At 65.5% G+C, this 902,108-nt stretch carries 816 protein-coding genes, 4 tRNA genes, 1 other RNA gene and 25 pseudogenes (2 of these 846 cut by a window edge); 496 read left to right on the top strand and 350 right to left on the bottom strand.

The window, feature by feature from the left end:
* Positions 1-391, bottom strand: partial view of a DJ-1/PfpI family protein gene (locus ACAM55_RS15125; RefSeq protein WP_369652346.1) — the 5' portion only. Its footprint begins 242 nt before the window's first position; 391 of the gene's 633 nt are visible here — the first part of the coding sequence; the start codon lies at positions 389-391; its stop codon lies beyond the left edge, outside the window.
* Positions 392-585: 194 nt separating this feature from the next.
* Between ACAM55_RS15125 and phbB the strand changes: the two genes are divergently transcribed.
* The 3 genes and pseudogenes from phbB (at position 586) to ybaL (ending at position 4,545) form a co-directional block, all read left to right on the top strand.
* Complete coding sequence (gene phbB, locus ACAM55_RS15120; protein WP_093011438.1) at positions 586-1,323, top strand: acetoacetyl-CoA reductase; 738 nt, start codon at positions 586-588, stop codon at positions 1,321-1,323.
* A 128-nt stretch (positions 1,324-1,451) separates the two neighbouring features.
* Positions 1,452-2,794: pseudogene (locus ACAM55_RS15115) on the top strand (dicarboxylate/amino acid:cation symporter).
* Positions 2,795-2,841: 47 nt separating this feature from the next.
* The gene (ybaL, locus tag ACAM55_RS15110; RefSeq protein WP_369652345.1) at positions 2,842-4,545 is read left to right on the top strand and encodes a YbaL family putative K(+) efflux transporter; all 1,704 of its coding nucleotides are present in this window, start codon (positions 2,842-2,844) and stop codon (positions 4,543-4,545) included.
* A gap of 20 nt (positions 4,546-4,565) precedes the next feature.
* Here ybaL and ACAM55_RS15105 read toward each other — a convergent pair whose 3' ends face one another.
* Together ACAM55_RS15105 and ACAM55_RS15100 are read right to left on the bottom strand one after the other, a co-directional pair.
* Positions 4,566-4,970, bottom strand: a complete 405-nt coding sequence (locus ACAM55_RS15105) for a hypothetical protein (RefSeq protein WP_369652344.1) — start codon at positions 4,968-4,970, stop codon at positions 4,566-4,568.
* Positions 4,967-5,344: a hypothetical protein gene (locus tag ACAM55_RS15100; protein ID WP_369652343.1), complete on the bottom strand. Its 378-nt coding sequence runs from the start codon at positions 5,342-5,344 to the stop codon at positions 4,967-4,969. The genes ACAM55_RS15105 and ACAM55_RS15100 overlap by 4 nt, the downstream gene beginning before the upstream one ends.
* Before the next feature lie 12 nt (positions 5,345-5,356).
* Between ACAM55_RS15100 and ACAM55_RS15095 the strand changes: the two genes are divergently transcribed.
* Complete coding sequence (locus ACAM55_RS15095; protein ID WP_369652342.1) at positions 5,357-6,715, top strand: homoserine dehydrogenase; 1,359 nt, start codon at positions 5,357-5,359, stop codon at positions 6,713-6,715.
* A 126-nt stretch (positions 6,716-6,841) separates the two neighbouring features.
* On the top strand, positions 6,842-7,186 hold the full coding sequence (locus tag ACAM55_RS15090) for a DUF1090 family protein (protein ID WP_369652341.1): 345 nt from the start codon (positions 6,842-6,844) through the stop codon (positions 7,184-7,186).
* A 9-nt stretch (positions 7,187-7,195) separates the two neighbouring features.
* Here the strand turns inward: ACAM55_RS15090 and ACAM55_RS15085 are convergent, their stop codons facing one another.
* The 3 genes from ACAM55_RS15085 to ACAM55_RS15075 all read right to left on the bottom strand — a co-directional run bounded on the left by ACAM55_RS15085 (position 7,196) and on the right by ACAM55_RS15075 (position 13,274).
* Positions 7,196-8,047: a PA4780 family RIO1-like protein kinase gene (locus tag ACAM55_RS15085; protein ID WP_369652340.1), complete on the bottom strand. Its 852-nt coding sequence runs from the start codon at positions 8,045-8,047 to the stop codon at positions 7,196-7,198.
* A 126-nt stretch (positions 8,048-8,173) separates the two neighbouring features.
* On the bottom strand, positions 8,174-10,735 hold the full coding sequence (locus tag ACAM55_RS15080) for a phytanoyl-CoA dioxygenase family protein (RefSeq protein ID WP_369652339.1): 2,562 nt from the start codon (positions 10,733-10,735) through the stop codon (positions 8,174-8,176).
* A 106-nt stretch (positions 10,736-10,841) separates the two neighbouring features.
* A complete protein-coding gene (locus ACAM55_RS15075) occupies positions 10,842-13,274 on the bottom strand; it encodes a glycosyltransferase (RefSeq protein ID WP_369652338.1) in 2,433 nt (810 codons plus the stop codon).
* Positions 13,275-13,501: 227 nt separating this feature from the next.
* On the opposite strand from ACAM55_RS15075, the gene ACAM55_RS15070 reads away from it, so the two are divergent.
* The 5 genes from ACAM55_RS15070 to ACAM55_RS15050 all read left to right on the top strand — a co-directional run bounded on the left by ACAM55_RS15070 (position 13,502) and on the right by ACAM55_RS15050 (position 19,493).
* Entirely contained in the window at positions 13,502-14,473 is a 972-nt protein-coding gene (locus ACAM55_RS15070; protein WP_369652337.1) for a Bug family tripartite tricarboxylate transporter substrate binding protein, read from the top strand.
* A 92-nt stretch (positions 14,474-14,565) separates the two neighbouring features.
* Entirely contained in the window at positions 14,566-15,960 is a 1,395-nt protein-coding gene (locus tag ACAM55_RS15065) for an acyclic terpene utilization AtuA family protein (RefSeq protein WP_369652336.1), read from the top strand.
* A 2-nt stretch (positions 15,961-15,962) separates the two neighbouring features.
* Positions 15,963-16,328 carry a hypothetical protein gene (locus ACAM55_RS15060; RefSeq protein ID WP_369652335.1) on the top strand — a complete coding sequence of 122 codons (366 nt, stop codon included), beginning with the start codon at positions 15,963-15,965 and terminating at the stop codon, positions 16,326-16,328.
* A 45-nt stretch (positions 16,329-16,373) separates the two neighbouring features.
* A complete protein-coding gene (locus tag ACAM55_RS15055; RefSeq protein ID WP_369652334.1) occupies positions 16,374-17,342 on the top strand; it encodes a Bug family tripartite tricarboxylate transporter substrate binding protein in 969 nt (322 codons plus the stop codon).
* Between the two features lie 63 nt (positions 17,343-17,405).
* Positions 17,406-19,493, top strand: a complete 2,088-nt coding sequence (locus tag ACAM55_RS15050) for an alpha/beta hydrolase domain-containing protein (protein WP_369652333.1) — start codon at positions 17,406-17,408, stop codon at positions 19,491-19,493.
* Here ACAM55_RS15050 and ACAM55_RS15045 read toward each other — a convergent pair.
* Positions 19,490-20,269 carry an NAD(P)H-dependent oxidoreductase gene (locus ACAM55_RS15045; RefSeq protein WP_369652332.1) on the bottom strand — a complete coding sequence of 260 codons (780 nt, stop codon included), beginning with the start codon at positions 20,267-20,269 and terminating at the stop codon, positions 19,490-19,492. The genes ACAM55_RS15050 and ACAM55_RS15045 overlap by 4 nt on opposite strands.
* A 92-nt stretch (positions 20,270-20,361) precedes the next feature.
* Here ACAM55_RS15045 and ACAM55_RS15040 point away from each other — a divergent pair, with 92 nt between their 5' ends.
* Positions 20,362-21,255: a LysR family transcriptional regulator gene (locus ACAM55_RS15040; RefSeq protein ID WP_369652331.1), complete on the top strand. Its 894-nt coding sequence runs from the start codon at positions 20,362-20,364 to the stop codon at positions 21,253-21,255.
* Between the two features lie 30 nt (positions 21,256-21,285).
* On the opposite strand, the gene ACAM55_RS15035 is transcribed toward ACAM55_RS15040, so the two are convergent.
* A complete protein-coding gene (locus ACAM55_RS15035; protein ID WP_369652330.1) occupies positions 21,286-22,158 on the bottom strand; it encodes a LuxR C-terminal-related transcriptional regulator in 873 nt (290 codons plus the stop codon).
* Positions 22,159-22,705: 547 nt separating this feature from the next.
* On the opposite strand from ACAM55_RS15035, the gene ACAM55_RS15030 reads away from it, so the two are divergent.
* The 5 genes from ACAM55_RS15030 (at position 22,706) to ACAM55_RS15010 (ending at position 32,719) form a co-directional block, all read left to right on the top strand.
* Positions 22,706-26,362, top strand: a complete 3,657-nt coding sequence (locus tag ACAM55_RS15030; protein WP_369652329.1) for a DUF5801 repeats-in-toxin domain-containing protein — start codon at positions 22,706-22,708, stop codon at positions 26,360-26,362.
* 89 nt (positions 26,363-26,451) lie between these two features.
* Positions 26,452-28,245, top strand: coding sequence for a type I secretion system permease/ATPase (locus tag ACAM55_RS15025; RefSeq protein WP_369652328.1), 1,794 nt, complete (start codon positions 26,452-26,454; stop codon positions 28,243-28,245).
* Positions 28,242-29,966, top strand: coding sequence for a type I secretion system permease/ATPase (locus ACAM55_RS15020; RefSeq protein WP_369652327.1), 1,725 nt, complete (start codon positions 28,242-28,244; stop codon positions 29,964-29,966). The genes ACAM55_RS15025 and ACAM55_RS15020 overlap by 4 nt, the downstream gene beginning before the upstream one ends.
* Positions 29,967-30,011: 45 nt before the next feature.
* Positions 30,012-31,385, top strand: coding sequence for an HlyD family type I secretion periplasmic adaptor subunit (locus ACAM55_RS15015; protein WP_369652326.1), 1,374 nt, complete (start codon positions 30,012-30,014; stop codon positions 31,383-31,385).
* On the top strand, positions 31,382-32,719 hold the full coding sequence (locus tag ACAM55_RS15010; protein WP_369652325.1) for a TolC family outer membrane protein: 1,338 nt from the start codon (positions 31,382-31,384) through the stop codon (positions 32,717-32,719). The genes ACAM55_RS15015 and ACAM55_RS15010 overlap by 4 nt, the downstream gene beginning before the upstream one ends.
* 42 nt (positions 32,720-32,761) lie before the next feature.
* Here ACAM55_RS15010 and ACAM55_RS15005 read toward each other — a convergent pair whose 3' ends face one another.
* Positions 32,762-33,256 carry an Lrp/AsnC family transcriptional regulator gene (locus ACAM55_RS15005; RefSeq protein WP_369652324.1) on the bottom strand — a complete coding sequence of 165 codons (495 nt, stop codon included), beginning with the start codon at positions 33,254-33,256 and terminating at the stop codon, positions 32,762-32,764.
* Positions 33,257-33,321: 65 nt separating this feature from the next.
* On the opposite strand from ACAM55_RS15005, the gene ilvB reads away from it, so the two are divergent.
* Positions 33,322-35,115, top strand: a complete 1,794-nt coding sequence (gene ilvB / locus ACAM55_RS15000) for a biosynthetic-type acetolactate synthase large subunit (protein ID WP_369652323.1) — start codon at positions 33,322-33,324, stop codon at positions 35,113-35,115.
* A gap of 67 nt (positions 35,116-35,182) precedes the next feature.
* On the opposite strand, the gene ACAM55_RS14995 is transcribed toward ilvB, so the two are convergent.
* The 10 genes from ACAM55_RS14995 to ACAM55_RS14950 form a co-directional block, all read right to left on the bottom strand.
* A complete protein-coding gene (locus ACAM55_RS14995; RefSeq protein WP_369652322.1) occupies positions 35,183-36,190 on the bottom strand; it encodes an alpha/beta fold hydrolase in 1,008 nt (335 codons plus the stop codon).
* A gap of 113 nt (positions 36,191-36,303) precedes the next feature.
* Positions 36,304-36,780 (bottom strand): MarR family winged helix-turn-helix transcriptional regulator, encoded by a 477-nt coding sequence (locus ACAM55_RS14990; RefSeq protein ID WP_369652321.1) that lies wholly within the window; start codon positions 36,778-36,780, stop codon positions 36,304-36,306.
* A gap of 144 nt (positions 36,781-36,924) precedes the next feature.
* Positions 36,925-42,126 carry a beta strand repeat-containing protein gene (locus ACAM55_RS14985; protein WP_369652320.1) on the bottom strand — a complete coding sequence of 1,734 codons (5,202 nt, stop codon included), beginning with the start codon at positions 42,124-42,126 and terminating at the stop codon, positions 36,925-36,927.
* Positions 42,127-42,304: 178 nt separating this feature from the next.
* A complete protein-coding gene (locus ACAM55_RS14980; RefSeq protein WP_369652319.1) occupies positions 42,305-44,032 on the bottom strand; it encodes a hypothetical protein in 1,728 nt (575 codons plus the stop codon).
* 22 nt (positions 44,033-44,054) lie between these two features.
* On the bottom strand, positions 44,055-45,710 hold the full coding sequence (locus ACAM55_RS14975; RefSeq protein WP_369652318.1) for an ABC transporter ATP-binding protein: 1,656 nt from the start codon (positions 45,708-45,710) through the stop codon (positions 44,055-44,057).
* The gene (locus ACAM55_RS14970; RefSeq protein ID WP_369652317.1) at positions 45,707-46,522 is read right to left on the bottom strand and encodes an ABC transporter permease; all 816 of its coding nucleotides are present in this window, start codon (positions 46,520-46,522) and stop codon (positions 45,707-45,709) included. Before ACAM55_RS14970 ends, ACAM55_RS14975 begins: the two co-directional genes overlap by 4 nt.
* The gene (locus ACAM55_RS14965; RefSeq protein WP_369652316.1) at positions 46,522-47,466 is read right to left on the bottom strand and encodes an ABC transporter permease; all 945 of its coding nucleotides are present in this window, start codon (positions 47,464-47,466) and stop codon (positions 46,522-46,524) included. Before ACAM55_RS14965 ends, ACAM55_RS14970 begins: the two co-directional genes overlap by 1 nt.
* Positions 47,467-47,478: 12 nt before the next feature.
* Positions 47,479-49,101, bottom strand: a complete 1,623-nt coding sequence (locus ACAM55_RS14960) for an ABC transporter substrate-binding protein (RefSeq protein ID WP_369652315.1) — start codon at positions 49,099-49,101, stop codon at positions 47,479-47,481.
* 34 nt (positions 49,102-49,135) lie between these two features.
* Complete coding sequence (locus ACAM55_RS14955) at positions 49,136-50,227, bottom strand: C45 family autoproteolytic acyltransferase/hydolase (protein WP_369652314.1); 1,092 nt, start codon at positions 50,225-50,227, stop codon at positions 49,136-49,138.
* A gap of 2 nt (positions 50,228-50,229) precedes the next feature.
* On the bottom strand, positions 50,230-51,531 hold the full coding sequence (locus ACAM55_RS14950; RefSeq protein ID WP_369656404.1) for an aspartate aminotransferase family protein: 1,302 nt from the start codon (positions 51,529-51,531) through the stop codon (positions 50,230-50,232).
* Between the two features lie 209 nt (positions 51,532-51,740).
* On the opposite strand from ACAM55_RS14950, the gene ACAM55_RS14945 reads away from it, so the two are divergent.
* The 8 genes from ACAM55_RS14945 to fae (ACAM55_RS14910) all read left to right on the top strand — a co-directional run bounded on the left by ACAM55_RS14945 (position 51,741) and on the right by fae (ACAM55_RS14910) (position 59,549).
* Entirely contained in the window at positions 51,741-52,676 is a 936-nt protein-coding gene (locus ACAM55_RS14945) for a GntR family transcriptional regulator (RefSeq protein WP_369652313.1), read from the top strand.
* A 192-nt stretch (positions 52,677-52,868) separates the two neighbouring features.
* A complete protein-coding gene (locus ACAM55_RS14940) occupies positions 52,869-53,912 on the top strand; it encodes a beta-ribofuranosylaminobenzene 5'-phosphate synthase family protein (RefSeq protein ID WP_369652312.1) in 1,044 nt (347 codons plus the stop codon).
* A gap of 48 nt (positions 53,913-53,960) precedes the next feature.
* The gene (locus tag ACAM55_RS14935; RefSeq protein ID WP_369652311.1) at positions 53,961-54,878 is read left to right on the top strand and encodes an NAD(P)-dependent methylenetetrahydromethanopterin dehydrogenase; all 918 of its coding nucleotides are present in this window, start codon (positions 53,961-53,963) and stop codon (positions 54,876-54,878) included.
* A 14-nt stretch (positions 54,879-54,892) separates the two neighbouring features.
* Positions 54,893-56,044 carry an ATP-grasp domain-containing protein gene (locus ACAM55_RS14930; RefSeq protein WP_369652310.1) on the top strand — a complete coding sequence of 384 codons (1,152 nt, stop codon included), beginning with the start codon at positions 54,893-54,895 and terminating at the stop codon, positions 56,042-56,044.
* Positions 56,041-57,048, top strand: coding sequence for a methenyltetrahydromethanopterin cyclohydrolase (gene mch / locus ACAM55_RS14925; RefSeq protein ID WP_369652309.1), 1,008 nt, complete (start codon positions 56,041-56,043; stop codon positions 57,046-57,048). The genes ACAM55_RS14930 and mch overlap by 4 nt, the downstream gene beginning before the upstream one ends.
* Before the next feature lie 16 nt (positions 57,049-57,064).
* Positions 57,065-58,015 (top strand): RimK family alpha-L-glutamate ligase, encoded by a 951-nt coding sequence (locus tag ACAM55_RS14920; RefSeq protein ID WP_369656403.1) that lies wholly within the window; start codon positions 57,065-57,067, stop codon positions 58,013-58,015.
* Positions 58,015-58,953 carry a triphosphoribosyl-dephospho-CoA synthase gene (locus ACAM55_RS14915; protein WP_369652308.1) on the top strand — a complete coding sequence of 313 codons (939 nt, stop codon included), beginning with the start codon at positions 58,015-58,017 and terminating at the stop codon, positions 58,951-58,953. The genes ACAM55_RS14920 and ACAM55_RS14915 overlap by 1 nt, the downstream gene beginning before the upstream one ends.
* An 83-nt stretch (positions 58,954-59,036) precedes the next feature.
* Positions 59,037-59,549, top strand: a complete 513-nt coding sequence (gene fae / locus ACAM55_RS14910; protein ID WP_369652307.1) for a formaldehyde-activating enzyme — start codon at positions 59,037-59,039, stop codon at positions 59,547-59,549.
* A gap of 83 nt (positions 59,550-59,632) precedes the next feature.
* Here the strand turns inward: fae (ACAM55_RS14910) and ACAM55_RS14905 are convergent, their stop codons facing one another.
* A complete protein-coding gene (locus ACAM55_RS14905; RefSeq protein ID WP_369656402.1) occupies positions 59,633-60,064 on the bottom strand; it encodes a dihydroneopterin aldolase in 432 nt (143 codons plus the stop codon).
* Positions 60,065-60,367: 303 nt separating this feature from the next.
* Here ACAM55_RS14905 and ACAM55_RS14900 point away from each other — a divergent pair, with 303 nt between their 5' ends.
* From ACAM55_RS14900 to ACAM55_RS14880, 5 genes are read left to right on the top strand one after another with little or no spacing between them, the layout of a single operon-like run.
* A complete protein-coding gene (locus tag ACAM55_RS14900; protein WP_369652306.1) occupies positions 60,368-62,416 on the top strand; it encodes a sigma-54-dependent Fis family transcriptional regulator in 2,049 nt (682 codons plus the stop codon).
* Between the two features lie 19 nt (positions 62,417-62,435).
* Entirely contained in the window at positions 62,436-63,095 is a 660-nt protein-coding gene (locus tag ACAM55_RS14895) for a flavoprotein (RefSeq protein WP_369652305.1), read from the top strand.
* On the top strand, positions 63,074-64,549 hold the full coding sequence (locus ACAM55_RS14890; protein WP_369652304.1) for a DUF6513 domain-containing protein: 1,476 nt from the start codon (positions 63,074-63,076) through the stop codon (positions 64,547-64,549). Before ACAM55_RS14895 ends, ACAM55_RS14890 begins: the two co-directional genes overlap by 22 nt.
* Positions 64,546-65,127, top strand: a complete 582-nt coding sequence (locus ACAM55_RS14885; protein WP_369652303.1) for a DUF447 domain-containing protein — start codon at positions 64,546-64,548, stop codon at positions 65,125-65,127. Before ACAM55_RS14890 ends, ACAM55_RS14885 begins: the two co-directional genes overlap by 4 nt.
* Positions 65,124-65,828: a (5-formylfuran-3-yl)methyl phosphate synthase gene (locus ACAM55_RS14880; protein ID WP_369652302.1), complete on the top strand. Its 705-nt coding sequence runs from the start codon at positions 65,124-65,126 to the stop codon at positions 65,826-65,828. Before ACAM55_RS14885 ends, ACAM55_RS14880 begins: the two co-directional genes overlap by 4 nt.
* A gap of 42 nt (positions 65,829-65,870) precedes the next feature.
* Here ACAM55_RS14880 and ACAM55_RS14875 read toward each other — a convergent pair whose 3' ends face one another.
* From ACAM55_RS14875 to ACAM55_RS14865, 3 genes are read right to left on the bottom strand one after another with little or no spacing between them, the layout of a single operon-like run.
* A complete protein-coding gene (locus ACAM55_RS14875) occupies positions 65,871-66,470 on the bottom strand; it encodes an aspartate kinase (RefSeq protein ID WP_369652301.1) in 600 nt (199 codons plus the stop codon).
* On the bottom strand, positions 66,470-67,570 hold the full coding sequence (locus ACAM55_RS14870; protein WP_369652300.1) for a hydantoinase/oxoprolinase family protein: 1,101 nt from the start codon (positions 67,568-67,570) through the stop codon (positions 66,470-66,472). The genes ACAM55_RS14875 and ACAM55_RS14870 overlap by 1 nt, the downstream gene beginning before the upstream one ends.
* The gene (locus ACAM55_RS14865) at positions 67,557-68,546 is read right to left on the bottom strand and encodes an ATP-grasp domain-containing protein (protein WP_369652299.1); all 990 of its coding nucleotides are present in this window, start codon (positions 68,544-68,546) and stop codon (positions 67,557-67,559) included. Before ACAM55_RS14865 ends, ACAM55_RS14870 begins: the two co-directional genes overlap by 14 nt.
* Before the next feature lie 29 nt (positions 68,547-68,575).
* Here ACAM55_RS14865 and ACAM55_RS14860 point away from each other — a divergent pair, with 29 nt between their 5' ends.
* The 8 genes from ACAM55_RS14860 to ACAM55_RS14825 all read left to right on the top strand — a co-directional run bounded on the left by ACAM55_RS14860 (position 68,576) and on the right by ACAM55_RS14825 (position 77,444).
* Complete coding sequence (locus ACAM55_RS14860) at positions 68,576-69,313, top strand: HisA/HisF-related TIM barrel protein (RefSeq protein ID WP_369652298.1); 738 nt, start codon at positions 68,576-68,578, stop codon at positions 69,311-69,313.
* A gap of 230 nt (positions 69,314-69,543) precedes the next feature.
* Entirely contained in the window at positions 69,544-70,776 is a 1,233-nt protein-coding gene (locus ACAM55_RS14855) for a formylmethanofuran dehydrogenase (RefSeq protein WP_369652297.1), read from the top strand.
* Positions 70,773-72,458: a formylmethanofuran dehydrogenase subunit A gene (locus tag ACAM55_RS14850; protein WP_369652296.1), complete on the top strand. Its 1,686-nt coding sequence runs from the start codon at positions 70,773-70,775 to the stop codon at positions 72,456-72,458. Before ACAM55_RS14855 ends, ACAM55_RS14850 begins: the two co-directional genes overlap by 4 nt.
* A 13-nt stretch (positions 72,459-72,471) precedes the next feature.
* Complete coding sequence (gene fhcD, locus ACAM55_RS14845; RefSeq protein WP_369652295.1) at positions 72,472-73,434, top strand: formylmethanofuran--tetrahydromethanopterin N-formyltransferase; 963 nt, start codon at positions 72,472-72,474, stop codon at positions 73,432-73,434.
* On the top strand, positions 73,431-74,258 hold the full coding sequence (locus tag ACAM55_RS14840; RefSeq protein ID WP_369652294.1) for a formylmethanofuran dehydrogenase subunit C: 828 nt from the start codon (positions 73,431-73,433) through the stop codon (positions 74,256-74,258). The genes fhcD and ACAM55_RS14840 overlap by 4 nt, the downstream gene beginning before the upstream one ends.
* A gap of 32 nt (positions 74,259-74,290) precedes the next feature.
* Positions 74,291-74,824, top strand: a complete 534-nt coding sequence (gene fae, locus ACAM55_RS14835; RefSeq protein ID WP_369652293.1) for a formaldehyde-activating enzyme — start codon at positions 74,291-74,293, stop codon at positions 74,822-74,824.
* A gap of 2 nt (positions 74,825-74,826) precedes the next feature.
* Positions 74,827-76,758 (top strand): aminodeoxychorismate synthase component I, encoded by a 1,932-nt coding sequence (pabB, locus tag ACAM55_RS14830; RefSeq protein ID WP_369652292.1) that lies wholly within the window; start codon positions 74,827-74,829, stop codon positions 76,756-76,758.
* A 29-nt stretch (positions 76,759-76,787) separates the two neighbouring features.
* Complete coding sequence (locus ACAM55_RS14825) at positions 76,788-77,444, top strand: HAD family hydrolase (protein ID WP_369652291.1); 657 nt, start codon at positions 76,788-76,790, stop codon at positions 77,442-77,444.
* Positions 77,445-77,469: 25 nt separating this feature from the next.
* Here ACAM55_RS14825 and ACAM55_RS14820 read toward each other — a convergent pair whose 3' ends face one another.
* Genes ACAM55_RS14820 through ACAM55_RS14810 form a run of 3 tightly spaced genes read right to left on the bottom strand, consistent with a single transcriptional unit; the run spans position 77,470 to position 80,503 of the window.
* The gene (locus tag ACAM55_RS14820; protein WP_354398823.1) at positions 77,470-78,117 is read right to left on the bottom strand and encodes a response regulator transcription factor; all 648 of its coding nucleotides are present in this window, start codon (positions 78,115-78,117) and stop codon (positions 77,470-77,472) included.
* The gene (locus ACAM55_RS14815; protein WP_369652290.1) at positions 78,114-79,493 is read right to left on the bottom strand and encodes a histidine kinase; all 1,380 of its coding nucleotides are present in this window, start codon (positions 79,491-79,493) and stop codon (positions 78,114-78,116) included. The genes ACAM55_RS14820 and ACAM55_RS14815 overlap by 4 nt, the downstream gene beginning before the upstream one ends.
* A complete protein-coding gene (locus ACAM55_RS14810) occupies positions 79,490-80,503 on the bottom strand; it encodes an alpha/beta fold hydrolase (RefSeq protein ID WP_369652289.1) in 1,014 nt (337 codons plus the stop codon). Before ACAM55_RS14810 ends, ACAM55_RS14815 begins: the two co-directional genes overlap by 4 nt.
* A 159-nt stretch (positions 80,504-80,662) precedes the next feature.
* Here ACAM55_RS14810 and pqqA point away from each other — a divergent pair, with 159 nt between their 5' ends.
* The 5 genes from pqqA (at position 80,663) to pqqE (ending at position 83,974) form a co-directional block, all read left to right on the top strand.
* Positions 80,663-80,737, top strand: coding sequence for a pyrroloquinoline quinone precursor peptide PqqA (pqqA, locus tag ACAM55_RS14805; protein WP_010100094.1), 75 nt, complete (start codon positions 80,663-80,665; stop codon positions 80,735-80,737).
* Positions 80,738-80,828: 91 nt separating this feature from the next.
* Entirely contained in the window at positions 80,829-81,752 is a 924-nt protein-coding gene (gene pqqB / locus ACAM55_RS14800; RefSeq protein WP_369652288.1) for a pyrroloquinoline quinone biosynthesis protein PqqB, read from the top strand.
* Between the two features lie 19 nt (positions 81,753-81,771).
* The gene (gene pqqC / locus ACAM55_RS14795) at positions 81,772-82,536 is read left to right on the top strand and encodes a pyrroloquinoline-quinone synthase PqqC (protein ID WP_369652287.1); all 765 of its coding nucleotides are present in this window, start codon (positions 81,772-81,774) and stop codon (positions 82,534-82,536) included.
* A complete protein-coding gene (gene pqqD / locus ACAM55_RS14790) occupies positions 82,533-82,826 on the top strand; it encodes a pyrroloquinoline quinone biosynthesis peptide chaperone PqqD (RefSeq protein WP_369652286.1) in 294 nt (97 codons plus the stop codon). The genes pqqC and pqqD overlap by 4 nt, the downstream gene beginning before the upstream one ends.
* Positions 82,823-83,974, top strand: a complete 1,152-nt coding sequence (pqqE, locus tag ACAM55_RS14785) for a pyrroloquinoline quinone biosynthesis protein PqqE (protein WP_369652285.1) — start codon at positions 82,823-82,825, stop codon at positions 83,972-83,974. Before pqqD ends, pqqE begins: the two co-directional genes overlap by 4 nt.
* Here pqqE and ACAM55_RS14780 read toward each other — a convergent pair.
* The 13 genes from ACAM55_RS14780 to ACAM55_RS14720 form a co-directional block, all read right to left on the bottom strand.
* A complete protein-coding gene (locus ACAM55_RS14780) occupies positions 83,958-84,956 on the bottom strand; it encodes a VWA domain-containing protein (protein WP_369652284.1) in 999 nt (332 codons plus the stop codon). The two genes, pqqE and ACAM55_RS14780, sit on opposite strands and share 17 nt — an antisense overlap.
* Positions 84,953-85,504, bottom strand: coding sequence for an MxaK protein (locus ACAM55_RS14775; protein WP_369652283.1), 552 nt, complete (start codon positions 85,502-85,504; stop codon positions 84,953-84,955). The genes ACAM55_RS14780 and ACAM55_RS14775 overlap by 4 nt, the downstream gene beginning before the upstream one ends.
* Positions 85,501-86,502, bottom strand: coding sequence for a vWA domain-containing protein (locus tag ACAM55_RS14770; RefSeq protein WP_369652282.1), 1,002 nt, complete (start codon positions 86,500-86,502; stop codon positions 85,501-85,503). The genes ACAM55_RS14775 and ACAM55_RS14770 overlap by 4 nt, the downstream gene beginning before the upstream one ends.
* Positions 86,503-86,512: 10 nt before the next feature.
* Entirely contained in the window at positions 86,513-87,382 is an 870-nt protein-coding gene (locus ACAM55_RS14765; protein WP_369652281.1) for a calcium incorporation protein MxaA, read from the bottom strand.
* Positions 87,379-88,254: a DUF58 domain-containing protein gene (locus tag ACAM55_RS14760; RefSeq protein WP_369652280.1), complete on the bottom strand. Its 876-nt coding sequence runs from the start codon at positions 88,252-88,254 to the stop codon at positions 87,379-87,381. The genes ACAM55_RS14765 and ACAM55_RS14760 overlap by 4 nt, the downstream gene beginning before the upstream one ends.
* A 15-nt stretch (positions 88,255-88,269) precedes the next feature.
* Positions 88,270-89,289, bottom strand: coding sequence for an AAA family ATPase (locus ACAM55_RS14755; protein ID WP_369652279.1), 1,020 nt, complete (start codon positions 89,287-89,289; stop codon positions 88,270-88,272).
* Positions 89,290-89,313: 24 nt separating this feature from the next.
* Complete coding sequence (locus tag ACAM55_RS14750; protein WP_369652278.1) at positions 89,314-89,754, bottom strand: SRPBCC family protein; 441 nt, start codon at positions 89,752-89,754, stop codon at positions 89,314-89,316.
* 153 nt (positions 89,755-89,907) lie between these two features.
* Positions 89,908-90,891: a cytochrome D1 domain-containing protein gene (locus ACAM55_RS14745; protein ID WP_369652277.1), complete on the bottom strand. Its 984-nt coding sequence runs from the start codon at positions 90,889-90,891 to the stop codon at positions 89,908-89,910.
* 22 nt (positions 90,892-90,913) lie between these two features.
* Positions 90,914-91,282, bottom strand: coding sequence for a hypothetical protein (locus ACAM55_RS14740; protein ID WP_369652276.1), 369 nt, complete (start codon positions 91,280-91,282; stop codon positions 90,914-90,916).
* Positions 91,283-91,317: 35 nt separating this feature from the next.
* Positions 91,318-92,013: a hypothetical protein gene (locus ACAM55_RS14735; RefSeq protein ID WP_369652275.1), complete on the bottom strand. Its 696-nt coding sequence runs from the start codon at positions 92,011-92,013 to the stop codon at positions 91,318-91,320.
* A gap of 11 nt (positions 92,014-92,024) precedes the next feature.
* Positions 92,025-92,915 (bottom strand): substrate-binding domain-containing protein, encoded by an 891-nt coding sequence (locus ACAM55_RS14730; protein ID WP_369652274.1) that lies wholly within the window; start codon positions 92,913-92,915, stop codon positions 92,025-92,027.
* Complete coding sequence (locus ACAM55_RS14725) at positions 92,912-93,319, bottom strand: cytochrome c (protein WP_093011263.1); 408 nt, start codon at positions 93,317-93,319, stop codon at positions 92,912-92,914. Before ACAM55_RS14725 ends, ACAM55_RS14730 begins: the two co-directional genes overlap by 4 nt.
* A 116-nt stretch (positions 93,320-93,435) precedes the next feature.
* A complete protein-coding gene (locus ACAM55_RS14720; RefSeq protein ID WP_369652273.1) occupies positions 93,436-95,262 on the bottom strand; it encodes a methanol/ethanol family PQQ-dependent dehydrogenase in 1,827 nt (608 codons plus the stop codon).
* A gap of 510 nt (positions 95,263-95,772) precedes the next feature.
* Between ACAM55_RS14720 and ACAM55_RS14715 the strand changes: the two genes are divergently transcribed.
* The 6 genes from ACAM55_RS14715 to ACAM55_RS14690 are packed head-to-tail and all read left to right on the top strand — an operon-like array spanning position 95,773 to position 102,895.
* On the top strand, positions 95,773-96,486 hold the full coding sequence (locus tag ACAM55_RS14715; protein WP_369652272.1) for an ABC transporter ATP-binding protein: 714 nt from the start codon (positions 95,773-95,775) through the stop codon (positions 96,484-96,486).
* A gap of 40 nt (positions 96,487-96,526) precedes the next feature.
* A complete protein-coding gene (locus ACAM55_RS14710; RefSeq protein ID WP_369652271.1) occupies positions 96,527-97,537 on the top strand; it encodes a PQQ-dependent catabolism-associated beta-propeller protein in 1,011 nt (336 codons plus the stop codon).
* On the top strand, positions 97,534-98,721 hold the full coding sequence (locus ACAM55_RS14705) for a branched-chain amino acid ABC transporter substrate-binding protein (protein WP_369652270.1): 1,188 nt from the start codon (positions 97,534-97,536) through the stop codon (positions 98,719-98,721). The genes ACAM55_RS14710 and ACAM55_RS14705 overlap by 4 nt, the downstream gene beginning before the upstream one ends.
* A complete protein-coding gene (locus ACAM55_RS14700; RefSeq protein WP_369652269.1) occupies positions 98,703-99,593 on the top strand; it encodes an ABC transporter permease in 891 nt (296 codons plus the stop codon). Before ACAM55_RS14705 ends, ACAM55_RS14700 begins: the two co-directional genes overlap by 19 nt.
* Entirely contained in the window at positions 99,590-100,585 is a 996-nt protein-coding gene (locus ACAM55_RS14695; RefSeq protein ID WP_369652268.1) for a tripartite tricarboxylate transporter substrate binding protein, read from the top strand. The genes ACAM55_RS14700 and ACAM55_RS14695 overlap by 4 nt, the downstream gene beginning before the upstream one ends.
* A 15-nt stretch (positions 100,586-100,600) precedes the next feature.
* Positions 100,601-102,895, top strand: a complete 2,295-nt coding sequence (locus tag ACAM55_RS14690; protein WP_369652267.1) for a TonB-dependent receptor — start codon at positions 100,601-100,603, stop codon at positions 102,893-102,895.
* A gap of 21 nt (positions 102,896-102,916) precedes the next feature.
* Here ACAM55_RS14690 and ACAM55_RS14685 read toward each other — a convergent pair whose 3' ends face one another.
* A complete protein-coding gene (locus ACAM55_RS14685) occupies positions 102,917-103,894 on the bottom strand; it encodes a LysR family transcriptional regulator (RefSeq protein ID WP_369652266.1) in 978 nt (325 codons plus the stop codon).
* Positions 103,895-104,021: 127 nt separating this feature from the next.
* On the opposite strand from ACAM55_RS14685, the gene ACAM55_RS14680 reads away from it, so the two are divergent.
* The 16 genes from ACAM55_RS14680 (at position 104,022) to ACAM55_RS14605 (ending at position 130,558) form a co-directional block, all read left to right on the top strand.
* Positions 104,022-105,479, top strand: coding sequence for a form I ribulose bisphosphate carboxylase large subunit (locus ACAM55_RS14680; protein WP_369652265.1), 1,458 nt, complete (start codon positions 104,022-104,024; stop codon positions 105,477-105,479).
* Positions 105,480-105,520: 41 nt separating this feature from the next.
* The gene (locus ACAM55_RS14675; protein WP_369652264.1) at positions 105,521-105,940 is read left to right on the top strand and encodes a ribulose bisphosphate carboxylase small subunit; all 420 of its coding nucleotides are present in this window, start codon (positions 105,521-105,523) and stop codon (positions 105,938-105,940) included.
* A 36-nt stretch (positions 105,941-105,976) separates the two neighbouring features.
* On the top strand, positions 105,977-106,903 hold the full coding sequence (gene cbbX / locus ACAM55_RS14670; RefSeq protein WP_369652263.1) for a CbbX protein: 927 nt from the start codon (positions 105,977-105,979) through the stop codon (positions 106,901-106,903).
* A 2-nt stretch (positions 106,904-106,905) separates the two neighbouring features.
* Entirely contained in the window at positions 106,906-107,709 is an 804-nt protein-coding gene (locus tag ACAM55_RS14665; RefSeq protein WP_369652262.1) for an HAD-IA family hydrolase, read from the top strand.
* Entirely contained in the window at positions 107,710-108,414 is a 705-nt protein-coding gene (gene rpe, locus ACAM55_RS14660) for a ribulose-phosphate 3-epimerase (RefSeq protein ID WP_369652261.1), read from the top strand. It abuts the gene before it with no gap.
* Positions 108,411-109,136, top strand: a complete 726-nt coding sequence (locus tag ACAM55_RS14655; RefSeq protein ID WP_369652260.1) for an HAD-IA family hydrolase — start codon at positions 108,411-108,413, stop codon at positions 109,134-109,136. The genes rpe and ACAM55_RS14655 overlap by 4 nt, the downstream gene beginning before the upstream one ends.
* A 19-nt stretch (positions 109,137-109,155) precedes the next feature.
* Positions 109,156-110,229: a class 1 fructose-bisphosphatase gene (locus ACAM55_RS14650; protein ID WP_369652259.1), complete on the top strand. Its 1,074-nt coding sequence runs from the start codon at positions 109,156-109,158 to the stop codon at positions 110,227-110,229.
* A gap of 80 nt (positions 110,230-110,309) precedes the next feature.
* On the top strand, positions 110,310-111,188 hold the full coding sequence (locus ACAM55_RS14645) for a phosphoribulokinase (RefSeq protein WP_369652258.1): 879 nt from the start codon (positions 110,310-110,312) through the stop codon (positions 111,186-111,188).
* A gap of 60 nt (positions 111,189-111,248) precedes the next feature.
* Complete coding sequence (gene tkt / locus ACAM55_RS14640; RefSeq protein WP_369652257.1) at positions 111,249-113,288, top strand: transketolase; 2,040 nt, start codon at positions 111,249-111,251, stop codon at positions 113,286-113,288.
* Positions 113,285-114,466: a phosphoglycerate kinase gene (locus ACAM55_RS14635; protein WP_369652256.1), complete on the top strand. Its 1,182-nt coding sequence runs from the start codon at positions 113,285-113,287 to the stop codon at positions 114,464-114,466. The genes tkt and ACAM55_RS14635 overlap by 4 nt, the downstream gene beginning before the upstream one ends.
* A 201-nt stretch (positions 114,467-114,667) precedes the next feature.
* Positions 114,668-115,681, top strand: a complete 1,014-nt coding sequence (gene fba, locus ACAM55_RS14630; protein ID WP_369652255.1) for a class II fructose-bisphosphate aldolase — start codon at positions 114,668-114,670, stop codon at positions 115,679-115,681.
* Positions 115,682-115,904: 223 nt separating this feature from the next.
* Complete coding sequence (locus tag ACAM55_RS14625) at positions 115,905-122,624, top strand: VCBS domain-containing protein (RefSeq protein WP_369652254.1); 6,720 nt, start codon at positions 115,905-115,907, stop codon at positions 122,622-122,624.
* 52 nt (positions 122,625-122,676) lie between these two features.
* Positions 122,677-124,389: a type I secretion system permease/ATPase gene (locus ACAM55_RS14620; RefSeq protein WP_369652253.1), complete on the top strand. Its 1,713-nt coding sequence runs from the start codon at positions 122,677-122,679 to the stop codon at positions 124,387-124,389.
* Positions 124,386-125,723, top strand: a complete 1,338-nt coding sequence (locus ACAM55_RS14615; RefSeq protein WP_369652252.1) for an HlyD family type I secretion periplasmic adaptor subunit — start codon at positions 124,386-124,388, stop codon at positions 125,721-125,723. Before ACAM55_RS14620 ends, ACAM55_RS14615 begins: the two co-directional genes overlap by 4 nt.
* Positions 125,724-125,851: 128 nt before the next feature.
* Positions 125,852-126,064, top strand: coding sequence for a hypothetical protein (locus ACAM55_RS14610; RefSeq protein WP_369652251.1), 213 nt, complete (start codon positions 125,852-125,854; stop codon positions 126,062-126,064).
* Between the two features lie 1,659 nt (positions 126,065-127,723).
* Entirely contained in the window at positions 127,724-130,558 is a 2,835-nt protein-coding gene (locus tag ACAM55_RS14605) for an SEC-C metal-binding domain-containing protein (protein ID WP_369652250.1), read from the top strand.
* A gap of 45 nt (positions 130,559-130,603) precedes the next feature.
* Here the strand turns inward: ACAM55_RS14605 and ACAM55_RS14600 are convergent, their stop codons facing one another.
* The 6 genes from ACAM55_RS14600 to ACAM55_RS14575 all read right to left on the bottom strand — a co-directional run bounded on the left by ACAM55_RS14600 (position 130,604) and on the right by ACAM55_RS14575 (position 136,767).
* Positions 130,604-131,695 (bottom strand): HNH endonuclease, encoded by a 1,092-nt coding sequence (locus ACAM55_RS14600; RefSeq protein WP_369652249.1) that lies wholly within the window; start codon positions 131,693-131,695, stop codon positions 130,604-130,606.
* 212 nt (positions 131,696-131,907) lie between these two features.
* Positions 131,908-133,023, bottom strand: a complete 1,116-nt coding sequence (locus tag ACAM55_RS14595; RefSeq protein ID WP_369652248.1) for a hypothetical protein — start codon at positions 133,021-133,023, stop codon at positions 131,908-131,910.
* Positions 133,024-133,072: 49 nt separating this feature from the next.
* Positions 133,073-133,654: a hypothetical protein gene (locus ACAM55_RS14590; protein WP_369652247.1), complete on the bottom strand. Its 582-nt coding sequence runs from the start codon at positions 133,652-133,654 to the stop codon at positions 133,073-133,075.
* Entirely contained in the window at positions 133,644-134,786 is a 1,143-nt protein-coding gene (locus ACAM55_RS14585) for an ImmA/IrrE family metallo-endopeptidase (protein WP_369652246.1), read from the bottom strand. Before ACAM55_RS14585 ends, ACAM55_RS14590 begins: the two co-directional genes overlap by 11 nt.
* A gap of 113 nt (positions 134,787-134,899) precedes the next feature.
* Positions 134,900-135,559, bottom strand: coding sequence for a hypothetical protein (locus tag ACAM55_RS14580; protein ID WP_369652245.1), 660 nt, complete (start codon positions 135,557-135,559; stop codon positions 134,900-134,902).
* Positions 135,560-135,798: 239 nt separating this feature from the next.
* On the bottom strand, positions 135,799-136,767 hold the full coding sequence (locus ACAM55_RS14575; RefSeq protein ID WP_369652244.1) for a hypothetical protein: 969 nt from the start codon (positions 136,765-136,767) through the stop codon (positions 135,799-135,801).
* Between the two features lie 190 nt (positions 136,768-136,957).
* On the opposite strand from ACAM55_RS14575, the gene ACAM55_RS14570 reads away from it, so the two are divergent.
* Positions 136,958-138,082 carry a Druantia anti-phage system protein DruA gene (locus ACAM55_RS14570; protein ID WP_369652243.1) on the top strand — a complete coding sequence of 375 codons (1,125 nt, stop codon included), beginning with the start codon at positions 136,958-136,960 and terminating at the stop codon, positions 138,080-138,082.
* On the opposite strand, the gene ACAM55_RS14565 is transcribed toward ACAM55_RS14570, so the two are convergent.
* From ACAM55_RS14565 to ACAM55_RS14555, 3 genes are read right to left on the bottom strand one after another with little or no spacing between them, the layout of a single operon-like run.
* Positions 138,079-143,649, bottom strand: a complete 5,571-nt coding sequence (locus tag ACAM55_RS14565) for a DEAD/DEAH box helicase (RefSeq protein WP_369652242.1) — start codon at positions 143,647-143,649, stop codon at positions 138,079-138,081. The two genes, ACAM55_RS14570 and ACAM55_RS14565, sit on opposite strands and share 4 nt — an antisense overlap.
* Before the next feature lie 15 nt (positions 143,650-143,664).
* Positions 143,665-144,750, bottom strand: coding sequence for a hypothetical protein (locus ACAM55_RS14560; protein WP_369652241.1), 1,086 nt, complete (start codon positions 144,748-144,750; stop codon positions 143,665-143,667).
* Positions 144,747-147,590, bottom strand: coding sequence for a hypothetical protein (locus tag ACAM55_RS14555; RefSeq protein WP_369652240.1), 2,844 nt, complete (start codon positions 147,588-147,590; stop codon positions 144,747-144,749). The genes ACAM55_RS14560 and ACAM55_RS14555 overlap by 4 nt, the downstream gene beginning before the upstream one ends.
* A 217-nt stretch (positions 147,591-147,807) precedes the next feature.
* Between ACAM55_RS14555 and ACAM55_RS14550 the strand changes: the two genes are divergently transcribed.
* The 4 genes from ACAM55_RS14550 to ACAM55_RS14535 all read left to right on the top strand — a co-directional run bounded on the left by ACAM55_RS14550 (position 147,808) and on the right by ACAM55_RS14535 (position 152,257).
* The gene (locus tag ACAM55_RS14550) at positions 147,808-148,695 is read left to right on the top strand and encodes a DNA-processing protein DprA (RefSeq protein ID WP_369652239.1); all 888 of its coding nucleotides are present in this window, start codon (positions 147,808-147,810) and stop codon (positions 148,693-148,695) included.
* Complete coding sequence (locus ACAM55_RS14545; RefSeq protein ID WP_369652238.1) at positions 148,696-149,382, top strand: hypothetical protein; 687 nt, start codon at positions 148,696-148,698, stop codon at positions 149,380-149,382.
* Positions 149,383-149,581: 199 nt separating this feature from the next.
* On the top strand, positions 149,582-150,808 hold the full coding sequence (locus ACAM55_RS14540) for a hypothetical protein (protein WP_369652237.1): 1,227 nt from the start codon (positions 149,582-149,584) through the stop codon (positions 150,806-150,808).
* Positions 150,809-150,844: 36 nt separating this feature from the next.
* A complete protein-coding gene (locus ACAM55_RS14535; protein WP_369652236.1) occupies positions 150,845-152,257 on the top strand; it encodes a hypothetical protein in 1,413 nt (470 codons plus the stop codon).
* Positions 152,258-152,268: 11 nt separating this feature from the next.
* Here the strand turns inward: ACAM55_RS14535 and ACAM55_RS14530 are convergent, their stop codons facing one another.
* The 6 genes and pseudogenes from ACAM55_RS14530 to panD all read right to left on the bottom strand — a co-directional run bounded on the left by ACAM55_RS14530 (position 152,269) and on the right by panD (position 155,889).
* Positions 152,269-152,487, bottom strand: coding sequence for a hypothetical protein (locus ACAM55_RS14530; protein ID WP_369652235.1), 219 nt, complete (start codon positions 152,485-152,487; stop codon positions 152,269-152,271).
* Positions 152,488-152,532: 45 nt separating this feature from the next.
* Positions 152,533-152,757: a hypothetical protein gene (locus ACAM55_RS14525; protein WP_369652234.1), complete on the bottom strand. Its 225-nt coding sequence runs from the start codon at positions 152,755-152,757 to the stop codon at positions 152,533-152,535.
* A gap of 106 nt (positions 152,758-152,863) precedes the next feature.
* Positions 152,864-154,441 carry an IS66 family transposase gene (locus ACAM55_RS14520; protein ID WP_369652233.1) on the bottom strand — a complete coding sequence of 526 codons (1,578 nt, stop codon included), beginning with the start codon at positions 154,439-154,441 and terminating at the stop codon, positions 152,864-152,866.
* A gap of 18 nt (positions 154,442-154,459) precedes the next feature.
* Positions 154,460-154,810, bottom strand: coding sequence for an IS66 family insertion sequence element accessory protein TnpB (tnpB, locus tag ACAM55_RS14515; protein ID WP_369652232.1), 351 nt, complete (start codon positions 154,808-154,810; stop codon positions 154,460-154,462).
* Positions 154,786-155,313 carry a transposase gene (locus ACAM55_RS14510; RefSeq protein WP_369652231.1) on the bottom strand — a complete coding sequence of 176 codons (528 nt, stop codon included), beginning with the start codon at positions 155,311-155,313 and terminating at the stop codon, positions 154,786-154,788. The genes tnpB (ACAM55_RS14515) and ACAM55_RS14510 overlap by 25 nt, the downstream gene beginning before the upstream one ends.
* Positions 155,314-155,476: 163 nt before the next feature.
* Positions 155,477-155,889: pseudogene (gene panD / locus ACAM55_RS14505) on the bottom strand (aspartate 1-decarboxylase).
* Between the two features lie 374 nt (positions 155,890-156,263).
* On the opposite strand from panD, the gene ACAM55_RS14500 reads away from it, so the two are divergent.
* From ACAM55_RS14500 to ACAM55_RS14480, 5 genes are all read left to right on the top strand, one after another.
* Positions 156,264-156,794, top strand: coding sequence for a JAB domain-containing protein (locus tag ACAM55_RS14500; protein ID WP_369652230.1), 531 nt, complete (start codon positions 156,264-156,266; stop codon positions 156,792-156,794).
* A 425-nt stretch (positions 156,795-157,219) separates the two neighbouring features.
* Positions 157,220-159,253, top strand: coding sequence for a ParB N-terminal domain-containing protein (locus tag ACAM55_RS14495; RefSeq protein ID WP_369652229.1), 2,034 nt, complete (start codon positions 157,220-157,222; stop codon positions 159,251-159,253).
* Positions 159,254-159,545: 292 nt separating this feature from the next.
* Positions 159,546-160,010, top strand: coding sequence for a thioesterase family protein (locus ACAM55_RS14490; protein ID WP_369652228.1), 465 nt, complete (start codon positions 159,546-159,548; stop codon positions 160,008-160,010).
* A 500-nt stretch (positions 160,011-160,510) separates the two neighbouring features.
* Complete coding sequence (locus ACAM55_RS14485; protein ID WP_012747205.1) at positions 160,511-160,819, top strand: DUF736 domain-containing protein; 309 nt, start codon at positions 160,511-160,513, stop codon at positions 160,817-160,819.
* Between the two features lie 622 nt (positions 160,820-161,441).
* On the top strand, positions 161,442-161,783 hold the full coding sequence (locus ACAM55_RS14480) for a DUF2958 domain-containing protein (RefSeq protein ID WP_369652227.1): 342 nt from the start codon (positions 161,442-161,444) through the stop codon (positions 161,781-161,783).
* 11 nt (positions 161,784-161,794) lie between these two features.
* Here ACAM55_RS14480 and ACAM55_RS14475 read toward each other — a convergent pair whose 3' ends face one another.
* Positions 161,795-162,103: a helix-turn-helix domain-containing protein gene (locus ACAM55_RS14475; protein WP_369652226.1), complete on the bottom strand. Its 309-nt coding sequence runs from the start codon at positions 162,101-162,103 to the stop codon at positions 161,795-161,797.
* A 169-nt stretch (positions 162,104-162,272) separates the two neighbouring features.
* On the opposite strand from ACAM55_RS14475, the gene ACAM55_RS14470 reads away from it, so the two are divergent.
* Positions 162,273-162,614, top strand: a complete 342-nt coding sequence (locus tag ACAM55_RS14470; RefSeq protein ID WP_369652225.1) for a DUF2958 domain-containing protein — start codon at positions 162,273-162,275, stop codon at positions 162,612-162,614.
* 11 nt (positions 162,615-162,625) lie between these two features.
* Here ACAM55_RS14470 and ACAM55_RS14465 read toward each other — a convergent pair whose 3' ends face one another.
* Together ACAM55_RS14465 and ACAM55_RS14460 are read right to left on the bottom strand one after the other, a co-directional pair.
* Positions 162,626-162,973 (bottom strand): H-NS family nucleoid-associated regulatory protein, encoded by a 348-nt coding sequence (locus ACAM55_RS14465; RefSeq protein WP_369652224.1) that lies wholly within the window; start codon positions 162,971-162,973, stop codon positions 162,626-162,628.
* Positions 162,974-163,120: 147 nt separating this feature from the next.
* Complete coding sequence (locus ACAM55_RS14460) at positions 163,121-163,342, bottom strand: hypothetical protein (protein ID WP_369652223.1); 222 nt, start codon at positions 163,340-163,342, stop codon at positions 163,121-163,123.
* Between the two features lie 167 nt (positions 163,343-163,509).
* Between ACAM55_RS14460 and ACAM55_RS14455 the strand changes: the two genes are divergently transcribed.
* The 10 genes from ACAM55_RS14455 to ACAM55_RS14410 all read left to right on the top strand — a co-directional run bounded on the left by ACAM55_RS14455 (position 163,510) and on the right by ACAM55_RS14410 (position 173,206).
* A protein-coding gene (locus ACAM55_RS14455) for an IS3 family transposase (protein WP_369652222.1) occupies positions 163,510-164,645 on the top strand; the annotation gives its coding sequence in 2 pieces (ribosomal slippage) (positions 163,510-163,771 and positions 163,771-164,645; 1,137 coding nt in all).
* 350 nt (positions 164,646-164,995) lie between these two features.
* Complete coding sequence (locus ACAM55_RS14450) at positions 164,996-165,814, top strand: DUF2285 domain-containing protein (protein WP_369652221.1); 819 nt, start codon at positions 164,996-164,998, stop codon at positions 165,812-165,814.
* Positions 165,815-165,906: 92 nt separating this feature from the next.
* On the top strand, positions 165,907-166,215 hold the full coding sequence (locus tag ACAM55_RS14445; protein WP_369652220.1) for a helix-turn-helix transcriptional regulator: 309 nt from the start codon (positions 165,907-165,909) through the stop codon (positions 166,213-166,215).
* A gap of 30 nt (positions 166,216-166,245) precedes the next feature.
* Positions 166,246-167,130: a replication initiator protein A gene (locus ACAM55_RS14440; RefSeq protein WP_369652219.1), complete on the top strand. Its 885-nt coding sequence runs from the start codon at positions 166,246-166,248 to the stop codon at positions 167,128-167,130.
* 140 nt (positions 167,131-167,270) lie between these two features.
* On the top strand, positions 167,271-168,005 hold the full coding sequence (gene parA, locus ACAM55_RS14435; RefSeq protein ID WP_369652218.1) for a ParA family partition ATPase: 735 nt from the start codon (positions 167,271-167,273) through the stop codon (positions 168,003-168,005).
* Positions 168,002-168,265, top strand: a complete 264-nt coding sequence (locus ACAM55_RS14430) for a chromosome partitioning protein ParB (protein ID WP_369652217.1) — start codon at positions 168,002-168,004, stop codon at positions 168,263-168,265. Before parA ends, ACAM55_RS14430 begins: the two co-directional genes overlap by 4 nt.
* A 65-nt stretch (positions 168,266-168,330) precedes the next feature.
* Positions 168,331-168,792: a DUF2840 domain-containing protein gene (locus ACAM55_RS14425; protein ID WP_369656401.1), complete on the top strand. Its 462-nt coding sequence runs from the start codon at positions 168,331-168,333 to the stop codon at positions 168,790-168,792.
* Between the two features lie 8 nt (positions 168,793-168,800).
* A complete protein-coding gene (locus ACAM55_RS14420) occupies positions 168,801-169,310 on the top strand; it encodes a S26 family signal peptidase (RefSeq protein ID WP_369652216.1) in 510 nt (169 codons plus the stop codon).
* A 477-nt stretch (positions 169,311-169,787) separates the two neighbouring features.
* Positions 169,788-171,749, top strand: coding sequence for a DUF3363 domain-containing protein (locus tag ACAM55_RS14415; RefSeq protein WP_369652215.1), 1,962 nt, complete (start codon positions 169,788-169,790; stop codon positions 171,747-171,749).
* A gap of 464 nt (positions 171,750-172,213) precedes the next feature.
* Positions 172,214-173,206 (top strand): quinone oxidoreductase, encoded by a 993-nt coding sequence (locus ACAM55_RS14410; RefSeq protein ID WP_369652214.1) that lies wholly within the window; start codon positions 172,214-172,216, stop codon positions 173,204-173,206.
* A 61-nt stretch (positions 173,207-173,267) separates the two neighbouring features.
* Here the strand turns inward: ACAM55_RS14410 and ACAM55_RS14405 are convergent, their stop codons facing one another.
* Positions 173,268-174,086: an IclR family transcriptional regulator gene (locus tag ACAM55_RS14405; protein WP_369652213.1), complete on the bottom strand. Its 819-nt coding sequence runs from the start codon at positions 174,084-174,086 to the stop codon at positions 173,268-173,270.
* Positions 174,087-174,169: 83 nt separating this feature from the next.
* Here ACAM55_RS14405 and ACAM55_RS14400 point away from each other — a divergent pair, with 83 nt between their 5' ends.
* From ACAM55_RS14400 to ACAM55_RS14385, 4 genes are all read left to right on the top strand, one after another.
* Entirely contained in the window at positions 174,170-175,156 is a 987-nt protein-coding gene (locus ACAM55_RS14400; protein WP_369652212.1) for a Bug family tripartite tricarboxylate transporter substrate binding protein, read from the top strand.
* A gap of 5 nt (positions 175,157-175,161) precedes the next feature.
* The gene (locus ACAM55_RS14395; RefSeq protein ID WP_369652211.1) at positions 175,162-175,938 is read left to right on the top strand and encodes an enoyl-CoA hydratase/isomerase family protein; all 777 of its coding nucleotides are present in this window, start codon (positions 175,162-175,164) and stop codon (positions 175,936-175,938) included.
* A gap of 6 nt (positions 175,939-175,944) precedes the next feature.
* A complete protein-coding gene (locus tag ACAM55_RS14390; protein WP_369652210.1) occupies positions 175,945-177,153 on the top strand; it encodes a CaiB/BaiF CoA transferase family protein in 1,209 nt (402 codons plus the stop codon).
* 156 nt (positions 177,154-177,309) lie between these two features.
* Entirely contained in the window at positions 177,310-179,007 is a 1,698-nt protein-coding gene (locus tag ACAM55_RS14385; RefSeq protein ID WP_369652209.1) for an acyl-CoA dehydrogenase, read from the top strand.
* Positions 179,008-179,159: 152 nt separating this feature from the next.
* On the opposite strand, the pseudogene ACAM55_RS14380 reads toward ACAM55_RS14385, so the two are convergent.
* A pseudogene (locus ACAM55_RS14380) lies at positions 179,160-179,318 on the bottom strand (transposase); the annotation flags it as partial.
* Between the two features lie 507 nt (positions 179,319-179,825).
* Here ACAM55_RS14380 and ACAM55_RS14375 point away from each other — a divergent pair.
* The 3 genes from ACAM55_RS14375 (at position 179,826) to ACAM55_RS14365 (ending at position 182,252) form a co-directional block, all read left to right on the top strand.
* On the top strand, positions 179,826-180,794 hold the full coding sequence (locus ACAM55_RS14375) for a LysR substrate-binding domain-containing protein (RefSeq protein ID WP_369652208.1): 969 nt from the start codon (positions 179,826-179,828) through the stop codon (positions 180,792-180,794).
* Between the two features lie 85 nt (positions 180,795-180,879).
* On the top strand, positions 180,880-181,449 hold the full coding sequence (locus ACAM55_RS14370; RefSeq protein WP_369652207.1) for a carboxymuconolactone decarboxylase family protein: 570 nt from the start codon (positions 180,880-180,882) through the stop codon (positions 181,447-181,449).
* Positions 181,446-182,252, top strand: coding sequence for an amidohydrolase (locus tag ACAM55_RS14365; protein ID WP_369652206.1), 807 nt, complete (start codon positions 181,446-181,448; stop codon positions 182,250-182,252). Before ACAM55_RS14370 ends, ACAM55_RS14365 begins: the two co-directional genes overlap by 4 nt.
* 42 nt (positions 182,253-182,294) lie before the next feature.
* Here ACAM55_RS14365 and ACAM55_RS14360 read toward each other — a convergent pair whose 3' ends face one another.
* Both ACAM55_RS14360 and ACAM55_RS14355 read right to left on the bottom strand, forming a co-directional pair.
* A complete protein-coding gene (locus ACAM55_RS14360; protein WP_369652205.1) occupies positions 182,295-182,903 on the bottom strand; it encodes a glutathione S-transferase family protein in 609 nt (202 codons plus the stop codon).
* Positions 182,900-184,135, bottom strand: coding sequence for a CaiB/BaiF CoA transferase family protein (locus tag ACAM55_RS14355; protein ID WP_369652204.1), 1,236 nt, complete (start codon positions 184,133-184,135; stop codon positions 182,900-182,902). The genes ACAM55_RS14360 and ACAM55_RS14355 overlap by 4 nt, the downstream gene beginning before the upstream one ends.
* A 227-nt stretch (positions 184,136-184,362) precedes the next feature.
* Here ACAM55_RS14355 and ACAM55_RS14350 point away from each other — a divergent pair, with 227 nt between their 5' ends.
* The 6 genes from ACAM55_RS14350 to ACAM55_RS14325 all read left to right on the top strand — a co-directional run bounded on the left by ACAM55_RS14350 (position 184,363) and on the right by ACAM55_RS14325 (position 190,533).
* A complete protein-coding gene (locus ACAM55_RS14350; protein WP_369652203.1) occupies positions 184,363-185,250 on the top strand; it encodes an alpha/beta fold hydrolase in 888 nt (295 codons plus the stop codon).
* 32 nt (positions 185,251-185,282) lie between these two features.
* Positions 185,283-186,257: a Bug family tripartite tricarboxylate transporter substrate binding protein gene (locus tag ACAM55_RS14345; RefSeq protein WP_369652202.1), complete on the top strand. Its 975-nt coding sequence runs from the start codon at positions 185,283-185,285 to the stop codon at positions 186,255-186,257.
* 32 nt (positions 186,258-186,289) lie between these two features.
* Positions 186,290-187,609, top strand: a complete 1,320-nt coding sequence (fahA, locus tag ACAM55_RS14340; protein WP_369652201.1) for a fumarylacetoacetase — start codon at positions 186,290-186,292, stop codon at positions 187,607-187,609.
* Between the two features lie 2 nt (positions 187,610-187,611).
* Positions 187,612-188,385: a cyclase family protein gene (locus ACAM55_RS14335; RefSeq protein WP_369652200.1), complete on the top strand. Its 774-nt coding sequence runs from the start codon at positions 187,612-187,614 to the stop codon at positions 188,383-188,385.
* A 278-nt stretch (positions 188,386-188,663) separates the two neighbouring features.
* Positions 188,664-189,587, top strand: coding sequence for a hypothetical protein (locus tag ACAM55_RS14330; protein WP_369652199.1), 924 nt, complete (start codon positions 188,664-188,666; stop codon positions 189,585-189,587).
* A 133-nt stretch (positions 189,588-189,720) separates the two neighbouring features.
* On the top strand, positions 189,721-190,533 hold the full coding sequence (locus ACAM55_RS14325; RefSeq protein ID WP_369652198.1) for a hypothetical protein: 813 nt from the start codon (positions 189,721-189,723) through the stop codon (positions 190,531-190,533).
* Between the two features lie 112 nt (positions 190,534-190,645).
* Here ACAM55_RS14325 and ACAM55_RS14320 read toward each other — a convergent pair whose 3' ends face one another.
* Positions 190,646-191,647, bottom strand: coding sequence for a porin (locus ACAM55_RS14320; protein WP_369652197.1), 1,002 nt, complete (start codon positions 191,645-191,647; stop codon positions 190,646-190,648).
* A gap of 298 nt (positions 191,648-191,945) precedes the next feature.
* Between ACAM55_RS14320 and ACAM55_RS14315 the strand changes: the two genes are divergently transcribed.
* The 17 genes and pseudogenes from ACAM55_RS14315 (at position 191,946) to ACAM55_RS14235 (ending at position 209,086) form a co-directional block, all read left to right on the top strand.
* Entirely contained in the window at positions 191,946-192,722 is a 777-nt protein-coding gene (locus ACAM55_RS14315; RefSeq protein WP_369652196.1) for an enoyl-CoA hydratase/isomerase family protein, read from the top strand.
* A gap of 160 nt (positions 192,723-192,882) precedes the next feature.
* Positions 192,883-193,815 carry a LysR family transcriptional regulator gene (locus tag ACAM55_RS14310; RefSeq protein ID WP_369652195.1) on the top strand — a complete coding sequence of 311 codons (933 nt, stop codon included), beginning with the start codon at positions 192,883-192,885 and terminating at the stop codon, positions 193,813-193,815.
* Between the two features lie 410 nt (positions 193,816-194,225).
* Entirely contained in the window at positions 194,226-194,591 is a 366-nt protein-coding gene (locus ACAM55_RS14305) for a response regulator (protein WP_369656400.1), read from the top strand.
* A gap of 745 nt (positions 194,592-195,336) precedes the next feature.
* Positions 195,337-197,343: a conjugal transfer protein TraG gene (locus ACAM55_RS14300; RefSeq protein ID WP_369652194.1), complete on the top strand. Its 2,007-nt coding sequence runs from the start codon at positions 195,337-195,339 to the stop codon at positions 197,341-197,343.
* On the top strand, positions 197,340-197,807 hold the full coding sequence (locus tag ACAM55_RS14295) for a CopG family transcriptional regulator (protein ID WP_369652193.1): 468 nt from the start codon (positions 197,340-197,342) through the stop codon (positions 197,805-197,807). Before ACAM55_RS14300 ends, ACAM55_RS14295 begins: the two co-directional genes overlap by 4 nt.
* A gap of 58 nt (positions 197,808-197,865) precedes the next feature.
* A complete protein-coding gene (trbB, locus tag ACAM55_RS14290; protein WP_369656399.1) occupies positions 197,866-198,846 on the top strand; it encodes a P-type conjugative transfer ATPase TrbB in 981 nt (326 codons plus the stop codon).
* Positions 198,843-199,175, top strand: a complete 333-nt coding sequence (locus tag ACAM55_RS14285; RefSeq protein WP_369652192.1) for a TrbC/VirB2 family protein — start codon at positions 198,843-198,845, stop codon at positions 199,173-199,175. Before trbB ends, ACAM55_RS14285 begins: the two co-directional genes overlap by 4 nt.
* The gene (locus ACAM55_RS14280; protein ID WP_369652191.1) at positions 199,172-199,456 is read left to right on the top strand and encodes a VirB3 family type IV secretion system protein; all 285 of its coding nucleotides are present in this window, start codon (positions 199,172-199,174) and stop codon (positions 199,454-199,456) included. Before ACAM55_RS14285 ends, ACAM55_RS14280 begins: the two co-directional genes overlap by 4 nt.
* A gap of 30 nt (positions 199,457-199,486) precedes the next feature.
* On the top strand, positions 199,487-201,973 hold the full coding sequence (gene trbE / locus ACAM55_RS14275) for a conjugal transfer protein TrbE (protein ID WP_369652190.1): 2,487 nt from the start codon (positions 199,487-199,489) through the stop codon (positions 201,971-201,973).
* The gene (gene trbJ, locus ACAM55_RS14270; RefSeq protein ID WP_369652189.1) at positions 201,970-202,734 is read left to right on the top strand and encodes a P-type conjugative transfer protein TrbJ; all 765 of its coding nucleotides are present in this window, start codon (positions 201,970-201,972) and stop codon (positions 202,732-202,734) included. Before trbE ends, trbJ begins: the two co-directional genes overlap by 4 nt.
* Before the next feature lie 10 nt (positions 202,735-202,744).
* Positions 202,745-203,053 carry an EexN family lipoprotein gene (locus ACAM55_RS14265; RefSeq protein ID WP_369652188.1) on the top strand — a complete coding sequence of 103 codons (309 nt, stop codon included), beginning with the start codon at positions 202,745-202,747 and terminating at the stop codon, positions 203,051-203,053.
* Between the two features lie 4 nt (positions 203,054-203,057).
* The gene (gene trbL, locus ACAM55_RS14260; protein WP_369652187.1) at positions 203,058-204,431 is read left to right on the top strand and encodes a P-type conjugative transfer protein TrbL; all 1,374 of its coding nucleotides are present in this window, start codon (positions 203,058-203,060) and stop codon (positions 204,429-204,431) included.
* Positions 204,432-204,461: 30 nt separating this feature from the next.
* A complete protein-coding gene (gene trbF, locus ACAM55_RS14255) occupies positions 204,462-205,175 on the top strand; it encodes a conjugal transfer protein TrbF (RefSeq protein ID WP_369652186.1) in 714 nt (237 codons plus the stop codon).
* Positions 205,172-206,215: pseudogene (gene trbG / locus ACAM55_RS14250) on the top strand (P-type conjugative transfer protein TrbG). Before trbF ends, trbG begins: the two are co-directional and overlap by 4 nt.
* On the top strand, positions 206,212-207,522 hold the full coding sequence (locus ACAM55_RS14245; protein WP_369652185.1) for a TrbI/VirB10 family protein: 1,311 nt from the start codon (positions 206,212-206,214) through the stop codon (positions 207,520-207,522). The pseudogene trbG and the gene ACAM55_RS14245 overlap by 4 nt, the downstream one beginning before the upstream one ends.
* Positions 207,519-207,803: a DUF2274 domain-containing protein gene (locus ACAM55_RS14240; protein WP_369652184.1), complete on the top strand. Its 285-nt coding sequence runs from the start codon at positions 207,519-207,521 to the stop codon at positions 207,801-207,803. Before ACAM55_RS14245 ends, ACAM55_RS14240 begins: the two co-directional genes overlap by 4 nt.
* A gap of 545 nt (positions 207,804-208,348) precedes the next feature.
* Complete coding sequence (locus ACAM55_RS14235) at positions 208,349-209,086, top strand: hypothetical protein (protein WP_369652183.1); 738 nt, start codon at positions 208,349-208,351, stop codon at positions 209,084-209,086.
* A gap of 80 nt (positions 209,087-209,166) precedes the next feature.
* On the opposite strand, the gene ACAM55_RS14230 is transcribed toward ACAM55_RS14235, so the two are convergent.
* The 3 genes from ACAM55_RS14230 to ACAM55_RS14220 form a co-directional block, all read right to left on the bottom strand.
* On the bottom strand, positions 209,167-209,280 hold the full coding sequence (locus tag ACAM55_RS14230) for a hypothetical protein (RefSeq protein ID WP_369652182.1): 114 nt from the start codon (positions 209,278-209,280) through the stop codon (positions 209,167-209,169).
* A 165-nt stretch (positions 209,281-209,445) separates the two neighbouring features.
* Positions 209,446-210,186 carry a glutamine amidotransferase gene (locus ACAM55_RS14225; protein ID WP_369652181.1) on the bottom strand — a complete coding sequence of 247 codons (741 nt, stop codon included), beginning with the start codon at positions 210,184-210,186 and terminating at the stop codon, positions 209,446-209,448.
* A gap of 10 nt (positions 210,187-210,196) precedes the next feature.
* Positions 210,197-211,117 (bottom strand): carbon-nitrogen hydrolase family protein, encoded by a 921-nt coding sequence (locus ACAM55_RS14220; protein WP_369652180.1) that lies wholly within the window; start codon positions 211,115-211,117, stop codon positions 210,197-210,199.
* Between the two features lie 81 nt (positions 211,118-211,198).
* Between ACAM55_RS14220 and ACAM55_RS14215 the strand changes: the two genes are divergently transcribed.
* The 7 genes from ACAM55_RS14215 (at position 211,199) to ACAM55_RS14185 (ending at position 219,945) form a co-directional block, all read left to right on the top strand.
* Complete coding sequence (locus ACAM55_RS14215) at positions 211,199-212,119, top strand: LysR family transcriptional regulator (protein WP_369652179.1); 921 nt, start codon at positions 211,199-211,201, stop codon at positions 212,117-212,119.
* Positions 212,120-212,635: 516 nt separating this feature from the next.
* The gene (locus tag ACAM55_RS14210; RefSeq protein WP_369652178.1) at positions 212,636-214,201 is read left to right on the top strand and encodes an ABC transporter substrate-binding protein; all 1,566 of its coding nucleotides are present in this window, start codon (positions 212,636-212,638) and stop codon (positions 214,199-214,201) included.
* A gap of 24 nt (positions 214,202-214,225) precedes the next feature.
* Positions 214,226-215,173 carry an ABC transporter permease gene (locus ACAM55_RS14205; protein ID WP_093012329.1) on the top strand — a complete coding sequence of 316 codons (948 nt, stop codon included), beginning with the start codon at positions 214,226-214,228 and terminating at the stop codon, positions 215,171-215,173.
* Positions 215,166-216,062: an ABC transporter permease gene (locus tag ACAM55_RS14200; protein ID WP_369652177.1), complete on the top strand. Its 897-nt coding sequence runs from the start codon at positions 215,166-215,168 to the stop codon at positions 216,060-216,062. The genes ACAM55_RS14205 and ACAM55_RS14200 overlap by 8 nt, the downstream gene beginning before the upstream one ends.
* Positions 216,063-216,070: 8 nt before the next feature.
* Positions 216,071-217,723: a dipeptide ABC transporter ATP-binding protein gene (locus tag ACAM55_RS14195; RefSeq protein ID WP_369652176.1), complete on the top strand. Its 1,653-nt coding sequence runs from the start codon at positions 216,071-216,073 to the stop codon at positions 217,721-217,723.
* Complete coding sequence (locus ACAM55_RS14190; protein WP_369652175.1) at positions 217,720-218,937, top strand: M20 family metallopeptidase; 1,218 nt, start codon at positions 217,720-217,722, stop codon at positions 218,935-218,937. The genes ACAM55_RS14195 and ACAM55_RS14190 overlap by 4 nt, the downstream gene beginning before the upstream one ends.
* A 219-nt stretch (positions 218,938-219,156) precedes the next feature.
* A complete protein-coding gene (locus tag ACAM55_RS14185; protein ID WP_369652174.1) occupies positions 219,157-219,945 on the top strand; it encodes a GntR family transcriptional regulator in 789 nt (262 codons plus the stop codon).
* Positions 219,946-219,963: 18 nt separating this feature from the next.
* Here ACAM55_RS14185 and ACAM55_RS14180 read toward each other — a convergent pair.
* The 3 genes and pseudogenes from ACAM55_RS14180 to ACAM55_RS14170 all read right to left on the bottom strand — a co-directional run.
* A pseudogene (locus ACAM55_RS14180) lies at positions 219,964-220,167 on the bottom strand (transposase); the annotation flags it as partial.
* Positions 220,168-220,270: 103 nt separating this feature from the next.
* Entirely contained in the window at positions 220,271-220,498 is a 228-nt protein-coding gene (locus ACAM55_RS14175; protein ID WP_369652173.1) for a hypothetical protein, read from the bottom strand.
* Between the two features lie 320 nt (positions 220,499-220,818).
* A pseudogene (locus tag ACAM55_RS14170) lies at positions 220,819-221,900 on the bottom strand (IS3 family transposase); the annotation flags it as partial.
* Between the two features lie 80 nt (positions 221,901-221,980).
* Here ACAM55_RS14170 and ACAM55_RS14165 point away from each other — a divergent pair.
* Positions 221,981-223,000 carry an IS110 family transposase gene (locus ACAM55_RS14165; protein WP_369652172.1) on the top strand — a complete coding sequence of 340 codons (1,020 nt, stop codon included), beginning with the start codon at positions 221,981-221,983 and terminating at the stop codon, positions 222,998-223,000.
* A 242-nt stretch (positions 223,001-223,242) separates the two neighbouring features.
* Here ACAM55_RS14165 and ACAM55_RS14160 read toward each other — a convergent pair.
* From ACAM55_RS14160 to ACAM55_RS14150, 3 genes and pseudogenes are all read right to left on the bottom strand, one after another.
* Positions 223,243-223,698, bottom strand: a pseudogene (locus ACAM55_RS14160) (IS3 family transposase); the annotation flags it as partial.
* 301 nt (positions 223,699-223,999) lie between these two features.
* Complete coding sequence (locus tag ACAM55_RS14155) at positions 224,000-225,037, bottom strand: IS110 family transposase (RefSeq protein WP_369656398.1); 1,038 nt, start codon at positions 225,035-225,037, stop codon at positions 224,000-224,002.
* A gap of 529 nt (positions 225,038-225,566) precedes the next feature.
* Positions 225,567-226,742, bottom strand: coding sequence for an AraC family transcriptional regulator (locus ACAM55_RS14150; protein WP_369652171.1), 1,176 nt, complete (start codon positions 226,740-226,742; stop codon positions 225,567-225,569).
* Between the two features lie 4 nt (positions 226,743-226,746).
* On the opposite strand from ACAM55_RS14150, the gene ACAM55_RS14145 reads away from it, so the two are divergent.
* Both ACAM55_RS14145 and ACAM55_RS14140 read left to right on the top strand, forming a co-directional pair.
* Positions 226,747-227,697 carry an alpha/beta fold hydrolase gene (locus ACAM55_RS14145; protein ID WP_369652170.1) on the top strand — a complete coding sequence of 317 codons (951 nt, stop codon included), beginning with the start codon at positions 226,747-226,749 and terminating at the stop codon, positions 227,695-227,697.
* Positions 227,698-227,792: 95 nt separating this feature from the next.
* The gene (locus ACAM55_RS14140; protein WP_369652169.1) at positions 227,793-228,410 is read left to right on the top strand and encodes a TetR/AcrR family transcriptional regulator; all 618 of its coding nucleotides are present in this window, start codon (positions 227,793-227,795) and stop codon (positions 228,408-228,410) included.
* Here ACAM55_RS14140 and ACAM55_RS14135 read toward each other — a convergent pair.
* Positions 228,395-228,583 carry a hypothetical protein gene (locus ACAM55_RS14135; RefSeq protein WP_354398600.1) on the bottom strand — a complete coding sequence of 63 codons (189 nt, stop codon included), beginning with the start codon at positions 228,581-228,583 and terminating at the stop codon, positions 228,395-228,397. The two genes, ACAM55_RS14140 and ACAM55_RS14135, sit on opposite strands and share 16 nt — an antisense overlap.
* A 530-nt stretch (positions 228,584-229,113) precedes the next feature.
* On the opposite strand from ACAM55_RS14135, the gene ACAM55_RS14130 reads away from it, so the two are divergent.
* From ACAM55_RS14130 to ACAM55_RS14110, 5 genes are all read left to right on the top strand, one after another.
* The gene (locus tag ACAM55_RS14130; RefSeq protein WP_369652168.1) at positions 229,114-229,698 is read left to right on the top strand and encodes a 2-hydroxychromene-2-carboxylate isomerase; all 585 of its coding nucleotides are present in this window, start codon (positions 229,114-229,116) and stop codon (positions 229,696-229,698) included.
* A complete protein-coding gene (locus tag ACAM55_RS14125; RefSeq protein ID WP_369652167.1) occupies positions 229,695-230,393 on the top strand; it encodes an SDR family NAD(P)-dependent oxidoreductase in 699 nt (232 codons plus the stop codon). Before ACAM55_RS14130 ends, ACAM55_RS14125 begins: the two co-directional genes overlap by 4 nt.
* Before the next feature lie 56 nt (positions 230,394-230,449).
* The gene (locus ACAM55_RS14120) at positions 230,450-231,577 is read left to right on the top strand and encodes a zinc-binding dehydrogenase (protein WP_369652166.1); all 1,128 of its coding nucleotides are present in this window, start codon (positions 230,450-230,452) and stop codon (positions 231,575-231,577) included.
* A 55-nt stretch (positions 231,578-231,632) separates the two neighbouring features.
* Entirely contained in the window at positions 231,633-232,457 is an 825-nt protein-coding gene (locus ACAM55_RS14115; RefSeq protein WP_369652165.1) for an enoyl-CoA hydratase/isomerase family protein, read from the top strand.
* Positions 232,458-232,711: 254 nt separating this feature from the next.
* Entirely contained in the window at positions 232,712-232,927 is a 216-nt protein-coding gene (locus ACAM55_RS14110) for a hypothetical protein (RefSeq protein ID WP_369652164.1), read from the top strand.
* A gap of 415 nt (positions 232,928-233,342) precedes the next feature.
* On the opposite strand, the gene ACAM55_RS14105 is transcribed toward ACAM55_RS14110, so the two are convergent.
* The 13 genes from ACAM55_RS14105 to ACAM55_RS14045 form a co-directional block, all read right to left on the bottom strand.
* Entirely contained in the window at positions 233,343-234,425 is a 1,083-nt protein-coding gene (locus tag ACAM55_RS14105) for a phosphotransferase (RefSeq protein ID WP_369652163.1), read from the bottom strand.
* A 71-nt stretch (positions 234,426-234,496) separates the two neighbouring features.
* Positions 234,497-235,198, bottom strand: coding sequence for an SDR family oxidoreductase (locus ACAM55_RS14100; protein ID WP_369652162.1), 702 nt, complete (start codon positions 235,196-235,198; stop codon positions 234,497-234,499).
* Positions 235,199-235,544: 346 nt separating this feature from the next.
* Positions 235,545-236,294 carry an SDR family NAD(P)-dependent oxidoreductase gene (locus ACAM55_RS14095; protein WP_369652161.1) on the bottom strand — a complete coding sequence of 250 codons (750 nt, stop codon included), beginning with the start codon at positions 236,292-236,294 and terminating at the stop codon, positions 235,545-235,547.
* Between the two features lie 291 nt (positions 236,295-236,585).
* Positions 236,586-238,013 (bottom strand): NAD(P)(+) transhydrogenase (Re/Si-specific) subunit beta, encoded by a 1,428-nt coding sequence (locus ACAM55_RS14090; RefSeq protein ID WP_369652160.1) that lies wholly within the window; start codon positions 238,011-238,013, stop codon positions 236,586-236,588.
* On the bottom strand, positions 238,010-238,342 hold the full coding sequence (locus tag ACAM55_RS14085; RefSeq protein ID WP_369652159.1) for an NAD(P) transhydrogenase subunit alpha: 333 nt from the start codon (positions 238,340-238,342) through the stop codon (positions 238,010-238,012). The genes ACAM55_RS14090 and ACAM55_RS14085 overlap by 4 nt, the downstream gene beginning before the upstream one ends.
* 24 nt (positions 238,343-238,366) lie before the next feature.
* Positions 238,367-239,470: a Re/Si-specific NAD(P)(+) transhydrogenase subunit alpha gene (locus ACAM55_RS14080; RefSeq protein ID WP_369656397.1), complete on the bottom strand. Its 1,104-nt coding sequence runs from the start codon at positions 239,468-239,470 to the stop codon at positions 238,367-238,369.
* A 29-nt stretch (positions 239,471-239,499) separates the two neighbouring features.
* On the bottom strand, positions 239,500-241,137 hold the full coding sequence (locus tag ACAM55_RS14075) for an AMP-binding protein (RefSeq protein WP_369652158.1): 1,638 nt from the start codon (positions 241,135-241,137) through the stop codon (positions 239,500-239,502).
* Between the two features lie 12 nt (positions 241,138-241,149).
* The gene (locus ACAM55_RS14070) at positions 241,150-242,196 is read right to left on the bottom strand and encodes an NADP-dependent oxidoreductase (RefSeq protein WP_369652157.1); all 1,047 of its coding nucleotides are present in this window, start codon (positions 242,194-242,196) and stop codon (positions 241,150-241,152) included.
* A gap of 25 nt (positions 242,197-242,221) precedes the next feature.
* Positions 242,222-242,800: an NADPH-dependent FMN reductase gene (locus tag ACAM55_RS14065; RefSeq protein WP_369652156.1), complete on the bottom strand. Its 579-nt coding sequence runs from the start codon at positions 242,798-242,800 to the stop codon at positions 242,222-242,224.
* The gene (locus ACAM55_RS14060) at positions 242,797-243,729 is read right to left on the bottom strand and encodes an NAD(P)H-dependent flavin oxidoreductase (RefSeq protein ID WP_369652155.1); all 933 of its coding nucleotides are present in this window, start codon (positions 243,727-243,729) and stop codon (positions 242,797-242,799) included. The genes ACAM55_RS14065 and ACAM55_RS14060 overlap by 4 nt, the downstream gene beginning before the upstream one ends.
* 14 nt (positions 243,730-243,743) lie before the next feature.
* Positions 243,744-244,982: an acyl-CoA dehydrogenase family protein gene (locus ACAM55_RS14055; RefSeq protein ID WP_369652154.1), complete on the bottom strand. Its 1,239-nt coding sequence runs from the start codon at positions 244,980-244,982 to the stop codon at positions 243,744-243,746.
* Positions 244,983-245,774: an SDR family oxidoreductase gene (locus tag ACAM55_RS14050; protein WP_369652153.1), complete on the bottom strand. Its 792-nt coding sequence runs from the start codon at positions 245,772-245,774 to the stop codon at positions 244,983-244,985.
* Positions 245,775-245,845: 71 nt separating this feature from the next.
* Complete coding sequence (locus tag ACAM55_RS14045; RefSeq protein WP_369652152.1) at positions 245,846-247,117, bottom strand: branched-chain amino acid ABC transporter substrate-binding protein; 1,272 nt, start codon at positions 247,115-247,117, stop codon at positions 245,846-245,848.
* 536 nt (positions 247,118-247,653) lie between these two features.
* On the opposite strand from ACAM55_RS14045, the gene ACAM55_RS14040 reads away from it, so the two are divergent.
* On the top strand, positions 247,654-248,298 hold the full coding sequence (locus tag ACAM55_RS14040) for a TetR/AcrR family transcriptional regulator (protein ID WP_369652151.1): 645 nt from the start codon (positions 247,654-247,656) through the stop codon (positions 248,296-248,298).
* Positions 248,299-248,526: 228 nt separating this feature from the next.
* Here the strand turns inward: ACAM55_RS14040 and ACAM55_RS14035 are convergent, their stop codons facing one another.
* The 8 genes from ACAM55_RS14035 to mdlC are packed head-to-tail and all read right to left on the bottom strand — an operon-like array spanning position 248,527 to position 257,657.
* Complete coding sequence (locus ACAM55_RS14035) at positions 248,527-249,603, bottom strand: maleylacetate reductase (protein ID WP_369652150.1); 1,077 nt, start codon at positions 249,601-249,603, stop codon at positions 248,527-248,529.
* Positions 249,600-249,944 carry a Dabb family protein gene (locus ACAM55_RS14030; protein WP_369652149.1) on the bottom strand — a complete coding sequence of 115 codons (345 nt, stop codon included), beginning with the start codon at positions 249,942-249,944 and terminating at the stop codon, positions 249,600-249,602. The genes ACAM55_RS14035 and ACAM55_RS14030 overlap by 4 nt, the downstream gene beginning before the upstream one ends.
* A 36-nt stretch (positions 249,945-249,980) precedes the next feature.
* Positions 249,981-250,829 (bottom strand): intradiol ring-cleavage dioxygenase, encoded by an 849-nt coding sequence (locus tag ACAM55_RS14025; protein ID WP_369652148.1) that lies wholly within the window; start codon positions 250,827-250,829, stop codon positions 249,981-249,983.
* A 12-nt stretch (positions 250,830-250,841) separates the two neighbouring features.
* Complete coding sequence (locus ACAM55_RS14020; protein ID WP_369652147.1) at positions 250,842-251,804, bottom strand: Bug family tripartite tricarboxylate transporter substrate binding protein; 963 nt, start codon at positions 251,802-251,804, stop codon at positions 250,842-250,844.
* Positions 251,801-253,528, bottom strand: a complete 1,728-nt coding sequence (locus ACAM55_RS14015; RefSeq protein WP_369652146.1) for an FAD-dependent oxidoreductase — start codon at positions 253,526-253,528, stop codon at positions 251,801-251,803. The genes ACAM55_RS14020 and ACAM55_RS14015 overlap by 4 nt, the downstream gene beginning before the upstream one ends.
* 23 nt (positions 253,529-253,551) lie before the next feature.
* A complete protein-coding gene (locus ACAM55_RS14010; protein WP_369652145.1) occupies positions 253,552-254,517 on the bottom strand; it encodes a Bug family tripartite tricarboxylate transporter substrate binding protein in 966 nt (321 codons plus the stop codon).
* A gap of 20 nt (positions 254,518-254,537) precedes the next feature.
* Positions 254,538-255,989, bottom strand: a complete 1,452-nt coding sequence (locus tag ACAM55_RS14005; protein WP_369652144.1) for an aldehyde dehydrogenase — start codon at positions 255,987-255,989, stop codon at positions 254,538-254,540.
* 39 nt (positions 255,990-256,028) lie between these two features.
* Positions 256,029-257,657 (bottom strand): benzoylformate decarboxylase, encoded by a 1,629-nt coding sequence (gene mdlC / locus ACAM55_RS14000; protein ID WP_369652143.1) that lies wholly within the window; start codon positions 257,655-257,657, stop codon positions 256,029-256,031.
* An 84-nt stretch (positions 257,658-257,741) separates the two neighbouring features.
* On the opposite strand from mdlC, the gene ACAM55_RS13995 reads away from it, so the two are divergent.
* From ACAM55_RS13995 to ACAM55_RS13980, 4 genes are all read left to right on the top strand, one after another.
* Positions 257,742-258,656 carry a LysR family transcriptional regulator gene (locus ACAM55_RS13995; RefSeq protein ID WP_369652142.1) on the top strand — a complete coding sequence of 305 codons (915 nt, stop codon included), beginning with the start codon at positions 257,742-257,744 and terminating at the stop codon, positions 258,654-258,656.
* A gap of 174 nt (positions 258,657-258,830) precedes the next feature.
* A complete protein-coding gene (locus ACAM55_RS13990) occupies positions 258,831-259,355 on the top strand; it encodes an MOSC domain-containing protein (protein WP_369652141.1) in 525 nt (174 codons plus the stop codon).
* Position 259,356: 1 nt separating this feature from the next.
* The gene (locus ACAM55_RS13985; protein WP_369652140.1) at positions 259,357-260,307 is read left to right on the top strand and encodes a 2Fe-2S iron-sulfur cluster-binding protein; all 951 of its coding nucleotides are present in this window, start codon (positions 259,357-259,359) and stop codon (positions 260,305-260,307) included.
* 55 nt (positions 260,308-260,362) lie between these two features.
* Positions 260,363-260,935, top strand: a complete 573-nt coding sequence (locus tag ACAM55_RS13980) for a helix-turn-helix domain-containing protein (protein ID WP_369652139.1) — start codon at positions 260,363-260,365, stop codon at positions 260,933-260,935.
* Between the two features lie 41 nt (positions 260,936-260,976).
* Here ACAM55_RS13980 and ACAM55_RS13975 read toward each other — a convergent pair whose 3' ends face one another.
* Genes ACAM55_RS13975 through ACAM55_RS13960 form a run of 4 tightly spaced genes read right to left on the bottom strand, consistent with a single transcriptional unit; the run spans position 260,977 to position 264,534 of the window.
* Positions 260,977-261,666, bottom strand: a complete 690-nt coding sequence (locus tag ACAM55_RS13975) for a 3-oxoacid CoA-transferase subunit B (protein ID WP_369652138.1) — start codon at positions 261,664-261,666, stop codon at positions 260,977-260,979.
* A complete protein-coding gene (locus tag ACAM55_RS13970) occupies positions 261,663-262,325 on the bottom strand; it encodes a CoA transferase subunit A (protein ID WP_369652137.1) in 663 nt (220 codons plus the stop codon). Before ACAM55_RS13970 ends, ACAM55_RS13975 begins: the two co-directional genes overlap by 4 nt.
* A complete protein-coding gene (locus ACAM55_RS13965) occupies positions 262,322-263,527 on the bottom strand; it encodes an acyl-CoA dehydrogenase family protein (protein WP_369652136.1) in 1,206 nt (401 codons plus the stop codon). Before ACAM55_RS13965 ends, ACAM55_RS13970 begins: the two co-directional genes overlap by 4 nt.
* Before the next feature lie 23 nt (positions 263,528-263,550).
* A complete protein-coding gene (locus ACAM55_RS13960) occupies positions 263,551-264,534 on the bottom strand; it encodes a Bug family tripartite tricarboxylate transporter substrate binding protein (protein WP_369652135.1) in 984 nt (327 codons plus the stop codon).
* A gap of 366 nt (positions 264,535-264,900) precedes the next feature.
* Here ACAM55_RS13960 and ACAM55_RS13955 point away from each other — a divergent pair, with 366 nt between their 5' ends.
* From ACAM55_RS13955 to ACAM55_RS13915, 9 genes are all read left to right on the top strand, one after another.
* Positions 264,901-265,476, top strand: coding sequence for a TetR/AcrR family transcriptional regulator (locus tag ACAM55_RS13955; protein WP_369652134.1), 576 nt, complete (start codon positions 264,901-264,903; stop codon positions 265,474-265,476).
* 20 nt (positions 265,477-265,496) lie between these two features.
* The gene (locus ACAM55_RS13950; RefSeq protein WP_369652133.1) at positions 265,497-266,483 is read left to right on the top strand and encodes an MDR family oxidoreductase; all 987 of its coding nucleotides are present in this window, start codon (positions 265,497-265,499) and stop codon (positions 266,481-266,483) included.
* A 49-nt stretch (positions 266,484-266,532) separates the two neighbouring features.
* Positions 266,533-268,137, top strand: a complete 1,605-nt coding sequence (locus ACAM55_RS13945; protein WP_369652132.1) for a thiamine pyrophosphate-dependent enzyme — start codon at positions 266,533-266,535, stop codon at positions 268,135-268,137.
* A 125-nt stretch (positions 268,138-268,262) separates the two neighbouring features.
* Positions 268,263-269,060: an aldolase gene (locus ACAM55_RS13940; protein WP_369652131.1), complete on the top strand. Its 798-nt coding sequence runs from the start codon at positions 268,263-268,265 to the stop codon at positions 269,058-269,060.
* 135 nt (positions 269,061-269,195) lie between these two features.
* A complete protein-coding gene (locus tag ACAM55_RS13935) occupies positions 269,196-270,215 on the top strand; it encodes an amino acid ABC transporter substrate-binding protein (RefSeq protein ID WP_093024114.1) in 1,020 nt (339 codons plus the stop codon).
* Between the two features lie 33 nt (positions 270,216-270,248).
* A complete protein-coding gene (locus tag ACAM55_RS13930) occupies positions 270,249-271,421 on the top strand; it encodes an amino acid ABC transporter permease (RefSeq protein WP_369652130.1) in 1,173 nt (390 codons plus the stop codon).
* Positions 271,422-271,423: 2 nt separating this feature from the next.
* On the top strand, positions 271,424-272,515 hold the full coding sequence (locus ACAM55_RS13925) for an amino acid ABC transporter permease (RefSeq protein WP_369652129.1): 1,092 nt from the start codon (positions 271,424-271,426) through the stop codon (positions 272,513-272,515).
* 18 nt (positions 272,516-272,533) lie between these two features.
* Positions 272,534-273,274, top strand: coding sequence for an amino acid ABC transporter ATP-binding protein (locus ACAM55_RS13920; protein ID WP_369652128.1), 741 nt, complete (start codon positions 272,534-272,536; stop codon positions 273,272-273,274).
* 65 nt (positions 273,275-273,339) lie between these two features.
* A complete protein-coding gene (locus ACAM55_RS13915; protein WP_369652127.1) occupies positions 273,340-274,545 on the top strand; it encodes a PLP-dependent aspartate aminotransferase family protein in 1,206 nt (401 codons plus the stop codon).
* A gap of 89 nt (positions 274,546-274,634) precedes the next feature.
* On the opposite strand, the gene ACAM55_RS13910 is transcribed toward ACAM55_RS13915, so the two are convergent.
* The 5 genes from ACAM55_RS13910 to ACAM55_RS13890 form a co-directional block, all read right to left on the bottom strand.
* Positions 274,635-275,522: a LysR family transcriptional regulator gene (locus tag ACAM55_RS13910; RefSeq protein ID WP_369656396.1), complete on the bottom strand. Its 888-nt coding sequence runs from the start codon at positions 275,520-275,522 to the stop codon at positions 274,635-274,637.
* A 62-nt stretch (positions 275,523-275,584) separates the two neighbouring features.
* A complete protein-coding gene (locus ACAM55_RS13905; RefSeq protein ID WP_307641873.1) occupies positions 275,585-276,706 on the bottom strand; it encodes a PLP-dependent aspartate aminotransferase family protein in 1,122 nt (373 codons plus the stop codon).
* A 175-nt stretch (positions 276,707-276,881) separates the two neighbouring features.
* On the bottom strand, positions 276,882-277,202 hold the full coding sequence (gene sugE / locus ACAM55_RS13900; RefSeq protein ID WP_369652126.1) for a quaternary ammonium compound efflux SMR transporter SugE: 321 nt from the start codon (positions 277,200-277,202) through the stop codon (positions 276,882-276,884).
* 71 nt (positions 277,203-277,273) lie between these two features.
* A complete protein-coding gene (locus tag ACAM55_RS13895; RefSeq protein WP_369652125.1) occupies positions 277,274-277,618 on the bottom strand; it encodes an antibiotic biosynthesis monooxygenase in 345 nt (114 codons plus the stop codon).
* A 17-nt stretch (positions 277,619-277,635) separates the two neighbouring features.
* A complete protein-coding gene (locus ACAM55_RS13890; RefSeq protein WP_369652124.1) occupies positions 277,636-278,268 on the bottom strand; it encodes an FMN-binding negative transcriptional regulator in 633 nt (210 codons plus the stop codon).
* 84 nt (positions 278,269-278,352) lie between these two features.
* On the opposite strand from ACAM55_RS13890, the gene ACAM55_RS13885 reads away from it, so the two are divergent.
* Entirely contained in the window at positions 278,353-279,831 is a 1,479-nt protein-coding gene (locus ACAM55_RS13885) for a PLP-dependent aminotransferase family protein (RefSeq protein ID WP_369652123.1), read from the top strand.
* Positions 279,832-279,883: 52 nt separating this feature from the next.
* Here ACAM55_RS13885 and ACAM55_RS13880 read toward each other — a convergent pair whose 3' ends face one another.
* The gene (locus ACAM55_RS13880) at positions 279,884-281,113 is read right to left on the bottom strand and encodes a diaminopropionate ammonia-lyase (protein WP_369652122.1); all 1,230 of its coding nucleotides are present in this window, start codon (positions 281,111-281,113) and stop codon (positions 279,884-279,886) included.
* A gap of 199 nt (positions 281,114-281,312) precedes the next feature.
* Between ACAM55_RS13880 and ACAM55_RS13875 the strand changes: the two genes are divergently transcribed.
* The 6 genes from ACAM55_RS13875 to ACAM55_RS13850 all read left to right on the top strand — a co-directional run bounded on the left by ACAM55_RS13875 (position 281,313) and on the right by ACAM55_RS13850 (position 288,669).
* Complete coding sequence (locus tag ACAM55_RS13875) at positions 281,313-281,780, top strand: Lrp/AsnC family transcriptional regulator (RefSeq protein ID WP_369652121.1); 468 nt, start codon at positions 281,313-281,315, stop codon at positions 281,778-281,780.
* A 245-nt stretch (positions 281,781-282,025) separates the two neighbouring features.
* A complete protein-coding gene (locus tag ACAM55_RS13870; RefSeq protein ID WP_319435024.1) occupies positions 282,026-283,138 on the top strand; it encodes an ABC transporter substrate-binding protein in 1,113 nt (370 codons plus the stop codon).
* Between the two features lie 64 nt (positions 283,139-283,202).
* Positions 283,203-284,957 carry an ABC transporter permease subunit gene (locus ACAM55_RS13865; protein WP_369652120.1) on the top strand — a complete coding sequence of 585 codons (1,755 nt, stop codon included), beginning with the start codon at positions 283,203-283,205 and terminating at the stop codon, positions 284,955-284,957.
* A 2-nt stretch (positions 284,958-284,959) separates the two neighbouring features.
* Positions 284,960-286,108 (top strand): M24 family metallopeptidase, encoded by a 1,149-nt coding sequence (locus tag ACAM55_RS13860; protein WP_369652119.1) that lies wholly within the window; start codon positions 284,960-284,962, stop codon positions 286,106-286,108.
* Entirely contained in the window at positions 286,105-287,223 is a 1,119-nt protein-coding gene (locus ACAM55_RS13855) for an ABC transporter ATP-binding protein (protein WP_369652118.1), read from the top strand. The genes ACAM55_RS13860 and ACAM55_RS13855 overlap by 4 nt, the downstream gene beginning before the upstream one ends.
* 12 nt (positions 287,224-287,235) lie before the next feature.
* On the top strand, positions 287,236-288,669 hold the full coding sequence (locus ACAM55_RS13850; protein WP_369652117.1) for a M20 family metallopeptidase: 1,434 nt from the start codon (positions 287,236-287,238) through the stop codon (positions 288,667-288,669).
* On the opposite strand, the gene ACAM55_RS13845 is transcribed toward ACAM55_RS13850, so the two are convergent.
* Together ACAM55_RS13845 and ACAM55_RS13840 are read right to left on the bottom strand one after the other, a co-directional pair.
* Positions 288,666-289,634 carry a molybdopterin-dependent oxidoreductase gene (locus ACAM55_RS13845; protein ID WP_369652116.1) on the bottom strand — a complete coding sequence of 323 codons (969 nt, stop codon included), beginning with the start codon at positions 289,632-289,634 and terminating at the stop codon, positions 288,666-288,668. The genes ACAM55_RS13850 and ACAM55_RS13845 overlap by 4 nt on opposite strands.
* 97 nt (positions 289,635-289,731) lie before the next feature.
* On the bottom strand, positions 289,732-290,772 hold the full coding sequence (locus tag ACAM55_RS13840) for a carbon-nitrogen hydrolase family protein (protein WP_369652115.1): 1,041 nt from the start codon (positions 290,770-290,772) through the stop codon (positions 289,732-289,734).
* Positions 290,773-290,994: 222 nt separating this feature from the next.
* Between ACAM55_RS13840 and ACAM55_RS13835 the strand changes: the two genes are divergently transcribed.
* The 14 genes and pseudogenes from ACAM55_RS13835 to ACAM55_RS13770 form a co-directional block, all read left to right on the top strand.
* On the top strand, positions 290,995-292,353 hold the full coding sequence (locus tag ACAM55_RS13835) for a CmpA/NrtA family ABC transporter substrate-binding protein (protein WP_369652114.1): 1,359 nt from the start codon (positions 290,995-290,997) through the stop codon (positions 292,351-292,353).
* A 2-nt stretch (positions 292,354-292,355) separates the two neighbouring features.
* A complete protein-coding gene (gene ntrB, locus ACAM55_RS13830; protein ID WP_369652113.1) occupies positions 292,356-293,207 on the top strand; it encodes a nitrate ABC transporter permease in 852 nt (283 codons plus the stop codon).
* Positions 293,208-293,218: 11 nt separating this feature from the next.
* A complete protein-coding gene (locus ACAM55_RS13825; protein WP_369652112.1) occupies positions 293,219-294,061 on the top strand; it encodes an ABC transporter ATP-binding protein in 843 nt (280 codons plus the stop codon).
* Positions 294,062-294,237: 176 nt separating this feature from the next.
* Positions 294,238-295,179, top strand: a pseudogene (locus tag ACAM55_RS13820) (LysR family transcriptional regulator).
* A gap of 75 nt (positions 295,180-295,254) precedes the next feature.
* A complete protein-coding gene (locus tag ACAM55_RS13815) occupies positions 295,255-295,452 on the top strand; it encodes a hypothetical protein (RefSeq protein ID WP_369652111.1) in 198 nt (65 codons plus the stop codon).
* A 33-nt stretch (positions 295,453-295,485) separates the two neighbouring features.
* A complete protein-coding gene (locus ACAM55_RS13810) occupies positions 295,486-296,964 on the top strand; it encodes an aldehyde dehydrogenase (RefSeq protein WP_369652110.1) in 1,479 nt (492 codons plus the stop codon).
* A gap of 39 nt (positions 296,965-297,003) precedes the next feature.
* A complete protein-coding gene (locus ACAM55_RS13805) occupies positions 297,004-298,467 on the top strand; it encodes an FAD-dependent oxidoreductase (RefSeq protein WP_369652109.1) in 1,464 nt (487 codons plus the stop codon).
* Between the two features lie 53 nt (positions 298,468-298,520).
* A complete protein-coding gene (locus ACAM55_RS13800) occupies positions 298,521-299,720 on the top strand; it encodes an ABC transporter substrate-binding protein (RefSeq protein WP_369652108.1) in 1,200 nt (399 codons plus the stop codon).
* Positions 299,721-299,727: 7 nt separating this feature from the next.
* Positions 299,728-300,585, top strand: coding sequence for a branched-chain amino acid ABC transporter permease (locus ACAM55_RS13795; RefSeq protein WP_369652107.1), 858 nt, complete (start codon positions 299,728-299,730; stop codon positions 300,583-300,585).
* A complete protein-coding gene (locus ACAM55_RS13790; RefSeq protein ID WP_369652106.1) occupies positions 300,578-301,540 on the top strand; it encodes a branched-chain amino acid ABC transporter permease in 963 nt (320 codons plus the stop codon). Before ACAM55_RS13795 ends, ACAM55_RS13790 begins: the two co-directional genes overlap by 8 nt.
* On the top strand, positions 301,537-302,295 hold the full coding sequence (locus tag ACAM55_RS13785) for an ABC transporter ATP-binding protein (protein ID WP_369652105.1): 759 nt from the start codon (positions 301,537-301,539) through the stop codon (positions 302,293-302,295). Before ACAM55_RS13790 ends, ACAM55_RS13785 begins: the two co-directional genes overlap by 4 nt.
* Complete coding sequence (locus ACAM55_RS13780) at positions 302,292-303,008, top strand: ABC transporter ATP-binding protein (protein WP_369652104.1); 717 nt, start codon at positions 302,292-302,294, stop codon at positions 303,006-303,008. The genes ACAM55_RS13785 and ACAM55_RS13780 overlap by 4 nt, the downstream gene beginning before the upstream one ends.
* A 73-nt stretch (positions 303,009-303,081) precedes the next feature.
* Positions 303,082-303,795, top strand: coding sequence for an IclR family transcriptional regulator (locus ACAM55_RS13775; protein ID WP_369652103.1), 714 nt, complete (start codon positions 303,082-303,084; stop codon positions 303,793-303,795).
* Positions 303,796-303,934: 139 nt separating this feature from the next.
* A pseudogene (locus tag ACAM55_RS13770) lies at positions 303,935-304,276 on the top strand (PLP-dependent transferase); the annotation flags it as partial.
* A gap of 1,118 nt (positions 304,277-305,394) precedes the next feature.
* Here the strand turns inward: ACAM55_RS13770 and ACAM55_RS13765 are convergent.
* From ACAM55_RS13765 to ACAM55_RS13740, 6 genes are all read right to left on the bottom strand, one after another.
* Positions 305,395-306,981: an IS66 family transposase gene (locus ACAM55_RS13765; RefSeq protein ID WP_369652063.1), complete on the bottom strand. Its 1,587-nt coding sequence runs from the start codon at positions 306,979-306,981 to the stop codon at positions 305,395-305,397.
* Between the two features lie 17 nt (positions 306,982-306,998).
* Positions 306,999-307,349 (bottom strand): IS66 family insertion sequence element accessory protein TnpB, encoded by a 351-nt coding sequence (gene tnpB, locus ACAM55_RS13760; protein ID WP_369652062.1) that lies wholly within the window; start codon positions 307,347-307,349, stop codon positions 306,999-307,001.
* The gene (locus ACAM55_RS13755) at positions 307,325-307,840 is read right to left on the bottom strand and encodes a transposase (RefSeq protein WP_369652061.1); all 516 of its coding nucleotides are present in this window, start codon (positions 307,838-307,840) and stop codon (positions 307,325-307,327) included. The genes tnpB (ACAM55_RS13760) and ACAM55_RS13755 overlap by 25 nt, the downstream gene beginning before the upstream one ends.
* Before the next feature lie 298 nt (positions 307,841-308,138).
* Positions 308,139-309,047, bottom strand: a complete 909-nt coding sequence (locus tag ACAM55_RS13750; RefSeq protein ID WP_369652102.1) for a LysR family transcriptional regulator — start codon at positions 309,045-309,047, stop codon at positions 308,139-308,141.
* Positions 309,048-309,770: 723 nt separating this feature from the next.
* The gene (locus tag ACAM55_RS13745) at positions 309,771-310,667 is read right to left on the bottom strand and encodes an amidohydrolase (RefSeq protein ID WP_369652101.1); all 897 of its coding nucleotides are present in this window, start codon (positions 310,665-310,667) and stop codon (positions 309,771-309,773) included.
* Between the two features lie 37 nt (positions 310,668-310,704).
* The gene (locus tag ACAM55_RS13740; RefSeq protein ID WP_369652100.1) at positions 310,705-311,463 is read right to left on the bottom strand and encodes an SDR family NAD(P)-dependent oxidoreductase; all 759 of its coding nucleotides are present in this window, start codon (positions 311,461-311,463) and stop codon (positions 310,705-310,707) included.
* Positions 311,464-311,974: 511 nt separating this feature from the next.
* On the opposite strand from ACAM55_RS13740, the gene ACAM55_RS13735 reads away from it, so the two are divergent.
* The 8 genes from ACAM55_RS13735 to ACAM55_RS13700 all read left to right on the top strand — a co-directional run bounded on the left by ACAM55_RS13735 (position 311,975) and on the right by ACAM55_RS13700 (position 321,250).
* Positions 311,975-313,615 (top strand): GMC family oxidoreductase, encoded by a 1,641-nt coding sequence (locus ACAM55_RS13735; RefSeq protein ID WP_369652099.1) that lies wholly within the window; start codon positions 311,975-311,977, stop codon positions 313,613-313,615.
* A gap of 17 nt (positions 313,616-313,632) precedes the next feature.
* Entirely contained in the window at positions 313,633-314,046 is a 414-nt protein-coding gene (locus tag ACAM55_RS13730; RefSeq protein ID WP_369652098.1) for a hypothetical protein, read from the top strand.
* 804 nt (positions 314,047-314,850) lie between these two features.
* On the top strand, positions 314,851-315,825 hold the full coding sequence (locus tag ACAM55_RS13725; RefSeq protein ID WP_369652097.1) for a substrate-binding domain-containing protein: 975 nt from the start codon (positions 314,851-314,853) through the stop codon (positions 315,823-315,825).
* A gap of 59 nt (positions 315,826-315,884) precedes the next feature.
* Positions 315,885-317,405: a sugar ABC transporter ATP-binding protein gene (locus tag ACAM55_RS13720; RefSeq protein ID WP_369652096.1), complete on the top strand. Its 1,521-nt coding sequence runs from the start codon at positions 315,885-315,887 to the stop codon at positions 317,403-317,405.
* Positions 317,402-318,397: an ABC transporter permease gene (locus ACAM55_RS13715; RefSeq protein WP_093081993.1), complete on the top strand. Its 996-nt coding sequence runs from the start codon at positions 317,402-317,404 to the stop codon at positions 318,395-318,397. The genes ACAM55_RS13720 and ACAM55_RS13715 overlap by 4 nt, the downstream gene beginning before the upstream one ends.
* Positions 318,398-318,484: 87 nt before the next feature.
* The gene (locus ACAM55_RS13710; RefSeq protein WP_093081996.1) at positions 318,485-319,243 is read left to right on the top strand and encodes an electron transfer flavoprotein subunit beta/FixA family protein; all 759 of its coding nucleotides are present in this window, start codon (positions 318,485-318,487) and stop codon (positions 319,241-319,243) included.
* Between the two features lies 1 nt (position 319,244).
* Entirely contained in the window at positions 319,245-320,174 is a 930-nt protein-coding gene (locus ACAM55_RS13705) for an electron transfer flavoprotein subunit alpha/FixB family protein (RefSeq protein ID WP_369652095.1), read from the top strand.
* A gap of 95 nt (positions 320,175-320,269) precedes the next feature.
* On the top strand, positions 320,270-321,250 hold the full coding sequence (locus ACAM55_RS13700; RefSeq protein WP_369652094.1) for a quinone oxidoreductase: 981 nt from the start codon (positions 320,270-320,272) through the stop codon (positions 321,248-321,250).
* Between the two features lie 49 nt (positions 321,251-321,299).
* Here ACAM55_RS13700 and citF read toward each other — a convergent pair whose 3' ends face one another.
* Positions 321,300-322,682: a citrate lyase subunit alpha gene (gene citF, locus ACAM55_RS13695; protein WP_369652093.1), complete on the bottom strand. Its 1,383-nt coding sequence runs from the start codon at positions 322,680-322,682 to the stop codon at positions 321,300-321,302.
* A gap of 431 nt (positions 322,683-323,113) precedes the next feature.
* Between citF and ACAM55_RS13690 the strand changes: the two genes are divergently transcribed.
* Positions 323,114-324,505, top strand: coding sequence for an NAD-dependent succinate-semialdehyde dehydrogenase (locus tag ACAM55_RS13690; protein WP_369652092.1), 1,392 nt, complete (start codon positions 323,114-323,116; stop codon positions 324,503-324,505).
* A gap of 325 nt (positions 324,506-324,830) precedes the next feature.
* Here ACAM55_RS13690 and ACAM55_RS13685 read toward each other — a convergent pair whose 3' ends face one another.
* Both ACAM55_RS13685 and ACAM55_RS13680 read right to left on the bottom strand, forming a co-directional pair.
* On the bottom strand, positions 324,831-325,823 hold the full coding sequence (locus ACAM55_RS13685) for a LysR substrate-binding domain-containing protein (protein WP_093082010.1): 993 nt from the start codon (positions 325,821-325,823) through the stop codon (positions 324,831-324,833).
* A gap of 122 nt (positions 325,824-325,945) precedes the next feature.
* Entirely contained in the window at positions 325,946-327,127 is a 1,182-nt protein-coding gene (locus ACAM55_RS13680; RefSeq protein WP_369652091.1) for a CaiB/BaiF CoA transferase family protein, read from the bottom strand.
* 212 nt (positions 327,128-327,339) lie between these two features.
* Between ACAM55_RS13680 and ACAM55_RS13675 the strand changes: the two genes are divergently transcribed.
* Together ACAM55_RS13675 and ACAM55_RS13670 are read left to right on the top strand one after the other, a co-directional pair.
* Positions 327,340-328,191 carry a CoA ester lyase gene (locus ACAM55_RS13675; protein ID WP_369652090.1) on the top strand — a complete coding sequence of 284 codons (852 nt, stop codon included), beginning with the start codon at positions 327,340-327,342 and terminating at the stop codon, positions 328,189-328,191.
* Positions 328,192-328,260: 69 nt separating this feature from the next.
* Entirely contained in the window at positions 328,261-329,238 is a 978-nt protein-coding gene (locus tag ACAM55_RS13670; RefSeq protein ID WP_145762084.1) for an IS5 family transposase, read from the top strand.
* Positions 329,239-329,343: 105 nt separating this feature from the next.
* Here ACAM55_RS13670 and ACAM55_RS13665 read toward each other — a convergent pair whose 3' ends face one another.
* The 4 genes from ACAM55_RS13665 to ACAM55_RS13650 all read right to left on the bottom strand — a co-directional run bounded on the left by ACAM55_RS13665 (position 329,344) and on the right by ACAM55_RS13650 (position 333,285).
* On the bottom strand, positions 329,344-330,255 hold the full coding sequence (locus ACAM55_RS13665; RefSeq protein ID WP_369652089.1) for a LysR family transcriptional regulator: 912 nt from the start codon (positions 330,253-330,255) through the stop codon (positions 329,344-329,346).
* A gap of 201 nt (positions 330,256-330,456) precedes the next feature.
* Positions 330,457-331,431, bottom strand: a complete 975-nt coding sequence (locus ACAM55_RS13660) for a tripartite tricarboxylate transporter substrate binding protein (protein ID WP_369652088.1) — start codon at positions 331,429-331,431, stop codon at positions 330,457-330,459.
* A 37-nt stretch (positions 331,432-331,468) separates the two neighbouring features.
* Positions 331,469-332,125, bottom strand: a complete 657-nt coding sequence (locus ACAM55_RS13655; protein ID WP_369652087.1) for an RraA family protein — start codon at positions 332,123-332,125, stop codon at positions 331,469-331,471.
* A gap of 26 nt (positions 332,126-332,151) precedes the next feature.
* Complete coding sequence (locus ACAM55_RS13650) at positions 332,152-333,285, bottom strand: mandelate racemase/muconate lactonizing enzyme family protein (protein WP_369652086.1); 1,134 nt, start codon at positions 333,283-333,285, stop codon at positions 332,152-332,154.
* A 94-nt stretch (positions 333,286-333,379) separates the two neighbouring features.
* Between ACAM55_RS13650 and ACAM55_RS13645 the strand changes: the two genes are divergently transcribed.
* The 8 genes from ACAM55_RS13645 to ACAM55_RS13610 all read left to right on the top strand — a co-directional run bounded on the left by ACAM55_RS13645 (position 333,380) and on the right by ACAM55_RS13610 (position 341,589).
* Positions 333,380-334,270: a LysR substrate-binding domain-containing protein gene (locus ACAM55_RS13645; RefSeq protein ID WP_369652085.1), complete on the top strand. Its 891-nt coding sequence runs from the start codon at positions 333,380-333,382 to the stop codon at positions 334,268-334,270.
* 384 nt (positions 334,271-334,654) lie between these two features.
* Positions 334,655-334,984 (top strand): EthD family reductase, encoded by a 330-nt coding sequence (locus tag ACAM55_RS13640; RefSeq protein ID WP_369652084.1) that lies wholly within the window; start codon positions 334,655-334,657, stop codon positions 334,982-334,984.
* A 161-nt stretch (positions 334,985-335,145) separates the two neighbouring features.
* Complete coding sequence (locus ACAM55_RS13635; protein WP_369652083.1) at positions 335,146-336,171, top strand: NAD(P)-dependent alcohol dehydrogenase; 1,026 nt, start codon at positions 335,146-335,148, stop codon at positions 336,169-336,171.
* 93 nt (positions 336,172-336,264) lie between these two features.
* Positions 336,265-337,569: an MFS transporter gene (locus ACAM55_RS13630; protein ID WP_369652082.1), complete on the top strand. Its 1,305-nt coding sequence runs from the start codon at positions 336,265-336,267 to the stop codon at positions 337,567-337,569.
* 88 nt (positions 337,570-337,657) lie between these two features.
* On the top strand, positions 337,658-338,800 hold the full coding sequence (locus tag ACAM55_RS13625; protein WP_369652081.1) for a Re/Si-specific NAD(P)(+) transhydrogenase subunit alpha: 1,143 nt from the start codon (positions 337,658-337,660) through the stop codon (positions 338,798-338,800).
* A 35-nt stretch (positions 338,801-338,835) separates the two neighbouring features.
* A complete protein-coding gene (locus ACAM55_RS13620) occupies positions 338,836-339,165 on the top strand; it encodes an NAD(P) transhydrogenase subunit alpha (RefSeq protein WP_369652080.1) in 330 nt (109 codons plus the stop codon).
* Entirely contained in the window at positions 339,162-340,586 is a 1,425-nt protein-coding gene (locus ACAM55_RS13615) for an NAD(P)(+) transhydrogenase (Re/Si-specific) subunit beta (protein WP_369652079.1), read from the top strand. The genes ACAM55_RS13620 and ACAM55_RS13615 overlap by 4 nt, the downstream gene beginning before the upstream one ends.
* A 109-nt stretch (positions 340,587-340,695) precedes the next feature.
* Positions 340,696-341,589 carry an NAD(P)-dependent oxidoreductase gene (locus ACAM55_RS13610; protein ID WP_369652078.1) on the top strand — a complete coding sequence of 298 codons (894 nt, stop codon included), beginning with the start codon at positions 340,696-340,698 and terminating at the stop codon, positions 341,587-341,589.
* 242 nt (positions 341,590-341,831) lie between these two features.
* Here the strand turns inward: ACAM55_RS13610 and ACAM55_RS13605 are convergent, their stop codons facing one another.
* Both ACAM55_RS13605 and ACAM55_RS13600 read right to left on the bottom strand, forming a co-directional pair.
* The gene (locus tag ACAM55_RS13605; protein ID WP_369652077.1) at positions 341,832-342,812 is read right to left on the bottom strand and encodes a Bug family tripartite tricarboxylate transporter substrate binding protein; all 981 of its coding nucleotides are present in this window, start codon (positions 342,810-342,812) and stop codon (positions 341,832-341,834) included.
* A 338-nt stretch (positions 342,813-343,150) separates the two neighbouring features.
* Complete coding sequence (locus ACAM55_RS13600) at positions 343,151-343,447, bottom strand: hypothetical protein (RefSeq protein WP_369652076.1); 297 nt, start codon at positions 343,445-343,447, stop codon at positions 343,151-343,153.
* Positions 343,448-343,454: 7 nt separating this feature from the next.
* Between ACAM55_RS13600 and ACAM55_RS13595 the strand changes: the two are divergent.
* Positions 343,455-343,859: pseudogene (locus ACAM55_RS13595) on the top strand (M20 peptidase family dipeptidase); the annotation flags it as partial.
* Here ACAM55_RS13595 and ACAM55_RS13590 read toward each other — a convergent pair.
* Positions 343,772-344,227: a hypothetical protein gene (locus ACAM55_RS13590; RefSeq protein WP_369656395.1), complete on the bottom strand. Its 456-nt coding sequence runs from the start codon at positions 344,225-344,227 to the stop codon at positions 343,772-343,774. The pseudogene ACAM55_RS13595 and the gene ACAM55_RS13590 sit on opposite strands and share 88 nt — an antisense overlap.
* Positions 344,228-344,409: 182 nt before the next feature.
* Between ACAM55_RS13590 and ACAM55_RS13585 the strand changes: the two genes are divergently transcribed.
* The 5 genes and pseudogenes from ACAM55_RS13585 (at position 344,410) to ACAM55_RS13565 (ending at position 348,732) form a co-directional block, all read left to right on the top strand.
* Positions 344,410-344,772: a transposase gene (locus tag ACAM55_RS13585; RefSeq protein WP_369652075.1), complete on the top strand. Its 363-nt coding sequence runs from the start codon at positions 344,410-344,412 to the stop codon at positions 344,770-344,772.
* Positions 344,751-345,566 (top strand): IS3 family transposase, encoded by an 816-nt coding sequence (locus ACAM55_RS13580; RefSeq protein ID WP_369656394.1) that lies wholly within the window; start codon positions 344,751-344,753, stop codon positions 345,564-345,566. The genes ACAM55_RS13585 and ACAM55_RS13580 overlap by 22 nt, the downstream gene beginning before the upstream one ends.
* Before the next feature lie 81 nt (positions 345,567-345,647).
* Positions 345,648-346,301, top strand: a pseudogene (locus ACAM55_RS13575) (ABC transporter ATP-binding protein); the annotation flags it as partial.
* Positions 346,302-346,477: 176 nt separating this feature from the next.
* The gene (locus tag ACAM55_RS13570) at positions 346,478-347,419 is read left to right on the top strand and encodes a LysR family transcriptional regulator (protein ID WP_369652074.1); all 942 of its coding nucleotides are present in this window, start codon (positions 346,478-346,480) and stop codon (positions 347,417-347,419) included.
* 134 nt (positions 347,420-347,553) lie between these two features.
* Entirely contained in the window at positions 347,554-348,732 is a 1,179-nt protein-coding gene (locus ACAM55_RS13565) for a PLP-dependent transferase (protein ID WP_369652073.1), read from the top strand.
* A 94-nt stretch (positions 348,733-348,826) separates the two neighbouring features.
* Here ACAM55_RS13565 and ACAM55_RS13560 read toward each other — a convergent pair.
* The 5 genes and pseudogenes from ACAM55_RS13560 to ACAM55_RS13540 form a co-directional block, all read right to left on the bottom strand.
* A pseudogene (locus tag ACAM55_RS13560) lies at positions 348,827-349,742 on the bottom strand (LysR family transcriptional regulator).
* A gap of 112 nt (positions 349,743-349,854) precedes the next feature.
* On the bottom strand, positions 349,855-350,790 hold the full coding sequence (locus ACAM55_RS13555) for a transporter substrate-binding domain-containing protein (RefSeq protein WP_369652072.1): 936 nt from the start codon (positions 350,788-350,790) through the stop codon (positions 349,855-349,857).
* Positions 350,791-350,827: 37 nt separating this feature from the next.
* Positions 350,828-351,814 (bottom strand): molybdopterin-dependent oxidoreductase, encoded by a 987-nt coding sequence (locus ACAM55_RS13550; protein WP_369652071.1) that lies wholly within the window; start codon positions 351,812-351,814, stop codon positions 350,828-350,830.
* On the bottom strand, positions 351,811-352,536 hold the full coding sequence (locus ACAM55_RS13545) for a cyclase family protein (RefSeq protein WP_369652070.1): 726 nt from the start codon (positions 352,534-352,536) through the stop codon (positions 351,811-351,813). Before ACAM55_RS13545 ends, ACAM55_RS13550 begins: the two co-directional genes overlap by 4 nt.
* 124 nt (positions 352,537-352,660) lie before the next feature.
* The gene (locus ACAM55_RS13540; protein WP_369652069.1) at positions 352,661-353,560 is read right to left on the bottom strand and encodes a LysR family transcriptional regulator; all 900 of its coding nucleotides are present in this window, start codon (positions 353,558-353,560) and stop codon (positions 352,661-352,663) included.
* Positions 353,561-353,666: 106 nt separating this feature from the next.
* Here ACAM55_RS13540 and ACAM55_RS13535 point away from each other — a divergent pair, with 106 nt between their 5' ends.
* The 5 genes from ACAM55_RS13535 (at position 353,667) to ACAM55_RS13515 (ending at position 358,408) form a co-directional block, all read left to right on the top strand.
* A complete protein-coding gene (locus ACAM55_RS13535; protein WP_369652068.1) occupies positions 353,667-354,992 on the top strand; it encodes an amidase in 1,326 nt (441 codons plus the stop codon).
* Complete coding sequence (locus tag ACAM55_RS13530) at positions 354,993-356,231, top strand: RidA family protein (protein ID WP_369652067.1); 1,239 nt, start codon at positions 354,993-354,995, stop codon at positions 356,229-356,231. It begins immediately after the preceding gene.
* Between the two features lie 337 nt (positions 356,232-356,568).
* Positions 356,569-357,417 (top strand): VOC family protein, encoded by an 849-nt coding sequence (locus ACAM55_RS13525; protein WP_369652066.1) that lies wholly within the window; start codon positions 356,569-356,571, stop codon positions 357,415-357,417.
* A 46-nt stretch (positions 357,418-357,463) separates the two neighbouring features.
* Positions 357,464-357,922 (top strand): VOC family protein, encoded by a 459-nt coding sequence (locus tag ACAM55_RS13520; RefSeq protein WP_369652065.1) that lies wholly within the window; start codon positions 357,464-357,466, stop codon positions 357,920-357,922.
* 54 nt (positions 357,923-357,976) lie between these two features.
* Complete coding sequence (locus tag ACAM55_RS13515; protein ID WP_369652064.1) at positions 357,977-358,408, top strand: pyrroline-5-carboxylate reductase family protein; 432 nt, start codon at positions 357,977-357,979, stop codon at positions 358,406-358,408.
* Here the strand turns inward: ACAM55_RS13515 and ACAM55_RS13510 are convergent.
* The 3 genes from ACAM55_RS13510 to ACAM55_RS13500 are packed head-to-tail and all read right to left on the bottom strand — an operon-like array spanning position 358,363 to position 360,808.
* Positions 358,363-359,949: an IS66 family transposase gene (locus ACAM55_RS13510; RefSeq protein ID WP_369652063.1), complete on the bottom strand. Its 1,587-nt coding sequence runs from the start codon at positions 359,947-359,949 to the stop codon at positions 358,363-358,365. The two genes, ACAM55_RS13515 and ACAM55_RS13510, sit on opposite strands and share 46 nt — an antisense overlap.
* 17 nt (positions 359,950-359,966) lie before the next feature.
* Positions 359,967-360,317 (bottom strand): IS66 family insertion sequence element accessory protein TnpB, encoded by a 351-nt coding sequence (gene tnpB / locus ACAM55_RS13505; protein ID WP_369652062.1) that lies wholly within the window; start codon positions 360,315-360,317, stop codon positions 359,967-359,969.
* Positions 360,293-360,808 (bottom strand): transposase, encoded by a 516-nt coding sequence (locus tag ACAM55_RS13500; RefSeq protein ID WP_369652061.1) that lies wholly within the window; start codon positions 360,806-360,808, stop codon positions 360,293-360,295. The genes tnpB (ACAM55_RS13505) and ACAM55_RS13500 overlap by 25 nt, the downstream gene beginning before the upstream one ends.
* Before the next feature lie 103 nt (positions 360,809-360,911).
* Here ACAM55_RS13500 and ACAM55_RS13495 point away from each other — a divergent pair, with 103 nt between their 5' ends.
* Positions 360,912-361,373 carry a pyrroline-5-carboxylate reductase family protein gene (locus tag ACAM55_RS13495; protein ID WP_369652060.1) on the top strand — a complete coding sequence of 154 codons (462 nt, stop codon included), beginning with the start codon at positions 360,912-360,914 and terminating at the stop codon, positions 361,371-361,373.
* A gap of 54 nt (positions 361,374-361,427) precedes the next feature.
* On the opposite strand, the gene ACAM55_RS13490 is transcribed toward ACAM55_RS13495, so the two are convergent.
* On the bottom strand, positions 361,428-362,108 hold the full coding sequence (locus ACAM55_RS13490; RefSeq protein ID WP_369652059.1) for a GntR family transcriptional regulator: 681 nt from the start codon (positions 362,106-362,108) through the stop codon (positions 361,428-361,430).
* Between the two features lie 201 nt (positions 362,109-362,309).
* On the opposite strand from ACAM55_RS13490, the gene ACAM55_RS13485 reads away from it, so the two are divergent.
* The 3 genes from ACAM55_RS13485 to ACAM55_RS13475 all read left to right on the top strand — a co-directional run bounded on the left by ACAM55_RS13485 (position 362,310) and on the right by ACAM55_RS13475 (position 365,087).
* Positions 362,310-363,464, top strand: coding sequence for an NAD(P)/FAD-dependent oxidoreductase (locus ACAM55_RS13485; RefSeq protein WP_369652058.1), 1,155 nt, complete (start codon positions 362,310-362,312; stop codon positions 363,462-363,464).
* Between the two features lie 237 nt (positions 363,465-363,701).
* Positions 363,702-364,688 (top strand): Bug family tripartite tricarboxylate transporter substrate binding protein, encoded by a 987-nt coding sequence (locus ACAM55_RS13480; RefSeq protein ID WP_369652057.1) that lies wholly within the window; start codon positions 363,702-363,704, stop codon positions 364,686-364,688.
* 210 nt (positions 364,689-364,898) lie between these two features.
* Positions 364,899-365,087: a Rid family hydrolase gene (locus tag ACAM55_RS13475; protein ID WP_369656393.1), complete on the top strand. Its 189-nt coding sequence runs from the start codon at positions 364,899-364,901 to the stop codon at positions 365,085-365,087.
* A gap of 170 nt (positions 365,088-365,257) precedes the next feature.
* On the opposite strand, the gene ACAM55_RS13470 is transcribed toward ACAM55_RS13475, so the two are convergent.
* The gene (locus ACAM55_RS13470) at positions 365,258-366,535 is read right to left on the bottom strand and encodes a hypothetical protein (protein WP_369652056.1); all 1,278 of its coding nucleotides are present in this window, start codon (positions 366,533-366,535) and stop codon (positions 365,258-365,260) included.
* Between the two features lie 508 nt (positions 366,536-367,043).
* Here ACAM55_RS13470 and ACAM55_RS13465 point away from each other — a divergent pair.
* Positions 367,044-367,484: a helix-turn-helix domain-containing protein gene (locus tag ACAM55_RS13465; protein ID WP_369652055.1), complete on the top strand. Its 441-nt coding sequence runs from the start codon at positions 367,044-367,046 to the stop codon at positions 367,482-367,484.
* 317 nt (positions 367,485-367,801) lie between these two features.
* On the opposite strand, the gene ACAM55_RS13460 is transcribed toward ACAM55_RS13465, so the two are convergent.
* Together ACAM55_RS13460 and ACAM55_RS13455 are read right to left on the bottom strand one after the other, a co-directional pair.
* Complete coding sequence (locus ACAM55_RS13460; RefSeq protein WP_369652054.1) at positions 367,802-368,524, bottom strand: hypothetical protein; 723 nt, start codon at positions 368,522-368,524, stop codon at positions 367,802-367,804.
* Positions 368,525-368,583: 59 nt separating this feature from the next.
* Positions 368,584-369,801 carry a site-specific integrase gene (locus ACAM55_RS13455; RefSeq protein WP_369652053.1) on the bottom strand — a complete coding sequence of 406 codons (1,218 nt, stop codon included), beginning with the start codon at positions 369,799-369,801 and terminating at the stop codon, positions 368,584-368,586.
* A 95-nt stretch (positions 369,802-369,896) separates the two neighbouring features.
* Between ACAM55_RS13455 and dusA the strand changes: the two genes are divergently transcribed.
* Positions 369,897-370,898: a tRNA dihydrouridine(20/20a) synthase DusA gene (gene dusA / locus ACAM55_RS13450; protein ID WP_369652052.1), complete on the top strand. Its 1,002-nt coding sequence runs from the start codon at positions 369,897-369,899 to the stop codon at positions 370,896-370,898.
* Positions 370,899-371,059: 161 nt separating this feature from the next.
* On the top strand, positions 371,060-371,845 hold the full coding sequence (locus tag ACAM55_RS13445; protein WP_369652051.1) for an IclR family transcriptional regulator: 786 nt from the start codon (positions 371,060-371,062) through the stop codon (positions 371,843-371,845).
* A gap of 120 nt (positions 371,846-371,965) precedes the next feature.
* On the opposite strand, the gene ACAM55_RS13440 is transcribed toward ACAM55_RS13445, so the two are convergent.
* Complete coding sequence (locus ACAM55_RS13440) at positions 371,966-372,613, bottom strand: GntR family transcriptional regulator (RefSeq protein ID WP_369652050.1); 648 nt, start codon at positions 372,611-372,613, stop codon at positions 371,966-371,968.
* Between the two features lie 128 nt (positions 372,614-372,741).
* On the opposite strand from ACAM55_RS13440, the gene scpA reads away from it, so the two are divergent.
* The 8 genes from scpA (at position 372,742) to ACAM55_RS13400 (ending at position 382,456) form a co-directional block, all read left to right on the top strand.
* A complete protein-coding gene (scpA, locus tag ACAM55_RS13435; RefSeq protein ID WP_369652049.1) occupies positions 372,742-374,904 on the top strand; it encodes a methylmalonyl-CoA mutase in 2,163 nt (720 codons plus the stop codon).
* Positions 374,905-374,912: 8 nt separating this feature from the next.
* Positions 374,913-375,386 (top strand): GNAT family N-acetyltransferase, encoded by a 474-nt coding sequence (locus ACAM55_RS13430; RefSeq protein ID WP_369652048.1) that lies wholly within the window; start codon positions 374,913-374,915, stop codon positions 375,384-375,386.
* Positions 375,387-375,430: 44 nt separating this feature from the next.
* Positions 375,431-376,429 (top strand): methylmalonyl Co-A mutase-associated GTPase MeaB, encoded by a 999-nt coding sequence (gene meaB, locus ACAM55_RS13425; protein ID WP_369656392.1) that lies wholly within the window; start codon positions 375,431-375,433, stop codon positions 376,427-376,429.
* A 40-nt stretch (positions 376,430-376,469) separates the two neighbouring features.
* Complete coding sequence (locus ACAM55_RS13420) at positions 376,470-378,014, top strand: acyl-CoA carboxylase subunit beta (protein ID WP_369652047.1); 1,545 nt, start codon at positions 376,470-376,472, stop codon at positions 378,012-378,014.
* 130 nt (positions 378,015-378,144) lie between these two features.
* Positions 378,145-378,708: a hypothetical protein gene (locus ACAM55_RS13415; protein WP_369652046.1), complete on the top strand. Its 564-nt coding sequence runs from the start codon at positions 378,145-378,147 to the stop codon at positions 378,706-378,708.
* Between the two features lie 27 nt (positions 378,709-378,735).
* Positions 378,736-380,784, top strand: coding sequence for an acetyl-CoA carboxylase biotin carboxylase subunit (gene accC / locus ACAM55_RS13410; RefSeq protein ID WP_369652045.1), 2,049 nt, complete (start codon positions 378,736-378,738; stop codon positions 380,782-380,784).
* Positions 380,785-380,924: 140 nt separating this feature from the next.
* Positions 380,925-381,971, top strand: a complete 1,047-nt coding sequence (gene bioB, locus ACAM55_RS13405; RefSeq protein ID WP_369652044.1) for a biotin synthase BioB — start codon at positions 380,925-380,927, stop codon at positions 381,969-381,971.
* Positions 381,968-382,456, top strand: coding sequence for a VOC family protein (locus tag ACAM55_RS13400; protein ID WP_369652043.1), 489 nt, complete (start codon positions 381,968-381,970; stop codon positions 382,454-382,456). Before bioB ends, ACAM55_RS13400 begins: the two co-directional genes overlap by 4 nt.
* On the opposite strand, the gene ACAM55_RS13395 is transcribed toward ACAM55_RS13400, so the two are convergent.
* Positions 382,446-382,943 carry an Lrp/AsnC family transcriptional regulator gene (locus ACAM55_RS13395; RefSeq protein ID WP_369652042.1) on the bottom strand — a complete coding sequence of 166 codons (498 nt, stop codon included), beginning with the start codon at positions 382,941-382,943 and terminating at the stop codon, positions 382,446-382,448. The two genes, ACAM55_RS13400 and ACAM55_RS13395, sit on opposite strands and share 11 nt — an antisense overlap.
* Positions 382,944-383,067: 124 nt before the next feature.
* On the opposite strand from ACAM55_RS13395, the gene yedA reads away from it, so the two are divergent.
* Complete coding sequence (gene yedA / locus ACAM55_RS13390) at positions 383,068-383,994, top strand: drug/metabolite exporter YedA (protein ID WP_369652041.1); 927 nt, start codon at positions 383,068-383,070, stop codon at positions 383,992-383,994.
* Positions 383,995-384,006: 12 nt separating this feature from the next.
* Here the strand turns inward: yedA and ACAM55_RS13385 are convergent, their stop codons facing one another.
* The 4 genes from ACAM55_RS13385 to ACAM55_RS13370 all read right to left on the bottom strand — a co-directional run bounded on the left by ACAM55_RS13385 (position 384,007) and on the right by ACAM55_RS13370 (position 388,041).
* Complete coding sequence (locus ACAM55_RS13385; protein ID WP_369652040.1) at positions 384,007-384,645, bottom strand: LysE family translocator; 639 nt, start codon at positions 384,643-384,645, stop codon at positions 384,007-384,009.
* The gene (locus ACAM55_RS13380) at positions 384,642-385,274 is read right to left on the bottom strand and encodes an RnfABCDGE type electron transport complex subunit B (RefSeq protein ID WP_369652039.1); all 633 of its coding nucleotides are present in this window, start codon (positions 385,272-385,274) and stop codon (positions 384,642-384,644) included. Before ACAM55_RS13380 ends, ACAM55_RS13385 begins: the two co-directional genes overlap by 4 nt.
* The gene (locus ACAM55_RS13375; protein ID WP_369652038.1) at positions 385,271-386,686 is read right to left on the bottom strand and encodes a polyhydroxyalkanoate depolymerase; all 1,416 of its coding nucleotides are present in this window, start codon (positions 386,684-386,686) and stop codon (positions 385,271-385,273) included. Before ACAM55_RS13375 ends, ACAM55_RS13380 begins: the two co-directional genes overlap by 4 nt.
* Positions 386,687-386,844: 158 nt before the next feature.
* The gene (locus tag ACAM55_RS13370) at positions 386,845-388,041 is read right to left on the bottom strand and encodes an amino acid aminotransferase (RefSeq protein WP_369652037.1); all 1,197 of its coding nucleotides are present in this window, start codon (positions 388,039-388,041) and stop codon (positions 386,845-386,847) included.
* A 105-nt stretch (positions 388,042-388,146) separates the two neighbouring features.
* Here ACAM55_RS13370 and uvrB point away from each other — a divergent pair, with 105 nt between their 5' ends.
* The 14 genes and pseudogenes from uvrB (at position 388,147) to ACAM55_RS13300 (ending at position 399,559) form a co-directional block, all read left to right on the top strand.
* Positions 388,147-390,264, top strand: a complete 2,118-nt coding sequence (gene uvrB, locus ACAM55_RS13365; RefSeq protein WP_369652036.1) for an excinuclease ABC subunit UvrB — start codon at positions 388,147-388,149, stop codon at positions 390,262-390,264.
* 235 nt (positions 390,265-390,499) lie between these two features.
* Positions 390,500-391,036, top strand: coding sequence for a Fe-S cluster assembly transcriptional regulator IscR (iscR, locus tag ACAM55_RS13360; RefSeq protein WP_007828186.1), 537 nt, complete (start codon positions 390,500-390,502; stop codon positions 391,034-391,036).
* A 91-nt stretch (positions 391,037-391,127) separates the two neighbouring features.
* Positions 391,128-392,348, top strand: coding sequence for an IscS subfamily cysteine desulfurase (locus ACAM55_RS13355; RefSeq protein ID WP_369652035.1), 1,221 nt, complete (start codon positions 391,128-391,130; stop codon positions 392,346-392,348).
* Positions 392,349-392,407: 59 nt separating this feature from the next.
* A complete protein-coding gene (gene iscU, locus ACAM55_RS13350; protein ID WP_369652034.1) occupies positions 392,408-392,815 on the top strand; it encodes a Fe-S cluster assembly scaffold IscU in 408 nt (135 codons plus the stop codon).
* 1 nt (position 392,816) lies between these two features.
* A complete protein-coding gene (gene iscA / locus ACAM55_RS13345; protein ID WP_007828190.1) occupies positions 392,817-393,140 on the top strand; it encodes an iron-sulfur cluster assembly protein IscA in 324 nt (107 codons plus the stop codon).
* A gap of 153 nt (positions 393,141-393,293) precedes the next feature.
* Positions 393,294-393,812, top strand: a complete 519-nt coding sequence (gene hscB / locus ACAM55_RS13340; RefSeq protein WP_369652033.1) for a Fe-S protein assembly co-chaperone HscB — start codon at positions 393,294-393,296, stop codon at positions 393,810-393,812.
* Between the two features lie 10 nt (positions 393,813-393,822).
* On the top strand, positions 393,823-395,685 hold the full coding sequence (hscA, locus tag ACAM55_RS13335; protein WP_369652032.1) for a Fe-S protein assembly chaperone HscA: 1,863 nt from the start codon (positions 393,823-393,825) through the stop codon (positions 395,683-395,685).
* 7 nt (positions 395,686-395,692) lie between these two features.
* On the top strand, positions 395,693-396,031 hold the full coding sequence (gene fdx / locus ACAM55_RS13330) for an ISC system 2Fe-2S type ferredoxin (RefSeq protein WP_369652031.1): 339 nt from the start codon (positions 395,693-395,695) through the stop codon (positions 396,029-396,031).
* A 12-nt stretch (positions 396,032-396,043) separates the two neighbouring features.
* A complete protein-coding gene (gene dnaQ / locus ACAM55_RS13325) occupies positions 396,044-396,751 on the top strand; it encodes a DNA polymerase III subunit epsilon (RefSeq protein ID WP_369652030.1) in 708 nt (235 codons plus the stop codon).
* A 79-nt stretch (positions 396,752-396,830) separates the two neighbouring features.
* Positions 396,831-396,905, top strand: a tRNA-Val gene (locus tag ACAM55_RS13320).
* Positions 396,906-397,096: 191 nt separating this feature from the next.
* Positions 397,097-397,207 (top strand): stereocilin, encoded by a 111-nt coding sequence (locus tag ACAM55_RS13315; RefSeq protein ID WP_082517415.1) that lies wholly within the window; start codon positions 397,097-397,099, stop codon positions 397,205-397,207.
* Positions 397,208-397,302: 95 nt separating this feature from the next.
* Positions 397,303-398,342 (top strand): annotated as a pseudogene (locus ACAM55_RS13310) (NAD(P)/FAD-dependent oxidoreductase).
* Positions 398,343-398,485: 143 nt separating this feature from the next.
* A complete protein-coding gene (locus tag ACAM55_RS13305; RefSeq protein ID WP_055796254.1) occupies positions 398,486-398,782 on the top strand; it encodes a DUF883 family protein in 297 nt (98 codons plus the stop codon).
* 48 nt (positions 398,783-398,830) lie between these two features.
* Positions 398,831-399,559, top strand: coding sequence for a phage holin family protein (locus ACAM55_RS13300; protein WP_369652029.1), 729 nt, complete (start codon positions 398,831-398,833; stop codon positions 399,557-399,559).
* Positions 399,560-399,589: 30 nt separating this feature from the next.
* On the opposite strand, the gene ACAM55_RS13295 is transcribed toward ACAM55_RS13300, so the two are convergent.
* Entirely contained in the window at positions 399,590-400,672 is a 1,083-nt protein-coding gene (locus ACAM55_RS13295) for a quinone-dependent dihydroorotate dehydrogenase (RefSeq protein ID WP_369652028.1), read from the bottom strand.
* 40 nt (positions 400,673-400,712) lie between these two features.
* Here ACAM55_RS13295 and rpiA point away from each other — a divergent pair, with 40 nt between their 5' ends.
* A complete protein-coding gene (gene rpiA / locus ACAM55_RS13290) occupies positions 400,713-401,432 on the top strand; it encodes a ribose-5-phosphate isomerase RpiA (RefSeq protein WP_369652027.1) in 720 nt (239 codons plus the stop codon).
* 43 nt (positions 401,433-401,475) lie between these two features.
* Here rpiA and ACAM55_RS13285 read toward each other — a convergent pair whose 3' ends face one another.
* The 5 genes from ACAM55_RS13285 to ACAM55_RS13265 form a co-directional block, all read right to left on the bottom strand.
* Positions 401,476-402,120, bottom strand: coding sequence for a glutaredoxin family protein (locus ACAM55_RS13285; protein ID WP_369652026.1), 645 nt, complete (start codon positions 402,118-402,120; stop codon positions 401,476-401,478).
* Between the two features lie 30 nt (positions 402,121-402,150).
* Positions 402,151-404,217: a M3 family metallopeptidase gene (locus tag ACAM55_RS13280; protein WP_369652025.1), complete on the bottom strand. Its 2,067-nt coding sequence runs from the start codon at positions 404,215-404,217 to the stop codon at positions 402,151-402,153.
* 5 nt (positions 404,218-404,222) lie between these two features.
* On the bottom strand, positions 404,223-405,074 hold the full coding sequence (folD, locus tag ACAM55_RS13275; protein WP_369652024.1) for a bifunctional methylenetetrahydrofolate dehydrogenase/methenyltetrahydrofolate cyclohydrolase FolD: 852 nt from the start codon (positions 405,072-405,074) through the stop codon (positions 404,223-404,225).
* Positions 405,075-405,150: 76 nt separating this feature from the next.
* Positions 405,151-405,780 carry a response regulator transcription factor gene (locus ACAM55_RS13270; RefSeq protein WP_055796273.1) on the bottom strand — a complete coding sequence of 210 codons (630 nt, stop codon included), beginning with the start codon at positions 405,778-405,780 and terminating at the stop codon, positions 405,151-405,153.
* Positions 405,777-408,320 carry a PAS domain S-box protein gene (locus ACAM55_RS13265; RefSeq protein WP_369652023.1) on the bottom strand — a complete coding sequence of 848 codons (2,544 nt, stop codon included), beginning with the start codon at positions 408,318-408,320 and terminating at the stop codon, positions 405,777-405,779. The genes ACAM55_RS13270 and ACAM55_RS13265 overlap by 4 nt, the downstream gene beginning before the upstream one ends.
* Before the next feature lie 215 nt (positions 408,321-408,535).
* Between ACAM55_RS13265 and aceE the strand changes: the two genes are divergently transcribed.
* The 4 genes from aceE to lpdA (ACAM55_RS13245) are packed head-to-tail and all read left to right on the top strand — an operon-like array spanning position 408,536 to position 415,384.
* Positions 408,536-411,250: a pyruvate dehydrogenase (acetyl-transferring), homodimeric type gene (aceE, locus tag ACAM55_RS13260; protein WP_369652022.1), complete on the top strand. Its 2,715-nt coding sequence runs from the start codon at positions 408,536-408,538 to the stop codon at positions 411,248-411,250.
* A gap of 50 nt (positions 411,251-411,300) precedes the next feature.
* On the top strand, positions 411,301-412,974 hold the full coding sequence (gene aceF / locus ACAM55_RS13255; RefSeq protein WP_369652021.1) for a dihydrolipoyllysine-residue acetyltransferase: 1,674 nt from the start codon (positions 411,301-411,303) through the stop codon (positions 412,972-412,974).
* Positions 412,971-413,564, top strand: coding sequence for an MFS transporter (locus tag ACAM55_RS13250; RefSeq protein WP_369652020.1), 594 nt, complete (start codon positions 412,971-412,973; stop codon positions 413,562-413,564). The genes aceF and ACAM55_RS13250 overlap by 4 nt, the downstream gene beginning before the upstream one ends.
* Positions 413,561-415,384 (top strand): dihydrolipoyl dehydrogenase, encoded by a 1,824-nt coding sequence (gene lpdA / locus ACAM55_RS13245; RefSeq protein ID WP_369652019.1) that lies wholly within the window; start codon positions 413,561-413,563, stop codon positions 415,382-415,384. The genes ACAM55_RS13250 and lpdA (ACAM55_RS13245) overlap by 4 nt, the downstream gene beginning before the upstream one ends.
* A 97-nt stretch (positions 415,385-415,481) precedes the next feature.
* Here lpdA (ACAM55_RS13245) and ACAM55_RS13240 read toward each other — a convergent pair whose 3' ends face one another.
* Complete coding sequence (locus ACAM55_RS13240; protein ID WP_369652018.1) at positions 415,482-416,066, bottom strand: C40 family peptidase; 585 nt, start codon at positions 416,064-416,066, stop codon at positions 415,482-415,484.
* 241 nt (positions 416,067-416,307) lie between these two features.
* Between ACAM55_RS13240 and ACAM55_RS13235 the strand changes: the two genes are divergently transcribed.
* Positions 416,308-417,438: a PQQ-dependent sugar dehydrogenase gene (locus ACAM55_RS13235; protein WP_369652017.1), complete on the top strand. Its 1,131-nt coding sequence runs from the start codon at positions 416,308-416,310 to the stop codon at positions 417,436-417,438.
* Positions 417,439-417,449: 11 nt separating this feature from the next.
* Here the strand turns inward: ACAM55_RS13235 and ACAM55_RS13230 are convergent, their stop codons facing one another.
* Positions 417,450-418,247, bottom strand: coding sequence for an alpha/beta hydrolase (locus ACAM55_RS13230; protein ID WP_369652016.1), 798 nt, complete (start codon positions 418,245-418,247; stop codon positions 417,450-417,452).
* 79 nt (positions 418,248-418,326) lie between these two features.
* On the opposite strand from ACAM55_RS13230, the gene ACAM55_RS13225 reads away from it, so the two are divergent.
* From ACAM55_RS13225 to ACAM55_RS13195, 7 genes are all read left to right on the top strand, one after another.
* Complete coding sequence (locus ACAM55_RS13225) at positions 418,327-418,929, top strand: isochorismatase family protein (RefSeq protein WP_369652015.1); 603 nt, start codon at positions 418,327-418,329, stop codon at positions 418,927-418,929.
* Positions 418,930-419,083: 154 nt separating this feature from the next.
* Complete coding sequence (locus ACAM55_RS13220; RefSeq protein ID WP_369652014.1) at positions 419,084-420,997, top strand: propionate--CoA ligase; 1,914 nt, start codon at positions 419,084-419,086, stop codon at positions 420,995-420,997.
* Between the two features lie 179 nt (positions 420,998-421,176).
* On the top strand, positions 421,177-424,053 hold the full coding sequence (locus ACAM55_RS13215) for a 2-oxoglutarate dehydrogenase E1 component (protein WP_369652013.1): 2,877 nt from the start codon (positions 421,177-421,179) through the stop codon (positions 424,051-424,053).
* A gap of 53 nt (positions 424,054-424,106) precedes the next feature.
* A complete protein-coding gene (odhB, locus tag ACAM55_RS13210) occupies positions 424,107-425,369 on the top strand; it encodes a 2-oxoglutarate dehydrogenase complex dihydrolipoyllysine-residue succinyltransferase (RefSeq protein ID WP_369652012.1) in 1,263 nt (420 codons plus the stop codon).
* Between the two features lie 14 nt (positions 425,370-425,383).
* Positions 425,384-426,814 (top strand): dihydrolipoyl dehydrogenase, encoded by a 1,431-nt coding sequence (gene lpdA, locus ACAM55_RS13205; protein ID WP_369652011.1) that lies wholly within the window; start codon positions 425,384-425,386, stop codon positions 426,812-426,814.
* Between the two features lie 4 nt (positions 426,815-426,818).
* Positions 426,819-427,919, top strand: a complete 1,101-nt coding sequence (gene zapE, locus ACAM55_RS13200) for a cell division protein ZapE (RefSeq protein WP_369652010.1) — start codon at positions 426,819-426,821, stop codon at positions 427,917-427,919.
* The gene (locus tag ACAM55_RS13195) at positions 427,916-428,581 is read left to right on the top strand and encodes a hypothetical protein (protein ID WP_369652009.1); all 666 of its coding nucleotides are present in this window, start codon (positions 427,916-427,918) and stop codon (positions 428,579-428,581) included. The genes zapE and ACAM55_RS13195 overlap by 4 nt, the downstream gene beginning before the upstream one ends.
* Positions 428,582-428,619: 38 nt before the next feature.
* On the opposite strand, the gene ACAM55_RS13190 is transcribed toward ACAM55_RS13195, so the two are convergent.
* Positions 428,620-429,390: a PP2C family serine/threonine-protein phosphatase gene (locus ACAM55_RS13190; protein WP_369652008.1), complete on the bottom strand. Its 771-nt coding sequence runs from the start codon at positions 429,388-429,390 to the stop codon at positions 428,620-428,622.
* A gap of 106 nt (positions 429,391-429,496) precedes the next feature.
* Here ACAM55_RS13190 and ACAM55_RS13185 point away from each other — a divergent pair, with 106 nt between their 5' ends.
* Both ACAM55_RS13185 and ACAM55_RS13180 read left to right on the top strand, forming a co-directional pair.
* Complete coding sequence (locus ACAM55_RS13185) at positions 429,497-429,700, top strand: YdcH family protein (RefSeq protein ID WP_093011020.1); 204 nt, start codon at positions 429,497-429,499, stop codon at positions 429,698-429,700.
* Complete coding sequence (locus tag ACAM55_RS13180; RefSeq protein ID WP_369652007.1) at positions 429,697-431,754, top strand: ATP-dependent DNA helicase; 2,058 nt, start codon at positions 429,697-429,699, stop codon at positions 431,752-431,754. The genes ACAM55_RS13185 and ACAM55_RS13180 overlap by 4 nt, the downstream gene beginning before the upstream one ends.
* Before the next feature lie 80 nt (positions 431,755-431,834).
* Here the strand turns inward: ACAM55_RS13180 and ACAM55_RS13175 are convergent, their stop codons facing one another.
* Positions 431,835-432,641, bottom strand: a complete 807-nt coding sequence (locus ACAM55_RS13175; RefSeq protein ID WP_369652006.1) for an outer membrane protein assembly factor BamD — start codon at positions 432,639-432,641, stop codon at positions 431,835-431,837.
* A gap of 56 nt (positions 432,642-432,697) precedes the next feature.
* Here ACAM55_RS13175 and ACAM55_RS13170 point away from each other — a divergent pair, with 56 nt between their 5' ends.
* The 20 genes from ACAM55_RS13170 to ACAM55_RS13075 all read left to right on the top strand — a co-directional run bounded on the left by ACAM55_RS13170 (position 432,698) and on the right by ACAM55_RS13075 (position 453,189).
* Entirely contained in the window at positions 432,698-433,681 is a 984-nt protein-coding gene (locus ACAM55_RS13170) for an RluA family pseudouridine synthase (protein ID WP_369656391.1), read from the top strand.
* Positions 433,682-433,815: 134 nt separating this feature from the next.
* Positions 433,816-434,658: an SMC-Scp complex subunit ScpB gene (scpB, locus tag ACAM55_RS13165; protein ID WP_369652005.1), complete on the top strand. Its 843-nt coding sequence runs from the start codon at positions 433,816-433,818 to the stop codon at positions 434,656-434,658.
* The gene (locus tag ACAM55_RS13160) at positions 434,655-436,439 is read left to right on the top strand and encodes a pseudouridine synthase (RefSeq protein ID WP_369652004.1); all 1,785 of its coding nucleotides are present in this window, start codon (positions 434,655-434,657) and stop codon (positions 436,437-436,439) included. The genes scpB and ACAM55_RS13160 overlap by 4 nt, the downstream gene beginning before the upstream one ends.
* A 151-nt stretch (positions 436,440-436,590) precedes the next feature.
* On the top strand, positions 436,591-437,016 hold the full coding sequence (gene ndk / locus ACAM55_RS13155) for a nucleoside-diphosphate kinase (RefSeq protein WP_093011005.1): 426 nt from the start codon (positions 436,591-436,593) through the stop codon (positions 437,014-437,016).
* A gap of 21 nt (positions 437,017-437,037) precedes the next feature.
* On the top strand, positions 437,038-438,201 hold the full coding sequence (gene rlmN / locus ACAM55_RS13150; protein ID WP_369652003.1) for a 23S rRNA (adenine(2503)-C(2))-methyltransferase RlmN: 1,164 nt from the start codon (positions 437,038-437,040) through the stop codon (positions 438,199-438,201).
* Between the two features lie 4 nt (positions 438,202-438,205).
* Positions 438,206-439,060 carry a type IV pilus biogenesis/stability protein PilW gene (pilW, locus tag ACAM55_RS13145; protein ID WP_369652002.1) on the top strand — a complete coding sequence of 285 codons (855 nt, stop codon included), beginning with the start codon at positions 438,206-438,208 and terminating at the stop codon, positions 439,058-439,060.
* Positions 439,053-440,042 carry a helix-turn-helix domain-containing protein gene (locus tag ACAM55_RS13140; RefSeq protein WP_369652001.1) on the top strand — a complete coding sequence of 330 codons (990 nt, stop codon included), beginning with the start codon at positions 439,053-439,055 and terminating at the stop codon, positions 440,040-440,042. The genes pilW and ACAM55_RS13140 overlap by 8 nt, the downstream gene beginning before the upstream one ends.
* Positions 440,039-441,316 (top strand): flavodoxin-dependent (E)-4-hydroxy-3-methylbut-2-enyl-diphosphate synthase, encoded by a 1,278-nt coding sequence (gene ispG, locus ACAM55_RS13135; RefSeq protein ID WP_369652000.1) that lies wholly within the window; start codon positions 440,039-440,041, stop codon positions 441,314-441,316. Before ACAM55_RS13140 ends, ispG begins: the two co-directional genes overlap by 4 nt.
* Before the next feature lie 14 nt (positions 441,317-441,330).
* Positions 441,331-442,641 (top strand): histidine--tRNA ligase, encoded by a 1,311-nt coding sequence (hisS, locus tag ACAM55_RS13130; RefSeq protein ID WP_369651999.1) that lies wholly within the window; start codon positions 441,331-441,333, stop codon positions 442,639-442,641.
* A 5-nt stretch (positions 442,642-442,646) separates the two neighbouring features.
* Complete coding sequence (locus ACAM55_RS13125; protein WP_369651998.1) at positions 442,647-443,339, top strand: YfgM family protein; 693 nt, start codon at positions 442,647-442,649, stop codon at positions 443,337-443,339.
* 7 nt (positions 443,340-443,346) lie between these two features.
* Positions 443,347-444,489: an outer membrane protein assembly factor BamB gene (gene bamB, locus ACAM55_RS13120; protein ID WP_369651997.1), complete on the top strand. Its 1,143-nt coding sequence runs from the start codon at positions 443,347-443,349 to the stop codon at positions 444,487-444,489.
* A gap of 51 nt (positions 444,490-444,540) precedes the next feature.
* Positions 444,541-445,887, top strand: a complete 1,347-nt coding sequence (gene der / locus ACAM55_RS13115; protein WP_369651996.1) for a ribosome biogenesis GTPase Der — start codon at positions 444,541-444,543, stop codon at positions 445,885-445,887.
* Between the two features lie 163 nt (positions 445,888-446,050).
* Positions 446,051-446,296, top strand: coding sequence for an RNA chaperone Hfq (gene hfq / locus ACAM55_RS13110; protein ID WP_012747311.1), 246 nt, complete (start codon positions 446,051-446,053; stop codon positions 446,294-446,296).
* Positions 446,297-446,348: 52 nt separating this feature from the next.
* The gene (gene hflX, locus ACAM55_RS13105) at positions 446,349-447,518 is read left to right on the top strand and encodes a GTPase HflX (RefSeq protein ID WP_369651995.1); all 1,170 of its coding nucleotides are present in this window, start codon (positions 446,349-446,351) and stop codon (positions 447,516-447,518) included.
* 74 nt (positions 447,519-447,592) lie between these two features.
* Positions 447,593-448,960, top strand: coding sequence for an FtsH protease activity modulator HflK (gene hflK, locus ACAM55_RS13100; protein ID WP_369656390.1), 1,368 nt, complete (start codon positions 447,593-447,595; stop codon positions 448,958-448,960).
* A gap of 17 nt (positions 448,961-448,977) precedes the next feature.
* Positions 448,978-449,880: a protease modulator HflC gene (gene hflC, locus ACAM55_RS13095; RefSeq protein WP_369651994.1), complete on the top strand. Its 903-nt coding sequence runs from the start codon at positions 448,978-448,980 to the stop codon at positions 449,878-449,880.
* 17 nt (positions 449,881-449,897) lie between these two features.
* Positions 449,898-450,086, top strand: a complete 189-nt coding sequence (locus ACAM55_RS13090; RefSeq protein ID WP_354399111.1) for a DUF2065 domain-containing protein — start codon at positions 449,898-449,900, stop codon at positions 450,084-450,086.
* 44 nt (positions 450,087-450,130) lie between these two features.
* Complete coding sequence (locus ACAM55_RS13085) at positions 450,131-451,291, top strand: ATP phosphoribosyltransferase regulatory subunit (RefSeq protein WP_369651993.1); 1,161 nt, start codon at positions 450,131-450,133, stop codon at positions 451,289-451,291.
* 23 nt (positions 451,292-451,314) lie between these two features.
* Positions 451,315-452,646 (top strand): adenylosuccinate synthase, encoded by a 1,332-nt coding sequence (locus ACAM55_RS13080; protein ID WP_369651992.1) that lies wholly within the window; start codon positions 451,315-451,317, stop codon positions 452,644-452,646.
* Between the two features lie 18 nt (positions 452,647-452,664).
* Positions 452,665-453,189, top strand: a complete 525-nt coding sequence (locus ACAM55_RS13075; protein ID WP_055796376.1) for a phosphoribosyltransferase — start codon at positions 452,665-452,667, stop codon at positions 453,187-453,189.
* Between the two features lie 44 nt (positions 453,190-453,233).
* On the opposite strand, the gene ACAM55_RS13070 is transcribed toward ACAM55_RS13075, so the two are convergent.
* Positions 453,234-453,683, bottom strand: coding sequence for a VOC family protein (locus ACAM55_RS13070; RefSeq protein WP_369651991.1), 450 nt, complete (start codon positions 453,681-453,683; stop codon positions 453,234-453,236).
* 138 nt (positions 453,684-453,821) lie between these two features.
* Between ACAM55_RS13070 and ACAM55_RS13065 the strand changes: the two genes are divergently transcribed.
* Both ACAM55_RS13065 and ACAM55_RS13060 read left to right on the top strand, forming a co-directional pair.
* On the top strand, positions 453,822-455,015 hold the full coding sequence (locus ACAM55_RS13065) for a PLP-dependent transferase (RefSeq protein WP_369651990.1): 1,194 nt from the start codon (positions 453,822-453,824) through the stop codon (positions 455,013-455,015).
* Between the two features lie 231 nt (positions 455,016-455,246).
* Positions 455,247-455,450, top strand: coding sequence for a hypothetical protein (locus tag ACAM55_RS13060; RefSeq protein WP_012747323.1), 204 nt, complete (start codon positions 455,247-455,249; stop codon positions 455,448-455,450).
* A 75-nt stretch (positions 455,451-455,525) separates the two neighbouring features.
* Here ACAM55_RS13060 and ACAM55_RS13055 read toward each other — a convergent pair whose 3' ends face one another.
* The gene (locus ACAM55_RS13055) at positions 455,526-456,197 is read right to left on the bottom strand and encodes an arylesterase (protein ID WP_369651989.1); all 672 of its coding nucleotides are present in this window, start codon (positions 456,195-456,197) and stop codon (positions 455,526-455,528) included.
* Between ACAM55_RS13055 and ACAM55_RS13050 the strand changes: the two genes are divergently transcribed.
* From ACAM55_RS13050 to rlmB, 3 genes are read left to right on the top strand one after another with little or no spacing between them, the layout of a single operon-like run.
* Positions 456,196-456,918, top strand: coding sequence for an ABC transporter ATP-binding protein (locus ACAM55_RS13050; RefSeq protein ID WP_369651988.1), 723 nt, complete (start codon positions 456,196-456,198; stop codon positions 456,916-456,918). The genes ACAM55_RS13055 and ACAM55_RS13050 overlap by 2 nt on opposite strands.
* Positions 456,915-457,895 (top strand): hypothetical protein, encoded by a 981-nt coding sequence (locus ACAM55_RS13045; RefSeq protein WP_369651987.1) that lies wholly within the window; start codon positions 456,915-456,917, stop codon positions 457,893-457,895. The genes ACAM55_RS13050 and ACAM55_RS13045 overlap by 4 nt, the downstream gene beginning before the upstream one ends.
* Positions 457,896-457,929: 34 nt before the next feature.
* Entirely contained in the window at positions 457,930-458,676 is a 747-nt protein-coding gene (gene rlmB, locus ACAM55_RS13040; RefSeq protein WP_369651986.1) for a 23S rRNA (guanosine(2251)-2'-O)-methyltransferase RlmB, read from the top strand.
* Between the two features lie 115 nt (positions 458,677-458,791).
* Here the strand turns inward: rlmB and ACAM55_RS13035 are convergent, their stop codons facing one another.
* Positions 458,792-458,962 carry a hypothetical protein gene (locus tag ACAM55_RS13035; protein ID WP_021006995.1) on the bottom strand — a complete coding sequence of 57 codons (171 nt, stop codon included), beginning with the start codon at positions 458,960-458,962 and terminating at the stop codon, positions 458,792-458,794.
* Between the two features lie 111 nt (positions 458,963-459,073).
* A complete protein-coding gene (locus tag ACAM55_RS13030; protein WP_369651985.1) occupies positions 459,074-459,661 on the bottom strand; it encodes a helix-turn-helix domain-containing protein in 588 nt (195 codons plus the stop codon).
* Between the two features lie 67 nt (positions 459,662-459,728).
* Here ACAM55_RS13030 and ACAM55_RS13025 point away from each other — a divergent pair, with 67 nt between their 5' ends.
* Positions 459,729-460,250, top strand: a complete 522-nt coding sequence (locus tag ACAM55_RS13025; RefSeq protein WP_369651984.1) for an N-acetyltransferase family protein — start codon at positions 459,729-459,731, stop codon at positions 460,248-460,250.
* A gap of 10 nt (positions 460,251-460,260) precedes the next feature.
* Here ACAM55_RS13025 and ACAM55_RS13020 read toward each other — a convergent pair whose 3' ends face one another.
* The 3 genes from ACAM55_RS13020 to ACAM55_RS13010 all read right to left on the bottom strand — a co-directional run bounded on the left by ACAM55_RS13020 (position 460,261) and on the right by ACAM55_RS13010 (position 462,516).
* A complete protein-coding gene (locus ACAM55_RS13020; protein ID WP_369651983.1) occupies positions 460,261-461,226 on the bottom strand; it encodes an aldo/keto reductase in 966 nt (321 codons plus the stop codon).
* A 29-nt stretch (positions 461,227-461,255) separates the two neighbouring features.
* Complete coding sequence (locus ACAM55_RS13015; protein ID WP_369651982.1) at positions 461,256-461,864, bottom strand: chromate transporter; 609 nt, start codon at positions 461,862-461,864, stop codon at positions 461,256-461,258.
* Between the two features lie 61 nt (positions 461,865-461,925).
* On the bottom strand, positions 461,926-462,516 hold the full coding sequence (locus ACAM55_RS13010) for a chromate transporter (protein WP_369651981.1): 591 nt from the start codon (positions 462,514-462,516) through the stop codon (positions 461,926-461,928).
* A gap of 81 nt (positions 462,517-462,597) precedes the next feature.
* Here ACAM55_RS13010 and ACAM55_RS13005 point away from each other — a divergent pair, with 81 nt between their 5' ends.
* Positions 462,598-463,521 (top strand): YihY/virulence factor BrkB family protein, encoded by a 924-nt coding sequence (locus ACAM55_RS13005; protein WP_369651980.1) that lies wholly within the window; start codon positions 462,598-462,600, stop codon positions 463,519-463,521.
* Here ACAM55_RS13005 and ACAM55_RS13000 read toward each other — a convergent pair.
* Positions 463,518-464,069, bottom strand: a complete 552-nt coding sequence (locus ACAM55_RS13000; RefSeq protein WP_369651979.1) for a DUF924 family protein — start codon at positions 464,067-464,069, stop codon at positions 463,518-463,520. The genes ACAM55_RS13005 and ACAM55_RS13000 overlap by 4 nt on opposite strands.
* A 105-nt stretch (positions 464,070-464,174) precedes the next feature.
* On the opposite strand from ACAM55_RS13000, the gene ACAM55_RS12995 reads away from it, so the two are divergent.
* The 6 genes from ACAM55_RS12995 (at position 464,175) to ACAM55_RS12970 (ending at position 469,923) form a co-directional block, all read left to right on the top strand.
* A complete protein-coding gene (locus ACAM55_RS12995; RefSeq protein ID WP_369651978.1) occupies positions 464,175-464,624 on the top strand; it encodes a CHRD domain-containing protein in 450 nt (149 codons plus the stop codon).
* A 48-nt stretch (positions 464,625-464,672) separates the two neighbouring features.
* Positions 464,673-465,878 (top strand): patatin-like phospholipase family protein, encoded by a 1,206-nt coding sequence (locus tag ACAM55_RS12990; protein WP_369651977.1) that lies wholly within the window; start codon positions 464,673-464,675, stop codon positions 465,876-465,878.
* An 89-nt stretch (positions 465,879-465,967) separates the two neighbouring features.
* Positions 465,968-466,750: a 3-hydroxybutyrate dehydrogenase gene (locus ACAM55_RS12985; RefSeq protein WP_369651976.1), complete on the top strand. Its 783-nt coding sequence runs from the start codon at positions 465,968-465,970 to the stop codon at positions 466,748-466,750.
* A 126-nt stretch (positions 466,751-466,876) separates the two neighbouring features.
* Positions 466,877-467,884 (top strand): tripartite tricarboxylate transporter substrate binding protein, encoded by a 1,008-nt coding sequence (locus tag ACAM55_RS12980; protein WP_369651975.1) that lies wholly within the window; start codon positions 466,877-466,879, stop codon positions 467,882-467,884.
* A 43-nt stretch (positions 467,885-467,927) separates the two neighbouring features.
* Positions 467,928-468,401 carry a tripartite tricarboxylate transporter TctB family protein gene (locus tag ACAM55_RS12975; RefSeq protein ID WP_369651974.1) on the top strand — a complete coding sequence of 158 codons (474 nt, stop codon included), beginning with the start codon at positions 467,928-467,930 and terminating at the stop codon, positions 468,399-468,401.
* A gap of 16 nt (positions 468,402-468,417) precedes the next feature.
* Positions 468,418-469,923 carry a tripartite tricarboxylate transporter permease gene (locus tag ACAM55_RS12970; RefSeq protein ID WP_369651973.1) on the top strand — a complete coding sequence of 502 codons (1,506 nt, stop codon included), beginning with the start codon at positions 468,418-468,420 and terminating at the stop codon, positions 469,921-469,923.
* Here ACAM55_RS12970 and ACAM55_RS12965 read toward each other — a convergent pair.
* A complete protein-coding gene (locus ACAM55_RS12965) occupies positions 469,910-470,872 on the bottom strand; it encodes a GNAT family N-acetyltransferase (RefSeq protein ID WP_369651972.1) in 963 nt (320 codons plus the stop codon). The genes ACAM55_RS12970 and ACAM55_RS12965 overlap by 14 nt on opposite strands.
* 149 nt (positions 470,873-471,021) lie before the next feature.
* Between ACAM55_RS12965 and ACAM55_RS12960 the strand changes: the two genes are divergently transcribed.
* The gene (locus tag ACAM55_RS12960) at positions 471,022-473,388 is read left to right on the top strand and encodes a YgiQ family radical SAM protein (RefSeq protein WP_369651971.1); all 2,367 of its coding nucleotides are present in this window, start codon (positions 471,022-471,024) and stop codon (positions 473,386-473,388) included.
* Positions 473,389-473,410: 22 nt separating this feature from the next.
* Here ACAM55_RS12960 and ACAM55_RS12955 read toward each other — a convergent pair whose 3' ends face one another.
* Positions 473,411-473,791, bottom strand: a complete 381-nt coding sequence (locus ACAM55_RS12955; protein ID WP_369651970.1) for a tautomerase family protein — start codon at positions 473,789-473,791, stop codon at positions 473,411-473,413.
* Between the two features lie 28 nt (positions 473,792-473,819).
* Positions 473,820-474,494, bottom strand: a complete 675-nt coding sequence (locus ACAM55_RS12950) for a DUF1294 domain-containing protein (RefSeq protein ID WP_369651969.1) — start codon at positions 474,492-474,494, stop codon at positions 473,820-473,822.
* A gap of 274 nt (positions 474,495-474,768) precedes the next feature.
* On the opposite strand from ACAM55_RS12950, the gene ACAM55_RS12945 reads away from it, so the two are divergent.
* The 3 genes from ACAM55_RS12945 (at position 474,769) to ACAM55_RS12935 (ending at position 478,805) form a co-directional block, all read left to right on the top strand.
* The gene (locus tag ACAM55_RS12945; protein ID WP_369651968.1) at positions 474,769-475,674 is read left to right on the top strand and encodes a DMT family transporter; all 906 of its coding nucleotides are present in this window, start codon (positions 474,769-474,771) and stop codon (positions 475,672-475,674) included.
* A 38-nt stretch (positions 475,675-475,712) separates the two neighbouring features.
* Positions 475,713-476,627, top strand: a complete 915-nt coding sequence (locus tag ACAM55_RS12940) for a hypothetical protein (protein WP_369651967.1) — start codon at positions 475,713-475,715, stop codon at positions 476,625-476,627.
* A 78-nt stretch (positions 476,628-476,705) separates the two neighbouring features.
* Positions 476,706-478,805, top strand: coding sequence for an esterase-like activity of phytase family protein (locus ACAM55_RS12935; protein ID WP_369651966.1), 2,100 nt, complete (start codon positions 476,706-476,708; stop codon positions 478,803-478,805).
* Here ACAM55_RS12935 and ACAM55_RS12930 read toward each other — a convergent pair whose 3' ends face one another.
* Positions 478,806-479,687 carry a CoA transferase gene (locus ACAM55_RS12930; protein ID WP_369651965.1) on the bottom strand — a complete coding sequence of 294 codons (882 nt, stop codon included), beginning with the start codon at positions 479,685-479,687 and terminating at the stop codon, positions 478,806-478,808. It abuts the gene before it with no gap.
* A 144-nt stretch (positions 479,688-479,831) separates the two neighbouring features.
* On the opposite strand from ACAM55_RS12930, the gene ACAM55_RS12925 reads away from it, so the two are divergent.
* Together ACAM55_RS12925 and ACAM55_RS12920 are read left to right on the top strand one after the other, a co-directional pair.
* A complete protein-coding gene (locus ACAM55_RS12925; protein ID WP_369651964.1) occupies positions 479,832-480,734 on the top strand; it encodes an SDR family oxidoreductase in 903 nt (300 codons plus the stop codon).
* A gap of 79 nt (positions 480,735-480,813) precedes the next feature.
* A complete protein-coding gene (locus ACAM55_RS12920) occupies positions 480,814-481,422 on the top strand; it encodes a glutathione S-transferase (protein ID WP_369651963.1) in 609 nt (202 codons plus the stop codon).
* A gap of 1 nt (position 481,423) precedes the next feature.
* Here ACAM55_RS12920 and ACAM55_RS12915 read toward each other — a convergent pair whose 3' ends face one another.
* A complete protein-coding gene (locus tag ACAM55_RS12915; protein WP_369651962.1) occupies positions 481,424-481,813 on the bottom strand; it encodes a DUF488 domain-containing protein in 390 nt (129 codons plus the stop codon).
* 31 nt (positions 481,814-481,844) lie between these two features.
* Positions 481,845-483,701, bottom strand: coding sequence for a PhoX family phosphatase (locus ACAM55_RS12910; protein WP_369651961.1), 1,857 nt, complete (start codon positions 483,699-483,701; stop codon positions 481,845-481,847).
* Positions 483,702-483,794: 93 nt separating this feature from the next.
* Here ACAM55_RS12910 and ACAM55_RS12905 point away from each other — a divergent pair, with 93 nt between their 5' ends.
* Together ACAM55_RS12905 and ACAM55_RS12900 are read left to right on the top strand one after the other, a co-directional pair.
* The gene (locus ACAM55_RS12905) at positions 483,795-484,622 is read left to right on the top strand and encodes a crotonase/enoyl-CoA hydratase family protein (RefSeq protein WP_369651960.1); all 828 of its coding nucleotides are present in this window, start codon (positions 483,795-483,797) and stop codon (positions 484,620-484,622) included.
* A 266-nt stretch (positions 484,623-484,888) separates the two neighbouring features.
* Entirely contained in the window at positions 484,889-485,200 is a 312-nt protein-coding gene (locus tag ACAM55_RS12900) for a hypothetical protein (protein ID WP_369651959.1), read from the top strand.
* Positions 485,201-485,234: 34 nt separating this feature from the next.
* On the opposite strand, the gene ACAM55_RS12895 is transcribed toward ACAM55_RS12900, so the two are convergent.
* The gene (locus tag ACAM55_RS12895; protein ID WP_369651958.1) at positions 485,235-486,377 is read right to left on the bottom strand and encodes a DSD1 family PLP-dependent enzyme; all 1,143 of its coding nucleotides are present in this window, start codon (positions 486,375-486,377) and stop codon (positions 485,235-485,237) included.
* A 132-nt stretch (positions 486,378-486,509) separates the two neighbouring features.
* Positions 486,510-486,821, bottom strand: a complete 312-nt coding sequence (locus tag ACAM55_RS12890; protein WP_369651957.1) for a hypothetical protein — start codon at positions 486,819-486,821, stop codon at positions 486,510-486,512.
* Between the two features lie 284 nt (positions 486,822-487,105).
* On the opposite strand from ACAM55_RS12890, the gene ACAM55_RS12885 reads away from it, so the two are divergent.
* Positions 487,106-487,182, top strand: a tRNA-Arg gene (locus tag ACAM55_RS12885).
* A gap of 58 nt (positions 487,183-487,240) precedes the next feature.
* Here the strand turns inward: ACAM55_RS12885 and ACAM55_RS12880 are convergent.
* Complete coding sequence (locus ACAM55_RS12880) at positions 487,241-487,771, bottom strand: cytochrome c precursor (protein WP_369651956.1); 531 nt, start codon at positions 487,769-487,771, stop codon at positions 487,241-487,243.
* Between the two features lie 353 nt (positions 487,772-488,124).
* Here ACAM55_RS12880 and ACAM55_RS12875 point away from each other — a divergent pair, with 353 nt between their 5' ends.
* On the top strand, positions 488,125-489,915 hold the full coding sequence (locus ACAM55_RS12875) for a PQQ-dependent methanol/ethanol family dehydrogenase (protein ID WP_369651955.1): 1,791 nt from the start codon (positions 488,125-488,127) through the stop codon (positions 489,913-489,915).
* A gap of 10 nt (positions 489,916-489,925) precedes the next feature.
* On the top strand, positions 489,926-490,270 hold the full coding sequence (locus ACAM55_RS12870) for a high-potential iron-sulfur protein (RefSeq protein ID WP_369651954.1): 345 nt from the start codon (positions 489,926-489,928) through the stop codon (positions 490,268-490,270).
* A 103-nt stretch (positions 490,271-490,373) separates the two neighbouring features.
* On the opposite strand, the gene pqqB (ACAM55_RS12865) is transcribed toward ACAM55_RS12870, so the two are convergent.
* Positions 490,374-491,306 (bottom strand): pyrroloquinoline quinone biosynthesis protein PqqB, encoded by a 933-nt coding sequence (gene pqqB / locus ACAM55_RS12865; RefSeq protein WP_369651953.1) that lies wholly within the window; start codon positions 491,304-491,306, stop codon positions 490,374-490,376.
* A gap of 237 nt (positions 491,307-491,543) precedes the next feature.
* Positions 491,544-493,682 (bottom strand): sigma-54-dependent Fis family transcriptional regulator, encoded by a 2,139-nt coding sequence (locus ACAM55_RS12860; RefSeq protein ID WP_369651952.1) that lies wholly within the window; start codon positions 493,680-493,682, stop codon positions 491,544-491,546.
* A 284-nt stretch (positions 493,683-493,966) separates the two neighbouring features.
* Between ACAM55_RS12860 and pedF the strand changes: the two genes are divergently transcribed.
* The 3 genes from pedF (at position 493,967) to acs (ending at position 497,425) form a co-directional block, all read left to right on the top strand.
* Positions 493,967-494,485, top strand: coding sequence for a cytochrome c-550 PedF (gene pedF / locus ACAM55_RS12855; protein WP_369651951.1), 519 nt, complete (start codon positions 493,967-493,969; stop codon positions 494,483-494,485).
* 10 nt (positions 494,486-494,495) lie between these two features.
* The gene (locus tag ACAM55_RS12850; RefSeq protein ID WP_369651950.1) at positions 494,496-495,344 is read left to right on the top strand and encodes a substrate-binding periplasmic protein; all 849 of its coding nucleotides are present in this window, start codon (positions 494,496-494,498) and stop codon (positions 495,342-495,344) included.
* A gap of 86 nt (positions 495,345-495,430) precedes the next feature.
* Complete coding sequence (acs, locus tag ACAM55_RS12845; RefSeq protein ID WP_369651949.1) at positions 495,431-497,425, top strand: acetate--CoA ligase; 1,995 nt, start codon at positions 495,431-495,433, stop codon at positions 497,423-497,425.
* Between the two features lie 232 nt (positions 497,426-497,657).
* Here acs and ACAM55_RS12840 read toward each other — a convergent pair.
* From ACAM55_RS12840 to ACAM55_RS12815, 6 genes and pseudogenes are all read right to left on the bottom strand, one after another.
* Positions 497,658-497,863 (bottom strand): annotated as a pseudogene (locus ACAM55_RS12840) (OmpA family protein); the annotation flags it as partial.
* A gap of 319 nt (positions 497,864-498,182) precedes the next feature.
* Positions 498,183-498,461, bottom strand: a complete 279-nt coding sequence (locus tag ACAM55_RS12835) for a hypothetical protein (protein ID WP_369651948.1) — start codon at positions 498,459-498,461, stop codon at positions 498,183-498,185.
* A 105-nt stretch (positions 498,462-498,566) separates the two neighbouring features.
* Positions 498,567-498,842 (bottom strand): hypothetical protein, encoded by a 276-nt coding sequence (locus tag ACAM55_RS12830; protein ID WP_369651947.1) that lies wholly within the window; start codon positions 498,840-498,842, stop codon positions 498,567-498,569.
* A 252-nt stretch (positions 498,843-499,094) separates the two neighbouring features.
* Positions 499,095-499,171 (bottom strand) — tRNA-Pro (locus ACAM55_RS12825).
* Between the two features lie 35 nt (positions 499,172-499,206).
* Positions 499,207-499,911, bottom strand: a complete 705-nt coding sequence (locus tag ACAM55_RS12820; RefSeq protein ID WP_369651946.1) for a glutathione binding-like protein — start codon at positions 499,909-499,911, stop codon at positions 499,207-499,209.
* A gap of 114 nt (positions 499,912-500,025) precedes the next feature.
* A complete protein-coding gene (locus ACAM55_RS12815) occupies positions 500,026-501,705 on the bottom strand; it encodes an FAD-dependent oxidoreductase (protein WP_369651945.1) in 1,680 nt (559 codons plus the stop codon).
* 158 nt (positions 501,706-501,863) lie between these two features.
* On the opposite strand from ACAM55_RS12815, the gene ACAM55_RS12810 reads away from it, so the two are divergent.
* The 5 genes from ACAM55_RS12810 to ACAM55_RS12790 all read left to right on the top strand — a co-directional run bounded on the left by ACAM55_RS12810 (position 501,864) and on the right by ACAM55_RS12790 (position 507,557).
* Entirely contained in the window at positions 501,864-502,730 is an 867-nt protein-coding gene (locus ACAM55_RS12810; protein WP_369651944.1) for a GNAT family N-acetyltransferase, read from the top strand.
* A 176-nt stretch (positions 502,731-502,906) separates the two neighbouring features.
* Entirely contained in the window at positions 502,907-505,045 is a 2,139-nt protein-coding gene (ppk1, locus tag ACAM55_RS12805) for a polyphosphate kinase 1 (RefSeq protein WP_369651943.1), read from the top strand.
* Between the two features lie 19 nt (positions 505,046-505,064).
* Complete coding sequence (locus ACAM55_RS12800; protein WP_369651942.1) at positions 505,065-505,526, top strand: histidine phosphatase family protein; 462 nt, start codon at positions 505,065-505,067, stop codon at positions 505,524-505,526.
* A gap of 222 nt (positions 505,527-505,748) precedes the next feature.
* Positions 505,749-506,597 carry a hypothetical protein gene (locus tag ACAM55_RS12795; RefSeq protein ID WP_369651941.1) on the top strand — a complete coding sequence of 283 codons (849 nt, stop codon included), beginning with the start codon at positions 505,749-505,751 and terminating at the stop codon, positions 506,595-506,597.
* Between the two features lie 150 nt (positions 506,598-506,747).
* Positions 506,748-507,557, top strand: a complete 810-nt coding sequence (locus ACAM55_RS12790) for a hypothetical protein (protein WP_369651940.1) — start codon at positions 506,748-506,750, stop codon at positions 507,555-507,557.
* Between the two features lie 6 nt (positions 507,558-507,563).
* Here the strand turns inward: ACAM55_RS12790 and ACAM55_RS12785 are convergent, their stop codons facing one another.
* Positions 507,564-509,084, bottom strand: coding sequence for an exopolyphosphatase (locus ACAM55_RS12785; RefSeq protein ID WP_369651939.1), 1,521 nt, complete (start codon positions 509,082-509,084; stop codon positions 507,564-507,566).
* A gap of 250 nt (positions 509,085-509,334) precedes the next feature.
* Between ACAM55_RS12785 and pstS the strand changes: the two genes are divergently transcribed.
* The 7 genes from pstS to phoR are packed head-to-tail and all read left to right on the top strand — an operon-like array spanning position 509,335 to position 515,982.
* A complete protein-coding gene (gene pstS / locus ACAM55_RS12780) occupies positions 509,335-510,372 on the top strand; it encodes a phosphate ABC transporter substrate-binding protein PstS (protein WP_369651938.1) in 1,038 nt (345 codons plus the stop codon).
* A gap of 33 nt (positions 510,373-510,405) precedes the next feature.
* Positions 510,406-511,485, top strand: a complete 1,080-nt coding sequence (gene pstC / locus ACAM55_RS12775; RefSeq protein WP_369651937.1) for a phosphate ABC transporter permease subunit PstC — start codon at positions 510,406-510,408, stop codon at positions 511,483-511,485.
* Positions 511,482-512,366 (top strand): phosphate ABC transporter permease PstA, encoded by an 885-nt coding sequence (gene pstA / locus ACAM55_RS12770; protein WP_369651936.1) that lies wholly within the window; start codon positions 511,482-511,484, stop codon positions 512,364-512,366. Before pstC ends, pstA begins: the two co-directional genes overlap by 4 nt.
* Positions 512,367-512,382: 16 nt before the next feature.
* A complete protein-coding gene (gene pstB / locus ACAM55_RS12765) occupies positions 512,383-513,162 on the top strand; it encodes a phosphate ABC transporter ATP-binding protein PstB (protein WP_021007056.1) in 780 nt (259 codons plus the stop codon).
* Between the two features lie 16 nt (positions 513,163-513,178).
* Positions 513,179-513,880 carry a phosphate signaling complex protein PhoU gene (gene phoU, locus ACAM55_RS12760; RefSeq protein ID WP_369651935.1) on the top strand — a complete coding sequence of 234 codons (702 nt, stop codon included), beginning with the start codon at positions 513,179-513,181 and terminating at the stop codon, positions 513,878-513,880.
* Between the two features lie 27 nt (positions 513,881-513,907).
* On the top strand, positions 513,908-514,600 hold the full coding sequence (phoB, locus tag ACAM55_RS12755; RefSeq protein ID WP_369651934.1) for a phosphate regulon transcriptional regulator PhoB: 693 nt from the start codon (positions 513,908-513,910) through the stop codon (positions 514,598-514,600).
* 44 nt (positions 514,601-514,644) lie between these two features.
* Positions 514,645-515,982, top strand: a complete 1,338-nt coding sequence (gene phoR, locus ACAM55_RS12750; RefSeq protein WP_369651933.1) for a phosphate regulon sensor histidine kinase PhoR — start codon at positions 514,645-514,647, stop codon at positions 515,980-515,982.
* Here the strand turns inward: phoR and ACAM55_RS12745 are convergent.
* The 3 genes from ACAM55_RS12745 to ACAM55_RS12735 form a co-directional block, all read right to left on the bottom strand.
* The gene (locus ACAM55_RS12745) at positions 515,971-517,314 is read right to left on the bottom strand and encodes an MATE family efflux transporter (protein WP_369651932.1); all 1,344 of its coding nucleotides are present in this window, start codon (positions 517,312-517,314) and stop codon (positions 515,971-515,973) included. The two genes, phoR and ACAM55_RS12745, sit on opposite strands and share 12 nt — an antisense overlap.
* 3 nt (positions 517,315-517,317) lie before the next feature.
* The gene (locus tag ACAM55_RS12740) at positions 517,318-519,066 is read right to left on the bottom strand and encodes a hypothetical protein (RefSeq protein WP_369651931.1); all 1,749 of its coding nucleotides are present in this window, start codon (positions 519,064-519,066) and stop codon (positions 517,318-517,320) included.
* An 81-nt stretch (positions 519,067-519,147) separates the two neighbouring features.
* Positions 519,148-519,417, bottom strand: coding sequence for a type B 50S ribosomal protein L31 (locus tag ACAM55_RS12735; RefSeq protein WP_019653042.1), 270 nt, complete (start codon positions 519,415-519,417; stop codon positions 519,148-519,150).
* Positions 519,418-519,575: 158 nt separating this feature from the next.
* Between ACAM55_RS12735 and ACAM55_RS12730 the strand changes: the two genes are divergently transcribed.
* Positions 519,576-520,634, top strand: a complete 1,059-nt coding sequence (locus tag ACAM55_RS12730) for an oxidoreductase (RefSeq protein ID WP_369651930.1) — start codon at positions 519,576-519,578, stop codon at positions 520,632-520,634.
* Positions 520,635-520,766: 132 nt separating this feature from the next.
* Here ACAM55_RS12730 and rho read toward each other — a convergent pair whose 3' ends face one another.
* Both rho and trxA read right to left on the bottom strand, forming a co-directional pair.
* Positions 520,767-522,032, bottom strand: coding sequence for a transcription termination factor Rho (gene rho, locus ACAM55_RS12725; RefSeq protein ID WP_021007063.1), 1,266 nt, complete (start codon positions 522,030-522,032; stop codon positions 520,767-520,769).
* A gap of 182 nt (positions 522,033-522,214) precedes the next feature.
* Complete coding sequence (gene trxA / locus ACAM55_RS12720) at positions 522,215-522,547, bottom strand: thioredoxin TrxA (protein ID WP_012747433.1); 333 nt, start codon at positions 522,545-522,547, stop codon at positions 522,215-522,217.
* A 158-nt stretch (positions 522,548-522,705) separates the two neighbouring features.
* On the opposite strand from trxA, the gene ACAM55_RS12715 reads away from it, so the two are divergent.
* From ACAM55_RS12715 to ACAM55_RS12685, 7 genes are all read left to right on the top strand, one after another.
* Positions 522,706-525,297, top strand: a complete 2,592-nt coding sequence (locus ACAM55_RS12715) for a PD-(D/E)XK nuclease family protein (RefSeq protein ID WP_369651929.1) — start codon at positions 522,706-522,708, stop codon at positions 525,295-525,297.
* Complete coding sequence (locus ACAM55_RS12710) at positions 525,294-528,551, top strand: UvrD-helicase domain-containing protein (protein ID WP_369651928.1); 3,258 nt, start codon at positions 525,294-525,296, stop codon at positions 528,549-528,551. Before ACAM55_RS12715 ends, ACAM55_RS12710 begins: the two co-directional genes overlap by 4 nt.
* Positions 528,548-529,792, top strand: coding sequence for a TIGR03862 family flavoprotein (locus tag ACAM55_RS12705; RefSeq protein WP_369651927.1), 1,245 nt, complete (start codon positions 528,548-528,550; stop codon positions 529,790-529,792). Before ACAM55_RS12710 ends, ACAM55_RS12705 begins: the two co-directional genes overlap by 4 nt.
* Before the next feature lie 80 nt (positions 529,793-529,872).
* A complete protein-coding gene (locus tag ACAM55_RS12700) occupies positions 529,873-531,786 on the top strand; it encodes a galactose oxidase-like domain-containing protein (RefSeq protein ID WP_369651926.1) in 1,914 nt (637 codons plus the stop codon).
* 33 nt (positions 531,787-531,819) lie between these two features.
* Positions 531,820-532,266: a hypothetical protein gene (locus ACAM55_RS12695; RefSeq protein WP_369651925.1), complete on the top strand. Its 447-nt coding sequence runs from the start codon at positions 531,820-531,822 to the stop codon at positions 532,264-532,266.
* Positions 532,267-532,271: 5 nt separating this feature from the next.
* The gene (locus ACAM55_RS12690; RefSeq protein WP_369651924.1) at positions 532,272-532,871 is read left to right on the top strand and encodes an SCO family protein; all 600 of its coding nucleotides are present in this window, start codon (positions 532,272-532,274) and stop codon (positions 532,869-532,871) included.
* 52 nt (positions 532,872-532,923) lie between these two features.
* On the top strand, positions 532,924-533,043 hold the full coding sequence (locus tag ACAM55_RS12685; protein WP_369651923.1) for an NAD(P)/FAD-dependent oxidoreductase: 120 nt from the start codon (positions 532,924-532,926) through the stop codon (positions 533,041-533,043).
* Positions 533,044-533,073: 30 nt separating this feature from the next.
* Here the strand turns inward: ACAM55_RS12685 and ACAM55_RS12680 are convergent, their stop codons facing one another.
* Positions 533,074-533,763 carry a winged helix-turn-helix transcriptional regulator gene (locus tag ACAM55_RS12680; protein ID WP_369651922.1) on the bottom strand — a complete coding sequence of 230 codons (690 nt, stop codon included), beginning with the start codon at positions 533,761-533,763 and terminating at the stop codon, positions 533,074-533,076.
* 109 nt (positions 533,764-533,872) lie between these two features.
* Between ACAM55_RS12680 and ACAM55_RS12675 the strand changes: the two genes are divergently transcribed.
* Positions 533,873-534,745, top strand: coding sequence for a class I SAM-dependent methyltransferase (locus ACAM55_RS12675; RefSeq protein WP_369651921.1), 873 nt, complete (start codon positions 533,873-533,875; stop codon positions 534,743-534,745).
* 75 nt (positions 534,746-534,820) lie between these two features.
* On the opposite strand, the gene ffs is transcribed toward ACAM55_RS12675, so the two are convergent.
* Positions 534,821-534,917, bottom strand: an RNA gene (gene ffs, locus ACAM55_RS12670) — signal recognition particle sRNA small type.
* A gap of 180 nt (positions 534,918-535,097) precedes the next feature.
* On the opposite strand from ffs, the gene dnaX reads away from it, so the two are divergent.
* From dnaX to ACAM55_RS12635, 7 genes are all read left to right on the top strand, one after another.
* Positions 535,098-536,948 carry a DNA polymerase III subunit gamma/tau gene (dnaX, locus tag ACAM55_RS12665; protein ID WP_369651920.1) on the top strand — a complete coding sequence of 617 codons (1,851 nt, stop codon included), beginning with the start codon at positions 535,098-535,100 and terminating at the stop codon, positions 536,946-536,948.
* A gap of 97 nt (positions 536,949-537,045) precedes the next feature.
* Positions 537,046-537,378, top strand: coding sequence for a YbaB/EbfC family nucleoid-associated protein (locus tag ACAM55_RS12660; protein ID WP_012747441.1), 333 nt, complete (start codon positions 537,046-537,048; stop codon positions 537,376-537,378).
* A gap of 7 nt (positions 537,379-537,385) precedes the next feature.
* Positions 537,386-537,976, top strand: coding sequence for a recombination mediator RecR (gene recR, locus ACAM55_RS12655; RefSeq protein ID WP_369651919.1), 591 nt, complete (start codon positions 537,386-537,388; stop codon positions 537,974-537,976).
* A 48-nt stretch (positions 537,977-538,024) separates the two neighbouring features.
* Positions 538,025-538,417, top strand: coding sequence for an MAPEG family protein (locus ACAM55_RS12650; RefSeq protein ID WP_369651918.1), 393 nt, complete (start codon positions 538,025-538,027; stop codon positions 538,415-538,417).
* A gap of 134 nt (positions 538,418-538,551) precedes the next feature.
* Entirely contained in the window at positions 538,552-539,586 is a 1,035-nt protein-coding gene (locus ACAM55_RS12645) for an ABC transporter substrate-binding protein (protein WP_369651917.1), read from the top strand.
* A gap of 74 nt (positions 539,587-539,660) precedes the next feature.
* Positions 539,661-540,476, top strand: a complete 816-nt coding sequence (locus ACAM55_RS12640; RefSeq protein WP_369656317.1) for an ABC transporter ATP-binding protein — start codon at positions 539,661-539,663, stop codon at positions 540,474-540,476.
* On the top strand, positions 540,476-541,306 hold the full coding sequence (locus ACAM55_RS12635; protein WP_369656389.1) for an ABC transporter permease: 831 nt from the start codon (positions 540,476-540,478) through the stop codon (positions 541,304-541,306). Before ACAM55_RS12640 ends, ACAM55_RS12635 begins: the two co-directional genes overlap by 1 nt.
* Here ACAM55_RS12635 and ACAM55_RS12630 read toward each other — a convergent pair.
* On the bottom strand, positions 541,303-542,931 hold the full coding sequence (locus ACAM55_RS12630) for a transglycosylase SLT domain-containing protein (RefSeq protein ID WP_369656316.1): 1,629 nt from the start codon (positions 542,929-542,931) through the stop codon (positions 541,303-541,305). The two genes, ACAM55_RS12635 and ACAM55_RS12630, sit on opposite strands and share 4 nt — an antisense overlap.
* Positions 542,928-543,707, bottom strand: a complete 780-nt coding sequence (gene gloB, locus ACAM55_RS12625; RefSeq protein WP_369656315.1) for a hydroxyacylglutathione hydrolase — start codon at positions 543,705-543,707, stop codon at positions 542,928-542,930. The genes ACAM55_RS12630 and gloB overlap by 4 nt, the downstream gene beginning before the upstream one ends.
* On the opposite strand from gloB, the gene ACAM55_RS12620 reads away from it, so the two are divergent.
* A complete protein-coding gene (locus ACAM55_RS12620) occupies positions 543,706-544,473 on the top strand; it encodes a class I SAM-dependent methyltransferase (protein WP_369656314.1) in 768 nt (255 codons plus the stop codon). The two genes, gloB and ACAM55_RS12620, sit on opposite strands and share 2 nt — an antisense overlap.
* 45 nt (positions 544,474-544,518) lie before the next feature.
* Complete coding sequence (rnhA, locus tag ACAM55_RS12615; RefSeq protein ID WP_369656313.1) at positions 544,519-544,968, top strand: ribonuclease HI; 450 nt, start codon at positions 544,519-544,521, stop codon at positions 544,966-544,968.
* 22 nt (positions 544,969-544,990) lie between these two features.
* On the opposite strand, the gene glp is transcribed toward rnhA, so the two are convergent.
* The 6 genes and pseudogenes from glp to ACAM55_RS12585 form a co-directional block, all read right to left on the bottom strand.
* Complete coding sequence (glp, locus tag ACAM55_RS12610; protein ID WP_369656312.1) at positions 544,991-546,313, bottom strand: gephyrin-like molybdotransferase Glp; 1,323 nt, start codon at positions 546,311-546,313, stop codon at positions 544,991-544,993.
* A complete protein-coding gene (mobA, locus tag ACAM55_RS12605; protein WP_369656311.1) occupies positions 546,310-546,954 on the bottom strand; it encodes a molybdenum cofactor guanylyltransferase MobA in 645 nt (214 codons plus the stop codon). The genes glp and mobA overlap by 4 nt, the downstream gene beginning before the upstream one ends.
* Positions 546,951-548,105 (bottom strand): GTP 3',8-cyclase MoaA, encoded by a 1,155-nt coding sequence (gene moaA / locus ACAM55_RS12600; protein WP_369656310.1) that lies wholly within the window; start codon positions 548,103-548,105, stop codon positions 546,951-546,953. The genes mobA and moaA overlap by 4 nt, the downstream gene beginning before the upstream one ends.
* A gap of 182 nt (positions 548,106-548,287) precedes the next feature.
* Positions 548,288-548,440: pseudogene (locus ACAM55_RS12595) on the bottom strand (short chain dehydrogenase); the annotation flags it as partial.
* An 83-nt stretch (positions 548,441-548,523) separates the two neighbouring features.
* Entirely contained in the window at positions 548,524-549,957 is a 1,434-nt protein-coding gene (locus ACAM55_RS12590) for an aldehyde dehydrogenase family protein (protein ID WP_369656309.1), read from the bottom strand.
* A gap of 45 nt (positions 549,958-550,002) precedes the next feature.
* Positions 550,003-550,557 (bottom strand): peroxiredoxin, encoded by a 555-nt coding sequence (locus tag ACAM55_RS12585; RefSeq protein ID WP_369656308.1) that lies wholly within the window; start codon positions 550,555-550,557, stop codon positions 550,003-550,005.
* A gap of 145 nt (positions 550,558-550,702) precedes the next feature.
* Between ACAM55_RS12585 and ACAM55_RS12580 the strand changes: the two genes are divergently transcribed.
* The 8 genes from ACAM55_RS12580 (at position 550,703) to ACAM55_RS12545 (ending at position 558,275) form a co-directional block, all read left to right on the top strand.
* A complete protein-coding gene (locus ACAM55_RS12580; protein WP_369656307.1) occupies positions 550,703-552,277 on the top strand; it encodes a phospholipase D family protein in 1,575 nt (524 codons plus the stop codon).
* A 9-nt stretch (positions 552,278-552,286) separates the two neighbouring features.
* Positions 552,287-553,075, top strand: coding sequence for a sterol desaturase family protein (locus ACAM55_RS12575; RefSeq protein WP_369656306.1), 789 nt, complete (start codon positions 552,287-552,289; stop codon positions 553,073-553,075).
* The gene (locus ACAM55_RS12570; protein ID WP_369656305.1) at positions 553,059-554,027 is read left to right on the top strand and encodes a fatty acid desaturase; all 969 of its coding nucleotides are present in this window, start codon (positions 553,059-553,061) and stop codon (positions 554,025-554,027) included. Before ACAM55_RS12575 ends, ACAM55_RS12570 begins: the two co-directional genes overlap by 17 nt.
* 3 nt (positions 554,028-554,030) lie before the next feature.
* Complete coding sequence (locus ACAM55_RS12565; protein ID WP_369656304.1) at positions 554,031-555,986, top strand: beta-ketoacyl-ACP synthase III; 1,956 nt, start codon at positions 554,031-554,033, stop codon at positions 555,984-555,986.
* A complete protein-coding gene (locus ACAM55_RS12560; protein WP_369656303.1) occupies positions 555,970-556,872 on the top strand; it encodes a hypothetical protein in 903 nt (300 codons plus the stop codon). The genes ACAM55_RS12565 and ACAM55_RS12560 overlap by 17 nt, the downstream gene beginning before the upstream one ends.
* Positions 556,873-556,889: 17 nt before the next feature.
* Positions 556,890-557,258, top strand: coding sequence for a hypothetical protein (locus ACAM55_RS12555; RefSeq protein ID WP_093019094.1), 369 nt, complete (start codon positions 556,890-556,892; stop codon positions 557,256-557,258).
* A complete protein-coding gene (locus tag ACAM55_RS12550; RefSeq protein WP_055800144.1) occupies positions 557,245-557,475 on the top strand; it encodes a hypothetical protein in 231 nt (76 codons plus the stop codon). Before ACAM55_RS12555 ends, ACAM55_RS12550 begins: the two co-directional genes overlap by 14 nt.
* A 218-nt stretch (positions 557,476-557,693) precedes the next feature.
* Complete coding sequence (locus tag ACAM55_RS12545) at positions 557,694-558,275, top strand: hypothetical protein (RefSeq protein WP_369656302.1); 582 nt, start codon at positions 557,694-557,696, stop codon at positions 558,273-558,275.
* On the opposite strand, the gene ACAM55_RS12540 is transcribed toward ACAM55_RS12545, so the two are convergent.
* The gene (locus ACAM55_RS12540) at positions 558,269-559,114 is read right to left on the bottom strand and encodes a metal-dependent hydrolase (RefSeq protein ID WP_369656301.1); all 846 of its coding nucleotides are present in this window, start codon (positions 559,112-559,114) and stop codon (positions 558,269-558,271) included. The genes ACAM55_RS12545 and ACAM55_RS12540 overlap by 7 nt on opposite strands.
* Before the next feature lie 111 nt (positions 559,115-559,225).
* Here ACAM55_RS12540 and ACAM55_RS12535 point away from each other — a divergent pair, with 111 nt between their 5' ends.
* Positions 559,226-559,855, top strand: coding sequence for a TetR/AcrR family transcriptional regulator (locus ACAM55_RS12535; protein WP_369656300.1), 630 nt, complete (start codon positions 559,226-559,228; stop codon positions 559,853-559,855).
* Between the two features lie 26 nt (positions 559,856-559,881).
* On the opposite strand, the gene ACAM55_RS12530 is transcribed toward ACAM55_RS12535, so the two are convergent.
* On the bottom strand, positions 559,882-560,250 hold the full coding sequence (locus ACAM55_RS12530; RefSeq protein WP_369656299.1) for a nuclear transport factor 2 family protein: 369 nt from the start codon (positions 560,248-560,250) through the stop codon (positions 559,882-559,884).
* A complete protein-coding gene (locus tag ACAM55_RS12525; RefSeq protein WP_369656298.1) occupies positions 560,250-562,802 on the bottom strand; it encodes a sodium-translocating pyrophosphatase in 2,553 nt (850 codons plus the stop codon). The genes ACAM55_RS12530 and ACAM55_RS12525 overlap by 1 nt, the downstream gene beginning before the upstream one ends.
* Before the next feature lie 254 nt (positions 562,803-563,056).
* Here ACAM55_RS12525 and ppa point away from each other — a divergent pair, with 254 nt between their 5' ends.
* Entirely contained in the window at positions 563,057-563,584 is a 528-nt protein-coding gene (gene ppa, locus ACAM55_RS12520; RefSeq protein WP_021007095.1) for an inorganic diphosphatase, read from the top strand.
* A 42-nt stretch (positions 563,585-563,626) separates the two neighbouring features.
* On the opposite strand, the gene ACAM55_RS12515 is transcribed toward ppa, so the two are convergent.
* Complete coding sequence (locus ACAM55_RS12515) at positions 563,627-564,379, bottom strand: hypothetical protein (RefSeq protein ID WP_369656297.1); 753 nt, start codon at positions 564,377-564,379, stop codon at positions 563,627-563,629.
* A gap of 77 nt (positions 564,380-564,456) precedes the next feature.
* On the bottom strand, positions 564,457-565,638 hold the full coding sequence (locus tag ACAM55_RS12510; protein WP_369656296.1) for a GNAT family N-acetyltransferase: 1,182 nt from the start codon (positions 565,636-565,638) through the stop codon (positions 564,457-564,459).
* Positions 565,639-565,657: 19 nt separating this feature from the next.
* Between ACAM55_RS12510 and ACAM55_RS12505 the strand changes: the two genes are divergently transcribed.
* The 3 genes and pseudogenes from ACAM55_RS12505 to ACAM55_RS12495 all read left to right on the top strand — a co-directional run bounded on the left by ACAM55_RS12505 (position 565,658) and on the right by ACAM55_RS12495 (position 566,351).
* The gene (locus tag ACAM55_RS12505; protein WP_369656295.1) at positions 565,658-565,888 is read left to right on the top strand and encodes a hypothetical protein; all 231 of its coding nucleotides are present in this window, start codon (positions 565,658-565,660) and stop codon (positions 565,886-565,888) included.
* Positions 565,810-566,016, top strand: a pseudogene (locus ACAM55_RS12500) (NAD+ synthase); the annotation flags it as partial. The gene ACAM55_RS12505 and the pseudogene ACAM55_RS12500, both read left to right, overlap by 79 nt.
* On the top strand, positions 566,013-566,351 hold the full coding sequence (locus ACAM55_RS12495) for a P-II family nitrogen regulator (protein WP_055800053.1): 339 nt from the start codon (positions 566,013-566,015) through the stop codon (positions 566,349-566,351). The pseudogene ACAM55_RS12500 and the gene ACAM55_RS12495, both read left to right, overlap by 4 nt.
* A 23-nt stretch (positions 566,352-566,374) precedes the next feature.
* On the opposite strand, the gene ACAM55_RS12490 is transcribed toward ACAM55_RS12495, so the two are convergent.
* From ACAM55_RS12490 to ACAM55_RS12465, 6 genes are read right to left on the bottom strand one after another with little or no spacing between them, the layout of a single operon-like run.
* Positions 566,375-566,965: a TIGR00730 family Rossman fold protein gene (locus ACAM55_RS12490; protein WP_369656294.1), complete on the bottom strand. Its 591-nt coding sequence runs from the start codon at positions 566,963-566,965 to the stop codon at positions 566,375-566,377.
* 31 nt (positions 566,966-566,996) lie between these two features.
* On the bottom strand, positions 566,997-567,404 hold the full coding sequence (locus ACAM55_RS12485) for a diacylglycerol kinase (protein ID WP_369656293.1): 408 nt from the start codon (positions 567,402-567,404) through the stop codon (positions 566,997-566,999).
* Positions 567,401-567,967 (bottom strand): RDD family protein, encoded by a 567-nt coding sequence (locus ACAM55_RS12480; RefSeq protein WP_369656292.1) that lies wholly within the window; start codon positions 567,965-567,967, stop codon positions 567,401-567,403. The genes ACAM55_RS12485 and ACAM55_RS12480 overlap by 4 nt, the downstream gene beginning before the upstream one ends.
* A gap of 14 nt (positions 567,968-567,981) precedes the next feature.
* Positions 567,982-568,851 (bottom strand): DUF3106 domain-containing protein, encoded by an 870-nt coding sequence (locus ACAM55_RS12475; protein ID WP_369656291.1) that lies wholly within the window; start codon positions 568,849-568,851, stop codon positions 567,982-567,984.
* A gap of 15 nt (positions 568,852-568,866) precedes the next feature.
* Entirely contained in the window at positions 568,867-569,295 is a 429-nt protein-coding gene (locus ACAM55_RS12470) for a DUF3619 family protein (RefSeq protein ID WP_369656290.1), read from the bottom strand.
* On the bottom strand, positions 569,292-569,858 hold the full coding sequence (locus tag ACAM55_RS12465) for an RNA polymerase sigma factor (protein ID WP_055800071.1): 567 nt from the start codon (positions 569,856-569,858) through the stop codon (positions 569,292-569,294). The genes ACAM55_RS12470 and ACAM55_RS12465 overlap by 4 nt, the downstream gene beginning before the upstream one ends.
* Positions 569,859-570,142: 284 nt before the next feature.
* Between ACAM55_RS12465 and ACAM55_RS12460 the strand changes: the two genes are divergently transcribed.
* The 7 genes from ACAM55_RS12460 (at position 570,143) to ACAM55_RS12430 (ending at position 579,432) form a co-directional block, all read left to right on the top strand.
* Positions 570,143-571,927 (top strand): acetolactate synthase 3 catalytic subunit, encoded by a 1,785-nt coding sequence (locus tag ACAM55_RS12460; RefSeq protein ID WP_369656289.1) that lies wholly within the window; start codon positions 570,143-570,145, stop codon positions 571,925-571,927.
* A gap of 104 nt (positions 571,928-572,031) precedes the next feature.
* Entirely contained in the window at positions 572,032-572,523 is a 492-nt protein-coding gene (gene ilvN / locus ACAM55_RS12455; protein WP_369656288.1) for an acetolactate synthase small subunit, read from the top strand.
* Between the two features lie 45 nt (positions 572,524-572,568).
* Positions 572,569-573,585, top strand: coding sequence for a ketol-acid reductoisomerase (gene ilvC, locus ACAM55_RS12450; RefSeq protein ID WP_093054428.1), 1,017 nt, complete (start codon positions 572,569-572,571; stop codon positions 573,583-573,585).
* Between the two features lie 182 nt (positions 573,586-573,767).
* Complete coding sequence (pssA, locus tag ACAM55_RS12445) at positions 573,768-574,592, top strand: CDP-diacylglycerol--serine O-phosphatidyltransferase (protein WP_093019125.1); 825 nt, start codon at positions 573,768-573,770, stop codon at positions 574,590-574,592.
* Between the two features lie 185 nt (positions 574,593-574,777).
* Complete coding sequence (gene leuA / locus ACAM55_RS12440; RefSeq protein ID WP_369656287.1) at positions 574,778-576,481, top strand: 2-isopropylmalate synthase; 1,704 nt, start codon at positions 574,778-574,780, stop codon at positions 576,479-576,481.
* A gap of 122 nt (positions 576,482-576,603) precedes the next feature.
* Positions 576,604-578,142, top strand: a complete 1,539-nt coding sequence (locus ACAM55_RS12435) for a 2-isopropylmalate synthase (RefSeq protein ID WP_369656286.1) — start codon at positions 576,604-576,606, stop codon at positions 578,140-578,142.
* Between the two features lie 108 nt (positions 578,143-578,250).
* Positions 578,251-579,432 carry a serine hydrolase gene (locus tag ACAM55_RS12430; protein WP_369656285.1) on the top strand — a complete coding sequence of 394 codons (1,182 nt, stop codon included), beginning with the start codon at positions 578,251-578,253 and terminating at the stop codon, positions 579,430-579,432.
* Between the two features lie 57 nt (positions 579,433-579,489).
* Here ACAM55_RS12430 and ACAM55_RS12425 read toward each other — a convergent pair whose 3' ends face one another.
* From ACAM55_RS12425 to aat, 3 genes are read right to left on the bottom strand one after another with little or no spacing between them, the layout of a single operon-like run.
* Positions 579,490-580,332 (bottom strand): IclR family transcriptional regulator, encoded by an 843-nt coding sequence (locus tag ACAM55_RS12425; RefSeq protein WP_369656284.1) that lies wholly within the window; start codon positions 580,330-580,332, stop codon positions 579,490-579,492.
* 30 nt (positions 580,333-580,362) lie between these two features.
* Positions 580,363-581,196, bottom strand: coding sequence for an arginyltransferase (locus ACAM55_RS12420; protein ID WP_369656283.1), 834 nt, complete (start codon positions 581,194-581,196; stop codon positions 580,363-580,365).
* Positions 581,193-581,948 carry a leucyl/phenylalanyl-tRNA--protein transferase gene (gene aat / locus ACAM55_RS12415; protein WP_369656282.1) on the bottom strand — a complete coding sequence of 252 codons (756 nt, stop codon included), beginning with the start codon at positions 581,946-581,948 and terminating at the stop codon, positions 581,193-581,195. The genes ACAM55_RS12420 and aat overlap by 4 nt, the downstream gene beginning before the upstream one ends.
* A 220-nt stretch (positions 581,949-582,168) precedes the next feature.
* Here aat and ACAM55_RS12410 point away from each other — a divergent pair, with 220 nt between their 5' ends.
* The 3 genes from ACAM55_RS12410 (at position 582,169) to ACAM55_RS12400 (ending at position 585,909) form a co-directional block, all read left to right on the top strand.
* Positions 582,169-584,499, top strand: coding sequence for a xanthine dehydrogenase family protein molybdopterin-binding subunit (locus tag ACAM55_RS12410; protein ID WP_369656281.1), 2,331 nt, complete (start codon positions 582,169-582,171; stop codon positions 584,497-584,499).
* Between the two features lie 31 nt (positions 584,500-584,530).
* The gene (locus ACAM55_RS12405) at positions 584,531-585,442 is read left to right on the top strand and encodes a helix-turn-helix domain-containing protein (RefSeq protein ID WP_369656280.1); all 912 of its coding nucleotides are present in this window, start codon (positions 584,531-584,533) and stop codon (positions 585,440-585,442) included.
* A 65-nt stretch (positions 585,443-585,507) separates the two neighbouring features.
* Positions 585,508-585,909: an SRPBCC family protein gene (locus tag ACAM55_RS12400; protein ID WP_369656279.1), complete on the top strand. Its 402-nt coding sequence runs from the start codon at positions 585,508-585,510 to the stop codon at positions 585,907-585,909.
* On the opposite strand, the gene pobA is transcribed toward ACAM55_RS12400, so the two are convergent.
* On the bottom strand, positions 585,906-587,087 hold the full coding sequence (gene pobA / locus ACAM55_RS12395; protein WP_369656278.1) for a 4-hydroxybenzoate 3-monooxygenase: 1,182 nt from the start codon (positions 587,085-587,087) through the stop codon (positions 585,906-585,908). The two genes, ACAM55_RS12400 and pobA, sit on opposite strands and share 4 nt — an antisense overlap.
* Positions 587,088-587,217: 130 nt before the next feature.
* On the opposite strand from pobA, the gene ACAM55_RS12390 reads away from it, so the two are divergent.
* The 5 genes from ACAM55_RS12390 to ACAM55_RS12370 all read left to right on the top strand — a co-directional run bounded on the left by ACAM55_RS12390 (position 587,218) and on the right by ACAM55_RS12370 (position 591,936).
* A complete protein-coding gene (locus tag ACAM55_RS12390) occupies positions 587,218-587,988 on the top strand; it encodes an IclR family transcriptional regulator C-terminal domain-containing protein (protein ID WP_369656277.1) in 771 nt (256 codons plus the stop codon).
* Between the two features lie 52 nt (positions 587,989-588,040).
* Positions 588,041-588,700: a response regulator gene (locus ACAM55_RS12385; RefSeq protein ID WP_307573898.1), complete on the top strand. Its 660-nt coding sequence runs from the start codon at positions 588,041-588,043 to the stop codon at positions 588,698-588,700.
* Positions 588,697-590,028: an ATP-binding protein gene (locus ACAM55_RS12380; protein ID WP_369656276.1), complete on the top strand. Its 1,332-nt coding sequence runs from the start codon at positions 588,697-588,699 to the stop codon at positions 590,026-590,028. The genes ACAM55_RS12385 and ACAM55_RS12380 overlap by 4 nt, the downstream gene beginning before the upstream one ends.
* A 104-nt stretch (positions 590,029-590,132) precedes the next feature.
* On the top strand, positions 590,133-591,605 hold the full coding sequence (locus tag ACAM55_RS12375; RefSeq protein WP_369656275.1) for a DegQ family serine endoprotease: 1,473 nt from the start codon (positions 590,133-590,135) through the stop codon (positions 591,603-591,605).
* Between the two features lie 28 nt (positions 591,606-591,633).
* On the top strand, positions 591,634-591,936 hold the full coding sequence (locus ACAM55_RS12370) for a hypothetical protein (RefSeq protein WP_369656274.1): 303 nt from the start codon (positions 591,634-591,636) through the stop codon (positions 591,934-591,936).
* Positions 591,937-591,938: 2 nt separating this feature from the next.
* On the opposite strand, the gene ACAM55_RS12365 is transcribed toward ACAM55_RS12370, so the two are convergent.
* From ACAM55_RS12365 to ACAM55_RS12355, 3 genes are all read right to left on the bottom strand, one after another.
* Positions 591,939-592,418, bottom strand: coding sequence for a WYL domain-containing protein (locus tag ACAM55_RS12365; RefSeq protein WP_369656273.1), 480 nt, complete (start codon positions 592,416-592,418; stop codon positions 591,939-591,941).
* Positions 592,372-592,590, bottom strand: a complete 219-nt coding sequence (locus ACAM55_RS12360; RefSeq protein WP_369656272.1) for a hypothetical protein — start codon at positions 592,588-592,590, stop codon at positions 592,372-592,374. Before ACAM55_RS12360 ends, ACAM55_RS12365 begins: the two co-directional genes overlap by 47 nt.
* 455 nt (positions 592,591-593,045) lie before the next feature.
* Entirely contained in the window at positions 593,046-593,264 is a 219-nt protein-coding gene (locus ACAM55_RS12355) for a hypothetical protein (protein ID WP_369656271.1), read from the bottom strand.
* A 241-nt stretch (positions 593,265-593,505) separates the two neighbouring features.
* On the opposite strand from ACAM55_RS12355, the gene ACAM55_RS12350 reads away from it, so the two are divergent.
* Positions 593,506-593,745, top strand: a complete 240-nt coding sequence (locus ACAM55_RS12350) for a hypothetical protein (protein WP_369656270.1) — start codon at positions 593,506-593,508, stop codon at positions 593,743-593,745.
* A 95-nt stretch (positions 593,746-593,840) separates the two neighbouring features.
* On the opposite strand, the gene ACAM55_RS12345 is transcribed toward ACAM55_RS12350, so the two are convergent.
* The 6 genes from ACAM55_RS12345 to ACAM55_RS12320 form a co-directional block, all read right to left on the bottom strand.
* Complete coding sequence (locus ACAM55_RS12345) at positions 593,841-594,839, bottom strand: transketolase family protein (protein ID WP_369656269.1); 999 nt, start codon at positions 594,837-594,839, stop codon at positions 593,841-593,843.
* Positions 594,839-595,678 (bottom strand): transketolase, encoded by an 840-nt coding sequence (locus tag ACAM55_RS12340; protein WP_369656268.1) that lies wholly within the window; start codon positions 595,676-595,678, stop codon positions 594,839-594,841. Before ACAM55_RS12340 ends, ACAM55_RS12345 begins: the two co-directional genes overlap by 1 nt.
* Before the next feature lie 38 nt (positions 595,679-595,716).
* The gene (locus ACAM55_RS12335) at positions 595,717-596,976 is read right to left on the bottom strand and encodes a TRAP transporter large permease (RefSeq protein WP_369656267.1); all 1,260 of its coding nucleotides are present in this window, start codon (positions 596,974-596,976) and stop codon (positions 595,717-595,719) included.
* Positions 596,973-597,497 carry a TRAP transporter small permease gene (locus ACAM55_RS12330; protein WP_369656266.1) on the bottom strand — a complete coding sequence of 175 codons (525 nt, stop codon included), beginning with the start codon at positions 597,495-597,497 and terminating at the stop codon, positions 596,973-596,975. The genes ACAM55_RS12335 and ACAM55_RS12330 overlap by 4 nt, the downstream gene beginning before the upstream one ends.
* Before the next feature lie 108 nt (positions 597,498-597,605).
* The gene (locus tag ACAM55_RS12325; protein WP_369656265.1) at positions 597,606-598,583 is read right to left on the bottom strand and encodes a TRAP transporter substrate-binding protein; all 978 of its coding nucleotides are present in this window, start codon (positions 598,581-598,583) and stop codon (positions 597,606-597,608) included.
* A gap of 31 nt (positions 598,584-598,614) precedes the next feature.
* Positions 598,615-599,364 carry an SDR family NAD(P)-dependent oxidoreductase gene (locus tag ACAM55_RS12320; RefSeq protein ID WP_369656264.1) on the bottom strand — a complete coding sequence of 250 codons (750 nt, stop codon included), beginning with the start codon at positions 599,362-599,364 and terminating at the stop codon, positions 598,615-598,617.
* A 117-nt stretch (positions 599,365-599,481) separates the two neighbouring features.
* Here ACAM55_RS12320 and gcvA point away from each other — a divergent pair, with 117 nt between their 5' ends.
* The gene (gene gcvA, locus ACAM55_RS12315; RefSeq protein ID WP_369656263.1) at positions 599,482-600,405 is read left to right on the top strand and encodes a transcriptional regulator GcvA; all 924 of its coding nucleotides are present in this window, start codon (positions 599,482-599,484) and stop codon (positions 600,403-600,405) included.
* A 145-nt stretch (positions 600,406-600,550) separates the two neighbouring features.
* On the opposite strand, the gene ACAM55_RS12310 is transcribed toward gcvA, so the two are convergent.
* The 7 genes from ACAM55_RS12310 to ACAM55_RS12280 all read right to left on the bottom strand — a co-directional run bounded on the left by ACAM55_RS12310 (position 600,551) and on the right by ACAM55_RS12280 (position 606,524).
* Positions 600,551-600,694, bottom strand: a complete 144-nt coding sequence (locus ACAM55_RS12310; RefSeq protein WP_369656262.1) for a hypothetical protein — start codon at positions 600,692-600,694, stop codon at positions 600,551-600,553.
* Between the two features lie 412 nt (positions 600,695-601,106).
* Positions 601,107-601,182, bottom strand: a tRNA-Asn gene (locus tag ACAM55_RS12305).
* Positions 601,183-601,272: 90 nt separating this feature from the next.
* Positions 601,273-603,432 (bottom strand): TonB-dependent siderophore receptor, encoded by a 2,160-nt coding sequence (locus tag ACAM55_RS12300; protein ID WP_369656261.1) that lies wholly within the window; start codon positions 603,430-603,432, stop codon positions 601,273-601,275.
* Between the two features lie 13 nt (positions 603,433-603,445).
* On the bottom strand, positions 603,446-604,378 hold the full coding sequence (gene thiE, locus ACAM55_RS12295) for a thiamine phosphate synthase (protein ID WP_369656260.1): 933 nt from the start codon (positions 604,376-604,378) through the stop codon (positions 603,446-603,448).
* Positions 604,375-605,196, bottom strand: a complete 822-nt coding sequence (locus ACAM55_RS12290; protein WP_369656259.1) for a thiazole synthase — start codon at positions 605,194-605,196, stop codon at positions 604,375-604,377. Before ACAM55_RS12290 ends, thiE begins: the two co-directional genes overlap by 4 nt.
* 36 nt (positions 605,197-605,232) lie before the next feature.
* Positions 605,233-605,436: a sulfur carrier protein ThiS gene (gene thiS / locus ACAM55_RS12285; protein WP_369656258.1), complete on the bottom strand. Its 204-nt coding sequence runs from the start codon at positions 605,434-605,436 to the stop codon at positions 605,233-605,235.
* Positions 605,433-606,524, bottom strand: coding sequence for an FAD-dependent oxidoreductase (locus ACAM55_RS12280; RefSeq protein WP_369656257.1), 1,092 nt, complete (start codon positions 606,522-606,524; stop codon positions 605,433-605,435). The genes thiS and ACAM55_RS12280 overlap by 4 nt, the downstream gene beginning before the upstream one ends.
* Positions 606,525-606,664: 140 nt before the next feature.
* Between ACAM55_RS12280 and thiD the strand changes: the two genes are divergently transcribed.
* Positions 606,665-607,525 (top strand): bifunctional hydroxymethylpyrimidine kinase/phosphomethylpyrimidine kinase, encoded by an 861-nt coding sequence (thiD, locus tag ACAM55_RS12275; RefSeq protein ID WP_369656256.1) that lies wholly within the window; start codon positions 606,665-606,667, stop codon positions 607,523-607,525.
* Here the strand turns inward: thiD and ACAM55_RS12270 are convergent.
* Positions 607,479-608,831 (bottom strand): cytosine permease, encoded by a 1,353-nt coding sequence (locus tag ACAM55_RS12270; protein ID WP_369656255.1) that lies wholly within the window; start codon positions 608,829-608,831, stop codon positions 607,479-607,481. The genes thiD and ACAM55_RS12270 overlap by 47 nt on opposite strands.
* Before the next feature lie 349 nt (positions 608,832-609,180).
* On the opposite strand from ACAM55_RS12270, the gene ACAM55_RS12265 reads away from it, so the two are divergent.
* Both ACAM55_RS12265 and ACAM55_RS12260 read left to right on the top strand, forming a co-directional pair.
* Complete coding sequence (locus ACAM55_RS12265) at positions 609,181-609,981, top strand: DUF2182 domain-containing protein (RefSeq protein WP_369656254.1); 801 nt, start codon at positions 609,181-609,183, stop codon at positions 609,979-609,981.
* Positions 609,982-610,084: 103 nt separating this feature from the next.
* Positions 610,085-610,687: a DUF1326 domain-containing protein gene (locus tag ACAM55_RS12260; protein WP_369656253.1), complete on the top strand. Its 603-nt coding sequence runs from the start codon at positions 610,085-610,087 to the stop codon at positions 610,685-610,687.
* 22 nt (positions 610,688-610,709) lie between these two features.
* Here the strand turns inward: ACAM55_RS12260 and ACAM55_RS12255 are convergent, their stop codons facing one another.
* Complete coding sequence (locus ACAM55_RS12255) at positions 610,710-611,447, bottom strand: TetR/AcrR family transcriptional regulator (protein ID WP_369656252.1); 738 nt, start codon at positions 611,445-611,447, stop codon at positions 610,710-610,712.
* Positions 611,448-611,559: 112 nt separating this feature from the next.
* Between ACAM55_RS12255 and ACAM55_RS12250 the strand changes: the two genes are divergently transcribed.
* On the top strand, positions 611,560-612,864 hold the full coding sequence (locus tag ACAM55_RS12250) for an aspartate aminotransferase family protein (RefSeq protein WP_369656251.1): 1,305 nt from the start codon (positions 611,560-611,562) through the stop codon (positions 612,862-612,864).
* On the opposite strand, the gene ACAM55_RS12245 is transcribed toward ACAM55_RS12250, so the two are convergent.
* From ACAM55_RS12245 to ACAM55_RS12170, 16 genes are all read right to left on the bottom strand, one after another.
* Positions 612,851-613,927: an NAD(P)/FAD-dependent oxidoreductase gene (locus ACAM55_RS12245; protein ID WP_369656250.1), complete on the bottom strand. Its 1,077-nt coding sequence runs from the start codon at positions 613,925-613,927 to the stop codon at positions 612,851-612,853. The genes ACAM55_RS12250 and ACAM55_RS12245 overlap by 14 nt on opposite strands.
* Positions 613,885-614,214 carry a ferredoxin FdxA gene (gene fdxA, locus ACAM55_RS12240; RefSeq protein WP_055806301.1) on the bottom strand — a complete coding sequence of 110 codons (330 nt, stop codon included), beginning with the start codon at positions 614,212-614,214 and terminating at the stop codon, positions 613,885-613,887. The genes ACAM55_RS12245 and fdxA overlap by 43 nt, the downstream gene beginning before the upstream one ends.
* A gap of 43 nt (positions 614,215-614,257) precedes the next feature.
* The gene (locus ACAM55_RS12235) at positions 614,258-615,598 is read right to left on the bottom strand and encodes a sulfate adenylyltransferase subunit 1 (protein WP_369656249.1); all 1,341 of its coding nucleotides are present in this window, start codon (positions 615,596-615,598) and stop codon (positions 614,258-614,260) included.
* A complete protein-coding gene (cysD, locus tag ACAM55_RS12230) occupies positions 615,598-616,551 on the bottom strand; it encodes a sulfate adenylyltransferase subunit CysD (protein ID WP_369656248.1) in 954 nt (317 codons plus the stop codon). The genes ACAM55_RS12235 and cysD overlap by 1 nt, the downstream gene beginning before the upstream one ends.
* Positions 616,552-616,594: 43 nt before the next feature.
* The gene (locus ACAM55_RS12225) at positions 616,595-617,215 is read right to left on the bottom strand and encodes a phosphoadenosine phosphosulfate reductase family protein (protein ID WP_369656247.1); all 621 of its coding nucleotides are present in this window, start codon (positions 617,213-617,215) and stop codon (positions 616,595-616,597) included.
* Positions 617,216-617,236: 21 nt separating this feature from the next.
* Complete coding sequence (locus tag ACAM55_RS12220) at positions 617,237-617,632, bottom strand: DUF934 domain-containing protein (RefSeq protein ID WP_369656246.1); 396 nt, start codon at positions 617,630-617,632, stop codon at positions 617,237-617,239.
* Complete coding sequence (locus ACAM55_RS12215; protein WP_369656245.1) at positions 617,629-619,407, bottom strand: nitrite/sulfite reductase; 1,779 nt, start codon at positions 619,405-619,407, stop codon at positions 617,629-617,631. The genes ACAM55_RS12220 and ACAM55_RS12215 overlap by 4 nt, the downstream gene beginning before the upstream one ends.
* A 269-nt stretch (positions 619,408-619,676) precedes the next feature.
* Entirely contained in the window at positions 619,677-620,495 is an 819-nt protein-coding gene (locus tag ACAM55_RS12210) for a M55 family metallopeptidase (RefSeq protein ID WP_369656244.1), read from the bottom strand.
* Positions 620,492-621,574 (bottom strand): P1 family peptidase, encoded by a 1,083-nt coding sequence (locus tag ACAM55_RS12205; RefSeq protein WP_369656243.1) that lies wholly within the window; start codon positions 621,572-621,574, stop codon positions 620,492-620,494. Before ACAM55_RS12205 ends, ACAM55_RS12210 begins: the two co-directional genes overlap by 4 nt.
* A 17-nt stretch (positions 621,575-621,591) precedes the next feature.
* Complete coding sequence (gsiD, locus tag ACAM55_RS12200) at positions 621,592-622,521, bottom strand: glutathione ABC transporter permease GsiD (protein ID WP_369656242.1); 930 nt, start codon at positions 622,519-622,521, stop codon at positions 621,592-621,594.
* Positions 622,522-622,531: 10 nt separating this feature from the next.
* Complete coding sequence (gene gsiC / locus ACAM55_RS12195; RefSeq protein ID WP_369656241.1) at positions 622,532-623,452, bottom strand: glutathione ABC transporter permease GsiC; 921 nt, start codon at positions 623,450-623,452, stop codon at positions 622,532-622,534.
* 135 nt (positions 623,453-623,587) lie between these two features.
* Positions 623,588-625,138, bottom strand: a complete 1,551-nt coding sequence (gene gsiB, locus ACAM55_RS12190; protein ID WP_369656240.1) for a glutathione ABC transporter substrate-binding protein GsiB — start codon at positions 625,136-625,138, stop codon at positions 623,588-623,590.
* A gap of 56 nt (positions 625,139-625,194) precedes the next feature.
* Entirely contained in the window at positions 625,195-627,072 is a 1,878-nt protein-coding gene (locus ACAM55_RS12185; RefSeq protein WP_369656239.1) for a dipeptide ABC transporter ATP-binding protein, read from the bottom strand.
* Between the two features lie 23 nt (positions 627,073-627,095).
* Positions 627,096-628,061, bottom strand: a complete 966-nt coding sequence (locus tag ACAM55_RS12180; RefSeq protein ID WP_369656238.1) for an isoaspartyl peptidase/L-asparaginase family protein — start codon at positions 628,059-628,061, stop codon at positions 627,096-627,098.
* A complete protein-coding gene (locus ACAM55_RS12175; protein WP_369656237.1) occupies positions 628,058-629,026 on the bottom strand; it encodes a MurR/RpiR family transcriptional regulator in 969 nt (322 codons plus the stop codon). The genes ACAM55_RS12180 and ACAM55_RS12175 overlap by 4 nt, the downstream gene beginning before the upstream one ends.
* Before the next feature lie 323 nt (positions 629,027-629,349).
* A complete protein-coding gene (locus ACAM55_RS12170; RefSeq protein ID WP_369656236.1) occupies positions 629,350-630,243 on the bottom strand; it encodes a LysR substrate-binding domain-containing protein in 894 nt (297 codons plus the stop codon).
* A gap of 85 nt (positions 630,244-630,328) precedes the next feature.
* Between ACAM55_RS12170 and ACAM55_RS12165 the strand changes: the two genes are divergently transcribed.
* Together ACAM55_RS12165 and ACAM55_RS12160 are read left to right on the top strand one after the other, a co-directional pair.
* Positions 630,329-631,501, top strand: a complete 1,173-nt coding sequence (locus ACAM55_RS12165; RefSeq protein ID WP_369656235.1) for an NAD(P)/FAD-dependent oxidoreductase — start codon at positions 630,329-630,331, stop codon at positions 631,499-631,501.
* A 51-nt stretch (positions 631,502-631,552) separates the two neighbouring features.
* On the top strand, positions 631,553-632,584 hold the full coding sequence (locus ACAM55_RS12160) for a class I fructose-bisphosphate aldolase (protein WP_369656234.1): 1,032 nt from the start codon (positions 631,553-631,555) through the stop codon (positions 632,582-632,584).
* A gap of 3 nt (positions 632,585-632,587) precedes the next feature.
* Here the strand turns inward: ACAM55_RS12160 and msrA are convergent, their stop codons facing one another.
* The 5 genes from msrA to ACAM55_RS12135 form a co-directional block, all read right to left on the bottom strand.
* Complete coding sequence (msrA, locus tag ACAM55_RS12155; RefSeq protein ID WP_369656233.1) at positions 632,588-633,289, bottom strand: peptide-methionine (S)-S-oxide reductase MsrA; 702 nt, start codon at positions 633,287-633,289, stop codon at positions 632,588-632,590.
* A 128-nt stretch (positions 633,290-633,417) separates the two neighbouring features.
* Positions 633,418-634,923: an alpha/beta hydrolase family protein gene (locus tag ACAM55_RS12150; protein ID WP_369656232.1), complete on the bottom strand. Its 1,506-nt coding sequence runs from the start codon at positions 634,921-634,923 to the stop codon at positions 633,418-633,420.
* Positions 634,924-635,110: 187 nt separating this feature from the next.
* Positions 635,111-636,013 (bottom strand): transglutaminase domain-containing protein, encoded by a 903-nt coding sequence (locus tag ACAM55_RS12145; RefSeq protein ID WP_369656231.1) that lies wholly within the window; start codon positions 636,011-636,013, stop codon positions 635,111-635,113.
* Positions 636,014-636,046: 33 nt separating this feature from the next.
* On the bottom strand, positions 636,047-637,888 hold the full coding sequence (gene mnmC, locus ACAM55_RS12140) for an FAD-dependent 5-carboxymethylaminomethyl-2-thiouridine(34) oxidoreductase MnmC (RefSeq protein WP_369656230.1): 1,842 nt from the start codon (positions 637,886-637,888) through the stop codon (positions 636,047-636,049).
* Between the two features lie 7 nt (positions 637,889-637,895).
* On the bottom strand, positions 637,896-638,168 hold the full coding sequence (locus ACAM55_RS12135) for an oxidative damage protection protein (RefSeq protein ID WP_012748083.1): 273 nt from the start codon (positions 638,166-638,168) through the stop codon (positions 637,896-637,898).
* Between the two features lie 136 nt (positions 638,169-638,304).
* Between ACAM55_RS12135 and ACAM55_RS12130 the strand changes: the two genes are divergently transcribed.
* From ACAM55_RS12130 to ACAM55_RS12070, 13 genes are all read left to right on the top strand, one after another.
* Complete coding sequence (locus tag ACAM55_RS12130; protein WP_369656229.1) at positions 638,305-639,333, top strand: sulfate ABC transporter substrate-binding protein; 1,029 nt, start codon at positions 638,305-638,307, stop codon at positions 639,331-639,333.
* A gap of 128 nt (positions 639,334-639,461) precedes the next feature.
* The gene (gene ssuE / locus ACAM55_RS12125) at positions 639,462-640,046 is read left to right on the top strand and encodes an NADPH-dependent FMN reductase (RefSeq protein ID WP_369656228.1); all 585 of its coding nucleotides are present in this window, start codon (positions 639,462-639,464) and stop codon (positions 640,044-640,046) included.
* A gap of 105 nt (positions 640,047-640,151) precedes the next feature.
* Positions 640,152-640,286 (top strand): hypothetical protein, encoded by a 135-nt coding sequence (locus ACAM55_RS12120; protein WP_369656227.1) that lies wholly within the window; start codon positions 640,152-640,154, stop codon positions 640,284-640,286.
* 14 nt (positions 640,287-640,300) lie between these two features.
* The gene (locus ACAM55_RS12115; RefSeq protein WP_369656226.1) at positions 640,301-641,257 is read left to right on the top strand and encodes a sulfonate ABC transporter substrate-binding protein; all 957 of its coding nucleotides are present in this window, start codon (positions 640,301-640,303) and stop codon (positions 641,255-641,257) included.
* A complete protein-coding gene (locus ACAM55_RS12110; protein WP_369656225.1) occupies positions 641,254-641,406 on the top strand; it encodes a hypothetical protein in 153 nt (50 codons plus the stop codon). The genes ACAM55_RS12115 and ACAM55_RS12110 overlap by 4 nt, the downstream gene beginning before the upstream one ends.
* A 33-nt stretch (positions 641,407-641,439) precedes the next feature.
* On the top strand, positions 641,440-642,609 hold the full coding sequence (gene ssuD / locus ACAM55_RS12105) for an FMNH2-dependent alkanesulfonate monooxygenase (protein ID WP_369656224.1): 1,170 nt from the start codon (positions 641,440-641,442) through the stop codon (positions 642,607-642,609).
* 8 nt (positions 642,610-642,617) lie between these two features.
* Positions 642,618-643,466, top strand: a complete 849-nt coding sequence (ssuC, locus tag ACAM55_RS12100) for an aliphatic sulfonate ABC transporter permease SsuC (protein WP_369656223.1) — start codon at positions 642,618-642,620, stop codon at positions 643,464-643,466.
* 11 nt (positions 643,467-643,477) lie between these two features.
* Positions 643,478-644,455, top strand: coding sequence for an aliphatic sulfonate ABC transporter substrate-binding protein (locus tag ACAM55_RS12095; RefSeq protein WP_369656222.1), 978 nt, complete (start codon positions 643,478-643,480; stop codon positions 644,453-644,455).
* Positions 644,452-645,282: an ATP-binding cassette domain-containing protein gene (locus tag ACAM55_RS12090; protein WP_369656221.1), complete on the top strand. Its 831-nt coding sequence runs from the start codon at positions 644,452-644,454 to the stop codon at positions 645,280-645,282. The genes ACAM55_RS12095 and ACAM55_RS12090 overlap by 4 nt, the downstream gene beginning before the upstream one ends.
* 34 nt (positions 645,283-645,316) lie before the next feature.
* Entirely contained in the window at positions 645,317-646,606 is a 1,290-nt protein-coding gene (locus tag ACAM55_RS12085; RefSeq protein WP_369656220.1) for an O-acetylhomoserine aminocarboxypropyltransferase/cysteine synthase family protein, read from the top strand.
* A 65-nt stretch (positions 646,607-646,671) separates the two neighbouring features.
* Positions 646,672-646,887 (top strand): molybdopterin-binding protein, encoded by a 216-nt coding sequence (locus ACAM55_RS12080; protein ID WP_007829250.1) that lies wholly within the window; start codon positions 646,672-646,674, stop codon positions 646,885-646,887.
* A 136-nt stretch (positions 646,888-647,023) separates the two neighbouring features.
* On the top strand, positions 647,024-647,938 hold the full coding sequence (epsC, locus tag ACAM55_RS12075) for a serine O-acetyltransferase EpsC (RefSeq protein ID WP_369656219.1): 915 nt from the start codon (positions 647,024-647,026) through the stop codon (positions 647,936-647,938).
* A 73-nt stretch (positions 647,939-648,011) separates the two neighbouring features.
* Positions 648,012-649,379: an NAD(P)/FAD-dependent oxidoreductase gene (locus ACAM55_RS12070; protein ID WP_369656218.1), complete on the top strand. Its 1,368-nt coding sequence runs from the start codon at positions 648,012-648,014 to the stop codon at positions 649,377-649,379.
* On the opposite strand, the gene panE is transcribed toward ACAM55_RS12070, so the two are convergent.
* Positions 649,366-650,313, bottom strand: a complete 948-nt coding sequence (gene panE / locus ACAM55_RS12065; protein ID WP_369656217.1) for a 2-dehydropantoate 2-reductase — start codon at positions 650,311-650,313, stop codon at positions 649,366-649,368. The genes ACAM55_RS12070 and panE overlap by 14 nt on opposite strands.
* A gap of 183 nt (positions 650,314-650,496) precedes the next feature.
* On the opposite strand from panE, the gene ACAM55_RS12060 reads away from it, so the two are divergent.
* Positions 650,497-651,054, top strand: a complete 558-nt coding sequence (locus ACAM55_RS12060; protein WP_369656216.1) for an NADPH-dependent FMN reductase — start codon at positions 650,497-650,499, stop codon at positions 651,052-651,054.
* 81 nt (positions 651,055-651,135) lie between these two features.
* Here ACAM55_RS12060 and ACAM55_RS12055 read toward each other — a convergent pair whose 3' ends face one another.
* Entirely contained in the window at positions 651,136-651,783 is a 648-nt protein-coding gene (locus tag ACAM55_RS12055; protein WP_369656215.1) for an FMN-dependent NADH-azoreductase, read from the bottom strand.
* 130 nt (positions 651,784-651,913) lie between these two features.
* On the opposite strand from ACAM55_RS12055, the gene ACAM55_RS12050 reads away from it, so the two are divergent.
* The 8 genes from ACAM55_RS12050 (at position 651,914) to ACAM55_RS12015 (ending at position 658,602) form a co-directional block, all read left to right on the top strand.
* On the top strand, positions 651,914-652,828 hold the full coding sequence (locus ACAM55_RS12050; protein WP_369656214.1) for a LysR family transcriptional regulator: 915 nt from the start codon (positions 651,914-651,916) through the stop codon (positions 652,826-652,828).
* Between the two features lie 115 nt (positions 652,829-652,943).
* The gene (locus ACAM55_RS12045; protein ID WP_369656213.1) at positions 652,944-653,585 is read left to right on the top strand and encodes a peroxiredoxin; all 642 of its coding nucleotides are present in this window, start codon (positions 652,944-652,946) and stop codon (positions 653,583-653,585) included.
* A gap of 20 nt (positions 653,586-653,605) precedes the next feature.
* Complete coding sequence (locus ACAM55_RS12040) at positions 653,606-654,181, top strand: RBBP9/YdeN family alpha/beta hydrolase (protein ID WP_369656212.1); 576 nt, start codon at positions 653,606-653,608, stop codon at positions 654,179-654,181.
* On the top strand, positions 654,178-655,194 hold the full coding sequence (locus ACAM55_RS12035) for a sulfate ABC transporter substrate-binding protein (RefSeq protein WP_369656211.1): 1,017 nt from the start codon (positions 654,178-654,180) through the stop codon (positions 655,192-655,194). The genes ACAM55_RS12040 and ACAM55_RS12035 overlap by 4 nt, the downstream gene beginning before the upstream one ends.
* Entirely contained in the window at positions 655,195-656,082 is an 888-nt protein-coding gene (gene cysT / locus ACAM55_RS12030; protein WP_369656210.1) for a sulfate ABC transporter permease subunit CysT, read from the top strand.
* Position 656,083: 1 nt separating this feature from the next.
* Complete coding sequence (cysW, locus tag ACAM55_RS12025) at positions 656,084-656,986, top strand: sulfate ABC transporter permease subunit CysW (RefSeq protein WP_369656209.1); 903 nt, start codon at positions 656,084-656,086, stop codon at positions 656,984-656,986.
* A gap of 18 nt (positions 656,987-657,004) precedes the next feature.
* The gene (locus ACAM55_RS12020) at positions 657,005-658,102 is read left to right on the top strand and encodes a sulfate/molybdate ABC transporter ATP-binding protein (protein ID WP_055806422.1); all 1,098 of its coding nucleotides are present in this window, start codon (positions 657,005-657,007) and stop codon (positions 658,100-658,102) included.
* Positions 658,099-658,602 carry a disulfide bond formation protein B gene (locus tag ACAM55_RS12015; RefSeq protein ID WP_369656208.1) on the top strand — a complete coding sequence of 168 codons (504 nt, stop codon included), beginning with the start codon at positions 658,099-658,101 and terminating at the stop codon, positions 658,600-658,602. Before ACAM55_RS12020 ends, ACAM55_RS12015 begins: the two co-directional genes overlap by 4 nt.
* Positions 658,603-658,658: 56 nt before the next feature.
* Here the strand turns inward: ACAM55_RS12015 and ACAM55_RS12010 are convergent, their stop codons facing one another.
* The 4 genes from ACAM55_RS12010 to ACAM55_RS11995 form a co-directional block, all read right to left on the bottom strand.
* Positions 658,659-659,351, bottom strand: a complete 693-nt coding sequence (locus ACAM55_RS12010; protein WP_369656207.1) for a mobilization protein — start codon at positions 659,349-659,351, stop codon at positions 658,659-658,661.
* Positions 659,352-659,421: 70 nt separating this feature from the next.
* A complete protein-coding gene (locus tag ACAM55_RS12005) occupies positions 659,422-660,720 on the bottom strand; it encodes a type II toxin-antitoxin system HipA family toxin (protein WP_369656206.1) in 1,299 nt (432 codons plus the stop codon).
* Complete coding sequence (locus ACAM55_RS12000; protein WP_369656205.1) at positions 660,717-661,031, bottom strand: helix-turn-helix domain-containing protein; 315 nt, start codon at positions 661,029-661,031, stop codon at positions 660,717-660,719. The genes ACAM55_RS12005 and ACAM55_RS12000 overlap by 4 nt, the downstream gene beginning before the upstream one ends.
* A 59-nt stretch (positions 661,032-661,090) precedes the next feature.
* Complete coding sequence (locus tag ACAM55_RS11995; RefSeq protein WP_369656204.1) at positions 661,091-661,852, bottom strand: hypothetical protein; 762 nt, start codon at positions 661,850-661,852, stop codon at positions 661,091-661,093.
* A gap of 113 nt (positions 661,853-661,965) precedes the next feature.
* On the opposite strand from ACAM55_RS11995, the gene smc reads away from it, so the two are divergent.
* The 5 genes from smc (at position 661,966) to def (ending at position 669,833) form a co-directional block, all read left to right on the top strand.
* The gene (gene smc / locus ACAM55_RS11990; protein ID WP_369656203.1) at positions 661,966-665,481 is read left to right on the top strand and encodes a chromosome segregation protein SMC; all 3,516 of its coding nucleotides are present in this window, start codon (positions 661,966-661,968) and stop codon (positions 665,479-665,481) included.
* A gap of 12 nt (positions 665,482-665,493) precedes the next feature.
* Positions 665,494-666,594 (top strand): cell division protein ZipA C-terminal FtsZ-binding domain-containing protein, encoded by a 1,101-nt coding sequence (locus tag ACAM55_RS11985; RefSeq protein WP_369656202.1) that lies wholly within the window; start codon positions 665,494-665,496, stop codon positions 666,592-666,594.
* 22 nt (positions 666,595-666,616) lie between these two features.
* Positions 666,617-668,701, top strand: a complete 2,085-nt coding sequence (ligA, locus tag ACAM55_RS11980; protein WP_369656201.1) for an NAD-dependent DNA ligase LigA — start codon at positions 666,617-666,619, stop codon at positions 668,699-668,701.
* 112 nt (positions 668,702-668,813) lie between these two features.
* Positions 668,814-669,239, top strand: a complete 426-nt coding sequence (locus tag ACAM55_RS11975) for a hypothetical protein (RefSeq protein WP_369656200.1) — start codon at positions 668,814-668,816, stop codon at positions 669,237-669,239.
* 54 nt (positions 669,240-669,293) lie between these two features.
* Positions 669,294-669,833, top strand: coding sequence for a peptide deformylase (gene def / locus ACAM55_RS11970; protein ID WP_369656199.1), 540 nt, complete (start codon positions 669,294-669,296; stop codon positions 669,831-669,833).
* A 36-nt stretch (positions 669,834-669,869) separates the two neighbouring features.
* On the opposite strand, the gene ACAM55_RS11965 is transcribed toward def, so the two are convergent.
* A complete protein-coding gene (locus ACAM55_RS11965) occupies positions 669,870-670,265 on the bottom strand; it encodes a DoxX family protein (protein ID WP_369656198.1) in 396 nt (131 codons plus the stop codon).
* Between the two features lie 173 nt (positions 670,266-670,438).
* Between ACAM55_RS11965 and ACAM55_RS11960 the strand changes: the two genes are divergently transcribed.
* From ACAM55_RS11960 to ACAM55_RS11950, 3 genes are read left to right on the top strand one after another with little or no spacing between them, the layout of a single operon-like run.
* Entirely contained in the window at positions 670,439-671,473 is a 1,035-nt protein-coding gene (locus tag ACAM55_RS11960; protein WP_369656197.1) for an amino acid ABC transporter substrate-binding protein, read from the top strand.
* Complete coding sequence (locus ACAM55_RS11955) at positions 671,470-672,468, top strand: amino acid ABC transporter permease (protein WP_369656196.1); 999 nt, start codon at positions 671,470-671,472, stop codon at positions 672,466-672,468. Before ACAM55_RS11960 ends, ACAM55_RS11955 begins: the two co-directional genes overlap by 4 nt.
* Positions 672,465-673,523: an amino acid ABC transporter permease gene (locus ACAM55_RS11950; RefSeq protein WP_369656195.1), complete on the top strand. Its 1,059-nt coding sequence runs from the start codon at positions 672,465-672,467 to the stop codon at positions 673,521-673,523. Before ACAM55_RS11955 ends, ACAM55_RS11950 begins: the two co-directional genes overlap by 4 nt.
* 66 nt (positions 673,524-673,589) lie before the next feature.
* On the opposite strand, the gene ACAM55_RS11945 is transcribed toward ACAM55_RS11950, so the two are convergent.
* From ACAM55_RS11945 to map, 4 genes and pseudogenes are all read right to left on the bottom strand, one after another.
* The gene (locus tag ACAM55_RS11945; protein ID WP_369656194.1) at positions 673,590-673,991 is read right to left on the bottom strand and encodes a PPC domain-containing DNA-binding protein; all 402 of its coding nucleotides are present in this window, start codon (positions 673,989-673,991) and stop codon (positions 673,590-673,592) included.
* A 25-nt stretch (positions 673,992-674,016) separates the two neighbouring features.
* The gene (gene pgm, locus ACAM55_RS11940) at positions 674,017-675,672 is read right to left on the bottom strand and encodes a phosphoglucomutase (alpha-D-glucose-1,6-bisphosphate-dependent) (RefSeq protein WP_369656193.1); all 1,656 of its coding nucleotides are present in this window, start codon (positions 675,670-675,672) and stop codon (positions 674,017-674,019) included.
* 83 nt (positions 675,673-675,755) lie between these two features.
* Complete coding sequence (locus ACAM55_RS11935) at positions 675,756-678,365, bottom strand: [protein-PII] uridylyltransferase (RefSeq protein WP_369656192.1); 2,610 nt, start codon at positions 678,363-678,365, stop codon at positions 675,756-675,758.
* A 34-nt stretch (positions 678,366-678,399) separates the two neighbouring features.
* A pseudogene (gene map, locus ACAM55_RS11930) lies at positions 678,400-679,223 on the bottom strand (type I methionyl aminopeptidase).
* A 155-nt stretch (positions 679,224-679,378) separates the two neighbouring features.
* On the opposite strand from map, the gene purL reads away from it, so the two are divergent.
* Complete coding sequence (gene purL / locus ACAM55_RS11925; protein ID WP_369656388.1) at positions 679,379-683,353, top strand: phosphoribosylformylglycinamidine synthase; 3,975 nt, start codon at positions 679,379-679,381, stop codon at positions 683,351-683,353.
* Positions 683,354-683,458: 105 nt separating this feature from the next.
* Here the strand turns inward: purL and ACAM55_RS11920 are convergent, their stop codons facing one another.
* The 6 genes from ACAM55_RS11920 to ACAM55_RS11895 form a co-directional block, all read right to left on the bottom strand.
* A complete protein-coding gene (locus ACAM55_RS11920; protein WP_369656191.1) occupies positions 683,459-684,244 on the bottom strand; it encodes a peptidylprolyl isomerase in 786 nt (261 codons plus the stop codon).
* A 145-nt stretch (positions 684,245-684,389) separates the two neighbouring features.
* Entirely contained in the window at positions 684,390-684,671 is a 282-nt protein-coding gene (locus tag ACAM55_RS11915; protein ID WP_369656190.1) for a BolA family protein, read from the bottom strand.
* On the bottom strand, positions 684,668-685,210 hold the full coding sequence (locus ACAM55_RS11910; RefSeq protein ID WP_369656189.1) for a septation protein A: 543 nt from the start codon (positions 685,208-685,210) through the stop codon (positions 684,668-684,670). The genes ACAM55_RS11915 and ACAM55_RS11910 overlap by 4 nt, the downstream gene beginning before the upstream one ends.
* A 21-nt stretch (positions 685,211-685,231) precedes the next feature.
* On the bottom strand, positions 685,232-685,642 hold the full coding sequence (msrB, locus tag ACAM55_RS11905; RefSeq protein ID WP_307700903.1) for a peptide-methionine (R)-S-oxide reductase MsrB: 411 nt from the start codon (positions 685,640-685,642) through the stop codon (positions 685,232-685,234).
* Positions 685,639-687,120: a YdiU family protein gene (locus ACAM55_RS11900; RefSeq protein ID WP_369656188.1), complete on the bottom strand. Its 1,482-nt coding sequence runs from the start codon at positions 687,118-687,120 to the stop codon at positions 685,639-685,641. The genes msrB and ACAM55_RS11900 overlap by 4 nt, the downstream gene beginning before the upstream one ends.
* Positions 687,121-687,182: 62 nt before the next feature.
* Entirely contained in the window at positions 687,183-688,259 is a 1,077-nt protein-coding gene (locus ACAM55_RS11895; protein ID WP_369656387.1) for an AraC family transcriptional regulator, read from the bottom strand.
* Positions 688,260-688,507: 248 nt separating this feature from the next.
* Here ACAM55_RS11895 and ACAM55_RS11890 point away from each other — a divergent pair, with 248 nt between their 5' ends.
* The 20 genes from ACAM55_RS11890 (at position 688,508) to ACAM55_RS11795 (ending at position 712,303) form a co-directional block, all read left to right on the top strand.
* A complete protein-coding gene (locus ACAM55_RS11890) occupies positions 688,508-690,235 on the top strand; it encodes a carboxylesterase/lipase family protein (protein WP_369656187.1) in 1,728 nt (575 codons plus the stop codon).
* A gap of 120 nt (positions 690,236-690,355) precedes the next feature.
* Positions 690,356-691,999, top strand: a complete 1,644-nt coding sequence (locus tag ACAM55_RS11885; RefSeq protein WP_369656186.1) for a 3-(methylthio)propionyl-CoA ligase — start codon at positions 690,356-690,358, stop codon at positions 691,997-691,999.
* 126 nt (positions 692,000-692,125) lie between these two features.
* The gene (locus ACAM55_RS11880) at positions 692,126-693,355 is read left to right on the top strand and encodes a branched-chain amino acid ABC transporter substrate-binding protein (protein WP_369656185.1); all 1,230 of its coding nucleotides are present in this window, start codon (positions 692,126-692,128) and stop codon (positions 693,353-693,355) included.
* Positions 693,356-693,554: 199 nt separating this feature from the next.
* The gene (locus ACAM55_RS11875) at positions 693,555-694,790 is read left to right on the top strand and encodes a branched-chain amino acid ABC transporter substrate-binding protein (RefSeq protein WP_369656184.1); all 1,236 of its coding nucleotides are present in this window, start codon (positions 693,555-693,557) and stop codon (positions 694,788-694,790) included.
* A 73-nt stretch (positions 694,791-694,863) separates the two neighbouring features.
* Positions 694,864-695,817 carry a branched-chain amino acid ABC transporter permease gene (locus ACAM55_RS11870; RefSeq protein WP_055806507.1) on the top strand — a complete coding sequence of 318 codons (954 nt, stop codon included), beginning with the start codon at positions 694,864-694,866 and terminating at the stop codon, positions 695,815-695,817.
* 92 nt (positions 695,818-695,909) lie between these two features.
* Entirely contained in the window at positions 695,910-697,226 is a 1,317-nt protein-coding gene (locus ACAM55_RS11865; RefSeq protein ID WP_369656183.1) for a branched-chain amino acid ABC transporter permease, read from the top strand.
* The gene (locus ACAM55_RS11860; RefSeq protein WP_369656182.1) at positions 697,226-698,002 is read left to right on the top strand and encodes an ABC transporter ATP-binding protein; all 777 of its coding nucleotides are present in this window, start codon (positions 697,226-697,228) and stop codon (positions 698,000-698,002) included. The genes ACAM55_RS11865 and ACAM55_RS11860 overlap by 1 nt, the downstream gene beginning before the upstream one ends.
* A gap of 1 nt (position 698,003) precedes the next feature.
* A complete protein-coding gene (locus ACAM55_RS11855) occupies positions 698,004-698,699 on the top strand; it encodes an ABC transporter ATP-binding protein (RefSeq protein WP_018904492.1) in 696 nt (231 codons plus the stop codon).
* A 152-nt stretch (positions 698,700-698,851) separates the two neighbouring features.
* Positions 698,852-700,957, top strand: coding sequence for a 3-hydroxyacyl-CoA dehydrogenase NAD-binding domain-containing protein (locus ACAM55_RS11850; protein WP_369656181.1), 2,106 nt, complete (start codon positions 698,852-698,854; stop codon positions 700,955-700,957).
* Positions 700,958-700,982: 25 nt separating this feature from the next.
* Positions 700,983-702,458 (top strand): M20 family peptidase, encoded by a 1,476-nt coding sequence (locus ACAM55_RS11845; protein WP_369656180.1) that lies wholly within the window; start codon positions 700,983-700,985, stop codon positions 702,456-702,458.
* A 40-nt stretch (positions 702,459-702,498) separates the two neighbouring features.
* Positions 702,499-703,674, top strand: a complete 1,176-nt coding sequence (locus tag ACAM55_RS11840) for an acetyl-CoA C-acyltransferase (RefSeq protein WP_369656179.1) — start codon at positions 702,499-702,501, stop codon at positions 703,672-703,674.
* A gap of 170 nt (positions 703,675-703,844) precedes the next feature.
* Positions 703,845-705,701 carry an acyl-CoA dehydrogenase gene (locus ACAM55_RS11835; RefSeq protein ID WP_369656178.1) on the top strand — a complete coding sequence of 619 codons (1,857 nt, stop codon included), beginning with the start codon at positions 703,845-703,847 and terminating at the stop codon, positions 705,699-705,701.
* A 2-nt stretch (positions 705,702-705,703) separates the two neighbouring features.
* The gene (locus tag ACAM55_RS11830; protein ID WP_369656177.1) at positions 705,704-705,940 is read left to right on the top strand and encodes a hypothetical protein; all 237 of its coding nucleotides are present in this window, start codon (positions 705,704-705,706) and stop codon (positions 705,938-705,940) included.
* Positions 705,941-705,956: 16 nt separating this feature from the next.
* Positions 705,957-706,259, top strand: a complete 303-nt coding sequence (locus ACAM55_RS11825) for a Dabb family protein (protein WP_369656176.1) — start codon at positions 705,957-705,959, stop codon at positions 706,257-706,259.
* Positions 706,260-706,284: 25 nt separating this feature from the next.
* Positions 706,285-707,079, top strand: coding sequence for an SDR family oxidoreductase (locus ACAM55_RS11820; RefSeq protein ID WP_369656175.1), 795 nt, complete (start codon positions 706,285-706,287; stop codon positions 707,077-707,079).
* 1 nt (position 707,080) lies between these two features.
* Entirely contained in the window at positions 707,081-707,545 is a 465-nt protein-coding gene (locus ACAM55_RS11815; protein ID WP_369656174.1) for a PaaI family thioesterase, read from the top strand.
* Between the two features lie 22 nt (positions 707,546-707,567).
* The gene (locus tag ACAM55_RS11810; protein ID WP_369656173.1) at positions 707,568-708,584 is read left to right on the top strand and encodes an NADP-dependent oxidoreductase; all 1,017 of its coding nucleotides are present in this window, start codon (positions 707,568-707,570) and stop codon (positions 708,582-708,584) included.
* A 96-nt stretch (positions 708,585-708,680) separates the two neighbouring features.
* Positions 708,681-710,321: an isovaleryl-CoA dehydrogenase gene (locus ACAM55_RS11805; RefSeq protein ID WP_369656172.1), complete on the top strand. Its 1,641-nt coding sequence runs from the start codon at positions 708,681-708,683 to the stop codon at positions 710,319-710,321.
* Between the two features lie 34 nt (positions 710,322-710,355).
* A complete protein-coding gene (locus tag ACAM55_RS11800; RefSeq protein WP_369656171.1) occupies positions 710,356-711,294 on the top strand; it encodes a glutathione S-transferase family protein in 939 nt (312 codons plus the stop codon).
* Between the two features lie 103 nt (positions 711,295-711,397).
* Positions 711,398-712,303: an SDR family oxidoreductase gene (locus ACAM55_RS11795; protein ID WP_369656170.1), complete on the top strand. Its 906-nt coding sequence runs from the start codon at positions 711,398-711,400 to the stop codon at positions 712,301-712,303.
* Positions 712,304-712,321: 18 nt separating this feature from the next.
* On the opposite strand, the gene ACAM55_RS11790 is transcribed toward ACAM55_RS11795, so the two are convergent.
* Positions 712,322-713,170, bottom strand: coding sequence for an SDR family oxidoreductase (locus tag ACAM55_RS11790; protein ID WP_369656169.1), 849 nt, complete (start codon positions 713,168-713,170; stop codon positions 712,322-712,324).
* Positions 713,171-713,257: 87 nt separating this feature from the next.
* Here ACAM55_RS11790 and ACAM55_RS11785 point away from each other — a divergent pair, with 87 nt between their 5' ends.
* Complete coding sequence (locus ACAM55_RS11785) at positions 713,258-713,911, top strand: TetR/AcrR family transcriptional regulator (RefSeq protein ID WP_369656168.1); 654 nt, start codon at positions 713,258-713,260, stop codon at positions 713,909-713,911.
* A 15-nt stretch (positions 713,912-713,926) separates the two neighbouring features.
* Here ACAM55_RS11785 and ACAM55_RS11780 read toward each other — a convergent pair whose 3' ends face one another.
* Entirely contained in the window at positions 713,927-714,850 is a 924-nt protein-coding gene (locus tag ACAM55_RS11780; RefSeq protein ID WP_369656167.1) for a LysR substrate-binding domain-containing protein, read from the bottom strand.
* 100 nt (positions 714,851-714,950) lie between these two features.
* Between ACAM55_RS11780 and ACAM55_RS11775 the strand changes: the two genes are divergently transcribed.
* On the top strand, positions 714,951-715,694 hold the full coding sequence (locus ACAM55_RS11775) for an FMN-dependent NADH-azoreductase (RefSeq protein ID WP_369656166.1): 744 nt from the start codon (positions 714,951-714,953) through the stop codon (positions 715,692-715,694).
* Here the strand turns inward: ACAM55_RS11775 and sctR are convergent.
* Both sctR and sctQ read right to left on the bottom strand, forming a co-directional pair.
* Complete coding sequence (gene sctR / locus ACAM55_RS11770; RefSeq protein ID WP_307640795.1) at positions 715,621-716,280, bottom strand: type III secretion system export apparatus subunit SctR; 660 nt, start codon at positions 716,278-716,280, stop codon at positions 715,621-715,623. The two genes, ACAM55_RS11775 and sctR, sit on opposite strands and share 74 nt — an antisense overlap.
* Before the next feature lie 11 nt (positions 716,281-716,291).
* Complete coding sequence (gene sctQ, locus ACAM55_RS11765) at positions 716,292-717,389, bottom strand: type III secretion system cytoplasmic ring protein SctQ (protein WP_369656165.1); 1,098 nt, start codon at positions 717,387-717,389, stop codon at positions 716,292-716,294.
* A gap of 299 nt (positions 717,390-717,688) precedes the next feature.
* On the opposite strand from sctQ, the gene sctV reads away from it, so the two are divergent.
* From sctV to ACAM55_RS11690, 15 genes are all read left to right on the top strand, one after another.
* Positions 717,689-719,761 carry a type III secretion system export apparatus subunit SctV gene (sctV, locus tag ACAM55_RS11760; RefSeq protein WP_369656164.1) on the top strand — a complete coding sequence of 691 codons (2,073 nt, stop codon included), beginning with the start codon at positions 717,689-717,691 and terminating at the stop codon, positions 719,759-719,761.
* Positions 719,762-719,806: 45 nt separating this feature from the next.
* Positions 719,807-720,073, top strand: coding sequence for a type III secretion system export apparatus subunit SctS (gene sctS / locus ACAM55_RS11755; RefSeq protein ID WP_093019443.1), 267 nt, complete (start codon positions 719,807-719,809; stop codon positions 720,071-720,073).
* Entirely contained in the window at positions 720,070-721,842 is a 1,773-nt protein-coding gene (sctC, locus tag ACAM55_RS11750; RefSeq protein ID WP_369656163.1) for a type III secretion system outer membrane ring subunit SctC, read from the top strand. Before sctS ends, sctC begins: the two co-directional genes overlap by 4 nt.
* Before the next feature lie 2 nt (positions 721,843-721,844).
* Positions 721,845-723,014 carry an FHA domain-containing protein gene (locus tag ACAM55_RS11745; RefSeq protein ID WP_369656162.1) on the top strand — a complete coding sequence of 390 codons (1,170 nt, stop codon included), beginning with the start codon at positions 721,845-721,847 and terminating at the stop codon, positions 723,012-723,014.
* Positions 723,015-723,155: 141 nt separating this feature from the next.
* Entirely contained in the window at positions 723,156-723,359 is a 204-nt protein-coding gene (locus tag ACAM55_RS11740; protein WP_007834711.1) for a hypothetical protein, read from the top strand.
* A gap of 66 nt (positions 723,360-723,425) precedes the next feature.
* On the top strand, positions 723,426-723,848 hold the full coding sequence (locus ACAM55_RS11735) for a hypothetical protein (protein ID WP_369656161.1): 423 nt from the start codon (positions 723,426-723,428) through the stop codon (positions 723,846-723,848).
* Complete coding sequence (gene sctJ, locus ACAM55_RS11730) at positions 723,845-724,624, top strand: type III secretion system inner membrane ring lipoprotein SctJ (protein WP_369656160.1); 780 nt, start codon at positions 723,845-723,847, stop codon at positions 724,622-724,624. The genes ACAM55_RS11735 and sctJ overlap by 4 nt, the downstream gene beginning before the upstream one ends.
* 10 nt (positions 724,625-724,634) lie before the next feature.
* Positions 724,635-725,348, top strand: coding sequence for a type III secretion system protein (locus ACAM55_RS11725; protein WP_369656159.1), 714 nt, complete (start codon positions 724,635-724,637; stop codon positions 725,346-725,348).
* Positions 725,330-725,965 carry a type III secretion system stator protein SctL gene (gene sctL, locus ACAM55_RS11720; protein ID WP_369656158.1) on the top strand — a complete coding sequence of 212 codons (636 nt, stop codon included), beginning with the start codon at positions 725,330-725,332 and terminating at the stop codon, positions 725,963-725,965. The genes ACAM55_RS11725 and sctL overlap by 19 nt, the downstream gene beginning before the upstream one ends.
* Positions 725,962-727,338: a FliI/YscN family ATPase gene (locus ACAM55_RS11715; protein WP_369656157.1), complete on the top strand. Its 1,377-nt coding sequence runs from the start codon at positions 725,962-725,964 to the stop codon at positions 727,336-727,338. Before sctL ends, ACAM55_RS11715 begins: the two co-directional genes overlap by 4 nt.
* A complete protein-coding gene (locus ACAM55_RS11710; RefSeq protein ID WP_369656156.1) occupies positions 727,335-727,820 on the top strand; it encodes a serine kinase in 486 nt (161 codons plus the stop codon). The genes ACAM55_RS11715 and ACAM55_RS11710 overlap by 4 nt, the downstream gene beginning before the upstream one ends.
* Positions 727,821-727,834: 14 nt before the next feature.
* Entirely contained in the window at positions 727,835-728,614 is a 780-nt protein-coding gene (gene sctT, locus ACAM55_RS11705; RefSeq protein WP_369656155.1) for a type III secretion system export apparatus subunit SctT, read from the top strand.
* A 10-nt stretch (positions 728,615-728,624) separates the two neighbouring features.
* Positions 728,625-729,656 carry an EscU/YscU/HrcU family type III secretion system export apparatus switch protein gene (locus ACAM55_RS11700; RefSeq protein ID WP_369656154.1) on the top strand — a complete coding sequence of 344 codons (1,032 nt, stop codon included), beginning with the start codon at positions 728,625-728,627 and terminating at the stop codon, positions 729,654-729,656.
* Positions 729,657-729,690: 34 nt separating this feature from the next.
* Positions 729,691-743,367, top strand: a complete 13,677-nt coding sequence (locus ACAM55_RS11695; protein WP_369656153.1) for a glutamate cyclase domain-containing protein — start codon at positions 729,691-729,693, stop codon at positions 743,365-743,367.
* Between the two features lie 166 nt (positions 743,368-743,533).
* Positions 743,534-744,526 carry a LuxR C-terminal-related transcriptional regulator gene (locus ACAM55_RS11690; RefSeq protein ID WP_369656152.1) on the top strand — a complete coding sequence of 331 codons (993 nt, stop codon included), beginning with the start codon at positions 743,534-743,536 and terminating at the stop codon, positions 744,524-744,526.
* 20 nt (positions 744,527-744,546) lie between these two features.
* Here the strand turns inward: ACAM55_RS11690 and ACAM55_RS11685 are convergent, their stop codons facing one another.
* Entirely contained in the window at positions 744,547-745,422 is an 876-nt protein-coding gene (locus ACAM55_RS11685; RefSeq protein WP_369656151.1) for a helix-turn-helix domain-containing protein, read from the bottom strand.
* A 254-nt stretch (positions 745,423-745,676) separates the two neighbouring features.
* Between ACAM55_RS11685 and ACAM55_RS11680 the strand changes: the two genes are divergently transcribed.
* Positions 745,677-746,636, top strand: coding sequence for a LuxR C-terminal-related transcriptional regulator (locus tag ACAM55_RS11680; RefSeq protein WP_369656150.1), 960 nt, complete (start codon positions 745,677-745,679; stop codon positions 746,634-746,636).
* Here ACAM55_RS11680 and ACAM55_RS11675 read toward each other — a convergent pair.
* Together ACAM55_RS11675 and ACAM55_RS11670 are read right to left on the bottom strand one after the other, a co-directional pair.
* On the bottom strand, positions 746,633-747,670 hold the full coding sequence (locus ACAM55_RS11675; RefSeq protein ID WP_369656149.1) for an aldo/keto reductase: 1,038 nt from the start codon (positions 747,668-747,670) through the stop codon (positions 746,633-746,635). The two genes, ACAM55_RS11680 and ACAM55_RS11675, sit on opposite strands and share 4 nt — an antisense overlap.
* A 36-nt stretch (positions 747,671-747,706) precedes the next feature.
* A complete protein-coding gene (locus ACAM55_RS11670) occupies positions 747,707-748,897 on the bottom strand; it encodes an MFS transporter (RefSeq protein WP_369656148.1) in 1,191 nt (396 codons plus the stop codon).
* A gap of 99 nt (positions 748,898-748,996) precedes the next feature.
* Between ACAM55_RS11670 and ACAM55_RS11665 the strand changes: the two genes are divergently transcribed.
* Positions 748,997-749,959 (top strand): LysR substrate-binding domain-containing protein, encoded by a 963-nt coding sequence (locus tag ACAM55_RS11665; RefSeq protein ID WP_369656147.1) that lies wholly within the window; start codon positions 748,997-748,999, stop codon positions 749,957-749,959.
* Here ACAM55_RS11665 and ACAM55_RS11660 read toward each other — a convergent pair.
* The 3 genes from ACAM55_RS11660 to ACAM55_RS11650 all read right to left on the bottom strand — a co-directional run bounded on the left by ACAM55_RS11660 (position 749,908) and on the right by ACAM55_RS11650 (position 753,040).
* Complete coding sequence (locus ACAM55_RS11660) at positions 749,908-750,681, bottom strand: fumarylacetoacetate hydrolase family protein (RefSeq protein WP_369656146.1); 774 nt, start codon at positions 750,679-750,681, stop codon at positions 749,908-749,910. The genes ACAM55_RS11665 and ACAM55_RS11660 overlap by 52 nt on opposite strands.
* A 17-nt stretch (positions 750,682-750,698) precedes the next feature.
* The gene (locus ACAM55_RS11655) at positions 750,699-751,676 is read right to left on the bottom strand and encodes a Bug family tripartite tricarboxylate transporter substrate binding protein (RefSeq protein WP_369656386.1); all 978 of its coding nucleotides are present in this window, start codon (positions 751,674-751,676) and stop codon (positions 750,699-750,701) included.
* A gap of 119 nt (positions 751,677-751,795) precedes the next feature.
* Positions 751,796-753,040, bottom strand: coding sequence for an alanine--glyoxylate aminotransferase family protein (locus ACAM55_RS11650; protein ID WP_369656145.1), 1,245 nt, complete (start codon positions 753,038-753,040; stop codon positions 751,796-751,798).
* A gap of 120 nt (positions 753,041-753,160) precedes the next feature.
* Here ACAM55_RS11650 and ACAM55_RS11645 point away from each other — a divergent pair, with 120 nt between their 5' ends.
* From ACAM55_RS11645 to ACAM55_RS11635, 3 genes are read left to right on the top strand one after another with little or no spacing between them, the layout of a single operon-like run.
* Positions 753,161-753,856 carry a GntR family transcriptional regulator gene (locus ACAM55_RS11645; protein ID WP_369656144.1) on the top strand — a complete coding sequence of 232 codons (696 nt, stop codon included), beginning with the start codon at positions 753,161-753,163 and terminating at the stop codon, positions 753,854-753,856.
* Between the two features lie 11 nt (positions 753,857-753,867).
* Positions 753,868-756,945, top strand: coding sequence for an FAD-binding and (Fe-S)-binding domain-containing protein (locus tag ACAM55_RS11640; RefSeq protein ID WP_369656143.1), 3,078 nt, complete (start codon positions 753,868-753,870; stop codon positions 756,943-756,945).
* Between the two features lie 21 nt (positions 756,946-756,966).
* Complete coding sequence (locus ACAM55_RS11635; protein WP_369656142.1) at positions 756,967-757,524, top strand: methylated-DNA--[protein]-cysteine S-methyltransferase; 558 nt, start codon at positions 756,967-756,969, stop codon at positions 757,522-757,524.
* 16 nt (positions 757,525-757,540) lie between these two features.
* Here the strand turns inward: ACAM55_RS11635 and ACAM55_RS11630 are convergent, their stop codons facing one another.
* Positions 757,541-758,761 carry an MFS transporter gene (locus tag ACAM55_RS11630; protein ID WP_369656141.1) on the bottom strand — a complete coding sequence of 407 codons (1,221 nt, stop codon included), beginning with the start codon at positions 758,759-758,761 and terminating at the stop codon, positions 757,541-757,543.
* Positions 758,762-758,824: 63 nt separating this feature from the next.
* Positions 758,825-759,739 carry a LysR substrate-binding domain-containing protein gene (locus tag ACAM55_RS11625; RefSeq protein ID WP_369656140.1) on the bottom strand — a complete coding sequence of 305 codons (915 nt, stop codon included), beginning with the start codon at positions 759,737-759,739 and terminating at the stop codon, positions 758,825-758,827.
* A gap of 78 nt (positions 759,740-759,817) precedes the next feature.
* On the opposite strand from ACAM55_RS11625, the gene ACAM55_RS11620 reads away from it, so the two are divergent.
* Positions 759,818-760,987: an MFS transporter gene (locus ACAM55_RS11620; RefSeq protein WP_369656139.1), complete on the top strand. Its 1,170-nt coding sequence runs from the start codon at positions 759,818-759,820 to the stop codon at positions 760,985-760,987.
* Between the two features lie 34 nt (positions 760,988-761,021).
* On the opposite strand, the gene ACAM55_RS11615 is transcribed toward ACAM55_RS11620, so the two are convergent.
* Together ACAM55_RS11615 and ACAM55_RS11610 are read right to left on the bottom strand one after the other, a co-directional pair.
* The gene (locus ACAM55_RS11615) at positions 761,022-761,495 is read right to left on the bottom strand and encodes a group II truncated hemoglobin (protein WP_369656138.1); all 474 of its coding nucleotides are present in this window, start codon (positions 761,493-761,495) and stop codon (positions 761,022-761,024) included.
* 2 nt (positions 761,496-761,497) lie between these two features.
* Complete coding sequence (locus ACAM55_RS11610; RefSeq protein ID WP_369656137.1) at positions 761,498-763,357, bottom strand: M48 family metallopeptidase; 1,860 nt, start codon at positions 763,355-763,357, stop codon at positions 761,498-761,500.
* Between the two features lie 290 nt (positions 763,358-763,647).
* Between ACAM55_RS11610 and ACAM55_RS11605 the strand changes: the two genes are divergently transcribed.
* The 6 genes from ACAM55_RS11605 (at position 763,648) to ACAM55_RS11580 (ending at position 770,355) form a co-directional block, all read left to right on the top strand.
* Positions 763,648-765,036 (top strand): MFS transporter, encoded by a 1,389-nt coding sequence (locus ACAM55_RS11605; protein WP_369656385.1) that lies wholly within the window; start codon positions 763,648-763,650, stop codon positions 765,034-765,036.
* Positions 765,037-765,056: 20 nt separating this feature from the next.
* Positions 765,057-765,689: a paraquat-inducible protein A gene (locus ACAM55_RS11600; protein WP_369656136.1), complete on the top strand. Its 633-nt coding sequence runs from the start codon at positions 765,057-765,059 to the stop codon at positions 765,687-765,689.
* Complete coding sequence (locus tag ACAM55_RS11595; protein ID WP_369656384.1) at positions 765,689-766,396, top strand: paraquat-inducible protein A; 708 nt, start codon at positions 765,689-765,691, stop codon at positions 766,394-766,396. The genes ACAM55_RS11600 and ACAM55_RS11595 overlap by 1 nt, the downstream gene beginning before the upstream one ends.
* On the top strand, positions 766,393-768,036 hold the full coding sequence (locus tag ACAM55_RS11590) for an intermembrane transport protein PqiB (RefSeq protein ID WP_369656135.1): 1,644 nt from the start codon (positions 766,393-766,395) through the stop codon (positions 768,034-768,036). Before ACAM55_RS11595 ends, ACAM55_RS11590 begins: the two co-directional genes overlap by 4 nt.
* Positions 768,033-768,671, top strand: a complete 639-nt coding sequence (locus ACAM55_RS11585) for a membrane integrity-associated transporter subunit PqiC (protein WP_369656134.1) — start codon at positions 768,033-768,035, stop codon at positions 768,669-768,671. Before ACAM55_RS11590 ends, ACAM55_RS11585 begins: the two co-directional genes overlap by 4 nt.
* Before the next feature lie 94 nt (positions 768,672-768,765).
* The gene (locus ACAM55_RS11580) at positions 768,766-770,355 is read left to right on the top strand and encodes an MFS transporter (protein ID WP_369656133.1); all 1,590 of its coding nucleotides are present in this window, start codon (positions 768,766-768,768) and stop codon (positions 770,353-770,355) included.
* Here the strand turns inward: ACAM55_RS11580 and ACAM55_RS11575 are convergent, their stop codons facing one another.
* On the bottom strand, positions 770,356-772,422 hold the full coding sequence (locus tag ACAM55_RS11575) for a prolyl oligopeptidase family serine peptidase (protein WP_369656132.1): 2,067 nt from the start codon (positions 772,420-772,422) through the stop codon (positions 770,356-770,358).
* Positions 772,423-772,529: 107 nt separating this feature from the next.
* Here ACAM55_RS11575 and ACAM55_RS11570 point away from each other — a divergent pair, with 107 nt between their 5' ends.
* The 3 genes from ACAM55_RS11570 to ACAM55_RS11560 all read left to right on the top strand — a co-directional run bounded on the left by ACAM55_RS11570 (position 772,530) and on the right by ACAM55_RS11560 (position 775,100).
* The gene (locus ACAM55_RS11570) at positions 772,530-773,186 is read left to right on the top strand and encodes a response regulator (protein WP_369656131.1); all 657 of its coding nucleotides are present in this window, start codon (positions 772,530-772,532) and stop codon (positions 773,184-773,186) included.
* The gene (locus ACAM55_RS11565) at positions 773,183-774,559 is read left to right on the top strand and encodes a sensor histidine kinase (protein WP_369656130.1); all 1,377 of its coding nucleotides are present in this window, start codon (positions 773,183-773,185) and stop codon (positions 774,557-774,559) included. The genes ACAM55_RS11570 and ACAM55_RS11565 overlap by 4 nt, the downstream gene beginning before the upstream one ends.
* A 64-nt stretch (positions 774,560-774,623) precedes the next feature.
* Positions 774,624-775,100, top strand: coding sequence for a VOC family protein (locus tag ACAM55_RS11560; protein WP_369656129.1), 477 nt, complete (start codon positions 774,624-774,626; stop codon positions 775,098-775,100).
* 16 nt (positions 775,101-775,116) lie between these two features.
* Here the strand turns inward: ACAM55_RS11560 and ACAM55_RS11555 are convergent, their stop codons facing one another.
* The 5 genes from ACAM55_RS11555 to ACAM55_RS11535 form a co-directional block, all read right to left on the bottom strand.
* Positions 775,117-776,532 carry an MATE family efflux transporter gene (locus ACAM55_RS11555; RefSeq protein WP_369656128.1) on the bottom strand — a complete coding sequence of 472 codons (1,416 nt, stop codon included), beginning with the start codon at positions 776,530-776,532 and terminating at the stop codon, positions 775,117-775,119.
* On the bottom strand, positions 776,529-777,104 hold the full coding sequence (locus ACAM55_RS11550; protein WP_369656127.1) for a DUF2239 family protein: 576 nt from the start codon (positions 777,102-777,104) through the stop codon (positions 776,529-776,531). Before ACAM55_RS11550 ends, ACAM55_RS11555 begins: the two co-directional genes overlap by 4 nt.
* Before the next feature lie 64 nt (positions 777,105-777,168).
* Positions 777,169-777,585, bottom strand: a complete 417-nt coding sequence (locus tag ACAM55_RS11545; protein ID WP_369656126.1) for an AsnC family transcriptional regulator — start codon at positions 777,583-777,585, stop codon at positions 777,169-777,171.
* Positions 777,586-777,602: 17 nt separating this feature from the next.
* On the bottom strand, positions 777,603-777,959 hold the full coding sequence (locus ACAM55_RS11540; RefSeq protein WP_369656125.1) for a GIY-YIG nuclease family protein: 357 nt from the start codon (positions 777,957-777,959) through the stop codon (positions 777,603-777,605).
* A 65-nt stretch (positions 777,960-778,024) separates the two neighbouring features.
* Positions 778,025-778,486 carry a hypothetical protein gene (locus ACAM55_RS11535; RefSeq protein WP_369656383.1) on the bottom strand — a complete coding sequence of 154 codons (462 nt, stop codon included), beginning with the start codon at positions 778,484-778,486 and terminating at the stop codon, positions 778,025-778,027.
* Positions 778,487-778,689: 203 nt separating this feature from the next.
* Between ACAM55_RS11535 and ACAM55_RS11530 the strand changes: the two genes are divergently transcribed.
* From ACAM55_RS11530 to ACAM55_RS11520, 3 genes are all read left to right on the top strand, one after another.
* Positions 778,690-781,065: a Tex family protein gene (locus ACAM55_RS11530; protein ID WP_369656124.1), complete on the top strand. Its 2,376-nt coding sequence runs from the start codon at positions 778,690-778,692 to the stop codon at positions 781,063-781,065.
* A 37-nt stretch (positions 781,066-781,102) separates the two neighbouring features.
* A complete protein-coding gene (locus ACAM55_RS11525) occupies positions 781,103-782,176 on the top strand; it encodes a patatin-like phospholipase family protein (RefSeq protein ID WP_369656123.1) in 1,074 nt (357 codons plus the stop codon).
* Positions 782,177-782,268: 92 nt separating this feature from the next.
* Entirely contained in the window at positions 782,269-783,252 is a 984-nt protein-coding gene (locus tag ACAM55_RS11520; protein ID WP_369656122.1) for a tripartite tricarboxylate transporter substrate binding protein, read from the top strand.
* Positions 783,253-783,262: 10 nt separating this feature from the next.
* On the opposite strand, the gene ACAM55_RS11515 is transcribed toward ACAM55_RS11520, so the two are convergent.
* From ACAM55_RS11515 to ACAM55_RS11485, 7 genes are all read right to left on the bottom strand, one after another.
* Positions 783,263-783,649: a DUF4150 domain-containing protein gene (locus ACAM55_RS11515; RefSeq protein WP_093019534.1), complete on the bottom strand. Its 387-nt coding sequence runs from the start codon at positions 783,647-783,649 to the stop codon at positions 783,263-783,265.
* 23 nt (positions 783,650-783,672) lie between these two features.
* A complete protein-coding gene (locus ACAM55_RS11510; protein WP_369656121.1) occupies positions 783,673-784,392 on the bottom strand; it encodes a DUF3540 domain-containing protein in 720 nt (239 codons plus the stop codon).
* Entirely contained in the window at positions 784,389-785,513 is a 1,125-nt protein-coding gene (locus ACAM55_RS11505) for a pentapeptide repeat-containing protein (RefSeq protein ID WP_369656120.1), read from the bottom strand. The genes ACAM55_RS11510 and ACAM55_RS11505 overlap by 4 nt, the downstream gene beginning before the upstream one ends.
* The gene (locus ACAM55_RS11500; protein ID WP_369656119.1) at positions 785,510-788,170 is read right to left on the bottom strand and encodes a DUF2169 domain-containing protein; all 2,661 of its coding nucleotides are present in this window, start codon (positions 788,168-788,170) and stop codon (positions 785,510-785,512) included. Before ACAM55_RS11500 ends, ACAM55_RS11505 begins: the two co-directional genes overlap by 4 nt.
* A gap of 12 nt (positions 788,171-788,182) precedes the next feature.
* Positions 788,183-788,620: a hypothetical protein gene (locus tag ACAM55_RS11495; protein ID WP_369656118.1), complete on the bottom strand. Its 438-nt coding sequence runs from the start codon at positions 788,618-788,620 to the stop codon at positions 788,183-788,185.
* Between the two features lie 14 nt (positions 788,621-788,634).
* On the bottom strand, positions 788,635-790,974 hold the full coding sequence (gene tssI, locus ACAM55_RS11490) for a type VI secretion system tip protein TssI/VgrG (protein ID WP_369656117.1): 2,340 nt from the start codon (positions 790,972-790,974) through the stop codon (positions 788,635-788,637).
* Between the two features lie 151 nt (positions 790,975-791,125).
* Positions 791,126-792,262 carry an iron-containing alcohol dehydrogenase gene (locus tag ACAM55_RS11485; RefSeq protein ID WP_369656116.1) on the bottom strand — a complete coding sequence of 379 codons (1,137 nt, stop codon included), beginning with the start codon at positions 792,260-792,262 and terminating at the stop codon, positions 791,126-791,128.
* A gap of 68 nt (positions 792,263-792,330) precedes the next feature.
* On the opposite strand from ACAM55_RS11485, the gene ACAM55_RS11480 reads away from it, so the two are divergent.
* Positions 792,331-793,296 (top strand): alpha/beta hydrolase, encoded by a 966-nt coding sequence (locus tag ACAM55_RS11480; RefSeq protein ID WP_369656115.1) that lies wholly within the window; start codon positions 792,331-792,333, stop codon positions 793,294-793,296.
* A complete protein-coding gene (locus ACAM55_RS11475; RefSeq protein WP_369656114.1) occupies positions 793,293-794,174 on the top strand; it encodes a YbgC/FadM family acyl-CoA thioesterase in 882 nt (293 codons plus the stop codon). Before ACAM55_RS11480 ends, ACAM55_RS11475 begins: the two co-directional genes overlap by 4 nt.
* On the opposite strand, the gene ACAM55_RS11470 is transcribed toward ACAM55_RS11475, so the two are convergent.
* Positions 794,168-795,106, bottom strand: a complete 939-nt coding sequence (locus tag ACAM55_RS11470; RefSeq protein WP_369656113.1) for a hypothetical protein — start codon at positions 795,104-795,106, stop codon at positions 794,168-794,170. The two genes, ACAM55_RS11475 and ACAM55_RS11470, sit on opposite strands and share 7 nt — an antisense overlap.
* A gap of 147 nt (positions 795,107-795,253) precedes the next feature.
* Complete coding sequence (locus tag ACAM55_RS11465; protein ID WP_369656112.1) at positions 795,254-796,180, bottom strand: folate-binding protein YgfZ; 927 nt, start codon at positions 796,178-796,180, stop codon at positions 795,254-795,256.
* A 123-nt stretch (positions 796,181-796,303) separates the two neighbouring features.
* Here ACAM55_RS11465 and mltG point away from each other — a divergent pair, with 123 nt between their 5' ends.
* The 13 genes and pseudogenes from mltG to ACAM55_RS11400 all read left to right on the top strand — a co-directional run bounded on the left by mltG (position 796,304) and on the right by ACAM55_RS11400 (position 809,053).
* Positions 796,304-797,338, top strand: a complete 1,035-nt coding sequence (mltG, locus tag ACAM55_RS11460) for an endolytic transglycosylase MltG (protein ID WP_369656111.1) — start codon at positions 796,304-796,306, stop codon at positions 797,336-797,338.
* The gene (gene tmk, locus ACAM55_RS11455; RefSeq protein ID WP_369656110.1) at positions 797,335-798,003 is read left to right on the top strand and encodes a dTMP kinase; all 669 of its coding nucleotides are present in this window, start codon (positions 797,335-797,337) and stop codon (positions 798,001-798,003) included. The genes mltG and tmk overlap by 4 nt, the downstream gene beginning before the upstream one ends.
* Positions 798,000-799,022: a DNA polymerase III subunit delta' gene (locus tag ACAM55_RS11450; RefSeq protein WP_369656109.1), complete on the top strand. Its 1,023-nt coding sequence runs from the start codon at positions 798,000-798,002 to the stop codon at positions 799,020-799,022. Before tmk ends, ACAM55_RS11450 begins: the two co-directional genes overlap by 4 nt.
* The gene (locus ACAM55_RS11445) at positions 799,019-799,396 is read left to right on the top strand and encodes a PilZ domain-containing protein (protein ID WP_055806688.1); all 378 of its coding nucleotides are present in this window, start codon (positions 799,019-799,021) and stop codon (positions 799,394-799,396) included. The genes ACAM55_RS11450 and ACAM55_RS11445 overlap by 4 nt, the downstream gene beginning before the upstream one ends.
* A gap of 119 nt (positions 799,397-799,515) precedes the next feature.
* On the top strand, positions 799,516-800,325 hold the full coding sequence (locus ACAM55_RS11440) for a TatD family hydrolase (protein WP_369656108.1): 810 nt from the start codon (positions 799,516-799,518) through the stop codon (positions 800,323-800,325).
* A complete protein-coding gene (locus ACAM55_RS11435; RefSeq protein ID WP_369656107.1) occupies positions 800,322-800,999 on the top strand; it encodes an ankyrin repeat domain-containing protein in 678 nt (225 codons plus the stop codon). Before ACAM55_RS11440 ends, ACAM55_RS11435 begins: the two co-directional genes overlap by 4 nt.
* 113 nt (positions 801,000-801,112) lie before the next feature.
* The gene (locus tag ACAM55_RS11430; protein WP_369656106.1) at positions 801,113-801,598 is read left to right on the top strand and encodes a DUF2726 domain-containing protein; all 486 of its coding nucleotides are present in this window, start codon (positions 801,113-801,115) and stop codon (positions 801,596-801,598) included.
* A gap of 118 nt (positions 801,599-801,716) precedes the next feature.
* Positions 801,717-802,139, top strand: a complete 423-nt coding sequence (locus ACAM55_RS11425) for a secondary thiamine-phosphate synthase enzyme YjbQ (protein WP_369656105.1) — start codon at positions 801,717-801,719, stop codon at positions 802,137-802,139.
* A gap of 510 nt (positions 802,140-802,649) precedes the next feature.
* Positions 802,650-805,117 (top strand): annotated as a pseudogene (gene nirB / locus ACAM55_RS11420) (nitrite reductase large subunit NirB).
* A 17-nt stretch (positions 805,118-805,134) separates the two neighbouring features.
* Entirely contained in the window at positions 805,135-805,542 is a 408-nt protein-coding gene (gene nirD, locus ACAM55_RS11415) for a nitrite reductase small subunit NirD (protein WP_369656104.1), read from the top strand.
* Between the two features lie 55 nt (positions 805,543-805,597).
* A complete protein-coding gene (cobA, locus tag ACAM55_RS11410) occupies positions 805,598-806,413 on the top strand; it encodes a uroporphyrinogen-III C-methyltransferase (protein ID WP_369656382.1) in 816 nt (271 codons plus the stop codon).
* Positions 806,414-806,478: 65 nt separating this feature from the next.
* Entirely contained in the window at positions 806,479-807,291 is an 813-nt protein-coding gene (locus ACAM55_RS11405) for a formate/nitrite transporter family protein (RefSeq protein WP_369656103.1), read from the top strand.
* A gap of 29 nt (positions 807,292-807,320) precedes the next feature.
* A pseudogene (locus ACAM55_RS11400) lies at positions 807,321-809,053 on the top strand (protein kinase).
* A 12-nt stretch (positions 809,054-809,065) separates the two neighbouring features.
* Here ACAM55_RS11400 and ACAM55_RS11395 read toward each other — a convergent pair.
* The 3 genes from ACAM55_RS11395 to ACAM55_RS11385 form a co-directional block, all read right to left on the bottom strand.
* The gene (locus ACAM55_RS11395) at positions 809,066-809,710 is read right to left on the bottom strand and encodes a L,D-transpeptidase (protein WP_369656102.1); all 645 of its coding nucleotides are present in this window, start codon (positions 809,708-809,710) and stop codon (positions 809,066-809,068) included.
* Positions 809,711-809,742: 32 nt separating this feature from the next.
* Positions 809,743-810,039 (bottom strand): proteophosphoglycan ppg4, encoded by a 297-nt coding sequence (locus tag ACAM55_RS11390; RefSeq protein ID WP_369656101.1) that lies wholly within the window; start codon positions 810,037-810,039, stop codon positions 809,743-809,745.
* 165 nt (positions 810,040-810,204) lie between these two features.
* Positions 810,205-810,444 (bottom strand): hypothetical protein, encoded by a 240-nt coding sequence (locus ACAM55_RS11385; RefSeq protein ID WP_369656100.1) that lies wholly within the window; start codon positions 810,442-810,444, stop codon positions 810,205-810,207.
* Positions 810,445-810,805: 361 nt separating this feature from the next.
* Here ACAM55_RS11385 and ACAM55_RS11380 point away from each other — a divergent pair, with 361 nt between their 5' ends.
* From ACAM55_RS11380 to ACAM55_RS11340, 9 genes are all read left to right on the top strand, one after another.
* On the top strand, positions 810,806-811,207 hold the full coding sequence (locus ACAM55_RS11380) for a type IV pilin protein (protein ID WP_369656099.1): 402 nt from the start codon (positions 810,806-810,808) through the stop codon (positions 811,205-811,207).
* On the top strand, positions 811,201-811,794 hold the full coding sequence (gene pilV, locus ACAM55_RS11375) for a type IV pilus modification protein PilV (protein WP_369656098.1): 594 nt from the start codon (positions 811,201-811,203) through the stop codon (positions 811,792-811,794). Before ACAM55_RS11380 ends, pilV begins: the two co-directional genes overlap by 7 nt.
* Complete coding sequence (locus ACAM55_RS11370; protein ID WP_369656097.1) at positions 811,791-812,963, top strand: PilW family protein; 1,173 nt, start codon at positions 811,791-811,793, stop codon at positions 812,961-812,963. The genes pilV and ACAM55_RS11370 overlap by 4 nt, the downstream gene beginning before the upstream one ends.
* A gap of 5 nt (positions 812,964-812,968) precedes the next feature.
* Positions 812,969-813,523 (top strand): PilX N-terminal domain-containing pilus assembly protein, encoded by a 555-nt coding sequence (locus ACAM55_RS11365; protein ID WP_369656381.1) that lies wholly within the window; start codon positions 812,969-812,971, stop codon positions 813,521-813,523.
* A gap of 46 nt (positions 813,524-813,569) precedes the next feature.
* Positions 813,570-814,574 (top strand): hypothetical protein, encoded by a 1,005-nt coding sequence (locus ACAM55_RS11360; protein WP_369656096.1) that lies wholly within the window; start codon positions 813,570-813,572, stop codon positions 814,572-814,574.
* A gap of 8 nt (positions 814,575-814,582) precedes the next feature.
* Positions 814,583-816,688, top strand: a complete 2,106-nt coding sequence (locus tag ACAM55_RS11355; protein WP_369656095.1) for a pilus assembly protein — start codon at positions 814,583-814,585, stop codon at positions 816,686-816,688.
* A 17-nt stretch (positions 816,689-816,705) separates the two neighbouring features.
* The gene (locus ACAM55_RS11350; protein ID WP_369656094.1) at positions 816,706-817,209 is read left to right on the top strand and encodes a GspH/FimT family pseudopilin; all 504 of its coding nucleotides are present in this window, start codon (positions 816,706-816,708) and stop codon (positions 817,207-817,209) included.
* Positions 817,210-817,340: 131 nt separating this feature from the next.
* A complete protein-coding gene (locus ACAM55_RS11345) occupies positions 817,341-818,192 on the top strand; it encodes a DUF6502 family protein (RefSeq protein ID WP_369656380.1) in 852 nt (283 codons plus the stop codon).
* Positions 818,189-819,559, top strand: coding sequence for a DUF5666 domain-containing protein (locus tag ACAM55_RS11340; RefSeq protein WP_369656093.1), 1,371 nt, complete (start codon positions 818,189-818,191; stop codon positions 819,557-819,559). The genes ACAM55_RS11345 and ACAM55_RS11340 overlap by 4 nt, the downstream gene beginning before the upstream one ends.
* A gap of 33 nt (positions 819,560-819,592) precedes the next feature.
* Here ACAM55_RS11340 and ACAM55_RS11335 read toward each other — a convergent pair whose 3' ends face one another.
* Positions 819,593-820,015, bottom strand: coding sequence for a universal stress protein (locus ACAM55_RS11335; RefSeq protein ID WP_369656092.1), 423 nt, complete (start codon positions 820,013-820,015; stop codon positions 819,593-819,595).
* A 190-nt stretch (positions 820,016-820,205) separates the two neighbouring features.
* Between ACAM55_RS11335 and ACAM55_RS11330 the strand changes: the two genes are divergently transcribed.
* Positions 820,206-821,087 (top strand): L,D-transpeptidase, encoded by an 882-nt coding sequence (locus ACAM55_RS11330; protein ID WP_369656379.1) that lies wholly within the window; start codon positions 820,206-820,208, stop codon positions 821,085-821,087.
* On the opposite strand, the gene ACAM55_RS11325 is transcribed toward ACAM55_RS11330, so the two are convergent.
* Positions 821,084-821,668: a hemerythrin domain-containing protein gene (locus ACAM55_RS11325; RefSeq protein WP_369656091.1), complete on the bottom strand. Its 585-nt coding sequence runs from the start codon at positions 821,666-821,668 to the stop codon at positions 821,084-821,086. The genes ACAM55_RS11330 and ACAM55_RS11325 overlap by 4 nt on opposite strands.
* 193 nt (positions 821,669-821,861) lie before the next feature.
* On the opposite strand from ACAM55_RS11325, the gene ACAM55_RS11320 reads away from it, so the two are divergent.
* On the top strand, positions 821,862-822,371 hold the full coding sequence (locus ACAM55_RS11320) for a universal stress protein (protein ID WP_369656090.1): 510 nt from the start codon (positions 821,862-821,864) through the stop codon (positions 822,369-822,371).
* A 19-nt stretch (positions 822,372-822,390) separates the two neighbouring features.
* Here the strand turns inward: ACAM55_RS11320 and ACAM55_RS11315 are convergent, their stop codons facing one another.
* The 3 genes from ACAM55_RS11315 to ACAM55_RS11305 are packed head-to-tail and all read right to left on the bottom strand — an operon-like array spanning position 822,391 to position 824,292.
* Entirely contained in the window at positions 822,391-822,606 is a 216-nt protein-coding gene (locus ACAM55_RS11315) for a hypothetical protein (protein ID WP_369656089.1), read from the bottom strand.
* Positions 822,607-822,664: 58 nt separating this feature from the next.
* Positions 822,665-823,081 (bottom strand): RT0821/Lpp0805 family surface protein, encoded by a 417-nt coding sequence (locus tag ACAM55_RS11310; RefSeq protein ID WP_369656088.1) that lies wholly within the window; start codon positions 823,079-823,081, stop codon positions 822,665-822,667.
* 26 nt (positions 823,082-823,107) lie between these two features.
* Positions 823,108-824,292 carry a fatty acid desaturase gene (locus ACAM55_RS11305; RefSeq protein WP_369656087.1) on the bottom strand — a complete coding sequence of 395 codons (1,185 nt, stop codon included), beginning with the start codon at positions 824,290-824,292 and terminating at the stop codon, positions 823,108-823,110.
* 298 nt (positions 824,293-824,590) lie between these two features.
* Between ACAM55_RS11305 and ACAM55_RS11300 the strand changes: the two genes are divergently transcribed.
* From ACAM55_RS11300 to ACAM55_RS11285, 4 genes are all read left to right on the top strand, one after another.
* Positions 824,591-824,854 (top strand): BON domain-containing protein, encoded by a 264-nt coding sequence (locus tag ACAM55_RS11300; protein ID WP_369656086.1) that lies wholly within the window; start codon positions 824,591-824,593, stop codon positions 824,852-824,854.
* A complete protein-coding gene (locus ACAM55_RS11295) occupies positions 824,851-827,211 on the top strand; it encodes a phosphoketolase (protein WP_369656085.1) in 2,361 nt (786 codons plus the stop codon). Before ACAM55_RS11300 ends, ACAM55_RS11295 begins: the two co-directional genes overlap by 4 nt.
* A 103-nt stretch (positions 827,212-827,314) precedes the next feature.
* Positions 827,315-828,061: a winged helix-turn-helix domain-containing protein gene (locus ACAM55_RS11290; RefSeq protein ID WP_369656084.1), complete on the top strand. Its 747-nt coding sequence runs from the start codon at positions 827,315-827,317 to the stop codon at positions 828,059-828,061.
* Positions 828,062-828,065: 4 nt separating this feature from the next.
* Entirely contained in the window at positions 828,066-830,159 is a 2,094-nt protein-coding gene (locus tag ACAM55_RS11285; RefSeq protein WP_369656083.1) for a PAS domain S-box protein, read from the top strand.
* Between the two features lie 10 nt (positions 830,160-830,169).
* Here the strand turns inward: ACAM55_RS11285 and ACAM55_RS11280 are convergent, their stop codons facing one another.
* The 11 genes from ACAM55_RS11280 to ACAM55_RS11230 all read right to left on the bottom strand — a co-directional run bounded on the left by ACAM55_RS11280 (position 830,170) and on the right by ACAM55_RS11230 (position 840,036).
* Positions 830,170-830,874 (bottom strand): sulfite exporter TauE/SafE family protein, encoded by a 705-nt coding sequence (locus ACAM55_RS11280; RefSeq protein WP_369656082.1) that lies wholly within the window; start codon positions 830,872-830,874, stop codon positions 830,170-830,172.
* A gap of 2 nt (positions 830,875-830,876) precedes the next feature.
* On the bottom strand, positions 830,877-832,298 hold the full coding sequence (gene hemN / locus ACAM55_RS11275; RefSeq protein ID WP_369656081.1) for an oxygen-independent coproporphyrinogen III oxidase: 1,422 nt from the start codon (positions 832,296-832,298) through the stop codon (positions 830,877-830,879).
* Entirely contained in the window at positions 832,295-832,546 is a 252-nt protein-coding gene (locus tag ACAM55_RS11270) for a hypothetical protein (protein WP_369656080.1), read from the bottom strand. The genes hemN and ACAM55_RS11270 overlap by 4 nt, the downstream gene beginning before the upstream one ends.
* Positions 832,543-832,839 carry a FixH family protein gene (locus tag ACAM55_RS11265; RefSeq protein ID WP_369656079.1) on the bottom strand — a complete coding sequence of 99 codons (297 nt, stop codon included), beginning with the start codon at positions 832,837-832,839 and terminating at the stop codon, positions 832,543-832,545. Before ACAM55_RS11265 ends, ACAM55_RS11270 begins: the two co-directional genes overlap by 4 nt.
* A 14-nt stretch (positions 832,840-832,853) precedes the next feature.
* Complete coding sequence (gene ccoG, locus ACAM55_RS11260; RefSeq protein WP_369656078.1) at positions 832,854-834,314, bottom strand: cytochrome c oxidase accessory protein CcoG; 1,461 nt, start codon at positions 834,312-834,314, stop codon at positions 832,854-832,856.
* 19 nt (positions 834,315-834,333) lie between these two features.
* Positions 834,334-835,245, bottom strand: a complete 912-nt coding sequence (gene ccoP, locus ACAM55_RS11255; RefSeq protein ID WP_369656077.1) for a cytochrome-c oxidase, cbb3-type subunit III — start codon at positions 835,243-835,245, stop codon at positions 834,334-834,336.
* A 16-nt stretch (positions 835,246-835,261) separates the two neighbouring features.
* Positions 835,262-835,402, bottom strand: a complete 141-nt coding sequence (locus ACAM55_RS11250; protein ID WP_369656076.1) for a cbb3-type cytochrome oxidase subunit 3 — start codon at positions 835,400-835,402, stop codon at positions 835,262-835,264.
* A gap of 13 nt (positions 835,403-835,415) precedes the next feature.
* Positions 835,416-836,048 (bottom strand): cytochrome-c oxidase, cbb3-type subunit II, encoded by a 633-nt coding sequence (ccoO, locus tag ACAM55_RS11245; protein WP_369656075.1) that lies wholly within the window; start codon positions 836,046-836,048, stop codon positions 835,416-835,418.
* 9 nt (positions 836,049-836,057) lie between these two features.
* Positions 836,058-837,497, bottom strand: coding sequence for a cytochrome-c oxidase, cbb3-type subunit I (gene ccoN / locus ACAM55_RS11240; RefSeq protein WP_369656074.1), 1,440 nt, complete (start codon positions 837,495-837,497; stop codon positions 836,058-836,060).
* A gap of 65 nt (positions 837,498-837,562) precedes the next feature.
* The gene (ccoS, locus tag ACAM55_RS11235; protein WP_369656073.1) at positions 837,563-837,700 is read right to left on the bottom strand and encodes a cbb3-type cytochrome oxidase assembly protein CcoS; all 138 of its coding nucleotides are present in this window, start codon (positions 837,698-837,700) and stop codon (positions 837,563-837,565) included.
* The gene (locus ACAM55_RS11230) at positions 837,700-840,036 is read right to left on the bottom strand and encodes a heavy metal translocating P-type ATPase (RefSeq protein WP_369656072.1); all 2,337 of its coding nucleotides are present in this window, start codon (positions 840,034-840,036) and stop codon (positions 837,700-837,702) included. The genes ccoS and ACAM55_RS11230 overlap by 1 nt, the downstream gene beginning before the upstream one ends.
* 107 nt (positions 840,037-840,143) lie before the next feature.
* Here ACAM55_RS11230 and ACAM55_RS11225 point away from each other — a divergent pair, with 107 nt between their 5' ends.
* Positions 840,144-840,587, top strand: coding sequence for a universal stress protein (locus ACAM55_RS11225; protein ID WP_369656071.1), 444 nt, complete (start codon positions 840,144-840,146; stop codon positions 840,585-840,587).
* Between the two features lie 18 nt (positions 840,588-840,605).
* Here the strand turns inward: ACAM55_RS11225 and ACAM55_RS11220 are convergent, their stop codons facing one another.
* Entirely contained in the window at positions 840,606-841,598 is a 993-nt protein-coding gene (locus ACAM55_RS11220; RefSeq protein ID WP_369656070.1) for an AraC family transcriptional regulator N-terminal domain-containing protein, read from the bottom strand.
* Between the two features lie 222 nt (positions 841,599-841,820).
* Between ACAM55_RS11220 and ACAM55_RS11215 the strand changes: the two genes are divergently transcribed.
* A complete protein-coding gene (locus ACAM55_RS11215; protein WP_369656069.1) occupies positions 841,821-842,879 on the top strand; it encodes an aldo/keto reductase in 1,059 nt (352 codons plus the stop codon).
* Here ACAM55_RS11215 and bioD read toward each other — a convergent pair.
* Genes bioD through bioA form a run of 3 tightly spaced genes read right to left on the bottom strand, consistent with a single transcriptional unit; the run spans position 842,862 to position 846,197 of the window.
* A complete protein-coding gene (gene bioD / locus ACAM55_RS11210) occupies positions 842,862-843,581 on the bottom strand; it encodes a dethiobiotin synthase (RefSeq protein ID WP_369656068.1) in 720 nt (239 codons plus the stop codon). The genes ACAM55_RS11215 and bioD overlap by 18 nt on opposite strands.
* Positions 843,578-844,810: an 8-amino-7-oxononanoate synthase gene (bioF, locus tag ACAM55_RS11205; protein WP_369656067.1), complete on the bottom strand. Its 1,233-nt coding sequence runs from the start codon at positions 844,808-844,810 to the stop codon at positions 843,578-843,580. Before bioF ends, bioD begins: the two co-directional genes overlap by 4 nt.
* Positions 844,794-846,197, bottom strand: a complete 1,404-nt coding sequence (bioA, locus tag ACAM55_RS11200; protein ID WP_369656066.1) for an adenosylmethionine--8-amino-7-oxononanoate transaminase — start codon at positions 846,195-846,197, stop codon at positions 844,794-844,796. The genes bioF and bioA overlap by 17 nt, the downstream gene beginning before the upstream one ends.
* 444 nt (positions 846,198-846,641) lie before the next feature.
* On the opposite strand from bioA, the gene ACAM55_RS11195 reads away from it, so the two are divergent.
* Entirely contained in the window at positions 846,642-846,830 is a 189-nt protein-coding gene (locus tag ACAM55_RS11195; RefSeq protein WP_369656065.1) for a hypothetical protein, read from the top strand.
* Positions 846,831-846,874: 44 nt separating this feature from the next.
* Positions 846,875-847,561 (top strand): UdgX family uracil-DNA binding protein, encoded by a 687-nt coding sequence (locus ACAM55_RS11190; protein ID WP_369656064.1) that lies wholly within the window; start codon positions 846,875-846,877, stop codon positions 847,559-847,561.
* Here ACAM55_RS11190 and ACAM55_RS11185 read toward each other — a convergent pair.
* Positions 847,525-848,133: an alpha-ketoglutarate-dependent dioxygenase AlkB gene (locus ACAM55_RS11185; RefSeq protein ID WP_369656063.1), complete on the bottom strand. Its 609-nt coding sequence runs from the start codon at positions 848,131-848,133 to the stop codon at positions 847,525-847,527. The two genes, ACAM55_RS11190 and ACAM55_RS11185, sit on opposite strands and share 37 nt — an antisense overlap.
* The gene (locus ACAM55_RS11180; RefSeq protein WP_369656062.1) at positions 848,120-850,462 is read right to left on the bottom strand and encodes a helicase C-terminal domain-containing protein; all 2,343 of its coding nucleotides are present in this window, start codon (positions 850,460-850,462) and stop codon (positions 848,120-848,122) included. The genes ACAM55_RS11185 and ACAM55_RS11180 overlap by 14 nt, the downstream gene beginning before the upstream one ends.
* A gap of 137 nt (positions 850,463-850,599) precedes the next feature.
* On the opposite strand from ACAM55_RS11180, the gene ACAM55_RS11175 reads away from it, so the two are divergent.
* From ACAM55_RS11175 to ACAM55_RS11155, 5 genes are all read left to right on the top strand, one after another.
* Complete coding sequence (locus ACAM55_RS11175; protein WP_369656061.1) at positions 850,600-854,094, top strand: response regulator; 3,495 nt, start codon at positions 850,600-850,602, stop codon at positions 854,092-854,094.
* A 68-nt stretch (positions 854,095-854,162) separates the two neighbouring features.
* The gene (locus ACAM55_RS11170) at positions 854,163-854,945 is read left to right on the top strand and encodes a protein-glutamate O-methyltransferase CheR (RefSeq protein WP_369656378.1); all 783 of its coding nucleotides are present in this window, start codon (positions 854,163-854,165) and stop codon (positions 854,943-854,945) included.
* Positions 854,942-855,547: a chemotaxis protein CheB gene (locus tag ACAM55_RS11165; protein ID WP_369656060.1), complete on the top strand. Its 606-nt coding sequence runs from the start codon at positions 854,942-854,944 to the stop codon at positions 855,545-855,547. The genes ACAM55_RS11170 and ACAM55_RS11165 overlap by 4 nt, the downstream gene beginning before the upstream one ends.
* Entirely contained in the window at positions 855,537-856,757 is a 1,221-nt protein-coding gene (locus ACAM55_RS11160) for an ATP-binding protein (protein WP_369656059.1), read from the top strand. The genes ACAM55_RS11165 and ACAM55_RS11160 overlap by 11 nt, the downstream gene beginning before the upstream one ends.
* Before the next feature lie 76 nt (positions 856,758-856,833).
* Positions 856,834-857,193, top strand: coding sequence for a response regulator (locus ACAM55_RS11155; RefSeq protein WP_369656058.1), 360 nt, complete (start codon positions 856,834-856,836; stop codon positions 857,191-857,193).
* Between the two features lie 13 nt (positions 857,194-857,206).
* Here ACAM55_RS11155 and ACAM55_RS11150 read toward each other — a convergent pair whose 3' ends face one another.
* Positions 857,207-858,154: an adenylate/guanylate cyclase domain-containing protein gene (locus ACAM55_RS11150; RefSeq protein ID WP_369656057.1), complete on the bottom strand. Its 948-nt coding sequence runs from the start codon at positions 858,152-858,154 to the stop codon at positions 857,207-857,209.
* Between the two features lie 347 nt (positions 858,155-858,501).
* Between ACAM55_RS11150 and ACAM55_RS11145 the strand changes: the two genes are divergently transcribed.
* On the top strand, positions 858,502-858,774 hold the full coding sequence (locus ACAM55_RS11145; protein ID WP_369656056.1) for a hypothetical protein: 273 nt from the start codon (positions 858,502-858,504) through the stop codon (positions 858,772-858,774).
* 78 nt (positions 858,775-858,852) lie between these two features.
* On the opposite strand, the gene ACAM55_RS11140 is transcribed toward ACAM55_RS11145, so the two are convergent.
* The 8 genes from ACAM55_RS11140 to ACAM55_RS11105 form a co-directional block, all read right to left on the bottom strand.
* Entirely contained in the window at positions 858,853-859,812 is a 960-nt protein-coding gene (locus ACAM55_RS11140) for an LD-carboxypeptidase (protein WP_369656055.1), read from the bottom strand.
* Positions 859,809-860,924, bottom strand: coding sequence for a tRNA adenosine(34) deaminase TadA (tadA, locus tag ACAM55_RS11135; protein ID WP_369656054.1), 1,116 nt, complete (start codon positions 860,922-860,924; stop codon positions 859,809-859,811). Before tadA ends, ACAM55_RS11140 begins: the two co-directional genes overlap by 4 nt.
* Positions 860,914-861,150, bottom strand: a complete 237-nt coding sequence (locus tag ACAM55_RS11130; RefSeq protein WP_369656053.1) for a hypothetical protein — start codon at positions 861,148-861,150, stop codon at positions 860,914-860,916. Before ACAM55_RS11130 ends, tadA begins: the two co-directional genes overlap by 11 nt.
* Before the next feature lie 3 nt (positions 861,151-861,153).
* The gene (locus tag ACAM55_RS11125) at positions 861,154-861,801 is read right to left on the bottom strand and encodes an FMN-binding negative transcriptional regulator (protein WP_369656052.1); all 648 of its coding nucleotides are present in this window, start codon (positions 861,799-861,801) and stop codon (positions 861,154-861,156) included.
* Between the two features lie 46 nt (positions 861,802-861,847).
* On the bottom strand, positions 861,848-862,549 hold the full coding sequence (locus ACAM55_RS11120; RefSeq protein WP_369656051.1) for an ankyrin repeat domain-containing protein: 702 nt from the start codon (positions 862,547-862,549) through the stop codon (positions 861,848-861,850).
* Positions 862,549-863,052, bottom strand: a complete 504-nt coding sequence (locus ACAM55_RS11115) for a heme-binding protein (RefSeq protein WP_369656050.1) — start codon at positions 863,050-863,052, stop codon at positions 862,549-862,551. The genes ACAM55_RS11120 and ACAM55_RS11115 overlap by 1 nt, the downstream gene beginning before the upstream one ends.
* Positions 863,053-863,188: 136 nt before the next feature.
* Entirely contained in the window at positions 863,189-863,827 is a 639-nt protein-coding gene (locus ACAM55_RS11110; protein WP_369656049.1) for a response regulator transcription factor, read from the bottom strand.
* Positions 863,824-865,314, bottom strand: a complete 1,491-nt coding sequence (locus ACAM55_RS11105; protein ID WP_369656048.1) for a sensor histidine kinase — start codon at positions 865,312-865,314, stop codon at positions 863,824-863,826. Before ACAM55_RS11105 ends, ACAM55_RS11110 begins: the two co-directional genes overlap by 4 nt.
* 62 nt (positions 865,315-865,376) lie before the next feature.
* Between ACAM55_RS11105 and ACAM55_RS11100 the strand changes: the two genes are divergently transcribed.
* A complete protein-coding gene (locus ACAM55_RS11100) occupies positions 865,377-866,462 on the top strand; it encodes a DUF72 domain-containing protein (protein ID WP_369656047.1) in 1,086 nt (361 codons plus the stop codon).
* Here ACAM55_RS11100 and ACAM55_RS11095 read toward each other — a convergent pair.
* Positions 866,459-866,941 carry a RidA family protein gene (locus ACAM55_RS11095; protein ID WP_369656046.1) on the bottom strand — a complete coding sequence of 161 codons (483 nt, stop codon included), beginning with the start codon at positions 866,939-866,941 and terminating at the stop codon, positions 866,459-866,461. The two genes, ACAM55_RS11100 and ACAM55_RS11095, sit on opposite strands and share 4 nt — an antisense overlap.
* A 123-nt stretch (positions 866,942-867,064) precedes the next feature.
* The gene (gene thpR, locus ACAM55_RS11090; RefSeq protein ID WP_369656045.1) at positions 867,065-867,697 is read right to left on the bottom strand and encodes an RNA 2',3'-cyclic phosphodiesterase; all 633 of its coding nucleotides are present in this window, start codon (positions 867,695-867,697) and stop codon (positions 867,065-867,067) included.
* A 157-nt stretch (positions 867,698-867,854) separates the two neighbouring features.
* Between thpR and ACAM55_RS11085 the strand changes: the two genes are divergently transcribed.
* From ACAM55_RS11085 to ACAM55_RS11075, 3 genes and pseudogenes are all read left to right on the top strand, one after another.
* Complete coding sequence (locus ACAM55_RS11085) at positions 867,855-868,466, top strand: DNA-3-methyladenine glycosylase I (protein WP_369656044.1); 612 nt, start codon at positions 867,855-867,857, stop codon at positions 868,464-868,466.
* A gap of 51 nt (positions 868,467-868,517) precedes the next feature.
* The gene (locus ACAM55_RS11080) at positions 868,518-869,150 is read left to right on the top strand and encodes an intradiol ring-cleavage dioxygenase (protein WP_369656043.1); all 633 of its coding nucleotides are present in this window, start codon (positions 868,518-868,520) and stop codon (positions 869,148-869,150) included.
* A 202-nt stretch (positions 869,151-869,352) separates the two neighbouring features.
* Positions 869,353-869,421, top strand: a pseudogene (locus ACAM55_RS11075) (hypothetical protein); the annotation flags it as partial.
* A 217-nt stretch (positions 869,422-869,638) separates the two neighbouring features.
* Here the strand turns inward: ACAM55_RS11075 and ACAM55_RS11070 are convergent.
* Positions 869,639-869,761: pseudogene (locus ACAM55_RS11070) on the bottom strand (TetR/AcrR family transcriptional regulator); the annotation flags it as partial.
* A gap of 132 nt (positions 869,762-869,893) precedes the next feature.
* On the opposite strand from ACAM55_RS11070, the gene ACAM55_RS11065 reads away from it, so the two are divergent.
* The 5 genes from ACAM55_RS11065 (at position 869,894) to ACAM55_RS11045 (ending at position 874,565) form a co-directional block, all read left to right on the top strand.
* Positions 869,894-870,739: an alpha/beta fold hydrolase gene (locus ACAM55_RS11065; RefSeq protein ID WP_369656377.1), complete on the top strand. Its 846-nt coding sequence runs from the start codon at positions 869,894-869,896 to the stop codon at positions 870,737-870,739.
* 60 nt (positions 870,740-870,799) lie between these two features.
* The gene (locus tag ACAM55_RS11060) at positions 870,800-871,588 is read left to right on the top strand and encodes an SDR family NAD(P)-dependent oxidoreductase (protein ID WP_369656042.1); all 789 of its coding nucleotides are present in this window, start codon (positions 870,800-870,802) and stop codon (positions 871,586-871,588) included.
* Positions 871,589-871,623: 35 nt separating this feature from the next.
* The gene (locus ACAM55_RS11055) at positions 871,624-872,610 is read left to right on the top strand and encodes an MDR family oxidoreductase (protein ID WP_369656041.1); all 987 of its coding nucleotides are present in this window, start codon (positions 871,624-871,626) and stop codon (positions 872,608-872,610) included.
* 17 nt (positions 872,611-872,627) lie between these two features.
* Positions 872,628-873,458, top strand: a complete 831-nt coding sequence (locus tag ACAM55_RS11050; protein ID WP_369656040.1) for an alpha/beta fold hydrolase — start codon at positions 872,628-872,630, stop codon at positions 873,456-873,458.
* A 105-nt stretch (positions 873,459-873,563) separates the two neighbouring features.
* Positions 873,564-874,565: an NADP-dependent oxidoreductase gene (locus ACAM55_RS11045; protein ID WP_369656039.1), complete on the top strand. Its 1,002-nt coding sequence runs from the start codon at positions 873,564-873,566 to the stop codon at positions 874,563-874,565.
* Between the two features lie 116 nt (positions 874,566-874,681).
* Here ACAM55_RS11045 and ACAM55_RS11040 read toward each other — a convergent pair.
* The 3 genes and pseudogenes from ACAM55_RS11040 to ACAM55_RS11030 all read right to left on the bottom strand — a co-directional run.
* Positions 874,682-874,971 (bottom strand): annotated as a pseudogene (locus ACAM55_RS11040) (LysR family transcriptional regulator); the annotation flags it as partial.
* Positions 874,971-875,264: pseudogene (locus ACAM55_RS11035) on the bottom strand (dihydrolipoyl dehydrogenase); the annotation flags it as partial. The pseudogenes ACAM55_RS11040 and ACAM55_RS11035, both read right to left, overlap by 1 nt.
* A gap of 79 nt (positions 875,265-875,343) precedes the next feature.
* Positions 875,344-876,411, bottom strand: a complete 1,068-nt coding sequence (locus ACAM55_RS11030; RefSeq protein ID WP_369656038.1) for a porin — start codon at positions 876,409-876,411, stop codon at positions 875,344-875,346.
* A gap of 562 nt (positions 876,412-876,973) precedes the next feature.
* Here ACAM55_RS11030 and ACAM55_RS11025 point away from each other — a divergent pair.
* A complete protein-coding gene (locus ACAM55_RS11025; RefSeq protein WP_369656037.1) occupies positions 876,974-878,692 on the top strand; it encodes a gamma-glutamyltransferase in 1,719 nt (572 codons plus the stop codon).
* A 96-nt stretch (positions 878,693-878,788) separates the two neighbouring features.
* Here the strand turns inward: ACAM55_RS11025 and ACAM55_RS11020 are convergent.
* The 6 genes and pseudogenes from ACAM55_RS11020 to guaB all read right to left on the bottom strand — a co-directional run.
* A pseudogene (locus ACAM55_RS11020) lies at positions 878,789-879,206 on the bottom strand (transposase); the annotation flags it as partial.
* Between the two features lie 3 nt (positions 879,207-879,209).
* Positions 879,210-879,612, bottom strand: a pseudogene (locus ACAM55_RS11015) (Arm DNA-binding domain-containing protein); the annotation flags it as partial.
* A gap of 301 nt (positions 879,613-879,913) precedes the next feature.
* On the bottom strand, positions 879,914-881,560 hold the full coding sequence (guaA, locus tag ACAM55_RS11010; RefSeq protein WP_369656036.1) for a glutamine-hydrolyzing GMP synthase: 1,647 nt from the start codon (positions 881,558-881,560) through the stop codon (positions 879,914-879,916).
* A 13-nt stretch (positions 881,561-881,573) separates the two neighbouring features.
* Entirely contained in the window at positions 881,574-881,993 is a 420-nt protein-coding gene (locus ACAM55_RS11005; RefSeq protein WP_369656376.1) for a type II toxin-antitoxin system VapC family toxin, read from the bottom strand.
* An 11-nt stretch (positions 881,994-882,004) separates the two neighbouring features.
* Positions 882,005-882,253: a type II toxin-antitoxin system Phd/YefM family antitoxin gene (locus tag ACAM55_RS11000; protein WP_369656035.1), complete on the bottom strand. Its 249-nt coding sequence runs from the start codon at positions 882,251-882,253 to the stop codon at positions 882,005-882,007.
* A gap of 88 nt (positions 882,254-882,341) precedes the next feature.
* Positions 882,342-883,886, bottom strand: coding sequence for an IMP dehydrogenase (guaB, locus tag ACAM55_RS10995; protein ID WP_369656034.1), 1,545 nt, complete (start codon positions 883,884-883,886; stop codon positions 882,342-882,344).
* Positions 883,887-884,065: 179 nt separating this feature from the next.
* Between guaB and ACAM55_RS10990 the strand changes: the two genes are divergently transcribed.
* On the top strand, positions 884,066-884,587 hold the full coding sequence (locus tag ACAM55_RS10990) for a DUF4124 domain-containing protein (RefSeq protein WP_369656033.1): 522 nt from the start codon (positions 884,066-884,068) through the stop codon (positions 884,585-884,587).
* Positions 884,588-884,606: 19 nt separating this feature from the next.
* On the opposite strand, the gene ACAM55_RS10985 is transcribed toward ACAM55_RS10990, so the two are convergent.
* Together ACAM55_RS10985 and ACAM55_RS10980 are read right to left on the bottom strand one after the other, a co-directional pair.
* Positions 884,607-884,942: an RnfH family protein gene (locus ACAM55_RS10985; RefSeq protein WP_369656032.1), complete on the bottom strand. Its 336-nt coding sequence runs from the start codon at positions 884,940-884,942 to the stop codon at positions 884,607-884,609.
* Positions 884,942-885,388 (bottom strand): type II toxin-antitoxin system RatA family toxin, encoded by a 447-nt coding sequence (locus ACAM55_RS10980; RefSeq protein WP_369656031.1) that lies wholly within the window; start codon positions 885,386-885,388, stop codon positions 884,942-884,944. Before ACAM55_RS10980 ends, ACAM55_RS10985 begins: the two co-directional genes overlap by 1 nt.
* A gap of 62 nt (positions 885,389-885,450) precedes the next feature.
* Between ACAM55_RS10980 and smpB the strand changes: the two genes are divergently transcribed.
* The 5 genes from smpB (at position 885,451) to ACAM55_RS10955 (ending at position 888,249) form a co-directional block, all read left to right on the top strand.
* Positions 885,451-885,927, top strand: a complete 477-nt coding sequence (gene smpB / locus ACAM55_RS10975; protein WP_215245412.1) for an SsrA-binding protein SmpB — start codon at positions 885,451-885,453, stop codon at positions 885,925-885,927.
* Positions 885,928-886,022: 95 nt separating this feature from the next.
* A complete protein-coding gene (locus ACAM55_RS10970; protein WP_369656030.1) occupies positions 886,023-886,403 on the top strand; it encodes a hypothetical protein in 381 nt (126 codons plus the stop codon).
* A gap of 24 nt (positions 886,404-886,427) precedes the next feature.
* Positions 886,428-886,943, top strand: coding sequence for a sigma-70 family RNA polymerase sigma factor (locus ACAM55_RS10965; RefSeq protein ID WP_369656029.1), 516 nt, complete (start codon positions 886,428-886,430; stop codon positions 886,941-886,943).
* Between the two features lie 16 nt (positions 886,944-886,959).
* Positions 886,960-887,784 carry an anti-sigma factor gene (locus tag ACAM55_RS10960; protein WP_369656028.1) on the top strand — a complete coding sequence of 275 codons (825 nt, stop codon included), beginning with the start codon at positions 886,960-886,962 and terminating at the stop codon, positions 887,782-887,784.
* Between the two features lie 72 nt (positions 887,785-887,856).
* The gene (locus ACAM55_RS10955) at positions 887,857-888,249 is read left to right on the top strand and encodes an ATP-binding protein (protein WP_369656027.1); all 393 of its coding nucleotides are present in this window, start codon (positions 887,857-887,859) and stop codon (positions 888,247-888,249) included.
* A gap of 64 nt (positions 888,250-888,313) precedes the next feature.
* On the opposite strand, the gene ACAM55_RS10950 is transcribed toward ACAM55_RS10955, so the two are convergent.
* The 11 genes from ACAM55_RS10950 to ACAM55_RS10900 form a co-directional block, all read right to left on the bottom strand.
* A complete protein-coding gene (locus ACAM55_RS10950) occupies positions 888,314-889,234 on the bottom strand; it encodes a DMT family transporter (protein WP_369656375.1) in 921 nt (306 codons plus the stop codon).
* A gap of 26 nt (positions 889,235-889,260) precedes the next feature.
* The gene (gene typA, locus ACAM55_RS10945; protein WP_369656026.1) at positions 889,261-891,096 is read right to left on the bottom strand and encodes a translational GTPase TypA; all 1,836 of its coding nucleotides are present in this window, start codon (positions 891,094-891,096) and stop codon (positions 889,261-889,263) included.
* Positions 891,093-892,061 (bottom strand): tRNA pseudouridine(55) synthase TruB, encoded by a 969-nt coding sequence (gene truB / locus ACAM55_RS10940; RefSeq protein WP_369656025.1) that lies wholly within the window; start codon positions 892,059-892,061, stop codon positions 891,093-891,095. Before truB ends, typA begins: the two co-directional genes overlap by 4 nt.
* A gap of 2 nt (positions 892,062-892,063) precedes the next feature.
* Positions 892,064-892,435 (bottom strand): 30S ribosome-binding factor RbfA, encoded by a 372-nt coding sequence (rbfA, locus tag ACAM55_RS10935; protein WP_093239564.1) that lies wholly within the window; start codon positions 892,433-892,435, stop codon positions 892,064-892,066.
* 24 nt (positions 892,436-892,459) lie between these two features.
* Positions 892,460-895,414: a translation initiation factor IF-2 gene (gene infB, locus ACAM55_RS10930; RefSeq protein ID WP_369656024.1), complete on the bottom strand. Its 2,955-nt coding sequence runs from the start codon at positions 895,412-895,414 to the stop codon at positions 892,460-892,462.
* A gap of 24 nt (positions 895,415-895,438) precedes the next feature.
* The gene (nusA, locus tag ACAM55_RS10925) at positions 895,439-896,923 is read right to left on the bottom strand and encodes a transcription termination factor NusA (protein WP_369656023.1); all 1,485 of its coding nucleotides are present in this window, start codon (positions 896,921-896,923) and stop codon (positions 895,439-895,441) included.
* 16 nt (positions 896,924-896,939) lie between these two features.
* A complete protein-coding gene (rimP, locus tag ACAM55_RS10920) occupies positions 896,940-897,587 on the bottom strand; it encodes a ribosome maturation factor RimP (RefSeq protein WP_369656022.1) in 648 nt (215 codons plus the stop codon).
* A 168-nt stretch (positions 897,588-897,755) separates the two neighbouring features.
* A complete protein-coding gene (locus tag ACAM55_RS10915; protein ID WP_369656021.1) occupies positions 897,756-898,955 on the bottom strand; it encodes a YbfB/YjiJ family MFS transporter in 1,200 nt (399 codons plus the stop codon).
* A gap of 19 nt (positions 898,956-898,974) precedes the next feature.
* Positions 898,975-900,603, bottom strand: a complete 1,629-nt coding sequence (locus ACAM55_RS10910; RefSeq protein WP_369656020.1) for an ABC transporter ATP-binding protein — start codon at positions 900,601-900,603, stop codon at positions 898,975-898,977.
* 5 nt (positions 900,604-900,608) lie between these two features.
* Positions 900,609-901,652, bottom strand: a complete 1,044-nt coding sequence (locus tag ACAM55_RS10905; RefSeq protein ID WP_369656019.1) for an ABC transporter permease — start codon at positions 901,650-901,652, stop codon at positions 900,609-900,611.
* Positions 901,645-902,108: the 3' end of a microcin C ABC transporter permease YejB gene (locus ACAM55_RS10900; RefSeq protein WP_093022711.1), read on the bottom strand. 571 nt of this gene lie beyond the right edge of the window; 464 of the gene's 1,035 nt are visible here — the last part of the coding sequence; its start codon lies beyond the right edge, outside the window; it ends in the stop codon at positions 901,645-901,647. The genes ACAM55_RS10905 and ACAM55_RS10900 overlap by 8 nt, the downstream gene beginning before the upstream one ends.

Below are 902,108 nucleotides of genomic sequence, written 5' to 3'. Positions count from 1 at the left end.
GCCGGTCGAGCGACCCCCAGTGCGTGGTGGCGGTCTTGCCGGAGAGCAGCCCGGCCGCGTGGAGCACGAACGCGCCGGTGCACACGGACAGCAGCGCCTCGCACCCGGGTGCCTGCACAGCGAGGAAGCGCAGCATCGCGGGGTTGTCGACCTCGCGGCGCGTGCCCATGCCGCCGGGCACGAGCAGGTAGTCGAGCGGCGGGCAGTCGGCAAACGACACGTGTGGATTGACCGACAGACCCTTGGCGCACTTCACCGGCTCGCGCTTCTCGGCGACGACGACACAGTTTTTCGGACCTGCGGCGAGCTTGCTCCACATCGTGAGCATTTCCCAGGGGCCGACGAAATCGAGTTCCTCGACCTCGGGGAATATGACGATCCCGAAATTCATACTTTCGAACTCCTTGAAGGCGCCCGGAATGCGCAAGAAGGTACAGACTCATGTATATGGTTGCACATCGGCCCTGCATTGACAGCTGCTTGCCAGCTTGGCTCAGTGTTTTCCTCAGCGATGGGTGGCTTGAAATTCGCTAGAGTGAAGGCGGCCGTTCAGGCTTTTGCTTCGTACACATCAAGGAAAATTTCATGAGCAAGAAAGTTGCATATGTCACCGGAGGCATGGGTGGCATCGGAACTGCCATCTGCCAGCGTCTGCACAAAGACGGCTTCACTGTCATCGCAGGCTGCGGCCCCACGCGCGACCATGCCAAATGGCTGGCCGAGCAGAAGGCCCTGGGCTTCGAGTTCCATGCGTCGGTCGGCAATGTCGGCGACTGGCAATCCACTGTCGAGGCGTTTTCGGCCGCCAAGGCTGCGCACGGTCCCATCGACGTGCTGGTCAACAATGCCGGCATCACGCGGGACCGCATGTTCCTGAAGATGACGCCCGAAGACTGGAGCGCGGTCATCGAGACCAACCTCAACAGCATGTTCAACGTCACCAAGCAGGTGGTGGGCGACATGGTCGAAAAAGGCTGGGGCCGCATCATCAACATCAGCTCGGTCAACGGCGCCAAGGGCCAGGCAGGGCAGACCAACTACTCGGCGGCCAAGGCCGGCATGCACGGCTTCACGATGGCGCTGGCACAGGAGCTGGCGAACAAGGGCGTGACGGTCAACACCGTGAGCCCGGGCTACATCGGCACCGACATGGTCAAGGCCATCCGCCAGGAGGTGCTCGACAAGATCGTGGCCACCATCCCGGTCAAGCGCCTGGGCGAGCCGAGCGAAATTGCCTCCATCATCTCGTGGCTTGCCACGGACGAGGGCGGCTACAGCACCGGGGCCGATTTCTCGGTCAACGGCGGCCTGCACATGCACTGATCATGCTGACCGCAACCTGATCGAAAAGACCCGCTTCGGCGGGTTTTTTTCATTTGAAGGATGTGGCTTCCACGAATGGAAAGCGGCTGAAAGGGACCTACAGTTTCCAACCCGACTCGGAGGCAAAAATGGCAGACACAACAACCACATCGCCCAGAAAACTTCCTCTTTACCGTTCGCTCTACGTCCAGGTGATCACCGCGGTGGTCATCGGCGTGCTGCTCGGCCACTTCTACCCCGTCATCGGCGAGTCGATGAAGCCGCTGGGCGACGGCTTCATCAAGCTCATCAAGATGATCATCGCGCCGATCATCTTCTGCACGGTGGTGGTCGGCATCGCAGGCATGGAAGACATGAAGAAGGTCGGCAAGACGGCGGCCTGGCGCTGCTGTACTTCGAGATCGTGAGCACCATCGCGCTCGTGGTCGGCCTCTTGCTGGTCAATCTGCTGCAGCCCGGCGCAGGCATGAACATCGACCCGGCCACGCTCGACACGAAGGCGATTGCCTCCTACACCGGCCCCGGAAAGATGACCGGTACGGTCGACTTTCTCCTGAACGTCATTCCCAGCACGGTGGTCGACGCCTTTGCCAAGGGCGAAATCCTGCAGGTGCTGCTGATCGCCGTGCTGTTCGGCTTTGCGCTGCACCGTTTCGGCGGGCGCGGCACGCTGGTGTTCGACGTGATCGAGAAGGGCTCGCACGTGCTCTTCGTGATCGTCGGCTACATCATGAAGCTGGCACCCATCGGCGCCTTTGGCGCGATGGCCTTCACCATCGGCAAGTACGGGCTGGGCAGCCTGTTCTCGCTCGGCAAGCTGATGGGCACGTTCTACCTGACCTGCCTGCTGTTCATCTTCGTGGTACTGGGGCTCATTGCGCGCTTCCACGGCTTCAGCATCTGGAAGTTCATCAAGTACATCAAGGAAGAACTGCTGATCGTGCTGGGCACTTCATCGTCCGAGTCGGTGCTGCCGCGCATGATGGAGAAGATGGAGAACCTGGGCGCCAACAAGGCCTGCGTGGGCCTGGTGATTCCTACCGGCTATTCGTTCAACCTCGACGGCACTTCCATCTACCTGACGATGGCGGCGGTGTTCATTGCGCAAGCCACCAACACGCCCATGACGCTGATGCAGGAGATCACGCTGCTGGCCGTGCTGCTCCTGACCTCGAAGGGCGCCGCAGGCGTGACCGGCAGCGGCTTCATCGTGCTGGCCGCCACGCTGTCGGCGGTGGGCCATGTGCCCGTAGCGGGCCTGGCGCTGATCCTCGGCATCGACCGCTTCATGTCGGAGGCCCGCGCGCTGACCAACCTGATCGGCAACGGCGTGGCCACCATCGTGGTCGCCAAGTGGACGAACGAGCTCGACACCGAGCGGTTGAAGGCCGGGCTCAACAACGAGAACTGGGTCGAGGCGCAGGAACCCGAAGTGCTCGAAGGCGCCCGCGTCAGCAAGATGGCCGACTGATGTCCGTGTAGGGCAAGGGAAAGGCATCGTTCCTGCAAAATGGAACGATGCCCCACAGCGTTTCCCTGATCAACACCATTGCCGCCGGGTTGGGGCTGGCGCTCGTGTTCGGTTTCCTGGCCGTGCGGCTGCGGCTGCCGGCGTTGGTGGGCTACCTGCTGGCGGGGGTGATCATCGGGCCCTTCACGCCGGGCTTCGTGGCCGATGCGGGCATTGCGGCGCAGCTGGCCGAAATCGGCGTGATGCTGCTGATGTTCGGCGTAGGCCTGCATTTTTCGCTCGACGACCTGCTGGCGGTGCGCAAGATCGCTCTGCCGGGTGCGTTGGCGCAGATCGCGGTGGCCACCCTGCTCGGTGGCGCACTGGCGCTCTGGTGGGGTTGGTCCTGGGGCGAGGCGCTGGTCTTCGGCCTGGCGCTGTCGGTGGCGAGCACGGTCGTGCTGCTGCGGGCGCTCGAGAGCCTGGGCATTCTCGATTCGTTCACGGGCCGCATTGCCGTGGGGTGGCTGGTGGTCGAGGACCTGGCCATGGTGCTGGTCCTGGTGCTGATGCCGCCGCTGGCGGGCGCCCTGGGCGGGACTGCCGGCGTTCCGGCGGGCGCCGCGCCGGACCCTCTGTGGCAGACGCTCGGGCTCACGCTGCTGCAGGTGGGGGGCTTCGTGGCGCTGATGCTGGTGGTCGGAAGGCGGGCCTTCCCCTGGATTCTCTGGCAGGTCACGCGCACCGGCTCGCGCGAACTGTTCACGCTGTGCGTGATAGCGGCGGCCGTGAGCATCGCCTTCGCATCGGCGGCGTTGTTCGGCGTGTCGTTCGCCCTCGGTGCGTTCTTTGCGGGCATGGTGATGCGTGAATCGGAATTCAGCCACCGCGCCGCGCAGGAATCGCTGCCGCTGCGCGACGCCTTCGCGGTGCTGTTCTTCGTCTCCGTGGGCATGCTCTTCGATCCTTCGGTGCTCCTGGAACGCCCGCTGCAGGTGCTGGCGGTGGTGGCCGTGATCGTGCTGGGCAAGTCGCTTGCCGCCTGCGCGCTGGTGCTGGCGTTTCGCTATCCGCTGCGCACCGCGCTCACCGTGAGCGCGAGCCTCGCGCAGATCGGGGAGTTCTCGTTCATCCTTGCGGGGCTCGGCGTATCGCTCGGCGTGCTGCCGGTCGAAGGCCAGAGCCTCATCCTGGCCGGCGCGCTCATTTCCATTGCCACCAATCCGCTGTGGTTCAGCCTGATCGTGCCATTGCAAAAATGGCTGCATGCCCGTCTTCCGTTGGCGCGGGGGCTCGAATCGCGCGACCATCCGCTGGCCGAATTGCCCACGACCACCGAAGCCAGGTACCTGTCCAGGCAGGTGGTGCTGGTGGGCTATGGCCGCGTCGGGCGCCGCATTGCGTCCGAGCTGGAGGCGAACGACATTCCCTATGTGGTGGCGGAGCAGAACCGTGAACTGGTGGAGAAGCTGCGCGAAGCCGGTGTGGCGGCCGTGTGGGGCGATGCGGCCGATCCTTCCGTGCTGATCCAGGCGCACATTGCGCGCGCACGGGTGCTGGTGGTGGCAACGCCGGACGCCATCCACGTGCGCCAGATGATGGAAATCGCGCGCACGCTCAACCCGGCGATCGAGACCGTGATCCGCAGCCACAACGAAGATGAAGCCCGGATGCTCACGCAGGAGACCACCGCAACCGTCTTTCTGGGCGAACAGGAACTGGCGCAAGCCATGGCCCGCGACGTGGTGCGGCGCACCGTGGCTGCGGCCTGAGCGGCCGCCGCATCAGGGGCTCAAAGATCTTCGATGACCAGCGTGCGATAGCGCTGCGCAATCGAATAGGGGACGGTGCGCACCACCTCCATCAGGTGATTTGCGGCTTCTTCGTTTTTCGTCCTGACCAACAGGCCGGTGTGGCCCTCGCGCGCCAGCTGGGTGTAGGCACGCACGGTGGCCGCATCGGTGCCGGCGGATGGCAGCGGATCGTCGGCTTCCCTCACGGTGGGTGTGATCTCCTCCAGGATCGTGGCAGCGGGAATCAGGTAGATCTCGTCGCCGCTCACGCCGTTTTCGATCAGTTTGTGGCCGATGCGGCTGGCGTCTGCCGCGCTCGGAAACATCACCATCGAATAGCCAGTGGGGTAGAAAGCGCCGCCGAAGCTTGCCCGCATGCGGGGCTCTAGGACGAAATTCTTCATGATGCTGCCTCCTGGATGATGCCGTTCTTTTCCCACGACATTAGGCTCGCTGCGGGCGGAGGTGTGTAGGCCTCCTCCCTGTATTCGAGCGGGTTTTGCGCGGGAAGTCCCCTGCGCCAGGCGGGCCTTGTGTACACTTGCTGTTTCATGCCGTGCCATTTCTTCCCCACCACCGTCTGCGCAGCCTCGCTGGTCTGCCTGACGTCGCCTGCCTTCGCGCGGGCGAGCGGGGCGTTGGTTGCACGAATGATTACCACCATTACCACCGCGGCCCCCTGAGCACGCGCAGGTGGCCGTTTCGGCAGCCACCTGGTGTATCGCTCTTCTCCGAATGAATGAACCCAGCTCTGGCAGCTGGGTTTTTTGTTTTTCATCCGGAGATTTCCATGTACCGCGATCCAGTCCAGTCACTCGAACCCCTGCCCAGCCTTCCTGCGGCCCTTCGCGCACTGCGCGTGGGCATGATCGGCATCGGCACCGTCGGCGCGGGCACGTTCCGGGTGCTGGCACGCAACCAGGCCGACATCGCGGGACGCGCGGGCCGGCCGATCGAACTGGTGATGGTGGCGGCACGCAACCTGGCACGCGCCGCCGGCATCGTGGGCGACGCTGTTCCGGTGACGGACGACCCGCTGCGCGTGGCCACGCATCCGGACGTCGACGTGGTGGTGGAAGTGGCTGGCGGCACCGGCCCGGCGCGCGACTGGGTGCTGGCCGCCATTGCGCACGGCAAGCACGTGGTCACGGCCAACAAGGCCCTGCTGGCGGTGCACGGCGCCGAGATCTTCGCGGCGGCCCGCCAGCACGGCGTGGCCGTGGCCTACGAGGGCGCCGTGGCGGTGAGCATCCCCATCGTCAAGGCGCTGCGCGAAGGCCTTACGGCCAACCGCATCGAGTGGGTGGCGGGCATCATCAACGGCACCACCAATTTCATCCTGAGCAAGATGGAGGACGATGGCCTGGACTTCCCCGCCGCGCTCGCACAGGCCCAGGCGCTGGGCTATGCCGAGGCCGATCCGGCCTTCGACATCGAGGGCATCGACGCCGCGCACAAGCTCACCCTGCTGGCCGCCAATGCGTTCGGCACCCCCGTGCGGCTTGCCGACGTGCAGGTGGAAGGCATCACGTCCCTCCAGCGGATGGACGTGGCCTGCGCGGCGCAACTGGGTTTTCGCATCAAGCTGCTGGGCGTGGCGCGGCGAAGGGAGGAGGGCATCGAGCTGCGCGTGCAGCCCGCGCTGGTGCCGGCGTCGCACCTCATGGCGCACGTGAACGGGTCGATGAACGCCGTCATGGTCAAGGGGGATGCGGCCGGCGTGACGATGTACTACGGCGCGGGTGCCGGGTCCGAGCAGACCGCCTCGGCGGTGATCGCCGATCTGGTGGACGTGGCGCGGCTCGACGGCACCCACGCTGCACAGCGCGTGCCTCACCTCGGGTTTCATCCACACGCGATGAGCGCCTTGCCAGTGCTGCCGCCTGCCGCCGCGTGTTTACCGCACTACCTGCGCATACCCGTGCATGCGGCCGGCCGGATCGAGGCGGTGTCGGACTGGCTCGCCGACCAGCAGGTACCGGTGCGCCAGGTGTCGCTGGCGAGCGGGCAGCCCGGCATGGGGCCGCAGGTGCTGGTGCTGACGCAACCGGTGCGGCAGGGCACGGTCGACCTGGCGCTGCAAGCGCTGCAGGCACATCCCTCGGTCGCAGGGAAAGTCACCGCGCTGCGGGTGGAAGAACTGGCGTGAGGGGCCTTCTTGCGTCCTGACCTGGGACAGAATCAGGCACGGCGGGCCCTGGCACCGCCAACAAACGGGAGTCGCAATGAAATTCGATCGGCACGGTGGCCCTCAGGACCGCGACGGGAGCCGTGCGTGAAACGCTGCCTCCTCGTCGTTGCGCTGGCCCTGGCAATGCCCGCCTTCGCCCAATCCACGCCGCCTGCGCAACCCGCGGAATCGGCGGAGGGCACCTCTTGCCATGCGGAAGAAGCCGCGCTGGAGCGCGACATGGACCTGGCGCGCTCCAGGGGGCAGATGCTGCGCCGGCGGCAACTCGCCGAGACACTGGCCGCGCTTCGCACGCGCTGCCAGGGGGCGGAAACGCCTCAGAGCCGCGCGGCGCGCATCGGCAAGCTGGAGCACGACATCCGGCTGCTTCGGGCAGAACTCGAGCATGCCGAGGAGCAACTGCGCGAGTTGAAGAACCAACGGCCCTGAGGCCCGGCCTCACAGCCGCGGCAACTGCATGCGCAGTCGCCGCGCCGCTTCTTCCTCGCGCGCGTCGTCCACCTCGCGCATCACGTTGCCCAGGTCGACCGGCCCGGTGTCGCGCACGTGCGTGCCGGTCAGAACCGATTCGACGCGCAGCAGGCCGCGCTCGTACAGATGCCAGATCTCGTCGCCGTAGTGCGTGCCCAGGAGCTCGGGCGCAAACTGGCCGAAGAAGTTGCGCAGGTTTTCCACATCGCGCAGCAGCATGCGCCTGGCGTGGTTGTTGCCCGCTGCATCCACGGCCTGCGGCAGGTCGATGACCACCGGGCCGTCGGCCGCCAGCAGCACGTTGAATTCCGACAGGTCGCCGTGCACGACGCCCGCGCACAGCATGCGCACCACCTCTTTCAACAGGCTGGCGTGGTGCTGCATGGCCTCCTCGGATGTGAAGGCCACGTCGTTCAGTCGCGGGGCCGCATCGCCGTTGGCGTCGGTCACCAGCTCCATCAGCAGCACGCCTTCCAGGAAGTTGTAGGGAACCGGCACGCGCACGCCAGCCGCCGCCAGCCGGTAGAGCGCATCGACCTCGGCGCTCTGCCAGATGGCCTCGGTCACCTGGCGGCCGAAGCGCGTGCCCTTGGCCATGGCGCGCGTCTCGCGCGAATTGCGCACGCGGCGGTTTTCCGTGTAGTCGACGGCCTGGCGAAAACTGCGCTTGTCGGCTTCCTTGTAGACCTTGGCGCAGCGCGTGTCGTCACCGCAGCGCACCACGTAGACCATGGCTTCCTTGCCGCTCATCAGCTGGCGTACCACCGTGTCGATCAGGCCTTCGTTGACCAGCGCCTGCAGGCGTGGTGGTGCTTTCATGGGTACCGCTCCGTCGGTTCCAGCGGGCGGGTCGAGAGGAAGGCCCTCAGGCTTTCCGGGCCGGTCTGGTAGCCCCCATCATGCCTGTGCGCGGCAAAGCCCGGCCGGTGGTTGATGCGATTGCCGTCATCGCGGCTTGCGCAGCGCCCCGAACACTGCGCGAAGCGGTCGCGTGACGCGCCACGAGTTCGAGGCGTAGATGGCCTGCATGGAGGCTGCCAGTCGCTCCGCATGAACCCTCAGCGTGGTCAGTTCTTCCTGCAGCAGCTGTGCAGCTTGTGCAGCTGCTGCAGCATGGGACGGCTGCGCCGCAGCTTCCAGCGCACGGTTCAATGCGAGCATCTCCTGGCGCATTTGCGCCACCGCATTCGCGAGCCGACGGTTCTCTTCGCGTGCGTCTTCCAGGTCGAGGCCATGCTGTTGCAAGGTTGCGGCTTGCGCCTCGAGGCTTTGCGCGTACTTCGTGGCTTCGGCAATCGACATTTGCAGTTGCGTGTTCTGGTCGCGCAGGCTCAACGCATATTCCTCGGCCTGGGCTGCCTTGTCGGTCTGCGCGGCATGCTCCTGCTGCAACTGGCGAACAAACGGATCCGGCTCGGAAGACTGCTCGCCGAAAACGATCGGAAAATGATCGCCTGTCAGGATGCCGCGCGTGCGGGCATCCATGCAGCACATGGTGAAGGCGCGCCGCGGCGTGGATGAAGGGTTGATGCCGGAGCGATGGATCAGCCAGTTGTGCAGCAGCACGGCGTGACCTGCGGGCACCTCGAGCGGCACGCTCAGGTCTTCTCGGCAGTATTGGCGCACATGCTCTTCGGTCAAGGTACTGCCGTGCAGGCTCAGCAAGCCCAGACGATGCGAGCCCCGGATGGCATCCATGCAGCCGTTGTCCCGGGTTGCGGGGTCGAGCGCAACCCAGATGGTTACCAGCGGGTCGCGATCGAGTTGCCAAACCGTGCCGCCGTCCTGGTGCCATGGGAGATAGGTGCCCTGGCCTGCGGGCTTGTTCATGACCATGGCGCGGAAGATCGACACCGCCGCATGGGCGCCGTAAACCCGTGCGCAAATCTCGCGAAAGAGCGGCCTGTCGATCAGCGCGGCGAACAGGTCGTCGGTTTCCAGGCCTTGAATCTTCCGGTACAAGTGAGTGCCCTGTTCGAACTGGCTCACAGCCTCAGGCAACGCCTCGTAGGCGCCGCCCGTGTCGTGCTGCATCTGGATCGCTGGATTCGAGATCTGCCCCATTGCCAGAGCGTCGGCACGCAGCTGCAGCGCCAGGACCTGTTGCGCATCAAGCACCTGCCCAAGGTGCAGGAACCCATCGCGGGAAAAACTCTGCCAGTCTGCGTCGGTCAGCATCTTTGGATCCCTTTTGAGATGGAGTGGCGCGGGCTGCGCGCGGCGCGCAGTCGCGTGGCACGGCGGCGTCTCGGCCATCGGCGCCTTCCTGGCTGGCTCCCCCGAACCGAAGGATGCCGTAAAGGCATGCTGCTCGCGCACGGCAGTGGCCAGAACGCCGGCCAGCCGATCGGGCTGCGGCGTGTCGGCTGCCCCTCGCTGCATGACCAACAGGGCAAGCTGACGCCGGCGGCGTTGCTCGTCCGCGTCGTTGAGCAAGCCTTGCGCATGAATCTTCTCGCGCGCTGCAGCGCGGCTGTCCCACAGCTCGGTCAGCTTCCGCGCGAGCTGTTGCTGGCGGATGCCTTCGAGGCTGCATGAATCGTCGATACGGTCGAAGTGCTGCAGGGCGCCGCGCAACTTGGTGCGGGTGTACAGGTCGGCCCAGATGCCGAGGCATGGCACGCCCTGCGCCAGCCCGAAGACGATCGGGTGGTAGCGCGAACTCACGATCATCTGTGCCTGTCCGGTCAGCCGGGCCACCTGGCGCGCCGAGAGAACCGGCAACAGGTGAAGCATCGTCGACCGCATGCGCCGTGCCAGTGCCCGGCCCACATCCTCGTCGGACCAGGGAGCGCCCATGGTCGCGGCGGCCCTGGCATGCGGAATGAACACCAGCTGGCAACCCGTTCGCGCGGAGGTCTGCTCCAGATGATCGGCCAACTGGTCGAGCAATGGATCGTCGCCCGTCGGATCGACGAATGGATGGAATGTGACCCCGATCCATGGCGTATCCACGGGGAATGGCAGGCATGCGGGCTCGATGTCGGCGGCTTCTTTCCAGAGCTCTGCCGCATCGTCGATCTGGTAGGACAGCCGCTCGGGCAGCGCACCGAGCTCCAGCGCGAGCGCGAAGCTCTGCGCTTCTCTGACGCCGATCCACCACGCTGCCTGAACGATCTCCGACACCAGTTCGCGATGCCGCGCGTTCAGCTCCGGTCCGAGGGTCTGGCCCAGAATGATGATCGGCGCTCCGTTGGCCACGGCTTTTCGGCACAGAGCCACCCGCTCATAGATGCAGTTCGGCCAGGTGCTTCGCAGGTTGCCGCCGCCGGAAATCAGCAGGCCGTCCGATTCGTCGGCCATGCGCGCGAAGGCACGGGGCGTTTCGCTGGTCCAGTGCACGTGCGAAAGCCTGGCCAGGAGCGCCTCGCGCGCTTCGTCCGATGCGCAGTTGTCGAAACCCAGGCGCGGCAGACCTTCGACTTCATACGTTGTCGCGGTGAAGTCGGGGTCGGCGGAGACCACGTGCAGTGTGGCGTTCGGGTCGATGGTGCGCAGCAGGTGCACGTTGCTCTCGAGCATTGCCTCGTCGCCCACGTGATAGCTGTGCGCGCCGCCGACATCGCCAATCAAGGTCCAGCGCCTCGGGTGCCTGCCCACAACGAATTGCGCTTTATCCGGCACGGTCTTCCACCGGTGCGTGTGTCATTGCCGATGCCGGCAATGGCAGGCCGCCCGATTCCAGTTCTTCGAGGCGACGTCGCATGCGTGCGCCGCACTTCTCGGCACTGAACTGCTGTTTCAGCATTGCGCGCGCGGTATCGGCACGGCGCTGCGCCTCGCCCCGGTTGTGGAACACCTGGCGCATTTGCCAAGCCGCATGGTTCTCGTCGGGTTCGGCCCAGACCTGGCCTTCGTGGAACGGATAGTGGTTTTCGGGCACCGGCACCAGCTTGAAGTCGACCGGCCAGCCGGTATCCGGGGAGACCAGCTCGGCGGTCGCCGAGTAGTCGGTCGCGATCACCGGTTTGCCAAGCGCCATGGCTTCGGCAATCAGCAGGCCCAGTCCTTCGCTGCGGTGCAGGGATACGACGGCGTCGCATGCGGTGATCAGCTGTAGCGTCTCGGTGCGGGTCAGGGTCTGTTCGATCAGGGTCAGGTCGAGGTCGGTACGCAGGATGTCGCGCAGGGCTTGGCTGTGCGCGGGCGCGATGTCTGCATTGAGTGTCTTGAGCACGAGGCACACGTTGGGATGGGCGTCCCCCTCGCGAAATGCCTTCTTGAATGCACGCACAAGGGCCATGGGGTTCTTGCGTTCGGCATAGGAAAGAAAATCGAAGCTGAAGAAGAACAGGAATGCGTGCTCCGGCAGTCCGAAGCGTGCACGGTCCAAGGCCGGTGGGGCCTCGAAGTCCAGCGGCAGCGGCACGTGCAGCACGGGCTTGCCGATCCTGCGGGCGAGCATGGTCTGAATGAAACGGGTCGGCGCCCAGATTTCGTCCACCAGATCGAAAGCGCCCAGCCATGGCGCCGGGAAGTGCTCGAGCTCCCAGAAAGGCATGACCACGCGGTAGGCGTCCGGCCGCAGGGCTGACCCCAGGTGCGCAATGACGGCCGGCAATTGGTCGGCGTTGATGTTGAAGACCTGCACCCTGGCGGTGGCCGTATCGTCGAACAGCGGCTCCAGCGACTTGTCCACGGCGGCGGACATGGAGTTGAATTGGATCGGCAGGCCGCGGGCCTCGAGTCCGGCGTGCCGCAGCGAGCGGAGCACCTGGCGACCCGCCTCGCCAATGCCGAGTGCCAGGCGCAGGTAGCCGACAACCGCCGCGTCCGGCTCCGCACCGCGCCTTGCGGGCGGGCGCCGGCCGCGGCCAGGCGCCGCCTGAGCGCCGACGCGCAAAGCGACAGGTGCGACGAGCCGGCTGTCTTTCAAAATTGTTCGCGCATTCTGGATGTACCAGTCGATGTAGCGACCAATACCGTCACTTGTTGCGAGATCGTAGATGCCTCGCAGCCAGGGCTCGCGCTCGTGCACGTACGACATCAGGTTCGTGATGCCGTGGGATGCGGTGCCGGCGGTTCGCGCGCACGGCAGGTGCAGGTACTCCTCATAGGTGTGGAACGGATCGCCCCCGGACCAGTGGATGTGGCGGTCGCGGAACATCCGGCGCACCACGTCGGGCAGCAGCGTGCCTGATGCAAAGCGCCCGTAAGCGTAGATGGCGTTCGGCACCCGGCCATGGCCGTTCGCGAGCACCTGTGCGGCATAACGGCGCAAGAGTTCGCCAAGCAACGGCGACTGCTTGCCATCACGGAATGACTCGGTGTGCTTGGACAAGTACCTCAGGTTGGACGGCTCGATACCGCTGAAGTGGAAGAAGCGAAGCGGCGCGCCGTCGATCTTCCAGTCGCCCGGTGTCCCGCCGAGCGAGCGCTGCTGCAGGTTCCAGTACGCCACGTTGTAGGCGGTGTCGCGCAGGATGCGGGCGCCGTCCGCGAAGCCCGGCACCAGATCCATGAATTTCTGATCCACGAAGATGCCGCGGTCCGGCTCGTTGACGCATTCATATTGCAGGCGCCGCGACCACCAGCGAAGGATCCGGTCGGTTTCCTCACCAGCGCCCACTCCGAGAAAACCCAGGTTGTAGACGCCCGCGCGCATGATCCCGAGATCGTTTGGAAAGTTGGGCTGCTCCAGCGGTCGAGTGAGGTGCGGCGTGAGCACGAAGGAGGCGCCTTCGTCGAGCAGCGAGAACACCCGTTCGAGCGGGGCGAAGACCTCGATGTCAGGGTCCAGGTACACCACGGACTCGTGTCCGCGCGCGAGCAGATGCCGGATCATGAACGGCTTGATTGCCGTGTTGAACTCCATGATGTCGTAGCGGAATGCGAACTCTCGGAAGTTCGGAATGCCGAGCGTCTTGGCGACAATGAGTTCGCATTGCCCCGGATAGAAAGCGGCCTCTGGCAGCGCCTCGTCGGCGAGGCACAGATAAACGTCGGCTTCCGGATGGTGGCGTTTCGCGCTTTCCAGCAGCACCCTCGCCATCGGCACGTAGTTGTTGGAGCAAATGGTGAATATCGCGCGAGAACGGGTGGCCATGGGCTTAGGTTGTCTTCAGCGGTCGTTTGGCGCGACGGCCATTCCGTGATGATTCATGGGGATCAAGGCGGGGCCAACAGGAATGGCGCTGAAATCTCCAGTTGGCTTCATGAATGTTACGGAAAACGGACACGAACCCCATATGCCATTTTGGTTACACCATTCCCTCGGGCCGAGCTTACCGCAGCGTGGTCATCAACGTGTCTTATGGTCAAGCAAGGACTGAAATGAACAACAAGATCAACCTCGCCGTACTCCTCCTCGCATGCGCACTGGCCACCACCGCCCCGGCACAGGAGTGGCCCGCGAAGCCAGTGCGCGTGATCGTTCCCGCGCCGGCCGGCAGTTCGCTCGACCTGATCGCGCGCACGCTGGCCGAGCGGCTGCGTGCGATGTGGAAGCAGCCCATCGTCATCGAGGCCAAGCCCGGCGCGGGCGGCCTGATCGGCATGGACGCCGTCGCCAAGGCGCCGAACGACGGCTACACCCTGGGCATCGGCTTCAACGGGCCGATCGCCTTCGGCCCCTACATGTACAGCCGCATGCCGTACGCACCCGCGCGCGACCTGATTCCGATCGTGCTGACCACCTCGCAGCCCAACGTGCTGGCGGTGCAGGCCGGCAACCCGGCAAGCACGCTGCCGGAGTTCGTGGCCTGGGCCAGGAAGCAGGGCCACCAGTTCAGCTATGCGTCGGTAGGCGCGGGAAGTTCGTCGCATCTCACGATGGAGCTGTTTCGCAGCGTTGCCGGCATCGAGGCGGTGCACGTGCCGTATGCGGGATCGCCGCCTGCGGGGCTGTCGGTGGCGTCGGGCGACACGCAGGCGTTGTTCACCGTGGCGCCCGCGCTGCTGCCCCTTGTGCAGGGCAAGCGCATCAAGCTGCTCGCCGTCACGAGCGCGAAGCGCTCCGAGCTCATGAAAGACCTGCCGACGGTCGCAGAGGTTGGCTATCCGGGTTTCGAGGCGCTGGCGTGGAACGGCCTGTTCACTGCGAGCGGCACGCCGCCCGAGGTGGTTCGCCGCGTCAACGCCGATGTGAACACCGTGCTGCAGGAGCCCGCCGTGCGCGAGCTGCTGGCCAATCAGGGCCTTGTGGCGGGCGGCGGGTCGGCGGACGAATTCAAGTCGTTCATCGACGGCGAAGGTCGCAAGTGGGGCGCGATCATCGCCAAGCGCGGCATCCGGCTGGAGCAGTGAGCGAAGCGCGTTTTGTGTAATCTGAAATCCGGATCAATTGATCCGGATTTTCGATTTTACGGATGACGATGGGCTGCCTAAAGTCGGCCCCGATGAACGCCATTGCACCGCCTCCACTGCTGATCGGCTGCGCGGCCGGCTTTTCCGGCGACCGAACCGATGCGGCCGGGCCGGTGGTCGACACGCTGATCGAGCGGCTCGCCAGCGGCCTGGCCGGGCAGCGCGCTTTCCTGATCTTCGAAACCCTTGCCGAGCGCACGCTCGCGCTCGCCCAGCTGCGCCGCCGCGACAACCCCGACGCTGGCTACGAGCCCTTGCTCGATGCCATGCTGCGGCCCGTGCTGGCGCGTTGCCTGGCGCACGGCATCCGCATCGTGAGCAACTTTGGCGCGGCCAACCCCCGCGCCGCGGCCCGCCACATCGCCCGCATGGCGTGCGAGCTTGGCGCCAGTGCGCCCCGCATCGCGGTGGTGGAGGGCGACGACCTCTCCGGCCCCGAACACCGCGCGCTGTTGAATGAAGCGCTGGGCGCGCAGATGGAGGGCCTGCGCATCGTCAGCGCCAATGCCTACATCGGCGCTGAGCCGATTGCCGCCGCGCTCGACGCCGGCGCGCAGATCGTGGTGTGCGGCCGCGTGGCCGATCCGTCGCTCACGGTGGGCCCCGCCATTTCGCATTTCGGCTGGCTCGCGGACGACTGGCACCGGCTGGGCCGCGCCACCATGGTGGGCCATCTGCTCGAATGCGGCGCGCAGGTGTGCGGCGGCTACTTTGCCGACCCCGGCTACAAGGACGTGCCGGGCCTCGAAGCGGTGGGCTTCCCCATCGCCGAGATCGACGCCGAAGGGAACTGCACCATCGGCAAGGCCGACGGAACCGGCGGCCTCGTGAGTGAAGCCACGGTCAAGGAGCAACTGCTGTACGAAGTGCACGACCCGAGCGCCTATCTCACGCCCGACGTGGTGGCCGACATTGCCGATGCCGAGGTGAAGCCGCAGCCGGGCGTGGCGGATCGCGTGGCGCTGTCGGGCGTGCGCGGCCACGCGCGGCCGAGCCACTACAAGGTCAACGTCTGCCATGAAGGCGGCTGGCTGGCCGAGGGCGAAATCTCTTACGCCGGGCCGCGTGCCGAGGCACGTGCGCGGCTCGCGGCCGAGGTGCTGCGCAAGCGGCTCGAAGGGCTCACGCTTCGCGTGGACCTGATCGGCGCACTGAGCATCCTGGGCGACGACGCCGGCCGCATGCTCGCGGACACGCCCGACGCCGGCCTGCGCGACGTGCGCCTGCGCGTGGCGGCCACGCATGCCGAGCGCGGGCAGGCCGAGCGCCTCGCGCGCGAAGTCATGGCGCTCTACACCTGCGGACCCGCGGGCGGCGGCGGTGTGCGCACCGCGCTCACGCCACGGCTCAATACCTTGTCCTGCCTGCTGCCGCGAGAAGCGGTGCCGGTGCGCTTCGAACTGCTCGGCGCGCAGGCCCTGGCATGAACATGAACACAACGGCAGACATGATCGAAGTACCGCTCTACCGTGCCGCCCATGGCCGCACCGGCGACAAGGGCGACCGCTCCAACATCAGCGTGATCGCCTGGCATCCGGAGCTCTACCCCATGCTGGCCGAGCAGCTCACGCCCGAGCGTGTGTCGATGCAATTCCGCCACCGCGCACCGGCACGGGTGCAGCGCTTCCTGCTGCCCCGGCTGCATGCGATGAACTTCGTGCTCGACGCGGTGCTCGACGGCGGCGTCAACGATGCGCTGAACCTCGATGCGCATGGCAAGGCGCTGTCGTTCCTCTTGCTCGACATGCCCATCCGCGTGCCACGCGCACTCGCGCCGCTGCTGGCGGGACGGTAGCAACAGTCTCTCTTTTCCCTTACTCATCCATCCGGAGACAAAACAATGAAACGACGTTCCCTGACCCTTTCGGCCGCCGCGCTGGCCCTGGCGCCGCTGCTGGGCCATGCGCAACAGGCCTTTCCAGAAAAGCCCATCACCTTTGTTGTGCCCTTCGCGGCCGGCACGGCCACCGACCAGATCGCACGCGCGCTGGGCAACAGCATTACCGCGGAGACCAGGCAGCCCGTCGTGATCGACAACAAGGCCGGGGCCAGCGGCTTCATTGCCTCGCAGCAGGCGGCCAAGGCCGCGGCTGACGGCTACACGGTGCTGATCACCACCAACACCACGCATGCCGCCAACGAGCACCTGTTCAAGAAGCTGCCCTATGACCCGGTGAAAGACTTTGCGCCTGTCGCGGCGCTCGGGAAGGGCGGGCAGATCATGGTGGTGAACCCTTCGTTCCCGGCCAAGAGCGTGGCCGAGTTCGTGGCGCTCGCGAAGAAGGAGCCGGGCAAATACAGCTTCGGCAGCGGCAGTTCGTCGAGCCGCATGGCGGGCGAGCTGCTGCAGCAGATGGCCGACATCAAGCTGCTGCACGTGCCCTACAAGAGCAACACGCTGGCCGTCACCGACCTGCTCGGTGGGCAGATCCACATGATGATCACCGACGCGGCCACGGGCCTGCCGCAGGTGAAAGGCGGCAAGTTGCGCGCGCTGGGTGTTTCGAGCGCCGCGCGTTCGCCGCTTGCCCCGGATGTGCCGACCATTTCGGAAGCCGGCGTGAAGGGCTACGAAATGGGCTACTGGTTCGCGGCCTATGCACCCGCGAAGACGCCGCCCGCCGTGGTCAAGCGGCTCAACGAGCTGCTGGTGAAGGCCGCGAAGAGCGAATCCGCGAAGACCGCTTTCTACGAACCCACGGGCACCGAGGTGTTCACCACCTCGCCTGAAGAGCTCGCCAAGTTCCAGACGGCCGAGTCGCAGAAGTGGGGCCGCATCGTGAAGGCCGCCGGCATCGAAGCCGAGTAGCGCGCGCCTCTGGCCGTAGCGGAGACCGGCACCGCAGAGACACCACAACGAAGGAGACAAACCATGAAACGCTGGAGCCTGTTGGCTGCCACGGTGGCTTCGGCCGCCCTTTTTTTGAGCGCTTGCGGCGGAAGCGGCGGCGGAGGCGGTGGCTTCGTGCTGCCGCCGCCGGCCGCAACGGCACCACCGCCGGCAGCCTCCGAAGCGCCGAAGTTCAAGCTCGCCATCTCCAAGACCGAGGACGTTGCCGGCACCTTCGGCAGCGTGGGAGCCTACGAGAAGATCACCGGCACCTTCACGGGCGAGGTCGACCCCAGGGACGCGCACAACGCCATCATCCAGGACCTGTCGCTCGCGCCTCGCAACGTCAACGGCAAGGTGGAGTACAGCTCCGACTTCGTGCTGTTCAAGCCCAAGGACATGGGCAAGGCCAACGGCGTGCTGCGCTACGACGCACCCAACCGCGGCAACATCGTCAATCTCGATCCGTACTTTGCGTCGCGCGGCTACGTGTTCCTCACGGCTGCGTGGCAGGGCGACGTGCCGGCCGCGGCCGGCAAGCTCACGCTCCAGGTACCCGTGGCCAGGAACACCGATGGCAGCACCATCACCGGCACCTACCGCGCGGAGCTGCTGCCCACGGCGGCCACCAACGATTCGCTGGCGCTGCCCGGCGGGCCGTACAACGCGGCAATGCAGGCCTATGCGACCGCGAGCCTCGACAACACGCAGCCCGGCTACGTGCTCACGCGGCGCATCAACGAAGCCGATGCGCGCCAGCTCATTCCCGCGACTGACTGGAAATTTGCCAAGTGCAGCACCGCCGCGCCGTTCCCCGGCACGCCCGACGAGACCAGCGTGTGCCTCAGGGACAAATGGGACCCGGCCTACATGTACGAGCTGGTGTATGTCGCAAAGAACCCGAAGGTCATGGGCCTGGGGCTTGCGGCCGTGCGCGACATGATCGCCTTTTTCCATCATGAAGCGAGCGACGCTGCAGGCACCGCCAACCCGGTGGCTGCCGCCATCAAGAACACCATTGCTTCCGGCGTGTCGCAGTGCGGCAACTTCATGAAGACCTTCGTCCACCTCGGCTTCAACGAGGACCGCGCGGGCCGCAAGGTGTTCGACGGCGTGTTCGCGCAGATTGCGGCGCGGCAGACCAACATCAACATGCGCTTTGCGATTCCCGGCGGCGGCGGAGGCGTGCGCACCGACCACACGGCCTTCGGCCAGGCCGGCACGCGCGGGCTTTCGAAGAACTACGTGGACGACGTGGCCCAGCGCCGCGGCGGTATCCTGTCGCGCTGCGAGGCGAGCGGCACCTGTCCCAAGCTCTTCATCGGCTTCAGCGGCACCGAGTTCTATGTGCTGCAGGGTTCGCCATTGCTGACCGACGCCTGGGGCACGGCGGACCTGGTGCAGCCCGACAACGCGCGCATCTACTACTACGCGAGCACGCACCACCTGCTGGGGCTTCCCTCGCTGCCGGGCGCGAGCGCGGGGGCGCTCTACGCCACCAACGCAAACGCCGGCGTGGTGCCGGTGGTGCGCGCGCTCTACCAGAACCTCGAGGAGTGGGTCGTCAAGGGCACCACGCCGCCCGACAGCCAGGTGCCCAAGCTGGCCGACGCCACGCTGGTGCGGCCACAGCAGCTCAAGTTCCCGGCCATTCCGGGCGCCGCCTACACCGGCCTGGTCAACACCTATTCGCTGCTCGACTGGGGTCCGAACTACCGGCCGCAGGACGAGAGCGGCATTGCCACTCAGGTGCCGCCGGCCTACCTTGGCCGCGACTACGCCATTCTCGTGCCGCAGGTGGACGCCGACGGCAACGACATCGCGGGCATCCGCAGCCTGGACGTGGCGGTGCCCGTTGGCACCAACACCGGCTGGAACTACACCAGCAGGCCGGCCACCATCGACCTGGCGGGCCTCTTCGGCTCGTACTTTCCGTTCGTGAAGACAGCCGCGCAGCGCGCGGGCACGAGCGATCCGCGGCTCTCGCTGCAGGAGCGTTACACGGACCAGGCCGGTTACGTCGCAGCCGTGACGGCCGCGGCCAACGAACTGGTGGCGAAGCGCTTCATGCTGCGCGTGGACGCCGATGCCGCGATCGCGAACGCGGCCGCCAACCCCGTGTTGCCCTAACCGTCGACGTGCGCCGCGAACCCCGAGCGGCCCGGCGCGATGTCGGGCCGCAAGGTGAGGGCGGGAATCTCGTAGTCGCCGGCGTTCTGCGCACGGAACGGAATCGGGGCCGTCGTCCAAAGCGCATCGAGCCGGTGGCCGAGGTCTTCGGTGATGCGCGCGTAGGCGGCGGTATCGACCTTGCCGGTGCGGTACACCACGAAAGGCGGCAGCACCTCGAAGCCCGGGTAGTAGAGGATGCCGTGGTGGATGGGAAACAGCAGGTCGTCCATCGGCCCGTTGATGCCGCGTGGGCTGTAGTGCGGCGCCCAGCCGCCGGTGGTTACCACCAGCATCGCGCGCTTGCCGGCCATCACGCCCTGGCCGAAGCGGTCGCCCCAGTGGGTGTCGGAATGCTCGCCCACGCCGTAGGCAAAGCCATAGGCGTAGACGCGGTCGACCCAACCCTTGAGGATGGCCGGCATCGTGTACCACCAGAGCGGGAACTGGAAGATCACGGCGTCGGCCCACAGCAGCTTGGCCTGCTCGGCGGCGACTTCTTCGCGCTGGGTGCCGGACTCGAAGGCGCGCAGCGAATCCGCGATGGGATCGAAGTGGGCGCCGGGCTCGAGGTGCGCAAAGTCGTCGGCGGCCAGTGTCGGCTTCCATTGCATGGCGTAGAGGTCGGACACGCGCACTTCGTGCCCGGATTGCGCAAGGCGTTCCAGCATGAAGTTTTTCAGCGAGCCGTTGAGCGATCGGGCTTCGGGGTGGGCGTGGACGAGGAGGATTTTCACGATGGCAGAACCTGTGGAATGAAGAACATGCACGCAGGCTACGGAAGATGGAGATATATTGGAAATGAATAGTTCAAATTCCAGCCATTGCCATGAACAATTTCAGCCGCCTCGACCTCAACCTCCTGATCACGCTCGACGTGCTGCTGGCCGAGCGCAACGTGACGCGCGCGGCCGGGCGGCTGAACCTGTCGCAGCCTTCGGTGAGCGTGCAGCTCGCCAAGCTGCGCGAGGTGTTCGACGATCCGCTGCTGGTGCCCGCGCAGCGCGGCATGCGGCCCACCGCACGCGCCGACGAACTGCGGGAGCCGCTGCGCGAAGCGCTGGAGTCATTGGGCCGCGCGGTGGCGCCTACAAAACCTTTCGACCCCGCCGAGGCGACCGTCACCTGGCACGTGGCCGCGGCCGACTATGCCGAGTCGGCGATCCTGCTGCCCGCGCTCGGCGGGCTGCGCGCGGCCGCGCCGGGCACCCGGCTGGCCGTGGTGGAGGCGGTGCCATCGCGCATGGCGCGGCAGTTGGAGCAGGGGGAGATCGACCTGTTCTTCCACACCAGCGTGGGCGCGCCGCCCGGGCTGCACCGGCGGGTGCTGTTCAACGAGCGCTACGTGCTGGCCGGGCGGGCCGGCCATCCACGGCTGAAGCGCCGGCCCACGCTCGCGCAGTTCTGCGCGCTGGAGCACGTGGTGGTGTCGCTCGGCGGCGGTGGCTTCGTCGGGCCGACCGACGAGGCGCTGGCGGAAAAGGGCTTGGCGCGGCGCGTGGCGCTGTCGGTGCCGCATTTCCTTTTCATGATGTCGGTGCTGGCCGGCACCGACATGGTCGCGATGCTGCCCGAGCGGCTGGCGCGCGGCGCACCGGGGCTGCGCGTGGTGGAGGCGCCGCTGGAAGTGCCGGGCTATGAGATGGCCATGCTGTGGCACGAGCGGCGGCACCGGGACCCGGCGCACCGGTGGCTGCGGGAGCGGATTGCCGCAAGCGTGTAGGCGCTTGCGGATCCTCGATGGTCCCGATTGCTACTTGCTCCGAAACGCGAAGACGCTCTTCATCGCCGGCACCGTCGAGAAGAGACTGGGCCATCCGGCGTAGCAGGAAAGATGCGGGTCGATCTTCGGCGCAGCAGTTTCAAACAGGTCGCTGTCCGCGGCCCCGCCCAGGTGATAGGAGATCCGAGGAAACTGGCCGCCGGCCAGGTTCTTGAAGCAGCCCGCGTCGCGCGGGACATTCGATGCGGCCACCATCCTGAGTTTCCCAGCGGGGAGTGGCGAGGGTGCCGGCTCGAGATGCGAGATGGATCCTTCCGCCGCAACCGGTCCGACCAGCCCGGGTCGGGCGAGATGCCAGCGCCGGCTGTGCTGCCCCTGCTTCGCGGACACATGAGCAAGGTGCTTCTTGACTGTGTTGACGCTGATGCCGAGTCGCTCGGCAATCTGCTTGTTGGACATGTCCCGGTGCATCAGCGACAGCACCTCGTCCTCGCGCGCGGTGAGCCTGACTGCAAACGGTGTTGCACTGGGTGCCGGCCGCCCGCCGGCTGCCACCAATCGCAGCACGGCCAGATACAGCGCCTGCAATACCGGAACCGGAAAACCCAGGGTGCCTGCCAGCACGGCATCCAGCGATCGTGCGAAATGCTCCGGGCTCGCGGCCCATTCGACGCAGCCGCGGGCCTGGATTCGGATCGCTGCATCCAGGCCCTGGGTCGAGGGCTGCTCCCAGCCGAGCAGCCAGTCGGTGGCGGGAAAGTGGCGGCGCAGATCGTCCAATCTGCCGACTCCTTCCGGCGAAATCAACGTGATGTCCACGACCAGCAAACGAGGTGCCTGCTGCCGGCAGCGGGCATCCAGGTCAGAGAGGCAGTCCATCTCCACGTGCTTGATCTGGTACATCCGGTCGGCCCGGTGCCTCGAGGCCAACAGGCCCAGTCCGCACAGTGTCGATGAGCGGCCTGGGCAGGTTGCGATCAGGACCGAAACGCCGGTTTCGAACGCAGGGTGGGGCCCAGGAGGCGGGATTTCGAGCGGGACGGGTTGAAAACAGCGCGAGGTGCGCAGCGCGCGAGAGTTTTGCACTGATGGCTGCGAATCTACGTTCCACGCAGAAACCAGCCCCGCAGACGAGCGTGGGACTTGCATGTTTCCCCCGGGGTGCCTGTTGAATGCACCTTCGAATTAATGATAAAGGGTTACATGGTTGTCCGGAATGGTTCCTGGCGTCGCAAGGTATCGAGATGTATGGCGGGTCCAGGCGCGACGGCCGGCGCGGCGCGTCATCCTTTGGGTGACAACTTTCGACCTATGGACAGTGCGCGGGCCCGCGGTTCAGCATCGTCTCCCCTTGCCGATAAGTGAACCTGGTCAATTGCCAGTGAACGCAGCTCATCTCGAGTTGCGCTGTTCTCCGTCGGCCGGTTTTTCCTAACAACAAGGAGCGAACATGCCGCTGACTTTGACACCCGGTTCGACCGTTACTCTGGACGAAACCGCCGGTTTGCAGAACCTTCTCGCTACCGCCGCACCTGCGGGAGACGCCAACGACAATGACATCCTCGCAACTTCGCTGCCGACCGCCTTCACCAACCGCCTGACCGCCGTGGGTGCGGGAGCCCCAACCAAAGCCGCCTTGAGTGGCTATAACGGGAGCAACACCGGCACCAACGCAATCACGCTCAGCGGGACCGGCACTTTCACCGGTATGGCATTCACGGACGCGAACGGCGCTCCGCTCAACGGCTTGGACAGCGGCCTCAATACCGCCGATAACGAAGACATCTTCCTGTTCACCGACACGACCAACAACAACGTCGTCTACGGGAAGACTGCCGGCGGTGTCGTCGTGTTCGCCGCCTACCTGGAGGAAACGGGAACCCCGGTGTCGGGCGCCAAGATCTGGATGGTCCAGTACGAAGCGATATCGAATCCCGATGCCGCCAACCCCGACGATTCAGTCAACCTGTTGAACAAGGTCTACGTCAGTGTCAGCCAGGATACGGAGTTCAACCTCGCAAACGCGCCATCTGGCCAGAACCTGTTCCTGATGTTCACGAAGTCCGATCCGACGATCGTCGACGGCCGGATTTCCGACGTGACGATCATCGCGACGGGCAAGGACCCGGCGAATGAATCGACCGGAGTCAACATCAACACCGGTGACACGATCAACACCAGCCAGGCCGGCGGGCCGACCACGTTCGGCACCAACAGCCAGATGATCACCGAGCAGGAGGGCATCCGCTTCACGTTCGTGACCGGCGCCAGGGCGGACGTCACCATTCCGAATCTGGACCAGAACGAGGCCGATCTGGAGTCGAACATCGACTTCACCGGCATGTTCGGCGCGAGGACTGCCGATTTCGACATTGTGCAGTTGCAAAGCGGAAAGAGTGCGCAGGTCAAGGTCACCGCATACAGCACGGCGGTCGAGTCCGGCAACAGCTTCATCGACGGCTATGCAGGCGACACGGTGGTTTCGATCACGAGCGTGCGCGTGCTCGACTCCGTCACCGGGACGGCTCTCGAAACCTTCGCTAATGGCGCCGAGGGCGCACTGAGTTCGACCATCGCCATCAGCATCACCAACGGCGTCGCGACGATCACCGGCGTCAAGGCTGGCTACTCGATCGAATACACGACGTCAGCGGACCACAATCGGGTACTCGTCGAGAACGGGGCGGCCCTCAATGCCTCGGGCAACACCCACGCGGACTTCGACATCGGGGGGTTCAGGCTGCTGCAGGTTTCCAGCGCAACGGCAGAGGTCGGCTCGCAGATGAACTTCGAGGACGACGGCCCTTCCATCGTGCTGGCGACGCCAACCGACACCGCGGTGGTCAACACGCAGGACGCGGACACTATCGGAGCCAACACCGACTCCGCCACCACGAACTTCGCGACCGCCTTCGGCACGACTTCGAGCAGCTATGGCGCTGACGGGGCGGGCACCACCAGCCCGCTTTTTGCGCTAGGCGTGAAAACGCAAGGTGGCGACTCGGGGCTCAAGAGCGATGGGGCGACCATCTACCTGTACCTGGTGAGCGGCAAGGTCATCGGTTCGACATCCGGGACGGAAGCCGGAATTCTTGCCACCAACACCATTTTCGACCTGGCCGTGAGCGCAAGCGGTTCGGTGACGCTGCAGCAGTTCGCCGAGATCGACCACGCACTTCCAGGGTCATCGTCGAACTACGCGGACCAAGAGGCCACGATGGCCGACGACCTGGTCACGCTCAGCGATACGGTGACGATCACCGACCAGGACGGCGATACCGCCAGCGACTCCAAGCTGCTCAATATCGGCGCCAACATCAGGTTCGACGACGACGGCCCGTCCATCGTGCTGGCAACGCCCACCGACACGGCGCTGGTCAACACGCAGGACGCCGACACCATCGGCGCTGCCACCGACTCCGCCACGCAGGACTTCTCGACCGCCTTCGGCGTGAGCTCGAGCAGCTACGGCGCCGATGGAGCGGGCTCCACCGCCTCGACCTTCGCGCTCGGCCTGTCCACGCCGGGCGGCGCATCCGGACTCACGAGCGACGGCGTCTCGATCAAGCTGTACCTGGTGGGCGGGAATGTCATCGGTTCGACGGCCGCCACCGCGGGCGCCATCACGGCCGGCAACACCATCTTCGACCTGGCAGTGAGCGCATCCGGCTCGGTGACCTTGCGGCAGTTTGCGGAAATCGATCACGCGCTACCGGGCGTGGGGTCCAACTACGCGGCCCAGCAGGCCACGATGGTCGACACCTTGATCACCCTCACCAATACCGTGACGCTCACCGATGGGGATGGCGATACGGCGAGCGATTCCAAGGTGCTCAACATCGGCGCCAACGTCAAGTTTGACGACCACGGCCCGACGGTGACCGCGATCTCCGACCTCACCGGAGCGAACGACGCCCAGCCCATTGCCGGAACCTACAACTTCTCCGTGGGCGCCGACGACGTGGACAACGCGTCGACCGATGGCATCGTGCTCAACAGCCTGACCGGCACGACCGGCGGCGGGCGGCCCATCACCGATGCGGCCGTCACGCACTTTGCCGAAGACGGCACCACGGTCACCTACCACTTCAGCTTCAACTACTACCCCGGGCCGACGTCGACCACGACACAGGCGGCAACCGGCACGGTCATCTTCAACAAGACGGACGGTACTTTCAGCTTTGATCTGGACCAGGTCTTCGGTGGACAAACGACGTTCTCCACGAGTTCGCCACTGGCCTCCTTCAAATACGACACGGAAGGCAACAACTCGCCCGAAATCGTGGTTCAGCAGTACAGCAGCGACTTCTTCGGCGTGCTGTCCGCCAGGGCCGCCACGCCTCCGAGCGACACCAGCGACCTGGTATCAGGCGGCGATCACGCATTTACGGCGGGCGAAACCTTCAACAGCGTCAGTGCGGGTTTTGTCAATGTCGCGACCGACACCCTCGGCGTGAACTCCGACACCGTCCAGGCCGGCGAGTTGCTGAATTTCGACTACTACAGGTCGAATCCGGTGAGCGATCCCAACCTGACGAGTCCGCCGCAACGGCCCAACGCGACGATCGTCGGCACGGACAAGGCCTATGCCGACGCGATCAACATCACGATCGACCAGATCACGGACGGTGAGGACGTGGCCGTCCTGCTGAAGTTGGTCAGCAAGACGAACAGCGCCAACACGACGACCACGCTCCTGATTGCCAACGCTGCGACGGACTACCAGTCCGCCGGAGGAGGCATGAAGATCGTCAGCATCGGGACGGACGACTACGACAGCGCCAACTACAAGATCGCGGGCGTGCAGGTCCTGAGCAGCACCGAAGACCTCACCGGCACGGGCGTCAGCCTGAGTACCCATGGCTCGGTGGACCTGACCGCGACAGGGATGAATTACGCCGATACATCGGACAACGACGTGTTCAAGATCATCAAGATCGACGTGATCACATCGACGACCATCAATTCGGACGTGGACCTGAACTTTGCAGGCCAGCTGATCGACGGCGATGCCGACTACGCGAACTTCGACTTCGACGTCCACCTGGAGATCGATGGCATCGCCAACCTGATCGCCACAACCAACCAAACGGAGCCTATCGCGTAACGAGCTCTTGGCAGGGGCGCAGCAGGAGTGCCGCCCCTTGCCACTTCGCCTCTGCCAAGGCGCATTGAACTCGAAATCTGAGGGGTGGCATGAAAGCTCAGGAAAAGTCCGGCGAACTGCGGCAGGCGGTGACAGGGCTCAACGCCTACTTCGTGCGGGCGGCCTGGTTCAGTGTGTGCTCGGGCCTTCTTTTGCTGGCTCCGAGCGCGTACATGCTCGAGGTGTATGGGCGGGTCGTGAGCAGCCGCAGTACGCTCACGCTGGCCATGCTGACGTTGCTGGTCCTGGCCGCCTGCTGCCTGATGGAAGTGCTCGACTGGGCACGCGCGGAGGTGATGTTCCGGGCCGGGCAGAAGCTCGATCAGAAGCTGCGGAACCGCGTGTTCGCCGCCATCTTCGAAGCCGGTCTCAAGCGCTTGCCGGGCGGCACCGTGCAGCCGCTCAACGACCTTCGCACCTTGCGGGAGTTCCTGTATTCACCGCCGTTGCTGGCGCTGATGGAAGCGCCGGTTGCGCTGGTCTTCATGGGGCTGATGTTTGCCATCAGCCCCGTGCTGGGCTGGTCGGCCGTGGTGGGCTCGCTGCTGCAGGTGTTCGTGGGCTGGCTCAACGACCGGAACACGCGGCCGCCGCTGGTGTCGGCCAATCGATGTGCGATCGAAGCGCAGCAGTATGCGGATGCTGCGCTGCGAAACTCGCAGGTGATCGAGTCGATGGGCATGCTGCGGGACGTCCATCGCCGCTGGATGGGCAAGCGGCGCGATTTCCTGCAGCGCGAGGCCTTGGCTTCGGACAACGCCGGGGCCTACCAGGCCGTCAGCAAGTTCATGCAGGTCACCATGAGTTCGCTGTTGCTCGGCCTGGGTGCCTGGCTGCTGCTGAAGAACCAGCTCAACGGCGATGCCGGAATGATGGTGGTCGGCTCGATCCTGGGCGGCCGGGCCTTGGCGCCGCTGGTGCTGCTGGTGGCGCAATGGCGCATGGTGGTCCACGCGGGCGATGCATGGCAGCGGCTGGGCAGCCTGTTGAGCGCCATCGCGCCGCGGCCGGAGACGATGCCCTTGCCGCCGCCCAAAGGCGCGCTGCAAGTCGAAAGCCTTGTGGCAGGCGCTCCAGGCGGAGGCTCGGCCATCTTGAAGAACGTGGCCTTCAGCCTGTTGCCTGGCGAGGTGCTTGCCGTCGTGGGACCCTCTGCCGCGGGAAAGACGACCCTGGCACGCCTCATCGTCGGCCTTTGGCCGGCGGCGGGCGGCAAGGTGCGGCTGGACGGCGCGGACGTGTTCGCGTGGGACAAGGCCGAGCTCGGCCCGCACATCGGCTATCTGCCGCAGGACGTGGAGTTGCTCGAAGGCACCCTGGCCGAAAACATTGCGCGCTTTGGAGAGGTGCGGCCTGCGAAGGTCAAGGAGGCCGCGTTGGCCGTCGACCTGCATGCCTACATCACGAGCCTTCCGCTGGGCTACGACAGCCCCGTGGGGCCCGAAGGCACGGTGCTGTCGGGCGGTCAGCGGCAGCGGGTTGCATTGGCGCGCGCTCTTTACGGCGAGCCCGCGCTGGTGGTGCTCGACGAACCGAATTCGAGTCTCGACGATGCCGGTGACGCCGCATTGACGGCCGCCATTCTGAAACTCAAGGCGCGCGGCACCACGTTCGTCGTGATGACGCACCGCACCAGCGTGCTGGCGGTGGCCGACAAGATGCTGGTGCTGAGCGACGGCACGATGCAGGGGTTCGGCGCACGCGACGAAGTATTGGCTGCGCTGCGCAAAGCCGGCGAGCAGGCGATGGACCGCGTGCGCAAGGCGGCAAACCAGCCGGTGTCGAGGCGGCGCGATGCCGAAAACGCCGAGAGCGTCGCGCCGGAGGCGAGCCCACAGCCATGAACAAACCATCGTTCTTCAGCCGCAGCGAATTGGCGCGCGCTCTTTGGGGGTTCCGAAGGGAGTTCCTGCTGGTCGGCTCGCTGAGCTTCCTGTCCAACCTGCTCATGCTCGCGCCGACGCTCTACATGCTGCAGATATTCGATCGCGTGCTGTCCAGCCAAAGCGAACTGACCTTGCTCGCGGTGTCCTTGATCACGCTGATCTTCTTCGTGGCGCTGGCCTTGTCGGAGTGGCTGCGCTCGCGCCTGCTGGTGCGGGCCAGCCTGCGATTCGACCGGCAACTGAGCACCCGGGTGTTCAACGGAAGCTTCCAGGCCTATCTCGGCCAGTCGGCGTCCAACAAGTCCAGGCCCTTCGCAGACCTCAACCAGATCCGCCAGTTCCTCACCGGCCCAGGCGTCTTTGCGCTCTTCGATGCACCTTGGACGCCGATCTACATCGTGGTGATCTTCTTTCTTCATCCCTGGCTCGGGGTCCTCTCGCTGGGGTTCGCGCTGGTCCAGGCGGCACTGGCGTGGTTCGGCCAGAGGCAGACCGTCGCGCCATCGGAAGAGGTCCTGAAAGCCGCGGGCGAAACGATGGGCGACCTGCAGAGCAAGCTGAGGAACATCGAGGTGCTCGAATCGATGGGCATGGTCGCCAATCTGCAAAAGCGCTGGAATCGCCAGCATGCAGCCTCCATGGACAAGGGCGCCTTGGCGCAGGGCTTCATCAACCGCGTTGCCGGCTGGAGCAAGTTCATACGCTACAGCCAGCAGTCGCTCGCTTTGGGGGCAGGCGCGCTGCTGGTGATCGATGGCCAGTTGTCGCCAGGCGCCATGATCGCAGCGAACGTATTGATGAGCCGCGCACTGGCGCCCATCGACCAGCTGGTCGGCACGTGGCGTGGCTTTGTGGCTTGCCGCAGCGCTTTCCAGCGCCTCGAAAGACTGTTGGACGAATTCCCCGAGCAGGACCATGTCCCTTCCCGGGCCGGACCGACCGGCACCATCGGCTTGCAAGGTGTCTCTGCAGGGGCCCCTGGGCGAGCGGCACCGATCCTCAAGAATATTTCGTTTGCGGTTCCCGCAGGAACCGTGGTCGCGGTGCTGGGCCCTTCAGGCTCGGGCAAGTCGACGCTGGCGAAGGTCATGGTGGGCATCTGGAGCGCATCTTCCGGCTCGGTGCTGCTCGACGGGGTGCCCATCGGTGGCTGGAATCGCCTGGAGCTGGGGCCGCATATCGGCTATTTGCCGCAGGACGTGGAGTTGTTCGGCGGCACCATTGCCGAAAACATCGCGCGGCTCGGCGAGACCGACTCGCGCAAGGTGATCGAGGCCGCAAGCAGCGCCGGCATGCACGAGACGATCCTGCGTTTCCCCAAAGGCTACGACACCCCCATCGGGGACGCAGGCAGCCTGCTTTCCGGCGGGCAGAGGCAGCGCATCGGACTGGCGCGTGCAATCTATGGCGACCCTTCGCTCATTGTCCTGGATGAGCCGAATGCCAACCTCGACGACGCCGGGGAGGCCGCACTGGTGTGCGCCATACGGCAGTTGAAGGCCAAGGGAAAAACGGTGTTCCTCGTGACGCACCGCCAAGGCGCGGTTTCCGTGGCCGACCGCCTCATGGTCCTGAGCGATGGCGTACTGGCCGCGGACGGGCCGCGCGATGCCGTGCTTGCGTCTTTTCGTCGCCCGCAGCCTGCAGTGCGAACGGCGGCCCTGGTGCAGTCGGCCTGAGCCGGCGCCTTCCTCCAGTCATCGATTCATCTCCGGGAGCTTCAAATGGCCAAACCGAATCTTCTCAGGGACGTCACTTCCAACCCCGTGCCGGTCGAGGACAACGACCCGTCGCAGGACGATGCAAGTGGCCTCAGGAACGAGTTCGGCCGTGCAGGGCGCATCGGCGCGTGGGCACTGGCTGCCGGATTCGGCGGCTTTCTGCTGTGGGCCGCATTTGCTCCGCTGGACGAGGGCGTGCCGAGCCAGGGGCAGGTGTCCATCGACACCAAGCGCAAGGCTGTCCAGCACCAGATCGGCGGCATCCTCAAGGAGGTGCGGGTGCGCGAGGGCGATCAGGTCCAGGAGGGCCAGTTGCTGTTCAAGCTCGACGACGCCGCGGCCCGGGCGAGCTTCGAGACGGTGCGGCAGCGGTATCTGGGTTTTCGTGCCATACAGAGTCGGCTGCTGGCAGAACAGGCCGGCCAGAACACCATCGACTTTCATCCGGACTTGCAGGCGGCGGCTTCGGACCCGCTGATCCGGCAACAGATGTTCAACCAGGAGCAACTGCTCAGGTCGCGCCGCGCCGCCTTGCGCGCCGACCTGCAATCGATTGAAGAGAACATCCAGGGCCAGCAAGAGTTGTCTCAGGCTTACTCAAGCATGTTGGGCAGCCGCCGAACCCAGCTGTCGCTTCTCAACGAGGAACTGGGCCAGACGCGCAAGATGGTCGGCGAAGGGTTTGCCCCGCGCAATCGCCAGCTGGAGATGGAGCGCCAGGTTGCGGAATCGAACACCTCCATTGCCGAACTCATCGGCAACATGGGCCGGGCGCGGCGATCGATCGCGGAGCTTCGCCAGCGTGCCATTGCCCGGCAGCAGGAGTACCACAAGGAGGTGGAAACCCAGCAGGCCGATGTCAGCCGGGAAGTGCTTGGAGATTTCGAGAAGTTCGTCGCCTTGCGCGATGAGCTGGGCCGGACCGAGATCCGCTCGCCCGCTTCGGGCCAGGTGGTGGCGCTGGTGGCACAGACCGTTGGCGGTGTGATCGCACCGGGGCAAAAACTGATGGACGTGGTTCCTGCCAACGAGCCCTTGCTGCTCGAGACCCGGGTGCCACCTCACTTGATCGACCGCGTCCGCGCCGGCATACCGGTGGATGTGCGCTTCTCGAGCTTTGCCCATTCTCCGCAGCTCGTGGTGCAGGGCAAGCTGGTTTCGGTGTCCGGCGACTTGTTGACCGACCCGCAGACCAACGTGAGCTATTTCCTTGCGCGGGTGGCCGTGACGCAGGAGGGTCTGAAGAAGCTCGGCAAACGTTCGCTGCAGCCGGGCATGCCGGTCGAGGTGGTCTTCAAGACGGGGGAGCGCTCGCTGCTCGTCTACCTTTTGCATCCGCTCACCAAGCGCATCGCCGCCTCGATGACGGAAGAATGAAGGTGAAGAAAAACCTGCTGGCATTCGCTGCTGCCGCCGTCCTTCTCTCCGGGCCGGCCTGGTCGCTCGACTTGTCGCAGGCCTATGGGGAAGCACTGGAACAAGACTCGACGATCCGGGCGGTGCGGGCTGCCACGGACGCCCGGCGCGAACGCCTGCCGCAGGCCCGCGCGCAACTGCTTCCCAATTTGTCGGCGAGCGTCTCGCGCTATCGAAACTGGCTGGAAAGAACTTCGCCGGATGCCTCCGGGCAACTGGTCACGTCCAACCTGCGCTATACCAGCAGCAGCGAGGCGCTGACCCTGAGGCAACCCATCTTCCGCATGTACCAGATGGCCGACTACCGCCAGGCGCAGGCGCAGGTCGACGATGCCGAGGCAACCCTTGAACGCGAGACGCAGAACGTCGGCGTCCGCGTGAGCGGCGCCTATTTCGAGGCGCTCCTGGCCGAGGAACATCTTGCGCTGGTGCTGGCGCAAAAGACGGCCTACACGACCCAGTTCGATGCCGCGCAGAAGCGGTTCAGCGCAGGCTTCGGCACGCGCACCGACATCGACGAAGCACGTGCGGCGCTGGACCTCAACGTGGCGCAGGAACTCGAGGCGCGCCAGAACCTGGACTTCACACGCCGGCAGATCCAGAGCCTGGTCAATCGCCCGATCGACCGGCTGGCACCGCTGGACTCGTCCAGGATGCGGCTCGTCCGGCCGTCGCCCGACCGGCTGGAAGACTGGGTCGAACGGGCCGAGACCAGCAGCCCGGAACTCCAGTCGCTCGTCGCGCAGGTGCAAGCGGCCAAACATGAGGTGGAGAAGGCACAAGCCGGCCACTACCCGACCTTGGACGCCGTCGCGCAGTGGTCGCGCAACGACAGCGACACCATCAACAACATCAAGACCCGCTACAACAACAAGTCCATCGGCTTGCAGCTCAGCATTCCTCTCTATTCGGGCGGCCATGTGAGTTCTACCGTGAGGCAGGCGATCGCAGGCCAGCAGCGTGCCGAAGAGGCCCTCGAAGCCATGCGCCGCGACCTGGGGGTGCGGCTGCACCGCGAGTTCCGCGGCGTGACGGAAGGCGTCTTGCGGGTCAGGGCCCTCGAACAGGCGGTGCGTTCCTCAGAGCAGGTCGTCATCTCGAACCGCCGCTCGTTCGAGGCTGGCAGCCGCACCTTGCCTGACGTGCTGACCGCGGAACAACAGAAGGTCTCCGCCCAGCGTGACCTGGCGCAGGCCCGCTTCGTTTACCTGATGTCGCGGATACGCTTGCAGGCTCTCGCGGGCGGCGCCAAAGTCGAAGTCATCGACGAGATCAACGGCTGGCTCGTGCACTGACGGCTGCAGAAATCCGGACCCGCGTGCGCGGCCTCGGCCCGGTCAGATGACGGGCACGCTGGTTTCCTTCAGTACGCGCAGCACGAAGTGCGACTTGCTGTGGCGGATGCCCGGAATCTTGTAGAGCTTTTCGCGCAGCAGCCGTTCGTAGTCGCGCGTGTCGCGCACCGCGATGCGGATGTAGTAGTCGTAGTCGCCCGACACGAGGTACGCCTCCTGGATCTCCGGAATGGTTGCGAGGACGCGGCCGAAGTCGTACAGCGTTTCGTCGGTGTGGCTTTCGAGCGTGACCTGCACGATGACCGAATCGTGATAGCCGAGCTTGGCCGGATCGACGTCGATGGTGTAGCGCTTGATCACGCCCTGGGCTTCGAGCTTCTTGATGCGCGTCCAGCAACTGGTGGGCGACAGGCCGACCTCGTTGCCGATCTCCTGCAGGGTCTTGCGCGAGTCGAGCAGCAGCACGCGCAGGATCGCCATATCGATCTTGTCGAAAGATCCTTCTTCGTTGGCGGGTGTTTTCCGAAGGGTTTTCATGAAATTGGTCGAAAGAGCCAAAAGAAAGAAGCAAATTTTGCATCAGAACCGGAAGAATCGACGGCATGCGACTGCTCGACCTTTCTCCGACTTCTCCTCCCACCCTGCAACCCGTGGCCACCGCGGATACGGCCCGTGTGCGCAACGGGGCCGAGGCCCTGCTCGACACACTGGTCGAATGCGGCGTCGACACGCTTTTTGGCTACCCGGGTGGCGCCGCGCTGCCGCTCTATGACGCGCTCCATGGCGAACCGCGGCTGCGCCATGTGCTGGTGCGGCACGAGCAGGCCGCGGTGCATGCCGCCGAGGGCTATGCGCGCACCACGGGGCGCGTGGGCGTGGTGCTCGTCACTTCGGGGCCGGGGGTGGGCAACACCATCAGCGGCCTGCTCGATGCGATCAGCGATTCGGTGCCGCTCTTGTGCATCAGCGGGCAGGTCGCGACGGGGGTGATCGGCACGCAGGCCTTCCAGGAGAGCGATGCGCTCGGCATGTCTCGTCCAGTGACCAAGTGGAACCAGCAGGTGCGCGCGGCCGACGATGTGCCGCAGCTGGTGCGGCGCGCGCTGGAGATTGCGGCTTCCGGGCGGCCGGGGCCGGTGCTGCTCGATGTGCCGAAGGATGTGCAGCTCATGCGCCTTGGCCATGGTGCCACTGCCAGGCCGCTGCGCGCGGTCCGCACGGGCAGGGCGCCGCTGCCGCCTCGGGCCATGCTTCAGCGCGCCGCCGATTTGATCGCGACGGCGCGCCGGCCGGTGCTTTATGGCGGCGGCGGGCTGATCAACTCAGGGCCGGCCGCATGCGAGGCCTTCGCACAGCTGGTGCATCGGCTGCATGCGCCGTGCACGCTCACGTTGATGGGGCTCGGCGCCTTTCCGGCGTCGAACCCGGAGTTCATCGGCATGCTGGGCATGCACGGCATGCTCGAAGCCAACCTGGCTATGCACGAGGCCGACCTGGTGGTGTGCGTGGGTGCGCGTTTCGACGATCGCGTGACCGGCAAGCTCGACGAGTTCTGCCCCCACGCGCGCAAGATCCACATCGACATCGATCCGGGCAGCATCAACAAGGTCGTGAAGGTCGACGTGCCGATGGTCGGCGATTGCGGCGCCATCGTCCAAGCCTTGCTCGCGCTGCTGCCCGCGAACGACTTTGCGCCAGAGCGCCTTGCACCCTGGTGGCAGCGCATCGAACGCTGGCGCGCGCAAGATTGCCTCGGCTTCACGCCGAGCGCTGACGCCATCCTGCCGCAGCAGCTGATGTCGTCGCTGCAGCGCGCCATCGCCGGTCGCGACGCCATCGTGTCGACCGACGTGGGCCAGCACCAGATGTGGGCCGCGCAATACCTGCGCTTCGATCGGCCGCGGCGCTGGCTCACTTCGGGTGGTGCCGGCACCATGGGCTACGGATTGCCGGCCGCGATCGGCGCGCAGGTTGCGCACCCCGGCGCGCTCACGGTGTGCGTGAGCGGCGATGCCTCGGTGCTCATGAACATCCAGGAGCTCTCGACGGCCGTGCAGCACCGCACGCCGGTGAAGCTGGTGCTGTGCAACAACGGCTACATGGGCATGGTGCGACAGTGGCAGGAGCTCAACCATGGCAACCGGTTGAGCCACAGCTGGAACGAAGCGCTGCCCGATTTCGTGGCACTGGCCAAGGCCTTCGGCTGGGGAGCGCGGCGCGTGTCGGACCCGTGCGAGCTCGAGGCGGCGCTTGCCGAATGCCTGGCCAGCGAAGGACCGTTCTTTCTCGATGTGCAGGTCGCGGCGCAGGAGAACTGCTTTCCGATGATGCCGGCGGGGTGTGGGCACCACCGGGTGATGCTCTCGAAGGATCGCTGGTACGAAGAAGGGGCTTGAGGTCTTTCCCCCTCTCCCAGAGGGAGAGGGGGAAAACAAGCCCCAGCTACACGCCCTGTCGGAACGCTCAGGACTTGATGAACGCCAGCAGGTCGGCGTTGAACTTCTCCTTGTGCGTGTCGGTCAGGCCGTGCGGCGCGCCGGGGTAGACGATGAGCTTGTTGTTCTTCACCAGCTTGGCCGAGGCCAGGCCCGAGGCGCCGATCGGCACGATCTGGTCGTCGTCGCCGTGGATGATCAGCGTCGGCACGTCGAATTTCTTCAGGTCTTCGGTGAAGTCGGTTTCCGAGAATGCCTTGATCGAGTCATAGGTGTTCTTGTGGCCGCCCAGCATGCCTTGCGCCCACCACGAGTCGATCAGGCCCTGCGAGACCTTGGCGCCCGGCCGGTTGAAGCCGAAGAAGGGACCCGAGGGCAGGTCCTTGTAGAACTGCGAGCGGTTCGCGAGCTGCGCTGCGCGCAGGCCGTCGAACACTTCCATTGGCAGGCCACCGGGGTTGGCGGCGGTCTTCAGCATTTGCGGCGGCACGGCCGAGATCAGCGCGGCCTTGGCCACGCGCTTGGTGCCGTGGCGGCCGATGTAGCGCGCCACCTCGCCACCGCCGGTCGAGAAGCCGACCAGGATGGCGTTCTTCAGGTCCAGCGTTTCGATCACCGTGGCCAGGTCGTCGGCGTAGGTGTCCATGTCGTTGCCGTTCCAGGGCTGGCTCGAGCGGCCGTGGCCGCGGCGGTCGTGCGCCACCGCGCGGTAGCCCTGCGATGCCAGGAACAGCATCTGCGATTCCCAGCTGTCGGAATTGAGCGGCCAGCCGTGGCTGAACACGACGGGCTGGCCTGAACCCCAGTCCTTGTAGTAGAGCTGGGTGCCGTCCTTGGTAACGATGATGTTGCTCATGGTCTGATTTCCTTTCGAAGAGGCGTGAACCGCGCCGGCTTTCGGCGCGGCGGAGGAGGCGGCGGATACCGCCTTGGAAAAGCCGGTCGCCACGAGGGCTCCGGCTGCAATGGAAGCGCCGCCGGCCAGCAGGCTGCGGCGGGTCGGGGTGGCGGTGAGATTCTTGCTGTTTGCGGACATGGTGCGTTCCTTTTTTGACGTCGTGGTTAATGCAGATTAAAACTATCGTTCGTATTTATATCGCGTACGATATAAATGGCAAAAAGAAGCAGGAAGGCGGATGCGGCAAGCCATCACGCGTTCCTGTCGAGGTTGGAACGCAGCGTTCGCAACTGCGTGCGCAGCTTGACGATGTCCTTTGGCGGCAGCTCCATGGCCTGGGCGAGGCATGAAGGAAGAGCCTTGGCCTTGCCGCGAAGTGCGCGGCCTTCGGCGGTGAGCGACACGATCACCTGCCGTTCGTCCGTTGCCGAGCGCACGCGCTGGATGAGGCCGCGCGCTTCGAGCCGCTTGAGGAGGGGAGTGAGGGTGGTCGTCTCGAGCGCGAGCCGCGCGCAGATCTCGGACACGTTGATGGCGTCCTGCTCCCACAGCACCAGCATGACGAGGTATTGCAGGTAGGTGAGGTCCAGGTCGCGCAGCAGGCCGCGGTAGACCTTGTTGAGGCTCAGCATCGTCGAATAGAGCGCGAAGCAGAGCTGCTCGTCCAGCGCCAGCGAGTCGCCCTGGGGGGCGTCGGCGGACTTGGCGGGGAGCTGCTTGGAAGGCATGGACCGGATGATATATCGCATGCGATCTAATTGCAAGCGATAGGCCGGCAAGTGCCTACCGGGTAACTCCTGCGTTTGTACACCTGGCGCAGGCCAGATAAGAAGGGGCAGCATTTCTGCCGCCCCCCCTTGCCGTGGAGCGCGCTACGCGATCGCTTCTGGCTGGTTGGTTGTGGCGATCAGGTTGGCGATGCCATCGATCTCCAGGTGGACGTCGAAGTCGAAGTTCGCGTAGTCGGCATCGCCGTCGATCAGCTGGCCTGCAAAGTTCAGGTCCACGTCCGAGTTGATGGTCGTTTGTGTGATCACATCGATCTTTATGATCTTGAACACATCGTTGTCCGCCGTATCGGCATAGTTCGAGCCGGCCGCGGTCAGGTTCACCGCGTTGTGGGTACTCAGGCTGACGCCCGTGCCGGTGAGGTCTTCGGTGCTGCTCAGGACCTGCACGCCCGCGATCTGGTAGGTGGCACTGTCGTAGTCGTCCTCGCCGATGCTGACGATCTTCGTGCCTCCTCCGGCCGATTGATAGTCCGTCGCGGAGTTGGCGATCAGCAGCCGGGTCGTGGTGGTGTTGGTTGATGCATCGAACAACTTCAAAAGGATAGCCACGTCTTCACCGTCCGTGATCTGATCGATCGTGATGTTGATCGCGTCGGCATAGGCCTTGTCCGTGCCGACGATCGTCGCGTTGGGCCGTTGCGGCGGACTCGTCAGGTTGGGATCGCTCACCGGATTCGACCTGTAGAAGTCGAAGTTCAGCAACTCGCCAGCCTGGACGGTGTCGGAGTTGACCCCGAGGGTGTTGGTTGCGACGTTGACGAAGGCCTTACTCTCGCTGGTGAAGATTTCGCCCGTCGCAAACGCGTGATCGTTGCCCGACATCAGATCGCCGGTGTCGCTCGGAGGCTTGGCGGAACTGGCGGACAGCACGCCGAAGAAGTCGCTGCTGTACTGCTGAACCACGATCTCTGGTGAGTTGTTGCCTTCGGTGTCGTAGTTGAAGGAGGCCTGCGGCGAGCTCGTGGAGAACGTCGTTTGTCCACCGATGAGCTGATCCATGTCAAAGGCGAAGGTACCGTCGGTCTTGTTGAAGACGACCGTGCCGGTTGCCGCCTGCGTCGTGGTCGACGTGGGCCCCGGGTAGTAGTTGAAACTGAAATGGTAGGTGACCGAGGTGGCATCTTCCGCAAAGTGCGTGACGGCCGCGTCGGTGATCGGCCGGCCGCCGCCGGTCGTCCCGGTCAGGCCAGTCAGCACGATGCCATCGGTCGACGCGTTGTCCACGTCGTCGGCGCCCACGGAGAAGTTGTAGGTTCCGGCAATGGGCAGGCCGTCGTTTGCTCCGGTGAGGTCGGAGATGGCGGTCACCGTCGGGCCGTCGTCATCGAACCGGATGTTGGCGCCGATGTTGAGCACCTTGGAATCGCTCGCCGTATCGCCATCCCCGTCGGTGATCGTCACCGTGTTGGTCAGGGTGATCAGCGTGTCGGTCAGCGTGGCCTCCTGGGCCGCATAGTTCGACCCCACGCCTGGCAGCGCGTGGTCGATCTCGGCGAACTGCTGCAAGGTCACCGAACCGGCCGCGCTGACGGCGAGGTCGAAGATGGTGTTGCCCACGGTGATGCCAGCCTCGGTGGCCGAAGTCGATCCGATGGCCTTGCCGGCCACCAGGTACAGCCTGATGGTGGCGCCATCGCTCTTGAGCCCGGAGTCGCCGCCCTGCGTGGCCACGCCGAGTGCGAAGCTCGAAGTGGTGGTGCCCGGCCCGTCGGCGCCGTAGCTGCTCGATGTCACGCCGAAGGCGGTCGAGAAGTCCTGCGTGTCGGAGTCGGTGGCCGCGCCGATGGTGTCGGCGTCCTGCGTGTTGAGCACCGCCGTGTCGGTAGGCGCTGCCAGCACGACGGACGGGCCATCGTCATCGAACCGGATGTTGGCGCCGATGTTGAGCACCTCGGAATCGGTCGCGGTGTCGCCGTCCCCGTCGGTGATCGTCACCGTGTTGGTCAGGGTGACCAGCGTGTCGGCCAGCGTGGCCTCCTGGGCCGCGTAGTTGGACGAATCACCCGGCAGCGCGTGATCGATCTCGGCGAACTGCTGCAGCGTCACCGAGCCGGAGCCACTGACGGCGACGTCGAAGATGGTGTTGCCCGCCGTGATGCCGGCTTCGGTGGCGGACGTCGAACCGATGACCTTGCCGCTCACCACGTACAGGTAGATGGTGGCGCCATCGCTCTTGAGCCCGGAGTCGCCGCCCTGCGTGGCCACGCCGAGTGCGAAGCTCGAAGTGGTGGTGCCCGGCCCGTCGGCGCCGTAGCTGCTCGATGTCACGCCGAAGGCGGTCGAGAAGTCCTGCGTGTCGGAGTCGGTGGCCGCGCCGATGGTGTCGGCGTCCTGCGTGTTGAGCACCGCCGTGTCGGTAGGCACTGCCAGCACGATGGACGGGCCATCGTCATCGAACCGGATGTTGGCGCCGATGTTGAGCACCTCGGAATCGGTCGCGGTGTCGCCGTCCCCGTCGGTGACCGTCACCGTGTTGGTCAGGGTGACCAGCGTGTCGGCCAGCGTGGCCTCCTGGGCCGCGTAGTTGGACGAATCACCCGGCAGCGCGTGATCGATCTCGGCGAACTGCTGCAGCGTCACCGAGCCGGCCGCGCTGACGGCGACGTCGAAGATGGTGTTGCCCGCCGTGATGCCGGCTTCGGTGGCGGACGTCGAACCGATGGCCTTGCCGGCCACCAGGTACAGCCTGATGGTGGCGCCATCGCTCTTGAGCCCGGAGTCGCCGCCCTGCGTGGCCACGCCGAGTGCGAAGCTCGAAGTGGTGGTGCCCGGCCCGTCGGCGCCGTAGCTGCTCGATGTCACGCCGAAGGCGGTCGAGAAGTCCTGCGTGTCGGAGTCGGTGGCCGCGCCGATGGTGTCGGCGTCCTGCGTGTTGAGCACCGCCGTGTCGGTAGGCGCTGCCAGCACGACGGACGGGCCATCGTCATCGAACCGGATGTTGGCGCCGATGTTGAGCACCTCGGAATCGGTCGCGGTGTCGCCGTCCCCGTCGGTGACCGTCACCGTGTTGGTCAGGGTGACCAGCGTGTCGGCCAGCGTGGCCTCCTGGGCCGCGTAGTTGGACGAATCACCCGGCAGCGCGTGATCGATCTCGGCGAACTGCTGCAGCGTCACCGAGCCTGAGCCACTGACGGCGACGTCGAAGATGGTGTTGCCCGCCGTGATGCCGGCTTCGGTGGCGGACGTCGAACCGATGACCTTGCCGCTCACCACGTACAGGTAGATGGTGGCGCCATCGCTCTTGAGCCCGGAGTCGCCGCCCTGCGTGGCCACGCCGAGTGCGAAGCTCGAAGTGGTGGTGCCCGGCCCGTCGGCGCCGTAGCTGCTCGATGTCACGCCGAAGGCGGTCGAGAAGTCCTGCGTGTCGGAGTCGGTGGCCGCGCCGACGGTGTCGGCATCCTGCGTGTTGAGCACCGCCGTGTCGGTAGGCACTGCCAGCACGATGGACGGGCCATCGTCATCGAACCGGATGTTGGCGCCGATGTTGAGCACCTCGGAATCGGTCGCGGTGTCGCCGTCCCCGTCGGTGACCGTCACCGTGTTGGTCAGGGTGACCAGCGTGTCGGCCAGCGTGGCCTCCTGGGCCGCGTAGTTGGACGAATCACCCGGCAGCGCGTGATCGATCTCGGCGAACTGCTGCAGCGTCACCGAGCCGGCCGCGCTGACGGCGACGTCGAAGATGGTGTTGCCCGCCGTGATGCCGGCTTCGGTGGCGGACGTCGAACCGATGACCTTGCCGCTCACCACGTACAGGTAGATGGTGGCGCCATCGCTCTTGAGCCCGGAGTCGCCGCCCTGCGTGGCCACGCCGAGTGCGAAGCTCGAAGTGGTGGTGCCCGGCCCGTCGGCGCCGTAGCTGCTCGATGTCACGCCGAAGGCGGTCGAGAAGTCCTGCGTGTCGGAGTCGGTGGCCGCGCCGACGGTGTCGGCATCCTGCGTGTTGAGCACCGCCGTGTCGGTAGGCGCTGCCAGCACGACGGACGGGCCGTCGTCCTCGAAGACCATCATGGAGCCGACTTCTCCCGTCGCCTGCACGGTCTGGGGAAGACTGAATCCACCGATGTCGAAACTGGCGTTGAAATTGTTGTCGGTCGAGCCGACGTTTTCAATCAATACGCGATTGTGGTCGGCACTCGTCTGGTATTCGATCACATAGCCGGCCTTGATTCCGCTGATCACAGCGGTGTCGCCGCTGAGATCAATGGACAGGCCCGTCACCAGGTTTCCGGCCGAATCACGGACGACGACCGAGCTGATATTGACCGCCGTATTATTCTGAAGGTTGTCCACATAATTGTCGCCAGTCGCCAGCACCGTCGTAAAGGCACTGATCTTGAGAGTGGCCGCTTTATTGGGCTGCAATTGCGCGACCTTGAAAGCTGCCGAACTGGTGCCGATAAGCCCGGTGAAATCGATGTTCGATTCTTCGTCGGCCTCGTTCTGATCGAGATTGGGAACCGTGTTGTCGATGTTGGCACCCGTGACGAAAGTGAAATACATCCCTTCGGCAGGATTCTTGCCGCCGGGAGGATCAATCATCTGGTTGTTGGTACCCAGGCTCGTGAGCCCGCCGCCCTGACTGGAATTGACCGTGTCCCCGCTGTTGAAATTGACGCCGGCCGATTCATTCGCCGGATTCTTGCCAGTCACGACGATGGCGGCGCTCGCATCGCCGAACATCGCGAACAGGTTCTGGCCTGAGGGCACATTGGAAAATGAAAACGCGCCATCCGAGGTGACCGAAACAAACATCTTGTCCGCGAGATTGACGGGGTCGTCCGGGTTCGAAGCATCCGGATTCGATATCGCTTCATATTGAACCGTCCAGAGCTTGGCGCCCGTCACCGGGGTTCCCGTTTCCTCCAGGTAAGCCGCGAACACGACGACATTCAGAGCCGTTTTCCCATAGACGATGTTGTTGTTGGTTGTGTCGGTGTACAGGAAGATATCTTCGCCGTCGGTGGTATTGAGGCCGCTGTCGACGCCATTGAGCGGGGCGCCGTTCGCGTCCGTGAATGAAACATCGGTGACGGTGCCGGACACGCTGAATGTGAATGCGTTGGTGCCGGTATTGGTGCCGTCATAGCCGCTCAGCGCGGCGTTGATGGCGGTTCCTACGCTCTGCGCTGTCAGGCGACTGCTGAAGGCCGTCGGCAGCGAGCTTGCGGAAATGTCATTGTCGTTACTGTCCCCCGCAACAGCGGGTGTAGCGGCAAGGTTCTGCAAAGTGGCGGATTCGTCAAGAGTAACGGTCGAGCCGGCCGTCATATTCAACGCAGGCATAAAAACCTCCTTGGTCGGAAAATTACGCCGTTAGGAGCAGTGCAACTTCGAGGAAGGCGCTGCCCGCCAATCAAATTGGCAAGAGATCGATGCTGAACCGCCAGCCTGTGCCCTGTCCATAGGCCGGAAGTTGTCACCCAAAGGATGACGCGCAGGGCCGACGGACGAGCATTGCGCGTCAGGAGTGCCCGTCCACCCGCATCTGGAAGAGAAAGTAGGGCGGTATGCAGGCCCCGCGACCTTCGGGTTGGCCCTCGGCCTGGGCGCAGATGAAGTCGTCGCGACAGGGCTGCTGCGCCGAGCAGCTGCGCAGGTTGCCGGGCCGCGTGTGCTTGCCCAGGCATTCGCCAAAGGGCTTGTTCGCCGCCAGACACTGGTTGAAGTCGCTGAGGATGGCGATGCCGCCGCAGGTGCCGTTCTTGTCGAGCGGATCGCAAGGGCCCGAGCACATGCCGCCGGGAAAGCCGACCGAGGTCTTCTCGCACACGGAGAGCGCACCTTCGCAGGCAACGCGCGGCAATTTCTCGGCGCGGTCCAGCCACGGGTTGGCGGATTGCGTGATGCGGGCGGGCTCGCAGCTCGCGCCGACCGTGGCCTTTTCGGGCGCGGCGTTCGCGTCGTCGGCTTCGGCGAGCGGCCGGAACGGATCGGGTTGGGGCGTCGAGAGCGCGGCATGCACATAGCGGCCCCGCCGCGCCAGTTCGTCTTCCAGGTGGGGCGAATGCGGCAGCGCCAGTGCGTTGCCCGCCGTGAAAGTGCGCGATGCACCGCGCCGGTCGACACCGAGCAAATGAAAGCCCGCGACCGCGCGGCTCTGGTGGCAGCCCACGCAGCTGAGATCGTCGAGGCGGCGTAGCACCGCCTGCGGCGATTGCAAAGTGCGGCTGTCGGGCACGGCCTGCCATTCACGGGCTGAAAAAATCTGGGCGAACGGCCGATTGGCCAGCCGTTCCAGTCCGTGCGGCGCCACCGAGATGGCTTCGGTCGCCAGGAACTTATCGGGCAGCAGCAGCGTGGCTTGGTCCAGTGCGCGCAGGTTGGCGGGCTGCCGCAGCCACTGCTGCAGTTCCTTGCGCAGCGGGGCGTTGGTCTTGAGCCGCGCGACATCGGGCGTGTTTTCGAGCGTTGCCACATCGAAGCGTTGCGCGCCGGCATTCCAGCGGAAAGCACGCAGCATGTACTCCGCATGGCCGCCGAGGTCGGGCCGCACAGCGGAGGGCCAGCGCACGCTCTGCAGATTGGTCGTGATCTGCGCGATGCGTGCCGGCGCAAGGCGCTGCGGCGCCAGCGGACCCTCGGGCGATATCAGCCAGCGGCCGAGCGCTTCGTCCGTCATCGAAGGCTGCGGTGGCTGCCAGCGTCGCGCGGTGCCGGCGCAGCTGCCATCGACGTCGGGTGCGTCGCCTCGCAGTTCGACATTGATCGTCATCGGCAGACGCGACTGCATCGCGGGCGTGCGATAGGCGAGCCGGTACACCAGCCGGGTTTCGCCACAGGCGCCGTTCTGGAACGGCCGGCGGTCCATTCGGTTGGCAACGCCCACGAGCTCGAAGAAGGCATCCGGGCTCGCGAGCCAGCGCGCATCGAACAGCCGGTGCGGATAGCGCGAGATCCCGACGCCGGCCTGCCGGTCGCCGCGCTGGATGCGAGCGATGCTGTTGCCGAGCGGCGTGGCGATGGATTGCCAGGCTGATGAGCGCATCAGCGCCTGGTTGGTCGTGATGCCGTCGGCCGAAGCGGGTGCTTTGCCGAACCAGTGGGCGAAGCCGGCGCCGGATTTTTCGGCGACGTGCAGGGCGGCCGGGGCGGTGACGAGCAGCACGGGGTCCGCCGCTCGCGCCATGGGCGCGGCGAAGGCGAGGGCCAACGCGAGGCCGGCAGGCAGGCTGTGTTCGAAGAGCGGCACGCTGGCGATTGTGCCGCGCCGCTCACGCGAAGATTTTCTCGGCGAAGGGCTCCTTTTCGGGCGAGGCGAGCGGCCGCGGCGTGGCCTCGAGCAGTGCCCGTGTGTAGCCATGGCGTGGCGCATCGAACACCGCGTCGCGCGTGCCCTGTTCCACGATGCGGCCGCGTTCCATCACGATGACGCGGTCGGCAATCTGCTCTACCGCGGCCAGGTCGTGGCTGATGAAGAGGCAGGCGAAGCCGTGGTGCGCCTGCAGGCTCTGGAACAGGCGCAGCACCTGGGCCTGGATGGTCATGTCGAGGGCCGAGACAGGTTCGTCCGCCACCACGAAAGCGGGGCGTCTGACCAGGGCCCGCGCAATCGCCACCCGCTGTCGCTGGCCGCCCGAGAGCTCGTGCGGGTACCGCGCGCCGAGCTGCTCCAGGCCCACTTCGTCGAGCGTTTCATGCACGCGGCGCACACGCGCCTGTGCATCGAGTTCGCGCACGTGGCGCAGCGGCTCGGCCACGATGTCCTGAACGCGCATGCGCGGATCGAGCGAGGAGAACGGGTCCTGGAACACGAGCTGGCACGCCAGGCGGAAGCGGTGCAGCGCCGCGCGGCCGGCGCCGCGCACGTCTTCGCCGCGAAACAGGATCTGGCCGTCTTGCGACGCCGCCAGCCGCAGAATCGCGCGGCCAAGCGTGGTCTTGCCCGAGCCGCTGCCGCCCACCAGCGCAACCATCTCGCCCGCATGGATGTCGAGGTCGAGCGAATCGATCACGCGCTGCGGCGGGTGGCGCCTGAACAGGCCCGCGCGTGCGCCGGGGTAGCTCACGCTCAGGCCGCGCACCTGCACCAGCGGCTGCGGGGGCGTGGCGGCGGGTGGTTTGCCTGCCTGGCGGCGCGGCAATGCGTCGACCAGCTTGCGGGTGTAGGGCTGCTTCGGCGCAACCAGGATGCCGGGCACGTCGCCGGTCTCGACCAGCCGGCCCTTCTCCAGCACGATGGCGCGCTGCGCATAGCGCCCCACCAGGCCGAGGTTGTGGGTGATCAGCAGCACGGCCGTGCCCTGGTCTTTCGCGAGGCCCACCATCAGGTCGAGCACTTCGCGCTGGCTCAGCGTGTCGAGCGCGGTGGTCGGCTCGTCGGCGATCAGCAGGCGCGGCGCGAGCAGCATCACGCTGGCCAGCATGATGCGCTGGCGCATGCCGCCGGAGAACTCGTGCGGATAGGCGTCCATGCAGCGCTCGGGCTCGGCGATCTGGACGCGGCGCAGCATGTCGAGGCAGCGCGTGCGAATCTCGGCTGCCGGGAGCGTGCCGTGCATGCGCAGGCCTTCGGCCATCTGCTCGCCGATGCGGTGCACCGGGTTGAGCGACACCATCGGCTCCTGGAACACCATGCCGATGCCCGGCCCGCGGATCGGGCGCATGGCTTTCACGTCGCGCGTGCTCAGGTCTTCGCCTTCAAAGACGATGCGGCCCCCGGTCTGTGCGATGCCGGGCGGCAGCAGCTGCAGGATGGCCCGCGCGGCCATGGTCTTGCCGCTGCCGGATTCGCCGACTACCGCGAGAAATTCGCCCGGGTGCACGTCGAAGGAGAGGCCGTGCACCAGTGTCTGGGCGCCGCCGTGCAGTGCGATGGTCAGCTGCTCGACCGAGAGCACGGGCCGTGGGCTTGTCGATTCGGAGCTCATGACGATTTTTCCGTCCGTGGGTCGAGCCGGTCGCGCAGCGATTCGCCCAGCAGGTTGATGCCCAGCAGCGTGAGGGCGATGCACAGGCCCGGAACGACGCAGAGCCAGATGGCCGATGCCATGTACGGCCGCGCGCTCGAGAGCATGTTGCCCCAGGTGGGCGCGGGCGGCGGCACGCCGAGGCCGAGAAAGCTCAGCGCGCTTTCCGACAGCAGCACCCAGCCGAACATGCTGGTGGCGAGCACTGCGACGGGCGCAATGCAGTTGGGCAGCACGTGGCGCCACATGGTGTAGGCCTCGGAGTTGCCGATCATGCGCGAGGCCTCGACGTATTCGCGCTCGCGCAGCGACAGCACCGTGCCCCGCACCACGCGCACCACCGAAGGGGCATAGGCCAGACTCAGCGCCAGCACGATGCCCCACTGGTTGGCACCGACGATCACCATCACGCCCAGCGCCAGCAGCAGGCCCGGAAAGGCCAGCAGCGCATCGTTGAGCGCCATGAGCATGCGATCGGTCCAGCCGCGCACGAAGCCCGCGACCACGCCCGCCAGCAGGCCGATGGAGGTGGCCAGCACCACCGTGAGCAGCGCGACCAGGCAGCTGGTGGAAGCGGCGCGCATGGCGCGGCTGGCCACGTCGCGGCCGAACTCGTCGGTGCCCAGCCAATGCGCGGCCGAAGGCGGCTGCAGCTTGCTGCGCAGGTCGATGCCCAGCGGGTTGTAGGGTGTCCACACCGCGGCCACCAGCGCCATGGCCAGGAGCCCGGCCACCAGCGCGCCGCCGATGAGGGTATGGGTCTTGAATTTCATCACTGCACGGACACTCGCGGATCGAACAAGGGGTAGCACATGTCCACGATCAGGTTGATCACCACGTAGATGCAGGCCGTGAACAACAGGCAACCCTGCAGCACCGGGTAGTCGCGCGCGAAGATCGAATCGATCATCAGGCGGCCGAGGCCGGGCAGGGTGAACACGGTCTCGAGCACGGCGATGCCGCTGAGCAGGTGGCCGAGGATCAGCCCGATCATGGTGAGCGTGGGATTGAAGGCGTTGGGCAGCACGTGGCGGCGCAGCACCTGGCTTTCGGGCACGCCCTTGGCGCGTGCATGCGTCACGTATTCCAGCCGCAGGATCTCGATGGTGCTGGCGCGCGACATCCGCGTGAGCACGCCGGTTTCGACCAGCGCGAGCGTCACCACCGGAAGAATCACGTAGAGCAGGCCCTGCGTGAAGTTCTCCGCCATGGGCACGTAGCCGACCACGGGCAGCCAGCCCAGGTACTGGCCGAAGAACATGAGCAGCAGCAGGCCGAGCCAGAAGCTGGGCACCGAGAGCATCAGCGTCGATGCGCCGACGATGGCCAGGTCGGTCGCGCGGTCCTTGCGCCAGGCGGCGACGAGGCCCGCGGGCACGGCGATGAGCGTGGCAATGGCCACCGCCGCCAGCACGATGACGGCGCTGACCTGGAAGCGCTCCAGGATCAGCGGCAGCACCGGCAGGCCGTTGGTGGTCGAAACGCCGAGGTCGCCCGCCAGCGCGTGGCGCAGCCAGACGAGAAACTGCGCCGGCAGCGGCTGGTCGAGTCCCATCTGCCGGCGCATGAGTTCGAGCTGCGCGGGGTCGGCGCCTTCGCCCAGCATGAGCTGGACCGGGTCGCCCGGAATCAGCCGCATCAGCGTGAAGACCGCGACGGCGACCAGCAGCAGCGTCGGGACCGTCATCGCGACCCGGCGCAGGATGTAGGCAGGCATGGGCGGCAGGCCTCAGGTGCGCGTGTCGAGCCGCACGTTCCAGAACCGCGGCTTGGCGGGCGCCCAGCCCTTGAAGCCGGTCACGTTCTTGCGCATGGCGGTGGCATCGCTGGCGTTGAAGAGCACCACCATCGGCACGTCCTGGAGCATCTGGCGGTGCATCTCGTCGAACAGCGCCTGGCGCCGCGCCTTGTCGCCCGCGGTCATCGATTCGGTGAGCCGGGTCTGGGCGAAGGCGCTGTCCCACACCTTGCGCGGCTGGCTTGCCTTGGGGCCCGACACCATCTCGTAGTTGAGCGAGGGATCGATGCGCGCGGAATAGATGAAGGCCATGGCCTGGTATTGGCCCTTGGTGTAGCGGTCGAGCTGGGTGGCCCAGTCGAGCACTTCGAGCTCGACGTTGATGCCGGCCTCGGCCGCCATGGCCTGCACCAGCACGGCGGCGGAGTAGAGCGCTTCGTAGCGCTTGTTGGCGAGCAGGCGGATCGGCTGTCCCCGGTAGCCCGCTTCGGCCAGCAGCTTCTTCGCCGCGCCCAGGTCGCGCTTGTAGCCGCTCGCCTGCGCGCTGCTGTAGTAGGGGCTCGACGCGGGCACGACCGAGTTGTTGACGGGCGAGAGGCCTTCGGTCACGGTGCGCGCGATCTCGGGCGTGTCGAGTGCCAGGGCGAGCGCGCGGCGCACGCGCACGTCCTTCAGCACCGGGTCGGTGGTCTGGAGCAGCAGCGCCACCATGCTCATCACGGGCGTGGTGTCGACGATGACGTCGCTGCGCCCGCGCATCTCGATCACGTCCGACGGGCTGGGGCTCAGGAAGGCGTCGATGCCGCCGCTGTAGAGCGCGGCCTTGGCGGCGGCCGAATCGGGAATGACGGCGAAGCGCAGGTTCTCGATCTCGGCCTTCTTGCCGCCGGTGAATCCGTCGCGCGGCTCCCCGCGCGAAACGTAACCGTCGAAACGCGTGAGCTCCACATACTGGCCGCGCTTCCACTCCTTGATCTTGTAGGGGCCGGTGCCGATGGGTTCCTTCCACTGGCCGTCGGCGCCCACCGAGCTGCGGTGCAGCACCGCGGCGCCGCCGCAGTCGGGCCGCGCCATCATCGGCAGAAAGAGGCTGCTCGCGCGCTCGAGCTTGAAGACCACGGTCTTCGGGTTGGGTGCCTCGATCGACAGCACCTTGGTCATGCCCTTGCCATCGAACTCGGACAGGCAGCGCCAGCCGCTGGTGGGCTTCAGGTAGCGCTGCCAGCTCCACACCACGTCGTCGGCAACCAGCGTGGCGCCGTTCTGGAACTTGACGCCGTCGCGCAGCGTGAAGGTGTAGGTCAGCCCATCGGCGGAAGTGTCGATGCGGCTCGCCAGCATGGGGCCGACCGAGGTGTCTTCGCGCAGCGCGACCAGGCCTTCGACCACGTGCAGCAGCACGTTGTCGGTGTTGTCGTCGCGGTTGCCGCCCGGGTCGGTCGAGCGGATGTCGGAATTGATCTGTATGCGCAGCGTCTGGCCGGCGGCGTTCTGCGCCAGGGCCGAGGCGGCTGCAAGGCACAGCCCGGCGGCGGCGAGGCGCATCGGCCAGCGCGGGCGCGAATGAACGAGGGGCGCCGCGTCGGCGGCCGGGCTGGGTCGGGGCAGTTTCATGGAAACACTCCTGGCGAAGGCTGGGCGGGGCATGTCAGAGGGAATATTCGGTGAACCGGTGGGCCTTGAAGGGCGCGGGTGCGATGCGCATCTTGCGTGCCGCCGGGTCCATCACGATGGTGGCCACGGTGGCCGACGAGGCGCCACCGGGGCCCGCGCTCGGGCTTCGGCACACGGCGCGCGGCGCGCCGAAGCGGTCTTGCAGCGCGTCGAGGACGTCCTGTTCGGTGAGGTCGCCCGCGCGCTTGTGCAACGCTTCGGTCACGCGGCGGTCACGGTAGAGCGAGTCGGGCGTGGTTTCCAGGCTGCGGTCCACCACGCGCGCCAGCGCGGCCGCCGTCTTGAAGTGGTTGGCATGCACCAGGACGCCGTTCTCCGGCTGCTGCCAGAAGACCTGCTCCGGGCAGGTTTCCAGGCTCACCGCTTCGCCATCGGCGTGCGTGAGGATCATGTTGTTGGAGATCGAGCGCGCCGTGCGGCACACCACGCCCAGCGCGTTGGCGTAAAGCTCCGACTGCAGGATGCCGCGGCGGATCAGCGCGAGCGGCACGCCCTGCTGCTTGCCGTCGTTGTCGGCCTTGATGAAGTTACCCGTGACCGCGATGCCGGCGCTGTTGAGTCCGGCGCGGGCGAGCGTGCCCGCTTCCGCGAAAGTCAGCATGGCCGGCCCCTTGGCCGGCTGGATGCGCAGCACCACGCCGAGCTCCAGGCTCTCGACGCGCCAGTCCCAGTTCTGCGCGTGGATGAGCTTGCCGTCGCGCGCGGCGGAGGGCATTACCACCACGCCGGTGCAGCCGTCGGGCGGCTCGGTTGCTTCGAGCTGCGCAAAGGCGTAGAGCATCTCGCTGCGCGCATTGAGCGCGATGATGTCCTCGGCAGGCACGCCGGCGCCTTCGGCCAAGCCCTCTATTTCGCGCATCATGCCGGCGTCGAAAGCCTCGATGAGCGGCATGAAGCGGCGCGCGAGCGCACGGGTGCGGTCCCAGCCAAGGCCCACGCGCTCGAAGGCCTGGCGATAAGTTTTCAGGCTCAGGTCGATGCGGTCGCCGGCCGCGCGGCCGTACTGCTGGCCGCACTGGCGCGCGTCGCCTTCGACGTCGTAGAGGGGGAACGATTCGATGTCCATGTTCATGCTTCCTTGTCCGTCGAGCGCGCAGTCTGCGCGATGGCCGTGCGCAGCGCGTCCGCGATCTGCCCGATGTGTTCGCGCCCGATGGTGAGCGGTGGCGAGAGCGCGATGGTGTCCCCCACCGAGCGCACCAGCACGCCCAGGTCGGCGCACTGCTGGGCGACGGCTTGCGCGTGCGTGCCCGGACCGTCGGCCCAGGCCTGCAGCTCGATGCCGCCGAGCAGGCCCGTGTTGCGGATGTCGATCACGCCCGGCAGGCCGCGCAAGCCATGGATCGCGTCCTCGAAGAACGGCGAGAGCGCTGCCGCCTGGGCGATGAGGCCGTCTTCGGTGTAGGCGTCCAGCGTGGCCATGGCGGCCGCGCAAGCCAGCGGATGGCCCGAATAGGTGTAGCCGTGCGAAAGCTCGATGGCGCCGACGCTGCCCTGCATGAAGGCATCGTGGATTCCGTCGCGCATCAGCACCGCGCCCATCGGCACGGCACCGTTGGTGAGGCCCTTGGCGGTGGTGATGATGTCGGGCGTCACGCCGAACAGGTCGGCCGCGAAGTTGGCGCCCAGGCGGCCGAAGCCGGTGATGACCTCGTCGAAGATCAGCAGGATGCCGTGGCGGTCGCAGATTTCGCGCAGGCGCTTCAGGTAGCCGCGCGGCGGGGGCAGCACGCCTGTCGATCCGGCCACGGGCTCGACGATCACCGCGGCCACCGTCGAGGCGTCGTGCAGCGCCAGCAGGGCCTCGAGCGCATCGGCTTTTTCGATGCCGTGCGCGGGCTCGCCGCGCGAGAACGCATTGCGTGCCAGGTCATGCGTGTGGGGCAGATGGTCCACGCCGTTGAGCAGCGGGCCGAAGGTGCTGCGCTGGCGGCCGATGCCGCCCACCGAGATGCCGCCGAACCCCACGCCGTGGTAGGCGCGCTCGCGGCCAATGAGGCGGTAGCGGCCCGCGTCGCCGCGCGCCCGGTGATAGGCCAGCGCGATCTTCAGTGCGGTGTCGACCGACTCCGAGCCGGAGTTGGTGAAGAAGACGTGGTTCATGCCCTCGGGCGCGAACTGCGCGAGCCGCTGCGCCAGTTCGAAGGCCGCGGGGTGGCCGATCTGGAAGTTGGAGGCGTAGTCGAGCACGTCGATCTGCGCCTTCATCGCCGCACTGACCCGCGGGTTGCGATGGCCGGCGTTCACGCACCACAGGCCGGCAATGGCGTCGAGCACGCGGCGGCCGTCGGCCAGGTCGTAGTAAAGGCCTTCGCCGCCTACGATCAGCCGGGGCGACTGCTTGAACTTGCGATTGGGCGTGAAGGGCATCCAGAACGCGTCGAGCGAAGGCGCAAGGCCGGTGGTCCGCGCGGCAGCGGCGGAAGAAGAGGGCAGGGTGTCGGCAAGGGCCACGAGTTGGTTTCTCCGTTGGGAGCAACCCGTCGCCTGGGTCGCCGTGGGGCCGATCTTAGGAATGCAAATTGTATTTTTGGCACAAGATGTACATGGTTTTTTGAGCCAAAAAATACAAAGATGCCATGATCATGGCCCCCTCGACGATGAACAAGCCGATCGCACCTATCCCGCCCCTGACCCAGCGCGTGAGCCGCTACATCCTCGACCAGGCGCTGGCGGGGGGCTACGAAAACGGCCGCCACATGACCGAGGCCGACCTGGCCAGTCGGCTAGGCATTTCGCGCACGCCGGTGCGCGCGGCGCTGCGCTTTCTGCACGAGCGCGCCGTGCTGGCGCATGCGCCCAACCGCGGCTACACGCTGGTGGCTGGCCGCGAAGCGCTGGCGCTCGTGCGGCGCGAGCTGCCCGAAGACGAGGAGAAAACGCTCTACTACCGGCTGCTGCGCGATCGCCTCTCGGGCAAGCTTCCCACCCGCGTGAACGAACTCGAGCTTGCGCAAAGCTACGGCGTGCCGCGCACACTGCTGCGCACCGTGCTCACCACGCTGCTGCAGGACGGCGTGCTGCGCGGGCGGCACTACCAGCGCTGGGAGTTCACCGAAACGCTGGACTCGGTGGAAAGCGAGCGCGAGAGCTACCGGTTCCGCCTGACCGTCGAATGCGCGGCGCTGCGCGAGCCGGGCTTCCGGGTCGACCACGAAAGGCTGCTTGCCTGCCGGGAGCGCCAGCGCGCCCTGCTGGCCCAGGCGTCGCGGCATTCGTGGATGGATTTCTTCGAGGCCAACGCGCAGTTCCACGAACTGCTTGCCAGCGCCTCGGGCAACCGCTTCATCCTCGATGCCGTTCGGCAGCAGAACCGGCTGCGGCGCATGGCGGACCTGTCGGACTACCCGCTGGTGAACATCGACCTGCTGCACAAGTCATGTCGAGAACACCTGCAGATTCTCGAGGCGGTGGAGGACAACGACCTCGACGCGGCCGCCGCGCACATGCACTCGCACCTGAGCCGCGCCAGCGACCTCGTCGAGCGCCGCGCGATGGGGGTGCTGGGCGACTGAGGAGGAGACGGCGGCACGGCAGCCTCCCCCTCGCTGCCGCTGCCGAGCGGCGTGACACAGTGTCCCGCTCCTGGGACATCGCCCGCCCTCTCCACGCGCGAAGCCGTGGTGCGCCCCTGTGGAGGCCCGGACGGAACGGCCCTTGCTATGACAAGCGGGTCAATGACTTCGCCTCGCCGTCCACCACCGCCCATGACCTCCGCCGATCTCGCCTTCGCCCCCCGGCACGACCTGGGTATCCGCACGGTGAGTGTGAGCGCTCCCGGGCGCCTGCACCTGGGTTTTCTCGATCCCTCCGGCTCCCTGGGGCGCGCCTTCGGCAGCCTCGGGGTGGTGATCGACGGTTTCACCACGGAGATCGAGCTGTCGGCGTCCCCGTTGGACCACCTGGCGGCCGACACGCCGGCCGCCGAAGCCGAACTGGCCCGCGCCGCCGCGCATCTCTCGCTGCTGCGGCAGCGCAGCGGGTGCCATGCGCCGCTGTCCTTGCGGCTGTGCCAGGTGCTGCCGCCGCATGCGGGCTTCGGTTCGGGCACGCAGCTCGCGTCCGCCATCGGTCGCGCCTTTGCCGAATGGCACGGCCTCGACGTGGGCACCGCGACGCTGGCGCACTGGCTCGGCCGTGGCCTGCGCTCGGGCATCGGCATTGCGGGCTTCGACACCGGCGGCCTGCTGCTCGATGGCGGCCCCGGAGCAGACGGCCTGCCGGCGCCGCTGCTCTCGCGCATTCCGTTCCCGGAGGAATGGCGCATCGTCGTGGTCCAGGACCCTGTGCACCGGGGCCTGTCGGGCGGTGCCGAAAAAAATGCCATTGCGTCCTTGCCGCCGTTGCCGCAGGCGGTCGCCGCCGACATCTGCCATCAGGTCCTGATGCGCGTGCTGCCTGGCGCGGCCAGCGAGGAGTTCGCGCCGTTCGCCGCCGGCATCAACCGCATGCAGCAATTGCTCGGCGAGCACTTTGCGCCGGCGCAGGGCGGCGTCTTCACCAGCCTGGCGGTCGCACGGCTGATGCGGTGGTTCGCCGACGCGAGCCGCGCCAACGGGGCCGCCATCGGGCAAAGCTCCTGGGGCCCCACCGGCTTTGCGATCGTGTCTTCGGAAGCCCGTGCCCAGTTGCTCGTCGACGCCGCGCGGGCCGGCGGGCATGTCGACCCGCAGCTGGAGATTCGCATCGTCACCGGCCGCAACCGCGGTGCCGCGGTGCGTGACCGCCGCGCACCGCCGCGCGACCGCTGAACTCGCCCATCCAACTTTTCCATTCATTCCAAACGCAGGCTCTCTCTCATGGAACGTCCCCGCATCCTCCACATGTTCACCCCCGGCCCCCAGATGAGTCCGTTCGACATCAACATGGCGGCGGACGCGGGCTACCAGATCATCGTGCCGTATTGCGGCGTGGCGCTCGACCGCATCACCGGGCTGACGCAGGACACCATCTTCTCGCGCGGGCCCAAGGGCGTTGCGCGCACCGGCATCTTCATTGGCGGGCGCGATGCGCAGCTGGCGGCCGACATGCTCGAGCGCGCAAGGACCTCGATGGTCAAGCCCTTCGTCGTCTCGCTGATGGCCGACCCCAGCGGTGCCTACACCACGGCCGCGGCCATGGTCGCGTGCGTGGAGGCCGCGTTGAAGCGCAATCATGGCCACGGCCTGGAAGGCCAGCGGGTGGTGATCCTCGGCGGCACGGGGCCGGTGGGCCGTGTGGCCGGCGTGATCGCGGCGCAGGCCGGGGCCGACGTTTACCTGTCGAGCCGCAACGGCATCGACGCGGCGCAGGAGGCGGCGGATGAAACCGGGAAGCGCTTCGGCGTGAGCTTGCACGGCCTCTCGGGCGGCGACCCCGATGCCGTGCGCCGCTCCATCGCCGATGCCGACGTGCTGCTGGCCTGCGCGGCCGCGGGCGTGCAGGTGGTGTCCGGCGAAGCGCTCGGTGCCGCGACTCGGCTCAAGGTGGCGGCCGACGTGAACGCCGTGCCGCCGGAGGGCATCGCCGGCGTGGGCGTGATGGACGACGCCAAGCCGCTGGCCGGGACCCAGGCCGTGGGCATTGGCGCGCTGGCCGTGGGCAACGTCAAGTACCAGACGCAGCATCGCCTGCTGGTGCAGATGTGCGAGGCCGAGAAGGCGCAGGTGCTGAGCTTTGCCGAAGCCTTTGCCGTGGCGCGCGCGTTCCTGGTCGAGCAGGCCGCCAAGACGGCTTGAAGCGCCGCTGCCCAATGCCGACGATTGCCGTTGCCGCCATCTCCGCGCGCGCCATGGCCGAGGCAGCGGCCGGCGACGGCTTCAAGGTTGTCGCGCTCGATCTGTTCGGCGACATCGACACGTGCCGCGCCGCATCGCGCTGGCTGCCGATCGGTACGCCGGGCAGCTTGCAGATCGATGCCGCCAGCGTGATGGCAGCGTTGCATACGCTGGCCAAAGAGGGCGCGGACGGCGATCCGGTGCTGGGCTGGATCGCGGGCAGCGGCTTCGAAGGCGAGCCCGACTTGCTCGAAGAGGGCGCGGCCGTGCTGCCGCTGATCGGCACCGCGCCGGCCGCCGTACGCCGCCTGCGCGATCCGGCGGCATTCTTCGGCTTTCTTTCGGCGCGCGTCATGCCCTTTCCCCAGGTGCTGCTGCGGCCGCCGGAGGATCCCGCGGGATGGTTGATGAAAGACGCGCATGGCTGCGGCGGCTGGCATGTGCGCCATGCGCCCTGGTCGATGGACGAGCCACCTTCATCGCACCATTACTTCCAACGCGAGATGCCGGGGCTGCCGATGTCGGCCACCTTCATCGCCAATGGCCACGACGTCCGTGTGCTCGGCTTCAACGAGCAGAGCGTGCGCCGCTTCGGCACGCGGCCCTACGTGTTCTGCGGTGCCATCGGACCGGTGCCCTTGCCCGGCGACGTTGCAGACCGGGTGACTTCGATCGCACGCGCATTGACCGTCGAGTTCGAGCTGCGCGGCCTGTGCAGCCTCGACTTCGTGCGCGACGGCGACACCATCGGTGTGCTCGAGATCAACCCCCGTCCGCCGGCCAGCATGAGCCTCTACCGTCGGCCGGATGGCTCGCCGGGCGTGATGCAGGCGCACGTGCGCGCCTGCCTGCAGGGCGAGCTGCCGCCGTCGACGCCTTTGCCGGCGCAAGACATCGAAGGCATCGAGATCGTGTTCGCACGGCAACCCATCGAACTCGATGCGGCCGCCGCGCGACGGCTCGCCGCTTGGCCCGGCCTGCGCGATGTGCCGGCTGCGGGCCAGCGTTTCGACATCGACGACCCCGTGTGCACCCTGACCGCGAGCGGCACCAGCGCGCAGCAGGTGCGCGCCCGCTTGAACGAAGGCCGCGAACGGCTACTGCAATCACTGGAGACCCACGCATGAGCAACACTTCCTCGCCCAGGGCCGCCGCGGGCCTGAGCGTCAACCTGCTGGCGCGTCCGCTGGTCGAGCGCCTGCTGGCCGACGCCGATGCGCTCGGGCTGCGGGTGCGCCGCGACGACACCGGCGTGCACATCGTCGATGCCGGCATCGAGGCACCCGGCAGCGTGGCGGCAGGCCTGTGCGTGGGCGAGATCTGCATGGGCGGACTCGGGCGTGTGAACCTGCGCAGCGGCGCCAGTGCCGAGGGCTGGCCCACATGGCTCGACGTGCGCAGCTCGCAGCCGGTGCTGGCCTGCCTGGGCAGCCAGTACGCGGGCTGGAGCCTCGCGGCAACCAAGGAAGAAACCGGCGGAAAGAAATTCTTTTCGCTCGGCTCCGGTCCGGCACGTGCACTGGCGGTGAAGGAAAAGCTCTTTGCCGAACTGGACTACCGCGACCACGCGCCATGCGGCGCGCTGGTGCTGGAGGTCGACCGTGCCCCGCCCAAGGTCGTGATCGACAAGCTCCTGCGCGATTGCGGCCTGGCCCCCGAGGCGCTGACCCTGATCCTCACGCCCACCACCAGCCTCGCGGGTACGACGCAGGTGGTGGCGCGTGTGCTCGAGGTGGCACTGCACAAGGCGCACGAGCTGGGTTTTGCGCTGGCCGACATCGTCGATGGCGCGGGCACCGCGCCGCTGCCGTCGCCAAGTGCCGATGGCGTCGAGGCCATGGGCCGCACCAACGATGCCATTCTGTACGGCGGCCGCGTGCACCTGACGGTCCGCGGCGACGACGATGCGGCGCGTGGGCTGGCCCGCGCGCTGCCGTCGCGCAATTCACGCGACCACGGCCGCTCCTTCGCCCACATCTTCAAGGAGGTCGAATACGACTTCTACAAGATCGACGGCGCTTTGTTCGCACCGGCCGAGGTGTGGGTCAGCAACATCGACAGCGGCAACACCTGGCACGGCGGCGCGCCCGACATGGAGCTGCTGCAGCGCCTCTGGCTGCAGGAAGCATGAAGGCAATCACATGGCCATGCGCATCGTCATCATGACCGACGAGATCGGCTGGCACACCCGCCAGCTGCAGGCCGCTCTGCGTGCTCGCGGCGCGGTGGGGCGCTGCGTCGATCTGGCCGATTGCAACATCGACACCACCGCGGCCTGGCATGGCCTGGTCATTCCCGGCTATGGCCGCGAACTGCCCGATGCGGTGCTGGTGCGCGGTATTGCCGGCGGCAGCTTCGAGCAGGTCACCAAGCGGCTCGGCGTGCTGCACGCGCTGCGCGAACTGGGGGTGCCGGTCTACAACGATGCCCGCGCCATCGAGCGCACGGTCGACAAGTCGATGACCAGCCTGCTGCTGCATGCCGCGCGCATCCCGGCACCCGCCACCTGGGCCACCGAATCGGCGGCGCAGGCGCGGCGCATCGCCATGCGCGAGACGGCCGCGGGGCATGCACTGGTGCTCAAGCCCCTGTTCGGATCGCAGGGCAAGAACCTCCGGCTCGTGGGCGAGGTCGACGGCGTGCACCATCCCATGCCCGACATCGATGCGGGCTACGCGGGCCTTGCCTACCTGCAGCGCTTCGTCCCGCCGATGGCTTCGCCCGGTTTCGACTGGCGCGTGATGGTGGTGGGCGGGCGTGCCATCACCGCGATGCGGCGCGTCAGCACGCACTGGGTCCACAACGTGGCGCAGGGCGCGCGCTGCGAGCCGGCCGAACTGGAGCCGGCGCTCGCGCGCATGGCCGAAGGCGCGGCTCACGCGCTGGACATGGACTACGCGGGCGTGGACCTCATCGCCGCGGCCAGCGGACCGAGGATCCAGGTGCTGGAGGTCAACGGCGTGGCCGCCTGGCAGGGGCTGCAGCGCGTCACGGGTTTCAACATCGCGCGCGCCATCGTCGATGACCTGCTCGACCGCAAGATGGCGCAGGTCCGGCGCCGCGTGCACGAGAGCGTGGCTCCGGAGCGCCGCGCCTGATGGCCATGCGCCAAGCGTCCACCGAGCGCGCCCGGGCCTGTTTCCTTCGGGCCTGCTGGCTCGACGTGGCCGTGCGCAAGCCGGGCAACGTGAGCCAGGCCTCGCCCGGCCACGGCATGCAGGCTTCGATGTTCATCGCCAGCGCGCGCGCCGCGGCCGGCGCGCTGTTCGAACCCGGCTTGCGCGTGGGGGAGCGCATCGAGGCCGCGGTGGAGGCCACGTGGGCGGTCGCCGGGTGCAACACCAACCTCGGCATCCTGCTGCTGTGCGCGCCCATTGCGCTGGCCGTGGAGCGGCACCCCGGCGCCGCCACGCCCGCGGCCTTGCGCGCCGCCATCGAGGGCGTGCTGGCCACGCTCGACATCGACGACGCCAGCGCGGCCTACCGCGCCATCGCACGCGCGCATCCGGGAGGCCTCGGAAGCGCGGCGGAGCAGGACGTGCACGATGCCCCCACCATCGATCTGCGCGCCGCCATGGCCCTGGCCGCGGACCGCGATCTCATCGCGCGCCAGTACCGCGACGGTTTTGCGGATCTGTTCGCGCTGGCGTTCCAGGCGCCCGCCTACCAGCCCGGTTGCGGGGTGGTTCTGGCCGATGCCGACATGCCACCGGATGCGGCCACTGTGGCTTCCGTCCAACGGCTTTACCTGGCTTGCCTCGGCGCCTTTCCCGATTCACACATTGTTCGAAAACACGGCGAGCGCGTGGCACAGACTGTCATGACGGCGGCGCAGGCCTGGCGCGAGCGTGCTGGCGCGGGCGCCGTGCTCGATGCCGACCCCGGCTTTGCCGCCTGGGACCTTTCTCTCAAGGCTGCGGGCGTCAACCCCGGGACGAGCGCCGATTTCACCGTGGCGGCGCTGCTGCTTTCGGGCTGGATCCAGTCGTGCGCGGCACCCGCGCGCGATGCCGCGAACGCATGGCACGGATCGTGATACCCATGGCATTGCGCTGGTCTTCCTGACCGGTGTCGTAATGACCCTAATCACCTTGGACCTCTGAGAGGAGACTCGAAACCATGGCAAAAATCGATCGACTGATGGTGGGCGAATCGCTCGTTGGCGACGGCAATGAAGTAGCCCATATCGACCTGATCATCGGGCCGCGCGGCAGCGCTGCCGAGACGGCCTTCGCCAACGCGTTGACGAACAACAAGGACGGCTTCACTTCGCTGCTCGCAGTCGTGGCGCCCAACCTGCTGACCAAACCGGCCACCGTGATGTTCAACAAAGTGACCATCAAGGGCGCCAAGCAGGCGGTGCAGATGTTCGGTCCGGCGCAGCGCGGCGTGGCGCTGGCGGTGGCCGACAGCGTGGAGGATGGCACCATCCCCATGGCGGAGGCGGACAACCTGTTCATCTGCGTCGGCGTGTTCATACACTGGCTTGCCGACGACGACAAGAAGATCCAGGACTACAACTACCAGGCCACCCGCGAGTCCATCCAGCGCGCAGTGGCTGGTCTGCCGACCGCCGCCGAGGTGGTGGAAAAGAAGGGCAAGACGGCGCATCCGTTCGCTGCCCACCTCTGAAACGCACAAACAAAAACCGACGCGTGAACCGCGTCGGTTTTTTCCTTTGTCATGCCGCTACTAGCGGCAGCAGTGTGCAATGTTCAGTGCTTGGCGGGCACCATGCCGCTGGCGAGAAAGTTCAGCACGGTGGCACCGGGCGCCGATTTGGAAGCGCGGTGCGTGGGCGCATGGCGTTCGATCTGCACCCCCACGGCCTGCACGTCGTCGAACTTGCGCGGCTTCACCACCTTCACGCGGACCCAGCTGGCACCGAACTCGTCGATGAGGATGTCCGCAATGGCTTCGGCAAAGGCCTCGAGCAGTTGCAGCCGGTGCTCGGCCAGGAGCCGCACCAGCCGCTCGCGTACCACGCCGTAGTCGATCGTGTCGCCGATGCGGTCGGTGTCGCAGGCGCGCGCGCGCGGCACGCCGGCATGCACGTCGATCACCAGCGGTTGCGGATGATGCAGTTCCGAATCGTGGATGCCGATCACCGTCTGGCCGCTGAAGCCTTCGATGAAGATCAGGTCCATGGGCGCGGGCGCCTCGGCCGCGCCCACCGCGCCGGGGGCATGCGAGACATTCGAAGCAAAGGGACCGGTGGAAGGACGCGGGCTGGTGTTCAAGTGGTGTCTCCAGTGATTCGAATGTGTTTGAAAGTGTGTCTGGCGGCAGATAGTCAGCCAACGACAGGATTCATCAACGCAAAATGCAGGCCAGAGATCGGACCCGCCGCGAGGCTGCGAGTGCTTGGTGTTTCACCCGGTGCGCAGTAACTCGGCAGGCACAACAATGGGCCGACCAAGGAGACATATGGAACGCGCCGGAGAACTCCAATGACATTGACGCTGCGACAAGGCGACAGGCACGCTGACCGTGTGCTCGACGTGGTGAGGCGGGGCTTCCACGAGGAAGGCAACGATCTGGTCACGCGCTCGTGGAGCCGTTGCCTGAATCAATACCAGCTCGACCCGGGCCGACCGCGCGAACCCGTGATCATCGCGTCATCGGCCCTGCAGAGCCGGCGCAACCAGCATGCCGACGTGATCGAGTGCGCGCGCTACGAGATGACCACGCTCTACCAGCAGCTCGCGGATGCGGAGTCCGCCGTGGTGCTGACCGATACCGACGGCGTCATCGTGCACATGGTGTCCTCGCCCGAGTTCGCGGCCGAAGTGGAACCCATGGGCCTGCGCGCCGGCGGCATGTGGGGCGAGGCCGAGGCCGGGACCAACGGCATGGGGACCTGCCTAGCGGCCGCGCACCCGATCTCCGTGCGGCGCGAAGAGCATTTCTTCAGCCACTTCACGCAGCTCACCTGTTCGGCGGTGCCGGTGTTCGATCCGTCCGGAGAGATCATCGCCGTGCTCGACGTGACGAGCCGCTCCAGCCTCATGCAGCAGCACGTACTGGTGCTGCTCGGCATGACGGCGCGCATGATCGAGAACCGCCTCATCGACATGCGCTTCTCGAATGCGCATCCGCTGCACTTCCACAGCCGGCCGGAGTTCGTCTACACGCTGCACGAAGGCAAGCTCGCGGTCGGCGACGACGGGCGCATTCTTGCGGCCAACCGCAGTGCGCTGTTCCAGCTCGGCGTGCAGACAATGGACGAGATCCGCACGCAGCGCATCGACGATCTGTTCCAGACCTCGCTCGAAGACATCGTGCAGCGCAGTCTTTCTTCTTCATTTCATCCGGTGGTCGCCTACCGAGCCAACGCGGCGCTGCGCTTCTTTGCGGTGGCGCGTCGGCCCGCCTCCGATGCTGCAACGCCGTCGCGCGCAACGCGTGCAGTCGGCGCGGGTTCGGGTCCCATCGTGGCGGAGACCGGTGCCGAAGCCTTCCGCGCACCGTCGCGCCCATCGGCCCCGCGCGCGCCCGGCATTCGCACCTTCAAGGACGCACGCCTCGTTGCGCACCTGGACACCGCCCGGCGTGTGGTCGCGCGCCGCACGCCGGTGCTGCTGTGCGGCGAAACAGGCTCGGGCAAGGAAGTGTTCGCACGCGCCATCCACGAGACCAGCCCGCATGCCGAAGGCGCCTTCGTCGCCGTCAATTGCGCGAGCCTGCCCGAGACGCTGATCGAATCCGAACTCTTCGGCTACAAGGCCGGTGCCTTCACCGGTGCACAGCGCAGCGGCCGGCGCGGCAAGATTTTGCAGGCCGACGGCGGCACGCTGTTCCTCGATGAAATCGCCGACATGCCGCTGGAGCTGCAGGCCCGTCTGTTGCGCGTGCTCGACGAGCGCCAGGTCACGCCGCTCGGCACCGAGGAAACCCACCCGGTGGATTTCCAGCTCGTGAGCGCGAGCCATCAACACCTGCCGAGCCTGGTGCGCGAAGGCCGCTTCCGCGAAGACCTTTACTACCGGCTCGCCGGCATCGAACTCGACTTGCCACCGCTGCGCGACCGCACCGACAAGCGCGAACTGATTCACGACGTGCTGAAGGACGAAGGCGGCAGCGACAGCCGGCTGGGCGAAGACGCCGAACGCGTGCTCATGGCCTATGCGTGGCCCGGCAACCTGCGGCAGTTGCGCCACGTGCTGCGCAGCGCCGCGGCGCTGGCCGACGGCAAGACCATCACCCGCGAACATCTGCCGTCGTTGGCCGCCAGGGTGGTGCCTTCGCCCGTCTCGGCCTATGCCGCGCTGCCCGCCGCATCCGAGCCCGCGGAAGCTTCAGCGGACGCCGCGCCTTCCGACGCGGCACCCGCCGTCAAACTCAACCCGATCCAGGCCAACGAGCGGCAAGTGCTGTTGCAGATGCTCGAGCAGCATCGCTGGAACGTGAGCAACGTCGCCAAGGCGCTCGATGTCAGCCGCAACACCTTGTACCGAAAACTCCACAAGCTTCACATCGAAATCTCTCCACCCGATTGAGCCGACGGGCTCGCTGGACATGACGACGAACGGGGAGCCACCGGCCACGGGCAAGAAAATCGATCCGCGCGGCACGGCCCTGGTTGCCGAAGACGGAGAACCGCCGCTGCCGGCCTCGCCGCCGCGCTCTCGGATAGCCTGGTGCATCACGGGCTCCGGCCACTTCCTGGAGGAGTCGCTGGCGCTCGCGTCGCGGCTGCCATCGGTGGACCTGTTTCTCTCGGCCGCCGCCGAGGAAGTTCTGCCCATCTACAAGCTGCACATCGAGGCATTGAAGGCGCGCTTTCGCGTCTTTCGCGACAAGACCGCGAGTGGCGTGCCGGTGGGCATGCTCTACGACGACGTCTATCACACGGTGGTGGTGGCGCCGGCCACCAGCAACACGGTGGCCAAGTGCGCTTTCGGGATCAGCGACACCTTGCCGACCAACATGTTCGCCCAGGCCGGCAAGCTCGGAATTCCTGGCATCGTGTTTGCATGCGATACGGAACCGGTGGTGGTGACTAGGTCGCCGCACGACTGGGTAACGCTGCGTCCGCGGCGCATCGAACTGGACAACGTGGACCGGCTGCGCGGCATCGACTTCTGCCAGGTGGTCGCGTCGCCGGCCGAACTCGAAGCCGTGCTCGATGCACGCTTGAAGGAACTCTCTCTCGCATGGAACACATCGTCTTCCTGACCGGGCGCCTCGCCCAAGCCAGCCTCACGCGGGTGCTGGCCGGCATCGAGGCGGCACCGTTCACATGGGAAGTGCGGGAGATCGGATTGCAGGTGGCCGCGCTGATGACGGCCGACATGATCCGCCGCCGCGTCGCGGCCCCGGTGTTCACCGAGGGCGAAGGCGAGGGCGCGGCGTCGCGGCGCGCCGACCGCATCATGGTGCCGGGCCGCTGCCGGGGCGACGTCGAGGCCCTGAGCCTTCACTTCGGCGTTCCGGTGGAGCGAGGCCCGCAAGAGCTGAAAGACCTGCCGCGCCACTTCAACCGTACCGCGCGCGCGGTCGACCTGAACGAGTACGAGGTCGCGATCTTTGCCGAGATCGTCGATGCGCCGCGGCTCACGGTGCCGCAGATCATCGAGCGCGCGCGGCAGCTGGCGGCCGACGGCGCCAATGTCATCGACCTGGGCTGCCTGCCCGAGACGCGCTTCGACCACCTGGCCGAAAGCGTGCAGGCGCTGAAGGCCGAAGGCTTCCAGGTGAGCGTCGACTCGAGCGAGGCGCAGGAACTGCTGACCGGCGGCAAGGCCGGCGCCGACTACCTGCTGAGCCTCACGCTCGACACGCTTTGGATCGCCGACGAAGTTGAATCCACACCGGTGCTGATTCCGCGCGTTCCGGCCGATGAAGAATCGCTGTACGAGGCGGTGACGCTGATGCAGCAGCGCGGCCATGCCTTCCTGGCCGATTCGATCCTCGATCCGATTCCGTTCGGCCTTACCGCATCGATCGTGCGCTACCACCGGCTGCGCGAGCGATTCCCCGATGCGCCGATCATGCTCGGCGTGGGTAACCTCACGGAGCTGACCGAGGCCGACACCAGCGGCATCAACGCGGTGCTGTTCGGCATTGCCGCCGAGCTGAACGTGGCGGCCGTGCTGACCACGCAGGTGAGCCAGCATGCACGCCGCGCGGTGAGCGAGGCCGACTGGGCGCGGCGCATCATGCATGCGGCGGCACGCAATGCCACGCTACCCAAGGGCATGAGCGATGCGCTGATGACGGTGCATGCCAAGCATCCGTTTCCCGACACGCCCGAAGAGATTGGCGAGATCGCCTCGCAGGTGCGCGACCCGAACTTTCGCGTGCAGATTTCGCCGCTGGGCCTGCACGTGTACAACCGCGACGGCCTGCGGCTGGGGCAGGGCGCGTTCGAGCTCTGGCCGCAGCTCAAGCTGCAGGACGACGCCGACCATGCGTTCTACATGGGCGTGGAACTCGCGCGCGCCGAAATCGCCTGGCAGCTCGGCAAGCGCTATGTGCAGGACCAGCCGCTCGACTGGGGCTGCGCCGCGCCGCGGCCCGCCGAAGACCTCGCGCGCTGGTGCGCACCGGGAACCACCATGAAGACATCGAAGAACAATGCCGCAGCCGAGCCCGGCGCCGTGAGCACCACCGCGCCAACACCCTCATGAACGACCAGATATTCGAAGCCGTGGTGACCACCGTCGCGCCCGGCGGCAAACCGCACGTGGCACCGATGGGTATCCGCTACCAGGAGGGCGCCATCCTGCTGATGCCGTTCAAGCCCTCGACCACGCACGACAACATCGTGGCCACAGGCCATGCGGTGCTCAACATCGTCTGCGACACGCGCGTGTTCGCCGGCTGCGTCACGGGACGCAAGGCGTGGCCCACGCTGCCGGCCGAACGCATCGAGGGCGTGCGCCTGGCGGCCGCGCTGCGCCACGTCGAACTGGAACTCGCTGAGCAGCGCGACGATGCGCAGCGCCCGGTGCTGCGCATGGTGGCCGTGCACGAGGCCACGCATGCACCCTTCGTCGGCTTCAACCGCGCGCAGGCTGCGGTGATCGAAGGCGCCGTGCTGGTCAGCCGCTTGCACATGCTGCCCCCGGAGAAAGTGGAAACCGAAATGAGCTACCTGCAGATTGCGATCGACAAGACAGCCGGGCCCGAGGAGCGCGAAGCCTGGGAGTGGCTCTGCGCGGCGGTCGTGCAGCACCGCGCGGGCATGCCGGAGCGCACATCATGACGCGCATGCTGGTGAGCGTTCGCAGCGTGGACGAAGCCTTGCTCGCGGCCCGCGGCGGGGCCGACTTCATCGACCTGAAGGAGCCCAGCGACGGCGCGCTGGGCGGTTTGCCCGTGGCGACCATCGGCGCCATCGTGGGCGCATTGCGCGCGCATGGCATCGGCCTGCCCGTGAGCGCAACCATCGGCGACCTGCCGATGCATGCGCTGGACCGCATCCGCGCCCAGGTGGACGCGGTGGGTGCCTGCGGTGTCGACTACGTGAAGGTCGGCATCGAGCGAGGTCCCGAAGCCTTCGTGGTACTCGACGCGCTCGCGGCTTGCACTTGGCCCGTGGTGCCGGTCTTCATTGCCGACCGCGGGCTCGATGCCACGCTGATCGCGCGCGCCTGCGCACTCGATTTTCCGGGCCTCATGGTGGACACCGCCGACAAGCTGGCCGGAAGCCTCTTCGATGCGGTGCCCATGGCGGACCTGCGCGCCTTTGTGGCCGAGGTGCGCGCCTCGGGCCGCATGGCCGGCGCGGCCGGTGCGCTGCGCGTGGCGCACGTTCCCTTGCTGCAGGCGCTGGCGCCCGATTTTGCGGGATTCCGCAGCGCTGTTTGCGTGGCCGACCGCAAGACAGCGCTCTGCCCCGAGCGGCTCGCGGCGCTGGCCGCGCTGCTGCACGGCGAAGCCGTCGTGGAACCGGCGGCGGCCTGAGCTTTTCGCGCGGGGCGGTCTCGCCCGCGCCCTCGGTGTTCGTCAGCGGGGCGTGAAGGTGGCCTCGCCCAGCAACAGCGCGCGCATGGTCGACAGCTGGTTCTTGTGAAGCAGGGTGATCGGAAAGGCGGCGTCATCGGACTGTTCGGCAAACTGCTGGTCGAGCACGCCGGCATCGCCAAGCTCTGCCAGCGTCATCTGCGGATCGATGGCGCACGATTTGACCAGCACCAGCTGCTCGGCATTGAGATGTTTCGCCAGATCGAGCGCAATGGTGTCCGACGTGGCGTCCCAGCCGGTGCGCTCGTCGGGCTGGTCGCGGCGCAGTTCGAGCGGCAGCCACAACGCCGTCTTTCCCTGGCGCAGCAGGTCGGGGATGTCGGTCTTGCGCGTGGCCAGCTGCAGGCCCGGATTCAGCGCATGCAGCTGGTAGGCCGTCTGCGCCATGGCCAGCACGGCCATGTTGTGGGCAGCCAGGTCGTTGAACTGCCAATGCGACTGCACGCGCCGCACTTCGTCCGCAAAGCTGCCGCCGCCGCAGACCACCGTGACGCGGCCACCGCCGATCTGCGTCAGGAGGTCGAGCCACTGCGGCAGCACCGGGTCGGAACAAAGGCTGCCGCCGATCTTGACGACCCACATCAGTCGTGCTCCCTTTCGAACAGCGCCGCCACAGCCACGCTCGGTGCGCACACCTGTGCCCAGGTGGTGGTGCCCGCAGCCGCATGGCGGGCCACGCTCGCGACGTCGCCGCCATAGGCAGCAAAGCGGCGCGGCACGGAACCGGGCGTTTCGGCGGCGGCCGCGGTGGCCAGGTCGGGCACCAGGAAGGCACCGCAACCCGCGCTCACGATCACGGCCTCGCGCGAGAGCGCATGCGCGGCCAGCACGCGGCGCAGCTGTGCGGCAATGGCTTCGACCTGTGCGGCGCGCCAGGCCTGCGCAAGGTCCAGCCATTCGCCCGCGGAGGCATCGCGCTCGTCCAGCCCCACCATGCGCGCGAGACGCTGGCGCGTGGCGGCCAGGCCCTTGTCCGCGTTGTCGGCGCTCGGGTACAGGTCGTGCGCCGGGTCGAGCTCACCGCACAGCCGGTAGACGTCGGCCGTGGTCGCGAAGAACTCGTTCATCACGTGGCGTGCCTGGCCGCGCCATTCGATGCGCTGCGTCAGCGCGCACACCGGGGTTCGCACCACGCCGTGGTAGGCGAGCTCGCCGCTCACGAGGCGTTCGGCGTCGGTGCGGCTGGTGGTCAGCACGCCCTCGTTGCCGAAGGCGATGAGGTCGGTGGTGGTGCTGCCGATGTCGACCAGCACCCCTTCAGGGAACACCAGCGCGGCATGCCGCGCGGTGGCGAGCCAATTGGCCGATGCGATGTGCTCCCAGAGCCGTGCCACGTCGGCGGCGGTGGCGCACCAGCCGGCATCTCCGGCGAAGAAGTGCAGGGCGCCCGGCGGCACGGGAAGCGCTGCCGACAGCGCTGCAGCAATGCCGCGCACGCCAGCTTCGCGATCGGGAAACAGGTCGACCATCTCGCCGGTCATGGTCACCGCATGCTTCGCTGCGCCGAGGCCGGGCCAACGCGCTTCTGCGGCTTGCAGAGCGCGCGTCAAATGGTCGAGCCCCTGCCAGAGCGGACAGCCCCATTGCGCGACGTCGACCACCTCCCCGCCTTGCAGCAGGCAGGCCTTGACGTGCGCGCCGCCGATGTCCCACCCGATGGTGGCGCGTTCAGGCGTCGGCACGCGCAAGTTCCCTTTCGTGAACGCTGCCCCCGTGCAGCCGATCTGCCAGCAACTCTGCGGCCAGGTTGCGCCCCAGCGCCGCGGAGAGCCCGACATAGGCGCAGGTGACACGCGGATTGACCTCGATCACCACCGGCCCGCGCTCCGGATGCCAGACCAGGTCGATGCCCGCGAAACCGCGCAGTCCGGGGATGGCGCGCGCCACCTGCTGGGCCAGCGCCGCCAGGGGAGCCCGGCGCGGATCGTCGCGGCCCACCGCATCGACGCTCACGCCATCGAAGGACAGTCGTCCATGCGCGTCGATCGAGATGCGTTGGCGGTTGATGCTCAGCATTTCGGCATTCTGCGCCGTGCACAGCAGCGAGAGGCTCAGGGCTTCGCCTTCGATCCAGGGCTCGAGGGTCAAGGTGGCGCCTGCCTCCGTTCGCCGTGCCATGTCGCCCCGAGCATCCGCATGACGGGTGTGCACGTGGGTGGCCACGCCGCCCGCGCCATCGTCGGGCTTGACCACCCAGCGCGTGATATCGGGCGCATCGGCAAAGGCCAGGGTCGTCTGCACGCCGTGGGCGGCCAGGTGCGCGAGCGTGGCCTTCTTGCCCGCCGTGAGCTCGATGGCTTCGACGCTGCATCCGAGCCAGCGCGCGTTGCCCACCGTGCGCTGAAAGCGCGCCAGCAGGCCGTCCGTTTCGGGTGCCACCAGCCACACCAGGTCGTGCAGCGCGCTTTGCCGCGCCACGAAGTCGAAGGCCGATTCGTTGGTGCGCGGCCGCAGCGGCACCGCGCCGGCGGGCAGGGTGTTCCCCGGTTCGCAGACCGCCGCCGAGACCGAACAATCGGCAGCGCGCCGCAGGTCCGCCACCATGGCATCGCGCATCGACAGGCCCAACGGCAACAGCTCGTCGGCGGCCGCATCGTCGCCGTAGTCGCTCCAGCCGCCGCCGCTGAGATACTCGTAAACAAAAACGCGTGTCGTCATTTCATCATCCACTTTCCGGGCTCTTCCCCATGACTTCCGAACTGAACCTGATCCCCGTTGTCGACCTGCTGCAGGGCCAGGTGGTGAGGGCCGTGCGCGGCGACCGCAAGGCGTACCGGCCGATCGTGTCGGCGTTGTGCGCCAGCAGCGACCCGGTGACGGTGGCGCGCATCCTGTGCGACCACTGCGCGGCGCGGCAGCTGTATGTGGCCGACCTCGACGCCCTGCAGGGCGGGCCGGTGCAGATCGCGGTGCTGGCCGATCTGCTGCGGGCGCTGCCCGAGGTCGAGCTGTGGCTCGATGCGGGCCTGGCCGATGCCGCCGCCGGCCAGGCGCTGCGCAGCCAGCTGGCGCCATTCGCCTCGCGCATCGTGCTGGTGTTCGGCAGCGAATCGCTGCGTTCGCGCGAGGCGCTGGAGCGCTGTTTTGCCATGGACGAAGACGGCGCTGGTGAAGGCCAACTGGGCGCCGCGCTGTCGCTGGACCGGCGCGACGGCCAGCGCCTGGACCACGCCGGCTGCTGGGACGCGGTCGACCTGTGGCCGGAGCGGCTGATTGTCATGACGCTCGAGCGCGTGGGTTCCGGCGCGGGGCCCGACCTGGAAACCCTGCAGGAGGTGAGGCGCCTGGCACCGGGCGCCACCGTGATCGGTGCCGGCGGCATTCGCAGCGAGGACGATCTGGCGCGTGCCAGCGCGGCCGGCGCCGATGCCTGGCTGGTGGCCAGCGCGCTGCACGACCTGCAACTGCCGCGCGTGCGCCGCTGATCTGCCGGGGGTGGCGCAACGGGGGTGGTTGAGGCATGCCATCAACCCGCTGCACTCACGAACCGTGCCATCCCCGATGGCGCTCGCATGCCCCGCCGGAGGCCCCCGTCGGCACGCATTGACCGCCAAAAGCGCAACACTATGTCTCACAAACTGTGTGTCATAGGGCGCTACCCCTAGGCGCACGGCCTCGCGGCTGAATGGCACATGGCTTGCGTGGTTGCCTGCCCATGAATGATTTCGACACTGCCACGCAGCCCGGCAATGCCCCGTGGACCTGTCCGTTCTGTCCCTTGTTGTGCGACACCTTCGGCGTCGACATCGGGCCGCCCGGCACGCCGCTGACGCTCACGGGCAGCGATTGCCCGCGTGCGCGCAATGGCCTGGCCAATTTCGATGCCAACGCCAGCGCGGACCAGCCACGGGTCGATGGCCGCGACTGCGATCACGACACCGCCGTGGCCGCCGCCGCCTCGCTGCTGGCCGCCAGCCGCCAGCCCCTGTTCGGCGGCCTCGGCACCGACGTCGCCGGTGCGCGGGCCCTCTATGCGCTGGCTTGCGAAACAGGTGCCATCTGCGACCCCGCGCAGGGAAAGGCGCTGATGCATGGCCTGCGCGCATTGCAGGATCGCGGCGGCTTCAGCACCACGCTGGCGGAGGTGCGGACGCGGGCCGACCTGATCGTCTGCATGACCGAGGAGCCCACGGCGCATTACCCTGAATTCTTCCACCGCTGTGGCGCGGGGGAACGCAACGACCTGGCCATCGAGACATTGCCCCCGCACGGCGACCTGTTCGACACCGTGTCCCTGCTTGCCGCGCTCGTGGCGGGCCGCATCCGGACGGACGACGATCGCGTGCCTGCCGAACTGGCGGCGTTGTCGGCGCGCCTGAAGGCGGCCCGCTATGCGGTGCTGGTGTACGAGTCGGCCCGCCTGCCTGCCCAGGGTGCCCTCATCATCGAGGCCATCCAGCGCATCGTCGGCACGCTCAACCGCAGCACGCGCGCTGCCTCGCTGCCGCTGGGCGGCGGCGATGGCGCCTCCACCGTGAACCAGGTGTTCGCCTGGCTGTCGGGCCTGCCGCTGCGCTCGCGCGCCGGGCCGTTGGGTCTCGAGCACGAGCCGCTGTGCTTCGACGCGGAGCGGCTGCTGGCGGATGGCGCAGCCGACACGCTGCTGTGGGTGTCGAGCTACGGCCCCGAGCCCGCGCCGCCAGCCAGCGACGTGCCGCGCATCGTGCTCGGCCATCCGGCCATGCGCTTGCCGCAGGGCGCGGCCGAAGGCGTTTTCATTCCCGTATCGACGCCGGGCATCGGTTCCGGTGGCCATCTGTTCCGCACCGACGGCTCGGTGATGATGCCGCTGCGGCCGCTGTACGAGGACGGGCTGCCCAGCGTTGGCGACGTGGTCCGGCGCCTGGTGCATGCGGTCAAGGCAAAGAAGATGGAGCGCGTGCAATGACGGCCACACTTCGCCTGCGCGGCGGCCGCGTCATCGACCCTGCGAACGGTTGCGACGAGGTGCGCGACCTGTACGTGCGCGACGGCCGCATGGTCGAGCTGGCGCCGCACGAAGCCGCCACCGAGGAGATCGACATCGGCGGCTGTATCGTGATGGCGGGCGGCATCGACATGCACACCCACATCGGCGGCGGCAAGGTCAACCTCGCGCGCATGCTGCTGCCCGAAGACCACCGCGCCAATGCAAACCCCGTGGCGCTGCCCGACAACGTGCTGGAGCTGGCCTCCTGCGGCACCTGCACGCCCGGCACGCTGGCCACCGGCTACCGCTACGTGGAGATGGGCTACACGGCGGCCTTCGAGCCGGCCATGATGGCGTGCAATGCGCGCCACACGCACATGGAGATGGGCGACACGCCCATCCTGGACCATGGCGCCTACGTGATGCTCGGCAACGACGAACTGTTTCTGCGCATGCTGGCCGAGCGTTGGGATTTCGAGCGCATCCGCGACTACGCGGGCTGGACCATCAACGCCAGCAAGGCGATGGGCGTGAAGGTGGTGAACCCCGGCGGGATCTCGGCCTTCAAGTTCAACCAGCGCAGGCTCGACGTCGACGAGAACCACGTGCACTGGCAGGTCACGCCGCGGCAGGTGGTGCACACGCTGGCCCGTGCGCTGCGCGAACTGGGCGTGCCGCATCCGCTGCACATCCACGGCAGCAACCTGGGCGTGGCCGGCAACATCCAGTCCACGCTCGACACCATCGCCGCATTGGACGGCCTGCCCGGGCACCTCACGCACATCCAGTTCCACGCCTACGGCACCGAAGGGCCGAAGAAGTTCTCGTCGGCCGCGCTGCAGCTTGCGGAAGTGGTGAACGCGAACAAGAACGTCAGCATCGACGTGGGCCAGATCATGTTCGGCCAGACCGTCACGGCCTCCGGCGACACGATGCGCCAGCATGCGCAGTCGGGCCTGGCCGATCCGCGCAAGTGGATCGGCGCCGACATCGAATGCGAAGCCGGCTGCGGCGTGGTGCCGTTCCGCTACCGCGAGCAGAGCTACGTCAACGCGCTGCAGTGGGTCATCGGGCTGGAGATCTTCTTGCTGGTCGACGATCCGTGGCGCGTGGTGCTGACCACCGATCATCCCAACGGCGGCCCGTTCACGAGCTATCCGCATCTGATCCGCCTGCTGATGGACCGCAGCTTTCGCGAGGAGCAATTGGCCAAGCTGCACCCCGAGGTGGCGGCGCAGGCCGCGCTGCGCTCGATCGCGCGCGAGCTCTCGCTCTACGAGATCGCCATCATGACCCGTGCCGGCCCCGCGCGCCTGCTGGGCCTACGCGATCGCGGCCACCTGGGCGCGGGCGCCGCGGCCGACATTGCGGTGTACCGCGAGAATTCCGACCGCGAAGCCATGTTCGCAACCCCCGAATACGTGTTCAAGGACGGCGTGCTGGTGTCGCGCGCAGGGCGCGTCACGGCGGCGCCGGTGGGCGGCACGCACTTCGTCGCGCCGGACTACGACCGCGGCATCGAGCAGCGCCTGCGCCGGCATCTTGCGGCGCAGGGTTCGGTCAACTTCGACCACATCGCCATCGGCCACGACGAGCTGTGCCAATGCTGCAACGGCGGGCGCCTGCTGCCGGCTGCGTGCTTCCAGGAGGCGTCGTCATGAAGGCGGGTGCGGCATGACGGCGCCATCATCTGTGCAGCGCAACGGCGTCGTCATCGACGAGACCTTTGCCGAAGCCTTTCCGATGAAGGCCACGCGCATCCTCATCACGGCCCACACGCTCGAGTGGGCGCGCCACGCCGCGGTGTCGGCCACCGGCTTCGCAACCTCGGTGATCGCCTGCGGCTGCGAGGCCGGCATCGAACGCGAACTCGGCCAGCATGAAACGCCCGATGGCCGGCCGGGCGTGAGCGTGCTGATGTTCTCCATGTCGGGCAAGGAGCTTGGCAAGCAGCTCGAGCGCCGCGTCGGCCAGTGCGTGCTGACCTGCCCGACCACGGCCGTGTTCGCGGGCCTGCCGAAGGGAGCGGGCAGCGACGTGGCGGCGCTCGGCAAGAACCTGCGCTTCTTCGGCGACGGCTGGCAGATCTCGAAAGTGATCGACGGCGTGCGCTACTGGCGCGTGCCGGTGATGGACGGCGAGTTCGTCGCACAGGAAGACACGCCCGTGGTGAAGGCCGTGGGTGGCGGCAACCTGCTGCTGCTGGCGCGCGACACCGATGGCGCGCTGGCCGCCGCCGAGGCCGCAGTGGCGGCGATGAAGCGGCTGTCCAACGTGATCATGCCTTTTCCGGGCGGTGTGGTGCGCTCGGGCTCGAAGGTCGGCAGCCGTTATGCGAACCTGAACGCCTCGACCAACGATGCGTTCTGCCCCAGCCTCGTCGGGCTGGTGCCTCACAGCGAACTGGCGAGTGGCGGCGATTCCGCACAGGAGATCGGCTGCGTGATGGAAATCGTGATCGACGGCCTGGCCGAAGCGGACGTGGCCGCGGCCATGCGCGTCGGCATGGAGGCGGCCATCGGCATCGGCCCCGCCGGGGGGCTGCTGCGCATCTCGGCGGGTAACTATGGCGGCAAGCTGGGCCCGTTCCACTTCCATCTGCACAGGCTGCTCGGCACAGCGGGAGATGCCTCATGAGCGGATGGCATTTCAGGCTGCGGCAGGCGCCGGCATTGCGTGTCGACTTGCGCGGCATCACGCCGGCGGCGCTCGCGGAACTCTCGTCCGCCCAGGTCGAACAGCTGCCTGTGGGCCATGGCAACGAGATGCTGGCGCTGGCCGAACTGTTCGACGTTGCGCCGGGCGAGGAGGGCGTGCTTCGCTTCGAAGGGAACCTCGAGCGCTTCGACCGCATCGGCTGGCAGATGGACGGCGGCAGCATCCGCGTCGAGGGCCACGCAGGCCACTACGCGGGCGGCTGCATGCGCGGCGGCGAGCTGCGCATCGAGGGCCATGCGGGCCTCCTGGCCGCCTGCGAAATGGCCGGCGGCAGCATCGATGTGAAGGGCAACGTCGGCGACTTTGCCGCCAGCACCATGCCCGGCAGCATGGACGGCATGCGCGGCGGCACCTTGGTCGTCCATGGCAATGCGGGCGAGCGCTTCGGCGACCGCATGCGGCGCGGCACCGCCCTCGTACATGGCGGCGCGGGCGCTTTCCTGGGCTCGCGCATGGTGGCGGGTACGATCGGCGTGGGTGGCAACGTCGGCGCGCATGCGGGCTTTGGCATGCGCCGCGGCAGTATCGTCTTCGCCGAGGCCGGAGCGGCCTTGCCGGAAGGCATTGGAACAGCGCTGACCTTCGTGCCGAACCGCGCCGCAACGCCGGTGTTCTGGGCGCTGCTGGCGCGAGACCTTGCGCGCCACGGCGGATTGTTCAGCGACTTGCCGGCACGCCGCATCGAGCGCCACCTGGGCGATCTTTCGGCCGATGGCAAGGGCGAGCTGATCGTGTGCCTATGACTCCCTTCCCAAGCTTTTAACCTCGAGTGTTTATGACGCATCCTTATCTTTTTCATGCCGGCGAAGCCACCGTGCTCGCCAGGGAAGGCCAGTTCACCGACGCCATGCCGGAGATCCTGATCGGTGCGACCGACGGCCCGGTGGGCCAGGCCTTTGCCAACATGATGGCGCAGAGCAAGGGCCACACCGCGATGTTCGCGATTCGCGCCTGCAACCAGCTCGTGCGGCCGGCGACCATCATGGTGCCCAAGGTCACGCTGAAGGACGTGGCCAATATCGACCTGTTCGGTGGCGTGGTGCAGAGCGCCACGGCCGATGCGGTGGTGGATTGCCTGATCGAAGGCATCATTCCCAAGGAACACGCCAATACGCTGTGCATCATCAGCCTGGTGTGGATCGATCCGCGCTGCGCCAAGGACCAGGACCTCGACAAGAAAGACATGTACCGCACCAACTATGAAGCCACCAAGCTCGCGATCCGCCGCGCGCTGAACAGCGAGCCGTCGGTGGAAGAGCTGATTGCCAACCGGCACCGCATCAAGCACGATATGGACGACTGGAGCTGACCGTGCCTTCCTTTGCGCTCCTCGACGACTGCGGCTCGACCCCCGAGCGGCCCACCAGCCGGCTGCACACCGGCTTCGTCCGCGAGCACCGGTGCACCGATGCGGCCGGCCTCGACGGCGTGTGGGCGCGGGTCGATGACGATCTGCGGCAGGGCCTGCACGCGGTGCTGCTGGCCGACTACGAATGGGGCGCCAAGCTGCTGCACGCGGGGCAGACGCGGCTTGCGGCCGACAACGCTTCGGCACTGCGCGTGCTGATGTTCCGCGATTGCGAAAGGCTCTCGGCCGGCGAGGCTGCGAGCTGGCTCGAAGAGTTCGAACAGCGCGAGGCCGGCGAGCTGCTCGACGGCGGCCACCCCCGGCCCGCTGGCGTGATGGACCTGGAGCCCAGCATCGACGAGGCCACCTTCACCGACGCCATCGCGCGCATTCACGAGGCCATCGCCGCGGGCGAGACCTATCAGGTCAACTTCACCTACCGGCTGAATGGCCGGAGCTACGGCTCGCCCGTGGCGCTGTACCGGCGCCTGCGCGAGCGGCAGCCCGTGGCCTACGGCGCGCTGATCGCGCTGCCCGAAAGCAACGAAGGCGACGTCACCCACGTGCTCTCGTGCTCGCCCGAGCTCTTCCTGCGCCACGACGGCGGCGTGCTCACGGCACGCCCCATGAAGGGCACCGCGGCGCGCGTCGATGCGCCAGAGGGCGACAGCGAGATGGCGCGCCTGCTTTCGGTCGACACCAAGAACCGGGCGGAGAACGTGATGATCGTCGACCTGCTGCGCAACGACATCGGCCGCGTGGCGTGCACCGGCTCGGTCAAGGTGCCCACGCTCTTTGCCATCGAGCCGTACGCCACGGTGTTCCAGATGACCTCGACCGTGCAGGCGGCGCTGCGTCCAGGAGTGGGCATGCCCGAGCTGTTGCGCGCGGTGTTCCCCTGCGGCTCGATCACCGGTGCGCCCAAGCACCGCACCATGGAGTGGATCGCCCAGCTCGAGAGCACGCCGCGCGACCTCTACTGCGGCGCCATTGGCTGGATCGATGCGCCGGCAGAGGGCGCGTCCATCGGCGACTTCTGTCTCTCGGTGGCCATTCGCACGCTCACGCTCGGCGCGGAATCGGAAGGCGCGAGGCCGCTGCGCCTGGGCATTGGCGCCGGCATCGTGCAGGACAGCAACGCGGCCGACGAGTTCGAGGAATGCCTGCTCAAGGCGCGTTTCCTGACGGCGCTCGATCCCGGCTTCGAACTGTTCGAAACCATGCTGGCCACGCCGCGCGATGGCATCCGCTATCTGGAGCGGCACCTGGCGCGGCTGGCGCGCAGCGCGCGTGTGCTGGGTTTCGAGTTCAACCGCGATGCCGCGATGGAGGCACTGCGGAGTGCGCTGCCCGCGCTCGCCCCCGGCCAGCCGTCGCGCCTGCGCCTGGCGCTTGCGCACGACGGGCGCATCGGCATCACGCATTCGGCGCTGCCGCCTTTGCCGCCCGGCGCGGTGAAGCTCCTGATCGCAAGCCAGCGCTTGCCCAATGCCAACCCGCTGGCCGCGCACAAGACCACCGTGCGCCAGCACTACGATGCCGGCGTGCGCGCCGCCGAGCGCGCCGGTGCCTTCGACAGCCTGTTCTTCACCGAGGACGGCCGGCTCGTCGAAGGAGGGCGCAGCACGGTGTTCGCGCGCATCGACGGGCGCTGGTGGACGCCGCCTGTTGCCGACGGTGCACTGCCTGGCGTGATGCGCGGCGTGCTGATCGAAGACTCGATATGGGAGGCCACGGAGCGCAGCCTGTCGCTGGAAGACCTGCAGGCGGCACAGAAGCTGGTGGTGTGCAATGCGCTGCGCGGCGTGCTGCCGGCGCAGCTGCAGCTCCCTCAAGTCCCATCCCGGCTGAGGCCGCCGGTTCAGCCTCAGGCCCACGCGGCTTCGGCTGCCTGAGGCGGGCGCGCTTCGACGCCATTTCCGCGATGAAGCTCGCGCTGTTCGACCTCGACCACACGCTGATCCCGTTCGACAGCGGCATGGCCTGGACGCGCTTCCTGGTGGCGCGCAGCGTGCTTCCGGCGGATGCCGAGACGGTCTACCTGGGCTATTGCCAGCAGTACGTGGACGGCACGCTGGACATCCGCGAACTTCATCGCGCCAGCGTCGCGCCGCTTGCAAGCTTTGGCATGGCCCAGCTCCGGCAGTGGGCCGCGGAGTTCGAGGCCGAGATGGCGCCGCGCGTGCCCGAGCCGATGCGTGCTCTGGTGAAAAAGCACCAGGATGCAGGCCACCTCTGCGCCATCGTGACCGCCACCACCCGCTTCATCGCCGAGCCCTTCGGCCGCATATTTGGCGTGGCCGACGTGCTGGCGACGCGCTCGCTGGTCATCGACGACACGCTCGACGGCGGCATCGACGGCGACCCGTGCTTCGGCGTGCACAAGCTGATGCACGTCAACCAGTGGCTGGCACTGCACGACACGCGCCTCGAGGCGCTCGAGCGGTCGTGGTTCTATTCCGATTCGACCAGCGACCTGCCGCTGCTGGAGGCGGTGTCCGACCCGGTGGCAGTGGCCCCGGACGGGCGCCTGCGCGCCCGTGCGCTGGAAGCCGGTTGGCCGATTCTCGAGCGCGCCTGAGCCGCACGGGCCGTGCGTCGATGCGCTACACCTGAATCAGCCCCCACCGCAGCGCCACCCACGTCAGCTCGGCCTGGTTGACGGCGCCCAGCTTCTGCTTCACGCGGTACAGGTGCGAGCCCACCGTGCTGAGCGAGAGGTTCAGCGTGCTCGCGATCTGCGCCACGGTCATGCCGCGCGCGAGCTGGATGAAGACCGAGAACTCGCGCTCGCTGAGCAGGTCGGCCGGGTTGGCTTCGCCTTCGATCTGCGCCGTGGCGAGCGCCTGCGCGGTGGTCGCGTCGATGTAGCGCTCGCCGCGCGCCACGGCCCGCACGGCGGCGATCAGCGCCTCGGGTGCGCTGCGCTTGGCCAGGTAGCCCAGGGCGCCCGCGCGCAGCACGCGGCGTGGATGGATCGTGTCCTCGTGCGCGGACAAGGCCAGCACGCGTGCCTTCGGGTCATGGGCGAGCAGGCGGCGCAGCGCCTCCAGGCCGCCCATGCCGGGCATCGATAGGTCCATCACCACCAGGTCGGGCCGCACCTGCGGATAGTCCTGGCAGGCTTGCTCGCCGGTGTCGGCTTCGGCCGCCACCTCGATCTGCGCGTCGGCCAGCAGCATGCGAAAGCCCATGCGCACCAGCGCATGGTCGTCGACCAGCATCACTCGAATCGTCTGCTCCGCTTGGTTCATGCGTTCTCCGTGGTGGCCGCCGGCAAGGGCAGGCGCACCTTCAATTGGGCGCCCCTGGGCACGGCGGGTTCAAGGCGCAGTTCGCCGCCCAGGCTGTCGATGCGCTCGGCGAGCCACCGCAGGCCATAGTGCCCCACGCTGGTTTCCCTTGCGGCTTCAGGGCCGGGAAGGCCCCGGCCGTCGTCGGTGAGCGTGAGATTCACCGTGTGTTCGTCGCCCGCGAGCGCCAGCACGATCCGGTGCGCCTCGCCGTGCCGCAGCGCGTTGGTGATGCCTTCCTGCGCGGCGCGGTACAGGACCAGCGCCGTGTCGGTATCGAGCCGCAGGCGGTCGAGCTCGATCTCCAGGCGCCACTCGATCTCCACCCCGCCATGGCTGTTGCGCGTGCGCTCGACCAGGTCTTCGAGGGCAGCCACCAGGCCGAACTTGTCGAGCACCAACGGTGTCAGGCGCGGGATCATGCCGTGCATGGCGGTGTAAAGGCGCGCCGATTCCTCAGCAATCAGCCGCGCCGCCTGTTCCGCCTGCGGATCGAGCGCCTGCACGCGCTGCGCGATCGACAGGGCCATGCTGCGCATCGCGGTGACCGACTGCCCCAGCTCGTCGTGCAGCTCGCGTGCGATGAGGCGGCGTTCCTGCTCGATCTTCTGGTCGACCCAGCGGCCCAGTTCGCGGCTTTCGGACAGGCGGCTTTCGGCCCGCACCGCACGCCGCTCGGTCTCGATGTGCTGCTGCAGCATGCCCACCATGCGGTTGAAGGCGGCGCCGATGGCCGCGGCCTCGGTGCCGGGCAGGGCGCGCAGCGCGACGTCGAAGCGCCCGCTCTCGAGCTGGTTCAGCGCATCGACGATGTCGGCGAACGGGCGCGTCGCGCGGCCCACGAGCCAGAACACGCCTGCGTTGACCACCGCCAGCAAGCCGAGCGCGCTGAGCATCAGCAGCACGAAATCGTCCCAGGCATCGAGCACGGCGCGCGACGCGTTGGAACGCACCATCAACCGGCCGCCGGGAAAGGCGATCGACAGCTGCGAAGGCGGCGGCGAGACGAGGCCGGCGAACCAGTCCGGCGCATCCCGGCCGGCCTTGTAGACCGATACCGGCGAGCTGTACAGCACCTGGTCGTCGTTGTCGAGCAGCGTGATGTCGTTGGAGCGCACGCGCCCCACGCCCTGCAGGAACGACAGCATCGCCGGCGTGCCCTGGGCCGCATAGAGCCAGGCAGTGCGGTTGAGCAACTGCGCGGCCACGCGGTTCGCCGCCACGACTTCCTCGTGCACCGATTCGCGCATGGCGCGCAGCTGAAGCGCGAGCATTGCTGCGACGAACAGCAGCGTCAGCAGGCTGACGATGAGGTTGATCTTCAGGCGCAGCGTCATGGCGCGGGTCCGTCGCCGAAGCGGCCGTGCCGCGCGTAGCTGTCGAGCGCGGCAACCATGGCGGAGGCCATGGCCGGATGCGAGGGGTCGTGCCCCGCGCCATCGACCCACCGCAGCTGGCTGTGCGCGATGCGGTCGTGCACCGCCTGTGCGCCTTCGGGGCCGCAGATGCGATCGTCGCGCGAATGAAGGAGCAGGGTGGGAACCTGCGGCAGCGCGCCAAGGCGCTCGAGCAGCGGAGGCGCATCGAGCCAGCAGCGGTGCTGCAGATAGTGGCTCTGCACCCGGTAGCGGTCGACCAGCGCGTCGAGCGTGTCGCGATCGGGTTCGGCTTCAATGGGCGGCGGCCCATCGGTCGGCATCTCCGCGCCACGCGCCAGTGTCTGTTCCCAGTGCCACCAGGCAAGGGCAAGCCGCCGGGGACGATTCTCATCGCCGGAAGATGCGTTCAGAAGGCCGCGAGCCAGGAAGCCCAGCATGTCGTGGCGCTGGCCGGCCGGCGCCACGGACGCGAAATGCGCCCATGCAGCCGGCGCGCGGGCAGCCGTGTCCTGGAAGAAAGCCTTGATGTCTTCGGCCCGCGGCAGGAACACCGCGCGCATCAGCAGGGCCGCCACCGCCTGCGGTTCGGATGCCGCGTGTGCGAGTGCCAGCGTGGCGCCCCACGAGCCGCCGACCACGAGCCAGCGCGGCACTTCGAGGTGCTCGCGCACGTGCCGCAGATCGTCCAGCAGATCGGCCGTGCTGTTGTGCGTCGTCGCACCGCGCGGGCGGCTCCGGCCGGCGCCGCGCTGGTCGATGGCGATCACGCGGTATCGCGCGGGGTCGAAGAAGCGGCGCAGCAGCGGCGAGCTGCCCGATCCGGGCCCGCCGTGCAGCACCACGGCGCAGATGCCCGCCGGATCACCACTTTCTTCTACATGCAGGACGTGGCCGTGCGAGACCGCCAATGCATGGGTTCGCCAGGGCGGAGATTCGGGGTACAGGCCGGTAGGAAGCACGGGGGCCATGGTACGCGGTGACCCCATGGCCGCTATTCATGAAAATCATGAAGTCCCATTCATGATTTCACGGCTAGGTCCCAGCGGTTCATGGGTTCAATATGCGTACCGGAGCACGAAGTTCCCGCAGCCGCCACGTGGCGCTGTGCAATCTTTTCAGGAGACACTATGAAATGGGAAACCCCGACGGCAACTGATCTTCGCTTCGGCTTCGAGATCACGATGTACGTCAGCGCCCGCTGAATTGCGCGCCTCTTGACAACCCGCCCCGGCACTCCCGGGGCGGGTTGTTTCGAGCCCTCTCTTTCTCTCCGCTTCTCTTTCTTTCTCTTCCATGCGCATCACCGTTCTGGGCTCGGCCGCTGGCGGCGGCTTTCCGCAGTGGAACTGCAATTGCCCCAATTGCGCCGGCGTGCGCGCGGGCACGGTGCGCGCCAAGCCGCGCACCCAGTCCTCCATCTTCGTGCGGTCCGACGACAGCATCGACGGCGTGCTGTTCAACGCATCGCCCGACATCCTGGAGCAGATCCGCAGCAGCCCGGTGCTGCAGCCGGCGCGCGCGATGCGCGACACCGCGATTGCCGGCGCGGTGCTGATCGACGGACAGATCGACCATGCCACCGGCCTCTTCATGCTGCGCGAGCGCGGCACGCCGCTGCCGCTGTGGTGCACTGACCCGGTCGCCGAGGACCTGAGTCAGGGTAATCCCGTGCTGCGCGTGCTCTCGCACTATTGCGGCGTGGCCCGCCACCCGATCGCGCTCGACGGCCGCGCCTTCGAGGTGCCCGGCGTGCCCGACCTGAGCTTTCGCGCGCTGGCGCTGACCGGCAAGGCCGCGCCGTATTCGCCGCACCGCGAGCATCAGGTGGCGGGCGACAACATCGGCGTGACCATCCTCGATCGCAAGAGCGGCAAGAGCCTGTTCTACGCGCCGGGCCTGGGCGCCATCACGCCGCCCGTTTTCGACGCCATGTCCAACGCCGATGCGGTCATGGTCGACGGAACCTTCTGGACCGACGACGAGATGGTGCGCCTGGGCGTCGGCACAAAGCGCGCGCGCGAGATCGGCCACCTGCCTCAGTCGGGCGAGGGCGGAATGATCGAATGGCTGTCCCGGCTGCCCCCGACCACCAAGCGGCGCATGTTGATCCACATCAACAACACCAACCCCATCCTCGACGAAGATTCCGAAGAGCATGCGGCGCTCAGGCGCGCAGGCATCGAGCCTTGCGAGGACGGGATGACGATTCAACTCTGAAAGCGCACAGCGCGACACCATGCACGCCGACAGAATCCAGGACCCGTTTCGCACGGCCGCGGGCAACGACAAATCCGCGCCGGCATGGAGCCGCGAGGAATTCGAAGCCAAGCTGCGCGAGCGCGGCCGCAGCTATCACATTCACCATCCGTTCAACGTCATGCTCAACAGCGGCCGGGCCACGCCCGAGCAGATCCGCGGCTGGGTGGCGAACCGCTTCTACTACCAGATCGCGATTCCGATCAAGGACGGGGCGGTGATCTCGAACTGTCCCGATCCCGCGGTGCGGCGCGGCTGGGTGCAGCGCATCCTCGACCATGACGGCTTCGAGCTCGGCGGGATCAAGGACGAGGGCGGGATCGAAGCCTGGCTGCGCCTGGCCGAGGCCGTGGGCCTCTCGCGCGAGGAAGTGCTCGACCTGCGCCACGTGGTGCCGGCCATGCGTTTCGCGGTCGACGCCTACGTGAACTTCGCGCGCCGCGCGCCGTGGCAGGAGGCGGTGTGCTCGTCGCTCACCGAACTCTTCGCGCCCGAGATCCACAAGCAGCGCCTCGCTACGTGGCCCGAGCACTACGGCTGGATCGAGCCGGCCGGCCTGACCTACTTCCGCAACCGCGTGAGCCAGGCCCGGCGCGACGTGGAGCAGGGCCTGTCCATCACGCTCGACCACTTCGACACCCGCGCGCTGCAGGAGCGCGCGCTCGAGGTACTGCAGTTCAAGCTCGACATCCTCTGGGCCATGAACGATGCGATGGCAACGCGCTATGGCGTGAACAGCGCATGAGCGGAACCCAGACCATGCTCACCGCCGAAAGCAAGCCCCGCGTCGGCCCCGGCTTTCGCCTGCAATGGGAGCCAGCGCAAGAATGCCATGTGCTCCTTTACCCCGAGGGCATGGTGCGGCTCAACGGCAGCGCGGGCGAGATCATGAAGCGCTGCGACGGCGAGCGAAGCGTTGCGCAAATCGTGGCCGACCTAGAGCAAGCCTTCGACACCACGGGGCTCGAACCCGAGGTGCGCGGCTTCGTCGAAATGGCGGCGCAGCAGAACTGGCTGCGCTGGGACGCCCCATGACCACCGCGGCACCACGGCCCGGACCGCCGCTCTGGCTGCTGGCCGAGCTCACCTACCGTTGCCCGCTGCATTGCGTGTTCTGCTTCAACCCGGTCGACTTCGCGCAGCAGGAGAACGAGCTGGGCACCGAGGACTGGCTGCGCGTGCTGCGCGAAGGCCGCGAGCTCGGCGCGGTGCAATGCGGCCTCTCGGGCGGCGAGCCGCTGCTGCGCGACGATCTCGAGATCATCATCGCCGAGGCCGCGCGCCTGGGCTACTACACCAACCTGCTGACCTCCGGCGTCGGCCTCACGGCCCAGCGCGCCGCGGCGCTCAAGGCCGCAGGCCTGGACCACGTGCAGCTGTCGTTCCAGGACTCCACGCGCCAGATGAACGACTTTCTCTCGCACACCAAGACCTTCGAGCTGAAGAACCGGGTGGCGAAGATCATCAAGGACCAGGGCTGGCCGATGGTGCTGAACGTGGTGATCCACCGCATGAACATCGACCACATCGACCGCATCATCGAGATGGCGCACGAGATGGGGGCCGAGTACCTCGAGCTGGCCAACACCCAGTACTACTCGTGGGCCTTCGTCAACCGCGACCAGCTGCTGCCCACGCACGAGCAGCTGCGCCACGCCGAGGAGGTGACCGATGCCTGGCGCAAGCGGCTGGGCGAGCGCATGCGGATCTTCTTCGTGGCGCCCGACTACCACGAGGGCAAGGCCAAGAAATGCGTCAACGGCTGGGGCAGCATGTTCCTCACCGTGGCGCCCGACGGCACGGCGCTGCCTTGCCACACCGCCAGGATGCTGCCGGGCCTCGAGTTTCCGAACGTGAAGGCGCACAGCCTGCGCGACATCTGGTTCGACTCGGAGGGCTTCAACCGCTACCGAGGCACCGGCTGGATGAAGGAGCCCTGCGCAAGCTGCGATCAGCGCGAGCAGGACCTGGGCGGCTGCCGCTGCCAGGCCTACCTGCTGGCGCAGGATGCCGCCGCCGCCGACCCGGTGTGCGTGAAGAGCCCGGACCACTACCGCGTGGTGGAGGCGGTGGAGCGTGCCGCGGCGCGCGACCCGGCGGCACCGACGGAACATCCGCTGGTGTTTCGCGATCCGGCCAATTCGCGGCGGCTCTCCGCTGCACTCGTCACGCCGGACGCGTGAGGCCGCGCGGCGGCAGGCGGTCGATCGCCTTCTTGTCCCGCTTCACCGGCCGCCGCTCGCGCAGCCAACCCAGATCCGGCGCGAACCGCCACACCAGAAGCAGCAGCGCCAGGAGCGCGGGAATCCACCGCACGTCCGCGTCCGCCGGCATGTGCTGTGCGTAGCGGCGGTCCAGCATGGCCGTCATCAGTGCCTCCGGCGTGTTCAGGCGCCGGTAGTTCACGCCGACCAGTTCGGCCAGCGAACGCAGGTGGTCTTGCCGCAGCTCCGAAAGATGCTCGTGGTTCAGCGTGCCGCCGATGGCGGAGCCTTGCACCACCTCGTCGGCCCGCCAGTAGCCGGCGGGTTCGCCGTTGCTGCCGGTCTTGGGGATCGGCACCGGCACGTCGCCACCCACGCCGATCAGCCAGCCCTTCACCTCGCCGGGCTTGATGTCCGTCATCGGCGGTGTCTCGTTGATGCGCAGCGGCGGCGATTCCTGCCCGTCGCTGATGAAGACGAAGCTGGTGTCCGGCCCCACGCTGCGGGCCCCGCGCACCGCCCAGGTCACGCCCTTGCTGATGTTGCTGGCGTTGGCCCAGCGCATGCGGCCGTCGATGCGCTCGAGGGAGGCCAGCAGCTCTTCGTAGTGGCTGCAGACCTCGACCGGCGTGAGGATCACCACCGAGCGGTAATCGGCAAAAACACTCCAGCCCACCTTGGAGCCGCAGGGCAGCGCGCCCAGCACGTCGCGCATGGCTGCGCGCGCGAGCGCCAGCCGGCTGACGGCCGCATGGTCGAGCTCGACGTCCTTGACGTTCATGCTTTGCGTGATGTCGAAGCTCACCTGCCAGTTGAATACCGGGCGCTGCAACTGCACGCGCGGCGGCCAGACGGCGAGCGCCAGCAGCAGCAGGGCGAGCACCAGCGGCCCATTGCCACTGCTGCCGCCGAAGCGCCTCGCGGCGGAAAGCCATCGCCGAGGCAGCGACCCAGGTGTCACGGCAGATCTCCGGCGACGAAGCCCGGAACCCGGACGCGGCGCTGCTCGTGCGCGGGCTGCTGCTCGGCGGAAAAGGCTTCGTGGTCCTCGGGCGCGAGCCGCAGCGCGCGCTCCAGGTTGTAGCGCGCGTCCCAGTCCTGCGGCGCGGCGCGCAGCAGGTCGCGCAGCCGCTGCTTGCCCAGTTCGAACAGGGGCAGCGCGCCGGCCTCTTGCGCCATGCCTTGGCGCAGGTACATGTTGCCCAGGTTGAACAGCGCCTGCTGCGCGACGGGGTCGCGTTCACCGCTCTGGATCAGGGGCGCAAAGCCCTTGAGCGCGGCGTCGTGCGCGCCGGCTTGCGACAGCGCCAGCGCCTGGGCCAATTGCAGCTGGCGCGGCGCCGAGACGGGCGCGGGCGCCGCGTCCCTGCCTACCGGTGCGGCGGCGATGCGGGCGATCTCGGCGTTCAGGTCCATTGCATGGCGCAGGCGCAGCCCGCGCTCCAGCGCCACGCCGGCGCAGCACAGGCTCATGACGCCGAAGACCAGGTGAACCGTACGTCGTTTCATGCGTCTTTCCGCCAGCTCTGCAGCTGTACCGCGCGGCAGGCGAGCAGGCCCGCGCAGCACAGCATCGCCGCCAGATAGAACGCGGCGCCGTGGTCCTGCCGCGGCACCCGCTCATGAATGGTCAGCGGAAAATTCTGCTGCCGGTCGATCTCGGCCATGGCCGCCGCCATGGCATTGGAATCGTCCACCTGGTAGAGCCGATAGGGGGTGCGGAGCGTCTTGAAGAACTGGTGCAGCGCGAGTTCTTCGCCGAGGCCGTAGGCCGACACCGTCTCGGTGTTGAGGTTGGGCGAGTTCGGGCCGCTGCGCACGTAGATCCAGTACAGGCCGATCTTCTCGCGCGCGAGCCCGGCATGGACGCGCTGGCGCGTGGCTTCGTCGAGCTGGGCCCCGCCATCCGAGACGATCAGGATCACGCGACTTCCCGAATAGCTGCGGCCCTCGAATTCCTCGATGGCGGCCAGCAGCGCGGCGCCCATGCGGGTCTCGGGCAGGCCGCGGCCGATGGCGGTGGCGGCGAGCGCGGCCTGCACGGTGTCGGTCTTCTGCGTGAAGGGCACCGCCGCGATCGGCACCGTGCTGAAGGTCATGAAGGCAAACCGGTTGTCGGGCCGCTTGGCGACGAATTCGCCCAGCAGGTCGCGCACCACCTTGGCCTTGGGTTCTTGCGACATGCGGCCCGCGGTCTGCAGGCCGTTGGTGTGGACCGTCGCGTCCATGCTGCTGCTGCGGTCCATGAGGATCAGCACCTCCGCGCCGCGGCCGGGGCGCTCGACCACGGCGCCCGATTGCCCCGGCCCCGCGAGACCGAGCACCGTGAAAGCCATGGCGCCCGCCGCAAAGGCGCGCCACAGAAAACCCACCAGGCGGCCGACCCGATCGGCCGGCAGCCAGGCGAGGTAGGAGAAGCCCAGCGTGTCGCTGCGCCTGCGCAGCAGCGGCAGCAACGCCAGCGGCAGCAGCATGAGCATCCAGGGCTGGGCGAGGTCGAATCGCATGGTGGCGCGGTCAATGCCTGTGGCGCTTTTCCGCATTGCGCAGGGCACGGCACAGCGGCTTGAGCGGGTAGGCGGCTTGTGGCTGGGCCGACGCGGCAGCGCTCTCGGCAAAGAAGAAGCGCCGCGTCGACTCGCGATAGAAATCCTCCAGGCGCGGCTGCAGCGGGCGCAGGTAAGGCGCGTCGGCCAGCAGTTGCGGCAGGCTCGCGCCGTGCACCACGCGGCCGGCGCTCCTGTTCAACGCGCGATGCACCACGCGCCAGGCTTCGGGGCTCGCCGGATCGTCGATCCGGTTCAGTTCGCGCCAGGCATTCGCGAATGGAAGCTGCTGCGCTTCGCGCCGGTTGCGCCACGCCCACCAGCCGAGCCACGCCGCGAGCACCGCCAGCAGCGCAAGGAGCGAGAACTTCAGTTGCTGTTCGACGGCAAAGGTGGGAAGCGCCGCGACGGGGCGGTCCGGCCGCAGCGGCTGCAGGTCGCCTTCGGCCAGCAATTCAAGCGGTGTCAGGGGTCCGATGCTGATCGGCCAGGCAGGCAGCGCCAGCGCCGGGCCGGACGCGGTCGCGATGCTGAGCGCCGGCAACGAGATGGCGGTCAGCGCGCGCGGGGCGTTGATGACCTGGTAGTCGATGGCCAGCCAGCGCCGCCCCTGGGCATCGGTCTCGATGCGCGATGGCCTGCGTTCCAGCCAGAGATCGATCCGCGCCGTGCTGGGCAATGCGGCGGGCTGCAGCGGCTGGCCGGCCTGCTCGAGCAGCACGCGCTGCGTGAGCACGTCGCCGATCACATGGCCGAAGGCGCGCGGCTGCTCGACGGTGGCTGCGGTTGCCGCGCCGGCCGCCATGGCCAGCATCAGCACGGTCGCATGGAGCCGGTTCATGCCGTCGTCTCCAGGAAATAGCGCGTGAGCGCCTCGGCGTCGAAGCGGCCATGCAGCTGAAAGGGCGGCATGCCGTGCGCCTCGAACAGGGCGGTGAGCTCGGTGCGCCGCGTCGCGACCGCGTCGCGCCACCGCGTGCGCAGCGATTCGCGCATCCACAGGCTGCGCCGCACGCCGGTTTCGGCATCGCTCAAGGCGACCAGTGCGCGCGCATCCGGCGGCTCGGTTTCGGCCGGGTCCCAGACCACCAGCGGAACGACGCAGGCCGGCGCGAACTGTTCGAGCAATTCTCCAAGTGCGGCAATCGGCCAGTGAAAGTCGGAAGCCAGAAACACCAGTCCGCCGCGGCCGACCAGGCGTTCGGTGGCGCGGCGCAAACCTGCCAGCGCGCTGTCGTCCGTGAGGGGAGCACCGGGTGTGGCGCGGCAGTCGCGCAGCATGCGCGCCATCAGGCTGCCGTTGCCGCGGCTGTGCCGCGCGGGCACGAAGAGGTCTTCGCGCTCGCGCTGGTCGAAGGCCAGCAGGCCGACGGTATCGCCGGCGCGAAACGCGCTGTAGCCCAGCGCTTCGACCAGGTCGGCCACCACGTCGAGCTTGCGCCGCTCGGCGCCGAAATGCATCGAGGCCGACACGTCCACCACCACGTGCACGGGAATGGCCACGCGCAGCCGGTGAATGCGCACCAGCCAGTCGCCACGGCCATCACGCACGCTGGCACGCAGGTCGATGCGCCGCGGATCGGGATGGTCGAACAAGCGCCGGTGCGCGGCAAATTCCTGTCCGCTGCCCTGGCTCAACCCGCGCTGCGCGCCGGGCCGCCAGCCGCCGAAGCGGCGCGGCAGCCGGTAGTGGAATTCGTCGACGCGGTCCATGGGGTGGAGGCGCAGTCAGGGCGCAGCGATCTTGTCCATGATCTGGGCAATCAGTGCTTCGGACAGCTCGGCCCGGCGCAACTCGTACACCGGCGTGAAGAACACGCGGTGTCCGAGCACCGAGGGCAGCACCGCTGCAAGATCAGCCGGCTCCAGGTGCGAGCGCCCCTCGAGCCAGGCGACCGTGCGCGCCGCGCGCAGCAGTGCGCTCATGCCGCGCGGGCTGGCGCCGGCGAGGATCAGGCGGTCCATGTCCACGTTGTCGAGCCGGATGCCGAACTTCTGCGGCGCCTCGGTGGCCTCCCACACGTCGAGCACATAGCGCTCGATGGTCTCGCTGGCGCGCACGCAGCGCTGCACCTGTGCGGCGATGGCATTGAGCCGGTCCCAGGGCAGGATGGCGGGAGCCACCTTGTCGATCAGGCCTTCGGTGTCGTGGTACGCCGTGTCGAACACCAGCGACTGGCGAATGCCCCGGTCGCTGGGCTTGGGCATGTTCAGCTCGAACATGAAGCGGTCGCGCGCTGCGGAAGCCAGCTCGAAGGTTTCCTCGCGCTCGACCTTGTTGCGGTCGGCGAACACCGTCATGTGCGGAAAGCTGTACTCGCGGTCGAAGGCCGAGACCGTGCGCTCGGCCATGGCGCGCAGCAACAGCGACTGCACCTGCGGCCGGGCCCGGTTGATCTCGTTGAAGAAGAAGGTGACCAGGCGCTCGCCGTGGCGCAGCAGCGGTCCCGGGTCGATGCGCGGCCGGCCTTGCGCGTCGACGTAGGTGTGATAGACCAGATCGCCGGGCATCAGGTCGACCGTGCCCTCCACGCGCTCGAAGTCGCCGCCGATGGCGCGCGAGAAGGCGCGCAGCACCGTGGTCTTGCCGACCCCCACGTCGCCTTCGAGCAATACGTGGCCGCGCGCGAACAGCGCCACGTTGATGAGGCGGATCGTCCCGGTCTGCCCGATGACCGCCTTCGCGACTTCGCTCTCGACGCGCAGCGCGAGGCGGCGCCAGTCTTCGAGTTGTTCTTCGTTGCCCATGGTGTGTGGTGTCCGGTGCCTGGGCTACTTCGACTCCATCATCTTCTTGAGGTTGGCGAGCCCGCCGCGGTAGACGCCCGTGACGGCCTTGATGGCGGCTTCGTCGTTCTTGTCGGGCGGCGGATCGTTGTTGGGATAGCCGCGGTAGAAGGCGCCGCGCCATTCGACGACGGACTTGCCGCCATCGGCCACCACGGTGAGAGTGGAGGTGTAGTTGGTGACCGGCAGCGCGCCGCCGTCTTTCGCGCGGTAGCTGTATTTCTTTTGAGCCTCGTCGTAGCTTTCGAGCGTTTCGACCAGCGTGCCGCCATCCTTGAGCTTGAGGGTGCGCACCGACCCTTCGGCATTGCCCTTGTCGGCGGGGCTGTCGGCCACCGCGGGATGCCAGTCTTTCAGCGCATTGAAGTTCTTTATCTTCGCCCACACGACATCGGCCGGCGCCTCGATGCTGACTTTCTCGCTCACCTTCTGGCGCGTGGGCCCGTGGGCCAAGCTTGGGGCCGATGCGGCAATGAGAACGGATGCGAGGAGGACAGAGAGGGCCCGTCGGCTGGAAGGATGTGTCGGCATGGAAACGTCCGTGATGAAGAATGAGAAAGGCGGTCGAGAAGAAAAAATTCAGTGCTCCATCGGCGCGCCGATGAAGGCGCCGAACCCGCGGCTGTTCTGTCCCGTGGCAATGGTCTTGAGCTTCTGTCCGCTCGCGGCATCGAGCACCTGCACGTTGTCGTCCATCCAGTTCACGACGTACACGCGGTCGGCGTGGGCGGCAACGCCTTCGGGGTACGCGAACCCGGGCAGGGTGCGCAGCACCTTCAGCGAAGCGGCGTCGATCACGCTGACCGTGTCTTCGTGCTGGTTGGTCACGTAGAGCAGCGTGCCGCCCTGCGCCAGCGCCGCGCCGTAAGGCGCCTTGCCCACCTTCACGGTGGCAATGACCGCTGGGCGTTGAATGTCGCGCATGTCGACCACGGAGACGTCGTTGCTCTGCACGTTGAGCGCATAGAGCCGGGTGCGCGGTGCGTCGTAGAGCAGCGCGAACGGATGGCTGCCGACGCGCACGCGTGCCAGCACGCGCCGCGCATGGGCGTCGACCACGGCCACGCTGTCGTCGTCGCGCTCGGCCACGAACACGGTGGCGCCGTCAGGATGAGCGGCCACGCCGGCGGGTGCGCGGCCGACCGCGATCGACGCCAGGGGTTTTGCGGCATTGGCAGCCTGCGCATCGAACGCCAGCAGCCGGCTGCTGTACCAGTCGGCCACGTACAGGCGCTTTCCGTCGCCCGAGATGTCGATGCCGACCGGGCCGTCCCCGGCTGGCAGCGTGTTCACGACCTTCTGCAGGCGCATGTCGATGACAGAGATCGTCTTGCTGTCGGGGTTGGACACGAAGACCCGGCCGGCGCGGCTGGACGCCACCACGCCCGCCGGCGACCGGCCCACCGGCACAGTGGCCACCACTTGCTGCGATGCAAGGTCGATCACCGATACGTCGTGGCTGCCCTGGTTCGTGATGTAGGCGAAGGGTGCAGCCCCGGCCGACGTGCAGAAGAGCAAGACCGCGGCAATCCCGGTGCGCACAGGTGTTGCGGTGCCCGTCATGGCGATGCGCCCAGGCCGCGGCTCAACGCGCGGTGGGAGGGCCGATGAAGCAGCCCTTGTTCACCTTGGCCTGCAGCGCCTTATAGCGCTTGATGTCGGCCTGCAGTTTTTCCGAGTCGCGAATATAGCCGCCGCGTTCGCCGCCGATGGTGGTGGCCTTGGCCGCGGTGCTCAGGTCCACGTATTCCGAATACTTGATTTCCTTGGCCAGCGCGTCGAGCGCGCAAGAGCACTTGTTCGTCATTTCGAAGTTACCGGCGTCCGGATGCGCTGCGATGCATTCCTGCACGTACAGCACGCGGTCCACGGTAGGAAAGTCGTTCGCGCGCGGGGCGCCATGCACGGCCATCGGCAGGCCGAGAAGGCAAAGAAGGCGGAAGATATTTTTCATGGCGTTCGCTGGAATTTCGAGAGAGAAATGCGGCACTATCGCGCCGGCGCCTTGGCCCCATCGATGAGGAGTTCCTCGACCAGGAGGGGCTGGGCTGCAGCGCTCTCGCCCGGTATGGAGGTGCGAATGCCGTAGACGCCGCCCGGAACCGCGTCGGAAAGCGTGAAGCGATAGGTCTTGCTCGCGAACTTTTCGTACTTCGGCCGGTTCGGGTCGTCCAGGAAGGGGCTGAACGCGATCTCCTTGCCCTTGACCGTGCGGCCCTGGTAGCGCAGCGACACGTCGCGCACCTCGGCGTCCTGGTAGATCGCCATGCGGATGCGCTTGCGAAAGTGATATTCGGAGCCGCGCGTGAGACGTTTCATTTCGCGCACGTCATGCTCCAGAAAATAAAGGATGACGGGGTTGCCCTCGGCAGCCGGCACGTCGGGCACCGCGAGCTTGCGCGTGCCGCTCAGGAAGACGCCCTTGGCATCGCAGCAGCTGCCGTCGGGCTTGGCGATCAGCGCCACGGTGACGTTGTCGGCGAAGGCTTCTTCAAAGCTGCCGGTCTTGCCGAAGGTATAGCGCAGCAGCATGGGCGCCTGCAGGCCCTGCAGCTGCGGCGTCATGAACAGGAGGCGCTCCGCGGCCGAGAAGTCGCGCTTGTCGGCCTCGGCATGCGGGGCCAGGGGAGCACAGAGCAGGGCGCAGAGCGAGAAGCGAAGCGGAAGGGCGATGGCGAGGCGCATGAAAGACCTGGTCAGTTGTTGGGTGCTCCGAACGATGCGTCGACCAGCGGAACGCCGTACTCCTTCAGGATGGCCTGGATCTCGGGCGCCTTGGATTCGATCAGCCCCTCGATCTGCTGTTTCCATTCGCGTTCGCCGTAGCGCACGCCCATGGCCATCTGGTAGTCGAGCCGCAAGCCTTTTTCGGACTTGAGCGGCACCACCACGAGCGCGGGGTTCTTGACGCGCCGGGCAAAGAAGCCGGCGATCGGGCCCCAGACCACGACCATATCGAGCTTGCCTTCGGCCAGGTCCTTTTCCACGATCTCACCCGGGTACTGCGCGGGGTCGGCGCTCATGAGCTTGTAGGGCACGCCCTGTTCGAGCAGGCCGTGCTTGTTGAGCCATTGCGAAGCCGGCGATCGGTCGTAGATGCCGATGCGCAGCGACTTGAGCTTGGCCGGATCGAGCTTCAGGAAATCTTCCGCCGAAGCCACGTTGTCCATGCCCTTGCCCTTGGGGAAGACCAGCGCATAGGTCGAGCGGTAGTAGGGCTTGGTGACCGAGACTTCGTCGAGCCCGACGGGCACGCCCATCACGATGTCGCACGGATAGTCCTGCCCCGGAAGCTTGTAGCGCAGCGTGTTGCGGAAGAATGCCAGCCGCTGCGGAAACGAGTAATAGACGACCGGCAGCCCCAGGGTCTTGCCGAACAGCTCGGCGATGCGGTTCTCGATGCCTTCCCCCTTGGTGTTGGAGAAGGGCATGTTGTTGGGGTCCTGGCAGACGCGAAACTCCTTGCGCGGAGGCGTCTCCTGGGCCATGGCGGGAAGCAGCGCGCAGCAGCATGCCGCGCCCAGGAGGCCCGCCCGCAGGCGAGCGCCAAAGGACACGGGCCAGCCAGCACGCGGCCGGGCGGTCATTTGTTTTCTTCCACGCGGGCGCGCGTGATCGCGCCGTCGGACCGGCCCTTCAGGTAGGCATAGAGCTGGTTGATGTTTTCCATCACCGCGGGATTGTTGCCGAAGCTCTGCATGCCCTTGTCGAGCCGTCCGTCGCGAACGGTCTTGATGAAGTCTTCCTTCTTCATCGTCTTCAGGCTGTTGATCAGCGAGGGGCCGACCATGCCTTCCTGGTTCGGGCCGTGGCAGCGGTCGCAGGCCGCGGAGCGCCAGGTGCGGAAACCCTTCATGGTTTCAGGATCCACCTTGTAGCCATCGGTGACTTTGTAGGGCGCCGGGTCGGGCGCGGCGGCGACGGCCAGTGTGCAGGCGACGCCGGCAAGCAGTACGAGGGAAGGCAGCAACGTTGACTTACGAAATTTCATGGCTCCTGGGTCTCCGATATCTTTGAAAGCACGGGGGAGAGCCCTCGAGCGAGTGCTCTCCCGGTCCGCATGTTGCGTCTATCTATTCAATGCAATGACGCCTCGGTCATAACGCCTCACTTGGGCAATGCGAAGACAGTCAGCGAGCCGCCGAGTTCGGTGTACTGGCTCAGCTCCTTGTAGCCGCCGACGGCGCCGAGGCCTTCGGTGCTCTTCTCGGGGTCGATGCCCGCGGCCATGCCGATGCCGGCCCAGCCGCCAATGCCCGAGAACACCCCGATGTACTGCTTGCCCTTGTGTTCATAGGTGAACACGTTGCCGATGATCCCCGAAGGGGTCTTGAACTTGAACAGCTCCTTGTTGATGTCCTTGGCATCGACGCACTTCAGGTAGCCTTCCAGCGTGCCGTAGCAGGAGATCCCGCCGGCGGTGTTCAGCGAACCGCTCCACACCGAGAACTTCTCGGCCTTGGTCTGCACGATCTTGCCGGTGCCCGCGTCCCATGCAATGAAGTTGCCCATGCCGCCATGGCTGCCCGGCGTCGGGTACATCGAGAGCGTGGCGCCCACATACGGCTGGCCTGCCGTGTATTCGACCTTGAACGGCTCATAGTCCATGCAGACGTGGTTCGTCGGCACGTAGAAGAGCTTGGTGTTGGGGTCGTAGGAGGCGGGTTGCTGGTCCTTGCTGCCCAGCGCCGCGGGGCACACGCCCTTGGTGTTGACGTCGGCGCCGTTCTGTGCGGTCGAGTACTTGGCAACCACCTGCGGCCGACCGGTCTTCATGTCGACGTGCGTGGCCCAGTTCACCTTGGGGTCGTACTTCTCGGCCACCAGCAGCGCGCCGGTCACGCGGTCCAGCGTGTAGGCGAAGCCGTTGCGGTCGAAGTGCACCAGCGCCTTGGTCGGCTTGCCCTTGACGTTGATGTCCGCCAGGATCATTTCGTTGATGCCGTCGAAGTCCCACTCGTCATAGGGCGTCATCTGGTAGACCCAGTTGACCTTGCCGGTATCGACGTCGCGCGACCAGATGCTCATCGACCACTTGTTGTCGCCGGGCCGCTGCGCCGGGTTCCAGGTCGACGGGTTTCCGGTGCCGTAGTACACGGCATTGGTTGCCTTGTCGTAGCTGTACCAGCCCCAGGTGGTGCCGCCGCCGATCTTCCACTGGTCGCCCTTCCAGGTCTTCAGCGAAGAGTCCTTGCCGACCGGCGCCATCTTGCCGTCGGTCCAGGTCATGGTCTTGGCCGGGTCCATCAGCATCTCTTCGTCGGGACCCGTGCTGAAGCCCTTCCAGGCCAGCTTGCCGTCCTTGATGTTATAGGCAGCCAGGTAGCCGCGCACGCCGAACTCGCCGCCGCTGATGCCGGTGATGACCTTGTCCTTGAAGACGTGGGGGGCGTTGGTGTTGGTGGCCCCGACCTTCGGATCGCCGTTCTTCACCGTCCACACCACCTTGCCGGTCTTGCCGTCGAGCGCGACGAGCGTGGTGTCGGCCTGTTGCAGGAAGACCTTTCCTTCCGCATAGGCAAGGCCCCGGTTCACCGTGTCGCAGCACATGACCGCGATCACTGACTGATCCTGCTTGGGTTCGTACTTCCACAGGATCTTCTGGGTCTCGACATCGATCGCGAACACCTTGTTCGGGAACGGCGAGTGCAGGTACATCGTGCCGTCGACCACCAGGGGCGAGCCCTCGTGACCGCGCAGCACGCCGGTGGAGAATGTCCACGCGACCTGCATCTTGCCCACGTTGCTCTTGGTGATCTGGTTCAACTTGCTGTATCGCTGGTTGAACATATCGCCCGCTTGCGTGGCCCAGTTCTTGGAGTTGGCGATGTTTTTCTCCACGTCGGCATTGGCAAGCGCCAAAGCCGGAAGAGCCAACATCGCGACGCCGATATGCCGTACAAGACGGCCGGCGATCTGCCTGGAAAACTTCATAAATGTCTCCTCACATTTCAGTGGGTTTCGAACACGATCATGGCAGCACCCGCGGATCTTTCGATCGCTTTGGCGAATGCTGCGGTCCGCAACATCCATGCCTGCCATTTCCAGCCGAGATCGCTTTGGAGACCGATGTGCGTTCGATGCGAAGGCCCGCGGCCTCACTCGGACGAGGTGTGTACCAGGCAGGGGTCGCGGAGTTCGCAGCGGTGTCCCGCAATGGGACTCGAACTTAGGGAAATCCCGAGCGTTCGACGCACGGTCCCGCGCCGGACGCCTTGCATTGCCGCAGCCTTGCAACGTGTGCGCATCCAAATTTGACGCAAAGTGTCTCGCGCGAAGTACGGCTGTACGGCGCAGAGAGGCGCAAAGGCAGCTGCGCGGCCGGTGGGAGGCGACTTGGCACAGTGAAAACCCTCGTCGCGCCGAGGCACAGAATTTGCGGATTGAATGCGAACGGCAAATACCATCGGAGCCCGAACTGCTCGACACATCCCACCGGCCTACATGCTGCGAACCATCGACTTAACCAAGCGCTATGGCACGCGCACGGCGCTGCAATCGTTGTCGCTGCGTTTGCCCGCAGGCCAGTTCGTGGCGCTGCTCGGACCCAACGGCGCGGGCAAGTCCACGCTGTTCCAGGTGCTGACCGGGATGTTCGCGGCCGACGAGGGCGAGGTCGAAGTGGCCGGCCATTCGCTGCGCCGCTCCGCGACCGCTGCGCTGCGGCACATCGGCGTCGTGTTCCAGCAGATGTCGCTCGATCTGGACCTCAGCATCCGGCGCAACCTGCTGTTCCAGGCCGACCTGCACGGCCTGCCGCGGCGGGTGGCCGAAGAGCGCATCGCGTCGGCGTGCGAGCGCCTGAACATCGATGCCGATCTGGACCGCAAGGTGCGCGAACTGTCGGGCGGCAACCGGCGCAAGGTCGAACTCGCGCGTGCGGGCCTGCACCGGCCGGCCGTGCTGCTGATGGACGAAGCCACGGTCGGGCTCGACCCGAAGTCGCGCCAGGATCTGCTGGCCGCATTGCATGCCGACGTGCGCGAGCGCGGCGTATGCGTGCTGTGGGCAACGCACCGGGTCGAAGAGGCCGAGGAGGCCGACCGCGTGCTCGTGCTGCACAAGGGATCCCTGCTGGCGGACGGCACGCCGGCGGAAGTGGGCCGGCTGCTCGGTGGCGCCACGCTCGAGGCAGGCTTCATCGCGCGCACCGCTTGAAACAAAAAAGAAATCCGAGCCAGAAAAATGGAGACATCGCATGCCGCAACCTTCCTTCCTTTCGCTTCCCGGCGCGCTCGTTCGCGGGGCTTGCAGCCGTAGCGCGCTCGCGCTCGTGCTGGCCGCGGCGAGCGGTGCTGCGCTGTCGCAGGGCACCGCCTATGTGTCGAGCGAAAAGGACAACGCGCTCACGATGATCGACGTGGGTACCCTTGCCGTGAAAGGCACGATCCCGACCTGCAAGCGCGCGCGCCACATCCAGCTCACGCCCGAGCGCCAGATCATGGTGGCCTGCACCGACTCCAACCAGGCCGACCTGATCGACCCCGCGAGCGGCAAGTCGGTGCGGCGCATTCCGCTCGGCGACGAACCCGAGGCCTTCGACCTGTCGCCGGACGGCAAGGTGATCTACGTTTCCAACGAAGACGCGGGCGAGGCCAGCTTCATCGATGCGGCCAGCGGCAAGAAGCTGCGCTCGGTCAAGGTGGGCGCGGAGCCGGAGGGCGTCAAGGTGAGCGCGGACGGCAAGACCCTGTACGTGACCTCGGAGGTGGCGAGCCTCGTGCACGTGATCGACACCGCCAGCGGCAAGGTGGTGAAGAATATCCGGGTCGGCAAACGCCCGCGGCGCATGGCCATCACGCCCGACGGCAAGGAGCTGTGGGTCACCAACGAGCTGGGAGCCAGTGTCAGCATCGTCTCCACCGCCACGCACGAGGTGACCGGCACGCTGAAGTTCGAAGTCAAGGGCGCGCGCGCCGAAGACATCACGCCGGTGGGCATCCAGATGACGAGCGACGGCAAGCGCGCCTTCGTGGGCCTCGGCCGCGCCAACCACGTGGCCTTCGTGGACGTGCCGGGCCGCAAGGTGAGTTCGCTGGTGCTGGTCGGCAAGCGGGCCTGGAACGTCACGCTCGACAAGGCGCAGGCGCGGCTCTATGTGGTCAACGGACTGAGCGACGACGTGACCGTGGTCGATGTGGCCGGCGCGAAGGCCATCAAGAGCGTTCCGGTGGGACGCGTGCCCTATGGGCTCGTGATCGTCGAATGAGGCTGCGCGCAACGGTTTGCCGGCTTTTGACCCCGTGGCTGGCCGCGGCGCTCGTCGCGCCCTTTGCGGTGGGCCCGGTTGGCGCGGCGGTACTCAAGGCGACGCTGATCACGCCCGCCGACGATCCGCGCATGGAGCGCACGCGCACCGAGCGGGCCTACCTCGGACATCCCGGCGGTCCGCTGGCCGAAGGGGTCGAGGTGGCGCTCGACGAGGCCAAGTTCGAGCTCGACGCGGCCGGTGCCGAGGTGGCGCTGGCCAGCGCGGCGGCCGCTTCGCTCGATGCGGCGCGCGCCGCGGCCGTGGCGGCCGAGAAAGCCGGCGCGGCGGTGCTGCTGACCGACCTGCCGGCGGACTGGACGCTGGCCGTGGCCGATGCCGTGAAGCTGCCGGTGCTGAATCTCAGCGAGGCATCCGACCGCCTGCGCCAACAGGACTGCCGGGCCCGCCTGTTCCATTTGATTCCAAGCGAACGCATGCGCAGCGATGCGCTGGCGCAGACGCTGGTGTCACGCAAATGGAGCAAGCTGCTCCTGCTGGTGGGCGGCAGTCCGCAAGACGCCATGCGCGCGGCCACCGTGCAGGCTTCGATCAAGCGCTACGGGTTGCAGGTGGTGGCCAGCAAGCCTTTCAAGCTCTCGGCCGATCCGCGCGAGCGCGACCTTGCCAACACGCTGCTGCTCACGGCCGGCAACAGCTATGACGCGGTGTGGGTGGTCGACAGCGACGGCGAATTTGCCCGCACGCTGCCGTACCGCACCGTGCTGCCGCGGCCGGTGGTGGGCGACGGCGGGCTGGTGGCGCTGGCCTGGCATGCGCAGTTCGAACGCTACGGCGCGCCGCAGGTGTCGCGCCGTTTTGCCAAGGCGGCCAAGCGCCCGATGACGGCGCAGGACTGGGCCGCGTGGATGGCCGGCAAGACCCTGGCGGCAGCCGCCATTGGCGCGCCCAAAGGCCCGAACGCAGCGTGGGCCCAGGCCATCGCCAAGGGCACCCTCGACGGCTCCAAGGGCACCAACCTGAGCTTTCGCGCCTGGGACGGCCAGTTGCGCCAGCCCATGCTGTTGAGCGACGGGCAGGGCGTGATCTCGCAGGCCCCGGCCGAGGGCATGCTGCATCCGCGCGACGTGCTCGACACGCTGGGCGCCGACGCACCGGAGAAGCTATGTCCGACCGCACGCTGAAGACAGCAAAGACCCCCGCGGGAGAAAACGCCGAGCCGCTGGCGAGACGGGGTGTGCCTCACGCGCTGCAGGCGATGCGTGCCATCATGCTGCGCGAGCTCTACAAGTTCTCGCAGCAGACCGGGCGGCTGGTGTCGGCGCTGGTTCGGCCGCTGTTGTGGCTGGCCGTGTTCGCGGCGGGCTTTCGCAACGTGTTCGGCGTGGCGATCGTCGAGCCCTACGACACCTACATTCCGTACGACGTCTACATCGTGCCGGGGCTGGTCGGCATGGTGCTGCTGTTCAACGGCATGCAGTCGTCGCTCGCCATGGTGTACGACCGCGAGATGGGGCTGATGCGCCTCCTGCTCACCGCGCCGCTGCCGCGGCCGTGGCTGCTGTTCTCTAAGCTTTGCGCCACCGCGCTGCTGTCGGTGCTGCAGGCGCTGGCCTTCGTGGTCGTGGCGGCGCTCATCGGCACCGAACTGCCACTGCTGTCGCTCTCCGGCCTGCATGCGCTGGTGGCGCTGGCCGCCGGCGCGCTCATGCTGGGCGCGCTCGGCCTGCTGCTGTCGGTGCACATCAAGCAGCTGGAGAACTTCGCGGGCACGATGAACTTCGTCATCTTTCCGATGTACTTCCTCTCGACCGCGCTGTATCCGTTGTGGAAGCTGCAGGAGTCCGGGGCCGAGTGGGTGTACCAGCTGGCGCGCTTCAACCCCTTCACTTATGCCGTGGAGTGGGTCCGCTTCGCGCTCTACGGCAAGGACCCGGGCCTCGCCCCGTATGTGGTGCTCGGCTGCCTGGTCGTTTTCTTCGGCCTCGCGTGCTGGGGCTACGACCCGCAGCGCGGCTTCGGCGGCCTGACCAAGCGTGGCGGAGGCGGGCCATGAACGGGCAGGGCGCTGCCACCCGTCGCCGCTGGCTGCGCAATGCGGGCGCGCTGGCGCTGGGCGCATTGCCGCTGGCGCGCGCCGTGGCGTCGACCGAGCCCTTTCCTTCCCGTCCGGTCACGCTCTGGGTGCCCTGGCCCGCGGGCGGCGCCACCGACATCTCTCTGCGGATCCTGGCCGAACTGGCCTCGGTCGCGCTGGGGCAGCCGGTGCTCACCGAGAACCGCGGCGGTGCCGGCGGCACGCTGGCCATGCCGGTGCTGCAGCAGGCGCGGCCCGACGGCTACACCATCGCCCAGATGCCGCAGACGGTGTTCCGCGCGCCGCACACGCAAAGGGTGCTGTGGGATCCGATCCGCGACGTGACGCCGATCATCCAGGTCTCCAGCGTGACCTTCGGCGTGCTGGTGGCGGCGGGCAGCGGCTTTCGTTCGCTGGAAGACATGTTCGCGTTCGCGCGTGCACGGCCCGGCGAGCTGACCATTGCCACCAACGGCATCGGTACCACGCCGCACATGGTGCTGGAGGCACTGTTCACGGCGCGCGGCCTGCGCTACATCCACGTGCCGTACAAGGGAACCGCCGAGCAGCTGAATGCGATCGCGGGCGGCCAGGTGATGGCCGGTGTCAATTCCACCGGCTTCGGACCCGCGGTCGACTCGGGCACGCTGCGGCTTTTGGCGATCTTTTCGGGCGAGCGTTCGAAGCGCTGGCCGCAGGTACCCGTGCTGCGCGAGCTAGGTTTCGACATCGTGGCCAAGTCGCCGTATGGACTGGCCGGGCCGCGAGGCATGTCGCGCGCGGTGGTGGCGGCGCTGCACGACGCATTCAAGAAAGCCATGTTCGATCAGCGCTTCAAGGACGAGCTGGCCAAGTACGACCAGGAGGTCGATTACCTCGGGCCGGAGGCGTACGCGCAATCGTGCCGCGAGATCTTCGCGCAGGAGCGCGCCATCGTGGAGAGGCTGGGCCTTGCGCGCACCGGCACCTGAGGAGGGGAAAGCACTGTGATCCGACCGAACAAGCAAGCGAGGCGCGGCCTGATCGGCCTTGCCGTGGCCGCCGCGGCCTGCCCGACGCCGGGACAGGCGCAGGAAACCGCGCCGCAGGCGGGCAGCCTGCCGACCGTGGAGGTGGTCAGCACCACGCCCGTGCCGGGCATCGAGGTGCCGAAGGACCAGATTCCGTCCAACGTGCAGACCGCCGACGACCTGCACCTGCGCCGCGCGCAGAGCCTGAACCTGCCCGACTTCCTGGCCACGCAGATGCCGAGCGTGAACGTGAACGAGATCCAGGGCAACCCGTACCAGGTCGACGTGAACTACCGCGGCTTCAGTGCGAGCCCGGTGCTCGGAACACCGCAGGGCCTGTCGGTGTACCAGGACGGCGTGCGCATCAACGAGCCCTTCGGCGACGTGGTGAACTGGGACCTGATTCCGAAGGCGGCCATCTCCAGCATCACGCTGCTGCCGGGCTCCAACCCCCTGTTCGGCCTGAACACGCTCGGCGGCGCGCTGTCGCTGCAGACCAAGCGGGGCGACACGCATCCGGGCACCGAGCTGGAGCTGCAGGCCGGCTCCTTCGGCCGCGTGAGCACCGAGCTTTCGCACGGCCGGAAGCTCGCCGACGGCGGGCACCTGTTCCTCGCGTTCGGCGGGCTCAACGAAGACGGCTGGCGCAACTACTCGCCTTCGCGCGTGCGCCAGCTGTTTGCCAAGGTGGGGCAAGACAGCGGCAGGCTCTCGTGGGATCTGAGCTTTACCCATGGCGACAACCGGCTGGTGGGCAACGGCCTGCTGCCCGAGTCCATGCTGATGCAGGACCGCAAGCAGGTCTATACGCGGCCCGACCGTACCGGCAACCGCATGTCGATGCTGACGCTCAACGGCAGCTATCGATTGAGCGACCAGCAGACGATCTCGATGACCGCGTACACGCGGCGCTCGCGCTACAGCACGCTCAACGGCGACCTGAACGACGACTTCAATCCGACCGAGAACGGAAATTCGGGCGTGGAGAACCGCACCTATACGCGCCAGCACGGCGAAGGCGTGGCGCTGCAGTCGACCTATACCGCGGGCATTCATCAGCTCACCTTCGGCGCCTCGGTGGACCGGGCGCGCACGCATTTCCTGCAGACCGAGGCCGAAGGCATTCTCGATGCGACGCGCGCCGTGGTGCCGCAGGAAGAGGCCGAAGTCGACGCGCTGCTCGCGGGCAAGAGCCGCACCGCGAGCGTCTATTTTTCCGACCTGGTGACGCTGCGGCCGGACCTGCAGCTCAGCCTTTCGGGCCGCTACAACGACACCCGCGTGACGACCCGCGACGACGGGCGCGCCTTGCTCGGGCTTTCCACCCAGCTCGACGGCGAAGGCCGCTACAAGAAGTTCAACCCCGCCATCGGCCTCACGTGGCAGGCCACGCCGCAGCTTACGGCCTATGCGGGCTGGAGCCAGGGCAGCCGCGCGCCGAGCCCCATCGAGCTGGGCTGCTCCGATCCGCAGAACGCCTGCGTGCTGCCCAACGCGCTGCAGTCCGATCCGCCGCTCAAGCAGGTGGTGTCGCAGACCTTCGAAACCGGCCTGCGCGGGACCTTCGCGCCGGGCCTGCGATGGAATGCATCGGTGTTCCGCACGGTCAACAAGGACGACCTGCTGTTTGTCAGCAGCGGGCTCTCGCGCGGCTACTTCAGCAACTTCGGGCGCACCCTGCGCCAGGGTGTGGAACTCGGCCTCTCGCAGCAGACCGACCGCTTCGACTGGTCGCTGTCGTACAGCTACCTGCGGGCGCGATACGACTCCCCGGCCTGCCTGGTGGCTGAAGCGAACAGCAGCGCAGAGACCAGCCCCGCCTGCACCGGCGAAGGCGAAATCGCGGTGCGGCGCGGCGATCGCCTGCCGGGTCTGCCGGCGCATTCGCTCAAGTTCAATGCCGACTGGCGCGTGACATCCAGCTGGACGCTCGGCGCGCAGTACCGCGCCTACTCGCGGCAGACGGTGCGCGGCAACGAGAACGGCCTGCACACGCCCGACGGAGACGCTTTCAGCGGCAGCGGCCGCATCGGCGGCTATGCGCTGCTCGACCTCACGACGCGCTGGAAGCTGGGCCGCAACGTGGAGCTTTTTGCCAAGGTGGCGAACGTGTTCAACCGCCGCTATGCCACGGCCGGCCAGTTGGGCCGCAGCGGCTTCGATGCGAGCGGCGCGGTTCTGGCGCCCGATGCATGGCGCAACGCGCAGTTCGTGGCGCCGGGTGCGCCACGCGCGGTGTGGGTCGGCGTGCGCGTGCAGCTCGGCGTCTGAAGCCGCGCGTCGAAAGGTTCTTCAGGCGGGGCGCCGCATACTGCGTTTTTTTGCAGCGGGGCGCACCGCCGGCAGCGTGCCGAGCTGCTGGTGGATCTGCGCCTGGCCGTGCGTGCGCAGGTAGTCCTCGAACGCCAGCGCCACCTGCGGCAGCTGCCGCGACGCCAGGTGCATCACGTACCAGTCGCGCACCACGGGATTGCCCGGCACCGGCAGCACGCCCAAGAGGCCGGCGTTCATCTCGAGCACGCAGGTATGCATGGACAGGAAGGCGATGCCGAATCCGGCGGCGCACATCTGCTTGATGGCCTCATTGCTCGACAGCTCCGAGCCGATGCGCAGCGGCAGCCCCTCGTCCTTGAAGAAGCGTTCGACCGTGGTGCGCGTGCCCGAGCCGCGCTCGCGCACCAGCATGCGCGTATCCGACAGCATGGCGAGCGTGGGCTTGGCCGCCGACATCAGCGGGTGCGAGGGCGCCGCGAGAAAAGCCATCGGGTGCTTGGCGAAGGCGCTGGAGTCGGTCTTCAGCTCCGCGGGAGGGCGGCCCATGATGGCGATGTCGATCTCCTGGCCCGCGAGCATGCGAACGATCTCGTCGCGGTTGCCCACCTGCAGCTTGACCTTCACCTTCGGGTGTTCCTTGGCGAAGTTCACCAGGATCGGCGGCAGCAGGTATTCGGCCGTGGTGATGGCGCCCACGCGCAGCGTGCCCGAGAAAACCCCCTGCAGCATGGCCATTTCGTCGCCGGCCTCGCGCCACAGGTCGAGGATGCGGCCGGCGTAACCGGCCAGCAGTTCGCCCGCCTCGGTCAGGCGGATGCCGCGGCCCGTGCGCTGCAAGAGCGGCGTGCCGGCCGACTCCTCGAGCGTGCCGATCTGTATCGACACCGCGGGTTGCGTCAGGTGCATTTCGTCTGCAGCAAGTGAAACGCTGCCGAGCCGCGCCACGGCGTGGAAGGTGGCGAGCTGGCGAAAGCTGGCGTGCTTGGAAAGAGGCATGCGGTGATATTAGGTTTGGCAAATGCTAATGTCAAAAGATTTAATTTTTCTTTATCTTTTATGCGGCCTACATTCACTTCACCGACAGCACCAAACCCCTTCACTCGAGAGGCACTCCATGGGCAACATGAACGAAGCAATCCAGATCACCGACGCCAAGAAGCGCTACTCGGCCGGTGTGCTGAAGTACGCGCAAATGGGCTATTGGGACGGCGACTACCAGCCCAAGGACACCGACATCCTCGCGCTGTTCCGCATCACGCCGCAAGACGGCGTGGACGCCGTCGAGGCGGCCGCGGCGGTGGCCGGCGAATCGTCCACCGCGACCTGGACCGTGGTGTGGACCGACCGCCTCACCGCCTGCGACATGTACCGCGCCAAGGCCTACAAGGTGGAGCCGGTGCCCAACAACCCGGGGCAGTATTTCTGCTACGTGGCTTACGACCTCTCGTTGTTCGAAGAGGGCTCCATCACCAACGTGACGGCCTCCATCATCGGCAACGTCTTCAGCTTCAAGCCGCTGAAGGCCGCGCGGCTGGAAGACATGAAGTTTCCGGTCGCCTACGTCAAGACCTTTCCAGGGCCGCCGACCGGCATCGTGGTGGAGCGCGAGCGGCTCGACAAATTCGGCCGGCCCTTGCTGGGCGCAACCACCAAGCCGAAGCTCGGCCTTTCGGGCCGCAACTACGGCCGCGTGGTGTATGAGGGCCTGCGCGGCGGGCTCGACTTCATGAAGGACGACGAGAACATCAACTCTCAGCCCTTCATGCACTGGCGCGACCGCTTCCTGTTCGTGATGGATGCGGTCAACAAGGCCAGCGCCGCCACCGGCGAGGTCAAGGGCAGCTACCTCAACGTCACGGCCGGCACCATGGAAGAGATGTACCGCCGCGCGCAGTTCGCCAAAGAGCTCGGCTCGGTGATCGTGATGGTCGACCTGGTCATCGGCTACACAGCCATCCAGTCGATGAGCCACTGGTGCCGCCAGAACGACATGATCCTGCACCTGCACCGCGCGGGCCACGGCACCTACACGCGCCAGAAGAACCACGGCGTGAGCTTCCGCGTGATCGCCAAGTGGATGCGCCTGGCCGGCGTGGACCACATCCACGCAGGCACGGCCGTCGGCAAGCTCGAGGGCGACCCGATGACGGTGCAGGGCTATTACAACGTGTGCCGCGACACGCACACCAAGGTCGACCTGCCGCGCGGCATCTATTTCGATCAGGACTGGGGCGCGCTGCGCAAGGTGATGCCGGTGGCTTCGGGCGGCATCCATGCGGGGCAGATGCACCAGCTGCTCGACCTGTTCGGCGACGACGTGGTGCTGCAGTTCGGCGGCGGAACCATCGGGCATCCGCAGGGCATCCAGGCCGGGGCCACGGCCAACCGGGTGGCGCTCGAAGCCATGGTGCTCGCCCGCAACGAAGGCCGCGACATCGCCAACGAGGGGCCGCAGATCCTGCGCGACGCGGCCAAGTGGTGCACGCCGCTTGCGGCCGCGCTCGACACCTGGGGCGAGATCTCCTTCAACTACGCCTCCACCGATACCTCCGACTACGTGCCGACGCCGTCGGTGGCCTGAACACACGTTCCCCGTTCCGCAGTTCTCCAGGAGCAATAGACATGCGAATCACACAAGGCACTTTTTCCTTCCTGCCCGACTTGAGCGACGAGCAGATCAGCCGCCAGGTCGAGTATTGCCTCGACAAGGGCTGGGCCATCGGCCTGGAGTACACCGACGACCCGCATCCGCGCAACACCTTCTGGGAGATGTTCGGCAACCCGATGTTCGACATCAAGGACGCGGCCGGCGTGATGCTCGAACTCGCGTCATGCCGCAAGACCTTTCCCCAGCAATACATCCGCGTGACGGCGTTCGACTCGACCCACGGCACCGAGTCGGTGGTGATGTCCTTCATCGTCAACCGGCCGTCCCACGAGCCGGGCTTCCGCCTCATCCGCACGGAGGAGCCGGGCCGCACGATCCGCTACAGCATCGAAAGCTATGCGGTGCAGGCGCGGCCCGAAGGCAGCCGGTACTGAGTGAACCCCGCCGCACGCACTTTGCCAGAGGCCCGCATGGACGCCACCGAAACCCCCGCCACCACGGCCGCGATTGCCACCGCGCCGAAGCTGCTCTTCGAGTCTTCGGGCGTGAAGGCGCTGCTCGACCAGCTCGACGCCGAGCTGATCGGGCTGGCGCCGGTCAAGGGCCGCATCCGCGACATCGCGGCGCTGCTCCTGATCGACAAGCTGCGCCAGGAGCAGGGGCTGCAGTCGCAGCCGCCTTCGCTGCACATGTCGTTCACCGGCAACCCGGGCACCGGCAAGACCACGGTGGCCATGCGCATGGCCGAGGTGCTCAAGCAACTGGGCTACGTGCGCAAGGGCCACCTGGTGGCGGTGACGCGCGACGACCTGGTGGGGCAGTTCATAGGCCACACGGCGCCCAAGACCAAGGAAGTGATCAAGAAGGCGATGGGCGGCGTGCTGTTCATCGACGAGGCCTACTACCTCTACCGGCCGGAGAACGAGCGCGACTACGGGCAGGAGTCGATCGAGATCCTGCTGCAGGTGATGGAGAACCAGCGCGACGACCTGGTGGTGATTCTTGCTGGCTACAAGGACCGCATGGAAACCTTCTTCAGCAGCAACCCGGGCATGGCCTCGCGCATTGCGCACCACATCGATTTTCCGGACTACAGCGAGGCCGAGCTGATGCAGATCGCGCAGCTCATGCTGGGGCGGCTGAACTACAGCTTCGACGACGGCGCGGCCTCCACCTTCTCGCGCTACGTGAGCCTGCGCCGGCGCCAGCCGCACTTTGCCAATGCGCGATCGATCCGCAACGCGCTCGACCGCATCCGGCTGCGCCACGCCACGCGCCTCTTCGGCAGCGAGCAGGCGCTGACCCGCGAGCAGCTCTGCACGCTCGAGGCACAGGACATCCTCGCGAGCCGCGTCTTCAATCCGCCGGCGGACGCCGCGCAGACGGAAGGAGCATAGGTATGAGCATCGAAGCCCTTGTTTTCGACGTCGATGGCACCCTGGCCGATACCGAGGAAGTGCATCGCATGGCCTTCAACCTCGCGTTCGAGCAACTCGGGCTCGACTGGCACTGGGGACAGGCCGAGTACCGCTCGCTGCTGGCGGTCACGGGCGGCAAGGAGCGCATGAAGACCTACATCGATTCGCTGCCCCTGGGCGCATCGGAAAAGAAGCGGCTGCACGAGCGGGTGCCGGCCATCCATGCCGCCAAGACACAGCACTACACCGACATCGCGCGGCGCGGCGGTATCGAACTGCGCCCCGGCGTGCTGCGTATTCTCGACGAGGCCCAGGACGCGGGCCTGCGCCTGGCCATTGCCAGCACCACCACGGCCGTCAACATCGATGCGCTGCTGCAGGCCACGCTCGGTCCACGCGGGCTCACGATGTTCGACGTGATTGCCTGCGGCGACCAGGTGCGCGCCAAGAAGCCGGCTTCCGACATCTACCTGCTGGCGCTCGACACGCTCGGCGTGCCGCCCGAGCGCGCGATCGCGATCGAGGACTCGGCCAACGGGCTGCGCTCGGCGCTCGGTGCCGGCCTCTGGACGGTGGTCACGCCCACCTTCTGGACCGAGGGGAGCGATTTCGGCGGCGCCGGCCTCGTGCTGCCCAGCCTCGGCGACCCCGCGCAGCCGCTGCCCGGCGAGCCCGGCGGGCGCCTCTCATCTTCTGCGTGGCTGGGCATCGAGGAACTCCTGCGGATGGCCAGCGTGGCCCCGCCATTGAATGCCGTGCAGGCGCTTTACCGTGAGGACAGCTAAATGCAGAACGAGAAAAAGGCCATGCGGATCGCGCCCAGCCTGCTGTCGGCCGACTTCGCGCGGCTCGGCGAAGAGGTCACCGCGGTCATCCAGGCGGGGGCCGATCTGATCCATTTCGATGTCATGGACAACCACTATGTCCCGAATCTGACAATCGGTCCGCTGGTGTGCGAGGCCATCAAGCCCTACGCGACGGTGCCGATCGACGTGCACCTGATGGTCAAGCCGGTCGATGCGCTGATCCCGATGTTCGCGCAGGCGGGCGCCTCGATCATCTCGTTCCACCCCGAGGCCAGCGAGCACATCGACCGCACGATCCGGCTGATCACGGCGAGCGGGTGCAAGGCGGGCCTGGTGCTCAACCCCGCCACGCCGCTGCAGGTGCTGGACCACGTGCTGGACCAGCTGGACCTGGTGCTGCTGATGTCGGTCAACCCCGGCTTCGGCGGGCAGAGCTTCATCGAGAGCGTGCTGCCGAAGATCGAAGCGGTGCGGCGCCGCATCGATGCGAGCGGGCGCGATATCTGGCTCGAGGTCGACGGTGGCGTGAAGCCCGACAACGCCGCGCGCATCGGCGCCGCGGGGGCCGACACGCTGGTGGCGGGCTCGGCGGTCTTCAGCGGCGGGCGCTACCGCGAAGCCATCGACGCGATTCGCATCCAGGCGCTGCAGGGCAGGCACGACATGGAAAGGTCTCCCGCATGACGAAAGACCTGCGCGATATCGATGCGATCGCCTTCGATCTCGACGGCACGCTGGTCGACAGCGCGCCGGACATTCGCGTTGCCCTGAACGCCGCGCTCGAAGAGGCCGGGCTGGACTGTTTCGACCTGGACACCGTGCGCGCGTGGATCGGCGATGGCCCGGATGCGCTGATTCTCCAAGCGCTGCGGCGGCAGGACCTCGGCGGCAGCGAGGCCTTGCGCAGCCGGCTGCGCAAGGCTTTCGACGCGGCCACGCTGGCGGCGCCGCTGAAGCACGGCGGCGTGTTCGAGGGCATTGCCGAACTCGTCGACGGCCTGCGCCGTGCGCTCCCGATGGTGGTGGTCACCAACAAGCCGACGCCGCTGGCACGCGCCGTGCTGGATGCAGCCGGTCTGCTGCAGCCGATGGCCGGGGTTTTTGGTGCCGACGCGGCGGCGCAGCGCAAGCCCGCGCCCTTTTTGCTGCAGGCCGCGGCGCGCCAGCTGGGTGTGGAACCCGCGCGCCTGCTGATGGTGGGCGACGGCCCCGCCGACCTGCTCGCCGCGCAAGCGGCCGGCTCGCCGGCGGCGCTGGTGGCATGGGGCTATGGCGGCCACGCGGCCGTGGACGCCGCCGCGGTGGCGCCGGCCTGGCGGGTCGCGACGCCGCAGCAGCTGCTGTTGACGGTGCGCGAGTCGCGCGCCGTTCGCCGGGATGAAGAAACGACAACGACCAGATACTGAAATCAACCAGGAGACGAACATGCCCATAGCAGGCAAGGCCACGCTGACCCAATACATCATCGAGGAGCGCCGCCGCCACCCCGGGGCCACGGGCGCGCTCAATGCGCTCATCACCGACGTCTCTCTTGCCTGCAAGGCGATCTCGCGCAAGGTGGCGCTCGGCGCCCTGGGCGACGTGCTTGGCAGCGCCCGCACGCAGAACGTGCAGGGCGAGGAACAGAAGACGCTCGACGTGCTGAGCAACGACATGTTCCTGCGCGCCAACGAGTGGGGCGGACACGTCGCGGGCATGGTGTCCGAAGAGATGGAAGAGCCCTACCTGCCGCCGCGGCAATACCCGCGCGGCAAGTACCTGCTGCTGTTCGATCCGCTCGACGGCTCCTCGAACATCGACGTGAACGTGGCGGTGGGCAGCATCTTCTCGATCTTGCGCGCGCCCACGCCCGAGGCCGATGCGAAGCCCGAAGACTTTTTGCAGCCGGGCACCGAACAGGTCGGCGCGGGCTACGCGATCTACGGTCCCTCGACCATGCTGGTGCTGACGCTGGGCAACGGCACGCATGCCTTCACGCTCGACCCCCAGCTGGGCGAATGGGTGCTGAGCCATCCGAACCTGAGCATCCCGCGGCAGACCAACGAGTTTGCGATCAACGCGTCGAACAGCCGCTTCTGGGAACCGGCCGTGAAGCGCTACGTCGACGAATGCCTGGCCGGCAAGGAGGGCTCGCGCGGCATCGACTTCAACATGCGGTGGATCGCCTCGCTGGTGGCCGAGACGCACCGCATCCTGATGCGCGGCGGTGTTTTCATGTACCCGCGCGACAGCAAGGAGTCGGGCCGGGACGGCCGGCTGCGGCTGCTCTATGAAGCCAACCCGATCTCCTTCTTGATCGAGCAGGCCGGCGGCATGGCCAGCACCGGTCGCAGGCGGCTGATGTCGGTCGAGCCGGAGTCGATCCACCAGCGCATCGGCCTGGTCTTCGGCTCATCGGAAGAGGTGGCGCGCGTGGAGGCGTATCACAACGAGGCGCCGCAGGACACCTACCAGGCGCCGCTCTTCGGCAAGCGCGGCCTCTTCGCGGCCGCCGCCTGATAGGCAGCAGCGCAGCAGCAAGACAACAGGGCCGCGCCTGCGCGGCTCCGGACGAATTTTTTCATCTCCTCGAGGCCACCATGTCAGCCAAACATCCCATCGTTGCCATCACCGGCTCGTCCGGCGCAGGCACCACGTCCGTCACGCGAACCTTCGAGAACATCTTTCGCCGCGAGAGCGTCAAGGCCGCCATCGTGGAGGGCGACAGCTTTCACCGCTACGACCGCACGTCCATGAAGGCAGCCATGGCCGAGGCCGAGGCCGCGGGCAACCGGAACTTCAGCCACTTCGGCGAGGACGCGAACCTGTTCGCCGAACTCGAGGCGCTGTTTCGCGACTACGGCGAAGCGGGCGTGGGCCGGAGCCGCAAGTACCTGCACGACGCGGTGGAGGCGGCGCCCTACAAGCAGGAGCCCGGCACCTTCACGCCATGGGAAACGCTGCCGGACAGCGAGCTGCTGTTCTACGAAGGCCTGCATGGCGGCGTGACGACGGAGAAGGTCGATATCGCGCGCCACGTCGACCTGCTGATCGGCGTGGTGCCGGTGATCAACCTCGAGTGGATCCAGAAGCTGCACCGCGACAAGAACACGCGCGGCTATTCCACCGAGGCCGTGACCGACGTGATCCTGCGCCGCATGAACGAGTACGTGCACTACATCTGCCCGCAGTTCACGCGCACGCACATCAACTTTCAGCGCGTGCCCGTGGTCGACACCTCCGACCCGTTCATTGCGCGCACCATTCCAAGCCCGGACGAAAGCCTGGTGGTGATCCGCTTCTCCAACCCCACGGGCTTCGACTTTCCCTATCTGCTGAGCATGCTGCACGATTCCTTCATGTCGCGCGCCAACACGCTGGTGGTGCCGGGCGGAAAGATGGAGCTCGCCATGCAGCTGATCTTCACGCCGATGATCCTGCGGCTCATGGAGCGCCGCAAGAAGTCGTACGCGATCTAGCGCCCGCACCTCTGTAACCACAGGCCCCCCACACACCAACAAGCAACCAGGACCTCCGGCATGACGATTGAAAACCTCGCCTTGCGCACGCAGTGCGCCAACGCCATCCGCGCGCTGGCCATGGACGCCGTGCAAGCCGCCAACTCCGGCCATCCGGGCATGCCGATGGGCATGGCCGACATCGCCGAAGCCCTGTGGCGGCATCGGCTGCGGCACGACCCGGCCGACCCGCACTGGATGAACCGCGACCGCTTCGTCGTCTCGAACGGCCACGGCTCGATGCTGCTGTATGCGCTGCTGCACCTGAGCGGCTACGCGCTGCCGATCGACGAACTGCGGCGCTTTCGCCAGCTGCATTCGCGCACGCCGGGGCATCCCGAGGTCGGCGTCACGCCGGGCGTGGAAACCACCACCGGGCCGCTGGGGCAGGGCATCAGCAACGCGGTGGGCATGGCGCTGGCGGAGAAGCTGCTGGCCGAGGAATTCAACCGGCCGGGCCACGAGGTGATCGACCACCGCACCTATGTGTTCCTGGGCGACGGCTGCCTGATGGAGGGCATCAGCCACGAGGCATGCTCGCTGGCGGGCACCTGGCGGCTCCGCAAGCTGGTGGCGTTCTACGACGACAACGGCATCTCGATCGACGGCGAGGTCGGCGGCTGGTTCAGCGACGACACGCCGGGCCGCTTCGAAGCCTACGGCTGGACCGTACTGCGCAACGTCGACGGCCACGATGCCGCGGCGCTCGATGCGGCCATTGCGCAGGCCACCACCGCGGACCGGCCCGTGCTGGTGTGCTGCAAGACGCGCATCGGCCAGGGTTCGCCGAACCGCGCGGGAACCGCGAAGGCACACGGCGAAGCGCTGGGCGATGCGGAGATCGCGCTGACGCGGCAGGCGCTGGGCTGGAAGGCCGCGCCGTTCGAAGTGCCGCCCGCCGTTGCAAACGCCTGGTCGGCGCGCGAATCGGGCGCCGCGCTGCACAAGGCCTGGCAAGAACGCTTTGCCGCTTATGCGGAGGAGTTTCCGGTGCTTGCGCGCGAGCTGCTGCGGCGCCATCGCACCGACGCGCCGCTCACCGCGCAGGTCGAGGCGGCGCTGGCTTCGGCGGCATCGGGGGCGGAGCAGCGCAAGGCCGCCATCGCCACGCGCAAGGCGTCGCAGGTGGTGCTCGACGAGGTCGGGCCCGCGATGCCGGAACTGATCGGCGGCTCGGCCGATCTCACGGGATCGAACCTCACGGACTGGAAGGGCCATCGTGCCCTCAAGGGCGCGGGCACGGGCAACCACGTGCACTACGGCGTGCGCGAATTCGGCATGGCGGCCATCATGAACGGGCTGGCGCTGCACGGCGGCTTCCGTCCTTTCGGCGGCACCTTTTTGACCTTCTCCGACTACGCACGCAACGGCGTGCGCATGTCGGCGCTGATGAAGCTGCCGGTGGTCTACGTCTTCACGCACGACTCCATCGGGCTCGGCGAAGACGGTCCGACGCACCAGCCGGTGGAGCATGCCTCGAGCCTGCGCCTGATTCCCGATGTCGACGTCTGGCGCCCGGCCGATGCCACCGAAACGGCCGTGGCCTGGCGGCAGGCGCTGCGCCGCGTGGACGGGCCGAGCTGCCTGCTGCTGACGCGCCAGGCGCTGCCGCATGCGGGCGATGGCAACGAGCGCATCGAGTCCATTGCGCGGGGCGCCTATGTGCTGCGGCGCCCGGAGGCCGAGCGCGTGGCGCTGCTGGCGAGCGGGTCCGAAGTCGGTGTCGCATTGGCCGCCGCCGCCCTGCTGGCAGAGGAGGGCATCGAGGCGCGCGTGGTGTCGGTGCCGTGCATGGACGTGTTCGAACGCCAGGACAAGGAATGGCGCCGCGCGGTGATTCCGCGCCATCTGCCGCGCGTGGCGGTGGAGGCGGGCAGCACTGGTTTGTGGTGGAAGTTCGTCGGCGAGTACGGCGACGTGGTCGGGCTCGACCGCTTCGGCGAATCGGCGCCGGCCGGCGAACTGTTCAAGCTGTTCGGCCTGACCGCCGAGGTGGTGGCCGAGCGCGCGCGCCGGCTGCTCGCGGCTGCTTCCGAGGCCCATGTGAAAGAGGCCGCATGACGTTCAACACCCTGGACCAGATCGACCTGCGCGGACAGCGCGTGTTCATTCGCTGCGACCTCAACGTACCGCTCGACCCCACCGGCCGGATCAGCGACGACACGCGCATCCGTGCCAGCCTGGCGGGCATCCGGCACGCGCTGTCGCAGGGCGCGCGGGTGATGGTCACTTCGCACCTCGGCCGGCCGAGAGAAGGCCGGATCGCCGCCGGGGAGTCGCTGGCGCCCGTGGCCGAGCGGCTCGGCGAACTGCTGGGCGCGCCGGTAACGCTGGTCGGCGACTGGATCGAACGGCCTTTCGAGGTGGCGCCGGGCCACGTGGCGCTGCTCGAGAACTGCCGCGCGAACGTGGGCGAGAAAGCCAACGCGGAAGCCCTGGCGCTGCGTATGGCGGCGCTCTGCGATGTTTACGTGAACGATGCCTTCGGCACTGCACACCGCGCCGAGGCCACCACCGAGGCGCTGGCTCGGCTCGCGCCCGTTGCCTGCGCGGGACCGCTGATGGCGTCGGAGCTGAATGCACTCGGGCGCGCGCTCGCGAACCCGGCAAGGCCGCTGGCCGCCATCGTCGGCGGTTCCAAGGTGTCGACCAAGCTCTCGATCCTCGAGTCGCTGGCGGCGCAGGTCGAATGGCTGGTGGTCGGCGGCGGCATGGCCAACACTTTTCTGCTCGCGGCGGGCCATCCAATCGGGCGGTCGCTGTGCGAGCCCGAGATGGTCGATACGGCGCGCGCCGTGGCCGCGGCGCTCGCTGCGCGCGGTGCGCGGCTGTTCATGCCGACCGACGTGGTGACCGCCACCGAGTTTTCGCCGAACGCGCGCGCGACGGTGAAGGCCGTGGCCGATGTGGCGCCCGAGGACATGATCCTGGACTTCGGTCCCGAGTCGGTGGCGCAGCTCATTGCCATGCTCGGCCAGTGCAAGACCATCGTCTGGAACGGCCCGCTGGGCGTGTTCGAGATCGAGCAGTTCTCGCACGGCACGCGCACGCTGGCCAATGCGATCGCCCGGATGGACGCGTTTTCGCTGGCGGGCGGCGGCGACACCGTGGCCGCCATCAACCAGTTCGAGGTGGAGGAGTGCATCGACTACGTCTCGACGGCGGGCGGCGCGTTCCTCGAGTTCCTCGAAGGCAAGAGCCTGCCAGCCGTCAAAGCACTGCAGGACCGCTGCCACTGAAATGAGTTCACCCCCAGTCTTCGCCCACTTCGTGTCGCTTCGCCACCCCCTCGCCCGGGGGCGACACCGGCGGGCCGGCGAAGCCGGTTCCGCGGTGTCTCTGGAATGGGCCGCGCCGGTTTCATGCGCTGCGGGTGGCGCAAAGCGCAATGGAAGACTGATTCGATCCAACGCATTTCCAACTTCACAGGAGAGCTTCCCATGGCCATGATTTCGCTGCGTCAGTTGCTGGACCACGCGGCCGAGCACCAGTACGGCGTGCCGGCATTCAACGTCAACAACCTGGAGCAGATCCAGGCCATCATGCAGGCCGCGAAAAAAACCGACAGCCCGGTCATCCTGCAGGCCTCGGCGGGGGCGCGCAAATACGCGGGCGAGCCGTTCCTGCGCAAGATGGTCGAGGCCGCGGTCGAGATGTACCCCGAGATCCCGATCGTGATGCACCAGGACCACGGCGCCAGCCCGTCGATGTGCATGCAGGCCATCCGCTCGGGCTTTACCAGCGTGATGATGGACGGCTCGCTGATGGAAGACGCCAAGACCCCGGCCAGCTATGACTACAACGTGGACGTGACCCGCCGCGTGGTGGAGATGGCGCGCGCGGTCGGCGTCTCGGTCGAGGGTGAGCTGGGCTGCCTCGGGTCGCTCGAATCGGGCATGGCCGGCGAGGAAGACGGCAGCGGCGCCGAGGGCGTGCTGTCGCACGACCAGCTCTTGACCGATCCGCAGCAGGCGGCCGATTTCGTCTCGCGCACCGGCGTGGATGCGCTGGCCATTGCCATCGGCACCTCGCACGGCGCCTACAAGTTCAGCCGCAAGCCGACCGGCGACATCCTCGCGATCGACCGCATCAAGGACATCCACGCGCGCATACCGAAGACGCACCTGGTGATGCACGGCTCTTCGTCGGTGCCGCAGGAATGGCTGGCGGTGATTCGCGACTACGGAGGCGACATCAAGGAAACCTACGGCGTGCCGGTCGAGGAGATCCAGGAAGGCATCCGGCACGGGGTGCGCAAGGTCAACATCGACACCGACATCCGCCTGGCCATGACTGGCGCCATGCGCCGCGCGATGGGCAGCGACCGCAGCGAGTTCGACCCGCGCAAGTTTCTGAAGGAGGCCACGGCAGCCGCGCGCGACCTCTGCATCGATCGGTTCCAGGCTTTCGGTACCGCGGGCATGGCGGCGAGGATCAAGCCCGTGGCGCTGTAGCGTCAGGTTTCAGGCCCGCGCCGCACCTGGTCGTCCAGCGCGGGGCGGATGCTTCGGCAGGACAAAAGCCCCAGGTTTTTCAGTGCTGTCCAGTACTTATCGAAGGAGAAGGAAAGGACATTCCTTCCATGTGCTCACGTCGCCGGCGCGATCCAATGGCCAACAAGGGGATATCGCGTCGAGATGACACGCGCCGGCCGTCCGGCGTTCACCAAGGAAGCACATGACCACCATTACCGGATCCAACGGCAGCGACGTTCTCACGGGCACGGCCGGAAGCGACACCATCAACAGCGGCAACGGGGACGACACCGTGAGCGGTGGGGCCGGGAGCGATTCGCTGAATGGCGGGGCGGGAAACGACACGCTCGATGGCGGCAGCGGCAGTGACCAGCTCAACGGGGGATCGGGGAACGACACCCTGATCTACAACGTCAGCGAAAACATCGCGGCGGGCACCAAGGACGTGTACACGGGTGGGGCGGGCATTGATACGCTCCTGCTCCAGTTCACGCGGGCACAGTGGCTGGACTCTGCCACCCAGACGCAGATCGCCGCCTACCTGGCCCATCTTGCGACAGTGACCAATGTGAAGACCAGTGAGGTTTCCAATGGTTCGGCCAGCGATTTCGTTTTCAGCTTCGGGTCGTCCACGCTGACCGTCCAGATGACCGAAACCCTGAGAATCCTCGTGGATGGGGTCGAGGTGAATCCGGCCAACGAGGCGGCAACGGCGCTGGGCGATGCGGTCTCGACGACCGAAGACGGCCCGGGCATCCAGATCCACGTGCTGCAGAACGATCTGGTCCCCGACCTGGTCAAGAGCTTGACGCTGGCTTCGGGGCCGGCCCACGGGACGGCGACGCTCGTTCAGCCGGCGATGGGCGATCCGTCGACCTGGTATTTTCAGTACCAGCCCCATGCAGCCGATTTCCAGCACCTGGCAGCGGGCGAGAACGCAACCGACACCTTCAGCTACGAGGTGAAGGACGCCGATGGTGGAACGGGACTGGCCACGGTGACCGTCACCATCACCGGCACCAACGATGGTCCGGTGATCACGGCCCAGGACCTGGCGGGCGCCGTGAGCGAGCAGGCCGCGCCGGCGGGCACGCTGAGCGACAGCGGCGTCATCGGCTTCAGCGACCTGGACCTGAGCGATGTGCACCTGGTGAGCGCCATCGGCACGCCGGTCGGCAGCGTGCTGGGCAGCCTGACGGCGATCAAGAACGCCGACACCACGGGGACCGGCACGGGCGGCCAGCTCACCTGGACCTACACCGTGGACGCCACCGCCGTCGAGTACCTGGCCGCGGGCCAGACCCGGGTCGAGAGCTTCACCATCACGGTGAACGACCAGCACGGCGGCATCGTCACCCGGCAGATCGACGTGACCATCACCGGCACCAACGACGCGCCGACGATCGGCGCGGCCGATGCCGCTGCGGCGGTGACCGAGGATGCGGCGACGCCGACCCTGAGCGACAGCGGCACGATCACCTTCGACGACGTGGACCTGAGCGATGCGCACAGCGTCAGCGTGGCGGCCAGTCCGGGCAACACGCTGGGCGGTGTCTTGACGGCCGGCGTCAGCGATGCGGCCACGGGCGCGGGCGACGGCACGGTGAGCTGGAACTACAGCGTCGCCAACGCGGCCACGCAGTATCTGGCCCAGGGCCAGACGGCGACGGAGACCTTCACCGTCAGCATCGACGATGGCCACGGCGGCACGGTCGCGCAGCAGATCACTGTGACGGTGACCGGCACCAACGACGTGCCGGTGATCGGCGGCGTGGCCAGCGGGGCGGTGAGCGAGGACGGCTCGACGCCGAACCTGAGCACCAGCGGTGCGCTGACGATTGCCGATGTCGACCAGGGCCAGTCGAACTTCGCGCCCCAAGCGAGCACTGCCGGCAGCAATGGCCACGGAAGCTTCACGCTGGCGGCCAATGGCAACTGGACCTATACGGCCAACAACGGCCAAGCGGCGATCCAGCAGCTCGGCGCAGGCCAGTCGATCAGCGACAGCTTTACTGCGGTCTCGTCCGACGGGACAGCCAGCCAGGTGGTGACGGTGACGATTACCGGGACCAACGACGTTCCGGTGATTGGTGGTGTGGCCAGCGGCACGGTCAGCGAGGATGCCTCGACGCCGAACCTGAGCACCAGTGGTGCGCTGACGATCGCCGATGTCGACGCAGGCCAGTCCAGCTTCACAGCCCAGGCCGGCACCGCAGGCAGCAACGGCTACGGCAGCTTCGCGCTGGCGGCCAATGGCAACTGGACCTACACGGCCAACAACAGCCAGGCAGCGATCCAGCAGCTGGCCGCAGGTCAATCGCTCAGCGACAGCTTCACCGCCATGTCGTCCGACGGTACGGCCAGCCAGGTGGTGACGGTGACCATCACCGGGACCAACGACGTGCCGGTGATCGGTGGCGTCGCCACCGGCGCGACGAGCGAGGATGCCTCGACGCCGAACCTGAGCACCAGCGGTGCGTTGACGATCACCGATGTCGACCAGGGCCAGTCCAACTTCACGTCCCAGGCCGGCACCGCCGGCAGCAACGGCTATGGCAACTTCGTGCTGGCGGCCGACGGCAGCTGGAGCTACACGGCCGACAACAGCCAGGCGGCGATCCAGCAGCTGGGTGCCGGGGAGTCGCTTAGCGACAGTTTCACCGCGGTGTCATCCGACGGCACGGCCAGCCAGTTGGTGACGGTGACCATCACCGGCACCAACGATGTGCCGGTGATTGGCGGTGTGGCCAGCGGCGCGGTGAGCGAGGATGACTCGACCCCGAACCTGAGCACCGGCGGTGCGCTGACGATTGCCGATGTCGACCAAGGCCAGTCGAACTTCGCGCCTCAAGCGAGCACTGCCGGCAGCAACGGCTACGGCAGCTTCAACTTGTTGGCTGATGGCAGCTGGAGCTACACGGCCGACAACAGCCAAAGCGCGATCCAGCAGCTGGGCGCCGGCGAGTCGATCAGCGACAGCTTCACCGCCATGTCCTCCGATGGCACGGCCAGCCAGGTGGTGACCGTGACCATTACCGGGACCAACGACGTGCCCGTGATCGGTGGCGTCGCCAGCGGTGCGGTGAGTGAGGATGCCTCGACCCCGAACCTGAGCACCAATGGTGCGCTGACGATCGCCGATGTCGATGCAGGACAGTCCAGCTTCACAGCCCAGGTCGGCACCACCGGCACCAACGGCTACGGCAGCTTCACATTGGCAGCCGACGGCAACTGGAGCTACACGGCCAACAACAGCCAGGCAGCGATCCAGCAGCTGGCCGCGGGTCAATCGCTCAGCGACAGCTTCACCGCGGTGTCGTTGGATGGCACCGCCAGCCAGGTGGTGACCGTGACGATTACCGGGACCAACGATGTGCCGGTGATCGGTGGTGTGGCCAGTGGCGCGGTGAGCGAGGATGCCTCGACCCCGAGCCTGAGCACCAGCGGTGCGTTGACGATTGCCGACGTCGATCAGGGTCAGTCCAACTTTACGCCCCAGCCCGGCACCACCGGCGGCAACGGCTACGGCAATTTCACGTTGGCGGCCGATGGCAACTGGACCTACACGGCCGACAACAGCCAAAGCGCGATCCAGCAGCTGGGCGCCGGCGAGTCGATCAGCGACAGCTTCACGGCAGTTTCGTCCGATGGGACAGCCAGCCAGGTGGTGACGGTGACCATTACCGGGACCAACGACGTGCCGGTGATCGGTGGCGTCGCCACCGGCGCGGTGAGCGAGGATGCCTCGACGCCGAACCTGAGCACCGGCGGTGCGTTGACGATTGCCGATGTCGACCAAGGTCAGTCGAACTTCGCGCCGCAGGCGAGCACTGCCGGTAGCAATGGCTACGGCAGCTTCAACTTGCTGGCCGACGGCAGCTGGAGCTACACGGCCGACAACAGCCAAAGCGCGATCCAGCAGCTGGGCGCCGGCGAGTCGATCAGCGATAGCTTCATCGCTGTGTCGTCCGACGGTACGGCCAACCAGTTGGTGACCGTGACCATTACCGGCACCAACGACGTTCCGGTGATTGGTGGTGTGGCCAGTGGCGCTGTCAGTGAGGACGCCTCGACGCCGAACCTGAGCACGGGCGGTGCGCTGACGATTGCCGATGTCGACCAGGGCCAGTCGAACTTCGAGCCTCAAGCAAGCACCGACGGCAGCAACGGCCACGGCAGCTTCACGCTGGCAGCCGACGGCACTTGGACCTACACGGCCGACAACAGCCAAAGCGCGATCCAGCAGCTTGGTGCGGGTCAATCGCTCAACGACAGCTTTACTGCAGTCTCGTCCGATGGAACGGCCAGCCAAGTGGTGACGGTAACGATAACTGGCACCAATGACGTGCCGGTGATTGGTGGCGTTGCCAGTGGCGCGGCGCAAGAAGACGTTGCGGTGTTCGGTGGCAGCCTCGCGGCCAGTGGGGCGCTGACGATCGCCGATGTCGATGCGGGCCAGTCGAACTTCGCGCCTCAAACAAGCACCGCCGGCGGCAATGGCTACGGCAGCTTCACGCTGGCGGCCAATGGCACCTGGACCTATACGGCCAACAATGGCCAGGCGGCGATCCAACAGCTGGGCGCTGGTCAGTCGATCAGCGACAGCTTCATCGCTGTGTCGTCCGACGGTACGGCCAACCAGTTGGTGACGGTGACTATCACCGGCACCAACGACGTGCCGGTGATTGGCGGGGTGGCCAGCGGTGCGGTGAGCGAGGACGCCTCGACCCCGAACTTGAGCACCAGCGGCGCGCTGACGATCGCCGATGTCGACGCAGGCCAGTCCAGCTTCACAGCCCAGGCCGGCACCGCAGGCAGCAACGGCTACGGCAGCTTCGCGCTGGCGGCCAATGGCAACTGGACCTACACGGCCGACAACAGCCAGGCGGCGATCCAGCAGCTGGCCGCAGGTCAATCGCTCAGCGACAGCTTCACCGCCATGTCGTCCGACGGGAGCGCCAGCCAGGTGGTGACCGTGACCATCGCCGGCACCAACGACGCACCCGTCCTGAGTGCTGCCGCGACACCCGCCCTGGCGTCGGTCAACGAGGATGCCGGCGTGCCGGTCGGGGCCGTCGGGACGCTCGTATCGAGCCTGGTGAATCTGAATCCGCCGGCTGGCGGCCTCGACAACGTGGCCGATGCGGACAACGGCGCCATCACCGGCATCGCGTTGACGGGCGTGAATGCCGCCCACGGAGACTGGTGGTATTCCACCAACGGCGGCACCAGCTGGGCGGTGGTGGCTGCGGTGTCGGACGCGTCCGCATTGCTGCTGGCCGTGGACGCGAACACGCGTTTGTACTTCCAGGCGGATTCGAACTTCAGCGGGACAGTCAGCGATGGCATCACCTTCCGCGCCTGGGATCAGACGAGCGGCACGGCGGGCACCACGGTGAGCACAGTCACGAACGGGAACAGCTCCGCGTTCTCGAGCGCCACCGACACGGCGAGCATCACCGTCAGCGCGGTGAACGACAACCCGGTCGCCGTGGCCGACAGGATCATCGTGTCGAACAGCACGCTCGTCACGCTGTCGGCGAGCTCGCTGCTCGGCAACGACACCGACATCGACGGTCTTGCCTTGACGATCACCAGCGTCGGCAGCGCGGTCGGGATTTCCGGCCTGACCTTGGACGCCGCCAACGGCACGATCAGCTTCACCAGCGGCAGCACGGCGGGAGCCACGGCCGGCAGTTTCCAATACACCGTGTCGGACGGCGCTGGGGGCACCACCACGGCGACGGCGACGATCGACATCAGGACCGTGTCCGGCGGCAACGGCGCCGACACGATCGATCTCAGCGCGACCGGCACCTACCAGGCCTCCTTCATCGATGGCCGCGGCGGCGCCGACGACCTGACCGGCGGTGCGGGTGGCGACGTCTTCATCGGAGGAAGCGGCAGCGGGGCCGACACGCTGCTCGGCTCTTCCGGCAACGACCTCCTGATCGGCGGCGACGGCAACGACACACTGTCGGGCGGCGCCGGCAACGATGTACTGCGTGGTGGCATCGGCAACGGTGACACGATGGACGGCGGCGCCGGCAGCGAAGACTTGCTCGACTTCTCGGACGGGACTCTGGCGGTCAATTTCACGCTGGTCCAGAGTGCCGCACCGACCAGCATCGCCAACAACACGGGTGGTCTCGGCCAAAACGACAGCTACCAGAACATCGAAGGCGTGATCGGAACGGGCCTGGCCGACACCCTCACCGGCAGCGCCTCGAACGACATCATCCGCGGCGGCATCGGCAATGACACCCTCGACGGCGCCGGTGGCAACGCAGACCTGCTCGACTTCTCCGACGGCACGGCCGGGCTCACGTTCACGCTGACGCAAAGCAGCAGCACGACAAGCTTCAATGCCAGCGCCGCCGGGCTCGGCACCGACGGCTACAAGAACTTCGAGGGCGTCATCGGCACGGCCTTCGGCGACACGCTCACCGGTTCGGCGTCGAGCGACCAATTGCGCGGCGGCGGCGGAAACGACGTGATCAACGGCCTTGCGGGCGACGACCGCATCGTCGGTGGGGCCGGCGCCGACATGCTCACCGGCGGCACGGACAACGACACCTTCGTCTTCGACTCGGCACCCAACGCGGTGGATTCGGTCATCGACTTCGATGCTTCGGGATCGGCGGCGAGCGGCGACCTGATCGAGCTGTCGCGCGGCACGTTCACGGCCCTCACGACCGCGAGCGGAAGCACGCTGTCGGCGGCCGAGTTCGCGTCCCTGGACGGCGGTGGAGCGGGAGACATGGTGGGTGCGGGGGTGCATGTGATCTACGACAGCGCCACGGGCAACCTGTACTACGACGCCGACGGCCTGAGCGCCGCCAACCGCACGCTGGTGGCGACCTTGACGCTGAGCAACCCGGCCGACACCTTCGACAGCAACGACATCAAGGCCGGCCTGTGAGATCCCACCTGCCGCCCGCAGGTGCGGGCGGCGGCAAACGAGAGAAATCGACATGAAGCCTCTTCTCCAGCTTCTCGAGCGACCGCTTCTTTTTGTTGCGGGCTTCTCGTTCTTCGTGAACCTGCTGCTGCTCGCCCCCGCGCTCTTCATGCTGCAGGTCTTCGACCGCGTGCTGACGAGCCAGAGCCAGGAGACGCTGCTGGTGCTGTTGCTCGGCGTCGGCGTGGCGCTCGGTCTGATGCTGATGCTGGACTACCTGCGCAGCCGGCTGCAGGGCGTCGCGGGCAATCTGATCGCCGATCAGCTGTCTCCAGTGGTGGCCAAGGTCATGCTGGCCCGCACGGCGCGCCGCGCCGAGCGCGCGCCCTGCGAAGGCTTGCGCGACGTCGCGGCGCTGCGCAACCTGTTTTCTTCCCAGGGGCTGCTGGCCCTGTTCGATGTGCCATGGACATTCGTCTATGTCGCGGTCATCTGGCTGGCGCATCCGATGCTGGGCATGGCCGCGGCCGCCGCGTCGGTGCTGATGCTCATCCTTGCCGTGGTGAACGACCGCATCACGCGCCGCGATATTGAAGCCCTGCAGAAGGAAGCCGCCAGGGCCACGCGCTATCTCGAATCCTCGATGCAGAACGCAGAGCTGGCGCAGTCGCTCGGAATGGGGGAGGCGGTGATCGGACGCTGGCGAGACCTCAACGCCGGCGTCGCCGCGCTGCAGGGGCCGACCGCGCGCAAGTCGGTGGCGATGGCTGCGCTCACGCGCACCACGCGCCAGGCGGTGCAGGTCCTGCTGCAGGCACTGGGCGCCTACCTCGTCATCACGGGCGAAGGCACGCCGGGCATCCTGGTGGCCTGCACCATCCTGCTCGGCCGGGCGCTGGCGCCGGTCGAACAGGTGGTGGGGAGCTGGCGCGTGCTGGCCGAGGGGCGCCTGGCCTTTGCGCGCCTGTCCGAGGTGCTGCGCGTCGCCGAGCGCCAGCCGCAACGCATGGCACTGCCGGCGCCGAGCGGCCGCCTGCATGCGGAAGGCCTCGTGTTCCGGCCTCCGCAGGGCGAGCGGATGATTCTTGCCGGCGTCTCGCTGAGCCTGGAGCCCGGCGAGTCGCTGGCCATCACCGGCCCCAGCGGTGCCGGCAAGTCGACCCTGGTGCGCCTGCTGACCGGCCTGTGGAGGCCCCATGCAGGCGTCGTGCGGCTGGACGACGTCGACCTCGCGCAATGGCCGCGCGAAGAGCTCGGCCCCTGGCTCGGCTATGTGCCGCAGGATGTCGAGCTGTTCGCCGGCACCGTGGCCGACAACATCGCGCGGCTGGGCGAGGTCGACCCGGACAAGGTCGTGCAAGCGGCACAGCGTGCCGGCGTGCATGCGCTGATCCTGACCCTGCCCGAGGGCTACGACACCGTCGTCGACAACATGGGCGTGATGCTGTCGCCGGGCCAGCGCCAGCGCATCGCGCTGGCACGCGCGCTCTACGGCAACCCCAAGCTGCTGGTGCTGGACGAGCCCAACTCCAACCTGGACGGGGCGGGCGAACTGGCGCTGGGCGAGGCCTTGAGGGCGCTGCGCGGCCAGGTCACGGTGATCGTCGTCACGCACCGCAGCGCGCTGGTGCAGCACATGGACAAGCTGATGGTGCTGGAGGCCGGTCGCGTCAAGCAGTACGGGCCGGTGGCGGAAGTGGTGCAGACGATCAGGCGTGCGGGCCAGAACCCGGGCGGTGCCCAGGTGGTGATGATGCCGCCGCGCGCTTCGGAGAAGGTGTCATGAATCATTCGGCGCATGCGATCGCGGCCAACGACCCGCTGGCGCTCCATGTGCGCGAAGCGCGTCGCCTGACGCACTGGGGCCTGGCCGTGCTGCTCTGCGGGCTGATGCCGGGCGCAGCGTGGCTGAGCTTTGCCCCGCTGTCGTCTGCCGTGGTGGCGCAGGCCCATGTGAAGGTGGACCTGAACCGGCGCCCGGTGCAGCACGCCGAAGGCGGCATCGTGCGCGAGGTCCTGGTGCGCGACGGCCAGCATGTGCGGCAGGGGGAGCCCTTGCTGGTGCTGGGCGACGTATCGGTCGATGCCGACAGGAACCGGTTGGACCACCGCGTCAAGACCGAGCGCGCCAGCCTCGCGCGGCTCGACGCGGAGCAGACCATGGCGCGCGCGATCACCTTCCCGCCCGACGTGGTCGAGACCGCGGCAGCCGACCCGCGCCTGGCTGCGCAGCTGGACAAGGAGCGCGCATTGTTCGAGGCGCGGCGCGATGCGCTGGTGGGGCAGGTGCGCCTGCTGCGTTCGCAACGCGAGAAGGTGGCCGAGGAAATCGTCGCGCTGCGCGCCCAGATCATGCGGGCGAGCGAGTCGATGACGTTCCAGAAGAGCGACCTGGAAACCAACCGCAAGCTGCTCAAGGACGGCTTCGTCTCGGCCGCGCGCATCGCGCAGTTCGAGGGCACCGTGGCCGACTACGGCGTGAAGATCGAGGAGCGGCGCGCGGAGCTCGCTCGCGCCGAGCAGCGCACGGTCGATGCCGATCTGCGCATCCGCTCCCTGGAGAGCGACTACCGCCAGCAGGCGAGCGACCAGCTCAAGGTCACGGCGGCCCGGCTGGCGGAAATCGAGCAGGAGCGGCGCAAGTCGGCCGACGCCTCGGCGCGGCAGGTGATCACGGCGCCGGCCAGCGGCGAGATCATCGATCTGAAGTATTCGACGCCCGGCGCAGTCATTCCGCCTCGCGAAACCATCGCCGACGTCGTGCCCGAAGACACCCGCCTGGTGACCGAGGCGCGCGTCCGTCCCGAGGACGTCGGCCGGATCCTGCGCGGGCAGCCGGCCGAGATCCGCTTCACGGCGTTCAAATACCGCACCACGCAGCTGGTGCATGGCAAGGTGGTCTATGTGTCGGGCGACCGCCTGGTCGATCGTGCGACCAGCGCTCCTTACTACTCGGTGCTGGTCGAGGCCGATGCGGCTTCGCTCGCGACGGCGGGAGACCTGAAGCTGCTGGCCGGCATGCCGGCCGAGATCTACCTGCAGGGGGACGAGCGCACCCCGCTCCAGTACCTGTTGGAGCCCATCACCCAGGTGCTGCGCCGCGCCGCGCGCGAGCGTTGATGTGCCGTGCCGGGTGCTGACTGACTGACCGACTGCATCAGCTTCGAGTCAGGGTCGATCTGGAAGACTGGCCTTCCGATTCGGGCTGCGCCGGCGGAGGCTCGGCCCTTCAACTGCAGGAGGTCGAGATGGGCGAAAGCTTCCTCTACATGGGGCACAGGATCGACACGGACATCGTCGAGCGAGCCGGTCGCTTCGATTGGTCCTACCAGATCGATGGCCGCAAGTCAGTCTGCAACCACGAATCCGGCGCCCAGTCGGTTGAAGCCGCCGAGAGTGAAGCGGCGGAGGCCGCACGCCTTGCTGTGGATCGCATGATCGGCCATCAGCAGGCATCCTGAAAAAGGCAGAACTGGCTCCCGCGACGAAACTGTCGTAACCAGCTACAACGCGTGCGCCTGGCCCTGGGAGGGCCCAACAAGCACCGCGTTCCGACTCCTCGCGCCAACGAGTATCGAGTTGCAATGCTTCCTGTTGATGCCTTGGAGGACGGTACAGCCACGCGGCACCCGTCTCGCAAGGCAATGAGATTGCGCATACGATCCGGCCCCCCGGACGAGGGCAGCTTTACGTGCCCATCTGGTCAAGATCTCTCTGACCTGACCAACGGCGTCTCGATTGTGCCAACTGGCACCTTCTCCAGAAATTTCTTGAGCATCCCTGGCTCTTGTCCCAATTGAGCAAGAGGCCGCGTCGAAAGGGCCCTGGGCAAGCCCCGGGGCCCTTTCCAGCGATGGTCACCGGCGACCGGCAGCGAGTAGTAACGGCCCTCTCGGCCACACCAGGACACAGTCGTGGCGCATCGACAATATGGAACGCGCCTGGCGCTTACAGGGCTTTGCCTGGCAGCCCTGTCGGCAACCGCGTGTGCACCGGTGTTCGCAGCCGAAGCTCAGAAGCCGTCCTCCGTCGAAGCCGATCGGATCGAACAATCAGCCGGCACCGACGTCGACCACGAGCGAAGGAAGCTGACCCTGCAGGGATGTGCCGGCTCGGATGACCTGCGCGGCTTCGCATCGCGGTGGAGAGCGCGAAACGCATGATTCGTCCCAGAGGGCCCTGTGGAGCGCCAGGCCTTCAGCACGGGTCGGCAGCTTCACGTTCAGTTGCTGAGCCACAAGGCAAGCAGGGCGAGCAAATACACAAGCACCAAAAAGCAATTTCCGGGTAGCTGGTTGCGTTCCATGTGCGTTCTCCAGTGAAGTGGACAACCGGCGCCGCTTGTTTGGCTGTCTTGGAACAAAGCGTTTCGCCGTGAAGTCACTGTAGAAATTGCGCTGCACGCGCGCATGAGCGGTACGCACTTTTTTCCGGGGAGACAAATGCCCCGCTCCCTCACTGCTGCTGCCCACGACAAAGCACCTTCTACGCTCTGCCACCTCGACGGCATCGGCAGCGGGATGCGGATACTCCGCGAGCCGCGCGATGTAGGTGAGCCATGTGCGCTACGCTTCCGTCTGCGCGCTTGCGTCGTGATGGGCCCAGGGGTGCCTTTTCGGTGGTACATGCCGTTTTTGTGGCAGGCAATGCACCACCGGGGCCGAAAAAACAGCGCTAGACGAGATCGAATGACACCGAACGAGAACCGAAAAAACACTGGGCCAGAGGGCGATTTGCCTCGGAGCGCCCGCGCTGCCGAGGCCATGCGCGTCTCCGTGGCGCCCATGATGGATAAATCGGAAACCTGAGATAAATCAATCACTTAGGGGCATCCGTGTGCAGCGCGTGTGCACTGGTTTTGGCAACTTGGAAGCGTTCTCAGATGATTTAGGTCAGCGACCATCTACTTTCACGCTGGGAGCTCGGGTAACGGCGATACTGCCGAAATTGCTTGGATGACGCTCCTAGCCGAACCTGTCGACCCTAAGCAGAATGGGACCTGACTCGGCGATACCATTCGTGCAACTTTGGGAGCGCGACGCGGGCTGAAGCGCAAGGGACAGCCACCGATGAGAGTGGAGCCGCTAGGCGACCGGCAGCGAATTGCCAACGGCGCATACATGACAGACTCACCTATCCCCACCCTCGATCCAGCGCAGGAGGTTCGGATTGCCGCGGTCCACCGTGGCTTCCTTTATCAGCACCTGTACGCGGTGGGCTGCTTGCTCGCGGCAGAAGTCGTCGGTGCGACTTCGGTGGTCATCGAACGAGATGAAGATGTCGAGATTGTCCAGCAATCGCGCCGCCTCTATGTGCAGGTGAAAACCAGATCACAGCCCATCATCCCTAGCGACATTGGCTCGGCCTTAGAACGTTTTGAGCGACTGCGGGCGGAGCACACCGATGGTCGCCGCAGCGGCACCCCACACTTTGCAGTGATTGCCAATCAGAACCCTGGGCCAGTCCTTGCCGCACAGATCGCGTCAGGGGCACTTCCCGGTGATGTCAAGTTCATCTGGCCTGGGCAGTCACTGCCTGCTGAATTCGGTAGCTTGCCGCCGGCCTGGGCGACCATTGACGATGCCGTGCAGTGGTGCACCGCGCAGGCTGCGGCGCTGCCGTTTGCCATGCTTGCTGCAGACTCGCTCGTCTGGAAGTTGGCGGGCCGCGTGCTGGCCGCTGCGGCCGGGAATGCTCCGCATGAAAACCACGCCTTTGACGTTCAGCAGCTTCCGTCGCTGTTTGAGCAGTTATTGATTCAGCTTCAGGACTTTCCAGCGCCTCCGCTGCCCTACCGACCGCAGATTGACGAGCCCAGCATTGATTCCGGTGCGCGCGTGCGGATCATCTCCGGCTTCTCGGGCGCTGGGAAGACCGCCTGGGCATCGCAGGCAGCAACGCACGCAAGCCACAACTGCGCCTACTACGACTGTGCCGAGACGCCCGGTGAAGCCCTGGCTGTGGCCTTGGTGCGGGAGCTGGCCGCCAAGCTTGCAGGAACGAATCCGGAAGCAATCAAGCGGGTACTGTTGCCCGGCTCGACCGGCCTCGAGTCGCTGAAGGCACTCGACGTTTTTCTGAGCCGCGAACGCCTCACGCCGGTGGTCGTGCTCGACAACGTGCATCGCGTCGGGGCCGAGAGCTTGCAGCGCATTGTGAACGTCACGACGACACTTCGATTTGTCCTGTTGTGCCAGCCGACCGGTTCAACCAAAGAGATCGAGGCGATCCTGGGTTTGAGCCGGGAGAGCCTCAACGGGTGGAGCCTTGATGAGTTGGCAGATGCCGTTGCGCGGGCGGGTGGGCGGGGCAGCGCGGCGACCATGAGTCGCTTGAAAACGCTAACTGGCGGCATGCCACTGTTCGTACAGAGTGCCGCGCGGATTGCAGTCAGCGAATACGATGGCGACGTTGAACAACTGTGCGATTCGCTTGAGGTGCAGACCAACACGGCCGAGACGGCGCAAGAGGTCATTCTCGCGCGAGTGTTCGGTGCGCTTCCCGGCTCTGCGCGAGATGCCGTTGCTGTGCTGAGCCTGTCTGACCTGGGACTGAAGCCAGCGGAGGTGAACGAGCTGTTGCTCAAAGCCTTGGATCTGAATGACCAAGCTGTCGCCGGCGTGATTCGTAGCCTTCGGGCATCCGGCACCGCGGAGGTGTATGGCGGCAGGCAACTCAAGATCCACGACGCAATGCGCGTGCTGGGCAACGGGCACCTGCTGGCGCTTGGTGCCGGCGCTGTAAATCGCGCGCAGGTCGCGCTGAAAAACATCTTGTTGGTGTCACTGGAGGGGTATCGGGATACGTCCCGGTTTTCACTGTTCACGCGAATGCTCGTTGCGACCAATGACATCAAGACGCTCGTCGAGCTGATCGGTGAAGAGATGTTCCACGAGATGGGCATCGCGACTGACATCTGGCGAAGTCTGGAGACTGCAGTCGCCTCGGAAAGTGTCGACCCTGAGCAGCGCTACTGGGCATTGGACGGTCTGGTCTTCTCCGACATGAAGCACAGCAACCTTGAAGGTCTGCCTGCACGGTTCGATGCGATGGAAGCGCTCATCACGAAGCACCAACTCGGCGCAGACGAACGAATGTCGTTCGCGATGAAGCGCATGGGCTTTCAGGCGGAACTGGGCGACGCCGATGCGGTCAACGAGAGCATCGCCGCACTGCAAGCGCTCCTGCCTGACAAGCCAGCGCATCAAAGGGTGTTTCGATACAACGCCGCCTCCGCTCTGTTCAGACTGGGCCAACACCAGCGGGCCATCGAGATGGCTTCACAGGTGGTGCATGAATACTATGGAGCGATGGGCATCACACCTGATCAGGTGATGATGCGCAAGCAGAAGGACCTGTGGGAACTGATCGACCGGCCATCGCTGGATCGCGCCGACATCAAGCACCTGGCAGATGCGCTGGAGCTCTTGGCAATGGTCGCAGCAAAGCTGGGCCGCATGTCAACGATGGCGCGAATTCATGCCATGAAGTTTTATGGTTTGGCCGGTGCCGTCGATTCGTTGGTGCGGGTCGGTCAGGATGCAGCTGATGACTTCGTGTTCCAGCGCGACTACGAGGGGGCCAGAGAAATTCTCGAGCAGCACGTCTTGCCCGTGGTGCTCGAACACAACTTGCTTGGCCGAATCGTCGGCGTTCGCAGCCAGTACGCGGTAGTGCTTGCCTATTGTGGCGAAGTGGACGCTGCCGAGAGGGAAATGGCTCGCCTCGAGCCGTACGCAGGCGGATTCACCGAACTGCAGCGGCTTGAGATTGAAGGGCAAAAGGCGCTGATTGCCGAGCAACGTACTCGGCCGGCAGTGTCACGGCAGCAAATCGTCGCCTTCCAGCGGCTCCAAGTCATGGCACAGTCACGAGCTCCGTCCTCGGGAAAAGTCGGCCGCAACGAACCATGTCCTTGCGGGTCAGGCAAAAAGTACAAGAAGTGCCACGGGTGACACGCGCATCGGCTTCAATCGAATGCCATCGGTTCTCCTGGGGCCTCAATTGGTTTGCGGCTCCGGTCCCACTGCGGGGGCAGCGATGTCAGGTCCGTCGATGAGCTGGTCATAGCGAATGGTCATGGACGTGGTCTCGCCGCGGACTTGTTCGGTGCCGCTCATGTCGAATTGCGTGGGGGCGGATCGCCCGTATTGCATTTGGTGATCAACGCCAGCCCAGGTGTTCGGCCATAGGCTGGTCTGAAAAGCTCCAGCTTCGATCTGCTTCCGATCCTCGATGTGCATGGGCAGCGCGATTTGGAAGACGTGATTGCTCAACTGCAAGATGAATTGCATGTAAAGGCAGTCGTCGGCGCGCTCGGGCTTGCGGCGCAGCAGCCAATAGCTCACCCGGTCATTGGGCACAGGGCCGGGTGCGAACTGGTAGATGATGCCCAGCGGCTTGTAGCCGTAGCTATCAACGGTGTGGTCGGGAAGAAGAATCCACTTCTTCAAGTGGGTGCACCGCTGCTCCTCCTCCGGCGGCATCACCGCAATCGCCATCTTCACCAAGCATTTGAAGACACCCATCGGGACGTAGGATGGGCGCTCGAGCGTGAGCTTCACGGTTTTGGTCGCCTCGTCGAGCTCGTGGCGCGCGTCGTTCACCCCCATATAGATCTTGAGGCCGTGGCGTGCGCCGTTCGCGCCCATGGCGTCCTCGGTCTGCTTTTCATTGGCGGCGTCGATGCGGAACTGCTTGTCGTTCGATTTGAGGGACGGGATGCCCTTCTTGCCTTTGATTCGCCCCATGGATCGCCATGGCAATGTCCATTTGGCGAAGTCGTCTTCGACCCGGTTGGCGAAATGCTCATTGCAGTTGTCGCATTCCTCATGGTCAAAGAGCCAGTCGTTGCCGACTTGGTCCGGAATGGCATGGGCCAGCTTCTTGAATTTGACCTGTGGCGCGGCCAATCCACAGTAGCGGCAAACGCGCTTGGTCTTGTCGCCAAGATAGACGCGTTGGCTGTTAGGTCCGAGGGCGTGGTGTCCGACGATGTCGTAGTGGCGCTTGAACCACTCGAGGCGTTCAAACAATGCCTTGTGGATTTCGGCGCGGAGCTGCGTCGGGTCGGTTTCAAAGAGTTGCGTCATTCGCGCATTGCAGGGCTAGACCGGACGGTCTTTCTAAGAAGTGCTGGGAGGAGCGCCGCGCACCTGTCGTCTTGAGCCCCGGGCTCATGCGCTGTCGAGACCACGGTGTGCCGATGTTGCATCGCTCGATGTTGACTTGTCGCCGGTTCGAGTCGTCATGCACAAGAATTTTCATGTGATTGGTCCGCCCTTTTGGCGGAGAAGAGATTGGATCAGTAGCTCCCATGAGCAGATAAGAGAGTTTGTTCGCCTTGTCGAATCATTTCATCAATCGACACCGGCGAATTTGCCTGCCGCCGCTTGCGGCCTTCGTCATCGATGTAAGCCAAGAGCTCGACCAAAGACATCGCGATCCGTTCAGCGTGGGCGTGGCTCCACCAGGGAATGAGCGCTCCAATCAGCACTTTCTCAGAGCACTCGTCTGCGGAGAAAGTGAACAAAAGCTTGGACAAGTTCCGGAGCCCCTCGTCGAAGCTGGCGAAGAGCAGGCGGATCGGGTCGCCATTCGCTTCATTCACCTTCCTGATCATCTCGCTCAGATGCGTCAAGTCCCAGGCGGCGTTTTGTACGCCTTTGATGGCTTGTAGTCTATTGGGCGAGCGCAGCTGCTTGAACAGTCCCTTGCGGGGCGGAGAGTTGGGCGCGAAGTAGATGCAGGCGAGCAAAGCGGCGGGCCCAGCGACGATGAAGTCGTCGCGCATCCAAGACAGCAATGCCAACATCCGATCCAAATTGGCACGGCCCGAGAGCTCAAGTTCGGCAATCTTTAAGGCCACGATGTAATTGCGCCGCCAACGTCGCAGCGGGAAGGCCAGGTCGTGCGACTCCAGCGATCGCTGGGGGGCCAACGGGGCAAGCGCATCCAGATCGCCGAAGGCTAGGTCCAGCCATGGGTGAGGATCGGCATTGTCGGCGTCCCGGAACCGGGCCAATTCCAGGTTTGCCGCGTCGTTTCCTTGTGTCTGGGCGAGTTCATGGAAGGCGACAGAAGGCTCAATCTGAATGTCGAGAAAATGGCAAAACGCCTTGATAGCGGCAATTTTTCGAAGCATCGCATCCATCGGTGCACCAGCCACGATCTTGACCATCCGCGAGGCGATGTTCCGATCGGGCAAGAGGATGGTCCGAATCTCTTCGACCTCGGCCTCGAAGATGAAGGCGTCGGGGTGGCACAGCCCCACCGGAGGCGGTCGGTAGCCTGGGACAAATACACCGTCGGTTTCCAGCATTTCGCCAAGGGCCCGCAACTCCACATAGGGAAAACCTGGCGAAAGGATGACGGTTCGCTCAATGCGTTCTGGATCGTCGTCGTCCGGTCCGAAGGTCAAGACGACGCGTTCCGGGCTTCGAGGGCGACGAGCTTGGGGCATGCGTGCGTCAAGGCCGAACTGTCGAGTTGAGCCTGCATTGCAGAGCCATCTCATAGGCGGACTGCAGATGCCGAGCGATGTGTCGTCCCGCGTCCACGTGCTGAGCGATGACGGTGTCCTTATCGCCGTCACCCAGCCTGCCAGTGAAAATGAGCCAAGAAAACAGGTGCGGAGTCGTTTGCGCGTGTGAGTGGCCTGAGTCCTTCGCCAACTGGGAGGCCTTTCGGTCGTCGGTGATGAACCCTTGGCGAATCTTCATGGCGAAGGCGATTGAGGACAGTTCGCCTTTGCCTAGGTTCTTACGCTTCTCCAAGATCTCGATGGCTTGAAGGTCCTCGATGCTGCACGACTGGGCCTGGAAAGCACCGCGCCTCTGCTCGGCCTTCAGTCGATCCATCAATGTCTGCTCGCTTGGCAGGATCGACTTGCGCGGTTTGATCAGGCACTCATATTGGACGAAGCTGGTCACGCAGAAATCGCATCGAGCCTCCCTGGCCGCGGCGTTCAACCGGGGCGAGGACAAAATGTTCCACACAGAGCATGTGTCGGCGACGTTGATCAGATGGAATTTGGAGGGGTCAATGGCCATGGAGCGTCCGGCTGTAGAGCTTAGCCATCTCAAGCAATTCTGCTTGGCTGCACAGCAGTGCCTCGGCAAGCCGCCCCTGGCTGATCACACCCGAGTTCTGGGCTTCAAAGCAGAGCTCGACGTAGTGGTCTGAGAGGCCGCGCTCCAGCAACTGCTCCTTGCGTGACCGCTGCAGAGGATTGAGCGAATCGGGAAGCTCCGGGTCCATTTTGATGGTCCGAGGGATGCGGAGTCGGGAGATCCGAGCAGAGGTGGCTTGATCGGCAAGCTTGGCCCCGCGCAACGCGTTGGCCAACGCCACGCAACTCACCCGTAGTTTGTTGGCCCAGCCGATCGCATCGGAATCGCTCCATCCGTTGGGGTTGGGAAGTTTCGAAAGGAAGGCCGGAGGCAAGAGGTAGCAGGAGGCAAACCGGTTTGCACGAGTTTCGACGAGATCGGAGGCATCAGCCCGCTCGAAGCTAACGCTGACTCCTATGTCGGCGTCGAAGATTGCGTGGGCCATTTCGTGTGCCGCGCTGAATCGCTGCCGGTAGATGTCTTCGCTGTAGTTCACCAGGGCGCACTTGCCCGCAACCGGGTGTGCGATGAACAGCCCCGAGATGTTCGAGTTGCCAAGTTTTCGCCGGAACACATGTACCCCGACGCTTCGGAACTCGGCGTACACGTCTCGGGGCACAGCGTTGTCCGCATGGCCCATCGCCGATCGCAGCCGAGCTGCCGCGTCTTCGGCGTGTCCTTTGAAGTAGCCGCCGGTGGGTGAAAAAGTGAAAGAACCAGGCGCACGACCCATCTCCCGCATCAAGAAGTCTTCGGTTTCACAGAGATAGAGGAAGTCCTGAACCGCCCGTCGATCCTCCTTGGAGAAGTCGGAGCCATGCGCGCGGTAGAGCGTCTCAGTCTGTTCGAAAGGCGCGACTTGTTCGTTGGAGATGAAGAACTTGAAGTCGCAGCGATAGTGGTCCGCAAGGATCAAGATCTCATCGCCAGTCGGTTCGGTTTGACCACCTTCGATTTGGGTGAGCCGGGCCGTGTCAATTCCTGTCGATGCAGCGACATCAAGGAGGGACTCTTGCAACTGCCCGCGGTACTTCGCGAGCTTGCTGCCTAGCAAGCGAAGATCAATGGCCATGGACTGCGATCATCATAGCTGGCGCTGATTGGGCTTCACGGATCTGAGATCCCTGCATAGCTGGGTAATGCGTCGCCTTCGCGCGTTCACTCGAAGCGACGCAACTCACGGCGTCAGTAGGACGGCAGCAGCGGCGTCAAGCAGTCCTCAAAGCCAAGGTGCACCCGGTTCATGCGGGCCATCAAGACGCGATCTCCGGTGAGGATGGCCAAGATCATGGCGCTGATCGTGACGAGGCCGTTCGAACATTCGACCAACTGGTGCACGAGTTGCACTGGGAAGCCGTCCTTGTGACGCCGTAGCGCGTGAATGCCACCATGAACGAACGAGTTCAAAGCGTGGCGCTGCATATCCTCGAATCGACCCAGCATCGCAGCGGGCGCTGCAGCGGGTGGCAGGGTGGCTGCGGCATTCCGAAGTTGCTTGATCATCTCCCTTGCTGCCGGCAACTTCCGCGCTGCTTCGTCCGCTTCAGCGGTAAGCGGGGCAGCGGCGAGCGCGACGTGTCCTTCGGTGGCGGCAAACAGTACCCAAGCCGAACGGGTTGTCGCCTCAAACTGCAGCCGCATGAGTGGGGCGGCTGACGACACGAAGCCGCCAGCGACCAGAAGCCGCAGCGCCCGGGCGTGGTCGATTGAAAGTGAAGCTGCGGTGACGCTGAGGTCCATCCGCAGGGCATCATCTCCGCACTCGGGGTAATGGTCCAAGTCCAGAAGCTTGACGATCGTGTCGTCGAGTTCGTCGGATCGGCGGAGTATTTTTTCAATGTCCATGCATCAACTCTTGCGCGTGTTCTAGCCTCGACGGCTGGTTCAAACTGCGGACTGCTGCTGACGATTATGGTCGGCCGCTTGAAGCACCTCGCTTGTCCTTCGTGAAGCACATCGAGAAGGTCTGTTTGAAGTCGGACTTTTTCTACGAGGCAGTTGCCGAGCCCGGACTTTTGAGACGGTGCCGGCACGGCTCCGGTTTGCGTAGAGCAGAGGGCCATCACGTCCGGATCGCTATCAAGTCAGCCGCGCTGTGCGACGGTGCCGGTTCGCAGCGCAGTCAGGACGGCCTCCAGCGCGTCATTCGCTGGAACCAGTTGAGCGTCAGCGACGGGAAAGGGCGCTTCACGGTGGCATCGCTGCGCGATCCGCACCAAATTCTTGTCAGCGGACAGCAGCAGGTCCACCTCGACCAAGTATGTGCCAAGCTGTGCGTCCGCGGGGGTGCCGTCGGTGACCTTGTGAAAACGTTGCTGGAACCCGATGGCGGTGCGCAACCATTGCCGTGGCATGCGCTCGGTGGACACGTCGTAAAACCAGAACTTGACCAGGTCCGACGACTGAACGCCCAAAAAGTTCATGATGACCTCGCCGCCAATCCACTGTTCATAAGGATGGTGCGCGTCCGCTAAGGCAGTAAGCCAACAGGCCAACGCCTGGATGCGCCACATGTCGAGCCAATCTCCATCCCATCCCTGCATCGGGCCGAGCGGTTGGGCACGAAGTTCTGTAAGTTTGAAGTCCTGCATGCTTCGAGGAAGCTGCTTGGCATCCTCCCGGATTTTCCGCGTGTCCGCCCGCGCCAAGTCGAGCAGGTTAGTCTGTGCCACGTTGGAAGCCTCGCGGTCCATCGCGTGCACAACTCGGTGCCAGAAACCGTTTCGCGAACGTTTCCAGTCGAATTGAAGTCGGCGCTGCAGTGTCGTGTCGGCGGGCGCCCGCTGCCATTGAGGTCGCACGCGGAACACCTCGTCCCGGACCTCCATCGCCTCCGAATAAGCCTCGGGCATGAGGCGCGTCCAGTCCGGCAGCGCCAGCGCGCGGACTAGGGCGGTTCGCACAGATCTGTCCCCGGTTCGCAAGGCTTCGTAGACCACGGCCGGCGCGACTACGACTTTATGGCGCGATTTACGTGCGGCCTGCTGCAGGCGGGGCAAGGCACCCGTATCGACGATGTAGCGCCAGACATTGGTATCCAGAAGGATCTTCATTGGCGAACTATCCCACGCGAAGGTGCAGTCCTCGGATCGGTCGGGCATCGATGCGACAGGGCTCGCTGCCCTACCTTGGGGGATTCGCACATGAACAGCCACAATACGGGTAAAGCATCCCAATATCGTGTCTACCACCCCCCATAAGAAATCCAGATCCCAACCCAAGCCGAATGGCAGGGTCATTTACATGCCTCGCCAGATCAAGGCTGCGGGGGACGCTTTGCGGGACTCGATCGAGCAGGCATGTTCGTCATTTGAACTGGCGATGGCGAACCAGGACAAGGATTATGTGAGGGCGCTGCACGGACAGGCCAAGCATATGGAGCCGGGCGTCGACGCACGTCGCGTGAAACGGCTGTTCGCCAAGCACCGGCGCAGCTTCAGGCTGGGGACGGACATCAACCCCGCCAACATCAAACCCGTGCTCCGCCTGGCCACAGACGACAACGAATGGTCTGAAATGTTCATGGTCGTGCGCGCGCTCTGGTCAATGCCGTACAACAAGGGCTACGGCCGGCGCCTGCGCTTCGTCGTATGGGATGACCACCACGGTGCAGTAATCGGCATCATCGGCCTGCAGTCGCCGCCGGCCGATCTCAGTTGCCGCGACCAACTGTTTGCTTACCCGGAGAAGCTCAAGCTCAACTCGGTGAACTGCACCATGGACGCCTATGCGGTGGGGGCGGTGCCGCCGTACTCATTCCTTCTGGGAGGCAAATTGTGCGCCGGCATGATCGCCACCGACCCCGTGCGTCAGGCGTATTGGCGTCAATACGCAGCCAAGCGGACCGTGATGCTGGACCAGGACATCCGGCAACCGCTTGCGGCTGTGACGACCACAAGCGCCTTCGGCCGCAGCTCGATGTACAACCGGTTGCGCCATGGCGATCGTGTGCTTGCCGAGCCCATTGGCTACACGCTGGGCTACGGTACGCTGCATCTGGAGCATCTCTATGGCCAGATCCGCGCTTTCCTGGAGATGACCGGTGACTACAACCATGGTGGATTCGGCGCTGGGCCGAAGGTGCGCTGGCAAAACATCACCAATGTTTTGCAGAAACTGGGCCTGTCCGGCTCGCTGCTGCAGCACGGCGTCAAGCGCGAGGTCTTTCTCTTTCGGCTCGTCGACGATCTGGAAACCGGCATGGCGGGCGGCGGATTCGGCAAGCCGCTGCGGCTCGCGCCGAAGGACTTCGGCAGCTATTGGCGCGAGCGCTGGGCGCAACCCCGCGCGGAACGTTTCCCGGCTTGGAACCAGGGCAATGCCGTGGAGCTGATCGAGCAGACGCTGATGCAAATACGTGCCCACTAGGGCGCGGATTGCCCCCGCGTAAGCTCGGCGACCACGTAGGCGGTCGCGTTCGGCAGGTTCTTCTGGACCAGCAGTTCGCTGGGCTCGATCAATATCGCCCGCCTTCCGTCGGGTGCCAGCGTAATTTCCTCGCTGCGGCCTTGTTCCTCCACCAGCGGATTCCGGATGCCGACGATGTACTCGGTACCGGCACCGTCGGTGGCCACAAGGGGCGCCGACACGACCCGTCCGTCCTCGCAAGCGAAGTGCATGGGCCCCGCGAGCTGGAAACCCGCCAACCCATGCCGCTGCACATCGGCGCGCAGGAGTTCTCCCGCCAGTTGCAGACGCCGGTCGTTGAACGGCTGCACGGAACCGCTCAGCAGGTACTCCAGAAAGGCGATGCCGATATGCCGATCGATCGCGCCATGGTCGATGCGGTTGCGGAAGTCGCGCAGGCAGCGGTAGCACGAGCTGTCGCAATTCCCCTTGCAACCCCGCATTTGCGCCAACGCCTCCTCGAACAGCGATATGCCCTTGGCCGCCGCCGCAGTGGCGTACCCAGCGCCGCCGGACAACGTGTCGTAGAGAAATATCTCCGCCTCCAGCCCCACGGTGCCATCGGTCGTCAAGGCCGGCCGGTATTCCGCCAGGACTTCACCCGACTCGATCCCGAGCAGTTCGGTGGCAGCACGGGACAGGCTTTCACACAGCGTGCGCAAGACGATGTGCGTCAGTGAGGCGGTGGGCAGCAGCCTGATCTCTGGAGGCAGGCGGAACGTGAAGAGCGCAACGTCGGTGATGAAGTCGGTGCCAAGGATCACTTCGTCTTCGGTGGCGCCGCCCGGGCAATAGCGATGCGTCTTGTCCGGGAAAGGTTTCTGGTGCCGGCCGCCAAGCGTGCCATGCAGCTTGGAACTGGCCTCGATGCGGCCGCATTTGGTGCAGTAGGAATAGCCCACCCGCTTGGGTCCCGTGTTGGACACGAGCAGGCGGTGACGCCGGGTGACGTAGCGAATGCGAGGCGACAGGTGCGTGGTCTCGTTGCCGGGCGGGCTGTCCATGGTGAGCTTGGCGCGGGTCGCATAGGCGGTATCGGGCAACTCCTCGGGCGAGGTGACTTCCGGCACGTCGACCGGATGCGCGAAACCGACAGGTCTGATCCAGTAACGCGCCGGCCCCAGCGAGGCCGGTGTGGTACAAGCCGGGCACTGTCGCACCTCGCCATAGCGCAGGTTCTGCCCTGGGATCTCTGTGAAAGCGTAGCCGCAGGCGCGGCATTCCACATGCAGGCGCCGGGTGTCCCACATCTTTCGCATTTCCTTGAACGACTGCGAGTAGATCGCACCGGACGTGTAGCACTTGCCCGCGATCCAGACCTGCTTGCCTGGGGCGTACTGGCTCAGGGCGACGGTCAATCCCTGCGAGGGCGTGAAGGCCATCTCGGGCCGGAAATCGGTCGACGCTTCGCGGTTGAAGACGTGGAAGGTGGCGACGTCGGTAGGAAACGCGTAGCGCGGCAGCACGCCGCAATAGAGCAGACGGTCCAACAAGGATCCCCGGGGCGCGCCTTGGACGGGACGGGACTCACCAGCCTCCGCCTGGACCTCGAGGTATTGCGTCTCGTCATCCAGCGGTGGCGGCGGCGTCGCGGCGTCGCCGACCTGGTAGAGCGCCATGTCGATCGCGCTCAGGCAGTCCGCCACGAAGCCATCGAGCAGCTCATTGCGATCCTTGTCGGACAGCTCCTTTGGGATCCACTTTTCGATGCGCGCGCGCAGGCCCGCGCGGTTGGCGTTGAGCCAGCGCTCCAGGTCCGCGCGGCTCAGCACGCTCAGCGGCTTCTGGAATTCCTCCACCTTTCCCAGCACGGAGAACAGGTCTTGGTCGTGAGTGCCGGACACGACTGGCAGTTTGGCCTGGTGGTAGCTTTGCAGCAGGAACGCGCGGATGTGCCGGCAGGCAATGTCCGGGTTCTCGAGGTTCAGCGTGGGATCGACTACCTGGCCGGTGATCATGTCGGCCGGCTTGGAGAAGAAGTGTTCGTCGTGGGTGTCGGATCCGCCGTACGCGACGACGGTGGCGATCGCGCTGCCACGGCGACCGGCACGCCCGGCGCGCTGCTGGTAGTTCGCTCGCGCCGGGGGCATGTTGCGCAGGGCGACGCCGGCGAGCTGGCCGATATCGATGCCTACTTCCATCGTCGTGGTGCTGGACAACACGTCGATGGCCGAGCGCGGCATGCGCTTGTCTTCCTCCGGCAGCTCGACGTCCTGAAACAGCAGTTCGTTCTCCTCCGCTTTTGAGAAAACGTCCTGCGCCTGCGCCGTGTTCAGTTGGGCCGTGTGCTCGGCGGCGATGATCGAAATCGGCGGTTCTGGGTTGTCTCCGAGGGCCGCGAGCACTGCCTTGCGGAAATGTCCTTTGCGCGCGAGAAACACCGGATCCGTCGTCGGGTCCAATGGCGCGGTCGCGGAATGGCCGCAGTCCAGGCACTCGCGAATGGTCGATACGGGTCGGTGCACCGACTTGCAATCGCCGCAGCGCACCCAACGTCCGTCGAGGGCCAGGGTCAGCTTACTGCCATTCATCACGTGCTTGCCGCTGCCCATGTCGTCGCAGAACACTTCTAGCAGCGTGGGTAGCCACTTGGTCTTGAAGAATTTCTTGTTTTGCGTCGAGCCCAGTCGCTTGCCGAATCCGCGGGCGAACTCGCCGGTCCGGCTGTCGATCACCGCGTTCTTGTCGGGGTGCGACTGGTACCACTTCGTCAGGCTCATCTTCGCCGATATGTTGAAGCCCGCGGTCGTCCACTCGCGCATCCAGGCGCGCACCAGTTCGACCTTCTCTTGCGGTGTGGTTGCAAGGCCGGGAAAGTCCGGCAGCTCGTGTACGGCCGCGGTCAGGTCCTGGCGCTCGGCCAACGAGGCCAGCGCCAACGGCTCCAGCCCGAGCAGGCCGTTGCGCAAGGTGCTCAGGATATCGGCCAGCAGTGTTTCAGGCGCGCGCTCGCCCCGCAGTTCATAGCACTCGGTCATCAGGTCGGCATCCGACGCGAGCAGTCGGTCGATCTTCGCCGTGATACGCCCCAACTGCACGAAGGACTCGCCGGACGCGAGTTCCGGCTTAATTCGCACTCGAAGTTCCGCCGCGGCGATCAGCACGGCGGTGTAGAGGTCGTCCAACCGCAGCGAGAGGCCCGGTATGCGCAACAGCCTTTGCCAGCCGCGCATGATCAGCGGACGCAACGAGTCTCGTGCGGAGTATGTTTGCAGGTTCGGCGCGAGGCGCGCGGCGACTTGGCGGGAATCGGAAAACGCGAGCACCTTGCGACCTCGCAGCGGTGCGAATACTGTGGCGGGCTCCGCGTTCTCTGGCTGGATTTGCAGTTGCCGCGTCAGCAACACTTGGAACGGCTGGTCGCCCTTGGTTTCGTGGTCCTGAACGGGCGACAGCCCCTGCCAGCTCTCCCGGTCACAGACCGGACACTCATCAAACGCACCGGGTTGTTCCGTCTGCGCAGGAGGCGGGGCGCCGGCGGCGACAGGCTGCGGGCGACGATTCGGACGCAGGTACACGGATCTCGTGGGACCGACAGGCCGCGGCGCGTTGATCCGGCCGGTCGGCAGGTCGTAGATCGCCTCTTCGGCGGCAGCGGACTGCGCCGGCGGCGTTAACAGCATGTCGAGGGCCAGCAGCTCATCGACGGTACCGATCGGCCCGCGCAACCTCGCTCCCGGTTCGTTCCAGACCAAGGTGGGCGATTCGGGGTTCTCGCAGTAACCGCGACCATACGCAGTTCCGCATTGTCGGCAGGTATACAACTCCAGCACGCGTGAGCCGCAGGCGCACTGGGTCATCGGCTGGCTGTACAGCTTCCCCGCCACGCCGCGTTGCGTGGCGTCGATCTCCGTGCAATCGGGATTCATACAGACCCAGAGGCCGCGCAATCCACGGAAGAAGTTGTGCACGCGGCAGGGCAGCAAACTCGGCTCGTCCGTTTTGAGACGCGCGAAGGTTGCGAGCGAAGCGAGATTCGTCACAGCCATGTCGCCAACATCGCGGTCCACGCCGGGGAAGACCATCGCGCCCAGCGACCCGACCGGACGCGACTGGCGCATAGTTTCGTTCACCAACAACGACAACGGCGGGTATGGGTTGAGTGCCGCATGCAGGTTCTTCGCGACATCGGCGTCCTGTGTGACGCCGAGATGTCGCAGCAAAGGTGCGACGGCGCGCTGGCGGTCTTCGTGACGTTCGCTGTGGAAGTCCTGCATTGCGAGACCGGCCAGCAGCTCGGCCGCAGCCGCATCGCCGGTCGCGGCACCGTCCTTCAGTTTCAACTTTCCTTTGATGACGTCGAACGTGTCCGCGGGCACGCCGGTCAGCTCGGACGCGAACTGGGGTGCGTAGTCAAGGTCGCCGAAGCTGGCCGTGGCGCAGACCACCTGCAGGCGCTCCGGCGGGATGTCCAACCGGTCGCGCAACCGGCGCAGCAGCAGGCCGACTTCGGCCCCGCCAGCTCCGCGATACAGGTGGGCTTCATCCAGGATTAGCAAGAAACTTTCGCTCGGATTGGCGGCAAGCCAGGCCTTCGTCTGCTCGAAAATGGATCGTTCGAGCGGCCGCATCATCATGTACTCGAGCATTGAGTAGTTGGTCACCATGAGGTCCGGCGCCCAGGCCTGGGCCTCATGTCGCGTCAGCAGTTCGGAGTCGTCCGGCAGCGTGACAGCTCGCTGGAACTCGCCGGTGTCGCGGTTCTGCCAGAATCGAGAGGGGCCTTCGAACCAGGCTTCCAAATCCGGCTTGGCTGGCCATTTGCCGCGCTTTTTGAGATCCTGGATCAGCTTGGCTGCTTGGGCACTCTTCTTGGGATCGTCGCCTCGCGCATTCTGGAGGGCGTCGATGTAGAAGTCCCGGATCGGCTTCAGCCGACGCTGGTCCTTGCCTTTGTCCCGCAGACCCGCATACGGCGTGCGGCTGGTATAGCGCGCAAAGCGCGGCGGCCGGCCGCACCATTGCTTGAACAGCGCGACGAGGCGAGGATCGGCGACGATGTGGCGCAGTCGGGTGAGCTGGTCGTTCACCAGCGCGTTCATGGGGTAGAGAATCATCGCCCGCATTCCACTGGTCCGCGCGAATGCTTCGGGGCGGCCTTGCGCCTCGCGCGCCAGCTTGCCCATCACCGGCATTAGGAAAGACTCTGTCTTGCCGGATCCGGTGCCGGTCGTGATGACGAGGTTGCGCCAAGGGGAGGCGAGTGCGCGACGCGCCGCATCTGCCTGGTGGAGGTAGGGCGGGTCGTAGAACAGGGGCTTGCCCTCGGCGTTGGGCTGGGCCAGTAGCTCGAACACCTCTCGTGCCGCAGGATGCAGACCTTCGATCTGCGCGAATCGCTCGCCAGTCTCGTATCGGGGGGTGGACTCCAGATAGGGCGTTTGGTGGACGACGCCCACGTCCAGTAACAGGTCCTGTCGTTGCCGGATGAGGCCCATGTCGGCGATGTGGTACTGGGCCTCGATGTATTCCGTCAGGGCGGCTCGCAGTTCGTCGGCCGCAGCGTGAATGGTCCTATGGGCGGGCATGGATTCTTCCTTCGATCATGGTTGCGCGGGCATGAGCCACAACTGCTCGCGCAGAAAGGCCTCCTCCGCGATGCGTTGCGCGTCCGGCACCCAGAAGGCATACGGCGCGAGAGCGGTGGTGCCACCGTCGATGTATTCGAAGCGGCGTCGTGCGAAGCGCGGGAGAGGAAACGAGCAGATGATGACGACACCATCGTCGCGCGGCGCGCATCGATAGGTGCCAGGTTGGCCGGCGAACGCGTCCAGCGCCAGTTGGGCGAGCCAAGCCGCGTCGCTCGGGGCCAGCGCGCTGTCGCGCAACGGCAGCCGCAAATACCGTTTCACCTCGCCCTGCTCGAGCTCGACGAGGCACCAGATCCGATTGCCGAAGCCACCCGCGAAGCGGCCGACGCGCAGCCCGCTGCCCTTGTCGGGCGCCATCCAGCGGCTCGTGTACGCGGTGCCCGGCGTGGAGGCTGGGCGCAGCACGCGCAGTTCGGCAATCGTTCCGGTCGCGCCCTCGCGTTCCAGCTTGCGTCGCAACGTGGCAATGTGATTCGCGGCAATTTCCGGACGGCGCGCATGGCGCCACACGTCGGGCTTTATCTCGCGCAGGCCGAGCGACGTGAGCGTTTCGGCCAGCCCCTCGTTGAGTTGTTCGTCCACGAAGCGCGCGCTTCCCTGGTGGCGTAGGCGTTCACGCACGCCGGTGGGAAGGAACAGCGCGCCATCGGGCGGGATGCCGAGGATGTACAGGCGCGCCCCGGGACCGCGTACAAAGCCGGGCGGTGCGCAATACAGCCAGGTCGGTTGCTCGTGCTCTTCGGCGATGACCACGTTGGCTAGCTCGAGGAGGTCGCCGCCCACCAGTGCTCCCTCGATAGCGGCCTCGGTGCGCCACTCGAGTTCGTCCGTCCACTGAACCAGGCGGTCGAGTGATTTCAACACCGCCAGCTTCAGAGCCGCACGCGGACATGGACACAGTACGCCCGCCAGGCGGCGCATCACGGCCGCCACTAGCTCAAGCCGCCCATCCGATCCCTCAACGGGGGTGACACCCAGGTCTGACGCCAATTCGGCCAGGATGGAGGAGGCGTCAGCACGCATCGCAACGACGGTCATGCTTTGCTTTCGTCCACGAGACGCAGGTGCAGATAGCGCGCGGCCCGTACCAAGATCGCCTCGCGATCGGACAGCCGGCTTGCCAGTGCAATCGGCGCGGACGCGGCGAGCTCGCGCGGGGCCATCGCCAAGGTCCACGCCTGATTTATCGCGCGGGCGTCACTCCAGCCGAAACTGTCCGCCACGTCCGCGTGCAGCAAGCGAGCCTGGTCCACATTCCACGGCGTGCCCGCCGCGCGCCACCGATGCCCCAGGCTGATGGAGAAATTCAGGAGTTGTGCGTTCCAAATGGTCACGGCGGCTTCGACACGATCCCAGTCGGGCGCAGGTGCATTGACGCTCGTCAACAGATCCTCGATTCGCATCCAACCGGCACCGCACGCGACGGCAAGCATCTGGTGGTGCAACTCCAGCAGTGAGTGGTCCCGGCGCAGCCGAGCCGCGAACCCCGCAGGCTCGGCGCTCGACCACCGGCGGTGGGCCAGGCACAGTGCGGACAGGTTGTGCACCGCGGCCAGTGCGGCCATATCGACAGGGCTACCCAGCGCTTCGAAACCGCGTCCAAGCTGCGCGGGTGCCACCACCACGCCCTGCTCGATGCTGCCCGACCGAGCCACATACAGGCCACCGAGGTCGCTGGCTTCCGTACCGGCCAAGAATCGGTCCATGGGTTGTTCGTCCTCGCGGGCCGGTGTCGCGAACTGGAACGTGCTGACGGTGGTCGCGCCTTCCTCCCCGTCATCGATCAGGCGCAATTCGGACCGGCTCTTGCCGCGTCGAATCGCCCAGCGCAGCGGATGGAGCTCGCGCCGCAGTGGAATGCGGAAGATGCCAAGATCCTCTCCGCTGACCTCGATGTAGCCGCCGCAAGCGGTGAGGTACAAATAGTCGTCCCGCTCCCTGCGCGCGGCGGCTTCCCAGCCCCGGCTCCAGTCCTCGTGCCTGACCGGAAGCGCGTGCGTGAACAGCTCCTGACGCGAACTCTGCGCTCCCGCGGCGTCGAGCAGCACCAACGCGAAGCTCGCCGTGCGGGCCGGGTCGCCCTCGACTTGAATCTCCAACAGTCCGTCGACCAAATCGTCCAAAGTTGGCGCGAGTGGCGAAACATTCACGACCATCGCCGGGTGGCAAAGCTGCCCCGGAATCCATGTTGAGGGTTCACGAACCGTGAGACGCAGCCTTGCCCTTCCTACGGAAGGCGAGCCGAGGAATCCGTTGCGTCGCGCGACGATGGAAAGTGTGTGGCTGCCGGGTGCGAGCCTGGGCAGCGTGAACATTACACGATGCTGCCCTTGGTCGGGCGCAAGTGTCGCCGCGATGCCGCCGTTCAAGGCCACCTCGAAGGCCGTACAGTCATGGTTCACGCTGGCGATGAAGCTGGGTGTCTCCGACGTTAGCCACTCCCCCTCGCTTTCGCCGTCCCACTGGCGCGGCAGAATGCCCAGCGGCTCGACGCGAATGCCGCGGCTGACGGCAATGCCAGCCTCGTCGAGCTCCGCACGCAAATCGTCAGACGGCGCTATGGGCACATCGAGGGTGAATCCGTGGATGTGCGTGCAATTCACTTGGACAGGGGTCGCGACGCCTGCGAGGAACGCCGGGTCGCGCGCGAGCACCAAGTAGCGCTCGCCCGGGTGCACGGCGCGTAGAGCCGCCAGCTGCGCCCGGCCGCCATCGGCGAGGATCCGAAACACCCAGCAAGGCCCGGATGCCAGCCTGCACTCCTCGGCAATCAGGTTGTCGAAACCCTGAAGCGCTTCACTAAAACGCAGTAACGGCTCCCGGTCGTCAGGCCACCGCTGCAGCGAGCGCTCGCGCCGCGCCGTCACCAGAACCCGCGCGGGAAACCAGGCCTCTCCGTGGCAGGGGATGCTGACCATGCACTGCGCAAGGTGTCGCGCGAAATCGCCATGCCGGTTGCTGAGCGCCTGAAACGACGGCAGTTGCAGGCTGGCGGCCCAGCGCCCGGCGCCGTCGCGCTCGAGGATCACATTGGAGCGGACCAGAACCTTTTCTGTCTCGGGCGTCTTTCCCTCGCGATCGTCCTCGCCCGGCGGCACCAACCTGAACGGGCCCGACAAGCCCGACGAGCCATGAACACGGTAGCACGCGTACTCGTAATGACGGCGCGTGTCTTCGAGCATCTCGCGCGCAAGAACCGTGCGACTGAAGTCCTGGATGATCCGTCTAAGCGTCGGCGGATAGATGGCATCCTGATCATCCGGATCGGAGTGCAGCAATCCAAGCACGATGCGACCGACCAGCTCCTTCTGCGCGAGGAAATTCCAGTACCGGTCGGAGCCGTGGTGCGTGTGAGCGGCAACCAGGTTTCCCACATTGGCGGGCGTCAGCGCACGGGTGGCGCCGAGGCGGAATCGCATCTGATACATCGATTCGGCCAACCGGAACTGCAGATCCGAGGGAAGCAATGCATGGGTGATGGGCCACGCGATGTACCTGTAGTTCGCGGCCCAACGTCCATTCGGCCGGGCGCCGCGGAACGTTGCCTTGAACTTGACGAACCAGGAACGCAGCAGGTCGCGCACCCGGTTGTAGTTGTCCCAAGCCGGCGTCTTGGCGGCGAACGAGGGCCAGAATTCAAGTCCCTCGAAGGTATATCCGTGTTCCGCGGCGTGCACGACCCAGGACAGCCAGAAGCGCGACGTCAGCTGCACCTGCGCATGTTCTTCCAGTCCGCACTGCAGCTTCTCGAGCTCGATCGGTTCGAGCCCGTGCTCGAGTGCGAAAACCGGATGGCCGGCCTCGCCCTTCAGTGAGGCAAGCGCGCCGAAGTGCGCGTGCAGTCGTGCGTCCAGGGATTCAAGGGTCGATCCCGTCACGACACGCCCTTGAGCAATCCCCACCGGAACAGACCGACTGCCAACTTCTTTGCCACTTTCCCGCCTGTAATCTTCTTGTTACATGGTGTCAGAACGCGCGGGGTTTGCATAGCGACATGGATCACATGATTGAACTGGTATTATGTACAGTATCGGACTGCGCCACATGCTTCCCTGTAGGATTCGCCGGCCAATCCGTGTCGCCTGCGAGGCCCGCGTGAACATTCATGTTGCTAACTTTCTCCATGGGAAGCCGGTGGACGCCGGCTTGGAGATGGGTGCGTACGAGCACCTATGGTTGCAGCCCGACGCCACGGTGAAGCGGATCGCTGAGCTGTTTCAACGGCAGCCTGACGCTCTGCCCTCGGACCTTGTGGGCGAGGCCGAGGCTTTGAGCGCGGCCCGCGAAGTCCTCGCGGAGTTCGAGAAGAAGGGCTTGCGCGACGTCGGCGTCCGTGTCCACGGGGCTCACGAGTATCCCGAGCCGCTACGCGATGCCGCCGACCCAATCGACGTCTTGTATTACCGCGGCGCCTGGGAGCTGGCCGAATCCCCGAAACGGATCGCCGTCGTCGGAACGCGCGCCGTCACTCCGGAGGGAATCAACCGCACCAAACGCTTGGTGAAGCTCCTCGTCGAAAACGGATTCACCATCGTGTCCGGCTTGGCCAAGGGCGTAGACACGGTTGCGCATCGCACCGCCATCGACAGCGGCGGCGAGACGATCGCGGTGATCGGCACTCCAATTTCGCAGGTGTACCCGCGCGAGAACGAGAAGTTGCAGGAGGAAATCGCGCGCAGGTTCCTCCTCGTGAGCCAAGTGCCGGTATTGCGATATGCGCGGCAGGACTATCGCTGGAACCGGGGGTTTTTTCCAGAGCGGAACAAGACCATGTCGGCGCTCACACAGGGTACTGTCATCGTCGAAGCTGCCGAAACGTCCGGAACGCTAATTCAAGCCAAAGCGGCGCTCGAACAAGGACGCAAGCTGTTTATTCTGGACAACAACTTCCGCAATCCTGATATCCGCTGGCCTGCGCGACTTGAAAGCCAGGGCGCGATCCGTGTTCGCGAGTTCAGCGACCTTGTGGGGGCGTTTGAGTAAATGCAAAAGCGCCTTCAGCAAGTCGGTGACGTCGAGCGGCCACAGCATTATTTTTTGGAACCGGACCATCGCTGCTATTTCTGGGGTGAGTACACCCCTTGGGAACACACAGGCGGCCGGAAGTGGAATTTTTCCGAGACGAATCAGCTGATCGCCAACTTCAAGAAGCCCATGGATAGGCGGGGAAAAGATGACTGGTGGCGCAAACAGGCGGCGATCGACCGAACCAGCCAGGCATTCGCCGGACTATGGAAGTGGCAGTTGCTCCATGAGCGTGGCGCGGTTCTCATCCCGGTTCCTCCTTCCAAGCGGGCAGGCGACCCACTGCATGACGATCGAATGTCGAGGATGCTGCAGGGTATCCGCGCGATCACGAAGATTGACCTCGACATCCGCGACCTGCTGGTGTCGGACGGCAGCATTCCAGCCAGTCACACGTCGGCCCAACGTCCGTCCCCGCAGAGAATCTACGAGTCCCTTTCCTTCGATGCCCACGAGCGCGAGAAAGCCGCGCCCAACATCATCTATCTGTTCGACGATGTGCTCACCTCCGGAGCTCACTTCGTATCCTGCCTGCGGAGGTTGCGCGAGCTGTATTCCGAACAGCCCATCGTGGGCAATTTCGTCGCTCGCTGTGGGCGGCCGAATACCGACGCTGTTGTGCCACTGAATGACGTGGCAGCCTGACGCACTGGCGACGCCCGCGAGCATGATGGCCCCGGCGCCGATGTGCTCCCACCTCAGGGTTTCCGGTTTCAACCCAGATCGCATCAGCAGATAGCGGGCAGCAGGGGCTCGCCCACGCTTGTTCCGTCTAGGCCCGCGGGCTCTCGTCGCCCATACTCACGGACAATTCCGAATTAAGAAAACAGTAGGAGGAACAACCGTGATCAAGGTCGCTCAGGTAACCGTTGACCGAAGCTACGGGACCAAGCAGTTCCTGCCAGGGCTGGCTTCGGTGCCCTCGTGGAAATGCAATGTTCTTCATAGCTTGCTCGTAACCGGCTATCTGACGACACCACCACGGCATCGCCCCCTCAGTCTGTCGACCTACTGGGCTTGGCTTCGGTACGGTGCAGCGATATCGCGCCGCCATCGCGGGCTGCGGCTTCGGCTTGGCTGGACGGACTTGGATCCGCATCAAAAAACCATTCTGTCCGATGACTTCGGCCTCGGCTTTCCCTGCCACTTTCTCGCCGAGCGGCACGGGTTCGAGGACTTTGCAGACACGGGCTATTTACTGGACTCAATATTCAAGACTTCGGTCACCTACAAGAAAAAGCCGAAGCGCGGGCCCGCCAAGTCCCCCGATTTGATCGCCGTCGATTCGGCGTGGCAATTGCATGTGCTGGAGTGCAAAGGCACGCAATCAACTCGCAAGTATCTTCGCACCGCGGTTGCGGACGGCCAGGCCCAGAAGCGAAACCTCAAACCCAAAATTCCGGGCTTCTTCAAGTCATGCATGGTTGGGGGCATCTTTGTTCCTCAATGGCGCAGCAAGGAAACGGCGGAACTTCTCTTTATTGACCCTGAGCCGGACCCGCGTATTCGACAGCTTGAGACCTTGCCGCCGGAAACCGTTGCCTCGGCCGTCAGAAGGCAATCGCTCGCGAAGGGGCTGGCGATGTGCGGCCTTTGGGGAAGCGCGACGGCAGTAGATGGCGGCGATCTCGTCGCGGAGGAGATCGCGCGCGTTCTGCAAATCGAGAGCGGCGAGATCGCCTTCAACGGCTACGTCGAAGGCGATCTTGGCTGGCGAAAATCCGTTGAGTACCGCGCGACCGACAACACCCCTGAAGAGCGCGGGGCGTTCATCACCGAGTTGACGATCGACGTTCCGAGAAGCTTGACCGACTTTATCAAGCGCACGGTCAGCAGTGACGGGCGGCTACCATCGGGCGAAGTTGACGCTTGGATCAAGCAACAACTTCAAATGCGGCGTGAAGAAAACCGCCTCCGCAAAAGTGCGCAGCCTGTTGGAACTCGTGCTGACAACGAGCTGCCAAGCGCATGGACGTTCGATCAAGACGCAGACAGTGACGTTCAGACATCGGCGTCGGCCACGCTGCCGTCGGGCCTGCGGTTTGCGCTGAGCCTCAGGCGCATCGGCTAAGAGCGACAGCTCGAAAACATCCGAACGGAGAATCCCATGTCCACACCAGGCGACGCAGTCAATGCTCACGAGATGCCATTTCTTGAAGAACTGCTGACCGCTTCAAGCCTAGGGCTTTACTTCACGGATCACGCGATCATCAGGCTCTCCCATGACGCGTCATTTTGGGTTGAGGACAACGAGCCCACGCTTGATCGCCTCGCAGTGTTCATTCACGAGTATGCGCACTACCTCCACAACTTTTCGACCGGCGCGGGTGTCTACGGGTTTATTGCAACACTTCGGCTACTCGCGTTGTTCATGAGTACTGTTGGGGAGGATGGTGCGAGTATCGGAAGCACCGCACTAGCGCCGGAAGCCGCCGCAGAGTTCGACGGCGTTGTGAGATGGCGCAAACACATCACGGGGACGCAACTGGCTCCCATGGGCATGGGGTCTGCATCCTGGAGCGATTTGCAGGTGGTCGAAATCAAGCGAGTTAGCGACAACATTCCGCTTGCGAACCAGATTCTTGATGTGAAGTCGGCAAACGTCACATTGAAATTGGGGCGGTCGGATACCGCGCCCGTTGCTGACGTTGCTCTTGGAGCACACGTTCTCATGGAGGGGCTGGCATGGGAGATCGAGAGAATCCTCTTCATTTCAGAAGGCCGCGGCACCGCGCAGCTAGACCTGACGGTACCGGCGTGGCCATACAAGATCCCACGGGTCATCTTTGAGCAAGTGGCGGGAACCGCACTCTCGAGCGAGATGATGGCAAAAGTGCTCTTGCTCGCACTTCAAAGCACCGACCCTGGCGATGCCTTCATCGAACTAGCACAGGTTTTTAAAGGCAACGTTGAGGGACGCAGTCACGCGGAAATAGTTGGGGCTCTTCAGAAGACGGTGTGCGACTTTCTCTCAGCTAAGAAGGAGTCTTTGTTCTCTGCCTGGAAACTCGACGCGGATCGCTTCTTGTCACGCCCGCCGCTGCACCGGGCGTTTACTGCGATGCTGGGCTGGGCTAGGGAGTATTTGGAGCTTCGCACCACCTCGCCCTTTTTTGAGGTGGACTTGGTGTCAACAACGGATCGAAACGCCCTGGTGGGGATGCTGAAGGCATTCCCGCCTTGCCCAATCATTCAAGAGACTGGGCCGCTAAGCCACGAGCTCGAGTTGATTCTGCTTTCCGAGCAGCCCCCGGACCAAGGGCAGGTTCAGGACCTTGCCATTGCGCAATCACTGTTGCACTTCGCCGCCCGACATATCGGCGCCCGCGAAATCGTGCCTACCAGTCGAGCGCAAGAAGGTGCTTGTCGGTTCTGGGGGGCGTGCAAACTTCCGCTGACCTCTTCTGCTCCGCAGATATGCCAGCGGCGCCCATGGGAGTCGTTCAAACCCGCTGATGTGGAATGCTGCTGGTACGCGTCGGCCGTCCGAATTTCGCGATCGGTGAAGCGAACTTCGTAGCCGTGCGGTCGTCAGCCGCTGGCCGCTAATGCGGGTTGGGTGTTAAGAGCGGCTTCTAGCGTTTCGATCGCGGCCAGCACCACGTGCAGTGCCGGCACGTTGCCGAAGATCATGCCTGCCTTCGCCTCGTAGTCCTTAGCCAAGGGCGAGTGCATTGCCTCGTTCGGAACCAGCGTGAAAGTGCCCGGCGCCGCAGTCTCCAAGCCGAGGTCTGGGCTTCCGAAGAACATCCGCGCATGGCGTGTGCGGTCGGCGGCGATAGGGAGATCGCCTCGTCAAGTGTTCTCGGCGTCTGCCTGCATCAGCCGATACACATCGTAGACGTGCCGCGACACGCGCTGCCCGGCATGCCGCAGTTCGTCGCGATTGGCGTACCACGGCAGGCTTGGCAATTCACCACGCAAAGCCTGTGCAGCCAGTTCGGGGGATTCCTTCGCCTTCTCGACTCCCCTGAGCCAAGAACAAATGAGACCTTTGTCGGGACCGCGCCATCGTGCCACCCAGGACTCTCCCTGAGGTGAAGCAGAGCGGAAACTCCATCCGATGTAAGCGCTCAATAAACCACGCCCTTGCGCGTGGTGTCGGAGCCGATGCGGGCAGGGAGGCTTACGCGCCGCCGAGCTCGATGTTCCAGGGCAGCAGCGCCTCGTAGTCGTCGACCGTCTGCGCCAGCGGCAGTTTCTTGAACAAGGCGACGAGGTAGCGGTAGGGCTCGACGTTGTTGGCCTTGGCCGTTTCGATCAGCGAGTAGAGATTGGCGCTCGCATTGGCACCGCCGACGGTGTCGGCGAACAACCATGCCTTCCTTCCAACAACGAAGGGGCGGATCGCGTTCTCCACCGGGTTGGAGTCCAGCGGCCAGGTGCCGTTGTCCAGGAACCGCACGAGCTTGGGCCACTGCCCGTGCAGGTAGTGCAGCGCTTCGCCCAGCAGGCTCGATGGTGCAACGGCGTGCAGGTGCGTGAGCAGCAGCCGTTCGATCTCGCGCACAACGGCGGCGCTGTAGCGCGAACGCAGTCGCAGCCGGCGCGCGGGCGTCCAGTCCCTGGCCAGCGCCTCCGCACGGTAAAGCTTGGCAATCAGCCGTACGAACCGGGTCGCGAGCTGATCGGGTGAACGAGCTGCCTTCGGGATGGACTCCTCGGCCTTGATGAAGGGGCGACGTGCGTGAACCCAGCACCCGAGATGCGTGAGGCCGCCGGCCTTCGCGATGCCGTTGTAGACCTCATACCCGTCGGTGATGAGCGTGGTGCCGGGACGGATGCCGGCATACAGCTTCTCGGCGTGTACAGCGCCGCGCCCCGGCGCGTAGGCAAACAGCCGCACCGGTGGACCGGTGCCGTTCATCTGCGCCCACATGTAGCTCTTCGTCTGGGCCTTGCGCCCGGGCTCCTTGAGCACCTGAACCGTGGTCTCGTCGCCGTAGATCAGGTCCGAGTCCAGCAAGTGGTCGCGCAACAGGTTGATGACCGGCTGCACAGCCTGGCCGATGCGTACGATGCCAGAGGCCAGGGTGTTGCTCGCGATGTCGCCCCCGAAGCGGCGTAGCAATACGGCCGTGCGATACAGCGGCATGCCGAACTGGTACTTGCCGGTGATGATCAAGGCCTGCGCCTGCTCGGTGAGCAGCCCGCGCGGGATGATGCGCGCCGGCGTCGGTGCAACCTTCAGGCTCTGATCGCAGCAGGGACAGGCGTACTTGATGCGGTGGTGCTGCAGCACGCGCACCTGCTCGGGGATGACGTCCATCTGCTCGCTGACCTCGGCACCGATCTCCACCAGCGCGTGCCCGTCATGCGCGCACACACGCTCGGCCTCGGGCAGCTCGTGGCGCACGATCTCGCGCGGCAGCGCGGGGTCCAGTGGCTTGCGTCCACGCTTCTTGCGCTGATGTCCGGCGACTGGCGTCGACTCCTCTTCGTCGACCTCGGCCTGCGGCGTCTGATCGGTGGGGGCGAGTGCCTCGGCCTCGTTGAGGAACAGGTCCTTCTGGTCCGTGCCACGGGCTTCGCTCTTGGCCGCGAACAGCTGGCGCTGCAGCGCCTTCAGCCGCTCCAGTGCGAGGTCCCGCTCGGTGGTCGCCACTCGAAGCGCGCCGGCCAGTGCGTCACGCTCGGCAATGAGCGCGGCGAGTACTTCAGCGGTGATGGTGGCAGGCGACGACACGCCAGCTTGGATCGGCATACCCCCATCATCGTTCCTTCAAGCCACGCTCGAATAGCGCAGATGGGAGTGGCGTTGCACCACCGCGATGTCGATGCCCTCCAGCAGCCAGTGCAGCTGCTCGGCCGTCAGCGTAGGAACCGCCTCGGCCGGGGGCCAGATGAACCGGTCCTTCTCCAGGCGTTTGAGCAACAGCCAGAAGCCGTTGCGCTCCCAACCCAGGATCTTCACTCGGTCGCGTCGGCGATGGCTGAATACATACGCACAGGAGGCGAACGGGTCCAGGCCCAGCGCCTGCTCCACCAGCACGGCCAGGCCGTTGATGTTCAGCCGGAAGTCCACGGGCTCGCGGTGCAGGTAGACCTTCAGCCCTTCGTCGAAGCGGAACATGACAGTCGGCTCAGCATCTGCACCAGCGTGGGCAATTCCTGCAAGCTCGTCTCACTGAGATCGAGCTGCACACCGTTGGGCAATCGCACCTGCAAAGCGACCATCGGGGGCGGTGCTGCCAAGGGGCCTTCATCCGAGATCACCGCCACCGCCGTCGCTGGTGTGTGGGCGACCGCGGGCACCGTCACCGCACACCCGCGCTGAGGCACTCGTTCACTCTGATCTTGCTCGCCCTCTACGTGTACGGCAACGAATGCCGCATCCTGCGCTCGCGCGATGTCGCCCGCCGATACCTGGGCGCTTCGTCGCTGGTAGGCCGTGATCCACGTCCTCAGCAAGTTCGTGTTGACACCGTGCTCCATCGCCATGCGTGCCACCGAAACTCCTTGCTTGAGGCAGGCAACGATCAACTCCTTCTTGGCGGCCTCGTCGTAGACGCTGCGACCGTCACTCTTGCGCCCAACAACCAACCGACCTCTCAACTGTGCGTACTGCTCTGTCATGTCTACATGTCCATGTTGCTCTACATGGGCACGTAGCCTCACAGTTCATCGTTCACTGAACAAGGGCGCGATTAATTGACCGCATACCATCCGATGATCATGCTGGTTCCATTCGAAGGATGTGCAAGGAAGATACAGGGCTAGCGCTGCGGCTCGCAAACAATCATGCGCGTGAACCCTCAGATTGCGGTCTCGCCAAAGGCCGCCTGCACCGGATGTGCGCGCGTTCTTCCTTGGTGCGGTTGGCGTCGTCCACGAACACCAGCCTGGGCTTGTGGCCTGCCACCTGGTTTTCCGGCACCAGGCCGAAGGCCTCGATGATGATCAGGTCGCCCACCGAGGCCTGGCGTGCGGCCGAGCCGTTGACCGAGATGATGCCGGTCCCCGCTCGCTGCGGATCGCATAGGTGACGAAGCGCTCGCCGTTGTTGATGTTCCAGATGTGGACCTACTCGTTCTCGGCGAGGTCGGCCGCGTCGAGCAGGTCTGCGTCGATGGCGCAGGAGCCCTCGTTGTGCAGTTCGCAGTCGGTCGCGGCAACGCGGTGGATCTTGGACTTGAGCAGGGCGCGGAACATGGGCGACTCTTTCTCTGTGCGAAAAGGCGGATCGGTGGTGCCTGGTTTCGCCGGCGGACTCATAAGGGCGAGAGATGCAGCAAGCGCGGCGAGCGGAGGATAGTCGAGCCGCCGACGGTGCACGCGCTCGCCGGCCCTATCCTTGCGACCCCCGGCCCTTCGAGCCTGCGCGCTGCGCTTGCCGAAAGGCACAGGAGGGTGGTGGATGGGTTGGCTTGCTGTCCCTCCCATCGTTGCACGCCGTTCTCGCCGTCAAGGTCTGCGCGCAATGGCATTGCGCTTGCGTCCTGGCGGCCGTCTTCGAACCCTGACTGCTGCGCTGCGGCGTGCCGGTTTCGGTCTCGGGCAATCCCGCCCGATTCACGGAGCCGACCATGTCGCACGATCTCTTCTCTTCCCTTGTTTCCTTCGAGTTCTCCACTTCTGTTCCTCTGCTCGTTCGCGATGTCGCGGGCGAATACCGTCCGGCCGAGGCCGATGAGGTGCTGCTCGCGGCGCAGCGGCTGCTGGCGAGGCGGGTGCGTGGCAGCGGCGCGCTGTCTTCGCCTGCGCTGGTGCGGGACTTCCTGCGTCTGCGGCATGGGCCTCTGGAACACGAGGTATTCGCTGTCGTGCACCTGGATTCGCAAAACCGTGTGCTGGACTATGTAGAGATGTTCCGTGGGACCGTGGCACGGACCTCGGTGCATCCGCGTGAGGTGGTCAAGGACGCGATGGCGCGCAACAGCGTGGCGCTTCTGCTGGTGCATGGGCATCCCTCGGGATTGGCGGAGCCGTCGCTGGCCGACGAAGCGCTCACGCAGACTCTCAAGTCGGCCCTGTCCCTCGTGGACGTGCGGGTGCTGGATCACCTGATCGTCGGTGGCAGCGACATCTACTCGATGGCAGAGCATGGGCTGATGTAACCAAGGGGCTTCGGCCCCTTTTGTATTTCCCGCTCGCATGCGCGCTGCGCGCGTGCACCTGGCCGGCGGCCGGTGCCGGCCGATTTCCTCGATTTCATCTCTCCGGTGGCGGCACCCGCCACCTGCGCGCCGCTGCCTGCGGCTTGCCTGGCCTCTGCGGGCGCTCCTCCCGTCAAGGGCCGCTGCGGCGCCCGTGTCCTCGGCTTCGCCTGCGGGCCGCGCCAGCGCCTTCGCTGTTCTCCCTTGACGGCGCACCCGCGCCGGCCCCAGCCGGCCTCTATGGCCGCGAAAGGGCTTCGCGGCCCCTGCGGAGCCCAACACCCAAGGAGAGCGCCTATGCACAGACCCACACCCTGAATCCAGTTCCGGTTTTTGTCTTTCCAGTTTTGTTTTCCAACGTCCCGACATGGGACAGGAGTTCGATCATGAATACTGTTGATACGCCAGAAGTTTCCACCCCCGAGGCAGCCGTACCTGCGCAGAACATGGTGCTCGTGCCGCTTTCGCGGCTGCGTTCACGGCCGTCCAAGCGCAACGTACGCCGCAAGGCACGCACGTCAATTGCTGCGCTGGCTGCAAGCATCCGGCGTCTGGGCCTCCTGCAAAACCTCACCGTGATTCATTCCGGCGAGGACGGGGACTTCGAGGTCGTCGCCGGTGGGCGACGCCTCGCAGCCTTGAAGCTGCTTGCGAAGAAGCGGCATATCCCAGAGGATTGGCCGGTACCTTGTCTGCTGGTGGCCGACACGTTGGCGCGCGCGGCGAGCCTTGCCGAGAACGTGCAGAGGGAGGCGATGGGGCCGGTCGAGGAACTGCACGCATGGAAAGCTCTGGTGGCCGAAGGCCGTTCGGTGGAGGCCATCGCGGCGGACTTCGGCGTGACGCCGCTCGTGGTCAAGCGCCGGCTGCGGCTTGCCAACGTCTCGCCGCGCCTGCTGGCGGACTATCAGGCCGACGCCGTGACCCTCGAGCAGTTGATGGCGCTTGCCATCACCGATGACCATGCGGCGCAGGAGGCCGCGTTCTACGACAGCCCGGCGTGGCAGCGCAGCCCCGAGTCTCTGCGCGACCATCTGACCCATGAAGAGATCGATGCCAGCCGCGATGCGCTGGCGCGCTTCGTCGGGCTGGAGGCCTACGAGGTCGCAGGGGGCGGCGTGCGCCGCGATCTGTTCTCGGACGAACAGCAAGGAGGCTATCTCACCGATGTCGGGTTGCTGGACACGCTCGCGCGCCACAAGCTCGCCGATGTCGTCGAACAGGTTCAGCTGGAGGGCTGGGGGTGGGTGGAGGTCGCGCCGCGTGCCACGGCTGCTGAGCTGCACGCCTTCCAGCGGGTGCAGCGCACGCGCCGTGACCCGAGCAGGACTGAGGCCAAGCGCATCGCCAAGCTCGAAAGGAAACAGAATGAGCTGCAGGACCGGCTTGATGATGAGGATGCGGAACTTAGCGAGGACGGCGTGCGCGCCCTGCAAGAGGAACTGGATCAGCTCGGCGCCGAGCTGGACGCGATAGAGCAGACCCTGACGGTTTATCCGCCCGGGACGGTGGAAATGGCCGGCGCCGTGGTATCGGTGGATCACATGGGTGGCGTGGTGGTGCACCGTGGGCTGCTGCGCGAGGAGCAGGCCAAGGCACTGCGGGCGCAGGAGCGGCAGGAGGCCAATGCGGCAGGTGGGGAGCGCAACGGCCACGATGGTGATGCCGATGAAGCGGCCAAGTCCGGTATCTCGGAGAAGCTGGCGAAGCGCTTGAGCGCGCATCGCACGGCCGCCTTGCAGGCCGAGGTCGCCCGGCATCCGCAGGTGGCGTTGGTGGCCGTGGTGCATCGGCTTGCGCTGCGCGTGGTCTTCGATAGCTACGGTTCGGGCGGTTCGCCCGTCGACATCATCTCCACCCCGCAGGACGGGCTGACGCAGCATGCCCCGGATGTGGGGGAGTCTCCTGCGGCGGTGGGCATGGGCAAGGTCCGCGAGGCGTGGGCGGCGCGCTTGCCTAAAGAGCCCAAGGCCCTCTTTGTCGAGCTGCTGGCCCTGCCGCAAGGCGAACTGCTGTCGCTGTTGGCGGTGTGCGTGGCTTCCACTGTCAGCGTGCTGGCATCCCGCGAGGACGAGGTGCCTGCCGCCGGGCTGGCCGAGGCCGTGAGGCTCGACATGCGCGACTGGTGGACACCGACCGCCGAAGGCTATTTCTCGCATGTGTCCAAGGCCAAGGCATTGGAGGCGGTACTGGCCTTTGCGCCCGATCACGTGACTCGGCTGTCCAAGCTCAAGAAGGCCGAGATTGCGAGCGAGGCTGAAAGGCTCGCGGCTGGGACCGGGTGGCTGCCGGTGATGTTCAGGGCCGAGGCGAAACCGAGCCCTGCGACGTCGCCATCGTCGGGGATCGAAGCGGTGCTGGAAGCGGATGAAGCCGCTGCCGAGGCCGAAGAGCGCGAGGGGCTGGCGGCAGTCGCCTAGGCATGAGGCCCCGGCCAGAGGCCGGGGCCTTGGATGTGCGAGAAAAAAAACGCGCGCGGCAAGTGTGCCGCGCGCGTTGTCGTTTGCGACGGGGGCAGGGCTATGGACACGCCGTGACGGCGCTGAGCATTCTCCAAGCAATCGGAATTCCCTACGCCGTGGTACGCCCCAGCATGCCTCGCTAGGTTGGCTGCACCAGCACATCGCATGAGCATCGAGAGAGTTCCGATTCAGAGGCGTACGCATCTGTCTCTGATTCTGAAAACACAACGATGTCACCTCTCACATTCTCATGAACCAGCAAGGCGTCAGCGAAATCTGTTTTGAAGAAACCTATGCGGTGTCGCATGATCAGACGGCACGGTCTTTGTTCGCGAGGCTGCCGCATGGCCGCGAATACGCACAGACGTTGATCGAATGTCTGGCGACCGGGTACCTGGTCGCAGTTGTCGAGTCCATCTGCGTCCGCGAAATGCAGATACACATCGACGCGACGATGGAGGTGGTCGTAGGGCGCACCGTACACATCGAGCATCTCGGCCCTATCCCACCGATGACACGTCTGCGACTGCGTGGATGGGTCGAGGGTCTCGGCGAGCGCAGTGCGACATTCCGTGTCCAGGCATATGACGACCACGAACTCGTACTCGACGGGACCGTCACGCTGGTGGCGGCGCATCGGGCCAGCATTGAGTCGCGTATCGCCACGAAGGTCGATGCGCTTGAGGCGGCCCGCGGCGGTGGACAACGGGGCTGACGACCGGGGACGACGGGTCATCCCGCGTCACGGTTCAGGCTCTTACCGTAGATATCTGACTTTCTTCCATGCCGTCGATGCCGATCACGTCTGTCGCCTCGACGCTGTGGGGTGTTCCGACGGCGCTTTCCTGGTCGGCCGGCTTGGACCTGGACTGCGTCCGGGCCCATGCCGGAAAGCCGTTGCTGCGGTATCAGTGCCTGGGCCATGCATCCTTTCGGGATCAGGTTCACGCCCACGGCCTTGTATGTGTCGTGAATCCTGGCGCGGGCACGGCGGCGCTTCTCTTCGTTGCGCTTCGCCTCGGGCTTCATCGCCGCAACCGTACGGCCCGACAAATTTCCCCGACCTGCGGTCTTCCTCGCGAAGCAAATTTCTCGGGCCTTCCGGTCCTCCACTCGCGTTGCGGCCTTCGGTGCAACGCGCCCGGACCCGCACCGTCTGGATCACGCCAAGGCCGCGATGGGCGCGGACCTGGTCAACTTCGAAAGGACTTCATCATGGCCAACATCGGCACCTTCACCGCACAGAACAACGGCTTCACCGGCACGGTTCGCACCCTGACGCTCAATGTCAAGGTCAAGATCGCTCCCAGCGACAAGGAAAGCGAGAACGCCCCGGACTACCGCATCGTGGCGGGCACCGGCTACGAGATCGGCGCGGCATGGAAGAAGGTCAGCAAAGCGGACCGGCCCTACCTGTCGGTGACGCTGGATGACCCGTCGTTCCCGGCGACCATCTATGCCCGCCTGGTCGAGGGCGACGATGGCGCGCACAACCTGATCTGGTCGCGCAGCAAGGGCGACTGATCGTCGCCCGGCGCCCCGCCAGCCGGCGGGGCGCTTTATCTCTGGGTTCCGTCAACGGCCCGCGCTTGTCGCGGGCCGTTTCACTTTTGAGGGGCCGCACTGAATTCTGCAAGTGCGGAATGGCGCCAATCCGTGTTTCCTGATTTCCTGATCTGTGGATCGTCGTCATTCCGACTTTGCGGTTCTACGGATGCACAGGTAGCAGTGGATGCGCGAAAGCGGTTCTGCGGATTCGTGGATTTGTGCAGAGACGCATCACAGGTTTTACCAATCGGCGTGCATACGGTTTGGCGTCGAGGACATTCGTGCGTCTCCCGGCGATGCCGGGCCGGGCCGTCGTGCTGTGCATCGAGCCACCGGTGGCGTCTCGCCCCTTCGGGCTTCCATCCCTGACGCCTGCGGCCTTCACTGCGTTCCCGGCCTGCGCGCTCCGCTTGCCACAAGGTGGGGGAGGGGGCTGGCTTGCTGTTCCCTTCATCGTTGCACGGCGTTCTCGCCGTCAAGGTCTGCGCGCACGTCGTGCGCTCGCGGCCCGCGGCCGTCTGCGAACCCTGACGGCTGCGCTGCGTCGTGCGGCTTCGGTCTCGGGCAATCCCGCCCTACATCCTTTCAAGGAAAGACCATGACGAAGCTTCTTACCGACGACCAACGCAAGCAACTGCTGGCCAATGGCCGGGAATCAACCGAGAACCCCGACTTCGACCCGCTGCCGGTGGTCAAGCTGTTCACGCCCAACGCGGGCGCGACGTGGTTGTTGAGCGAACTCGACTCCGAGGACATCGCGTTCGGACTCTGCGACCTCGGGCAAGGTTTTCCAGAACTCGGCTATGTGAGCTTGGCGGAGCTGGAGGGCTTGCGCGGGAGGTGGGGGCTGCCCATTGAGCGCGATCTTTACTTCGTTGCCGACAAGCGGCTGAGTGGCTACGCGCGTGAAGCGCGGCTGGCAGGACGCATCGTGGCGTAGCGCCGTGGGCATCAGCCTTCTGCGGGAGGCTGATGCCATTCCTTCGGCAACCGGGCCTCTGTCTCAAGCATCAGCTCGCCGGCGCTGCGGCCCAGCGCGCGGGCGATCTTGAATACGAGGGCCAGCGTGGGCATGTGCTCGCCACGCTCGATCTTGCCCATGTGCGAACGTTCGATGCCGGCCAGGTGCGCCAATGTTTCCTGCGCGACGCCATCTTCGGTTCTCGTTGCCCGCACCACAGCACCGAAGGCACGGGCAGGCGCAACCTCAAAGGTTGTTGCGCCCACTGGCCGACCGCGCTGAATGACTCGCTTCTGCATGGACAGAAGCGTCGAGTTTCAGCACAATTTAAACCACGTTATCTTTAACTCAATTACCGCTTGCCGCGTTGCTTTTTGGATCGAATCTTGCCGTTGCGTGCAACTGGGCCAGCTTTCCTGTCTCAGGCGGCAGCGGTAGCATCCAGAACTCCCTGCGAGGAAGAAGCTCATGACTTTCCTAACCGAACAACAGCGCACGCAGATGCTGGCGAATGGGGCGGCTCGCGCTCGCGGCGAAGCTCTCGATCCGTTGCCGGTTGTCAAGCTCTACACGCTGGATGCAGGGCTTGTCTGGCTGCTCACCGAGTTGGACGCCGACGGTGACAGGGCCTATGGCCTGTGCGACGCAGGCACAGGTTTTCCGGAATTAGGCGATGTGAGCCTGGCTGCCCTTGAGGCCGTACGCGGTCCCCAAGGTCAGCCCATCGCGGCCGATCCGCACTTCAGGCCGCGGCAGACCCTGTCCGCCTACGCGGCCGAGGCCCTGCGCGATGGGCAGATCTCGGACTGAACCCAGGCCGTTCAGGCTGCGAGTTCGGCAGGCGTCTTGCCACTTTCCAGCGCTGCCTTGAACCACGTCGGACGTGGACCCCGGCCACTCCAGACATTGCCGTTGCCGTCCTTGAATTTGGGAGTGGAGGCCGTGGAGTGGGCCTTGGCTTTGGTGGCCTTGCCGCGGCCGACGGGTTTGACTGCCTTGGTGCTTGCGTTGCGTCCGGTAACGCCCAAGTCCTCTGCGGTGAAGCCGTAGACAGCGATGGCTTCCTTGATGCGCGCAAGCACGCCGGCAGCTTCTTTCTTGCGCAGCACATCGGCTTGTGCTTGCAGTTGTGCAATCTGCTGCTGAACCTGGAGATACGTCTTTGCCATTGTTGGATTGCCTCAGAAGAAGGAAATTGCGATTGTGAGCCAAAGCAGAATTTCACCTTACCGGGAGAGGAATGTGCATTCCCGTTGATGCACAAGTGAATGGTCGTCGCAAAAACTATCCAACGTCATACACACTGCGAACTACCTTCAGGTGATTTCGGTTGCCTCCGCCCATACTCTGTTGAAAAAGGATTCTCGAGTCCTTTTGAACACCGCGCTTGAGTGCAGACCAACAGCAGACTCTATCTGTGTCGTCTTGCCAAAATCAGCACTGGAAACCCAGACCGTGTCCGGCGCCACCAGCACGACTTTGGCGTTGTTGTTGCGATGCAGCGCTATGCGCACTTCAGGAAAGCGCAGCTTGAGCATCCTCGCCTCCCTTTGTGCGTCGGCGTTTGCGATGATGAATATGTCTCGCGGGCGCTTGCCCAAAGTCTGAGAGATGTATTCCGGGTCTGGAAGCGATCCTGACCTGCCCCCTCCCGGCCGTACCAGCGTAGTGGCAGTGAAGTCCGTCAACTTGGAGAATGACGGACATGAGAAAGAGCAGATACACCGAGGAGCAGATCATCGGTTTCATCAAGCAAGCCGAGTCTGGCTTGCCGATCAAAGATCTGTGCCGCAAGGGCGGCTTCAGTGATGCGACCTTCTACAAATGGCGCGCCAAATACGGCGGGATGGACGTGCCCGATGCCAGGCGCCTGCGTGAGCTCGAGGCCGAGAACAACAAACTCAAGAAGCTGCTGGCCGAAGCGCACCTGGACATCCACGCGCTGAACACGGCCTTCGGGGTAAAGCGATAGCCCCGCAAGCCAAGCGCGCGGCCGTCGCCATCATGATCGGGCAATGCGATCTGAGCGAACGACGCGCCTGCAGGCTTGTGGGGCTCTCCCGCGACAGCTACCGCAACCCACCCGAGGTCGATGCCATGACGCAAGAGCTCAGCAACAAGATCGTCGAGATCGCGCATGCACGTCGGCGCTTCGGCTATCGGCGCATCCACGACATGCTGCGCCCGCACTTCCCGGGCGTGAACCACAAGCGCGTCTACCGCCTGTACAGCGCCGCCAACCTGGCGGTGCGCAAGCGCAAGAAGGTCAAACGCCCCGCCAACGAACGCGTGCCGCTGCAACTGGCCACGACGGTCAATGAGGTGTGGAGCATGGACTTCGTCAGCGACAGCCTGAGCACGGGACGGCGCATCAAGTGCTTGACCGTGGCCGATGACTTCAGCCACGAATGCGTGAGCATCTCGGTGGACTGGGGAATCTCGGGGCAATACGTTACGCGACTGCTGGATCAAGCGGCCGTGTTCAGAGGCTACCCGCTGGCTGTGCGCACCGACAACGGCCCGGAGTTCACCAGTCGCGCCTTCATGGGCTGGGCGCAGACCCATGGCATCCGTCACATCCTGATCGAGCCGGGACGGCCCATGCAGAACGGCTACATCGAGAGCTTCAACGGCAAGTTCAGGGACGAGTGCCTGAACGAACAGTGGTTCGAGACGCTGCAGCAGGCCCGATCGGCCATCACGCTCTGGCGCCAGGACTACAACGAGGTCAGGCCGCACAGCAGTTGCCAGCGAATGCCTCCGTCGAAGTTCGCCGAGCTGCATCGCCAGCGCGCTGGCGATGCAGCTCGATCCACCTCAACAACCACCGAGATTAATTAATCTTGCAACCCCGGACTTCCTCGTTATGAATGGCACGGCAGAAGGGGGCAGGTCAATCCGGTCATTATCAAGATGGGGCCGATGACGCGTGCAATTTGAGAGAGGCGCGTATTCCACGTGCTGGCGCAGATGGACATCTTCGCGTCTTCGCAAGAGAAAGCGAAGCCGCGACTGTCGTCGCTGAAAACCATTCGATTGATCCGAGTGTTGAGTCTTGTGTCATCTTGCCTCCAGATCGCCGAAGACGTTCGACCCGGTCGCTCGCTCTATGCGCGAGGGTACCTCGCCGAAAAGGCGGCCCGATTGACCCGCAGCTGTGGCAGGTTCCTTCGCTCAGAAGGAACCTGTCCATGACGAAGCGTGACATTGACGATCTGCCGCGCGCACCCTGGTGCGTGTCGGCCGCCTACTTCTACGCATTGGACCTCGACGGCCCGGCGTTGGCATGGGAATACCTGCGCCGCCATCCACGCTATCGCGCCGAGTACGGCACATCGATGCGGCTGCATTGCGCATGGCCCGCGCGATGGGGGCTGCGTGTCGCGGAAGATCCACGCCTGGATGCGCGCGAGGCGTGCCCGCAGTGGCAGGCCGATGCCGAGGGCCTGCTGCATGTGCGCATGGGTCCGACGCGAAGCGCAAACCAAGGCGATGCGGCAGATCGCTGCTTCGATCTCTGGCGCGTGCCCGGTCGCAAGCATCTGACGCTCGGTGACACCGATTTCACGCTCACGACTGAGTTGCACGCGCGGCGCATCCGTATGTCGCTGGACTCTCGCCTCGGCGACGGTGCAGACTACGTCTGTGCCGTGCCGCTGACGCCAAGTCAGCACGGCCAGCTCGATGACTTCAACGCGCAGGCGAAAGCGCTGATGGGCCGCATGCCGGTCGCGGTGTCTCCGCGAACTGCAAGCCGCTCAGCGCTGCTGCATCACCGCGCCTTGCAGGCGCTCGACGCCGCGCAGGCTGGCGCGTCGCACCGGGACATCGCCAAGGCCCTGTTCGGTCTGGAGGCGGCTGCGGCGCGCTGGCACGCGGATGGCGAATTGCGCGCGCAGGTGCGACACCTGCTGCGGCGGGCCGAGGCATACATGCGCGGCGAATACCGGACCCTGGCCGGAGTGTGCCGTAGCGCGGCAACGTGCCCCGGAGACGAATCCCTTCACTGAATATCTCCCTGCCGGCCACCACCCTCATTCCCCAGACTGTCTCCATCCGACCGCGAATGGCTCGCGGCCGATCCACAACGATGGAGTTCTTCATGGCACTGGGCAGTTCTTTTTCCTCCCGCGCGGCAGCCGCCGCTTCGCCGCATTCACCAGTAGATGGCCAGCTTGATGCGGTGGCGACCACAAATCCTGAATTCCTGACCACCGATGAAGCCGCCACCTTCCTGCGGCTGTCGCCGCGCACGCTCGAGAAGCAGCGCGTGCTCGGTGGCGGCCCGCGCTTTCGCAAATTCGGCGCCCGCGTGGTGTACGCGGTCGCCGACCTGCGGGCCTGGGCGGACCGCAACACCTTCGGCATGACCTCGGACCCGGGCTACGTGCAGCGCGACTCGGTGCGCTGACCCCTCCCGCAGGAACAGGGAGAGGCCACCATGCCCAAGCTGCGTATCGAACGCGAACAGCTCGCGCTGTTTCGCGCGCTTCCTGGCGACATGGCCCCGCGCGATGCGCAGGACCTGATGGCCTACCCATTCTTCTCGCTGGCGAAGTCGCGCCGTACGGTGCCGATCCGCTTCGAGGCTGGTGGCATCTCGCTCACGGTCGAAGGTGTGCCCGAGCACGGAATCGCAACCATCTGGGATGCCGACGTGCTGATCTGGGCTGCCAGCCAGATCGTGCAGGCGCGCGACGACGGCATTACACCCTCGCGGCTCATGGTGGCGACGCCCTACGAGATCTTGCGTTTCGCAAAGCGCAGCACCGGCCAGACCGACTACCTGATGCTCAAGGCGGCGCTCGACCGGCTGCAGTCCACCACGGTGGCCACGTCGATCCGCCAGCAGGATCGCCTCAGCGGCGGCAAGCGCCTGCATCGCTTCTCGTGGATCAACGAGTGGAAGGAACACGTGCGGTCGGACGGCCGTTCTGACGGCATCGAGCTGATCCTGGCCGACTGGTTCTTCTCGGGCGTCATGGACAACGCGCTTGTGCTCACGCTGGACCCGGCGTATTTCCGGCTTTCAGGCGGCATCGAGCGCTGGCTGTACCGGCTCGTTCGTAAGCACGGCGGTAAGCAGCACGACGGCTGGAAATTCGACCTGCGGCACCTGCACCTGAAATCCGCCAGCCTGCAGCGGTACAGCGACTTCGCGCTGCACCTGCGGCGCCTGGTCCGGCGCCAGTCCTTGCCCGGTTACTGGCTTGCCATCGACCGTGTCGGGAGCACCGATTGGCTGCGCTTCCGGAGCTGGCCCCGAGGCATGGCGGATGCGGACTTATCCACAGCAGATGTTGAACAGTCTGTGGAGAACCTGTGAGCGGACTCGGGGAATCACCCGTACGCCGTTCGGGTAATCGCCCGCAAAGACCTCGGGTAATCACACGCACGGATCGGCCGGCAGGCCACGTCCAGCAACGGTTTCGAGGCTCCTTAACTCTCTAACTGAATTCATAACTTATGGATAAAAGAGAAATCGGCGCTGCCCAAGAAACAGGCAATGCTTCAGCCGGGGCACCCGAAAACCGTCGACCACAAAGGCAGGACAGCCCAGGCAAGGTGATCGCGCTGCTGAACCAAAAGGGCGGTGCCGGCAAGACGACGCTTGCCACGCACCTCGCCGGCGAGCTCGCGATGACAGGAAGCCGCGTCACGCTGCTCGATGCCGATCCGCAAGGGTCAGCTTTGGACTGGGCGCAACGTCGCCTTCAGAACGGCCAGGGACGGCTCTATGGCGTCTTCGGGCTGGCGAGGGACTCGCTGCACCAAGAAGCGCCTCAGATCGCTCTGCAGGCCGACTATGTCGTGATTGACGGTCCGCCTCGGGTCGCGGCGCTCGCGCGTTCCGCGCTGCTGGCCGCGGACCTGGTGCTGATCCCGGTGCAGCCGAGCGCCTACGACGTGTGGGCCAGTCATGAGATGGTGCAGCTTGTCATCGAAGCGAGAGTGTTCCGACCGCAGTTGCGCGCGGCCTTCGTTGTCAACCGGCGTGTTGTTGGGACGGTGATCGGACGTGAGGCGCGCAACGCGCTCGCGGATCAGCCGTTCGCAGCGTTGCCCGCCGAAATCTCGCAACGCATCGTGTTCGCCGACAGCGTGGCTGCGGGCCGGCTCGCGTGCGAAGCGGCACCCCAATGCGCGGCCGCGCGCGAGATCGCGGCGCTCGCGCAGGCGGTGCGGGAGTTGCTGCAATGACGGCGTCACCGACCGCGCCGCCGCTACGGCGTGCGCCGATCGGCCGCAAGCCTGCGACCGATCCGGCATCAGCCTGGGTACGGCGAGCCGACGCGTCCGATGTGCCAGCGAAGGCATCGGTCTACACCGCGCGTCTCACCATCGACGTGACACCCGCGCTGCGTGGTCGCATCAAGGTGACTGCGTTCAAGCGCGGTATCACCGCGGCCGACATGCTGCGCGAGTTGCTGGAACGGGAGTTCGATGGGGGAACGCCATGACGCTGCCGAATGTCCGTGTCGCGCAGCCTGCGCCTCAGCACGCGCAGCGGTCTCGTCCCGCGCACATGCCCGTGTTCATGAAGGTGTCGCTCGCCTTCGTCGAGCATCGCGTGAATGTCTGGTTGCGCTTCGGCAAGCCGGTGCGCGAGATCATTCTGGATCGCTGGCGGCGCGTTGCCGTGTTCGAACCGGGTGCGGTCTGCTGTCGCGTGAAGTGGATCGGCAACGACTACGGCACGGCGCTCTGGCAGCTCATGGTGCTGCAGGCACCGATGCCGTTCGACGACGCACAGCGTGTTGCTGGTGTCCTGCCTGGCACGCGCATTCTGCTGCGTGCCGATGGCGAGCCTCAGGTCAAGGCGGTGCTCGCAGTGATCGACGCCATCGAGGCTTTGGAGATCGATCCATGCGCAGTGGCGGTGACCTACTGGCGCACCATCGCCAACCGGCTGGCCGCGCGCCAGCCGTTGCCCGAATACACCGCCGAGCGACATGCCGCGCAACTCGCACGCGGAGCGTTGCAATGAGGCGCCGCATGTTGCTCGCATGCACGGGCTTCGGCCTGGCGGCGCTGTGCGCGCCGGCCGTGGTGACGATGCCGGTAGCCATCGTCTACAACCCGAGCGACAGCGTGCCGCGCGGCTGGTATCGCGTCAGCGGCATCAGGTGCACCGACTCGCTGCACGTTGGCAGCATCGTGCTGGCGCGGATCTCCGCCGACGCGGCCGCGCTGGCCGCGCGGCGCGGCTACCTGCCGGCTGGCGTGCCGATCCTCAAGCGTATTGGGGCCGTGGCGCCGCAATCGGTGTGCGCGTGGAGACAGGTCGTACGCATCGACGGCGCGGCCGTGGCAACCGCCCGGACGCATGACGGCATGCATCGGCCGCTGCCTGTCTGGCAGCAGTGCCGGGCCCTCGTCGGAGGCGAGTTGTTCCTGCTCAGCGACTCGAATCCGGCGTCGTTCGACAGCCGGTATTTCGGGCCCATCACAGCGTCCGAAGTGCTCGGTGTTGCGCGGCCGTTGTTGACATGGAGTACGCCATGACGTCTAGTTTCTTCTTGCAGTCCGGTCGGGCGTGGATTTGCACGGCACATCACTTCGACACGCCTCCGTTCGTGCGACAAACATGCACCGCTCGTGCGCGGATGTTGCGATCAATTTTGCGCTGGACATGCAGCTCAACTGCAGCCGATCCTGCGCCTAGATGGCACTTCGACGTGCAGAGAGCCCGGCGCCAGCGTGCAGCACCCGCTGCACTAGCGCTGCCCCTCGGGCAGCGTTGCGCACGTGGTGCGCGGCTGGCGCTAGGTCGGAGCCGGGAGCAGATGCGGGAGGCGGAGACGGAGGGCAAGAGAAAAGAACCGGCACACCTTCGCCCGCCAGTCCAGTCTGCACGTGGGTTGGGCGCGGCACCGCACCTGCGACCGCGTGTGCCGCGCGCGAGCCGTTTCGCCATCGCTGCGAGCCGTCTGCGCGTGCCGTTCCCGAGACATTGCGCCCCAATGCGCTGGAGCGTGGGCAATGGCATCCGCTGACGAAGACCGCTTCCGCGTCCGCCCGAGCCCACCCAAGACACGTTCCGGGGCGAAGTCCAAGGGCTTCGTGACGCAGGTGCTCAAGGCCGTCTCCAAGTCCGGTGCCAAGGCCTCCAGCTCGCGCGGAGCGCGGCCGGCATCGACCTTCGGCCGGGGTCGCGTGGCCGCCGGTATGGCGGGCCGCGGCTTGGGCGCAAACGCGCGGCGCGTGGTCATCAAGTCTCGCTTTGTGGTGCTCCAACGCGCGGGTGCCAAGGCAGTCGTGGCGCACCTGCGCTATATCGAGCGAGAGGGCGTCACCCGTGACGGCCAGAAGGGCCAAGCCTATAGTGCCGACACCGACGCGGCAGACCTCAAGGGCTTTGAGGACCGCGGCCAGGGCGATCGGCACCAGTTCCGATTTATCGTCTCGCCGGAGGATGCTGTTGAACTGGAAGACCTCAGGGGCTTCACCCGGCAATTGATGCGCCGCATGGAGATCGATCTGGAGACCCCACTGGATTGGGTGGCCGTGGACCACTGGGACACCGACAACCCACACACCCACATCGTGCTGCGCGGCTGGGTGGGCAGCCAGCGCCATGGGCACGACCTGGTGATCGCGCCCGACTACATGGCCCACGGCATGCGACTGCGCGCCAGCGAGATCGCCACCGAATGGCTGGGGCCGCGCACCGAAGCCGAGATGCGCCGGAGCCTGCAGCGCGAGGTGGGCCTGCAGCGCTTCACCAGCCTGGACCAACAGCTGCTGCGGCAGGCCGCGATGGACATCGTGGATCTCACCGAAATACCCTGCACAGAAGGCACACAACGCCAGACCTTGCTGCGTGCCCGGCTGCAGCGGCTCGAGGCCTTGGCGCTTGCTCAACGTATCGACGCCAACCACTGGCAACTATCGCCCGGCATGGAGCAGACCCTGGCCGCCATGGGTGAACGAGGCGACATCTTGCGCATCATGCACCGGGCGATGAAGGGCGAGCAGCGGGAGTTGGTGACGGACTCGCGGGCGAATTCACCTGTCATCGGGCGCATCGCGGCCAAGGGCCTGGACGATGAACTGCATGATCGCCCCTATCTGGTGGTCGATGGCATCGATGGCCGGGCGCACTACCTGAAGTTGCCGGCCGGCACCGACCTGGCCGGGCTACCCGTCGGTGCCATCGTGGAGGCCAAGCCGTCGACACAGGTGAGAACCGTAGACCGCAACATCGTGGCGGCGACCAGGGACGGCATCTACGCCACGATCAGTCACGAGGCTCAATTGAAGCAGGCTGGCGACCGGAATCCGCTGGTCACGGCTAAAGTCCACGTTCGCCGGCTTGAAGCGTTGCGCCGCAGCGGCGTCGTGGAACGTGTAGCCGATGGCGTCTGGGCCGTGCCGCCGGATTTGCTGCAGAAGGCCCGGCAGCATGATGCGCAAAAGGCCGCTGGGCACGTCGTCGAACTGCGCTCACACATGCCCCTGGAGCAGCAGATCAAAGCAATGGGCGCGACCTGGCTGGATTGCAGCCTGGTGATCGACGCCGCCAAAGGCCAGCAGCCAGTTGCCCAGGGCTTCGGTGCGCATGTACGGGAGGCAGTAGCGCAGCGGGCGGACTTCCTGGCTGGGCATGGACTGGCCCAGCGCCGAGGCCAGCGCGTAATCCTCGCCCGCAACCTGCTGGCAACACTGCGGAACCGCGAGCTCGCAGTTGCAGGCAAGGCCTTGCAACACCAGACAGGCCAGCCCTACAGACCAGCGCAGGACGGCGAGCATGTCGGCGGGATCTATCGCCGCAATGTTGAACTCGCCAGCGGCCGTTACGCACTTCTGGACGAAGGCACAAGCTTCAGTCTGGTGCCGTGGCGACCGGTGATCGAACACAGACTTGGACAACAAGTGTCGGTAATCGTGCGCGGCCGGTCTGCCACTTGGCAATTCGGGCGAAGTCAAGGCGTCGCCATCTGATGGGGTCGCCAAGTGATGATGCATGCACCAACTTCCTAGGGGGCTGGCCTGGAATGATCTCTACCTATTGGAGAGAGTCTTAAATCGAGCAGCCGCAGCGCGCTGGGACTAAGACGAAACGATTTTCTTCAAAAACGTGTGACCGCACTTCGTGCGAAAGGAGGACTCTCGCCGGCGATGCGAGCGCGCGCCATCACGGTATGCGTGTGAACGTACGGGCGTGTGCAGTGCGGATAAATGACTTGCATGATCGCCTCCAATGTGTGGCGACATCCTTGCGGCCCTCGTGAATATGGGTGATATTCGATTACTTCGCGATGTATCTCTTGCGGGCTGAATTCTGCAGCTAATCTTCAGCAGGATTTCAATGATGGCGACGAGTCAGCCAGTGCTTGGATATGGCTTGATCGTCCGAGGCTAATCCTCAGGTCCCGGAAGGTCTACCATCAAGCGAGGAACTATTCATGACTGCACTTCAAACAACGACGCACGCGATCCGATTGGCCAAGTTCGGTGGGCCGGAGGTCATGAAATTCGAGACCATCGATCTGCCGGAGCCGGGCAGCGGTGAAGTTCGCCTGCGTCAGACGGCCATTGGATTCAACTACATCGACGTCTACCAGCGAAGCGGAAAATATCCCTTGAGTGCGCCGACAGGACTGGGACATGAAGCGGCTGGCGTCATCGAGGCGCTAGGGCAAGGGGTCGTGGACCTGCGTGTCGGTGACCGCGTCGTGTACATGAACGCGGGCGTAGGTGCCTACGCGGAGCGGCGCAACGTGCCCGCATCCAAGCTTGTCCGCATTCCGGACGGTGTCACGGACGAAGACGCGGCGGCTGTGTTCTTCAAGGCCATGACCGCTCAGTACCTCGTCAAGAAAACATGCGCAGTCAAAGCTGGCGATGTCGTGCTCGTTCACGCAGCAGCCGGCGGCGTGGGGCGGATCCTCAGCGCATGGGCAACTGCACTCGGCGCCACGGTGATCGGCACGGCCGGCTCCTGCGCCAAATGCGCCGTCGCCCGCGCTGCAGGTTGCGCTGCTGCAATCAACTACGGCGACCCAGATTGGGTCCAGCAGGTCATCGATGCCACAGGAGGGCGCAAAGCGCGGGTGGTATACGACTCGGTCGGTAAGCATACGTTCCTGGGGTCGCTTGACTGCGCAGCGCCTTTCGGACTCGTGGTGTTGTACGGCGCCGCCTCAGGGCCAGCGCCTGCCATCGATCCGGAGCTTCTTAACAAGAAAGGGGGTCTCTTTCTCACTCGACCTTCTGTGTTTCCCCACAATGCAAGTACGGAGGTATTCCGTGCAAATGCGACCGATGTTTTTGATGCCATGGCGTCAGGGGCGGTGCGCGCGTCAATCGGCTCGCGGTTCGCACTGCGCGAAGCGCCGGCGGCGCACAAAGCCGCACAGGACCGCGCCACTACAGGCGCAATCTTGCTGATTCCCTGAACAAGCTCAGACCCGTAGTCGCCATGCATCTCCGGCGCATCGCCGGCGCGTGGTCTTCTGCCTAGCGCACCGCAACCCTGCGGATGGACTCAAGAGCTTCGCGCAGGGTTGCGACGAGCCGTTCGCGGTCTCGGCGCACTTCCTTCATGGGACCGCCAAGGCTGAGCGTCATCGGCTCCCGACCCCGTGCCGCTGGTATGAGCATGGCCAGAGCCGCAGCGCCCGGCTTCGACGTTCCCATCGAAACCGCATAGCCTTGACGCCGCACGGTTTCCAACTCGCGCACGACGGCGGCAAACTCCAGCCGATTCGTCGAATCGGTCTCAAGCGCGTTGGCCTTGCGCAGCAGCATCGCAATTTCGCGCTCGGGCAAAGTCGTCAGAAGCATTTTGCCGGCAGCGCTGCGGAATAGCGGCCGCAGGGACCCCGTCTTGGCCAGGAAGCGCCCCTCCCGCGTGGCCTGCAAAACGTGCAGATAGCGCACATGCACCCCGCGCCGCGACCCGATCATCACGGTATGGCCAGTCGTTTCGAGCACATCCTCCATCAGTCGCAGCAAGTTGTGCTCGCTATACAGGTGTTCCTGGATCCACGCCGCCGCGAGCGAAATGCGCACATTCGGCACGTACATGCCGGTGCGGGCGTCGTGGTCGAAGTACCCGGTTTCGGCGAGCCCTCTCAGGAGCACAGAGGTACTTGACTGCGGCCAATCGAGCGCGCGAGCAATCACGCCGACCGCCGTCGGCCGGCGCTCTTCTGCGAAGAACTCTAGCAGCTCCAGTACCCGCTGTGCGGACTTGACGGGGTTTGTCACGATCCATGAATGGAATTTTGCATCACATATGTGATTGTAGAACTTCGAGGCTCCGACTTCACGCATGCTTCGCCCGACACCGACGAGCACTTTGGGCGTCTCTGCAGAACCTGCAGAGTACCAACGGCCGCGGAAAACAAGGAGACACAATGAACCCAGGCTTCCCATCTCCCATCCGCCGTGCGCTGATGGCCACTGCAATCATTGCCGCATTGACCCCGGCAGTTTCGATGGCACAGGCGTATCCCGAGAAACCGATCCGCCTGGTCGTGCCCTATGCACCCGGTGCTGCGGCCGATCAGTTGGCCCGCGCGCTTGGCGATCGCCTTGGTCAAGCACTCGGGCAGCCTGTGATCGTGGACAACCGCGGTGGAGCAGGTGGAACTCTCGGCGCCGACAACGTCGCGAAGTCGCCCGCGGACGGCTATTCGCTGGTGCTGGGGACTGATGCCAGCCACGCCACGAACCTCTATTTGAGCAAGCGTTTTCCGTACGATCCGGTAGAGAACTTCACGCCTGTCGCGCCGGTTGCCGTCAATCACATCGTCCTGGTGGTTCATCCGTCCCTGCCAGTAAAGACTGTCTCCGAGCTGATCGCGTATGCAAAGGCAAACCCCCAAGCGCTGAGCTTCGGCAGTTCGGGCAATGGTTCGGCTCACCACCTCGCTGGTGAACTGCTCATCGAAAAAACCGGCATTCGCATGGTTCATGTGCCCTACAAGGGCGGCGGGCCCGCGATGACTGACCTGATCGGCAATTCGATCCCGGTCCTGTTCGCTAGCTTGGCGACGGCAAAGCCGCACATCGACAGCGGCAAGGTGCGTGTCCTTGCGGTAGTAGAAGACAAAAGGTTCCCGGGGCTGCCCAACGTACCAACCATCGGCGAGACGGTTCCGGGGTATGCGATCTCGTCATGGTTTGCCATCTTTGGTCCAGCCGGCCTGCCACAACCCGTTGCTACCAAGCTGAATGCGGAGATCAACAAGGCACTTGCGCAGCCTGCATTGCGCGAGATGCTCGAGAGGTCCGGCATGTCGGCAACCGGGGGCAAGCCCATGGATCTCGCCGCCCTGGTCAAGAGCGAGCTTGCGGAGCGTGAAAAGCTCGTCAAAGGCGCCGGCATCGAGCCGGAGTGAAGGCGATGATCATCGAAAATCTGCCCTCGCTCGTGGTCGACGCCGGGATCGCGACGATCCGCCTGAGTCGTCCGGCTCAGCGCAACAGCCTGCGCGACGCCGACTTGCACTGGCTGCTCCACACTTTTGCCACTCTCGACGCCGATCCGTCGATCCGTGTGGTGGTGTTAAACGCCGATACGCAAGGTCAAAAGAGGCCCGTCTTCTGCGCCGGCTACGACGTTGGCGGTTTCGACAGCAGCCGTCATGACCCTCGGTTGTTCGAGAAGGTGCCGGACGCTCTGGAGGCGATGCGGCCCATCACCCTGTGCGCGCTCAATGGCAGTGTCTACGGTGGCGCGACTGACATCGTCCTGGCTTGCGATCTGCGCGTTGCGTTGGCCGGTTCCGAGTTCCGCATGCCGGCCAACGCGCTCGGCTTGCACTACTACCCGAGCGGCCTGCGGCGCTATGTCTCGCGGCTCGGCATCAGTGGCGCCAAGCGCGCCTTTCTCACGGCGAAGGCCCTGCCAGTAGAGCAGCTGCAGGCCTACGGATTGTTCGAACAGGTGGTGGCAGCTGACAGTTTTGAGACCGTGGTGGAGTCGCTCGCGCAGCAAGTCGCTTCGCTTGCGCCGCTTTCTGTTCAGGCCACCAAGCGGTCGATCGACGAGATCGGACGCGGCGAGTTCAACGAGGACCGCTTGCGTGAGCGCGAGACCCTCACTCTGCGCAGCGCCGATTTCGCGGAGGGCCGGGCGGCCTTCGCCGCGAAGCGCGCGCCACGCTTCACTGGAAACTGAAAAGACATGTCTACCGCTCCTCACAAGCCGCTGGCCGGCGTGCGCGTCATCGAAATGGCGCAAATCATGGCCGGCCCCACCTGCGGAATGATGCTGGCCGATCTGGGCGCAGAGGTCATCAAGATCGAGAAGTGGCCTTCGGGCGACGATGCGCGGCAATACCAGAAGCCGGGCGATTCGGCTATGCCACCGTCGTTCCGAATGATCAACCGCGGCAAGCGCTCGCTCGCGCTCGATGTGCGCACGCCCCAGGGCAAGGAGGTGCTGCTGCGCTTGGTGCGCCAAGCCGACGTGCTGACCGAGAATTTCCGTGTCGGCGTGATGGAGCGTCTGGGCTTGGCGTATGCCGACCTCAAACCGGTGAACCCGGCATTGATCTACTGTTCGATAACCGGCTATGGCCGCACGGGTCCAATGGCAAAGACCGGCGGCTTCGACCTGATCCTGCAGGCCTTCAGCGGCATCATCGCCGCCACGGGCGAGGCGGACCGCGACCCGGTCAAGCCGGGTGTGTCGATCGCCGATACCAATGCCGGCATCCTGGCTGCGCTGGCGATCGTGTCCGCCTACGTGCACCGTCTCAAGACCGGCGAGGGCCAGCATGTCAGCACGTCGCTGCTGCAAGCTGCGATGCAGCAGACCTACTGGCTGGCCGCGAACTACTTCTCCAGCGGGCGCGAGACGCAGCGTCTGGGCACCGCGCACTCTTTGATCGCCCCGTACCAGGTGTTCAAGGCGGGCGACGGCCGCATGGTCATCGGCGCCGGCAACTCCAAGGCGTGGCAGGGAATGTGCGAAGTGCTCGGGCACCCGGAATGGACCGAGGACCCGCGCTTCGACCATCCGCAGCGGCGAGTGCAGCACCGGGCTGAGCTGGAGACGCTGATCGAGGCCGAGTTGGCTGGAGGCACGGTTGCTGAATGGTGCGCGCGCTTCGATGGGGCTGGCGTACCGGCGGGGCCGGTCAACAGCGCCGGCCAGGCGCTGGAGCACCCGCAAACGCGCGCGGTGGGGATGGTGATTGACGTGCCGGACGGCGAAGGCGGGATGACGCGCGGCATCGGCACGCCGCTTACGTTGGATGGCAAGACCGAAGTGGCAATGATGCCCGCCCCCAAGTTGGGAGAGCACAGCAGTTCGGTGCTGCGTGACTTTGGTTTCGAGCAGCAGGAAATCGCGGCGCTGATTGCGTCGGGTGTCGTCCAGCAGGGATGAACTCGTGAACACGTGCCCTTCCATGCGTGCGCGGGTTGCCATCAACCTCGCTGGCCCGTCCGGTTTGCTGCTTCCACGCTTTGGTCCGCACCTGCGGACCGAACGACACTGAGCCGCTAAGCCGATATGTGGAGCTACACACCGCCGCTGCGCGCCATGCAGTTCGTGATCGAGGACGTGCTGCAGGCGCCGCCCGCGTGGAGGTCGATGCCTGCCTTTGCCGAGATCGACGCGCCTATTGCGCGTGCCGTGTTGGAAGAAGCAGGAAAATTCGCCGCGGGCGTGCTCGCGCCGATCAACGGCAAAGCCGACCTCGACGGTTGCACTTGGCGTGACTGCGGAGTCACCACGCCTGCGGGCTACCGTGAGGCCTACGCGGCGTTCATCGAGCAAGGCTGGGCTGCACTCGCCTGCGACCCCGAGGATGGAGGGCAGGGCCTGCCTGCGATGCTGAACGCGGCGTTCAACGAGATGATCGCCGCCGCCAACCACGGCTGGACCATGTACCCAGGCCTGCTGCATGGCGCGTACGAGTGTTTGCGTGCGCACGGCAGCTCCGAACTGAAGCAGCGCTACCTCACCAAGCTTGCGAGCGGCGAATGGCTGGCGACGATGAACCTCACGGAACCGCAGGCGGGCAGCGACCTCGCGCTGGTGCGCAGCAAGGCCGATCCGCGGCCTGATGGCAGCTACCGGCTAACGGGAAGCAAGATTTTCATCTCGGGCGGCGAGCACGACCTCACCGACAACATCGTGCACTTCGTTCTAGCGCGCTTGCCGGACGCGCCGTCCGGTACGAAGGGAATTTCGCTCTTCCTCGCGCCGAAGGTCCTTTCGGATGGCTCGCGTAACGCAATCCGCTGTGACGGGATCGAGAAGAAGATGGGAATCAAGGGAAGCGCCACTTGCGCAATGAATTTCGACGGCGCGACCGGCTGGCTTCTCGGGGAGCCGAACCGCGGGCTGGCGGCGATGTTCGTGATGATGAACTCGGCACGGCTTCAAGTGGGCCTGCAGGGCTTGGGCCACCTGGAGGCGGCGCACCAGAATGCGCGCGCCTACGCACTCGAGCGGGTGCAAGGCCGCGGACAGCCGCTTGCCGCCCATCCTGCCATTCGACACATCCTCTGGCACCTGCGAGCGCAGGTCGACGCTGGCCGAGTGTTGGCTTACTGGTGTGCAGCTCTCATAGACGAGTCGCACCACGATCAGGACGCAGCATGCCGCCAGGCCGCCGACGCCCGTGTCGGCTTGCTGACGCCAGTGGTCAAGGCGTTCCTCACTGACTTGGGACACCGAGGCGCGGACGACGCGCTTCAGGTCTGGGGCGGCTACGGCTACGTGCACGAGTACGGGATCGAGCAGACCGTGCGCGACAGCCGCATCGCGATGATCTATGAGGGCACGAACGAGGTCCAAGCAATCGATTTGCTGCAGCGCAAGGTACTAGCCGACGGCGGGGCCCAATTGCAGACCCTGCTATCCATGCTGGACACGGATGTCAACGCCATGCCGGCAGCACTGGCGGACCTTGCCGCCGCGCTTCGCGCACAGACGGTTGCGGCCCGCAAGGCCACCCAGGCGCTAATCGCCGGACAGATGGCCGATCCTGAGTGGCCGCTGCGCGTCGCCGACGACTACCTGCGCGCGCTGGGTCTCACGCTGTTCGGTTGGGCTTGGTGCCGGATCGCTCGCGCGGCCGCAGCGGTTACTGACGACGATTGGTGTGCTGACGCGCTGAGCGCGGCGCGCTATGGCATCGAATGGCTGCTACCAGAAGCGACATGGCGCTGGCAGCGTATCAGTCGGCGTGAGGCCGTACTGCAGTCGATAGCGAGCCAAAGGAAGATCTAAACAGGTCACTAGTTGGCGTGCGCTGAGGGCCAATGGTGTGCATTGTGGCGAAATCGCGTCGCCAGGTGCCCGAGTTGATAAGACCTGCCCCTGATTCAGCGCTCTAAGGTCGATTGCGGACGCACCGGTCTCATCATCGCCATCAGCTTCTCTTACGCGCCATCTACAGGTTTTGACAGCGCGAGTAGCGTGATCACATGCGCCGTGTTCGTGCTCACGTGCTCAGTCCCTTTAATCTCACCTTCGTGAGGCCGAACTGCCGTTTGACTGCCCGAAACGGGGGCTCCACCTTTTGCGCGGATGCTTGCCTTCTGATGCTCCGCCAGCTTGCACGCCTTGGCCTTGGCGCGGCTTTCTTGCATCTTCGCCATGCCGCTCGGTCGGCCCGCCATGTGCGAATGCACATTCCGCTTGAGACCGCTCTGCGTCCCCCGGGAACCCGAGTCCGCCCGTAGCGCGTCCTCTTTGTCATGAAGCAGAGCGCTCACTTGTTCCACCTCTCATCCACCCGCGCTGCGTCCTACTCAAAAGTAAGCAATATGCCTTGCTGGATGATGCCATGGGGTCTGCCCTGGAGCATGGAAACCGGCAATTGAGCAGCGACTAGGGGCAGCAGGTCGCGTCGACGGGTTGTTGTGGGAAATCGCGCGACAGAAGAGAATGGCAATTGCATGAATGCAGCCTATAGCGTGCCGGCAGTGTGGTGGAATCTTTCGCACGCTGCCTGAATTGTCTCGGTATCGTGCGCCTTTTGCGCGTCGAGTATCCATTTTCATTTGGTCAGAACGCCAGCGAGCCACTGCGGTAAGAATTTCGACATGTCCCATGCCAAGCCGACGGAATACCGCCTTTCTTTGACTGCCGACTTGAATCGGTGGCGGACGTTTCTGACCATCGCCGAACTGGGTAGTCTGACCCGTGCGGCGTATTTCCTAGACAGCAACCAGTCCCTACTCAGCCGCCAACTGAATGCACTCGAGCGCGAATGTGGTTCCCGCTTGTTCAACCGTACGGGGCGCGGCGTGGAGTTGTCCGACGTCGGCGTACGAATCTTGCCGCAGGTTCAACAGTTGCTGGGCAGCGCAGAAGCACTGCAAAAGGAAATCATCGGCGATGCACGCGAACCTGCAGGACAGGTGACCATCGGTTCACTGACATCGATCAGTATCTCGCTTATTGGTCCCTTGTTCACGGTCATCCGTGAGCGCTATCCCGCGATCAAACTGAAAGTACTGGAGGGCTCGAGCGGGCAGTTGGAGGAGTGGCTAAACGAAGAGCGGGTCGACATCGGCATTCTTTATCGATATGGTACCTCGCTGTCGGAGCACGAGCAGGTGCTAGCGACGCTTGACAGCTATCTCATCGGCTGCGCTGGCGACAAGATCACCTCGGCCTCCGAGGTGATCTTCGCGGCCTTGCACGAGTTGCCCCTGATCCTGCCGAGCCCGCCCCACGGCCTCCGAGGCGTGCTGGACACCATGGCCCGACGTGAAGGAATTTCACTCAACCCCGCAATTGACGGCAACTCGCTGCAGTTGCAGAAGCTGTTGGTCGAGCACGAAAAGCTATATGCCGTGCTTCCGCTGCATGCCGTGTGGAGCGAGCGCGAAGCGGGGCGCCTCCAGGCGGCCCGGATCGTCTCCCCCTCGTTGCAGCAGACCATCTCGATGGCGCTTGCCCGCTCCAAGGGACCCAGCCGGGCGGTGACTGCCGTCACAGCGCAGATCACGGATCTGGTGGACGCGATGGCGATCAAGGGCATGTGGCGCCTGGGTCCGACCGAATGACGCGAGACGCATAGCAGTCTTGCGTTTGTGGTGCTGAGGGGGCCACGGATTGGGCGTTACGCTGTCGTGCGACAGGAGTCCATCAATGCCACGAATCTCGCTCCCCTCACCTGACAACATGCTGCCCGCGCAGCGCCGTGTTTACGACAAGGTCGTGGCGGGCCGCAGGGGCAAAGTCCAGGGACCGCTGCGCGCCGCCTTGCACAGCGCAGAGCTTGCCGACCGCTGGCAGGCGCTGGGCGAACTGCTTCGCTACGACACCACGCTCACGCCGCGGCAGTCGGAGCTTGCGATCCTCGTGACCGGACGCGCCTGCCGCTCGCCTTTTGAGTGGTACGCCCACCGCATCGAGGCGCAAAAGGCCGGCATCCCGCAGGAGGTCATCGACGCGTTGCTGGCCGAGGCCATACCGACGGGTCTTCCTTTGCACGAAGCGGCGGTGGTGGATTACGCGCGGGAACTCAATGCCACCAACTCTGTGTCCGACGTTACGCACGCGCGCGCTCTCGAGTGCCTGGGTGAACGCACGCTGGTGGAGCTCACCGCGCTAGTGGGTTACTACACGATGGTCGCGATGATGCTCAACGCGCAGGAGATCCCGCTGCCGGAAGGCGTGGTGCCGGCCTTTCCGTTGCCGCAGGAGGCGAGCCGATGAGTGAAGGTTGGGACTGCCACGCCCATCTGTTCGGACCCTACGACCGCTATCCGCTCGCAAGCGAGCGAAGCTATACACCTGACGAGGCTCGATGCGAGCAGTACCTCGAGTTGCTGCGCGACCTCAGCTTGTCGAACGGTGTGCTGGTCCATCCCAGTGCCTACGGCGAGGATCATGGGCTGCTGCTGGATGCCTTGGCGGCGTTCCCGATGCTGCGCGGCGTGGCGGTCGTCAGGCAGGAGGCATCCAAGGCACTGTGCGGGCTGCACGGCAAGGGCGTGCGAGCCGCGCGTTTCAGCCATCGCAGCGGTGCTGACGGCAATTTCAGCGGCAGCGCTTCATTCGCTGATCTGTGTCAGTTGGCGAGCACGCTTGCGGACGAGGGTCTGCATGCCGAGCTGTGGACAGACTGCGCCAGCTTGCCAGGCATTGCTGCCCAACTGGCGCGCCTGCCGGTACCGGTGGTTATCGACCACATGGGCGGCTTCGATGCGGCCTCCGGCACGGAGGACTTGGGATTTCGCTGCCTGCTCGAATTGCTGGAGGCGGGGCAGGTCTGGGTGAAGCTGTGCGTGTACAGGAACGTGCCGGGGATGACCGACCTGGAGGTCGGCCGCCCATTTCACGACCGGCTGGTGCAGACTAACCCGCAGCGACTGCTGTGGGGTAGCGACTGGCCGCACCTGCGCGTGGCGCCGCGCCCTGATGCCGCCTTGCTGCTGCAACGCTTCAAGGATTGGGTGGGCAACGCCCGGACGATCGAACGTATTCTCGTGGACAACCCGGGCTCTCTCTACGAATGAACGTCCGAGGGACCGAGCCATCACGTGCGCTCGGGTTCCGAGTCAGCCCTCTCGCGGCTCCGTGAGGGCAAGGGCAGGGCGATGACGAACCTGATCGTGCCAGGCGCGTAGCCGAGGCGCGATTTGCCGCCAGCCCACCGTGTCCAGTCGGTAGTCTAGGTAGCCCAACGCGCAGGCTATCGCGATGTGGCCGATCGAGAATGGCGCCAGCTCCAGGTGCACCGCCTCCCGGTCGAGCGCGCGCAGCGCTGCCTGTGCTTTCAGGTCGAAGGCCGAAAGCAGTCGCGCCAAGGGGACCTCGCGCTCACGCTCATTGCGCCACAGTATGAGGACATCGATCAGCCCGTCGCCCAGGGCGTGCCAGCGCAGGGCCTGCCACTTGAGCTCGGATCGTTCCAGAAAAAGTCGCCCGCCCCCGGCAAGGGTGTCCAGGTACTCGCAGATCACCACGGAGTCAAACAGGGTCGATCCATCTTCCAGCACCAGCGTCGGGATCTTAGAGAGTGGGTTGTCCAGCATCAGGCGCTCGTTGGGCGTGAGCATCGCGGCCACGCTGCGCACGAGCTCGATGCGATGCACCAGGCCCAGCTCATGAGCACACACCATCACCTTGCGGACGTAGGGTGATTTAGGCGACCAATGCAGCTTCATGCGATCACTCCTTCGGCGCGCAGCGATGCGATGCCAGGACTGTCGTAGCCGAGTTCCTCCAGGATGGCATCGCTGTGGGCGCCGAGCTGCGGGGGAGCGGCGCGCATAGGCAGCGTGCCACCGCCGAAGCGCATCGGGCTGGCTACCTGCGGCACATCCACGCCGCAGGGATGCGGCACCTGGCGCAACATCTCGCGTGCCTGCACCTGCGGGTCCTCGAAGACGTCCGCGATCGAGTTGATCGGCCCGCACGGTACCCCGGCAGCGTCCAGCGCGCGGATGAGATCCTCACGCCGCCACCGCGCGAAGCACTCGCGCAGCATCGGGGCCAACTGCCCGATGTTGCGCACCCGTTGCGCATTGAGCGCGAAGCGTTCGTCCCGCGCCACTTCGTTCAGCGCCAACACCTCGCATAGCTTGGCGAACTGCCCGTCGTTGCCGACGACGAGGATCACATCGCCGTCGGCGCAGGCGTAGACGTCCTGAGGCTGGATGTTGGGATGCGCATTGCCGTTGCGCGCAGGCACGCGGCCGGAGATCAGGTAGTTCATGGCCTGGTTCGACAGCGTCGCGACCTGGACGTCGAGCATGCCGATGTCGATGGTTTCGCCGAGGCCCGTCTCGCTGCGGCGAGCCAGCGCGGCCAGCACCGAGACCGTGGTGTACATGCCGGTCATCAGGTCGACGATGGGAATGCCCACCTTCTGCGGCCCGCCGCCGGGGCGGTCATCGCGCTCGCCGGTGACGCTCATCAGCCCGCCCATGGCCTGGATCAGGAAGTCGTAGGCCGGCTGGTCGCGCCGTGGCCCCGTCTGTCCGAAACCAGTCACCGAGCAGTAGATGAGGCGGGGATTCAGTTCACGCAGCGACTGTGCATCGAGCCCGTAGCGCGCCAGCGTGCCGGCCTTGTAGTTCTCGAGAACGATGTCCGAGCGCATCGCGAGTTCGCGAACCACCTGCTGCGCTTCGGGCCTGTCCAGGCTCAGGGCGATGGAGCGCTTGCCGCGGTTCGCGGCCAGGTAGTAGGCCGACTCGCGTGTGTCCTGTCCCTGCGCATCGCGCAGGTAGGGCGGACCCCAACTGCGAGTGTCGTCGCCGGCGCCAGGGCGTTCGACCTTGATCACGTCGGCACCGAGGTCGGCCAGCGTCTGGCCCGCCCACGGCGCGGCAAGGATGCGGCTCAGGTCAAGCACGCGGATGTGCGAGAGGGGGCCTTCTTTTTGGGGTGTCATCGATCTGGTTTCCGGCGGTTCGAAGGCATGGAACTCTAGGTGCGCCGTCGCTCGCCGCCAACGCACTCGCGGCGCAACTCTGTCATGCGCGCCCGCGCATACCGCAGCTATGACTTCGCGGACAACTCAGCCTTGAGGGGCGGCCGTCTGGCTGTCCGTGCTCGGGCGGGCTAGATTCGACGGCATAGGACGCACCAACCGGATGCGTGCCACAGGAGACAACGACGATGCCCTCAGCCCCCTCGCCCCGGCAGTACTGCCGCATTCTCCCAGCATGGGTTGCCGCCGCCGTGATTGCCGCGGCCGCAACGGGCGCGCTCGCCCAGCCAGCAGAGCCGGTAAGCGGCCGTGAGCTGCTGCATGACGGCGGTGTCGCCATCGATGTGCTGGTTGACGGCACCGGACCCGCGATCGTGCTCCTGCCTTCTTCCCAACGCGATTCGCTGGATTTCGATGTGGTCTCCCGGCAGATTGCCCGCGCGGGCTACCGGGTGCTGCGGCCCCAGCCGCGCGGCATGGGGCGCAGCCGCGGCCCGATGGAGGGGTTGAACCTCTCGGTCCTGGCGCGCGACGTGGTGCTGGCGATCGACAGGCTCGGAGGAGGGCGTGCGGTGATCGTGGGCCACGCCTACGGTCATTTCGTCGCGCGGGTCGCCGACTTGGAGCATCCGCCGCGGGTGCGCGGCCTCGTGGTAGTTGGCGCTGCAGCCAAGGTGTTTCCCCAAGGCATGGTCGAATCCCTGGCCATCGCGGCAGACCCCGGCAAGCCGCGCGAAGAGCGACTGAAGCAATTGCAGTTCTCGATGTTCGCGCCGGGTAACGACGCCTCGTCATGGCTGGACGGCTGGCACCCCGAGTTGCGCGACGCATACCGCAGGGCCGGCGCCACACCGTCCAAGGATGTCTGGTGGCCGGTGAGCAACGCGCCGATCCTGGACCTGCAGGGCGCCGAGGACCCCTGGCGGCCGCCGGCCACGCGCAATGAACTCAAGGACATCCTCGGCGACAAGGTGACCGTGCAGGTCATTCCCCGGGCCGGCCATGCGCTGATTCCCGAGCAGCCCTCCGCCGTGAGCGAAGCGATCGTCGGATGGGTCCGGACGCTGCAACCCTGATTTCGTTATCGTAGAAATACAAGGAGACATCCATGAGAAGAACCATGTGCCGCATTCTTTTGCTGGCGTGCCTGAGCGGCGCGGCCGTCGCGGCGACGGCCCAGACCGACAATTATCCGACGCGGCCGGTGCGCATCATCGTACCGTTCAGCCCCGGTGGCCCCGTCGATGCGATTGCGCGCGCTATCGCGGTGAAGCTGACTCAGCAATGGGGCAAGCAGGTCATCGTCGAGAACAAGGGCGGTGCGGCCACCATCATCGGATGGGACACGGTAGCGAAGTCGGCGCCCGACGGCTACACCGTGCTGCTCGCCGGCGCGGGCGGGCGCACGACGCTGCCCAGCGTCGCCACGCTCCCCTTCGATCCCGCCAAGGACCTGGTCGCGGTAGCGGCCGTGGCGAATTCGCCCAATGTGTTCGTGGTCAATGCAGCGCTGGGCAAGAACACGCTGGCGGAGTTCATCAGCTACGCGAAGGCCAAACCCGGGCGCGTGAACCACGGGCTGTCCGCACCCGGAACCGTGACGCAGTTCGTGGCAACTCAGCTGTCCGAGGCGGCGGCGGTGAAGTGGGAAGACATTCCGTACCGCGGTGGTTCACCGGCGGTGACCGCGCTCATGGCTGGCGAGATCGACGTGCTCACCGCCGATCTGGGGGCAGTGCTGGCGATGGAGGAGACTGGCCGGATCAAGATACTGGCTGTGGCCGACACGCAGCGCTCCGCCTTGCTGCCGAAGGTGCCTACGACGTCCGAGCAGGGCTTTCCGAAGGTCGTCGCGGTCAACGTCTACGGCGTGTTTGCGCCGGCCGCCACGCCCAAGCCGATCCTGCGCAAGATCGCGGACTCGCTGGCTCACATCACCGCGCAGCCGGACCTGAAGGAACAGTTCGCCAAGCTCGGCCTGCAGCCGGACAACCGCGGCTCTGAAGCCTTCGAATCCTTCCTGCGCGCGCAGACCGCGCAGTGGGCACCCATCGCCAAGGCGAGCGGCGTGCGGATCAACTGAAAAATCTCACGAACAATCCATCAAATAGCCTGATGAACAACTCTCTGGACCATACCCACGATGCCGGCGCCCGCAGCTGGGTCGATGCCGCCAATGACGAGCGCAGCGACTTTCCGCTGCAGAACCTGCCACTGTGCATGTTCAGGCCCGCACCGGGGCTGGCGATGCGCGCGGGCATTGGCATTGGCGATCAGGTGCTCGATCTCAGCCTTGCCGCGAGCACGGGGCTGCTCGAAGGGCTGTCCGGCGAGATGGTGGGCGCGCTGAAAGGCGCGCGACTGAACGAGCTCTTCGCTTTGGGACCGGATGCGATGACCGCGCTCAGGCACGCCGCGTGGCGGACGCTCGAAGCGGGCTACGCGCGCCGGGACGAGGTGCCGCTGTCGTCGATGGCCTCGGTCGAGTTCGGCCTGCCGTGCGAGGTTGGTGACTACACGGATTTCTTTTCGTCGCTTAACCACGCGATGAACACCTTCCGGCTGTTCCGGCCGGGGCAGGTCTTCCTGCCGAATTTCAAGCACCTACCCATCGCGTATCACGGCCGCGCGTCGTCCATCGTCCCGAGTGGCACGCCGGTCGTGCGCCCGCTCGGGCAAGCGCGGCCGCAGCCGGAGGAGCCGCCGCAGTTTGGCCCCGCGCGCAAGATCGACTTCGAGGTGGAGCTCGGCTTCTATGTCGGCGTGGGCAACGCGCTGGGCACGCGGATCGCGCTCGATGATGCGGACCGCCATCTGGCCGGCGTCTCGCTGCTCAACGACTGGTCGGCGCGCGATCTGCAGGCCTGGGAGTCGCAACCGCTCGGTCCCTTCCTGAGTAAGAACTTCGCGAGCACGGTGTCGCCGTGGGTCGTGGGCCTGGATGCGCTGGCGCCGTTTCGCGCGCCTCTGGTGGCGCGGGAAGCGGGCGACCCGGCGCCGCAGGACTATCTGCATTCGAAGGCCAACGACGCGCGTGGCGCGTTCGACATCCGCATTGACACGCTGCTGCAAACGCAGGCGATGCGCGAAGCCGGCGACCCCCCCGCGCGCATCAGCCAGGCCGTCTTCGCGCGCGACGCCTGGTGGACGCCGGCACAGATGGTTGCGCATCACACAGTCAACGGCTGCAACCTTCGTCCCGGCGACCTGATTGGCAGCGGAACGATTTCCGGCCCCGACGACGGCATGCAGGGTAGCATCCTGGAGCTGACGTACGGTGGAGCCAAGCCGATCAGCCTGCCGCGCGGAGAGACGCGCGCCTTCGTGGAAGACGGCGACGAAGTCACCCTCGTTGCCTGGTGCGAACGCCCGGGCTTTCGCCGCATCGGATTGGGCCGATGCACCGGCCTCGTCCTGCCAGCCAAGGAGCAATGAGCATGGGAAAGATCATCGATATCTCGATATTTCTGGAGAACGACGTCATCTCCGACCCGCCGCACCTAGCGCCGAAGATCACGTACTTCGGGCACCACGGGTCCGTTGACTCGATGCTCAAGTACTTCCCCGGTGCGAAGGCCGAGGACCTGCCCGACGGCGCGGCCTGGGCCTTCGAGCGCGTCCAGCTCAACACCCACAACGGCACGCACCTGGACGCGCCTTACCACTTCCATCCCACGATGAACGGCGGCGAGCGCGCGATCACCATCGACGAAGTGCCGCTGGACTGGTGCTTCCAGCGCGGCGTGAAGCTGGACTTTCGTCATTTCGAGAACGGCTACGTCGCTACGGCCAAGGATGTCGAAGCCGAGCTGCTGCGCGTGGGGCATGTGCTGAACCCGCTGGACATTGTCGTGGTCAACACGGCGGCCGGGGCGCGCTATGGGCACGATGACTTCGTGTCCTCGGGCTGTGGCATGGGGCTGGAGGCGACGATGTACCTGCTCGAGCGCGGCGTGCGCCTCACCGGCACCGATGCCTGGAGCTGGGATGCGCCGTTCGTGTACATCGCCGAGAAGTTCGAGCAGACGCGCGACGCGGGGCTCATCTGGGAAGGCCACAAGGCCGGACGTCACATCGGCTACTGCCACCTGGAGAAGCTCGGCAATCTGGAGGCGCTGCCCGCGACGGGTTTTCGGATCGCCTGTTTCCCCGTGAAGGTGAAGGGTGCGTCGGCGGGTTGGACCCGCGCGGTCGCCATCCTGGATAACTAGCCCCGGGGCATCCGGACGTGCCGGCACCGTCGGCGCGCTCCTTCCAATCCTCCTGTCTTTGCTCATCTACACGCCGCGATGCCAGCTGCGTGGCGGGAGGCCGTGCGTGCGCGTGCGCCTTCGACTTCATCCGGGCGTAGTGCGATCGCGTGCACCGATGTCTTGACGCCGGCCGCATAGCAGCTTTGGTTAGGAAGGCATTGGTCGTCGGACGGCCGAGTTCTAGAGTGCGTTGCCGGTGAGCGCGCCGAGCAAGAAAACTTTGAGGGTCTGCTGCATTGAAAGTCGCAACCAAACTGCTAGTGGGAGCTGTGGTCACCGTGACTGTCGCCTTCGCGGCGTCCAACTTTCTGGCAACGTGGCGTGACAGCTTATCCATGGAAGAACGGATTGCTTTGTTGGGCCCGGAACCTGACTACCCTCGCGTCTACTACAGCACCGAAGAGGCCGTCTGGCCGGTGTCCGCCCCCGAGGCACCGGACCAGTCGGGCGTACTAGAGCGTCAGGGATTTGCTTCGGTGCTCGCCGCCGGGGCGGCTCCCGGGGCCACATGGGCGCAGAAGCTGCGCGCAGTCGACGTGCTGATGCGATGCCGGGGGTTTGCGCATCAGCGCGTGCTGACCACGGCAAGCTTTAGCGACACGCTGCTTCCCGATGCCTATCGAGAGCTCGAAGCCGGCATTCGAGCGCGCGCCGCACAGTGCGACGACCTTCTGCGGTTGCGCAGCGAGGAGGTCGCCGCAACGGAGGCCGCGTTGATCGCCGATCTCACCAAAGAGGGGGCGCCTTTCAGCGCGCCGGCTCTCCACGACGCCGACGGTGTGGCGTTGCCGGCCGCAGACTTGGACAAGGCCAAGGCCCAGATGCGCGGATGGCTCAAGGACCTCGGGCCTCACGTGCTCGTCTCGATGCGCCAGACACTGCGGGAACTCGCAGGGATGGCCGTGGCGAACGGCCAGAACAGCCGTTGGACCGACGCGATGGCCGAGGACGATTATGTGCAGGCGTTCGACACCGCCGTTTGCAGGACGACGCCCGGCTGCAACGAGGATGTGCACTCCTTCACCGATCGCTGCCTCCTGACGGGGCGGTGTCCCGGTGCCGGCGAGACCGGCAACGAACCGAATCAGAACATCGCGTGGCTCACCGAAGAACTGACCGTCGCGATACGCAATCACGACTGGCAGCGGATCGGGCTGTGATTGCCACTCATGGCGAACAACAACGAAATCCTGATACCGGCGTCACCCCACTGGACGTCGAGAGCCGGCTGTCGATGGTTGCATCCGCAACCGTGCAGCGGTCATCTGCAGTGGCATCCAAAGAGTCATTCCAATGAAAAAAGAGCTTGAGCAGCAGAAGTCCCGCGATGTTGTCGACATGAATCGTCGCACTGGGTTGACGAAGATCACCGCACTAGCGGCCGCGCTCATGTCGCATGGCAGGGTGTTCGTGCCCGGTGCAGTAGGCCTTGCCGGCAGCGTCATGAGGTCGTCTGCGCTGGCGAACTCGTGCGTTCTTAGCCCGGACGGACGCACGGGCCCTTTCTACACCGCGCTCAACCTGGTGCGCAGCGACTTGCGCGAGGATAAGACCGGCGTCATCCTCGACCTCGAGCTGACGATCCGCAATTCAGCGTGCTCGCCGGTCGTCGGCGCCGCTGTGGCCGTCTGGAGTTGCGACAGTCGCGGCATGTATTCGGAATACCCGAACGTGAACCCGGACGTACCTGGCTACACGCAGGTTCCCCTCGGTCAGGTGCCGCCGGAGGCACCGCACTATCCCGAGCAGGATCTCACGCAGCACTTCCTGCGGGGTGTCCAGGTCACAGACGCATTGGGGTGCGCACGGTTTCGTATCCTCTATCCGTCGTGGTACGCCACCCGCACGCCGCATGTACACGTCAAGGTCTACCCAGGCGCTACTGTGGGCGACACGGCGTCCTACACGGGGCAGCTGTACTTCCCCGAGGCCATCAACAGCGTGGTGCTGAGCAATCCGCTGTACACCGGCCGGACCGTGTCGCGCGACACGATGAACAACACGGATCGGCATTACGTCGCGATGGGTGGGCTGCAGAACGAGCTGCAGCTCTCGAGCGTGCCGACCGGCTTCCAGTCCAGCAAGCGGCTGGTCATCCCGGTCTGAAAGAGTGAGCGCCGACGCCCTGCGAAGTGATCGCAACGGCGTCGGACCACGCCGACGCTGCCGGCAGGGTCGCCCCAAAGGCCCTTATCGTTTCGATCAGGCCCGGAAACCATCAGAACGAATGGTTGATCCCAAACTCAAGGCCGCGCACGCTTCCGGAGGCGGGCGGCGCGATGCCGCCGAGCCCGAAGACCTGCTTGCCCTTGTTGCTGACGCGCGAGAACGTGCTGTACAGCGCCGTGCGCTTGGACAGGAAGTGCACGTAGCCCAGGCTGACCTGGTTGGCATCGTTGGCGTCAGTGCCGGCGCCGCTTTGATCCGCGCGGATGTAGTTCGCTTTCAGCACGCCGGCGCCCACAGGGACCGACACGCCGACGTCCATCGTCTGCTGGCGGCGCTGGAGGTACTTGGCATGTTGGAACAGTGTGGTGAACCGGGCCCAGCCTGCGTTGTAGGAAGCGCCAATGCTCGACAGCCGGATCCAGTGCAATCCCTTCGCATCGCTGGTTCGTCCGACGCCGACATTGATGTCGACAGGGCCGCTGGCATAGCCGAACACGCCGCCGCGGTGGCGGTTCGCGTCGCGGCCTTCCGCGAAGCTGCCCATCACCTCGCCGTAGAAGCCGCCCAGGTCGCGCGGCAAGATGTACTTGATCATGTTGTCCGCGCGCACGCCGGCGCCGGATCCGGAGCCCAGCAGTGACGGCGTCCCGAAGAAGAGACTTCCGTTGGAGGCAACGCCGTTGGGGCCGAAGGGTGAGAAGGAGGCGTACTGCTTCGTGAAAAGCGGGACGTAGTCGCGTCCCATGCGCAGTTCGCCCCAATCGCTACTGGTGAGCGACAGGGTGGAGCGCCGGCTCCAGTAGGCAGTGGCATTCGTCAGGCCCGTGTCTGGAGAGACGTCGGCCTCGAACCAGAAGCCTGCGCTCAAGCCGCCGCCAAGGTCCTCCGTGCCGCGAATACCGAAGCGGCTGCCCGTCAATCCTCCCGATGAGAGAGTGCGCACGCGTGATCCATCAGAAGCGTTGGTCTGGCGCATGGCCAGGTCCACGACGCCGAAGAGCGTGACGCTGGACTGGGCCTGCGCGTTGAATGAAAGCGGGGCGAGCGCCATGGCGCTCGCCGCCGCGGCGGTGAAAGTAGTTCTCATTTGATTTGTCTCCAGAATGCGTTGTGATGCGACCACTCCCTCGGGGTGGCCGGCGGGCAGGTTAGGCAGTAAGACTTCATCGAGCCACACCGTGCGGTGCAATGCAGATATGACTGCGCACGCATCGGATGCTTGCGATGGACTAGTTGGGTTCAGGTATGCGCGCGCTGCCATAACAGCTGTGCCACACGAGGAATGCGCAGGACACGTGTGCTTCACTAGACTGCATCAGATTCGAAATTCACAGAGAGACAAGACAGAGATGGACGATCTGACCCAGTTGCGGGTGAATATTGCCGACCACGTGGCGACCCTCACGATGGACAGCCCACCGGTCAACGCATTGACACGCACCCTGAACGACGAACTCACGCTTGCGCTGGATCGCATCTCGGAGATGGACGAAGTGCGGGTGGTCGTTCTCACCGGCGCGGGCAAGTGCTTTTGTGCAGGGGCCGATCTGAAGGGACGCGCCGAGGTGATCAAGACTGCTGGTGATCTCCCAGCACATTCGCGGCGTACGCGCGAATGCTTTCATGCGATCAGGGAATGCGCGAAGCCGGTGATCGCCGCGCTCAACGGCGCGGCGCTCGGCTCCGGTCTGGCGATGGCCGCATCTTCCGACATCCTCGTTGCATCGGAGAAAGCGGTTCTCGGGTTGCCCGAGGTGGATGTCGGCCTCCTGGGCGGGTGTCGCCACGCGATGCGCCTCTTTAGCCACTCGCGCCTGCGGCGCATGATGCTCACCGGTTACCGCGTCTCGGGCGAAGAGCTGTATCGGCTGGGAATTGTTGAAGCTTGCACGACGCCTGAAGGGTTGATGTCCGCTGCGCTGGACCTCGCCGCGACTATCGCGTCGAAAAGTCCGGTGTCCACCCGAATGGGCAAGCACACGCTCAATGTCATCGAGGACATGAGTCTGCGCGACGGCTACCGCTACGAGCAGGACATGACCGCGATCATTGCGAAGACCGATGATGCGAAGGAAGCGCAGACAGCGTTTCGCGAAAAACGCGTCCCGGTTTTCATCGGGCGCTGAGCGTGCCTCTGGGTGAGTACTAGTTGCGCGTAATGTTCGCAAGCCTCCTGTTTGGAGGTGTGATATCCCTAGGTTGCCGACGCAGTCATTGACGCATTTGATCTAGCTTGAGCAACCAGCCAGGGTCGATCAATGCTTAGCCGCAATTGGAGCGTAGTCCTTGATCGAACTGCGACATCTTCGCTATTTCATTGCCGTTGCCGAAGAGCTCAACTTTCGGAGGGCAGCTGAGCGCATCCCCATTGACCAGACACCGTTGTCGCGCACCATCCGTGATCTGGAGGAACGGATGGGTGCGACCCTCTTCGTTCGGGCGCCGCGCAAACTGCAGCTCACCCCCGCTGGGGCCAAGCTGCTCAAATACGCACGCACTATCTTCATCCGGCTAGAGCGCACGGAACGTATCGTGCGCGAAACCGACGCTCGCTATCGTGAGCCTCTACGCATCGGCGTGGACGACAGTACCGCGCAGCCAAAGGTGGCTGAGTGCCTCAACCGTTGGCGGAGAATGGCCCCCGATATCCCACTGAAGCTCACGGAAATGCGCGCGGCGGAGCTGCTTGCTGCATTGCGCAACGAGGAGCTGGATGCGGGCATCTCCTTCGGGGTGTTGGACGACGCGATTGCCCAGCAGCCGATCTGGACTAGCCCTATTGTGGCAGTCCTTCCCCTGGCTCACGAGCTCGCCGGGCGTGAGACAGTCTCATTGAGCGAGCTGCTAGCTTTCCCCGCCATCTTTTGCGACCCGGCCTACCATCCAGGGTTGTGCAGGCAAATGGAAGCGATATTCCGAGAGCGCTCCCTGTCCCCCACCACCGCTGGTGAGGCCCGCTCCTTGACCGGCTATTTGACCCGTGTCGCAGCGGGACTTGGCGTCGGGGTAGCCGATGCGGATCACATGCAGGTACTTCGACGAACAGATGTTGTGGTCTTGCCGCTGGTCGAGCCGGTGTACTTCACGACTTACGTACTGCACAAGCCCCAACTCCCAACTATTCGAGAATCACTACAGCGATTTCTTGCCCATGCAACCAATCTGCGTTCTTTGCGGGGTTGCGGCCCTGGTGCATGCTGCGCCGCCCCAGCGCCTTGATCATTCCGGGTCGCTAGTGCGGGGCTCCTTCGCCCGACAGCCCAAAGGCAGTGTTGCTGACAAAGAAGGAATCGCCGGCAGAACGGCGTGCTGCTTGGCGTCAACCTCGGCCGAGCTGCCTGCGACTGGGTAAGTCACCGGCACAGGCCCTAACTCAGCCTATGAAGTTCGGAAATTGTTCGAGCGGTTGTACTTCTTTGATCTCAATGCGCCCGTGTTCGAGCACGCCGGATCGTCGCCGTATGAATGGGGGTACTGACGGCCTTGACGCCAGTCGAGAGCAAGCCAACAGGACGCAACCAAATCCAGCTTTCAGCCTACACGCGCGGCGCGAACTGTCCGTATAAAGCGATGGCGGTTTTTGATCTGCAACGCAACAAGCATTGGCTGGACACCTCTGCGCGATCGATATGCCACTCTCAACCATCCTGATCGAAGACAGCAAAACCATCAGAGAGAATCTGGTTCCTGCACTTGCGGAGCTTGCTGATGTCGAGGTCGTGGCCGTTGCGGAGACGGCAAGTGAAGCTGTTGTCCTCCTTGAAAGCCTCAAGAACACATGGCAACTGGCTGTAGTGGATCTATTCTTGCGTGAGGGATCCGGCTTGACGGTTTTGCGCGCTTGCCAGGAGCGTTCGGCACGCCAGCGGGTGGTAGTTTTGACAAACTATCTCACTGAGGAGATGCGGCGTCGGAGCCGGGAACTGGGGGCTGATGCGATCTTTGACAAGTCAAGAGAGCTGGACCTGTTCTTCGAGTGGTGCAAGCAGTCCTAAGCTAACTGAATCTGGATCGGTCCTTCTTGCGGCTCGGAAAGCACGCGCTGGCGAGTCCGGCTTCACGGCCGTCAGCTACACCATCTAGGGCAACGGCAACGGCAACGGCAACGGCAACGGCAACGGCGATGGCGGCACGGCGGTGGACTACACCTCAACTTCGCCACTGCTACCCGCGCGGGTGATGGTCGGAGGCCCGCGCAGCGGCCTGTCAGCCACGTGCTGCCGGCCTGGAACATTGCGTGTGCCTACCAGGCTGCGTTCGCCACGCGACCTACCATCCAAATCCGTGGGTGATGGAAGCGATGCTCGCCGCATTCATGGCTTCCGTCGATCCCGGTGGGGCGCATTCGTTTACCCGATGCCTCTCCCGCGTATCACTCGCCGAGCCGATGCACTCTACAACCTGTGTCCTGAACAAGAACCAGCGTAGTGGCCTCCGAGTTGCAGCAATGATTCCTTACCGCCGCAACAATTTGTGTTGGAAGTTGCAGTGCGATGTGCCAAGTTGACCTGCCTCGCGCCAACGGCCATTGACAGGCCGTGCTGCCGCTGGAACGCTCCCGCCGAGACAGCCTGAAGGCTAGTGCACTCAGCAGAAGAGGGAGTCCCAGCCTATCCCTCGCCAGCGTACGCCATGCCACGCCCCACCGGGTATGCCGCGCGACGGCTTGATTCCAGACTCGTGCCTGTGTGCGAGGTGCACGGATGTGCTGGAACAAATACGCCTGGGAGGTGGCGCTCTATGCCGACAGTAGCGACCGGCATCCTGTTCGGACAGATTCTCGTAGTGCTTGGCGTCACCCTGGGCGGGATGTGGGCCGCCACGCAGTGGACGGCGGATGCGCTGGGTTACCAGCAAAGTCTCGGAGTTCGATGGTTCGAGATTTCCGGCGTCCCGGTTTACGAGCCCTGGAAGCTGTTCGAGTGGTGGTACTTCTACGACGCCTACGCGCCGCAGGTGTTCGAGCGTGCCGGGGCCATTGCCGCATCGAGCGGGTTGTCGGCCACGGGCGCGGCCATCGCAATGGCGGTATGGCGCGCGCGAATGGCCAAGCGCGTCACGACCTATGGCTCTGCCCGCTGGGCTGAGTGCGAGGAGATTGCCAAAGCCGGCCTGATGAGGCCGGCAGGTGTGTTCCTCGGCAGCGCATTGGACAAGGGGGGCTTCTATCTGCGTCATGACGGGCCTGAACATGTGATGGCCTTTGCGCCTACGCGCTCCGGCAAGGGCGTCGGGCTCGTGGTGCCCACTCTGCTGTCTTGGCCCGGCTCGGCCGTGATCCACGACATCAAGGGAGAGAACTGGAATCTCACAGCCGGCTGGCGCTCGCGGTTCTCGCACTGTCTGCTGTTCAACCCGACCGATGCGCGCTCGGCCGCCTACAACCCACTGCTCGAAGTCCGCCGTGGCGCGCATGAGGTGCGCGACGTGCAGAACATCGCGGACATCCTTGTGGATCCGGAGGGTGCGCTCGAGCGGCGCAACCACTGGGAGAAGACCAGCCATGCACTGCTGGTCGGCGCGATCCTGCATGTGCTCTACGCCGGCGAGGACAAGACGCTGCGCGGCGTCGCCAACTTCCTGTCCGACCCGGCGTGTCCCTTCGAGCTAACGCTGCACCGAATGATGACGACACGGCACCTGGGCGAGGACATCCATCCGGTGGTTGCCTCGGCCGCCCGCGAGGTGCTCAACAAGAGCGACAACGAGCGCTCCGGGGTGCTGTCCACTGCGATGAGCTTCCTGGGCCTGTACCGCGATCCCACCGTGGCCGAAGTTACTTCTCGGTGCGACTGGCGCATCGCCGATCTGATCTCGGCGGAACACCCGGTGTCACTGTATCTGGTCGTTCCGCCCTCGGACATCAGCCGCACCAAGCCGCTGATCCGCCTGATCCTCAACCAGATCGGCCGGCGTCTCACCGAATCGCTCGACGGCTCCGACGGCATCGCGCGCATCCACAAGCTGCTGCTGATGCTCGACGAGTTCCCAGCGCTTGGCCGACTGGACTTTTTCGAGTCGGCACTGGCGTTCATGGCGGGCTACGAGCTTCGCGCCTTCCTGATCGCGCAGTCTCTCAATCAGGTTGACAAGGCCTATGGTCCGAATCACTCGATCCTCGACAACTGCCATGTGCGCATCGCGTTCGCCACCAACGACGAGCGCACGGCCAAGCGGATCTCGGAGGCGCTGGGAACGGCTACCGAATTGCGTGCGCAACGCAACTACGCGGGGCACCGGCTCGCGCCGTGGCTTGGCCATCTGATGGTCTCGCGCCAGGAAACGGCCCGGCCGCTGCTGACGCCGGGCGAGGTGATGCAGCTGCCACCCGATGACGCGGTGGTGATGGTCTCGGGCCATCCACCGATCAAGGCGAGGAAACTGCGCTACTACCAGGACCGCAACTTCACGCGGCGTGTGCTGGCACCGCCGGCGCTGGCGTCGGCGCCGGGCTATTACGCGGATCGTCCCGCGACACGGCCCGACGATTGGAGCGGACTGGCGCCGCTGACCGCGTCCGAGTCTTTGTCGTCAGGCGATGCGGCTGGTTTCGCCGACGAGGGCGGCCACCAGCTCAAGCCCGAGCTGGAGGTCGTGCACGACCCGTCGGTGCTACAGGAGGCCGACGGGCTGCTGGTGCTCGATGACGAGGACGATGTGCCGGTGCGGCCGCGCGATGTGGACCGTCAGCTCACGCGTACGGCGCGCCTCGCCGCGCTGGACCCTGACGACGGGATCGCGCTATGAGCCGGGCCCGCCTGAATATCTTCATCGAGTCAGAGCACGCCAAGCGGCTGGATCGGCTCGCGGTGCACAAGGGTGTCTCGAAATCGGCCGTGGTCGCGGCTGCGCTCGCGTCGTTCTTGTCGCCGGATGGCGGCGATCAGCGCGAGGCGGCGATCGCCAAGCGCCTGGACCGGCTTTCGCGCCAATTCGACCGGCTCGAGCGCGACCAGAACATCCTGATCGAAACGCTCGCCTTGTACGTGCGCTATTTCCTCACGGTTTCGATCCCAGTGCCCGAGGGCCAGCAGGACGCCGCACGGGCGCAGGGGCGGGCGCGCTATGTGCAGTTCATCGAGCAGCTCGGGCGGCACTTGCAGCGCGGGCGCAGTCTGGTACGCGAGGTACATGAGGAGATCGAGCCTGAAGCGGCGCCGACGCACGCAGGGCACGAGCCGGAGGAGGCCGCTGATGGTCCAGCCGTCTGATCGTTCTTCCGGGTCGTCGCCAGGCGCCTTGGACAACGCGGCGGCCCGGCGCATCCACATGCTGCGCACGGCCATGGGGCCGGAGATCGCGGCGGCCCTCGCGGATCCGGAGGTTGTGGAGGTGCTGCTCAACCCCGATGGTTCGCTCTGGGTCGACCGGCTCGGCACCGGCCGCGCGCCGACCGGCGCGGCGCTGCCGCCGCCCGTGGCCGAACGCATCATCCGCCTCGTGGCTGCGCACGTGCGCGCTGAGGTGCATGCCGGTACGCCGATCCTCTCGGCCGAGTTGCCCGAGACCGGCGAGCGTTTCCTGGGCGTGCTGCCGCCAGTGGTGCGCGCGCCCTCGTTCGCGATCCGCAAGCGGGCGCTGCGCATCATGAGTCTGGCGCAATACGTGGCCGACGGGATCCTGACGGGGGACCAGGCCGCATTCCTGCGGCAGGCGGTGCGCGGGCGCCTGAACATCGTGGTGGCGGGCGGCACCAGCACGGGCAAGACCACGCTCGCGAACGCGCTGCTCGATGAGATCGCCGAGACGCGCGACCGCGTCTTGATCCTCGAGGACACGGTGGAGCTGCGATGCCGGTCCGACGACCACGTGAGCATGCGCACCGAACCGGGCGTGACCACCATGGCCGACCTGGTGCGTGCCACCTTGCGGCTGCGGCCCGACCGCATCGTGGTCGGTGAGGTGCGCGGTGCCGAGGCATTGGACCTGCTCAAGGCCTGGGGCACCGGGCATCCAGGAGGGATTGCCACCGTGCATGCCGGCTCCGCGCTGGGCGCGCTCACGCGGCTGGAGCAGCTGGTGCAGGAAGTCTCGGTGACCGTGCCGCGCGCGCTGATCGCCGAGGCGGTCCACGTCATCGTCTTCATCGCCGGGCGCGGCCGCGCCCGGCGGGTGCGCGAGATCGCGCGCGTCATCGGCCATGACAGCGAAGGCTACCAGCTCGACACCTCAGCGGTGCCTGGTTTCCCGTTGCTCTCCTCATCCCGTTCCGCTCCTTCCACCCCGTCGTCTTCTGGAGAACCGACATGACGATTTCACGCAATTCCGCAAAGCCGTTTCTGCACGCGGCCGTTGTGGCAGCGCTCTTGCTGGCCGCTGCGCTGCCCGCGAAGGCGGCCGGCTCGAACATGCCCTGGGAAGCACCGCTGCAGTCGATCCTCGACTCGATCCAGGGGCCCGTGGCCAAGATCGTCGCGGTCATCATCATCATCGTGACCGGCCTGACGTTGGCCTTCGGCGACACCTCGGGGGGCTTCCGCCGGCTGATCCAGATCGTGTTCGGCCTGTCGATCGCGTTCGCCGCCTCCAGCTTCTTCCTGACCTTCTTCAGCTTCTCGGGCGGGGCGGTGCTGGCATGAGTGAGTCGACTGCTTTCTCGCCGGGTGTTGCGCCCGGCTTCGAGATTCCACTGCACCGGTCGCTCACCGAACCGATCCTGCTGGGCGGCGCGCCGCGCAAGGTGGCGATTGCCAATGGCACGCTGGCCGCCGCGGTCGGACTCGGGCTGCAGCTCTGGCTCCCGGGTGTCGCGCTCTGGATCGTCGGGCATGCGTTGGCGGTCTGGGGTGCGCGCCTGGACCCGCAGTTCATGCAGGTCTTCGCGCGGCACATCAAGCAGCGGCCCCTTCTCGATGTCTAGTGGATACGTGACGCGAGCAGGAGAGACGCCATGTTGAATCTCGCCGAATACCGTAAATGCCCGGCGCTGTTGGCCGATTGGTTGCCCTGGGCGGGCCTGGTCGCGCCCGGGGTTGTGCTCAACAAGGACGGCGCGTTCCAACGCACCGCGCGGTTCCGCGGACCGGATCTAGACAGCGCGACGCAGGGCGAACTCATCGCCACGTCGGCGCGGTTGAACAACGCGCTGCGCCGGCTCGGCTCGGGCTGGGCGCTGTTTGTGGAAGCCGAGCGGCGCGACGCGGCTGGCTATCCCGAGTCGTCGTTCCCCGAGGCGCTGTCCTGGCTGGTCGACGCGGAGCGCCGTGCAGCCTTCGAAGAGGACGCCAGCCACTTCGAGAGCCGCTATCACCTGACCTTGCTGTACCTGCCGCCCGAGGAGTCGAAGGCGCGCGCCGCGGGGCTGCTCTATGAGCGCGCTGGGACCGACGTCCAGGATGGATCGAATGCGTCGGACGGATCGGATTGGAAGGGACGGCTGGAGACCTTCGTCTCCGAGACCGAGCGCTTCCTCGGCCTGCTCGAAGGCGTGATGCCCGAGGTCGAGTGGCTCGACGATGCGCAGACGCTGACCCACCTGCACGACTGCGTGTCCACGCGCCGGCATGCGGTCGCGGTGCCCGAGGTGCCGATGCACCTCGATGCACTGCTGGCCGACGAGCCGCTGACGGGCGGACTGGCGCCGATGCTCGGCAGCCGGCATCTGCGGGTGCTGACGGTGCGCGGCTTCCCGACGTCGACCTGGCCGGGGCTGCTCGACGACCTGAATCGCCTGGGCTTCGCCTACCGCTGGAGCACGCGCTTCCTGTGCCTGGACAAGGCCGAGGCAGAGAAGGAGCTCGTGCGCCTGCGCCGCCAGTGGTTCGCCAAGCGCAAAAACATCGTAGCCCTGCTGCGCGAGACCATCTTCCAGCAGGAAAGCGCGCTGGTCGACTCGGACGCCTCGAACAAGGCGGCCGATGCCGATGCGGCGCTGCAGGAACTCGGCAGCGACCAGGTGGCCTTCGGCTATGTGACCGCCACGGTGACGGTGCTCGACGCCGATGCCGCGGCAGCCGACGAGAAGCTGCGCGCGGTGGAACGCGCGATCCAGGGCCGCGGCTTCGTGACGATTCCCGAAACCCTCAATGCGGTCGAGGCCTGGCTGTCCTCGATCCCGGGCCACGCCTACGCCAACGTCCGCCAGCCCATCGTCTCGACCCTGAACCTCGCGCACATGATGCCGGTGTCGGCCGTGTGGGTGGGTCCCGAGCGCAATGCGCATCTCGATGGCCCGCCGCTGATCGTGACGCGCACCGATGGCGCCACACCGTTCCGGCTGGTCACGCACATCGGTGACGTCGGGCACACGCTGGTGGTCGGGCCGACGGGCATGGGCAAGTCAGTGCTGCTCGCCACGCTCGCGCTGCAGTTCCGGCGCTATTCCGGCTCGCGGCTCCTGGCCTTCGACATGGGGCGCTCGTTGCGGGCCACGATCCTCGGGCTCGGCGGCGAGCACTACGACCTCGGGACTGATGGCGAGATCGCGTTCCAGCCGCTGGCGCGCATCGACCAGGACGGGTACCGCACCTGGGCGGCGGAGTGGGTGGAGGGCCGGCTTCGTCAGGAAGGCATCGAGGTCGGGCCGGCCGAGCGGGAGATGGTGTGGTCGGCACTGGCCAGCCTCGCCACCGCGCCGTCCGAACAGCGCACGATGACCGGTCTGGCGGTCCTGCTGCAGTCGAATGCCCTGCGCCAGGCGCTAGCGCCCTATGTGCTCGGTGGTGCGCACGGGCGGCTGCTCGACGCGGACCGGGACCGGCTCGGGGCGTCCTCCATCCAGTGTTTTGAGATGGAGGAGCTGATGCACAGCAAGGCGGCGGTGCTGGCCGTGCTGGGTTACCTGTTCGCGCGCTTCGACGAACGCTTCGACGGCGCGCCGACCCTGCTGATCCTCGACGAGGCCTGGCTGTTCCTCGACGACCCGGTGTTCGCCGCGCGCATCCGCCAGTGGCTCAAGACGCTGCGCAAGAAGAACGTCTCGGTGATCTTCGCGACGCAGTCGCTCGCGGACATCCAGAACTCCAGCATCGCGCCTGCGATCGTCGAGAGCTGCGCGAGCCGGATCTTCCTGCCGAACCCGCAGGCCACCGAGCCGCAGATCCGCATGATCTACGAGGGCTTCGGGCTCAACCGCCGGCAGATCGAGATCGTCGCCACGGCGCAGCCCAAACGCGACTACTACTACCAGTCGCGCCTGGGCAACCGGGTCTTCGAGCTCGGGCTCGGGCCGGTGGCGCTCGCCTTTGCCGGCGCGGCCTCGCCCGAGGATCAGCGTGAGATCGACCGCGTGCAGGCCTCGGTCGAGGCGTCGCCGTTCGCGCGCATGCCTTCGGTTTTCGCGGCCGCCTGGCTGCGCCACCGCGGGCTCGGCTGGGCGGCCGACCTCATTCCTTCGTTTGAATCCCTTTACTCAACCCCGCAGGAGCCAATGCCATGAACCTCCCGTCTTCCTTCAAACCCCGGATCGCCGCGCTGGTCGCGGCCGGTGCGATCGCTTTCGGTGTGGCCCCGCCGGCGCATGCCATCTTCGGCGTCGGCGACACCGTGTTCGATGCGTCCAATTTCATCCAGAACATGCTGACGGCGGCCCGCGCGCTGGAGCAGATCAACAACCAGGTCGAACAGCTGCAGAACGAGGCGCAGATGCTGCGCAACCAGGCGAGGAACCTTCAGGGCCTGGACTTCAGCGCGCTGTCCGAGCTCAAGTCGACGCTGGCGGCGACGAACCAGCTGATCCAGCAGGCGCAGGGGCTGGCCTTCAACGTCTCGCGCATGGAGGACGAGTTCAAGCGGCTCTATCCGGAGTCGTTTTCCGCGGGCATGTCCGGCGCGCAGATGGCTGGCGATGCGCGGCAGCGCTGGCGCAATTCGCTCGAAGCCCTGCGCACCGCGACGCAGGTGCAGTCGCAGGCGATGCAGAACTTCGCCTCCGACGAGCGGGCGCTCACGGATCTCGTGAACCGCAGCCAGTCGGCCACGGGCGCCTTGCAGGCAATGCAGGCGACCAACCAGTTGCTGGCGCTGCAGTCGCGTCAGGCGATCCAGGCGCAGCAGCTGCAGATCACGCAGGACCGCGCCGCAGCGCTGGAGCAGGCGCGGCAGGTGGCGGTGCAGGAGCGTGCGCGCGAGGTGCGCCGGCGCTTCATGGGCAGCGGCACAGCGTACACGCCCTACAACGTGAATTTCTATGGCCACTGAGGGCACGTCCATGAAGAACCTGTTCCTCATCACTACGGCCGTCGCCGCCCTGGCGCTCGCCGGCTGCGGCAAGTCCGAGCCTTCCCGGCCCGCGATCGAGTCCGTCGAATCCCTCGTCGCCAATCCCGAGCGGCTGAAGGATCTGCGCGCGCAGTGCAAGGCCGACCATGCCCGGATGGGCGACGCGCAGTGCCAGGCGGTGGCCGAGGCCACGCGCCAGCGCTTCATGAGCGGGGGCCCATCGCCGTACGCGAACGACCCGGTCCCGCCACCGGCCACACCGCCTTCGCCGCCCGCCGGCACAGGCGCCAAGGACTGACGCGATGGACGATGTCGCGGTCATCGATCGCTTCCTCGATGTCTTCTCGCGCTACATCGATTCGGGCTTCGGCCTGCTGCATGGCGAGGTGGCGTTCCTCACGGCCACGCTGGTCGTGATCGACATGACGCTGGCGGGGCTGCTCTGGGCCATGAGCCATGCGGCGGGGCAGGGCGATGACGTGATCGCCCGGCTGATCCGCAAGGTGCTCTATGTGGGCGCGTTCGCTTTCATCATCGGCCACTTCAACCAGTTGGCCGGGGTGCTGTTCCGCTCGTTCGCGGGGCTCGGCCTGGTGGCCTCGGGCTCCAGCCTGACCCAGGCGCAGTTCCTGCAGCCGGGCCGGCTCGCGCAGATCGGCATCGAGGCCGGCCGGCCGATCATGGAGCAGATCGGCGAGATGACGGGCTTCCCCGAGACCTTTGCCCATCTGGACACCATCGCCGTGCTGTTCCTGGCTTGGCTGGTGCTGATCGTGAGTTTCTTCGTGCTCGCGGTGCAGCTTTTCGTGATCTTGATCGAGTTCAAGCTGACGACGCTGGCGGGCTTCGTGCTCGTGCCCTTCGCCTTGTGGAACAAGACCGCGTTCCTGGCCGAGAAGGTGCTGGGCAACGTGGTGTCCTCGGGCATCAAGGTGCTGGTGCTGGCCGTGATCGTGGGGATCGGCACCGGCCTCTTCGCGGAGTTCCGCACGCCGCCCGGGGCCGAGCCGTCGATTCACCATGCGCTGACGATCATGCTGGCAGCGCTTGCGATGCTGGGGCTGGGGATCTTCGGGCCGGGGATCGCGACGGGGTTGGTGTCCGGCGCGCCGCAGCTCGGTGCCGGCGCGGCGGCGGGGACGGCGCTGGGCGCGGCGGGCCTGGCGGTCGCCGGCGGCGCGGCCGTGGCGACAGCAGGTTCCGCCGTGGCCGCGGGGGCGCGCATGGCGGCCGGCGCGGCGCGCGCGGCCATCGGTGGCGGCGCGGCGGCCGCACGTTCGGCCAGTGGCCTGGCGAGCGGCGCGAAGTCAACCTACCAGGCGGGCGCCGCGGCATCCGGCGCGGGTGGCGTGCGCGCGGCCGGTGCCGGTCTCGCCCATCTCGCGAAAACCGGTGCCGGGGCCGTCGGCCAGCGTGTCGCGTCCGGCGCCAGGGCAGTCAAGGACCGCATGGCGAGCTTCGTGGCCGATGCCGCGGCGCCTGCGACCCCGGGGAATGCGGCCTCTCCCGGTGCGGGCGAGGCCGGCGGACCAACCCCCGAACCGGCATGGGCCCGGCAGATGCGCCGCAAGCAGCAGCTGAGCCATGCGGCCTCGACGACGGCACACGTGCTGCGCTCGGGCGACCACGGCGGCAGCGGCACGGGTCCGAGCCTGCGCGACGAGTCCAACGCCTGATCCGGTTTCTTTTTTTGCGGAGAACCATCCATGCGATTCAAGCGACCCCAGGTGCGGTACTCGGACACGCCCGAGCCCGTCACCCCCTATCAAGCCGCGGCGCAGGTCTGGGACCAACGCATCGGCAGCGCACGCGTGCAGGCGAAGAACTGGCGGGTCATGGCCTTCGGCTGCCTTTCGCTGGCCCTGCTGATGGCCGGCGGGCTGGTCTGGCGCTCGGCGGAATCCATCGTGACGCCTTATGTCGTCGAGGTGGACAGCGCCGGCCAAGTGCGGGCGGTCGGTGAGGCGGCCACGCCTTACAAGCCCAGCGACGCCCAGATCGCGCACCACTTGGCGCGCTTCATCACCGACGTGCGCTCGCTGTCGATCGATCCGATCGTGGTGCGGCAGAACTGGCTCGAAGCGTACGAGTACACGACGGACCGCGGCGCCGCGACGCTGAACGACTACGCACGTGCCAACGATCCGTTCGCGCGCATCGGAGAGAGCTCGGTGGCGGTGCAGATCAACAGCGTGGTGCGCGCGAGCGATTCGTCGTTCCAGGTGCGCTGGACGGAACGGCGCTACGTCAATGGCGAAGCGGCTGGGCTGGAGCGCTGGACCGCGGTGCTCGCGATCGTGCTGCAGGCGCCGCGCACCGAGGAGCGGCTGCGCAGGAACCCGCTGGGCATCTACGTCAACGGCCTGTCCTGGAGCCGCGAGCTCGACGCGACGGACACAGCGAAAGGAACCAAGCCATGAAGACTGATTTCCGTAGAGGCGTATCTGCGCCGATCCTGCTGAGCGTAGTGGCGGTCGCCGCGGGTTGCGCCACCCAGGGCAAGCCGCCGCCGGCGATCCCGCTGGACGGGCCCGTGGCCGCCGCCGCGCAGCCGGTGCCGGAACCGGCTCAGCCCGTCGAAGTGGTCGAGGTGCCGAAGCCGTTGCCGCTGCCCGGGCAGCTGAAGGCGCTGCCGAACGAATCGCAGGCGAAACCGGCGCCCGAGCCCGCCGACGAGAAAGTCCGTGTCTCGCGGGCCAATGAGGAGGCCCGTGTCGCGCCGACGCGCTAGGGCTACGTCAACGCGATCCAGGTCTGGCCATATGCGGACGGCGCGCTGTATCAGGTCTACACCAGCCCGGGCCGCGTGACCGTCATCGCGCTGCAGGAGAGCGAAGAATTGGTCGCGGTCTCGGCCGGCGACACCGTGCGCTGGATCGTGGGGGACACGGTCAGCGGCAGCGGTGCGAACCAGCGTGTCCACGTGCTCGTGAAACCCACGCGCGTGGGCCTGAAGACGAACCTGGTCATCACGACGAACCGGCGCACCTACCTGCTGGAACTGTCCTCGACGCCGCAGGCCTGGATGGCATCGGTGTCCTGGGACTATCCGAAGGACCGGATGCTGGCGTTGCAGAAGCAGGCGAGGGAGGCGCAGGCCGCGGCGCCGGTGGATGCGGGCCTGTCGGTGGAGCAGATCCGGTTCCGCTATGCGATCAGCGGCGATGCGCCGTCCTGGAAGCCGCTGCGCGCTTTCGACGACGGGCAGAAGGTCTACATCCAGTTCCCCGGCGGCATCGCGCAGGGCGAACTGCCGCCGCTGTTCGTGATCGGGCCGCAGGGCGATGGGCAGCTCGTGAACTACCGCTTCCGTTCGCCGTACTACGTCGTGGATCGCCTCTTCGGCGCGGCGGAGCTGCGGCTGGGTGGCTTCAAGGACGGCAGGGCCGAGGTCGTGCGCATCGAGCGCACGGATGGCGCGATCGGCGGCGCTCAGGGTGCACGGAGCGATGGGTCATGAGTGAGAAGAATACCGTGCCACCACCGTCGCCCAAGGTGGCGCCGAAGGTCGCACCGGAGACGGTGGCCCTGCGCGCGCAGCCCAGGTCGGTCGTGCGGCTCAACCGTCGCATGCTGGCGGTCGGCGCCGGCACCCTGGCCGCGGCCGTGCTCGGCGGTACGATGTGGTCGCTGCAATCGCAGAGACGTGAGCGCAATCCGGCCGCCGAGCTGTACAACGTGGACCGCGTGGCGCGCGCGGACGGGCTGGACCAGTTGCCGAAGGACTATGCCGGGATGCCGCCGACGTTGCAGCCGGCGCCACCGGTGCTGGGTCCACCACTGCCAGGAGACCTCGGGTCGGCCATGGCGAAGGCACAGCAGCCGATGGACGTGAGGGCGGGGCAGGGCGTCGATCCGACGCAGGCCGAACGGTTGACGGCCGAGGAGGCGGCGCGGTCGTCGGTGTTCTTCCGGCGCAGCGGCGGTGTCTCTGCGAAGCGAGGGGCTGTTGCCGAGAACGCCATGTCCGCAACTACTACCCATGAGTCCGCACTGACGGCAGGTCAGCAGCCGTTCAATCCGTTGGGCGCGATGAACCCCGCCGTGGATTCGCCGGCTGATCCTGTGATGGCGCAGAACCGCCAGGACCGCAAGGAAGCGTTTCTGGCGAAGGCCGGTGACACGGCCACGCGCAATACCGGTAGCCTGCAGCTGCCGGCTTCGCCTTACCAAGTCATGGCGGGGACCATCATCCCGGCGGCGCTGGTGACGGGCATCAACTCGGACCTCCCGGGGCAGGTGATCGCCACGGTGACCGAGGCGGTCTACGACACAGCCACGGGCCGCAATCTGCTGATCCCGCAGGGCTCGCGGCTGATCGGGCGCTATGACAGCCAGGTGGCGTTCGGGCAGCGGCGCGTGCTGCTGGTGTGGACGCGGCTGATCCTGCCGGACACGTCGTCGGTGGTGCTGGATCGGTTGCCGGGGATCGATCCGGCCGGCTATGCGGGGCTGGAGGATGGCGTCGACTGGCACTGGGACCGCATCCTCGCCGGTGCGGCGCTGTCGACGCTGCTCGGTGTAGGGGCCGAGCTGGCGGCGCCGCAGAACAAGACGGATCAGGACGGGAGTCGCCTCGTGATCGCTGTGCGCGAAGGGGCGCAGGATACGGTGAACGAGGTGGGGCAGGAGATCACCAAGCGCAATGCGAGCATTCAGCCGGCGCTGACGATCCGGCCGGGGTTTCCAATGCGTGTCATGGTGAGCAAGGACCTTGTCCTGCGGCCGTACCGGCCGGTGTTCTTCAAGCGCGGGAGTTCGCAATGAGCAAAGGTGTGAGTCGATTGAGCCTGGGCGCGCTGCCACGAACTGAGAGCGTGAAGCTGACAATCACAGTGTCGGGAGAACTGAAGGTGCAACTCGAGGCCTATGCCGAGGTGTACAGCCGCTTGCATGGGCCGGTCGATGCGGTAGTGCTGGTTCCGCACATGCTCGCCGCGTTCATTGCGCGGGATCGGGGGTTCAAGGTCTTGTCCCGCAGCAGTGCACCTCGACGCCGTGCTTCGATCGAGCGTCAGCTTCCCCCCGCCGAGGCCGAAGCAACCTGAGCTGAATACGAAGGATCACTTCACTGTGTGGAAAACGACCGTAACTCTGTTTTGACGTGTAAGGGTGTTCTACGGCAGCGTTAGGCGAACGGTATTCAGCATTGAAGCGGTTCCTGAGAGAGATAGCCTTTTTTCTGGCCCTTGTCAGTGCCATACGGGGGCATACGACTCCGCTGCCGCACGAGGAGATCACGGATTCTCCTGAAAACGGAGCTGTGCAGCCGGGCTAGAGCCGCGACGGATAAAATCCGGTAGGGCGCGGAACTACTGTTGCAGGGGCAGAATTCGCTGAAAGCAGACGCCTGCTCACTCACGACATGTCCGCAGAAACCACTTAAGCACATGGGCCGTCCAAGCAGTCATGGGGAGCAGAATGAAGCAACCGTCGCCTCTTACCTGCGAGCTAACTATGGTTTAGGGGGAGTCTCAGCAGTGCAGTCCCAGGCGTGAATTGGACGATGCGGCTCGGTTCTTCCCAGAAGCCGCACGCATACGTGCGGCTGTATCGGACGTACGGACGGTCTTCCACTGACGTGCAGTCGGAGATGACCCTGCTCAATGCCATTTCGTGCACTGCACACCTTGGTGTGTCGCGGCCCCTTGTCTGCGATTCGGGAGCGGATGGGCAGCGGCGTTTTATCGGTGTTTTTGAGCCAGCCCGAGGTCTCAAGCTGGCGAGTTCTGCTGCCGACTATCACTGTGTTGATTGCCTCCGAAAATTGAGCCGGATCGAGGACTTGCTGCCCGCACCGATGGCAGCCAGCGTCCGACGCGGCACCATGACCTTGCTCACGCAGGCCGTGATGGTCCGGGCGAACATCGACATCGACCGCATGCGCGCCCAACAAAAGGTTGAGCTGGCTGACGAAACCTACGTCCAGCAGCCGAGCCTGCTGGCCTCCATCCTCGTGTTGTCTCGCTACGGGGTCGACATGCTGCAGCTTGAGGTGCCGATCCACGTTCTGCTGGTCGCCCTCCAGGCCATGAAGCACTGCGGGCACGCCTTGCCAACGATCTCTGAAGACGTCCAGGAAATCTGCGTGCAGCGGCTGACGGCGACGATGAAGTTCACCGAGGGCGTGCCGCAAGACCTCGTCGAGCAGATGATCACAAGGTTCTGCGTTGACCGACCCGAGCGCTACCTGCTGGCGTTTGTTTATGGCCACCTTGGCCAGCACGACCTGCTGCGCGTGCGAACTGACGCCGAGAAGTTCTTGCTGCTGGCTGCCCTCAACCTTGTGGAGTGCGTTGCCTACGTCGGAGCACAACTGCAGTCCAAGTGACGCATGCGCTAGTGGTGCCCTAAAAAGTTGAATTGCCGTCCGTCAAGGATACGTGTGATCGCCGCCCAGCGGCCCGATGCTTAAGAGGTTGACGCCGTTGCGGCCATCGTCTTCGCCTTGCGATCGTTGTATGAACCAGTTGAATTGAAGTACTCCAACTTCACGTATACAGATGCACTGCCCTCCGGTACCACCCTCCGAAGTCTTACGACGGGTGTATTTCCAATTGCGCCCAGAGCTGATTCCGATGAAAGAGGGGGGCTGGATCATAGGCAGTCGTTGTTGCATCGATAAGGATAAGGACGTCCACAACGGCTATCGCGCACCTGATGGATCCCGCGCGCTGGAGTTCGCCTCGGTTACCGAAAGTCAGTCGACACCTGTGCGGCTGTGGTGGCGAACTTCATGAGAATCGCGTGAGCATCGGGCGTAGGCGCAAGGTTAAGGAGCAGCCGTTCGACGCCTGCGCCTTCTTGTTCGAGGATGGTTCTGCGTCGCTGGATGCACAACGACATGATCGCCGGCGTGAACTCCGGATGAAACTGGATGGAAAAGGCATTCGGGCCGTAGCGAAGAATCTGATTTTCATCATGTTCCGAGGCACCTAGGACCACAGCGCCGGGTGGTTTGACCAGCACCGTCTGTGCGTGCGTCAGTAGCGCCGGAAACTCGCCGGGGATGTGTGCCAGGAGGGGGTCGTTGATGCTCTCCTGCAACAGTCGGATGGTCTGGAGGCCCAGTTCCCGACCTCGCGGGTGGTAGCCCACAAGCCCGCCAAGGGCGTGGGCCATGAGCTGATGTCCGTAGCAGACGCCGAGCAGCGGCACATCCGCAGCAATCAGCTGGCGGATCCACTCGGCCGTGCGTTCACTCCAGTCATGGAGATCGGTCACCATGTGCCATGAGCCAGTAATTACCGCGCCAGCAAAGCTGCCTGGTTGCGGCAACGGCTCGCCCATGTGCGGGCGCATCACCAGCACGTCGAGGTTCGCGGGAGCTAGCGCGGCGAGAAACCAGTCCGGTTGTTCGCCCAGCACTTCACTCACGTCGTGCGGCGGGCGTCCCATCTGGACGATCAAAATCGGCAACTGTGCGCTCATTGCCGTAGGCTCAGTTGAATTCGACCGGGCGCTTCTGCCTCGTGTCCACGCTCAATGTGAAAACGTCCGGCCGTGCGTAGTGCCCCACCACGTCGAAGTCGTAGCGCGCGCGCACTAGTTCCTCGGTATCGATGTCGGCCACGACCAGCCCGACCTCGTTGAAGAGGGGACCAGCCAACACATCGCCGTACGGTCCGACGATCAGGCTGCCTCCGCGAATCAGGGGGCGGGATGGCTCCCAATTCGGCACCTCGATTCCAAGCTGGGACGGGGACTGCTGCACTTGACACGCACTGATCACGAAGGAGCGTCCCTCGTGCGCGATGTGGCGCATGGAGCATTGCCAGACATCGCGCTCGTCCACCGTCGGTGCACACCAGATCTGCACCCCCTTCGCATACATCGCTGTCCGCAGCAGCGGCATGTGGTTCTCCCAACAGATGGCTGCACCCAAGCGACCTGCGGCTGAATCAACGATCGGAAGCGTTGAGCCGTCGCCTTGGCCCCAAATCAGGCGTTCGGTGCCGGTCGGCATCAGCTTGCGATGCTTGGCCATCAGCCCGCTCTCAGGCTCGAAGAACAGGGCGGAGCAATAGAGGGTGTTGCCGCCGCGCTCGATCACGCCGACCACCAGACTCGCCTTTGCCCGGCGCGAGAGGCCCGCGAGCGCATCTGTTTCCGGCCCGGGAACGTCGATGGCATTGGAGTAGTAGCGGCCATAGGCCTCACGCCCCTCCGGAAGCCGATAGCCTAGGCGCGTGCCGAAGATCTCGCCCTTCGGGTAGCCCCCCAGCAGTGCTTCTGGCATCACCACCACGGACGCGCCGGATTCAATGATCTTTTCCTCGAAGCCCAGCACGAGGTCCAGGGTAGCTTTTTTGCCAGTGGGAAGAGCGCCGACTTGAAGCGCGGCTACTTTGGTTTTGGCCATGGGAGATCGAAGGTGTGAAGGAATATTGCGAGTATTGAATCCACGGCAAAATCAATCAATACCGTTCTGCTTGTGATTGATATGACCATTATTGATATCGGCGCTGTTGATCTGAACATTCTGAAGGTCTTCGAAGCCCTGTACGAAGAGGGCGGCGCTACGCGAGCGGGGGTGAGGTTGGGGCTGACTCAATCGGCTGTGAGCGCGGCCCTTGCGCGGCTGCGCAAGACCTATGGCGATCAACTCTTTACTCGCACCGGCCGCGGGCTGGTGCCGACGCTAAGGGCGCAAGAGCTCAAACCTCTGATCAGCGAGGGGCTCAACAAGTGTCGCCAGAGCTTGTCCATGAGCGGCAGCGGTGGCAATGACTTCCACGGCCGCTCGATCGTTGTCGGCTTGTCAGACGACTTCGAGGTTGCGTTCGGACGGCTGTTCATCGATGCGGTGGCGGCCCGGGCACCCGGATTGCGATTGGCGTTCCGCCAGACGCACAGCCTGGTGGTAGGCAACATGCTGCAAGCGCGGCTCGCCGATGTCGCCGTGGTGTCGGGCGGCCTATCCTCGCGTCTGCTTGGCCACGAGGCGATTGGCCAGGGCCGCTACGCGTGCCTCATGGATCCTGCGTATGCACCGTCCACACGAGGACTGACCTTGCCGGAGTACGTCCGCAGAGACCACTTGCTCATTTCCTCCGGCGGCTTCATCGGCGTGGTGGACGAGGTGCTTGCGGCCATCGGGCGACCGCGCCGCGTGGTCGCCTCGACGACGCACTTCGCCGCGCTTCCTCACCTTCTGTTTGGCAGCGACGCCATCGCGACGATCCCCAAACATGCCGCCTCGGCGATCGCGGCGCGAACGGGACTGCAGATGTTTGCCTGTCCGTTGACTATGCCGCGCTACGCGGTGGAAGTCGGGTGGCGAACCGATGCACTGCGCGATGCAGCCATCGCAGAAGTGCGACGCGTACTGCTTGGGGTCCTCCAGGCCGCTCATTGGTCCTAGGCGCTGTGACATGGACTGTCGACAGTGAGGCAACTTCTACTCAATGAGGGGCGTAGCAGGGGGTGACCGCGCATAACGCGTGAACATCGCGCTCAATACGTGGATTGCGCCCCGCTCGGCGGCCGACTTCGGAGCAGTAGGTAGAACACATTGCGCCAGCGGTGATTGACCTAGCCAATCTTCGACCCTCGCCGCAGCAACACCCTCGTGCCCGTGGTTGCGGCGTTGTGATCATGCCGCTACGCCTCAGTGTGGTTTCTGAGTGGGAGACGCAGCCGTGCGTGGCAGACCGCAATACCCCGTCGCCTAGTTGCCCTTGGTTGCGGCGTGCCGTCCAGGAAGAGAGCGCATCTCTTTGCTTGCACAAAATTAAGTCATCTGTCAAGCCGCTGTTTTCCCCCCTGCTGTTGAAAACAATAAACTTTATAGTAATGTGCGTGGCAAGACGAATACCTCCCGTTTGCCAGCGCATTTGCACTCCGCTTCCCGAGGGCAACCACCATCGAGAGATTCCGCATGAACACCCTTGTTGCTGCGAACCGTCGCGACTTCCTCGGGGCTGCAGCCTCGTTGGCTGCGCTGTCCTTTCCCATGTCATCGGCCTTTGCTGCCGGCCCGCAAAAACGCGGCGGTACGCTGCGCGTCAGCATCAATCAGGCAGTCAACAAGCTGAACCCCTTGGTCGCGCGCGTGACGCCGGAGTACTTGGTTGCCGAACTCTTGTACTCTGGGCTCACGCGGATTGGCCCGACCATGGCCCCCGAGGCCGATCTCGCCCAGTCCTGGACCAGTTCTCCCGATCTGACCCAATGGACCTTCAAGCTGCGCCCAGGACTAGTTTTCCATGACGGCTCGGCATGCACTTCTGCTGATGTTGTCGCGAGCATCCAGGCCATCCTGGATGCAAAGACCGCCTCGCCGGGCCGCCAGAACATCGGCCCGATCGCGAGCGTCAGCGCTCCTGACAAGAGCACCGTGGCGTTCGTCCTGTCGTCGCCCTACGCGGATCTGCCTGTCTCCCTGGCATTCCCGAGCGCCAAGATCGTTCCGGCTTCCGTGCTGCAGAAGGGGCTGGACCGACTTAATCGCGAAGCCATTGGCACGGGGCCTTTCAAGCTCGTGACCTTTGAGCCAGAGCGTATCGTGGTTGTCGCACGCAACGAGGCTTACTACGACAAGGCGCGTCCCTACCTCGATCGCATTGAAGTCCGGGTATATCCAGACGCGACGGCCGAGGGTTCCGCGCTGATCGCCGGTGATACCGATCTGATGGCGCTGGTGCAGCCCGCTGAGTTCGCGCGTTTAAAGGCTGCATCCGGTGTGAACGCCCTGAAGCTGCCGTCGGGCGTGTTCTGCAACATCAATCTCGGTTGCAACCAGAAGCCATTCAACGACGTGCGGGTCCGCAAGGCGCTCGCATTGACCGTCGACCGCCCCGCAATGGTGGACTTCGTTGCCGAAGGCTACGGCACCGTTGCGAACGACAACCCCGTCAGCGCGTCCTATCCCTTCTACAAGGAGCTGCCGCCGCGCAAGCGGGACATTGCGCAGGCGAAGAAGCTGCTGGCCGAAGCGGGCCACGACAAAGGCCTCACCGTCACACTGATCGCATCCGACAATCCGTCGATCCGCACGCAAATGGCCGTTGCCCTTCGAGAAATGGCCAAGCCTGCTGGCTTCAACATCAATGTGCAGACGATGCCGCATGCCACTTATCTGGAACAGGTCTGGAAGAAAGGCAACTTCTACGTCGGCTTCTACAACATGCAGCCGACCGTCGATTCGATCTTCTCTCTGTTGTACACGTCGAACGCTTCCTGGAACGAGACGCACTGGAACAACGCGATCTTCGACAAGCTGGTGGCCGACGCACGCGCGACGGCGGACACGAAGAAGCGCACCGAGTTGTACGCCGAAGCGCAAAGACTCATGACGGACGAAGTGCCTTCCATCATTCCGGTGTACTTCGATCTGCTTCGCGTCAAGCGCAGCTATGTCGAGGGCTACCAGGTCAACCCGCGTGGCCTGGTCTACCGTCTCGACTACGTTTCGCTGGGCGACGGCGCCCCGAAGCGCGCCTAAAGCACGCCCTCGCTTGGAGCAACCATGTCGCTAAGCTACTTCCTCAAACGGATCGGACTGAGCGTCTACACGCTCCTGGTCGTGTCGATCCTTGTCTTCGTCATCACCCAGGTGTTGCCCGCCGATCCTGCGGTGATGATGCTGGGTGAAAACGCCACACCCGATGCGCTGCAGGCGTTGCGAGATCAGTTGGGTCTCGATGCCCCGCTTTGGCAGCAATACCTGCACTGGTTCACCGGAGCGATCCGCGGTGACTTCGGCGAGTCGATGCGCACCGGGCAAGCCGTCGCTCCGGTGATGATGGAGGCGTTGGGTCGTTCGCTGACCCTGGCCTTCCTGTCGATCAGCTTCATGCTGATGATCGCCGTCCCGCTGGGCATCATCGCGGCCGTGCGCCGCGGCAAGATTGCCGACGTACTTGTGAGCGTCGTGTCGTACGTCGGCGTGTCGCTTCCAGAGTTCGTGACGGCGACGCTGCTGGTGCTGGTCTTTGCCGACTTCTGGCAGATCCTTCCCGCGACCGGCTACATCCCGCTTTCGGAGAGCTTTTCCGGCGGACTTCGGCATCTGGCGCTGCCTGTGATCACGGTCTCGGTCATCTTGATTGCGCACGTGTCGCGGATGGTCCGCTCCGAGCTGGTTGATGTGCTGCACATGGACTACATCCGGTCGGCCCGTCTCAAGGGTCTGTCGAAACATGCGGTCCTCTTCAAGCACGGCTTGCGCAACTCGCTTCTACCCACCATCACGATCGTTGCCCTTGACGTGGGCTACCTCCTGGGTGGGGTCATCGTCGTTGAAGAAATCTTTGCCCTCCCAGGCATCGGACGCCAACTGATCGTTGCCATCCAGAACCGTGATCTGCCCGCCATCCAGGCCGGTGCCCTCATCATGGCCGCGACCTATTGCGTCGTGAACTTCGTCGCTGATATGGCCTACGCGGCGCTCGACAAGAGGATTCAGTATGAGTGATATTGCCACACCGCTCCAGAGCGAAAAGCTCAGCGTCGCGTCTTCTTCGGCGGGAAAGCTCGGATCCACCCATTTCTTCGCGCGCCTCATGCGCTCGCCGCAAGGCAAGCTTGGGATGCTGATCATCGGGCTCGTCATGGTGATGGTGCTGTTCGGCCCTTATCTGGCGCCTCACAGTCCCGACGACATGGCACCGCTGTCGCGCTACAAGGGGCCCAGCGCGGCAAACTGGCTAGGCACCGACCAGTACGGACGGGATTTGCTGAGCCGGATTCTCTACGGCGCTCGCGCCACGGTCGTTCTGGCGTTCATGGCCACTGCCATCGGCAGCTTGATCGGCGCCTTCATCGGAACCTTGTGCGCCTTCCTCGGCGGTCGATTCGACGAGATCGTGATGCGTACGATCGACGCAGTCATGGCCATCCCGAGCCTGCTGTTCGCGCTGCTCATCGTCAACCTGATGGGCAAGGGCGAGATCAACGCGGTGCTGGCCATTGCCATCGCGTTCGTGCCGAGCATGACCCGCATCACCCGCTCCGTGGCGCTGGCGATCCGCAAGCAGGACTTCGTCAGTGCCGCAATCGCACGCGGCGAATCAAGCCTGTACGTCGTCCTGCGTGAGATGCTGCCGAACGTGGTGGCGCCCGTCGTTGTCGAGATGACGATCCGCGTGGCCTTCGCAGTCATGCTTTTCGCGACGCTGAGCTTCCTCGGCTTAGGCGCACAACCTCCCGCGTCCGAGTGGGGCCTGATGGCCGCCGAGGCTCGAAAGTTCATGCACTTGAGCCCTTGGATGATCCTCTGGCCGAGCGCCGCCGTGGCGATGGTCGCCATCGGCTTCAACCTTCTGGGGGACGGTCTTCGTGATGCCCTCAACCCCAAAACCTGAGGCCTATCATGGATCACGTCCTTGAAGTCAAAGACTACTCGCTCGACTATGCGACACCGAACGGTCGCTTCCATGCACTGGCCAATCTCAACCTAACGATCGATCGCGGCGAAGTGCTCGGCCTCGTTGGCGAGTCCGGCTCCGGGAAGACTTCGCTCGCCTGGTCGATCATGCGCTACCTAGCGGGTAACGCCATCGAGACAAGCGGGAGCATCAAGCTGGTCGGCGAAGACCTATTGAAGGTCACTCCGAAGCAAATCGATTCCATTCGAGGGCGCCGCATCAGCATGGTGTTCCAGGATCCGAGTACCTCTCTGAATCCAACCCTGTCGCTCGGGGAGCAGCTGACGGAAGTGTTGGTCCGGCATCGCAACCTGACCCGCAAGCAGGCAGCCATGGAGGGCATTGACATGCTCGAGCGCGTCGGCCTCAAGGACCCAACGGGGATGATGCGCCGTTACCCACACGAAGCGTCCGGTGGAGAAAAGCAGCGCGTCGTGATCGCCACAGCCTTCGCGTGCAGGCCGGAATGCATCATCTTCGACGAGCCGACCACCGCGTTGGATGTCATCACTGGACGGCAGATCCTTGATCTTTTCGCCGAGCTCCAGGCCGAAACGCACGTTGCCTCACTGTACATCTCGCACGACCTTGCACTGGTCTCCCAGGTGGCCGACCGGGTGGCAGTGATCCACAAAGGCGTCATCGTCGAGCAAGGCGACGTGGAACAGGTGTTCACCCATCCAGCCGATCCCTATACGAAGCGGCTGATCGGCGCCGTGCCTCGGCCCGATCACCGCCTCGTTGGCGCCCCCCCAAAGACCGGCGGCCAAGCGTTGGTCGAAGCCAAAGCGCTGAGCGTGACCTATGGCGGCGTCTCGGCATTCGCCAGGTTGCTCGGCAAGCGCAAAGCCAGCGTCGTCGGCAACCGTGCCATCAGCATTGCGGTCAAGCCCGGTGAGATTCTCGGCGTGGTGGGTGAGTCCGGTTCCGGCAAGTCGACACTGGCCAAGGCCCTGACCGGCCTCAATCCTTTCGAGGGCCAGCTCTTCTTCGCAGGCAAACAGATTAATGGCGCGAAGGACATGGGGAAGCTCTACCGGCGGGATGTGCAGATGATCTTCCAGCACCCCGACGCCTCGCTCAATCCGCGCCAACGCGTGCGAGACATCCTGTCGCGACCGTTGAAGCTGTACACCGACACGCCGTCAGGCCAATACACACAGATCATCGGCGACCTCCTGGAACAGGTACGCCTGCCGCGTGAGTACATGAACCGCTTCCCGCATCAGCTCTCGGGCGGTGAGAAGCAACGGGTCGCAATTGCCCGCGCATTCGCGTCACGTCCCAAACTGGTTATTTGCGACGAGATTACCTCGGCGCTCGACGTTTCCGTGCAGGCGTCGGTGGTTGAGCTTCTCATCGAGCTGCAAAAGCAGTTCGGCACCGCCTACCTGTTCATCACGCATGACCTGAACCTCGTGCGCCAGATTGCCCATCGCATCGCCGTCATGTACCGCGGCGACCTGGTCGACCTCCTCGAAACCGCCGAGGTGGATTCTCCATCGCGGCATGCCTACACGCGCTCCTTGCTCGACGCCGTACCCACTCCGGTTGGCGACTACGCCAACCTTGCTCCTGAATTGGAAGTTGCCCCATGAATGTTGATCAGTTGCTGGACCATGTTGACGAGTCCGCTGCCCTCGAGTTTCTCGCCAGGATGGTGCAGCACAAGAGCTATCCAGAAACCGATGACGAGCGCGTGCTGGCGCAATACATGGTCGAGCAGATGCGCTCCCTCGGCCTCGAGGCAGCTCTGACCCCCGTCAACGAAACCCGCGTGAACGCAATCGGCACCTGGAAGGGCACCGGCGGCGGAAAGAGCCTGCTGTTCAACGGCCATCTCGACACGAACCCCGTCTCGGAGGGGTGGACGGTTGACCCATGGGCCGGCACGGTGGACGACAAGTTCATCTATGGCATCGGTGTGTCGAACATGAAGGCCGGTGATGCTGCGTACTTCTGCGCGGTGAAGACATTGATCGACGCCGGCGTTAGGGTCAAGGGCGACGTCGTGCTCACCTTCGTGGTCGGCGAGCTTCAGGGGGGCGTCGGGACACTGGCGGCCATTCAGCAGGGCGTACGTGCAGACTACTTCATCAACAGCGAGCCGACCGACCTGTCCGCGGTAACGATGCACGCAGCCTCGCTGTCGTACACGATCGAGTTGACAGGTGTCACTCGCCATCTGTCCAAGCGTGAAGAAGCAGTCGATGCCATTGCGGCAGCGTGCGCATTGATCCCGCGAATCAATGCCATGACCTTCAGCAACGCAAAGAGCGAGGAGCATCGATCGATCAACCGCGGCCACGTCGGCATCGTCAATGGCGCACTAGGCAGGGACCTGCACGGATGGCGTCCGCCGCAGGTGTCGGACTTTGTTCGCTTGCGTGGCGTGTGTCGCTACGCACCGGGCCAGACTGAAGCCGATGCCTTGGGTGACCTGCGGCGATTGCTGGACACGCTCGAAAAAGAACACCCTGGCCTGAAAGCCACCGTCCTCGCCGAGAAGCACACGGGACGCCCGACCATGCCGCCCTTCGAGGTCGACAAGAACTCTCGCATCGTCAAGGTTGTCAACGAAGCGTTCAGGAAAGTGCGCGGCATGGAGCAACCGACTGGCGCCATCAAGCCCGCTGGCTTCTTCGGGACTGACGCGGGGCATTTGTATGGGGCGGCCGGAATGGAAGGCGTGGTCTGCGGTCCCGGCGGCCGCTATAACACGATGCCTGACGAACGTGTCGACATCGCCGATTACCTGGACATGATCCGAATCTACATGATCGCAATCCTCGAGATCTGCGGAACCGAGTAATTCACGATTTCCGATCGATCCCGATGACTTCACCGGAAGAAAGCTCTCCAAGGCGGAGTCGCGACCAAAAAATGGCAGTTCTGGATTGACCGCGGAGGCACCAAACAGGCCCCACGCCCGAGTCGGCCCCCGAGGGGCTAGGCTATCGACCGGGCACAAACGTGCGACCTATTCCTGGCAAAATATAAACATTACAGTTAAGCCACCGGACGGGAACAGATGCTCGAAGTCGAAGAACGATCCGCGCAGACGGCAGGCGACAACTCGCCTGTGCAGCGCATCACTGAACTGTCGAGTTCGCCGCTGCACGAAGTCGTCAAGCGCCAGATTTCCGAGGCCATCGACCTGGGGGCTTGGCCACCAGGTCATGTGTTGCCCAGCGAGATCTCGCTGGCCAACACCATGGGTGTCGCAGTCGGAACGGTGAGGCGCGCTCTGCTCGATCTCGCAGCAGAGGGTCTGTTGAGCCGTCGACGCAAGACGGGAACGGTCGTTACTGGGCGCACTGCACATCGAGGACTGAGGTACTTCTTCAAGTACTTCCGACTGCACAGACGAGACGGCTCGCTGGTCCATTCCGAAGCTCGGGTGCTTGCTGTAGTGCGTGAAAAGGCGAACTCCGTGGTGCAGGAAAAGCTTGGACTCGACGCCGGTGCCGACGTTATTCGACTCGAGCGTCTTCGCTTGGTGAACGCGCAACCGGTAATGCTCGACACTTTCATTCTGGCGGCTGAACGCGTGCCGGATTTTCCCCTTAAAAACGAAGACGTTCCTCAACTCGTCTATACCTTTCTTGTCGAGCGGTATGGGATCAAAATTTCGGCAGTGAGAGAAGAGCTCAGCGCCGAACTCGCCTCGGCTGACGATGCTCGGCTTCTTGGTATACAGACACCTGCTGCCATCATGATGATCGAGGAAGTTGCTTTCGATCAGTCCAACGTTCCCACTATCGTCGGCGTGCGGCGTGCGTTAACCAAGGACCACGTCTACATCAACGAAGTGCGTTAGGTACCATGCGCGACTTGAGTTGCGCTTCGTTGACTCGATCAAGCTCATGACGGCAGCGGCGCGTTGACCGGCACGCACGCTCCCAGCGAACAGCCAGTTGCCTCTGCCCACGGCCATCGGCAGGATCTGGTCCTCACCCAGTTGTTGCCCACGGGCAATTTGCCATCGTCCAGGTAGTGCGTTCGGCGCTGCCCAGCGCTTCAGACTGTAGTTCAACGCCTTCGTCATCGTTGGACCGTCGGGAACCTTCAGCCGCTGGGCGATCATTCAGGCATGCAGCGCCTCGGCGATGGGCCGGCCCCGTGCTTGTCGGATCCGCTCCCGTTCATTCGCGTCCAAGTCGTTCGCGCCCCCACACAGTCGGGCGGAGTTGCACAGGCACCGCCGGCACAGAATGGGAGCACGAACTCCGGAATCGGTGCGATCTTCTTCTCGACCTGATGCGGTGGTCCCAGTAGTCCCCGAAGTCATAGACGTAGCTCAGCGTCGATCGGTTCAGGGCGGTGGTCAGTCGCGTGCTCTCGCTGGTGATCGAGCCAGGATCGTCGTACATTGGATCTGGCGTGCCATAGCGCTCGCCGTCGCCAGCGCATCACAGTGTTGACCACCAGTCCCAGAGCACGCGAGTCCAGCATGATCTGTTGGGCGTGCGGCCTGCGTTCCGATTGACAGCGATGCGATGTTCTGCACAACCATGTGCGCCTGATTGCTGGGACGCGCGGGCGACCAAGATAGCCAACTTCGCGCACGATCGAGCTGCTGACCTCCCTCAGGGCCTCCGGAGCAGCCGGGTTTCCCCGCTGCCGAACAGTAGGGTGTTAGCGCCAGTGCAATCGTGATCAGCAGGGGGTGCGGATAAAAACTTGGACTGGTTTATGCCGTAAGTCCAAGACTCTCTCTGTATTCGATGGGGCTGAGAGAGCCCAGTGAGATCTTGATCCGCTGTTCGTTGTACCAACGGATGTAGGAGTCCACCGCCTGTATGAACTGTTCGATGGTTGTGGACTGCCAGTTGCGAGGATAGAACAGCTCAGTCTTCAGCCTGCCGAAGAAGCCTTCGCACGCCGCGTTGTCAGGCGAGTACCCCTTGCGCGACATCGAGCGAATCAGCTTCGCATCGGCGATGCGCGAGAGCCACCCAGGCCAGCGATAGTGGGCACCGCGATCGGAGTGAACCACAGGCCTGTCTTCGGTATCGATCACCGTCTCGATGGCCGCGTCCAGCATCGTGTTGACGAGTTCAGCGTCCGGGCGTGTACCGAGCGACCAGCTGACGACCATGCCGTCAAAGCAGTCGATCATGGGAGACAGATACACCTTGCCGGCCGGGATCTGGAACTCCGTGATGTCGGTGAGCCACTTCTCGTTGGGCGCTGCAGCCCCGAAGTCTCGGTTCAGAAGGTTGTCTGGCGCCGGACTGATCTCTCCCAGGTATGAGCCGTACCTGCGCCGCTTCGGTCGGGCAACGACCAGGCTCTCTTGCTTCATCAGCCGCTGCACAACCTTCTCCGAGATGTTCGCGCGCTGCCTGTTCAGCGAAGCCTGCAGCCGACGATAGCCATAGCAGCAGTGGTTGCGCTCGAAGATGTCGGTGAGGGTTCGTCGCACCTCGGCGTACTTGTCCGCAGCATCGAGCCGTGTTCGATGGTAGAAGTAGGAACTGCGGGCCAAGCCCACTTCGTTGAGCAGTTCCCCGAGGGAAAACGTCTGCCTCAGGGCATCAACCAGCAGCGTCTTCTCCCGATTGGTCAGGAGCTGCCGGTTGATGCCCAGGTCTTTTTTAAGATTTCATTCGCCTTCTTCAAGAGGTCTTGCTCAAGCTTCAATCGTCGGATGTCGCGTCGCAGGGCCTCGAGCTGGTGCTCCAGGTCCTCCCGTTCTGGGTCTGGCGGTAAATCGTTTTGACGCTTCATGGATGCAGGAGCCTCGCGACCGAGTAGCTGATTTTTCCAGTTAATGGGATGGACTCCCTGCGTGCCGGCGCGCACGATGTGCCCTGGACTGAGAACCCCAACCTTCTTCGAAGGAGATCGCCATGACCGCTTGCCGCTTCCTTGCGATTGACATAGCCAAGAACGTCTTTCAGCTTCACGGAGCCGCTTCCGACGGTTCGATGTTGTTCCGGCGACGACTGATGCGGGCCCAACTCAGTGAATTCGTTGTCAACCTGGCTCCGTGTGTAATCGCGATGGAGGCATGTGCTTCAGCTCACCATTGGGCACGCCAATTCATGCGCTTCGGGCACGAGGTTCGCCTGATCAGCCCCCAGTTTGTTCGCCCCTTCGTTAAGGGCAGCAAGAACGATGGAAATGATGCAGAGGCAATCTGCGAAGCCATGCAGCGCCCCAGCATGCGGTTCGTTCCGATAAAGACTATTGAGCAACAAGACATACAGGGTCTGCATCGAGTTCGATCACGGCTGGTCAGCGAACGCACGGCACTGGTCTGTCAGATCCGAGGCATCCTGGCCGAGCGCGGCATCGTGTTCGCCAAAGCCCTGACCCGAGTGCGCAGAGAGGTTCCGGGGATCGCGCAGGACTTGAACAACCCGCTGACGCCTATCCTGCGAACGATGCTCGTTGAGCTCATGGACGAGCTCAGCGCACTTGACGCGCGCATCAAGGCGTTTGATCGCCATATCGATGCAGTCTTCCAAAGCAACGAGGCCTGCCAGCGCATTGCCCATATTGAAGGCGTCGGCCCCAAGACCGCCACCGCGTTTGTTGCTGCCGTTGGGGATCCTCATGAGTTCAAGAATGGCAGGCACTTCGCGGCTTGGCTGGGCTTGGTCCCCCGCCAGCATTCCAGCGGCGACCGGCAACAACTCATGGGTATCACCAAACGCGGAGACAAGTACCTGCGAACCTTGCTTGTGCACGGCGCTCGAGCTGTTCTCAGAACCGCTCCCAAGAAGACCGATGCCAAGCATGCATGGGCGTTGGAGCTCGCCGCACGACGAGGGGCGCCCAAAGCGATCGTCGCGATTGCCAACAAGATGGCCCGAGTGATCTGGGTCTTGCTGGCCAAGAAGGAGGACTATCGCCCCGCAGTCTGATCAAGTTCTGTCAAGTGCGCTGCAGTTCATTGATGGCATATCGGTCGATCCGGCATCCAGGGAACCTGAGTTGTACGCCGGCCCTGTTCAGGCCTGCCAGTTGTTGAGGCCTGGGTGCGCGGATTCCATCGAGGCGCCGACTTCGTCGTGACGCCGGATATATGTACGCAATCGACTCGTATGCAGATCAGTTCACGATCAGCGCCGCCTGGCGGCTTGTTTCAAACCGGGAGTCCATATATGTACAGCGTCGGCCTGCACACGCCCAGCTCTTGGGCCACGGCTTGTGCACTCTCCTGGCGCGTGCACAACGCGATGACAGCCGCATGCTTCATCGCTGGCGGCCGCGCTGTCGCGTTAGATCGACCGACGATGCGCACGTGCAGTTCCGGGTGTGATTCGTGGATCCAGGAACGCAGAGAATCGCGTCCCGGATAGCCCAACGACCTGATGGCGAATGCGATGCAGCTCCCATGATCAAGGTAGTGCCTGACAGCCACCTCTTTCTGCTCCTGAGAATACTTGGGCTTGGAGCGCGCGTAGCCCTTTGGCAAGTCGGACCGCTGCTCGTAATCCCGATACCAACTTCTCAACGCATTCTTGGTTGGGTATCCCAATTGGCGAATCGTCGCCTTGACCCGTTTGCCGAGCTTGACGTACAGCTCGACCGCTTGAATCCTGTCTTCGTATGAATACATGAACTACCTTGTATGGATGCCTCCCGGCCATGAGTAGTAACCCGCAATGTTTTGTGAAGAAGTCGGCTGCTGCCTTGTATCCGGCCTGTGATGTGGATGCTGGGTTGCCCCTTGTCCACTGGCCCCGATGTAGTCCGCTGACGAACGCCTCATCTCTTAGGACGGACTTTTGAAGTCCGGTAGTTGATCCAGGTTTAGCTCGTCTTGGTCTGACCTGTTTCACATCACGCTGCTGTGTTGCTGCCTCATCGCCTTCAAAGGCTAGCATCCTCCTTTCTCGGGTTGATGTCTGACTATCAGTTCAAGCCGCGGCCGCAAGCGTTCTGGCGCTCTGGTGGCCTTGTTGGTAGTCCTGCCGCCGGGCAGTGACGGCCCAGATCGTTCGCGCCATCTTGGCCGCCTGTGCCACGATCACGACGTTCGGCGGCCTCCTGGTTTGGAGTTTCTCCAGCCATGGGCCGGGCTCTTTTGCATGTCTCAGTACCGCACGAGCGCCGTGAACAAGCAAGGTGCGCAGGTAGGTGTCGCCCCGCTTGGAGATCCCCAGCAGAGTCACCCGGCCACCTGTGCCCCGTTGCTTGGGCACCAGACCCAGCCAGGCACAGAATTCACGCCCAGACTTGAATGCCTTGGCTTCTCCCATCGTGGCGATGGCCGCCGTAGCCGAGAGCAGGCCGACTCCGGGTATCGCCGCCACGCGCTTCATGTCCACGTCAATGCGCAGGACCTCAGCAAGCCGCACCTCGATGGCCTTAATGTCCATCGCCAGTTGCTTGATGCGCTGGGCCTGCTCGCGCAGGCTGTCGGCGACATACTGTGGAATGCTGTTGGCAAGCGCCTCCAGCGCCAGCTCCAACTCGCCCAACAGCGCTTTCTTGCCTCGCGCGAAAGTGGCTCCAAACTCGTAAAGCAGCCCCCGCAACGCATTGATCTGCATGATCTTCATCCGCACCAGCATCTCGCGCTGACGATGCAAGGTGAGCGTGGCTTGCTGCATCATCGTCTTAACGCCTACGAATTTGGTGCCCGGCTGTTGGATCGCCAGCCATATGGCGCGTGCGTCCGTGGCGTCGGTCTTGTTGCCGTTCACGAACGGGCGCACGGCCTTGGCATGGATCAGCCGCACGGTATGACCCTGCGCCGTCAACTCACGGGCCCAGTGGTGCGCTCCGCCGCAGGCTTCGATGCCGATCAGGCACGGCACACGGTTGGCGAAGTACCCCAACACCTTGGCCCGCTTGAGCTGCACGTTGACGATCTCGCCTGTGCTCATGTCCACGGTGTGCAGCTGGAACACATTCTTGGCGATGTCCAGCCCAATGACCTGCAGGCCGCTCATCTGGCCGATGATTTGCCCCGCGCTTTGTGCAATACGGCGATGCATGACGGAACCTCGCTGGTGGTTGTGAAGACATTGGTCTATCACGACGCCATGAGCACTTTGATGCCGTATCCAGTCGAGGGGCCAGCTTGTCTAGCGGGCAAGCCACACGCCCACAACGGTCGCGCTGTTCATCTCGGTACTCCTGGCGGCGTTTGTGCTGCCCGTAGGCAGGGAGGCATCCATTACATCTCCTGGTAGTCCAAGTTTTCGTCCGCACCCCCCCCTTAAGCCCAACGAGGTTCCTCAGCGCGATTCACGCCCAACGGAGTCGCAGTTCTGCCGAACTTAAGGTTCAGGCGTTTGAACAAAGCGGCGGCAGCATGACTTCTCCACATGCTCACGTTCTGCATTGTTTGCGTGTCCGGCTCGTACTGCTCTGATGGCGTGGACGATCACAATGCCGGGAGAAAGGTCAATGAGCCGTACTTCCATCCGACTGAGCGAGCATTCTTCAGAAGCTCCATGCGGAGTCTCAGGCGTATGCTCAGCCGCGCCTCAACGTCTGTGATGGCGCCTCGCCAAATTTCCGTCGATAGGCCCCGGCAAAGTCGCCAACATGAGTGAAGCCGTACTCGAGAGCGATGTCGGCCACGCGAATTCCGCCGCGGCTCGGCTTTTGCAGCGCGCCCCGAGCCGCTTCCAATCGCCTTTCTCGTAGCCACGTCATCGGACCTACACCGTGGCAAGACTGAAAGGCGGCGAACAGCGTGCGGCGAGACACGCCGCATTCAATGCAAAGCTCGTTCACCGAAACGTGGGCTTGCAGCCGCCGCATCATCAGCTCCTCGGCCTGCCTGACAACCCGCAACGAAGCTGAAAAGGTTGCATCTGCATGAAGCGCGGACTGCTGGTTGTGGGCGTGCTGGGTCAGCAGAAGCGAGGCCAAAGCGTCCGCCAACGATGCTTGCGCGAATTGCCGCGCCTTGCCGGCAAGCGGGAGCGCCGACGCGATGCCAGCCAGGGCGACGATACCGTGCCACGCCTGGATTAGCGGCGGTCGCGCAGGCAGGGAAATGTCGAAAACCAAGGGTGCCGTCAGCGGCCGGCCGGTCAGCCCCTGCCAGGCATCTGCAATCAGTGAGCTGTCCACGCGGATCAGCAGTTGGTCATATCCCTCGTGCACTTCCATCGAGAAGGCGCGAACTGGACTGAACACGCCTGGACTCTGCGCAGCCAACTGATGTACTTCGCCACCCTGGCGTACTTGCGCGGCTCCTCGAGTCGGCAGGCTGATCAGGTAGTAGCCCTGCAAGGCCTCTGATAGAGGCTGAAGCAAAACCCGCGCTCCCCAGCGTGTGCGATTGAATGACACCGGCCCCATTGGCACGCAGTCGAGCGTGCCATGGAACACATCGTCACGCCGCAGCCGATGAAGCCGGATTTCGCCAAAGAAGGGCGCGGTTTGCAGGGGAGATTCGTCGACATCGTGGCTGTCCGCCACACGGAAGCCCTGCAGGCTTGTGCCTCCATGATCGAACTCGATGGGAGGGAACGGTGTTATGGAGCTCACTGGAAACGACGATGGTCCGGCAAGAGTCGACTCACAAGAGGGTAATCCCAATTCGATGATTTGCTTGCACTCAATCCGCTGAATTGCGCTGAGGCAGTAGGGCCAATGCCGCATACCACCGATGCTCCAGAGCCTATTCCACGGAGACATCGCGATGCTTCTTTCTCGACGCGCCATCATTTCATCTGCCCTTGCAGCCTCCGGCGCGGCCCTGGCCGGCTGCTCCGGAACGCAGGCAGAACCGGCGCGAATTCTCGCGCCAAAAAGCCCGTTCCTGCTGGTTCACGGCGCCTGGCATGGCACCTGGTGCTGGGGCAAGATCAGCCCATTGCTGGCTGCCGCCGGCCACCCGGTGCTGGCGATCGACTTGCCAGGGCATGGCCTCAATGCGGCATTTCCGGCGGCGTTCGACATTCAACCCCGCACGGCGGCACTGGCAACTGAGCCCTCACCGGTCGCGGGCATCACGTTGGCCGACTACGCTCGGGCCGTGTCCAATGCCGTCGAATCCCTGCTGGCCGCCGGCTTCCCGGCGCCGATCGTCGTGGGTCACAGCATGGGCGGTGGTGCAATCCATGCTGCCGCCGAACTACTGGGCCCCGGCAAGATTGCGCGCCTGGTCTACCTCGCGGCATTCATGCCCAAGGACGGCCAGCCGATGGTGGCATTCCCCCCTGATGAACAGGGGCCCCCATCGCTTTTGACGCCGCTGCTGCGCAGCGATCCTGGGGTTACTGGCGCTCTGCGACTCGACCCGGCATCCACGGACGATAGCTATCGCGCGGGGCTCATCAACCTGTTCTATGGGCAGGTGGACGCTGCAACAGCGCGCGCCGCTCTCAATTTGCTGTCGCCGGATATTCCGATAGGTGCGATGGTCACGCCAATTGCCACGTCGGTGCAGCGCTGGGGAGCCATCCCTCGCACCTACATCCGGACCAGCGCGGACAACACCATCCCTCCAGCACTTCAGGACCTGATGGTGGCGCAGGCAGACACCGCGACGCCTGCGAACAAGACGCAGGTGCTGCGACTGGACTCGGATCACAGTCCATTCCTGTCCATGCCGCAGCAATTGGTTCGAGCTCTGCTCTCGCTGGCTTGAAGGGAAGGCGCAAGCGATGTTCCAGGGCCGGATGCATCGTCGCATCATCAATGTCTACAATGGGATGTTGACCGTCATCCAGATGGTCGGATCGCATGGGGGCATTTGCCTTGGGACATTCGCAGGCCGAGAAAGCGCAAAGTCGAGAGCGGATCCTCAGGGAGGCCGCCGACCAGATTCGAGACGGCGGACTTGAGTCGGTGAGCGTGGGCAAGCTCATGAAGAGCGTGAACCTCACGCATGGCGGCTTCTACGGCCATTTTGCATCTCGTGCGGACTTGCTCGCCCAGGCCCTCAGGCGAGCCCTGCTTGATGGTGTTCGTCGGTCAGCGGCGAGGGCGAAATCAGCGCGTCCGCTCGGCTTCGCCGGCTTCGTTGGCGACTATCTGAGCCCCAGCCATCGGGACTCGCGCAGCACTGGGTGCGCAATTTCGGCGCTGGTCTCCGATGTCGGACGCGCCGACGCCCAGTCCAGGGCGGTCATGTCGGGCTCTATCGAGGACTATATTGCCGCCGCTCGGCGCCACCTTGGCGACAGCGACGATTCCAGAGCAATGTTGGCCGTCAGCGCCATGGTGGGTGCTCTGGCCTTGTCGCGGGTGATGACAGACCCAGCTCGTTCGGACGACCTGCTCCACAGCGTGCGCGAGCAGCTGGTGGCGTTCAACGAGCCTAATGAGCGGGCGCTCTCAGGCAGTCAGAACAAAGCCTGAGTCGCGCCTTGGGCGTGCAGCGTTTCCTTTGGCGCGCGCTCAGCACCAGCAACGCGACCAGCAAGGACCATGGCGTCGCATCCCTGCTGGGATGCATCCCGTCTCCGGGTAAACCAGTGCAGTTGAAACATCCTCTGGCGAACCAATGCGACAGACAGGATGATGATCGTCATGCAGAATAGGGTCTGAACAGTGGAGGGCGTCGGCAACCGCGGACCCCACAGACCTCTGGACCAACAACTGCGCCACCGGCTTGGCGGCGCCCTGGAGACAGCGCAATGGCCGACGTGCGGATCTTTTCCTACCTGCCCAATCCTCGTATGGCGCGAGTTCACAAGCGAAGCAGATGGCGGCCAAGCTCACCCCCTCGCCGACCAGCGCCTGGCGGGCAGGCTCCAGGGCCAGTCGATCCCAGTCGTGTAGGTCGTGAATGCCTCATCGGCGCGAGCGTGGACGTCCGCTGCGAGTTCAGAACCTTGCATGCTGAGTCGAAGCGAAGCGCTGCTTGCGTTCGGCAAGGCGCGGTTCCTGGACAACGCGCGCGAGCGGTTTCGCGGCACCCTGACGCATTTCGACCGCCTTCGAATGATCCGGCCTTCGGGCCCGAGTTCGGCCCCTATTTCGCAAAGTTCAAAACGGAGCGCGGAGCCGCCCGCGAACGATCAACAACATTCACAACAACGGACTCTCAAAGGAACCCCCAATGAAAACGATCGACTTCTACTTCGACTATCGCAGCCCCTACAGCTTCCTGGCACTGTCTCAGGTTCGAAAGATGGATGTCGAGATCGACTTTCGTCCATTCGAAATTGGGGCGTTGATGAGAGCGGTGGGGAACGTGCCGACGAGTATCACCTGCGCACCCAAAGGGCGCTACGTGATGACCGACATGGGCCGATGGGCTGCCCACTATGGGGTTCCACTCAACCGGCATCCCCAGGGCTCGGAGATCGACGCCAGCCGGCTGTTGCGCGCCACGCTCGTGGCCGGACAAATGGGCGCGATGCCCGCGGCGGTGCACGCGATCTTCAACGCGTTCTGGTCGACCCCGGCGCCGCTAGCGACAGCGGCCGAGGTCGCAGCCCTGCTGGGTGCCGCGGGGTTCGACGCTGAGGCGCTTGAAACGCAGATGGACTCGCCGGCCGCGCAGGCCCTCTTGGACGAGGCAACCGCCGGGGCGGCATCGCGCGGCGTGTTTGGCGCGCCGACCCTGTTCGTCGGAGACGACATGTTCTTCGGCAATGACCGCCTGCACTTCGTGCAAGCTCGCCTGGAGCAGGCTGCATGAGGCCGCTTGTCATCATCACCGGCGTAGGGCCTGGGACCGGCTCGGCAATGGTCCGGCGGTTCCACGATGGCGGCTACCAAGTGGCCATGCTCGCGCGCACGGTCGAGCGCTTGACCGATCTCGAGAGCGAACTTCCAAACGCCTTTGCGGTCCCCTGCGATGTGGCCGACCCTGCGGCGCTAGCGGCCGCCCTCGATGCCATCGAGCAACGTGCCGGCGTCCCCAAGGTGGTGATCCACAACGCCGTGGGTGGGGCCTTCGGCAACTTCCTCGACATCGATCCGCAAGTCCTCCAGCAGAATTTCCAGGTCAATGTCATGGCCCTGCTGCACCTGGCCCGGTGGGCGGCGCCGCGGATGGAGGCAGCAGGGGGCGGCGCCTTGCTGGTCACAGGCAACACGTCGGCCGTTCGTGGCAAGGCCGCTTTTGCCGGCTTTGCGCCGAGCAAGGCGGCGCAGCGCATCCTGGCCGAGTCCATCGCCCGCGAGATGGGGCCCCGGGGCGTGCACGTGTCCTTCATGATGATCGACGCGGTCATCGACGTGCCTTGGGCCCGCGCGCGGATGGCGGACAAGCCGGATGACTTTTTCATCAAGCCATCCGACATCGCCGAAGAGGTCTGGCACGTCACCCACCAGCCACGTTCGGCCTGGTCCTTCCTGACGGAACTGCGGCCCTTCCGCGAGTCCTGGTAATCGGAGGCGCTCAGCTTCTAAGAATCCGCCTTTCTCCAACTTACAAGACACCCCCCATGCCGTTGCAACTCCGCTCCATTGTCCGCGCCGACGGCGAGCTTGAACTCTCGCTCGCCGAGGTGCCGATGCCCGAACCGACAGTTGACGAAGTGCTCGTGCGCATAGGCGCGGCCCCGATGAACCCGTCGGACCTGATGGTGCTATTTGGCATGGCCGACATGTCGACTGCGAAGGCCTCCGGCACGGCGGATCGCCCGGTCGTTACTGCCACCGTGCCGCCGCGCATGCTGCCGGCTGTGGCGGGCCGACTGGGCGAGTCCGTGCCGGTCGGCTACGAAGGCGCCGGCCTCGTGGTCGGCGCGGGAAGTTCCCCGGCCGCGCAGGCCCTGCTCGGCAAGATTGTGGGCGTGATCGGCGGCGCGATGTATTCGCAGTACTGCGCGGTTAACGTCGCGCAGTGCCTACCGCTGCCCGAGGGCACGACGGCCGCCGAGGGCGCCTCGTGGTTCGTCAATCCGCTCACCTCTCTCGGCATGACCGAGACGATGAAGCGAGAAGGCCACACCGCGCTGGTCCACTCCGCGGCGGCATCGAACCTGGGGCAGATGCTCAACAAGGTCTGCCTGAAAGACGGGATCGACCTCGTCAACATCGTACGCAAGCCCGAGCACGAGACGCTGCTGCGCGAACTCGGCGCGAAGTACGTCTGCAATAGCACGTCGCCGAACTTCATGAACGAACTGACGAACGCGCTGGCCGTAACGGGGGCGACGCTGGCCTTCGACGCAATCGGCGGCGGCAAGCTGGCCGGCCAGATCCTCATGGCGATGGAAGCCGCCGCGAACCGCAATGCGAAGGAATACAACCGCTATGGATCGACCGTGCACAAGCAGGTTTACATCTACGGCAGCCTCGATCGCACGGCGACGGAATTCACCCGCGGCTTCGGCATGGCATGGGGCATGGGCGGCTGGTTGCTATTCCCGTTTCTGCAGAAGATCGGGGCGGCCGAGGTCGCGCGGCTGAAGCAACGCGTGGCATCCGAACTCAAGACAACCTTTGCAAGCCACTACACGCGGGAGGTGTCGATGTTCGAGGCGCTGCAGCTCGGCGCCATCGCGGCCTACAGCAAGGCGTCGACCGGCGAGAAGTACCTCGTCAATCCGAACAAGGATCTGGGCTGACCGAGTCAGCATTTTTCGACATCTGGTGTCGATCTAAAACTAAGGAATCATGTCCATGAGCAAACAAACCCAATTTCAAGTACACACGGTGTCGCCATCCTATTGGAAGGTGACCTTCGAGAACGGCCCGATCAACCTCATCGATCCGGACACCATCGATGAGCTTGGCGAACTGGTGACCCGTATGGAACAGGACCCCGATCTGACCGTAGTCGTGTTCCAGAGTGCCAACCCCGACTTCTTCATGGCGCACTTTGACCTCAAGTCCGACATCCAGCGCGTGTACACGACGGCGCCGGGCCCCACCGGGCTCCTCCCCCACCCGGACACCCTTTTGCGCCTCAGCAGGGTCCCCGCCCTCACTATCTCGGCCATCAACGGCCGCGTCCGTGGAGCGGGAAGTGAGTTCGTCCTGCACACGGACATCCGCTTCGCCGGGCCTAACGCCATCCTGGGGCAGCCCGAGGTGGGCTTTGGTGCCGTACCGGGCGGCAACCCGATGGGGCGACTGGCCGAGTTGGTAGGCCGAGGTCGCGCGATGGAGATCGTGGTGGGAGGAGACGACTTCCCGGCCAAGCTCGCCGCCGAATACGGCTACGTCAACCGCGTTCTTCCCGAGGGCGAGCTGGACGACTTCGTCGACACCTTCGCACGCCGCATCGCCGGCTTTAGCAAGGCCGGGGTCTCTGGCACGAAGGAGTTCGTCGACGCGGCCACTGCAATCCCCGCGGGGGACTACGCAGCCGCTATGGCCGCCTTCAGGCGTACGGCGGGGCGTCCGGAGAACGCAGATCACGTGCGCAGCCTCTTCGAACGCGGCTTGCAGCAGCCTGACGGAGTCGAACTCGACCTCGGAAAGCACGTCGCTGAGAGGTTCTGAGCCGCGCGGCCGGGAGCCGTCAAGCTAACCGGAAATACTTTTGTTGGGACTCGCGGCTGGCTCTACGTCACGCGGAAAAGCCCAGCAAGATCAGCCGCGGACCGGCGGCAATGACCCATCAACTTGGACTCGATCCGGCTAACTCAAAGCTACTCCGGCTGTGGCCGTGTCTGGTCAAGCAGCGAATGTGCAAGGTTGGTTGGCAGTAAGGGGGCGACCTTGCCGACAAGATTCATTACGTGTCGCGAGTTGATATGACCAAAACTGAAGTGCTTGCCACAGCCTTTGAGATGGCGCGCGAAGGCCGCGGATTCTCGCCTCCAGCTGCACTCGAATTCATCACGGAGTTGATCCGCAGAGAGGATGTAGAGAGCGATTTTCGCGACGGCAATGTAGATCAGCTGCTTCGGCTGGGTGCATGCATCTTGGCCTTGCGGCATAGTATTTTCATGCCGACGCCAAGTCTTTGAGCTCGGCGGCGCAGGCGGAGCACGTCGACACCCCACGGGCCGAACAGGGATAGTTGTTCGCTCTCGCTCGATAAGGCGTTCTCGGAAGCGCTGTGTGCATGGCCAAGGTTATGACCAAAGCTGGCCTCTTCAACGGCAGCCCACAGCCCGGCTGACCCTCGTCGCGAGTCAAGATGGGATGGCTGACTGCTTACCTCCCGGATGCATATCTTCTGGCGCACGTGTCGTCCCGCATATTGTCGAAAGCGGACATGAGCAAAGCGAGTCTCCGTCGATGGATGCAGGCAGGCTTTGCGCTAGCTCTATCCGGGGTGCCTTGCCGACCCGCTGCCTCGTGGATCGCGTCTGTATCGGCTGCATTGCTTCTTCATGCGTCGATGACCCGAGGGCGTCGCTGAAGTGGACGAACGCTCATTCAAGCGCGTTGCGCGAGTGCCCAACCCATCTGTGCAAGCGGCCGCGCACCGGCGCTTGCTTGCTTTGCCTGTGCGCTCGACGCCGTTCCCGTCTCCACACGTTTGGCAATTCCTTGCAGAATGCCGGCGAGCCGGAACATGTTGTAGGCGAGGTAGAAGTTCCAATCGGCCATCACTGCGTCGGGGTCGGCGCGGCCGGTCCGCTCGCAGTAGCGGCGCACATAGCTCTTTTCGTCGGGTATGCCGAGAGCGGCGAGGTCGAGCCCGCAGATGCCAAGGGTTGTCGGGCTCGGCTGGATGTGCCACGACATGCAGTGGTAGCTCAAGTCGGCCAGCGGATGGCCGATCGTCGAGAGCTCCCAGTCGAGCACTGCGATCGCCCGTGGCTTGGTGGCGTGGAACATCAGATTGTCGAGCCTGTAGTCGCCGTGCACGACAGACACCTGGCTCTCGTCGCGCGCGCTGGCCGGTATGTGGGCAGGGAGCCAGTCCATCAACCGATCCATTTCTGGGATCGGCTGCGTGATCGAAGCCTGATACTGCTTCGTCCAGCGACCGATCTGGCGCTCGATATAGTTGCCAGGCTTACCGTAGTTCTCGAGGCCCGCTGCCTTGACGTCGACGTTGTGCAGCGCGGCGATCACGCGGTTCATCTCGTCGTAGATTCGACTCCGCCGTGTGTCGTCGGCAGCAGGGATCGATTGGTCCCACATCACGCGGCCGGACATGTACTCCATCACGTAGAAGGCGCAGCCGATCACGGATTCATCTTCGCACAGCAGGTACATGTCCGGGACCGGCACGTCGGTTGCGCGCAGCGCCCGCATCACGGTGAATTCACGATCAATCGCATGCGCCGAGGTCAGCAGCTTCGCTGCCGGGCCGGGCTTGCAGCGCATCACGTAAGAGCGCTCCGGCGTGTTGAGCTTGTAGGTCGGGTTCGATTGCCCGCCCTTGAACTGCTCGACCGTGACTGGCCCCTGAAAGCCGTCGACCCGCGGCTCGAGATAAGCCAGCAGCGCGGCCACGTCGAACGCATGAGACCCGGCGAGAGGCCTGGTGCCGGTTTGAGCTTCTGTCATGTCTATGACCTCGTGTTTGCCGTTCAATCAGGTAGGTGCGGGGTAGTGGTTTGCCGGAAGGCGGTTCAGCCTTAGGTCGTCCGAAGGTAGACGCCCGGCTCGGCCGACAAGCCAAGCTTGACCTGCCGGGTGATCTCGTCGGCCAGCACCTCCTCGGCCCCGGCTTCGAGGGCGTCGAGGCTGCAGCGCACCACTTCTTCCGGGCTGGACTTCGGCTGATCGTTGCCGCGCGCCATGTCGGTGTCAACGAATCCCATGTGCAATCCCAGTACCTGGGTGCCTTGGGCCCGCAACTCGTGGCGCAGACTGTTGGTCAGTGACCAGGCGGCCGATTTGGTGGCGGCATAGGTCGCGAGACGGGGTGCTGTGATCCAGCTCGCGAGCGACAGGACGTTCAAGATCGCGCCGCCGCCGTGGCTGGCGAGCACCGGCGCGAAGGCGAGCGCCATGCGCAGCGGCCCAAAAAAATTGGTCTCGAACTGGTCGCGGGCGGCCTCGACGCTGTCCTCGGCAATGAATGCCCCGAGCGTCGCGATACCGGCGTTGTTGATCAGCAGCGTGACGTCGCCGCAATGGCGTGCCGCTGCGGCAATCTCATCGGGTCGGGTGACGTCGAGGCGAATCGGTTCGACGCCGGCCAACGTGACGTTGGCCGGGTCGCGCGCTCCAGCGTAAACCTTGCGCGCGCCGCGGGCCAGAGCGGCGCGGGCAAATGCGAGACCGATGCCGCGGTTGGCGCCGGTGACGAGGACAGTGGCGTTTTCGAGTTTCATGGTCGGGTCCTTGCAGGAAGTTGAAGAGGCTGCGGTGCAGCGGTAGAGCGCGACATGGATACGCTATTCGTCATATTTCGCGGTCGAAGGAGGGGGGGAGGCTGCGCGCAAGGTCCTCCGGCCACGAGGTTCAGGCCGATCCGATGGGCGACAACGGTTGCTCCGCAACCGACCAATAGCGTGGCCCCGGGGAAAGTCGGTTGCCTGGCCCACATGATCGAAGTGGTAGTGAGCGGTCTCGATCGCTCCGCCGCGCTCGGCCGCTACGACCGAAAATGCAGTCTGGCCAAGCACGGGCGCTGCAGCCAATGCCTGCGCACTGAGCAGGTTCAACAGCTTCATCGTCCTAGATCTGCGCAATGCCGCCGTCGACGAATAGCTCGATGCCGGTGACGAAGCTCGATGCGTCCGAGGCCAGGAAGACCGCGACCTTGCCGATTTCATCAGGCTCCCCGACCCGGCCCATTGGGATCTGACCGGCAAAACCATCAAGCAATCCCTGCTGGTGCTCGACTGGCACCAGGCCTACCAGCCCAGGCGTCTTAGTCGGTCCGGGACTGAGGACATTGATGCGAATGTTGCGACCTTTGAGGTCCAGAATCCAGCTACGAGCGAAGTTCCGGATTGCCGCCTTAGTGGCGCTGTAGACGCTGAATGCAGGTACGCCATGTATCGAGCTGGTCGAACCAACCAGGATGACCGCCGCGCTATCCGCCAACAGGGGAAGTGCCTTCTGAACCGTGAACAGCACCCCTTTCACATTGGTGCTAAACGTCTTGTCAAACAGCTCTTCCGTTATCGCGCCAAGTGGGGCCATGCTGCCGCCTCCCGCGTTGGCGACCAAAACGTCGATGCGTCCATGGCGTTGCTTGACGGTATCGAAGAGGGTGTCGAGATCCTGCAAGCTGGAGGCGTCGGCGCGCACGCCGGAGGCTTGATCCCCAATGTCGGCGACTGCGACGTCAAGTTCTTTCTGGCGCCGACCAGTGATTACGACGCTTGCGCCTTCGGCTGCAAACCGTTTGGCAATGGCGAAACCGATGCCGGTGCTTGCGCCAGTCACGACGGCGATCTTGCCTTGAAGGGAGAGGGGCATTTTGTGGGCCTTTGTAAATGGTCCGGCACGGGATGCGCTGGACGGGATGGATGAAGCGCGATGTCAGGCACTGCAGCCGCTATCGGACGAAGCCCCAACCATGGTGACCCGACCGCGCGATGCATTCATCTCGCGTACCGTGGGGTCAGTAGCGCACTGGCCTTTCACCTGCAAGATGTTGGCAAGAGGGATCCAATCCGCGGTCGTCCAAGCATTGACCTGGCCACAGTGACGGACACACCGCATCTGAGTCACCGTCGCACTGTGTTGATGCGTTCATCTGCAAAGGATTTACTCGATGGCCTTGCCCATGTCCTCGACGACCTTCTTGGCGTCGCCGAACACCATCATGGTCTTGTCCATGTAGAAGAGTTCGTTGTCCAGGCCGGCATAACCCGCCGCCATGGAGCGCTTGTTCACGATCACCGTCTTGGCCTTGTAGGCCTCCAGAATGGGCATGCCGTAGATCGGGCTGCCCTTGGTGTGCGCGGCCGGGTTCACCACGTCGTTGGCGCCCAGGATGATCGCCACGTCGGCCTGGCCGAACTCGCCGTTGATGTCTTCCATCTCGAACACCTGGTCATAGGGCACCTCGGCTTCGGCCAGCAGCACGTTCATGTGGCCCGGCATGCGGCCCGCCACCGGGTGGATCGCGTACTTGACGGTGATGCCCTTGTCGGTGAGCTTCTGCGCGAGTTCCTTCACCGCGTGCTGTGCGCGTGCCACGGCCAGGCCGTAGCCCGGCACGATCACCACCGTCTCGGCATTGCCGAGCACGAAGGCCGCGTCGTCGGCGCTGCCGCTCTTGACCGGGCGCTGCTCCTTCGCGCCGCTGGCCGCGCTGACCGCCTCGCCGCCGAAGCCACCCAGGATCACGTTGAAGAACGAGCGGTTCATGGCCTTGCACATGATGTAGCTCAGGATCGCACCCGAAGAGCCCACCAGCGAACCGGCCACGATCAGCATCGCGTTGTTCAGGCTGAAGCCGATGCCCGCGGCCGCCCAGCCCGAGTAGCTGTTGAGCATCGACACCACCACCGGCATGTCGGCGCCGCCGATCGGGATGATGATGAGCACACCCATCACGAAGGCCAGTGCCAGCATCGCGAAGAAGGCCGGCCAGCTTTCGGTGAACATGAACACCAGCCCGAGCCCGATCATGGCCAGGCCGAGCACGAGGTTCAGCATGTGCTGGCCCGCGAACTGCACCGGCGCACCCTGGAACAGCCGGAACTTGTAGGTGCCCGAGAGCTTGCCGAAGGCGATGACCGAGCCGCTGAAGGTGATGGCGCCGATGGCCGCCCCCAGGAACAGTTCGAGCCGGTTGCCGGTCGGAATGGCCGCGCCCTTGGCGATGCCTTCGAGCATGGCCGCGGGCTCGACCACGGCAGCGACCGCGATGAACACCGCCGCCAGGCCGATCATGCTGTGGAAGAAGGCCACCAGCTCGGGCATCTTGGTCATCTCGACCGTCTTGGCGCGGTAGGCGCCGTAGCCGCCACCGGCCACCAGCCCCAGCAGCACCCAGGCCAGGCCCATGAGGTGGCCGCCGGCCATGTTGTAGATCAGCGCACCGGTGGTGAGCACCGCGATGGCCATGCCGGCCATGCCGAAGACGTTGCCGCGGATCGAGGTGGTGGGATGGGAGAGGCCCTTGAGGGCCTGGATGAAGCAGACGCTGGCAACCAGGTAGAGCAGCGTGACGAGGTTCATGCTCATTGGGAGGCTCCCGCTTCGGCCTTCGGCGCCGCCGCCTTCTTGTCCTTCTTCTTGAACATCTCGAGCATGCGCCGCGTGACGAGGAAGCCGCCGAAGATGTTCACTGCGGCGAGCGCCACCGCGAGCACGCCCATGGTCTTGCCCAGCGTGGTTTCGGTGAGCGCGGCCGCCAGCATGGCGCCCACGATCACGATGGCCGAGATGGCGTTGGTCACGGCCATCAGCGGCGTGTGCAGCGCGGGCGTGACGGTCCACACCACGTGGTAGCCCACGTAGATGGCCAGCACGAAGATGATGAGGTTGATGACGGTATGGGAAACGGGATCCATGATTTCTTCTCCTCGCGTGACCGCTTATTTCTTCGTGACCTGGCCGTCTTGCGTGACGCGGCAGGCGGCGACGATGTCGTCTTCGAGGTCGATCTTGAGCGAACCTTCCTTCGTGACGATGAGCTTGAGGAAGTCGAGCACGTTGCGCGCATAGAGCGCCGAGGCATCGGCCGCCACGAGCGCCGCGAGATTGGTTTCGCCGACGATGGTCACGCCGTGCTTCACCACCGTCCTGTCGGCTTCCGACAACGGGCAGTTGCCGCCCACGCCGTCCGGGCCCTTGCCGGCGGCGATGTCGACGATGACCGACCCGGGCTTCATGGCCTTGACCATGTCCTCGGTGATGAGCGTCGGCGCGGCGCGGCCGGGAATGAGCGCGGTACTGATGACGATGTCGGCGAGCGCCACGCGCTTGGCGACCTCGACCTGCTGGCGCGCGAGCCAGCTCGCGGGCATCGGCTTGGCATAGCCGCCAACGCCGACCGCGGCTTCCTTCTCTTCGTCGGTGTCGTAGGACACCTCGATGAACTTGCCGCCGAGCGATTCGATCTGTTCCTTGACGCTCGGACGAACGTCGGAGGCTTCGATGACGGCACCCAGGCGCTTGGCGGTGGCAATCGCCTGCAGGCCCGCCACGCCGACGCCGAGGATGACGACGCGCGCGGCCTTCACGGTGCCGGCAGCCGTCATGAGCATCGGGAAGAAGCGCTGGTACTTGTCGGCCGCGATCATCACGGCCTTGTAGCCGGCGATGTTGGCCTGCGACGAGAGGACGTCCATGCTCTGGGCGCGGGTGGTGCGCGGGGCGGCTTCGAGCGCGAAGGCCGTGAGGCCGGCGTTGGCCAGGCGCTGCAGCCCCGCGGCATCGAACGGGTTGAGCATGCCGATGACCACGGTGCCGGGCTTCATGAGCGCGGCTTCGGCATCGGTGGGCGTGCGCACCTTGAGCACCATGTCGGCCGCGAACGCGGCGTTCATGTTGACGATCTCGGCACCGGCGGCCTGGTAGGCGGCATCGGTAACGCTGGCTGCGACGCCAGCACCCGACTGCACGCGAACCGCGTGCCCCGTGGCGACAAGTTTTTTTACCGTCTCGGGCGTTACGGCCACACGGGTTTCGCCGGCCATCGTCTCGGCAGGCACGCCTATCTTTAACGTCACAGCGCGGCACCCAGTGAGGCGCGCAGCAACTTCCCAACGGCTGACCGGGGGAGCTTTGACCGAAATTCGATGATCTTCGGGCGCTTGTACGCAGTCAGGTTTGCCTTCATGTGTTGTCTTATCGACTCTTCAGTGAGCGCGTCACTGCGAGGTACCACAACCAACTTCACGGCTTCCCCCGTGAGCTCATCGGGAACGCCGACCGCCGCGCACTCGAGCACCTGGTCCATCTCAATGGCCACAGCTTCAATTTCGCTGGGATAAACGTTGAAACCGCTCACGAGCATCATTTCTTTCTCTCGGCCAGAAATGCACAGATAGCCGTGTTCATCGATGCAGCCCAGATCCCCTGTTAGGAAAAAGCCGTCCTTCGTCATGAATCGGGCAGTTTCTGCGTCGCGCTGCCAGTAGCCTTTGAACAGCTGCGGGCCTCGGACTGCAATTTGTCCAATCTCCCCCAGCGGCAGGGCCTGGAATTTCTCGTCAACGATCAGTACTTCCGTCGAAGGTGCTGGCGGCCCGACGGTTCCTTGGCGGATATCGCCGTGAGGCGGGTTGCAACTGACCGTTCCGGATGTCTCGGAAAGTCCGTATCCCTCGCTGATGGCACAACCCGTTCTTTCGAGCCACCGGGCGGCGATGGGACGCTGCGTGGCCATTCCGCCAGCTGTTGTCACCTTGAGATGTCGCCAATCGACTGTGTCGAACTCGGGGTCATTCATCAAGTTACTAAACAGCGTGTTGATGCCGGGCAGCATGTGAAAGGGCGCTTCACGCAATTTCGCCAGCATCTTTGCCGAATCACGAGGGTCGGTAATCAGGAGCATGGTTCCCCCGAGCTTGATGCTCGCCAGAAGTGTTATGAAGGAAACGATGTGATACAGCGGCAATGCACATGCGAACACGGGGACTGGTATGTCCGCCAATGCAGGCTGGAACCAGGCGGAGTTCTGAGCAGTGTTGGCCAGCAGACCTTCATGTGAGAGCATGGCTCCCTTGGAAACTCCCGTGGTCCCGCCGGTGTATTGCAGAACCACGGTGTCATTCTTGTCCAGCCTAGGCGTTGAGTAGGTCGACGACATCCCAAGCGAGAGCGCTTGAGGCATATCGATGACTGATTTGCCGCCGGCACCGTCTGCGCGAAGGCTTTCTCGTGCGGGTTTCAAGGCAACGCGCAGATTGCACAGAATCAAATGGTCAATCTTCGTCTGGGGGAGACCGTCCTTCACTGCATCGAACTGACTCTCGAGCAATATGGCCGCCTCAGCTTGAGCGTCCGAGACTTGCAGCAGGAACTCCCGAGCGGTGTAGGCGGGATTGACGTTGACCAATACCATCCCCGCTCGAATCACACCGATTGCCGTTATCACGTACTGAGGTGAGTTGGGAAGAGCGACAGCTACTTTTGCCCCCGCCTCGAGTCCCAGCGTCTGCAGATACGCTGCGATTCCCAGGCTCAATGAATCCAGAGTTGAATAGCTGAGCTCGCTGCTTTCGTGGCGAATGGCGATGCGATCGCTGAACTGATAAAACAATGCACTGAAGAAGTCGGCAAGGGTCTGGTACTCCTTCAAGGGCTCGATGGTGTGAGGAACATGAGGCGGATACCATTCCAGCCATGGGCGGTTGTTCATGAGTTGCCCCCGCTACTTCGCAGTTGCAGGAAGGCCAGCGGTTGCCGGGAGCTTGATGAGCATTTTCCCGGTGTTTCCACCCTCAAACATGCGCTGGAGGGCAGTGGGGAAGGTATCGATACCCTCGAGCACATCTTCGTAAGACTTGATCCAGCCGGCGGCCAGCCAACCTCGCAATGCATGCAATGCCTCGGGATAACGCTTTTCATAATCGAAAATGACGAATCCTTCCATCGTGGCTCTGTTCATTAGCAGAGACATGTAGTTTTTGGGCCCGCTGCCACGGGCCACGTTGTTGTATTGCGAGACAGCCCCACAAACCACGATACGCGCACCACGGCGAATGCGACCGAGAGCCAGATCGAGTACTTCGCCGCCGACGTTGTCGAAGTAGACGTCGACACCTTCCGGGCATGCTTTTGACAACTGAGCGCGTGCGTCAGGCTGTTTGTAGTCAACGGCAGCATCAAACCCCAGGTTGTTGACAAGGTGAGCGCATTTCTCTGCCCCGCCCGCAATACCGACGACGCGACATCCCTTGATCTTGGCGATCTGGCCGACCACCGAACCCACGGCCCCTGCGGCGCCAGACACCAGGACCGTGTCGCCGAATTTGAGTTTGCCTATTTCGAGAAGACCGAAGTACGCCGTGAAACCCGGAGTGCCAAGGGCGCCCATGTAAGCCGTTGCCGGCACACTTGAAATATCGATCTTCGTGAGATCGTTGGCATCCATGGTCGCGAACTCTTGGACACCGAAAGCACCTAGCACCGCGTCGCCGACACTGAATCTCGCATCCTCGGACTGCAGGACCAGACCTGCCCCGGCGGCCCGCATGACATCACCGATAGCGATGGCCTCCATGTAGGACTTGCCTTCATTCATCCACGACCGCATGGCGGGGTCCACGGAAATAAAGGTGACCGCGACAAGCACCTTTCCCTTCTCTGGCGCCTTGATTGCCGTTCTTACCTGCTGCCAGTCGCTTTCTTTGGGCAACCCACTGGGACGCTGCCTGAGAACGAACTGCTTGTTGGAAAGGTGCGAAAAGTTGGACATGGGATATCTCCAGAGTTCGGATTGTTTAAAGTTGTCGATTGGTCGAAAGATTCGCGAATTCAACAACCTGGCTTGCCATCAGTTGAATTTGCTGTACCACGGAAATCGATTGGCAGATGCCCTCGGAATCGAGTGGAGCTTCAGCGATGTTGATGGCGACGCCCATCGGGGTAGGCCATCCTCTGAGCGCATGCACGATCTCCCTCAAGGACGCCATCGTTCCAACCGCCGCCTGCCATCCACCAGCTACGGCCATGCACCCGACCGCTCGTTCGCTGAAATAGGGGCGCTTGTCGCTTCTGGTTTCCTCAGCATAGTCAAGCGCGTTCTTCATGAACCCGGACACGGTGCCGTGATATCCAGGCGAAGCGATGATGATTCCGTCGGCCCTGCGCAGTTCTTTAACAAGCTGCTGTGCGGCAACGTCTGCCGCGGCGCTCGGTTCATAGAGCGGCAAACGAAGCGAACTGGCACCGAGGAAGCTTGTGGTTGCCCCTACCTTTTCAGCGGCGCTGAGCGCAAGCTGCAGATAGCGCTCGGCACTTGAACCGGGTCTTGTCCCACCCCCGATGCCGAGGATTCGTGGCGAGGAGTTAGTCATCATGCGGCCTCGAAATGCTGCAGTCGAGATCCGCTTTCAACGGCGGACCAGTACTCGCGGGTTAGTCGGTCCATCAAAGCGGCCGTTGGCTCAATCGCATTGAGCGATCCCACACCATGGCCCGCTGACCACACCTTCGTCCAACGCTCAATGTCTCCGTTGCGCACCGGCTCTGCGGACTCGAGTTCGTCAGCATTGATGCCGACTGCGGCCAGACTTTTGCGCAGCCAATACGCAGGCACTCCGGAAACGGCTCTGGTCAAGATCAGATCGTCGATGTCCGAATCGAGCAGCATTTGACGGTATGCGTCGCTGGCCATCGACTCCGGGCAGGCGATAAATGCCGTACCCATCGAGGCAAGGTCGGCGCCCAACGTTTCCGCAGCTCGAATGCCCGATCCATTGATGATTCCCCCACCCAAGACTATCGTCCCGCCGAAAAACTCTCGAATGGCGGGGACCATTGCAAAGGCGCTCATCATCCCGGTGTGTCCCCCCGCGCCCGCAGCGACCAGGACAAGCCCGTCGACTCCGAGCGATACGGCTTTTCGGGCATGTTGAACAGAGTTCACATCGGCAAACACCCGTCCGCCATACGAATGCACGCATTCGATGACCTCTTTCGGACTTCCGAGGGCCGTAATAATCAGTGGTGGCCGATAGCGCGCCACTACCTCAAGGTCTTGGTTGAGCCGCTGATAGCTTTTATGTACCAGCAGGTTCACGCCCCACGGCGCATCGGCCGGTCCCAGCTGAGTTGAGATCCGACGGAACCACTCATCCAAGATTTCAACAGTCCTGGCATTCGCCGCCGGGACGGTCCCAATGGCACCTTTGCGGCATGCAGCCACTACCAGCTCGACGGTAGACACCAGAAACATCGGTGCGATCAGGAGCGGCAATTTCAGCCGTCTAAGCCAGTCTTCAGGCATTGTCATTGGCGTCCTCAAAGCATTGCGGAGTTCGTCGGGAGGCCGAGATACAGCCGGCCCGTGAGTTCGTACGTGGACTCGCTGACCATCATGTGTTGGGACGCAGTCAAGACATCGCGCAGGCAGCGCTGTAGTGGAGAGTCGTCAAAGATCGCGCTGCCGCCCGCACAGGAATACACCCGGGTGACGACTTTGACCGCCTCTTCGCTTGCGTGGGTCGTCGCCAGCCGAAGGTCTCGGCGTAGTGCTACAGAAATCTCCCCCGCGTCGGTGGACGCCGACCATGCCCGGTCAACTGCATCAATCAAGAAAGCCCGAGCAGAGCGAAGCTGGGCTTCCGCCCTTGCGACATGCTGCTGAGTTGAGGCGCGCTCTGCCAGAAGACGGGCGCTGCCTTGGGGCGTCTTTTTTGTTGCGAGCTCTATCAGGCTATCGATAGCCAGACGTGCAATGCCGAGCGCTACCGCCGCAATGCCGACACCCAGAATGCAAAACACCGGAAACTTGAACAACGCACCTGGGATCGGCACGTCGGTAAGGATGGATGCAGACAGCCCGGCAGGGACGAATGCATTTTTTACGCTGTATTCATTGCTCCCTGTTCCGCGCAAACCGAGCGTGTGCCACGTGTCGGCTATCGATACTTGCTCCGCCCGAAAAACCATGGAACGATTTTCAAGTGTTCCGTCCGTCAACTTTTCCGGTTTTCCGTCCTCGCCCAAAATCACGCACCCGCCGGTGATGAAATCGGCGTTGTACGAGGCGGAGCCCCACATCCAGCTCCCATTCACCAGGAAGCCGGATACCCCGTCGACTACCGTGCGGACCGCAGTCCCGCGCGGCGCGAATACGCCGGCCATTTTGATGTTTGGATTTTCGAATAGTAATTTTGCTTCGGGATTTGGAAGATAGCCCCCGATGATGGTCGATGTGTTCGAGATAAACGTGCACCATGCCGCCGCAGCATTGGCTTGCGCCAGCTTTTCTACGACGGCCACGAATGTATGCACATCCGCCTCGAGACCGCCGAGTGCACGTGGAACGAACATCCGATAGAGGCCGGCCTGAGCCAGTCTTTCGGCAAGTTCGTTTGACAGATGTCGTTCTTTTTCTACAGTGTCGTTTGCCGCCTGCAAGATGGGGGTCAATTCTTGGCATGCGTAGAGCAGTTCATCACGCTGCGTCAACTCTGATGGTTCGTAACCAAACGTCATAGGTATCTTTCGTTCATTGGCGAATAGAGATTTCTTCATTCACGCGCCGATCACCGCACTGGTGCCGCCATCGATGACAATGGCGTGACCAGTCATGTGTTTTCCGGCTGCAGAAGCCAGCAAAAGAGCGGCGCCTTTGAGGTCGTCTGGATCGCCCAGTCGACCAAGAGGCGTGGTGCTGATGATTCTTTCCTCACCGAACGCCGCAATCACCCCATCGGCCATCTTGCTTGGGAACAACCCGGGAGAGATCGCATTGACATTGATGCCATGCTTGCCCCATTCGGCGGCAAGTGCACGGGTGAACGTGATGACGGCTCCTTTGCTGGTGTTGTAGGCGACGCATTCCATTGGCGCAGGATTTCCGCCAAGCCCAGCAATTGAGGCGATGTTGATGATGCGCCCCCGCTTGCGCGGGATCATGCTTCCTACGGCAGCCTGCTGGCTGAAAAGAAAAAGACTTCTGATATTCAGGTTCATGACGCGGTCCCATGCCTGAAGCGTGTGGGTCTCAGCCGAGGCACCCCAGGAAGTCCCCGCGTTGTTGACCAAGATGTCCAGATGACCGAGCGTGTCGAAAGTCCTGCTGCAAACGCGTTGAACTTCGGACGGGTCGCTGGAGTCGGCCGCGATCCAGGAAGCTTCGATGCCAAGCTTTCGCAGATGGGCAGCTGCAGCCTCGAGTTCGGCCTCCTTTCTGGCTGTCAGCATGAGCCGCGCACCGGCACTGCCGAGCGCTTCGGCAATTTGAAGCCCAATGCCTCGTGACCCGCCCGTAATGAGAGCGGTGGAACCTTCAAGATCAAAAAGCGTGTTCGAATAGTGATTCATGGTTTGGCGCTAGTGCTCCAAGTGGAGTAGTTTGGGGTAAAATTTTTTGGCTTGGCGGTGCCAAGCGTCGCTCAGGGGCGGGACATTCGACAGGTTGAAGGCCTTGAAACTTCTTCGGCGGTGAACTCGCGCACGGGAGCGAATGTCTTGCCCGTGCCTTCGGCGCTGTAGGGAACTTGAGCGCTGACGCTCGTCCAGACGGTTACAAACAACGGCTGCTGGAGTTGGTGGTCCGATTTTCTCATTTCGACCACGCCATTGAAGCCCTTGAATTTGGCTCCTTCCATTTGCTCTGCCACGCGAATCACTTCCGCAGATTGGGCCTGCTGGATGGATTTGCTTAACAGCTCGAAGACGAGCGCAACACCATGCGTGTAGAAATCCTCGTTGAACCGTTTCTGGAATTCTTTCATCCAGACGTTCATTTGTCCGCCCATGTTGTAGTGGCTATAGGCCACCTGGAACACGCGATTGTCATCAACTTGGCGCAGTGCTGTTGGAGTACCTGCGACGACGGCGTAGTAGGTGTAAAAAGTCCCCTTCCAGCCACTTTCTTCTGCGGCCTTGATAAGCAGCGAAAGGTCTGTGCCCCAGCTACCTGTAATGATCGTGTCCGCTCCGGATGCGCGAATTTTTGTCATATAAGGTGAGAAATCACGTATCTGCGCAAGCGGATGGCGATCATCACCAACAATTTCGATATCAGGCCGCTTCTCTCGTAATCGGGTCTTCGCGGCCTCTGCGATTTGTATGCCGGAGGAGTAATTCTGGTTGATCAGGTAAACTTTTTTGGCCTTGGGCTGGTCTTTAATGAAGCTTGTCAACGCCTCCATTTTCATTGCGGTGTCGGCCTCAAAGCGGAAGTGCCAATAGCTGCAGTTGGCGCCAGTCAGTTCCGGATCGGTCGCGGCGTGATTCAGGTAAAGGACTTCTTTTTCTGGATTGCGTTGATTGTGCTTTTCGATTGCGTTGATAAGCGCCAGCGCCGGCGCAGAACCAGTGCCTTGCGCAATGAATCGAATACCCTGATCAATTGCACTCTTAAGCGCTCCAAGGGTTTCGGTGGGGCTTAATTTGTTATCGAAGCCGACGATTTCGAATTTCACGCCCGCTGGATTGGAGGCGCTGAATTGTTCCGCCAAGTACTGATAGGACTTCAGCAGGCTTGTGCCTACGGAACCCATCAGCCCCGACAAGGGTTCAATCACTGCGATCTTCACCACTTGGCCCTTCAGCACCGGCTTCTGGTTTTGCGCGAGTGCTTGTCCCGAAAGACCCAACCCAGCCACTGCCCAGGTCGCGATGCGGGCAAAGTGCCTCCGCGTGAAGGTTGTTGGTGTCATCTGGAAAGTACTCCAAGTGGATAAGTTTCGGTCCGGCTAATCTAGCTGCCGAGGAGGCGGGCGGAACTAGTACTTACCCGAGAACAGTCGCGCAGGTGATCAAGGCAGGGCTCCACGTGATCCACAACGCGATGCCCTGATGCAGCCTTCGAGCTCAAAAGCTCTGGCCGAGGATGCGAATCTCGAAGTTTCAGTAGCCGGCATCGAGGTGGCTCGAGGGCCGACGCGACGGCCTAGTGCGCTAGGTGCGGAGGGCCGTGGCCTCTGCAGCGCGCAAGACTCATGAGAGCCGTGCGTACTCTCCATCTCATCGTGCAGCGTTGAACTTATGGTGCTGTGTGGCTCGCGAGGCGGAACTGCACGCTCTCATCGTGACGGCGAGGGCTTCATCGCGCCTGACCTCTACCGCATCCGAAAACGTGGGCGAGAAGCTCGAGTACATGCCAGACTGGTCCGCGGTTCTACCACTTGAGGCCCGATGATCGAACGTCCTCTTCTGCTAAGCTGAGGATCCAGACGACTTTTAAGAGCCTTTCGTGAGCGCCTTTGCTGAACCCGATTTGCCACTGAGCGCGCGTGGAAGTCAGCGTCACAAAGACTTGATCGCAGCGGCGCTTCGCGTACTGGTTCGCGACGGCCATCATGCTGTAACTTTGCGAGCGGTTTCAGTCGAAGCCAATGCAAGTCATGGGGCGATCAACTATTACTTCGGCTCCCGAAGCGCCCTGATGTGCGCACTCGCCGAAGATGTTTGCCGTCGAATTGCAAACAACATTACCCTCGTCACACCGAAACTTGGGAAGTGCGCGGACGACGCTGATAGGTTCGCCACCGTCCTTGCGGAACACAACATCAAGTACATGGTCAATGATCATGCGATGGGCATGGCGATCACCGAACTTACGCTCGCGGGATCGCGCGACTTAGAGTTAGGTAGCGTACTGGTGAAATGGGGAAAGATACATGCCCGTCTGATGCGGGACAGCTTTCTGAAACTTGGGTCCAGTGATCCAGATCTGGACTATGCGTTTGTGTTGAATTGTGTTAACGGCCTTATCATGGCGCAGCTCGCAATACCGCGCCGCGATTTCGAAGCACGTATCCTGCAGCCCTCATTGCTTCGGCTTGTTCGCGCCATCGCGAATGAAAATTCGGCTGATCGCTCCAGCGAAATTTCTTAATTTGCGAGATCGTCAGCTGCCAATAAAGTAGTTACCTTGCAAAGGCATGCACCCTCTTGGGTGCGGCTCTTCGGTGCCGCTTTGTCGGATTCTCCTAACTTCCCGCCGCCACGGAAGAAAAAAACAGTCAAGTCTCCGATGGTGCCCTGCTCCGGTTAATTGAGACCGTTTTCCTCAACGTCGTGGCCGGTGTGGCGAGTCAATTGACCTCAGCCACAGATAGTCGGCTTACTCAGGCCGGGTGCCCTCGAAGGCCCTTTGCAGGAGTTCCCTGATTCCGCGTCGCTGAGCTACGCCGACCTCTCGTGGGTTCCAGTAGGGGTTGTTCACCACGAGATCCGCAGCGCGGTCGAGGTCGGCCTCTTTCATGCCGAGGTCCCGCAGCGCCACCGGCGCTCCGTTGTCTCGTGCCAGATCGAAAAGACCGGCCGCGGCACTGCGCGGCTCTGCCGACCCGAGTGCGCGCTCGATGCGGGACATGGCCTCAGGCACTGCCGGCGCGTTGAAGGCGATGGCCTGAGGCAGCACCACCGTGTGCACATCGGCATGGGGCAGGTTGAAGCTGCCGCCCAGGGTGTGGCACAGCTTGTGGTGCAGCGCCATGCCCACGGTGCCAAGGACCGTACCACACAGCCACGCACCGTACAGCGCGTCCGCGCGCGCATCGACATCGTCGCTGCGCTGGCGGATGGCCGGCAACGACTTGGCGAGGGCGCGAATGCCTTCCTCGGCCATCAGGCTCATCACGGGATTGCCCTCGCGCGCATACAGACCTTCGGCCGCGTGTGCAATTGCATTCATGCCGCTCGTCACGCTCAAGGAAACCGGCAGCGTCAGCGTCAACTCCGGGTCGTAGATCACGGTACGAGGCAGCACGCGTGCGTCCTTGCCGGTCTTCTTCAAGCCGCCCTCGGTGATGCCGTAGATCGGCGTCATCTCGCTGCCCGCATAGGTCGTGGGGATGGCAAGGATCGGCAGGCCGGATTCCAGCGCAATGGCCTTGCCCAGGCCGGTGGTCGAGCCGCCACCAATGGCGATGGCGCAGTCCGCGCCCAGGCGCCGCGCCTCGTCGCGGGCCTCGCGTGCCGTCTCGATGGGTACATGCATGGCGGCGCGCGCAAATATGCCCACGGCGCGACTGCCGAGACACTCGGCGACCATCTGCGCCTGCCGCTGCTGCTCGGGCGTGCACAGCACCAGCGCACGGCGCGCCCCGAGAAGCTCGATCTCTCGTTCCAGATGCGCCAAGCTCCCGGCACCGAACACCACCCGCGATGGCCGGCCGTTATAGACGAAATCCTTCATGCGATCCCCGCCGTGTCGTGCTCAGCCCAGGCCTGGCCGGGCCGGAATTCGTAGTCCACCTGATGCCGGGCGATGCGGACGCCGGCGAGTTCGTCGCGCACCCGCAGATGTTCCGGATGCACCGCATAGGCGGCTAATGCTTCCCAGGATTCGAACTCGCTGTACAACACGACGTCGCAGGCATAGTCGACCTTGCTGACATCCACGCCGATCTCCAGATGAAGCAGTCCGGGAATGCAGCCGCGCAGGCCATGGAAGCCGCTTTGAATGCGATCCATGTTTCGCTGCTTTTCTTCGGCCGTGTCGCCGCTCAGGTCCCACATGACGATGTGCCGGATCATTGCGTGTCCTTTGCAGTTGCTGAAAAAGGCGAGATGTCAGGCATCCGCAGTGTCCTGCTTGGCGGGGTTCAGCACGAAGTCGTACTCAACCACGTAAGTGCCATCCGGCTGCTGCTTCCAATCGGCAATCAGTGACTGGCGCACGCCGAACACGGCGTCCGAATCCAGGTAGCGATCGTCGCTGCGGAACACGTGCGTGATCAGCTTCTCGTAGCCATCGGCCTCGATCAGGAAGTGCAGGTGCGCGGGACGCCACGGATGCCGGCCGGTGGCCTTCAGGAGATCGCCCACCGGGCCATCGTGCGGAATGGCGTAGGGAACGGCCAGGATCGAACGGAAGTGGTAGCGGCCCTCGCTGTCGGCGTGCACGATGCCGCGCGCCTGCGCATGGTCGATCTCCGGATGCTGCACGTCGTACAGGCCGTCCTCGTCCGATTGCCACACGTCCATGCGGGCATTGGCGACCGACTCGCCGTCCATGCCGCGCACGGTGCCGCGCACCAGGCACGGGATGCCGCGCGCACCGTTGGAGATGTCGGCGCCGAGTTCGTAGTGGGGCGCCCCCTCCACATGGAACGGGCCGAAGACAGTTGCCTCGGTGCAGCCGGCAGGCTTGTCGTTGTTCTGGGCCACCGTCAGCATCGACAGGCCCAGCACGTCCGACAGCAGGATGAACTCCTGGCGCTTGTCGTCGGTGATATGGCCGCAGCGGGTCAGGAACTCGATGCCCTTGAACCACTCTTCTTCGGTCAGCTCCACCTCGCGTGCAAAGGCATGCAGGTGCTGCACGAGACTGTCCATGATGCGCTTGAGCCGCGGGTCCGCCGCCTGCGCCTGCCGCGCAAGCACGGCGTCGGTGATGGTGTGATGGTCCAGATTGCGCATGACGGCTTTCCTTCAGTCCAGTTGCAGTTGGGTCCGCTGCGCGACCGTACCCCACTTGGCGAAGTCCTCCTGGCTGCGCCGTTGAGCCTCCGGCGTGCTGTAGCCCTCGACACGCAGGTCCATCTCCGCCAGCCGTGCTTTCACGGCCGGAGCCTCGAGCGCGGCACGCACGTCGCGCTGGATCTTCTCGACCGTGGCAGCCGGCAGGCTGGAGGGTGCCATCAGGGTCTCGAAGAAGGTGGCATCGAACCCCGGATGTCCGCTCTGCGCGATTGTCGGAATTTCGGTGAGCAGGCCCGATCGTTCCTTGCCGGAGACGGCGATCGCGCGCAGCCGCCCGCTCTGGACATGCGGCAGGACGACGGAGGAGACGATGAAGCCGCAGTCCACATGGCCGCCCATCACGTCCTGCGCGGCCGGGCCGGGCCCTTTGTAGGGCACATGGGTGAGCCTGGTTCCGGTGGTGGCCAGCAGCATCTCCATGGCCATGTGGCTGGGTGAGCCCGCGCCGCCCGACGCATACAGCCGGGTGGGAGGCAGCTGGACAAACTTTGCGAGCGACGAGACCTCGGCGGCTGGATTGCACACCAGCAACTGGTTGAAGCTCGCGAAGTAGGTGACCGGCTTGAGCGAAGCCCTCGGATCGAAGCCCAGCTTTTTGTACAGATGCGGATTGATGGTGAGGATCGTGTCGGGCCCGACGAGCAGGGTGTGGCCGTCCTTGGCTTGCGCGACTTCCCCGGCGGCCAGGTTGCCTCCGGCACCTGTCTTGTTCTCGATGACGACTGGCTGGTTCCAGGCGGCCTGCAGTGCGGGCTGTATCAACCTCGCGATCACGTCGCCCGGGGTGCCCGGCGGAAATGCGGCCACCAGGCGGACCGGCTTGGTGGGCCAAGCCTGCGCGAAGGCCGAAGGCGCGATCGCCAAGGCCATCACAAAGGCGGCGAGACGAAGAAGCGGGATGCGGGCTTTCATGCCGGGTCTCCTCCCGTCGCACCGACGGAGATTGTTGAAGGGATTGAAGTGACGCGAGACAGCACATTTGCCGCATCGTCTGAGACTGCACCGCGCCATGCCACGATCTGGTCCGGGCGGATCAGTGCAAGCGGCGCTTCATAGAGTTCGCGCAGAGACGGCTGCGCCAGCCGCACGACGCGCAGGTCCACTTCCAGATCCCGCGCTGCGGCTTCGAAGGCCTGGGTATCGGGGGAATCGGGCCCCAAGGCCAGCAATGTCCACTCGGCGTGGAAGAGGTCGAACAGCGAGCGCCCGTCGTCGAGCCACGCGTGTGGCGGCCGGCCGCCCGGACTGGCGGTGGGTGTGTAGGCATTCGGTTCGTCCGGCGGCAGCACGGCCCCATCGCCGACGATGATCGGCGAGCCGTCGTACCGGCCGCCGAAGGTCACGCCCGGAATATTGAATTCGAGCCGGGCATGCGCATCGAAGCGCAGGCCCGCGAGCTTGCGCTCGGCTTCGCCCCGCACGGAGGTTTCTTCCAGTTCGGGCTTTGCCGCGAAGAGCCCCACCGAGTCGGCGAACTTGCGCGCGTAGCCGGTGTTGCGCTCGGCCAATGGCTTGCGCTCGGCCTCGTAGCTGTCGAGCAGCGCCAGCGGTGCCTGGCCGCGGATCACGCTCGCGAGCTTCCAGCCCAGGTTGACCGCGTCTTCGACGGCCGTGTTGTAGCCCAGTCCGCCGGTGGGCGTGAACAGGTGGGCTGCATCCCCCGCGATGAAGACCCGGCCCTGCTGGAAGCGCTGAGCCACCAGCGCATGTCCGGCGAGCCAGGTGCCCATGGAGAGAATCTCGATCGGCACCTCGGCGCCCAGCGCCTCGGCGAAGACACGGCGTGCATCGGCCTCGGTCCAGCCGTCGGCATCCTCGCCGGGGCGCAGCGCCGCATGGAATGCGTACTCGGACACGCCATCCACCGAAGCCATGAAGGCACGCCTTTGGTGGTTGACGGCCACGTACATCCAGGCCTTGGGCGATTGCAGCGCATCCAGGAACCGCGGCGCGCGCAGGTAGATGGCAAACATCTTGCCGCCCATGAACTCGCGCTGGATGCCGCTCACGCCGCCCCACTCGATGCCCAGCTGTTGCCGGACCAGACTGCGTGCGCCGTCGGCACCGATCAGGAACTTCGCGGCCACGTCCTGCGCCGGACCTCCTTCGCTCGGTCGCACCGTGGCGCTCACCGATCCACCCTCGTCGCTGAACCTTTCCAGCCGCCAGCCATAGCGCACATCGGCGGAAGGCCAGGCCTGCGCATGGCGGCGCAGCGCCTGTTCGACGAATTTCTGCGACACGCGATGCGGCAGCTCGGCGGCGCTCCAGGACCCCGTCATCGTCTTGACCTTCACCGCAGCCTCGGCCGCGGTGGGCAGGCTGATGCGCGCCAGTTCATGGCCGGCGAAGCGCGTGAAGTACGCAATGTCCGTCGGATGGTCGGCGGGCAGGCCCAGCGCGCGGATCTCGTGCGCGAAGCCGAGCCGGCGGAAATGCTCCATCGTGCGGGCCTGTGTCGCATTGGCCTGCGGGTTGAAGGCCGTGCCTGGCTTGGCGTCGACCAGCAGGCAGCGGATGCCGCGGCGACCGAGTTCGTTGGCGAGCATCAGGCCGCAAGGGCCACCGCCGGCGATCAGCACGTCCGTGGCGATGAGGGGAGGGTGGCCGGCTGCAGGCCGGGGCGTGGCGGTCATCGGCTGTCTTTCTTCTTCATGCATCAATCGGCGCGAATGCCGCGCTCCCGGATCACGGCGCCCAAACGCTTGAAGTCGGCCGCGCCCTTGTCGCCAAAGGCTGCAGGCGTGAGCGGCTCCGGCACGTTGCCGAGGGTTTCGATGGTTGTCCTGACAGCTGGCAGTGCGAGCGCGCGGTTGACCTCGGCATTGATCCGCTGGATCACGGCTGGCCGCGTGCCGGCCGGCGCGTAGAGGCCGAACACCGCATCGGCGTCGAAACCCTTGAGGCCGAGTTCATCGAGCGTAGGCACCTCGGGCATCTGGGGTGCGCGCTTGAGGCTTGCCACCGCGAGCATGCGCAGCTTGCCGGTCTTGACGTGCTGGATGCTGATTCCGGGATCGAACAGGAAGTCGATCTGGCCGCCCAGCAGGTCCGTCAGCGCGGGCGCCGCGCCGCGGTAGGGCACGTGGATGGCCGTGGTGCCCGTCTGGCCGGTCATCATCTCCGCCGCGAGGTGAGGCGAGCTCCCGTTGCCGGGCGATCCGAACGAACGCTTGCCGGGGTTCGCCTTGAGGTCGGCGACCAGGCCCTTGAAGTCCTTGACCGGGCTGTCGGCACGAACCACCAGGTAGAACGGCACGCGTGCGACAGATGCAACCGGCACGAGATCCTTCGCGGGGTCGAACGACATCTTCGCGTAGATGTGCGGATTGATCGACACCATGCCGCCGGAGCTCATCAGGAAGGTATAGCCGTCGGGTGACGACTTGGCGACGAACTCGCCGCCGAGGTTGCCGCCCGCGCCGCCCTTGTTCTCCACGAGCACGGGTTGCCCGAGTGCTTCGTGCAGCGGGGCGCCGATCACGCGGGCCAGTTGGTCGGCCGCGCCGCCTGGCGCGAAGTTGGCGACGATCTTGATGGGCTGCCGGGGCCACTCCTGGGCCTGGGCGATGCCGCACGGGCCGAGGCCGAGCACCAGCGCCGCGGTTGCGAGCAGGGATTTCATGGGCTGTCTCCTGCTTTTCATCAGAACGGATAGTGGCGCTCGGTGGTCTGCACCGTGAGCCACCGCAGTTCGGTGAAGGCATCGATCCCGGCCTTGCCGCCGAAGCGGCCGTAGCCCGAGTCCTTCACGCCGCCGAAGGGCATCTGTGCCTCGTCGTGCACGGTCGGGCCGTTCACGTGGCAGATGCCGGAGTCGATGCGGTTGGCCACGTCCCAGGCACGGGCGATGTCGCGCCCGAACACCGCCGCGGACAGACCGTAGGGGTTGTCGTTGGCCACGCGCACCGCTTCGTCGACGCCGTCGACGCGCACCACCGGCTTCACGGGACCGAAGCTCTCTTCATGGTAGATGCGCATCTGCGGCGTGACGTGGTCGAGCAGCGTCGCGGGCATCAGCGTGCTGTCGGCCTTGCCGCCGCACACGAGTTTGGCACCCTTGGCAAGCGCGTCGTCGATCAGAGCGTTGCAGCGCTCGACGGTGCTCGCATCGACGACCGAACCCAGCACCACCGGCCCCTTGCGCGGATCGCCCAGCGGCAGCTGCACGGCCTTGGCGGCGAGCTTTGCGACGAAGGCCTCCGCGATCTTGCGGTCCACGATGATGCGCTCGGTGCTCATGCAGATCTGGCCGCTGTTGGCGAAGGCACCGAAGGTCGCGCCGTTGACCGCGGCGTCGAGGTCGGCATCGTCCAGCACGACCAGCGGTGCCTTGCCGCCCAACTCGAGCACCGCCGGCTTCAGGTACTTCGCACAAGTCTGCGCGATCAGCCTGCCGACGCGGGTGGAGCCGGTGAAGTTCACGCGGCGCAACGCTGGATGGGCAATGATCGCCTCGACCACCTCGGCCGCATCCGCCGGCGCATTGGTCACGAAGTTGACGACGCCCGGCGGGAAGCCGGCATCCTTGAATGCTTCGACGATCAGCCCGTGCGTGGCCGGGCTGAGTTCCGAGCCCTTGAACACCACCGTGTTGCCGCAGGCCAGCGGCGTGGCGATCGCTCGCACGCCGAGGATCACCGGTGCATTCCAAGGCGCAATGCCGAGCACCACGCCGGCCGGGCGGCGCAGGCCCAAGGCCAGGCTACCGGGCACGTCGGAGGGGATGACCTCACCGCTGATCTGGGTCGTCATGCCGGCTGCTTCCTGCAGCATGCCGGCGGCCAGGTGCACGTTGAACCCGGCCCATGGGGCGCCGGCGCCCGTCTCGGATGCCATGGCATCCGTCAGGGCCTGGGCCTTGGCTTCGATGGCCTCTGCGGCCTTCAGCAGCAGCGCCCTGCGTGCGCCCGGCCCGGTGCGGGCCCAGGCCGGAAACGCGGCCGCGGCGGCTTCGACCGCTGCCACGGCGTCGGCCTTCGTAGCGGCCGGCGCGATGGTCGCCACCGTGCCGTCGAGCGGATTGCGACGCTCGAAGGTGGCACCGTCCGCAGCCTGGCGGTCCTCGCCATTGATCAACATCGATATCGTGCCCATCGTCTTGTCTCCTTGTAGATTTGGAAAAGCGGAAAACCGTCAGGCCACTTCGATCTCGACCAGCATCGGTGCGGTCGATTGCAGGGCCTGGTGCAATGCGGGACGCAGTTGCTCCGCGGTGTCGACGCGCAGCCCCTTCATGCCTTGCGCGCCGGCCAGCGCGACAAAATCGAGATCGGGCAGGTCGGTGCCCGGCACATGCTCGTCAGGCCGGTAGCCGAAGATGCGCGCGAACTCGTACAACGCGGCATAGCGGCGGTTCTTCAGGATCAGCACCGTGACCGGCAGCGCCAGCTGCGCTGCACTCCACAGCGCCTGGATGGCATACATTGCCGAGCCATCGCCCACCAATGCAATGACCCGTGCGCCCGGCTTGCCCAGCGCCACACCCACTGCGGCCGGAAGGCCGAAACCCAGGCCGCCGCTGCACATGGTGTAGAAGGTTTCCGACTCGAAGACCGGCAGGTGGCCGTGCATCACGGGCCGTGCGCTGGGTGCTTCCTCGACCAGGATGCTGTCGCGCGCACGCACGTCGGCCAGCGTCTGCAGGACCCACGCCACCGGCAGGCGTTCGCCGGGCCCGGGCTCTGCAACACGCGGTGGCCGCACATGGACAGGTGGTGCCGGACGATCGCGCGGCATGCTGCACTCGAGCAGATCGAGCAAGCCCAGGCGGATGCTGCCGACCACGGAGCTTCCCGTCGGCGCCCAGGCCGCGACCTGGGGATCGTCCGTCAGCTGCACCAGCTCGCATCCTTCGGGCAGGTGCGGTCCTTGGCCCGGCACATGGTAGGTGAACGCCGGCGCACCAAGCGCAAATACGAGGTCGTGGCCGGCGAGCCGCTCGACGATGCGCTCGCGCATCGGCGGCAGGAAGCCTCGCCACAGCGGGTGGTCTTCCGGAAAGCTGCATCGGCCCGACATGGGCGCGACGTACACGCGGGCGTTGTGCCGCTCGGCCAATTCAACTGCTTCTTTCCAGGCCTCGTCGCGGTCGACGGCGGCACCGACCACGAACGCCGGGGAGCGGGCGCCATCAAGGGCTGCGGCAATGCGCGCGAGAAGGTCGGGGTCCGCGCGCACGTGGCGGCTGACCTCGCGTGCATCGACCGGCAATGTCTGCACGTCCCAGTCGTCCGATGGGATCGAGACCAGCACGGGACCGCGCGGCGGCGTCATCGCGATGTAGTAGGCCCGCGCGATCGCCAGCGGCACGTCCTCGGCCCGCGCCGGCTCGACGCTCCACTTCACGTAGGGCCTCGGCAACTCGGGCGCCTGCGTGGAGCCGAGGAAGGGCTCGAAGGGCAGGATCGAGCGCGCCTGCTGGCCGGCCGTGATCACCAGCGGCGTGCGGTTGCGAAAGGCCGTGAAGATATTGCCCATCGCATGGCCGACGCCTGCCGCGGAATGCAGGTTGATGAATGCCGCGTTGTGCGTGGCCTGCGCGTAGCCGTCCGCCATGCCCACGACCACCGACTCCTGCAGCCCGAGCACGTAGCGGAAGTCTTCCGGAAAGTCGATGAACATCGGCAGTTCCGTCGAGCCGGGGTTGCCGAACACGCGGGTCATGCCGAATGCGCGCAGCAGCCTGAAGACCGCATTCCGCACGGTCAGGGTGCTGCCGGCCGGGAAGGGCGCTTGCGCGGGAAGTTCGACATGTCGATCCATGAATGCTCCTAGATGAGGTCCGCAGTTTTGCGCTTCATCTGGTATTCATCAATGCAATGAAATGTCTAGAGCAGAATAAGTTGTATGCATACTGAAAAGCTGGACATGAACCTGCTGCGGCTGTTCGAGGCGGTGTACCGCCTCGGCAGCGTGAGCCGCGCCGCCGATGCATTGGGGCTGTCGCAGCCGGCGGCCAGCCAAGGCCTGACGCGGCTGCGGCTCGCCTTGGGCGATGCGCTGTTCGTGCGTGCCAACGGGCGCATGCGTCCGACACTGCGCGCCGAGCGGCTCGCAAGCGTCGTGCAGCCGGCCGTGGCCGCCATCGAGGATGTGCTGCGGGACGAAGACACCTTCGATCCCTCGCGCTCGCGGATGACCGTTCGGCTGCACCTGAACGACATCGGCGAGGCTCGGCTGCTGCCGGAACTGATGGAAGCCTTGCACCGCCAGGCACCCGGCATTCGGGTGCATACGACTCCGCTGCCGCACGGGGAGATCACCGATGCCCTTGAAACCGGGGCGATTCATTTCGCGCTCGGGTTTCTGCCCTCGGTCAGCGGCACGGAGCGCGTCGACCTGCTGCGCGATCGCTACGCGGTGGTGGTGCGGGCGGGGCATCCGATGGCCAGGGCTTCGAAGGCCGCGGATGTGCGCATGACGATCCAGGACCTGCGGCGCCTGGAGTTCGTGGCCGTGCGCTCGCACTCGGAGACCTTCCGAATCCTGCAGCAACTCGGCCTCGACGGCAGGCTGGTGCTCAACTCGGCGCACTTCCTGGCGCTGCCGGCGATCATCGCGCGCACCGATTTTGCCGTCGTGATGCCGCAGGCGATCGCGCGCAGGTTCATCGAGCCGAAGCGCTATGCGGTGCTTCCGGCGGAGCTTCCCCGCAGCGCCTTCACCGTGTCGCTGCACTGGAGCCGCCGCTTCGAATCGGATCCCGCGCACCACTGGATGCGCAATCTCTTCATCGGGCTTTTCAAGGACCAGGGACGCTGATGGTGGAACGATTCCGCCTGCCTTGAGGGCTGTGCCGCATCGGTATGAACAGCGAACTCGCTCTTCCAGCGGGATCTCACAAATTCCGGCACGTGTCTCATTGGACACAAAGTGTCCTACAATGGCATTCCTTCATCAGATCGGCTGGATCGCCGTTATCAAGGAGCGTGGCACATGCTTACCGCAGCAACTCACCAGCAGCAGTTCGGCGACCGGGAAACCGTTCCCGCCTGGACGGGCGTCGTTCGACACCTGCACATCACGCCTCGCGCTTTCCTGCCCATGGAATCGTTCGACGAGTTGACGCTCGTGCCCGGCAAGGGCATCGAGGGAGACCGGTACATGATCGGCCGCGAGTCGGGCTTCTACTCCCACAAGCCGGAGGAGGGGCGACAGATCACGCTGTTCGAGATCGAGACGCTGGAAGCCCTGGCGCGCGATGCAAAGATCCAGATGCTGCCTGAGGAGCACCGAAGAAACGTGACCGTGCAGGGCGTGCCGCTCAATCATCTGGTCGGCCGCCAGCTCTGGGTGGGCGAAACGCTTCTCGAAGCCACCCGGCTGTCCACGCCGTGCCGCCACATCGAGGAGATCCTGGGCAAGGCCGTGTTCGATCCATTGATCAACAGGTCGGGCCTCAACTGCCGGATTCTGAAAGGCGGCGTCATCCGCGTGGGCGACGCTGTCCGCGGGGCGTGACATGCCGAAGGCGATTAAGCATCTCCAAGCTGTCGTCCGGGAAATCGACGAGCCTCGGCCGGGCGTCAAGCGGCTCGTGTTGGCCGACCAGGACGGCTGGCGCCTGCCTGCCTTCAGGCCCGGAGCGCACATCGATCTCCATCTGGCCAATGGGCTCGTACGCACCTATTCGCTCTGCAACGATCCTGCCGACTGCAGGAGATATGTTGTTGCGGTCAAGCGCGAGGAAGCAGGGCGCGGCGGATCCCGCCACATACACGACGAGCTTCATGCCGGCGAAGTCATCGGTGTTTCGGTGCCTCGCAGTGGGTTGGAGTTTTCGCCGGCGGGAATGAATATCTTCGTTGCCGGTGGAATAGGCGTGACGCCGTTCGTTTCGGCGATTCTGGCGTTGGAGCGTGAAGGCAAGACGAACTACGAACTCCATTGGGCAAGCATGGGTCACCCAAGCCTGATCGACATGCTGGAGCCGGCGGTCAAGGGTGGACGTGTCCACCTCTACAACACGCTCGAAGTCAGTCCGCCCGACATCAAATCCCTCTTGGGACCCCTTGGTGAAGATGCGAAGGCGTTTTGCTGCGGACCCACAGGGATGCTCGATGCATTCGAATCCGCTGTCGCCGAGTGGTCCGAAAGCCGCAAGCACGTGGAGCGGTTCACCGCGCCGAAGCTCGTTCCAACTCTGAACGCGCAGCCATACAGCGTAGTGCTGGCGAAAAGCGGTCGGGAGATGGAAGTGCGGCCCGAGGTGGGACTTCTCGCCACATTGGATGCGATGGACGCCGATATCTCCGTGTCGTGCGCAGGCGGCATCTGCGGCGCATGCCGCACACGCTGGACCGAGGGGCCGCCGATCCATCACGACCGGGTATTGAGCGCCGAGGAGCGCGCGCATGAAGTGATCGTCTGCGTTGCGGAGTGCGCAGGGGCCCGGTTGGTACTCGACCTCTAGGCTGTCGGGCGACACACTCGTGCCAGAATCGGGCCCCCCAGCAATTTACAGAGGGTTGCAAGCAGCCGACCCGCCTGCCGCAGACCCGTTCAAAGCCTTGGCACTACACCTCAAGTACCTGCGCGTCCAAAGCGGATTGACGCTGGAGAACCTGGCGCGAGACTCGGGGCTCACGCGCAGCTATCTGTCGAAGATCGAGCGGGGCGTATCGACACCGTCGATCGAGTCGGCGCTCAATATCGCCAAGGCCCTGGGCGTGACGGTGGATAGGCTCTTCGGGCAACAGCCGGAGGAAGACGTCGTTTCGATCGTCCGGGGCAACGGGTCCATCGCGGGAGATCCCACGACGCATCTCTCGCTGGTCGCGGGCCTTCGCGACGACCGCGTGATGCGGGCATTTATCGTGCGGCCGGGAAAAACCCAGAAGCGCGGCCGGATCATGAGCCACCACGAGGGCGAGGAAATCCTCTTTGTTCTGACCGGCCACATCGAGATGCAGATCGGAGCACGCAAGGAGCAACTGGAGCCCGGTGACTGTGTGCAGTTCGACTCCACCATTCCGCACAAGCTCACGGCGCTCACCGATGAACCGGCTTCGGCCCTTGTCGTGATTGCCGCCACCGCATAGGTCCTGCGGCGCGGCTCGCCCCTCAGCCTGAACCTCCGGCATCAGCGGGACGGCGCGAGCATCCCATCCGAAGAGAATCGCCGCAGCGCAGGCGCCGGCGTCAGCGGCGCGCCGGTGAGCTGCTGCACGGATTCAAGCGATGCACCCTCGAAAAGCGCCTGCACGACGAATCCATCGGCGGTGACGTCGATGATCGCGAGGTTCGTGAACACCTTGGCCACGACACCCACGGCCGTGAGCGGCAAGGTGCAACGCTCGACCAGGCGCGGCTGGGCGTCGCGCGTGGTGTGTTCCATCATCACCCAGATCTGCTTTGCGCCCACGGCAAGGTCGATGGCGCCGCCGATGGCCGGCGGCGCGCCGTTCAGGTCGCCCGTGCTCCAGTTGGCCAGGTCGCCGTGCTGGGACACCTGGAACGCACCGAGGATGGCAATGTCGAGGTGGCCTCCGCGCATCATCGAGAACGACAGGCTCGAGTCGAAGAAGGAGCCGCCGCGCGCGAGCGTGACGGGCATCTTCCCGGCATTGATGAGGTCCAGGTCTTCCTCTCCCCCGGCCGGTTTGGGCCCGACATTGAGAATGCCGTTCTCGCTGTGGAGCATGACCGAGGTATCGGAGGGAAGATAGTCCGCCACGCTCGTCGGCGCGCCGATGCCGAGGTTGACGAATCCTTGCTTCGGAAGCTGATGGGCGACTAGGCGCGCGAGTTCCAGTCTGGTGAGAGAGTTCATGCGGGCCTCGAGAGAAAGACGCGGTCGACGAAGATGCAGGGGGTGATGATGCCTTCAGGGTCGAGCTCGCCGGGCTCCAGGAGTTCGTCCACCTCGACCGCAACCACTTCACCGGCGGTGGCCATCACCACCGAGTGGTTTCGTGCCGTCTTGTTGTAGTTCAGGTTGCCGAGCACGTCGGCCTGCCGGCCCTTGAGCAGCGAGAACTGTGCACGCAAGGGCTTTTCCAGAAGGAACTCGCGGCCATCGACCACTACCTTCTGCTTGCCGTTCTCGAACACGGTGCCCACGCCCGTGGGAGTGAGGAACCCGCCAAGGCCTGCGCCGCCGGCCCGGATGCGCTCGACCAGCGTGCCCTGTGGGACCAGTTCGAGCTCGACCTCGCCGGCCCGGTATTGGTCGGCGAACACGTCCGCGCTTCGCGGGTAGGAGCAGATGATCTTCCGGACGATGCGCGCGCCGAACCACATCGAAAGATCCTGGCCGCCGGAGCCTGCGTTGTTGGAGATGACGGTGAGTTCGCGCACCCCCAGCTCCAGCACCGCCTCGATCATTCCGCGCGGAACACCCGCGCCGCCGAAGCCGCCGACCATCACCGTGTCTCCGTCGCGCAATCCGCTGACTGCGGCGTTCGCATCCTTGACGATCACATTTCTCATCGATCGGATTCCTTTTGCGCGGGCGAGGGCCCGTAGTCTTTGGCCAGGCCCTTGGCGATGCGGTCGAGCAGCATCTGGCTGGTGCCGTCGCCGAACGCCGCCAGCCGTGTTTCGCTCGACAGCATGGCAAGGCGGTGATCGGCGCTCGCGCCGGTGGCGCCCATGGCACGCTGGCACTGGTCGAGTGCCCAGACGGCCACGTCGACGGCGAACTTCTTTGCCTGGGCGGCCAGCGTCAGTGCGGCCTTTCCTGTCTGCACGGCAATCGCTGCGCGCAGCACGAGTGCATTGGCCGCCTCCAGGCGCAGGGAGACCTCCGCGAGCTCCCATCCGAGTCCCTGATGCCTGAGCAGGGGCTTGCCGAAGGCCTGCCTTGAATCCGCATAGCCGACCGTCTCTGCCAAGGCGGCCCTGGCCGAGGCGATGCACATTGCCGCGACATGAACGCGTGCGGCATTGACCGATGACATGGAAGACCTGAACGCCTGCCCCGGCGGGTCGAAGAGACACCAGGCGGGCACGAAATGCTCCTGGAAAATCAGCGAGGCCAGCCGGAAGGACCGAACGCCCGGCATGACGGGTTCTTCACGGCGCAGCGTCGGCCCGTCGACCAGAGGCACCAGAAAAGACGCGATGTCGCCGGCTGCTTCCGCGCCGGTGGGGTCGTCGACTCTTGCAAGCAGGTTGGCGCACTGGATGATCGAACCGTTGGTGATCCACGACTTCGTGCCGCTGATCAGCCATCCGCCGTCCACACGCCGAGCCCTTGTTTTCAGCGCGGCCAGGTCGCTACCGCCGTCGGGCTCCGACATGGCTGGGGCGCACAGCGTTCGCCCGCCCAGCATGGCGCCGAGGAACTCGGCACGCTGCCTCTCGGAGCCGAAGCGCGCCACGCGAGTCACGGAGCCCTGCAGATTGTTGATGGCGAAGGCGGCGGCAAAGCCATGCTCCGCCATCGTCTGGGCCACGCGGATCTTGCAGAGGAACGAGGCATCGTGGCCGCCGAATTCCCTTGGCGCTTGAAGCCCCAGGAAGCCTTCCTTCGCCCACCTGTCGATCCATGAAGCATCGTAGGCGCGACCCTGCGTGTGCGACTCCAGCAGGTGGGCGCTGAATTCGCCGCGGCAGAAGTCGCCGGCGGCCTCGACCAGCGATCGTTCCGCCGCGGACAGTCTCTCGTCGTAGAGGTCGTAGAAGTTCATCGGTTCGAATACTCGGCAGTCGTTCAGCGGGCCAGGGGCGTCGTCAATGTTTTCGCCCAATCGTTCCAGAACACGATCTCCTTGGCCACCTGTTTGGTGTACAGATCGGGTGTCGACACCTTCACCGGAACCGCGCCGAGCGTCTCCAGTTGCGCCAGGAACTCGGGGCTCGTCACCACCTTGTCGAGCGCCGCCGCAATCTTCTGGACGACAGGACCCGGCGTGCCGGCAGGCGCTGCAACGCCGAACCAGGGCGAAAGATCGATCGGCTTGCTGCCGGCTTCCTGGAGCGTCGGGAGGTCCGGGAACGCGGGCGAGCGCTCCGGCGCGGCGACTGCCAAGGCTTTGATCTTGCCGGCGCGGATGTGCTGGGCGACTGTCGCCTCGGTGAAAAAGCCGACCTGCACCACGCCGGCCATGAGGTCGGTGATGGGCTGTGCGCCGCCCTTGTAGTTCACGAACGTGAGTTGCGTGCCGTTGCGTGCATCGAACAGCGTTCCGCCGATGTGCGATGTCGCGCCGAAGGTGCCGCCGAAATTCAGCTTGCCGGGGTTCGCCTTGGCATAGGCGATGAGCTCCTTGATGCTGTTGACCGGCACCTCGGGATTCACGACGACAAGGTTGCGCTGCTTGGCGACGTTCCTGACGTAGGTGAAGTCCTTGAGCTGGTCATAGGAAAGCGTCGGGTTCAGGGCTTGGCCGCGCGTCTGCGACGACTCCACAGCGACGAGCAGGGTGTAGCCGTCCGGCTTCGACTTGGCCACGGCGTCGGCGCCGACGACGCCGCCGGCGCCCGCGCGGTTGTCAATGATGATCGTGCCATTGAGCTCCTTGCCCAGGGCCTGCGCAATCACGCGGCCAATGATGTCCGTGGGTCCCCCTGGCGGGAAACCCGCCACGAGCTTGATCGGCTTTGACGGATACGGCTCGTCGGCCAGCGCGGGGGTGGTGGCCAGGCAGGCAAGGGCGGCGGCGGCAAGCCAATTCTTGAGGGAGTGGGGCTTCATGAGGCTTCCTTCCGCAGAAGTGAGGAGGTGGTCTAAGTATTGATCGTAAGACACATTGTGTCAATTAGGACTCGTATCGGGGTTAAGAGAGCAAAACTCAGGCCTGCAAGCAAATCTGGAAAAATCTATCGATTCCACCTGTTGACGGTGAGTGAAGTGGAGAATTGCTCAATGAAAGTGCATGCGTGGCCACAAGTTGGTGCGACCTCTGTCAATGCGCGCACGTTTCGGAGAAAGCAGTGTGTGATCTCTAAACGATCGGTCTAGAATTGCCGCATGACAGAAAAAACCAAAACGGCCGTGGCGCGCGGCGGGCGGCCTTCGCCGGCGTATGCGGCAACGCGTGATGTACTGATCCGATGCGGGATGGAGTTGCTCACCGAGCAGGGCTTCAGTTCGACGGGCCTGGATGCCGTGCTGAAGCGGGCGACCGTGCCCAAGGGCTCGTTCTATCACTACTTCGCGAACAAGGACGCGTTCGGAGCGGCCGTGATGGAGGCGTACGACGACTACTTCAAGCGCAAGCTCGACCGGTGGCTGCTGAACCAGGAACGTGCACCGCTCGATCGGCTTGCCGACTTCATTGCCGATGCATCGCGAGGCATGCGCAAGCACCGCTTCACCCGGGGATGCCTTGTCGGCAACCTGAGCCAGGAACTGGGGGCACTGCCTGTGGATTTTCGCGAACGCCTCGACGCCATCCTTGTCGGCTGGCAGGAGCGGGTGGCTTCCTGCCTGCGCGAGGCTCAGTCCGCAGGAACCATCGCGGCGACGCTGGATGTCGAGCAGCTCGCCGAGTTCTTCTGGATCGCCTGGGAGGGTGCGGTGCTCCGAGCCAGGCTGGTGCAGTCGGACCGGCCCCTGGTCACCTTCATCGAGGCATATCTGTCCAGCCTGGGTGCGCGCGCCCAGGCCTCGGCCCGCCACGCGGCGGATCACTGATTTTTTATTGGAGCGAAATTATGTTCAAAGGCATCGTCGTGGAAAAAGACGCGGAAGGCTACCGCGCCTCGCTGGCCGAGATCGATGAAAACCGCCTGCCCCCAGGCGACGTCACGGTCCGCGTCGAATACAGCACGCTGAACTACAAGGACGGCCTGGCCATCACCGGAAAGGGGCCCGTAGTCCGGAGCTTTCCCATGGTGCCGGGCATCGACTTTGCGGGCGTGGTGGAGCAGAGCGACCATCCCGGATTCAAGCCGGGCGACACGGTGGTGCTCAACGGCTGGGGCGTTGGCGAAGCGCACTGGGGCGGGCTTGCACAGCGGGCGCGCGTGAAGGGCGACTGGTTGATTCCGCTTCCGAAGCGTTTCAGCACCAGGGATGCCATGGCCATCGGGACCGCAGGGTACACCGCCATGCTGTGCGTGATGGCCTTGGAGCGGCACGGGCTCAAGGCAAGCGATGGGCCGGTGCTCGTGACGGGTGCGAACGGCGGCGTGGGAAGCGTTGCGATCGCGCTGCTGGCCAAGCTCGGGTACACGGTCACTGCGTCCACGGGGCGGCCGGGCGAATCTGACTATCTTCGGCGGCTCGGGGCCAGCGACGTGATCGATCGCAAGGGGTTGAGCGAACCGGGCAAGCCGCTGCAGAAGGAGCGCTGGATCGCCGCCGTGGATTCGGTTGGCAGCCACACGCTGGCCAACGTATGCGCACAGCTTCGATACAACGGCGTGGTCGCTGCGTGCGGCCTGGCCCAGGGGCTCGACCTGCCTGCGTCGGTTGCGCCATTCATCCTGCGCGGTGTGAGCCTCGTCGGCATCGACAGCGTGATGCGGCCAAAGGCAGACCGTGTCGCGGCCTGGGAGCGGCTGGCGCGCGATCTGCACGGACCATTCCTGGAAGAGATTGCGACCGAGATCGCGCTGCCGCAAGCGATTGATGCAGCCGGGAGGCTCATGCGGGGCGAGATCCGGGGTCGCGTGGTCGTCGACGTGAACGCGTCTTGAAAAAAGGACGTTCATGACATACAGAGTTGCCGAGGCCATCGTCGACAGCATGGTCGCGCACGGCGCGGACCGCGCATTCAGCGTTCCCGGCGAGAGCTTCCTTGCGCTCCTGGATGCGCTTCACGCGCGGCGCGATTTCGATCTGGTGACATGCCGCCACGAAGGCTCCGCGGCCTTGGCCGCGATCGCGGACGCCAAGCTAACGGGCCGCACTGGCATCGTCATGGCAAGCAGAGGGCCTGGGGCATTCAATGCCGCGATCGGCGTCCACGTGGCGGCCGAAGAAGCGGTTCCGCTGATCCTCTTGATAGGCCAGGTCGAAACGCAGAACCTGGGCCGCGGCGCCGTTCAGGAGATCGATTCCGCCAAAGCATTCTCCGGCTTGCTGAAATGGTCAGGGCGCATCGACAAGGCGGCATGCGCCGCCGAAGTGATGGCCCGCGCCTTTGCCACAGCTGCCTCGGGAACGCCAGGACCGGTCGCGGTCGAGTTGCCCGAAGACGTCCTGACCGAACTGGTCGAGCGACAGCCCGCGCGGGTTCATGGCGTGGCACTCGCAGAGGCGACCCTGGAGAATGCGGCGCGCGTGCACGATCTGCTTTCCAAGGCCAGCCGGCCGATCCTGATCGTCGGCGGTGAGTGCCGGACCGATGATTTCCGCGAGGATCTCCAGGCGCTCGTCGACCGGTGGAACATTCCCGTTGCCGTCACAAACAAGAACCAGGACCAGTTCTCCAACACAGACCCTCGCTGGGTGGGCCAACTGAGCTTCTTCACCTCGCCCGCGCACACGGCGCTCTTCAGCGAAGCCGACTTGATCGTTGCCATCGGCAGCCGCATGGGCGACGTGTCGTCCCTGGGGTTCGCCTTTCCACGGCAAGGCACCAATTCGCAGAAGTTCGTTCACGTGTATCCCGATCCCTACATGATCGGGCGTCACTTCGCCGCGGAACTGCCGATCGTCTCGACGGCGCATGGCTTCGTGCGTGCCGCATTGCGCCATGGCGGCTCCGGCGCGGCGTCGAGCCAGTGGCTCGAGCGGGTGCGCGCGGCGGCCGATCGTGCGCACGGATGGCAACCACAGAATGTGGTGGCGAACGACGTCCTGGGCCACACGATCATGGCGATCGCACGGCTGGCCCAGAACGATGCGGTCTTGACGACCGATTCAGGCAACTTTGCAGCCTGGGTTCACCGCATCTTCAAGATGACGCCGGCGAACCGGCTGCTCGGCTCGGCTTGCGGAGCCATGGGAACAGGGGTCCCGGCCGGTATAGCGGCTGCCTTGCGCCATCCGGGGCGAGAAGTTCTCGCCTTCGTCGGCGACGGCGGATTTCTCATGAACGGCAACGAACTGATCACTGCCGTCGACCGAGGGTTGAACCTGCGCGTGGTGGTGTCGAACAACGGGTCATACGCCACCATCCGCACCCACCAGCAGCGGCACTTTCCCCATCGCATCAGCGGCACCGACCTGGTCAATCCCGGCTTCGCAAAACTTGCAGAGGCATTCGGCGCCCGTGGGTTCAGGATCGAGCACGCCAGGGATGCCGCAGGCATTGTCGAGCAAGCCATGAGCGTCGAGGGACCGGTGCTGATCGAAGTCTGCAGTGATCCGGACATGTCGGTAGAGCGCTCCCTCAAGTGGGAGTGAGCGCAGGTCCATTCATTCGCGACGCCGTCGCGCACAGCTCATAGCTGCTATGAGCTGTGCTGCATGGTTTCTTGTGCGGAAGCCCAGGATACTTTGTGTCATTACAAGACATGGAGACACACCACATGGCTGAAGACTTGCGGTCCAAGGACTACTTCGACGATCGTGCCACCCGGGACATGGCCAGGCATCTGGTGTCCCCCCGCCGGACCATGAAGGAGACCCTGGCCTCCGCTTGCCGGATTCTTGCCATGACGGGGCAGGAGGCGGGTCTCGCCGGCCAGATCAGTGCGAGGTCCGAGCGGGCAGGCGCGTACTGGACGCTCCGGTTCGGGCTCGGCTTCGACGAAGCCACGCCGGACGACTTCATCGAAGTCGACAGCGACCTGAACACGCTCACGGGCAGCGGCATGCCGAACCCCGCGACGCGCTTCCATCTGTGGGTGTACGAGGCGCGCCCCGACGTGCAGTCCATCGTCCATACGCATTCCCCCTGGGCGTCCGCGCTCGCTGCAGCCAGGCAACCGCTGGTCATCGCCCAGATGGACATGACGCCCCTGCATGACGATTGCGCATTCCTCGCCGAGTGGCCGGGGGTGCCCATTGCGGATGATGAAGGCGTCATCATCTCGCGGGCGCTCGGAGCGAAGCGAGCCATCATCCTGGCGAACCACGGCTACCTGACGGCCGGAAGGACGACACAGGAAGCCACCTATCTGTCTGTTTATCTCGAGCGTGCCGCACGGATGCAGCTGCGGGCCCAAGCCGCATTCGGCCCGTTGACGCCGGTGGACGACACGCTGGCCCGCGAGGCGCACGACTATCTGCTGAAGCCTTCGATCGTGAACAGCACCTTCGACTATTGGTGCCGGCAGGCCGGAGCAGGCGCGGCGCCGCCGCTCGACGGCCGGCCTCGTCCCTAGAGCGCCGCCCGACTTCTGCGTCTCGCATCCGGCGGGCATGCATCCGGCATGTACGTCCCGGACCGCGTTCGCCCGCCTGCATTCCATGCCCAGCGCTCGGCGCTGAAAAACTCCGTTTCCCACAGAAAGATTGCCATGAAACTCGTTCGCCTTGCGGCCGCCGCCTTGATGGGCCTTTGTCTCTCCGGCATGGGCCATGCCGGCCAAACATTCGACACGGTGAAGAAGCGCGGCTTCGTGCAGTGCGGTGTCTCGACGAACCTCCCCGGATTCGCATTCACCGACAGCAAGGGGGAGTGGCAGGGCATCGACGTGGACACCTGCCGTGCGATTGCCGCCGCGATGTTCGGCAATGCGACGAAGTTCAAGGTCATCCCGCTCACCACGCAAGCACGCTTCACTGCGCTGCAGTCCGGCGAGGTCGACGTCCTGACGCGCAACACCACCCAGACGATGTCGCGCGACACCACCCTGGGCCTCATTGGCGTTGGCGTGAACTTCTATGACAGCCAGGGCATCATGGTGACCAAGGATGCCAACGTCAGCAGTGCGAAGAATCTGGCGGGCGCCACCATCTGCGTCCTGCCGGGAACCACCACCGAACTGAACCTCACCGACTGGTTTCGCGGCCTCAAGCAGAGCTTCAAGCCGGTGCTGCTGGACACCGTCGACGAGATCAAGCGCGCATTCGCGGCGGGCCGCTGCGATGGCATCACGATGGACAAGTCGCAGCTGGCGCTGGCGCGTATCGCTTTCGGAAACACGGACAAGTATGTGATCTTGCCGGAGCCCCTGTCCAAGGAGCCGCTCGGACCGATGGTGCGCCAAGGCGACGAAGCTTGGTTCAACGTCGTGCGCTGGTCGCTCAATGCGCTTCTGGAGGCGGAGGAATACAACCTGACGTCCAAGAATGTCGACGAGATCGCAAAGGGCAGCATCCCGCCCAACATCCAGCGGATCCTCGGTACCTCGCCCGGCATGGGCAAGGGGCTCGGGCTTGACGACAAGTGGGCCTACAACATCATCAAGCAGGTTGGCAACTACGGTGAGATGTTCGACCGCAGCCTGGGCGCAGGGAGTCCGATGAAGCTCGATCGCGGCCTGAATGCCTTGTACACGAAGGGCGGGCTGATGTACGGGTGGCCCATTCGCTAGCCCACGCTCGAGCGACAGGCACTCGACCTCCCCATGAGTTCACACCATCGCGCTCCGCTCAAGTTCAGCTGGAACAACCCGGAGTTCAGGGCACTTGCCTATCAGTTCGTCGTCGTTGGGCTGGCCGCCCTCTTGGCGTACTACCTCGTCTCCAACACCTTGCACAACCTCGCGACGCGCAACATCGCGACTGGTTTCGCATTTCTGGAAAGAGAAGCGGGTTTCGCCATCGGCGAGTCGCTGATCGAGTATTCCCCATCGGACACCTACGCCCGCGCCATTCTCGTGGGACTCGCCAACACGCTGCGGGTCTCCGCCGTCGCATTGGTGTTGGCTACGATGCTCGGCGTCATTGTCGGGATCGCGAGGTTGTCGAGCAATTGGCTCGTCGCGCGGCTGGCAAGTGCATACGTGGAACTGATCCGCAATGTGCCGCTTCTGCTGCAACTGTTGATCTGGTATGCCGTCATCGGTGAACTGCTGCCGGGTCCGAAGGCGGCCTTTCATCCGCTTCCGGGCACCTACCTGTCGAACCGCGGCATGCTGATGCCATCGGTGGATGGACCGGCCGTTGCGGGAATGCTTTGGGGATTGGTGCTCGCCGTAGTCACCATCGTGGCAGTTGGCCGATGGCAGCGCTCCAGCCGGCGCCGGACCGGCGCCCAATCGAGACTTTGGCCTTTCGCGCTGATGCTCTTGCTGTTCATGCCGGTGGCCGGCTGGCTGGTCGGAGGCCGCGAATTTCATCTCAGCACTCCTCACCGGAGCGGATTCAACTTCGAGGGAGGCTGGGCGCTCTCTCCCGAGCTGTTCGCATTGCTGGTCGGCCTCGTCACCTACACGGCCGGGTTCATTGCAGAGATCGTCCGCGCCGGCGTCCAATCGGTTAGCCACGGCCAATGGGAGGCGGCACAGACGCTCGGGCTTCCGAGGTCCCGGGTGCTCCGGCTCGTCATCTTGCCCCAGGCGCTCCGCGTGATCGTTCCCCCGACGACCAGTCAGTACCTGAACCTGGTCAAGAACAGCTCGCTCGCTGTCGCAATCGGCTACCCCGACCTGGTTTCCGTCGTCAACACGGTGTTGAACCAGACCGGCCAGGCGATCGAGGGCGTCCTGATCATCATGGCCGCCTTCATGACTGTGAGCCTCACAGTTTCGCTGTTGATGAACTGGTACAACAAGCGCATTGCGCTGGTGGAAAGATAAGCATGATCACCACCACCCAGACGGACCGGCCCGTCCTGCTGGCGCCATCCAGAGTCCGGGCCAAGCTCGTGACCAGGCTGCGCCAAAGCCTTTTCCAGTCTCCGGCGAGTGCGGTCTTGACCATCCTGACGATCTGGCTCTTGCTGATGCTGGCACCCCCTTTGTTGCAGTGGCTGTTGGTCAAGGCCAGCTTCCAAGCCCCCGACGCCCAGGCCTGCAGGGAGGCGGGTGGGGCTTGCTGGGCTTTCATCCGGGAGAAATATCGGCTGATTCTCTTCGGCACCTATCCGCATGCTGAGCAATGGCGGCCATTGCTCGCGACGGTGCTGCTCGTCGCGTCGATCGTCTGGACGGCCACGCGCCGGCTGGCCGGACTCCAGATTGTCGGGCTGTGGGTGTTCACCATCCTAGCCGTGGCGACCTTGATGTGGGGCGGCTTCCTCGGTCTGGCCTTCGTCGAGAACACGCGCTGGGGCGGCTTGCCCCTGACACTGATCCTGTCGACATTTGGAATCGCGTTTGCCTTTCCCATCGGCATCCTGCTCGCCCTGGGGCGTCGCTCCCGGATGCCGGCCATCAAGGCAATGTGCGTTGCATACATCGAGCTGATACGCGGCGTGCCCTTGATCAGTCTGCTGTTCATGTCGTCGGTGATGCTGCCCCTGTTCTTGCCAGAGGGCTTCAGCATCGACAAGCTGTTGAGGGCACAGCTGGCGATCATCTTCTTTGCGGCGGCCTACGTTGCGGAAATTGTCCGCGGCGGACTCCAGGCCATCCCCAAGGGCCAATACGAGGGCGCCGAGTCCATCGGACTGAGTTACTGGCAGCAGACGCGCAAGATTGTCCTGCCCCAGGCCCTCAAGGTCGTGATTCCGCCGCTGGTGAGCACCTTCATCGCGCTGTTCAAAGACACATCGCTGGTCGTCATCATCGGAATCTTCGACCTCACGCAAGCAGCGAAGGCGGCTCTTGCGGATCCCGCATGGACAGGCTTCGGCGTGGAGGCCTACTTGTTCATCGGCCTAATCTACTTCGTCTTCTGCTATTCCATATCGAGGTACAGCCGATCTCTCGAGTTGGATCTGAAGCGCTAGCGTCCAAAGGGAACATCAATGAGCGAAGTCATCGTCAGTCTGCAGAAGGTCAACAAATGGTATGGGGACTTTCATGTCCTGCAAAACATCGATCTGAACGTGCAGCGGGGGGAGCGGATCGTGATCTGCGGGCCGTCCGGGTCAGGCAAGTCCACGATGATCCGCTGCATCAACCGGCTCGAGGAGCATCAGTCGGGGCTCATCAAGGTGGATGGCGTTGAACTGATCCACGACCTGAAGCGCATCGAGGCCATCAGGAAGGAAGTCGGCATGGTGTTCCAGCACTTCAACCTGTTTCCTCACCTCACCGTGCTGGAGAACCTCACGCTGGGACCGACCTGGGTCCTGAAGAAACCGCTGGCCGAAGCGCAAGCGATCGCAATGAAATACCTGGAGCGGGTTCGCATACCCGACCAGGCGCACAAGTACCCGGGCCAATTGTCCGGAGGACAGCAGCAGCGTGTCGCGATCGCGAGGTCGCTGTGCATGTCGCCCAAGGTCATGCTGTTCGACGAGCCCACTTCGGCGCTCGACCCGGAAATGGTCAAGGAAGTGCTCGACGTGATGGTGAGCCTGGCCGAGGAGACGAAGATGACCATGCTCTGCGTGACGCACGAGATGGGCTTCGCCCGCAAGGTGGCAGACAGGGTGATCTTCATGGACAGAGGGGAGATCGTCGAAGAGAACGTTCCAGAGCTTTTCTTCGGCAACCCGCAGACTGATCGTGCCCGCCAATTCCTGAACCAGATCGTCCACTAGGCGCTGCCGCCGCCGGGGACGCCGGCTTGTTTTTATCGACAGATTCAAAAATGAAAGAGTCAAGCATGAAAGAGGATTCGCAAGGCCTGGGATTCCAGACACGCGCGCTGCACCATGGCCACGACAGATCCGATCCCTATGGAGCCGTTTCTCCACCGATCTACATGACGTCCACCTTCGCCTTCGACAGCACGGCGGAGGCGGCAGCAGTGTTCTCTGGAGAAAGCGACCGGTACGTCTACGGCCGGCAGCACAATCCGACGCAGCATCTCCTGGAGACGAGGCTCGCAGAGCTCGAAGGGGCCGAGGCCGCGCTGGCCACCGGCTCGGGCATGGGAGCCATCTGCTCCACCTTGCTCACGCTCCTGTCGGCCGGAGACGAGTTGATCGTGCACCACACGATGTATTCGACGGCGACTTCGTTCGTCGACGAGGGCTTGCCGCGCTTCGGGGTGAAGGTCACGAAGGTCGACCTCACCAAGCCCGAGAAGCTGAAAGAAGCATTGTCCGATCGCACGCGGCTCGTGTACTTCGAAACGCCTGTGAACCCCACGGCTCAGCTGTTGAACATTCGCGAGCTTGCAAAAGTGGCGCACAGCCGTCCCGGCGTCCGGGTGCTTGTCGATTCGACATTCGGTTCACCCGCGCTGCAGCGGCCGATCGAGCACGGTGCCGACCTCGTCGTCCACTCCATGACGAAATACATCAACGGGCACGGCGATCTGCTCGCGGGGGTCGTGCTTGGAGATCTGCCCACGATCAAGCGGATCAGGTCGGCGGGCCTCAAGTACATGACCGGCGCGACGCTATCGCCCATGCTGTGCTTCCTGGTCCTGCGCGGACTGAAGACGTTGACGTTGCGGATGCGGCAGCACAGCGAGAGCGCGTTGAAGGTTGCTCGCATGCTGGACGCCCATCCGGCGGTGAAGCTCGTGAGATATGCCTACCTCGAAGGCAGCCCCGATCGTCCACTCGGCCTCTCGCAGATGAGTGCGGGTGGTGGAATGTTGTCCTTTGAGCTTCACGCCGGGGGCAATGGTGCAATTGTCATGATCGATCGGTTGAAGCTCATATCCAGGGCCATCAGCCTGGGCGACACCGAAACCCTGATCACCCATCCTGGCACCCTGATCCTGGCGCGCCAGAAGGTCGAGCCTGCCGCGCGTCTCAGTGTCGGCGTGACGATGGATCTCATCCGGTTGTCTGTCGGGCTGGAAGATGTGGATGACATCCTCGCTGACCTTCGGCAGGCACTGGACGCGTTGCAGTAGCGAGAGGCGCGGCATCGTCCAAGGCGAACATTGCGGCGCTGGGAAGACTGATTCTGGCTCCGCTCACACCCGTGCCCGGACCTGAAAGATCAGGTCGAGCGTTGCAGTTGCTCGGCGACCTGCAAGACGCAAGCGAGGAGATCAGAGGTCAACGGTGCCATTGTCTTGCCCGTGTTGGAGATGGCCACCACTCGGCGGCGCAGCGCAGGGCGCTCGATGGAGACCTTGCGAAGCCCGTAGTCGGCAAGCAGCCTGTCGGGGATGCGCGACGGCAAGATGCAATGGCCGACCCCGGAGGAAACGAGCTTGAGCATGGCGTCTATGGTCTCTGCTTCGGCAACATAGGTAGCCTGCAACCCGGCGCTGTGGATCATCCGCCTCAGAGCGTAGTGCGCGGGAAAGCCGACCAGGCGTAGGCTGAGGGTCGCCAGGTCCTGTGGCGATTCCAAGGGGCTGCTGTCGAGGACGACCAGCGCCATTTCGTCTTCGAACAGCGGCTTCGATGCCAAGTTTCCGCCATCCACCGCGGAGTCGTAGACGAAACCCAGGTCCGCCTTGCCGTTCTCGACCAGAGCGACGACTTCGGGCGAGCTGCGGCTCAGCAGCGAGAGATTCACATCCGGGTGCGTGCTGACAAAGAGCGAGAACACTTCAGCGACAAAGTAGTAGCTGAGCGTATGGACCGTCGCCAGGCGGACCGTGCCATGCGTAACCCCTTGCCGGCGCACGCTTTCGACCGCGCGATCGATCTCTCTGAAGGCCGGCGCCAAGGCGCTGTGGAGTTTTGTGCCGGCTTCGGTCAACTCGACGCCGCGACCCGTCCGGACAAACAGTGGCTGGCCCAGGTTCGATTCGAGTGCGCCCAATTGCTTGCTCAATCCGGACTGTGTCTGGTCGAGCTTGTCGGCAGCCTTCGAGAGCGAGCCCAGTTCCGCGATGCATAGGAAATACCGCAGCGGGCGGTCAAGTGTTTCGATCGCCATGGTATTTCTTGGTTGGGTCGCTGTGTACGTGGTCGAAGTACGTGCGAAGTTGGCTGTTACGGTGCAGCGGAACGTATTGCCGAGTCGAGGTCGCTCCAGAGATCGTCGGCATCCTCAATGCCGACACTGAGCCGCAGAAGCGAAGGTGGAAGGTGGCCCTGTCCGGGGATCGCAGCTCTTCTTTCCATCGTTGATTCCACTGCGCCAAGACTGGTGGCATGGCGGATGAGTCTGACATTTCGGCAGACACTATCAGCAAAGTCAGCCCCGCCATGCATATCGAACGAAATGATCGTTCCAAAGCCCTTGAGCACGCGTTTGGCAACAGCATGCGTCGAATGTGAAGGCAGGCCTGGATACCGGACACGGGTGATCAGCGGATGTCCCTCAAGCCGCTCCGAAAGCAGCATGGCTGTTTGCTGGGCCCGCTGTAAGCGAAGCGCGAGAGTTCTGGCGCCGCGGACCGCAAGGAATGCTTCAAGCGTTCCTGGTGTCGCGCCAGTCAACTCGCGGGACTTCCTGAGGGCGTGCCACAGCGCATCGTCTTTTGTCGTGGCGACCCCTGCCAGCAAGTCGGAGTGGCCGCCAATGAACTTGGTTGCCGACTGCAGAGACACTGTCGCGCCGAAGTCGAGCGGTTGCTGATTCAAGGGCGTGGCGAAGGTGTTGTCCACTGCCACGATCGCGCCGGGCTTGCGCGGAGCTGCGCAGATGGCCTCCAGATCCGCGACGGCCAGCAGGGGATTGGAAGGTGATTCAAGCCAAATCAGGTCAGCGACACCGCAGGCTTGAATCCAACCAGCTGTATCGTCCACCGCCACGCGCTGCACGGACCAACGCCCTCTTTCAGCGCCCGCTGCCGCTAGGCCTGCAACACCTTGATAGCAATCATCTGGGAGCACGACATTGGCGCCAGCCGCAAGCTGATCGAACACCGAGGCAATGGCGGCCATACCAGAGGCGAACGCTACGGCCTTGCCTGACTCAAGCCCACCGATGACATCTTCGAGTGCTTCCCAAGTCGCGGTACCGTCATCACGCGAGTACTCGCGCCCCCTGCCGATGATGAAGTTCGATGCTGGGATCAGCGGCACGTTCAACGGGGCGCCCGGCTCAGAGGCACGGCCTGCCGTGACGAGCCACGATTCCGGCTTGATTGCAGAAGTGTGCTTTTCCATTCTCAGTACCTCCAAAAAACTGTGGTGCGGAACTATTGATGCGAGTTCTGAGAATCCCATGGCCAATGCCTGGTTGCCATCAATCTGTCTACCAACGTGCCGTGCGGTGCACGGCGTTGAGGATGCAGGCACGCAACGCGCTGTATTCGGAAGCTCGCACTTGCGGCCGAGCAAACTACGCCGAGCTTGCCAGTTTGAGGCCGACGATACCGGCAACTATGAGCCCCAGACTGACCAACCGACCGGGTGCTGCAGATTCCCCGAACAGGACAATGCCGAGGATTGCGGTGCCGACCGCCCCGACTCCGACCCAGACGGCGTATGAGGTGCCAACGGGTAGGGACTTCATGGCGATTCCCAGCAACACGACGCTGATGACCATGGAAGTGATCGTGAAGATGCATGGCCACAGCTTGGTGAATCCATCCGTGTACTTCAGGCCGATGGCCCAGCCCACTTCAAGAAGACCGGCAACAAGCAGAAGCATCCAGGCCATACGATTCTCCGTTCGGCGATCCAGATGCCGCATCCGATCGACTCCGTCGCTGTTCATAAGACCGCCGAAATTCAGCGGACACCAGGTACTGATCGCGTTTCGCCAGCGAGCGGGTGCGGAATGCCGCCATCGCCGTAACTGCGGACAACCTGTGCAATGACCACCTGGTAGCCCTTGAGCCAAAGCGCCTGGCGCTTCTTTGCAGCGATGTGTGCGGGGTGCCCGATAAGCTCCTGGAGCGCCTCCATCGTCTTCCAGTAGTACACGTTGGAAACAAGCCTTGATGCAGGGTTCTCCCAGCTCTCTTCGCCAAGGTAGCCGGGGATGGACTTGGCAAGCTGGGCAATGACGTTGTCCAGGGCATGGAACTCGTCGTCGAACTCGCCCTTAGCGAAAGTGAAGGTGGACGTGTACATGGTTCCTGCTGGCCTCGTCAGCTCGCTCCGCTGGTGTTGCGCATCAATTCCGACATTTCCTCGTGTCCGCGCGCCTTCAACATCTCTGCGGCATTGAGGCGGTCGCGCGCTTCCTTGTTCTGGCTGAGCTTGGACTTGCCAACCAGCGAAGTGACGGCGATTTCGATGCCCACGATGTTGCGCACCATGCTGTCGATGTACTCGGGTGCGGAGTCGCCCATTTTCCAGGGCCTGGGCTCAGCCGCCTCGTGGCGCCGCGTCAGGCGCGCGATGATGCCGCGTGCAAAGCGCTCGTCGTCGTGCACGGTGAGCACGCCGTGCGCGTGCACCACCTCGTAGTTCCAGGTCGGCACCTGGCGGTGCGCCTCGTGCTTGGACGGATACCAGCTGGGAGAGATGTAGGCCTGGGCGCCGCCGAAGATGACCATCACCGGAGTTCCGGTGGGGCAGCGCTGCCACAGCGGATTGGCGCGAGCGACGTGTGCCGACAGCAAGCCATGCGTTCCCACGTCGGGATCGAACTCGAAGGGGAGATGATCGGCATCCAGCCCCGAGGCCCCATGCGTGACCAGCGCACCCAGCGGATGCTCGCGGATGGTGCGGTTCAGTTCCTCGGGTCTTGTTTCGGCGAAGTGCGTGGGGAGGTACATCGGGGCAGGGTGTGAATGATGTGGGTAGCTGGTACTGTCGCGCGGAACCGGCACAATGGGAAGGTCCAGTTCCATTCCTTTTGCATGGACCAGTTGCATACGCCGCCAAGCCCAAGTACCGGTGCCGACAGGGCCGGACGCCGCATCTACGACCTGCTGCGTTCCCAGATCGCCGACGGCACGCTCGCAGCGGGCGCGCAGGTGCCGTCCACGCGTGCCCTGGCGGCCGACCTGGGGGTGTCGCGCACCACCGTCACCGCCGCCTACGAGCAACTCGCTGCCGAGGGCTTCGTTGTCACGTCGGTCGGGCGGGTTGCCCGCGTCGCGAGTCCGCTGGCTGCGGCTCCACGGTCCAACGCAAAGCCGCAACGGCGACCCGGGACCGCACCATCCCTCTCGGCGTTCGGCCGTCGCGTGGCGGCGATCGACATGCCTGGGCTTGCTTTTGCGGAACCTTGCCGCATCGACTTCCTCTACGGCGCGGTCGCTTCTCGCGATTTTCCGGCGCTGGCCTGGCGGCGTGCCTACCAGGCCGAACTGCTGCGCCATCAACGTAGGCTCTACTACGTGGCGCCCGAAGGCGACGCGTCGCTGCGCCGCTCCCTGCAGGGGTACCTCCGGCGTGCGCGAGGCCTGCCCTGCGATGCCGAGCAGATCCTGGTGGTGCACGGCTCGCAGCAGGCCATCGACTTGTGTGCGCGGCTTCTGCTCAATCCCGGCGACGCCTTCGTTTTCGAGGAGCCCGGCTACCTGATGGCGCGCCGGTGCTTCGATGCCACGGGCGCCGAGGCCTTGGCGATACCGGTGGACGCCCAAGGCCTCGACACGGCCAGGCTGCCAAAAGACGAGCGCGCACGCCTGGCCTATGTGACGCCATCCCACCAGTTTCCGCTGGGAGGTGTGCTGCCCATCGGCCGGCGCATGGAACTGCTCCGTTGGGCACGAACGCACCACGCCTGGGTCGTCGAGGACGACTACGACGGGGAGTTTCGCTACGGCCAGCGCCCGATCGACGCACTGCAGTCGGTGGACACCGACGGACGCGTGATCTACATAGGCACTTTTTCCAAGGCGCTGTCGCCGCAGCTTCGGCTCGGCTACCTGGTGCTGCCGCCTGAACTGGTGCCGGTGTTTCGGCAGGCCAAGCGGCTGACCGACCGCCACGCACCCGTGCTGGAGCAGCGTGTGCTGGCGTCGCTGATCGACAGCGGCGCCTACGAGCGCCACGTGCGGCGCACGCGCCGTGCGCACGAACGCCGACGGGCGGCGCTGCTCGATGCCATTGCCCGCCACCTGCCTCCCAGCGCCACGGTCATCGGCGCGGCGGCAGGTCTGCATGTGGTGCTCTGGCTGCCATTCCTGCGGCCTCAGGACGAGCCCGCGCTGGCGGCTGCTGCCCGCAGCAAGGGCGTGGGTGTCTACCCGGTTTCGCCGCTGTTCGCCAAGCCGCCGTCGCGCATGCAACCCCGGCCGGCTGGACTGATCCTGGGGTATGCCAGCCTGACGGTGGAAGAGATCGATCAGGGGATGCGTGTCCTGGCTGCGGTGATCGCCGGGCGGTGAGCGAGGCCGAGCGCCGAAGTGCGCCTTTCGCCGGGCCGGATGCGGTACTCGATCAGGTGCTCTGGCTGAGCCTCACGCGATTTCTTTGGCGTGCCAGCACTTGCGCCTCAGACTGTCCGACCAGCGCCTGATAGGCGGCAGGGGCAGTGGCACCTTCGGTACTGATTAGCAGCACGCGCGCATCGGGCCCCAGCCCCACCGTGGCAGCTTGTGCCGGGTGGCTTAGGAGTTCGATGAGGCCTGCGAGGCCGGCTGCGCCTGATTCACCAGAAACCACAGGGAGATCCACTGCATTGCCGATCGCCAGCAGCCGCATCGCAGCAACCGCATCGTCATCGGTGATGGTCATGAAATAGTCAGCCCCGGACACAAGAAATCTCCATGCAAGTGGCGAGGCTTCGCCGCAGGCCAGGCCGGCCATGACCGAGTCGACCGAGCCCGTTGCCTTGGACGCAATGCCGCGCAACGCACTTTGAAAAAGACAGTCGGCCTGCGCCGGCTCTACGATTACCACTGTGGGGCGACGCTCCCCATAGCACTCCCAAAAGTAGCTCAGGATTCCTGCCGCGAGGCCGCCAACGCCGCCCTGAAGAAAGACATGCGTGAACGGCACCGTCTGGTCGCTACCTGACGCTTCAACAATTTCAGCAGCGACAGTCCCGTACCCTTGCATGACGTCCCGCGGGACCTCTTCGTAGCCGTCGTATGACGTGTCTGAAACAACATGCCAATCGTTGGCCTTGGCGAGACGAGCAGCTTCCTCGACAGAGGCGTCGTAGTTCCCCTGGACGCGCATCACCCTGGCGCCAAACCTGGCGATCGCCTGCTCTCGTTCTTCGCTGACATTCGCATGGAGAACGATCACACAATGGCAGCCCATGGTCTGCGCTGCCGCCGCAAGGCCTTTGCCGTGATTGCCATCTGTCGCGCTGATCACCGTAAAGGCTTCTAGCAACGATCTGTAGCCGCCCTTGAAAAGCAGCTTCGGATCAAGGTTGTGATCCGGCCAAAGGCGAAGGATCAGCCGGGCCAAAGCGATCGGCGCTCCAAGCGCCTTGAAACTCCCGAGATCGGATCGGACGGACTCATCCTTCAGATAAAGCTTTCCGATTCCGAGGCTGCGAGCCAGGCCATCGAGTTCGTACAACGGCGTGGGCCCCGGATTCAAACTGTTCCATGACGAGATCCAGTCGCGGCTTTCCTGGGCCTTGGCGATGGACATCACCGACTGGAGTTCACGGGGATAGGCGCTGCGCGTGGCGCGCTCATTGGCAATCAGCATCTTGGATTCCGTTGGTTGTTTTCGCCCCCTTAGCTTGAACGCCAGGAGTTCATGAATCCTAGGACCGCTTCTTGTGTTGCTTGGCGCGATCTGGACAGCAAAAACAGGACAACGAACCAGATTCAGGGAGAACAATGGACGGCTGTTGCGTGCTCGGGCGCTCCTCACCTTGGCCATTGCGGCGCAGATAATGGATGGCATGCACCTCGATAACTACGACGTCAAGATCTTGGGCTTGCTCCAGAGGGACAGCAAGATCTCACAGCGCGAACTGTCGGAGGCCGTCAATCTGTCTCCATCCGCGGTCAATCGTCGGATAGCAGCCCTCGAATCTGCGGGGGTGATCGCCGCCACCGTGTGCATCGTCGATCCGTCGTCAGTAGGTCACCTCATCACGATCCTCGTCGAGGTCAAGCTCGAGAGCGAGAGGCTTGACTTACTCGACGAGGTGAAAACACGTTTTGCCGACTGTCCGCAGGTACAGCAGGTTTACTACGTCACGGGGGAGTACGACTTCGTGCTCGTGATAGTCGTCAAGGACATGACGGAGTACGAGCAACTCACCCGCGACCTCTTCTTCAGCTCTGGGAACGTCAAGGGGTTCAGGACCTATGTCGCCATGCAGCGTGTCAAGGTCACACTGAACGTTCCCCTCGCCGAAAAGTGACCGAAATAGGGCACTGAGCCGCTCCAAATCGGGCATGCCGCTCCGGGACGGTGCCAAGCATCATCCGTGCAAAAAACCGTCTCACAACGCGTCGATCTTCTGCAACCACAAGGGGGATCGGTGATTTTCTCCGCCCCGTGCGCACCAGAATTCTCCTCACCGATGGCGGCGATGGGCGTAAAACCTACTTCATCACACCGGGGCCCACAAAGTTCAGCAGACTGACCATTTAGAGGAGCAAGCTCATGAGCATCAATCGTCGCCAAGTTCTGAAGGGTGTCGCAGGAGCCGGCGGTGCAGCCATTGCACCGTCGTTCCTCGCAGTACCGGCACTGGCCCAGAGTCTCAAGGGCACCGGCGAGGTCGTCGTGTACGACGGCGGTGGGTCGTGGGGAGAGGCAAAGCGAGTGGCACTTTTCGACCCCTTCGAGAAGGAGACCGGGATCAAGGTCATTGCGCAGCCGCGTACTGACCTGGGCGCTGTTCGCGCCAGCGCGTTGGCTGGCTCCCCGCGGTACGACGTAACCATTTTGACGGGCGGCAATACCACGGCCTTCGAACGCGAGAACCTCCTGGTTCCGATCGACTACGGGTACTTCAACAAGGCCGATCTGGATGCCTTCAACCCTGTTGCTACAGGCAAGTTCACCGTCCCGCACATCATCTATTCCCTGCTGATTGCCTACGATCCCGCGAAGTTCGGCAGCAACTCGATTTCGTCCTGGGCCGACGTGTGGGACACGAAGAAGTTTCCGGGCGGCCGCACCCTGTGTACGGGGACGCGAGGGCCGGACGGTGCTGTCTTCGAGGCGGCTCTACTGGCAGACGGTGTCGACCCCGCCAAGATCTATCCGATCGATTGGGATCGCGCATTCAAGAGCCTTTCCCGTATCAAGCCCGAGATCGTGAAATGGTGGAACAGCGGTGCCGAGGGCCCCCAACTGCTGATCGACAAGCAGGTGACCGCCGGCAGCGGATGGAACGGGCGAATCTACGCTGCAAACGAGAAGAGCCAGAAGATTGGCTTCACCTGGAACCAAGGCATCCTGCAATACGACAGCTGGGTGGTTCTCAAAGGTTCCAAGAACGTTGACAACGCGAACAAGCTGCTCGCTTTCATGTCGCGCGCAGAGGTGCAGGCGAACTTCTCCAAGCACATTTTGTACGCGCCGCCGAACTCGCGCGCCTACGACTACATCCCTGCGGAACGCGCAAAGATGCTGCCGACGTACGCCGAGTTCAAAAAGCAGCAGATCGTTCAGGACTACGCCTTCTGGAACGCGCTGGGCAAGAACGGTCGCCCCAACAACCTTACCGCGGTGGCGGAATGGGAGCGGTGGCTGGTCGGTGCGCGCTGAACGGTCCATCTGGGCGCATCGAATCGTCGGTTGCACACGGCTCTAGAGCCATTCGGAAGTTCTCATGAAGCTTGGTTGGAAAAGCGCACGCCATAGCCGTGCGCCAATGATCCTGCTCTTGGTCGTGCCGGCATTGGCGATTTTCGCGGCGGGATATCTCTTTCCGGTGGCCCAACTGGTACTCAAGAGCTTTCGCAACGAGAGCACTTGGTCGCTGCTGCACTACCAGGAGATCGCGAGCTCAGGGGTTTTTGCCTGGGTCCTGTTTCAGACGCTGCTGCTGGCGGTCGTGGTGACACTGGCCTGCCTGATCCTGGCCTATCCGCTCGCATATTCAATCTCTCGGTGCCCTCCGTGGCTGGCAAGCCTCCTCTTGGTACTGGTCACTCTCCCGTACCTGACCAGTATCTTGATCCGGACATACGCCTGGACCGTCCTGCTGAGCCCTGCCGGCCTGATCAACCAGTTGCTGTTGTACCTTGGGATCGTTTCGGAGCCGCTGCGACTGGTCTTCAACAAGATCGGCGTGTATATCGGAATGATCCAGGTGCAACTGCCACTGATGGTGTTTCCGCTGTATGCCGCACTCGCTCGTTTTGACCGAAAACTGAGCATCGCCGCGCAAAGCTTGGGAAGTTCGCCGGCAGATGCCTTCCTGCGCATCACGCTCCCCAGTTCGATGCCCGGTATTGTCAGCGGCTGCACCCTCGTGTTTCTCTCCTGCCTGGGCTTTTACATCACGCCCGCACTTCTTGGCGGTCCGAACGATTACATGATTGCGCAGGGCATCACCATCCGAGTCCTGACCCTCGGTGAGTTCGAGGCTGCCGCCGCTCAGGCGACAGTCTTGCTCGCCATGGTTGCAACGGTCTTCGTGATCTTTCGCACCAAGGTTGCGACGGAGCTGGAGGACGAATCGCAGTCCAGCCAATCGGCGAGAAAGGTTCGAGATCTTTCCGCAACTGCGCATATACCTGCACCTCTTGCAAAGGGGCTTCAGCGCGCGCTGGAAGTGATTTCTTCGGTTCGCTCACCGCTGCTCGTGCTGCTGTCCGCATTCACGCTGGCCCTGCTCGTCCTTCCGTTTGTGGTGGTGATCCCACTTGCGTTCAGCGACGCCGCATACTTGAGCTTTCCACCGCCCGGTTACTCGCTGCGATGGTTCACCAAGTTCTTCAGCAACTCGCAATGGCTGAGTGCGCTTTCGTTCAGCGGCCGTACGGCACTCCTGGCCTCTCTGCTGGCCATCACGATCGGCGTACCCATCGCATTTGCGCTCGTGCGGTTTCGCTTCGTTGGCCGGGTTCCGCTCTATCTTCTGCTGATTTCTCCGATGATCGTTCCCCATGTGGTCATGGCGGTGGCCTTCTTTTTCAGTTTTGCAAAGACCCCGCTTATCGGCACGGCGACTGCATTCGTGCTCGCCTACACCATCATCGCAACCCCCTACGTGGTCGTCATCCTGATCGCAGGCCTCAAGAAGTTCGATCGGAGCCTGGAACAGGCCGCGATCAGCCTCGGCGGGCATCCCCTCACTGCATTGCGTACCGTAACGCTTCCGCTGCTGCTTCCCTCCCTTGCTAGCGCGCTCGTATTCGCGTTCATCACTGGATTTGACGACGTGGTCTACGGTCTGTTTGTGAGCGGTCCGTCCGCAACGCCTTTGCCGATCCGCATGTGGGACGACATCCGCCTAGAAATCAGTCCACAGATCGCCGTTGTTGCCGTGCTCTTTCTCGCGAGCCTGGCGGCACTCGTCGCGGTCAAGACGGTTGCGTCAGCGGCCCTCCACCATCGTTCGCACCGGAAGGACATCTGAACATGAGCAGCATTGGACCCCTTGCTTTCTCCGTCGAGGAGTACCGCCGACGTCTCTGCATGGTGCAAGACGCGATACGCGCTCGTCATCTCGACTGGGCGATTCTGGACGAGCCAGAGACCATGGGCTGGCTTTCCGGCTACGCCGTCGGAGAGAACCTGTGGCGCGCGTGCCTCGTTCCGGTGGTCGGTGACCCCTTTCTCCTGATCCGAAAACTCGACATGGCGCCGGCACGTGCGAAGAGCTGGCTGCAAGACATCGTAGCCTTCTCTGACTGGGAGGAGCCTGTCTCGGTTTTGGCGGCCGCGCTGAGGTCCCGGGGAGCACACGCGCGAATCGGTGTCGACTTCCAGTCCCACTCCTTCACCCGTCAGCGGCAAGACCTCCTCGCGCACGCTCTTCCAGATTCTATTTTTTGCGACTTGGAACGAGCAGTCTGGGACGCGCGTCGATGCAAGTCGAACGAGGAGGTCGAACACCTTCGTGTGGCTGCGAGCTTGTTGGATCGCGCAGTCTTGAAAGTGGCCGATGCCATTCGGCCAGACGCCTCGCAGCGAGACGTTGCCGCCGTTGCCGCCGCCGAGTATTACCGGCTTGGTTTCGACGATGGTTTCGTTGGCTACGTGACGGCTGGTTCGGACTGGGATTGTCTGCACAGCTCGATGAGTGACGAGCCGATCGGAGACGGTGCGCTGGTCCACGTCGAGCTTCTGCCCAAACTCAAGGGCTACTCGGTGCGGATCATGCGCACCGTGGCCGTGGGGCGGGCGACCGAAGATCAGAAGTCAACCTTCGCGGGCCTCTGTGCGCTTCAGGATGAGCAGTTCAGAGCCATGCGTCCTGGCGCAATCGCAGCCGATGTCGACGCCATCGTGCGGCAGGGCGTACTGTCGGCGGGCCTGAGACCCGACTATGAAAACATCACGGGCTATACCTTGGGGTTTTCGGCACCCTCGTCTCAGCGTGTGAGCGATCTCTACAGGTCTTTCGTACCGACCGCCACTTGGCTGCTCGAGAAGGGCATGGTGTTCCACATGTACACCTCCGCTCGAGGCCTGGCCGTCAGCGAGACTGTCCTGGTGACTGAATCCGGCGCCGAGCGATTGACTCGTACGCCCCGCAAGATCTTTGAAACTGGGGTGAAAGCATGATGACTGGCCGCATGGAATCGGTTCGGGACATTCCGGAGGCCCAAGTGGGGAGGCGAAGCGCTGGGGTCAGCGTTGCGAATGTCTCGAAGTCCTATGGAGCGTTCAAGGCGCTCGACGACGTGTCGCTCACGGTCGAACCGGGGGAGTTCGTCGCGCTTCTGGGCCCCAGTGGTTCCGGCAAGTCGACCTTGCTCATGATGATCGCGGGTTTCGAAACACCGAGCTCGGGTGACCTTCTGGTGAAAGGTGTACGCGTCAACGACCAGCCTGCATACAAACGCGGCTTCGGAGTGGTGTTCCAGCGCTATGCGCTGTTCCCACACATGACGGTCGCTGAGAATGTGGCATACCCTCTCTTCCGTCGCGGATTGAGGGGCAAGGAGGTTGAGGCAGAGGTGGCCAAGGCATTGGCCCTGGTGGCGCTCGGGGCCTTGAGGAACAGGCTCCCAGCCCAACTGTCCGGCGGACAGCAGCAGCGGGTGGCTCTTGCGCGCGCCTTGGTATTCAAGCCGCCGCTCTTGCTCATGGACGAACCCCTTGGAGCGCTGGACCGCAAGCTGCGCCAGCAATTGCAGCTGGAGATCAAGCAGATCCACCGGCAGATCGGGAGCACGATCATCTTCGTGACCCATGACCAGGAAGAAGCGCTGTCGATGGCAGACCGGGTCGCCGTTCTCGAGGGAGGCCGCTTGCAGCAATTTGGATCTCCCCGCGATCTCTATGAGAGCCCGGCGAGCGCGTTCGTGGCGGACTTCATCGGGGAAACCAGCTTTCTGCCCGTGGTGCTGTCGCCGGCTGGGACGGACATCAACGCAGAAATCGCCTCTCTGCGAATTCGCAGGTCGATACCCGTTGAACGGGTCCTCACCCGTTCAACCTCTGGCCGCCTTGCAATTCGCCCGGAGAACGTGCAGCTGCGACTGTCGGAAGATGGTCCTGCTCGCGTTGTTGAATCCGCGTACGCCGGGACGACTCAGGTGGTGCTCGTCGAAGTGGGTGACGTTCGGCTGCTCTCCCGCTCGCAGATGACACCTGACAGGCAGTTGTTTCATGCCGGCCAGCGCGTTGAAGTCGATCTCGACACGGCGCACGCGATGGTCTATCCGATCGAATAGGGGCTGACTGATATGCATTATCCCAACCACTCCACTCGGGAATCGGCGATTTCAGCGGCGCTAGAAACGTTCGACTCGGGCCGATTCCTTGCCGACTTGAATCGCCGTGTCTCATACCGCACCGAAAGCCAGGTCGAAAGAAGCGCCTCGCAACTTCACGCGTACCTGCGGGACGAGATCGCACCGACTCTCGGTCGCCTTGGCTTCACATTCCGGATCGTCGCCAACCCGGCGGGCGTCGACGCTCCAATTCTTCTGGCAGAACGGATCGAGGAGGAGGGCATGCCGACAGTCGTCACTTACGCGCACGGAGACGTTGTCCGTGGCTATGACGATCAATGGCGAAAGGGTCTCGAGCCATGGAAGGTGGTTGTCGAAGGAGATCGCTGGTATGGACGCGGCACCGCTGACAACAAGGGGCAGCATTCGATCAACATCGCTGCACTTGACTCGGTGATCGCGGCCCGAAATGGAAGGCTCGGCTTCAACATCAAGCTGGTGTTCGAAACAGGAGAGGAGATCGACTCGCCCGGGCTCGGTGACCTTTGCGAAGCCGAGAAGGACTTTCTGGCGGGGGATCTTTTTCTTGCGTCCGACGGGCCCCGCGTTGCCGCGGACAGGCCGACCATTTTTCTCGGCTCACGCGGCGAGCTCAACTTCCAGCTCGAGGTCGATCTGCGGGACGGCGCGCATCACTCCGGCAACTGGGGAGGCGCGCTACGCAACCCCGCCGTCGTTCTGTCGCATGCGATTGCAACGCTGATCGACAAGGATGGCCGCATTCTGGTGAAAGGGCTCCTTCCTCCTCCCCTCTCTCCCGCTGTACGCGCCGCAATTTCGGATCTCGTGCTCGGAGGAGACGAGCACGCCCCCGCGGTGGACCCATCTTGGGGCGAACCTGGATTGACCCCCGCCGAAAGGGTCTGGGCATGGAACGCGTTGGAGGTGATCGCGTTCAAGGCGGGCAACCCTGACGCACCCGTCGGTGCGATCCCACCAACGGCACGGGCGCACTGCCAATTGAGGTACGTCGTCGGCACGGACTGGGAGAACGCGCACCGGCACCTCGAAGAGCACCTTGCCGCCAACGGGATCTCATTTGTGAAAGTAACAGTGCAGCCCGCCGGAACCGCAACTCGCCTGGATCTGAATGATCCCTGGGTCGATTGGACACTTCGCTCCATCGAAGCGACCACGGGGAAGAAGCCTGCACTGCTGCCGAATATCGGCGGCACCGTTCCCAATGCGATCTTCGCTGAAACCCTTGGCCTGCCTACGGTATGGGTTCCCCATTCCTATGCCGCGTGCTCGCAGCACGCGCCGAATGAACACCTATTGGGCTCGGTGGCGCGTGAGGCCCTGGCCGTGATGGCCGGAATTTGGTGGGATCTTGGAGACGACGGGGCCGACGTCGCCGCATTGCGCAAATGCCGATCCGGAGCCTAGGTTCCAGTGTCAGCTGTTCCAGGGCCCGGTAGCAGCCGGTTAATCTGGACCGAATGGGCCGTGTTTCGTGTCCCGCTCAATGGCTGAATAGATCCATCGGCGTCACGGGCTCTTGCGACAATGCTCATCGGGCCGGGCGTTCGCGGCAGCGGAAGCGTCGCCGCGAACTGCTGCCATTCGAATTCTCGGCGGGGCCGGACCTCGGCCTCTTGCCAGGTTGCCCCGCCATCGGCGCTGAGCGCCACGCCGCCGATGCCGTTGTTGCTCCAGGCCCAGCCCTTGACTTCCACAGCATCTGTGGAGACGGTGTCGCCGGGGGCCGGATGGGTGATCATCGAATTGGGCTCGACAGCCCACACCGGCTCTCGAGCGACTTTGCCTTCATGCTCGCTGTCGCGGTTGTACCAAAGGGTCGTGAAGGGGGAGTCCGCACGCCTGCCTTGGACCGACAGCCGGCAGAGCCACTTGGTCATGTTGGTGCCGAACCAGCCAGGCACCACGAGGCGAACCGGGCCGCCTCGCTCGCGCGTCAACGGTGCGCCATTCATCTCGTAGGCCACGAGCACCTCGTGAGACAGCGCCTTCGAGATCGGCAGGTCCTTGCGGTACCGGTTCATCTTGCGACCGCCGAACTCGCCGCTGTCCAGGCCGTCCGACCAGACATGGGTGGCACCCGCCGCGAGCTGCGCTTGCTCGAGCAGCACAGCCAGTGGCACGCCAGTCCAGCGGACGTTGCCTACGCGCCAGAGGTTGCTGTCAGCCGGCGCGAGCGGGCTGCCAAAGCACTCGTGGAAAGCCGTGACGGAGACTGAAGGCAGGCGCCGGAGACCGTCCAGCCCAATCGAGAAAGGCCTGCGGACGAGCCCGTCGACTTGCAGCCGCCACCGCTTGGCGTCGACTTCTACGGAGCCCATGTGGATGGTCTCGAAGAGCTGCGCATCGGAGGTGATGAAGTCGCGCAGCACCGCAGGGGCGGGTGGCGGTTTCAGGTGGAACCCCGGAGACCGACCAACGACAACCGAACGCTCTGCTCCTTCAGGCAGCGGTGGCAGGAAAGTCGAGCTATTCATTCAGCACCCCGGCAGTCACCTCATCGTCGAGCAGCCGCGGAAACTGCGGATCGGAAGACCCGGACCACGCGACCGGCTCGTGGCGGCGGCGTTCGACACCCAGAGAGAAGACGTCGAATCGGTTGTAGTAGCCCACCACGTCATGGAACTGCTTCGGCTCGATGCACTTGTTCAGGTCGAACTCGGCGTAGGCGATTCCCTCCTCGTTCTGAAGCGTGTCGCCGATCTGCGTGCCGGTCGGATCCACGAACATCGACACGCCGCGCGGCGTGCCGTCGACCACTTCAGCCACGGCCGGATCGCGATCCACCAGGAAATCGCGCATCGCCTTGTCCATGAAGCTCGCGCAGATGATTCCGAACGCCTTGGCTTCGAATGAATGGGCGGAAGCCCGAATGCGGTTTGCCGCAACGTTGTCGAAGTTTCCGCCCCCCGACGGCTTTCGCGTGGGCCACATCGGCGGCCAGCTGGAGACATGAATCTGCTCCGCCTGCGCCATGAGCGAGAAGCGTGCGAGCGGGTTGGTGTTCTCGCCGCAGATCAGCCCGCCAATGCGCCCGAAACGCGTGTCGGCGACCCGAAGCCCCTGTCCGTCTCCCGCGGCCCAGACCAGCTTCTCGTAGAAGGTCGGCACCAGCTTGCGATGATGGTTGAGCAGCTCGCCCGTCTCGCCGATCAGGATGTTCGAGTTCCAGATGCAGCCGGCGCTCACGGTGCTGCGTTCACTGATGCCCATCGACACGCACACGCCAAAGCGCTTGGCGGCTGCGGCAATCAAGGCCACCTCAGGGCCCGGCACGTAGACGCTGTTCTCGACCATGGCCTCGAACAGATCGTGGTTGTAGATGGGCGCCCACAGGGCGGCCCACACCGGGAACGCCGGAATGTACGTCTCCGGGAACGCGATCACCTGGGCGCCATGAAGGGCGGCTTCCTTGATGATGGACACGGCCTTTTCGGCCGTGGCGGTCTTGTCGAGCAGCACCGGCGCTGCGTGGGCGCCGGCAACCTTCACCCGGGGCAAAGAACTCATGTCAGGTACTCGCTATGCGTTGCTGAGGGTCACAGGATAGTTGCCCGTACAGCCGCACAGATGCTCGAAATGCGCAACAAGAGGTGCATTTTTGCGGGCTCCACGGGTCCATGGAGCATCTGCGCACAGCGGGTTGTGAATTTCCCGGCGGCTATTTGTTCGGAACATGCTCACCATTGCCGTGTCGCGGACCTGATCCGTTCAACCCAGCCTGGAGGGCCCATGGACCCATCGCACGAGTATGTTCGCCTTTCCCGCACCGGCCGCTGCGCATGCGGCGGTACCCACGGTGACGATGAGGAGTGCCTCGCGGAGAACACGGCTGTGAATGCCGACGATGCGCTGGCTGGTGCCATGGCCCAGGGCATGCTGCACGGCCTCTTTCCCGAGCGCGGCCTGCGACGGGCATTCGTCAAGACGCTGGGGAGGGCAGGGGCGCTGGCCGCGCTCACGGCACTCACGCCCCTGACACAACTCGCCGCCGTTGCGCAGGAGCGCAGTAAGGCCGCGCCGGAGAAGAAGCGGCTCGCCGTCGGCTTCCTGCCCATCACCTGCGCAACGCCACTGATCTATGCGGAGCAGCTCGGACTCTTTCCGCGCGAGGGGCTGGAGCTGAGCCTGCAGAAGATCGCCGGCATCGCGCTGATCCGCGACAAGATGGTCAACGGTGAACTGGACATCTCCCAGCAGGTGATGCCGGTTGCGCTGGCCATGTCGGCCGGCATCGGCGGCGCTCCCATTCCGGCCCGTGTGATGACGGTGCTCAACCAGAACGGCAACTCGCTGGTCCTTGCGATGAAGCACAAGGACAACCGCGATCCGAAGAACTGGAAGGGCTTCAGGTTTGCCGTGCCGTTCGAGCAATCCCATCAAATGCTCCAGTTGCGTCACTATCTCGCATCGGCAGGGCTGGACGCGGACCGCGACGTGTCCTACCGCGTCGTTCCTCCGTCCGAATACGTCTCCAACCTCCGCGTGGGCAACATCGATGGTTTCTTCGGCGGGGAGCCGGGCGGCCAACGCGCCGTGTACGAAGGGGCGGGTTTCATCCACCTGGTCTCGAGCGAGATCTGGCCGGAGCATCCTTGCTGCTCGGTCACAGCGACCGAGGCCTGGATCAAGGCGCATCCGAACAGCTTCATGGCCGCCTACCGCGCGATCATCGCGGCGAGCCTGCATGTGTCCGAGCCCGCCAATCGCGTTGGAATGGCCAAGATCCTTGCCCAGCCGCAGTATCTCAATCAGCCCGAGACGGTGGTGGACCAGGTCCTGACCGGCCGGTATGCCGATGGCCTCGGCAACGTGAAGACCCTGCCGCGCCGCATCGACTTCCAGCCCTTTCCGCATTACTCGAGCGCCGTCTGGCTGCTGACCCAGATGCGCCGATGGAACATGATCAAGGAGGACCTGGACTACAAGGGCCTTGCCCGCCAGGTCATGCTGGCCACCGATGCAAAGCGCCTCATCGAGGAGCGCGGCGGCAAGGCACCCGAGGTTGGATTCCGCAAGGAAACGATCCTGGGCAAGAGCTTCGACTCCGACCGTCCCGCCGACTATCTGAAGTCGCTGGGCAAGGCGTGATCATGCAAGGCGCGATCTCGACCTCACGCTCCTGGCTGGCCACGCTGGCGATCGGCCTGCTCTTGCTGGCGATCTGGCAGGCACTCGCCTCCACCGGCGGCGGCAGCGCGCCGGCGGAGCTTTCGGACTACGACAAGCTGATGGGCAAGAGCCCCGGTGTCTCCGTGGAGCGCTCGGCCATTCCGACCCCCATCGACGTGTTCAAGCGCGCCGGCGAACTGTTTGCGGACCCATTCCGCCGCAACGGCGAGAACGACCTGGGCATTGCCTGGCACCTGCTCGATTCGCTCAGGCGCGTTTTCAGCGGCTACGCCCTGGCCGTGCTGGTCGGCGTTCCCCTGGGCTTCCTGTTGGGACTGGTTCCATGGCTGGGCCAGGCGCTGAATCCTTTCATCCAGCTGCTGCGGCCCGTCTCGCCCATGGCCTGGATGCCGCTGGCGCTCTACACCCTGAAGGACAGCGGCACGTCGGCGATCTTCATTATCTTCATCTGTTCGATCTGGCCGATCCTGATCAACACCCTCTACAGCACCGCGAGCGTGCGCCAGGACTGGACCAATGTCGGCCGCGTGATCGGTCTCACGCCGTTTGAGCGCGCGCGCAAGATCGTCTTTCCGGCGGCGGTTCCGATGATCCTCACGGGCATGCGTATCTCGATCGGCATCGCCTGGCTGGTGATCGTGGCGGCGGAGATGGTGGTGGGCCAGAGCGGGATCGGCTTCTTCGTGTGGAACGAATGGAACAACCTGCAGATCTCCAGCATCATCGTCGCCATCGTGATGATCGGCATTGTCGGCCTGGTGCTGGACCAGTTGCTCGGCGCATTGATGAAGCATCTGAGCTTCCGCGAATGAAAGGTCAGACGATGCTGCGGCCAACTTTCTCCCCTGTTTCTACTGGCTCCACGGCCACGCCCGGGTTCCTGCGCGTTTGCGGTGTGCGGCAGACCTTCAGCACGCCCAAGGGCGACTTTCCGGCGCTCAGCGAGATCAACCTGGAGATTCGCAGAGGCGAGTTCGTTGCGCTGATCGGCCACTCCGGATGCGGCAAATCCACGCTGCTCAATCTTCTCGCCGGGCTGGCATCGCCGACGGCGGGAACCGTCTCCTGCGACGGGGAGATCATCCGGGGACCGGGACCTCGGCGGGCGATGGTGTTCCAGAACCATTCGCTCCTGCCATGGCTCAGCTGCTTCGACAATGTGCGCATGGCCGTGCGCAGCGTGTTTCGCGGCGAATCTGCTTCCGCGGTCCATCGCCGTACCGAGGCGGCGCTCGAGATGGTCGGCCTGGTGCATGCAGCGCACAAGAAGCCCAGCGAAATCTCCGGCGGCATGAAGCAGCGCGTCGGCATCGCCCGGGCGCTGTCGATGGAACCGCAGGTCCTGCTGATGGACGAGCCTTTCGGTGCGCTCGACGCACTCACGCGCGCCAGGTTGCAGGACGAGCTGCTCGGCATCGTCGAGAAAACCGAAAGCACCGTCGTCATGGTCACGCACGACGTGGACGAGGCGGTGCTCCTTGCGGACCGCATCGTCATGATGACGAACAGTCCCGCGGCGCGGATCGGGGAGATCCTGGACGTTCCCATCGGGCGGCCGCGCGACCGCGTCAGCCTGGCCACCGATTCGACCTATGCAGAGTGCAGGCGCGCGCTGATGGACTTCCTGTACCGACGCCAGGCGCACGTCGAGCAGTCGACAGGCTGAGTTCGCCTCGGCAATCCTCCATCTTCCGGGCACTGAGTGGTCCGGACGGGGAAGCGGCCGTACGAGGCTGCGCTTTCACTTGTTTTGCGCATCTCGATGTGAAATGCTATCCAGAATCCAGAAGCCAGTCAGGCCGATGGAGCAGGATTGCACACGACAACACACGAGAAGGCCGCATGACGACCAAGAAGGTACCCCTCGCCAACCTCGATTGGGACGATGTGCGACTGTTCCTGCATATCAACCGTACGGGGAGTCTTTCCCAGGCAGCCCGGCAGCTTCACATCGATCATTCCACGGTCAGCCGCCGGCTCTCGCAGCTGGAGCTTTGCCTGGGCGGCCCGCTTTTCGAACGTCACCGCGCCGGGCTCAAACCCACTGAGCTGGCGCATGTTCTCGCCCTCCAGGCCGAGAACATGGAGAGGGCAGTGTTGTCGCTGCAGGAGGAGCTCGGCGGAACTGACAGGGAGCCGTCGGGCAGCGTGCGTATCGCCATGATGGAGGGGATCGGCACCACCTTCGTGGCTCGCCACCTCGAGCCGCTGCTGCGCACGTATCCCAAGCTGCGGGTGGAACTGGTGACGTCTTCTTCGATCGTCAATGTGAGCCGCATGGAAGCCGATGTTTTCGTCAGTTTTTTCAAACCGATCGGCCAGGGACTGGCATGCGAGACAGCGGGTTCGTTCGCGCTGTATCTGTATGCCTCGCGGAGCTATCTCGAGAACCACGGAACACCCGCGAGTCTGGCCGACCTCCCGACGCATCAGTTCGTGGGATATCTGGACGACCTGATCTAGCTTGACGCGGTACGCTGGCTCGATGAACTGATCACTCGACCTCAAATGAGCTTTCAGTCCAACAGCATGCTGGCACAGATGGCAGCCGCAGCATCCGGGCTCGGCCTGGTGCTCCTCCCCAAGTTCTCCGTGGTGAAAGAGGACACGCTGGTGCCGGTGCTCGCCGATACGGCGAAGGTAATGCGAACGCTCTGGGTGAGCGTGCACCATGACCTCCAATACTCGGCCCGGATCCGGGCCGTCACCGAGTATCTTCGGCGGCTTTTCGAGTCGAAGCAGGAATGGCTCAACGGCCCTGCGGACGCGGAGCCACGCGGCTAAGGTGGCGAGATAGAAGCCTGTTGACAAGCGTTCCTCGCTTGCAACGGTGTCTTCAGCAACGCTGCGGTGGCGCCAATGCAGAACCCCGCGACGGGTTCGGTTGCAGCATCTGGCTCATCCTCGTGCCCGGCAAGTTGCGTCAGCGTGAACCAAGCGCTTTCCCTCGAGAACACGACCATCGATGACAACGGCCAGGTTGAGCGCAGCCACGGCCGTCACGTTCTTGGCGTTCTGCTGAACGGAATGCTTGTTGTTATTTTAGAATTGTTCTAGACTTTCGGACATCGACACACGAGAGACATGCGCATGAAGCGATACCAGCTGTTCATCAACAACGAATGGATCGACCCGGCCTCCGGTGTCTGGTTCGAATCGACCGAGCCCTACTCTGGAAAAGCTTGGGCCGAGGTTCCGAGAGGCGGGGTGGTAGATGTCGAACTCGCGGTACGCGCTGCGCATGACGCGCTTGAAGTACCCGCTTGGCGCGATCTGACGGCAACGCAGCGTGGCGCCTTGCTGCGCAAGCTTGCCGACCTGGTGGGCCAGAACGTCGAGGTTCTGGCACAGACCGAGCAGCGCGACAACGGCAAGCTCATCGCAGAGGTCAGCGGGCAAGTCCAGAACGTTGCGCAGTGGTTCCACTATTACGCGGGCCTGGCAGACAAGGTCCAGGGCGCGGTGGTGCCAATCAACAAGACCGGCGTCTTCAACTACGTCAAGCACGAACCCCTGGGTGTGGTCGCGGCGATCACACCGTGGAACTCTCCGCTCGCCCTGACGGTATGGAAGATTGCCCCGGCACTTGCAGCAGGCAACACCATGGTGATCAAGCCTTCGGAGTACACGTCGAGTTCGTTGTTGGAACTGGCTGCCTTGGTGAAGTTGGCGGGCTTCCCGCCTGGCGTCTTCAACGTCATTACCGGCTTCGGCGCTGAAGTCGGGGAGCCGCTCGTGAGCCACCCCCTGGTGGCCAAGGTGGCCTTCACTGGCGGCGACGCCGCCGGCCAGAAGATCAACGAGATTGCCGCCAGGGACTTCAAGAAGGTCACGCTCGAACTCGGAGGCAAGTCCGCCAACATCGTGTTTGACGACGCGGATCTGGACCAGGCCGTGATGGGCGCGGTGGCGGGCATCTTCGGTGCGGCCGGGCAGACCTGCATGGCCGGCTCGCGGCTTCTGGTACAGCGCGGCATTTACGACCGCTTCGTCGCGATGCTGATCGATGTGGCAAGCAAAGCCATCGTGGGCGACCCGGCAAAGATGGAAACCCAGGTCGGGCCCATCGCTACAAAAGCGCAGTTCCAGAAAATCCTGGACTACATCGAGATCGCCAAGGACGGCGGCGCCCAGTGCGTGCTCGGCGGCCACGCGCTTACCGGCGAAGGCTACGGACAAGGCCAATTCGTGGCGCCCACCATCTTCACCGGCGTCAGCAACGACATGCGCATTGCGCAGGAAGAAGTCTTCGGACCCGTGCTCTCGGTGATTCCTTTCGACGATGAGGCCGATGCGGTGCGCATCGCCAACGACACCCAGTTCGGTCTCGCAGCCGGCGTATGGACGCAGAACCTGCATCGTGCGTTCCACATGTCGGACCGGTTGAAGGCCGGCACGGTGTGGGTCAACAACTACCGCGCCACCAGTTTCACCACGCCCTTCGGAGGCTACAAGCGCAGCGGCATCGGGCGCGAGGGCGGCGTCGACGCGATCAAGGAATACCTGCAAAGCAAGAGCGTCTGGATCACCACACAACCGTCGCGCACCAACGCGTTCGTGCTCGGCTGACCCCCAACCCGGCGCCTGCGCGCCACCCCCGGAGACAACATGAATTCAAAGATGGAAACCGACCTGCTGATCGTCGGCTGCGGCGTCGCGGGCCTCTCGGCCGCGGTCACTGCCTTGGAAGCGGGCCTCAAGGTCGTCAACCTCGAGCGCTCGGAGGAAGAGCACTTCGGCGGCAACTCGCGCTGGACCGAAGCCTACATGCGCATGAAGAACGACTCGGAAGTCTCGGACGACTTCGAAGAGCATTTCGCTCATAACGCTGGCTGGAACATCGATCCCAACGTGCTCAACGCATTGACGGACGACGCGGCGCTTCAGCCGGCTTTCGCAAAGGCGCATTCGCTGCCCGATCCGGAAGTGATCTCGGCCTTCGCACAGTCGGTGCCATCGACGCTGGCGTGGCTGAAAGAACTGGGAATGAAGTTCGGCCCCCAGCCAATCTATCTGTTGACGCAGAACACCACACGCATCGCGGCCATGGGCGGAGGATTGGCGCTGATAGAAACCCTGCGCGCGAAGGCACTCGCGCTGGGTGGCGAGATTCGATATCGGACCACTGCGATCGACTTAGTGCGCGGGGAGGAGGGCGCCGTGAATGGCGTCGTCGCGATCCATCCCGACGGCGTGCGCGAGGTGCTGCGCGCCAAGAGGGTGCTGCTCGCCAGCGGCGGCTTCCAGGGCAACCCCGAGATGATGACCCGCTACGTAGGACTTCGCAGCAAGCACATCCGCCCTGTGGCCATTGGCGGCTACTACAACAAGGGCGAAGGCATTCGCATGGCGCTGGATGCCGGCGCGGCGCCCGCCGGCGAGTACGGTTCGTACCACGCGGAGCCGGTGGACCCACGCTCGAAGATGGCCGAAGCAGTGGTCTTCATCTATCCCTACGGCATCTTGGTCGACAAGGACGGGCACCGCTTCACCGACGAGGCCCCTGGCACGGTGGACGCGCACTACGACAACATCTCACGCTGCATTGCCGATCAACCCGACGGCATCAGCTACGTGATTTTCGACGCGAAGGTCGAGGACATCCCGCGCTGGCGAACCAGCATCCGCTCCGACCAGCCCTCCATCACCGCGCCCACGTTGGAGGCATTGGCCGCCCAGATCGGCGTGCCCGCGGACAGCCTCGCGCGCACCGTCAACGAGTTCAATGCGGCCTGCCCGAAAGACCAGGACGACTTCGATCCGCTGCACGTCGACCACCGCGCCACCACCGGTCTGGCGGTGCGCAAGAGCCACTGGGCGCGGCCGATCGACAAGGGCCCGTTCCAGGCCTACCCGATCATTTCCACCAACTGCTTCACCTTCGGTGGCCTCAAGGTCAACAGCGACGCACAGGTGCTCGACCAGGACGGCCGGGTCATCACGGGACTGTATGCCGCAGGCGAAACCATGGGCATCTATCACCAGGTCTACACGGGCTCGACCTCGGTGCTGCGGGGCCTGGTTTTCGGCCGCCGCGCGGGCCAGCATGCCGCAGCCGCGCAGCTGGCCTGAGCTGCGAAAGCGGCACGCACATCCCCTACAAAAAACCCTAACGGAGACAAACCATGGACCGTCGTTCCTTCCTCACCGTCGCTGGCAGCGCCGCGACCGGCTCGTTGATGCTGCCGCGCTTCGCCATCGCACAGGCCAGGCCTTTCAGCTACTACAGCGTCAACGCCTTCTCGGGCAACTTCGCCACGAGCGGCAAGTACAGCGATCTTGGCGTGCGCGCGGCTGTCACGGCCTTCGGCAACGGGCTGGGCCGGCCCATCGACTACCGCAAGATCGACAGCGAAGGCAACCCCGCCATCGCGGTGCGCAAGGTGCAGCAGGCCATCGACCAGGACAAGGCGCGCCACTTCGGCAGCGCCGCGCTGTCGAACGAAGCCCTGGCCATCATGAAGGAAATCGACAAGAACAAGGGCGTCTACATCACCTATGTGGGTGCCGACGAAGTCACCGGCAAGGACTGCAACCGCTCCACGTTCCGCTGGGGCCTGCCGACCTACGGCGCGGTCAACACGGTGATGCGGCCTCTGATCCAGCAGAACCCCAAGTGGAAAAAGGTCTACACCATCACCGGCCAATACGTGTTCGGCGAAGCGCTGCTGCGCAATGCCAAGGCGGTGATGCAGGAAACGAAGCTGGAACACGTGGGCAACAGCTACCACTCGCTGGCCGAGAAGGAGTTCTCGGGCTACCTCGGCAACGCCATGGGGTCCGGCGCCGACGTGCTGGTGGTACTGAACTTCGGCGCCAACACGCTCGACCTGCTGCGCCAGGCCGCGACCTTCGGCCTGAAGCAGCGCATGGCTGTGGTGGTCGTGTGGTTCTCGGGACTCGACACATTCCAGGCCCTCGGCGCCGACGTGACCGACGGCATGTACTTCGGATTGCAGTACTGGCATACGCTGGAGACCCCCGCGAACAAGGATTTCGTGCGCGTTTACAAGGGCGAGTTCAAGGAGAACCCGCGCTTCTACTCGGCCGCCGACTACCAGGTCGCCACGCTGATGTTCGACGCCGCCAAGCGCGCCGGCAGCGACGAACCCACCGCGATCGTGAAGGCGCTGGAAGGCCACAGCTACCAGGGCCTCACCGGCGACGAGCAGATCAGACCCTTCGATCACCAGGTGTCCAAGAACTACCTGCTGGTGCGCGGCAAGAAGAAAGCGGCGATGAAGGACGCGGACGACTACGCCGACATCCTGTCCTCGTCGCGTGCGCTGGTTCCCCAGGCCGAATCCGATTGCAAGCTGGTGTGAGCAGGTCATGAACATCTACCTGTTCCAGGCGCTCAATGGGCTCGGAGTCGGCATGGTTTACTTCCTGCTGTCCGTGGGTCTGAGCATCATCTTCGGGCTGCTCGGCTTCGTGAACTTCGCGCATGGCGCACTGTTCCTCATCGGGGCTTACACCGCGATGTTCGTCACTGCCCAAACCGGCAGCTTCCTGCTCGGCCTTGTCGCCTCGTTTGCGGCTGTGGCCGTCATCGGGGTGGTGGCGGAGCGCTGGCTGCTGCGGCGCACCTACCGCATGCCGCACGAGTCGCAGATCCTCATCACGGTGGGCCTGACATTCATCCTGACCGAAGGCGTGGTGATGATCTTTGGGCCCGAGTCGCAGCAGGTGCCCATGCCCGAAATGCTCGCCGGCGTGTTCATGCTCGGTGCCTATCCGGTCCCGGTCTACCGCGTTTTCATCTTCGGGGTCTGTGCAGTGGTGGGGCTGGGGCTGTGGTTTCTCTTCGAGCGCACGCTGTTCGGCGCTCGGGTTCGCGCGGGCAACGAATCGTCCGAGATGCTCAACCTGCTAGGCATCAGGGTCAGCAGGGTCTATGCCCTGACCTTTGCGCTGGGAACCGGACTGGCGGGGCTGGCGGGCGGCCTCGCCGCACCGCTGCGCGGCGCCGATCCCTCGATGGGGGTGGAAGCGATCGTGATCGCTTTCGTCGTCGTTGTCCTCGGCGGCATCGGCAGCTTCAGTGGGCCCTTGGTAGGCGGACTGATCATCGGTGTCACACAAAGCATGATGAGCGCGATCTGGCCCGAGGGCGCACGCCTGGCCATCTTCATCGTCATGGCGGGCATCCTCCTCGTCATGCCCAAGGGGTTGTTCGGCCGTGCTTGAAAAGATCAAACATTCTTCCGGGCTGTTCTGCCTGGCGCTGGCCGCCTTTGCGCTGGCCATGCCGCTGGTGATGGGCTCGACGGCGACCGCTGGCGTGGTGCTGGTGTTTGCGATTGCGGCGGCGGCCTGCAACCTGTTGCTGGGCTACGCTGGCCTGCTGAGCTTCGCGCAGGGCAGCTTCTTCGGCGTGGGCTCCTATGCCGTCGGCATGGTGCTGAAGGCGGCACCGGGCGCGGGCGTGGCGGCGCTGCTCGTGTGCATCGCGGCCGGGATGGTCGTGGCGTTGGCAATCGGAATGCTGAGCATTCGCCAGCGAGGTATCTATTTCGTGATGATCACGCTTGCGATGGCGCAGCTCGCCTACTTTGCCGCGCTCTCCTTCCCCCAGTTCACTGGCGGCGAGAACGGATTGCTCGACATTCCGCGTCCTGTGACCGGCCTTGAGGGCCTCATCGGCGAAGGCGCCGGCCAGTATGCGTTGATCGCCGTGGTTTTCGTGCTTGCAATCGCGTTCTTGCGCCTCGTGGTGCGCTCGCCCTTCGGTCGCGCACTGGATGCGGTGCGCGAGAACGAAGTGCGCGCGCAGACCGCCGGCTACGACGTCCAGAAGCTCAAGCTGCTGGCTTTCTGCCTCTCCGGGGGCATCACCGCACTGGCCGGCGCGCTCTACGCGCTGCAACTGCGCTCGGCGCCGCTGTCTAACATCGACCTCATGACCTCCGAGACCATACTCATCATGGCAATCCTCGGCGGACGCCGGTCGCTTCTTGGCGCGGCCTTCGGCGCGCTCGCGATGACCTTGATGGCTGAGCAGCTGTCCCAGCTGTGGCCCCGCTGGCAGTTGATCGTCGGTTTCGTGCTGATTGCCGTGGTGCTGTTTGCGCCCCGCGGACTCGGTGGCGCCTGGGCGCATTGGCGGGCCCGGCGCAGCGTGCATGCAGGAGATCACGCATGACCGCGAGCAACCCCTTCCTGGCTGCGCACGGGCTTGGTCTCGACTACGGCCGCTTCACTGCTGTCGGCAAGGTCGATATCGAACTGGGCACGACCGGCCTGCACTCGCTGATCGGTCCGAACGGCGCAGGCAAGACATCCTTCTTCAACATCGTCAGCGGGCGCCTGCCGGCCAGCCGTGGCAGCTTGATCTTCGAGGGGCAGGACATTACGCGCTCCGGAGCGCATCGGCGAGCCCGGTGCGGCATGGCGCGAAGCTTCCAGGTGACGAGCCTGTTCGGCGAAAGCAGCGTGCTGCACAACCTGCAGATGGCGGCGATGGGCGTCGAGCCGTCGCGCTCCTACAGGTTCTGGAGCAACTGGACGCGCGAGACGCAAAGGCTCGACATCGCCATGGACGTACTGCGCGAGCTGGAGCTGACGCGCCATGCCGCGACCCCTGTCGCTGCACTCGCACACGGTGTCCAGCGCGTGGTGGAGATCGGCATGTGCCTGGCCGCCCGACCTCGCCTGCTGTTGCTGGACGAGCCGTTGGCTGGACTCGGCCTTGCGGACGTGCCCCGCATCACCGAGTTGCTGCAGCGGCTCAAGGCGCGCTACTCGGTGTTGCTGGTCGAGCACAACATGCGCGTGGTCATGGGTATCAGCGATCGCATCACCGTCATGTTCCAAGGCAACGTGATTGCCGAAGGTGTACCTGCGGCCATCCGAGAGAACGCCCAGGTGCGGCGGGTCTATCTGGGGAGTCATTCATGAGTGAGGCCATTCTGGTGCTGGAGAACGTGAATGCGTCCTACGGCAAGAGCCATGTGCTGCATGGCGTTTCGATGCATGTGAATGCAGGCGAGATCGTGAGCGTGCTCGGGCGCAATGGCATGGGCAAGACGACGACGATGCGTACGATCGTCGGGCTGCTGCGTGCGCATGCCGGGTCGGTGTGCTTCGAAGGCGTCGATCTCGCAGGCATGGCGGTTGACGACATCGCGCGCCGCGGCATCTCGCTGGTGCCCGCACATCGGGGCATCTTCACCTTGCTGTCGGTGCAGGAGAACCTGCAGATCGCACAGAGAAAGCATGCGGCGTGGACGTTGGAGCGTGTTTACGACGAGTTTCCGCGCCTGCGCGAGCGTCGACGCAACCTCGGCGGTGCGCTCTCCGGCGGCGAGCAACAGATGCTCGCCATTGCGCGGGCGTTGGTACAGGGGCCCAGGCTGCTGCTGCTCGACGAGCCGACGGAAGGCCTTGCGCCCGTGATCGTGGATGAACTCACGGAACTGATTCGAGGCGTCGGCGTATCGGGCATCTCGATCGTGCTGGTGGAGCAGAGCTTTGCAGTCTGCCGCGCGCTCGCCCGGCGCCACTACATTCTCGAGGAAGGCGTTGTTGTCTACGAAGGCCGAACCGAAGAATTTGATGCCGATGCCTCGGTGCTCGAACGGTTCCTGGGCCTGGACGTCGACGCACATTGAGAGTGGTCTACGTGTCTGTGGTGTCCAGAAGGGTCGCGCTAAACTCGATCGATCTTCTTCTGGGTGGCATTCGATGGCTGATGATTCCGGTGTGAGCGCGGTGGAACGAGCCCTGAGCCTGCTCGACGCATTCAACGAGCTGGACTATGCGTTGACGCTCGCCGATCTTGCGCGCCGTACGGGGCTCTACAAGAGCACGATCCTGCGATTGGCGGAGTCGCTGCAGCGCACGGGCTATCTCAAGCGCCTAGCTGACGGATCTTTTCAGCTGGGTGCAGCGCCGTTGCGGCTCGGTGCGATCTACCAGCGGCAGTGTCGCACTTCGGAACACGTCCCCGAGGTGCTTCGCGAAGTGGTCGAAGCCACCTACGAGTGCGCATCGTTCTACATCCGGGACGGTGAGCACGCGGTGTGTCTTCATCGGGTCGACTCGGCCCGCATGATCCGCGATGCCATCCGCGAAGGCGATCGCTTGCCAATCGACAAAGGCGCCGCCCCGCAGGTGCTTTTGGCTTTTGGTGAGAAAAAGACCGGAAAGAAATTCGACCGTATCCGCGCCGAGATGTCTTGTGCCTCGTTCGGCGAGTACGACGCGGAGATCGCGGCCTTGTCGGTGCCGGTGCTGAGCGTGAATCGGCAGCTGGTAGGAGCGCTGACGATTTCCGGGCCGCGTTATCGCTTCGAGAACGTCGATCAGGCGCCGATGCTTCAGGCGCTTTTCGCCGGGGCGCGCAAATTGACTGACCTATTTGGTGGTGACGCCAAGTGGTTCGATACCGCGCCCTAGCTGCGCGTGTGATGCGGGTCTGCATTGTCCTTGCCACATCGCCGCAACCCGATGTGCGATTTTGCCCAGTGCGACGACGGGGCGGCGGCTTCATGTTCCGATACATTGAAGCTCCTGATCCTGCAGAAGAGTTCCCGCCATGTCTCAAGACATCAGCACCCGACTGATCCACCACGGCTACGTTCCACCGGCCGGCTACCAGGCGGTTCCGCCGGGCGTGTTCAAGGGCTCGACCGTCTTGTTCCCGAACGTGGCAGCGGTGCGCAAACGAGCCAAGGCGTTCGGCCACCGTGACGGGTACAGCTACGGCCTCTATGGCACGCCGACGACGTATACCCTTGAACAGCGTCTTTGCACGCTCGAAGGCGGTCGGCACTGCCTGCTCTGCCCGAGCGGGCAGGCAGCCATCGCCTCGGTCAACCTCGCTTTGCTGTCGAGTGGCGACGAGGTGCTTCTGCCCACCAACGTCTATGGGCCCTCGCTGCGCCATGCAGATCGATCAGGTCGCCGAAGGTGGTCGGGTCCTTGACCTTTGAACGGGTGGCGGGCTCGCCTAGATCGATGCGGCGCTCGGTCGCGAGAGCCCACTCCTGGGGTGCCGTCGAAAGGTTTCGCTCGCGTAGACACCCTTGCGGCGGACTTACGCGCGCCAGTTGCCGGACGGAAGCTGCTTGAAGGTGGGCATTTCGTGTGCGCTATGTGTGCACTGACAGGGCGAAATGGGGCGTATTCGGGCGTTTTGGAGTGCACACGAGCGTGCACACGCGGGGTTCTAAGTGTATGAATGATATCGCTAAGTCGTTGAATTTAAAAGAGAAAATTGTCTCAGTCGCTCCTATGAGGGCACACTGGCGGTTTGCCCGATTCTGTCGCCGCGGATCGTGCGCCATGTGGTCCGCGTCAGCGACCGGCGCAAACCTCTGAGTGCTGCTGCGCATTCGCTGGTAGACCTTGTAGCGGACGAGATTCGAAGGATGCTAAGTGTTGGCAAGGCAGACAAGTAAAGGTTCAATTCGCGTCGGTGCGGCAAGTCCCATCCGCTTCAAGCGCGTCGGCTTGTAGGCGCAGGGCCGCACGGCCATTCTCAGAATCATTTATCGCAACCCGGCCGAACTTTCGGACGGCGAGTGCGCAGACATCTGAGCTGCGATGCCCCAAGAAGAGCCAATCGATGGAATTCGGCTCGTGCGGCCGGCGAGCTGCGGTCGCGTCAGGCCAGAGCAGCGGTCGACTTGCCTAGCGCGCACAACGTGGGGATGCGCTGATCGCTCTACCTCGCGATCTCCGCGAGGCGCTCCTCGATGATGCATCCCACCGCCGCCATCCCCGCCGCCTCGAGGGTTGTGATCCTGGCTTCTAATTCCGGCCGCCCGTGCTGCGCGATGAGCGGCCGCTTGATCTCGACGAGGGGGGTATCTACAAACCGAAAATGGACGGCGCTCGCCGATGGCCGAGTTCCACGGCACGGCGCAGTTGCGAACGCGCAGCGGCATCGACGCCACGAAATGACCCCCCGGGGGTACAGAGCTTCGATCACCGTAAGCAGTCAATAAACCACGCCCTTGCGCGTGGTGTCAGAGCCGATGCGCGCAGGACGGCCTACGCGCCGCCGAGTTCAAGGTTCCAGGGCAGCAGCGCCTCGTAGTCGTCGACCGTTTGCGCCAGCGGCAGCTTCTTGAACAGCGCGACGAGGTAGCGGTAGGGCTCGACGTTGTTGGCCTTGGCGGTCTCGATCAGCGAGTAGAGATTGGCGCTCGCGTTGGCACCGCCGACGGTGTCGGCGAACAACCAGCTGCGCCGCCCGACGACGAAGGGCCGGATGGCGTTCTCCACCGGGTTGGAGTCCAACGGCCAGGAGCCGTTGTCCAGGAACCGCACGAGCTTGGGCCACTGACCGTGCAGGTAGTGCAGCGCTTCACCCAGCAGACTCGACGGCGCAACGCTGTGCAGGTGCGTGAGCAGCAAGCGCTCGATCTCGCGCACGATGGCGGCGCTGTAGCGCGAACGCAGTCGCAGGCGGCGCGCGGGCGTCCAGTGCCTGGCCAAGGACTCCGCACGGTACAGCTTGCCAATCAGCCGTACGAACCGGGCCGCGATCTGATCGGACGAGCGGGCTGCCTTCGGGATGGACTCGTCAGCCTTGATGAACGGCCTGCGCGCGTGCACCCAGCATCCAAGGTGCGTGAGACCGCCGGCCTTCGCGATGCCGTTGTAGACCTCGTAGCCGTCGGTGATGAGCGTCGTTCCGGGACGGATGCCGGCATACAGCTTCTCGGCGTGCACGGCGCCGCGCCCCGGTGCATAGGCGAACAGCCGTACCGGTGGACCAGTGCCATTCATCTGCGCCCACATGAAGCTCTTCGTCTGTGCCTTGCGCCCAGGCTCCTTGAGCACCTGGACCGTGGTCTCGTCGCCGTAGATCAGGTCCGAGTCCAGCAAGTGGTCGCGCAGCAGGTTGATGACCGGCTGTACAGCCTGGCCGATGCGCACGATGCCGGAAGCCAGCGTATTGCTCGCGATGTCGCCACCGAAGCGGCGCAGCAATACGGCCGTTCGGTACAGCGGCATGCCGAACTGGTACTTGCCGGTGATGACCCAGGCCTGGGCCTGCTCGGTGAGCAGCCCGCGCGCGATGATGCGCGCCGGCGTCGGTGCAACCTTCAGGCTCTGATCGCAGCAGGGACAGGCGTACTTGATGCGGTGGTGCTGCAGCACGCGCACCTGTTCGGGGATGACATCCATCTGCTCGCTAACCTCGGCGCCGATCTCCACCAGCGCGTGCCCGTCATGCGCGCACACACGCTCGGCCTCGGGCAGTTCGTGGCGCACGATCTCGCGCGGCAGCGCAGGGTCCAGCGGCTTGCGTCCGCGTTTCTTACGTTGATGGCCCGCGACCGGTGTCGACTCCTCTTCGTCGATGTCTTCGACCTCGGCCTGCGGCGTCTGATCTGTGGGCGCGAGCGCCTCGGCCTCGTTGAGGAACAGGTCCTTCTGATCGGTGCCGCGGGCTTCGCTCTTGGCGGCGAAGAGCTGGCGCTGCAAGGACCTCAACCGCTCGAGCGCCAAGTCCCGCTCGGTGGTCGCTACTCGAAGCGCGCCGGCCAGCGCATCGCGCTCGGCGATGAGCGCGACGAGTTCTTCAGCGGTGATGGTGGCGGGCGACGACACGCCCGCTTGGATCGGCATGCCCCATCATTGTTCCTTCAGGCCACGCTGGAATAGCGCAGACGAGAGTGGCGTTGCACCACCGCGATATCGATGCCCTCCAGCAACCAGTGCAGCTGTTCGGCCGTCAGCGTGGGAACCGCATCGGCCGAGGGCCAGATGAACCTGTCCTTCTCCAGGCGCTTGAGCAACAGCCAGAAGCCGTTGCGCTCCCAACCCAGGATCTTCACCCGGTCGCGCCGGCGGTTGCTGAACACGTACGCGCACGAGGCGAACGGGTCCAGGCCCAGCGCCTGCTCCACCAGCACGGCCAAGCCGTTGATGCTCAACCGGAAGTCCACCGGCTCGCGGTGCAGGTAGACCTTCAGCCCTTCGTCGAAGCGGAACATGGCAATCGGCTCAACATCTGCACCAGCGTCGGCAATTCCTGCAAGCTCGTCTCGCCGAGATCGAGCTGCACACCGTTGGGCAGCCGCACCTGCAAACCGACCATCGGGGTCGATGCCGCCAAGGAGCTCTCATTCGGGATCACCGCCACGGCCGTAGCAGGTGTGTGGGCTACCGCGGGCGCAGCCACCGCACGCTCGCGCTGCGGCGGATCCTGTTCACCCTCTACGCGCACGGCAACGAATGCCGCATCGTGCGTTCGCGCGATGTCACCAGTCGGCACCTGGGCACTTCGCCGCTGGTAAGCCGTGATCCACGTCCTCAGAAGGTTCGTGTTGACACCGTGCTCCATCGCCATGCGTGCCACCGACACTCCCGGCTTGAGGCAGGCAACGATCAATTCCTTCTTGGCAGCTTCGTCGTAGACGCCGCGACCGTCACTCTTGCGTCCCACAACCAGCCGGCTTCTCAACTCCGCGTACTGCTCTGTCATCTCTACATGTCCATGTTGCTCTACATGGGCACGTAGCCTCACAGCTCATCGTTCACTCAACAAGGGCGTGGTTAATTGACCGCGTACCGATCACCGTGTCAGAGGCCCATGCCCTTTGGATCCGATCAACGCCAATTCCGCGCGCAGCGCCCGCACCGTGTGAATCTCCGCCTGCGCGCGCAACGTCTACGTGGCAGGGCTGCGCTACGTCCACCAAGCCATACCGACGAACAGCGATTTCGGCACCGCTTCGCTCAATACGATGCCTGTGTTCAGCGCGTACCGCACGACCTCAAGCCTATGCTTTAGAAGCGGCTGCTGAAGCGACGGATGTCAGATGCTCCAATAAGCTGGTAACCGAGGTGTTGACTGAACGGTCTCGCCGGACGCAGACGAGCATTTTTCTCTCCGCCCAATCTTCGGGAAGTGGCCGTACGACCAGCCCCATTCCTTCCCCCATGGTCCTTGCTGCTTGAAATGGCAAAAGTCCGATGCCAAGTCCAGCCTTAACCATTTTGCATACCGCCTCAAAGCTACGAACCTGTATACGCAGCTGCAGCATCTTTTCCGCCACGACCGCTTGTTCAGCCAGCAGTCGCATCATGGAAGACCCACCCTCAAGAGCGATGATGTCGTGGTCGAGAACCTCCAGGAAACGCAAACCCTCCTTCAGGGCCAGCGCGTGACCAGCAGGCATCACGACTGCAAGTCGATCCGTTCGGTAGGGAAAAACATGTAGCCCTTCGACCCGAATTCCTTCCACAACGATGCCGATGTCAGCATCTGCCGCGAGCAGCGCCTTCACGATCTCAGCACTCCATCGCTCCTCGACCACCAGACGAACATCGGGGTGAGCGCGAGCGTAGTTGGAAAGATCATCCGGCAGTGACTCCGTCATCGCAGACGTGTTGGCCAGTATGCGCAGGGCACCACGACGCCCCGCAGCAAAGTCGCTCATTTCTGCTTGCATCTGGTTCATTAAAACCAGCATGACTTTGGCATGAACCAGCAAAGATGTGCCAGCCGGGGTGAGCTCCACCCCTCTTGGCGACCGCTCCAGCAAGGCTGTCTTGAATCGATGCTCCAACAATGCAATTCGTCGACTCGCCGCGGCCAACCCTATGTGATAAGCATCGGCAGCCTTCGTCAAGCTGCGTTGTTCAGCAGCGAGTACGAACAAGGCGATGGAGTCAATGTCTGGAAGCATGTTCGAAAAAGAGGCGGTCGATCTCGTGAGAGGCAATATCGCCCAGGCCCGGAAGCGGCAGCAGGGTACGTCCATCTCGATCCCCACCGACGTCTGAACGGCCACATCGGTGAACTCGAAGGACGCTTTGCCTGGGTAGCGCGCATGACTGCGCGTGGTTCATCAATGGCCGCACGCGAGCCGTGAGGTCGATCCCGATTTGCCGACTTCATTCCCGAAGCGAACGTCGGGCATGTGGTCATGAAACACATGAACGGTCGACAATCATTTCATGGACTCCTGTTCCCTGGGGGAAAGTGTAGGAGTGAGGGTGAATGTCGACAAATGATCTGTAGCGATACGTCCATGCGAATTTGGTATGGGCCCGGCTTGCGCCGCTACCGAGTCCTGTAACGATGCAGTGCCCACGGACAAGCCCATGACATGGCGCGAGAACAAGTCGCCCGGCTCAGAAACACCAGCCCTCGCGAGTGCGGACCTCAGTGATGTTCGTGGCCCAGGACTGGTTGGGCTCGCTGAAGATGAAGCGCGGCTGCAGTGGCCTTGGGCAGCATCCGCCGGCTTGACGCCACGACTTGATAGACCGCGGATCTCCTCGCGGCACCAGGTTTGAGGCTCAGCGGTGCTGGAAACCCGGGCTATTCGCGTTAACCCCGAAGCGGCTCGAACAAAAGAGCGATAGCCACCGGAAAAATGGGTGGCTATCGCGACGGTGATGTCCGATCAAAGACGGTACACGCGCCGGGCGTTGTCGTGAAACAGCTTCCGCTGATCGGTCTCAGACATGCCTTCAACCAGTTCGAAGAAGGCCTCATAGATGCGATCGAAGCTCGAGTAGATCTTGTCGACCGGGAAATTCGACGCGAACATGCAGCGGTCAACCCCGAAAATTTCGATGGTCGCAAGGACGAATGGCCGGATGCTGGCAACCGTCCAGTCCGGATCGACCATTCCCAACCCCGAGATCTTGGCGTTGACATTCGGGTTTGCCGCAAGCGCCTGCATCCCGTCGTGCCACGCTTGAATGCCAGCGGGATCACGGTCCAAAGGCATGCCGGTGTGGTTCAGTACGATCGTCGTCCCCTGATGGGCCCGCGCCACCTTTGCCGCATCTGGCATTTGGTGAGGATAGAGCTGAAGATCAAATGAAAAGGAATACTTCTCCAGGAGATCGAAGCCGTGCAGCCACTTGGGATCTGTCAACAGATCGTTTCGTTCCACGAAGCTGTACTTTGAGTTCGGATGCCAGTTGAGGATTTGGCGAATCCCCCGCACGGCCTTGCTCCGTGCATGAGCTGCCAGAACCTCATCGACATTGTCGTCCTCGAGATTGGCGTGCGCGACGATGGCGGTTGGAAAACCGGTTTCGTCCTTCATCTTTTGAAGCCACCGCGTCTCGGCCAGGATGTCTGACGAGAGCGCATCGAGATGCACGTCCTTCACAACGTTCCAACGCTTGGAGTCTTCCTTGTAGTCTGCAAGCGAATAGGATCTCATGATCGACCTCAGACTGCCAGCGATGGGCGCGACAGGCTCACCAGGTTGACAGAGCCAAGGATAGGAATAGTTCTCCAGGTCCCACAGGTGATGATGCGGGTCGATGATCGCCTTAGTTGCCACGTTCAACTCCTTTTATCTAGGTTGCCGAGAATGATCGTCAGCCGGCAACGTAGCCCCCATCGACCATCAGAATGTGCCCTGTGATGAAGGCAGCGTTGTCGCTCGCGAGGAAGATCAAAGCCTTGGCCACTTCGTCCGGCTCAGCCCAACGCTTCATGGGGTGGGCATCCTTCACGGCCTTCGCGCCGGCTTCCGGATCCGGCAGGCCAGCGAGGTAGCGGGTGAGGAAAGGCGTGTTGATCGCGCCCGGGCCCACGGCATTTACACGAATGCCGTTACCGGCGTATTCCACCGCCAACTGGCGGACGAATTGGAGGACGGCTCCCTTGGAAGCGCAGTAAGCAGCTTGTGACGGCAAGCCGACCACACTGGAGATCGAACCTGTCGCCGTGATGGAGCCCTTGCCTGCCTTGAGCATGTTCGGCAGCGCACGCTTAGCGCAAAGGAAGAATGACTTGGCGTTGCCAGTCATCACTGCGTCCCACTCTTCTTCCGAAGTTTCGTGCAGAGCCTTGCCGATCATATAGCCGGCGTTATTGATCAGCGACTCAATAGGGCCAAACTCGGCTTCGCCGGCGCTGAATATTTTCTCAACGTCGGCGCTCTTGGAGACATCACCCACCGTAGTCACTACCTTGGCGTTCGGGAATTCCTTAGCCAATTCGTGCACGTTGTCGGCGATATCGGTCGCCACAACCTTCGCGCCCTCTTCGGTGAGTTGTTTGACGATTTCACGGCCGACACCGCCGGCGGCGCCGGTCACCAAAAAGACGCGATCTTTCAGTACGTTGTTCAATTTAGGTCTCCAAGGGTGAAATTAGGAGGCCGATCGTACTGATTGGCTTTAGCACCAGCTAGACGCAATTCGATTTGGTTGCCATAGGCGGATCCTATGTGGTATTTCCCCTCAGCGGCCGGCGGAAAAGGCTGCCGTGCAGGAGCCGTTCTGCAAAGTCAGCGATTTACTACGACGTAGGGTAAACCATTAGGACCGACCACCGGTTGGGCTGCAAACGGAGGTGCCAGCTCCTCGGAGGAATGCCACTCGGCCAATTCAGAATGCCTATGGGTGTCAGTTGGAAAGTCGCATTGCGGCCCATTTGTGAGTGGCCATACCATGACAGCAGGAGACAGGGCGGGTTACTGGGAAGTACGGCGCCAGCCTCTGACCAGAGATCGAGAAGCTGTGGCGGAAACAAGATTGCGCCACTTCTGTCTGTGTGCCAGGAAGCAATGAATTAGAACTGACCGGCTGATGGGCGGACTATTTTTTTGCACTGGTTATAGTAACTTGGCAAGAATTAGCTATGAATATTACGACAAATAATCGAGGGACCGTGGATGCGGTCATCGTAGGCTCTGGTCCCAGCGGTGCAGTCGCTGCAATGCATCTGGCGAAAGCGGGAATGTCGGTGGTTTGCCTGGAACAAGGCGAATACCCGAACTACACGTCGATTAATTTTGACGAGAGCACTTTCGAGTTGAAGCGTGACCAAGTATTCAACTGGAATCCAAATCGCCGAATGAACAGCGCAGACTATCCGATCAACGACACTGAATCCGACGTGGCCCCCTTTATGTGGAACGGTGTCGGTGGCAGTTCAGTGATCTATGCAGCCGCGTGGCACCGCTTTCAGCCCAGCAATTTTCGAGTCAAGACTCTGGACGGCGTAGCAGAAGACTGGCCGCTCACTTACGAGGATCTGGCTCCTTATTACACCCAAGCCGAGCTTCAGTTCTCCGTGTCCGGTGTCGGCGGAGATCCTTCGTATCCGCCTTTCGACCCACCTCTGCCGCCCATGCCGATGAGCGACTTGACCAAAAAGATGTTTGCAGCGCACAAGCGACTGGGTTGGCACATCTGGCCAGGTACCAATGCGATCGCCACCGTAAAGAACAACGGGTTGACCCCTTGTGTGCGCCGCGGCGCCTGCATGGCGCCGGCGTGCTTCGATGGTGCAAAGGCGTCGACGGACCGCACTCACTGGCCGACCAACATCAAGCTTGGCGTGAAGTTGATCCAGCGAGCTCGCGTTTCTCGCGTCGAGACAGACGCGCAGGGCATGGCCACTGGCGTTACTTACATTGACCGGGAAAGTGGCAAAGAACATTTCCAGTCCGCACGGATTGTCATTCTGGCCGCCAACGGAATCGGAACACCGCGCATCTTGCTCAACTCGCACAGCGCACGGTTCCAGACCGGTTTAGCAAACAGTTCGGACATGGTGGGCCGCAATCTGATGATGCATCCGCATGGGATGGTGATGGGCCTTTTCGACGACTTCTTCGACAGCTGGCAAGGCCCGACCGGTCAGCGCGCCTATTCGCAACAGTTCACCGAAACTCAGCCTGACGTCGGTTTCTATCGAGGGGCGAAGTGGCAGCTCATGGGTACGGGCGGGCCACTTAGCCAGATTGGTGTCTGGCCGTGGGGCAAGCCGGCCGGCTGGGGCGAAGAGTTCCACAAGACGGTTTCGCAACGCTTCGGCCACTCGGGCATGTGGTCGATCATCGGAGAAGACCTGCCGAACCCAGAAAATCGTGTGCTCCTTGATTCGACACTGAAAGACGCTGATGGCATTCCCGCCCCGAAGGTCGTCTACCGTTGCGACGAGAACTCGAAGAAGCTGGTCGCATGGCACGAAGAACACGCGGCAATGTCGTTCAAGGAAGCCGGAGCCTATGAGGTCGTCAAGGCTCCCGATTCGCGGGAAACCGGCTGGCACATCCTCGGGGCAGCACGCATGGGTACCGATCCGATGACCTCAGTCGTCGACGCTTGGAACCGTGCACACGATGTGCCCAACCTGTTCGTTGTCGATGGCAGTGTGATGCCGACTTCAGGTCCGGTGAATCCAACTGGCACCGTAGCGGCTTTGGCTTTGCGCGCAGCCGACGGTATCGTCAAGAACCGCCGCACCCAAGTGGTGTCGGGCCATAGCAAGTAAGGCAGGGGCACAGAATCATGCAGATCAACTACAAAGATATTGAAGCGCAACTGTCTTGGATGTGCGATGCGATGATCCCAGGCAGTGCCGAACTCGACATGCCGTCGGCGAGCAAACTTGAATTGATCACTAAGCTGCTGCCGCGCGCGCTCGAGGCGCGACCCGACCTGGCCCCGAAGTTCTATGAGACTGTTGCGTCGCTCCCCGCCGAACCCCCCGCCGATCCGCTCAAGGTGATCAACGCAGTCCCTGTCGCACAGATGGAAGTTGTCGGCCGCTTTATTGCCGGTGCCTACTTGACAGCCAGCGAGGTGACGACCGCGCTGCGTTTCCCCGGTTTCCAAGCGCTTTATGAAAACGTCGACTACGACGAGATCATGGAAGCGATCGAACCAATCATTGAACGAGGGCCCTGCTACGTGATCGTGTAGCGGGTACCCCCACTGCTTTGACCCTGGGGACCGGTTTCCCGGGCGATTTCGGTCTGTTTTTCGCTTTCTGGAAGCCGCCAACAGCGCGTCCGCAAAGCTGGGTCTTGAACGCCACACCTCGGCAGACCGAGTGCCCTGCCAAGCCATTGGCGGGCCGTTTCCCAATTGCGGTTCATGGCGCCACGAACGCATCGAACCCATCGAACTGCTCCTGCTCCTGCGTCAGCTACAAGGGGGCCGTGACGCCCGCTTCCTGCGGTGGCAGGGTGCAGACCGTCGACGCCCGCCTACATCTCTTGCATCTGGCACCTCGCACCTGGCAACTTCTCAAAGCGCATCCACGGTTATGCAGTTCCTCCTGAAGGGAGCTGGCCAGAGTGGAGGTGCCAGTGCTTGATGGCGTATTCGGATCTTGCCCAACAAAACCGTCGCCGAATTTCGCGCAATCCGGCTGTTTGACAGAGGGCAGCCGCCTGTCGCGCTGAGCCGGACTTGCAAGCGCCGCGCAGTCTCGACCGGCCCGTCTTGCTCAGATGGCCGAGCGCCAGCGTTTGCTCGACCTCGACTAAGGAATCTCGCAACGCTCCACCGTCGTGGGCGGACGGTGCCCGCGCTAACCGCGGCCAGCGAGCGAGCAGCAATAGGTAAACCCAATTGTCGCCAGAAGCCGTTGCGGATTGTTCGCGACTATTCGGAGTGCCAAGATCGACTTGCGCAACGGGAGTCAACCCCGGAGGCGCGGAGCTGAAGGCTCTTTCATCAACAAGATTCTGCCGGCTTTTGACCGGCGTACGGAGACAATTCATGAAGCACAACAAACGCCATTTTCTGAAACTGGCAGCGTTCGCCAGCGCCGCGATGTTCGCGACAACGCTCACGACCACTGCTTTCGCAGCCGATCAAAAGTTTCGTATTGGTTACTCGCAGTTCTGGGGCACAAACAAATTTCTGCGTACGCAGGTCAAAGGTGCTCAAGCGGCGATGGCCGAGTGGAAGAAAAAGGGAGTCAATGTCGAACTGATCGTTACGAACGGTGGCGACACAGACACGACCAAGCAAGTGGCAGACCTGGAAGATCTTTCTGCACAGCACATTGACGGCCTGCTCATTTTTCCTGGCGACTCGGTGGTTCTGGCCGGCCCGGTAAAGAAATTGTTCAACGACAACAAGCTTCCCGTTGTCGTGACCGATATCGGGCTCAAATCGGGCGATTGGATTACCTACGTGGGTACCGAGAACGAGTTGGGCGGGCGCATGGCGGCAGACTATATGGCAACGCTGGTGCCAGCGGGTTCCAAAGTCATTGTTTTCGATCATGGTCCCGCGGTCCAAGTGATCATCGATCGCAATCGCGGCTTCGAAAAGCGCGCAGCCGAACTCGGGCTCAAAGTTCTTCCTCGCAAGGTCATGAAGCTGTCCCTCGAGGACGGTCGCAGAACCATGGAAGATACCCTGACTGAAGTCCCCGATATTGCTGGCGTGTTTTTCCAAAATCACGCCCCAGCCATTGGTGCTGCGGCAACGCTTCAGGCAGAGAACAACAAGAAGGTGAAACTGGTTAATTTCGACACCGACCCGACTGCCTATCAGATGGTTCGCGATGGAAAAATTGCCGGTACGATTGTTCAGGATCCATATCAGATGGGCTATGTTGGCATGAACTCAATGCTCACGCATCTGACTGGCGGCAAGACCAAAAAGAACATCGAACTTGCGCCGAAGCTCATGACGCCCAAGAACGTCGCCGAATTCTCCAACGACCCACAAGTCCAAAAATGACCAGCATCGACGCGTAGACCAATATAGGTCCACAAGGTCATTATTCTTTGGAGAACTGTATGGGCGAACCGGTACTTGTCTGTAAGGACGTAAAGAAAACATTTGGAAGCATACGCGCCCTTAAGGCCGGAAATCTATCCCTCCAAAAAGGGCAGGTGGTGGGGCTCGTCGGTGAAAATGGCGCGGGCAAGAGTACGATTTTGAAAATTCTTGCCGGCGTCCATAAACCCGACGAGCCAGGGTGCATCCTTTTAAACGGAAAACCCTACGAGCCCAACACCGCGTTTGAAGCCCTTCATCAAGGCGTAGTTACGGTCCACCAAGACATCAATCTGGTGGAAACCATGTCTGTTGCGGAGAATATTTTCCTGAACAACGAGCCCGTCAGCCCGTTGGGAACTCTGACTGCGAGGGAGATGAACCGCAAGGCGCAAAAATTAATCGATCAATACAAGATCGAAGTCAACGCCAGCATGCAGGTTGGCCGTCTTCCTAATGACCTAAAGAAGATGATCCAGATCGTGAAAGCGATGACATGGAATCCAAGCATTCTTCTGCTGGATGAACCGACGTCGTCGCTGACAGCGATGGAAGTTGATGTCGTTTTGAATCTGGTTGCGGGTCTTGCGCAGCACGGGGTAACGATCGTCTTCGTATCTCATTATTTGTCGGAGATTTTCAGGATCTGCGACCAGATCAGTGTGATGCGCGATGGGCACACAGTTGCCCTCTTCAACAAGGATGAGACCACCGTAGAGGAGGTGGTAACTCAGATGCTCGGTCACGAGCTCGTCAAGACGGCAGCCCGCAGTGCCCGGCATGTTGCGGAGAAGAAAGAAGTCTTGATGTCGGTGAAGGGGCTGCAAGTGCCTGGCCTGCTGAATGACATCAATTTCGATCTCCACAAGGGGGAGATTCTGGGCTTCACCGGCCTCACCGGTTCCGGTCTGACCGAACTTGCGAAAACTCTGTTCGGTGTCAATAAATTCAAGCCGAGCAGCGGTTTGATCACTATCGAGGGAAAGCAGCATACGTCTAGAAGCCCCGGGATATCCTTGAAAGAAGGGATGGCACTTCTCACCAACGATCGTCTCAGGGAGGGCATTCTTCCGGAGTTTTCACTGACCGAAAACATCACACTTCCGATCCTCAAGGACTTCGGAAATGGTGTCGGGTTGCTGTCGAGATCCAAGCTCAATACGCTTGGCGAAAAATCTATCAGGAAGTTGCGAGTCTCGGCACCCAATGCGGGCGTTCCGATCAGGACACTTAGCGGCGGAAATCAGCAAAAGGTTTTGATTGCGAAATGGCTCGCGACAAAACCTAAAGTTTTCATGCTGGACGACCCGACCGTAGGCATCGATGTCGGGTCCAAAGATGAAATTCGGAAGATCATTGAGCAGATCGCCGCAGAGGGAGTAGGAGTCGCCATTTTTACGACGGAGATCCAGGATATCGAGCAGTTGTGCGACAGAGCATTTGTGATGTTTCGAGGCTCAATCGTCGACGAATTCAAAGGCGAGAGACTTGAGCACAACAGAATTCTTCAATCCTCGGTGAGCGGGAAAGCAGTACCATGAATACCAGCGCAGTCAATACAGTTACCACCTTGCATACGACGTCGAATCTGCAAGAGAGGCTTCGATCCTCTTATGGATTTATCCAGTCGCTTGCAGTTTTGTTTATTCTCGTTGCCGTGATGTCTTTCATTTCACCGCGCTTTGCAACGATCGTAAATTTTCAGAATCTCATGGCCCAAATGGCTCCCGCGATGATCGTCGCGGCCGGCATGGCAATCTGCATGATTAACGGAGAATTTGACATCAGCGTCGGCGCTGTGGTCGCACTCACCGCATCGATCGCAGGCACTTTGATGCCACAACTCGGCATCTTTCTGACGGTTGTCCTCGCTCTTCTGATCGGCCCGGCATTTGGGTTGTTTGCGGGATTCGTGGTCACTCGATTCGGCATCCCTTCGTTTATCACCACCTTGGGAACGATGATGATTGCGCGCAGCCTTGCCTTCGTGGTGACAGAGGGTCAAGTAGTGTCCGGGGTTCCCGATGCCTTCCGAGTAATTGGTTTGGCTCGCCCGCTCGGTGTTCCGTTGCCTTTTATTATCGCGATTCTTACTATTTTGGCCGGTTATGTGCTGCTGAACCATACAGCATTTGGCAAGAAGGTCTATGCGATCGGCTCCAACCGAAATGTTGCGATCCTTTCGGGCATCAACGTCAACAAGATCAAGATCTTCTGTTTGATGATTTGTGGCTTGACCGCGTCTTTCGCCAGCCTCGTCCTGCTTGCACGGATTGGCTCTATTCAAGCCGACACGGCGCGAGGTCTCGAGTTCGAGGTTATCGCGGCGGTGGTCATCGGGGGCGTTAGCTTGGCCGGCGGTCAGGGAAATATCCTGCGGGTGATCATCGGGGTGATCGTGATTGCCTTGACGCGCAATTTCTTGAACTTGGCAAGGATCGACATTTTTTGGCAGGAGTTCGCCACTGGTGCAATCATTCTTGCAGCCGTTTTGCTCGATGCGCTCCAAAAGCGTATCGCAAGTTCTCGCTAGTACGCCGAGCGGATGTCCTGCCAAATCAGAGGTTTTTCTACTCATAGAAAAGCGCCCGCAGGGGAATAGATAATTAGGTCCTGAAAAATGAAGATACTTGTTCCCGTGAAGCGGGTGGCCGACTTCAACGTGAAGGTCCGCGTCAAACAAGACGGCTCTGGCGTAGACCTGGCCAACGTGAAGATGTCGATGAATCCCTTCGACGAGATTGCGGTGGAAGAAGCAGTCCGACTGAAGGAAAGCGGGTGGGCCACGGAGATCGTGGTTGTCTCCATTGGCGTGAAGAAGGCACAGGACACGTTGCGAACGGCACTCGCTATGGGAGCGGACCGTGCAATCCTGATCGAAGCTGCTTCGGATGTGCATACCGACATTGAGCCGCTGGCCGTCGCCAAGCTTCTCGCATGTGTAGTTCGGGAGGAGCAGCCAGGCCTTGTGCTGACCGGTAAGCAGGCAATCGATAACGACATGAACGCCACCGGTCAAATGCTTGCGGCTTTGCTCGGTTGGGCGCAAGCAACCTTCGCATCAAGAATTTCGATCGAAGGGACCAACGCCAAGGTCACCCGTGAGGTGGATGGAGGCCTGCAGATCGTCAACGTCAATCTCCCCGCCATCATCACGGCCGATCTTCGGCTGAACGAGCCGCGTTATGCCTCACTATCGAACGTGATGAAGGCCAAATCGAAGGAGCTGGCGATCAGGACGCCGGCCGACTATGGCGTCGATGTGACGCCACGCTTGGCGGTCGTGAGGACGGCCGAGCCGCAAGGTCGCAAACCGGGCCTCAAAGTGGCATCCGTTGACGAATTGATCATGAAGTTGAAATCAGAAGGCGTGCTCTGAGATGACCGTTCTTGTTATTGCTGACGTCAATCGCAGTTCTCTGGCGACCGACTCCCTCGCCAAGACAATTACCGCGGTCAAGGGGTTGGGCGAGGTGCATATTCTGATTGCAGGCGATGACTGCGAGGCTGCCGCGGCCGAAGCATCGGGACTCACAGGTGTTGCCAATGTGCTGATCGCGGCCAATCCTGCCTATGCCCACGGCATGGCGGAAGCGACTGCGGCGCTGGTCGTCTCACTGTCCAGTGGATATTCGCACATCTGCGGCGCATCCACGGCCTTCTGCAAGAGCGTGCTGCCGCGGGTGGCTGCGCTCTTGGACGTGATGGTGATTTCCGATGTGATCAGTGTCATTGATGGTTCGACTTTCGAACGCCCCATCTACGCGGGGAATGCCATTCAGACCGTTGTTGCCGCTGGCAATGCGCCAAAGGTCTTCACGGTACGCACCGCCGGATTCGCTCCAGTTCAAGCAGGCGGCGCGGCTTCGCTCCAAGCGGTATCTGGCGCCACCGGTGACGCGCTCTCTGTTTGGGTAGAGGACAAGGTGGCGACTTCGGATCGTCCAGAACTCACCTCGGCCAATATCGTTGTGTCTGGCGGGCGCGGCCTTGGGTCTGAAGCGAACTTTGCGCTTGTCGAAGCACTGGCTGACAAAATGGGTGCGGCGGTAGGGGCTTCGCGCGCTGCAGTGGACAGTGGCTTTGCTCCGAACGATTTACAGGTGGGCCAAACCGGCAAGATTGTCGCTCCACAACTCTACATTGCTGTCGGTATCTCCGGTGCCATCCAGCATCTAGCAGGAATGAGGGACTCTAAGGTGATTGTTGCCATCAACAGTGATCCGGATGCACCCATCTTCCAGGTCGCCGACTATGGGCTGGTGGCCAACCTGTTTGAGGCGATACCGGAGCTTGAGTCCAAACTCTGATCCTCGCGCGCAGGGTATGAGGTCACCTCGGCCCGTGACAGCTTCGACGCTTTGCGTCTGGCCGATCCCCAACTAAGCACAAGGAATCAAGACCCATGAGCAAAGCCGTCCGCATCGACCGCAGTGGCGGTCCCGAGGAACTGAAGATCGTCGAGGTCGAAGTCGGCGATCCGGGGCCCGGCGAAATACGCATCCGCCACCATGCAGTGGGCCTCAACTTCCTTGACACCTACCAGCGCAGTGGGCTCTACCCATTCCCCATGCCATTGCAACTCGGCATGGAAGCGTCCGGAATCGTCGAGGCGGTGGGGGAGGGCGTCTCTCACCTCCAGGCCGGCGACCGCGCCGCGTACGCGAGCCAGCCGCCCGGCGCGTACTGCGAAGCGCGCGTGATGCCGGCCAAGCTCGTTTGCAAGCTGCCGGACGCGATCTCGTTCGAGACCGGCGCTGCGATGATGCTTAAGGGTCTCACAGCGCAGTACCTGCTGAAGAAGACATTACCCGTCGGAGGCCTGCAGCCCGGCGACTTTGTCCTGTTCCATGCTGCCGCAGGTGGCGTGGGTCTGATCGCATGCCAATGGGCCAAGGCTATGGGTCTCCAGCTCATCGGCACCGCTGGCAGCGATGCCAAGTGCCAGACAGCTCTTGCGCATGGCGCCGCGCATGCCATCAACTACGGCAATGAGAACTTCGCTGAGCGCGTGAAAGAGATCACCGGTGGAAAGGGCGTGAAGGTGGCCTATGACTCCGTCGGCAAAGACACCTTTGAAGGCTCGCTGGCCTGCCTGCAGCCCTTCGGTCTGCTCACCGTCTTCGGCAACGGCTCAGGTCCGGTGCCGGCCTTCAATCTCGGAATGTTGGCAAAAGGTTCGTACTACGTGACCCGGCCGACCTTGTTCTCGCATGCCTCTGGCCGTGAGAACGTGCAAGCCATGGCCGATGATTTGTTTGAAGTGGTGCAGAGCGGCGCCGTCAAAATCCCGATCGGCCAGCGCTATGCCTTGACCGACGTGCAGCAGGCGCACCGCGATCTGGAAGCCCGCAAAACCACGGGCTGCACCATCCTGACCTTGTAGAAATGTCGCGGCACCGGCACAGTCCGTGTAGTTGTCTCGATGAAGCGTCTCACGCCACCATCCGCAAGACGTCTATCACGGTGCCGTCGCGATACTCGACGACGCCAACGATTCGCCCGTCTGCAGGTGCAGACGGCACCACCGGTGCCAAGCGGGCGGCCTCTGCGCACAAGGTATCGATCGACTTCAGCATGAGCCCCGCACCGCGGAGGCGATGCTCGAGTTCACCGCGCCGTGGGTTGACGGCAATACCGAATTCGGTCACAACGACGTCAACGGTCTCTCCGGGTGTCGTAATACATCGCACCTTTTGGACCACCTTGGGACCGCCCCGAGCGGTCAGGCGGGTCGTAACGATCGACAGTTTGGAGCCTGCTGCCGTGTCCGCATGCCCTCCTGACCCACCCAATATATTCCCTGAGCTCCCGGTCGTCACGTTCACGTTGAAGTTCCGGTCGATCTCCGCTGCCCCGAGGATCATCGCATCCAGCCGATTGGCAACGGCGCCTCGATTGTTGGGGTTCGCATACATCGACGCCGACATCGCCAGGTGCCGGCTATCGTCCCGGTACGACTGAACGGCCTTCAGGTCAAAGCACTGCACATCGAAAAGGTTTCGGAACAGGCCTTGTTCCAGCATGTCCACGAGATAGCCTGTTACTCCGCCCGCAGCGAAGCTTCCTCGCACACCACGCCGGCGCATAGACTTTCCCACCTCAGCGGCGACAGCCAGGGAGACCCCGCCTGCCCCTGTTTGGAACGAGAAGTCGTCCACCAGGTAGCCCGATGCTTCGATGACTGATGAGGCTTGCCTCGCGATCTCCAGGCCGACCGGGTCTGTCGTCGGACGCGTCGTACCCGAAAGAATTCCGTTGGGATCCCCAATGGAGTCCACGTCGACCACAAAGTCGACGAACTCCTGGGTTATGTCAATCGAACCGCATGGATATGCAACGAGCTGATCGGTCACCGCAATCACGCAGCTTGCGTATTGCGCGTCGACGACCGCATAGCCCAATGGACCACATGCCGCTCTTCCTTGGGTTCCACTGAGATTGCCGTAGTCATCGGCTGCTGGGGCCGCGATGAAAGCCACATCGATGTGCAACTCGCCCGACTCGATGGCGCGGGCGCGCCCCCCATGGGTTTGCATGACAACTGGCGTGCGAAGAATCCCGCTCGAGATTGCATCAGCCACCGGTCCGGTCATGTACGCCGTGTAGATGCGCGAGACGATGCCTCGCTGAATGTGGTCCACCAGTGGCGCATGGACCGCGAACAGCGAACTTGCAGCCACGGTGAGATCGCGCAGTCCCATTGCCGCGGCCTCGGCGATCACGATATTGAGGACCGCGTCGCCGTTTCGAAGGTGATGATGGAACGAGATCGTATCCCCGCTCTTCAGCCCGGCAGCTCGAATCGCTTCGCGCAAGTTTGGCAAGACCTTCGACGCTCCCCCTCCTTCGGCTCTTCGAAACCGAACAGCAGTGCGCGAGACGTCGGTACGCTCTACGTGCGCACCGCGGAACGGGCGTGCAGCACCATAGCCTTCTATGTGGACGAGTCCCTCCGATGGCGAGCTATGGTTCATGGGTTGCGTTTGCTCCTTTGCTCTCACCATCCTGCCTCAGGGTGGGAAGCGCTGGAAGTCGAAGTTCGTCAAGCCTCCCTTGTTTGAACCGAAGATAGGCCAAGTGCCCTAGGCCCCTGGGTTTTCCCTGACTTCGATGATCTGAAAGCCGATGTTGTCGAGAAACTGATATTCGGGCGAACGAACGATCCCTAGCATTCATGGCTTTGCGCGTTCCCTCCGGTGAGCCTTCTCGACACCGCAGCGAACTCGAAACTCTCAAAGGAAGCCAAGTGAATCAAGTGGTCCTGCAAACCGACACCGCGCTGTCTACCAATCCTGCGAATGGCGAGGTGTTCGCGAAATACCCTTATGAGTCGGCGACAAGCCTTGAACGCTCATTGACCACAGCGACTCAGGGCTACAAAACGTGGTCGAGCATGGCCGTTTCAGCGCGATTGGGGGTACTGAGGCGCATGGCTGAAATCTTGCGCCGCGATGTTGAGGCCTTGGGCATGATGGCGACGAAAGAGATGGGCAAACCCATCGTGCAGGCGCGTGCAGAGGTGGAAAAATGCGCGATCCTGTGCGACTGGTATGCGGAGAACGGCGCTGACCTTCTCGCCGACAAGCCGACCAGTGTCGGTGAACAGGCCTACGTGTCGTTCTTGCCGCTTGGCCCCGTGCTTGCCATCATGCCGTGGAACTTTCCGTACTGGCAGATCCTGCGCGGGGCCGTACCCATCTTGCTTGGCGGCAACGCCTACGTGCTCAAACACGCGCCGAATGTGATGGGCTGCGCTTATCTCACAGAGGCGGCCTGGCTCGAGGCGGGGCTCCCCAAGGGCGCGTTCTCCGTCGTCAATATCACCAACGATTTGGTCTCCAAGGCGATCGTAGACAATCGCATCGCTGCCGTTGCCGTGACGGGCAGCGTGCGTGCGGGCTCCGCTATCGCTTCACAGGCCGGAGCGGCGCTGAAGAAGACAGTGCTCGAGCTTGGAGGGTCGGATCCCTTTATCGTGCTCGCCGATGCCGATCTCGAAGAGGCTGTCAAAGCGGCCGTAGTGGGCCGCTTCCAGAATAGCGGTCAGATCTGCATCGCCGCCAAACGAATCATCCTTGACGCTCCGATCGCTGAGGAGTTCACCGAGCGTTTTGTCCAAGCCGTGGCGGCGCTTCGCGTCGGTGATCCGCAGAGCGAGGATACCTACATCGGCCCCATGGCGCGCCACGATCTGCGTGACGAACTGGATACCCAGGTGCAGCGAAGCGTCGAAGCAGGGGCGCGGGTTCTCCTCGGTGCATCGAAGATCCCAGGCGATGGAAACTTCTATGCCCCCACCGTGCTCGGAAACGTCAAGCCCGGCATGGCAACGTTCGACCAAGAGACGTTTGGTCCGGCTGCATCGCTGATCGTGGCTAAGGGAGTCGACGAAGCAATCGACCTTGCCAACAATAGCGAGTTTGGTCTCAGCGGCGCGATCTGGACACGGAACAAGGGACTTGCCAGAGACCTGGCACGGCGCGTCGAGACTGGCGGACTCTTCGTCAACGGCTTCTCGGCTTCCGACCCTCGAGTTCCGATCGGCGGCGTGAAGAAGAGCGGTTACGGTCGAGAGCTTTCGCATTTCGGCGTTCAGGAATTCATGAACGCGCAGACCGTCTGGTTTGATCGGAAGTGAGACAGGCCCCTCCACCAACGATGGAGGGAACCCAAAGAACGCCGTTGAAGGCCGCCTGTCCGCGGCCTCACCGCAATGGATCACGGACGCGATGACCGGCTTGTTCGCGATGGTTGACACAACCTCGACCACATTCCGCCTTTCGCCGCGGTCCGTCCCGCACGGCTACTGTGCAAATTGACGCGCCCAACCGTCGTGCAATGTGCAGCAATGCTCCTGGGCGAAGCACGGATCGACACTGCGCTCGTTAGCAGCGAGTGCCCCAAGGACCTCCACAGAGCGTGTCGCCTTTGGTTCTTCCCCGGAGCGCTTGAGCATCAGCCGACTAGAGCCGGGCAGGCTCTGTCTCCTGGATAAATGGCTCAGATGCTGGGGGTTTGACCCGAGTGGCCAGCCATTCACCGTCCTGGATGAGCTTCCAGGAAACGTTGGTTATAGCCTCCGCCATCTTCACAGATGCCCTTGTCACGACCTGCAAGGGGTTTCTTGCCACAAACACCCCCCTCCGAAAAATCGGCTTCACAATCCGCGCCGCCGACATTTGCCCTCGCTTGAGCTCTTCAGAAATGGCGGCGTGGGCCAACATGGAATACCCATGTCCATCCCGGACGAGTGATTTAATCAGTGTCAGGGAGTCGATCTCGAAGCGAACGTTGATTTTTCCTTCCAGACGCTTGATCTTTTGATCCACGAGCCGTCTTAACCCATGATGGGCTGTTGGAAGTATCAAAGGAAAGCGATTCAGCTCGAGAATATCGATGGAATCAATTGCCAGACCGTCGTTGTCAACATCACCAAAGGCACCGGACTCTCCAACGAGGAACAGCTCCTCTACAGCTATCTGCTGCAAAGAGAGATGACAGCAATCCTGCGCGCTATAGAGCGCTCCTACATCGAGCTCGCCCCGAGTCAACCATTCTCGGATGTGCCCAGACATTGCTTCCACGAGTGTCAGCTTGGCTCCCGGAGCAACTCTCTGGAACTCACTCACGAGGCGTGATCCGATGAGGGTGGCCAATGAACTCGGAAGCCCAACCGTCACCTCGCAGCGCTCAAAGGTGTCCTCGAGCCTGATCTCGTCACGGACGCGCCGCATGTCTGAGAGAATTTTCAAGGCATGTTCGCGGAACACTTGACCTGTCTCTGTCATGACCACGCCACGCGACGTTCGCATGAACAGCTTTGTGCCAAGCTCCTCTTCCAGTCGCAGCAGCATCTGGCTTAGAGAGGGCTGAGCAATATCGAGCTTGTCCGCCGCACTGGTCACCGATCCCATCTCCGAGGTCACCAGAAAGTATTTTAGTTGTCGTTCGTCCATCGGAATCCCTGTGTGGGGCTGGTACGCCCGGGGTGGTCCATCTGAGAAGCCTTGCGCAGTGGAACGCGGTCGCGTGGAGAAGGTGCCGAGGACGCAGTCGGTGGCGGAACTCGTGGGGCCACTTAGATTGCTTCAGCGACACGCAGCGCTGCTATGTCATCGGCGCTTCGACCAAGCGACCTCAATATCACCTCGGTGTGCTCTCCAATCGTGGGCACCGCGCCCATGCAATACTCAAAAGCACTTTGCCTGCCGGGGGGCAGCAAGGCAGGTATCGGACCTGCGGGTGAGCCAACGTCACGCCAACGATCGCGAGCTGCGAGTTGCGGGTGAGCCCACAAGCCGGCCATGTCGTTCATGCGTGCGTTGGCAATTTGTGCGGCATCGAGACGCTCAAGGACCTGCGAAGTGTTCAAAGTGCTAAAGACCTCTACGATCATCGATCGGAGCGTCTCGCGATTGCTATTTCGCTTTGCATTCGCGTCGAAGCGAGCATCGCTCGCGAGCGCGGTTGACAAAAGCACCCGTTCGCAGAACACCCGCCACTCGCGCTCGTTCTGGAGGCCAAGCATCACCGTGCCGCCATCCCCGACGGGAAATGGGCCGTATGGATAGATAGTGGCGTGAGAGGCCGCGCTTCGCGGGGGAGGCGTGGCTCCGTCGTACGCGTAATACATCGGGAAACCCATCCATTCGGCCAGGGATTCCAGCATCGATACGTCAATATGCGATCCCTTCCCCGTTTTGCCGCGCTGCAGGAGAGCGGCGAGGATCGCGGTGTAGGCGTACATGCCCGCGGCAATATCCGCGATCGAGTTGCCAGACTTGCAGGGTGCTTCCGGCGTTCCAGTGACCGAGAGAAACCCCGCCTCACTTTGGATCAACAAGTCATATGCCTTCTTGTCCCTGTAGGGGCCGTCCGCGCCATAGCCCGAAATGTCGCAGACGATAAGCGCCGGATGCCGCGCCTGCAGAGCTTCACCGCCGAGTCCCATTCGTGCGGCAGCCCCTGGCGCAAGGTTCTGAATCAGAACGTCGGCGCCGGCAATGAGCTCCATAAGGATCGCGAGCGCTGTCGGTTGCTTCAGATCGAGTGTCAAGCTCTCCTTGGACCGATTGACCCAAACGAAGTGTGAAGCTTCTCCGTCAACGCGCTGGTCATAGGCACGTGCGAAATCGCCGACACCAGGGCGTTCGATCTTGATCACACGGGCGCCGAGGTCTGCCAATTGCCGCGTGCAGTACGGCGCAGCAATTGCATGTTCTAGCGAGATAACGGTTATTCCATCCAGGGGACGCGTCATGCTGAAGTGCCTTTCGTCGATTCAAGCGGCGCGCAGCGTGCACCGCTTGGTGATCGCATTCTGCGAAGGGGGCGGACGCTCGGCCATCGGGATTTGGGCAAGCGGGACTTGCCAAGAATCGACGTTCGGAGTAACCCGTGCTTGCAGAATTCGAAGCCGGTCTTCGCGAAAGTGGAATTCCGCGCCAGTGCGCGTCATGAAATCATCCGGCGATGACAACAAGACTATCGCCAACCACCGCACCATCTGCCGCAGCGGCCCGCTCTTTCCTTTTTGTGCCCGGCGACCGTCCTGATCGCTTTGACAAGGCTTGGGCAAGCGCGGCCGACGAGGTCATCCTCGATCTCGAGGATGCCGTCGGTGTCGAGCGCAAGGTTCACGCGCGCGCTGACGTCAGTGCTTGGCTCAATCCTTCGAGACCTGTCTTCGTGCGGATCAACGCTGTGGAGACCGCCTGGTACGAGGACGATTTGGAACTTCTGACGAATCCCGGCGTCCTGGGGCTGATGGTGCCAAAGGCTGAAGTTCTGGATTCGGGACTCGTCTCGGCTTGCGCGACTCATGGCAAGCGGCTTCTTCCGATCGTCGAGACCGCTGTAGGTTTTCAGCGAGCGAGTGAGCTAGCAACGACCCGTTGTGTCGAACGCCTGGCGTTCGGTACCTTGGACTTTCAGGTCGACATGGGTCTCACCGGGGATGACGACGCACTTCTGTACTTTCGTTCACGGCTGGTTCTCGAGTCGCGTCTGGCGGGCATACAGGCGCCTGTGGATGGGGTCACGCCCGCAATCGGTGACATCGCGGTCTTGAGCGCCGACACCGCGCGGTCAAAACGGATTGGCTTCGGAGGCAAGCTGTGTATCCACCCCTCGCAGCTGGATGAAGTGAATCGGTGTTTCGCGCCCAGTCCCGACGACATCAAATGGGCTGAAGAGGTGGTTCAGGCCATCGCAAACTCACATGGCGCAGCGATCGCAATCGCCGGAAAAATGGTGGACCGCCCCGTCATTCTGAAGGCCGAGCGAATCCTGGGCAGTGCTCGGCGCTTGTCGCGTGTTCGCTAGGGAACGTCTGATCAAGTCCACGGATGGCCAATCTGAACGTTGATCACGGATGCTGAAGGATCGCCAACGATGAGCCAGATCAGTTTTTCGGATGCTGAGCACGCGGGTAAGAGGAAGAAGACGCGCCGGGAGATTTTCCTTGCCGAGATGGAACTGGTGGTGCCCTGGAGGGCACTGCTCAAAGTCATCGAACCGCACTACCCGGTGGCAGGACGTGGGCGCCGGCCGTATCCGCTCGAAGCGATGCTTCGCGTGCACTTGATGCAGAACTGGTTCGCGCTGAGCGATCCGGCGATGGAGGAGGCACTTTACGAGATCGCCTCGCTGCGCACGTTCGCGGGGCTGGGGCTGGAGTCGATTCCCGACGAGACGACGATCCTGAACTTCCGTCACCTGCTGGAGGCCAGTGATCTGGCCGAGGACATCTTCAAGCAGGTCAACGCCCACCTGGCCAAGAAGGGTCTGCTGCTGAAGCGCGGCTCCATCGTTGACGCCACGATCATCGCGGCGCCCAGTTCGACCAAGAACGAGAGCGGCGAGCGAGACCCTGAGATGCACCAAACGAAGAAGGGTAACCAGTGGCACTTCGGGATGAAGGCTCACATCGGTGTGGACGCAGATTCGGGGCTGGTGCACACGGTGGCGACCACTGCAGCCAACGAGGCGGACGTGGAGCAGGTGAGCGATCTGCTGCACGGCAAAGAAAACGCGGTGTGGGCAGACTCGGGCTATCGCGGAGCACAGAGCCGAGTGAAGCAGGATGTGCGATGGCACATTGCGGGGCGCCCCAGCGACATGGCCAAGATGCCAGAGGGCCGAGCCAAGGCCAGAGCGCGCAGGCAGGAGTTCCAGAAGGCCAGCATCCGGGCGAAGGTGGAGCACCCGTTCCGGGTGATCAAGCGGCAGTTCGGCCTGGCGAAGGTGAGGTTCAAGGGGCTGGCCAAGAACACGGCGCATGTGATCACGCTGTTTGCGCTGTCGAACCTGTGGATGGCCAGAAGGAAACTGATTGCGATGATGGTGCAGGTGCGCCCGCAGGCAACGTGAAGGGGCCACGGGGGCTCTCAAACGCATGGGATCCTCGGTGAGACGAGCCTGCGAGCGCAACGGCCCAACCACGAACCTTCGCCGACAAGCCAATTTACGACTTGATCAGACGTTCCCTAGGTCGGCCGAAGCCTTCGCATTGGTAAGCACCTCCAGCAGCCGCGTGAGGGAGATCGAGCGCGGACGGTCCTTTTTGATGCAGGTCAGCATTTGCCGGACCGCCCATTCATCCGTGAGTGGTCGAACGGTCAAACCCATGCTTTGGCTCATGACGCTAGCTGCCTGATACGGAAGTAGGCCTACACCCAATCCTGACTGAACCACGCGGCAGACAACCTCGAAGCCCCGCACTTGCACGCGCAGTCGCAATCCCTTTTCAAGGTGGACCGCTTGCTCAGCGAGCAAGCGCATCATTGATGACCCGCTTTCGAGCGCAATCAGGTCGTAGTCGAGCACGTCGACGAAATCTACTGCTTCGTTCGAGGCAAGCGGGTGATCCTGCGGAACGATCACCGCTAGCCGATCGGTGCGATAGGGGAAGACTTCGAGACCGTCAGTTGCCACCCCTTCCACGATGATGCCAACGTCTGCTTCACCAGCCAAGAGCGCGGCAACGATTTGAGCGCTCCAGCGCTCTTCCAGGATCAACAGCACATCCGGATTGAGCTTCGCGAATCGCGCAAGATCGCCAGGCACAAACTCCGTCATGGTCGAAGTGTTCGCCCATACCCGGAGCTGACCCCGCCGCCCAGCTCCATGGTCATCCATATCTGCCTGCATCTGGTTCAGTTGGAGAAGCATCGCTTTCGCGTGAACCAACAGAGTCGCGCCTGCAGGGGTCAGCTCGACACCCTTTGGTGAGCGTTCGAACAATGAGCACTTGAGACGATGCTCCAGCAGAGAGATCCGGCGACTGGCCGCGGCCAACCCCATGTGCGAGGACTCCGCCGCTCGCGTCAAGCTGCGAAGCTCAGCCGCTTTGACGAAGAGGGCGAGCGAATCTATGTCGGGAAGCATAAATTTCGGGTCGAACTAAGGTCGCGTTTTTGTACGTGAGGGCTTCGAGCTACGCAGCGAAGGTGAGCTGTTCTGGAAAGGCGACGACCTTGAATGTGCCATGGCCGATAGTCCTACCGCATGTCCCGTTCTAGGCAGCGATGCGGAATGCGTGCTTCGCACGGTTGATGCCTGCTAGGCTTCGATGCGGATGGATTCAGGCTATTCAACATGCAGCTTGATCTGCTTGGCCACCGCGCCATAGGTTGCGAGTTCAGATTGGATCTGGGAATTCATCTCCTCCGACGAGCCGCCAACCGGTTCGGCGCCCATCTCGAGCAACTGTTTACGCACACCGGGAGATCTCACCGTTCTTTGGATCTCTTCGCTGATCTTCTTAATGATTGCAGGCGGAGTACCGGAAGGAGCCAAGAGCCCAAACCAAGTCCCGGCGTTGAAGCCCGGAATGACCGTTTCGGCTAGCGCGGGAACATTTTTCAATGCGGTGGATCGTTCTGAAGTGGTTACCGCCAGCGCACGGGTCTTTCCGGCTTTGATTTGAGGCAGCGCCGATGTCACGGTATCGAACATCACCTGAATCTGACCCCCGACAAGATCAGCCACTGCCGGCGCACTTCCCTTGTAGGGAACGTGAACCAGATCAACATCTGTCCTCAGTTTGAACATCTCACCCAGCATGTGATGTGCAGTCCCGGCACCGGCTGTTCCATAGTTCAACTTGCCCGGTTGCGACTTTGCCAATGCAACAAACTCTTGGATTGTCTGAGCAGGGACGTTGGCGTTCACGACGACCACATTCGGAACCATCGCGATGACGCTGATGGGGGCGAAGTCTTTGCCGAAGTGATACGGCAGCTTTGTATATACGTTCTGTGCGATCGTGTGATGCGCAGCGCCCATCAGCAGGGTATAACCATCCGCAGGCGACTTGGCGACCATGTCAGCACCGATCGTCGCGCCTCCCCCGGCCTTGTTCTCAATCAGGACAGGTTGGCCCCACGCAGTCGACATCTGCTGTCCAACAATGCGCGCGAGCATGTCTGTGGTCCCGCCCGGTGGGAACGGAACGATGATCTTGATCGGCCGGCTTGGGTATGGCTGGGCTGACTGCGCCAGGGCTGTGAGGGGGGCGCCCACAATGCACACCAGGGCGATCGCTTGCATCAGTCTCTTCATTCTGGTCTCCTTCAATTTACTTTGCGGACAGATCCACTCAGCTGCCGGAGATGAAGTGGCAGCCCCCTGTGTGCAAGGCTGCATCGATCCAATCGCGGTCAACATCACCGCTTTGGACGGCCAGCAACGTCGCGCATTCCTTGCGGCTCAGCGCCTCGGCTGCCCGCAGAACGGCGGGGACGTCGTTCCGGGGTATGGCTACCACCCCATCGACATCTGCGACGACGATGTCTCCGGCTTGAACCTGCATACCGGCGACAGATATGCCTACGTTGATCTCACCAGGTCCAACGCGGCTGGGCCCGCGAAGACACACGGCAGTTGAGTAGACGGGCAACGATTGGTCTCGCAGGAACCGCAGATCCCGGACTGCACCATCGATCACAAATCCCGCGATACCCCTCTTTGCTGCCAGTGTGACCATGATCTCGCCAACGAGGGCTTGTTCAGCGAAGCCTCCGCCATCGACCACGATGACATCGCCCGGGCGTGCCAGGTCGATTGCCTTCTGAACCATCAGGTGGTCCCCCGATCTTGTTCGGACCGTGAGCGCGCATCCGACGAGGCGTGTTCCATCGTGCCGCCCAACCAGATGTGACCCCGCTGCCTGCGGCTTCCCCATGCAATCTGCCAGCTGGGAGGCCTCGTAATGACCTAGTTGATCGACCGTCCGAGCATCCAGTACGGTCGGCATTGGATGGATTGCGAAGCAGGCGCTCATCACATCACTCGCTCGCCGAATTTTCGAATTGCGCTTTCCGACAAGGTGAGGCCCAGCCCAGGCTGCTCTTTGAGTTTGAGGCGGCCGTTGACAATCTTCGGCGCGTCTTCGAACAGCTCAGCCTGTAGAGGGTCGCGCTCGGGATCGGTGAAAGCCTCCACGATGTAGCCAGCGGGACTGGCCGCGACGATATGCGCGTGAATGAAGCAATCATGATGAGGCGCTACCTGCACGTGATTCAGCTCACACAGGCCTGCCAGCTTTCTGCCTTCGGTGAACCCACCCATCATGGTGCAATCGAACTGCAGAATTTGGATTGCGTGTTCTTCCAGCATGGCGCGACAGCCATAGCTGGTGACCTCACTTTCTCCGCCAGACAACGGGATTCGAGTCTTCTGAGCCAGCAGCTTGAGGCCTCTGCGGTCATCCTCCCATCGAATTGGCTCTTCAAGCCATCGAGGATTCAAGGGCTCCAGCAACCTGGCGCCTTCGATCGCCGTTGCCAGATCCCAGGCACGATTCGGATCGACCATGAAAAGTGCTTCGGAACCGATCGCCTCTCGCATCACAGCCATGCGTTCGATGTCTTCACCCAGAGGCAGGCCACCGGCCTTTACCTTGAAGCCCGTGTGGCCCTGCTCCTTGAGCATCAAGACTTCGTCGCGCAGCTCTTGGTTATCCTTGCCATCCCGGTAGTAGCCACAGGTCACATACGCGGGAACTTCATCGCGATATCCGCCAAAAATCCGGAACAAGGGCATCTTTGCGGCTTTGCCCACGATGTCCCAACAGGCGATATCCACGGCCGCGCTGATGCGAACGAGCGCCTCGCGAGACCATCCCTTCTCGTTGGCGGTCTTGCTTGTCGTCAGTCGAAAAAGCTTTTGATACAGCCGTTCCGGGGCCAGCGCGTCTTCGCCGAGGATCTGATCGGCGATCCCCGTTTTGAAGGCCTTGATCGCATAGTCGATTGGGGTGTAGCTGGTGGCGAGGCCGAAACCATCGATTCCCTCATCGGTATAGAGCCGTACCAGAATCTCGTTGGCGGTAGGCACGATGAAATGGCTGGTCCAATGGGGGCGCTCCTGAGGAGGTGCTCGGAGTGCAAACACTTCGATTCGATTGATCTTCATGGTTCCACTCTAGTGCTCACCTCCTCACGCCCCAAGCGACATCTGCCGAAATGAGCATTCGGCAGAGCCGAACGCTGGATGGCAGAATGCCTGCATGCACTACGACCTCGTCGATCTGCGGGTGTTCCTGGCCGTACTGGATGAGGGGAATTTGTCCCGGGGGGCAGTACGCTGCAACTTGGCCCCGTCCTCAGTCAGCGCCCGAATCCGGACGCTTGAGGAGGCGGTCGGCACGCGACTGCTGCAGCGCAACGCAAGAGGTGTTAGTTCCACGCCAGCCGGTGTAGTCCTGGCAGAGCACGCACGCCGTCTGCTTGCGCAATTGGAGCAAATGCACGCCGACCTGTCGCCGTTTGCGCAGGGTGTCACGGGGCGTGTCATCCTCTTCGCGAACACCAACGCGATCAACTCCTTCTTACCAGATGATCTGGCCTATTTTTTCAACGAGCATCCTTCGGTACGGGTGAGCTTGGAAGAGAGAAATAGTGGGACTATCGTGGCGGCATTGGTTGAGGGAAGGGCTGACGTAGGGGTGATGGCCGTGGAGGAGAAGCACCCCCTCCTTGAGTACCTTCCCTATCGAGTGGACGAACTCGTCCTTGCAGTTCCGCGCGGCCACGCGCTAAGCAGGAAACGCGCCGTTCGCTTTTCCGAATGCCTTGAGTTTCCCTTCATCAGCCTTTTGCAAGGCGCTGCGCTGCATACGTTTCTCGTCCGACACGCCGGAGACATCGGTGGCAGATTGGATCTCCGCGTTCAGCTGGCAGGCTACGAAGCCGTTTGCAAGCTTGTCGGCAGTGGTGCCGGCATCGGCCTTGTGCCGCGCTCTGCGGTATCCGGCGACGCAGGAGAGCGGGTGAAGTTGATTACCTTGGCCGAGCCTTGGGCCCATCGTGAACTGAACGTGGGCCTGCGAAAGTTGCGGGAGCCTAATTTCTATCGAGACGAGCTCGTAGCGTGCCTGTCGAGGCGGCGCAAGTCCTGACGCCGTTGGGACTCTGCCGCGGAGAGGGCGGGGCACTAGTTCCGATGGCCGCCACGGTCTTGTGTTCGATGCACAACCTCATCTACTTTGTCGATTGCCTTGGTGAGCGAAAGTGTGGAGGAGAGTTGGCTCCGGACGCATCGGAACGCCAAAACTTGCGACAAAGCGGGGCAGGGTTTCTACTGAGTTCGACATTCCGAAAGTCTCTGTTGTCCAGAAACTGATGTTCGGATTCGTCCCCTGTGCCTAGTATCCCGATCTCGAATGACGCGTCGAGCAAGTAGGCGCGAATCGGAGGGCTGTGCCTTGTAATTCGCTGATTACAGAGCGTCCTCTAAGTTCCATTTTTCGCAGGCCCTACATCGGCAGGCGCTGGAGTTATCCATGAAACCCAACTGTGTCAAACGCCTCGGACTCGTCGTCAAGAAGGCAAGCATGTCACACGAAGAATTTGTTCAGCACTGGTTCCATGTTCATGCCGAACTGTGCAAGAAGCTACCCAACATGCGTCGGTATTCGGTGAATCTCGTTGATCGTGAACGCTTTCCGGAATTCGGCTACGACGGCTTTTCGGAACTGTGGTTCGACTCCGAAGAGGCGCTCGTGGCTTCGTTGGCGAGCCCAGAAGGAAAGACGCTGCTCGCCGACCTGCCGAATTTCACAGAGCGCATTTATCCCATTCTCAGTCACGAGTACCACCAAATCTGGAGCTGATTGATGTGGCGGGGGATGCCTCCGCTGGTGATATCCGTCTCGCCCGGCGCAACGTCAGCCGAGCCTCATGGTCCAAGGCGCATCGATTCTGCAGCTCCGATCAGCTCGATCCCGCTCTTCGTCCTCATTCCTCCATCTTCGCAATTACCTTGAAAAATCCAATGACCAGCATCCCTTCGACCATGATGGCTCTCCTAGCCAAAGGGTTCTCGCTCGACGCCCTGGAACTGGCCGAGAGACCTGTGCCCCAACCGAGGCGCGGCGAGATCCTGATCCGCGTTCGCGCCGTCAGTCTCAATTATCGTGATCTGGCGGTGCTGACGGGAACCTACATTCCCAATCTTCCGCTGCCTTTCGTACCTGCCTCGGATGCATGCGGCACAGTCGTCGCGATTGGTGAAGAGGTCAACAGGTTCGCGGTGGGGGACCGGGTGACGCCCATCTACACCCAGGGATGGCACGACGGGCTACCCACTCCGCAACAGCGATCTTCGCGCACTTTAGGGGCGCCCCTGGACGGTGTGCTGCAGACCTACATCGTGGTTCCGGCAGAGGACGCGGTCAGGGCTCCAGATCTGCTTTCCAACGAAGAGGCGTCGACGTTGCCCATAGCCGGCTTGACCGCATGGTCCGCACTTGCCGAAGGCAATGTGAAGTCGGGCGACACCGTTCTCGTTCAGGGAAGCGGAGGCGTCGCCTTGTTCGCGCTTCAGTTTGCCAAGGCTGCAGGTGCGACCGTCATCGCGACATCATCCAGCGACGCAAAGCTTGAGAAAATGAAACTGCTGGGCGCTGATATCGGGATCAACTACAGGACGACTCCCGAGTGGGAACATGCGGTGAAAGAGGTGACCGGCGGTCGAGGTGTCGATCTCGTCGTTGAGACTGGCGGCGCTACCCTGGCGCAATCGCTCACCGCCACCGCGTTTGGCGGCTTCGTCGCCGTGGTGGGCTTTGTGGCTGGCTACAACGCAACCATCCAGCTGCGACAACTCATCGGACCTGTAGTTCGGGTGCAGGGCATCGCAGTCGGTTCGCGTGCACGCTTCGAGGCGATGAACAGGGCCATTGCTGCCAATAACATCCGTCCCGTCATCGACAGCACTAGACACATTTCCGATGCGGTCGCGGCGTTCAAGCACATGCAAAACGGGTCGCACTTCGGCAAGGTTGTCGTGACGCTATAGCCCGCCGGGCACAACCCAACTCGAGACTCAACAAGCTCGGAACGCCGAGCTTGGATCTTTTGCTGCCCGGCACCTTCAGAAATAGAGACAAAGATGTTCACTACAACCACAGACTTCGTCGTGGACGATGACTTGGAGTCACGAACTTACGCCAAAGTAGCGTGGCGCATCGTCCCACTGCTCTTCCTCAGCTACATCGTCGCCTACCTTGACCGCGTCAACGTGGGATTCGCCAAACTGCAAATGCTGAACGATCTGAAGTTCAGCGAAACGGTCTACGGGCTCGGGGCAGGCATCTTCTTTCTGGGCTACTTTCTGTTTGAAGTCCCCAGCAACTTGATCCTGCACAAGGTCGGCGCCAGAAGGTGGATTGCTCGGATCATGATCACCTGGGGCATCGTATCGTCGCTGATGATGTTCGTCACGACACCTACCATGTTCTACGTGATGCGTTTCCTGCTCGGCATCGCCGAGGCTGGATTTTTCCCAGGCGTGATCCTCTACCTAACCTATTGGTTCCCCTCGCATCGACGCGGGCGGATGACCGCGCTGTTCATGACCGCTATCCCAGTTGCGGGCGTTATCGGCAGCCCGCTGTCCGGCTGGATCCTTCAATCGCTCAATGGTGTCAATGGCTGGGCCGGGTGGCAGTGGCTTTTTCTCGTCGAAGGCATACCTTCTGTGCTCGTCGGACTGCTGGTTTTCGCCTATATGGATGACGGGATATCCAGCGCCAAGTGGCTCAACGAATCGGAGAAGCGACTGTTGTCGAGAAATATCGACAGTGAGAACGCAGGCAAGCAGGATCACTCCTTCAAAGCCACCGTCGGCAACCCGAAGGTGTGGCTTCTTAGCCTGGTTTACTTCTGCGTTGTGATGGGGCTTTATGGTGTCGGCTTCTGGTTGCCGTCGCTCATCAAAGCCACTGGCGTGAAGAACGCGCTGGATGTCGGTCTCCTCACCGCCATTCCCTACGCCGCGGCTGCGATCTCGATGGTTCTTTTCAGCCGAAGCGCGGACAAGAAGCGTGAACGGCGCTGGCATTTGGCCATTCCGTGTGTGCTTGGTGCCATTGGCCTGGTCTTCAGCGCAGTCTTCGGTGACAACACGTTGGTGGCCATGGGTTTTCTGACTCTTGCCACGGCGGGAATCATCACTGCCTTTCCACTGTTTTGGAGTTTCCCGACCGCTTTCCTAAGCGGTGCGGCGGCCGCGGGCGGTATCGCCCTGATCAATTCGGTGGGTAACCTCGCGGGGTTCGTTAGTCCTTACATGATCGGTTTGATAAAGGACTGGACGCAAAGTACGAACGCCGGCATGTATGTGTTGGCCGGCTGTATGTTTGTGGCAGGTCTCCTTGCCGTTTCGGCGGTGCCGGCCAAGCTGGTGAATCGCTAGGGTGAGTGTTGGCCATCCTTTTATATGGGCGGCATAACGTCCGCAATGTAGCGCGGCAGCGCGCCTTTACCAGTAGTTCGAACGCATCATGAAGATAGGTGTACCCAAAGAGACCAGCGCCGGCGAAACCCGTGTGGCCGTTACACCCGAGACGGTGAAGAAACTTGTCACTGCGGGGCACACCATTCGCGTGCAGTCCGGAGCCGGCGTTGCAGCCAGCGTCACCGATGCCGCCTACATTGCGGCCGGCGCTGAAATCACCGACGTGGCGGACGCCTTCGGGGCCGACATGGTGCTCAAGGTGCGCTCGCCCAACGACGCCGAAGCCGCGCTGATGAAGCCGGGCACCGTCGTCATCGGCATGCTGAACCCGTTCGACGCCGCGGGCCTGCAGCGGCTGGCCACGGCCGGGCTCACCGCCTTTGCGCTCGAAGCCGCACCGCGCACCACCCGGGCCCAGAGCATGGACGTGCTCAGCTCGCAGGCCAACATTGCGGGCTACAAGGCCGTGATCATGGCGGCCGACAAATACCAGCGCTTCTTCCCCATGCTGATGACCGCCGCCGGCACCGTGAAGGCGGCGCGCGTGGTCATCCTGGGCGTCGGCGTGGCCGGCCTGCAGGCGATTGCCACCGCCAAGCGCCTGGGCGCGGTCATCGAAGCTTCGGACGTGCGCCCGAGCGTGAAGGAGCAGATCGAATCGCTCGGCGGCAAGTTCATCGAGGTGTCCTACGACACCGACGAAGAGAAAGAAGCCGCGGTGGGCGTCGGCGGCTATGCGAAGCCCATGCCCGCGAGCTGGCTCGCGCGCCAGCAGGTCGAGGTGGCCAAGCGCGTGGCACTGGCGGACATCGTCATCAGCACCGCGCTCATTCCCGGCCGCGCGGCACCCACGCTCATCACCGAGGACATGGTCAAGTCCATGAAGCCCGGCTCGGTGATCGTCGACATTGCCGCCGGCAAGGGGCCAGTCAATCCCGATGGTGGAGTGGGCGGCAACTGCCCGCTGTCGGAGGCCGACCGCACGGTGGTGAAGCACGGCGTGACCATCGTGGGCGAAACCAATCTTCCTGCGTTGGTGGCGGCCGATGCGTCGGCGCTCTATGCGCGCAACGTGCTGGACTTCCTCAAGCTCATCGTCACCAAGGAGGGCGCGCTCAAGATCGACCTCGAGGACGACATCGTCGCCGCCTGCCGCATTGCGCACGACGGCCAGGTCACGAAGAAATAAGCGGCCCCCCAGCGTTCGAACGAGGAGAAGAACCCATGGACATCGTTTCCCACACAGTCATCAACCTGATCATCTTCGTGCTGGCCATCTACGTGGGCTACCACGTGGTGTGGACGGTGACGCCCGCGCTGCACACGCCGCTCATGGCGGTGACCAACGCGATCTCGGCCATCGTGATCGTGGGCGCCATGCTCGCGGCGGCGCTCACCGAAACCGGCCTGGGCAAGACCATGGGCGTGCTGGCGGTAGCGCTGGCCGCGGTGAACGTCTTCGGCGGCTTCCTCGTCACGCGGCGCATGCTCGAGATGTTCAAGAAGAAAGAAAAGAAGGCCGCACCCAAGGCTGAAGAGAGAGTCGCCAAGTGAGCATGAATCTCGTCACGCTGCTGTACCTCGTTGCCAGCATCTGCTTCATCCAGGCCCTGAAGGGCCTCTCCCACCCCACCACCTCCATCCGCGGCAACATCTTCGGCATGACCGGCATGGCCATTGCCGTGCTGACGACCGGTGCGCTCATCTACAAGCTGGCGGGCGGCAATCTCACCGGCCTGGGCTACGTGCTGGTTGCGCTGGTGCTGGGCGGCGGCCTGGGTGCCTACATGGCCAACAAGGTCGAGATGACCAAGATGCCCGAGCTGGTCGCTTTCATGCACAGCATGATCGGCCTGGCGGCGGTGTTCATCGCGGTGGCGGCCGTGGCCGAGCCGTATGCGTTCAACATCACGCCCAAGGGCGAGATGATTCCCGCGGGCAACCGGCTCGAGCTGTTCCTGGGCGCGGCCATCGGCGCCATCACCTTCAGCGGCTCGGTCATCGCGTTCGGCAAGCTCTCGGGCAAGTACAAGTTCCGCCTGTTCCAGGGCGCGCCAGTGCAGTTTGCCGGCCAGCACATGCTGAACCTGGTGCTCGGCGTGGCCACCGTCGGGCTGGGCCTGGTGTTCATGTTCACCGAAAGCTGGCCCGCGTTCTTCGCGATGCTGGCGCTAGCCTTCGTGATGGGCGTGCTCATCATCATCCCGATCGGCGGCGCCGACATGCCGGTGGTGGTGTCGATGCTCAACAGCTACTCGGGCTGGGCGGCGGCGGGCATCGGCTTCAGCCTGAACAACGCGATGCTGATCGTGGCCGGTTCGCTGGTGGGCTCTTCGGGCGCGATCCTGAGCTACATCATGTGCAAGGCCATGAACCGCTCGTTCTTCAACGTGATCCTGGGCGGCTTCGGCGGCGAGGCGGCCGCGGCCACCGGCGGCGCGAAGGAGCAGCGGCCGGTCAAGAGCGGCAGCGCCGACGACGCGGCCTTTGTGCTGGGCAATGCAGAGACGGTGGTCATCGTGCCGGGCTACGGCCTGGCGGTGGCACGCGCGCAGCATGCCGTGAAGGAGTTGGCGCAGAAGCTGACCGACAAGGGCATTACCGTGAAGTACGCCATCCACCCGGTGGCGGGCCGCATGCCCGGCCACATGAACGTGCTGCTGGCCGAGGCCGAGGTGCCCTACGACCAGGTGTTCGAGATGGAGGATATCAACGGCGAATTCGGCCAGGCCGACGTCGCCATCATCCTGGGCGCCAACGACGTGGTGAACCCGGCCGCCCATACCAAGGGCAGCCCGATCTACGGCATGCCGATTCTGGAAGCCTACAAGGCCAAGACGGTGATCGTGAACAAGCGCTCCATGGCGGCGGGCTATGCCGGCCTGGACAACGAACTCTTCTACATGGACAAGACCATGATGGTCTTTGGGGATGCGAAGAAAGTGGTCGAGGACATGGGCAAGGCTGTGGAGTAGCACGAACTTCAATGCCGGTCGATGGTGTTCAACAACACATCTCGAACAAGGTCCTCGCACAAAGGCGGCAATAGCCCCACATAGTTTTTTCTCGCAATAGGGAACTGGCATGAAGAATATTGGAATGATCGGCATCGGTTTGATGGGACATGGCATCGCCCAGAACATCCTTAAGCACGGTTATGCACTGACCGTGCTTGAACACTCCGGCAACCAACCCTTGGACCAACTGAAAGCGGCTGGGGCGACGACGCAGACCAGCGCCGCGGAACTCGCAGCCGCCTCGGAAGTCGTCATCCTCTGCGTGACAGGTACGCCACAGGTGGAAGCGGTATTGCTCGGCGAAGGTGGCGTGTTGCAGGGTCTTCGCCAAGGAACGGTAATCATTGACTGTTCGACGGCCGTGCCCTCGTCCACCGAGCGGATCGCGGAGGCGGTGAAGACCGCGGGAGGTCTATTCCTTGACGCGCCGATGACCCGAACACCGAAGGAGGCTGCCGAGGGTCGGCTCAATCTGCTGGTCGGCGGAGATGAGGAATTGTTCAATCAGTGCCGTCCACTGCTGGCGACGTTCGCCGAAAACATCAACCATGCAGGGCCGATCGGCGCGGGTCATCGCATGAAGCTGCTTCATAACTACGTTTCTCTCGGTTTCGTTGCTCTCCTGTGCGAAGCCGCTGCTTGTGCTCAGCGCTCCGGGATCGCATCCGAAGTATTCGTGGACATCTTGGCGAAGGGTGGAGGGGGAGGGGCGGCATTGGAACGCCTGAGGCCATACCTCGCCTCTGGCGATTCGTCAGCGTTGCGCTTCGCCATGTCAAACGCCAAGAAGGATCTTGGATACTACAACTCCATGGCCAATGACACTGGGGCAGTAAGCGTAATTGCGGAGGCTATCCATCAAACCTTTGCTCAAGCGCTCGATGAGGGTGGCTCGGATGCGATGGTGTTGGACCTCGTGCCACTGCTAGCGGCGCCGACCGGGACCACGCCAGCAGGTTAAAGGCCATCATTCAATCGCATTCACGGCAGGCCCAGGATCAGAGTAGGAGCGGGCCCTTCTCGACGTTTTTTAAGTGCCGGCATCAGCCTTCGCGGCAATGCGTTCGACAAGAACTTGCGCCCTTCAAAAGTCAATCTGACATTCTTGTGGGTGCTCACGCGGTCGTTCCCTCTGGGTGACTGAAGCGTGGTAACTCCAGTCCCCAGACCGTTCCGGGTGAACAACCTATTGAGACATCACTCCTAGTCGATCCGGATGTCGAGTCGCTTGACCAGTGCGCCATACACCTGCCGCTCTTCGCTCTGCAGCTTGCGCAATCCGTCGGCGGAGGTGGGATCAGGCTTGGCGCCCTGCACACGCAGCACGTCGACGAACGCCTTGTCCTGCATGGCCTTGTGCACGGCACTCGTCAGTTCGTCCACCTTCGCAGCAGTTGTGCCGGCCGGCGCATACAGCGCTTGCCAGAGCGCCATCGACAGGTCGACGCCCAGCTCCTTGAGTGTAGGAACCTGCGGCAACAAGTCCAGGCGGGTGGTCGTTGCACTCGCCAGAATCCTGGCCCGGCCATCTTTGGATGCGGCGTCGGCGGCGCCCGCAGGGACGAACATCATGTCCACCTGTTTGCTGAGCACAGCTTGCACGGCGGGTGCTTGGCCCGAAAAAGGCACGTGGAGCAGTTCAAGGCCCAAGGCCGTTGCCAGCCGTTCCATGGCGAGATGGATGATGCTGCCCACGCCCCAGCTGGCATAGCTGATGCCGCCGGGCCGGCTCTTGGCCAGCCGGGTCAAATCCGCGACATTGCGGATCTGGTCCAGTGATTGACCCACCATCAGCACGATAGGAATATAGGAGACCAAACTCACCGGGCGAAAATCAGTTTCGGGGTTGTAAGGCAGTTTGCGGTAAATGAACTGAATAATCGACTGTGTATCGACGATGCCCAGAAGCAAGGTGTTGCCATCAGGTGCCGAGCGAGCGACATAGCCGGCACCGATGCTGCCGCCTGCACCGGGTCGGTTCTCCACAATTGCATTTTGGTGCAGCAGGTCGCCGAGCGGTTTAGCCAATGCTCGTGCCAATACGTCATTGACCCCGCCCGCGTTAAAAGGCGAAACGATCTTGAGCGCTTGGTTGGCGCGCGCCAAGATCCAGGGTGTGGCGCTCATGCAGCCGACGGCCGATGCGCATGCTGTTTTGAGAGCGGTTCTTCGTGGGATGGACATGAAAACTCCTAAAGCAGAACGGGTTGAGATTCCCATCACTGCATGCGAGAAGCATGCAAGCCGGCACCCGTAAACTTGCACGGTGGCTTGCATAAAACCCCAGCCCCCAGCGCGCGTCGGGACACCGACCGGCTGCAAAGCGGCCTTGAGAGTCGCAGGCAACTCGTCGGTCACCTTGGAGGGTTGCGAGAAAGCTGAAAGCAAACCCGGCATACTCATCGAAGCGCATCAGCGACTGTCCACCGCGATGCGGCCCTGCGGCTCCAAGGTGCGTGTGTTGGAGGCCGTGATGGCCGAGTGCTGGAGTGCGCCCTCCGCCGGGCGAATTCGGTACTTGATCAGGTGCTGCGGCTGAGCATCACGCTACTTCTTTGGCGTGCCAGCACCTGCGCTTCAGACTGTCCGACTTGCGCCTGATAGGTGGCAGGGGCAGTGGCACCTTCGGTACTGATCAGCAGCACGCGCGCATCGGGCCCCAGCCCAACCGTGGCAGCCTGTGCCGCCTGGCTTCGGAGTTCGACGAGACCTGCGAGACCGGCAGCGCCTGATTCGCCAGAAACCATAGGGAGGTCCAATTCATTGCCGATCGCCAGGAGTCGCATCGCAGCGACCGCATCGTCATCAGTGATCGTCATGAAGTAGTCACCCGTCGGTGCGATCCCACCCACTGCACGGGCGCACTGCCAATTGAGGTACGTCGTCGGCACGGACTGGGAACGCGCACCGGTACCTCGAAGAGCACTTCGCCGCCCAGGGATCTCGTCTGTGAAGGTAACGGTGCAGCCTGCCGGAACCGCAACTCGCCTTGACCTGAATGATCCCTGGGTCGAATGGACGCTTCGCTCCATCGAGGCGTCCACGGGGAAGAAGCCTGCACTGCTGCCGAATATTGGCGGCACCGTTCCCAATGCGATCTTCGCTGAAACCCTTGGCCTGCCTACGGTATGGGTTCCCCATTCTTATGCCGCGTGCTCGCAGCACGCGCCGAATGAACACCTCTTGGGCTCGGTGGCGCGTGAGGCCTTGGCCGTGATGGCCGGAATTTGATGGGATCTTGGAGACGAAGGGGCCGACGTAGCCGCATCGCGCAAATGCCGAATTGAAGCTTGGGTTCCAGCGTCCGCCGCTTTAGAGGCCGGTGGCAGCCGGTTAATCTGGACCGAATGGGCCGCGCTTCGTGTCCCGCTCAACGGCTGGATCGATCCATCGGCGTCACGGGCTCTCGCGACGATGCTCATCGGGCCGGGCGTTCGCGGCAGCGGAAGCGTCGCCGAGAACTGCTGCCATTCGAATTCCCGGCGGGGCCGGATCTCGGCTTCATGCCAGGTCGCGCCGCCATCGGTGCTGAGCGCCACGCCGCCGATGCCGTTGTTGCTCCAGGCCCAGCCCATGACTTTCACATCATCTGTGGAGATGGTGTCGCCGGGGGCAGGTTGGATGATCCCCGAATTGGGCTCGACGGCCCAAACCGGCTCTCGGATGACTTTGTGTTAGCGCCAGTGCAATCGAGATCAGCGTTTGGAGTGAACCCCTGCGGCTGGACCACCGGGCAAATCAGAACTGATACGCTGGCTGAGCCTTCAACCAGGAGAAGGTCATGTCATCGAGAGGTCCGTACCGGCGCCACGCGCCGGAGTTCAAGATCCAGCTGTGCCAAGACATCCGCAGCGGCGCCATCGGGCGCCGTGATGCGGCCAGGAAGTACACCCTGTCGACCAATCTGATTCAGCTGTGGCTGACGCAGTACGACCGGGGTGAGCTCAGCACCGAAGAGGCCGAAGCATCGGTCATCGCGGAGTACGAAGCCAAGATCGCTGCGCTTGAGCGCAAGGTCGGCCAGCTCACGATGGAGTTGGACCTGGTCAAAAAAACGCCACGCCTGCGCCTCGCGAGCGACAACGAGAACTTGTCGATCGTCACCGGCCCGAAGCCTGCTCCATCCGACGGGGGTGCCAAGTGATCGAACTGCCGCGCAGCACCTTCTACTATCGGTCGACGGCGACCAGCGAGTACCTCAACGATGGGCGCCTCATCGAACTGATCGAGAGCATTCAGGACGAGTTGCCTGGCTATGGCTACCGGCGCGTGACGCACGAACCGCACAGACGTGGGCATGTGGTCAATCACAAGCGTGTCGCGCGTGTGATGAGGGCCCAAGGCTTAGGCATCAAGCCGCGCAGGCGCTTTGTGCGCACCACCGACAGCAGGCATGACTCGCCGATCTTTCCAAACCTGTACCGCAATGTCATCCCGACCCAGCCCAACGTGGTGTGGGTGGCGGACTTCACCTACATCCGGATTGCCACGGGGTTCTGCTATCTGGCGGCCATTCTGGATGCCTGCAGCCGCAAGGTGGTGGGCTACGCGATCTCGCGCAATATCGATACGACGCTGGCCTTGGCGGCACTGCGATCCGCCGTGCAAAGCCGATGCCCTGCGCCTGGCTGCATCTTCCATACGGACCGCGGGGCGCAGTACGCAAGCGAGACCTACCGCAGGGCCTTGCAGGAAGCGGGGCTGCGCGGCTCGATGAGCTCACCCGGCAATCCGTACCACAATGCACAGGCCGAGAGCTTCATGAAGACGCTCAAGGTCGAGGACATCTACATCGGCGGCTATGAGACCTTCGCCGATGTCGCGGCCCGGCTGCCGAGGTTCATCGAAGAGGTCTATAACGCCAAGCGCGTCCACTCGGCGCTTGGCTATCGGTCACCCAACGAGTTCGAAGATCAACTGGTCCAGCAAGCGGCTTAGATCTGACTCCGGGTGGTCCAGCCGCAGGGGTTCACTCCAACTTTGCGGTTTAGCTGGTCAAGATTGCATCGGCACTAACACACGCTGCTCAATCTTCTCGCCGGGCTGGCATCGCCGACCGCGGGAACCGTCTCGTGCGACGGGGAGGTGATCCGTGGGCCAGGACCTCGGCGGGCGATGGTGTTCCAGAACCATTCGCTCCTGCCATGGCTCAGCTGCTTCGACAATGTGCGCATGGCCGTGCGCAGCGTGTTTCGCGGCGAATCTGCTTCCGCGGTCCATCGCCGTACCGAGGCGGCGCTCGAGATGGTCGGCCTGGTGCATGCAGCGCACAAGAAGCCCAGCGAAATCTCCGGCGGCATGAAGCAGCGCGTCGGCATCGCCCGGGCGCTGTCGATGGAACCGCAGGTCCTGCTGATGGACGAGCCTTTCGGTGCGCTCGACGCACTCACGCGCGCCAGGTTGCAGGACGAGCTGCTCGGCATCGTCGAGAAAACCGAAAGCACCGTCGTCATGGTCACGCACGACGTGGACGAGGCGGTGCTCCTTGCGGACCGCATCGTCATGATGACGAACAGTCCCGCGGCGCGGATCGGGGAGATCCTGGACGTTCCCATCGGGCGGCCGCGCGACCGCGTCAGCCTGGCCACCGATTCGACCTATGCAGAGTGCAGGCGCGCGCTGATGGACTTCCTGTACCGACGCCAGGCGCACGTCGAGCAGTCGACAGGCTGAGTTCGCCTCGGCAATCCTCCATCTTCCGGGCACTGAGTGGTCCGGACGGGGAAGCGGCCGTACGAGGCTGCGCTTTCACTTGTTTTGCGCATCTCGATGTGAAATGCTATCCAGAATCCAGAAGCCAGTCAGGCCGATGGAGCAGGATTGCACACGACAACACACGAGAAGGCCGCATGACGACCAAGAAGGTACCCCTCGCCAACCTCGATTGGGACGATGTGCGACTGTTCCTGCATATCAACCGTACGGGGAGTCTTTCCCAGGCAGCCCGGCAGCTTCACATCGATCATTCCACGGTCAGCCGCCGGCTCTCGCAGCTGGAGCTTTGCCTGGGCGGCCCGCTTTTCGAACGTCACCGCGCCGGGCTCAAACCCACTGAGCTGGCGCATGTTCTCGCCCTCCAGGCCGAGAACATGGAGAGGGCAGTGTTGTCGCTGCAGGAGGAGCTCGGCGGAACTGACAGGGAGCCGTCGGGCAGCGTGCGTATCGCCATGATGGAGGGGATCGGCACCACCTTCGTGGCTCGCCACCTCGAGCCGCTGCTGCGCACGTATCCCAAGCTGCGGGTGGAACTGGTGACGTCTTCTTCGATCGTCAATGTGAGCCGCAGGGAAGCCGATGTTTTCGTCAGTTTTTTCAAACCGATCGGCCAGGGACTGGCATGCGAGACAGCGGGTTCGTTCGCGCTGTATCTGTATGCCTCGCGGAGCTATCTCGAGAGCCACGGGGTGCCGGCGAGTCTGTCCGATCTGCCCAAGCATCAGTTCGTCGGATACCTGGACGATCTGATACAGCTCGATGCGGTCCGCTGGCTCGATGAACTGGTCGCAAGGCCCCCGATGGGCTTCCAATCCAACAGCATGCTGGCGCAGATGGCCGCCGCGGCGTCCGGGCTCGGCCTGGTGCTGCTGCCCAAGTTCTCCGTGGTGAAGGAGGACACGCTGGTGCCGGTGCTTGCCGACGCGGCGAAGGTGACGCGGACGCTCTGGGTGAGCGTGCACCATGACCTCCAGTACTCGGCCCGCATCCGGGCGGTCACCGACTATCTTCATCGGCTCTTCGAGTCGAAGCAGGCATGGCTCAACGGCCCTGCGGACGCGGCGCCGCGCGGCTAGCCGACATGGGTTCGTGAGGACGCCTTGCCGCATCGGCGCAACCCGGCGTGCGGATTTGCCCGGGGCGGCGGCACAGGTGCCCGCCTCATGTTCCGATACATTGAAGCTCCCGATCCTGCAGAAGAACTCCCCCCATGTCTAAAGACATCAGCACCCGACTGATCCACCACGGCTACGTCCCACCGGCTGGCTACGAGGCAGTTCCCCCCGGCGTGTTCAAGGGGTCGACCGTCTTGTTTCCCGACGCGGCAACGGTGCGCGAGCGTGCCAAGGCATTCGGTCACCGTGACGGATACAGCTACGGCCTCTATGGCACACCGACGACGTACACCCTTGAACAGCGCCTGTGCACGCTGGAAGGAGGCCGGCACTGCCTGCTCTGCCCGAGCGGGCAGGCGGCCATTGCCCTGGTCAATCTCGGCCTGCTGTCGAGCGGCGACGAGGTGCTTTTGCCCACCAATGTCTATGGGCCCTCGCTGCGCCATGCGCGCGCGACCCTTTCACAGATGGGCATCACGCATCAGTGCTACGACCCCCTGGACGTCTCCGATCTGCAGGCCAAGCTCAGCGTGCGGACCAAACTGGTCTGGGTCGAGGCGCCGGGATCGATCACGATGGAGTTTCCGGACCTTCGGGCACTGGTGGCGACGGCCAAGAACGCGGGCGCGGTCGTCGCGCTTGACAACACCTGGGGGGCGGGCATCGCGTTCGCGCCCTTCGAGGTGGGCGTGGACATCAGCATCCATGCACTGACAAAGTACCCTTCGGGCGGGGCCGATGTCCTGATGGGCTCGATCATTGCGAATGACGACAAGCTGCACGACAAGCTCCGCGTCGCCTACTTGGACCTGGGCATGGGCGTGGGCGCCAACGATGCGGAACTGGTGCTGCGGGGCTTGGCGTCCATCAAGGCTCGCTACGACCTGCACGACGCCACGGCTCGGGCACTCGCCTCATGGTTGGTCGGGCAAAAGGGGATCAGCCGGATCCTGCACCCGGCGCTGGAATCTTGTCCAGGGCACGAGCACTGGGCGACGCACTGCAGTGCCGCTGCGGGCCTCTTTTCGGTGCTCATCGACGAGTCCCTCAGTCCCGCACAAGTCGATGCCTTCTGTGACCGTCTTCAATTGTTCGGAATCGGTCTGTCCTGGGGCGGTCCCATGAGTCTGGTCATGCCCTATGACATGGGAAGCATCCGCAGCGGCAAGCAGAGCTATGCCGGGCATCTGCTGCGTTTTTCGATCGGCCTGGAGAGCGTCGACGATCTGCGGGAGGATCTGGCGCAGGCCTTGGCTGGGGCGTTGGCAGCATAGTCACGCAAGCTTCGAACACTGGTCGGGCACCGACTTGGTGGACAGCAGCCGTTCTCCGACCCAGCTCACCTCTGATCGATCACGTGCCCCGCACTCAGCCGAGATCGGCTTTGGCCAGGCGGCACACCGACAGCAGCGCGAGCAGGTTGGGATCGCGCTCGCGCGTGCGCAGGAAATTGAGCGCGATGGTCTGGCGCATCAAGTAGCGGGGTTGCAGCGGAATGAGCTGCACCTTCTGCGGCATCACGCCGCGCACCCGCCCCGGCAGCAGCGTGTAGCCGACGCCGCCGCTCACCAGGTTCATCAGCGAGAAGATGTCGTCGGTCTTCATCACCACGTTGGGCGTGAAGCCGGCGATGCGGAAGGTTTCGACAAACCCCCGGGTAGGTGACGAAGCCTTCGCTCAGGCTCACGAAGCGCTCGCCGGCGCAGCTGCTCAGGTCGATCTCGGCCAGCGCGGAGTAGGGGGAGCCGACCGGGGCGGCAAACTGGATATCGTCTTCGAACAGCGGTTCCGACTCGACGTCGGAAACATCTTCCGGAATGGCCATGAGCGCGGCGTCGATCGCACCATCGCGCAGCTTTTTCAGCAGGTGCGCATTGGAGCCAAGCACGAGTTCGGTGTGCAGGTCGGGCTTACGCAGCTTCATGCCCATGATCAGCTGCGGCACCGTGCGGCTGGTCAGGGAATAGAGCGAACCGATGCGGATCCGGTCGGCCGAATAACCGGCAACTTCCCGCGTGGCGCGAGCGCCCTCGGACATGGTGCGAAGCACATCCCGCGCAACCTCGGCCAGCGCATGGGCGGCTTCGGTCGGGTGCAGGTTGCGGCCTTCGTGCCGGAACAGGGCGCAGCGCAAGCCGGTTTCCAGCGAATGCAGCGCGCGGTGCACGCTCACGGCGCTGATGTCGAGCTTTTCCGCCGCGCGGGCCAGATTGCCGGCCTCCATGAAGGCCAGCAGGATCTCGAGCTTGCGGAAGGTGATCTCTTCGTCGACGCCAAGGAGCATGGAGGGCTGTTCATCGGCGAACGAGGCATTTCTGTGGGTAGACCGCTGCTGCGCTCGCCGGAAGATGACTTCTCGATCCTAGCGCTTCACTGCATAAGCGCAGACTCCAAAGTCACTGGCCCGGCGCTGGTGGCAGGCACGAAGGCGGGCTGCACACATACGATTCCAGCGGCTTGTCGTTGGGATCGGCCCACGCCGCCCGTGTCGCAGCACTGGCAGGGACATTCAGCTTGACGTTCTTCGGTGGAATGGGCTGCATGAACCAGCGGTCATACATCTTGGCCAGCTCTCCTGTCTTGATCAGTTCGCGAATGGTGTTGTCGACCAGCTTCTTGAATGCTGAATCGTCTTTGCGCAGCATGATCGCGATCGGCTCGATGCTGATCGGCTCGCCGACGATCCGGTAGTCGGCCGGACTTCTCGAAGTGGCAATATTGCCGGCCAGCACCTGGCTGTCCATCACGAAGGCGTCCGCACGGCCCGACTCCAGAAGTAGGAAACTGTCCGCCATATCTTTGCCGGACAACACGTCCTTGAACTTGAGTTCTGCAGTGCGGTTGTGCTTGCGCAGTAGTTGAACGGACGTCGTGCCTGTCGTGGTGACGATCACCTTGCCCCCCAGTTGCGAAAGCGATTCAATGCCGGAGCTGGCCTTGACTGCAACGCGCACTTCCTCGACGTAGGTAGTGACCGCAAAGGCAACTTCCTTTTGTCGGGTGAGGTTGTTGGTCGTCGAGCCGCACTCAAGGTCTACCGTGCCGTTCAGCACGAGTGGAATGCGATTTTGCGAGGTCACTGGCTGGTAGCGAACGTCGAGCTTGGTGCCAAGCGTGCGTTCCAGGTTTGAAATGACGCGGTTGCAAACGTCCACTTGAAAGCCTGCGTACTTGCCGTCGCCAATCATGTACGAAAGGGCGCCCGACGACTCGCGCACGCCCAGGGTGATGGTGCCCGAAGCCTTGATTTTGGCGACTGTGTCGACCGTCTGTGCTGGCGCGCCTGCCGCTGTCATCGCGCTGAATGCGACGGCCAATAGTTGTTTCTTCATTCTGAAATCCTAGGAGGTGGAACGTGGTGAATGTCGACTACTCGACGGTGACGGAGATGGAGAAAACCGCATTGCGCACACCATGTTCGGGCTGGCCGAGTCCGGTACTGTCAAACGCGCGGCAACGCAGCTGGTGGGTACCTGTCGATGGCGGCGCCCACTCGAACTCGAATCGCTGCCATGCATGGTCTTCGCGCGCATCAAGCTGTGCGTCTGCCCAGCTTGCGCCTTCGTCGGTGCTGACTTCGACCCGCGTGATTGCATCGGCGCCCCACGCCCACCCGACGATCTTCTGTTTGCCGGAAGTTAGACGTGCCTGCTCAGATGGCTGGACCATCACCGCGTGAGGTGCCACTCTCCAGACGGGAGAAAGCTGCTCCAGGCCTTCTTTGACGACGCGGTCGTTGTACATGACGGTCGTGAAATAACCCGGAGATCTCGTGTCGCTCAGCGCGAGTCGTGTCAACCATTTGGTCGAGTTCGTTCCGTAGAAGCCAGGCACGACGAGGCGCACCGGTCCACCATGCTTGTCACTGAGCGGCTCCGAGTTCATGTGCGTCGCGAGCATCGCCTCGCCATGCAGCTCCGAAACGGGCATGTCCTTGACATAGGCAGGAATATCGACGCCGTGGTAGTCACCCTTGTCGGCGCCGTACGACCAGACAAAACGCGCTTCAGGCGACACGCAGGCCTGTTCCAGCACCTCGGACAACCGCACGCCGCGCCAGACAACGTTCGCCACACGGCGCACCGGCACCGTGGGGTGCAACGGATGCCCCGCGCATTCATGAACCGCACAGATCTCGGTCTGCGGCATGGCTTCGAGGTCTGCAAACGAGAGCGACAACTCATGCGCCACCAGCCCGCAGATGGCAAGTCGCCAGTTTGCCCTGTCGATCTCCGGCATGGCCATGTGGCGCAGAAAGAAGACGTGCTCCAGCGGGGTGACAAAGTCGGTCAACCGGGCGAGGGCAGGTTGCTGCAGGTTCGGCAGGTCGACGCCGGTGGACCAATACGCGCTCATGGCAACATCGCGCTGGCGCTCGCGGCCTTGTCGCGTAGCGGCTGTCCACGCAGCTGAGCAAATGCGCGCACCGGGAAGGCCGCCGCGTCGCGCGCCTTCAGCGGAATCGAGAAGAAGTCGAACGACGTGCCTTGCAGCTTTTCAAGCTGGGTCAGGTTCTCCACGATCAGGATGTTCTTCTCAAGAAACCATGTGTGGGCCGGGCGCTCCATGTCCTTGGTCGAATCGGCGTTCGAGCAGTCGACGCCGAACAGTGCAATGCCAGCGTCGCACAGCTGTGTCAGCACTTCACGCGAGACGAAAGGATGCGCACGGTAGGCCTCGGTTCCCCAATGGCGGTCCCAGCCGAAATTGAACAAAACCGCTTTGCCTGCGATGTCGTCCGGAATCCGCAGGTCTCCAAAACCCAGTGCCTGTTCCGGCGCTGCATGGCGCACATCGATCACAACGCCTTCCAGAATGAGGCGGTCAAGCTCGATCGAGGCAATGTCGGCCGCACCTTCAAAGCGGTGACGTGGTGCGTCCATCTTGGTTCCCACCGAGGTCTGAAAAGCCACATCGGTGACCTCGAAGGACGCTTTGCCCTCGTAGTGCGCGCATGACTGCGCGTGGGTCATGAACGGGCGCATGCGAGCCGTGAGTTCCACCGCCTCGCCGGCTTCATTCTTGAAGCGCACGCCGGGCATCTGGTCGTGAAACACATGGGAGAGATCGACAATCATTTCGTGGACTCCTGTTCCTGGGGAAAGTGTAGGAGTGAGGATGAATGTCCACAAATGATCTATTGCACCACTTCCATGTGAAGTTGGTATACGCGAACAGCGGCGCGGAATCGCCGCGCGTACTTCAGCCTTTCATTACCTTGAAGTGAGCCTTCAGACGCTCGACGAAATCGGTGGTGAGCTTCGATGGCGCGACATTGGGCGCGTAGGCCATGTGTGTCTGCACTGCGATGGCCGGCGTGAAGGGGGCGGCATGAACGAGGTTCGCGAACACCGAAGCTGCGTAGGTGCTGACCAAGCCGATGCCGGCGCTTTCGGCCGCGAGCGTGCATATCGTCGCCGAGTAATTGGTCTCGATGATCGATGGCGGCACGACACCATGCTTTGTCATGAGCTGCTGCAGCATCTGGTGTTGCGCGTCGTCCGCGTGGTGGGCGAGCAGAGGGTAGTGCCCCAGATCGCGCACATGGACACTCGACTTGCCCGCCAGCGGGTGCTTCTTGTGCATGACGCACACCGATCGGTCCTGGTGCATCAGCACGGGATCCAGGCCGGTCGTGCTGATGTCGCTGGTCGAGAGCGCGATGTCGTATATGCCACTGAGCAGGCCGTCGCGCATGAGATGCGTTCCGATGGTGTGCAGGGTGACGTGCACGCCCGGGTAGTCGCGTTTGAAACTGTAGACGACAGAGGGCAGCACGGCCAAGCCCAGGACCGGCGTGCACGCAATTCGCAGCAGCCCGACGCCGGAGTGCTTCAGCGACGCGATGGTCTGTTCGACCTTTTCAAGACCGAGGAAGTGCCGCTGCACCGCGTCGAACAGCTCCTTCGCTTCTGGTGTCGGCAGCAGCCGTCCGCGCTGGATTTCGAACAACCGGATGCCACTGGCCGACTGCAATTGAGCCAGGGTGCGGCTGATCGCCGGCTGTGTAGTGTGCAAGATTTGCGCGGCGGCCGTGGTGGTGCCGCTGAGCATCACGGCGCGAAAGGCTTCGATGTGGCGGGAATTCAAAGGGCGGCCCATGGCAACTCCGGTGAGATGGCGATGCGCCGAATGTATGTGAAATTCGAATGGAGGTGTGGTGAAAAATCATTTGTGGATATAGGCCGAGATTTCTAGACTTCCTCGCATGTTCACAGCCTCTTCTTCGTCCTCTGGTGCCTTTGGCTCCACCGCCATTGACTGTGTGCGCGGCATCAGGTCCAGCCAATGGACCTCCGAGCAGGTAGTGCGGGCAAGCCTCGAAAGAGCAATGGATCGAGAAGAGGAACTCCATGCTTGGGCCTGCCTGGGTGCGGAGGAGGCCATGGAGGAAGCGCGCCAACGTGATCGACAGCCCAACCGCGGGCTGTTGCACGGTCTACCTATTGGCATCAAAGATCTGTCGGACACCCAGGCCATGCCAACGGCGTACGGGTCGCCCGCCTATGCGGGCCATCGTCCTTTCATGGACGCCGCGTGCGTGGCTCTGGCGCGTGCGGCGGGCGCAGTGATTCTTGGCAAGACGGCCACAGTGGAGTTCGGCGCGACACGCCCCTGTGCGACGACGAATCCACACAACAAGCTGCACACCCCCGGAGGGTCTTCAGCCGGTTCGGCGGCCGCTGTTGCTGACGGCCAGATTCTGCTGGCCACTGGCACGCAGACAGGCGGGTCGATCATCCGTCCGGCCGCGTTCTGTGGCGCGGTCGGTTTCAAGCCGACCTTTGGTGCCCTCTCACCCGCGGGCACCAAAGGCTATTCGTGGTCACTCGACACGGTGGGCGCCTTCGCGACCTGCGTGGCTGATGTCGCCCTGTTTTTCGACGTGCTGCGAGGCCGTGACGAATCGGCGCCGCTTTCATATGCCGGCCCCGCACCCCGCATCGGCTTTTTCTCTGGTCCGTTTGCGGACCAGGCGGACCCTGCCGCTGTGGAGGTGCTGGACCAGGTGGCTGCTCGATGCAGCCGCGCCGGGGCGACGGTTCGCAGCCTTGCGTGCCCGTCCGGATTTGAGCTGTCCCTTGGCTGGCATCGCACGATCTCCCGTTATGAAATGGGCCGATCGCTGCTGCCTGAGAGATGCAGCGCTCAAGCCGAGGAACTCGGCCCGACGCTGCTGTCGGAAATCGAGCGCGGCCGGCATGTCGATGATGAAAGCTACCTGCTCGCAAAGGCCTGCGGAGTCGATCTGGCCGTCACGGTCGAGGCACTGCTGGCCGATCACGATGTGCTGCTGACGCTCGCCACTCCGGGTGAGGCGCCCTACGGACTCGAATCGACTGGCGACGCGACCTTCAACCTGAGTTGGTCGTTGATCGGACTGCCTTGTATTTCGCTGCCTATGGCCCGTGGCCCGCTCGGGCTGCCCCTGTCCATCCAACTCGTCGGTGCGCGGCATGGCGACCGGCAGCTGCTTGAAGCTGCGCACTGGATCGAACGAATTGCCTCTCTCCATCAACTCCAGGAACCTTGAATGAACTTTCCTCAAAGCCGCAACTTCGCGCACACCCGCAGCCACCAATCCCCAGCCCCCATCTGGCAAACCGAAGCCGTGCGGGCCGGCGCGTTCATCTTTACCTCCGCCGTGCTGGCCACCGACTGGGTTCATGCAATCGCACCTGAAGCCACCATCGATTCGCAGTTCCCGTACTTCGATTCGGCGGCCGAACGCCAGACCGACTACATCTTGCGAAAGCTCTCGCAAACGCTGCAGCAAGCCGGCAGCTCGCTGGACCGTGTGATCAAGGCCCATGTATTCCTGCTCGACAGCACGGACTTTCCCGGTTTCGATCGCGTGTGGAAGCGCTACTTTCCCAATCCGCCGACACGCACTACCGTCGGGGCCGCCGGGCTGCTGATTCCCGGCGCGCGACTGGAAATCGCGCTGATTGCCGTCGCATCTGATGCCGACATTCCGATGCGGCCCGCAGTTTCCGACGCACCCCGTCCGCTGACCAAGAAAGTCGAAGCGATGCGAGCGGGCGATTTTGTGTTCACCTCGGGTCAACTGGCCCACAATGCCGTGGCTGGTGTGCCGCCCGAAGCTGCAGGCCCGGATGGGCAGGTGGACCTCGCCAAACAGACCGTCTATACCCTGCAGAACATGACCCGTTCGCTGGCTGCCGCCGGGGCCAAGCCCACGGATGTCATCAAGGGCCAGGCGCTCTTGCTCGACACCAGCAACGAAGATGAGTTCCTTGGCGCCTGGCGCGAGACCTTCCCGCGCAAACCCGCACTCGCGGTGACGGGGATCGGCTCACTGCTTGTGACAGGGACGATCATTGAGATCGACCTCACCGCGTACACCGGCGATGCACTGCGACTGCCCACGGAAACTGGCTCGCGAGGCCCCGAAGCCATCGGCTGCGGCGAGTTGGTATTTTCCGCCGGCATCTTCCCGGGTTTCGACACCGGTGAGATGCCACCGGAGTGTGTGGTGCATGCCGCATATCCGCACTATGCATCGTCCATCCAGCTGCAGACCGAATGGGTGTTGGCCCGTCTGGACGCAGCGCTGCGCAAGGTCAGCAGTGACCTCGCACACGTTGCGAAGGCGCAGGTCTTCCTGACGGACCTTAGCGACTTTGCCATCTTCGATGACGTGTGGCGCGCGCACTTTCAATCGGCGCCGGCGCGCTCGGTCGTCAAGGCTTCGCCATTGCCCGTGCAGGGGGCGAGAATTGCGGTCGAGGTGATTGCCGTGGCAGCGTAAGAGACAGACCTCCGGTTCGCCGTTGCGCGCCGGGGGGTCTTGTTTCGCTGCAAGCCCCCTTTTTGGTATTATCCTATTTTGGATCCAAAGCGGGATGCATGTATGCGGACGAACTATCGATTCGGCGATTCAGTGCAGTATGGAATGTCGGGGCGCCCGTATGGCGCGAGGTCAACACGCCATGTTGCTGCGCAGCTCCGACGCCGAGCTCCATCTAGTGCACAGCTCATGGCGAGCCGACCCGGTCGCATCTGTCAACTGTAGGCGCCAAGTGAAATCCGCGTGTATGGCCTGAGCCCGTGCTTCACTTGATCACGGCATTTTGAAAGGAACAAGCATGACCGCCCAAGTCGGCCGCGTGGATCATCCGGTGATCGCAGTACGTAACCTCCCGGCAGCTCGCAAGCAGTATCAGAAGCTCGGCTTCATCGTGCCGCCCAGCGGCAGGCACCAAGAGTGGGGAACGGAAAATCTTTGCATCATGTTCCCTGCCGACTACCTGGAAATCCGCGGCATCGGCGATCCCGCCAAGTTTCTTGCCGGCGTCGACAAGTTCCTTGACAAGGGCGAGGGTCTCTACAGCGTTGCATTCAATGCCAGATCTGCCGATGAGAGTTACGCGGTTGGCCTTGCCTCCGGCCTCGCCATCGAACCGCCAAGACACCTCAACCGAAAATTGGTGTTGGAAGACAGCGTGCTGGATTTGCACTTCAAGACCGTGATGCTCGACCACAGCCTATTTCCCGGCCTCACGCACGCGAACCTCTGCGAGCATCTGACCGCCGACACGTTGCGCCAGCCCGATTGGTTGAACCACCCCAACGGCGTCGTCGGGTTTGGGCGGCTCGTTGGTGTCGTCAGCGACTTCGATGCCGCTGAGCAAGCTTATACGCGGCTGTTGGGGGCAGAGCACGTGCGCCGCGAAGACGGCCGCATCTGGCTGAATTTCGGAGGGGGCGCCGACATCGAACTAATCGACGCCGGAGAAGCGCGTCTTCGCAGCGACGCGCAGTCCAACTTGGGCGACTCTTACCTGGCGTCGGCCACGCTGTTGGTGCGTGATGTGGCCCTCACGGCCAAGCTGTTTGAGACAAACGACGTTAGGTTCCAGCACCTGGGCGCCGGCACACTGAAAGTAGACCCGGCTGATGCCTGTGGTGCACATCTTTGCTTCGCGCAGGGATGACGAGAAATGTGCCGCTTTCGTTACAGCTGACCCAGGAGTGATCTGCATGAAGAAACTTCCCGCGTTATTTCAAGATCTGCATCACGTGTGTATCGTCGTGCGCGACATTGAAGCATCAACCAGTTACTATGAATCGATAGGCGTCGGTCCATGGCAACAGATGACCTCGTTCGAAGCGTTCCGCGAGGAACTTCAGGTGCCCGATATCGAGGCCTTCATGCAACTCAAGTATCGCTATGCGCTGCTTAACAATATCCAGATCCAATTGTGTGAGCCGCCGGACGGGAATACATTGCAACGCAGATTCCTTGAACAGTATGGCGAGGGCGTGTTCCACCTCGGCTTCACGGTTGCCGATTGCGATACTGCGGAAGAACTAGGTGAAGCAGTCGGCCTTGAGGTGCTGATGCGCGGGCGCAAGCCTGATCGAAGTGGCTTCACGTACTTTCATACGGCTGAGGGTGGGGCTGGCGTCACTTTGGAGATTCGTGCTGCCTCGAAGTAAGCCCGCTTTGATGAACCACCTATTTAGTTCAGCGGACCACAGAGAGCAGGCACGATGAGCCTCAAGGCACTTTTTCTAGGCTACGGCCGGATGGGAGCGGCCCTTGGCGAGACTTGGTTCGAAGCTAACCTGGTTCACAGCATCGACGCCGTGGACCCCCAGTGCTCGAGAGATGTCAAGGCGAAGGTCTTTCGCACGGCCGAAGAACTGCCGGACACTTCTTATGATGTCGTCGTGGTCGCCGTCAAGCCGGCGTTGGCCTCCGAAGCGTTGGCCGCTTTGGCGCATGATCGTCTCGCCAAAGCCACCATCATTTCGGTCATGGCAGGTGTTTCCATCGACACCCTTCAGCAGGTCCTACCGTTCAAGCGTCCTGTCGGTAAGCAGTCAATAAACCACGCCCTTGCGCGTGGTGTCAGAGCCGATGCGCGCAGGACGGCCTACGCGCCGCCGAGTTCAAGGTTCCAGGGCAGCAGCGCCTCGTAGTCGTCGACCGTTTGCGCCAGCGGCAGCTTCTTGAACAGCGCGACGAGGTAGCGGTAGGGCTCGACGTTGTTGGCCTTGGCGGTCTCGATCAGCGAGTAGAGATTGGCGCTCGCGTTGGCACCGCCGACGGTGTCGGCGAACAACCAGCTGCGCCGCCCGACGACGAAGGGCCGGATGGCGTTCTCCACCGGGTTGGAGTCCAACGGCCAGGAGCCGTTGTCCAGGAACCGCACGAGCTTGGGCCACTGACCGTGCAGGTAGTGCAGCGCTTCACCCAGCAGACTCGACGGCGCAACGCTGTGCAGGTGCGTGAGCAGCAAGCGCTCGATCTCGCGCACGATGGCGGCGCTGTAGCGCGAACGCAGTCGCAGGCGGCGCGCGGGCGTCCAGTGCCTGGCCAAGGACTCCGCACGGTACAGCTTGCCAATCAGCCGTACGAACCGGGCCGCGATCTGATCGGACGAGCGGGCTGCCTTCGGGATGGACTCGTCAGCCTTGATGAACGGCCTGCGCGCGTGCACCCAGCATCCAAGGTGCGTGAGACCGCCGGCCTTCGCGATGCCGTTGTAGACCTCGTAGCCGTCGGTGATGAGCGTCGTTCCGGGACGGATGCCGGCATACAGCTTCTCGGCGTGCACGGCGCCGCGCCCCGGTGCATAGGCGAACAGCCGTACCGGTGGACCAGTGCCATTCATCTGCGCCCACATGAAGCTCTTCGTCTGTGCCTTGCGCCCAGGCTCCTTGAGCACCTGGACCGTGGTCTCGTCGCCGTAGATCAGGTCCGAGTCCAGCAAGTGGTCGCGCAGCAGGTTGATGACCGGCTGTACAGCCTGGCCGATGCGCACGATGCCGGAAGCCAGCGTATTGCTCGCGATGTCGCCACCGAAGCGGCGCAGCAATACGGCCGTTCGGTACAGCGGCATGCCGAACTGGTACTTGCCGGTGATGACCCAGGCCTGGGCCTGCTCGGTGAGCAGCCCGCGCGCGATGATGCGCGCCGGCGTCGGTGCAACCTTCAGGCTCTGATCGCAGCAGGGACAGGCGTACTTGATGCGGTGGTGCTGCAGCACGCGCACCTGTTCGGGGATGACATCCATCTGCTCGCTAACCTCGGCGCCGATCTCCACCAGCGCGTGCCCGTCATGCGCGCACACACGCTCGGCCTCGGGCAGTTCGTGGCGCACGATCTCGCGCGGCAGCGCAGGGTCCAGCGGCTTGCGTCCGCGTTTCTTACGTTGATGGCCCGCGACCGGTGTCGACTCCTCTTCGTCGATGTCTTCGACCTCGGCCTGCGGCGTCTGATCTGTGGGCGCGAGCGCCTCGGCCTCGTTGAGGAACAGGTCCTTCTGATCGGTGCCGCGGGCTTCGCTCTTGGCGGCGAAGAGCTGGCGCTGCAAGGACCTCAACCGCTCGAGCGCCAAGTCCCGCTCGGTGGTCGCTACTCGAAGCGCGCCGGCCAGCGCATCGCGCTCGGCGATGAGCGCGACGAGTTCTTCAGCGGTGATGGTGGCGGGCGACGACACGCCCGCTTGGATCGGCATGCCCCATCATTGTTCCTTCAGGCCACGCTGGAATAGCGCAGACGAGAGTGGCGTTGCACCACCGCGATATCGATGCCCTCCAGCAACCAGTGCAGCTGTTCGGCCGTCAGCGTGGGAACCGCATCGGCCGAGGGCCAGATGAACCTGTCCTTCTCCAGGCGCTTGAGCAACAGCCAGAAGCCGTTGCGCTCCCAACCCAGGATCTTCACCCGGTCGCGCCGGCGGTTGCTGAACACGTACGCGCACGAGGCGAACGGGTCCAGGCCCAGCGCCTGCTCCACCAGCACGGCCAAGCCGTTGATGCTCAACCGGAAGTCCACCGGCTCGCGGTGCAGGTAGACCTTCAGCCCTTCGTCGAAGCGGAACATGGCAATCGGCTCAACATCTGCACCAGCGTCGGCAATTCCTGCAAGCTCGTCTCGCCGAGATCGAGCTGCACACCGTTGGGCAGCCGCACCTGCAAACCGACCATCGGGGTCGATGCCGCCAAGGAGCTCTCATTCGGGATCACCGCCACGGCCGTAGCAGGTGTGTGGGCTACCGCGGGCGCAGCCACCGCACGCTCGCGCTGCGGCGGATCCTGTTCACCCTCTACGCGCACGGCAACGAATGCCGCATCGTGCGTTCGCGCGATGTCACCAGTCGGCACCTGGGCACTTCGCCGCTGGTAAGCCGTGATCCACGTCCTCAGAAGGTTCGTGTTGACACCGTGCTCCATCGCCATGCGTGCCACCGACACTCCCGGCTTGAGGCAGGCAACGATCAATTCCTTCTTGGCAGCTTCGTCGTAGACGCCGCGACCGTCACTCTTGCGTCCCACAACCAGCCGGCTTCTCAACTCCGCGTACTGCTCTGTCATCTCTACATGTCCATGTTGCTCTACATGGGCACGTAGCCTCACAGCTCATCGTTCACTCAACAAGGGCGTGGTTAATTGACCGCGTACTCCTGTCGTGCGGAGCATGCCCAATACAGCTGTGATGATTCGATGCGGGTGCACCGGCTTGTTCGGTAATGCTGAAGTGACGCGGAACCTGCGCGAGATGGTTTCAGACCTCTTTGGTGCCGTCGGCGCAGCCTGCTGGGTGAAGACTGAAGAGCAATTGCATGCCGTCACGGCCCTGAGTGGTAGTGGGCCGGCTTACTTTCACCTTTTCAGCGAGGCTCTCACCGAAGCCGGTGTGCGGCTTGGTTTAACGCGTGAGTTGGCCACCCGCTTAGTGGCCCAGACAGCACTGGGCGCTGCCAGTCTGCAATGCCGGGACGGAACTGATTTCGTCGAACTGCGGCGAGAAGTGACCTCGCCGAATGGAACCACCCACGCAGCCATTCAAGTGTTCGAGAAGGATGGCTCCTTTCGCAAGTTGGTCACTGAGGCTGTTGCGGGAGCGCACCAGCGCTCGATCGAACTGTCGCGAAACTAGAGGCAAAAGCAATCCTCTGACATATCCGGGCTAGGGCAGTCTCAGTCGCGGCGGTCATCTTGGGAACGGGCCTTGCGTCGATCGCCCCCGTTGCTGTTCCTCGAGCAGCGCGCTCTGAGTGTGCTCAATGTGGGCCTCGAGCAGATCGCGCGCCAAGTCGGTGTCCCGACTCATGCACGCGTCCAGAATAGCCCGATGCTCGCTCTGAGGTGACTTGCGACCCGCAGCATAGGACTGGTGCGCGCGCAGATGCACATCGATACCCCGTACAAGTTGCTCGATCTCTTTGAGGAGGCGAGGCCGAACGCAAGGTTGGTACAGGCACAGGTGGAACTCAAGATTCAGATCAGCCCACTCGCGGGGCGTTTCGCTGGCGTCATAGCGCTTCATGATGATCTCGGCCTGTTTAAAGACCTTGTTGGTCATGTTGGGGATGGCTAGCACCAGCGCACGTGTCTCCAGACCGATGCGGATATCCAGCGTTTCCAGCAATTCATCTATGGAGAGTGATGCCACCACAGAACCTTGATGGGGAGCATGTGTGACCAGGCCTTCTGCCTCCAGGCGCTTGAGTGCTTCCCGAATCGGGATACGGCTCACTCCAAATCGCTTGGCGAGGATCTCCTGCTTGAGCTGTACGCCCACGCCGATCGCTCCATCTAGGATAAGCGCTCGCAATTTTTCCGTCACGCTCTCAGCAGAGAGCGGCTGAGAGCTAGGACTGGTTTCGGTCATCGTTTGTCTTGTCTTGCCTCGCATGAATGGCCTGTGCAGTAGCCCCGAATGATAGGGAACTCCGCACCATTGCCCACGCCTCGGCGCTGTTATCGAGGCTCAATCGGTTGAGCGCCACCGAGGAGTCGGGTTTTTACAACCAAGATTGGATCCAAAAGATTATACTAATTCCTTCGAGGCTCAATTGCTAGGCATAGAGGAATGGCGACTGTGGTGGTGATCGGCGGTGGGGCGATTGGTGTCAGCATCGCCCAATTTTGTATGCAGACGGACCCGTCTCTGCATGTCGTTGTGATTGACCGAGACCTCTTTGGAGACCGCTCTTCCTCAGCGAATGCTGGTTCGGGAGGATCGCGCCGGCTGTTCTACTGTCCCGAAAACATCGCTATGTCCGACTACAGCATCAAGTACGTTGCGTCGTTGGATGCATCGGCCTCGCCGCTTTCCAAGGTCGATTGGTGCCCGCGCGGCTACCTGTTCGTGGTGCCGCCGCACGGTGTTGGGATGCTTGAATCCAGTCTTCGAACTCAGCATGAGATGGGTGTTAGTGCTCAGTTGCTTACGCCTTCGGAGATCCGCGAACGGTTCCCGCTGATGCGGGTCGATGATCTCGGCGCTGGTGTCTTGTCTCCGGAGGATGGCTGGTTCAACGCGCAGAAGTACTGGGCTGTCATGACTCAGAAGGCCCGCGATGCCGGCGTGCAGTTCATGCAGGACGCGGTTGTGGGCTTTGAGGAGGCCGAGCGGTCGGTGAGGGCCGTCAAGCTTCGCTCTGGCGCAAGCCTGCAGGCGGATTTTTTCGTGAATGCAGCGGGGCCTTGGGCCCAGGAGATCAGCCGGCTAATCGGCATGCCGCTGCCGGTCAGTCCGATGCCGCGTTTTGAACATTCGTTCGCAACCGAGTTCCCCCAGGCGCAGATACCCTATGTCAAGGACGTGCAGGGCTTGGCGATACGCTCGGCCGGCAGCGGGTATTCCGGTGGACTGGTAGACACCAAAATGACGCGCGGGTATGCCCAGGCGCTGGACGTGACATGGTTTGATCGCATCGTCCGACCAGCGGTCCAGTGGCGGTTCCCGGGCATGGGCAAACTCGAACTTACCAAGTCTTGGGCCGGGCTCTACGAGCAATGTGAACTGGACGGAAATCCCATCATTGGCCCATGGACAGGAAAGCGCGACAACTTCATCGTCGCGGCGGGCTTTTCCGGACATGGACTCATGCACGCGCCGGCTACAGGCCTTGCGGTGGCTGAGTGGATTGTTCACGGCCGCTACGAAACAATCGATCTGGCACGCTTTGGTCATGACCGGGTCGAGCGAAATGAACCGTATCGGGAGCGCGGCATCATCTGACGCACGGTTCGATATGGATCCGAATTCTGGTGGTGGCGTACTGGCGATGCCTAGCCGCGGCTCGGAGGAGGAAACAGATTACGGAAGGCGCAAGTCGAGGGCGATCGTGGGCGGTGGTGAAGCGGAGGGCGCTTAAGTCATATTGGATCCAGAAACGGATGCATTTTCTTGTGGCGGGAAGCACGAATCGACTGATTGCTAGGCCAAGAAGGGATCGTTAATGGAAGGATGCACACAATGAAACTTACTCGCCGAGTCTCGCTGCTGACGGTAGTGGCAGGAGGGGCTTGTCTGGCTGCTAAACCGCTTCATGCTCAGGCTGCCTACCCCACAAGACCCATCAAGTTGGTCGTCCCCTATGCCCCCGGCGGGATCACGGACATCCTCTCTCGCTTGATTGCAGAAAAAATGCCCCGGGAGCTTCCCGGTGCACAAGTGATCGTAGAGAACCGTCCAGGGGTTGGTGGAATCCTCGGTACGGCGCAGGTTGCCAAGTCGCCACCCGATGGCCACACGATTCTGATGGGCGCCATCAGTCCGTTGGTCATTGCCAAGATTGCCGTCAAGGACTTGGCCTATGACCCGTTCCAAGATCTCGTACCTATCACTCAGGTTGCTATGGCCCCGGTGGTGCTCGTAGTCCATCCATCGGTTCCGGCCAAGAGCCTAAGAGAACTGCTGGCCCTGCTCAGGGACAGCCCCGACAAATACAACTACTCCAGCGCCGGGGCTGGAACTCCAAGTCATCTGTCCTGCGAATTGTTCAAGCAGAAGTTCGGTGTGGAGATGTTGCATATCCCGTACAAGGGGACGGGCGCTTCGCTTGGCGACTTAGTCGCGGGCCAGGTCCAGCTCACTATGGAAACGGCTGCCGGAATTGCGCCATTTATCCAGTCCGGGCGGCTGCGGCCACTGGCGGTGGCCTCCGCCAATAGAAGTCCGCTCCTGCCGGACGTTCCCACGATCTCCGAGCTAGGACTCGGGGCGTTTGATGTGAGCGGATGGTATGGCTACCTGGCGCCAAAGGGCACCCCGAAGAATGTGCTTGATGTGCTCCATAGCGCAATCCGGGCCACGGTGGATCGGCCTGAGGTCGCGAGCAGGATCGTTGAACTGGGTGCAGTGGCGAAGACGTCGACGCCGCAGGAGTTCGGAGCTTTGATCCGAAGTGAGTATGAGCGCTGGATGCCCATCGTGAAGAACCTGAATCTCTCCTTCGGTTAAGGAGGTGGGGCGAGTTACCAATTGGCTACCGCCGGGCGGGGCCGGGATCCGCGTAGATTTTCACCTGTACTTTGGGTATTGCGCGCCTCCGCACTATGAGTCTATGGTCGCGAAGTCGCTGAAATATGTGAAGTTCTGTTCCGATTGCTATCGACCGGATCCAAAAATACGAGGTGACGGGCGAGTTGCGTCGTCTCAAATGCATGGAAGCTGCCTCACGGCAACGCGCTCGGAGCAAGGGACATCCACATCCACCTGCAGGACGAATGGGTACTGGCCCGCCTGGACGTCGCGCTGCGCAAGGTCGGCAGCGACCTCGCACGCGTTTTCAACGCGCAGGTCTTCCTCACGGACCTCAACGACTTTGCCATCCTCGATGACGCGTGGCGCGCACTTTGAAGCGGCGCTGGCGCGCTCGGTAGTCAAGGCATCGGCACTGCCCGTGCCGGGTGCAAGAGTGCGATCGAAGTTGTTGCTTTAGCAGCGTAAGAAACGAGAGCTCCGGCTCGCCGTCGCGCGCCGGAGGTCGTGTCTCAGCAGGACAATGAAAGGACCGTCTCGTGATTGCTTTAGCGGGGTAGTCCGGGGTCGAGGATGTAGATCCGGCGTTCGCCATCGTGTATCGAGTCGATGCACACCTGACGGCCGTCACGGCTCCAGCGCGGATGCAAATCGCAGCGATTCTCCTTGCTCAGATCGGGGCTGGTGTAGAAGCGGCCGATATCGACCCGCTGGCCGGTCTGCATATCGTAAATAAACAGGGCGCGCTGGTGGGTGCGGGCATCCGGGTATGTGTCGCTCAGCAGCCATCGCGTACTAACCGGCGAGAAGCTCATGTGGCCATTCTCGGTCAGCACATCCTTGCCGATCACCTGCACGTCGCCGTCGGGTGCGTCGGTATACAGGTGGTAGTGAATTTCGCCCAGGTGCGGTCCCCACACGACGATGTGCGTGTTGTCTTGCCAAAGTGGATGCGAGATCTGGTACTCCGATTTTTCATAGTCGAAGGTTCCGACCGCGCTCGGGTCGAAATCGTCTGCCAGTTGGGGCAGCGGATGGTCGGAACACTCGAGCAGCCGCATGTCGGAGCCGTCCGGATTCATGGTGATGAGCCGGTGCAGGAAGCAGGTCTCATCGGCCACGCGTTCGGTCCAGCGATGTAAAAACAGGACGCGGCTCGACGCTGGATTGATCTCGATATGGCTTACCCAATGCAGTGCTTTCTCCATTGACTGGCGTGGCTGAAAGTCACGGAGTGCCTTATAGCTCACGATGAGTTCGGCGGCGCCGTTGGCCAAATCCATGCGGTAGATACCGTCGTCGGCCGGATGCTTCGCGAGATTGCCCTCCGGAGGAATGTCTTGGGCTGCGCAATACCCTATGGTCTGGTGCGTGACCCAAAGGCGCCTATAGTTGACGCACAGGGCCCACTTGCTGTTGGGTGCGGTGACATACACAGGCATGGGCAGGCTGCGTTTTTCACCGGTCAGGATGTCGCAAATTTCGCTGCCGAAACCGGGGTAGCGCAGCCCCGCCGCGGTGGTACGCACGTTGTAGATAATTTTCTGCCCAGGAGAATTGTCGAGCCACTGGAGCTGCGCGCCCATCTGCCAGTTCCAAGCGCCTGTTTCGGCGACGCGCACGAAACGATCCCCGTCTTGCGTGTCGAAATAACCAACACCGGCCACCAAGTCGGGCGTGAGTTCGCGGTCGGCCCACGGCACTTGAAGCGCGAGCACCAAGCGGTTAGCGTGGTCCCAATTGGACTTGTTGTAATACCCGAAGAAGTAGTGCCGATCATCGCTCCCGACACGTCTGCAGGAAGGCGAATTGAAGATGGTGGTCATGTGCGAAGGGAAATGGAAATGTGCTGTCCTAGTGAGTCTAGAAGCCGGCTTCCGAGAGCGCCAATGGCGATTTATGGCAGAGCTATACAGCGGTGGTATAGGTCAACGCGCAGTCGGATCCGGTGATCATCTAAGCTTGACCGGCGATAGCTCTCTCTCGCGTCGCCGCAAGGCGAGGTGTGGCATTAACCAGGGGAGTGTCCATAGCAGTCGCGCCAAGTTCTTGCAGTTGAGGTCGCGGGTGCGGGGCATCGGCTGACGCGTCCAGTCCCCAGCGCCGTGGAGGAGCCGCGAACCCCGCGAACGGGGGCACGGCTGACCTCGTAGTTGCGCGGCCAACGTGATGCCGCGGCGCTAGCAGTTCTCGCTGTCGTGCATGAACCAGTGTTCTTCGTGCAAGGGACACACCGGTAAGACGCTAGCCCTGCCTTCCAGCAACGTGGCACATTGACTATCTCAGTGATTGGTTTGGACCAAGCGATGCATTTGAGACATGCACAATGCAGCTATGCCAAATATCGCGAACATCCTCAAAGCTGAAATTTCGCGCGTCGCCCGAAAAGAAGTCCGCGCAGAAATTGAAACGCTCAAGAAGGCATCGGTCAGCTATCGAGCCGCAATCGCAGCGTTGCGTCGGCAGGTAAGCGCTTTGGAGAAGGAATTGCACCGGGCGGTCAAAGGCTCCGCGCCGCGCTCTTCAAGCAATGAAGCGGATGAGCAGTTCACGCCCTCGACCGCACGGCGGTTCAGCGCTGGTCGCTTGGCCGCGCACCGCAGTAAGCTCCGCCTCTCCGCTGCGGTTTACGGAAAGCTGGTCGGCGTTTCGGGGCAGACGATCTATCACTGGGAACAAGGCAAAGCTCGGCCGCGCAAGGCGCAACTCGAGAGTCTTGCCTCTGTACGGGAGCTGAAGGCGGGCGAGATCGCCGAGAGGCTCGAACGCCTCTAGCGTCTGCACATCGAGCCATACCTGGGAAAAATCTGGCTACGGACACCCACAAAAAAAGCCTGCTATCTGCTCGAAAACAGGCTCTCGGCAACTGGGCGCTCGGTGGTAACAGTCAGGCGTAGTGCGAACACCCGATTGCGGATCAGGAGTCCGTGATCAGCTCAGGAAATTTACGGCGCTTGCTGCTTGTCGATCTCGCAGCCGCCTCGATTTTCGCCTTGACTGGAGCAGTCACGCGCGGGATGCCCTTGCTTGAGACATTGAAAACGCGGCCAGGTGCGGCCTTCGCCTTTGCGGGCTTTCTGATGGCTGTGGGGCTAGTCATGCGGACCTCCGACAGAAAATTTTTCACCTGCGTAGGTTAGCAGTTTGCGCCAAGATCTGCTGCCGGGCCGCAAATCGAACGTCATCAGGCGCTGTGATCCTTCCGCCTCCCACCATGCCGGATCGACGTCCAGAACATCCTGGACGGTTTGACAGCCCTGTAGATGCGGTGCGCTGTGCTGCTCATCGGGCAAGAGCGCGGCGTCAAAACCAAGCTTCGGCCAGACCTTGAACCCGACGTGGCGCTCCTGGAACCCTCTGCCGCCCGCGGCAATCAGTGAGATCTCGTCCAGACCTGCCAGATGGGCGGTGATGGCACTCACGGTAAAAGCGATGGCGCCCAGACCGTGGGGCGTCTGGTGCTTGTCGAGGAAAAAGTGGTCGATGTGTATTCCCTCGATGAAGAGTCCTGCGGTGCCAGTCTCTTCACTGAAGATCCCCAGTCTGTTCTTGTGGCCCGCCTGAATGACCTTGGCGTTGATCACTGTGAAGTACATGCCTGGTGGCGCATCATCGCGCCCCGGCCGTCTCTCGGCCTGTTCGTGGACGCGGCTGCCGTCGAAAACGGAAAAGAGGTGGACGAACTCCAGAGTCGACAAGGTTCCGAAAGCGAAGTCAAAACTGTTTGTTGGCCCCAGCTCAACGCCATCAAACCTGACGCGCGTGCCAGTCAGGTAAGTCTGCGTGATTTCATGGGCAAGCAGGACTTGGTGCAAGTCGGCCAGGTGTGATCGATAGAAGGGCGTCTGTTGAAGTGGCACGATCCGAAGTCAAACTAGATTGAAGCGCTCAGGCTGAGGGCTTCATGTTCATGATGTGGCTTTGCAACTTGCGAGGCGTGGGTTGAGTTGGCTTGTGGGGCACGGCGCTCCGGGTTGGTCCACGCACCCAAAGCGATGTCTGCAGGCGTGGGGCCAGTGGGTAGGTCAAGCGACGGTGGAATGTGCTTTGGCTTAACGCCGCGCAGGTGCTCTGGCCTCAGATGGGTGTATCGTTTGAGCATCTTCCAGTCCTTGTGCCCAGTCACAAGCGCAGCCTGTTCGATGGTGAACCCCGCCTCGAAGAGACGACTGGCAGCTTCGTGCCGCAGATCATGGAACTTGAGGTCCTTGATCCTCAATTCCTTGCATGCCCGACGGAAAGCGGTCCCGACAGAGCGACCGTTATACGGAAAGACCAGGCTGCTATTCCCGGAGAACGGTTTCTGCTCCTCGAGAATGGCCCAGGCATCGAATCCCGTGACATCAAGCAATGGCACCTTCTGGTCATTGCCGCTCTTGTCCCGCGGATCTTTCCGGTCTCGCACGATCACGGTACGAGCCTTGGCATCGATGTCCTCCCATCGGATGCGGCAGATCTCGTCCTGGCGCATCGCAGTAGCGACGGCGAACCGCATGATGCGCCCCAGGGGGATGATCTGCCGTGAATTGCTGGCGAAGTAGTCCGCAAGCGCTTGCAGTTCGTCGAGGGTAGGCCGGCGGTCCCGTTCCCGCCCCTTGCCGACCAGGCCCAGGCGCTTGAGCGCAATGCGGGCCAGATCGATGGGCTCTACCTGAACGCGAACTCCGTGGACGGCCGCCGCGTGAGAAACTACCAGTTTGATGTAGCCGATGTCCATGCAGATGGTGACTGGGCCGGCACCTTCTTTGGCGCGGTCCTTGCCGAACTGGATGAGCCGCTCGCGCGTGAGGTCCTTCAGCTTCAGCTTGCCCAGCTTCGTCTTGAGCGCATCGAGGGTGAAGGCCTTGGAGCGCCGGGGAGCCCGCAGCACCTCCTTCATGTCGGTGACATGCAGATCGATCAGATCGCCGAAGGTGGTCGGGTCCTTGATCTTTGAGCGGCTGGCGGGCTCGCCCAGATCGATGCGGCGCTCGGTTGCGAGAGCCCATTCTTGGGCGTCCTTGTGCCGCCGAAAGGTCTCGCTCGCATAGACACCCTTGCGACGGACTTGCGCGCGCCAGTTGCCGGACGGAAGCTGCTTGAAGGTGGGCATTTCGTGTGCGCTATGTGTGCACTGGCAGGGCGAAATGGGGCGTATTCGGGCGTTTTGGAGTGCACACGAGCGTGCACACGCAGGGTTCTAAGTGTATGAATGATAACGCTAAGTTGTTGAATTTAAAAGAGAAAATCGTCTCGGTCGCCCCGATGATGGATTGGACGGACCGCCATTGCCGGTACTTCCACCGCCTGTTGTCGCGCCACGCGCTGCTCTATACCGAGATGGTGACCACCGGCGCGCTGATCCATGGGGACGTGCCGCGGCACCTGCGTTTCAACGCTGAAGAGCACCCCGTGGCCCTGCAGCTGGGCGGCAGCGAGCCGGCCGACCTGGCGCACTGCGCGAAGCTCGGCGAAGAGTGGGGCTACGACGAGATCAACCTCAATTGCGGCTGCCCGAGCGAGCGCGTGCAGCGCGGCGCTTTCGGCGCCTGCCTGATGGCCGAGCCGGCGCTGGTGGCCGACTGCGTGAAGGCGATGGTCGACGTAACGAGCCTGCCGGTGACGGTGAAGCACCGTATCGGCATCGACAAGATCGAAAGCTACGATTTCGTGCGCGATTTTGTCGGCGCGGTGAGCGAGGCCGGCTGCAGCACTTTCATCGTCCACGCGCGCAATGCCTGGCTGCAGGGCCTGAGCCCGAAGCAGAACCGGGAGATTCCGCCGCTGCGCTACGAGCTCGTGCACCGGCTGAAGCACGACTTTCCGGCCTTGGGGTTTTCGATCAACGGCGGCATTTCGGCCACTGCGCAGGTGCACGAACACCTGCGGCTGCTGGACGGCGTCATGGTCGGGCGGGAGGCCTATCACAACCCCTGGTGGCTGGCCGAGTGGGACGCGCAGTTCTACGGCGCCGCGCCGCAGCCGCTGACCCGGGAAGAGGTGGAGTCGCTGATGTGCGACTACATGGTTCGCGAGGCGGCCGAGCACGGCACCCAGTGGTCGTCGATCGCCCGGCACATGCTGGGCTTGCGCAACGGGCTGCCGGGCGCGCGCCGCTGGCGCCAGGTCTGGAGCGACCATCGGCTCAAGACACGCCCCCCGCACGAGGTGATGGCGCTGGCGCACGAGCCCGTGGCGCAGGCTGCCTAGCCGGTTGTGCCGCCGTTTCGCAAATGGAGCGCACTGCGGCAAGGCGTACGCACTTCAGCAACACGAAGTGTTCCAAAATGATAATGATTTGCCAGGGGCTGCAACTTTTCAATTTTTCTGCTGAAGAATCAAGAAACACTAATAAGTAGGGGTTTCGATTCATGACTGAAGCGGTTGGGGGCAAGGAAGAAGTCACTGCGCTCGGCCGGGGCCTGGCCCTGCTCAAGGTCATCGGGATGGCGGCGGCTCCGGTGAGCAACCGCGAACTGGCGGACACCACCGGCATTCCCAAGGCGACGGTATCGCGGCTGACCGCCACGCTGGTGAGCGCGGGGTATCTGCGGCAGGCGCCGGACAGCGAGCGCTTCAGCCTGGGCCCGGCGCTGCTCGACATGAGCAGCCGCTACCTTCGCCAGTTCGACCTTCGGGCGGTGGCGAGGCCCCACCTGGCCGAGTTGTCGGAATTTGCGGGCGCCAGCGTCCATGTCGCGGTGCGCGACGAGCTCGACATGCTGGTCATCGATTCGCTGCGTCCACGCTCGGCGCTGATCAGCTCGCGCCTGGAGATCGGCACGCGCTTGACCGTCGTCACCTCGGCCGCCGGCCGGGCCTGTCTTGCGGCCCTGCCCGCCGCCGAGCAGTCCACGCTGCTGGAGCGGATCCGGGAAGAAAGCGGCGAAGACTGGCCTTCCATCGAGCCGCGCCTGATGGCCGGAATCGACGAGTACGCCCGCCTGGGCTATTGCAGCTCATTCGGCGAATGGCATCCGCACATCCACGCGCTCGGCTTCGCGCTGAAAGGGCCCCATGGCGAGCACTACGGCGTGAGCTGCGGTGGCCCCGCGTACCTGCTGCCCAAGGAAATGATGCTCACGCAGGTCGCGCCGCGCCTGCTCGAAGTGGCGCGGCGCATCTCCGCCGAAGCCGGAACCGCAAATCCCGATTAGCGACCCGGCAGCGTGGCTCCGTCGTGGAACACTGAGGATCCGGCTCCGCCGGTCCTCTGGTGTTGCCCCCGGTAGGGGGAGGGAGAAGCGACACGAAGTGCGCGAAGCCTGGGGGCGAGCCTATACCGCGGCTTCCAGGCCGTTCCTGAAATGCTCGCGCATGCGCGCCATGGCCGCCTGGGCGTCGCGCGCCTCGATGGCCGCCATCATCGAGCGGTGCTCCGCCAGCGATTCGGCGATGCGCCCCTCCTTGAGCAGCGAGTTGTGGCGGTTGAGCTTCATCACCTTGCGCAGGTCGGCCACCATCTGGTCGCGCCACTTGTTGTTGGCAATGGCCAGGAGGCGCATGTGGAAGCGCTCGTTCAGCGCAAAGAAGTGCTCCCGGTCTTCCTTGCCCGGTGCGCCGGCGGTCTCCAGCTCGGCGTGCAGCGCCTTCAGTTCCGCGCGCTGGGCGTCGGTGGCACGCTCGGCCACCACGCCGGCCGCGTCGCTCTCGAGCAGCGAGAGCAGGTGGTAGACGTCCGCCAGGTCCTGTTCCGATACTTCGGTCACATAGGCGCCGCGCCGCACCTTCATGGTCACCAGGCCTTCGGCCGCAAGCACCTTCAGCGCTTCGCGCAGCGGCGTGCGGCTGATGCCGTATTCCTCGGCCAGCTTGAGTTCGTCGATCCAGCTGCCCGGCTCGAGTTCGCGGCGGAAAATCCGCTGGCGCAGCAACTCGGCCACTTCTTCATAAAGGGCGCGCGGGGTAAGGGTGAGGGCGGACATGGGGTGGACTGTACCGCAAAAATTGGGTTTGAATTAATAATTATGGATCGGTTAGACTCGCTGCGGCCTGCAAATCCCTTGCAGGCGAATTTGCGAATACCCTGCAAGACACTGCAAGACGGCCCCTCATGAGCAGCACACCCGAACCCACCTTCAAGCCTGCCAACCTCGCTGACTGGGCCAAGTCCGCGGCCAAGTCGGCGCCGGGCGGTGACCTGAATGCGCTGAACTGGATCACCCCGGACGGCATCACCGTGAAGCCGCTCTATACCGCCGCCGATCTGCAGGGGCTCAAGTACACCGACACGCTACCCGGTTTCGAGCCCTATCTGCGAGGGCCGCAGGCCACCATGTACGCGGTGCGGCCGTGGACCATCCGGCAGTACGCCGGCTTTTCGACCGCCGAGGAATCGAACGCGTTCTACCGCAAGGCGCTGGCCGCCGGCGGGCAGGGCGTGTCGGTGGCTTTCGACCTGGCCACCCACCGCGGCTACGACAGCGACCATCCGCGCGTGACCGGCGACGTCGGCAAGGCTGGCGTGGCAATCGATTCGGTCGAGGACATGAAGATCCTGTTCGACCAGATCCCGCTCGACAAGGTGAGCGTGTCCATGACGATGAACGGCGCCGTGCTGCCGGTGCTCGCGGGCTACGTGGTCGCGGCCGAAGAGCAGGGCGTGGCGCAGGACCAGCTGAGCGGAACCATCCAGAACGACATCCTCAAGGAGTTCATGGTCCGCAACACCTACATCTTCCCGCCCGGGCCGAGCATGCGGATCATCGGCGACATCATCGAGTACACGGCGCAGCACATGCCCAAGTTCAATTCGATCTCGATCAGCGGCTATCACATGCAGGAAGCCGGCGCCAACCAGGCGCTGGAACTGGCCTTCACGCTGGCGGACGGCAAGGAATACGTGAAGACCGCGCTGGCCAAGGGACTGGACGTCGACGGCTTCGCGGGGCGCCTCTCCTTCTTCTGGGCCATCGGCATGAACTTCTACCTCGAAGTGGCCAAGATGCGCGCCGCGCGCCTGCTGTGGTGCCGCATCATGAAGGAGTTCAACCCGAAGAACCCCAAGAGCCTGATGCTGCGCACGCACTGCCAGACCTCGGGCTGGTCGCTCACCGAGCAGGACCCATACAACAACATCGTGCGCACCACCATCGAGGCCATGGCCGCGGTGTTCGGCGGCACGCAGAGCCTGCACACCAATGCGCTCGACGAAGCCATTGCGCTGCCCACCGAGTTCAGCTCGCGCATCGCGCGCAACACGCAGCTCATCATCCAGGAGGAGACGCACATCACGAACGTGGTCGACCCGTGGGCCGGCAGCTACATGATGGAGAAGCTCACACAGGACATGGCCGATGCGGCCTGGGCCATCATCGAAGAAGTCGAGGCGATGGGCGGCATGACCAAGGCGGTCGACAGCGGCTGGGCCAAGCTCAAGATCGAAGCGGCCGCCGCCGAGAAGCAGGCGCGCATCGACTCGGGCAAGGACGTGATCGTGGGCGTCAACAAGTACAAGCTCAAGAACGAGGACGCGATCGACAGCCTGTCCATCGACAATGTGATGGTGCGCGACCAGCAGGTGGCGCGGCTGCAGAAGATCCGCGCCTCGCGCGACACCGCCAAGGTGCAGGCCGCGCTCGATGCGCTCACCGAAGCCGCCGAGAGCAACACGGGCAACCTGCTCGCGCTCAGCATCGACGCGGTGCGCCTGCGCGCCACGGTGGGCGAGATTTCTGACGCGCTCGAAAAATCATTCGGCCGCCATCGGGCCGACACGCAAAAGGTGACCGGTGTGTACGCTGCTGCCTATGACTCGGCCGAAGGCTGGGAAGCCCTGAAGACCGAAATCAACGCCTTCGCCGAAGAGCAGGGCCGCCGCCCGCGCGTGATGATCTCCAAGCTGGGGCAGGACGGCCACGACCGCGGCGCCAAGGTGGTGGCCACGGCGTTCGCCGACCTGGGTTTCGACGTGGACATGGGGCCGCTGTTCCAGACACCCGAGGAATGCGCGCGCCAGGCCATCGAGAACGACGTGCATGCCGTCGGCGTGAGCACGCTCGCAGCCGGCCACAAGACGCTCGTGCCGGCCATCATCAACGAGCTCAAGAAGCAGGGCGCGGACGACATCATCGTGTTCGTCGGCGGCGTGATTCCGCGGCAGGACTACGACTTTCTCTACGAGGCGGGCGTCAAGGGCATCTATGGCCCGGGCACGCCGATCCCCGCCAGCGCCAAGGACGTGCTGGAACAGATTCGCGCGGCGGTCTCGGCCTGAGAAGCGACGTGGGCGATCTCTTGTCGCGGTTGTCGCTGCAGCCGGTGGATTCCAGCGATTTCGAGGCCATGCTCGCCTTGCGCGTCGATGCGATGCGCCCGAGCCTGGAGCGTGTCGGGCGCTTCGACCCCGCACGTTCGCGCGAACGGCTCCAGGCCGGTTTCGTCGTGCCCTTCATGCACCACATCGTGCTCGACGGCGCCGGGCGCATCGGTTTCGTCACCCTCAAGCCCGAGGGCGCCGACGCACTGCGGCTCGACCATCTCTACCTGCGCACCGGCTTCCAGGGCCTGGGCATCGGCGAATGGGTGCTGGAGTGGGCCAAGTCGCAGGCGCGCGAAGAGCGGCTGGACATCAAGCTCACCGCGCTCGTGCAGAGCGACGCCAACCGCTTCTATCTGCGGCATGGTTTCGTGCTCGAAGGCGAGGAGGGCGTCGATCTGCACTACCGCTGGCGCGTGGCCTCGGAGGGCGCGTGCTGAAGCCGGCCGAAGCACTCGAGCGCGCCATCACCCAGCCGGACGGCATGGTGCAGCGCCGCGCCATCGCCAAGGCCATCACGCTGCTCGAATCCACCCGCGCCGACCATCGTGTCCAGGCCGATGAACTTCTCACTGCGCTGCTGCCGCGCACCGGCAACTCGTTTCGCCTGGGTATCTCGGGCGTGCCGGGCGTCGGCAAATCGACCTTCATCGAAACGTTGGGCCTGCTGCTGATCGGCAAGGGCCACCGCGTGGCGGTGCTCACCATCGATCCGTCGTCCACCGTCTCGGGTGGCTCCATCCTGGGCGACAAGACGCGCATGGAGCGGCTCTCGGTGCACGAGCGCGCCTACATCCGGCCCAGCCCGTCGAGCGGCACGCTCGGCGGCGTGGCCGAGAAGACGCGCGAGGCGATGCTGGTGTGCGAGGCCGCCGGCTACGACATCGTGATCGTCGAGACCGTGGGCGTGGGCCAGAGCGAAACCGCCGTGGCCGGCATGACCGACATGTTCGTGCTGATGCAGCTGCCCAATGCGGGCGACGATCTGCAAGCCATCAAGAAAGGCGTGATGGAGCTGGCCGACCTCGTCGTCATCAACAAGGCCGACATCGACAAGGATGCCGCGACGCGTGCGCAGGCGCAGATCACCTCGGCGCTGCGCCTCTTCGGGCACCAGGGCAACCCGGACCATGCGCATGCGGTGCATGATGCGCACAGCGGCGTGGAGATTCGTTTCTGGCTGCCTAAGGTGCTGCAGCTCAGCGCGCTGGCCGGTACAGGCATCGATGCCTTCTGGGATGCCGTCACGCAGTTCAGGGCCTTGCAGACCGCGAATGGAAAGCTTGCCAAGCGGCGCGAAAAGCAGGCCACCGCATGGATGTGGGAACGCATCGACGCCGGGCTCAAGCAGGCGTTCAGGCAGCATGCGCAGGTGCGCGAACTGCTCCCGCAACTCACCCAGCAAGTGGCAGAGGGCGCGCTGCCCGCATCGACGGCGGCACGCCAACTGCTCGCGGCCGCCGCCATCACCGCCAGGCCATGACGGCCGACAAAATTCAGGACCACAGCTTCGGAAGCACACCATGCAAGAACTGATCGAACAACTCGAAAAGCGCCGCGCCCAGGCGCGCCTCGGCGGCGGACAGAAGCGCATCGATGCGCAGCACGCCAAGGGCAAGCTCACCGCGCGCGAGCGCATCGAGCTGCTGCTGGACGACAACACCTTCGAAGAATGGGACATGTTCGTCGAGCACCGCTCGGTCGATTTCGGCATGGCCGAGCAGAAGATCCCGGGCGACGGCGTGGTCACCGGCTACGGCATGATCAATGGCCGCCTCGTCTTCGTGTTCAGCCAGGACTTCACCGTCTTCGGCGGCGCGCTCAGCGAAGCGCATGCCGAGAAGATCTGCAAGGTCATGGACCAGGCCATGAAGGTCGGCGCGCCCGTCATCGGCCTCAACGATTCGGGCGGCGCGCGCATCCAGGAGGGCGTGGCCTCGCTCGGCGGCTATGCCGACGTGTTCCAGCGCAACGTGATGGCTTCGGGCGTGGTGCCGCAGATCAGCATGATCATGGGCCCGTGCGCGGGCGGCGCGGTGTATTCGCCCGCCATGACCGACTTCATCTTCATGGTGAAGGATTCGAGCTACATGTTCGTCACCGGCCCCGAGGTGGTGAAGACCGTGACGCACGAGAGCGTGACGGCCGAAGAGCTCGGCGGCGCCGTGACCCACACCACGCGCAGCGGCGTGGCCGACATGGCGTTCGAGAACGACGTCGAGGCGCTGATGATGCTGCGCCGCCTCTACAACTACCTGCCGCTCAACAACCGCGAGAAGCCGCCGGTGCGTCTGGGCAACAACGGCCAGGGCGATCCGGCCGACCGGCCCGACTATTCGCTCGACACGCTGGTGCCGGACAACCCGAACAAGCCCTACGACATCAAGGAACTGATCCTCAAGGTGGTGGACGACGGCGACTTCTTCGAGCTGCAGCCCGACTACGCGAAGAACATCGTGATCGGCTTTGCCCGCATGGAAGGCCAGACCATCGGCATCGTGGCCAACCAGCCGCTGGTGCTGGCAGGCTGCCTGGACATCAAGAGCAGCATCAAGGCCGCGCGCTTCGTGCGCTTTTGCGATGCCTTCAACATTCCCGTGGTGACCTTCGTTGACGTGCCCGGCTTCATGCCCGGCACGGGCCAGGAGTACGGCGGCATCATCAAGCACGGCGCCAAGCTGCTTTATGCGTATGCGGAGTGCACGGTGCCCAAGATCACCGTCATCACGCGCAAGGCCTATGGCGGCGCGTACGACGTGATGGCCTCCAAGCACCTGCGTGGCGACGTCAACCTGGCCTGGCCGCGCGCCGAGATCGCGGTGATGGGCGCGAAGGGCGCAGTGGAAATCATCTTCCGCGAGGACAAGAACGACCCCGAGAAGCTGGCCGCCCGTGAGGCCGAGTACAAGGCGCGTTTTGCCAACCCCTATGTGGCGGGTGCGCGCGGCTACATCGACGACGTGATCCTGCCGCACGAAACGCGCAAGCGCATCTGCCGATCGCTGGTGATGCTGCGCGAGAAGAAGCTCGAGAACCCGTGGCGCAAGCACGGGAACATTCCGCTCTGATTCTCGTATGCAGAGCTACTACCCCGAGTTCCGCGAGGGAGCGGAACCTGGCCTTGTTCCCAAGCTCGGCGGCCTGCCCTGGGGCCTTCCTCCGCGCCTCTGGCCCGTTTGCAGCGAATGCAATCGTCCCATGAGCCATCTTGCGCAATTGCCGGCCAACGGCGACGCGCTGCCGCTCGCGAGCGACGAGGTGCTGTTCCTGTTCAAGTGCGAGTGGGACAGCATCTGCAGCTTCTGGGAGCACGGCGCCGGTGCGAACGCCGCATTCGTCGTGCAGCGCGCCGATCTGGGCGCGGGGCCGACGGCGCTGCCTTCGGACCCGGCCGACGGACCGCCTGCACTTCTGCGCGAGATCGCCATCACCGGATGGCACGCGGATGACGATGGCGCCCCCGCGGAAATGGAGGAGGCGTTCTATGACTATCAGGCCCACTTCGATCTGCCGGACGAAGTCAAACATCCCCACGATTGGGCGAGCCCGTGGTGTACGAAGAGCGGCGGCGTGCCGTACTGGACGGCCAACGGCGCGCAGGGAATGCCCGCGGGACGCTTGTTCCTGCAGGTCGACAACTGGATCGAGCTCCCAGGTGGCGACTCTGTCGAAGTGGCGAACTTCTGTTCCGACGGCATAGCGTATGTGTTCGTCGATCGGTCGCAAGCTCAGCCGGTGTATTCGATGTTCATCAACCGCTGAGGCGGTCAGCAAAAAAGTGGATTCAGCATGTTCAAGAAAATACTGATCGCCAACCGTGGCGAGATCGCGTGCCGTGTCATACAGACCGCGAAGAAGATGGGCATCCTCACCGTCGCCGTCTACTCGGAAGCCGACAAGGAGGCCCGCCACGTCGAGCTGGCCGACGAGGCCGTGCACATTGGCGCCGCGCCCAGCCGCGAGAGCTATCTGCAGGCCGACCGCATCATTGCGGCCTGCAAGCAGACCGGTGCAGAGGCCGTGCACCCGGGCTACGGTTTCCTGTCGGAGAACGAAGCCTTTGCGCGCAAGGTCGAGGAAGAGGGGATTGCCTTCATCGGGCCCAAGCATTACTCGATCGCGGCCATGGGCGACAAGATCGCCTCGAAGAAGCTCGCGAACGAAGCCAAGGTCAACACCATTCCGGGCTGGAACGACGCCATCGAGACGGCCGAGCGCGCGGTCGAGATCGCCAAGGACATCGGCTACCCCGTGATGATCAAGGCCTCGGCCGGCGGCGGCGGCAAGGGCTTGCGCGTGGCCTTCAATGACAAGGAGGCCTTCGAGGGCTTTACCTCGTGCCGCAACGAGGCGCTGAGCAGCTTCGGCGACGACCGCGTGTTCATCGAGAAGTTCGTCGAGGAGCCGCGCCACATCGAGATCCAGGTGCTGGGCGATTCGCATGGCAACGTCATCTACCTGAACGAGCGCGAATGCTCGATCCAGCGCCGGCACCAGAAGGTGATCGAAGAGGCGCCGTCGCCCTTCATCAGCGACACCACGCGCAAGGCAATGGGCGAGCAGGCGGTGCAGCTGGCCAAGGCCGTGAAGTACCAGAGTGCGGGCACGGTGGAGTTTGTGGTCGGCAAGGACCAGAGCTTCTATTTCCTGGAGATGAACACGCGGCTGCAGGTGGAGCACCCGGTCACCGAATGCATCACCGGTCTCGACCTGGTCGAGCTGATGATCCGCGTCGCGGCCGGCGAAGAACTGCCGCTCACGCAGGCCGAGGTCAAGCGTAACGGTTGGGCCATCGAATGCCGCATCAATGCCGAAGACCCGTTCCGCAATTTCCTGCCTTCGACCGGCCGTCTGGTGAAGTTCCAGCCGCCGGCCGAGACCATGTTCGCGAGCGATACCGGGCGCCTGAACGGCGTGCGCGTGGACACGGGCGTGTACGACGGCGGCGAGATCCCGATGTACTACGACTCGATGATCGCCAAGCTCATCGTGCACGGCAAGGATCGGCAGCATGCGATCGCGCGGATGCGCGAGGCGCTCAACGGCTTCGTGATCCGCGGCATCAGCAGCAACATTCCGTTCCAGGCGGCGTTGCTCGCGCATCCGAAGTTCGTGGCGGGCGATTTCAACACCGGCTTTATCGCCGAGCACTACGGCAAGGGCTTTCACGCAGAAGACGTGCCGCACGCCGATCCGTCGTTCCTCGTCGCGCTCGCGGCCTATGTGCACCGCCGCTATCGCGCGCGTGCCTCGGGCATCAGCGGGCAGCTCGAAGGCCATGGCGTGAAGGTGGGCGAGCAGTTCGTGGTGGTGGAACTGGGCGCGGAAGGCAGGCACGTGCACCACCCGGTCTCGGTGACCGACTTCCACGGCAAGACCGGTGCCAGCGCCGTGGCCGTGGGCGGCAAGAGCTACAAGATCGACAGCGGCTTTGCGCTCGGCGCAGTTCGGGTGCAGGGCATGGTCAACGACCGGCCCTTTACCGCGCAGGTGGAGCGCGGCGCGGGCAGGAACCCGCTGGCGCTGCGCGTGTCGCACGACGGCACCCAGATCGAGGCCATGGTACTGTCGCCGCTCGGCGCGCGGCTGCTCGAGCTGATGCCCTACAAGGCTCCGCCCGACCTCAGCAAGTTCCTGATGTCGCCGATGCCGGGCCTGCTCGTGGAGGTGTCGGTGCAGCCGGGTCAGCAGGTGCGTGCCGGCGAGAAGCTGGCCGTGATCGAGGCCATGAAAATGGAAAACGTGCTGTTCGCCACGCAAGACGGCGTGGTGGGCAAGGTTTCGGCCAACAAGGGCGAGTCGCTCGCGGTCGATCAAATCATTCTGGAGTTTGAATAAAGCTCACCCCCAGGCTTCGCGCACTTCGTGTCGCTTCTCCAACCCCCTTCCGGGGGCAACACCTGCGGCCCGGCGAAGCCGGTTCCGCGGTGTTTCCCGAACAGTCAACGCTTCGGGCACTTACGAAAGATTTCATTGATATGACGACCTCCGATCTTTTTTTTGAAGCGCCCATCTCGGCGCCTGTCACGCTGCACCGGCCTGCAAAGCCGGTGACGCCGCAAGGCCCTTGGTCGGTCGAGGCGATCCAGGCGCTGCTCGACAAGCCGCTGATGGATTTGCTGTTTGAAGCGCAGACGGTGCATCGCCAGCACTTTCCCGAAGGTGACATCGAACTGGCGACCTTGCTGTCGGTCAAGACCGGCGGCTGTCCCGAGAACTGCGGCTATTGCCCGCAGTCGGCCGAGTTCGATACCGGCGTGAAGGCGCAGAAGCTGATGGAAGTCGACGAGGTGGTGCGCGCCGCTCAGGCTGCCAAGGACGCCGGCGCCACGCGCTTCTGCATGGGCGCCGCATGGCGCGCGCCGAAGGACCGCGACGTCGAGAAGGTGGCGGTGCTGGTCGAGGCGGTGAAGGGGCTGGGTCTGCAGACCTGCGCCACGCTCGGCATGCTGGAGCCGCACCATGCGCACCAGCTCAAGGCCGCGGGCCTCGACTACTACAACCACAACCTCGACACCGCTCCCGAGTACTACACCGACATCGTCGACACGCGCACCTATCAGGACCGGCTCGACACGCTGGCCCATGTGCGCAGCGCCGGCATCAGCGTATGCTGCGGCGGCATCGTCGGCATGGGCGAGCAGCCGGTGCATCGCGCGGGGTTGATCGCGCAACTGGCCAACCTGAATCCGTATCCGGAGTCGGTGCCGATCAACAGCCTGGTGCGCGTGCCCGGCACGCCGCTGGCCGATTCGGAGCCGGTCGATCCTTTCGACTTCGTGCGCATGATTGCGGTCGCGCGCATCACCATGCCCACCGCGCGCGTTCGCCTTTCGGCCGGCCGCCAGCAGATGGGCGACGCGGTGCAGGCGCTGTGCTTCATGGCTGGCGCCAACTCGATCTTCTACGGCGACAAGCTGCTGGTGACGGGCAACCCCGATGTGGAAGCCGATGTGCAGCTGCTGCGCAAGCTCGGCCTGGAGTCGCGCCGCACCACCACGGAAGAAGCGGAGAGCTGCGCGTGACCGGGACCGCACGCCCCTTCAAGGTGCTGGGCATCCAGCAGATCGCGATCGGCGGGCCGGACAAGCTGCGGCTGCAGAAGCTCTGGGTCGACATGCTAGGTCTCGAGGTCACGGGCACCTTCAAGAGCGAGCGCGAGAACGTCGACGAGGACATCTGTTCGATGGGCAGCGGGCCGTTCAAGGTCGAGGTCGACCTGATGCAGCCGTTGGACCCCGAGAAGAAGCCGGCCGTCCACACTACGCCGCTCAACCATGTGGGCCTGTGGATCGACGACCTTCCCAAGGCCGTCGAATGGCTTACCGCGCAGGGCGTGCGCTTTGCGCCCGGCGGCATCCGCCAGGGCGCGGCGGGTTTCGACATCTGCTTTCTGCATCCGAAGGCGAACGACGAATTTCCGATCGCGGGCGAGGGCGTGCTGATCGAGATGGTCCAGGCGCCGCCCGAGGTAGTGACCGCCTTCAACGCGCTCGCCGCTACGCGTTGAGCACCTTCTTGATCGGCGGCTTCACGTCGGAACGCTGAGGCGGCAACATCGGCTGGTGCTCGCGCGCCGGGTTCAGGATGATCGAGGTCGCGGTCTCGGTGAGGATGCAGAACCTGGTGACCACCGCATCGAGATGGCTCACGTCGATGACCGCGATCTCCAGGATCCAGCTGTCGTCGCCGGTCACGTTGTAGGCGTTGACGCATTCGGGCGTCTGCTGGACCAGCTCGACCACGCGCGCATAGTCGGCGCGGCCGACACGGATGATGGCGCGAATGCCATAGCCGAGCTTGCCGAGATTGACCGTGGCGCGGTAGCCGCTGATCACGCCCGCGGCCTCCAGTTTTTTCACGCGCTCGGTCACGGCCGGCTGGCTCAGGTGCACGCGGCGGCCGAGTTCGGCCATGGTGAGCCGCGCATCGCTTTGCAATTCGGCCAGGATGCGGGTGTCGTGGGCATCCAGCGTGGGGTTCAAGGTGAAGTCCATTCAACTCCTTTAAATCGACGGTACGAAACAGGCAGAACCATGAAATGCGCATGGCTGCCGGAGGAACGCTTTCATACCATGGACGGCGTTTCCACACCGACAAGACAACAAGACAAAACCCGCCATGCCGACTCTCGCATCTCCCGCCCAAGCCGCGCCCGGATACGCGCGCAGCGCGCTCCCGCCGATCCTCTGGCTCTGCCTGGCCGCCACCTGGGTGGTCTGGGGCTCGACCTATCTTGCGATCAAGTACGCGCTGATCAGCTTTGCGCCCTTTCTTCAGATGGGTTCGCGCTTCCTGTTCGCGGGCGTGCTGCTCGCCGCCTGGATGCGTTGGCGCGGGGCGGCCTGGCCCTCGCGCCAGCAATGGCGCAACGCGCTCGTGGTCGGCGCATTGATGCTGGGCGGCGGCATGGGCGGCACGGCCCATGCCGAAGTGTCGATCGGCTCGGGGCTGGTGGTGGCATTCATCGCAGTGGTGCCGCTGCTGATCGCATTGCTGAACCTGGTCTGGGGCGTGAAGCCGACACGGCTGGAGGCAGCGGGCATTGCGCTCGGGCTCATCGGCGTGCTGATGCTGACACAGGGCAGCGGCTTCCAGTCGTCGCCCGCGGGCCTTGCCGCCATTTCCATCGCCTGCGTCTGCTGGTCGATGGGCAGTGTGTTGAGCCAGCGCAGCCTCCCGCTCGCGCCCGGCGCCATGGGTTTCGCGAGCGAGATGATCTGCGGCGGCGTGGTGCTGCTGGTGCTCTCCGCCATCTCTGGTGAAGAGTTGGCGTGGCCGCCGCAGCCGGAGGCGGTTGCGGCCTGGCTGTACCTCGTGGTGTTCGGCTCGCTGATCGCGTTCAACGCCTACATGGTGCTGCTCGCCAAGGCGCCGGCCGCGCTGGCCGCGAGCTACACCTTCGTCAACCCGGTGATCGCGATGCTGCTGGGCGTGTGGATTGCCAACGAGACCGTGACGCGCTTCGAGTGGTACGCCGTGGCCGTCGTGCTGGCCGGTGTGCTGCTATTGCTCTTCAAGCGCCAGCAGAAGATGCCGAAGGGTTGAGCGCCGCGCCGTTCAGGTGCCCGGACGGCGCCAGAAGGCAAGCGTGGCCGCCAGCAGCCACATGCCCGCCGCGCAGCCGCGATTCAGCGCCTTGAGGCCGCGGCGCGAGAGCCAGCGCACGGCCTGCGTTCCGGCGGCCGCATAGGCAAGCATCACGCAGGTGTCGAGCGCCACGAAGATCGAGCCCAGCAGCAGGTACTGCGTACCCTGTGGCTTGGCAATGTCGATGAACTGCGGCAGAAAGGCCGCGAAGAACAGTACCGTCTTGGGGTTCGACAGCGCCACGAGGAGGCTGCGCATGAGCGCGACGCGGCCGTGCGGGCGAACTTCGATGGCCGACTTGGCCAGCGCCGCCCCCAGGTCGGTCGCCTCGCTGCGCCACAGCTTGATGCCGAGCCAGACCAGGTAGGCGACACCCGCCACGCGGATCGCGTTGAAGAGCAGCTCCGATGCGGCGAGCAGCGAACCGAGCCCGAGCGCGACCACCGCGATCAGCGTGACGCTGCCCAGCGATGCGCCGGCAATGCCCCAGCTCGCGCGGCGCATGCCGCCGTCGATGCCGTTGGACAGCGCCAGCAGCATCGTGGGGCCTGGAATCACGGCCAGTGCGATCGAGGCGACGACGTAGATCAGCAGGGTATCGAAGGTCATGGCTTGGCGGCGGGTGGACGTTGTTGCGAAGCGGCGCGGGCGCGCGCCAGTGCGGCTTCGACGATGGATCGCTTGCGCGTGTCGGCGGTTTGCGGTTGGGCGGGCGGGGCCGGTAACGTGCCTTGCGGCTTGTCGGCGCGGCGGTGCTCGCCATGCAGCTTGTAGCGCTGCAGCGCGGCGTCGGCCTGGGCTTTCGACCAGGCTTGCCAACCAGTGCGGCCCGGCGTCTCGACTTCGAGCGAGATGCAGTCGACGGGGCAGACCGGGATGCAAAGCTCGCAGCCCGTGCAGTGCGCTTCGATCACGGTGTGCATGCGCTTGTTGATGCCGACGATGGCATCGGTGGGGCAGGCGTCGAGGCAGAGCGTGCAGCCGATGCACCAGGCTTCGTCGATGACCGCCATGGCGCGCGGGCCTTCGGTGCCGAACTGCGGATCGAGCGGCAGTGGCTCGCGGCCCGTGAGCCGTGCCAGCCTGGCGATGCCTTCCGCACCGCCGGGAGGGCATTGATTGAGATTGGCCTCGCCGTCGGCCACCGCCTGGGCATAGCCGGCGCAATCAGGGTAGCCACAGCGCGTGCACTGCGTTTGCGGCAGTGCATTGTGGATGCGTGCGGCCAGCCCGATCACTTCCTGCGTGCCGCGGGCTTTTTCACGGCGGTAACCGCCACCGCTTTCTTGGCTGCGACATTCTTCCTGGCTGCAACGGCAGCCGTGTTTTGCCCTGGCTTGATCCGGTCTTCGGCCGGCAGTGCCTCGCGCGCACCGCTGCGCCGCTGCGGCTGGTCGTGGGCGGCGATGAATTTCTGCATCTTGGGGTAGACCAGGTCGCGCCAGCGGCGGCCGCTGAAGATGCCGTAGTGGCCTGCGCCCTTGACTTCGTAGTGTTCGCGCTGCGAATCCTCGATGCCGGTGCACAGGCTGTGCGCGGCCTCGGTCTGGCCCGAACCCGAAATGTCGTCGAGCTCGCCCTCGACGGTGAGCAGGGCGGTCGAGTGGATGTCTTGCGGGCGCACGCGCTCGATCTGGCCCTTGGGGTTCTTGACGTCCCAGGTGCCGTTCACGAGTTCGAACTGCTGGAACACGACCCGAATCGTGTCCAGGTAATAGTTGGCGTCCATGTCGAGCACGGCGTTGTACTCGTCGTAGAACTTGCGATGGGCCTCGGCGCTGGCGTCGTCGCCCTTGATCAGGTCCTTGAAATAGTCATAGTGGCTGCTGGCGTGGCGGTCGGGATTCATGGCCACGAAGCCCGTGTGCTGCAAGAAGCCCGGGTACACGCGGCGGCCTTCACCCGGAAAGCCTTGCGGCACGCGGTAGATCACATTGTTCTCGAACCACTCGAAACTCTTGTTCATCGCCAGGTTGTTCACCGCGGTGGGCGACTTGCGCGCGTCGATCGGGCCACCCATCATCGTCATGGTGAGCGGCAGCTGCTCGCCGCGGCTTGCCATCAGCGACACGGCTGCCAGCACCGGTACCGTGGGCTGGCACACGCTCACCACGTGGCAGTTGCCGTACTCGGCCTGCAGCTGGCGGATGAACTCCTGCACGTAGTTGATATAGTCGTCCAGGTGGAACTCGCCTTCGGACAGCGGCACGAGGCGCGCGTTCTTCCAGTCGGTGATGTAGACCTTGTGGTCCTGCAGCATGGTGCGCACCGTGTCGCGCAACAGCGTGGCGTAGTGGCCCGACAGCGGCGCCACGACCAGCACCACGGGCTGGCTCTTGAGCGTCTTGAGAATGTGCGGCTCGTCGGTGAAGCGCTTGAAGCGGCGCAGCTCGCAGAACGGCTTGTCGAGCTCGACGGCCTCCTGGATGACCACGTCTTCGCCCTCGACCTTCACGGACTTGATGTTGAACTCGGGCTTCTCGTAGTCCTTGCCCAGCCGATACAGCAGGTCGTAACCCGCCGCCATGCGCTGGGCCATGGGCGCTTGCCCCCAGACGGCACCTTGGCCAAAGAGTTTGGACGCCGCTTGCGCGAAGTCCGAGAACGGCTCCATCAAGGAACGCTGGGCTTCGTAGAGTTGATAAAGCATCGCTGGTGTTGGAGTGAAATGTTGCGCTGCAATATATCAGCGCCTTTGCCTTGGCGCAGGGGGCCTTACCCCTACGTAGATCCCACCGCAGGGCTCACGGTTTTCATCAAATGTGAGGGAATTGTCGCGAAACGGATTCCCTCACATTTTCCTGACGGTCAGATGACCTTGGCAATCGAGGCGCAGACGTAGTCGATGTTCTTGCTGTTGAGCGCGGCCACGCACATGCGGCCGGTGTCGGTGCCGTACACGCCGAATTCGTTGCGCAGGCGCACCATCTGGTCCTTGCTGAGGCCCGAGTAGCTGAACATGCCGATCTGCGTGGTGATGAAGCTCATGTCTTCCTTCACGCCGGCGGCCTTGAGGCCGTCGACGAGCTTCTGGCGCATCGCCTTGATGCGCACCCGCATTTCGCCGAGTTCCTTTTCCCACAGGGCGCGCAGCTCGGGGTTGCCGAGCACCGCGGCCACCACGGCGCCGCCGTGGATCGGCGGGTTGCTGTAGTTGGTGCGGATCGCGATCTTGAGCTGCGAGAGCACGCGGCCGGCTTCTTCCTTGCTTTCGCAGAGCACCGAGAGGGCGCCCACCCGTTCGCCGTACAGGCTGAAGCTCTTGGAGAACGAGGTCGAGACGAAGAAGGTCAGGCCGGCGTCGACGAACTTGGCAACCGCGGCGCCGTCTTCCTTGAGGCCGTAGCCGAAGCCCTGGTAGGCCATGTCGAGGAAGGGGACGAGCTTCTTGGCCTTGACGGTGGCAACGACCTGGTCCCATTGCTCGGACGTGATGTCGTAGCCGGTCGGGTTGTGGCAGCAGGCATGCAGCACCACGATGGTGCCGGCCGGCGCCGCGTTCAGGGCGGCCAGCATGCCGTCGAAGTTGATGCCGCGCCTGGCGGCGTCGTAGTAGGGGTAGCTTTCGACTTCGAAGCCGGCGTTGGTGAACAGCGCGCGGTGGTTTTCCCAGCTCGGGTCGCTGATCAGCACCTTGGCGCCGGGGTTGAGCTTCTTGAGAAAGTCGGCGCCAACCTTGAGGCCGCCGGTGCCGCCAATGGCCTGGATCGTTGCCACGCGGCCCGATTGCACGGGTTCGCTATCGACGCCGAAGACCAGGCCCTTGACCGCGTTGTCGTACGCCACGATGCCGTCGATCGGCAGGTAGCCGCGTGCCGTGGGGGCTTTCATCATGTTCTGTTCGGCGGCCTGCACGCACTGGAGCAGGGGCAGCTTGCCGTTGTCGTCGTAATAGACGCCGACGCCGAGGTTGACCTTGTTGGGGTTGGTATCGGCTGCAAATTGCTCGTTGAGGCCGAGGATCGGGTCGCGCGGTGCCATTTCGACCGCGGTGAACATAGACATGGAAAGGTCCTTTGGATGAAAGCTTCGCTGGCAACCGGAGGAGGCTTTATCCTTTCCGGTTGCCTTGAATTTTACCGGCGCTACCGCCACCTGTCGGGAACAGCCATGCCAGAGAACAACGAAGCCATAGCAGACCTGAAGAAACTGGACCCGATCGGTCCGGCAAAACAGGGCGAATTCATCAAATATCCGGGTTCGCCTTTCGAACTTTTCCAGCCCTATCCACCCGCCGGCGACCAGCCCAAGGCGATCGACGGTCTGGTCGAAGGCGTGCTGGATGGCGAGGTATTCCAGACGCTGCTGGGGGTCACCGGCTCCGGCAAGACCTTCACCATGGCCAACGTGATTGCCCGGCTGGGCCGCCCGGCCATCGTTTTCGCGCCCAACAAGACGCTGGCGGCGCAGCTCTACAGCGAGTTTCGCGAGTTCTTCCCGAAGAACGCGGTCGAGTATTTCGTCAGCTACTACGACTACTACCAGCCCGAGGCCTATGTGCCGCAGCGCGACCTGTTCATCGAGAAGGACTCGTCCATCAACGAGCACATCGAGCAGATGCGGCTGTCGGCCACCAAGAGCGTGCTGGAGCGGCGCGACACGGTCATCGTGGCCACGGTGAGCGCCATCTACGGCATCGGCACGCCCGAGGACTACACGCAGATGCGCTTCATCATGCGGGTGGGCGACAAGATCGGCCAGCGCGACGTGATCGGGCGGCTGATCCGCATGCAGTACACCCGCAACGAGCAGGATTTTTCCCGCGGGACCTTCCGCGTGCGCGGCGACACCATCGACGTGTTTCCGGCCGAGCACAGCGAACTGGCGATCCGCATCGAACTGTTCGACGACGAGATCGAGACGCTGCAGCTGTTCGACCCGCTCACGGGCCGCATCCGCCAGAAGATCCCGCGCTTCACGGTCTACCCGTCGAGCCACTACGTGACGCCGCGCGACAAGGTGCTGGGCGCGGTGGAAACGATCAAGATCGAGCTGGCCGGGCGGCTCAAGGAATTCGTGTCGCAGGGCAAGCTGGTGGAAGCGCAGCGCCTGGAGCAGCGCACCCGGTTCGACCTGGAGATGCTGGCCGAGATCGGCCACTGCAAGGGCATCGAGAACTACACGCGCCACCTCTCGGGCGCAGCGCCGGGGGAGCCGCCGGCCACGCTGACCGACTACCTGCCCAAGGACGCGCTGATGTTCCTCGACGAGAGCCACCAGATGGTCGGCCAGCTCAGCGCCATGTACAACGGCGACCGGGCGCGCAAGACCACGCTGGTCGAATACGGTTTTCGCCTGCCGAGCGCGCTGGACAACCGGCCCCTCAAGCTGGAGGAGTTCGAAACGCGCATGCGCCAGTGCATCTTCGTTTCGGCCACCCCGGCGCAGTACGAGAAGGATCATGCCGGCAACGTGGTCGAGCAACTGGTGCGGCCGACCGGGTTGATCGACCCCGAGGTCGAGGTGCGCCCCGCCACGCACCAGGTGGACGACGTGCTGGGCGAGATCCGCATCCGCGTCGAAAAGAACGAGCGTGTGCTCATCACCACGCTGACCAAACGCATGGCCGAGCAGCTGACCGACTATCTGGGCGACAACGGCGTGAAGGTGCGCTACCTGCACAGCGACGTCGACACGGTCGAGCGGGTGGAGATCTTGCGCGACCTGCGGCTGGGCACCTTCGACGTGCTGGTGGGTATCAATCTGCTGCGGGAAGGCCTGGACATTCCCGAGGTGTCGCTGGTCGCCATTCTCGATGCCGACAAGGAGGGCTTTCTGCGCGCCGAGCGCTCGCTGATCCAGACCATCGGCCGGGCGGCGCGGAACCTGAGCGGCAAGGCCATCCTGTATGCCGACCGTATGACCGACTCGATGAAGAAGGCCATCGACGAAACCGAGCGCCGCCGCGCCCGGCAAATTGCCCACAACGAGGCCAATGGCATCACCCCGCGCAGCATCGTCAAGCAGGTGCGCGACCTGATCGACGGCGTCTACAGCGAAAAAACCGGCAAGGAAATGGCCAAACTTGACCTGGAACGCGCCAAGGTCGAGGACATGAGCGAAAAGGACATCGCCCGGGAGATCAAGCGGCTCGAAAAGCTCATGCTCGAGCACGCCCGCAACCTCGAATTCGAGAAGGCGGCACGGGTGCGCGACCAGCTGGCGCTGCTGCGCGAGCAGGCGTTTGGCGCCTCCGGCGGGGACAATATCGCGGTGTTGCCCTCCTAGGACGGAGTTTCGGTTTCTTCAAGCGGTTTTCGCTGGGGTTTACCCGAGCGAACTTCAGGGCCTTCTGCTATACTTGACCGAAACACTCAACAACAAGAAAAAAGAACTTCGCGATGAAGGACCGATCCCACTGACTGGTTCACCAGCATCAGGGGTCGGGCAGGGCGGAGACGAAGTCACCGCGGCCCCCGTGCCACGGTGTCATTTCAACGGTAAGCACTTGAAGGAGCTTGCGATGCGTCTCACTACCAAAGGCCGTTTTGCGGTCACGGCAATGATCGATCTGGCGTTGCGTCAGAACACCGGTCCGGTCACGCTGGCTGCGATCAGCCAGCGGCAGCAGATTTCATTGTCGTATCTCGAACAGCTGTTCGGCAAACTGCGCCGTCACGAGCTGGTCGAGTCGACCCGCGGCCCCGGCGGCGGTTACAGCCTCGGCCGCAAGGCGGCCGATATCACCGTCGCAGACATCATTGTTTCCGTCGATGAGCCCATCGATGCCACGCAGTGCGGCGGCAAGGAAAACTGCCTCGGCGAAGCCGGCCGCTGCATGACGCACGAGCTCTGGGCCTCGCTGAACCAGCGCATGGTCGAGTTTCTCGATTCCGTCACGCTGCAGAAGCTGGTCGACGACCAGATCGCCAAGGGCGTTCAGATCGAAAACAAGCCGGTCGTCAAGCGCGCCATTTCCGCGCAGCCCGTGGTCAAGCCGATTCGCGTGAACGCGCCGAATTCGGTGTTTGCCCTGGGCAACGCGTTCGCGAAGTCCTGATGCCCTGAGTCGCAGGCGGCGCCTTCGGGCGCTGCTGCGAAAAGCCGCCCAGATCAAAGAAACAACCCCCCCACGCCAGCCCGAGCCAGCCATGGACGTCACTCCTCATTTCCCGATCTACCTCGATTACGGCGCCACCACGCCGGTTGACCCGCGTGTGGTCGACGCCATGATTCCCTGGTTGCGCGAGCATTTCGGCAACCCGGCGTCGCGCAGCCACGCCTGGGGATGGGAGGCTGAAGAGGCGGTCGAGAAGGCGCGCGTTCAGGTGGCCGAGCTGATCGGTGCCGATCCGCGCGAGATCGTCTGGACCTCCGGCGCCACCGAGTCGAACAACCTCGCGATCAAGGGCGCGGCCCATTTCTACAAGGGCAAGGGCAAGCACCTCATCACGGTGAAGACCGAGCACAAGGCCGTGCTCGACACCATGCGCGAACTCGAGCGCCAGGGCTTCGAGGTGACGTACATGGACGTCGAGGAAAACGGCCTGCTCGACCTCGACAAGTTCAAGGCCACGATCCGGCCCGACACCATCCTTGCGAGCGTCATGTACGTCAACAACGAGATCGGCGTCATCCAGGACGTGGTCGCGCTCGGCAATGCCTGCCGCGAAAAGGGCGTGATCTTCCACGTCGATGCGGCCCAGGCCACCGGCAAGGTCGAGATCGACGTCGCCAAGCTGCCGATCGACCTGATGAGCCTGGCTTCGCACAAGACCTACGGCCCCAAGGGCATCGGCGCGCTGTACGTGCGCCGCAAGCCCCGCGTGCGGCTCGAGGCGCAGATGCACGGTGGCGGCCATGAGCGCGGCATGCGCTCGGGCACCTTGCCGACGCACCAGATCGTGGGCATGGGCGAAGCCTTCCGCATCGCCCGGCTCGAAATGAAGGAAGACATCGCCAAGGCCGCCCGCCTGCAGAAGCGTCTGCTCGACGGCCTGAAGGATGTCGAGCAGGTGTTCATCAACGGCGACCTCGAGCAGCGTGTGCCGCACAACCTGAACATGAGCTTCAACTATGTCGAAGGCGAGTCGCTGATCATGGGCATCAAGGGCCTGGCGGTGTCGTCGGGTTCGGCCTGCACGTCGGCCAGCCTGGAGCCCAGCTACGTGCTGCGCGCCCTGGGCCGCAGCGACGAGCTGGCCCACAGCAGCCTTCGCATGACCATCGGCCGTTTTACGACCGAGGAAGAAATCGACTACGCCATCTCGACCATCAAGCACAACGTTGCCAAGCTGCGCGAGCTGAGCCCCCTGTGGGAGATGTTCCAGGACGGCGTCGACATCAGCACGATCCAGTGGTCGGCCCACTGACGCATTGACGTACTGGCCCACCAGCGCTCCACGATTGAACAAAGTTTGAGAGGTACACCATGGCATATTCTTCCAAGGTCATCGACCACTACGAAAATCCACGCAACGTCGGCTCCTTCGAAAAGGGCGACGATTCCGTCGGCACAGGCATGGTCGGCGCACCCGCCTGCGGCGACGTCATGAAGCTGCAGATCAAGGTCAACGCCGAAACCGGCGTGATCGAAGACGCGCGCTTCAAGACCTATGGCTGCGGCTCCGCCATCGCCTCGTCCTCGCTCGTGACCGAATGGGTCAAGGGCAAGACGCTCGACGAAGCGGCGGCACTCAAGAACGCACAAATCGCCGAAGAACTGGCGCTGCCACCGGTCAAGATCCACTGCTCGATCCTTGCGGAAGACGCCATCAAGGCGGCCGTGAGCGACTACAAGGCCAAGCACGGCGTCAAGACCGCCGAAGCTGTTCACTGAAATGGCTGTCACGCTGACCGAAGCCGCTGCGCGCCACGTCACCCGCTACCTTGGCAAACGAGGCAAGGGCGTGGGCGTGCGGCTGGGCGTGAAGACCACCGGCTGCTCCGGACTGGCCTACAAGCTCGAGTACGTCGACGAGTTCACGCCTGAGGACGTGGTGTTCGAAGACCATGGCGTGAAAGTGCTGGTCGATCCGAAGAGCCTGGCTTACATCGACGGCACGCAGCTCGACTTCGTGCGCGAAGGGCTGAACGAGGGATTCAAGTTCATCAACCCGAACGAACGCGACCGTTGCGGTTGCGGAGAGAGCTTTCGCATCTGATGCGCCGTCGCTCGCAGCGACTACAGCCGCCACCATGTCATGTGCTGGCGGTTTTTTCTTGATCCATATGAGCCCCCACGTTCGGCACTTTGTGTCCTCACTGCCCCCCGAGGGGGCGCAGACCGCCTTTGGGACGGCCCGGCTGGCAGTCTGATGAACCTGAACGACACCGACTTTCAACTGTTCGCCGTCCCGGCGACTTTCGCGCAGGACCGCGCCGCCCTCGACGCGCGCTGGAAAGAGCTGCAGCGCGAGGCGCACCCGGATCGCTTTGCCGCGCAAGGCGCCGCGGCGCAGCGCGTGGCCATGCAATGGTCGGTGCGCATCAACGAGGCCTACCAGCGGCTCAAGGACCCGATCCGGCGCGCCAGCTACATCTGCGAACTCAACGGTGCACCGTTGAACACCGAGAACAACACGGCCATGCCGTCTGATTTCCTGATGCAGCAGATGGAATGGCGCGAGGAGCTCGACGACGCGGATGACATCGCAGCGATCGAGAAGCTGCAGGCCGAGGTCGAAGCCGGCCGCGCCCGCGCACTTTCGTCGCTCGACTGGCTGATCGACGAGAAGGGCGACTATCCCGCCGCCGCGCAGCAGGTGAGAGCCCTCATGTTCATTGAGCGTTTCGGGCAGGACGTCGAAGCCAAGTTCGATCAGTTGGGACAATAGACCCCTACATATGGCTCTTCTACAGATTTCAGAACCCGGCCAGGCGCCCGATCCCCATCAGCGCCGCATTGCCGTGGGCATCGACCTCGGCACCACGCATTCGCTGGTGGCCGCGGTGCGCAACGGCGTGGCCGAATGCCTGCCCGACGACCAGGGCCGTGTGCTGCTGCCTTCGGCCGTGCGCTACCTCGAGGGCGACCGCCGGCAGATCGGCTTCGACGCCGTGGCGGCGCGCGGGCAGGACCCCGCCAACACCATCACCTCGGTCAAGCGGCTCATGGGCCGCGGGCTCTCCGACATTTCGAACCGCGAGTCGATGTCCTACCACATCGACGGCAGCGACGGCGGCATGGTGAAGGTGCAGACCCTCGCCGGCGAGAAGTCGCCGGTCGAGATCAGCGCCGAAATCCTGGCGACCTTGCGCTTCCGCGCCGAAGACACCTTCGACGACGAGCTCTACGGCGCCGTCATCACCGTGCCGGCCTACTTCGACGAAGGCCAGCGCCAGGCCACCAAGGACGCCGCGCAGCTCGCAGGCCTCAACGTGCTGCGGCTGATCAGCGAGCCCACGGCCGCGGCCATCGCCTACGGCCTGGACAACGCAAGCGAAGGCGTCTATGCGGTCTACGACCTGGGCGGCGGCACCTTCGACATCTCGATCCTGCGGCTGACGCAGGGTGTGTTCGAAGTGATTGCCACCGGTGGCGATTCGGCCCTGGGCGGAGACGACTATGACCACGCGCTGGCCGGCTTCGTGCTCGCGCAAACCGGCCTGCAGGTCGGCAGCGACAGCGACAAGGCCGCCATGCTCGTGGCCGCCCGTGCCGCGAAAGAGGCGCTGACCGACACCGGGTCGACCGCCTTCCGAGCGGAGCTTGCAGGCAGGGCGGTTCAATTCGAACTCACCCGCCCTCAGTTCGACGCTGCCACCAAGCCGCTCACCGACCGCACGATCGCCGCGGTTCGCAAGGCGCTGCGCGACGCCAAGCTCAGGCCCGATGACCTGAAGGGCATCGTGCTCGTGGGCGGCTCCACGCGCATGCCCCAGATCCGCCGCGCCGTGGCCGAGTTCTTCGGGCGCGACCCGTTGGTCAACCTCAACCCCGACGAAGTCGTGGCACTCGGCGCCGCCATCCAGGCCAATCAGCTGGCCGGCAACAACGGCGCGGGCGACCTGCTGCTGCTCGATGTGATTCCACTGTCGCTGGGCATCGAGACCATGGGCGGGCTGGTCGAACGCATCGTGCCGCGCAACCAGACCATTCCCACCGCCATGGCGCAGGACTTCACCACCTACCAGGACGGCCAGACAGCCCTTGCGCTGCACGTGGTGCAGGGCGAGCGCGACCTGGTGGCCGACTGCCGCAGCCTTGCGCGCTTCACGCTGCGCGGCATTCCGCCGATGGCGGCGGGTGCGGCGCGTATCCGCGTGACCTTCACCGTCGATGCCGATGGATTGCTGAGTGTCAGCTCCAAGGAGCAGGGCAGCGGTGTCGAGGCCAGCGTCGCGGTCAAGCCCTCGTACGGGCTGTCGGACGACCAGATCGCGACCATGCTGCAGGAGAGTTTTTCGACCGCGCAGCAGGACATGCAGGCGCGTGCGCTCGTCGAAGCGCGTGTGGATGCCGAGCGCATGCTGCTGGCCACGAAAAGCGCGCTCGACGCCGACGGCGATTTGCTGGGCGAACAGGAACGCGCCGTCATCGATGCGTCGATGGCAAGGCTGCGCGAAACCGCAAGCGGCAGCAATGACGCGGCGGCCATCGAGGCGGCCACCAAGGCCCTGGCCAACGACACCGAGGCGTTTGCCGCCCAGCGCATGAACGCGGGCATTGCACGCGCGTTGTCGGGCCGCAAGGTCGAATCCCTCTAAGAACTACATGCCCACCATCAAGATATTTCCGCATCCGGAGTACTGCCCGAACGGTGCAGAAATCACGGCACCGGCCGGCACCTCGATCTGCGAGGCGCTGCTCGACAACCACATCAACATCGAGCACGCCTGCGAGATGAGCTGCGCCTGCACCACCTGCCACGTCATCGTGCGCCAGGGATTCAGTTCGCTGAATGAAGCGGAGGAGGGCGAGGAAGACCTGCTCGACCGCGCCTGGGGCCTGGAGCCACAATCGCGGCTCAGTTGCCAGGCCATCCTGGCGCAGGAAGACGTGACGATCGAGATTCCCAAGTACTCGATCAACCACGCCAAAGAGAACCATTGAAAGAGCCACCGTATGTCGCGCCAGATCGTCCTCGATACTGAAACCACCGGCCTTTCCGCCGAGAACGGCGACCGCATCATCGAGCTCGGCTGCGTGGAGCTGTTCGCACGCAAGCTCACGGGCAACGACCTGCACATCTACTTCAACCCGGAGCGCGAGAGCCATGAAGACGCGCTCAAGGTGCACGGCCTGACGACCGACTTCCTGCGCGACAAGCCGAAGTTCGCCACGCTGGCCAACGACATCGTCGAATACCTGCGCGGCGCCGAGCTGATCATTCACAACGCGGCCTTCGACGTCGGCTTTCTCAACAAGGAGTTCGAGCTGGCTGGCCTGCCGCCGCTGCGCACCTTCGTCGGCGAAGTGACCGACACGCTGGCCATGGCGAAGCAGGTCTACCCGGGCAAGCGCAATTCGCTGGACGCGCTGTGCGACCGCTTCGGCGTCGATCGCTCGAACCGCACCTTCCACGGCGCCAAGCTCGACGCCCAGCTGCTGGCCGACGTCTACATCAACCTCACGCGCGGCCAGGACGCGCTGCTGATCGACGTGTCGTCCAGCGAGCCGGCGCAGGGCACCACCGTCGTCACCATCGACCTGAGCCAGTTCGACCTGCCGGTGATCCTGGCGGGCGAGCAGGAGCTTGCGGCGCACGAGGCGCTGTTGTCGCAGCTCGACAAATCCAGCAACGGACGCACGCTCTTTCGCCAAAACGGCTGAAATGCTGTGGCATAATCGAAGGCTTCGCGCAACGCGATTAATTCCAAGGCCGTGCAGCAGCAGGGCCAAGGGGTTTGCAGGGCGGTTAGCTCAGGGGTAGAGCACAGCATTCACACTGCTGGGGTCGGAGGTTCGAAACCTCCACCGCCCACCAATTTCCTCGAAATGAACAGCGACCTGGATTGCCCAGGTCGCTTTTTGTTTTGTGCGCTGCCTTTTTGCTCCGGCACGGCGGTACATGCGCCGGTTCCGCTCAACTGTCGGCTCGTGCTGACGCCAGTTGCCGTCTCGCGCCGGCTCAATTTCCTGGCGCAGCGCTTATACCCGACGGGAAGGAGACCGATCATGGCCACTCATCCCGACATTCCGCCCGACCTGCCCGTGGAACCCGACGAAGGGCCGAGCACACCGCCGGACGACCCGACCGATCCCGAGCCTCCTCCCACCACGTCGTGAATCCGGCGCGCGAGCCGCGATAAGCTCGCGCCATGGATGAACTTGATTGCGCCGTCATCGGCGGCGGAGTGGTGGGCCTGGCCGTGGCGCGCGCGTTGGCGCTCGCAGGCCGTGAAGTGGTGGTGCTGGAAGCCGAAGGTGCCATCGGCACGGGCACCAGTTCGCGCAACAGCGAGGTGATTCACGCGGGCATCTACTACCCGCAGGGTTCGCTCAAGGCACGCCTTTGCGTCGAGGCAAGCAGGCGCTCTATGACTATGCGGCGCAGCGAGGGGTGCCGCACCGGCGCTGCGGCAAGCTCATCGTGGCGACCTCGGTGGCGCAGGTCGGCGAGCTTGAAGCCATTCGCGCCAAGGCTGCCGCCAACGGGGTCGACGACCTCGTGCTTCTGACGGCGCAACAGGCCATGGCGATGGAGCCGCAACTGCATTGCGAAGCGGCGCTGCATTCGCCCAGCACCGGCATCGTTGACAGCCACGCATTGATGCTGAGCCTCTTGGGCGACGTGGAGAACGCGGGCGGCATGCTGGCGCTCAAATCACCCATCGCGCGAGCCGAATGCGGGGCCGACGCCATCGTCCTGGTCGCGGAAGACGGCACGGCATTGCGCTGCAACACCGTGGTCAATGCGGCGGGCCTTGGTGCCCCCGGCCTCGCCAGGCGGTTCGAGGGCTTGCCTGCCGAGGCCGTACCGACCGCCTATTTCGCCAAGGGCAACTATTTCACCCTGTCGGGCCGCGCGCCCTTCAGCCGGCTCGTCTATCCGGTGCCCGAGCCGGGCGGACTGGGCGTGCACCTGACCCTCGACCTGGGCGGGCAGGCCAAGTTCGGGCCCGATGTGCAGTGGGTGCCATCGGCCGACGACCTGGTGGTGGACCCGGCGCGCGGCGAGGGCTTCTACGCCGAGGTACGCAAGTATTGGCCGGCCTTGCCCGATGGCGCGCTGATTCCCGGCTACGCGGGCATGAGGCCCAAGATCGCGGGCCCGGGCGAGCCCGCGCGCGACTTCATGATCCACGGCCCCAAGGAGCATGGCGTGCACGGCCTGGTCAATCTCTTCGGCATCGAGTCGCCCGGGCTCACGAGCAGCCTTGCGATCGGGCGCTACGTGACGAGCTTGCTCGACGGCGGCTGACGGAAGCAATGCGGGCTCCGAGTGCAGAAGTCTGCAGAACTGTCGCGCACGAGGGGCTTTTGTGCCTGTAACATGACACCACGCCATTTGCTGGCGTGAAGCCGCCGGCGCGGTGCCGGTGTCATCACGGAGGAAAGATTCCAATGAGTGCATCCAACAACATTGAAGCGGCAGCCGAAGATATCGCGAGCGACGTGCGCGGCGTGCTGGCCAGCAAGGACCTGGATTCGGTTCCCCACATCAAGGCGCTGCGTCAGCGCATCGACACCAAGCTCGCCATTGCGCGCGAGCTTGCGGCAGAGAAGAGCAAGCTTGCAGCCCAGAAGGCCCGTGAAGCGGCCAACAGTGCCAACGCCTACGCCCACGACGAACCGTGGCAGATTGCCGGCGCAGCGCTGGCCGTCGGTGTGCTGGTGGGTTTGCTGCTTGGCCGCCGCTGACCTGAACGCACACTGCCGCGTCGTCCACCGCCGAGCGGGAGCCGGCGCATGAGGTTGCTGTCCCTGTTCGGGCTCGATGCCCGTCTGCGACGGCTGCGGATTGCTGCGGCCGAAGGCGCGCTGGCCGCCGAGGACCGCGTGCAGTTGCTGCGCATGGCCTGGGAGGACGAGAAGCAGCGCCTCAAGCTGGTGCTCGTCCTGGTGGTTGCCGTGCTCGGCCTGACCACTGTAGCGGTGGCGTTGCTGTCGATGGCGGTGGTGGTGCATTTCTGGGAAACGCCTCACCGCATCGCGGCGGCGTGGGCCGTCGCTGGCGTGTGGATCGTGCTTTGGCTGGGCGCGGCATGGGGCCTGTTCCTGAGCCTTCGCAATGCTTCGAGCAGCTTCATGCCGGCGCGGCGCGAGTTCGAACGCGACTGGGCCTGGGTTCAGGACAGCTTCGGGCTCGGCAAGGATCCCGACCAGGACGAAGAAGCGCCGCGCCCGCCGCGGCCGGCCACGCGCGAAGAGCTGCTCGCGCGCATGGAGCGCCAGCGCGAACGCATCGCCACGATGCAGGGCGTCCGTGCGGCGCGGCAACCCGCCGGCGCATCGGGCGGTGCTGCTTCCGAAGCGCCTCCGGCCGACGAGTCGGCTGCCGCCGCGGCATTGCGCATCGCGCGGGAGCACCCGGTTGCCACCGGCGTCGTGGCCGCGGTGGCCGTGGTGGTGATCCGTCCCAAGCGGCTGCTGCGCTGGGCGGCGTTCATTGCGCCAGCGCTCTGGCGCATGCGCTGAGAGAGCAGAAGAAAAGAAGCGAACGAAGGCTCAGGCGGCGCTGCGGCTTTGCTGCAGCAGCGCCTGCGCCGCTTCGCGCACGAGAGCCGGGCCCCGGTAGATGAGGCCGGTGTAGATCTGCACCACGTCGGCGCCCGCGGCAATCTTGGCCTTGGCATCGGCCGCGCTCAGGATGCCGCCAACCCCGATGATCGGAAAACCCGGCCCCAGGGCGGCACGCAGCTGCGCAATCACGCGGTTGCTGGCTTCGCGCACCGGCGCGCCCGAGAGCCCGCCGGCTTCGCCGGCATGCGGCAGGCCCGCCACCGCGTCGCGCGCCAGCGTGGTGTTGGTGGCAATCACGCCGTCCATGCCGTGGCGCTGCAGCGTGGCGGCAATCACGGCGACCTGGTTTTCGTCGAGATCGGGAGCGATCTTCACGAACAGCGGCACGCGCCGGCGGCTGCGTTCGGTCAAGGCATGCCGCCGCTCGGCAATCGCGCCCAGCAGGGCATCGAGCGCCTCGTCGCTTTGCAGCGTGCGCAGGTTGGCCGTGTTGGGGCTCGAGATATTGATGGTCACGTAGTCGGCATGCGCATACACGCCGTCCAGGCAGGCCAGGTAGTCGTCGACCGCGCGCTCGATGGGCGTGGTGGCGTTCTTCCCGATGTTGAGTCCGAGCAGCATCGGCTTCTTGCCGGCGCCGCTGCCGTTCTTGCGAAAGCGCGCCTTCTGCACGTTGGCCAGGAAGGCATCGAGTCCTTCGTTGTTGAAGCCGAGCCGATTGATGAGCGCATCGCGCTGCGGCAGGCGGAACATGCGGGGCTTGGGGTTGCCCGGCTGCGCCTTGGGCGTCACGGTGCCGACTTCGACGAAGCCGAAGCCCATGGCGGCAAAAGCGTCGATGCAGCGGGCGTTCTTGTCGAGCCCGGCTGCCAGGCCCACGCGGTTCGGAAATTCCAGCCCGGCGAGCGTGACCGGGTCGTCGACGCGCGGCGCGGCGTAGGCGCAGGCGAGCGGCGTGTTCTGTGTGCGGGCCAGGCCGTCGAGCGTGAGTTCGTGGGCGTGCTCCGGGTCGAAGCCGAACAGAAAGGGCCGGGCCAGGCCGTAGAGCGAGGAGGGGAGCAGGGGCATCGGATAATTCTCGACTTCAATGAGCCAAGGATTCTCCGCGATGACTGCACCCGTTTCTCCTTCTTCCGCTCCCGGCGCCGCCGCCATCTCCCAGGACGAGCTCAAGGCCCAGGTCGGCCGCGCCGCGCTGGCCTACGTGGTGAAGGGTGAAATCGTCGGCGTGGGCACCGGCTCGACCGTGAACAAGTTCATCGACGCGCTGGCCACGATCAAGGACCAGATCAAGGGCGCGGTGTCCAGCTCGGTGGCTTCGACCGAACGCCTGCGCGCGCTCGGCATTCCGGTGTTTGACAGCAATGAGGTCGAGGAGCTGGGCGTCTACATCGACGGTGCCGACGAAATCGACCACCACGGCTTCATGGTGAAGGGCGGCGGCGCGGCGCTCACGCGCGAAAAGATCGTCGCGGCGCAGTCGCGGCGCTTTGTCTGCATTGCCGATGCGTCCAAGCTGGTCGACACGCTCGGTGCCTTTCCGCTCCCGGTAGAGGTGATTCCGATGGCGGCGCGCCGCGTGATGCGCCAGTTCGAGGCCATGGGCGGTATTGCGCAAGTGCGGGAAAAAGACGGCCTGCCCCTCGTGACGGACAACGGCCAGCACATCCTCGACGTGACCGGTCTGCGGATCAGCGATCCACTTGCCTTCGAATCCGAAGTCAGCCAGTGGCCCGGCGTGGTCACGGTCGGCGTGTTCGCGCACCAGAAGGCCGATGTGTGCCTGCTCGGGACGCCTTCCGGCGTGCAAACGATGCGGTTCGACTGAGGCCGCCCCTATCAGCCCAGGCCCCGGCGGGCCCGGTGGCCGCTCAGAACTTGATGCCCGCCGGATTGCTCGGGCTCGGGCCGCTGGGAGCGGGCGCGGCCTGCTGCGGCGCAGGCGCCGGAGGTGCTACCTCGGGCGCAGCGGGTGCCGCCTGCTGTGCAACCAACGGACGGGCCGGCGGATTGCGGTAGCTGGCGGGCAGGCTGTTGCTCTTCGGGTAGCCCGCGGCGTCGAGGTATTGCGACCATTCGGCGTCGGAGAAGCCCTTGAGCTGCTGCGAACCGATCGTCAGCAGCGGCAGCGAAGCCTGCTGGGTCAGCCGCTGCAGGGCCTCGACGTCCTGGCTGCTCTTGACGGTGCGCTCCTCGAAGGGAACGCCGCGCGTGACGAGCAGCGAGCGGGCCGTGCTGCACGGGGCGCATTCCTCGCCGCTGTACAGAGTGACGGGATAGCGCTGCGCCACCTGCCGCAGCTCGTAAGGCAGCCCCGCGTTGGCCGGTGCGGCGATGGCGGCCTGCGGCGCGGCGGCCGGTTCGGTGCTGGCGGTGGGCGCGCGGTCGGAGAAAGTGACCTTGCCGTTCTTGTCGACGTTGCGATAGATCGGCTGGGCCATGGCACCCGCGGCAATCAGCAGCAGGGCGGAGGCAGGCAGGCGATGCAAGGGAAATTTCTTGTGGATCGAAGGCATCGCCCGAGTATCGCAAGCTTCAGGCCCGCATCAAGCGGGCTGGGCCTCGGCCATGCCCTGGTGTCGCAGCAATGCATCAAGCTGCGGCTCGCGGCCGCGGAAGGCCTTGAACGAATCCATGGCGCTGCGGCTGCCGCCGGCTTCGAGAATGGCCTGGCGGTACCGGCGGCCGGTTTCGATGTTCGGCTGGCCGTCGGCACCCACGGTTTCCTCGAAGGCGGCGTAGGCGTCGGCGCTCAGCACCTCGGCCCACTTGTAGCTGTAGTAGCCGGCCGCGTAGCCGCCCGAGAAGATGTGGCTGAAGGTGTTGGGCGTGCGGCTGAAGGGGGGCGAAGGCATCACGGCCACCTCGGCGCGCACCTTGCCCAGCAGTGCGAGCACACTGCCCGGCTGCGCGGTGGCGGCCTGGTATTCGGTGTGCAGCAGCATGTCGAACAGCGAGAACTCGATCTGGCGCAGCGTTTGAAGGCCGCTCTGGAAGTTCTTGGCGGCGGTCATCTTGTCGAACAGCGCGCGCGGCAGCGGCTCGCCGGTATCGACGTGGGCCGTCATGTGCGTAAGCACGTCCCACTCCCAGCAGAAGTTTTCCATGAACTGGCTCGGCAGCTCGACGGCGTCCCATTCGACGCCGCTGATGCCCGAGACGTCGCGCTCGTTCACCTGCGTGAGCATGTGGTGCAGGCCGTGGCCGAATTCGTGGAAGAGGGTGGTCACGTCGTCGTGCGTGAGCAGCGGCGGCTTGCCGTCGACGCCGCTCGCAAAGTTGCACACGAGCTGCGCCACCGGCGTTTGCAGCGCGCCGTTGTCCGGCCGCAGCCAGCGCGCGCGCACATCGTCCATCCAGGCGCCGCCGCGCTTGGCGGCACGGGCCGACGGGTCGAGGTAGAACTGGCCGACTTTCTGCACGCCTTCCGCCGTTTGGCGCTCGATGCGATAGAACTCGACGCTCGGATGCCACGTGGGCGCGCTGTCGCGGCGAATGGACACCTCGAACAGCGTCTCGACGATCTTGAACAGGCCGGCCATCACCTTCGGCGCCGGAAAATACTGCTTCACCTCCTGCTCGCTGAAGGCATAGCGCGCCTCCTTCAGCTTCTCGCCGATGTAGCTCCAGTCCCAGGCTTGCGGATCGGCGATGCCCAGCTGCTCCGACGCGAACACGCGCAGGTCGGCCAAATCACGCTCGCCATAGGGCCGGGCCTTGGCTGCGAGGTCACGCAGGAACTTGACCACCTGCTCGGGCGATTCGGCCATCTTGGGCACGACCGAGAGTTCGCCGAAATTCCTGTAGCCGAGCAGCTTTGCTTCTTCTTCCCGCAGCGCAAGAATTTCGTTGATCAGCGCGGTGTTGTCGAAGGCTGGATCGCCGAGTTCGCTCGCGCGCGTGACGTACGCGCGGTAGAGCGTTTCGCGCAGCGCGCTGCTTCTGGCGAACTGCATCACGGGCAAATAGCAGGGCATCTTGAGCGTGAGCTTGTAGCCCTGCTTGCCTTCGGCTTCGGCGGCAGCGCGCGCCGCGCTGACCACGTCTTCGGGCACGCCCTCGAGCTCGCCCAGCGCTGCGTAATAGGAGAAGGCGTCGGTGGCGTCGAGTGCGTTCTCGCTGAATTTCTGGCTCAGCTCGGCCTGGCGTTCCTGGATGTCGGCGAAGCGCTTCTTCGCGTCGCCCTGCAGTTCCGCGCCGCCGAGGACGAAGTTGCGCACCGCATTGCGATGCGCCTGGCGCTGCTCGGTGTTGAGTGTGGCCACGTCGATGGCCTTGTACTTCGCATAAAGGCGCTCGTCCGAACCCAGGCGGGTCCAGAACGCCGTCACGCGCGGCATGGCCTCGTTGTAGGCGGCGCGCAGTTCCGGCGTATCGGCCACGGCGTTGAGATGGCCAACCGCACCCCAGGCGCGGCTGAAGCGTTCGGACGCCACGTCGAGCACCTTGGAAATCGCATTCCAGTCGGCCGGAAAGTCGGCGGCCGTGACGGTCTGCAGCGCCGCCTCGGCATCGGCCAGCAGGATGTCGACCGCGGGCGCAACGTGCTCGGGCCTGACGCGGTCGAACAGCGGGAGATCGTTGAAGTCGAGGAGGGGGTTGGGTTTGGCCATGGAGATCAATTTGCGGCGCGTTCCGCAGCTTCAAGGGTGTTGGCGAGCAGCATCGCGCGCGTCATGGGGCCGACGCCGCCGGGCACGGGGGTGATCCAGCCGGCCACTTCCTTGACGCCGTCGAAGTCGACGTCGCCCGCGAGCTTGCCGTCTTCCTTGCGGTTCATGCCCACATCGATCACGACCGCGCCGGGCTTCACCATGTCGGCCGTGAGAATGTTGCGCTTGCCGACCGCGGCAACCACCACGTCGGCCTGGCGCGTGATGGCGGCGAGGTCCTGGGTGGCGCTGTGGCAGATGGTCACGGTGGCGTTCTTGGCCAGCAGCATCATGGCCATGGGCTTGCCGACGATGTTGCTGCGGCCGATGACCACCGCATGCTTGCCGCGCAGGTCGTAACCGATGGATTCGAGCATCTTCATGCAGCCATACGGCGTGCAAGGCCAGAAGCCGGGTGCGCCGGTCATCAGCGCGCCGGCGCTGGCCACGTGAAAACCGTCCACGTCCTTGGCCGGCGAGATCGTCTCGATGACTTTCTGGCTGTCCATGTGCTTGGGCAGCGGCAGTTGCACCAGGATGCCATGCACCAGCGGGTCGTCGTTCAGGGCGCGAATACGGGCCAGCAGATCGGCCTCGCTCATCTCGGCGGGATAGCGTTCCAGCGTAGCCAGGAGGCCGGTTTCGGTGCTGTCGTTGACCTTGTGCTTCGTGTAGACCTGGCTGGCCGGATCGTCGCCGACAAGGATGATGGAGAGGGCCGGGTTCACGCCGCTGGCCTTCAGTGCCGCGGTGCGGCCGGCGACCTCGGCGCGGATGGTTTTGGCGAGGGCGTTGCCATCGATCAGTTGGGCGGTCATCGGTTTCGATTTTCCAAGTAAAAACGCCCGCTTGCGCAGGCGTGGTGGACATGCATTGCTATCGGGACAATAGCTTCTAGGCTTTGGAGGGCGCCGCCTGCCCGAGGGCGATCTTGAGCAGATCGGCAACGGTGTTGGCATTGAGCTTTTCCATGATGTTGGCGCGGTGCGCCTCGACCGTCTTGATGCTGATGCCCAGGTCGTCGGCGATCTGCTTGTTCAGGCGCCCGGCCACGATGCGTTCGAGCACCTGGGCTTCGCGGCCGGTGAGTTTGGACAGCAGCGCGTCGCGGCTGGCCGATTGCTGGTGCTGGGTGAAGGCGCCGCGCGCGTGTTCGAGCATGCGCTCGACCAGCGTGACGAGTTCTTCGTCGTTGAAGGGCTTCTGGATGAAATCCATGGCCCCCTTCTTCATGCTGTCGACCGCCATCGGCACGTCGCCGTGGCCGGTGATCACCACGATAGGAAGCGGAGAGCGCCGCTCGATCAGCCGATCCTGCAATTCGAGGCCCGTCATGCCGGCCATGCGGATGTCGACGATCAGACAGGCGACTTCGCGTGGGTCATAGCGGGAAAGAAAGGATTCGGCGGAATCGAAACAGCGGACCCTGTAGTCCTTGCCTTCGAGCAGCCATTGCAGCGAATCTCGTACGGCCTCGTCGTCGTCGACGACATAGACAGTGCCCTTCTTCGGAATCAAACTCATGCAGGTACCTTTGCCTCGTCGCTTGCTACGGAACTGGGAGCATCCAACACCGGAATCCAGAAGGAAAAACGGCATCCGATCACATCTGGGCCATTGTAGATGTTCTCCGCCTGCATCCGCCCGCGATGCGATTCGACGATGGTGCGGCAGAGATTCAGCCCGATGCCCATGCCTTCCGGCTTGGTAGAGAAAAATGCCTCATACAGCCGGTCCATCACCTCGGGCGCCAGGCCCTTGCCGGTGTCCTGCACCGAGAACTCGATGGCGTTGTGGCCCTCGATCACCTTGGGCAGCACGCGCAGCTCGACGCTCCGGCGCGCCAGGGGGCGCTCGGCAATGTCGATCGCCTCGGCTGCGTTCTTCAGCAGGTTGACCATCACCTGCTCGATCAGGATCGGGTCCACCTGCACTACCGGCAGACGGGCCGCCACATAGTGGTTGAGCCGCACGTTGCGCCGGCGCAGCTCGATGCCCGCGAGCTCGACCGCCTCGCTCACCATGGTGGCGACGTCGGCAGCGGTGCGGTTGGGCTCGCTGCGCTTCACGAAGGAGCGGATGCGCTGGATGATCTGGCCCGCGCGCTGCGCCTGCTTCGAGGTTTTTTCCAGCGCCGCGAGCAGCGCGTCGGAGTCGATCGCCTGCCCCTTGATGCGCGACATCATCCCGTTGCAGTAGTTGGTGATGGCCGTCAACGGCTGGTTGAGTTCGTGCGCCACGCTGGAGGCCATTTCGCCCATCGTGATCAGGCGGCTTGCCGCCTGCGCGCGGTCGGCCTGCGCGGCGGCCTGCTCCTCGGCGTCGCGCCGGGGAGTGATGTCGGTGGCGATCACCAGCTGTGCGAGCCGGCCGTCCACCCATGTGAGGTAGCGCGAACGCACCTCGAGCCACTTGCCCAGGTGCGGCACGAAGATCTCGTTGTTGGCGGTCTGGGCGGCAGTCAGGGTGTCGATCGGCAGGCCGGCGTAGGGGTCGACGTCGTCCAGGCCCTCGTCATGCGCATTGGAGGCGGGCACGCCGGCCTGCGCCACCATGCCCAGGTGGCCCACGGTGTCGGAGCCGAACCACAGCCGGTACAGCTTGTTCGCGAACAGCAGTTCCTCGCTGCCGATGGGCGCCACCGACACCGCGGCATCGAGCGCCTCGAGCACCGTGGTGAAGCGCTCGTACGACGCCGACAGTTGCTCGCGGATGCGCGTGGGCTCGGTGATGTCAGTCATCGACGTCATCCATCCGGTCTGGTGGCCGCGCGCGTCGATCAGCGGAGACACGTAGAGCCGGGCATTGAACACGCTCCCGTTCTTGCGCTTCACGCGCACCTGGAAGCCGCCGGGCAGGGCGCGCCCGTGCAGTTCTTCCTCGAGCCGCTCGTTCATGACTTCGCGGTCCGATTCCAGCCAGTAGGGGAAGGGCGGCGACTGCCCCACCAGTTCGGCCTCGCTCCAGCCTGTCATGGCGCAGAAAGCGGCGTTCACATAGGTGATGCGGCCCTGCAGGTCGAGCACGCGCATACCGGTGAGCATGGAGTTTTCCATGGCGCGCCGGAAATTGGTTTCAGCCACCAGGCGCTGCTGGGCCTGCTGGCGCCGCCGGGTGTGGCGCCAGGTGCCGATCAGCATCCAGCTGGTCAACACGCTGAGTGCGCAGACCAGCCAGAAGAGGCCGTTGCCGACCACCCCCTGCGAGGTGCGGTAGGCCTGGGCCCGCAGCACCAGGGCGTTGCCGACAGGCGACACCGGCACTTCGTATTCGTTGGTTCTCTCGGACCAGGGCAAGAGCCGCGTGCCGCTTTCCCTGTTGCTGGCGGTGGTGTTGCCCGCGATCGCGTTGCCCTTGGCGTCGAGCAGCGATACCGCGTAGCGCGCCTGCACTTCCGAGGGCATGCCGTAGCGCAGCAGGCCGTCGACCGAGAATTCGCCCAGCACCACGCCCGCGAACAGGCCCTGGTCGAAAAGCGGGATGTGCAGCTGCAACATGGCCGTGGGGTCCCCGCCCGCCGTCGGCTGCGAGAAAACCGGCTGGCGCAGCTCGCGCGCCAGCGCGTAATTGCTCTCGATGTCGCCTGGGCGGAGCACGTCGCCGATCAGGTGTTGCTGGGAGGGGTGCACGCTCGGCGCGGAGTAGCCGGCCTTGAAGCGGCGCCGGTCGTCGATCCAGGTGACGGTCTGCAGCTCGGGAAACTGGCTCACCAGCGATTCGGCCCGGCTCGCGAACTCGACCGGATCGATCTCCCGGTTCGAGGCGTCGCGCGCGATGCGCATCAGCTGTTCCTGGCGCTCGAGCAAGCGCAGGCGCATGCGCTGCTGGGCGTATTCGACGTCCCGCCGCACCGACTCCTGCTCGCGCTCGACTTCCTCGGTGCGCAGATACCAGAACGCCGACACGATGGCGGCCAGAAACAGCAGCACCGCCGCGATGGGCGCGAGCATGGCGACGGCGTCCTGCAGCACCGGTGTTTGCCGGCGCCACCAGCGGCGCCACCACGAGAGGAGCGACACGTTCACGGCGCTGCGGGCCGCCGCCAGCGGAGAGGGAAAGGGCATCTTCCGAGTTTAGGGGATGCCCCTTGCGCGATAGGTGAAATGCTGCAGTGACACTGGTTGCGGCACGGTCGGCCGCCAGACTGGGTTACTCTGAAATATCACATTAAGAAATCATCATGCGCCATTTGAAATATCGGAATTTCTGTGCGAAACTCGCCCGCGTTTATTGCAGAGCGCACTAAATTACAGCCACAGCCCTAAAAGGAGAGACAAGCATGTCGGCAAATCCCGAGAACCTGTTCGGCTCGGCCGCGAACGACGCGGACGCCCAGGAGACCCGTGAATGGATGGATGCACTGTCCTCCGTTATCCAAAGCGAGGGGCCTGAGCGGGCTCACTTCCTTCTGGAGCAGCTGCTCGAACATGCGCGGCAGCACAGCATCGACAAGCCGTTCTCCGCCAACACCGCCTACGTCAACACGCTGGAGCCCGATCAGGAAGAGCGTTGCCCCGGCAACCTCGAGATCGAAGAGCGCCTGCGCGCCTACATGCGCTGGAACGCCATGGCCATGGTGGTCAAGGCCAACCGCCATCATCCGCCCGAAGGCGGCGACCTGGGCGGCCATATCGGTTCCTTCGCCTCGCTGGCCAACATGTTCGGCGCCGGGTTCAACCACTTCTGGCACGCCGAGAGCGAAAACCACGGTGGCGACTGCCTCTACATCCAGGGCCACGTCTCTCCCGGCATCTATGCCCGCGCCTACCTCGAAGGCCGCCTGAGCGAAGAGCAACTGCTCAACTTCCGCCAGGAAGTGGACGGCAAGGGCCTTTCCAGCTACCCGCATCCGAAGCTGATGCCCGAGTTCTGGCAGTTCCCCACGGTGTCGATGGGCCTGGGCCCGCTGATGGCCATCTACCAGGCTCGCTTCCTCAAGTACCTGCACGCCCGCGGCATCGCCAACACCGAAAACCGCAAGGTCTGGGTGTTCTGCGGCGACGGCGAGATGGACGAGGTCGAGTCGATGGGCGCCATCGGCCTGGCGGCTCGCGAGAAGCTCGACAACCTTATCTTCGTGATCAACTGCAACCTGCAGCGCCTCGACGGCCCGGTGCGCGGCAACGGCAAGATCATCCAGGAGCTGGAGGGCGAGTTCCGCGGCTCGGGCTGGAACGTCCTCAAGCTGATCTGGGGCAGCAACTGGGATCCGCTGCTGGCGCGCGACAAGGAAGGTGCGTTGCGCAAGATCATGATGGAGACCAACGACGGCGACTACCAGGCCTTCAAGGCCAACGACGGTGCCTACGTCCGCAAGCATTTCTTCGGCCGCGATCCGCGCACGCTCGAAATGGTCTCCAAGATGAGCGACGACGACATCTGGCAACTGCGCCGCGGCGGCCATGATTCGCAGAAGGTCTATGCGGCGTTCGACGCGGCCGTGAAGCACCAGGGCCAGCCCACCGTGCTCCTGATCAAGACGGTCAAGGGCTTCGGCATGGGCAAGATCGGCGAAGGCAAGAACACGGTCCACCAGACCAAGAAGCTCGGCGACGAGGACATCAAGGCCTTCCGCGACCGCTTCAACATCCCGATTCCCGACAGCCAGATTGCCGACCTGCCGTTCTACAGGCCGGCCGACGACACGCCGGAAATGAAGTATCTGCACGAGCGCCGCAAGGCCCTCGGCGGCTACCTGCCGCACCGCCGCACCAAGGCCGACGAAAGCTTCACGGTGCCATCGCTCGACGTCTTCAAGTCGGTGATGGAGCCCACGGCCGAAGGCCGCGAGATCTCGACCACGCAGGCCTACGTGCGCTTCCTCACGCAGCTTTTGCGCGACAAGGCGCTGGGCCCGCGCGTCGTTCCCATCCTGGTGGACGAAGCCCGCACCTTCGGCATGGAAGGGTTGTTCCGCCAGATCGGCATCTACAACCCCGCAGGCCAGCAGTACACCCCGGTCGACAAGGATCAGGTCATGTACTACAAGGAAGACAAGGCCGGCCAGATCCTGCAGGAAGGCATCAACGAGGCCGGCGGCATGTCGAGCTGGATCGCGGCAGCCACGTCGTACAGCACCAACAACCGCATCATGGTGCCGTTCTACGTGTACTACTCGATGTTCGGCTTCCAGCGCATCGGCGACCTGGCCTGGGCGGCGGGCGACATGCAGGCGCGCGGCTTCCTGCTGGGCGGTACTTCCGGGCGCACCACGCTGAACGGCGAAGGCCTGCAGCACGAAGACGGCCACAGCCACATCCTGGCCAACACGATTCCGAACTGCGTGAGCTACGACCCGACCTTCGCGCATGAAGTGGGCGTGATCCTGCACCACGGCCTCAAGCGCATGGTCGAGAAGCAGGACAACGTCTACTACTACCTGACGCTGCTCAACGAGAACTACCCCATGCCCGGCCTGCAGCCCGGCACCGAAGAGCAGATCATCAAGGGCATGTACCTGTCGAAGCAGGGCCCCGCGCTCAAGGCCAAGGCGCCCACGGTGCAACTGCTGGGCAGCGGCACCATCCTGCGCGAGAGCTTTGCCGCGCAAGAGCTGCTCGAGAAGGACTGGGGCGTGTCGGCTTCCGTGTGGAGCTGCCCGAGCTTCAACGAGCTGACGCGCGACGGCCAGGACGCCGACCGCTGGAACCTGCTGCACCCGGACCAGGAGCCGCGCGTGCCCTTCGTGGCCGAGCAGCTCGCGCCCACGACCGGCCCGGTGGTGGCGTCGACCGACTACATGAAGGCCTATGCGGAACAGATCCGCCCCTACATGCCGAAGGGCCGCACCTACAAGGTGCTGGGCACCGATGGCTTCGGCCGCAGCGATTTCCGCAACAAGCTGCGCGAGCACTTCGAAGTCAATCGCCACTACATCGTGGTGGCCGCGCTCAAGGCGCTTTCCGAAGATGGCGCGGTGCCGGTGGCCAAGGTGGTCGAGGCGATCAAGAAGTACGGCATCAATGTCGACAAGGTCAACCCGCTTTACGCCTGAACATCAACAATCAACGAACGAACGGCGCCTCACGGCGGGAGACAAACGATATGGCAGCAGTGGAAGTCAAGGTGCCGGACATCGGCGATTTCGATGAAGTCGCGGTGATCGAGGTGCTGGTGAAGGTGGGCGACACGGTCAAGGCCGAGCAGTCGCTCATCACCGTGGAATCGGACAAGGCGTCGATGGAGATCCCGTCGTCGACCGCCGGTGTGGTGAAAGAAATCAAGGTCGCAGTCGGCGGCAAGGTGAAAGAAGGCTCCGTGGTCCTCGTGCTCGAGGCCGAGGGAGCGGCGGCTGCGGCAGCCCCGGCAGCCCCGGCCGCCGCGCCTGCAGCGGCCCCGGCTGCGTCAGCTCCCGCACCAGCCGCAGCGGCGCCTGCCCCGGCTGCCGCACCGGCCGCCTCGGGCCCGGTCGAGGTCAAGGTGCCCGACATCGGCGACTTCAAGGATGTCGCGGTCATCGAGTTGCTGGTGAAGCCCGGCGACATGATCGCGGCCGACCAGTCGCTGATCACGGTGGAGTCGGACAAGGCCTCGATGGAAATTCCGTCGTCGGCTGCCGGCGTGCTCAAGGAACTCAAGGTCAAGGTCGGCGATACGGTCAACATCGGTGACCTCATTGCCGTGCTGGAAGGCGCCGCGGGCGTTGCGGCACCTGCGCCTGCGCAGGCCGCTGCAGCCGCGCCCGCCGCTGCAGCAACCGCCAGCGCCCCCGCGCCGGCTGCTGCTGCTTCGCCGACGCCGGCCGCTGCCGCACCGCACGAGCCCACTGTGGCGCCCACGGGCAAGCTGCCGCATGCGTCCCCTTCGGTGCGCAAGTTCGCTCGCGAACTCGGCGTGCCGCTCGAAGAGGTCAAGGGTTCCGGACCGAAGGGCCGCATCACGCAGGAAGACGTCCAGAGCTTCACCAAGGCCGTGATGAGCGGCCAGGCCAGCACCAAGGCCTCGGCGGCCAAGGCGCCAGCCGGCGGCGGCGCGGACGGCGCGGCACTGGGCCTCATTCCGTGGCCCAAGGTCGACTTCGCGAAGTTCGGCGCGGTCGAGCGCAAGGACCTGTCGCGCATCAAGAAGCTCAGCGGCGCCAACCTGCACCGCAACTGGGTGATGATTCCGCACGTCACCAACAACGACGAAGCCGACATCACCGAGCTCGAAGCCTTCCGCGTCTCCACCAACAAGGAGAACGAGAAGTCGGGCGTCAAGGTCACGATGCTGGCCTTCGTGATCAAGGCGGTGGTTGCGGCGCTGAAGAAATTCCCTGATTTCAACGCCAGCCTCGACGGCGACCAGCTGGTCTACAAGCAGTACTTCCACGTCGGCTTTGCGGCCGACACGCCCAACGGGCTCGTGGTGCCGGTGCTGAAAGATGCCGACAAGAAGGGCATCCTGCAGATCAGCCAGGAGATGGGCGAACTGGCCAAGAAGGCGCGCGACGGCAAGCTCGGTTCGGCCGACATGCAGGGCGGCTGCTTCTCGATCAGCTCGCTCGGCGGCATCGGCGGCACGCATTTCACGCCGATCATCAACGCCCCCGAAGTGGCCATCCTCGGCCTTTCCAAGGGCCAGATGAAGCCGGTGTGGGATGGCAAGCAGTTCGTGCCGCGTCTGACGCTGCCGCTGTCGCTGTCGTACGACCACCGCGTGATCGACGGTGCCCTGGCTGCGCGCTTCAACGCCTACCTGGGCCAGGTGCTCGCGGACTACCGTCGAATCTTGCTATGACCACGGTAGTGGCCGTCCGCAAAGGCGGCCAGGTCACGATGGCCGCGGATTCACTGGTGACCTTCGGTGACACGCGGCTTTCGCACAGCGCCGAGGCAAACCAGAAGATCTTCACCGTCGAGGATGCGGCGGGGCAAAGCCTGTTTGCCGTGGCCGGCGCTGCTGCGCATTTCCTGGTGCTGCAGCACGCGCTGGCCGCGCAGCCGCGCGAGGCGCTGCTGTTCGGCAGCAAGCACGAGATCTTCCGCACCTTCACGCTGCTGCACCCGGTGCTGAAAGACTCGTTCTTCATGCAGACCAAGGAAGACGAGCACGAGCCCTACGAGTCGAGCCAGTTCACCATGCTGATGGCGAATGCCAGCGGCATCTACGGCATCTACAGCTACCGCGAGGTGTTCGAGTTCAAGCAGTTCTGGGCCATCGGCTCGGGACGCAGCTTTGCACTGGGCGCCATGCACGCGGCCTATGACATCAAGTCGCGCACCTCGCGCGACGTGGCGGAGGCGGGAATCGCCGCCGCCTGCGAATTCGATCGCAATTCGGCCCCGCCGGTCGACGTTCTCACACTCAAACTGAAAGTGTCCAAATGAGCGAACAACAAATCAAGGTGCCCGACATCGGTGACTTCGACGAAGTCGCGGTGATCGAGGTGCTGGTCAATGTCGGAGACACGGTCAAGGCCGAGCAGTCGCTGATCACGGTCGAATCGGACAAGGCCTCGATGGAGATTCCGTCGTCTGCCGCCGGCGTGGTGAAGTCGCTTGCGGTCAAGGTCGGCGACAAGGTGAAGGAGGGCTCGGTGGTGTTGACGCTGGAGGTCGACGGCGCCGCGGCGCCCGCGCCGGCAGCCGCCGCACCTGCGCCAGCAGCAGCCGCTGCGCCCGCGCCCAAGGCGGCGCCCGCATCGGCTCCGGCCGCAGCGCCCGTGGCCTCCACCTATGGCGGCAAGGTCGATGTCGAGTGCGACGTCATCGTGCTCGGCGCCGGTCCCGGCGGCTACTCGGCCGCCTTCCGCGCCGCCGACCTCGGCCTCAAGGTGGTGCTGATCGAACGCTACGCCACGCTCGGCGGCGTGTGTCTCAACGTCGGCTGCATCCCGTCGAAGGCGCTGCTGCACGTTGCCTCCGTGATGGATGAAGTGAAGCATTTCGCCGACCTCGGCGTGAGCTTTGCGGCGCCCACGGTGGACCGCGCCAAGCTGCTCGGCCACAAGAACAAGGTGGTGGGCAAGCTCACCGGCGGCCTCACGGCCATGGCCAAGATGCGCAAGGTGACGGTGCTGCGCGGCGTCGGCAACTTCATCGATCCGTACCACCTCGAGGTGGAGGAAACCTCGGGCACCAGCTGGGACACCACCGGCAAGAAGCAGACCGTCAAGTTCCGCAACGCCATCATCGCGGCCGGTTCGCAGTCGGTGAGCCTGCCGTTCATGCCCAAGGACCCGCGCGTGGTCGATTCCACCGGCGCGCTCGAGATGGGCACCGACCCCAAGCGCATGCTGATCCTGGGCGGCGGCATCATCGGCCTCGAAATGGGCACGGTGTATTCCACGCTCGGCGCGCGCCTGGACGTGGTCGAGATGCTCGATGGCCTGATGCAGGGCGCCGACCGCGACCTGGTGAAGGTCTGGCAGAAGATGAACACGCCGCGCTTCGACAACATCATGCTCAAGACCAAGACGGTTGGTGCTGAAGCCACGAAGGAGGGCATCAAGGTCACCTTCGAGGGCGAGCAGGCGCCGAAGGAGCCGCAGGTGTACGACCTGGTGCTGCAGGCCGTGGGCCGCAGCCCGAACGGCAAGAAGATCGGCGCCGAGAAGGCCGGTGTGGCCGTGAGCGACCGCGGCTTCATCCCCGTCGACATCCAGATGCGCACCAACGTGCCCCATATCTTCGCTATCGGCGACATCGTGGGCCAGCCCATGCTGGCGCACAAGGCGGTGCACGAGGCGCATGTGGCGGCCGAGGTGATTGCCGGCGAGCAGAAGGGCGACAAGGAGCTCTCCAGCGCCGCTTTCAATGCCCGTGTGATCCCCAGCGTGGCCTACACCGACCCCGAGGTGGCGTGGGTGGGCCTCACGGAAGACCAGGCCAAGGCCGAAGGCATCAAGATCAAGAAGGGCCACTTCCCGTGGACCGCTTCGGGCCGCGCCATTGCCAACGGCCGCGACGAGGGCTTCACCAAGCTGCTGTTCGATGCCGAGACGCATCGCATCCTGGGCGGCGGCATTGTCGGCACGCATGCCGGCGACATGATCGGCGAGATCGCGCTGGCCATCGAAATGGGCGCCGACGAGATCGACATCGGCAAGACCATCCATCCGCATCCGACGCTGGGTGAAAGCATCGGCATGGCGGCCGAGGTGGCACACGGTACCTGTACCGATCTGCCGCCGGCAAAGAAGGCCTGATCGATCGGGCGTGCCGCTCCCGGGCAATCGGGGCGGCCACAAAAAATCCCGCCGCGGCGGGATTTTTTTGTTCTGATTCGCGCAGGGAGAAGGTGGCTCAGTTACCGGTGTGTGCCGCGGCGGCGGCAGCGGCCTTGACCTCGTCGTTCGGAGCGCCACCGAGCACGCGGCGGGCGCCATCGAAGCGGCGGCTCCAGTAGCTGCCGTTCATGTCTTCCACGCGCACCTGGGCGCCGGTACGCGGCGAGTGGATGAACTTGCCTTCGCCGACGTAAATGCCGACATGGCTGAAGGCGCGGCGCATGGTGTTGAAGAAAACGAGGTCACCGGGCTTGAGCTGGCTGCGGTCGATCTTTTCGGTGGCGGCCGCTTGTTCCTCGGCACGGCGGGGCAGCAAGTGGCCGACCGTCTGGTTGTACATGGCGCGCACGAAGCCGCTGCAATCGAAACCGGATTCCGCCGTATTGCCGCCACGGCGGTAGGGCACCCCGAGGAAGCCGATGGCGGTCACCACCAGATCGGAAGTTCGCTCGGCGACGGTTTGGCGGACCTGCTGGAGTTGTCCGATCAGGCCCTTGTCGGCGAGCAATCGGGCCAGTTCGTCGTCGGTTCGATCCTGTTGGGGGGCGGCCTGGACGGCAACGGCAAACAGGAGGGACGCGGGTAGGACGAAAAAACGCATGGCGCGTAGGATATTGATGACGCGCGGTTATGTCAACCTCATCCGAATTAACGAATGTAGCCGCAAGCTGTTGATTTACAAACTATTTTTCGATTCGGCCGAAGAAAAAATGTAACGGTCAACCTTTATGAACCATAAGCGATTGCCTGCAAGTTAACTTTCGTACTCAGCTTGGATGGGCTAACAGCGTGGATTTGCATCGCAATACGCGTCAAGATCGGTTCAATTCTCTGGAAAAGACATGAACCTGCGCATTCGCACGATCCTCCGCCTGTTGGGAAACGGTATTCCGGTCGCCTGTTTGGGTTTGTGGGGCACCACCCTGGCGCAGATACGGCCGGAGACTGTTTCCTCCGGACTTGAGAATCCGTGGGGCGTGGCCTTTCTGCCGAGCGGCCGCTTCCTGGTCACCGAGCGTTCGGGTCGGTTGCGGCTGATCGGCGCGGACGGAAAGATCGGCGGACCCATCACCGGCCTGCCTGCGATCGCAGCGGGAGGCCAGGGCGGCTTGCTCGACGTACTGGTCGACTCAGGCTTCGAAAAGAATCGCACCCTGTATTTATGCTTTTCCGAGCCGGCGGCCAGCGGGTCGGCCAACAGCACGGCGCTGGCGCGCGCCCAACTCTCCGACGATGGTGCGAAGCTCGAGAACCTCAAGATCGTCTTCAGCCAGCAACCCAAGGTGGCCAGTCGCCAGCATTTCGGATGCCGCATCGTCGAGGCGCGCGACGGCACGCTTTTTCTCACGCTCGGCGATCGGTTCAGCCGCAAGGAAGATGCGCAGAAACTCGACAACCATCTGGGGAAGATCGTGCGCATTGCCAAGGACGGCACCGCGCCCAGGGACAACCCGTTCATCGACAAGGCCGGCGCGCTGCCGGAAATCTGGAGCTACGGCCACCGCAACGGGCAGGGCGCGACGCTCGCTCCCGACGGCCGCTTGTGGATGACCGAGCACGGCCCCCAAGGCGGCGACGAGATCAATGTTCCGCAAGCCGGCCGCAACTACGGCTGGCCGGTGATCACCTACGGTGAAAACTACGGCGGTGGCAAGATCGGCGACGGCATCACGGCGAAGGAGGGCATGGAGCAGCCGCTGCACTACTGGGTGCCGTCGATCGCGCCATCGGGCATGGCCTTTCTCACCAGCGACCGCTATGGCGCGGGATGGAAAGGCAATCTGTTCGTCGGTTCGCTGAAGTTCGGCTATCTCGACCGCATCGAACTGAAAGACGGCAGGGTGGTCGCCGAACACAAGCTGTTGGCTGATGGCAGAGCCCGCATACGCGACGTGAAGCAGGGGCCGGACGGATGGCTCTATGTGCTGACCGACGAGTCGGATGGCAAGCTGCTGCGGTTGCGTCTGAACTGAGCTTTTTCCCTTCAGCCGGGGCAGCCCGGCAGCGGAAGCGTCGGCAACATGCGGCGCCAGAGCCGCCTCCATTCGGGCCAGTCGTGGCCGCCTTCGGTCGTGAACACGCGCTCCTTCGGCAGCGCGGCCGCCAGCAATTGGTGGCTGAAAGCAAAGCGGTCCTCGGTGCCGTAGCCCAGGTAGAGCGGCGGCCGGGCACCGAACGTGGCGGTGGTGCCCACATAGCCGCGCAGCCATTGCCAGAGCTGTGTCTCGTTCGGGGCTCGCGGGTAGCTGCCTGGCGGATCGCCCAGCGGGCCGGTCCAGCGCGCTACGCCGCCAGCGTTGGCGATGTCGGTGCTGAGCGTGCGCTCCCCGAGGTAGGGCGCTAGGGCCACGAGGCCGGCAAGTTCGCCGGGGTGCGTTTGCGCATAAAGCAGTCCGCCGAACCCGCCAACCGAGATGCCGACGATCCAGATCGACTTGTAGCCTTTGCCGCGGGCCGGCACCATCACGTCCTGTTCCAGGCGATCGAGGATGGTCTTGCCGTTGTAGTAGCCAAGATGCGCATCGACCCGCATCACGTCGACTGCGAGCCTGTTGTCGTTCAGTGCCTTGACGAAGCCCTCGTGCGTGAACTCGTCCGGGTGCGAATAAGCGCCGGGGAGCATCACCAGCAGGGTGTCGGCGTTCGGCGCGCAGCTGCTCTTTTCGAGCGTGCTCTCCAGCGGCGGCTTGGCGGTGCGCAGGCCGCTGCATCCGGTCACCACGAGCGCCGCGCCAAGGGCCAGAATCGACAAATGGCGCCGGGTCGAAAAGAAGATCTGCATCCGCCCGGAGTCTAGATGCGCGCCTTTTCGGTGGTACGGTCTGGCCCCATCAATTCCATTTGAATGAAAGAACCGGTTCATGCTGCTCGACGCCTCGCAATCCCAACTCGTGCTGGTCGACTATCAGGCGCAGCTGATGCCTGCGATCTTCGAGGCCGATGCCGTGGCGCAGAACGCGGTGCGCCTGGGCAAGATGGCGCGCCTGTTCGAGGTGCCGGTCTGGGGGACCGAGCACAACCCCTCGAAGCTCGGCGAAAACGTGCCCGACATTCGCGCACTGTGCCAGCGCACCCTGTCCAAGATGCATTTCAGCGGCATGGAGGAGGGCCTCGGCGAATGGCTGCGCGTGCCGGCCAAGGCCCCTCAGGGCAATGCCCGCAGCCTGCCCAAGCACCTGCAGAAACCCGCCGCCGCGGCCGAGGAGCGCAACATGATCGTGATTGCCGGCTGCGAAGCGCACGTCTGCCTGCTGCAGACGGCGCTCGACTTGCTGGAGGACGAGTTCGAGGTCTGGGTCGTGACCGACGCGTGCAGTTCGCGTACCGAGCGCAACCGCGATGCCGCTTTCGACCGGCTGGCCGGCGCGGGCGCCGAGCTGGTGACCACCGAGATGGTCGGCTTCGAATGGCTGCGCACGGCCGAACATCCGGCATTCCCCGAGTTGCTGAAGCTCATCCGCTGACCTGAAGCGCATCCGTCAAGCGACGCCGCGCCGGGGCCCGCGCGGGCGAGCCCCGATTGTTCGGGCCGTCAGCTTGCTGCAAGATCGGTCTCCATAATTATGAATTCAGTTTTGGCATGGCCGCCGGACGATTCAACATAAGGAGACAACGCAGATGAGCCGTTATGAAGACTTCTATCGCCAGTCGGTCGATGCGCCCGAGGCCTTTTGGGCCGAGCAGGCCAGGCTGATCGATTGGCAGGCGCCCCCGGTCCAGGTGCTGGACGCCAGCCGGCCGCCATTCGCCCGGTGGTTCGTGGGCGGCACGACCAATCTGTGCCACAACGCGGTCGACCGGCACCTGGCCGAGCGGGCCGACCAACCGGCGCTGGTCTTCGTCTCGACGGAAACCGGCACGGAAAAGACCTACAGCTTCCGCGAGCTGCACACCGAGGTGCAGCGCACCGCCGCCAGCTTGATCGAGCTGGGTGTCGGCAAGGGCGACCGCGTGCTCATCTACATGCCGATGATTCCCGAGGCCGCGTTCGCGATGCTGGCCTGCGCCCGTATCGGCGCCATCCATTGCGTGGTGTTCGGCGGTTTTGCGAGCGGCTCGCTGGCCACGCGCATCGAGGATGCCGAGCCCAAGGTGGTGGTGAGCGCCGACGCCGGTTCGCGCGGCGGCAAGGTCATCGCGTACAAGCCGCTGCTCGACGAGGCCATCCGGCTTTCCAAGCACAAGCCCTCGGCGGTGCTGCTGGCCGACCGCGGGCTGGCCCCCATGGAGCTGACGGCCGGGCGCGACCACCTGGCTGCCGAACTGACTCGCAAGCACCGCGATGCCGAAGTGCCTTGCACCTGGCTGGCCGCCACCGACATCAGCTACACCATCTACACCAGCGGCACCACCGGCAAACCCAAGGGCGTGCAGCGCGACGTGGGGGGTTATGCCGTGGCGCTGGCCGCGAGCATGAAGCACATCTTCGACGGCCGCGCCGGCGAAACGTATTTCTCGACCAGCGACATCGGCTGGGTGGTGGGCCACAGCTACATCGTCTATGGCCCGCTGATCGCCGGCATGGCCACCCTCATGTACGAAGGCCTGCCGACGCAGGGCATCGACAAGCAACCCGACGGCGGCATCTGGTGGCGCCTGGTCGAGAAGTACAAGGTGACGGTGATGTTCAGCGCGCCCACCGCGGTGCGCGTGCTCAAGAAGCAGGACCCGGCGCTGCTGAAAAAGTACGACCTGTCCAGCCTGCGTGCCCTGTTCCTTGCGGGCGAACCGCTCGACGAGCCCACTGCGCGCTGGATCAGCGACGGGCTGGGCGTGCCGATCATCGACAACTACTGGCAGACCGAGTCGGGCTGGCCGATGATCACCATCGCCAACGGCGTCGAGGCCAAGCCGAGCAAGTTCGGCAGCCCGGGCGTCCCGATGTACGGCTACCGCATCAAGATCCTGCACGAATCGACCGGTGAGGAATTGACCGCCCCGAACGAGAAGGGCGTGGTCGTGGTCGAGGGCCCGACCCCGCCCGGGTTCATGCAGACGGTGTGGAAGGACGACGAGCGCTTCGTCAACACCTACTGGAAGAGCGTGCCGGGCAAGATGGTCTATTCGACCTTCGACTGGGGCATTCGCGACGAGGACGGCTACTTCTACATCCTCGGCCGCACGGACGACGTGATCAATGTGGCGGGCCACCGCCTCGGCACGCGCGAGATCGAGGAAAGCATCTCGGGCCACGCCAGCGTGGCCGAAGTGGCTGTGGTCGGCGTGGCCGACGCGCTCAAGGGCCAGGTGGCCATGGCCTTCGTCGTGCCACGGAACGGCCGCGCACTGACAGACGCCGACGAGGCCTTGAAGCTCGAGGGCGAGATCATGAAAGTGGTGGCCGACCAGCTCGGCGCGCTGGCGCGCCCCGCACGCGTGCGCTTCGTGGGCGGCCTGCCCAAGACCCGCAGCGGCAAGCTGCTGCGGCGTGCCATCCAGGCCGTGTGCGAGCAGCGCGATCCCGGCGACCTGACCACCATCGACGACCCCGCCACGCTCCAGCAGATCAGACAGTTGGTTTCTTCGGACTGAATGAGCAAAAGCGCGCCTTGCAAAGGCGCGACGGGCCGTCATCTGTCTGACGTGGCACAATGCGAAGGTACTCAGGCCCTTCCCCAGCCACAGTCGCATCCGCCAATCGGTCCAGCCGTGTCGCGGAAGGTTTCTTAACCAGCTAGTGCTTCCTCAAGGGAAGCGAAGGTCAGCGGAATATGAGCGATTCTTCTACGCCATCGGCGTACACCGCCTATCAAGGCAACACCTACCTCTTCGGCGGCAACGCGCCCTATGTCGAGGAGATGTACGAAAACTACCTTGCCAACCCCGGTAGCGTGCCTGACAACTGGCGCGCGTACTTCGATGCGCTGCAGGACGTGCCCGCGGTCGACGGCTCCAATACCCGCGATGTGCCGCACCAGCCGGTCATCAACGCCTTCGCCGAACGCGCCAAGCAGGGCACGACCAGGGTCGTGCAGGCCAGCGGCGCGGATTCCGAACTCGGCCGCAAGCGCACCGCCGTCCAGCAACTGATCGCCGCCTACCGCAATGTCGGCGTCCGCTGGGCCGATCTCGATCCCCTCAAGCGCGCCGAGCGCCCGGCCATTCCGGAACTCGAGCCCTCGTTCTACGGCTTTACCGATGCCGACCTCGAGACGGTGTTCAACACCAGCAACACCTTCTTCGGCAAAGAGGCCATGTCGCTGCGCGACCTGCTCAATGCCCTGCGGGAAACGTACTGCGGCACCATCGGCGCCGAGTACATGTACACCACCGACCAGAACCACAAGCGCTGGTGGCAGCAGAAGCTCGAAAGCGCACGCACCAACCCGCAGTTGACCGTCGAGCAGAAGAAGCATGTGCTCAACCGCCTGACGGCCGCCGAAGGCCTCGAGCGCTTCCTGCACACCAAGTACGTCGGCCAGAAGCGCTTCTCGCTCGAAGGCGGCGAAAGCTTCATCGTCTCGATGGACGAACTGATCAACCAGGCCGGCATCAAGGGCGTGCAGGAAATCGTGATCGGCATGGCCCACCGCGGCCGCCTGAACGTGCTGGTCAACTCGCTTGGCAAGATGCCGGCCGACCTGTTCGCCGAGTTCGACCACACCGCACCCGAAGACCTGCCCAGCGGCGACGTCAAGTACCACCAGGGCTTCAGCTCGGACGTGACCACGCCCGGCGGTCCGGTGCACCTGAGCCTCGCGTTCAACCCCTCGCACCTCGAGATCGTGAACCCCGTGGTCGAAGGTTCGGTGCGCGCCCGCATGGACCGCCGCGCCGACCCGCAGGGCAAGCAGGTGCTGCCAGTGCTCGTGCACGGCGACGCCGCCTTTGCAGGCCAGGGCGTCGTGATGGAAACGCTGGCCCTTGCCGAAACGCGCGGCTACTTCACCGGCGGCACGGTACACATCGTCATCAACAACCAGATCGGCTTCACCACCAGCGACCCGCGCGACAGCCGCTCGACGCTGTATTGCTCGGACATCGTCAAGATGATCGAGGCGCCGGTGCTGCACGTGAACGGCGACGATCCCGAGGCCGTGGTGCTCGCCACCCAGCTTGCCCTCGAATTCCGCATGGAGTTCCAGAAGGACGTGGTGGTCGACATCATCTGCTTCCGCAAGCTGGGCCACAACGAGCAGGACACCCCCTCGCTCACCCAGCCGCTCATGTACAAGAAGATCGCCCAGCACCCCGGCACGCGCAAGCGGTACGCCGACAAGCTGGCCACGCAGGGCCTCGGCGAAACGCTCGGCGACGACATGGTCAAGGCCCAGCGCGCCGCCTTCGACGAAGGCCGCAACACGGTCGACCCGGTGCTCACGAATTTCAAGAGCAAGTACGCCGTCGACTGGAACCCGTACCTCAACAAGAAGTGGACCGACGCTGGCGATACCGCCATTCCGACCAGCGAATGGAAGCGCCTGGCTGAGAAGATCACCGCGGTGCCGGCCGGCTTCACGGTGCACCCGCTCGTGAAGAAGGTGCTGGACGACCGCGCCGCCATGGGCCGCGGCGACGTGAACGTCGACTGGGGCATGGGCGAGCACATGGCTTTTGCCTCGCTCGTGGCCAGCGGCTACCCGGTTCGCCTGTCGGGCGAGGACAGCGGCCGTGGCACGTTCACGCACCGCCACGCCGTGCTGCACGACCAGAACCGCGAGAAGTTCGACGAAGGCACCTACACGCCGCTGCAGAACGTGGCTGAAAACCAGGCTCCGTTCGTCGTCATCGACTCGATCCTGTCGGAAGAGGCCGTGCTCGCGTTCGAATACGGCTACGCCTCGAACGACCCCAACACGCTCGTGATCTGGGAAGCCCAGTTCGGCGACTTCGTGAACGGCGCGCAGGTGGTGATCGACCAGTTCATCGCCTCGGGCGAAGTGAAGTGGGGCCGCGTCAACGGCCTGACGATGATGCTGCCGCATGGCTACGAAGGCCAGGGCCCCGAGCACAGCTCGGCACGCCTTGAGCGCTTCATGCAGCTGAGCGCCGACACCAACATGCAGGTGGTGCAGCCGACCACGGCGAGCCAGATCTTCCACGTGCTGCGCCGCCAGATGGTGCGCAACCTGCGCAAGCCGCTGATCATCATGACGCCGAAGTCGCTGCTGCGTAACAAGGACGCGACCTCGCCGTTGTCCGAGTTCACGAAGGGCAGCTTCCAGACGGTCATCCCGGACAGCAAGGGCCTCAAGGCGGAGAAGGTCAAGCGCCTGATCGCCTGCTCGGGCAAGGTCTACTACGACCTGGCCAAGAAGCGCGAAGAAAAGGGCGACGACGACGTGGCGATCATCCGCGTCGAGCAGCTCTATCCGTTCCCGCACAAGGCGTTTGCCGCCGAGATCAAGAAGTACCCCAATCTCAGCGACGTGGTGTGGTGCCAGGACGAGCCGCAGAACCAGGGCGCCTGGTTCTTCGTGCAGCACTATATCCACGAGAACATGCAGGAAGGCCAGAAGCTCGGCTACTCCGGCCGTGCCGCTTCGGCATCGCCTGCAGTCGGCTACTCGCACCTGCATCAGGAACAGCAGAAGGCGCTCGTCGATGGCGCATTTGGCAAGCTCAAGGGCTTCGTGCTGACCAAGTAAAACGATCTCTTTTCACACGAACACCCTGAAGAAAAAAGCGGAGCTCACTCCAAATGTCTATCGTAGAAGTCAAAGTCCCCCAGCTTTCCGAATCCGTGGCCGAAGCCACCATGCTCACCTGGAAGAAGAAGGCCGGCGAAGCCGTCGCCGTCGATGAAATCCTGATCGAGATCGAGACCGACAAGGTCGTGCTGGAAGTGCCCGCGCCCTCGGCTGGCGTGCTGGCCGAAATCGTGCAGCCCGATGGCGCCACCGTGGTGGCCGATCAGCTGATCGCCAAGATCGACACCGAAGGCAAGGCTGGCGCTGCTGCCCCGGCTGCGGCACCCGCTGCTGCCGCCGCACCGGCCGCGGCAGCGCCTGCTCCGGCAGCCGCTGCCGCCACCGGCGGTTCGAAGTCGGACGTTGCCATGCCCGCAGCCGCCAAGCTGCTGGCCGACAACAACCTCAAGACCAGCGACGTGTCGGGTACCGGCAAGGACGGCCGCGTGACCAAGGGCGACGTGCTCGGCGCAGTGGCTTCGGGCGCCAGGCCCGCGGCCACCATTCCGGCACCCGCTGCCAAGCCCGCACTGCCGCAAGTCGCCGCGCCCACCAGCGCGCCCGACCTGGGCGAGCGTCCGGAGCAGCGTGTACCGATGAGCCGCCTGCGCGCCCGCATCGCCGAGCGCCTGCTGCAATCGCAGTCGACCAACGCCATCCTGACCACCTTCAACGAGGTCAACATGGCGCCCGTGATGGAACTGCGCAAGCGCTTCCAGGACAGCTTCACCAAGGAACACGGCGTGAAGCTCGGCTTCATGAGCTTCTTCGTGAAGGCCGCGGTGCATGCGCTCAAGAAGTACCCGGTGATCAACGCCTCGGTCGACGGCAACGACATCCTGTACCACGGCTACTTCGACATCGGCATCGCCGTCGGTTCGCCGCGCGGCCTGGTGGTGCCCATCCTGCGCAATGCCGACCAGATGAGCTTTGCCGACATCGAGAAGAAGATCGCCGAATACGGCAAGAAGGCCCAGGACGGCAAGCTCGGCATCGAAGAGATGACCGGCGGCACGTTCTCCATCTCGAACGGCGGCACTTTCGGCTCGATGCTCTCGACCCCGATCATCAACCCGCCGCAGTCGGCCATCCTCGGCGTGCACGCCACCAAGGACCGCGCCGTGGTCGAGAACGGCCAGATCGTCATCCGCCCGATGAACTACCTTGCCATGAGCTATGACCACCGCATCATCGACGGCCGCGAAGCCGTGCTGGGCCTGGTCGCCATGAAGGAAGCGCTGGAAGATCCGTCGCGCCTGTTGTTCGACATCTGAGGGGAAAGAATCAGATGGCAAACAAACAATTCGACGTCATCGTCATCGGCGGCGGCCCCGGCGGCTACATTGCCGCCATCCGCGCCGCGCAACTCGGCTTCAACGTCGCCTGCATCGACGAGTGGAAGAACGGCAAGGGCGGCCCGGCACCGGGCGGCACCTGCACCAACGTCGGCTGCATTCCGTCGAAGGCGCTGCTGCAATCGTCGGAGCATTTCGAGCAGGCCGGCCACCACTTTGCCGACCACGGCATCAAGGTCGAGGGCCTGGGGCTGGACATCGACAAGATGCTGGCCCGCAAGGACCAGGTCGTGAAGCAGAACAACGACGGCATCCTGTACCTGTTCAAGAAGAACAAGATCGCCTTCTTCCATGGCCGCGGTTCGTTCGTGAAGACCGACGCCACCGGCTACGAGATCAAGGTGTCGGGCGCCGCCGAGGAGTCGATCAGCGGCAAGCACATCATCCTGGCCACGGGCTCCAATGCCCGCGCGTTGCCCGGCACGCCGTTCGACGAAGAAAACATCCTCTCGAACGACGGCGCACTGCGCATCGGCGCGGTGCCGAAGAAGCTGGGCCTGATCGGCTCGGGTGTCATCGGCCTTGAAATGGGCTCGGTGTGGCGTCGCCTGGGCGCCGAGGTCACGGTGCTCGAAGCGTTGCCGACCTTCCTCGGCGCGGTCGACGAGCAGATCGCCAAGGAAGCCAAGAAGGCTTTCGACAAGCAGAAGCTCAAGATCGAACTCGGCGTCAAGGTCGGCGAGATCAAGTCGTCCAAGAAGGGCGTGAGCGTGGCGTGGACCAATGCCAAGGGCGAGGCGCAGACCCTCGAGGTCGACAAGCTGATCGTCTCGATCGGCCGCGTGCCCAACACCATCGGCCTGAACGCCGAAGCCGTGGGCCTCAAGCTCGACGAACGCGGTGCCATCGCGGTGGACGACGACTGCAAGACCAGCCTGCCCAACGTCTGGGCCATCGGCGACGTGGTTCGCGGCCCGATGCTCGCGCACAAGGCCGAGGAAGAGGGTGTTGCCGTGGCGGAGCGCATTGCGGGCCAGCACGGCCACGTCAACTTCAACACCGTGCCGTGGGTGATCTACACCAGCCCCGAGATCGCATGGGTCGGCCAGACCGAGCAACAGCTCAAGGCCGCGGGCCGTGCCTACAAGGCCGGCACCTTCCCGTTCCTTGCGAACGGCCGCGCGCGCGCGCTGGGCGACACGACCGGCATGGTCAAGTTCCTGGCCGATGCAGCAACGGACGAAATCCTCGGCGTGCACATCGTGGGCCCGCAGGCCAGCGAGCTGATCTCCGAAGCCGTGGTGGCGATGGAGTTCAAGGCCAGTGCCGAAGACATCGCGCGCATCTGCCATGCGCACCCGTCGCTGTCGGAAGCCACCAAGGAAGCGGCACTTGCCGTGGACAAGCGCACGCTGAACTTCTGATCCTTTGACCAGCGTTAAAGAGGCCTATGAGGCGGAACTCGCTGTGCGCGGGTTCCAGAGCGATCCTGCGCAGCTGCGTGCCGTCGAGGCGCTGGATCGCTGCGCGCGGGAGTGGGCCGGCTACAAGGCCCAGCGCTCCAACGCGCTGAAGAAATTCATCAACCGGCCCGAGCTGCCGCGCGGCGTCTACATGTACGGTGGCGTCGGGCGGGGCAAGAGCTTCCTGATGGACCTGTTCTTCAACGCGGTGCCGCTGCGGCGCAAGACGCGCCTGCACTTTCACGAGTTCATGCGCGAGGTGCACCGCGAACTGCGCGAACTGCAGGGCACGGTCAATCCGCTCGACGAGCTGGGGCTGCGGATCTCGAAGCGCTACAAGCTGATCTGCTTCGACGAGTTCCATGTGGCGGACATCACCGACGCGATGATTCTTCATCGCTTGCTGGTGGCGCTGTTCGAGAACGGCGTGGGCTTTGTCACCACGTCCAATTTCAGGCCCGACGACCTGTATCCCGGCGGGCTGCATCGAGACCGTATCCTGCCTGCGATCGCGCTCCTCAACGAGAAGCTCGAAGTGCTCAGCGTGGACAACGGCACCGACTACCGGCGCCGCACGCTCGAGCAATTGCGCATGTACCTCACGCCGAACGACGCCGCGGCCGAAAAAGAAATGCGCAAGGCCTTCGACAAGTTGGCCGAGACGGCGGACGAAAACCCGATCCTGCACATCGAGGCGCGTGAAATCCGCGCCCGGCGCAAGGCCGGCGGCGTGGTCTGGTTCGACTTCAAGACGCTCTGCGGCGGGCCGCGCTCGCAGAACGACTATCTGGAGATCGCCAGCCAGTTCCACACCGTGCTGTTGTCCGACGTGCCGCACATGCCGGTTCGCATGGCTTCTGAAGCACGCCGCTTCACCTGGCTGGTCGACGTCTTGTACGACCGGCGCGTGAAGCTCATCATGTCGGCCGAGGTGCCGCCGGAGGCGTTGTACACCGAGGGGCCGCTTGCGCACGAGTTCCCGCGCACGGTGTCCAGGCTCACGGAAATGCAATCGAGCGAGTTTCTTTCCCTCGAACGCCGGATCGTCGACACTCGACTGACATGAAAAATATCGTTCTCGCCGTGCTGATGACATTGGGCAGCCTGCCATCATGGGCGCAGTCCACCGCGGCCGCGGGCAATGCCAACTTCGACGCCGAACGCAGCAGGCTGACGGCCGAACGCGCAGCCATCGACACGCGCTTCGAAAAGGAGCGCGCCGCCTGCTACCAGAAGTTCGCGGTCGAAGATTGCCTGCGCGACAGCCGCAGGCGCCGTCGCGCGGAGACCGATCACATCAAGCGGCAGGAAACTGCCATCAATGACATCGAGCGCCAGCGGCGCGGCGCGGCCGAGCTCGAAAAGCTCGATCAGAAGGCCGCCACGCGGCGCCCGCAGGATACGCCCGAGAAGCAGGACGAGTCTCGCCAGGCCCAGAAAGATCGCGAGCAGCGCGCGGCCGACCATGCGGCGAGCCGCGCCGCCACCGCGGCCGAGGCGGACGAACGCCGGCGCCAGCTGGAGGAAAAGCAGAAAGCGCACGCCGACAACCAGGCCAAGGCCGCGCAGAAGCGCACCGAAGCGCCTGCGGCCGTCGAACGCTTCCAGAGCAAGCAGCAAAAGGCGGCCGAGCACCGCGCCAGCCGCGAGCGGCAGAACGCCGAACGCACCAAGCCGCGCGGAGCACCCTTGCCGCCGGCATCGCCGGCGTCGGCACCCGCCCGCTGAAGCTCACGGAGCCCCTGGCGGAGGGGCGCCAGCGTTGTTCAGGCTTGTGCCGGCAGCGCCTCGAACTTCACTACCGCAATGGAGATGTTGTCGCCCGTGCCGCGGGCGCGGCGGCGCGCTTCTCCCACCAGGATTTCCACCGCGTCGCGGGGCGGCTCTGCGTACAGGACGCTGGCGAGCTCGTCAGGGGTGAAGTAGTGCCAGAGCCCGTCGCTGCAGGCCATCAGCAGGTCGCCCGGCTGCATCATCGGAATGTAGTGGGGCTCGATGGGGGGCGGCATCGTGGTCATGCCGAGGCAGCCGAGCAGGATGTTGCCCTTGGGATGGACATTGGCCTCGGCCTCGGTGATTTCGCCGCGATCGATCAGCACCTGCACATAGGAGTGGTCGCGCGTGCGCGTGACGAGCTGGCCGTCGTGGAAGTGATAGATGCGGGAGTCGCCGGCATGAATCCAGGCGCAATCGCCCTTGGGGTTCATCAGGAAGGCCGCCAGCGTGCTGTGCGGTTCCTGCTCGCTTGACAGGGCCGTGAGCTTGATGACCGTGTGCGCATCTTCCAGCAGCTGCTGCAGCACCGCCGTGGAACTGTCGCGCTCGGGGCTGTAGCGGGAGAACAGCTGGCGCGCCGTCATCAGCACCTGGTCGGAGGCCTTGCGCCCGCCGCTGCGGCCGCCCATGCCGTCGGCAACGACGCAGAGCATGCAGCCGGGCACGCGCGGATGGCTCATCATCAGGACCTGGTCCTGCTGATAGGGGCGATCTCCCTTGTGGAGTCCGGTGGCGGCGGCAAGTCGAAAGCCTTGGGTCATGAGCGCAAATGCGCCAGCGGCGCGCTTTCTATCTTCTCGGGAGGTCGAACCAGGACGTATTATCGAGTGAACACGAGCTGCGGCGGAATACGTCGCATCGCCAACGTTGGACTCCAATCTCCATTCCCTTTCCCGCCAATTGATCGAGCTGCGCATCGAGCATGCCGACCTCGACGCCACCATCGACCGCCTGGCCGAGGCTTCGCCGCAAGACGAACTGCTGCTGCGGCGCTTGAAAAAACGCCGCCTTGCGCTGCGCGACCAGATCGCGCGGCTCGAGAACGTGCTCGATCCAAGAGAGCCCGCGTGACCGAAACACTCGAGGACAAGGTGCGCGACGCCTTCGCGCAGGGAGGCGTCCTGTCCCGCGCGGCCGAGCAGTTCCGCGAGCGTGCGGGACAAACCGAGATGGCGCTGGCCGTTGCCCGCACCATCGAAGAGGGCGGCGTGCTGGTGGTCGAGGCCGGCACCGGCGTCGGCAAGACCTTTTCGTACCTCGTGCCGGCCTTGCTGAGCGGCGAGCGCGTGCTGTTGTCCACGGCCACCAAGACCCTGCAGGACCAATTGTTCGGCCGCGACCTGCCGCGCCTGGTCGAGGCGCTCGAGCTGCCGGTGCGCACGGCGCTGCTCAAGGGCCGCGCGAGCTATCTGTGCCTGCACCGGCTCGACCTGGCGCGCCACGATGCCTCGCTGCCCGAGCGGGGCAGCTTGCGGACGCTCGCCAAGATCGAGCAATGGTCCAAGGCCACCCGGACCGGCGACCTGGCCGAGCTGCCGGGACTGGATGAGCGCTCGCCGCTCATTCCCCTCATCACTTCCACGCGCGAGAACTGCCTTGGCGCGCAGTGCCCGCAGTTCAAGCCCTGCCACGTCAACCTGGCGCGGCGCGAGGCGCTGGCCGCCGACGTGGTGGTCATCAACCACCACCTGTTTTTCGCGGATCTCGCGGTACGCGAAACGGGCATGGCGGAGCTGCTTCCCACGGTGAACGTGGTGGTCTTCGACGAGGCCCATCAGCTCAACGAAACCGGCGTGCAGTTCTTGGGCGCGCAACTCGGCAGCGGACAGGCGCTCGATTTCGCGCGCGACCTGCTCGGCGCGGGCTTGCAGCATGCGCGCGGGCTGGTCGACTGGCAGCAACTGGTGGCGGGCGTCGAGCGCGCCGCGCGCGAGCTGCGGCTTGCGGTCGGCAAGCAGTGGCCCGGGACCAAGCTGCGCTGGGTGGGGCCCGCGCCCGAGGGTATCGACCCGCACATCTGGCAGGGGGCGCTCGACGCCCTGCAGCATGCGTTCGAGATGGCGGCGGAAGGGCTCGACACGGTCAGCGAGATCTCGCCGGATTTCGTGCGCCTGCACGAGCGGGCGCAGCAACTCGCCAAGCGTGCGGCGCGTTTCGCGCTGCCCTGCGAGGTGGAGTCCGTGCGCTGGGTCGACGTGGGGACGCAGCTGCGCCTCGTCGAATCGCCGCTCGACATCGCCGAGGCCATGCGCAAGCGCGTGCTCAAGATCGATCGGGACGATCAAAATGCCTACGGCGAAGAGGAAGACAGCCGTGCGGCGCCGGAAGACAGCGGCCGCGCCTGGGTCTTCACCTCCGCCACGCTGGGCGACGAACCCACGCTGCGCTGGTTCACCGAGCCGTGCGGGCTGGGCGATGCCGAGGTGTTGCGGGTGCACAGCCCCTTCGACTATGCCGCGCAGGCCGGGCTCTACGTGCCGCGCGCCTTTCCCAAGCCCAACGATGCCGCACACAGCGTGCGCGTGGCACAACTGGCCGCGCGTGGCGCTGCCGAACTGGGTGGCCGCACGCTGGTGCTGACGACCACGCTGCGTGCGTTGCGCGCCATCGGCGACGAGATGAAGCAGCAGTTCGAGCGGCTCGAGGCGGAGGTGCGCCCCGAGGTGCTGGTCCAGGGCGAACTGCCCAAGCGCGTACTCATGGACCGCTTCCGCGAAGGCGCGGACGCGGGGCGTGCCGGCTGCGTGCTGGTCGCCTCCGCATCGTTCTGGGAAGGCTTCGATGCACCGGGCGATGCGCTGCAGCTGGTGGTGATCGACAAGCTGCCGTTCCCTCCGCCCAACGACCCATTGGTCGAGGCGCGCTCGCAGCGCCTCGAAGCCCAGGGGCGCAGTTCGTTCAGCGACTATTCGCTGCCCGAGGCGGCCGTGGCGCTGAAGCAGGGGGCAGGGCGGCTGATTCGCCGCGAAACGGACTGCGGGGTGCTTGCGATCTGCGATACCCGCCTGGTTGCCATGGGCTACGGCCGGCGGCTGCTGGCCGCGCTGCCGCCGATGCGGCGGCTGGAGAGCGAAGCGGATTTCGAGGCGGCCATCGGCGAATTGAAGAATTCGCTCTCGGCCTGAAGCAGGGCCGCGGGGTCAGCGCCGCGCGCCTGAATTGAGACGAAGAAAAAGCCCCGAAGGGCTTTGTTCTTTTTACCGGATTACCAGACCTTCCACCACGGATCGTCCTTGCCCTTGAAGCCGCGCGCCAGGTATTCGCTCTGCGGGTAGTTGGTGGTCAGCACGCGCTGGGCGTCGTCCCGCAGGTCCTTCATGCCGAGCGCATCGTAGGAGCGGACGATGATGTACAGGGCCTCTTCGAGTGCGGGCACTTCGCGATAGTCGGACAGCGCAAGCTGTGCCCGGTTGATGGCCGCGAGGTAGGCGCCGCGCGAGTAGTAGTAGCGCGCCACGTGCACTTCGTACTGGGCGAGCGAGTTCACGATGTAGTTCATGCGCTGGCGCGCGTCGGGCGTGTAGCGCGACTCGGGGAAGCGCGTTACCAGCTCCTTGAACGATTCGAACGATTCCTTGGCGGCCTTCTGGTCGCGCTCGGACAGATCCTGGCGCGTCAGGAATGCGAACATGCCCAGGTCGTCGTTGAAGTTGATCACGCCCTTGAGGTAGAGCGCGTAATCGAGCGCCGGACTGGCCGGGTGCAGCTTCAGGAAGCGATCGATGGTCGCAATGGCATTGGCCTTTTCGCCCGACTTGTACTGGGCGTAGGCCTTTTCGAGCTGGGCTTGCTGCGCGAGCGGCGTGCCTGCGGCGCGGCCTTCGAGCTTTTCGTACAGCGGCACGGCCTTGTCGTAGGCGCCGGAACCGGCTTCGTCCTTGGCTTCCGCGTAGATGCGGTTGGGGCTCCAGTTCGCGGTCTTGTCGACGCTGGTGGAGGAGCAGCCGGCTGCAAGCAGCGCTACCGCGCTGAGCGCGATCCAGGCGGGGACCGATAATTTGGCGCGAAACATCACATACGGCTTTCGTGAAACAGTTGCCCTCAATTATATCGACCGACCCCCTGGACATTGCCCCTGACACGGCCGAGGTCGATGAGGGCGCTGACCCGGTCGAGCCCAGCGAACTGCGGCCCTTCGTCATCGGCGAGGCCGAGCACGGCCTGCGGCTGGACCGCGCGCTGGCTGCGCTGGTGCCGGAATTTTCTCGCAACTATCTGCAACAGCTGATCGAAGCCGCCGCCGTGGAACTGCAGGGGCGCACGGTGCTCAAGGCTTCCGCCACTGTGCGTGCCGGCCAGGCCGGGCGCATCGAACTGCGGCCGACACCCCAGAGCCAGGCCTTCCGGCCGGAAGCCATGGACATCGTCACGGTGCACGAGGACGAGCACCTGCGCATCGTCGACAAGCCGGCCGGCCTGGTGGTGCATCCGGCCCCGGGGCACTGGAGCGGCACGCTGCTGAACGGCCTGCTGGCGCTCGACCCCAAGGCTTCGCTGCTGCCGCGCGCGGGCATCGTGCACCGGCTCGACCGCGACACGAGCGGGCTGATGGTCGTGGCGCGGACCCGGGCCGCCATGGATGCCATGGTGGCGCTGATCGCGGCGCGCGAGGTCAAGCGCCAGTACCTCGCGATCGGGCACAAACCCTGGGTCGGCGCCGCAGCTCGCCAGGTGGACGCGCCCATCGGCCGGGATCCGCGCAACCGTTTGCGCATGGCCGTGGTCGATCTGGAGCGCCATGCGGGCAAGACGGCGCGCACGCTCATCGAGCGGCTGGACAGCAATGCCGGGGGCTGTGCCGTGCGGTGCACCCTCGAAACCGGCCGAACCCACCAGATCCGCGTGCACATGGCGTCGATCGGGCATCCGCTGGTTGGCGACGCCCTCTACGGAGGGGCGCCGGCCGCGGGGTTGGAGCGGCAGGCGCTGCATGCGTTCAGGCTTGCGTTCGTGCATCCCGTCACGCAGGCGCCGATGGAGTTTCGCTCACATCCGCCCGCCGATCTCGTTCATGCGTTGCAGGTCTGGGGGCTGGATTACAATCGCGCCTGACGGCCCGAGGGCCGCGCCGGCCACCCCGATGCCGGCCTTGCGTTGCACTCGCCGCGTGCCGGCAGCGCCTTCTTCCATCCTTCATCCTTCTGAACAAGCGTCCCTGAGACGCCTTTTCCCGGATAACGCGAACCATGAATACGGCGGATGCCAAGCGCATTCTCGAAACCGCCTTGATCTGTTCGAGCCAGCCGCTGCCGGTGCGCGACATGCGCGTGCTGTTTGACGACGAGCTGGGTGCGGACACCATCAAGGTGCTGTTGCTTGAATTGCAGGAAGACTGGGCGCAACGCGGCCTGGAGCTGGTGAACGTCGCCAGCGGCTGGCGCTTTCAGAGCCGGCCCGAAATGCGCGACCACCTCGATCGCCTGCATCCCGAGAAGCCTCCACGCTATACGCGTGCCGCCCTCGAAACGCTGGCCATCATTGCCTACCGCCAGCCGGTCACGCGCGGCGACATGGAAGACATTCGCGGCGTCACCATCAATTCCCTCATCCTGAAGCAGCTCGAAGACCGCGGCTGGGTCGAGGTGATCGGCCACCGCGAAACCGTCGGCCGGCCCGCGCTCTATGCCACCACGCGCCAGTTTCTGGACGATCTCGGCCTGGGATCCCTCGACCAGCTGCCGCTGATCGAGACACCGGCGCAGCAGGCAGCGCTCGTCGATGCGCTCGACCAGGCCTCGGGCAATCAGCCGGGGCTGCCGATGGAAGTTTCCGGCGACTCCGATGCCGATGCTTCCGCCATGACGCAAGCGGGCCTGGATGCAGACACCGAACTTGCCTTGCCGCCCGCTGAAGTGGCCGAAGCCGTCGAGGCTGCCGCTGCGCAATTCGCCGAGGATGCGGCTTCCATCGAAGAGCCCGCAGAAATCCCGGCCGTCCCGGAAGTCGAGCTTCCTGCCGAACTCGAATCCGAAGTCCCGTCGTCCGACGAGACCGATCCCCACGCTGTTTCTCCCGGAAAAAACCAATGAGCTCCTCCGACATCGACGACGCGGCCATCGTGCCGGTCCCGCCCGAAGCCGAGAAAAAAGAAGCGGGGACGAGGGAAGCGTCCGGCCAGTCTTCGGATGCTGCTGGGGATGCCCCATCGGCGGCAGCCGGCGAGGGCGAAGCTCCCAAGAAGCGGCGTCCGCGCCGGAAGAAGGTTGCAGAGCAGGCCGTCGAGGGCGAAGCCGAGGCTGTCGAGGCTGTGACGGCGGCAGCCCCGGCTGCTGCTCCGGTCTCCGAGGCTCCAATCGAGGTTGCCGCCACCGCTGTAGCCGCAGGGCGTCAGGAGCGCCAGGAGCGCCAGGAGCCCCGTGCGGAAGAGGCTGCCCGCGGCAGCGGCCATGACGACGACGAAGAAGAGGAAGAAGAGCCCGACGAGGAAGAGGACGACCTCGACCGCGCGCGCCGGGCCGCCGAACGCGAGCAGCGCAATGCGCCGCCGCCCGAGCCCATCCGCTTCGCGGACGTCATCTCTGGCCAGTTCGATGCCGATGAGGAAAGCCCCGAGGTCCCGCCGCTCAAGCGGGTGCTGCTGCCCGAAGCCGATTCGCCTAAGCTGCACAAGGTGCTGGCGCAAGCGGGCCTGGGCTCGCGTCTCGAGATGGAGCAGTTGATTCTTCAGGGCCGCATCTCGGTCAACAACGAACCGGCCCACATCGGCCAGCGTATCCAGTACGGCGACCAGGTCAAGATCAACGGCAAGCCGATCCGCTACCGCATTGCGCCGCCTCCGCCGCGCGTCATCGCGTACCACAAGCCCGTCGGCGAAGTCGTCACGCACGACGACCCGCAGAACCGGCCCACCGTGTTCCGCAAGCTGCCGCGCCTGCAGCAGGGCAAGTGGCAATCGGTCGGCCGGCTCGACCTGAACACCGAAGGCCTGTTGCTGTTCAGCAGCTCCGGCGACCTGGCCAATCAGTTGATGCACCCCCGCTTCGGCCTGGAGCGCGAATACGCGGTGCGCGTGCTGGGCGCGCTCGATGCCGAGGAGAAAAAGCGCTTGCTCGAAGGCGTCCGGCTCGACGACGGCATGGCCCAGTTCGGCACCATCGAAGAGGGCGGCGGCGAGGGCTCCAACCACTGGTACCGCGTCACCATCTCCGAAGGCCGCAACCGCGAAGTGCGGCGCCTGTTCGAATCGGTAGGCCATGCGGTGAGCCGCCTGATCCGCATCCGCTACGGTGCCATGGTGCTGCCGCGCGGACTGAAGCGCGGCGCCTGGATGGAGCTGGACGAGCGCGACATCAACGCGCTGTTCCAGGCATCGGGCGGCGGCGCACCGCGTCCCCAGCAGCAGCAACGCGGCCCGGGTGGACAGGATGGCGCGGGCGGCGGCCGGAACGGCCGCAACAAGAAGCGGCGCGGCAATCGCAATGCCGGCGGCGGCCAGCCGCCGCGCGATGAAGGCCGCGACGCACCCATACCAAATCCGCTGGGCGACGGCCGGCCGCCGCGCGGCGAGCGCGGAGGGCGCGCCAACCGGGGCGGTGGCGGCGGCGGCGGGGGCAACGCAGGCCTGCCGCCCCAAGGACGCCGCGGCAACAACAACAACCGCGGCAACCGCCAGGGCGAAGAGCGTCCGCCAAGCGGCGCGAACCAACCCGATCCGATGAAGACCTCGCTCGGTTACATCGGCGCGGACAGTTTTTCGCGCCAGCGCAAGGAACAGCGCCAGGGACCGGGGCGCCGCGGCGGCGGCCCGTCGGGCGGCGGCTTCGGCGGCGGTGGCGGCGGACCAGGCGGAAATCGGCGCCGCGGACGCTGAAAGCCAGCAGTCCAGCGCAGCCTTTCGCGGGGTTTTCACCAATCCCGGGGGCTGCGCCGGTTAAAATCAGAGGCTTTGTCGACGCACGACGCAACAAATTCGTCGCAGTTGTGACAAAACACTTCAAAATCAAAGCTCAGGAAGCACTTCAATGGCTATCGAACGTACCCTCTCCATCATCAAGCCCGACGCCGTCGCCAAGAACGTCATCGGCAAGATCGTTTCCCGCTTCGAAGCTGCCGGCCTCAAGATCGTCGCCGCCAAGCTGGTGCATCTGTCGCGCAACGAAGCCGAGCAGTTCTACTCGGTTCACAAGGAACGTCCCTTCTTCAAGGACCTGGTCGAGTTCATGATCTCCGGCCCCGTGTTCGTGCAGGTGCTCGAAGGCGAGAACGCCATCGCCAAGAACCGCGACCTGATGGGCGCCACGGACCCCAAGAAGGCGGCTCCCGGCACCATCCGCGCCGACTTCGCCGACAGCATCGACGCCAACGCCGTGCACGGCTCGGACGCTGCCGAAACCGCAGCGAACGAAGTGGCCTTCTTCTTCGCCGGCCTCAACGTCTACGCGCGCTGAAGCCGCATCCCGGCTGATTTCATGACCACGGCCAACCTGCTCGAATTCGATCTCGAGGGGCTGGCTGCGTTCTGCGAAAAGCTCGGCGAGAAGCGGTTCCGCGCCACGCAGCTGTTTCGCTGGATCCACCAGCGTGGCGCCAGCGACTTCGCCCAGATGACCGATCTGGCCAAGTCGCTGCGCGAAAAGCTCGCCACCACCGCTCGCGTCGAGGCCCTTGCGGTCCTCACGCAGCACGAATCCAAGGACGGCACGATCAAGTGGCTGTTCGACGTCGGCGACGGCAATGCCGTCGAAGCCGTATTCATTCCCGAAGACGACCGCGGCACGCTGTGCGTGTCGTCTCAAGCTGGCTGCGCGGTCGGTTGCCGCTTTTGCTCCACGGGGCATCAGGGCTTCAGCCGCAACCTGAGCACGGGCGAGATCGTCGCCCAGCTGTGGTTTGCCGAGCACTTCCTGCGCAAGCACCTGAAGCGCAGTCCAGACAAGGATGGGCGCGTCATCTCCAACGTGGTGATGATGGGCATGGGCGAGCCGCTGCAGAACTACAGTGCGCTGGTGCCCGCGCTGCGCACCATGCTCGACGACAACGCCTACGGCCTCTCGCGCCGCCGCGTCACGGTGTCGACCTCCGGCGTGGTGCCGATGATCGACCGCCTGGGCACCGACTGCCCCGTGGCCTTGGCGGTGTCGCTGCATGCACCCAACGATGCGCTGCGCGACGACCTCGTGCCGCTCAACCGCAAGTATCCGATCGCCGAATTGATCGAGGCCTGCAAGCGCTACCTGGCGCATGCGCCGCGCGACTTCATCACCTTCGAGTACTGCATGCTCGACGGCGTCAACGACCAGCCCGAGCACGCGCGGCAGCTGGTGGAACTCGTCCGCGCCCATGGCATCTCGTGCAAGTTCAACCTGATCCCATTCAACCCGTTTCCGGCCTCGGGCCTCCTGCGTTCGCCGCAGCCGCGCGTGCTGGCATTCGCCAAGACGCTGAGCGAGGCGGGCCTGGTGACCACCGTGCGCAAGACGCGCGGTGACGACATCGATGCCGCCTGCGGACAGCTGGCCGGCGATGTCAAGGACCGTACCCGCGCGGCCGAGCGCATGGCCCAGCGCCGTGTCGTTTCGGAGCGCCCTGTTGTTTTGCATCCGGTTCGCAAGACCGTCCCCCAGGAGCATTGACCCAATGAGCATGGCCTTTCCGATGGCGACCGCGAGCGCACAGCGGCTGCTGGCCGCAAGCGTTGCCGGTGTCGCCGTGGCGTTTCTGCTCGCAGGCTGCGTCAACACGCGCACCACCACCACCAGCCTGGCCGATACCAGCTCGGGCAAGGGCGCCGAGATCGTCACCGAATCCGACGAGAGCAGCCGGCAGCGGCGTGCGCGCTTGCGCATGGAGCTGGCCTCGGGCTACTTCGAACACGGCCAGACCACCGTCGCGCTCGACGAGATCAAGCAGGCGTTGGCCGCCGACCCCAACAACGCGGATGCCTACAACCTGCGCGGCCTCGTCTACATGCGGCTCGAGGATGCCGGCATGGCCGAAGACAGCTTCCGCCGCGCCATTGCCATCAGCCCGCGCGATCCCAATGTGCGGCACAACTACGGCTGGCTGCTGTGCCAGCAGAACCGTTTTGGCGATGCGGCCCAGCAGTTCACCGAAGCGCTCGCCGTGCCCAGCTACACCGACCGCTCCAAGACGCTCATGACCCAGGGCGTCTGCCAGCTCAGGGCTGGGCAGCGGGCGGAGGCTGAGCGCAGCCTCATGCAGGCCTACGAGATCGATGCCGGCAATCCGGTGGTCGGACTCAACCTGGCTTCGTTGCTGGCGCAGCGCGAGGAGTGGCAGCGAGCGCAGTTCTACATCCGCCGCGTTAACAACAGTCCTTCGGCCAATGCCGAAACGCTCTGGCTTGGCGTCAAGATCGAACGACGGCTCAACAACCGCGAAGCTGTGGCGCAGCTGGGAGGGCAACTGCAACGGCGCTTCCCGCAATCCCGGGAGGCAATAGCGTACGAGCGCGGGAATTTCAATGACTGAACGGGTTTCGGAGTTCGGCACTTCCGCGGCACTGCCGCTCGAGGAAGGCGACATCACGCACAAGACGGCCGGCGAGATACTTCGCGAGGCACGCGAGGCCCACGGGCTGCACATCGAAATGGTGGCCGCGGCCCTGAAGGTGCCGCCGCAAAAACTCATGGCGCTGGAGGCGGACGACATCGGCTCGCTGCCCGACCCGGTCTTTGCCCGGGCCCTGGCAAGCAGCGTCTGCCGCGCCCTGCGCATCGATCCCGCTCCCGTGCTGGCCAAGCTGCCGGGGGCGCAGCGCGCGCCGCTGGCGACGGCCGACCGCACGCTCAAAGGCAACATCGTTTCGGGCAAGCCGAGCTGGAACGGCGGCCGCTCCAGCGGACTTCCGTCGCGTCCGCTGTTGATGGTGGTTGCGCTGCTTCTGCTCGGCGCGGCCGTGCTGTTCTGGCTGCCTCAATCGGTCTTCGACCAGGTCGGCGCCTCCGTGTCGCGGTGGACCACGCGCAGCGAGGGCGATACAAGCTCGGTGGCCGCGGCGCCCGCGGTCGCGCCGGCGCCAGGCGGGTCGGCCGTGGTCGTCGAAAACGCGCCGGTCACGCCCGTGGCCCCTGCAACGCCCGCGACGTCCGCGACAGCTGCCGCACCCGCGGCCACCACGGCTCCCTCGGCGGCCTTGCCCGCGGCCGGCACGAGCGCTGCCGCCGCGTCGGCAGCGCCCACGTCGGCCACCGCTGCCGCTGCGGGCGGCAACCAGCCGCTTGTCTTCGTTGCGCGCGAAGAATGCTGGGTCACGGTCACGGAAGCCGGCGGCAAGCAGCTGCTGCGCCGCAGCCTGAAGGCTGGCGAAACACTCGGTTTGTCGGGCGCACTGCCGCTGTCGGTGGTGGTGGGCCGGGCCTCGGCGGTCGATGTGCAGGTGCGCGGAAAGCCCTACGATCTGAAGCCTGTCACGCGCGGCGGCGGCGTGGCGCGTTTTGAGGTGACATCGTGACCAACTGCACTGCGCAACCCATCGAATCGGCGGCGCCCAAGGCGCGCCGCTCGCGCCAGGCCCAGGTGGTCTGGGGCGCGCGCACCGTCACGGTCGGCGGCGACGCGCCGGTGCGCGTGCAGTCCATGACCAACACCGACACCGTCGATGCCATCGGCACGGCCATCCAGGTGAAGGAGCTCGCCACTGCGGGTTCGGAGATGGTGCGCATCACCGTGAACACGCCGGAAGCCGCGGCCCAGGTGCCCTACATCCGCGAGCAGCTCGACCGCATGGGCATCGACGTGCCGCTGATCGGCGACTTTCATTACAACGGCCACCGGCTGCTCACCGACTATCCGGCCTGTGCCGAGGCGCTCAGCAAGTACCGCATCAATCCCGGCAACGTGGGCAAGGGCGACAAGCGCGACCGCCAGTTCGGCCAGATGATCGATGCGGCCATGCGCTGGAACAAGCCGGTGCGTATCGGCGTCAACTGGGGCAGCCTCGACCAGGAGCTGCTTGCCAGCCTGATGGACATCAACAGCCAGCGTGCCGAACCCTGGGACGCCAAGCAGGTGATGTACGAGGCGCTGATCACCTCGGCCATCGAATCCGCCAAGCTGGCCGAGTCGATGGGCATGGCCGGCAACCAGGTCATCCTGTCGTGCAAGGTGAGCGGCGTGCAAGACCTGATCTCGGTGTATCGCGAGCTCGCCAAGCGCTGCGACTATCCGCTGCACCTCGGCCTCACCGAAGCCGGCATGGGCACCAAGGGCACGGTGGCGTCGGCCACGGCGCTTTCCATCCTGCTGCAGGAGGGCATCGGCGACACGATTCGCGTATCGCTCACCCCGCAGCCGGGCGAGTCGCGCACGCAAGAGGTGCTGATCGCCAACGAGATTCTCCAGGCACTGGGCCTGCGCGTCTTCGTGCCGAGCGTCACGGCCTGCCCGGGCTGCGGCCGCACCACGAGCACCACTTTCCAGGAACTCGCCAAGCAGATCGACGACTACCTGCGCATGCAGATGCCGGTCTGGCGCAAGAAATATCCAGGCGTCGAGACGATGAAGGTGGCCGTCATGGGCTGCATCGTCAACGGCCCCGGCGAGAGCAAGCATGCCGACATCGGCATCAGCCTGCCCGGCACCGGCGAGGCGCCGGCCGCGCCGGTCTTCATCGACGGCGAAAAGGCCCTCACGCTGCGCGGCGACAATATCGCCAACGAGTTTCACCAGCTCGTCGAAAACTACATCGAAAAGCGCTTTGGCGGCGAACACGCTGCCCTGGCCTGAACCTCCGCAGACTCATGGCTGAAAAACTGAATGCCGTCAAAGGCATGAACGACATATTGCCGCCCGAATCGGCGCGCTGGGAGTGGCTCGAGGCCACGGTGCGCGACCTGATGGGCCGCTTTGCATATCGCAACGTGCGCACGCCCATCCTGGAGCACACGGCGCTGTTCGTGCGCGGCATCGGCGAGGTGACCGACATCGTCGAGAAGGAGATGTACTCCTTCCAGGACCGCTCCGACAAATATGGCGACAACGACCACCTGACGCTGCGGCCCGAGAACACCGCCGGCCTCGTGCGCGCGGTGATCGAGCACAACATGCTGTACGACGGTGGCAAGCGCCTCTGGTACACCGGCCCGATGTTCCGGCGCGAGAAGCCGCAGCGCGGGCGCTTTCGCCAGTTTCACCAGATCGGTGCCGAGGCACTCGGCTTTGCCGGTCCCGACGTCGACGCCGAACTGATCCTGCTGGCCAACGCACTCTGGAAGGCCATCGGGCTGACCGACGTTCGCCTGGAACTCAACAGCCTGGGGCAACCCGCCGAGCGCGCGCTGCACCGCGCCCAGCTCATTGCCCACTTCGAGAAGCACGCCGACAAGCTCGACGAGGACGGCAAGCGCCGCCTCCACAGCAATCCGCTGCGCATTCTCGACACCAAGAATCCGGCGATGAAGGAGGTGGTCGAGTCCGCCCCCCGGCTGATCGACTTTCTGGGTGCCGAATCGCTGGCCCACTTCGATGGCCTCAAGGCCATCCTCGATGCCAACGGCGTGGCCTACACCATCAACCCGCGGCTGGTGCGCGGCCTCGACTACTACAACCTCAGCGTGTTCGAGTTCGTCACCGATCGCCTGGGCTCGCAGGGCACGGTGTGCGCCGGCGGACGCTACGACGACCTCATCGCGCAGATCGGCGGCAAACCGGCGCCGGCGGTGGGTTGGGCCATCGGCGTCGAGCGCGTGCTCGACCTGATGAAAGAGCAGGGCGCCGCCATTGCAGCGCCAGTGCCCGACGTCTATGCCGTGGTGCCCGATGCGGCGGCCATGCCGGTCGTGCTGCGTGCCTTGCAGCAGTTGCGCGATGCCGGTGTCCGCGTGCAGATGCATGCGGCCACGGTCGACGGCATGGGAAGCTTCAAGTCCCAGTTCAAGAAAGCCGACGCCAGCGGCGCCACCTACGCGCTGATTTTCGGCGCCGATGAACTTGCGCGCGGCGAAGTGACTCTCAAGTCGTTGCGCGACGGCAGCGGCGCGCAAACCTCCCGGCCGCTCGCCGAAGTGGCCACCTGGGCTGCCACCCTACAATCGCCGGCTCCCAACATCTGACACGCATGGCAACCAACCTCGATCTCGACGAACAGGAACAGCTCGACCAGCTCAAGCATTTCTGGAACACCTACGGCACCCTGATCACCTGGGTGGTGCTGCTCGTGGCCGGTGCCTTCGTGGCCTGGAACGGCTGGCAGTACTTCCAGCGCAACAAGGCGGCGCAGGCCGCTGCGCTCTACGACGAGGTCGAACGCAGCACGCAGTCCGGCGACGTGGAACGCATCCAGCGCGTGCTGGGCGACATGAAGGAGCGCTTTGCCGGTACGGCCTATGCGCAGCAAGCCGGTTTGCTGGCCGCCAAGACGCTGTACGAAAAGGGCAATCTCGAAGCCTCGCGCGCAGCCCTCGGCTGGGTGGCGCAAAGCGCCGTCGACCCCGGCTACCAGGCGGTTGCCAAGCTGCGGCTCGCGGCCGAGCTGCTGGACAGCAAGTCCTACGACGAAGCGCTCAAGCAGCTGTCGGGCAACGTGCCCAAGGAATTCGAACCGCTGGTGGCCGACCGCAAGGGCGACATCTTGATGGCCCAGGGCAAGCGCGATGAAGCCCAGGCCGAATACCGCAAGGCCTGGACTGGCCTTGGCGCGACGTCCGATTACCGCCGGCTGGTGGAATTCAAGCTCAATGCGGCCGGCGTCGACCCGAAGAGCCTGGCGCCCGTGATCACCGTCACGCCAGCAGCCCCCAAAACTTCCTGATCGCAATATGAATTTCAAGCGTCTCATGCCTGAATCGACCGCCCTGCGTGCGGGCTCGGCCATTCTGCTGGCAGCAATGCTGGCCGCCTGCTCCGGCACCAGCAAGCCCAAGCCGGCCGAACTGCCTGCCAACCCTGCGTTGTTTGGCGTGCGCCAGGCGTGGAGCGTGCGCATTCCGGCCGTGAGCTTCCCGCTCGCCGCCGACGTCAGCGGCGACATCGTCACCGTCGCCGGTACCGACGGCACCGTGGTCGCCATCGACGCCCGTGCCGGGCGCGAAACCTGGCGCGCCAATGCAGGCGCCACGCTGGCGGCGGGCGTCGGCAGCGACGGCTCGCTGGCCGCGGTCGTCACCACCAACAACGAACTGGTGGCCATCGAAGGTGGCAAGGTCCTGTGGAAGCAGCGGCTCTCGGCCCAGGCCTTCACCGCACCGCTGGTGGCCGGCCGGCGCGTCTTCGTGCAGACCGCCGACCGCAGCATCAGCGCCTGGGACGGCCAGAGCGGCCGACGCCTGTGGCTGCAGCAGCGCACCGCCGAGAACCTGGTGCTGAAGAAGTCGGGTGTCCTGATTGCGGTGGGCGATACGCTGGTGTCGGGCATCGGCGGCCGCCTGGTCGGCCTCAACCCTGCCAACGGCACCTCCCGCTGGGAAGCGCCGATTTCGGCACCGCGCGGCACCAACGACGTGGAGCGCCTGGTCGATCTGACGGGCAGTGTGAGCCGTGTCGGCGACACCGTGTGCGCACGGGCCTACTACGCCAATGTCGGCTGCGTCGACACCGCGCGCGGCCAGCTGCTCTGGAGCAAGCCTGCCGTGGGCGCGGAGGGCGTCAGCGGCAATGAAAGCTTTGTCTACGGCACCGAAAGCGACGGCAGCGTCACGGCCTGGCGCCGTGGCGATGGCGAGCGCGTCTGGCAATCGACCCGCTTCAAGAACCGCGTCCTGACCGGGCCGCTGGCCGTGGGCCGATCGCTGGTCATCGGCGAAAACACGGGTACGCTGCACTTCGTTTCGCGCGAAGACGGCGCGCTGCTCAACCGCGTCACGCCCGACGGCTCTGCCATCGGCGTCACTCCGGTCATGGCCGGCAATACGGTTGTCGTTGTGACTGCGAACGGCGGTGTGTTTGGCTATCGCCCTGAATAACTTTATCTTGCAAGGCCCGACCATGAAAACCGCGCCCATGAAAGGCCGGCCATGAAGCCGGTCGTGGCACTGGTCGGGCGTCCGAACGTCGGCAAGTCGACCCTGTTCAACCGCCTGACGCAGACGCGCGACGCCATCGTTGCCGACTTTGCCGGGCTCACGCGCGACCGCCATTACGGCAACGGCCGTCTGGGCAAGCACGAATTTATCGTGATCGACACCGGCGGCTTCGAGCCCGATGCCGGCAGCGGCATCTACAAGGAAATGGCCAAGCAGACGCGCCAGGCCGTGGCCGAGGCCGATGTGGTGATCTTCGTGGTCGATGCCCGCGAGGGCCTTTCTGCGCAGGACCACGACATTGCCAACGAGCTGCGCCGGCTGGGCAAGCCCTGCGTGCTGGCGGCCAACAAGGCCGAAGGCATGCACGACGGCACCAAGCTGGTCGACTTTTACGAGCTCGGCTTTGGCGACGTGCATGGCGTATCCGCGGCGCACGGGCAGGGCATGCGCGATCTGGTCGAACTGGCGCTCGCTCCGCTGAACCTGCCCGATCCCGACGACGAGACGGGCGAAGACGACGACGTCAACAAGCCGATCAAGCTGGCGGTGGCCGGCCGGCCCAACGTGGGCAAGTCCACCCTGATCAACACCTGGCTCGGCGAAGAACGCCTGGTGGCCTTCGACTTGCCGGGCACCACACGCGACGCCATCTCGGTGCCGTTCGAGCGCAACGGCCAGCGCTTCGAACTCATCGACACGGCCGGCCTGCGCCGCAAGGGCAAGGTGTTCGAGGCGATCGAGAAGTTCTCGGTGGTCAAGACGCTGCAGGCCATCGAGTCGGCCAACGTCGTGTTGCTGCTGCTCGATGCCACGCAGGGCGTGACCGACCAGGACGCGCACATTGCCGGCTACATCCTCGAGAGTGGACGGGCGGTGGTGATTGCCATCAACAAGTGGGACGCGGTCGACAGCTATCAGCGCGAGCAGATCCAGCGCCAGATCGAAACCCGCCTGCCGTTCCTCAAGTTCGCGTCGCTGCACTTCATTTCGGCCATCAAGCGTCAGGGCCTCGGCCCGGTGTGGCAGGCCATCGCTCAGGCCCACAAGTCGGCCACCCGAAAGATGTCGACGCCCGTGCTGACCCGGCTTTTGCTGGAAGCCGTGCAGTTCCAGTCGCCCAAGCGCGCGGGGATGTTCCGGCCCAAGCTGCGCTACGCGCACCAGGGCGGCATGAATCCGCCCGTGATCATCATCCACGGCAATTCGCTGGAGCATGTCACCGAGGCCTACAAGCGCTTTCTCGAGGGGCGCTTCCGCAAGGAGTTCGATCTGGTGGGCACGCCCTTGCGCATCCAGTTCAAAAGCTCGCAAAATCCGTTTGCGGACAAGGACGAATAACGGGCTTGGCAGCTGATGGCTGCCAATGAGCTACGGCTTGGCCGGAAGTTCCGTCTTTTGAGAACCGTTATTTTTCAAAGGCTTTTGGCCCCGATTGCTGCGACGCAGAAACCCTGTGTTAAGGTCATCTCTCCAACAACTACTCTTGAACACGGAGAATATCGTGAGCAATAAAGGGCAACTTCTACAAGACCCGTTTCTGAACACCCTGCGTCGCGAGCATGTGCCGGTTTCCATTTACCTGGTGAACGGTATCAAGCTGCAGGGCCAGATCGAGTCTTTCGACCAGTACGTCGTGTTGCTTCGCAATACGGTGACGCAAATGGTCTACAAGCACGCCATTTCCACTATCGTGCCGGGCCGTGCCGTCAACTTCTCGGCTGCCGAGAACGACGACGCCGCAGCCTGATCGCGCGGAGCGCGGCGGCAACCCCGCCGCGCTTTTTCCATATTGATCCCGCTTGTCTGAACTGAACTCCCGCCAGGAAGGCGCCGCCGTTCTCGTCGGCGTCGATTTCGGGCTGCCCCATTTCGACAGCGAACTCGAGGAACTCGGCCTGCTTGCGCAGACCGCGGGCCTGGAACCTGTCGCGCGCCTCATATGCAAACGCAAGGCGCCCGATGCGGCGCTCTTCGTTGGAAGCGGCAAGGCCGATGAAATCAAGGAGCTGGCCGCGCTGCACCAAGCCAGCGAAGTCATCTTCGACCAGTCGCTGAGCCCGGCGCAGCAGCGCAATCTCGAGCGCCAGCTCGACGTGGCGGTGTACGACCGCACGTTTCTCATTCTCGAAATATTCGCGCAGCGTGCGCGCTCCCATGAAGGCAAGCTGCAGGTCGAGCTTGCCCGGCTGCAGTACCTGAGCACGCGCCTGGTTCGCCGCTGGTCCCACCTGGAGCGCCAGACAGGCGGTGCGGGCGTGCGCGGCGGTCCGGGTGAAAAGCAGATCGAGCTCGACCGCCGGATGATCAGCGAATCTATCAAGCGCACGCGCGAGCGCCTGGCCAAGGTGCAGAAGCAGCGCGGCACGCAGCGCCGTCAGCGCGAGCGCCGCGAGACCTTCAATATCTCGCTCGTCGGCTATACCAATGCGGGCAAGTCGTCGCTGTTCAATGCGCTGGTCAAGGCCCGCGCCTATGCGGCCGACCAGCTCTTTGCCACGCTCGACACCACCACGCGCAACCTCTACCTGGGCGATGCGCGCCGGCAAGTCTCTATCTCCGACACCGTCGGCTTCATTCGCGACCTGCCGCACGGGCTGGTCGATGCATTCAAGGCCACGCTGCAAGAGGCCGTCGATGCCGACCTGCTGCTGCACGTGGTGGATGCCTCCAATCCGCATTTCCCCGAGCAGATGGCCGAGGTGCAGTCCGTGCTCCGCGACATCGGCGCGGACACCGTTCCGCAGCTTCTGGTGTTCAACAAGCTCGACGCACTTGAAACTGGGCAGCATCCGCTGCATCTGCAGGACGACATGGAAATCGACGGCGTGCGGGTCCCGCGTATCTTCCTCAGCGCCCGCAGCGGCGAGGGCGTGCCCTTGCTGCGCGCCGAGCTTGCCCGTCGGTCGGGCTCCGTGGGCGATACGATGACCCCAGAGGCCGACACTGAATTGCACGATACCGCCAATTGATTGGGCACAATCCCGCCACTGACAAGAGAACGAAGCGAATGAATGCAAAGCCAGCGTGGAGAGGGTTTCTGGGCATGTTCAACCTGAACGATGGCCGGTGGGGCCGCGGCGACGAGCCCGCATCCAACGGCGACCGCCCGACCGGCAATCGCCCCCCCGATGCAGATCCGCCGGGCACACCGACGCCACCGCCTTCGGGCAACAACAACAACGGCAACCGCCCTCGCGGTCAAGGCCCGAATCAGGGGCCGCCGGATCTCGATGAACTCTGGCGCGACCTCAATCGCAAGCTTGGCGGCTTTTTCGGCGGCAAGGGCGGCGGCAACCGACCCAGCGGCAGCAACGGCGGCGGTGGTGGCAACGGCTACAGGCCCGACATGAAAAACGCAGGCTTCGGCCTGGGGCTGGTTGCAGCGGTGGCTGTTCTCATCTGGCTCGGCACCGGCTTTTTCATCGTGAACGAAGGCCAGCAAGCCGTCGTGACCCAGTTCGGCAACTACAAGGCGACCGTGAACGCCGGCTTCAACTGGCGGCTGCCGTATCCCATCCAGCGCCACGAAGTCGTGGTGACTTCGCAGATCCGCTCCACGGATGTGGGCCGCGACGCCATCGTGCGATCCACCGGCCTTCGCGAATCGGCCATGCTGACCGAGGATGAGAACATCGTCGAAATCAAGTTCGCGGTGCAGTACCGCCTGAGCAACGCGCGAGCCTGGCTCTACCAGAGCAAGTCGCCCGCCGAAACCATCATCCAGGTGGCCGAAAGCTCCGTGCGCGAAGTGGTCGGCAAGATGAAGATGGATGCGGCGCTGGCCGAGGAGCGGGATCAGATTGCCCCGCGCGTGCGGCAGCTGATGCAGACCATTCTCGATCGCTACGAAATCGGTGTCGAAGTCGTCGGCATCAACCTGCAGCAGGGCGGCGTGCGTCCTCCCGAGCAGGTGCAGGCGGCGTTCGACGACGTGCTCAAGGCCGGCCAGGAGCGCGAACGCGCCAAGAACGACGCGCAGGCCTACGCCAACGACGTGGTGCCGCGTGCGACGGGTACCTCATCGCGCCTCAAGGAAGAGTCCGAAGCCTACAAGGCGCGCATCGTTGCGCAGGCCCAAGGCGATGCCGGCCGCTTCAGTGCAGTGCTGGCCGAATACCAGAAGGCGCCACAGGTCACGCGCGACCGCATGTACACCGATGCCATGCAGCAGATCTATGCAAGTACCACCAAGGTATTGGTCGACACCAAGCAAGGTTCCAATCTGCTGTACCTGCCGCTCGACAAGCTCATGCAGCTGAGCGGCAACAATCCCCCGGCCACGCCCGTCGATGCCGCCAGCCCCAGCGTGGCCGGCACCGCGCCGGCCCAGTCGTCGGTGATTCCGGTGGCGCCGGCCGCAGGCGAAACCCGCGCCCGCGACGGCCGTTCGCGCGACCGTGACGTGCGCTGATTAAGGGCAGGAAGAACATGAACAGAATCGGATTCATCGCCTCGTCGATCCTTGTCTTGCTGGTGCTGCTGAGCTCGACCCTCTTCGTGGTCGACCAGCGCCAGTTCGGCGTGGTCTATTCCCTTGGCCAGATCAAGGATGTGATCATCGAACCCGGGCTCAACTTCAAGCTGCCGCCCCCGTTCCAGAATGTGTCATACATCGACAAGCGCCTGCTGACGCTGTCGAGCATCGATACCGAGCCCATGCTGACGGCCGAGAAGCAGCGCGTGGTCATCGACTGGTATGTGCGCTGGCGCATCAGCGATCCACGGGCCTACATCCGCAACGTCGGGCTCGACGAGAACGCCGGCGCCATGCAGCTCAACCGCGTGGTGCGCAACGCCTTCCAGGAAAACATCAACAAGCGCACCGTGCGCGACCTGATCTCGGTGCGCCGCGAGGCGCTCATGGCCGACGTGCAGCGCGAAGTGCTGGCCGTGGTGAAGGGCTCCAAGCCCTGGGGCGTGGACGTGGTCGACGTGCGCATCACGCGTGTCGACTATGTGGAGGCCATCACCGAATCCGTCTATCGCCGCATGGAGGCAGAGCGCAAGCGCGTTGCCAACGAATTGCGTTCGACCGGCTATGCCGAAGGCGAAAAGATCCGCGCCGACGCCGACCGCCAGCGCGAAGTGATCGTGGCGAACGCCTACCGCGACGCCCAGAAGATCAAGGGCGAGGGCGATGCCCAGGCCGCTTCGGCCTACAGCGAGGCCTTTGGCCGCGATCCGCAGTTTGCGCAGTTCTACCGCAGCCTCGAGGCCTACAAGCAGAGCTTCAACAAGAAGAGCGACGTGATGGTGGTCGACCCTTCGTCGGACTTCTTCCGCGCCATGCAGGGCGCCGGCACGCCAGCGGGCAGCGCGCCACGCCGCTAAGGCTGCGGACCGGGCTCGTGAGCGCCGAAATATTCTGGAGCGCGCTGGCGCTGGTCCTGGTGATCGAAGGCATCCTGCCTTTCGTGTCGCCGGGCGGCTGGCGGCGCGGTTTCGGCCAGCTGATGCAGCTGCGCGACGGCCAGCTGCGTTTCTTCGGACTTTGCAGCATCTTGCTGGGTTTGTTTCTGCTTTGGGTTTTGGGGTAACGCGGTCCCGGTAGAATCCCGGTTTAACCACGCCCCCGATCCCCATGTCCGCCTGGGTCCTCCCGGATCACATTGCCGATGTGCTGCCTTCCGAGGCGCGCCACATCGAAGAACTTCGACGCCAGCTGCTCGATACCGCCCGTGGCTATGGCTACGAGCTGGTAATGCCGCCGCTGCTCGAGCATCTCGAGTCGCTGCTGTCGGGCACCGGCGAGGCGCTCGACCTCCAAACCTTCAAGCTCGTGGACCAGCTCTCCGGCCGCAGCATGGGCCTGCGAGCCGACACCACCCCCCAGGTGGCGCGGATCGACGCCCACCTGCTGAACCGCGAAGGCGTGGCGCGCCTGTGCTACTGCGGCCCGGTGCTGCACACCCGCCCCGACCGCCCGCACGCCACCCGAGAGCCGCTGCAGTTCGGGGCCGAAATCTATGGCCATGCCGGCCTCGAAGCCGACACCGAAATCCTGCTGCTGGCGCTCGATTGCCTCCATGCGTCGGGAATCGGCGAGGGCCTGATCGTCGACCTCGCGGACGCGCGCATCGTGCGGGCGCTTTTCGCCGGCGTGCCGGTCGATGCCTCGGTGCTGGCGCGCGTGCATGCGGCACTGGTTGCCAAGGACGCGAGCGAGTTGCATGGGCTGACGCGCGATTTCCCGGCACCGTCGCGCGACGGGCTGCGCGCACTGGTCCAGCTGTACGGCGACGCGTCGGTGCTCGACGAGGCGGCCAAGGCCCTCAAGGGCACGCCCGCCGTGGGCGCGGCGCTGGCCGGCCTGAAGCAGCTTGCCGCCAGCCTGCAGGGCGATTCCGCACGGCAGATCAGCTTCGACCTGGCCGACCTGCGCGGCTATGCCTACTACAGCGGCATGCGCTTCGGCATCTACGTGCCGGGTGCGGCCGATGCGCTGGTGCGAGGCGGCCGCTACGACGAAGTCGGTGCCGTGTTCGGCCGCAACCGCCCGGCGGTGGGCTTCAGCCTCGACGTGCGCGAACTGGTCGGCGTGCTGCCGGCACGGCCGCTGCGCGCAGCCATCCGCGCGCCCTGGAGCGACGCGGCCGGCCTGCGGCAGGCCATTGCCGCATTGCGCAAGGCCGGCGAGACCGTGGTCTGCGTGCTGCCTGGCCACGGCAGCGAAATCGATGAATTCCATTGCGACCGCGAGCTCGTCGAGCAAGCAGGGCAGTGGCAAGTCCGAGCCATCTGAATTTTTGAAGTAATGGAACGAGCATGAGCGTAACCACCGGAAGAAACGTGGTCGTCGTCGGCACCCAGTGGGGCGATGAGGGCAAAGGCAAGCTGGTCGACTGGCTGACCGAGAGCGCCCAGGGCGTGGTCCGCTTCCAGGGCGGCCACAACGCGGGCCACACGCTGGTCATCAACGGCGTGAAGACCGCGTTGCACCTGATTCCCAGCGGCATCATGCGCCCGGGCGTCAAGTGCTACATCGGCAACGGCGTGGTGCTGTCGGCGGCCAAGCTGTTCGAGGAAATCGAAGGGCTGGAGAAGGCCGGCGTCGAAGTGCGCTCGCGCCTGCGCATCAGCGAGGCCTGCCCGCTGATCCTGCCGTTCCACGCCGCGCTCGACATTGCGCGCGAAACCTACCGCGAAAAGGGCGGCGTCGAGAAGATCGGCACCACCGGCCGCGGCATCGGCCCGGCCTACGAAGACAAGATCGCGCGCCGCGCGCTGCGCGTGCAGGACCTGAAGCATCCCGAGCGCTTTGCGACCAAGCTGCGCGTGCTGCTCGACCTGCACAACCACGTGCTGACCCAGGTGCTCGGCGCTCCCGCCATCGACTTCGACCTGGTGTTCGACGAGGCCATGCGCCACGCGGTGCTGCTCAAGCCGATGATGGCCGACGTGTCGCGCGAACTGAACGATGCGCACAAGGCCGGAGCCAACCTGCTGTTCGAAGGCGCGCAGGGCACGCTGCTCGACGTGGACCATGGCACCTACCCGTACGTCACCTCGAGCAACTGCGTGGCCGGCAACGCCGCCGCCGGTTCGGGCGTGGGCCCGGGCATGCTGCACTACATCCTGGGCATCACGAAGGCCTACTGCACGCGCGTGGGCGGCGGTCCGTTCCCCACCGAGCTCGATTGGGCGACGCCGGGCACTCCCGGCTATCACATGAGCACGGTGGGTGCCGAAAAGGGCGTGACCACCGGCCGCAGCCGCCGTTGTGGCTGGTTCGACGCCGCGCTGCTCAAGCGCTCGGCACAGGTCAACGGCCTGTCGGGCCTGTGCATCACCAAGCTCGACGTGCTGGACGGACTCGAAAAGCTCGAGCTGTGCACCGGCTACGAGCTCGACGGCGAAATCACCGACATCCTGCCGATGGGCGCGGACGAAATCGAACGCTGCACGCCCATTTACGAAACCCTCGAAGGCTGGAGCGAAAGCACGGTCGGCGTCACGCAGTACGACAAGCTGCCGGTCAATGCGCGGCTCTACCTGCAGCGCATCGAGCAGATCACGGGCGTGCCGATCCACATGGTGTCGACCAGCCCCGATCGCGACCATACGATCATGATGCGCCACCCTTATCTTGCCGACTGAACAGGAACGAACCCAACCATGTTGACCGAAGACGGCAAGCATCTCTACGTCAGCTACGACGAGTACCACAACCTCATCGAGAAGCTCGCGATCAAGATTCACCAGTCGGGCTGGCAGTTCGACACCATTCTTTGCCTGGCACGCGGTGGCATGCGCCCCGGCGACGTGCTTTCGCGCATCTTCGACAAGCCGCTGGCGATCATGTCGACCAGCTCCTATCGCGCCGATGCCGGCACGGTTCAGGGCCACCTGGACATCGCCCGCTTCATCACCACGCCCAAGGGCGAGATCGCGGGCAGGGTGCTGCTGGTGGATGACCTGGCCGATTCGGGCCACACGCTGCACGCGGTCATGGACATGCTGCGCAACAACTACAAGCCCATCAGCGAGCTGCGCAGCGCGGTGCTCTGGACCAAGGCGCTGTCGACCTTCACGCCCGACTACTCGGTCGAGTACCTGGCCACCAACCCGTGGATCCACCAGCCGTTCGAAGGCTACGACGCGCTCGGCCCCGAGAAGCTTCTGGAGAAGTGGTCAGTCTGACGAAGTGGTCGGTCTGACCTGATCCGCGGGCGCCGGTTGCCCGCTCAACCGGCCGAATCGAACATCGCCGTGTAGCGCCGCTGCATTTCTTCCGGCGTCAGCTTCTCGATGCTGTGGCCCACGTTCCAGCGGTGCCCGAAGGGGTCGCGGAACACGCCGGAACGCTCGCCATAGAACTGGTCTTGCGGCGCCATGTCGAGCGTGGCACCCGCCGCGACGGCGCGGGCCACCACCGCATCCGCATCGTCCACATGCAGGTGCAGCGTCACCGCGGTGCCGCCGAGCGTCCTGGCGCTCTGGATGTCGTATTCGGCAAACTCATCCGAAAGCATCAGGACGGCGCCGTTGTGAAAATCGAGTTCCGCATGGCCGATGCGTCCGCTGGGCTCGGTGAGCCGGAAGATCTCCTTCACCTCGAAGACCTTGCAGTAGAACTCGATGGCCGCGGCGGCATCGTCGACGCAAAGGTACGGGAACAGTTCGTGGATCGCCATGGGGTTGCCTTTCGAGAAGAAGAAGCAGGGGCAGGGCGCCATTCTGAACGCCGCATCGCCACTTTCTCAAGCCTCGGCGGCAGGGGGGTGACAGGCTGGCTGCTCGACTGAAGGCACGGTCGCGCTAGCATCGGGGCCATGAGCAAGCCCTCCACGACCCTGATCCACCACCCCTACACCCCGCCCGCCAACTTTGCGGCGCCTCAGCCTGGCATCTTCAAGGCGTCGACCGTGTTCTTCGCCGACGTGGCGGCCATGCGCGCGCGCGACTGGAAGACCAAGGCCGGCTATACCTACGGCCTGCATGGCACGCCGACCACCTTCACGCTCGAGGAGCGCCTGGCCACGCTCGAGGGCGGGACCGAATGCCTGCTGGTGCCGAGCGGGCTCGCGGCCATTTCGCTGGTGTCGTTTGCCTTCCTGAAAAGCGGCGACGAGGTGCTGATTCCCGACAACGCCTACGGCCCCAACAAGGCGCTGGCCACCGGCGAGCTGGCCAACTTCGGCATCACGCACCGCATGTACGACGCGATGAACCCGGCCGACCTGGCCGCCAAGCTTTCGGACCGCACGCGGCTGGTGTGGGTGGAGGCGGCGGGCTCGGTGACCATGGAGTTTCCCGATCTGCCGGCGCTCGTCGACGTCTGCCGCGCGCGCGGAGTGGTCACCGCGCTGGACAACACCTGGGGCGCGGGCCTGGCCTTCGCACCCTTCGATTTCAACGGTAGCGGGCAGGGCGTGGACATCTCGGTGCATGCGCTCACCAAGTACCCGAGCGGCGGCGGGGACGTGCTGATGGGCAGCGTCGTCACCCGCGACGATCGCCTGCATCGCGCGCTCAAGCTCACCCACATGCGCATGGGCTTCGGCGTCGGCGTGGGGGATGTGGAAACCCTGCTGCGCTCGCTGCCCAGCATCGGGTTGCGCTATGCCGCGCACGACCGTTCGGCGCGCGAACTGGCGCGCTGGCTCAGCGGCCGCGAAGAGATCGCCCAGGTGCTCCACCCCGCGCTCGAAGAGTCGCCCGGCCATGCGAACTGGCGTGCGCTGTGCGGCGCGGCCGACCTGGCCGCCGGGCTCTTTTCGATCGTGTTCGATGAGCACTACAGCACCGAGCAGGTCGACCGTTTCTGCGACAGCCTGAACCTCTTTCGCCTCGGCTATTCGTGGGGCGGCCCCGTGAGCCTCGTGGTGCCCTATGACATCGGACTGATGCGCGACGCGAGCGTCGCGCCGTGGCCCTACAAGGGCACGCTGGTGCGCTTCTCGGTTGGCCTGGAGGACGTGGAAGACCTGCGGGCCGACCTGCAACAGGCGCTGGCGCGGCTGTAAGGTTCGCCGCGCGTCATGGGAAGGGTGTGCACGTCGGCGGGATAGTGGTTTCGACGGCCCTTGCCATGATGGCTGAAGCGGGGGGGCTGCTTCATGTTCCAGCGCGATCCGGGTTTGCAAGGTGTGTTCGAGTTCGAAACGGCGCCCGGCCCGGCGCCTTGAGACCGCACCGTTATCGCTTACAGTAGGCTACGCACAGTCACCGTGACTGTCTCGCCTCAAGGAGAAGCAGTGGCAACACCAAATTACGGCTACGAAAAGCGCCAGAAAGAGCTGGCCAAGAAGAAGAAGAAGGAAGAAAAGCTCCGCGAGAAGGCCAACCGGAAGCTCTCTCCAAGCAGCGATGGCCTTGCGCCCGGCGACCCGGAAACCGACGTCGCCTCGCTCGAACGCGATCCCCCGACCGTCCCCGATCTGCCTACCAAGAACGGTTGATTCCGAAACCGGGCTCTCGACGACGAAGCCGCTGCAGGCCTTAGGGCTTGCAGCGGCTTCTTGCCTTTCGGCCGCCTATTTGGCGGCGAGCAGCTTGCGCAATTCCGGCCAGACGTTGTCGAGCAGTTGCGGCTGGGCCGCGGCGGTGGGATGGATGCGGTCGGCCTGGAACAGCGCGAGCGCATCGGGCGCGTCGGCCACGCCCTTGAGCAGGAAGGGAACCAGCGCAGCCTTGGTCGCACCCGCCACCTTGCCGAACACGGCCTCGAAGCGCCGCGTGTAGTCGCCGCCGTAGTTCGGAGGCACCTGGATGCCGACGATCAGCACCTTGGCGCCCGCGGCCTGCGCGGCCTTGGTGATCTGCAGCAGGTTTTCCTCGGTGTTCTGGAGCGGCAGGCCTCGCAGTGCGTCGTTGGCGCCAAGCTCGACCACCACGTGGCTGGGTTTGTGCTGCGCCAGCAGGGAGGCAAAGCGGGCCCGCCCGCCCGAGCTGGTGTCGCCGCTGATGCTGGCATTGACCACCGTGGCCGGGATCTTTTGCGCCGCGAGGCGCTTTTCGAGCAGGGGCACCCAGCCTTCGCCGCGCTTCAGGCCGTATTCGGCGCTCAGCGAGTCGCCGAGCACCAGAATCACCGGCTGGCGGGGCACCGCAGCCTGGGCTTGCGCCACCGCCGATGTCCCTGCGCTGCCGAATGCGGCGGCGGTCAAGATAAAGTCACGTCGATTCAAAACGAAAAGCCTTTTCATGTCCCAACCCTCGTCTGATGCCATTGTCGCTGTCGAGCATGTGTTCAAGTCCGTGACCGATTCGACCGGCACGCTCGACATTCTGCAGAACATCGATTTCACCCTGGGCGCGCGGGAAACTGCCGCCATTGTCGGCGCCTCGGGCTCGGGCAAGAGCACCTTGCTGTCGATCATCGCGGGTCTCGACACGCCCACCCGCGGCACCGTCAAGCTCGCGGGGGACGACATCTTTGCCATCGACGAGGACGAGCGCGCCGCATTGCGTGCCCAGCGCGTGGGTTTCGTGTTCCAGAGCTTCCAGCTGCTGGGCAACCTGAGCGCGCTCGAAAACGTGATGCTGCCGCTCGAACTGGCCGACCGCAAGGACGCGCGCAAGGCCGCCACCGAGATGCTCGGGCGCGTCGGGCTCGGGCAGCGCCTTGGCCACTACCCCAAGGTGCTTTCGGGCGGCGAACAGCAGCGCGTGGCGCTTGCCCGGGCCTTCGTGGTGCAGCCGGCCCTGCTGCTGGCCGACGAACCCACCGGCAGCCTCGACTTCGCGACCGGCGAGCAGGTCATGCGGCTGATGTTCGACCTCAACCGCGAGCTCGGCACCACGCTCGTGCTCGTCACCCACGACCGCGGCATCGCGGCGCAGTGCGAGCGCCGGATCACCATCGAGGCCGGGCGCATGGCGCTCAATGAGTCGAAGCCCGTGCTGGTGGCTTCGCTCGAAGCATGATCGTCCCCCGGTTCTGGGCCGAAGGCCGCATCCAGGAGCAGGTGGCGGGCAAGCAGATCACCGTGCGGCGCTACGGCTGGTCGGACGACAGCCCCCTGGCCGCCCAGGCGCATGCCGACCAGCGAACGCGAGAGGCCTTCGATCGCATCGCCAGCGGCGAGAAGCTGAACCGCCGCGAGCGCAAGCTGGCCTACAACGGGGCCGAAGGCGTGCCGATCCGCGAGGAGATCGTCGAGCAGCAGGGCGACACCGTCATCACGCGCAACAGCTACGGCGCGCGCTGCCTCAACACGCCCGATGTGCTTTTCGTCGACATCGATTTCGACGAACCCCTGCGCGGCAGCGTGTTCGGGTTTGCGCTGGCGCCCGCGCTGATCGCGGGCATCGTCGGCGGCTGGACCGCCAAGACCTGGGTGGGCGGGCTGATCGCCGCCATCGTGGTCTTCATCGTCGCCTGGCGCATCGGGCTGGGCAAGAAGCGTGGCGAGGCCAGCGACAACCCCGCGCCCGAAAAGCGCGCGGCCGAGCGCATCGGGCGCTTCGTCCATCAGCACCCCGATTGGCACCTGCGCCTCTACCGCACGCCGGCCGGTTTCCGGGTGTTGGCAATGCACGACGTCTTCAGCCCGGCCGACATGGCGGTGGCGGACTGCTTTCATGCGCTGGGCGTGGACAAGACCTATGCGCGCATGTGCCGCAACCAGAACTGCTTTCGCGCCCGCCTGAGCGCCAAGCCCTGGCGCATCGGCATCGGCGAGCACATCCGGCCCCGGCCGGGCGTGTGGCCCGTGTCCCCCGAGAAGCTGCCCATGCGCGATGCCTGGGTCGCACGCTACGAAAAAGCCGCCGAAGGCCATGCCGCCTGCCGGTACCTGGAAAGCGCCGGCAACAGCGCCCGGGTGCACCCGAAAGCGCTGGCCGTGCAGGAACTGCACGACGAACAGACCCGCGCGCACAGCGGTCTCCCCATCGCCTGAGGAGGAGGCGCGCGCAGGCCTCGATAATCAGGGGATGTCTTCCCCTAAAGTGATCTTCGGCTTCCATGCCGTGGGCGTGCGCATCAAGACCGCGCCGAAATCGGTGCTCGAAGTGATGTTCGACACCAGCCGGCGCGATGCGCGCATGAAACAGTTCATCGCACGCGCGCAGGAGGCCGGCGTGCGGCTGGTCGAGGCCGACGGTCTCCGGCTCGCCAAGCTCAGCGGCAGCCACGGCCACCAGGGCGTGGTGGCACGGGTCGAACCCATCGCGCAGGTCCGCTCGCTGGACGAGTTGCTCGAAGGCCTGGAGGAGGCCGGCACCGTGCCCCTTCTGCTGGTGCTCGACGGCGTCACCGATCCGCACAACCTCGGCGCCTGCCTGCGCGTGGCCGACGGCGCCGGAGCGCATGCGGTCATTGCCCCCAAGGACCATGCGGCCGGCATCAACGCCACGGTGGCCAAGGTGGCCAGCGGCGCCGCCGAAACCGTGCCGTACTTCATGGTGACCAACCTGGCGCGTACGCTGAACGAGCTCAAGGAACGCAATATCTGGTGCGTCGGCACGAGCGACGATGCGCCCGGCACCATCTACCAAAGCGACTTCAAGCGGCCCCTGGCCCTGGTGCTCGGCGCCGAAGGCGAGGGCATGCGGCAGCTGACGCGCAAGACCTGCGACGAGCTCGTGAGCATTCCCATGGCTGGAGCCGTCGAGAGCCTGAACGTTTCCGTGGCCAGCGGGGTGTGCCTCTACGAAGCCATGCGGCAGCGCGGCACCTGACGCCGCGCTGCCAGCCCTTGGACAAGGGGCTTGCGCCGCATCTGCGGCGTACCCAGCAGGCGGTTGAAGAACATCCAGTCGCTCTGGAAATGTTCGAAAGCCCGGCGCAACGCGTTCAGGAAGGATCCTTGCTGCGCGTACGCGCCACTGCGCTGAAGATGCCGATGCCCAGGATGATCAGCGCGCCGATGCCGATGTAGAGCGTGGGCACGCCGGCCACCGAGGCGCCCCAGGCGACGCCGGCCAGAAAGATCAGAAAACCGATCATGTAGAGCGCAAAGGACATGCTTGTTCCCCCAAAAGCTTTGGATGCCTTGCAGTATCCCGGGCGACGCCGTGGCCAGCACAGGCCTTCGTCTCCAGTCGCTGTGGGAACTTGCCTACTACTCGTGTGCCTTCATGCCGGGGAAGCGACCAGCAGGTAGCGGCACCCCGTGCGGCCCAGTGCCTTGAAGACCAGCGCCCGATCGACGCCGAAATCCAGGCAATCGCCAGCCGCAAGCTCGAACCGCTCGTCCCCGTAGTCCACGCGCAGTGCGCCTTCGAGCAGCCACAGGCATTGCCGATACGGCTTGCCGCTCCACCGCGGATAGCCGACCTGCGCCGAGCGCGGCAACTCGATCTCGACCATCTCGACGCCGCCGGTGGCACCGCGCTCCACGACCTGGCGCCGCAGGTAGCCGGCCTGCGGATCGCGCCACACGTCCTGTTCGGCCCGGCTGCGCAGCCGCTGGGGCGAGCCCCTGTCCTCGGTCAGCAATTGCGCGAGCGGCACGCCGAGGCCGGCGGCCAGCCGGCCCAGCAGGACGGCCGTGGGGCTGCTTTCCGCGCGCTCGACTTTCGAGATCATTGCCTTGCTGACACCCGAAAGCGCGGCCAGCTCCGCCAGGCTCAGCGACTTGGCCTGGCGCAGCGCAAGGAGCCGGCCGGCGATGAGCAAGTCGATCCCGGAAGGCTCAGCGGGCAGAGATGATTTGTTTCTCATATAAGACTATTATTCTCTTATATTGGACGACTGTCCGCCATCTCCCGCCCATTCGAAAGGAACAAACATGCGCCTGGTCCCCTGCACCGAGGAAGCCCACGCGGGCGCCATCCTCGCCATCCTCAACGAAGCCATCGTCAACTCGACGGCCCTCTACGACTACAAGCCGCGTACGCCCGAGAGCATGGTGGCGTGGTTTGCCACCAAGCGCGCCAACGGCTTTCCCGTGATTGGCGCCGAAGACGACGATGGCAAGCTGCTGGGGTTTGCGAGCTACGGCGCGTTTCGCGCCTTTCCCGCCTACAAGTACACGGTGGAGCATTCGGTGTATGTCGAGGCGGGTCACCGCGGCGCCGGCTTGGGCCGCACGCTCATGGAGGCGATCATTGCCGAGGCCGCTGCGCGCGATGTGCACGTGATGGTCGGTGCCATCGATGCCGCGAACGCCGGCAGCATCGGGCTTCACGAACGGCTGGGGTTCGAGCATGCCGGCACCGTGCGTCAGGCCGGATTCAAGTTCGGTCGCTGGCTCGACGTGGCTTTCTACCAGCGGATTCTCTCGACGCCGCTGAATCCGGTCGACGGCTAGGCGGCGCGTCTCAGGCCGGGTCTTCGGCGCTGGCCCGGTCCAGCATCTGGATGGTGCCGGCATCGAGTTTCAGCTGGGTGGCAACCACCAGTTCATCCAGTTGGGCGATGGAGGTTGCGCTGGCAATCGGCGCAGTGACCGACGGCCGCGCGATCTGCCACGCGATGGCCACCTGGCCCGGCTTGGCGTTGTACTGCTGCGCCACCTTGTCGAGTGCTTCGAGAATGCGCAGGCCGCGCGGGTTCAGGTATTTTTTGGTGGTATTGGCGCCGCGCGCGCTCTTGGAGGCGTCGGCTTCGGTACGGTATTTGCCGGTCAGGAAGCCGGCCGCCAGTGCATAGAAATTGATGACGCCCACTTCGCGCTTGACGCACAGCGGCTCCAGCGCATCTTCGAACACCGCGCGGTCGTAGAGGTTGTACAGCGGCTGCAGGCTTTCGTAGCGCGCAATGCCGAGCCGTTCCGACACGTCGAGCGCCTCGGCCAGCCGCGGGGCACTGTAGTTCGAGGCGCCGATGGCGCGCACCTTGCCGGCCTTGACGAGGTCGTCGAAGGCGCCCAGCGAGTCTTCGAGGGGCGTGGCGGCATCGTCGTCGTGCGACTGGTACAGGTCGATGAAGTCGGTCTGCAGGCGCTTGAGCGAGGCTTCCACCGCTTCGCGGATGTAGGCCGGCGAGAGGCCCGACTTGCCTTCGCCCATCGGCTTGCCCACCTTGGTGGCCAGCACGACGCGGTTGCGCTTGCCGCTCTGCTTGAGCCACTTGCCGATGATGGTCTCGGACTCGCCGCCGCTGTGGCCGGGCACCCAGCTCGAATAGACGTCGGCCGTGTCGACGAAGTTGAATCCGGCATCCAGCCAGGCGTCGAGCAGGCGGAACGAGGTGGCTTCGTCCACGGTCCAGCCGAACACGTTGCCGCCGAAAGCGAGCGGCGAAACCAGGAGGCCGGAGCGGCCGAGCGAGCGGAGTTGCGACATGTGGTTGTTTCCTGAAAAGAGAACGAGGATCAGACGAAGCCCACGGCGCCGAGCAGCGCACCCGCGCCCAGCAGCCAGAGCAGGTGGAGGCGCGTGCGCCAGACGATAAGCGCGGCCACCGCGCTGAGCAGCCACAGATGCCATGCGGGCGCGTCGCCGGCATGGTTACCCGCCGCCAGCACCCAGCCGGTGGCGATCAGCAGGCCCACCACCACCGGCGCCATGCCCTGCTTGAAGGCGCGCACGCCGCGCCGCTCGCGGTTGCGGTGTCCCCAGCGCGTGGCAAGGTAGGTGAGGGTGGTGCTCGGCAGCATGATGCCGACCATGGTGACCAGGAGTCCGAAGAAGCCGAGCAGCCACGCACCCGGCCCGGCGCCGATGCCGCCGCCGGCGTTGAGCCCGACGTTCCAGCCCATCAGCGCGACGAAGAGCACATTCGGGCCCGGCGCAGCCTGGGCGATGGCGACCGACGAACTGAACTGCGCGTCGGTCAGCCAGCCATGCTGCGCGACCAGGTAGCGGTGCATGTCGGGAACGGTGGTGATGGCGCCGCTGATCGACAGCAGCGACAGCAGCATGTATTGGCCGAAGAGCGCAAGCCAGTCGTGCCATTGCATGGCGATGGTCACGTGGCTCATTGGGTGACCCCCGTGCTGCGCACTGCGGTGCGAGCCCCCTTCGGAACGGCCGGGCGGGGGCTCATGCGCCAATCTTCCGCCAGGTCCACGCACAGGCCACGCCGCCCACTGCCAGCAGCACCCAGCCGAGCGGCATCTTGAAGACGGCGATGGCGCCGAATACCAGCGCGATGAACGCGAGGCAGGTGGCGAAGCCCAGCGGGTGCCTGCGCAGTTGCGGAATCAGCTTGATGCCGGTGGCGGCGATCAGCCCGCCCGACACGGCGCCCATGCCGCGCAGCGCCGCCGCCACCTGCGGATTGGCAGCGTAGTGGGCGTAGAGCACGGCCAGCACCAGGATGACGACCAGCGGTATCGCGAGCATGCCGGCCACCGCGGCAATGGCGCCGCGCAGTCCGAAGTAGCGGTCGCCGATCATCAAGGCCAGGTTGACCACGTTCGGGCCCGGCATCACCTGGGCCACGGCCCAGTCTTCGAGAAACTGCTCGGGCGTGAGCCAGCGCTTTTTCTCGACCATCTCGCGCTGGACGATGGCGAGCACGCCACCGAATCCTTGCAGCGCAAGCCAGGTGAATGAAACAAAAAGGTCGCGTGGCGACGTCGGTTGCAAAGGGGCGGTCGGCGCTGCCGCGCCTGGAGGGGACGGATGCATGTGGGACGATTATCGTAGCCATGCCTGCAACGTGCCGGGCATCGGGCTGACATGCCCCTGCATCACTCGACGGGAGACTCCATGGTCATGCAAATTCGCGCGCTCTTCGATCTCTGCAAGGAGGCCGTCGCTTCGTGGTCGAACGACTACGCGCCCAGCATGGGCGCCGCGCTGGCCTACTACACCGTGTTCTCGATTGCGCCGCTGCTGCTGATCGTTATCGCTGTGGCCGGGCTGGTGTTTGGCGAAGAGGCCGCGCGCGGTGAAATCTTCTTGCAGCTTTCGGACCTCATGGGTGCGCAGGGCGCGGCCGCGGTTCAGGGCATGCTGCAGGCGGTCAACAAGCCGGCCGAAGGCATCGTGGCCACGGTGGTCGGCATCGGGCTGCTGGTGATCGGCGCGACCACCGTCTTCGGCGAACTGCAGGACGCGCTCGACCGCATCTGGCGCGCACCGGCGCGCGCAAGGAGCAAGGGCCTGTTCACACTGCTGCGCGTGCGGCTGCTGTCGTTCACCATGATCATGGGCATCGGCTTCCTGCTCATGGTGTCGCTGGTGGCAAGCGCGGCGCTGGCGGCGCTCGGCAAGTGGTGGTCGCCGGTGTTCGGCGCCTGGGCCACGCTGGCGCAGGCGGTGAACTTCGCCTTCAGCTTTGCCATGGTGACGGTGATCTTCGCGATGATCTACAAGATCATGCCGCGTGCCAAGGTGCAGTGGCGCGACGTGTGGGTGGGCGCCGCGGTCACCGCACTGCTCTTCACGGTCGGCAAGCACCTCATCGGTCTCTACATCGGCAAGAGCAGCGTGGCCTCGGGCTACGGGGCCGCGGGCTCGCTGGTGGTGGTGCTGGTGTGGGTGTACTACTCGGCGCAGATCTTTCTGCTGGGGGCGGAGTTCACCTGGGTATATGCCAAGACCTACGGCTCGCTCAAGCATGCCAAGGACACCGGCGAAGCGGCCAACCCTTCGCCGACGCGCTCGGATCCGCTGCCACGGCAGGGCTAGCCCCCGAAGCCGCCTTCGTCCAGGAAGCGCTGTTCCTCCGGGCTGCTGGCGCGCCCGAGCAGCCTGTTGCGATGGGGAAAACGGCCAAAGCGCGCAATGATGTCGCGGTGCAATACCGCAAAACGCTGGGTGTTGGCATCGAGCGCCGCGTTCAACTCGACGGAACGCTCCTGGTCCGCCAGCGATTCGGAATGCATGAAGGGCAGGTAGAAGAAGCGCCGGAGCTCTTCGTCGATCTGGAGGTCGATGCCGGCGTCGATCGCTTCACGAGCGACGGCCAGGGCCTTGGGGTCGGTAGCGAATGCGCGCGCGTGGCCGCGAAAGGTGTTGCGCGGAAACTGGTCGAGCAGCACCATCAGGGCCAGGGCGCCTTCGGGCTCCTTGGCCCAATGGGCGAGTTCGCCTTGGGCTGCCGCCTCGTGCGCGGCGAGAAAGCGCGTGCCGAACTCGGCATCGAAAGCATCGTTCTTGGCAAACCAGCGTTCGGGTCCGGCGTCGCGCCAGAAGCTGGCGACGTCGCGGGCGGTGGGAAGGTCGGGAGAGGTCATCGCCGCATTCTCTTTCAGCCCGCAAAGTCGCGGTGGTGGCCGACAACGCCCCGCGCCCAGGCTGCCTATGCTGGAGCGGTTTTCATAACTCAGGAGATAAAGCTCATGAACCGATATGGCACCTTTTTGCGCGCAACCCTTATTGCGGGCCTGGCCACTGCTGCGCTCGCCGGTTGCGGGATGATGTCGAAGTCGAACACCGCGAGCTTCAGCGGCGCAATGAATGCCGCCAGCGAAGTGCCGCCCAACATGACGCGCGGCAGCGGCATGGCGGAAGCCTGGCTCAACAAGGACACCAACGTCCTGAAGTACAAGATCACCTACACCGGCCTGAGCGGCCCGGCCACGGGGGCGCATTTTCACGGCCCCGCCGCCGCAGGCGCCAATGCCGGCGTGGTGCTGCCGTTTGCCAATCCGGCCAGCCCGATCGAGGGCCAGGCCACGCTCACGCCAGCTCAGGCGGCCGACCTGATGGCCGGCAAGTGGTACGCCAACATCCACACCGCCGCCAACCCTGCGGGTGAAATCCGGGGACAGATGCTGCCCAAGATGTAGGAGCGCTGGTCAGCTTGCGGCCGCGGGGCTGGTGTCAAATGACACCCTATGACGACGAAGCCCCAGAAGCCCCGGACCGCACGCAAGAAGACCCCCAACACTTTGGAGGCGCGCCGCGATGACATGCGCGCCGCACGCAAGGCCCTGGTGCTGCAGGGAGGAGGCGCTCTTGGCGCCTACCAGGCCGGCGTGTATGCCGCGCTCAGCGAAACCGAACTGCAGCCGCACTGGATTGCCGGCGTGTCGATCGGCGCGATCAACGCGGCGCTGATCGCGGGCAATGCGCCCGAGAAGCGGGTCGACCGGCTGCGCGAGTTCTGGCACCTGGTGTCCTCCGGCCCGGCGCAGCGCCTGCCGGCCTGGCTGGGCGACCGCGCCACGCAGAACCAGTGGAGCGCCCTCATGGCGTCGCTGGTGGGCATTCCCGGCTTCTTCGAGCCGCGGTACTCGCCTTCGCTGCTGCTGGGTGCCGCGGCGCCGCTCTTGAGCTACTACGACACCGCGCCGCTCAAGCTCACGCTCGAGCGCCTGATCGACTTCGACCGCATCAACGCGTGCGAGGCGCGCTTCAGCGTGGGCGCGGTCGATGTGCGCACCGGCAACTCGGTGTACTTCGACAACACGCGCCAACTCATCGGCCCGGAGCACATCATGGCCAGCGGCGCGCTGCCGCCGGGCTTTGCGCCGGTCACCATCGACGGCGACGACTACTGGGACGGCGGCATCGTCTCGAACACGCCGCTGCAATACGTGCTCGACATCCATCCGCGCTCCGAACCGCTGGTGGTGCTGCAGGTCGATCTTTTCAATGCGCGCGGCGAGATGCCGGGCACGCTCGCGGGCGTGATGGAGCGGCAGAAGGACATCACCTATTCGAGCCGCACCCGGATGAACACCGATGCGATGGCCGCGAACCTGAACCTTCAGCAAGCCATTGCGGACCTGATCTCCAAGCTGCCCGCGCACCTGCGCAACGACCCGTCGGTGCTCGCGGTGCAGGCCGAGCTCACGCACCACCCGATCGACATCTTCCACCTGATCTACCGCGACAAGCCCTACGAGCTCGAGTCGAAGGACTACGAGTTCTCGCGCGCCGCGGTCGAAGAGCACTGGGAAGCGGGGGCGCGCGACATGCGCCGGACACTGGCGCATCCCGAAACCCTGCGCAGCGATGCCACCGTGAACGGCGTGACCACCTTCGATCTCGGCGAGCCCGGAATGGGGCGCGTCAAGCGTCCCGGGCTGTCGCGCTGAACGCAGGCTGCAACGGCAGCCTTGCTCGCCCGATTCCTGCAATCCCGTTTTCTTTCTCCCTTACTTTCCAATCCCCAAGGACATTCACCATGCAACTCAAGGACAAGGTCGCGTTCATCACCGGTTCGGCCAGCGGCATCGGCAAGGAAATTGCCATTCTGTTTGCGCGCGAGGGTGCCAAGGTCGTCATCGCTGACCTCAACAAGCAAGCCGCCGACGCCACCGCGGCCGAACTGCAGGCCGCGGGTGCGCAGGCGATGGGCGTGGCCGTGGACGTGACCAGCGAAGACCAGGTCAACGCCTCGGTCGAAGAGGCTGCCAAGGCCTTCGGCGGCATCGACATCCTGATCAGCAATGCCGGCGTGCAGATCGTCCATCCGGTCGAGGAGTTCAGCTTTGCCGACTGGAAGAAGATGCTCGCCATTCACCTGGATGGCGCCTTTCTCACCACCAAGGCCTGTCTCAAGCACATGTATGCCCAGGGCCGCGGCGGCAGCGTGATCTACATGGGATCGGTGCACTCGAAGGAGGCTTCGCTGCTGAAGGCGCCCTACGTCACCGCCAAGCACGGCCTCATCGGCCTGGCCAAGACGGTTGCCAAGGAAGGCGCGAAGCATGGCGTGCGCGCCAACGTGATCTGCCCGGGCTTCGTGCGCACGCCGCTGGTCGAAAAGCAGATTCCGGAGCAGGCGAAGACGCTCGGCATCACCGAGGAGCAGGTCATCAAGAACGTGATGCTCAAGGAGACAGTCGATGGCGAATTCACCACCACCGACGACGTGGCGCGCGTGGCGCTCCTGTTCGCGGCCTTCCCGACCAATGCCCTGACCGGCCAATCGCTGGTGGTGAGCCACGGCTGGTCCATGCAGTAGCGATATTGCGCCCGCTGCACGCGGGACACGATGGTTCACCCTAATGTCTCTGGCGAGCGAACTGTGAGAAAACCTTGCTTGCCGTTCAATCGTCATACCAATGACTTTCGCCAGGAGACAAAGACCATGCGTGTTCGTTCAGCCCGCTTCTTTTCGCGACGCTCTTTCGTGGCCCATGCCGCAGGTGTCGCCGCAGGGCTCGCCATGTTCGCGGCGGCGGCTCCCGCAGCTGCCCAGGCGTATCCGAGCCGGCCTGTCACGCTGATCGTTCCCTGGGGGGCTGGCGGGGGCACCGATGCCACGGCGCGCATCATCGGCAGCCTGCTCGAAAAAGAACTCGGCCAGCCGGTCACGGTGGTGAACCGCACCGGCGGCAACGGCGTGGTGGGCCACGCGGCCATTGCCGCCGCGCCGCCGGATGGCTACACCCTCGGCATGGCCACGGTCGAGATCGGCATGATGCATTGGCAGGGCCTGACACCGCTGACCAGCGCGTCCTACACCCCGATCGGCCTTACCAACCTCGATCCGGCGGCCATCCAGGTTCGCGCCGATGCGCCGTACAAGACTGCCGCCGAGTTGCTGGCGGCCATCAAGGCCAGCCCGGGCAAGTTGAAGGCGTCCGGCACGGGGCAGGGCGGCATCTGGCACCTGGCGCTGGCGGGCCTGCTGCGCGACCAGAAGATCGACCCCGCGGCAGTACCCTGGGTGCCCAGCAACGGCGCAGCACCGGGTCTGCAGGACGTGGTGGCGGGCGGTGTCGACATCGCGCCTGTCTCGCTGCCCGAGGCGCGCTCGCTGATCGATGCGGGCAAGATCAAGAGCCTGGCGCTCATGAGCGACAAGCCCTCGGCCCTGTATCCCAACGTGCCCACGCTCAAGGCGGCCATCGGCAGCGACTGGTCCCTGGCGGCCTGGCGCGGCATCGTCGCGCCCAAGGGCCTGCCCGCCGACGTGCGCGACAAGCTCGCAGCCGCGATCAAGAAGGTGGTGGCAAGCAAGGAGTACACCGACTTCATGGCGTCGCGCGGCTTCGGCGTGATCTACGCGGGCCCTGACGAATTTGCTGCGTACATGGCGAAGTCCGATGCCGAACTCGGCGCAACGATGAAGGCCGTGGGTATCGTCAAGTGAGGGCCGCGCGGGGCGTGCGCGCCGACGCAGGAGGTGCGGCGCGATGAAGTTCAACGACGCAGTCTTCGGGCTGATTCTGCTGGCGCTCGGCGGCCTCGTGCTGGCCGTGGTGCGCGGCTATCCCGGCATGCCCGGCCAGCAGGTGGGGCCGGCGCTGTTCCCGGGGCTGATTGCAGTGGGCCTGTGCGTGGGTGGCGCCATGCTGCTGGTCAAGGGCTGGCGCGAAAGGCGGACCGTGGCGTGGGTGCGGCTGGGCGACTGGGCCGCTTCGCCGCGCCACGTGCTGTCCGCCGCGCTGGTCGTCGGTGCAGTGCTGTTCTACATCTTCGCGTCCGAACGGCTCGGGTTCCTGCCGACCGCCGCGATCTCGCTGCTGGCGCTGATGCTTGCCATGCGCGTGCCGCCGGGCCGCGCTGTGCTCATCGCGTTGATTGCCACGCTGGTCATTCATGCCGCGTTCTACAAGCTGTTGCGCGTTCCGCTTCCCTGGGGCGTTTTGACACCCATCGCCTGGTAACCGGAAACATCCACTCATGTCGGCAGCACTCTTGCAGGCTTTCTCGATGGTCTTCGAGCCCTACACCATCCTCGTGATGGTGCTGGCCTCGTTCTATGGCCTGTTCGTCGGCGCGGTCCCGGGGTTGTCGGCCACCATGGCGGTGGCGCTGCTGGTGCCGGTGACCTTCTTCATGCCGCCCATTCCGGCCATCGCGGCCATGGTCACGGCTACCGCGATGGCCATCTTTTCCGGCGACATTCCCGGCTGCCTGCTGCGCATTCCGGGTACGCCTGCATCCGCCGCCTACACCGACGAGGCCTTTGCGATGACGCGCAAGGGCATGGCCGAGACCGCGCTGGGCGCGGGGCTGGTGTTCTCGGCCGTGGGCGGGCTTTTCGGCACGGTGGTGCTGATCGTGGCGGCACCGGTGCTGGCGGACTTTGCGCTCAACTTCAGTTCCTTCGAGTACTTCTGGCTGGTGCTGCTGGGCCTGACCTGCGCGGTGTTCATCACCTCCGACCGGCCGCTCAAGGGCCTCGTCACGCTGCTGCTCGGCCTGCTCGTGGCCTGCGTGGGGCTCGGCAACCCGGCGGGCTTTCCGCGCTTCACTTTCGGCAATGCCGAGATGACCGGCGGCATCGGCATGATCCCGATGATGATCGGCATGTTCGCCATCTCGGAGGTGATCCGTTTCGCGGTCGATACGCTGCCGCCTGGCGAGATCGTGGTCGAGAAGGTGGGCCGCGTGCTTGCGGGGCAATGGGCGCTGGCCAAGAAATACCCGGTGCAGATATTGCGCGGCAGCGTGCTGGGCACAGCGGTAGGCGCGCTGCCCGGCGCGGGCGCCGACATCGCGGCGTGGATGTCGTACGCCATGAGCAAGAAATTTTCGAAGGAACCCGAGAAATTCGGCACAGGCCATGTCGAAGGCATCGTCGAATCCGGCTCGGCCAACAACAGCGCGCTGGCCGGCGCGTGGATTCCGGCGCTGGTGTTCGGCATTCCGGGCGATTCGATCACCGCCATCGTGATCGGCGTGCTCTACATGAAGAACCTCAATCCGGGGCCGACGCTGTTCACCACGAACCCGCAGAACATCTATGCGGTGTTCATGCTGTTCATCATCGCCAACATCATCATGATTCCGCTGGGCATTCTCTGCATCAAGGTGGCCAAGCGCATCCTGCAGGTGCCGCGCAACGTGCTGATGCCGTTGATCCTGCTGTTCTGCGTGGTCGGTGCATTCGCCATCAACAATTCGCTGTTCGACGTGGGCGTGATGCTGGTGGCCGGCATCGTGGCCTACCTGCTCGAGGAGAACGATTTCCCGATTGCACCCGCCATCCTCGGCGTGGTGCTCGGCGGCATGCTCGAAGAGAACTTCATCACTTCGATGATCAAGTCGGACGGCAACCTGGCGGGCTTCGTGTCGCGGCCGATTGCCGCCGGCCTGGCGGCCGTGGTGCTGCTGGTGTGGTTCGCGCCCCTGCTCAAGAAGCTGTGGCAGAGGGGGCGGCGCGCCGTGTCTACCGCAGCTTGAGCGACCAGGTCTCGCCCACGAGCTGTTTTCCGAAGCCCTCGTAGGGCTCGGCCTTGTCGAGCCTGAAGCCGCGCCTGGCGTAGATGGCGCGGGCAGCCTCGAGGCAGCTGTTGGTCCAGAGCACCATCTTGCGATAGCCCTTGGCGCGCGCGAAGGCAATGCACTCGTCAGTCAGGCGCGCGCCCAGCCCCAGGCCGCGTGCCGACGGCGCGAGCAGCAGCAGGCGCAGCTGGGCCGTGGTGGCCGACTTGCGCACCACGAAGATCGCGCCCACCCGTTCGCCGTCGAGCTCGGCGACCCAGCATTTCTCCCACGCGGGCTGAAACTTGCGGACGAACTGGGCCACGATGTCGGCCACCAGTGCTTCGAACTCGCTGTTCCAGCCGTACTCGCGCGCATACAGCTCACCGTGCTGCTGCACCACCCATCCCATGTCGCCGGGCAAGGGGTCGCGCAAGACGACTGTGCGGGTGCGGGCCGCCGGAGCGGTGGCCGGGTCGAGCAGCCGTTCGATGCGCGCCATGGCATCGACCACCTGTTGGCGGTCGTGCGGCGGCAGTGGCGAGAGCAGGGCGGCGGCTTCGTCGCGCGACTTTTGTTGCAATGGCGCAAATGCGGCGTGGCCGGCTTCGGTGAGCCGCAGCACGCTTTGCCGCGCGTCGCGGGCATGGGGCTCGCGCGTGAGCCAGCCCGCGGCCTCGAAGCGGCGCAGGATGCGGCTCATGTAGCCGGCGTCGAGCTTCAGGTCGCGGCCGATCTCGCTCGCGACGGGTGTTTTCCGGTGGGCCAGCTCGTACAGCACGCGGACATCGGTCAGCGACATCTCGCTGCCGAGATAGGGGTCGAGCACGCCGATGCGGCTCGTATAAAAGCGGTTGAAGTGGCGGATGGCCTTGACGACTGCGGCGTCGGGCGCGGGCGCCATGCGGTAAATAGTAGCTTCTGTCATATTTATGGTTGACTAAGGCAATCATTTAAAAGCCTTGCCGCCGGCGCGTCAACAGGCCCGGACGCGACAAGACTGATGGAAAACCCTAAAATCGCGGGTTGCCCACTGCAGCGCCGTGCCCGCCAAGCCGCGCCGCCAAACTCCCACTGATGAACGCCCCCGTCGACGTCTCCTTTTTTGCGCGTGCCGCCAAGCCGCTGACCAGCTACCGCAAGTACTGGGCGGCCCGATTCGGCACGGCCAAATTCCTGCCGACCACGCGCAAGGAAATGGACGCGCTCGGCTGGGACAGCTGCGACATCATCGTGGTCACGGGCGATGCCTATGTCGACCATCCGAGCTTCGGCATGTCGGTGATCGGCCGCATGCTCGAGGCGCAGGGCTTTCGCGTCGGCATCATCGCCCAGCCGGACTGGCAGAGCGCCGAGCCCTTCAAGGCGCTGGGCAGGCCGAACCTGTTCTTCGGCGTGACCGCCGGCAACATGGATTCGATGATCAACCGCTACACGGCGGACCGGAAGATCCGCAGCGACGACGCCTACACGCCCGGCGACGTGGGCGGCGCGCGGCCCGACCGCGCGGCCATCGTCTATTCGCAGCGCTGCAAGGAAGCCTGGAACGACGTGCCGATCATCCTCGGCGGCATCGAAGGGTCGCTGCGCCGCATCGCCCACTACGACTACTGGCAGGACAAGGTCCGCCGCTCGATCGTGGTCGATTCGAAGTGCGACCTGCTGCTGTACGGCAACGCCGAGCGCGCCATTGTCGAAATCGCGCACCGTCTGGCGGCCCGCGAGCCGGTGCACGAGATCACCGACGTGCGCGGCACCGCCTTCGTACGGCGCGAAACGCCAGAAGACTGGTTCGAGATCAACTCGACCAGCGTCGACGAGCCCGGCCGCGTCGAGGCCCACGTCAACCCGTACCTGATGGTGTCGGAGCAGGCCAAGGCCAACGGCGCCACCTGTGCGAAGGAAGACGAGGCCCAGGCCGTGGCGCAGGCCGCCGAAGCCGGCGCCGCAGTCAACCCGGCCATCAAGCCGCTGACCTTCGTGCCGAACCCCGCGCTCGCGCAGCGCACCAGAATCACGGTGCCTCCGCGCGACCGCAGTGTGATCCGCCTGCCTTCGTACGAGCAGGTGCGCGCCGACCCGGTGCTCTATGCGCACGCCAACCGCGTGCTGCACCTGGAGACCAACCCCGGCAACGCACGTGCGCTGGTGCAGGCGCACGGCGAAGGCGCCACGGCGCGCGACGTGTGGATCAACCCGCCGCCAATTCCGCTCACCACGGCCGAGATGGACCACGTGTTCGACCTGCCGTATGCGCGCAGCCCGCATCCGCGCTATGCCGACGAGAACGGCAGCCACGACGGCGCCACCAAGATTCCCGCCTGGGAAATGATCCGCTTCAGCGTGAACATCATGCGCGGCTGCTTCGGCGGCTGCACCTTCTGCTCGATCACCGAGCACGAGGGCCGCATCATCCAGAGCCGCTCGGAAGAATCGATCATCAAGGAGGTCGAGGCCATCCGCGACAGCGTGAGCGGTTTCACCGGCACCATCTCCGACCTCGGCGGCCCCACGGCCAACATGTACCGCCTGGGATGCAAGAGCCCCGAGATCGAGTCGGCGTGCCGCAAGCCCAGCTGCGTGTACCCCGGCATCTGTCCGAACCTGGGCACCAACCACGATCCGCTCATCAAGATCTACCGCCGCGCACGTGCGCTCAAGGGCATCAAGAAGATCCTGATCGGCTCAGGCCTGCGCTACGACCTGGCCGTGCAGTCGCCCGAGTACGTGAAGGAACTGGTGCAGCACCACGTCGGCGGCTACCTGAAGATCGCGCCCGAGCACACCGAGCAGGGCCCGCTCACCAAGATGATGAAGCCCGGCATCGGCAGCTACGACAAGTTCAAGCAGATGTTCGAGAAGTTCTCGGCCGAGGCGGGCAAGAAGCAGTACCTCATTCCGTACTTCATTGCCGCGCATCCGGGCACCAGCGACGAGGACATGATGAACCTCGCGATCTGGCTCAAGAAGAACGGCTTTCGCGCCGACCAGGTGCAAACGTTCTACCCGAGCCCGATGGCCACGGCCACGACGATGTACCACACCAGCAAGAACCCGCTGCGCAAGATCACACGCGAGAGCGAGACGGTGGACATCGTGCGCGGCGACAAGCGCCGCCGCCTGCACAAGGCGTTCCTGCGCTACCACGACGCCAACAACTGGCCGCTGCTGCGCGAGGCGCTCAAGGCAATGGGCCGCGCCGACCTGATCGGCAACGGCAAGCATCACCTCATTCCCACCTGGCAGCCGCTGACCGATGGCGGCTACACGAGCGCACGGCGCAAGAACTCCACCACTGCGCCGGTCGCCGCCAAGGCATCGGCCCCGGTCAGGCTGGCGCCGGTGAAGCCCTCGAAGGGCCGCATCCTCACGCAGCACACCGGGCTGCCGCCGCGGGACAACGGCAGCAAGCCGATCAGCAAGCCTTCGCGCAAGGTGCGCTGAGCGGGCGTGCGGCGGGCAACCGCTACGCGTACTGCATCTCACCGTTTCCGAACGACCAGTTCTCCTTCATCACCTCGACGAGGTTGATGAAGACGTCCTCGCGCCGGATGCCCAGCTTCTCGTGCAGGTCGTCGGCCACGCGCTTGTAGAAGGCCTTTTTCATCTCGATCGTGCGACCCTGGTTCAGCGTGATCTGAATCAGCACGAATCCCGGTGAATACTCGATCCCGAGATAGCTCTTCGGGCGGACCAGGTCTTGTGCGGCATGCCGCGTGATGACCTGGAACTTGTCGTCCTTCGGCACATTGATGGTCTCGGTCATGGCCAGGTAGATCAGGTCGCCGATGGCGGGGCCGAGCGTTTCCGGTGAAGCATCGGACAGTTCGATTCGAACGAATGGCATGGAAATTCCTTGTGGACAGGGGCGCAGCCTAACGCCAGAACGCAGGCGAAGCGCCCCCCAGCCAGAAAACCCAGGCCAGCACTGCGGCGCAGTGAACGGCGACCGTGACGCGATACACGGTCAGAAAACTCCGCTTGCTCGACTTGTGGCGCAGCAGCCTTTGCGCGGCCCAGGCTCCTGGCCAGCCACCTGTCAGCGCGAACAGGTGCAGGGTGCTCTCCTTCGTGCGCCAGCGGCCCGTCTGGGCCGCGTTCTTGTCGAGCGCATAGGTGACGTAGGTCAGCAGGCTCAGTGCCGCAACGACACCGAGCGCCAGCGCTGGCAGGCGGCCGGACCAGACGGCCGCGCCGAGCAACACGCCGTAGGCCAGGATGAAAAGCACGCCCCACGAAGGAGGTGATTCGGACGCGCTCGCCCGACTTGGAGTTGCGCGAGGTGCAGGTCGGCGGTTGCCGTTGACCGTCGCACGGTTCGGTGACGCCCGCGAGGCACCGGCCGACGCTGCCTGCACGGCCACGGCGCGTGGTCCCTTGCCCCCGACGTGGATCTCTTCGAAGCTCAGTTCCATGCCGATCTGCGGCTTCAGCTGCCGGTCGCTGAAGTCGCGCAGGTGCACGAACACATCGGCCGACACGTCCGGACTGCGGATGAACCCGAAGCCGCGCTCGGCTTCCCAGCGTACGAGTCGACCTTGGCGTTTCATGATTTGCGGCGGGCTGGAAGAGGGCACATCGACCGCGATTCTCTCTTGCCGCCGCGAGACCCGGCTTCTATCATCGGCCGCTCATGCATCTGCATCACTCTCCCCCTCCGTCGACCTGCCGCTGACGCGCGCCTCGTGCCGCGCTCAGACCCGCAAGTGGTCGCCGCCGTCCGCCTTCCTCGCCAAGGCCGGATGACGGCCGGATGGTCATGCCCGCCCTCGACAGAAAGAGCGCGGCGGGCGTCATGGAGAACTTTCAACAATGAACGCAAGAATGACTGCCGCCCTGGCCTGGGGCGGCGTGTTGCTGGCCGGTGCGCTGTGGGGCGGCGGCGCGCTGGTGGCGCAATTCCTCATCGATGGCGGCATGGCGCCGCAGAGCCTGTCGCTGGCGCGCTTCGCGCTCGGTGTGCCGTTGCTGTGGTGGCTGCACTGGCGCGCGCAGCAACCTGCCGGTGCGCGCTGGAGCGACCTGTCACGGCGGGAGCAGTTCCAGGTGGCCGGCACCGGCGCCGCGATGGCGCTGAACGTGAGCTGCTGGTTCGCAGGCATCGCGCATCTGGGTGCAGCGCTGCCGACAGTGATCTCGATCTGCTGCGCGCCGGTGATCGTCGCGCTCGTGTCGGTGCTGCGCGGCTACGAGCGCCTCGGCCTGCGCCTGCTCGTCGGGCTCGTGCTGGCGCTCGCGGGCGTTGCGCTGCTCGTAATGCCGGCCCGCGGGTGGAGCCTGCTGCCCGCAGGCCACGCCGCAGGGCTCGCCTGGTCGTTTGGCTCGGCCTTCTGCTATGCGCTGGTGGTGCTCGGCAATGCGCGCATGCCTGAGCGTGTGCCGGCCGTCACGGCCTCCGCCTGGGGGATGAGCGCGGCAGCACTGTGCATGCTCGCGGTCGCATGGCCGGAGGGCATCACCTGGCCCAGCGGCACGGCCCAGTGGCTGGGCGCGGGCTATACGGGTGTGGTGACGACCTCGGTGGCTTACCTGGCCTTCGCCTGGGGAGCACGGCGGTTGTCGCCCACGGCGGCGGTGGTCGGCACGCTGATCGAGCCGCTGGTGGCTGCGTTGCTGGCGGCCTTGCTGCTCGCACAGCCGATGGCGCTGCAGCAATGGTCGGGGGCCGTGCTGCTTGCCCTGGCCATGCTGCTGCTCATGCGGCGAAGCGGGGGCGCGGGAACCGACTGAAGGCACGCGGAGGGCGGTCCGTTGTATGGTGTCACCCCATGAACAGTTCGCTTCATCGGCCGGCATCGTGGACGCGCACCCTGGCGGGTGCGATCCTGCTTGCAAGCTCGCTCCAGGCATTTGCGGCTGCATCGGAATATCCGGCGCCGGCCGGGCCGGCCCAGGCGCTGAGAGCGACCCATCAGCGCCTGAGCGACAAACTCGGCCGCAGCAGTTTCGGTCGGCCCGTGCAGCTCGACTCGAGAGAGACGCCCGACGGGCTCGAGGGTGACATCTATGCGGTGATCGAGCATCCGCTGCCGGAAGTCAGGGCCGCATTCACAGGGCCGGCCCACTGGTGCGAGCTGCTCACCCTGCACATCAACAATCGCCGCTGCCGCGTGAGCACCACGCCGCAAGGGCGCGAGACGCTGACGCTCTACGTCGTGCGGCGCTACGACAAGCCGGTCGACCAGGCTTTCGAGCTGCCTTTCGCCTACCGCGTGGCGAGCGCGACGCCCGAATACTTGTCGGTGGAGCTTTCGGCCGCGAGCGGGCCGCTGGGCACGAACAACTACCGCGTCACGCTCGAGGCCGTGGCGATCGACGAGCGCAAGAGCTTCGTGCACTTCAGCTACAGCTACGAACACAACATGATGGTTCGCATGGCCACGCAGGCCTATCTGGCCACCTTCGGCCGCGACAAGGTGGGCTTCACGGAGGTGGGCAAGTCGGCCGATGGCAAGCCCGAATACATCCGCGGCCTGCGGGGGCTGGTGGAGCGCAACGCGATGCGCTACTTCCTCACGCTCGACGCCTACCTGTCGACCGACGCCGCGGACGCGGCCGAGCGCCGGCAGCGCCACTGGTTCGCAGCCGCAGAGCAGTATCCCCGGCAACTGCACGAAATCGACCTGGAAACCTATCTGGCGCTCAAGCGCGAGGACCGGCAGCGCGACGGCACCGGCCGCTGAATTCACGGGCTTGTCACATGCTGCGGCGCTAATCGCCGGGCCTGTACCTGTTGTGCAGGCGCACGACAAGGACAAGCAATGAAAAGAGGATCGAGGATGGGGTGGCTGGCGCTGGTGGGTGCCGGCGCTCTGGTCACTGCCTGCGGCGGCGGCAGCGGTGGTGGAGGGGGATGGGTGTTTCCCGTTGTGGGCAGTGGCGGTAGCGGTGGCGCGAGCCCGCCGCCGGTGGCCCAGTCCAGGACCGGCGCCTTCCTCGACGCGGCCGTCGAGGGGCTCGACTACACGGCAGGCAGCAGCGCCAAGGCCAGCACCAACGCGAACGGCGAATTCACCTGCAACGACGGCGAGACCGTTGCCTTCAGTGCCGGCGCGCTCGTGCTGGGCAGCGCTGCCTGCGGTACGGCGATCACGCCGTTGAACCTGGCCGGCGGTGCTGATGTGAAGGCCGACGCAGTCGTCAATCGGCTGCTCGCGCTGCAGAGCTTCGACGAGGACCGCGACCCGTCGAACGGCATTCGCCTGACCCCGGCGCTGAAGGCTGCGCTCACGGCCGGTGCGCTCGATTTCAGTGCCGCGGCCGACAGCTTCAACACCGCGCTCAATGCGGTGCTCGCGGGGCTGCCTGCTCCCTACAACGCCCGCACGGTCGATTCGAGCCGCCGCATGCTGGCGCGCGAACACTTCGAAAACACGCTGGCTTCGCGCCTCGCCGCGCCGGCGGTCGAAGCCTCGACGCAGACCAACGCCCTCGGCACCATCGGCATCGGCGTCACCCGCTACCAGTTGCAGGCCGATGCCAGCTTCAACGTGCCCTACGAGGGCGACAACGAGAAGACCAGGGCTGACTTCCCCTCGGGCTTCCTGCCGGCTTACGGCTCGGGCCTGGCGTTCAAGGGTAAGGCCGATGACGGCACGCTCGAGTTCTATGCAATCACCGATCGCGGCCCGAACGGCGACGGCCCGACCGCGCCTGTGCCCAGCGGCGGCGGCGCCACCAGCATCAGCAAGGTGTTTCCGGCACCGTCGTTCGCGCCGAGCTTCGGCCTCTTGCGTATCGGCAAGACCGGCGCGGTGCTCGCATCGAGCCTGCCGCTCAAGCTCGACGCCAACAGGAAGATCACGGGCCTGCCGCCGCAGTCCGGCGTCGGCTCGACGGGCGAAACGCCGTTGACCGATCGCTACGTGTTCGATGCCGCCAAGGCGAACTACGATGCCAACGGCCTCGACCCCGAGACGCTGGTGCTCGACAAGGCGCGCAACGTGCTCTGGACCAGCGACGAGTACGGCCCGTTCATCGCACGCATCAACATCTCAACCGGCGTGATCGAGAAGAAGTACGCCCCCGGCAGCGGCACCGCCGACCTGCCGCTGGTGCTCGCGCAGCGCCGCCCCAACCGCGGCATGGAGGGGCTGACGCTCGATGCTGCCAACGGCAAGCTGCATGGCTTCCTGCAGAGCCCGATCGATCCGAAGGACGGTGCGGGCAAGTCGATCCAGGCCACGCCGCCGGGCGGCAGCAAGACCGACGTGCGCCACATCGCGAAGTTCACGCGCTGGCTCGCGTTCGATCCGGCCACCGAGACCTCCAAGCTCTACGCCTACCCGATCGACGGCAGCCAGTACGACAAGAACCGCACCGGCAATGCCAAGCTCGGCGACGTGGTGAGCCTGGGCAACGGCCGTTTCATCGTGATCGAGCAGGGCGCGCGCAAGAGCGACGCCAAGGTGTTCAACAAGCTGATGCTGGTCGAGCTGCCGTCCGATGCGACGGACATCGCGGCCTTCGATCACAACCTGGAGATCAGCAGCATCACACAGGCGCCGTCGGGTGCCGCCGACTACTCCACCGTGGTGACGATGCGCAAGACCGAGCTGCTCGATCTCAATGCACTGGGCTGGCTGGCCGAGAAGGCCGAGGGCCTGACCGTGGTGGATGACCAGACGCTGGCGCTGGTGAACGACAACGACTTCGGCGTCAGCACGATCCTGCTCGATGCCGACGGCAAGACCGTGGCCGGCAGCATCGAGGACTGCACGGTGGATGCGGCCGGCGCGATCATCGCCAAGTGCCCGACCGGCGTGACGGGCGCGCGCATCGCGCGCGGCAGCGACCTGGAGCGGCCGACGCGTATCTGGCTCATCAAGCTCGATCGCAAGCTGAGCGAACTGCGCCTTTGATCAGCCGGCCAGCGTGAGCAGCGGCACGTCGCGCTCGCGGCCCATGGCCTCGAGTTCGGCGCGCGTGCGGGCCGCCAGCCAGGCGGCCAGGGCTTCGTGCGTGGCCGTCGCCATCATGTCGGGCGGCGCCACGCCCGCCGCTTCGCAGAGGCGGGCCGCGAAATGCGGCTCCAGTGCCGCGACTGCCACGCGGCCATCGGCGCAGGAGTAGACACGGTAGCCCGCATGGGCGCCGCCGACCGCGCCCGCCGGCTGCGTCAGGCCCCAGGTGCGCGGCAGCGCCAGCCAATCGGCCGAAGCGTTCAGGGCCACTTCGACGTAGACGCCTTCGGCCTTGTCGCCACCCTGGGCGCGCAGCAACATGGCCTTCAGCACCGCCTCGCTCGCGAGCAGGGCGCCGCCCATGTCGGCATAGAGCGTGGGCGGCAGTTCGGTGCCGGTCACGAGTCCGCTTTCCGCGAGGTAGGTCAGATCGTGGCCCGGTTCCTCGGCGCGCTCGCCCGGTGCGCCGACGATGGCCACCTGCGACAGCAAGGGATGGCGCGCCTGCAGCGCGGGCCAGTCGAGGCCCAGCTTGCGCAGCGCGGAAGGGCGGAATGAAGTGAGCAGCACATCCGCCTTCGCGAGTTCGGCGTGCAACTGCTGCTGTCCCGCTTCCGTCTTGAGGTCGGCGGTTTCGATGGCCACGCCTTTGTGCAGCGCGGCGTAGGCGGCCTTGTTGTAGAGACCCATGGGGTCGCCGCCCGGCGGTTCGAGCTTCACGCAGGTGGCTCCCATTCCGCGGCAGCGCAGCAAGGCCGCAGGGCCAGGCAGGTTGAGCGCGAGGCTCAGGACGCGGACACCCGTGAGCGGCCGGAAGAGGGGGGCAGTGGGACTTGGCATGGGCGTGTATCCAGAGAGCAGGTCGACAGCCATTTTCACTTGATGTGGAGCCAGATTTCGCAAGCCACGGCACCCCGGCGCGCGTAGCATGTGCGTTGGCAGCGCCCGATCTTGCCGCTGTTGCAACGACCAAGGAGACCCACCATGTTTGAAGCGTCCCTCATGAGCGGCCAGCGCATTCTCGTGACCGGCGGCGGCACCGGCCTGGGCCGCGCCATGGCCGAACGTTTTCTGGGCCTGGGTGCCGACGTGGCCATCTGCGGCCGGCGCCAATCGGTCTGCGAGGAAACCGCGGCCGAGTGGCGGCAGCAGTTTCCGGGGCGCCGGATCGATACCTTCGGCGTCGACATCCGCATTGCGCAGAACGTCGACGACATGGTGGAAAGCCTGTTCCAGAGTGGCGGGCTCACGGGGCTCGTCAACAACGCGGCGGGCAACTTCGTGGCGCCGACCGAGAGCCTGTCGCCGCGTGCCTTCGACGCCATTGCGAACATCGTCTTTCACGGCAGTTTCTACGTCACCCAAGCCGTGGGCAAACGCTGGGTGGCCGAGGCCAAGGCCGGCAAATGGAAGGAGGGCGATGCCTTGCGCAGCGTGATGAGCATCATCGTCACGTGGGTCGACAACGGCAGCCCTTACGTGGTGCCTTCGGCCATGAGCAAGGCCGGCATCGAGGTCATGACCAAGTCGCTGGCGGTGGAATGGGCGCGCCATGGCATTCGCCTGAACGCCGTCGGGCCGGGCGAGATTCCGACCGAGGGCATGAGCAAGCGGCTGAATCCCGGCGAGGAGCCCGGCGCGCGCAGCAAGAAGACCAACCCGATGGCGCGCACCGGCCGCATGAGCGAGCTGCAGAACCTGGCGGCCTTTCTCATGGCGCCGGGCCAGTGCGACTGGCTCACGGGGCAGAGCATCATGATGGACGGCGGCAATGCGCTGGCGACGGGCGGCAACTTCTATGAGCTGCGCCAATGGAGCGACGACGACTGGCAGGCCGCGCGCGAGCGCATCGAGGCGCAGAACCAGAAGGACAAGGCGCAGCGCTGACGATTGCCGTCTGCCGCCGCCAGGGCATCGACCACGCGGGTATCGTTGCGCTTCAGTAAAAATTTCAGGAGAAAAGAAGATGCAACTCGTCGGCATGCTCGATTCGCCCTATGTGCGCCGCGTGGCCATTTCGCTGCGCCTGCTGGGCCTTCCGTTCGAACACCGCTCGGTCTCGGTCTTCAGCACCTTCGAACAGTTCCGGGCGATCAATCCCGTGGTCAAGGCGCCGACGCTGGTGTGCGACGACGGCACGCTGCTGATGGATTCCACGTTGATCATCGACTACGCCGAGATGATGGCCGGCCGCAGCCTCATGCCTTCCGCCAGCGTTGAACGGCAGCATGCGCTGCGGGTGCTCGGGCTCGCACTCGCAGCGTGCGAGAAGACGGTCCAGATCGTCTACGAGCGCAAACTGCGCCCGCTCGAAAAGCAGCATGCCCCGTGGGTCGACAGGGTGCGCAACCAGTTGGCCGCCGCCTATGCCGGGCTCGAGGCCGAGATACGGAAACTGCCTTCGGCCGCCAGCGAAACCACCATCGGGCAGGCTGCACTGACGAGTGCCGTCGCGTGGAGCTTCACGCAACTGATGATCCCGGACGTCATTGCGCCGGCCGATTGCCCGTCGCTGGCCGCCTTTGCCGCGGATGCGGAAAAGCTGCCGGCCTTCGTGGCCCTTCCGCAGGTGTGATTCAGTTCGCGATCTCCGCGCCACGCTCGGCCAGCAGGCTGCGCAGCAGCGAGCGATGGCAGCGCGACTCGTCCTCGCAATAGCAGCCCACCGAAAGCGCCGCGCTGTGCGAAAGCGCGGCCAGCAGGTCGAGGCTGCGGCTCGCGTCGGCTTCGGCCATCTCGGCCTTGTACTTGCGCATGAAGGTGTTCCATTGCGCGGGCGTTTCCGCTTCCTGGCCCAGCTTCATGGTCTCCGCCGACGGGGCGAGGTTGGGGTACCACACGTCGTACCAGTTCTGCGAGGCGAATTCGGTTTTCGGGACCCCGCGCGGCGGCCGGCGCACGGTGCCGATGCGAAGGCCCTCGCCAGTGGCGCGCGGGGTGCCCAGGCGAACGATGCGGATGCTCATGTGCAGTCTCCTTCTCTTCTCGTGATGGACTTCAGGTGCCGACGATCCCGCCGTCGCGCCGGCGAATGGCCAACGTAGCCGAGCGCGGACGCGCGCTGCCGGGTGCCGTGCCGTCGGGCCATGCGCTGTTCGGTGTTGCATTGCCGTCGTCGCGCGACTCGCCCGGATGCTGGATGTTGACGAACAGCGTGCGCCGGTCCGGCGTCACCACGCAGCCCGTGACCTCGCTGCCGTTCGGTGCCGTCAGGAAGCGCTTGATGCGGCCCGTGGCCGGATCGGCGCAGAGCATCTGGTTGTTGCCGAGCGACGCGTAGGGCGGCTTGCCGATCAGCTGGCCGCTCATGTCGGTCTGAATCCAGAGCAGGCCGCCGCTGTCGAAATGCAGGCCGTCGGGGCTGCCGAAGATGTCGGCATCGCCCGACGGATAGCGCGCGCCGCTGCCCTCTTGCGCGGGATCGCCGGCGAGCGCGAAGTGGTCCCAGGCGAAGCTCGTGCTGCCGGCATCGGCGTCGTCCTCGCGCCAGCGCAGGATGCCGCCGAAGAAGTTGTCGGCGCGCGGGTTGGCGGCATCGGGCGCGGGCTTGCCCAGGTTACCGCGCTGGCTGTTGTAGGTGAGCGTGACGTACACCTCGCCCGTCTGCGGATGCACCGCAATCCACTCGGGGCGGTCCATCCGGGTGCCACCCACCACGTCGCCGGCCAGCCTGCCGTGGATCAGCACCTCGGCCTGGTCGGCAAAGCCGTTACTTGCGTCGAGCCCGTTGCGGCCGTGCGCGAGTTCGAGCCATCGGCCGCGGCCGTCGGCATCGAAGCGCGCGACGTAGAGCGTGCCTTCGTCTAGCAGGCGGCTGTTGGCCGTGCCGCCACCGCCAGCCGAGACCTTTCCCTGGCTCACGAACTTGTAGATGTATTCGAACCTGGCGTCGTCGCCCATGTAGACCACGACGCGTCCGTCCTTGGCGAGCGTGCAGGTCGCGCTTTCCTGGCGCTTGCGGCCGAGCGCCGTGCGCTTGACGGGCTTGGCCGAGGGGTCGAAGGGGTCGATCTCGACCACCCAGCCGAAGCGATGCGGCTCGTTCGGATGCCGGCTCAGGTCGAAGCGTTCGTCGAAGCGCCAATACTCCACCCATTGCGAGCCCGGCACGGTGCCGTAGCGGCGCTGCGCGGGCGTCATGTCTTTCGCCGCTTCCTTCGGGCCACCGAAGTAGCCATGAAAGTTCTCTTCGCAGGTCAGGTAGGTGCCCCATGGCGTGACGCCCATGGCGCAATTGGCAAAGGTGCCGAGCACCTCGTCGCCGGCTGGATTGGCGGCGGTGCGCATCAGCGGCGTGCTGGCGGCGGGGCCGGCGATGCGCATCGGCGTTCGGCCGTGCATGCGCCGGGCAAAGGGCGAAGGCCGTACCTGGCGCCAGCCTTCGCGCGTCCACTGGATCTCGATGACCGAGACGCCCATTGCGTGCAGCGACTTGCGCACCTTGCCCTCGTTCCACTCCTTGATGCCGTCCGCGTGCAACAGCTGTTCGTCGGTGTACTCGTGGTTCATCACGAGCAGCGCGCGATCGGGTGTCGCTAGCGGAAAGAAATGCATCCCGTCGTGATGCATGCCGGCCTGCAGCGCCTGCTCGTCCGCGCTGTTGCTGCCGTCGGGCGCAAAGGCTGGCATCGGTTGTCCCGCCGTGCCGGTCGGCGTGCCCCAGGGGTAGAGCAGCTGCCATTCGTATTCCGGCGGAAGCACGACGGCATCGCGCAGCGAAGCCGGCACGCCGGTGAAGCCGAGCACCGCCTGGCCAGCCGGAGCGGAGGATGCTGCGCCGGCGCCGCTGCGATAGAGCAGCGCCACCACGGCGGCGGCACCCGATTGCAGAAAGATGCGACGGTCCAGGGGCATGAGTCCAGGGTGTTGGGTAGGCGACAGCCGCCATCATCGCCGAGTGCCCGTGCGGGGCGATACTGGCGCGAAGAAAACCCAAGGAGACATCGCATGCTCGACCGAATCGAATGGACCCGCCACCCCGACGGCGTGGTGCAACTGCAGCTCGCACGCGCCGACAAGATGAACGCGCTCGATCCCGCGATGTTCGACGCGCTGATCGACGCGGGCAAGGCCCTGTGCGGCGATGCCACAGTGCGCGCGGTGGTGATGTCGGGCCAGGGCAAGGCCTTTTGTGCCGGCCTGGACATGGCCTCGTTCGAGCGCATGGGGCAGGGCGGTGCCAGCGCGGTGCTGGGCGCGGCCGCGGATGGTGCCGACTTGTCCGCCCGTACTCATGGCATTTCGAACGCGGCCCAGTACGTCGCAATGGCCTGGCGCGAGGTGCCGGTGCCCGTCATAGCCGCGGTGCATGGCGTGGCTTTCGGCGGCGGCCTTCAAGTGGCGCTGGGTGCCGACATCCGCATCGTCGCGCCCGACACCAAGATGTCGGTGATGGAAATCAAGTGGGGCCTGGTGCCCGACATGGGCGGCATGGTGCTGATGCGAGAGCTTGCCCGCAGCGACGTGGTGCGGGAGCTCACGTTCACGGGACGCGTCTTCTCGGGCGAGGAGGCACTGCAGATCGGCTTTGCCACCCGGCTGGCGGCCGACCCGCTGGCGGAAGCGCTCCGAATGGCACACGACATCGCCGCCAAGAGCCCCGACGCCATCCGCGCCGGCAAACGTCTTCTCAATGCGTCGCTGTCGCAGGAAGCACGCGCTTTGTTGATTGCCGAATCGGTGGAGCAGCAGGCGCTGATCGGGAGCCGCAACCAGGTCGAGGCCGTGCAGGCCAACATCGAGCGGCGCCCGCCGCGCTTCGACGCGCCGGCCTGAGAGAGTGGCCCCGGGATGGAGCGTCGCAGTGGGGCTTTTGCGGCATTTTTTGGCTCCTCGCGGCCAAATAGCACGCAAATCGGACCCAAGTCCCCTTGATATGTAAGAATTAAGTATCTTTATTCCGGGCGTCTGACCATCAAGACAAAAAAGTTGTCTATGTGTGATGAAGGTCACGTATGCCTTGAATTAAGGGTAGGGGAGGGGTGGTGGCTTCTGTCACATTCCTTAACAATTAATTCTTTTGTCTGCGACGGCGTTCCTGCATGTCGACCACGTTTTCCTGCAACCTCAGTGTGCCCATCCTGGTGGGCGAGGATCGCTACAAGTACGTCCCCGTCATCGGGGTCTTCCGCAGCATTCCGTTCGACCAGGTCGATGAGTGGGTGATGCACCCAGGCGGTGGCCCGCGCAGCGATCGCGAGTTGGCGGCCGAGGTTCTTGTCGAGATCCGCAAGCCGCTTGGAACGAGCGGGCGCACCGTGCCGCACTCCTTCGAAGTGGCAGATATTCTTCAGCTGGACCGTGCCGCTGCCATCGTCGTGTCCACGTTCCTTGCCGCATTGCCCCGCGTCTGAGGGCAAGCAGGCCCCACCACCCGGCCCCGCGCGCCTAGTGCCTGCCGCGGGCGTCCACCGGCCAGATCGCAACCAGGGTATCGCCGTCGACCACGTGGTAGGCGTCGTGCAGATTGACGGTCGGGTCGCAGTGGGGCGTGACGAACTCGACGCGGTCGCCCAATGCGGGCCGCGTCCCGGCGAACAGCAGCTTGCCGTGCTCGTCGCCAAAGAAGGCATAGCGGCTCGCCGGATCGGTGCCACGCGCCACCAGCGGAACGCCGCTGTCGGTGGCAAAGCACTTGGTGCCGCCGTCGACAGTGACCCAGTCCGCCGCATGGGTGCTCACCACCGCCGTCTGCACGAACAGTGACACCTCGAAGGGCGAAGGCTGCGCCGGGCCAGCGAGCACATGCGTGTATTCCGCGTCCATGAAGACATAGGAGCCGGCCTGCAGTTCGGTGAATGCATCGCGCTGTGCATCGAGGTCATGGGTGCCGGTACCCGCGCCCGTGACGATCTCGAAATGAATGCCGCTGCGTTGGGCTTCGGCCACGATGTGCGCGATGGTTTCGCGCAGGCTGGCTGCCGCGGCACTGCGCTGCTGCCGGTCGGGTATGTGTTGCAGATTGCCGGCGTAGGCCTGCAGGCCGCGCAGCTTCAGGCGCGGCTCGGCCGCAATGCGGCCTGCGAGCTCGAGCACCTGCGCCTCGCTGGCGGCGCCGGTGCGGTTGTAGCCGGCGCCGTAGTCGACCAGCACCTCGAGCGGGTGCGTCAGGCCGAGCGTGGCTTCGGCAAGGTCGGCCGCGTTGCGCGGGTCGTCCACCACCACCATCATTCCGCCGGGGCCTGCGAGCCTGGCAAGCTTGACCACCCGTGCGATCTTGCTCGGGGTGACGGCGGGCGAGGTGATCAGTACGCCCGGAATGCCGGCCTTGACCATCACCTCCGCCTCGCCCAGCGTGACGCAGCTCACGCCGATGGCGCCCGCGGCCACCTGGCGTCGCGCAATCTCCACGGACTTGTGCGTCTTGACGTGCGGCCGCAGGCCCACGCCCCGTGCCTTGGCAAACGCGGCCATGCGTTCGATGTTGCGCGCGAGGGCGCCAAGGTCGAGCAGGAGTGCCGGCGTATCGAGCGACTGCCGCCCGCCGGCAATGCCGATCAGCGGTGTATTGACTTGCGTGTCGGGAAGCATGAGAGAACTTTCAAATGCGGGAGGGCAATGCCTGGGGGACGGCGTGATGCGGAATCGAACGGCGAAATGATCGCACCGAAAGGCATTCTGATGGCGCCTCGCGTCTGCCGGGGCGGCGCAGGGGAAAGCCCGTCAGTCGCCCCGCGATGGTGTTCGGCGCGCGGTGCGCCTGAGCGCCAGCCACCACAGCAGCGCCGCATTGAGGGCCCACCCTCCCGCAAGGACGATGAGTGCGGTTTGCGCTACGCCTGGCGCCAGATCGAGCGTCAACAACGCCAGCGACCACGGCAGCGCCCCCGCGATGGCCGCCAGCATGGCCGTCTCGCTCTCGGGGAAGGCTGCGGACGAAACCACGCACACCACGCCCGCGGCTGTATAGGCGAGCGCGCCGAGGCTCCACCACGAAGGAAAGAGCGGTCGAGAGTTCGAGTCTGCGGTGTGCATATGGTGAAGATTGCCGATGGCAGCATCATGCCGCGACAGCCGCTCGCGCGCAGCCGTGTAGGGCTTCAGGCGGCGAGCGGCGCCAACCATGCGTCTGCGATGCAAGCAGCGGACCGGCGGGCCGGCACGTGGATGTGTGGGTAGAATTCGGCCTTCCCGGCGAGAAGCAGAAACGGCCAAGCCGTTGAATTGCCTGGTGTGGCCCTGCTTGGGGACGCGAGGTATGAAGGTTCGAAACCTTGTGTGCCAGCCAAGCTTCTTTCTTCTTCCGTCCGGCCCGGAATCTGCCCGTAGCTCAGTTGGATAGAGCACCTGCCTTCTAAGCAGGTTGTCGGGGGTTCGATCCCCTCCGGGCAGGCCATCTCAAACCTTCACGCCAGCGTTACCGCTCCCGCAGGCCTGCCCGCGGCGAAAGTCGTTCATCCGGGAAACTGCACCACCGGGCCGCCAGGCTTGGTACCCGGCGGAACAAAAGCGGGCGCAGGGTCGCCGCCGCGACCGAGCGAGCGGGTGTAGCTGTGGATGGCCTTCAAGTCTGCGTCGGTCATCGCGCGCACGTTGAACCATGGCATGGGCGGGCGGGGCGTCATGGCGCGCGCATGCTTCACCCACTGCTGCTGGCTCATGTCAGCCATGAGCAAGCGCAGATTGACCGCGTATGTGGTGCCCCACGGACCGGACCAGCCCAAGGCGTCACCGGTCAGCCACAGCTTCTCGTCCACCTCGCCGTTCTTCGTGGCGTAGCCGGGCGTATGGCAATCGTTGCAGCCCGCGATCATCACCAGGTAGCGGCCGCGCTGGATTTCGCCCTTGTTCGCCTTCTGGCTGCCGCCTGTTTGCGCCCCGGCCAAGGCTGAGGACAGGAGGATGGCCAACACGGCGGTGGAGCGCGCAACGCGGCGAATCAGATGAGCAGTCGGGGCGGCATGTGGATTCGTGCAATCCTTCATTGGCTGGCTCCTGGGTTTGGCGTTCATGTCGAAGTTGACATGGCACCACGGTAGCCCTCGGCGCCGGGCCGCGCATGGGCGCTTCAGCCATTTCTGCCTGGTTGTTTTGTCACGGGCACCGCGGCGTAGTCGCGATCGACGGCCACTGTGGCGAGATGCAACGGTCACAGCCCTGGCACCGTTCGACCTTGTAGCAGTGCAGCGGGAAAACCCGCGACCGGAAGCCCCTACGACGCTCTGGATGGCGCCTGGAAGGCGGCCTGGCGCGTGGCACGGACATTGCCCCCAATCCTCGTGAAGGCATGCCTGCGGGCACGCCCGAGCCGCTATCCACACCCACGAGGAGACACCCCATGCAATTGAAGCTCTTGAACGCGCTCATGGCCATCGGCCTGGCCGCGGCCGGCAGTGCCGGCGCGCAAGTCACGGACAAGATGATCCAGTCCGAAGCCACCGCCAACGGCAACGTCCTGACCTGGGGTGTGAACACCCAGGGCCAGCGCTACTCGCCGCTGAAGCAGGTCAACACCGGCACCGTGTCCCGGCTGGTGCCGGCATGGGCCTTCTCCTTTGGAGGGGAGAAGCAGCGGGGTCAGGAGGCGCAGCCCGTGATCCACAAGGGCAAGATGTTCGTCACCGCTTCCTACTCGCGCATCTACGCCCTCGACGCCACCACCGGCAAGAAGCTGTGGAAGTATGAGCACCGTTTGCCCGAGGGCATCATGCCCTGCTGCGACGTCGTCAACCGCGGTGCGGCGCTGTACGACAACCTGGTGATCTTCGCCACGCTCGACGCCCAGCTGGTGGCGCTCGACCAGAACACCGGCGACGTGGCCTGGAAGGAGAAGATCGACGACTACGCGGCCGGCTACTCGGCCACCGCCGCGCCGATCATCGCCAACGGCCTGATCCTCACCGGGGTGTCGGGTGGCGAGTTCGGCATCGTCGGCCGCGTCGAGGCGCGCGACGCCAAGACGGGCCGCATGGTGTGGTCGCGCCCCACGGTGGAAGGCCACATGGGCTACACCTACGACAAGGACGGCAACAAGCAGGAGGCGGGCATCTCGGGCACCGTCAACAACAGCTGGCCGGGGGACCTCTGGAAGACAGGGGGCGCTGCCACCTGGCTGGGCGGCACCTTCGATGCCAAGACCGGCCTGGCCTACTTCGGCACCGGCAATCCGGCGCCGTGGAACAGCCACCTGCGCAAGGGCGACAACCTGTTCTCCTGTTCGACCGTGGCCATCGACGTGAAGACCGGCCAGATCAAGTGGCACTACCAGAACACGCCCAGCGACAGCTGGGACTTCGACGGCGTGAACGAGTTCGTCACTTTCGACATGGACGGGCGGCGCGTGGGCGGCAAGGCCGACCGCAACGGCTACTTCTACGTCAACGATGCCACCACCGGCCAGCTCCTCAACGCTTTTCCCTTCGTCAGGAAGACGACCTGGGCCGACGGCATCGACCTGAAGACCGGCCGCCCGAACTACGTGGCCGAGAACCGCCCCGGCGACCCGGTCGCCAGCGATGGCAAGAAGGGCAACTCGGTCTTCGCGGCACCGGGTTTCCTGGGCGGCAAGAACCAGATGCCGATGGCCTACAGCCCCGACACGAAGATGTTCTACGTGCCCGCCAACGAATGGGGCATGGACATCTGGAACGAACCGGTGGCCTACAAGAAGGGCGCCGCCTACCTCGGCTCGGGTTTCACCATCAAGCCGCTCAACGAGGACTACATCGGCGCGCTGCGCGCGGTCGATCCGAAGACCGGCAAGATCGCCTGGGAGGTCAAGAACGGCGCGCCGCTGTGGGGCGGTGTGCTCACCACCGGCGGCAACCTGGTGTTCTGGGGAACGCCCGAGGGCTACCTGAAGGCGGCCGACGCCAAGACCGGCAAGGTGCTGTGGGAGTTCCAGACCGGCTCGGGCGTGGTGGCGCCGCCGGTCACCTGGCAGCAGGGCGGCGAGCAGTATGTGTCTGTGGTCTCCGGCTGGGGTGGCGCGGTGCCGCTGTGGGGCGGCGAGGTGGCCAAGAAGGTCAACCTGCTGGAGCAGGGCGGCATGGTGTGGGTCTTCAAGATCCCCTCTGCCGGCACCACGCGCACCGCCCGCGCGGGCGATGTCCGCACCGCATCCAACTGAGGGGAGCGCCATGACGGATCGCAACAGCGAAGGGGGCCGCGACGCCTCCCGCCGGGATTTCGTCGGCCGCGCGGTCGGCGGTGTTTGCCTGCTGGCGGCAGTGCCGGTGCGCGTGCTGGCCGCGCCGCCGCGCGTCGAGGAGAACGACGAGACGGCAGTGCAGCTCGGCTACAAGCACGATACGAAGAACGTCGACAAGAAGAAGTACCCCCGCCATGCGGCGACGCAGGAATGCGTGAACTGCGCCATGTGGCAGGGCACGCCCACCGATGCCTGGGCGGGCTGCGCGATGTTCGGGCGCAAGCAGGTCGCGGCCAAGGGCTGGTGCATGGCATGGGCGCCCAAGCCCGCCTGAGCGGCGCAGCGCGCGGCCCGCGCCCTTCAGCGCGGGGACGCGCGGTGGCAGGCGGGCTTCGCGCCCTGCCTGCTGGTGCGGCGCAGCGACTGGCCGGCCGCATTCACAGCGAGATCTCCATGCCGTCGTAGGCCACCTCGATGCCATGGCTTTCGAGCACCTTGCGCTGCGCGCTGGCGGCATCGAGGATCGGGTTGCTGTTGTTGATGTGGATCAGCACCTTGCGCCGCGCCGACGTGGCCAGCATCGCGTCCACCATGCCGGCGCGCGAGCCGGCGCCGGTCTGCGGCAGATGCCCCATGTCGCTCGCGGTTCGGGTGCCCAGGCCCGCGTGGCGCATCTCGTCCTCGGCCCAGAAGGTGCCGTCGAGCAGCAGGCAGTCGGCGTCGTGCATCCAGCGCAGTTCCTGCGGGCCCACCTCGGCGAGGCCCGGCGCATAGAAGAGGCGTCGGCCGTCGCGCAGGTCCTCGATCAGGAGGGCGATGTTGTCGCCCACCGTCTGCTCGCGGCGGTGCGGCGAATAGGGCGGGGCCTTGCCGGGGATGGCCACGGCGGTGAAGCGCAGCGACGGAAAGCCCGCGACGCTGAAGTCGACAAGGGTCTGGGTGCCGGCCACGGCCAGCAGGTGCCAGCGCGTGCCGCAGTAGTGCTCCAGCACGCTGAGCACAGGGAAGGAAGTGGTCAGGTCCTCGAACACGCAGGGCGTGGCATAGAGATCGATGCAGGGCCCTTCGCGCAGGCCGAGCAGCCCGGCGACGTGGTCGATCTGCGCATCCAACAGCACCACCGCCTTGATCGGCGTGTCGCGCAGTCCGTGGCGCGGATGCAGCTGGGCGTGGCTGCGGATCTGCTGGCCGATGTCGGGCGATGCGTTGAGCAACACCCACGATTCGCCATCGGCGGAGACGGCGACCGAGCTCTGCGTGCGCGCGCAGGCATCGAGCACGCCCTGGCGCTGGCCTGCGCACATTTGGCAGTTGCAGTTCCATTGGGGAAAGCCGCCGCCCGCGCCGGAGCCGAGGACGAGAATTTTCATGAGGCCTCCAACGCCGGGGTCGACCATTGCATGAAGTCTCCTTGTATGGGCTGTACCGGGCCGGGCGGAATTGCCGGGCGGCGACATTGCGCAAATCGCATGCCTACGGGGCGCGATACACAAGGTGCGCCGAAAAGCGGTTGGCTTCCCTTGGGCGAGCGCGCGAATTGCTCCAGGCTGGTACAGCGCCGTGCGGCGCTGGCACAGGGGTTTACCCGAGGCTTCGCACGCGCCCCGTCAATCGCGATTGTTCCAGCGCAGCTTGCGATAGATGGTGTTGCGGCTGATGCCCAGGCGCTTGGAGGCGACGGAGATGTTGCCGTCGGCCGCCGCGAGGGCGCTGCGGATCATGTCGATCCCGGCTTCCCCCAGGGTGCGCGGAACCTCTGGTGGAGCGTCCGGCCGGGGCTCGGCGTCGGGCGTGGGGCGCATCGTGTGCTCGGGCACGGCAGCAGCGTGCGCCGCCTCCGGCAGGGCGGGCGCTCCAGGGGGAGGCGGCGCCGGTGCCTGCGCTGCCGCGAGGGGCGCGGCGTGAGGCCGCACGCGCCGGGCATCCTCCAGGAAGTCGTCCGACAAGTGGTGTTCGTAGATGTGGCTTTCGCCCGCGCCCATCACGGCGGCGGTGCGAAGCACGTTGGCGAGCTGGCGCAGGTTGCCCGGCCAGGCATAGGCCTTGAAGAGCGCCAGCACCGAGGCGTCGATCTCGGGCGTGTCCTGCGGGCATTCGGCCAGCAGGATGCGCCGCGCCACCACGTCGAGGTCGCTGCGCTCGCGCAGCGCCGGCAGCCGCACCACGAGGCCGTTGAGGCGGTAGTACAGGTCTTCCCGGAAGGTGCCGGCGTCGATCATTTCGCGCAGGTTGCGGTGCGTGGCGCCGATGACGGCGATGTCCACCGGGATCGACTTGAGGCTGCCCAGCGGAGTGACGTTGCGCTCCTGCAGCACCCGCAGCAGCCGCGCCTGCAGGGACAGCGGCATGTCGCCGATCTCGTCCAGGAACAGCGTGCCGCCGTTGGCCTGCACGATGCGCCCCACCGAGCCCTTGCGGCGCGCGCCGGTGAAGGCGCCGTCCTCGTAGCCGAACAGCTCGGCCTCGATCAGCGACTCGGGAATGGAGGCGCAATTGACCGCCACGAAGGGCTGTCGGGCGCGATTCGAGTCCTGGTGCACGGCGCGCGCGAGCAGTTCCTTGCCCGTGCCGGTTTCGCCGAGGATGAGCAGCGGAATGTCGCGGTTGATGACGCGCCGCACTTTCTGCAGCGCGGCCGCGATCTGGGCGTCGCCGGTGTCGAGGTAGTGCAGGCCGGAGAAAGGAGGATGGGAGGAAGGGCTGGGGTGCTGCGTCGCTGCGGCGGCGGCGCCCGCCGCCTGCACCGGAGGAGCGCCCGCCCCGCCGGGCATGCGCGGCTCCACCGAGGTCACCGGCATGTCCAGCACCACCCCGCGCTGCGGCCCGTTGAATCGGGCGCTGACGTGGAACTGCTGCCCATTGGCCGCATGCAGCATCATCGGCGTGGGCAGCGGCGCGCGGAAATGGTCGAACACGGCCGAGGCCGTGATGCCGAACAGGCTCGTCAGGCTCTGCATGCGCAGCGCGGCGATGCTCATGTCCAGCTGGTCCAGTGCGCCGCGGTTGGCGCCCAGGATCTTGCCGTCGACGCCGACGACGATGATCCCCTCGAGCAGCGTGCCGATGAACTCCGCGCGGCCATGGAAGTGCAGCCGCAGGCGGTTGCCGTAGTCGTCCGACAGCCACTGGTTCTCGATCATGCGCGCCGACATGCGCACCAGGCCCATGGTGTGCTGGTGATAGGAGCGCTGGTCGCCGGTGACGTCGAGCACGCCCAGCATCTCGCCGCGGGGATCGAAGATCGGCGCGGCCGAACAGGTAAGGAAGTTGTTGGCGTGGATGAAGTGCTCACCGCCATGCACGACCGTCGGCGTTTCCTCGACCAGCGTGGTGCCGATGGCGTTCGTGCCCTTGGAATGCTCGGCCCAGCTCACCCCCGGCGTGAGCGCCACCTTGTTGGCGCGCTGCAGGAACTTGTCGTCGCCGACGGAGTGGAGGATTGTGCCGGTGGTGTCGGCCAGCACGATCATGCTGTCGGTGTCGACGATCTGCTCCAGCAGCATCTCCATCACCGGTGCCGCGTGCGTGAACAGCCGCTGGTTGCGCTCGCGCGCCACCACGAGGTCGCTGCGCCGCAGCGGATCGAAGTCCGGCCGCTCGACGCGCGACAGGCCCAGCGCAGCGCAGCGCTGATGCCACTGCTCGATCAGTTCGGTGCGGCCGGCTCGGGGGGGCGTGACGGCCAGCGTCGATGGCTTGGTCCAGCCCTGGAGAGGGCCGGCGGGGGCATGAAAGGCGTCAACCATCTGCTGTCTCCTGTCCTGCTTCTTTTGAGCGGGCAACTTGTCTCTGGCCAGTTTCGAAGAATGCTCTCACTGGTTTGCTTCATTTTGGAACACCCCCGGGGAGCGGGGTGTCCCGAGCGGACGCTGCAGAGGCAAGGATGCCACAGCAACCGCCCCTTGTGGGCACTGTCCGGTGTCGGGACGGTACAGGGAAGGCAATTTGTGTTCCCGCTTGCAGCAACGGACCGTTGGCATAGCGATTGCAGATTTGTGCGGGATCCCCATCACCACAAAGGAGACCCGACATGAAGAATCCCGATCCACGAATCCTGCGGCCCCTGGCCCGTCCGCCGAGGCTGCGCAAGGCGGCCGGTGCTTTGCTTGCGGCGGTGCTGAGCGTGGCCGCTTCCGGCGCTGCCTGGGCCCACGGCGATGTCACGCCACAGGCCGTGGACACTTCGTCGCTGCCGAAGCTGGGCGATCAGTGGCGCGCAGAGAACCCGTTTCGCGGCAACGGCGGGGCCATCCAGATCGGCACGTCCGCCTATAACCAGAACTGCGCGCGCTGCCACGGCATCGACGCCATCTCCGGCGGCATCGCACCCGACCTGCGCAAGCTCGACAACGATTGCGCCTCCCTCAAGGAAGCGGCGCGCAAGGCGGCCTGCGTGAAGGAGATCGACGACTTCTTTCTCACCACCGTGCGGCGCGGCCGCACGCGCAACGGTGCCGTCTACATGCCGCCGTTCGAAGGATCGATGAACCAGGAGGCGATCTGGGCGATCAAGACCTACCTGGAGACGCGGCGCGACAAGCCGATGTGAGGCGACTGCGATGCACACACTTTCCTCCTTCTTGTCGCGCCGCGAGTGCCTGCGGTGGGCCGCGGCCGCCGGCGTGGCCGCGCTCGCTGGCACGGCGCGCGCGGCCACGCTCGACAGGATCCGCGCACGCGGCACGCTGAGCGTGGCGATCTACCAGGACATGCCCCCCTTCCACGTGGGTGGCCAGGGCATCGACATCGAACTGGCGCGCGCGCTGGCCGGCGCGCTGGACGTGAAGCTCTCGCTGCTGCCGTTCCTGGCCGACGAGAACATGGGCGACGACCTGCGCAACATGGTGTGGCGCGGCCACTACCTGGGCTTCGGCCCGGCCGATGTGATGCTGCACGTTCCGGTGGACCGCCCGCTGATGAACGAGACGCCGCAGGCGCTCATCTTCGCGCCGTACTACCGCGAGCGCGTGGTGCTGGCGCGGCGGCTCGACCGCTTGCCGCAGCTGGAAACGCTCTCGGCGCTGGGCAATGCGAAGGTGGCCGTATCCGGCAAGACACTGGCGGGCTGGCTCATGATCGGTGCCGACAACGGCGCCTACCGCGACCAGCTCGACACCCAGCCGAAGGACGGTGCCGAAGCGGCCCGCGCGCTGCAGCGCGGCGAAGTGGCCGCCGCCGCGGGGCTCGCCTCCGAGATCGAATCGGTGTTGCGCGGTGACACGCGCTTTGCCATCGCGCCGCTGCCCTCTGCGCGCATCCAGGGCAACGGCTGGGCGGTGGGCATGGCGGTCAAGAAAGACGCGACCGACCTGGCCCAGGCGCTGCAGGCCAGCGTCAATGCCCTCGCTCAGGGCGGGCGGCTGCGCACGATGTTCGAGGGGGGAAACGTCGACTGGCAGGCGCCGTGAGTCGACGAGCAATGGCAACGATCTTGCGCATTCCAGCGGATACCAACAACTGACGACCAACGACGGACGACGTGTCCGAAGACCACATGAGCATGCCCAATTCCATCGAATCCGTCCTCGTCGAGAACCGCGTGTTCCCGCCCGACGCCCGCGCCAGCTCTGGCGCGCGCATCTCCGGCATGGCCGCCTACGAGGCCCTGTGCCGGGAAGCCGAGCAGGACTTCGAGGGCTTCTGGAGCCGCCTGGCGAAGGACAACCTGCAATGGACCAAGCCCTTCACCCGGACCCTGGACGAATCCAAGGCGCCGTTCTACGAATGGTTCGGCGACGGCGAGCTCAACGCCAGCGCGAATTGCCTCGACAAGCACATCGGCACCCCCGTCGAGCACAAGACCGCCATCGTCTTCGAGGCCGACGACGGCACCGTCACCCAGGTCACCTACAAGGAACTGCTCGCCCGCGTGAGCCAGTTCGCCAACGCGCTCAAGGCCGCCGGCATCCACAAGGGCGACCGCGTCATCATCTACATGCCCATGACCGTGGAAGGCGTCGTCGCCATGCAGGCGTGCGCGCGCATCGGCGCCACCCACAGCGTCGTGTTCGGCGGCTTCTCGGCCAAGGCGCTGCAAGAGCGCATCATCGACGCCGGCGCCGTGGCCGTCATCACCGCCAACTACCAGCTGCGCGGCGGCAAGGAACTGCCGCTCAAGGCCATCGTGGACGACGGCATAGCGCTGGGCGGCTGCGAGTCGATCCGGACCGTGTTCGTGTATGAGCGCACCGCCACCGCCTGGAGCCGCATCGAAGGCCGCGACAAGAGCTTCGCCGAAGCACTGGCAGGGCAGAGCACCGAATGCGCTCCCGTGCCGGTGAACGCCGAGCACCCGCTCTTCATCCTCTACACCTCCGGCTCCACCGGCAAGCCCAAGGGCGTGCAGCACGCCACCGGCGGCTACCTGCTGTGGGCCCGGCTCACCATGGACTGGACCTTCGACATCCGGCCCGAAGACGTGTTCTGGTGCACCGCCGACATCGGCTGGATCACCGGCCACACCTACGTGGCCTACGGCCCGCTCGCCGCCGGCGCCACCCAGGTGGTGTTCGAAGGCATCCCCACCTTCCCGCATGCCGGGCGCTTCTGGCAGATGATCGAGAAGCACAAGGTGTCGGTGTTCTACACCGCCCCCACGGCCATCCGCTCGCTCATCAAGGCGGCCGAGGGCGACGAGAAGGTGCACCCCAAGAACTGGGACCTGTCCAGCCTGCGCATCCTCGGTTCGGTGGGCGAGCCCATCAACCCCGAGGCGTGGATGTGGTACCACCGGAACATCGGCCACGAGAAATGTCCGATCGTCGACACCTTCTGGCAGACCGAAACCGGCGGCCACGTGATCACGCCGCTGCCCGGGGCCACGCCGCTGGTGCCCGGCTCGTGCACCTTGCCGCTGCCGGGCATCATGGCCGCCATCGTGGACGAGACCGGCAAGGACCTGCCCCACGGCGCGGGCGGCATGCTGGTCATCAAGCGGCCCTGGCCCTCGATGATCCGCACCATCTGGAACGACCCCGAGCGCTTCAGGAAGAGCTACTTCCCCGAGGAGATGGGCGGCACCATCTACCTGGCCGGGGACGGCGCGGTGCGCAGCGAAGACCGCGGCTACTTCCGCATCACGGGGCGCATCGACGACGTGCTGAACGTGTCGGGCCACCGCCTGGGCACGATGGAGATCGAATCGGCGCTGGTGTCCAAGACCGACCTGGTGGCCGAGGCGGCCGTGGTGGGCCGGCCCGACGACGTGACGGGCGAGGCGGTGTGCGCCTTCGTGGTGCTCAAGCGCGCGCGCCCGACGGGGGAGGAGGCCAGGCAGATCGCCAACGAGCTGCGCAACTGGGTGGCCAAGGAGATCGGGCCGATCGCCAAGCCCAAGGACATCCGCTTCGGGGACAACCTGCCCAAGACGCGCAGCGGCAAGATCATGCGCCGGCTCCTGCGCAGCATCGCCAAGGGCGAGGCGATCACGCAGGACACTTCCACGCTGGAAAATCCGGCCATCCTGGAGCAGTTGTCACAGACCAATTGATTGGCTCTGTAGGACATGGCCGTAACTGGAAAGCAGGGGCTATTGCGGCTCTCGGCCTGAGGTAAAACCAGCGCAGCCGCTGTGCGCCTGGCGCGCATGGCGGGTTCCGCTGTGTTCGACTTTCCGAAGGAGGCCCCCCATGGGCGTGAGATCTGCTTTCCTGTTCGTCAACCTGAGCTCTGTGCATCTGAAAAGGGGAGCGGGCTCGCCTCGCGAAACCCGCCCCCTTTGATCAACTTCCCCCGAATACCTCGATCTCGACCCGTCGGTTGGGAGCCAGGCAATCGATGAGCGCCGCTCGCGCGGCCTGCGCGCACTGCACTTTCGGTTCGGATTCACCCATGCCTGCACCTGCACGTTGGGCGCTGACACACCGGCTCGCATCAGATAGTCGCGAACGGTGTTCGCGCGGGCCAGCGAGAGTGCGCTGTTGTACGCGGCGCGCGGCCGAGGTGACGCCTTTGGTTGTCGTTTCGAGGAAATTCGACGTCGAGTGGCGATGACAAGATCTGGTGCAGATCTGCCGGGCAAAAAAAACCCGCCGAGGCGGGAAAAAATTGCGGGGTCAGTTTCCGGGGGATGCCCGCAATGGCGGGCGAGGCAGTTACGCCAGAACTCCGAAATTTCGGATGTGAATCAATGCACAACGTGCAGTGAACAAACGTCGCTGCATCATCCCGGCCCAGTCGGGGATCGGATCGAGCTCCACTGCGTCAAGGGAGCCTTGGCAAGCAGCGCTCTGGGATCGCACCTCGACCTACATCTGGGCGTGATGGGGCGGCAGAAGCCCTTTACCGATTGTGTGTGGCCGACTGGGAACGCCGTCGTCTGTTCCGCAGTAGCGGGCCACAGCTCGCCCCAGGTGCGTGATCTCGTTCACTGTCGCAAGGGGCGGTGCTGCGCCGTGCGGTGGTGAGAATGCCACCTTGATGTACCCGGCATCTTCCAGGTGCTTCAATTGATCGACGACAGAGTTGCCCCAGAACTGCATTGGCAGTCGCGCAGCCAGGACTTGGGTGAACAGCGCATGTCCCATGTGCCTCTCCAGTCAGTGTATTGAGCCGGGGTCCGGGCTTGCGATGAAGATCAAATCCATCGTTGGCATCTTGAACCAGACCCGAGTGATGCCGGTGATCCCGGGTCACATCAATCGCGCTCCGCGGGCAAATCGCATCGAGGGCTGCATGAATTTGCGAATGTCGCCCATCTTCGCGATCTCGGCGAGGCCCTCGTCGGTAATGCCCTCCACCGTCGCCATCGAGGCCTTGGCGTAGAGTCCCGCCGGCTGAAGCGCGGTAATTTTGGCCTCGATCAATCCTGTGGCCATGAGCACGGACACATCTCGAATTTCCTCTGGCGCGACGACCTGTACCGGTAGCTGTGTGCGCAGAAGCCTTATCAGGAACAAGAGCGGCATTGGATCCTCCGGGTTGCCGGCGCTAGCTGTGCCCAATGTGCCGGCTTGATTTGGGAGGAAAAGTGTGTTCCCGGGTGCGATAGGTCGCAACCGGGCTTATCTGCAACCAAGGGCTGAATCTGTGAGCGACATCACACCTGCGAACAGGTTCAGGCGCAGAGATGCATTGGAAGAGGCCCGGACGGTGAGCAGGTGGAGCTGAAAAGCAAAACGCCTGCAACAACTTACGTCATTGCAGGCATTCACTTTTTTTGGTCGGGGCGAAAGGATTCGAACCTTCGACCCTCTGGTCCCAAACCAGATGCGCTACCAGGCTGCGCTACACCCCGACAAGCCTTCTATTCTAGCCCGGATATCGGGCCTCTCAGCGTTTCTCGTATTGAGTCTTGCCGAAAAGGATCTCGCGCTCCTTGTCGCCGGTGATCGGCTGGCGCAGGTCGGCCAGCACTTTCACGCCGCGCTGCACGGCGGGGCGCGCGGCAATGGCGTCGAACCAGGCCTTCAGGTGCGGGTAGTCGGTGAGGGTGATGCCCTGGTTTTCCCAGCTGCGCAGCCACGGGAAGATGGCGATGTCGGCAATCGAATAGGTCTTGCCGGCGATGAACTTGTTCTTCGACAACTGCTTGTCGATCACGCCGTAGAGGCGCTTGGCCTCGTTGCTGTAGCGCTCGATGGCGTAGCTGATCTTCTCGGGGGCATACATGCGGAAGTGGTGCGCCTGACCGAGCATGGGCCCGACGCCGCCCATCTGGAACATGAGCCATTGCAGGACGTCGTAGCGCTCGCGATCGGTCTTGGGCAGCAGCTTGCCGGTCTTGCCTGCCAGGTAGACCAGGATGGCGCCCGATTCGAAGAGCGAGATCGGCTTGCCGTCCGGACCGTCGGGGTCGGTGATGGCCGGAATCTTGTTATTGGGGCTGAGCTGCAGGAAGTCGGGAGCGAACTGGTCACCCTTGCCGATGTTGATCGGCCGGGCGGTGTACGGCAGGCCGCACTCTTCCAGCATGATGTGAATCTTGTGGCCGTTGGGCGTGGGCCATGAATAGACCTCGATGGGCGATGCGGGCATGTCGCGGGGCTCCGATGTAGGGGTGGGAATTCGAGGGAGGCAGCATATACGCGGCCATTCAAACGCGTGCAGCGCCGGGCATTCCCCGCTCAGGCAACAAGCGGCGTGCCTCCCTCAGGCCACGGCCGAACTGGATGAAAGATGCTGGTGGATGAGCGCCACCACGGCAGCGCCTTCACCGATGGCGCCGCCCACCCGCTTGACCGAGCCCGAGCGCACGTCGCCCACGGCAAACACACCCTGCACGCTGGATTCGAGCGCCGTGGCGGGACGCGCCGGAAAGCCGCCGCTCGCCGCGCCGCCCGTCAGCACGAAGCCGTGCGTGTCGACCGAGACACCGCAGCCTTCGAGCCAGCTGGTCTCGGGCTCTGCCCCGACGAAAAGAAAGATGTTGCGCGCCGCGCAGTCGTGCTCGTTGCCCGTGGTCTGGCAGCGCCAGGTCGCACCCGTGAGGCCTTGCTCGGAGCCGCCGTTCAGCTTCACCAGCTGGGTGTGCGGATGCAGTTCGATGTTGGGCGTGGCCTCGATGCGATCGATCAGGTAGCGCGACATGCTGGCCGCCAGCGAGGGGCCGCGCACCAGCACATTGACCTTGGCCGCATGGCGCGACAGGAACACTGCCGCCTGGCCCGCCGAGTTGCCGCCGCCCACCAGCGCGACTTCTTGCTGCGAGCAGAGCTTGGCTTCGATGGCCGACGCCCAGTACCAGATGCCGCGCCCCTCGAATTCGGAGAGCCTCGGCACGTCGGGCCGGCGGTAGCGTGCGCCGCTGGCAATCACCACCGTGCGCGCATTGATGGTGCGGCCGTCGGCCAGGGCGATGCGCAGGCTGCCGACGGGGTTGTTGCGCGTGCAGTCCAGTGACTTGACTTTGGCCGGGATCAGCATTTCCACACCGAACTTCTGCGCCTGCACGAAGGCCCGGCCCGCCAGCGCCTGCCCCGAGATGCCGGTGGGAAAGCCCAGGTAGTTCTCGATGCGCGCGCTCGCGCCGGCCTGGCCGCCGAAGGCGCGGCAGTCGAGCACGATCACGCGCAGGCCCTCGGAGGCCGCATACACCGCGGTCGCCAGCCCGGCGGGGCCGGCGCCGACCACGGCCACGTCGAACAGCTCGTCGTGCTCCGCCGTGTCGACCATGCCCAGGCAGCGTGCCAGTGCATCTTCGGCCGGGTTGACCAGCACCGAGCCGTCGGGGCACACGGCCAGCAGCTGGCAGGTGCCGTACTGTTCCAGCAGCGCCGCGGCATCCGGATCTTCCGCCGCATCGACCAGGTGATAGGGGTGCCCGTTGCGACGAAGAAAGTTCTCCAGCCGGGCCATGTCGGGCGACTGCGGCTGGCCGATCAGCACCGGCCCGCTGGCGCCGGATTCGATCAGCGCCACGCGCCGAAGAATCAGAGCCCGGGTGATGCGCTCGCCAAGATCGGCTTCCGCCACCAGAAGCGCGCGCAACTGCGCGGGCGGCACGATCAGCGCTTCGACTTCTTCTTCGGCATGGCCGTCGACCAGGGCAGGGCGGCCGCTCAACTGGCCCACTTCGGCAAGAAATTCGCCCGGACCCTGGCGCACGATGGGCACCACGTGCCCCAGGCCGTCGCGTTGCGTGACCGCCACCACGCCCTTGAGCAGGACGAACATGCCCGGGCTCGTTTCCCCGGCGGTGAACAGGCGCTCCCCGCGTGCAAAGCGCTGCACGGTTCCGAAGTGCGCAATGCGCGCGATTTCGGTATCGCTGAGAACGGGAAAAGTCTGGTGGAGACGGTTGTCCAAATTGCTGTTTGCAGCGGTGGCCATTTGCAGAAGCTCCTTGTCGCGGACCCATCGCATTAGACAACCAAGCGGCCCTCCCATGCGACCCGAACACGCCGTAACCCCCGTCATGCAAATGCAATGCCACTGACATGCCCGTTTCACCGCAGGTGCAGAGACTCCATCGGCAGAAAGGGTTCCTCATGAAAGAACTGCCCAACCCGACATTTCCGCTGTCGCAGATCGGACTGCGCGCCGCCCTGTGGCCGGCCCCGGCAGCTGCGCGCCCAACGCTGCCCGAGGCGCCTGCTGCAGTGCTGGTGCCGCCGGTCGTCGATGCCAGGCAAGGTATCACCGTGAGCTGGGCGCGTCACCTGGACGAGGTGCGCGCCGCGCAGCGCCTGCGCTACCAGGTGTTCGTCGGCGAAATGGGTGCGCGCGTGAGCACGCCGCTGGCAGGCCACGACATCGACCTGTTCGACGACTTCTGCGAACACCTGCTGGTGCGCGAAGAACTGACGCAGCAAGTGATTGGTACCTACCGCGTGCTCACGCCGGCCCAGGCCCGGCGCGTGGGCAGCACCTACAGCGACACCGAGTTCGACCTGACCCGCCTGCGCGACCTGCGCGAGCGCATGGTCGAGCTGGGTCGCAGCTGCGTGCATCCGGACCACCGCCAAGGCGGCGTGATCCTCGCGCTGTGGGGTGCCCTGGCCGGGTTCATGCATCGCAACAAGCTCGACACCATGATCGGCTGCGCGAGCATCCCGATGTCGCACAACGGCGTGACCAACGGCGATGCAGCGGCCAGCATCTGGCGCCAGCTCTCGGCGAGCCACATGGCGCCGATCCAGTACCAGGTGCAGCCGCGCCTGCCGCTGCCGGTCGAAAGGCTCGACGGTGCGCTCGATGTCGAGCCGCCCGCGCTGATCAAGGGTTACCTGCGCCTGGGCGCCAAGGTGCTGGGTGCGCCGGCCTGGGACCCGGACTTCAATACCGCGGACCTGCCGATGCTGATGCGCATCGACGACCTGCCGGCGCGCTATCGCAAGCATTTTCTGGGCGCATGAAACCAGCGGTTGCCCGGCCCGCTGCCAGGCCATCCGCCTCGTCGCCCGGCACGGGGGAGCCGAGCGCTGGACCGCCGGCGTCACAGGAACGTCACGGAAACGTCACAAACGAGGGCGACACTGTCATATTTCAGCCTACGTGTGCTCCCGTGCCCCTTGCTCCAGAATCAGTGCCCATGCAATCTGCTCCCGCTGACCGGACGCTCGCGGTCGCGGCATCGGCGCTTCCGCTGCTCGACCGCGATCACAGCATCCTGTCTTTCAATGAGCGCGTGCTCGACTGGGCCCACCGGCCCGAGGTACCGCTGATCGAGCGTCTTCGGTACCTGTGCATCGTTTCTTCCAATCTTGACGAGTTCTTCGAAGTGCGTGCGGCACCGCACCTGATTGCCAGCAGCGCCGGCGACCAGAAGGGCAGCTACACGATCGAGTCGTTCGAGCGCCTGGCCGAGGCGGCCCACACGCTGGTGGCGCGCCAGTACGCGCTCTACAACGACGAGCTGATGCCGACCTTCGCAAAGCACGGCATCCACATCATTTCGCACGGCGAACGCAATGCGGCCCAGCGCAAATGGGTCAGCGAATATTTCGAGCGCGAAGTGCGCCCGCTGCTGATTCCCGTTGGCCTGGATCCGGCGCACCCGTTTCCGCAGGTGGCCAACAAGTCGCTCAATTTCATCGTGCGGCTCGGTGGCAAGGACGCCTTCGGGCGCGAAAACCCGATTCAGATCGTCAAGGTGCCGCGCGTGCTGCCGCGCGTGATCCGCATGCCGGCCAAGGTGTCCGACGGCAAGACGCTGTTCGTCGCGCTTTCGAGCGTGGTGCGCGCGCATCTCTCGAGCATGTTCCCGGGACGCGAGGTGGGTGACTTCTCCCAGTTCCGCGTTACCCGGCACTCCGACCTCGCGGTGGACGAGGAAGACGTCAAGAACCTGCGCACGGCCTTGCGCCAAGGGCTGCAGCATCGGCATTACGGACAGGCCGTTCGGCTCGAGGTGTCTGCCAGCTGCGCCGAATCGCTCGCGAGCTTTCTGCTGGCGCAGTTCAACCTGCCGGCGCAGGCGCTTTATCGCGTGCATGGCCCGGTCAACCTGGCCCGGCTGACCCAACTGATCGATCTGCTGGAGGAGCCGCAGCTGCTCTTTCCGCCGTACTCCGCCTCGTATCCCGTCACGCTGTCTCCGGTGCAGTCGTTCTTCGAGCGGCTGCAGCGCGGCGACGTGCTGATCCACCAGCCCTTCGAGAGCTTCGACGGCGTGCTCGCTTTCCTGCGCGAAGCGGTGCAAGACCCGCAGGTGCTGGCCATCAAGCAGACCATCTACCGCACGGGCACCGATTCGGAGCTGATGGACCTGCTGCGCGAAGCCGTGCGCCGCGGCAAGGAAGTGACGGTGGTGGTGGAGCTCAAGGCCCGCTTCGACGAAGAGGCCAACATCAACTGGGCCGAAATGCTCGAGTCGATCGGCGCTCAGGTGGTGTATGGCGTGGTCGGCCTGAAGACGCACGCCAAGATGCTGCTGGTGACGCGCCGCGAAGGCAAGCAGATGCGCCGCTACGGCCATCTCTCCACCGGCAACTACAACCCGCGCACCGCAAGGCTCTACACGGACATCAGCCACCTGACGGCCGACCCGCTGCTGACGGCCGACATGGAAGCGGTGTTCGTGCACCTTGCCAGCCAGAGCCGGCTGCCCAAGCTCAACCGCATGTGGCTGGCGCCGTTCGATTTGCACAAGAACCTCGTCTCGCAGATCGATGCGCTGGGCCTGGCCGCTTCCACCGGCGAGCCTACGCGCATCGTGGCCAAGATGAATGCACTGACCGACGAACAACTGGTCGCCGCACTCATGCGCGCAGGACAGAACGGCGTGAAGATCGACCTCATCGTGCGCGGTGCCTGCACCTTGCCGGCGCAGGTGCCGGGGCTGACCGACAACATCCGCGTGCGTTCGGTGATCGGGCGTTTTCTCGAGCACTCGCGGGTCTTCTATTTTCGCAACGGGGAGGAGGAGTCGCTCTACCTCTCGAGCGCCGACTGGATGAACCGCAACATGATGCGGCGCGTCGAACTGGCCTGGCCGGTGACCGACCCCGGCCTTCGCCAACGCCTGATCGACGAATGCCTGGTGGCGTACCTGCACGACGGCCGCGATGCCTGGGACCTGGGAGGCGACGGGATCTACACGCGCGTCGACCACGACACCCACCGCGGCGAGGCGGGAGAGTCGCCTATCGTCGAGGCGCACGGCGCACAAGCCGCACTGATGAACCGATATGCATCGCGAGGCCATCACCCCGATGCATCCAGCAACTGACGATCGAAAGACGACGAGCATGGACTTGATCTTCTGGCGCCATGCCGAGGCCGAGGACTGGACCGAGGGCTGCGACGACCTGCAGCGCTCCCTCACCCCGCGCGGCGAAAAGCAGGCCAAGCGCATGGCCAGCTGGCTCGACCGGCAACTGCCCGACGGCACACGCATCATCTGCAGCCCCGCGCGGCGCTGCGAACAGACCGTGCTCGCGCTCGGCCGCAAATACAAGCTGCGCTCCGAACTCGCGCCAGACACCACCCCCGAGGCCATGCTGGGCGCGGCCGGCTGGCCCAATGGCAAGTCTGTGGTGCTGATGGTCGGCCACCAGCCATCGGTGGGGCAGGCCATTTCGCTGCTTCTCGGCTTGAAGCAGGACAGCTGCCCGGTTCGCAAGGGTTCCCTGTGGTGGATCCGGACCCGCGAACGCGACGGCGACGTGCAGACCGTGGTGGTCACGGTGCAGTCGCCCGAGCTTCTCTAGCTGCTGGAGCCGTCTTCAGGCGGATCCCCGTACCGGCGCTTCAAGACAGGCGCTTTGTCATGGCGGTGGGCAGAGGTGGCGGGGCGCTTGTCTCCCGGGAAAAGGTGCGCACCGCTCATGTGCGCATGCGGCGCAATTTCTACAGTGACTCCACGGCAAGACGCCTTGACCCGATGACGGGAAAGAAGCGGTGCCGGTCGGCCACCTCACTGGGGAACACGCATGAAACTGCTCCACCCGCTACCAAGAAGCTTCATGAACATGCTGCGCGCAGACGCCGGCATGTCCTTGAAAACGCTGACTCCCCTGCTTGTTGTCGCTGCCCTCCTGTCGGGGTGCGCAACGAACACCGCCCAGCCCGCGCTGCAGATCCGCCACGAAGCCACACGGGCGATCGAGAAGGTCGAACTCATCTACAACGACGAGGACCAGCTCATCGTCACGGACGGCGGCGGTTCCGGGCTGACGGGCTTCGCGGGGCTCCTGGGGCCCATTGGCGCGATATTGGCTCTCACCGTCGATACCAACAGCCGGATGTCGATGGCCGACCGGACCGATCGGCGCAGCAAGGAGTTCACGGCCGCCGTAAGGAACAGCGGAGCGGCCATGTCACTCAACAGGAAGTTCGCGGAGCGGCTGGCGGCGCGCCTGCGGGAAAGCGGCCGCGAGGTGAAGGTGACGCCTTTCATGCGCGCGACCGGACAGCTGGCCGAGATGCAGGTACCCGAACTCCGGCCCACTCCCGGCTACAGCACGTTGATCCTGCGGATCACCACGGCGTATGGGGCCTCCGATGCGACATCGAGTTTCAAGCCGTTCGTCTTGGTGGAGCAGTTGCTCCGGAACGAGCAGCAGGCCGTCGTTCACCAGACATCCAGCTTCGCCGACGTGACCGAGCCGACCTATTTTCTGTACGAAGGCCTGCTCAAGGACACCGCAGGTGCCCATGAAGGGCTGAAGCAGGGGCTCGACCGGGTCGTGCAGCCAGCCTATGCAGGCATGTTCGGAGACGACGCGCCGCGCACGGCCCGCTCGGCCACCACCCAAACCGCTGCCCTGGATGCGAACTGAAGCGTCTCGGGCCCGCTGAATGCCACCCGCCTTGGAGGCGCTGCAGCGCGGCGCCAGTGGCATACTCGGCGTCTGATGCATTTGGTCACAAATTGCATCTATAACTTACAAATGCACGGCGATTGCGCAGCAGGCGCCTTCCAGATACTCATGAAAACGCTTGTTTCCCTGTTCGTCGCGGTGGCCTTCCTGGCGGGGTGTGCCACGAATGCACCGCAGGCCGCGCTGCAGCCACGTCCCGATACCACCCGATCGCTTGCGAAGATCGAACTCCTCTACAACGAGGAAGACCAATTCACTGTCGTGGACGGGGGCGGTTCCGCCATTGCGGGCTTCGCCGGGCTTCTCGGGCCCGTTGGCACGCTGGTGGCGCTCGGTTTCGAAGTCGGCAGCCGGGCGACCCTGGCCGGCCGCACGGAGCGGCGCAGCAAGGAGTTCATGGCGGCAGTGAAGAACGACGGCACGGCGGCCACGTCCCTCAGCCGGCAGTTTGCGGAGCAATTCGCAGCGCGCCTGCGGGAGAGTGGCCGCGAGGTGAAGCTGACGCCCGCCTTCCGCGTCAACGGGCCAGTCGCCGAGATGCAGGCACTGGGACATCGGCCCACGCCCGGCTACAGCACGTTGACGATGCGGATCACTGCGGCATACGGCGCACCCGATGCCACGTCGAGTTTCAAGCCGTTCGTCGCGGTCGAGCAATTGCTGAGAGACGAGCAGCAGTCCGTCGTGTACCAGGCGACCCACACCGCCGATCTGGAGGAGCCCGCCTACTTCATGTATGACGGCCTGCTCCAGGACGCCAGAGGGGCCCGGGAAGGGCTGCGGCAGGGCTTCGCCCAGGCTGTGCAGCCCGCTTATTCCGTCATGTTCGGCCAGGACGAGCCGCACCTGGCCGGCGGTGCCGGGCCCACGCGGACGGCCGGCCTCGACGCAGCCTCGGCGCAAAGTGAAGTGAAGTGAAGCGCCTCAGCAGCCGCTGAGTTCCACGCGCCAGCTGCTGGTCTTCTGCCAGGCCAGCACTTCTTCCCGCAGCAGATGCGCGGACTGCGGATAGGCATCGGCCCAGTCGGGCGCGGAAGCGATCGTGAACGCCCTGGCGCCCAGCGCTGCGAGATGCAGCGCCTGCGGGTCTGGATCGCGGCGCGCGTGGCACAGGATCACCGCAAGGCGCAGCGACAGCAGCTGCATCACGAAGGTCTCGTCTTCCAGCGCGACGTCGAGCTTGCGCAGCTTTCCGCGCTGTCCCAGCACCAGCTGGCCGAGCGCATGCAACTCGTTGACGGCAAAGCCGGGCGCGTCGGTGTTGTCGAGGATGTAGGCGCCGTGCTTGTGATAGTCGCTGTGGGAAACCAGCGTGCCGATCTCGTGCAGCTGGGCCGCCCAGCCGAGCTTGCGCAGCGCCCGACCGGCGCGGCTTCCGGAGTTGCCGCCACGCGCGGCGGGTGCGAGCTGCACGAACAATGCCGCGGCCGTTTCGCCCACACGCCTGGCCTGGGCCGTATCGACCGAGAACCGGGCGGCCAGCCGCGCCACGGTGGCGGTGCGCATGTCGGCCACGCTTTCGTCGCGCTCCAGCAATTCGTAGAGCACGCCGTGGCGCAGCGCACCCTGGGCGACCTTCATTTCGTCGATGTCCAGCAGCTCGAACACGGCGCGCAGCACGCTCACGCCGCCGCCGATCACCGGCTTGCGGTCTTCGCGCATGCCGTCGATGCGCAGCTTGTCGGTGCTGCCGGCCTTGAGCAGGCGGTCGACCAGCCAGTTGAGGCCGTCGCGCGTGATCAGGCCCGGCTCGCCGCCGGCCGCTGCCAGCACGTCGCCCACCGCTCCGATGGTGCCGGATGCGCCATAGGCCACGTCCCACTGGTCGCGGGTGTAGCTCGAGAGCGCGTCGTCGAGCACCGCCTTGGCGGCCACCTCGGCGGCCCGGAATGCGGCCGGCGTGAAGAGACCTTCCGCGAAGTGCTTCATCGACCAGGCGACGCTGCCGACGCGGTAGGACTCCATCATCTCGGCGTCCAGCGCGCGGCCGATGATCATTTCGGTGGAACGCCCGCCGATGTCCACCACCAGCCGGCGTTCCCGATCGGAGGCGTCGGTGTGCGGCAGCATGTGCGCCACGCCCTGGTAGATAAGGCGGGCTTCTTCCCGGCCTGGAATCACGTCGATGCCAAAGCCCAGGATGGTGCGCGCGCGCAACAGGAATTCTTCGCGGTTGCGGGCCTCGCGCAAGGTCTGGGTGGCCACGGCGCGCACCTGCGAGCGCTTGAAGCCGGCCAGCCGCTCGCCAAAACGGGCGAGCGCGTCCCAGCCGCGCTGCATGGCCTCCGGCGTGAGGTTTCGGGCGCTGTCCAGGCCGTTGCCCTGGCGCACCGTTTCCTTGAGGTATTCGGTGCGGTGGATCTGGCCGTGGTCGACCTGTCCGATCTCGAGCCTGAAGCTGTTGGAGCCGAGATCGACTGCGGCGAGGCGGGTGCCGTTTTGCATGTAGTTGTGGTGAAGAGGGCGGTGTCTCTGATCGTAGCGCCGTGACAGGCGCGCCGCCCCCGAATCGCTGGTGGCGAGGTTGGGAAGGCTAGGCGCGGCGAATGACGATTGTGTGACAGCGTCACACAAGCCGCGGGGGAAACAGCGCCATTTTCCCTCTATGGCGGGGTGTCACACCGATGTCACACAAGCTTCCTAGAGTCCGTTCCAAGCCCGAAAGGGACTACTTCTTACTTCTAACGGAAGCTTTATGAAAACGACGTTCAAATTTGCAGCCGCCGGCCTCGTGGCCGCAGTCTTCGCCCATGTTCCCGCTTTCGCACAAGACGTGACCGGCGCCGGCGCCAGCTTTCCGGCGCCGCTGTATGCCAAGTGGGCCTCCGATTTCAACAAGGCCACCGGCGTCAAGATCAATTACCAGTCGGTCGGTTCGGGCGCGGGCTTGAAGCAGATCGAAGCCAAGACGGTCGATTTCGGCGCTTCCGATGCACCCCTGAAGGACGACGAACTCCAGGCCAAGGGCCTGATGCAGTTCCCCACCGTCATCGGCGGCGTGATTCCCGTGGTCAACATCCCCGGCATCAAGCCGGGTGAACTGAAGCTCAACGGCCAGGTGCTGGGCGACATCTACCTGGGCAAGATCACCAAGTGGAACGACCCCGCCATCAAGGCGCTGAACGGCTCGCTGGCCCTGCCGGACGCCGCCATTGCGCCGGTTCGCCGCGCTGACGGCTCGGGCACCAGCTTCCTGTTCACCAACTACCTGAGCAAGGTCAACTCCGAGTGGAAGACCAAGGTGGGCGAGGGCACGGCCGTGAACTGGCCGACCGGTGCGGGTGGCAAGGGCAATGAAGGCGTTGCTGCTTTCGTGAACCGCCTTCCCAACTCGATCGGCTATGTCGAGTACGCGTACGTCAAGCAGAACAAGATTAACTTTGCCCAGTTGCAGAACGCGGCCGGCAACTTCGTCTCGCCCGAAGACACGGCCTTCAAGGCTGCCGCCGCCGGCGCCGACTGGAACAAGAGCTTCTACCAGGTGCTGACCAACCAGGCCGGCAAGGATGCATGGCCCATCACTGGCGCCACCTTCATCCTGATGCACAAGGTGCAGGACAAGCCCGCCAACGCGACCACCGTGCTCAAGTTCTTCGACTGGGCCTACAAGGGTGGCGACAAGACGGCTGACGATCTCGACTACGTGCCGATGCCCGATGCCGTGAAGGCCACCATCGCCAAGGCATGGGGTGAAGTGAAGGACGCATCGGGCAAGCCGGTCGCCTTCAAGTAAGCCATCAACCAACAAGTCAAGAACGGCGCATCCATGAGCAGCACTCCGCTCCAGGATGCGCCGCATTCGTCATTGCCGGAGCGACCCGTGTCATCCACTTTTCCTGCTTCCGCATCCACGCTCGACCTCGCGGCCGAACGCGGCCGCGCCGCCGCCCCACCGCCCGCCAAGGCGCCGCGCTCGGGCCCCATGGCCGACCGCCTCTTCGGATGGGCCGCCAAGGGCGCCGCGCTGCTCACGCTCGCGATGCTGATCGGCATCCTGCTGTCGCTGATCGCCGGCGCCTGGCCCGCCATCTCGAAGTACGGCCTCGGCTTTCTCACCAGCAGCGTGTGGGACCCGGTGCAGAACGAGTACGGCGGCCTGGTCATGATCTACGGCACGCTGGCCACTTCGATCATCGCGCTGGTGATCGCGGTGCCGGTGAGCTTCGGCATTGCGCTGTTCCTCACCGAGCTGTCGCCCAACTGGCTCAAGCGCCCGCTGGGCACGGCCATCGAATTGCTCGCCGCCGTGCCTTCGATCGTGTACGGCATGTGGGGCCTCCTGGTGTTCGGCCCGATTCTTTCGACCTGGGTGCAGCAGCCGCTGCAGAAGCTGCTTGCCGGCGTGCCGTACCTCGGCGCCCTGGTGTCGGGTCCGCCCGTGGGCATCGGCATTCTTTCGGCCGGCATCATCCTCGCGATCATGATCATCCCGTTCATCGCCTCGGTGATGCGCGATGTGTTCGAAGTGACGCCGCCGCTGCTCAAGGAGTCGGCCTACGGTCTCGGTTCCACGACCTGGGAAGTGGTCTCGAAGGTGGTGTTGCCCTACACCAAGGCCGGCGTGATCGGCGGCATCATGCTCGGTCTCGGCCGGGCGCTGGGTGAAACGATGGCGGTCACCTTCGTGATCGGCAACATGAACCAGCTCAATTCGCTTTCCGTGTTCGAGGCTGCCAACAGCATCACCTCGGCACTTGCCAACGAGTTTGCCGAAGCCGGCGCGGGCCTGCACCAGGCTGCGCTGATGTATCTCGGCCTGGTGCTGTTCTTCATCACCTTCGTCGTGCTGACGCTCTCGAAGGTGCTGCTGGCCCAGATGAAGAAGAGCGAAGGGACGAAGTCGTGAGCACTGCTGAAAGCCTCTTGAGCGCGAAAGCGCTCGCCGAAACCCGCCAGGCCAAGTTTGCCGCGCGCAACCGCGTCAACAAGATCGCGCTCACGCTGTCGCTCGCGGCGATGGTGTTCGGCGTGTTCTGGCTCATCTGGATCCTGTGGGAGACACTGCGCCTCGGCCTCGGCGGCCTGGCGCTTGCCACGTTCACCGAAATGACGCCGCCGCCGAACGAGGCGGGCGGCATCGCGAACGCGATCTTCGGCTCGTTCGTGATGGTGGCGCTGGCCACCTTCGTGGGCACCCCGATCGGCATCATGGCCGGCATCTACCTGGCCGAGTACAACCCCAAGGGCTGGCTGTCATCGGTGACGCGCTTCGTCAACGACATCCTGCTCTCGGCGCCGTCGATCGTGATCGGCCTGTTCGTGTATGCCGTGGTAGTGGCGTACTTCAAGACCTTCTCGGGCCTGGCGGGTGCGCTGTCGCTCGCGCTGATCGTGATTCCGGTGGTGATTCGCACCACCGAGAACATGCTGCAACTGGTGCCGCCGGGGCTGCGCGAAGCGGCCTATGCGCTCGGTACGCCGAAGTGGAAAGTGATCTTGAGCATCACGCTGCGCGCGGCGCGTGCCGGTGTGGTTACGGGTGTGCTGCTGGCCGTGGCCCGCATCGCCGGCGAAACCGCGCCGCTGCTCTTCACCGCGCTGAACAACCAGTTCTGGACCGCCGACCTGAGCCAGCCGATGGCCAGCCTGCCGGTGACGATCTTCAAGTTCGCGATGAGCCCGTACGAGAACTGGCAACAACTGGCCTGGGCCGGTGTGTTCCTGATCACCGTGGCCGTGCTCGCCCTCAACATCCTGGCGCGGGTCCTCACGCGCAGCAAACACTGATTCAAGAAAGGCAACCATGCCAAACACCGTCGCACAACCGTCGCGCTCGAAGATCTCGGTCAAGGACCTGAACTTCTACTACGGCAAGTTCCACGCGCTCAAGGGCATCAACCTCGAGATCCCCGAGAACAAGGTCACGGCCTTCATCGGCCCGTCGGGCTGTGGCAAGTCGACCCTGCTGCGCACCTTCAACCGCATGTTCGAGCTCTATCCCGAGCAGCGCGCCGAAGGCACCATTGCGCTGGACGGCGAGAATCTGCTCACGTCCAAGCAGGACGTGGCGCTGATCCGCGCCAAGGTCGGCATGGTGTTCCAGAAGCCCACGCCGTTCCCGATGTCGATCTACGACAACATCGCCTTCGGCGTGAAGCTGTTCGAGAATCTGAGCGCGAGCGAAATGGACGACCGCGTCGAGTGGGCGCTCAAGAAGGCCGCGCTCTGGACCGAGGTGCGCGACAAGCTGCAGCAAAGCGGCTCGGGCCTTTCCGGCGGCCAGCAGCAGCGCCTGTGCATTGCCCGCGGCATTGCCATCAAGCCCGAAGTGCTGCTGCTCGACGAACCTTGCTCCGCACTCGACCCGATCTCGACCGCGAAGATCGAGGAGTTGATCGCAGAGCTGAAGAACGAGTACACCGTGGTCATCGTGACGCACAACATGCAGCAGGCCGCACGTTGCAGCGACTACACCGCGTACATGTACCTGGGCGACCTGATCGAGTTCGGCGCGACGGAACAGATGTTCTTCAAGCCGCAGCGCAAGGAGACCGAGGACTACATCACTGGCCGTTTCGGCTGATGTCAAGGAGGCTCACATGACTGAAAAACATCTCTCCAGCCAGTTCGACAGCGAACTCAACGGCGTTTCGTCGCGCGTGATGGAACTCGGCGGCATGGTCGAGGCGCAGATCCACCAGGCGGTGTACGCGCTGCTGCAGTTCGACCCCGAAGCGGCCGACCGCGTGATGGAAACCGAAAACCGCGTCAACGCGATGGAGATCGAGATCGACCGCGAGCTGTCGTCGATCATTGCGCGGCGCCAGCCGACGGCGCGCGACCTGCGCCTCTTGATCGCCATCTCCAAGACCACGGCCAACCTGGAGCGCGTGGGCGACGAAGCCAACAAGATCGCGCGCATGGTCAAGTCGATCATCGAAAGCGGTTCGGCCCGCGCATTGCCCTCGAACGAGCTGCGTATCGCGGCCGACCTGGCGTCGGGCCTTTTGCGCACCGCCCTGGACGCGTTCGCGCGCCTCGACACGGCCGCCGCGCTGTCGATCCTGAAGGACGACGACCTGATCGACAAGGAATTCGACGGCTTCGTGCGCAAGCTGGTCACCTACATGATGGAAGACCCGCGCACGATCTCGGCCAGCCTCGACCTGCTGTTCCTGGCCAAGGCCATCGAACGCATTGGAGACCACGCCAAGAACATCGCCGAATTCATCATCTACATCGTCAAGGGCGCCGATGTGCGGCACACTTCGATGCAAGAGATCGAATCGGCGCTGAAGTAACAGCGGGCGCACGACTTCCAAGAACGCATGAAGAAACCCCGAGTCCTGATCGTCGAAGACGAATCCTCGATCGCCGAGCTGATCGCCGTCAATCTGCGCCACAACGGCTTCGAGCCGATCTGGTCGGAAGATGGCGTCGCAGCGCAGCGCGAAATCGACGCCTTCCTGCCGGACCTGATCCTGCTCGACTGGATGCTGCCCGGCCAGAGCGGCCTGCAGCTCGCGCGCCAGTGGCGCAAGGACGCGCGCACCAAGGCCGTTCCCATCCTGATGCTGACCGCGCGCGGCGACGAGCCCGACAAGGTGGCCGGCCTCGATGCGGGCGCCGACGACTACATCACCAAGCCGTTCTCCACGCAAGAAATGCTCGCGCGCATCCGCGCGGTGCTGCGCCGGCGCGCGCCCGAAGTGGTCACGGAACGCGTGGAAATCGGCGAGCTCGCGCTCGACACCGCCACGCACCGTGTCACCTGGCAGGGCAATGCGCTCAAGGTGGGACCGACCGAATTCAAGCTGCTGGCCTACCTGATGCAGCACGCGGAGCGCGTGCACAGCCGGGCGCAATTGCTCGACAAGGTCTGGGGCGACCATGTTTATATCGAGGAACGCACGGTCGACGTGCATGTCAAGCGCCTGCGCGAATCGCTGGGTGCTGCTTCGCCCATGGTTGAAACGGTGCGCGGAGCCGGTTATCGCCTGACGGCCCAAGTCACGGTTTGACCGCGCCGGCTTTCATGGTCCGCGGGCGCGGATAATCGCCCGCCATGCCTTTTCGCATTGCTACATTTCTCATAGCGTCCCTCGCAATAGGAGCGGGCGCCGCAGCCATTTTTGGCTGGAAGTTCGGGTGGCTGGGCGCCTGGCTGGGCGCGGCGCTGTGGCTCGCGCTTGATGCGTGGCGGGCCGAGCGCCTGCTGCGTGTGCTGCGCAACGACGCGTCTGGCCTGCCGACCCGTGGCGCCGGCGTGTGGGGCGAGCTGTCGGAACGCATCCGCAAGCTGCTGCGCGAACGCGAGCAACAGACGCGGCAGGCCGAAGACCGGCTGCAAGAGTTCCTGGCGGCCATCCAGGCGTCTCCCAACGGCGTGATCCTGCTGGACGAGCAGGGCCGCATCGAATGGTGCAACCAGACGGCGGCCAGCCAGTTCGGCATCGATGCCGAGCGAGATCTTCTGCAGCATCTTGCGAACCTCGTGCGCGACCCGGCGTTCGTGGCCTATCTTGCGTCGTGGAACTACAGCCGCGACGTCGTCATCGATGCCTCCGGCCCGCGCCAGGCACAGCAGCGCAGCCATCCGGTGCGCCTGTCGGTGCAGGTGCATCCGTATGCGGGCAATCGCCGCATGCTGCTGACGCGCGACATCACGGCACTGGAGCAGGCGGAGGCCATGCGGCGCGACTTCGTCGCCAACGTTTCGCACGAAATCCGCACGCCACTCACCGTGCTGGCGGGTTTTGTCGAAACCCTGCAGAACCTGCCCCTCGACGCGGACGAGCGCGCCCGCTATCTGTCGCTGATGGGCCAGCAGTCGCACCGCATGGAAACGCTGGTGAACGATCTGCTGACGCTCTCGCGCCTCGAGGGCAGCGCGGCGCCGTCGGGCAACCAGTGGATCCGCATCCGCGCGCTGCTCGCGCAGTGCGAGGACGAGGCCCGCGGGTTGTCGGGCCGGCTGGCGCCGCAGGGCCATCGCCTTTCCTTCAGCATCGAGGCCGAGTCCGAGATCTCGGGCGCACCGACCGAATTGCAAAGCGCCATGTCGAACCTGCTGAGCAATGCCATCCGCTACACGCCAGGCGGCGGCGAGGTGGCGGTGAGCTGGCGGCTGCTGCCCGAAGGGCGCGGTGAATACGCGGTGCGCGATACCGGCCCCGGCATTGCCGCCGAGCACATTCCGCGTTTGACCGAGCGCTTCTATCGCATCGATCGCAGCCGCTCGCGCGAGACCGGCGGCACTGGGCTGGGCCTGGCGATCGTGAAGCACATCGCGCAGCGGCATGGCGCCGAGTTGCGCATCGAGAGCACGGTGGGCAAGGGCTCGCGCTTTGCACTGGTGTTCCCCGCAACCCGGGTGCGCGAAGCGCGGGTGCTAGCGAAATGAACGCCGCATCGTCCACCGCAGCAGCGCGCCGAACAACAGGGCTGTGACAGCGAGCGCGCCCGCGCTCATGAGCCAGAACGCCATAGGCGACTGCATTGCGGGCCAGGGCCCGAGGCCCCGGTAGGCCAGCAGGTAGCTCCCGCCGAGTCCGAAGCCCCAGAGCAGGGTGCAATAGATGACCAGCGGCACCAGCGTGACACGGTAGCAGCGCAGCACGAACACGCACAGCGTCTGCAGCGCATCGGCGAAGTGGTAGACCGCGACCACCAGCAGCAGCGCTGCGGCGAGCGCTATCACGGCCGGGTTGTCCGAATACACATGGGCCAGCCTGAAGCGCAGCGCCACCATCGCCCCGGCAAAAAACAGTGCGCAGAGAGCGGTGAGCTCGAAGCCCATGCGGCAGGCGCGGCGGGCCCGGGCCGCATGCCCGGCACCGAGCCAGAAGCTCACGCGCGCGCTGGTGGCAATGCCGAGCGAGAGCGGCACCATGTAGGCCACCGCCAGCAGGTTCGAGGCAATCTGGTGCGCGGCCGCCGCTGCCGTGCCCTGGCGAGCGATGAACAGCGCCATCAGCGTGAACGAGGTCACCTCCACCAGCACCGCCAGCCCGCCTGGAATGCCCAGGCTCGCAAACTGGCGAATCTGCCGCCAGTCGGGCGCCTCGATGCGCTCCCAGAGGCGGTAGTCCTTGTAGAAGGAACTGCTGCGCAGGAGCCAGACCGCGCAGGCCAGCATGGTCCAGTTCACGCAGAGCGTGGCCCACGCGCAGCCCACCAGTCCCATGGCCGGCAGGCCGGCGCCGCCGAAGGTGAACCAGATCGACAGCGGCAGCTTCACGAACAGCGAGCCCAGCTGCAGCCAGGTCACGATCTGCGGTTTGCCGAGGCTCTGGTTCAGTGTGCTGAACAAGCGGAAGAGCAGGGCGGGCGGAAGCGCGAAGGCGAGTACCGCGAGATACGCCTCCACGCCGGCGCGCATGTCGGGAGGCACCTGGGTCCATCGCAACACGGCGCCGGGGAACAGCAGCACGACCATGCCGATGGCGATGGTGATGGCGCTCAGGTAGAGCGACTGCCGCACGGAACGGCCCACTTCGCTCCTGCGGTCGGCGCCGTGCAGCTCGGCCCACACCGGCAGCAGCGCCTGCAGCACGCCCATCAGCGAGACGAATACGCTGATGAAGATGGCCGCACCCACCGACAGCGCGGCCAGCGCGCTCTCGGCATAGCGCCCGGCCACGATGGTGTCGGTCACGCCGAACGCCATCACGGCCAGTTGGCCGACCAGCACCGTGCCGGCGTGCCGCGCGATCAGACCTCGTTCGCCGATCACTGGCTACGGCGCGATCTTCTGGTAGAGCAGCAGGTCGTCGGTTGCGCTGCTCGGCCGGCGGAGCGTGCCGCTGAAACGCCACCGATCCAGCGGAATGATGGTGTGCAGCCGCTCGATGGTTTCAGGGCTGACCAGCAGCCAGGGGCAGTTGGTGCCAAGCAGCAGCGGCTGCAGGTTGAAATGGCCGTGATGCTGCAGGGCCGCAATGTGCGCCCGGCTGAGCGCCAGTTCGGCGACGCAGCTCGGCTGGCCGACCCGCTCGGCCACCGCGCGCACCTGCGGAACGTAGCTGCGCGCGTAGTCGATGGAAGGCAGCCAGAGGGTCATCAGCAGCATCCAGCACAGGGCGGTGCCGCCGGCGGGAAGCACCAGCGTTTTCCAGAGTGCCGCGCGGTGGCGGCCGGTGCGCCAGCGCACCAGCCAGCACCACGCGATGCTCGCGGCCAGCGCCAGCACGAACGCAATGGCCGAGAACTCCGGCACGAAGCCGGGCACCAGCCGCGCCACGCTGGCTGCCGGCTTGGGCGGAACGCCGGTCTGCATGGCGACCCAGTAGATCCAGCCCAGCACGGCCAATCCGCTGAAGAACAGCACGTTGAACCAGTCGATCAGCGCCGCCACGCTGCGCCGGAACGTGGGCAACGCGAAGGCCGCCAGCGTGGCGAGGGCGGGCAGCGCCAGCAGCAGCGAACGGTCGGAATAGTCGGTGGTCCAGGTTGCCGCCAGCGGCACCAGCGCGAACCAGAACGGCAGCGCCACATGGCGCGCCGTGAGCTGGCGGCGCCAGCGCCAGAGCGTCCAGAGGGCCAGGGGCCAGACCGGCCAGGTGAACCACACCAGCAGCTTGGCCTGGCTGCGCACGTCGCTCAGCACGGAGGTGCTGTTCGGATGATGGCCCGGCAACTGGATCTTCCACTGCAGCAGGCCCAGTCCGGCGGCCAGCACCGCGGCCACCAGCGCGGCCGCAACCATCGTGGCAAGCGCGCTTTTGCTGTAGCCCGGGCTTTCGTCGGCCGTGGTGTTGTTGGCATCGGCGTTGGCGTTGGCGCTGCGCCGCTCGTAGGCCATGAAGAGCGCACTGCCCACCGCCAGCGCCAGCCCGACCGTGGGGCCGCCGCTCAGCGTCATGCCGACGGTGCCGACCATCAGGGCGATGACAGGCCCGACCCGGCGGTAGGGCAGCGCGGCCACGCCGTAGAAGAGATGAGAGGCGAAATACAGTTGCGCGAGGGCCGGTGTGGTTTCATGGCCGAGTTGCGCGAGCCCGAGGCATGCGATCAGCGCCAGCAGCCCGCCGTCGGCAATGGCGCGCGCATAGTCGGTCGGCCGGGCCTCGCCACCGAAGGCGAAGGCCACCGGCTGGGCCCGCGAGGTGCGGGCGAGGTAGTAGACGGCGTACCAGGTGGCGGTGAACGTGCCCCAGAGAAGCAGGGCAAAGACGATGCGCACCGCCAGGTCGGGGTGCAGCCACGAGGGCGCGAGCTTGATCGCCCAGGCACCGATCCAGTACGGAATGAGCGCCGGGGTTTCGGGCCTGAGGCCCAGGAGCATGGGGTCGAACCAGCGGGCGATGCCTTCGGTGTTGCGCGCCAGTTCGGCCATATAGCCGAACGAGGTGATGTCCGCGCTCTTCCAGGGGCCGCGCCCCACGAGGCCCGGCAGAAGGTAGGCGGCGCATAACAACAGCAATGCGATGCGCGGCAACCGGCGCACGGCGCTCTGGGCAACGATCGCTGGAGTGGGCTGGTTCACAAGGAAGTACGTGCAGCAGTCTTGGGAAAGAAAAAGGGCAGCGCGGTAAACCGGGCTGCCCTCGATGCGAAAGCGCGTGCTTTACTTGGAAGCAGCGCCGGTGGTCTTGCCGAAGCGGTTGCGGAACTTCTCGACGCGACCGCCCATGTTGTCGACCGACTTTTGCGTGCCGGTGTAGAACGGGTGCGATTCGCTCGTGGTGTCGAGCTTGAACAGCGGCAGTTCGCGGCCGTCGTCGGTCTTGCCCATTTCCTTGGTGTTCGCGCACGAACGGGTCACGAACTTGAAGCCGTTCGACATGTCGACGAACAGAACTTCGCGGTAATTCGGGTGGATGCCTTCTTTTGCCATGGTCTTTCCTTTGGGGTCGATGCGAGAGCCACAAGCGTGCCTACAGAGGGGCAAGCCATTCCGGGGAGGGAATCGCCGGGCAAAACGCCCAGCCGCACTTTTCGCGGAGCCAGCGATTATCGCATACTGACCGTTTTGAGCGAAAGACGGCCTTTCAGATGACCTCCAGAACGTTGCGCGCCGGCCTCGTTGGCTACGGCTTTGCCGGCCAGACTTTCCATGCACCGGTGCTTTCGGCCGTTCCAGGGCTCGAATTGGCGGCGGTGGCGAGCTCGCAGCCGCATAAAGTGCGTGCCGAATGGCCCGGGGTGGCGGTCGTGCCCGATGTGGCAGCGCTCGTCGCCCGGGAAGATATCGAGCTGGTGGTGGTGGCCACGCCCAATGCCCAGCACTACCCCGTTGCCAAGGTCGCCCTGGAAGCCGGCAAGCACGTGGTGGTGGACAAGCCTTTCACCCTTGACGTGGCCGAAGCCAGGGAGCTCGAATTGTTGTCTCGGCGCAACAATCGTGTGTTGGCTGTTTATCAGAACCGCCGCTTCGACGCCGACTACCTCACGCTCAAGGACCTGCTGGCCACCGGCGAACTCGGCCGGCCGGTGTACCTGGAGTCGCATTTCGACCGCTTCCGCCCCGAGGTGCGCGACCGCTGGCGCGAGCAGAAGGTGCCCGGCGCCGGCCTGTGGGTCGATCTGGGTGCCCATCTGGTCGACCAGGCGGTCCAGCTGTTCGGAGCGCCTGACACGCTGCAGCTCGACACCGCGGCCCTGCGAGACGGCGCGCAGGTCGAAGACTATTTTCATGCCGTGCTGCGCTACGAAAGCGGTCCCCATGCGCCGCTGCGCGTGGTGCTGCATGCCACCACGCTGGCAGCCCATGCCGCGCCGCGCTACATCCTGCACGGCACGCGCGGCAGCTACGTCAAGTACGGCGTCGATCCGCAGGAAGATGCGCTGCGCGCCGGGAAGCGACCGCCGGCCGCAGGGTGGGGCGCCGATCCGCTCGACGGCCAGCTCACCGTGTACGGCGCCGATGGCGTCCCGCAAAGCAGTACCCTGCCTACGCGGGCCGGCAACTACGTTGCGTACTACGCCGCGGTTCGCGACGCGATCCTCGGCAACGGCCCGAATCCCGTCCCGCCCGAACAGGCCGTCGCGCTGATGGAACTGCTGGATCTTGGCGCACGCAGTGCCGCCGAGGGCAAAGCGCTGCGCACATGAAAAATGCCCGCCAAAGGCGGGCATTCGTTCGTGGGGTGCCACCGATCCGGCTTTGCCGGTCGGTCAGCACCGCCCCCGATAGGGGGAGGGCGTAGCGGCACGAAGTGCGCGCAGCCAGGGGGCGGGCAACAATTACCCGCCGCGACGCATCATGTCGAAGAACTCGACATTGGTCTTGGTCGCCTTCATGTTCTTGAGCATCAGCTCCATCGACTCGATCTCGTCCATGTTGTACATGAGCTGGCGCAGGATGCGGGTCTTCTGCAGGATCTCGGGGGCGAGCAGCAGTTCTTCGCGCCGGGTGCCGCTGCGGTTGAGCTGGATCGACGGGAACACGCGCTTTTCGTACAGGCGGCGGTCCAGGTGGATTTCGGAGTTGCCGGTGCCCTTGAACTCTTCGAAGATCACTTCGTCCATGCGGCTGCCGGTGTCGATCAGCGCGGTGCCGATGATGGTGAGCGAGCCGCCTTCTTCCACGTTGCGCGCGGCGCCCAGGAAGCGCTTGGGGCGCTGCAGCGCGTTGGAGTCGACGCCGCCGGTCAGCACCTTGCCCGACGAGGGCACGACGTTGTTGTAGGCGCGGGCAAGGCGCGTGATGGAGTCCAGCAGGATCACCACGTCCTTCTTGAGCTCGACCAGGCGCTTGGCGCGCTCGATCACCATTTCGGCCACGTGCACGTGGCGCGCTGCGGGCTCGTCGAAGGTCGAGGCAATGACCTCGCCCTTCACGGTGCGCTGCATTTCGGTCACTTCTTCAGGCCGCTCGTCCACCAGCAGCACCATCATGTGCACTTCGGGGTAGTTGGCGCTGATGGCGTGGGCGATGTGCTGCATCATCACCGTCTTGCCGCTCTTGGGCGGCGCCACCAGCAGGGCGCGCTGGCCCTTGCCGATGGGGGCGATGATGTCGATGATCCGGCCTGTGATGTTCTCGTCGCTCTTGACGCCGTCGCGTTCCAGCTTCATCTGTTCCTTGGGGAACAGCGGAGTCAGGTTCTCGAACATCACCTTGTGCTTGTTCTGCTCGGGCGGGCCGTCGTTGACCTTGTCGAGCTTGGTCAGCGCGAAGTAGCGCTCGCCGTCCTTGGGCGTGCGCACTTCGCCTTCGATCATGTCGCCGGTGTGCAGGTTGAAGCGGCGCACCTGGCTCGGCGAGATGTAGATGTCGTCCGTGCTGGCCGTGAAGCTGGTGTCGGGGCTGCGCAGAAAGCCGAAGCCGTCGGGCAGGATTTCGAGCACGCCGTCGGCAAAGACCTGCTCGCCGGCCTTGGCGCGCTTCTTGATGATCGCGAACATCAGCTCCTGCTTGCGCATGCGGCCGACGTTTTCGATCTCAAGCGCTTCAGCCTGCTTGAGGACTTCAGACACGTGGAGTGCCTTGAGTTCGTTTAAGTGCATGGAATGACCCCTTGCGGGGCAATCGATCGGAAAAACGGGGGGAGGTTTGATGTGAAGCGAGAGCTGCCTCACAAACCGGGGAACTCGAACCGGCTACCTCGAAGGGACCGGTGATCTGTGGGAGATTATGACAGCAAAAAACCGTCCGGCCAACGCATTGCGCGCTGGCCGGTTGAAATGTCTCAGGCGAGTTGCTGGTCGATGAAGGCGGTGAGTTGCGCCTTGCTCATGGCGCCGACCTTGGTGGCGGCCAGCTGGCCGTCCTTGAACAGCATGAGCGTGGGAATGCCGCGGATGCCGAACTTGGCCGGGATGTCGCGGTTCTCGTCGACATTGAGCTTGGCGATCTGCAGCTTGCCTTCATAGGCGGTCGACACTTCGTCGAGTATGGGTGCAATCATCTTGCAGGGACCGCACCATTCGGCCCAGTAGTCGACCAGCACGGGCTGGCTGGACTTGAGCACGTCGGCTTCGAAGGAAGAATCGGAGATGTGTTTGATCAGGTCGCTGGCCATGAGGTGTGTCCTTGTGCGCGGAGAGTTTCGGTGCAGCTAAAGTGCTGGTCATTGTGACAGAAACCAAGGGGTGGGGTGCCATGCGGGAACGCTATGACACCGATAGCAAAAGCCCTTTGCGCGTCGCGCCTCCACGCTCCCAAATCCCTCGATAGAACATGAACGAAGGCCACCCCGTCCAGGCCCTGTGGTGCGACCCCGCCGACGGCGTGGTGGCTCGCATTGCCGGCGCCATTGCGCAGCGCCAGCTGCATGCGGCGCGCACCGTGGTGCTGGTGCCGTATGCGCAATTGATGGGCGTGGCGCGCAGCATGTGGGCGCGCTGCGGGACCCCGGGCTTCGTGCCGCGTTTCGAAACCACGCGCAACTGGGCGCGCAGCGCGGGTGGGTTCCTGCCCTCGGGCTACGACATCGCATTCGACATGGCGCACGACCTGGTCACGGCCCAGGCGCTGCTCTCGCAGGCAGGTTTTGCCGCCGAGCGCTTTGCGCTGGCCGGGCGCGTGGTCGAGCTGGCCTATCAGCTGGCCCCGTTGGCGGCAGCGGCGCTGCCCGAAGAGCGGGGCGGCGAATGGGCGCAGCGGGCAGCCCGCGTGGCCGAGGCGGGCAGCGAATCGGAGTGGTTTCGCATCGAGAGCGCGCTGATCCGCGTCGCGGTGGCCTGGGCCGCCAACTCCGGCTACGCCACCGACGTGCTGCTGCGCGAGAATGTGCGCGCGCAGGTCGACGCGCTCATCGTGCTCGAGGGCTTCCAGACCGATCCGCTCACGCAGACGCTCTGCACCTTGTGGGGCGACCGCGCGATTCATCTCTCGCTGGTGCCCACGGCTCGGCCAGCCACGGCCGCGAGCGCACATGTCGCCGCCGATCCCGAAGACGAGGCGGAACTCGCGGCCGCCTGCGTGCTGCGGCACCTGGCCGAAGGCCGTGCACCGGTCGCGCTGATCACCACCGACCGCGCGCTCACCCGGCGCATTGGCGCGCAGCTCCAGGCGGAGGGCATCGCGGCGCACGACGAAACCGGCTGGAAGCTTTCCACCACGCGCGCCGCCGCCACCCTGATGAGCGGGCTGCGCGCCTGCGCGCACGACGCGGGCAGCGACCAGGTGCTCGATTGGCTCAAGAGCGGCGCCGACGGCGATGCCATGGCCGTCCAGGCGCTCGAGGCCCGGCTGCGGCGTGAAGGCGTACGCGAGTGGTCCGCCTGGTGCGGGCAGGTCGCGCGCAGCGAGAAGCCGCAGGACATCGCGCTGCTGCCGTTCACCGAAGCCATCGAAGGCCGCCGCATGGCCATGGCCAAGTCGAGGCCCCTGGCCGACTGGCTGCGCGCGCTGCGCGAGTTGCTGGAGGCCGGTGCCCAATGGGAGCCGCTCGCAGCCGACATGGCCGGCGCCAAGGTGATCGGTGCGCTGTGGCTCGATGCCGACGCGCACGGCGGTGATGACGACTTTCCCGGCGGACGCCACACGCTGGCCGAGTTCACGGCCTGGGTGCGCGACGTACTGGAAGACGCCAGCTTCGTGCCGCCCGCCGGCAGCGACACGCCCCAGGTGGTGGTGTTGCCGCTGCACCAGTTGTTGGGCCGCGCGTTCGGCGCAGTGGTCATTCCGGGCTGCGACGACCGGCGCCTGCCGGCCTCTCCCGAGCCGCCAGGCAATTGGAGCGCCGCCCAGCGCGCCGAGCTGGGCCTGCCCGCGCGCGAAACCCTCGAGGCCGCGCAACGCTCTGCCTGGGCTGCGGCCCTGTGCAACCCATGCTGCGAAATTCTGTGGCGGCAGTCCGATGCCAGCGGCGAGCCCGTTCGCCCGAGCCCGCTGGTGCAGGCGCTGCAGCTCGACCACGCCTTGCAGCCGGCGGCAGACCCGCGCACGCCGCGCGAAGTGGCGCTGCAGCCGACCCCGTACCCGTCGCCGTCCGGGGCGCTGCTGCCGCTGCGCAACATCTCGACCAGCGTCTATGAAGACCTGCGCCGCTGCCCGTACCGCTTCTTTGCGCTGCGGCAACTCGGCCTGCGCAGCGCCGACGAGCTCGACGCCGAGGTCGACAAGCGCGACTTCGGCAACTGGCTGCATGCCGTGCTGGGCCACTTCCACGATGCGCTGAAAGAGACGCCGATCAACGATGTTGCCGGGCGCGTGTCGCTCATCGGCGCGGCGGCCGAGCACGCCACGCGCGAATTCGGGCTGTCCGATGCCGAGTTCCTGCCGTTCGCCGCGGCGTGGCCGGCCGTGCGCGACGGCTACCTTCAGTGGCTTGCCGGGCACGAGGCCAGCGGCGCCGTCTTCATGGAATCCGAGCCCTGGAAGGAGCAGCCGCTGGGCGGCCTGCAACTGGTCGGCCGGCTGGACCGCATCGACCGCATGCCCGACGGCCAGGCCTTCGTGATCGACTACAAGACCGAGTCCGCCGCGGTGACCAAGGAGCGCGTCAAGGACCCGACCGAGGACACCCAGTTGGCCTTCTATGCCGCGCTGGTGGCCGACGACACGCTGCGCGCGGCCTACGTCAACGTCGGCGAGAAGTCGTCCGGCACGCAGACCGTCGAGCAGCCCGTGGTGGTGGAAGCGCGCGATGCGCTGGTGGCGGGCATCCTCGATGACTTCGCCCGCATCGCGCAAGGCGCGGCGCTGCCGCCGTTGGGCGAAGGCGCGATCTGCGACTACTGCGCGGCACGCGGTCTCTGCCGCAAAGACTTCTGGGAGGTCGAACAGCCTTCGCTTTCGACTCCGGCGGAAGGGCCTGCGAAATGAACGGTGCCGCCTACGAACACAATGGCCGGCACGTCACGCGCGAGGCCTTCTACACCGTCGCATGCGATCCGCGGCGCTCGGTCGCGGTCGAAGCGTGTGCCGGCGCGGGCAAGACCTGGATGCTGGTGTCGCGCATCTTGCGCGCGCTGCTCGAAGAGGGCGAATCCGCCTGCGAGCCGCACGAGATCCTGGCCATCACCTTCACCAAGAAGGCCGCTGGCGAGATGCGCGAGCGCCTGGACCAATGGCTCGAACAGTTCGCCGAGCGCAGCCCCGAAGAACTGGTGCGCGAACTCGTGATGCGCGGCGTGAAGCCCGATGCCGCACTTGCCGCGGTACCGCGCTTGCAAGGCCTCTACCGGCGCTTGCTCGAAGGCGGTCGGCCGGTGCAGTTTCGCACCTTCCACGCATGGTTTGCGGGCCTGCTGCGCAACGCACCGCTGGCAGTGCTGCGCGAACTCGGCCTGCCCGCGAACTACGAACTGCTCGAGGACGATGCCGAGGCGCGCGCACGCACCTGGCGGCCCTTCTTCGAGGCCGTGACGTCCGACAAGGAGGCGCTGGCCGACTACTACGCCGTCGTCGCCACCTATGGCCGGTCGCAGACCGCCAAGGCGCTGGGCGAAGCGCTCACGCGCCGCGTCGAGTTCTTGCTGTCCGATCCGGCCTCCGCCGTGCAGCACTTCAGTGCCATGCATCCCGCGCTCCAAGGCCTGGACGATCCGACCGATGCCCTGAGGGGAGAAGCGGTCAGGCGCCGCTGGCTCGACCGTGCCGCCGCGCTCGGCCGCGAAGCCAACAAGACGCCGCAGAAGGCCGCCGAGGCGATCATCGACGTGTTCGGCACCGGTGAGCCGCCGCGCGAGTCGCGCTCGGCCGCACTGGCGCACCTGCGCAAGAATTTCTTCGTCGCCACCGAAGACCGCCTCAACAAGAACCTGCAGAAATATCCCGCCGCGCAAGAGGCGGAGGCTGAGCTTCAGACCCTGTGCGCCGCGCAGGCCCAGCACGCGGCCTGGCTCTACCAGCAGCGCATGACGCGTCTCACGCGCATCCTCATTTCTGCCTTTGCCGAGGTCAAGCGCGCGCATGGCTGGGTCGACATGAACGACGTCGAACAGGCCGCGCAACTGCTGCTGGGCCAGTCGGCGCTGTCCGGATGGGTGCAGGAGCGGCTCGATGCGCGCATCGCGCACCTGCTGATCGACGAATTCCAGGACACCAACCCGTTGCAGTGGCAGGCGCTCTACGGCTGGCTCAGCGCCTACACCGGCGCGGGCGGCAGCGCGCCGCGCGTCTTCATCGTGGGCGACCCGAAGCAGAGCATCTACCGCTTCCGCCGCGCCGAGCCGCAGGTATTCATTGCAGCGAAGAAGTTCGTGCGCGAAGGCCTGGGTGGCGAACTGCTCAACTGCGACCATACCCACCGCAACGCGCGCGCGGTGGTCGGGCTGGTCAACCAGGCGATGCTGGCTGCGCAAGAGGCCGGCGAGTTCGACGGCTACCGCGCCCACACGACCGAGCGCAACGACGAGGGCGAACTGCTCAAGCTCCCGCCCATCGATCGCGACGCACTCAATACGACCGCGGAGGCCGCACCGGCCGATGACGGCATGCTGCACTGGCGCGACAGCCTCGTGACCCCGCGCGTGTTGCCCGAAGAACAATTGCTGCAAAAAGAATGCGAGCAGGCCGCGCGCTGGGTCGCCCAGCGCATTGCCGATGGCACGCCGCCGCGGCAGATCATGGTGCTGGCGCGCCGCCGCAACCGGTTGGCCGCCATGCAGGACGCGCTGCGCCAGCGCCACATTCCTGTACAGCAACCCGAGAAGAACGAACTGCACGACGCACCCGAAGTGCAGGACGTGGTAGCGCTGATCGATGCGCTGGTGTCGCCCGCGCACGATCTTTCGCTGGCGCGCGCGCTCAAGTCGCCGCTGTTCGGCGTTGGCGACGATGCGCTGGTGCAACTGGCGCTGCGCCAGCGCGAGCAGCCCTCCCTGAGCTGGTTCGGGCTGATCCAGAAAGGAGAAGGCCTGCCGACGGAGCTGGTCGAAGCCGGCCCCAAGCTCAAGCAATGGCAGCGCTGGCTCTGCGCGCTGCCCCCGCACGACGCGCTGGATGCGATTTTTCACGATGGCGATGTGCTGGCCAGATTCGGCGCCGCCGTGCCTGCCGCCATGCGGCAGAACGCGCTGGCCAATCTGCGCGGGCTGGTCGCGGCATCGCTCGACATCGAGGGTGCGCGCTTTGCCACGCCCTACGCGCTGGTGCGTGCGTTGCGCGCCGGGGGCGTACGAGCGCCCTCGGTCGCCGTACCCGATGCGGTACAGCTCCTGACCGTTCATGGCGCCAAGGGCCTCGAGGCCGACACCGTGCTCATGCTCGATTGCGATGCTCCGCCGCCGCGCGCCCAGACCATGGGCGTGCTGGTCGAATGGAAAGGCAGCGACAGCGCGCCCACCCGCTTCGTGTTCCTGGCAAGCGAGAAAACGCCGCCGGGCTGTGCGGCCACGCTGCTCGAAGAAGAGCAACGGGCGCGCCATCGCGAAGAGCTCAACGGGCTCTATGTCGCGACCACGCGGGCGCGCGAGCGCCTCGTGCTGTCGTCGGTGCAGCCGGCCCGCGCCAACGAGGGCAGTTGGTGGTCGCGGCTCGAGCCGATGTGCGAACCGGTGCAAGCCGATGAACCGCTGCTCGCCTTGCCCCTGGGAACCGGAACTGGCAGTTTCTCGATGAAGAAGATGCCCGTCGCGCCCGCCGCCGAACCGCTCGCCATCAGGAAAGCTGCTGGCGGAACTGTCGATGCCCGGGCTGCCGCGTTCGGCCAGGCGATGCACCGGCTGCTCGAATGGGCCGTGCCGGGCGAGGCGCTGCCACCCGCGCACGTGCGCGCCGCCGCGCGCGAGTTCATGCTCGACGCGCAACAGGCGCGCGGCGCCGCCGTGCTGGCCGAACGCATTCGCGCGGGCGCCGGCGCATGGGCCTGGGATGAGCGCATGATCGACTGGCACGGCAACGAAGTGACCCTGGTCCACGAAGGCGAAACGCTGCGCATAGACCGGCTGGTGCGCGATCGCGCCAGCGGTGCCTGGTGGATCCTCGACTACAAATCTGCCGCGCGCCCTGAACGGGACGCGGAGTTGATCGCACAGATGCAGCGCTACCGCGCGGCAGTGCAACATGCCTATCCCGGTGCCTCGGTACGCGTCGCGTTCCTGACCGGGCAGGGCGAACTGGTGAATCTCGAATGACTCTTTCCCATACCGTCGCCGTGATCGGCGGCGGACCCGCCGGCCTGATGGCGGCTGAAGTCCTGAGCGCGTCCGGCGCGCAGGTACACGTTTACGACGCCATGCCCTCGGTGGGCCGCAAGTTCCTGCTGGCCGGACGCGGCGGGCTCAATCTCACGCATTCCGAGCCTTTCGATGTGTTCATGAGCCGGTTCGGCGAGCGTCGCGCGCAGCTTGAACCCATGCTCGCGCAGTTCGGTCCGCAGCAGGTGCGCGAATGGGCGGGCGGCCTTGGCATCGAGACCTTCGTGGGTACCTCGGGGCGCGTGTTTCCGACCGACATGAAGGCTGCGCCATTGCTGCGTGCGTGGCTGCACCGGCTGCGTGCGGCTGGTGTGCAGTTTCATATGCGTCATCGCTGGCTCGGCGGCGAAAGCGCGCCATTCGACGCAGCCTCGTTGCGGTTCGCGACCCCCGCCGGCGAGACCTCGGTGAAGGCCGATGCCGTGGTGCTTGCACTGGGCGGTTCTAGCTGGGCGCGGCTCGGTTCCGATGGCGCGTGGGCGCCGTGGCTGCAAGCGCGCGGTATCGACATCGCGCCGCTGCAGCCCGCTAACTGCGGCTTCGACGGAGCCGGATGGAGCGAACATTTCGCGAGCCGTTTCGCGGGCCAGCCGTTCAAGTCGGTCGCCATTTCGTTCACCGACAGCCAAGGGCGCCGCTTCGCGCGCAAGGGCGAGTTCGTTGCAACCGCGACCGGCATCGAAGGCAGCCTGATCTATGCGGCCTCGGCCTTGCTGCGCGACGAGATCGCCGCGCATGGCAGCGCGACGCTGCTGCTCGATCTGCTGCCCGACCGCAGCGCCGAGCAGGTGCTGGCCGCAGTGAAGCATCCGCGCGGTGCCCGGTCGCTCAGCAGCCATCTGAAGAGCCGGCTGGGGCTGGAGGGCATCAAGGCCGGCGTGCTGCACGAGGCGCTGAGCCGCGAGGCAATGCAAGACCCCGCGCAACTGGCAGCGACGATCAAGGCCGTGCCGCTGCGGCTGGTCGCAACCCGGCCCATCGACGAAGCCATCAGCACCGCAGGCGGCGTGCGCTTCGAGGCGCTCGACGAACGGCTCATGGCCAGCGCGGTGCCGGGCGTGTTCGTGGCGGGAGAAATGCTCGACTGGGAGGCGCCGACCGGCGGCTACCTGCTGACGGCATCGATGGCCAGCGGGGCGGCCGCGGCGCTCGGAGCGATCAGGCAGCTGGGCCTTTGAGGGTATAACTGAGTACTTTTGTATTGTTTATTGCGCGCGCAAGGAATAAGCTGCGATCAGACAAAAATAGAGGAGCAGCGATGACCAGCGTTCCATCGCCGCGCGCCGCGCGCGGGCTTGCTTATGCATCCCTGGTGTTCCTGGTTTGGTCCGGCGGTGACGCAGGAGGCGGCGCCCGCGCGCAGGGCGCTAATCCGACGTTGGCGGGCACGTCCGCGTCGGCAAGCAAGCCCGCGCCACCAGACGGACAGCCGGCGTCCCTCATCAGTCCGTCCCCCGGCACCAAGTTCGCAAGTCGCAGCGCGACCTTCGTCTGGAATAACACGGGTGCCAACCAGTACGGCTTGACGATCCTGTCGGCCTCTTCGGCGACACCCGTGGTGGACACATCGACAAGTGCGACAACGCTGACGGTGACAAACCTTCCCATAGACGGCGCGGGGCTCGTGGTCCGGCTGCGTTCCCGATTCAAGGGGAAGTGGCTGCCGGCCAACGAGTACCTGTTCACGGCAGCCGGATACACCGCGGCGCAATCGACCGCCGCGGTGAAGCCCTGGTCCGATCTGATCGCGCTGCCACTCGTGCCCGCATCGGCCGCCAACCTCCCCGACGGCAAGCTGCTGCTGTGGGCAGCCCGCTCGCCCACCAGCTTCAGCACGAGCAGCAGCGAGGCGTACACCTACACCTCGGTGTTCGACCCCGTCACGCGAACAGCCAGCCCGCTGGTGGTCACGGCCACCGGCCACCAGATGTTCTGCCCTGGCCTGAGCATGCTGGCCGATGGCAGCGTGCTGGTCAGCGGCGGCAGCGATGCGACGAAGACCTCGATCTACGACCCGGCGCTGGGCGGCTGGGTGACGGGTGCGCAACTCGGCATTGCACGTGCCTACCAGGCGAGCACGACGATGTCCGACGGCTCCGTGTTCACAGTCGGCGGGTCGTGGAACGGCGGGCAGGGCGGCAAGTACGGCGAGGTGTGGTCGGCCGCCACCAAGACCTGGCGCACGCTGTCCGGCGTACCGGCCAACATGCCCGATGCGAGCAATGTCTCGAACCCGCCGCTGGCCGGCCCGGACGCGGCCGGGGTCTACCGGGGCGACAACCACATGTGGCTGTTCGGCGCGGCCAACGGCTGGGTATTCCACGCCGGGCCTGCTGCCGCAATGCATTGGATCGACACGCGCGGCAGCGGCGCCATCCTGCAGGCCGGGCTACGCAGCGACGACCCCTATGCCATGACCGCCAGCGCCGTGATGTACGACATCGGCAAGATCCTCAAGCTCGGCGGCGCGCCCAACCACGACAGCGGCAACGCCTTCAAGACCGCCTACATCATCGACATCAGCGCGGGCGCGCCGACGGCGCCCACGGTGCGCAAGCTTTCGCCGATGGCGTATGGCCGAACCTTTGTCAACAGCGTGGTGCTGCCTAACGGCGAGGTGTTCGTGATAGGCGGACAGACGCAGCCCGTTCCGTTTTCCGACTCCTACAGTGTGCTGGCGGCCGAGCTGTGGAGCCCGGAGCTGGAGAGCTTCATCACGGTGCCGCCGATGCAGAAACCGCGCAACTATCACAGCGTGGCCCTGCTGCTGCCGGACGGACGCGTGCTGGCGGGCGGCGGCGGGCTGTGCGACTGCGCGGGCGACCACCCGGATGCGGAGATCTATACGCCACCGTACCTGCTGGCGAGCGACGGTTCGCCGGCGTCCCGCCCGGCCATCACCGCTGCGCCGGCCAGCGCCACATGGGGGAGCCAGATCGCCGTGGCGACCGACCGCGCGGCGGCCCGCTTTGCGCTGGTGCGCATGGCATCGGCCACGCACTCGGTCAACACCGATCAGCGCCGCATCCCGCTGTCATTCACGGGCACGGCAGGCAACTACCAGTTGGGCATTCCGACCGATCGCGGGACGGTGCTGCCGGGCAACTACATGCTGTTCGCACTCGACAGCAGCGGCGTGCCGAGCGTGGCGCGCACCATCAACATCCGGTAGCGGCCGGCGCGCTTCGCGAAGCCGAGGCTTTCGATGATGATGCTGGCGCTGGCGCTCGGAACCGCATTGGCCTTTGGCCCGGCGTGGTCCGGAAAGCCTGAAGCCGCCGTGCCTTCCTCGGTGGCGCGCGGCGCGCGCCTGTTCGATGGCACCGAGCCACTCGCCGGCACGCTGTCCGGCCACAGCGCGCCGCTGCCGGGCGCAGCGACGCGCTGCATCCAGTGCCACGCGGGCCCCGGCAAGTCCACTGCCGCTGTCTCCGGTTTCGCGCCGCCGCTCGACCGGCGCCAATTGCGCGAAGTCCTCCCGCGCCGCGGCGGCCCGCCCGTCGCGTACGAGCGCGCATCCTTCTGCCGCACGCTGCGCACCGGTATCGACCCGGCCCATGTCGCGCTGCCCCGAGCCATGCCGCGCTTCGATGCCGACGAAGGCCAGTGCGCGGCGTTGTGGGACTACCTGACGCAAGCCCTTTCTCAATGAACCCAATGAACGCGAGGGGCCCCTTCATACCCTCGCGGGTTGCATCCCGCGGGCGCCGGCGCCTGCTTGCCGCCGGTGCACTGGCGTGGCTGGGTGTGCCTCCGGCACGCGCAAACTCAAGCATCGGCCCGGTGCTGCCGGCGGTGTCGGCTCCGGCCCTGCCGCTGCGGCGCCACGACGGCGCCACACCGATGCTCGCGGCGCAGTTGCGAGGCGCCCCAACCGCCGTTCAATTGATGTTTACCGGGTGCAGCACGGTCTGCCCGATCCAGGGGGCCTTGTTCTCGACGCTGCAGGCGGCATTGCTGTCGGAGCGCTACACGGCGGTGCACCTGCTGTCGCTGAGCATCGACCCGCTGTCCGACGACCCTGTTGCACTGAGCGCCTGGTTGCGGCGCTTCGGCGCAAGGCCAACGTGGAGCGCGGCGGCGCCAGCCCCCGAGGCACTTGAGCCGATGCTCTCGCTGTTCACGGGAGGCGCCGCAGCGGGCGACCGCCATACCGGCCAGGTTTATCTGTTCGATCGTCACGCCCGGCTGGTCTGGCGAACCAGCGAGTTGCCGCCGACCGAAGAGGTCATGGCCGGACTACGACAGATTGGTTAGTTGGATGCAGCGGCTGCGGCATTCATGCTGCTTTGAATTGCCCGAGCCGGGCGTGTTCGCTGCGGGAGAGATGCTCGATGGGGAAGCACCGACCGGCGGCTACCTGCTGACGGCATCCATGGCCAGCGGTGCGGCCGCAGCGCGTGGCGCGGTCAAGCGGCTGGGCCTCTGACGGTTTTGCGCGGCTGCGGCGGGGAACGCCTCAGAGCCGCGCAGCAGTCCGGGTGTCGGCGAAAACGCTGCGCCCGAGCCAGCGCCAGAGGTCGCGGGTATCGGATTCCGTGCCGATGACGCGCAGGCGCCGCTCGCGCAACGCCGCCTCGGCGTCGAGGTCGCCGGTCCAGATCTCGGTCAGGGTTCGCACGGTCGATTCGACAATCAGCGTCGGTTCGTCGCCGGGGTTGTCGCGGCAGAGGTCGGCGCTGCCCTGGTCGACGACCAGCCACCAGCGCCGCTCGCCCTCGGCTGCGTCGGTGAAGCGGAAGTGGATCACGATGCAGCGCGCGCGCGGGCACTCGTCGATCCGCACGAAGCGGCGGACGTCCCACATCAGGAAGCCGGCGTCCAGCTGGTCGCGCTTGAGCCGACTGCCGATCCAGCGCGCGCCCCAATGGCCCAGAGCCATCACGATCGGGCGCAGTTCCTCGCCCGCTGCGGTCAGGTGATATTCGGCCATGCTGCCGTCGCCCTGAACCCGCTTGACGACACCCACTTCCTCCAGCTTGCGCAGGCGCTGTGCCAGCAGCGAGCCCGACATGCGCGGCACGCCGCGCCGGATGTCGTTGAAGCGCGTGCTGCCGCACAGCAGCTCGCGCACCACCAGCGGCGTCCAGCGCTCGCACAGCACCTCGGCGCCGCGCGCCACGGTGCAAAACTGGCCGTAGTCGATCATGGCGCCAATTTAGTCGCTGCGGCGAGCCAAGGCCAGTACAGATTCTGGACTGGCGAACCTCGGGCCGCGCTGCCATTCTTGAGACTCCCTCACTCGATGGAGACCCATCATGACCACCGTCACAGCCCCGCCGGCATTCAACGCCGCCGCCTTCAAGACCACCACCCGCGCTCAGTGGCAGGCTGCCGCCGAGGCCTGGCATCGCTGGGGGCCGTTTCTCGGCCGCTGGCTGGGCGATGCAACGGAAACGATGTTCGATCTGGCCCGCATCGGGCCCGGCAGCCGGGTGCTCGACGTCGCGGCCGGCGCGGGCGAGCAGTCGATCGGCGCGGCGCGGCGTGCGGGCGCCAGTGGCCGCGTGCTCGCTACCGACATCGCGCCGGCCTTGCTCGAGCGCGCTGCCGCGGATGCCAAGGCCGCGGGACTGTCGAACCTCGAGACCCTTGAACTCGACGGCGAGGCGCTCGACACGCTGCCCGCCGGCAGCTTCGACGCGGCAATCAGCCGCGTGGGCCTGATCTACTTCCCCGACCAGCAGCGCGCGCTCGCCGGCATGCGACGGGCCTTGCGTCCGGGCGGGCGGGTGTCGGCGGTCGTCTACTCGACCCCCGAGCGCAATGCATTTTTCTCGATCCCCGTGAAGATCATTCGCGAACGCGCGCGGCTCCCCGCGCCGCTGCCGGGCCAGCCCGGGCCGTTTTCGCTCGGTGCCGAGGGCGCGCTCGAGGCTGCGTTTGCCAAGGCCGGCTTGCGCGACATCGAGGTGCGCCGGGTGCCGTCGCCGGTGCGGCTGGCGAGCGCGGCCGAATGCGTGCGCTTCGAACGCGAGTCCTTCGGAGCGCTGCACCAGATGATGGTCGGGCTCGACGAGGCCGAGCGCGCGAGCACCTGGGATGCCATTGAAGAGGCGCTGCGACAGTTCGAAGGCAGCGAAGGCTTCGTCGGGCCATGCGAAATGCTCGTTGGCGGCGGAAGCACGTGAGGATGGGAGTGGGGGGCTTCGCAGCCCCCATTTCAGCGCGCAAGTCCTTGAGAACTCACGGCTTCTGGATATTAGGTTGACGAGCCTTACCCCTGGCACTGACTACGCAGTTAGGGCTGCTTGGTTCCCCACCTGACCCGGTTGGCCACTTCACCATGCAGGGAGGCCCGTCAGCACTTATTGTAACCCCCCAGGCTGCGCGCACTTCGTGTCGCTTCGCCCACCCCCCTGCTGGGGGCGATACCAGCGGCCCGGCAAAGCCGGTTCCGCGGTATCCCACGAAAAGACGGCTCTTTTTTTGATTCCGGGGACCGGACTGGGAAGGGGCGCGGCGCCTTTTAGAATGCCCGCAATGTCTTATCTCGTGCTCGCTCGCAAGTTCCGTCCGAAAACCTTCGGTGAGATGGTCGGCCAGGGGCACGTGGTGCAGGCGCTCGAGAACGCGTTGACCACGCAGCGCCTGCATCACGCCTATCTTTTCACTGGCACGCGGGGCGTGGGCAAGACCACGGTTTCGCGCATTCTGGCCAAGTCGCTCAATTGCCAGGGCCCGGACGGGCAGGGCGGCATCACGGCCACGCCTTGCGGGGTCTGCCAGGCCTGCAAGGACATCGATTCGGGCCGCTTCGTCGACTACACCGAGCTGGACGCGGCATCGAACCGCGGCGTGGACGAGGTGCAGTCGCTGCTCGAGCAGGCGGTGTACAAGCCGGTGCAGGGGCGCTTCAAGGTCTTCATGATCGACGAAGTGCACATGCTCACCAACACCGCGTTCAACGCGATGCTGAAGACGCTCGAGGAGCCGCCGGAATACCTCAAGTTCGTGCTCGCCACCACCGATCCGCAGAAGGTGCCGGTCACGGTGCTGTCGCGCTGCCTGCAGTTCAACCTGCGGCCGATGGCGCCCGAAACGGTGCTGGAGCATCTGACGGGCGTGCTGCAGGCCGAGCAGGTGCCGGCCGAGCCGCAAGCGCTGCGTCTGCTCGCCCGTGCCGCACGTGGCTCGATGCGCGATGCCCTGTCGCTCACCGACCAGGCGATTGCATTCGGCAACGGCGAACTGCTCGAAACCGGTGTGCGCCAGATGCTCGGCAGCGTGGACCGTGGCCATGTGTTCAAGCTGATCGAGGCACTGGCAGAGGGCGACGGCAAGACGGTGGTCGACACCTCGGAGGCGCTGCGGCGCGACGGCATGTCCGCCGCTTCCACGCTGGAAGAAATGACGGCGGTGCTGCAGGCCATGGCGGTGCTGCAGGCGGTGCCTTCGCGGGCCGAGTCGGCCGATTCGGCCACCGATCCCGATGCGGCCGACACGGCACGCCTTGCCGCGCTGATGCCGGCCGACGAAACGCAATTGCTCTACAGCCTGTGCCTGCACGGCCGCGGCGAGCTGGGCCTGGCGCCCGACGAGTACGCGGCGCTCACGATGGTGCTGTTGCGGCTTTTGGCCTTCAAGCCTTCCAGCGCGGCTGCTTCCTCGGCCTCCACGGAAAAAAAAACTCTGAATGAAGCCCGCAAGGCGGTTTCGGCCCCTGCGGCCGTAGCGCCGGCTCGGGCGGTGGAAACTGCCGCGGCGCCTGTGGCGGCCGCCGCGCCGGTGGCCTCGCAGGCCTCTTCGGCGCCGGCTGGGCAGCGCCTTGCCGTGGTCAGCGAGCCCCTTCGGCAGGGCGAGGCCAAGCCACCCGCCGCGGCAGAAGCTCCGCCGTGGGAGGCAGGCGCCAAGGTGCTTGCCGTGCCGATGCGCGTCCAGCCGCCGCCGAGCCAGCGCGACGTGCCGCGTCCCGACGAGCAGCGCGGCCCGGCGCCGCCCATTCCGCCCAGCGAAGACGGCGATTTCTGGCACGCGACGGTCACGCAGATGATCGCGGCCGAGAGCATCAATGCCCTGGCGCGCGAACTCGCGCTGCAATCGCAGCTGGTCGCGCGCGACGTCGATCAGTGGATACTTCGGGTGGAGCGCGAGTTGCTCAACCAGCCTTCGGCCCGTGAGAAGCTCACCGACGCGCTGGCTGGGCTCGGCCACAGTGTGAGGCTTGCCATCGAGATCGGCGGCGTGGTCGACAGCCCCGCGCGCCGCAACAAGCAGGCCGCCGACGAGCGCCAGCGCGTGGCCGAGGACGCCATCCGCAACGATCCCGAAGTGCAGATGCTGATGCGTGAATTCGATGCGAAGATCGTGCCCGGAACGCTCAAGCCGGCCTGACAGAACGCTACTGAAAACTCGTGCCGCCCCTTGCGGCATTCCGGTTCGACCGCCATCTCTCTTATCCTTCCCCATTTCCAACCAATCAGGACCAACGATGTTCAACAAAGGACAACTGGCCGGCCTCATGAAGCAGGCGCAGGCAATGCAGGACAACCTCAAGAAGGCCCAGGAAGAGCTGGCCACCATCGAGGTCGAAGGCGAATCGGGCGCTGGCCTGGTCAAGGTCGTGATGACCTGCAAGCACGACGTGAAGCGCATCACCATCGATCCGAGCCTCTTGGCCGACGACAAGGACATGCTCGAAGACCTCGTGGCTGCTGCTTTCAATGCCGCAGTGCGCAAGGCCGAGGAAACCAGCGAGCAGAAGATGGGCAAGCTCACGGCTGGCATGCCGGGCCTTCCGCCCGGCATGAAGCTGCCGTTCTGAGCCATTGATGGCCGACGCCAGTTCGCTCGACGCGTTGGTCGATGCATTGCGCCGCCTGCCTGGTGTCGGCGTCAAGTCGGCCTCGCGCATGGCGTTTCATTTGCTGCAGCACGACCGTGAAGGCGCGCAGCTGCTTTCGCGCGCGTTGCAGCAGGCGGCCGGCAACGTGCGGCATTGCGAACGCTGCAACACCTTCACGGAAGCGTCCGTGTGCAGCGTGTGCCTCGATGCGCGCCGCGATGCGACCAAGCTCTGCGTGGTCGAAACGCCCGCCGACCAGGCCGCGCTCGAACGCACGGGGGCCTTTCGCGGCTACTACTTCGTGCTGATGGGCAAGCTCAGCCCGCTCGACGGCATCGGCCCCAAGGACATCGGCCTGCAGAAGCTCTTCGACCGCGCGCTCGACGGCACGGTGAGCGAGGTCATCCTGGCCACCAACTTCACGGCGGAGGGCGAGGCCACCGCGCACGTGATCGGCGAGGCGCTCAGGCAGCGCGGCCTCAACGTGACGCGCCTTGCGCGCGGCGTGCCGGCCGGCAGCGAACTCGAATACGTGGACCTCGGCACCATCGCGCATGCGTTGGTCGACCGCCGCTAGCGCGCAGCGGCCGTCGCAGCCGCTGTCGAACGCAGACAACAAACCCAAATGACTTTTTCATTGCTCACTGTTGCCTACTGGTGCGTATTCATCGCCTGCGGGCTGCCGTATCTCGCGGCATGGATCGCGAAAGCCGGCAGCTTCGGTCCGCGCGACAACACGCATCCGCGCGACTGGACCGCGAAGCTGAGCGGCTGGCGCGCGCGCGCCAACAGCGCGCAGTCCAACAGCTTCGAGGGGCTGCCGTTCTTCATTGGCGCGGTGATCATCGCGCACCAGCTCGGTGCCAACCAGGCGCGGCTCGACATGCTGGCGGTGGCCTATGTCGTGCTGCGCCTGATCTACATCGCGGTCTACATCAAGGGCATCGGCAGCGTGCGCAGCGCGGTCTGGGCGCTCGGATTCCTGGTCAACATCGCGATTCTTTTTCTCGCGCCATAGGCCGTTCGGCACAGGCCGTAGAGGCCTTCGTGCTTACGTGGAAACCCGCACGGGATGACCCCGATGCAGCCGAGAGGGGCGCACCCCTAAGCTCGATTCGGTCTAAAGAATCAAAGAGCCCGCAGGTCCGTTCCATGCTCCATCGCAGAACCCTCATCACCGCCTCCGCAGTTGCTGCCGCAGCAGTAGCGCTGCCGCGGGTTTTTGCGCAAGCCAAGCTCGAGAAGACAAAAATCTCCATTGCGGTCGGTGGTAAAGCCGCGTTCTACTACCTGCCTCTCACCATCTCCGAGCAGCTTGGCTACTTCAAGGCCGAGGGCCTCGATGTCGAGATCTCCGATTTTGCCGGCGGCGCCCGCGCACTGCAGGCCGTGGTCGGCGGTTCGGCGGACGTATGCTCCGGCGCCTACGAGCACACCATCAACCTGCAGGCCAAGAACCAGTTCTTCCAGGCTTTCGTGCTGCAGGGGCGTGCGCCGCAGATCGCGGTGGGCGTGTCGACCAAGAACATGGCGGGCTACACCGGCATCCAGGATCTCAAGGGCAAGAAGATCGGTGTGTCGGCGCCGGGCTCCTCGACCAACATGGTGGCCAACCTCGTGCTGTCGCGCGGAGGCCTCAAGGCCAGCGACGTGAGCTTCATCGGCGTGGGCGTGGCAGCGGGCGCGCTCACGGCGCTGCGATCGGGCCAGATCGACGCCATCAGCAACACCGACCCGGTCATGACCATGCTCGAGCAGAAGGGCGACGTGAAGATCATCAGCGACACGCGCACGCTCAAGGGCACGCAGCAGGTGTTCGGCGGGCCGATGCCCGCAGCCTGCCTCTACGCGCCGACGGACTTCATCCAGAAGAATCCCAACACCTGCCAGGCGCTAGCCAATGCCATCGTCCGCGGCCTCAAGTGGCTGCAGACGGCAGGGCCGGGCGACATCATCAAGACGGTGCCGGAGACCTATCTGCTCGGCGACCGCGCGCTGTACCTTGCGTCTTTCGACAAGGTCCGCGAATCGATTGCCACCGACGGCCTCGTGCCGGCCGAGGGCCCCAAGACCGCGCTCGCGGCCATCGCGAGCTTCGACACCTCCGTGAAGCCCGAGAAGATCGACCTCACGAAAACCTACACCAACGATTTTGCTAGGCGCGCGAAAGACAGGTTCAAAGCCTGACTCCGAACGTCCCCGCGACCCGGCTTCGGCCGGGTTTTTTCTTGTGGCGGCCGATGCCAGAAATCCTGCCAGACATGTCCGACTACGCACTCGAACTTCTCTCCATCAGCTGCACCTTCCATTCGAAGGACGACCCCGGCCAGCGCTACACCGCGGTGGCCGACACCACGCTGCGCGTGCGAGCCGGAGAGTTCGTATCGGTGGTGGGGCCCACGGGCTGCGGCAAGTCCACCTTGCTGAATGTCGGGGCCGGATTGCTCGAGCCGTCGTCGGGCACCATCAAGGTCTTCGGACAGACGTTGGGAGGGGTGAACGCGCGCGCGGGCTACATGTTCCAGACCGAGGCATTGATGCCGTGGCGCAGCGCCATTCACAACGTGATGGTGGGGCTGCAATACCGCGGCGTGCCTGACGCCGAGGCGCGAGAGCAGGCGCAGGCCTGGCTTTCGCGCGTGGGCCTCTCCGGCTTCGGTGACCGCTATCCGCACCAGCTCTCCGGCGGCATGCGCAAGCGCGTGGCATTGGCGCAGACGCTGGTGCTCGACCCCGACATCATCCTCATGGACGAACCCTTCAGCGCGCTCGACGTGCAGACGCGGCAGCTGATGGAGAACGAAGTGCTCGAACTGTGGAGTGCGAAGAAAAAGGCAGTGCTCTTCATCACCCACGACCTCGACGAGGCCATTGCAATGAGCGACCGCGTGGTGGTGCTGTCTGCGGGGCCGGCCACGCATCCGATCGGCGAGTTCGCCATCGACCTCGCGCGCCCGCGCGACGTGGCCGAGGTTCGCACCCAGCCGCGCTTCGTCGAGCTGCATACGCAGATATGGGAGGTGTTGCGCGACGAAGTGCTCAAGGGCTACGCGCAGCAGCTGAGGAAGGCCGCATGATGCCCCGCCTCAACGAACGCAACGCGCGCTTCTGGCAGCTGGTGCTGCTGGCGGTCATCCTGGTGGGCTGGCATGTGGCGTCGCGCAACCAGCAGATCGCTTTTTTTCTTGGCGAGCCGATCCAGGTGGCGGGGCGCATCTGGAGCTGGTTCCTGCCGTTCGAGGTGTCGCCGAACCTGCTGTTTCCCGAAGGCCTGAAGGGCAATGCCGACATCTACCGGCACCTGGGCACCACGCTGCTCGAAACGGTGCTGGCCTTCGGCATCGGCACCGTGCTCGGCTTGGCCTGCGGGCTCTGGCTGGCGCTGGCGCCCACGGCGAGCCTGATCCTCGATCCCTACATCAAGGCCGCCAATTCGATGCCGCGCGTGATCCTCGCGCCCATCTTCGCGCTGTGGTTTGGCCTGGGCATCTGGAGCAAGGTGGCACTGGCCGTCACGCTGGTGTTCTTCATCGTGTTCTTCAATGTCTACCAGGGCGTGCGCGAGGTGAGCCCGGTGGTGCTGGCCAATGCGAAGATGCTTGGCGCCAACCAGCGGCAGTTGCTGCGCACCGTGTACCTGCCCAGCGCCACCAGCTGGGTGTTCTCGAGCCTGCACACGTCGGTCGGGCTGGCTTTCGTCGGTGCGGTGGTCGGCGAATATCTGGGTTCGGCGCGCGGCGTGGGCTACCTGATTCTCCAGGCCGAAGGCACCTTCGACGTCAATACCGTGTTTGCCGGCATCGTGGTGCTGACGGCCTTTGCGCTGCTGCTCGACGGCCTCGTCGGCCTGATCGAGAAACGCCTGATGAAGTGGCAGCCGCGCAGCGGCGAGACCGAAAAGCTCTAGCGCTTCTTCTTCGACGGCGTGCCGCCGCGCTTTTCGCGCACGATCTGCTGCTGCTTGCCGGCCGGCGACTTCACGATGTTGGTGCCACGCGCGGCCACGGCCTTTGGCGTGCCGCCGCCGCGCTTGCCGGCAACGGCCGCGTGTCCGTGCGCCGGCGCGGCGCCCGAGCCCACGCGAGCCTCGGGTGCCGCACGAACCGGCAGGTACACCACCACGCTGTAGCCGCGCTTGAACGCGTGGTTGAGCTTGACGTCGTTCCACTCGGCCACGCTGTCGGGCTTGAGCTTGTAGCGGCGCGCGATGCTGGCCACGCTGTCGTTGCGCCCCGCCTTGACGGTGGTGCGGCGATTGACGATCTCGGGTTGGAAGCTCAGGTGGCCGCTGTCGGCCACCAGGGCCGTCACGTCCTCCTTGACGCGGGCGCCGCGCGGCACGATGAGCGTGGAGCCGGCCTTGATGAGCATGCGCGGCGGAATGCTGTTGAGCGCGCGCAGGTCGGTTTCGCTCATGCCCGAGCGCTGGGCCGCATCGGCCACCGTCATGGTGTTGGGAACGACCCATGCCGTCCAGCTCGCGTACTGGCCTTGCGAGTAGGCGTCGAAGTTGCGCTGGAACACGGCTGCGTTGTCCCAGGGCAGCAGGATCTGCGGCGTGCCGGCGGCCAGCAGCACCGGCTTGTGCGCGGCCGGGTTGAGGGCGCGGAAATCTTCGAGCCGGATGTCGGCCAGCTTGGCCGCCAGTTCGACGTCGAGGTCACGCGTCAGCGTCACGGTCTGGAAATACGGGTGGTTGGCGATCAGCGGCAGTTCGGTGTTGAACGCTTGCGGATTCGCGACGATGTTCTTCACGGCCTGCAGCTTGGGCACGTACAGCCGCGTTTCGGCCGGCATGGAAAGATCGCTGTAGGTGGTGGGCAGGCCCAGGCGCTGGTTCTTGGCGATGGCGCGGCTCACGCTGCCTTCACCCCAGTTGTAGGCCGCCAGCGCGAGCTGCCAGTCGCCGAACATGCCGTAGAGCTTTTGCAGGTAGTCGAGCGCGGCGCGGGTCGAGGCCACCACGTCGCGCCTGTCGTCGCGGAAGATGTTCTGCTTCAGGTCGAAGTCGGTGCCGGTGGCCGGCATGAACTGCCACATGCCCGCGGCACGTGCGCTGGAGATGGCCTGCGGGTTGAATGCGCTCTCGATGTATGGCAGCAGCGCGAGCTCGGTCGGCATGTTGCGCCGCTCGAGCTCTTCGACGATGTGGAAGATGTATTTGTTCGAGCGCTCGGTCATGCGCTGGATGTAGTCGGGACGGCTGGCGTACCACTGCTCGCGGTCGCGCACCAGGTCGCTCTCGAGGTTCGGCATTTTGAAGCCGCGGCGGATGCGGTCCCACATGTCCGCGGGCGGCGCCAGCGTGACGACGCTCTGCGAGCGCGCTTCGCTGCTGGTGATGGGGGTGAGGGGGCCGCCCGGATAGACCGGTGCAGCGCTGCTCGAGGCCCTGGAGCCGGTGCCTCCCGCGGTGGGCTGCTGCGAGGCGGGAGTCGAAGAGGAGGAGGACGAAGAGGGGCCGCCCGTGGTGCCCGCGCAGCCCGCGAGCAACAGTGAGCCAGCAAGGCAGACAGCAGCGATAAGTTTCATCGGAAGTCGTTTTTCCATTGGCGCAGCGCAGCAAACACGTCGGCTTCGGCCGGATGGGCGGAAAGCTCGGCGTGCTCGCGCACCGCTCTAAGGACAGTGGCTTCGCGGCTGCGAAGAAAGGGGTTGATTCGGCGTTCGGTTGCCAGTTGCGAGGGCAGCGTGGGCTGTCCCCGCGCGCGCAGGCTTTCGCAACGCGCGGTGTACTGAGTCAGATCGGCATTGCCGGGTTCCACCGCATGGGCGAAACGCAGGTTAGCAAGTGTGTATTCGTGGGCGCAGCATACGCGGGTATCGCCCGGCAATGCCGCGAGCGCATCGAGCGAGGTCAGCATTTGCGCCGGCGTGCCTTCGAACAGGCGGCCGCAGCCGCCGGAGAACAGCGTATCGCCACAGAAGAGCAGCGGCGCCTGGCCGTCGCTGGCGGGAAGAAAGTAGGCAATGTGGCCGGCGGTGTGGCCGGGCACGTCGATGACCATGAAGCGCCGTCCGAGCGCCTCGGCGCTGTCGCCGTGCGAGAGCGGGGTGAAGGGCTCGGGAATGCGTTCGCGCGCGGGGCCGAAGACCAGCGCACCGGTGGCAGCATGGAGCGCAGCCACGCCGCCCGTGTGATCGGGATGATGGTGCGTGACTAGAATCGCGGCGAGCTGCAGCTTGTCGCGCGTCAACGCGTCGAATACCGGTTGAGCGTCGCCCGGGTCCACCACGATCGCGTTGGAGCCGTCCTGCAGCATCCAGATGTAGTTGTCAGCGAAGGCGGGCAGCGGAACAAGGGTCATGAGCGATCAAATTATAGGTTTGCAGGATTGGTTCGCGACCCCCCCCGGCCGCTACCTGCTGGCGTGGGAACAGGCCCAGTTCGACCAGGCGGTGGCGGACGTCTTCGGCTATCACGCGCTGCAGCTGGGCGCCGCAGAAGTCGATGGGCTGCGCACCAACCGCATGCCGCACCGCTGGCTGGCCCTGCCCGAACCGGTGCAGCCCAGCAGGGCGGCGCTGTTCACCGATTTTGCGGCGCTGCCCTTTGCAGCCAACAGCCTGGATCTGGTGGTGCTGCCGCACGCGCTGGAACTGAGCCAGGACCCCCACGCCACTCTGCGAGAAGTGGAGCGGGTGCTGGTGCCCGAAGGCCGCGTGGTGATCTGCGGGCTCAACCCGGCCAGCCTGTGGGGCATGCGGCAGCGCCGCGCGCACCTGTACCGCAAGCTCGGGTTCGGCGACCTCTTTCTGCCCGAGGGCGGGGAGTTCATCGGCTATTGGCGCATGCGGGACTGGCTGCGGCTCCTGAGCTTCGAGGTGGAGTCAGGGCGCTTCGGCGTCTACCGGCCCGCGGTGCGCAGCGAAGCCTGGCTGGAACGCTGCCGCTGGATGGACGCCGCTGGCGAGCGCTGGTGGCCGATTTTCGGTGCCGTGTATTTCGTGGTCGCGGTCAAACGCGTGCGCGGCATGCGCCTGTTGAGCGCCGACTGGCGTCGCGCCGCGGCGCGCGCCACCGCTCCTGTGTCGATTGCCGGCAAGATGCACAAGGCCGACCACACCGACTGATTGAATGAACGATCGATGGATCGACAGAAGAAGGAAAAGAAAGTTTTGAACGAAGTCGTGATCTACACCGATGGCGCCTGCAAGGGCAACCCCGGCCCTGGCGGCTGGGGCGCCTGGCTCAAGTCGGGTGCCACCGAAAAGGAACTGTTCGGTGGCGAGCTCAACACCACCAACAACCGCATGGAACTGACGGCCGTGATCGAGGGGCTGGCAGCTCTCAAGCGACCCTGCAAGGTCATTCTTTACCTCGACAGCCAGTACGTGCGCATGGGCATCACCGAGTGGATCCGCGGCTGGAAAGCCAAGGGCTGGCGTACCTCGACCAAGCAGCCCGTGAAGAACGTCGAACTCTGGCAGAAACTCGACAGGCTGGTGGCGGAGGGCGGCCACGTCATCGAATGGCGCTGGGTCAAGGGCCACTCCGGCGACCCCGGCAACGAACGCGCGGACATGCTCGCCAACAAGGGCGTGGACCAGGCCCTCGGCCGAATCTGAGGCCGCGAGGACCGGGGGCGAGCTAAATAATTCCCTCGAACATCATCACGTCGACCTCGCCGCCTGCCGCCACGTTGCCTTGATCGTGATGCAGCACGACGAGCCCGTTGGCTTCGACCATCGAACTCAGCACGCCCGAGCCCTGGTTTCCGGCAATGCGGACTACGGGCAGCGCGCCGGGCACGGCCTGCACGAAGCCGCGCTGGTATTCGGTACGGCCGGCTTTCTTGCGGATGGCGCTCACGCTGCGCGCGCGCAGCAAGGGCGGCGGCGTCGCGGCGATGTCGTGGCATCCCATCATGCGCAGCAACGCGGGTCGCACGAAGGCCAGAAAAGTCACCATCACGGCCACCGGGTTGCCCGGGAGGCCGAAGAGCACCGCAGCGCCCGGCAGCGATGAAGAAGCCGGATCGCGCGGAACCAGCCCGACCGCCATCGGCCGCCCCGGACGCATGGCGATGCGCCAGAACGCCATGTCGCCGAGTTGCTGCATCACGGCGCGCGTGTGGTCGGCGGCGCCGACACTCACGCCGCCGCTGGTGATGATGGCGTCGGCCTGGCTTGCGGCACGCTGCAGCGTGGCGGCGAGCGTGGCCGGGTCGTCGCGCACCAGGCCCAGGTCGATGACCTCGCAGCCCAGCCGCGTGAGCAGGCCGAACACCGTATAGCGGTTGCTGTCGTACACGGCGCCTTCGCGCGGCGCCTCGCCGAGGCTCAGGATTTCGTCGCCGGTCGAAAAATAAGCCACGCGCAGACGCCGCAGCGCGGACACCGAAGGCAGCCCCAGGCTCGCGACCATGCCGAGCGCGGCGGGCGACAGGCGCTCGCCGCGCCGCAAGGCCGGCTGCCCCTGCATCAGGTCCTCGCCCGCAAAGCGGCGGTTGTCGCCGCGGCGAAGCACCTTGGCGGGAAAGCTCACCCGGTCTGCGTCGACCTTGCAGAACTCTTGCGGAACCACGGTGTCGAGCCCATCGGGCATGACGGCGCCCGTCATGATGCGAACCGCTTCGCCGCCAGCCAGGGTGCCGCGCCACGCCGCCCCGGCCAGGGCCGTGCCCACCACGCGGAGGTCGATGGACTCGTCGGTGCGCGCATCGTTCCGCAGGATGGCGCCGTCGAAGGCAAAGCCGTCCATCGCGGAGTTGTCGTGCGGCGGCACGCTGACGGGCGAGATGATGTCTTCGGCCAGCACGCGGCCCAGTGCTTCGCGCACCCCGACTTCCTCGCGTTCCGAGACGACGGCCGGGGCCGCCAGCTGCGCCAGAAAAGCCTGGACGCCGCTGACGCTCAGGGCCTGGGGGTCATAGCCCGCAAGGGCGGCGGCAATGTCGGCGATGCGGCTCATCGGTTTTCAAGGGCGTGCAGTTCGGCCAGCGTGTTGGCGTTGAAAAAGGCGTCGGGCGCATCGCCGGGCCGGTCGAAAGGGACGAGCACCGTGCGGTGCTGCGCTGTCCAGGCGTCGATCTTGCGGCCGCCGGACTGGGTGAAGTTCACCAGGCTTTCGAGCAGCGCGGTGCGCAGCAGGCAGAACACCGGCTGCGGCCGCAGCACCGGCGCCGCGCCCGGTTCGGCGGCCTCGGGCGCGCTGACCATGGCGATCTCCGCGTCATCGGCCGCCATGGCTTCAGCCAGACGGCTGGCCAGATCGAGCGGAAACAGCGGGGTGTCGCAGGGCACGGTGAGGAGATAGGGCGTTTCGCAGCGTTCGAGGCCGGTCAGAAAGCCTGCCAGCGGACCTGCATAGTCGGCCAGGCTGTCGGGCCAGACCGGCACGCCGAAGGATTCGTAGGCGGCCAGGTTGCGGTTGGCATTGATCATGACCTCGCCCACCTGCATACCCAGGCGCAGCACGGCATGCATGGCCAGCGGCGAGCCATTGAAGTTCTGCAGGCCCTTGTCGATGCCGCCCATGCGCGAACCGCGGCCGCCGGCCAGCAGCAGCCCGGTGATCTCGCTGGGGGAAATGGAATCTTGTGTGGACGTCATCCGCCGATATAGCTCATTTCGACGCGGCGCGGCGCCTTGTTGTTGTTGCTGTCGGACTCGCCGCCGTCGGGGCCGCGGAGCGCGCGCAGTTCGGAATAGCGGTCGGCGCGGCCCTGCCAGATGTGGCCGATGGCCGAGCCAATGTCTTCGTCGGTGGCGGTGCCGCGCAGCAGGGGCCGCAGGTCGTGGCCCGCGCTGGCAAAAAGGCAGAGGTAGAGCTTGCCCTCGGTGGACAGGCGGGCGCGGCTGCAGTCGTGGCAGAAGGCCTGCGTGACGCTGCTGATCACGCCGATTTCGCCGCTGCCGTCGGCATAGGCCCACCTTTGGGCGGTTTCGCCCGGCGCGCTGGGCTCCAGCGGCACGAGCGGAAACTCGGCGCCGATGCGTGCGATGACCTCAGCCGAGGGCAGCACCTCGTCCATGCGCCAGCCGTTGGTGGCGCCCACATCCATGTATTCGATGAAGCGCAGCACCACCTTGCCGCCGTGGTTGTCGCGAAAGTAGCGCGCCATCGGCAGGATTTCCTGCTCGTTGGTGCCGCGCTTGACGACCATGTTCACTTTCAAGGGGCCGAGGCCTGCGGTCATCGCCGCGTCGATGCCGGCGAGCACGTCCGCCACCGGAAAATCGACGTCGTTCATGTGGCGGAACACCGCGTCGTCGAGGCTGTCGAGGCTCACGGTCACGCGCTGCAGGCCGGCGGCCGCCAGCGCCGCTGCCTTGCGCTGCAGCAGCGAGCCGTTGGTGGTGAGCGTGAGCGCGAGCGGCTCGCCGGACGGGGTGCGGAGCTCGGAAAGCTGCCCGATCAGCCCCTCGATGTTCTTGCGCAGCAGCGGTTCACCACCGGTGAGCCGGATCTTGCGCACGCCATGGGCCGCGAACAGGCGCGCGAGCCGCGTCATTTCCTCGAAGCTCAGCAGCGCGCTGTGCGGCAGGTATTGGTAGTCCTTGTCGAACACGTCCTTCGGCATGCAGTAGCTGCAGCGGAAGTTGCAGCGGTCCGTCACGCTGATGCGCAGGTCGGTCAGCGGCCGGCCCAGGCGGTCGAGCAGGCGCCCCGTGGCAGGCACGGGGATTTCCGGCACCGACACAGCGGGGCGCGCGCGGCCGATTTCGGAGACCGGGATGACGGTGGTGCTTTTGCTTTTCATGGGGCAACGGCCAATTTACTCCATGGAGCAAGGGCCGAACCTGAAAGGGCTACTCCGGGGACGCACTTTCGACCTGGCCGGTCATTTTGTCTGGGCTAGACGCAGCGTGCGCCGTCGACCTCGATGCACACGCGGCTGATGAAAGCGGCTTCATCGCTCGCCAGGTACAAAGCGTCGCGCAGGATCGCTTCCACCACCTGCTGGCCCGCCGCCGCGTTGATGTCGTTCACAAGCACCTGGGCGGCCTCGGCCGCGAGCCGCTTGGCGATGCCTTCGCCGATGCCGCCGCCGGCACCGGCACCGGTCACGATGATGGATTTGTTCTTGACGTGCACGGTTTGTCTCCTGAAAAGGCGCAGCGGGGCAGTGTATTGGGCCCCGTGCGCCGGACGCCCCCGAAGCGGTTGTCGATATGGCGTCAGCCGTGCTTGATGGCGACGGTCTTGAGGGTGGTGAAGCCGTAAAGTGCTTCGAAGCCCTTTTCGCGGCCATAGCCGGACGACTTGACGCCGCCGAACGGCAGTTCCACGCCGCCGCCCGCGCCGTAGTTGTTGATGAACACCTGGCCGCTGCGCACCCGCTTGGCCATGCGGAACTGGCGCGCGCCGTCGGCCGTCCAAACGCCGGCCACAAGGCCGAACTGCGTGGCATTGGCGAGCGCCACCGCTTCGTCTTCGTCGGTGAACTGCATTGCCGCCAGCACCGGCCCGAACACTTCTTCCTGCGCAAGACGATGGTTGACAGGCACGTCGCGCAGCAGGGTGGGCGCCTGGTAGAAGCCGGTTTCGGGCGCTTCGTCGACGACGACGCCGTGGGCCACCATCGGGATCCCGGCCACCTGGGCGTCGCTCAGGAAATCCCACACGCGCTGCTGCTGGGTCTGGCGGATCAGCGGGCCGACGTCGAGGTCCATGGCCGCGGGACCGACGCGCAGCGCCTCGAAGGCGTGGCCGAGCCGCTCGAGCAGCGGCTCGTAGATGCCGCGCTGGATCAGAACGCGCGAGCCGGCCGAGCAGGTCTGTCCGGCGTTCTGCACGATGGCGTTGATGATCACCGGAATGGCCGCGTCGAGGTCGGCGTCGGCAAAGATGATCTGCGGGCTCTTGCCGCCGAGTTCGAGCGTCACCGGGCAATGCCGTTCGGCCGCCACCTGCTGGATCAGCGTGCCGATCTTGGGACTGCCGGTAAAGCTGATGTGGTCGATGCCTTCGTGCCGAGCAAGCGCATCGCCCACTTCATGCCCGTAGCCCGTCACGATATTGAGCGCGCCGGCCGGAAAGCCGACTTCGGCCGCCAGTTGCGCCACGCGGATCAGGGACAGGCAAGCATCTTCTGCCGGCTTCACCACGCACACGTTGCCGGCGGCCAGGGCTCCGCCCACGCTGCGCCCGAAGATCTGCATCGGGTAGTTCCACGGAATGATGTGTCCCGTGACGCCGTGCGGCTCGCGCCAGGTGAACACGCTGTAGCCGTCCTGGTAGGGAATGGTCTCGCCGTGCAGCTTGTCGCAGGCACCGGCATAGAACTCGAAATAGCGCACCAGCGCCACCGCATCGGCGCGCGCCTGCTTCACGGGCTTGCCGCAATCGCGCTGCTCGATCAGCGCCAGCTCGTCGACGTGCTCGGCGATCTTCTGCGAGAGCCTGTAGAGCAGGCGCCCGCGGTCGGCCGCGCTCACCTTGTGCCAGACGCCCTCGAAACAATCGCGCGCCGCGCGCACGGCGGAGTCGATGTCGGCGGCATTGCTGCGCTGGATGTCGTCGAAGGGCTGGCCGTCGGACGGATCGAGCACTTGCAGGGTGCGGCCGGAGGAAGACGGGACGTCGGCGTTGGCGATGAAGTTGAGTTGCATGGAACGGATTTTGCGCGAAGCGGGGCAACCGCGCCGCACGCGCTCCTACCTGGGCGAACCGGGCCGCGGCAGCGCCCGCACCGCATTCAGCATGCGCTCCACATGCTTGTCCGGATTCAGGTTCTGATAGTAGTAGGCCACTTTGCCGTTCGGCGAGATCACGTACGAGAGGCGGTTGGCGAAGTCCGGCCGGGTCTGCATCAGGGCGTCGAAACCGTTGATCACCGCCTTCGATTCGTCCGACGCCACGGGAAACCGGTTCTGGCAGGACTTGACCGAAAACTTGGAGAGAGTGTCGATGTCGTCGGCCGACACGCCGATGACGGTGGCACCCAGCGCCGCGAACTGATCGACGGCTTCGGCGAAGGCATGGGCTTCGATCGAACAGTCGCTGGAGTCGGCCGCCGGAAAGAAGTACAACACCACCGGGCCCTTGGCCAGCGCATCGGCCAGCGAATAACGGAAGGTCTTGCCGGCCAGCGCGGCAGTGGCGGTGAACTTGGGTACCGGGTCGCCGATGTCCAGCGCGGCCCAGGCGGGGAATGCCAGCCCGGCTGCGATCAACATCGGCGCGAGGCGTGAGAGGATCGGTCTTGCCATGGTGTAACTCCCGACAGGTGTGGAGCGAATTCTAGGACGGTGAACAATTTTTGATGCAACCCGCATGAAAGCGAAACCGGCAAGTGCCGGCGGGCGTATCCATGGCAAGGACCGGAAAAACCGACACCGCTGAGATCGATCCATCATGAATGCCTGGACCCAACTGCTGCGAATCTGCCTTGCCGGCGCCATGCTGGCGTCGCTGGTGGCCTGTGGATCGCTGCCGCCGGCGCGCGAGCGGGCGGCGGTGCATGCGGCCGCGGTCGATCCGACCACCACGCTCGCAAAGATCGCGGCGGCCTCTACGCCGCCCGGCGAGCACTCCGGCTTCCGGCTGATGCCGCTCGGCGTGTATTCGCTCGACGCGCGCGTGCAGCTTGCGCAGCGCGCCCAGCGCTCGCTGGTGGTCCAGTACTACCAATTCGAGAACGACGCCACCGGACGCCTTCTGATGCGCGCGCTGCGCGAGGCGGGTGCGCGCGGGGTGCAGGTGCGGCTGCTGGTGGACGACCTCTACACCGTCAAGAGTCAGCAGCTGCTGTTGGCGCTATCGCAGACGCCGAACGTGGACGTGCGGCTGTTCAACCCCTTCTGTTGCGGGCGCAACGGTTTCCTGTCGCGCTTTGCGGCGTCGCCGCACGAGATCGGGCGGCTCAACCACCGCATGCACAACAAGCTCTTCATCGCCGACGGAGCGATGGCCGTGGTGGGCGGGCGCAACATTGCCGACGAGTATTTCGTGCTGAGCGAGGCGCAGAACTTCATCGACATGGACGCGCTGGTGGTGGGCAAGGTGATCCCGCAGCTCGAATCGATCTTCGATGCCTACTGGAACAGCGAACAGGTCTGGCCCGTTGCCGACATCGTCCGGGGCGAGGGCGGCCGCACGCCCACGGCCGCCGACTTCGACGCCTCGATAGGCATGGCGGCCGCACCGCCGAAGATCGTGCTTCCGCCTTCCGACGTCCTGGGCTACGGCCCGATCGCGGAAGAACTCGATGGGGGCCGCATGGGGCTTTTGTGGGGTGAGGCCCGCGCCATCGCCGATCCGCCGACCAAGCCGACCACCATGACGGCGGACGAGGCCATTGCCACCAGCGTGACGATGAAGGTCTGGACGCTGCTGATGGACGCCAAGTTCGAAGTCGACCTGACCTCTCCCTACCTGGTGCCGGGCGAGCGCGGCATGGCGGCCTTCGAAGATCTGGCGAAGCGCAAGGTCAAGCTCACGCTGCTGACCAATTCGCTGGCGGCCAACGACGAGCCGTTGGTGCACACCGGCTATGCGCGCTACCGTGAGCGGTTGCTCAGGACCGGGGCCGACCTGTACGAGCTGAGCCCGCAGCGCACCACCGCCGGCGAGCGCTTCGGCATGTTCGGCAAATCGCTGGGGCGGCTGCATTCCAAGACCGCCGCCATCGACAAGACGCGCATCTTCATCGGCTCGATGAACCTCGACCCGCGCTCGGCGAGCCAGAACACCGAGATGGGCGTGGTGGCCGACAGCCCGCAGCTGGCGCGCGAGATGCTGCGCGTCATCAACATCAGCAAGCTGCAGAACTCCTACCGCCTGCGCCTCGCCAAGGAAACCGGCACGCTGCAGTGGCTGACGAACGATGGCGAGAAAGAGGTCATCCTGACATCGGAGCCGGAATCGAGCTTCTTCCAGCGCCTCCACAACCTGCTCATTGCGCCGCTGGTTCCCGAAATGCTGCTGTAGCCTCGGGGGATGGCGCAAACCTTTACTTCGTTGTCCGCCCTCCAGGTGATGTTGTGGGGGTTGGTCTTTTTCGGCGGCATCTATCTGGGGTTCGGCGCCCTCAATGGGCTGCTGACCCATCGCGTGCTGCCGGCGCTCGGGATCGGGCGCGTGCTCGACCCGCGGCCGTTGCAGACGGGGCAGGTCCGCCGCGAATTGGCGCAGTCGGGGGTGTCGGTGCTCATCTTCGGGCTGGGCATGGTGTTTCCCTGGGGCCTGCTTCAACTGGGCTGGGCGCGGCTCGACACTGACGCGGGCTGGCGCCAGATCGGGGCCGAAATCCTGGTGCTCGCGATCTGGAACGACGTTCACTTCTGGCTCAACCATCGCCTGCTGCACACGCGCTGGCTGCGGCGCTTTCACGGGCCGCATCACCGCTCGGTCGTGACCACGCCCTGGGCCACGTACAGCTTTCATCCGATCGAGGCGGCGATGCTCGGCAACGTGATCCTGCTGCCCATGCTGCTGCACGATTTCAGCTTCTGGTCGCTCGCCTCGGTGCCGCTTTTCAGCCTGTTCTTCAACAGCATCGGGCACTCCAACTACGACTTCTTTCCCCGCGTGTCTTACGGCCACTGGTTTGCCGCCAGCCGGCGCCACCATTTGCACCATGCCTGCCACGGCGGCAACTACGGGTTCCAGTTCACATTCATGGACCGGCTGTTCGGCACGCGCATTGCCGCCGATGCGGCGGAGCCGCAATTCCAGGCATTCCGCTCGAAGCAGCAACGCAAACAACAGCATGCCACGCCGGCCTGAGGCGCTGCGCCGGCTGGCACGGCTGCGCCATTGGCGCGACTGGCAGAGCCTTGCGTATCTGGCGGCGCTTCCGGCGCTGGCGGCATGGCAATGGATGCATGGCTTCTCCATACTGCTTTATGGGCCAATGCTGTTCCTGACGCTTGGCGTGGGCGTGATCCATCACAACCACGTGCACCTGCGCATGTGGCGCGGGCGGCGCATGAACCGGTTCACCGACTTCTGGCTCACGCTGCTGCAGGGGCATCCGACCTTTGTTTTCTGGCCTGCGCACGTGGCCAATCACCATCGCCACCGGCACGGGCCGCGGGACGTGGCGCGCACCTACCGTTTCGGTGGCGACACCAATCATTTGCGGGGCTACCTGCTGCATCCGTTCCAGGCCGTGTGGGTGCTGATGCCGGTGTTCTTCGGCTGGCTGGGGCGGCTTCGCAAGCGCTGGCCAGGGCCTTGGCGCTACTGCATGGCGCAGTACGCGCTGTGGCTCGGCAGCTGGAGCGCACTGCTGCTGCTCGACTGGCGCAAGGCCCTGCTGTTGGTGATCTTGCCGCAGTTGCACGGGCTGCATTGGCTGCTGGCGACCAATTATCTGCAGCACGCGCACGCCGACGGACGCCGGCCCGCGGCGGATGCGGAGGCGCCGCGCGATACCGCAGGTACCCGCCTGAACTACGCGCGCAATTTCGAGGGGCTGGTGAACCCGTTGCTGTTCAACATCGGCCTGCACACCGCACATCACGAGAACCCGCATGTCCATTGGTCCGAGCTCACGGAGCTGCACCGCACGCGCTACCGCGCGCGGGTCGATCCCGCGCTCAACGAGCAAGGGCTGGTGCCCTACATGGTTCGCGTGTTCGTGCTGGGAGCCCTGTGGCCGCGTTTTTGCAGCCGCTCGCTGATGTCACCCGTGCCGTCCGTGCCGTCCGTGCCGTCCGAGTCTTCAACCCACTGAACCATGCCCGTTCCATTTCAACGCGTCTACATCGAGAGCGCCGGCTATTTCATGCCCGGCGAGCCCATTCCCAACGAGCGAATGGATGCCTACATCGCGCCGCTCAACCGCATGTCGGAGCGCATCAAGCGGCGCATCCTGGCCGAGAACGGCATCCTCACGCGGCACTATGCGATAGACGAAGAGGGCGTGACGCGCCACACCAATGCGCAACTGGCCGCAGGTGCGATTCGCGATTGCCTGCAGCGCGGCGGGACCGAACTGTCGCGCGTGTCGCTGCTGGCCAGCGGATCTTCGGGCGGCGACACGCTGATGCCGGGCTTTGCCAACATGATCCAGGGCGAACTGGCGGCGCCGCCGATGGAAACGCTGTCGGTGCACGGCATCTGCGCCGCGGGCGTGTCGGCCATCCAGTCGGCCGCGCAGGGTATCGAGTTGGGCGCGCACCGCACCGCGCTTGCGGTGGCCAGCGAAATGCCGTCGCGCCTTTTCAAGCGCTCGCGCTTCGCGGCGCGCGGCTACGAAACCGACTTCGATTCGCACTTTCTTCGCTGGATGCTTTCCGATGGCGCGGGCGCGCTGCTGCTGTCCGACGGCACGCCTGCGCTGGCCGGCAACCCGGGGCTGCGCCTGAGGTTGAAATGGGTGCACCAGCGCGCGTTCTCGGGCGATTACCCAGTCTGCATGCAACTGGGCCTGACCGAGGACCGCGCCCGCGGCCATCTCGATTTCGGTTCCTGGGCCGAGGCGGAAGCGGCCGGCGCCCTGTCCCTGCGGCAGGACATCCGCCTGCTGCCGCACCTGTTCGACATCGGCATCCACGAATACGCGACGCTGGTGCGCGACGGTTGGGTCGATCCGAAGCGGGTCGACCACTTCCTGTGCCACTACTCGTCGGAGAAATTCATTCCGGTGGTCGAAGACCTGATGGCCAAGGCCGACCTGGCCATTCCACGCGAGCGGTGGTGGAGCAACCTCGCCTGGCGCGGCAACACCGGTGCGGCGTCGATCCTGATCATGCTGTCGGAGTTTCTGCACACCAAGACGCTGAAAGCCGGAGAGCAGATCTTCTGCTACGTGCCGGAATCGGGGCGTTTCATGGCCGCCTACATGCTGCTGGAGGTCGAGGCGGCCGGCACGGCGTCTCAGCAGGCGGGGGCCGGGCCGCGCATGACTTCTGAATCGGCTCCCGACGACGAGATCGCGATTGCGCCTCCGCACGATCCGGCCGCTGCCCCCGAAGGATTGGGCACGCTGCTGACCGAACTGGCGGGCATCTGGCACGACTACCGCTCGCGCGCCTGGCGCACGCCCCTGATCCGCCAGATCCGCGAACGCCGCTTTGCCTTGCCCGACTACCTGAACTGGATGGAGCAGTGGGTTCCGCAGGTGCGCGAAGGCAGCCGCTGGATGCGCGAAGGCGCCGCTTCGCTGACCGGTCCGTACAAGGCGCTGGCCGCACTGATCGATGTGCATGCGGGCGAGGAACAGGACGACTTCAACATTCTCTTCAGCGACTACAGGAACGCGGGCGGCACCGCGCCGCGCATCGACGACCTGCGCCGCAACCCCGGCGGGGAGGCGCTCAATGCCTACCTGCACGGCCTGGCCGCCACGCGCGACCCCATCGGCCTGCTGGGCGCCATCTACATCATCGAAGGGACGGGCCAGCGCATCGTGCCCGCGCTGCTGCCGCTCATCAAGGCCGGCCTGAAGCTGCCGCCCGATGCGTTCCGCTTTCTCGAGTACCACGGCCACAACGACGAGAACCACCTGAACCGCTGGCTCGCCGCGGTCGAGATGGTGATGGCGGTGGAGGCCGACAAAGGCGGCGAAGAAGCCAACGGGCGGGGCAGGGCGGCCCGCCAGATCATCGATACGGCGCGCCATACGGCGGCGCTGTACCTGATGCAGTTTCAGCACATCACGGAGCGGATGCCACATGAGCCGAATGCCTGATTTCCTCACGCAGGGGCACGACGAGCGCGATCCCAGTCCCTGGCTCGCACTCTATCTCGACCAGAGCACGCCGCTGCCGGACGAGGTCAAGGCGGCATGGCTTGCCGACTCGAGCTCGGGTTCACGCCAGTACCTGCTGCCGTTCCTGCGGCCGGTGGCGCGGCTGACGATCGTCCTGATCCAGGTGGTGAAGGTGTTCGTGCCGCGCAACTGGTCGCATTCGAAGCTGCTGCACCGGCTGCTGGCCTGGGGCCTGAAACGCTTTGTCTCGCCGGAGGCCAACTGGCTGATCCTGCGGCACTTCCACCTCGGGTCGCAGGTGCTGGGCTTCATCGGCCGCAATTCGCCCGAGCCGGTGGGCACCTCGCCGCTGGAGCCGGCAGACATCGATGCGCTCAAGGACGAGATGTTCCTGAAGCACGACCTGAACCTGTTCAACTTCGTGATCCGCTTGAACCAGGCGCTGCGCGACAAGGGGCTGGCGCTGGCCAAGGCGGCAAATGTCGACTTTTCGATGATCAAGGACCCTGGGTTGCGGCTTTCGGACATGCCGCGCGGCCGGCTCAACTTCCTCGATCTGCAGAGCGCCATCGAGCTGTTCACGCCGCTGTACCAGCTGATGCTCACGGACAACGATTTCTGGCGCGCCGCCAATTCCCTGCAACTGGATGAAACCATCGGAATCTACGCGGCCACGCTGCTGGGGGCGCCCGAACACCTGATCCTGGTGAACAACAAGCATCCGCTGGTGCCATTGTCGACACTGCGCGCCGGTCACCGGCTGGTGATCCACGGGCTGTCGACAGAAATGCTTCACAGCCTGCTCCAGCGCATGCGGACTGCCCAGGAGGAGACGGCCCCACGGCCGGAGCAGCCACTTGCATAGGCGTATGCTGCCCCCAGATGCAAACCATGAATACGACCGACCATCCGTCTCCCAAGACCGATCTGGCAGTGACCCACGTGCTGGCTCAACTGCTGGAACGGCTCGAGCACAGCGCCGTCCCCGTCAGCGCCGAGCAATACCGCTCGGTGGTCGAGCATCTGGTGCACGAATTCAGCGACGTCGAGCCGGGCGCCGACCTGGGGCGCCTGCTCGACGCCTACCCGGCCGCTGCCGAGGTGTACGAAAATCTCAATTACCAGCACGCCGGCCTGTGCCGCTCGGCGCTCGACGCGGCACTTGCAGCCGAAGTCAGCGCCAGGAAAGCCATTGAACGCGCGATGCGCAATACCGAACCCAAAAAGGATAAAGCCGATGGCCAAAGCTGAGGTCAAGACTGCCGTTGTGGCCGACGGCCTGCGATACAAGTCAAAAACACCGGGTTCGCCGTTTCGCGCTTCGGCGTCGTTCAGCGGCGCGACCATGTCCTGCTTCATGTGCGGAAAACACCGGGTGCGCTCGCAACTGCGTACCCGCCAGGTGCTTGGCAAGTCGCAAACGGTGTGCGCGCCTTCCTGCAAGGCGCTCGACGAATCGCTCGAATAAGTCGAAGTTCGGCCCTGGGCGGTTCCGCGTCGCTTTTGCGACAGGCCTTGCATGCGCATTGCAGATTTTCTTTCCAAAGCGCCTGGAATCGATATACAGTTAGAAACAAATGATGCATTTATTGCATAAATAAATAGTTCTAATTTGTAGTCGACGACAAATGTTTTTCTATACAGGCAATGACGTCCAGCGCCGGACGATCTGCGGAAGGACTTGCAATGAGTAAGCCGCGTCATGTCGTGATGCAGGTTGTCAAGCGCTCCTCCGGCAGCGCAACGCACCACGTCGAATTCCTCGTGGACGACAACTTTGCCGAGCGCCTGCGCCAACTGCGCTCGCTGGTTCCGCCTCTGGGCAGCCTGAACAGGCAGCGCGACCTGGTGATCGACAAGGTGCGCGTGAGGCTTCCGAACGCCATCTGGCGCACCGGGAGCCAGGTCGACACTGGCGTGGAAGGCTCCTGCATCGTCATTGCCTCCGAAGGCTCCTTCAATTGCGGCGGCAAAGACCGCAACACGCGCGAAAAGCTCGTGACCTACAACTTCTCCATTTCGCGCCTCGTCGAACTTCATACCGAGCGCCCGGAGGGCGAAACCCTCTATATCCGCGATGGCACCTTCGCCAACGACGAGCCTGCCGATTCGCCTGCTGGCCTGTGGGTGGCCTCATTGACCGAGGAGGAAGTGGTGATGCGCGTGCCGGACGCGCCGTCCGACTTCGATACCCTGCACGAACTGACCCTGCGACCCGAGCAGCGCGCGGGCGCCGGCGCCTCCACGCACCGGGCCACCTTTTACTGAAGCGCGGCGGCTGCCTCGGAAGCCGAGCCCACGGGCGTGTACTGCGCGCGGTTGTCCTCGAGCCAGCGGGCCGAAAGGCTGCTGTCCTGCTGCGCCGGATGGAAATCGGCGCGGAAATAGCTGCGCCAAGCGCTCCAGTTGCCTTGAAGCAGGCCGCCCCGGCCGAGCAGAATGCGCGCGGCGCTCTTCCAGGTCGCCCATTTCCACAACTGTCCTTCATGACGCAGGTTGGCAGCTGTCTGACGCATCAGATCGCCCAGGAACATGAGCGTCACGCGGCGAAACCATCGGTTGCGCCATGGGTCCGAACCTCCCGCGGCCTTGTAGAGGTCGAAGGCGACGGCTTTGTGCTCCAGCTCCTCGGCGCTGTGCCAGAGCCACATGGTCCGGAGGCGAGGTTCGGCGCCTTCGAGCACTTGGGGATGGGCCAGCAGCCATTCGGCAAACATGGCCGTGAAGTGTTCCGTGGCCGCGGTCACTGCCAGTGCATGGCGGGGGTCGGCACCCTCCATGAGTTGCATGCGCCTGGCGGCCCGTGGCGACCAGCCGTCCTTCAAGCCCTGGCTCTCGAGATGGCCGTTGAAGAGCGCATGGATGCGACGATGCGTGGCTTCCTGGCCGATGAAGCCGCGTACTTCGGCCCGGTATTTTTCCTGCGCCTCCGGCGGCAGCGTGGCCATGACGTCGCGCACCGCATCGATGAAGAACTGCTCGCCGAAAGGAAAGCTCATCGACAGCGCATTGAAGAAAGCGGTCGAGAATGCATCGCCGCCGCACCAGTTGCGGACGAACGGCGTCTGCAGGTCGATCAGAAGGCGGCGCACAACAAGGTCGGTCATGAAAACAGTCCTCAAGGAACTCAGCTGGTACACATTCGTACCGCATGATCGAATGGTGCGCACAACAATCGGTACCGTCAAGTACCAATGCGTAGGAAAATGTGCCGTTCAATGAGCACTGCAACTGAAAATCCCGGCGTGGCCAGCCCTTCCGCAGAACCGGCGCACGAGCACTATTCCCGGCTGCTGGAAGGCATGGCGCGCGCGGTGGCGGCCAAGGGTTACGCGGACACGACCATTGCCGATATCGTGCGCGAAGCAGCCGTTTCGCGGCGCACCTTCTATGAGCATTTCACGACCAAGGCCGAATGCCTGGTTTCGCTCTACGAGGCTGCCAGCAAGCTGGCGCTGCGGGCGGTTGCCGAGGCCTTCGATCCGGCGCAACCCTGGCACGCGCAGGTGGAGCGGGCCATGACGGCGTACCTCGACTATCTTGCGCAGGATCCCGTGCTGCTGCGCACGCTGTTCGTCGAGATCCTCGGTCTCGGAATGCCCGGGTTGGCGGCGCGGCGCCGGGTGAACGCGGAAATCGCCAGCTTCATCCAGGCCGCCATCAACGGCAGCACAGGTGCGCAGGGGCCCGCCGTGCACCTGACGAGTGAAATGGCCATGACGGTCGTCGGCGGCATCAACGAACTGGTGCTCCAGGCCATCGAGCAGGACCGCGTGGGGAATCTGCACCAGCTGGTTTCGCCGGCCACGCGCCTGGTGCGCGCCGTGGCGGCCGAAAGCCTCAGGTAGCGAGGCTCTCGGTGCGGGGCTGCCGGTCAGGCCGGTTTGCTTTGCGCGGGATCGTAGAAAAACTCTTCCTGGGCGATGCGGTCGCCCTCCCAGCGCTGCCACGCGAGCTCTTCCATGCGCATGGCCTTGCCGCCCTTGAACCGGAAATCGAAAACCCAGCGGATCACCACGTGGTCGCCGTTCACGAAAACGGGGCGCACGCAGGTCGAGACGACAGATTCGGTGCGATCGAGCACCGCCTGCTCGTGGGCAACCAGCGTACCGCGGCCGCGCCGGGGCTCGGCCTGGTTTTCGCGCATGGTCGCGTCTTCGGCGTAGTAGTTCTCGATGGCCTTGGCATGCGCGCCGCTTTCCACGGCGGCGATGAAGGCCTCGAGTCTCTCCGGGGAGGGCATCAGCTCTTGACCTTCACTTCGACCCGGCGGGCTTCGCTAGCGGGCCCTGCGGCCTGGGTTTGTTCGGGCTTGGCAAGCTCGACCTTGTCCGCAGGTGCACCGGCTGCCTTGAGGGCATCGCCGACGGCTACGGCCCGCTGCTTGGCGAGTTCGGCGTTCGCCGCTGCATCGCCGCTGGCATCGTGATAGCCGCTCACGAGCACCGTGCTGCCGCTCTGAACTGCCTTGATCACGTCGGCCAGTGCCTCCTTGGCATTGGGCGCGACCTCGGCCTTGCCGCTCTCGAAATAGAACTTCACCACGCCGTTCTCGACCTTCACGGCCGCGCCTTCGGCGGCCGCCACGGCGCCTGAAGCCACCGATGCCGCAGGTGCGACCGGGGCGGGGGCCTGTACCGGTGCCGGCGCCGCGGGCGCCGAGGAGGCAGCCGGTGCGGTCGTGGCCGGGGGTGTCTCGACCTTGTGCGGCACGGCCGCGGCCGCGTCGCCGGCGTGGAACTTGACCACCAGCGGCACGATCAGCAGCGCCACGATGTTGATGATCTTGATGAGCGGGTTCACGGCCGGGCCGGCCGTGTCCTTGTAGGGGTCGCCCACGGTGTCGCCGGTGACGGCGGCCTTGTGCGCCTCGGAGCCCTTGCCGCCGTGGTGGCCGTCCTCGATGTACTTCTTGGCGTTGTCCCATGCACCGCCGCCGGTGCACATCGAGATGGCAACGAACAGGCCGGTCACGATGGTGCCCATCAGCAGCCCGCCCAGCGCCTTGGGTCCGAGCACGAGGCCGACGACGATCGGCACCACCACCGGCAGCAGCGACGGAATCATCATTTCCTTGATGGCCGCGCCTGTCAGCATGCTCACGGCCTTGCCGTACTCCGGCTTGCCTGTGCCTTCCATGATGCCGGGGATCTCGCGGAACTGCCTGCGCACTTCCTCGACCACGGCACCGGCCGCGCGGCCCACCGCTTCCATGGCCATGGCGCCGAACAGGTAGGGGATCAGCCCGCCGATGAAGAGGCCGACGATCACCATCGGGTCGCTCAGGTTGAAGCTGATGTTCAGGCCGAAGCTCTCCAGCTTGTGGGTGTAGTCGGCAAAGAGCACCAGCGAGGCGAGGCCGGCCGAGCCGATCGCGTAGCCCTTGGTCACGGCCTTGGTGGTGTTGCCGACTGCATCGAGCGGGTCGGTGATGTCGCGCACGCTGGCAGGCATCTCGCTCATCTCGGCGATGCCGCCGGCGTTGTCGGTGATGGGGCCGTATGCGTCGAGCGCCACCACGATGCCCGCCATGCTGAGCATGGCCGTTGCGGCCACCGCAATGCCGAACAGGCCTGCGAGTGTGTACGAGGCCATGATGGCAATGCAGACGAAGATCACCGGCCAGGCTGTGGAGCGCATCGAGACGCCGAGGCCCGCGATGATGTTGGTGCCGTGGCCCGTGGTCGAGGCCTGCGCGATGTGCTGCACCGGCTTGAACTGCGTGCCGGTGTAGTACTCGGTGATCCACACCAGCGCGGCCGTGAGCGCCAGGCCCACGAAGCAGGCGCCGAACAGCTTGAGCTGGCTGCCGCTCGGGGCGATGGCGTTGTCGGGGATGAGCCAGCTCGTGACGAACCAGAACGCGATCAGCGACAGGATGCCCGCCACCGCCAGGCCCTTGTAGAGCGCCGGCATCACGTTGGTCATGCCCGGCGAGGCCTTGACGAAGAAGCAGCCGATGATCGAGGCGATGATGGACACGCCGCCCAGCGCCAGCGGATAGAGCACCGCGTTGACCGGCGCCGCCGCGACCATCAGCGCACCCAGCACCATGGTGGCGATGAGGGTGACGGCATAGGTCTCGAACAGGTCGGCCGCCATGCCGGCGCAGTCGCCGACGTTGTCACCCACGTTGTCCGCAATCACGGCCGGGTTGCGCGGGTCGTCTTCGGGAATGCCCGCTTCGACCTTGCCCACCAGGTCGGCGCCGACGTCGGCGCCCTTGGTGAAGATGCCGCCGCCGAGCCGCGCGAAGATCGAGATCAGCGAGGAGCCGAAGGCAAAGCCGATCAGCGGATTGAGGATGGTCGAAAGGCTGCGGTCCGGCGTGAGGTTGCCGTTGCCCGCCAGGAACCAGTAGAAGACGGAGACGCCCAGGAGCCCCAGGCCCACCACCAGCATGCCGGTGATGGCGCCGCCGCGAAACGCGACGTCGAGCGCCGGGCCGATGCCTTGCGTGGCCGCCTGCGCGGTGCGTACGTTGGCGCGCACCGACACGTTCATGCCGATGAAGCCGCAGGCGCCCGAGAGCACTGCACCCACCACGAAGCCGATGGCCGTGGTCGCGTCGAGGAACAGGCCGATGAGGATGGCCAGGACCACGCCGACCACCGCGATGGTGGTGTATTGCTTGGCGAGGTAGGCTGACGCGCCGGCCTGGATGGCCGCCGCGATCTCCTGCATTCGCGGATTGCCGGCGTCCTTGGCGAGAATCCAACTTCGTGCCCAGAAACCGTAGCCGACAGCCATGAGGCCGCAGACGATGGCGAGTATCAGGGGGGTGTTGCCGATCATGCTTTGCTTCTCCATTCGTTCGTTGTGACTTGTGGAGACGGACAGCATGGATCCTGCGCGCAACGCGTACGGGACCCAGGTTTTCCGTCGCGTTGCTTCCTCGAAGCTCGCTGCACCGAGGTGCGGAGCCGATTGGCCAACGGTTGCAATTTACAGGCAAAAACGCATGCGTGTGCGACCGCGCCATGACACGGAAAGTAAACTCCGGGTTTGTCCCCATCTCCCCTCATACTTTTCAACTACCCGAAAACGTCATGTCCTTCGACAAAGTCTCCCCCGGCAAAAACATCCCCGACGCCTTCAATGTCGTGATCGAAATCCCGATGAACGCCGACCCGATCAAGTACGAAGTCGACAAGGAATCGGGCGCGATCTTCGTGGACCGCTTCATGACGACCGCGATGTACTACCCGGCCAACTACGGCTATGTGCCGCAGACGCTTTCGGGCGACGGCGACCCGGTCGACGTGCTGGTGATCGCGCCGTACCCGCTGCTGCCCGGGGTCGTGGTGCCGTGCCGCCCGCTCGGCATCCTGATGATGGAAGACGAAGCCGGCGTGGACGGCAAGGTGCTGGCCGTGCCCACCGACAAGGTGCTGCCGATCTACAGCCACTGGAAGTCGGTCGACGACGTGAACCCGATGCGCCTGAAGGCCATCAGCCACTTCTTCGAGCACTACAAGGACCTGGAAGCCGGCAAGTGGGTCAAGGTGCTGGGCTGGGAAGGCATCGACGCCGCCAAGAAGGAAGTCGTCGACGGCATTGCTGCCTACAAGAAGTAAAAAACAGCTCCGGTCGAAACGTGGGCGAGGGTCGGCGGCGGTTCAGCCCTGGACTGCATCGCCCGCCAGCCGCATCCATTCGCGATTGACGGAGCGTGCGTGCGAGTTCCAGTGGCGTGCGGCCTGCTGGAGTTCGCTCCACTGCCGCTTTGCGCCGGCGGCGTCGCCTTGCTGGGCCAGCCAGGCAATGTAGCGGGCACGGGCCTCGACCGTGTTGTACTGGCTCAGCGCCGCCTCGAAGGCCTCGCGTGCTTCCCCCTGGCGCCCATCGGCGGCGAGTGCTCGGGCGGTGAGCACGGCGACCTCGTCCCTGCGGTAGTCGCCCCGCGTGGTACGCAGGGCCTGGAGCGCTTGCAGCGCTTCGCGGCCCGAGGCCGGGCCGCCCGCGGCCAGCAGAGCGCTGGCCAGGCCAAATTGCAATTCAGGATCGGATGCGAGCGGGCCTTTCAGGGCGTCGCGGTAGTGCCCGGCCGCGTCGGCGGCCTGGCCCTTGTCGAGCGCGGCCTTGGCGAGGCGCAGCTTGTTCTGGGCCGTCGGTGCGAGGTCGTAGGCCTCGGTGGCCGCGCGGTATTCCCGCTCGGGGTCGATGAAGCCGATGGCCGCACTCGCCACCTTGCCCGCGGTGCGCTGCACGCGCGAGGCGGGCAGGTACTCGACCACGAAATACACGATGCTGCCCAACAGGGGGAAGCTGAAAAGAATGATGAGCCAGTACATCTGCTTGCCATGGCGCATCGCATGCACGGCGAAGAACAGCGCAATGAGGATGTGCAGCCCCAATCCGACGAATGGCATCGACTTCTTCCTGTTGTTGGACGTTGGGCGCGTTTATAGCAGCCCCTGATGGCGGCAAACCGACCGCGCTCCGCCTCTCAACCGGCCTTGAAGGGGCTGCGTTCGCCCAGGTGGTCCAGGTAGTTCTCGATGCCTTCGCCCTCGCGCTCCAGAAAGCGCTCGACCGCGTCGGCGAACGCGGGGTGCGCGAGCCAATGGGCACTGGTGGTCTTCACCGGCATCAAGGCGCGGGCCATCTTGTGCTCGCCCTGCGCGCCACCCTCGAAGCGCTTGGCGCCGTGTGCAATGCACCAGGCAAGCGGCTGGTAGTAGCACGCCTCGAAATGCAGGCAATCGACGCGTTCGACGGCGCCCCAGTAGCGGCCGTAGGCGACCAGTGCGTCGTCCGCGTGCGTGGACAGCGCGATCAGGCTCGTGGCAATCGGCTTTCCCTTGCGTTCGGCGACGAACAGCAGCCAGGCCTGCGGCATGGTGTCGGCCATGCGCTGGAAGAAGTCGCGCGAAAGATAGGGCGGGTTGCCATGCTCGCGGTAGGTGCGCGCATAGCAGCGGTAGAAAAAATCCCAGTCTGACGGCGTGATTTCGGCACCGCGGGACCAGCGAAAAGTCACGCCGGCCTCGGCCACCTTGCGGCGCTCCTGGCGGATCTTCTTGCGCTTGTCGTGGGACAGGCTGGCGAGGAACGATTCGAAGTCCGCGTAGCCGGCCACTCCGCCCGGCGCCTCCGGCACCGTGTTCATCCAGTGAAACTGCACCGTGTTGCGCAGCATCAGGCCCGCTTCGGTGCAGGCGGCGATGTCGGTGTCTGCACCGAACAGCAGGTGCAGCGACGAAAGTTCTTCCTGCTTGCACCAGGCCACCAGTGCTTGCACCAGCAGTGTGCGGGCCTGTGCGTCGCGCGCCAGCAATCGCGCGCCGGGCACCGGCGTGAACGGCACCGCCACCACCGCCTTCGGATAGTAGGCAAGCCCGTGCTGCTCGTAGGCATTGGCCCAGGCCCAATCGAAGACGTATTCGCCATAGGAGTGGGTCTTGATGTACGCGGGGCAGGCGGCCTGCAGCTCGTCGCCGCGCCACAGGGTGATGAATTGCGGCGTCCATCCGCTCTCGGGCGAGGCGCTGCCGCTCTCGTGCAGTGCAGCGAGGTATTCGTAGCGCATGAAAGGCGACGGCTCCGCTTCGGACGAGAGCAGCGCGTTCCATGCTTTCGGGCTCAGGTCCGACAGCGACGCCATCACCCGAATGACATAATCGTTCAAGTCTTTTTCTTCCTTCCGTATGACGCTCACGCTCGCCGCCGCGCAACTCGATTTTGTGGTGGGCGACATCGCTGGCAATGCGGTAGAGAACCTTTTCCTGCGTCCCGCATTTACCGAAGCCTCCGATGATGCCGTGAAAGGCATTGCCATTGCGCTGGCCGAAGACAGCCGCCGCCGTACGACATCCTGGCACGCTACATGCAGGACGATGAAGGCATCCACGAGGTCGAACGGGGTGCGCGGCTCATGAAGATCAATGAATACAAACGGCGCCAGGCGCCAGTGGGTATCCGGGTCACCCATCGGAGCTTCGGCAAGGATTGGCGTTACCCTATCACCAGCAAATTCAACGAAACCGCCGGAGCGCAAAAACCATGAAGCAGATCACCGCCATCGTCAAACCCTTCAAGCTCGAAGACGTGCGCGAAGCCTTGGCCGAAGTGGGCGTTACCGGTCTCACGGTGACCGAAGTAAAAGGTTTTGGCCGCCAGAAAGGCCACACGGAGCTCTATCGCGGGGCCGAATACGTGGTCGACTTCCTGCCGAAGATGAAGGTCGAAGTGGTAGTCAACGAGGACGACGTGGAACGCTGCATCGAGGCCATCGTCAATTCCGCGCGCACCGGCAAGATCGGCGACGGAAAGATCTTCGTCACCAGCGTGGACCGCATCGTGCGCATCCGCACCGGCGAGGAAAACGAAAACGCCGTTTAAGGACCTGCCTCTCCGGCATCGCGCTACAGGTTTTCGGCCAGTCGGTCGCCGCGGGGGTGGAGCGGCACTTCGGCGCGCAGAGCGCTGAGCAGTTCGGTGGCATCGGTGCCGGTGCGGACCAGTTCCATCTGCCATTCACCCATGAAGCCTTCGCGCACGCTGTGCGCGAGGAAGCCAAGCAAGCCGTCGTAGTAGCCGGCGGTGTTCAGGATGCCGGTGGGCTTGTCGTGGTAGCCGAGTTGGCGCCAGGTCCAGATCTCGAACAGTTCCTCGAAGGTGCCGATGCCGCCGGCAAGGGCGATGAAGGCATCGGCGCGTTCGCCCATCATGGCCTTGCGCTCGTGCATGGTGTCGACCACATGGAGTTCGTCGCACAGCGGATTGGCCAATTCCCGGTCGACCAGGGCCTTGGGAATGATGCCGACGACGCGGCCGCCGGCGTTGCGCGTGGCCTCGGCCACGGTGCCCATCAGCCCGGTGCGTCCGCCGCCGTAGACCAGCTGGCCGCGATGCGCGCCGATCCACTGGCCGACCGCTTCCGCGGCCTTGGAAAACTCGGCCCGCTCGCCGGGGCGAGAGCCGCAATACACACAGATCGAAAATTCAGGATTCATGCCGCCATCATGCCTCGTGCGGCGGGCATCTTCATGACGCGAAGTGCTGCCACAAAGCCGCCAGCCAGATGCCGCCGCACAGGGCGAGCGACAACAGCACGGCGGCGCTGCCCATGTCCTTGGCGCGCTTGGAGAGGTCGTGCCATTCGGGGCCGATGCGGTCGATGGCGGCTTCGACCGCGGTATTGAGCAGCTCGACGATCATCACCAGGACGGCGCTGCCCGCGAGCAGGGCCACTTCGACCCAGCTGCGGCCGAGCCAGAAGGCTGCCGGAATCATCACGATGGCCATGATGGCTTCCTGGCGGAAGGCCGGCTCGCTCCAGCCTGCGCGCAGGCCGTGCAGCGAGATCAGGGTTGCGTGCCACACACGCTCCAGGCCCTTGCGGGCCTTCTGCGGGTTCACGGCGGGGTCTGGAAGCTTGGGCAAGGCACTCATTGGCGGCTCATGGGCTTGGAGGTGATGAGCCGCGTACCGGCCCAGGCGTCGTGCCAGAACTGGCGCTCGGGGTGGAAGCGCGCCAGCAATGCCCAGATGGCGACCCATCCGAAGATCAGCACCGCCGATTCTCCTCCCGACAGCTTGAAAGGTGCGATGGCCGCCAGCGGCGGCAGGAACCAGACCCAGCTCAGCAGGTAGCGCACCAGGGCACGCCGCTGGGTGAGCGGGCGCCCGTGCAGGTCGACGATGCGGATGTTCCAGGTTTTCATGGCCAGCGTCTGTCCGCGGGTCCAGAACCAGACGAAATAGACGCCGAAAACCACGAAGAGGAATGCCTGGAGCAGGTGCCGGCGGGAGTCCATGGCATCGCGCATCTGGCCGAGCGTGCTGAACAGCCAGCCCGCGACAAACACCACGGCAAACAGCAGCATGCCTTCATACAGCCAGCACGCCATTCGGCGCCACAGGCCGGGCACTATCGAAAGAGGAGCGTTGCCTGGAGATTCTGCGGACGATGAAGGAGGATTCGATTCCGAACTCTCGGAAGCATTTGAAACCATCGAAACCTTGGGAATCAGGGGGGCGAAGGCTGCTCGGCAGTGCGGCCTGCAGGATTGGAGGATGGAGGCACCGGGGCAGCCGGTGGCACGAGCACCTGGGCCTCGGCCGGAACCGGTTGCAACGCCGTGCCGGACGTGCTGGATGAAGGAGGCGCAGACACAATGGCCGGAACACGTTCCGGCGGGGACGCCACCATGACGGCGGCGGCAGGCGCCGTTGCGGGCACAGCCGAAGGGGGTGGAGCCAGCATGATGCGGGGCGTGTGTTGCCCCGCAGGCGTCACGGCCGGGACTGTCACAAGCTTTTGGGCGGGAACAGGGCGCACCGGAATGGCCGCGCCGCGCGGTTTGGGGGGCGCGCGCTCCGCAAGCCGGCGCTTTTCTTCCTCGCTCAATGCCTGGTATTGCTCCCACTTGGCCTTGCGCTCGTCGGCAGGAACGCGCTTGACCTCGGCAAAGTTGAGGCGGGCCTGGGCGCGCTGCTGGTTGCTGAGGGCGGCCCATTCGATCATGCGGCTATGCAGGGTGGTTCGGTCATCGGCCGACATGTTCGCGTAGTTGCGTGACAGTGCCAGCCATTTGCGCTTGTGGCCCGCATTCAGGGTGTGCCAATGCGACGCGAGCGGCTGCAGCGCCTGCTGCTGCTCAGCGGTGAGCTCGCTCCAGTAGGGTTTGGTGGCCTTTGGCGCTGAAGGGCTCGATGCGACCACCGGTACAGCCTGGGCGGGCTCGCCCGGCCTGGCTGACGGGGAGTGGGTCTGGGCGCTGGCCAGCGTGAGGCCGAACACCGCGACAGCGAGCGCGAACGCCCAAATGACTGCGCCCGACGTTTGCGGGCGCAGCGGGTGGGACGCGTCGGTGCGGGAAACGGAAGTGCGTCGCATGCGTTCGGCGGGATTTCAGTCGGAAGCGCCGTCGGCCTTGACCTTGAGGAACTGCGCGAACCCCGGGTCCGTATAGGCGGCGGGCGGGAGGTCGCCCGTCAGCAGGGCCGAGTCGACTTCCGCCAACTCGCTGGCACGGTCTTCGTCCTGCATCACGCTGATGGTGATGAGGCCCGCGACCAGCGCGATCAGGGGCACCACCGAGCCGATGCGCGTCCACCAGCCGCCGCCCATGGTTGCCACATGCCCGGATTGCATGATCACCGAGGCCGCCCGCAGCTGAGGGGCCTGCTTTCGCATGGCAACGGCTTGCGCCCGCGCCACACGCAGCCGCTCGCCGATGTCATGCGGCAGCTCCTTGGTGCCGGCGGACAGCCGCGCAGCCACCCGCTGGCCGAATTGATCTTCGAGAGCGAAAGAAGAGGTTGGAACCTTAGTGTTCATAGCGAAATTCCCTTGGCTTTGAGCGCCTTGCTCAGGGCGTGCACGGCCCGCGAACAATGGGTTTTGACGCTGCCTTCGGAGCAGCCCATTGCAGCGGCCGTCTCCGCCACATCCATTTCTTCCCAGTAACGCATCAGGAAAGCCTCGCGTTGACGTCCCGGCAAAGCCGCGATCTGTTCTTCGATCTCGTGGAAGACCTGGGCGCGTCGGGTCGTGTCCTCTGCGCTCTCCGTTTCCCTAGAGTCGGTTGGCGAGACGAAGTTCTCCAGAAGATCGAAATCGCCCTCGTCGCCGGCGGCCTCGAAGTCGCCAAGGTTCGAGAACAGGGCGCGGCGGGTTTTCTGCCGCCGAAACCAGTCGAGCGTGCAGTTCGAAAGAATGCGCTGGAACAGCATCGGCAGCTCTTCCGGCGGTTTGTCGCCGTAGTGCTGCGCCAGTTTCATCATGCTGTCCTGCACGATGTCGAGTGCCGCTTCCTCGTCCCGCACGTGATAGACCGAGCGCTTGAAAGCACGCCGTTCGACGCTCTTCAGAAAGTCGGAAAGTTCTTGTTCAGTGGCCAAGCGAGAGGGGGCGCCGCAGGCGCCGCGTGGGAATGGGGTGTCTGGGGAGCACTTGTGTTTTTCTGCCGCGGATTATGCCCCTGTGCCTTTTCGCGAGAGTTTTCGGCCGGGCGCTCCCTCATCAATGTCATAATCCGCGCTGCAAGTCAAAAGGCAAACGGGTCACGGTCCGGCGGAACATCAGTCCGCTCATGGCTTTGGCCTCAAGTCCTGGCGCGGCCCCACAAGGGCTGGCAAGGGGCACCCAAGGTTTTTCGTTCCCGAAAAAACTCCAAAGGTTGATCATGGAAATCTCTAAGGCGGAACTCGCTTCCGCAGCAGCCGCGTCCTCTGGCGCCGGCAACCCAACGCAAGAACTCATGGGCGCTGAAGTGCTGGTCAAGGCACTGCAGGCCGAGGGCGTCCAGTACGTCTGGGGCTACCCCGGCGGCGCGGTTCTGTACATCTACGACGCGTTCTACAAGCAGGACACCATCCAGCACGTGCTGGTGCGCCACGAGCAGGCGGCCGTCCACGCGGCCGACGGCTATGCGCGCGCGACCGGCGACGTCGGCGTGGCGCTGGTCACTTCCGGCCCCGGCCTGACCAACGCGGTCACCGGCATCGCCACGGCGTACATGGATTCGATCCCGATGGTGATCATTTCGGGCCAGGTACCCACTGCGGCCATCGGCCTGGATGCCTTCCAGGAATGCGACACGGTGGGCATCACCCGTCCTATCGTGAAGCACAACTTCCTCGTCAAGGATCCCAAGGATCTGGCCATGACGATGAAGAAGGCCTTCCACATCGCACGCAGCGGCCGGCCGGGCCCGGTGGTGGTGGACGTGCCCAAGGATGTCTCCTTCAAGAAGACGCCGTACGCCGGCTATCCCGACAAGGTCGAGATGCGTTCGTACAACCCGGTGCGCAAAGGCCATGGCGGTCAGATTCGCAAGGCGTTGCAACTGTTGCTCAATGCCAAGCGTCCTTACATCTACACGGGCGGCGGCGTGCTGCTCGGCAACGCCTGCAACGAACTGCGCACGCTGGTCGACATGCTCGGCTACCCGGTCACCAACACGCTGATGGGCCTGGGCGCCTATCCGGCGAGCGACCGCAAGTTTTTGGGCATGCTGGGCATGCACGGCACCATCGAGGCCAACAACGCGATGCAGAACTGCGACGTTCTGCTGGCCGTGGGCGCGCGCTTCGACGACCGCGTGATCGGCAACCCGAAGCACTTCGCGCTGAACGACCGCAAGATCATCCACGTCGACATCGACCCGTCGAGCATTTCCAAGCGCGTGAAGGTCGACATTCCGATCGTGGGCGACGTGAAGGACGTGCTGACCGAGCTGATCTCGATGATCCGCGAGAGCACCACCAAGCCCGATGCCGGTGCGCTGGCCGAATGGTGGAAAACCATCGAGGCCTGGCGCTCGCGCGACTGCCTCAAGTACGACCGCGGCAACAAGGACGTGATCAAGCCGCAGTACGTGGTCGAGACCCTCTGGAACATGACCAAGGACGCCGACGCATACATCACGTCGGACGTCGGCCAGCACCAGATGTGGGCGGCGCAGTACTACCGCTTCGACGAGCCGCGCCGCTGGATCAACTCGGGCGGCCTGGGCACCATGGGCGTGGGCATTCCCTACGCCATGGGCATCAAGCTCGCGAAGCCCGATTCGGAAGTGTTCACCATCACGGGCGAGGGGTCGGTGCAGATGTGCATCCAGGAACTCTCCACCTGCCTGCAGTACAACACGCCGATCAAGATCTGCTCGCTCAACAACCGCTACCTGGGCATGGTGCGCCAGTGGCAGGAGATCGAGTACTCCGGCCGCTACAGCCACAGCTACATGGATGCGCTCCCCAATTTCGTGAAGCTGGCCGAGGCCTATGGCCACGTGGGCATGCTGATCGAGCGTCCGCAAGACGTGGAGCCTGCGCTGCGCGAAGCACGCAAGCTCAAGGACCGCACGGTGTTCATGGATTTCCGTACCGACCCCACCGAGAACGTGTTCCCGATGGTCAAGGCCGGCATGGGCATCACTGAAATGCTGCTGGGCGCCGAAGATCTCTGATCCGCGGCGTATTCGCTTAACTCTTCACTGACGAATCTATTGCCCGCCAAGCCCGCGCATTACCGTGCGCGGGGGAGGGCGGCGAAAAGAGGAGTCACGCAAACATGAAACACATCATTGCAGTGCTGCTGGAAAACGAGCCGGGTGCTCTTTCCCGCGTCGTGGGCCTTTTTTCGGCCCGCGGCTACAACATCGAGTCGCTGACCGTCGCGCCGACCGAGGATTCGAGCCTCTCGCGCATGACCATCGTCACCGCCGGCTCGGACGACGTGATCGAACAGATCACCAAGCACCTCAACCGCCTGATCGAAGTGGTCAAAGTCGTCGACCTGACCGAAGGCGCCTACACCGAGCGCGAACTCATGATGGTGAAGGTGCGCGCGGTCGGCAAGGAGCGCGAAGAAATGATGCGCATGGCGGAGATCTTCCGCGGCCGCATCATCGACGTCACGGACAAGAGCTACACCATCGAACTGACCGGCGACCACGGAAAGAACGACGCGTTTCTCGAGGCCATCGAGCGCAGCGCAATTCTCGAGACAGTACGCACCGGCGCCAGCGGCATCGGCCGCGGCGAGCGCATCCTGCGCGTCTAGTTTTTCAGCAATCACCACCCCCCGAATCAACGAAGGAGCATCGACATGAAGGTTTATTACGACAAGGACGCGGATCTGAGCCTGATCAAGGGCAAGACGGTCGCAATCATCGGTTATGGGTCGCAAGGTCACGCACACGCGCAGAACCTGAACGACAGCGGCGTCAAGGTCGTGGTCGGCCTGCGCAAGGGCGGCGCTTCGTGGCCCAAGGTCGAGAAGGCCGGCCTCAAGGTCGCCGAAGTGGCCGACGCAGTGAAGGCCGCCGACGTGGTCATGATCCTGCTGCCCGACGAGCAGATCGCCAACGTCTACAAGAACGACGTGGCGCCGAACATCAAGGAAGGCGCTTCGCTCGTCTTCGCGCACGGCTTCAATGTGCACTACGGTTTCGTGCAGCCGCGCGCCGACCTCGACGTCTGGATGGTCGCTCCCAAGGCCCCGGGCCACACGGTGCGCAGCACCTACACGCAAGGCGGCGGCGTGCCCCACCTCGTGGCAGTGCACCAGGACAAGACCGGCAAGGCGCGTGACCTCGCGCTGAGCTACGCAACCGCCAACGGCGGCGGCAAGGCCGGCATCATCGAGACCAATTTCCGCGAAGAAACCGAGACCGACCTGTTCGGCGAACAAGCGGTCCTGTGCGGCGGCACGGTCGAGCTGATCAAGGCCGGTTTCGAAACGCTGGTGGAAGCCGGCTACGCGCCCGAAATGGCGTACTTCGAGTGCCTGCACGAGCTCAAGCTGATCGTCGACCTGATCTATGAAGGCGGCATCGCCAACATGAACTACTCGATCTCGAACAACGCCGAATACGGCGAGTACGTGACCGGCCCGCGCGTCGTGACCGAAGAGACCAAGAAGGTCATGAAGCAAGTGCTCAAGGACATCCAGACCGGCGAGTACGCCAAGAGCTTCGTGCTCGAGAACGCTGCCGGCGCACCCACGCTGATCAGCCGCCGCCGCCTGAACTCCGAGCACCAGATCGAAGTGGTCGGCGAAAAGCTGCGCGCGATGATGCCCTGGATCAAGAAGAACAAGCTGGTCGACCAGACCCGCAACTGATCCACCACGAAGCGGGCGCCGCGGCGCCCGTTTCCCGAGGGCCACCCGCTGGGGTGGCCTTTTTCATGAGGGGGGCGAACCATCCCCTGAACTACACTGCGAACCCATGCGATTTACAGATCAAGACGCTATCGAACGGGTAGCCGTGCGCGCAGTGTCCACGAGGGACGGAGGCAAACTCAATGCATGACGACACGGTTCCCGACGAGGTACCGCCGCGCAAGCGCCGCAAGGGCATCTACATCCTGCCGAACCTGTTCACGCTCGCTGCGCTGTTCGGCGGCTTCTATTCGGTCGTGATGGCCATGAACGCGCGCTTCGATCTCGCGGCACTCGGCGTGTTCGCCGCCATGATTCTCGACAGCCTCGACGGCCGAGTGGCCCGCATGACCAACACGCAAAGCGCGTTCGGCGAGCAGATGGATTCGCTGTCCGACATGGTGTCGTTCGGCGCCGCCCCGGCGCTTATTGCATATGAGTGGTCGCTCAAGGGCCTGGGCCGCTGGGGCTGGATCGCGGCTTTCGTGTACTGCGCCTGCGCGGCGCTGCGGCTCGCGCGCTTCAACGTCAATACCGGCGTGGTCGACAAGCGCTGGTTCCAGGGGCTGCCTTCGCCAGCCGCGGCCGCATTGGTGGCCGGCTTCATCTGGCTCATGACCGAATGGGGCAAGCGGGGCGGCGAGGTGCTGTATCTCTCGTGGACGCAGATCACGTGGATCACCTTCGGGTTCACGCTCTATGCCGGTCTTTCGATGGTCACCAATGCGCCGTTCTACAGCTTCAAGGACGTGCAGATGAAAAAAAGCGTGCCTTTCGTGGTGATCGTGCTGATCGCGCTGGGCATCGCAGTCATCAACATCCATCCGCCCACGGTGCTGTTCGGCCTCTTCGTGGCCTATGGCCTGAGTGGCTACGTGGTCTATGCGTGGCGCAAGGCCAAGGGCCAGCAGGCGAGCGTGATCAGCACCTCGACCGAAGAGCCCGACGAGCGGGGCTTGCATAACTAAGGCTGGCTTGTGCTACATTCGCAATCCTCATGACCAAGATTTCGCTGCTGGCCCTACTAGCCCTCCCTCACGGGCGGAGACGGTAGCGCACGCGCAAATCCCTCACCACGGCCCGTTCGCACCAGCAACGGGCCGTTTGTTTTTGGGGTTGCTGGTTGATTACCAACCATCACAGAGAAATCGACATGCTCAAGCAACCTCAAGCCAAATACCGCGCATTCGCCCCGATCGGCCTCAAGGACCGCACCTGGCCCGATGCCGTGCTGACCAAGGCCCCGATCTGGCTGTCGACCGACCTGCGTGATGGCAACCAGGCGCTGGTCGAGCCGATGGACATCGCCCGCAAGATGCGGATGTTCGAAACGCTCGTGGCCATCGGCTTCAAGGAGATCGAAGTCGGATTTCCCTCCGCCTCGCAAATCGAATTCGACTTCGTGCGCAAGCTGATCGAGGAAGACCGCATTCCCGACGACGTGACGATCCAGGTGCTGACGCAGGCGCGCGATCACCTCATTGCCCGTACCTTCGAATCGCTGCAGGGCGCGCCGCGCGCCATCGTTCACCTCTACAACGCGGTGGCCCCGGTGATGCGCCGCGTGGTGCTCGGCATGGACGAAGACCAGATCGTCGAGCTTGCCAGCAGCCATGCGCGCATGTTCAACGACTTTGCCGCGAAGCAGCCGGGCACGAACTGGACCTTCCAGTACTCGCCCGAAATGTTCTCGGGCACCGACGTCGCGTTCTCCAAGCGCGTGGTCGATGCGGTGACCGAAGTCTGGGCGCCGACGCCCGAGCGCAAGTGCATCGTCAACCTGCCCACCACGGTCGAGCATTCCACGCCCAACATCTTTGCCGACATGATCGAGTGGATGCACCGCAACCTCGCGCGGCGCGATTCCATCGTGCTGTGCGTGCATCCGCACAACGACCGCGGCACTGGTACGGCCGCCGGCGAACTTGCCTTGATGGCCGGCGCCGAGCGCATCGAAGGCTGCCTCTTCGGCAACGGCGAGCGCACCGGCAACCTCGACCTCGTGAACGTCGCGCTCAATCTCTATACCCAAGGCGTTTCGCCGGAACTCGACTTCTCGAACATCGACGAGATCCGCGCGACGGTCGAGCACTGCAACCAGATCCCGGTGCATCCGCGCCACCCGTATGTCGGCGACCTGGTCTACACCTCGTTCTCCGGTTCGCACCAGGACGCGATCAAGAAGGCCTTTGCCGCCCGCAAGGACGGCGACATCTGGGACATGCCTTACCTGCCCATCGACCCGAAGGATGTGGGCCGCAGCTATGAAGCCGTGATCCGCGTCAACAGCCAGTCGGGCAAGGGCGGCATGGCCTACCTGCTCGAGAGCGAGTACGGCCTCGAAATGCCGCGCCGCCTGCAAATGGAGTTCATGCAGACCGTGCAGCGCGTGATGGACGTGGCCGGCAAAGAACTCACCGCCGCCGACCTCTGGGAGCTGTTCGTGCGCGAATACGGCCTCGAAGCCGCGCACGCGTTGCAGCACCGCGTGCTCCAGGAAGAAGGCGAGGGCGCCGACGCTTCCGTGGTGCTGCGCGGCGACCTGCCCTGGGACGGCGAGATCCACACCATCGAGGGCCGAGGCAACGGGCCGATCGATGCCTTCACGCATGCGTTGAGCCAGGCCACCGGCCACACGGTGCGCGTGATGGACTACCACCAGCACGCCATCGGCGCGGGTGCCGATGCCAAGTCGGTGGCCTACCTCGAACTGCGCGTCGACGAGGCCCAGACATTGTTCGGCGTCGGCATCGACGCGGACGTGATTTCGGCGTCGCTGAAGGCCATCGTCTCGGGCGTGCAGCGCGCACGCACCCGCGGCGCGCGCAGCGCACAATCGGTGGTTGAGCTCGCCTGAAGGCATGGCCCCCACGCTCTCGCACTGTGTCGTCGCTGCCCCCCCAAGGGGGCCGCAGGCCGCCTTGGGAGCGGCCCGGCGTCGGCCTGATCGAGGCTGAATAGAACCCAAGGAGATTCACGATGACCGACCAACTCATTATTTTCGACACCACCTTGCGCGACGGCGAGCAATCGCCCGGCGCTTCGATGACGCGCGACGAGAAGATGCGCATCGCCAAGCAGCTCGAACGGCTCAAGGTCGACGTCATCGAGGCCGGCTTTCCGGCCAGCTCGAACGGCGATTTCGAGGCCGTCAAGGCCATTGCCGAGGCCATCAAGGATTCGACCGTGTGCGGCCTGTCGCGCGCGAACGACCGCGATATTTCGCGAGCGGCCGAGGCCCTCAAGGGCGCGGCGCGCGGCCGCATCCATACGTTCATTGCAACCTCGCCGCTGCACATGGAAAAGAAGCTGCGCATGTCGCCCGACGAGGTGCATGAGCAGGCGAAGCTTGCCGTGCGCTTTGCGCGCAACCTCGTGGCCGACGTCGAGTTCAGCCCCGAAGACGGCTACCGCAGCGACCCCGATTTTCTCTGCCGCGTGCTCGAGACCGTGATCAACGAGGGCGCCACCACCATCAACGTGCCCGACACCGTGGGCTACGCCATTCCGGAGCTCTACGGCAACTTCATCAAGATGCTGCGCGAGCGCGTGCCCAACAGCGACAAGGCGATCTGGTCGGTGCATTGCCACAACGACCTTGGCATGGCAGTGGCCAACTCGCTCGCCGGCGTGAAAATCGGCGGCGCGCGCCAGGTCGAGTGCACGATCAACGGCCTGGGCGAGCGTGCGGGCAATTGCTCGCTCGAGGAGGTCGTGATGGCCGTGAAGACCCGCAGGGACTACTTCGGCCTCGACCTCAACATCGACACCCGGCACATCGTGGCCGCCAGCCGCATGGTGAGCCAGACCACGGGCTTCGTGGTGCAGCCCAACAAGGCCGTGGTGGGCGCCAACGCCTTCGCGCACGCCTCCGGCATTCACCAGGACGGCGTGCTCAAGGCGCGCGACACCTACGAGATCATGCGGGCCGAAGACGTGGGCTGGAGCGCCAACAAGATCGTGCTGGGCAAGCTCAGTGGTCGCAACGCCTTCAAGCAGCGCCTGCAGGAGCTTGGCGTGACGATGGACAGCGAGGGCGACGTCAATGCCGCCTTCCTGCGCTTCAAGGAACTGGCCGATCGCAAGTCCGAAATTTTCGACGAAGACATCCTTGCGCTCGTCAGCGCGGAAGAGCATTCGCACGTTAACGAACAGTTTGCTTTTGTTTCTCTTTCGCAGCACAGCGAAACCGGCGAACGCCCCCATGCAAAGGTCGTTTTCACCGTCCAGGGCAAGGAGGTCACCGGCGAATCCGATGGCAACGGCCCGGTTGATGCTTCCCTGAAGGCGATCGAGTCGCTTGTCAAGAGCGGCGCCGAAATGGTGCTTTACTCGGTCAATGCGATCAGTGGCTCGACAGAAAGCCAAGGAGAAGTTACAGTTCGGTTACAAAATGCAGGGCGGGTGGTGAATGGAGTAGGTGCGGACCCCGACATCGTGGTCGCATCGGCGAAGGCTTATTTGAGTGCGCTCAACAAGCTCCAGAGCCAAGCTGAGAGAGTGGCGGCACAGGGTTAGGTTTACTGACCATCCTAAGTTAAGAAAGGGATGCAAGTAACTGATATTGCGTGCCTTTTTTGATTTGGATACACTGCGGTTCTCATTTTCGCCGCTGGAGATTTAAAAATGCCTGAAGCCCGTCTCCGCCGAGTTTCCAGCCAGCGGTTCCTGCATACAGTCAAGTTTGTCGCCGTCGCGTTCTGCGCCACGGCGTTTTTGCTGTCCGGAGCCCAGGCCGCCAAGAAGGAAAAAACAGCTGTCGCCAAGACCTCGCTGGCCAAGAAGGCCGCGGGCCCGGTGCCGGTGGAAGTCAAGAAAACTGCCAAGGCGTCGCGTGGCGCCGGGGTAGACCGCAGCGAGAAAGTCGTTCGCGGTGGCCGCAACGTGGTGGCCTCCATTCGCCAGAAAAACGGCCGGACCGTGGTCGCCGTGCAACGCCGTTCGGTGGTTCGCGTCGAAACGCCCGCGCGCCAGTCCTTCGGCCAGTTGGCCGGCCTGCACGGAACCGACGACGTGCTCGACCTGAAGTCGAGCGTTGCACTGGTAATCGACCAGGACACGCATGAAGTGCTGTTCAGCAAGAATGACCATGCGGTGCTCCCGATCGCATCGCTCACCAAGCTGATGACCGGCCTCTTGATCAGCGAAGCGCGCCTTCCGAACGACGAGCTGATCACCATCACCCAGGACGACGTCGACACCGAGAAGGGCAGCCGCTCGCGCCTGACGGTCGGCACCACGCTTCCCCGCGGCGAGCTCTTGCATCTTGCGTTGATGTCGAGCGAAAACCGCGCGGCGCACGCGCTGGGCCGCACCTATCCCGGTGGCCTTGCAACCTTCGTGAGCATCATGAACGCCAAGGCCAAGATGCTCGGCATGAAGGATACGCGCTACGTGGAGCCCACGGGCCTGTCGAGCCGCAACCAGTCGAGCGCGCAAGACCTGGCGCTGCTGGTCAACGCCGCTTACGCCGACGCCACGGTGCGCTCGCTTTCGACCTCGCCTGAGTACCAGGTCGAGGTGGGCAACCGCGTGCTGCAGTTCAACACCACCAACCGTCTCGTGAAGAGCCCGGATTGGGAAATCGGCGTGCAGAAGACGGGCTACATCTCGGAAGCCGGCCAGTGCCTCGTGATGCAGGCCAAGGTGGCCGGGCGCAAGCTCATCATGGTGTTCCTGGATTCGGCCGGCAAGTTCAGCCGTATTGCCGATGCGGAACGCGTGCGCCGCTGGGTCGAGGCAACGCATGCTTCGACGGGCTCGCCGGCCGCCGCGTCGCGCCCTCCCACCTACCAGGTCGCTGGCTGATCTGACAACACCAGCCCTGAAAAGGGCGGGTCGACCGCACGCGGCGCAGGCCTTGGGTCAGGCCGTGGCTGAAGAAGAAGATCCGCCGCCGTCCGTCGCAGATGCTCTGGACGCCGCCGCGGCGGCGTCCTTGTAGCCGAGCGCTCCCGAGATTTCGTTGGCCGTGGCCTGCAGCTTGGGCAGCCATCCTTCGTCCAGCCGGTCCGCAGGCGCGGAAATCGACAATCCCGCCACCAGCTTGCCCTGGTCGTCGTAGATGCCGGCGGCCATGCAGCGCACCCCCAGTTCCAACTCTTCGTTGTCGCGTGCAATGCCGTACTGGCGTGCCTTCGACAATTCGCGCTCCAGCGCCGGCAGCTGCGTGATGCTGTTGCGCGTGTGTCCCGCCAGCCCGGTTCGGGTGGCATAGCTGCGCACGCGCTGCGGATCGTCCGCCGCCAGGAACAGCTTGCCGGTCGAAGTGAGGTGCAAGGCCGCGCGGCCGCCGATGGCGCGCACCACCTGCATCCCCGAACGCTCGCTGTACGAGCGCTCGATATAGACGATTTCGTCGCCCTGCCGCATGCTGAGGTTGACCGGCTGCTGCGTGAGCTTGTGCAGTTCGCGCATCGGTCCCAGCGCGGCATCGCGCACGTTGAGCCGCCCCTTGACGAGGTTGCCGAGCTCCAGCAACCGCATGCCGAGCCGGTAGCTTCCGGCTTCGGGCCGGTCGACGAAGCGGCCGACCGCCAGGTCGTTGAGGATGCGGTGCGTGGTGGAGGGGTGCAGGCCGGTCTTCTCGCTGATCTCCTTCAGCGAAATGGCCTCCTCGCGCGAGGCGAGCACGTCGATCAGTGCGAACATGCGCTCGATCACCTGGATGACCGGAACGGCAGGAACGTCGGATTGGGTTTTTCTCATGGCGCGATGCGGTGTGGACCGGGCGCCATTTTACCTTGTGAAATCAGTCGGCGCTTGCCAGCGTCCGTCGATCAGCAGTTCATGGGGGCTGAAGCGTGCCTTGTAATTCATCTTGGCACTGCCTTCGATCCAGTAGCCCAGGTAGACGTGCGGCAAGCCCAGCTTGCGGGCCTGCTCGATCTGCCAGAGCACGCTGTAGGTGCCGTAACCCGTGGACGAGGCCCCCACGCTTTGCACCGCGTGCTCTCCCTGCCCTGCGAGGGGGGCTTCCGGTTGCTTGGAGTGGTCCCGCGCCGCGCGGGCATCGGGCTCGTAGAAGGTGTAGACGGCCGAAATGCCATCGTTCAGCACGTCGAGTATCGACACCATCCGCAGCGCTCCCGCGCTGCCGTCGGGCAGTGTCTCGCGGAACTCGACCAGCCTGGAGTTGACCCGGCTCTGCAGCAGGAACTGGGTGTATTGGTCGATGCTGTCGTGGTCCATGCCGCCGCCGGCGTGGCGGCCGTTCTGGTAGCGGAGATAGAGCTGGTAGTGCTCGGGCACGAAGCACAGCTTGAGCACGCGTGCCTGCAGTTCCTTGTGCTGCTTCACGGCGCGGCGCTGGCTGCGGCTGGGACGGAAGCTGTTGACCAGTACGCGAAGCGGGATGCAGGCCCGGCACCCGTCGCAGTAGGGCCTGTAGGTGAACATTCCGCTGCGCCGGAATCCGCTGAGCACGAGGTCGGAATACGCGTCGTTGTGAATCAGGTGGCTGGGCGTGGCCACCTGCGACCGGGCCTGGCGATCGGGCAGGTAGCTGCAGGGATAGGGCGCCGTCGCGTAGAACTGCAGCGTGTGAAGCGGGAGATCCTTGAGGTGCGTCACGTCGATTCAGAAGGCCGCGTGGAAAGGAGTTCTGTCCAGTATACGGGCTCGAAATGCCACTGTGGCCCTTCCTGTTCGCGTGCCTTGGCCACGTGCGCCACGAAGCTTGCGCGCGACATCTCCCGGGCTCCCAGGCTCGCCAGGTGGGAGGTGTTCTGCTGGCAGTCGATCATCCGCACCTGGAAGCGCCGGCACAGGCAGACCAGGGCCGCCAGCGCGATCTTCGAGGCGTCGGGACGGCGGGTGAACATCGATTCGCCGAAAACCGCGCGGCCGAGCCCGACGCAGTAGAGACCGCCCACGAGCTCTCCGTCGATCCAGGTTTCCACGCTGTGCGCGTGGCCGGCCCGATGCAGCGCCATGTAGGCGTTCACCATGTCCGGGACGATCCAGGTGCCCGACTGGCCGGTGCGCGGCGATTGCGAGCAGGCCTTGATGACCGCCGAAAAATCGTGGTCGATGCGCACTTCGCAGCCGGGGGTCTGTGCGAAGCGGGTGAGGGTCTTGCGCAGGGACCTGTGGAGCTTGAATTCAGCCACCTGGAGCACCATGCGCGGGTCCGGGCTCCACCAGAGAATCGGCTGGTCTTCGCTGAACCACGGGAAGACGCATCGGCTGTAGGCCTGAACCAGGGTATCCACATCGAGCGCCCCGCCGGCAGCGAGCAGCCCAGGTACGGGGTCGGCGTCGCCCCAGGCGGATGCAGGGTCGGGCAGCGCGTCGCCGGGTTCGAGCCAAGGCAGTTGTTGCATGGCCGTAGGTATACACGGCTTCGCGGCGCGCTTCATCCACGTGGCAGAAAATGGCCGTTCTCCGGCGGGATGACAAACGACTGGGGCCTGCAAGCCACCGGCTCCGCCTGCGAAGCGCACGGGAATATCCAAGAGCCCATATAGTGCTGCTTCCATTTGCTCTCCATCGGACCCGCAAGGCCAGTGTTGCCTGGCGGATGGCCAGCCCAAGAGGACCATGTTGACTACTGAATCCAACCCCACGCGTTTCGGCAGCGGCCATGCAGTGCGCCGCCTCGAGGACGAGAGCCTGCTTGCCGGCCAAGGCCGCTACACGGACGACGTCGCGCCTCCCGGCCAGACACATCTGGTGTTCCTCCGGTCTCCCTATCCGCACGCGCGCATCGTCTCGATCGACATCTCTGCCGCGGTTGCCATGCCCGGCGTGCTGCGCGTGATCACCGGAGCCGAACTGGCCGAGGCCGGCGTCAAGCCGATGCCGGGCGCCGTGGGCTTCAAACGAGCCGACGGCAGCGATTGCGCGAGCCCCCCGCGATTCGCCATGGCGCACGACCGAACCCGCTTCGTGGGCGAAGCGGTGGCCGCAGTGGTGGCCGAAACGGTCCAGCAGGCCCGCGATGCCTCCGAAGCCGTGGTGGTCGACTACGAAGAACTTCCCATGGTGGTCGATCTCGCAAGCGCAACCGCCGACGGCGCGCCGTTGCTGTGCGGGGAGGCCACGGGCAACATCGCGGCCGAAATGCGCCACGGCAGCAGCGACGCCGCAACGGCCGCCTTTGCCAAGGCCCGCCATGTGGTGGCGCTCGACGTGGTCAACCAGCGCGTCGTGGCGCTCACCATCGAGCCGCGCTCGGTGCTCGCGGCGCATGACGCCGAGTCCGATCGCCTCACCATCCGCATGAGCACCCAGATGCCCTCGGGCGTGCGCGATTCGATCTGCGCCGCCATCGGCCTCGCAAAGGAAAAGGTGCGCGTGGTGGTGGGTGACGTGGGCGGCGGTTTCGGCATGAAGACCGGCGCCTATCCCGAAGACATCGCAGTGGCCTATGCCGCACTGCAGGTCAAGCGGCCCGTGAAATGGGTGGCCGACCGCAGCGAGGAGTTTCTTTCGAGCGCGCACGGCCGGGACATCGAGGCCAAGGCCGAACTCGCGCTCGATGCCGACGGAAAGATCCTCGCGCTGCGCATCAAGACGCTCGCCAATGTGGGCGCTTATGCCACCGGCACCGGCGTCGCGATCCAGCTCTTGATCGGCCCCTGGGTGCAGACCAGCGTCTACGACATCCAGACCATCGACTTCCATTTCAAGGCGGTGCTCACCAACACCGCGCCGACGGGCGCCTACCGCGGCGCGGGCCGGCCCGAGGCGATCTTCACCATCGAGCGGTTGATGGACGAGGCCGCGCGCCAGACCGGTATCGACCGTGTCGCACTGCGCCGCCGCAACTTCATCCGGCCCGAGCAGATGCCCTACACCAACCCGATGGCGCAGACCTACGACACGGGCAAGTTCGAGTCGGTGATGGACCAGGCGCTGGCGCTGGCCGACTGGAACGGCTTCGAGGGCCGCGCGGCCGAGTCCGCCCGGCAGGGCAAGCACCGCGGCCTGGGCATTGCCACCTTTCTCGAGTGGACCGGCGGCAATGTGTTCGAGGAGCGCGTCACGGTCTCGGTGCAGGCCGACGGCGTGATCGAGGTTTTCTCCGCCGTCAACGCGATGGGGCAGGGAATTGCCACCTCGCTCGCACAGCTGGCGGTCGATGCCTTCGGCGTGCCGATCGAGAAGGTGCGCGTGGTGCTCGGTGACACCGACCGCGGCGACGGCTTCGGCAGCGCCGGTTCCCGCTCGCTGTTCACCGGCGGCTCGGCGGTTCGCATCGGCGCCGAACGCACCATCGACAAGGCACGCGAACTCGCGGCCCAGGAGTTCGAGGCGTCCCCCGACGACGTGACCTACACCCGCGGCGTGTTCTCCGTGGCCGGCACCGACCTGGAGCTCGACCTGTTCGAACTGGCGGGCAAGCAGCCCGAGCGCGAAATCTTCGTCGACTCCACCAGCACCGTGGCGGGCCCGACCTGGCCCAACGGCTGCCACATCTGCGAGATCGAACTCGATCCGCCGACGGGCGAGATCAGCGTGGTGGCCTACAGCTCGGTCAACGACGTGGGCCGCGTGGTCAACCCGATGATCGTGCGCGGCCAGCTCGAAGGCGGCGCGGTGCAGGGCATCGGGCAGGCGCTGTACGAGCAGGTGGTGTACGACAACGAAACAGGCCAGCCCCTCACCGGCAGCCTGATGGACTACGCCGCGCCGCGCGCGGACATCGTCGAGACCATGTTCCACATGGAAATGGACGAGTCGACGCCGTGCACCAACAATCCGCTGGGCGTGAAAGGCGTGGGCGAACTGGGCACCATCGGAGCCACGCCGACCATCGTCAACGCCGTGGCCGATGCCTTCGCCCGCAACGGCCTCGCGAACGGCACGCCGCGCCTGCACATGCCGCTGAGCCCGTCGCGGGTATGGCAGGCCATGCACACTGTGGACTGAGGCTTGGGGCGCTCGTAGCAGGTGAATTGGAATGCTCGTCACCACCGAACTGCGGACCGAACCCATCCGCGTGTCCAGCTACCGATGCGACGCGGGTCCCGATGCGCAGCCATTCACCGAGATGCACGTCGACTACTCCGTTTCGTACGTGCGAAAGGGGAGCTTCGGCTATCGGACGCGTGGCAACGCCTATGAACTGGTGGCCGGCTCGGTGCTGGTGGGTTGCCCGGGCGACGAATACATCTGCACCCATGACCATCATGTTTGCGGCGACGAATGCCTGGCGTTCCACCTGTCGCCCGGCTTCGTCGACCTGATCGGCGGCGACCAGCGGACCTGGCGCACCGGGGGGCTGCCGCCGTTGCCCGAACTCATGGTGCTCGGCGAACTCGCGCAGGTCGCGACCGAGGGCCAGACCGACGTCGGCCTGGACGAGCTCGGCATGTGGTTTGCCAGCCGGTTCGTCGAGGTGGTGAGCGGACGCGCCAAGCCGGCGCCGCAGTCCGCCGCACCGCGCGACAGGCGCCGCGCGGTGGATGCCGCCCTATGGATCGATGCGCACTCGCGCGACGAGATCGGCCTTGAAGGGGCGGCGTCCGAGGCCGGCCTGAGCCCGTTCCATTTCCTGCGCCTCTTTTCGCAGGCGCTTGGCGTCACGCCGCACCAGTACCTGGTTCGCTCCCGGCTGCGCCATGCGGCGCGCCTGCTCGCGGACGACGACCGGCCCGTGACCGACGTGGCGTTCGAGGTGGGCTTTGCCGACCTGAGCAACTTCGTCCGCACCTTTCACCGCGCGGCCGGTGTGTCGCCGCGCGGCTTTCGCCAGGCCGCCAGGGGCGATCGCAAGATTTTCCAAGACCGATTGGCAGCCCTGCTCAATGATGACCGCCTGATTCATTCATCGAGCAGAAAGTCATCGCCATGTACGACCACATCGGACTGAAAGTCAGAGACCTTGCCGCGAGCCGGCGCTTCCATGAGGCGGGCTGCCCCTGAAGGCGGACAACCATGGCAACGATCTACAAGGAATTCATTGTCGAAGCCGATGCCTCGCGCGTCTGGGACGCGCTGCGCGACTTTGGCGCCGTGCACACGCGCCTCGCGCCCGGCTTTCTGACCGATTGCAAGCTGGACGGGCAGGGCGCCCGCATCGTGAGTTTTGCCAACGGCCTGGTGGCGCGCGAACTGCTCGTGGGCATCGACGAGTCCAACCGCCGGCTGGCCTACACCGTGACCGGCGGCAAGGCCAGCCATCACCACGCCTCGGCCCAGGTGTTCGCGCTGGGCGAAGAGCGCTCGCGCTTCGTCTGGGTCACCGACGTGCTGCCCGACGAGCTGGCCGCCTACATCGAACCGATGATGGCGCAGGGGGGCGTGGCGATGAAGAAGACGCTCGAAGCGGCCGGCTAGAAGTCTTCGAGCGGCAGGCCCACGTAGTTCTCCGCCAGCGCGGTGGCGGCGGCCTGCGAATGCACGAGGTAGTCGAGTTCGGCTTCCTGGATCTTCTGGCCGAACGCGCCGGTCTCCGGGAAGCGGTGCATCAGCGAGGTAAACCACCACGAGAAGCGCTCGGCCTTCCAGACCCGGCGCAGGCAGAGGTCTGAATACCGGTCGAGTGCGGAGGGCGATTTTTCGCCGTAGAAGATCTCGAACGCGCGCGACAGATAGCCCACGTCGGCCGTTGCGAGGTTGAGCCCCTTGGCGCCGGTTGGCGGCACGATGTGCGCGGCGTCGCCGGCCAGGAACAGCGAGCCGAAGCGCATCGGTTCGGCAACGAAGCTGCGCAGCGGTGCGATGCTTTTTTCGAGCGAAGGACCGGTCACCAGCCGCTGGCGCGCCTCGGGGTCGAGCCGCGCGCGCAGTTCGTTCCAGAAGGCCTCGTCGCTCCAGTTCTCCACCCGCTCTTCGGTCGGCACCTGCACGTAGTAGCGGCTGCGCGCGGCGCTGCGCATGCTGCACAGCGCAAAGCCGCGCTCGGTGTTGGCATAGATGAGTTCGTGCGACACCGGCGGCACGTCGGCCAGCACGCCGAGCCAGCCGAAGGGGTAGATCTTCTCGTAGGTCTGGATGGCGTCGGCGGGCACGCTGGCGCGGCTCACGCCGTGGTAGCCGTCGCAGCCGGCGATGAAGTCGCATTCGATCTCGTGCGCCTGGCCGTCTTTCTCGTAGCGCACGCGCGGGCGCTGCGAATCGAAGTCGTGAAGGCTGACATTGGCGGCGCTGTAGATCGTGGTCAGGCCTTCGGCCGAACGCGCCTCCATCAGGTCGCGCGTCACCTCGGTCTGGCCATACACGGTGACCTGCTTCCCGCCTGTGAGGCCATGGAGGTCGATGCGATGCCGCGCTCCCTTGAACAGCAGTTCGATGCCTTCGTGCGGCAGCCCTTCGGTCTTGGCGCGCGCATCGACGCCGGCGCGCGCCAGGAGATCCATGGTCACTTGCTCAAGAACGCCCGCGCGGATGCGCCCCAGCACGTAGTCGCCGCTCTGGCGTTCCACGATGATGTTGTCGATGCCCGCCTTGAAAAGCAGCTGCCCGAGAAGCAGGCCGGCCGGGCCCGCGCCGATGATCGCGACCTGTGTTCGCATGTTCGTGTCTCCGTTGAGGTTTTCCGAAGCGTAGGCCGTTCCAGGCACCCTGGCGCGGCGCTTTGCGAGGCTCTGTGCGATCATGCGAGTGGCTGCGCGATGATCGCGCAACACTTCGTACCCTGACCGGATGACCATCGCCAAAGCCGACTTCATCGAGGGCATTGCCAAGGGAATGGCCGTGCTCGAAAGCTTCGACACCGAGCGCCAGCGGCTCAACGCCACCCTGGCGGCCGAGCGCGCCGGTCTCACGCGCGCCGCCGCCCGCCGGCACCTGCTCACGCTGGCCCACCTGGGCTACCTGGAGACCGACGGCAGCTATTTCTGGATGGCGCCCAAGGTGCTGCGCTTTTCGGGCAGCTACCTGGCGTCGTCACGCCTGCCGCGTGCGCTGCAGCCCACGCTCAACCGGCTTGCGGCCCAGACGGGGGAGTCTTTCTCGGCCGTGGTGCTCGACGGTGAAGAGGTGGTCATCATCGCGCGCAGCGGCAGCTACGGCACGCCGACGCGTGTGCTGGCGTACGGCCTGCACCTTGGCGCCCGCCTGCCGGCGCACGCCACCTCCACCGGGCGGGTGCTGCTCGCGGCCATGGCGCCGGCCCAGCTCACGCAATGGCTCAAGGGGCGCCATCTTGCGCGGCTCACGCCCAACACCACCACCCAGGCGCGCAGCCTGCGCCAGCTGGTTTCCCGTGTGCGCAAGAACGACTACTGCTTTGCCAGCGAAGAGCACGAGCTCGGCGTGCAGGCGCTCGCGGTCCCGCTGCGCGACATGCAGGGCCACACGGTGGCCGCGCTGAACGTGGTGCTCTCGGGCACGCGTTACCAGGAAGAGACGCTCCAGCGCGAGATGCTGCCGCTTCTTTTCGAGGCGGCGCGCGAGGTCCGGTCGCTGCTGTGATCTGAACTTCCGCGCCACCGCTGCCTCGAATCCCAAAACGCACACGATAACCATGCGACTCCTGCTTCTCGAAGACGATGTGATGATCGGCGAAGCCGTGCTCGACCTGCTGCGCGCCGAGCAATACGCCGTGGACTGGGTGAAAGACGGCGATGCGGCCGAGTCCGCATTGCGTACCCAGCAGTACGACCTGGTGCTGCTCGACCTGGGCGTGCCGCGCCGCGACGGGCTCGAGGTGCTGAGGAGCCTGCGCGCCCGCAAGCAGCGCATGCCCGTGCTGATTGCCACCGCGCGCGACTCGGTGCAGCAGCGCATCGAAGGGCTCGATGCGGGCGCCGACGACTACGTGCTCAAGCCCTACGACCTGGACGAATTGCTGGCCCGCATCCGCGCCTTGCTGCGCCGCGCCGCGGGGCGCGCCGAGCCGGTGTACGAGCACATGGGCGTGAGCATCAACCCCGCCACCCGCGAGGTCACGGTAGGCGGCCAGCCGGTGGTACTGTCGGCGCGCGAATGGGCCGTGCTCGAGCCGCTGATCGCGCGGCCCGGCATGGTGCTGTCGCGTGCCCAGCTCGAGGAAAAGCTCTACAGCTGGAAGGACGAGATCAGCAGCAACGCGGTCGAGGTCTACGTGCACGGCCTGCGCAAGAAGCTCGGTGCGGAATTGATCCGCAACGTGCGCGGCGTCGGCTACATGGTGCCGAAGGCATGATCCGCAAGCTGACCGGTTCGCTGCGCGCGCGCTTGCTGTGGTTCCTTCTCGCGGCCATCGTGCTCGCTGCCGGGGCGCAGGCGCTGGTGGCTTACCGCACGGTGTTGAAAGAGGCCGACGACATCTTCGACTATCACATGCAGCAGATGGCGCTGTCGCTGCGTGCCGGGCTGCCGCCGAGCGCGGCGGTCGGCGGCATCGGCAGCGGGGAGCAGAACTTCGATTTCGTGGTGCAGGTGTGGACCGCCGACGGCGTGCGCATCTTCGAATCCGCGGAGCAGGCGGCGCTGCCGCAACTGGCGGTGCTGGGCTTTGCCGACGTGCGTGCGCGCGGCACCACCTACCGCGTGTTCTCGATGCAGACGAGCGGGCTGGTCATCCAGGTGGCGCAGGACATGGCGGCGCGCCGCAACATGGCCGGGGCGCTGGCCCTGCGCACCATTGCGCCGGTGGCATTGATGGCGCCGCTGCTCATGCTGGTCGTCTGGTGGGTGGTGAGCCGTTCTCTTGCGCCCGTGGCACGCGTGCGCAGGCAGGTTGCCTCCCGGCAGGCCGACGATCTTTCTGCCGTGAGCGAGGAAGACCTGCCCGATGAGGTGCGCCCGCTGGTGCAGGAACTCAATCTTCTGTTCGACCGGGTGCGCCATGCCTTCGATGCGCAGAAGCACTTCGTGGCCGATGCGGCGCACGAACTGCGCTCGCCGCTGGCCGCGCTGAAACTGCAAGTGCAGGGCTTGCAGCGCGCGCCCGATGCCGCGGGGCGCGATCTGGCCGTGAGCCGGCTGGTCGCGGGCATCGACCGCGCCACGCGGCTGGTCGAGCAGATGCTGGCGCTGGCCCGGCACGAGGCGAGCATGGCCGCCGGTGCCAAGCCCCAGCCGGTCGACCTTGCCGAAGTGGCGCGCCTGGCCATCTCGGATGCGGTCGCGGCCGCGCAGGCCCGGGGCATCGACGTCGGGGTTTCGCATGCCGACGCCGACGCCGTGGTGAGCGGCCAGCCCGAGGCGCTGCGCATGCTGCTGCGCAACCTGATCGACAACGCCGTCAAGTACACGCCTGAAGAAGGGCGCGTGGACGTTGGTATTGCAATGAACGGTTCGGCGGTGGAACTCAGCGTGGACGACAGCGGGCCCGGGCTGCCCGAGGAAGAACGCGCGCGCGTGCTCGATCGCTTCTACCGGTCGGGCGAGCCGCAGGCGCCCGGAAGCGGGCTCGGCCTGGCCATCGTCAAGTCGATTGCCGACCTGCACGGAGCCACGGTGGGGCTCACTGCCTCTCCGAGCCTGGGTGGTTTGCGGGTGCTGGTGCGCTTTCCCTCCGGCGCCTGAGGCCCCTCCGGGCCCCGGGCCGCGGTTTAAGCCGCGCTTAAGCGAGTGCAGCGACATTCCTTTCATCGTATTTGCGTACAGACGCATTGAAAGGAAAGCCAGAAATGAACACCCGCCTCACTTCTCCCCATGCCTTGGTCATTGCCTTGGCCACCGCCGGGGTGATCGGTGCCGTCGGTGCCGGCGCCTACACCAGTGCCCGCGCCGTGAATGCGCCGACCAACACCGCGAGCGCGGCGCCGGCCGCAATGGTGACGCTGCCCGACTTCTCGACCATCACCTCTCGCGACGGCCCCGCGGTGGTCAACATCAGCGTGACGGGCACCGCGAAGGCGTCCGATGCCGAAGCCGCGGCCGAGATGCAGGGCATCGACCCGGACGATCCGATGTTCCAGTTCTTCCGCCGCTTCCAGGGCCAGATGGGCCCGCGCGCCCAGCAGCGCGAAGTGCCGGTGCGTTCGCAGGGTTCGGGTTTCATCGTGAGCCCGGACGGCATCATCATGACCAACGCGCACGTCGTGAAAGACGCCAAGGAGGTCACCGTCAAGCTGACCGACCGGCGCGAATACCGCGCCAAGGTGCTCGGCGCCGACGCCAAGACCGACATCGCGGTGCTCAAGATCGACGCGAAGAACCTGCCCACGCTGGCGCTCGGCAACACCAAGGACCTGAAGGTCGGCGAATGGGTGCTGGCCATCGGCTCGCCGTTCGGATTCGAGAGCACGGTCACCGCCGGCGTGGTGAGCGCCAAGGGCCGTTCGCTGCCCGACGACAGCTACGTGCCGTTCATCCAGACCGACGTGGCGGTGAATCCCGGCAACTCGGGCGGCCCGCTGCTCAACACGCGCGGCGAGGTGGTCGGCATCAACTCGCAGATCTACAGCCGCAGCGGCGGCTATCAGGGCGTGTCGTTCGCCATTCCCATCGACGTGGCGGTGCAGGTGAAGGACCAGATCGTCGCGACCGGCAAGGCCACGCATGCGCGCCTTGGCGTCGCGGTGCAGGAGGTGAACCAGGCCTTCGCCGACTCGTTCAAGCTCGACAAGCCCGAGGGCGCGCTGGTCTCGAACATCGAGAAGGGCGGCCCCGGCGACAAGGCCGGCCTGAAGGCGGGCGACGTGATCCGCAAGGTCGACGGCGAGCCCATCGTCTCCTCGGGCGATTTGCCCGCGGTGATCGGCCAGCAGGCGCCGGGCAAAAAGGTGACGCTCGAAGTGTGGCGCCAGGGTGAGCGCCAGGAGCTTTCCGCCAAGCTGGGCGATGCGAGCGACAAGCCCGCGCAGGTCGCAAAGAACGACAGCGCGGCGGGCCAGGGCAAGCTCGGCCTGGCGCTGCGGCCCCTGCAGCCGCAGGAAAAGCGCGAGGCCGCGATCGAGAGCGGCCTGCTGATCGAAGACGTTGCAGGACCGTCGGCCCTGGCCGGGGTGCAGGCGGGCGACGTGCTGCTGGCCATCAACGGCACGCCCGCCAAGACCCTGGAGCAGGTGCGCGAGGTGGTAGCCAAGGCCGACAAGTCCGTGGCGCTCCTGATCCAGCGCGGGGAAGACAAGATCTTCGTGCCGGTGCGGATCGGATGAGGCCCCGTCCCAGGCGCCAGGACGAAACGTGAGCTCATCGACCGGCGGCCTCTCGGCGCACATCCTGCCCACCTCGGCCACCATGATCGGGGTGTGCATGACGGTGATGTCGATCGGCCACCTAGGCCCGCGCGACGACCTGCGGCTGCTCATCGACCGCATGCTGGCCATCGACGCACTGGTCTTCCTGGCCAGTGCGTTGCTGTCCTTCATCTCGATGCGGTCGCGCAGATCGGGCGTTCGGCTGGAGGCTTGGGGCGAGATGGTCTTCATCGCCGGGCTCGCGTTGCTGGCGCTGGGGGCCGTCACGCTGGCGTTTGCCTTGCGCTGAAGCTAACGCCGCGCGAGATGCCCGACAAGTTCCCTGGGCGACTCGATCTCGAAATCGTGTCCCAGGCAGGCCAGCCACACGGCCAGCGCATCGAGCGAATTGGCGCCGGTCTCGATGCGCGTGCGGCCTTCATCCACGGCTTCTGGCATTCCTCCGACCCAGGCCATGTGCGGTTCGAGCGCCTCGACGGGCGCATGCACCACCACGCGCGCATGGTGCAGGAAGGGCGACACCGTGAGCGCATGCTGCATGTAGGCCTCGATGTCGCCATGGGGCAGCCTCCGGGCCGTGAATCGGGCGCCGGTGGGGATGGGGTCGACGATCCGATCGAGGCGGAAAGTGCGCCAGTCCTGGCGTGCCGTGTCCCAGGCCAGCAGGTACCAGTTTGCCCCGCACGCGAAGCGGGCTGGATTGGAGAGGGGAGCCTGGCTGCGCTTACAGCTCTTTGCTGCCGCCGTCGTTGTTGTTGGGAACCTGCGCATCGAGTTCATCCTTGATCGTCCTGTCTCCGCGGATGGCCAGATACAACACGGCACCCAGGCCAAGCACGACGACGAAGATCACGGCGAAAAAGCCGCTCCCAAAGGTCCACCACCAAAACAAGCCGCTCGCAAGAAGCAGAAGCGCAACCAACAGTAAAGAGTTCAAGTGCATGCACCGCGCTGATAGGACGTTGGCGGTAATGTACGCGGCGTTGGCTGCCCGATGCCTGACTTTGGGTCTGGGACATACCCTCTTTTCGGGTTTTCGCGATGTCACTACGTGCCGCCGCAGGTCAGCCGAGGGCTGCGGCGTGTGGCTACGACGCCTCACTCGCCCGGAACAGTGACGATGTCATGGGCTTTGCGAAGATTGTCCAACCGCTCCTGCGCGACGCGGAAGCATTCCCGGAGCTGCTCCGGTGTCGGCGCGGGGTAGCCCGGCGGCGGCTGCAATGCATTGTCGAGACGTTCCCATGCCGCTTCCCACGCCAGCTTTGCGACGGTACGTGCATCCGAAGACCTCGGCATCATCTTCCTCCGATTTTTTTGATCGCATCAATGATGTGGGCGAGTGCCCCGGATTCAAGAGGCGCGAGGTGCGGGACAATCCGCCGCGGCCCGGCCGTTTCAATGCCCGGCTGATCCAAAGTAGCGCGCGGCAGCGCGGCCCAGGTTGGTCACTTCGCTCACCGTCGCGCAGAGCGGCATGGCGCTGTGTGGCGGTGAGAACGCCACCTTGATGTACCCGGCGTCGCGCAAGTCCTTGAGCCGGTCTATTTCGGACGGACTGGAGAACTGCACTGGCAACCGCGATGCCAGGATCTGGTTGAAAAGCGTATACGCCAAGTTGCATCTCCCGAATCAGGGGGCATTGGGCGACACGCCGCCGCCCGGGCTTCGACCTGGATCGGTGAGAGCCTGTATCCGGTGCACCCCGATCCGGTCCGGAAGATACCCTGGTCGACGCAGTCTATCGATTCCACATCCGGCATAGGCCGCGGCTTGGCCGAGGCCGCGGCAGATGGATCAAAGAGGGTACTCATGAGGGATTTCATCGGCGGCGGCTGCGACCTATGCTTTCGCGACCATGGCCACATCCCTGATGGATTTCGATCTGCCGGAAGGTTGGAGTTGTTCGGTGGAGCTCGAGCTCACGACGGAGGGCGTCTATGCCGGACGGGCCGAACTGCGGCACGAATTCACGCAGTGCTGCGTGCTGGTGGTCACCCAGCAGCCGACCCGTGAAGCGGCACTCGAATGCATGAAGTCTCGTGCGGCTCGTTTCGTGGAGGAGTGGAACACCAGGCTGACACAGGCGATCCAGTAGCGCGAGCCCTTTACCCCCTGAGCACGGACATCGGTGTGCAGGCGAGCAGCCGGCGTGCTTCCAGCATGAGGCGCTCGCCGCACGCCCGCTCGCGGTCATATCCAGGCGCGTATGCGCTCGGTCATGGTGCTCGCCGAGATGCCGTATCGATCATGCAGGGTGGGCAGCGCGCCGGCGTCGAGAAAGGCGTCGGGCAGGGCGACGTGCCGGAAGGTGGGCGTGACGCCCGAGCGAAGCAGCAAGCTCGCCAGCGCCTCGCCGAGTCCGCCAATGACAGAGTGGTTTTCGGCGGCGACCACCACGCGGTCCAGGCGACGGACCTCGGACAGGATCGTCGCCTCGTCCAGCGGCTTGATCGTGGGCACGTGGAGCACGGCGACATCCACGTTGTCCGCGCGCAGTTGCTCGGCCACCTCCAGGGAACGCATCGTCATGAAGCCGCTGGCGATGATGAGCACGTCCTTGCCGTCGCGCAGCAGCTTGGCCTTGCCAAGTTCGAACTTGTAGTCGTACTCGTCAAGCACCAGCGGCACGCTGCCGCGCAGCAGCCGCATGTACACCGGCCCGGGGTGTGCAGCGATCTGCGGCACCGCCTGCTCGATGTCCAGCGCATCGCAGGGGTCGATGATGGTCAGGCCCGGAATGCCTCGCATCATTGCGAGATCCTCGGTCGCCTGGTGGCTGGGTCCATAGCCGGTGGTGAGTCCGGGCAAGGCGCAGCACATCTTGACGTTGAGGTTCTCCTCCGCGATCACCTGGTGCACGAAGTCGTAGGCACGACGCGTGCCGAACACCGCATAGGTGGTGGCAAAGGGAATGAAGCCTTCCTTGGCCAACCCGCCGGCGGCGCCCATCAGCAGCTGCTCCGCCATGCCCATCTGGAAGAAGCGCTCGGGGTAGGCCTGCGCGAAGAGGTGCAGGTCCGTGTACTTGGCGAGATCGGCCGTCATGCCCACGATCTCCGGGCGTTCGCGCGCGAGCTCTACCAGGGCCTTGCCGAAGGGGGCGGCCTTGACGCGCTGGCCCTCGCTGGCGATCGAGGCGATCATCGCCGAGGTGGTCAGCCGCGGCTTCTTGTCGGTCGTGGTGTTCATCAAACGGCTCCTTCGTGTTGCGCCTGGTCCAGATGGTCGATCGCCTGCTGCCATTCCGGCGGATCGACGCGGATGAAATGGTTCTTCTCGCGCTGCTCGAGGAAGGGCACGCCCTTGCCCATCAGCGTGTCGACCAGGATGACGCGCGGCCTGGCTTCGGGCAGCGCGCGTGCGGCGTCGAACGCGACGACGACTGCAGACAGGTCGTTGCCGTCGACCCGCTGCACATGCCAGCCGAATGCCGCCCACTTGTCGACCAGCGGCTCGAAGCCCAGCACCTTGCCGGAGGGACCGTCGGCTTGCTGGTTGTTGATGTCGACCAGGCAGATGAGGTTGGACAGCTGGTGGTGCGCGGCCGCCATCGCTGCCTCCCAGGTCGAGCCCTCGTCCAGTTCGCCGTCCGACATCGAGTTGTAGACGAAGGCGGGGTTGCGCTTGTGCCGCAGGCCGAGCGCCATGCCCACTGCGATGGGCAGCCCCTGGCCGAGCGATCCGCCGGACATCTCCATGCCGGGCGTGTAGGTGGCCATGCCCGACATGGGAAGGCGGCTGTCGTCGCTGCCATAGGTCTCGAGTTCGTCTTCGGGAATGATCCCGGCTTCGATCAGTGCGGCATAGAAGGCGATGGCGTAGTGGCCGTGCGAGAGCAGGAAGCGGTCCCGCGATTCCCATTGCGGATCTTCCGGCCGGTACTTCATGGCGTGGCCGTAGGCCACGGCCAGCACGTCGGCATAGCCCAGGGCCTGGCCGATGTAGCCTTGACCTTGTACTTCGCCCATCCGCAGGGCGTAGCGCCGGATGCGGTAGGCGCGTTCGGAAAGAGTCGATGGATCAGACATGAAGGGTCCTTTGAGGTCAGGGTGGGAGCGAGGGGGCGTCAGCGGATCGTGAGCCAGGGCAGATAGGCGAAGCCGAGCAGCAGGGCGATCGCGACGGCATAGAAGGGGATCAGCTCCTTCACCACGTCGCCGATACGCACCTTCGCGATGGTGCTGGTGATGAACAGCGTGGTACCGATGGGCGGGTGGTAGAGGCCGATCGACAGGTTGACGATCATCATGATTCCCAGCTGCACCGTGTCCATGCCGACTGCGGCGGCGAGCGGAACGAACATCGGCGTGAGGAGCAGCACGGCCGCGGGCAGGTCGATGAACATGCCGGTGGCCAGCATGATCAGGTTCATCGCCAGGATGATCAGCCAGGGCGACTGCAGCGTCTCTTTGGCGAAGCGCGTGAACTCGGCAGGCAGTTGTTCGTAGGTCACGATCCAGCCCACGACGCTCGAGGCCATGATGATCAGCAGCACCACGCCGGTGGAGACCCCGGCCTCGATCGCGGCCGTCTTGATCTTGGCCAGCGTGAGATCCCGATAGACCAGGCCCGAGACGACTAGGGCGTACAGCGTGGACATCACGCTCACCTCCGTCGGCGTTGCAATGCCGAAGCGCAGGAAGACGATGATCAGGACCGGCATCGCCAGCGCGGGGGCCGCGTGGGCGAGCAGGCGCCAGAACGCCGGCCACTGGAACGGCGTCGTGTCGCGCGGGAAGTTGCGGCGCCGGCCCTGCACGTAGCACACCGCCATGAAGCCCGCGCACATCAGCAGGCCGGGCAGGATGCCCGCCACGAACAGTGCGCCGATCGACGCCCCCGAGACCAGCGCATACACGATCATCGGGATGGACGGCGGAATGAGGATATCGATGGTTGCAGCCGCGGCGAGCGTGCCGGCCGCGAAGGGCGCCGGATAGCCCAGTTTCTTGAGCCAGGGGATCAGCATCGAGCCGATCGCCGAGGCGTCGGCGACGGCCGAGCCCGAGACGCCGCCGAAGATCGTCGACGACAGCACGCCGACCTGGGCCGGGCCGCCGTGGACGCGCCCGATCATCATCGACAGCAGGCTGACCAGGCTCTGGCCGAGCCGGCCGCTGACCATCAGCGCGCCCGTCATCATGAAGAAGGGAATGGCGATCAGCGGAAAGCTCTGCGTCTGGGAGATCATCTGCTCGACCGCCAGGTGCACGGGCACCTTGTCGATGATGAGGAGCCCGCCGACGGAGGCCAGGACCAGCGCGTGCGCGATGGGGATCGACAGCAGCGCGGCGACGATGAAAAGCGCAATGATGAGTGCGGTCATGGTCGGGCTCCGTGAGCGAGGGCTTCCGCGGCCCCGGTTCCTTGCGCGGTGGCGCCGGCCCACAGCTGCGGCAGCTTGCACAGCGTCACCACGCTCAGCAGCGCAAAGCCCAGCATCAGGGCTCCGACGCTGGCCGAGCCAGGCACCTGCAGCATGGGACTGCGTTCGTCGGCAGCGATCTCCATCAGGGGCCATGCGGCCACCGCCAGCGAGGCGTACAGCACTGCGACGGTCAGCGAGCCGCCCGCCAACACCCAGCGCCGCGCGGCGCCGAGCTTTTGCGTGAGCATGACCACCGCGATGTGCGAGCCGTGCTGGGCTGCCAACACCACGCCGGCCATGATCATCCACGGGAACATCAACTCTGGCAGCTCGGAGGCCGAGGCGAGGCTGGTGCCCGCGACATAGCGCAGCGCCACATTGGCGCTCAGGATCACGAACACGACAGTCAGCGTGACGTAGAGAACGCCACGGCACGCCGCGCCAACGCATCGGTCAAGAAAATCAAGGAACAACGACATCTCAATACCCTCGAAGAAGACGCGCGCCGGGGCGCGGTCGGTGAAGTCGGGACGACGACCGCCGTTCGCTGCGTTGCAACGCGGCGTCGTTGCCTGCCCTGGGGTTGATTACTGTGCTTGCTGGACGACGCGCTTGACGAAGTCGCCGGCCGGGCTGGCGGCCCATTTGGCGTAGACCGGCTTGGTGGCCTCGATGAAGGGCTTGCGGTCCACGGTGTCGACCTGCACGCCCTTGGCCTTCAGTTCGGTGGCCAGCTTGTCGTCGGCGTCTTTCGAGAGCTTGCGCTGCACCTGCGTGGCCTCGGCCGCGGCTTCCATGAAGATCTTCTGGTCCGCGGCGCTGAGCTTCTCCCACGAGCGCTTGCCCATCACGAAGGGGTTGGCCTCGTACTTGTGGCCGGTCAGCGAGAGGTACTTCTGCACTTCGTACAGCTTGGCCGATGCGATGTTGGTGAGGGGGTTCTCCTGGCCGTCGACCACGCCTTGCTGAAGCGCCACATACAGCTCAGAGAACTTGATCTGCTGTGCGTCCGCGCCGAGCGCCTGCATGATGTCCATGGTCATCGAATCGGGTGGGGTGCGGATCTTCAGGCCCTTGATGTCTGCCGGCGTCTTGATCGGCCGCTTGCTGTTGCTGACATGGCGGATGCCGTTGTCCCAGTAGCCCAGCACGACCATCCCCTTGGCGGCCGTGCGCCTGGCCAGTTCCTCGCCGATCGGGCCGTCGAGCAGTTGCCAGGCCTTCTGGATGTCTGTGAACAGGAAAGGCAGGCCCAGCGCCGCGTATTCAGGCACGACGTTGGCCATCGCACCCTGGCTGTTGGCGGACATGTCGAGCGTGCCCGAGCGCAGCGCGGTGATCATGGCGGCGTCGTCGCCGAGCTGCGCGGAGTGCGCTACCTGGATGTCGATGCGTCCGTTGGTCTTCGCCTTCACGGTCTCGGCGAACTTCACGGCCGCTTCGTGCCGCGGATTGCCCGGCGCCGAGCCGTGGCCGAGGGTGAGCTTGACTGGCGCCTGTGCGAAGGCAAGGCTTGCCGTGGTGATCAGTGTGCCGACGAGGACGGCGATGTTCCTGCGCTTCATGGTTTGTCTCCGGTTGTAGTGATGGGATGAATCAGTGAATCAACATGCCGCCGTTCACGTCGAGCGTGATGCCGGTGCAATAGCTCGACAGGTCGCTGGCGAGGAAGAGGCAGGCGCCGGCGACGTCGGCGGCGGCGCCGATCCGGCCGAGCGGGATTTCGCCGGCGATCTGCGCCTTGCGTTCCTCGGTCAGCTTGCCCTTGCTGATGTCGGTGCCGATCAGGCCGGGCGTGATCGAGTTGACGCGGATGCCGTCGGAACCCAGTTCGCGCGCCATCGCGCGCGCCAGGCCGAGCACGCCGGCCTTGGCCGCTGAATAGTGCGGGCCGCCGAGGATGCCGCCGCCTCGCTGCGCAGAGACCGAAGAGATGCAGATGATGGAGCCGTTGCCTTGGCGCTGCATGGCGGGGATGACCGCCTGCGAGCACAGCAGCGTGCCGCGCAGGCTGACATCCAGCACGGCGTCGTAGTCCGTCGATGTGATGTCCACGGTCTTGCGCGGCTGGGTGATGCCCGCGTTGTTGACCAGGACGTCGATGCGCCCGAAGCGCTCGAGCACGCGCGCAATGGCGGCGTCGACCTCGGTCTTGACGACCACGTTGGCGACCAGGCCCAGATGGCCGTCGCCCAGGGTCGCGGCGGCCTGTGCGGGCGCCGCAGCCTCGAGGTCGGTGATGACGACGCGGGCGCCCTGCGAAGCCAGCAGGCGCGCCGTGGCGAATCCCAGTCCATTGAGGCCGGCGCCGCCGGTGATGAGGGCGACACGATCGGTGAGTAGCACTGTTTGTCTCCTTGAGTGCGGTGAGTGGAATGGGGGTAACTATGAACATCCGCATGCATGAAGACAAACGACACTTCTTCAGCGATGAGTGAATTGCTGTCACGCAGGGTTAACCCGATGAGATCGTCCTTTCCCCCTTTGAGCTGCCTTCTCGCGTTCGAGGCGGCGGCGCGTCGCCTGAGCTTCAGTGCGGCTGCCCTCGAACTGCACCTGACGCCCTCGGCCGTGAGCCATCAGATCGCCAAGCTCGAGCAACTCCTGGACGTACGCCTTTTCGAGCGCTCGGTGCGCAGCATTGCGCTGACGGACGCCGGCCGCGAGTACATGGCCCGCGTGTCGGTCGCGCTGGATGCGATCAGCGCCGCCACGGACAACGTGCGCAAGGGAGTGCGCAATGCGCTGTACGTGCATGCCGCACCGAGCTTCGCGAGCCTGTGGCTGATGCCCAGGCTCGCGGACTTCGCGCAGGCCCATCCGGGGATTGCGCTATCGCTGTCGTCCTCGGTGACGCATTCGGACTTTTCCAGCGGACAGGTCGACGTCGACATCCGCTACGGCATTCCGAACTGGCCGCACCTCCATGTGCAGCCGGTTTTCGAGGAGAGCATCCAGCCGATGGCGAGCCCCGATTTCATCGAGCGGCATCAACTCCGCACGCCCGAGGACTTGCTGCACGTTCCGCTCATCCAGTCCGTGGTCAACGTCGTGCAGTGGGGGGATTGGTTCCGCAGCCGCAAGATCGAATTCTCCGCGGGGCAGTTCGCCTACCGCTTCGATCGCACGTCCATGGCGCTGGATGCCGCGGTGCAGGGGCTCGGGGTAGCGCTGGACAGCTCGTCGATCGCCGCGGGCCATCTTCATCAGGGCCGCCTGGTGAAGGTCTTCGACCCGCGTTGGTGCTTGAAGGTGCGGGCTCATTTCCTGGTGTGCCCGCCCCGTCACCTGCAGCGCAAGGAAGTGGCCAGCTTTGTGGAATGGCTGCAGGAGAATGCGTCGGACCCGGAGGCGGGAAGAGATGCGCGCGATGCTCGAAGTCCTTGAAGGGAACAACCTCGGAGAGCTTGTTGCGAGTTGCCCGATGCGCGGGAGAGCTCGTCTGCTCCGAGGTGACGCGGTTCGATTGTCGGGTGCGGCCTCCGGACCGTGGCGGTGATGCGTCGTGGACCGTGGATCGGCAGCTTGACGTTCAGAGGATGAACCACAAAGCGAGCAACACAAGCAAATACGAAGACACCAGGAGCGCAGCGAACTGTGTGGATGAGAAGTCTGCGTCATCTTCGCGCAGCAAGTTCATGAAGAAGTTTCCCGGTAGCAGGTTGCGCGGTTCCATATGCGTTCTCCAGTGAGGTGGTCGACTGGCGCCGCCTGTTTGCCCGTCTTGGACAAAGCGTTTCGCCGTGAAGTCACTGTAGAAACTGCCCCGCACGCGCGCATGAGCGGTATGCACCCTTCTGCAGGGAGACAAATGCCCCACCGCTTTCTCCGTCGGCCATAGCGACGCGCTTCGGCCCGCAACCCACACACTCGATGGCTTGGTGGCAAAGCCGGCGTTTACCAGCCTGGGGTCCGCTCGAGCGACTGAGTGAAGGTGAAGCGGAAAGGGGGGGCGATCGCCGCGGAGTGGTTCAAACGCTGAGCGCTCAACTACTGGATATTTGGCGATTGCCAGATAAGCTGCCCAAAAAGGAAATGCCCTGCTACCTTTTGAGTAGCAGGGCATCCAGAGGCCTTGCGGCTTGTAGTGGCTCCTCGACCTGGGCTCGAACCAGGGACCTACGGATTAACAGTCCGGCGCTCTACCGACTGAGCTATCGAGGAACAAGCCTCAGATTATAGCGTGATTTTTTGGGCCTTTCGAGTGCGCCCATCCGGCCGCGATAAATTTCTGAAAATCTTTTGAACTCGTGTTCAGAGCGACACGCTCAACCCAAGGCGCAGCGTGCGCGGCGCTCCGGGAAAGAGATACACGTGGCCGAACTGGTAGGGCGATTCCTTCCAGTAGCGGCGGTCGAACAGATTGTCGATGGCGAGGCTCCAGCTCGTCTGAACGCCGCGCAGCCTGGTGTCGTAGCGCAGCATCGCATCGACGCGCGTCCATGAGGGCAGGGCGATCGAGCCGTCGGGCAACACGTTGCGCCGGCCCTCATGCGACAGCTGTCCCAGCAGCTCGAGACCGGGCACCGAGGCCACGCGGTAGCCGGCCTGCACGCGCAGCACCTGCTTGGGCACGTTGGTGGGCGACTGGCCGTTGGTCGCAGGCTCGGCGATGCTGCCGCGGCGCTTGGCATCGATCAGCGTGACGCTGCCGCCTAGACGCCAGGGCCCCGTGTTCCATTGCGCGCCCGCCTCGAGTCCGCGGTGCACCGCGCTGCCGTCGTAGCGGCCATCGCAGGGCGTGATGAAGAGGCGGTTGCAGGCATCGAGGTTGGTCATCGGCCGCTTGATGTCGAACCACGCGAGCTGCCAGTTGAATGCATCGCCGCCGCCCTTGAGTCCCAGTTCCCATTGGCGCGACGTCAGTGCGGGCAACGCCTGGCCTGCGTTGCTGTACTGATCGCTCCTGTTCGGCACGACCTGTGATTCGACGCCCTTGCCCCAGCTGCCGTAGGCGAGCAGCCCAGGCTGGATCGCGTAGCTGACAGCGACCCACGGCGTGGTCACGCCTTGCTTGTAGCCCGTCGGGTTCGAGCCGTCGTTGCCGATGCTGCTCCGGTCGAGCCGCGTATGACGCACGCCGAACCAAGTGGTGAGGCGGTCGTTCCAGCGGATCGCATCCTGCACCGAGAGCTCGGTCGAGCGTTCGTCGCGATTGGTCTGCGGTGTGACGGCGTCGGGGTTTGGCGGCACCACGGCCGTGGCCCAGACGTTGCCGGTGCCGACGTAGTTGTAGGCCTGGTTCTGGAAGCGGTTGCGCACGCGACTCGCGAGAAGGCCGAAGCCCAGCTCGTGCTTGACGCTTCCCGTCATCACGTTGCCCTTGAGGTTCAGGCTGCCGGCGGTTTGCGTGCGCCGCTCGTTCTCGCTGCGAAAGTCGTAGAAGTCGAAGGTGCCGTCGGAGCAATAGCGGTCGTAGTTGCCTTCGGCGCCGCAGCCGAACGCGTAGGCGAGGCGGTCATCGGACTTGAGCCTTTGCTGCCCGATCTGCGCGCTCCAGCGCCAGTCGGCATTGAGCGCCTGGCTGAAGCGGACGCTGCCGGTCAGCGCATTGAACTCCGAGGGCTGCGACCACGGCTGGTTGTTCAAGTTGACTTTTGGATCGACAGGCGCGGGCAGCGTGTTGCCCAGCAGGCTGAAGCCGTTCTGGCTCGGCTGCGTCTTGTGGCTGCGCTCGATCTCGAACTCGAGCACCGAATCGCGCGTGATGCGCCAATCGCCCGCGAGCGAGAACATGTTGCGGTTGCCGTCGAGGTTGTGCGTCAGCGGCTTGAGGTTTTCGTTCGCCACGTTGAGGCGATAGCCGAACTCGCGGTTGGCACCGAAGCGGCCACCCAGGTCGATCGCGCCGAGCACGCTGCCGCGGCTGGTGGTTTCGAGGCGCAGCGTGCGCAGGTCCTGCTCGGTCGGCCGCTTCACGACGTAGTTGACCAGCCCGCCTGGCGCGCTGGTGCCGGCCTGGATGCCGCTGGTGCCGCGCAGGATCTCGATGCGCTCGTTGTTGTCGAGCGGGATCGATGTCTCGGCGCTGATCGGCAAGCCCTCGCGCCGGTAGTTGAAGCGGTTGTCCAGCACAAAGCCGCGCACCGTCAGGTAGTCCCAGTAACCGGCCGAGTTGTAGGCATCGGTGACCGAGGAATCGAACTGTGTGAGGTCTGCAAGCCGGCGCGCGCCGCTCGCGCGAAGCTGTGCGCTGTCGACCACTGTGGCCGAGAGCGGCAGTTCGCGCAGTGGCACATCGCCGAAGCCGCTCACGTCGGCTTGCGGTGCGGCGTTGCTTTCGTTCACCGTGACGGCAGGCAACTCGGTTTGCTGCTGGGCATGCGCGCCGCAGGCGGCCAGAAGGAAAGCGGCAGCCACTGCGTGCGAAACGGGTGACAGCGGCCATGCGGGAAAGGGGATTTGTTTTGTCATTCTGTTCTTTGGGTCAGGCGGAGGCTGCGCCCATGGCGGCCATCCATTGCGCGGCCGTGGCCTCGGGATCTTCTGCAGTGACGAGCGCGCGTACCACGGCCACCGAGCCCACGCCCGTGGCAAGCACCTCGGGCAGGCGCACCGCATCGATGCCGCCGATTCCCACCTGCGGATAGCCGCGCAACAGCCGCGCATAGGCCGCAAGCCGTGCCACGCCTTGCGGGGCCGTCGCCATCTTCTTGAGGGTGGTCGGGTACACCGCACCCATGGCGATGTAGCTCGGGCTCACCGCATCGGCACGCACCATCTCGGCATAGCCATGGGTGCTGACGCCGAGGCGCAGGCCCGCATCGCGGATCTGCCGAACCTGCGTCGTTGAGAGCGCATCGAGGTCTTCCTGGCCCAGGTGCACGCCGTAGGCGCCGGCGGCGATGGCCGTCTGCCAGTGATCGTTGATGAACAGCAGCGCATCCGTGCCACGGACGGTATCGACAGCTGCACGCACTTCGCGCTCGATGGCCGCCGCGTCGTCCGACTTGAAGCGCAATTGCACCGTGGGAACGCCCGCGCGCGCCATGCGGCCGACCCATTGCGCATCGGGCAGCACCGCATAGAGGCCGAGCCGTTGGGGGCAGGGCGCGAAGGCATCGTCGCGCGCCGCGGGGGGGAACGCGCGCAGGCCGAAATCGGCCGGCGTCTCCGGCCATTGGCCGGCATCGAAGCTGCCCGTGCGCAATGTCTGCGCCTGCCACGCCCGCGCAAGGCATTCGGCGTCGATCTCGATGAAGCCGAGCGCCGTGCAGGCCTGCTTCGCGCCGCGATACACCGGATCGTCCGAGGAAAAGCTGCTCGACGAAATGGCTGCGGCCGTGATGGCGCCGAAGCGCAGCCCGTGGGCCGCGACGATGGCATGCACCACGGCACGGGAGTCGGTTGAAGCGCTCATGGTGCGTGATGCCAGAAGGGCGTGCCGAGCACCGGTGTGCTGGGCTGCGCGGAGTCCTGCGCGGCCATGGCGCCGGCGCGGCGGGCGGCGCGACCGGCCTGTACGGCATCTGCGAAGGCACCGGCCATCGCCACCGGGTCTTGCGCCAGCGCCACTGCGGTGTTGAGCAGTACGCCGTCGTAGCCCCACTCCATGACCTGGCAGGCATGCGAAGGCAAGCCCAGGCCCGCATCGACCAGCATCGGCACGCTCAATCGCTCGCGCAGCAACTGCAGCGCGTAGGGGTTGACCGGTCCGCGGCCGGTGCCGATGGGTGCGGCCCAGGGCATCACGGCCTGGCAACCGACATCGACCAGCCGCTGGCACAGCACGAGGTCCTCGGTGCAGTAGGGCAGCACCTGGAACCCGTCGCGAATCAGCTGCGACGCGGCATCGACGAGGTTCAGCGTATCGGGTTGCAGCGTGTAGTCGTCGCCGATCAGTTCGAGCTTGATCCAGGGCGTGTCGAAGAGCTCGCGCGCCATCTGCGCCGTGGCGATCACTTCCTGCACGCTGTGGCAGCCGGCCGTGTTGGGAAGCACGGGCACCGCGAGCCGGCGCAGCAGTTCCCAGAAGCCGTTGCCGCTGTCGCTCGTGCCGGGGCTTGCCGCTTGGCGGCGCAGCGAGGCCGTGAGCATGGCGGGCCTGGCGCGCTTCACCGCGGCTTCGAGCAGGTCCGGCGATGGGTACCGCGCGGTGCCCAGCAGCAGGCGGCTGTGAAAGGTCTGTCCATAGAGAACCAGCGGATCGTTGTCCAGCGCGGAAGATGTGGTGGTCATGGTGTGTGTTGTCTCCATCTCTGTGGGTCGTTTGGATCAGCCGCCGGTCACGGGGCGGATCACTTCGATGCAGTCGTCGGGCTGCAGCGCGCGCCCCGCGTGGGCCGAGCGCGGCACGAACTCCCGGTTCACGGCCACCGCGAACGGCGGCACGGCATCCAGTGCGGCGAGCGCGTCGACCACCGTGGCGCCGTCCGGCAGCGTGAAAGGCTTGTCGTTGATCAGGACGTTCATCGTCATGCTTGGGATGTCTCCAGGCCAAGGGTCTGCGCAAGCGCCGAGCGGCCGTGCACGAGCAGCTCCATGGCGGCATCGAGCACGGCCGGCGCGATCATGAAACCGTGGCGGTACAGGCCGTTGATCTGCAGCACGCGCGGGTGCGGCTGGCGAATGGCGGGCAGGTTGTCGGGCAGCGTGGGCCGGCACTGCGTCGCGATCTCCAGGATGCGAGCCTCGGCGAAGCCGCTGTGAACCGCGTAGGCCGCGCTCAGCAATTCGAGCGTGGAGCGCACGCTGGCGGGCGACATGTCGTCCGACTCGATCTCGGTCGCGCCGATCACGAACACGCTGCCGGGCTTGGGTGCGATGTAAAGCGGATAGCGCGGATGCACCAGCCGCGTGGGCCGCTGCAGCGCCACCTCGGGCGCATGCACGCGAATGACTTCGCCGCGCACGCCGCGCAGCGCATTCCACTGCGGGCGGGCGCCAAGGCCGCGGCAGTCGATCACCCAGTCGGGCTGGCCCGGCGTGCCTGGAGAAAAATCGCCTGGCGCGCGCGGCGACTGCCAATGCAGTTGCACGTTGGGGCTGGCTTGCAGCGTGGCGAGCAGTGCGGAAAGCAGCGCGCGGTTGTCGAGCTGGCCTTCGCCCGGAAGGAACAGCCCTTGTGCGAAGCGCTGGCCCAGCGAGGGTTCCAGTGCGGTGATGCCGGAGCCGTCGAGCGCTTGCATCGCGGCGAGTTCGGGCACCTCTGCACCGGTGCGGGCCAGCACGCGCGCGAGCCGCGCCGCTTCGGCGGCGTCCTGCCGGTGCCACAGCACCAACGTGCCTTCGCGTTGGAAGAACACCGGCTGCGCCAGTGGTGCCAGCAGTTCAGGCCAACGCAACAGTGCGTACTGCCCCATGCGCACGACAGACACCGGAGCCACGGCCGATTCGGCCAGCGGCGCGAGCATGGCGGCCGCCACGCGCGCGGCGGCGCCTTCGGCCTCCGGGTTGCCCGCTTCGAACAGGTCGACTCGGCAACCTGCCCGTGCAAGCGTGACCGCGAGCAGGCGACCCATGAGGCCCGCGCCGAGAATGGCGGCGCATTGAAATGGGAGGCTCATGGCTTTGCTCCTTCCCCCGCTGGGGGAAGGCTGGGATGGGGGCCGCCAGGGCGCCCGATGGATACGCCGCTCGCCCCCACCGCAGCCCTCCCCCGGAAGGGGCGGGAGCAAGGCGAGGCCAGTCGCCGATAATTTTCGGCATGACCCAAGCACTTTCCGACGACGCGCCGCAAGCGCCCCTGCGCTATGCGCGCGTGCTCTCGATCGCCGGCTCCGACAGCGGCGGGGGCGCCGGTATCCAGGCCGACCTGAAGACCTTCGCGGCGCTCGGCTGCTACGGCATGACCGCCATCACCGCGCTGACTGCGCAGAACACGCTCGGCGTATCCGGCATCCACGGCGTGCCGGCGGCATTTCTCAAGGCGCAGATCCAGGCCGTGGTCGAGGACATCGGCGTCGATGCGGTCAAGCTCGGCATGCTGCATGCGCCCGAGGTGGTCGAGGTGGTGGCCTGGGCCATCGATCACTACCGGCTGCCCAACGTGGTGCTCGACCCGGTGATGGTCGCCACCAGCGGCGACCGCCTGATTGCCGCCGACACGGTACAGGTGCTGGTGCGCGAGCTGTTTCCGCGCGCCGTGGTGGTGACGCCCAATCTCGACGAAGCGGCGTTGCTCGTCGGCCATGCCATCGACGGCATCGATGCGCTCGATGGTGCGGCCGACGAGCTGTTGGCGCTCGGCGCGCAGGCCGTGCTGCTCAAGGGCGGCCATCTGCCGGGCGACGAAGTGGTCGACGTGCTGCTGGCGCGCGGCGGCGCTCGCAAGCGCCTGGCCTCGGCCCGCATTGCGAGCCGCAACCTGCACGGCACCGGCTGCACGCTGTCGTCCGCGATTGCCGCGCACCTGGCGCTGGGCGCGGCGCTGCCCGAGGCCGTGGAACGCGCGCGCGCGTTCGTGCTCGGCGCCATGGCGGCCGGTGCGAATGTCCGTGTCGGTGGGGGGCACGGTCCGCTCAACCACGGCTTTGCACCAGTGCCGACGCACCGCCTGCCGTTGTAGATGTGGGCTTGGGCCGGCTGATCCAGGCCAGCACGAAGGTGGCTGCCAGCGTCGGCAGCGCCGAGCCGAATTGCGGGGCCCACTTGGCGCATGCGTGGTAGGCCGCAATGCCCGCAATCCAGATCAGCGCCGCGCCCAGGTCGACCCGGCGCGCGCCCACCGATGAGAGGGCCTGGCCCGTGCCCAGCCGTCCCAGGATCACGCCATAGAGGGGCACGAACACCGAGCTCAGCATCAGCAGGAACGGCTCGAGCGTGTGCATCGGCAGCACCAGCGCCAGCGCGGTGCACAGCGCCGCGAGCAGCAGGCCCCAGCGCCGCACGCTACAGCGTGGCAGCAGGCTGTGGGTCGACACCGAGCCCGAGTACACGTCGCCATAGGCGTTGTCGAGTTCGTCGATGAGGATCAGGCCCAGCGCCACCAGGCCCCCTTGCGCGAGCAGCAGGGCGGTGACCAGGCCCGTGCCCGGCTCCGCCACGCTCACCACCATCACGCCGAGCGCATAGCACCAGATGTTGGCCAGCGCGTAGCCGATCCAGGTGCCGCTGAAAGCGCTGCCCAGGCCGCGCTGTCCGTTGGCGTTGCGTTTGCCGTGGCGCGCATAGTCGGCCACCAGCGGCAGCCAGGACACCGGCATGGCAATCACCAGATCGAGTGCGCCGAACATGCCCATGCCGCCATCGCCCGGCCGGGCCCAGAAGGCGTCCAGTCCCTTGGCCTGGAGCCGCGTGGCGAACTGCCAGGTGAGCCAGAGCAGCGACAGCACCACCAGCGGCAGGCCGAAGCGGCTCACGAAGCGCCGCACCAGCTTGACCATGGAGCCCGCCAGCAGTGCCAGCAGCACCGCGCCCCAGAGCAGCGTGGTGAGGGCGCCGCCCAGCGGCCCGCCGAGCGCCAGGCCGAACGCCTGCTGGCCGATGGCTTGTGTACCCTCGCGCATGATCACGAGCTCGAAGGTGGTCCAGCCCACCAGCTGCACGATGTTGAGCAGCACCGGCAGCCGCGCGAAGGCGCTGCCGCAGGTGGCGTGCATCAGCCCGGCGCTGGCCAGGCCGCTTTCGCAGCCCAGCCGCGCGGTCCATGCCAGAAGGCCGGCGCCGAGCAGCGAGCCCAGCACGATGGCGATGGCCGCGTCGCGAGTGCCCACGGCCGGCACCAGGTAGGCGCCGATCTGCATCACCAGCAGCCCCACGCCCAGGCTGAACCAGAGCGAGGCATGGTCGTGCCAGCCGAACACGCGCTGGGACGCGGGCAACGGCGTCAGCGCCTCGTTGGCGGAAGAAGATTCGTTGTCGTCATGTGCCATCCAGTTGCTCCAGTGCAAAAGGTTTGGCAGGTGGGCGAGGCTCCGGCGGCGGAGCCATCGCGCGAGACAACGCGACAGGCCGCCGGACCAGCTTCCCTGCGCGAGGATTACCTCGGACCTCCCAAGTAAACAAAGGAGGCGCAATCAGGTTCAAAGGGACTTTCTCAGCAGGGACGGCGAGCCGCCCAAGCACCCCTAGCGAACGGGTATTTTAGGCTCCCACGCCGCGAGCGACTCGAAAAGTTGCGGCCAACGGCAGAATTCGGCGGCCGATTCAACCGCTAGCCGCCGCTCGCCTGAAGCCGCCGCGAGCCTAAAATGTTTCTCCCTGTAATCAGCGGGAGCGGCAGTGTTGAATGCCTTTGCCGACGCGCAACTCGCTCGCGCACGGCGCGATCGCCGGCTGGTGGGGGCGTGCCTGGTGCTGCTCGTTGCTCTCGCGTGGCTGTATCTGGCGATCATGGCCGATGCGACGGCAGCGATGGAGAGCCCGCTGCACAGCTCGCGCGCGATGTGGCTGATGCCGATGGGAGAGTGGGGTGCGCGGGAGTTCGCGCTCGGCTTGGCCATGTGGACGGTGATGATGGTCGGCATGATGGTGCCGAGTGCGGCGCCGATGCTGTTCGCCTACCTGAACGTGTGCCGCTCGCGGCCTGGGGGGCTTTCGCCGATCGCAGCGACGGCTGCTTTCCTGCTCGGCTACCTGCTGGTGTGGGGCGGCTTCAGCGTGGTTGCAACCACCGCGCAATGGGCGCTGCACGCGACCGAGCTGCTCGGACCCACGATGCGCAGTTCCAGCGCCTCGTTGAATGCGCTGCTGTTGATTGCGGCGGGTGTCTACCAATTTCTCCCCATCAAGAACGTCTGCCTGTCGAAGTGCCGGCTTCCCCTCGGCTTTCTGCTCACCGAGTGGCGCGACGGGTGGACCGGCGCGGTGAGGATGGGCCTGCGGCATGGCGCTTTCTGTGTCGGCTGCTGCTGGTTGCTGATGGCGCTGCTCTTCGTCGCGGGTGTGATGAACCTGCTGTGGATCGCGCTGCTGTCCGCCGCCGTGCTGGTGGAGAAGGCGCTTCCCTTCGGGCGCCAAGCCGCGCGCGTCGTCGGCGCGTTGATGATCGCGGCGGGCCTGGGGGTCCTGGTGCTGGGCTGAGGCCAGGCTCGCGTCCTGGAAATTCGACCCGCCGGTGCCTATACTTTATGTGGGGCTGGGTTGCGTGGGCGTTGGCTGTTTCAGGCGGCCGAAGGAGACGACGATGACTTGGCAGATGGATGCGACGATGCTCGAGATGTGCAGCTGCAAGGCGTTGTGCCCGTGCTGGCTCGGCCCGGATACCGTTCCGGACGAGGGTTGGTGTGCTGGCGCGTTGCTGATCGACATCGAGAAGGGCGCGATCGATGGCCAGGACGTGGGTGGCTGCCGTGCCGCGCTCGCGGCCTGGTGGCCCGGCAATTTCTTCGCCGGCAACGGCACCGCCCGCTTGTACCTGGACAGCAGCGCCAGCGATGCGCAGCGCAGCGCGCTCGAGGCTGTGTTTTCGGGCAAGAAGGGCGGCATGTTTGGTGCCGTGCTCGGGCCAGCCGTCACGAAGTGGCTGCCCGCAAAGAGCGTGCCGATCGACATTCAAGGCGGCGACGTGCGGTCTTTCTCGGTGGGCGACGTCGCCAAAGGCACGCTCACCCGCTACAAGGACGGCGCGGGCAACACCGCAACGGTGCAGGGCACGGCGGCGCAGGGGGCCTTCCAGAGCACCTCGATGGAGATTGCGAGCGCGAAGGGTACGCGCTGGACCGAGCCCGATGTGCGCGACTGGGAAGGCGACTCCGGCACGCTGCACAAGGTCCGCTGGGCCGGCTGAGCGGCGCGGGCCTGTCCGCGTCCTACGTCTTTGCGAGCCTGCGCGCAAAAGCTTCCAAACCATCGATGACGACCTGGACATGGCGCTCGAAGCTGCTGTCCAGCGGCATGGTGCTGCCGTTGTCCCAGCGCACGATGAAGGCCTGGTTGGCCAGCAGCGGCAGGTTGCGCGCGAGCACCGGGTGATCGAGCGGGCGAATGGTGTGCACGCGCTCGCGCAGTTCCTCGGCCCAGGCCTGGGTGTTGTCCGAGGGCAGGGGGGAGAACTCCATCGTCACGAAGCCGAGCATGGCTGCGATCACGCAGTTGTAGGCCTCCAGCAGCGGCTGTCCCTCGAACCCGGCCTCGACCAGCGCCGCGAGCACGCCTTCGACCAGTTCGATGGGCAGGCTGCCGTTCGACACCAGTTGCGCACCCAGCAACTGCGCCACGTTCGGGTGGCGGCGCACCGCAGCGCGGCAGCGTCGGAACAGTTGCGCGATCCAATCCTGCCAGGCCTGCTTGCCGGGCGGCGGCGTGACGTCGGCCATCACCATGGCGGCCACTTCGGCGAGTAGCGCCTCGCGCGTGCTCACATGCCAGTGCACCGTGGCCGGATAGACGCCGAGCCGTGCCGCAATCTCCCGCATGCTGAATGCGCCGAGGCCGAACTCGTCGATGTGCGCCAGGGCGGCTTCGGCGATGCGCCGCTTCGACAGCGCGCCGCCGCCGACGGGCCGGCCGGGGGGCCTGGGTTTGGGCTCGGAGGCATTTTTCTTCATGGATGCGGCCATTGTGCGGCGGTGAAATTGATTGTATAAATAATATTAATTGATCACTGATCAATTAATCGAGCCAGAAAGCCGGTTCGCCTCCCTTTCCAAGGACCCGTCCATGACCGACGCCGCAATCGACCAAGCCCTCGCCCAGGCGTATCAACGCTTCACTGACGGCAACCCCGCGAGCCGGCGCCAGTTCGAGGAGCAGGCGCGCTACATGCCCGGCGCCAACAGCCGCTCGGTGCTTTTCTACGCGCCGTTTCCGCTCACCATTGCCAAGGGCGAGGGCGCTGCGCTCTGGGATGCCGACGGCCGCCGCTATGCGGACTTCATCGCCGAGTACACGGCCGGCGTCTACGGCCACTCGGCGCCCGAGATCCGCGATGCGGTCATGGAGGCGATGCAGGGCGGCATCAACCTCACGGGCCACAACCTGCTCGAAGGACGGCTCGCGAAGACGATCTGCGAGCGCTTTCCGCAGATCGAGCAATTGCGCTTCACCAACTCGGGCACCGAGGCCAACCTGATGGCGCTCACGGCCGCGCTGCACTTCACGGGGAGGCGAAAGATCGTGGTGTTCTCGGGCGGCTATCACGGCGGCGTGCTGGGCTTCGGTGCCAAGCCTCTGTTGACGACTGTGCCCTTCGACTTCCTGGTGCTGCCCTACAACGACGCGCAGGCCGCGAGCGAGCAGATCGCCAAGCATGGGCCGGAGATCGCCGCGATCCTCGTCGAACCGATGCAGGGCGCGAGCGGCTGCATTCCGGGGCGCCTGGACTTCCTGCAGTCGCTCCGCGATGGTGCCACGCAGACCGGCGCACTGCTGGTCTTCGACGAGGTCATGACCTCGCGCCTTGCGCCGCAGGGCCTCGCCAACAAGCTCGGCATCCGGTCGGACCTCACCACGCTGGGCAAGTACATCGGCGGCGGCATGTCCTTCGGCGCCTTCGGCGGGCGGGCGGACGTGATGGCGCAGTTCGATCCGCGCACCGGCGCGCTCTCGCACTCGGGCACCTTCAACAACAACGTGATGACCATGGCGGCCGGGTACGCGGGCCTCACGAAGCTGTTCACGCCCCAGGCGGCGGGCGTCCTGGCCGAGCGTGGCGAGGCGATGCGGGCGCGGCTCAATGCGCTGTGCGCGAAGGAAGGCGTGGCCATGCAGTTCACCGGTGTCGGCTCGCTGATGAATGCGCATTTCGTGGGGGGAGAGGTGCGGCGCGCGGACGATCTGGCAGTGGTCGACGGGCGCTTGCGGCAACTGCTGTTCTTCCACCTGCTGGGCCAGGGCATCTACGCTTCGCCGCGCGGTTTCGTCGTGCTGTCGCTGCCCTTGTCGGACGCGGACATCGACCGCTTCGTCGCCGCCATCGGCAGCTTCATCGGCGAGTACCGGGCTCTGCTGCCTAGCGCGAAGTAGTGCCAGCCACACCCAGCAGCTCGTGCAGCCGCGTGCTGGTGGTCGTGTACTGCAGCGGCACGGCCTTGCCGGGGAACACGATGGCGGTGGCGCCCCAGGCGGCCAGCGTGGCCTCGTGGAAGCCGCAGACGATGAGCTTCTTCTTGCCCGGGTAGGTGTTGATGTCGCCCACCGCGAACACGCCCCGCTCGCGGGTTTCGTACTTCTCGGTGTCGACCGGCACCTGCTTGCGCTCGAGTTCCAGTCCCCAATCGGCAATCGGGCCGAGGCGCGGGGAAATGCCCAGGCAGGCGATCAGCACATCGAGCGGCAGGTCGACCGTCGTTGCGTCGGGCGTGGTGATCTGCAGTTGCTTGCCGTCGAAACCGGTGGGCTGGCCGACCTTGAAGGCCAGCTTGCCCGCGGCCGCGAGGGCGCGCATCGCAGCGATATTCGCCTCATCGGCCTGGAAGCCGTCGCGCCGGTGGACCAGCGTGACCTGCTTTGCGATGGTCGTGAGCGCAACAGCGGTTTCGAGTGCGACATCGTCGCCCCCGTTCACCACCACCGTCTGACCCGCAAAACGGTCCAGCGAATCGGGGTGATAGAAAAGCGAAGTGCCTTCGAATTGCGCGATGCCCTCGACCGCGATGCGCTTGGGCACGAAGGCGCCGACGCCGGCTGCGATAAACACCGTCTTGGCCAGGAAGGCCGTGCCGGCGGAGGTGGTCAGCAGCAGGCGGTCATCGGCTTGCCGGGCGAGGGTGGCCACCTGCTCGCCAAAATGAAACTGCGGCTTGAACGGCGCCACCTGCTCCAGCAGCGATTGCGCAAGGCCACGTCCGCTGGTGACCGGTGTGCCGGGAATGTCGTAGATCGGCTTGTCGCCATAGAGCGCCACGCACTGGCCGCCCGCGGCGGGCAGTGCATCGACGATGTGGCAGGAGATCTCGAGCAGGCCGAGCTGGAAGGCCTGGAACAGCCCGACCGGTCCGGCGCCGATGATGAGGGCGTCGGTCTCGATCGGATCGGCTGGCGTGCTCAGCGCACCAACTCCCCGATCTTGTCGGTCTTGTCTTTCCACTCTTCGGCGTCGGGGAGGGCCGGCTTGCGCTTGGTGATGCTCTTCCAGCCATCGGCCAGCGCGAGCTCGGCATTGAGCTTGATGAAGGCGATCTGGTTGGCCGGAAGATCTTCTTCAGCGTAGATTGCATTGACCGGGCATTCGGGAATGCAGACCGCGCAGTCGATGCACTCGTCCGGGTCGATCACCAGCATATTGGGGCCTTCGCGGAAGCAATCCACGGGGCATACGTCCACGCAGTCGGTGTATTTGCAGCGGATGCAGGCTTCGGAGACGACGTGGGTCATTTGTCTTCTAACGTCAGTGTGAGGTCGGGGAAAACCCCAGATTTTAGGCCTTTGTGGCGGCGGGCTGCACGAGCACGGCCGCAGCGGTCTTGTGGGTGGCCGTATCGACCAGTACCAGCGAGCCCAATGCACGCGATTGCGTGAAGGGCAGCACGGCCAGCGGCTGCTGCAGCGCCAGCACCACGTCGCCGATGGAATTGGCTTCCAGCTGCGTCGCGGGCTCCGATTCGAGCGTCGTGATGTTCACGCGATCGACGATGCGCGCCACCTTGGCCTTGACCCAGCGGTGGCCCTGCAGCGCCCAGTAGACGCGGCCCGCCACCAGCGGCTCGTCGTCGAGCCAGGCCACGGTGGCGGTGATCTCGCGCACCGGCTCGAAGGAGCCCGGCGCCAGCAGCCAGTCGCCGCGGGACACGTCCACCTCGCGGTCGAGCACGATGCCCGCGCTGTGGCCCGCATGCACCGTATTCGGCTGGCGCGTGTGGCTCAGCACCTGCGCGACGGTGGCGGTCTGGTTGCTCGGCAGCACGGTCACGCGCTGGCCGGGCTCCACATGGCCCGAGGCCACGCGGCCCCAGAAGACGCGGCGGCCCTGCGAGGTGTCGGCCGAGGCCGAGAACTTCTCGACCCACTGCACCGGAAAGGCGAAGGGCACGGCCTCGTCCTGCTCGGTGACCGGCAGGTCTTCGAGCAACTCGAGCAGGCTCGGGCCTTCGTAGCCGACCCAGTCGGCGTGGCGCGTGGCCACGTTCCAGCCCTTGAGGGCGGAGATCGGCACGATGGCCGCAACCTGCACGCCGGCCGCTTCGGCAAAGGCATTCAGCGCGGTCGAGATGCGCTCGAAGGCGAGGCCGGCGTCGTCGATGGCGTCGAGCTTGTTGACCGCGAACACGATCGACTGCACGCGCAGAAGATGAGCGAGCAGCGTGTGGCGGCGGGTCTGCGGCAGCAGCTCGCGCTTGACCACGGTGCCGTCTTCCACTTCGGCGGCCCAGGCCAGCTTGGTCGCGTCGACCAGCACCACGGCGGCGTCGGCGGCCGAAGCGGCCGTGACCATGTTGCGGGTGTACTGCTCGTGCCCCGGCGCATCGCCGATGATGAACTTGCGCCTGGCGGTCGAGAAGTAGCGGTAGGCCACGTCGATCGTGATGCCCTGTTCGCGCTCGGCCGAGAGGCCGTCGGTCAGCAGGGCGAGGTCGGTTTCGCCGCCGCGCTGCACGCCGGCGAGCTGGTCCTGCAGCACGGTCTTGCTGTCGACCAGCAGGCGGCCGATCAGCGTGCTCTTGCCGTCGTCCACCGAGCCGCAGGTGATGAAGCGCAGGGCGGTGCCGGTGTCGCCGTGAATGTCGGCGGTAACGGGGGTTGCAGTGGTCGTCGCGCTCATCAGAAGTAACCGTCTTTCTTGCGTTTTTCCATGGATGCTTCGGAGGTCATGTCGTCCATCCGGGTCGCGCCGCGTTCGCTCACGTCGACCGACAGGGTTTCGAGCACCACGTCGCCCGCATCGGCCGCCAGACTTTCGACCGGGCAGGTGGTCGTGATGTCGCCCACGGTGCGAAAGCGCACGTCGCGCACCTGCACCGTTTCGCCATCGCGTGCAGGAGTCAATTCAGTCACCGGCACCAGCAGGCCGCGGCGTTCGACCACCTCGCGCTTGTGCGTGTAGTAGATCGACGGCAGGCCGACGTGCTCGCGCTCGATGTATTGCCACACGTCGAGTTCGGTCCAGTTCGAGATCGGGAACACGCGGAAGTGTTCGCCCGGAGCCAGGCGCGTGTTGAACAGCGTCCACAGTTCGGGGCGCTGGTCCTTGGGCTGCCATTGGCCGAAGCTGTCGCGGTGCGAAAAGATGCGTTCCTTGGCGCGCGCCTTTTCTTCGTCGCGGCGGGCGCCGCCAATCAGCGCGTCGAAGCGGAATTCTTCGATGGCCTCCAGCAGCGTGACCGACTGGTGCGCGTTGCGCGACTCGCCGGGATGCGCAAGGCGCACGGTGCCGCGCGCCATGGAATCCTCGACGCTGCGCACGATGAGCTTGGCGCCGAGTTCCGTCGCGCGCTGGTCGCGGTAGGCCGTCACTTCAGGGAAGTTGTGGCCCGTGTCGATCATCAAGAGCGGATACGGAATGCGGCCCGCGCCAAAAGCCTTTTCGGCGCACTTCAAGAGCACCAGCGAATCCTTGCCGCCAGAGAACAGCAGGGTGGGGCGCTCGAAGGCGGCTGCCACTTCGCGCAGGATGAAGATGGTTTCTTCCTCGAGCGCGTCGAGGTGGGTGTTGGACAGGTGCGCAGGAGAGTGCATGGGCGGCACCAGCAGTTCGGTTTCGGTACGGGCGTTCATCGGATGGGGTGCTGAATACGGGGATTCGGTGCGGCGTTGGCGCTCAATGCGCAAGATGCAATCCGCACTCGCGGTTGTCTTCGCCCTTGGTCGGGTCCACGTAGTCGAAGTTGTTGGGCAGACCATGCGCCTCGCAGTAGGCGTACAGCTCCTTGGACGACCAGTGCAGGAGCGGCGCGACCTTGATCAGGCCATCCGGATTGACGCTGACCGGGTCCATCTGCGCGCGCACGGCCGTATCGGTGGCCCGAAGCGCGGTGAACCAGACCTTCGGTGCCGTCTCGCGCAGCGCGCGGGCAAAAGGCTCCAGCTTCACTTCTTCCGTGAAAGCGGCATGGCGCGGATCGTCGAGCGCCGGTGTCGGGCCATCCACCGCTTCGCGATGCGCACGCGAACGGCGCGGCAGATAGATGTGCAGATCCAGGCCCAGCAGCTTCGTCACCTCGTCGGCAAAACGGTAGGTGGCCTCGGTGTTGTAGCCGTTGTCCATCCAGACCACGGGAACATCCCGCTTTGCGCGCGTGACCATGTGCAGGATCACGGCCTCGAAAGGGCGGAAATTGGTGGTGATGATCGCGGGTTGGCCCAGGCCGATCGCCCAGTCCACCAGGCCCTCCGAGTTGCGGCCGAGTTCGGCGTTGATGCGTGCGAGGTCGATGCTCATGTCTAAGGTTTCCAAGCGGGCTCAGGCGCCGGTCGCGAAGTGCGGCGCGGTCTTCACCGCATCGCCCTGGTAAAAGGCGGAAAAACGATCGAACTGGCGCTGCGCGTCGGTGGCGTCCACGCCTTCCTTGAGCACGGCGCTGGAGAAGCCGGTGCGTTCCATCTGTACCAGCTGGTCGATCAGCACGTCGCCGGTGGCGCGGATGTCGCCCTTGAAGCCAAGGCGGCGGCGCAGCAAAAATGCCTGGCTGTAGGCGCGGCCATCGGTGAACTTCGGAAAGCTCAGGTCGATGCGCTCGATGTCTTCCAGGCACACCTCGATGGCGAGCGGGTCGGCATCGTTCGGCAGTTGCAGGACCTTCGGGTCGCCGTCGTCGATATGCTCTTCGGCGGCCAGGATGTTGAGATGCCTGTTCATGCTGCTTCCTCCACCTTGAACCGCGCACCGTTGGCGGCGGCCTTGAACGGGTCGTGGCCGACGCGGCGCAGGGTGTCGATGAAGGTTTCGCCACCTTCGCGGGTGTCCCGGTAGGTGGTGAGCACGGCCTCGATCACGCCCGGCACTTCGGCCGCCGAGAACGAGGGGCCGACCACCTTGCCGGCCTGCGGCGTGCCGCTGAGCGCGGAGCCGTCGGAGCCGCCGAGGGTGACCTGGTACCACTCCTTGCCGTCCTTGTCGACGCCCAGGATGCCGATGTGGCCGCTGTGGTGATGGCCGCAGGAGTTGATGCAGCCGCTGATGTGCAGGTCGATCTCGCCCAGGTCGTCGAGTTCGTCGAGGTCCTGGTAGCGCTCGGTGATGGCTTCGGCGATGGGGATGGAGCGGGCATTGGCCAGCGCGCAGAAGTCGCCGCCGGGGCAGGCGATCATGTCGGTCAGCAGGTGCACGTTGGCGCTGGCAAAGCCGGCCGCGCGGGCGGCGAGCCACAGCGCATGCAGGTCTTCGGCATGCACCCAGGGCAGCACGATGTTCTGGTCGTGCGTGACGCGGGCTTCGCCGGCCGAGAAGCGGTCGGCCAGTTCGGCCAGCGTGTCGAGCTGGTCTGCCGAGGCATCGCCAGGCGCCTGCTTCAGGCGCTTGAACGAGAGCGTCACGGCGCGCAGCGCGGGGTTCTTGTGCGGCGCGACGTTGCGCGCCAGCCAGCGCGCGAACTGCACGTCGTCGGCGGCGTGGTGGCGCAGTTCGGCGTCGGTCTTCTCGGCACTTTGCAGCACGCGGGTGGCGAGCGTCGGCGGCACGAAGGAGGCGGCCACGCGGTCGTACTCTTCCTGCGTGATGGTGTGCGGTGCGCCGTCGTGCTCGAGGATCTGTTTGTACTCGGCCTCGACGTCGTCGATGTAGCGCTGGCCTTCGGCCTTCACCAGGATCTTGATGCGCGCCTTGTAGATGTTGTCGCGGCGGCCATAGCGGTTGTAGACCCGGATCACCGCTTCGAGGTAATTCATGATCTGCTGCCAGGGCAGGAACTCGCGCAGCACGGTGCCGATGATGGGCGTGCGGCCCATGCCGCCGCCCACCTGCACGCGGAAGCCGATTTCACCGGCCTCGTTTTTCACTACATGCAGGCCCACGTCGTGCCAGCCGGTGGCGGCGCGGTCTTCGGTGGCTCCGGTGATGGCGATCTTGAACTTGCGCGGCAGGAACGCGAACTCGGGGTGCAGCGTGCTCCACTGGCGCATGATTTCCGCGAATGGGCGCGGATCGGCGATTTCGTCGACAGCGATGCCGGCGCGCTCGTCGCTCGTGATGTTGCGGATGCAGTTGCCGCTGGTCTGGATGCCGTGCATGTCGACCGAAGCCAGCAGGTCCATCACGTCGGCCGACTTGGCGAGCGGAATCCAGTTGTACTGGACGTTCTGGCGCGTCGAGAAGTGGGCGTAGTGGGTCGGCAGCTTGTGGGTGCCGAGCAGGCCCTGGGTTTCGATGGCCTTGCGGTAGACCTCGGCTTCGGGCTCGTCGTACTCGCGGGCAATGCGGGCCAGCACGCGCAGCTGGCGGCTCGAAAGCTCGCCGTAGGGCACGGCCACGCGCAGCATGGGCGCGTAGCGCTGGACATACCAGCCGTTTTGCAGGCGCAGGGGGCGGAACTCGTCCTCGTGGAGACGGCCCTTTTGCCAGCGCTCGAGCTGGTCCCGGAACTGGGCGGCTCGCTGGTGAACGAACTGGCGATCGAATTCTGTGTATTGGTACATCGTGCGTATGTCTTGAAGAAGTGCGGTGCCGCACGTACAACGGGGCGCCCCAGCAAGAAGCCGAGATTCTGAAAGCGGGCCTTATGGAAGCAAACTATTTTTTGGTTCGCGCTTTATGCGGATAAGCTTATTCTCCAATGCCCATGCGGGTTTCCGGGCGGTTGAATGCTTATTCTGGATAAGGCGAGAGTGCTCTCGGCAGACAAGGATAAAGCCCGCCGGAGTTCCGCGTTTGTCCCCTCTCGCTTTGGGGAAGAGGGAGTAATACCTTAGCGCAACATTGACGACATGGCTGAACAGCAGTTCAGCATGCGTACTGCGGCTTCCACCGTGTCCGCGGTGAAGCGCAAGGTCACGCCGTCGACGCGCTCGAAGGCCGGCCACTGGCAGAACAGATCGGCCATGGCCGGCGACTGGGTGCGCAGCGTGACCGCCTGCGGGCCCTTGAAGACCAACGGACTTGCGTTGGCGCGCCCGGCCAGCGCTTCCGCCACGCCGGCCCGGATCGCCTCGCGCGACTGCTCAGGCGACAGCGACACGCCGCTGTTGAACCCGGTGGCGCGCTTGGTCTGCACGAAGGTCGCATGCGGAAAGAGCGGCCGGTTCTCGGCGATGAACACGTCGTCCCCGCTGGCCATGACCACCGGCGCGCCGTATTCGCCGGCCAGCGCGCCATAGAGCCCGGCTTCGCCCAATTCCTGGTCGCCGAGCCAGATGCCTGCAAAGGCAAAGCTGTTGATGGTGTGCGCGAGGATGCCGCGCCCCTGCGCACGCGAGTGGTAGCCGACCATGCAGACCGCGTCCACGCCTTCATCGACGCCGGCCACCATGCTCAGGTAGCGCGGCTTGCCCTGCACCACGCGCGCGCGCGCATCGAGCACGTCGGGCGGCATGTTGCGAAAGCCGCCGTGCGAATCGTTGACCAGCACCTCCGTGGCGCCGGCCTCGAAGGCGCCGGCAATGGCCGCATTGGCCTCCTGCGCCATCAGCAGGCGGGCGCGCTCGAATTCCGGATTGCCCGGGCGCACCTGCTCCGAGTGGTAAACGCCGGCAACGCCTTCGATGTCGGTGGAGATCAGGACTTTCATGGGGCGTGTGGTGGTGCGAAAGACGAAAGAAGAACGGAGGAGGGCAGCAGCTCGGCCAGCGTCGGCCGGTGGTTGCCGTCGCGCCCGGTCACGGCCGTGGCGTGCCACAGCGCATGAAGAATGGCCTGCTCGGTGCTGTCGGCCGCGGCCTGGAATAGCCCGTCGAGCAGGCTCTCGTGCACCATCGCGATGGCCGGCATCGGGCGTTCGGCGCGGTCGGGGACCGTGCAGGCGGTCGAGAAGGCCAGCACGATGTCGCCGCTGCCATGGCCGAAGACCGAGCCGGTGCGCGCCAGGCCGGCGCCCGCGCGCAAGGCCAGCCGGCGCAGCTGGCGCGCGTCCAGCGGTGCGTCGGTGGCCACCACGATGATGATCGAGCCTTTTTCGGGCTCTCTCGACGTCCGGCTGCCTTCTGCGGCCAGCCTGGACACCAGTTGCTCGCCGACCGCCTGGCCGGCCAGCACCAATTGCGATGGGCGGCCGTAGTTGGCCAGCACCAGCGTGCCGACCGTGTGCACGCCGCCGTCCTGCGCGGACACCCGGCGCGAGGCGCTGCCGATGCCGCCCTTGAGCTGGAAGCACGACATGCCGCGCCCGGCCCCCACGGAGCCTTGTGCAAAGTCGCTGCCGGCGTCTTCGAGCGCATGCAGGTAGTCGGCCTCGCTCACGGCCAGGCGCTGGATGTCGTTGAGAAAACCGTCGTTGCACTCGAACACCAGCGGATTGACCGTGGACAGCGACCGGCCGCTCTCGGGATTGGCGGCCACGCAGTGGCGGATCTGCGCCGTCGCCACGGTCCCCACCGAGTAGGTGTTGGTGAGCGCGATCGGCGTCTCCAGCACGCCGAGCTCGGCCATCTGTACCAGCCCCACGCTCTTGCCGAAGCCGTTGAGCACCACGGCTGCAGCCGGCACCTTGTCGCGGAACGGGTCGCCGGCATGCGGCCGGATCACCGTCACGCCGGTTTGCACAGGGCCGTCATCGAGCGTCCGGTGGCCCACCGTCACGCCTTCCACGTCGGTGATCGCGTTGCGCGGACCCTGGAGCAGGTCGCCGATGCGGGGGGGATTCGATGTCATGAAGAAAGAAGAGCAGGCTACTCGCGGTCGATCTTCGGGTCGAGCGCGTCGCGCAGCGCATCGCCCAGCAGGTTGAAGGCCAGCACCGTGAAGAAGATGGCCAGGCTGGGGAACAGTGCCACGTGCGGCGAGGTCACCATGTCGGCGCGGGCTTCGCTGAGCATCGCGCCCCATTCGGGCGTTGGCGGCTGCGCGCCCATGCCCAGGAACGAGAGGCTGGCCGCCGTGATGATCGAAGTGCCCACGCGCATCGAAAAGTACACGACGATCGACGAGATGGTGCCCGGCAGGATGTGCCGCACGATGATGGTCCAGTCCGACGCGCCGATGCTTCGCTCGGCCTCGATGTAGGTCTGCTGCTTGAGCACCAGCGTGTTGCCTCGCACCAGGCGCGCGAAGGCCGGCACGCTGAACACCGACACCGCCACCACCACGTTGGTCATGCTGCTGCCCAGGATGGCGACCACGCCCAGCGCCAACAGGATGCCGGGGAAGGCAAACAGCACGTCGGAGATTCGCATCACGATACGGTCCCACCAGCCTTCGTAGTAGCCCGCGAGCAGGCCGAAAGTCGTGCCGACGAAGCCGCCCACCAGCACCGACAGGAAGCCGGCCATCAGCGAGATGCGCGCACCCATCAGGATGCGGCTGAAGATGTCCCGGCCCAGCGGGTCGACGCCGAACCAGTGCGTGGCGGAGGGCCCGGTGTTCAGCATGTCGTAGTCGAAGAAGTTCTCCGCGTCGAAGGGCACGATCCACGGTGCGAACACTGCGACGAACACCAGCAGCAGCACGAACAGCGCAGCGACGATGCCCACGGGCTGCTTCTTGAAGCGGCGCCAGCATTCGCCCCAGGGCGTGCGGACCTTGCCCGCGGTCTGCACCACGGCGACGGGGGAAATCGGAACGATGGATTCGGCGGCAGACAGGCCGGAAGCTTGCGTCATGGCTGCTTGCTCACTTGTAGCGGATGGTGGGGTTGATGAAGCCATACAGCACATCGACCACCAGGTTGATCAGGATGAATTCGAGCGAGAACAGCAGCACCAGCGTCTGGATGACGGGGTAGTCGCGCATCTGCACCGCATCGACCAGCAGGCGCCCGAGGCCCGGCCAGTTGAAGACCGCCTCGACCAGGATCGAGCCGCCCAGCAGGAAGCCGAACTGCAGGCCCATCATCGTGACGACCGGGATCAGCGCGTTGCGCAGGCAGTGCTTGATGATGACGGTGCGCTCCCGCACGCCCTTGGCGCGCGCGGTGCGAACGAAATCTTCCTGGATCACCTCGACGAACGACGCGCGCGTGAAGCGCGCCATCACGGCCGCCACTGCGGCGCCCAGCGTGATCGAGGGCAGGATGTAGTGCTTCCAGGTGGCGGCGCCTACGGTGGGCAGCCAGCCGAGCTGGACCGAAAAGATCTGCATCAGCAGCATGCCGAGTGCAAATGCGGGAAAGGAGATGCCCGACACGGCCAGCGTCATGCCCAGCCGGTCGGGCCATTGGTTGCGGAACACCGCGGAGACGATGCCGATGCCCATGCCGAAGATCACCGCCCACACCATGCTGGTGATGGTCAGCATCACCGTCGGGAAGAAGCGCTCGCCGATCTCCATCGACACCGGCCGCCGGGTGCGGATCGAGGTGCCGAAATCGCCTTGCAGCATGTGGGTGAAGAAGCTCACGAACTGCTGCGGCAGCGGCTTGTCCAGACCCAGCTCGTGGCGAACCATGGCCACTGTCTGCTCGTCGGCCTCCTGGCCCGCGGCAAGGCGCGCCGGATCGCCGGGCAGCATGTGGACGAACAGGAACACCAGCACCGCCACGATGAGCAGCGTCGGGATCAGGCCCAACAGTCGTTTGAGAAAGTAGTTCAGCATGGCATACAGGCGATCAGGCCTCTCGGGGCCTTTGGGGTCCTAGTGGGGAGACACCGCGGAACCGGCTCCGCCGGGCCGCAGGTGTCGTCCCCTTGAGGGGGAGGCGGCTACACGAAGTGAGCCGCTTCGGGGGGGTCAATTGACCGAGATGGCGTCGATGTTGATGTTGCCGTCAGGCATCACGAACACACCCGACAGGCGCTTGGAATGCGCCGACAGGTTCTGCTCGGTAACCAGCGGCACGCGCGGCAGGTCCTTGCGGATCTCTTCCTGCGCAGTCTTGTAGAGCGCGGCCTTTTCCTTGTCGTCCACGGTGACCAACGCCTTGGCCAGCGCGTTGTCCACCACTTCGCTCTTGTAGAACGACATGTTGTTCAGCTTCGGCGCCCAGGCTTCGGAGGCGAACAGCGGGCGCAGGCCCCAGTCGGCCTCGCCGGTCGACGACGACCATCCCGTGTAGTACATGCGCACCTTGGCCGTCTTCGGATCGGGCCAAGCATCGACCTGCTCGGTGCGCTGGCCCACTTCGAGCGCCTGCACCTGCAGCTTGATGCCGATCTGTGCGAGCTGCTGCTGCACGAACTGAATCGTCTTCTGGCTGGTCGTGTTGTTGTAGGCGCTCCACAGCACCGATTCGAAGCCGTCGGGATAGCCGGCTTCCTTCATCAGTTCCTTGGCCTTCTTCAGGTCGTAGGGAATGGGCGCCATCTTCTCGGCGTACTTCACGCCCTGCGGCACCACGCCCTGCGCCGGGAAGGCATAGCCGCCGAACGCGACCTTGGCCAGTGCCTCCTTGTTGATGGCATAGCCGATGGCTTCGCGCACCTTCGGGTTGTCGTAGGGCTTCTGCAGCATGTTGAAGGCCAGGAAGCGCGTGATGATCGAAGGAATGGCCACCACTTCGAGCTTGTCGCTCTTCTTCAGCAGCTCGGCCTGCTCGTAGGGAATCGGGAAGGCGAAGTCGGCTTCGCCGGTCTGCAGCATTGCGGCGCGCGTGTTGTTCTCGAGCACCGGCTTCCACTGGAGGTTGTCGATCTTCGGGTAGCCCTTTTTCCAGTAGCCGTCGAACTTCTTGGCCTTGACGGCTTCGGTCTGCTTCCACTCGACGAATTCGAAGGGGCCGGTGCCCACGGGGTGGAAGGCGATGTCCTTGTTGCCCCACTTCTTCAGCGCGGTGGGCGAAATCATCGCGGCCGATGCATGGGCCAGCGAGTTGATGAAGGGGCCGAAGGGCTCCTTGAGCGTGATGCGCACGGTGGTGGGGTTGAGCGCTTCGACCTTGCCCACGCGGTTGAACTGGTTGTAGCGCAGCAGCTTGTTTTCCTGGTTCAGCACACGGTCGAGCGTGAACTTCACGGCTTCCGCGTTGAAGTCGGTGCCGTCGTGGAACTTGACGCCCTGGCGCAACTTGATCGTGTACACCAGGCCGTCCTTCGACACCTCGTAGCCTTCGGCCAGAACGTTCTGGACCTTCAGGTCCTTGTCGAACTGGAACAGGCCTTCATAGAAGGTCTTGGTCACGGCCGTGGTGATGGTCGTGTTGGTGTTGTACGGGTCGAGTGTTTCGGGCTGGTAGCCGATCGACAGCACGGCGTCGCGCGCAGCCATTGCCGTGCCGGTCATCGCCAGGGCAGCCAGGCCCAGCAGTGCCGATGCCCATCGCAGGGAGGAAGAAGAATGCTTCATGGAAAGAAACTCCAGTCGGTTCGAGAAAAAAGCAGGAGGGCCTGCGGGTTGAAAAATCAGAAGGCCCCGCCGATGGCGTGCCGTGCAACGAAGTGGCCCGGTGCAACCTGCACCAGCGGTGGCACGTCGGGCTCGTCGCCCACGGCGCGGATCGGGCTCGGGATTTCGCCTTCGAGCAGCGCGCGCGGCTTGTGGCGGCGCGACGGGTCGGCCACCGGCACGGCGGCCATCAGCTTGCGGGTGTAGGCATGCTGCGGTGCCTCGAACACCGCGCGGCGCGGGCCGATCTCGACGATCTGGCCGAGATACATCACGGCCACGCGGTGGCTGATGCGCTCGACCACCGCCATGTCGTGCGAGATGAAGAGAAAGGCCACGCCGAGTTCGCGCTGCAGGTCGAGCATGAGGTTGACGATCTGCGCCTGGATCGACACGTCGAGCGCCGACACCGATTCGTCCGCCACCACCACCTTGGGGTTGAGCGCGAGTGCGCGCGCAATCGCGATGCGCTGCCGCTGGCCACCGGAGAACTCGTGCGGATAGCGCTGTGCCACCTCGGGCGGCAGGCCGACTTTCTGCAGCAGCCAGTCGACGCGCTGCTGCGCCTCGGCGCCCTTGGCGATGTTGTGGATCAGCAGCGGCTCCATGATCGAGAAGCCGACCGTGACGCGCGGATCGAGCGAGGCGAAGGGGTCCTGGAAGATGAACTGGATGTTGCGGCGCAGGGCCTGCAGTTCGCGCGTGGGCAGCTCGCGGATGTTCTTGCCACCGAACTCGATGGCGCCGCTCTGGCTTTCGACCAGGCGCAGCAGCGAGCGCCCGGTGGTCGACTTGCCGCAGCCCGATTCGCCGACCAGCGCCAGTGTTTCGCCAGGGTAGAGGTCGAAGCTGATCTTCTCCACCGCATGCACGCGGCGCTTCACCCGGCCGAAGAGGCCGCTGCGCACGTCGAAGCGGGTGACGAGGTCGCGCACGCGCAGGATCGGGCCGGCCTCTTCGCGCACGGTGGTCTGCGGCGTGGTGTTGCTGCAAGGCACGGTCTCGGGGCTGCCTTCGGTGCGCAGCAGTTCGAACTTGGCGGGCAGGTCGGTGCCCTGCATCGCGCCCAGCTTGGGCACGGCCGACAGCAGCGCCTTGGTGTAGGGGTGCTTCGGCGCGGCAAACACGGTGTCGGAGGTGCCGGCTTCCACCTTGTCGCCGCGGTACATCACGAGCACGCGATCTGCAATTTCGGCGACCACGCCCATGTCGTGCGTGATGAAGAGCACGCCCATGCGCATCTCTTTCTGCAGCTCGCGGATGAGCTGGAGGATCTGCGCCTGGATGGTCACGTCCAGCGCGGTGGTGGGCTCGTCGGCGATCAGCAGTTGCGGCTTGCACGAGAGCGCCATCGCAATCATCACGCGCTGGCGCATGCCGCCCGAGAGCTGGTGCGGAAAGCGGTCGAGCACGTTGCGCGCTTCGGGAATGCGAACCAGCTCCAGCATGCGCAGCGCCTCGGCGCGCGCGGCCGCATTGCTCTTGCCCTGGTGGATGCGGATGGCCTCGGCAATCTGGTCGCCGGCGGTGAACACCGGGTTGAGCGAGGTCATCGGCTCCTGGAAGATCATCGCGATGTCCGCGCCGCGAATGCCGCGCATCGTGGTGTCGCGCGCCTGCGCGAGGTCGAGCACCTCGCCATTGCGGCGGCGAAACGCCATGCGCCCGCCGAGGATGCGCCCGCCGCCATGCTCCACCAGCCGCATCAGGGCGAGCGAAGTGACCGACTTGCCCGAACCCGATTCGCCCACCACCGCGAGCGTTTCGCCATGGTCGACGTGGAACGAGAGATTCTTGACGGCGTCGACCGTGCGCTCGGAAGTCGAGAAGCGCACGGTGAGATCGTCGACGGCGAGGACGCGGCCGTCCGGCAGGGCGAGGGCAGGGGTAGACATGGGAGTGCGAGGGAAGGAGGGCGTCAGGCGAAGATGGCCGTGACCGGCGATTCATCGCCGCGGGCGTGGCCGCGGTACATGCCTTCGGTGTTGAAGGCGAGGCTCAGGTTGCCGTGGCGGTCGACGGCGATCAGCCCGCCGGTGCCGCCGATGGCGGGCAGCGACTGCTGCACGACGGCGTGCGTGGCCGCTTCGAGCGTGGCGCCGCCGTAGGCCATGCGGGCGCAAACGTCGTAGGCCGCCGCGACGCGGATGAACATCTCGCCGCTGCCGGTGCAAGAGACGGCGGCGGTGCGGTCGTCGGCATAGGTGCCGGCGCCGATCAGCGGCGAATCGCCGATGCGGCCGACCCGCTTGTTGGTCATGCCGCCTGTCGAGGTAGCGGCAGCGAGGTGGCCGTGCATGTCGAGCGCCACGGCACCCACGGTGCCGAGCTTCTTGTCTTCATCGAGCGGGCCTGTCGTCATGGCTGCGCCTTCGTGGTCCACCACGACGCGGCCGGTGCCGCGCACGCGGTAGAGCTGCTGGCGGCGCGCCTCGGTGGAAAAGAAAGAAGGGTCGACCATTTCGAGCCCGTGATCGCGTGCGAAGGCTTCGGCGCCGGGGCCGGCGAGCAGCACATGGGCGCCGTCCTCGAGTACGGCGCGCGCGGCGCGCACCGGGCGGCGGATGCGGCACACGCCGGCAATCGCGCCGGCGGCCAGGGTGGCACCGTCCATCACGGCGGCATCGAGCTCGTGGGTTTCCTCATGCGTGAAAACCGAGCCATGGCCTGCGTTGAAGAGCGGGCAGTCTTCGAGCATCTCGACCGCGAGGCAGGTGGCATCGAGCGCCGATGCGCCCTTGCGTAGCAGCACCTGCGCGGCCAGCACGATGCTTCGCAAGGCATCGTGATAGGCCTGCGCCTGGACTGCACCGGTCGTCGCAGCGCTGATGGTGCCGGCACCGCCGTGAATGGCGATGACGGGGATGATGTTGCTGTTCTTCACGAGGAGGAGGCTTTCTTCTTTTTCTTGCGGGCGCTGGCCGGTGCGGCGCTGGCGGGTTGCGCGGCGGAGACTTCCGCCCGCGGCAGGCCTTGCGCGCCATGCAGCCAGGGCCGCACGGCCTGCAGGATGCGGCTCGCGGACTGGACCGCGCGCGGCGCACGCAGCGCGACCGCGCTGGTCAGCGCCTCGATCAATGCCAGCACGCTGGTTTCGCAGTTCGGCCGGTAGCTGGTTTCGGTCTGGCAATAGAGCACCACGTCGGCCAGCGGCGCCAGCGGAGAGCTCGGGCGGTCGGTCAGCGCCAGCACGGCGCAGCCCTGACCCTTGGCGATCTGGGCCAGCGCCACCGTGTCCGTGAGGTAGCGCGGAAAAGTCAGGCCGATGAACAGGTCCTGCGGCCCGGCATGCATCAGCGAGCGCGCCGCATGCGTCACGCCGCTGACGCTGGAGAGCATCCGCACGTCATTGCAGCTGCCGTCGAGCCCGTGCTGCAGCAGCCCCGCCAGCCACGCGCTGGCGCCGAAGCCGGCAATGTAGACAGAGCGCGCCTTGCCGATGCGCTGTACCGCGGCCTCGCAGGCGGCGTAGTCGAGCGACTGGCGCGTGGCTTCGATATTGCGGCGGCTCTCGTCGAGCGCGGTGGCGAACACTTCGGCCACCGTGGTCGGATGCTCGAGGTTGCCGCGCAGGCGCTCCACCGGCGCCACCAGCGATTCGAACCCGCGCACGAGTTCGGCGCGGAAGGTGGCGTAGCCGTCGAAGTCCAGCGCGCGCGCAAAGCGGTTGGCCGTGGCGACCGACACGCCCACGGCAGCGGCGAGTTCGTCGATGGGCAGCGTCGCAACCTGCAGCGGGTGTTCGAGCACGAAATCGGCGACCTGGCGGTGCGAACGCGTCAGCCGCGGCAGGGCCTGCGCAATGCGCTGCGCCACGGTGGTGCTCGGGGTGTCGACGTTGGTGCTCATGCGTGGGGTGGTGCACCTTGAGGGGTGCGGTTGATGTAAATCAGTTTACAAATATAAGTCAAATAAGAAAATTTTCTGTCATTTCTGGTCGAGATTGCAAAGATCGGGCCAGGATTCAGGGTTTGTACGGATGCTCCGGTGTTCGCCGTCGCTGGTGGCGAGCGTGAAGCCCCAGGGCGCCCGGCCCAGGCCGCGCGCACGGTGAAAACGCCGGGATCAGACAGGGAGAAACGACGAAGTCGGAAAGCAAGCCTCGCAACGATCCGGTGCCAGGCCACGATCGCGCGCACGGCTCATGCCAGGCGTGCGCAAGCCCTCGTTTTTCAACTGGGCGTGAGGCCAAGCACCCAGCACTTGAAGTGCTCCAGGGCCCCGGAAGCCGGGCGGCCTTCGGGATGGGCGAAGTAATAGCCCTGGCGCACGTCCAGGTGGCGGTCGATCGGAACCACGAGTTCGCCGGTTCGCAATTCGCGCTCGATCAGGATGCGCGGCGCAAGGCCGACGCCCATGCCGGCGGCTGCCGCGGCCGTCACCATGGTGAAGAGTTCGTAGCGCGGCCCGCGCGAGGCGTGCACCGTGTAGTCCCAGCCTTGCTGCGCATACCAGTCGCGCCAGGCGTGCGCGCGCGTGCCCAGGTGCACGTGGCGGCACCGTTCGAAGGTGGATTCGTCCCACGGGCCGTTGGCGTCGCGAAACGCGGGGCTGCAGATCGGCACCATCTCGCCCTCGGAAAAGATCAACCCGCCCTGGGTGTCGGGCCAGAACTGGTCGCCGAAATAGATGGCCGCGTCGTAGGCGTTCTCCTGGAACGAGAAGGGCTGCGACCGCGCCGAGAGATTGACGGTGATGTTCGGATGCCGGCGGCTGAAATCAGGCAGGCGCGGGATCAGCCATTGCGTGGCAAAGGTGGGCACCACGGCCACTTCGAGCACGAAACCCATGTCGTGGCCGGCGCTGATCTCCAGCGTGTCGCGCCGGATCTGGTCGAGGTGGCGGCGGATGCGCGCCGCGTATTCGCGCCCCGTATCGGTGAGAGTGAGGCGCCGGCGCACGCGCGAGAACAGTGGCACGCCCAGCCGCTGCTCGAGCGTGGCCACCTGCCGGCCGACGGCGCTTTGCGTCAGTGCCAGTTCGGCCGCCGCGCGGGTGAAACTCCCCAGCCGCGCCGAGGCCTCGAAGGCTTGCAGCGCACCCAGGTTGGGAATGTCTTTTCTCATCGTTGCTATTCTGCGTGCCGGGCTCGCGCTTTTTCGCGGCGCTTGGGACAATGGGCATATTGGCGAGCAGCAAGGAAGGTATTTCATGCGTCGTGTGGTGATCATCGGTGGCGGCGCCATCGGCTCTGCCATCGCTTATTTCCTGAACCGGGATCCGCAGGAGGAACCGTTCGAGGTCACCGTGGTCGAGCGTGACTTTTCGTACACGCAGGCGTCGTCGGCCCTGTCGGCCAGCTCGATCCGGCAGCAGTTTTCCACCGCCATCAACATCGAGATGTCGCTCTACGGCATCGAGTTCTTCCGTGGCCTTGGCGAAACGCTGCGTGTGGGCGACAACGTGCCCGACATCGGCCTGGTCGAGCCCGGCTATCTGTACCTGGCGCCGCCGGACGGGGTCGAAGTGCTGCGCGAGAACCATGCGCTGCAGAAGGCGCATGGCGTCGACGTGCTCTTGATGACACCCGATCAGCTGGAGGCGCGATTCCCGTGGATGTCGAAAGAAGACATCGCGCTCGCGTCGCTGGGCCTTTCGGGCGAGGGCTGGTATGACGGCTACAGCCTGTTGCAGGCCTTTCGCAAGAAGGCGGTCTCGCAAGGCGCGCTGTATGTGCAGGCCAAGGCGACCGGGCTGCAGTGCGATGGCCATCGGGTGAAGGGCGTCGAGCTCGATATCGGCAACGTGCTCCAGGCGGACGTGGTGGTCAATGCCGCCGGCGCCTGGGCCGCCAAGGTGGCGGGCATGGCCGGCATCGACCTGCCGGTGCGCGGCCGGCGCCGCATGGTGTTCAGCTTCTCGTGCCCCGACACTCTGCCGGGCTGTCCGCTGGTGATCGACACCTCGGGCATCTGGTTTCGCCCCGAGGGCCGCCGCTTCATCTGCGGGTTTGCGCCGCCGCAGGACCGGGACCGCGACGATGCGCCGCTCGAAGTCGACTACCGGGTGTTCGACGATTTCATCTGGCCCGCACTGGCCAAGCGCGTGCCCGCCTTCGAGGCCATCCGCATGACCGGCGCATGGGCCGGCTACTACGAGATGAACCTGTTCGATCACAACGCGATCCTCGGCCTGCATCCGGCCTGCGAGAACCTGTTCTTTGCGAATGGCTTCTCTGGGCACGGGCTTCAGCACTGCCCGGCAACGGGGCGCGGAATCGCCGAACTCATCCGCTACGGCGAGTACCGCAGCCTCGATCTGTCGCCGGTTTCATTCACGCGGATTCTCGAGAACCGGCCGCTCGTCGAAAAGAACGTGATCTAGCCCGAGGCCAGGCACAGGCGTACGATCGTTGCAAGCGAGGGTCACAGCATCATGACTGCACAGGCACTGATCGATACCGCACAAGCGCTGGTCGCCGCAGACAAGGGCCTGCTCGCCATGGACGAGAGCAACGCCACCTGCCACAAGCGCTTCGCCAAGCTGAATATTCCCCAGACCGAAGACGCGCGTCGCGATTGGCGCGAGCTGATCGTCACCGCGCCGGGCCTGGGCGCATGCATCAGCGGCGCGATTCTTTTCGACGAGACCATCCGCCAGAGAACCAGTGCCGGCGCATCGTTCGTCTCGGCACTCGACGCGGTGGGCATCATTCCCGGTATCAAGGTCGACACCGGCGCGAAGCCGCTGGCGGGCCATCCCGGCGAGACGGTCACCGAAGGCCTGGACGGTCTGCGCGAACGGTTGGCCGAGTACGCCGGCATGGGCGCGCGCTTTGCCAAATGGCGCGGGGTCATCACGCCGGGCGCCGGCCTGCCCAGCCGCGCATGTATCGAGGTCAATGCCCATGCGCTGGCCCGCTACGCAGCCCTGTGCCAGGAAGCCGGACTCGTTCCCATCGTCGAACCCGAAGTGCTGATGGAAGGCGACCATTCCCTGGCTCGCTGCGCCGAAATCACGGAAGACACATTGCATGCGGTCTTCGCCCAACTGCGTTCGCAGGGCGTGCTGCTCGAAGGCATGCTCCTGAAGCCGAACATGGTGCTGCCCGGGCAGGCCTGTCCGCAGCAGGAGAGCGTGGAAGAAGTCGCCGACGCCACGGTGTCGTGCCTGCTGCGCACCGTGCCTGCCGCAGTGCCGGGGATCGCTTTTCTCTCGGGTGGCCAATCGGCGCAGCTCGCGTCCGCCCGGCTGAATGCGATGAACCAACGATTCAAGTCGCGGCTGCCCTGGGCGCTGGCGTTTTCATACTCGCGCGCCGTCCAGCAACCGGCCCTGGATGCCTGGAAGGGCGACTCTGCCAACGTGGAAGCGGCGCAAAAGGCGCTGGTGCATCGCGCACGCTGCAACCAGGCGGCGCGCCGCGGCGGCTACGACGCGCGGGCGGACGCGCCAGAAGCGGGCTGAAGATCAGCCGCCCTTTGCCGGGTTCACGAGCACGGGCGTCGCCCGGTAGCTCTCCGGAAACAGTTTCTTCAGGTTCTCGATCTTCGGCATGTCGTAGATCACGACGTAGCCGTACCTCGGATTGCGCGTGAGAAAGTCCTGGTGATAGGCTTCGGCCGCATAAAAGGGCTTCGACATCTCGATGGTGGTCGCCAGCGGCTTGCCGAAGGTCTTGGCCTGGTTCAGCTGCGTGATGTAGTCCTTTGCCACGCGGGCCTGCTCGATGTTCTCGGCAAACACGGTGGAGCGGTATTGAAGGCCTGTGTCCGGCCCCTGCCGGTTCAGCTCGGTCGGGTCGTGCACCACCGAAAAAAAGATCTGCAGCAGCTTGCCGTAGCTGATCTGCTGCGGGTCGTAGACGATGCGCACCGATTCGGCATGGCCGGTTCGGCCGGAGCCCACCTGTTCATAGCGTGCGGTCTTCGCTTCGCCGCCGGCATAGCCCGACACCGCGTTGTTCACACCCTTGACGCGCTGGAATATGCCTTGGACGCCCCAGAAGCAGCCGCCGGCGAATACGGCGGTCTCGTATTTCGCGGTCGGCGGGGTCATCACATCGAACCTGGGCGGTGGCACGCGCCGGGCCGGCTCGGCGAACGAAGGCCCTGCCTGCCAAGCCAGGGCTGCGGCCGCCAGCGAGCCGGCGGCGAGTGCGAGGAGTCTCATGCGTCGTCCTTCAAGGCGTCTTCGGTGCCAAGCCGATGAGTGCGACATTGCCGCCGTTTCCAACGGCCGTCAATGTCGCTTCCCCGCCTCCTGCCACGCGAGGCCCGGCCACGCCGGTCACATGCCGATCAGGGCGGGCAGGGGCGTGCGGCTGCTGCGCCCGGCCGGGTCGCCTTGCTGGTGGCACCTTCGTCCACGGTGCCCAGCGGGCGCGTGAACGTGCAGCCGTAGGCCGGGTCTGCCACCGTGGCAGCGGTGACCACGTCGTCGCCCGCCGGCTTCACGCCGTCGCGCTCCCACTTGACCATCGCGTCGAAGGCTTCGACCTGCTCGGCGAGCGTGAAGTCGCAATGCGAGATGCCGCGAACCGCACGCTGCACCAACCAGCCACTGTTGCCCTTGGCCGCCACGCGCTGGTGGTAGATCTGCTCCATGCTGAAGGGCACGTAGAGGTCGCCCAGCGTGTGCAGCGTGACCACCGGAATCTTGAATTCCCCGTTGGCCTTGGGAATCCAGCGCAGGCCGTCGGTGCGCAGTCGGTTGGCGTCGGCCGCCGCGGTGAGCTTGAGCACCGACGCGTTCAGCGCCGTGGTTCCCGGCACGTCGCCGTCGATGGTGTAGGTGAAGCGGTTGGTGTCGAGCGTGCTCCTGTTCAGGATGCCGTTGACCGTGCCGTCGCTGCCGAACACGCCCCAAACCGCCGCGAACGAGCCGCCCTGCGTGAAACCCAGGTCGAACATCGGCCGCTCACCCCCGGTGAGGTTCTTCACCACCGAGGCGAACTTCAGGCCGGTGGCCGTCGGCGTGCCCGGGAATGCGGTGTACAGCGTGCCAGTGACCTGCGCCTTGATGTCCGACCAGTTGATGGTGGGGTACTTCGGCAGCCCGGCCAGCGCCTGCGCGGCGACCTGCGCGCCCGAGAAATAGTCGAACAGCTCGGTGTCGCCGAGCACGCCGCACATCGGCACCGCGCCGTTGTACTTCACCTTGTGGTTGGCCGTGGCGTATGCCTCGTCCTCGATGGCCGCCGCGGTGATGTGGCCGCCCATCGAGTGGCCGGTGATGTAGAGCCTGGACGGCGCCGCGAGCTCGCGGCCATTGGCCTTGGCGATGGCGTTGAACTGCAGGGCCAGTGCGTTGGTGTCTTCCACCCCCGCGCGCACGTCGTAGAAATTCTTGCTGTAGCTCGAAGCGGCCCAGGCGTAGCCGTTCTGGATCAGGTAGCGGCGGATGGACGGGTTGTTCACCACCAGCAGGTTGACGTCGCCGGCATAGCCGTGCGCGTACATCACGAGCTTGCCGTTCCAGTTGGCAGGCACTTCGACGCGGTATTGCGCGCTGCCCAGCATGCCGGTCCAACGGCTGGTGGTGGCGTTGTCGACGGTGTCGCCGGCATCGGCCGCAAGCGCCGCAAAGGTGGTGGCGGCCGAATCGGCGGGCGCGAACGAATTGCGGCTGTCCTGCAGCCGCGTTTCTTCAGGCGGCGGCGGCGGAGGGGGCGGTGCCGGCGGCGCGGGGGCTGGAGCCGGCGGCAGTGGCGTGAAGGCAAAACCGTTGCCTCCGCCGCCCCCGCCGCAGGATGCGACGGCAAGGCTGGCTGCAAGGGCAAGAAATGTCAGGCGCGCGGAATGCATGGGGTGTCTCTCTCCGTTTTCTTGGTGTTGGGAAGAAGCCCGGCACAGCGCAGCCTCACCCGACCGTAGAGAACGACCGTGCTATTTCGCTGAACCGGCGGGGCAGCGTAGGGGCGTTGCCGGGCGCACCGGTCCGGGCTTTCCCGTAGCTGCTATCTCCTGCGCGACACCCGCGCGCGGGAGGGCTTCAGCCTTCCTTGCGCCGCGTCACCACGACGGTGGCCTCGAGGCCGTCGTAGGCCTCGGCATCGCCATACCAGCTGCCGGAGATCGGCGCGGCCTGGGCCGGGTCGCGCGTGACGCCGACGCGGATCAGCTGCCCGCTGCCCATGAGGTTGTTGGTGGGGTCGAAGGCGAGCCAGCCGATGCCCGGAAGATAGGCCTGCAGCCAGGCATGGGTGGTGCCGGCGCCGGTCATCGATTCGCCGGGCGCCTGGGCCGCGCGGTCGAGCGCGGCGTCGTAGAGGTAGCCCGAGACGAACCGGGTCGCGATGCCCAGGCGCCGCGCGGCTTCCATCATCAAGAGCGCGTAGTCGCGGCAGCTGCCGCTGCCGAGCGCCAGTGTCTGCAGCGGCGTCTGCGTGCCTTCCTCGTCGCGCGCCTTGTATTCGAGGCTCTGGCCGATGTGCGCGTTCATGCGCGCGAGCACCTCGCGCGTGCTGTTGGGCTGGTCGGTGTGCAGGAACTGGTGGGCCCAGCGGATCAGCGTTCCACCCGCATCGTCGTCGTGATGCGGCCGCAGGTAATGCTCCAGGTCGAGGCGCTCCTGTACCGTATAGGCAAAGGGCAGGAACTCGGCCGCCGGGTCGAGCGCAAGCTGGTCCTGCTGCGCCGGCACATGCTCGATGGTGAAGGAGCACACGATGCGCAGCTCCATGGCCTCGCCCATGGGCTGCACCAGCGCAACCGAATTCGAATGCGGGTCCTGGATCAGCCGCGTGAACGACTGCGGGCTCACCTGCAGGTCGGTGGCCAGCACGCGCAGGTCGTGGCTGTCGCGCGGGCGGAACATCACCCGGTGCAGACCGAAGGTGACCGGCTTCCTGTAGCGGTAGACGGTGGTGTGGATGATGTCGTATTGGATGGCCATGCGGTGCATTCTCGGGCCTTGGCGCTCTGGCGCCTACGCTTGCGTCCGCTGCGTGCCCAGCGCCTTGGCCAGGTTGGCCGGCAGCGGCAGCGGTTCGCCGTGCCATTGCGCGGCCAGCAGCTCTGCGCACAGGGCCGCGAAGCTGAGGCCGCGCGAGCCCAGGGCGGTGCATGCCCAGAGGCCGTCCTCGTCCAGCGGGCCGACCAGCGGTCGGCGGTCGCCCGAGGCGCAGCGCACGCCGACCCAGGCGTTGACCTCGCCGCGATCGAAGCTCGCGGCCAACCCTGCGGCTGCAGCGGGGTGCAGCCGCTTCAGGCGCTCGCGGTTTGCCGCGGCATCGGCGTCGTTGGGTGCGGGCTCGGTGCTGTCCCGGTCGAAGGTGGCGCCGGCGAGCCAGAGCAGGGCGCCTTCGCCTTCGGGCACATGGGCGATCAGGTGGCCGTCGCCGTTGAGCGGCGTGGCTGGCAACGCGAGATCGTCCGGCACGCGGCCCCAAGCGACCTGTCCGCGCACCGGCTGCAATGGAAGCCCGGGTGCGAACCGCCCCGATTCGAAGCCCGCGGCAACAACGATGCGGTCGGCTTCGGCCAGCAAGTGGCCAGCGGCATCGAACAGCTGCCAGCCTGCGGCGCCCCGCGACAGGCGCTCGACCGCGGCAGTGCCGCGAAACTCGATGCCGGGTTCGCGCAGCCACGCCTGGATCAACCGGGAAGGACGCACCCATCCGGCCCTTGCGTGCCAGAGCGCAGGCGTATCGGCTGGCAGCCCTGCCTCCGCCAATCGCGCCGTGCTGGCGGGCCACGACTCGTTGGGGCCGCTGTCACCCCATCCGGCAGGGACGCGCGTGTCGCCCTCGGGCCGGCGTTCGAGCACGCCGCTGGCGCGCCAATCACGGCCTTGCTGCAGCAGGCGTTCCAGTTCGAGCCAGGTCGCGCGGATGCCTGCACGCGTGAGCCGCGACAGCAGGGCGTCGTCCGGCGACACGTGCGGCGCCATCACGCCGACCGGCAGGCCCGAAGCGCCGGTGGCAGGCCGATCGGCCGCATCGAGCACCGTCACCTGCCATCCGCGCCGTGCCAGGCTGGCGGCTACGGCCGCGCCGGCCAGCCCGGCGCCGATGACCGCGCAACGCCCGGGAACCTCCACGTGCGCGGGCGCGGGGCCGCGGCGGCGCACCGTCCACGAAGGCGCGAACACGCCGGCGAGGCAGTCGCGCTTGGGCGGCAGGCCGGGGCGCCTTTCGAGCTGAAAGCCGTTCTGCGAGAGCGCGTCCCGCACGGAACGGGCATAGGTCCAGGTGGCGAGGCCGGTGCCCTGGCGTGCAAAGCGCGACACGGCTTTCAGCGTATCGGGCGACCACATCGCGGGATTCTGCTGCGGGCTGAAACCGTCGAGAAAGATGCTGTCGGCCTCGAAGCGCTGCGCGCGCAGCATGGCCTGCACATCGCCGATGCACAGCGTGAGCAAGACCCGGCCCTCGTCGAAGGCCAATCGGTGAAAGCCCGGCAGCAGCCCCTGCCACTGGGCGGCCAGTTTCTTGGCCAACGACGCCAGCTCGGGGTACGCCTCGGCGGCCCGCAGCAGGTCTTCAGGCCCGACCGGATGCGCCTCGACCGAGACGAAATGCAGCAGCCTTGGCCGGCTGGCGTCCGCACGCCAGGCCTGCCAGGTTGTCAGGAAATTGAGGCCCAGGCCGAATCCGGTTTCGAGAATCCGCCATTGCGGCTGTCCGCGCCAGGCTTCGGGCAGGCCGCAGCCACCCATGAACACGTGGCGCGACTGCGCCAGCGCCCCGGTTTCGGTGTGGTAGATGTCGTCGAAGCGCTCGCTGTACGGCACGCCGTCGGCGCGCCAGGCGACGGGCTCGGCGGCCAAGACGGGCTCAGTTTGAGGGGGGAACGTAGCCCTGGGCGACGTCGGCGCCTTCACCGAAGAAGTGCTTTTCCATTTGCCGTGCCAGGTACTGGCGGGCGCGCAGATCGGCCAGATTCAGCCGGTTTTCATTCACCAGCATGGTCTGCTGCTTGAGCCAGGCGGCCCAGGCTTCCTTGCTGACGTTCTCCCACAGGCGCTTGCCCAGTTCCCCGGGATAGGGCGGGAAGTCGAGCCCCTCGGCCTCTTTGCCGAGCTTGATGCACTGAACCATGCGTGCCATTTTGATTGCCTCTGGTGGGAAAAGCGGTTGCTTAGTTGATTTTGCTATTTAGAACTGAGAACTTGGTTGTTCCAGTTTCTATATGTCGTATTCAGAATACGTGGCTTCATCGATATGCCCTTTTGAGCCAGACACCATGAGCCTTCGCCGCGACTTTATCAAGCTTTCCCTGGGGGCCGGCGTGGCCGGTGCCATGGCCCTGACGGCATTGCCGTCGTTTGCGCAGGGCGCCGCACCCGTGACGCTGCTCAACGTGTCCTACGACCCGACGCGCGAGCTCTACGTCGACTACAACCGCGCCTTCGCGAAATACTGGAAGGCCAAGACCGGCCAGGACGTGAGCATCAAGCAGTCGCACGGCGGCTCGGGCAAGCAGGCCCGTTCGATCATCGACGGCATCGATGCCGACGTGGCCACGCTGGCGCTGGGCGGCGACATCGATGCGCTGGTCACGCACGGCGGCGTGGTCAAGGCCGACTGGCAGAAGCGCCTGCCGCAGAACTCGGCCCCCTACACCTCGACCATCGTGTTCCTGGTGAAGAAGGGCAACCCCAAGGGCCTGAAGGACTGGGACGACCTGGTCAAGCCCGGTGTGCAGGTGATCACGCCCAACCCCAAGACCTCGGGCGGCGCCCGCTGGAACTACCTGGCCGCCTGGGAGTTCGCCAAGCGCAAGTACGGCAGCGACGCCAAGGCCAAGGAATACATCGGCAGCCTGTTCAAGAACGTGCCTGTGCTGGACACCGGCGCGCGCGGCTCGACCATCACCTTCGTGCAGCGCGGCGTTGGCGACGTGCTGCTGGCCTGGGAGAACGAAGCCTTCCTGGCGCTGAAGGAATTCGGCGCCGAGAAGTTCGAGATTGTGGTGCCGTCCATTTCCATCCTGGCCGAGCCCACGGTGGCGGTGGTCGACAAGGTGGTCGACAAGAAGGGCACCCGTGCCGTGGCCGAGGAATACCTCAAGTACCTGTATTCCGACGAAGGCCAGGACATTGCGGGTCGCAACTTCTACCGCCCGACCTCGGAAAAGGCCAAGGCCAAGTACGACAAGCAGTTTCCCAAGCTGACGCTGGTGACCATCGACCAGGCCTTCGGTGGCTGGGCGAAGGCCGACAAGGCGCACTTCGCGGACGGCGGCTCGTTCGACCAGATCTACACGAAGTAGGGCCCGCAGCTGCGGGCTGCACCTCCTTTGTTGTCGCTTCGCCTCTCTCCCGAGGGGGGGCGGGGAGGCTGCTTCCCGCATCGAAGCCTCCTGGCCATCGATCGCGCCATAACCAACGAAAGCTATCTGTGTCCGTTCTCCTGATTGCTGGCAGCCCTTCGGCACCGTCGCGCTCCACCGCCTTGCTCGAGGCCGTGGCCGAGCGGCTGGCCGGCCGCAATGCGCAGATCGAGCGGCTCGCGATTCGCGATCTGCCGGCAGAGGCGCTGCTGCTGGCCAACTGGAACCATCCGGCCATCGAGCGCGCGATTGCGCAGGTGGCGCGTGCTCGCGTGGTGGTCGTGGCCACGCCGGTCTACAAGGCGGCCTACAGCGGCGTGCTGAAGGTCTTCCTCGATCTGCTGGCGCAGAACGCGCTCAAGGGCAAGACGGTGCTGCCGTTGGCCACCGGCGGCAGCCCGCACCACATGCTCGCGCTCGACTATGCGTTGCGGCCGGTGCTGCACGCGCTCTCGGCGCGCCACATCCTGCCGGGCGTCTACGCGACCGATTCGCAGATCGCGCTGACACCCGAGAACGCCTACCAGGTGCATGCGGACCTGGCCGAGCGGCTCAACGAGGCCGTCGAGGTGCTCGCGACCGAAGGGCTCAAGCTGCCCGCTACCCACGGCTTCGAGCCGGTCCCGTTTTCCCGCGTGCGATGTAGTGTCTGACGGGTTCTTCGTCGAACCCTCGCTCAGCCAATCTCATTTCCGTTCCCCCTTTTTGAAGTCGCCTGTACGCGGCGAGGGGACAGCTTTGCCCAAAGGAATCCACACATGAACCCCGTAGCCACCGAAGACTCCGCGCTCGACACGCCGCCTCGCACCATCTGGCGCGCGCTGCGAGACCTTGCCATCAGCACGATCGTGGTGACCGCCATTGCGCTCATCGTCGGTTTCATCTCGGCCTGAAAGGACACGCCTTCATGACTTCGATTTCCATTCCGCGCCGCCGCCTGTTGCAGGGCACCGCCGCCGCGATGGCGCTGCCTTCGTTCGCGGCGTTGGCCCAGGCGCCCGCGCGGCAGTTGCGCATCGGCCACCAGAAGGGGGCTCTCAGCATCCTCAAGGGCCGCGGCACGCTCGAGAAGCGCCTGGCGCCGCTCGGCGTGGCGCTGAAGTGGACCGAGTTCACGGCCGGTCCGGTGCAGCTCGAAGCACTGAACGTCGGATCCATCGACTTCGGCGACGTGGGGGAAGCGCCCCCCATCTTCGCGCAGGCCGCAGGCGCGCCGCTGGCCTATGTGGCGACCACGCTGCCGCGGCCCCAGTCGGAAGCGGTGCTGGTGCCCAGGGGCTCCGCCGCCAGGACCGTGGCCGACCTGAAGGGAAAGAAGATCGCGCTCAACAAGGGCTCGAACGTCCACTACTTCGTCGTCAAGCTGTTCGAGAAGCATGGCCTCGCGTACAGCGACCTGAACCTCGTCTACCTGCCGCCCGCCGACGCGCGCGCCGCGTTCGAGAAGGGCTCGGTCGATGCTTGGGTGATCTGGGACCCGTTTCTTGCCGCCGCCGAAAAGTCGCTCGACGCCCGCATCCTGGCCGACGCGACCGGCGTGGTGGGCAACCGCGGCTATTACTTCTCGTCGCTCGGCTACGTGGCGAAGAACGCCGACGTGCTGGCCATTGCCATCGAGGAGATCAACAAGGTCGACGTCTGGGGCACCGCCAACAAGAACGATCTTGCCGCCGAGTTCGCGGCCCTGTGGGGCCTGCCCAAGCCCGTGGCCGACCTGACGGTGGCGCGCGCGGCCTATGGCACCAGCCCGATCAGCAAGGCCGTGCTCGCCGAGCAGCAGAAGATCGCCGACACCTTCTTCGAACTGAAGCTGATCCCGCGAAAGATCAGCGTGCTCGAGGCCGCCGCGGCGGGCACGCTGTGACGCAGCCGTTGCAGGACCGCGCCGCACGCGTGGTTGCCACGACCACGCGCGCCTGGGGCATTTCCGAACGGCAACGGCGCACCCGTGCAGGGTTGCCGCGCCTGCGCTTCGCGCTGCCTCGCGTGCGCGGCTTTTTCTTTGCCATCTGAGGGGCCGCCCGGCCCGAACCGACGGAAGACGACATGCAGATATTCTGGTTTCTCCCCACCCACGGCGACAGCCGCTATCTCGGCACGAGCGAAGGCGCACGGCCCGTCGACCTGGCCTACCTGCAGCAGATCGCAGGTGCCGCCGACAACCTCGGCTACGAAGGCGTGCTCATTCCCACTGGCCGCTCATGCGAAGACCCCTGGGTGATCGCTTCGAGCCTGATCGGTGCGACGAAGAATCTCAAGTTCCTGGTTGCGGTGCGACCTGGGCTGCACCAGCCCAGCCTCGCTGCGCGCATGGCCGCGACCTTCGATCGGCTCTCGGGCGGCCGCCTGCTGGTGAACCTGGTGACCGGCGGCGACCAGGCCGAACTCGAAGGCGACGGCGTGTACCTGGATCATGCGGCGCGCTACGAGCAGTCGGCCGAGTTCATCCGCATCTGGCGCGAGATTCTTGCGCGCAGCCACGACGGCCTGGGCTTCGACTACGAGGGCCGCCACCTGAGTGTGAAGGGCGCCAAGCTGCTCTATCCGCCGGTGCAGACCCCCTATCCGCCGGTGTGGTTCGGCGGTTCGTCGGCCGCCGCGCACGAACTCGCGGCCGAGCAGGTCGATGCCTACCTCACCTGGGGCGAGCCGCCCGCCGAGGTGGCCAGGAAGATCGCCGACGTGCGCAACCGCGCTGCGCGCAAGGGCCGCAGCGTCGAGTTCGGCATCCGGCTGCATGTGATCGTGCGCGAAACCGAAGACGCCGCGTGGAAAGCTGCCGAAGAACTGATCAGCCGTGTCGACGACGAGACCGTGATCCGCGCCCAGGCCGCCTTTGCGCGCATGGATTCCGAAGGCCAGCGCCGCATGGCCGCGCTGCATGCGGGCGGCGCCAAGCGATCGCGCGCAGAGTTGGAGATTTCGCCCAACCTCTGGGCCGGCGTGGGCCTGGTGCGCGGCGGCGCGGGCACCGCGCTGGTGGGCGACCCCCGGACCGTGGCGGCGCGCATCGAGGAATACGCGGCACTCGGCCTCGACAAATTCATTCTCTCGGGCTACCCGCATCTCGAAGAGGCCTACCGATTCGCCGAGCTGGTGTTTCCGCTGCTCTCGCGCAAGGCGCAGGCACGGCTCGCGGGCGGTTCGCTGAGCGGGCCATTCGGTGAAGTGGTCGCCAATCTCGACGCGCCTTCGCGCCTCGCTTCCCAAAGCTAAGGACCCTCATGACGGAACAAGTGCAAAAGCTGCCGGCGGTCGTGCCTTCAGAAGAAAACGCCGGCCGGGCGCTCAAGGCCTTCGGCGCCAACGTGGCGGGGCGGCTGGTGCCGTGGCTCGTGCCGGTGGGGCTGATCGTCTTCTGGCAGATCGCTTCATCGCTGGGCTGGCTCTCCACGCGGGTGCTGCCGGCGCCGGTGGATGTGGTCAAGGCCGCCTGGACGCTGGCGGTGTCGGGCGAGCTCTGGACGCACGTCAAGGTGAGCGCGGGCCGCGCGCTCGCGGGCCTCGCCATCGGCGGCGGAACCGGGCTGGTGCTGGGCCTCTTGACAGGGTCGGTGAAGTTCTTCGAGACGCTGCTCGACTCGACCATCCAGATGGTGCGCAACATTCCCGCGCTGGCGCTCATTCCGCTCGTGATCCTGTGGTTCGGCATCGACGAGTCGGCCAAGCTGTTTCTCATCTCGGTGTCGGTGTTCTTTCCGATCTACCTCAACACCTTTCACGGCATCCGCAACGTCGATCCGCAGCTGATCGAGATGGGCCGCACCTATGGCCTCTCGCGCTGGCAGCTGTACCGCGAGGTGATCCTGCCGGGTGCGCTGTCGTCCATCCTGGTGGGCCTGCGCTTCTCGCTCGGGCTGATGTGGGTGATCCTGATCGTGGCCGAAACCATCTCGGCGCAGGCCGGCATCGGCTACCTCACGATGAATGCCCGCGAGTTCCTGCAGACCGACATCGTGCTGGTGGGCATCCTGCTGTATGCGCTGCTCGGCAAGCTGGCCGACCTGTTCGCGCGCGGGCTGGAGCAATGGTGGCTGCGCTGGCATCCCGGCTACCAGAAGAAGCCGAAGTGAGGGCAGGGCGCATGACTTCACATTCCACAATTTCGCGCCGCACGGCCATCGCAACCCTGGGCGCACTGGGTGCCGGTGCGGTGCTGGCCCAGGGCGCCACGGCTCGCCCTGCCACGGTGCGGCTCGGCTACCAGAAGTCCTCGACACTGACTGCGGTGCTCAAGGCGCAGGGCACGCTCGACAAGCAGCTGGCTCCGCTCAATACCACGCTGAGCTGGCATGAGTTCACCAGCGGCCTTCCGCTGCTCGAGGCGCTGAACCTCGGCAACCTCGACATCAGCGCCGACGTGGCCGACACCGTGCCGGTATTCGCACAGGCCGCCGGCGCCGAGCTGACCTTTGTTGCACAGGAAGCGCCTTCGCCCGCCGCGCAGGCCATCCTCGTGCGCGAAGACTCGCCGCTCAAGTCGGTTTCCGACCTGAAGGGAAAGAAGGTCGGCTTTGCCAAGGCAGCCGGCGCGCATTACCTGCTGATCGCGGCCTTGGAGAAGGCTGGCCTGTCCTTCAAGGACGTCGAGCCCGCCTACCTGACACCGGCCGACGGCCGTGCCGCCTTCGAGCGCGGTGCCATCGACGCCTGGGTGGTATGGGACCCGTTCCTTGCCGCGGCACAGCGCCAGGCCAGGGTGCGCGTGCTGGCCGACGGCACGGGCATCGCGTCGTACCAGCGCTACTACCTTGCCGGTACCCGGTTCGCAAATGCGCGCCCGGATGTGCTGCGCGTGGTGTACGCCGAGCTGGAGAAAACCGGCAAATGGGTCAAGCAGAACCCCAAGGAAGCGGCGGCGCTGCTGTCGCCCGTGTGGGGCCTCGATGCGGCGACGATCGAGCAGGCCAATGCACGCCGCAGCTACGCGGTACGCCCTGTGGTGGCCGAGGCGCTGACCGAACAGCAGCGCATCGCCGATGCCTTCTTCGCGGAGAAGCTGCTGCCCAGAAAGATCAACGCGCTGGACGTGGCGCTCTTCCAACCGAGCCTGAAATCATGAGTGCAGTTCTGAAAGACATCCAGCCACCGGCCATTGCCGGCGGCGTGCGCCTTGAGGCGCGCGGACTGCACAAGCGCTACGGCGAACGCGAGGTGCTGCGCAACACGCAACTCGGCATCGAGCCGGGGCAGTTCATCGCCATCGTCGGTCGCAGCGGCTGCGGCAAGAGCACGCTGCTGCGGCTCATTGCCGGGCTCGAGGAAGCCACCTCCGGCGGCCTCTATACCGACGGCAAGGCGATCGACGGCCTGCACGACGACACCCGGATCATGTTCCAGGAAGCGCGCCTGCTGCCCTGGCGACGCGTGCTCGACAACGTGACGCTGGGTCTGCCCGGCGACGCCAAGGCGCGCGGCAAGGAAGTGCTGGCGCAGGTGGGCCTGGCCGACCGCGAGAACGAATGGCCGGCGCGCCTGTCGGGCGGCCAGCGCCAGCGCGTGTCGCTTGCACGCGCATTGGTGCATCACCCGCGCCTGCTGCTGCTCGACGAGCCCCTGGGCGCGCTCGACGCGCTGACCCGCATCGAGATGCACCGCCTCATCGAAAACCTCTGGCTGCGCCACCGCTTCACCGCGCTGCTGGTGACGCACGACGTCCAGGAGGCCGTGGCCCTCGCGGACCGCGTGATCCTGATCGAGGACGGCCGCATTGCGCTCGACGAGAACATTGCGCTCGCCAGGCCTCGCTCGCAGGGCGATCCGGCTTTTGCGGCCATCGAGAAACGCATTCTCGACCGCGTGCTGCAGAAGGCCGGAGAGGCCGAACCCGCCGGCACCGACGCGAGCTGGCTGCAACCGTCCGCGCACACGCTGCGCTGGGCGATCTGAACTCGTTCATCCACAAAAACAGAAAGGCAGTTGCATGTCGCAAGACTGGAAATTCGAAACCCTGTCGGTGCACGCCGGCTACTCGCCCGAACCGACCACGCGCGCCGTGGCGCCGCCCATCTATCAAACGGTGGCCTATGCCTTCGACAGCGCCCAGCACGGTGCCGACCTGTTCGACCTGAAGGTGCCGGGCAACATCTACACCCGCATCAACAACCCGACGCAGGACGTGCTCGAGCAGCGCGTGGCCGCGCTCGAAGGCGGCATCGCCGCGCTGGCGCTGGCCTCGGGCCAGGCGGCCGTGACCTATGCGATCCAGACCATTGCGGAGGCGGGCGACAACATCGTCAGCAGCACCGCGCTCTATGGCGGCACCTACAACCTGTTTGCGCACACGCTGCCGCAGTTCGGCATCACCACGCGCTTCGCGGACCACCGGGATCCGAAGAGCTTCGAGAAGCTCTTCGACGAGAAGACCAAGGCGGTGTTCGTCGAATCGCTCGGCAACCCGGCCGGCAACGTGACCGACATCGCCGCCATTGCCGAGATCGCGCACCGCCACGGCGTGCCGCTGATCGTGGACAACACCGTGCCTTCGCCCTACCTGAGCCGGCCCATCGAGCATGGCGCCGACATCGTGGTGCACTCGCTCACCAAGTACCTGGGCGGCCATGGCACCAGCATTGGCGGCGCCATCGTCGATTCGGGCAAGTTCCCCTGGGCCCAGCACAAGGAGCGCTTCAGGCGCCTGAACGAACCCGACGTGAGCTACCACGGGGTGGTCTACACCGAGGCGCTGGGCCCGGCCGCCTACATCGGCCGTGCGCGCGTGGTGCCGCTGCGCAACACGGGTGCGGCCATCTCGCCGTTCAACGCCTTCCTGATCCTGCAGGGCATCGAGACGCTGGCGCTGCGCATGGACCGCATCAGCAGCAACGCGCTTTCGGTGGCACAGCACCTGGCGACGCACAAGGCCGTGAATTGGGTCAACTATGCGGCGCTCGAAGACCATCCCGACCATGCACTCGCGAAGAAGTACTTCGGCGGCAAGTCCAGCGGCGTGCTGACCTTCGGCATTGGAAGCGGCCGCGAGGGCGGGGCGAAGTTCCTCGATGCGCTGAAGCTCTTCACGCGGCTCGTGAACATCGGCGACGTGCGCTCGCTGGCCACGCACCCGGCCTCGACCACGCACCGCCAGCTCTCGCCGGAAGAACTGGCAAGGGCTGGGGTGACGGAAGACACCGTGCGGCTGTCGGTCGGCATCGAGCACATCGACGACCTGATTGCCGACCTCGACCAGGCGCTGGCCGCGGCGGCCGGGTGATCCGCACCGCTTCCACTTCCCTTCACTCCCATTCGAACCTTCCTTCAACCCGAAAGAGAAACATCATGTCCATTCAAGCCATCAACGTCCGCAACCAGTTCAAGGGCAAGGTCCGCGAAATCATCCGCGGCGACGTCGTCTCCGAAGTCGACGTCGAAACCGCCTGGGGCATCGTGACCTCAGTCATCACCACGCGCTCGGTCGACGAACTGCAGCTCAAGGTGGGCTCCGACGTGGTCGCGCTCGTCAAGTCGACGGAGGTTTCGATCGCGAAGCTCTGACGGACCCTCGGGCTTGCGAACAACCCGGCGCCGCCTTGGTGCCGGGTTTTTTTCGATTTCGCAGTCGGGTTTTCCGTTCTTGGCACACGGGTCGCGGGCTTCTACAGTGTTGGTTACACCGCCCGGAGAGAACACCATGGTCAACTTCGAAGTGAGCGATATCGTCCGCGCGCTGCACGACGCGCGCAACGAGTGGCGCGATTCGCAGCGCCGTTCGCGCGAACCCGGCGCGCGCGAGTTTCCCTCGCGCGATGCGCTTGCGCAGATCGTGGAGCTGCTCAAGGGCGCGCTGTTTCCGATGCGGCTCGGGCCGCCCGAACTGCGCCACGAGAGTGAAGATTTCTACGTCGGCCATACGCTGAGCACGGCCCTGGAATCCCTGGTGGTGCAGGCGCGGCTGGAGCTGAACTTCAATGCGCGCCACCAGCCGCGGCCCGCGAGCGAGATCGACCAGATGGCGACCGAGGCGGTTCGCCAGTTCGCAAGTGCGCTGCCGGGCCTGCGCCGACTGCTCGACAGCGACGTGCTTGCGGCGTACCAGGGGGATCCGGCCGCGCGCAGCGTCGACGAGGTGCTGCTGTGCTACCCCGGCGTGCTCGCAATGATCCACCACCGCTTTGCGCACCGGCTCTACGAACTCGGCCTGCCGCTGCTGGCGCGTATCGTGGCCGAACTCGCGCATGCACAGACAGGCATCGACATCCACCCCGGCGCGCAGATCGACGCGGGCTTCTTCATGGACCACGGCACGGGCGTGGTGATCGGCGAGACGGCGATCATCGGCAAGCGCGTGCGCCTGTACCAGGCCGTGACGCTGGGCGCCAAGCGCTTTCCCACCGACGCCGAGGGCAACCTGCAGAAGGGCCTGCCGCGGCATCCGGTGGTGGAGGACGACGTGGTGATCTACGCCGGCGCCACCATCCTTGGCCGCGTGACGCTGGGGAGGGGTGCGGTCATCGGCGGCAACGTGTGGATCACTGAGGATGTGAAGCCGGGCGCCAGCGTGACGCAGGCCAGCCTGCAGAACGCGCCAAAGGCAAACGCGCCATAGAGGGGCGTCGAAGGCCGGGGCATCGTCGGCCACGCTATGCTTCACCATTGTTAACAATGTTGCTTGCATCCGCATGTCCTTGCCTCAAGCCACTTCCTCCGCTTCTTCCATGCCCCCGGGCGCCGACCAGTCCTGCGATGTGCTCGTGATCGGCGGGGGCCCCGCGGGTGCCACGATTTCGGCGCTGCTCGCGCAGCAGGGCCGAGAGGTGGTGCTGCTCGAAAAGGCGCATCACCCGCGATTTCACATCGGCGAATCGCTGCTGCCGGCGAACGTGGAGCTTTTCGACAAGCTCGGCGTGCGCGACCAGGTCGAGAAGATCGGGATGCCCAAATTCGGCATCGAGTTCGTCTCGCCGGAGCATGAGCACCGCAGCTACGTGGACTTTGCCGAAGGCTGGGACAAGACGCTCGACTCTGCCTGGCAGGTGCGCCGCTCGGAACTCGACGAACTGCTGTTCCGCAACGCCGCCACGCGCGGCGCGCAGACGGTCGAAGGCTGCAAGGTGCGCGACGTGGCCTTCGATGCCGACGGCGCCACGGTGCAGGCCGAAATGGACGACGGTGCCAGGCGCAGCTGGCGCGCCCGCTTCGTGGTGGACGCGACGGGGCGCGACACGCTGCTGGCCAACAAATTCCGCTGCAAGGAAAAGAACCCCGACCACAACAGCACTGCGCTGTTCGGCCACTTCACCAACGCCGAACGGCTCGAAGGCAAGAAGGAAGGCAACATCAGCATCTGCTGGTTCCCGCACGGCTGGTTCTGGTTCATTCCGCTGGCCGATGGCACCACCAGCGTGGGCGCGGTCTGCTGGCCCTACTACCTGAAGACGCGCGACAAGCCGCTGAAAGACTTTTTCTACGACACCATTGCGCTGTGCCCGGTGCTGGTGGAACGGCTCAAGAACGCCACTCTGGTCGACGATGCGGTGCACGCCACCGGCAATTTCTCGTACTCGAGCACCCATGCCACGGGCGACCGCTACCTGATGCTGGGCGACGCCTTTACCTTCATCGACCCGATGTTCTCGTCGGGCGTGTACCTCGCCATGCACAGTGCCTTCGACGGCGCCCAACTGGTGGCCACGGCCCTCGACAAGCCCGCCGAGCTGGCGCCCGCGCGGAAGGACTTCGAAGCCATGATGCGCAAGGGGCCGCGCGAATACTCATGGTTCATCTACCGCGTGACCAACCCGACGATCCGCGACATGTTCATGCATCCCGGCAATCCGTTCCGCGTGAAGGAGGGGCTGATGTCGCTGCTGGCCGGTGATATCTACCGCGGTACGCCGATGTGGCGGGCGCTCGGCATGTTCAAGTTTCTCTACTACTTCATCTCGATCACCCACATGCGCCGCACGTGGGAGGGGTGGAAGCGGCACCGCTTCAACATCCGGGACATGGGTGCGCTGAAGGGCGAGACGATCCTCAAGTCGGAGTAGCGCCGCGGCTGGCCAGTGCGGCCCGCGCCTCGTAGGCCTTGAGATGCACGTAGGCCGTGCGCAGCACCGAAGGCACCGGCGATTCGGCCCGCGCGGCGCGGCTCAACAGGTCGCCGATGATGTGGTCGGCCTCGACCGGCGCGCCGCGCACGATGTCCTTGTACATGGAAGCCGTCATCGCCGAGCCCGCCGCGGTCACGATCTTGCGGCCGCGCTCGACGGCAGCGGGGCGCGGCGCGAATCCGTTGTGCGCGGCAATGGCGCAGCATTCGTCGAAGATCGCGAGCGCCACGTCCTGTCCCCCTGACGCCACGATGTCGCCGATGGATGCGCGCATCAGGCTCGTGAGGCCCGCCGCCGAGGCGATGAAGACCCATTTCTCCCACATGTCCTGCGAGATGGTCTCGCTCGCGGTGGCATCGAACTTCGCCCCTGCGAATTGCGCCTCGATGGCATCGACCCGTGCCGATCGGCCGCCGGCGCGCTCGCCATAGCTCAGGCCGTGCATGTCGTTGAGGTGCAGCACGCGGCCTTCGTCGTCCAGCGTGGCGGAAATCATGCAAAGGCCGCCCAGCACGCGCTCGTTGCCGAAGCGCTCGACCAGGCGGTCGATGTGTTTCATGCCGTTGAGCAGAGGAAGAATGACCGTGCCCGGCCCCACCGCTGGCGCGAAGGAATCCATTGTCGAATCGAGGTCGTAGGCCTTGCTTGCGACAACGATCACGTCGAATGGCGCCTCGATGTCTTCGGCCATCACGTGGGGCGGCGAAGGCAGCTGCAGGTTGCCGAAGGGGCTTTGAATCGCCAGCCCGGTCTTCGCGATCTGCGCCGCGCGCCGAGGGCGCAGCAGAAAGGTCACGTCGCGCCCCGCCTCCAGCAACCGGCCGCCGAAATAACCACCGAGTGCGCCGGCACCCACCACCAGAAATCGCATTGTGAATCGCTCCTGAGTCGAAAGGACCCGGGCGATGATGCCCGCGATTGCGCGAGCCTGCTTTTGCCTGCCTGAAAGCCGGAGGCGAAGCGAAGAGCTTTTCTAGAAAAGGTCTTGGGCGCTTCGCATAATGGTTTTCGCCAAACGCTTATTCCCTTCTCTCAATTCAAGGAGCTTCAATTCATGAGCCAGACCCGAATTGCCGTGATCGTCGGTAGCCTTCGCAAGGATTCGTACAACCAGAAGCTGGCCGTCGCGCTGGCGCACCTTGCCCCTTCGAACTTCACGTTCGAACATCTGCGCATCGACGATCTGCCTCTGTACAACCAGGACGACGACGGCAACCAGGCGCCTTCGGTGAGGCGGCTCAAGACCGAGATTGCGGCGGCCCAGGGTTTGTTGTTCGTGACGCCCGAATACAACCGCTCGTTCCCCGGCTTGCTGAAGAACGCCATCGACCACGCTTCGCGTCCGTATGGGCAGAGTGCCTGGGCGGGCAAGCCCGCGGCCGTGGTGGGCATTTCGGTGGGCGCCACTGGCACCGCGCTGGCACAGCAGCATCTGCGCAATGTGCTGTCCTACCTGGACGTTCCGACGATGGGTGCACCGGAGATCTTCCTGCAGTTCAAGGATGGCCTGTTCGACGACCGGGGCCACATCGGCAACGAGGGTACGAAGAAATTCCTACTGGGCTGGATGGACAAGTACGTGACCTGGATCCAGCGCCACTCGGCCGCCTGACGGACAACTTGCCATCGGTGCGCCATGACGCGCAAAAGCCGCCCCGAGGGGCGGCTTTCTTTTTTGGACGCAAACCCGGGCTCAGGCAGCCTGGGCCACGTCCCTCTGGTTGGCGGCTTCGGCCGTTGCTGCCAGGATCTCGGCACGTGCCCCAGCCAGCGCAGCGGCCTTGGGTGCGTCACCCATGGCCAGGCCTTCGGCGCGGACGAAGCGCACGTCGGTGATGCCGAAGAAACCGAAGACCACTTTCAGGTAGCTTTCCTGGTGCTCCGCAGCCTGGCCGCCTTCGGTGGTCGAGTAGATGCCGCCGCGGGTGGACGCGACGATCACGGTCTTGCCGCCGGCCAGGCCCACCGGGCCCTTGTCGGTGTACTTGAAGGTGCGGCCGACTTGCGCGAGGCGGTCGATCCAGGCCTTGAGCTGGGTCGGAACCGAAAAGTTGTACAACGGCGCGCCCACGACGATGACGTCGGCGGCGAGGAACTGGTTCACGAGCTTTTCCGAGAGCGCGTTTTCGCGCTGCTGGGCTTCGGTCGGCTGGGCCTGCACGCCGGTCTTGATGCCGAGGGCGTCGGGGCCGAAGTGCGACGGGGCGTCAGCGGCGAGGTCGAGGTACTCGACCGCGGCGTCGGGATGCGCGGTTTTCCATGCCGCCACGATCTCAGCCGTAAGGAGGCGGGAGGTCGAATTGGCACTCAGGATGCTGGAGTCGATGTGGAGCAGCTTCATGGTCAATCACTTTCGTGTGGAGGTCGGCGCTCAAGAGTGGCCGGCGTTGGGGGAATTCTATTTTTGATGCGAGTGATTGATAAGTAGGCAAAATTTGACTTCATTGTTCTATTGGCAGGACAATGAGCTCATGCAAGACCTCAACGACATGGTTTTCTTCGCCGAGGTGGCAGAGCGCGGCGGCTTTGCCGCGGCCAGCCGCGCGCTCGGCATTCCCAAATCGCGCCTCTCCCGCCGCGTGGCGGACCTCGAGGAGCGGCTGGGCGTACAGCTGATGCAGCGCAGCACGCGGCGGCTGTCTCTCACGCCGGCGGGCGAGATCTATCTGCGCCACTCGGCCGCCATGCGCGATGCAGCCCAGGCTGCGGCCGAAGCGGTGGCGCAGGTGCAGACCGAACCCAGCGGCACGGTGCGCTTGAGCTGCCCGATCTCCATCGCCCACAGTGGCCTGGGGCAATTGCTGCCCCGGTTCATCGCGCTTTACCCGGCCGTGCGGGTCGACCTGCGGGTGATGAACAGGCCGGTCGACCTGATCGAGGAGGGCATCGACATCGCCTTGCGCGTGCGTCCGGCCATCGAGGACAGCACGACGCTCGTGGCCAAGGTCCTGGGAACGAGCCACGCGGTGCTGGTGGCCAGGCCGGACTTGCTGGAGCGCCAGGGCCCGGTCAACACGCCGGCCGATCTCGCGCGGCTCCAGACTGCGGCCATGTCGGCCAACAGCGAAGGGCGCAGCGAATGGCGGCTGGAAGGTCCCAAGGGGGAGATTCACGTGCACATGCATACCCCGCGCTACGTGGCGGATGATCTTGCAACGCTGCAACTGGCTGTGCTCGAGGGCGTGGGTGCGACCTTCCTGCCTGGCTACATGTGCCGCGATGACGTGGAAGCCGGCCGGCTCGCGAGGGTGTTGCCCGGCTGGGGGCCGGCGCCGGTCATTGCGCACATGGTGTTTCCGGCGCGTCGAGCGCTGGTGCCCGCGGTTCGCCGGCTGATCGATTTCCTGGCTGAACACCTGCAGGGGAGCGAGTCGGGCATGTACTAGCGTGGGTGGGGCGCTCCTTATGCGGAAAACGCCATAACCAAACAAGTAGATATTCGTTTGGCATTGAAGCGGCCCTTCGCACAATCCCGGGTCCCCACTTATTCAAGGAGCGACCATGGCGACCCTGCGACTCGGCGACACTGCCCCCAATTTCACCCAGGATTCGAGCGAAGGCCCTCTCGACTTCTACCAATGGGGCGGCGATTCATGGGTGGTGTTCTTCTCGCACCCGGCCGACTTCACGCCCGTGTGCACCACCGAACTCGGCAAGACCGCGGCGCTGTCGGGCGAGTTCGCCAAGCGCGGCGTGAAGCCCATCGCGCTGAGCGTCGACCCGGCCACCAAGCACAAGGAATGGATCGGCGACATCAACGAGACCCAGAACACCACCGTGAACTTCCCGATCATCGCGGACCACGACCGCAAGGTGGCCGACCTGTACGACCTGATCCATCCGAACGCCTCGGCCACGGCCACGGTGCGCAGCGTGTTCATCATCGATCCGAAGAAGGTGATCCGCACGACCATCACCTACCCGGCATCCACCGGCCGCAACTTCGACGAAATCCTGCGCGTGATCGATTCGCTGCAGCTCACCGACAGCCACAAGGTCGCCACGCCGGTGAACTGGAAGGACGGCGACGACGTGGTCATCATCCCGAGCATCCAGGACCCGGCCGAACTCGCCGAGCGCTTTCCCAAGGGCTTCAAGGCCGTGAAGCCTTATCTGCGCATCACGCCGCAGCCCAACAAGTAGGCGGGCGGGGCAACATCGCCATGCAGACCTCCGTGATCATCGTGCCCGGCTGGCGCGACTCTGGGCCCGGCCACTGGCAGAGCCTGTGGGAGCAGCGCATTCCGGGCGCGGCGCGGGTGGTGCAGGACGACTGGGCTTCGCCCAAGCGCGAGGCCTGGGTGACCACGCTGGCCCGGCTGGTGCTCGAGAGCCCCGGCCCCGTGGTGATTGCCGCGCACAGCTTGGGCTGCATCGCCACGGCACACCTGCCGGCGGAGGCCGCCGCGCGCATCCGCGGGGCGCTGCTGGTGGCGCCGGCCGACCCCGAGCGCCGCGCCGTGCTGTCCGATTTCGCGCCGGTGCCGTATGCGGCCTTGCCCTACCGCAGCATCGTGGTGGCGAGCAGCAACGATCCGTATTGCCCGATTCGCCTGGCCGGCGCATATTCCCGCGCCTGGGGCAGTGAGTTTGTCCGCATGCAGAATGCGGGCCATATCAACATCGATTCGGGACATGGAGACTGGCCGCTCGGCCTGGCCCTGCTCCAGTCGTTGACCGACGAGCCCGCCGCCTGGCCGGCGGGCCGTGAATTTTCAGCAACCTTGGCAACCTCATGACTTCCAGACTCAAGACCTTCGTCGCCGTGCTCGCGTTGGCGTCTTCCGCATTCGCAGGCAGCAGCGCCTTCGCACAGGGCAGCACGCTGCTGAACGCCTCGTACGACGTGGCGCGCGAGTTCTACAAGGACTACAACGCGGCGTTCGTGGCCCACTACAAGAAGACCACCGGCAAGGACGTGAAGATCGACCAGTCGCATGGCGGCTCCAGCGCCCAGGCGCGCGCGGTGGCCGACGGCCTCGATGCCGACGTGGTGACCATGAACACCTCCACCGACATCGACTTTCTGGCCAACACCGGCGTGGTCGCGAAGGACTGGAACAAGCAATTCCCCGAGAACGCATCGCCGACCACCTCGACCATGCTGTTCCTGGTGCGCAACGGCAACCCGAAGGGCATCAAGGACTGGGAAGACCTGGTCAAGCCCGGCGTGCAGGTCGTGATCGTCAACCCCAAGACCGGCGGCAACGGGCGCTACGCCTACCTTGCGGCCTGGGGATACGTCAAGAAGAAGGGCGGCACCGACGCCCAGGCGGCCGAGTTCGTCGGCAAGCTGTTCAAGAACGTGCCGGTGCTGGCGCGCGGCGGCCGCGACGCGACCACCGCCTTCCTGCAACGCAACATCGGCGACGCGCTGATCACCTTCGAATCCGAAGTGGTGTCGATCGACCGCGAGTTCGGCTCGGGCAAGGTGGATTCGGTCTATCCGTCGATCAGCATCGTGGCCGAAAACCCGGTGGCCGTGGTCGAGCGTACGACCAAGAAGAAGGGCACCAGCGAACTCGCCAAGGCCTATCTCGACTGGCTCTATTCCGAAGAAGCGCAGGAAATCGCCGCCAAGCATGCGCTGCGCCCGCGCTCTTCGGCCGTGCTGAAGAAGTACGCCGCCACGTTCAAGCCGCTGCAGCTCTTCACGGTGCAGGAACTCTTTGGCAGCCTCGGCGATGCGCAAAAAGTGCACTTCAACGACGGCGGCCAGTTCGACAAGCTCTACACGCCTGGCGCAAAGTAAATGAGCGGCGCTGTTTCTTCGGCGCTCCCGTCAGCGGGAGCGCCGCTTTCGCATGTGAACCGGGCAGCAGGCTCCAGGCGGGTGCTGCCGGGCTTTCACATCACGCTCGGCTTTTCGATTTTTTACCTCTGCCTGATCGTGCTGATTCCGCTGTCGGCACTGGTCTTCAAGACCTTCACGCTGAGCTGGGAGCAGTTCTGGGCGGCCGTGACCGCACCGCGCGTGATGGCCTCGTACCGGCTGACATTCGGCGCCTCGCTGATCGCGGCATTGGTGAACGCGGTGTTCGGCCTGCTCGTGGCCTGGGTGCTGGTGCGCTACAAGTTTCCGGGCAAGCGCATCGTCGATGCGCTGGTCGACTTGCCATTCGCGTTGCCCACCGCGGTCGCCGGCATCTCGCTGACCGCACTGCTGGCGGGCAACGGCTGGATTGGGCAGCTGCTCGAGCCGCACGGCATCAAGCTGGCGTTCACGCCGGCGGGCATCGTGATTGCGCTGATCTTCATCGGGCTGCCTTTCGTGGTGCGCACGGTGCAGCCGGTGCTCGAAGACGCAGAAAAAGAGCTTGAAGAAGCCGCCACCTCGCTCGGTGCAACGCGCCTTCAGACCTTCACGAAAGTGATCTTCCCGTCGATCGCGCCCGCACTGCTCACGGGCTTTGCGATGGCTTTCGCCCGGGCCATCGGCGAGTACGGCTCGGTGATCTTCATTGCCGGCAACATGCCGATGATTTCGGAGATCACGCCGCTCATCATCATCGGCAAGCTCGAGCAATACGACTTCGCCGGCGCAACGGCGGTGGCGCTCGTGATGCTGGTGATTTCGTTTGTGCTGTTGCTCGTCATCAACGGCCTGCAAGCCTGGCAGCGCCGCCGCGCGGGAGCCTGACATGAGTGCCCCTTCCAAGATCATTCGCCGCGCGCAGGCCGGCACCACCGAATCGTCCTGGGTGCGATGGCTTCTGATCGGCCTTGCGCTCGCGTTCATGTTCCTGTTTCTGGTGCTGCCTCTCGCGGCAGTGGCGACCGAGGCCTTGCGCAAGGGCGTCGGCGCCTACCTCGAAGCGCTGAAGGAGCCCGACGCCTGGAGCGCGATTCGCCTCACGCTGATCACGGCTGCCATCGCGGTGCCGCTGAACCTCGTGTTCGGCGTGGCCGCGGCCTGGGCCATCGCCAAGTTCGAGTTCCGCGGCAAGGCCTTCCTGACCACGCTGGTCGACCTGCCGTTCGCGGTGTCGCCAGTGGTGGCGGGCCTGATCTACGTGCTGGTGTTCGGTGCGCAGGGCTGGTTCGGCCCGTGGCTTGCCGCGCACGACATCAAGATCATCTTCGCCGTGCCCGGCATCGTGCTCGCGACCGTATTCGTCACCTTTCCGTTCATCGCGCGCGAGCTCGTGCCGCTGATGCAAGCGCAGGGCACTGACGAAGAGCAGGCTGCCATCGTGCTGGGCGCGACCGGCTGGCAGACCTTCTGGCGCGTGACGCTGCCCAACATCAAGTGGGGGCTGCTGTACGGCGTGATTCTTTGCAACGCACGCGCCATGGGCGAGTTCGGCGCGGTGTCGGTGGTGTCGGGCCACATCCGCGGGCAGACCAACACCATGCCGCTGCACGTGGAAGTGCTCTACAACGAATACCAGTCGGTGGCGGCGTTTGCCGTGGCCTCGCTGCTCGCCATCCTGGCCCTGGTCACGCTGGTGATCAAGTCGGTCATCGAGTGGCGCCACGAACGCGAAATGAAGGCGATTGCCGATCTGCCGCCGGAACGTCCGCCCGAGCCCACGGCGGCCTGAGAGAGAAAGAACAAGACCATGAGTATCGAAATCCGCAACATCAGCAAGCAGTTCGGTGACTTCCGGGCACTGAACAACGTGAACCTCGACGTCGAGTCGGGCGAGCTCGTCGCGCTGCTCGGCCCTTCGGGCTGCGGCAAGACCACGCTGCTGCGCATCATCGCGGGGCTGGAAACGGCCGACACCGGCAGCATTCTTTTCTCGGGCGAGGACACCACCGACGTGCACGTGCGCGAACGCCAGGTGGGCTTCGTGTTCCAGCACTACGCGCTGTTCCGCCACATGACGGTGTTCGAGAACGTGGCCTTCGGCCTGCGCGTGAAGCCGCGCAAGGAGCGCCCGAGCGACGCGCAGATCAAGCAGAAGGTGACCGACCTGCTCAAGCTGGTGCAGCTCGACTGGCTGGCCGACCGCTACCCTTCGCAGCTCTCCGGCGGCCAGCGGCAGCGCATCGCTTTGGCGCGCGCGCTGGCGGTGGAGCCCAAGGTGCTGCTGCTCGACGAGCCCTTCGGCGCGCTCGACGCCAAAGTGCGCAAGGAGTTGCGCCGCTGGCTGCGCCGGCTGCACGACGAACTGCATGTCACCTCCATCTTCGTCACGCACGACCAGGAAGAGGCGCTCGAGGTGGCCGACCGTGTGGTGGTCATCAACAAGGGCCGCATCGAGCAGGTCGGTTCCCCGCAAGAGGTGTGGGACCAGCCCGCAAGCCCCTTCGTCTATGGCTTTTTGGGCGACGTGAACCTGTTCCATGGCCGGGCCGACAACGGCGCGGTGCAACTCGACGGCATGCGCCTCGATTCGCCGGAACACAGCGGTGCGCGCGACGCCAAGGCCATGGCCTATGTGCGCCCGCACGATCTCACCGTCGAGCGCTACACCGCCGGCGCAACCGGCATCGTCGCCACCTTGTCGCGGGCCATCGTGGTCGGCCCGATCGCGCGGCTGGAACTTGAGCCCACCGAAACGAATCCAGATAATCCGGGCTCCGGAACCATCATCGAGGCGCAACTCCCTGCGCAACAGTTCCGGGAACTGGGCTTGCAAGAGGGCGACACCGTCGTCGCCACACCGCGCAAGGCCAGGGTGTTCGTAGAAGAAGATTGGGTTTCCCCTTGATCGATTGGTATTTCGGCGCGCCGCGCCGCGCCTACGGGCTGATCTGCCTTGCCTGCGTTCTCATGCTGGCCTTCGGGCTCTATTTGCAGCATGTGGTGGGCCTGGAGCCTTGCCCCATGTGCATCGTGCAGCGCTATGCGCTGGTGCTGGTGGCGCTCTTCACCGGCCTGGCCGGCGTGTTCCGCAGCCGCGGCCTGCAGGCCACGGGCGGTGTGCTGGCACTGGCTGCGGCCATCGGCGGCGCCTACACGGCAGCGTCGCAAAGCTGGCTCCAGTGGAATCCGCCCGAAGTCGTCTCGTGCGGACGCGACCTGTACGGGATGATCGAGACCTTTCCACTCAAGCGGGCGCTGCCGATGATCTTCCGCGGCGGTGGCGACTGTTCGAAGGTCGACTGGTCGCTGTTCGGCCTGACGCTGGCGAACTGGTCGTTCATTGCCTTCGTCGTTCTCGCAGTCTTGCTGCTGGTGCTGCTTCTTCGCCGGCGCCCGGTGCGCTGAGCAGGCGACGTCGAGCGGCGGCTCTCCACCAGCGGATGGAGAGCCCCGAACAATGGCTACAGCGGCAGGGTGTCGAAAGCCGCGTAGCCGGTCGCCAGCCATGACTTCACGCGCTGGCGCTCCAGGAGGCCGAGTGCATGGGGCCCTTCACGGTCGTTCACGGCCTTCCAGAAACTCGTGTTCTGTGCATCGATCTTGCGCATGCTCGCGTCGTGCAGTCGCGGCAGGGTGATCACCCGAGCGCCGTTCGCCGTCGCCTTGGAGAGCGACTGCGACGCCAGCAGCATGCCGAAGTCGCTGCCGCGGCCGTAGTTCTGAACCACGATGTAGTTGGGCCGGTTGCCGAAGGTGTCGATCAACGCGCCGAGCAGGTCGGTGGAGTCCTTGCCATCGTCCAGCACATGCCAGAAGTTGACGGCCACGCCCAGTTCGCCGAACACGTCGAACAGATCGGATTCCTTGATCCAGCGCGACAGCGGCGCCAGCGTCTGGGCGGCGAGGTCGACGATGACGCTTTGCTGCGGATTGGTTTCGAAGCCGTTCACCACGGTGTCGAGCCCCTCGAAGCTGTCGACCACGATGGGCGACGCAAAGCCTTCGTAGAAACGCGTGAACGAGCTGTGCGAACGGTCGGTGTCGAAGCCGATGAAAGGCTTGCTGTGGTCGATGAAGTACTGCGCCAGCACGCGCGCGGTGACCGACTTGCCGACCCCGCCTTTTTCGCCGCCGATGAAATTGATGGAGCTCATGAGTTGCTGCTGCCTCGAATGGGTTGAGGAGTGAAGGGCTGATTCATTCTAGGGGCCGCGTTTTCGATTTCTATTTGCCGCGCCTCGCCATGCCTTGCAGCAAGGGATGTGCCTGCAAGCGTTGCTGCAGCCTTTTTTTCCATGCGGCGGGCAGTGTCGATGCCTCGATCATCGGCGGCCACTGGCTGCGCGCGAGCCGCGCCGTGTCGGCAATGACGCGCCGGACCAGCGGCTCGTGCAGCCCCGCCGAGAAGCAGAGGGCGCGCACGCTGGCCGGCGTGAAGAAGGCCGTGCGCCTGGGGGCGGCGATGCCGGGCGCTGCGGGCAGCAGAGGGAGGGCGTGGCCGTCGACGCCTTGGAGCGCGGCATACGCCACGATGTCGTAGGCCGGCGCCAGCCGCGGTGCGATGCCGTCCGGATAGAGCACGCCGAAATTCTTCAGGTGCGCGTCGGGATTGCCGAGCAGGTCGTTCACCGCAAGGCGCCGCACGAGTTCGAGCACGGCTTCTTCGCCCAGCGACGGGAAGGCCTGCATCGCAAGCGCCATGTCGAGATAGCTGGCGCTGTACTTGTGCATCGGGTCGACCGCGAGCACCTGCGCAAAATCCTCGAAATGAATGCGGCGTGCGCCTTCGCGGTCGAAACGCGTGACGGCCAGAAACTCGGGCTCGTCGGGCAGCGCATAGCTGTGTTCGGCCGCGATGGCCGAGAGCGGTGCCAGCTCCGCATGGCAGACCTCGACACCGGCCGCGCCGGCCAACCGGAGCGACAGCATTTCCAGTTGCGGCATGTGGGGGCGTCCGGCCACGGGCAGCTTGGCGATCACGCGCGTGCTCGCGCCGGCGCGGGTGCGCGCCACGTAGCGGCCGCCCTGGCGGCGCAGGCCGAGCTTGGGTTGCACGCCCGACACCGAGATGCCTTGCGGCATGGGCAGTTCGACCACCGACATCTCGAGCGCGTCCTGGTCCTGCGTGATGAGCCGCTGCAGCGTTGGGCGGTCTACCGCCACCGGCCTGGCACTCACCGCGCCGGGCAGGTCGCCGCCGCAGGCCGCGAGGAGCTCGAAGTGGTCGTTTTCGCGGCAGCCGCGCAGCTGTGCGATGTGGCTGCGCAACACGCCTTCGGGCAATAGGTTCTGAAAGAAGCGCGGCAGCTGGCCGCCCTGCGCATTGAACAACGGGTTCTTCACGTCGGCCCAGAGCGCCGACTGCGCGGCCGGGTCGCTCGCCACCATTGACAGCGAAAGCACCTCCTCCGGCGGCGCGGCGACCAGCTCCGGCTCGGCCACGAAGCGGCACAGGTCGGCGTACTGGAAGAGCTTGCCGAAGCGCCGCGTGCCGAGCGAGACCTCGAGGATCTTGACGTTCATGGCGAGCGGCGCTTGTTGACGTAGGGCGGGGAGGGCGCCTGCGCGACGGCATGGCCCACGCGGGTGGCGACGGGGCGGTAGTCGGGATCGCTGCCCGCGCTTTGGCCGAAGCCCTTGGGCGCCAGCTGCAGTTCCAGCCCGAGCGCATCGACCAGTGCCAGCAGCGAAGACAGCTGCGGGTTGCCCTTCAGGCTCAGCGCATTGCGCACCGAGCGCTCGGTCAGTCCGGAGCGCTGCGCAATTTCAGCATGGGTGATGCCCGTGGCATCACGCCGGGCTGCGAGGGCGGTGATGAGTTCCTGCTTGGTCACGGAAAGATATTACCGTAAAGCTCATTTCAGGAAATATATTTCCTTGAGTGGCCTTGCTTCTACCTGGGCACGAGCGTGAAGAAGGGCATGACCACGCCCATGACCCAGTTCTGCCCGAAATCGAGGGCGGCCCGTCGGTATTTCTCGTCCGCCTGGGCGGCCAGCAGGTCGAGCCGTGCCACCACCTTGGACAACTCGCGGTCGGCCACGAGGTTGCGGCCGCGCTCGCTGATCTCGGTGGCCAGCAGCAGGGGCTGGCCGTCGGGGCCGGTCTTGGACGAGATCAGCCAGAGCGATATCTCGAAATTGCGCGCCGCACGGTAGCTGTTCTCGGCATTGACACCGTCGAGCAAGGTCTGGTCCCAGGTGTCGCCGTTGGCCTGCTTGAGCATCGAGGCCCAGCCGACGACCAGCGCCGCGACCCGGTCTCCCTGGTAACCCTGGGGCCCGGTGTCGAACGCCAGCCGGATCGCATCGATGCCAGTGGCGCCGCGCAGTTCGGGCAGGGCGGGCCCGGTGAGCACCGCGTCCCAGGCGCGCTGGGCGGCGGCCTCGATACTGGCTGCGGATTTGCGCCACTCGCGCGGGTTGCGCCGGTACAGCGTGGTTTGCACACGCCGGATCGATTGCAGGTTGTCCCGCAAGGAAAGGTTGGCAATGCGGTTGGCGCTGGATTGCAGCCATTCCTGATTGGCATAGGGTTCGGCGCGTTCGGTGGAACGTACGGCCGCACAGCCGCCAAGACCCAGCAAGGCGGCTGCGCCAGCCAGCAGGCAGCCGCGACGCGCGGCGAAGGGTGATGAAACCAGGGAATCGCTCATGCCCTGACGTTATCATCCACGGCTGGGGCGGCGGCCTGCTTCGAGCGGCAGGCCCGTGCAATTTTCCTTACAAATCAATACCTTGGCGCTACGTCAAGGCAGGCCGACAAGTCGTGCGTCTTAATTCCATCAAGCTTTCGGGCTTCAAGTCGTTCGCCGAACCCACCAACTTCCTGCTGCCAGGCCAATTGGTCGGCGTTGTCGGGCCCAACGGTTGCGGCAAGTCGAACATCATGGATGCGGTGCGCTGGGTGCTGGGCGAGTCGCGTGCGTCGGAGCTGCGCGGCGAGTCAATGCAGGACGTGATCTTCAACGGCACGACCACGCGCAAGCAGGCCAGCCGTTCGAGCGTGGAACTGGTGTTCGACAACGCCGACCATCGCGCGGGCGGGCAGTGGAACCAGTTCGGTGAAATTGCGGTGCGGCGCGTGCTCACGCGCGACGGTACCAGCAGCTACTACATCAACAACCAGCCGGTGCGCCGCCGCGACGTGCAGGACGTGTTCCTGGGCACTGGCCTCGGCCCGCGTGCCTACGCCATCATCGGGCAGGGGACGATCAGCCGGATCATCGAATCCAAGCCCGAGGAACTGCGCCTGTTCCTCGAAGAGGCGGCGGGTGTCTCCAAGTACAAGGAGCGCCGACGCGAAACCGAAAGCCGCCTGGGCGACACGCGCGAGAACCTCACGCGCGTCGAAGACATTCTTCGTGAACTGAACGCCAATCTCGAAAAGCTCGAGAAGCAGGCCGAGGTGGCCGCGCGCTACAACATGCTGCAGGGCGATGCCACGAAGAAGCAGCACCAGCTGTGGTTCCTCAAGCGCAGCGAAAGCGACGCCGACCAGGCCAAGATCAAGGCCGAGTCGGAAAAGGCGATCAACGACCTGGAATCGCGCACCGCCGACCTGCGCCGCATCGAGGCCGAGCTCGAAACCGTGCGCCAGGCCCACTACGCGGCTGGCGACCAGGTCAATCAGGCCCAAGGCAAGCTCTACGAGGCCAGCGCCGAAGTCGGTCGCCTCGAAGGCGAGATCCGCTTCGTGGTCGAAGGGCGCCAGCGCGTGGAGCAGCGGCTCGTCCAGTTGCGCGAGCAGATGGGCCAGTGGGGCCGCCGCCGCGAAGAGGCCGAGGCAGAAATCGAAACCCTGGCCGGCCAGGGCGTCGATGCCGAAGAGCAGGCCGTGCTGCTGGCCGCCCAGCTCGAAGAACACGACGCGCGCATGCCCGAGCTCGAGGAAGCCGTGCAGCGGGCCCAGAACGAAGCCAACACGCAGCGCGCCGCCGTCGGGCAGGTCCAGCAGCAGATCCAGGTGCTGGCCGCCGACCAGCGCAACATCGAAGACCAGAGCCGGCAGCTCACGCAGCGCAGCGAACGCCTGCGTGCCGACCAGAACGCGCTGGCCGCGCCCGACGAAGCCCGCCTGCAGTCCATGCAGGAGGAGCACGCGGCCGCACAGGAAGCCGCGAGCGAGGCCGACGCCCGCCTGCACGAACTGCAGGAATCGGTGCCGCAGCTCGACGACGACCGCCGCGCGAAGCAGCAGGCCGTCAACACCGAAGGTGCGCGCCATGCCGAGCTCTCGGCACGGCTCGAGGCGCTGCGTGCGCTGCAGGAAAAGGTCAAGACCGACGGCAAGCTGGCGCCCTGGCTTGCCAAGCACGGGCTCGAAGGCATGCAGGGCCTGTGGAGCCGCATCCACATCGAGCAAGGCTGGGAAAACGCGCTCGAAGCGGCGCTGCGCGAGCGCCTGGGCGCGCTCGAAGTCAGCCGGCTGGACATGGTGCGCGCCTTCGGCAACGACGCACCGCCCGCCAAGCTGGCGTTCTACAGCCCGCCGGCGGCTGGCGTATCGCAAGACGGCGGCACGCTGCCCCGCCTGTCGAGCCTGCTGCGCCTGAACGACGCGGGCCTGCAGGCCCTGATGACCGATTGGCTCCACGGCTGCTACACGGCCCAGAGCTTCGAAGAGGCGCTTGCGCAGCGCGCGACGCTGAAGCCGGGCGAAGTCATCTACGTGCAGAGCGGCCACGCCGTGTTCTCGCACAGCGTGAACTTCTATGCCCCCGATTCCGAACAGGCCGGCCTGCTGGCACGCCAGCAGGAAATGGAAAACCTCGAGCGCCAGCTGCGCGCGCAGACGCTCATCAGCGAAGAAGCGCGCGCGGCCCTGGTTCGTGCCGAAGCCGCCTATGCCGAGTCCGCGCAGCGCCTCGTGGCCGCGCGCCGTGAAGCGGCAGAAACGCAATCCCGCGCGCATGAACTGCAGGTGGAAACGCTGCGCATGACGCAGCTGGCCGAACAGACGCGCGCGCGCAGCGAGCAACTGGCCACCGACCTTGCCGAAGTCGACGCGCAATTGGAAGAGCTGCAGGAAAAGCGCGTGGCCGCCGAAGGCCGCTTCGAAGAGCTCGACATGCAGCTTGCCGACAGCCAGGAACGCCATGCGGAACTCGACGAGCGCGTGATCGAAGCCGGCCGCGCGTTGACCGCCAGCCGCGAGCAGCACCGCAGCCTCGAACGGCAGGCGCAGGAAGCCACCTTCTCGCAGCGCACGCTGGAAGCGCGCCGCGGCGAGCTGAACCGCGCGATCGAAACCGCATCGCAGCAGGTGGTAGCCCTCACTGACGAAGACGAGCGCGCCAGGGCCGAGCTCGGCCGTCTGTCCGATGCGGCCGCCCAGGCCGGGCTGCAGGATGCGTTGGCCCTGAAGCTCGAGCGCGAAGCCGCCCTGGGTGCCGCGCGCAGCCAGTACGACGACCTCACGATGAAGCTGCGTGCCAGCGACGAACGCCGGCTGCAGCTTGAGCGCGAACTCGATCCGCTGCGCCAGCGCATCACCGAATTCCAGCTCAAGGAACAGGCGGCGCGCCTCGGTGTCGAGCAGTACCAGCAGTTGCTGGGCGATGCCGGCGCCGACCTCGAAGCCGTTGCGCTGTCGATCGAGACCGACAAGGTTCGCCTCGTGGGCCTGCAAGGCGAGATCGACCGCCTGAACCGCGAAGTGGTGGCATTGGGCGCGGTGAACCTGGCGGCGCTCGACGAGCTTGCCGTGGCCAGCGAGCGCAAGACCTTTCTCGATGCGCAGTCCGCCGACCTGAACGAAGCCATTGGCACGCTCGAAGACGCCATCCGCAAGATCGATGGCGAAACGCGCGAGCTTCTCGGCGGTACCTTCAAGATCGTCAACGAGCACTTCAGCCGCATGTTCCCGGAGCTGTTCGGCGGCGGCAATGCGCGGCTGGTGATGACGGGCGACGAAATCCTCGATGCCGGCGTGCAGGTGCTGGCGCAGCCTCCCGGCAAGAAGAACCAGACCATCCACCTGCTCTCGGGCGGGGAGAAAGCGCTCACGGCCATCGCGCTGGTGTTCGCGATCTTCCAGCTCAACCCGGCGCCTTTCTGCCTGCTCGACGAAGTGGACGCGCCGCTGGACGACGCGAACACCGAACGCTATGCCAAACTCGTGACCGCCATGAGCCGCGAAACCCAGTTCCTCTTCATCAGCCACAACAAGATCGCCATGGAAATGGCCGAGCAGCTGATCGGCGTCACCATGCAGGAGCAGGGTGTCTCGCGCATCGTCGCGGTCGACATGGAAGCGGCCGCTTCCATGGTCGAAGCTGCTTGAGCCGGGCAGCGCATGAGCAATCTCACACTCGCCCTGGCCATCCTCGGCGGCCTCGTTCTCGCGGCCGTCGTTGCCTTCAACACAGTCACCTCGCGCCGCAATGCGCCTCGGCAGCCCGACGCGCGGGACCTTGATCTGACCGATGCCGAGCGGCCCTCCGCATCGTCCGGCGGCGTGGAGCCGATGCTGCACATCGATCCGCACCAGGTGCCGGGCCAGGAGCGCCACGAGCCCCTGTTCGATCCCGATCTGCCCGCGCCGGGCGCCAGCCCGGTCCCGACCGCCGAGCGGCGCGGCGGACTCGATCCGCTCATCGACGTGATTGCGCCGGTCTCGCTGGACGGGCTTGCCTCGGGCGACGCGGCGATTGCGGCCATGCCATCCACGCGCCGTGCGGGCAGCAAGCCCGTGGCCATCGAAGGCCTGAACGAGCACACGGGCCAGTGGGAGCCGCCCGTGCCGGGCCAGCGCTACAGCGCGTTCCAGGTGGGCGTGCAACTGGCCAATCGCACCGGTGCGCTCAACGAGATCGAGTATTCCGAATTCGTCGTGAAGGCGCAGGCCTTTGCGGATGCCGTGAACGGCGCGCTCGAGTTTCCCGAGATGCTCGACGAAGTGGCCCGCGCCCGCGAGCTCGACCAGTTCGCCAGCGCGCATGACGCCCAGCTGGGTTTCGTGCTGCGCGCGCTGCATGCCGCCTGGAGCCCGGGCTACGTGCAGCAGAACGCGGCCCGGCTGGGTTTCGTGGCCGGCATCATTCCCGGCCGCATGGTGCTGCCGACCAGCGAAGCCGGACTGCCGCCGATCCTCGGGCTGTCGTTCGACACCCAGGCCGCGCTGGCCGACGATCCCGCGCAATCGGCCATTCGCGAGCTCAGCCTGAGCCTGGACGTGCCGCAGGTCGATCGCGCCGAGCAGCCGTTCCGCCGCATGCGCGAGGCCGCTGCCACGCTGGCGCGCGAGATGGACGGCGTGGTGACCGACAGCGACGGGCAACTGCTGCGCGAAGAAACCATGGATGCCATCGGCGCCGACCTCGAGCAGCTCTACGACACGCTCGAGTCGCGCGACCTGGCCGCCGGCTCGCCGCTGGCTCGCCGCCTCTTCAGCTGATCCGATCGTTCGGGAGACACCCATGACAACGCGCGACGAAGCGGCACGCGAAGCCGCCGCACTGAGCGAACAGCTCCACAAGCACGCCCACCTCTATTACGTGCTCGATGCGCCCGAACTGCCCGACGCCGAATACGACAGGTTGTTCCAGCGGCTGCAGGCATTGGAAGCCGAATACCCCGAGCTGCGCACGCCCGATTCGCCGACGCAGCGCGTGGGCGGCAAGGTGCTCGAAGGCTTCGTGAAAGTGCGCCACCGGGTGCCGATGCTGTCGATCCGTACCGAAACCGACATCACGCCGGCCGGGGCGAGCGCGTTCGATGCCCGCGTGCGCAAGGAACTCGGCCTGGCCGAAGACGGGCCCCAGATCGAATACGTCTGCGAGCTCAAGTTCGACGGCCTGGCCATGAACCTGCGCTACGAGCACGGCGTACTGGTTCAGGCCGCCACGCGCGGCGACGGCGAAGTCGGCGAAGAGGTCACGCAGAACATCCGCACGGTGCGCGAGATTCCGCTGCGGCTGAGCGGCAAGGCCCCGCCTGTGGTCGAAGTACGCGGCGAGATCTACATGAAGCGCGCCGACTTCGAGGCACTCAACGAACGCCAGCGCGAAAAGATCGCGGCCGGGCAGAAGAACGAGAAGGTGTTCGTCAACCCGCGCAATGCGGCGGCCGGCGCGGTGCGCCAGCTCGATCCGGCCATTGCCGCGGCGCGACCGCTGAGCTTCTTTGCCTATGGCCTCGGCGAAGTCACGCCCGCCAGCGAGGGCGGGCCGGAGTTTTCCACGCAGTTCGATTGGCTGCAGCAATTCGACGCCTGGGGATTCCCTGTGGCGAAGCAGACGGCACGTGCGAGAGGCGCTATTGAATTGATAGCGTTTCACGAAAACATCGGGCGCCAGCGCGATGCCTTGCCCTACGACATCGATGGCGTGGTCTACAAGGTCGACAGCCTCGAGCTGCAGCGTCGGCTGGGCTTCGTCTCGCGCGAGCCGCGCTGGGCCGTGGCGCACAAGTACCCGGCGCAGGAGCAGATCACCGACGTGCTCGGCATCGAAGTGCAGGTGGGCCGCACCGGCAAGCTCACGCCGGTCGCCAAGCTCGCGCCGGTGTTCGTTGGCGGCGTGACCGTCACCAACGCCACGCTGCACAACGAAGACGAAGCGCGCCGCAAGGACGTGCGCGTGGGGGACAAGGTCATCGTGCGTCGCGCCGGCGATGTGATTCCCGAAGTGGTCGGCGTGGTGCCGGAGAGCCTGGCCAGGCCCGACACCGAGCGCGGTCCGCTGTTCACCATGCCGCACCAGTGCCCGGTGTGCGGCTCGGAGGCGCTGCGCGAAGAGGGCGAAGTCGACTACCGTTGCACCGGCGGCCTGTTCTGCGGGGCGCAGCGCAAGGAAGCCATCCTGCACTTTGCGGCGCGGCGCGCGGTCGACATCGACGGGCTCGGCGACAAGCTGGTCGAGCAACTGGTCGATGCCAATCTGATCCGCACCTTGCCCGACCTTTACAGGCTCGGCTTCACGACCCTGGCGGGCCTGGACCGCATGGCCGAGAAGTCGGCCAGGAACATCGTCGATGCGCTCGAAGCCTCCAAGAAGACCACGCTGCCGCGCTTCCTGTTCGGCCTTGGCATCCGGCATGTGGGCGAGAGCACCGCAAAAGACCTGGCCAAGCATTTCGGCAAGCTCGACGCGATCATGGACGCGACCGAGGAGCAGTTGCTCGAGGTCAACGACGTCGGACCGGTGGTCGCGCAGAGCCTGCGCACCTTCTTCGACCAGCCGCACAACCGCGAAGTGGTCGAGCAGCTGCGGGCCTGCGGGCTGACGTGGGAAGAGGGCGAGCCTGCCGCCCGCGCGCCCAAGCCGTTGGCGGGCTTGACCTTCGTGATCACCGGCACCCTTCCTACGCTCGGCAGGGACGAGGCGAAGGATAAATTGGAAGCCGCCGGTGCCAAGGTGGCAGGCTCGGTCAGCAAGAAGACAAGCTACCTGGTGGCTGGAGAGGAGGCCGGCAGCAAGCTCGACAAGGCTCGTGAGATTGGCGTGAACGTGATCGACGAGGCGGGTATGCTGGAAATACTCGCCAACGGCGTTCCGGGGTGAAGAGGTCGACGGCGCGGTGTATTTACCGCCCGTTACGCGACTTCACACCAGCGCAGTCAACAGGGCCTACAAGCTGACGTTGAATAAACAGAAGGCTGACAAGGAGTCCCTTATGCAAAAGATTCGTGTTCTCGGTACTTGCGTCGCCATTGGCGGCTTCGCGCTGCTTGGCGGTTGCGTGGCCGTTCCCGGCGAGCCCTACTACAGCGGGGGCTACTCGCAGCCTTACTACGCCGATCCGGTGGTGGTGAATCCGGCGCCGGTCTATATCCAGGGTGGCGGCTATTACGAAGGCGGGCGCCGCTACTACGACCGCCCCTACTACGACAGGCCTTATTACGGACGGCCGGGCTACCCCGCGGTGCGACCGGTCCCGGTGCCGGTGCCCGTGCCTTCTCGTCCCGGCTGGGGTGGCGGGCGCCAGTCGGCCGTGCCGCCGGCCGGCGTTTCGCCGCTTCCGCAGTATCGGTCGCAGCCACCGCGCGGTTCGGAGAAGCTTTGGACGTCGCCGGACTCCAAGGGACAAACCCCGCCCTGATCGATCGGGCGCAACGGCGAACGGCAAGCGACGGGCGTTCGCGATAATCCCGTCATGGCCATCCGCGAAATCCTGAAAATGGGCGACTCCCGGCTGCTGCGCATCGCGCAGCCGGTGGCCGCCTTCGATACTGACGAGTTGCACCTGCTGGTGCGCGACATGTTCGAGACCATGCAGTCCGTCAATGGCGCCGGCCTGGCCGCGCCGCAGATCGGCGTGGACCAGCAGCTCGTGATCTTCGGCACCGATGTCGTCAACCCCCGCTACCCAGACGCTCCGACGGTGCCCCGCACCGTGCTGCTGAACCCGGTCATCACCCCGATCGGCGAAGAGGAAGAAGAGGGCTGGGAAGGGTGCCTGTCGGTGCCGGGCCTGCGCGGCGTGGTGCCGCGCTTTGCGAACATCCGCTACACCGGCTTCGACCCCTATGGCGATCCCATCGACCGCATCGCCAGCGGTTTTCATGCGCGCGTGGTTCAGCACGAGGTCGATCACCTGCTGGGCAAGCTTTACCCGATGCGGGTGCGCGATTTCTCGCGCTTCGGCTACACCGACGTCCTGTTTCCGGGACTCGACGCCAACGACGACGACTGAAACGAAAAAGCCGGCGCGCGGGCCGGCTGCATGACGTCAGTTGTACTTGCCGCCCAGTCCGAAGCGGCCGCCGCCGAACAGGCTGATTGCAAGTGCGGAGAACAGGAACATGCCCTGCAGCTCCAGGGCCCAGCCGCCCTGGCCATTGAGCGCGCCCAGATCCTTCTGGTGCACCAGCCAGATCGCCACCACCATGTTGATCGCGACGATCAGCGCCGCCGGCCGCGTGAACAGCCCCACGATGAGCAACACCGGCGCGATGATCTCTCCTATGTAGATCAGGTATGCAAACGCCGCCGGCAGGCCATGGGACGCCAGCATGCCGCCGATGCCGTCGACGCCCTTGCCGACCTTCGCGATGCCGTGCAACAGGATGAGGATGCCGAGTGCAACGCGCAGAACGAGCTTGCCGGTGTCGTCGGATTTGTTCATGAGCAGATTCCTGGTGAGAGAGTGATTGGAGGGCCGTATGTTAGTGAATGCGGCGGACAAGAAAAGCCCGCGGCAAGCGGCTTGCGGCATATGCATCCAACCGTCCGTTCTTTGGCAGAGTGGCGCGCAGCCCCGTACACTGCCTTTCGCCTACTCTTGAGGAGAACACACCAATGAAGAGCCGATTCCGTCCCGCGCTGGCCGTTGCCGCATCTGTCGCCGTGTTTGCCGTGGCCGCTCCCGCCTTTGCCGGCAAGACCCTCGACGCCGTCAAGCAGCGCGGGACCGTCAAGTGCGGCGTGACCAATGGCGTGGCCGGTTTTTCCGCGCCCGACACGCAGGGCAACTGGTCCGGCCTGGACGTCGATACCTGCCGCGCCATTGCGGCGGCCGTGCTGGGCGACCCGAAGAAGGTCGATTTCGTGCCGCTCAATTCGCAGCAGCGCTTCTCGGCCCTGCAGGCCGGCGAGATCGACATCCTCGCGCGCAACACCACCTGGACGCTCACGCGCGACGCATCGCTGGGCTTCAACTTCACCACCATCACCTACTACGACGGCCAGGGCTTCCTGGTGCCGAAGAAGCTCAAGGTCACGAGCGCCAAGCAGCTCAAGAACGCCACCATCTGCACGCAATCGGGCACCACCAACGAGAAGAACGTGTCCGACTACTTCCGTGCGCAGAACATCCCGGTGAAGACGGTCGTGTTCGAAAGCTTCGAGGCTTCGTTCAAGGCCTTCTTCTCGGGCCGCTGCCAGGCCTTCACCACCGACGCCTCGGCGCTGGCCGGCCTGCGCAACAAGGAAGCGCCGAACCCCGACGACTACGTCATCCTGCCCGAGCTGATTTCCAAGGAGCCGCTCGCGCCGCTGGTTCGCCGCGGCGACGACGAGTGGTTTGCCATTGCCAAGTGGGTGCCCAACGCGCTCATCGAGGCCGAAGAGTTCGGCGTCACGCAGGCCAATGCCGACGAGCTCAAGGCCAACAGCAAGGACCCGGGGCAGCAGCGCCTGGTCGGCACCGGTGAAGACCTGGGCAAGCTGCTGGGCCTCGACAAGGACTGGTCGTTCCGTGCCATCAAGGCCGTCGGCAACTACGGCGAGATGTTCGAGCGCAACGTCGGGCCGAAGTCGGTGCTCAAGCTGCCGCGCGGCTCCAACAACCTCTGGAACAAGGGCGGCCTGATCTACGCACCCCCGGTTCGATGAGCGGCGGAGCCTCGCGCCGCGGCGCCTGGCTGGCCTGGGTCGTCCAGGCGCTGCTGGTGCTGGCCGTCGTGGCCGGCGCCTTCTGGCTGGTGCACCATGCGCTCGACGTGCTGCGTGCGCGCGGTGTTCGTTCGGGCTTCGACTTTCTGACCGAGCCCGCGGGCTTCTCCATCAGCGAAGGCTGGCTCGACTTCGATGCCAGCCAGCCGTTCTGGCGCGCCTTCGTGGCGGGCCTGATCAACACCGTGCGCGCCTCGGTGCCTGCCGCTATTTTTTCGGTCGTGCTCGGCACCTTGATCGGCATCGGCCGGCTCGCGCCGCATGTGTTGCTGCGCGGCGTCTGCACTGCGTATGTCGAACTGCTGCGCAACGTCCCGCTGCTGGTGCAGTTGCTGATGCTGGCCTTCGCCATGGCCAACCTGCTGCCCGACCCGACCGAGCCCCTGCGCCTGCTGCCGGGTGTGTGGCTCAGCAAGGGCGGGCTGAGCGTGCCCTGGCCTGCGTCGGGCGAGGATGGCTGGTGGCCCACGCATTTCGAATGGCCCGAGAAGGGCGACTTCGGCGTGAGCGGCGGTGCGGCGCTGAGCCCGGAGTACGTGACCATCGTCGCAGGCCTTTCCTTCTACTCTGCTGCTTTCGTGGCGGAGATCGTGCGCGCCGGCATCCTGTCGGTGTCGCAGGGACAGGTGCTGGCCGGGCAGGCGCTGGGCCTGACATCGGTGCAGCAACTGCGCATCGTGATCCTGCCGCAGGCGCTGCGGGTGATCGTGCCTTCGCTCACCAACCAGTTGCTGAGCCTCACCAAGAATTCGTCGCTCGCGGTGGCCGTGGGCTATCCGGAACTCGTGTCGGTGGCCAACACCACCATCGGCTCGAACGGCCGGGCCTTCGAGTGCATCGCGATCATCATGGCGGTCTACCTGCTGTTGTCGCTGTTGATCTCCTTCGGCATGAACCGCTACAACACGCGCGTCGCGCTCAGGGGCTGGCGATGAGAAACGTCGCACAAGGGCCCATCGCCTGGCGCAGCGAGCTCTGGGGTTCGCCGCTGCGCGCATTGGCCACCGTGGTGTTGATCGCGCTGCTCGCGTGGGGCGGCTTCCATGCCGTCGAATGGGGCGTGGTGCGCGCGGTGTTCCGGCCCGATGCCGAAGCTTGCCGCGCGGTGCAGCATGGCGCTTGCTGGGGCGTGGTGGCCGAGAAATGGCGGCCAATGCTGTTCGGCCGCTTTCCCTATGAAGAGCAATGGCGCCCGGCCATCGCGGTGGTCGTGTTGTCGGCCGTCACGGTGCTGAGCGCCTGGCCGCGCAGCTGGCGCTGGTGGCTGCTGCCGCTCTGGGCCGTGGCGCTGCTGCTCTTCGTGCTGCTGATGCGCGGCGGCGTGCTTGGCTTGAACGCTGTGCCGACGAGTCGCTGGGGCGGATTGCCGCTCACCATCGGCCTTGCGGTGGTCGGCCTGGCACTGGCCTTTCCGCTGGCGCTGCTGCTGGCGCTCGGGCGGCGCTCGGGCTGGCCGGTGGTTCGCACGCTGAGCGCGAGCTACATCGAGCTGGTGCGCGGCGTGCCGCTGATCTCGGTGCTGTTCATGGCCTCGTTCCTGCTGCCGCTGCTGTGGCCGGCCGGCTGGCAACCCGACGTACTCGTGCGCGTGCTCGCGGGCCTGGCGTTGTTCGTGGCGGCTTACCTGGCCGAGATCATCCGCGGCGGCCTGCAGGCCGTGCCGCGCGGGCAGACCGAGGTGGCCATGGCGCTGGGCTTCGGGCGCTGGCCCGTGCAGCGGGACATCGTGCTGCCACAGGCCCTGCGGCTCGTGGTGCCCGCGCTGACCAACAACGTGGTCGGCACGCTCAAGGACACTTCACTGGTCACGGTGGTCGGCCTGTTCGAGCTCACCGGCGCACTGGGCCTGGCACTCGGCGGCGACCCGACCTGGCGGCCGTTCTACCTCGAGGGCTACCTCTTCATCGCGGCGGTGTATTGGGTGCTGTGCTTCGGGCTCTCGCGCTACAGCGTGTGGCTGGAGCGAAGGCTGGCGAGCGCGCCGACCTGAGGCGCGCTGCCTGCTGCGGCCGAACAAGGCGCGCACCGAACCCGCGGGCGGCCAGCTCGCTCGGGCTCAGGTCTTTCTGGATCGCGGCATCAGTTCGGCATAGCCCGTCGCCGGATCCTGCTCACGGGCGAAGTGCCATTCGGGCAGCCAGGCGATCAGTATCTCGGCTGTGGTGCGCACAGAGCAGCCCGGCGCGACGTGGCCGCCCCGGACCTGGCCCGCACCGTCCGACACGCTGATGTGCAGATGAGATCCGTCCGGCGACAGCGTGCCGGACAGCGTGAGGATTTCAAGATCGCCTTCGAGCACTGCAGCGGTTTCTGCGCCGGCGTACCGGATGCACGCGCCGCGGAGACTGCCGACGCCGGAGACCACGAAGGCGGCTTCGGCGCCGCGGTGCTTCAGCGCAGCATCGAGCGCGGCGCGCAGGTCGTCGCCGGGGTTCAGGCGCAGCGCGTGTGCTTGCATGGCGGGCGGGTGGTGCTGTCTGGCCTCAGCCCGCCGACAGCGCCTTGTCCACCAGCTGCTGTGCCTCTTCGAGGATGCGCCCCAGGTGCTCCGCACCCTTGAAGCTCTCGCCGTAGATCTTGTAGATGTTCTCGGTGCCCGAGGGCCGCGCAGCGAACCAGCCGTTGCCGGTGACGACCTTCACACCGCCGATGGCCGCGCCGTTGCCCGGCGCATGGCTCAGCACGGCTTCGATCTTGTCGCCCGCGAGCTCGGTCGAGCTGACCTGCTGCGGCGACAGGCTCGACAGTTTCTTTTTCTGCTCCACCGTGGCCGCCGCATCCACGCGATCGGACACCGGCTGGCCCAGCGCCTGCGTCAGCTCGGCGTAGCGTTCGCCCGGGTCGCGCCCGGTGCGCGCGGCGATTTCGGCCGAGAGCAGGGCGGGCACGATGCCGTCCTTGTCGGTGGTCCACGCCGAGCCGTCGAAGCGCAGGAAGGTCGCGCCCGCGCTTTCCTCGCCGCCGAAGCCCAGCGAGCCGTCCACCAGCCCGTCGACGAACCACTTGAAGCCCACCGGCACCTCGTAGAGCTTGCGGCCGAGCCGGGCCGTGACACGGTCGATCATCTGGCTGCTCACCACCGTCTTGCCGACGGCCGCTTGCGCCGGCCACTGCGGGCGGTGCGTGTAGAGGTAGTCGATCATCACCGCGAGATAGCTGTTCGGCTGCATCAGGCCCGCGCTGCGCGCCACCACGCCGTGGCGGTCGTGGTCGGTGTCGCAGGCAAAGGCGATGCCGAAGCGGTCTTTCAGGGCGATCAGCTTGTGCATCGCGTCGGGCGAGGACGGGTCCATGCGGATGCGGCCGTCCCAGTCGAGCGACATGAAGCGGAAGGTCGGGTCGACCTCCTGGCTGAGCACTTCGAGGCGCTTGAGCCTGTAGCGCTCGGCAATGGCGGGCCAGTAGTGCACGCCGGCGCCGCCGAGCGGATCGACGCCCAGGTCGATCTCCACGCCGCGAATCGCGTCCATGTCGAGCACCTGGGCCAGATCTTCGACGTAGGTGTTCAGGTAGTCGTGCCGGCGCGTGGTCGAAGCGCGCAGCGCCTGCGCGAGCGGCATGCGCTTCACGCCTTCGAGTCCGCTCGCCAGCATCTTGTTGGCGGCTGCCTCGACGGCGGAGGTGATGTCGGTGCCCGCCGGGCCGCCGTTGGGCGGGTTGTACTTGAAGCCGCCGCTTTCGGGCGGATTGTGCGAGGGCGTGATCACGATGCCGTCGGCCAGCCCTGTCGTGCGTCCGCGGTTGTAGACCAGGATGGCGTGCGAGACGGCCGGCGTGGGTGTGTACTCGTCGTCCTTCGACAGCATCAGTTCGACGCCGTTGGCCGCGAGCACTTCCACAGCGCTGCTGAACGCCGGGGTGGAGAGCGCGTGCGTGTCGATGCCGAGGAACAGCGGACCGTCGATCCCCTTTTGGCGCCGATAGTCGGCAATGGCCTGGCTGATGGCCAGCACATGCCATTCGTTGAATGCGTTGTCGAAGGAGGAGCCGCGATGTCCCGAGGTTCCAAAGGCCACGCGCTGCGCGGCGACCGAAGGATCGGGCCGGCCCGTGTAATAGGCGGAGACAAGGCGCGGAACGTTGACGAGCAGGTCCAGCGGAGCGGGCTGGCCTGCGAGGGGATTGGTTTTCTGGCTCATGCGGGTGTTGCCGTTCGAGTTGAATCAAGTCGACAACATCATGCCGCAGGATGCGCCTGCGAATGAAACAAGCGGAAAGCGAGCTACTGCGACGCCAACGCTTCCATCAGCTCGGTCTCGATCGCCAGCTGCGTCTTCTGGCCCTGCAGTTCCGGCCCGCTGATCAGGAAGGTGTCTTCCACGCGCTCGCCCAGGGTTGTGATCTTGGCGAGCTGCAGGTTCAGGTGATGTCGTGCGAGCACGCGCGCCACCGAATACAGCAGTCCCGCGCGGTCGCTGGCCGAGATGTTGAGCAGCCAGCGCTGAGCCTTGTCGTCGGGCAGCAGGCTGATGCGCGGCTTGATCGGGAAACTGCGCACGCGGCGCGACACCCGTCCCACGCTCGGCGAGGGCAGGGGGCCGGCCTCGGTCAGCGTCTGCGCGAGGCCCGACTCGACCATGCTGATGAGGTCGCGGTAGTGGTCGGGCTGGAAAGCGGTCACCACCTGGAAGGTGTCGAGCGCATAGCCGTTGCTTGCGGTGTGTACTTTCGCGTCAAGAATGTTGAACGACGACTGATCGAAATACCCGCAGATGCGCGCGAACAGGTCGGGCTGGTCGGGCGTGTAGACCACCACCTGCAGGCCTTCGCCCACCGGCGAAAGATGCGCCCGAACGACGGGCGGCGCCTTGGGGTCGACGGGCACGTTCGGCGGCGGCACGAAGCGCGAGAGCTGCTTGGCGTGCCAGGCGATCTCGGTGGCGTCGTGGCGCATGAAGTAGCCCACGTCGAGCGTGTCCCACAGCGCCTTGTGGGCCTCGAAGCGCTGGGCGTGCAACGCCAGCTGCACCAGTGCTTCGCGCTTGCGCGATTCCACCTCGGCGTCGGGGTCGGGCATGCGACCGCCGAGCGCGCGCAGCGTGTAGCGGTACAGGTCTTCGAGCAGCTTGCCCTTCCAGGCATTCCACACGCGCGGCGACGTGCCGCGGATATCGGCCACCGTCAGCAGATAAAGGGCTGTCAGGTAGCGCTCGTTGCCCACGCGTTTGGCAAAGGCGCCGATCACCTCGGGGTCGCTCAGGTCCTGCTTCTGCGCGACCTGGCTCATCACCAGGTGTTCGGCGACGAGGAATTCGATCAGCTTGGCATCTTCGCGCGCAATGCCGTGCTGCTTGCAGAAGCGCTGCACGTCGCGCGCGCCGAGCGTCGAATGGTCGCCGCCGCGGCCCTTGGCAATGTCGTGGAAGAGCGCGGCCACGTAGAGGATCCACGGCTTGTCCCAGCCGGCGGCGAGCTGCGAGCAGAACGGGTATTCGTGCGCGTGCTCGGCGATGAAGAAGCGCCGCACGTTGCGCAGCACCATCAGGATGTGCTGGTCTACCGTGTAGACGTGGAACAGGTCATGCTGCATCTGTCCCACGATGCTGCGGAACACCCGCAGGTAGCGGCCCAGCACCGAGGTCTGGTTCATGAGCCTGAACGCATGCGTGATGCCGTAGGGCTGCAGCAGGATGCGCATGAAGGTCTGGTGGTTGACCGGATCGTTGCGGAACTTGCTGTCCATCACGTGGCGCGCGTTGTAGAGCGCGCGCAGCGTGCGGGCCGACAGGCCCTGAACGCCGATGGTCTTCTGGTAGAGAAGAAAGGTCTCGAGGATGGCGTGCGGCTCGCGCTCGTAGAGATCGTCGCTCGCAATTTCGATCAGGCCGGCGCGCTCGAAGAAGCGCTCGTTGATCGGCGTGTGCTGCTCGTCCACCGGCTGCAGCCGCTCCGCGATGTTGAGCAGCAGGATCTGATTGAGCTGCGAAACCGCCTTGGCCGCCCAGTAGTAGCGCCGCATCAGCGCCTCGCTCGACTTGCGCTGCGATTCGCCTTCGTAGCCGAAGCTCGCGGCCACGGCCGTCTGCAGGTCGAACACCAGGCGGTCTTCGCGCCGCTTGGCAATCACGTGCAGGCGCGCGCGGATCAGCGAGAGCAGGGCTTCGTTGCGCTTGATCTGCTGCGCCTCGAAGGACGTTGCCAGCCCGTTCTTGGCCAGGTCGTCCCAGCGGCTGCCGAAGCCGGCGGCCTTGGTCATCCAGAGAATGGTCTGCAGGTCGCGCAGCCCACCCGGCGATTCCTTGCAATTGGGCTCGAGCGCATACGGCGTGTTGTCGTACTTCTGGTGGCGATGCCGCATTTCCTGCGACTTGGCCACGAAAAAGGCCTGCGGATCGATGGCCCTCGCGAAGCGCCTGCGGAACGCCACGAACAGCTTCTTGTTGCCCGTGATGAGCCGGGATTCGAGCAGCGAGGTCTGGACCGTGACGTCTTTCTCGGCTTCGGCCAGGCACTCTTCGACGGTGCGCACGCTGGAGCCGATTTCGAGCCCTGCGTCCCAGCAGTGGCCGATGAAGGCTTCGATGCGCGCCGGATCGATTTCGCTGTCGTGGCCCTCGGGCGGCAGCAGCAGCAGCACGTCGACGTCGGAATACGGAAACAGCTCCCCGCGGCCGAAGCCGCCCACGGCCGCCAGCGTGAGCGAGTCGCCGAAGTCCGCTTCGTGCCAGAGCGCGCACAGCGTCTGGTCGGCCAGGGCCGACAACTGGCGCAACACGGCGTGCACGCTGCGCGTGGGCGCGCGCGCAAAACGCAGGGTGTCGAACAGCGCCAGTTTCTTCGCGCGATAGGCTTCGCGAAGCGTGGCGACGTCGATCTTGGCTGGTTCGATCACGGCTTTGTCCGGGGCCGTGCGCCGCGCGCGCGGCTCACGTTTTCGTGGAAGTGACGAACGAGGGCAGCGGCGGGCTGCCTTCGGACAGCGTGAGCACCTCGTAGCCCGTTTCGGTGACCAGCACCGAGTGTTCCATTGCGCCGACAGCGAATGGTCGCGAGTGACGATGGTCCAGCCGTCGTACTGGCCGCCCCTGAAATCTTCCTTCACCTCGCGCTTGCCGGCATTGATCATCGGCTCGATGGTGAAGATCATGCCGGGCTTGAGTTCTTCGAGCGTGCCCGGGCGGCCGTAATGCAGCACCTGCGGTTCTTCATGGAAGCGCTGGCCCACGCCGTGGCCGCAAAACTCGCGCACCACCGAATAGCCGTGGCCTTCGGCGAACTTCTGGATGGCATGGCCCACGTCGCCCAGGTGCGCGCCCGGGCGCACCTGCATGATGCCGTGCCACATGGCTTCGAAGGTGATGTGGCACAGGCGCTTGGCGGCAATGGAGGCGTCGCCGATGATGTACATGCGGCTGTTGTCGCCGAACCAGCCGTCCTTGATGACGGTCACGTCGACGTTCATGATGTCGCCCTTCTTCAAGGGCTTGTCATTCGGAATGCCGTGGCACACCACATGGTTCACCGAGGTGCAGAGCGACTTCGGAAAGGGCACGCTGCTGGCGCCCATGTAGCCCACGGTGGCCGAGGTGGTGCCCTGCTTGACCATGTATTCGGCGGCCAGCCGGTCCACGTCGTTGGTCGTGATGCCAGGCTTGATGAAAGGCGTGAGGTAGTCCAGCACCTCGGAAGCCAGGCGGCAGGCGACGCGCATGGCTTCGATGCCTGCTGCGTCCTTGTAGGTAATGCTCATCCCGGAATTATCCCATTCACCCGGCTAAAATTCAGGGCTTACGCGGATGGCCCCAGTCAGCGGCCATCCGCCTCGATTTTCTTGATTCCCAACGCGGCCCCCAGGCCCTTTCGACCGTGACGCAGCCCGCACCTCAAGCCCTTCCTGTCGTAACCATGTTCGAGGGCGGCAGCGCACTCAGCGATTTCCGCGCGCGGCAGCTGCTGCCCAAGCTGCAGGCCATCGAGCCCCGCATCGAAGGCATTGCCGCGCGTTTCGTGCACCTGGTGGTCACCGACGCCGCCCTGGACGCGGCCGACCACGACCGCTTCGCTGCGCTCCTGACCTACGGCGAGCCCTTCGAGGCGCTGGCCAAGGCCGGTACTTCCGTGGTGGTCACCCCGCGCCTGGGCACGGTGTCGCCCTGGGCTTCCAAGGCCACCGACATTGCCCACAACTGCGGGCTGGCGCTGCGCCGGGTCGAGCGGGTCACGCAGTACCACCTGAAGCTCAAGGCCCCGCTGATCGGCAAGGCGCCCGTGCTCGAGGGCGACATGCTCGCGGCCGCGGCCGGCCCGCTGCACGACCGCATGACCGAATCGGTGCTGGCCACGGTGGAGCAGGCCGCCAGCCTGTTCAGCGAACTGCCGGCCCAGCCGATGGCGCAGGTCGACGTGCAGACCGGCGGCCGCGAGGCCCTGGTGGCGGCCAACACCGGCTTCGGCCTGGCGCTGGCCGAGGACGAGATCGACTATCTCGTCGAGGCCTTCACCCGCCTGGGGCGCAACCCCAGCGACGTCGAACTGATGATGTTCGCGCAGGCCAACAGCGAGCACTGCCGCCACAAGATCTTCAATGCCGCCTTCACCATCGACGGCGTGGCCCAGCCGCAGAGCCTGTTCTCGATGATCCGCCACACCGAGAAGCAGAACCCGCAGCACACGGTCATTGCCTATGCGGACAACGCCTCGGTGATGGAAGGCGCGACCGTCGAGCGCTTTGTGGCCAGGTCGGACTCGCAAAGCTATCAAAAAGATAGCGCGCTGAGCCATGTGCTCATGAAGGTGGAGACGCACAACCACCCGACCGCCATTTCCCCGTTCCCGGGCGCCTCGACCGGTGCGGGCGGCGAGATCCGCGACGAAGGCGCCACCGGCCGCGGCTCCAAGCCCAAGGCCGGCCTGACCGGCTTCACCGTGTCCAAGCTCTGGCCGGAAGAAGGCCACTACGGCAAGCCCGAGCACATCGCCAGCCCGTTGCAGATCATGACGGAGGGCCCGCTGGGCGGCGCCGCGTTCAACAACGAATTCGGCCGGCCCAACCTGCTGGGCTACTTCCGCGAATACGAGCAGACCGTGGCGAGCGACCTCGACACCGTGCGGCGCGGCTATCACAAGCCCATCATGATCGCGGGCGGCTTGGGGCAAATCGACGCGACCCAGACCAAGAAGATCCAGTTCCCGGCCGGCTCGCTGCTGATCCAGCTCGGCGGCCCCGGCATGCGTATCGGCATGGGCGGCAGCGCCGCCAGCTCGATGGCGACCGGCGCCAACGCGGCCGAACTCGACTTCGACTCGGTGCAGCGGGGCAACCCCGAGATCGAGCGCCGTGCGCAGGAAGTCATCAACCACTGCTGGCAGCAGGGCGCGGCCAACCCGATCCTGGCGATCCACGACGTGGGCGCGGGCGGCCTGAGCAATGCCTTCCCCGAACTGACCAACGACGCCGGCCGCGGCGCGCGCTTCGACCTGCGTGCGGTGCCGCTCGAAGAATCGGGCATGGCGCCGAAGGAAATCTGGTGCAACGAAAGCCAGGAGCGCTACGTGCTGGCCATTGCGCCGGAATCGCTCGAACAGTTCAAGGCCTTCTGCGAGCGCGAGCGCTGCCCGTTCTCGGTGGTGGGCGTGGCGACCGAGGAGCGCCAGCTGCTGGTGGCCGATGAAGGCGCCGCGGTGCAGCCGGTCGACATGCCGATGGACGTGCTGTTGGGCAAGCCGCCCAAGATGCACCGCGACGTGAAGACCGTGGCGCGCAGCTTCAAGCCGCTCGACCTCACGGGCGTCGATCTGCAGAAGGCCGCCATCGACGTGCTCTCGCACCCGACCGTGGCTTCTAAGCGCTTCCTGATCACCATCGGCGACCGCACCGTGGGCGGCCTGAGCCACCGCGACCAGATGGTCGGCCCATGGCAGGTGCCGGTGGCCGATTGCGCCGTCACGCTGGCCGACTACAAGGGCTTTGCAGGCGAGGCGATGAGCATGGGCGAACGCACGCCGCTGGCCGCGCTCGACGCGCCGGCCTCGGGCCGCATGGCCGTGGCCGAGGCCATCACGAATCTGCTGGCCGCGCCGATCGAACTCTCGCGCGTCAAGCTCTCGGCCAACTGGATGGCCGCCTGCGGCGAACCGGGCGAAGACGCCGCGCTGTACGAAACCGTCAAGGCCGTGGGCCTGGAGCTGTGCCCGGCGCTGGGCGTGTCGATTCCGGTCGGCAAGGATTCGCTGTCGATGCGCACGCAGTGGAAAGACGGCGACGAAGCGAAGAAGGTCACTTCGCCCGTCAGCCTGATCGTCACCGCTTTTGCCTCGCTGGCCGACGTGCGCGGCACGCTCACGCCGCAGCTCGATGCCAGCGAAGCCGACACGACGCTCGTGCTCATCGACCTGGGTTGCGGCCGGCACCGCATGGCCGGCAGCATCCTGGCGCAGACGCTCGGCCAGAGCGGCGACGTGGTGCCCGACCTCGACGACCCGGCGCAGCTCGTGGCGCTGGTCGATGCCGTGAATGCGCTGCGCGCCGACGGCAAGATCCTGGCCATGCACGACCGCAGCGACGGCGGCCTGTTCGCCACTGCCTGCGAAATGGCCTTTGCGGGCCATGTGGGCGTGGCCCTCAACGTCGACATGCTGGTCACCGAAGGCGACGGCATCTCCGACAGCCGCATGGAAACCGGCGACGCCAAGAACTGGGCGCAGCAGGTCAGCGCGCGGCGCGAGGAGCTCACGCTCAAGGCGCTCTTCAACGAAGAACTCGGCATGGTGCTGCAGGTGCGCACCGCCGAGCGCAACGACGTGATGCAGGTGCTGCGCGCCCACGGACTCAGTGCCCACAGCCATTTCGTCGGCAAGACCCGGCCGGCCAGCTCGGCCATGGACGCGGGCAAGGGCAAGCTCGAAGTCTGGCGCGATGCCAGGTCGGTGTTCAGCGCGACGCTGCACGACCTGCACCAGGTGTGGGATTCGGTCAGCTGGAAGATCGCGCGCGAGCGCGACAACCCGGCCTGCGCCGATGCCGAGCACGCCGCGGCGGGTGTGCCTTCGGACCCGGGCATGCACGTGTTCCTGCCGGACGCGCCGGTTGCACCCGTCGCCCCCGCCATCCTCCAATCGCGCCCCAAGGTCGCGATCCTGCGCGAGCAGGGCGTCAACTCGCATGTGGAGATGGCCTACGCCTTCACCGAAGCCGGCTTCGAAGCCTACGACGTGCACATGACCGACCTGCAGACGGGCAGGGCGGACCTCGCCAACTTCAAGGGCGTGGTCGCCTGTGGCGGCTTCAGCTACGGCGACACCCTGGGCGCCGGCATCGGCTGGGCGCGCAGCATCACCTTCAACCCGAAGCTCGCCGAGCAGTTCAAGGCTTTCTTCGGCCGCGAAGACACCTTCGGCCTGGGCGTGTGCAACGGCTGCCAGATGTTCGCCGAACTGGCGGACATCATTCCAGGCGCCGAGGCCTGGCCGCGCTTCACCACCAACCAGAGCGAGCGTTTCGAGGCGCGCCTGTCGATGGTCGAGGTGCTCGAATCGCCCAGCATCTTCTTTGCGGGCATGGCCGGCAGCCGGCTGCCGATCGCGGTGGCGCATGGCGAGGGTTATGCCAACTTCAAGCACCGCGGCGATGCCGCCAAGGCCATTGCGGCGATGCGCTTCGTGGACAACCACGGCAACCCGACCGAGCAATACCCGTTCAACCCGAACGGCAGCGCGGGCGGCCTGACCTCGGTCACCACGCCGGACGGCCGCTTCACCGCCGTCATGCCGCACCCGGAGCGCGTGTTCCGCAACATCCAGATGAGCTGGACCGGTGGCGACAGGAACGAACTGAGCCCGTGGATGCGCATCTGGCGCAATGCGCGCCGCTGGGTGGGCTGACAAGGTCAAGGCTCTGCACGGGCCATGAAAAAAAGCGGCCGACAGGCCGCTTTTTTATTTCCAGAACACCGCGGAACCGGCTTTGCCGGGCCGCTGGTCTGGGCGTTATTCCACTTTTGCCTTCGCGCGCAGTTCTTCCTGGTACTTCTGCAGGCGCTGCTGCTGCAGCTGCTGCGTGATCTGCGGCTTCACTTCTTCCATCTTCGGAAGCTGCGCCTGGCGGATGTCGTCGACGCGGATGATGTGGTAGCCGAACTGCGTCTTGATCGGCGCAGGGGTGGTTTCACCCTTCTTCAGCTTGATCATCGCTTCCGAGAACTCGGGCACGAAGCTCGCCGGGTTGGCCCAGTCGAGGTCGCCGCCGTTGGCGCCCGATCCCGGGTCCTTGCTCTGCTTCTTGGCGATGTCCTCGAACTTGGCGCCCTTCTTCAGGTCGGCCATGATCTTCTTGGCCTGGTCTTCCGTTTCGACCAGGATGTGGCGGGCCTTGTATTCCTTGCCGCCGTTGGCCGCCACGAACTTGTCGTACTCGGCCTTGACGTCGGCGTCCGAGACCGGGCTGGTCTTGCGGTAGTTCTCGAACAGCGCGCGGATCAGGATCGCCTGGCGGGCAAGTTCGAGCTGGTTCTTGTAGTCCTCGGTGGCGTCGAGGCCCTGCTTCTGAGCTTCCTGCATGAACACTTCGCGCGCAACGACTTCCTCGCGCAACTGGCCCTGCATCTCCGGCGTGACCGGCCGGCCGGCTGCCGCCAGCTGCTGGGCCAGCACGTCCATGCGCGCCTTGGGCACGGGCTTGCCGTTGACGATGGCTGCGTTCTGCGCCATGGCCGCCACGGGAATCGCACCGAGCAGCGCTGCGGCCGCAACGGCCTGCAAGATTTGTTTTTTCATGGAATGAATATCAGGCTGGAGGGAAATGCGCGTATGGGAAAAAGCGCGTGGAAGAAAGCGGATGAGACGACGGAAACGAAGAAGAAGGGAGGGCGGGCTGGCGCGGCCATGTTGGCGGATGGCGGCGTGAAACTGATCCGAAGACTCAGAGCACCTCGATGGCGATGGCGTGCAGACCCTGCGCGATAAAAACTTGGAGGGCATCATACACAAGGCGATGGCGCGCCACGCGGGGCTTCCCTTCGAACAGTGGGGAAGCAACGCGAACCCGGAAATGGGTGCCGCGACCCTCCGCGTTGGCGCCGGCATGGCCGGCGTGGGCGCTGCTCTCGTCGATCACCTCCAGCACCGTGGGCTGGAGCGCCTGGCGCAGCGCCGCTTCGAGGTCGCGCGCCGTCGGCAAGGGGTGGTTCGCTGCTGCGCTCATGCGGCGGGCTTGTCGTCGCCCTTGAGGTGCGGCGAGATGTAAAGCCCCTGCGCCACCAGGAAGACGACGGGAAACGCATAGCCCCAGAGCTTGAAGTTGACCCAGGCCTCGGTGGTGAAGTACGCCGCCACGTAGCCGTTGATGGCGGCCATGAAGAGGCAGTAACCGATCCAGGCCACGTTGAGGCGGCCCCACACGCGGTCGGGCAATTGCAGCTGCGAGCCCAGCAGCATCTTGAGGAAGTTCTTCTTCAGCGCCCAGAGCGCAACCGCCAGGGCGATGGCCATGGCACCGTAGAGGACCGTGGGCTTCCACTTGATGAAGCGGTCGTCGTGCAGCACCAGCGTGAGCGTGCCGAACAAGAGGATCAGCACCAGCGTGGCCTTCTGCATGGCCTGCAGCTTGCGGTCCAGGGCGTAGATGATGCCCATCTGCAGCACGGTGGCGGCCATGAGCACGCCGGTGGCGGTGTAGATGTCGGCCAGCTTGTAGGCGCCGAAGAACAGCAGGATCGGAAAGAAGTCGAGGATCAGTTTCATGCGCTGGGCGGAGTCGGTTGGTTATTTCTTCTGGAAGTCCAGCGAGGCGGAATTCATGCAGTAGCGAAGGCCGGTTTCGGTGGGGCCATCGGGGAACACGTGGCCCAGGTGGGCGCCGCAATTCGCGCAGACGTTCTCGGTGCGCACCATGCCGTGCGAACGGTCGACGATGTTCCTGATGGCACCCGGAACGGCTTCTTCCGAGAAGCTGGGCCAGCCGCAACCCGCGTCGAATTTGGTCGACGCCTCGAACAGTTTGGCGCCGCAGCAGATGCAATGGTAGGTGCCGTCCTCCCAGTGCGCCTCGTACTTGCCGGTGAAGGGGCGCTCGGTGGCGGCATGGCGCGTGACCTCGAAGGCCGCGGGCTCGGCGCCTTTTTCAGCGAGCAGGGCTTTCCATTCGGCGTCGGTTTTCTGTACGGGAGTGGTCATGATGAGCAGCTGATTGCGATCGTGGAGGCCCAGTCGGGCGGAAACCCGGCATAGGCATCGGCACCGGGATGTTCTTCAGATGGGGTTTGGAGCAGTGTCAGCAAGGTTGCCACACCCGAGAAGTCTTTTCGGCCTGCCGCTTCGATGGCTTGCTGCCCCAGGTGGTTCCTCAACACGTACTTTGGATTGGATTTGAGCATCAAGTCCGCGGCTTGCGGACGCGATGCCTGCGCGTGGCGCTCTGAAAATAATAGCAGCCATGCATCGAAGCCGGCTCGATCCAGGAACAGGTCGCGCACTGGCTCGGCGTTGCCGCCGGCCATGTGCTGCGAAAGGCGGCGCCAGAAGATCGTGTAGTCGACCTTTTCCGCGGCCAGGAGCTTCAGCAGGCCCTCGATGAGCGTGCGGTCGCCCCCGGCCGAATCGGTGAGTCCGAGCTTGGCCCCCATCCGGCCCTCGAATTCGCTCGGAAACACCGTCTTGTAAGACTCCAGCGCCGCCACCGCAATTTCCTGGTCGCCGATCAGCGGCAGCAGTGCCTGCGCCAGGCAGAACAGGTTCCAGTAGGCCACGTTGGGCTGCTGGTTGAAGGCATAGCGGCCGCTGGTGTCGCTGTGGTTGCAGATGTGGCGCGGATCGAACCCGTCCAGGAACTGGAATGGCCCGTAGTCGATGGTGAGCCCCAGAATGCTCATGTTGTCGGTGTTCATCACGCCGTGGCAAAAGCCCACGGCCTGCCATTGGGCGAGCAGGGCGGCGGTGCGCTCGCTCACGGCTTCCAGGAAGGCCGCATAGGCGTTGCCGTTGAAGCGCTCGGTGGTGCGGCAGGCCGGGTAATAGCGGTCGATCACGTAGTCGGCCAATGCGCGCAGCTCGGCGTCGCGCTGGTTTGCCGCAAAGTGCTCGAAGTGGCCGAAGCGGATGAAACTGGGCGCCACGCGGGTCACCACGGCCGCGGTTTCCGGTTCTTCGCGGTACACGGGGGCGTCCGAGCCTGCGACGCAGAGCGCGCGGGTGGTGGGTATGCCGAGGCCGTACATGGCCTCGCTGCAGAGGAATTCGCGGATGCTGGAGCGCAGCACGGCGCGGCCGTCGCCGCCGCGCGAGTAGGGCGTGCGGCCCGCACCCTTGATCTGCACTTCGAGGCCGCCCGCTGTCTCGCCCAGCATGATCGCGCGGCCATCGCCGAGCTGGCCGGCCCAGACGCCGAACTGGTGGCCGCTGTAGACCGTCGCAAAGGGCCGGGTTCCCGCCACGGACAGGTTGCCGGTCAGGGCTGCCAGCGTGCTGTCCGATCGCCCCCAGCCGGGCGGCAAGCCGAGCTCGCGCGCCATCGCCTCGCTGTGGCCCACCCAGTAGGGATCGGGTAGCGGCGTCGGCCGCAATTCGGTGAGAAACGCGGGCCCCAGCGCCAGAAATCCCGGTTTCCATTGCAGTCCCAGGTCGGCGGCGACCGTGTCTTCGGCAAGCAAGCTCATGCCCGGATTGTCCGGCACAGCGCGTAACCCCTTGCGGCGCGGGCCATCGGGGCCCGATGGCGTCAGTGGGCGAGTGCGGGGGCGGCCCAGATCCGCGCCCGGTATTGCGCGGGCGGCAGGCCGAACCAGCGCTTGCAGGCCCGGAAGAAATTGCTGCTGTCGACGAAGCCGAGCATGTCCGCCACGTCGGTGAGCGTATGGCGGTCTTCGGCCAGGTACTGCTGCGCGAGCTCGCGGCGGGTGCGGTCGAGCAGCGACTGGAACGACACCGACTCTTCCTGCAGCCGCCGCTGCAGCGTGCGCTCCGCCAGACCGAGGCCGGCGGCCACGTCCTGCCGGCGCGGCTCGCCCTGCGGCAGCCGGCGCGCGATTTCGGCGCACACCAGGCTGCTGGTGGTGGTCTGGCCCAGGAGGCTCAGCTGGTCGTCCAGCAGGTGCTCCTGCATCTCGCCCAGGGCGGGGTGATGCGTGGGCAGCGGCATGGCCAGGTCGGTGCTCGACAGCAGCATGCGGTTCGCGGCGGCGTTGAAGCGCACGTCGCAGCCGAAGGCCTCGCGGTGCAGCCGGTCGCTGGCCGGCGCGGGGTAGACGAACTCCATGGCCAGTGGCTGCAGTTCACGCCGCGTGAGCCACTGGCATTGCATGAGGGTGGTCAAGAGGGCGTATTCGACGCGCTGGCGAGGTATCGGCAGGCTGCCGCCGTTGTGCTCCATCACCATCCAGCAACCGCGCGGGTCGGGTTGCAGCGAGAAAGCGGTCGCGTCCGAGATCACGGCCATGTAGCGCGCCAGCCGCGCGAGGGCCGAGCCGAGATCGGGGCTGCAGGCCATGGCGTGGCCGACCGTGCCCAGCTTGCTGTGCGTGGCGGCCAGGTCGCGATGCAGGCCCAGCGAGGGCTTGCCGGCGCGCGCCACGGCGAGTTGCCAGAGCATGGTGATTTCGTCGACCGGAATGCGCGCGTTCTGTCGGCGCAGCGAATCGGGATCGAAGCCGGCGCCCTGAAGCAGCGAGGGCACGTCCAGCCCTTCGGCCTCGAACATCGAGAGCACGCCTTCGAGCCACGCGGCCGAGCTGGTCCGCAGCTCGGGCTGCTGCGCGCAGCCCGGCCGGCGTTGCGGCCGGCGCTGGGCATGTGGCATGGGGGCTTCTGAAGTCATTGAATTGGCTCGCTTGCGATAGCGGGGGAAACGCGGTCCGTTCCTAGAATTTTCTGGCGGGTTCGGCCGGCCGGAGTATGGCCACCGGGCACCGATGCAGGAATTCCGATTAACCCGGTGTGGAGACAAAAATGGATACGGCACTGACAGCAGTACAGGCACGGCCAGAAAACCAGCGGGCGGCAGGAACGAGGGTGGCGGTTGCACGGGCCATCGCCATGGCGGCGTGCATGGCTTTCACGGCCTGCGGGGGAGGCGGTTCTTCGGGCTCGTCGTTTGCGTTCCTTCCGATCGCCTCGCCCGCGCCTGCGCCGCCCCCGGCCGCCGACGGCCCCATGGTGCGCCAGACCACCGTTGGCAAGATCGAGGGCGTGGACGACAGCGCCAGGACAGGCACCTGGTTCTGGAAGGGTGTTCCGTTCGCGCAACCGCCGGTCGGCGCGCTGCGCTGGCGCGCACCGGTCGAACCCGCGGCCTGGAACGGCATCCGCCCGGCCACGAAGTTCGGCAACGCCTGCCTGCAGATCGGCCGGCTTTTCAGTCCGGGCACCCACAACACCTACGACGCCACCATCGGCACGAACCTGGGCAAGCCGGTCGGCAGCGAGGACTGCCTGTTCGTCAACATCTGGCGCCCGGCCACCACCGACGCGAGCCTGCCGGTGCTGCTGTTCATCCATGGCGGAAGCAACATCTCGGGCTACACGGCCGACCCGCTGTATGACGGCGCCACGCTGGCGAAGAAAGCCAACGCGGTGGTCATCACCGCCAGCTACCGCCTGGGCATCCTGGGCTTCCTGAACCTGCCGCAACTGCGGCCGGGCGGCACCGCGGGCGACGATTCGGGCAACTTCGCGCTGCTCGACAACATGGCGGCGCTGCGCTTCGTCAAGAACAACGTCGCGAGCTTCGGCGGCGATCCGAACAACGTCACGCTGTCGGGTGAATCGGCGGGCGCGACCAACCTGCTGGCGGTGATGACCTCGCCGATGGCCAAGGGCCTGTTCCACAAGGCCTTCGAGATGAGTGGCGGCATCTCGCTCGCCAGCAATCTGCCGCCCGGCACGCTGCCTTCGCTCCAGCCGGCCGCGTCTTCGCTCGCGCAGGGCCAGGCCATCCTGGAGAAACTGCTCGTGGCCGACGGCACCGCGGCCGACGCAGCGGCCGCCAAGGCCTACATCGGCACACGCACTCCGGCGCAGATTGCCGACTACCTGCGCGCACAGGAAGGCGGCGCCATGCTGGTCACGGTGGTCACCGCCGGGCTGGGGGCTGTCGGGCCCATTCCGGACGGCACAGTGATCCCGGCCGACCCGATCGGCGCCATTGCGGCCGACCAGTACGTGAAGGTGCCCCTCGTCGCGGGCAACACGCGCGACGAGGGCAAGCTCTTCGCATCGCTGCTGCCGGCCATCGGCTTTCCGAAGTCCGGCTGGATCGTCAACGACGCGCAGCGCTTCTCGATGATGTCCGGCTTCGATCCCGACGCGGCGCCCTCGCTCACGGTGGCCGACATCATCGATCCGTTCTACCTCCCGGTAGACACCCCAGGCACGGGCTACAACGCGGCGACCGGGCTCATCACGAAGCATCTTTTCGAGGCCAATCGCGACAACCTCCTCAACACGATGAAGACACGCCAGTCCAACATCTGGCACTACCGCCTCGATTGGGCGCAGGAACCGTCACCGTGGAACGACGTCTATGGCGCCTCGCACGCCTTCGACCTGCCGTTCGTATTCGGCAACTTCGGCTCCTCGCTGCTCAGCAGCGTGATGGCCAGCAAGGCCAACCAGCCAGGCCGGCTCGCCTTGTCCAACGCCGTCATGGCCAGCGTCGGCACGTTCATGCGCAAGGGCGATCCGAACGCCGCCGAACTCGGCGCGAACTGGACGACCTGGCCCTCAAGCCTGCTGCTCGACGCCACGCCGACGGCGGCGAAGATCAGCGTGCAGTAGACGCCGTGTCGCTCGAGCTACCAGTGCGGGTTTCTGTCATTGTGCGAATGGCCGAAGATTGAGTGAATCCGTTGTCCGCAAAGTTTTAGCAGCCATTTCACAAATGACAGGAGCCTTTAGATGCTGGGTTTGATGCAAGACCAACCGCTTTTGATCTCGTCGCTGATCGAATTCGCCGAACGCCATCATGGCGACGCCGAGATCGTCTCGCGCCGTGTCGAGGGCGATATCCACCGAAGCACCTGGGGCAAGATCGCATCGCGCTCCCGGCAGGTGGCCAATGCGCTGGACGGCGAGCAGCTGCTGTTCAGCGACCGCATCGCCACCCTGGCCTGGAACGGCTACCGCCACCTGGAGCTGTACTACGGCGTGAGCGGCACGGGCCGCGTGCTCCACACCATCAATCCGCGCCTGCATCCCGACCAGATCGCATGGATCGCCAACCACGCCGAAGACCAGATCCTGTGCTTCGACCTGAGCTTCCTGCCGCTGGTGCAGGCGGTGCATGCCAGGTGCAGCACCATCAGGAAGTGGATCGCCCTGTGCGATCCCGACAAGCTGCCTGCCGACAGCGGCATTCCCAACCTCGTGAGCTACGAGGCCTGGATGAGCGGGCAATCGACGGACTACGACTGGCCCACCTTCGACGAGAACTCCGCCTCGAGCATGTGCTACACGAGCGGCACCACCGGCAACCCCAAGGCGGCGCTCTACAGCCACCGCTCGACGCTGCTGCACGCCTATGCCGCGGCGCTGCCCGACGTGATGTGCATCTCGGCGCGCGATTCGGTGCTGCCGGTGGTGCCGATGTTCCACGTCAACGCCTGGGGCATCCCGTATTCGGCCGCGCTGGTGGGCGCGAAGATCGTGTTCCCGGGCCCGGCGCTCGATGGCAAGTCGGTGTTCGAGCTCATCGAATCCGAAGGCGTGACCTTCGCGGCCGGCGTGCCCACCGTGTGGCAGATGATGCTGGGCCACATGCAGGCCAACGAGCTGAAGTTCTCCACGCTCAACCGCACCGTCATCGGCGGCTCGGCCTGTCCGCCGGCCATGATCCGCGCGTTCCAGGACATCTACAAGGTCGAGGTGCTGCATGCCTGGGGCATGACCGAGATGAGCCCGCTGGGCACGCTGTGCACGCTCAAGAACAAGCATCTCGCCATGCCGCCCGATGCCCAGCTTGCGATCCGCCTCAAGCAGGGCCGCGCGATCTTCGGCGTCGACATGAAGATCGTCGACGGCGACGGCAAGGAACTGCCCTGGGACGGCAAGGCCTACGGCGACCTGCTGGTCAAGGGGCCGTGGGTCGTGAAGGAATACTTCAAGGGCGAGGGCGGCGATCCGCTCGTTCCCGACGAGCAGGGCCGCGGCTGGTTTCCCACCGGCGACGTCGCCACCATCGACCCCGACGGCTACCTGCAGATCACCGACCGCAGCAAGGACGTGATCAAGTCCGGCGGCGAATGGATCAGCTCGATCGAGATCGAAAACATCGCCGTCTCGCATCCGGCCGTGGCCATGGCGGCGTGCATCGGCGTGGCGCACCCCAAGTGGGACGAGCGGCCCATCGTCGTGGTGGTGAAGAAGCCCAATGCAGAGGTCACGCGCGAAGAGCTGCTCAAGTTCTACGAAGGCAAGACAGCCAAGTGGCAGATTCCCGACGACGTGGTCTTTGTCGAGGCGATTCCGCTCGGCGCCACCGGAAAGATTCTCAAGACAAAGTTGCGCGAACTGCTGAAGGACTACAAGTTGCCCACCGCCTAGCCGCGCACTGTCGCGCAGGCGATAGCAAGGCCGTCTTGGCGGCCTGGCTTGCGGGCATTCCCTGTGCGGCGAAAAAAAGGGGGCTTGTACGCTGCGATCTCGGTCCATCATCCCTGGAGACTCTTCATGTCCCGTGCTATCAAGTCAGTAGCTTTCTGTGCAATGCTGCTCAGCGCCACAGCCTCTTTCGCCCAGAAGGGCGAGACCGTCAAGGTCGCCTGGCTCGACCCGCTGTCCGGCCTGATGGCGGCGGTGGGTACCAACCAGCTGAAGACCACGCAATTCGTGGTCGAGGAGTTCAACAAGAAGAACATCTCCGGCGTGAAGTTCGAGCTCATCGCCATCGACAACAAGCTGAGCCCGCAGGAAACCACCAGCGCGCTGCGTTCGGCCATGGACCAGGGCGCGCGCTATGTGATGCAGGGCAACGGTTCCGGCCCCGCGCTGGCCATCATCGATGCGCTCGAAAAGCACAATGCCCGCAACCCGGGCAAGGAACTGGTCTACATCAACTACGCGGCGGTCGACCCAGACCTCACCAACAGCAAGTGCAGCTACTGGCACTTCCGCCTCGACGCGGACACGTCCATGAAGATGGAGGCGCTGACCACCTTCATGAAGGACCAGCCCGCGATCAAGAAGGTCTACATCCTCGGCCAGAACTACGCGCACGGCCAGCAGGTCTCGAAGTTCGCCAAGCAGAACCTGAAGGACAAGCGCCCCGACATCGAAATCGTCGGCGACGACCTGCACCCGCTCGCGCAGGTGCGCGACTTCGCACCCTACATCGCCAAGATCAAGGCCTCGGGCGCCGATTCGGTCATCACCGGCAACTGGGGCTCCGACCTGGCGCTGCTGATCAAGTCGGCCAACGACTCGGGACTGAACGTCAAGTTCTACACCTACTATGCCTACGGCACCGGGGCGCCGACGGCCATGGGCGCCGGCGCCGACGGCCGCGTGTACGTGGTGGGCTACGGCCACTACAACATGGGCGGCGACATCCAGCGGATCATGGGCGAGTACAAGAAGAAGATGAACGACGACATGGTTCAGACGTCGATCTATCACGCCTTCGCGATGCTCGACACCGCGTTCGACAGGGCCCGCTCCACCGATCCCGTGAAGGTGGCGGCAACCATGGATGGCATGAAGTTCAAGAGCTTCAACGGCGAAGTCGAAATGCGCAAGGCCGACCACCAGCTGCAGCAGGGCCTGTTCATCACCAAGTGGCAAAAAGCGGGTGGCAAGTTCCCCTACGACGCCGAGAACACGGGTTACACGATGGCGCCGGTGAAGTATTACGAATCGTATGTGGCAAGCACGCCGACCACCTGCCAGATGAAGCGCCCGTAGGGCATTTTGCAAACGTGTTTGCTACCCATGGGTAGCACCGGCCTACCCACCGGTAGCACCTTGGAGAAACGCAGTGTCGCCTGCGCGATAGAAACGGCCTTTGCAGCCGCCCTCTTACGGGCATTCCCTGAGGGGAGGGGCTGCAAACGCTTGTACTCTCGTGCGGCCTTTTGAACGGTTTGACCAGGAGATATAGATCGTGAAGTTCGCTCTGAAAATCGCTACAGCAGCCATCCTTTCCGCAGCCGCCACCGGCGCTCTGGCGCAGAAGGGTGAAACCGTGAAGATCGCCTGGCTCGACCCGCTGTCCGGCCTGATGGCGGCGGTGGGCACCAACCAGCTCAAGACCTTCCAGTTCCTGGCCGAAGAATTCAACAAGAAGAATGCGGCCGGCGTGAAGTTCGAAGTCATCGCCATCGACAACAAGCTGAGCCCTCAGGAAACCACCAGCGCCCTGCGCTCGGCCATGGACCAGGGTGCACGCTACGTGGTGCAAGGCAACGGCTCCGGCCCGGCGCTGGCCATCATCGATGCGCTCGAAAAGCACAACGCCCGCAACCCGGGCAAGGAAGTGCTCTACATCAACTACGCGGCGGTCGACCCAGACCTCACCAACAGCAAGTGCAGCTACTGGCACTTCCGCCTCGACGCGGACACCTCCATGAAGATGGAAGCGCTGACCGCGTTCATGAAGGAGCAGACCGACATCAAGAAGGTCTACCTGATCAACCAGAATTACTCGCACGGCCAGCAGGTCTCGAAGTTCGCCAAGCAGAACCTCAAGGACAAGCGTCCCGACATCGAGATCGTCGGCGACGACCTGCATCCCCTGGCCCAGGTGCGCGACTTCTCGCCGTACATTGCCAAGATCAAGGCCTCGGGCGCCGATTCGGTCATCACCGGCAACTGGGGCTCCGACCTGGCGCTGCTGATCAAGTCGGCCAACGACTCGGGGCTGAACGTCAAGTTCTACACCTACTACGCGGTGACGACCGGCACGCCCACCGCCATGGGCGCGGCCTCGGACGGCAAGGTCTACCAGGTGGGCTACAGCCACTACAACGCGCCGGGTCCGGTCCAGCCGCTGATGGGCGAGTTCAAGAAGAAGTTCAACGACGACATGTACACCACGGACATCTACACCGTGTACGCCATGCTCAGCGAAGCCTTCGTGCGCACCAAGTCGACCGAGCCCGTCAAGGTGGCAGCCGCCATGGAAGGCATGAAGTTCAAGAGCTTCAATGGCGACGTGGAGATGCGCAAGGCCGACCACCAGCTGCAGCAGGGCCTGTGGATCACGCGCTGGCAGAAGACCGACGCCAAGAACCCCTACAGCCCGGAGAACACCGGCTACACGCTGGCACCGGTCAAGTTCTACGAGGCCTACGTCGCGAGCACGCCGACGTCGTGCCAGATGAAGCGGCCGGCCCCCTGATCGCGCGCCGACCCGGTCGAGGCCCGACTTCACCACTCGGGCCTTTTTCTTTTCCAACCGACACGAAAGACCGATGAACGTCGAATTCTTCGTCATCTCGCTGCTCAACGGCGTCAGCTACGGGCTGCTGCTGTTCATGCTGAGCTCTGGCCTTACGCTGATCTTCAGCATGATGGGCGTGCTCAATTTCGCGCACGCCAGCTTCTACATGCTCGGTGCGTACATTGCGTACACGCTGTCGGGCATCATCGGCTTCTGGCCGGCGCTTTTCATCGCGCCGCTGCTGGTGGGCCTCTTGGGCGCCGCCTTCGAGCGCTACAGCCTGCGCCGGGTCCACAAGTTCGGCCACGTGCCCGAGCTCCTGGTGACCTTCGGCCTTTCGTACCTGATTCTCGAACTGGTGCAGCTTGCCTGGGGCCGCTCGACGGTGCCCTACGGCCTGCCGCCGCAGCTGCAGGGGCCGCTGTTCTCGCTGTACGGCACGCAGTTTCCCAAGTCGCGCTCGTTCATCATGCTGGTGGCGGTGCTGATGCTCATCTCGGTGTGGCTGCTGCTCACGCGCACGCGCATCGGCCTGGTCATCCAGGCGGCGCTCAAGCACCCCGACATGGTCGAGGCGCTGGGCCACAACGTGCCGCGCGTCTTCATGCTGGTGTTCGGCGGCGGTGCCGCGCTCGCGGGCCTGGCGGGCGTGGTGGGCGGCAATACCTACGTCACCGAACCGGCCATGGCCGCGTCGGTGGGCTCGATCATCTTCGTGGTGGTGGTGGTCGGCGGCATGGGCTCGCTGGCCGGCGCATTCCTCGCGTCGCTGCTGATCGGAATCATCCAGACCTTCGCGGTGGCCATGGACCAGTCGTTTGCCGGCGGCCTGCAGATGCTGGGCGTCGCTGTGACAGACCAGACCTTCGGCTACGAGCTGCTCAAGCTCACGATCTCGCAGGTCGCGCCGATCCTGCCGTACCTGTTCCTGGTGCTGATCCTCATCTTCAGGCCCAAGGGCCTCTTGGGCACGCGGGAGGACTGATGACGCACGCAGCACAGTCCCCCGCCGTTGCCGCTGACCCTCGCCACAATCCTCTTCCGATGGGAGAGGGTGCACGAAAGGGTGGAACCGAAATGACATCCACGACCGCAGTCCCAACCACGCAGTACTACCGCTTCAAGCCCTGGAACATCGGGCGCTTCCTGATCTGGTCGCTGTTCGCGATCGTGCTGATCATCTCGCCGCTGGTGTTCAAGAGCAGCCTGGCGCTCACCATGCTCTCGCAGATGGGCTACCTGATCATCATCTGCCTGAGCTACAACATCCTGCTGGGGCAGGGCGGCATGCTGAGCTTCGGCCATGCCGTCTACGTCGGGCTCGGTTCCTTCCTTGCCATCCACGCGATGAACATGGGCGGCAAGGGCGGGCTGCAGATCCCGCTGGTGGCCATTCCGCTGGTGGGCGGCCTGGCCGGCATGTTCTTTGCCATCCTGCTGGGCTTCGTCACGACCAAGAAATCGGGCACCACCTTCGCGATGATCACCATGGGCATCGGCGAGCTGGTCGCCTCCATGGCGCTGATGTTCCCGAGCTTCTTCGGCGGCGAGGGCGGCATCACCACCGACCGGGTCTACGGTCCGACCTTCTTCGGCTTCAATTTCGGCTCGCAGATCCAGGTGTACTACCTGATCGCCGCGTACTGCTTCGTCTGTACCGCGCTCATGTATGCCTTCACCGGCACGCCGCTCGGCCGCATGCTGAACGCGGTGCGCGACAACCCGGAGCGCGTGGAGTTCATCGGCTACAACACGCAGCGCGTGCGTTACTTCGCATTCATCATCGCCGGCTTCTTCGCCGGCATCGGTGGCGGGCTGGCGTCGATCAACTTCGAGATCGTGAACGCGGCCGACAGCCTGAGCGCCATCCGCTCGGGCGGCTATCTGCTGTTCACTTTCCTGGGTGGCGCGGTGTTCTTCTTCGGACCGATCATCGGCGCGGTGTTGCTGGTGTTCGCGTCGATCCTGCTGTCGGAGCTTTCCAAAGCCTGGCAACTCTACTTCGGGCTGGTGTTCGTGTTCATGGTGATGTTCGCGCCCGGCGGCATCGCCAGCCTGGTGATGATGAACCTGCGGGTCGCCAAGTTCGGCAAGTTCGACCGCTTCTGGCTGCTGTACGTCGCACTCGCGGTGGCGCTGGTGCCGGTCATCGTCGGCGCCGCTGCGCTCATCGAGATGATCTATCACATCCAGCTCAACGCGGCGATGGGCCCGAACCTGAACTTCTTCGGCGTGACGCTGGATACGTCGGGCATGGCAAGCTGGCTCGGCGCGGCGGCCATCCTGGCGGCTGGCCTCGGCGCACTCGAGGTGGCGCGCCGCCGCTTCGTGCGTGTCTGGGGCCAGGCGCAGGAAGAGATCGAAGCAGAAATCAAACGTCGGGAGGCGGCGTAATGAGCGCGCAACACGCACTGGAACTGAAGGCGCTGCGCAAGAATTTCGGCAAGACCGAAATCATCCGCGGCGTGGACCTGGCGGTGAATGCCGGCGAGCGCGTGGCCATCATCGGCCCGAACGGGGCGGGCAAGTCGACGCTGTTCAACCTCATCAGCGGACGGCTGGCACCCACCAGCGGCGAGGTGCTGCTGAACGGCCAGCGCATCGACGGCAAGAAGCCTTTCGAGATCAACCGGTTGGGTCTTTCGCGCAGCTTCCAGATCACCAACATCTTTCCCAAGCTCAGCGTGTTCGAGAACCTGCGCTGCGGGGTGTTGTGGAGCCTGGGCTACCGCTACACCTTCCTGCGCTTTCTCTCGAACCTCGACGACGCCAACGCGCGCACCGAGGAGCTCATCAAGCAGATCGGCCTGGAGCGCAAGCGCGACGTGCACGCGGTGAACCTCACCTACGCCGAGCAGCGCGCCCTGGAGATCGGCGTGACCATCGCCGGCGGCGCCGGCGTCATTCTCCTGGACGAGCCCACGGCCGGCATGAGCAAGACCGAGACCTCGCACTTCATCTCGCTCATCAAGCACGTCACGGTCGGCAAGACGCTGCTCACGGTCGAGCACGACATGGGCGTGGTCTTCGGACTGGCCGACAAGATCGCGGTGGTGGTGTATGGCGAGGTGATCGCCTTCGACACGCCGGCCGCGGTACGCGCCAATGCGCGGGTGCAGGAGGCCTACCTGGGCTCATCCGTCGCCGACGCACAGGGGGCGGGACACTGAAATGCTGAAACTTCATGACATCCACGCCTACTACGGCAAGAGCCATGTGCTGCATGGCGTTTCCTTCAACGTCGGGGCGGGCGAAATCGTCGCGCTGCTGGGCCGCAACGGCTCCGGCCGCTCGACCACCGCCAAGGCCATCATGGGCCTGGTGCATGCCGAGGGCACGCTGCGCTGGAAAGACCAGGACATCCTGCGCCGGAAGGCCTACGAAATCGCCCACCTGGGCATCGGCTACGTGCCCGAGAACCGAGACATCTTCCCCAAGCTCACGGTGCACCAGAACCTGCTCTTGGGGCAGAAGGGCTCGGGCAAGGGCAGCCGCTGGTCCTTCGACGACATGTACGGCATGTTCCCGCGGCTGAAGGAGCGCCAGCACACCGAGGCCGGCGTGCTCTCGGGCGGCGAGCAGCAGATGCTCACGCTGTGCCGCACCCTCATGGGCGACCCCGACCTGATCATCATCGACGAGCCGACCGAAGGCCTCGCGCCGAAGATCGTCGAGCTGGTGGGGCAGTACCTGAAGACGCTCAAGGACAAGGGCATCTCGGTGTTGCTGATCGAGCAGAAGCTGACCATTGCGATGCAGATCTCCGACCGTGCGCTGGTGATGGGCCATGGCAGCATCGTGTTCGACGGCACGCCCGACAGCCTGCGTGCCGATGCGACCACTCGCAAAGAGTGGCTCGAGGTCTGACAAGCCCCTGAAGGGATCCGGGCCGCGCCCTGGATCCCCTTGTCCCAACAGCGACTGCGTGCCATTGTGAGGCCACGCGAAACGCCTAGAATCCCTCGAAAAAGAACACTCGTGCTTTTTCTTCTTTTTCTTCACACACCAAGGAATGCAGCATGACGGCTGAATACAAAGTGCTCGGCGATGTCGCCGTGATCACACTGACCAACCCGCCGGTCAACGGTCTCGGTTTCTCGACCCGCATCGGCATCACCGATGGGTTGTCGAAGGCGAATGCCGATGACGCCGTCAAGGCCATCGTCATCACGGGCGCCGGCAAGGCCTTCTCGGGCGGTGCGGACATCAAGGAATTCGGCACGCCCAAGGCGCTGCAAGAACCCAATCTGCTGAGCGTCATCCTCGCGCTCGAGGCTTCGCCGAAGCCGATCGTCGCGGCCATTCACTCGGTGTGCATGGGCGGCGGCCTCGAACTGGCGCTGGGCTGCCACTACCGCGTGGCGGCGCCCGGCACCAGCATCGCGCTGCCGGAAGTCAAGCTGGGCCTCATCCCCGGCGCCGGCGGCACGCAGCGCCTGCCGCGCGTGCTTGGCGTGGAAACCGCGCTCAACATGATCGTGAGCGGCGAGCCCGTCAAGAGCGAGCTGCTGGCCAGCCTGCCGGGCCAGAAGCTGTTCGACAAGCTCGCGGGCTCTCCCGAGTCGGTGTTCGAGGAGGCCGTGGCCTTCGCCAAGAGCGTGGCCGGCAAGACCGGCGACGCATTGCCGCTGGTGCGCAACCTGCCGTGCAAGCACCCGCAGGGCGACGCCTACTTCCAGTTCGCCAAGAACATGGTCGGCGGCATGTCGAAGAACTATCCGGCGCCGCTCAAGTGCGTCGACGCGGTGCAGGCCGCCACCAAGATGAAGTTCGACGAAGGCATGGCCGAAGAGCGCCGGATCTTCACCTCGCTGATGTTCACGCCCGAATCGCTGGCGCTGCGCCACCTGTTCATGGCCGAGCGCGCGGCTTCCAAGATCCCCGACGTGGCGGACGACACGCCCAAGCGCGAGATCAAGTCGGTCGGCGTGATCGGTGCCGGCACCATGGGTGGCGGCATTTCGATGAACTTCCTGAACGCCGGCATCCCCGTCAAGATTCTCGAGATGAAGCAGGACGCGCTCGACCGCGGCATTGCCACGATCCGCAAGAACTACGAATCGCAGGTCAAGAAGGGCAAGCTCAAGCAGGACAAGTACGAGCAACGCATGGCGCTTCTGAGCACCACGCTCGACTACAACGACCTGAAGGACGCTGATCTGATCATCGAAGCCGTGTTCGAGGAACTCGGCGTGAAGGAAAAGGTGTTCAAGGAACTTGATCGCGTGGCCAGGAAGGGCGCCATCCTGGCCTCCAACACCTCGACGCTCGACGTCGACAAGATCGCAGCCTTCACCCAGCGGCCGCAGGACGTGGTCGGCATGCACTTCTTCAGCCCGGCCAACGTGATGAAGCTGCTCGAAGTGGTCCGCGGCAAGGAAACGGCCAAGGACGTTCTCGCCACCGTCATGGACATTGGCAAGAAGATCAAGAAGACGGCCGTGGTCTCGGGCGTGTGCGACGGCTTCATCGGCAACCGCATGATCGAGCAGTACTCGCGCCAGGCGGGCTTCCTGCTGGACGAAGGCGCCACGCCGCAGCAGGTCGACAAAGCCGTCGAAAAGTTCGGCTTTGCCATGGGCCCGTTCCGCATGGGCGACCTGGCCGGCAACGACATCGGCTGGGCCATTCGCAAGCGCCGCGCCGTGGAGTATCCCGACATGAAGTACAGCCGCACCGCCGACAAGCTGTGCGAGCTGGGCCGCTTCGGCCAGAAGACCGGGGCAGGGTGGTACGACTACCAGGCCGGCAAGCGCGACGCGATTCCGTCCGAGCTCGTCAACAAGATGATCGAAGACCACCGCAAGGAGCTCGGCATCACGCCGCGCAAGATTTCCGATGAAGAGATCGTGCAGCGCCTGGTGTATGCGCTGGTGAACGAAGGCGCGCACATCCTCGAGGACGGCATTGCGTCGAAGTCGGGCGACATCGACATGGTGTACCTCACCGGATACGGCTTCCCGATCTGGCGCGGCGGCCCGATGCACTACGCATCGCAAGTCGGCCTGTACAACGTGGCCGAAACCATGAAGCGCTTTGCCAAGAACCCGCGCGACGACGCCGAGTTCTGGCAGCCCGCGCCGCTGATCCAGAAGCTGGCCGCAGAAGGCAAGCAGTTCAGCTGACAGCAGATCGGGAAACTGACCGCCCATGTTGAAACGAATCTTTCTCGGGCTGCTGCTGGTGCTGGTCGCACTGGTGGCGGCCGTGGCGGTCAAGACTTGGCGCACGCCGTCGCAGCAGCTGGCGGTGGCGCCCGCGCCCAAGCTCGAGATCGACCTGCAGGCAGCCGCCAGGCGGCTCTCGGGGGCAGTTGCGATCCGCACGGTGTCCAGCCTCGACGACCCGGCCGCCAACCTGGCCGAATTCGACAAGCTGCATGCCTACCTCGCACAGCAGTTTCCCAAGCTGCACGCCACCCTCAAGAAAGAAGTGGTCGGCCAGCGGGCGTTGCTCTATACATGGGCCGGCACCGATCCTGCGGCCAAGCCGATCGCGCTCATGGCGCACCAGGACATGGTGCCGATCGCACCGGGCACCGAGAAAGCCTGGTCAGTCGATCCCTTCGCGGGCGAGATCAAGGACGGCTACGTCTGGGGCCGCGGCACGCTCGACAACAAGGGCAACCTGTTCGCGCAGATGGAAGCCATCGAGCTGCTGGTCGCGAGCGGCTTCAAGCCGAGGCAGACCGTCTACCTCGTGATGGGCGACGACGAAGAGGTGAGCGGCCTGCGCGGCGCGCTGCCGATTGCCGAACTGCTCAAGTCGCGCAACGTGCGGCTCGACTGGGTGCTCGACGAGGGCCTGCTGATCCTCGACGGCGTGCTGCCCGGCCTCTCCAAGCCCGCAGCGCTCATCGGTCTTGCGGAGAAGGGCTACGGCACCTTCTTTCTTTCGCTCGACACCGCCCCTGGCCATTCGTCGATGCCGCCGCAGCGCAGCGCCATCGGCAGCATGAGCGCGGCGCTCGCGCGGCTCGAAGCCACGCCCATGCCCGGTGCCATCCAGGGCGTGGCCGCCCAGATGTTCGGTGCGCTCGCACCCGAGATGGGCGGCGTCAACCGCGTGATGCTGTCCAACCTGTGGCTCACCGAACCGCTGGTGCGTGGGCAGTTGGAGAAGAGCCCGAGCAGCAACGCCATGTTGCGCACGACCACTGCATTGACCATCGTGCGCGCCGGCAACAAGGACAACGTGCTGCCCGGCCGCGCCGAGGCCGCCGTCAACTTCCGCATCCTGCCGGGCGACACCATCGACAGCGTGGAGGCGCACTTGCGCAAGGCGCTCGGCAACGACGAGATCAAGATCAAGCGCTACCCCGGCAACTCCGAGCCGTCGCCCGTGTCGCCGACAGACAGCACCGGCTACCGTGCCATTCAACAGGCAGTGCGCCAGTCGTTTCCGGATGTCGTCGTGGCCCCCGGCCTCATGACGGCCGCCACCGACTCGCGCCATTTCAGCCTGGTGAGCGATGCCGTCTACCGCTTTTCGCCGTTCCGCATGAAGAGCGAAGACCTCGCCCGTTTCCATGGCACCAACGAACGCCTGGCCATCTCCAACTACGGCGAGATGATCGGCTTCTATCACCAGCTCCTGCGCAACACCAGCGTTGCGCCGGCGCAATGACGACAACCCTCTTTCCCTTCCATCTTCAAAGGACCTCACCATGACCAGCGCCGTCATTGTTTCCACCGCCCGCACGCCGCTCGCGAAGAGCTGGAAGGGTGCCTTCAACATGACGCACGGCGCCACGCTCGGCGGCCATGCCGTGCAGCACGCCATCGCGCGCGCCGGCATCGAAGCCGCAGAAGTCGACGACGTGATCATGGGTTGCGCCACGCCCGAGGGCGCCACCGGCTCCAACATCGCACGCCAGGTCGCACTGCGCGCCGGCTGTCCCGTCACCACTTCGGGCATGACGATCAACCGCTTCTGCTCCTCGGGCCTGCAGACCATCGCCACCGCCGCGCAGCGCATCATCGCGGGCGAGGGCGAGGTCTACGTGGCCGGCGGCGTCGAGAGCATCTCGTGCGTGCAGAACGAAGCCAACAAGCACATGCTGGCCGACCCCTGGCTCGTGAAGCACAAGCCCGAGATCTACTGGAACATGCTGCAGACGGCCGAGCAGGTCGCCAAGCGCTACAACATCGGCCGCGACGCCATGGACGAATACGGCGCCGCGAGCCAGCAAAAGGCCACCGCCGCGCTCGAAGCCGGCCGCTTCAAGGACGAGATCGCTCCCATCACCGTGCTGGCCGGCGTGGCCGACCCCGTGATGGGCCTGCGCACCAAGGAAGTCACGGTCGAGAACGACGAAGGCATCCGCGCCGGCACCACCAAGGAAGGCATCAGCGGCATTCGCCCGGCGCTGCCTGGCGGCCTGATCTCGGCCGGCAATGCCAGCCAGTTCTCCGACGGCGGCGGCGCCTGCGTGGTGGTCGACGAGAAGTACGCTCAGCAAAAGGGCCTGAAGCCGCTCGGCCGCTTTCTCGGCTTTGCCGTGGCCGGCTGCGAGCCCGACGAAATGGGCATCGGCCCCGTCTTCGCGATTCCGAAGGTGCTCAAGCGCCTGGGCCTCACGGTCGACGACATCGACCTGTGGGAACTGAACGAAGCCTTCGCGGTGCAGGTGATCTACTGCCGCGACAAGCTCGGCATCCCGGGCGACCGCCTGAACGTGGACGGCGGCGCCATCGCCGTGGGCCACCCCTACGGCGTGAGCGGCCAGCGCCTCACGGGCCATGCGCTCATCGAGGGCAAGCGCCGCGGCGCGAAGAAGGTGCTGGTCACGATGTGCATCGGTGGTGGCATGGGCGCCGCGGGCGTCTTCGAGGTGCTTTGACTCTCCCCCAGGCTGCGGCGCGCTGCGTGTCGCCTCCGCCAACCCCCTTCCGGGGGCAACACCAGCGGCCCGGCTGAGCCGGTTCCGCGGTGTTTCGCGAACGGGCCGGGCTTCGCCGGCCGACGAGTGCTACCGCTCGAAGTCGATAGCCTCAACATCAAGATTCGATCATGAGCCTGCGTCCCACCCTCGACTTCCTTCTTTATGACTGGCTCGACGCAGAAGCGCTGAGCCAGCGCGAGCGATTCGCCGACCACTCGCGCGAAACCTTCGACGCGGTGCTCGACACCTGCGAACGTATCGCGCGCGAAAAATATGCACCGGCCAATCGCATCGTCGATACGCAGGAGCCGCATTTCGACGGCGAGAAGGTCGTCTTGCCGCAGGCCACGCACGATGCGCACAAGGCTTTTGTCGAATCCGGAATGATGAGCGCGGCGCAGGACTACGACATTGGCGGCATGCAGCTGCCCTATACGCTGCAGGCCGCGGCCAACGGCTTCTTCGCGATGGCGTCGGTGAGCATCGGCTCGAACATGCTCACCAGCGGCAACGCCAACCTGCTGATGGTGCATGGCACCGAGATGCAGAAAGAGGTGTTCGCCAAGAACGAATTTTCGGGCCGCTGGGCGGGCACCATGTGCCTGTCCGAGCCGCAGGCCGGCTCGTCGCTGAGCGACGTGGCCACGCGCGCCGTGCCCGACGGCGCGGACTATCAGAACGATCCGTTGGGGCCGCGCTATCGGCTCACGGGCAACAAGATGTGGATCTCGGCCGGCGACCACGAGCTGACCGAGAACATCGTGCACATCGTGCTCGCCAAGATTCCCGACGCCAACGGCAAGCTGGTGCCTGGCACACGCGGCATCTCGCTCTTCATCGTGCCCAAGCGAATGGTGAACACCGGGGGTGAACTGACCGGCGAGCGAAACGACGTGGCGCTGGCGGGCCTGAATCACAAGCTGGGCTGGCGTGGCACCACCAACACGCTGCTGAATTTCGGCGAGGGCAAGTACCCGGTGGGCGGCAGGGCGGGCGCGGTGGGCTACCTCGTCGGCGAGCCCGGCAAGGGCCTGCACTGCATGTTCCACATGATGAACGAGGCCCGCATCGGTGTCGGCACGGCCGCCACCATGCTTGGCATGGCCGGCTACTACGCCTCGCTCGACTATGCAAAGACGCGGCCGCAGGGCCGGCTCGTGAAGAAGCCCGAGGCGGGCGCCGGCAGCCAGGTCGTGAAGGACTCGGCCAGCCCGCAGGTGCGCATCATCGAGCATGCCGACGTGCGGCGCATGCTGCTGGCGCAGAAGGCGTACTGCGAGGGCGCGCTGGCGCTGGAGCTCTATTGCGCCCGGCTGGTCGACGAGCAGAAGACCGGCGGCGCGCAGGCCGCAGACGACGCCCGCTTGTTGCTGGAGGTGCTCACGCCCATCGCCAAGAGCTGGCCCAGCGAGTGGTGCCTGGAGGCCAATTCGCTGGCCATTCAGGTGCATGGCGGCTACGGCTACACGCGCGACTTTCCCGTGGAGCAGTATTGGCGCGACAACCGCCTGAACATGATTCACGAGGGTACCCACGGCATCCAGGCCGCCGACCTGCTGGGCCGCAAGGTGCTGATGGAAAAAGGCCGGGGCCTGCAATTGCTGGCCGGCCGCATCACGGGCACCATCGGCCGCGCCGCCACGGTGCCCGCGCTCGCGGGGCACGCCCAGGCGCTGGCCGCCGCGCTGAAGCGCATCGGCACCGCCACCGAAGCCGCCTGGTCCACCGGCGACCCGGCCGATGCGCTGGCCAACGCCGTGCCCTACATGCAGGCGTTCGGCCACACCGTGCTGGCCTGGATCTGGCTGGACGTGGCGCGGCGAGCGCTGGAAATCGACGCAGAGAAGGCGAGGGCGGTAACAGCTGGCAAGATTGGCGCCACGGACTATTTCTTCCACTACGAGCTGCCGAAAATCGGCGCCTGGCTCAACGTGGTCGAGAGCCGCGACCCCACCTGTACAGCATTGCCCGAGGACGCTTTTTGACAATGGCCAACGCCGCTCCCAACAACACCCCGAACCCCGTCAAGCCCCCGAAGCCGCACGCCCGGCTCGAGAAATGGATCTGGATCCTGATCTACGGCGGCCTGTTTCTCGTGATCCTCGGCATTGCCACGGGCCGCACCGAGCCGGCGATCGGCTGGTCGATGGCTGTGCCGGGCGGCGTGATCGCCTTGGTCGGCTTTGCGCTCATCTACGTGCGCTCGCGCCTCGGCGACAAATAACAGGGAAAGGCAGGCCATGCTCAAGCACATCGTGATGTGGAAGTTCAAGGACCACGCCGAAGGCGCCGACAAGGCGACCAATCTCCGCAAGGCCAAGGCCTTGCTCGATGCCTGCGCCGGCCTCTCGACCGACATACGGCGCTTCGAGGTGGCCATTGCCCAGCCCGGCCTCGAAGCCACCTACGACCTGATCCTGAACTCGGAATTCATCGACGCGGCTGCGCTCGCAGCCTACGCCGGCCATCCGCAGCACGTCGCGCTGAAACCGTTCATGGGCGCGGTTTACGAAGCGCGCCAATGCATGGACTACCAGACCTGAACCCCATCGAACACCGGAGACACCCATGACACCCCGCACAACCAAGCAACTCTTCGACCTCACCGGCAAGACCGCCCTCATCACCGGCGGCTCGCGCGGCCTGGGCCTGCAAATGGCGCATGCGCTGGGTGAAGCCGGCGCGAAGATCATGTTGAGTTCGCGCAAGTCTGAAGATCTCGAGCAGGCGGCGGCCGAACTGCAATCGGCCGGCATCGACGCGCGCTGGATCGCCGCCGATTGCTCGAAGGAAGAAGACACGCGCCGCCTGGCCGACGAAACGCTGCAGCGCATGGGCGCGATCGATATCCTCGTCAACAACGCGGGCGCCAGCTGGGGCGCGCCGGCCGAGAGCCATCCGGTCGAGGCCTGGGACAAGGTGATGAACCTCAACGTGCGCGGCTACTTCATCCTGTCGCAGCAGGTCGCCAATGGCTACATGATTCCGAAAAAGACCGGCCGCATCATCAACATCGCCTCGATCGCGGGCCTCAACGGCAACCCGCCCGAGATGCAGACGCTGGCCTACAACACCTCGAAGACCGCCGTGATCGGCTTCACGCGCACGCTCGCGGCCGAATGGGGCAGGTACAACATCAACGTGAACGCGATCTGCCCGGGCTTCTTCATGACGAAGATGGCCGCCGGCCTGATCAAGTCTCTGGGCGAGGAAAAAATGGCCTCGCACGCGCCGCTCGGCCGGCTTGGCGACGAGGAAGACCTGAAGGGCATCACGCTGCTGTACGCCAGCGATGCAGGCAAGCACATCACCGGCCAGTGGCTGGCGGTCGATGGTGGCGTGAGCGTGGTACTCGGTGCTTGAAATGGCCGAAGAAGATTCCACCGACATCAACATCCGCTCGTACACGAGCCAGATTCCGTTTGCGCGCCATCTCGGCTTCGAGCTCACGAGGTTCGAGGGCGGCGAGTCCGAGATCATCTACACGGCCAAGCCCGAGCACCTGAATACCTTCGACGTGACGCACGGCGGTGCCTGCATGACGCTGCTCGACATCACCATGGCGGCCGCCGCGCGCAGCGTGGCTCCCGAGATGGGCGTGGTCACCATCGAGATGAAGACCAGCTTCATGCAGCCCTCAGTCGGCCCGCTGCACGCACGCGGCACGCTCATACACCGCACCGCGACGCTGGCCTTTACCGAAGCCAAGATCTACGACGAGCTGGAGCGCGTGTGCGCGCATGCCACCGGCACCTTCAAGTACGTGAAGCGCCGCCTGCCCACAGGCCCCGCGAGCGCCAACGCGATGCGCCCGCCTTCCACCGATTAATTGCATTCCCCCGGAGACTCTCATGCCTACCAACAAACAGATCCACCTCGACAACCGCCCCGATGGCGAAGCCGTTGCCGGCAACTTCAAGCTCGTGACCGCCGAAACGCCCGCGCTCAAGGACAACCAGGTGCTGGTGCGTCACCACTACATGAGCCTCGACCCGTACATGCGCGGCCGCATGAACGATTCCAAGAGCTACGCGCAGCCGCAGCCGCTGGGCCAGGTGATGCAGGGCGGCACGGCCGGTGAAGTGGTGGAAAGCAGGCACCCCAAGTTCGCCGCCGGCGACAAGGTGGTGGGCTTCGGCGGCTGGCAGGAATACAGCGTGGTCGATGCCTCGCAGCCCGGCGCACTGAAGAAGGTCGACACCACGCACGTGCCGCTGTCGCACTACCTGGGCGCAGTGGGCATGCCGGGCGTCACGGCCTGGTACGGCCTGGTGAAGATCATTGCGCCCAAGGCCGGCGAGACGATGGTCGTCACGGCCGCCAGCGGCGCGGTCGGCAGCGCCTTCGGCGCGCTTGCCAAGGCGCGCGGCTGCCGCGTGGTGGGCATTGCGGGCGGCCCGGACAAGTGCAAGTACGTGACCGATGAACTCGGCTTCGACGCCTGCATCGACTACCGCCAGCATCCCGACGTGAAGAGCATGAGCGCCGCGCTCAAGGAAGCCTGCCCGAACGGCATCGATGGCTACTTCGAGAACGTGGGCGGCTACATCTTCGACGCCGTGCTGCTGCGGGCCAACGCCTTCTCGCGAGTGGCGCTGTGCGGGATGATCGCGGGCTACGACGGCCAGCCACTGCCGCTGGCGAACCCGGCCCTGATCCTCATCAACCGCATGAAGATCGAAGGCTTCATCGTCAGCGAGCACATGGAGGTGTGGCCCGAGGCGCTGGCCGAACTCGGCGCGCTGGTCGCCACCGGTAAGCTCAAGCCGCGCGAGTCGGTTGCGCAAGGCATCGAATCCGCCCCTGAGGCCTTCCTGGGTTTGCTCAAGGGCAAGAATTTCGGCAAGCAACTGGTCAAACTGATCTGAATGGGTTGAACGCACGGCAAGGTGGCCGGTCATGCGTGCCGCGCCGGACCGCCCCAAGCAAGCCTGCACCGCAGTGCGAAGCACGGAGGTATTCGAATGAATTCGACGCATGAGGTCTTCAACCAGCCCGAGCCGCTGGTGGACTACAACCTCTTCGAAACCAACCGGCCCCTTCGCGATGCGTTGAAATTCAACGCGCCGCAGCTGCACGTGGCGCAGCTGCAGGAGCTCGGGGTCACCCTCGGCTCGGCCGAGATGCAGGCCCATGCCCGGCTCGCCAACACCCACGCACCCGAGCTGCACACGCACGACCGCTTCGGGCGGCGCATCGATGAGGTGGAGTTTCATCCGAGCTATCACCTTCTGATGGCAGCCGCGGTGGGCGCGGGCCTGCACGGCACACCTTGGACGGCCACCTCGGAATCGCCCCACGTGCAGCGTGCCGCCGGCTTCATGCTCTTCACCGAGCTGGAGCCGTCGGTCCTTTGCCCCGTCTCGATGACCTACGCGGCCACGCCGGCCCTGCGCGGCAATGCCGCCGTGTACGCCGACTGGGGCCCGAAGCTCGGCAGCCTCTGGTACGACCCGGCGCTTGCCTTCGCCAAGGACAAGCCCGGCGTGACCATGGGCATGGGCATGACCGAGAAACAGGGCGGCTCCGACGTGCGGGCCAACACCACCGAGGCCGCACGCGACGGCAGCGACGACTGGGGCGAGCGCTATGCGATCACCGGCCACAAGTGGTTCTTCTCGGCGCCCATGTGCGATGCCTTCCTGGTGCTGGCCCAGGCGCCGGCCGGCCTCAGCTGCTTCTTCCTGCCCCGGGTGCTGCCCGACGGTACCCGCAACGCCATCCACATCCAGCGCCTGAAGGACAAGCTCGGCAACAAGGCCAACGCCAGTTCCGAGGTCGAGTTCCACGGCGCCAGCGCATGGCTCGTGGGTGAAGAAGGGCGCGGTGTCCCGCAGATTCTCGAGATGGGCACGATGACCCGGCTCGACTGCGCGCTGGGCACCAGCGGCCTGATGCGGCAGGCGCTCGCCATCGCGCTCAACCATGCCAGACAGCGCAGTGCCTTCGGCAAGCCGCTGATCGACCAGCCGCTCATGAAGAACGTGCTGGCCGACCTCGCCCTCGAAAGCGAAGCCTCCACGGCGCTGGCCATCCGCCTCGCGCGCGCCTTCGACCACCAGGACGACGCGCACGAGCGGCTGATGGCCCGCCTGCTCACACCGGTCGCCAAGTTCTGGATCTGCAAGCGCGGCAGCCACTTCGCCCAGGAGGCCATGGAATGCCTCGGCGGCAACGGCTATGTGGAGGAGGGCGGCGAAGGCATCATGGCCCGCATCTACCGCGAGATGCCACTCAATTCGATCTGGGAAGGGGCCGGCAACATCATGGCGCTCGACCTGCTGCGCGGCCTGCGAAAGGGCGATGCGGTGGCCGCGCTCACCAAGGAACTGTCGCCGGCGCGTGGCCAGCATGCGGCGTTCGACCGGCTGGCCGACGCGCTGCCGGCCCGCATCGAGGCCATGGCCTCCGAGGCCGGGGCGCGCCGGCTGGCGCAGGACGTGGCCCTGGCGGTGCAGGCTTCGCTGCTTGCGCAGACCGCGCCAGCGGCCGTTGCCGACGCCTTCTGCGCATCGCGCCTTGGCGGCGACTGGGGCAACGCCTTCGGCACACTGGGTGCGGGCACCGATTTCGATTCGATCATCGAGCGCGCGCAACCGCTCTGAACACGACAGTCAAGCACTCCACCGGAAACAGCACATGGCCGACCTCATCCTGCACCACTACACCACCTCGCCGTTCTCGGAGAAAGTTCGCCTGATCCTCGGTGCCAAGAAGCTGCCGTGGAAGTCGGTCTTCATTCCGCCGATCATGCCCAAGCCCGATGTGGAAGAGCTCACGGGCGGCTACCGCAAGACGCCGTTCCTACAGATCGGCGCCGACATGTATTGCGACAGCGCGCTCATCGCCGACGTGCTCGAGCACCTGCAACCCGAACCCACGCTCTACCCCGAACCCGAGAAGGGTCTGTCGCGCATCCTTGCGCAGTGGGCCGATACCACGCTGTTCTGGGCCGCCATGGCCTGGAGCCTGCAGCCGCGGGGTGCGGCCGAAGTGTTCGCCAAGGCGCCGCCCGAAGCTGCCAAGGCCTTCGGCGAAGACCGCGGCAGGATGAGCGCCGGCAACATGACGCGGCTGCGCCCGGCCGACGCCACCGGCGCCTACAAGTCGTACCTGCGCCGCCTGTCCGACATGTTTGACGACAAGCCCTACCTGCTGGGGGAGGTGCCGTGCATCGCCGATTTCTCGGCCTATCACCCGCTCTGGTACACGCGCCGCATCGAATCGGTGAGAACCATCCTCGACCTGACGCCCGCGGTGCTCGACTGGATGGACCGCATGGCAGCCATCACTCACGGTGCGCCCGAGAAGTTCAGCTCGGAGGAGGCCATTGCCGTTGCCAAGGCCGCCACGCCGCACACCCTGCTGACCGACAGCACCTTCCAGGACGACCACGGCATTCCGCTGGGCAGCGCGGTCACCGTCCGCGCCGAGAGCTTCGGCCTCGAGGAAACCCCCGGCACGCTGGTAGCCGCGACGCGCACGCATTACACACTGGAGCGCAGCAGCGAGCGCGTCGGCACGGTGCATGTGCACTTCCCGCGCATCGGCTATGTGCTCAAGAAGGCGGAGGCCTGACGACCTTCCGGGCGGGAACCTTCGTGACTGCGTCGGCGCGCGTTCCGTATTTCAATAGGGCCTTCAACGTCAGAGACATTCAACGCAAGAAGGACACCGGCAAATGATTCAGGACTTCAAGGGCAAGACGGCCGTACTCACCGGCGCGGGTTCGGGCTTCGGCCTCGAGTGCGCGCGCATCGGAGCCGCGCGCGGCATGAACTTGGTGCTCGTCGACGTGCAGCAGGACGCGCTCGACAAGGCCCGGGCCGAGATGGAAGCCGCCGGCGCGCAGGTGCTCGCCCGCAAGGTCGACGTGTCGAGCGCCGCGCAGATGGAGGCCCTGGCCCTTGCGGTGAAGGAGCGCTTCGGCGCGCCGCATTTCGTGTTCAACAACGCCGGCGTGGGCGCTGGCGGCCTGGTGTGGGAGAACACCGTGGCCGACTGGGAGTGGGTGCTCGGCGTCGACCTGTGGGGCGTGATCCACGGCGTGCGCCTGTTCACGCCCATGATGCTCGAAGCCGCCGCCAAAGACCCGGGCTACCGCGGCCACATCACCAACACCGCCAGCATGGCCGGGCTGCTCACGCCGCCCAACATGGGCATCTACAACGCCGCCAAGGCCGCGGTGGTGAGCCTGACCGAAACCCTGTACCAGGACCTGAACCTCGTCACCGACCAGATCGGCGCGAGCCTCTTGTGCCCGTACTTCGTGCCCACCGGCATCACCAGCAGCGAACGCAACCGCCCCAACGCACCCAAGGAAACCGAACTCACCAAGAGCCAGCTCATCGGCCAGGCCATGAGCAACAAGGCCGTGAGCAGCGGCAAGATCACCGCGGCCGAAGTCGCGGCCAAGGTATTCGACGCCATCAGTGACAACCAGTTCTACGTTTTCAGCCACCCGAAGGCGCTGGGCAATGTGCGCAGCCGCATGGAGAACATCGTCGCGGTCAAGAACCCGGCAGACCCGTTCCTCGAGCGGCCCGAGATCGGGCAGAAGCTGCGCGAGCAGTTGCGCGCGGCCTGAACGGCCCGCGGCCGCACCTCACGTCGCGCCCCAGACACCCGATGGGGCCGTGCGTGCAACGTAGGCGGCAAAGCTGCGCGGCGGGCGGCCCAGCGCCTGCTCCACGCCGTGCGCGACGGGCGTGTTGCGGCCGTCCAGAACGGTGTTGAACAGGTAGACCACGAGCCCGGCAACGTCGGGCGGCAGGCCGGCTTCGGCCAGGGCCAGGGCGTAGGCCTCCTTCGAGATGATCTGGCAGGCGATCTCGCGGTCCGTGGCCTGGCCGATCTGCGCGATGGCGTCGGCGAAGGTGAGCGCCTGCGGGCCCGTCACTTCATAAAGCTTGCGGCTGTGGCGGCCGCCGACCAGCGCTTCGGCGGCGATGTCGGCAATGTCGTCGGCATCGACGAAGGGCTCCGGTGCCAGTCCTTCGGGCAGGGTGATGGCGCCCGCGACGATCTCGTCGAGAAAGTAGTTCTCGCTGAAGTTCTGGAAGAACCAGCTGGCGCGCACGATGGTCCAGTCGAGCGAGGTGGCTTGCAGTGCTTTCTCGGCATCCAGGGCCTCCGGTTCGCCCCGGCCCGAGAGGAGCACGATCTTCTCGACCCCGGCCTCGGCGGCGGCATCGAAGAACGCGGTCACCGTCTCGACGGCGCCCGGCACGCACAGGTCCGGCTGGTAGGCCACGTAGACGGCGCGGACGTCCTGCAGGGCGGACTTCCAGGTCGCGCGCTCCTCCCAATCGAAGCGCGGCTCTGTGGAGCGCGAGCCGACGCGCACCGCATGCCCGGCGGCGCGGAGGCGGGCCAGAACGCGGCCTCCGGTCTTGCCGTTGGCACCGAGTACCAGAATGGGATGCGCATCATCCCGGGTGCTGCTGATTGCCATTTTCGAACTCCTTGAGATAATGTGAGAAATGCTCACATAAAAAATGATAGTTACTCACATTTTGAATGTCAACCCCGAGGTGCGGCCATGAGTCGCGCCGCATCGTCGCGCTCTCGGGTTGCAGTCGCGGAACCGCCCACGGCAAGAAAAAGCCCCATCCAGGAGCGGAGCAAGGCGCGCGTGGAGCGCATCCTCGAAGCGGCTGCCGAGCTGATCGTGCGAGGCGGAAGCGACCAGTTGAAGATGAGCGAGGTCGCCACCTCGGCCGGCATTTCGATCGGATCGCTCTATCAGTACTTCCCTGAAAAATCCGCGCTGATCCGCATGCTGGCGGAGCGCATCAACGCACGCAGCCGGGAGTGCATCCGGGACGGCCTGAAGGACGTGACCGACCTCGCCAGCCTGCAGTCGTCGTTCGCGGGGCTGGTGGACGTGTACTACGCGATCGTCAACGAGCGGCCTGTCATGCGCGACATCTGGAGCGGCATGCAGGCCGACAGGCAACTGCTGACGCTGCAGATTGCCGAGAGCCGCGTCTGCGGACAGATGCTGGCCGACGCCATGCACAAGGTGCACGGCCGTGCCAATGCGAAGCGGATCGGGCAGGCCGCCTTTCTGATCTGGGAGATGGGCGAGGCCACCATCCGCCTGGCCATCGCGGTCGATCCCGCGGAAGGCGCTGCCCTGGTGGAGGCGTTCAAGCGCATGGCGCTGCGGGAAATCACGACCCCTCTGGCGTAAGTCCCGGCGGCCGGGTCACGCCGCGGCCTGCGACGCAATCCACTCCCACACGGCGCGAATCGCGGCTTCGTCTTCCCGCCCATTCGCCACCGCGAGAAAGTAGCTCCCGGTATCGAGCGCAGGCCCGAAGGGCTGCACCAGCGCGCCGCTGCGCAGCTCTTCCGCCGCGAGCGTGAGGCTCAGCAGTGCCACGCCGTGGCCCGCGAGCGCGGCCAGGATGGCGTGGGTTTCGTCCGAGAACGACAGGCCGGCGGCCTTCATCGAACGGCCCCTGGGCGGCGCAACGCCCGCTTCGCGGAACCACCGCGACCACGGTGCGGGCGCCACCGCGCCAGGCTGCCAGTCGGAATGGATCAGCTGGTGCTTCGGCAGGTCGCCCGCGCGCTTCAGGCCCAGCATCGGGCTGCACAGCGGCGCGTAGCGCTCGGACATCAGCTCGCGCACCACCAGGCCCGGCCAGTTGCCGCTGCCGGAGCGCACCGCAATGTCGGCGTCGCCACGCGCCAGGTCGACCAGCGTGTCGCTGGCATGCAGCCGCAGTTCGATGCCGGGGCAGGCCTTGCGAAAAGCCGCCATGCGCGGCAGCACCCAGCGTGCGGCAAAGGCGGTGTTGGTGGTGAGCGTGACGGCCCGCGATGCGACAGGTTGACGCAGCCTCTCGACGCCAGCCTCCAGCGCATCGAAGCCGGCGCGCAGATCGTCGAAGAGCCGCTCGCCCGCGGGCATCAACGCAAGCTGCCGCGTGAGCCGGAGAAACAGCGGCCGGCCCAGCGTGTCTTCGAGCGAACGCACCTGGTGGCTGATGGCAGAGGGCGTGACCGAGAGTTCGAGCGCGGCGCGCTGAAAGCTCAGGTGCGCGGCAGCCGCTTCGAACGCGCGCAGCGAGAGCAGCGGCGGCAGGCGGCGAGGCCGGCGGATGGATGAGCCAATTTCGTTCATCGATGGAGAAATGATCGTTTGTCGCTGGATGGGTTTATCTCTAGATTAGAGATCCGTGCAGCCATTCTGGCAGCGCAAGACAGAACAAATCAACTCATCCATGAAGACCATGAACCTGAACCTTCTTCATATCGACGCCAGCGCCCGTCCGGGCCGGTCCGACATCGACGCCCACGGCTCGCACACGCGCAGGCTCTCTGCGCGCTTCGTCGAGCGCTGGCGCAAGGCCCGGCCGAACGACCGCATCGACCATCTCGACGTCGGCCAGCATCCGCCCGCCCACGTGAACGGGCGCTGGATCCACGCCGCCTTCACTCCCCCCGCCGAGCGCGAACCCTGGATGGCGGACGTACTGGCCGAAAGCGACCGGCTCGTCGACCAGCTGGTTGCCGCCGACGTGATCGTGGTGGGCTTGCCGATGTACAACTTCAGCGTGCCCGCGCAGTTCAAGGCCTGGATCGACAACATCGTGCGCGTGGGCCGCACCTTCGGCTTCGACCGTGCGCGCGGCGCGGTGCCTTACTGGCCGATGCTCGCGGACGCGGGCAAGCGCATGGTGCTGCTCGGCGCGCGCGGCGACCGCGGCTACGACCCCGGCGGGCGCATTGCGCACCTGAACCACACCGAGAGCAGCGTGCGCTCGGTATTCGGCTACATCGGCATCACCGAGGTGGTCGAGGCGGCGGTGGAGTGCGACGAGTTCGGCGGCGAGCAGCTGGCGCAGTCGCTGCGGCGTGCCGAGGAGGCCGTCGATCGCCTGGTGGGTCAGCTCATCGGTACGACAGCACCAGCCCGTGCACCAGCCGCGTCCAGCCGTCCAGCATCACGAACAGCAGCAGCTTGAAGGGCAGCGAGATGGTGGTGGGCGCGATCATCGACATGCCGAGCGCCAGCAGCACTGTGGCGACGATCAGGTCCACCACCACGAACACCAGGTAGATGATGAAGCCGATTTGGAAGGCACGCGTCAGCTCGCTGAGCGTGAAGCTCGGCACCAGCACCATGAAGTCGTCGTCCCTCAATTGTTCGGCGCGCGCCTTCGGCCAGATGTTGGAGGCCGACTTGAGGAAGAACTGGCGCTCGCGTTCGTGCGTGTGCTTCTGCAGGAACTCCTTCACGGGCACCTTGGCGGCGTCGATCACCGCCATGATGTCGCCCATGCTTTCGCCCTTGATGCCGAAGTTGCGGTTGCGCAGGGTATCGCCGATGTCCATGCCGACCGGCGCCATGATGTAGACCGTCAGGATGATCGCGATGCCGTTCAGCACCATGTTCGGCGGCGTCTGCTGCAGGCCCAGCGCGGTGCGCAGCAGGCCGAACACGATGACCAGTTTGGTGTAGCTCGTCACCATCAGCGCCGCGAAGGTCGCGAAGCCGAACGCGACCATTACCGCGACGAGTGTGAGAGGCTCCGGTATTCCGCCTTGCATGGGGAGCCCGCTCAGACTTCGCCGGGAGCGAACTCCGACACACGCACGCCCAGGCGGTCGCCCACGGCGACAAGGTAGCCCTTGCCCAGCACGTTGCCGTGCGCCAGGATGCGCACCGGGCTGCGGTTGAGCGGCTCGGCCAAGTCGAACACGTGGCCGGCGCGGATGCTCTTCAGCTCGCCGAGCGACAGCGACAGTTCGCCCACCTCGAAGCGCAGCGTCACCTCCAGCGCATCGAGCCGGTCGATCGGCAGGTTGACGTTGTCTGCGGCGGGCGCAGGATCGGCGGGCGTATCTGGCTTCATGGCACTGTCTCTCGATTGCTGAACGGTGATGCGCGAGCCCTCCGCAACGGCCGAGAGGTGCAGCCCGCCGGGGCCTCCCAGCTCGGCGGTGACGACGATCGCGGCACCCGAAGAACTCCATTGCTCGATGCCGACGATGTCGCCGGGGCGGATGCTGCTGATCTCGCGAAGCTGGATCGGCGTGCTGCCGAGCCGAAAGCTCACCGGCATGCGCAATGCGCGGAAAGCTTCGCTCGTTCGCACGGCATGGCGAGGTCCGGTGGCCGGGGGCACGAGGGCGTCGAGCGTGGCGGCATCGTCGAACTGCACGCAGCCGCGCAGCATCGCGCCACCGTCCGATGGCGTGGCAACGAAGAAGGCGGCGCGCTCGGGGTCGCAATGCATGAGCGGCTGTTCGCGCGATTCACGGATGGCGGCCGAAGGCTGCCATTCGAAATGCAGGCGCAGCGCCTTCTCGAGCGCGTCGATCACCGGGTGAAGCGCGTCGGCCAGCAGGATGTAGCGCAGGTCGCGCGGCAGCAGGTCGATGCGGCGCTCGCCGAGCAGCGCCTGCATGCTCGGCGCATCCATGGCGAGATGGCCGATGTGCGCGCCAAGCTTGAAGCTGTAGCTCTCGCGGGTGGTGTGGGCAAAGGCTTCGTCGTGCTGCCACGCGAGGCGGTAGCTCGTGCCCTTGGCCGCCAGGCCGTGCCAAGGCGCCACCGCATGGAGGCGGTTGAGCGCACGCACATTCGCTGCATCGGCGCGAGGCAAGCTGCGAGCCTCGCCGAGCTCGGTCACCGCTTCAGCAGGCCCGGCCGGCATGCATGCTTTCGTTCGAACAACTTCTGCGTCTTGTCACTATCTACGTACTTTCAGGCAACGCGAACACCTTCGCATCGGGTCGGCGCAGCTTAGCGAAAGGGGCAGGGCGCAGGTAGTACGCAAAAGCGTAGTGCCGCGCGCGCCACAGGTCCTTCGTACTTACGAAAACTCGTGGTTGCCGCGGACGGAGGGCGGCGCTTAGAGTCCACCGCGACGTGAGGTTCTTCACGCTCGATGTGCGTCGCGAGGCGATGCGCATCCAACAAAAACTCCAAGAAATTCAATAGAGCAAGGACGCAATGGCGAGTCCCTCGCGATCATTTCAACCCTACCGCGGCAGCTTTCGCGACCTGCTGGGCAATGCCGGCCGCTACAACGACTTGCTGCTCGCAGGCCTGCTCGTGGTGGTGGTGGCGTTGTTCGTGCTGCCGCTGCCTACGCCGCTGCTCGACCTGCTGATTGCGAGCAACCTGGCCATCAGCCTGGTGCTGTTGATCGTCGCGATGTACGTGCCTTCGGCGCTGTCGCTGTCGACCTTTCCGTCGCTGCTTCTTTTCACCACCTTGTTCCGGCTTGCGCTCAACATCGCGTCGACCAAGCTGATCCTGCTGCAAGCCAACGCCGGCCACATCATCGACACCTTCGGCAAGCTGATCGTCGGCAACAACGTGGTGGTGGGCGGCGTGGTGTTCCTCATCATCGCCATCGTGCAGTTCATCGTGATTGCCAAGGGTTCGGAGCGCGTGGCCGAGGTGGCGGCGCGCTTCGCGCTCGATGCCATGCCGGGCAAGCAGATGAGCATCGATGCCGACGTGCGCGCCGGCGTGCTTTCTTCCGCCAAGGCGCAGAAGCAGCGCCGCTTGCTGGAGCAGGAGTGCCAGCTGCACGGTGCGATGGACGGTGCGATGAAGTTCGTCAAAGGCGATGCCATTGCCAGCATCGTGATCGCGCTGGTCAACATCCTCGCGGGCATCGCCATCGGCACGCTGATGCACGACATGACGCTGGGCGGTGCGCTGCAGCGCTACGCCATCCTGACGGTGGGCGACGGCATGGTGTCGCAGATTCCGTCGCTCTTGGTGTCGATTGCGGCGGGCATCGTCATCACGCGCGTGAGCACCGGCGACCGCCGCGACTCGCAGCTCGCGCAGCAGATCGGCGAGCAGATGATGGCGCATCCGCGCGCGCTGATCATCGCGGGCCTCGCGGTGGCCAGCTTCCTCATCGTTCCCGGTTTTCCGAAATGGGTGTTCGGCCTGCTGGCCGCCCTCCTGATCGGACTGGGTCTTGCAATGCGCATGCTGCGCCAGCAACGCAACACGCCGGGCTGGATCTCCCACGGCGACGGCGTGGCGTCCGAAGAAACCGACACCGACCATGCCATTGCCGCGCCGCTGGCGGTGCGCCTGTCTTCGGGCCTGCGCAGTGCGGTCGACCGCTTCGTACTCGACCAGCACCTGTCGCTGGTCAAGAACTCGGTCGAATCCGACCTCGGGCCGATCTTTCCGCGGCTGCAGCTGAACTACGCAGAGGGCATGGCCGATAACGAGTATCAGGTGCTGGTGCACGACGTGGCGGTGGCCCGCGGCATGCTCAAGCCGGGGTGGTTGCTGCTCGACCCCGCGCAGGCGGTCTCGACCCCGCCCGGTGCGGAAGTCGCCGAGCCTTTCGGCCCCTTTGCGCGGGCTGTCTGGGTACCGGACCCGGAGCCCGGCATGACGGCGTGGACCGGCGCCCAAGTGGTGAGCCTGCATGTCGACCACACCGTGCGCCGCCACGTGAAGGACCTGATCGGCCTGCAGGAAGTGCAGCGCCTCTTGCATTCGGTGCAGCGCGATGCGCCCGAGCTCGCTGCCGAAGTGCTGCGCGTGGCCTCGGCGCAGCGCATTGCCGAGGTGCTGCGCCGGCTGCTGCAGGAAGGCATTCCGATCCGCAACCTGCACGCCATCTTCGAGAGCCTGACCATGTGGGCCGCCAAGGAGCAGGACGGTATTGCGCTGACCGAGCTGGTGCGCATCCATCTCGGGCGCTACATCACGAGCCGCTATGTCGGCGCGAATCGCCAGCTCGAGGCGATCCTGTTCGAGTCCAGCCTGCTGGACCGCGTGCAGAACGCCATCGAGCGTTCGCCGCGCGGCAACCTGTTGCTCTTGAGCCCGGCCGTCACGCAGGACATCCGCGAGCAGCTGCGCCGCATTCTGGGTTCCACCGCCAACCGCGTGGTAGCCATCGCGTCGTCGGACGTGCGCCGCTACATCAAGAACCTGATCGAACCGGTGGCACCGCACATGGCGGTGCTGTCCTACCAGGAAATAGACGACGACGTGGCCCTGCAACCCGTGGGCTGGATCACCAATCCCCAAGCGCATTGATGAACGACAACAACGACCTGTTTCCCGAGGGAGCCGAAGCCCACCATGACACCGCAGAACATCCTGGACATCACGCGCGAGGGCCTGCTGCTCGTGCTGTGGATCTCGCTGCCGGTGGTGGTGGTGGCCACGCTGTCGTCGCTCATCGTGGCGGTGCTGCAGGCCGTGACGCAGGTGCAGGACCAGAGCATCGGCCAGTCGGTGCGTCTCATCGCGGTGATGGTGGCGATCATCGTCACGGCCGGCTGGCTGGGGCGCGACGTGATGCGCTTCGCGGAGCGCGCGTTCCTGTCGCTGACAACGCTCTCATGACTGCCGCGATGCGGATCGTTGTGCGCCTTGTTCTCGTCCGCCGGCAGGCCTTCATGATGCTTGGTTGTGCCGTGCTCATGCTGCTGCTCGTGCAGCACAGCCTGGCCGCGGAGTTCCGCTGGCAGAACAGGCCTTTCCAGATCGTTGCCAACGAGAAGCCGCTCGGCGACTTCCTGCGCGAGCTGGCCTCCTCGCAGGGCATCACGGCGGTGATCGATCCCAAGGTCAACGGCGTCATCAGCGGCAAGTTCGACGGGCCCGCGAAGAACATCCTGAACAGCGTGTGCGCGGTCAACGGGCTCACCTGGTATTTCGACGGTGCCTTTCTGTTCGTCGACCTGGCCGCCGATGCAAAGAGCGAGGTGCTGCCGATCGCGGCGGAGAATGCCGGGCGCATTGCCGAGACGCTGGTGCGGCTGCACATCTCCGACGAGCGCTATCCGCTCAGCATCAGCGAGCGCGACGCCAGCGTCTACGTGACCGGCCCGCGGCGCTATGTGGAGATGGTGCGCCAGGCGGTGAAGCTCGCGGACCAGAAGACCGCGATGGCCGAGGGTGCCGAAATCCGCCTGTTCCCGCTCAAGTACGCCTGGGCCTCCGACTTCCGCATCAACCGGTCGGGCAAGGAGACGGTGATTCCGGGCGTGGCCAACGTGCTGCGCAGCCTGTACGGCCGGAGCGGCAGCCAGTCGTCCGGCGGCGGCGGGCGCGGAACCGGCGGGCCCCTCTCGGTGGGGCCGAACCGGCAGATCAAGCTGCGCAGCGGCGAGGCCATCAACGCACCCAAGATCGACATTGCCGGCGCCGGCTCGGGCGGCGATGCGGCCACGCTGGGCGGCATGTCGAGCATCGTCGGCAACGAGCTGCCGCAGTTCCAGGCCGACACGCGCATGAACGCCGTGCTGGTGCGCGACATGCCCGACAAGATGGCGCAGTACGCGCGGCTGATCGAATCGATGGACACGCGCCCGCGGCTCGTGGAGATCGAGGTGACCATCATGGACATCAGTTCCGACACGCTCAGCAGCCTGGGTGTCGACTGGCGTCTGCACGGGCGGCACGCCGACTTCCAGACCGGACGCGGTGACCGCGGGCCGCTGACCTGGGGCGGCACCGGCAGCGAAGCCGGCCAGATCGGAAGCTTCGACACCACGGGCAATCCGCTCACGCCGCTGGGCGGCATGTTCACCGCCGCCATCGGCAACAGCGCACGCAACTACCTGCTCGCCCGCGTGACTGCGCTGGCCACCAACGGCAGCGCCAACTTCGTGGCCCGCCCCAAGGTCATGACGCTGGACAACACCGAGGCGGTGCTGGAGAACCTGAGCGAGTTCTACGTGCGCGTGGACGGCTTCCAGGACGCGGGCCTGTTCAGCATCACCGCCGGTACCGCCGTGCGCGTGACGCCTCTCATCATCGACGAGAAGGCCGGGCGCGGCGTGATGATGTCGATCGACATCGTCGATGGCGACCTGAGCCCGCAATCCGTCGACAAGATTCCGATCGTGCGCCGCCGCACGGTCAACACGCAGGCACTGGTCGACGAAGGCGCGAGCCTGCTGATCGCCGGCTACTCGTCGGAAGAGAAGAGCAATGCGATCACCGGCGTTCCGCTGCTGAAGGACATCCCCGGCGTGGGCGGCCTCTTCAGGTACACCGACAAGAAGCAGGCCAACATGGAGCGCTTCTATCTGCTGACGCCGCGCCTCGTGACGCCAGGTTCCACGGCCTCGGTGCCGATGTTGCCCCTGCCCGAGCCCGGAGGTTGACGATGAATGGCGAAGTTCCGTTCGACGACGACGCCCGTGCCGAGCCAGCGGCCCCGCAAGGCGCGCAGGCCGCCGGCTGGTGCCTGCGCTTCCTGAGCGGCGCGGTGAAGGGCCGCACCATCGTGCTCAAGCCCGGCATCAACGTGCTGGGCTCGGGCGGCGAATGCGAGGTGATGCTGCCGGGCGGCGACGTGCTGCCGCGCCACCTCGCGTTCACCGTCGGCGAGCTGGTGGTGTCGATGCAGCGCCTGGGCACCGCCTCGGCGCACCTCAACGGCGAGGAGATGCAGCAGCCGCGCAAGAGCGTGGTCGCCGGCGACATCGTGAGCGTCGGCCAGATTGACTTTCAGCTCGACCGCACCTATCCCGCCAGCGCGCAGGAAGATCGCATGTTTGCGCCGGTGCACGGCGCACTACCCGAGGGCGAGGCGCTGGCGCAGCAGCAGGGCGCGGGGGCGCAAAGGCTGGGCCTGTGGGTAGGCGGCGTGGTGGCGATTCTGGCCGTGCTCGGGCTCGCGGCCACGGCGCTGATCGGCGATGGCGGCGGCGCCATGAACGGCGGCAGCGTGAACCTGGCAGAGGTGGAAAAGGCACTCGTGCCGTTCCCCGAGGTCGAGGTGATCGCAGCGCCGGGCGGACAGTTCGGCGTCAAGGGGTATGTGGAATCGAAGCAGCGCCGCAAGACGCTGGAAGACGCCATGGCGCGCTTCGGCAGCAGGGTCAGCGTCAACGTGCATTCGGCCGAGGACATGGTCGAGCAGGCGCGCCGCTACGTCGACGATCCCGGCGTGGCTGTGACCTATACCGGCCAGGGCCGGCTGGCGCTGACCGGCACGGTGGAAGACGCCGCCGTGCGGCAGAAGATCCGCCGCCTCAGCGAAGACCTGCATCCCTCGGTGCTGGTTTCCGACAAGGTGCAGTACCGCGAAAAACCCAAGACCGAGAGCAAGGACGACGATATGCGCGCCCAGTGGGACAGCTGGCAGAGCGTGCTGCCGGCCCGCATGGTGAGCATCACCGAAGACGGCGAGGGCCTGCGCCACATCCAGCTCTCGAACGGCAACCGCTACTACGAAGGTTCGGTGCTGCGCTCCGGCGCCGAACTGAAGCGCATCGACGCCGACGGGCTGGTCCTGAGCGGCGGCGTGCCCAACAAGAAACCCGCGAGGTGAAGGACATGTTTTCCTTCATCCCGCGCCCCCGATTTCATGCGCAGATGCACCGCGGTGCGCCGCATGGAATGGCTTCGCCGAATGGCGGAGTGCCTTCATCCGCAACTGAAAAAAACCTCAACCTTTGACAGGAGTTTCACCATGAGCGCAGTCGACACCTCGATCCAGCAAATGCAGCAAGCCGCGGCCGACCAGGCTCGCCTGATGAGCGTCAGCATGGCTGCGGGCGCCACCATCTCGGGCGCAGCCGCCACGGCACAGACGGTCAACGGCGCCAACGCCGCCGGCACCGAAGTGGCGAAGTCCACCGGCAACGACATCCGCCAGTCCGCCAAGCAGAACTGACGGGGAGGCCCGCGTGGAGCCGTAAGGCTTCGCGCGGCCTTTTTTCTTTTCCGAGGAGAGTGAAACATGACCGATCCCATTGCGTCGGCTGCCGTTGGCGCACCGCCACCGGAAGCCGCGGCCTCCGCCTCAGCACAGGCTGCGCAGCAGTCCGCCGCCAGCCCGTCGCGCTTCGAGCCGGGCGAGACGCGCATGTTCGCCAACATGATGCAGGGCGTGCAGGCACCGGGCGGAACGGCCGCGCCCAGCGCGATCGGCGACGCGGCCAAGTCGCTGGCCGCGCAGTTGTCGGGCAACGTGCGCTCCATCGAGGACATGCGCAAGAGCATGCTCGAGTCGATCGATTTCGCAGACCCCATCAAGACCATGTTCGTGATGACCGACCACGCCATGGAAGCCAACATGATGTTTGCGCGAATGCATATTTCCACCGGGCTGGCCAGCGCCGCGACCAGCCTGTTCGGCAGCCTGCTGAAGAACCAGCAATGAAGACACTCCCACGCCCGCGCTGGCTGGCCGCGCTCGTGCTGTTGCTGGCATTGGCCGGCTGCAAGGTCGCGCTCTATTCCAACCTCAAGGAGCAGGAGGCCAACGAGATCGTCGCGGCCCTGTCGGCCGAAGGCATCGGCGCGGCCAAGACCAAGCTCGAAGGAAGCAACTGGCAGGTCGAGGTCGAGGAAGACCGGCTGAGCCAGGCGCTGGATGTGCTGCGGGTGCAGGGCCTGCCGGCCGAGCGCTACGCCAGCATGGGCGAGGTGTTCCAGAAGCAGGGCCTGGTGTCCACGCCTTCGGAGGAGCGCATGCGCTACATCTATGCCATCTCGCAGGAGTTGTCGCAGACCTTACGCAACGTCGACGGCGTGGTGTCGGCGCGGGTGCACGTGGTCATCCCGGCCAACGATCCGCTCAGCGAGAAGATCCGGCCCTCGTCCGCGGCGGTGTTCATCAAGCACCGTCCCGACGTGGATCTGCGCCTGCTGGCGCCGGCCGTGAAGGACATGGTGGCGCACAGCATCGAAGGTCTCACGCACGACCAGGTCTCGCTGTCGCTGTTCGAGGCGCGCCGCACAACCAGTGCCGCGGCCGCGGGCCACGCGGCCGGCGCGCCGATGGTGCTGGGCATTCTCTCGACGCAGACCGCCATGGTGCTGCTGGGCCTGCTGCTGCTGGCCGCCGTCTGCCTCATGGCGCTGCCCACGCTGCTGCGGCGCCGAGGCCAGGACTGGCGCACCTGGATGCGACGCCAGGTGCTCAACAAGCGCTGAGCGCACGCCCATGCCCGGATCGACCGCAGCGCCGCAACCCGTTGTTCCAGCCATGCCCGGCCCGATGGACCTGGTGCGCCTGGTGATGCGCTTCAACCTGCATCCCGAGGCCGACCTGCATCCGAGCTGGCTGCCGCCTGATTGGCCGGCGCGGCACCGGTCGGTGGCGCGCATGGGGCCCGCCGGCCGCGCCGTTCTGGCCGAGCTGCTGCGACGGCGGCAGGCCCCGGAACCGGTGCAAGCACGCGCCCTGGCCGACTACAACTTCGACTCGCGGCTCAAGCGGCTGGCGCTGCTCGACGCCGCCTCGCTGCGTCGTCTCTCGGCGTACCTGGGCTTCTGCGCGCACCTGCCGCTTTTCAGGCTGCGCGGCGGTGCTGGCCTGGAGATCCGCCGCCAGGCGCGCCGTTTCGACCGCGACGCCGTCGACTTCGTGCTCGACCGCGTGCCCCAGCTCACCGAACTGCGCATGGACGGCACCGTGCTGCAGCAGCGCCCCCTGGCCACGGGCCGCGTGGTGCTCGACCGCGGGTATCGCCTGCTGCTGGGCGCCGCCGCATCCGAAGGGGCGCTCGTACAGGGTCGCCTGAAGCACAAGCTGCCGCGCCGCATCTCCGCCCTGAGCGTGCCGGCATTGGAGCCGCGCCAGGCCTCGCAACTCAATGAACTGATGCTCTCCTGCATCGTTCCCGAAAGACTTCCGCAATGGGACTGGCTTTTCTGATCACCACCGACAACCTGCAGCTACTGAGCGAGCGCAAGGTGCTGAAGGAGAACGAATACGCGGCGCTGCTCGATGCGGCGGCGGTGGTGGACATCGCGCGCAAGGAGGCAGCGCGAATTGGCCAGCAAGCCGAGGACGGCGCCGAAGCCAGCCGCCGCAAGGGCTACGACGAAGGGCTTGCACAGGCCCGCGCGGAATACGCCACGCAGCTCGTGTCCGAAAGCATGGCCGTCGAGCGGCAGTTGCACGCGCTGCGCACGTCAATGGCGCAGATCGTCGTCAAGGCGGTGGGGCAATTCCTGGCCGAGGCCGATCCGGCAGTGCTGTTCCGCTCGGCCCTGGTGCGCGTGGAGGCACTGCTGCGCGCGGAGTCGTTCATCACGGTGCGCGTGGCGCCTGCGCAGGAAGCCAACATGCGCGAGACGCTGCACCGGCTGCGCAGCGATGCCAACTGGAGCATGGCCATGACCATCACGCCAGATCCCGATCTGCCGCCCGGTGCCTGCATGGTGCAAACCTCGACCGGCGTGCTGGAGATCGGTGTCGACGCCCAGCTGGAGGCCTTTCGCCGCGCGGTCGAACAGGGCGGCATGCCGCCATCGGGGAGGCTTCAATGAGCGCACGACCAGCCGCGGCACCGCGCGGCGTCGGCATGTCCGGCGCGGCGCTGGACATCGTGGCCGAGCTGGAAGCGGCTTTCGCGCATGTCACGCCGGTGGCCATGCGCGGCCGGGTCAGCAAGGCGGTTGGCATGCTGATCGACGCCACCGGCATCCAGGCCCACGTGGGTGAGTTGTGCGAGCTGGTCACGCCCGGCGAGCCGCCGCTGCTGGCCGAAGTGGTGGGCTTTCGCGGCAACACGGCCATCCTCACGCCGATGGGTCCGATCACCGGCATCTCGGCGCTGACCGAGGTGGTGCCCACCGGCCGTGGCCACGCATGCCCGGTTGGCGCGAACCTGCTGGGCCGCGTGCTCGACGCACTGGGTCAGCCCATCGACGACCTCGGCCCGCTTGCCACGCACACGCGCCTGCCGGTGCACCGCGAGCCGGTGAGCCCATTGGCGCGGCGCATGATCGACGCGCCGCTGGCCACCGGCATCCGCGCCGTCGACACGCTGCTGACGCTGGGCGAAGGCCAGCGCATCGGCGTATTCGCGCCGCCCGGCGTGGGCAAGAGCACCTTGCTCGGCATGCTGGCGCGCGGCTCGACGGCCGAGGTGAACGTGATCGCGCTGATCGGCGAGCGCGGACGCGAGGTGAAGGAGTTCATCGAGCACAACCTCGGCCCCGAGGGGCTGGCCAAGACGGTGATGGTGGTCTCCACCTCCGACCGGCCGCCGATGGAGCGCATCAAATCGGCCTATGCGGCAACCACCATCGCCGAGCACTTCCGTGACCAGGGCAAGAAGGTGCTGCTGCTGGTCGATTCGCTCACGCGCTTTGCGCGCGCGCAGCGCGAGATCGGCCTCGCGAGCGGAGAGCCGCCGACGCGCCGCAGCTACCCGCCGTCGATCTTTTCGATGCTGCCGCAGCTGCTGGAGCGTGCGGGACAGGGCAAGACCGGTTCCATCACCGCGGTGTACTCGGTGCTCACCGAAGGCGACGAAGAGAACGACCCGATCGCCGAAGAGGTGCGCTCCATTCTCGACGGCCACATCGTGCTGTCGCGCAAGATCGCGGCGGCCAACCGCTATCCGGCCATCGACGTGCTGGCCAGCATCAGCCGCGTGATGCCGCTGGTGGCTTCGCGCGAACATTGCGCGGCGGCCGCGCACTTTCGCAGCCTGCTGGCCAAGTACCAGGAGATGGAGCTGCTGGTTCAGATCGGCGAATACAGGCCGGGCACCGATGCGCTGGCCGACCAGGCGATCCGGGCGCGACCCGCGATGCTCGACTTCCTGTCGCAGCCGCCGAAGACCAGCCTTCCTTTCGAGCAATCGCTGGCGGCGTTGCTGCGCGGCGCACCGCGAACGGAGCACGCCGGATGAGCAGCGACTGGAAGCTCCTGGCCGACGTGCGCGAGCGGCAGAAAACCGTCGCCATGGGCGTGGTTGCGCGCGACCGCGCGGCCGCCGAGGAGAGCCAGGCCCGACTGAGGCAAGCCGAGGCTCTGCGGCAGCAGCAGGTGCAGAACAAGCTGCAGCACTGGGAGGCCACCCGGGGGGCGCTCTCGGGCGGCCAGTTCAGCGTGGCTGAGTTCCGGCATGCGGGCGCATGGAGCGGTGCGCTCGATGCGCAGATCGCAGAGGCCGGAGAGGCCGCGGCCCAGGCCGGGCGGGCACACACCGAGCGCGAACAGGTGCTGGAGCAAAGCCGGCGCCAGCTGCGCGCCGCCCACGGCGAGGTCGAGAAGGCTCGTCAGATGCAGCAGCGCGCGCGCGCCGAGCACCTGCATCTTCAGGAGCTGCGGATCGAAGACACGAACGAAGAGAGCACCGCGCAGGCCTGGGCCATGCGCCGGCCGGCCTAGCTACGGAGCATTCGATGGAAAGCTTCGAACTCGGCCACATGGAGCAGTTTTTCTCGGCGGTGGTGCTCACGCTGCCGAGGCTGTTCGCGATCTTTGCGGTGGTGCCTTTCCTGTCGGGCGGCATGATCACCGGCACCGTGCGCAACGGCATCCTGCTGATGCTTGCGATTTTCATGTCGCCGGTGGCGGGCGAGGTGCCGGCCGCATCGATGGCCACCTGGGTGTTCATCGCGGGCAAGGAGGCGCTGATCGGGGTATTGCTCGGCCTGGGCTTCGGTATCTTCATCTGGGCCATCCAGAGCGTGGGCGACCTGATCGACTTCCAGACCGGCTCCAGCAACGCCTCCTTCTTCGATCCGGTGGCGGGGCACGAGAACGGCGCGACCAGCGAGTTCCTGGGCTGGATGGTCATCACGCTCTTCGTGTCGGCCGGCGGGCTGCTCGCAATGCTGGGCGTGATCGTCGACTCCTACCGCATCTGGCCGGTCGGCTCCTTCTTTCCCAACCTGGGCCTGGTGCTCGAGCAGTTCGCGATCCGGCAGGGCGACACGTTGTTTCTCTGGATCGTGAAGCTGGCCTCGCCCGTCATCGTGGTGCTGCTGCTGGTGGAACTGGGCGTGGGCCTGGTGGGCCGGGTGGCGCCGCAGCTCAACGTGTTCGTGTTTGCGCAGCCGCTCAAGAGCCTGCTGGCCCATCTGATGATGTTGCTGTTCCTGTTCTTCGTGTACGAGTCGCTGCAGGACTTCCTGCGGCCCGAGAACGGCGTGCTCGATTTCCTGCGGTCCACGCTGTAGCGGGCGAAGCATGGCAGAGAAAGACCAGGACCCTACCGCCAAGCGCCTGCGCGATGCGCGCAAGCGCGGCGAGGTGGTGTTCAGCACCGACGTGGCCTCGACCGTGGTGTTCGTGGTGGTCGTGGTGTCCCTGTGGCTGGGCGGGCAACTCATCTACAACCTGCTGCGCGAGCTGTGGCTGCACGCGACCAGCACCACCCTGCTGACGGCGCCCGACGACCGCTTTGTCGAACTGCTGCTGCACACCGGCGAGACGCTGGTGTGGGGCACGCTGCCGATCATGGCCATTGCCGCCGCGGCGGGCATCGTGGGCTCGCTGTTCCAGGTGGGCGGCGTGGCAGCCTGGGAGCGCCTGAAGCCCGACGTGAACCGCATGAACCCGGCCGAGGGCCTGGCGCGCATCTTCTCGACGCGCAGCCTCATCAACCTGCTGAAGATGTGCACCAAGACTGCGTTGCTTGCCGTGCTGATGTTCGTGGTGGTGCGCGGCTTCGTCGATACGGCGCTGAAGCTGGGCTATGCGCGGCCCGAGGGAATCATGACGGCCGCGGCGCACATGGTGCTGGTTGCCTTTGGCTGGGCGGTGGTGATCTACGTCGTGATGGCCATGGTCGACTACGCGCACGAACACCACGAGTTCATGAAGAAGCAGCGCATGTCCATCGAGGAGATCCGCCAGGAACACAAGGAGATGGAGGGTGACCCCATCAACCGCTCGCGTCGCCGCTCGGCCCATTTCGAGGCGGTGTACGCGAGCCTCAACGACCGGGTGCGCGCGGCATCGGCGGTGATTCATTCGCCGCGCGTGGCCGTCGCCTTGCAATACCTCGGCGAGACCGACCTGCCGCGCGTGATCGCGCGCGGCGAGGGCGAGGTCGCCGCACAGATCCGGCGCTTCGCGAGCGAAGGATTGATACCGACCGAATTCGAGCCCGCGCTGGCCGAGCGCATCTACGACGAAGTGCCCGAAGACCAGCCGATCCCGCGCGCTCTCTATGCGCCGGTGGCAAAGCTGCTGCGCTGGGCGCAAGGCAGCGAATGAATCTCGATAAACCGACGATCGAAAGGAACCAGCCATGTTGATTGCCGATGGTGGAGGCAGCGTACGCGTGCCGGTGAACGTACCCAACCCAGTGAACACGGCGCAGCAGCCTGCGAGTTCGGCCGAGTCGGACGCCGCGGCCCGCGCGCGGGAGCTGCAGCGCCAGCTGGAGGCGCTCCTCGAGAAGCTGCGCGAGGCGCAGCGCCAGGCCGAGGAGGCCCGCAAGCGCGCCATCGAGGCGCAGAAAAAGGCCCAGCAAGCCAGGGAACACGCCGAAGCCATGGCGGAAAAGGCGCAGAAGACCAAGGACCTGGCCGAGGCCAACAAAGCCAAGAAGGCGCAGCAGGACGCCAAGCTGGAAGATGCGCGCGCCAAGGACGCCAGTGCCGACACCAACCTGAAGGACAAGAACGCTGCGCTGCTCAAGGCCGAGGTCAAGCAGAAGCGGGAGGAAACGAAGAGCTCGGATGCCAAGGCCTCCGCGGCCACCGACAAGAAGGTGCAGGACGCGAAGACCGAGCGCAACGATGCGCAGAAAACCAGCGACTTTTCAAAACTCTATCTCGACTCGCAGGAGAAGGAGAGCAAGGCGCAGGACGCGGAGGCCAAGGTTGTCGAGCTGACGCCCACGCCGGGCCGCCCGTCGGCCACCATCACCGACAAGGAGCGTACGGCGCTCGACAAGGCCGAGGAAAAGGCCAAGACGCTGCGCGGCGAGGCGGATGCCGCGACGAAGAAGTTCGGCAGCGAGATCGGCGAAGAGGCGAACACCGAGTTCTGGGGCGATCCGCCTGCGCCGGCCGGCACCGAGGGGCTGGCGGCCTCGGCCACCGACGATCCTCTGCAAACGCCGCTCACGCAGCTGCTGCAGGTCTCGCCGAAGGCCACTGCCAACCCGGCTGCCAACAACGGCCTGCTGTTCACTCCCACGCTGACCTCCGGCAGCACGGGCACCACCAGCAGCAGCCTGCTCGTACCGTCGTCCACCATCTCGTCTGGCACCGGCACGAACGCGACGTCGCCATTCAACACCTTCCTCAAGGCGCCCGAGCCGGTCGTCACGCCGCAGGTGAAGAAGACGCTTACGGACATCGCGGACGGAAAGAGCGTGGAGCAGATCGCAAGCGATCGCAAGATGCGCGTCGACCAGGTGATGTCCGAAGCCAACGCGGCGGGCGTCAAGATCACCACGGCCGCGCCGAAGGACGGCGTGCAGGCCACCACCATCCAGCGCGGCGACGCCTCGCTGACCTACAGTCGTGACGCGAAACAGGACACCCTTTCGGTGAAGGGCAGTCTCGCGGACCCGAAGGCGCCGTGCGGCCAGAAGACCGTCGACGCGAAGGAGGAGGGCAACGGGCGCTACAGCCAGACGACGAAGGACGCGAAGACCGGTGACACGGTCACCACCACCATCGACGGCGGCGCGGGCACGCGCACGGTGAGCGTGGTCGACGAGCACGGCCTGCGCACCGACACCACCACCTCGCTGACCGGCGCAGAGGTCACCCGCCCCGTGGGCGACTACGAAGGCTACCTCGAGGTGGCCAAGGCCGCGGGCCTGAAGCCCGAGCAGCTGCTGGCGCTGAACCCCGACGTGGACTACGGCAAGGCGCTCAAGCCGGGCCAGGAACTGGTCGTGGCCGGTGTGCCCACCACGGTCAAGACCTTCAACAAGGACGGCTCGACGCTCGAGAAGACCACTGCGAGCGACGGCACGCTGCAGGTGGTGGCCACGAGCGCGAGCGGCCGCCGCACGGTGCTGATGGGCGAACCCGACGCCAAGGACGGCCCGGGCGAGGGGGTGCGCAAGTCGATCTTCGACGACAAGAAGTCCGTGGCCGAAACCGCCAAGGCCATGGGCATGACGGAAGACGAAGTGCTCGCGGCGCTGCCCGAAGGCACGGTCGACGTGAGCAAGCCCAGCGCCGACAACGGCCACATCGAGACCCGCACGATTTACGATCCCGCCACCAACCGCCTGGTGGTCGAGAGGAACGACTTGAACCACGGCGGCGGCAGCCGCGAGGACATCGACGACAAGACCAAATACACGGTCATGCAGAAGGACCCGAAGACCGGCAAGTCCGAGCGCGTCGAGGTCAGCGGCGGCCTCGGCTACCTGCAGCACCAAGCCGAGGACAAGGCCAAGTACGCCGACAGCTACGGCCAGCAGATCAGCAACCTCGACAAGACGATTCACCTCTACAAACGCCTGGGCGAACCGGTGACCGACCTGGTCGAGCAGCGCAAGCTGCTGGTGTCGCAGCAGACCGATGCCCGCGGCGAGGCCACGATCGCCAACACCAAGGCCACCGCGGCGCTCACCAAGCAGCAGCAGGTGACGATCGACGAGCAGGCTCGCGTGGCCTACCAGAACGTCGCCTATGCGCGGCCCGGCAGCAAGGACCAGGCAGAAGCCATCAAGGCGCTGGATGACCGGCTCGATCTGCTGGACCATGTCGACCGGCTCGTCGACGTGGCCGACAAGGACGTGGACCTGGCCAAGGCCGGCGCCGACCAGGTGAAGAAGCAGGACGCCAAGACGCAGGCCGACGCGGACCTGGAGACGGAGTTCCAGAAATGGAAGCGCACCTGGCTGTGGAACGGCCTGGACGAAAAGGAGATCCAGAAGCGCGAGGCGCAGGGCGCAACTCCCCCCGGTCCGATGTACCGCAACGACGAGGAAGAAAACAAGGCGGCGTGGAAGGCCTTCGTCCAGCAGCAGGAGATGATGGACGAGCATGGCGAAAAATACCTCACCGATGCGGGTCGGCCCGCGCGCGACGCCTGGCTGAACCGCAACAAGGCCAGCGACGCGGCGCTGGATTCCGGCATCCGCTACGACAAGGCATCCATCGCGAGCGGCGGGGCCAATACCCACCTGACGCAGGGTGAGCTCGATCGGCTGCAGCAGAAGAAAGACGCCTGGGCCGACGCCAATCCGACGCTCTTGCCGGAGAACTTCAAGGACCAGGAGAAGATCGACACGCTCGCCAAGACCTTGGCGGACGGCAAGATCAGCGACCTCGAGGTCGGCGAGAACAAGAAGCACTCCGAGTACCTGAAGACGATGTCTGCGCCCGACCGCGCCGATCCCGAGGCGCTCAAGAAGGCCGAGGACAAATACACCGAGGACAACCGGGAAGCCACCACGAAGCTCAAGGGCCAGATCAAGGACATCTCGGAGCAGCACCTGCGCGACAAGGCGCTCGCGGTGGACAACTACATCACCCAGTGGGGCGAGCGCAATCCGAAGATCCAGAAAGAGCTGGACAGGCTGGGCACCGGCAACGATCAGCGCAACCTGAGGCCCGACTACCGCAGCCAGCAGACCCACAAGCTGCTGTCCGCGTCCGACCAGGGCAAGGAGCTCCAGTCGGCGATCGACCTGCGGTACGCGCTCACGGACCAGCTGCTGAAAATCGGGGACAAGGACGACGAGCGCCTAGAGAAGGATCTCGAGGGCATCAAGAAGGGCATCGAAGGGCACACCTGGGTGCGCGACGTCTGGGGCAGCATGGCCGGCGACTCGGCCGAAGACGCGAAGAACTACACGCAGGAGCAGCGAGACGATCTGCGCAAGCTGCGCGACGACCTCAGCGCGGGACGGATCTCGGTCTCTGAATACGCGCGCCGCGAGAACGAGTTCATGGACACCTACGACGTCGAGTCCGACAAGATGGCCGACCGGGTGCGCGACAGCGACGGCACCTGGAGCGTGGTGGACGACGCCGTGCGCATGACGGTCACGGCGGCCGCGGGCATCGCCGCCACCATTGCCTCGGGCGGCAACGTGGCCGTGGGGTTTGGCGCGGCGATGGCTGTCAGCGCGTTGTGGGACACCACGGGCGACGTCGTCGCCGCCGCGCAGGGGCGCGACATCTACGCCGACGGCCACACGTCGCTGTGGACGCTCGAAGCCAAGGCCCTGACCGGCAATGCAAGCTGGGACGACGTCAAGTTCACGCTCAAGGACGAGGTCGTCGATGCCGCCACCAACGCGGTCACAGCCACGGGCGTGGGCGCGGGCATCAAGACCAGCGCCTCGGTCAGCGCCAAGCTGCTGGCCAACGGAACGATGGTCGGCAGCAAGGGCACGCTGAACCTCGCGGGGCGCGCGGTGGTCGGTGCGCGGGCGGGTGTCACCTCGCAGGCCATCGACGGCACCGGCCGCGTGGCGGTGGAAATCGGCCGCGTCGGGCTCGACGGCAAGCTGGGCACGGAAGAGGGCAACAAGCGCATCGGCGCCACCTTCGTCAGTTCGGCGGCGGGCCTGGTCACCGCGCCGCTCACGGGCGGCGTGTCGGGCGCGATCCCGCTGTGGAAGGCGGTATCGCCGGCCGCGCAGGCGCAGGCGCAAGCCAGCGGCATCCCGGTCAAGCAGCAGCTGACCTACTTCGGACTCGGAGCGCAGTTCTTGAACGACGGCGCGGCGGGCCTCGGCACCGGCGACCTGATCTCGCTGGCCAACGAGGGCCGGCACATGAACCGCGGCGAGTTCATCGCGGCCTCGCTGCAGGTGATCCCGGGCACGCTCAACAACGTGGCGCTGCACCCGGCCATGGCGGCGCGTGCGCGCAGCCAGGCGCAGGCCGCGCAGAATGCGGCCCCCGCTCGGACGCTGCACGACGAGCTGGTGGTGACCGAGCTCACGCTGCCGCACCTGGTGAATGAAGACAGCCTCCTGCCCGCGCAGGTGTCGGACGCGATGGCGCCCGGCGGGCGTGTCGAGCTGCACGTCGCCGCCGATCGTCCGGACGGTCCGCTGCCGCGCAACGGCGAAGCCCCGGACATCGATCCCGACCAGTCGGCGGTGATCCACGAGCGGCTGCGCAGCGCGGGCTTCGATCAAATCCGCATCGAGCGCAACCCCGATGCCCCAGCCGGCGATCCCAGCTTCATCGTGCACGCCACGAAGGAAGGCGGAGAGATCCAGACCGACGGTGTTGTACCGCTGCTTTCGCGCACGGTGCCGACCGAACCCGAGGGCCAGGATTCGTCCAACACGGCCGATGCCCCGGACGGCAGCAACGGCCCCGACGGCCCGAACAACAACGACGGTTCCGACTACGCGCTGCCCCCGCCCGGCAGCAGCCTGCACACCGTGAGCTGGAACGGCACGCTCAAAGCCATCCTGCAATCGGGTGGGACGCTGCGCAACACCGCGTTCTACCTGCACGCCACGCCCTACGACGAGAACACCGGCATGGCGCTCAATGCCGCCGACGGCGGCCTGCCGCGCGCGGTGGACGGCGAGACGCCTGCGCAGCGCAAGGCCGCATACGCCGGCGCGGACAGCCCCGAGGCGCTGGCCGCGCTGCCGCCCGCGCGCTACACCACGCTCAAGGAGGCGATGGACGCCGCGCAGGTCGGCAACGGCGACCGCGGGCACGACAACATCGCGCTCGTCTACGAGCCCAAGCTCGGCGCGGATGGCCGGGTGCCGCCCGAAGCGGTGCTGGCCACGGTCCATCTCGACAAAACCGGAGACGGCCCCGCGACGCTGCGCGACGTTACGCAGAATCCGCGCAGCGACATTGCCGCCACGGTGGCGCTGCGGGTGAGCTATCCGGTCGTGCAGGCTGCGACGCGGGCTTCGGGCCTGATCCTGCCGGGCAGCGCGGCGCGGGACAACTTCCTGCACGTGCCCGACGACGCCACCGTCTACTACGTCGACAAGTCGAAGCGCGTCACGCAAATCCCGGCCAACGACCCGCGCGTCGCCCAGGCGCTCGAACGTGCGCAACAGGCGCGTGCGCGGCTGCTCGCGCTGCCAAGCCACGAGCAAGGCCTCGACCTCGACAGCCTGCAGGCGTGGCGCGAGCAGTCCGGCATGAAACCGGTCGACCTGCGTGTGGTCGGCCCCGGACAGCTGCCCGAGGGGCAGGGCATCTACCATCGCCGCGATGGCGTGGCACTGGTTCTGCGCGATCCCGCCATCGAAAGCCGGCACGGCACCGCGCCTACCCTGCGCACCGCCGCGCACGAACTTGCGCACGGCAACGAGGACCAGCGCAACGTGTTCGTGCTCAGGGACCACCAGGACATGAACACGCTGCGGCCCACGTACGTCATCGAGCCGATGTCGGGCTTCCTGCGCTTCGATCCTGCGCAGAAGCGCACGACCGGGCTGGCGCTCGAAGAGGCCTATGCCGAGCACAAGGCCCAGCAGTTCGACGAAGCGCTTTTCGGCCCGAAGTCCGGCGACGAGAGCTTCGATGGCCAGCTGGGCCGCTACAGACTCGAGGATGGAAAGAGCCTCGACCACGGCGCCTATACCGCCGTCACTCTCGACGCGATGCTGCGAATGAATCCCGAGATCGGCGCTCTGATGGAGCGGGCGCGCTTTTCGAGCGCGGCGCGCGAGCAGCTCATCTCGGTGCTCGGCGAGAAGCTCGATGCCTTCTACGCCCATCGCGGCGAAGACCTTTCCACGCGCTCGCACCAGGACTGGGCCGAGCAGCTCTACGACGCCGTGCGGCACAACCGGTCGATGCCGGCGGCGGCCGGCGAAGGCCCGGCGCCCGAGGGGCCGGTGACGCTGAACAGCCGCCCGGTGCAGCGCGCAGCCAGCGCCGGCGACGACGGCCTGCCGCTCAAGCCTTCGGCCTTCGGCACCGATGGTGACTGGATGGCTGCCGCGCTGCATCTCGAAGACACCATCGCGCAGCAGCGCGAGGCTGGCCAGGCCGGCAAGCTGCCGCCCGGCATGATCCTGTCGGACGCCGACAAGGCCGTGACGCGGGCGCTCCTGAAGAACCCGGCGCCCGAGTCGCAGGAGTGCTTCGTGGTGTCGGCCCGGCCCCCCAGCAAGGGCATCTTCGGCGGCGACGACGTGCGCGCCAAGCGCAAGGAAGTCTTCGACACGATCGAGAAGGCGCAGGATGCCGTGTCCAAGCGCAACGATGGCGCATGGATCTACCGTGTCGCGCCCGAGGGCGGCATCGGCGAGATGACCCGCGTCGGCAAGGCGCGCTCGCACAACATCCTCGGAGCGTTCTACGTCAACAAGGACAAGAGTGTCTTCCCCGTCGGCATCGCGAACCCGCAGTTCGACCGCTGGGACTTCACGGCCACGGCCCCGACTGGCCACCCGCACGTCTACAACGCCGCGCTCACGATGCCGGTCGGCCGCCCGGCCGAAGGCATCTTCCGCCAGGGCGGCATCGAGGAGGGCGCCGATGCGGCCACGGCGGCCATCGACCGTGCCGTGGCCGAGGGCCGCGCGCCGCGCGTGATGATCGCCGCCGGCTACACGATCGAGAACGGCCGCGCCGAAACCAGCGGCCCCGGCGGCGCGGCAGTGGCCGGCAAGGCGGCGCGCCTGTACGCGGGCCAGATGCACGGCGTGGATGCCCAGGTCACCTACGTGGCCGCGGGCCGCCGGCAGCGCAAGGTACTGCAGGCCGCGCTCGAGGCGCTCGGCGAGCGCAAGGGCGAGCACTACGAGATCGTGAGCTTCAACGCGCGCGGCAAGCGTGCCGAGTGGCGCTCCGCCAGCCTGCTCAGGCGCCACCAGCCCGACCTGCTGATGGGCTTCGACGTGCCCGGCCGCACCGAGAAGGGCGAATACCACAACAGCCATGGCCACGCGATCGGCTACCACACCGCCGCGCGCGACCAGCTCTTCATCGACGCCACGCGCAACGACCGCATCACCACCGTGGCCGGCTTCGACCTCGGCAACGAGGTGGGCGGCGGCCATCCCGACGTGCACACGCGCGTGCAGCCCGCGCCAAACGGCACCCCCATCGCCTCGATCGTCACAGCCGACGTGGCGATGACGGGCGGGCGCACCAACTGGGTCGGCTATGCCTTCGGCACCGAGGTGCTGAGGCGTGCTGGTGCCTTGAGCGCGGTCCCCGACGAACGCGCCGTCCGCGGCATGGTCATGGGCATGATGAAGGCCGGCGGCGTGGACAGCGAGACCCGCAGCCGCGTGCCGTTCGAGGTCGATTCGCGCGGGCGGACCTCGGGCGTGGGCGGCATGTCGCCCGACGTCGAGGCCGCGGTGGCCGCGATGCTGCGGGTCCGCGCCGAGAAGATCCAGATGGCGCCGCCCATCGACCTGCGCGGCGTGCGGCTGCGGCTCGGCGTGTTCGATTCGGGCTCGGGCGGCATCATTGCCGCGGCAGAGATCAAGCGAGTGGTCGAAGAGACCACGGGCGCGCGCGTTGACCTGGTGATGGTGGGCGACCACGGGGCGGGCACGTACGGCGGCAAGCCGAAGAAGGCAATCGCCGACCACACGCTGCTCGGCCTGCAGACGCTCGACAAGCTCGGCGTCGACTTGATCGTGATGGCTTGCAACACGGCCTGCACCTCGGGCAAGGGCGACTACGCGCGCAACATCAAGGCGCCAGTGATCGACCTGATCGACAGCACGCGCGCGTTCCACAAGGGCTTGGTGAAAGACGGCGAGCGCGTCGTCGCCTTCTCCACGCAGAAGACGGCCGAGCTTCCGCTGCTGTCGGACCCGAGCGTGGACGGGGTCTACACCGACAAGAATGTCGTGCCCGTGGGCGGCACCGACAACAAAGGCAACCTCGACGTGGCCTCGCTGGTGAACCGCTTCATGGCTGACCCGATGAACAAGGAGATGCGGGTGCTGATGCAGGAGGCTGCCAACCACTACGTGCGCAAGATCCTCAAGGCCGACCCCGACGTGACGACCATTTCGTGGTGCTGCACGCACTATCCCGAGATGGAGCCGTTCTTCACCAAGGCGCTTGCCGACCCGGCGATCCGGCCCCAGGAGAACGCCAGGCCCATCAAGATGGTCAATCCCATGAGCAACCAGGCGCTGGAAGCCATCAAGGTGGCGCAGAAACTGCCGCCGGGCACGGGCACCGGCCCCAGCCGCGCCATCGGCATCACCACTGCGGTGGAAGACAAGACGACATCGATCAAGCCGCCCGAGCAGAAACAAGTCGACCAGAAGGAGGTGCTCGACACGCTGCACATCGCACTCCAGCGCGACGACGTCACGCTGGTGCCACTGAAGGAACTGGGCGAAGACGTCGATGTCGAGCTGGCCCAGCGCCTGCTCGACCAGGACGAGGCCGGCGATCCCATCGACGCGCTGCAGGCCTTCGATCCCTCGGGCCGCGGCTTCCCGATCCACGTGCCGGGCGGCGCGTATGCCGCGGCGAAGATGCTCGGCGACGCCGGCAAGATCGCGGTGGTGGCGGGCTTTCCGATCCGCACCGCCGCCGGCCGCGTGGCGCCCGAGTCGGACAGCACCAAAGGGGCGGCGGTGCTGGCCGCCGGCCTCGCCAAGCTCGGCAAGGACACGACGTGCATCACCATTCCCGCCAACGTCAAGCCGCTGAAGGCGGCGCTCGCGGTGCTGGGACGCGACGACATCGACGTGCGGGCCTTCGGCCTGAAGATCGGCCCGCACGCCGAGGGCGAAGCCCTGCGGATGCTGCGGGCTCTCGACCCCGACGCGATCATCAGCGTGGAGGCGCCCGGGCGCGATGCGAAGGGCGAGTACTGGAGTTCCACCGGCGAGCGCGTCACCGACCACGTGGCTGCGCTCGATGAATTCTTCTATGCGGCGCGAACGATCAACGAGGGCCGCGCCGACGGCGCGAAGATCAGGCAGCTCGCGGTCCTCGACGTGGGCAACGAGGTCGGGGGCGGCAACGTCGACAAGCGCGTGCGCCGTGCACCCGACGGCCAGCGCATCGCATCCGAAGTCACGGTGGACCAGCTCGTGACGGCCGGCGTCGGCAGCTGGGGCGCTGATGCGACCCTGGCCGCGCTCGAGGTGCACCACAACCGCACCGACCTGCTGCCTTCGGCCGACGAGGTGCGGCGCGTGATGCGCGCCATCACGCGCGAAGGCGGCGTGGACAGCCAGTCGCGCACCGGCATCGATCATGCCGCCGGCTACGATCCGACGGTTCATGTGGGCGTGGCCGAGCTGTATCGCCAGGCGGCGCTCGAAGTCAAGGCCGACGGCGGCCCGGACACCGGCGGCGTGGCGCCGCCCAAGGGCGGTACGCCGAAACCCGGCGGTCCGCGTCCGGCCGAGCCGCAGAGCGCCGCCTTCCGCGGCGACGAATGGCCTGCCGTGCACGCCAGGCTCACGAGCGGCGGCTTCGGCAACGAGAACATCTACGTCTACCGCGTGAAGGGCCAGCCCGACCTGTACGCCGACCCGGCTGCCACGGCCGACCTCACGGCGCAGCAGATCAACGGCGCCGGACGCGTCGCGCAGGGCACGAGCACGGTGCGCTGGTACGGCAACAGCACGCCGGGCCGGGGCGTGGGCGGCCTGATGCCCCGGCGCGAGATGGGCGCCAAATTCGGCCTGGAGCCCAAGGGCGACAAGGAGACGGTCTACCGCATCAAGAACCGCGAGACGGCCGACATCACCTTCCAGACCGAGAAGCCCACGGCCGAGCAGCGCGCGGATCCGAACCTGCTGATCCGTTCGCGCAAGGTGCGCCCGCCGCGCGAGGCCACGCCGCAGCCGGTCGAAGACTGGTTCATCGTCTCGAACCAGTCGCCCACGCGCACCAACGCGGCCAACGGGCTGCGCAACGTGACGCGCGGCAACGACGAGTTCAAGCTCGGCGTGGTCGAGAAGACGCACGGGCCGGCCACCGGCTGGAGCACCGGCAAGGTCATCAAGCGGCAGATCACGCTGGGACTGGTGGCCGCGGTGGGTATCAGCGGACTGAACCTTGTGAGCCCGATCGATACCGGCCACGACGTGCCGAGCGGCGTCGTTGGGCTGCCGCGCAATCCGATCGCGTCGTCGACGCCGCATGCACACGACACGCCTTCCTTCCGCGCCACGCCGGAGGCCTTCTCGGTGCCGGCCGAAGTCACGCTCGGCATGGCCTGGCACCAGCAGGGCCAAGCCGATCTGCTGGCCCGGCAGCCCGGAGCCGATCCGGCCTCGGCGAAGGCGCTGCAGGACACGGCCGACAGCCGCTGGGGCGCGTTCTCGGCCGAGATGCTGAAGACCATCCGCAACGACGTACAGCAGGGCGCGAACCCGGTGGCTGCGGCCAACCGGCAGCGCGCTCAGCTGCTTTCCATGGGCCGGCTCGATGTGCACAGCGACAACGCGGTGCGCGGTGCGCTGCGCGACTCCGGTCTGCTCAAGGGCGCCACCGCCGACGTGGAGGCGCAGATGGATTACGCCAAGCTCGTGGCCGATCACCCCGCGTTCATCAACGACAAGAGCCGCGAGCTCGCCCGCACCGATCCGGCCGCCTTTGCCGCGGCCTCGCTGATCGCGATCGGTCCCGACGGTGCGGCATTCAACACCGCGGTGAAAAACAATGCCGCCATGCTGGGCCGCCTGCATTCCGAGGCCGTGGTGAAGGAGCGGCTGGCCGACGGCGACGTGGCCGGCGCCGCCAAGGAGGCGCGCCTGCGGCTCGACGTGAGCGCCACGCCGGCCGAGCGCGACAAGGCGGCCGCGACGCTGCTGCCGCTGTTCAAGCCGGAGCGCACGCGGGCGCTCGACCTGCTGGCCGGCATGCAGATGCAAGACGTCGGCGACTACCTCGCGCAGTACCGCGACGCGCCGCCTGAAATCGCACAGCCGATGGCGCAAGGCATGCTCGAACTGCTGCAGAAGAACCTGCCGCGCCCGAGCGACGACCTGTCCAGCATGTCGCAGTTCGACCATCTCGTCGAAGGCCTGTCGATCATGGCCGAGGCGGCCGACGCGCGCACGCCCACCTCGGCGTTCTCCGAACGTTTTGCTGCCGAGCTGATGAAGGGGCGTTTTGCCGACCGGCCGGAGTTCGTCGTCACGCTGCAGCGCGGCGTGGAGCGCGCGGTGGAGCAGGGCGGCGCGAAGCTGCCGGTCGAGCTGGCGAATGCGCTGGAAAAGCACGGCCACGGCGATATGCGCGACAGCGTGCTCGCGGGCATCGACAAGGGCTTGCAGGCGCAGAACAAGCACCTGGGCGAGGCCATCGGCAATCTGCGAGGCACCGCCGGCTACAACGCCACCGGCGCCTCGATGGCCTTCTATGTGGCGAATTTTTCCGACGGCACGCCCCAGGGCGTTGCCAACGCCATCGCACAGTACCGGCGCGTGAACCCGGAGGTGGCGGGCAAAGTCGACGATGCCACCCGCGTGATCGGCGAGTGGGGCCGCACGCTGCACCAGACCCAGGAGAGCCTGAACGGCCTGCGCGTCGGCGCAAAGGGCAGCGAGGCCGAGCAGGGCCTGGAGGGCACGGTGGTCAAGGTGTACGACAGCGACGACGTGAAGCTGGCCATCAGCCAGAGCCCGCAAGTGCGCCAGGAGCTGCTGAGCCGCGCCTCGCAGGGGGTGCCCGATCCGCGCACCATGACCGAGTACCTGATCAACCCGGTGATGTTCGTGACGCGCCACGTCTCGGGCACCACCCGCATGGTGTGGTCGATGCTGGCCGACGCGCAGTTCAACGGCATGGTGAACGAGCCCGTGCGCTTTGCGGCGCGCTGGGATGCCTTCAAGCTGAAGACCGAGCGCATGGCGAACGTGCTGGGCCTGAACGCAAACGAGGTGCGCCAGGGCACCGCGCTGGTGGACAAGTACGTGGGATTGGTCCAGAAAGTGGACCCGGACCTGTCCGATGCAGCGCGCATCAACGCGTACGCGCGCCTGGGCGGTGAGCTCGACGGCGAACTGCAGAAGCTGCTGGGCGTGGGCGCGAAGACCATCAACAACGCGACCAACGCCAACACCGCCTTCGGGCAGGCGCTGCGCTGGGTGGCCAATGCGGGCTTCGTCACGCACAACATCAGCACCGAGATCACGAACTTCCGTCCGATGGCCGACGGGGTGCAGGACTACACGCAGTGGTACCACCGCATCTACGCGCCGACGCAGGCCTTCTTCATGGCCAAGCCGTACACCACGCTGATGGCCGAGCGCTCGCTCGCCGGCAACCGAGTGATCGACGGCGCGGCGGCGGACATCGAGGGCAAGATGGCCTGGAAGTACGTGTTCGGTCTCGGCACGGCGGGCGTGGGTGCGGCCGACCTCTCGCTGGCCTTCGGACAGAAGGACACGGTGCCGGCCTGGGTGACGTACACCAACGTGGGCATGGGCGTGGGCGGCCTGGTGGACGGCGGCGTGGGCCTGGTCAACGTCACGGGCACGGCGCTGACACGCGCGGGTGCGGTCGAGCTGGGCTCGCTGCTGGCCATTCCGGCCGAGGCCGCGACCATCGGCGGGCTGGCCGTGGCCGTGTTCACCGGCATCAAGCAGTTCTACAACATCGCCCACCACTACGACCAGGTCGACGCGCGCGAGATGCAGCGCGACCCGGCGCTGCGCAACGTGCTGAAGGACAGCGGCTTCTCCGACGCGCAGACCCGCGCCATGCTCGACTGCACGCACGAGGGCGTGTCGCCGATGGTGGCCTGGAACGCCTTGATGAAGTCCGAGGGCAAGACGGTGGACGAGGGCCTGCAGCTGCTGCGCGACCGGCTGGCGAAGGACGGCCCGCAGGGCATTCCCGCCGCCGAATGGACCCGCGTCATGCACGGGCTCACCGACCGCAGGATGAATGACAACGACGGCAGCTTTCCGGCGAACGATCCGAACTCGGCGCAGGCCGGGCAGATCGTGGTCCGGGAGATGCCTACGCGCGGCGGTACCGTGACTTCGAAATCGATGGTTCTGCCGCAGAGCATCGAGGGCCTGGAAAACTACGCGCGAGAGGCCTGGAACCTGCGCGTCTGATTCACCCGGGCCCCTGCATGTGAGCCGAAAGATGTAGCACCGGCGCCGCCCCGGTGCCGCATGGCCGTGCCGGGCTTCGTCCGGCGGCACGGCCATGCATTTGCGTTATGGCGCATGCCGCAATTGCCATTGGTGCCGCTCTGCGGGCACTTCTAGACTGGGCGCAATGAACGCATTCGCGACCCGGATCCGCCCCGCCCCAGCGGCGATGATCCGTCCTTCGCTGTTCGCGCAGCGCCGCGGTGCCGTGCCACCGGCCGCGGCTCCAAGGGGGGCGGCCCTGTCCCTTGCGCGCCGCGGCGATGCGGCGGGCGCGCTCCCGCTTTTCTATGCGGACGACAAGCCGTCGATGCCGCCTGCGGGTCATCGCCAGCGCCTCGCCACCGGCCTGGTCGCTCAGTTGAGTGCCGCGCCCGATCACGCGGCGCGCCAGGCGCTCATGAAGGACCGCCTGCGATCGATCGGCTTCGAATGGCTCGGCTACGGAACGATCGAAGATCAGCGCGGTGTCCTGCGACCGCTGAGCTTTCTCACGAGCTATGCCCACGAGACCTGGGCACGCCGCTACTTCTCGCAGCGCTACCACGAGGTGGATATGCGCCCGCACGATGCGCCGGTATCCGGCCTTCCGCTGGTGTGGGACCTGGAGTCGCTGGCCCAATCGCAATGCAGGCAACCCTTGCGGCCCGAGGCCGAAGCCCGGGACATCGCCGCGCGGCAACGCATGCTGCTGGACGAGCTGGAAGCCAGCGGCATCCGCAGCGGTATTTCTTTCCGCCTGGCCACGCCGGGGCAAATGCATGAGTACACCTTCATCAACCTGATGTCGGGCACGCCCGGGCGCCGCTGGATTCTCGGCCCTGCCGTGGGCCGCGCGCTCGTGCTCGGATTGAGCGTGCACGAGCACGTGTCGCGCCACGTGCGCAAGCCCGTTGCGGCGCGGGAGCAGGACGAGCCGCTGCACGCGAAATCGCCGATTTCGCCGACGCAGCAATCGATTCTCGAAGCCTTGCTGCGGGGACTCGGCGACAAGGAAATTGCCTACGCGCTGGGCTTGTCGAGCCATGCGGTGGACTATCACATGCGCCAGCTCCGGCGTCGCTTCGGCGTGCGCAACAGGGTGCAGCTGGTGAGCGCAGCGGCGGACTGGCAGCCCTAGCGGTCTCGTCCTCGGCGTCCCTAGCCGGCGATGCCGTTGCGGGCCGATGCCGGCTGCAGCGCATCGAGCGCCGAAAGCCTGCGGTAGTCCCCGGGCAACACCGCATAGGTGCCCAGAAAGGTCTTGTGCAAATGGCTTTGATCGGTGAAACCGGCGGCATGCGCCGCATAGGTGACGCGGGCGCCGCCGGCGATGAGGTCGCGCGCGTACTCGATGCGGTGGCCCACCAGCATCTCGTGCGGCGTGAATCCCATGGCGCCTTTGAAGCGCCGCTGCACGTGCACCGGGTGCAGGCCCGCCGCGTCGGCCAGGTTGTCGAGCGTCATGCGCTGATGAAAGCCGGACGCGATCAGTTCATACAGCCTGTTCATGCGTTCGTCGCCGCTGTCGACAACGCGCGTGGGCTGTGCCCGCAACGGAATCCAGCGGGCAAGGCGTTGGCGCAGCAGGGCGCGCCCCGCTGCGCTGTCGTCGTCGTTGCCGGCGCCCGTGGGCTCGCGCAGCAGGCGATGGCATTCCATGAATCCGGAAGCTTCGGAGGGATCGAGAAAAACCGAGACGCCGGCATCGTCTTCCACGCGGGCCAGCGGGGTGCTCTCGTGCGCCGCGCTGATGCAGCGCGCAACGGCGCAGCTGCAGTACATCGCGTCCTCGCGCCACGGCGCGCTGCGCGCCTGCACGGCATGCCAGACCTGCGGCGCAACGCGCAGCAGCGTTCCCGGCGGCACGATCGTCACGCGGGTGCCGGTGCGCACGTGGAGTTCGGTGTCCGACACCGAGAGCGTGTACCCGACGTGCCTGTGTGGCCGGATCTCGCGATGCAGCAGCGTGTTGGCAGTCAACTGAAGACCCGTGAGGTCAGCGTCTCGCCAATAGTGGGAAGCCAGGAGTTCCATCGAAAAGCAGGGCTCCTCGGACGTCGTGGTTGTGTTGAGAAAAAGCAATCGACGTGCCAGTGCATGCCTTGCTTTCGCGGATGTTCATGCGAAGGTATTCAGTTGTGGTTCGGTGAGGGGTGCCAAGGCTCGTCTTCGCCCTCGCGAGTGTGCTCGAAGCTAAGAATTTACAAGGCGGCATAACCGCCCTTTGGTAGTTTGGCTCCAAGCCCGCAGCGTCCACCGGCGCATGCGGCACTTCCATCAGGCCTCTCATGATTCTTGGTACTTTGTTGCAACCCGCCGCGGCGGCATTGCTGTCGGAAGCGCGCGACCCCGACCCGGCGCCGCCGCCGGGCGATCTGGCCGAGCTGCCGCTCGACGGCCCCTTTCCACAGCTCTATTCGGAGGAACAGCTCTATCTGCCGCAATCGGCAGACCTGCGTGCGGACGGCGTGCCGGGCATCGTCGGCGATCTGCTGAATGCTTCAGGCACCAAGGAGTGCCGCGATCTTGTCCAGGCGATGTTGAATGCGCTGGGCTTCGATTGGCTTGGCTACGGCACGATCACTTTCCTGCGTGGCCGCTGGTGGCCCTTGAGCTTCTTCACCGCGCACGCAAACCCCGAGTGGACGCAGCGCTACTTTTCGCATCGCCTCTACGAAACTGATTTGCGGCAGCCGGGCGTACCGGCTTCCAGTCTCCCGCTGGTGTGGGACGTCGAGCAGATCGAGGCCGCGCCATTGTCCGCAGCCACATCTGTGACCGAGGACGCGGAGGGACGGCGGCAGCGCTTTGTCGACGACCTGCGCGCCAGCGGCATTCGCAGCGGGTTGATGTTCCGCCTCGCGTTGCCGACGCAAGTGAACCAGTACACCGTCATCAGCCTGCAGTCGAGCGAGCCGGGCCGCCGCTGGATCACCGACGAGGTCGTCGGCCAGGCCTTGACGCTGGGCTTGAGCGTTCACGAGTACCTGCTGCGCCATTCGCGCATGCCGAGCGAAGCGAGCGCGGCGGCGCGCATCGAGATCTCGCCCACGCAGCAGTACATCCTCCAGCACCTGCTGCAGGGGCGCAGCGACAAGGAGATCGCCAACCGCCTCGACATGTCGGCCCACACCGTGGACTACCACATGCGCCAACTGCGCCGCCGCTTTGCCGCGCGCAACCGCGTGCAACTGGTCAACGCGGTGCAGCAGGGGGACAGCGACTTTGGGGTTCTGAACGAGAGCTAAGGCAGCACTGCCACCGGACTGCGCTCGGCGAACTGCCCGTTCCAGTACGGGTAGTAAGGGTAGGGCGGCGTCACGGCGCTCGCCGCATCGAGCCGCTTGATCTGGTCCGCGCTGAGCTGCCAGCCGAGCGCGCCCAGGTTCTGCCGGAGCTGCTCTTCGTTGCGCGCGCCGATGAGTACGCTCGACACGGTGGGCCGCTGCAGCAGCCAGTTGAGCGCGATCTGCGGCAGCGTCTTGCCGGTTTCCTCGGCCACCTGGTCCATGGCATCGATCACGCGGTACAGGCGCTCGTCGTCCACGGGCGGCGCGAAGCCGGCGGTTTCATGCAGCCGGCTTCCGGCGGGCAGCGGCTGGCCGCGGCGCACCTTGCCGGTCAGCCGGCCCCAGCCCAGCGGGCTCCATACGATGGCGCCCACGCCTTGGTCCATGCCCAGCGGCATCAGTTCGAATTCGTAGTCGCGGCCGATCAGCGAGTAGTAGGTCTGGTTGGCGACGAAGCGCTGCAGGCCGAGCCGGTCGGAGGCCGCGAGCGATTTCATCAGCTGCCAGCCCGAGAAGTTCGATGCGCCGATCAACCGCACCTTGCCTGCGCGCACCAGGTCGTCCAGCGTGTCGAGCACCATCTCGACCGGCGTCATCGCATCGAAGGCATGCAGCTGCAGGATGTCGATGTAGTCGGTGCCCAGGCGCTTCAGCGCGGCGTCGGTCGCGGCGATCAGGTGGTGGCGCGAGGCACCGACGTCGTTCGGCCCGTCGCCGGCGCGCAGCGCCAGCTTGGTCGAGATGATGGCCTTGTCGCGCCGGCCCTTGAGCGCCGCACCGAGGATCGATTCCGAAGCGCCGTTCGAATACACGTCGGCCGTATCGAACAGGGTCACGCCGGCATCCAGCGCCAGGTCGACGATGCTGCGTGCGCCCTCGACGTCGGTGTTGCCCCAGGCGCTGAAGAGCGGGCCCTGTCCGCCGAAAGTGCCGGCGCCGAAGCCGAGGGCGGGGACCTTGAAGCCGGAGCGGCCGAGAAAGCGTTGTTCCATGATGTTGTCCTTGTCGTCACTGAAAGAGGAAGAGGCTCAGGCTTGCACCGAGGCGCAATCGGCTGGCGTGGCGCTGCCTTCGCGCCGGTCGAGCGAGCGGCTCCAGAGTGCGATGGCCAGCCCCGCGAGCGTGAGCAGCGCAGCCACCCAGCCGAGTGCACGCAGCCCCGGGCCATGGTCGATGACCACGCCGCCGGCCCACGCGCCGAGCGCATTGCCGAGGTTGAAGGCCGCGATGTTGAGGCTCGACGCCAGGTTCTGGCCTGCGCCCGAGGCTTTCTCGAGCACACGCAGCTGCATGGGCGCCACGGTCGCGAAAGACGCGATGCCGAGCAGGCCGACGAACACCACGGCAGTGAACGGGGTTCCGATGGTGAACTGCATCGCGCCGAGCACGGCGGCGAGCGCCACCAGCGTCCCGAGCACCGCGGGCATGGTCGACTTGTCGGCCAGTCTGCCGCCAAGAATGTTGCCCACGGCCAGGCCGCCACCGAACACCAGCAGGATGGGCGACACGGCCGTTTCGGGCAGGCCGGTGACCTGCGTCAGCAGGGGCTGGATGTAGGTGAACACCACGAACACGCCTGCAAAGCCGAGCACCGTCATCGCCAGGCCGAGCAGCACCTGCGGCCGCGCGAGCACCGCGAGCTCATCGCGCAGCGGCGCGGCCTTGGCCCCGGCCCCGACGCGCGGCACGAACAGCGCGAGCACCGCAAAAGCCAGCATGCCGATCAGCGTCACCGCCCAGAAGGTGGCGCGCCAGCCGTACTGCAGACCGAGCCATGCACCGGCCGGCACACCCAGCAGCGTGGCGGCGGTGAGCCCGGTGAACATGATCGCGATGGCCGATGCGCGGCGTTCCGGCGCCACGAGGCTTGTGGCCACCACCGAGCCCACGCCGAAGAAGGTGCCGTGCGCGAGCGAGGTGACCACCCGCGCGGCCATGAGCAGCTCGTAGTTGGGCGCGAGTGCACAGGCCAGGTTGCCGAGCGTGAAGATCGCCATCAGTGCGAGCAGCACGGTCTTGCGCGGCAGCTTGCGGGTGGCGATGGTGAGCAGGGGCGCCCCGACCGCGACCCCGAGCGCGTAGCCCGAGATCAGCAGGCCGGCCGCCGTGATGGAAACCTTGAGATCCATCGAGACCTGCATCAGCAGGCCCATGATGACGAATTCGGTGGTGCCTATTCCGAAGGCACCGGCGGTGAGGGCAAGTAGAGCGATTGGCATGATGGCTCTACTGTGCGGGTTCTTTCCAATGATGACTAGAATGCCGCATGGACATAGACTTGTGATTTGAATTCACAATAAAAGGCGCAAGGAACCGACATGCCGCGCATCGACGTCAACCGCTCCGGAGAAATGGAAGCCTTCGTGCAGGTGGTCGAGTCCGGCGGCTTTTCCGCTGCGGCGCGCCTGCTGGACATGACACCTTCGGCGGTCAGCAAGCTGGTCGCGCGCCTCGAGCTGCGGCTGGGCATCCAGCTGGTGCACCGCTCCACGCGCAAGCTGCAGCTCACGCCCGAGGGCCTGCACTTCTACGAACGCAGCACGCGCGTGCTGGCCGACATGGACGAGGCGGAGCGCTGCGCCGCCGCGGGTGCCGCGCCCCGCGGGCGCGTGAGCATCAATGCGAGCGTGTCCTTCGGGCATCACAAGCTGGTGCCGCTGGTGCCACGCCTCCTGGAGCTGCACCCGCAGATCACGCTCGACATTGCGCTGACCGACCGCGTCGTCGATTTGATGGACGAGCGCGCCGACATCGCCATCCGATGGGGCCAGCTGCCTTCGTCCGACCTGGTGGCGCGGCGCCTGGGCGAAACCAGCCAGGCCATCGTGGCCTCGCCCGACTACCTTGCCAAATACGGCACGCCGCACACGCCGCAGGAACTGGAGGCGCACAACCGCCTGGGCTGGAGCTACCGGCGCAGCGCGCCCGACTGGCCGTTGCGCGTGGACGGGCGAATGATCGCGCTGCCCGTGGCCGGGCCGGTGCGCGCGGGCGACGGCGAAACGCTGCGGCAGCTGGCCATCGCGGGTGCGGGCGTGGCGCGGCTGTCGCTGTATCACATCCAGCACGACATTGATGCGGGACGGCTCGTGCCGCTGCTCGAAGAATTCAACCCCGGCGAGGTGGAGCCGATCCACGCCGTCTACATCGGCAAGGCCGGCACCTTGCCGGCCCGCGTGCGCGCGGTGCTCGACTTTCTGGTGGCGTGCTCGGGCGTGGGAGGAGGCCGCTACACGATCAAGCGCACGGCGCCGATGCCGGCGAATTCCGCCGTCACCTGATCGCCGCGGCGGCAGGGCAGCACGCCGACCCATGAGCCGGTGGTGACGACCGTGCCGGCTGGCGCGGTCTGGCCATGGCGCGTGACGTGGCGCAGCCAGATGGGCAGCAGCCACGCCGGGTCGGCCAGCGGATGGGTGCCTTCGCGCACCACGGCTTCCGCATCGCCGACCTTCGTTTCGCAGCGCTGCGAAGCCCAGTCGACGGCCGCATAGGGCTGCCATTCGCCGATCGCCAGCGCGCCGTGCACCTGCGAATCGGCAAGGCGCAGCAAGGCCGGCGCGGCGGCCAGGTCGTGCCAGCGCGAATCGACGATCTCGATGGAGACGGCCATTGCATCGACGAGCGAAGCCGCGTCGCCGTGGTCGAGCTTGGCGGCTTGCGCGGGAGTCACGTCCTTGCTGAGCCGCAGCGCAATCTCGGCCTCGATGCCGGGCGTGTGGAACATCAGGTCGCCGAACTCCGCCGGGCTCGTGCGCACGCCGGCCGGGGGCAGCGGCGCATGCGTGAGCGTTGCGCCGCGCGATCCGCCGCCGGATTTCCAGCAGCGCGGCACGGCGCCGGCCTCGAACCAGCCGAGCGCGGATGCCACGGCATCCTGCACTTCATAGGCTTGCGCTGCATCCTGCAGCGTCGCCAGCCAGGGCGTGGCGTCGAGGGTTCGGTTGCTGCGGCGCGCTTCAGCGAGCGCATCGGCAAGGTCGGTGGGCAGAAAATAATTCATGCGGCCGATCTTCTCATTCAGGTGTCGACATGCACCTTGCCGTCCTTCACCACCTTGGCCCACTTGGCGATCTCGGTCGAGATGAACTGCCTGAACTTGTCCTGCGACCCGCCGCCGTCCTCGGCGCCATAGGTGTCGAGGCGCTCCTGCACGTCGGGCATCGCGAGCACCGCGTTGACGTCGCGATTGACCTTCTCGGCAATGCTCGCCGGCAGCTTGCCCGGGCCCGCAAGGCCGTACCAGGTGGTGGCCTCGAAGCCCGCGAAGCCCTGCTCCTGCATGGTGGGCACGTTGGGGTGGCCCTTGGCGCGCTTGGTGCGCGTTTGCGCCACGGCCAGCACGCGGCCGCTCTTCACGTGCGGCGTGGCCGCCGTCATGGTCTCGAAGCTGTACTGGATCTGGCCGCCCATCAGGTCGGCCAGCAGCGGGCCGCTGCCCTTGTAGGGCACATGCATCGCATCGACGCCGGCCTGCAGCTTGAACATCTCCAGCGCCAGGTGCTGCGCCGAGCCCGCGCCCGCGGAGCCGAAGCTCACCGTGCCGGGCGAGGCCTTGCACGCCGCCACGATGTCTTTCACCGTGACCGCCTTTTGCGCCGGGCTGGCAATCAGCAGGTTGGGCGTGACGCCCACCAGCACGATCGGCACGAAGTCGCGCTCCACGCTGTAGCGCAGCTTGGGCTGCAGGCTGGGCGCGAGCGCGTGGCTGTTGATGTGCGCCATGAGCAGCGTGCTGCCGTCGCTGGGCTGCTGCGCAACGTATTCGGCCGCCAGCACGCCGGCCACGCCGGCCTTGTTCTCGACGATGACCTGCTGGTTCCACATCGTCGTGAGCTTCTGCGCGACCACGCGCGCAAGCGCATCGGTGCCCCCGCCGGGCGGAAAACCCACCACGATGCGCACCGGACCCGAAGGCCACTCCTGCGCGAAGAGCCTGGGCACGCCCAGCGTGGCGGCCGCGGCTCCCGCGGCTTGAATCAGCGAACGTCTCTGCATCATCTTTGTCTCCATGGAGTGGTGGGTCCGATGCGTGCCGGACGCAAGGTCCCGGCAAGGTGGTGGGCCGCCGCCCCGTTCGAGCGGTGCGCTGCGGCCAGTGGGATTGCGTTTCGCGGCTACGCAGCTTTCTGCAGGCTGGCAGGCGCCGCCGCGTGGCTCGCGAAATGGTCCATCGCCGCCTGCACACCGCTGCCCGCCAGCTTGATGCCCGTGAGTTTCATGCCCATTTCGACGCCCGCGACCATGGCCACCAGCGTCAGGTCGTTGCTGTCGCCCAGGTGGCCCATGCGGAACATGCGGCCCCTGAGCTTGCCGAGGCCCGTGCCCAGCGACAGGTCGAAGCGCTGGTGGATGAGCCGGCGCAGCGCATCGGCATCGACGCCTTCGGGCGTGATCACGCCGGTGAGCACGGGCGAATACACGGCCGGGTCGGCGCACTGGATCGGCAGGCCCCAGGCATTGACCGCGGCGCGCACACCGGACGCCCAGCGCTGGTGGCGCGCAAAGACGTTGTCCAGCCCTTCGCCGAGCAGCATGTCGAGCGACTCCGACAATCCGTAGAGCAGGTTGGTGTTGGGCGTGTACGGCCAGTAGCCGTCCTTGTTCATCTCCACGATCTCGTCCCAGGCCCAGAAGGCGCGCGGCAGCTTCGCGGTCTTCGAGGCTTCGAGCGCGCGCGGCGAGAGCGCGTTGAAGCTGATGCCAGGCGGCAGCATCAGGCCCTTCTGCGAGCCGCTGATGGTGACGTCCACGCCCCACTCGTCGTGCCGTAAATCGGCGCTCGCGAGGCCCGAGATGCTGTCGACCATCAGCAGGGCCGGGTGGCCCGCCGCGTCGATGGCCTTGCGCACCGAGGCGATGTCCGAGGTGACGCCGGTGGAGGTTTCGTTGTGCACCACGCACACGGCCTTGATCTTCTTTTCGGTGTCCTTGCGCAGCCGGGCCTCGATGAGGTCGGCCTGCACACCGCGGCGCCAGCTGGGCGCGGCGGGCAGATGCTCGTCCTTGCCGGACCACGCGAGGAATTCGGTGGACAGGCCGAGGCGCGTGGCCATTTTCTGCCACAGCGATGCGAAGTGGCCGGTTTCGTACATCAGCACGTGGTCGCCCGGGCTCAGCGTGTTGGCGAGTGCGGCCTCCCAGGCGCCGGTACCGGAAGCGGGGTAGATCGCGACCGGATGACGGGTCTTGAAGATCTGCTTGATGCCGCCGAGTACCTTGAGCCCCAGCGTGCCGAACTCGGGTCCGCGGTGGTCGATGGTCGGCAGGCTCATGGCCCGCAGGATGCGGTCGGGAACCGGGCTCGGGCCGGGAATCTGCAGGAAGTGGCGGCCGGTGGGATGGATGTCGAGTTGAAGCATGGACTGTCCTTTCGCTTTCAGTTTTGCATTCAAAATTGAATTGGACATGATGGTTTACCCTTGTATATAGGGGTTGTTGGTGTCGTTTTTTGCATTCAAAATGCATTCAAGGGAACGGACATGACTGCAGACATCATCGAAATCTCGCGCCTCGCGCTGCACGACCAAGTGGCTTCGCGCCTGCGCACGATGCTGGTCGAAGGGCAAATCGCGCCGGGCGCCAAGCTCAACGAGCGGGAGCTTTGCCTTCAGCTGCGCGTGTCGCGCACGCCGCTGCGCGAGGCCATCAAGCTGCTTGCGGCCGAAGGGCTGGTCGACCTGCTGCCCAACCGCGGCGCGGTGGCGGTGAAGCTCACCGAGGCTGACGTGGTCGACACTTTCGAGGTGCTGGCCATGCTCGAAGGCATGTCGGGCGAACTGGCGGCCAAGCGCATCACCGACGAAGAACTGGCCGAGGTGCGTGCGCTGCACTACGAAATGATGGCCTGCTTCGCGCGGCGCGATCTCTCGGGCTACTACCGCCTCAATGCGCGCATCCACACCGCCATCAACGAGGCCGCGGGCAACCCGGTGCTGGCCAGCACCTACCGCTCGATCAATGCCCGCGTGCAGTCGCTGCGCTTTCGCACCAACCAGGACGAGGCCAAGTGGAAACACGCGGTCGAAGAGCACGAACAGATGATCCAGGCGCTGGCTGCGCGCGACGCGCCGACGATGCGCAAGGTGCTGGTCGCGCACCTCATACGCAAGCGGGACACCGTGCTTGCGCTTCTGCAGGCCGGCGAAATCTATCCCCAAGCCCACAAGGCGAGTTGAGCCCACACACCATGCGCGTCGATCCCGCCAGCCACATCCAGCCCGCCGGAACCGTTCTTCCGCCCAACGACACCTGCGAGGCGCTGGCGCGGCGGCTGCGCGCGGAAACGCAAGGCGAGGTGCTGTTCGACGACGGCTCGCGCGGGCGCTACGCCACCGATGCGTCGATCTACCAGATCACGCCGGTCGGCGCCTTCGTGCCCACCAATGACAGCGACATCGCCACCGCCATCGACATTGCGCGCGACCTGAAGGTGCCGGTGCTCGCGCGCGGCGGCGGCACCAGCCAGTGCGGCCAGACCACGGGCGCCGCGTTGGTGATCGACAACAGCAAGCATTTCCGCCGCGTGCTCGACGTGAACGTGGAGGAGGGCACCGCCACCGTCGAGCCCGGCCTGGTGCTCGACCACCTGAACGCGCAGCTCAGGCCGCACGGCCTCTGGTTTCCGGTCGATGTGTCGACCAGCGCGCAGGCCACGCTGGGCGGCATGGCGGGCAACAACTCCTGCGGCTCGCGTTCCATCGCCTACGGCAACATGGTGCACAACGTGCTGGGCGCGAGCGCCTGGCTATCGAGCGGCGAACTGGTGGCGTTCGGTCCGCAGGCCTCGCTGGGCGCTCGCGCGGCCGGCATCGCGAAGTTCGTGCACGGGCTCGCGCTGGAGCACCGCGAGCAGATCCACGCCAATTGGCCCAAGGTGCTGCGCCGCGTTGCCGGCTACAACCTCGACATCTTCGACAACCAGAGCGAGAAGCCGTACACCGCCGACGGCAGCGTGAACCTCGCGCACCTGCTGGTCGGCGCCGAAGGCACGCTGGCCTACACCAGGAGCCTCACGCTCAAGCTGGCGCCGCTGCCGCGTGCCAAGGTGCTGGGCATCGTGAACTTTCCGACCTTCCATTCGGCCATGGACGCGGCGCAGCACATCGTGAAGCTCGGTCCCACGGCGGTGGAACTGGTCGACCGCACGATGATCGAGCTGAGCCTTGCCAACCCGGCCTTCAAGCCGACCGTGGAAACAGCGCTGATCGGCAAGCCGGCGGCCATCCTGCTGGTCGAGTTTGCCGGCGCCGACAAGGCCGCGCTGCTGCCGCAGCTGAAGCAGCTGGTCGAACTGATGGGCGATCTCGGCCTGCCCGGCAGCGTGGTCGAAATGCCCGATGACGCGCGCCAGAAAAACCTGTGGGAGGTGCGCAAGGCCGGCCTCAACATCATGATGAGCCTGAAGGGCGACGGCAAGCCGGTGAGTTTCATCGAAGACTGCGCCGTGCCGCTGGAGCACCTGGCCGAATACACCGATGCGTTGACCGAGGTGTTCGCCAGGTACGGCAGCCGCGGCACCTGGTATGCACATGCCTCGGTCGGCACGCTGCACGTGCGGCCGATTCTCGACATGCGCGCAGACGGCGGCGCCAAGATGCGCGCCATTGCGCAGGAGGCCGCCGCACTGGTGCGCAAGTACAAGGGCGCCTTCAGCGGCGAACATGGCGATGGCCTGTGCCGCGGCGAGTGGATCGAATGGCAGTTCGGGCCGGCCATCAACGAGGCGTTCCGCGCCATCAAGCAGAAGCTGGATCCGGCCAACCTGTTCAACCCAGGCAAGATCGTCGACCCGCCGCGCATGGACGACGGCTCGCTGTTCCGTTTTGCGCCGCCCACGGCGCCCAGGCCTTACCGGCGCATCGAACTCAAGCCCGTGCTCGACTGGTCGGCCTGGAACGTCAATGCCGACCCCGTTACGGAGCAAACCACCGCCCCGGGCACCGGCGGCGACAGCACCGGAGGCCTCGCCAAGGCCGTGGAGATGTGCAACAACAACGGCCACTGCCGGAAGTTCGACGCCGGCACCATGTGCCCGAGCTACCGCGTGACGCGTGACGAACAGCACCTCACGCGCGGGCGCGCCAACACGCTGCGGCTCGCGCTCTCCGGCCAGCTCGGAGCCGATGCCTTCACCGGTGAAGAGATGCACGAGACCATGGACCTGTGTGTCGGCTGCAAGGGCTGCAAGCGCGACTGCCCGACCGGCGTCGACATGGCGAAGATGAAGATCGAGTTTCTCGACCATTACAAGAAGCGCCACGGCCACACGCTCAAGGACAAGCTGGTGGCCTACATGCCCGACTATGCGCACAGGGCGAGCCGCGTGTCGTGGCTCATGAACCTGCGCAACACCTTGCCCGGTGCGGCATGGCTGGGCGAAAAGCTGCTGGGGTTTTCCGCGCGGCGGTCGCTGCCCGAATGGCGCTCGGACACCTTCTGGCGTGCCAAGGCTGACATGCATGGCATGTTCGCAAGCCGCGAGGGGGTGCTGTCGGTGCAGGCCGACGGCGGCAAGGCCGCGGTGCTTTTTGTCGACACCTTCAACGGCACCTTCGAAAGCGAGAACGCGCTCGCGGCGGCCCGCGTGCTCAAGGCTGCGGGCTACACGCTGCACACGGTCGAAAAAAGCGGCGGCCACCACTGCTGCGGCCGCACCTTCCTGGCCAGCGGCATGGTGGGCGAGGCCAAGCGCCGCGCCGAGGCGCTGATCGATGCGCTCCGGCCCCTGGCCGAGGCCGGCGTTCCCATCGTCGGGCTCGAGCCCTCGTGCCTGCTCACGCTGCGCGACGAGACCCTGGTGATGGGCTTCGGCAAGAAGGCCGAAGCCGTGGCAAGGCAGGCCCTGCTGTTCGAGGAGTTCATTGCGCGCGAGATGAAAGCCGGCCGCTTCAAGCTCGCGCTCACGCCCGCCACCGCGCCAATCCTGCTGCACGGCCATTGCCACCAGAAGGCCTTCGGCGCCGTCAATCCGGTGCTGGACGTGCTGCGGCTCATTCCCGGTGCGGAGCCCGAACTGATCGAAAGCTCCTGCTGCGGCATGGCGGGGAGCTTCGGCTTCGAGGCGCGCCACATCGACGTCTCGATGCAGATGGCCGAGGCCAGCCTGCTGCCGGCGATCCGCGCGAGGCCCGATGCCATCGTGGTGGCCGACGGCACCAGCTGCCGCCACCAGATCGGAGACGGCGCGCAGCGCGAGGCGGTGCACGTGGCCGTGCTGCTCGAGCGGCATCTTCCGCCGCCGACCCTGGCGGCTGAGGAGGCTTGACGGCTGGCCCACAATGGCGCCATGAACGCAGCAACCACGGCACAGGCCGGCTTCGCGCTGTTCGAAACCGCAATAGGCACCTGCGCGCTGGCCTGGGGTCCGCGCGGGCTCATCGGTGTGCAACTGCCCGAGGACAACGGCGAAGCCGCCACGCGCGCCCGCATGCGCCGCCGCTTTGCGGACCTGCCCGAGTCGGCGCCGCCAGAGAGCGCACGGCAGGCGATCGCGGCCATCCAGGGCTTGCTGAACGGCGCGTCCGACGACCTGAACCACATCGTGCTCGACATGAGCCGCGTGTCGGAATTCCACCAGCGCATTTACGCGATTGCGCGGCGCATTCCGCCCGGCCAGACGCGCACCTATGGCGACATTGCGGCCGAGCTCGGCGACAAGGGCCTGTCGCGCGCGGTGGGCCAGGCCATGGGCCACAACCCTTTTGCGCCCGTGGTGCCATGCCACCGCGTGCTGGCTGCGGGCAACAAGCCCGGCGGCTTTTCGGCGGGCGGCGGCGCGCTGACGAAACTGCGCATGCTCGACATCGAAGGCGCCCGGCCGAACGGGATGGCTTCGCTTTTCTAGCAGCTTCCGCGCGCAGTCATGCCGCCGCAACCGGCAACCGGTGCAGCCCCGCAACGCGCGAGGCAAAGATGATTCCCGCCTGCAACACGAAACCCGCCAGCGCGAGCAGCAGGCAGGCGGGCTCTCCCCATGCGGCACCCACAGCGCCCCCGAGCGCGGCACCGATGGGCCGGGCGCCCGCATTGATCGTGAGAAACACGGCCGACACCCGGCCCAGCATCGTGGATGCCGTGACGCTTTGCCGCAGGGTGGTGGAGGTGATGGTCCAGACCATCGGCCCGGCGCCGAAGAGAAAGAACGACAGCGCCGCCAGCGATGCGCCCGGAACGATGAGCGTGGCAGCCATTGCCGCCGCCGCAAAAACCGCCACCGCGGGCCCGACCTGGATCGCACGGCCGAATGGCAGGTACGCCACCACGCGCGAAGTCAGCAGCGCCCCCGCCACCATGCCTGCGCCGTACATGGCCAGCGTAAAACCAACCGCCTGGGCGCCCAGGCCCAAGACCTGCACCGCATACGGCACGTAGCCGGCCTGCAGCACGAACCACGAGATGTTGAAGACAGCACCTGTCATCAGCATGGGCCGCAACAGTTCGTGCTGCCAGACAAAGCGCGCGCCGTCCCGCACGTCGAGCAGCGGATGGTGCTGCGCTGCGAATGCGCGTGGCGCCTCGGTCAGCCGCAGCAACAGGCCCACCGCCGAGATCGAGAGCACGGCGGCCAGCGCGAAAGCCATGGATGCACCCGCCCAGGCGACGAGTGCACCCGCCAGCGCAGGCCCGGCAGTGAATGCGGCGCTGCGCGCAAGCTCCAGCCGGCCGTTGGCCGCGGCCAATGCATCGCGCGGCACGAGTGCCGGCACCAGGGCAGGCGCCGCGACGCTGAAGCCCACGGTGCCGACTGCGCCCAGGAACCCGAGCACCGCCAGCCAGCCGATGCCGAGTTTCGACGCGAGCACCATGCCAAGCAGCGCCAACAGCGAGGCGGCGCGCAACCCTTCGGAGCAGGCCATCAGGCGCCGCCGCGACATGCGATCGGCCAGCAGGCCCAGCGGCATCGAAAGCAGGAGGAAGGGCAAGGTCTGGATGGCGGCCAGGAACCCGATCTCGCCCGGTCCTGCACCGAGCACGAGGACAGCGGCCAGCGGCACGGCCGCAAGGCTCAGTTGCTCGGCGGACTGGGCCGCAAGGTTGGACCACGCAAGGTAGAGAAAGGGGCGGGGAAGGGCGGCTGTCATGCAATGAAGAGCTTCGTGTGGAAGCCAGCATGCTGCGGGCGCGCGCCCTTTGGCGCTGGCCGTTTACGGACCTGCGAGCATCCTTGCGCTGCGCGAGGCGGCGCCCATCATTTCCTCGAACCATTCGGCGACATGCGCGGCTTCCGGTGCGGCATCGGGCGCCAGGCCGTAGTAGTAGCGGTTCAGCGTCATGCGCAGCGAGGGAAGCGGCGACTGCAGGCGACCCGAGGCCAGGTCGTGCGCCACGAGCGAGGTCGGCGCCAAGGCAATGCCCAGTCCGTCGACCGCGGCCTGCAGCACGAAGTGCAGGTGGTCGAACTGGAGCCGGCCCGCCGGCCTGGCGCGCGGTGCGCCGACATGCTTCTTCCAGGCGTCCCAGTCTTCCTTGCGCGTGCGGGCCGACAGCTGCACGTGCGACGCCAGTGCGCGCAGGTCCGCGAGCGGATGCGTCTTGAACAGCGCCGGTGCACCGACCACCAGCACTTCATCTTCAAGGAACGGGCGCACCTCGATGGAGGGTGGCCAACCCTCGAGCCCGCGGCGCACGGCAATGTCGAAGCTGCCTGCGGCCTGCTCGGGCATGACCGTGCTCGTGACCACCTGCGGCTCGATCTCGGGATAGCGCTCGACGAACGAGGGCAGCCGCGGAATGAGCCACCGCACGGCGAAGGAGGGCCGCACGTTGATCCTGACGGCACGGGCCGGCCCCGGCGCCTGCAGCGCGCGCGCCGCCGCATGGATCTGCGCGATGGCCGGGCCTGCCTCGGCGAAGAACTGCTGCCCTTCCGCGGTCAATGCGACCTGGCGGATGCGGCGCTCGAACAGCGTGACGCCAAGGCATTCCTCGAGGCTCTTGATCTGCCGGCTCACCGCGCTGTGCGTCACGTGGAGCTCGATGGCCGCCCTCGTGAAGCTCTGGTGGCGCGCCGCCGCGACGAAGGCGCGCACGGCATTGAGGGGCGGTTCTCGAAGCGGCATGCGTGCAATTTTCTCACGCGAGGCAGGCGCAAATGTCGTTTGCCAGCGGGCGTTGCCACGGCGCACCATGCGGCCTCGATGTCTTGCACCCCGCCCGCTCCAACGCCCGCTGCCACCGACCTGAATTCCCGCCATGCGGCCATCGCGCTCGGGCTTTCCCTGCCGGCCGACGTGGTGCTGTACCTGCTGCTGCCGATGTATGCCGACCAGTTCGGTGTGACGCTGGCGGAGGCCGGCATGCTGCTCGCGGCCAATCGGCTCGTGCGCATCGCGGGCTATGGCTGGGTGGCGCGCTTCTATGCGCGCCATGGCGACAGGCTCAGCTGCACTATCGCCGTGGTGGCGGCTGCGTTCTGCGGACTGGGCTACGCCACGCTCTCGGGCTTCTGGGCACTGCTGCCGCTGCGGCTCGTGTGGGGCCTCTGCTTTGCCGCGCTGAATTTGTCGACGCAGTCGCTGGCCACAGCGGAGCTTGTCGGCGCGGCCCGCCGCAACGGGCGTTCGCGCGCGTTCATCGCGACGGGGCCCGTGCTGGCACTGCCGCTCGGCGCACTGCTGGCGCATTGGGCCGGACCGCGCGCCATCTTCGGCATTCTTGCCGTGTTCTCGCTGCTGGCCGTGCTTGCAGCGAGACGGCTGCCTTCGCTGCCGCACGGTGGCGGACACAAGCCCGTGCGACGATTCAAGCGGCCGAACACGCTCGATGCCTGGTCGTTCATGGAAGGGCTGACGCTCGACGGGCTCTTCATCGTCGGTCTGTCCTATCTCGGCAAAGACCTGATGCCGGGCGGCGCGGTGATCGTGGCCGGTGCGTTGATGGCGCTGCGCTACCTGGCGGAAATTCTTCTGAGCCCGGTCGGTGGCCACATGGCGGAGCGCTTTGGCGCCGAGCGCCTGCTGGTGAGCCTCTCGCTGGCGACGGCGATTGCGCTGGTGGGCTTCGGCCTTGGCTGGCTGTGGAGCTGCGCGGCACTGATCGTGGTGCTGCGCGCCTTGCAGCTGCCCTTGCTGCCGCCCATCGTGGCGCGGCGCACGCCCGGGCCCGGGCGTGTGCAGGCGCTTGCCGCGCGATCGGTGTGGCGCGACATCGGCGCCGGCACCGGGCCGCTCCTGGCCGGGCTCTTGCTGCCCGTCGTTGCGCCGCCGTGGCTCTACGGCACCTGCGCGGTGCTGCTTGCGGTGGCGGCGCTGGCCTGCGTCAGAAAGGCTTCGGCCCCGCCGGCCGAAGCGGCGCGGACCACCGGCTGAAGCCGACAAGAAACAAGGAGCGATCCCCTGGCGCTCAGCCTGAATACGGTCCCTTGACTTCGCCCCAGCCCCATCGCGGCATGGGTGCATCCGCGTCCACGACCGCGCCGGGCTGCGAGTTGATGACCGCGAGCCGCGAGCCCCACTCGAGATAGCCGACCAGCGCCGAACGAAACTCGGGATCCTCCGGCATCGCGAGTTCGTCCGCCGTTTGCAGGAGCAGCCCGACCCAGCGGCGCCGCTGTTCCTGCTGCAGGTGGCGGTTCAGGTGCTGCCGGATCATGTGCGGGTGTCCGCCGTGATGATTCGAATAGTCGGCCGGACCGCCCAACACCTCGGCCAGGAATGCGGCAACGTGGGCCGGGTGGTCGGCGTCCATGTGCGCGAAGACCGGCGCCAGCAAGGGGTCGGCCTTGACGTTTTCATAGAAGCGCGTCGTCAGGCGAAGCAGTGCCTCGCTGCCGCCCAGCCATTGATAAAGCGTTGGAACGCTGCGGGGACCGGACATGGCTATGCCGACGCTTCTTCTTGCTGCTGCGCTCTCATGATCTGGTGCCGCTGCCAATAGCGGCCGACCGCAGCCTTGAAGTCCTCTTTCTGCTTGCCGATGCCGCCCACCTTCACTTTGGTGGTGCGCGCACCGAGCATGCCCTTGTCGTGGTGCGTGACAACCAGGATGTCGCCGAAGGTGTTGTCCTGGTAGGTCAGGTTCTTGACCTCGTCCCATCCGATCGTGGAGCCGCCATCGACGCTCTGATGCAGGCCCGCGTAGCTCACTTCGACGCTCTCGCCGTTCTTCAGCGCAAACGCCATCGGCGGAAAGTGGCGCAGCACCACGGCGCGCTCTTCTTCCGTGGCCGGCTCGTAGCGGTAGGCCAGGCTCAGCTCGTGGTTCTGGACGAAGCGCTGTTCGTAGTCGCTCCACAGCCGCTGCTCGATGGCGGCGGCGGTCTCGATGTCGTCGGCCCACGAAGCCTCTGGCGCGGTGGCGACGATGGCGCCATACGCGCTTTCGGGCACGTGGTGGCCCACGTTGCGCATGCGTTCGAGCAGCGGCGGATGGCTGTCGTAGGGATGCGGCACATCGGCGGTCTTCATGGTCTCGATGAATGCCTCCGAATTGGCATAAGGCGGCAGGCCGGCCGCCACGAAGCCGGCGATGCCCAGCGCGCCATCGTGCTCGCGGTTCTGCGCAAAGAGTTTTCGCTCGACGTCGTTGCGGTAGCTCGCGTAGGCCGAGATCTTGATGAGCGACTGCACGATGGCGCTCGGCGCGGTGAGGCCCGCGGAGACACGGTCGGCCTTGTATTCGCGCTCACGGCTGTCGCGTGCCAGGGCAAAGGCGAAGATCATGCGGTACAGGCGCAGCAGGTAGTGCGCCACGATGGTCAGGCCGCCGCTGCGCATTTTCCAGGTGTACTGGTCGAACTGCAGCAGCTTGGGGCCGAGTGCGGCGCTGCTGCGGGTGTCGCCGCCGCCCAGGTGGGCCAGCTCGTGCGCCAGCACCGCGTCGGCTTCTGACTGGTCGAGCACGCGCAGCAATGGAATGCTGACGAACAACGTGCGGCCGTCCAGCGTGCGTCCGCCTACCTGGCAGGGCGCTTCGGTGACGAAGAAGTTGGTGTCGATGCCGGCAACGATCTGGTCGGGCGGCGCGGTCTTCACGCGGGCGGCGAGCTGGCGGATGCGCTCCCACAGGCGCGGCGCATCGGCCTCGGCGACCACTTCGCCTTCGATCTCGTTGCCCGAGGGCAGCTTCTTGAACAGCGTGTAGATTGCATAGAACACGGCCGCCGCGGCCGCGATGCCCGCAATGGCGATCAGCTTGACGTAGTAGCTCTGCCAGAAGTAGGCGGTGAGCCAGAACGACAGCCACACCAGCATCGCGCTCTGCAGCACGACCTCGACCGCGCTCGACACCGTCATGAGCCGCCAGCCCGCGACGAAGCTGGCGTAGCGCAAGCCGCGGTTGGCGAAGGCCAGGGCGCCCAGCACCAGGGCCGCCGCGAGCAGTGCCGCGCCGAGCGCCAGCGTCCAGATGGCAGCACGGTCGGCCCAGTGGAAATGCCAGTACATCGAGTTGGGGCGGCACACCTTGTCGTGGAACTCCCTGTCTTCCTCGGCGGTGGCATCGCAGGCCTTGGAGAGCGGATGGCTGCGGTAGAACTCGGTGGTCTGCGCCTTGTCCTCGGCTGAGAGGCGGGTGTCGGAAGCGATGCGTTTCTCGATCGCCTGAAGGAACTCGGCGTCTTCCGTGCGCAGCACGTATTCCGTAAAAACCAGCGTCGCCGCCGGAATGGCGAAGAGCGACACCAGGGTCAAAAGAAACACGCGAAAAAGGTCGGCATGGATTGTTCGAGCAATGGCCATGGGGTGCTCCTCCTGGAAGCGGTTGTTGTGATTCGTTGTGTCGGACTGTCCGGGACAGGCGATAGCGTAGCGGCCGTTTGCATGCTTGCGAATGGCCGTTGGCGCTCGCGCGAACGGCGTGAATACCAAGGTCGTAGTCTTTGTGCAGAATTAGCAACGGCCGTCAGCCGACCCCACGCCTGCACCGGGTGCTGCCCTTCGCGACAATTGGTCCAATGCGTTCTTTTCCGACCTTCAAGGAAGCCCACTTGCCGGGCGCCGAGGCACCGGCGTCCGAAGACACCGCCGCCATGCAGCCGGTCGACGGGCTCGAGCCCACTGCGCGCCGCCGAGCGATGCTGGTCATCATCCTGGGCATCATGGTGGCCGTGCTCGATGGCACGATCGTGAACCTGGCGCTGCCGGGCATCGCGCGCGAGCTGCAGGCCAGCCCGTCGCATGCGATCTGGGTGGTCAACGCCTACCAGATCGCCACCCTGGTCATGCTGCTGCCGCTGGCGTCGCTTGGCGACCTGGTGGGCTACCGGCGTGTCTACCTGGTGGGCATGGCGGTGTTCACCGTGTCGTCGGTGGGCGCCACCTTTGCCGATTCGCTCGGCACCCTGATCGTCGCGCGCACTTTCCAGGGCCTGGGCGCGGCCGGCATCATGAGCGTGAATGCGGCGCTGGTGCGGCTGACCTTTCCCTCGGCGCTGCTGGGCCGCGGCATGGCGATCAACTCGATGGTGGTGGCCACGTCGTCGGTGGCGGGGCCGTCGGTGGCGGCAGCCATCCTGTCGGTGGCTTCGTGGCCGTGGCTCTTCGCGATCAACGTGCCGCTCGGGCTGCTCGTCTTCACGCTGGGCATCAAGGCGCTGCCGTTCAACCGTGTGGCGCCGGCAGCGGGGCTGCGGTTCTCGCCGGTCGACGTGGCGCTGAACGTGCTGATGTTCTCGCTGGTGTTCCTCGGGGTCGACCGGCTCGGCGTGCGCGAGGGCGGTGCGCCGTCGTCGTCCGCCTGGGCGATCCTGCTGGCCGGCGTGGCCGTAGGCTTCGTCTACCTGCAGCGGCAGCGCAAGCTGGCGGTGCCGCTTTTTCCAATCGACCTGCTGCGCATTCCGGTGTTCGCGCTGTCCATGGGCACGTCGGTGGCCGCGTTCTGCGCGCAGATGCTGGCCTATATCGCGCTGCCTTTCCTGCTGCTCGAGGTGTATGGCCGCAGCCACATCGAAGCCGGGCTGCTCATCACCGCCTGGCCGCTGGCCATCGTGGCCATGGCGCCCATTGCGGGCCGGTTGATCGGACGCTACCCCGACGGGCTGCTCGGCGGCATCGGGCTGGGCCTGCTCGCTGTCGGCCTGGGGCTGCTGGCCGCGCTGCCGGCGCATCCGGGCAATGCCGATATCGCCTGGCGCATGGCGCTGTGCGGCCTGGGCTTCGGGCTGTTCCAGTCACCCAACAACCACACCATCGTGACCTCGCCGCCGGCGCACCGCAGCGGCGCGGCCAGCGGCATGCTCGGCACGGCGCGGCTCACGGGGCAAACGCTGGGGGCGGTGGTGCTGGCGGGCGTATTCAGCGTCTGGAGCCCGCATGGCGGCCACGGGCCGGTGGTGGCCCTGGTACTGGCGGCCTGTTGCGCGGGCGTGGCGGCGGTTTTCAGCAGCCTGCGGCTGAAGACCACAGGGCCCCACGGCTGAATAGGTTAGGGTACGGCCCCATGACGGAAGTACCTGAAACCGTGGTTTGCCCGGGCTGCGATGCGGTCTTCAGCCGTGCGCCCCTGCAGCCACGCGAGGTGTCGCGCTGCGCCCGCTGCGGCACCGAGCTCTACCGCCACCCGGGTGACCAGCACCGCCGCATCCTGCCGCTCACCGTGGCGTGCCTGATCATGTTCGCCATTGCCAACCTGTTTCCGATCGTTGAGATCGAGCTCCAGGGCCTGCGCAGCCAGACCACGCTGGCTGGCGCCGTGGTGGTGCTGAGCACGGAGGGCATGTCGCTGGTGGCGCTGCTGGTGCTGGCGACGACGCTTCTTTTTCCGCTGCTGCAGCTGTGCATCCTGGCCTACCTGCTGATTCCGCTCCAGCGAGAGCACCGGCCGGCAGGCTTTGCCATTCTGGTGCGCGCCATGCAGATGCTGCGGCCCTGGGGAATGATCGAGGTGTTCCTGCTCGGCGTGCTGGTGGCCATCGTGAAGTTGTCGAGCATGGCCACGGTGGTGGCCGGGCCGGCGCTCTGGGCCTTCGTGGCGTTGACGGTCATGCTCACCGCCGTGCTCTCGTTCAATCCCAATGCCTTCTGGGAAATGACCTTCCGGCCGCCCGGCGAGCCCGAGGAGGAGACGGCGTGATCGGCCCCTTCCGCCCGGTTGAAGAAGACGAAGACCAAGCGCCAGTGGCAACGGCCGCCTCACTCGGCATGCTGGCCTGTCCGCATTGCGATGCCGTCTGGCGCGATGCCCACGAGGGCGAAGCCTGCGGCCGCTGCGGCACGCGCCTGTACACGCGCAAGCCCTACAGCCTGAACCGCACCTGGGCCTTCCTGATCGCGGCCTGCATCATGTACATACCGGCCAACCTGCTGCCGGTGATGATCACGCGCACGCTGTTCGGCGCGCAGTACGACACCATCCTGAGCGGCGTGATCTATTTCTGGGTGTCGGGCGCCTACGGGCTCGCGGCCATCATCTTCATCGCGAGCTTCCTGGTGCCGCTGTTCAAGCTCACGGTATTGATCCTGCTTGCCTTGCTGGCGCAGCGCGGCAGCGGCTGGCGGCGGCCCGAGCGGGCCAAGCTCTATCACATCATCGAGGTCATCGGCCGCTGGTCGATGCTCGACGTGTTCGTGGTGTCGCTCCTCACCGGGCTGGTGCAGATCCAGGGTTTTGCGGTCATCAACGCGGGCGTGGGCATTGCGGCATTCGGGTCGGTGGTGGTGCTCACCATGCTGGCCTCGCTGAGCTTCGACCCCCGCCTCACATGGGACAGCAGGCAGCAGCAAGCCGAACGTGAACGCGAGCAACCGGTACGCGACAACAGGGAAGAAAAGCCAGCATGAGTGACGAAGAAGCCAGACCCGACGACAAACCGGCCCCGACGGGCCTTCCTCCGCCGCGCGTGGTGCGACGGCGCGAATGGCTGCCCTCGCTGATCTGGTTGATCCCCATCGTCGCCGCGCTGGTCGGCGTGATGCTGATCGTCAAGATCCTGATGGAGCGCGGCCCCGAGATCGTGCTCACCTTCGAGACCGCGGAGGGCCTGGAGGCCAACAAGACGGCCGTCAAGTACAAGGATGTGCAGATCGGCACGGTGCAGAGCCTGCGGCTTGCACGCGACCGCTCGCACGTGCGCGTGCAGGTGCAGCTCAACAAGGAAGCCGAGGGCTTCACGGCCGAAGACTCGCGCTTCTGGGTGGTGCGGCCCCGGCTCGACACCTCCGGCATTTCCGGCCTGGGCACCTTGCTGTCGGGCGCCTACATCGGCGCCGATGCCGGCGTATCGAAGGAGACCGCGAGCGAGTTCAAGGGGTTGGAGGTGCCGCCCATCGTCACGCGCGATGCCTCGGGCCAGCAGTTCTTGCTGCGCGCCACCGACATCGGCTCGCTCGATGTGGGATCGCCGGTGTATTTCCGGCGCATCAAGGTCGGCCAGGTGGCGGCCTACCAGCTCGACGGCGACGGCCGCGGCGTGACGCTGCGCATATTCGTCAACGCGCCGTACGACAAGTTCGTGGGCGTCAACACGCGCTTCTGGCAGGCCAGCGGCATCGATGCGCAGTTGAGCGCCAGCGGCTTCACGCTGCGCACGCAGTCGCTGGCCACCATCCTGCTCGGCGGCATCGCCTTCAAGGCACCTGACGACGCCATGGGGCCGCTGGCCAAGGAGAACACGGCTTTCACGCTCGCGGAAGACGAGACCGCCGCCATGAAGGAGCCCGACGGTCCGCCGCAAACGCTGCTGATGTACTTCAACCAGTCGTTGCGCGGCCTCGCACCTGGGGCGCCGGTCGACTTCCGCGGCGTGGTGATCGGCGAGGTCAAGTCGATCGGCGTGGAGTTCGACCGCGCCGAGCGCGAGTTCCGCATGCCGGTGCTGGTGCAGGTCTACCCCGACCGGCTGCGCCGCCGCGCGGGCGAAAGCGGCATCGAGTCGCGCGCCACGCAACAGGAGCGCCTGCGCTTCCTGACCGAGAAGGGGCTGCGCGCCCAGCTGCGCAACGGCAATCTGCTGACCGGCTCGGTCTACGTTGCGCTCGACTTCTTCCCGAAGGCGCCGCCGGCGAAGATCAATCTGGAGAAAAGCCCGATCGAGCTGCCCACCGTTGCCAACAGCCTCGACGAGATCCAGTCGCAGGTGCAGGAGATTGCGAGCAAGCTCAACAAGGTGCCTTACGAGCAGATTGCGGGCGACCTGCGCACCACGCTCGCCGCGCTCAACAAGACGCTGGCCAGCACCGAGCAGGCGGTGACCCGCATCAACACCGACGTGACGCCCGAGCTCACCGCCGCCATGAAGGACGTGCGCAAGACCGTCAACAACGCCGAGCGCACGCTGGCCGACGATTCGCCGCTGCAACAGGACATGCGCCAGACGCTGCGCGAGCTGACCCGTGCCGCGGGTTCGGTGCGCGTGCTGACCGACTATCTCGAACGCCATCCCGAGTCGCTCTTGCGCGGTAAACCGGACGACAAGAAATGAAGAAGAAAAAACCGTTCCTGCTCGCAGCAGCAGCAGCTGCTGCTGCGCTGACCGTTCTGGCAGGCTGCGCGAGCAAGCCCGACAACTACTACACGCTGGCAAGCCCGGTGCCGGCTGCGGAGGCGGCGCCTTCGACCATCGGCAGTGCCGCGCCGCTCTACATCGAGCTGGCACCGGTGGCCGTGCCCGAGCGGCTCGCGAGGCCGCAAATGGTGGTGGGCCGACCGAATGGCGGCGTGCAGGTCGACGTGCTCGAGCAGCACCGCTGGGCCGCGTCGTTCGAGAACGAACTGCAGGACGCGCTGGCCAGCGGCATCGCGGCCCGGCTTGGCGCGCTCGACGTCACCAAGGGCGGCCGGCAAACGTCGCAGCCCGTGTGGCGCATCGCGGTGCAGGTGCGCCAGTTCGACGCGGTCGATGGCGGCCGGGTGGACGCGGGCTTCAACTGGACGCTGCGGCGCTCGGACGAGGCTCGCACGATGGTGTGCCAGCTGAACGTGGGTGAGTCGGTTGCGAGCGGCATCGATGCGGTGGCGCAGGGGGCGCAGCACGTGACTGCGGCCGCGGCGGCGGCCATCGCGCGCAGCGTGGCCGCGGCGCGGGCGAACGCGGCAGCGACCGCATGCATGCCCTGATTTCTTTCTCCCTCCCCCTCTGGGGGAGGGCAGGGGTGGGGGCACGGCGGAGAGGGAAGGAGCAAGCCAGGAATCGAATAGATCGGAGATCACCATGGCACAGATCGGAAAGGCGCCCTGCGACGACACGCTGATCCTGCATGGCGCGAAGGCACAGGAGGGCGCCTGTCCCGATGCCTCCAAGCCCTGGGTGCTGGCCGCGGCCATCGTGGGCTCGAGCATGGCCTTCATCGACGGCACGGTCGTCAACGTGGCGCTGCCTGCCATCCAGGCCGACCTGCGCGCCACGGCGTTCCAGGCGCAATGGGTGGTCGAGAGCTATGCCTTGCTGCTCGCGGCGCTGCTGCTGGTGGGCGGGGCGCTCGGCGACCATTTCGGCCGGCGCCGGATCTTCGCGATCGGCGTGGCGATCTTCGCCATCGCCTCGGTGGCCTGCGGTCTCTCGGGCAACGTGCAGCAGCTGATTGCCGCTCGCGCGGCACAGGGCATCGGCGGGGCCTTGCTGGTGCCCGGCAGCCTTGCGCTCATCAGCGCCGCATTTCCCGAGAAGGAACGCGGCAAGGCGATCGGCACCTGGTCGGGCTTCAGCGGCATCACGGCGGCCGCGGGACCGGTGCTCGGCGGCTTCCTGGTCGACCATTTCTCGTGGGCGTGGGCCTTTCTCATCAACGTGCCGATGGCGCTGCTGGTGATGTGGATCGTGTGGCGCCACGTGCCCGAAAGCCATGGCTCGTCGGCCAGCGGCGGACTCGACTTTTTCGGCGCGCTGCTGGCCACCGCCGGCCTCGGCGGCATCGTCTACGCGTTCATCGAGGCGCCCACGCAGCACTGGAACTCACCCGCGGTGCTGGCGGCGCTGGCCATCGGCATCGCCGGCAGCGTGGGCTTCATTGCCGCGGAGCGCAAGGCACGCACGCCGATGCTGCCGCTGGCGCTGCTGCGCATCGGCAACTTCAGTGGTGCCAACCTGCTGACCTTGCTGCTCTACGCGGCGCTGGGTGGCGGGTTGTACTTCTTCCCGCTCAACCTGATCCAGGTGCAGGGCTACTCGGCCACGGTGGCGGGTGCCGCGCTGCTGCCGTTCATCCTCATCATGTTCGCGCTCTCGCGCTGGGCCGGCCAGCTGGTCGACCGCTTCGGCCCGCGGCTGCCGCTGGTGATCGGTCCCGCGATTGCCGCCGTGGGTTTTGCACTGTTCGCGGTGCCCGGTGTCGGCGCGAGCTACTGGAGCGGCTTCTTTCCCGCGGTGGTGGTGCTGGGCCTCGGCATGACCGTGACCGTGGCGCCGCTCACCACCACCGTGATGAACGCGGTGGGGCCCGAACAGGCGGGCGTGGCCTCGGGCGTCAACAACGCGGTGTCGCGCGCGGCCGCGGTGCTGGCCATCGCGGTGTTCGGCGTGGTCATGGCCTGGGCCTTCGACGGCGCCTTGTCCGAGAGCCTGCGCGCCATGGGGGCCTCGGCGCAGGTGTCGTCGTTTCTCGAAGGCGAGCGCAGCAAGCTGGCCGGCGCCGCGCTGCCGCCGGGCGTGGATGCGGCCACCGCCGCGGCCTTGAAGCGCGCAGTGGCCGAGTCCTTCGTGGCCGGCTTTCGCTGGGTGATGCTGCTGAGCGCCGGCCTGGCCGTGCTCAGTGCCTTGAGCGCCTGGCTGATGATTGGCGGCGGGCCTGCGAAAGCGCGGTAACTACTGCCGCGGCATCAGCTCGTAGAAGTCGAACCCGTTGCTGCGGCCGCCAAGGCACACCGCGAGCGTGTCTTCGATCTTGCGCCACTGCGCGAGCCGGTTGCGCCATTTGCGCACGCTGTGCCCCTCGTCCGGAAAGCTCATGTACTCGACCGGCCGGCCAAGCTTCTGGAGCGTGGCCACCACCTCGTCCGAATCCTGCCGCAGCACGCGCACGTCGTTGGCACCGTGGATCACGAGAAGCGGCGCGGTGATGCGGTCGATCTGGGAGATGGGCGAATCCTGCAGCATGCGCTGGCGTTCTTCCGGCTTGTTGACGTCGCCGAAGAACGCCGCGAAGTAGTGGCGGTTGCGCCAGAACGGCGGCCAGTTCTCGATCACGCGGGGCCAGTTGGCAACGCCCACCACGTCGATGCCGCAGCGGTAGTCGTGCGGCTTCTGGATGAGCTGCGCGAGCACCGAAAAGCCGCCAAAGCTCCCGCCGAGCACGGCCATGCGCTTCGGGTCGGCCACGCCCTGGTCGATGGCCCATTGCACGGCTTCGGCGATGTCGCGTTGGAGCCGGCCGCTGGTTTCGAGGGCGCCGGCCATCATGAAGGCGCGTCCGTAGCCGGCGGAGCCGCGGTAGTTCACGTTGAGGACGGCATAGCCCCGGTTCGCGAGCATCTGCGTGGGAGTCAAGCTCGCGGATTGCCACGAGTCGCGGGTCCACGGGCCGCCGTGGATGTTCACCACGAGCGGCGCAGGCCCCTGTACGCCGCGCGGCCGCACGAGGTAGCCGTGGATCACGAGACCGTCGGATGCCATGAACGAGAAGGGCTCCATGGGGGAGAAGAGGTCGGTGGTCGGCTCGCGCGGCGGCGTGAGCCGCGTGAGTTGCCCGCTCGCGCGGTCGAGCAGCAGCTCCACGGTTTCGTTCTCGGTGGTCGAGCGCAGCACCATGCGGCGCTGGTCGTTGGCCATGCCCGCGGGGCGCGTGATGACGGGCTCGGCGTTCAGCCAGCCGCGCTCCCGGGCCGTCTTCACGGCGCCGGCCACCTCGCTGCCCAGAGCGGCATCGAGATAGGTGATGCGCGGGCGGCCGGGTTCCGAGACGTACGCGAGCGGCGCTCCCTGCTGCGGCGGAAACACGCCATAGTCGAGGTCGACCTCCGCATCTTCCGCCAGCAGCCGCTCCGCGCCGGTGGCCAGGTCGACTTCGACCAGGGCGAGCTTGTCGCGGCCGACATTCGTCATCGTCCAGAGCCGCCCGGCGCCGAGGTCGATGCGCTGGGGCCAGAAGGAATCGAAAGCCTTCACCGTTCTGAAGGCGCGCCAGCCGCCATCGGGCTGGCGCAGTTCCAGGAGCCGGTCGGAGCCGTCGGCGCTGCCAAGCTGCCGCATGCGGCCCGCGAGTTCGCGCCGGGTGTCGATGAACCACGAGATCACGCGGCTGTCGGGTTCGCTGCGCGCAATCTCGCGCACGGTGCGGGTGCGCGCATCGCCTTCGAAAAGGTCCATGCTGGAGCGGTCGCGCTGGTTGTTCGCGAAGTAGAAGGTGGCGCTGCCGGGCGCGCCCCATCCCAGCATGGCCGAGCGCACGCCGGGCCAGGGCGTCACGGCCCAGGGCTTGGCGCCTGGCGCCTCGGTGTCGAGCACGAAGATTTGCGTGTTCTCGTCGCCCGTGAAGTCCTTGAGGTAAGCCAGGTGGCGGCTGTCGGGCAGCCACGAGTAGGTGGGCCCGGACACGAAGGGCCGTGCCAGCGTGCCGGTCGCGAAGGTGCGGGTGCTGGCGCTGTCGACCATGGCGGCATCGGCCGTCTTGCGCACGCCAAGGCCCACGTCGGTGCCGACCGCCTGAAACCATACGAGCTGCTGCCCGTCGGGCGAGAGCACATGGCCGTTGACCGCGTCGATGTTCGCGACGAAGCGGCGCATGGGAACGAGCGGCGGCAGCGTGTTGCCCTGCCGCGCGGCAACCAGCGCCGGGTGCGTGGGACCGGTGGCGCAGCCGGAAAGAAGCGCCAGCGTGGCGAAGGCGGCAGCAAGAGCGATGCGCCAGCGGCTGGGGGTTCTGCTGTATCTCATGTTCCTCATCCCTCTTGGATGTTTTGATGTGCGGGCTTGTCCGTGGATGGATTCTGCCGGCGGCAACCTTTGGCTTTGCCAAAGGTTGGCTCGCGCACAATGGCCGGGTGCACATCCTGCTGATCGAAGACGACCTCGACCTTGGCCGCGCCCTGCAGGCCGCGCTCAAGGTCGAGGGCCTCAGCAGCGAATGGCGCCGGCGCGGGGCCGACGCGCCGCGCGCGCTGGACGCCACCGTTTTCGATTGCGTGCTGCTCGACCTGTCGTTGCCGGACGGCAGCGGCCTGGACCTGCTCGCGCGGTGGCGGCGCGAGGGCAGCAGTCTTCCGGTCATCGTGATCACCGCGCGTTCGGCGGTGGAAGACCGGTTGGCAGGGCTCGACGGAGGCGCGGACGATTTCGTCATCAAGCCCTTTGCCACCGCCGAGCTCATCTCCCGCATCCGCGCCGTGCTGCGCCGCTCGGCGCGGCAGGCCAGCGAGGTGTGGACCCTGGGCGCGCTGGCCATCGAACCGCGCCGTCACACCGCCTCGCTGAACGGAGCGCCGCTGGAGCTGTCGCCGCGCGAATTCCGGCTTCTGCTCGAATTGGCGCGCGAGCCGGGCGCCGTGGTGGCCAAGGGTGTGCTCGCGCAAAAGCTCGAGCCGCTGGGCGAGCCCTTGGACTTTGCCGCGGTGGAAGTGCATGTGTCGAACCTTCGGCGCAAGATCGGCAGCGCCCTGGTGCACACCGTGCGCGGAGTGGGCTACATGCTCGCCTCATGATGAGCGGCAGGCTGTGGCGCCCCACGCTCGTGCAGCGTGTCTTTCTGGCCGTGCTGCTGGCCTTCGTTTTCGTGCTGCTGGCATTGCAGGCGTACATGTACGTCAACTTCCGGCAGTCGCTGGCCGTCGACCAGGGCTTGAGCAAGCTCGGCCGCTCGCTGACGCATGCCATTTCGCAGCTCGACGACGAGGCCAGCGTGCGCGCCGTCATCGTGTCGACCGAGACGATCTACAAGACCCTTCGCATCAGCGGCAATCCGGCGGGAACGCTGCGATTCCAGCTCCGGGAACGCGGCGGCAGGCTGATCTACTCGTCCTCCGGGGTGCGCGGCGAGATCCTTGCCGGGCCGCTGCGGCGAGTGACCACCCAAGACATTGGCGGCGAACCGTACTGGGTCTACCAGGATGAAACGCCGCGCTGGTCGCTGCGCCTCGCGGAGCCCGAGCGCACCTTTGCCAAGGTGCTGCACAACAACACGCGCAACATGCTGCCCTATCTGCTGCTCGCGTTCCCGATCGTGCTGCTGCCGGTCTGGCTCGCGGTAAAGCACGGGCTTCGGCCGTTGCGCCGGCTGGCCGATGGCATCGGCGGCCGCAAGGCCACCGACCTTTCGCCCCTGGGCGTGGACCCGCCCTATGCCGAGCTCAGGCCGTTGACCTCGGCGCTCGAGCGCATGCTGCAGCAGCTGCGCGACAAGGTGCAGCGCGAGCGCGCCTTCGTGCACGACGCGGCCCACGAGCTGCGAACGCCGATGGCCGTCATCGCAGCCCAGGCGCATGCGCTGGCCGGCGCGGGCACGGGCGAGGACCGGGCGCGCGCGCAGGCCCATCTGGAACAGGCGATTGCACGGGCCTCGCACCTGACGCAGCAACTGCTCGACCTCGCGTTGCTCGACGAGGCCCAGCCGGCCGCGCCAAGGCGTATCGACGTTGCACAGCTGGCTCGGGAGCTCCTCGCGCAGGCGGCGCCGAGCGCCATGGCGCGCGGCATCGAGCTGACGTTCGACGCGGCCGACAGCCTGGACGCATCCATCGACGTGCCGGCGTTCCAGTCGATCCTGGAGAACCTGCTGAATAACGCGATCCGCTACGTGCACGACCGGGGCCAGGTGGCGGTGGCGCTGCGGGCGGAAGACGAAGGCCTGGTGCTCACGGTGGCCGACGACGGCCCCGGAATTCCGGCCGCCGAGCGCGAGCAGGTGTTCGAGCGCTTCTATCGCGGGGCGGGCCATGAAGCGAGCGGCTCGGGCCTGGGCCTTTCCATCGTCAGGCAGGCCGTCGCCCGGATGGAGGGCAGGGTCGACGTGACCGAAGGCCTGTCGAACAAGGGTGTGGCTTTCCGCGTCGTGCTGCCGGTGGTGGCGGGGGGTTGACAAGCACCTCGCGCCGCCTGGATACTGAACCTTCAGGTTCATCATTCAGACCCAGGAGATTCCCATGCAGAAGATCGTTCCCTGCCTCTGGTTCGACGGCAACGGCGAAGACGCACTGAAGTTCTACACCGGCATCTTCCCGAACTCGCGCATGACCGAAAAGCAGCTCTGGGGCGATGAGAACCCCAGCCTGAAGGGCTCGCTGCTTACCGCGATGTTCGAGCTCGACGGGCAGGAGTTCATGGTGCTCAACGGTGGGCCGCAGTACAAGTTCACCCCGGCCATCTCGATGCTCGTGAAGTGCGAGACGCAGGCCGAGGTCGACAATTACTGGGACAAGCTGCTCGAAGGCGGCGGCCAGCCGGTGCAGTGCGGCTGGCTCACCGACCGCTATGGCGTCTCGTGGCAGGTCGCGCCCATGCCCATCCTGCGCATGTTCCGGGACAAGGACCCGGCCAAGGCCGCCCGCGCGATGCAGGCGATGATGAAGATGGTCAAGCTCGACATCGCCGAGGTGAAGAAAGCCTTCGACGGCGAGTGATGGGTCGCCGCGCCGGCTACACCAGCCGCCGGATTGCCTTCTTGCGCCACACCAGGCGGTAGTAGGCGGTCTGCAGCAGCAGCATCGCGCCGAAGGTCACGGGGTAGGCATACCAGATGCCGTTGAGCCCGATGCGGTGGCTCATGAACCAGGCCACAGGCACCTCGATGCCGATCAGGCAGAGGATCGAGATGGCCGTGGGCACCAGCACCGACCCGCTGGCCCGCATGATCCCCGAGATGGCCGAGGCCATGCCGAAGATGACGAGGCTCCAGAGCATGATGTGCAGCAGCGTCTGCGCAATCTCGATCACCGGCGCGCTGGTGATGAAAAAGCCCATGAGGTGGCGCGAGAACAGGTAGCCCAGCAGCACCAGTCCGCCGGTCAGCACCAGGTTCATCAGCAGCGCCGTCTTGGCGATGTCGCCCAGCCGGTCCGCACGGCCCGCGCCGATGGCCTGCGCGCCAAGGATCGACGCCGTGATGGCAATCGAGATGGCCGGAAACTGCACGTAGGCCACCACCTGGTTCACCGCACCGTACGCCGCAGTGGCGCTGGAGCCATAGCCGTTGACCAGCGAGAGCAGGGCAATTTCGGCCAGTGCGACCACGATCATCTGCACACCCGTGGGCACGCCCACCTTGAGCACCGCCTTCAACAGCCTGGGGTCGATGCGCAGATGGCGGATGAATTCCGCGTCGGGCGCCAGCGGGCTGCCGCGGCGGCGCAGGCGCCATCCAAGCCACAGCGTCGAGGCCACGAAGCCCACGACCGTGGCCCAGGCGCCGCTGGCAACACCGAGCTGCGGCAGGCCGCCCCAGCCGCGGATGAGTGCGGGTGTGACGATGAGGCCGGCCGCCGTGGAAATGATCAGCGTGAGCAGCGGTGTCATGGTGTCGCCGACCCCGCGCAGCATGGCAGTTGACAGCAGGAACACGAACAGCCCGGGCATCGCGATCAGCATGATTCGGGCATAGCGCGTGGAGTCGGCCAGCACGTCGGGCGGCGTGCCCAGAAGGGCGAGCAGCGGCGTCGTGAAGGCGCCGCCGAACACGGCCACCGCCAGCCCGAGCAGGATGCCGACCGACAGCGTGGTACCGGCCACGGCCTTGGCCTTGGCGGCATCGCGCGCGCCCCAGGCCTGGCCGATCAGCACCGACGCGCCAGCGCCCAGCCCGATCACGAAGGCGATGAAGAAGAACATCACCGGAAAGAAGCTCGACACGGCCGCCAGCGCGCCGACGCCGATCATCTGGCCGACGTAGATGTTGTTGATGGTGCCGGAGAGCGACTGCAGGATGTTGCTGAGCAGCATCGGCGCGAGAAAGAACAGGAAGGTCTTCCACAGCGCGCGCGGCGCACCGGCGGGTGCGACCGGCGTGCCACGCAGGCCGCTCTGGCCCGTGGCTGCGTTCTCGGAGGTTGCTCTCATGCGGTGGTGCTCCAGCCGGCGGCGGACAATTCTTGAAGGTGGACGCGCAGGTCCGGTGGCCAGGAGTCGATCAGCGCCTCGAAGCGGTTTCGCTCGCCGGCGAACAGCGCGCGGGTGGCTTCCTCGAAGCCGGGCAGGGCGCCCGCGATCGCGGTCATGAAGCGGTAGGCCGCTTCGCGCGATGCGCGCACGGCGTCGCGGTCGGCGTTGACGCGGCTCGCCTCCTGGACCAGCCGCCGCAGTGCGACCGAGGCGCCGCCAGGTTGACGGTTGAGCCAGTCCCAGTGGCGCGGCAGCAGGGTGACTTCTCGCGCGACTACACCGAGCTTCGGGCGGCCCACGCCGCGCGGGGTTTCTTCGTGGGCCGCGGCGCTGGCCGCATGCGCCACGGCGCCGGCCCGGTTGTGAACGTCTAAGTCGAGCTGTTCACCGGTCTGTTCGTTGAACACGAGACAGGGCGTGTCGTCCTTGCGCTCGCGCAATTGTGCGAGCACGTCAGCGGTGCTTCCCTGGGCGATGCGCTTGAAGCCGGCAAAAACAATCAGCTTGGTGGGTGGCGTGTCGGATGGCATGTCGGATTTCTTTGTTCTCTCGGGGCCGGTCGAAACGGGGTGCGTAATCTACCCGTTGAACGGCTCAGGCGTACGGCGTGTCGTCGTGGCAAAGCGCAAGGAGCGCAACGTTGATTTGCGACAGGCCTTCCGGAGCCAGCGATTTCACCGCATCGGCGCAGATTGCTTCGACGGTCGTGACTGCAGCTTGCATCAGTTTTCTGCCGCCGGGGCGAATGGCTGCATGAAGGCCGTCTCCATCCGTGCCTGCCGTGCGTTCGGCCAGCCCCGTTTTTTCGAGCAGGACCATTTTGCGAATCAACGCCGAGATCGGCAACCCCAGGGATCGCGCAAGGTCGGCTGCCGGCATGCAGCCGCCTTCGGCGCCGAGAAGCCGATGAAGCAGCGTGAAGTCTTCGTAGTTCAGGCCATGGAAGGCGCCCAGCTCCTCCTGGAGCTTCAGGTTCAGGCAGGCGTGGGCACGGCCGATGTTGAGGCACAAGTCCAGTGGATCGATGCTCATGGCGCGTCGTAGCCCCGGTCACCGTGGCACTGAAGCTCCTCGCGCCAGAGCGCAAGCAGTTTTTCGAGTTCCGCGGCGCGGTCGAAGGCCGGGTCGTCGCGCTCCTTCACGCGGTCGATCACCTCGAAGCTGAAGTTCGCCGCACCGTGCGCGGCCCAGTCGCGCACCAGCGCCTTGTTGCGGTGCGAGCGCAGGCCGAGTTCGAAGCGGGCGCGGTTCATCGCCCCCTCCACATCGAGGCTCCCACCCATGTAGAGGCGGCCGCTGAGCGTATTGCGGATGACGAAGACACCCGCGGGGCGGACCGTTTCCTTGTATTTGCGGACGAGGGCGCGCCTCGTCTCTTGGGGCATGTTCATGCTTCATATATTACCCGGGTAATATTAGTATCGCAATACACCCGGGTAAAAATAAGCACTCAGCCCTCGCGCAATCGCCGCCATGCCCGTGCAAGCCGGCGGTTGAGGGCCCGCACCACGCGCCACGGACGGCTCTCGCGGACGAGCGTCAGCACGCGGTCTTTCCAGGCTTTCCAGCGCGGATACCAGCGCGCGAACAGCGCAATGCGCATGAGCGCGCCTTCGACCAGCTGGAAGATGCGCGCCACGAAGGCGGTGCCGATCAGCTTGGCGACGATCAATACCGTCACGCCGCTGGCCGCGTGGCCCCGGCCAAAGAGAAACAGCGCCAGCACCTTCACCGGCAACAGCAGAAGCACCGGCAGAAAAAAGGCCAGCAATGCGCCCCAAGGCGGCAGGTTGCGCAGCCAGTTCTCCGCACGGGCCCAGAGCGGCAGGCGCGCCAGCCGGGCGGCCAGGGCAGCCAAGGGCACCCAACCCCATTCCTCGAAAAGAAGCACTGGCACCAGCAGCACCGCCATCAGCGTGCGCAGCAGTTTTCGCGGCCCCGATGCGGGACGAGAGCCGGCGGGCGGGGGAGAGGATGGGGGAGGGATCGGCACCGCATCGATTGTGCGGGTTGCCGATGGGAGATCCCCCTGCGGCCCTATGGCAAACTTCCACGCTTTATTCGCCAAGCACGCCGGCCCCGTCCGGGCGTGCATGACAGGGACGTCACTCCGACATGCAAAAAATCATTCGCCAGCTCGCCACCGAGATCAAGGTCGGCGAGCACCAGGTGAAGGCGGCCATCGAACTGCTCGATGGCGGTGCCACGGTTCCGTTCATTGCCCGCTACCGCAAGGAGGCCACCGACGGCCTCGACGACATCCAGCTGCGCGAACTGGAAGCGCGCCTTTCCTACCTGCGCGAACTCGAAGACCGCCGCGCCGCGGTGCTCAAGAGCATCGACGAGCAGGGCAAGCTCACGCCCCAATTGCGCGCCGCGATCGAATTCGCGCCGACCAAGCAGGAACTCGAAGACTTGTACCTGCCGTTCAAGCAGAAGCGCCGCACCAAGGGCCAGATCGCGCGCGAGTTCGGCATCGAGCCGCTGGCCGACAAGCTGCTGGCCGATCCCACGCTCGACCCCGCGGTGCAGGCCAAGGCCTTCCTGCAACCCGCCACCACGCTCGACGACGGCAAGCCGGGCCCAGATTTCTCCACCGTGCCAGCCGTGCTCGACGGCGTGCGCGACATTCTTTCCGAGCGCTGGGCCGAAGACGCAGCGCTGGTGCAGCGCCTGCGCGAATGGCTTTGGGCCGAAGGCCTGCTCAAGTCCACGCTGATGGCCGGCAAGGACGAGAACAACGCGGACGTCGCCAAGTTTCGCGACTACTTCGACTATGACGAGCCGATCGGCCGCGTGCCGTCGCACCGCGCGCTGGCGGTGTTCCGCGGCCGCACGCTCGAAATCCTGGATGCCAAGCTGGTGCTGCCGGTCGAGCCCGAACCGGGCAAGCCCAGCATCGCCGAAGGCAAGATCGCGCTGCACCTGGGCTGGAGCCACGCGGGCCGCCCGGCCGACGACCTGATCCGCAAGTGCGTGGCCTGGACCTGGCGCGTGAAGCTCGCGCTTTCCACCGAGCGCGACCTGTTCACCCGCCTGCGCGAAGAGGCCGAGAAGGTCGCAATCAAGGTGTTTGCCGACAACCTGCGCGACCTGCTGCTGGCCGCTCCGGCCGGCCCGCGCGTCGTGATGGGCCTGGACCCGGGCATTCGCACCGGCGTCAAGGTGGCCGTGGTCGATGCCACCGGCAAGCTGGTCGAAACCGCCACCGTGTTCCCGCACGAGCCGCGCAAGGACTGGGAGGGCTCGCTGCACACCCTCGGCAAGCTCTGCGCCAAGCACGGCGTGAACCTGATCGCCATCGGCAACGGCACCGCGAGCCGCGAGACCGACAAGCTCGCCGCCGACCTCATCAAGCTGCTCGCCAAGATGGCCGCACAGGCCGGCGCGCCCGAGATGAAGGTCGACAAGGTGGTGGTCAGCGAAGCTGGCGCTTCGGTGTATTCGGCCAGCGAATTCGCCTCGCAGGAAATGCCCGACGTGGACGTGAGCCTGCGCGGTGCCGCCAGCATTGCGCGCCGCCTGCAGGACCCATTGGCCGAGCTCGTGAAGATCGATCCCAAGAGCATCGGCGTGGGTCAGTACCAGCACGACGTGAACCAGAGCGAACTGGCACGTACCCTGCAGGCCGTGGTCGAGGACTGCGTGAACTCGGTGGGCGTGGACCTCAACACCGCGAGCGTGCCGCTCTTGAGCCGCGTTTCGGGCCTGTCGGCCAGCGTGGCCAAGGCGGTGGTGCGCTGGCGCGAATCGAACGGCGCGTTCTCCACCCGCAAGCAGTTGCTCGACGTGACCGGCTTCGGCCCCAAGGCTTTCGAGCAGAGCGCGGGCTTCCTGCGCATTCGCGGCGGCGCCGACCCGCTGGACATCACCGGCGTGCACCCCGAAACCTATCCGCTGGTCGAGCAGATCATCGTCAAGACCGGCAAGCCGATCGCCGAGCTGATGGGCCGCGCCGAAATGCTCAAGACGCTGAAGCCCGAGCTGTTCGCCAACGAGAAGTTCGGCGTCATCACGGTGAAGGACATCCTCGGTGAACTCGAGAAACCGGGCCGCGACCCGCGCCCCGACTTCAAGGTGGCGCGCTTCAACGACGGCGTGGACGACATCAAGGACCTGGTCGAGGGCATGATCCTCGAGGGCACCGTGAGCAACGTGGCGCAGTTCGGTGCCTTCATCGACCTGGGCGTGCACCAGGACGGCCTGGTGCACGTGAGCCAGCTGAGCCACAAGTTCGTGAACGACGCGCGCGAGGTCGTCAAGACCGGCGACATCGTCAAGGTCAAGGTGATGGAAGTGGACGTGGCGCGCAAGCGTATCGGCCTGTCGATGAAGCTCGACGCGGCCCCGGCGCGCCGCGACGGCCCGCGCGACAACCGCTTCGAAGGCGCGGGACGCGGCCAGCAGCAAGGCCCGCGCCGCGACAACCCGCCGCAGCCCGCGGGACAGATGGCGAGCGCTTTCGCCAAGCTGCAGGGGTTGCGCAAGTAAGCCATGCCGCACGGTTCTTGCTGATGCGGTCGGCATCATGAAAGCCCTGCGCATCTACGCCGGCCCCGCAGCCCGCAAGCACATCGAAGCGCACGGCCTGCGGCCGCAGGACGTGCACACCATTCCCGGTGCGGCGGGCGGCCCCAAGGGCCTCATCCTCGGGCCGCTCGACCGCTTCATCTTCGGGCGCTGGCTCACGCAGTCGCGCCAGCCGGTGCATCTGGTGGGTGCATCGATCGGTGCGTGGCGGCTTTCTACGGCCTGCCTGTCCGATCCGCAGAAGGCGTTTGAGCGCTTCGAGCACGACTACGTGCGCCAGCGCTTCGATGCGCCTCCGGGACAGAAGCGGCTCAGCCCGAACCAGCTCAGCGCACGCTTTGCCGAAAGCCTGGCCGACTTCTACGGCGGGCGCATCGGCGAGGTGCTGAACCATTCGCGCTACCGGCTCCACGTCGTGACTTCGCGCGGGCGCCACATCCTTGGGCGCGAGGGCAGGGCGCGCACGCCATTCGGCTACCTGGGCGCCTTTGCCACCAACAGCCTGTACCGCAAGGGCCTGGGCGCATGGCTCGAACGCTGTGTGTTCTCCACGCCGGGCGCGGCCTTGCCTTTCGGCACCAAAGATTTCCGCACGCGCCAGCATGCGCTGAGCGAAGAGAACTTCAACATGGTGCTGCAGGCATCGTGCTCGATACCGTTCCTGCTCGCCGCGGTGCACGACATTCCGGGCGCGCCGCGCGGCGCCTACTGGGACGGTGGCATCACCGACTACCACCTGCACCTCGACTACCAGCCGGCCGACGAGGGCATCGTGCTGTATCCGCATTTCCAGCGCGCCGTGGTGCCGGGCTGGCTCGACAAGGGCCTGCGCTGGCGCCACAAGTCCACCGGCTTTCTCGATCGCATGGTGGTGCTCGCGCCCGATCCCGAGTGGGTGAAATCGCTGCCCAACGGCAAGCTGCCGGACCGCAAGGACTTCATCCATTTTGCGAACGACCCGCAGACGCGCATCGGCGCGTGGAGCAGGGCCACGCGCGAGGCAGAGCGGCTTTCCGGCGAGTTCGAGGCGTGGCTCGCAACCGGTCGCACGCGCGACGTCCTGCCGCTCTGAACTGGTTGCCGCCGGGGCAAACCCTGAGGGGGTGCGCACGCAGCGCCTTCGAGAATGGCCGGCTCATTCTTGTTCAGAGAAAGCCGCCACTCATGCCGCAGGCCCGAATTTCACGCCGCCGATTCACCCTTGCCGCCGCGGCGGCCGCGACCGTCCCGATGCCTGCGCTGGCGCAAAGCGCCTGGCCCAGCAAGCCGATCCGCATCATCGTGCCCTACACGCCGGGCGGGTTCACCGACCAGATGGCGCGGCTGGTGCAGGTTGGTCTGCAGGCGCGGCTCGGCCAGCCGGTGCTCGTCGACAACAAGCCCGGCGCCAACAGCCTGATCGGTGTCGATGCCATTGCCAAGGCGGCGCCCGACGGCACGACCTTCGGCGTCGTCATTGCGGCCTATGCGGCCAACACCACGCTGTATCCCAAGCTGCCCTACGACCCGCAGAAAGACCTGACGGGTGTTTCGCTGATGGGCGTGTCGCCGCTGCTGGCCGCAGTCAACGTGAATGCGCCGTTCAAGACCGCGCGCGAACTCATCGACTATGCGCGCGCGAACCCCGGCAAGGTGAGCTTCGGCTCATCGGGCAACGGCTCGGCCGCGCACCTGACCACGGAGCTGTGGAAGTCGCTCACGCAGACCTACATGATCCACATTCCGTACCGTGGCGCGGTACCTGCGCTGACCGATCTCATGGGCGGCCAGATCCAGCTGTTCTTCGATGCGCCGACCGGCCTCATCAACCAGGCCAAGGCCGGCAAGGTGCGGCTCATCGGCGTGGCGGGTGACAAGCGCCTGCCCGCCGTTCCCGATGTGCCCACCTTCATCGAACAGGGCTTCGCGGGCTTCACCGGCAGCACCTGGGCAGGGATGCTGGCGCCCGCGGGCACACCGCGCGACATCATCAAGCGCATGTCCGAAGAGGTGGCGCGCGTCATCAAGAGCGACGAGACGCGCGCCAAGCTCGACGCCATGGGCACGTTCCCGGCCGGCAGCACGCCGGAGGAGTTCGATGCCTTCATTGCCGCCGAAACCGCCAAGTGGGCGAAGGTGATCCGCACGGCGGGCGTGAAGGCGGAATAAGAGAAAAGCCTCAGGCCGCGAGCACCAGCACCTTGAACTGGCTGGGCACGATCCGCATGCCCACGATGTTGCAGCGGTTCTGCACCGACAGGCTGGTCATGCGCGTGCAGGGCGTGCCCTTGAGCAGCACGGTGAATGCGCCGGTGATGTGGCGCGAAGGCCCCATCACCGTCTGCGACACCACGCCCATCAGCACCCCCGAGTTGTCGCCGTTGGTGATGGGCGTGGTGGTGGCCATGTTGTGGACGGGCGTGCCACCGTAGAGGATGTTCCAGGCATTCGGAATGGCTGTTGGCCCGAGTGCGAAGTTGGGGTAGGGGATGGGGACCGCCGGCGGCGTCTTGCAAACGTCGGGAAACGCGAGGTCCATGCCCATCATCTGTGCATTGGCAAACATGTCGGTGCTCCTTCTTTTCTTGATCAGCCCATGTGGATCTGCTCGGCGTCCACCTTCACCAGCGCCTTGCTGGTGACGAAGGTGTTTTTCGCATGCAGGCGCAGGGTCTCGGCGGCCTGCATGTCGATCTGGCCCGCCCGCACCTGCTCGACTTCTTCGGTCAGGCGGAAGCTGGAGCGCGTGAGCACGCTCAGGCGATCGAGCACGGTCTCCAGCGTGCGGCCCACGAAGCGCGCGACGAGCGTGGTCACGCGCAGCTCGGCACCCCGGTATTCCATGTCCGCGATCTCGACCTGCGCGCGTTCGGCCTGCAGCGCCAGCGCGGGCGCGTTCAATGCGATGCGGCCTCGGCGCGAACGGATCGTGAGGTCGCCCTCGGTCACGATGTGCGACTGGCTGGTGTCCGCCTGCGTGACGACGGCGATCAGGTAGAGGCTCTCGCGGTGCGGCCCGGCCACGAGCACGGTGTCGCCCTTGCCGGGCTCGAGCAGGCAGCTCGCGGCGCGCGGGCAGTGCCAGCGATCGCCGCCGGCCTGGGGTTCGACCAGGAGGGCACCATCCGGTAGCTGCTCCACGACAGTGCCCAAGGCGCTGCCGGTCCAGGAAGGCGTGGCGGCCGCGGCAGGCGGCAGCGGTTTGCCCATCAGGGCTCGCATCTCGGCGGCATGGGGATTGCGGTCGGTGCCGTCGTCCTGGGATGGAGGCTGGGCGGCTTCTCGGGTGGCGTGGTGGTGATGGTTCATGGGGCGGTGTCCGGTGCATCGGGAGGCATCGGCCGTCCGAAGGTGTCGCGGCCCGCGCGCTGCGGCCGGCTCGAGCGCGCCGCCGAAAAGCGCTCGGCCTCGAACAGCGCGGGGTCGCTGTCGAGCACGCCGATGCGGTCGCTCCAGCGGCTGCCGGCCTGTATCGCACGGTGCGTCTGGGTTCGCTGGAAAGTGGCGCCGCGCAGGTCGGCGTCGCTGAGGTCGGCGTACGAGAAATCCGCATACACCAGCTGGCTGCGCGCGAACGACGTGCGCCGGCAGCGCGCGCGGTGGAACACGCACTGCTCCAGCCTGGCGCCGGACAGGTCGGCGTCGTCCAGCCATGCATCGATCCACAGGCTCTGGTCGAAATGTCCGCCGCGGGCGTCGGCATGGCGCAAGTCGGCTTCCGGAAAAAGACATTGGGGCGCGTGCACGCCCGTCAGCACCGCCCGCTCGAGCTTCGCGCCCTTGAAGTTGCACTGGCTCAGCCGCGCACCGGCAAAGTTGCAGGCCGCCAGGTCGGCGTCGATGAACTGGCAGAGATGAAACGACTGCGCCGAGAAATCCTGGCCCGCGAGCGCGGCCTCGCTGAAGATGACGTTGTGAAAGCTTGCGCCGCTGAAGCTCGCGCCGAGCAGCCCGGCGCGGTAATACACGGTGGTGTTCAGGGCGACCCCGTCGAAGCGCGTGCCGGCGAGGCTGCTCTCGCCGAACACCGACTTCGTGAGGTCTGCGCGTTCGAAGCTCGCATCGTCGAGCGTGCTCTGGTGGAAGGTGGCCTGGCCCAGGCGGGCTTCGGCAAAGTCGGCGCCCTGCAGGTCCGTCCCGGTGAAGACCGCATGCATCATCGCGGCCGACCGCAGGCTCGCGCGCGGCAGTCCGCAGCGGGTGAACGCGCAGTGCTGCAGGTCGGCGGCGTCGAGCATTGCGTCGTCGAAGCGGCAGGCGTCGAACACCGATTCGGACAGTTGCGTTCCGCAGAGGCTCGCGCGGCTGAAATCGCAGGTGCCGAAGGTGCCGCCGCGCAGGTCCAGTCCGTCGAAATTCATGCCCTTGAAGTCCTGGTCCTGGATGTGCTCGCCGCCGCGGATCTTGCCTGCCAGTTCGTCCCGCGTCATTGCGCGGGATCCGCGGCGCGGCGCGGGAGGGTCTTGGCCTGCTCTATGTAGGCACCGCGCGTCTCGGTCACGCTGTCCATCAGGGCCTGCGACACGTCGGCACGGAACAGGTTGGCCTCGCGCAGGTCAGTGCCTACCAGTCGTGCCTTCTGGAGGCTGGCATGCATGAGGTTGGCGCCGCGCAGCGAAGCCTGCGTGAAATCCGCCCGGATGAACAGGCTTTCGGGCGCGTCGATGGCGCCGAGGTCGGCGCCGGTGAAGCTGCTGGCGGAGAAGTCGCAAGTGTCGAGCGTCGCCCGCACGAAGCGGGCGCCATCCAGCGGCATGTCGCGCAGGCCGCATTGCACCAGCGTTGCAGCCTCGAAGTCCATGTTGCAGAGGCTGCTGGTGCCGACGAAGCAGGTGGTGCGCAGGGTCGCTTCGCGAAACACGATGCCGTCGTCTCCCGGCGTGTGGGCCCAGGCGCAGGCCTCGAGCTGCGCCCGCGTGAAGTCCAGCCGCGCCGCGACGCACGAGATCAGTCCCACCTTGTGGAGCGCGGCGCCGCGAAAGCTGCAATCCTGAAGCCGGCTTTGTTCGATGAAGGTCACGTAGGCCAAGCGGGCCTCGTCGAAGGTGCAGCGCTCGAAGTGCGCACCCAGAAGGTTCAGATGCTCGAGCACGGCGTTCGAGAAGTCGCAGGCCTCGAAGCGTGTTTTCTCGAGCGTGGTTTCGTGCATGCGCGCGCCGGTGAACGCGGTGTGCACGCACTGAACCATGCTCAGGTTGGCGCGGTGCAGCACAGAGCCGGCCAGCGAAGCGCGCGACAGCCGCGCGCGCACCAGCACGGCCTCGGTGGCATCGGCGCCGTCGAGCCGGGCGTGCTCGAGGTTCGCGCTTTCGAGCAGCGTGCGGTGCAGGCGCGCGCCGCGCAGGTCCATGCCCGACAGGTCGGCGCCCGTGAGATCCATGGCCGAGAGATCGCGGGTGGTGGCCATCGCCTCCTGCACGCGCTGGCGCACCTCGGCCGCGCGTTCGCCGGACATGGCATCGGCTGCGGACTGGTGCTGGGCGCCCATGCGGTACATGTCGAGCAGCCCGCGTTGCCCTCTTTCCAGCACCTGCTTGAACTCCCGCTGCTGGGTGGCCGGGAGCGCGGGCGTACCCGTCGCCTCGGCGATGCCGAGCATGCCTTTCAGCGCGGCCTTCGCGTCAAAGGCGGGTGGACCCTTGGTCGTCGTGCGATCGATGCCGGCCACCAGCTCGCCGGTGTCGAAGCCGACCTTGCGCGACTCCACCGCGTTGAGCCGGCCCAGCCGTTGAAGCTCTTTCCGCCCATCCTCGAGCCTGCGTCGCTGGTCCTGGGTGAAGATCCGCGTGCGCTCGATGAACTCGGGCAATTCGGCGAGCGTCGGCGCCTTGCGAAAGGGTTCGGGCGGCGTCCGCTCGCGCAAGAGACGCGGGTCGTGGCCGGCTTCACGCGCCTTTTGCATCATGTCTTCGCGCAGCCGTTGGCCGCGCTCGCGCATGTTGCGCACGAGCGCCGATTCTTCGTCGTCTTCCAGCGTGTCGAGCCAGGGGCCGATGGCCTCGGCGGGCAGCAGCTCGTCGTCGCGGGCCGCGTACAGCGCACCCGTCTCGGGATGGCAGCGGCGCTGCAGGATCGCGAAGTAGTGCGCGAGCGGCCGGGGCGGGTCGCCGGCGGCCTCGATGGCGGGCATCACGTGAGTGACGTCGTCGGCATCGTCTTCGGCAATGCCGATCTCGCCGTGGTAGATCAGCGCCACCTGCGCAAGGTGCGGAAAGAACCACGCCGTGGTGTGGCGCATGGGCACTTCGTCGAAGTGCTCCGGCTCGCGCTGGCCCGGTGCCGTCTTGCGGGCGATGAAGGCGCGTGTCCGCCAATCCGGCAGGTGGCCGCGCTGCACCGGCAGGGTGGGGTGCATGTTCCAGACTTCATAGGGCGTACCGCCGGGGATGCTGTCGCGGTCGGCCCAGCGCTGCTCCGGCGGCGCGGCATTGAAGAAGCGCCAATCCATGTCCTCGGAGAAGCCGGGGAACAGGTTCTCGCGCCAGTGCGAGTCGTAGTGCCGGCCGATCAGGCGCATGCGGCGTGGCCAGCTCAGGTCGATCGCGCCGAAGGAGGCCGGCTCCACCTCGCGGTCGGGGCGGTCGAGCCGGCGCAGCGGGTGCTCGATATTGGGCACGCGCTGCACGCCGAGTCCATTGACGATCTCCTGGGCATGGCCGATGCCGAGGGGGTTGTCGGCAAAGCCGGGGCCGCCATACGCGCGCGTCCAGTCCAGCCGCATCGAGTCGAAGGCCCGCGGCGCCGTGGCGCGGCCGTCCAGCCAGAAGCGGTCGCCGAAGACAAGCAGCTGTCGCTCGAGCCCGCCCACCCGCAGCGCGACGGCGCAGGCGGTCTTCTCCTGCTGGTGATGGGTGTAGGCATGGCCGGTCGCCAGGAATTCGGCGCACACCTTGGGGATGCCCAGGTCGATGGCGCCCATGGGCCCGAGCTCTTCGGCCGCCAGCTTCCAGAACTCCGGCTCGGGCAGCAACACGGGAGCCTCGCCCATCGACGCCATGCCCATGATGGTCACGCCCAGCCGCTGATGGCCGCCGCGCAGAAAGGGGCGCGTGATGACGCTCAGCCGCAGCGGCTTGACGGTTTTCATTGTCCGTAGGCCCTAACCCTGTGCGGGCGGTACTTCAAGAGGCGTCCGCTGCCTGTCCACGCACACCACGGCGGGATTGGCGGGGTCCTGCAAGAGATGGATGGTTGCACCGGGCACGGCGATCCGGGGCAGGAGCAGTTCGTCAACCAGCGTCCTGAGCACCACGGTCGGCAGCTGGGCCGCGGGCCCCATCTGCAGATCCAGTTCGAGCGCCACCATGCGTTGCCCATGGGTTCCGGGACTGGTGAGCTGGTGTTCCGAGCGCCGCACTTCGACCACGGTTCCCTGCGCGGGCACGCCGGTGCTGCCCAAGGCCTTGCCGACGCGCCGCTCCCTGGTGTACTTGCGCTGTTCGCGGGTGGCGACCACCGCCACCGAGATGCAGGCCACCAGCGCGCCGCCCATCATCACCGCGAAGATGCCCCACAGAATCTGCTCCCAGATGGCCATCGAGTTCCAGCGGCTCAGACCTTGACGGTCATGGCTTTCGCGGCGAACGCCAGGCCGCCGCTTGCGATCTTCATGCCGATGTTCGCCACCTTGAGCGCCGTGCCCCTGATCTCGGTCGCCTCGTTCTGCGCCCGGAACACCGCGACGTCGAGGCGGACGCCGGAAAACTGCGAGTTGAGGATGTAGTTCTGCTGGCGCAGCCCCCAGAGGTCCATCGCCATACCGACCGCGGAGAAGCGGAATCCCACGCCGCCGGCGCGGTGCAGGCGCCAGTCGCTGCTCTTGGCGTAGTTGTTGGTGTAGGTCTTCGAGTTGTTCGTGTAATCGTTCGTGATGTTGTTGTAGGTGTTCGACGTCGTGTTGTAGACGTTGGTATTGATGACGTGCTGCGTGGTGTTGTGGATGTGGTTCGTCGTGTTGAAGGTCACGTCCGGCGAGGTGTGAACCGTCGGGCCCGTCACGGTGGTGTTCGACGGTCCGTCGACCAGCACGGTGTTCGAGGTGTTGATGGTGTCGTTTCGCCCGCCGCTCACGAAGCGGATCTCCTGCCCGTCGATGGTGCCGTGGAAGCCGCCGGTGATCGCCAGTTTCACGCCGCCCGTGATGGTGTCGTCCAGCCCGCCGCTGAGCGTGCGCTTCTTTCCGCCCGAAATGGTCTGCGTGACGCCGCCCTTCACGGTTTCGCTGAAGCCGCCGGTGACATCGCGCGTGTCGCCGCCCGTGATGGTTTCTTGCGCGCCCGCGGTGATGTCGCGCGTTTCGCCACTCTTGTAGGTCGACGATTCATGCCCGCCGATGACCGTGGTGCGGGTGCCATCGGTGGTGTGCGTCTCGTCGGCTTCCACTTCGACGTCGAGGTTGCGCTCGGCATGCAGCAGGATCTGCTCGGCGCCCGTGCGGTCCTCGAAACGCAGCATGTTGGCCTGGTTGGCCGCGCCGCCCGTGCTCGAGCGCGTGAGGATGCCGCTGGCCGTGGCATTGGCGGGCAGCTCCCACGGCGGCATCTGGTCGTTGTTGTAGACACGGCCGGTGATGATGGGGCGGTCGGGCTCGCCGCCGATGAAATCGACGATCACTTCCTGGCCCACGCGCGGCATGTGCATGGTGCCGTAGTTGGCGCCGGCCCAGTTGCTGGACACGCGCACCCAGCACGAGCTGTTTTCATCCGACTGCCCATAGCGGTCCCAGCGGAACTGCAGCTTCACGCGGCCGAAGCGGTCGGTCCAGATCTCCTCCGGGCCGACGACGGTGGCGGTCTGCGGGCCGTTGGTGCGCGGCTTGGGCGTCTTGCGGGCGGGCCGGTAGGGCACGTTCGATGGCAGCACCGTGAAGTCGAACTGGCAGACCGACTCCGTGCTGCCGGTGGAGTATTCGGGCTCCTGCAGGTCGTAGCGGGTTTCGGTGACCAGGTACTCGCGGTTGTCCGACTCGCGCGGGCAATGCGTCATCTCGAACAGGTAGCCCGGCGCCATGCCCACCACGTTGGTATGGCCGGCGGCAAGCTCGTGCGCGCACTGCAGCTCCTGCAGCCGGATCTTCGCGTAGGTGTCGCCTTGCTGGTGCTCGCTGTAGCCGCCCAGCCATTCGTAGACTTCGTAGCTCGAATGATCGTGGCCCTTGGGGTCCTGCCGCACGCTTTGCAGTGAGGCGCGCGACTTCTTGAAGTCGAAGTCGTCCAGCATCACGCGGCCAGAGGTGATCTGCTCGGCCACGCGCCATTGGTCGATGCAGGGCTCCATGGCATGGAGCACGCGGTCGCGCGGGCGGTACGCAATGGTGGCGAAGCCCGGCAGCTTGCCGTAGCCGCCGGCGTCGTCGGCCAGCACCAGCAGGTGCGAACTCTTCGTGTGCTCGAAGTGGTAGGCGATGCCTTCGTGCTCCATGAGGCGGCTCACGAAAGCGAAATCGCTCTCCTGGTATTGCACGCAGTATTCCCAGGGGCGATAACTGCCCGTGAGGCGCTTCTCGAATTCGAAGCCGTACTTGCCCAGCACTTCGTCGAGCACCTCGGGCACGCTCTTGTTCTGGAAGATGCGGCAGTCGGTGGTGCGCGTGAGAAACCAGAGCCAGGGCTGCACCAGGGCACGGTACACGTAGTGGCGGCCGGTTTCGTTGGCACGGCCCACGAGTTCGAAGCGCACCACGGTGCCGTTCAGGTAGCGCGGTGCACCGCCGTCCGTGAGTTCGAGCGTGAGCGATGTGCCCAGCAGCTGCTTCAGGTCGAGGTTGAAGCTGGTGCTGACCATGTCGACCTCGAACTCGAACAACTGCGACAGTCCTTCATGTCCCCGCATGGCGCGAAACTTGAGTTGCTCGGCGCTGAGTACGGTGTGAACCTGGACGGTACGCGTCATTCCAATTTCCCTGACTCTTCCGGGGGCTTCTGCGGATGCAAGCCTTCGGTGCCAGTCTAGGAATTCCTTATGTCATATACATGACGCGAGGAGGCTGCGCTCTCTGTAAACGCAGCGCAAACAAAGCCCTTACAGGCCTTTCATCGAGCTGCTACATCGAGGCTTCGAGCATGGCCTGGTAATCGCTCCGCGAAGCCAGTCGCGGATTGGTCTTGTGGCAGTGGTCAGCCATGGCACCGTCGATGATTTGCTCGAACATGTCGGGCGTCACGCCCACTTCGGCCAGGCCCTTGGGCAGGCCAAGGCGCGCGTTCATGTCACGGATCGCATCGCCGAGATCGCCCACCGAATCGAGGTGCATGGCCTGCGCCATGCGCTGCAGCCGCTGCTCTTTCTGCACCGACTCGGCACCGGCATTGAAGTGGATCACCGCGGGCAGGAAGAGGGCGTTGAGCGTGCCGTGGTGCAGGCGCGGATCGACGCCGCCCAGGCTGTGGCTCAGCGAATGCACGCAGCCCAGGCCCTTCTGGAAGGCCATGGCGCCCTGCATCGAGGCGCTCATGAGGTTCAGGCGCGCCTCGCGGTCGCTGCCGTCCTTGGTGGCGCGTTCGATGTGCAGCCAGGCGCGCTCCAGGCCGTCGAGCCCGATGCCGTCGGCCGGAGGGTTGAAGGCGGCCGACATGAAGGTTTCCATGCAATGCGCAATCGCGTCCATGCCGGTGGCGGCCGTGAGCTTTGGGGGCAGGCCGAGCGTGAGCTCGGGGTCGCAGATGGCGGCCTTGGGCATCAGGAACCAGCTGTGGAAGCCGAGCTTGCGGTGGTCGTCGACGATGACGATGGCGCCTCGCGCCACCTCGCTGCCGGTGCCGCTGGTGGTGGGCACCGCAATCAGCGGCACCACGCGCTCGGTGATCTTGGGCGAGCCGCCTTCGATGGTGGCGTAGGTCTTGAGCGGGCCTTCGTGCGTGGCGGCAATCGCCACGCCCTTGGCGCAGTCGATGGCGGAGCCGCCGCCCACGGCAATGAGCCCGTCGCAGCGTGCGCTGCGGTACAACTCGACGGCCGCGCGCACGGCGGCCTCGGTGGGGTTGGAGGGCGTCTGGTCGAACACCGCCACTTCCAGATCGGCAATGGCATCGAGCGCTTTCTGCAGCACCCCGGCCGCGCGCACGCCCGCATCCGTGACGATCAGCGGGCGGTTGATGCCGATGCGCGCGCACTCGCTGGACAGCAGCTTGATGGCGCCGAATTCGAACTGGATCTGGGTGAGGTATTGGATGAGGGCCATGGGCGTGAATGCGTGGGGAAGTACGATTGCCGACCCTTCGAATCTAACAAGAGCAAACAGTCTTGCACATGAACAAAACCCTTGGCGCTGTCGCGCCGGGCACATTGCTGACCGCCAGGATGGCCAGCGTGGTCGAAAGAATGGCCCGCGCGGGCCATCCGAGCCTGGACCAGCTCACCCCCGAGGAGGCCAAGGCCTCGTACGAAAAAGGCGCCGGCGTGCTCGAGGTGCCCAAGCCCGATCTCGCACGCATCGAAGACATCGGCGTTCGCGTGCGCGACGGCTTCGAGCTTCCGATGCGGCTCTATGCACCATCGCTCGAGAAGCTGCCCGTATTGGTGTACTTCCACGGTGGCGGCTTCACGGTGGGCAACATCCGCACCCACGACACGCTGTGCCGCGTGCTGAGCATGAAGAGCGGCTGCGCGGTGGTGTCGGTCGACTACCGGCTGGCGCCCGCGCACAAGTTTCCGACGGCTTCGAACGACGCCTGGGATGCGTTCGCCTTCATTGCGAACGAAGGCGCGCGCCTGGGCGTCGACGCGAGCCGGCTCGCCGTGGGCGGCGACAGCGCCGGCGGCACGCTGGCCGCGGTGTGCGCCATTCTTGCGCGCGATGCGGGCCTGCCGCTCGCGCTGCAGATGCTGATCTATCCCGGCACCACGGCGCACCAGGACACCGCCTCGCACCTGCGCTATGCCGATGGCCCCTTGCTCACCAAGGCGCTGATCGACTATTTCTTCGGCCAGTACGTGCGTACGCCGGCCGACCGCGACGACTGGCGCTTTGCGCCGCTGCTGGCCGCCGATGTCGACGATGTGGCGCCGGCCTGGATCGGCCTGGCCGAATGCGACCCCGTGGTGGACGAAGGCATTGCCTACGCCGACAAGCTGCGCGCCGCGGGCGTGGCGGTCGATATCGAGATCTACCGCGGCGTGATCCACGAATTCTTGAAAATGGGCCGCGCCATCCCCGAGGCGCTGCAGGCGCAGGACGATGCGGCGCGCGCACTCACAGAGGCTCTGAAACCATGACCGAAGAAACCGTCCCCCAGAGAAAAGACTTCCGCTTCTTTCACCGCCTGCGCGTGCGCTGGGCCGAAGTCGACATGCAGAAGATCGTGTTCAACGCGCACTACCTGATGTACTTCGACACGGCCATTTCCGACTACTGGCGCGCGCTCGCGCTGCCCTACGAGGAGGCCATGCATTCCCTGGGCGGCGATCTCTACGTGCGCAAGGCGACCGTGGACTTTCGTGCTTCCGCGCGCGTGGACGACGTGATCGACGTGGCCATGAAGTGCGCGCGCATCGGCAACTCGTCCATCGTCTTCGACGGCGCGCTGTTCCGGCAGGACCAGTACCTGGTGGGCTGCGAACTCGTCTATGTGTTTGCCGACCCCGCTACGCAGACCTCCAGGCCGGTGCCGCCTGCCTTGCGCGAAATTCTCACGGGCTTCGAAGCCGGAGAGCCGATGCGCACGGTGGAAACAGGCGACTGGCAAACCCTGGGTGAAGGAGCGGGCGCATTGCGCCGAGCCGTTTTCATCGAGGAGCAGAACATTCCCAAGGAACTGGAATGGGACGAGCACGATGCGGTGGTGCTGCATGCGGTGGCCCGCAACCGGCTCGGCCAGGTCATTGCGACCGGCCGGCTGCTGGACGCCGTGGACGGCACGGCCATGCTCGGCCGCATGGCCGTGCACCGCGTGCTGCGCAGCGGCGGGCACGGCGCCGCGGTGATGCGCGCGCTTGAGGCCGCCGCCAAGGCGCGCGGCGACCGCGAGATCGGCCTGCACGCGCAGCGCAGCGCGGAGCGCTTCTATGCGCGGCTGGGCTACACGGTGCACGGCGAGCCTTTCGAGGAAGCCGGCATCCCGCACATCGAGATGCGGCGCTCGCTGGATCAGTAGCGTGCCGGCGGGTCGGGCACGTAGCCCGTCTCCGAACCCGGGAAGGCCGACGGACCTTCGGGGCGCGGCCAGCGCGGCGGGGGCGGTGGCACCGGAATCACGCCCGCGGCAATGAGGTTGTCGCGGCTGTCGTAGCGGATGCGGACCACTTCGTCGGGCGTGGACTGCGCGCGCTCGAAGGTGGTATGGCCGACATGCGAGGTCTCGCGCCGGCCATGGGCGGTGCCCAGGCTCGGGGCGGGGGGCGACTGCCGGGCCAGGCCGCCCTTTGCCGATGCAGCGGATTCAGTGCCCAAGGCACTGTCGGCGGAGCGGGCCTGTGCCGCAGGTGCGGCCGGCGCAGCCTCCGCCACGGCCGAGGGCGCCTCGCTGCGGCGCTCCATCTCGCGGCTGGAGCTGCTGCTGCCGTCACGGCGCGGCAACGCGATGGGCGGCGGCGGAGGCTGCACGCGCTCACGGAACATCGCGACGCCGATCACGCCCACGTCGTCCGGCCGGCCGGTGCGGCTCGCATACGAATTGGCGATCGACGTGAATTCGAAGGCCGCGATCTGCGAGTCGCTCTTGCGCCAACCCGTGATGTCGCTGCGCTCGCCGCCGGAAAACACATAGCCGTTCTGCAGCACGCCCGCGGTTTCCCCGGTGACGACGTTGACGCCGTCCACCGACATCACGGCCATGATGCGCTCGCCCATCGCATTGCGTGCGCGGATCGCATAGCGCGCGCCGGGCCGTCCGGCGACCCAGTATTCGCCGCGGTGGCGGTAGATGGGCAGTTCGCGGCCGCTGGTGCGGTCGACCACGCTGATCTGCATCAGCGAGCCGATGCGGTCGTATGCAGAAGGCGGCGAGGGCGGCCGCACCGGGCTTTCGGCGCAGGCCGAGAGGGCGGCCAATGCGAGGGCGGTCGAGAAGAGGATGCTGCGCTTCATGATGGTCTTCCTTGCCAGGAGTGGATCGGTACGGCTTCTACGCAGCAGCACCGGCGGCAGGGTTAAACGCGCGCAAAAAAAATGGCGCTGCCTCTTTCTGGGCAGCGCCAAGCGTCCATGTCTCGGACGCCGGGGGATTCGAAACGGCTAGATGTCTTCGAGCAAGGGGTAGGGCAGCGGCTCGACCGTGAGCGCCGGCCCGTCGGCGCCGCCGGCACGCAGACCGCCGGTCTCGAGGGCCGAAATCTGGATCGAGATCAGCGCGGCCCAGCCGCCGCCGGGTGCCGGCGCGGCCTGCGCCACTGTGCCCACGGGCTGCTCGGCGTCGGCGGCGGCGAACACTTCCTGCCCCGCGCTCACCGGCGCATCGGCCTGCACGAGGTAGGTACGGCGCTTCAACGTGCCGCGAAACTGGCTGCGTGCGACGATCTCCTGGCCGGGGTAGCAGCCCTTCTTGAAGTTCACGCCGCCCACGGATTCATAGTTGATCATCTGCGGCACGAAGGCTTCGACCACTGGCGTGGTCAAGGTCACGATGCCGCTGCGAACTTCGCTCCACTGCCAGAGTTCGGCGTCCAGCGGCGAGCCGGCGGGCGCCGGGCCGCCGGCAGGCGCGATCCACATGGCGCGCGGCACGCCGTCGGCCGGATAGAGCGACACCGCGCTGATGTCTTCGCCGATGGCCGTGCGCTGGCCGGGCAGGGCCGCGGCATCGAGGCCGTTGGCGGCCAGCGCGGTGCCGGCAAGGCCATACAGCGCGAACTGTTCCGTGGCGTCGGTGAGTTTGGCCTTGGCGCGCAGCACGTACATCGACAGGCGCTTGAGCGTGGCGGCCAGGATGTCGCGGCTGCAGACCAGCAGCACCAGCTCAGAATGCGGCCGGATGCCGACAAAGCTCGCGATCACGCGGCCCTTGGCAGTGCAAAGCGCGGCCAGGCGGGCCTCGGCGGCGCCGAGCAGCGCGAAATCCTGGGTGAGCTGCCCGTGCAGGAAGCTCGCGGCATCCGGTCCCTCGGCACGGATCACGCCAAGGTGGGAAAGAGCGGTAACACCATTGAGAACGACAGTAGTCATCGCTGAATTATCATGGTCGGAGCCGTTCCGTCCGGTCCGCAGGGAATCCCGCCCCGCTTCCCGCAAGGCCACCGACTTTTCGCCCTGATTCGTTTTTCTTTTCTCCGCTCATTCATCGGACCCGTGCGCCGCTTCTTCCTCACGCTTTTTCTGCTGGCCGCCCTGGCTGCGCTCGGCCTCGGCGCCGCCGGACTCTGGTGGGTGCACCAGCCACTCAAGCTGCCCGCACCCAGCCTCGATCTTTCCGTGGAGCCCGGCACGACGCCGCGCGGCGTTGCGCAGGCGGTGGCCGACGCCGGCGCCGACGTGCAGCCGCAACTGCTTTACTTCTGGTTCCGCATTTCGGGGCAAGACCGCCAGATTCGCGCCGGCAGCTACGAGCTGGAGCGCGGCATCACGCCCAAGATGCTGCTGAACGTGCTGGTGCGCGGCGAAGAAGCCACCCGCAGCCTGGTGCTGGTCGAGGGCTGGAACTTCCGGCAGGTGCGTGCGGCCCTGGCCAAGGCCGAGCAACTCAAGCCCGAGACTGTCGGCATGCCCGACGACGCGCTGATGGCCAGGCTGGGCCGGCCCGGCGTGCACCCCGAGGGCCGCTTTTTCCCGGACACGTACACCTATTCGAAGGGCTCCACCGACATCGCGCTGCTGCAGCGTGCCATGCGGGCCATGGACAAGAAGCTGGAAGCCGCGTGGGCGGCCCGGGCAGCCGATCTGCCGATCAAATCGGCAGACGAAGCGCTTATTCTGGCCAGCATTGTCGAAAAGGAGACAGGAAAAGCCAAGGACCGCGCCGAGATTGCCGCCGTGTTCGTCAACCGGCTGCGCACCGGCATGCCGCTGCAGACCGACCCGACCGTGATCTACGGCCTGGGCACCGCCTTCGACGGCAACCTGCGCAAGAAGGACCTGCTGGCCGACACGCCCTGGAACACCTACACGCGCGGCGGCCTGCCGCCCACGCCCATAGCCATGCCGGGCAAGGCGGCGCTGCTGGCGGCGGTGCAGCCGGCGCAAAGCAAGTCGCTGTACTTCGTTTCGCGCGGCGACGGCACCAGCCAGTTCAGCAGTTCGCTCGACGACCACAACCGCGCGGTCAACCGCTACCAGCGCGGTGGCAGCAGCAACAGTGGCGAACCCAAACCGAAGGTTGCGCAATGAATGATGGCCTGTTTCTGACGCTCGAGGGCATCGACGGTGCGGGCAAGTCGAGCCATCTGGACGCAATGGAGGCGCTTTTCAGGGGGCAGGGTCGCACGGTGGTGCGCACGCGGGAGCCCGGCGGCACGCCGCTGGCCGAAACCTTGCGCGGCCTCATCCTCGAGCAGCCGATGGACCCGCTGACCGAGTCGCTCCTGGTGTTCGCGGCGCGTCGCGACCACGTCACGCGGGTGATCGAGCCGGCACTGGCTCGCGGCGACGTGGTGCTGTGCGACCGCTTCACCGACGCCACCTTTGCCTACCAGGGCGCAGGCCGCGATTTCGACGCAGAGGTGCTCTCGACGCTGGAGCAATGGGTGCAGGGCAGGGCAGCTCCCGCCGATGCATTTCGGCTGCTGCAGCCCCACGTCACGCTGTGGTTCGACCTGGCGCCCGAGGTCGCCGCCCAGCGGCTGGCCGGCGCCCGTTTGCCCGACAAGTTCGAGTCGCAGCCGGTCGAATTCTTCCGGCGCGTTGCGGCGGGCTACGCGGCCCGCGCAGCCGCCGATGCGGAGCGCTTCGTGCGCATCGACGCCAGCCAGACACGAGACCAGGTCTGGCAGCAGGTCGAGACGGCGCTTGTCGCGCGCGGCGCCTTGGCACCCGCAAGCGGAGCGGCACCATGAGCACGCCGGCGCTTTCGCCCTGGCTGCATCGGCCGCTCGCGGAACTGCTGCGCCAGCGCGGCCATGCCTGGCTGCTGCAGGGCCCTTCGGGCCTGGGCCAATACGAACTCGCGCTGGCGCTTGCCGCCGCCTGGCTGTGCGAGCAGCCGAAGGCGCAAGAGGGCGGTGCCGCCTGCGGCCATTGCCCGAGCTGCCATTCGATCGAAGTCCGAACCCACGCCGACCTTTGCGTGCTGATGCCCGAGGTGGCCATGCAGGAACTCGGCTGGCCGCTCGATGAAAAGGCGCAGGCCGACATCGACGACAAGAAGCGCAAGCCGAGCCGCGAGATCCGCGTCGAGGCCATGCGCGATGCGGTCGGCTTTGCCCAGCGCACCAGCGCGCGCGGCCGCGGCAAGGTGGTGCTGGTGTATCCCGCCGAGCGCATGAACACCATCACCGCCAATGCGTTGCTCAAGACGCTCGAGGAGCCGGTCGGCGATGTGCGCTTTGTGCTGGCCAGCGAGGCCGCATGGCAACTGCTGCCCACCATCCGCAGCCGCTGCCTGGGCTTCACGCTGCCATGGCCCGCCACGGCCGAAGCCGAAGCCTGGCTGGTGGCGCACGACGTACCGGCTGCGGACGCGGCGGCCTTGCTGCGTACCGCCGGTGGCCGGCCGAGCGACGCGCTACGGCTTGCACGCTCCGGCCAGTCGCCCAAGGCCTGGTCGCTGCTGCCCAAGGCCATTTCGCGCGGCGACGTCGCGGCGCTGGCGGACCAGGCGCCCTCGCAAGCCATCAGCGCGCTGCAGAAGCTCTGCCACGACCTGATGGCCGTCGGCAGCGGCGCCGAGCCGCGCTTTTTCGAGCCCGCCGACCTGCCGGCCGCCGTGCCTTCGCACCTGGCGTTGGCGCGCTGGTCGAAGTCGCTCGCCAACGCGGCCAGAACCGCCGAACACCCCTTCAATGCGGGCCTCATGCTGGAAGCGCTTGTGAGCGAAGCGCGAACCACCCTAAACTCTGCTCCTCGCCGCCCATGAACCAACCAGCCGCCCCCGCCGCCGCCGCAACGCCTCAACGGCCGAGCGTGATCCAGCTTGCCATCAAGGAAAAGGGCGCGCTCTATGCCGCCTACATTCCGCTTTTTGCGGAGGGCGGCATCTTCATTCCGACCTCGCGCGAATACCGCCTGGGCGACGACGTCTACGTGCTGCTGACGCTGCCCGAAGACCCGCAGCGCTACCCGGTGGCCGGCAAGGTTGCGTGGATCACGCCGCAACGCGCCGCCGGCAATCGGGCGCCGGGCGTAGGCATCCGGTTCCCGTCGGACGAAAAATCGCGCCAGCTCAAGGCCCGCATCGAAGCGGCCCTCGGCGGCTCGATGGCTTCTGACCGTCCCACCCAAACGATCTAGGCTCGCCCCAGGCTGCGCGCACTTCGTGCCGCTGCGCCAACCCCCAACCGGGGGCGACACGAGGGGCCCGGCAAAGCTGGTTCCTCGGTGTCCCTGGCATAAGCCAGACAATCAGCGCCATGTTCACCGATTCCCACTGCCACCTCACATTCCCCGAGTTCGCGGACCAGATGCCGCAAATCCGCGCCGCCATGGCCGAGGCACAGGTCGATCGTGCCCTGTGCATCTGCACCAAACTCGAAGAGTTCGACGAGGTGCAGGCGCTGGCGGCCCGCTACGACAACTTTTGGGCCAGCGTGGGCGTGCATCCCGACAACGAGGACATCGCCGAGCCCACAGTGGACGACCTGGTGCGCCGCGCGGCCATGCCCCGCGTGGTGGCCATTGGCGAAACCGGCCTCGACTACTACCAGATGGAAGAGCGCAAGGGTGGCCGCAGCATTTCCGACATGGAATGGCAGCGCGACCGCTTTCGCGTGCACATCCGCGCGGCGCAGCAGACCCGCCTGCCGCTCGTCATTCACACCCGCGAAGCTTCGGCCGACACGCTGGCCATCCTCAAGGAGGAGGGCGAAGACGGCTCAGGCAATGCCGCGGGCGGCGTGTTCCATTGCTTCACCGAAACCGCCGAAGTCGCCCGCGCGGCGCTCGACCTGGGCTTCTACATTTCGTTTTCGGGCATCCTGACCTTCAAGAAGGCGCAGGACCTGCGCGACGTGGCGGCCTTCGTGCCGCTCGACCGGATACTGATCGAGACCGACAGCCCCTATCTGGCCCCGGTGCCGTACCGCGGCAAGACCAACAATCCGTCCTACGTGCCTTTTGTGGCGAAGCAGATTGCCGAACTGCGCAAGCTGCCGCTCGAAGCCGTGGCGAAGGCCACCAGCGACAACTTCGAAACGCTGTTCAAGGGAGTAAAAGCAACATGAAGAAATACATCAAGAAGTTCATTTATCTTGCTGTTGCAGCAGCAACTTTTACCGCACACGCGGGTTCGTTCGAAGACTTTTTCCGGGCCGTGCGCGGAGACAACGCCAGCGGCGTGCGTACGCTGCTTAACCGCGGCTTCGACCCCAACACGCGCGACGAGCATGGCCAGACCGGCCTCATCATCGCCTTGCGCGAACCGTCGCCCAAGGTGGCGCAGGTGCTGCTCGAGTCGCCGCAGACCGACGTCGATCTGGCCAACGCCAAGGACGAGACGCCGTTGATGCTGGCGGCCATCAAGGGCCAGCAAGACCTCGTCACCCAGCTGCTGAAGCGAGACGCCGCCGTCAACAAGACCGGCTGGACGCCGCTGCACTATGCGGCCAGCAGCGGCCAGCTGACCATCATGAAGGTGCTGCTCGACAACTACGCATTCATCGACGCGCAATCGCCCAACGGCACCACGCCGCTCATGATGGCCGCGATGTACGGATCGACCGAAGCGGTGAAGCTGCTGCTGGCCGAAGGTGCCGACACCGCCATGAAGAACCAGCTCGGCATGACCGCGGCGGACTTTGCCACCAAGGCAAACCGCCCCGAAGCCGCGCAGCTGATTGCCGCGGCCGCCGAGACAAAGGCCGGCCCCAAGCCCGTGCCCAAGGACGGCAAATGGTGAAGCCGGCGGTGCTCGTCAAAGCCTGAATTCGCCGGGTTTGCGCAGGCCCGGAAAAGCACTCAAAAGGGCGCCTGCACAGTCGTGCGAGACTCTCCGTAGAAGGAGAAGCAGAGATGAATACGTTCCTATTCATGGTCTTTTTGTTGGCCGTGGGATTGCTTGCGTTCGTGATGGTCGCCAAGAAGAAGTCAGCGCAAAACAGCAGCGGCTTCGTCGACAAGCCCAAGGCCCGGCCGCCGCTCACTGCACGCGAGCAGGCCATGTACAACCGGCTCGTGCAAACGCTGCCGGATCTCGTGGTGCTGCCGCAGGTCAGCTTCGGTGCCTTGCTCACGGCCCGCACGCGCGCGGCGCGAAGCTCGTTCAGCCGCAAGATCGCCGACTTCGTCGTGTGCGACCGCTCGTTCAAGGTCGTCGCCGTGGTCGCATTCGGCGGCGACAAGGTCAACAGGGGCAAGTCGCAACGCGACCTGGACCGGGAGGCGCTGCTGGTGGAGGCCGGCTACCGCGTGCTGCGTTATCCCAGGGTTCCCGACGTGGGGCGTGTCGAGGCGGACTTCGATCCGACGATGGCATCCGTGAGCCCCATGGGGTCCTGAGGGCTTTCCTTGGGCCGCTCGATTGCCGGCAGAGCCAGACGCCCCACAAATAACACAATGTGCATTATGTTAAATGACATGCATGTGTGTGCAAGTTCGTCTTGAAGGACCTCGCGTGATGCTCAGCCAAGCCACCACCACTCTCGACTTCGATACCGCTGGCCGCGGTCTCCTGGAAATCACCACGGCCGTGGCGCAATGGGTGGAACGCACCGGCTACCAAACCGGGTTGCTGACGCTCTTCATTCGCCATACCTCGGCCAGCCTGCTGGTGCAGGAAAACGCCGATCCGGATGTGCAGGCGGACCTCGACCGCTTTCTTGCACGGCTGGTGCCCGACGGCGATCCGTTGTTCAGGCATCGCGACGAAGGGCCGGACGACATGCCGGCCCACGTGCGTTCGGCGCTCACGGCCGTCCAGCTTTCGATTCCGGTGGCCAACGGCCGCATGGCGCTGGGCACCTGGCAGGGCATCTATCTTTGGGAACACCGGAAGCGGCCGCATCGAAGGCAAGTGGTATTGCATCTGATGGGGTCGTAGCGGCTCCCCTGCCCCGGCCGCAAAGCGCGCATCGCCATCAATTCGGGATCCTGGCTGGAGGGGGCGCTGGCTGGGAACCTGAGCCGTCGTGCACGTTCGGGGCACAAAAGAGCCGCTGCGACGCACCATTTCAAGGAGCACAAGGCATGTCGAATCCATGTTTGCAAGTCGCTCGAGCCGACCGGCTCTTCGCCCCGTACGGGCAAGTGACGCTGAAGATGGGCTTCACGCTGGAATAGCCGCGACAGTCTTGCGCGCCGCGGAAGCGCGCCATGCAAGCAGGCACGTTCTTTGCGTGACTGCAAGCTCACGGTGTAACGAAGCACTGTTTTGGTGAGGTTTCCGCGGTCTTGTGGATTCCAGGCGCGCAGAGCGCCAGCACCCTCCGCCCGCACCCTCGCGGGCACCCCCTCCCCTGAACCCCCGTCCGAAATGCAGCCCCGCAAGGGCTGCGTGTCGGCATTTGCATTGTTGTTTCGAATCAGCTGATTCCTCGAAAGGCCCCACCCCATGAAGAAACTCAAACTCGTGATGGTCGGCAACGGCATGGCCGGCGTGCGCACCCTGGAGGAGCTCCTGAAGCTCGCCCCGGAGCTGTACGACATCACCGTCTTCGGTGCCGAGCCGCACCCCAACTACAACCGCATCCTGCTGTCGCCCGTGCTCGCCGGCGAGCAGACCGTGGAGGAGATCGTGCTCAACAGCTGGGAGTGGTACGCCGACAACCACATCACCCTGCACGCGGGCAAGAAGGTGGTCGAGGTCGACCGCGTCAAGCGCATCGTGCGTGCCGAGGATGGCACCGAGGCCGCCTACGACCGCCTCTTGATGTGCACCGGCTCCAACCCCTTCATGCTCCCGGTGCCCGGCAAGGACCTCCAAGGCGTCATCGCCTACCGCGACATCGCCGACACCGACTACATGATCGAGACCGCCAAGACCCACAAGCACGCGGTCGTCATCGGCGGCGGCCTCCTGGGCCTGGAGGCGGCCAATGGCCTGATGCTGCGCGGCATGAGCGTCACCGTGGTGCACGTCATGCCCTGGCTCATGGAGCGCCAGCTGGACGACGTGGCCGGCAAGCTGTTGCAAAAGTCCCTGGAAGAGCGCGGCCTCACGTTCCGCATCGGCGCCCAGACCCAGGAGCTGGTGGGCGATGCCGACGACGGCAAGGCCGGCCGCGTCAAGGCCATCCGCTTCAAGGACGGCACCGAAGTGGCCGCCGACCTGGTCGTCATGGCCGTGGGCATCCGCCCCAACACCGCGCTGGCCGAGCAGATGCGCCTGCACTGCAACCGCGGCATCGTCGTCACCGACACCATGCAGACCGTCACCGATGCGCGCATCTACTCGGTGGCGAATGCGCCGCCCACCGCGGCATCGCCTACGGCCTGGTGGCGCCCCTGTTCGAGCAGGCCAAGGTCGCGGCCAACCACCTGGCCCAGTTCGGCATCGGGCGCTACCTGGGGTCGCTCACCTCCACCAAGCTCAAGGTCACCGGCATCGACCTGTTCTCCGCCGGCGAGTTCATGGGCGGCGAAGGCACCGAGGAGATCGTCATGAGCGACCCCTTCGGCGGGGTCTACAAGAAGCTGGTGATCAAGGACGACAAGCTGGTGGGCGCCTGCCTGTACGGCGACACGGTGGACGGCAGCTGGTACTTCAAGCTGCTGCGCGACGGGCGCAGCGTGCACGACATCCGCGACAAGCTGATGTTCGGCGAATCCAACATCGGCGACACCGGCCACGAGGGCCACAGCAAGGCCGCCAGCATGCCCGACGAGGCCGAGGTGTGCGGCTGCAACGGCGTGACCAAGGGCACCATCTGCAAGGCCATCAAGGAAAAGGGCCTGTTCACGCTGGACGAGGTCAAGAAGCACACCAAGGCCAGCGCCAGCTGCGGCTCGTGCACCGGCCTGGTCGAGCAGATCCTGATGTTCACCGCCGGCGGCGACTACTCGGCCACGCCCAAGAAGAAGGCCGTGTGCGGCTGCACCGACGCGAGCCACCAGGACGTGCGCGATGCCATCCGCAAGGAACACTGGCTCAGCCACGACGCGGTCTACCGGGGCCTGGGCTGGCGCACGCCCAACGGCTGCGCGACCTGCCGCCCGGCCGTGAACTACTACCTGATCTCGACCTGGCCCAAGGAGGCCAGGGACGATCCGCAGAGCCGCTTCGTCAACGAGCGCAGCCACGCCAACATCCAGAAGGACGGCACCTATTCGGTCATTCCCCGGATGTGGGGCGGCCACACCACGCCGGACGAGCTGCGCCGCATCGCGGATGCGGCCGACAAGTACAAGATTCCCACCGTCAAGGTCACGGGCGGCCAGCGCATCGACCTCCTGGGGGTGAAGAAGGAGGACCTGGAGGGGGTCTGGAAGGACATCGGCATGCCCTCGGGCTTTGCCTACGCCAAGAGCCTGCGCACGGTGAAGACCTGCGTGGGCAGCGAGTGGTGCCGCTTCGGCACGCAGGATTCCACCCAGATGGGCAAGGACCTGGAGCGGGCGCTGTGGGCGATGTATTCGCCGCACAAGGTCAAGCTGGCGGTCTCGGGCTGCCCGCGCAACTGCGCCGAGGCGGGGATCAAGGACGTGGGCGTGATCGGGGTGGACTCGGGCTGGGAGCTGTACGTGGGGGGCAACGGCGGCATCAAGACGGAGGTGGCGCAGTTCCTGGTGAAGGTGAAGACGGCGGCCGAGGTGATGGAGTACTCGGGCGCGTTCCTGCAGCTGTACCGCGAGGAAGGCTGGTACCTGGAGCGCACGGTGCACTACATCGGGCGGGTCGGGCTGGACTATGTGAAGAAGAAGATCCTCGAAGACGCAGAAGGCCGCAAGGCGCTGTGGGAGCGGCTGCAGTTCGCCCTGGACGGCGAGCCCGATCCGTGGTTCGCCTCCAGCCAGGCTCAGGTGGATGTGCGGCAGTTCACGCCCGTGGCTGTCGTGGACGAAGCGACCCAGGCAGCGTGAGCGAAGGAGCAACAGCAATGAACAACAACGAATGGAAAGTCATCTGCCGCGTGGAGGACATCCCGGTGCTCGGCGCTCGCCGTGTGGCGCGCCCGGTGGGCGTGGACGTGGCGGTGTTCCGCAATGCCGAGGACCAGGTGTTCGCACTGCTGGACCGCTGCCCGCACAAGGGCGGGCCCTTGAGCCAGGGCATCGTGTTCGGCACCAGCGTGGCCTGCCCGCTGCACAACTGGGCCATCGGCCTGGACGACGGCTGCGCCAAGTCGCCCGACGAGGGGTGCACCCCCAAGTTCACGGTGAAGGTGACCGAGGGCGTGGTGCACCTGGATGCGGGCGAGCTCGCGACCCACGCAGTGGAGCTGGAGCGTCCTGTCGCGGGGCCCGCGAACCGCGCCTGCCTGCAAGCCGAAGACTCCGCCGCCTGACACCGCCGAGCAACATCACATGAGCCTCCTCACTCTCACTTCCCCGTCCGCCGCGATGCACAGCGGAAGGGCCGGCGACCGCAGCACGGGCATGCAGCCAATGCAGGGCCGTTGCACGCTCGTCGGCGCCGGCCCCGGCGATCCTGAACTGCTCACGCTGAAAGCGCTCCGGGCCATCCAGTCGGCCACGGTGCTGCTCGTCGACGACCTGGTCAGCGACGACATCGTCGCCATGGCGACGCCCGGCGCGCGCGTGATTCACGTCGGCAAGCGCGGCGGCTGCAAGAGCACGCCGCAGAGCTTCATCGAACGGCTGATGATCTTGGCCGTTCGGGAAGGCGAGCACGTGGTCCGGCTGAAAGGCGGCGACCCGTTCATCTTCGGCCGCGGCGGCGAAGAGGTCGAGCACCTGGCGCAGGCCGGCATCCACGTCGAGGTGGTGAACGGCATCACGGCCGGGCTGGCCGGGCTGACATCGCTCGGCGTGCCGCTGACGCACCGCACGCATGCGCAGGGCGTGGTGTTTGTCACCGGGCATGCCAAACCCGGATCGCCCGGGCCCGATTGGCGCACGCTGGCCGCCACGGCCCATTCGGCGCGGCTGACGCTGGTCATCTACATGGGCGTGTCGAGCGCAGGCTCGATCCAGGACGAACTGCTGAGCGGACTGCCGCCAGAGACGCCCATCGTGGTGGTGCAGAACGCCAGCCTGCCCTCGCAGCGGCACGCCGTCGGCACGCTGGCGACGCTGCAGCACACCATTGCCGACAACGGCCTGTGCAGTCCCTCGATCATCGTGGTCGGCGATGTGCTGCAGGGGCTGGCCGCCGCAAGCTCTCCCGCGCATGTTGCGCTGGAAAAGGCCGCCTGAGGCGCCGGCCTCCCCTCGCCCGATTTTTCTCGTTCAGCATCTCCAATCAAAACCAAAGCAACGCCATGGCCTATCTCCTGCCTTCCGAATTCGTCACCAAGATGGTGGACGCCGGTGAATCGAAGATCTTCATGTCGACCCGGGACACGCTGATCCGCGCTTTCATGGCGGGCGCCATCCTTGCGCTGGCGGCCGTATTTGCCGTCACGATCAACGTGCAGACTGGCTATTCGATCATCGGGGCCATCCTGTTTCCGGTCGGCTTCTGCATGCTGTACCTGCTCGGCTTCGACCTCTTGACCGGCGTGTTCGTGCTGACGCCGCTCGCGCTCATCGACAAGCGGCCCGGCGTCACCATGGGCGGCGTGCTGCGCAACTGGGGCCTCGTCTTCGTCGGCAACTTTCTCGGTGCTTTCGTCGTCGCCGTGCTGATGGCGATCGTCTTCACCTTCGGCTTCACGACCCCGCCGGACAAGGTGGGCCAGGTGATCGCCACCATCGGCGAGGCGCGCACGGTCGGCTACTCCAACCACGGCGCGGCAGGCATGCTGACGCTCTTCGTGCGCGGCATGCTGTGCAACTGGATGGTGTCCACCGGCGTGGTGGGTGCGATGATCTCCACCTCCGTCACCGGCAAGGTGCTGGCCATGTGGATGCCCATCATGGTGTTCTTCTTCATGGTGTTCGAGCATTCGGTGGTCAACATGTTCCTGTTTCCGTCGGCACTGCTGATGGGCGGCAATTTTTCGATCATGGACTACATCATCTGGAACGAGATCCCGACCGTGCTGGGCAACCTCATCGGGGGCCTGTCGTTCACCGGCCTGACGCTGTACGCGACCCACGTGCGGACGGCGCCCAAGCGCGTCGCCCGCTGATCCCGGCCGACCGCCATCGTCGCGCCACGATGCGTCCCGGACTCGCGATATCGATCGGACAGCACTCCGACAAGGGACGCAAGGACGCCAACCAGGACTTCCACGGCGCCGCCCTGCCGGAGGCGCCGACCCGCCACGCGAAGGGCGTGGCCATTGCCATTGCCGACGGCATCAGCAGCAGCGACGTCAGCCACGTGGCCAGCGAGGCGGCGGTCGGAGCTTCCTGACGGACTACTACTGCACCTCGGACGCATGGAGCGTCAGCCGCTCGGCGCAGCGCGTGCTCACCGCCACCAACGCGTGGCTGCACGCGCAGACCCAGAACAGCGGCGGCCGCTTCGACAAGGACCGCGGCTACGTCTGCACCTTCAGCGCCCTGGTCATCAAGTCGGCCACGGCGCACGTCTTTCATGTGGGCGACACGCGCGTCTACCGCTGGCACGCGCAGGCGCTCGAGCAGCTGACCGAAGATCATCGGGTGCTGGTGGCTGACGGGCACAGCTATCTGAGCCGGGCGCTGGGCGTCGGTCCGCATATCGAGATCGACTACCAGGCCGTGGCCGTCGAAAAAGGCGACGTCTTCCTGCTGACCTCGGACGGCGTCCATGAACACGTGGACGCCGCCGCCATCGGTGCCGCGCTGGCGGCCTACCCGCACGACCTCGACGCCGCGGCAAGAAGCATCGCCGAAGAAGCCTATCGGCGCGGCAGCCCCGACAACCTGACGGTGCAGGTCGTCCGGATCGATGCGCTGCCCGACGGCGACTTGAACGAGCTGCAGGCACAGCGCGCGGCACTCCAACTGCCGCCCGTGCTCGATGCACGCATGCGCTTCGACGGCTACACGATCGTGCGCGACCTGCACCGCAGCAACCGCAGCCACATCTACCTGGCGGTGGACGACGACACGGGCCAGAATGTGGTGCTCAAGACGCCATCCGTCGACCTGCAGAACGACGAGGCGCACCTGGATCGCTTCCTGCTCGAAGAATGGGTGGCGCGGCGCATAGCCAGCGCCCACGTGCTCAAGCCGCATGTTCCGGACCGCAAGCGCAACTACCTCTACGTGGCCATGGAGTTCGTCGACGGGCAGACGCTGGCGCAATGGATGGTCGACAACCCGCGCCCCAGCCTGGAGTCGGTACGCGGCATCGTGGAGCAGCTTGCCAAGGGCTTGCAGGCGTTCCATCGCATGGAGATGCTGCACCAGGACCTGCGGCCCGAGAACGTGATGATCGACCGCACCGGCACCGTGCGCATCATCGACTTCGGATCGGCCTGGGTGGCGGGCCTCGGCGACGGCACGCTGGCCGAGCCCGACCAGATACTGGGCACGGTGCAGTACACGGCGCCCGAATACTTTCTGGGCGAAGGCGGCTCGGCACGGTCCGACCTGTTCTCGCTGGCCGTCATCGTCTACCAGATGCTGACCGGGCGGCTGCCCTACGGCGCCGAGGCCGCCCGCATCCGGACGCGGGCGGATCAGCGCAACCTGCAGTACCGGTCCGCGCTCGACGCCCAGCGCGCCATTCCCGCATGGATCGACGAAGTGCTGCGCAAGGCCCTGCACCCCAACCCGCTCAAGCGGCACGAGGCGCTGTCGGAATTCGTGCAGGACCTGCGTCAGCCCCACCCGGATTTTCTGAACCGGCGCGGTACGCCGCTCGTCGAGAAGAACCCGGTGGTCTTCTGGAAATGCGCCACCTTGCTCCTGGGCGTTGCGCTGGTGGTGCTGCTCGGCGTGATCAGCCTGCGGAGCTGAACCCGCATCGCGTCAGCCTCTCTTTTCTGGCCGGCTCAGGAAATCGAAGCGCTTCTGCGCCGGCATGGTTTCGGGCAGCACGTAGACCACGCCGCGGTGCGTGCCCAGGACGGGCTTGATATGCGCGTCGTAAAAGGCCGCAGGCACGTTGATGCAGCCGTACGAAATGCGATTGTCGGCCACGGTCGGCGAAGCCAGCCGCTGCAGGCGGCGCTCCGACCTTTGCGTGGCGCGCACGCGGTGCATCGAAACGGCCGCGTCGTAGTCGATCCAGACGATGTCCTCGCCCTTGGTGTTGAGGCCCGGCTCCGTCTCGAAACGGCCTGCGGGCGTCGTGCGCTCTTCACGCCGTATTTCCGACATCGGGCGTTCGCCGATGCCCGGCACCGAATCGTCGCCGCGAGCGAGGCCCAGCAGCACGGGCGATGAAGCTTGCATCCGGCCCGTGGCGTCGAAGACGAAGACGCGCGCATTGCGCTTGTCGATGACCGCAAAAGGCGCGCTCCCGTTGTCCGCCGCCGCAACGGCCGCCCGGGCGAGCCACTGCGCATCTTCCCCCGCGGCCGCCGAGGGGATGCGGGCGAACGCGAGAACGGCAACAGCGAGCACGGCCAGCGGCCTGCTCGCTGCGCCCGTTCCAGGCCTCACGGCATTCATGGATACGCCGCAGCGGGGTTCGTCAGCCGCGCTCAGTTGCGGTCGGCGCGCGCACGACGCATGGCGCGCGTGTCGCTCGAGGCTGCCATGGTGGTGCCGGAACTGCTGCTCGTATCGGTCGAGCCTTGCGCCGTGGGCGGGGTGGTTCGGGTGGCGCCGCCGCTTTCCGGAGTCACGCCCGTGGTGCCCATGGGGCCGCCCGAGGGGTTTTGCTGACCTGCCGCGGTGGCCGGATTGGCCGGCGCCGTGGTCGGCGGATTGCCCTGGGCAAACGCGGCGCCAGCGGCACCGAGTGCAAGTGCGGCAATGAGTCTGGAAGTGCTGTTCATGGTCGTGTCTCCTGAAGAAAAGCCGGCAATGCCGGAAGAAAGAGGCCGTGCCGAGCCGAGTGGCCGACTTCAGGAAAGCTAGGTGGTTGCCAGCCGCGGCGGGTCAGCATGGGGCGCGGCACGGTGTAGGAGAAGAGAAGCGAGGGGCCTGCCTCTACCCTTTCCCTACCTCTTGGCATCCGTGTTGCGCGCCTCCTCGGCCTTGTCCTGCGGGGCCTTGGGCAGCTTGACCTTCGTCACGGTGACGGAGACCGGGTCACTCGCGGGAAAGGACTCTTCGACCCCGCTGTCCAGCGCTTCTTCGCTGGGTGCCTGCTCGACCGGCTTCGCGGGCTCGCTGGCAGGCTTGCCGTGGTTCTTGGATGTGGGAAAGGGAAATGCCTTGTCCGATGTTTCCGTGGTCATGGGGACTCCTCGGCCGTGCAGGCCTTCAGGCGCGGACGGCTGCTGGTTGGTGATTTCGGGGCGACTCGCTCACTCGGTGCGGCTCCTGTTCAGTTGACGGGAAAAGGTAAAGAATGAAGCCATTCTGGGAGGGCTCCCGAAGACCGGCGTAGGACGAGGCCAGCGTCCGTCAGTCGGAGCCATCCTCGCCCCGACGCCCTTTCGGCGTTGTTGGATCCTGTCGGGAGCCTGACTTTTGCCGACGTGCAACACCCTGCCGGCAGTGCTCCGATTTGTTCGGCGTGAAATGCACTTATTGACATTGAATGTGATAAATTCACATTTATAACAATATGAAACATTCATTGATGGACGCATTCGGATGAAAAAGCACTTGTTCTTGCAAAAGCAAAAGGGCTTCACGCTGATTGAATTGATGATCACGGTCGCGATCATCGCGATCCTGGCGTCCATCGCGTACCCCAGCTACACGCAATACATCATCCGGTCCAAGCGTTCTGCGGCCCAGTCGCAAATGATGGAGATTGCCAATCGGGAACAGCAGTTCCTGATCGCAAACCGCAGCTACGCGGACAAGACAACCCTCATCGCAAGCGGCTACACGCTGCCGCCGGATGTCGCCGCCAACTATGGCTACACGATCACCCTCTCAACGACCCCTCCGGGCTTCGTTGTGACATTCACCCCGACGGGAGCCCAAGCCGGCGACGGCGACCTGACGCTCGACCACACAGGCGCGAAAACGCCCGCGCAAAAATGGTGAAGCCGAGCACGTCCATCGCCCATGCCCGCGCCCAGCGCGGCGCCACGCTGATCGAAGTGCTGGTCACGCTGCTGATCGTCGCCTTCGGGCTGTTCGGGCTCGTGGGTCTGCAGGCGCGTCTCCAGTCGTCCGAAATGGAGTCCTACCAGCGCTCGCAAGCGCTGATCCTCCTCAACGACATGGCCAGCCGCATTGCAATCAACCGCCGCATGGCCTCCAGCTACGTCACCACCACTGCGCTGGGCACCGGGGTCAACTGCCCGACCGCCACCGGTACGCGCTTGCAGGTGGACGTCAAGGAATGGTGCAACGCCCTGCAGGGTGCGGCCGAAACTTCGGGCGGCAACAACCTCGGCGCCATGATCGGTGGGCGCGGCTGCGTGGAGGACATGGGCAACAACGAATACCTGATCACCGTCGCCTGGCAAGGCCTGGTGCCTACCGCCGCTCCCCCCGAGGGCGTGTCCTGCGGCAAGGACATGTACGACGCCACCGCCGCGAGCCCGACCGCTCCGGCGCCGGCCTGCTCGAGCGACAAGTGCCGCAGGACCGTGACCACTCTGGTCCGCATCGGGGCGCTTTCATGAGGCCGGTCCGCCAAGCGAGCGCCGGGGGGCGGCCTGCCTGCCCTCCCCAGGCACCCCGGCTCCAGCGCGGCCTGACCCTCGTCGAACTGATGGTGTCGGTCACCATCATGCTGATCGTCCTGGCGGCGCTGATCGCCCTGTTCCTCAACGTGAACAGCACCCAGCGGGAGATGGTGAAGGTCAACCGCCAGATCGAGGGCGGCCGGCTCAGCGTCTTCGTCCTGGAGAACGAAGTTGCGCACGCGGGCTTCTGGGAAAACTACATGCCCGAGTTCGACGATCTCACGGTCAGCACGGTGCCCACGAAGGTGCCCACCGGTGCGGCGCCCGATCCGTGCCTGCCCTACACGGCGGCCAACTGGACCGACGACTACAAACGCAGCCTGCTCGACATTCCAGTGCAGGCCTACGACGCCGTGCCCGCCAGTTGCGCCGCCCTGCTGACCAACAAGAAGGCCGGCACCGACGTGCTGGTGGTGCGCCATGCCGAAACCTGCGTGGCAGGCATGCCCAACTGCGAAGCCGACACGCTCGGCAAGCTGTACTTCCAGTCGTCGTTCTGCGGCACGCAGAAGCCGTCGGACTTCGATCTCACCACAGCCGGCTTCACCACCATACTGGCCAAGAACTGCGCGGCGCCGGCACCCAAGCGCAAGTTCATTTCCGACATCTACTACGTGCGCACCTACGCCGAAACGGCGACCGACGGCATTCCGACCCTCATGCGCTCGCGCTTCGACCTGTCGGCCACCGGCCTCGCGCAGCAGCCGCCGGTTCCGCTCATCGAAGGCATCGAAGGCTTTCGCGTGGAACTGGGCCTGGACACGCTGAGCAAGACCGGCGCGGCCGTGAACTACACCCAGGCCATCGCCTGGGCCGACTCGGCCAACCGGTCCACGCCCACCAACCGCGGCGACGGAAGCCCCGACGGCGACTTCGTCCACTGCAGCACGGCGTCGCCCTGCACCTCGGACCAGCTGATCAACGTGGCGTCGCTCAAGCTCTACGTGGTTGCGCGCAGCCTGGAAACCTCTCCCGGCCATACCGATGCACGCACCTACAACCTGGGGAGCGCAACGCTCGGCCCCTTCAACGACCACTACAAGCGGCACGCGTTCACCACCGCGGTCCGCCTGACCAACGTGACAGGCCGCAGGGAAACGCCGTGAAGAAGATGCCGTCGACATTCCACCAACGCAACCAAGGCGGCGCGGCGCTGATCGTCGGGCTGATCATGCTGGTGCTGATCACCCTGGTCGTCACTGCGGGGTTCACGCTCAGCAACACCAACCTCAAGTCGGTAGGCAACATGCAAAACCGCAACGAAGCCGTGGCGGCGGCCAACCGCGCCATCGAGGTAGTCGCGACCTCGCTGTTGCTGCCCGGTGTGGACGGTTCGCCTTCCCTCGCGGCGCCGCAAGGCACCGTGAGCCTGGTCGACATCAACAACGACGGAACCAACGACTACACGGTGCAGATCGCCGCGCCCACTTGCGTGCGCGCAACCAAGACAACGGATACCGGCGGCAGCACGACCGGCATCGGCGGCATCGGTGGTAACGCATCCACTGCGGGCTCCGGGCTCGCCGCCTTGCCCGACCAATACAACTCGGTCTGGGACATCAGCACCACCGTGACCGACGACCGCACCGGCACTTCCACCGCAGTGCGCCAGGGCGTACGGGCGCTGTTGAGCAAGGCGCAATTCGACGCGCTGTGCTCGTCCTAGCCATGCCCATCCTCCGAATGATCACGACGAAGAACGGATCGCAATCATGAAAAAGAACTTCTTCCGGTCGCTTTGCGCCACCGCGATGCTGATGCTCGGCCTGGGCTCGGCGCAGGCGGAAGACATCGATCTCTTCGTCGGCTACAACCAGACCACCACAGGTGCGCCGAACGTGCTCTTTGTGGTGGACAACACGGCCAACTGGACGCCGCTCTTCGCGGCCGAGATGAATGCGCTGGCGACCGCCTTCGAAAGCCTCGAGGCCGGCAAATTCAACGTTGGCGTAATGCTGTTCACCGAAACGGGCGGCGGCAATTCGAATGTTGACGGTGCCTACCTGCGCGCCGGCGTGCGGCTGATGGACGCCGCCACCAAGGTCAAGTACGGCACGATGATTCGCACTCTGGACGTGAGTGCCGACAAGTCCAACGGCGGCAAGGCCGGCAAGATGATGGCCGAGGTCTACCGCTATCTGGCAGGCCAGGCGCCCCTGGCTGGCAACAACAAGCTCAAGGCCGACTACTTGGGCAATGTCTCCACCTATGGTCAGGGCAGGAACGAATCCGCTGGTTCCGTCGCATCCAGGGCGATCTGGGCGCTTCCTGGCAATCCGCTGAGTGCATTCGGCGGCACCACCTACAACGCTCCGAACACCGCCAACTGCATCGGCACCTACATCATCTACATCAGCAACGGCGCCGCGCAGGACAACAGCAGCGATACCGCGACATCTCTCAATGCGCTGCGGACCGCTGGCGGCGACACGACCACCATCACGCTGGGCGTGAGCGGTTCCCAGGACAACATGGCCGACGAATGGGCCCGGTTCCTGCAGACCAGCATGGGCGTGAAGGTCTACACGGTCGAGGCGGCCATCGCCTCGGGAGGCCAGGGGCCAGGTTGGACCGCACTGCTCAACAGCATGGCGACCCAAAGCAAAGGAGAGTATTACAACGTTTCTGCTGCACAGAACCTGGGCGCGGCTCTCTCGACGCGTTCGCCGACATCTTCAGCAAGATCCAGTCCGTCAACAGTGTGTTCTCGTCGGTGAGCTTGCCCGTGAGCGTGAACACCCAGGGCACCTACCTGAACCAGGTGTTCGTGGGCATGTTCCGCCCCGACGATTCCGCCTATCCGCGCTGGAACGGCAATCTCAAACAATACAAGCTGGGCCTGGACAGCAGCAATCAGTTGATCCTGCAGGACGCGGCCGGTGCCAACGCCATCAACAACCAGACCGGCTTCATCGCGCCTTGTGCGCGAAGTTTCTGGACGCCAACCGCCGCCAACACCTACTGGAGCTTCAATCCGTCCGGGGACTGCATCAGCAGCGACCCGACCATCAAGCTTGCCGCTTCGGACAGCCCCGACGGCAACGTGGTCGAAAAAGGTGCGCAGGCCTACATGCTGCGGCAAGTGGCCACGGCAGACCGCAACGTCAAGACCTGCACGCCGGGCGCCTGCACGACGCTCACCAGCTTCACCGACGGAAATGCGAGCATCACTTCGACCGCGCTGGGCGCACAGACCACCACCGAACGCACCTCGCTCATCAACTGGCTCCGGGGGTTGAACAACAAGGGCGACGAGACGAAAGACACCACCACCGGAAATTACACGACCTCCACCACCGCCATGCGCCCCTCGGTGCACGGCGACGTGGTGCATTCGCGGCCGGTGGCCATCAATTACGGCACCGACGCCGTGCCACAGGTGGTGGTGTTCTACGGGGCCAATGACGGCGTGCTGCGTGCCGTCAACGGCAACCAGGGCACCGCCATCGGATCGGCGGCGCCCGGCAGCGAGCTGTGGTCCTTCGTGCCGCCGGAGTTCTACGGCAGTATCAAGCGGCTATACGACAACACGACGCGCATCAATTTTCCCGGCATACCAGCCAGCGTAGGCACCACCGCGCCCAAGCCTTACGGCATGGATGGCCCGATGGCGGCCTATCGCCAGGGCACGTCGGCGTGGCTCTATGCGAGCATGCGCCGCGGCGGCCGCATGATCTATGCCTTCGACGTGTCCAACCCGGCATCGCCCATCCTCAAATGGCGCAGGGGCTGCCCGAACCAGGACAACGACACCGGCTGCGACACCGGCACGAACGACATGAGCGGCATCGGCCAGACCTGGTCGGCCCCCAAGGTCGTGAAGGCCAGCGGCTACGGCGCCGGCATCACGCCCATCGTGATGTTCGGCGGCGGCTACGACAAGTGCGAAGACGTCGACACCACCGTGGCCGCCAGCGCCTGCGGCACGGCCGCCAAGGGCAACAGAATCTATGTGCTCGACGCCAGCTCGGGCGACGTCTTGAAGACCTTCAGCACCGACCGCGCGGTGGCCGGCGAAGTCACCATCGTGAACGACAGCGCGGGCCTCGCCAAGATCGCCTATGCGGCAGACTTGGGCGGCAACGTCTATCGCATCAGCATCGGTACAGACGCGCCGGGCAGCTGGGTCATGACCAAGCTCGCCTCGCTCGGCTGCGACACCGTGACCACCTGCACGCCCAACCGTAAGTTCATGTTCGGCCCCGACGTGGTCGAGGACAACGGCCTGTACGTGCTGCTGCTGGGTTCGGGCGACCGCGAAAAGCCGCTGCGCTCCTACTCGGCCGCGCTCAGTGTTTCCAACCGCTTCTACATGATGGTGGACAAGCCCGCCGACGCCACCTGGCTCACCTCCGAGTCAAGTCGCTGCGACGGCAGTTCGCTGCTGTGCCACAGCTCGCTGCTGGGCATCACGGGCACCGCGACGCCTTCGGCGACCGACCTCGCGGCCAAGAAGGGTTGGTACCTCGTGCTTGCGGCCGGCGAGCAGGTGGTGACTTCGTCCGTCACGGCCTATGGCAACACGACCTTCAATACCCACACGCCCACCAGCCCGACCGTGAGCCAGTCGTGCCGCGCCAACCTGGGAACCGCTAACGTCTACAACGTGGCGTATCTCAACGCGGCGGCGCAGAACGGCGCACGCTTCCAGAACGTGGTGGGCGGCGGACTCGCACCTTCGCCGGTGGTTGGCCGGGTCATGGTGGGCGACACCTTCCGCGACGTGGTGATCGGCGCCAACCCCGACTCGTTCCTGAGCCCGAAGGGCGCCGCGGTCAAGGCCGCCTTCAAGCAGCCCAAGGGCCGCGTCTACTGGTTTATCCAGAAATAAGGGACAAGGTGCAGAGCATGGCAGGCACGCGCACCCGAGGTTTCACGCTCGTCGAGCTGATGGTCACCATCGTGGTGCTGGTGATCCTCATGTCGGTGGCCGTCCCCTCCTTCGACAACATCAGGCTTTCGAGCCGGTTGAACTCCTATTCGACGGACCTCGTCGCCGGCAGCCAGGTGGCGCGCAGCGAGGCCATCAAGCGCAACGCGCAGGTGAGGCTGTGCGTCTCGTCCAACGGCACCAGCTGCGCCACCACGGGCCAATGGGAAACAGGCTGGATCGTCATCAGCACCGACGGGGTGGTGATCCAGAAGCAGCCCGCCACCGCCAGCGGCTATCAGATCCGCGACGGCGGCGGCCTGAGCGCCCTCGCCTTCGAGGCCACCGGCGTCGGCGCCACGGCGGCCAACTTCACGATCTGCCGCGCGAGCCCCGTGGGGTCCCAGGAGCGGGTGGTCAAGGTCAGCGCAACCGGCCGCAGTTCGATCACCCGGACCAGCACCGGCATCTGCGGCGTCTGAATACGTAAGTGCGGTTTTTTGTGACATCCTCGGCCACACGAGGACAATAGTGCACCAAGGTGCACGGCTTCAAGGCCTTGCCGGCCGGAGCCGCCGCACCATGCACTGCACAAAAACACCGCTTTCACCACATGGAACACCAGTTGGATTGGGCACTTGCCGCCTGCGCCCGCATCCTGCGGCCGGTGGTGAGGCTCGCCCTTGCCATGGGGGTGAAACATCCGCACCTGGAAGTCTTGCTGCGTGACCTGCTGCTGGAGGAAGCCACGCTTTCCTGGCGCAAGCAGGGGGTGGCCAAGCCCAACATCAGCCAGCTGTCCATCACCACCGGGCTGAATCGCAAGGCCGTGACCGCCAAGGTGCGCGACACCGTGGATGCCCTGCCCCACACCGAGCTGTCGGCCGCGGCCAAGACCTTTACGCTGTGGCTGCAGCTCGTGTCGGAAAACCAGGCCTTGCAGCGCCTGCCGATCAGCGCCGCTGGGGCCGGTGCGCCCTCCTTCGAAACCGTGGCCAAGCTTGGCAGCCGCGGTAATGTGCACCACCGCACAATCCTGGACGAACTGGTGCGCCTGAACATGGTGGCCGAAGAGGACGGCTGCGCCGAACTCAAGGTCGATGGCTTCGTGCCCGAGGGCGACCTGCAGTCGATGCTGGCCTTTCTCGGGGACAATGGCCGCGACCACCTGCTGGCCGCGGTGTCCAACACGCTGGGCGAGGAGCCGCGGATGCTCGAGCGCGCGGTGTTCGCGCGCGGCCTCAGCGTGCAGGATTGCGAGAATATCCATCAAATGGTGCGCGAACGCTGGTCTGCCATGCACCTTGAGCTGGTGGGCGAAATGACACGCGCGGTCGACCGGGCGCCGAGCGGCGCCAGGGGGCGCATCCGCGTCGGGATCTACACCTACTATGAAGACGAGGCGGCGCCGAATGCGCCGGCGGCGACCCCCACGCGGGAAGAAGAAAGAGAAAGTACGCGATGAAAACCCACTACCGATGGATGCGCAGCGTCCTCTTTGCCGGAGCGATAGCCTTGCTGCTCTCCTGCGGCGGAGGCGGAGGCGGAGGTTCCGCAGGGAGCCTGGGCACCCTCAGCAGCAGTTCGTCCAGCAACGGAAGCGGCAGCTCGGCCGGCACGGGCAGTTCCGGTAGCACTACCGGCACCGACGGTACGGGCACCGCGGGCGGCACCGATGGGTCGGGCAGCACCGACGGCACGAGCACCGCGGGCAATGGCAGCGACGACGGGTCGGGCGTGGGATCGGGCGGCACCGGCGTGAGCACCGCCGACGCAACCGGCGTCGGGGCGGTCGGCGGGTTGGGCAGCATCATCCTGAACGGCGTGCGTTACGACACGGACACGGCAACCACCAGCCTCGAGGACACGCCCGAACTGCAGATCGGCATGAGCGTGCGCATCGCCGGCAAGATCGACAGCGAGTTCACTGCCGCGACGGCGCAGCAGGTTGTTTCGGCCGCCGAATTGCGCGGTGCCGTGTCGGCCATCGACGTGTCGGGCGGCAGCTTCGTCGTGATGGGCACCACGGTCACCGTCGACAACGCCACGATCTGGAGCGGCGCGAACAGCCTGGACCAGGTCATTGCCGGCAGCGTGGTGCAGGTCTGGGGCCTGCCCTCTGCGCCGGGCAGCTTGCGCGCCACGCGGGTCGAACTGAAGCCGGCCTCGGCCGAGCCGCTGGTGACCGGAATCGTGCAGAACCTGGACCTGATCGGGCAGCGCTTCACGCTCGGCCAGCTCACGGTCCAGTACAGCGGCGCGGTGTTCTCCGGCGGCATCGATCAAACCACGCTGGCCGAAGGCGCCATCGTCCGCGTGCGCGGCAGCCTGGCGCCGGTTGCGGGCATCTTCACCGCGGCCAAAGTGCAGGGCTGGTACGCCATTCCGAAGCAAAACGCTGCGGCCCTGCAGCTCGCGGGCGTCATCACCAATTACAACGGGATCGGTGACTTCAAGGTGCTCGGGACGGCGATCGATGCGTCCAATGCGCAGGTCACGGGCGGCCCCTCGACGTCGATTGGCAACGGCGTCAAGGTGGAACTCGACGGCTTCATGTCCAACGGCGTGCTGGTGGTGAAGAAACTGCGGATCCGCAACATTCCAGGCACGGGCGGGCCGGTCGCGTTCACCCTGATCGGAGCGATCGGCAACTACCAGTCGCCTTCGAGCTTCGTGGTGAAGGGCCAGCTGGTGAACGCCAGCGGCGGCGCGACGGTCTTCGAAAACGGCACCGTCGCCGACCTCGCCAACGGCCGCCGCGTCACCGTGGTCGGAGACACGGTGGTCGATGGCGTGCTGATCGCGCAGCGCGTGAGCTTCACGCAGCCTTGACGGGACCGCCGGCCGCCGAGGCCGGCGACCGGATCAGCGCACCAGCAGCACGGGCACCGTGCACCGGGCCAGCACCTTCATGGCCACTGAGCCGAGCACGAGGTTGGTCAGCGCGCCCTGCCCGCGCGATCCCATCACCACGAGGTCGAACTTTCCGTTCTCCGCAAAGGTGGCAATCTCCTCCGCCGGATGGCCGACCTTGTGCGCGAACGCCGCCTCGATGCCGTGCGCGGCGAGCGCCGCGCGCACCGGGTCGAGGATCGACCGTGCCTCCTCTTCGTAGTAGTGGTGCGCGAGGTCGGGCCCCGCGAATGCGGCTGCACGATGCGGTACCGCAAGCACGACATTGAAGACCGTGAAGGCATGACCCGCATGCGACCATTCCTTGTGCGCGGCCAGGTAGTCGAGCATGCGCGCGGTGTATTCGCTGCCGTCGACGGCAAGAAGAATTTTCATGATGTTCCTTTGGTTGGTCGCATTCGATACCGGATGTTCGCCGCCGGAAGGGAGATCCGCCTTGCTCCAGATCAACCCAGCCGCCGGGCGCGCGGCCTGCCCTGCGGCTGGACGCAGGAACTCGCGCCGCCGTTCAAAGCACCAACAAGGCAGGCCGGCATGCGTCGCCAGCGCCGGCGAGGTGACGAAAATGGGAGCAGAAAGGAATTCACGCCCTGACAGGGGGCAACCCGCCTGGTGCCGCATCGGCCGGGCGCTCGTGTTTGCCGCGCTCGCGGGGGGCGTTTCCACCCCCTTGGCTGCCTTCGGCTCCGTCGACCCTGCAAGCCTGCGCCAGGCCTTTGCACGGCAGGTGGACCGGCGGCTGGAACCGCCGCCGGAAGAAGCGCAGCGGTACGGCGGCCTCGCGCTCGAGGCGCTCAGGCAAGCAGGCACCGGGGCCGGGCAATCCCAGTACGTCGTGCTGGTGGACCGCAGCGCCTCCGTCCAGGCGATCTTCATCTACTGGATGCCGGCCGGCGCTTCGCCCGTCCTGATAGGCGCTTCGGCGGTATCGACCGGGCGTCCCGGCGGGTTCGACTACTTCGAGACTCCGCTCGGCGTGTTCGAACACTCGGTTGCGAATCCCGATTTCCGCGCGGAAGGCTCGCGCAACGCGTTCGGCATCCGCGGCTACGGCGACAAGGGAATGCGGGTTTTCGATCTCGGATGGCAGCAGGCGCAGCGGTTGTGGGGCCGGGGCGGCACGAGCACGATGCGGCTGCAGATGCATGCCACCGATCCCGACCGGCTGGAAAAGCGGCTTGGAAGCGTGCAGTCCAAAGGGTGCATCCGTATTCCGGCCAGCCTGAACCGCTTTCTGGACCGCTTCGGCGTTCTGGACGCCGACTACCTCGAGGCCAGCGCCGAAGGCGCTGTGCCGTGGGTCTTGCCGCCGGACCAGAAGCCCGTGGAAGGCGCCGGACGCTACCTGATCGTCATCGACAGCGGGCGATCCGAACGGCCCGCCTGGTCGCCGCGGCCCGGACCGAAAGCCGCGTCGCCCAAGGCCCGCCCGGCACCGCCGGCCTAAGCCTCGGTCCCCAGACCGATTGGGGCCGGCACGATGTTCACGATGCGGCTGAAGAGCGCCTCGTACTCGCGCTCCGGTGGGTATCCGGTGAGTGGATCGCGGTTGCGGCCGAAGGCCTCGTCGAGCTCGCGCCAGTCATCGGCAGTCAGCACGCGTTCGGCGAGCGGCAGGATCTCGCGCTCTTCCAGCGCCATGTGGTTCAGGTAGAAATCCACGTATTGCTCGACGGCACTCTCGAAAGCCGCGCGCCGCGAGTCCCCCAGCATTTCGAAAGCGAGCAGCGCGTGCTCGACATTCCGGATCTTTCGCTCGCCCCATGCATGGTCGTTGTCGAGCCGATCCATCAGCTCGCGCGATATCGGCGTCCTGGCGCGCAGCTTCGGGAACAGCAGCTCGCTTTCCTTGCGGTGATGGCGCTTCTCGGGAAATTCGTCGACGTAGAACAGCATGGCCCGCAGCGACGTGAAGTCGGGCCGGGTGCCTTTTCGGCGGTGCTGCTCGAGCAGCATGAGGATGGAGCGCAGCATGGCGGCCAGTGCCGCGTGCTCCTGGCGAATGATGCGAATGGTGTCGTGGGTCATTGAAAGACTCTCCTGTGCGTCCCCCAAGGGTCTCAGTTCCAGGCCCGCGCGGGGTTGCTGCAGATCAAACGCCGTGCATCCTTTTCGATGCTTTCGCCCTTGCGACAACGCTTTCTCTTGATCGGCATCAAGCGGCGTGCCGCGCCGGTCCGGATACTGGCCACATCACAACCTGAAACAAAGCGAGGCCACGATGTACCAGCGAATTCTTGTTCCTGTCGATGGAAGCTCGACATCCAGCCATGGCCTGGGCGAAGCGATTCGCCTCGCCAAGATGACCGGAGGGCACTTGCGACTGATGCACGTCATCGACGAGCTCTCGTTCGCCCTGGCGATGGATGCCTATGCGGGCCATTCGGGCGATTGGCTCAAGGAGCTGCGCAGCGCGGGCGCCACGCTGCTCGAAGAAGGCAAGGCAAAGGCGGCCGCCGAAGGCGTCGAGGCCGACTCTGTGCTGTGCGACAACTTCAGGGGCGCGGTTCCCGACCGGGTCACGGCCGAAGCGGCTTCGTGGCCGGCGGACCTGATCGTCCTGGGAACGCACGGACGCCGCGGCCTCGGCCGCATGGTGATGGGCAGCAGCGCGGAGCACATCTTGCGAACCGCGAACGTTCCGGTGCTGCTGGTGCGCGCACCCGAAGCGCACGCCAAGGCGGACGCCGAGCGCTTCACCATGCCGAGCGGCACCCTGGCCAGCGAGTAAGCCGGCCGACGCCGGCGCTCTACGCGTCCAGCGGTACACCGCCGCCGAAGCGGCTGGTCCACTGGTCCCACAGCTCCTGCTGAACGGCCTTGGCCGACTCCTGCCAGGCGGCGAGCATTCCCAGCTGGATCTGCTGTGCCTGCAGCACGCTGGTGCCGCAGGCCGCCTGCCAGTCGAGCAGCGAGCGAAGGTAGGCATCGGTCCATGCCGATGCCAGGGGAATGTGGCTGTACATGTGTCTCTCCTTTGTTCCTGAAGGTAAATCGTGCAAGCGGGACGCTTGCATCACTCCCTCAGCCCATCACGTGCCAGTTGCCGTCGGCCTGGCGGCATGCGCTGCCACCCACCCTGTCGGGCCTTCCGCCGACCACGGCGTCGACCGTGTAGTCGCGGCATTTCACGCCGCGCAGTTCGAAGGTGCGCGTGGGCGTCAGCACGAAGCCGACGCCCGTTTCGGAATTGCGCCAGTTCGACGGCTGGCCGTCCGGCGCTGAATCAAGTGCACGCGCGGCGCGGCGGCGATCGCTTTCGACCATCGCGCGCGCCGCCACGCTACCCACAGCGGGGCCGGCGAGCGTGCCGACCAGGCTTGCCGCCGGCGAAGTGCCGCCGCCGATCATCACCGTGGCGTATTCCCGCGGCGGCGCGTTGCTGCAGCCGCCCAGCACCAGCGCAATGCAGGCGCCCAACAGGAATCCGGCAGCTTTCATTGTTTCTCCTCGGGCCTCCGGCCCGATCAGGCGTACGAACGCAGGCGCCTGGAGAACTCGGCCAATGGCGCGATGCCGCTGGCTTCGGCACGCTGGCACCAGTCCTGCAATTGCCTGACGAGCTGCTCGCCCGTGGCGGCGGAACGGCTCCACAGCGCGGTCAGTTCACGGCGCATCGAATACATCGTATCGAGCACCTGCGATCCGCGCAAAGCCATGGCAAGCCGCATGCGGCGCGACTCGTCGAGCATGCGCTCATCCTTGGCCAGCCAGCGCTTCACGTCCTGCAGCGAACGGGCTTCGGCCGGCGACAGGCGCCGCAGCCTGCCGAACTCCTCCGCGTAAGCCTGCTTGAGGGAGCGTGCATAGCTCGAAAGCACGTCGTAGTGGCAGCGGATGACCGCCTGCACCGTTTCCAGGTCGACGGCGGCCTTGGGCGCCGCAATCCGCGGTGTCGGCGCCACGTGCTTCACCGTGGCAAGGCCGAGGGCCTGCAGCACACGGATGTAGAGCCAGCCGATGTCGAATTCGTACCACTTGCTCGACAACCTGGCCGATGTGGGAAAGGCATGGTGGTTGTTGTGCAGCTCTTCCCCGCCGATCAGGATGCCGATGGGCGAGATGTTCGTGCTGGCGTCCGGCGCGGGCCAGTTGCGATAGCCCCAGTAGTGGCCGATGCCGTTGACCACGCCGGCGGCCCAGAACGGAATCCACGCGATCTGTGCAAGAAGAATGAGCCCACCCGGCACCACGCCGAAGAGCGCCACGTCGAGCAGGCCCGTCAGCACGATGCCTAGGATCTTGTGCTTCGAGTAGAGCTTTCGTTCGATCCAGTCGTCTGGCGTGCCGTGGCCGTAGCGCGCAATGGTGTCGGCCTTGTTCGTCTCGCGCACGTAGAGGAAGACGCCGCCCCACAGCACCCGGTTGATGCCCAGCACCTGCGGGCTGTGCGGGTCTTCCGGGGTGTCGCACTTTGCGTGGTGCTTGCGATGCACCGCGGCCCACTCCTTGGTCACCATGCCGGTCGTCAACCAGAGCCAGAAGCGGAAGAAATGGCTGGCCACCGGATGCAGATCGAGCGCACGATGCGCCTGGTGGCGGTGCAGGAAGATGGTGACCGAGGCAATGGTGACGTGCGTCAGCGCCAGCGCCACGAGCAGCGCACCCCACCATGGAAGATCGAAAAAACCCGAGAAGAACAAAGTTTGCATGAATGCCTCTTGAACAGTCGCGGCATTCTGCAAAGCGGCCGGCGCGGGGACTTTGATGCAGGTCAAGGTTGGGCTGCGCGCATGCATGGATTGATCTGGCGCAAGGCCGCTGCTGCAGGCCCGCCGCAACATCCATCAAGGCACCACCGGACGGTCTGCAGGCATCGCGATCGCCGTCAGTGTGCACAGGCCGTGGGGTTTCATGCAGGATGCGTTGACAACCACGGTGGCCGGCTCAAACTGGCGGAAAGCCCAGTGCCGCGCGTCCCGCACGCGCTCCCTTTTTGAAAGGTGTGAAATGAACCCCGATATTCAACTCAGGCACGAGGTCTTTGCCCAGCTGAACTGGGACCCGGCGGTGTTCGGGTGCGACGTCGACGTGCGCGTGAAAGACGGCGTGGTCACGCTGCAAGGCAAGATCGCCAGCGAAAGCCTGAAGCTCGCGGTCGAGCGCGCCGTGCGACGGGCGGAAGGCGTCACCACCATCGTGAACAAGCTCATCGTGGCAGCGGACGCGGCCGACTGCGCGAACGGCGCCGAACTCCCGGGCGTCGAGAGATGAAAGCGGTGCCGGAACAACCTGACTTCGCATTGCTCGACGCCTGGTGGAGGGCCGCCAACTACCTCTCGGTGGGCCAGATCTACCTGATGGACAATCCCTTGCTGCGCGAGAAGCTGAGCCTTTCGCACATCAAGCCGCGCCTCTTGGGCCACTGGGGCACGACGCCCGGCCTCAACTTCGTCTATGCGCACATGAACCGGGCCATCAAGGCCCGCGCGCTCGATGCCCTGTTCATTGCCGGGCCCGGCCATGGCGGGCCCGGCGTGGTCGCCAACACCTACCTCGAAGGCACCTACAGCGAGGTCTACCCCGACATCCCCCGGAACGCCGAAGGCCTGAAACGGCTCTTCACGCAGTTCTCGTTTCCGGGCGGCATTCCGAGCCACGTGGCACCGGAGACGCCGGGCTCCATCCATGAAGGCGGAGAGCTGGGCTATTCGCTGCTGCATGCCTTTGGCGCCGTGTTCGACAACCCCGGCCTGCTCGCCTGCTGCGTGGTCGGCGACGGCGAGGCGGAGACCGGCGCGCTCGCGGCAAGCTGGCATTCCAACAAGTTCCTGAACCCCGCGACCGATGGCGCCGTGCTGCCGGTGCTGCACCTCAACGGCTACAAGATCGCCGGCCCCACGGTGCTCGCGCGCATCGGCGACGAAGAGCTTGCACAGCTGATGCGGGGCTACGGCTACGAGCCCTCCTTCGTCTCCGGGCACGAACCCGCGCAGATGCACCGCCTGATGGCGGCCGCGCTGGACAAGGCGCTGGACGACATCCACGCCATCCAGGCGCGCGCCCGCAAGGACGGCTTCCGCGAGCGCCCGCGCTGGCCGATGATCGTGCTGCGCTCGCCCAAGGGCTGGACCGGGCCGCGGCAGGTGGACGGGGTTCCGGTAGAAGGCACGTTCCGCGCGCACCAGGTGCCGCTGACCGGCTTTGCCGGCAAGCCGGCGCATGTCGGCCTGCTCGAAGACTGGATGCGCAGCTACCGGCCCGAGGAGCTGTTCGACGCCAACGGCGCGCTGCGGCCCGAAATTGCCGCGCTCGCCCCGGAGGGGCCGAGACGCATGAGTGCCAATCCGCATGCCAACGGTGGCCTGCTTCTCCAGGACCTGGCCATGCCGCCCTTCCGCGACCATGCAGTGGCGGTGGCCGCGCCCGGCGCAACGGACGCGGAAGCCACGCGCGTCGCCGGCGAGTTTCTGCGCGACGTGATGCAGCGCAACGAGGCCGCGCGCAACTTCCGCGTGATGGGTCCCGACGAGACCGCGTCGAACCGGCTCGGCGCCCTGTTCGAGGTGACCGGGCGCACGTCGACCGCCGAGATACTGGATGGCGACGACCACGTGTCACCCGACGGCCGGGTGATGGAGGTGCTCAGCGAGCATCTCTGCCAGGGCTGGCTCGAAGGCTACCTGCTCACCGGGCGCCACGGCTTCTTCTCGTGCTACGAGGCCTTCATCCACATCATCGATTCGATGTTCAACCAGCACGCCAAGTGGCTCAAGGTCACTCGTGGCATCGGCTGGCGGCGGCCGATCGCATCGCTGAACTACCTGCTCACCAGCCATGTCTGGCGGCAGGACCACAACGGCTTCAGCCACCAGGACCCGGGCTTCCTCGACCACGTGGTCAACAAGAAGGCGGAGGTGGTGCGCGTGTACCTGCCGCCCGATGCCAACACCCTGCTCTCGGTGGTCGACCACTGCCTGCGCAGCCGCGACTACGTGAACGTGATCGTCGCCGGCAAGCAGCCCGCCCCGCAGTGGCTGGACATCGAATCGGCGGTGCGCCATTGCACGGTCGGCCTGGGCATCTGGACCTGGGCCAGCAATGACGAAGGCACGACGCCCGACGTGGTGATGGCCTGTGCGGGCGACGTGCCCACGCTGGAAACCATCGCGGGGGCCGCCCTGCTGCGCGAGCTGCTTCCAGACCTGAAGGTGCGCGTGGTGAACGTGGTCGACCTGATGGCGCTGCAGGCACCGAACGCGCACCCGCACGGACTTTCGGACGCGGACTTCGACGCCATCTTCACCACCGATTGCCCCGTCATCTTCGCGTTCCACGGCTATCCCTCGCTGATCCACCGGCTGACCTACAAGCGAACCAACCACGACAATTTCCACGTGCACGGCTATTGCGAGGAAGGCACCACCACCACGCCGTTCGACATGACCGTGCTCAACCGGCTGGACCGCTTTCACCTGGCCGCCGATGCCATCGGCCGCGTCGAGCGCTTTCGCAACAGCGCGGGGCATGTGCAGCAGCATCTGCGCGACAAGCTGCTGGAGCACCGCGCCTACATCACCGTCCATGGCAAGGACATGCCGGAGATCTCGGACTGGCGCTGGAAATCTTGAGCCCGCGGCATGCACCAAAGGCATGCAGCGCCGCGGCGTGCGTGCTACGCTTGCACGGCCCCAACGACGCCGCGGCGTTCGCGCCCCACCCCATGCTTTCCGAATGACATCCGCCTTTCACATCGCGGTCCTCGACGACGAGGTCGACATCACGCAACTGCTGGCCGGTTACCTCCAAAGCCACGGTTTCCGAGTGACCCAACTGCACGATGGCGCCTCGCTGATGGCCCTGATGGCCACCGACCCGGCCGACCTCGTGCTGCTTGACCTGGGCCTGCCCGGCGAGGACGGTTTTTCCATTGCGCGCCGGATGCGCGAAAACTGGCGCTGCGGGCTCGTCATCGTCACCGGCCGCGGCGATGCGGTCGACAAGGTCGTGGGCCTGGAGGTGGGCGCGGACGACTACGTCACCAAGCCCTTCGACCTGCGGGAACTGGTGGCGCGGGTCAAGGCCGTGCTCCGGCGCCTGGCGCCCAGCGACGCCGCCGACGCATCCCTGCACGCATCCGCACCGGCCACCCCGGCCCCTTCCGACAAGTTCCGCTTCGCCGGATGGCAGCTCGATGTCGCCGCGCGCAGCCTTGCCAATCCGCAAGGGCAGAACGTGGCGCTCACCGGCGGCGAGTTCGACCTGCTGTGCGCGTTTGCGCGCCATCCGGGGCGCGTGCTGTCGCGCGACTTCCTGCTCGAGCAGACGCGCGGGCGCGAAGCCGCCCCCTTCGACCGCACCATCGACGTACAGGTCGGCCGGCTGCGCAAGAAGATCGAAGCCGACGCGGACGATCCGCAGATCATCAAGTCGGTGCGCGGCGCCGGCTACATCCTGGTTCCGCCCGTCGCTCGCGGGTGACCCGATGAACACGCCCGCTCCCCCGATCATCGCCGCCCTGTCGGGGTTGCCCTCGGGCATCGAAGAGAGCAGCGTCTTCCGTTCGCTTTTCATTTCCTACCCGGACTCGCTGCTGCTGGTCGACCAGGCTGGCGGCATCGTGCTGGCCAACCCTTCGGCGGCCGTATTGCTGGGCTATGCCGTCGATGAACTGGTGGGCCTGAACGTGGACGTCCTGGTGCCCGACAGCATCCGCCCGCGCCACGCGTCCTACCGCGAAGCCTACGGCCGGGCGCCACGCCCGAGGCCCATGGGCACGCAGATGGAACTGGTTGCCAAGCGCAAGGACGGCAGCGAGGTGATGGTCGAGATCGCGCTCAGCCCGCTGCAGAGCCATGGCCTGCCGTTCGTGGTTGCCGCCATTCGCGACATCGGCGCCTACCCGCGCGTGAAGCAGGCGCTGCAGCGGGCGCGCTACAGCGACTACCTCGCGCAGCTGGGCCGGCTCGCCGTGGACACGCGCGACCTGCAGGTCGTGCTCGACCACGTGCCCACCATCGCCGCGGAAGCGCTGGAGGTCGAGGTGGCCATGGTGCTGCTGCTGGACAACAGCCGCCTCGAATTCCGCGTCGCCAGCGGCGTGGGCCTGGTGCCCGGCGAAGAAATCGGTGCGCGCATTCCGAGCCACGCGAACACACCGCCCGGCTTCGTGTTTGCGCAGGGCGAGCCCGTGACGGTGGCCGACTACGCCAATGAGCGCCGCTTCGCGGTGCCGCAGGCCTATCTCGATGCCGGGCTGGTCAGTGCGCTGGCCGTACCTTTCTACGATCGCGGCCGCTTCATCGGCGTGCTGACCGTTCGCTCCCGCGAGGCCAAGCGCTTCGGCGACGAGGAACGCCGGTTCCTGGAGTCGCTTTCGAACCTGCTGGCCACCAGCCTGCAGCGGGTGCAGACCGAAGAGGCGCTCAGCCACGCGCAGCGGCTCGAAAGCGTCGGCCAGCTCACCGGCGGCATTGCGCATGACTTCAACAACCTGCTCACCGTCATCCAGGGCAATCTGCAGGTGCTCGAAGAACTGCCCTCCATTGCGCAGGACGGCTACGCCCAGCAGTTGGTGGGCGCCGCGGCGCGAGCCTCGCGGCGCGGCGCCGAGCTCACCGGCAAGCTGCTGGCTTTCTCGCGCCGGCAGATGCTGCAGCCCAATGCCGTGGACACGCATGCCATGCTGCACTCCCTGGCCGACATGCTGCGGCGCACGCTCGACCAACGCATCGACATTTCGATCGACAGCGCGCCAAGCTGCCCGCCGGTGCTTGCCGACCCGGGGCAGCTCGAATCGGCGCTGTTGAACATTGCCATCAATGCGCGCGACGCCATGCCCGAGGGCGGCACGCTGCACTTTCGAACCGAGGCCTGCGGCGCATTGCCGCCCGAAGTGCACAACGAGTTGAGCGACCGCGATGCGCACGGCAGCTTCGTGGCCATTTCCATCACCGACAGCGGCACAGGAATGACCGAGGAAGTGAAGGAGCGCGCGTTCGAGCCCTTCTTCACCACCAAGGAAGCCGGCCGCGGCACGGGCCTGGGCCTGAGCACGGTGTACGGCTTCGTGAAGCAGTCCAAGGGCGCCATTGCCATCGCCACCCGGCCGGGCGCCGGAACCACCGTGACGCTCTTTCTGCCGCAGCTGGACGAGACCGCCGTTCCGGCCATGGAAGAGGAAGACATCGAACAGACGATCCCGCCAGGCCTGCGCGTGATGCTGGTCGAGGACGACCCCGAAGTGCGCAAGGTCGTGCAGACCTTTCTGACGACCCTGGGCTGCAGCGTGGTCGCGGCAGGCAATGCCGAGCAAGCCTTGATGAGCCTGGAAACCGATGCGGGTTCGTTCGACCTTCTGCTGAGCGACATCGCGCTGGGCCCCGGCATGCGCGGAACGCGGCTCGCGGCCGAAGCGCAGCAGCGCTTTCCAGAGCTCGCGATTCTGCTCATGTCCGGCTTCTCGTCGGAGTTGCTGGAGGCCGACCGGGAGGCGCCGCAAAGCTGGGAACTGCTGCGCAAGCCCTACACGCGAGCCGAGCTTGCGCGTGCCATGGCCAGGGTGCTTGCGCACCCTTAGTGCCGCTCGTTCAGCGGCACCAGGCCTCGATCTGGTGGCCGATATCCAGCCAGAGCGCCTGCAACGCCACGGCCGCCAGCAGCGCGCCAGCCAGGCGCGCCCCCCACGCCTGCGGCCCGCCACCGCCACTCCACCTGAGCCTCTGCCAGAGCCACGGCGCCAGCACCAGCGAAAGGCCGCTGCCAATGGCGAACAGCATCATCGCGACGCCGCCCTGCAACGGCCCATTGCCCAGGCTGGCCAAAAGCAACGCCGAATAGAGCAGCCCGCACGGCATGGCGACCCAGAGCGCGCCGGTCGCGAGCACGCCGAGTGGCGAGCCTCCGGCCAGCGGACGAAGCCGTGCCTCGAGCGTGCGGCCGATGCGCTGCGCCCACACCGGCTGCCGGCCAGACGCGGCCAGCATGGCGCCCCAGGCGAACACGAACACATGCAGCAGCATCCAGAGCGGCCTGAGCGCGGCCACTTGCGTGCTGGCCTGTGCCAGGCTGTCCACGCTCGCGGCGGCGATGGCGCCTGCCGTGGCATAGCTCGCGACGCGGCCCAGGTGAAAAGCCGCCTGCGCCGAGAACGCCATGCCGCCGCCCGCGCCCCCCGAGGCCGGCACGGGCACCATGCGGATCACGGCGGCCGACGCCGCGCCGCACATGGCCACGCAGTGCGGGCCGCCCGCCAAGCCCATCAGCAACGCGGCAACGGCCAGTGCGGTCTGCATGGTCAGACCACGCGCGAAAAACGGGTGCGGTTCTCGCGGCAATACCGGTCGAACACCATGGCGATGGCGCGCACCACAAACCATCCCTGGGGCGTCACGTCGATGTCGTGATCGGTCATCCGCACCAGGCCCTGCGCCGCCAGCGGCCCGAGCGCCGCGAACTCGGTGGCGAAGTAGTGCCGGAAGTCGACCCGGTGCGCTTCACCCATGGTGTCGAAATTGACGTGCCCCCTGCACATCAAGGCCATGATCACTGCGCGCCGCAACAGGTCGTCGCGCGAAAGCGCAAGCCCGCGAACCACGGGCAGCCGTCCCTGGTCCAGCAGGTCGTAGTAGCCGTCGATGGTCTTTACGTTCTGGCTGTAGGTGGCACCGACGCGGCCGATGGCGGAAACGCCGAGCGCCACCAGGTCGCCGTCGGGCTGGGTGCTGTAGCCCTGGAAGTCGCGATGCAGCCGCCCTTCCCGCTTGGCCACCGCGAGCGGGTCGTCCGGCAGCGCGAAATGGTCCATGCCGATGTAGACATAGCCAGCCTCGGTGAGCGTGGCCACGGCGCGCGCGAGCATCTGCACCCGCGCCGCCGCATCGGGCAGCTCGTCGGCGGCAATGCGCCGCTGCGGCTTGAAGCGCTCGGGCAGGTGCGCGTAGGCATAGAGCGCAATGCGGTCGGGCCGGAGTTCGCAGACCTGCGCCATCGTGCGGTCGAACGACGCCTCGTTCTGGCGCGGCAAGCCGTAGATCAGGTCGACGTTGATCGACTGGAAGCCCAGTGCGCGGGCCTCTGCCATCAGGTCGAACACCCGGTGCGCCGGCTGGATGCGGTGTACGGCCTTCTGCACGTCGGGATCGAAGTCCTGCACGCCGAAGCTCAGCCGGTTGAAGCCCAGCGACGCCAGGTGCGCGAGCCGCGCCGCATCGACGGTGCGGGGGTCGATCTCGATGGACTGCTCGCCGCCGGGAAGAAAGACGAAGGCCTCGCGCAGCATGGCAAGGAGCTGGTCCAGTTCGGCATCGTTCAGGAACGTGGGCGTGCCGCCGCCCAGGTGCAGCTGGCTCACGGTGCTGCCGCGCCCGAGCTGCGCGACCTGGAGCCGGACTTCGCGCGCCAGGTAGGCCAGGTATTGGGTGGCCTTTTCGTGGTGCCGCGTCACGACCTTGTTGCACGCGCAGTAATAGCAAAGCGATTCGCAGAACGGGATGTGCACGTACAGCGACAGCGGCGCCGCCGAAGCGCCCGCATCTCGCCGGCCCTGCAGCGCCAGCGCGTAGTCGTCGGCATCGAAGGCCTCGACGAAGCGGTCCGCCGTCGGGTACGAGGTGTAGCGCGGCCCTGCGACATCGAACTGCCGCAGCAACGCGGTCGACAGGGGCGCCGCGCCTGAAACGACGGCGCGGTCGAGGAAGGCAGTGTTAGTCGAGGTCATTGTGGATGCTCGGGAATGTCGCGGGACGGCGGCATGGCCAAGAGCGCGGTGAATGCGCTCGAAGCCGCCGCCATGGCCCAGAAAATGAAGAATGCCAGGGTGTAGACGCCTTGGCGCGACATGCGCAGCGCGTCGCCGCCCCAGTGCAGATCGGCCGGATCGACCATCGCGAAGACCAGGATCTCGATGGCGCAGGCCAGCAGGAAGGCCGGCCACAGAACGCCAATGAGCTGGCGCGACCAGGTCATGGCTTGGCCTCGCGGCGCGGCAGCGGCACGGCTTCGTCGGGCGTGGCCGCATGGTTCCTGCCGGTGACGGCAGGCATCAGTTTCTTGTCCGCCAGGGTCTTGTTGATTTCGACGCCGCGGCGGTAGTAGTCTTCCGACACCAGCGGGTCCTGGCTTCCCCACGCAAACCAGAAGGTCACGAAGCTCGCGACCACCACCAGCGCGGGCCCGGCAATCACCATCCAGAGCAGCGGATAGCGCCACCATGGTTTCTCGCCCGTTGTCTCCGTCCATCCGTTCTTCGTTGCTTTCATTGCGATTCCTTGTTTCAGCGCGGCACCAGGAAGACCGCTTTCTCGGACACCTCGTCCCCGCCCTCCTCGTCCCGGATGTCGAAGTGCACCGTGTGCGAACCGGACGGCACCACGCCATAGGGAACCTGCAGGCGCACGGCCAACCAGCGCGACTGGGCCGCATCGATCGTGACGCGCTCGCCGGGCGAAATGCTCAGTCCTTCGATGCCATGCGCGGCAATCCGGTAGTGGCGTGCCTCCTCGGTGGCGTTCATGATCTGGAGCCGGTAGACGTTCTCGAGCCGGCCGCCCTCGACGATGCGGGCCAGCGATGCGCGGTCGCGCACCACGTCGACCTTCAGCGGCGTGCGCGCGACGAGGCTGGCCAGGAGCCCCGCCACCAGCAGCGCGAGGATGGCGGTGTAGACCAGCACGCGCGGGCGCAGCACGCGGCGCAGCAGCTGGCGGCGCGTCCATCCGGCCTCCATGCCGTTTTGCGTGTCGTAGCGGATCAGCCGCGGCGCATAGGCCATCTTCTGCATCACCGTGTCGCAGGCGTCCACGCAAAGCCCGCAGCCGATGCATTCGTATTGCAGGCCCTTGCGGATGTCGATGCCCGTGGGGCACACCTGCACGCAAAGCCCGCAGTCGATGCAGTCGCCCAGCGCCACGCTGCGCGGGTCGAGGCCCTTGCGCCTCGGGGCGCGCGGCTCGCCCCGCTTCGGGTCGTAGGTGACGATGAGCGTGTCGCGGTCGAACATGGCGCTCTGGAAGCGCGCATAGGGGCACATGTACTTGCACACCTGCTCGCGCATGAAGCCCGCGTTGCCATACGTCGCAAAGCCGTAGAAGAAAACCCAGAACACCTCCCACGAGCCCATGCGGGTCTGCAGGAACGCCATGCCCAGCTCGCGAATGGGCGTGAAGTAGCCCACGAAGGTGAAGCCGGTCCACAGCGCGATGCCGATCCACACCAGGTGCTTGAACCACTTCTTGACCAGCTTCTCCAGCGACATCGGTTCGGCGTCGAGCCGTATGCGCGCCGTGCGGTTGCCCTCGATCTTGTGTTCCACCCACATGAAGATCTCGGTGTAGACGGTCTGCGGGCAGGCGTAGCCGCACCACAGCCGCCCGGCCACGGCGGTGAAGAGAAAAAGCGCCAGCGCGCTGACCACCAGCAGGCCCGAGAGATAGATCAGGTCCTGCGGGTACAGCACCAGGCCGAAGATGTAGAAGCGCCGCGAGGCCAGGTCGAACAGCACCAGTTGCCGCTCGCCCCACTCCGCCCACGGCAGGCCATAGAACACCAGCTGGGTCAGGAAGACCATGGCCCAGCGCCAGCGCGCGAACATGCCGCGCACGGTGCGCGGATAGATCTTCTTCGTGGCCTCGTACAGGCCCACCGAATCGCCCTCGACCGGAACGATGGGGATGATCTTGCGCGCACCGCGGCTGGCTGCAGGAGCCGGTGCGGAGACGGGGGCGGATGAATCCATGATCAGACGGCGGCGGATGTCAGGGTCCGGTCGCGGGGTTGGAGAAACCCCAGACATAGGAAGCGAGCAGCTTGATCTGCGCCTCGGTCAGGCGACCTTCCTGTGCCGGCATTTCGCTGTGCTTGCCGGCATTGACGATCTGCACGATGGCCGCCTCGCCGAAGCCGTGCAGCCAGATCTTGTCGCTGAGGTTGGGCGCACCCACGGCCTGGTTGCCGACACCGCCGATGCCGTGGCAGGCGGCGCACACCGTGAACTTGGACTTGCCGAGGCCGGCGCGCACCGAGTCGTGCGGCGCGCCGGAAAGGCTCAGCACGTAGTTCGCCAGGTTCTTCACCTCTTCCTGCGTGCCGACCGCCGCTGCCATGGGCGGCATCACGCCGGTGCGGCCCTTGGTGATGGTCTCGGCAATCTTCTCGGGCGTGCCGCCGTGCAGCCAGTCCTTGTCGGTCAGGTTGGGAAAGCCCTTGCTGCCGCGCGCGTCGGACCCGTGGCACTGGGAGCAGTTGTTCATGAACAGGCGTTCGCCGATGGCCATGGCCTTGGGTTCGCGCGCAACGTCTTCCATCGACATGCCGGCGTAGCTCGCGTAGACGGGCGCCAGCGCCTTGTTGGCCTTGTCCACTTCGGCGTCATATTCAGTCCTGGTGCTCCAGTTCGCCTGGCCGCTGAAGCTGCCCAGGCCGGGAAAGACCACCAGGTACCCGACCGCGAAGAAGATGGTCATCACGAACAGGCCGACCCACCACATGGGCAGCGGATTGTTGGACTCGCGCAGGTCCTCGTCCCAGACGTGGCCGGTGGTGTTGTCCGCATCGGACGCCACGCGCTTGCGCGCGGTGAGCCACAGCAACAGCATGCATCCGAGGATGCTCAGGACCGTGCCGGCCGCAATGTAGTTCGACCAGAAGTTGTTGACGAAATCGCTCATCGTGGGCCCCTCTTCTTCAGTCTTGCTCGAACGGCAAATGGGCGGCTTCCTCGAAGCGCGATGCGTTGCGGCGGGCATACGCCCAGGCCACGATGCCGAGGAAGAGCGCAAAGCAAAGCACGGTGGCGGCAACGCGCAGGGTGGTGATATCGATCATGGTTCGGTGCTCCTTACTTGAGCGCGAGGCCCAGCGATTGCAGATACGCCACCGTCGCGTCCAGCTCGGTCTTGCCGCGGACGTCTTCGGCCGCGCGGGCGATGTCTTCGTCCGAATACGGCACGCCGACCTGGCGCAGCGCGCGCATGCGGCGCGGAATGGCGTCGGCGTCGACCAGGCTCTTGTCGAGCCACGAATAGGCCGGCATGTTCGACTCGGGCACCAGGTCGCGCGGGTTGTTCAGGTGGATGCGCTGCCACTCGTCGCTGTACTTGCCGCCCACGCGGTGCAGGTCGGGGCCGGTGCGCTTGCTGCCCCACTGAAAGGGGTGGTCGTAGACGAATTCGCCCGCCACTGAATAGTGGCCGTAGCGCAGCGTCTCCGAGCGGAACGGCCGGATCATCTGCGAGTGGCAGTTGTAGCAACCCTCGCGCAGATAGACATCGCGGCCGGCGAGCTGCAGCGCCGTGTGCGGCTTCAGGCCCTCAATAGGCTCGGTGGTCGACTTCTGGAAGAAAAGCGGCACGATCTCGACCAGGCCGCCGATGGCGACGACCACGAGAATCAGCACGATCATCAGCAGGTTGTTGGTCTCCACCTTCTCGTGGGTGAAGCCGCTGCTCTTGGGTTCGGGGTTCGGGTTCATGCTTGTTCCTCAGACGTGGGCAATGGCAACGGCCGGAATCGACGCCTGCACGGAACGCCCCGAGATCACGGTCATCCACACGTTCCAGGCCATCACCAGCATGCCGCCGAGATACAGCAGGCCGCCGGCCAGCCGCACCACGTAGAAGGGGAACGTGGCCTTCACGCTTTCGACGAAGGTGTAAGTGAGCGTGCCGTCGGGGTTGATGGCACGCCACATCAGGCCCTGCATCACGCCGGCGATCCACATGGCGGCGATGTAGAGCACGATGCCGATGGTGGCCATCCAGAAGTGGGCCTCGATGGCCTTCACGCTGAACATGGTGGTGCGGCCGTACATGCGCGGGATCAGGTAGTACAGCGAGCCCATGGTGATGAAGCCCACCCAGCCCAGCGCGCCGGAGTGCACGTGGCCCACGGTCCAGTCGGTGTAGTGGCTCAGGGCGTTGACGGTCTTGATCGACATCATCGGGCCTTCGAAGGTCGACATGCCGTAGAACGACAGCGCCACGATGAGAAAGCGAAGGATCGGGTCGGTGCGCAGCTTGTGCCAGGCGCCCGAAAGCGTCATCACGCCGTTGATCATTCCGCCCCAGCTCGGCGCGAGCAGGATCAGCGAGAACACCATGCCCAGCGACTGCGTCCAGTCGGGCAGCGCCGTGTAGTGCAGGTGGTGCGGGCCGGCCCACATGTAGGTGAAGATCAGCGCCCAGAAGTGGACGATGGAGAGCCGGTACGAATACACCGGCCGGCCTGCCTGCTTGGGGATGTAGTAGTACATCATTCCCAGGAAGCCCGCGGTGAGGAAGAAGCCCACTGCGTTATGGCCATACCACCACTGCACCATGGCGTCCTGCACGCCGGCATAGGCCGAGTAGCTCTTCATCCAGCCGGCCGGAATCTCGGCGCTGTTGACAATGTGCAGCAGCGCCACCGCGATGATGAAGGCGCCGTAGAACCAGTTGGCCACGTAGATGTGGCGCACCTTGCGGATCCCGATGGTGCCGAAGAACACGACCGCGTAGGCCACCCACACCACCGCGATCAGGATGTCGATCGGCCATTCGAGCTCAGCGTATTCCTTGCCCGTGGTGTAGCCCAGCGGCAGGCTGATGGCGGCGGCCACGATCACGGCCTGCCAGCCCCAGAACACGAACGATGCGAGCGCCGGCGCGAACAGCCGGACCTGGCAGGTGCGCTGCACCACGTGAAAGCTGGTGGCCATGAGCGCGCAGCCGCCGAACGCGAAGATCACCGCGTTGGTGTGCAGCGGCCGCAGGCGGCCGTAGCTGAGCCATGGAATGCCGAGGCTGAACTCGGGCCAGGTGAGCTCGGTGGCGATGATCACGCCGACGAGCATCCCGACCACGCCCCAGACCACGGACATGAGGGAAAGTTGCCGCACGACGGTGTCGTCGTATGCTGCTGCGGGAGGATTGGATTCTTGCATCGTGCTGCCTCTTGATGGACTGCGGGCAGTGTCCCTGCGCACACGCCGGGGCGGTTTGATGCAAATCAATCGTGGCGCAGGATCCGGTCGCCTTCGAACTCGATATCGTCGAATTGCCCACGCTCGATGGCCCACCACAGGCCGCCGAGGATGGCGAGCACCAGCACGACCGACAGCGGGATCAGGAGAAAGAGGATGTCCATCAGCCGCCCGCCCTGGCGTCAGCGTTGCCGTGAGCTGCTGCGAGCCGCGCGGCGTTGAGCACCACCACCAGCGAACTCGCCGCCATGCCCAGCCCGGCGAGCCATGCAGGAAGCCAGCCGGCAATGGCCAGCGGCACGCACAGCGCGTTGTAGCCGGCGGCCCAGGCAAGGTTCTGCCGCACCACGCGCAGCGTTCGCCGCGCCTGCGCGATGGTGCGCGGAATGGACGAGAGCGCTTCGCCGAGCACGACGAAGTCGGCCCGTGCACGCGAGAGCGGTACCGCGCGGCCGAAGGCGAAAGAAGCATTCGCACGCGCCAGCGAGGGGCCGTCGTTCAGGCCGTCGCCCACCATCGCCACCTGCCGGCCTTCCGCCTGCAGACGCCACAGCACCTCGAGCTTGTCTTCGGGCGTGCAGCCGCCCTGGGCAAAGGAAATGCCGGCGCGCGTTGCGATTTCGCGGGCGGCACTGTCCCGGTCGCCGGAGAGCAGGCGCACCGTGATGCCTTCGGCCTGCAGCGCCGCCACCGCGGCGGCGGCATCCGCGCGCAGTTCCTCGGCGAGCACGAAGCTCGCGAGCCAGCCCTGCTCGTCGCTGAGGTGAACCTGCGGCGCTTCGACCTGCAGCGGTGGCACGTTGCAATAGCCAGCGGAGCCCAGTCGCACACGCTGGGCGGACCCGTCGGCGCTCGGGCTTCGGCGCAGCAGGCCTTCGAGGCCGAGGCCCGCCAGTTCGGCGGGCTGCGTCACTTCCCAGGCGGGTGGCGAACGGAACTGCACGTTCCATGCGTTCACCAGCGCGCGGGCACCGGGATGCAGCGAATGCGCGCCGAGCGCGGCGCCGATCTCCAGCGCGTCGCCCGGGCGCAGGCCCTGCCGGCAGTACACGCGCTCGAGGCGCGGGGTGTCGCCGGTCAGCGTGCCCGTCTTGTCGAACACCACCGTATCGACCGAGGCCAGCGCCTCCAGCGCCTGCAGGTTCGACGTCAGCACGCCGCCGCGCGCCAGTGCCCCCGCGCTTGCGAGCATGGCGGCCGGCGTGGCAAGGGACAGCGCGCATGGGCAGGTCACGATCAGTACCGCCACCGCCACCATCAGGGCCTTGCCCGAATCGGCATGCCACCAGAAGGCCGCGGCCCCGGCGGCCGACGCCAGCACGAAAATGAGGAACGGCCGTGCGATCCGGTCGGCCAGCTGGGCCAGGCGCGGCTTGCCCAGCGCGGCGCTTTCCATCAGTCGCACGATCTGCGCGAAGCGCGTGCCCTCGCCCACCGATTCGATGCGCACCTGCACCGTGGCCGAGAGATTGTGGCTGCCCGCCAGCACGCGCTCGCCTTGCGCCCGTGGCACGGGGCGGGACTCGCCGGTGAGCAGCGCCTCGTCGGTGCTGGTGCCGCCGTCGATCAGCACGCCGTCGGCCGGAAAGGCCTCGCCGGGGCGCACCCGCACCACGTCGCCCGCGGCCAGGCGCCGGACGGCCACGCGCTGCCAGCCGCCATCGGCCTCGAGGCGTTCGATGCTGTCGGGCAGGCGGTTCATCACGGCCTCGAGCGAACCGGCCGTGCGGTCCCGCAACCGCGCCTCGAGCCAGCGGCCGGTGAGCAGGAAGAACACGAACATGGTCAGCGAGTCGAAATACACCTCGTGGCCCAGCACGCCCGCGCTGTCGAAGGTGGCCGCGGTGCTGACCGCGAAGGCAATGGCGATGCCGAAGGCCACCGGCAGGTCCATGCTGATGCGCCCATGGCGAAGGTCGCGCCACGCGCTGCGAAAGAACGGGCCGCAGGAAAAGAAAAGTACGGGCAGCGTGAGCACCCACGAGGCCCAGCGCAGCAGCTGCGCGGCATCCGCCGTCATCTCGCCGGGCTGCGCGATGTAGGCCGGGTAGGCATACATCATCACCTGCATCATGCAAAAGCCCGACACCAGCCAGCGCCACAGCGCGAGCCGCAGCTCGCGCGAACGGCGCTCGTGCGCGGAGCTGTCCGCGGCCGGCACCAGCCGGTAGCCCGCGGCCTCGCACGACTCGAACCAGCGCGAAGGCCGAGTCAGCGCGGCGGACCACACCACGCGCGCGCGCCGGCTCGCGGCATTGACCTGCACTTCGAGCACGCCGGGCACACGCAGCAGCGCCGTCTCGACCGCAAGGCCGCAGGTCGCACAGTGCATGCCTTCCACGGAGACCTGCGACTCCCATCGCCCCGCCGCGGCTGCGCCATCGTCGAGGGTGCGGCCGAAAGCCGGCCATTCGGAAGAATCGTCGAGCACCTGCCACTCTTCACGGGGTGCCCGTGGGAGCGCGGCGGCCGGAGAAAAAGGGGCGAGCGCAGCTTGCATCGGGCAAGGCTAAGGGCCGCGGCCACGCCGCCGTTTGATCTGCATCAACCGGCGCGGGCGGCCGGCTGCCTAAGCTGGGGGCACATTTCCTCCAATGAGAGAAGACCATGTTCAAGCGCATTCTCGTGGCCACCGACGGCTCCACGCTCTCGAAGAAGGCCGTCAACAGCGCCATCGCGCTCGCGACCCGGCACGACGCCGACCTCATCGCGCTCACCGTGGTGCCGCGCTACCCGAAGAGCTACTTCGACGGGGCCATGTCGTTCTCGCCCGAGGACATCGCGCGGGTGGAAAAGCAGTGGGCCGACAAGGCGCAGGGCATGCTGGATGCGGTGGAGACGCGTGCGGCCGCCAGCGGCGTGCAGCTGAAGACGGCCATCGCCAACTCGGACCTGGTGGCCGAGTCGATCGTCGCCACGGCAAAGAAGCACAAGTGCGACCTGATCGTGATGGCCTCGCACGGCCGCAAGGGCATCAAGCGGCTGCTGCTGGGCAGCGAGACGCAGCACGTGCTGACGCACTCCACGCTGCCTGTGCTCGTGCTGCGTTAGGCCGCAGCGGCCCTCGCGTCAGGCGGCCTGCACCGACGCGGCGCCGATGGCGTCGTTCTGCGCTTCGCTGAGCCAGCGCCGCTTGTCGCGCAGCGGCGGCGCACCGAACATCCGGCTGTACTCGCGGGCGAACTGCGACGGGCTTTCATAGCCCACGCTGTGCGCCGCGCTCGCCACGTCGACACCGGCCATCAGCATCTGGCGGCGCGCCTCCTGCAGCCGGAGCTGCTTCTGGTACTGCAGCGGGCTCATGGCGGTCACGGCCTTGAAGTGATGGTGGAACGACGACACGCTCATGTGCACCGCGCGCGCCATGTCCTCGATGCGCAGCGACTGTGCATAGTTGACGCGCAGCGCGCTGATGGCCTTGGCCACGCGCTGGGTGTGGCTGTCCTGCAGCGCGATCTGCCGCAGGCGCGCGCCCTCCCCGTTCACCAGCAGGCGGTACATGATCTCGCGCTTGATGAGCGGCGCCATGATCGGCACGTCCTCGGGCGTTTCGGCCAGCCGCAGCAGCCGCAGCACCGGCTCCAGCACCGGCATGGCGATGCGGTTGACGTACATGCCGCGCGACGCGGGCGCATTGGCCTTCGCGGGCAGCTTCTCGTCGCCGATGAGTTCGCCGATGTCGTCGATCGCAAGCTCCAGCCGCACGCCGAGGTAGGGTTCGTTGTCGCTCGTCAGGCGCACCTGGCCGCACACCGGCAGGTCGACCGAGGTCACCAGGTAGTGCATCGGGTCGTACACATAGATGTCGTCGCCCACGATGATCCGCTTGGAGCCCTGCGCGATCAGCCCGAGCGCCGGGGTCGCGAAGGCATGCTTGGGACCGTCGGGCTTGCTGATGCAGAACACCTGCAGGCCGGCCACGGGCGTTTCCACGGTGCCGTCCTGGCCGCGCGTGATGCGGTTGATCAGCGCCACCAGTTCCTTCCTGGCTTCGTCGAGCTGCGGGTCCAGCGGCATCGGCTGGGCAATGGCGGCAGCAATTTCGGGTGTTTCGTCGGACATGTTCAGGACCTTGACACAGGTGATTCACGGCGCCCGGAGGCGACGTGGAGGATCGGGTGGTTCAAAGCTTAGCGCCGCATCCGCGAATCTGCACGGCGCCGGCGGAGGTCTGGAGAAATAGGCAAAGACTTTGCAGGAACGCGCTGGCCACCCGGCCGCCGCCGGCCGGATACTTTTGCCAGGCCCTCCGGGGAATCTCACCATCCAGCAAAGGAATGAGCGATGCAATACCGCAAATTCGGCCGCACCGGCCTGTTCGTTTCCGAACTCTGCCTCGGCACCATGACCTTCGGCGGCGCGAGCGGCATCTGGGGACACATCGGCAACCTCCAGCAGTCCGAGGCGGAAAGCCTGGTGGGCCGTGCGCTGGACGCCGGCATCAACTTCATCGACACCGCCGACGTGTACTCCGAAGGGCTCTCGGAAACCATCACCGGCCAGGCGCTGAAGAACCTCAAGGTGCCGCGCGAGAACGTGGTGGTCGCCACCAAGGTGCTGGGCGAAACCGGCAAGAGCCCCAATTCGGCCGGCGCCTCGCGCTATCACATCATGGACGGTGTGAAGGCCAGCCTGAAGCGCCTGCAGCTGGACCACATCGACCTGTACCAGATCCACGGCTTCGACCCGGTGACGCCCATCGAGGAAACCGTGCGCGCGCTGGACAACCTGGTGCAGCAAGGCCACGTGCGCTATGTGGGCGTTTCGAACTGGGCCGCGTGGCAGATCATGAAGGCGCTGGGCATTGCCGAGCGGCAGGGGCTCGCGCGCTTCGAATCGCTGCAGGCCTACTACACCATTGCCGGCCGCGACCTGGAACGCGAACTGGCGCCCATGCTGCAGAGCGAAAACCTGGGCCTGATGGTCTGGAGCCCGCTGGCGGGCGGCCTCCTGAGCGGCAAATACGGACGCCATATCGAGGCGGGCGAAGCCGAGAAAGGCAGCCGCCGCACCACCTTCGACTTTCCGCCCGTGAACGTCGAGCGCGCCTACGACTGCATCGACGTGATGCGCCAGCTGGCCGAGGCGCGCAAGGTCTCGGTGGCGCAGATCGCGCTCGCATGGCTGCTGCACCAGCAGGTGGTAACCAGCGTGATCGTCGGCGCCAAGCGCATCGAGCAGCTGGACGACAACATCGCCGCCACGGCCATCCGGCTCGATGCCGACGCGCTGGGCGCGCTCGACAAGGTGAGTGCGCTGCCGTCCGAGTACCCGGGCTGGATGCTCGAACGCCAGGGCGGCGCACGGGCGAAGCGGCTCGCCGAGTCAGGCCAGCGCGGCTGACCGCCGTGCGGCGTGGGCCGCGGTGGCGCGCAATGCGCGCAGATCGAGGTGCCGCGCGGCGCTTGCCGCATCGGGCTCGGCCAGGTGCGGCACGACGCCGAGCAAGGGCGCACCGAGCCGGCCGCGCAGGGTCTGGAGGTTGGCCTCGGGTGCCAGCATCCCCGGCTCGATGACACTCGCGACCCACCCCGCCAGCATGAGGCCGCGCGCCCGGATGGCTTCCGCCGTGAGCAGCGCGTGGTTCAGGCAGCCGAGCCGCAGCCCGACCACGAGGATCACCGGCAGGCCCAGCGCCACGGCCAGGTCGGCGCTGTCGAGGTCGTCGCCGAAAGGCACGCAGAACCCGCCCACGCCTTCGACGACCACCGCGTCGGCGCACTGCGACAACGCCGCGAAGGCCGACAGCAGCGGCGGCAACTCGATGCGCACGCCCTCCTCCCGCGCCGCCAGGTGCGGCGACACCGGCGCGCGCAGCAGGTACGGGCAGCGCAAGGCCAACGGCGCATCGACATTGCCGGCCGCGTGCAGTTGCTCGACGTCATCGTTGCGCCAACCACCGTCGATCAGCTCCAGGCCTGCGGCCACCGGCTTCATGCCGACCGCCCGCAGGCCCGATGCGGCCAGCAGGCTCAGCATGGCGCTGCTGGCCAGCGTCTTGCCGACGCCTGTGTCGGTGCCGGTGATGAACCAGCGGCGCGTCATGCGGCCGCCTTCCAGGGCTCTTCCAATGCTTCGCCCAAGGCGTCGAGCAGCCGCGCCACGTCGGCCTCGCTGTGGCTGGCCGACAGCGTGATGCGCAGTCGTGCGGTGCCGGCGGGCACGGTCGGCGGGCGGATCGCACCGACGCGCAGGCCGCGGGCGTCGAGCTGCGCCATGGTCTGCATCGCGCGCGCGTTGTCGCCCAAGATCAGCGGCTGGATGGCGGTGGGCGAATCCGGCAGCCAGGCGCTGCCGTCCGGCGGCAGGATCGCCTCGAGGCCCCGGCGCAGTTGGGCGATGCGCGCCTTCAAACGGGCGCGGCGCACCTTGCCTTCCTCGCCTTCGATCAGCGCGAGGCTTGCGAGCAGCGCGTGCGCGATGGCCGGCGGCGCGGCGGTGGTGAAGATGTAGGGCCGCGCCCGCTGCACGAGGTAGTCGATGACGGTGCGGTGCGCCGCCACGAAGGCGCCCGACACCCCGGCCGCCTTGCCGAGCGTGCCGATGAGCACCAGCCGCTCCGAGCGCAGGCCCATGGCCTGCAGCACGCCCCGGCCCGTGGCGCCCAGCACGCCGAAGCCGTGCGCGTCGTCCAGCACGAGCCAGGCGTCATGGCGCTCCGCCAGTGCGAGCAGTTCGGCCACCGGCGCGATGTTGCCGTCCATGCTGAAGACCGCATCGCTCACGATCAGCTTGACCGGCGCATCGCAGGCACCGAGTTGGGCATCGAGCGCGGCCACGTCGCAATGCGCATAGCGCTCGACCCGCGCCTTGGCCAGCCGCGCACCGTCGATCAGCGACGCATGGTTGAGCGATTCGGAGAAGATCACTGCCTCGGCGCCGCCCAGCGCCGACAGCACCGCAAGGTTGGCCATGTAGCCCGTGCAGAAGAACAGGCTCCGCGCCTCCGGGATGAACGGCGCCATCCAGCCGGCCAGCCGCTCCTCGAGCTCGGCATGCGCGCGCGAGTGGCCGAGGATCAGGTGCGACCCGCCGCTGCCCGTGCCATAGCGCGCCGCACCTTCGGCCAGTGCGGCAGCCAGCGCCGGATGCGCGGCGAGACCGAGGTAGTCGTTGCTGCTGAAGCCGAGCATGGTGCGCGGCGCGGCCGCGCCGGCCAGCGTCAGGGATTGCTCGGGTGCGCAGGCCGTCTCGGCGATCTGCCGGCGGCGGCGCAGCGACTTCGCGTCGAGGGCGGTGATCTCGTCCTGCAGGCGTTCAAGCAAGCGCGACATCGCGGCCTCCTTCTTCATGGTTTGCGTGGGTGGGCGCGGCCACCGCTTGCAGCGCGGCCAGCGTGCCATCGACCAGCAGGTCGATTTCGTCCTCTCCAATCGCATACGGCGGCATGAGGTAGACGGTCGAACCAATGGGGCGCATCAGCAGTCCGTTCGCCCGCGCGGCAAGATGAAAGCGCTCCGCGAAGCGGACACCGGGCTCGCGCACGTCGAAGGCCGTGATCATTCCGCGCTGGCGCAGGTGATCGACGGGCATCCCGTGGAGCCCTTCGCGCAGCCGGCCGATCACCCGTTGGGCACGGGTGCGGTTGCGCTGCAGCGCGTCCTCGCGCTCGAACAGGTCGAGCGTCGCGAGCGCCGCGCGGCAGGCCAGCGCGTTGCCGGTGTACGAATGGGAATGCAGGAAGCTGCGCGCCACGTCGTCGTCGACGAAGCCTTCGTAGATGGCATCGCGCGTCATCACCAGCGCAAGCGGCAGGTAGCCGCCGCTGATGCCCTTGGAAAGGCAAAGAAAGTCGGGCCAGATGCCGGCCTGCTCGCACGCGAAGAAAGTGCCGGCGCGACCGCAGCCCACGGCGATCTCGTCGGCGATGAGATGCACCTCGTAGCGGTCGCACAGCGCACGCACGAGGCGCAGGTATTCCGGGTCGTGCATCGCCATGCCGGTGGCGCATTGCACCAGCGGCTCGACGATCACGGCGGCGATCGATGCATGCCGTTCGGCCAGCAGCGCTTCGAGCTCGGCGGCGGCGCGCCGGGCCACGGCGGCTGCTTTTTCGCCCGGCAGTGCGGCCCGAGCATCGGGCGAGGCAACGAGGTGCGCATTGGCGAGCAGCGGCGCATAGGCGTCGCGGAACACCGGCACGTCGGTCACATGCAGCGCGCCCAGCGTTTCGCCGTGGTAGCCGTGCCGCAGCGCGACGAAGTTCTGCTTGCCGCCGCGGCCCGCATTGCGCCAGGCGTGAAAGCTCATCTTCAACGCGATCTCCACGGCCGAGGCGCCATCGGAGGCATAGAAGCAATGGCCCAGCGCATGGCCGGTCAGCGCGGCAAGCCGCTCGGCCAGCTCGACGGCCGGTGCATGCGTGCAGCCGGCAAGCATCACATGCGAGAGCGTGTCGATCTGGTCCTTCAGCGCCGCGTTGATGGCCGGATGCGCATGGCCGAAGAGATTGACCCACCAGGAACTCGTCGCGTCGAGATAGCGGCGTCCGTCGTGGTCGAACAGCCAGACGCCCTCGCCGCGTGCGATCGGCAGCGGCGGCACCGCTTCGAGCCGGATGCTCTGCGTGCAGGGATGCCAGACATGGCGCCGGCTGCGCTGCTGCCAGCCGGCGTTTTTCGACGGTGCGAAGGTCGAGGGAGAAGCAATCGTTGGCGGCATCCGCGCATTCCTTTGAGGGGCAAGGCGCGGGATCGTATCGGTGCAAATCCGGCGCGGCAAACCGCTGGATCGAGCGCGAAAAGACGCGCATTTGAACGACGTTGGCCGGCGTAGGCGGCCCATTCAGACCAAGCCCGTGCAACTGGACGGTTTCCCGTGCGCAGGCCGCCTCGTGAGAGTCATGCAAGTTGTCTTGCAGGCGATAAAGATGGCAGCGGAGTATCGAGTTCTCACACGTCTTGAGGCGGCAATTCTTGACATCGGACACACGGATGTCCGATTTCGGCTATTGGCTGCCAGGCCCCACGGCGGGTCCTTTCGCCTCTCGGCAGCCTGCACGGCATGAGGCTTGGACGACGCCCGCCGTGGGCCTATTCCCACACCGGCAGTCGAGTGCGGCGCGGACAAACAAATCTCCATCCATTCCTTTTGAAGGAGCAGCCCATGTCCAAGACGAACCCCAACACGCCCGACGAGCGCGGTTCGTTGCCCCCTCAGCACAACAAGGCTGGCCACCAGAGCCCCACGCCCCGCAACGAGCCACGCCGGACCGTAGAGAGCCGCCATGACCGCGAGAGCCATGTCGGCAGCAGCAACCAGAATCAGGCCCGGCGGGGCGGCTCCAACCACTGACTCCGGGACGGCCTGAACACCACCGGCACGCGGGGTTGGCCGCCGTGTCCCATCGCAACGAAGCCACCGCCGCGTTGAAGGCGCTCAGCGTGGCCACCGATGCCTGTCGGGAATGCCCGTTGGGCGCGCATGCCACGCAGTCGGTGTTCGGCGAAGGGCCGGTCGGCGCGGTGCTGATGGTGGTGGGCGAGCAGCCGGGCGACAAGGAAGACCTCGTGGGGCGCCCTTTCGTCGGCCCTGCGGGCAAGCTGTTCGACCGCGCCGTGGCCGAGCTCGGCTGGTCACGCGACAAGCTCTACGTGACCAACGCGGTGAAGCACTTTAAATACGAACTGCGTGGCAAGCGCCGCATCCACAAGACACCGGGCCAGCGGGAGGCCGAAGCCTGCCATCATTGGCTCGAAAGCGAGATGGAACTCGTCCAGCCGCGCGCCTGCATTGCGCTGGGCGCCACGGCCGCGCGCTCCCTGCTGGGCCGCCCCGTCGCGGTCATGAAGGAGCGTGGCCAATGGCTGGAAGATGCGGCGACCGGTCGGCGCGTGCTGGTCACGCTGCACCCCTCCGCCTTGCTGCGCGGCGACCCCGCGCAACGGGAGGCCGCGTGGGAAGCTTGGCTCAAGGACCTGTCCGTGGCGTCGAGCCTGATGAAAAAGGCCGCGGCAAGACAACCGGCTCCACGTTCCGCCGCGGGTGGTCATGCGCGCCGGCGGGTGCGCATGGTGATGGAGTAGCGCAGCGCCTCGGTCGGCGCGATGCTGTGCTGCCACGCCCAGCGCGCTTCGCCGCGCAGCATGTAGATGGAACGCGGCTCGATCAGCAGTTGAAGGCTCGCGGGTGCGGCGGCGCTGGCTGGCGGATACGGCCGAAGCTGCATCACGGCGTTGCTGCGCAGCGAAACACCGGCGATGTCTTCGAACTCCGGTACGTCGCGGTGCCAGCCGAGCGGGGTGCCGGGCCTGTATTCGGACAACAGCACATGCGTGAAGTCTTCGGGCGCCATGCCCATCCATCGGGCCACCCGCTCGCGCACCGGATGAAGCACCTCGGGCAGTGGTGCGCCCGGCCGCAGGCGGTGGTTGTCGAAGTCGTAGCTGCCGCCAAAGCTGATGCCGCGCCGCCGGGCGGTGTATTCCTTGTAGCGCATTTCGCGGAGCTGGAATCCCTGCACGATGCGCAGCAGTTCGCTTTCCTCGGCGCGCGTGAGAAATTCGCGCTCGTACCGCAGCCCCTCGATGGCGGCCGTGGGCGCCTCGCCGAACAGGTCGGGCTCGTCGGCAAACTGGACGTAGCTAGCGGACCGCATCGACGTCGTCTCCTTCCTTGCTGGCGCGCGTGAAGCCACCCAGGCGCAAGTCCCACCACGGCGGCAGCAACTCGCGGATCTCGGCGCGTGCAAAGCGGTCGTCCAGCAGGTGCAGCACGCCCTCGTCGTGCTCGGTGCGGATGACGCGGCCGGCCGCCTGCACCACCTTTTGCAGGCCCGGATAAAGGTAGGTGTATTCGTAGCCCTTGCCGAAGCGTGCCTGCATGCGCTCGCGCGTGATCTCGTTCAGGGCGTTGTGCTGCGGCAGGCCCAGGCTCGCGACGAAGGCGCCGATCAAGCGGCTGCCGGGCAGGTCGATACCTTCGCCGAATGCGCCGCCGAGCACGGCAAAGCCGATGCCGCGGCCCCCCTCCTCGAAGCGCGCCAGAAACTCGTGGCGCTCGGCTTCGGCCATGCCGCGCGTCTGCGTCCACACCGGCACGCCGGGGTGCCTGGCGAGGAAGGCCGCGCAGGCCTTCTCCAGGTAGTCGAAGCTGCTGAAGAACGCGAGGTAGTTGCCGGGCAGGCGCTCGAACTGGGCACCGATGATGCCGGCCACGCTGTAGAGCGAAGCCGCTCGGTCGCGGAACCGGGTCGACACGTCCGTGGCCACCTCGACGCGCAACTGCTGGCCCTGGAACGGCGAGGCCACGTCAAGCAGCATCGTTTCCGACGGGAGGCCGAGCGCATCGCGATAGAACCCGAAGGGCGACAAGGTGCCTGAAAAACAGGTGACCGACGCGGCCTCGGCAAAGCGGGGTTCGAGAAACGGTGCGGGTACGAGGTTGCGGATGGCGAGGCTGCGCTGCTGCTGGTCATGGGCAGGCCCCAGCGTGCGCTCGAATACCGAATGGTCGTCGAAGGAATCGGCCAGCCGGGCAAACTGCAGCGCGTCGAAGAAGAAGCGCTGCAGCGGCCCCTGCACCGCGTCCGGCGTGGCCGCAAAGTACTCGCCCATGGCCGTATTGGCGGCCTGCAGGGTGCGCGCGAAGCGCTCGGGTATCTCGTCGGCGGTGTCGTAGGCCTCGGTTTGCGATTGCTGCACCGTGTCCCATTCGCGGTACAGCCGGCCGAGTGCGCCGCGCACCGATGCGGGCGCCACGCGGTGGGCCTCTTCGAGTGCCAGGCCGTCGAGCTGGGCCGTGTACATGCCGCGGGCGCGCTCCAGCAGGTTGTGCGCCTCGTCGACCAGCACGGCCGCGCGCCAGTCGGCGTCCTTCATGGTGGCGTAGAGAAAGGCGCTGCCATCGAAGTAGTAGTTGTAGTCGCCCACGATCAGGTCGGACCAGTGCGCCATCTCCTGCGCAAGGAAATAGGGGCACACGGTGTGCGCGAGCGCAATTTGCCGCAGCGCCTGCCGGTCGAGCCGGGCGGTGCGTGCGGCCTCTTCGCGTGCGGCGGGCAGGCGGTCGTAAAAGCCCTTGGCCAGCGGACACGAGTCGCCGTTGCAGGCCCGGTCGGGGTATTCGCAAACCTTCTCGCGCGCGGTGAGCTCGAGCACGCGCACCTGGGCGCACCCTTCCCCCAGCACGCGCAAGGCATCCAGCGCCACGGCACGGCCCGAGGTCTTGGCGGTGAGAAAGAAGATCTTGTCGATCTTTCGCGCGGCGCGCGCCTTCAGCAGCGGAAAGATGGTGCCCATCGTCTTGCCGATGCCGGTGGGCGCCTGCGCCATCAGGCAGCGTCCGTTCACCGCGGCGCGGTACACCGCCTCGGCCAGCTCGCGCTGGCCGGCGCGGAATTTGCCATGCGGAAAATCGAGACGGCCCAGCGCATCGTCGAGCACGGCATGGTGTGCGGCTTCGCTCTGCGCCCAGGCGCTGTAGCGTGCGCACAGGAGCTCGAAGTGCGCCTGCAGCGCAGCCCGGGTGTGGTGCTCTTCCAGCACCGTTTCCTCGCCGGTGCCGAGGTCGAGGTACACCAGCGCGACGGTGATCTGGTCGTGGCCGTGCATCTCGCACAGCATCCAACCGTAGGTGCGGGCCTGGGCCCAGTGCAGTGCGCGGTGGTTGCCGCGGATGGCGTCGAAGTCGCCGCGGAACGTCTTGATTTCTTCGACGCGCGGCTCGCGCGGGTCGTGTCCGTCGGCCCGGCCGCGCACCTTGAGCGAGCCGCAATGCGAGACAAGCACTACTTCGCTCTGGTAGGCCTCGCCGCGCCGGCCCTGCACCAGCGCATGGCCGGCCATGCCCTCGAGCGCGCTGGGCGCGGGCACGAAACGCAGGTCGAGGTCGCCCGCCTTCGCACCGAAGGCGCACAGCGCCTTGACGGACACTGTGCGGGCATCGGGCGGCTCCGCCTGCGGCTTTGTGGAAAGATCCGTGGTCACGGCGATGCTGTATAAAACAACAGTATAGCGACCCGGCCAAACATGTGCCGCAAGAACCGTGTCGGGGCCTTCTCTGACACGAAGGACCTCGGATTTCGGCAAGACTTGAAAAGTTTTTGCTTACAAAACCTGTTCGAATGAAAACCCCCACTGCGATCGACCCTGATGATTTCGAGCGCCTGCTGAGCCGCAACCTGAAATGGCCTTTGCTCGGCGGCCTCATCGGCGCGCTGGTGTTCGTGGGGTTGATCGTGTTTCTGCTTTCGGCCATCAGCCGGGTCGAGCAGACCGACCGCGTGGTGCGCAACGCCAGCGAACTGCAGCGCCGCACCATCGACATGGAAACCGGCCTGCGCGGCTTCCTCATCACCGGCGAGGAAAGTTTTCTGGAGCCCTACCAGAGCGCGTTGCCAAGGATCAAGGGCGACATCGAGGCACTCCAGGGGCAGGTTTCGGACAACAGGCAGCAAGGCGAGCGGATCGGACGCATCGCGGCGCTGCAAACGGAATGGAATGAATTCGCGCGCGAGATGATTGCCGCGCGCCGCGACGGCGGCGACTACCAGCAGCTGGTGCGGCAGGGCCGGGGCAAGCGGCTGAGCGACGACATGCGCGCCGAGTTCACAGCCTTCATGGACACCCAGCAAGGCCTGCGTTTCCAGCGCAACGAGGAGGCCAACCGCACCAGCTGGCTGGTGGTGGGCGTGTTCCTGCTCTTCACGCTGGTGTTCACCGGCATGGTGGCCTACTTCGGCCGGCGGCAGCTCATGCGGCTTTCGGACAGCTATGACGCGGTGCTGAAGGAGCAGGCCACGCACGCCGAGCGGCTGGCGCAGCAGGCCTGGCTGCGCAGCGCGCAAACCGAGATGGTGGGCGAGCTGGTCGGGGAGCTGAGCGCGAACGACCTGGGCCGCAAGGTGCTTGCGTTCTTCTCGCGGCGCCTGGGCAGCGCGGTTGGTGCGCTGTACGTGCGCGAGCGGCATGGCACGCTGCGCCGCGCCGCGAGCTACGGCTTCTCGATGGAAGCCGAGGCATCGCCGCAAGTGTTCTCGCCCACCCAGAGCCTGGTCGGCCAGGCCGCGGCCGAGAGGCGCCGCATGCTGATCGAGCCCATTCAAGCCGGCTACCTGAAGGTCAATTCGGGCTTGGGCGAGATGGCGCCCTCGGCCGTGCTGCTGGTGCCGGTGTCCAGCGACGGCATCGTGAACGGCGTGGTCGAGCTTGGACTGCCCGGCGCGCCCGATGCGCGAACCAGCGAACTGCTCGACCTGGTGGCCGAGGACATCGGTGCTTCCCTTGCGGCGGCGCGCTACCGCGAACAGCTGCAGGACGCGCTGGCCGAAACGCAGCAGCTCAACGAGGAACTGCAGGTGCAGCAGGAAGAACTGCGCACCGCCAACGAGGAACTCGAGGAACAGTCGCGCGCGCTGCACGCCTCGCAAGCCATGCTGGAGAACCAGCAGGCCGAACTGGAGCAGACCAACAGCCAGCTCTCCGAGCGCACCGAAGCGCTGGACCAGCGCAATGCCGCCCTGCGCCGCGTGCAGCGCGACCTCGAGGACCGTGCCGACGAACTGCAGCGCGCCAGCCGCTACAAGTCGGAATTTCTCGCCAACATGTCGCACGAGCTGCGCACGCCGCTGAACAGCGCACTCATCCTGGCCAAGCTGCTCGGCGACAACCCGCAGGGCAACCTGAGCGCCGAGCAGGTGAAGTTCGCGGAGTCGATCTACTCGTCGGGCAACGACCTGCTGACGCTGATCAACGACATCCTCGACATCTCGAAGGTCGAGGCGGGCAAGCTCGAAGTGGTGATCGAAGACGTGGCGCCCGGCAAGCTGGCCCAGAGCCTGGAGCGCACCTTCGGTCCGCTGGCCGCCGAAAAGCGCCTGGGCTTCAAGCTGACGATGCATCCGGATGTGCCTGCGTCTCTGGCGACCGACCGCCACCGGGTCGAGCAGATCCTGAAGAACCTGCTGTCCAATGCGCTCAAGTTCACCGACAGCGGCGAGGTGGCGCTGGTGGTTTCCGCCGCACCCGACGGCGGCGCGGTGTTTGCGGTCTCCGACTCGGGCATCGGCATTGCGCCCGAGCAGCAAGAGCTGATCTTCGAAGCCTTCCGCCAAGCGGATGGCACCACCAGCCGCCGGTATGGCGGCACCGGCCTGGGCCTGTCGATCTCGCGTGACCTGACCCGTCTGCTGGGCGGCACGCTGGCGGTGCAGAGCCAGCCCGGCCAGGGCAGCACCTTCACCCTGCAGCTGCCGGCGGTGGCACCGCAGGCCTCTCAACCAACGCCCGCCGCGGCCCCCGCCAAGGCTGCTTCGGCGCGCGCGCCCTCCTCCCGCGCTCCCGCTTCGCGTGCCGTGCCAGCGGCGCCGGCGCCGCCGGTGGTGGTGCCGGCGCCCCAGTTTTCCGACGACCGCGAGCTGCCGCGCGACCAGGTGCGCCGGGTGCTGGTGATCGAGGACGAGCCGCAGTTCGCGCACATCCTCTACGACCTGGCGCACGAGCTGGGCTACCGCTGCCTGGTGGCGCACGGCGCGGCAGACGGCTTCGCGCTGGCGCAGCAGCTCCTGCCCGACGCCATCCTGCTCGACATGCGCCTGCCCGACAGCACCGGCCTGGACGTGCTGCAGCGCCTGAAGGATTCGTCCGAGACGCGCCATATTCCGATCCACGTGGTGTCGGCGGCCGACGACGCGCAGGCCGCCGCGCTGCACATGGGCGCCATCGGCTATGCGCAGAAGCCGGCCACCCGCGCCGAGCTGACGCAGGTGTTCGCCCGGCTCGAGGAAAAGCTCACGCAGAAGGTCAAGACCGTGCTGCTGGTCGAAGACGACGCGCTGCAGCGCGAAAGCGTGATCCGGCTCATCGGCGACGAGGACATCGAGATCATCGCCGTGGGCTCGGGCGAAGAAGCGCTCGCCCTGCTGCGCAAGCGCGTGTTCGACTGCATGATCACCGACCTGCGCCTGCCCGACATGCAGGGTGGCGAATTGCTCAAGCGCATGGCGGCCGAAGAAATCGTTTCGTTCCCGCCGGTGATCGTCTACACCGGGCGTAACCTCACGCGCGAGGAGGAAGCCGAGCTGCAGCGCTACTCGCGCTCGATCATCATCAAGGGCGCGCGCTCGCCGGAGCGCCTGCTCGACGAGGTGACGCTGTTCCTGCACAAGGTGGAGGCCGAGCTCTCCAGCGAGCGCCAGGGCATGCTCAAGGCCGCGCGCGGACGCGACCGCATCTTCGAGGGCCGCACCATCCTGCTGGTGGACGACGACGTGCGCAACATCTTTGCGCTGACGAGTGCGCTGGAGCAGCGCGGCGCGGTGGTCGAGATCGGCCGCAACGGCCGCGAGGCGCTCGAAAAGCTCGAGCAGGTGCCCGAGATCGACCTGGTTCTGATGGATGTCATGATGCCGGAGATGGACGGCCTGGAGGCCACGCGCCGGCTGCGCGCCGACCGGCGCTTCGAGAAGCTTCCCGTGATCGCCATCACCGCCAAGGCCATGAAGGACGACCGCGAGCAATGCCTGGCCGCGGGTGCCAGCGACTACCTGGCCAAGCCCGTGGATTTGGAGCGCCTGTTCTCGCTTCTGCGCGTGTGGATGCCGAAAATGGAGCGGCTGTGAACCGCCCCGCCACGCCGCCACCCCTGCCGTCTCCGCTGAGCAATACGGAGATCGAACTGCGGCTGCTGATGGAGGCGATCTACCTCAAGTACAGCTACGACTTCCGCAACTACACCGTCGCCTCGCAGAAGCGCCGCGTGCTGCATGCGCTGGCGCAGCTGGGGCTTCCGAGCATTTCGGCCCTGCAGGAAAAAGTGCTGCGCGACCCGGGGCTCTTCAGCCGGCTGCTGCAATACCTGACGATTCCGGTGAGCGAGATGTTTCGCGACCCCGCCTACTTCCTCGCGCTGCGCCAGCACGTGGTGCCCATCCTGCACACCTACCCCTCGGTGAAGGTGTGGGTGGCGGGCTGCAGCACCGGCGAAGAGGTGTTTTCGCTCGCGATCCTGCTGCGCGAAGAAGGCCTGCTCTCGCGCACGCAGATCTACGCGACCGACATCAATCCCGCTTCGCTCGAGAAGGCGCGGCAGGGCATCTTTCCCATCGAGTCGATTCGGGGCTACACGGCCAACTACCAGCGCGCTGGCGGCCGGAGTTCTTTCTCCGACTACTACACGGCCGCCTACGAGGCCGCGCGTTTCGACCCCTCGCTGTGCGCCGACGTCATCTTTGCCGACCACAGCCTGGCCACCGACAGCGTGTTTGCCGAGACGCAATTCGTGTCCTGCCGCAATGTGCTCATCTATTTCAACCGCGAGCTGCAGGACCGCGCGCTGGGCCTGTTTCACGACTCGCTGTGCCACCGCGGCTTTCTGGGCCTGGGTGCCAAGGAGAGCATCGATTTCTCGAGCTATTCGGAACGTTTCGATGCGCATGCAAAGCCGGAGCGCATCTACCGCAGGGCCACATGAAACCGAACGCCGTGCAATCTCCGCCCAAGCGCATCGAGGCCGTGGTGCTCGGCGCCTCCGCCGGCGGCATCGAGGCTCTGCTGCGGATGCTGCACGACCTTCCTGTGCCATGGAATCTTCCGCTGGTGGTGGTCCTGCACTTGCCCGAAGGGCATGAAAGCCACCTGGCCGAGATCTTCGCCGAGCGCCTGCGGGTTCCGGTGCACGAGGCCGCGGACAAGATGCCGCTCGCGCCCGGCCACGTGTACTTCGCGCCGCCGGGCTACCATCTGTCGATCGAGCGCGACCGACGCTTTTCGCTCAGCTGCGAGCCGCCGGTGCGCTTTTCGCGGCCTTCGATCGACGTATTGATGGTCTCCGCAGCCGACGCCTACGGGCCGGCATTGGCCGGCTTTCTGCTGACCGGCGCGAACGACGACGGCGCCGAAGGCCTGCAGCGCATTCATCTGGCCGGTGGCATCACCGCCGTCCAGGACCCCAACGAAGCCCAGATTTCCACCATGCCCGAAGCGGCCATTGCACTCCATTCCCCCGATCACGTGCTTCCCTTGCGCGAGCTTCGCGCCCTGCTCTTGCAACTGGAGTCTGCCCATGTCCATTGACGTCGAAAGCAAGCTGCTGATCGTCGATGACCTGCCCGAGAACCTTCTTGCGCTCGAGGCCCTGATTCGCGGGCCAGGGCGCGCGGTGTACCGTGCGACCTCGGCCGAAGAGGCCCTGGCGCTGCTGCTCGACCACGAATTTGCCCTCGCCATTCTCGATGTGCAGATGCCCGGCATGAACGGATTCGAGCTGGCCGAGTTGATGCGTGGCACCGAGCGCACGCGGCACATCCCGATCATCTTTGTGAGCGCGGCGGGCCGCGAACTCAACTACGCCTTCCAGGGCTATGAGAGCGGCGCGGTCGACTTCCTGCACAAGCCGCTCGACCCGCATGCGGTCACGAGCAAGGTCACCGTGTTCGTCGACCTGCATCGCCATCGCAAGGCCCTCGGCCAGGAGATGGAAAAACTCGCGGCCGCCCACCACAAGCAGGAAGAACTGGTGGAGCAGCTGCGGCAAACGCAGCGCAAGCTCGAACACGCGGTGCGCATGCGGGACGATTTCATGTCCATGGTTTCGCACGAGCTGCGCACGCCGCTCAATACGCTGTACCTCGAAACGCAGCTGCGGCAGCTGCACCTGTCGAAGGGCAAGCTGGAGGCCTTCGCCCCGGATCGCCTGCCCGCGATGATCGAGCGCGACCAGCGGCAGATTCGCAACATGGTGCGGCTGATCGACGACATGCTCGACGTCACGCGCATGCGGCGGGATGCGCTGTCGATCCAGTCCCAGCCGGTCGACCTGGCCGCTCTCGCGCGGGCGGTGGTGGAAGGGCTGCGGCAGCAGGCCGAGGCCGCGGGCTCCGTGATTGCACTCGAAGCGCCGGGCGAACTGCGGGGCGTCTGGGACGAGTTCCGCATCGAACAGGTGCTGACCAACCTGCTGACCAATGCGCTGCGCTACGGCCGCGGCAAGCCAGTCGAGATCACGGTGAGCGAGGCCGGGGGCGTCGCGCGCATTACCGTGCGCGACCAGGGCATCGGCATTGCGCCTGAAGACCAGGAACGCATCTTCGAGCAGTTCGAGCGCACCGACGACAGCCGCAAGCATGCCTCCGGCCTGGGCCTCGGGCTCTACATCACGCGCAAGATCGTGGGCCTGCACAACGGGCGCATCGAGGTGGAAAGCACGCCCGGCGAGGGTGCGCTGTTCCGGGTCGAGCTGCCGCTTCAGGCCGAGGCAAAGACTGCAACGCAAGCGCGGGCGTAGGTGCCCTCCTACGGCATAGGGCGCGATGGACCGGGATACTCGAAGATTCCTTCTCTCCTGATCAAGGCTTGTCCCAGTGAATGTGCTGATCGTCGACGACAACGTGGCCGCGGCAGACCTGCTGCAGGAGCTTTTGACACTGCAAGACCATACCGCCCGCTGCACCTACACGGCGCAGCAGGCCCTGGATGCTGCTGCGGTGGAGCGCTTCGATGCGGCGCTCATCGACCTCACGCTGCCCGACTTCCCGGGCACCGAGGTGGCGCGGCGGTTACGCTCAGCCACGGGAGAAGGCAGCCCGAAGCTGCTCGTCGCCATATCGGGATTCTCGGCGGAAGACGCTGCCGGCACGGGCGCGCGCGAGCTGTTCGACCACCATCTTCAGAAGCCGATCGACATCGCCGAACTGACCGCGATCCTTTCGGCGCCGCACTGAGCTCCAGCGGCGCCTAGCGGGCGACCTCGCGGCGCGAGAGCAGCACCTCGGCACCGGCGGTATTGAAGGCGATGGTGGGCGCGGTGAAATCGCTCAGCGGTGCGCCCAGGCCGATCTCGCCGCTGCCATGCAGGACGCATTCCTCGCGCCGCAGCGCGATTTCATTGCTGGGCCCGCCGTTGCCGTGAAACCGGACCCAGGTGCCGTAGGTGCTGAGATCGGTCAGAACACAGCTGCCTTGCCGCAGTTCGATGCGCGCATGCAGCCGCGAAACACGCGGATCGTTGACCACGAACTGTGCGTCGTTCACCCGCCCGAGATGGATCGGAAGCTCTTCGGTGCGGAACATGGAGCGCACGTCGAGCCATGCCAGCTCGATCTGCCCGAAGGATGAATCGGGCAGCCGAAGCGGCGTCAGCGCGGCCGGCACCGTCAGGAACGATGTCAACTCCTCCTGCCAGTCGATGCGGTGAACGGCCGACATTTCGCTGCGCCCGCGGATGGTGATGAGGCCCAGGTCGCGATGCCGCACCACCGCCTCGCTCAACTGCGCGATGACGGCGTCGGTCGCCCAGATCTGGCCAGGCCCGGCCAGGTCGCTCAGGCGCGACGCAAGGTTGACCGCATCGCCGAAGCAGTCGCCCTCGACCTCGAGAACTTCGCCGCTTGCAACGCCGATCTGCAGCGCCATGCGCAGCGGTACCGGCCATGCCATGAGGCGCTTCTGGTGGTAGCGCTGCAGTTCGATCACCGCATGCGTGGCCGCGGCGGCATTCGAGAAGATCGCGAACACTCCATCGCCCAGCGACTTCACGACCCTGCCGCCGTGGGCCTGGCAGATGCTTCCGATCCACTGGGTCAGGCGCGTCACCGTTTCCGTGGCCCGGGCGTTTCCCATGGCTTCAAAAACCCTGGAACTCCCGGTCAGGTCTGCGAAAACAATTGTGGAATTGACACCCATGCTTTGAAGGAACTCGATGGTGGCGTAGCGGCTCGTGGTTCCGTATTAGAAGCCACGGAAGGAAAGGAGCAACGGGTTCTCCCGCGAACCCCTTGCGCCATGGCGGACGCATGCCAGGAGATGGTTATTTCTTATCACTTTCGTACTCGATTGCCCACGATCACCCGAAGTGAAGCGTAAAGTGTGTTGTTTACAAACAAGAAACAGTGTTCCAGATCTTGTGAATTGCCGGACTGAGGCTTAAGGTAGCAACCGTTCTGGTTTCCGGCAATACGCTTTTGGTGCTCATGTCGTCCCTTCGTCGCTTCCTCCGCCTTTTGGGAATTCCCGGCCTGGGATCTGGCCGCGTGGGAGAACACCAACTTGGCCGCATCCGCACAGCCATGCTGTCGGTGCTGCAGGCGCACGGCGGCCATTCGGTCCAGCGCATCGCCCAGCGCGTGCGGTTTGCAACCGATGTCGAGGCCCTCTGGTATTTGCGCCAGGACGTGATGGTGGCGCTGAGCGCCATCGATGGCGAGGCTGCGGCTCGTCGCCAGATGAAAGCCATCAACAGCATGTTCAAGGGCGGCCTGCCCCGTTCGATGGGACCGCGAGTCCACCAGCGCATCACGCACTGAGCCCCTGGGGGCTGCGGCAGCTTTCGGCTGCCGCTTTTGCATTACCCGTTCTTTTCCTGGTGCCCGCAGCCTGCCTGCTCAATGGGCGTGCGCGTGGTCATGGCCGTGCTCATGGGCATGCCGATGGCCCCACACCATGAAGACATCGCGGCCTTCGGCAGCCAGTTCGACCTTGGCGCCCACGGGGAGCAGCACCTTGGTCTGCACGTGGCCGAACGGCAGGCCGGTGAGCACCGGCACCTTGAGCGCGGCGCGCAGCCGGTCGACCACCGAATCGAAACCGAAGCCGCGGTCGTAGCCCGGCACCTTGCGCATGCCGGTGAACTGGCCGAACACGATGGCGCGCTGCCGTGCCAGCACGCCGGCCATGCGCAGCTGCTCGAGCATGCGTTCGATGCGGTATGGATGCTCGTTGGTGTCCTCGACGAAGAGCACGCCCTTGTCGATCGCCGGGAAGTAAGGCGTTCCGAGCAGGCTCGTGAGCACGCAAAGGTTGCCGCCCCACAGGGTGGCGTCGTGCACGGGCTTGACCTTGAGCCCGGCATCGCGCACCGGCATGCGCCAGCCGGTGCCTTCGCCCTGCCCGCTCACGAGGTCGCCGAAACAGGCTTCCATGATGTCGTCCGCACCGCCTTCTGCGCCGAAGTCTTCACCGACCGCCGGGCCGGCCCAGGTCACGGCGCCGGTCTTGGCGAGCAGCGCGCTCTGCAAGGCGGTGAAGTCGCTGACCCCGACGAATTCGGTTCCGCGCTGGATGGCCTTGGCCACGGCCTTGTAGGGAATGGCGTCGAGGATGCGCGTGAGCCCGTAGCCGCCGCGCCCGATCAGGGCAACGTCGGCACCGCTGGCGGCAGCGCGGGCGATGGCGGCGAGCCGTGTCGCGTCGTCGCCCGCAAAACGCTGGTATGCGGCAAGTGCCGCCTCGTCGATTTCGACTTCATAGCCCAGGGTCTTGAGTCTTGCGACGCCGCGGCGGAAGGCGGCCTTGTCGCGAATCGCGCTGGCGGGGGAATAGATGTAGATGTGTTTCTTGGTCACGGCGCCGAGTATCCCATTGCGTTGCGCACCTGCCGTGCAAGCAACGCCGCCTGCGCCGCGCTCGGCCCCGAGGACGACGCCAAGGGGCCGAGCGCGCGCAGCGCGGCCTGGTAGCCGCGGTCCGGGAACGGCGCGCGCCAGGCGTCGCCAACCTGTTCGCCGCCTTCGGGAGCCAGGAGCACGGCCGCGAAAAGACCCGGCCTCGCGCCCTGCAACAGCGCGGCGAGCCCGGTGGCCGCGGCGCTGTGCACCAGCACCACGGGCGCGGGTGCGATGCGGTCAAGCCATTCGATCAAAACTTGGCAGTGCCATTCGAGCCGATGCGCCGCTTCGCGCTTGGGCTTGTCGCTCTTGCCGAATCCGATCAGGTCGGGCACCAGCGTGCGGAGTCCGGGCATGCCGACGAGATGGCGGAAAAAGTAACCCCATTCGCCGGGGCCGTGCAGGCAGACGCAGCAGGCCGTCCGCACGTCGCGGGCACCTTCGTCGACATAGTGCAGTCGCCAGCCGTTCAGGCCGGGCAGATCCTGGATGTAGTGCGGTTCGAAGGCGCAGTCGCCAAGCGCGTCGAAGCGTTCGGCCGGCGTGCGCAGCGCGTCGTCGCGCAGGGGCTCGGCCTGCTCGCGCGCCGTCTCCCGGCGCTGCTGGAAAAATTGCTGCAGCACCGCGCTGCACTCCGCCGCCAGCACGCCGCCCTGCACTTGCGTGCGGTGGTTCAGCCGAGGTTCGGCAAAAAGATCGAGCACCGAACCGGCCGCGCCGGTCTTGGGATCAGCCGCGCCGAACACCACCCGCGCCAGGCGCGAATGCAGCATGGCGCCCGCGCACATGGCGCAGGGCTCGAGCGTGACGAACAGCTCGCAGCCGTCGAGGCGGTAGTTGCCGAGCGCCGCGGCACCGGCGCGCAGCGCGTTGATTTCGGCGTGGGCGCTCGGGTCATGCTGCGCGACGGGTGAGTTGCGGCCTGTTGCGATGACCTGACCATCCTTGACCAGCACCGCGCCCACCGGCACCTCGCCGGCCTCGGACGCCCGGCCTGCCTCGGCGAGCGCCAGCGCCATCCAGCGCGCGTCGCCGGTCGTCTCGGAAAGTATCTTCGGCTCAGTTGTCATCCGGCATCTTGCGCGCCTGCGCCGCGGCGTCGAGCGCGTCCTTGACCTGCTTTTGCACCTGTTGGGCCTGCGTGCGTGCGTCAGCTGGCCCCTCGCCTGGTGCGGGCGCGGCGGCACCGGGGACCGACGGCAATGCGGGGGCCGCGGCGGTCGCCAGTTGTTTCTTCGCGATCATCCCGACGATCACGAGCACCAGCACCAGGCCAAGCAATCCGAACACGCGCATCTCTCAGCTTCCTTCCGCCACGGTCGCATTCGCCGTCGTCATGCCGAGGCGCTCCATCCACGCCGCCAACGCCTTCTCGTCCAGCGTGCCGGCGCTGTAGACGGCATGCATGGCGGCATGCGATTCGCGCCGGTGCTGGTTGAGCTTGACCTTGCACTGCAATGAACGCACGCGCAGTTCGAAGCCCACGATGCCGGCCAGCATCTTGAGCTGGAACTCCTCTCCCAGGTCGCGCCACTGCTGCGCATAGCCGGGCTCGTGTTCGCCGATGAGCTCCTTGAGCAAGGCATCCTTGGCGGCGGGCTCCTCGATCAGCCGCGCTTCCACGGTGCAATGCACCACCAGGTAATTCCACGTGGGCACGCGTGCGAGATCGGGGTAGACCGAGGGCGACAGGTACGAATGCGGGCCGAGGAAAGTGACGACCGCCTGCGGCCGCGCCTGCAGGTAGCGCCAATGCGGGTTGGGCTTGGCACAGTGGCCGAGCAGCACCAGCGGGTTGCCCTCCTGCTGTTCGGCCACCAGCGGCAGGTGGGTGACGAAGGGCAGGCCGTCGTCGTCATTGGAGATCAGGCTGGCGAACGGGTGCGCGCGCATCAGCTCCAGCGCGATGGCCGGGTCCTTGGCGTTGAACTGCGGGGGCATGTACATGGGGCGGTTTCCTCGTGGCGAGCCACCGATTGTCCCCGAGCCGCCGCTATCTTGTCGGGCGCGGCGCTTCCAGCAGCTTGACCATGGCCGTGTAGCCGCGCGCACGGGCCAGTTGCAGCGGCGTGTTGCCCTGGCGGTCGGTCAGCTTCAGGCTGGCGCCGGCATCGATCAGCGCCGCCAGCGTGCGCTGGTGGCGCGGGCCGCCGTCGCCGAGCACGATGGCTTCGATCACCGCCGTCCAGTGCAGGTTGTTGACGTGGTCGAGCGGTGCGCCGGCTGCGATCAGCCGGCGCACGACCTCGTCGTGGCCCAGATGCGCGGCGGCGATCAGCGCGGTGCCGTCGTAGCGGCTCGTCACCTGCCCCGCATTGGCCCCGAGCGACAGCAGCAGCGCGAGCGTCGCGGGGTCGTCGGCCACCGACGCGATGGTCACCGCGTCGTAGCGGTCGTCTTCGAGCGCATCGAGGTTCGCGCCCGCCTTGGCCAGGAGCTTCACCGCCTCGCGTTGCCGTGCATGGGTGGCGACATGCAGGGGCGTGCGGCCCCGCGCATCGCGCGCATCGAGATTGGCGCCGGAGGCGATCAGGCTCTTCAGCTTCGGCAGGTCGCCGTGCCAGGCGGCCCGGTGCAGCCCTTCATAGGCCAGCACCTCGGCCGCCAGCGGCGGCACCTGGGCCCACACGCCGGCCGATACGCCCACGCCGAGCGCGACCGCCAACACGCCGGACCAGATACCGCGCTTCATCATCAGCCCAGGAGGCCCTTGACCTTTTCGAGCGCCGCGTTGGCGCACTGGTCGTCCAGGTGGCCGCCGGGCGCACCGCCCACGCCCACCGCGCCGATCACGTCGTTGCCCGACTTCACGGGCACGCCGCCGCCCAGCAGCAGGAAACCCGGCAGGTAGACGAGGTTCGCGGCGCCGGGGTTTTTCTGCGCGCCTTCCATCATGGCCTGGGTCGCGCTCTTGGCCGATGCCGAGGTCCAGGCCTTGCGCTCGCTCGACGCCAGCGTGTGCGGGCCCGCGTTGTCGGCACGCTGCACGGCGCGCACGGTGCCGGCGCGGTCGACCACGGTGGCTGCCACGTTGTAGCCGTTGGCGGCGCACGCAGCCACCGCCTCGGCCGCGATCTGGTTGGCCAGCGCGAGCGAGATGTTCTTTTCGGTGCGCACCGCGGGTGCGGGCGTCTGGGCCTGTGCGGCGGATGCGGCAAGCAGGACGGCGAGGCCGCCAAGGCGAAGGGTGGAACGCATATTTTGGTTTCTCCAGTGGATGCAGGGTGATTGCGCCGGCGAGTTGCCGGCGGCTGCGCCACTGTAGAAAACGCCGGCGTCCGCGGCCATTCGTACGGCTACGCCCGGCCCTCCGTAGAACTACGGAGCGAGGGTTTCAGGCGTCCCCGGCCACCAGCACGGCGTAGCGCCGGATCAGCTGCGCCAGCGAGTCGCAGTCGAGCTTGGCAAAGACATTGGCGCGATGGGTCTCGACCGTGCGCGGCGACAGCGCGAGCGTGCGCGCGATCTCCTTGTTGGTGAGACCCTGCGCGATGAAGGCCAGCACCTCGCGCTCGCGTTCCGACAGCTGCGCGACCCGCTCGCGCGCCGCCTGGTCGGCCTGCGAGCGCTCGCGCGAGCGCACATGCTGGCGCACGGCCTGCTGCAACGCCTCCAGCAATTGCTCGTCGTCCACCGGCTTCTCGAGGAACTCGGCCGCGCCGGCCTTGAAGGCGCGGCGGCACATCTCGACCGTGCCATGGCCGGTCAGCATGATCACCGGCTGGTCAACGCCCTGCGCCACCAGGCGGTTCAGCACGGTGAGTCCGCTGATTCCAGGCATGCGCACGTCGAGCACGATGGCCCCCACGCCTGCACGGTCGAATCCGTCGATGAAGGCTTGCGGATCGGCCCAGCCCTGCACCCGCAGGCCGACCGTGCCGATCAGCAGCGACAGGCTTTCACGCACCGCCTGGTCGTCGTCGATCAGGTGAATGAGCGGCGACTGCGGCTCATGGGTGGCCGAGGCATTCATGCCGGCTGCTCCGCCGGCTGCGCCACCAGAGGCAGCAGCAGCGTGAAACGCGCACCGCGCGGCGCCACGTTGGCGGCGCTCAGGCTGCCGCCCATGCCGCTCGCCAGCGTCTCGCTCAGGCTGAGGCCAAGGCCCAGGCCGCCCTCGCGCGTGCTGAAGAAGGGTTCGAAAAGGCGCGGCAAGGCTTCCGGCGCAATGCCGCGGCCGTTGTCGGTGACGGTCAACACGCCCTCCTGGCCGTTGCGGCCGACCGCGACCGCCAGCCGCCGCTCCGGCGCGGGCACGAGTTCCAGTGCCTGCAGCGCATTCATCAGCAGGTTGTGCACGATCTGCTCGAGCGCCACGGCGTCGGCCTGCACGCGCACGGGCGCTTGCGCGGTGGCGTCGAACTGCGCCGACACCGAGCGCTTCGCGAACTCCGGCGCCAGCAGATGCATCGCGCTGCGAACCAGTTCCTGCAGCACGAGCGGGCGAACTTCGCCCTCGGCCTCGGGCCGCTCGATGACGCGGCGCAGCCGGCCGACCACGCCGGCCGCCCGGCGCGCCTGCTCGACCGCCTGTCCCATGGCATCGCGTGCCGTGGCCAGGTCGGGTGGATCGTCGTCGAGCAGCCGGCGCGCGGCCTGCGCATTGGCAAGCACCGCCGTGAGCGGCTGGTTGAGTTCGTGCGCGAGGCCCGCCGAGAGTTCGCCCAGCGCGTTCAGGCGCGCCACCTGGCCGAGCCGCAGCAGCTCTTCGGCCCGGCGGCGCGCAATGCGCTGCCGCTGCGCGGCCCATAAACCGGCCAGCAGAAAACCCACGGCCGCAGCCCAGCCGGCCATGCTGCGCCAGGGCAATTCGCCCCAGCCCACGTGGCGCACGGCCACGAGTTCGAATGGCTGGCTCGGAGACGCCAGCGCTTTCGTGAGATCGAAGCGCCAGCCACCCGCCGCCGGCCGGCCGGGCTGCAGCACCAGTTGCTGTCCGTCGCGCTGCAGGCTCAGCCGCACAGGGCTGCGCTGCGGGTCCATGGGCCAGTCGCGCCACGGCACGGAGCCGGCCAGGTCGATCTCGAGGGCGTAGCTGAAAGGCGTGGCGCCGATCACGAGCTGGTAGCGGCCGCGCGCAAGATCGAGTGCCGCCAGTTCGGCGCGGCGCTGGCTGCGCGAACGCGCTTCCGCGGCGGCCAGTGCGCCGGCCTGCTTGTCGTCGGGCCAGGCCTCGTCGCCTCCGCGCCGCTGCACGCGCAGGATCGATGGATAGACCGACGGCAGGCGCTGCTCCGGATGGTCCGCGCCGGCGCCGGGTTCGAGCAGCGCGACCGTGGCCAGCACCGCGTCGTACTGCACCACCTGCTGGCTCATGATCCGGTGGGCAATGCGCACGTCGGAGCCGAAATCCTGCTGCAGCTGCGCGAGCTCGGCACGCGCGAGCCACACCGCGCCCACGCCCGACAGGACAAGCCATGCCAGCCACCACCCACCCTGCGCGCGCAACCACTGTTTCATGGCGCGGATTGTGCCTCTCGCTGCGCGCCCGGCCGATGTTGGCCGAGAATGCGGGCCCAGACATGGCTGAACTGCAGGACTCCCTTTTTCCCGATCTCCCGCGCCCGCCAGAGGCGCCTGCGACCCCGCCGCCTCTTCCGGCCGATCCAGCCGCCGAGCCGCCGGCCCGAAAGAAGGCACGCGGAGGCACCGTGGCGCCGGCACCGGTCGATCCGGCACTCGTCGACCTGGCCGCCGCGCTCCCTCCCGGGCTTCGGCTCGGCACCTCGTCGTGGAGCTATCCCGGCTGGGGCCATCTCGTCTGGGATGGCGACTACGCCGAGAGCGTGCTCTCGAAGAACGGCCTCGCCGCATTGGCAAGACACCCGCTCTTTCGCACCGTGAGCCTGGACCGCAACTTCTACCGCGCCCTCACCGCAAGCCAGTACGCACGCTATGCGGCCATGGTGCCGGACGACTTCCGCTTCGTGGTGAAGGCGCCGAGCCTGGTGACCGATGCCACCGTACGCGATGAAAGCGGCCGCGGCACGCAGGTGAACCCGGTGTTCCTGAACAGTGAGATCGCCATCCAGGAGTTCGTGCAGCCCGCGCTCGAAGGCTTGGGCCACCGCATCGGCGCGCTGGTGTTCCAGCTGAGCCCGATTCCGCCGCAACTGCTGGCGGACCAGCCCGCGCTGTTGGCGCGAATCGGCGAAATGCTCGAATCGCTGCCCGGCCTGAAGCCAGCCGCACCCGATGCCGTGATTGCGGTCGAAGTGCGCGATCCGCAATTGTTGTGCCCCGCCTTTGCCGACATGCTGCGCAGCGTGGGCGCCACCTTCTGCATGGGCCTGCACGCCAAGATGCCGCCGATCGAAGACCAGCTGCCGATGCTGCGTGCGCTGTGGCCCGGGCCGCTGGTGTGCCGCTGGAACCTGCACCGCCGCCATGGCCGCTTCGGCTATGAAGATGCGGAAAAGCTCTACGGGCCGTTCGACAGGATCGTCGATGCCGACCCCGAGACGCGCGAGGCGTTGGCCAAGGTGATTGCCGGCACCACGCGTGCGGGCCAGAACGCCTTCGTCACCGTGAGCAACAACGCCGAGGGGTGCGCGCCGCTGACGATCGCCTCGCTCGCGCAGGACATCGTCAATCTGCCGAAGCGCTAGCGCTTGGCGAGCGCCGTCATCTCGAGCTCGACGCTCGCATTCTTGGGCAGCGCATAGACGCCCACCGCGGTGCGCACATGCACGCCCGCATCGCCGAACACGCGGTGCAGCAGGTCGGAGGCCGCATCGGCCACTTCGCTTTGCTGGGTGAAATCGGCGCTGCACTGCACGAAGACGCCGACGCGCAGGAGCTTCTCGATGCCGTCGAGCGAGCCGAGCTCGCGCCGCAGCAGCGTCAGGCAGCGCAAGGCGCAGATCTGTGCGGCCTCGCGGGCCTTGCCGAGCGACACCTGGTCGCCCACGCGGCCGATGACGACCACCGTGGTGCCCACGCGCGGCACCTGGCCGCTGGTGTAGAGCGTGTTCCCATCGCGCACGATGGGTGCGTAATGCCCGCCGGCCACAAGCTCGCCCTCGAAGCTGTGGCCCAGCTCGGCGGCGATGCTGTCGGCAATCTGGTCTCTTGTCTGCGCTGTCATGAGGCTTCCATCGAATGAAGCCTCATTGTCGCCAGCCGCGTTGCGAAGAACAGATACAGATCGCGCGGACTCGGTGCGCAACAGTTGGCCCAGCCGTGTTCCTGCGGCTCGATCGCCAGCACGTCAGGCAGGCCGGGCCGAATGCCATTGGCCAAGCACCTCATGGATACTTTCGCCCACGTGGCTTTCGATCAGCGAGAACGAATCGGCCTTCCACCGGATCGGCTCGATGGAATGCCTCTCGATTTTCCGTGGCGTATAGGCCAGGGTCATGTGAGGCGTAAAGCCATGCTCGGGCTTGAAGCCCGCGTCCGCCAGCGCCTCGCCAAGACGCTGCCTGAACGCCGCAAGCGCTGAAGCACCGTTGTCGCCGCCGCACAGCACGAATGCCTTGCTGCCCTCGAACTGCATGGCGGTGTCGAACACCACGTCGAACGACGGCGGCGCCACGGTGGCCGCGGCCTCGAGCGCGGCCTGCACCTTCTCGCGCGGCACCGCCGCCGGATAGCTTCCGAGATGATGCAGCGTGACATGCAGCCGATGCGCCTTGGTCAGCTTTGCCTTCAGCGCATGCCGGTCACGGAGCCGCGCACCCAGCGTGGCAATCGACTCCGCATCTTCCGGGTTCGGGTAGATCGCGAAGAACAGCGAGCGGATTCGCCGCTCCTTGCGTGGCACGGTGATGCGTGCACGACGCAGAGATGCCGGCGGCGGCGGGGGCGGATCGATGCCGGGGAGCAGAAGTTGTTCGGGCATGGGCGAGGTAGATTCAGGCGATTCGGCTCAGGAATTTCCGTTGGGGCGTTCTGCTTGACGGACCAGGGGGTGACCCTATTCTTCGCGCCGTTTGAGGACAACAACCTCCGTTTGCAGGAAACGCAGAATTGCGGATGACCGACCGCCATCTCAACACATGGACACACTGATCAACGGCCCTGACGGCCGCCCCCGCTGCCGCTGGTGCGCGGCCGCGCCCGAATTCCTGGCCTATCACGACACCGAATGGGGCTATCCGGTGGCAGACGACAAGCGCCTGTTCGAGAAAATCTGCCTTGAAGGTTTCCAGTCGGGCCTGAGCTGGCGCACCATCCTGGCCAAGCGGGAGAACTTCCGCGCGGCGTTCCACGGGTTCGACTTCGACAAGATCGCCCGCTTCACCGCGCGAGACGTCGAACGCCTGCTGCAGGACCCAGGCATCGTGCGCCATCGCGGCAAGATCGAGGCCGTGATCCACAACGCCGCCCGGGCGCAGGAACTCGTTGCCCTTCACGGCTCGCTGGCTTCATTCTTCTGGAGCCATGAGCCGGATGCAGCGCAGCTCGCCGAACCGCAGACCGCTTCGACCTCCGAGGCGTCCATTGCACTGTCCAAGGCCTTGAAGAAGCTCGGCTGGAAATTCGTCGGGCCGACGACGGTGTACGCCTTCATGCAGGCGATGGGCCTCATCAACGACCATGCAACCGGCTGCGCGATCCGGGCAAAAGCGGCACATGCACGCAACAGGTTCAAAAGTCCGGCCCGCTGACCCCGGGGGCCGGCTGCGGAACTCGCGCCTGCAGCGCGGCTCTGACGGACCATGAACGCCACACCAGAACCCGGCCTTCCCCGGCGCACCATTGCGGCGGCTCTGGTTGCCGCGCCCGCGCTCTGGCTGGGCGCCCGCGCGCAGCCAGCGGCTGCCCGGTTCGCAACACCCTCGCAGACCGAGGGACCGTTCTATCCGGTTCGCCTGCCGCAGGATTCCGACAACGATCTGCTGCGCAACGGCACGCTGAACTATCGCCGCGGCCAGCCGGCCTGGGTCGACGGCACCGTGACCGATCTGGAGGGCAAGCCGCTGCGCGGCGCCCAGGTCGAGATCTGGCAATGCGACGAAAACGGCCACTACCACCACCCGGGCGACGGCGACCGCGCCGACGCCGCTTTCCAGGGCTTCGGCCGCGTCGCTGTGGGTGCGGACGGCAGCTGGCGCTTTCGCACCATCCGGCCCGTGCCCTACAGCGGCCGCACGCCTCACATCCACGTCAAGGTGAAGCTCGGCACGCGCGAATTGCTGACCACGCAGCTCTATGTGGCAGGCGACCCGGGCAACGCACGCGACTTTCTCTGGCGCAATCTTCCCCAGGCCGCGAAGGACGCCGTCACCGTGCCTTTCGAGCGCGGGCCGGACGGATTGCAGGCGCGCTTCCCGATCGTCGTCGCGGCCTGATCGCGTGCGCACACGGAGTGCGTCAGCTACGCATCAAGGGGAGCCGATAGCCTCGACAGGACTGCCGCACGGCAGACATCCAGAATTTCATCGGCGAGGGGCGAGTCGTCAGGACACGCCCGCGACAGCACTATTGCGCCAATCACCTGCGCAATGACGTCGATCCGCTTGGCGCGCATGTCGCCTTCGCGATCGCCTTCCTCCGGAGCGCCGAGCCGCTTTCCCAGAGTCGCCAGCAGGCTTTCCAAGCCGGTCGCAAAAGCCATCTTGATCGACTCCGGCTGACGCGCAGCGTCTCCGCATAGCGCGGCCATCGTGCAACCTTCACCACGGGTGTCGCGGTGCTCACGAGACAGATAGTGCTTGACGAACTCCATCGAATCGACGCCGTCGGCTTTAGCGGCCGTCTGCGCAAAACCACAGGTCGCCGCTTCCGCCATCAGGTCGGCCTTGGATCCGAAGTGCTTGTAGAACCCGCCGTGCGTAAAGCCGGCAACCGCCATCAAGTCCGCAATCCCCACCCCGTCATAGCCTCGCTCGCGAAACAGCGTGGAGGCCGTCTCGACGATGTGCGCCCGGTTCGCCTGGGCCTGCGCTTTGGTGACCTTCATGTCCAGGATCTCTTCAGGTGTGTCGTCAGTGAAGTCACGAATATACATTGATGTCGATCATCATCAAAGTCCTTGACAATAAAGATGATGATCGACATCATTAAGCCAACTTACCTCGGAAGGCTTCTGGAAATGAGCGACACCCACCTGACCGCCCCCACCCGCTTCGTCGAAGTGGATGGCGACAAATTCGCCTATCGCCGCTGGGGCAACACCTCCAGCGGACGGTCCCCTCTGTTCTTCGTCCAGCATTTCCGCGGCGGCCTTGATCACTGGGATCCCCTGCTGACAGATGGTCTGGCCGCAGGCCGCGAAGTCATCCTCTACAACGGTCGCGGCATTGCCTCCTCGACCGGCACGCCCCGCAACCGGATCGAAGACATGGCAGACGACATCGCCCTGGTGATCCGGGCGCTGGGCCTGCCGCAGGTCGACCTGCTTGGTTTCTCGATCGGGGGCTTCCAGGTGCAGGAGGTCGCACTGCGCCACCCGCAACTGGTTCGCAAGCTCCTTCTGCTCGGTACCGGACTGCGCGGCGGCGATCCGAAGATGGAGCCCAGGGTGCTGGAAGTCGCGCCGAATCCCGTGCCGACCGCGGATGACTTCCTCTACCTCTTCTTTGGCCGCTCGGAGGCTGCCAAGCAGGCGGGTCTGGCCTTCTGGGAGCGCCGCCACCAGCGCGTCGAGCAGGATCCGCCCAGCTCCATGGCGGTCGCTCAAGCCCAGGCCGAGGCGCACGCTGCCTACCTGCAGCCGTTGCCGGGTGCGAACCCCTATGCCTTCCTGAACGCCGTCACGCAGCCGACCCTGGTGCTCAACGGCGTCCACGACATCATGATCCCCACGATCAACTCCTGGCATCTGTCGCAGAACATTCCCAACGCGCAGCTTTTGATCTACCCCGACGCCGGACACGGCGCGCAGTTCCAGTACCCCGAGCGCTTCCTCCAACACGCAATCCAGTTCCTGGAGGAGTGATGCCACCCGCATCCCGTTTTCCTGCCTGACCAACGACCTTTTTCGACCAAGAGAAAACACATGACCTCCCATTCCACTGTTCTCATCACGGGCGCCTCGACCGGCATTGGCGCCATCTATGCCGACCGCTTCGCACGCCGCGGCCACGACCTTGTGCTGGTGGCACGCGACAAGGCACGGCTGGAAACGCTCGCTGCACGCCTGCGTGCGGAAACCGGCGTTGTCGTCGATATCCTCCCGGCCGACCTGACCCAGCCCGGCGATCTGGCCGCAATCGAGACGCGCCTGCGCGAGGACGTCAGGATCGAAACCCTGATCAACAACGCCGGGGCCGCGCTGTCCGGCCACTTCATCGACCAATCGACAGACGATGTCGCCCGCCTGGTCAGCCTCAACACCACCGCACTCGTAAGGCTGGCGAGTGCCATCGCCCCGCGCCTGGTGCAGGCCGGCAAAGGCGCGATCGTCAACATCGGCTCGGTGGTCGGCCTCGCGCCCGAGTTCGGCATGTCGGTCTACGGTGCGACCAAGGCCTTCGTGCTGTTCCTGTCCCAGGGGCTGAGCCTGGAGCTCGCGCCCAAGGGTGTCTATGTGCAGGCGGTGTTGCCAGCCGGCACCCGTACAGAGATCTGGGAGCGCGCGGGCATTGACAGCAGTGCGATGCCTGATCTGATGGGAGTGGAAGAGCTGGTAGATGCCGCGCTGGCCGGATTCGACCGCCGTGAACTCGTGACCATCCCGCCGCTGCACGATGCCGCGCGCTGGGAGGTGCTGAACACGGCACGTCAGACCCTGCTCGCGGACATCCGGCAGGCGCATGTGGCAGAGCGCTATCGAACCGCCGCCTGAAACCGCAAAAAGCTCCAGAGCGGAAGGAATAGCACATGACATTCAAGGCACTGCTCGCCAGCAAGACCGGCGACACCATTTCAACCAGCCTGGTCGACTTCAAAGACGAGGATCTGATGCCGGGCGACGTCACCGTCGCGGTCGAGTACTCGACGGTGAACTACAAGGACGCGATGGCGCTCAGTGGCCGGTCGCCGGTCATTCGCCAGTTCCCGCTGATTCCGGGTATCGACTTTGCCGGTGTCGTCGAGTCGTCGACCTATCCCGGCCTCGTCGCCGGCGACCGTGTGCTGGCGACCGGCTGGGGACTGAGCCAGACGCACCATGGCGGCTTCGCGCAGAAGGCGCGAGTGAGCGGTGATTGGCTGGTCAAGATCCCGGAAGTCTTTTCGACCCGGGATGCCATGGCCATCGGCACCGCCGGGTTCACCGCCATGTTGGCGGTGCTCGCACTGGAGCATGGCGGCCTGACACCCGAACGCGGCGACATCCTGGTGACCGGCGCCAATGGCGGCGCCGGCTCCGTGGCGATCGCATTGCTGTCGGGCCTGGGCTATCGCGTGATCGCATCGACCGGCCGCCTCGACGAAGCCGCCTACCTGCGTGCGCTGGGCGCGGCGGACGTCATCGACCGCCACACCCTGTCCGAAGCGGGCGCACCGATCGCCAAGGAGCGATGGGCCGGGGCCATCGATTCGGTCGGCAGCCATACGCTGGCGAACGTCCTGGCGCAGACCCGGTATCGCGGCGTGGTCGCGGCCTTCGGCCTCGCACAGGGCGTGGATCTGCCGGCATCCGTCCTGCCCTTCATCCTGCGCAACGTCACCCTCGCCGGCATCGACTCGGTCAATGCGCCGCAGCCTGTGCGGCTGCAGGCGTGGTCGCGCCTGGCCAGCGACCTGGATCTGGACAAGCTCGCACGGACCACCAAGGTGATTGGCCTGGCTGAAGTGCCTGAAGTCGCCAGCCAGGTACTCGCAGGGAAGGTTCAGGGGCGCACCATCGTCGACGTGAACGCCTGACCGCACCAGGATCGCGCATGCCCTACATCGACACCCCCACCCAATCGATCGATGTCGACGGGACTGCGTTCGCGTACCGCGATCTCGGGCCGCGCAGTGGCGTGCCGCTGGTCCTGCTCAACCACTGGGGCGCGGTCCTCGACAACTTCGATCCGCGCATCGTCGATGGGCTTTCCCGCCGGCATCGCATCATCGCCATCGACTACCGGGGGATCGGCGCTTCAGGCGGAACGGCACCTGTGACCATCGATGCGATGGCACAGGACGCGATCGCACTGATCCACGCACTGGGTTTCGAGAAGGTCGATCTGCTTGGCTTCTCCCTCGGAGGATTCGTGGCGCAGGACATCGTGCTGAAAGCCCCCGGCCTGGTGCGCCGGCTCATCCTGACCGGCACCGGGCCGGCAGGCGGCAAAGGCATTGACCAGGTAGGGACGGTCTCCTGGCCGCTGATGGCCAAAGGCTTGCTGACGCTGCGCGATCCGAAGACCTACCTGTTCTTCACCTCCACGGCCAATGGCCGTCAAGCCGCGAAAGCCTTCCTGGAGCGGCTGAAGGAGCGCAAGGCGGATCGGGACAAGGGGCCGACGCCCAGCGCCTTCCTGCGACAGCTGAAGGCAATCAAGGCCTGGGGCCGGCAGGCGCCGCAGAATCTGGGCGGCATCCGCATCCCTGTGCTGATCGCCAATGGCGACAACGACATCATGGTGCCCACCGTGAACAGCCATGACATGGCGCGTCGCATTCCCGGCTCACAACTGGTCATCTACAAGGATGCCGGGCATGGCGGGATTTTCCAGTACCACGGCGAGTTCGTGCCCAAGGCGCTGGCCTTCCTCAATGACTGAGCGGCGGCATCCTTGGCGGCCGGCTGCAGGCCGCCCTTCCCGGCCGCACCCTGCGGTGCCGGGCCGAAAACCCATTCAATAAAGAACTCTGGAAAAAAGTCCCCCATGAAAGCTTTCATCATCGATCGCTACGGAAAGAAAGAAGTTGGCCGCATCGGCGAAATGCCCGACCCCGAGGTGCGGGACGATGACGTCCTGATCCGGATCCACGCGGCGAGCATCAATCCCCTGGACTCGAAAATCAAGAGCGGCGAATTCAAACTGATTCTTCCCTACCGCCTCCCCCTGATCCTGGGCAACGACTTGGCCGGAACGGTCGTACGGGTCGGCGCTCGCGTTCGCAGCTTCAAGCCCGGTGATGAGGTCTATGCACGCCCTGACGACGATCGCATCGGCACCTTCGCCGAGTTCATTGCCGTCAAGGAATCGTCGCTGGCGCTGAAGCCCACGAATCTCAGCATGGTCGAGGCCGCATCCCTTCCTCTGGTGGCCCTGACGGCCTGGCAGATGCTGGTCGAAACCGCCAAGCTGAAAAGGGGGCAGAAGGTACTGGTCCATGCCGGCTCCGGCGGCGTAGGCACCATCGCCATCCAGCTTGCCAAGCATCTCGGAGCGTTCGTGGCCACGACCACCAGTACGGCCAACATCGCCTGGATGAAGGCCTTGGGCGCCGACGTCGTCATCGATTACAAGCAGCAGGACTTCGCCACGGTGCTTCGTGGCTACGACGTGGTGCTGAACAGCCTCGGCAACGACGAGCTGAACAAATCCCTCCAGGTTCTCAAGCCGGGTGGACATCTCATCTCCATCTCCGGACCGCCCACCCCTGCGTTCGCCGTCGCGCGAGGACTGGCCTGGCCGCTCCAACAGGTGCTGCGCCTGCTGAGTTTCGGCATCAGGAGGAAGGCGAAGAAGAACGGGGTCGAATACACATTCGTCTTCATGCGGGCCGATGGGGCGCAGTTGCGCGAGATCACTTCCCTCATCGAATCGGGCGCAATCCACCCGGTCGTCGACAAGGTATTCCCGTTTCAGGACACCCACAAAGCTTTGGCCTATGTAGACGGTGGGCGCGCCAAGGGCAAGGTCGTGCTGCAAATGATGTAGCTGCCGCGCATGCCTCCGCCAGCGTCTTCGATCAGGCCCTTGTCCAGCCTGGACAGACCATCGCATGACCGACGCGCAAACCTCGCGGGCCTTCGAATTCTCCGGCCGTCCATACGATAGGAGGCCACGCGCTGCGCGATCAGAGGACTTTGCTCGTATCGATGCAAAACGCGATCGACCTGACGTGCATGGCCTTCGCATATTGCTGGATCGCACAGCGCCACCGGATAGCACAACACTTCCTCCAGCGGAACATGCTTGTGGGCCAGCACTGGATGGCGAGCCGGTACGGCCACCATCAGTAAAGTTGCGCTCCAAGTTCTGCCTCCAACTCCTTTATGGTCCGAGACAGCGGCGACTGGTCAATGTGCAAACGTTCGGCCGCACGGGCAAAGTGAAGTTCTTCAGGATGCGGCCATGGCCATGCGCCTCGGGGCTGTCGTCGAACAGCAGCTTGGTGACGCCTTCGTCGCGGCCATTGGCAATGGCGCGGCCCGAAGCCGTCCAGGGGAAGACACCCTTCTTGACCTTGATGCCCTGCGCCTTGGCCTGGTCCTCGGTCAGGCCCACCCACGCCACTTCGGGGTCGGTGTAGGCCACGCTGGGGATCACGCGGGCATTGAAGGCACTGGCGGCCAGCTCCTTGTTGCCCTGCAGTTCACCGGCGATGACTTCGGCGGCCACATGGGCCTCGTGCACGGGCGAACGAAAATTGCGGCATCCGTGAATTGCAAGTACCCGTCTATCGTCTTCCAACCTTCAGTCCTCGCCGTTGGCATCAAAACCTGTGGCGGATTCCCAAGTCGTACCCTCTCGAAGACTTGTTGGCCGCAGTGGTCGCGCCGTTCAAGGCTTGTGTAGCACCGCCACCGTTGTTCAGGTGAGCGTACGTGGCGTAGAGGGCCGTGCGCTTGGATAGGTTGTACTCATAGCCTAGAGCCCACTTCTTAGTGATCCGATCAGTCGCCGAAGACAGGTCGACCGCGTATTGCGAGTAGGAGACGCGGATCACGCCAGCTCCCACGGGCACTAAGCCACCGACCAACCAGCCCTTGGCATTGCGGCGCACACCGCTTACTACACCTTTATCCCATGCGTAGTGAGCCATGACCGTGGCTACTCCGGCATCCCACTGACCGCCCACGTTGCTCTGCCGTGAGTTGCCAGCGGCGTATGTGGTGCGGCTGGTTGCAGCGGCGACAGAGAATGGGCCGCGTGAGAATCCGAGGCGTACGCCCCAGCCATTGCCATCATTTTTGGTGGCGCCGACATCACTGCTGTTCTCTCCCAGGTAGTACATGGCCTGACCATACAAACCTTTCAGTGCATCCTTCGGCAGAAAGTACCCGATGCTATTTGACGCACGAACCTGCGTCGTTCCTGTAATCGTCGAATTGAGGGTCTGGGTCGTGCCATTTCCCGTTGTTCCGAACGGATCGAATTCGCTTAAGTTCCAGAACTGCGGGGTGAAGTCCCGCCCCAGACGCAGTTCCCCCCAGTTACTCGACAAGCTCATCGTCGAGCGCCGGCCAAAGACCATAGCGCCGCCGCCAGCGGAGCCGCTTGACTGGTTGTTGGTATTTGTCGTGCCAAACGTGCCGTCATCGACGTTTAAGGACGATTCAAGCCAGAACGAAGCAGACATCCCGTCGCCCAAGTCCTCGACTCCTCGGAAGCCCAAACGCGAGGCGTTCAACCCAGAACTGATCAGCTGGGTCTTGTTCGCGACGCTGCCAGCGCCGTGCGCCATCCTGACGTCCAGGACTCCAAAAATTGTGATTGCAGATTGCGCGAAAGCGGAAATGGAAACAGTCATCGCTGCTAAGACGATCAAAGACTTCATCATGCAATTTCTCCTCGTTTGGACACATATCGTGAGAAGGCGGCTGCCATGGAGGGCACGTTTGCGCTATCACCAGAAAACAAAGTGCCTTCGCATTCGTCCGCCCGTACAAACGTTCAATTCAACACACCGAGAATGGAACGTTTGATCCATATTAGGTCAGCATGGATCATTTGATTCATGATGGTTTGCACCTATGGGCCCCAGGTGTGCAGCGTGCAAACACCCACTTTGGGCATCGGCAGCAAGATGAGCGAGGTGGCCCGGCGCCCCCTCGCACCAAGCTGAAGAAGAAGAAGAGCGAACGTGACTCCACTGAGCATTGCTGCTCTGGATGCTCTTACCGGGGGCAGGTGTGAAGCTGAGATCAATCTCTCGGCGCCGTGGATGGTCTGCTCAATCATGGTTTGTACCCAGGCCATATGCACAGATCATATGTTCCACTATTTGCACTTTTAGGAACATATGATCCAATCCGATCTCCCGTTCAGTGCCCTTCCGGAGCCTTGGGATACCCCGCTAGGCGCAAGTCGTTGATCGTTCACAGCAAGCTGGAGAACAAGGTATGAATTGCGCAGAGACCTCGGTGAACAGTGGCATTGAATACGCGCCTCCCGAAGGACACATGAGCGGGGCCAACCGCCTGATGGTGTCTCGTCGAGAACTCATTCTTGCCGCCGGGGCCTTGGCTTGCGTAAGCGCGACGGCGAATCCCGCCGATGCTGCGCGCGATGCGGGTCTCCCGGTCAGAAAAGCACCGCCGGGACATGTACATCGCAATTTCGGCTATGGTGCGTCCGCCAATCATCCGGCTGCAGTCGATGCAGCTCGGCGGGTTCGCCTTCAGGGGGGAGGCGTTTTTGACATGTACTTGGCCGCCCTCGCGGTCGCATGGGTAGTTGATCCAGCGAATTGCAGCCCTTTCGGCCGAATGCAGGGGCTGTACTTAAGCAATGGCAAGTACAGCTGCCTGCATGCAGCGACCCAGCTTCGGAGTGAGGCCGGGTCAACAGTGCCTTGTCCAGGAAACGTTCCGGCCTACTTTCATTTGCAGAGTTCGGGGCGGCTCAGGCTTTCCATGGCATCGATTCTGGCCCCAGCCCTTGCCATAGCCCGGAAGGGCTTCCGTCCCACGGATGCGCTGCGCGTTGCGATTCGAAGCTCCGCTGGAGAAATGCATCCGGAAATGAGGACGATCTATATGGATGATGGTGGTCAAGTGCGGTCGGACGTCCGCAACCCGCAATTGGCCGAATTCCTTGAAGTATTGGGTCGGATGCCCGATGAAGGTGCCCTCTGGGACGAGCTCTATGCTCGCGAGCCAGGGCCGTGGCGGCGGAACGAGCTACCGACTAATGCGCCCCGCGAAAGCTTGCCCAAGGAACTAGTTTTGCGCGGCCTCGATGGCCGAACCTATCAACTACACACAACAGGGAACCTGGAGACCTGGGGCACTTGGACGTTGCTCAGTGCCGCCGTGACGGCCGATCTCCAGGCTTCCGGCACGCTCTCCACGCTAGAGGCTGCCGCGGAGGCCTACCTTTTGGCGACTATCCTTGTGCTGGATCGGATCCCTTTCAGAGTGGGCACGCTCAAACCCAAAACGGCCAATCCGTCAATCGACGTTGACCTCCAGTACGAAAGCCGCGTGATCGCCGAGCGTGTGCGCAAGCTACTCGCCGCTTCGCGTGCTGACTTGTGGGCTGATCTGGATCGCACCTATTTCTCCGGCGGAGCTAGCAACACTGACGATAGGAACACTAACGCATTCGCCTTTGCTGTGAACGACGATTTCTTGTCCTTCACGACATCAATGGGTCCGTGGTTCGGCTCAAAGCGCTCCTGGTTCGGCGCCGGCCTCGCTTACAGCTATGCCATGAAATCAGGCCAGCTGTTCACCGGCCAAACACACGACGCGACCGAGATGTCCTCACTGATCGTCGAGCGTGACGGTCGCCCCTGGCTCGCCATGGGGGCGGCTGGGAGCGAGAGGATCTTCGGTGCGCTAACCTATCTATTGCACCTGAAGCTGGGGCTCAATTGCCGTGGTGACATGGCAGATTTGATGATGATGCCTCGCCTTTTCCCCAAGGACAGCAAGGTCCGCATCCATTCAGATATGCCGAGAAGCGTTCAGCAGCATCTCGTCGGTCGGGGATTCACTTTGGCTGCCACAAGCTACGACTTGGAAAAGCACCTCGGCATCGTCAATCTAGTTGAGCAAGTAAGGCCTGGCGTGTTCCGTAGTGGAGCGGACCCTTCAGGCGATGGTGGGGCGCTGTAGGCAATCACCCACGACCGTCGCCCGACGAGATGTCCGAGCGTTGATTTCCATCCAGAAGTCACCCACTGGGGGTGCGGATAAAAACTTGGACTGGTTTTATGTCGCAAGTCCTACGCTCACCCGATATTCGATCGGGCTGAGTGAGCCTAGGGAGACCTTGATCCGCTTCTCGTTGTACCAGCGGATATAGGCATCAACGGCCTCGATGAACTGTTCAATGGTCGTGGTCTGCAAATTCCGTGGATAGAGCAGTTCCGTTTTCAGCCTGCCGAAGAAGCCTTTCGCACGCCGCATTGTCAGGCGAGCATGCCTTGCGAGACATCGAGCGTGTGAGGTCGGCTTCACTCATTCTCGATAACAAGCCTGGCCAACGGTAGTGCCTCCCGCGATCGGAGTGGACCACTGGCCGATCAGCTGTGTCTGCTACGGTCTCAATAGCTGCATCCAGCATCGTGTTGACCAGTTCGGCGTCAGCGCTCGTTCCGATGGTCCAGCCGACCACCATTCCATCGAAGAGGCGGTTCTGGAACGCCGGCAGGTCAGATCGACGATGCTCTTGCGCATCGCTCGCGTGCTATCGGCCATCCGTGCACCGGCCAGCGCCACTGAGCGGTCATGTCGCCGAAGTTCTTGGCGGCGGTCAGGCGGCGCTTCTCGCGCTGTTTCTCATGCGCCGGAGACTTGCCCTGGGCGACGGTCTTCTTGGCATCCAGCAGCTTTTCGCGGGCCATCGCCAGCGAAATGCCCGCTGGCCCGTAGCGGCCAATGGTCAGGGTCTCGCGGCGGCCGTTGAGACGGTAATCGAAGCGGAAGGTGACGGTACCGGTGGGCGATGCCGTCACGTACATCCCATCCCGGTCAGAAGCCTTATAAGTCAAGGACTTAGGCTTCAAATTACGCAGTGCGGTGTCGGTAAGCATCGAGGTTTTTCCTCCTGTTCATGACGGCTTTTACCGTCAGGGGTCAGGAGACCTGCTGATGCCTGGAAAGCCGCATGAAACAAGCTTTCCAGAGGGGTGATTTACCGTCAAAGACCGATTTGGTCTCAATAGTAAACAAGGAGGTCTTGATACGACCTCCGGTTCCTACCGTCACCTCTACCGTCAATCCGTTTCGTTGCCCGGCGATAGCCGCCGATAGCTTCCGTGACGTATTTCCTTTTAAATCACCACGTTGCGGAGGATTTTCGATAGCTGGCGATAGTCCCCGAAGGACCTGATTTCACTCCCACTCGATCGTCGCTGGCGGCTTGCTCGACACGTCGTAGGTCACGCGGTTGATCCCGCGCACCTCGTTGATGATGCGGCCCGACACCTTCTTGAGCAGCGCGTACGGCAGCTCGGCCCAGTCGGCGGTCATGAAGTCGCTGGTCTGCACGGCGCGCAGCGCGACGACGTAGTCGTAGGTGCGGCCGTCGCCCATCACGCCCACGCTCTTCACGGGCAGGAACACGGCAAAAGCCTGGCTCGTGAGGTCGTACCAGGTCTTGCCGGTCTCGTCCTTGAAGTTGCGCAGCTCCTCGATGAAGATCGCGTCGGCGCGGCGCAGCAGGTCGGCGTATTCCTTCTTCACTTCGCCAAGGATGCGCACGCCCAGGCCCGGGCCGGGGAACGGATGGCGGTACACCATCTCGGGCGGCAGGCCGAGCGCCACGCCGAGTTCGCGCACTTCGTCCTTGAACAGGTCGCGCAGCGGCTCGAGCAGCTTGAGGCCCAGCTGTTCAGGCAGGCCGCCCACGTTGTGGTGGCTCTTGATGGTGACGGCCTTCTTGCTCTTGGCGCCGCCCGACTCGATGACGTCGGGGTAGATGGTGCCTTGCGCCAGGAAGGTCGCGCCCTTGACGGCCGGTCGGCCGTCAATTCCATTCTTGCCGCCGTCGCCCGCGGCCTTGAGCTTGGCGGCTTCCTGCTTGAACACCGTGACGAACTCGCCGCCGATGATCTTGCGCTTGGCTTCGGGGTCGCTCACGCCCGCGAGCTTGCCGAGGAACAGGTCGCTGGCATCGACGCGGATCACCTTCGCGTGCAGCTTGCCTTCGAACATCTCCATGACCATGTCGCCTTCGTTCAGGCGCAAGAGGCCGTGGTCGACGAACACGCAGGTCAACTGGTCGCCGATGGCGCGATGAATGAGCGCGGCTGCCACGCTCGAATCGACGCCGCCCGAGAGACCGAGGATGACTTCTTCATCGCCCACCTGCTCGCGGATTTTTTCCACGGCTTCAGCGATGTGGTCGCGCATGACCCAGTCGGGCTTCGCCTCGCAGATGCCGAGCACGAAGCGCTCGATGATGGCCTTGCCCTGCACGGTGTGCGTCACTTCGGGGTGGAACTGCAGCGCGTAATAGCGGCGCGCCTCGTCGGCCATGCCGGCGATCGGGCAGCTCTCGGTGCTGGCCATGAGCTTGAAGCCCGGCGGCAGTTCGGTGACCTTGTCGCCATGGCTCATCCACACGTTGAGCATGCCGTGGCCTTCGGGCGTGGTGAAGTCGGCGATGTCCTTCAGCAGCGCGGTGTGGCCGTGGGCGCGCACGGCCGCGAAGCCGAATTCGCGTTTGTGGCCGCCCTCGACCTTGCCGCCGAGCTGGTGCGCCATGGTCTGCATGCCGTAGCAGATGCCCAGCACAGGCACGCCCAGGTCGAACACGGCTTGCGGCGCCTTGTCGGTGGTCTCTTCGTACACGCTGGCATGGCTGCCCGAAAGAATCACGCCCTTCAGGTGGCCGTCGGCCGCGTATTCGCGCACCCACTCGTCGGTGACGTCGCAAGGATGCACTTCGCTGAGCACATGCGCCTCGCGAACGCGGCGTGCAATGAGCTGCGTGACTTGCGAGCCGAAATCGAGGATGAGGATCTTGTCGTGTTGCATGGAGAAGACTCGGTCAGAGCGTTGAAATGTCGAACAGCTTCACACCCGCCTTGGGTGCGGCCTGGATGAGTTGCTCGTCGAAGGTGGCGAGCGGGAGATTGAGGGAGCGCGCGAGCCAGAGATAGCCCGCATCGTAGAGCGACACGCCGACATCGATGGCTACGGCCAGCACGGCCTTGTGCTGCGCGGGCGCGAGTTCATGCAGCTCGACGCGATGGCGGATGGCGTCGAGCACGCTCCAGAGCCCTTCGACCGCCGACGCGGGGATGCGGCCGCTGCGCACGCCGTTGGCGAGGATGTTGGCGCACTCCCATTGCCAGGCATTGGGCGCCTGCGGCTCCACCTCGTCGCGGCGGATGGCGGCGTAGAGCTTGCGGGTGTGTTCGCTGGCCTGGTCGGGCAGCAGCCAGGCGGCGGTGACGGAAGCGTCCATGACGAAGGCTGTCACGATTGGCGCCCTTCGTCGACCAGCGCGCGCACCGATGGGCCGGGCTTGATGGTCGCGTGCAGCGCGTCGATCTGGCCGAGTTCGCGTTCGATCTGCTCGTCGGTGATCACCGGTTTGCGCCGCACCGGCAGCATGCGCACCACTTCCTTGCCGTGGCGGGTGATGCGAACCTCCTCGCCCTTTTCGACCAGGTCGATCAGGGCCGAGAAGTTGTTCTTGGCTTCGGCGATGCCGATAGATTGCATTTGGGCCAGAAAAATTGAATCTGGCCCAAATTCTAATACCAATCTGGCCTGACTTTCAAGGTCTGGCCAGATTGGGCTTACTCATCACTTATTCGGCGCGGTAGTTCGGCGCTTCCTTGGTGATCTGCACGTCGTGCACGTGGCTCTCGCGGATGCCGGCGGTGGTGATCTCGACGAATTCGGCCTTGTTCTTCATGTCTTCGATGGTCGCGCAGCCGCAGTAGCCCATGCTGGCACGCAAGCCGCCCGACATCTGGTAGACGATGGAGACCATCGAGCCCTTGTAGGGCACGCGGCCTTCGATACCTTCGGGCACCAGCTTGTCGGCATTGGGGTTGCCGGTGGTGGATTCCTGGAAGTAGGGCACGCGGCCTTCGATACCTTCGGGCACCAGCTTGTCGGCATTGGGGTTGCCGGTGGTGGATTCCTGGAAGTAGCGGTCGGCGCTGCCCTGCTGCATGGCGCCGATGGAGCCCATGCCGCGGTAGCTCTTGTAGCTGCGGCCCTGGAACAGCACGATCTCGCCGGGCGCCTCTTCGGTGCCCGCGAACATGCCGCCCATCATCACGGTGCTGGCGCCTGCGGCAATGGCCTTGGCGATGTCGCCCGAATAGCGGATGCCGCCATCGGCGATCAGCGGAATGCCGGTGCCCTGCAGCGCGGTGGCCACGTTGTCCACGGCCATGATCTGCGGCACGCCCACGCCCGCCACGATGCGCGTGGTACAGATCGATCCGGGGCCGATGCCGACCTTGACCGCGTCGGCGCCGGCGTCGGCCAGCGCACGCGCGGCATCGCCGGTGGCAATGTTGCCGCCGATCACGTCGACCTGCGGATAGTTCTTCTTGACCCAGCGCACGCGCTCGATCACGCCGGCGCTGTGGCCGTGCGCGGTGTCGACCACGATGGCATCGACGCCCGCCTTGACCAGCGCCTCGACGCGCTCCTCGGTACCCTCGCCCACGCCGACCGCCGCGCCCACGCGCAGGCGGCCCGAGGGGTCGCGCGCGGCATTGGGAAAGCTGGTCTGCTTGGTGATGTCCTTGACGGTGATCAGGCCCTTGAGCTCCCACGCGCTGTTGATGACCAGCAGGCGTTCGAGCTTGTGCTTGTTCAGGAGCGCCTTGGCCTCGGCCAGCGTGGTGCCGTCGGGCACGGTGATGAGCTTTTCGCGCGGCGTCATGATCTCGCTCACCGGCACGTCGTAGCGGCTCTCGAAGCGCAGGTCGCGCCCGGTCACGATGCCGACCACCTTGCCGCCGTCGAGCACCGGGAAGCCCGAGATGCCGAGTTCGTCGGACAGCTGCATGACCTGCAGCACGGTGTGCGTCGGCGTGATCACCACGGGATCGCGCAGAACGCCCGATTCGTAGCGCTTCACCTTGGCCACCTGCGCAGCCTGTTCGGCGGCGGTGAAGTTCTTGTGCACGATGCCGATGCCGCCTTCCTGCGCGATCGCGATGGCGAGGCGCGCTTCGGTCACCGTGTCCATCGCGGCGGAGACCAGCGGCAGATTCAGCGCGATGTTGCGGGAAAAACGGGTGGCGAGGGAGGTGTCCTTGGGCAGGACCTGGGAGAACGCTGGCACCAACAACACGTCGTCGAAGGTGAGCGCTTTGCCGAGAAGGCGCATGGGTGAAGCTCCAAAAGACGGATTGTAGCGACGCTCGGTACTTACCCGCCCTCCAGGGGGCATCAGCCGGCCTCGATCTGGCCGGCAAGGCGGGCGAACGTAGCCAATTTCCAACTCACCCCGAGCGAAAAGCTGTGGTCTGGATGTTGCCAAACGTAAGGCAACGCTAAACTCGCCGCATGAAATTCGCGCATTGGCTCGTACTGGGATGTGTTTGCCTGCTGCCGCTCGCGGCCAGCGCGCAATGGCAATGGATCGACAAGAACGGCAAGAAGGTCTTCAGCGACCAGGCGCCCCCGCCGGACGTGCCAGAGAAGAACATCCTTCGCCGCTCCGGCACGCCGCCCACGCGCGGCGGCTTCACGCAGGCCCCTGCCGAGGCCGATGCGCCCGATGCCGCGGCGTCCAAATCGCGCGAAGCAGCGGCCGCGCCCAAGCCGCCGGGCGTCGACAAGGAGCTCGAGGAAAAGACCAAGAAGGCGCAGGCGGAAGAAAAAGCCAAGCAGGCCGCCGAAGCGGAGAAGAACGCCAAGGTCAAGGCCGACAACTGCGACCGCGCGCGCCAGGGCAAGGCCACGTTCGACAGCGGCATCCGCGTGGCCAAGGTCAACGCGAAGGGCGAGCGCGAGATCATGGACGACGCCGCGCGTGCCGCCGAGCAGAAGCGCCTTCAGTCGATCATCGAAAGCGACTGCAAGTAACCCGAGCAGGCGGGCCGGTTCAGTAGCCGGCCTTGCCGCCTTTGCGGCGGTTGGCAAAAAGGCCCGTGCCTCGCGCGCCCTGGCGCTGGAAACGCTCGCGGCGCGCCACTTTCGGATCGACGGCCAACGGCCGGCACAGCTCGACGCGATCGCCGTCTTTCAGGGGCTGGTCCCAGCCCACCTCCCTGCCCCAGATTCCCGGCGTCATGGACTGGCGCCAGTCCAGTTGCGGAAAGCGCTGCGCAAGGTCGCTGGCCTTCACGGCATCGTCCACGGTGGCATCGGGCGCCAGCCGCAGGATCTGCTCGAACACTTCGCGCGGCGCGGGCGAGCAGCTCAGCGTGACTTCGATCATCAGGCCGCGCCGTAGACGTGCTCGGCGCGCTTGACGAAGGCTTCGACCAGGCTGGAGGCGATGGTGTCGAACACCGGCCCCACCAGCGCCTGCAGCGCAAAGTTGCTGAAGCCGTAACTCATGTGCAGCTCGACGCGGCAGGCACGCTCGCCGGGTTCGCCCACAGGCACGAATTTCCAGAGGCCGTCGAGGTTGGAGAACGGCCCGTCGACGAGCTTGAGGTGCACTTCGCGCCCCGGCATGTGGCTGTTGCGGGTGGTGAAACTCTGGTGAAGGCCGGCGAAAGCCAGTCCGACTTCAGCAGTCATTCCGGCTTCGTCTTCCTCGATGATCCGGGACTTGTCGCACCACGGCAGGAACTGCGGATACTTCTCAACGTCGATGACGAGCGCGTACATCTCTTCGGCGCTGTACCAGATGAGGACGGACTTGTTGACTGTTTTCATAGAATCGGGACAGCGTGCGCGACGGATTGTATTGAAGCCATGCGCCCCCATCTTCCCGAGCCATGGCCACCAAGAAACAAGATACCTCCTCCCGCATTGCCGACAACAAGAAGGCCGCGTACAACTATTTCTTCGAAGAACGCTTCGAGGCCGGCATCGTCCTCGAAGGCTGGGAAGTCAAATCCCTGCGCGAAGGCAAGGTCCAGCTGACCGACGGCTACGTGGTGATCCGCGACGGCGAGCTGTTCGTCGTCGGCCTGCAGATCAACCCGCTCAAGAGCGCTTCGACCCACGTCAACCCTGATTCCATCCGCACCAAGAAGTTGCTGCTGCACAAGGAAGAGATCCGCCGCCTGGTCGGTAAGGTCGAACAAAAAGGCTACACGCTGGTGCCGCTCAACCTGCACTGGAAAGCCGGCAAGATCAAACTCGAAATCGCGCTGGCCAAGGGCAAGGCCGAGCACGACAAACGCGACACCATCAAGGACCGCGAAGGCAAGCGAGAGGTCGAGCGCGCGATGAAGAGCCGCAGCCGCTAGTTCTTTTTTTTTGCGCGACATGGAATAAAACGCGCGCTGCAGGCGTTTGTGCGGTGTCATCGGATCGTCGGTGCCACCAAACCAGGAGTCTTTCCATGTCGCCTTTCCGCGCTTCCTCCGCCGGCATTGCCGCCGCGCTGCTGAGCAGCCTGCTCGCGCTTCCCGCACTCGCCCAGCCCAAGGCCGCCGACGGTGCCCTGGTCGGCCCGAGCGGCATGACGCTGTACACCTTCGACAAGGACACGGCCGGCAGCGGCAAATCGGCCTGCAATGGCGGCTGCGCGGCCAACTGGCCGCCCTTCATGGCCACCGACGGCGACAAGCCGGCCGGCGACTTCACCGTCGTCACGCGCGACGACGGCAAGAAGCAATGGGCCGCCAAGGGCTGGCCGCTCTACTACTGGTCCAAGGACACGAAGCCGGGCGACAAGACCGGCGACGGCGTCGGCGGCGTCTGGAAAACCGCCAAGCCCTGACCGCGACGCACCGCTCGCCTTTCCGTGGACGCCCGCCTGCTCGCCGAACAGATCCCGAGCCTGCGCCGCTACGCGCGCGCGCTCACGGGCGATGCCTGGGCGGCGGACGACCTGGTGCAGGACACGCTCGAGCGGGCCTGCGGCAAGTGGCGGCTCTGGGTGGTGGGCAGCGATCTGCGCGCATGGCTGTTCACGGTCATGCACAACATCTTCGCGAGCCAGCGGCGGCGCACGCCACCGCCCCACAGCATCGTGCCGCTGGACCACGTGACGCACGAGCTGCAGGGCGCCGTCGATACGGGCCGGGACCTCGGCAGCAGCCTCGACCTGCAGCGCTGCCTGATGCAGTTACCCGAAGAACAACGGGCCGTGCTGCTGCTTGTGACGCTCGAAGACCTTTCCTATGCCGAGGTGGCCAAGGTCCTTGGCATACCCGCGGGCACCGTGATGTCGCGCCTCTCACGCGCCCGTGCGCGGCTGCACGAATTGATGGATGGCGCCGCTGCGCCGAATCGCACCGGCCTGCGCCGCCTCAAGTGAAACCTTCCGCCGAACCATGAACCGCCCCGCCCCGCCCCCCACCGACGACGAGCTGCATGCCCTCGTCGATGGCCAGCTGTCGCCGGAGCGCCGCAGCGAGGTCGAAGACGCCGTGGCACACGACGCGGCCGTCGCCGAACGGGTCGCAGCGTGGCGCAGCCAACGGGACGCCTTGCGCCGGCTGCATGGCGACCTGCTCGGCGAACCCGTTCCGGCCCACCTGATGGGCGCACTCGATCGCAACCAGCCCCGGCAGGCTCGGCACGGCCGATGGATGCGATGGGGCGGCATGGCGGCCGGCATGCTGGTCGCCTTTGCCGCCGGCTGGCTCGGCAATGGCCAATGGTCGATACAGCGCGCCGCGCCGGCCCCATTGGCCAAGGCGCCCGCGATGCGCGAGTTCGTGCACGACGCATCGGTGGCGCACGCGGTCTATGCGCCCGAGAAAAGACACCCGGTCGAAGTGGCCGCCACGGAGCAGCAGCACCTCGTGCAGTGGCTCTCGAAGCGGCTCGACAGGCCGCTCAAGGTGCCGGACCTGGCGTCAATGGGCTACACGCTCGTCGGCGGACGCCTGTTGCCCGGGGAAAGCGGCGCACGCGCCCAGTTCATGTTCGAGGATGCTGCCGGCGAGCGCGTGACGCTCTACATCGGCACGCTCGACAGCCGCACTGCCGCCGGCATGGCCGCATCACGCGAAACAGCGTTCCGCTTTGCATCCGAAGGCCCGGTGCCCAGCTTCTATTGGGTGGACCAGGGCTTCGGCTATGCCGTTGCAGGCAAGCTACCGCGCGAGGTTTTGCTGAAACTGGCGACGCTCGCCTACCGGGATTTGTCTTGAGCCCGGCATAAACTGCCGGGTCGCACAACAACTGGCTTGTTTCGCGATTTTTCAACTGAAGGAGAAAACTGCATGAAATTGCTCAGCGCCTCGATCCTCGCGGCGGCATTGCTCGCCGGCTGCGGCGGCATGTCCAACAAGACCGCCAGCGCGCCCGACACCCCCACCCGCACCGCCGACGGCGTGCTCGTCGGACCGAACGGCATGACGCTGTACACCTTCGCCAAGGACACGGCCGGCGCCGGCACCTCCGCCTGCAACGCCCAGTGCGCGACCAACTGGCCGCCGCTCCCCGTGGCCGAAACCGCCAAGCCGATCGGCGGCTACACCATCATCATTCGCGAAGATGGCAAGCGCCAATGGGCCTACAAGGGCTGGCCGCTCTACTTCTGGGCCAAGGACGCCAAGCCGGGCGACAAGACCGGTGACGGCGTGGCCGGCGCCTGGAAGATCGCACGGCCCTGATCCCGTGGTCTCCTGATCGCGAAGGCCCCGTCAGATGGCGGGGCCTTTTTCTTTTTCCGCTCGCCTAGTGTGCGTTGGGAAGCGCGCCGTCGGCCACCGTGGCGCGGCGCCCGCGCAGTGCCAGCAATTCATTGAACACCAGCGCGCCGATGACCAGTGCACCGCCGGTCAGCACGCTGGCAGCGGGTTCCTCACCTGCGCCGATCCATGCCAGCGCAATGCCGAAGATCACTTCGAGCAAAGCCAGCAGAGCGACCTCGGGCGCCTTCAGCACCCGCGCGCACAGCACCGACAGCACGCAGGGAATGGCCAGCTGGAACACCCCCAGGAAAGCCAGCAGGCCGAGATCGCGTGCGTTTGCCTGAAACGGCAATGCAAAGGGCAGCGTGAACAGCGCGCTGAGCACCGCACCGATCAGCACCGCCGGCACCAGATCGATGTCATGCCCCTTGGCATGCGCATGCTGAACGACGGTCCAGTTGGTGGCGCCGGCCAGCGGCACGCACAGCGCCACCAGCGTTCCAAGCAGCGAGCCACCTGCCCCGCCCCGCATCAGCTGCGTGCCATACATCCAGGCAATGCCGAGCCCGGCCACCACGATGGCGAACCAGGTCCGCGCGGGCAGTCGATGGCCGATGAAGATGCGCGCGGCCAACGCGGTGAGCAACGGCCCGAGCGCCATCGTGACCAGCACGCTGGCGGTGGAAGCCAGCGTGAGCGCCACCATGAAGGCCGTGAACATCACGGTCCAGCAAGCGCCTGAAATCCACAGCGCCCGGCCGCCGTGCCGTATCTGGGAAAACACCGCCCGACCTCGCCAAAGCGGCAAGATCACCAGCAGCGCCAGCATCGTGAAAAGGCTGCGCCAGAAGGTGATCTCGAAACTGTGCGCCTCGGCGAGGTGCCGCGTGACGACGCCCGCCGTGGCCCACATCAGGGTCACGGCGACCATCAGCCACACGGCCCCGCCGTGCGTGAGGCGCAGCAGCATGGGCTACGCAGTGAAGGCGATCAGCTCGCCATTTCGCGGCTGGCCCGCTTGCGCTCGTGCTCCTTCAGGTAGCGCTTGCGCAGGCGCACGCTCTTGGGCGTGATTTCGACCAGCTCGTCGTCCTCGATGAATTCCACGCCGTATTCGAGCGTGAGTTCGATCGGCGGCGTGATCTTGATCGCGTCTTCCTTGCCCGAGACACGGAAGTTGGTCAGCTGCTTGGTGCGCGTGGCGTTCACCACCAGGTCGTTGTCGCGGCTGTGGATGCCGACGATCATGCCTTCGTACACCGGGTCGTTGGCCTTGACGAACATACGGCCGCGATCATCCAGCTTGCCCAGGGCATAGGTGAAGATTTCACCGTCGTCCATGGAGATCAGAACGCCGTTCTTGCGGCTGCCGATGTCGCCCTTGTGCGGTTCGTAACTGTCGAAGATGTTGCTGATGAGGCCCGAGCCGCGCGTCAGGTTCAGGAATTCGTTGGTGAAACCGATCAGGCCACGCGCCGGAATGCGGTACTCGAGGCGCACACGGCCACGGCCATCCGGTTCCATGTTGACCAGCTCGCCCTTGCGCTCACCCAGTGCCTGCATCACGCCGCCCTGGTGCTGCTCTTCGATGTCGGCCGTCACCAGCTCGATGGGTTCGTGCTTTTCGCCGTTGATCGTGCGGAACACCACACGCGGCTTCGACACGGCCATTTCATAGCCTTCGCGGCGCATGTTTTCCAAGAGGATGGTCAGGTGCAGTTCGCCGCGGCCCATCACCTCGAAGATGCCTTCTTCGTCGGTTTCGTTCACGCGCAGCGCCACGTTGTGCTGCAGCTCCTTCTGCAGGCGGTCCCAGATCTGGCGGCTGGTGACGAACTTGCCTTCGCGGCCGGCCAGCGGGCTGGTGTTGACGCAGAAGTTCATGGTCAGGGTCGGTTCGTCGACCTTGAGCATCGGCAGCGGCGCCGGGTTGACGGGGTCGGTCACGGTCACGCCAATGCCGATGTCGGCAATGCCGTTGATCAGCACGATTTCGCCCGGGCCGGCTTCGGTGGCCTGCACGCGGTCGAGACCCTGGAACGTCAACACCTGGTTGACGCGTCCCTTGACCGACTTGCCGTCCGGACCTTCCATCACCAGCACGTCCGTCATGGGCTTGAGCGTGCCCTGGCTGATGCGGCCCACGCCGATGCGGCCGACGAAGGTCGAGAAGTCGAGCGCGGAAATCTGCAGCTGCAGCGGCGCTTCGGGGTCGCCCTTCTGGGCCGGCACGTGCTTCAGGATGGTGTTGAACAGGGCCGACATGTCGGGGCCCCACTGTTCGCCGGGCGCACCCTCTTCCAGCGACGACCAGCCGTTGATGCCCGAGGCATACACCACGGGGAAGTCGAGCTGCTCGTCGGTGGCGCCGAGCTTGTCGAACAGGTCGAAGGCGGCGTTCACCACCTTGTCGGGATTCGCGCCCGGCTTGTCGACCTTGTTCACGACCAGGATCGGCTTGAGGCCAAGGGCCAGCGCCTTCTTGGTTACGAAACGCGTCTGGGGCATCGGGCCTTCCTGCGCGTCGATCAGCAGCACCACGCCGTCCACCATGGAGAGCGCGCGTTCCACCTCGCCGCCGAAGTCCGCGTGGCCGGGAGTGTCGACGATGTTGATGTGCGTGCCTTCCCAGGTCACGGCGCAGTTCTTGGCCAGGATCGTGATGCCACGTTCCTTTTCGATGGCGTTGTTGTCCATCACCGTATCGACCACTTTCTCGTGCTCGGCGAAGGTGCCCGACTGGCGCAGCAATTGGTCGACCATCGTGGTCTTGCCATGGTCCACGTGGGCAATGATGGCGATATTGCGGATTTGCTTGGTACTCATGGTGTCGCTTCGGTCTGTTGTGCGTTCAAAAGAATCTGCTGGATTTCGATGGGGTTCAGCAAGCGCCCCGGGATCAATTCGTTGGCGGCGATGTGCGCCGTGCCGAGGAAGGCGGGAGGCGCTTCGCCGAACACCGCCACATGGCTGGCATCGGGCCAGGTGCCGCGGCGGCGCAGGCCGGACAGAAAGCGCCCCGCATCTTCGCTGCCGAGCGTGACGATCGTATGGCCCTCGACCAGGGATTCGGCAGGCAACAACCGGGCCAGCCGCTCTTCCTCGCCCATGGCTTCGAGCGCCTCGAGGGTGATGCACTGCGCCACGCCGAAACCGCCGGTGGCCGTACGCCGCAGCGACGTCAGGTGGGCGCCGCAGCCCAGTGCCTCGCCGATGTCTTCGCCCAGCGTGCGGATGTAGGTTCCCTTGCTCACGGAAGCCACTATTTTTATCGCATTGCCCGCCGATTCGGAGGCTGCCTGCGTGATCTTCAGCGCATGAATGACCACGTCGCGCGGCGCGCGCTCGATCTCGATGCCTTCGCGGGCGTACTCGTACAGCGCCTTGCCGTCTTTCTTGAGCGCGCTGTGCATCGGCGGAACCTGCCGGATCGGGCCGGTGAATTGCGCCTCGACGCGCGCCAGGTCTTCAGGCGTGACGTGCACCGGACGCTCGGCAATCACCTCGCCCTCGGCATCGCCGGTGGCGGTCTTGATGCCCAGGCGGGCCGTGGCTTCGTAGGTCTTGTCGGCGTCGAGATGCAGTTGGCTGAACTTGGTGGCCGCGCCAAAGCACAGCGGCAGCACGCCGGTGGCCAGCGGATCGAGCGTGCCGGTGTGGCCCGCTTTTTCGGCGCGCAGCAACCACTTGGCCTTCTGCAAGGCCTGGTTACTGGAGAGTCCCAGCGGCTTGTCGAGCAACAACACCCCATGCACAGGGCGCCGCTGCACCCTTGTGCGTGGCGCATTCATCGCTAGTCGTCTTTCGAACGCGAAGCGACGGCCTGCGCGATGAGCGCATTCATGTCGGCCGCACGCTCGGTGGTGCGGTCGAACAGGAAGTGCAGCGTCGGCACGGTGTGGATGTGCAGGCGCTTGAACAGGCCATTGCGCAGGAACCCCGCGGCCTGGTTCAGCGCTTCGGTGGTCTCGGTGACGTCGCCCGTGAGCATGCTGAAGTACACCTTCGCATGCGCATAGTCGGGCGTGACCTCGACCGCCTGGATCGTGACCATGCCCACGCGCGGGTCCTTCAACTCGCGCGCGATCAGCTCCGTCAGATCCCGCTGGATCTGGTCGGCAACCTTGAACGCGCGGTTGGGGGCGGCGGCTTTTCTTTTGGGCATGGATACGGTCGCATCGAACGCTTGTTACAGCGTACGGGCGATCTCCTTGATCTCGAAGAATTCCAACTGATCACCTTCTTTGATGTCGTTGTAGTTCTTGAGCTTGATACCGCACTCGAAGCCTTCGCGCACTTCGCGGACGTCGTCCTTCATGCGCTTGATCGAGTCGACTTCGCCGGTGTAGATCACCACGTTGTCGCGCAGCAGGCGGAAATGCGCCGTGCGGTTGACCGAGCCCGAGGTGATGTACGAACCTGCGACCGTACCGATCTTCGAAGCCACGAACACCGTGCGGATCTCGGCCGAGCCGATGATTTCCTCGCGGCGCTCCGGTGCCAGCATGCCCGACATCGCGACCTTGATCTCGTCCACGGCGTCGTAAATGATGCTGTAGTAGTTCAGCTGCACGCCATTGCCTTCGGCCAGCTTGCGCGCACCGGCATCGGCGCGCACGTTGAAGCCGATCACGATCGCCTTCGAGGCGATGGCAAGGTTGATGTCGCTTTCGCTGATGCCGCCCACGCCGGCGTACACGATCTGCACCTTGACCTCTTCGGTCGCTAGCTTGAGCAGCGACTGGGCCAGCGCTTCCTGCGAGCCCTGCACGTCGGCCTTGATGATGATGCGCAGCGTCTGCACTTCGCCGGCCGAAAGGTCGGTGAACATGTTCTGCAGGTTCGCAGCCTGGGCCTTCGCCAGCTTGGTGTTGCGGAACTTGCCGGCACGGTAGGTGGCGATTTCGCGCGCACGGCGCTCGTCGCTCATCACCATGAACTCGTCGCCCGCTTGCGGGACTTCGGTCAGGCCCTGGATCTCGACCGGAATCGAGGGACCGGCCGACTTGATGCTCTTGCCGTCTTCGTCGAGCATGGCGCGCACGCGGCCATAGGTCGAACCCGCCAGCACCACGTCGCCGGTCTTGAGCGTGCCGGATTGCACCAGCACGGTGGCAACCGGGCCGCGGCCCTTGTCGAGCTGCGCTTCGATGACCAGGCCCTTGGCGGCGGCATCCACCGGCGCCTTGAGTTCCAGCACTTCGGCCTGCAGCAGCACCTGCTCGAGCAGCTCGTCGATGCCCTGGCCCGTCTTGGCGGACACCGGCACGAACGGCACGTCGCCACCGTACTCTTCGGGCACGACCTCTTCGGTCACCAGTTCCTGCTTCACGCGGTCCGGGCTGGCGTCGGGCTTGTCGATCTTGTTGATCGCGACCACGATCGGCACACCGGCAGCCTTAGCGTGCTTGATGGCTTCCTTGGTCTGGGGCATGACGCCGTCGTCGGCCGCCACCACGAGGATGACGATGTCGGTGGCCTGCGCACCGCGGGCACGCATGGCCGTGAAGGCCTCGTGACCCGGGGTGTCGAGGAACGACACCATGCCGCGTTCGGTCTGCACATGGTAGGCACCGATGTGCTGCGTGATGCCGCCGGCTTCGCCCGCGGCCACCTTGGCGCGGCGGATGTAGTCCAGCAGCGAGGTCTTGCCGTGGTCGACGTGGCCCATGACGGTCACGACCGGTGCGCGCGGCAGGGCTTCGGCGGTTTGCGCCGACACGTCTTCGTCGGTGAAGGCTTCCGGGTCGTCCAGCGCGGCAACGACCGCGTTGTGGCCCATTTCCTCCACCAGGATCATGGCGGTGTCCTGGTCCAGCGACTGGTTGATGGTCGCCATCTGGCCCAGCTTCATGAGCTGCTTGATGACTTCCTGCGCCTTGACGGCCATCTTGTGCGCGAGCTCGGCCACCGTGATGGTTTCGGGCACGTGCACTTCGAGAATGCGCGCCTCGACCGGTGCGGCCTGCACATGCTCTTCATGGCCTCCACGGTCGTTGCTGCCACGGCGGCCGCGCGGGCCTCCGCGCCAGTTGCCGCGGCCGACACCACCGCTGGCATCGCCGCGGGTCTTGATTTCCTTCTTCTTGGCCGGATCGCCAGCCCAGCTCGACGAGAGCTTGGCCGACTTGACTTCCTTGCCTGCACCGGCGGCGCCAGGGGCCGCAGCAGCACCCGGTGCGGCTGGCGCGCCGGGGCGCGCTGCCGGGGCCGCCGGCTTGTGCAGCGTTCCCTTGACGGCGGCCTTTTCGGGCTGCGGCTTTTCGGGCGCCTTGTGCGGCACCAGCACGCGGGCCGGTGCGTTCATCATGGCGCGAATGGCTTCGGCTTCGGCCAGGGCCTTGCGGCGGCGCTCGTCGAGGTCCTTGGCGCGGGCGGCTTCTTCGTCGGCACGGGCCTTCGATTCGGCGGCGGCCTTGGCCTTCGCGTCTTCCTTGGCTTGCGTGGCTGCCGTTTGCGCAGCCAGCTTGGTGTCGGCGGCTTGCTGTTCGGCGGCGGCTGCAGCGGCTGCGACAGGCGCGGCAACCGGCTTGGCGGCTTCCTTCGCGGGCGCGGCGGCAGCTGCGGCAGCGGCCTTCTTCTCGGCGGCGATGCGTGCGGCTTCCTGCTCCGCCTGTTCGGCGCGCTCGGCCTTCTCGGCCTGCTCGCGTTCGCGCGCTTCGGCTTCTTCGCGCAGTCGGCGCTTCTCGATCAGTTCTTCTTCCTGGCGGCGGATCAGCTCGGCCTGGCGGCGCGCCTCTTCCTCGCGGCGGGCCAGTTCGGCCTCGTCGACGCGGGGTGCAGCGGGTGCCGCGGCGGGCGCTTCGGCCACCGGTTGCGCTTCGGGGACGGCCGGGTGGCCGTCGTCGCGCTGGATGAAGGTGCGCTTCTTGCGCACCTCGACCTGGATGGTGCGGGCGCGGCCGGTGGCGTCGGCCTGCTTGATCTCGCTGGTCGACTTCTTCGTCAGCGTGATCTTCTTGCGCTCGGGCTCGGCGGTGCCGTGGCTGGCTTTGAGAAAGCCGAGCAGGCGCTGCTTGTCAGCCTCGGTGAGTGCATCGGTGGGTGCCGCTTTGGGCACGCCTGCGCTCTTGAGCTGGTCAAGCAAGGTTTCGGGAGTCTTCTTGAGCTCGTTCGCGAACTCGGCGACAGTGGTACTGGACATATTGGTTTCGTGCCTCCATGACCATCACTCTTGGCCGGCGAACCAATGTTCGCGGGCTTTCAAGATGAGGGCTTTGGCGTCATCGGCACTGTGGCCGGTGATCTCGGTGAGTTCATCGACCGCGAGGTCGGCGAGGTCGTCGCGGGTGTGCACACCCGCCTCGGCCAGCTTGGGAATCAGCTCGGGGTCGAGGCCTTCGAGGTCGCGCAGATTCTGCGAGACGGTCTCGACGCCCTCTTCCTTGGCGATTTCCATGGTCAGCAGCGCATCCTTGGCGCGCGAACGAAGCTCGTTGATCGTGTCTTCGTCGAAGGCTTCGATCTCCAGCATTTCGGAGATCGGCACATAGGCCACTTCTTCGAGGCTGTTGAAGCCCTCGGAGATCAGGATGTCGGCGATTTCCTCGTCGACGTCGAGCTTTTCCATGAACAGCTTGCGGCTGGCGTCGGTTTCGCTCGCCTGCTTCTGGGCCGATTCATTGGCGTCCATGATGTTGATCTTCCAGCCGGTCAGATCGGAGGCGAGCCTCACGTTCTGGCCCCCGCGGCCGATGGCGATGGCGAGGTTTTCCTCGTCGACCACCACGTCCATGGCGTGCTTTTCCTCGTCCACCACGATCGACGACACGTTGGCCGGAGCCAGGGCGCCGATCACGAACTGGGCCGGATCCTCGCTCCACAGCACGATGTCCACGCGCTCGCCAGCGAGCTCGTTGGTCACGGCGTTGACGCGGGTGCCGCGCACGCCGACGCAGGTGCCGATCGGGTCGACACGCTTGTCGTGCGAGAGCACGGCGATCTTGGCGCGCGAGCCGGGGTCGCGGGCGCAGCTCTTGATTTCGAGCAGGCCCTGTTCGATCTCGGGCACTTCCTGGCGGAACAGCTCGATCATGAACTCGGGCGCCGAGCGCGACAGGATGATCGGCGCGCCGCGCAGCGTCAGGTCGACCTCCATGATCATGGCCCGCACGCGGTCGCCATTGCGCAGGTTTTCCTTGGCGATCATCTCGCTGCGGCGCAGGCGCCCTTCGACGCGGCCGGCCTCCACGATGATGTCGCCCTTGTCCAGGCGCTTGACGGTGCCCACGAAGATCTTGTCGCCGCGCGACATGAAGTCGTTCAGCAGCATCTCGCGCTCGGCGTCGCGGATCTTTTGCAGGATCACCTGCTTGGCGGCCATGGCGCCAATGCGGCCGATCGGCACCGAGTCCACCGATTCCTCGATGTACTCGTCGACCTCGATGTCGGGCATTTCTTCCTTGGCTTCGAACAGGAGGATTTCCTGGTCGGGCAGCTGCAGGCCGGCCTCGTCGGGAACGACGTGCCAGCGGCGGAAGGTTTCGTAGTCGCCGCTGTCGCGGTCCACGGCCACGCGGATGTCCACTTCGCCCGCATAGAGCTTCTTGGTGGCTTGCGCCAGTGCGGATTCGACCGCGCCGAAGACCACGTCGCGCTCGACGTTCTTCTCTCGCGAGATCGCATCCACCAACATCAACATTTCGCGATTCATGCCACCACTCCTCTAGTCAGTCCGGAACATTCGTTCCGTCGTCAATATCCGAAAAACCCGGTTGGGTTCTGGCCCTGCGGCCCTTGAAATCCACAATTGGCGCGAGCCGCGCATCGCGCAGCTCGTCCAGCACGAAGCCGAGCGCATGCAACTTTGCAGGCGCGCGCTTCTTGCTCACTTTTTGACCCGGTTTGGGCTCAGGCGCATCGCTCCAGACGATTTGCCAGCCCGGGCCTGCGTCGGCCCCTTCCGCTGTTTCAACACGCTCCAGCGTGCCGCGAAATTTCTTGCGGTTGGCAGACACCTGCCCCGCCGCCGCGGCCCCCATCGGCGCCTTGAGCGTGATGTCGATCACCTCACCGACGAAACGCTCGAAATCCTGCTCATTGCGAAGCGGACGGTCAATACCCGGCGAGGAAACCTCGAGCCGCTTGTAATCGACGCCATCGACCTCGAGCGCAAACTGCAATTGCCGCGTGACCTTTTCGCAATCCTCGACGGTCACGAAGGGCTCGGGAATTCCCGCTGCCACAGCTTCCGAGGTGGGGGCTGTCCAGGGCAAATCAATCGTGACGCGCAGCAATCCCCCGGCCGATCTTTCGATCTCGACCAGGTCGTAGCCGAGTCCGGCCACGGTTTGTTCCACTGTCTGCTGCAATGCCACGTGTTTGAAAATGCCTTGTAAAAATGGTTATGCGCGCCACCCGCCCGCCACGGGTGCCACGCATCGAGAATGCATAGACCAAAAAAAACGGGCGGTTGGTACCCGCCCGTTTGGTCGTGAGCCTCGAATTATATGCTATTCGTGTGAGAAATGAAGGGGCTTCGGCGCTCAGGCGGGCGTATTGCGGCGAGATTTCGACCACACCACCGCAAACAGCGCGGCCCCGAGCGCCAGGGCCGCAGCCGCCACCAGCAGCGGCAACTGGAACGAACCGGTTCGCTGGGCCAGCGGCGCGGCAAAAAGCGGCCCGATGATCTGCCCGACACCGTAGGAAGCCGTGGCATAGCCGATCAGCCCGGCGGCGGCATTGCCCCGCAGCCGGCGCGCATCCCGCATCGCAAAAAGAGTGATGGCCGTGAACGGCATGCCGAGCAGCAGGCTGCCAAGCGCAAAGCCGGCAATCGTGGGCCACGCCACCGACAGCAGTACGCCCAGCGCCTGCAGCGCATACGCCGCCGCCAGCAGCAGCCGGTTGTCCCAATGGAGAGGCGCGCGGGCGCCGATCAGCGCACCCGGAATGATCGCCAGCCCGAAAAGCGGCCAGAAGAAGTCGGGCCAGGGCGAGCCCGGCAGCGCCTGGCGGGCGATCACGGGCAGGAAGGTCGCCGTGATGATGTAGCCGAAACCGGCCAGGCCGTAGAGCGCGACCAGCCAGACCGCGTCGCTGCGCGCCGAGGCCGAAACCGGCGTACCGGCCGCGGCCGCAGGTGCGGCTGCAGGGCCGGCCGACGCGGTCAGCTCGCCGTCGTCGAACACCCGCCAGATCGCCGCCACTAGCACCACCGCCAGCAAGCCGAGGCCGATCCACCCTGTTTCCGAACCCCACCGCCCCAGTGCGCCGCCAAGCAGGCCGGTCATGGCAATGCCGATGCCGGGCCCCGTGTAGATGACCCCGGCCAGCGCCGGGGAATTGGTTTCGGCCAACCGGCGCAGGCCCCATCCCGACGCGAAAACGAAGACCCAGGCACTCATCACGCCGGCTGCCGCGCGCAAGATGCCCCAGCTCGTGGAGCTGTGCAGCACACCCATGCCGACCAGCAGCACGGCCGTTGCAGCCAGCCCGCCGCGCACCATCGTCTTGGCCTTGATTCCGATGGCCGCGCAACTGACCGCGCCCAGAAAGTAGCCCAGGTAGTTCAGCGACGCCAGCACGCCTCCCGCCTCGAGCTGGAGCTTTCCTTCATGCAGCATGATCGGCAGCATGGGCGTGAAGGCAAAACGCCCCAGCCCCATGGCCACAGCCAAAGTGACCATGCAGGCCAGCGCCGCGCGCCAGGCCCCGCGCCGGCCTTGTCCGATTCGCGACATTGCTCTGAATTCCGTTGTTCTATTCCAGAAGCGCAGCCGCCACCAGTTTTCTTGTGTAGGGGTGCTCCGGCGCATCGAGCACACGCTCGACGAGGCCGGCTTCGAGGATGGCGCCATCCTTCATCACGATGACCTGGTGCGCCATGGCGCGAATCACTTCGACGTCATGGGTGATGAGCAGATAGCTCAGGCCCCGCTCGCGCTGCAGGCGCTGCAGCAACCCCAGCACCTGCTTCTGGATCGTCACATCGAGCGCGCTGGTGGGCTCGTCGAGCACCAGCAGTTGCGGATCGACGATGAGCGCGCGCGCAATCGCGAGCCGCTGGCGCTGCCCACCCGAAAACTCGTGCGGGTAGCGGTCGAGCAGCGACGGAAACTGCGCCTCGCTCAGTCCCACGTCGGCCAGCGCCGCCAGGGCCCGCGCCCGGCGTTGCTCGGTGCCGAGCTCGGGCGCATGCACGCGCAGCCCCTCGCCCACGATCTGCTCGACCGTCATGCGCGGCGAGAGCGAAGAAAACGGGTCCTGGAAAACCACCTGCATGACCCGGCGCAGGGCCAGGTCGGAGGCCCGGTCGACTGCCCAGCCCTTGCCGTCCACCTTCAACGTGCCGCGGTACTTCAGCAGCCCGAGCGCGGCCAGCGCCAGCGTCGACTTGCCCGATCCGGATTCGCCGACGACGCCCAGTGTTTCGCCCGGTGCGATGCGGAAATCGGCGTTTTGCACCGCGATGAATTCGCCCTTTCGGAACCAGCCGGCAACGCCGGGCCGGGACACCGGATAGCTCACACGCAGACCCGTGGCCTCGAGCACCGGCCGTGCATCGCCCCCCCCGGCCACGACAGTGACGTTGCGCTCGGGGTGGCTGTCGATCAACTTGCGGGTGTAGGCATGCTGCGGCGCTTCGAACACCGCTGCCACCGCGCCCTGCTCGACGATGTGGCCGTTTTCCATCACGGCGATCCGGTCGGCGAAGCGGCGCACCAGGTTCAGGTCATGGGTGATCAGCAGCACGGCCATGCCATGCTTGCGCTGCAGATCGGCCAGCAGATCGAGGATCTGCGCGCGCACCGTCACGTCCAGCGCGGTGGTCGGCTCGTCGGCCAGCAGCAGGCGGGGCTTGCAGGCCAGCGCCATGGCAATCATGGCGCGCTGGCGCTGGCCGCCCGAGAGTTGGTGCGGAAACGCCCTCGCCCGCCGTTCCGGTTCGGGAATGCCGGTGTCGGCAAGCAACTGCACGGCGGCCGCCTGCGCCGCCCGCGCCGAGAGCCCCTCGTGCAGCTCGAGCACCTCGGCAATCTGGTCGCCCACGCTGTAGAGCGCGTTGAGGGCGGTCATGGGCTCCTGGAAGATCATCGCGATCTCCTTGCCGCGAATGCCGCGCAACTCCCGCTCCGGGATCGACAGCAGGTCGAGACCGTTCGAAGCCCCCTGAGCGTCGAACAGCTTCGCGACGCCGGCGATGTCGGCGTTCTGCGCCAGGCGCAGCAGCGACAGCGCCGTGACGGTCTTGCCCGAGCCCGACTCGCCGACCAGGGCGAGCTTCTCGCCGGCGGCGATGCGGAAGTCGATGCCATGCACCACTTCCTTGCCGCCAAAAGCGACGCGCAGGCCCTTGACGTCCAGCAGCGGCTGATGAGAGGTCGTCATTTCGCTCACTTGTCGGCCTTCCGCGGATCGAGCGCATCGCGCAGCGCGTCGCCCATGAAGGTCAGGAGCATCAGCGTCACGACCAGCACGCCGAAGGTCGACAACGAGATCCACCAGGCATCGATGTTGGCCTTGCCCTGGCTCAGCAGTTCGCCGAGCGACGGCGTGCCCGGCGGCACGCCAAGGCCCAGGAAGTCCAGCGAAGTGAGCGCCAGGATGGCCGCGCTCATCCGGAATGGCAGGAAGGTGACGACCGGCACCATGCTGTTGGGCAGGATGTGGCGCCACATGATCTGCAGGTTTCCGACGCCCAGTGCGCGTGCGGCGCGCACGTAGTCCATCTGGCGGTTGCGCAGGAATTCGGCGCGCACGTAGTCCGACAGGCCCATCCATCCGAAAAGGCTCAGCAGGATGAGCAGCAACGCCACGCTGGGCGAGAAGATCGCACTGAAGATGATCAGCAGATAGAGCTCGGGCATGGAACCCCAGATCTCGATGAAACGCTGGAAGGCCAGGTCGGTCTTGCCGCCGAAGAAGCCCTGGACAGCACCCGTCACGATGCCCAGCACCACGCCGATGACCGTCAGCGCCAGTGCGAACAGCACGCTCACGCGAAAACCGTAGATCAGTTGCGCCAGCAGGTCGCGGCCGCGGTCGTCGGTGCCAAAAAAGTTGTCGCGCGACGGGGCCGATGGATTCGGCAACTTGGCAAAGTAGTTGAGCGTCTGCGGACCATAGGTGTTCGGCGCATAGATTGCCCAGTTCTTCCCCGCAGTGATCCGCTCGCGGATGAACGGGTCGAGGTAGTCGGCCGGCGTCTCGAAGTCGCCGCCAAAGGTCTTTTCGGCGTAGTCGCGCAGCACGGGGAAGTAGGTTTGCCCCTCGTAGTGCACGACGAGCGGCTTGTCCGTCGACAACACCTCCGCGAAGAGGCTGAGGACCACAAGCACCGTGAAGACGACGAGGCTCCAGAACCCGAGCGGATTCCGGCGGAAGCGGCGCCAGGCGCGGCGCCCAGGGCTCAGCGAAACGGGCGGTGCGTCAGTCAAATTTCACCCTCGGGTCGACCCAGACATAGCAGAGGTCGGAAATGAGCTTGGTCAAGAGGCCGATCAGCGTGAACAGATACAGCGTGCCCAGCACCACGGGATAGTCGCGCCGGATCACGCTTTCGTAGCTCAAGAGGCCCAACCCGTCGAGAGAGAACAGTGTCTCGATCAGCAGCGAGCCCGTGAAGAAGGCGCCGATGAAGGCCGCCGGAAATCCCGTGATGATCGGGATCAGGGCGTTGCGGAAGACATGTTTCCAGAGCACTTGCCGCTCGGCCAACCCCTTGGCGCGCGCAGTCAGCACATATTGCTTGCGGATTTCCTCCAGGAATGAATTCTTCGTGAGCATGGCCGTCACGGCGAAGCTGCCGAGCACCATCGCGGTCACGGGCAGCGCAATGTGCCAGAGATAGTCCACGATCTTCGCGCCCCAGCCGAGCGTTTCCCAATTGGGCG

It is taken from the genome of Variovorax sp. V213 (assembly GCF_041154455.1).
Lineage (GTDB): Bacteria > Pseudomonadota > Gammaproteobacteria > Burkholderiales > Burkholderiaceae_C > Variovorax.
Note: the sequence above shows the minus strand (reverse complement) of the source record. Positions and strands in the feature narration are given on the sequence as shown.

Excerpts from the sequence above, each read along its gene's own strand:
- phbB (WP_093011438.1), top strand. The coding sequence starts at position 586 with ATGAGCAAGAAAGTTGCATATGTCACCGGAGGCATGGGTGGCATCGGA.
- ybaL (WP_369652345.1), top strand. The coding sequence starts at position 2,842 with ATGCCCCACAGCGTTTCCCTGATCAACACCATTGCCGCCGGGTTGGGG.
- ACAM55_RS15105 (WP_369652344.1), bottom strand. The coding sequence starts at position 4,970 with ATGAAGAATTTCGTCCTAGAGCCCCGCATGCGGGCAAGCTTCGGCGGC.
- ACAM55_RS15100 (WP_369652343.1), bottom strand. The coding sequence starts at position 5,344 with ATGAAAAACAAAAAACCCAGCTGCCAGAGCTGGGTTCATTCATTCGGA.
- ACAM55_RS15095 (WP_369652342.1), top strand. The coding sequence starts at position 5,357 with ATGTACCGCGATCCAGTCCAGTCACTCGAACCCCTGCCCAGCCTTCCT.
- ACAM55_RS15085 (WP_369652340.1), bottom strand. The coding sequence starts at position 8,047 with ATGAAAGCACCACCACGCCTGCAGGCGCTGGTCAACGAAGGCCTGATC.
- ACAM55_RS15075 (WP_369652338.1), bottom strand. The coding sequence starts at position 13,274 with ATGGCCACCCGTTCTCGCGCGATATTCACCATTTGCTCCAACAACTAC.
- ACAM55_RS15070 (WP_369652337.1), top strand. The coding sequence starts at position 13,502 with ATGAACAACAAGATCAACCTCGCCGTACTCCTCCTCGCATGCGCACTG.
- ACAM55_RS15065 (WP_369652336.1), top strand. The coding sequence starts at position 14,566 with ATGAACGCCATTGCACCGCCTCCACTGCTGATCGGCTGCGCGGCCGGC.
- ACAM55_RS15060 (WP_369652335.1), top strand. The coding sequence starts at position 15,963 with ATGAACACAACGGCAGACATGATCGAAGTACCGCTCTACCGTGCCGCC.
- ACAM55_RS15055 (WP_369652334.1), top strand. The coding sequence starts at position 16,374 with ATGAAACGACGTTCCCTGACCCTTTCGGCCGCCGCGCTGGCCCTGGCG.
- ACAM55_RS15050 (WP_369652333.1), top strand. The coding sequence starts at position 17,406 with ATGAAACGCTGGAGCCTGTTGGCTGCCACGGTGGCTTCGGCCGCCCTT.
- ACAM55_RS15040 (WP_369652331.1), top strand. The coding sequence starts at position 20,362 with ATGAACAATTTCAGCCGCCTCGACCTCAACCTCCTGATCACGCTCGAC.
- ACAM55_RS15035 (WP_369652330.1), bottom strand. The coding sequence starts at position 22,158 with ATGTACCAGATCAAGCACGTGGAGATGGACTGCCTCTCTGACCTGGAT.
- ACAM55_RS15030 (WP_369652329.1), top strand. The coding sequence starts at position 22,706 with ATGCCGCTGACTTTGACACCCGGTTCGACCGTTACTCTGGACGAAACC.
- ACAM55_RS15025 (WP_369652328.1), top strand. The coding sequence starts at position 26,452 with ATGAAAGCTCAGGAAAAGTCCGGCGAACTGCGGCAGGCGGTGACAGGG.
- ACAM55_RS15020 (WP_369652327.1), top strand. The coding sequence starts at position 28,242 with ATGAACAAACCATCGTTCTTCAGCCGCAGCGAATTGGCGCGCGCTCTT.
- ACAM55_RS15015 (WP_369652326.1), top strand. The coding sequence starts at position 30,012 with ATGGCCAAACCGAATCTTCTCAGGGACGTCACTTCCAACCCCGTGCCG.
- ACAM55_RS15010 (WP_369652325.1), top strand. The coding sequence starts at position 31,382 with ATGAAGGTGAAGAAAAACCTGCTGGCATTCGCTGCTGCCGCCGTCCTT.
- ACAM55_RS15005 (WP_369652324.1), bottom strand. The coding sequence starts at position 33,256 with ATGAAAACCCTTCGGAAAACACCCGCCAACGAAGAAGGATCTTTCGAC.
- ilvB (WP_369652323.1), top strand. The coding sequence starts at position 33,322 with ATGCGACTGCTCGACCTTTCTCCGACTTCTCCTCCCACCCTGCAACCC.
- ACAM55_RS14995 (WP_369652322.1), bottom strand. The coding sequence starts at position 36,190 with ATGTCCGCAAACAGCAAGAATCTCACCGCCACCCCGACCCGCCGCAGC.
- ACAM55_RS14990 (WP_369652321.1), bottom strand. The coding sequence starts at position 36,780 with ATGCCTTCCAAGCAGCTCCCCGCCAAGTCCGCCGACGCCCCCCAGGGC.
- ACAM55_RS14985 (WP_369652320.1), bottom strand. The coding sequence starts at position 42,126 with ATGCCTGCGTTGAATATGACGGCCGGCTCGACCGTTACTCTTGACGAA.
- ACAM55_RS14975 (WP_369652318.1), bottom strand. The coding sequence starts at position 45,710 with ATGAGCTCCGAATCGACAAGCCCACGGCCCGTGCTCTCGGTCGAGCAG.
- ACAM55_RS14970 (WP_369652317.1), bottom strand. The coding sequence starts at position 46,522 with ATGAAATTCAAGACCCATACCCTCATCGGCGGCGCGCTGGTGGCCGGG.
- ACAM55_RS14965 (WP_369652316.1), bottom strand. The coding sequence starts at position 47,466 with ATGCCTGCCTACATCCTGCGCCGGGTCGCGATGACGGTCCCGACGCTG.
- ACAM55_RS14960 (WP_369652315.1), bottom strand. The coding sequence starts at position 49,101 with ATGAAACTGCCCCGACCCAGCCCGGCCGCCGACGCGGCGCCCCTCGTT.
- ACAM55_RS14955 (WP_369652314.1), bottom strand. The coding sequence starts at position 50,227 with ATGGACATCGAATCGTTCCCCCTCTACGACGTCGAAGGCGACGCGCGC.
- ACAM55_RS14950 (WP_369656404.1), bottom strand. The coding sequence starts at position 51,531 with ATGCCCTTCACGCCCAATCGCAAGTTCAAGCAGTCGCCCCGGCTGATC.
- ACAM55_RS14945 (WP_369652313.1), top strand. The coding sequence starts at position 51,741 with ATGATCATGGCCCCCTCGACGATGAACAAGCCGATCGCACCTATCCCG.
- ACAM55_RS14940 (WP_369652312.1), top strand. The coding sequence starts at position 52,869 with ATGACCTCCGCCGATCTCGCCTTCGCCCCCCGGCACGACCTGGGTATC.
- ACAM55_RS14935 (WP_369652311.1), top strand. The coding sequence starts at position 53,961 with ATGGAACGTCCCCGCATCCTCCACATGTTCACCCCCGGCCCCCAGATG.
- ACAM55_RS14930 (WP_369652310.1), top strand. The coding sequence starts at position 54,893 with ATGCCGACGATTGCCGTTGCCGCCATCTCCGCGCGCGCCATGGCCGAG.
- mch (WP_369652309.1), top strand. The coding sequence starts at position 56,041 with ATGAGCAACACTTCCTCGCCCAGGGCCGCCGCGGGCCTGAGCGTCAAC.
- ACAM55_RS14920 (WP_369656403.1), top strand. The coding sequence starts at position 57,065 with ATGCGCATCGTCATCATGACCGACGAGATCGGCTGGCACACCCGCCAG.
- ACAM55_RS14915 (WP_369652308.1), top strand. The coding sequence starts at position 58,015 with ATGGCCATGCGCCAAGCGTCCACCGAGCGCGCCCGGGCCTGTTTCCTT.
- fae (WP_369652307.1), top strand. The coding sequence starts at position 59,037 with ATGGCAAAAATCGATCGACTGATGGTGGGCGAATCGCTCGTTGGCGAC.
- ACAM55_RS14905 (WP_369656402.1), bottom strand. The coding sequence starts at position 60,064 with ATGGACCTGATCTTCATCGAAGGCTTCAGCGGCCAGACGGTGATCGGC.
- ACAM55_RS14900 (WP_369652306.1), top strand. The coding sequence starts at position 60,368 with ATGACATTGACGCTGCGACAAGGCGACAGGCACGCTGACCGTGTGCTC.
- ACAM55_RS14895 (WP_369652305.1), top strand. The coding sequence starts at position 62,436 with ATGACGACGAACGGGGAGCCACCGGCCACGGGCAAGAAAATCGATCCG.
- ACAM55_RS14890 (WP_369652304.1), top strand. The coding sequence starts at position 63,074 with ATGGAACACATCGTCTTCCTGACCGGGCGCCTCGCCCAAGCCAGCCTC.
- ACAM55_RS14885 (WP_369652303.1), top strand. The coding sequence starts at position 64,546 with ATGAACGACCAGATATTCGAAGCCGTGGTGACCACCGTCGCGCCCGGC.
- ACAM55_RS14880 (WP_369652302.1), top strand. The coding sequence starts at position 65,124 with ATGACGCGCATGCTGGTGAGCGTTCGCAGCGTGGACGAAGCCTTGCTC.
- ACAM55_RS14875 (WP_369652301.1), bottom strand. The coding sequence starts at position 66,470 with ATGTGGGTCGTCAAGATCGGCGGCAGCCTTTGTTCCGACCCGGTGCTG.
- ACAM55_RS14865 (WP_369652299.1), bottom strand. The coding sequence starts at position 68,546 with ATGACGACACGCGTTTTTGTTTACGAGTATCTCAGCGGCGGCGGCTGG.
- ACAM55_RS14860 (WP_369652298.1), top strand. The coding sequence starts at position 68,576 with ATGACTTCCGAACTGAACCTGATCCCCGTTGTCGACCTGCTGCAGGGC.
- ACAM55_RS14855 (WP_369652297.1), top strand. The coding sequence starts at position 69,544 with ATGAATGATTTCGACACTGCCACGCAGCCCGGCAATGCCCCGTGGACC.
- ACAM55_RS14850 (WP_369652296.1), top strand. The coding sequence starts at position 70,773 with ATGACGGCCACACTTCGCCTGCGCGGCGGCCGCGTCATCGACCCTGCG.
- fhcD (WP_369652295.1), top strand. The coding sequence starts at position 72,472 with ATGACGGCGCCATCATCTGTGCAGCGCAACGGCGTCGTCATCGACGAG.
- ACAM55_RS14840 (WP_369652294.1), top strand. The coding sequence starts at position 73,431 with ATGAGCGGATGGCATTTCAGGCTGCGGCAGGCGCCGGCATTGCGTGTC.
- fae (WP_369652293.1), top strand. The coding sequence starts at position 74,291 with ATGACGCATCCTTATCTTTTTCATGCCGGCGAAGCCACCGTGCTCGCC.
- ACAM55_RS14825 (WP_369652291.1), top strand. The coding sequence starts at position 76,788 with ATGAAGCTCGCGCTGTTCGACCTCGACCACACGCTGATCCCGTTCGAC.
- ACAM55_RS14820 (WP_354398823.1), bottom strand. The coding sequence starts at position 78,117 with ATGAACCAAGCGGAGCAGACGATTCGAGTGATGCTGGTCGACGACCAT.
- ACAM55_RS14815 (WP_369652290.1), bottom strand. The coding sequence starts at position 79,493 with ATGACGCTGCGCCTGAAGATCAACCTCATCGTCAGCCTGCTGACGCTG.
- ACAM55_RS14810 (WP_369652289.1), bottom strand. The coding sequence starts at position 80,503 with ATGGCCCCCGTGCTTCCTACCGGCCTGTACCCCGAATCTCCGCCCTGG.
- pqqB (WP_369652288.1), top strand. The coding sequence starts at position 80,829 with ATGCGCATCACCGTTCTGGGCTCGGCCGCTGGCGGCGGCTTTCCGCAG.
- pqqC (WP_369652287.1), top strand. The coding sequence starts at position 81,772 with ATGCACGCCGACAGAATCCAGGACCCGTTTCGCACGGCCGCGGGCAAC.
- pqqD (WP_369652286.1), top strand. The coding sequence starts at position 82,533 with ATGAGCGGAACCCAGACCATGCTCACCGCCGAAAGCAAGCCCCGCGTC.
- pqqE (WP_369652285.1), top strand. The coding sequence starts at position 82,823 with ATGACCACCGCGGCACCACGGCCCGGACCGCCGCTCTGGCTGCTGGCC.
- ACAM55_RS14775 (WP_369652283.1), bottom strand. The coding sequence starts at position 85,504 with ATGAAACGACGTACGGTTCACCTGGTCTTCGGCGTCATGAGCCTGTGC.
- ACAM55_RS14770 (WP_369652282.1), bottom strand. The coding sequence starts at position 86,502 with ATGCGATTCGACCTCGCCCAGCCCTGGATGCTCATGCTGCTGCCGCTG.
- ACAM55_RS14765 (WP_369652281.1), bottom strand. The coding sequence starts at position 87,382 with ATGAACCGGCTCCATGCGACCGTGCTGATGCTGGCCATGGCGGCCGGC.
- ACAM55_RS14760 (WP_369652280.1), bottom strand. The coding sequence starts at position 88,254 with ATGGACCGCGTCGACGAATTCCACTACCGGCTGCCGCGCCGCTTCGGC.
- ACAM55_RS14755 (WP_369652279.1), bottom strand. The coding sequence starts at position 89,289 with ATGGGCAACGAAGAACAACTCGAAGACTGGCGCCGCCTCGCGCTGCGC.
- ACAM55_RS14745 (WP_369652277.1), bottom strand. The coding sequence starts at position 90,891 with ATGACGGGCACCGCAACACCTGTGCGCACCGGGATTGCCGCGGTCTTG.
- ACAM55_RS14740 (WP_369652276.1), bottom strand. The coding sequence starts at position 91,282 with ATGAAAAATATCTTCCGCCTTCTTTGCCTTCTCGGCCTGCCGATGGCC.
- ACAM55_RS14735 (WP_369652275.1), bottom strand. The coding sequence starts at position 92,013 with ATGCGCCTCGCCATCGCCCTTCCGCTTCGCTTCTCGCTCTGCGCCCTG.
- ACAM55_RS14730 (WP_369652274.1), bottom strand. The coding sequence starts at position 92,915 with ATGACCGCCCGGCCGCGTGCTGGCTGGCCCGTGTCCTTTGGCGCTCGC.
- ACAM55_RS14725 (WP_093011263.1), bottom strand. The coding sequence starts at position 93,319 with ATGAAATTTCGTAAGTCAACGTTGCTGCCTTCCCTCGTACTGCTTGCC.
- ACAM55_RS14720 (WP_369652273.1), bottom strand. The coding sequence starts at position 95,262 with ATGAAGTTTTCCAGGCAGATCGCCGGCCGTCTTGTACGGCATATCGGC.
- ACAM55_RS14715 (WP_369652272.1), top strand. The coding sequence starts at position 95,773 with ATGCTGCGAACCATCGACTTAACCAAGCGCTATGGCACGCGCACGGCG.
- ACAM55_RS14710 (WP_369652271.1), top strand. The coding sequence starts at position 96,527 with ATGCCGCAACCTTCCTTCCTTTCGCTTCCCGGCGCGCTCGTTCGCGGG.
- ACAM55_RS14705 (WP_369652270.1), top strand. The coding sequence starts at position 97,534 with ATGAGGCTGCGCGCAACGGTTTGCCGGCTTTTGACCCCGTGGCTGGCC.
- ACAM55_RS14700 (WP_369652269.1), top strand. The coding sequence starts at position 98,703 with ATGTCCGACCGCACGCTGAAGACAGCAAAGACCCCCGCGGGAGAAAAC.
- ACAM55_RS14695 (WP_369652268.1), top strand. The coding sequence starts at position 99,590 with ATGAACGGGCAGGGCGCTGCCACCCGTCGCCGCTGGCTGCGCAATGCG.
- ACAM55_RS14685 (WP_369652266.1), bottom strand. The coding sequence starts at position 103,894 with ATGCCTCTTTCCAAGCACGCCAGCTTTCGCCAGCTCGCCACCTTCCAC.
- ACAM55_RS14680 (WP_369652265.1), top strand. The coding sequence starts at position 104,022 with ATGAACGAAGCAATCCAGATCACCGACGCCAAGAAGCGCTACTCGGCC.
- ACAM55_RS14675 (WP_369652264.1), top strand. The coding sequence starts at position 105,521 with ATGCGAATCACACAAGGCACTTTTTCCTTCCTGCCCGACTTGAGCGAC.
- cbbX (WP_369652263.1), top strand. The coding sequence starts at position 105,977 with ATGGACGCCACCGAAACCCCCGCCACCACGGCCGCGATTGCCACCGCG.
- ACAM55_RS14665 (WP_369652262.1), top strand. The coding sequence starts at position 106,906 with ATGAGCATCGAAGCCCTTGTTTTCGACGTCGATGGCACCCTGGCCGAT.
- rpe (WP_369652261.1), top strand. The coding sequence starts at position 107,710 with ATGCAGAACGAGAAAAAGGCCATGCGGATCGCGCCCAGCCTGCTGTCG.
- ACAM55_RS14655 (WP_369652260.1), top strand. The coding sequence starts at position 108,411 with ATGACGAAAGACCTGCGCGATATCGATGCGATCGCCTTCGATCTCGAC.
- ACAM55_RS14650 (WP_369652259.1), top strand. The coding sequence starts at position 109,156 with ATGCCCATAGCAGGCAAGGCCACGCTGACCCAATACATCATCGAGGAG.
- ACAM55_RS14645 (WP_369652258.1), top strand. The coding sequence starts at position 110,310 with ATGTCAGCCAAACATCCCATCGTTGCCATCACCGGCTCGTCCGGCGCA.
- tkt (WP_369652257.1), top strand. The coding sequence starts at position 111,249 with ATGACGATTGAAAACCTCGCCTTGCGCACGCAGTGCGCCAACGCCATC.
- ACAM55_RS14635 (WP_369652256.1), top strand. The coding sequence starts at position 113,285 with ATGACGTTCAACACCCTGGACCAGATCGACCTGCGCGGACAGCGCGTG.
- fba (WP_369652255.1), top strand. The coding sequence starts at position 114,668 with ATGGCCATGATTTCGCTGCGTCAGTTGCTGGACCACGCGGCCGAGCAC.
- ACAM55_RS14625 (WP_369652254.1), top strand. The coding sequence starts at position 115,905 with ATGACCACCATTACCGGATCCAACGGCAGCGACGTTCTCACGGGCACG.
- ACAM55_RS14620 (WP_369652253.1), top strand. The coding sequence starts at position 122,677 with ATGAAGCCTCTTCTCCAGCTTCTCGAGCGACCGCTTCTTTTTGTTGCG.
- ACAM55_RS14615 (WP_369652252.1), top strand. The coding sequence starts at position 124,386 with ATGAATCATTCGGCGCATGCGATCGCGGCCAACGACCCGCTGGCGCTC.
- ACAM55_RS14610 (WP_369652251.1), top strand. The coding sequence starts at position 125,852 with ATGGGCGAAAGCTTCCTCTACATGGGGCACAGGATCGACACGGACATC.
- ACAM55_RS14605 (WP_369652250.1), top strand. The coding sequence starts at position 127,724 with ATGACAGACTCACCTATCCCCACCCTCGATCCAGCGCAGGAGGTTCGG.
- ACAM55_RS14600 (WP_369652249.1), bottom strand. The coding sequence starts at position 131,695 with ATGACGCAACTCTTTGAAACCGACCCGACGCAGCTCCGCGCCGAAATC.
- ACAM55_RS14590 (WP_369652247.1), bottom strand. The coding sequence starts at position 133,654 with ATGGCCATTGACCCCTCCAAATTCCATCTGATCAACGTCGCCGACACA.
- ACAM55_RS14585 (WP_369652246.1), bottom strand. The coding sequence starts at position 134,786 with ATGGCCATTGATCTTCGCTTGCTAGGCAGCAAGCTCGCGAAGTACCGC.
- ACAM55_RS14580 (WP_369652245.1), bottom strand. The coding sequence starts at position 135,559 with ATGGACATTGAAAAAATACTCCGCCGATCCGACGAACTCGACGACACG.
- ACAM55_RS14575 (WP_369652244.1), bottom strand. The coding sequence starts at position 136,767 with ATGAAGATCCTTCTGGATACCAATGTCTGGCGCTACATCGTCGATACG.
- ACAM55_RS14570 (WP_369652243.1), top strand. The coding sequence starts at position 136,958 with ATGCCTCGCCAGATCAAGGCTGCGGGGGACGCTTTGCGGGACTCGATC.
- ACAM55_RS14565 (WP_369652242.1), bottom strand. The coding sequence starts at position 143,649 with ATGCCCGCCCATAGGACCATTCACGCTGCGGCCGACGAACTGCGAGCC.
- ACAM55_RS14560 (WP_369652241.1), bottom strand. The coding sequence starts at position 144,750 with ATGACCGTCGTTGCGATGCGTGCTGACGCCTCCTCCATCCTGGCCGAA.
- ACAM55_RS14545 (WP_369652238.1), top strand. The coding sequence starts at position 148,696 with ATGCAAAAGCGCCTTCAGCAAGTCGGTGACGTCGAGCGGCCACAGCAT.
- ACAM55_RS14535 (WP_369652236.1), top strand. The coding sequence starts at position 150,845 with ATGTCCACACCAGGCGACGCAGTCAATGCTCACGAGATGCCATTTCTT.
- ACAM55_RS14530 (WP_369652235.1), bottom strand. The coding sequence starts at position 152,487 with ATGTTCTTCGGAAGCCCAGACCTCGGCTTGGAGACTGCGGCGCCGGGC.
- ACAM55_RS14520 (WP_369652233.1), bottom strand. The coding sequence starts at position 154,441 with ATGCCGATCCAAGCTGGCGTGTCGTCGCCTGCCACCATCACCGCTGAA.
- tnpB (WP_369652232.1), bottom strand. The coding sequence starts at position 154,810 with ATGTTCCGCTTCGACGAAGGGCTGAAGGTCTACCTGCACCGCGAGCCC.
- ACAM55_RS14510 (WP_369652231.1), bottom strand. The coding sequence starts at position 155,313 with ATGACAGAGCAGTACGCACAGTTGAGAGGTCGGTTGGTTGTTGGGCGC.
- ACAM55_RS14500 (WP_369652230.1), top strand. The coding sequence starts at position 156,264 with ATGTCGCACGATCTCTTCTCTTCCCTTGTTTCCTTCGAGTTCTCCACT.
- ACAM55_RS14495 (WP_369652229.1), top strand. The coding sequence starts at position 157,220 with ATGAATACTGTTGATACGCCAGAAGTTTCCACCCCCGAGGCAGCCGTA.
- ACAM55_RS14490 (WP_369652228.1), top strand. The coding sequence starts at position 159,546 with ATGAACCAGCAAGGCGTCAGCGAAATCTGTTTTGAAGAAACCTATGCG.
- ACAM55_RS14485 (WP_012747205.1), top strand. The coding sequence starts at position 160,511 with ATGGCCAACATCGGCACCTTCACCGCACAGAACAACGGCTTCACCGGC.
- ACAM55_RS14480 (WP_369652227.1), top strand. The coding sequence starts at position 161,442 with ATGACGAAGCTTCTTACCGACGACCAACGCAAGCAACTGCTGGCCAAT.
- ACAM55_RS14475 (WP_369652226.1), bottom strand. The coding sequence starts at position 162,103 with ATGCAGAAGCGAGTCATTCAGCGCGGTCGGCCAGTGGGCGCAACAACC.
- ACAM55_RS14470 (WP_369652225.1), top strand. The coding sequence starts at position 162,273 with ATGACTTTCCTAACCGAACAACAGCGCACGCAGATGCTGGCGAATGGG.
- ACAM55_RS14465 (WP_369652224.1), bottom strand. The coding sequence starts at position 162,973 with ATGGCAAAGACGTATCTCCAGGTTCAGCAGCAGATTGCACAACTGCAA.
- ACAM55_RS14460 (WP_369652223.1), bottom strand. The coding sequence starts at position 163,342 with ATGCTCAAGCTGCGCTTTCCTGAAGTGCGCATAGCGCTGCATCGCAAC.
- ACAM55_RS14450 (WP_369652221.1), top strand. The coding sequence starts at position 164,996 with ATGACGAAGCGTGACATTGACGATCTGCCGCGCGCACCCTGGTGCGTG.
- ACAM55_RS14445 (WP_369652220.1), top strand. The coding sequence starts at position 165,907 with ATGGCACTGGGCAGTTCTTTTTCCTCCCGCGCGGCAGCCGCCGCTTCG.
- ACAM55_RS14440 (WP_369652219.1), top strand. The coding sequence starts at position 166,246 with ATGCCCAAGCTGCGTATCGAACGCGAACAGCTCGCGCTGTTTCGCGCG.
- parA (WP_369652218.1), top strand. The coding sequence starts at position 167,271 with ATGGATAAAAGAGAAATCGGCGCTGCCCAAGAAACAGGCAATGCTTCA.
- ACAM55_RS14430 (WP_369652217.1), top strand. The coding sequence starts at position 168,002 with ATGACGGCGTCACCGACCGCGCCGCCGCTACGGCGTGCGCCGATCGGC.
- ACAM55_RS14425 (WP_369656401.1), top strand. The coding sequence starts at position 168,331 with ATGCCCGTGTTCATGAAGGTGTCGCTCGCCTTCGTCGAGCATCGCGTG.
- ACAM55_RS14420 (WP_369652216.1), top strand. The coding sequence starts at position 168,801 with ATGTTGCTCGCATGCACGGGCTTCGGCCTGGCGGCGCTGTGCGCGCCG.
- ACAM55_RS14415 (WP_369652215.1), top strand. The coding sequence starts at position 169,788 with ATGGCATCCGCTGACGAAGACCGCTTCCGCGTCCGCCCGAGCCCACCC.
- ACAM55_RS14410 (WP_369652214.1), top strand. The coding sequence starts at position 172,214 with ATGACTGCACTTCAAACAACGACGCACGCGATCCGATTGGCCAAGTTC.
- ACAM55_RS14405 (WP_369652213.1), bottom strand. The coding sequence starts at position 174,086 with ATGCGTGAAGTCGGAGCCTCGAAGTTCTACAATCACATATGTGATGCA.
- ACAM55_RS14400 (WP_369652212.1), top strand. The coding sequence starts at position 174,170 with ATGAACCCAGGCTTCCCATCTCCCATCCGCCGTGCGCTGATGGCCACT.
- ACAM55_RS14395 (WP_369652211.1), top strand. The coding sequence starts at position 175,162 with ATGATCATCGAAAATCTGCCCTCGCTCGTGGTCGACGCCGGGATCGCG.
- ACAM55_RS14390 (WP_369652210.1), top strand. The coding sequence starts at position 175,945 with ATGTCTACCGCTCCTCACAAGCCGCTGGCCGGCGTGCGCGTCATCGAA.
- ACAM55_RS14385 (WP_369652209.1), top strand. The coding sequence starts at position 177,310 with ATGCAGTTCGTGATCGAGGACGTGCTGCAGGCGCCGCCCGCGTGGAGG.
- ACAM55_RS14375 (WP_369652208.1), top strand. The coding sequence starts at position 179,826 with ATGTCCCATGCCAAGCCGACGGAATACCGCCTTTCTTTGACTGCCGAC.
- ACAM55_RS14370 (WP_369652207.1), top strand. The coding sequence starts at position 180,880 with ATGCCACGAATCTCGCTCCCCTCACCTGACAACATGCTGCCCGCGCAG.
- ACAM55_RS14365 (WP_369652206.1), top strand. The coding sequence starts at position 181,446 with ATGAGTGAAGGTTGGGACTGCCACGCCCATCTGTTCGGACCCTACGAC.
- ACAM55_RS14360 (WP_369652205.1), bottom strand. The coding sequence starts at position 182,903 with ATGAAGCTGCATTGGTCGCCTAAATCACCCTACGTCCGCAAGGTGATG.
- ACAM55_RS14355 (WP_369652204.1), bottom strand. The coding sequence starts at position 184,135 with ATGACACCCCAAAAAGAAGGCCCCCTCTCGCACATCCGCGTGCTTGAC.
- ACAM55_RS14350 (WP_369652203.1), top strand. The coding sequence starts at position 184,363 with ATGCCCTCAGCCCCCTCGCCCCGGCAGTACTGCCGCATTCTCCCAGCA.
- ACAM55_RS14345 (WP_369652202.1), top strand. The coding sequence starts at position 185,283 with ATGAGAAGAACCATGTGCCGCATTCTTTTGCTGGCGTGCCTGAGCGGC.
- fahA (WP_369652201.1), top strand. The coding sequence starts at position 186,290 with ATGAACAACTCTCTGGACCATACCCACGATGCCGGCGCCCGCAGCTGG.
- ACAM55_RS14335 (WP_369652200.1), top strand. The coding sequence starts at position 187,612 with ATGGGAAAGATCATCGATATCTCGATATTTCTGGAGAACGACGTCATC.
- ACAM55_RS14325 (WP_369652198.1), top strand. The coding sequence starts at position 189,721 with ATGAAAAAAGAGCTTGAGCAGCAGAAGTCCCGCGATGTTGTCGACATG.
- ACAM55_RS14320 (WP_369652197.1), bottom strand. The coding sequence starts at position 191,647 with ATGGCGCTCGCCCCGCTTTCATTCAACGCGCAGGCCCAGTCCAGCGTC.
- ACAM55_RS14315 (WP_369652196.1), top strand. The coding sequence starts at position 191,946 with ATGGACGATCTGACCCAGTTGCGGGTGAATATTGCCGACCACGTGGCG.
- ACAM55_RS14305 (WP_369656400.1), top strand. The coding sequence starts at position 194,226 with ATGCCACTCTCAACCATCCTGATCGAAGACAGCAAAACCATCAGAGAG.
- ACAM55_RS14300 (WP_369652194.1), top strand. The coding sequence starts at position 195,337 with ATGCCGACAGTAGCGACCGGCATCCTGTTCGGACAGATTCTCGTAGTG.
- ACAM55_RS14295 (WP_369652193.1), top strand. The coding sequence starts at position 197,340 with ATGAGCCGGGCCCGCCTGAATATCTTCATCGAGTCAGAGCACGCCAAG.
- trbB (WP_369656399.1), top strand. The coding sequence starts at position 197,866 with ATGCTGCGCACGGCCATGGGGCCGGAGATCGCGGCGGCCCTCGCGGAT.
- ACAM55_RS14285 (WP_369652192.1), top strand. The coding sequence starts at position 198,843 with ATGACGATTTCACGCAATTCCGCAAAGCCGTTTCTGCACGCGGCCGTT.
- ACAM55_RS14280 (WP_369652191.1), top strand. The coding sequence starts at position 199,172 with ATGAGTGAGTCGACTGCTTTCTCGCCGGGTGTTGCGCCCGGCTTCGAG.
- trbE (WP_369652190.1), top strand. The coding sequence starts at position 199,487 with ATGTTGAATCTCGCCGAATACCGTAAATGCCCGGCGCTGTTGGCCGAT.
- trbJ (WP_369652189.1), top strand. The coding sequence starts at position 201,970 with ATGAACCTCCCGTCTTCCTTCAAACCCCGGATCGCCGCGCTGGTCGCG.
- ACAM55_RS14265 (WP_369652188.1), top strand. The coding sequence starts at position 202,745 with ATGAAGAACCTGTTCCTCATCACTACGGCCGTCGCCGCCCTGGCGCTC.
- trbL (WP_369652187.1), top strand. The coding sequence starts at position 203,058 with ATGGACGATGTCGCGGTCATCGATCGCTTCCTCGATGTCTTCTCGCGC.
- trbF (WP_369652186.1), top strand. The coding sequence starts at position 204,462 with ATGCGATTCAAGCGACCCCAGGTGCGGTACTCGGACACGCCCGAGCCC.
- ACAM55_RS14245 (WP_369652185.1), top strand. The coding sequence starts at position 206,212 with ATGAGTGAGAAGAATACCGTGCCACCACCGTCGCCCAAGGTGGCGCCG.
- ACAM55_RS14240 (WP_369652184.1), top strand. The coding sequence starts at position 207,519 with ATGAGCAAAGGTGTGAGTCGATTGAGCCTGGGCGCGCTGCCACGAACT.
- ACAM55_RS14235 (WP_369652183.1), top strand. The coding sequence starts at position 208,349 with ATGACCCTGCTCAATGCCATTTCGTGCACTGCACACCTTGGTGTGTCG.
- ACAM55_RS14225 (WP_369652181.1), bottom strand. The coding sequence starts at position 210,186 with ATGAGCGCACAGTTGCCGATTTTGATCGTCCAGATGGGACGCCCGCCG.
- ACAM55_RS14220 (WP_369652180.1), bottom strand. The coding sequence starts at position 211,117 with ATGGCCAAAACCAAAGTAGCCGCGCTTCAAGTCGGCGCTCTTCCCACT.
- ACAM55_RS14215 (WP_369652179.1), top strand. The coding sequence starts at position 211,199 with ATGACCATTATTGATATCGGCGCTGTTGATCTGAACATTCTGAAGGTC.
- ACAM55_RS14210 (WP_369652178.1), top strand. The coding sequence starts at position 212,636 with ATGAACACCCTTGTTGCTGCGAACCGTCGCGACTTCCTCGGGGCTGCA.
- ACAM55_RS14205 (WP_093012329.1), top strand. The coding sequence starts at position 214,226 with ATGTCGCTAAGCTACTTCCTCAAACGGATCGGACTGAGCGTCTACACG.
- ACAM55_RS14200 (WP_369652177.1), top strand. The coding sequence starts at position 215,166 with ATGAGTGATATTGCCACACCGCTCCAGAGCGAAAAGCTCAGCGTCGCG.
- ACAM55_RS14195 (WP_369652176.1), top strand. The coding sequence starts at position 216,071 with ATGGATCACGTCCTTGAAGTCAAAGACTACTCGCTCGACTATGCGACA.
- ACAM55_RS14190 (WP_369652175.1), top strand. The coding sequence starts at position 217,720 with ATGAATGTTGATCAGTTGCTGGACCATGTTGACGAGTCCGCTGCCCTC.
- ACAM55_RS14185 (WP_369652174.1), top strand. The coding sequence starts at position 219,157 with ATGCTCGAAGTCGAAGAACGATCCGCGCAGACGGCAGGCGACAACTCG.
- ACAM55_RS14175 (WP_369652173.1), bottom strand. The coding sequence starts at position 220,498 with ATGTACGACGATCCTGGCTCGATCACCAGCGAGAGCACGCGACTGACC.
- ACAM55_RS14165 (WP_369652172.1), top strand. The coding sequence starts at position 221,981 with ATGACCGCTTGCCGCTTCCTTGCGATTGACATAGCCAAGAACGTCTTT.
- ACAM55_RS14155 (WP_369656398.1), bottom strand. The coding sequence starts at position 225,037 with ATGAGCGGCCTGCAGGTCATTGGGCTGGACATCGCCAAGAATGTGTTC.
- ACAM55_RS14150 (WP_369652171.1), bottom strand. The coding sequence starts at position 226,742 with ATGTCTCCGTGGAATAGGCTCTGGAGCATCGGTGGTATGCGGCATTGG.
- ACAM55_RS14145 (WP_369652170.1), top strand. The coding sequence starts at position 226,747 with ATGCTTCTTTCTCGACGCGCCATCATTTCATCTGCCCTTGCAGCCTCC.
- ACAM55_RS14140 (WP_369652169.1), top strand. The coding sequence starts at position 227,793 with ATGGGGGCATTTGCCTTGGGACATTCGCAGGCCGAGAAAGCGCAAAGT.
- ACAM55_RS14135 (WP_354398600.1), bottom strand. The coding sequence starts at position 228,583 with ATGACGATCATCATCCTGTCTGTCGCATTGGTTCGCCAGAGGATGTTT.
- ACAM55_RS14130 (WP_369652168.1), top strand. The coding sequence starts at position 229,114 with ATGAAAACGATCGACTTCTACTTCGACTATCGCAGCCCCTACAGCTTC.
- ACAM55_RS14125 (WP_369652167.1), top strand. The coding sequence starts at position 229,695 with ATGAGGCCGCTTGTCATCATCACCGGCGTAGGGCCTGGGACCGGCTCG.
- ACAM55_RS14120 (WP_369652166.1), top strand. The coding sequence starts at position 230,450 with ATGCCGTTGCAACTCCGCTCCATTGTCCGCGCCGACGGCGAGCTTGAA.
- ACAM55_RS14115 (WP_369652165.1), top strand. The coding sequence starts at position 231,633 with ATGAGCAAACAAACCCAATTTCAAGTACACACGGTGTCGCCATCCTAT.
- ACAM55_RS14110 (WP_369652164.1), top strand. The coding sequence starts at position 232,712 with ATGACCAAAACTGAAGTGCTTGCCACAGCCTTTGAGATGGCGCGCGAA.
- ACAM55_RS14105 (WP_369652163.1), bottom strand. The coding sequence starts at position 234,425 with ATGACAGAAGCTCAAACCGGCACCAGGCCTCTCGCCGGGTCTCATGCG.
- ACAM55_RS14100 (WP_369652162.1), bottom strand. The coding sequence starts at position 235,198 with ATGAAACTCGAAAACGCCACTGTCCTCGTCACCGGCGCCAACCGCGGC.
- ACAM55_RS14095 (WP_369652161.1), bottom strand. The coding sequence starts at position 236,294 with ATGCCCCTCTCCCTTCAAGGCAAGATCGCCGTCGTGACTGGCGCAAGC.
- ACAM55_RS14090 (WP_369652160.1), bottom strand. The coding sequence starts at position 238,013 with ATGAGCATGAACCTCGTCACGCTGCTCTACCTGGTTGCCAGCGTCTGC.
- ACAM55_RS14085 (WP_369652159.1), bottom strand. The coding sequence starts at position 238,342 with ATGGATCCCGTTTCCCATACCGTCATCAACCTCATCATCTTCGTGCTG.
- ACAM55_RS14080 (WP_369656397.1), bottom strand. The coding sequence starts at position 239,470 with ATGGCCGGCGAAACCCGTGTGGCCGTAACGCCCGAGACGGTAAAAAAA.
- ACAM55_RS14075 (WP_369652158.1), bottom strand. The coding sequence starts at position 241,137 with ATGAACAACCGCCCATGGCTGGAATGGTATCCGCCTCATGTTCCTCAC.
- ACAM55_RS14070 (WP_369652157.1), bottom strand. The coding sequence starts at position 242,196 with ATGTCCAACTTTTCGCACCTTTCCAACAAGCAGTTCGTTCTCAGGCAG.
- ACAM55_RS14065 (WP_369652156.1), bottom strand. The coding sequence starts at position 242,800 with ATGATGACTAACTCCTCGCCACGAATCCTCGGCATCGGGGGTGGGACA.
- ACAM55_RS14060 (WP_369652155.1), bottom strand. The coding sequence starts at position 243,729 with ATGCCTGAAGACTGGCTTAGACGGCTGAAATTGCCGCTCCTGATCGCA.
- ACAM55_RS14055 (WP_369652154.1), bottom strand. The coding sequence starts at position 244,982 with ATGAAGAAATCTCTATTCGCCAATGAACGAAAGATACCTATGACGTTT.
- ACAM55_RS14050 (WP_369652153.1), bottom strand. The coding sequence starts at position 245,774 with ATGAATCACTATTCGAACACGCTTTTTGATCTTGAAGGTTCCACCGCT.
- ACAM55_RS14045 (WP_369652152.1), bottom strand. The coding sequence starts at position 247,117 with ATGACACCAACAACCTTCACGCGGAGGCACTTTGCCCGCATCGCGACC.
- ACAM55_RS14035 (WP_369652150.1), bottom strand. The coding sequence starts at position 249,603 with ATGAAGGATTTCGTCTATAACGGCCGGCCATCGCGGGTGGTGTTCGGT.
- ACAM55_RS14030 (WP_369652149.1), bottom strand. The coding sequence starts at position 249,944 with ATGATCCGGCACATCGTCATGTGGGACCTGAGCGGCGACACGGCCGAA.
- ACAM55_RS14025 (WP_369652148.1), bottom strand. The coding sequence starts at position 250,829 with ATGCGCAATCTGGACCATCACACCATCACCGACGCCGTGCTTGCGCGG.
- ACAM55_RS14020 (WP_369652147.1), bottom strand. The coding sequence starts at position 251,804 with ATGAAAGCCCGCATCCCGCTTCTTCGTCTCGCCGCCTTTGTGATGGCC.
- ACAM55_RS14015 (WP_369652146.1), bottom strand. The coding sequence starts at position 253,528 with ATGACCGCCACGCCCCGGCCTGCAGCCGGCCACCCTCCCCTCATCGCC.
- ACAM55_RS14010 (WP_369652145.1), bottom strand. The coding sequence starts at position 254,517 with ATGAAATCCCTGCTCGCAACCGCGGCGCTGGTGCTCGGCCTCGGCCCG.
- ACAM55_RS14005 (WP_369652144.1), bottom strand. The coding sequence starts at position 255,989 with ATGGGCACGATATCGATGTTGATCAATGGCGAGGACCGCCAGGCTGCG.
- mdlC (WP_369652143.1), bottom strand. The coding sequence starts at position 257,657 with ATGGATCGACATGTCGAACTTCCCGCGCAAGCGCCCTTCCCGGCCGGC.
- ACAM55_RS13995 (WP_369652142.1), top strand. The coding sequence starts at position 257,742 with ATGCATACTGAAAAGCTGGACATGAACCTGCTGCGGCTGTTCGAGGCG.
- ACAM55_RS13990 (WP_369652141.1), top strand. The coding sequence starts at position 258,831 with ATGCTTACCGCAGCAACTCACCAGCAGCAGTTCGGCGACCGGGAAACC.
- ACAM55_RS13985 (WP_369652140.1), top strand. The coding sequence starts at position 259,357 with ATGCCGAAGGCGATTAAGCATCTCCAAGCTGTCGTCCGGGAAATCGAC.
- ACAM55_RS13975 (WP_369652138.1), bottom strand. The coding sequence starts at position 261,666 with ATGAACTCTCTCACCAGACTGGAACTCGCGCGCCTAGTCGCCCATCAG.
- ACAM55_RS13970 (WP_369652137.1), bottom strand. The coding sequence starts at position 262,325 with ATGAGAAATGTGATCGTCAAGGATGCGAACGCCGCAGTCAGCGGATTG.
- ACAM55_RS13965 (WP_369652136.1), bottom strand. The coding sequence starts at position 263,527 with ATGAACTTCTACGACCTCTACGACGAGAGACTGTCCGCGGCGGAACGA.
- ACAM55_RS13960 (WP_369652135.1), bottom strand. The coding sequence starts at position 264,534 with ATGAAGCCCCACTCCCTCAAGAATTGGCTTGCCGCCGCCGCCCTTGCC.
- ACAM55_RS13955 (WP_369652134.1), top strand. The coding sequence starts at position 264,901 with ATGGAGTTGCTCACCGAGCAGGGCTTCAGTTCGACGGGCCTGGATGCC.
- ACAM55_RS13950 (WP_369652133.1), top strand. The coding sequence starts at position 265,497 with ATGTTCAAAGGCATCGTCGTGGAAAAAGACGCGGAAGGCTACCGCGCC.
- ACAM55_RS13945 (WP_369652132.1), top strand. The coding sequence starts at position 266,533 with ATGGTCGCGCACGGCGCGGACCGCGCATTCAGCGTTCCCGGCGAGAGC.
- ACAM55_RS13940 (WP_369652131.1), top strand. The coding sequence starts at position 268,263 with ATGGCTGAAGACTTGCGGTCCAAGGACTACTTCGACGATCGTGCCACC.
- ACAM55_RS13935 (WP_093024114.1), top strand. The coding sequence starts at position 269,196 with ATGAAACTCGTTCGCCTTGCGGCCGCCGCCTTGATGGGCCTTTGTCTC.
- ACAM55_RS13930 (WP_369652130.1), top strand. The coding sequence starts at position 270,249 with ATGAGTTCACACCATCGCGCTCCGCTCAAGTTCAGCTGGAACAACCCG.
- ACAM55_RS13925 (WP_369652129.1), top strand. The coding sequence starts at position 271,424 with ATGATCACCACCACCCAGACGGACCGGCCCGTCCTGCTGGCGCCATCC.
- ACAM55_RS13920 (WP_369652128.1), top strand. The coding sequence starts at position 272,534 with ATGAGCGAAGTCATCGTCAGTCTGCAGAAGGTCAACAAATGGTATGGG.
- ACAM55_RS13915 (WP_369652127.1), top strand. The coding sequence starts at position 273,340 with ATGAAAGAGGATTCGCAAGGCCTGGGATTCCAGACACGCGCGCTGCAC.
- ACAM55_RS13905 (WP_307641873.1), bottom strand. The coding sequence starts at position 276,706 with ATGGAAAAGCACACTTCTGCAATCAAGCCGGAATCGTGGCTCGTCACG.
- sugE (WP_369652126.1), bottom strand. The coding sequence starts at position 277,202 with ATGGCCTGGATGCTTCTGCTTGTTGCCGGTCTTCTTGAAGTGGGCTGG.
- ACAM55_RS13895 (WP_369652125.1), bottom strand. The coding sequence starts at position 277,618 with ATGTACACGTCCACCTTCACTTTCGCTAAGGGCGAGTTCGACGACGAG.
- ACAM55_RS13890 (WP_369652124.1), bottom strand. The coding sequence starts at position 278,268 with ATGTACCTCCCCACGCACTTCGCCGAAACAAGACCCGAGGAACTGAAC.
- ACAM55_RS13885 (WP_369652123.1), top strand. The coding sequence starts at position 278,353 with ATGGACCAGTTGCATACGCCGCCAAGCCCAAGTACCGGTGCCGACAGG.
- ACAM55_RS13880 (WP_369652122.1), bottom strand. The coding sequence starts at position 281,113 with ATGCTGATTGCCAATGAGCGCGCCACGCGCAGCGCCTATCCCCGTGAA.
- ACAM55_RS13875 (WP_369652121.1), top strand. The coding sequence starts at position 281,313 with ATGCACCTCGATAACTACGACGTCAAGATCTTGGGCTTGCTCCAGAGG.
- ACAM55_RS13870 (WP_319435024.1), top strand. The coding sequence starts at position 282,026 with ATGAGCATCAATCGTCGCCAAGTTCTGAAGGGTGTCGCAGGAGCCGGC.
- ACAM55_RS13865 (WP_369652120.1), top strand. The coding sequence starts at position 283,203 with ATGAAGCTTGGTTGGAAAAGCGCACGCCATAGCCGTGCGCCAATGATC.
- ACAM55_RS13860 (WP_369652119.1), top strand. The coding sequence starts at position 284,960 with ATGAGCAGCATTGGACCCCTTGCTTTCTCCGTCGAGGAGTACCGCCGA.
- ACAM55_RS13855 (WP_369652118.1), top strand. The coding sequence starts at position 286,105 with ATGATGACTGGCCGCATGGAATCGGTTCGGGACATTCCGGAGGCCCAA.
- ACAM55_RS13850 (WP_369652117.1), top strand. The coding sequence starts at position 287,236 with ATGCATTATCCCAACCACTCCACTCGGGAATCGGCGATTTCAGCGGCG.
- ACAM55_RS13840 (WP_369652115.1), bottom strand. The coding sequence starts at position 290,772 with ATGAGTTCTTTGCCCCGGGTGAAGGTTGCCGGCGCCCACGCAGCGCCG.
- ACAM55_RS13835 (WP_369652114.1), top strand. The coding sequence starts at position 290,995 with ATGGACCCATCGCACGAGTATGTTCGCCTTTCCCGCACCGGCCGCTGC.
- ntrB (WP_369652113.1), top strand. The coding sequence starts at position 292,356 with ATGCAAGGCGCGATCTCGACCTCACGCTCCTGGCTGGCCACGCTGGCG.
- ACAM55_RS13825 (WP_369652112.1), top strand. The coding sequence starts at position 293,219 with ATGCTGCGGCCAACTTTCTCCCCTGTTTCTACTGGCTCCACGGCCACG.
- ACAM55_RS13815 (WP_369652111.1), top strand. The coding sequence starts at position 295,255 with ATGCAGAACCCCGCGACGGGTTCGGTTGCAGCATCTGGCTCATCCTCG.
- ACAM55_RS13810 (WP_369652110.1), top strand. The coding sequence starts at position 295,486 with ATGAAGCGATACCAGCTGTTCATCAACAACGAATGGATCGACCCGGCC.
- ACAM55_RS13805 (WP_369652109.1), top strand. The coding sequence starts at position 297,004 with ATGAATTCAAAGATGGAAACCGACCTGCTGATCGTCGGCTGCGGCGTC.
- ACAM55_RS13800 (WP_369652108.1), top strand. The coding sequence starts at position 298,521 with ATGGACCGTCGTTCCTTCCTCACCGTCGCTGGCAGCGCCGCGACCGGC.
- ACAM55_RS13795 (WP_369652107.1), top strand. The coding sequence starts at position 299,728 with ATGAACATCTACCTGTTCCAGGCGCTCAATGGGCTCGGAGTCGGCATG.
- ACAM55_RS13785 (WP_369652105.1), top strand. The coding sequence starts at position 301,537 with ATGACCGCGAGCAACCCCTTCCTGGCTGCGCACGGGCTTGGTCTCGAC.
- ACAM55_RS13780 (WP_369652104.1), top strand. The coding sequence starts at position 302,292 with ATGAGTGAGGCCATTCTGGTGCTGGAGAACGTGAATGCGTCCTACGGC.
- ACAM55_RS13775 (WP_369652103.1), top strand. The coding sequence starts at position 303,082 with ATGGCTGATGATTCCGGTGTGAGCGCGGTGGAACGAGCCCTGAGCCTG.
- ACAM55_RS13765 (WP_369652063.1), bottom strand. The coding sequence starts at position 306,981 with ATGCCGATCCAAGCGGGCGTGTCGTCGCCCGCCACCATCACCGCTGAA.
- tnpB (WP_369652062.1), bottom strand. The coding sequence starts at position 307,349 with ATGTTCCGCTTCGACGAAGGGCTGAAGGTCTACCTGCACCGCGAGCCG.
- ACAM55_RS13755 (WP_369652061.1), bottom strand. The coding sequence starts at position 307,840 with ATGACAGAGCAGTACGCGGAGTTGAGAAGCCGGCTGGTTGTGGGACGC.
- ACAM55_RS13750 (WP_369652102.1), bottom strand. The coding sequence starts at position 309,047 with ATGCTTCCAGACATTGACTCCATCGCCTTGTTCGTACTCGCTGCTGAA.
- ACAM55_RS13735 (WP_369652099.1), top strand. The coding sequence starts at position 311,975 with ATGAATATTACGACAAATAATCGAGGGACCGTGGATGCGGTCATCGTA.
- ACAM55_RS13730 (WP_369652098.1), top strand. The coding sequence starts at position 313,633 with ATGCAGATCAACTACAAAGATATTGAAGCGCAACTGTCTTGGATGTGC.
- ACAM55_RS13725 (WP_369652097.1), top strand. The coding sequence starts at position 314,851 with ATGAAGCACAACAAACGCCATTTTCTGAAACTGGCAGCGTTCGCCAGC.
- ACAM55_RS13720 (WP_369652096.1), top strand. The coding sequence starts at position 315,885 with ATGGGCGAACCGGTACTTGTCTGTAAGGACGTAAAGAAAACATTTGGA.
- ACAM55_RS13715 (WP_093081993.1), top strand. The coding sequence starts at position 317,402 with ATGAATACCAGCGCAGTCAATACAGTTACCACCTTGCATACGACGTCG.
- ACAM55_RS13710 (WP_093081996.1), top strand. The coding sequence starts at position 318,485 with ATGAAGATACTTGTTCCCGTGAAGCGGGTGGCCGACTTCAACGTGAAG.
- ACAM55_RS13705 (WP_369652095.1), top strand. The coding sequence starts at position 319,245 with ATGACCGTTCTTGTTATTGCTGACGTCAATCGCAGTTCTCTGGCGACC.
- ACAM55_RS13700 (WP_369652094.1), top strand. The coding sequence starts at position 320,270 with ATGAGCAAAGCCGTCCGCATCGACCGCAGTGGCGGTCCCGAGGAACTG.
- ACAM55_RS13685 (WP_093082010.1), bottom strand. The coding sequence starts at position 325,823 with ATGGACGAACGACAACTAAAATACTTTCTGGTGACCTCGGAGATGGGA.
- ACAM55_RS13680 (WP_369652091.1), bottom strand. The coding sequence starts at position 327,127 with ATGACGCGTCCCCTGGATGGAATAACCGTTATCTCGCTAGAACATGCA.
- ACAM55_RS13675 (WP_369652090.1), top strand. The coding sequence starts at position 327,340 with ATGACAACAAGACTATCGCCAACCACCGCACCATCTGCCGCAGCGGCC.
- ACAM55_RS13670 (WP_145762084.1), top strand. The coding sequence starts at position 328,261 with ATGAGCCAGATCAGTTTTTCGGATGCTGAGCACGCGGGTAAGAGGAAG.
- ACAM55_RS13665 (WP_369652089.1), bottom strand. The coding sequence starts at position 330,255 with ATGCTTCCCGACATAGATTCGCTCGCCCTCTTCGTCAAAGCGGCTGAG.
- ACAM55_RS13660 (WP_369652088.1), bottom strand. The coding sequence starts at position 331,431 with ATGAAGAGACTGATGCAAGCGATCGCCCTGGTGTGCATTGTGGGCGCC.
- ACAM55_RS13655 (WP_369652087.1), bottom strand. The coding sequence starts at position 332,125 with ATGCCGACCGTACTGGATGCTCGGACGGTCGATCAACTAGGTCATTAC.
- ACAM55_RS13650 (WP_369652086.1), bottom strand. The coding sequence starts at position 333,285 with ATGAAGATCAATCGAATCGAAGTGTTTGCACTCCGAGCACCTCCTCAG.
- ACAM55_RS13645 (WP_369652085.1), top strand. The coding sequence starts at position 333,380 with ATGCACTACGACCTCGTCGATCTGCGGGTGTTCCTGGCCGTACTGGAT.
- ACAM55_RS13640 (WP_369652084.1), top strand. The coding sequence starts at position 334,655 with ATGAAACCCAACTGTGTCAAACGCCTCGGACTCGTCGTCAAGAAGGCA.
- ACAM55_RS13635 (WP_369652083.1), top strand. The coding sequence starts at position 335,146 with ATGACCAGCATCCCTTCGACCATGATGGCTCTCCTAGCCAAAGGGTTC.
- ACAM55_RS13630 (WP_369652082.1), top strand. The coding sequence starts at position 336,265 with ATGTTCACTACAACCACAGACTTCGTCGTGGACGATGACTTGGAGTCA.
- ACAM55_RS13625 (WP_369652081.1), top strand. The coding sequence starts at position 337,658 with ATGAAGATAGGTGTACCCAAAGAGACCAGCGCCGGCGAAACCCGTGTG.
- ACAM55_RS13620 (WP_369652080.1), top strand. The coding sequence starts at position 338,836 with ATGGACATCGTTTCCCACACAGTCATCAACCTGATCATCTTCGTGCTG.
- ACAM55_RS13610 (WP_369652078.1), top strand. The coding sequence starts at position 340,696 with ATGAAGAATATTGGAATGATCGGCATCGGTTTGATGGGACATGGCATC.
- ACAM55_RS13605 (WP_369652077.1), bottom strand. The coding sequence starts at position 342,812 with ATGTCCATCCCACGAAGAACCGCTCTCAAAACAGCATGCGCATCGGCC.
- ACAM55_RS13600 (WP_369652076.1), bottom strand. The coding sequence starts at position 343,447 with ATGACGATCACTGATGACGATGCGGTCGCTGCGATGCGACTCCTGGCG.
- ACAM55_RS13585 (WP_369652075.1), top strand. The coding sequence starts at position 344,410 with ATGTCATCGAGAGGTCCGTACCGGCGCCACGCGCCGGAGTTCAAGATC.
- ACAM55_RS13570 (WP_369652074.1), top strand. The coding sequence starts at position 346,478 with ATGACGACCAAGAAGGTACCCCTCGCCAACCTCGATTGGGACGATGTG.
- ACAM55_RS13565 (WP_369652073.1), top strand. The coding sequence starts at position 347,554 with ATGTCTAAAGACATCAGCACCCGACTGATCCACCACGGCTACGTCCCA.
- ACAM55_RS13555 (WP_369652072.1), bottom strand. The coding sequence starts at position 350,790 with ATGAAGAAACAACTATTGGCCGTCGCATTCAGCGCGATGACAGCGGCA.
- ACAM55_RS13550 (WP_369652071.1), bottom strand. The coding sequence starts at position 351,814 with ATGAGCGCGTATTGGTCCACCGGCGTCGACCTGCCGAACCTGCAGCAA.
- ACAM55_RS13545 (WP_369652070.1), bottom strand. The coding sequence starts at position 352,536 with ATGATTGTCGATCTCTCCCATGTGTTTCACGACCAGATGCCCGGCGTG.
- ACAM55_RS13540 (WP_369652069.1), bottom strand. The coding sequence starts at position 353,560 with ATGGGCCGCCCTTTGAATTCCCGCCACATCGAAGCCTTTCGCGCCGTG.
- ACAM55_RS13535 (WP_369652068.1), top strand. The coding sequence starts at position 353,667 with ATGTTCACAGCCTCTTCTTCGTCCTCTGGTGCCTTTGGCTCCACCGCC.
- ACAM55_RS13530 (WP_369652067.1), top strand. The coding sequence starts at position 354,993 with ATGAACTTTCCTCAAAGCCGCAACTTCGCGCACACCCGCAGCCACCAA.
- ACAM55_RS13525 (WP_369652066.1), top strand. The coding sequence starts at position 356,569 with ATGACCGCCCAAGTCGGCCGCGTGGATCATCCGGTGATCGCAGTACGT.
- ACAM55_RS13520 (WP_369652065.1), top strand. The coding sequence starts at position 357,464 with ATGAAGAAACTTCCCGCGTTATTTCAAGATCTGCATCACGTGTGTATC.
- ACAM55_RS13515 (WP_369652064.1), top strand. The coding sequence starts at position 357,977 with ATGAGCCTCAAGGCACTTTTTCTAGGCTACGGCCGGATGGGAGCGGCC.
- ACAM55_RS13510 (WP_369652063.1), bottom strand. The coding sequence starts at position 359,949 with ATGCCGATCCAAGCGGGCGTGTCGTCGCCCGCCACCATCACCGCTGAA.
- tnpB (WP_369652062.1), bottom strand. The coding sequence starts at position 360,317 with ATGTTCCGCTTCGACGAAGGGCTGAAGGTCTACCTGCACCGCGAGCCG.
- ACAM55_RS13500 (WP_369652061.1), bottom strand. The coding sequence starts at position 360,808 with ATGACAGAGCAGTACGCGGAGTTGAGAAGCCGGCTGGTTGTGGGACGC.
- ACAM55_RS13495 (WP_369652060.1), top strand. The coding sequence starts at position 360,912 with ATGCCCAATACAGCTGTGATGATTCGATGCGGGTGCACCGGCTTGTTC.
- ACAM55_RS13490 (WP_369652059.1), bottom strand. The coding sequence starts at position 362,108 with ATGACCGAAACCAGTCCTAGCTCTCAGCCGCTCTCTGCTGAGAGCGTG.
- ACAM55_RS13485 (WP_369652058.1), top strand. The coding sequence starts at position 362,310 with ATGGCGACTGTGGTGGTGATCGGCGGTGGGGCGATTGGTGTCAGCATC.
- ACAM55_RS13480 (WP_369652057.1), top strand. The coding sequence starts at position 363,702 with ATGAAACTTACTCGCCGAGTCTCGCTGCTGACGGTAGTGGCAGGAGGG.
- ACAM55_RS13470 (WP_369652056.1), bottom strand. The coding sequence starts at position 366,535 with ATGACCACCATCTTCAATTCGCCTTCCTGCAGACGTGTCGGGAGCGAT.
- ACAM55_RS13465 (WP_369652055.1), top strand. The coding sequence starts at position 367,044 with ATGCCAAATATCGCGAACATCCTCAAAGCTGAAATTTCGCGCGTCGCC.
- ACAM55_RS13455 (WP_369652053.1), bottom strand. The coding sequence starts at position 369,801 with ATGCCCACCTTCAAGCAGCTTCCGTCCGGCAACTGGCGCGCGCAAGTC.
- dusA (WP_369652052.1), top strand. The coding sequence starts at position 369,897 with ATGAATGATAACGCTAAGTTGTTGAATTTAAAAGAGAAAATCGTCTCG.
- ACAM55_RS13445 (WP_369652051.1), top strand. The coding sequence starts at position 371,060 with ATGACTGAAGCGGTTGGGGGCAAGGAAGAAGTCACTGCGCTCGGCCGG.
- ACAM55_RS13440 (WP_369652050.1), bottom strand. The coding sequence starts at position 372,613 with ATGTCCGCCCTCACCCTTACCCCGCGCGCCCTTTATGAAGAAGTGGCC.
- scpA (WP_369652049.1), top strand. The coding sequence starts at position 372,742 with ATGAGCAGCACACCCGAACCCACCTTCAAGCCTGCCAACCTCGCTGAC.
- meaB (WP_369656392.1), top strand. The coding sequence starts at position 375,431 with ATGGTGCAGCGCCGCGCCATCGCCAAGGCCATCACGCTGCTCGAATCC.
- ACAM55_RS13420 (WP_369652047.1), top strand. The coding sequence starts at position 376,470 with ATGCAAGAACTGATCGAACAACTCGAAAAGCGCCGCGCCCAGGCGCGC.
- ACAM55_RS13415 (WP_369652046.1), top strand. The coding sequence starts at position 378,145 with ATGAGCCATCTTGCGCAATTGCCGGCCAACGGCGACGCGCTGCCGCTC.
- accC (WP_369652045.1), top strand. The coding sequence starts at position 378,736 with ATGTTCAAGAAAATACTGATCGCCAACCGTGGCGAGATCGCGTGCCGT.
- bioB (WP_369652044.1), top strand. The coding sequence starts at position 380,925 with ATGACGACCTCCGATCTTTTTTTTGAAGCGCCCATCTCGGCGCCTGTC.
- ACAM55_RS13395 (WP_369652042.1), bottom strand. The coding sequence starts at position 382,943 with ATGGACTTCACCTTGAACCCCACGCTGGATGCCCACGACACCCGCATC.
- yedA (WP_369652041.1), top strand. The coding sequence starts at position 383,068 with ATGCCGACTCTCGCATCTCCCGCCCAAGCCGCGCCCGGATACGCGCGC.
- ACAM55_RS13385 (WP_369652040.1), bottom strand. The coding sequence starts at position 384,645 with ATGACCTTCGATACCCTGCTGATCTACGTCGTCGCCTCGATCGCACTG.
- ACAM55_RS13375 (WP_369652038.1), bottom strand. The coding sequence starts at position 386,686 with ATGCTTTATCAACTCTACGAAGCCCAGCGTTCCTTGATGGAGCCGTTC.
- ACAM55_RS13370 (WP_369652037.1), bottom strand. The coding sequence starts at position 388,041 with ATGTCTATGTTCACCGCGGTCGAAATGGCACCGCGCGACCCGATCCTC.
- uvrB (WP_369652036.1), top strand. The coding sequence starts at position 388,147 with ATGCCAGAGAACAACGAAGCCATAGCAGACCTGAAGAAACTGGACCCG.
- iscR (WP_007828186.1), top strand. The coding sequence starts at position 390,500 with ATGCGTCTCACTACCAAAGGCCGTTTTGCGGTCACGGCAATGATCGAT.
- ACAM55_RS13355 (WP_369652035.1), top strand. The coding sequence starts at position 391,128 with ATGGACGTCACTCCTCATTTCCCGATCTACCTCGATTACGGCGCCACC.
- iscU (WP_369652034.1), top strand. The coding sequence starts at position 392,408 with ATGGCATATTCTTCCAAGGTCATCGACCACTACGAAAATCCACGCAAC.
- iscA (WP_007828190.1), top strand. The coding sequence starts at position 392,817 with ATGGCTGTCACGCTGACCGAAGCCGCTGCGCGCCACGTCACCCGCTAC.
- hscB (WP_369652033.1), top strand. The coding sequence starts at position 393,294 with ATGAACCTGAACGACACCGACTTTCAACTGTTCGCCGTCCCGGCGACT.
- hscA (WP_369652032.1), top strand. The coding sequence starts at position 393,823 with ATGGCTCTTCTACAGATTTCAGAACCCGGCCAGGCGCCCGATCCCCAT.
- fdx (WP_369652031.1), top strand. The coding sequence starts at position 395,693 with ATGCCCACCATCAAGATATTTCCGCATCCGGAGTACTGCCCGAACGGT.
- dnaQ (WP_369652030.1), top strand. The coding sequence starts at position 396,044 with ATGTCGCGCCAGATCGTCCTCGATACTGAAACCACCGGCCTTTCCGCC.
- ACAM55_RS13315 (WP_082517415.1), top strand. The coding sequence starts at position 397,097 with ATGGCCACTCATCCCGACATTCCGCCCGACCTGCCCGTGGAACCCGAC.
- ACAM55_RS13305 (WP_055796254.1), top strand. The coding sequence starts at position 398,486 with ATGAGTGCATCCAACAACATTGAAGCGGCAGCCGAAGATATCGCGAGC.
- ACAM55_RS13300 (WP_369652029.1), top strand. The coding sequence starts at position 398,831 with ATGAGGTTGCTGTCCCTGTTCGGGCTCGATGCCCGTCTGCGACGGCTG.
- ACAM55_RS13295 (WP_369652028.1), bottom strand. The coding sequence starts at position 400,672 with ATGCCCCTGCTCCCCTCCTCGCTCTACGGCCTGGCCCGGCCCTTTCTG.
- rpiA (WP_369652027.1), top strand. The coding sequence starts at position 400,713 with ATGACTGCACCCGTTTCTCCTTCTTCCGCTCCCGGCGCCGCCGCCATC.
- ACAM55_RS13285 (WP_369652026.1), bottom strand. The coding sequence starts at position 402,120 with ATGCCTTCGATCCACAAGAAATTTCCCTTGCATCGCCTGCCTGCCTCC.
- ACAM55_RS13280 (WP_369652025.1), bottom strand. The coding sequence starts at position 404,217 with ATGGCCAAACCCAACCCCCTCCTCGACTTCAACGATCTCCCGCTGTTC.
- folD (WP_369652024.1), bottom strand. The coding sequence starts at position 405,074 with ATGACCGCCCAACTGATCGATGGCAACGCCCTCGCCAAAACCATCCGC.
- ACAM55_RS13270 (WP_055796273.1), bottom strand. The coding sequence starts at position 405,780 with ATGAGTTTGATTCCGAAGAAGGGCACTGTCTATGTCGTCGACGACGAC.
- ACAM55_RS13265 (WP_369652023.1), bottom strand. The coding sequence starts at position 408,320 with ATGCCCTTTCCCTCTCCGCTGGCGGCGGCCCGCAGCGCCGTGAACGTG.
- aceE (WP_369652022.1), top strand. The coding sequence starts at position 408,536 with ATGTCGGCAAATCCCGAGAACCTGTTCGGCTCGGCCGCGAACGACGCG.
- aceF (WP_369652021.1), top strand. The coding sequence starts at position 411,301 with ATGGCAGCAGTGGAAGTCAAGGTGCCGGACATCGGCGATTTCGATGAA.
- ACAM55_RS13250 (WP_369652020.1), top strand. The coding sequence starts at position 412,971 with ATGACCACGGTAGTGGCCGTCCGCAAAGGCGGCCAGGTCACGATGGCC.
- lpdA (WP_369652019.1), top strand. The coding sequence starts at position 413,561 with ATGAGCGAACAACAAATCAAGGTGCCCGACATCGGTGACTTCGACGAA.
- ACAM55_RS13240 (WP_369652018.1), bottom strand. The coding sequence starts at position 416,066 with ATGCGTTTTTTCGTCCTACCCGCGTCCCTCCTGTTTGCCGTTGCCGTC.
- ACAM55_RS13235 (WP_369652017.1), top strand. The coding sequence starts at position 416,308 with ATGAACCTGCGCATTCGCACGATCCTCCGCCTGTTGGGAAACGGTATT.
- ACAM55_RS13230 (WP_369652016.1), bottom strand. The coding sequence starts at position 418,247 with ATGCAGATCTTCTTTTCGACCCGGCGCCATTTGTCGATTCTGGCCCTT.
- ACAM55_RS13225 (WP_369652015.1), top strand. The coding sequence starts at position 418,327 with ATGCTGCTCGACGCCTCGCAATCCCAACTCGTGCTGGTCGACTATCAG.
- ACAM55_RS13220 (WP_369652014.1), top strand. The coding sequence starts at position 419,084 with ATGAGCCGTTATGAAGACTTCTATCGCCAGTCGGTCGATGCGCCCGAG.
- ACAM55_RS13215 (WP_369652013.1), top strand. The coding sequence starts at position 421,177 with ATGAGCGATTCTTCTACGCCATCGGCGTACACCGCCTATCAAGGCAAC.
- odhB (WP_369652012.1), top strand. The coding sequence starts at position 424,107 with ATGTCTATCGTAGAAGTCAAAGTCCCCCAGCTTTCCGAATCCGTGGCC.
- lpdA (WP_369652011.1), top strand. The coding sequence starts at position 425,384 with ATGGCAAACAAACAATTCGACGTCATCGTCATCGGCGGCGGCCCCGGC.
- ACAM55_RS13195 (WP_369652009.1), top strand. The coding sequence starts at position 427,916 with ATGAAAAATATCGTTCTCGCCGTGCTGATGACATTGGGCAGCCTGCCA.
- ACAM55_RS13190 (WP_369652008.1), bottom strand. The coding sequence starts at position 429,390 with ATGACCCAAGGCTTTCGACTTGCCGCCGCCACCGGACTCCACAAGGGA.
- ACAM55_RS13175 (WP_369652006.1), bottom strand. The coding sequence starts at position 432,641 with ATGTTTCGCGCCAAATTATCGGTCCCCGCCTGGATCGCGCTCAGCGCG.
- scpB (WP_369652005.1), top strand. The coding sequence starts at position 433,816 with ATGAATACGGCGGATGCCAAGCGCATTCTCGAAACCGCCTTGATCTGT.
- ACAM55_RS13160 (WP_369652004.1), top strand. The coding sequence starts at position 434,655 with ATGAGCTCCTCCGACATCGACGACGCGGCCATCGTGCCGGTCCCGCCC.
- ndk (WP_093011005.1), top strand. The coding sequence starts at position 436,591 with ATGGCTATCGAACGTACCCTCTCCATCATCAAGCCCGACGCCGTCGCC.
- rlmN (WP_369652003.1), top strand. The coding sequence starts at position 437,038 with ATGACCACGGCCAACCTGCTCGAATTCGATCTCGAGGGGCTGGCTGCG.
- pilW (WP_369652002.1), top strand. The coding sequence starts at position 438,206 with ATGAGCATGGCCTTTCCGATGGCGACCGCGAGCGCACAGCGGCTGCTG.
- ACAM55_RS13140 (WP_369652001.1), top strand. The coding sequence starts at position 439,053 with ATGACTGAACGGGTTTCGGAGTTCGGCACTTCCGCGGCACTGCCGCTC.
- hisS (WP_369651999.1), top strand. The coding sequence starts at position 441,331 with ATGGCTGAAAAACTGAATGCCGTCAAAGGCATGAACGACATATTGCCG.
- ACAM55_RS13125 (WP_369651998.1), top strand. The coding sequence starts at position 442,647 with ATGGCAACCAACCTCGATCTCGACGAACAGGAACAGCTCGACCAGCTC.
- bamB (WP_369651997.1), top strand. The coding sequence starts at position 443,347 with ATGAATTTCAAGCGTCTCATGCCTGAATCGACCGCCCTGCGTGCGGGC.
- der (WP_369651996.1), top strand. The coding sequence starts at position 444,541 with ATGAAGCCGGTCGTGGCACTGGTCGGGCGTCCGAACGTCGGCAAGTCG.
- hflK (WP_369656390.1), top strand. The coding sequence starts at position 447,593 with ATGTTCAACCTGAACGATGGCCGGTGGGGCCGCGGCGACGAGCCCGCA.
- hflC (WP_369651994.1), top strand. The coding sequence starts at position 448,978 with ATGAACAGAATCGGATTCATCGCCTCGTCGATCCTTGTCTTGCTGGTG.
- ACAM55_RS13085 (WP_369651993.1), top strand. The coding sequence starts at position 450,131 with ATGTCCGCCTGGGTCCTCCCGGATCACATTGCCGATGTGCTGCCTTCC.
- ACAM55_RS13080 (WP_369651992.1), top strand. The coding sequence starts at position 451,315 with ATGAGCGTAACCACCGGAAGAAACGTGGTCGTCGTCGGCACCCAGTGG.
- ACAM55_RS13075 (WP_055796376.1), top strand. The coding sequence starts at position 452,665 with ATGTTGACCGAAGACGGCAAGCATCTCTACGTCAGCTACGACGAGTAC.
- ACAM55_RS13070 (WP_369651991.1), bottom strand. The coding sequence starts at position 453,683 with ATGGCGATCCACGAACTGTTCCCGTACCTTTGCGTCGACGATGCCGCC.
- ACAM55_RS13065 (WP_369651990.1), top strand. The coding sequence starts at position 453,822 with ATGAGCAAGCCCTCCACGACCCTGATCCACCACCCCTACACCCCGCCC.
- ACAM55_RS13050 (WP_369651988.1), top strand. The coding sequence starts at position 456,196 with ATGTCCCAACCCTCGTCTGATGCCATTGTCGCTGTCGAGCATGTGTTC.
- ACAM55_RS13055 (WP_369651989.1), bottom strand. The coding sequence starts at position 456,197 with ATGAAAAGGCTTTTCGTTTTGAATCGACGTGACTTTATCTTGACCGCC.
- ACAM55_RS13045 (WP_369651987.1), top strand. The coding sequence starts at position 456,915 with ATGATCGTCCCCCGGTTCTGGGCCGAAGGCCGCATCCAGGAGCAGGTG.
- rlmB (WP_369651986.1), top strand. The coding sequence starts at position 457,930 with ATGTCTTCCCCTAAAGTGATCTTCGGCTTCCATGCCGTGGGCGTGCGC.
- ACAM55_RS13035 (WP_021006995.1), bottom strand. The coding sequence starts at position 458,962 with ATGTCCTTTGCGCTCTACATGATCGGTTTTCTGATCTTTCTGGCCGGC.
- ACAM55_RS13030 (WP_369651985.1), bottom strand. The coding sequence starts at position 459,661 with ATGAGAAACAAATCATCTCTGCCCGCTGAGCCTTCCGGGATCGACTTG.
- ACAM55_RS13025 (WP_369651984.1), top strand. The coding sequence starts at position 459,729 with ATGCGCCTGGTCCCCTGCACCGAGGAAGCCCACGCGGGCGCCATCCTC.
- ACAM55_RS13020 (WP_369651983.1), bottom strand. The coding sequence starts at position 461,226 with ATGTCGCAACTCCGCTCGCTCGGCCGCTCCGGCCTCCTGGTTTCGCCG.
- ACAM55_RS13015 (WP_369651982.1), bottom strand. The coding sequence starts at position 461,864 with ATGAGCCACGTGACCATCGCCATGCAATGGCACGACTGGCTTGCGCTC.
- ACAM55_RS13010 (WP_369651981.1), bottom strand. The coding sequence starts at position 462,516 with ATGCATCCGTCCCCTCCAGGCGCGGCAGCGCCGACCGCCCCTTTGCAA.
- ACAM55_RS13005 (WP_369651980.1), top strand. The coding sequence starts at position 462,598 with ATGGTCATGCAAATTCGCGCGCTCTTCGATCTCTGCAAGGAGGCCGTC.
- ACAM55_RS13000 (WP_369651979.1), bottom strand. The coding sequence starts at position 464,069 with ATGACCTCTCCCGACCTTCCCACCGCCCGCGACGTCGCCAGCTTCTGG.
- ACAM55_RS12995 (WP_369651978.1), top strand. The coding sequence starts at position 464,175 with ATGAACCGATATGGCACCTTTTTGCGCGCAACCCTTATTGCGGGCCTG.
- ACAM55_RS12990 (WP_369651977.1), top strand. The coding sequence starts at position 464,673 with ATGACGACGAAGCCCCAGAAGCCCCGGACCGCACGCAAGAAGACCCCC.
- ACAM55_RS12985 (WP_369651976.1), top strand. The coding sequence starts at position 465,968 with ATGCAACTCAAGGACAAGGTCGCGTTCATCACCGGTTCGGCCAGCGGC.
- ACAM55_RS12980 (WP_369651975.1), top strand. The coding sequence starts at position 466,877 with ATGCGTGTTCGTTCAGCCCGCTTCTTTTCGCGACGCTCTTTCGTGGCC.
- ACAM55_RS12975 (WP_369651974.1), top strand. The coding sequence starts at position 467,928 with ATGAAGTTCAACGACGCAGTCTTCGGGCTGATTCTGCTGGCGCTCGGC.
- ACAM55_RS12970 (WP_369651973.1), top strand. The coding sequence starts at position 468,418 with ATGTCGGCAGCACTCTTGCAGGCTTTCTCGATGGTCTTCGAGCCCTAC.
- ACAM55_RS12965 (WP_369651972.1), bottom strand. The coding sequence starts at position 470,872 with ATGACAGAAGCTACTATTTACCGCATGGCGCCCGCGCCCGACGCCGCA.
- ACAM55_RS12960 (WP_369651971.1), top strand. The coding sequence starts at position 471,022 with ATGAACGCCCCCGTCGACGTCTCCTTTTTTGCGCGTGCCGCCAAGCCG.
- ACAM55_RS12955 (WP_369651970.1), bottom strand. The coding sequence starts at position 473,791 with ATGCCATTCGTTCGAATCGAACTGTCCGATGCTTCACCGGAAACGCTC.
- ACAM55_RS12950 (WP_369651969.1), bottom strand. The coding sequence starts at position 474,494 with ATGAAACGCCAAGGTCGACTCGTACGCTGGGAAGCCGAGCGCGGCTTC.
- ACAM55_RS12945 (WP_369651968.1), top strand. The coding sequence starts at position 474,769 with ATGACTGCCGCCCTGGCCTGGGGCGGCGTGTTGCTGGCCGGTGCGCTG.
- ACAM55_RS12940 (WP_369651967.1), top strand. The coding sequence starts at position 475,713 with ATGAACAGTTCGCTTCATCGGCCGGCATCGTGGACGCGCACCCTGGCG.
- ACAM55_RS12935 (WP_369651966.1), top strand. The coding sequence starts at position 476,706 with ATGAAAAGAGGATCGAGGATGGGGTGGCTGGCGCTGGTGGGTGCCGGC.
- ACAM55_RS12930 (WP_369651965.1), bottom strand. The coding sequence starts at position 479,687 with ATGCCAAGTCCCACTGCCCCCCTCTTCCGGCCGCTCACGGGTGTCCGC.
- ACAM55_RS12925 (WP_369651964.1), top strand. The coding sequence starts at position 479,832 with ATGTTTGAAGCGTCCCTCATGAGCGGCCAGCGCATTCTCGTGACCGGC.
- ACAM55_RS12920 (WP_369651963.1), top strand. The coding sequence starts at position 480,814 with ATGCAACTCGTCGGCATGCTCGATTCGCCCTATGTGCGCCGCGTGGCC.
- ACAM55_RS12915 (WP_369651962.1), bottom strand. The coding sequence starts at position 481,813 with ATGAGCATCCGCATCGTTCGCCTGGGCACCCCGCGCGCCACTGGCGAG.
- ACAM55_RS12910 (WP_369651961.1), bottom strand. The coding sequence starts at position 483,701 with ATGCCCCTGGACCGTCGCATCTTTCTGCAATCGGGTGCCGCCGCCGTG.
- ACAM55_RS12905 (WP_369651960.1), top strand. The coding sequence starts at position 483,795 with ATGCTCGACCGAATCGAATGGACCCGCCACCCCGACGGCGTGGTGCAA.
- ACAM55_RS12900 (WP_369651959.1), top strand. The coding sequence starts at position 484,889 with ATGTCGACCACGTTTTCCTGCAACCTCAGTGTGCCCATCCTGGTGGGC.
- ACAM55_RS12895 (WP_369651958.1), bottom strand. The coding sequence starts at position 486,377 with ATGCTTCCCGACACGCAAGTCAATACACCGCTGATCGGCATTGCCGGC.
- ACAM55_RS12890 (WP_369651957.1), bottom strand. The coding sequence starts at position 486,821 with ATGCACACCGCAGACTCGAACTCTCGACCGCTCTTTCCTTCGTGGTGG.
- ACAM55_RS12880 (WP_369651956.1), bottom strand. The coding sequence starts at position 487,771 with ATGAAGGATTGCACGAATCCACATGCCGCCCCGACTGCTCATCTGATT.
- ACAM55_RS12875 (WP_369651955.1), top strand. The coding sequence starts at position 488,125 with ATGCAATTGAAGCTCTTGAACGCGCTCATGGCCATCGGCCTGGCCGCG.
- ACAM55_RS12870 (WP_369651954.1), top strand. The coding sequence starts at position 489,926 with ATGACGGATCGCAACAGCGAAGGGGGCCGCGACGCCTCCCGCCGGGAT.
- pqqB (WP_369651953.1), bottom strand. The coding sequence starts at position 491,306 with ATGAAAATTCTCGTCCTCGGCTCCGGCGCGGGCGGCGGCTTTCCCCAA.
- ACAM55_RS12860 (WP_369651952.1), bottom strand. The coding sequence starts at position 493,682 with ATGGTTGACGCCTTTCATGCCCCCGCCGGCCCTCTCCAGGGCTGGACC.
- pedF (WP_369651951.1), top strand. The coding sequence starts at position 493,967 with ATGAAGAATCCCGATCCACGAATCCTGCGGCCCCTGGCCCGTCCGCCG.
- ACAM55_RS12850 (WP_369651950.1), top strand. The coding sequence starts at position 494,496 with ATGCACACACTTTCCTCCTTCTTGTCGCGCCGCGAGTGCCTGCGGTGG.
- acs (WP_369651949.1), top strand. The coding sequence starts at position 495,431 with ATGAGCATGCCCAATTCCATCGAATCCGTCCTCGTCGAGAACCGCGTG.
- ACAM55_RS12835 (WP_369651948.1), bottom strand. The coding sequence starts at position 498,461 with ATGGGACATGCGCTGTTCACCCAAGTCCTGGCTGCGCGACTGCCAATG.
- ACAM55_RS12830 (WP_369651947.1), bottom strand. The coding sequence starts at position 498,842 with ATGCCGCTCTTGTTCCTGATAAGGCTTCTGCGCACACAGCTACCGGTA.
- ACAM55_RS12820 (WP_369651946.1), bottom strand. The coding sequence starts at position 499,911 with ATGCCCGCATCGCCCATCGAGGTCTATTCATGGCCCACGCCCAACGGC.
- ACAM55_RS12815 (WP_369651945.1), bottom strand. The coding sequence starts at position 501,705 with ATGGCCACCGCTGCAAACAGCAATTTGGACAACCGTCTCCACCAGACT.
- ACAM55_RS12810 (WP_369651944.1), top strand. The coding sequence starts at position 501,864 with ATGAAAGAACTGCCCAACCCGACATTTCCGCTGTCGCAGATCGGACTG.
- ppk1 (WP_369651943.1), top strand. The coding sequence starts at position 502,907 with ATGCAATCTGCTCCCGCTGACCGGACGCTCGCGGTCGCGGCATCGGCG.
- ACAM55_RS12800 (WP_369651942.1), top strand. The coding sequence starts at position 505,065 with ATGGACTTGATCTTCTGGCGCCATGCCGAGGCCGAGGACTGGACCGAG.
- ACAM55_RS12795 (WP_369651941.1), top strand. The coding sequence starts at position 505,749 with ATGAAACTGCTCCACCCGCTACCAAGAAGCTTCATGAACATGCTGCGC.
- ACAM55_RS12790 (WP_369651940.1), top strand. The coding sequence starts at position 506,748 with ATGAAAACGCTTGTTTCCCTGTTCGTCGCGGTGGCCTTCCTGGCGGGG.
- ACAM55_RS12785 (WP_369651939.1), bottom strand. The coding sequence starts at position 509,084 with ATGCAAAACGGCACCCGCCTCGCCGCAGTCGATCTCGGCTCCAACAGC.
- pstS (WP_369651938.1), top strand. The coding sequence starts at position 509,335 with ATGAAAACGACGTTCAAATTTGCAGCCGCCGGCCTCGTGGCCGCAGTC.
- pstC (WP_369651937.1), top strand. The coding sequence starts at position 510,406 with ATGAGCAGCACTCCGCTCCAGGATGCGCCGCATTCGTCATTGCCGGAG.
- pstB (WP_021007056.1), top strand. The coding sequence starts at position 512,383 with ATGCCAAACACCGTCGCACAACCGTCGCGCTCGAAGATCTCGGTCAAG.
- phoU (WP_369651935.1), top strand. The coding sequence starts at position 513,179 with ATGACTGAAAAACATCTCTCCAGCCAGTTCGACAGCGAACTCAACGGC.
- phoB (WP_369651934.1), top strand. The coding sequence starts at position 513,908 with ATGAAGAAACCCCGAGTCCTGATCGTCGAAGACGAATCCTCGATCGCC.
- phoR (WP_369651933.1), top strand. The coding sequence starts at position 514,645 with ATGCCTTTTCGCATTGCTACATTTCTCATAGCGTCCCTCGCAATAGGA.
- ACAM55_RS12735 (WP_019653042.1), bottom strand. The coding sequence starts at position 519,417 with ATGGCAAAAGAAGGCATCCACCCGAATTACCGCGAAGTTCTGTTCGTC.
- ACAM55_RS12730 (WP_369651930.1), top strand. The coding sequence starts at position 519,576 with ATGACCTCCAGAACGTTGCGCGCCGGCCTCGTTGGCTACGGCTTTGCC.
- rho (WP_021007063.1), bottom strand. The coding sequence starts at position 522,032 with ATGCACTTAAACGAACTCAAGGCACTCCACGTGTCTGAAGTCCTCAAG.
- trxA (WP_012747433.1), bottom strand. The coding sequence starts at position 522,547 with ATGGCCAGCGACCTGATCAAACACATCTCCGATTCTTCCTTCGAAGCC.
- ACAM55_RS12715 (WP_369651929.1), top strand. The coding sequence starts at position 522,706 with ATGAACGAAGGCCACCCCGTCCAGGCCCTGTGGTGCGACCCCGCCGAC.
- ACAM55_RS12710 (WP_369651928.1), top strand. The coding sequence starts at position 525,294 with ATGAACGGTGCCGCCTACGAACACAATGGCCGGCACGTCACGCGCGAG.
- ACAM55_RS12705 (WP_369651927.1), top strand. The coding sequence starts at position 528,548 with ATGACTCTTTCCCATACCGTCGCCGTGATCGGCGGCGGACCCGCCGGC.
- ACAM55_RS12700 (WP_369651926.1), top strand. The coding sequence starts at position 529,873 with ATGACCAGCGTTCCATCGCCGCGCGCCGCGCGCGGGCTTGCTTATGCA.
- ACAM55_RS12695 (WP_369651925.1), top strand. The coding sequence starts at position 531,820 with ATGATGATGCTGGCGCTGGCGCTCGGAACCGCATTGGCCTTTGGCCCG.
- ACAM55_RS12690 (WP_369651924.1), top strand. The coding sequence starts at position 532,272 with ATGAACGCGAGGGGCCCCTTCATACCCTCGCGGGTTGCATCCCGCGGG.
- ACAM55_RS12680 (WP_369651922.1), bottom strand. The coding sequence starts at position 533,763 with ATGATCGACTACGGCCAGTTTTGCACCGTGGCGCGCGGCGCCGAGGTG.
- ACAM55_RS12675 (WP_369651921.1), top strand. The coding sequence starts at position 533,873 with ATGACCACCGTCACAGCCCCGCCGGCATTCAACGCCGCCGCCTTCAAG.
- dnaX (WP_369651920.1), top strand. The coding sequence starts at position 535,098 with ATGTCTTATCTCGTGCTCGCTCGCAAGTTCCGTCCGAAAACCTTCGGT.
- ACAM55_RS12660 (WP_012747441.1), top strand. The coding sequence starts at position 537,046 with ATGTTCAACAAAGGACAACTGGCCGGCCTCATGAAGCAGGCGCAGGCA.
- recR (WP_369651919.1), top strand. The coding sequence starts at position 537,386 with ATGGCCGACGCCAGTTCGCTCGACGCGTTGGTCGATGCATTGCGCCGC.
- ACAM55_RS12650 (WP_369651918.1), top strand. The coding sequence starts at position 538,025 with ATGACTTTTTCATTGCTCACTGTTGCCTACTGGTGCGTATTCATCGCC.
- ACAM55_RS12645 (WP_369651917.1), top strand. The coding sequence starts at position 538,552 with ATGCTCCATCGCAGAACCCTCATCACCGCCTCCGCAGTTGCTGCCGCA.
- ACAM55_RS12640 (WP_369656317.1), top strand. The coding sequence starts at position 539,661 with ATGTCCGACTACGCACTCGAACTTCTCTCCATCAGCTGCACCTTCCAT.
- ACAM55_RS12635 (WP_369656389.1), top strand. The coding sequence starts at position 540,476 with ATGCCCCGCCTCAACGAACGCAACGCGCGCTTCTGGCAGCTGGTGCTG.
- ACAM55_RS12630 (WP_369656316.1), bottom strand. The coding sequence starts at position 542,931 with ATGAAACTTATCGCTGCTGTCTGCCTTGCTGGCTCACTGTTGCTCGCG.
- ACAM55_RS12620 (WP_369656314.1), top strand. The coding sequence starts at position 543,706 with ATGAGCGATCAAATTATAGGTTTGCAGGATTGGTTCGCGACCCCCCCC.
- gloB (WP_369656315.1), bottom strand. The coding sequence starts at position 543,707 with ATGACCCTTGTTCCGCTGCCCGCCTTCGCTGACAACTACATCTGGATG.
- glp (WP_369656312.1), bottom strand. The coding sequence starts at position 546,313 with ATGAGCCGCATCGCCGACATTGCCGCCGCCCTTGCGGGCTATGACCCC.
- mobA (WP_369656311.1), bottom strand. The coding sequence starts at position 546,954 with ATGACGTCCACACAAGATTCCATTTCCCCCAGCGAGATCACCGGGCTG.
- moaA (WP_369656310.1), bottom strand. The coding sequence starts at position 548,105 with ATGAAAAGCAAAAGCACCACCGTCATCCCGGTCTCCGAAATCGGCCGC.
- ACAM55_RS12590 (WP_369656309.1), bottom strand. The coding sequence starts at position 549,957 with ATGCAACTCAACTTCATCGCCAACGCCGACGTCCCGTCTTCCTCCGGC.
- ACAM55_RS12585 (WP_369656308.1), bottom strand. The coding sequence starts at position 550,557 with ATGGCAAGACCGATCCTCTCACGCCTCGCGCCGATGTTGATCGCAGCC.
- ACAM55_RS12580 (WP_369656307.1), top strand. The coding sequence starts at position 550,703 with ATGAATGCCTGGACCCAACTGCTGCGAATCTGCCTTGCCGGCGCCATG.
- ACAM55_RS12575 (WP_369656306.1), top strand. The coding sequence starts at position 552,287 with ATGGCGCAAACCTTTACTTCGTTGTCCGCCCTCCAGGTGATGTTGTGG.
- ACAM55_RS12570 (WP_369656305.1), top strand. The coding sequence starts at position 553,059 with ATGCCACGCCGGCCTGAGGCGCTGCGCCGGCTGGCACGGCTGCGCCAT.
- ACAM55_RS12565 (WP_369656304.1), top strand. The coding sequence starts at position 554,031 with ATGCCCGTTCCATTTCAACGCGTCTACATCGAGAGCGCCGGCTATTTC.
- ACAM55_RS12560 (WP_369656303.1), top strand. The coding sequence starts at position 555,970 with ATGAGCCGAATGCCTGATTTCCTCACGCAGGGGCACGACGAGCGCGAT.
- ACAM55_RS12555 (WP_093019094.1), top strand. The coding sequence starts at position 556,890 with ATGCAAACCATGAATACGACCGACCATCCGTCTCCCAAGACCGATCTG.
- ACAM55_RS12550 (WP_055800144.1), top strand. The coding sequence starts at position 557,245 with ATGGCCAAAGCTGAGGTCAAGACTGCCGTTGTGGCCGACGGCCTGCGA.
- ACAM55_RS12545 (WP_369656302.1), top strand. The coding sequence starts at position 557,694 with ATGAGTAAGCCGCGTCATGTCGTGATGCAGGTTGTCAAGCGCTCCTCC.
- ACAM55_RS12540 (WP_369656301.1), bottom strand. The coding sequence starts at position 559,114 with ATGACCGACCTTGTTGTGCGCCGCCTTCTGATCGACCTGCAGACGCCG.
- ACAM55_RS12535 (WP_369656300.1), top strand. The coding sequence starts at position 559,226 with ATGAGCACTGCAACTGAAAATCCCGGCGTGGCCAGCCCTTCCGCAGAA.
- ACAM55_RS12530 (WP_369656299.1), bottom strand. The coding sequence starts at position 560,250 with ATGCCCTCCCCGGAGAGACTCGAGGCCTTCATCGCCGCCGTGGAAAGC.
- ACAM55_RS12525 (WP_369656298.1), bottom strand. The coding sequence starts at position 562,802 with ATGATCGGCAACACCCCCCTGATACTCGCCATCGTCTGCGGCCTCATG.
- ppa (WP_021007095.1), top strand. The coding sequence starts at position 563,057 with ATGTCCTTCGACAAAGTCTCCCCCGGCAAAAACATCCCCGACGCCTTC.
- ACAM55_RS12515 (WP_369656297.1), bottom strand. The coding sequence starts at position 564,379 with ATGCCATTCGTCGGATTGGGGCTGCACATCCTCATTGCGCTGTTCTTC.
- ACAM55_RS12505 (WP_369656295.1), top strand. The coding sequence starts at position 565,658 with ATGACGCTCACGCTCGCCGCCGCGCAACTCGATTTTGTGGTGGGCGAC.
- ACAM55_RS12495 (WP_055800053.1), top strand. The coding sequence starts at position 566,013 with ATGAAGCAGATCACCGCCATCGTCAAACCCTTCAAGCTCGAAGACGTG.
- ACAM55_RS12490 (WP_369656294.1), bottom strand. The coding sequence starts at position 566,965 with ATGAATCCTGAATTTTCGATCTGTGTGTATTGCGGCTCTCGCCCCGGC.
- ACAM55_RS12485 (WP_369656293.1), bottom strand. The coding sequence starts at position 567,404 with ATGAGTGCCTTGCCCAAGCTTCCAGACCCCGCCGTGAACCCGCAGAAG.
- ACAM55_RS12480 (WP_369656292.1), bottom strand. The coding sequence starts at position 567,967 with ATGGTTTCAAATGCTTCCGAGAGTTCGGAATCGAATCCTCCTTCATCG.
- ACAM55_RS12475 (WP_369656291.1), bottom strand. The coding sequence starts at position 568,851 with ATGCGACGCACTTCCGTTTCCCGCACCGACGCGTCCCACCCGCTGCGC.
- ACAM55_RS12470 (WP_369656290.1), bottom strand. The coding sequence starts at position 569,295 with ATGAACACTAAGGTTCCAACCTCTTCTTTCGCTCTCGAAGATCAATTC.
- ACAM55_RS12460 (WP_369656289.1), top strand. The coding sequence starts at position 570,143 with ATGGAAATCTCTAAGGCGGAACTCGCTTCCGCAGCAGCCGCGTCCTCT.
- ilvN (WP_369656288.1), top strand. The coding sequence starts at position 572,032 with ATGAAACACATCATTGCAGTGCTGCTGGAAAACGAGCCGGGTGCTCTT.
- ilvC (WP_093054428.1), top strand. The coding sequence starts at position 572,569 with ATGAAGGTTTATTACGACAAGGACGCGGATCTGAGCCTGATCAAGGGC.
- pssA (WP_093019125.1), top strand. The coding sequence starts at position 573,768 with ATGCATGACGACACGGTTCCCGACGAGGTACCGCCGCGCAAGCGCCGC.
- leuA (WP_369656287.1), top strand. The coding sequence starts at position 574,778 with ATGCTCAAGCAACCTCAAGCCAAATACCGCGCATTCGCCCCGATCGGC.
- ACAM55_RS12435 (WP_369656286.1), top strand. The coding sequence starts at position 576,604 with ATGACCGACCAACTCATTATTTTCGACACCACCTTGCGCGACGGCGAG.
- ACAM55_RS12430 (WP_369656285.1), top strand. The coding sequence starts at position 578,251 with ATGCCTGAAGCCCGTCTCCGCCGAGTTTCCAGCCAGCGGTTCCTGCAT.
- ACAM55_RS12425 (WP_369656284.1), bottom strand. The coding sequence starts at position 580,332 with ATGAGAAAAACCCAATCCGACGTTCCTGCCGTTCCGGTCATCCAGGTG.
- aat (WP_369656282.1), bottom strand. The coding sequence starts at position 581,948 with ATGCAACAACTGCCTTGGCTCGAACCCGGCGACGCGCTGCCCGACCCT.
- ACAM55_RS12405 (WP_369656280.1), top strand. The coding sequence starts at position 584,531 with ATGCTCGTCACCACCGAACTGCGGACCGAACCCATCCGCGTGTCCAGC.
- ACAM55_RS12400 (WP_369656279.1), top strand. The coding sequence starts at position 585,508 with ATGGCAACGATCTACAAGGAATTCATTGTCGAAGCCGATGCCTCGCGC.
- pobA (WP_369656278.1), bottom strand. The coding sequence starts at position 587,087 with ATGCGAACACAGGTCGCGATCATCGGCGCGGGCCCGGCCGGCCTGCTT.
- ACAM55_RS12390 (WP_369656277.1), top strand. The coding sequence starts at position 587,218 with ATGACCATCGCCAAAGCCGACTTCATCGAGGGCATTGCCAAGGGAATG.
- ACAM55_RS12385 (WP_307573898.1), top strand. The coding sequence starts at position 588,041 with ATGCGACTCCTGCTTCTCGAAGACGATGTGATGATCGGCGAAGCCGTG.
- ACAM55_RS12380 (WP_369656276.1), top strand. The coding sequence starts at position 588,697 with ATGATCCGCAAGCTGACCGGTTCGCTGCGCGCGCGCTTGCTGTGGTTC.
- ACAM55_RS12375 (WP_369656275.1), top strand. The coding sequence starts at position 590,133 with ATGAACACCCGCCTCACTTCTCCCCATGCCTTGGTCATTGCCTTGGCC.
- ACAM55_RS12365 (WP_369656273.1), bottom strand. The coding sequence starts at position 592,418 with ATGCGCAGGTTCCCAACAACAACGACGGCGGCAGCAAAGAGCTGTAAG.
- ACAM55_RS12360 (WP_369656272.1), bottom strand. The coding sequence starts at position 592,590 with ATGCACTTGAACTCTTTACTGTTGGTTGCGCTTCTGCTTCTTGCGAGC.
- ACAM55_RS12350 (WP_369656270.1), top strand. The coding sequence starts at position 593,506 with ATGGCCACATCCCTGATGGATTTCGATCTGCCGGAAGGTTGGAGTTGT.
- ACAM55_RS12345 (WP_369656269.1), bottom strand. The coding sequence starts at position 594,839 with ATGAACACCACGACCGACAAGAAGCCGCGGCTGACCACCTCGGCGATG.
- ACAM55_RS12340 (WP_369656268.1), bottom strand. The coding sequence starts at position 595,678 with ATGTCTGATCCATCGACTCTTTCCGAACGCGCCTACCGCATCCGGCGC.
- ACAM55_RS12335 (WP_369656267.1), bottom strand. The coding sequence starts at position 596,976 with ATGACCGCACTCATCATTGCGCTTTTCATCGTCGCCGCGCTGCTGTCG.
- ACAM55_RS12330 (WP_369656266.1), bottom strand. The coding sequence starts at position 597,497 with ATGTCGTTGTTCCTTGATTTTCTTGACCGATGCGTTGGCGCGGCGTGC.
- ACAM55_RS12325 (WP_369656265.1), bottom strand. The coding sequence starts at position 598,583 with ATGAAGCGCAGGAACATCGCCGTCCTCGTCGGCACACTGATCACCACG.
- gcvA (WP_369656263.1), top strand. The coding sequence starts at position 599,482 with ATGAGATCGTCCTTTCCCCCTTTGAGCTGCCTTCTCGCGTTCGAGGCG.
- ACAM55_RS12310 (WP_369656262.1), bottom strand. The coding sequence starts at position 600,694 with ATGGAACCGCGCAACCTGCTACCGGGAAACTTCTTCATGAACTTGCTG.
- ACAM55_RS12300 (WP_369656261.1), bottom strand. The coding sequence starts at position 603,432 with ATGACAAAACAAATCCCCTTTCCCGCATGGCCGCTGTCACCCGTTTCG.
- thiE (WP_369656260.1), bottom strand. The coding sequence starts at position 604,378 with ATGAGCGCTTCAACCGACTCCCGTGCCGTGGTGCATGCCATCGTCGCG.
- ACAM55_RS12290 (WP_369656259.1), bottom strand. The coding sequence starts at position 605,196 with ATGACCACCACATCTTCCGCGCTGGACAACGATCCGCTGGTTCTCTAT.
- thiS (WP_369656258.1), bottom strand. The coding sequence starts at position 605,436 with ATGACGATGAACGTCCTGATCAACGACAAGCCTTTCACGCTGCCGGAC.
- ACAM55_RS12280 (WP_369656257.1), bottom strand. The coding sequence starts at position 606,524 with ATGAGCCTCCCATTTCAATGCGCCGCCATTCTCGGCGCGGGCCTCATG.
- thiD (WP_369656256.1), top strand. The coding sequence starts at position 606,665 with ATGACCCAAGCACTTTCCGACGACGCGCCGCAAGCGCCCCTGCGCTAT.
- ACAM55_RS12270 (WP_369656255.1), bottom strand. The coding sequence starts at position 608,831 with ATGGCACATGACGACAACGAATCTTCTTCCGCCAACGAGGCGCTGACG.
- ACAM55_RS12260 (WP_369656253.1), top strand. The coding sequence starts at position 610,085 with ATGACTTGGCAGATGGATGCGACGATGCTCGAGATGTGCAGCTGCAAG.
- ACAM55_RS12255 (WP_369656252.1), bottom strand. The coding sequence starts at position 611,447 with ATGAAGAAAAATGCCTCCGAGCCCAAACCCAGGCCCCCCGGCCGGCCC.
- ACAM55_RS12250 (WP_369656251.1), top strand. The coding sequence starts at position 611,560 with ATGACCGACGCCGCAATCGACCAAGCCCTCGCCCAGGCGTATCAACGC.
- fdxA (WP_055806301.1), bottom strand. The coding sequence starts at position 614,214 with ATGACCCACGTCGTCTCCGAAGCCTGCATCCGCTGCAAATACACCGAC.
- ACAM55_RS12235 (WP_369656249.1), bottom strand. The coding sequence starts at position 615,598 with ATGAGCGCGACGACCACTGCAACCCCCGTTACCGCCGACATTCACGGC.
- cysD (WP_369656248.1), bottom strand. The coding sequence starts at position 616,551 with ATGAACGCCCGTACCGAAACCGAACTGCTGGTGCCGCCCATGCACTCT.
- ACAM55_RS12225 (WP_369656247.1), bottom strand. The coding sequence starts at position 617,215 with ATGAGCATCGACCTCGCACGCATCAACGCCGAACTCGGCCGCAACTCG.
- ACAM55_RS12220 (WP_369656246.1), bottom strand. The coding sequence starts at position 617,632 with ATGAACAGGCATCTCAACATCCTGGCCGCCGAAGAGCATATCGACGAC.
- ACAM55_RS12215 (WP_369656245.1), bottom strand. The coding sequence starts at position 619,407 with ATGTACCAATACACAGAATTCGATCGCCAGTTCGTTCACCAGCGAGCC.
- ACAM55_RS12210 (WP_369656244.1), bottom strand. The coding sequence starts at position 620,495 with ATGAAAGTCCTGATCTCCACCGACATCGAAGGCGTTGCCGGCGTTTAC.
- ACAM55_RS12205 (WP_369656243.1), bottom strand. The coding sequence starts at position 621,574 with ATGACATCGAATCCCCCCCGCATCGGCGACCTGCTCCAGGGTCCGCGC.
- gsiD (WP_369656242.1), bottom strand. The coding sequence starts at position 622,521 with ATGACGCAAGCTTCCGGCCTGTCTGCCGCCGAATCCATCGTTCCGATT.
- gsiC (WP_369656241.1), bottom strand. The coding sequence starts at position 623,452 with ATGCTGAACTACTTTCTCAAACGACTGTTGGGCCTGATCCCGACGCTG.
- gsiB (WP_369656240.1), bottom strand. The coding sequence starts at position 625,138 with ATGAAGCATTCTTCTTCCTCCCTGCGATGGGCATCGGCACTGCTGGGC.
- ACAM55_RS12185 (WP_369656239.1), bottom strand. The coding sequence starts at position 627,072 with ATGTCTACCCCTGCCCTCGCCCTGCCGGACGGCCGCGTCCTCGCCGTC.
- ACAM55_RS12175 (WP_369656237.1), bottom strand. The coding sequence starts at position 629,026 with ATGAGCACCAACGTCGACACCCCGAGCACCACCGTGGCGCAGCGCATT.
- ACAM55_RS12170 (WP_369656236.1), bottom strand. The coding sequence starts at position 630,243 with ATGAGAAAAGACATTCCCAACCTGGGTGCGCTGCAAGCCTTCGAGGCC.
- ACAM55_RS12165 (WP_369656235.1), top strand. The coding sequence starts at position 630,329 with ATGCGTCGTGTGGTGATCATCGGTGGCGGCGCCATCGGCTCTGCCATC.
- ACAM55_RS12160 (WP_369656234.1), top strand. The coding sequence starts at position 631,553 with ATGACTGCACAGGCACTGATCGATACCGCACAAGCGCTGGTCGCCGCA.
- msrA (WP_369656233.1), bottom strand. The coding sequence starts at position 633,289 with ATGAGACTCCTCGCACTCGCCGCCGGCTCGCTGGCGGCCGCAGCCCTG.
- ACAM55_RS12150 (WP_369656232.1), bottom strand. The coding sequence starts at position 634,923 with ATGCATTCCGCGCGCCTGACATTTCTTGCCCTTGCAGCCAGCCTTGCC.
- ACAM55_RS12145 (WP_369656231.1), bottom strand. The coding sequence starts at position 636,013 with ATGGCCATCCAATACGACATCATCCACACCACCGTCTACCGCTACAGG.
- ACAM55_RS12135 (WP_012748083.1), bottom strand. The coding sequence starts at position 638,168 with ATGGCACGCATGGTTCAGTGCATCAAGCTCGGCAAAGAGGCCGAGGGG.
- ACAM55_RS12130 (WP_369656229.1), top strand. The coding sequence starts at position 638,305 with ATGAGCCTTCGCCGCGACTTTATCAAGCTTTCCCTGGGGGCCGGCGTG.
- ACAM55_RS12120 (WP_369656227.1), top strand. The coding sequence starts at position 640,152 with ATGAACCCCGTAGCCACCGAAGACTCCGCGCTCGACACGCCGCCTCGC.
- ACAM55_RS12115 (WP_369656226.1), top strand. The coding sequence starts at position 640,301 with ATGACTTCGATTTCCATTCCGCGCCGCCGCCTGTTGCAGGGCACCGCC.
- ssuD (WP_369656224.1), top strand. The coding sequence starts at position 641,440 with ATGCAGATATTCTGGTTTCTCCCCACCCACGGCGACAGCCGCTATCTC.
- ssuC (WP_369656223.1), top strand. The coding sequence starts at position 642,618 with ATGACGGAACAAGTGCAAAAGCTGCCGGCGGTCGTGCCTTCAGAAGAA.
- ACAM55_RS12095 (WP_369656222.1), top strand. The coding sequence starts at position 643,478 with ATGACTTCACATTCCACAATTTCGCGCCGCACGGCCATCGCAACCCTG.
- ACAM55_RS12090 (WP_369656221.1), top strand. The coding sequence starts at position 644,452 with ATGAGTGCAGTTCTGAAAGACATCCAGCCACCGGCCATTGCCGGCGGC.
- ACAM55_RS12085 (WP_369656220.1), top strand. The coding sequence starts at position 645,317 with ATGTCGCAAGACTGGAAATTCGAAACCCTGTCGGTGCACGCCGGCTAC.
- ACAM55_RS12080 (WP_007829250.1), top strand. The coding sequence starts at position 646,672 with ATGTCCATTCAAGCCATCAACGTCCGCAACCAGTTCAAGGGCAAGGTC.
- epsC (WP_369656219.1), top strand. The coding sequence starts at position 647,024 with ATGGTCAACTTCGAAGTGAGCGATATCGTCCGCGCGCTGCACGACGCG.
- ACAM55_RS12070 (WP_369656218.1), top strand. The coding sequence starts at position 648,012 with ATGTCCTTGCCTCAAGCCACTTCCTCCGCTTCTTCCATGCCCCCGGGC.
- panE (WP_369656217.1), bottom strand. The coding sequence starts at position 650,313 with ATGCGATTTCTGGTGGTGGGTGCCGGCGCACTCGGTGGTTATTTCGGC.
- ACAM55_RS12060 (WP_369656216.1), top strand. The coding sequence starts at position 650,497 with ATGAGCCAGACCCGAATTGCCGTGATCGTCGGTAGCCTTCGCAAGGAT.
- ACAM55_RS12055 (WP_369656215.1), bottom strand. The coding sequence starts at position 651,783 with ATGAAGCTGCTCCACATCGACTCCAGCATCCTGAGTGCCAATTCGACC.
- ACAM55_RS12050 (WP_369656214.1), top strand. The coding sequence starts at position 651,914 with ATGCAAGACCTCAACGACATGGTTTTCTTCGCCGAGGTGGCAGAGCGC.
- ACAM55_RS12045 (WP_369656213.1), top strand. The coding sequence starts at position 652,944 with ATGGCGACCCTGCGACTCGGCGACACTGCCCCCAATTTCACCCAGGAT.
- ACAM55_RS12040 (WP_369656212.1), top strand. The coding sequence starts at position 653,606 with ATGCAGACCTCCGTGATCATCGTGCCCGGCTGGCGCGACTCTGGGCCC.
- ACAM55_RS12035 (WP_369656211.1), top strand. The coding sequence starts at position 654,178 with ATGACTTCCAGACTCAAGACCTTCGTCGCCGTGCTCGCGTTGGCGTCT.
- cysT (WP_369656210.1), top strand. The coding sequence starts at position 655,195 with ATGAGCGGCGCTGTTTCTTCGGCGCTCCCGTCAGCGGGAGCGCCGCTT.
- cysW (WP_369656209.1), top strand. The coding sequence starts at position 656,084 with ATGAGTGCCCCTTCCAAGATCATTCGCCGCGCGCAGGCCGGCACCACC.
- ACAM55_RS12020 (WP_055806422.1), top strand. The coding sequence starts at position 657,005 with ATGAGTATCGAAATCCGCAACATCAGCAAGCAGTTCGGTGACTTCCGG.
- ACAM55_RS12010 (WP_369656207.1), bottom strand. The coding sequence starts at position 659,351 with ATGAGCTCCATCAATTTCATCGGCGGCGAAAAAGGCGGGGTCGGCAAG.
- ACAM55_RS12005 (WP_369656206.1), bottom strand. The coding sequence starts at position 660,720 with ATGAACGTCAAGATCCTCGAGGTCTCGCTCGGCACGCGGCGCTTCGGC.
- ACAM55_RS11995 (WP_369656204.1), bottom strand. The coding sequence starts at position 661,852 with ATGAGCGATTCCCTGGTTTCATCACCCTTCGCCGCGCGTCGCGGCTGC.
- ACAM55_RS11985 (WP_369656202.1), top strand. The coding sequence starts at position 665,494 with ATGAGCAATCTCACACTCGCCCTGGCCATCCTCGGCGGCCTCGTTCTC.
- ligA (WP_369656201.1), top strand. The coding sequence starts at position 666,617 with ATGACAACGCGCGACGAAGCGGCACGCGAAGCCGCCGCACTGAGCGAA.
- ACAM55_RS11975 (WP_369656200.1), top strand. The coding sequence starts at position 668,814 with ATGCAAAAGATTCGTGTTCTCGGTACTTGCGTCGCCATTGGCGGCTTC.
- def (WP_369656199.1), top strand. The coding sequence starts at position 669,294 with ATGGCCATCCGCGAAATCCTGAAAATGGGCGACTCCCGGCTGCTGCGC.
- ACAM55_RS11965 (WP_369656198.1), bottom strand. The coding sequence starts at position 670,265 with ATGAACAAATCCGACGACACCGGCAAGCTCGTTCTGCGCGTTGCACTC.
- ACAM55_RS11960 (WP_369656197.1), top strand. The coding sequence starts at position 670,439 with ATGAAGAGCCGATTCCGTCCCGCGCTGGCCGTTGCCGCATCTGTCGCC.
- ACAM55_RS11955 (WP_369656196.1), top strand. The coding sequence starts at position 671,470 with ATGAGCGGCGGAGCCTCGCGCCGCGGCGCCTGGCTGGCCTGGGTCGTC.
- ACAM55_RS11950 (WP_369656195.1), top strand. The coding sequence starts at position 672,465 with ATGAGAAACGTCGCACAAGGGCCCATCGCCTGGCGCAGCGAGCTCTGG.
- ACAM55_RS11945 (WP_369656194.1), bottom strand. The coding sequence starts at position 673,991 with ATGCAAGCACACGCGCTGCGCCTGAACCCCGGCGACGACCTGCGCGCC.
- pgm (WP_369656193.1), bottom strand. The coding sequence starts at position 675,672 with ATGAGCCAGAAAACCAATCCCCTCGCAGGCCAGCCCGCTCCGCTGGAC.
- purL (WP_369656388.1), top strand. The coding sequence starts at position 679,379 with ATGTTCGAGGGCGGCAGCGCACTCAGCGATTTCCGCGCGCGGCAGCTG.
- ACAM55_RS11920 (WP_369656191.1), bottom strand. The coding sequence starts at position 684,244 with ATGAAAAAACAAATCTTGCAGGCCGTTGCGGCCGCAGCGCTGCTCGGT.
- ACAM55_RS11915 (WP_369656190.1), bottom strand. The coding sequence starts at position 684,671 with ATGAGCGCAGCAGCGAACCACCCCTTGCCGACGGCGCGCGACCTCGAA.
- ACAM55_RS11910 (WP_369656189.1), bottom strand. The coding sequence starts at position 685,210 with ATGAAACTGATCCTCGACTTCTTTCCGATCCTGCTGTTCTTCGGCGCC.
- msrB (WP_307700903.1), bottom strand. The coding sequence starts at position 685,642 with ATGACCACTCCCGTACAGAAAACCGACGCCGAATGGAAAGCCCTGCTC.
- ACAM55_RS11900 (WP_369656188.1), bottom strand. The coding sequence starts at position 687,120 with ATGAGCTTGCTTGCCGAAGACACGGTCGCCGCCGACCTGGGACTGCAA.
- ACAM55_RS11895 (WP_369656387.1), bottom strand. The coding sequence starts at position 688,259 with ATGCCACATGCCCAGCGCCGGCCGCAACGCCGGCCGGGCTGCGCGCAG.
- ACAM55_RS11890 (WP_369656187.1), top strand. The coding sequence starts at position 688,508 with ATGGCTTTCACGGCCTGCGGGGGAGGCGGTTCTTCGGGCTCGTCGTTT.
- ACAM55_RS11885 (WP_369656186.1), top strand. The coding sequence starts at position 690,356 with ATGCTGGGTTTGATGCAAGACCAACCGCTTTTGATCTCGTCGCTGATC.
- ACAM55_RS11880 (WP_369656185.1), top strand. The coding sequence starts at position 692,126 with ATGTCCCGTGCTATCAAGTCAGTAGCTTTCTGTGCAATGCTGCTCAGC.
- ACAM55_RS11870 (WP_055806507.1), top strand. The coding sequence starts at position 694,864 with ATGAACGTCGAATTCTTCGTCATCTCGCTGCTCAACGGCGTCAGCTAC.
- ACAM55_RS11865 (WP_369656183.1), top strand. The coding sequence starts at position 695,910 with ATGACATCCACGACCGCAGTCCCAACCACGCAGTACTACCGCTTCAAG.
- ACAM55_RS11860 (WP_369656182.1), top strand. The coding sequence starts at position 697,226 with ATGAGCGCGCAACACGCACTGGAACTGAAGGCGCTGCGCAAGAATTTC.
- ACAM55_RS11855 (WP_018904492.1), top strand. The coding sequence starts at position 698,004 with ATGCTGAAACTTCATGACATCCACGCCTACTACGGCAAGAGCCATGTG.
- ACAM55_RS11850 (WP_369656181.1), top strand. The coding sequence starts at position 698,852 with ATGACGGCTGAATACAAAGTGCTCGGCGATGTCGCCGTGATCACACTG.
- ACAM55_RS11845 (WP_369656180.1), top strand. The coding sequence starts at position 700,983 with ATGTTGAAACGAATCTTTCTCGGGCTGCTGCTGGTGCTGGTCGCACTG.
- ACAM55_RS11840 (WP_369656179.1), top strand. The coding sequence starts at position 702,499 with ATGACCAGCGCCGTCATTGTTTCCACCGCCCGCACGCCGCTCGCGAAG.
- ACAM55_RS11835 (WP_369656178.1), top strand. The coding sequence starts at position 703,845 with ATGAGCCTGCGTCCCACCCTCGACTTCCTTCTTTATGACTGGCTCGAC.
- ACAM55_RS11830 (WP_369656177.1), top strand. The coding sequence starts at position 705,704 with ATGGCCAACGCCGCTCCCAACAACACCCCGAACCCCGTCAAGCCCCCG.
- ACAM55_RS11825 (WP_369656176.1), top strand. The coding sequence starts at position 705,957 with ATGCTCAAGCACATCGTGATGTGGAAGTTCAAGGACCACGCCGAAGGC.
- ACAM55_RS11820 (WP_369656175.1), top strand. The coding sequence starts at position 706,285 with ATGACACCCCGCACAACCAAGCAACTCTTCGACCTCACCGGCAAGACC.
- ACAM55_RS11815 (WP_369656174.1), top strand. The coding sequence starts at position 707,081 with ATGGCCGAAGAAGATTCCACCGACATCAACATCCGCTCGTACACGAGC.
- ACAM55_RS11810 (WP_369656173.1), top strand. The coding sequence starts at position 707,568 with ATGCCTACCAACAAACAGATCCACCTCGACAACCGCCCCGATGGCGAA.
- ACAM55_RS11805 (WP_369656172.1), top strand. The coding sequence starts at position 708,681 with ATGAATTCGACGCATGAGGTCTTCAACCAGCCCGAGCCGCTGGTGGAC.
- ACAM55_RS11800 (WP_369656171.1), top strand. The coding sequence starts at position 710,356 with ATGGCCGACCTCATCCTGCACCACTACACCACCTCGCCGTTCTCGGAG.
- ACAM55_RS11795 (WP_369656170.1), top strand. The coding sequence starts at position 711,398 with ATGATTCAGGACTTCAAGGGCAAGACGGCCGTACTCACCGGCGCGGGT.
- ACAM55_RS11790 (WP_369656169.1), bottom strand. The coding sequence starts at position 713,170 with ATGGCAATCAGCAGCACCCGGGATGATGCGCATCCCATTCTGGTACTC.
- ACAM55_RS11785 (WP_369656168.1), top strand. The coding sequence starts at position 713,258 with ATGAGTCGCGCCGCATCGTCGCGCTCTCGGGTTGCAGTCGCGGAACCG.
- ACAM55_RS11780 (WP_369656167.1), bottom strand. The coding sequence starts at position 714,850 with ATGAACGAAATTGGCTCATCCATCCGCCGGCCTCGCCGCCTGCCGCCG.
- ACAM55_RS11775 (WP_369656166.1), top strand. The coding sequence starts at position 714,951 with ATGAAGACCATGAACCTGAACCTTCTTCATATCGACGCCAGCGCCCGT.
- sctR (WP_307640795.1), bottom strand. The coding sequence starts at position 716,280 with ATGCAAGGCGGAATACCGGAGCCTCTCACACTCGTCGCGGTAATGGTC.
- sctQ (WP_369656165.1), bottom strand. The coding sequence starts at position 717,389 with ATGCCGGCCGGGCCTGCTGAAGCGGTGACCGAGCTCGGCGAGGCTCGC.
- sctV (WP_369656164.1), top strand. The coding sequence starts at position 717,689 with ATGGCGAGTCCCTCGCGATCATTTCAACCCTACCGCGGCAGCTTTCGC.
- sctS (WP_093019443.1), top strand. The coding sequence starts at position 719,807 with ATGACACCGCAGAACATCCTGGACATCACGCGCGAGGGCCTGCTGCTC.
- sctC (WP_369656163.1), top strand. The coding sequence starts at position 720,070 with ATGACTGCCGCGATGCGGATCGTTGTGCGCCTTGTTCTCGTCCGCCGG.
- ACAM55_RS11745 (WP_369656162.1), top strand. The coding sequence starts at position 721,845 with ATGAATGGCGAAGTTCCGTTCGACGACGACGCCCGTGCCGAGCCAGCG.
- ACAM55_RS11740 (WP_007834711.1), top strand. The coding sequence starts at position 723,156 with ATGAGCGCAGTCGACACCTCGATCCAGCAAATGCAGCAAGCCGCGGCC.
- ACAM55_RS11735 (WP_369656161.1), top strand. The coding sequence starts at position 723,426 with ATGACCGATCCCATTGCGTCGGCTGCCGTTGGCGCACCGCCACCGGAA.
- sctJ (WP_369656160.1), top strand. The coding sequence starts at position 723,845 with ATGAAGACACTCCCACGCCCGCGCTGGCTGGCCGCGCTCGTGCTGTTG.
- ACAM55_RS11725 (WP_369656159.1), top strand. The coding sequence starts at position 724,635 with ATGCCCGGATCGACCGCAGCGCCGCAACCCGTTGTTCCAGCCATGCCC.
- sctL (WP_369656158.1), top strand. The coding sequence starts at position 725,330 with ATGGGACTGGCTTTTCTGATCACCACCGACAACCTGCAGCTACTGAGC.
- ACAM55_RS11715 (WP_369656157.1), top strand. The coding sequence starts at position 725,962 with ATGAGCGCACGACCAGCCGCGGCACCGCGCGGCGTCGGCATGTCCGGC.
- ACAM55_RS11710 (WP_369656156.1), top strand. The coding sequence starts at position 727,335 with ATGAGCAGCGACTGGAAGCTCCTGGCCGACGTGCGCGAGCGGCAGAAA.
- sctT (WP_369656155.1), top strand. The coding sequence starts at position 727,835 with ATGGAAAGCTTCGAACTCGGCCACATGGAGCAGTTTTTCTCGGCGGTG.
- ACAM55_RS11700 (WP_369656154.1), top strand. The coding sequence starts at position 728,625 with ATGGCAGAGAAAGACCAGGACCCTACCGCCAAGCGCCTGCGCGATGCG.
- ACAM55_RS11695 (WP_369656153.1), top strand. The coding sequence starts at position 729,691 with ATGTTGATTGCCGATGGTGGAGGCAGCGTACGCGTGCCGGTGAACGTA.
- ACAM55_RS11690 (WP_369656152.1), top strand. The coding sequence starts at position 743,534 with ATGAACGCATTCGCGACCCGGATCCGCCCCGCCCCAGCGGCGATGATC.
- ACAM55_RS11685 (WP_369656151.1), bottom strand. The coding sequence starts at position 745,422 with ATGGAACTCCTGGCTTCCCACTATTGGCGAGACGCTGACCTCACGGGT.
- ACAM55_RS11680 (WP_369656150.1), top strand. The coding sequence starts at position 745,677 with ATGATTCTTGGTACTTTGTTGCAACCCGCCGCGGCGGCATTGCTGTCG.
- ACAM55_RS11675 (WP_369656149.1), bottom strand. The coding sequence starts at position 747,670 with ATGGAACAACGCTTTCTCGGCCGCTCCGGCTTCAAGGTCCCCGCCCTC.
- ACAM55_RS11670 (WP_369656148.1), bottom strand. The coding sequence starts at position 748,897 with ATGCCAATCGCTCTACTTGCCCTCACCGCCGGTGCCTTCGGAATAGGC.
- ACAM55_RS11665 (WP_369656147.1), top strand. The coding sequence starts at position 748,997 with ATGCCGCGCATCGACGTCAACCGCTCCGGAGAAATGGAAGCCTTCGTG.
- ACAM55_RS11660 (WP_369656146.1), bottom strand. The coding sequence starts at position 750,681 with ATGAATTATTTTCTGCCCACCGACCTTGCCGATGCGCTCGCTGAAGCG.
- ACAM55_RS11655 (WP_369656386.1), bottom strand. The coding sequence starts at position 751,676 with ATGCAGAGACGTTCGCTGATTCAAGCCGCGGGAGCCGCGGCCGCCACG.
- ACAM55_RS11650 (WP_369656145.1), bottom strand. The coding sequence starts at position 753,040 with ATGCTTCAACTCGACATCCATCCCACCGGCCGCCACTTCCTGCAGATT.
- ACAM55_RS11645 (WP_369656144.1), top strand. The coding sequence starts at position 753,161 with ATGACTGCAGACATCATCGAAATCTCGCGCCTCGCGCTGCACGACCAA.
- ACAM55_RS11640 (WP_369656143.1), top strand. The coding sequence starts at position 753,868 with ATGCGCGTCGATCCCGCCAGCCACATCCAGCCCGCCGGAACCGTTCTT.
- ACAM55_RS11635 (WP_369656142.1), top strand. The coding sequence starts at position 756,967 with ATGAACGCAGCAACCACGGCACAGGCCGGCTTCGCGCTGTTCGAAACC.
- ACAM55_RS11630 (WP_369656141.1), bottom strand. The coding sequence starts at position 758,761 with ATGACAGCCGCCCTTCCCCGCCCCTTTCTCTACCTTGCGTGGTCCAAC.
- ACAM55_RS11625 (WP_369656140.1), bottom strand. The coding sequence starts at position 759,739 with ATGCCGCTTCGAGAACCGCCCCTCAATGCCGTGCGCGCCTTCGTCGCG.
- ACAM55_RS11620 (WP_369656139.1), top strand. The coding sequence starts at position 759,818 with ATGTCTTGCACCCCGCCCGCTCCAACGCCCGCTGCCACCGACCTGAAT.
- ACAM55_RS11615 (WP_369656138.1), bottom strand. The coding sequence starts at position 761,495 with ATGTCCGGTCCCCGCAGCGTTCCAACGCTTTATCAATGGCTGGGCGGC.
- ACAM55_RS11610 (WP_369656137.1), bottom strand. The coding sequence starts at position 763,357 with ATGGCCATTGCTCGAACAATCCATGCCGACCTTTTTCGCGTGTTTCTT.
- ACAM55_RS11605 (WP_369656385.1), top strand. The coding sequence starts at position 763,648 with ATGCAGCCGGTCGACGGGCTCGAGCCCACTGCGCGCCGCCGAGCGATG.
- ACAM55_RS11600 (WP_369656136.1), top strand. The coding sequence starts at position 765,057 with ATGACGGAAGTACCTGAAACCGTGGTTTGCCCGGGCTGCGATGCGGTC.
- ACAM55_RS11590 (WP_369656135.1), top strand. The coding sequence starts at position 766,393 with ATGAGTGACGAAGAAGCCAGACCCGACGACAAACCGGCCCCGACGGGC.
- ACAM55_RS11585 (WP_369656134.1), top strand. The coding sequence starts at position 768,033 with ATGAAGAAGAAAAAACCGTTCCTGCTCGCAGCAGCAGCAGCTGCTGCT.
- ACAM55_RS11580 (WP_369656133.1), top strand. The coding sequence starts at position 768,766 with ATGGCACAGATCGGAAAGGCGCCCTGCGACGACACGCTGATCCTGCAT.
- ACAM55_RS11575 (WP_369656132.1), bottom strand. The coding sequence starts at position 772,422 with ATGAGATACAGCAGAACCCCCAGCCGCTGGCGCATCGCTCTTGCTGCC.
- ACAM55_RS11565 (WP_369656130.1), top strand. The coding sequence starts at position 773,183 with ATGATGAGCGGCAGGCTGTGGCGCCCCACGCTCGTGCAGCGTGTCTTT.
- ACAM55_RS11560 (WP_369656129.1), top strand. The coding sequence starts at position 774,624 with ATGCAGAAGATCGTTCCCTGCCTCTGGTTCGACGGCAACGGCGAAGAC.
- ACAM55_RS11555 (WP_369656128.1), bottom strand. The coding sequence starts at position 776,532 with ATGAGAGCAACCTCCGAGAACGCAGCCACGGGCCAGAGCGGCCTGCGT.
- ACAM55_RS11550 (WP_369656127.1), bottom strand. The coding sequence starts at position 777,104 with ATGCCATCCGACACGCCACCCACCAAGCTGATTGTTTTTGCCGGCTTC.
- ACAM55_RS11540 (WP_369656125.1), bottom strand. The coding sequence starts at position 777,959 with ATGCCCCAAGAGACGAGGCGCGCCCTCGTCCGCAAATACAAGGAAACG.
- ACAM55_RS11535 (WP_369656383.1), bottom strand. The coding sequence starts at position 778,486 with ATGGCGGTGCTGCTGGTGCCAGTGCTTCTTTTCGAGGAATGGGGTTGG.
- ACAM55_RS11530 (WP_369656124.1), top strand. The coding sequence starts at position 778,690 with ATGCAAAAAATCATTCGCCAGCTCGCCACCGAGATCAAGGTCGGCGAG.
- ACAM55_RS11525 (WP_369656123.1), top strand. The coding sequence starts at position 781,103 with ATGAAAGCCCTGCGCATCTACGCCGGCCCCGCAGCCCGCAAGCACATC.
- ACAM55_RS11520 (WP_369656122.1), top strand. The coding sequence starts at position 782,269 with ATGCCGCAGGCCCGAATTTCACGCCGCCGATTCACCCTTGCCGCCGCG.
- ACAM55_RS11515 (WP_093019534.1), bottom strand. The coding sequence starts at position 783,649 with ATGTTTGCCAATGCACAGATGATGGGCATGGACCTCGCGTTTCCCGAC.
- ACAM55_RS11510 (WP_369656121.1), bottom strand. The coding sequence starts at position 784,392 with ATGAACCATCACCACCACGCCACCCGAGAAGCCGCCCAGCCTCCATCC.
- ACAM55_RS11505 (WP_369656120.1), bottom strand. The coding sequence starts at position 785,513 with ATGACGCGGGACGAACTGGCAGGCAAGATCCGCGGCGGCGAGCACATC.
- ACAM55_RS11500 (WP_369656119.1), bottom strand. The coding sequence starts at position 788,170 with ATGAAAACCGTCAAGCCGCTGCGGCTGAGCGTCATCACGCGCCCCTTT.
- ACAM55_RS11495 (WP_369656118.1), bottom strand. The coding sequence starts at position 788,620 with ATGGCCATCTGGGAGCAGATTCTGTGGGGCATCTTCGCGGTGATGATG.
- tssI (WP_369656117.1), bottom strand. The coding sequence starts at position 790,974 with ATGACGCGTACCGTCCAGGTTCACACCGTACTCAGCGCCGAGCAACTC.
- ACAM55_RS11485 (WP_369656116.1), bottom strand. The coding sequence starts at position 792,262 with ATGGCCCTCATCCAATACCTCACCCAGATCCAGTTCGAATTCGGCGCC.
- ACAM55_RS11480 (WP_369656115.1), top strand. The coding sequence starts at position 792,331 with ATGAACAAAACCCTTGGCGCTGTCGCGCCGGGCACATTGCTGACCGCC.
- ACAM55_RS11475 (WP_369656114.1), top strand. The coding sequence starts at position 793,293 with ATGACCGAAGAAACCGTCCCCCAGAGAAAAGACTTCCGCTTCTTTCAC.
- ACAM55_RS11470 (WP_369656113.1), bottom strand. The coding sequence starts at position 795,106 with ATGAAGCGCAGCATCCTCTTCTCGACCGCCCTCGCATTGGCCGCCCTC.
- ACAM55_RS11465 (WP_369656112.1), bottom strand. The coding sequence starts at position 796,180 with ATGACTACTGTCGTTCTCAATGGTGTTACCGCTCTTTCCCACCTTGGC.
- tmk (WP_369656110.1), top strand. The coding sequence starts at position 797,335 with ATGAATGATGGCCTGTTTCTGACGCTCGAGGGCATCGACGGTGCGGGC.
- ACAM55_RS11450 (WP_369656109.1), top strand. The coding sequence starts at position 798,000 with ATGAGCACGCCGGCGCTTTCGCCCTGGCTGCATCGGCCGCTCGCGGAA.
- ACAM55_RS11445 (WP_055806688.1), top strand. The coding sequence starts at position 799,019 with ATGAACCAACCAGCCGCCCCCGCCGCCGCCGCAACGCCTCAACGGCCG.
- ACAM55_RS11440 (WP_369656108.1), top strand. The coding sequence starts at position 799,516 with ATGTTCACCGATTCCCACTGCCACCTCACATTCCCCGAGTTCGCGGAC.
- ACAM55_RS11435 (WP_369656107.1), top strand. The coding sequence starts at position 800,322 with ATGAAGAAATACATCAAGAAGTTCATTTATCTTGCTGTTGCAGCAGCA.
- ACAM55_RS11430 (WP_369656106.1), top strand. The coding sequence starts at position 801,113 with ATGAATACGTTCCTATTCATGGTCTTTTTGTTGGCCGTGGGATTGCTT.
- ACAM55_RS11425 (WP_369656105.1), top strand. The coding sequence starts at position 801,717 with ATGCTCAGCCAAGCCACCACCACTCTCGACTTCGATACCGCTGGCCGC.
- nirD (WP_369656104.1), top strand. The coding sequence starts at position 805,135 with ATGAACAACAACGAATGGAAAGTCATCTGCCGCGTGGAGGACATCCCG.
- cobA (WP_369656382.1), top strand. The coding sequence starts at position 805,598 with ATGCACAGCGGAAGGGCCGGCGACCGCAGCACGGGCATGCAGCCAATG.
- ACAM55_RS11405 (WP_369656103.1), top strand. The coding sequence starts at position 806,479 with ATGGCCTATCTCCTGCCTTCCGAATTCGTCACCAAGATGGTGGACGCC.
- ACAM55_RS11395 (WP_369656102.1), bottom strand. The coding sequence starts at position 809,710 with ATGAATGCCGTGAGGCCTGGAACGGGCGCAGCGAGCAGGCCGCTGGCC.
- ACAM55_RS11390 (WP_369656101.1), bottom strand. The coding sequence starts at position 810,039 with ATGAACAGCACTTCCAGACTCATTGCCGCACTTGCACTCGGTGCCGCT.
- ACAM55_RS11385 (WP_369656100.1), bottom strand. The coding sequence starts at position 810,444 with ATGACCACGGAAACATCGGACAAGGCATTTCCCTTTCCCACATCCAAG.
- ACAM55_RS11380 (WP_369656099.1), top strand. The coding sequence starts at position 810,806 with ATGAAAAAGCACTTGTTCTTGCAAAAGCAAAAGGGCTTCACGCTGATT.
- pilV (WP_369656098.1), top strand. The coding sequence starts at position 811,201 with ATGGTGAAGCCGAGCACGTCCATCGCCCATGCCCGCGCCCAGCGCGGC.
- ACAM55_RS11370 (WP_369656097.1), top strand. The coding sequence starts at position 811,791 with ATGAGGCCGGTCCGCCAAGCGAGCGCCGGGGGGCGGCCTGCCTGCCCT.
- ACAM55_RS11365 (WP_369656381.1), top strand. The coding sequence starts at position 812,969 with ATGCCGTCGACATTCCACCAACGCAACCAAGGCGGCGCGGCGCTGATC.
- ACAM55_RS11360 (WP_369656096.1), top strand. The coding sequence starts at position 813,570 with ATGAAAAAGAACTTCTTCCGGTCGCTTTGCGCCACCGCGATGCTGATG.
- ACAM55_RS11350 (WP_369656094.1), top strand. The coding sequence starts at position 816,706 with ATGGCAGGCACGCGCACCCGAGGTTTCACGCTCGTCGAGCTGATGGTC.
- ACAM55_RS11345 (WP_369656380.1), top strand. The coding sequence starts at position 817,341 with ATGGAACACCAGTTGGATTGGGCACTTGCCGCCTGCGCCCGCATCCTG.
- ACAM55_RS11340 (WP_369656093.1), top strand. The coding sequence starts at position 818,189 with ATGAAAACCCACTACCGATGGATGCGCAGCGTCCTCTTTGCCGGAGCG.
- ACAM55_RS11335 (WP_369656092.1), bottom strand. The coding sequence starts at position 820,015 with ATGAAAATTCTTCTTGCCGTCGACGGCAGCGAATACACCGCGCGCATG.
- ACAM55_RS11330 (WP_369656379.1), top strand. The coding sequence starts at position 820,206 with ATGGGAGCAGAAAGGAATTCACGCCCTGACAGGGGGCAACCCGCCTGG.
- ACAM55_RS11325 (WP_369656091.1), bottom strand. The coding sequence starts at position 821,668 with ATGACCCACGACACCATTCGCATCATTCGCCAGGAGCACGCGGCACTG.
- ACAM55_RS11320 (WP_369656090.1), top strand. The coding sequence starts at position 821,862 with ATGTACCAGCGAATTCTTGTTCCTGTCGATGGAAGCTCGACATCCAGC.
- ACAM55_RS11315 (WP_369656089.1), bottom strand. The coding sequence starts at position 822,606 with ATGTACAGCCACATTCCCCTGGCATCGGCATGGACCGATGCCTACCTT.
- ACAM55_RS11310 (WP_369656088.1), bottom strand. The coding sequence starts at position 823,081 with ATGAAAGCTGCCGGATTCCTGTTGGGCGCCTGCATTGCGCTGGTGCTG.
- ACAM55_RS11305 (WP_369656087.1), bottom strand. The coding sequence starts at position 824,292 with ATGCAAACTTTGTTCTTCTCGGGTTTTTTCGATCTTCCATGGTGGGGT.
- ACAM55_RS11300 (WP_369656086.1), top strand. The coding sequence starts at position 824,591 with ATGAACCCCGATATTCAACTCAGGCACGAGGTCTTTGCCCAGCTGAAC.
- ACAM55_RS11295 (WP_369656085.1), top strand. The coding sequence starts at position 824,851 with ATGAAAGCGGTGCCGGAACAACCTGACTTCGCATTGCTCGACGCCTGG.
- ACAM55_RS11290 (WP_369656084.1), top strand. The coding sequence starts at position 827,315 with ATGACATCCGCCTTTCACATCGCGGTCCTCGACGACGAGGTCGACATC.
- ACAM55_RS11285 (WP_369656083.1), top strand. The coding sequence starts at position 828,066 with ATGAACACGCCCGCTCCCCCGATCATCGCCGCCCTGTCGGGGTTGCCC.
- ACAM55_RS11280 (WP_369656082.1), bottom strand. The coding sequence starts at position 830,874 with ATGCAGACCGCACTGGCCGTTGCCGCGTTGCTGATGGGCTTGGCGGGC.
- hemN (WP_369656081.1), bottom strand. The coding sequence starts at position 832,298 with ATGACCTCGACTAACACTGCCTTCCTCGACCGCGCCGTCGTTTCAGGC.
- ACAM55_RS11270 (WP_369656080.1), bottom strand. The coding sequence starts at position 832,546 with ATGACCTGGTCGCGCCAGCTCATTGGCGTTCTGTGGCCGGCCTTCCTG.
- ACAM55_RS11265 (WP_369656079.1), bottom strand. The coding sequence starts at position 832,839 with ATGAAAGCAACGAAGAACGGATGGACGGAGACAACGGGCGAGAAACCA.
- ccoG (WP_369656078.1), bottom strand. The coding sequence starts at position 834,314 with ATGGATTCATCCGCCCCCGTCTCCGCACCGGCTCCTGCAGCCAGCCGC.
- ccoP (WP_369656077.1), bottom strand. The coding sequence starts at position 835,245 with ATGAGCGATTTCGTCAACAACTTCTGGTCGAACTACATTGCGGCCGGC.
- ACAM55_RS11250 (WP_369656076.1), bottom strand. The coding sequence starts at position 835,402 with ATGATCGATATCACCACCCTGCGCGTTGCCGCCACCGTGCTTTGCTTT.
- ccoO (WP_369656075.1), bottom strand. The coding sequence starts at position 836,048 with ATGAACCCGAACCCCGAACCCAAGAGCAGCGGCTTCACCCACGAGAAG.
- ccoN (WP_369656074.1), bottom strand. The coding sequence starts at position 837,497 with ATGCAAGAATCCAATCCTCCCGCAGCAGCATACGACGACACCGTCGTG.
- ccoS (WP_369656073.1), bottom strand. The coding sequence starts at position 837,700 with ATGGACATCCTCTTTCTCCTGATCCCGCTGTCGGTCGTGCTGGTGCTC.
- ACAM55_RS11230 (WP_369656072.1), bottom strand. The coding sequence starts at position 840,036 with ATGCAAGCTGCGCTCGCCCCTTTTTCTCCGGCCGCCGCGCTCCCACGG.
- ACAM55_RS11225 (WP_369656071.1), top strand. The coding sequence starts at position 840,144 with ATGTTCAAGCGCATTCTCGTGGCCACCGACGGCTCCACGCTCTCGAAG.
- ACAM55_RS11220 (WP_369656070.1), bottom strand. The coding sequence starts at position 841,598 with ATGTCCGACGAAACACCCGAAATTGCTGCCGCCATTGCCCAGCCGATG.
- ACAM55_RS11215 (WP_369656069.1), top strand. The coding sequence starts at position 841,821 with ATGCAATACCGCAAATTCGGCCGCACCGGCCTGTTCGTTTCCGAACTC.
- bioD (WP_369656068.1), bottom strand. The coding sequence starts at position 843,581 with ATGACGCGCCGCTGGTTCATCACCGGCACCGACACAGGCGTCGGCAAG.
- bioF (WP_369656067.1), bottom strand. The coding sequence starts at position 844,810 with ATGTCGCGCTTGCTTGAACGCCTGCAGGACGAGATCACCGCCCTCGAC.
- bioA (WP_369656066.1), bottom strand. The coding sequence starts at position 846,197 with ATGCCGCCAACGATTGCTTCTCCCTCGACCTTCGCACCGTCGAAAAAC.
- ACAM55_RS11195 (WP_369656065.1), top strand. The coding sequence starts at position 846,642 with ATGTCCAAGACGAACCCCAACACGCCCGACGAGCGCGGTTCGTTGCCC.
- ACAM55_RS11185 (WP_369656063.1), bottom strand. The coding sequence starts at position 848,133 with ATGCGGTCCGCTAGCTACGTCCAGTTTGCCGACGAGCCCGACCTGTTC.
- ACAM55_RS11175 (WP_369656061.1), top strand. The coding sequence starts at position 850,600 with ATGAAAACCCCCACTGCGATCGACCCTGATGATTTCGAGCGCCTGCTG.
- ACAM55_RS11170 (WP_369656378.1), top strand. The coding sequence starts at position 854,163 with ATGGAGGCGATCTACCTCAAGTACAGCTACGACTTCCGCAACTACACC.
- ACAM55_RS11165 (WP_369656060.1), top strand. The coding sequence starts at position 854,942 with ATGAAACCGAACGCCGTGCAATCTCCGCCCAAGCGCATCGAGGCCGTG.
- ACAM55_RS11160 (WP_369656059.1), top strand. The coding sequence starts at position 855,537 with ATGTCCATTGACGTCGAAAGCAAGCTGCTGATCGTCGATGACCTGCCC.
- ACAM55_RS11150 (WP_369656057.1), bottom strand. The coding sequence starts at position 858,154 with ATGGGTGTCAATTCCACAATTGTTTTCGCAGACCTGACCGGGAGTTCC.
- tadA (WP_369656054.1), bottom strand. The coding sequence starts at position 860,924 with ATGACAACTGAGCCGAAGATACTTTCCGAGACGACCGGCGACGCGCGC.
- ACAM55_RS11130 (WP_369656053.1), bottom strand. The coding sequence starts at position 861,150 with ATGCGCGTGTTCGGATTGCTTGGCCTGGTGCTGGTGCTCGTGATCGTC.
- ACAM55_RS11125 (WP_369656052.1), bottom strand. The coding sequence starts at position 861,801 with ATGTACATGCCCCCGCAGTTCAACGCCAAGGACCCGGCCATCGCGCTG.
- ACAM55_RS11120 (WP_369656051.1), bottom strand. The coding sequence starts at position 862,549 with ATGATGAAGCGCGGTATCTGGTCCGGCGTGTTGGCGGTCGCGCTCGGC.
- ACAM55_RS11115 (WP_369656050.1), bottom strand. The coding sequence starts at position 863,052 with ATGCGTTCCACCCTTCGCCTTGGCGGCCTCGCCGTCCTGCTTGCCGCA.
- ACAM55_RS11110 (WP_369656049.1), bottom strand. The coding sequence starts at position 863,827 with ATGAATGCCTCGGCCACCCATGAGCCGCAGTCGCCGCTCATTCACCTG.
- ACAM55_RS11105 (WP_369656048.1), bottom strand. The coding sequence starts at position 865,314 with ATGAAACAGTGGTTGCGCGCGCAGGGTGGGTGGTGGCTGGCATGGCTT.
- ACAM55_RS11100 (WP_369656047.1), top strand. The coding sequence starts at position 865,377 with ATGGCTGAACTGCAGGACTCCCTTTTTCCCGATCTCCCGCGCCCGCCA.
- ACAM55_RS11095 (WP_369656046.1), bottom strand. The coding sequence starts at position 866,941 with ATGACAGCGCAGACAAGAGACCAGATTGCCGACAGCATCGCCGCCGAG.
- thpR (WP_369656045.1), bottom strand. The coding sequence starts at position 867,697 with ATGCCCGAACAACTTCTGCTCCCCGGCATCGATCCGCCCCCGCCGCCG.
- ACAM55_RS11085 (WP_369656044.1), top strand. The coding sequence starts at position 867,855 with ATGGACACACTGATCAACGGCCCTGACGGCCGCCCCCGCTGCCGCTGG.
- ACAM55_RS11080 (WP_369656043.1), top strand. The coding sequence starts at position 868,518 with ATGAACGCCACACCAGAACCCGGCCTTCCCCGGCGCACCATTGCGGCG.
- ACAM55_RS11065 (WP_369656377.1), top strand. The coding sequence starts at position 869,894 with ATGAGCGACACCCACCTGACCGCCCCCACCCGCTTCGTCGAAGTGGAT.
- ACAM55_RS11060 (WP_369656042.1), top strand. The coding sequence starts at position 870,800 with ATGACCTCCCATTCCACTGTTCTCATCACGGGCGCCTCGACCGGCATT.
- ACAM55_RS11055 (WP_369656041.1), top strand. The coding sequence starts at position 871,624 with ATGACATTCAAGGCACTGCTCGCCAGCAAGACCGGCGACACCATTTCA.
- ACAM55_RS11050 (WP_369656040.1), top strand. The coding sequence starts at position 872,628 with ATGCCCTACATCGACACCCCCACCCAATCGATCGATGTCGACGGGACT.
- ACAM55_RS11045 (WP_369656039.1), top strand. The coding sequence starts at position 873,564 with ATGAAAGCTTTCATCATCGATCGCTACGGAAAGAAAGAAGTTGGCCGC.
- ACAM55_RS11030 (WP_369656038.1), bottom strand. The coding sequence starts at position 876,411 with ATGATGAAGTCTTTGATCGTCTTAGCAGCGATGACTGTTTCCATTTCC.
- ACAM55_RS11025 (WP_369656037.1), top strand. The coding sequence starts at position 876,974 with ATGAATTGCGCAGAGACCTCGGTGAACAGTGGCATTGAATACGCGCCT.
- guaA (WP_369656036.1), bottom strand. The coding sequence starts at position 881,560 with ATGCAACACGACAAGATCCTCATCCTCGATTTCGGCTCGCAAGTCACG.
- ACAM55_RS11005 (WP_369656376.1), bottom strand. The coding sequence starts at position 881,993 with ATGGACGCTTCCGTCACCGCCGCCTGGCTGCTGCCCGACCAGGCCAGC.
- ACAM55_RS11000 (WP_369656035.1), bottom strand. The coding sequence starts at position 882,253 with ATGCAATCTATCGGCATCGCCGAAGCCAAGAACAACTTCTCGGCCCTG.
- guaB (WP_369656034.1), bottom strand. The coding sequence starts at position 883,886 with ATGCGCCTTCTCGGCAAAGCGCTCACCTTCGACGACGTGTTGTTGGTG.
- ACAM55_RS10990 (WP_369656033.1), top strand. The coding sequence starts at position 884,066 with ATGAAATTCGCGCATTGGCTCGTACTGGGATGTGTTTGCCTGCTGCCG.
- ACAM55_RS10985 (WP_369656032.1), bottom strand. The coding sequence starts at position 884,942 with ATGATCGAAGTCACGCTGAGCTGCTCGCCCGCGCCGCGCGAAGTGTTC.
- ACAM55_RS10980 (WP_369656031.1), bottom strand. The coding sequence starts at position 885,388 with ATGAAAACAGTCAACAAGTCCGTCCTCATCTGGTACAGCGCCGAAGAG.
- smpB (WP_215245412.1), top strand. The coding sequence starts at position 885,451 with ATGGCCACCAAGAAACAAGATACCTCCTCCCGCATTGCCGACAACAAG.
- ACAM55_RS10970 (WP_369656030.1), top strand. The coding sequence starts at position 886,023 with ATGTCGCCTTTCCGCGCTTCCTCCGCCGGCATTGCCGCCGCGCTGCTG.
- ACAM55_RS10960 (WP_369656028.1), top strand. The coding sequence starts at position 886,960 with ATGAACCGCCCCGCCCCGCCCCCCACCGACGACGAGCTGCATGCCCTC.
- ACAM55_RS10955 (WP_369656027.1), top strand. The coding sequence starts at position 887,857 with ATGAAATTGCTCAGCGCCTCGATCCTCGCGGCGGCATTGCTCGCCGGC.
- typA (WP_369656026.1), bottom strand. The coding sequence starts at position 891,096 with ATGAGTACCAAGCAAATCCGCAATATCGCCATCATTGCCCACGTGGAC.
- truB (WP_369656025.1), bottom strand. The coding sequence starts at position 892,061 with ATGAATGCGCCACGCACAAGGGTGCAGCGGCGCCCTGTGCATGGGGTG.
- rbfA (WP_093239564.1), bottom strand. The coding sequence starts at position 892,435 with ATGCCCAAAAGAAAAGCCGCCGCCCCCAACCGCGCGTTCAAGGTTGCC.
- infB (WP_369656024.1), bottom strand. The coding sequence starts at position 895,414 with ATGTCCAGTACCACTGTCGCCGAGTTCGCGAACGAGCTCAAGAAGACT.
- nusA (WP_369656023.1), bottom strand. The coding sequence starts at position 896,923 with ATGAATCGCGAAATGTTGATGTTGGTGGATGCGATCTCGCGAGAGAAG.
- ACAM55_RS10915 (WP_369656021.1), bottom strand. The coding sequence starts at position 898,955 with ATGTCGCGAATCGGACAAGGCCGGCGCGGGGCCTGGCGCGCGGCGCTG.
- ACAM55_RS10910 (WP_369656020.1), bottom strand. The coding sequence starts at position 900,603 with ATGACGACCTCTCATCAGCCGCTGCTGGACGTCAAGGGCCTGCGCGTC.